General features: G+C 60.9%; 798 protein-coding genes, 7 tRNA genes, 3 rRNA genes, 1 other RNA gene, 33 pseudogenes and 1 riboswitch (2 of these 843 only partly in view). Of the genes and pseudogenes, 477 read left to right on the top strand and 365 right to left on the bottom strand.

Going from position 1 to position 922,746, the window contains the following annotated elements; all coding sequences use genetic code 11:
* Window positions 1-833, top strand: the 3' portion of a protein-coding gene (ubiA, locus tag GN234_RS17620) for a 4-hydroxybenzoate octaprenyltransferase (RefSeq protein WP_176688828.1). It extends 58 nt beyond the left edge of the window; only the last 833 of its 891 coding nucleotides appear in the window; the start codon falls outside the window, past its left edge; it ends in the stop codon at window positions 831-833.
* A 195-nt stretch (window positions 834-1,028) separates the two neighbouring features.
* Here the strand turns inward: ubiA and GN234_RS17625 are convergent, their stop codons facing one another.
* Complete coding sequence (locus tag GN234_RS17625; protein ID WP_109756532.1) at window positions 1,029-1,406, bottom strand: COG4315 family predicted lipoprotein; 378 nt, start codon at window positions 1,404-1,406, stop codon at window positions 1,029-1,031.
* A 152-nt stretch (window positions 1,407-1,558) separates the two neighbouring features.
* On the opposite strand from GN234_RS17625, the gene phoB reads away from it, so the two are divergent.
* The 3 genes from phoB to GN234_RS17640 all read left to right on the top strand — a co-directional run bounded on the left by phoB (window position 1,559) and on the right by GN234_RS17640 (window position 5,070).
* Window positions 1,559-2,248 (top strand): phosphate regulon transcriptional regulator PhoB, encoded by a 690-nt coding sequence (gene phoB / locus GN234_RS17630; protein ID WP_003177195.1) that lies wholly within the window; start codon window positions 1,559-1,561, stop codon window positions 2,246-2,248.
* 81 nt (window positions 2,249-2,329) lie between these two features.
* The gene (gene phoR / locus GN234_RS17635) at window positions 2,330-3,616 is read left to right on the top strand and encodes a phosphate regulon sensor histidine kinase PhoR (RefSeq protein ID WP_232201707.1); all 1,287 of its coding nucleotides are present in this window, start codon (window positions 2,330-2,332) and stop codon (window positions 3,614-3,616) included.
* 113 nt (window positions 3,617-3,729) lie between these two features.
* The gene (locus GN234_RS17640) at window positions 3,730-5,070 is read left to right on the top strand and encodes a hemolysin family protein (RefSeq protein ID WP_014335895.1); all 1,341 of its coding nucleotides are present in this window, start codon (window positions 3,730-3,732) and stop codon (window positions 5,068-5,070) included.
* Between the two features lie 150 nt (window positions 5,071-5,220).
* On the opposite strand, the gene GN234_RS17645 is transcribed toward GN234_RS17640, so the two are convergent.
* The 8 genes from GN234_RS17645 to GN234_RS17680 all read right to left on the bottom strand — a co-directional run bounded on the left by GN234_RS17645 (window position 5,221) and on the right by GN234_RS17680 (window position 15,972).
* Window positions 5,221-6,117: a peptidoglycan DD-metalloendopeptidase family protein gene (locus tag GN234_RS17645; RefSeq protein ID WP_109756530.1), complete on the bottom strand. Its 897-nt coding sequence runs from the start codon at window positions 6,115-6,117 to the stop codon at window positions 5,221-5,223.
* 228 nt (window positions 6,118-6,345) lie between these two features.
* Window positions 6,346-7,269, bottom strand: coding sequence for a response regulator (locus GN234_RS17650; protein ID WP_109756529.1), 924 nt, complete (start codon window positions 7,267-7,269; stop codon window positions 6,346-6,348).
* 171 nt (window positions 7,270-7,440) lie between these two features.
* The gene (phoU, locus tag GN234_RS17655) at window positions 7,441-8,202 is read right to left on the bottom strand and encodes a phosphate signaling complex protein PhoU (RefSeq protein WP_109756528.1); all 762 of its coding nucleotides are present in this window, start codon (window positions 8,200-8,202) and stop codon (window positions 7,441-7,443) included.
* A 97-nt stretch (window positions 8,203-8,299) separates the two neighbouring features.
* Window positions 8,300-9,133: a phosphate ABC transporter ATP-binding protein PstB gene (pstB, locus tag GN234_RS17660; RefSeq protein ID WP_072411200.1), complete on the bottom strand. Its 834-nt coding sequence runs from the start codon at window positions 9,131-9,133 to the stop codon at window positions 8,300-8,302.
* A 168-nt stretch (window positions 9,134-9,301) separates the two neighbouring features.
* The gene (pstA, locus tag GN234_RS17665) at window positions 9,302-10,972 is read right to left on the bottom strand and encodes a phosphate ABC transporter permease PstA (RefSeq protein WP_116833871.1); all 1,671 of its coding nucleotides are present in this window, start codon (window positions 10,970-10,972) and stop codon (window positions 9,302-9,304) included.
* Between the two features lie 15 nt (window positions 10,973-10,987).
* Window positions 10,988-13,021: an ABC transporter permease subunit gene (locus GN234_RS17670; RefSeq protein WP_176689601.1), complete on the bottom strand. Its 2,034-nt coding sequence runs from the start codon at window positions 13,019-13,021 to the stop codon at window positions 10,988-10,990.
* 414 nt (window positions 13,022-13,435) lie between these two features.
* Window positions 13,436-14,434: a phosphate ABC transporter substrate-binding protein PstS gene (locus GN234_RS17675; RefSeq protein WP_116833870.1), complete on the bottom strand. Its 999-nt coding sequence runs from the start codon at window positions 14,432-14,434 to the stop codon at window positions 13,436-13,438.
* A 239-nt stretch (window positions 14,435-14,673) separates the two neighbouring features.
* Entirely contained in the window at window positions 14,674-15,972 is a 1,299-nt protein-coding gene (locus GN234_RS17680) for an MFS transporter (RefSeq protein ID WP_176688829.1), read from the bottom strand.
* A gap of 377 nt (window positions 15,973-16,349) precedes the next feature.
* On the opposite strand from GN234_RS17680, the gene GN234_RS17685 reads away from it, so the two are divergent.
* Together GN234_RS17685 and GN234_RS17690 are read left to right on the top strand one after the other, a co-directional pair.
* Window positions 16,350-16,754: an acyl-CoA thioesterase gene (locus tag GN234_RS17685; RefSeq protein WP_003177184.1), complete on the top strand. Its 405-nt coding sequence runs from the start codon at window positions 16,350-16,352 to the stop codon at window positions 16,752-16,754.
* 57 nt (window positions 16,755-16,811) lie between these two features.
* A complete protein-coding gene (locus GN234_RS17690; protein ID WP_176688830.1) occupies window positions 16,812-17,711 on the top strand; it encodes a D-hexose-6-phosphate mutarotase in 900 nt (299 codons plus the stop codon).
* Window positions 17,712-17,836: 125 nt separating this feature from the next.
* Here GN234_RS17690 and GN234_RS17695 read toward each other — a convergent pair whose 3' ends face one another.
* From GN234_RS17695 to GN234_RS17715, 5 genes and pseudogenes are all read right to left on the bottom strand, one after another.
* Window positions 17,837-18,373, bottom strand: coding sequence for a DUF3299 domain-containing protein (locus GN234_RS17695; protein WP_116833867.1), 537 nt, complete (start codon window positions 18,371-18,373; stop codon window positions 17,837-17,839).
* Window positions 18,374-18,462: 89 nt separating this feature from the next.
* The gene (locus tag GN234_RS17700) at window positions 18,463-18,708 is read right to left on the bottom strand and encodes a GlsB/YeaQ/YmgE family stress response membrane protein (RefSeq protein ID WP_003187057.1); all 246 of its coding nucleotides are present in this window, start codon (window positions 18,706-18,708) and stop codon (window positions 18,463-18,465) included.
* Between the two features lie 103 nt (window positions 18,709-18,811).
* Window positions 18,812-19,897: a 5-(carboxyamino)imidazole ribonucleotide synthase gene (locus GN234_RS17705; RefSeq protein WP_109756520.1), complete on the bottom strand. Its 1,086-nt coding sequence runs from the start codon at window positions 19,895-19,897 to the stop codon at window positions 18,812-18,814.
* Window positions 19,898-19,909: 12 nt separating this feature from the next.
* Window positions 19,910-20,401: a 5-(carboxyamino)imidazole ribonucleotide mutase gene (gene purE, locus GN234_RS17710; protein WP_109756519.1), complete on the bottom strand. Its 492-nt coding sequence runs from the start codon at window positions 20,399-20,401 to the stop codon at window positions 19,910-19,912.
* A gap of 334 nt (window positions 20,402-20,735) precedes the next feature.
* Window positions 20,736-21,655, bottom strand: a pseudogene (locus tag GN234_RS17715) (LysR substrate-binding domain-containing protein).
* 183 nt (window positions 21,656-21,838) lie between these two features.
* Between GN234_RS17715 and aspA the strand changes: the two are divergent.
* The 5 genes from aspA to GN234_RS17740 all read left to right on the top strand — a co-directional run bounded on the left by aspA (window position 21,839) and on the right by GN234_RS17740 (window position 28,005).
* Window positions 21,839-23,263, top strand: coding sequence for an aspartate ammonia-lyase (aspA, locus tag GN234_RS17720; protein ID WP_003196363.1), 1,425 nt, complete (start codon window positions 21,839-21,841; stop codon window positions 23,261-23,263).
* A 491-nt stretch (window positions 23,264-23,754) separates the two neighbouring features.
* A complete protein-coding gene (locus GN234_RS17725) occupies window positions 23,755-25,206 on the top strand; it encodes an alanine/glycine:cation symporter family protein (RefSeq protein WP_116833866.1) in 1,452 nt (483 codons plus the stop codon).
* A 135-nt stretch (window positions 25,207-25,341) separates the two neighbouring features.
* Complete coding sequence (locus tag GN234_RS17730; RefSeq protein WP_109752945.1) at window positions 25,342-26,346, top strand: asparaginase; 1,005 nt, start codon at window positions 25,342-25,344, stop codon at window positions 26,344-26,346.
* 85 nt (window positions 26,347-26,431) lie between these two features.
* Complete coding sequence (locus GN234_RS17735; RefSeq protein ID WP_109752944.1) at window positions 26,432-27,424, top strand: AraC family transcriptional regulator; 993 nt, start codon at window positions 26,432-26,434, stop codon at window positions 27,422-27,424.
* 122 nt (window positions 27,425-27,546) lie between these two features.
* Window positions 27,547-28,005: an REP-associated tyrosine transposase gene (locus GN234_RS17740; protein ID WP_176688831.1), complete on the top strand. Its 459-nt coding sequence runs from the start codon at window positions 27,547-27,549 to the stop codon at window positions 28,003-28,005.
* 130 nt (window positions 28,006-28,135) lie between these two features.
* Here the strand turns inward: GN234_RS17740 and GN234_RS17745 are convergent.
* Window positions 28,136-28,787: pseudogene (locus GN234_RS17745) on the bottom strand (HAD family hydrolase).
* Between the two features lie 165 nt (window positions 28,788-28,952).
* Window positions 28,953-29,499 (bottom strand): annotated as a pseudogene (locus GN234_RS17750) (gamma carbonic anhydrase family protein).
* Between the two features lie 72 nt (window positions 29,500-29,571).
* On the opposite strand from GN234_RS17750, the gene prlC reads away from it, so the two are divergent.
* The 3 genes from prlC (at window position 29,572) to GN234_RS17765 (ending at window position 34,029) form a co-directional block, all read left to right on the top strand.
* On the top strand, window positions 29,572-31,650 hold the full coding sequence (gene prlC / locus GN234_RS17755) for an oligopeptidase A (protein ID WP_176688832.1): 2,079 nt from the start codon (window positions 29,572-29,574) through the stop codon (window positions 31,648-31,650).
* Window positions 31,647-31,925 (top strand): YheV family putative zinc ribbon protein, encoded by a 279-nt coding sequence (locus GN234_RS17760; protein ID WP_047230061.1) that lies wholly within the window; start codon window positions 31,647-31,649, stop codon window positions 31,923-31,925. Before prlC ends, GN234_RS17760 begins: the two co-directional genes overlap by 4 nt.
* Window positions 31,926-32,040: 115 nt before the next feature.
* Complete coding sequence (locus tag GN234_RS17765; protein ID WP_176688833.1) at window positions 32,041-34,029, top strand: M3 family metallopeptidase; 1,989 nt, start codon at window positions 32,041-32,043, stop codon at window positions 34,027-34,029.
* Between the two features lie 4 nt (window positions 34,030-34,033).
* On the opposite strand, the gene GN234_RS17770 is transcribed toward GN234_RS17765, so the two are convergent.
* Complete coding sequence (locus tag GN234_RS17770) at window positions 34,034-34,714, bottom strand: phosphatase domain-containing protein (RefSeq protein WP_176689602.1); 681 nt, start codon at window positions 34,712-34,714, stop codon at window positions 34,034-34,036.
* Between the two features lie 182 nt (window positions 34,715-34,896).
* Between GN234_RS17770 and GN234_RS17775 the strand changes: the two genes are divergently transcribed.
* The 8 genes from GN234_RS17775 (at window position 34,897) to GN234_RS17810 (ending at window position 51,298) form a co-directional block, all read left to right on the top strand.
* Window positions 34,897-35,955 carry a PA0069 family radical SAM protein gene (locus tag GN234_RS17775; protein WP_176688834.1) on the top strand — a complete coding sequence of 353 codons (1,059 nt, stop codon included), beginning with the start codon at window positions 34,897-34,899 and terminating at the stop codon, window positions 35,953-35,955.
* Between the two features lie 206 nt (window positions 35,956-36,161).
* On the top strand, window positions 36,162-36,893 hold the full coding sequence (locus GN234_RS17780; protein ID WP_109752939.1) for a carbonic anhydrase: 732 nt from the start codon (window positions 36,162-36,164) through the stop codon (window positions 36,891-36,893).
* A gap of 92 nt (window positions 36,894-36,985) precedes the next feature.
* Window positions 36,986-38,515 (top strand): SulP family inorganic anion transporter, encoded by a 1,530-nt coding sequence (locus tag GN234_RS17785; protein ID WP_176688835.1) that lies wholly within the window; start codon window positions 36,986-36,988, stop codon window positions 38,513-38,515.
* A 277-nt stretch (window positions 38,516-38,792) separates the two neighbouring features.
* A complete protein-coding gene (locus GN234_RS17790) occupies window positions 38,793-39,359 on the top strand; it encodes a hypothetical protein (RefSeq protein ID WP_109752937.1) in 567 nt (188 codons plus the stop codon).
* A gap of 319 nt (window positions 39,360-39,678) precedes the next feature.
* Entirely contained in the window at window positions 39,679-40,710 is a 1,032-nt protein-coding gene (locus tag GN234_RS17795; protein ID WP_116833859.1) for a histone deacetylase family protein, read from the top strand.
* An 11-nt stretch (window positions 40,711-40,721) separates the two neighbouring features.
* A complete protein-coding gene (locus tag GN234_RS17800; protein ID WP_109752935.1) occupies window positions 40,722-41,822 on the top strand; it encodes a polyamine ABC transporter substrate-binding protein in 1,101 nt (366 codons plus the stop codon).
* Between the two features lie 121 nt (window positions 41,823-41,943).
* The gene (locus GN234_RS17805) at window positions 41,944-46,563 is read left to right on the top strand and encodes a dermonecrotic toxin domain-containing protein (RefSeq protein ID WP_176688836.1); all 4,620 of its coding nucleotides are present in this window, start codon (window positions 41,944-41,946) and stop codon (window positions 46,561-46,563) included.
* A 130-nt stretch (window positions 46,564-46,693) separates the two neighbouring features.
* Window positions 46,694-51,298 carry a dermonecrotic toxin domain-containing protein gene (locus GN234_RS17810; RefSeq protein WP_176688837.1) on the top strand — a complete coding sequence of 1,535 codons (4,605 nt, stop codon included), beginning with the start codon at window positions 46,694-46,696 and terminating at the stop codon, window positions 51,296-51,298.
* A gap of 42 nt (window positions 51,299-51,340) precedes the next feature.
* On the opposite strand, the gene pdxR is transcribed toward GN234_RS17810, so the two are convergent.
* Window positions 51,341-52,888: a MocR-like pyridoxine biosynthesis transcription factor PdxR gene (pdxR, locus tag GN234_RS17815; RefSeq protein WP_176688838.1), complete on the bottom strand. Its 1,548-nt coding sequence runs from the start codon at window positions 52,886-52,888 to the stop codon at window positions 51,341-51,343.
* A gap of 100 nt (window positions 52,889-52,988) precedes the next feature.
* Here pdxR and GN234_RS17820 point away from each other — a divergent pair, with 100 nt between their 5' ends.
* The 3 genes from GN234_RS17820 to GN234_RS17830 are packed head-to-tail and all read left to right on the top strand — an operon-like array spanning window position 52,989 to window position 54,761.
* Entirely contained in the window at window positions 52,989-53,630 is a 642-nt protein-coding gene (locus GN234_RS17820; protein WP_109752931.1) for an FMN-binding negative transcriptional regulator, read from the top strand.
* Window positions 53,631-53,632: 2 nt separating this feature from the next.
* Window positions 53,633-54,079 carry a GNAT family N-acetyltransferase gene (locus tag GN234_RS17825; protein WP_176688839.1) on the top strand — a complete coding sequence of 149 codons (447 nt, stop codon included), beginning with the start codon at window positions 53,633-53,635 and terminating at the stop codon, window positions 54,077-54,079.
* 10 nt (window positions 54,080-54,089) lie between these two features.
* On the top strand, window positions 54,090-54,761 hold the full coding sequence (locus GN234_RS17830; RefSeq protein ID WP_176688840.1) for a GNAT family N-acetyltransferase: 672 nt from the start codon (window positions 54,090-54,092) through the stop codon (window positions 54,759-54,761).
* Window positions 54,762-54,998: 237 nt separating this feature from the next.
* Here GN234_RS17830 and GN234_RS17835 read toward each other — a convergent pair whose 3' ends face one another.
* Both GN234_RS17835 and GN234_RS17840 read right to left on the bottom strand, forming a co-directional pair.
* Window positions 54,999-60,374 carry an OTU domain-containing protein gene (locus GN234_RS17835; protein ID WP_176688841.1) on the bottom strand — a complete coding sequence of 1,792 codons (5,376 nt, stop codon included), beginning with the start codon at window positions 60,372-60,374 and terminating at the stop codon, window positions 54,999-55,001.
* A 138-nt stretch (window positions 60,375-60,512) separates the two neighbouring features.
* A complete protein-coding gene (locus GN234_RS17840) occupies window positions 60,513-61,412 on the bottom strand; it encodes a homocysteine S-methyltransferase family protein (RefSeq protein WP_176688842.1) in 900 nt (299 codons plus the stop codon).
* A 114-nt stretch (window positions 61,413-61,526) separates the two neighbouring features.
* Here GN234_RS17840 and GN234_RS17845 point away from each other — a divergent pair, with 114 nt between their 5' ends.
* The 3 genes from GN234_RS17845 (at window position 61,527) to GN234_RS17855 (ending at window position 65,810) form a co-directional block, all read left to right on the top strand.
* Complete coding sequence (locus GN234_RS17845) at window positions 61,527-62,348, top strand: ABC transporter substrate-binding protein (protein WP_109752926.1); 822 nt, start codon at window positions 61,527-61,529, stop codon at window positions 62,346-62,348.
* Entirely contained in the window at window positions 62,345-63,178 is an 834-nt protein-coding gene (locus GN234_RS17850; protein WP_116833851.1) for an amino acid ABC transporter permease, read from the top strand. The genes GN234_RS17845 and GN234_RS17850 overlap by 4 nt, the downstream gene beginning before the upstream one ends.
* A gap of 664 nt (window positions 63,179-63,842) precedes the next feature.
* Window positions 63,843-65,810 carry an autotransporter outer membrane beta-barrel domain-containing protein gene (locus GN234_RS17855; RefSeq protein WP_176688843.1) on the top strand — a complete coding sequence of 656 codons (1,968 nt, stop codon included), beginning with the start codon at window positions 63,843-63,845 and terminating at the stop codon, window positions 65,808-65,810.
* Window positions 65,811-65,872: 62 nt separating this feature from the next.
* On the opposite strand, the gene oadA is transcribed toward GN234_RS17855, so the two are convergent.
* A complete protein-coding gene (gene oadA, locus GN234_RS17860; RefSeq protein ID WP_109752923.1) occupies window positions 65,873-67,681 on the bottom strand; it encodes a sodium-extruding oxaloacetate decarboxylase subunit alpha in 1,809 nt (602 codons plus the stop codon).
* 12 nt (window positions 67,682-67,693) lie between these two features.
* Complete coding sequence (locus GN234_RS17865) at window positions 67,694-69,109, bottom strand: acetyl-CoA carboxylase biotin carboxylase subunit (RefSeq protein ID WP_003206982.1); 1,416 nt, start codon at window positions 69,107-69,109, stop codon at window positions 67,694-67,696.
* A gap of 187 nt (window positions 69,110-69,296) precedes the next feature.
* On the opposite strand from GN234_RS17865, the gene GN234_RS17870 reads away from it, so the two are divergent.
* Window positions 69,297-70,259: a LysR family transcriptional regulator gene (locus GN234_RS17870; protein WP_013694598.1), complete on the top strand. Its 963-nt coding sequence runs from the start codon at window positions 69,297-69,299 to the stop codon at window positions 70,257-70,259.
* Here the strand turns inward: GN234_RS17870 and GN234_RS17875 are convergent.
* Together GN234_RS17875 and hexR are read right to left on the bottom strand one after the other, a co-directional pair.
* Window positions 70,201-70,410 (bottom strand): PA3496 family putative envelope integrity protein, encoded by a 210-nt coding sequence (locus tag GN234_RS17875; RefSeq protein ID WP_109752921.1) that lies wholly within the window; start codon window positions 70,408-70,410, stop codon window positions 70,201-70,203. The genes GN234_RS17870 and GN234_RS17875 overlap by 59 nt on opposite strands.
* Before the next feature lie 254 nt (window positions 70,411-70,664).
* Complete coding sequence (gene hexR / locus GN234_RS17880) at window positions 70,665-71,531, bottom strand: transcriptional regulator HexR (protein ID WP_003187110.1); 867 nt, start codon at window positions 71,529-71,531, stop codon at window positions 70,665-70,667.
* A gap of 442 nt (window positions 71,532-71,973) precedes the next feature.
* On the opposite strand from hexR, the gene GN234_RS17885 reads away from it, so the two are divergent.
* The gene (locus GN234_RS17885; RefSeq protein WP_109752920.1) at window positions 71,974-72,288 is read left to right on the top strand and encodes a hypothetical protein; all 315 of its coding nucleotides are present in this window, start codon (window positions 71,974-71,976) and stop codon (window positions 72,286-72,288) included.
* A 69-nt stretch (window positions 72,289-72,357) separates the two neighbouring features.
* Here GN234_RS17885 and GN234_RS17890 read toward each other — a convergent pair whose 3' ends face one another.
* On the bottom strand, window positions 72,358-75,231 hold the full coding sequence (locus GN234_RS17890) for an EAL domain-containing protein (RefSeq protein WP_109752919.1): 2,874 nt from the start codon (window positions 75,229-75,231) through the stop codon (window positions 72,358-72,360).
* 261 nt (window positions 75,232-75,492) lie between these two features.
* On the opposite strand from GN234_RS17890, the gene uvrD reads away from it, so the two are divergent.
* The 3 genes from uvrD to GN234_RS17905 all read left to right on the top strand — a co-directional run bounded on the left by uvrD (window position 75,493) and on the right by GN234_RS17905 (window position 79,417).
* A complete protein-coding gene (uvrD, locus tag GN234_RS17895; RefSeq protein WP_109752918.1) occupies window positions 75,493-77,676 on the top strand; it encodes a DNA helicase II in 2,184 nt (727 codons plus the stop codon).
* Between the two features lie 317 nt (window positions 77,677-77,993).
* The gene (locus GN234_RS17900) at window positions 77,994-78,869 is read left to right on the top strand and encodes a Tim44 domain-containing protein (RefSeq protein WP_109752917.1); all 876 of its coding nucleotides are present in this window, start codon (window positions 77,994-77,996) and stop codon (window positions 78,867-78,869) included.
* Between the two features lie 140 nt (window positions 78,870-79,009).
* Entirely contained in the window at window positions 79,010-79,417 is a 408-nt protein-coding gene (locus GN234_RS17905) for an SMI1/KNR4 family protein (RefSeq protein WP_003187120.1), read from the top strand.
* A 13-nt stretch (window positions 79,418-79,430) separates the two neighbouring features.
* Here GN234_RS17905 and GN234_RS17910 read toward each other — a convergent pair whose 3' ends face one another.
* Window positions 79,431-81,194, bottom strand: a complete 1,764-nt coding sequence (locus GN234_RS17910) for a cation:proton antiporter (protein WP_109752916.1) — start codon at window positions 81,192-81,194, stop codon at window positions 79,431-79,433.
* A gap of 281 nt (window positions 81,195-81,475) precedes the next feature.
* Between GN234_RS17910 and GN234_RS17915 the strand changes: the two genes are divergently transcribed.
* Window positions 81,476-81,961 (top strand): acyl-CoA thioesterase, encoded by a 486-nt coding sequence (locus GN234_RS17915; protein WP_109752915.1) that lies wholly within the window; start codon window positions 81,476-81,478, stop codon window positions 81,959-81,961.
* A gap of 132 nt (window positions 81,962-82,093) precedes the next feature.
* On the opposite strand, the gene GN234_RS17920 is transcribed toward GN234_RS17915, so the two are convergent.
* On the bottom strand, window positions 82,094-82,744 hold the full coding sequence (locus GN234_RS17920) for a hypothetical protein (RefSeq protein WP_109752914.1): 651 nt from the start codon (window positions 82,742-82,744) through the stop codon (window positions 82,094-82,096).
* A gap of 373 nt (window positions 82,745-83,117) precedes the next feature.
* Here GN234_RS17920 and coxB point away from each other — a divergent pair, with 373 nt between their 5' ends.
* The 4 genes from coxB (at window position 83,118) to GN234_RS17940 (ending at window position 87,522) form a co-directional block, all read left to right on the top strand.
* On the top strand, window positions 83,118-84,245 hold the full coding sequence (coxB, locus tag GN234_RS17925) for a cytochrome c oxidase subunit II (protein WP_109752913.1): 1,128 nt from the start codon (window positions 83,118-83,120) through the stop codon (window positions 84,243-84,245).
* 82 nt (window positions 84,246-84,327) lie between these two features.
* On the top strand, window positions 84,328-85,920 hold the full coding sequence (gene ctaD / locus GN234_RS17930; RefSeq protein WP_176688844.1) for a cytochrome c oxidase subunit I: 1,593 nt from the start codon (window positions 84,328-84,330) through the stop codon (window positions 85,918-85,920).
* A 138-nt stretch (window positions 85,921-86,058) separates the two neighbouring features.
* Window positions 86,059-86,610 carry a cytochrome c oxidase assembly protein gene (locus tag GN234_RS17935; protein WP_109752911.1) on the top strand — a complete coding sequence of 184 codons (552 nt, stop codon included), beginning with the start codon at window positions 86,059-86,061 and terminating at the stop codon, window positions 86,608-86,610.
* A gap of 24 nt (window positions 86,611-86,634) precedes the next feature.
* A complete protein-coding gene (locus GN234_RS17940; protein WP_176688845.1) occupies window positions 86,635-87,522 on the top strand; it encodes a cytochrome c oxidase subunit 3 in 888 nt (295 codons plus the stop codon).
* A gap of 7 nt (window positions 87,523-87,529) precedes the next feature.
* Here the strand turns inward: GN234_RS17940 and GN234_RS17945 are convergent, their stop codons facing one another.
* Entirely contained in the window at window positions 87,530-87,733 is a 204-nt protein-coding gene (locus GN234_RS17945) for a twin transmembrane helix small protein (protein WP_109752909.1), read from the bottom strand.
* Window positions 87,734-87,803: 70 nt separating this feature from the next.
* Between GN234_RS17945 and GN234_RS17950 the strand changes: the two genes are divergently transcribed.
* From GN234_RS17950 to GN234_RS17985, 8 genes are all read left to right on the top strand, one after another.
* A complete protein-coding gene (locus tag GN234_RS17950; protein ID WP_176688846.1) occupies window positions 87,804-88,541 on the top strand; it encodes an SURF1 family protein in 738 nt (245 codons plus the stop codon).
* Complete coding sequence (locus GN234_RS17955; RefSeq protein ID WP_163855931.1) at window positions 88,507-89,091, top strand: hypothetical protein; 585 nt, start codon at window positions 88,507-88,509, stop codon at window positions 89,089-89,091. The genes GN234_RS17950 and GN234_RS17955 overlap by 35 nt, the downstream gene beginning before the upstream one ends.
* Window positions 89,092-89,101: 10 nt before the next feature.
* Complete coding sequence (locus tag GN234_RS17960; RefSeq protein ID WP_109752906.1) at window positions 89,102-90,181, top strand: COX15/CtaA family protein; 1,080 nt, start codon at window positions 89,102-89,104, stop codon at window positions 90,179-90,181.
* Complete coding sequence (gene cyoE / locus GN234_RS17965; protein ID WP_163855933.1) at window positions 90,169-91,068, top strand: heme o synthase; 900 nt, start codon at window positions 90,169-90,171, stop codon at window positions 91,066-91,068. The genes GN234_RS17960 and cyoE overlap by 13 nt, the downstream gene beginning before the upstream one ends.
* Window positions 91,065-91,700 carry an SCO family protein gene (locus GN234_RS17970; protein WP_109752904.1) on the top strand — a complete coding sequence of 212 codons (636 nt, stop codon included), beginning with the start codon at window positions 91,065-91,067 and terminating at the stop codon, window positions 91,698-91,700. Before cyoE ends, GN234_RS17970 begins: the two co-directional genes overlap by 4 nt.
* A 585-nt stretch (window positions 91,701-92,285) precedes the next feature.
* Entirely contained in the window at window positions 92,286-92,648 is a 363-nt protein-coding gene (locus tag GN234_RS17975) for a DUF6124 family protein (protein ID WP_176688847.1), read from the top strand.
* A gap of 324 nt (window positions 92,649-92,972) precedes the next feature.
* The gene (locus GN234_RS17980; protein WP_176688848.1) at window positions 92,973-94,067 is read left to right on the top strand and encodes an AAA family ATPase; all 1,095 of its coding nucleotides are present in this window, start codon (window positions 92,973-92,975) and stop codon (window positions 94,065-94,067) included.
* Window positions 94,060-94,761 carry an HNH endonuclease gene (locus GN234_RS17985; RefSeq protein WP_176688849.1) on the top strand — a complete coding sequence of 234 codons (702 nt, stop codon included), beginning with the start codon at window positions 94,060-94,062 and terminating at the stop codon, window positions 94,759-94,761. The genes GN234_RS17980 and GN234_RS17985 overlap by 8 nt, the downstream gene beginning before the upstream one ends.
* Before the next feature lie 63 nt (window positions 94,762-94,824).
* On the opposite strand, the pseudogene GN234_RS17990 reads toward GN234_RS17985, so the two are convergent.
* From GN234_RS17990 to GN234_RS18000, 3 genes and pseudogenes are all read right to left on the bottom strand, one after another.
* Window positions 94,825-94,992, bottom strand: a pseudogene (locus GN234_RS17990) (IS4 family transposase); the annotation flags it as partial.
* A 63-nt stretch (window positions 94,993-95,055) separates the two neighbouring features.
* A complete protein-coding gene (locus tag GN234_RS17995) occupies window positions 95,056-95,700 on the bottom strand; it encodes a DUF2459 domain-containing protein (RefSeq protein WP_233459554.1) in 645 nt (214 codons plus the stop codon).
* A gap of 195 nt (window positions 95,701-95,895) precedes the next feature.
* Window positions 95,896-98,088 (bottom strand): TonB-dependent receptor, encoded by a 2,193-nt coding sequence (locus tag GN234_RS18000; RefSeq protein ID WP_176688851.1) that lies wholly within the window; start codon window positions 98,086-98,088, stop codon window positions 95,896-95,898.
* A 687-nt stretch (window positions 98,089-98,775) separates the two neighbouring features.
* On the opposite strand from GN234_RS18000, the gene GN234_RS18005 reads away from it, so the two are divergent.
* From GN234_RS18005 to GN234_RS18025, 5 genes are all read left to right on the top strand, one after another.
* Window positions 98,776-99,138 carry a DUF6124 family protein gene (locus GN234_RS18005; protein WP_176688852.1) on the top strand — a complete coding sequence of 121 codons (363 nt, stop codon included), beginning with the start codon at window positions 98,776-98,778 and terminating at the stop codon, window positions 99,136-99,138.
* A gap of 164 nt (window positions 99,139-99,302) precedes the next feature.
* Window positions 99,303-99,866, top strand: a complete 564-nt coding sequence (locus GN234_RS18010; protein ID WP_176688853.1) for an NADAR family protein — start codon at window positions 99,303-99,305, stop codon at window positions 99,864-99,866.
* A 141-nt stretch (window positions 99,867-100,007) separates the two neighbouring features.
* The gene (locus tag GN234_RS18015) at window positions 100,008-100,703 is read left to right on the top strand and encodes a DUF1963 domain-containing protein (protein WP_176688854.1); all 696 of its coding nucleotides are present in this window, start codon (window positions 100,008-100,010) and stop codon (window positions 100,701-100,703) included.
* Window positions 100,704-100,774: 71 nt separating this feature from the next.
* Window positions 100,775-101,257 carry a hypothetical protein gene (locus tag GN234_RS18020; RefSeq protein ID WP_176688855.1) on the top strand — a complete coding sequence of 161 codons (483 nt, stop codon included), beginning with the start codon at window positions 100,775-100,777 and terminating at the stop codon, window positions 101,255-101,257.
* A gap of 707 nt (window positions 101,258-101,964) precedes the next feature.
* Window positions 101,965-102,171: a hypothetical protein gene (locus GN234_RS18025; RefSeq protein ID WP_146206844.1), complete on the top strand. Its 207-nt coding sequence runs from the start codon at window positions 101,965-101,967 to the stop codon at window positions 102,169-102,171.
* Window positions 102,172-102,343: 172 nt separating this feature from the next.
* Here the strand turns inward: GN234_RS18025 and GN234_RS18030 are convergent, their stop codons facing one another.
* The 5 genes from GN234_RS18030 to def all read right to left on the bottom strand — a co-directional run bounded on the left by GN234_RS18030 (window position 102,344) and on the right by def (window position 107,074).
* The gene (locus tag GN234_RS18030) at window positions 102,344-102,655 is read right to left on the bottom strand and encodes a tetratricopeptide repeat protein (protein ID WP_047229821.1); all 312 of its coding nucleotides are present in this window, start codon (window positions 102,653-102,655) and stop codon (window positions 102,344-102,346) included.
* 175 nt (window positions 102,656-102,830) lie between these two features.
* Complete coding sequence (trkA, locus tag GN234_RS18035) at window positions 102,831-104,204, bottom strand: Trk system potassium transporter TrkA (RefSeq protein ID WP_116833842.1); 1,374 nt, start codon at window positions 104,202-104,204, stop codon at window positions 102,831-102,833.
* 25 nt (window positions 104,205-104,229) lie between these two features.
* Window positions 104,230-105,540 (bottom strand): 16S rRNA (cytosine(967)-C(5))-methyltransferase RsmB, encoded by a 1,311-nt coding sequence (rsmB, locus tag GN234_RS18040; RefSeq protein ID WP_176688856.1) that lies wholly within the window; start codon window positions 105,538-105,540, stop codon window positions 104,230-104,232.
* Window positions 105,537-106,496 carry a methionyl-tRNA formyltransferase gene (fmt, locus tag GN234_RS18045; protein WP_176688857.1) on the bottom strand — a complete coding sequence of 320 codons (960 nt, stop codon included), beginning with the start codon at window positions 106,494-106,496 and terminating at the stop codon, window positions 105,537-105,539. Before fmt ends, rsmB begins: the two co-directional genes overlap by 4 nt.
* Window positions 106,497-106,567: 71 nt before the next feature.
* Entirely contained in the window at window positions 106,568-107,074 is a 507-nt protein-coding gene (def, locus tag GN234_RS18050; protein ID WP_003196300.1) for a peptide deformylase, read from the bottom strand.
* Window positions 107,075-107,243: 169 nt separating this feature from the next.
* Here def and GN234_RS18055 point away from each other — a divergent pair, with 169 nt between their 5' ends.
* From GN234_RS18055 to GN234_RS18065, 3 genes are all read left to right on the top strand, one after another.
* Window positions 107,244-108,269: a LysM peptidoglycan-binding domain-containing protein gene (locus tag GN234_RS18055; RefSeq protein WP_176688858.1), complete on the top strand. Its 1,026-nt coding sequence runs from the start codon at window positions 107,244-107,246 to the stop codon at window positions 108,267-108,269.
* An 80-nt stretch (window positions 108,270-108,349) separates the two neighbouring features.
* Window positions 108,350-109,444 (top strand): DNA-processing protein DprA, encoded by a 1,095-nt coding sequence (dprA, locus tag GN234_RS18060; protein ID WP_176688859.1) that lies wholly within the window; start codon window positions 108,350-108,352, stop codon window positions 109,442-109,444.
* A gap of 61 nt (window positions 109,445-109,505) precedes the next feature.
* Window positions 109,506-110,063 (top strand): L-threonylcarbamoyladenylate synthase, encoded by a 558-nt coding sequence (locus GN234_RS18065; protein WP_014335849.1) that lies wholly within the window; start codon window positions 109,506-109,508, stop codon window positions 110,061-110,063.
* A gap of 290 nt (window positions 110,064-110,353) precedes the next feature.
* Here GN234_RS18065 and GN234_RS18070 read toward each other — a convergent pair whose 3' ends face one another.
* Window positions 110,354-111,331 (bottom strand): NADPH:quinone reductase, encoded by a 978-nt coding sequence (locus GN234_RS18070; RefSeq protein ID WP_176688860.1) that lies wholly within the window; start codon window positions 111,329-111,331, stop codon window positions 110,354-110,356.
* A 164-nt stretch (window positions 111,332-111,495) separates the two neighbouring features.
* Between GN234_RS18070 and hemF the strand changes: the two genes are divergently transcribed.
* The gene (gene hemF / locus GN234_RS18075) at window positions 111,496-112,410 is read left to right on the top strand and encodes an oxygen-dependent coproporphyrinogen oxidase (protein WP_109752887.1); all 915 of its coding nucleotides are present in this window, start codon (window positions 111,496-111,498) and stop codon (window positions 112,408-112,410) included.
* Window positions 112,411-112,423: 13 nt separating this feature from the next.
* Entirely contained in the window at window positions 112,424-113,245 is an 822-nt protein-coding gene (gene aroE, locus GN234_RS18080) for a shikimate dehydrogenase (RefSeq protein ID WP_176688861.1), read from the top strand.
* A gap of 161 nt (window positions 113,246-113,406) precedes the next feature.
* On the opposite strand, the gene GN234_RS18085 is transcribed toward aroE, so the two are convergent.
* The 3 genes from GN234_RS18085 to betC all read right to left on the bottom strand — a co-directional run bounded on the left by GN234_RS18085 (window position 113,407) and on the right by betC (window position 117,586).
* Window positions 113,407-114,975, bottom strand: coding sequence for a SulP family inorganic anion transporter (locus GN234_RS18085; RefSeq protein WP_109752885.1), 1,569 nt, complete (start codon window positions 114,973-114,975; stop codon window positions 113,407-113,409).
* 159 nt (window positions 114,976-115,134) lie between these two features.
* Entirely contained in the window at window positions 115,135-116,055 is a 921-nt protein-coding gene (gene choX, locus GN234_RS18090; RefSeq protein ID WP_176688862.1) for a choline ABC transporter substrate-binding protein, read from the bottom strand.
* A gap of 16 nt (window positions 116,056-116,071) precedes the next feature.
* Window positions 116,072-117,586, bottom strand: a complete 1,515-nt coding sequence (gene betC, locus GN234_RS18095) for a choline-sulfatase (RefSeq protein WP_176688863.1) — start codon at window positions 117,584-117,586, stop codon at window positions 116,072-116,074.
* A gap of 114 nt (window positions 117,587-117,700) precedes the next feature.
* On the opposite strand from betC, the gene GN234_RS18100 reads away from it, so the two are divergent.
* Entirely contained in the window at window positions 117,701-118,651 is a 951-nt protein-coding gene (locus GN234_RS18100) for a choline sulfate utilization transcriptional regulator (RefSeq protein ID WP_134922214.1), read from the top strand.
* Window positions 118,652-118,656: 5 nt separating this feature from the next.
* Here the strand turns inward: GN234_RS18100 and GN234_RS18105 are convergent, their stop codons facing one another.
* On the bottom strand, window positions 118,657-119,316 hold the full coding sequence (locus tag GN234_RS18105; protein WP_176688864.1) for an NAD(P)-dependent oxidoreductase: 660 nt from the start codon (window positions 119,314-119,316) through the stop codon (window positions 118,657-118,659).
* An 85-nt stretch (window positions 119,317-119,401) separates the two neighbouring features.
* Here GN234_RS18105 and GN234_RS18110 point away from each other — a divergent pair, with 85 nt between their 5' ends.
* From GN234_RS18110 to GN234_RS18155, 10 genes are all read left to right on the top strand, one after another.
* Window positions 119,402-119,740, top strand: a complete 339-nt coding sequence (locus GN234_RS18110; RefSeq protein ID WP_176688865.1) for a DOPA 4,5-dioxygenase family protein — start codon at window positions 119,402-119,404, stop codon at window positions 119,738-119,740.
* 429 nt (window positions 119,741-120,169) lie between these two features.
* On the top strand, window positions 120,170-121,477 hold the full coding sequence (locus tag GN234_RS18115) for a CitMHS family transporter (RefSeq protein ID WP_109752879.1): 1,308 nt from the start codon (window positions 120,170-120,172) through the stop codon (window positions 121,475-121,477).
* A 76-nt stretch (window positions 121,478-121,553) separates the two neighbouring features.
* Window positions 121,554-122,321, top strand: a complete 768-nt coding sequence (locus tag GN234_RS18120; protein ID WP_109752878.1) for a TerC family protein — start codon at window positions 121,554-121,556, stop codon at window positions 122,319-122,321.
* 337 nt (window positions 122,322-122,658) lie between these two features.
* Entirely contained in the window at window positions 122,659-124,317 is a 1,659-nt protein-coding gene (locus tag GN234_RS18125) for a Na/Pi cotransporter family protein (protein ID WP_109752877.1), read from the top strand.
* Between the two features lie 186 nt (window positions 124,318-124,503).
* Window positions 124,504-125,895 carry a M16 family metallopeptidase gene (locus tag GN234_RS18130; protein ID WP_109752876.1) on the top strand — a complete coding sequence of 464 codons (1,392 nt, stop codon included), beginning with the start codon at window positions 124,504-124,506 and terminating at the stop codon, window positions 125,893-125,895.
* Between the two features lie 223 nt (window positions 125,896-126,118).
* Window positions 126,119-127,144, top strand: coding sequence for a DUF5924 family protein (locus tag GN234_RS18135; protein WP_109752875.1), 1,026 nt, complete (start codon window positions 126,119-126,121; stop codon window positions 127,142-127,144).
* Between the two features lie 52 nt (window positions 127,145-127,196).
* Window positions 127,197-128,345 carry an ABC transporter permease gene (locus tag GN234_RS18140; protein WP_176688866.1) on the top strand — a complete coding sequence of 383 codons (1,149 nt, stop codon included), beginning with the start codon at window positions 127,197-127,199 and terminating at the stop codon, window positions 128,343-128,345.
* Entirely contained in the window at window positions 128,342-129,145 is an 804-nt protein-coding gene (locus tag GN234_RS18145) for an ABC transporter ATP-binding protein (protein ID WP_116833830.1), read from the top strand. Before GN234_RS18140 ends, GN234_RS18145 begins: the two co-directional genes overlap by 4 nt.
* Window position 129,146: 1 nt before the next feature.
* Complete coding sequence (locus GN234_RS18150; protein WP_176688867.1) at window positions 129,147-130,085, top strand: MlaD family protein; 939 nt, start codon at window positions 129,147-129,149, stop codon at window positions 130,083-130,085.
* Window positions 130,082-130,714 (top strand): ABC-type transport auxiliary lipoprotein family protein, encoded by a 633-nt coding sequence (locus tag GN234_RS18155; protein ID WP_176688868.1) that lies wholly within the window; start codon window positions 130,082-130,084, stop codon window positions 130,712-130,714. The genes GN234_RS18150 and GN234_RS18155 overlap by 4 nt, the downstream gene beginning before the upstream one ends.
* Before the next feature lie 5 nt (window positions 130,715-130,719).
* On the opposite strand, the gene GN234_RS18160 is transcribed toward GN234_RS18155, so the two are convergent.
* The 5 genes from GN234_RS18160 to GN234_RS18180 all read right to left on the bottom strand — a co-directional run bounded on the left by GN234_RS18160 (window position 130,720) and on the right by GN234_RS18180 (window position 135,177).
* A complete protein-coding gene (locus GN234_RS18160; RefSeq protein WP_116833828.1) occupies window positions 130,720-131,949 on the bottom strand; it encodes a nucleoside recognition domain-containing protein in 1,230 nt (409 codons plus the stop codon).
* Window positions 131,950-132,141: 192 nt separating this feature from the next.
* Entirely contained in the window at window positions 132,142-133,473 is a 1,332-nt protein-coding gene (gene gltP, locus GN234_RS18165; RefSeq protein WP_116833827.1) for a glutamate/aspartate:proton symporter GltP, read from the bottom strand.
* Window positions 133,474-134,177: 704 nt separating this feature from the next.
* The gene (locus tag GN234_RS18170; protein WP_176688869.1) at window positions 134,178-134,642 is read right to left on the bottom strand and encodes an inhibitor of vertebrate lysozyme family protein; all 465 of its coding nucleotides are present in this window, start codon (window positions 134,640-134,642) and stop codon (window positions 134,178-134,180) included.
* Window positions 134,643-134,644: 2 nt separating this feature from the next.
* Window positions 134,645-134,809, bottom strand: coding sequence for a DUF1328 domain-containing protein (locus tag GN234_RS18175; protein WP_003177151.1), 165 nt, complete (start codon window positions 134,807-134,809; stop codon window positions 134,645-134,647).
* A gap of 80 nt (window positions 134,810-134,889) precedes the next feature.
* Window positions 134,890-135,177 (bottom strand): hypothetical protein, encoded by a 288-nt coding sequence (locus GN234_RS18180; RefSeq protein WP_109752867.1) that lies wholly within the window; start codon window positions 135,175-135,177, stop codon window positions 134,890-134,892.
* A gap of 438 nt (window positions 135,178-135,615) precedes the next feature.
* Between GN234_RS18180 and algB the strand changes: the two genes are divergently transcribed.
* Together algB and GN234_RS18190 are read left to right on the top strand one after the other, a co-directional pair.
* Window positions 135,616-136,962: a sigma-54-dependent response regulator transcription factor AlgB gene (gene algB, locus GN234_RS18185; protein WP_003196247.1), complete on the top strand. Its 1,347-nt coding sequence runs from the start codon at window positions 135,616-135,618 to the stop codon at window positions 136,960-136,962.
* A gap of 10 nt (window positions 136,963-136,972) precedes the next feature.
* Complete coding sequence (locus GN234_RS18190) at window positions 136,973-138,763, top strand: ATP-binding protein (protein WP_163855989.1); 1,791 nt, start codon at window positions 136,973-136,975, stop codon at window positions 138,761-138,763.
* Window positions 138,764-138,769: 6 nt separating this feature from the next.
* On the opposite strand, the gene GN234_RS18195 is transcribed toward GN234_RS18190, so the two are convergent.
* From GN234_RS18195 to GN234_RS18225, 7 genes are all read right to left on the bottom strand, one after another.
* Entirely contained in the window at window positions 138,770-140,383 is a 1,614-nt protein-coding gene (locus tag GN234_RS18195) for an EAL domain-containing protein (protein WP_109752964.1), read from the bottom strand.
* A 75-nt stretch (window positions 140,384-140,458) separates the two neighbouring features.
* Entirely contained in the window at window positions 140,459-141,238 is a 780-nt protein-coding gene (locus GN234_RS18200) for an N-acetylmuramoyl-L-alanine amidase (protein WP_109752865.1), read from the bottom strand.
* Between the two features lie 104 nt (window positions 141,239-141,342).
* Window positions 141,343-143,382, bottom strand: a complete 2,040-nt coding sequence (locus GN234_RS18205; protein WP_176688870.1) for a GGDEF domain-containing protein — start codon at window positions 143,380-143,382, stop codon at window positions 141,343-141,345.
* Window positions 143,379-144,257, bottom strand: a complete 879-nt coding sequence (locus GN234_RS18210; RefSeq protein ID WP_109752863.1) for an endonuclease/exonuclease/phosphatase family protein — start codon at window positions 144,255-144,257, stop codon at window positions 143,379-143,381. Before GN234_RS18210 ends, GN234_RS18205 begins: the two co-directional genes overlap by 4 nt.
* A 15-nt stretch (window positions 144,258-144,272) precedes the next feature.
* Window positions 144,273-144,917 carry a thiol:disulfide interchange protein DsbA/DsbL gene (locus tag GN234_RS18215; protein WP_109752862.1) on the bottom strand — a complete coding sequence of 215 codons (645 nt, stop codon included), beginning with the start codon at window positions 144,915-144,917 and terminating at the stop codon, window positions 144,273-144,275.
* A 197-nt stretch (window positions 144,918-145,114) separates the two neighbouring features.
* Window positions 145,115-145,726, bottom strand: coding sequence for a c-type cytochrome (locus GN234_RS18220; protein ID WP_109752861.1), 612 nt, complete (start codon window positions 145,724-145,726; stop codon window positions 145,115-145,117).
* Window positions 145,727-145,772: 46 nt separating this feature from the next.
* Window positions 145,773-146,063, bottom strand: coding sequence for a c-type cytochrome (locus GN234_RS18225; protein ID WP_003196231.1), 291 nt, complete (start codon window positions 146,061-146,063; stop codon window positions 145,773-145,775).
* 191 nt (window positions 146,064-146,254) lie between these two features.
* Between GN234_RS18225 and yihA the strand changes: the two genes are divergently transcribed.
* On the top strand, window positions 146,255-146,896 hold the full coding sequence (gene yihA / locus GN234_RS18230; protein WP_109752860.1) for a ribosome biogenesis GTP-binding protein YihA/YsxC: 642 nt from the start codon (window positions 146,255-146,257) through the stop codon (window positions 146,894-146,896).
* 431 nt (window positions 146,897-147,327) lie between these two features.
* On the opposite strand, the gene polA is transcribed toward yihA, so the two are convergent.
* Window positions 147,328-150,096, bottom strand: coding sequence for a DNA polymerase I (gene polA, locus GN234_RS18235; RefSeq protein ID WP_176688871.1), 2,769 nt, complete (start codon window positions 150,094-150,096; stop codon window positions 147,328-147,330).
* Window positions 150,097-150,170: 74 nt separating this feature from the next.
* Here polA and GN234_RS18240 point away from each other — a divergent pair, with 74 nt between their 5' ends.
* Both GN234_RS18240 and GN234_RS18245 read left to right on the top strand, forming a co-directional pair.
* Entirely contained in the window at window positions 150,171-150,458 is a 288-nt protein-coding gene (locus GN234_RS18240; protein ID WP_014335817.1) for a DUF2782 domain-containing protein, read from the top strand.
* A gap of 59 nt (window positions 150,459-150,517) precedes the next feature.
* On the top strand, window positions 150,518-151,468 hold the full coding sequence (locus GN234_RS18245) for a homoserine kinase (protein WP_163855998.1): 951 nt from the start codon (window positions 150,518-150,520) through the stop codon (window positions 151,466-151,468).
* Between the two features lie 132 nt (window positions 151,469-151,600).
* Here the strand turns inward: GN234_RS18245 and znuA are convergent, their stop codons facing one another.
* Window positions 151,601-152,530 (bottom strand): zinc ABC transporter substrate-binding protein ZnuA, encoded by a 930-nt coding sequence (gene znuA, locus GN234_RS18250; RefSeq protein ID WP_176688872.1) that lies wholly within the window; start codon window positions 152,528-152,530, stop codon window positions 151,601-151,603.
* A 66-nt stretch (window positions 152,531-152,596) separates the two neighbouring features.
* Between znuA and zur the strand changes: the two genes are divergently transcribed.
* From zur to GN234_RS18270, 4 genes are read left to right on the top strand one after another with little or no spacing between them, the layout of a single operon-like run.
* The gene (gene zur / locus GN234_RS18255; RefSeq protein WP_109752856.1) at window positions 152,597-153,079 is read left to right on the top strand and encodes a zinc uptake transcriptional repressor Zur; all 483 of its coding nucleotides are present in this window, start codon (window positions 152,597-152,599) and stop codon (window positions 153,077-153,079) included.
* Window positions 153,079-153,861, top strand: coding sequence for a zinc ABC transporter ATP-binding protein ZnuC (gene znuC, locus GN234_RS18260; protein ID WP_109752855.1), 783 nt, complete (start codon window positions 153,079-153,081; stop codon window positions 153,859-153,861). The genes zur and znuC overlap by 1 nt, the downstream gene beginning before the upstream one ends.
* Window positions 153,854-154,642, top strand: a complete 789-nt coding sequence (gene znuB / locus GN234_RS18265; protein ID WP_109752854.1) for a zinc ABC transporter permease subunit ZnuB — start codon at window positions 153,854-153,856, stop codon at window positions 154,640-154,642. Before znuC ends, znuB begins: the two co-directional genes overlap by 8 nt.
* A 37-nt stretch (window positions 154,643-154,679) precedes the next feature.
* Window positions 154,680-155,393, top strand: coding sequence for a PA5502 family lipoprotein (locus GN234_RS18270; RefSeq protein ID WP_176688873.1), 714 nt, complete (start codon window positions 154,680-154,682; stop codon window positions 155,391-155,393).
* A 118-nt stretch (window positions 155,394-155,511) separates the two neighbouring features.
* Here GN234_RS18270 and katE read toward each other — a convergent pair whose 3' ends face one another.
* Window positions 155,512-157,704 carry a catalase HPII gene (katE, locus tag GN234_RS18275; protein ID WP_233459555.1) on the bottom strand — a complete coding sequence of 731 codons (2,193 nt, stop codon included), beginning with the start codon at window positions 157,702-157,704 and terminating at the stop codon, window positions 155,512-155,514.
* 210 nt (window positions 157,705-157,914) lie between these two features.
* Between katE and GN234_RS18280 the strand changes: the two genes are divergently transcribed.
* The 3 genes from GN234_RS18280 (at window position 157,915) to GN234_RS18290 (ending at window position 160,449) form a co-directional block, all read left to right on the top strand.
* A complete protein-coding gene (locus GN234_RS18280; protein ID WP_176688874.1) occupies window positions 157,915-158,922 on the top strand; it encodes a methionine ABC transporter ATP-binding protein in 1,008 nt (335 codons plus the stop codon).
* Entirely contained in the window at window positions 158,922-159,596 is a 675-nt protein-coding gene (locus GN234_RS18285; RefSeq protein WP_003196204.1) for a methionine ABC transporter permease, read from the top strand. Before GN234_RS18280 ends, GN234_RS18285 begins: the two co-directional genes overlap by 1 nt.
* Window positions 159,597-159,675: 79 nt before the next feature.
* Window positions 159,676-160,449 (top strand): MetQ/NlpA family ABC transporter substrate-binding protein, encoded by a 774-nt coding sequence (locus tag GN234_RS18290; protein ID WP_072407698.1) that lies wholly within the window; start codon window positions 159,676-159,678, stop codon window positions 160,447-160,449.
* A 290-nt stretch (window positions 160,450-160,739) separates the two neighbouring features.
* On the opposite strand, the gene GN234_RS18295 is transcribed toward GN234_RS18290, so the two are convergent.
* Window positions 160,740-161,099, bottom strand: a complete 360-nt coding sequence (locus GN234_RS18295; protein ID WP_163856007.1) for a DUF6124 family protein — start codon at window positions 161,097-161,099, stop codon at window positions 160,740-160,742.
* 504 nt (window positions 161,100-161,603) lie between these two features.
* On the opposite strand from GN234_RS18295, the gene GN234_RS18300 reads away from it, so the two are divergent.
* Together GN234_RS18300 and GN234_RS18305 are read left to right on the top strand one after the other, a co-directional pair.
* Entirely contained in the window at window positions 161,604-162,161 is a 558-nt protein-coding gene (locus GN234_RS18300; protein ID WP_176688875.1) for a hypothetical protein, read from the top strand.
* A gap of 136 nt (window positions 162,162-162,297) precedes the next feature.
* The gene (locus GN234_RS18305) at window positions 162,298-162,672 is read left to right on the top strand and encodes a lysozyme inhibitor LprI family protein (protein WP_109752845.1); all 375 of its coding nucleotides are present in this window, start codon (window positions 162,298-162,300) and stop codon (window positions 162,670-162,672) included.
* Window positions 162,673-162,818: 146 nt separating this feature from the next.
* Here GN234_RS18305 and GN234_RS18310 read toward each other — a convergent pair whose 3' ends face one another.
* Window positions 162,819-163,520: a glutathione S-transferase gene (locus GN234_RS18310; protein WP_176688876.1), complete on the bottom strand. Its 702-nt coding sequence runs from the start codon at window positions 163,518-163,520 to the stop codon at window positions 162,819-162,821.
* 150 nt (window positions 163,521-163,670) lie between these two features.
* Between GN234_RS18310 and GN234_RS18315 the strand changes: the two genes are divergently transcribed.
* The 4 genes from GN234_RS18315 (at window position 163,671) to GN234_RS18330 (ending at window position 166,869) form a co-directional block, all read left to right on the top strand.
* Entirely contained in the window at window positions 163,671-164,234 is a 564-nt protein-coding gene (locus GN234_RS18315) for a TetR/AcrR family transcriptional regulator (RefSeq protein WP_163856013.1), read from the top strand.
* A 181-nt stretch (window positions 164,235-164,415) separates the two neighbouring features.
* Window positions 164,416-165,540 (top strand): GGDEF domain-containing protein, encoded by a 1,125-nt coding sequence (locus tag GN234_RS18320; RefSeq protein ID WP_109752844.1) that lies wholly within the window; start codon window positions 164,416-164,418, stop codon window positions 165,538-165,540.
* Window positions 165,541-165,969: 429 nt separating this feature from the next.
* On the top strand, window positions 165,970-166,389 hold the full coding sequence (locus GN234_RS18325; RefSeq protein ID WP_003196182.1) for an organic hydroperoxide resistance protein: 420 nt from the start codon (window positions 165,970-165,972) through the stop codon (window positions 166,387-166,389).
* 33 nt (window positions 166,390-166,422) lie between these two features.
* Window positions 166,423-166,869, top strand: a complete 447-nt coding sequence (locus GN234_RS18330) for a phage infection protein (RefSeq protein WP_176688877.1) — start codon at window positions 166,423-166,425, stop codon at window positions 166,867-166,869.
* Between the two features lie 116 nt (window positions 166,870-166,985).
* Here GN234_RS18330 and GN234_RS18335 read toward each other — a convergent pair whose 3' ends face one another.
* The 4 genes from GN234_RS18335 to GN234_RS18350 form a co-directional block, all read right to left on the bottom strand.
* Complete coding sequence (locus tag GN234_RS18335; RefSeq protein ID WP_109752842.1) at window positions 166,986-167,774, bottom strand: SDR family NAD(P)-dependent oxidoreductase; 789 nt, start codon at window positions 167,772-167,774, stop codon at window positions 166,986-166,988.
* A 273-nt stretch (window positions 167,775-168,047) separates the two neighbouring features.
* A complete protein-coding gene (locus tag GN234_RS18340; RefSeq protein WP_116833811.1) occupies window positions 168,048-168,773 on the bottom strand; it encodes a hypothetical protein in 726 nt (241 codons plus the stop codon).
* Window positions 168,774-169,050: 277 nt separating this feature from the next.
* Window positions 169,051-169,938, bottom strand: coding sequence for a lysophospholipid acyltransferase (locus GN234_RS18345; protein ID WP_109752840.1), 888 nt, complete (start codon window positions 169,936-169,938; stop codon window positions 169,051-169,053).
* 43 nt (window positions 169,939-169,981) lie between these two features.
* Window positions 169,982-170,539 carry a DNA-3-methyladenine glycosylase I gene (locus GN234_RS18350; RefSeq protein WP_109752839.1) on the bottom strand — a complete coding sequence of 186 codons (558 nt, stop codon included), beginning with the start codon at window positions 170,537-170,539 and terminating at the stop codon, window positions 169,982-169,984.
* Between the two features lie 81 nt (window positions 170,540-170,620).
* Here GN234_RS18350 and glyQ point away from each other — a divergent pair, with 81 nt between their 5' ends.
* The 4 genes from glyQ to GN234_RS18370 all read left to right on the top strand — a co-directional run bounded on the left by glyQ (window position 170,621) and on the right by GN234_RS18370 (window position 175,026).
* Window positions 170,621-171,574, top strand: coding sequence for a glycine--tRNA ligase subunit alpha (gene glyQ, locus GN234_RS18355; protein WP_022641565.1), 954 nt, complete (start codon window positions 170,621-170,623; stop codon window positions 171,572-171,574).
* Complete coding sequence (gene glyS, locus GN234_RS18360) at window positions 171,571-173,622, top strand: glycine--tRNA ligase subunit beta (RefSeq protein WP_109752838.1); 2,052 nt, start codon at window positions 171,571-171,573, stop codon at window positions 173,620-173,622. Before glyQ ends, glyS begins: the two co-directional genes overlap by 4 nt.
* Window positions 173,623-173,626: 4 nt before the next feature.
* Window positions 173,627-174,166, top strand: coding sequence for a D-glycero-beta-D-manno-heptose 1,7-bisphosphate 7-phosphatase (gene gmhB, locus GN234_RS18365; protein ID WP_162893879.1), 540 nt, complete (start codon window positions 173,627-173,629; stop codon window positions 174,164-174,166).
* 80 nt (window positions 174,167-174,246) lie between these two features.
* Entirely contained in the window at window positions 174,247-175,026 is a 780-nt protein-coding gene (locus GN234_RS18370) for a lysophospholipid acyltransferase family protein (protein WP_109752836.1), read from the top strand.
* 190 nt (window positions 175,027-175,216) lie between these two features.
* Here GN234_RS18370 and GN234_RS18375 read toward each other — a convergent pair whose 3' ends face one another.
* Window positions 175,217-176,734, bottom strand: a complete 1,518-nt coding sequence (locus GN234_RS18375; protein WP_163856027.1) for a sensor histidine kinase — start codon at window positions 176,732-176,734, stop codon at window positions 175,217-175,219.
* Window positions 176,735-176,975: 241 nt separating this feature from the next.
* Between GN234_RS18375 and GN234_RS18380 the strand changes: the two genes are divergently transcribed.
* The gene (locus GN234_RS18380; protein ID WP_109752834.1) at window positions 176,976-177,710 is read left to right on the top strand and encodes a response regulator transcription factor; all 735 of its coding nucleotides are present in this window, start codon (window positions 176,976-176,978) and stop codon (window positions 177,708-177,710) included.
* Between the two features lie 108 nt (window positions 177,711-177,818).
* Here the strand turns inward: GN234_RS18380 and gabP are convergent, their stop codons facing one another.
* The 5 genes from gabP to dnaA form a co-directional block, all read right to left on the bottom strand.
* Window positions 177,819-179,213 (bottom strand): GABA permease, encoded by a 1,395-nt coding sequence (gene gabP, locus GN234_RS18385; RefSeq protein WP_163856029.1) that lies wholly within the window; start codon window positions 179,211-179,213, stop codon window positions 177,819-177,821.
* A 301-nt stretch (window positions 179,214-179,514) separates the two neighbouring features.
* Window positions 179,515-181,932 carry a DNA topoisomerase (ATP-hydrolyzing) subunit B gene (gene gyrB, locus GN234_RS18390; protein ID WP_109752963.1) on the bottom strand — a complete coding sequence of 806 codons (2,418 nt, stop codon included), beginning with the start codon at window positions 181,930-181,932 and terminating at the stop codon, window positions 179,515-179,517.
* Window positions 181,933-181,937: 5 nt separating this feature from the next.
* Window positions 181,938-183,041, bottom strand: a complete 1,104-nt coding sequence (recF, locus tag GN234_RS18395; protein ID WP_003196148.1) for a DNA replication/repair protein RecF — start codon at window positions 183,039-183,041, stop codon at window positions 181,938-181,940.
* Window positions 183,042-183,054: 13 nt separating this feature from the next.
* Window positions 183,055-184,158 carry a DNA polymerase III subunit beta gene (dnaN, locus tag GN234_RS18400; RefSeq protein WP_109752832.1) on the bottom strand — a complete coding sequence of 368 codons (1,104 nt, stop codon included), beginning with the start codon at window positions 184,156-184,158 and terminating at the stop codon, window positions 183,055-183,057.
* Between the two features lie 39 nt (window positions 184,159-184,197).
* Window positions 184,198-185,724 carry a chromosomal replication initiator protein DnaA gene (dnaA, locus tag GN234_RS18405; protein WP_109752831.1) on the bottom strand — a complete coding sequence of 509 codons (1,527 nt, stop codon included), beginning with the start codon at window positions 185,722-185,724 and terminating at the stop codon, window positions 184,198-184,200.
* A 566-nt stretch (window positions 185,725-186,290) separates the two neighbouring features.
* Here dnaA and rpmH point away from each other — a divergent pair.
* The 23 genes and pseudogenes from rpmH (at window position 186,291) to GN234_RS18520 (ending at window position 208,613) form a co-directional block, all read left to right on the top strand.
* Complete coding sequence (rpmH, locus tag GN234_RS18410) at window positions 186,291-186,425, top strand: 50S ribosomal protein L34 (RefSeq protein ID WP_003213577.1); 135 nt, start codon at window positions 186,291-186,293, stop codon at window positions 186,423-186,425.
* 16 nt (window positions 186,426-186,441) lie between these two features.
* A complete protein-coding gene (gene rnpA / locus GN234_RS18415) occupies window positions 186,442-186,843 on the top strand; it encodes a ribonuclease P protein component (protein ID WP_003207107.1) in 402 nt (133 codons plus the stop codon).
* Window positions 186,836-187,081: a membrane protein insertion efficiency factor YidD gene (gene yidD / locus GN234_RS18420; protein ID WP_010465488.1), complete on the top strand. Its 246-nt coding sequence runs from the start codon at window positions 186,836-186,838 to the stop codon at window positions 187,079-187,081. The genes rnpA and yidD overlap by 8 nt, the downstream gene beginning before the upstream one ends.
* A 2-nt stretch (window positions 187,082-187,083) precedes the next feature.
* Window positions 187,084-188,766: a membrane protein insertase YidC gene (yidC, locus tag GN234_RS18425; protein WP_109752830.1), complete on the top strand. Its 1,683-nt coding sequence runs from the start codon at window positions 187,084-187,086 to the stop codon at window positions 188,764-188,766.
* Window positions 188,767-188,845: 79 nt separating this feature from the next.
* Entirely contained in the window at window positions 188,846-190,216 is a 1,371-nt protein-coding gene (gene mnmE, locus GN234_RS18430; protein ID WP_116833806.1) for a tRNA uridine-5-carboxymethylaminomethyl(34) synthesis GTPase MnmE, read from the top strand.
* A gap of 564 nt (window positions 190,217-190,780) precedes the next feature.
* Window positions 190,781-192,679 (top strand): tRNA uridine-5-carboxymethylaminomethyl(34) synthesis enzyme MnmG, encoded by a 1,899-nt coding sequence (gene mnmG / locus GN234_RS18435; RefSeq protein WP_176688878.1) that lies wholly within the window; start codon window positions 190,781-190,783, stop codon window positions 192,677-192,679.
* Window positions 192,680-192,684: 5 nt separating this feature from the next.
* On the top strand, window positions 192,685-193,320 hold the full coding sequence (rsmG, locus tag GN234_RS18440) for a 16S rRNA (guanine(527)-N(7))-methyltransferase RsmG (protein ID WP_176689604.1): 636 nt from the start codon (window positions 192,685-192,687) through the stop codon (window positions 193,318-193,320).
* 18 nt (window positions 193,321-193,338) lie between these two features.
* Window positions 193,339-194,136: a ParA family protein gene (locus GN234_RS18445; RefSeq protein WP_003187199.1), complete on the top strand. Its 798-nt coding sequence runs from the start codon at window positions 193,339-193,341 to the stop codon at window positions 194,134-194,136.
* 9 nt (window positions 194,137-194,145) lie between these two features.
* Window positions 194,146-195,018 (top strand): ParB/RepB/Spo0J family partition protein, encoded by an 873-nt coding sequence (locus tag GN234_RS18450; protein WP_060739912.1) that lies wholly within the window; start codon window positions 194,146-194,148, stop codon window positions 195,016-195,018.
* A 148-nt stretch (window positions 195,019-195,166) separates the two neighbouring features.
* Window positions 195,167-195,574, top strand: a complete 408-nt coding sequence (locus tag GN234_RS18455; RefSeq protein ID WP_109752826.1) for a F0F1 ATP synthase subunit I — start codon at window positions 195,167-195,169, stop codon at window positions 195,572-195,574.
* A gap of 16 nt (window positions 195,575-195,590) precedes the next feature.
* A complete protein-coding gene (atpB, locus tag GN234_RS18460) occupies window positions 195,591-196,460 on the top strand; it encodes a F0F1 ATP synthase subunit A (RefSeq protein ID WP_003187195.1) in 870 nt (289 codons plus the stop codon).
* Window positions 196,461-196,591: 131 nt separating this feature from the next.
* The gene (gene atpE / locus GN234_RS18465; protein ID WP_003097235.1) at window positions 196,592-196,849 is read left to right on the top strand and encodes a F0F1 ATP synthase subunit C; all 258 of its coding nucleotides are present in this window, start codon (window positions 196,592-196,594) and stop codon (window positions 196,847-196,849) included.
* Window positions 196,850-196,907: 58 nt separating this feature from the next.
* Window positions 196,908-197,378 (top strand): F0F1 ATP synthase subunit B, encoded by a 471-nt coding sequence (locus tag GN234_RS18470; protein ID WP_047230097.1) that lies wholly within the window; start codon window positions 196,908-196,910, stop codon window positions 197,376-197,378.
* A 12-nt stretch (window positions 197,379-197,390) separates the two neighbouring features.
* A complete protein-coding gene (locus GN234_RS18475) occupies window positions 197,391-197,927 on the top strand; it encodes a F0F1 ATP synthase subunit delta (RefSeq protein ID WP_003187192.1) in 537 nt (178 codons plus the stop codon).
* Window positions 197,928-197,948: 21 nt separating this feature from the next.
* On the top strand, window positions 197,949-199,493 hold the full coding sequence (gene atpA, locus GN234_RS18480; RefSeq protein ID WP_053126819.1) for a F0F1 ATP synthase subunit alpha: 1,545 nt from the start codon (window positions 197,949-197,951) through the stop codon (window positions 199,491-199,493).
* 50 nt (window positions 199,494-199,543) lie between these two features.
* Entirely contained in the window at window positions 199,544-200,404 is an 861-nt protein-coding gene (atpG, locus tag GN234_RS18485) for a F0F1 ATP synthase subunit gamma (protein WP_072397487.1), read from the top strand.
* 27 nt (window positions 200,405-200,431) lie between these two features.
* The gene (atpD, locus tag GN234_RS18490) at window positions 200,432-201,808 is read left to right on the top strand and encodes a F0F1 ATP synthase subunit beta (protein WP_003187186.1); all 1,377 of its coding nucleotides are present in this window, start codon (window positions 200,432-200,434) and stop codon (window positions 201,806-201,808) included.
* A gap of 45 nt (window positions 201,809-201,853) precedes the next feature.
* Entirely contained in the window at window positions 201,854-202,279 is a 426-nt protein-coding gene (locus GN234_RS18495) for a F0F1 ATP synthase subunit epsilon (protein WP_058438442.1), read from the top strand.
* 116 nt (window positions 202,280-202,395) lie between these two features.
* A pseudogene (gene glmU, locus GN234_RS18500) lies at window positions 202,396-203,748 on the top strand (bifunctional UDP-N-acetylglucosamine diphosphorylase/glucosamine-1-phosphate N-acetyltransferase GlmU); the annotation flags it as partial.
* A 223-nt stretch (window positions 203,749-203,971) separates the two neighbouring features.
* On the top strand, window positions 203,972-204,748 hold the full coding sequence (locus tag GN234_RS18505) for a DeoR/GlpR family DNA-binding transcription regulator (protein WP_106274775.1): 777 nt from the start codon (window positions 203,972-203,974) through the stop codon (window positions 204,746-204,748).
* Between the two features lies 1 nt (window position 204,749).
* Window positions 204,750-206,582 (top strand): glutamine--fructose-6-phosphate transaminase (isomerizing), encoded by a 1,833-nt coding sequence (glmS, locus tag GN234_RS18510; protein ID WP_109752824.1) that lies wholly within the window; start codon window positions 204,750-204,752, stop codon window positions 206,580-206,582.
* Between the two features lie 320 nt (window positions 206,583-206,902).
* A complete protein-coding gene (locus tag GN234_RS18515) occupies window positions 206,903-207,364 on the top strand; it encodes a helix-turn-helix domain-containing protein (protein WP_109752823.1) in 462 nt (153 codons plus the stop codon).
* Window positions 207,357-208,613 carry a type II toxin-antitoxin system HipA family toxin gene (locus tag GN234_RS18520; protein WP_116833802.1) on the top strand — a complete coding sequence of 419 codons (1,257 nt, stop codon included), beginning with the start codon at window positions 207,357-207,359 and terminating at the stop codon, window positions 208,611-208,613. Before GN234_RS18515 ends, GN234_RS18520 begins: the two co-directional genes overlap by 8 nt.
* A 3-nt stretch (window positions 208,614-208,616) precedes the next feature.
* Here the strand turns inward: GN234_RS18520 and GN234_RS18525 are convergent, their stop codons facing one another.
* On the bottom strand, window positions 208,617-209,324 hold the full coding sequence (locus GN234_RS18525; protein WP_116833801.1) for an NUDIX hydrolase: 708 nt from the start codon (window positions 209,322-209,324) through the stop codon (window positions 208,617-208,619).
* Window positions 209,314-209,871 (bottom strand): adenylyltransferase/cytidyltransferase family protein, encoded by a 558-nt coding sequence (locus GN234_RS18530; protein ID WP_116833800.1) that lies wholly within the window; start codon window positions 209,869-209,871, stop codon window positions 209,314-209,316. Before GN234_RS18530 ends, GN234_RS18525 begins: the two co-directional genes overlap by 11 nt.
* A 182-nt stretch (window positions 209,872-210,053) precedes the next feature.
* On the opposite strand from GN234_RS18530, the gene GN234_RS18535 reads away from it, so the two are divergent.
* From GN234_RS18535 to nadE, 3 genes are read left to right on the top strand one after another with little or no spacing between them, the layout of a single operon-like run.
* Entirely contained in the window at window positions 210,054-210,701 is a 648-nt protein-coding gene (locus GN234_RS18535; protein WP_109752819.1) for a nicotinamidase, read from the top strand.
* Window positions 210,702-210,710: 9 nt separating this feature from the next.
* On the top strand, window positions 210,711-211,940 hold the full coding sequence (gene pncB, locus GN234_RS18540; protein WP_163856039.1) for a nicotinate phosphoribosyltransferase: 1,230 nt from the start codon (window positions 210,711-210,713) through the stop codon (window positions 211,938-211,940).
* 1 nt (window position 211,941) lies between these two features.
* Window positions 211,942-212,781 (top strand): ammonia-dependent NAD(+) synthetase, encoded by an 840-nt coding sequence (gene nadE, locus GN234_RS18545; RefSeq protein WP_116833797.1) that lies wholly within the window; start codon window positions 211,942-211,944, stop codon window positions 212,779-212,781.
* 3 nt (window positions 212,782-212,784) lie between these two features.
* Here the strand turns inward: nadE and GN234_RS18550 are convergent, their stop codons facing one another.
* Entirely contained in the window at window positions 212,785-214,674 is a 1,890-nt protein-coding gene (locus GN234_RS18550) for a methyl-accepting chemotaxis protein (RefSeq protein ID WP_109752816.1), read from the bottom strand.
* 193 nt (window positions 214,675-214,867) lie between these two features.
* Between GN234_RS18550 and nudK the strand changes: the two genes are divergently transcribed.
* Window positions 214,868-215,464 (top strand): GDP-mannose pyrophosphatase NudK, encoded by a 597-nt coding sequence (gene nudK / locus GN234_RS18555; protein WP_109752815.1) that lies wholly within the window; start codon window positions 214,868-214,870, stop codon window positions 215,462-215,464.
* A gap of 62 nt (window positions 215,465-215,526) precedes the next feature.
* Here nudK and GN234_RS18560 read toward each other — a convergent pair whose 3' ends face one another.
* Window positions 215,527-217,740 carry an LTA synthase family protein gene (locus GN234_RS18560; RefSeq protein WP_116833795.1) on the bottom strand — a complete coding sequence of 738 codons (2,214 nt, stop codon included), beginning with the start codon at window positions 217,738-217,740 and terminating at the stop codon, window positions 215,527-215,529.
* Window positions 217,741-218,086: 346 nt separating this feature from the next.
* On the opposite strand from GN234_RS18560, the gene GN234_RS18565 reads away from it, so the two are divergent.
* Window positions 218,087-218,989 carry a LysR family transcriptional regulator gene (locus GN234_RS18565; RefSeq protein ID WP_176688879.1) on the top strand — a complete coding sequence of 301 codons (903 nt, stop codon included), beginning with the start codon at window positions 218,087-218,089 and terminating at the stop codon, window positions 218,987-218,989.
* Window positions 218,990-219,114: 125 nt separating this feature from the next.
* Complete coding sequence (locus GN234_RS18570) at window positions 219,115-219,741, top strand: glutathione S-transferase family protein (RefSeq protein ID WP_163856045.1); 627 nt, start codon at window positions 219,115-219,117, stop codon at window positions 219,739-219,741.
* A 197-nt stretch (window positions 219,742-219,938) separates the two neighbouring features.
* Here the strand turns inward: GN234_RS18570 and GN234_RS18575 are convergent, their stop codons facing one another.
* The 7 genes and pseudogenes from GN234_RS18575 to GN234_RS18605 form a co-directional block, all read right to left on the bottom strand.
* Complete coding sequence (locus GN234_RS18575; RefSeq protein WP_176688880.1) at window positions 219,939-221,069, bottom strand: glycosyltransferase family 4 protein; 1,131 nt, start codon at window positions 221,067-221,069, stop codon at window positions 219,939-219,941.
* The gene (locus GN234_RS18580; protein WP_176688881.1) at window positions 221,070-222,200 is read right to left on the bottom strand and encodes a glycosyltransferase family 4 protein; all 1,131 of its coding nucleotides are present in this window, start codon (window positions 222,198-222,200) and stop codon (window positions 221,070-221,072) included.
* Window positions 222,191-223,558, bottom strand: coding sequence for a glycosyltransferase family 4 protein (locus GN234_RS18585; protein ID WP_176688882.1), 1,368 nt, complete (start codon window positions 223,556-223,558; stop codon window positions 222,191-222,193). Before GN234_RS18585 ends, GN234_RS18580 begins: the two co-directional genes overlap by 10 nt.
* Window positions 223,555-224,820 (bottom strand): ABC transporter ATP-binding protein, encoded by a 1,266-nt coding sequence (locus tag GN234_RS18590; protein WP_109752808.1) that lies wholly within the window; start codon window positions 224,818-224,820, stop codon window positions 223,555-223,557. Before GN234_RS18590 ends, GN234_RS18585 begins: the two co-directional genes overlap by 4 nt.
* A complete protein-coding gene (locus GN234_RS18595; RefSeq protein WP_176688883.1) occupies window positions 224,820-225,617 on the bottom strand; it encodes an ABC transporter permease in 798 nt (265 codons plus the stop codon). Before GN234_RS18595 ends, GN234_RS18590 begins: the two co-directional genes overlap by 1 nt.
* Window positions 225,608-225,841 (bottom strand): annotated as a pseudogene (locus GN234_RS18600) (cupin domain-containing protein); the annotation flags it as partial. The pseudogene GN234_RS18600 and the gene GN234_RS18595, both read right to left, overlap by 10 nt.
* 32 nt (window positions 225,842-225,873) lie before the next feature.
* On the bottom strand, window positions 225,874-226,788 hold the full coding sequence (locus tag GN234_RS18605; protein WP_176688885.1) for a GDP-mannose 4,6-dehydratase: 915 nt from the start codon (window positions 226,786-226,788) through the stop codon (window positions 225,874-225,876).
* 426 nt (window positions 226,789-227,214) lie between these two features.
* On the opposite strand from GN234_RS18605, the gene GN234_RS18610 reads away from it, so the two are divergent.
* From GN234_RS18610 to GN234_RS18640, 7 genes and pseudogenes are all read left to right on the top strand, one after another.
* Window positions 227,215-228,825, top strand: coding sequence for a glycosyltransferase (locus GN234_RS18610; RefSeq protein WP_176688886.1), 1,611 nt, complete (start codon window positions 227,215-227,217; stop codon window positions 228,823-228,825).
* Complete coding sequence (locus tag GN234_RS18615) at window positions 228,819-230,111, top strand: glycosyltransferase (protein WP_116833789.1); 1,293 nt, start codon at window positions 228,819-228,821, stop codon at window positions 230,109-230,111. The genes GN234_RS18610 and GN234_RS18615 overlap by 7 nt, the downstream gene beginning before the upstream one ends.
* On the top strand, window positions 230,108-230,980 hold the full coding sequence (locus tag GN234_RS18620; protein ID WP_116833788.1) for a class I SAM-dependent methyltransferase: 873 nt from the start codon (window positions 230,108-230,110) through the stop codon (window positions 230,978-230,980). The genes GN234_RS18615 and GN234_RS18620 overlap by 4 nt, the downstream gene beginning before the upstream one ends.
* The gene (locus GN234_RS18625) at window positions 230,977-232,131 is read left to right on the top strand and encodes an acyltransferase family protein (protein ID WP_116833787.1); all 1,155 of its coding nucleotides are present in this window, start codon (window positions 230,977-230,979) and stop codon (window positions 232,129-232,131) included. The genes GN234_RS18620 and GN234_RS18625 overlap by 4 nt, the downstream gene beginning before the upstream one ends.
* Window positions 232,125-232,949, top strand: a complete 825-nt coding sequence (locus tag GN234_RS18630) for a class I SAM-dependent methyltransferase (protein WP_176688887.1) — start codon at window positions 232,125-232,127, stop codon at window positions 232,947-232,949. Before GN234_RS18625 ends, GN234_RS18630 begins: the two co-directional genes overlap by 7 nt.
* A 176-nt stretch (window positions 232,950-233,125) precedes the next feature.
* Window positions 233,126-234,320, top strand: a pseudogene (locus tag GN234_RS18635) (DUF3142 domain-containing protein).
* Window positions 234,307-236,457, top strand: a complete 2,151-nt coding sequence (locus GN234_RS18640; RefSeq protein WP_176688888.1) for a hypothetical protein — start codon at window positions 234,307-234,309, stop codon at window positions 236,455-236,457. The pseudogene GN234_RS18635 and the gene GN234_RS18640 overlap by 14 nt, the downstream one beginning before the upstream one ends.
* Window positions 236,458-236,618: 161 nt before the next feature.
* Here GN234_RS18640 and lpdA read toward each other — a convergent pair whose 3' ends face one another.
* Window positions 236,619-238,043, bottom strand: a complete 1,425-nt coding sequence (lpdA, locus tag GN234_RS18645; RefSeq protein WP_176688889.1) for a dihydrolipoyl dehydrogenase — start codon at window positions 238,041-238,043, stop codon at window positions 236,619-236,621.
* Window positions 238,044-238,262: 219 nt separating this feature from the next.
* On the opposite strand from lpdA, the gene GN234_RS18650 reads away from it, so the two are divergent.
* The 5 genes from GN234_RS18650 to cfaB all read left to right on the top strand — a co-directional run bounded on the left by GN234_RS18650 (window position 238,263) and on the right by cfaB (window position 245,598).
* Window positions 238,263-240,224 (top strand): protease modulator HflK, encoded by a 1,962-nt coding sequence (locus GN234_RS18650; protein WP_176688890.1) that lies wholly within the window; start codon window positions 238,263-238,265, stop codon window positions 240,222-240,224.
* Window positions 240,221-241,261: a protease modulator HflC gene (gene hflC, locus GN234_RS18655; RefSeq protein ID WP_176688891.1), complete on the top strand. Its 1,041-nt coding sequence runs from the start codon at window positions 240,221-240,223 to the stop codon at window positions 241,259-241,261. Before GN234_RS18650 ends, hflC begins: the two co-directional genes overlap by 4 nt.
* Complete coding sequence (gene hflK / locus GN234_RS18660; RefSeq protein ID WP_176688892.1) at window positions 241,258-242,310, top strand: protease modulator HflK; 1,053 nt, start codon at window positions 241,258-241,260, stop codon at window positions 242,308-242,310. Before hflC ends, hflK begins: the two co-directional genes overlap by 4 nt.
* Window positions 242,307-244,226 (top strand): heavy metal translocating P-type ATPase, encoded by a 1,920-nt coding sequence (locus GN234_RS18665; RefSeq protein ID WP_109752791.1) that lies wholly within the window; start codon window positions 242,307-242,309, stop codon window positions 244,224-244,226. The genes hflK and GN234_RS18665 overlap by 4 nt, the downstream gene beginning before the upstream one ends.
* 184 nt (window positions 244,227-244,410) lie before the next feature.
* Entirely contained in the window at window positions 244,411-245,598 is a 1,188-nt protein-coding gene (gene cfaB / locus GN234_RS18670; protein ID WP_109752790.1) for a C17 cyclopropane fatty acid synthase CfaB, read from the top strand.
* Here the strand turns inward: cfaB and cls are convergent.
* Window positions 245,595-247,034: a cardiolipin synthase gene (gene cls / locus GN234_RS18675; RefSeq protein WP_176688893.1), complete on the bottom strand. Its 1,440-nt coding sequence runs from the start codon at window positions 247,032-247,034 to the stop codon at window positions 245,595-245,597. The genes cfaB and cls overlap by 4 nt on opposite strands.
* 141 nt (window positions 247,035-247,175) lie before the next feature.
* Here cls and GN234_RS18680 point away from each other — a divergent pair, with 141 nt between their 5' ends.
* The gene (locus tag GN234_RS18680) at window positions 247,176-247,697 is read left to right on the top strand and encodes a DUF3617 domain-containing protein (RefSeq protein ID WP_176688894.1); all 522 of its coding nucleotides are present in this window, start codon (window positions 247,176-247,178) and stop codon (window positions 247,695-247,697) included.
* A 65-nt stretch (window positions 247,698-247,762) separates the two neighbouring features.
* Here the strand turns inward: GN234_RS18680 and GN234_RS18685 are convergent, their stop codons facing one another.
* The 5 genes from GN234_RS18685 to GN234_RS18705 form a co-directional block, all read right to left on the bottom strand.
* Window positions 247,763-248,638, bottom strand: coding sequence for a metal ABC transporter substrate-binding protein (locus GN234_RS18685; protein WP_176688895.1), 876 nt, complete (start codon window positions 248,636-248,638; stop codon window positions 247,763-247,765).
* A gap of 11 nt (window positions 248,639-248,649) precedes the next feature.
* Window positions 248,650-249,516: a metal ABC transporter permease gene (locus tag GN234_RS18690; RefSeq protein ID WP_109752787.1), complete on the bottom strand. Its 867-nt coding sequence runs from the start codon at window positions 249,514-249,516 to the stop codon at window positions 248,650-248,652.
* Window positions 249,516-250,184: a metal ABC transporter ATP-binding protein gene (locus GN234_RS18695; protein WP_176688896.1), complete on the bottom strand. Its 669-nt coding sequence runs from the start codon at window positions 250,182-250,184 to the stop codon at window positions 249,516-249,518. The genes GN234_RS18690 and GN234_RS18695 overlap by 1 nt, the downstream gene beginning before the upstream one ends.
* The gene (gene folE2, locus GN234_RS18700) at window positions 250,181-251,077 is read right to left on the bottom strand and encodes a GTP cyclohydrolase FolE2 (RefSeq protein ID WP_176689605.1); all 897 of its coding nucleotides are present in this window, start codon (window positions 251,075-251,077) and stop codon (window positions 250,181-250,183) included. Before folE2 ends, GN234_RS18695 begins: the two co-directional genes overlap by 4 nt.
* Before the next feature lie 116 nt (window positions 251,078-251,193).
* A complete protein-coding gene (locus GN234_RS18705) occupies window positions 251,194-251,586 on the bottom strand; it encodes a glutamine synthetase (protein WP_176688897.1) in 393 nt (130 codons plus the stop codon).
* Window positions 251,587-251,729: 143 nt separating this feature from the next.
* Here GN234_RS18705 and zigA point away from each other — a divergent pair, with 143 nt between their 5' ends.
* Complete coding sequence (gene zigA / locus GN234_RS18710) at window positions 251,730-252,938, top strand: zinc metallochaperone GTPase ZigA (protein ID WP_176688898.1); 1,209 nt, start codon at window positions 251,730-251,732, stop codon at window positions 252,936-252,938.
* Window positions 252,938-253,588, top strand: coding sequence for a DUF1826 domain-containing protein (locus tag GN234_RS18715; RefSeq protein ID WP_176689606.1), 651 nt, complete (start codon window positions 252,938-252,940; stop codon window positions 253,586-253,588). The genes zigA and GN234_RS18715 overlap by 1 nt, the downstream gene beginning before the upstream one ends.
* Here GN234_RS18715 and GN234_RS18720 read toward each other — a convergent pair.
* The gene (locus GN234_RS18720; RefSeq protein ID WP_109752782.1) at window positions 253,585-253,938 is read right to left on the bottom strand and encodes an NADH:ubiquinone oxidoreductase; all 354 of its coding nucleotides are present in this window, start codon (window positions 253,936-253,938) and stop codon (window positions 253,585-253,587) included. The genes GN234_RS18715 and GN234_RS18720 overlap by 4 nt on opposite strands.
* A 27-nt stretch (window positions 253,939-253,965) precedes the next feature.
* On the opposite strand from GN234_RS18720, the gene GN234_RS18725 reads away from it, so the two are divergent.
* The gene (locus GN234_RS18725; RefSeq protein ID WP_176688899.1) at window positions 253,966-254,931 is read left to right on the top strand and encodes a CobW family GTP-binding protein; all 966 of its coding nucleotides are present in this window, start codon (window positions 253,966-253,968) and stop codon (window positions 254,929-254,931) included.
* A gap of 12 nt (window positions 254,932-254,943) precedes the next feature.
* Here GN234_RS18725 and GN234_RS18730 read toward each other — a convergent pair whose 3' ends face one another.
* Window positions 254,944-255,366 carry a DUF3301 domain-containing protein gene (locus GN234_RS18730; protein ID WP_116833775.1) on the bottom strand — a complete coding sequence of 141 codons (423 nt, stop codon included), beginning with the start codon at window positions 255,364-255,366 and terminating at the stop codon, window positions 254,944-254,946.
* 119 nt (window positions 255,367-255,485) lie between these two features.
* On the opposite strand from GN234_RS18730, the gene pdxY reads away from it, so the two are divergent.
* On the top strand, window positions 255,486-256,358 hold the full coding sequence (pdxY, locus tag GN234_RS18735; RefSeq protein ID WP_134926504.1) for a pyridoxal kinase PdxY: 873 nt from the start codon (window positions 255,486-255,488) through the stop codon (window positions 256,356-256,358).
* A gap of 82 nt (window positions 256,359-256,440) precedes the next feature.
* On the opposite strand, the gene GN234_RS18740 is transcribed toward pdxY, so the two are convergent.
* Genes GN234_RS18740 through GN234_RS18755 form a run of 4 tightly spaced genes read right to left on the bottom strand, consistent with a single transcriptional unit; the run spans window position 256,441 to window position 262,312 of the window.
* Complete coding sequence (locus GN234_RS18740) at window positions 256,441-258,618, bottom strand: lipase family protein (protein WP_176688900.1); 2,178 nt, start codon at window positions 258,616-258,618, stop codon at window positions 256,441-256,443.
* Between the two features lie 12 nt (window positions 258,619-258,630).
* On the bottom strand, window positions 258,631-259,401 hold the full coding sequence (locus tag GN234_RS18745; RefSeq protein ID WP_109752777.1) for a hypothetical protein: 771 nt from the start codon (window positions 259,399-259,401) through the stop codon (window positions 258,631-258,633).
* Window positions 259,398-260,252: a DUF4123 domain-containing protein gene (locus GN234_RS18750; RefSeq protein ID WP_163856084.1), complete on the bottom strand. Its 855-nt coding sequence runs from the start codon at window positions 260,250-260,252 to the stop codon at window positions 259,398-259,400. The genes GN234_RS18745 and GN234_RS18750 overlap by 4 nt, the downstream gene beginning before the upstream one ends.
* Window positions 260,249-262,312 (bottom strand): type VI secretion system Vgr family protein, encoded by a 2,064-nt coding sequence (locus GN234_RS18755; protein ID WP_176688901.1) that lies wholly within the window; start codon window positions 262,310-262,312, stop codon window positions 260,249-260,251. The genes GN234_RS18750 and GN234_RS18755 overlap by 4 nt, the downstream gene beginning before the upstream one ends.
* 436 nt (window positions 262,313-262,748) lie before the next feature.
* Between GN234_RS18755 and tssA (GN234_RS18760) the strand changes: the two genes are divergently transcribed.
* The 17 genes and pseudogenes from tssA (GN234_RS18760) (at window position 262,749) to GN234_RS18840 (ending at window position 283,155) form a co-directional block, all read left to right on the top strand.
* Entirely contained in the window at window positions 262,749-264,305 is a 1,557-nt protein-coding gene (gene tssA / locus GN234_RS18760; RefSeq protein WP_176688902.1) for a type VI secretion system protein TssA, read from the top strand.
* A gap of 32 nt (window positions 264,306-264,337) precedes the next feature.
* Window positions 264,338-264,841 (top strand): type VI secretion system contractile sheath small subunit, encoded by a 504-nt coding sequence (tssB, locus tag GN234_RS18765; protein WP_176688903.1) that lies wholly within the window; start codon window positions 264,338-264,340, stop codon window positions 264,839-264,841.
* Between the two features lie 25 nt (window positions 264,842-264,866).
* On the top strand, window positions 264,867-266,336 hold the full coding sequence (tssC, locus tag GN234_RS18770; RefSeq protein WP_109752773.1) for a type VI secretion system contractile sheath large subunit: 1,470 nt from the start codon (window positions 264,867-264,869) through the stop codon (window positions 266,334-266,336).
* 8 nt (window positions 266,337-266,344) lie between these two features.
* Window positions 266,345-266,755, top strand: a complete 411-nt coding sequence (gene tssE, locus GN234_RS18775) for a type VI secretion system baseplate subunit TssE (protein WP_109752772.1) — start codon at window positions 266,345-266,347, stop codon at window positions 266,753-266,755.
* A 6-nt stretch (window positions 266,756-266,761) separates the two neighbouring features.
* A complete protein-coding gene (tssF, locus tag GN234_RS18780; RefSeq protein ID WP_176688904.1) occupies window positions 266,762-268,549 on the top strand; it encodes a type VI secretion system baseplate subunit TssF in 1,788 nt (595 codons plus the stop codon).
* Complete coding sequence (gene tssG / locus GN234_RS18785; RefSeq protein ID WP_176688905.1) at window positions 268,513-269,517, top strand: type VI secretion system baseplate subunit TssG; 1,005 nt, start codon at window positions 268,513-268,515, stop codon at window positions 269,515-269,517. Before tssF (GN234_RS18780) ends, tssG (GN234_RS18785) begins: the two co-directional genes overlap by 37 nt.
* 11 nt (window positions 269,518-269,528) lie before the next feature.
* Window positions 269,529-272,114: a type VI secretion system ATPase TssH gene (gene tssH, locus GN234_RS18790; protein WP_163856113.1), complete on the top strand. Its 2,586-nt coding sequence runs from the start codon at window positions 269,529-269,531 to the stop codon at window positions 272,112-272,114.
* 10 nt (window positions 272,115-272,124) lie between these two features.
* Window positions 272,125-273,642, top strand: coding sequence for a sigma-54 interaction domain-containing protein (locus GN234_RS18795; protein ID WP_116833768.1), 1,518 nt, complete (start codon window positions 272,125-272,127; stop codon window positions 273,640-273,642).
* 53 nt (window positions 273,643-273,695) lie between these two features.
* Entirely contained in the window at window positions 273,696-273,836 is a 141-nt protein-coding gene (locus GN234_RS18800) for a type VI secretion protein (RefSeq protein WP_109752768.1), read from the top strand.
* 19 nt (window positions 273,837-273,855) lie between these two features.
* Window positions 273,856-274,641, top strand: a pseudogene (gene tagH, locus GN234_RS18805) (type VI secretion system-associated FHA domain protein TagH); the annotation flags it as partial.
* Between the two features lie 65 nt (window positions 274,642-274,706).
* The gene (gene tssJ / locus GN234_RS18810; RefSeq protein ID WP_163856118.1) at window positions 274,707-275,210 is read left to right on the top strand and encodes a type VI secretion system lipoprotein TssJ; all 504 of its coding nucleotides are present in this window, start codon (window positions 274,707-274,709) and stop codon (window positions 275,208-275,210) included.
* Window positions 275,207-276,538 (top strand): type VI secretion system baseplate subunit TssK, encoded by a 1,332-nt coding sequence (gene tssK, locus GN234_RS18815; protein WP_163856120.1) that lies wholly within the window; start codon window positions 275,207-275,209, stop codon window positions 276,536-276,538. Before tssJ (GN234_RS18810) ends, tssK (GN234_RS18815) begins: the two co-directional genes overlap by 4 nt.
* Before the next feature lie 5 nt (window positions 276,539-276,543).
* Window positions 276,544-277,407, top strand: a complete 864-nt coding sequence (gene icmH, locus GN234_RS18820) for a type IVB secretion system protein IcmH/DotU (protein WP_109752765.1) — start codon at window positions 276,544-276,546, stop codon at window positions 277,405-277,407.
* A 13-nt stretch (window positions 277,408-277,420) separates the two neighbouring features.
* Window positions 277,421-280,906 carry a type VI secretion system membrane subunit TssM gene (gene tssM / locus GN234_RS18825; protein WP_109752764.1) on the top strand — a complete coding sequence of 1,162 codons (3,486 nt, stop codon included), beginning with the start codon at window positions 277,421-277,423 and terminating at the stop codon, window positions 280,904-280,906.
* Entirely contained in the window at window positions 280,903-281,628 is a 726-nt protein-coding gene (locus GN234_RS18830; protein ID WP_233459474.1) for a PP2C family protein-serine/threonine phosphatase, read from the top strand. Before tssM (GN234_RS18825) ends, GN234_RS18830 begins: the two co-directional genes overlap by 4 nt.
* The gene (locus GN234_RS18835) at window positions 281,625-282,557 is read left to right on the top strand and encodes a serine/threonine-protein kinase (RefSeq protein WP_176688908.1); all 933 of its coding nucleotides are present in this window, start codon (window positions 281,625-281,627) and stop codon (window positions 282,555-282,557) included. Before GN234_RS18830 ends, GN234_RS18835 begins: the two co-directional genes overlap by 4 nt.
* 73 nt (window positions 282,558-282,630) lie before the next feature.
* Window positions 282,631-283,155 carry a PBECR2 nuclease fold domain-containing protein gene (locus GN234_RS18840; RefSeq protein ID WP_325073096.1) on the top strand — a complete coding sequence of 175 codons (525 nt, stop codon included), beginning with the start codon at window positions 282,631-282,633 and terminating at the stop codon, window positions 283,153-283,155.
* 684 nt (window positions 283,156-283,839) lie between these two features.
* On the opposite strand, the gene GN234_RS18845 is transcribed toward GN234_RS18840, so the two are convergent.
* The 7 genes from GN234_RS18845 to GN234_RS18875 all read right to left on the bottom strand — a co-directional run bounded on the left by GN234_RS18845 (window position 283,840) and on the right by GN234_RS18875 (window position 295,700).
* Window positions 283,840-284,199, bottom strand: a complete 360-nt coding sequence (locus GN234_RS18845; RefSeq protein ID WP_176688910.1) for a DUF6124 family protein — start codon at window positions 284,197-284,199, stop codon at window positions 283,840-283,842.
* Window positions 284,200-284,582: 383 nt separating this feature from the next.
* Window positions 284,583-285,509 (bottom strand): hypothetical protein, encoded by a 927-nt coding sequence (locus GN234_RS18850; RefSeq protein ID WP_176688911.1) that lies wholly within the window; start codon window positions 285,507-285,509, stop codon window positions 284,583-284,585.
* 508 nt (window positions 285,510-286,017) lie between these two features.
* Entirely contained in the window at window positions 286,018-287,217 is a 1,200-nt protein-coding gene (locus tag GN234_RS18855; protein WP_176688912.1) for a hypothetical protein, read from the bottom strand.
* Window positions 287,218-287,533: 316 nt separating this feature from the next.
* A complete protein-coding gene (locus GN234_RS18860; protein WP_176688913.1) occupies window positions 287,534-288,544 on the bottom strand; it encodes a hypothetical protein in 1,011 nt (336 codons plus the stop codon).
* A 6-nt stretch (window positions 288,545-288,550) separates the two neighbouring features.
* Window positions 288,551-292,948 (bottom strand): RHS repeat-associated core domain-containing protein, encoded by a 4,398-nt coding sequence (locus GN234_RS18865; protein ID WP_233459475.1) that lies wholly within the window; start codon window positions 292,946-292,948, stop codon window positions 288,551-288,553.
* Window positions 292,949-293,315: 367 nt separating this feature from the next.
* A complete protein-coding gene (locus GN234_RS18870; RefSeq protein ID WP_109752757.1) occupies window positions 293,316-293,750 on the bottom strand; it encodes a DcrB-related protein in 435 nt (144 codons plus the stop codon).
* Window positions 293,751-293,768: 18 nt separating this feature from the next.
* Window positions 293,769-295,700: a type VI secretion system Vgr family protein gene (locus GN234_RS18875; RefSeq protein ID WP_176688914.1), complete on the bottom strand. Its 1,932-nt coding sequence runs from the start codon at window positions 295,698-295,700 to the stop codon at window positions 293,769-293,771.
* 248 nt (window positions 295,701-295,948) lie between these two features.
* Here GN234_RS18875 and GN234_RS18880 point away from each other — a divergent pair, with 248 nt between their 5' ends.
* The 5 genes from GN234_RS18880 (at window position 295,949) to GN234_RS18900 (ending at window position 299,641) form a co-directional block, all read left to right on the top strand.
* On the top strand, window positions 295,949-296,383 hold the full coding sequence (locus tag GN234_RS18880; RefSeq protein ID WP_109752755.1) for a DUF1795 domain-containing protein: 435 nt from the start codon (window positions 295,949-295,951) through the stop codon (window positions 296,381-296,383).
* Window positions 296,384-296,437: 54 nt separating this feature from the next.
* Window positions 296,438-297,703: a PAAR domain-containing protein gene (locus GN234_RS18885; protein WP_109752754.1), complete on the top strand. Its 1,266-nt coding sequence runs from the start codon at window positions 296,438-296,440 to the stop codon at window positions 297,701-297,703.
* 19 nt (window positions 297,704-297,722) lie between these two features.
* Entirely contained in the window at window positions 297,723-297,986 is a 264-nt protein-coding gene (locus GN234_RS18890; protein WP_109752753.1) for a hypothetical protein, read from the top strand.
* Between the two features lie 118 nt (window positions 297,987-298,104).
* The gene (locus GN234_RS30195) at window positions 298,105-299,316 is read left to right on the top strand and encodes a PAAR domain-containing protein (RefSeq protein WP_176688915.1); all 1,212 of its coding nucleotides are present in this window, start codon (window positions 298,105-298,107) and stop codon (window positions 299,314-299,316) included.
* Window positions 299,309-299,641: a hypothetical protein gene (locus GN234_RS18900; protein WP_109752751.1), complete on the top strand. Its 333-nt coding sequence runs from the start codon at window positions 299,309-299,311 to the stop codon at window positions 299,639-299,641. The genes GN234_RS30195 and GN234_RS18900 overlap by 8 nt, the downstream gene beginning before the upstream one ends.
* A gap of 171 nt (window positions 299,642-299,812) precedes the next feature.
* Here GN234_RS18900 and GN234_RS18905 read toward each other — a convergent pair whose 3' ends face one another.
* The 11 genes from GN234_RS18905 to tssA (GN234_RS18955) form a co-directional block, all read right to left on the bottom strand.
* The gene (locus GN234_RS18905; RefSeq protein ID WP_176688916.1) at window positions 299,813-301,753 is read right to left on the bottom strand and encodes a type VI secretion system Vgr family protein; all 1,941 of its coding nucleotides are present in this window, start codon (window positions 301,751-301,753) and stop codon (window positions 299,813-299,815) included.
* 175 nt (window positions 301,754-301,928) lie between these two features.
* On the bottom strand, window positions 301,929-304,607 hold the full coding sequence (tssH, locus tag GN234_RS18910; protein ID WP_109752748.1) for a type VI secretion system ATPase TssH: 2,679 nt from the start codon (window positions 304,605-304,607) through the stop codon (window positions 301,929-301,931).
* Window positions 304,600-305,652 carry a type VI secretion system baseplate subunit TssG gene (gene tssG, locus GN234_RS18915; RefSeq protein WP_109752747.1) on the bottom strand — a complete coding sequence of 351 codons (1,053 nt, stop codon included), beginning with the start codon at window positions 305,650-305,652 and terminating at the stop codon, window positions 304,600-304,602. Before tssG (GN234_RS18915) ends, tssH (GN234_RS18910) begins: the two co-directional genes overlap by 8 nt.
* The gene (gene tssF, locus GN234_RS18920) at window positions 305,616-307,475 is read right to left on the bottom strand and encodes a type VI secretion system baseplate subunit TssF (protein ID WP_109752746.1); all 1,860 of its coding nucleotides are present in this window, start codon (window positions 307,473-307,475) and stop codon (window positions 305,616-305,618) included. Before tssF (GN234_RS18920) ends, tssG (GN234_RS18915) begins: the two co-directional genes overlap by 37 nt.
* Window positions 307,472-307,984, bottom strand: coding sequence for a type VI secretion system baseplate subunit TssE (tssE, locus tag GN234_RS18925; RefSeq protein WP_003206934.1), 513 nt, complete (start codon window positions 307,982-307,984; stop codon window positions 307,472-307,474). The genes tssF (GN234_RS18920) and tssE (GN234_RS18925) overlap by 4 nt, the downstream gene beginning before the upstream one ends.
* Window positions 307,978-308,427, bottom strand: coding sequence for a hypothetical protein (locus tag GN234_RS18930; protein WP_116833756.1), 450 nt, complete (start codon window positions 308,425-308,427; stop codon window positions 307,978-307,980). The genes tssE (GN234_RS18925) and GN234_RS18930 overlap by 7 nt, the downstream gene beginning before the upstream one ends.
* Entirely contained in the window at window positions 308,424-308,879 is a 456-nt protein-coding gene (locus GN234_RS18935; protein WP_109752744.1) for a T6SS effector amidase Tae4 family protein, read from the bottom strand. Before GN234_RS18935 ends, GN234_RS18930 begins: the two co-directional genes overlap by 4 nt.
* Before the next feature lie 81 nt (window positions 308,880-308,960).
* Entirely contained in the window at window positions 308,961-309,449 is a 489-nt protein-coding gene (locus GN234_RS18940; protein ID WP_003206927.1) for an Hcp family type VI secretion system effector, read from the bottom strand.
* Between the two features lie 227 nt (window positions 309,450-309,676).
* On the bottom strand, window positions 309,677-311,173 hold the full coding sequence (gene tssC, locus GN234_RS18945) for a type VI secretion system contractile sheath large subunit (protein ID WP_163856145.1): 1,497 nt from the start codon (window positions 311,171-311,173) through the stop codon (window positions 309,677-309,679).
* Between the two features lie 2 nt (window positions 311,174-311,175).
* On the bottom strand, window positions 311,176-311,682 hold the full coding sequence (gene tssB / locus GN234_RS18950; RefSeq protein ID WP_003177230.1) for a type VI secretion system contractile sheath small subunit: 507 nt from the start codon (window positions 311,680-311,682) through the stop codon (window positions 311,176-311,178).
* 81 nt (window positions 311,683-311,763) lie between these two features.
* A complete protein-coding gene (tssA, locus tag GN234_RS18955) occupies window positions 311,764-312,807 on the bottom strand; it encodes a type VI secretion system protein TssA (protein WP_176688917.1) in 1,044 nt (347 codons plus the stop codon).
* A 417-nt stretch (window positions 312,808-313,224) separates the two neighbouring features.
* On the opposite strand from tssA (GN234_RS18955), the gene tagH (GN234_RS18960) reads away from it, so the two are divergent.
* The 14 genes and pseudogenes from tagH (GN234_RS18960) to GN234_RS19025 all read left to right on the top strand — a co-directional run bounded on the left by tagH (GN234_RS18960) (window position 313,225) and on the right by GN234_RS19025 (window position 333,862).
* On the top strand, window positions 313,225-314,727 hold the full coding sequence (gene tagH, locus GN234_RS18960; protein WP_176688918.1) for a type VI secretion system-associated FHA domain protein TagH: 1,503 nt from the start codon (window positions 313,225-313,227) through the stop codon (window positions 314,725-314,727).
* A 68-nt stretch (window positions 314,728-314,795) separates the two neighbouring features.
* A complete protein-coding gene (tssJ, locus tag GN234_RS18965; RefSeq protein WP_060740022.1) occupies window positions 314,796-315,302 on the top strand; it encodes a type VI secretion system lipoprotein TssJ in 507 nt (168 codons plus the stop codon).
* Window positions 315,303-315,317: 15 nt separating this feature from the next.
* Window positions 315,318-316,652, top strand: coding sequence for a type VI secretion system baseplate subunit TssK (gene tssK, locus GN234_RS18970; RefSeq protein WP_003206916.1), 1,335 nt, complete (start codon window positions 315,318-315,320; stop codon window positions 316,650-316,652).
* 6 nt (window positions 316,653-316,658) lie between these two features.
* On the top strand, window positions 316,659-317,972 hold the full coding sequence (locus GN234_RS18975) for a DotU family type VI secretion system protein (protein ID WP_116833752.1): 1,314 nt from the start codon (window positions 316,659-316,661) through the stop codon (window positions 317,970-317,972).
* Window positions 317,969-321,469, top strand: coding sequence for a type VI secretion system membrane subunit TssM (gene tssM / locus GN234_RS18980; RefSeq protein WP_116833751.1), 3,501 nt, complete (start codon window positions 317,969-317,971; stop codon window positions 321,467-321,469). The genes GN234_RS18975 and tssM (GN234_RS18980) overlap by 4 nt, the downstream gene beginning before the upstream one ends.
* Complete coding sequence (gene tagF / locus GN234_RS18985; RefSeq protein ID WP_109752739.1) at window positions 321,466-322,119, top strand: type VI secretion system-associated protein TagF; 654 nt, start codon at window positions 321,466-321,468, stop codon at window positions 322,117-322,119. The genes tssM (GN234_RS18980) and tagF overlap by 4 nt, the downstream gene beginning before the upstream one ends.
* Window positions 322,120-322,851: a PP2C family protein-serine/threonine phosphatase gene (locus GN234_RS18990; protein ID WP_109752738.1), complete on the top strand. Its 732-nt coding sequence runs from the start codon at window positions 322,120-322,122 to the stop codon at window positions 322,849-322,851. It abuts the gene before it with no gap.
* Entirely contained in the window at window positions 322,848-325,943 is a 3,096-nt protein-coding gene (locus GN234_RS18995; RefSeq protein ID WP_176688919.1) for a serine/threonine-protein kinase, read from the top strand. The genes GN234_RS18990 and GN234_RS18995 overlap by 4 nt, the downstream gene beginning before the upstream one ends.
* On the top strand, window positions 325,943-326,659 hold the full coding sequence (locus GN234_RS19000) for an ABC transporter ATP-binding protein (RefSeq protein ID WP_176689607.1): 717 nt from the start codon (window positions 325,943-325,945) through the stop codon (window positions 326,657-326,659). Before GN234_RS18995 ends, GN234_RS19000 begins: the two co-directional genes overlap by 1 nt.
* Window positions 326,659-327,855, top strand: a complete 1,197-nt coding sequence (locus GN234_RS19005) for an ABC transporter permease (RefSeq protein ID WP_176688920.1) — start codon at window positions 326,659-326,661, stop codon at window positions 327,853-327,855. Before GN234_RS19000 ends, GN234_RS19005 begins: the two co-directional genes overlap by 1 nt.
* Complete coding sequence (locus GN234_RS19010; protein ID WP_109752734.1) at window positions 327,848-329,575, top strand: formylglycine-generating enzyme family protein; 1,728 nt, start codon at window positions 327,848-327,850, stop codon at window positions 329,573-329,575. The genes GN234_RS19005 and GN234_RS19010 overlap by 8 nt, the downstream gene beginning before the upstream one ends.
* Before the next feature lie 86 nt (window positions 329,576-329,661).
* Complete coding sequence (gene tagQ, locus GN234_RS19015) at window positions 329,662-330,603, top strand: type VI secretion system-associated lipoprotein TagQ (RefSeq protein ID WP_109752733.1); 942 nt, start codon at window positions 329,662-329,664, stop codon at window positions 330,601-330,603.
* 470 nt (window positions 330,604-331,073) lie between these two features.
* A pseudogene (locus GN234_RS19020) lies at window positions 331,074-332,376 on the top strand (IS4 family transposase).
* A 460-nt stretch (window positions 332,377-332,836) separates the two neighbouring features.
* Window positions 332,837-333,862, top strand: a complete 1,026-nt coding sequence (locus GN234_RS19025) for an IS110 family RNA-guided transposase (RefSeq protein ID WP_025569715.1) — start codon at window positions 332,837-332,839, stop codon at window positions 333,860-333,862.
* A 445-nt stretch (window positions 333,863-334,307) separates the two neighbouring features.
* Here GN234_RS19025 and GN234_RS30385 read toward each other — a convergent pair whose 3' ends face one another.
* A complete protein-coding gene (locus tag GN234_RS30385; RefSeq protein WP_411828757.1) occupies window positions 334,308-334,898 on the bottom strand; it encodes a DUF6124 family protein in 591 nt (196 codons plus the stop codon).
* A gap of 312 nt (window positions 334,899-335,210) precedes the next feature.
* Here GN234_RS30385 and GN234_RS19035 point away from each other — a divergent pair, with 312 nt between their 5' ends.
* Window positions 335,211-335,594, top strand: a complete 384-nt coding sequence (locus GN234_RS19035; RefSeq protein ID WP_109752731.1) for a helicase — start codon at window positions 335,211-335,213, stop codon at window positions 335,592-335,594.
* A 69-nt stretch (window positions 335,595-335,663) separates the two neighbouring features.
* On the opposite strand, the gene GN234_RS19040 is transcribed toward GN234_RS19035, so the two are convergent.
* The 6 genes from GN234_RS19040 to exbB all read right to left on the bottom strand — a co-directional run bounded on the left by GN234_RS19040 (window position 335,664) and on the right by exbB (window position 342,487).
* The gene (locus GN234_RS19040) at window positions 335,664-337,061 is read right to left on the bottom strand and encodes an aminoacyl-tRNA deacylase and HDOD domain-containing protein (RefSeq protein ID WP_109752730.1); all 1,398 of its coding nucleotides are present in this window, start codon (window positions 337,059-337,061) and stop codon (window positions 335,664-335,666) included.
* Between the two features lie 79 nt (window positions 337,062-337,140).
* Window positions 337,141-339,216: an ATP-dependent DNA helicase RecG gene (gene recG, locus GN234_RS19045; protein ID WP_109752729.1), complete on the bottom strand. Its 2,076-nt coding sequence runs from the start codon at window positions 339,214-339,216 to the stop codon at window positions 337,141-337,143.
* 9 nt (window positions 339,217-339,225) lie between these two features.
* A complete protein-coding gene (locus GN234_RS19050; protein WP_109752728.1) occupies window positions 339,226-340,146 on the bottom strand; it encodes a hydrogen peroxide-inducible genes activator in 921 nt (306 codons plus the stop codon).
* 182 nt (window positions 340,147-340,328) lie between these two features.
* Window positions 340,329-341,084, bottom strand: coding sequence for an energy transducer TonB (locus tag GN234_RS19055; RefSeq protein ID WP_176688921.1), 756 nt, complete (start codon window positions 341,082-341,084; stop codon window positions 340,329-340,331).
* Window positions 341,081-341,509, bottom strand: a complete 429-nt coding sequence (gene exbD, locus GN234_RS19060; protein ID WP_163856170.1) for a TonB system transport protein ExbD — start codon at window positions 341,507-341,509, stop codon at window positions 341,081-341,083. The genes GN234_RS19055 and exbD overlap by 4 nt, the downstream gene beginning before the upstream one ends.
* Before the next feature lie 6 nt (window positions 341,510-341,515).
* On the bottom strand, window positions 341,516-342,487 hold the full coding sequence (gene exbB, locus GN234_RS19065; protein ID WP_176688922.1) for a tonB-system energizer ExbB: 972 nt from the start codon (window positions 342,485-342,487) through the stop codon (window positions 341,516-341,518).
* Between the two features lie 188 nt (window positions 342,488-342,675).
* Here exbB and GN234_RS19070 point away from each other — a divergent pair, with 188 nt between their 5' ends.
* The gene (locus GN234_RS19070) at window positions 342,676-343,533 is read left to right on the top strand and encodes an SDR family oxidoreductase (RefSeq protein WP_116833746.1); all 858 of its coding nucleotides are present in this window, start codon (window positions 342,676-342,678) and stop codon (window positions 343,531-343,533) included.
* Window positions 343,534-343,781: 248 nt separating this feature from the next.
* Entirely contained in the window at window positions 343,782-344,681 is a 900-nt protein-coding gene (locus tag GN234_RS19075) for a DMT family transporter (RefSeq protein WP_176688923.1), read from the top strand.
* Window positions 344,682-344,732: 51 nt separating this feature from the next.
* On the opposite strand, the gene GN234_RS19080 is transcribed toward GN234_RS19075, so the two are convergent.
* The 6 genes from GN234_RS19080 to GN234_RS19105 form a co-directional block, all read right to left on the bottom strand.
* Window positions 344,733-345,473 (bottom strand): hypothetical protein, encoded by a 741-nt coding sequence (locus tag GN234_RS19080; protein WP_176688924.1) that lies wholly within the window; start codon window positions 345,471-345,473, stop codon window positions 344,733-344,735.
* A 55-nt stretch (window positions 345,474-345,528) separates the two neighbouring features.
* The gene (locus GN234_RS19085) at window positions 345,529-345,909 is read right to left on the bottom strand and encodes a RidA family protein (protein WP_014340863.1); all 381 of its coding nucleotides are present in this window, start codon (window positions 345,907-345,909) and stop codon (window positions 345,529-345,531) included.
* A gap of 37 nt (window positions 345,910-345,946) precedes the next feature.
* The gene (gene spoT / locus GN234_RS19090) at window positions 345,947-348,052 is read right to left on the bottom strand and encodes a bifunctional GTP diphosphokinase/guanosine-3',5'-bis pyrophosphate 3'-pyrophosphohydrolase (protein WP_109752721.1); all 2,106 of its coding nucleotides are present in this window, start codon (window positions 348,050-348,052) and stop codon (window positions 345,947-345,949) included.
* Window positions 348,053-348,112: 60 nt separating this feature from the next.
* Window positions 348,113-348,376 (bottom strand): DNA-directed RNA polymerase subunit omega, encoded by a 264-nt coding sequence (gene rpoZ / locus GN234_RS19095; protein ID WP_003177259.1) that lies wholly within the window; start codon window positions 348,374-348,376, stop codon window positions 348,113-348,115.
* Between the two features lie 167 nt (window positions 348,377-348,543).
* Complete coding sequence (gmk, locus tag GN234_RS19100) at window positions 348,544-349,164, bottom strand: guanylate kinase (RefSeq protein ID WP_092204773.1); 621 nt, start codon at window positions 349,162-349,164, stop codon at window positions 348,544-348,546.
* 12 nt (window positions 349,165-349,176) lie between these two features.
* Window positions 349,177-350,040 (bottom strand): YicC/YloC family endoribonuclease, encoded by an 864-nt coding sequence (locus GN234_RS19105; RefSeq protein WP_176688925.1) that lies wholly within the window; start codon window positions 350,038-350,040, stop codon window positions 349,177-349,179.
* Window positions 350,041-350,312: 272 nt separating this feature from the next.
* Here GN234_RS19105 and rph point away from each other — a divergent pair, with 272 nt between their 5' ends.
* The 3 genes from rph (at window position 350,313) to gltS (ending at window position 353,004) form a co-directional block, all read left to right on the top strand.
* Window positions 350,313-351,035, top strand: coding sequence for a ribonuclease PH (rph, locus tag GN234_RS19110; protein ID WP_003177262.1), 723 nt, complete (start codon window positions 350,313-350,315; stop codon window positions 351,033-351,035).
* 30 nt (window positions 351,036-351,065) lie between these two features.
* Complete coding sequence (locus GN234_RS19115; RefSeq protein ID WP_109752718.1) at window positions 351,066-351,434, top strand: DUF4870 domain-containing protein; 369 nt, start codon at window positions 351,066-351,068, stop codon at window positions 351,432-351,434.
* A gap of 361 nt (window positions 351,435-351,795) precedes the next feature.
* Complete coding sequence (gene gltS, locus GN234_RS19120; protein ID WP_176688926.1) at window positions 351,796-353,004, top strand: sodium/glutamate symporter; 1,209 nt, start codon at window positions 351,796-351,798, stop codon at window positions 353,002-353,004.
* 96 nt (window positions 353,005-353,100) lie between these two features.
* On the opposite strand, the gene GN234_RS19125 is transcribed toward gltS, so the two are convergent.
* Window positions 353,101-353,880, bottom strand: a complete 780-nt coding sequence (locus GN234_RS19125; RefSeq protein WP_013694557.1) for an exodeoxyribonuclease III — start codon at window positions 353,878-353,880, stop codon at window positions 353,101-353,103.
* A gap of 83 nt (window positions 353,881-353,963) precedes the next feature.
* Here GN234_RS19125 and pyrE point away from each other — a divergent pair, with 83 nt between their 5' ends.
* Window positions 353,964-354,608: an orotate phosphoribosyltransferase gene (gene pyrE, locus GN234_RS19130; RefSeq protein WP_109752715.1), complete on the top strand. Its 645-nt coding sequence runs from the start codon at window positions 353,964-353,966 to the stop codon at window positions 354,606-354,608.
* Between the two features lie 112 nt (window positions 354,609-354,720).
* On the opposite strand, the gene argB is transcribed toward pyrE, so the two are convergent.
* From argB to coaBC, 4 genes and pseudogenes are all read right to left on the bottom strand, one after another.
* Complete coding sequence (gene argB, locus GN234_RS19135; protein WP_003206871.1) at window positions 354,721-355,626, bottom strand: acetylglutamate kinase; 906 nt, start codon at window positions 355,624-355,626, stop codon at window positions 354,721-354,723.
* 27 nt (window positions 355,627-355,653) lie between these two features.
* A pseudogene (locus GN234_RS19140) lies at window positions 355,654-357,057 on the bottom strand (phosphomannomutase/phosphoglucomutase); the annotation flags it as partial.
* A gap of 251 nt (window positions 357,058-357,308) precedes the next feature.
* Window positions 357,309-357,764 (bottom strand): dUTP diphosphatase, encoded by a 456-nt coding sequence (gene dut / locus GN234_RS19145; protein WP_176688927.1) that lies wholly within the window; start codon window positions 357,762-357,764, stop codon window positions 357,309-357,311.
* A 5-nt stretch (window positions 357,765-357,769) separates the two neighbouring features.
* Window positions 357,770-358,978 carry a bifunctional phosphopantothenoylcysteine decarboxylase/phosphopantothenate--cysteine ligase CoaBC gene (gene coaBC / locus GN234_RS19150; RefSeq protein WP_176688928.1) on the bottom strand — a complete coding sequence of 403 codons (1,209 nt, stop codon included), beginning with the start codon at window positions 358,976-358,978 and terminating at the stop codon, window positions 357,770-357,772.
* Between the two features lie 139 nt (window positions 358,979-359,117).
* On the opposite strand from coaBC, the gene radC reads away from it, so the two are divergent.
* Entirely contained in the window at window positions 359,118-359,792 is a 675-nt protein-coding gene (radC, locus tag GN234_RS19155; protein WP_109752712.1) for a RadC family protein, read from the top strand.
* Between the two features lie 148 nt (window positions 359,793-359,940).
* Here radC and GN234_RS19160 read toward each other — a convergent pair whose 3' ends face one another.
* Window positions 359,941-361,527: an ABC transporter substrate-binding protein gene (locus GN234_RS19160; protein ID WP_109752711.1), complete on the bottom strand. Its 1,587-nt coding sequence runs from the start codon at window positions 361,525-361,527 to the stop codon at window positions 359,941-359,943.
* Window positions 361,528-361,963: 436 nt separating this feature from the next.
* On the opposite strand from GN234_RS19160, the gene rpmB reads away from it, so the two are divergent.
* Both rpmB and rpmG read left to right on the top strand, forming a co-directional pair.
* The gene (gene rpmB / locus GN234_RS19165; RefSeq protein WP_003177273.1) at window positions 361,964-362,197 is read left to right on the top strand and encodes a 50S ribosomal protein L28; all 234 of its coding nucleotides are present in this window, start codon (window positions 361,964-361,966) and stop codon (window positions 362,195-362,197) included.
* An 11-nt stretch (window positions 362,198-362,208) separates the two neighbouring features.
* Entirely contained in the window at window positions 362,209-362,364 is a 156-nt protein-coding gene (rpmG, locus tag GN234_RS19170; RefSeq protein WP_003177274.1) for a 50S ribosomal protein L33, read from the top strand.
* A 74-nt stretch (window positions 362,365-362,438) separates the two neighbouring features.
* On the opposite strand, the gene GN234_RS19175 is transcribed toward rpmG, so the two are convergent.
* On the bottom strand, window positions 362,439-362,693 hold the full coding sequence (locus GN234_RS19175) for a peptidase inhibitor (protein ID WP_232199874.1): 255 nt from the start codon (window positions 362,691-362,693) through the stop codon (window positions 362,439-362,441).
* A gap of 170 nt (window positions 362,694-362,863) precedes the next feature.
* Complete coding sequence (locus tag GN234_RS19180) at window positions 362,864-363,226, bottom strand: cupin domain-containing protein (protein WP_176688929.1); 363 nt, start codon at window positions 363,224-363,226, stop codon at window positions 362,864-362,866.
* A 244-nt stretch (window positions 363,227-363,470) separates the two neighbouring features.
* On the opposite strand from GN234_RS19180, the gene GN234_RS19185 reads away from it, so the two are divergent.
* Window positions 363,471-364,964 carry an aldehyde dehydrogenase gene (locus GN234_RS19185; RefSeq protein ID WP_109752709.1) on the top strand — a complete coding sequence of 498 codons (1,494 nt, stop codon included), beginning with the start codon at window positions 363,471-363,473 and terminating at the stop codon, window positions 364,962-364,964.
* A gap of 192 nt (window positions 364,965-365,156) precedes the next feature.
* Complete coding sequence (locus GN234_RS19190) at window positions 365,157-366,299, top strand: MFS transporter (RefSeq protein WP_163856183.1); 1,143 nt, start codon at window positions 365,157-365,159, stop codon at window positions 366,297-366,299.
* 28 nt (window positions 366,300-366,327) lie between these two features.
* On the opposite strand, the gene GN234_RS19195 is transcribed toward GN234_RS19190, so the two are convergent.
* Window positions 366,328-367,893 (bottom strand): phospholipase D family protein, encoded by a 1,566-nt coding sequence (locus tag GN234_RS19195; RefSeq protein ID WP_109752707.1) that lies wholly within the window; start codon window positions 367,891-367,893, stop codon window positions 366,328-366,330.
* A 61-nt stretch (window positions 367,894-367,954) separates the two neighbouring features.
* Window positions 367,955-369,388 carry an aminotransferase-like domain-containing protein gene (locus tag GN234_RS19200; RefSeq protein WP_109752706.1) on the bottom strand — a complete coding sequence of 478 codons (1,434 nt, stop codon included), beginning with the start codon at window positions 369,386-369,388 and terminating at the stop codon, window positions 367,955-367,957.
* 179 nt (window positions 369,389-369,567) lie between these two features.
* On the opposite strand from GN234_RS19200, the gene GN234_RS19205 reads away from it, so the two are divergent.
* Window positions 369,568-369,813, top strand: coding sequence for a DUF1127 domain-containing protein (locus GN234_RS19205; RefSeq protein ID WP_109752705.1), 246 nt, complete (start codon window positions 369,568-369,570; stop codon window positions 369,811-369,813).
* Between the two features lie 113 nt (window positions 369,814-369,926).
* On the opposite strand, the gene GN234_RS19210 is transcribed toward GN234_RS19205, so the two are convergent.
* A complete protein-coding gene (locus GN234_RS19210; RefSeq protein WP_109752704.1) occupies window positions 369,927-371,240 on the bottom strand; it encodes an NAD(P)/FAD-dependent oxidoreductase in 1,314 nt (437 codons plus the stop codon).
* Window positions 371,241-371,385: 145 nt separating this feature from the next.
* Between GN234_RS19210 and GN234_RS19215 the strand changes: the two genes are divergently transcribed.
* Entirely contained in the window at window positions 371,386-371,739 is a 354-nt protein-coding gene (locus GN234_RS19215; protein ID WP_109752703.1) for a YkgJ family cysteine cluster protein, read from the top strand.
* A 120-nt stretch (window positions 371,740-371,859) separates the two neighbouring features.
* On the opposite strand, the gene GN234_RS19220 is transcribed toward GN234_RS19215, so the two are convergent.
* Complete coding sequence (locus tag GN234_RS19220) at window positions 371,860-372,348, bottom strand: Lrp/AsnC ligand binding domain-containing protein (protein ID WP_003177284.1); 489 nt, start codon at window positions 372,346-372,348, stop codon at window positions 371,860-371,862.
* 155 nt (window positions 372,349-372,503) lie between these two features.
* Between GN234_RS19220 and dadA the strand changes: the two genes are divergently transcribed.
* The 6 genes from dadA (at window position 372,504) to GN234_RS19250 (ending at window position 378,634) form a co-directional block, all read left to right on the top strand.
* Window positions 372,504-373,808: a D-amino acid dehydrogenase gene (gene dadA, locus GN234_RS19225; protein ID WP_176688930.1), complete on the top strand. Its 1,305-nt coding sequence runs from the start codon at window positions 372,504-372,506 to the stop codon at window positions 373,806-373,808.
* The gene (locus GN234_RS19230) at window positions 373,780-374,133 is read left to right on the top strand and encodes a RidA family protein (protein WP_109752699.1); all 354 of its coding nucleotides are present in this window, start codon (window positions 373,780-373,782) and stop codon (window positions 374,131-374,133) included. The genes dadA and GN234_RS19230 overlap by 29 nt, the downstream gene beginning before the upstream one ends.
* Window positions 374,134-374,228: 95 nt before the next feature.
* The gene (alr, locus tag GN234_RS19235; RefSeq protein WP_176688931.1) at window positions 374,229-375,302 is read left to right on the top strand and encodes an alanine racemase; all 1,074 of its coding nucleotides are present in this window, start codon (window positions 374,229-374,231) and stop codon (window positions 375,300-375,302) included.
* Between the two features lie 128 nt (window positions 375,303-375,430).
* The gene (locus tag GN234_RS19240) at window positions 375,431-375,979 is read left to right on the top strand and encodes a cupin domain-containing protein (protein ID WP_109752694.1); all 549 of its coding nucleotides are present in this window, start codon (window positions 375,431-375,433) and stop codon (window positions 375,977-375,979) included.
* A gap of 182 nt (window positions 375,980-376,161) precedes the next feature.
* A complete protein-coding gene (locus GN234_RS19245; protein ID WP_003206840.1) occupies window positions 376,162-376,575 on the top strand; it encodes a c-type cytochrome in 414 nt (137 codons plus the stop codon).
* Window positions 376,576-376,711: 136 nt separating this feature from the next.
* Entirely contained in the window at window positions 376,712-378,634 is a 1,923-nt protein-coding gene (locus tag GN234_RS19250) for an acetyl-CoA hydrolase/transferase family protein (RefSeq protein ID WP_176688932.1), read from the top strand.
* Window positions 378,635-378,746: 112 nt separating this feature from the next.
* Here the strand turns inward: GN234_RS19250 and GN234_RS19255 are convergent, their stop codons facing one another.
* Entirely contained in the window at window positions 378,747-379,322 is a 576-nt protein-coding gene (locus tag GN234_RS19255) for a xanthine phosphoribosyltransferase (RefSeq protein WP_176688933.1), read from the bottom strand.
* 69 nt (window positions 379,323-379,391) lie between these two features.
* Entirely contained in the window at window positions 379,392-381,401 is a 2,010-nt protein-coding gene (gene rep / locus GN234_RS19260; RefSeq protein WP_109752688.1) for a DNA helicase Rep, read from the bottom strand.
* Window positions 381,402-381,673: 272 nt separating this feature from the next.
* On the opposite strand from rep, the gene GN234_RS19265 reads away from it, so the two are divergent.
* Entirely contained in the window at window positions 381,674-383,344 is a 1,671-nt protein-coding gene (locus tag GN234_RS19265) for a putative bifunctional diguanylate cyclase/phosphodiesterase (RefSeq protein WP_109752686.1), read from the top strand.
* A gap of 108 nt (window positions 383,345-383,452) precedes the next feature.
* Here the strand turns inward: GN234_RS19265 and GN234_RS19270 are convergent, their stop codons facing one another.
* On the bottom strand, window positions 383,453-384,847 hold the full coding sequence (locus tag GN234_RS19270; protein WP_176688934.1) for a NorM family multidrug efflux MATE transporter: 1,395 nt from the start codon (window positions 384,845-384,847) through the stop codon (window positions 383,453-383,455).
* A 158-nt stretch (window positions 384,848-385,005) separates the two neighbouring features.
* On the opposite strand from GN234_RS19270, the gene GN234_RS19275 reads away from it, so the two are divergent.
* The 3 genes from GN234_RS19275 to GN234_RS19285 all read left to right on the top strand — a co-directional run bounded on the left by GN234_RS19275 (window position 385,006) and on the right by GN234_RS19285 (window position 389,550).
* The gene (locus GN234_RS19275; protein WP_176688935.1) at window positions 385,006-385,926 is read left to right on the top strand and encodes a LysR substrate-binding domain-containing protein; all 921 of its coding nucleotides are present in this window, start codon (window positions 385,006-385,008) and stop codon (window positions 385,924-385,926) included.
* Window positions 385,927-386,113: 187 nt separating this feature from the next.
* Window positions 386,114-388,090: a methyl-accepting chemotaxis protein gene (locus tag GN234_RS19280; RefSeq protein ID WP_109752682.1), complete on the top strand. Its 1,977-nt coding sequence runs from the start codon at window positions 386,114-386,116 to the stop codon at window positions 388,088-388,090.
* Between the two features lie 245 nt (window positions 388,091-388,335).
* On the top strand, window positions 388,336-389,550 hold the full coding sequence (locus GN234_RS19285; protein ID WP_109752680.1) for an aldose 1-epimerase family protein: 1,215 nt from the start codon (window positions 388,336-388,338) through the stop codon (window positions 389,548-389,550).
* 6 nt (window positions 389,551-389,556) lie between these two features.
* On the opposite strand, the gene GN234_RS19290 is transcribed toward GN234_RS19285, so the two are convergent.
* Complete coding sequence (locus GN234_RS19290; RefSeq protein ID WP_116833738.1) at window positions 389,557-391,050, bottom strand: YifB family Mg chelatase-like AAA ATPase; 1,494 nt, start codon at window positions 391,048-391,050, stop codon at window positions 389,557-389,559.
* Between the two features lie 261 nt (window positions 391,051-391,311).
* On the opposite strand from GN234_RS19290, the gene GN234_RS19295 reads away from it, so the two are divergent.
* Window positions 391,312-392,583 carry a sensor histidine kinase gene (locus GN234_RS19295; RefSeq protein ID WP_116833737.1) on the top strand — a complete coding sequence of 424 codons (1,272 nt, stop codon included), beginning with the start codon at window positions 391,312-391,314 and terminating at the stop codon, window positions 392,581-392,583.
* A 7-nt stretch (window positions 392,584-392,590) separates the two neighbouring features.
* Here GN234_RS19295 and GN234_RS19300 read toward each other — a convergent pair whose 3' ends face one another.
* Genes GN234_RS19300 through GN234_RS19310 form a run of 3 tightly spaced genes read right to left on the bottom strand, consistent with a single transcriptional unit; the run spans window position 392,591 to window position 396,198 of the window.
* On the bottom strand, window positions 392,591-394,225 hold the full coding sequence (locus GN234_RS19300) for a GMC family oxidoreductase (RefSeq protein WP_109752674.1): 1,635 nt from the start codon (window positions 394,223-394,225) through the stop codon (window positions 392,591-392,593).
* Window positions 394,222-394,770: a sugar dehydrogenase complex small subunit gene (locus GN234_RS19305; protein WP_109752672.1), complete on the bottom strand. Its 549-nt coding sequence runs from the start codon at window positions 394,768-394,770 to the stop codon at window positions 394,222-394,224. Before GN234_RS19305 ends, GN234_RS19300 begins: the two co-directional genes overlap by 4 nt.
* A gap of 3 nt (window positions 394,771-394,773) precedes the next feature.
* Window positions 394,774-396,198 carry a c-type cytochrome gene (locus GN234_RS19310; protein WP_233459476.1) on the bottom strand — a complete coding sequence of 475 codons (1,425 nt, stop codon included), beginning with the start codon at window positions 396,196-396,198 and terminating at the stop codon, window positions 394,774-394,776.
* A 423-nt stretch (window positions 396,199-396,621) separates the two neighbouring features.
* On the opposite strand from GN234_RS19310, the pseudogene GN234_RS30390 reads away from it, so the two are divergent.
* Together GN234_RS30390 and GN234_RS30395 are read left to right on the top strand one after the other, a co-directional pair.
* Window positions 396,622-397,356, top strand: a pseudogene (locus GN234_RS30390) (MCP four helix bundle domain-containing protein); the annotation flags it as partial.
* Between the two features lie 351 nt (window positions 397,357-397,707).
* Window positions 397,708-398,262: pseudogene (locus GN234_RS30395) on the top strand (methyl-accepting chemotaxis protein); the annotation flags it as partial.
* Between the two features lie 53 nt (window positions 398,263-398,315).
* Here the strand turns inward: GN234_RS30395 and GN234_RS19320 are convergent.
* Window positions 398,316-398,576 (bottom strand): accessory factor UbiK family protein, encoded by a 261-nt coding sequence (locus tag GN234_RS19320; RefSeq protein WP_060740084.1) that lies wholly within the window; start codon window positions 398,574-398,576, stop codon window positions 398,316-398,318.
* A gap of 414 nt (window positions 398,577-398,990) precedes the next feature.
* Between GN234_RS19320 and glnK the strand changes: the two genes are divergently transcribed.
* From glnK to sutA, 4 genes are all read left to right on the top strand, one after another.
* Entirely contained in the window at window positions 398,991-399,329 is a 339-nt protein-coding gene (gene glnK, locus GN234_RS19325; RefSeq protein ID WP_002555808.1) for a P-II family nitrogen regulator, read from the top strand.
* A gap of 33 nt (window positions 399,330-399,362) precedes the next feature.
* A complete protein-coding gene (locus GN234_RS19330) occupies window positions 399,363-400,697 on the top strand; it encodes an ammonium transporter (protein ID WP_025216105.1) in 1,335 nt (444 codons plus the stop codon).
* A 212-nt stretch (window positions 400,698-400,909) separates the two neighbouring features.
* Entirely contained in the window at window positions 400,910-401,335 is a 426-nt protein-coding gene (locus GN234_RS19335; RefSeq protein ID WP_109752956.1) for a secondary thiamine-phosphate synthase enzyme YjbQ, read from the top strand.
* Between the two features lie 102 nt (window positions 401,336-401,437).
* Window positions 401,438-401,761, top strand: a complete 324-nt coding sequence (gene sutA, locus GN234_RS19340; RefSeq protein WP_003206813.1) for a transcriptional regulator SutA — start codon at window positions 401,438-401,440, stop codon at window positions 401,759-401,761.
* Window positions 401,762-401,957: 196 nt separating this feature from the next.
* Here sutA and GN234_RS19345 read toward each other — a convergent pair whose 3' ends face one another.
* Genes GN234_RS19345 through lptM form a run of 6 tightly spaced genes read right to left on the bottom strand, consistent with a single transcriptional unit; the run spans window position 401,958 to window position 406,559 of the window.
* Window positions 401,958-402,662 carry an HAD family hydrolase gene (locus GN234_RS19345; protein WP_109752664.1) on the bottom strand — a complete coding sequence of 235 codons (705 nt, stop codon included), beginning with the start codon at window positions 402,660-402,662 and terminating at the stop codon, window positions 401,958-401,960.
* Window positions 402,659-403,558: a tyrosine recombinase XerC gene (gene xerC / locus GN234_RS19350; protein WP_109752662.1), complete on the bottom strand. Its 900-nt coding sequence runs from the start codon at window positions 403,556-403,558 to the stop codon at window positions 402,659-402,661. The genes GN234_RS19345 and xerC overlap by 4 nt, the downstream gene beginning before the upstream one ends.
* A gap of 2 nt (window positions 403,559-403,560) precedes the next feature.
* Window positions 403,561-404,283, bottom strand: a complete 723-nt coding sequence (locus tag GN234_RS19355) for a DUF484 family protein (protein WP_176688937.1) — start codon at window positions 404,281-404,283, stop codon at window positions 403,561-403,563.
* 13 nt (window positions 404,284-404,296) lie between these two features.
* On the bottom strand, window positions 404,297-405,127 hold the full coding sequence (gene dapF, locus GN234_RS19360) for a diaminopimelate epimerase (RefSeq protein ID WP_109752658.1): 831 nt from the start codon (window positions 405,125-405,127) through the stop codon (window positions 404,297-404,299).
* Window positions 405,128-405,131: 4 nt separating this feature from the next.
* Window positions 405,132-406,379 (bottom strand): diaminopimelate decarboxylase, encoded by a 1,248-nt coding sequence (lysA, locus tag GN234_RS19365; protein ID WP_109752657.1) that lies wholly within the window; start codon window positions 406,377-406,379, stop codon window positions 405,132-405,134.
* A gap of 9 nt (window positions 406,380-406,388) precedes the next feature.
* The gene (gene lptM, locus GN234_RS19370) at window positions 406,389-406,559 is read right to left on the bottom strand and encodes an LPS translocon maturation chaperone LptM (RefSeq protein ID WP_109752655.1); all 171 of its coding nucleotides are present in this window, start codon (window positions 406,557-406,559) and stop codon (window positions 406,389-406,391) included.
* Between the two features lie 184 nt (window positions 406,560-406,743).
* On the opposite strand from lptM, the gene cyaY reads away from it, so the two are divergent.
* The 3 genes from cyaY (at window position 406,744) to rnk (ending at window position 408,019) form a co-directional block, all read left to right on the top strand.
* Complete coding sequence (gene cyaY, locus GN234_RS19375; protein WP_109752653.1) at window positions 406,744-407,076, top strand: iron donor protein CyaY; 333 nt, start codon at window positions 406,744-406,746, stop codon at window positions 407,074-407,076.
* A 4-nt stretch (window positions 407,077-407,080) separates the two neighbouring features.
* On the top strand, window positions 407,081-407,299 hold the full coding sequence (locus GN234_RS19380) for a DUF1289 domain-containing protein (protein WP_109752651.1): 219 nt from the start codon (window positions 407,081-407,083) through the stop codon (window positions 407,297-407,299).
* Between the two features lie 309 nt (window positions 407,300-407,608).
* Entirely contained in the window at window positions 407,609-408,019 is a 411-nt protein-coding gene (gene rnk, locus GN234_RS19385) for a nucleoside diphosphate kinase regulator (protein ID WP_109752647.1), read from the top strand.
* Between the two features lie 11 nt (window positions 408,020-408,030).
* Here rnk and GN234_RS19390 read toward each other — a convergent pair whose 3' ends face one another.
* The 3 genes from GN234_RS19390 to GN234_RS19400 all read right to left on the bottom strand — a co-directional run bounded on the left by GN234_RS19390 (window position 408,031) and on the right by GN234_RS19400 (window position 411,843).
* Window positions 408,031-410,874, bottom strand: a complete 2,844-nt coding sequence (locus GN234_RS19390; RefSeq protein WP_109752645.1) for a class I adenylate cyclase — start codon at window positions 410,872-410,874, stop codon at window positions 408,031-408,033.
* Between the two features lie 167 nt (window positions 410,875-411,041).
* Complete coding sequence (locus tag GN234_RS19395; protein ID WP_176689609.1) at window positions 411,042-411,302, bottom strand: TIGR02647 family protein; 261 nt, start codon at window positions 411,300-411,302, stop codon at window positions 411,042-411,044.
* A gap of 256 nt (window positions 411,303-411,558) precedes the next feature.
* On the bottom strand, window positions 411,559-411,843 hold the full coding sequence (locus GN234_RS19400) for a hypothetical protein (RefSeq protein ID WP_109752643.1): 285 nt from the start codon (window positions 411,841-411,843) through the stop codon (window positions 411,559-411,561).
* A 124-nt stretch (window positions 411,844-411,967) separates the two neighbouring features.
* On the opposite strand from GN234_RS19400, the gene GN234_RS19405 reads away from it, so the two are divergent.
* The gene (locus GN234_RS19405; RefSeq protein WP_109752641.1) at window positions 411,968-412,627 is read left to right on the top strand and encodes a glutathione S-transferase family protein; all 660 of its coding nucleotides are present in this window, start codon (window positions 411,968-411,970) and stop codon (window positions 412,625-412,627) included.
* Window positions 412,628-412,755: 128 nt separating this feature from the next.
* Here GN234_RS19405 and argH read toward each other — a convergent pair whose 3' ends face one another.
* Window positions 412,756-414,150, bottom strand: coding sequence for an argininosuccinate lyase (gene argH / locus GN234_RS19410; protein WP_109752639.1), 1,395 nt, complete (start codon window positions 414,148-414,150; stop codon window positions 412,756-412,758).
* Window positions 414,151-414,466: 316 nt separating this feature from the next.
* On the opposite strand from argH, the pseudogene GN234_RS30400 reads away from it, so the two are divergent.
* The 8 genes and pseudogenes from GN234_RS30400 to GN234_RS19440 all read left to right on the top strand — a co-directional run.
* A pseudogene (locus GN234_RS30400) lies at window positions 414,467-414,616 on the top strand (sensor histidine kinase); the annotation flags it as partial.
* On the top strand, window positions 414,613-415,359 hold the full coding sequence (locus GN234_RS19415) for a LytR/AlgR family response regulator transcription factor (protein ID WP_109752637.1): 747 nt from the start codon (window positions 414,613-414,615) through the stop codon (window positions 415,357-415,359). The pseudogene GN234_RS30400 and the gene GN234_RS19415, both read left to right, overlap by 4 nt.
* A 137-nt stretch (window positions 415,360-415,496) precedes the next feature.
* Window positions 415,497-416,438, top strand: coding sequence for a hydroxymethylbilane synthase (gene hemC, locus GN234_RS19420; protein WP_109752635.1), 942 nt, complete (start codon window positions 415,497-415,499; stop codon window positions 416,436-416,438).
* Window positions 416,435-417,133, top strand: a pseudogene (locus tag GN234_RS30055) (uroporphyrinogen-III synthase); the annotation flags it as partial. The gene hemC and the pseudogene GN234_RS30055, both read left to right, overlap by 4 nt.
* Before the next feature lie 84 nt (window positions 417,134-417,217).
* On the top strand, window positions 417,218-418,351 hold the full coding sequence (locus GN234_RS30060; protein WP_232199895.1) for a uroporphyrinogen-III C-methyltransferase: 1,134 nt from the start codon (window positions 417,218-417,220) through the stop codon (window positions 418,349-418,351).
* Window positions 418,348-419,601: a heme biosynthesis protein HemY gene (locus GN234_RS19430; RefSeq protein ID WP_109752631.1), complete on the top strand. Its 1,254-nt coding sequence runs from the start codon at window positions 418,348-418,350 to the stop codon at window positions 419,599-419,601. The genes GN234_RS30060 and GN234_RS19430 overlap by 4 nt, the downstream gene beginning before the upstream one ends.
* A 302-nt stretch (window positions 419,602-419,903) precedes the next feature.
* Window positions 419,904-420,446, top strand: coding sequence for a disulfide bond formation protein B (locus GN234_RS19435; RefSeq protein ID WP_176688938.1), 543 nt, complete (start codon window positions 419,904-419,906; stop codon window positions 420,444-420,446).
* Between the two features lie 174 nt (window positions 420,447-420,620).
* Window positions 420,621-421,079, top strand: a complete 459-nt coding sequence (locus tag GN234_RS19440) for an Rsd/AlgQ family anti-sigma factor (protein WP_003206770.1) — start codon at window positions 420,621-420,623, stop codon at window positions 421,077-421,079.
* 61 nt (window positions 421,080-421,140) lie between these two features.
* On the opposite strand, the gene GN234_RS19445 is transcribed toward GN234_RS19440, so the two are convergent.
* A complete protein-coding gene (locus tag GN234_RS19445; protein WP_109752626.1) occupies window positions 421,141-421,806 on the bottom strand; it encodes an FKBP-type peptidyl-prolyl cis-trans isomerase in 666 nt (221 codons plus the stop codon).
* Between the two features lie 191 nt (window positions 421,807-421,997).
* On the opposite strand from GN234_RS19445, the gene GN234_RS19450 reads away from it, so the two are divergent.
* Entirely contained in the window at window positions 421,998-423,131 is a 1,134-nt protein-coding gene (locus tag GN234_RS19450) for an AlgP family protein (RefSeq protein WP_176688939.1), read from the top strand.
* On the opposite strand, the gene GN234_RS19455 is transcribed toward GN234_RS19450, so the two are convergent.
* The gene (locus GN234_RS19455; protein ID WP_109752624.1) at window positions 423,128-423,592 is read right to left on the bottom strand and encodes a TIGR02444 family protein; all 465 of its coding nucleotides are present in this window, start codon (window positions 423,590-423,592) and stop codon (window positions 423,128-423,130) included. The genes GN234_RS19450 and GN234_RS19455 overlap by 4 nt on opposite strands.
* Before the next feature lie 50 nt (window positions 423,593-423,642).
* Here GN234_RS19455 and GN234_RS19460 point away from each other — a divergent pair, with 50 nt between their 5' ends.
* The 3 genes from GN234_RS19460 (at window position 423,643) to rhtB (ending at window position 426,870) form a co-directional block, all read left to right on the top strand.
* Window positions 423,643-425,553 carry an ATP-binding cassette domain-containing protein gene (locus tag GN234_RS19460; protein WP_109752623.1) on the top strand — a complete coding sequence of 637 codons (1,911 nt, stop codon included), beginning with the start codon at window positions 423,643-423,645 and terminating at the stop codon, window positions 425,551-425,553.
* A complete protein-coding gene (locus GN234_RS19465) occupies window positions 425,553-426,134 on the top strand; it encodes a mechanosensitive ion channel family protein (protein ID WP_109752622.1) in 582 nt (193 codons plus the stop codon). Before GN234_RS19460 ends, GN234_RS19465 begins: the two co-directional genes overlap by 1 nt.
* 103 nt (window positions 426,135-426,237) lie before the next feature.
* On the top strand, window positions 426,238-426,870 hold the full coding sequence (gene rhtB / locus GN234_RS19470) for a homoserine/homoserine lactone efflux protein (RefSeq protein ID WP_109752621.1): 633 nt from the start codon (window positions 426,238-426,240) through the stop codon (window positions 426,868-426,870).
* Window positions 426,871-426,929: 59 nt separating this feature from the next.
* Here rhtB and GN234_RS19475 read toward each other — a convergent pair whose 3' ends face one another.
* From GN234_RS19475 to GN234_RS19490, 4 genes are all read right to left on the bottom strand, one after another.
* Window positions 426,930-427,673: a penicillin-binding protein activator LpoB gene (locus GN234_RS19475; RefSeq protein WP_109752620.1), complete on the bottom strand. Its 744-nt coding sequence runs from the start codon at window positions 427,671-427,673 to the stop codon at window positions 426,930-426,932.
* 3 nt (window positions 427,674-427,676) lie between these two features.
* A complete protein-coding gene (lpoB, locus tag GN234_RS19480; RefSeq protein WP_109752619.1) occupies window positions 427,677-428,264 on the bottom strand; it encodes a penicillin-binding protein activator LpoB in 588 nt (195 codons plus the stop codon).
* A gap of 141 nt (window positions 428,265-428,405) precedes the next feature.
* Window positions 428,406-428,777 (bottom strand): YcfL family protein, encoded by a 372-nt coding sequence (locus GN234_RS19485; protein WP_134926331.1) that lies wholly within the window; start codon window positions 428,775-428,777, stop codon window positions 428,406-428,408.
* Window positions 428,778-428,795: 18 nt separating this feature from the next.
* Window positions 428,796-430,190, bottom strand: a complete 1,395-nt coding sequence (locus GN234_RS19490) for a COG3014 family protein (RefSeq protein WP_134926329.1) — start codon at window positions 430,188-430,190, stop codon at window positions 428,796-428,798.
* 314 nt (window positions 430,191-430,504) lie between these two features.
* Between GN234_RS19490 and GN234_RS19495 the strand changes: the two genes are divergently transcribed.
* Window positions 430,505-432,403 carry a cytochrome c/FTR1 family iron permease gene (locus GN234_RS19495; protein WP_176688940.1) on the top strand — a complete coding sequence of 633 codons (1,899 nt, stop codon included), beginning with the start codon at window positions 430,505-430,507 and terminating at the stop codon, window positions 432,401-432,403.
* 117 nt (window positions 432,404-432,520) lie between these two features.
* On the top strand, window positions 432,521-432,976 hold the full coding sequence (locus GN234_RS19500; protein WP_109752613.1) for a YaiI/YqxD family protein: 456 nt from the start codon (window positions 432,521-432,523) through the stop codon (window positions 432,974-432,976).
* A gap of 125 nt (window positions 432,977-433,101) precedes the next feature.
* On the opposite strand, the gene elbB is transcribed toward GN234_RS19500, so the two are convergent.
* A complete protein-coding gene (gene elbB, locus GN234_RS19505) occupies window positions 433,102-433,770 on the bottom strand; it encodes an isoprenoid biosynthesis glyoxalase ElbB (protein ID WP_109752611.1) in 669 nt (222 codons plus the stop codon).
* A 123-nt stretch (window positions 433,771-433,893) separates the two neighbouring features.
* Between elbB and GN234_RS19510 the strand changes: the two genes are divergently transcribed.
* The gene (locus GN234_RS19510; protein ID WP_109752609.1) at window positions 433,894-435,129 is read left to right on the top strand and encodes a sterol desaturase family protein; all 1,236 of its coding nucleotides are present in this window, start codon (window positions 433,894-433,896) and stop codon (window positions 435,127-435,129) included.
* Here the strand turns inward: GN234_RS19510 and GN234_RS19515 are convergent.
* Window positions 435,110-435,733: a DedA family protein gene (locus GN234_RS19515; protein WP_003206742.1), complete on the bottom strand. Its 624-nt coding sequence runs from the start codon at window positions 435,731-435,733 to the stop codon at window positions 435,110-435,112. The genes GN234_RS19510 and GN234_RS19515 overlap by 20 nt on opposite strands.
* Before the next feature lie 205 nt (window positions 435,734-435,938).
* Here GN234_RS19515 and hemB point away from each other — a divergent pair, with 205 nt between their 5' ends.
* Together hemB and ppk1 are read left to right on the top strand one after the other, a co-directional pair.
* Window positions 435,939-436,952, top strand: coding sequence for a porphobilinogen synthase (gene hemB, locus GN234_RS19520; protein WP_116833721.1), 1,014 nt, complete (start codon window positions 435,939-435,941; stop codon window positions 436,950-436,952).
* Window positions 436,953-436,969: 17 nt separating this feature from the next.
* Window positions 436,970-439,186 (top strand): polyphosphate kinase 1, encoded by a 2,217-nt coding sequence (ppk1, locus tag GN234_RS19525; protein WP_109752606.1) that lies wholly within the window; start codon window positions 436,970-436,972, stop codon window positions 439,184-439,186.
* 187 nt (window positions 439,187-439,373) lie between these two features.
* Here ppk1 and ppx read toward each other — a convergent pair.
* The 5 genes and pseudogenes from ppx to GN234_RS19550 form a co-directional block, all read right to left on the bottom strand.
* Window positions 439,374-440,877, bottom strand: a pseudogene (ppx, locus tag GN234_RS19530) (exopolyphosphatase).
* 266 nt (window positions 440,878-441,143) lie between these two features.
* Window positions 441,144-441,878 (bottom strand): amino acid ABC transporter ATP-binding protein, encoded by a 735-nt coding sequence (locus tag GN234_RS19535; protein WP_109752602.1) that lies wholly within the window; start codon window positions 441,876-441,878, stop codon window positions 441,144-441,146.
* Complete coding sequence (locus tag GN234_RS19540) at window positions 441,865-442,515, bottom strand: amino acid ABC transporter permease (RefSeq protein ID WP_109752601.1); 651 nt, start codon at window positions 442,513-442,515, stop codon at window positions 441,865-441,867. Before GN234_RS19540 ends, GN234_RS19535 begins: the two co-directional genes overlap by 14 nt.
* The gene (locus GN234_RS19545) at window positions 442,512-443,192 is read right to left on the bottom strand and encodes an amino acid ABC transporter permease (RefSeq protein WP_109752599.1); all 681 of its coding nucleotides are present in this window, start codon (window positions 443,190-443,192) and stop codon (window positions 442,512-442,514) included. The genes GN234_RS19540 and GN234_RS19545 overlap by 4 nt, the downstream gene beginning before the upstream one ends.
* 21 nt (window positions 443,193-443,213) lie before the next feature.
* Window positions 443,214-443,999, bottom strand: a complete 786-nt coding sequence (locus tag GN234_RS19550; protein WP_109752597.1) for a transporter substrate-binding domain-containing protein — start codon at window positions 443,997-443,999, stop codon at window positions 443,214-443,216.
* A 254-nt stretch (window positions 444,000-444,253) separates the two neighbouring features.
* On the opposite strand from GN234_RS19550, the gene GN234_RS19555 reads away from it, so the two are divergent.
* From GN234_RS19555 to GN234_RS19580, 6 genes are all read left to right on the top strand, one after another.
* Window positions 444,254-444,961: a FadR/GntR family transcriptional regulator gene (locus GN234_RS19555; protein WP_109752596.1), complete on the top strand. Its 708-nt coding sequence runs from the start codon at window positions 444,254-444,256 to the stop codon at window positions 444,959-444,961.
* A gap of 121 nt (window positions 444,962-445,082) precedes the next feature.
* Window positions 445,083-445,412, top strand: a complete 330-nt coding sequence (gene trxA, locus GN234_RS19560) for a thioredoxin TrxA (RefSeq protein WP_003206727.1) — start codon at window positions 445,083-445,085, stop codon at window positions 445,410-445,412.
* A gap of 241 nt (window positions 445,413-445,653) precedes the next feature.
* A complete protein-coding gene (gene rho, locus GN234_RS19565) occupies window positions 445,654-446,913 on the top strand; it encodes a transcription termination factor Rho (RefSeq protein ID WP_003206716.1) in 1,260 nt (419 codons plus the stop codon).
* A gap of 124 nt (window positions 446,914-447,037) precedes the next feature.
* Entirely contained in the window at window positions 447,038-448,504 is a 1,467-nt protein-coding gene (gene ubiD / locus GN234_RS19570) for a 4-hydroxy-3-polyprenylbenzoate decarboxylase (protein WP_014340789.1), read from the top strand.
* On the top strand, window positions 448,504-449,472 hold the full coding sequence (locus GN234_RS19575) for a CDP-6-deoxy-delta-3,4-glucoseen reductase (RefSeq protein WP_109752594.1): 969 nt from the start codon (window positions 448,504-448,506) through the stop codon (window positions 449,470-449,472). Before ubiD ends, GN234_RS19575 begins: the two co-directional genes overlap by 1 nt.
* Window positions 449,473-449,773: 301 nt before the next feature.
* Window positions 449,774-450,442 carry a gamma-glutamylcyclotransferase gene (locus GN234_RS19580; protein ID WP_109752592.1) on the top strand — a complete coding sequence of 223 codons (669 nt, stop codon included), beginning with the start codon at window positions 449,774-449,776 and terminating at the stop codon, window positions 450,440-450,442.
* Here the strand turns inward: GN234_RS19580 and glpT are convergent.
* Both glpT and GN234_RS19590 read right to left on the bottom strand, forming a co-directional pair.
* Complete coding sequence (gene glpT / locus GN234_RS19585; RefSeq protein WP_109752590.1) at window positions 450,418-451,767, bottom strand: glycerol-3-phosphate transporter; 1,350 nt, start codon at window positions 451,765-451,767, stop codon at window positions 450,418-450,420. The genes GN234_RS19580 and glpT overlap by 25 nt on opposite strands.
* Window positions 451,768-452,048: 281 nt before the next feature.
* Window positions 452,049-453,026, bottom strand: coding sequence for an NADPH:quinone oxidoreductase family protein (locus GN234_RS19590; protein ID WP_176688941.1), 978 nt, complete (start codon window positions 453,024-453,026; stop codon window positions 452,049-452,051).
* 150 nt (window positions 453,027-453,176) lie between these two features.
* Between GN234_RS19590 and GN234_RS19595 the strand changes: the two genes are divergently transcribed.
* On the top strand, window positions 453,177-453,593 hold the full coding sequence (locus GN234_RS19595; RefSeq protein ID WP_134926307.1) for a flagellar basal body-associated protein FliL: 417 nt from the start codon (window positions 453,177-453,179) through the stop codon (window positions 453,591-453,593).
* A gap of 67 nt (window positions 453,594-453,660) precedes the next feature.
* Here the strand turns inward: GN234_RS19595 and GN234_RS19600 are convergent, their stop codons facing one another.
* From GN234_RS19600 to GN234_RS19615, 4 genes are all read right to left on the bottom strand, one after another.
* Window positions 453,661-454,779 carry an ABC transporter permease gene (locus GN234_RS19600; protein WP_176688942.1) on the bottom strand — a complete coding sequence of 373 codons (1,119 nt, stop codon included), beginning with the start codon at window positions 454,777-454,779 and terminating at the stop codon, window positions 453,661-453,663.
* Window positions 454,779-457,502 (bottom strand): ribosome-associated ATPase/putative transporter RbbA, encoded by a 2,724-nt coding sequence (gene rbbA / locus GN234_RS19605; protein WP_176688943.1) that lies wholly within the window; start codon window positions 457,500-457,502, stop codon window positions 454,779-454,781. The genes GN234_RS19600 and rbbA overlap by 1 nt, the downstream gene beginning before the upstream one ends.
* Window positions 457,499-458,464, bottom strand: coding sequence for an HlyD family secretion protein (locus tag GN234_RS19610; RefSeq protein ID WP_163856224.1), 966 nt, complete (start codon window positions 458,462-458,464; stop codon window positions 457,499-457,501). The genes rbbA and GN234_RS19610 overlap by 4 nt, the downstream gene beginning before the upstream one ends.
* An 81-nt stretch (window positions 458,465-458,545) precedes the next feature.
* A complete protein-coding gene (locus tag GN234_RS19615; protein ID WP_109752580.1) occupies window positions 458,546-458,995 on the bottom strand; it encodes an EVE domain-containing protein in 450 nt (149 codons plus the stop codon).
* Between the two features lie 194 nt (window positions 458,996-459,189).
* Between GN234_RS19615 and GN234_RS19620 the strand changes: the two genes are divergently transcribed.
* Complete coding sequence (locus tag GN234_RS19620; protein ID WP_162893876.1) at window positions 459,190-459,336, top strand: hypothetical protein; 147 nt, start codon at window positions 459,190-459,192, stop codon at window positions 459,334-459,336.
* Between the two features lie 35 nt (window positions 459,337-459,371).
* Here the strand turns inward: GN234_RS19620 and GN234_RS19625 are convergent, their stop codons facing one another.
* The 4 genes from GN234_RS19625 to GN234_RS19640 all read right to left on the bottom strand — a co-directional run bounded on the left by GN234_RS19625 (window position 459,372) and on the right by GN234_RS19640 (window position 460,828).
* Entirely contained in the window at window positions 459,372-459,977 is a 606-nt protein-coding gene (locus GN234_RS19625; RefSeq protein ID WP_109752579.1) for a 5-formyltetrahydrofolate cyclo-ligase, read from the bottom strand.
* 117 nt (window positions 459,978-460,094) lie between these two features.
* Window positions 460,095-460,274, bottom strand: a non-coding RNA gene (gene ssrS, locus GN234_RS19630) — 6S RNA.
* 30 nt (window positions 460,275-460,304) lie between these two features.
* The gene (locus GN234_RS19635) at window positions 460,305-460,622 is read right to left on the bottom strand and encodes a cell division protein ZapA (RefSeq protein WP_039590276.1); all 318 of its coding nucleotides are present in this window, start codon (window positions 460,620-460,622) and stop codon (window positions 460,305-460,307) included.
* On the bottom strand, window positions 460,619-460,828 hold the full coding sequence (locus GN234_RS19640) for a TIGR02449 family protein (protein WP_003177365.1): 210 nt from the start codon (window positions 460,826-460,828) through the stop codon (window positions 460,619-460,621). The genes GN234_RS19635 and GN234_RS19640 overlap by 4 nt, the downstream gene beginning before the upstream one ends.
* Before the next feature lie 130 nt (window positions 460,829-460,958).
* On the opposite strand from GN234_RS19640, the gene GN234_RS19645 reads away from it, so the two are divergent.
* From GN234_RS19645 to gcvH, 8 genes are all read left to right on the top strand, one after another.
* The gene (locus tag GN234_RS19645; RefSeq protein WP_163856228.1) at window positions 460,959-461,513 is read left to right on the top strand and encodes a YecA/YgfB family protein; all 555 of its coding nucleotides are present in this window, start codon (window positions 460,959-460,961) and stop codon (window positions 461,511-461,513) included.
* Between the two features lie 25 nt (window positions 461,514-461,538).
* A complete protein-coding gene (gene pepP / locus GN234_RS19650) occupies window positions 461,539-462,873 on the top strand; it encodes a Xaa-Pro aminopeptidase (protein WP_109752578.1) in 1,335 nt (444 codons plus the stop codon).
* Window positions 462,870-464,057, top strand: a complete 1,188-nt coding sequence (gene ubiH / locus GN234_RS19655) for a 2-octaprenyl-6-methoxyphenyl hydroxylase (RefSeq protein ID WP_109752576.1) — start codon at window positions 462,870-462,872, stop codon at window positions 464,055-464,057. Before pepP ends, ubiH begins: the two co-directional genes overlap by 4 nt.
* 67 nt (window positions 464,058-464,124) lie before the next feature.
* Entirely contained in the window at window positions 464,125-465,342 is a 1,218-nt protein-coding gene (locus GN234_RS19660) for a 2-octaprenyl-3-methyl-6-methoxy-1,4-benzoquinol hydroxylase (RefSeq protein ID WP_176689610.1), read from the top strand.
* 225 nt (window positions 465,343-465,567) lie between these two features.
* Complete coding sequence (locus tag GN234_RS19665; protein WP_163856235.1) at window positions 465,568-466,572, top strand: extracellular solute-binding protein; 1,005 nt, start codon at window positions 465,568-465,570, stop codon at window positions 466,570-466,572.
* Window positions 466,573-466,746: 174 nt separating this feature from the next.
* The gene (locus GN234_RS19670) at window positions 466,747-468,363 is read left to right on the top strand and encodes an ABC transporter permease (RefSeq protein WP_176688944.1); all 1,617 of its coding nucleotides are present in this window, start codon (window positions 466,747-466,749) and stop codon (window positions 468,361-468,363) included.
* Between the two features lie 155 nt (window positions 468,364-468,518).
* Window positions 468,519-469,601 carry a glycine cleavage system aminomethyltransferase GcvT gene (gcvT, locus tag GN234_RS19675; RefSeq protein ID WP_109752569.1) on the top strand — a complete coding sequence of 361 codons (1,083 nt, stop codon included), beginning with the start codon at window positions 468,519-468,521 and terminating at the stop codon, window positions 469,599-469,601.
* 51 nt (window positions 469,602-469,652) lie between these two features.
* The gene (gene gcvH, locus GN234_RS19680; RefSeq protein WP_176688945.1) at window positions 469,653-470,036 is read left to right on the top strand and encodes a glycine cleavage system protein GcvH; all 384 of its coding nucleotides are present in this window, start codon (window positions 469,653-469,655) and stop codon (window positions 470,034-470,036) included.
* Window positions 470,037-470,217: 181 nt separating this feature from the next.
* Here gcvH and GN234_RS19685 read toward each other — a convergent pair.
* The 5 genes and pseudogenes from GN234_RS19685 to GN234_RS19705 form a co-directional block, all read right to left on the bottom strand.
* Window positions 470,218-470,539 (bottom strand): annotated as a pseudogene (locus tag GN234_RS19685) (DUF2388 domain-containing protein).
* Window positions 470,540-470,604: 65 nt separating this feature from the next.
* A complete protein-coding gene (locus tag GN234_RS19690; RefSeq protein WP_109752565.1) occupies window positions 470,605-471,054 on the bottom strand; it encodes an NfeD family protein in 450 nt (149 codons plus the stop codon).
* A 9-nt stretch (window positions 471,055-471,063) separates the two neighbouring features.
* Window positions 471,064-471,984, bottom strand: a complete 921-nt coding sequence (locus GN234_RS19695; protein ID WP_014340768.1) for an SPFH domain-containing protein — start codon at window positions 471,982-471,984, stop codon at window positions 471,064-471,066.
* A gap of 197 nt (window positions 471,985-472,181) precedes the next feature.
* Window positions 472,182-473,966, bottom strand: coding sequence for a GspE/PulE family protein (locus GN234_RS19700; RefSeq protein ID WP_109752563.1), 1,785 nt, complete (start codon window positions 473,964-473,966; stop codon window positions 472,182-472,184).
* A gap of 144 nt (window positions 473,967-474,110) precedes the next feature.
* Window positions 474,111-474,449 carry a hypothetical protein gene (locus GN234_RS19705; RefSeq protein WP_109752561.1) on the bottom strand — a complete coding sequence of 113 codons (339 nt, stop codon included), beginning with the start codon at window positions 474,447-474,449 and terminating at the stop codon, window positions 474,111-474,113.
* A 126-nt stretch (window positions 474,450-474,575) separates the two neighbouring features.
* Between GN234_RS19705 and GN234_RS19710 the strand changes: the two genes are divergently transcribed.
* Entirely contained in the window at window positions 474,576-475,046 is a 471-nt protein-coding gene (locus GN234_RS19710; RefSeq protein WP_109752560.1) for an Lrp/AsnC family transcriptional regulator, read from the top strand.
* A gap of 110 nt (window positions 475,047-475,156) precedes the next feature.
* On the opposite strand, the gene GN234_RS19715 is transcribed toward GN234_RS19710, so the two are convergent.
* Window positions 475,157-476,524, bottom strand: a complete 1,368-nt coding sequence (locus GN234_RS19715) for a CYTH domain-containing protein (protein WP_109752558.1) — start codon at window positions 476,522-476,524, stop codon at window positions 475,157-475,159.
* 158 nt (window positions 476,525-476,682) lie between these two features.
* Here GN234_RS19715 and argE point away from each other — a divergent pair, with 158 nt between their 5' ends.
* The 3 genes from argE (at window position 476,683) to GN234_RS19730 (ending at window position 481,021) form a co-directional block, all read left to right on the top strand.
* Window positions 476,683-477,840 (top strand): acetylornithine deacetylase, encoded by a 1,158-nt coding sequence (gene argE, locus GN234_RS19720; protein WP_116833704.1) that lies wholly within the window; start codon window positions 476,683-476,685, stop codon window positions 477,838-477,840.
* A gap of 137 nt (window positions 477,841-477,977) precedes the next feature.
* Window positions 477,978-479,276 carry an amino-acid N-acetyltransferase gene (gene argA / locus GN234_RS19725; protein ID WP_109752554.1) on the top strand — a complete coding sequence of 433 codons (1,299 nt, stop codon included), beginning with the start codon at window positions 477,978-477,980 and terminating at the stop codon, window positions 479,274-479,276.
* Between the two features lie 419 nt (window positions 479,277-479,695).
* Window positions 479,696-481,021: an OprD family outer membrane porin gene (locus tag GN234_RS19730; RefSeq protein WP_116833703.1), complete on the top strand. Its 1,326-nt coding sequence runs from the start codon at window positions 479,696-479,698 to the stop codon at window positions 481,019-481,021.
* A gap of 83 nt (window positions 481,022-481,104) precedes the next feature.
* On the opposite strand, the gene hepT is transcribed toward GN234_RS19730, so the two are convergent.
* Together hepT and mntA are read right to left on the bottom strand one after the other, a co-directional pair.
* A complete protein-coding gene (hepT, locus tag GN234_RS19735) occupies window positions 481,105-481,533 on the bottom strand; it encodes a type VII toxin-antitoxin system HepT family RNase toxin (RefSeq protein ID WP_109752550.1) in 429 nt (142 codons plus the stop codon).
* On the bottom strand, window positions 481,523-481,918 hold the full coding sequence (gene mntA, locus GN234_RS19740) for a type VII toxin-antitoxin system MntA family adenylyltransferase antitoxin (protein ID WP_109752548.1): 396 nt from the start codon (window positions 481,916-481,918) through the stop codon (window positions 481,523-481,525). The genes hepT and mntA overlap by 11 nt, the downstream gene beginning before the upstream one ends.
* 336 nt (window positions 481,919-482,254) lie before the next feature.
* Between mntA and GN234_RS19745 the strand changes: the two genes are divergently transcribed.
* From GN234_RS19745 to GN234_RS19775, 7 genes are all read left to right on the top strand, one after another.
* The gene (locus GN234_RS19745) at window positions 482,255-482,893 is read left to right on the top strand and encodes a peroxiredoxin (protein ID WP_024617266.1); all 639 of its coding nucleotides are present in this window, start codon (window positions 482,255-482,257) and stop codon (window positions 482,891-482,893) included.
* Between the two features lie 306 nt (window positions 482,894-483,199).
* On the top strand, window positions 483,200-483,793 hold the full coding sequence (gene ssuE / locus GN234_RS19750) for an NADPH-dependent FMN reductase (RefSeq protein ID WP_063323891.1): 594 nt from the start codon (window positions 483,200-483,202) through the stop codon (window positions 483,791-483,793).
* Between the two features lie 91 nt (window positions 483,794-483,884).
* Window positions 483,885-484,850: a sulfonate ABC transporter substrate-binding protein gene (locus GN234_RS19755; protein WP_109752546.1), complete on the top strand. Its 966-nt coding sequence runs from the start codon at window positions 483,885-483,887 to the stop codon at window positions 484,848-484,850.
* Window positions 484,851-484,874: 24 nt separating this feature from the next.
* Window positions 484,875-486,023, top strand: coding sequence for an FMNH2-dependent alkanesulfonate monooxygenase (ssuD, locus tag GN234_RS19760; protein WP_109752544.1), 1,149 nt, complete (start codon window positions 484,875-484,877; stop codon window positions 486,021-486,023).
* 7 nt (window positions 486,024-486,030) lie between these two features.
* Window positions 486,031-486,813, top strand: a complete 783-nt coding sequence (ssuC, locus tag GN234_RS19765; protein ID WP_109752542.1) for an aliphatic sulfonate ABC transporter permease SsuC — start codon at window positions 486,031-486,033, stop codon at window positions 486,811-486,813.
* Complete coding sequence (gene ssuB / locus GN234_RS19770; protein ID WP_116833702.1) at window positions 486,810-487,616, top strand: aliphatic sulfonates ABC transporter ATP-binding protein; 807 nt, start codon at window positions 486,810-486,812, stop codon at window positions 487,614-487,616. The genes ssuC and ssuB overlap by 4 nt, the downstream gene beginning before the upstream one ends.
* A gap of 25 nt (window positions 487,617-487,641) precedes the next feature.
* Window positions 487,642-487,857 (top strand): TOBE domain-containing protein, encoded by a 216-nt coding sequence (locus tag GN234_RS19775; protein ID WP_003177394.1) that lies wholly within the window; start codon window positions 487,642-487,644, stop codon window positions 487,855-487,857.
* Between the two features lie 76 nt (window positions 487,858-487,933).
* Here GN234_RS19775 and GN234_RS19780 read toward each other — a convergent pair whose 3' ends face one another.
* Together GN234_RS19780 and GN234_RS19785 are read right to left on the bottom strand one after the other, a co-directional pair.
* A complete protein-coding gene (locus GN234_RS19780) occupies window positions 487,934-488,566 on the bottom strand; it encodes a TetR/AcrR family transcriptional regulator (RefSeq protein WP_109752538.1) in 633 nt (210 codons plus the stop codon).
* Window positions 488,567-488,809: 243 nt separating this feature from the next.
* Complete coding sequence (locus GN234_RS19785; protein ID WP_109752536.1) at window positions 488,810-490,186, bottom strand: glutamine synthetase family protein; 1,377 nt, start codon at window positions 490,184-490,186, stop codon at window positions 488,810-488,812.
* 278 nt (window positions 490,187-490,464) lie between these two features.
* Between GN234_RS19785 and GN234_RS19790 the strand changes: the two genes are divergently transcribed.
* From GN234_RS19790 to GN234_RS19825, 8 genes are all read left to right on the top strand, one after another.
* Window positions 490,465-491,241, top strand: coding sequence for a gamma-glutamyl-gamma-aminobutyrate hydrolase family protein (locus tag GN234_RS19790; protein WP_116833701.1), 777 nt, complete (start codon window positions 490,465-490,467; stop codon window positions 491,239-491,241).
* A 40-nt stretch (window positions 491,242-491,281) separates the two neighbouring features.
* Entirely contained in the window at window positions 491,282-492,640 is a 1,359-nt protein-coding gene (locus GN234_RS19795) for a glutamine synthetase family protein (protein WP_109752532.1), read from the top strand.
* A gap of 58 nt (window positions 492,641-492,698) precedes the next feature.
* The gene (locus GN234_RS19800; RefSeq protein WP_014340744.1) at window positions 492,699-494,063 is read left to right on the top strand and encodes an aspartate aminotransferase family protein; all 1,365 of its coding nucleotides are present in this window, start codon (window positions 492,699-492,701) and stop codon (window positions 494,061-494,063) included.
* A 197-nt stretch (window positions 494,064-494,260) separates the two neighbouring features.
* Entirely contained in the window at window positions 494,261-495,358 is a 1,098-nt protein-coding gene (locus GN234_RS19805) for a polyamine ABC transporter substrate-binding protein (protein ID WP_109752530.1), read from the top strand.
* A gap of 184 nt (window positions 495,359-495,542) precedes the next feature.
* Window positions 495,543-496,640 carry a polyamine ABC transporter substrate-binding protein gene (locus GN234_RS19810; RefSeq protein ID WP_109752529.1) on the top strand — a complete coding sequence of 366 codons (1,098 nt, stop codon included), beginning with the start codon at window positions 495,543-495,545 and terminating at the stop codon, window positions 496,638-496,640.
* 61 nt (window positions 496,641-496,701) lie between these two features.
* The gene (locus tag GN234_RS19815) at window positions 496,702-497,844 is read left to right on the top strand and encodes an ABC transporter ATP-binding protein (protein ID WP_109752527.1); all 1,143 of its coding nucleotides are present in this window, start codon (window positions 496,702-496,704) and stop codon (window positions 497,842-497,844) included.
* The gene (locus GN234_RS19820; protein WP_109752525.1) at window positions 497,841-498,761 is read left to right on the top strand and encodes an ABC transporter permease subunit; all 921 of its coding nucleotides are present in this window, start codon (window positions 497,841-497,843) and stop codon (window positions 498,759-498,761) included. Before GN234_RS19815 ends, GN234_RS19820 begins: the two co-directional genes overlap by 4 nt.
* Window positions 498,758-499,645, top strand: a complete 888-nt coding sequence (locus GN234_RS19825) for an ABC transporter permease subunit (RefSeq protein ID WP_109752523.1) — start codon at window positions 498,758-498,760, stop codon at window positions 499,643-499,645. The genes GN234_RS19820 and GN234_RS19825 overlap by 4 nt, the downstream gene beginning before the upstream one ends.
* Window positions 499,646-499,839: 194 nt before the next feature.
* Here the strand turns inward: GN234_RS19825 and GN234_RS19830 are convergent, their stop codons facing one another.
* Complete coding sequence (locus GN234_RS19830) at window positions 499,840-500,478, bottom strand: HD domain-containing protein (RefSeq protein WP_109752521.1); 639 nt, start codon at window positions 500,476-500,478, stop codon at window positions 499,840-499,842.
* 187 nt (window positions 500,479-500,665) lie between these two features.
* Here GN234_RS19830 and GN234_RS19835 point away from each other — a divergent pair, with 187 nt between their 5' ends.
* The gene (locus tag GN234_RS19835) at window positions 500,666-501,631 is read left to right on the top strand and encodes a GlxA family transcriptional regulator (protein WP_176688946.1); all 966 of its coding nucleotides are present in this window, start codon (window positions 500,666-500,668) and stop codon (window positions 501,629-501,631) included.
* Between the two features lie 11 nt (window positions 501,632-501,642).
* Here the strand turns inward: GN234_RS19835 and GN234_RS19840 are convergent, their stop codons facing one another.
* The 4 genes from GN234_RS19840 to GN234_RS19855 form a co-directional block, all read right to left on the bottom strand.
* Entirely contained in the window at window positions 501,643-501,984 is a 342-nt protein-coding gene (locus tag GN234_RS19840; protein ID WP_014340738.1) for a carboxymuconolactone decarboxylase family protein, read from the bottom strand.
* Between the two features lie 101 nt (window positions 501,985-502,085).
* On the bottom strand, window positions 502,086-504,491 hold the full coding sequence (locus GN234_RS19845) for a penicillin acylase family protein (protein WP_176688947.1): 2,406 nt from the start codon (window positions 504,489-504,491) through the stop codon (window positions 502,086-502,088).
* Between the two features lie 319 nt (window positions 504,492-504,810).
* Complete coding sequence (locus GN234_RS19850) at window positions 504,811-506,925, bottom strand: type III effector (RefSeq protein ID WP_176688948.1); 2,115 nt, start codon at window positions 506,923-506,925, stop codon at window positions 504,811-504,813.
* An 11-nt stretch (window positions 506,926-506,936) separates the two neighbouring features.
* Window positions 506,937-507,425, bottom strand: a complete 489-nt coding sequence (locus GN234_RS19855; RefSeq protein WP_109752514.1) for a CesT family type III secretion system chaperone — start codon at window positions 507,423-507,425, stop codon at window positions 506,937-506,939.
* Window positions 507,426-507,612: 187 nt separating this feature from the next.
* On the opposite strand from GN234_RS19855, the gene GN234_RS19860 reads away from it, so the two are divergent.
* Entirely contained in the window at window positions 507,613-508,737 is a 1,125-nt protein-coding gene (locus tag GN234_RS19860; RefSeq protein ID WP_116833697.1) for a transglycosylase SLT domain-containing protein, read from the top strand.
* Window positions 508,738-508,911: 174 nt separating this feature from the next.
* Here GN234_RS19860 and GN234_RS19865 read toward each other — a convergent pair whose 3' ends face one another.
* A complete protein-coding gene (locus GN234_RS19865) occupies window positions 508,912-510,069 on the bottom strand; it encodes a serine hydrolase domain-containing protein (protein WP_109752510.1) in 1,158 nt (385 codons plus the stop codon).
* A 144-nt stretch (window positions 510,070-510,213) separates the two neighbouring features.
* Between GN234_RS19865 and GN234_RS19870 the strand changes: the two genes are divergently transcribed.
* A complete protein-coding gene (locus GN234_RS19870) occupies window positions 510,214-511,428 on the top strand; it encodes a cytochrome P450 family protein (RefSeq protein ID WP_109752508.1) in 1,215 nt (404 codons plus the stop codon).
* Between the two features lie 317 nt (window positions 511,429-511,745).
* Here GN234_RS19870 and GN234_RS19875 read toward each other — a convergent pair whose 3' ends face one another.
* Together GN234_RS19875 and GN234_RS19880 are read right to left on the bottom strand one after the other, a co-directional pair.
* Window positions 511,746-512,342, bottom strand: a complete 597-nt coding sequence (locus GN234_RS19875; protein ID WP_109752505.1) for a GNAT family N-acetyltransferase — start codon at window positions 512,340-512,342, stop codon at window positions 511,746-511,748.
* Complete coding sequence (locus GN234_RS19880) at window positions 512,339-512,890, bottom strand: RNA polymerase sigma factor (RefSeq protein WP_109752503.1); 552 nt, start codon at window positions 512,888-512,890, stop codon at window positions 512,339-512,341. Before GN234_RS19880 ends, GN234_RS19875 begins: the two co-directional genes overlap by 4 nt.
* A gap of 295 nt (window positions 512,891-513,185) precedes the next feature.
* On the opposite strand from GN234_RS19880, the gene GN234_RS19885 reads away from it, so the two are divergent.
* The 12 genes from GN234_RS19885 (at window position 513,186) to GN234_RS19940 (ending at window position 524,351) form a co-directional block, all read left to right on the top strand.
* Complete coding sequence (locus tag GN234_RS19885) at window positions 513,186-514,328, top strand: TyeA family type III secretion system gatekeeper subunit (RefSeq protein WP_176688949.1); 1,143 nt, start codon at window positions 513,186-513,188, stop codon at window positions 514,326-514,328.
* Window positions 514,325-516,412 carry a type III secretion system export apparatus subunit SctV gene (gene sctV / locus GN234_RS19890; protein WP_109752501.1) on the top strand — a complete coding sequence of 696 codons (2,088 nt, stop codon included), beginning with the start codon at window positions 514,325-514,327 and terminating at the stop codon, window positions 516,410-516,412. The genes GN234_RS19885 and sctV overlap by 4 nt, the downstream gene beginning before the upstream one ends.
* 156 nt (window positions 516,413-516,568) lie before the next feature.
* Window positions 516,569-517,462: an FHA domain-containing protein gene (locus tag GN234_RS19895; protein WP_116833694.1), complete on the top strand. Its 894-nt coding sequence runs from the start codon at window positions 516,569-516,571 to the stop codon at window positions 517,460-517,462.
* Window positions 517,462-518,820: a FliI/YscN family ATPase gene (locus GN234_RS19900; protein ID WP_109752498.1), complete on the top strand. Its 1,359-nt coding sequence runs from the start codon at window positions 517,462-517,464 to the stop codon at window positions 518,818-518,820. The genes GN234_RS19895 and GN234_RS19900 overlap by 1 nt, the downstream gene beginning before the upstream one ends.
* Window positions 518,807-519,226: a YscO family type III secretion system apparatus protein gene (locus GN234_RS19905; RefSeq protein ID WP_109752496.1), complete on the top strand. Its 420-nt coding sequence runs from the start codon at window positions 518,807-518,809 to the stop codon at window positions 519,224-519,226. Before GN234_RS19900 ends, GN234_RS19905 begins: the two co-directional genes overlap by 14 nt.
* Window positions 519,219-519,788 carry a type III secretion protein gene (locus GN234_RS19910; RefSeq protein ID WP_176688950.1) on the top strand — a complete coding sequence of 190 codons (570 nt, stop codon included), beginning with the start codon at window positions 519,219-519,221 and terminating at the stop codon, window positions 519,786-519,788. Before GN234_RS19905 ends, GN234_RS19910 begins: the two co-directional genes overlap by 8 nt.
* Entirely contained in the window at window positions 519,785-520,891 is a 1,107-nt protein-coding gene (gene sctQ / locus GN234_RS19915) for a type III secretion system cytoplasmic ring protein SctQ (RefSeq protein ID WP_176688951.1), read from the top strand. The genes GN234_RS19910 and sctQ overlap by 4 nt, the downstream gene beginning before the upstream one ends.
* Window positions 520,888-521,541 (top strand): type III secretion system export apparatus subunit SctR, encoded by a 654-nt coding sequence (sctR, locus tag GN234_RS19920; protein ID WP_116833691.1) that lies wholly within the window; start codon window positions 520,888-520,890, stop codon window positions 521,539-521,541. The genes sctQ and sctR overlap by 4 nt, the downstream gene beginning before the upstream one ends.
* 9 nt (window positions 521,542-521,550) lie before the next feature.
* Entirely contained in the window at window positions 521,551-521,805 is a 255-nt protein-coding gene (sctS, locus tag GN234_RS19925; protein ID WP_003206603.1) for a type III secretion system export apparatus subunit SctS, read from the top strand.
* Entirely contained in the window at window positions 521,805-522,602 is a 798-nt protein-coding gene (sctT, locus tag GN234_RS19930; protein WP_109752489.1) for a type III secretion system export apparatus subunit SctT, read from the top strand. Before sctS ends, sctT begins: the two co-directional genes overlap by 1 nt.
* A 15-nt stretch (window positions 522,603-522,617) precedes the next feature.
* Window positions 522,618-523,718, top strand: a complete 1,101-nt coding sequence (gene sctU, locus GN234_RS19935; protein ID WP_116833690.1) for a type III secretion system export apparatus subunit SctU — start codon at window positions 522,618-522,620, stop codon at window positions 523,716-523,718.
* 114 nt (window positions 523,719-523,832) lie between these two features.
* Window positions 523,833-524,351 carry a type III effector gene (locus GN234_RS19940; protein WP_176688952.1) on the top strand — a complete coding sequence of 173 codons (519 nt, stop codon included), beginning with the start codon at window positions 523,833-523,835 and terminating at the stop codon, window positions 524,349-524,351.
* 70 nt (window positions 524,352-524,421) lie between these two features.
* Here GN234_RS19940 and GN234_RS30065 read toward each other — a convergent pair whose 3' ends face one another.
* From GN234_RS30065 to GN234_RS20010, 14 genes are all read right to left on the bottom strand, one after another.
* Window positions 524,422-524,700: a CesT family type III secretion system chaperone gene (locus tag GN234_RS30065; protein WP_233459478.1), complete on the bottom strand. Its 279-nt coding sequence runs from the start codon at window positions 524,698-524,700 to the stop codon at window positions 524,422-524,424.
* Window positions 524,701-525,078: 378 nt separating this feature from the next.
* Window positions 525,079-525,456, bottom strand: a complete 378-nt coding sequence (locus tag GN234_RS19950) for a transcriptional regulator (protein ID WP_109752483.1) — start codon at window positions 525,454-525,456, stop codon at window positions 525,079-525,081.
* A gap of 6 nt (window positions 525,457-525,462) precedes the next feature.
* Window positions 525,463-525,672, bottom strand: a complete 210-nt coding sequence (hrpT, locus tag GN234_RS19955; RefSeq protein ID WP_024619913.1) for an HrpT family type III secretion system protein — start codon at window positions 525,670-525,672, stop codon at window positions 525,463-525,465.
* Window positions 525,669-527,819 carry a type III secretion system outer membrane ring subunit SctC gene (sctC, locus tag GN234_RS19960; protein ID WP_134926261.1) on the bottom strand — a complete coding sequence of 717 codons (2,151 nt, stop codon included), beginning with the start codon at window positions 527,817-527,819 and terminating at the stop codon, window positions 525,669-525,671. Before sctC ends, hrpT begins: the two co-directional genes overlap by 4 nt.
* Window positions 527,812-528,249, bottom strand: coding sequence for a type III secretion system chaperone (locus GN234_RS19965; RefSeq protein WP_176688953.1), 438 nt, complete (start codon window positions 528,247-528,249; stop codon window positions 527,812-527,814). The genes sctC and GN234_RS19965 overlap by 8 nt, the downstream gene beginning before the upstream one ends.
* Window positions 528,236-528,460 carry a type III secretion protein gene (locus tag GN234_RS19970; RefSeq protein WP_109752478.1) on the bottom strand — a complete coding sequence of 75 codons (225 nt, stop codon included), beginning with the start codon at window positions 528,458-528,460 and terminating at the stop codon, window positions 528,236-528,238. The genes GN234_RS19965 and GN234_RS19970 overlap by 14 nt, the downstream gene beginning before the upstream one ends.
* A 675-nt stretch (window positions 528,461-529,135) precedes the next feature.
* Window positions 529,136-529,729: a type III secretion system stator protein SctL gene (gene sctL, locus GN234_RS19975; protein WP_176688954.1), complete on the bottom strand. Its 594-nt coding sequence runs from the start codon at window positions 529,727-529,729 to the stop codon at window positions 529,136-529,138.
* A complete protein-coding gene (locus GN234_RS19980) occupies window positions 529,707-530,297 on the bottom strand; it encodes a hypothetical protein (protein WP_176688955.1) in 591 nt (196 codons plus the stop codon). Before GN234_RS19980 ends, sctL begins: the two co-directional genes overlap by 23 nt.
* Window positions 530,294-531,181 carry a type III secretion system inner membrane ring lipoprotein SctJ gene (gene sctJ, locus GN234_RS19985; protein ID WP_176688956.1) on the bottom strand — a complete coding sequence of 296 codons (888 nt, stop codon included), beginning with the start codon at window positions 531,179-531,181 and terminating at the stop codon, window positions 530,294-530,296. Before sctJ ends, GN234_RS19980 begins: the two co-directional genes overlap by 4 nt.
* A 14-nt stretch (window positions 531,182-531,195) precedes the next feature.
* Window positions 531,196-531,570 carry a type III secretion system inner rod subunit SctI gene (sctI, locus tag GN234_RS19990; RefSeq protein ID WP_109752471.1) on the bottom strand — a complete coding sequence of 125 codons (375 nt, stop codon included), beginning with the start codon at window positions 531,568-531,570 and terminating at the stop codon, window positions 531,196-531,198.
* A 46-nt stretch (window positions 531,571-531,616) separates the two neighbouring features.
* Window positions 531,617-532,546 (bottom strand): type III secretion protein, encoded by a 930-nt coding sequence (locus GN234_RS19995; RefSeq protein ID WP_176688957.1) that lies wholly within the window; start codon window positions 532,544-532,546, stop codon window positions 531,617-531,619.
* Between the two features lie 61 nt (window positions 532,547-532,607).
* Window positions 532,608-532,817, bottom strand: a complete 210-nt coding sequence (locus GN234_RS20000) for a type III secretion apparatus protein RspA (RefSeq protein WP_109752469.1) — start codon at window positions 532,815-532,817, stop codon at window positions 532,608-532,610.
* Window positions 532,818-532,910: 93 nt separating this feature from the next.
* Complete coding sequence (locus tag GN234_RS20005; RefSeq protein WP_116833683.1) at window positions 532,911-533,834, bottom strand: sigma 54-interacting transcriptional regulator; 924 nt, start codon at window positions 533,832-533,834, stop codon at window positions 532,911-532,913.
* A 404-nt stretch (window positions 533,835-534,238) separates the two neighbouring features.
* Window positions 534,239-534,814, bottom strand: a complete 576-nt coding sequence (locus GN234_RS20010; protein WP_109752464.1) for a DUF6436 domain-containing protein — start codon at window positions 534,812-534,814, stop codon at window positions 534,239-534,241.
* A gap of 108 nt (window positions 534,815-534,922) precedes the next feature.
* On the opposite strand from GN234_RS20010, the gene bipL reads away from it, so the two are divergent.
* Complete coding sequence (gene bipL, locus GN234_RS20015) at window positions 534,923-535,870, top strand: phospholipase BipL (RefSeq protein ID WP_163856270.1); 948 nt, start codon at window positions 534,923-534,925, stop codon at window positions 535,868-535,870.
* A 129-nt stretch (window positions 535,871-535,999) separates the two neighbouring features.
* Here bipL and GN234_RS20020 read toward each other — a convergent pair whose 3' ends face one another.
* Window positions 536,000-536,743, bottom strand: a complete 744-nt coding sequence (locus GN234_RS20020; RefSeq protein ID WP_109752461.1) for a DUF2059 domain-containing protein — start codon at window positions 536,741-536,743, stop codon at window positions 536,000-536,002.
* 141 nt (window positions 536,744-536,884) lie between these two features.
* On the opposite strand from GN234_RS20020, the gene GN234_RS20025 reads away from it, so the two are divergent.
* Together GN234_RS20025 and GN234_RS20030 are read left to right on the top strand one after the other, a co-directional pair.
* A complete protein-coding gene (locus GN234_RS20025; protein WP_116833680.1) occupies window positions 536,885-537,517 on the top strand; it encodes a 2OG-Fe(II) oxygenase in 633 nt (210 codons plus the stop codon).
* 2 nt (window positions 537,518-537,519) lie between these two features.
* On the top strand, window positions 537,520-538,011 hold the full coding sequence (locus GN234_RS20030) for a 2-thiouracil desulfurase family protein (RefSeq protein WP_176688958.1): 492 nt from the start codon (window positions 537,520-537,522) through the stop codon (window positions 538,009-538,011).
* Window positions 538,012-538,211: 200 nt separating this feature from the next.
* Here GN234_RS20030 and GN234_RS20035 read toward each other — a convergent pair.
* Together GN234_RS20035 and GN234_RS20040 are read right to left on the bottom strand one after the other, a co-directional pair.
* Window positions 538,212-539,586 (bottom strand): annotated as a pseudogene (locus GN234_RS20035) (GTPase/DUF3482 domain-containing protein).
* Window positions 539,579-540,946: a DUF2868 domain-containing protein gene (locus GN234_RS20040; protein ID WP_176688959.1), complete on the bottom strand. Its 1,368-nt coding sequence runs from the start codon at window positions 540,944-540,946 to the stop codon at window positions 539,579-539,581. Before GN234_RS20040 ends, GN234_RS20035 begins: the two are co-directional and overlap by 8 nt.
* Window positions 540,947-541,032: 86 nt before the next feature.
* Here GN234_RS20040 and GN234_RS20045 point away from each other — a divergent pair, with 86 nt between their 5' ends.
* Window positions 541,033-541,545, top strand: coding sequence for a dihydrofolate reductase (locus tag GN234_RS20045; RefSeq protein ID WP_109752452.1), 513 nt, complete (start codon window positions 541,033-541,035; stop codon window positions 541,543-541,545).
* 57 nt (window positions 541,546-541,602) lie between these two features.
* On the opposite strand, the gene GN234_RS20050 is transcribed toward GN234_RS20045, so the two are convergent.
* A complete protein-coding gene (locus tag GN234_RS20050; protein WP_176688960.1) occupies window positions 541,603-542,994 on the bottom strand; it encodes an L-cystine transporter in 1,392 nt (463 codons plus the stop codon).
* Window positions 542,995-543,236: 242 nt separating this feature from the next.
* On the opposite strand from GN234_RS20050, the gene GN234_RS20055 reads away from it, so the two are divergent.
* Window positions 543,237-544,292, top strand: coding sequence for an HAD family hydrolase (locus GN234_RS20055; protein ID WP_109752449.1), 1,056 nt, complete (start codon window positions 543,237-543,239; stop codon window positions 544,290-544,292).
* Between the two features lie 197 nt (window positions 544,293-544,489).
* Here GN234_RS20055 and ilvD read toward each other — a convergent pair whose 3' ends face one another.
* The 3 genes from ilvD to GN234_RS20070 form a co-directional block, all read right to left on the bottom strand.
* Entirely contained in the window at window positions 544,490-546,331 is a 1,842-nt protein-coding gene (gene ilvD, locus GN234_RS20060) for a dihydroxy-acid dehydratase (RefSeq protein ID WP_109752447.1), read from the bottom strand.
* A gap of 407 nt (window positions 546,332-546,738) precedes the next feature.
* On the bottom strand, window positions 546,739-547,935 hold the full coding sequence (locus GN234_RS20065) for a class I SAM-dependent rRNA methyltransferase (RefSeq protein ID WP_003206543.1): 1,197 nt from the start codon (window positions 547,933-547,935) through the stop codon (window positions 546,739-546,741).
* Between the two features lie 290 nt (window positions 547,936-548,225).
* Window positions 548,226-548,765: a type 1 glutamine amidotransferase domain-containing protein gene (locus GN234_RS20070; protein WP_176688961.1), complete on the bottom strand. Its 540-nt coding sequence runs from the start codon at window positions 548,763-548,765 to the stop codon at window positions 548,226-548,228.
* Between the two features lie 233 nt (window positions 548,766-548,998).
* Here GN234_RS20070 and GN234_RS20075 point away from each other — a divergent pair, with 233 nt between their 5' ends.
* From GN234_RS20075 to GN234_RS20085, 3 genes are read left to right on the top strand one after another with little or no spacing between them, the layout of a single operon-like run.
* Window positions 548,999-549,814 (top strand): HDOD domain-containing protein, encoded by an 816-nt coding sequence (locus GN234_RS20075; RefSeq protein ID WP_162893932.1) that lies wholly within the window; start codon window positions 548,999-549,001, stop codon window positions 549,812-549,814.
* A gap of 30 nt (window positions 549,815-549,844) precedes the next feature.
* A complete protein-coding gene (mutM, locus tag GN234_RS20080; RefSeq protein WP_003206537.1) occupies window positions 549,845-550,657 on the top strand; it encodes a bifunctional DNA-formamidopyrimidine glycosylase/DNA-(apurinic or apyrimidinic site) lyase in 813 nt (270 codons plus the stop codon).
* A gap of 57 nt (window positions 550,658-550,714) precedes the next feature.
* Window positions 550,715-551,035, top strand: a complete 321-nt coding sequence (locus GN234_RS20085) for a multidrug transporter (RefSeq protein ID WP_176688962.1) — start codon at window positions 550,715-550,717, stop codon at window positions 551,033-551,035.
* A gap of 163 nt (window positions 551,036-551,198) precedes the next feature.
* Here the strand turns inward: GN234_RS20085 and GN234_RS20090 are convergent, their stop codons facing one another.
* The 5 genes from GN234_RS20090 to GN234_RS20110 form a co-directional block, all read right to left on the bottom strand.
* On the bottom strand, window positions 551,199-551,450 hold the full coding sequence (locus GN234_RS20090) for a YfhL family 4Fe-4S dicluster ferredoxin (RefSeq protein WP_003206534.1): 252 nt from the start codon (window positions 551,448-551,450) through the stop codon (window positions 551,199-551,201).
* Window positions 551,451-551,586: 136 nt separating this feature from the next.
* On the bottom strand, window positions 551,587-552,066 hold the full coding sequence (gene coaD / locus GN234_RS20095) for a pantetheine-phosphate adenylyltransferase (RefSeq protein WP_109752438.1): 480 nt from the start codon (window positions 552,064-552,066) through the stop codon (window positions 551,587-551,589).
* Window positions 552,067-552,181: 115 nt separating this feature from the next.
* Entirely contained in the window at window positions 552,182-553,777 is a 1,596-nt protein-coding gene (locus GN234_RS20100) for a GMC family oxidoreductase (protein ID WP_176688963.1), read from the bottom strand.
* Window positions 553,778-553,926: 149 nt separating this feature from the next.
* Window positions 553,927-554,472: a twin-arginine translocation pathway signal protein gene (locus GN234_RS20105; protein ID WP_109752434.1), complete on the bottom strand. Its 546-nt coding sequence runs from the start codon at window positions 554,470-554,472 to the stop codon at window positions 553,927-553,929.
* Between the two features lie 27 nt (window positions 554,473-554,499).
* A complete protein-coding gene (locus GN234_RS20110) occupies window positions 554,500-555,930 on the bottom strand; it encodes a coniferyl aldehyde dehydrogenase (RefSeq protein WP_109752432.1) in 1,431 nt (476 codons plus the stop codon).
* Window positions 555,931-556,078: 148 nt separating this feature from the next.
* Here GN234_RS20110 and GN234_RS20115 point away from each other — a divergent pair, with 148 nt between their 5' ends.
* Together GN234_RS20115 and GN234_RS20120 are read left to right on the top strand one after the other, a co-directional pair.
* Window positions 556,079-556,750: a TetR/AcrR family transcriptional regulator gene (locus GN234_RS20115; protein WP_109752430.1), complete on the top strand. Its 672-nt coding sequence runs from the start codon at window positions 556,079-556,081 to the stop codon at window positions 556,748-556,750.
* Between the two features lie 32 nt (window positions 556,751-556,782).
* On the top strand, window positions 556,783-557,637 hold the full coding sequence (locus GN234_RS20120) for a sulfurtransferase (protein WP_163856282.1): 855 nt from the start codon (window positions 556,783-556,785) through the stop codon (window positions 557,635-557,637).
* A gap of 406 nt (window positions 557,638-558,043) precedes the next feature.
* Here the strand turns inward: GN234_RS20120 and GN234_RS20125 are convergent, their stop codons facing one another.
* Genes GN234_RS20125 through GN234_RS20140 form a run of 4 tightly spaced genes read right to left on the bottom strand, consistent with a single transcriptional unit; the run spans window position 558,044 to window position 562,523 of the window.
* Window positions 558,044-559,042, bottom strand: a complete 999-nt coding sequence (locus GN234_RS20125) for a hydrolase (RefSeq protein ID WP_109752949.1) — start codon at window positions 559,040-559,042, stop codon at window positions 558,044-558,046.
* Window positions 559,043-559,073: 31 nt separating this feature from the next.
* Window positions 559,074-559,685, bottom strand: coding sequence for a 16S rRNA (guanine(966)-N(2))-methyltransferase RsmD (gene rsmD / locus GN234_RS20130; protein WP_116833669.1), 612 nt, complete (start codon window positions 559,683-559,685; stop codon window positions 559,074-559,076).
* Window positions 559,685-561,175, bottom strand: coding sequence for a M16 family metallopeptidase (locus GN234_RS20135; protein ID WP_176688964.1), 1,491 nt, complete (start codon window positions 561,173-561,175; stop codon window positions 559,685-559,687). Before GN234_RS20135 ends, rsmD begins: the two co-directional genes overlap by 1 nt.
* Window positions 561,168-562,523, bottom strand: a complete 1,356-nt coding sequence (locus GN234_RS20140; protein ID WP_176688965.1) for a M16 family metallopeptidase — start codon at window positions 562,521-562,523, stop codon at window positions 561,168-561,170. The genes GN234_RS20135 and GN234_RS20140 overlap by 8 nt, the downstream gene beginning before the upstream one ends.
* Before the next feature lie 344 nt (window positions 562,524-562,867).
* Between GN234_RS20140 and ftsY the strand changes: the two genes are divergently transcribed.
* From ftsY to rpoH, 4 genes are all read left to right on the top strand, one after another.
* Window positions 562,868-564,283: a signal recognition particle-docking protein FtsY gene (gene ftsY / locus GN234_RS20145; protein WP_176688966.1), complete on the top strand. Its 1,416-nt coding sequence runs from the start codon at window positions 562,868-562,870 to the stop codon at window positions 564,281-564,283.
* Window positions 564,280-564,951, top strand: coding sequence for a cell division ATP-binding protein FtsE (gene ftsE, locus GN234_RS20150; protein WP_003177474.1), 672 nt, complete (start codon window positions 564,280-564,282; stop codon window positions 564,949-564,951). The genes ftsY and ftsE overlap by 4 nt, the downstream gene beginning before the upstream one ends.
* Window positions 564,948-565,970, top strand: coding sequence for a permease-like cell division protein FtsX (gene ftsX / locus GN234_RS20155; RefSeq protein ID WP_109752418.1), 1,023 nt, complete (start codon window positions 564,948-564,950; stop codon window positions 565,968-565,970). The genes ftsE and ftsX overlap by 4 nt, the downstream gene beginning before the upstream one ends.
* A gap of 111 nt (window positions 565,971-566,081) precedes the next feature.
* Window positions 566,082-566,936 (top strand): RNA polymerase sigma factor RpoH, encoded by an 855-nt coding sequence (rpoH, locus tag GN234_RS20160; RefSeq protein ID WP_003177476.1) that lies wholly within the window; start codon window positions 566,082-566,084, stop codon window positions 566,934-566,936.
* Between the two features lie 200 nt (window positions 566,937-567,136).
* Here rpoH and mtgA read toward each other — a convergent pair.
* Window positions 567,137-567,860 (bottom strand): annotated as a pseudogene (gene mtgA, locus GN234_RS20165) (monofunctional biosynthetic peptidoglycan transglycosylase).
* Between the two features lie 73 nt (window positions 567,861-567,933).
* On the opposite strand from mtgA, the gene GN234_RS20170 reads away from it, so the two are divergent.
* The 4 genes from GN234_RS20170 (at window position 567,934) to trmB (ending at window position 570,180) form a co-directional block, all read left to right on the top strand.
* Window positions 567,934-568,305: a DUF423 domain-containing protein gene (locus GN234_RS20170; RefSeq protein ID WP_109752415.1), complete on the top strand. Its 372-nt coding sequence runs from the start codon at window positions 567,934-567,936 to the stop codon at window positions 568,303-568,305.
* Between the two features lie 90 nt (window positions 568,306-568,395).
* Entirely contained in the window at window positions 568,396-568,596 is a 201-nt protein-coding gene (gene thiS, locus GN234_RS20175; protein WP_162893874.1) for a sulfur carrier protein ThiS, read from the top strand.
* A 54-nt stretch (window positions 568,597-568,650) separates the two neighbouring features.
* A complete protein-coding gene (locus tag GN234_RS20180) occupies window positions 568,651-569,445 on the top strand; it encodes a thiazole synthase (RefSeq protein ID WP_003177480.1) in 795 nt (264 codons plus the stop codon).
* A 9-nt stretch (window positions 569,446-569,454) separates the two neighbouring features.
* Window positions 569,455-570,180 (top strand): tRNA (guanosine(46)-N7)-methyltransferase TrmB, encoded by a 726-nt coding sequence (gene trmB, locus GN234_RS20185; RefSeq protein ID WP_014340682.1) that lies wholly within the window; start codon window positions 569,455-569,457, stop codon window positions 570,178-570,180.
* Window positions 570,181-570,343: 163 nt separating this feature from the next.
* Here the strand turns inward: trmB and GN234_RS20190 are convergent, their stop codons facing one another.
* The 10 genes from GN234_RS20190 to GN234_RS20235 form a co-directional block, all read right to left on the bottom strand.
* Window positions 570,344-570,667 (bottom strand): DUF3392 domain-containing protein, encoded by a 324-nt coding sequence (locus tag GN234_RS20190; protein WP_003177482.1) that lies wholly within the window; start codon window positions 570,665-570,667, stop codon window positions 570,344-570,346.
* A gap of 18 nt (window positions 570,668-570,685) precedes the next feature.
* Window positions 570,686-571,885 carry a radical SAM family heme chaperone HemW gene (hemW, locus tag GN234_RS20195; RefSeq protein WP_233459479.1) on the bottom strand — a complete coding sequence of 400 codons (1,200 nt, stop codon included), beginning with the start codon at window positions 571,883-571,885 and terminating at the stop codon, window positions 570,686-570,688.
* Window positions 571,882-572,478, bottom strand: coding sequence for an RdgB/HAM1 family non-canonical purine NTP pyrophosphatase (gene rdgB / locus GN234_RS20200; RefSeq protein WP_109752409.1), 597 nt, complete (start codon window positions 572,476-572,478; stop codon window positions 571,882-571,884). The genes hemW and rdgB overlap by 4 nt, the downstream gene beginning before the upstream one ends.
* Window positions 572,475-572,909, bottom strand: coding sequence for a DUF4426 domain-containing protein (locus GN234_RS20205; RefSeq protein ID WP_176688968.1), 435 nt, complete (start codon window positions 572,907-572,909; stop codon window positions 572,475-572,477). The genes rdgB and GN234_RS20205 overlap by 4 nt, the downstream gene beginning before the upstream one ends.
* A gap of 25 nt (window positions 572,910-572,934) precedes the next feature.
* On the bottom strand, window positions 572,935-573,555 hold the full coding sequence (gene metW, locus GN234_RS20210; protein WP_109752405.1) for a methionine biosynthesis protein MetW: 621 nt from the start codon (window positions 573,553-573,555) through the stop codon (window positions 572,935-572,937).
* A 7-nt stretch (window positions 573,556-573,562) separates the two neighbouring features.
* Window positions 573,563-574,702, bottom strand: coding sequence for a homoserine O-succinyltransferase MetX (gene metX, locus GN234_RS20215; RefSeq protein ID WP_109752403.1), 1,140 nt, complete (start codon window positions 574,700-574,702; stop codon window positions 573,563-573,565).
* A gap of 217 nt (window positions 574,703-574,919) precedes the next feature.
* Entirely contained in the window at window positions 574,920-575,210 is a 291-nt protein-coding gene (locus GN234_RS20220; protein ID WP_116833661.1) for a DUF167 domain-containing protein, read from the bottom strand.
* A 4-nt stretch (window positions 575,211-575,214) separates the two neighbouring features.
* Window positions 575,215-575,805, bottom strand: coding sequence for a YggT family protein (locus GN234_RS20225; protein WP_109752399.1), 591 nt, complete (start codon window positions 575,803-575,805; stop codon window positions 575,215-575,217).
* Between the two features lie 10 nt (window positions 575,806-575,815).
* On the bottom strand, window positions 575,816-576,634 hold the full coding sequence (gene proC, locus GN234_RS20230; protein WP_109752397.1) for a pyrroline-5-carboxylate reductase: 819 nt from the start codon (window positions 576,632-576,634) through the stop codon (window positions 575,816-575,818).
* 35 nt (window positions 576,635-576,669) lie between these two features.
* A complete protein-coding gene (locus GN234_RS20235) occupies window positions 576,670-577,356 on the bottom strand; it encodes a YggS family pyridoxal phosphate-dependent enzyme (protein WP_109752395.1) in 687 nt (228 codons plus the stop codon).
* A 56-nt stretch (window positions 577,357-577,412) separates the two neighbouring features.
* On the opposite strand from GN234_RS20235, the gene GN234_RS20240 reads away from it, so the two are divergent.
* A complete protein-coding gene (locus tag GN234_RS20240) occupies window positions 577,413-578,447 on the top strand; it encodes a type IV pilus twitching motility protein PilT (protein WP_109752393.1) in 1,035 nt (344 codons plus the stop codon).
* Between the two features lie 164 nt (window positions 578,448-578,611).
* Here GN234_RS20240 and GN234_RS20245 read toward each other — a convergent pair whose 3' ends face one another.
* A complete protein-coding gene (locus tag GN234_RS20245; RefSeq protein WP_109752391.1) occupies window positions 578,612-579,223 on the bottom strand; it encodes a C40 family peptidase in 612 nt (203 codons plus the stop codon).
* A 250-nt stretch (window positions 579,224-579,473) separates the two neighbouring features.
* Between GN234_RS20245 and GN234_RS20250 the strand changes: the two genes are divergently transcribed.
* The gene (locus GN234_RS20250) at window positions 579,474-579,902 is read left to right on the top strand and encodes an NINE protein (protein ID WP_176688969.1); all 429 of its coding nucleotides are present in this window, start codon (window positions 579,474-579,476) and stop codon (window positions 579,900-579,902) included.
* Window positions 579,903-580,025: 123 nt separating this feature from the next.
* Here the strand turns inward: GN234_RS20250 and GN234_RS20255 are convergent, their stop codons facing one another.
* The 7 genes from GN234_RS20255 to gshB all read right to left on the bottom strand — a co-directional run bounded on the left by GN234_RS20255 (window position 580,026) and on the right by gshB (window position 586,062).
* Window positions 580,026-581,297, bottom strand: a complete 1,272-nt coding sequence (locus tag GN234_RS20255; RefSeq protein WP_109752389.1) for a dihydroorotase — start codon at window positions 581,295-581,297, stop codon at window positions 580,026-580,028.
* Window positions 581,294-582,298, bottom strand: coding sequence for an aspartate carbamoyltransferase catalytic subunit (locus GN234_RS20260; protein ID WP_003177495.1), 1,005 nt, complete (start codon window positions 582,296-582,298; stop codon window positions 581,294-581,296). The genes GN234_RS20255 and GN234_RS20260 overlap by 4 nt, the downstream gene beginning before the upstream one ends.
* Before the next feature lie 24 nt (window positions 582,299-582,322).
* Window positions 582,323-582,829, bottom strand: a complete 507-nt coding sequence (gene pyrR, locus GN234_RS20265; protein WP_109752388.1) for a bifunctional pyr operon transcriptional regulator/uracil phosphoribosyltransferase PyrR — start codon at window positions 582,827-582,829, stop codon at window positions 582,323-582,325.
* Between the two features lie 85 nt (window positions 582,830-582,914).
* The gene (gene ruvX, locus GN234_RS20270) at window positions 582,915-583,352 is read right to left on the bottom strand and encodes a Holliday junction resolvase RuvX (RefSeq protein ID WP_109752386.1); all 438 of its coding nucleotides are present in this window, start codon (window positions 583,350-583,352) and stop codon (window positions 582,915-582,917) included.
* On the bottom strand, window positions 583,352-583,921 hold the full coding sequence (locus GN234_RS20275) for a YqgE/AlgH family protein (RefSeq protein ID WP_018609528.1): 570 nt from the start codon (window positions 583,919-583,921) through the stop codon (window positions 583,352-583,354). Before GN234_RS20275 ends, ruvX begins: the two co-directional genes overlap by 1 nt.
* A 214-nt stretch (window positions 583,922-584,135) precedes the next feature.
* Window positions 584,136-585,032: an energy transducer TonB gene (locus GN234_RS20280; protein WP_109752384.1), complete on the bottom strand. Its 897-nt coding sequence runs from the start codon at window positions 585,030-585,032 to the stop codon at window positions 584,136-584,138.
* Window positions 585,033-585,108: 76 nt separating this feature from the next.
* A complete protein-coding gene (gshB, locus tag GN234_RS20285) occupies window positions 585,109-586,062 on the bottom strand; it encodes a glutathione synthase (RefSeq protein ID WP_116833657.1) in 954 nt (317 codons plus the stop codon).
* Window positions 586,063-586,286: 224 nt separating this feature from the next.
* On the opposite strand from gshB, the gene pilG reads away from it, so the two are divergent.
* The 6 genes from pilG (at window position 586,287) to GN234_RS20315 (ending at window position 596,401) form a co-directional block, all read left to right on the top strand.
* Window positions 586,287-586,712, top strand: a complete 426-nt coding sequence (gene pilG / locus GN234_RS20290; protein WP_109752380.1) for a twitching motility response regulator PilG — start codon at window positions 586,287-586,289, stop codon at window positions 586,710-586,712.
* Window positions 586,713-586,760: 48 nt separating this feature from the next.
* The gene (pilH, locus tag GN234_RS20295) at window positions 586,761-587,126 is read left to right on the top strand and encodes a twitching motility response regulator PilH (protein WP_058544375.1); all 366 of its coding nucleotides are present in this window, start codon (window positions 586,761-586,763) and stop codon (window positions 587,124-587,126) included.
* Window positions 587,127-587,136: 10 nt separating this feature from the next.
* Window positions 587,137-587,676: a chemotaxis protein CheW gene (locus tag GN234_RS20300; protein WP_109752378.1), complete on the top strand. Its 540-nt coding sequence runs from the start codon at window positions 587,137-587,139 to the stop codon at window positions 587,674-587,676.
* Between the two features lie 211 nt (window positions 587,677-587,887).
* Window positions 587,888-589,948: a methyl-accepting chemotaxis protein gene (locus GN234_RS20305; RefSeq protein WP_176688970.1), complete on the top strand. Its 2,061-nt coding sequence runs from the start codon at window positions 587,888-587,890 to the stop codon at window positions 589,946-589,948.
* Window positions 589,949-589,986: 38 nt separating this feature from the next.
* Window positions 589,987-595,926: an Hpt domain-containing protein gene (locus tag GN234_RS20310; RefSeq protein ID WP_176688971.1), complete on the top strand. Its 5,940-nt coding sequence runs from the start codon at window positions 589,987-589,989 to the stop codon at window positions 595,924-595,926.
* Window positions 595,919-596,401 (top strand): chemotaxis protein CheW, encoded by a 483-nt coding sequence (locus tag GN234_RS20315; protein ID WP_109752372.1) that lies wholly within the window; start codon window positions 595,919-595,921, stop codon window positions 596,399-596,401. The genes GN234_RS20310 and GN234_RS20315 overlap by 8 nt, the downstream gene beginning before the upstream one ends.
* Window positions 596,402-596,925: 524 nt before the next feature.
* Here GN234_RS20315 and GN234_RS20320 read toward each other — a convergent pair.
* On the bottom strand, window positions 596,926-597,435 hold the full coding sequence (locus GN234_RS20320; RefSeq protein WP_109755116.1) for a hypothetical protein: 510 nt from the start codon (window positions 597,433-597,435) through the stop codon (window positions 596,926-596,928).
* 283 nt (window positions 597,436-597,718) lie between these two features.
* On the bottom strand, window positions 597,719-598,261 hold the full coding sequence (locus tag GN234_RS20325) for a hypothetical protein (protein WP_146206875.1): 543 nt from the start codon (window positions 598,259-598,261) through the stop codon (window positions 597,719-597,721).
* Window positions 598,262-598,390: 129 nt separating this feature from the next.
* Here GN234_RS20325 and GN234_RS30070 point away from each other — a divergent pair.
* The 11 genes and pseudogenes from GN234_RS30070 to madM form a co-directional block, all read left to right on the top strand.
* Window positions 598,391-598,505, top strand: a pseudogene (locus tag GN234_RS30070) (nucleotidyltransferase domain-containing protein); the annotation flags it as partial.
* 904 nt (window positions 598,506-599,409) lie between these two features.
* On the top strand, window positions 599,410-599,766 hold the full coding sequence (locus GN234_RS20330) for a DUF6124 family protein (protein ID WP_176688972.1): 357 nt from the start codon (window positions 599,410-599,412) through the stop codon (window positions 599,764-599,766).
* Between the two features lie 278 nt (window positions 599,767-600,044).
* Window positions 600,045-601,715 (top strand): malonate decarboxylase subunit alpha, encoded by a 1,671-nt coding sequence (gene mdcA / locus GN234_RS20335; protein ID WP_163856291.1) that lies wholly within the window; start codon window positions 600,045-600,047, stop codon window positions 601,713-601,715.
* Window positions 601,716-602,591 (top strand): triphosphoribosyl-dephospho-CoA synthase, encoded by an 876-nt coding sequence (locus GN234_RS20340; protein ID WP_176688973.1) that lies wholly within the window; start codon window positions 601,716-601,718, stop codon window positions 602,589-602,591.
* Entirely contained in the window at window positions 602,591-602,890 is a 300-nt protein-coding gene (locus GN234_RS20345; protein WP_003206454.1) for a malonate decarboxylase subunit delta, read from the top strand. The genes GN234_RS20340 and GN234_RS20345 overlap by 1 nt, the downstream gene beginning before the upstream one ends.
* Entirely contained in the window at window positions 602,883-603,734 is an 852-nt protein-coding gene (locus GN234_RS20350) for a biotin-independent malonate decarboxylase subunit beta (RefSeq protein WP_176688974.1), read from the top strand. Before GN234_RS20345 ends, GN234_RS20350 begins: the two co-directional genes overlap by 8 nt.
* Window positions 603,731-604,534, top strand: coding sequence for a biotin-independent malonate decarboxylase subunit gamma (gene mdcE, locus GN234_RS20355; protein ID WP_176688975.1), 804 nt, complete (start codon window positions 603,731-603,733; stop codon window positions 604,532-604,534). The genes GN234_RS20350 and mdcE overlap by 4 nt, the downstream gene beginning before the upstream one ends.
* Window positions 604,531-605,151 (top strand): malonate decarboxylase holo-ACP synthase, encoded by a 621-nt coding sequence (locus GN234_RS20360; protein WP_176688976.1) that lies wholly within the window; start codon window positions 604,531-604,533, stop codon window positions 605,149-605,151. Before mdcE ends, GN234_RS20360 begins: the two co-directional genes overlap by 4 nt.
* On the top strand, window positions 605,148-606,068 hold the full coding sequence (mdcH, locus tag GN234_RS20365; RefSeq protein ID WP_109755110.1) for a malonate decarboxylase subunit epsilon: 921 nt from the start codon (window positions 605,148-605,150) through the stop codon (window positions 606,066-606,068). The genes GN234_RS20360 and mdcH overlap by 4 nt, the downstream gene beginning before the upstream one ends.
* Window positions 606,069-606,134: 66 nt before the next feature.
* Window positions 606,135-606,551, top strand: a complete 417-nt coding sequence (madL, locus tag GN234_RS20370; protein WP_109755109.1) for a malonate transporter subunit MadL — start codon at window positions 606,135-606,137, stop codon at window positions 606,549-606,551.
* A 1-nt stretch (window position 606,552) separates the two neighbouring features.
* The gene (madM, locus tag GN234_RS20375; protein WP_176688977.1) at window positions 606,553-607,317 is read left to right on the top strand and encodes a malonate transporter subunit MadM; all 765 of its coding nucleotides are present in this window, start codon (window positions 606,553-606,555) and stop codon (window positions 607,315-607,317) included.
* 118 nt (window positions 607,318-607,435) lie between these two features.
* Here the strand turns inward: madM and GN234_RS20380 are convergent, their stop codons facing one another.
* Window positions 607,436-608,350, bottom strand: a complete 915-nt coding sequence (locus tag GN234_RS20380) for a LysR family transcriptional regulator (protein WP_109755107.1) — start codon at window positions 608,348-608,350, stop codon at window positions 607,436-607,438.
* Window positions 608,351-608,547: 197 nt separating this feature from the next.
* Between GN234_RS20380 and trhA the strand changes: the two genes are divergently transcribed.
* Entirely contained in the window at window positions 608,548-609,165 is a 618-nt protein-coding gene (trhA, locus tag GN234_RS20385; protein WP_176688978.1) for a PAQR family membrane homeostasis protein TrhA, read from the top strand.
* Between the two features lie 6 nt (window positions 609,166-609,171).
* On the opposite strand, the gene GN234_RS20390 is transcribed toward trhA, so the two are convergent.
* The gene (locus GN234_RS20390; RefSeq protein WP_176688979.1) at window positions 609,172-610,089 is read right to left on the bottom strand and encodes a LysR family transcriptional regulator; all 918 of its coding nucleotides are present in this window, start codon (window positions 610,087-610,089) and stop codon (window positions 609,172-609,174) included.
* Between the two features lie 105 nt (window positions 610,090-610,194).
* Between GN234_RS20390 and GN234_RS20395 the strand changes: the two genes are divergently transcribed.
* Window positions 610,195-611,436: a D-amino acid dehydrogenase gene (locus tag GN234_RS20395; protein ID WP_176689612.1), complete on the top strand. Its 1,242-nt coding sequence runs from the start codon at window positions 610,195-610,197 to the stop codon at window positions 611,434-611,436.
* A gap of 21 nt (window positions 611,437-611,457) precedes the next feature.
* Window positions 611,458-612,361, top strand: a pseudogene (locus GN234_RS30505) (transporter substrate-binding domain-containing protein).
* 137 nt (window positions 612,362-612,498) lie between these two features.
* Here GN234_RS30505 and GN234_RS20405 read toward each other — a convergent pair.
* Together GN234_RS20405 and GN234_RS20410 are read right to left on the bottom strand one after the other, a co-directional pair.
* A pseudogene (locus tag GN234_RS20405) lies at window positions 612,499-613,219 on the bottom strand (16S rRNA (uracil(1498)-N(3))-methyltransferase).
* A 169-nt stretch (window positions 613,220-613,388) separates the two neighbouring features.
* Complete coding sequence (locus GN234_RS20410; RefSeq protein ID WP_109755102.1) at window positions 613,389-614,795, bottom strand: adenosylmethionine--8-amino-7-oxononanoate transaminase; 1,407 nt, start codon at window positions 614,793-614,795, stop codon at window positions 613,389-613,391.
* 223 nt (window positions 614,796-615,018) lie between these two features.
* Between GN234_RS20410 and GN234_RS20415 the strand changes: the two genes are divergently transcribed.
* The 3 genes from GN234_RS20415 to GN234_RS20425 all read left to right on the top strand — a co-directional run bounded on the left by GN234_RS20415 (window position 615,019) and on the right by GN234_RS20425 (window position 618,868).
* Window positions 615,019-616,782: a flavin monoamine oxidase family protein gene (locus GN234_RS20415; RefSeq protein WP_176688980.1), complete on the top strand. Its 1,764-nt coding sequence runs from the start codon at window positions 615,019-615,021 to the stop codon at window positions 616,780-616,782.
* Between the two features lie 905 nt (window positions 616,783-617,687).
* The gene (locus GN234_RS20420) at window positions 617,688-618,239 is read left to right on the top strand and encodes a cytochrome b (protein WP_109755100.1); all 552 of its coding nucleotides are present in this window, start codon (window positions 617,688-617,690) and stop codon (window positions 618,237-618,239) included.
* Window positions 618,240-618,271: 32 nt separating this feature from the next.
* The gene (locus GN234_RS20425) at window positions 618,272-618,868 is read left to right on the top strand and encodes a YceI family protein (RefSeq protein ID WP_109755099.1); all 597 of its coding nucleotides are present in this window, start codon (window positions 618,272-618,274) and stop codon (window positions 618,866-618,868) included.
* 245 nt (window positions 618,869-619,113) lie between these two features.
* Here GN234_RS20425 and GN234_RS20430 read toward each other — a convergent pair whose 3' ends face one another.
* The 5 genes from GN234_RS20430 to ahcY form a co-directional block, all read right to left on the bottom strand.
* On the bottom strand, window positions 619,114-620,976 hold the full coding sequence (locus tag GN234_RS20430) for a DEAD/DEAH box helicase (RefSeq protein WP_109755098.1): 1,863 nt from the start codon (window positions 620,974-620,976) through the stop codon (window positions 619,114-619,116).
* A gap of 261 nt (window positions 620,977-621,237) precedes the next feature.
* Window positions 621,238-622,017 carry a substrate-binding periplasmic protein gene (locus GN234_RS20435; RefSeq protein WP_109755097.1) on the bottom strand — a complete coding sequence of 260 codons (780 nt, stop codon included), beginning with the start codon at window positions 622,015-622,017 and terminating at the stop codon, window positions 621,238-621,240.
* A 134-nt stretch (window positions 622,018-622,151) separates the two neighbouring features.
* Window positions 622,152-623,234 carry a hypothetical protein gene (locus tag GN234_RS20440; RefSeq protein WP_109755096.1) on the bottom strand — a complete coding sequence of 361 codons (1,083 nt, stop codon included), beginning with the start codon at window positions 623,232-623,234 and terminating at the stop codon, window positions 622,152-622,154.
* Window positions 623,235-623,314: 80 nt separating this feature from the next.
* Window positions 623,315-624,160, bottom strand: a complete 846-nt coding sequence (metF, locus tag GN234_RS20445) for a methylenetetrahydrofolate reductase [NAD(P)H] (RefSeq protein ID WP_176688981.1) — start codon at window positions 624,158-624,160, stop codon at window positions 623,315-623,317.
* A gap of 191 nt (window positions 624,161-624,351) precedes the next feature.
* The gene (gene ahcY / locus GN234_RS20450) at window positions 624,352-625,761 is read right to left on the bottom strand and encodes an adenosylhomocysteinase (RefSeq protein ID WP_109755094.1); all 1,410 of its coding nucleotides are present in this window, start codon (window positions 625,759-625,761) and stop codon (window positions 624,352-624,354) included.
* A 23-nt stretch (window positions 625,762-625,784) separates the two neighbouring features.
* Window positions 625,785-625,891, bottom strand: a riboswitch (S-adenosyl-L-homocysteine riboswitch).
* Window positions 625,892-626,080: 189 nt separating this feature from the next.
* Here ahcY and GN234_RS20455 point away from each other — a divergent pair.
* Together GN234_RS20455 and GN234_RS20460 are read left to right on the top strand one after the other, a co-directional pair.
* Window positions 626,081-626,482, top strand: a complete 402-nt coding sequence (locus GN234_RS20455; RefSeq protein WP_072346269.1) for an acyl-CoA thioesterase — start codon at window positions 626,081-626,083, stop codon at window positions 626,480-626,482.
* A 203-nt stretch (window positions 626,483-626,685) separates the two neighbouring features.
* Window positions 626,686-627,567, top strand: coding sequence for a formate/nitrite transporter family protein (locus GN234_RS20460; protein ID WP_109755093.1), 882 nt, complete (start codon window positions 626,686-626,688; stop codon window positions 627,565-627,567).
* A gap of 37 nt (window positions 627,568-627,604) precedes the next feature.
* On the opposite strand, the gene GN234_RS20465 is transcribed toward GN234_RS20460, so the two are convergent.
* Together GN234_RS20465 and GN234_RS20470 are read right to left on the bottom strand one after the other, a co-directional pair.
* The gene (locus tag GN234_RS20465; RefSeq protein WP_233459480.1) at window positions 627,605-629,467 is read right to left on the bottom strand and encodes a patatin-like phospholipase family protein; all 1,863 of its coding nucleotides are present in this window, start codon (window positions 629,465-629,467) and stop codon (window positions 627,605-627,607) included.
* A gap of 333 nt (window positions 629,468-629,800) precedes the next feature.
* The gene (locus GN234_RS20470) at window positions 629,801-630,961 is read right to left on the bottom strand and encodes an MFS transporter (RefSeq protein ID WP_109755091.1); all 1,161 of its coding nucleotides are present in this window, start codon (window positions 630,959-630,961) and stop codon (window positions 629,801-629,803) included.
* 196 nt (window positions 630,962-631,157) lie between these two features.
* On the opposite strand from GN234_RS20470, the gene GN234_RS20475 reads away from it, so the two are divergent.
* Together GN234_RS20475 and GN234_RS20480 are read left to right on the top strand one after the other, a co-directional pair.
* A complete protein-coding gene (locus GN234_RS20475) occupies window positions 631,158-631,991 on the top strand; it encodes an EamA family transporter (RefSeq protein ID WP_109755090.1) in 834 nt (277 codons plus the stop codon).
* Window positions 631,992-632,033: 42 nt separating this feature from the next.
* Window positions 632,034-632,417, top strand: a complete 384-nt coding sequence (locus tag GN234_RS20480; RefSeq protein ID WP_109755089.1) for an MAPEG family protein — start codon at window positions 632,034-632,036, stop codon at window positions 632,415-632,417.
* Window positions 632,418-632,569: 152 nt separating this feature from the next.
* Here GN234_RS20480 and mltA read toward each other — a convergent pair whose 3' ends face one another.
* Complete coding sequence (mltA, locus tag GN234_RS20485) at window positions 632,570-633,757, bottom strand: murein transglycosylase A (RefSeq protein ID WP_109755088.1); 1,188 nt, start codon at window positions 633,755-633,757, stop codon at window positions 632,570-632,572.
* Between the two features lie 125 nt (window positions 633,758-633,882).
* On the opposite strand from mltA, the gene GN234_RS20490 reads away from it, so the two are divergent.
* Window positions 633,883-634,332 carry a c-type cytochrome gene (locus GN234_RS20490; protein ID WP_109755087.1) on the top strand — a complete coding sequence of 150 codons (450 nt, stop codon included), beginning with the start codon at window positions 633,883-633,885 and terminating at the stop codon, window positions 634,330-634,332.
* Between the two features lie 38 nt (window positions 634,333-634,370).
* On the opposite strand, the gene GN234_RS20495 is transcribed toward GN234_RS20490, so the two are convergent.
* Together GN234_RS20495 and ligB are read right to left on the bottom strand one after the other, a co-directional pair.
* On the bottom strand, window positions 634,371-634,766 hold the full coding sequence (locus tag GN234_RS20495; RefSeq protein ID WP_109755086.1) for a DUF1090 domain-containing protein: 396 nt from the start codon (window positions 634,764-634,766) through the stop codon (window positions 634,371-634,373).
* 90 nt (window positions 634,767-634,856) lie between these two features.
* On the bottom strand, window positions 634,857-636,530 hold the full coding sequence (ligB, locus tag GN234_RS20500; RefSeq protein WP_176688982.1) for an NAD-dependent DNA ligase LigB: 1,674 nt from the start codon (window positions 636,528-636,530) through the stop codon (window positions 634,857-634,859).
* A gap of 206 nt (window positions 636,531-636,736) precedes the next feature.
* Here ligB and GN234_RS20505 point away from each other — a divergent pair, with 206 nt between their 5' ends.
* Window positions 636,737-637,357, top strand: a complete 621-nt coding sequence (locus tag GN234_RS20505) for a LysE family translocator (protein WP_176688983.1) — start codon at window positions 636,737-636,739, stop codon at window positions 637,355-637,357.
* Between the two features lie 222 nt (window positions 637,358-637,579).
* Here the strand turns inward: GN234_RS20505 and metK are convergent, their stop codons facing one another.
* Both metK and GN234_RS20515 read right to left on the bottom strand, forming a co-directional pair.
* Window positions 637,580-638,770, bottom strand: coding sequence for a methionine adenosyltransferase (gene metK / locus GN234_RS20510; protein WP_116833643.1), 1,191 nt, complete (start codon window positions 638,768-638,770; stop codon window positions 637,580-637,582).
* 19 nt (window positions 638,771-638,789) lie between these two features.
* Window positions 638,790-639,784 (bottom strand): annotated as a pseudogene (locus GN234_RS20515) (ArsR/SmtB family transcription factor).
* Between the two features lie 291 nt (window positions 639,785-640,075).
* On the opposite strand from GN234_RS20515, the gene tkt reads away from it, so the two are divergent.
* The 7 genes and pseudogenes from tkt to GN234_RS20550 all read left to right on the top strand — a co-directional run bounded on the left by tkt (window position 640,076) and on the right by GN234_RS20550 (window position 648,019).
* Window positions 640,076-642,073: a transketolase gene (gene tkt / locus GN234_RS20520; RefSeq protein ID WP_109755082.1), complete on the top strand. Its 1,998-nt coding sequence runs from the start codon at window positions 640,076-640,078 to the stop codon at window positions 642,071-642,073.
* A 166-nt stretch (window positions 642,074-642,239) separates the two neighbouring features.
* Window positions 642,240-643,295 carry an erythrose-4-phosphate dehydrogenase gene (gene epd, locus GN234_RS20525; protein ID WP_109755081.1) on the top strand — a complete coding sequence of 352 codons (1,056 nt, stop codon included), beginning with the start codon at window positions 642,240-642,242 and terminating at the stop codon, window positions 643,293-643,295.
* A 24-nt stretch (window positions 643,296-643,319) separates the two neighbouring features.
* Window positions 643,320-644,483: a phosphoglycerate kinase gene (locus tag GN234_RS20530; RefSeq protein WP_176688984.1), complete on the top strand. Its 1,164-nt coding sequence runs from the start codon at window positions 643,320-643,322 to the stop codon at window positions 644,481-644,483.
* Window positions 644,484-644,514: 31 nt separating this feature from the next.
* Window positions 644,515-644,739, top strand: a complete 225-nt coding sequence (locus GN234_RS20535; RefSeq protein ID WP_109755079.1) for a hypothetical protein — start codon at window positions 644,515-644,517, stop codon at window positions 644,737-644,739.
* A 56-nt stretch (window positions 644,740-644,795) separates the two neighbouring features.
* Window positions 644,796-645,128: an MliC family protein gene (locus tag GN234_RS20540; protein ID WP_109755078.1), complete on the top strand. Its 333-nt coding sequence runs from the start codon at window positions 644,796-644,798 to the stop codon at window positions 645,126-645,128.
* Between the two features lie 243 nt (window positions 645,129-645,371).
* On the top strand, window positions 645,372-646,436 hold the full coding sequence (gene fba / locus GN234_RS20545) for a class II fructose-bisphosphate aldolase (protein WP_003177554.1): 1,065 nt from the start codon (window positions 645,372-645,374) through the stop codon (window positions 646,434-646,436).
* Between the two features lie 564 nt (window positions 646,437-647,000).
* Window positions 647,001-648,019, top strand: a pseudogene (locus GN234_RS20550) (IS110 family RNA-guided transposase).
* A gap of 770 nt (window positions 648,020-648,789) precedes the next feature.
* Here GN234_RS20550 and GN234_RS20555 read toward each other — a convergent pair.
* The 4 genes from GN234_RS20555 to GN234_RS20570 all read right to left on the bottom strand — a co-directional run bounded on the left by GN234_RS20555 (window position 648,790) and on the right by GN234_RS20570 (window position 652,143).
* Complete coding sequence (locus tag GN234_RS20555) at window positions 648,790-649,074, bottom strand: fructose-bisphosphate aldolase (RefSeq protein WP_176688985.1); 285 nt, start codon at window positions 649,072-649,074, stop codon at window positions 648,790-648,792.
* A gap of 457 nt (window positions 649,075-649,531) precedes the next feature.
* The gene (locus tag GN234_RS20560) at window positions 649,532-650,200 is read right to left on the bottom strand and encodes a polysaccharide lyase family 7 protein (protein WP_109755074.1); all 669 of its coding nucleotides are present in this window, start codon (window positions 650,198-650,200) and stop codon (window positions 649,532-649,534) included.
* Between the two features lie 328 nt (window positions 650,201-650,528).
* Window positions 650,529-651,197: a polysaccharide lyase family 7 protein gene (locus GN234_RS20565; RefSeq protein WP_109755073.1), complete on the bottom strand. Its 669-nt coding sequence runs from the start codon at window positions 651,195-651,197 to the stop codon at window positions 650,529-650,531.
* A 280-nt stretch (window positions 651,198-651,477) separates the two neighbouring features.
* Window positions 651,478-652,143, bottom strand: a complete 666-nt coding sequence (locus tag GN234_RS20570; RefSeq protein ID WP_176688986.1) for a polysaccharide lyase family 7 protein — start codon at window positions 652,141-652,143, stop codon at window positions 651,478-651,480.
* Window positions 652,144-652,464: 321 nt separating this feature from the next.
* Here GN234_RS20570 and GN234_RS20575 point away from each other — a divergent pair, with 321 nt between their 5' ends.
* Genes GN234_RS20575 through GN234_RS20585 form a run of 3 tightly spaced genes read left to right on the top strand, consistent with a single transcriptional unit; the run spans window position 652,465 to window position 655,435 of the window.
* Entirely contained in the window at window positions 652,465-654,588 is a 2,124-nt protein-coding gene (locus tag GN234_RS20575) for a putative bifunctional diguanylate cyclase/phosphodiesterase (RefSeq protein WP_109755071.1), read from the top strand.
* Window positions 654,589-654,630: 42 nt separating this feature from the next.
* Window positions 654,631-655,134, top strand: coding sequence for a M48 metallopeptidase family protein (locus GN234_RS20580; protein WP_014340617.1), 504 nt, complete (start codon window positions 654,631-654,633; stop codon window positions 655,132-655,134).
* Between the two features lie 4 nt (window positions 655,135-655,138).
* A complete protein-coding gene (locus tag GN234_RS20585; RefSeq protein WP_109755069.1) occupies window positions 655,139-655,435 on the top strand; it encodes a winged helix-turn-helix domain-containing protein in 297 nt (98 codons plus the stop codon).
* Window positions 655,436-655,556: 121 nt separating this feature from the next.
* On the opposite strand, the gene GN234_RS20590 is transcribed toward GN234_RS20585, so the two are convergent.
* The gene (locus GN234_RS20590) at window positions 655,557-656,009 is read right to left on the bottom strand and encodes a GNAT family N-acetyltransferase (RefSeq protein WP_109755068.1); all 453 of its coding nucleotides are present in this window, start codon (window positions 656,007-656,009) and stop codon (window positions 655,557-655,559) included.
* A 260-nt stretch (window positions 656,010-656,269) separates the two neighbouring features.
* Between GN234_RS20590 and GN234_RS20595 the strand changes: the two genes are divergently transcribed.
* Complete coding sequence (locus GN234_RS20595) at window positions 656,270-657,007, top strand: substrate-binding periplasmic protein (protein ID WP_109755067.1); 738 nt, start codon at window positions 656,270-656,272, stop codon at window positions 657,005-657,007.
* A gap of 132 nt (window positions 657,008-657,139) precedes the next feature.
* Here the strand turns inward: GN234_RS20595 and yccS are convergent, their stop codons facing one another.
* The 12 genes and pseudogenes from yccS to GN234_RS20655 form a co-directional block, all read right to left on the bottom strand.
* Complete coding sequence (gene yccS / locus GN234_RS20600; protein ID WP_109755066.1) at window positions 657,140-659,323, bottom strand: YccS family putative transporter; 2,184 nt, start codon at window positions 659,321-659,323, stop codon at window positions 657,140-657,142.
* Window positions 659,324-659,599: 276 nt separating this feature from the next.
* Entirely contained in the window at window positions 659,600-660,778 is a 1,179-nt protein-coding gene (locus GN234_RS20605; RefSeq protein ID WP_176688987.1) for a BaiN/RdsA family NAD(P)/FAD-dependent oxidoreductase, read from the bottom strand.
* 187 nt (window positions 660,779-660,965) lie between these two features.
* Window positions 660,966-662,303 carry an ATP-dependent RNA helicase DbpA gene (dbpA, locus tag GN234_RS20610; protein WP_233459556.1) on the bottom strand — a complete coding sequence of 446 codons (1,338 nt, stop codon included), beginning with the start codon at window positions 662,301-662,303 and terminating at the stop codon, window positions 660,966-660,968.
* A gap of 298 nt (window positions 662,304-662,601) precedes the next feature.
* The gene (mdtD, locus tag GN234_RS20615) at window positions 662,602-664,029 is read right to left on the bottom strand and encodes a multidrug transporter subunit MdtD (protein WP_109755064.1); all 1,428 of its coding nucleotides are present in this window, start codon (window positions 664,027-664,029) and stop codon (window positions 662,602-662,604) included.
* A 109-nt stretch (window positions 664,030-664,138) separates the two neighbouring features.
* On the bottom strand, window positions 664,139-665,476 hold the full coding sequence (locus tag GN234_RS20620) for a TldD/PmbA family protein (RefSeq protein ID WP_176689614.1): 1,338 nt from the start codon (window positions 665,474-665,476) through the stop codon (window positions 664,139-664,141).
* A gap of 14 nt (window positions 665,477-665,490) precedes the next feature.
* Window positions 665,491-666,934: pseudogene (locus GN234_RS20625) on the bottom strand (TldD/PmbA family protein).
* Window positions 666,935-667,167: 233 nt separating this feature from the next.
* Window positions 667,168-668,873, bottom strand: a pseudogene (gene betA, locus GN234_RS20630) (choline dehydrogenase).
* 223 nt (window positions 668,874-669,096) lie between these two features.
* Window positions 669,097-670,569, bottom strand: coding sequence for a betaine-aldehyde dehydrogenase (betB, locus tag GN234_RS20635; RefSeq protein ID WP_176688988.1), 1,473 nt, complete (start codon window positions 670,567-670,569; stop codon window positions 669,097-669,099).
* 80 nt (window positions 670,570-670,649) lie between these two features.
* Entirely contained in the window at window positions 670,650-671,270 is a 621-nt protein-coding gene (gene betI, locus GN234_RS20640; protein WP_109755060.1) for a transcriptional regulator BetI, read from the bottom strand.
* 339 nt (window positions 671,271-671,609) lie between these two features.
* Complete coding sequence (choV, locus tag GN234_RS20645; RefSeq protein ID WP_109755059.1) at window positions 671,610-672,788, bottom strand: choline ABC transporter ATP-binding protein; 1,179 nt, start codon at window positions 672,786-672,788, stop codon at window positions 671,610-671,612.
* On the bottom strand, window positions 672,785-673,630 hold the full coding sequence (choW, locus tag GN234_RS20650) for a choline ABC transporter permease subunit (RefSeq protein ID WP_003206355.1): 846 nt from the start codon (window positions 673,628-673,630) through the stop codon (window positions 672,785-672,787). The genes choV and choW overlap by 4 nt, the downstream gene beginning before the upstream one ends.
* Before the next feature lie 71 nt (window positions 673,631-673,701).
* On the bottom strand, window positions 673,702-674,649 hold the full coding sequence (locus GN234_RS20655; protein ID WP_109755058.1) for a choline ABC transporter substrate-binding protein: 948 nt from the start codon (window positions 674,647-674,649) through the stop codon (window positions 673,702-673,704).
* Between the two features lie 425 nt (window positions 674,650-675,074).
* Here GN234_RS20655 and GN234_RS20660 point away from each other — a divergent pair, with 425 nt between their 5' ends.
* Entirely contained in the window at window positions 675,075-676,451 is a 1,377-nt protein-coding gene (locus tag GN234_RS20660) for an L-serine ammonia-lyase (protein WP_176688989.1), read from the top strand.
* Between the two features lie 573 nt (window positions 676,452-677,024).
* Window positions 677,025-678,128 (top strand): choline metabolism transcriptional regulator GbdR, encoded by a 1,104-nt coding sequence (gene gbdR, locus GN234_RS20665; protein WP_039590608.1) that lies wholly within the window; start codon window positions 677,025-677,027, stop codon window positions 678,126-678,128.
* A 115-nt stretch (window positions 678,129-678,243) separates the two neighbouring features.
* Here the strand turns inward: gbdR and GN234_RS20670 are convergent, their stop codons facing one another.
* From GN234_RS20670 to GN234_RS20695, 6 genes are all read right to left on the bottom strand, one after another.
* The gene (locus GN234_RS20670) at window positions 678,244-678,507 is read right to left on the bottom strand and encodes a hypothetical protein (RefSeq protein WP_109755056.1); all 264 of its coding nucleotides are present in this window, start codon (window positions 678,505-678,507) and stop codon (window positions 678,244-678,246) included.
* A 382-nt stretch (window positions 678,508-678,889) separates the two neighbouring features.
* On the bottom strand, window positions 678,890-680,053 hold the full coding sequence (locus tag GN234_RS20675) for a gamma-butyrobetaine dioxygenase (RefSeq protein WP_176688990.1): 1,164 nt from the start codon (window positions 680,051-680,053) through the stop codon (window positions 678,890-678,892).
* A 20-nt stretch (window positions 680,054-680,073) separates the two neighbouring features.
* The gene (locus GN234_RS20680) at window positions 680,074-680,550 is read right to left on the bottom strand and encodes a thioesterase family protein (protein ID WP_176688991.1); all 477 of its coding nucleotides are present in this window, start codon (window positions 680,548-680,550) and stop codon (window positions 680,074-680,076) included.
* Between the two features lie 165 nt (window positions 680,551-680,715).
* On the bottom strand, window positions 680,716-681,681 hold the full coding sequence (locus tag GN234_RS20685; RefSeq protein ID WP_109755053.1) for an L-carnitine dehydrogenase: 966 nt from the start codon (window positions 681,679-681,681) through the stop codon (window positions 680,716-680,718).
* 158 nt (window positions 681,682-681,839) lie between these two features.
* The gene (locus GN234_RS20690; protein ID WP_109755052.1) at window positions 681,840-682,727 is read right to left on the bottom strand and encodes a beta-keto acid cleavage family enzyme; all 888 of its coding nucleotides are present in this window, start codon (window positions 682,725-682,727) and stop codon (window positions 681,840-681,842) included.
* A 70-nt stretch (window positions 682,728-682,797) separates the two neighbouring features.
* The gene (locus GN234_RS20695; RefSeq protein ID WP_176688992.1) at window positions 682,798-683,742 is read right to left on the bottom strand and encodes a choline ABC transporter substrate-binding protein; all 945 of its coding nucleotides are present in this window, start codon (window positions 683,740-683,742) and stop codon (window positions 682,798-682,800) included.
* 193 nt (window positions 683,743-683,935) lie between these two features.
* Between GN234_RS20695 and GN234_RS20700 the strand changes: the two genes are divergently transcribed.
* The gene (locus GN234_RS20700; RefSeq protein WP_109755050.1) at window positions 683,936-684,895 is read left to right on the top strand and encodes a GlxA family transcriptional regulator; all 960 of its coding nucleotides are present in this window, start codon (window positions 683,936-683,938) and stop codon (window positions 684,893-684,895) included.
* A 155-nt stretch (window positions 684,896-685,050) separates the two neighbouring features.
* Here GN234_RS20700 and GN234_RS20705 read toward each other — a convergent pair whose 3' ends face one another.
* On the bottom strand, window positions 685,051-685,467 hold the full coding sequence (locus GN234_RS20705) for a DUF3010 family protein (RefSeq protein ID WP_116833628.1): 417 nt from the start codon (window positions 685,465-685,467) through the stop codon (window positions 685,051-685,053).
* A gap of 57 nt (window positions 685,468-685,524) precedes the next feature.
* Entirely contained in the window at window positions 685,525-685,926 is a 402-nt protein-coding gene (locus tag GN234_RS20710) for a lysozyme inhibitor LprI family protein (protein ID WP_109755048.1), read from the bottom strand.
* Window positions 685,927-686,161: 235 nt separating this feature from the next.
* Between GN234_RS20710 and GN234_RS20715 the strand changes: the two genes are divergently transcribed.
* The 10 genes from GN234_RS20715 (at window position 686,162) to GN234_RS20760 (ending at window position 702,600) form a co-directional block, all read left to right on the top strand.
* Window positions 686,162-687,139: a dipeptidase gene (locus tag GN234_RS20715; protein ID WP_030139307.1), complete on the top strand. Its 978-nt coding sequence runs from the start codon at window positions 686,162-686,164 to the stop codon at window positions 687,137-687,139.
* A gap of 79 nt (window positions 687,140-687,218) precedes the next feature.
* On the top strand, window positions 687,219-687,749 hold the full coding sequence (locus GN234_RS20720; protein ID WP_003177589.1) for a 4-vinyl reductase: 531 nt from the start codon (window positions 687,219-687,221) through the stop codon (window positions 687,747-687,749).
* 15 nt (window positions 687,750-687,764) lie between these two features.
* Window positions 687,765-689,825, top strand: a complete 2,061-nt coding sequence (dgcA, locus tag GN234_RS20725) for a dimethylglycine demethylation protein DgcA (protein ID WP_109755047.1) — start codon at window positions 687,765-687,767, stop codon at window positions 689,823-689,825.
* 169 nt (window positions 689,826-689,994) lie between these two features.
* Window positions 689,995-691,944 (top strand): dimethylglycine demethylation protein DgcB, encoded by a 1,950-nt coding sequence (gene dgcB / locus GN234_RS20730; protein WP_176688993.1) that lies wholly within the window; start codon window positions 689,995-689,997, stop codon window positions 691,942-691,944.
* Window positions 691,944-693,164 (top strand): electron transfer flavoprotein subunit alpha, encoded by a 1,221-nt coding sequence (etfA, locus tag GN234_RS20735; RefSeq protein ID WP_109755045.1) that lies wholly within the window; start codon window positions 691,944-691,946, stop codon window positions 693,162-693,164. The genes dgcB and etfA overlap by 1 nt, the downstream gene beginning before the upstream one ends.
* 15 nt (window positions 693,165-693,179) lie before the next feature.
* Entirely contained in the window at window positions 693,180-693,950 is a 771-nt protein-coding gene (etfB, locus tag GN234_RS20740) for an electron transfer flavoprotein subunit beta (protein ID WP_176688994.1), read from the top strand.
* Window positions 693,951-694,282: 332 nt separating this feature from the next.
* Complete coding sequence (locus GN234_RS20745) at window positions 694,283-694,849, top strand: GNAT family N-acetyltransferase (protein ID WP_176688995.1); 567 nt, start codon at window positions 694,283-694,285, stop codon at window positions 694,847-694,849.
* A gap of 998 nt (window positions 694,850-695,847) precedes the next feature.
* Window positions 695,848-699,300, top strand: coding sequence for a GMC oxidoreductase (locus GN234_RS20750; protein ID WP_176688996.1), 3,453 nt, complete (start codon window positions 695,848-695,850; stop codon window positions 699,298-699,300).
* Window positions 699,301-699,459: 159 nt separating this feature from the next.
* Entirely contained in the window at window positions 699,460-701,328 is a 1,869-nt protein-coding gene (locus tag GN234_RS20755; protein WP_176688997.1) for a c-type cytochrome, read from the top strand.
* Window positions 701,329-701,355: 27 nt separating this feature from the next.
* A complete protein-coding gene (locus tag GN234_RS20760; RefSeq protein ID WP_109755041.1) occupies window positions 701,356-702,600 on the top strand; it encodes a metallophosphoesterase in 1,245 nt (414 codons plus the stop codon).
* A gap of 108 nt (window positions 702,601-702,708) precedes the next feature.
* On the opposite strand, the gene gbcA is transcribed toward GN234_RS20760, so the two are convergent.
* Entirely contained in the window at window positions 702,709-704,004 is a 1,296-nt protein-coding gene (gene gbcA, locus GN234_RS20765; protein ID WP_109755040.1) for a glycine-betaine demethylase subunit GbcA, read from the bottom strand.
* A 284-nt stretch (window positions 704,005-704,288) separates the two neighbouring features.
* On the opposite strand from gbcA, the gene gbcB reads away from it, so the two are divergent.
* On the top strand, window positions 704,289-705,389 hold the full coding sequence (gene gbcB, locus GN234_RS20770; RefSeq protein ID WP_060743118.1) for a glycine-betaine demethylase subunit GbcB: 1,101 nt from the start codon (window positions 704,289-704,291) through the stop codon (window positions 705,387-705,389).
* A gap of 212 nt (window positions 705,390-705,601) precedes the next feature.
* Here gbcB and GN234_RS20775 read toward each other — a convergent pair whose 3' ends face one another.
* Window positions 705,602-706,642: a threonine aldolase family protein gene (locus GN234_RS20775; protein ID WP_109755038.1), complete on the bottom strand. Its 1,041-nt coding sequence runs from the start codon at window positions 706,640-706,642 to the stop codon at window positions 705,602-705,604.
* A 195-nt stretch (window positions 706,643-706,837) separates the two neighbouring features.
* On the opposite strand from GN234_RS20775, the gene GN234_RS20780 reads away from it, so the two are divergent.
* The 8 genes from GN234_RS20780 (at window position 706,838) to fdhA (ending at window position 716,963) form a co-directional block, all read left to right on the top strand.
* Window positions 706,838-707,542, top strand: a complete 705-nt coding sequence (locus tag GN234_RS20780) for a TraX family protein (protein WP_176688998.1) — start codon at window positions 706,838-706,840, stop codon at window positions 707,540-707,542.
* Between the two features lie 315 nt (window positions 707,543-707,857).
* The gene (gene glyA, locus GN234_RS20785) at window positions 707,858-709,111 is read left to right on the top strand and encodes a serine hydroxymethyltransferase (RefSeq protein WP_047228145.1); all 1,254 of its coding nucleotides are present in this window, start codon (window positions 707,858-707,860) and stop codon (window positions 709,109-709,111) included.
* A 21-nt stretch (window positions 709,112-709,132) separates the two neighbouring features.
* On the top strand, window positions 709,133-710,383 hold the full coding sequence (locus GN234_RS20790) for a sarcosine oxidase subunit beta (RefSeq protein WP_109755034.1): 1,251 nt from the start codon (window positions 709,133-709,135) through the stop codon (window positions 710,381-710,383).
* A gap of 14 nt (window positions 710,384-710,397) precedes the next feature.
* A complete protein-coding gene (locus GN234_RS20795; protein ID WP_109755033.1) occupies window positions 710,398-710,727 on the top strand; it encodes a sarcosine oxidase subunit delta in 330 nt (109 codons plus the stop codon).
* Entirely contained in the window at window positions 710,724-713,741 is a 3,018-nt protein-coding gene (locus tag GN234_RS20800) for a sarcosine oxidase subunit alpha (RefSeq protein WP_176688999.1), read from the top strand. The genes GN234_RS20795 and GN234_RS20800 overlap by 4 nt, the downstream gene beginning before the upstream one ends.
* 160 nt (window positions 713,742-713,901) lie before the next feature.
* A complete protein-coding gene (locus tag GN234_RS20805; RefSeq protein ID WP_109755031.1) occupies window positions 713,902-714,534 on the top strand; it encodes a sarcosine oxidase subunit gamma in 633 nt (210 codons plus the stop codon).
* A 183-nt stretch (window positions 714,535-714,717) separates the two neighbouring features.
* Window positions 714,718-715,575, top strand: a complete 858-nt coding sequence (purU, locus tag GN234_RS20810) for a formyltetrahydrofolate deformylase (protein ID WP_176689000.1) — start codon at window positions 714,718-714,720, stop codon at window positions 715,573-715,575.
* Window positions 715,576-715,763: 188 nt separating this feature from the next.
* A complete protein-coding gene (fdhA, locus tag GN234_RS20815; RefSeq protein WP_109755030.1) occupies window positions 715,764-716,963 on the top strand; it encodes a formaldehyde dehydrogenase, glutathione-independent in 1,200 nt (399 codons plus the stop codon).
* A gap of 170 nt (window positions 716,964-717,133) precedes the next feature.
* Here fdhA and GN234_RS20820 read toward each other — a convergent pair whose 3' ends face one another.
* The 3 genes from GN234_RS20820 to GN234_RS20830 all read right to left on the bottom strand — a co-directional run bounded on the left by GN234_RS20820 (window position 717,134) and on the right by GN234_RS20830 (window position 718,615).
* Entirely contained in the window at window positions 717,134-717,346 is a 213-nt protein-coding gene (locus GN234_RS20820) for a cold-shock protein (RefSeq protein ID WP_109755029.1), read from the bottom strand.
* A 165-nt stretch (window positions 717,347-717,511) separates the two neighbouring features.
* Window positions 717,512-718,087, bottom strand: a complete 576-nt coding sequence (locus tag GN234_RS20825; RefSeq protein ID WP_176689001.1) for a hypothetical protein — start codon at window positions 718,085-718,087, stop codon at window positions 717,512-717,514.
* Between the two features lie 105 nt (window positions 718,088-718,192).
* Window positions 718,193-718,615 (bottom strand): DUF3757 domain-containing protein, encoded by a 423-nt coding sequence (locus GN234_RS20830; RefSeq protein WP_109755027.1) that lies wholly within the window; start codon window positions 718,613-718,615, stop codon window positions 718,193-718,195.
* A gap of 301 nt (window positions 718,616-718,916) precedes the next feature.
* On the opposite strand from GN234_RS20830, the gene GN234_RS20835 reads away from it, so the two are divergent.
* Complete coding sequence (locus tag GN234_RS20835) at window positions 718,917-719,492, top strand: DUF2780 domain-containing protein (RefSeq protein ID WP_109755026.1); 576 nt, start codon at window positions 718,917-718,919, stop codon at window positions 719,490-719,492.
* On the opposite strand, the gene GN234_RS20840 is transcribed toward GN234_RS20835, so the two are convergent.
* Window positions 719,493-720,380 (bottom strand): acyltransferase, encoded by an 888-nt coding sequence (locus tag GN234_RS20840; protein WP_176689002.1) that lies wholly within the window; start codon window positions 720,378-720,380, stop codon window positions 719,493-719,495.
* Between the two features lie 355 nt (window positions 720,381-720,735).
* On the opposite strand from GN234_RS20840, the gene rloA2 reads away from it, so the two are divergent.
* The 4 genes from rloA2 to creD all read left to right on the top strand — a co-directional run bounded on the left by rloA2 (window position 720,736) and on the right by creD (window position 724,961).
* A complete protein-coding gene (gene rloA2, locus GN234_RS20845) occupies window positions 720,736-721,242 on the top strand; it encodes a retropepsin-like aspartic peptidase RloA2 (protein ID WP_109755024.1) in 507 nt (168 codons plus the stop codon).
* A 69-nt stretch (window positions 721,243-721,311) separates the two neighbouring features.
* The gene (creB, locus tag GN234_RS20850) at window positions 721,312-721,992 is read left to right on the top strand and encodes a two-component system response regulator CreB (RefSeq protein ID WP_109755023.1); all 681 of its coding nucleotides are present in this window, start codon (window positions 721,312-721,314) and stop codon (window positions 721,990-721,992) included.
* Complete coding sequence (gene creC / locus GN234_RS20855; RefSeq protein WP_176689003.1) at window positions 721,992-723,410, top strand: two-component system sensor histidine kinase CreC; 1,419 nt, start codon at window positions 721,992-721,994, stop codon at window positions 723,408-723,410. The genes creB and creC overlap by 1 nt, the downstream gene beginning before the upstream one ends.
* 177 nt (window positions 723,411-723,587) lie before the next feature.
* The gene (creD, locus tag GN234_RS20860) at window positions 723,588-724,961 is read left to right on the top strand and encodes a cell envelope integrity protein CreD (protein WP_176689004.1); all 1,374 of its coding nucleotides are present in this window, start codon (window positions 723,588-723,590) and stop codon (window positions 724,959-724,961) included.
* Between the two features lie 183 nt (window positions 724,962-725,144).
* Here the strand turns inward: creD and GN234_RS20865 are convergent, their stop codons facing one another.
* The 9 genes from GN234_RS20865 to GN234_RS20905 form a co-directional block, all read right to left on the bottom strand.
* A complete protein-coding gene (locus tag GN234_RS20865; protein WP_109755020.1) occupies window positions 725,145-725,774 on the bottom strand; it encodes a glutathione S-transferase in 630 nt (209 codons plus the stop codon).
* Window positions 725,775-725,874: 100 nt separating this feature from the next.
* Window positions 725,875-727,173: an MFS transporter gene (locus GN234_RS20870; RefSeq protein WP_109755019.1), complete on the bottom strand. Its 1,299-nt coding sequence runs from the start codon at window positions 727,171-727,173 to the stop codon at window positions 725,875-725,877.
* A gap of 204 nt (window positions 727,174-727,377) precedes the next feature.
* Window positions 727,378-727,557, bottom strand: coding sequence for a hypothetical protein (locus tag GN234_RS20875; RefSeq protein ID WP_109755018.1), 180 nt, complete (start codon window positions 727,555-727,557; stop codon window positions 727,378-727,380).
* Complete coding sequence (locus GN234_RS20880) at window positions 727,554-728,684, bottom strand: PepSY-associated TM helix domain-containing protein (RefSeq protein WP_116833617.1); 1,131 nt, start codon at window positions 728,682-728,684, stop codon at window positions 727,554-727,556. The genes GN234_RS20875 and GN234_RS20880 overlap by 4 nt, the downstream gene beginning before the upstream one ends.
* A gap of 229 nt (window positions 728,685-728,913) precedes the next feature.
* Window positions 728,914-731,352 (bottom strand): TonB-dependent siderophore receptor, encoded by a 2,439-nt coding sequence (locus GN234_RS20885; protein WP_116833616.1) that lies wholly within the window; start codon window positions 731,350-731,352, stop codon window positions 728,914-728,916.
* A 260-nt stretch (window positions 731,353-731,612) separates the two neighbouring features.
* Window positions 731,613-732,587: a FecR domain-containing protein gene (locus tag GN234_RS20890; protein ID WP_176689005.1), complete on the bottom strand. Its 975-nt coding sequence runs from the start codon at window positions 732,585-732,587 to the stop codon at window positions 731,613-731,615.
* Entirely contained in the window at window positions 732,584-733,105 is a 522-nt protein-coding gene (locus GN234_RS20895) for an RNA polymerase sigma factor (protein WP_176689006.1), read from the bottom strand. Before GN234_RS20895 ends, GN234_RS20890 begins: the two co-directional genes overlap by 4 nt.
* A 386-nt stretch (window positions 733,106-733,491) precedes the next feature.
* Window positions 733,492-734,199: a 3'-5' exonuclease gene (locus GN234_RS20900; RefSeq protein WP_163856352.1), complete on the bottom strand. Its 708-nt coding sequence runs from the start codon at window positions 734,197-734,199 to the stop codon at window positions 733,492-733,494.
* A complete protein-coding gene (locus tag GN234_RS20905; RefSeq protein ID WP_305490392.1) occupies window positions 734,196-736,130 on the bottom strand; it encodes a putative nucleotidyltransferase substrate binding domain-containing protein in 1,935 nt (644 codons plus the stop codon). Before GN234_RS20905 ends, GN234_RS20900 begins: the two co-directional genes overlap by 4 nt.
* 260 nt (window positions 736,131-736,390) lie before the next feature.
* Here GN234_RS20905 and GN234_RS20910 point away from each other — a divergent pair, with 260 nt between their 5' ends.
* Entirely contained in the window at window positions 736,391-736,837 is a 447-nt protein-coding gene (locus GN234_RS20910; RefSeq protein WP_060740319.1) for a response regulator, read from the top strand.
* A gap of 192 nt (window positions 736,838-737,029) precedes the next feature.
* Here GN234_RS20910 and GN234_RS20915 read toward each other — a convergent pair whose 3' ends face one another.
* Window positions 737,030-739,207: a malate synthase G gene (locus tag GN234_RS20915; protein ID WP_176689007.1), complete on the bottom strand. Its 2,178-nt coding sequence runs from the start codon at window positions 739,205-739,207 to the stop codon at window positions 737,030-737,032.
* Between the two features lie 437 nt (window positions 739,208-739,644).
* On the opposite strand from GN234_RS20915, the gene GN234_RS20920 reads away from it, so the two are divergent.
* Window positions 739,645-740,166: a glycine cleavage system transcriptional repressor gene (locus GN234_RS20920; RefSeq protein WP_109755010.1), complete on the top strand. Its 522-nt coding sequence runs from the start codon at window positions 739,645-739,647 to the stop codon at window positions 740,164-740,166.
* A 214-nt stretch (window positions 740,167-740,380) separates the two neighbouring features.
* Here the strand turns inward: GN234_RS20920 and rarD are convergent, their stop codons facing one another.
* From rarD to GN234_RS20945, 5 genes and pseudogenes are all read right to left on the bottom strand, one after another.
* Window positions 740,381-741,268, bottom strand: a complete 888-nt coding sequence (gene rarD, locus GN234_RS20925) for an EamA family transporter RarD (RefSeq protein WP_134926110.1) — start codon at window positions 741,266-741,268, stop codon at window positions 740,381-740,383.
* A 204-nt stretch (window positions 741,269-741,472) separates the two neighbouring features.
* Window positions 741,473-742,448, bottom strand: a pseudogene (locus tag GN234_RS20930) (serine/threonine protein kinase).
* A 170-nt stretch (window positions 742,449-742,618) separates the two neighbouring features.
* Window positions 742,619-744,520 (bottom strand): PhoX family protein, encoded by a 1,902-nt coding sequence (locus GN234_RS20935; protein ID WP_176689008.1) that lies wholly within the window; start codon window positions 744,518-744,520, stop codon window positions 742,619-742,621.
* A 66-nt stretch (window positions 744,521-744,586) separates the two neighbouring features.
* Window positions 744,587-745,351, bottom strand: a complete 765-nt coding sequence (locus GN234_RS20940) for a TOBE domain-containing protein (protein ID WP_176689009.1) — start codon at window positions 745,349-745,351, stop codon at window positions 744,587-744,589.
* A gap of 58 nt (window positions 745,352-745,409) precedes the next feature.
* Window positions 745,410-746,150, bottom strand: coding sequence for a ComF family protein (locus GN234_RS20945; protein WP_176689010.1), 741 nt, complete (start codon window positions 746,148-746,150; stop codon window positions 745,410-745,412).
* A 90-nt stretch (window positions 746,151-746,240) separates the two neighbouring features.
* Between GN234_RS20945 and bioB the strand changes: the two genes are divergently transcribed.
* The 11 genes from bioB to GN234_RS21000 all read left to right on the top strand — a co-directional run bounded on the left by bioB (window position 746,241) and on the right by GN234_RS21000 (window position 759,244).
* Window positions 746,241-747,296, top strand: coding sequence for a biotin synthase BioB (bioB, locus tag GN234_RS20950; RefSeq protein ID WP_109755005.1), 1,056 nt, complete (start codon window positions 746,241-746,243; stop codon window positions 747,294-747,296).
* 161 nt (window positions 747,297-747,457) lie between these two features.
* Window positions 747,458-748,636 carry an 8-amino-7-oxononanoate synthase gene (gene bioF, locus GN234_RS20955; RefSeq protein WP_176689011.1) on the top strand — a complete coding sequence of 393 codons (1,179 nt, stop codon included), beginning with the start codon at window positions 747,458-747,460 and terminating at the stop codon, window positions 748,634-748,636.
* Window positions 748,629-749,360, top strand: a complete 732-nt coding sequence (locus GN234_RS20960) for an alpha/beta fold hydrolase (RefSeq protein ID WP_163856362.1) — start codon at window positions 748,629-748,631, stop codon at window positions 749,358-749,360. Before bioF ends, GN234_RS20960 begins: the two co-directional genes overlap by 8 nt.
* The gene (gene bioC, locus GN234_RS20965; protein ID WP_116833611.1) at window positions 749,353-750,165 is read left to right on the top strand and encodes a malonyl-ACP O-methyltransferase BioC; all 813 of its coding nucleotides are present in this window, start codon (window positions 749,353-749,355) and stop codon (window positions 750,163-750,165) included. The genes GN234_RS20960 and bioC overlap by 8 nt, the downstream gene beginning before the upstream one ends.
* On the top strand, window positions 750,162-750,842 hold the full coding sequence (bioD, locus tag GN234_RS20970; RefSeq protein ID WP_163856364.1) for a dethiobiotin synthase: 681 nt from the start codon (window positions 750,162-750,164) through the stop codon (window positions 750,840-750,842). The genes bioC and bioD overlap by 4 nt, the downstream gene beginning before the upstream one ends.
* A 119-nt stretch (window positions 750,843-750,961) precedes the next feature.
* Entirely contained in the window at window positions 750,962-751,258 is a 297-nt protein-coding gene (locus tag GN234_RS20975) for a pyrroloquinoline quinone biosynthesis protein PqqE (protein ID WP_109755000.1), read from the top strand.
* A 275-nt stretch (window positions 751,259-751,533) separates the two neighbouring features.
* Window positions 751,534-753,339, top strand: coding sequence for a phenylacyl-CoA dehydrogenase (locus GN234_RS20980; protein ID WP_109754999.1), 1,806 nt, complete (start codon window positions 751,534-751,536; stop codon window positions 753,337-753,339).
* Window positions 753,340-753,581: 242 nt separating this feature from the next.
* The gene (locus GN234_RS20985; protein WP_109754998.1) at window positions 753,582-754,871 is read left to right on the top strand and encodes a GGDEF domain-containing protein; all 1,290 of its coding nucleotides are present in this window, start codon (window positions 753,582-753,584) and stop codon (window positions 754,869-754,871) included.
* Window positions 754,872-754,963: 92 nt separating this feature from the next.
* Complete coding sequence (locus GN234_RS20990; RefSeq protein ID WP_176689012.1) at window positions 754,964-756,760, top strand: acyl-CoA dehydrogenase C-terminal domain-containing protein; 1,797 nt, start codon at window positions 754,964-754,966, stop codon at window positions 756,758-756,760.
* A gap of 203 nt (window positions 756,761-756,963) precedes the next feature.
* Complete coding sequence (locus GN234_RS20995; protein WP_176689013.1) at window positions 756,964-758,742, top strand: acyl-CoA dehydrogenase C-terminal domain-containing protein; 1,779 nt, start codon at window positions 756,964-756,966, stop codon at window positions 758,740-758,742.
* A gap of 343 nt (window positions 758,743-759,085) precedes the next feature.
* Window positions 759,086-759,244 (top strand): YqaE/Pmp3 family membrane protein, encoded by a 159-nt coding sequence (locus GN234_RS21000; RefSeq protein WP_038436734.1) that lies wholly within the window; start codon window positions 759,086-759,088, stop codon window positions 759,242-759,244.
* 138 nt (window positions 759,245-759,382) lie between these two features.
* Here the strand turns inward: GN234_RS21000 and GN234_RS21005 are convergent, their stop codons facing one another.
* The 9 genes from GN234_RS21005 to GN234_RS21045 all read right to left on the bottom strand — a co-directional run bounded on the left by GN234_RS21005 (window position 759,383) and on the right by GN234_RS21045 (window position 769,786).
* Window positions 759,383-761,212, bottom strand: coding sequence for a S9 family peptidase (locus GN234_RS21005; protein ID WP_176689014.1), 1,830 nt, complete (start codon window positions 761,210-761,212; stop codon window positions 759,383-759,385).
* Window positions 761,178-762,347 (bottom strand): pyrroloquinoline quinone biosynthesis protein PqqE, encoded by a 1,170-nt coding sequence (pqqE, locus tag GN234_RS21010; protein WP_109754994.1) that lies wholly within the window; start codon window positions 762,345-762,347, stop codon window positions 761,178-761,180. Before pqqE ends, GN234_RS21005 begins: the two co-directional genes overlap by 35 nt.
* Window positions 762,319-762,594: a pyrroloquinoline quinone biosynthesis peptide chaperone PqqD gene (gene pqqD / locus GN234_RS21015; protein ID WP_109754993.1), complete on the bottom strand. Its 276-nt coding sequence runs from the start codon at window positions 762,592-762,594 to the stop codon at window positions 762,319-762,321. The genes pqqE and pqqD overlap by 29 nt, the downstream gene beginning before the upstream one ends.
* Window positions 762,591-763,343 carry a pyrroloquinoline-quinone synthase PqqC gene (pqqC, locus tag GN234_RS21020; protein ID WP_116833607.1) on the bottom strand — a complete coding sequence of 251 codons (753 nt, stop codon included), beginning with the start codon at window positions 763,341-763,343 and terminating at the stop codon, window positions 762,591-762,593. The genes pqqD and pqqC overlap by 4 nt, the downstream gene beginning before the upstream one ends.
* Window positions 763,344-763,555: 212 nt before the next feature.
* On the bottom strand, window positions 763,556-764,467 hold the full coding sequence (gene pqqB / locus GN234_RS21025) for a pyrroloquinoline quinone biosynthesis protein PqqB (RefSeq protein WP_109754991.1): 912 nt from the start codon (window positions 764,465-764,467) through the stop codon (window positions 763,556-763,558).
* A gap of 80 nt (window positions 764,468-764,547) precedes the next feature.
* Window positions 764,548-764,622 (bottom strand): pyrroloquinoline quinone precursor peptide PqqA, encoded by a 75-nt coding sequence (gene pqqA, locus GN234_RS21030; RefSeq protein WP_003177660.1) that lies wholly within the window; start codon window positions 764,620-764,622, stop codon window positions 764,548-764,550.
* Window positions 764,623-764,792: 170 nt separating this feature from the next.
* Complete coding sequence (gene pqqF, locus GN234_RS21035) at window positions 764,793-767,234, bottom strand: pyrroloquinoline quinone biosynthesis protein PqqF (protein WP_176689015.1); 2,442 nt, start codon at window positions 767,232-767,234, stop codon at window positions 764,793-764,795.
* A 62-nt stretch (window positions 767,235-767,296) separates the two neighbouring features.
* Window positions 767,297-768,091, bottom strand: coding sequence for a carbon-nitrogen hydrolase family protein (locus tag GN234_RS21040; RefSeq protein ID WP_176689016.1), 795 nt, complete (start codon window positions 768,089-768,091; stop codon window positions 767,297-767,299).
* Window positions 768,092-768,103: 12 nt separating this feature from the next.
* On the bottom strand, window positions 768,104-769,786 hold the full coding sequence (locus GN234_RS21045; RefSeq protein WP_176689017.1) for a flavin monoamine oxidase family protein: 1,683 nt from the start codon (window positions 769,784-769,786) through the stop codon (window positions 768,104-768,106).
* Window positions 769,787-770,146: 360 nt separating this feature from the next.
* On the opposite strand from GN234_RS21045, the gene GN234_RS21050 reads away from it, so the two are divergent.
* Both GN234_RS21050 and GN234_RS21055 read left to right on the top strand, forming a co-directional pair.
* Window positions 770,147-770,512, top strand: coding sequence for a type II toxin-antitoxin system RelE/ParE family toxin (locus tag GN234_RS21050; protein WP_176689018.1), 366 nt, complete (start codon window positions 770,147-770,149; stop codon window positions 770,510-770,512).
* Complete coding sequence (locus GN234_RS21055) at window positions 770,505-770,819, top strand: XRE family transcriptional regulator (protein ID WP_109754986.1); 315 nt, start codon at window positions 770,505-770,507, stop codon at window positions 770,817-770,819. The genes GN234_RS21050 and GN234_RS21055 overlap by 8 nt, the downstream gene beginning before the upstream one ends.
* Before the next feature lie 22 nt (window positions 770,820-770,841).
* On the opposite strand, the gene GN234_RS21060 is transcribed toward GN234_RS21055, so the two are convergent.
* The 7 genes from GN234_RS21060 to rpsU all read right to left on the bottom strand — a co-directional run bounded on the left by GN234_RS21060 (window position 770,842) and on the right by rpsU (window position 782,403).
* Window positions 770,842-771,303, bottom strand: coding sequence for an Lrp/AsnC family transcriptional regulator (locus GN234_RS21060; RefSeq protein ID WP_018607342.1), 462 nt, complete (start codon window positions 771,301-771,303; stop codon window positions 770,842-770,844).
* Window positions 771,304-771,339: 36 nt separating this feature from the next.
* Window positions 771,340-773,772: a DUF308 domain-containing protein gene (locus GN234_RS21065; RefSeq protein WP_233459481.1), complete on the bottom strand. Its 2,433-nt coding sequence runs from the start codon at window positions 773,770-773,772 to the stop codon at window positions 771,340-771,342.
* A 96-nt stretch (window positions 773,773-773,868) separates the two neighbouring features.
* Window positions 773,869-773,945, bottom strand: a tRNA-Ile gene (locus tag GN234_RS21070).
* A gap of 15 nt (window positions 773,946-773,960) precedes the next feature.
* A complete protein-coding gene (locus tag GN234_RS21075; protein WP_109754985.1) occupies window positions 773,961-777,704 on the bottom strand; it encodes an EAL domain-containing protein in 3,744 nt (1,247 codons plus the stop codon).
* 130 nt (window positions 777,705-777,834) lie between these two features.
* Window positions 777,835-779,682, bottom strand: a complete 1,848-nt coding sequence (gene rpoD, locus GN234_RS21080) for an RNA polymerase sigma factor RpoD (RefSeq protein ID WP_116833605.1) — start codon at window positions 779,680-779,682, stop codon at window positions 777,835-777,837.
* Between the two features lie 67 nt (window positions 779,683-779,749).
* Window positions 779,750-781,708, bottom strand: coding sequence for a DNA primase (dnaG, locus tag GN234_RS21085; RefSeq protein WP_109754983.1), 1,959 nt, complete (start codon window positions 781,706-781,708; stop codon window positions 779,750-779,752).
* A gap of 479 nt (window positions 781,709-782,187) precedes the next feature.
* The gene (rpsU, locus tag GN234_RS21090; RefSeq protein WP_002551877.1) at window positions 782,188-782,403 is read right to left on the bottom strand and encodes a 30S ribosomal protein S21; all 216 of its coding nucleotides are present in this window, start codon (window positions 782,401-782,403) and stop codon (window positions 782,188-782,190) included.
* 199 nt (window positions 782,404-782,602) lie between these two features.
* On the opposite strand from rpsU, the gene tsaD reads away from it, so the two are divergent.
* The gene (gene tsaD / locus GN234_RS21095) at window positions 782,603-783,628 is read left to right on the top strand and encodes a tRNA (adenosine(37)-N6)-threonylcarbamoyltransferase complex transferase subunit TsaD (RefSeq protein WP_116833603.1); all 1,026 of its coding nucleotides are present in this window, start codon (window positions 782,603-782,605) and stop codon (window positions 783,626-783,628) included.
* 8 nt (window positions 783,629-783,636) lie between these two features.
* Here tsaD and plsY read toward each other — a convergent pair whose 3' ends face one another.
* Window positions 783,637-784,206 (bottom strand): glycerol-3-phosphate 1-O-acyltransferase PlsY, encoded by a 570-nt coding sequence (gene plsY, locus GN234_RS21100; RefSeq protein WP_003206189.1) that lies wholly within the window; start codon window positions 784,204-784,206, stop codon window positions 783,637-783,639.
* A 74-nt stretch (window positions 784,207-784,280) separates the two neighbouring features.
* On the opposite strand from plsY, the gene folB reads away from it, so the two are divergent.
* Complete coding sequence (gene folB, locus GN234_RS21105) at window positions 784,281-784,634, top strand: dihydroneopterin aldolase (protein ID WP_039590767.1); 354 nt, start codon at window positions 784,281-784,283, stop codon at window positions 784,632-784,634.
* Window positions 784,625-785,152 (top strand): 2-amino-4-hydroxy-6-hydroxymethyldihydropteridine diphosphokinase, encoded by a 528-nt coding sequence (gene folK, locus GN234_RS21110; protein WP_109754981.1) that lies wholly within the window; start codon window positions 784,625-784,627, stop codon window positions 785,150-785,152. The genes folB and folK overlap by 10 nt, the downstream gene beginning before the upstream one ends.
* Window positions 785,153-785,282: 130 nt before the next feature.
* Here the strand turns inward: folK and GN234_RS21115 are convergent, their stop codons facing one another.
* From GN234_RS21115 to GN234_RS21165, 11 genes and pseudogenes are all read right to left on the bottom strand, one after another.
* Complete coding sequence (locus tag GN234_RS21115; RefSeq protein WP_116833601.1) at window positions 785,283-786,509, bottom strand: multifunctional CCA addition/repair protein; 1,227 nt, start codon at window positions 786,507-786,509, stop codon at window positions 785,283-785,285.
* A gap of 63 nt (window positions 786,510-786,572) precedes the next feature.
* A complete protein-coding gene (locus tag GN234_RS21120) occupies window positions 786,573-788,138 on the bottom strand; it encodes a SpoVR family protein (RefSeq protein ID WP_092255206.1) in 1,566 nt (521 codons plus the stop codon).
* Window positions 788,135-789,407: pseudogene (locus GN234_RS21125) on the bottom strand (YeaH/YhbH family protein). Before GN234_RS21125 ends, GN234_RS21120 begins: the two are co-directional and overlap by 4 nt.
* 112 nt (window positions 789,408-789,519) lie before the next feature.
* Window positions 789,520-791,443 (bottom strand): annotated as a pseudogene (locus tag GN234_RS21130) (PrkA family serine protein kinase).
* A 302-nt stretch (window positions 791,444-791,745) separates the two neighbouring features.
* Entirely contained in the window at window positions 791,746-792,075 is a 330-nt protein-coding gene (gene glpE, locus GN234_RS21135) for a thiosulfate sulfurtransferase GlpE (RefSeq protein WP_109754978.1), read from the bottom strand.
* Between the two features lie 33 nt (window positions 792,076-792,108).
* Window positions 792,109-792,984, bottom strand: a complete 876-nt coding sequence (locus GN234_RS21140) for a symmetrical bis(5'-nucleosyl)-tetraphosphatase (protein WP_109754977.1) — start codon at window positions 792,982-792,984, stop codon at window positions 792,109-792,111.
* Window positions 792,984-793,364, bottom strand: a complete 381-nt coding sequence (gene apaG / locus GN234_RS21145) for a Co2+/Mg2+ efflux protein ApaG (protein WP_003206172.1) — start codon at window positions 793,362-793,364, stop codon at window positions 792,984-792,986. Before apaG ends, GN234_RS21140 begins: the two co-directional genes overlap by 1 nt.
* 115 nt (window positions 793,365-793,479) lie before the next feature.
* Window positions 793,480-794,298 carry a 16S rRNA (adenine(1518)-N(6)/adenine(1519)-N(6))-dimethyltransferase RsmA gene (rsmA, locus tag GN234_RS21150; RefSeq protein WP_163856378.1) on the bottom strand — a complete coding sequence of 273 codons (819 nt, stop codon included), beginning with the start codon at window positions 794,296-794,298 and terminating at the stop codon, window positions 793,480-793,482.
* Complete coding sequence (gene pdxA / locus GN234_RS21155; protein ID WP_176689019.1) at window positions 794,295-795,284, bottom strand: 4-hydroxythreonine-4-phosphate dehydrogenase PdxA; 990 nt, start codon at window positions 795,282-795,284, stop codon at window positions 794,295-794,297. Before pdxA ends, rsmA begins: the two co-directional genes overlap by 4 nt.
* On the bottom strand, window positions 795,281-796,597 hold the full coding sequence (gene surA, locus GN234_RS21160) for a peptidylprolyl isomerase SurA (RefSeq protein ID WP_176689020.1): 1,317 nt from the start codon (window positions 796,595-796,597) through the stop codon (window positions 795,281-795,283). The genes pdxA and surA overlap by 4 nt, the downstream gene beginning before the upstream one ends.
* Complete coding sequence (locus GN234_RS21165) at window positions 796,578-799,376, bottom strand: LPS-assembly protein LptD (protein WP_176689021.1); 2,799 nt, start codon at window positions 799,374-799,376, stop codon at window positions 796,578-796,580. The genes surA and GN234_RS21165 overlap by 20 nt, the downstream gene beginning before the upstream one ends.
* A 130-nt stretch (window positions 799,377-799,506) precedes the next feature.
* On the opposite strand from GN234_RS21165, the gene GN234_RS21170 reads away from it, so the two are divergent.
* Genes GN234_RS21170 through GN234_RS21180 form a run of 3 tightly spaced genes read left to right on the top strand, consistent with a single transcriptional unit; the run spans window position 799,507 to window position 801,969 of the window.
* Window positions 799,507-800,532, top strand: a complete 1,026-nt coding sequence (locus GN234_RS21170; RefSeq protein ID WP_109754973.1) for an aminoglycoside phosphotransferase family protein — start codon at window positions 799,507-799,509, stop codon at window positions 800,530-800,532.
* A complete protein-coding gene (gene murU, locus GN234_RS21175; protein ID WP_176689022.1) occupies window positions 800,529-801,200 on the top strand; it encodes an N-acetylmuramate alpha-1-phosphate uridylyltransferase MurU in 672 nt (223 codons plus the stop codon). Before GN234_RS21170 ends, murU begins: the two co-directional genes overlap by 4 nt.
* 1 nt (window position 801,201) lies before the next feature.
* Window positions 801,202-801,969, top strand: a complete 768-nt coding sequence (locus tag GN234_RS21180) for a TerB family tellurite resistance protein (protein WP_109754971.1) — start codon at window positions 801,202-801,204, stop codon at window positions 801,967-801,969.
* A 79-nt stretch (window positions 801,970-802,048) separates the two neighbouring features.
* Here GN234_RS21180 and GN234_RS21185 read toward each other — a convergent pair whose 3' ends face one another.
* The gene (locus GN234_RS21185; protein WP_176689023.1) at window positions 802,049-803,044 is read right to left on the bottom strand and encodes an alpha/beta hydrolase family protein; all 996 of its coding nucleotides are present in this window, start codon (window positions 803,042-803,044) and stop codon (window positions 802,049-802,051) included.
* Window positions 803,045-803,118: 74 nt separating this feature from the next.
* On the opposite strand from GN234_RS21185, the gene GN234_RS21190 reads away from it, so the two are divergent.
* From GN234_RS21190 to trpE, 10 genes and pseudogenes are all read left to right on the top strand, one after another.
* On the top strand, window positions 803,119-805,515 hold the full coding sequence (locus GN234_RS21190; RefSeq protein ID WP_116833596.1) for a PAS domain-containing sensor histidine kinase: 2,397 nt from the start codon (window positions 803,119-803,121) through the stop codon (window positions 805,513-805,515).
* A gap of 121 nt (window positions 805,516-805,636) precedes the next feature.
* The gene (locus GN234_RS21195; protein ID WP_109754968.1) at window positions 805,637-806,266 is read left to right on the top strand and encodes a response regulator; all 630 of its coding nucleotides are present in this window, start codon (window positions 805,637-805,639) and stop codon (window positions 806,264-806,266) included.
* A 345-nt stretch (window positions 806,267-806,611) separates the two neighbouring features.
* Window positions 806,612-807,736, top strand: a complete 1,125-nt coding sequence (locus GN234_RS21200) for an ABC transporter ATP-binding protein (protein WP_109754967.1) — start codon at window positions 806,612-806,614, stop codon at window positions 807,734-807,736.
* Between the two features lie 49 nt (window positions 807,737-807,785).
* Complete coding sequence (locus GN234_RS21205) at window positions 807,786-808,829, top strand: ABC transporter substrate-binding protein (protein ID WP_014340502.1); 1,044 nt, start codon at window positions 807,786-807,788, stop codon at window positions 808,827-808,829.
* A 202-nt stretch (window positions 808,830-809,031) separates the two neighbouring features.
* Window positions 809,032-810,279, top strand: coding sequence for an ABC transporter permease (locus tag GN234_RS21210; protein ID WP_109754966.1), 1,248 nt, complete (start codon window positions 809,032-809,034; stop codon window positions 810,277-810,279).
* A 12-nt stretch (window positions 810,280-810,291) separates the two neighbouring features.
* Window positions 810,292-811,117: pseudogene (locus GN234_RS21215) on the top strand (ABC transporter permease).
* Between the two features lie 204 nt (window positions 811,118-811,321).
* On the top strand, window positions 811,322-812,470 hold the full coding sequence (locus GN234_RS21220; protein ID WP_109754964.1) for an iron-containing alcohol dehydrogenase: 1,149 nt from the start codon (window positions 811,322-811,324) through the stop codon (window positions 812,468-812,470).
* A gap of 78 nt (window positions 812,471-812,548) precedes the next feature.
* A complete protein-coding gene (rpe, locus tag GN234_RS21225; protein ID WP_109754963.1) occupies window positions 812,549-813,223 on the top strand; it encodes a ribulose-phosphate 3-epimerase in 675 nt (224 codons plus the stop codon).
* Window positions 813,220-814,038 carry a phosphoglycolate phosphatase gene (locus GN234_RS21230; RefSeq protein WP_116833593.1) on the top strand — a complete coding sequence of 273 codons (819 nt, stop codon included), beginning with the start codon at window positions 813,220-813,222 and terminating at the stop codon, window positions 814,036-814,038. The genes rpe and GN234_RS21230 overlap by 4 nt, the downstream gene beginning before the upstream one ends.
* A 70-nt stretch (window positions 814,039-814,108) precedes the next feature.
* Window positions 814,109-815,590, top strand: a complete 1,482-nt coding sequence (trpE, locus tag GN234_RS21235) for an anthranilate synthase component I (protein WP_176689024.1) — start codon at window positions 814,109-814,111, stop codon at window positions 815,588-815,590.
* A 142-nt stretch (window positions 815,591-815,732) separates the two neighbouring features.
* Here trpE and estP read toward each other — a convergent pair.
* Window positions 815,733-817,641, bottom strand: a pseudogene (gene estP, locus GN234_RS21240) (esterase EstP).
* A gap of 412 nt (window positions 817,642-818,053) precedes the next feature.
* Between estP and GN234_RS21245 the strand changes: the two are divergent.
* Genes GN234_RS21245 through GN234_RS21260 form a run of 4 tightly spaced genes read left to right on the top strand, consistent with a single transcriptional unit; the run spans window position 818,054 to window position 821,244 of the window.
* Window positions 818,054-818,647 (top strand): aminodeoxychorismate/anthranilate synthase component II, encoded by a 594-nt coding sequence (locus GN234_RS21245; protein ID WP_176689025.1) that lies wholly within the window; start codon window positions 818,054-818,056, stop codon window positions 818,645-818,647.
* 9 nt (window positions 818,648-818,656) lie between these two features.
* Window positions 818,657-819,706 carry an anthranilate phosphoribosyltransferase gene (trpD, locus tag GN234_RS21250; RefSeq protein ID WP_109754959.1) on the top strand — a complete coding sequence of 350 codons (1,050 nt, stop codon included), beginning with the start codon at window positions 818,657-818,659 and terminating at the stop codon, window positions 819,704-819,706.
* Window positions 819,703-820,539, top strand: coding sequence for an indole-3-glycerol phosphate synthase TrpC (gene trpC / locus GN234_RS21255; RefSeq protein ID WP_109754958.1), 837 nt, complete (start codon window positions 819,703-819,705; stop codon window positions 820,537-820,539). The genes trpD and trpC overlap by 4 nt, the downstream gene beginning before the upstream one ends.
* Window positions 820,540-820,542: 3 nt before the next feature.
* Window positions 820,543-821,244, top strand: a complete 702-nt coding sequence (locus GN234_RS21260) for a lipoate--protein ligase family protein (protein WP_176689026.1) — start codon at window positions 820,543-820,545, stop codon at window positions 821,242-821,244.
* On the opposite strand, the gene crp is transcribed toward GN234_RS21260, so the two are convergent.
* Complete coding sequence (gene crp / locus GN234_RS21265; RefSeq protein ID WP_176689027.1) at window positions 821,241-821,885, bottom strand: cAMP-activated global transcriptional regulator CRP; 645 nt, start codon at window positions 821,883-821,885, stop codon at window positions 821,241-821,243. The genes GN234_RS21260 and crp overlap by 4 nt on opposite strands.
* Before the next feature lie 235 nt (window positions 821,886-822,120).
* Here crp and GN234_RS21270 point away from each other — a divergent pair, with 235 nt between their 5' ends.
* On the top strand, window positions 822,121-822,543 hold the full coding sequence (locus tag GN234_RS21270; protein ID WP_003206127.1) for an OsmC family protein: 423 nt from the start codon (window positions 822,121-822,123) through the stop codon (window positions 822,541-822,543).
* A 132-nt stretch (window positions 822,544-822,675) separates the two neighbouring features.
* On the opposite strand, the gene coq7 is transcribed toward GN234_RS21270, so the two are convergent.
* The 6 genes from coq7 to hemJ all read right to left on the bottom strand — a co-directional run bounded on the left by coq7 (window position 822,676) and on the right by hemJ (window position 827,123).
* Window positions 822,676-823,323: a 2-polyprenyl-3-methyl-6-methoxy-1,4-benzoquinone monooxygenase gene (coq7, locus tag GN234_RS21275; protein WP_176689028.1), complete on the bottom strand. Its 648-nt coding sequence runs from the start codon at window positions 823,321-823,323 to the stop codon at window positions 822,676-822,678.
* 75 nt (window positions 823,324-823,398) lie between these two features.
* The gene (locus GN234_RS21280) at window positions 823,399-823,737 is read right to left on the bottom strand and encodes a histidine triad nucleotide-binding protein (protein ID WP_003316306.1); all 339 of its coding nucleotides are present in this window, start codon (window positions 823,735-823,737) and stop codon (window positions 823,399-823,401) included.
* A gap of 82 nt (window positions 823,738-823,819) precedes the next feature.
* Window positions 823,820-824,608 carry an SDR family NAD(P)-dependent oxidoreductase gene (locus tag GN234_RS21285; RefSeq protein WP_109754954.1) on the bottom strand — a complete coding sequence of 263 codons (789 nt, stop codon included), beginning with the start codon at window positions 824,606-824,608 and terminating at the stop codon, window positions 823,820-823,822.
* Between the two features lie 62 nt (window positions 824,609-824,670).
* Window positions 824,671-825,636, bottom strand: coding sequence for a DUF805 domain-containing protein (locus GN234_RS21290; protein WP_176689029.1), 966 nt, complete (start codon window positions 825,634-825,636; stop codon window positions 824,671-824,673).
* Between the two features lie 51 nt (window positions 825,637-825,687).
* Window positions 825,688-826,656, bottom strand: coding sequence for an NAD(P)H-dependent flavin oxidoreductase (locus tag GN234_RS21295; protein WP_176689030.1), 969 nt, complete (start codon window positions 826,654-826,656; stop codon window positions 825,688-825,690).
* Between the two features lie 35 nt (window positions 826,657-826,691).
* The gene (hemJ, locus tag GN234_RS21300; RefSeq protein WP_109754951.1) at window positions 826,692-827,123 is read right to left on the bottom strand and encodes a protoporphyrinogen oxidase HemJ; all 432 of its coding nucleotides are present in this window, start codon (window positions 827,121-827,123) and stop codon (window positions 826,692-826,694) included.
* Between the two features lie 135 nt (window positions 827,124-827,258).
* On the opposite strand from hemJ, the gene argC reads away from it, so the two are divergent.
* Both argC and erpA read left to right on the top strand, forming a co-directional pair.
* Window positions 827,259-828,293, top strand: coding sequence for an N-acetyl-gamma-glutamyl-phosphate reductase (argC, locus tag GN234_RS21305; RefSeq protein ID WP_109754950.1), 1,035 nt, complete (start codon window positions 827,259-827,261; stop codon window positions 828,291-828,293).
* 148 nt (window positions 828,294-828,441) lie between these two features.
* The gene (gene erpA / locus GN234_RS21310) at window positions 828,442-828,792 is read left to right on the top strand and encodes an iron-sulfur cluster insertion protein ErpA (RefSeq protein WP_003177727.1); all 351 of its coding nucleotides are present in this window, start codon (window positions 828,442-828,444) and stop codon (window positions 828,790-828,792) included.
* A 67-nt stretch (window positions 828,793-828,859) separates the two neighbouring features.
* Here the strand turns inward: erpA and GN234_RS21315 are convergent, their stop codons facing one another.
* Together GN234_RS21315 and GN234_RS21320 are read right to left on the bottom strand one after the other, a co-directional pair.
* Window positions 828,860-829,951, bottom strand: a complete 1,092-nt coding sequence (locus GN234_RS21315) for an anhydro-N-acetylmuramic acid kinase (RefSeq protein WP_176689031.1) — start codon at window positions 829,949-829,951, stop codon at window positions 828,860-828,862.
* A gap of 2 nt (window positions 829,952-829,953) precedes the next feature.
* Window positions 829,954-831,372, bottom strand: coding sequence for an OapA family protein (locus GN234_RS21320; protein WP_109754948.1), 1,419 nt, complete (start codon window positions 831,370-831,372; stop codon window positions 829,954-829,956).
* A gap of 212 nt (window positions 831,373-831,584) precedes the next feature.
* Between GN234_RS21320 and tyrS the strand changes: the two genes are divergently transcribed.
* The 56 genes from tyrS to bfr all read left to right on the top strand — a co-directional run bounded on the left by tyrS (window position 831,585) and on the right by bfr (window position 875,275).
* Window positions 831,585-832,784, top strand: a complete 1,200-nt coding sequence (gene tyrS / locus GN234_RS21325) for a tyrosine--tRNA ligase (RefSeq protein ID WP_176689032.1) — start codon at window positions 831,585-831,587, stop codon at window positions 832,782-832,784.
* 550 nt (window positions 832,785-833,334) lie between these two features.
* Window positions 833,335-834,865: ribosomal RNA gene (locus GN234_RS21330) — 16S ribosomal RNA — on the top strand.
* 123 nt (window positions 834,866-834,988) lie between these two features.
* Window positions 834,989-835,065 (top strand) — tRNA-Ile (locus GN234_RS21335).
* 10 nt (window positions 835,066-835,075) lie between these two features.
* Window positions 835,076-835,151: transfer RNA gene (locus tag GN234_RS21340), tRNA-Ala, on the top strand.
* 242 nt (window positions 835,152-835,393) lie between these two features.
* A 23S ribosomal RNA gene (locus GN234_RS21345) occupies window positions 835,394-838,278 on the top strand.
* 171 nt (window positions 838,279-838,449) lie between these two features.
* Window positions 838,450-838,565: ribosomal RNA gene (gene rrf, locus GN234_RS21350) — 5S ribosomal RNA — on the top strand.
* Together the 16S, 23S and 5S rRNA genes with 2 tRNA genes alongside form the textbook arrangement of a ribosomal RNA operon.
* A gap of 133 nt (window positions 838,566-838,698) precedes the next feature.
* Complete coding sequence (gene birA, locus GN234_RS21355; RefSeq protein WP_025569668.1) at window positions 838,699-839,655, top strand: bifunctional biotin--[acetyl-CoA-carboxylase] ligase/biotin operon repressor BirA; 957 nt, start codon at window positions 838,699-838,701, stop codon at window positions 839,653-839,655.
* Window positions 839,645-840,394, top strand: coding sequence for a pantothenate kinase (locus GN234_RS21360; protein ID WP_176689033.1), 750 nt, complete (start codon window positions 839,645-839,647; stop codon window positions 840,392-840,394). The genes birA and GN234_RS21360 overlap by 11 nt, the downstream gene beginning before the upstream one ends.
* Before the next feature lie 7 nt (window positions 840,395-840,401).
* Entirely contained in the window at window positions 840,402-840,857 is a 456-nt protein-coding gene (locus GN234_RS21365) for a hypothetical protein (RefSeq protein WP_109756662.1), read from the top strand.
* Window positions 840,858-840,999: 142 nt separating this feature from the next.
* Window positions 841,000-841,084, top strand: a tRNA-Tyr gene (locus GN234_RS21370).
* A 24-nt stretch (window positions 841,085-841,108) separates the two neighbouring features.
* A tRNA-Gly gene (locus tag GN234_RS21375) sits at window positions 841,109-841,182 on the top strand.
* A 26-nt stretch (window positions 841,183-841,208) separates the two neighbouring features.
* Window positions 841,209-841,284: transfer RNA gene (locus GN234_RS21380), tRNA-Thr, on the top strand.
* An 84-nt stretch (window positions 841,285-841,368) separates the two neighbouring features.
* Window positions 841,369-842,562 carry an elongation factor Tu gene (tuf, locus tag GN234_RS21385; protein WP_003186103.1) on the top strand — a complete coding sequence of 398 codons (1,194 nt, stop codon included), beginning with the start codon at window positions 841,369-841,371 and terminating at the stop codon, window positions 842,560-842,562.
* 53 nt (window positions 842,563-842,615) lie between these two features.
* Window positions 842,616-842,691 (top strand) — tRNA-Trp (locus GN234_RS21390).
* 45 nt (window positions 842,692-842,736) lie between these two features.
* On the top strand, window positions 842,737-843,105 hold the full coding sequence (gene secE / locus GN234_RS21395) for a preprotein translocase subunit SecE (protein ID WP_003206102.1): 369 nt from the start codon (window positions 842,737-842,739) through the stop codon (window positions 843,103-843,105).
* 9 nt (window positions 843,106-843,114) lie between these two features.
* Window positions 843,115-843,648: a transcription termination/antitermination protein NusG gene (gene nusG, locus GN234_RS21400; protein ID WP_010443972.1), complete on the top strand. Its 534-nt coding sequence runs from the start codon at window positions 843,115-843,117 to the stop codon at window positions 843,646-843,648.
* 117 nt (window positions 843,649-843,765) lie between these two features.
* Window positions 843,766-844,197, top strand: a complete 432-nt coding sequence (gene rplK / locus GN234_RS21405; protein WP_003176435.1) for a 50S ribosomal protein L11 — start codon at window positions 843,766-843,768, stop codon at window positions 844,195-844,197.
* Complete coding sequence (gene rplA / locus GN234_RS21410; protein WP_003186095.1) at window positions 844,197-844,892, top strand: 50S ribosomal protein L1; 696 nt, start codon at window positions 844,197-844,199, stop codon at window positions 844,890-844,892. Before rplK ends, rplA begins: the two co-directional genes overlap by 1 nt.
* A 198-nt stretch (window positions 844,893-845,090) precedes the next feature.
* The gene (gene rplJ, locus GN234_RS21415; protein WP_003206099.1) at window positions 845,091-845,591 is read left to right on the top strand and encodes a 50S ribosomal protein L10; all 501 of its coding nucleotides are present in this window, start codon (window positions 845,091-845,093) and stop codon (window positions 845,589-845,591) included.
* Between the two features lie 78 nt (window positions 845,592-845,669).
* The gene (rplL, locus tag GN234_RS21420; RefSeq protein WP_007970414.1) at window positions 845,670-846,035 is read left to right on the top strand and encodes a 50S ribosomal protein L7/L12; all 366 of its coding nucleotides are present in this window, start codon (window positions 845,670-845,672) and stop codon (window positions 846,033-846,035) included.
* Window positions 846,036-846,255: 220 nt separating this feature from the next.
* Window positions 846,256-850,329 (top strand): DNA-directed RNA polymerase subunit beta, encoded by a 4,074-nt coding sequence (gene rpoB / locus GN234_RS21425; RefSeq protein WP_109756660.1) that lies wholly within the window; start codon window positions 846,256-846,258, stop codon window positions 850,327-850,329.
* Between the two features lie 63 nt (window positions 850,330-850,392).
* Complete coding sequence (rpoC, locus tag GN234_RS21430; protein WP_109756659.1) at window positions 850,393-854,592, top strand: DNA-directed RNA polymerase subunit beta'; 4,200 nt, start codon at window positions 850,393-850,395, stop codon at window positions 854,590-854,592.
* 216 nt (window positions 854,593-854,808) lie between these two features.
* Window positions 854,809-855,180 carry a 30S ribosomal protein S12 gene (gene rpsL / locus GN234_RS21435; RefSeq protein ID WP_003186084.1) on the top strand — a complete coding sequence of 124 codons (372 nt, stop codon included), beginning with the start codon at window positions 854,809-854,811 and terminating at the stop codon, window positions 855,178-855,180.
* Between the two features lie 102 nt (window positions 855,181-855,282).
* Window positions 855,283-855,753 (top strand): 30S ribosomal protein S7, encoded by a 471-nt coding sequence (rpsG, locus tag GN234_RS21440; RefSeq protein ID WP_003186074.1) that lies wholly within the window; start codon window positions 855,283-855,285, stop codon window positions 855,751-855,753.
* Window positions 855,754-855,783: 30 nt separating this feature from the next.
* Complete coding sequence (gene fusA, locus GN234_RS21445; protein WP_109756658.1) at window positions 855,784-857,889, top strand: elongation factor G; 2,106 nt, start codon at window positions 855,784-855,786, stop codon at window positions 857,887-857,889.
* A gap of 31 nt (window positions 857,890-857,920) precedes the next feature.
* Window positions 857,921-859,114 carry an elongation factor Tu gene (gene tuf / locus GN234_RS21450; RefSeq protein WP_003186103.1) on the top strand — a complete coding sequence of 398 codons (1,194 nt, stop codon included), beginning with the start codon at window positions 857,921-857,923 and terminating at the stop codon, window positions 859,112-859,114.
* Between the two features lie 158 nt (window positions 859,115-859,272).
* Window positions 859,273-859,584 (top strand): 30S ribosomal protein S10, encoded by a 312-nt coding sequence (gene rpsJ / locus GN234_RS21455; protein WP_003186070.1) that lies wholly within the window; start codon window positions 859,273-859,275, stop codon window positions 859,582-859,584.
* An 80-nt stretch (window positions 859,585-859,664) separates the two neighbouring features.
* Window positions 859,665-860,300 carry a 50S ribosomal protein L3 gene (rplC, locus tag GN234_RS21460; protein WP_003186059.1) on the top strand — a complete coding sequence of 212 codons (636 nt, stop codon included), beginning with the start codon at window positions 859,665-859,667 and terminating at the stop codon, window positions 860,298-860,300.
* Between the two features lie 12 nt (window positions 860,301-860,312).
* Window positions 860,313-860,915: a 50S ribosomal protein L4 gene (gene rplD, locus GN234_RS21465; RefSeq protein ID WP_003186057.1), complete on the top strand. Its 603-nt coding sequence runs from the start codon at window positions 860,313-860,315 to the stop codon at window positions 860,913-860,915.
* Entirely contained in the window at window positions 860,912-861,211 is a 300-nt protein-coding gene (gene rplW / locus GN234_RS21470; protein WP_002555488.1) for a 50S ribosomal protein L23, read from the top strand. The genes rplD and rplW overlap by 4 nt, the downstream gene beginning before the upstream one ends.
* A gap of 14 nt (window positions 861,212-861,225) precedes the next feature.
* Window positions 861,226-862,050, top strand: a complete 825-nt coding sequence (gene rplB / locus GN234_RS21475) for a 50S ribosomal protein L2 (RefSeq protein ID WP_003186055.1) — start codon at window positions 861,226-861,228, stop codon at window positions 862,048-862,050.
* A gap of 16 nt (window positions 862,051-862,066) precedes the next feature.
* The gene (gene rpsS / locus GN234_RS21480) at window positions 862,067-862,342 is read left to right on the top strand and encodes a 30S ribosomal protein S19 (RefSeq protein ID WP_002555486.1); all 276 of its coding nucleotides are present in this window, start codon (window positions 862,067-862,069) and stop codon (window positions 862,340-862,342) included.
* An 11-nt stretch (window positions 862,343-862,353) separates the two neighbouring features.
* Window positions 862,354-862,686 (top strand): 50S ribosomal protein L22, encoded by a 333-nt coding sequence (gene rplV / locus GN234_RS21485; RefSeq protein ID WP_003103908.1) that lies wholly within the window; start codon window positions 862,354-862,356, stop codon window positions 862,684-862,686.
* Window positions 862,687-862,699: 13 nt separating this feature from the next.
* Complete coding sequence (gene rpsC / locus GN234_RS21490; protein WP_003176422.1) at window positions 862,700-863,386, top strand: 30S ribosomal protein S3; 687 nt, start codon at window positions 862,700-862,702, stop codon at window positions 863,384-863,386.
* A 12-nt stretch (window positions 863,387-863,398) separates the two neighbouring features.
* Entirely contained in the window at window positions 863,399-863,812 is a 414-nt protein-coding gene (gene rplP / locus GN234_RS21495) for a 50S ribosomal protein L16 (RefSeq protein ID WP_003186052.1), read from the top strand.
* The gene (gene rpmC / locus GN234_RS21500) at window positions 863,812-864,003 is read left to right on the top strand and encodes a 50S ribosomal protein L29 (protein WP_002555481.1); all 192 of its coding nucleotides are present in this window, start codon (window positions 863,812-863,814) and stop codon (window positions 864,001-864,003) included. Before rplP ends, rpmC begins: the two co-directional genes overlap by 1 nt.
* A gap of 2 nt (window positions 864,004-864,005) precedes the next feature.
* The gene (gene rpsQ / locus GN234_RS21505) at window positions 864,006-864,272 is read left to right on the top strand and encodes a 30S ribosomal protein S17 (protein ID WP_003194644.1); all 267 of its coding nucleotides are present in this window, start codon (window positions 864,006-864,008) and stop codon (window positions 864,270-864,272) included.
* A gap of 23 nt (window positions 864,273-864,295) precedes the next feature.
* The gene (rplN, locus tag GN234_RS21510) at window positions 864,296-864,664 is read left to right on the top strand and encodes a 50S ribosomal protein L14 (RefSeq protein WP_002555479.1); all 369 of its coding nucleotides are present in this window, start codon (window positions 864,296-864,298) and stop codon (window positions 864,662-864,664) included.
* Window positions 864,665-864,675: 11 nt separating this feature from the next.
* Window positions 864,676-864,990: a 50S ribosomal protein L24 gene (rplX, locus tag GN234_RS21515; RefSeq protein ID WP_003186046.1), complete on the top strand. Its 315-nt coding sequence runs from the start codon at window positions 864,676-864,678 to the stop codon at window positions 864,988-864,990.
* Window positions 864,991-865,010: 20 nt separating this feature from the next.
* Complete coding sequence (rplE, locus tag GN234_RS21520; protein WP_003186044.1) at window positions 865,011-865,550, top strand: 50S ribosomal protein L5; 540 nt, start codon at window positions 865,011-865,013, stop codon at window positions 865,548-865,550.
* A gap of 13 nt (window positions 865,551-865,563) precedes the next feature.
* Window positions 865,564-865,869, top strand: coding sequence for a 30S ribosomal protein S14 (gene rpsN / locus GN234_RS21525; RefSeq protein WP_003186042.1), 306 nt, complete (start codon window positions 865,564-865,566; stop codon window positions 865,867-865,869).
* A gap of 210 nt (window positions 865,870-866,079) precedes the next feature.
* Window positions 866,080-866,472 (top strand): 30S ribosomal protein S8, encoded by a 393-nt coding sequence (gene rpsH, locus GN234_RS21530; RefSeq protein WP_017848802.1) that lies wholly within the window; start codon window positions 866,080-866,082, stop codon window positions 866,470-866,472.
* 12 nt (window positions 866,473-866,484) lie between these two features.
* Window positions 866,485-867,018, top strand: coding sequence for a 50S ribosomal protein L6 (gene rplF, locus GN234_RS21535; protein ID WP_053125864.1), 534 nt, complete (start codon window positions 866,485-866,487; stop codon window positions 867,016-867,018).
* A 10-nt stretch (window positions 867,019-867,028) separates the two neighbouring features.
* Window positions 867,029-867,379 carry a 50S ribosomal protein L18 gene (gene rplR, locus GN234_RS21540; RefSeq protein ID WP_003186037.1) on the top strand — a complete coding sequence of 117 codons (351 nt, stop codon included), beginning with the start codon at window positions 867,029-867,031 and terminating at the stop codon, window positions 867,377-867,379.
* A 3-nt stretch (window positions 867,380-867,382) separates the two neighbouring features.
* A complete protein-coding gene (gene rpsE / locus GN234_RS21545) occupies window positions 867,383-867,883 on the top strand; it encodes a 30S ribosomal protein S5 (protein WP_003186035.1) in 501 nt (166 codons plus the stop codon).
* Window positions 867,884-867,885: 2 nt separating this feature from the next.
* On the top strand, window positions 867,886-868,062 hold the full coding sequence (rpmD, locus tag GN234_RS21550) for a 50S ribosomal protein L30 (protein ID WP_003186033.1): 177 nt from the start codon (window positions 867,886-867,888) through the stop codon (window positions 868,060-868,062).
* 3 nt (window positions 868,063-868,065) lie between these two features.
* Window positions 868,066-868,503, top strand: coding sequence for a 50S ribosomal protein L15 (rplO, locus tag GN234_RS21555; protein ID WP_003186032.1), 438 nt, complete (start codon window positions 868,066-868,068; stop codon window positions 868,501-868,503).
* On the top strand, window positions 868,504-869,832 hold the full coding sequence (gene secY, locus GN234_RS21560) for a preprotein translocase subunit SecY (RefSeq protein WP_003186029.1): 1,329 nt from the start codon (window positions 868,504-868,506) through the stop codon (window positions 869,830-869,832).
* A 30-nt stretch (window positions 869,833-869,862) separates the two neighbouring features.
* Complete coding sequence (gene rpmJ / locus GN234_RS21565; protein WP_002555468.1) at window positions 869,863-869,979, top strand: 50S ribosomal protein L36; 117 nt, start codon at window positions 869,863-869,865, stop codon at window positions 869,977-869,979.
* Between the two features lie 130 nt (window positions 869,980-870,109).
* The gene (rpsM, locus tag GN234_RS21570; protein WP_003186020.1) at window positions 870,110-870,466 is read left to right on the top strand and encodes a 30S ribosomal protein S13; all 357 of its coding nucleotides are present in this window, start codon (window positions 870,110-870,112) and stop codon (window positions 870,464-870,466) included.
* 30 nt (window positions 870,467-870,496) lie between these two features.
* Window positions 870,497-870,886, top strand: a complete 390-nt coding sequence (gene rpsK / locus GN234_RS21575; RefSeq protein WP_002555466.1) for a 30S ribosomal protein S11 — start codon at window positions 870,497-870,499, stop codon at window positions 870,884-870,886.
* An 18-nt stretch (window positions 870,887-870,904) separates the two neighbouring features.
* Window positions 870,905-871,525: a 30S ribosomal protein S4 gene (rpsD, locus tag GN234_RS21580; RefSeq protein ID WP_003176404.1), complete on the top strand. Its 621-nt coding sequence runs from the start codon at window positions 870,905-870,907 to the stop codon at window positions 871,523-871,525.
* Between the two features lie 22 nt (window positions 871,526-871,547).
* The gene (locus GN234_RS21585) at window positions 871,548-872,549 is read left to right on the top strand and encodes a DNA-directed RNA polymerase subunit alpha (RefSeq protein WP_003186012.1); all 1,002 of its coding nucleotides are present in this window, start codon (window positions 871,548-871,550) and stop codon (window positions 872,547-872,549) included.
* 42 nt (window positions 872,550-872,591) lie between these two features.
* Window positions 872,592-872,978, top strand: coding sequence for a 50S ribosomal protein L17 (gene rplQ / locus GN234_RS21590; RefSeq protein ID WP_003176402.1), 387 nt, complete (start codon window positions 872,592-872,594; stop codon window positions 872,976-872,978).
* A 225-nt stretch (window positions 872,979-873,203) separates the two neighbouring features.
* Complete coding sequence (locus tag GN234_RS21595) at window positions 873,204-874,652, top strand: catalase (RefSeq protein WP_176689034.1); 1,449 nt, start codon at window positions 873,204-873,206, stop codon at window positions 874,650-874,652.
* Between the two features lie 158 nt (window positions 874,653-874,810).
* Window positions 874,811-875,275: a bacterioferritin gene (gene bfr, locus GN234_RS21600; RefSeq protein ID WP_176689035.1), complete on the top strand. Its 465-nt coding sequence runs from the start codon at window positions 874,811-874,813 to the stop codon at window positions 875,273-875,275.
* A gap of 71 nt (window positions 875,276-875,346) precedes the next feature.
* Here bfr and uvrA read toward each other — a convergent pair whose 3' ends face one another.
* Complete coding sequence (gene uvrA, locus GN234_RS21605) at window positions 875,347-878,181, bottom strand: excinuclease ABC subunit UvrA (RefSeq protein WP_109756410.1); 2,835 nt, start codon at window positions 878,179-878,181, stop codon at window positions 875,347-875,349.
* A 179-nt stretch (window positions 878,182-878,360) separates the two neighbouring features.
* Here uvrA and GN234_RS21610 point away from each other — a divergent pair, with 179 nt between their 5' ends.
* Complete coding sequence (locus tag GN234_RS21610) at window positions 878,361-879,758, top strand: MFS transporter (protein WP_109756411.1); 1,398 nt, start codon at window positions 878,361-878,363, stop codon at window positions 879,756-879,758.
* 9 nt (window positions 879,759-879,767) lie between these two features.
* Window positions 879,768-880,283 carry a single-stranded DNA-binding protein gene (locus GN234_RS21615; RefSeq protein WP_024778338.1) on the top strand — a complete coding sequence of 172 codons (516 nt, stop codon included), beginning with the start codon at window positions 879,768-879,770 and terminating at the stop codon, window positions 880,281-880,283.
* A gap of 127 nt (window positions 880,284-880,410) precedes the next feature.
* Here GN234_RS21615 and GN234_RS21620 read toward each other — a convergent pair whose 3' ends face one another.
* The 3 genes from GN234_RS21620 to GN234_RS21630 all read right to left on the bottom strand — a co-directional run bounded on the left by GN234_RS21620 (window position 880,411) and on the right by GN234_RS21630 (window position 884,132).
* Entirely contained in the window at window positions 880,411-881,037 is a 627-nt protein-coding gene (locus tag GN234_RS21620; RefSeq protein WP_176689036.1) for a hypothetical protein, read from the bottom strand.
* Window positions 881,038-881,165: 128 nt separating this feature from the next.
* A complete protein-coding gene (locus GN234_RS21625; protein ID WP_109756413.1) occupies window positions 881,166-882,020 on the bottom strand; it encodes a hypothetical protein in 855 nt (284 codons plus the stop codon).
* Between the two features lie 186 nt (window positions 882,021-882,206).
* Window positions 882,207-884,132, bottom strand: coding sequence for an MAC/perforin domain-containing protein (locus tag GN234_RS21630; protein WP_176689037.1), 1,926 nt, complete (start codon window positions 884,130-884,132; stop codon window positions 882,207-882,209).
* A 210-nt stretch (window positions 884,133-884,342) separates the two neighbouring features.
* Between GN234_RS21630 and GN234_RS21635 the strand changes: the two genes are divergently transcribed.
* Window positions 884,343-887,642 carry an AAA family ATPase gene (locus GN234_RS21635; protein WP_176689038.1) on the top strand — a complete coding sequence of 1,100 codons (3,300 nt, stop codon included), beginning with the start codon at window positions 884,343-884,345 and terminating at the stop codon, window positions 887,640-887,642.
* Between the two features lie 90 nt (window positions 887,643-887,732).
* On the opposite strand, the gene GN234_RS21640 is transcribed toward GN234_RS21635, so the two are convergent.
* A complete protein-coding gene (locus tag GN234_RS21640; RefSeq protein ID WP_109756416.1) occupies window positions 887,733-888,287 on the bottom strand; it encodes a cysteine hydrolase family protein in 555 nt (184 codons plus the stop codon).
* Window positions 888,288-888,385: 98 nt separating this feature from the next.
* On the opposite strand from GN234_RS21640, the gene GN234_RS21645 reads away from it, so the two are divergent.
* The 3 genes from GN234_RS21645 to GN234_RS21655 all read left to right on the top strand — a co-directional run bounded on the left by GN234_RS21645 (window position 888,386) and on the right by GN234_RS21655 (window position 891,569).
* Window positions 888,386-889,384, top strand: a complete 999-nt coding sequence (locus GN234_RS21645) for a GlxA family transcriptional regulator (RefSeq protein ID WP_176689039.1) — start codon at window positions 888,386-888,388, stop codon at window positions 889,382-889,384.
* Between the two features lie 333 nt (window positions 889,385-889,717).
* Window positions 889,718-890,821, top strand: coding sequence for a DUF3182 family protein (locus GN234_RS21650; protein WP_176689040.1), 1,104 nt, complete (start codon window positions 889,718-889,720; stop codon window positions 890,819-890,821).
* Complete coding sequence (locus tag GN234_RS21655) at window positions 890,811-891,569, top strand: alpha/beta hydrolase family protein (RefSeq protein ID WP_109756419.1); 759 nt, start codon at window positions 890,811-890,813, stop codon at window positions 891,567-891,569. The genes GN234_RS21650 and GN234_RS21655 overlap by 11 nt, the downstream gene beginning before the upstream one ends.
* Window positions 891,570-891,707: 138 nt before the next feature.
* Here GN234_RS21655 and GN234_RS21660 read toward each other — a convergent pair whose 3' ends face one another.
* The 4 genes and pseudogenes from GN234_RS21660 to GN234_RS21675 all read right to left on the bottom strand — a co-directional run bounded on the left by GN234_RS21660 (window position 891,708) and on the right by GN234_RS21675 (window position 895,727).
* Window positions 891,708-892,709, bottom strand: coding sequence for a lysylphosphatidylglycerol synthase domain-containing protein (locus GN234_RS21660; RefSeq protein WP_176689041.1), 1,002 nt, complete (start codon window positions 892,707-892,709; stop codon window positions 891,708-891,710).
* The gene (gene clsB, locus GN234_RS21665; RefSeq protein WP_109756421.1) at window positions 892,696-893,994 is read right to left on the bottom strand and encodes a cardiolipin synthase ClsB; all 1,299 of its coding nucleotides are present in this window, start codon (window positions 893,992-893,994) and stop codon (window positions 892,696-892,698) included. Before clsB ends, GN234_RS21660 begins: the two co-directional genes overlap by 14 nt.
* On the bottom strand, window positions 893,991-894,803 hold the full coding sequence (locus GN234_RS21670; protein ID WP_109756422.1) for an endonuclease/exonuclease/phosphatase family protein: 813 nt from the start codon (window positions 894,801-894,803) through the stop codon (window positions 893,991-893,993). The genes clsB and GN234_RS21670 overlap by 4 nt, the downstream gene beginning before the upstream one ends.
* Window positions 894,800-895,727, bottom strand: a pseudogene (locus GN234_RS21675) (DUF72 domain-containing protein). Before GN234_RS21675 ends, GN234_RS21670 begins: the two are co-directional and overlap by 4 nt.
* A 275-nt stretch (window positions 895,728-896,002) precedes the next feature.
* Between GN234_RS21675 and GN234_RS21680 the strand changes: the two are divergent.
* Window positions 896,003-898,094, top strand: a pseudogene (locus tag GN234_RS21680) (mechanosensitive ion channel family protein).
* 143 nt (window positions 898,095-898,237) lie between these two features.
* Here the strand turns inward: GN234_RS21680 and GN234_RS21685 are convergent.
* A pseudogene (locus GN234_RS21685) lies at window positions 898,238-902,540 on the bottom strand (Lhr family helicase).
* 368 nt (window positions 902,541-902,908) lie between these two features.
* Here GN234_RS21685 and GN234_RS21690 point away from each other — a divergent pair.
* A complete protein-coding gene (locus GN234_RS21690) occupies window positions 902,909-903,793 on the top strand; it encodes a sugar nucleotide-binding protein (protein WP_109756467.1) in 885 nt (294 codons plus the stop codon).
* Window positions 903,786-904,715: an NAD-dependent epimerase/dehydratase family protein gene (locus GN234_RS21695; protein ID WP_176689042.1), complete on the top strand. Its 930-nt coding sequence runs from the start codon at window positions 903,786-903,788 to the stop codon at window positions 904,713-904,715. Before GN234_RS21690 ends, GN234_RS21695 begins: the two co-directional genes overlap by 8 nt.
* 192 nt (window positions 904,716-904,907) lie before the next feature.
* On the opposite strand, the gene GN234_RS21700 is transcribed toward GN234_RS21695, so the two are convergent.
* From GN234_RS21700 to GN234_RS21720, 5 genes are all read right to left on the bottom strand, one after another.
* Window positions 904,908-905,606, bottom strand: a complete 699-nt coding sequence (locus GN234_RS21700) for an OmpW/AlkL family protein (protein WP_176689043.1) — start codon at window positions 905,604-905,606, stop codon at window positions 904,908-904,910.
* A 222-nt stretch (window positions 905,607-905,828) separates the two neighbouring features.
* On the bottom strand, window positions 905,829-906,347 hold the full coding sequence (locus GN234_RS21705; RefSeq protein WP_109756428.1) for a DUF3299 domain-containing protein: 519 nt from the start codon (window positions 906,345-906,347) through the stop codon (window positions 905,829-905,831).
* Window positions 906,348-906,358: 11 nt separating this feature from the next.
* On the bottom strand, window positions 906,359-907,624 hold the full coding sequence (locus tag GN234_RS21710; protein ID WP_176689044.1) for an ABC transporter permease: 1,266 nt from the start codon (window positions 907,622-907,624) through the stop codon (window positions 906,359-906,361).
* 1 nt (window position 907,625) lies between these two features.
* Window positions 907,626-908,336 carry an ABC transporter ATP-binding protein gene (locus GN234_RS21715; protein WP_176689045.1) on the bottom strand — a complete coding sequence of 237 codons (711 nt, stop codon included), beginning with the start codon at window positions 908,334-908,336 and terminating at the stop codon, window positions 907,626-907,628.
* 178 nt (window positions 908,337-908,514) lie between these two features.
* Window positions 908,515-909,090, bottom strand: a complete 576-nt coding sequence (locus GN234_RS21720) for a DUF2796 domain-containing protein (RefSeq protein WP_109756431.1) — start codon at window positions 909,088-909,090, stop codon at window positions 908,515-908,517.
* Between the two features lie 130 nt (window positions 909,091-909,220).
* Between GN234_RS21720 and GN234_RS21725 the strand changes: the two genes are divergently transcribed.
* Entirely contained in the window at window positions 909,221-909,568 is a 348-nt protein-coding gene (locus GN234_RS21725) for a hypothetical protein (RefSeq protein WP_109756432.1), read from the top strand.
* Window positions 909,569-909,724: 156 nt separating this feature from the next.
* On the opposite strand, the gene trxA (GN234_RS21730) is transcribed toward GN234_RS21725, so the two are convergent.
* The 3 genes from trxA (GN234_RS21730) to GN234_RS21740 form a co-directional block, all read right to left on the bottom strand.
* Window positions 909,725-910,597 (bottom strand): thioredoxin, encoded by an 873-nt coding sequence (trxA, locus tag GN234_RS21730; protein WP_176689046.1) that lies wholly within the window; start codon window positions 910,595-910,597, stop codon window positions 909,725-909,727.
* Between the two features lie 185 nt (window positions 910,598-910,782).
* Window positions 910,783-911,442 carry a class I SAM-dependent methyltransferase gene (locus GN234_RS21735; protein WP_176689047.1) on the bottom strand — a complete coding sequence of 220 codons (660 nt, stop codon included), beginning with the start codon at window positions 911,440-911,442 and terminating at the stop codon, window positions 910,783-910,785.
* Window positions 911,439-911,903 carry a YbaY family lipoprotein gene (locus GN234_RS21740; RefSeq protein ID WP_109756435.1) on the bottom strand — a complete coding sequence of 155 codons (465 nt, stop codon included), beginning with the start codon at window positions 911,901-911,903 and terminating at the stop codon, window positions 911,439-911,441. The genes GN234_RS21735 and GN234_RS21740 overlap by 4 nt, the downstream gene beginning before the upstream one ends.
* A gap of 127 nt (window positions 911,904-912,030) precedes the next feature.
* Between GN234_RS21740 and nrdR the strand changes: the two genes are divergently transcribed.
* The 12 genes from nrdR (at window position 912,031) to GN234_RS21800 (ending at window position 920,860) form a co-directional block, all read left to right on the top strand.
* Complete coding sequence (nrdR, locus tag GN234_RS21745) at window positions 912,031-912,495, top strand: transcriptional regulator NrdR (RefSeq protein ID WP_013694316.1); 465 nt, start codon at window positions 912,031-912,033, stop codon at window positions 912,493-912,495.
* Window positions 912,492-913,625 carry a bifunctional diaminohydroxyphosphoribosylaminopyrimidine deaminase/5-amino-6-(5-phosphoribosylamino)uracil reductase RibD gene (gene ribD / locus GN234_RS21750; RefSeq protein ID WP_176689048.1) on the top strand — a complete coding sequence of 378 codons (1,134 nt, stop codon included), beginning with the start codon at window positions 912,492-912,494 and terminating at the stop codon, window positions 913,623-913,625. Before nrdR ends, ribD begins: the two co-directional genes overlap by 4 nt.
* Window positions 913,626-913,671: 46 nt before the next feature.
* Complete coding sequence (locus GN234_RS21755) at window positions 913,672-914,334, top strand: riboflavin synthase (RefSeq protein WP_109756437.1); 663 nt, start codon at window positions 913,672-913,674, stop codon at window positions 914,332-914,334.
* Between the two features lie 16 nt (window positions 914,335-914,350).
* Window positions 914,351-915,442 carry a bifunctional 3,4-dihydroxy-2-butanone-4-phosphate synthase/GTP cyclohydrolase II gene (gene ribBA / locus GN234_RS21760; RefSeq protein WP_003206026.1) on the top strand — a complete coding sequence of 364 codons (1,092 nt, stop codon included), beginning with the start codon at window positions 914,351-914,353 and terminating at the stop codon, window positions 915,440-915,442.
* A 248-nt stretch (window positions 915,443-915,690) separates the two neighbouring features.
* A complete protein-coding gene (ribH, locus tag GN234_RS21765) occupies window positions 915,691-916,167 on the top strand; it encodes a 6,7-dimethyl-8-ribityllumazine synthase (RefSeq protein ID WP_003206025.1) in 477 nt (158 codons plus the stop codon).
* Window positions 916,164-916,664, top strand: coding sequence for a transcription antitermination factor NusB (gene nusB / locus GN234_RS21770; protein WP_057713127.1), 501 nt, complete (start codon window positions 916,164-916,166; stop codon window positions 916,662-916,664). The genes ribH and nusB overlap by 4 nt, the downstream gene beginning before the upstream one ends.
* 20 nt (window positions 916,665-916,684) lie before the next feature.
* On the top strand, window positions 916,685-917,650 hold the full coding sequence (thiL, locus tag GN234_RS21775; RefSeq protein WP_176689049.1) for a thiamine-phosphate kinase: 966 nt from the start codon (window positions 916,685-916,687) through the stop codon (window positions 917,648-917,650).
* Window positions 917,647-918,150: a phosphatidylglycerophosphatase A family protein gene (locus GN234_RS21780; protein WP_053125805.1), complete on the top strand. Its 504-nt coding sequence runs from the start codon at window positions 917,647-917,649 to the stop codon at window positions 918,148-918,150. The genes thiL and GN234_RS21780 overlap by 4 nt, the downstream gene beginning before the upstream one ends.
* 11 nt (window positions 918,151-918,161) lie before the next feature.
* On the top strand, window positions 918,162-918,920 hold the full coding sequence (locus tag GN234_RS21785) for a substrate-binding periplasmic protein (protein ID WP_109756440.1): 759 nt from the start codon (window positions 918,162-918,164) through the stop codon (window positions 918,918-918,920).
* Window positions 918,921-919,029: 109 nt separating this feature from the next.
* Entirely contained in the window at window positions 919,030-919,647 is a 618-nt protein-coding gene (ribA, locus tag GN234_RS21790) for a GTP cyclohydrolase II (RefSeq protein WP_109756441.1), read from the top strand.
* A complete protein-coding gene (locus GN234_RS21795) occupies window positions 919,644-920,063 on the top strand; it encodes an MFS transporter (protein ID WP_109756442.1) in 420 nt (139 codons plus the stop codon). Before ribA ends, GN234_RS21795 begins: the two co-directional genes overlap by 4 nt.
* The gene (locus tag GN234_RS21800) at window positions 920,063-920,860 is read left to right on the top strand and encodes a cobalamin-binding protein (RefSeq protein ID WP_109756443.1); all 798 of its coding nucleotides are present in this window, start codon (window positions 920,063-920,065) and stop codon (window positions 920,858-920,860) included. The genes GN234_RS21795 and GN234_RS21800 overlap by 1 nt, the downstream gene beginning before the upstream one ends.
* Before the next feature lie 138 nt (window positions 920,861-920,998).
* Here the strand turns inward: GN234_RS21800 and GN234_RS21805 are convergent, their stop codons facing one another.
* Window positions 920,999-922,746, bottom strand: partial view of a TonB-dependent receptor domain-containing protein gene (locus GN234_RS21805; RefSeq protein ID WP_176689050.1) — the 3' portion only. 133 nt of this gene lie beyond the right edge of the window; the window shows 1,748 of its 1,881 coding nt (coding positions 134-1,881); the start codon falls outside the window, past its right edge — the gene reads right to left on this strand; it ends in the stop codon at window positions 920,999-921,001.

Raw genomic sequence — 922,746 nt, forward strand, 5'->3', positions numbered from 1 at the left:
TGCAATTGACCCGCATGGACAAGCCCATCGGCATTTACCTGCTGCTGTGGCCGACGTTGTGGGCGTTGTGGATTGCCGGGGAAGGTTCGCCGTCCATCGCCAACGTGGTGATTTTCGTCCTCGGCGTGGTGCTGACTCGCGCCGGTGGCTGCGTGATCAATGACTGGGCCGACCGCAAGGTGGACGGCCACGTCAAACGCACCGAGCAGCGCCCGCTGGTGAGCGGCAAGATCAGTTCGAAAGAGGCGCTGGTGTTCTTCGCCGTGTTGATGAGCGTGAGCTTCCTGCTGGTGCTGTGCACCAACGCCCCGACCATCCTGCTATCGCTCGGTGGCCTGGCGCTGGCGTTCAGCTACCCGTTCATGAAGCGCTATACCTACTACCCACAAGTGGTGCTGGGCGCGGCGTTCTCCTGGGGCATGCCGATGGCGTTCACCGCCGAAACCGGTCATCTGCCGGCCGCCGCCTGGTTGCTGTACATCGCCAATCTGCTGTGGACGGTGGGCTACGACACCTATTACGCGATGACCGACCGGGACGATGACCTGCGCATCGGCGTGAAATCCACGGCGATCCTGTTTGGCGACGCCGACCGGGTGATCATCCTGACGTTGCAAGGCCTGGCCTTGGGCTGCCTGCTGTTGGCCGGGTCGAAATTCCAGCTGGGTGGCTGGTTCCACCTGGGGCTGGTGGCCGCTGCCACGTGCTTCGCCTGGGAGTTCTGGTACACCCGTGACCGGGACCGGATGCGCTGCTTCCAGGCGTTTTTGCATAACCACTGGGCCGGGTTGGCGATTTTCGTGGGAATTGTGCTGGATTACGCGTTGCGCTGAGGCCCATCGGTCTCCAAGCCGTTAACTTGTGGCGAGGGGATTTATCCCCGCTTGCTGTGGGAGCAAAGCTTGCTCGCGAACCAGGCGCCTCGATTTCTGAAAGACCGCAGCGCCTTCATCGCGGGCAAGCCTTGCTCCCACATCAATCCCCTCGCCACAAATGATCTGCGTTCACCTTGGTGAAGTCTGTCAATTCTACTTGGCGACGTGCCAGACGCCTCCTTTGCCGTCACCATTCTTATCGCCCGCCTTCTTGTCTTCAATGTAGGTATACAGCGGTTTGCCCTTGTAGGCCCACTGCTGCTTCGCATCGTCTTTACGTTCGATCACGGTCCAGTCGCCCGTAGGCTTGGCTGCGCCTTCAACCTTGAGCGGTGGCCAGTTCTTCGCGCATTGGTCATAGCACGCTGACTCGGTGCCTTTGTCCTTGTCAAACGTATACAAAGTCATGCCGTGGTGATCGGTCCACATGCCGCCTTCTTTCATCGCCGGTTCAGCCGCGAACGCCATGGCAGGCAACGCCAGGGCAGCCGCTACCGCCAGCGCCTGGATGGATTGGGTGAAGTAATTCATGGAAACCTTCTTTTGTGGTTGTCAGGATTCGGACTGAAAAGCTTAGTCCAGGATCCCCTTCACTGCCGCTCGAGGAAATAACTGTCACACGACTGCAATAATTCCGTTATCTAATGCGGCGCAAGACAGTTAAATGACAAGAGGATTACCCCATGGTTGGCAGGAGCATTCTGATCGTCGACGACGAGGCGCCCATCCGCGAGATGATCGCCGTTGCGTTGGAGATGGCCGGCTATGACTGCATGGAAGCAGAAAACTCTCAACAGGCCCATGCCATCATCGTCGACCGCAAGCCCGACCTGATCCTGCTGGACTGGATGCTGCCCGGCACGTCAGGCATCGAACTGGCCCGGCGCCTCAAGCGCGACGAGCTGACCGGTGATATTCCGATCATCATGCTCACCGCCAAGGGCGAAGAGGACAACAAGATCCAGGGCCTGGAAGTGGGCGCCGACGACTACATCACCAAGCCGTTCTCCCCACGGGAGCTGGTGGCACGCCTGAAGGCCGTGCTGCGTCGTGCCGGACCGACCGACGGCGAAGCGCCCATCGAAGTCGGCGGCCTGCTGCTCGACCCCATCAGCCACCGCGTGACCATCGACGGCAAACCCGCCGAGATGGGCCCGACCGAATACCGCCTGCTGCAATTTTTCATGACTCACCAGGAACGTGCCTACACCCGCGGACAACTGCTGGACCAGGTCTGGGGCGGCAACGTCTATGTCGAGGAGCGCACCGTGGACGTGCATATCCGCCGCCTGCGCAAGGCCCTCGGCGATGCCTATGAAAATCTTGTACAAACCGTGCGCGGCACCGGTTATCGTTTTTCTACCAAGGCCTGATCCGAGCCCTTACCGCCCGACAAGCTGACAAGGACGCGCGCTCAATTGAATCAAAACTGGCATGGCACCCTGATTCGCCACATGTTGCTGCTGGTGACCGGCTGTTTGCTGATCGGCCTGATCAGCGGTTATTACGGCTGGAGCCTGGCCGCAGGCCTGGGGCTTTACCTGGCCTGGACCCTCAAGCAATTGCTGCGCCTGCATGAATGGCTGCGCCTGCACCAACCCGACGAAGCCCCGCCCGACGGCTATGGCCTGTGGGGTGAGGTGTTCGACAGCATCTACCATCTGCAACGGCGCGACCAACGCGTTCGCGGGCGCCTGCAGGCGGTGATCGACCGGGTCCAGGAGTCCACCGCCGCGCTGAAAGACGCGGTGATCATGCTCGACAGCGACGGCAACCTGGAGTGGTGGAACCGCGCCGCCGAGACCCTGCTGGGCCTCAAGACCCCACAGGACAGCGGCCAACCGGTGACCAACCTGGTGCGTCACCCGCGCTTCAAGGAGTATTTCGAGCAGGGTAATTACGCCGAGCCGCTGGAGATTCCTTCGCCGACCAATGATCGGCTGCGTATCCAGCTGTACATCACGCGCTACGGCAACAACGAGCACCTGATGCTGGTGCGCGACGTCACGCGTATCCATCAGTTAGAACAGATGCGCAAAGACTTCATCGCCAACGTTTCCCACGAACTGCGCACGCCATTGACGGTGATCTGCGGTTATCTGGAAACCCTGCTCGATAATGTCGAGGAGGTGAACCCGCGTTGGACCCGGGCCTTGCAGCAGATGCACCAGCAAAGCGGGCGCATGCAGACCCTGCTCAACGACTTGTTGCTGCTGGCGAAACTGGAGGCCACCGATTACCCGTCGGACAACCAGCCGGTGCCCATCGACGATCTGCTGCAAACCATTGTCGAAGATGCACAGGAACTGTCCGGCCCCAAGCAGCAGACCATTACCCTGGAAGCCGATCCGGCCGTGCAGCTCAAAGGCAGCGAGGCGGAACTGCGCAGTGCGTTCTCCAACCTGGTGTTCAACGCGGTCAAGTACACGCCGGAGCAAGGTCGGATCCATGTGCGCTGGTGGGGCGATGAGCAAGGCGCGCACCTGAGTGTGCGCGATTCGGGCATTGGCATCGACAGCAAGCACCTGCCGCGCCTGACCGAACGTTTCTACCGCGTCGACTCCAGCCGCAACTCCAATACCGGGGGCACAGGGTTGGGCCTGGCCATCGTCAAACACGTCCTGCTGCGCCATCGCGCCCGCATGGAAATCAGCAGCGTGCCTGGCCATGGCAGCACCTTTACCTGCCATTTCGCCCCGGCCCAGGTGGTTCGCGCACGCCTCGCCCGCCCCGCTGATTGAGAGCGCCCCCTAGGCAATCGCCGAGCCAGCCGCTACATTGACTGACTTGTGCCTGCCTTTTCAGGCGCTCATTTCCAACTTCTACGACTATACGGAACCCGCAAAACTCCATCATGGACCCTTCCCCTGGCTTGTCCCTCGTTACACTCTTCGCCGAATTCGGCATGATTCTTTTTGCTCTGATCCTGGTTTTGCTCAACGGCTTTTTCGTTGCGGCGGAATTCGCCATGGTCAAGCTACGCTCGACCCGGGTCGAGGCCATTGCCGAGCAGAATGGCTGGCGCGGGCATATCCTGCGCACCGTCCACAGCCAGCTCGACGCTTACCTGTCGGCCTGTCAGCTGGGCATCACCCTGGCCTCCCTGGGCCTGGGCTGGGTCGGTGAGCCGGCGTTCGCCCATATCCTCGAACCGTTGCTGGGCGCGGTCGGCGTACAGTCGCCGGAAGTGATCAAGGGCGTGTCGTTCTTCACCGCGTTCTTCATCATTTCGTACCTGCACATCGTGGTCGGTGAGCTGGCACCCAAATCCTGGGCGATTCGCAAACCCGAGCTGCTGTCGCTGTGGACCGCCGTGCCGCTGTACCTGTTCTACTGGGCCATGTACCCGGCGATCTACCTGCTCAACGCCAGCGCCAACGCCATCCTGCGCATCGCCGGCCAAGGCGAGCCCGGCCCCCATCACGAACACCACTACAGCCGCGAAGAACTGAAGTTGATCCTGCACTCCAGCCGTGGCCAGGACCCCAGCGACCAGGGCATGCGCGTGCTGGCCTCGGCCGTGGAGATGGGCGAGCTGGAAGTGGTGGACTGGGCCAACTCCCGGGAAGACCTGGTGACGCTGGAGTTCAACGCGCCACTCAAGGAAATCCTGGCGATGTTCCGTCGCCACAAATTCAGCCGTTATCCGGTGTACGACAGTGAGCGCCAGGAGTTCGTCGGCCTGCTGCACATCAAGGACCTGCTGCTGGAACTGGCGGCCCTGGATCACATCCCCGAGTCGTTCAACCTGGCCGAACTGACCCGGCCGCTGGAACGCGTATCGCGACACATGCCGCTGTCGCAGTTGCTGGAGCAGTTCCGCAAGGGCGGCTCGCACTTCGCCCTGGTCGAGGAAGCCGACGGCAACATCATCGGCTACTTGACCATGGAAGACGTGCTGGAAGTACTGGTGGGCGACATCCAGGACGAACACCGCAAAGCCGAACGCGGCATCCTGGCCTACCAGCCGGGCAAGCTGTTGGTACGTGGCGATACGCCGCTGTTCAAGGTCGAGCGCTTGCTGGGGATCGATCTGGACCACATCGAAGCCGAAACGCTGGCCGGGTTGGTCTATGAAACCCTCAAGCGCGTGCCGGAAGAGGAAGAAGTGCTGGAAGTCGAAGGCCTGCGGATCATCATCAAGAAGATGAAAGGACCGAAGATCATCCTGGCGAAGGTTTTGATGCTCGATTGAGCATCAACCGGCCCGCAAGAGGGCATAAACCCCCTGTGGCGAGGGAGCTTGCTCCCGCTCGGCTGCGAAGCAGTCGTCGTTTTTGGGGCCGCTTCGCGACCCAGCGGGAGCAAGCTCCCTCGCCACAAAAAGCCCCTCGAATCTCCAGAGTTACTGCTTGCCCAACGCAAAGTTGGGCAACTCTCCCACCGGTTGATTGAACTGGTAGGGAATCGATACCAGCCCCAATCCGGTATTGCGCTGCACCACGAAATGCAGGTGCGGGCCCGAACTGTTGCCGGTATTGCCCGACAACGCCAACGGCGTGCCCACTCCGACCCGCTGCCCTTCCCGTACGCTCACCGAGCCTTTCTGCAGGTGCAGGTAGACGCCCATCGTCCCGTCATCGTGCAGTACTCGCACGAAGTTGCCCGAAGGGTCGTCCCCGCGGCCGGTCTGCTGATTTTCAGTCTTGATCACCACGCCTCCGCGCGCCGCGATGATCGGCGTGCCTTCGGGCATGGCGATGTCCATGGCGTAGCGGTTCTTCGGGCCGTAATGGCTGTATTGGCCGTTGGCCCCCTGGCTGAGCCGGAACGGCCCGCCACGCCACGGCAGCGGATACTGATAGGCCTGCGCCGTGCCGGCAGGGTCGCCCAGGGAATATTCGAACCGTGGGGTGTACACCAGGGGCCTGCCAGGCTGCGTGGCCGTGAGCAGCGCCAGGCGCAGGTTGCTGCGCGCCGGCAGCACCCGCCGAATCGGCCGGCTCGGCGCACCGATGACATTGCGCACCCCAGTGAAACTCAACTCGATCTCCACCGGCGCATACAAATCGTTGCGCACGAACACCGCATCCCCGCCCTTCTGCTTCTTGATATCAAGAAAGACCTGTCGCTCCAGGCGCTCGACCATGCGGTCGCGGAACACGAACACCTGAGCGCCCTTGCTGGGACGGTCACTGTAGGACACCACGCCATTGGCGTCGGTGGATTTGTAGATCGTCATGGCCATGGCCGAAGTGGAGGCCAGGACCAGACCGCAGGCGAACAGCAGGGGCGCGAGCATGGGCAAAGGTTCTGTCGAAAAATGAAGGCCTGAACAGCAGCCTAGCAGCTGGGATGGACCAGCGTAGTCGACGGATGTTTCAAAATGGGTTGGTGGGAGACCGATGGCCCCATCGCGAGCAGGCTCGCTCCCACAGTTGGTCTCAGTGAACATTGGATCTGCATTCAGCGCAGATCCAATGTGGAGCGAGCCTGCTCGCGATGGCGGCCTGACAGGCGCCGCCGGGGATCAGGCGCCAGGCACGAAGTGTTTCTGCGCCGTGCCGCGGGCGATCAGGCGGGAGATGTAGTCGAGTTTCTGCGGGTCTTTGTCGACGAAGCGGAACGTCAGTTGCAGCCATTCGCTGTCGGGCGTCTGCTCGTGGGCGACGATGGCGTGCAGGTAGCCATTGAGACGGGCAGTTTCGGCGTTGTCGCCCTGCTCCATGTCCAGCACCGCGCCTTCGAGTACTTGCGGCAGGGTGTCGGAGCGCTTGACCACCAGCAGCGCTTCCTTGAGGCTCAAGGCCTTGATCACGCATTGCTGGGTGCCGCTGGACAGGCGCAACTGGCCTTGGCCACGGTTGGTCGTCGAAGCGGCGGCGGCCGGTGCCTTGACCGGCGGGCTGTTGAGCAAGCCACGAGCGGCTGGGGCCGGCGCAGGGGCAGGGGCGGCAGGCGCCGAAGCAACCGCCGCAACTGGAGCCTTACCGCCCGTCAGGGCGCTCAAGGAATCATTGCCAAACGCCGAGTTCATCTTGGTCGGGGCACTGTTCATCAGCGTGTCGAGCTTGCCGACCTTATGCAGGGCCTGCTTGACCTTGGTCAGCAACTGTTCGTTGGTGAATGGCTTGCTGACATAGCCGGAAACGCCGGCCTGGATCGCCTGGACGACGTTTTCCTTGTCGCCGCGGCTGGTGACCATCACGAACGGCATGCCCTTGAGGGTGTCCTGCTGGCGGCACCAGGTCAGCAGTTCCAGGCCGGACATTTCCGGCATTTCCCAATCGCACAGCACCAGGTCGAACGCCTCGCGAGCCAGCAGGGCCTGGGCTTTCTTGCCGTTCACCGCGTCTTCGATGCGCACGCCCGGGAAGTAGTTGCGCAGGCACTTCTTCACCAGGTCACGAATGAACGAAGCATCGTCCACGACCAACACACTGACCTTACTCATCCAGATACACCTCTAAAAAAATCCCGGCAAGCATACCGCTTTTACTGATGGCACATTGCCAAAAAACCTTCAGTCACGCCGGGACTTTTCGTTCGCGGGGTGCTGCTGTCGATTAAAAAAAACCCAAAAAAAAAAGCCCGACCAGAAGGCCGGGCGCTTTTCTTGGCAATCTTACTTATCGTCAGTTTCGCCCGGAACATTAGCGTTTTCGGACGGGGTGCCCTCAACTTCTTCCTTCATGCGCTTGAGCCCCAGATGCCGCACATCGGTACCGCGCACCAGATAAATGACAAGTTCCGAGATGTTGCGCGCATGATCGCCGATACGCTCCAGAGAACGCAGCACCCAGATAATGCTCAACACCCGCGAGATGGAGCGCGGGTCTTCCATCATGTAGGTCGCCAGCTCGCGCAGGGCCGTCTTGTATTCGCGGTCGATGATCTTGTCGTACTGGGCCACCGACAGCGCCAGGTCGGCGTCGAAGCGGGCGAAGGCGTCCAGTGCATCGCGGACCATGTTGCGCACCTGGTCGCCAATGTGGCGAACCTCGACGTAACCGCGCGGCGCCTCGCCCTCTTCGCACAATTGGATGGCACGACGGGCGATCTTGGTGGCTTCGTCGCCGATCCGCTCAAGATCGATCACCGACTTGGAGATGCTGATGATCAGGCGCAGGTCAGAAGCAGCTGGCTGACGACGGGCCAGGATACGCAGGCACTCCTCGTCGATGTTGCGCTCCATCTGGTTGATCTGGTCATCGATTTCGCGCACCTGCTGGGCCAGGCCCGAATCGGCCTCGATCAGCGCGGTCACCGCGTCGTTGACCTGCTTTTCCACCAGCCCGCCCATGGCCAGCAAGTGACTGCGTACTTCCTCCAGCTCGGCGTTGAACTGTGCGGAAATGTGGTGAGTAAGGCCTTCCTTCGAAATCATCTTGTTCGCTCCGCGAAAGTTGCAAGCTTCAAGCTGCAAGCTTCAAGCAGTTAAATGTTGATCCTGATAGCACAGCGCGGCTATGCAGCCGCCTCGACTAGCCGTAACGACCGGTGATGTAGTCCTCGGTCTGTTTCTTGGCCGGATTGGTGAACAGCGTATCGGTATCGCCGAATTCCACCAGTTTGCCCATGTACATGAACGCGGTGTAGTCGGAAACCCGCGCAGCCTGTTGCATGTTGTGGGTCACGATGACGATGGTGAACTTGGACTTGAGCTCGTAGATCAGCTCTTCGACTTTCAGCGTCGAGATCGGGTCCAGGGCCGAGCAGGGCTCGTCGAGCAGCAGCACTTCCGGTTCTACGGCGATGGTGCGGGCGATCACCAGGCGTTGCTGCTGGCCGCCGGACAGACCGAGGGCCGATTCATGCAGGCGATCCTTGACCTCATCCCACAGTGCAGCGCCCTTGAGGGCCCATTCCACGGCTTCGTCGAGGATGCGCTTCTTGTTGATGCCCTGGATGCGCAAGCCGTAGACCACGTTCTCGTAGATGGTTTTCGGAAAGGGGTTGGGCTTCTGGAACACCATGCCTACGCGACGACGCAGCTCGGCCACGTCTTCGCCCTTGCGGTAGATGTTGTTGCCGTAGAGGTTGATTTCGCCTTCAACGCGGCAACCGTCAACCAGGTCGTTCATGCGGTTGAAGGTACGCAGCAAGGTGGACTTGCCGCAGCCCGACGGGCCGATGAACGCGGTGACGCGCTGTTTCGGGATGTTCAGGCTGACGTCATACAGCGCCTGCTTCTCGCCGTAGAACAGATTCAGGCCGGGCACTTCGATGGCCACGGTTTCCTGGGCCAGGTCCAGGCTCTGCTTGTCGCGGCCCAGGGCCGACATGTTGATGCCGTGTGTATGTGCTTCGTGTTGCATGGGAGGCTCCCTGTGCTAACAAATTCGGTTCGGTTGACCACTGAGTGGCCATGCCAATCTGTGTATTTGTGGGAGCGCGCCTGCTCGCGATTCAGGCGACTCGGTTGGCGTTGAACCGAGGTGATGCCATCGCGAGCAGGCTCGCTCCCACAGAAAATCAATGTGTAATCAGCTATCCAGTGCCTTGTACTTCTCGCGCAGGTGATTACGGATCCATACCGCCGACAGGTTCAGTATCGCGATCACCAGCACCAGCAGCAGCGCCGTGGCGTACACCAGCGGCCGTGCCGCTTCGACGTTCGGGCTCTGGAAGCCCACGTCATAGATATGGAAGCCCAGGTGCATGATCTTCTGGTCCAGGTGCAGGTACGGGTAGTTGCCGTCCAGTGGCAGCGACGGGGCCAGTTTCACCACGCCCACCAGCATCAGCGGCGCCACTTCACCGGCGGCACGGGCCACGGCGAGGATCATCCCGGTCATCATCGCCGGGCTCGCCATCGGCAGGACGATTTTCCACAGGGTCTCGGCCTTGGTCGCGCCGAGGGCCAGGGAGCCTTCGCGCACGGTCCGCGGGATCCGCGCCAGGCCTTCCTCGGTGGCGACGATCACCACCGGCACCGCCAGCAGTGCCAGGGTCAGGGAAGCCCAGAGCAGGCCCGGGGTACCGAAGGTCGGCGCCGGCAAGGCTTCGGGGAAGAACAGCCGGTCGACCGAACCACCCAGCACATAGACGAAGAAGCCCAAGCCAAACACACCGTAGACGATCGCCGGAACGCCAGCCAGGTTGTTCACCGCGATGCGGATCAGGCGGGTCATCGGCCCTTGGCGGGCGTATTCACGCAGATAAACCGCCGCCAGCACGCCGAACGGCGTCACGATCATCGCCATGATCAGGGTCATCATCACGGTGCCGAAAATCGCCGGGAAGATGCCGCCTTCGGTGTTGGCTTCACGGGGGTCGTCGCTGAGAAACTCCCAGACCTTGCTGAAATAGAAACCGACCTTGGTGAACGTACCCATGCCGTTCGGCTGGTAGGCGTGCACCACCTTGCCGATGCCGATCTCCACTTCCTTGCCGTTGGCATCGCGGGCAGTCAGGCTGTCGCGGTTGAATTGGGCGTGCAAGTCAGACAGGCGCGCTTCGATATCCTTGTAGCGGGCATTGAGTTCGGCCCGCTCGCTTTCCAGATCCGCTTGGGCGGCGGCATCGAGCTTGCCGTCCAGCTCCAGTTTGCGACCGTGCAGGCGGATGCGCTCAAGGCCGGCGTTGATTGCACCGATGTCGACTTTTTCCAGGGTCTTGAGCTCGGCGGCCAACTGGTTGACTCGCTGTACGCGAGCCTGCAGTTGCGGCCAGGCGGCCTCGCCTTCGGCGATGACCTTGCCGTCTTCCTTGACGTTGACCAGGTAGCCGTAGAAGTTGCCCCACTCACGACGCTCGATGGCCATCAACTCCGGCGGCGTGGTCTGGTTAGTCAGCCAGTCGCCGACGATCCAGGTGAAGTCGGTGCCGTTCAGGTCCCGGTTGCCGACCTTGATCAGTTCGCGGGTCATGAACTCGGGGCCTTCGGCGGGCACCGGCAGACCGGCGCTTTTCAGGCGCTCGCGAGGCACTTCTTCTTTCTGCACGACTTCGCCGACCACCAGGTGCGCAGGCATGCCCGGCACGTTGTAGCTGGCATGGACCAGGTCCGCCGGCCAGAAGTGACCCAGGCCGCGCACGGCAATCACCGCCAGCAGGCCAATGGTCATGATGACCGCGATGGACACCGCGCCACCGCTGATCCAGACGCCGGGGGCGCCGCTCTTGAACCATCCTTTCAGGGAGTTCTGTTTCACAGACTTCTACCTTCCTTAAAGCGCCGAATATTTCTTGCGCAGACGCTGACGGATCAGCTCGGCGAGGGTGTTCATGACGAAGGTGAACAACAGCAGCACCAGTGCCGACAGGAACAGCACGCGGTAATGGCTGCCGCCGACTTCCGACTCAGGCATTTCCACCGCCACGTTGGCCGCCAGGGTGCGCAGGCCTTCGAACAGGTTCATTTCCATGACCGGCGTGTTACCGGTGGCCATCAGCACGATCATGGTCTCGCCCACCGCACGGCCCATGCCGATCATCAGCGCCGAGAAGATGCCGGGGCTGGCGGTGAGGATCACCACGCGGGTCATGGTCTGCCACGGCGTGGCACCGAGGGCCAGGGAGCCCAGGGTCAGGCCGCGGGGCACGCTGAACACCGCGTCTTCGGCGATGGAATAAATGTTCGGGATCACCGCAAAGCCCATCGCCAGGCCGACCACCAAGGCGTTGCGCTGGTCGTAGGTGATGCCCAGGTCATGGGAGATCCACATGCGCATGTCGCCGCCAAAGAACCAGGCTTCCATGTAGGGGCTCATGTACAGCGAGAGCCAGCCCACGAACAGGATTACCGGGATCAGCAGGGCGCTTTCCCAGCCGTCCGGAACCCTCAGGCGAATGGATTCCGGCAGGCGGCTGAAGGCGAAACCGGCGACCAGGATGCCGATTGGCAGCAACATCAGCAGGCTGAAGATGCCCGGCAAGTGCCCTTCGACGTACGGCGCCAGGAACAGGCCGGCGAAGAAACCGAGGATCACTGTCGGCATCGCTTCCATCAGCTCGATCACCGGCTTGACCTTGCGGCGCATGCCCGGGGCCATGAAATAAGCGGTGTAGATCGCCGCGGCAACCGCCAGCGGCGCGGCCAGCAGCATCGCGTAGAACGCCGCTTTCAAGGTACCGAAGGTCAGTGGCGAGAGGCTCAGCTTGGGTTCGAAGTCGGTGTTGGCGGCGGTTGATTGCCAGACGTACTTGGGTTCGTCGTAGTTTTCGTACCAGACCTTGCTCCACAACGCGCTCCACGAAACTTCCGGATGCGGGTTGTCCAGCGTCAGCGGTTGCAGCTTGCCGCCTTGTTCCACGATCAGGCGGTTCGCCCGGGGCGACATGCCGAACAGCCCCTGGCCGTCGACCACCTGGTCCACCAGCAGGGTGCGGTGGGCGGTGCTGTGGAACACGCCGAGCTTGCCGGCGGCGTCGAGGGCAACGAAACCTTTGCGGCGTTCTTCGGCGCTGATCTCGACGATCGGCGCGCTACCCATCTGGAAGGTACGAATCTGTTTGAAGCGCAACTCGCCATCCGGATCGCGCGCCATGAACCACTGGGCCAGGCCACCCTTGGAGTCGCCGATGATCAGCGAGATCCCGCCCACCAACTGAGTGACGGCGGTGACTTGGGCGTCGGCGTTCTCCAGCAGTTTGTAGCGGCCGTTGAGGCTCTTGTCCCGCAGGCTGAACACATCGGCCTGGGCACGCCCGTTGACCACATACAACCATTGCTGGCGTGGGTCGACGAAGATGTTTTTCACCGGCTCGGTCATCTGCGGCAGGTCGATGCGGGTCTGCTCGCTGGTGACCTCACCGGTCATCATGTTCTCTTCGCTGGTGAGCGACAGCACGTGCAGTTGGGCACCGCTGGAACCGGCCAGCAGCAGGGTCGAATCGGTGGCGTTGAGGCTGACATGTTCCAGGGCCGCGCCCTGTTCGTTCAACGTGATCGGCGTCTCGCCATAAGGGTATTCGACGGCGGGCGAGATGGTTTTCTTGCCGTCCGGGTAGGTGACTTTATAAGTGTGGCGGAACACCAAGGCCTGGCCGTTGGACAGACCGATTGCCACCAATGGGCTGCCGGGCTGGTCTTCGCCAATGGAGGTCACGCTGGCACCGGCCGGAATCGGCAGGTCGACACGGCGCAGTTCGGCACCGCTGCTGATATCGAAAAACAGTGCCTGGCCCTTGTCGGAAACCCGCATGGCGACTTGGTTCTGTTCTTCGATGGAGATCATCAGGGGTTTGCCGGCGTCTTGCATCCAGGCCGGAGTGATCGAATCCTTGGCGGTCAGGTCCGCACCCTGGAACAGAGGCAGCACCACGTAGGCCAGGAAGAAGAAGATCAACGTAATGGCGGCCAGGACGGCCAGGCCGCCAACCAGGACGTACCAGCGGGTCAGGCGATCCTTGAGCGCACGAATACGGCGCTTGCGTTGAAGCTCAGGCGTATTGAAGTCAATGCGCTTGGGAGGGGAAGTCGTAGTCATTGTGGAGTTGGCCAGATCATTCATGCGCACACCCTAGCGATCCTGTATGACAGAAAGATGACAGTGCAGTGACGCAACAAATCCGCCGCCGGAGGGAACCGGCAGCGGACAGGAAATTTGTCTGTGGGAGTGAACCGGCTATCGCGAGCAGGCTCGCTCCCACAAGGTCCGGGCTAGGCCGGATTATTACTTCTTGGCGACGTTGCCGCCTTCTTGCAGCCCCAGGTCAGCCAGTGCCTTGGCGGCGACTTTGGCAGGTACCGGGATGTAGCCGTCCTTGACCACGACTTCCTGGCCTTGCTTGGACAGGATCAGCTTCACGAACTCGGCTTCCAGCGGGGCCAGAGGCTTGTTCGGTGCCTTGTTGACGTAGACGTAGAGGAAACGCGACAGCGGGTACTTGCCGTTCAGGGCGTTTTCTTCAGTGTCTTCGATGAAGTCAGTGCTGCCTTTCTTGGCCAGGGCCACAGTCTTCACGCTGGCGGTCTTGTAGCCGATGCCCGAATAACCGATGCCGTTCAGCGAAGAGCTGATCGACTGCACGACCGAAGCCGAGCCTGGTTGTTCGTTGACGTTTGGCTTGTAGTCGCCTTTGCACAGGGCTTCTTCCTTGAAGTAGCCGTAGGTGCCGGATACCGAGTTACGACCGAACAGTTGCACTGGCTTGTTGGCCAGGTCGCCGGTCACACCCAGGTCACCCCAGGTTTTCACATCGGCTTTGGCGCCGCACAGACGAGTGGACGAGAAGATCGCGTCGACCTGTTCCATGGTCAGGTGCTGGATCGGGTTGTCCTTGTGCACGAATACCGCCAGGGCGTCCACGGCAACCGGGATAGCGGTTGGCTTGTAGCCGTATTTGGTTTCGAAGGCCTGCAGTTCGTTGTCCTTCATCTTGCGGCTCATCGGGCCCAGGTTGGCGGTGCCTTCGGTGAGTGCGGGCGGCGCGGTGGAGGAACCGGCGGCTTGAATCTGGATATTTACGTTCGGGTATTCTTTCTTGTAGTTCTCGGCCCACAAGGTCATCAGGTTCGCCAGGGTATCGGAGCCGACGCTGGACAGGTTGCCCGATACACCAGTGGTCTTGGTGTAGCTCGGGATCGCAGGGTCAACAGCGGCAACCGCGTTGGCAGTCGCAACGCCAGCAGCGACAAAAGTCATTGCCGCCATCAAACGCTTCAGTTTCATGCCTTACTCCTAGCAGATAGGGTGTGTTAAGTCGGCAAAGTATCGATAAGCCGTGTGAACACTCTATGGCTGAAATATGACAATTGGATGAAAGGCCAGCATTGAGTTTTGCAGGATGATTCTTGTGACCCCAATCGCGAGCAAGCTCGCTCCCACAGGGGATTCGCGGTGAACGCAGCATCCATGTGGGAGCGAGCCTGCTCGCGATGAAGCCAGTGCAGTCAGTAAAAGATTCGGACCTAGCGCCCCTTCTTCCAGAGATAACCACCCACCGCAATCCCGATCCCGCAGATGACCGCCACGTAATACGCCGGCCCCAGCGGGCTTTCCTTGAGCAGCAGGGTGACGATCATCGGGGTCAGGCCGCCGAAAATCGCGTACGCCAGGTTGTAGGAGAACGACAGGCCGCTGAAGCGCACCACGGCCGGGAACGCCTTGACCATGACATAAGGCACCGCACCGATGGTGCCTACCAGCAACCCGCTCAGGGCATAGAGCGGAAACAGCCATTCGGGGTGGTCGAACAGGCTGTGGTAGAACGTCCAGGAGATGATCAGCAACAAGGTGCTGCCAAACACGAAGACCCGCCCGGCGCCGAAACGGTCGGCCAGTACGCCGGAGCCGATGCAGCCAAAGCTCAGGAACACGATCGCCAGGCTGTTGGCCTGCAACGCGGTGGTCGGGCTGAAGTGGTACACCGTCTGCAGCACGGTCGGGGTCATCAGGATGATCACGATGATGCCGGCCGACAGCAACCAGGTCAGCAGCATCGAAATGGCAATGGCGCCACGATGATCACGCAGCACCGCCCGCAGCGGCACTTCCTCGGCCAGGGCCTTGCGCAGTTGCAGCTCGGCGAACACCGGGGTTTCGTGCAGCCAGCGACGCAGGTACACCGAAAACAGCCCGAACACACCGCCGAGCAGGAACGGAATGCGCCAGGCGTAATCGGCCACTTCCACCGGCGTATAGAGGCTGTTGATTGCGGTGGCGACCAGCGAACCCAGCAAAATCCCCGCCGTCAGGCCGCAGGTCAGCGTGCCGCAGGCATAGCCGATGTGACGCGCCGGAACGTGTTCGGAAACGAATACCCAGGCGCCCGGCACTTCTCCGCCGATGGCCGCACCCTGGATCACCCGCATCAGCAAGAGCAGGATGGGTGCCCACATGCCGATCTGCGCATAAGTGGGCAACAGGCCCATGATCAGGGTCGGCACGGCCATCATGAAAATGCTCAGGGTGAACATTTTCTTGCGCCCCAGCAGGTCGCCGAAGTGGGCCATGATGATCCCGCCCAGCGGCCGGGCCAGGTAACCGGCGGCGAAAATGCCGAATGTCTGCATCAAACGCAGCCACTCGGGCATTTCGGCAGGGAAGAATAATTTGCCGACTACGGTGGCAAAGAACACGAAAATGATGAAATCGTAGAATTCCAGCGCACCGCCCAAGGCAGAAAGCGACAGGGTCTTGTAATCGTTGCGGGTCAGTGGACGTGCCGGTTGTGCGGGCGTCGCCGTGCTCGAAGGCGCAGTGGTCATGGCAAGGGCTTCTCTTATAGTCGGTTCTGCAACCCTGAAGACACGGGTTGGGGGCCTGGGCAGGTCCGGCACGATAGCAAATTGTTCAAAAAAGCACATAGAGGCGCGTATTTGACAGTCGAAATCAGAACCGAGTGGTCGTCTCGACGTCTATCGCCCGATATACTCGCAACCTTGCAGTACTCTGTAAGGGGTTGCTGTGCGAAAACGTCGTTGGGGGAGTAGTACCAGAACCAGCCGGTTTCGCAGAGTTTCCCTTTGGCACGCCTTTACGAAAAACGTGACGAACGCAGCATGTTCGGGCTGAATCGTTTTTTACAAAGACGGCTATTCACCTGAAGCACAAGACAGCGTTACGGGTCAGAGGCACCCCCGGCATGATAGAACTCGAACAAGAAGATCCAATCCCGCAAGGCGACCTGGCCCTGCAAATCACCGCGCTCCCTCGCGAGACCAACGGCTTTGGCGATATTTTCGGCGGCTGGCTGGTGTCCCAGATGGACCTGGCCGGCACCGCCATGGCCAGCAAAGTGGCTGGCGGACGCGTGGCCACCGTGGCGATCGATCGCATGGCGTTCCTGGTACCGGTGGCGGTGGGTGCGCAGCTGTCCTTTTATACCCAGGCGCTGGAAATCGGCCGCAGCTCGATCCAGATGATGGTCGAGGTCTGGAGCGACGACCCGCTGTCCAGTGAGTGGCGCAAGGTGACCGAGGCGGTATTTGTCTTCGTCGCCATCGACGGCAGCGGTCGCACCCGCTCGGTTCCGCCGCGCGCTCGTTAAACACCACGGCCGTTTTGCGGTCCATTGCAGTCCCTGTTCTCGAGCGAGATTTGCAACATGCCTACGCCCAACGTCGAAGCCGTCAAACTGGATGAACTCAATGCCTGGCGCATCCGCCACGGTCAGGCCGAGTTGCTGGTGGCCCAACAAGGCGCGCATATCCTCAGCTATCAAGTGGACGGCCAGCCGCCGCTGATCTGGCTCAACGACCAGGCCACGTTCAAGACCGGCAAGAGCATCCGTGCGGGCGTGCCGGTGTGCTGGCCATGGTTCGGCAACCTGACGCGCAACCCCGACAGCGTACAAGCCATGCGCGTGAGCAACGATCCAGCCACCGCCCATGGCCTGGTGCGGGCGATGGACTGGGAGTTGAAGGGCATCGAAACCGAAGGCGAGAGCCTGAAGGTGGAATTTGTGCTGCCCTATCCCGAGAACGGTCTCTCGGGCTGGCCGCACCAGGTGGACCTGACGCTGACTATCGTGATGGACGAGCGGTTGCACATCCACCTCACCAGCCATAACCGTGGCAGCGAAACCGTCAGCCTTAGCCAGGCGCTGCACAGCTATTTCGCCGTGAGCGACGTGCGCAACGTGCAGGTCGAAGGGGTGGATGGCTTGAGCTACATCGAGACCCTGGACGACTGGAACACCCATACCCAGGCCGGCAACCTGCACTTTGCCGGCGAAACCGACCGCATCTACCTCGATACCCCACCGACGCTGAGCATCCTTGACCCGCACTGGGAACGCCGGATCGAACTGACCAGCAGCGGTTCGCGCTCGGCGGTGATCTGGAACCCCTGGACCGAACGCGCCAAGGCCTTCAGCGACATGGCCGACGATGGCTGGCAGCGCATGTTGTGCATCGAGACAGCGAATGTAATGGACGATGTGGTGACGTTGTTGCCACAGGCCAGTCATACCCTGGGCGTGAGCATCGGTAGCAAGCCGCTCTAAGCCACACCACAAATCCCTTGTGGGAGCGAGCCTGCTCGCGATAGCGCTGCACCAGTCAATGCAGATGTCGACTGTCAGCCCGCTATCGCGAGCAGGCTCGCTCCCACAGTGGAACTACGCTGGCGCTACAGATCCGCCTCCTGCACCACCCTCACCTTCTCCGCATCCAGCGCATACGCCGCACTCGCCAAATCGTTGTCGACCTTTTCGATCTTCAACGTGCCCGTTACCCAGAGCGGCGTATAGATGTCGTCCAGCTTCAAGCCCTTGGGATAGCGCACCAACACCAGTTGATTAGGCGGCGGTGGCGGGACGTGGATGCAGGCGCCAGGGTAAGGCACCAGGAAGAACAGCGTGCTACGGCCCTTGGCATCACTTTCCAGGGGCACCGGGTAACCGCCGATACGAATGTGCTTGTCATTCATCGACGCCACGGTCTTGGTCGAATACATCACCGCCGGCAAGCCCTTGCTCTGCTTCAGGCCGCCTTTTTCGGTGAAGGTGCCGTTGGCTTCCGGGGAGTTGTGGTCGATCTCGGGCATGGCCTCGAGGGCTTTCTGGTCCGACTTGGGCATCAGTTCGAGCCAGTCGGTTTCCGGCAGTTCGGAAGCATGGGCCAGGCCACTGCCCAGCAAAAGAAGGGTCAACACTAGACGGCGCATGAAAGGGCTCGGCAATGAGTAGGAAGTGCAACGCCGGGCATTCTAGCCCCCTCTGCGCGCCACGCAGAGAGGGCTTTGTCGCATTTGAATCAGTTTCTTTTGATCAGGCCGTAGATCACCAGCAACACAATCGCGCCCACCAGGGCACCGATGAAGCCCGCGCCTTGACCGGCCTGGTAGATGCCCAGGGCCTGGCCACCGTAAGTGGCTGCCAACGAACCGCCGATACCGAGCAGGATGGTCATGATCCAGCCCATGCTGTCATCGCCTGGTTTCAGGAAGCGTGCCAGCAGGCCAACGATCAAGCCGATAAAAATGGTTCCGATGATTCCCATGGCATTTCCCTCTGGTTGGATAGCTATGGCCAAAGCCTAGTCAGACTTTGGCACTTAGCCATGAGAGAGATTAGCCGACGAATGGTTCCACCGTCGTTCCAGATTATTGTTCGGCGATCAGCGTCTCGACCTTGATGATCTGCTGAGCCAGCGTGGCCCGGTCAGCGCAGCGCAGGTTGGCGTGACCGACCTTGCGTCCGGCCTTGAACGCCTTGCCATAGTGGTGCAAATGGCAGTCAGCGATCGCCAGGACTTTCTCGCTATCCGGGACCTTGCCGATGAAGTTGAGCATTGCGCTCTCACCGACCTTGGCGGTCGACCCCAGCGGCAGCCCGGCCACCGCCCGCAGGTGGTTTTCGAACTGGCTGCACTCGGCGCCTTCGGTGGTCCAGTGCCCGGAATTGTGTACCCGAGGCGCGATTTCGTTGGCCTTGAGGCCGCCGTCCACTTCAAAGAACTCGAACGCCATCACACCGACATAATCGAGCTGCTTGAGCACCCGGCTGGAGTAGTCCTCGGCCAGGGCCTGCAACGGGTGATCGGTGCTAGCGACAGACAGCTTGAGGATGCCGTCCTTGTGGGTGTTGTGCACCAGCGGGTAGAAGCGGATTTCACCGTCACGGGCCCGCACGGCGATCAGCGAGACTTCGCCGGTGAACGGCACGAAGCCTTCCAGCAGGCAGCCCACACTACCGAGCTCGGCAAAGGTACCGGCCACGTCTTCAGGGGTGCGCAGGACTTTCTGGCCCTTGCCGTCGTAACCCAAAGTGCGGGTCTTGAGCACGGCCGGCAGGCCGATGGCGGCAACGGCGGCGTCCAGGTCGGCCTGGGATTGAATGTCGGCGAAGGCCGGCGTGGGGATGCCCAGGTCCTTGAACATGTTCTTTTCGAACCAGCGGTCGCGGGCAATGCGCAAGGCTTCGGCACTCGGGTAGACCGGGACGAACTGGGACAGGAAGGCCACGGTTTCGGCCGGGACGCTTTCGAATTCGAAGGTCACCAGGTCGACTTCATCGGCCAATTGGCGCAGGTGATCCTGATCGCCGTAGTCGGCCCGCAGGTGTTCACCCAGTGCCGCGGCGCAGGCGTCCGGCGCCGGATCCAGGAAAGCGAAGTTCATCCCCAGCGGCGTACCCGCCAGGGCCAACATGCGACCCAACTGGCCGCCACCGATTACACCGATCTTCATTCGTCAACAACCTCAGGCAATACGTGGGTCTGGATTGTCCAGGACACTGTCTGTCTGTTCAGCGCGGAATTTTTTCAGCACGGTATGAAATTCTGGATGCTTGGCGCCCAGGATGCTTGCCGACAGCAGGGCCGCGTTGATCGCACCGGCCTTGCCGATGGCCAGGGTAGCGACCGGGATGCCGGCCGGCATCTGCACGATCGACAGCAGCGAATCGACGCCCGAGAGCATCGAAGACTGGACCGGCACGCCCAGCACCGGCAGGTGGGTCTTGGCCGCACACATGCCAGGCAAATGGGCGGCGCCACCGGCACCGGCGATGATCACCTCGATGCCACGCGCCTCGGCCTCTTCGGCGTACTGGAACAGCAGGTCCGGGGTACGGTGGGCGGAGACCACTTTCACCTCGTAAGGGATGCCGAGCTTTTCCAGCATATCGGCGGTGTGGCTAAGGGTGGACCAATCGGACTTGGAGCCCATGATCACGCCAACCAGTGCACTCATCGTCGTGCCTCTTCTCTCTGGGCGCCCGCAGGCGCGTCAAAAAACAACAAGCCACGCAGGAAACCGGCGTGGCTTGTTGTACGAATTATGGCCGGGTGAACCGACCGAAGGCCGGGCAGTATACCGAAAATGGTGCGTTAAACGCACTTTCGCCGACCATCTGTCATTTGCGGTGAAACGGCGGATTTATTGACCTGCAGGTCAGCGAACCATCAGCGCAAATCCACTGTGGGAGCGGGCTTGCTCGCGAAGGCGGTGTGTCAGTTCAGAAGGTGGCGACTGACACACCGCCTTCGCGAGCAAGCCCGCTCCCACAAGGGGTTCTGCGTTGTTTTCAGGATCCGATGGCGTTCTGCGCCACACCACCCTCAAGCTTGCGCCACAACAACCGCACATTGGCCTTGCGCACCAGGGCGCAGCGGTACAGGCGGATCTCCAACGGCACGTGCCATTGCGGGCCGCCGCAGATCACCAGTTCCCCCCCCGGGCCAGTTCGGCGCGTACGCTCAGGTGCGGCACCCAGGCGATGCCCAAGCCTTCCAGGGCCATGCTTTTCAGGCTGTCGGCCATGGCCGTCTCGTAGACCGTGGTAAAACGCAGGGCTCGCTGGCGCAGCAACTGGTTGACCGAACGCCCGAGGAACGCCCCGGCACTGTAGGCCAGCAACGGCACGCTGGCCTCACCTTCAAGGTCGAACAGCGGGTTGCCGTTGGCATCGGCGGCGCACACCGGGAGCATCTCGGTCTGGCCCAGATGCAGCGACGGGAAAATCTCCGGGTCCATCTGCATGGCCGAATCCGGATCGTAGAAGGCCAGCATCAGGTCGCAGCCCCCCTCACGCAGGGCGTGGACGGCGTCGCCCACGTTGGTCGCCACCAGCCGCGTGGCAATGTTCATCCCCTCGTTGCGCAATTGCGCGATCCAGCGCGGGAAAAATCCCAACGCCAGGGAGTGGGCGGCGGCCACTTGAATGACTTCGCCCTGTCCGCCTTCCAGATGATGCAAATGGCGCAGCACTTCACCCAGTTGCTCGACCACCGTGCGCGCCGTCACCAGGAACAACTGCCCCGCCGCCGTCAGCTCGACGGGCGTACGCGAACGGTTGACCAGGGTCAGTCCCAGCGCCGCCTCCAGGCTACGGATTCGCCGACTGAACGCCGGCTGCGTCACGAAGCGCCGCTCGGCCGCCTGGGAAAAACTACGGGTAGCGGCCAGGGCACTGAAGTCCTCAAGCCATTTGCTTTCAAGATTCATCCCACCACCCTCCCTTAAACGCACCAAAACAGGTCACACGTTCGCCGCACCGCCGGCGTCACACCGGCATTATGCCGAATATGCATAGCCCAGTGTTTAACAGCATTGGCCCTAATTTTTCCCAGAGCCTAGGATTCGCAGCGTTCCGGCTCAGACCGGGTCCTTATCGAGATGATTTCTATCATGTCCTCCGCTGCATCATTCCGCACAGAAAAAGACCTGCTTGGCGTACTCGAAGTACCGGCGCAAGCGTATTACGGCATCCAGACCCTGCGAGCGGTAAACAACTTCCGTCTCTCCGGTGTCCCGATCTCGCATTACCCCAAGCTGGTGGTCGGCCTGGCCATGGTCAAACAGGCCGCCGCTGACGCCAACCGTGAACTGGGCCAGCTCAGCGAAGCCAAGCACGCAGCCATCAGTGAAGCCTGTGCACGATTGATCCGCGGCGATTTCCACGAAGAATTCGTGGTGGACATGATTCAGGGCGGCGCCGGCACGTCGACCAACATGAATGCCAACGAAGTCATCGCCAACATCGCGCTGGAGGCCATGGGCCACCAGAAAGGCGAGTACCAATACCTGCACCCCAACAACGACGTGAACATGGCGCAGTCCACCAACGACGCCTACCCGACTGCGATCCGCCTGGGTCTGCTGCTGGGCCACGACGCCTTGCTGGCCAGCCTCGACAGCCTGATCCAGGCGTTCGCGGCCAAGGGTGAAGAATTCAGCCACGTCCTGAAAATGGGCCGCACCCAGCTGCAAGACGCTGTGCCGATGACCCTCGGCCAGGAATTCCGCGCCTTCGCCACCACCCTGAGCGAAGACCTGGCACGCCTCAAAACCCTGGCGCCTGAGTTGCTCACCGAAGTGAACCTGGGCGGCACCGCCATCGGCACCGGCATCAACGCCGACCCGCGCTACCAGGCCCTGGCCGTGCAGCGCCTGGCAACCATCAGCGGCCAACCGCTGGTCCCAGCCGCCGACCTGATCGAAGCCACCTCCGACATGGGCGCCTTCGTGCTGTTCTCCGGCATGCTCAAGCGCACCGCGGTCAAGCTGTCGAAGATCTGCAACGACCTGCGCCTGCTGTCCAGCGGCCCACGCACCGGCATCAACGAAATCAACCTGCCGGCCCGCCAGCCAGGCAGCTCGATCATGCCCGGCAAGGTCAACCCGGTGATCCCGGAAGCGGTCAACCAGGTGGCGTTCCAGATCATCGGCAATGACCTGGCCCTGACCATTGCGGCCGAAGGCGGCCAACTGCAACTGAACGTGATGGAACCGCTGATCGCCTTCAAGATCTTCGACTCGATCCGCCTGCTGCAACGGGCCATGGACATGTTGCGCGAGCACTGCATCGTCGGCATCACCGCCAACGAAGCGCGCTGCCGCGAACTGGTCGAGCACTCGATCGGCCTGGTCACCGCCCTGAACCCATACATTGGCTATGAAAACGCCACCCGCATCGCCCGCGTTGCCCTGGAAAGTGGCCGCGGCGTGCTGGAACTGGTGCGCGAAGAAGGCTTGCTCGACGACGCCATGCTCGACGACATCCTGCGCCCGGAAAACATGATCGCTCCGCGTCTGGTCCCGCTCAAAGCGTGATCGACACGAGCACCGCTCACCAGGTCGAGGGACTAGACACCTCTCACCTTTTGAGGGCTTGGGGAATATTCCCCAAGCCCTTTTTTTAATTGATAGCAGCCAAGGATGACCGAACCTGTGGGAAGGAACCTGCTCGTGATAAACGACGACGCGCTGCCCGTTGTAAACCGCGTCGCCAGCCAACACGAGCAAGCTCGCCCCCACAAGAACCTGACCGAAAGGCCAGGTGTTTCAAAGGATCCGTTTCGTCGGACGCACCACAACTGTGCAGACGGGCACCGCGCTGATAGGTATAGTGCCGCCCCTCTTCGCATGAGCGGTCGTCGGCAGCGAGACCCTTAAACATGCGAAAACCGAACTAATAACAAACCCGCAAAAAATGGACCGGGACGCAACATCGCCCTCACCTGTCGTGCCGCGCGCCGACCGATGTAACGCAATGTTTCCAAATGGCCAGTATTTGCTTAAACAAAAAACAGCGAGGAATACTCATGCTCGAAGTCATCAACGACTTCCTTTCAGGGAAAGTGCTGATCGTGCTCATTGTCGGGCTCGGTGGCTACTTCACGATCCGCTCGCGTTTCGTACAGTTCCGTCATTTCTTTCACATGTTCACGGTCTTCCGTGACAGTCTGAAAAGCAGCACCGACCAGCTCAGCTCCTTCCAGGCCCTGATGCTCAGCCTCGCTGGCCGTGTTGGCGCGGGCAACATTGCCGGTGTCGGCATCGCCGTGACCCTTGGCGGTCCGGGTGCAGTCTTCTGGATGTGGGTGACCGCTCTGGTCGGCATGTCCAGCAGCTTCTTCGAATGCTCCCTCGGCCAGCTCTACAAGCGCTGCGACTCCGAAGGCCAGTACCGTGGCGGCCCGTCCTACTACATCCAGCACGGCCTGCAGAAGCGCTGGCTGGGCATGATCATGGCGTTCCTGCTGCTGGTCACCTTCGGCTTCGCTTTCAACGGCCTGCAAGCCCACGCGGTCACCCACTCGCTGAACAACGCCTTCGGCTTCGACACCACCTACACCGGCCTGGGCCTGGCGGTGCTGCTGGGCCTGGTGTTTATCGGTGGGATCAAGCGTATCGCCAAGGTTGCCGACCTGCTGGTACCGGTCAAGACCCTGGCATACATCGCCGTGACCATTTACGTGATCGTGCTGCAGTTCGACCACGTACCGGCCATGCTGGCGACCATCGTCAAGAGCGCCTTCGGCCTCGACCAGGCCTTTGGCGGCCTGATCGGCAGTGCCATCGTCATGGGCGTCAAGCGTGGCGTGTTCGCCAACGAAGCCGGCCTGGGCAGTGCGCCTAACGTGGCCGCCGTAGCCTCCGTCGAGCACCCGGTTGCCCAGGGCGTGGTACAGGCGTTCAGCGTGTTCCTCGACACCTTCGTGATCTGCACCTGCACCGCGCTGCTGATCCTGCTGTCGGGCTTCTACACCCCAGGCTTCGAAGGCGACGGCATTGCCCTGACCCAGAACTCCCTGGCAGCCGTAGTCGGTGACTGGGGCCGGATGTTCATCTCCGTGGCCCTGGCGCTGTTCGTCTTCACCTCGATCCTCTACAACTACTACCTGGGCGAAAACAACCTTCGCTTCATGCTGGGTGAAAACCGCAAGGCCCTGATCGCCTACCGCGCGCTGGTCCTGCTCCTGATTTTCTGGGGCGCCATCGAAAACCTCAGCACCGTGTTCGCCTTCGCCGACATCACCATGACCCTGCTGGCGTTCGTGAACCTGATCGCGCTGTTCCTGCTGTTCAAGGTCGGCATGCGCATCCTGCGCGACTACGATGACCAGCGTTCGGCCGGTATCAAGACGCCAGTCTTCGACTCCAGCAAGTTCCCGGATCTGGACCTGGACCGCAAGGCTTGGCCTGCGACCCCCTCGGCGCCGGTTACCAAGCCTGACGCCGCTGTTGCTGGCGTGACCGCAGCGCAACGCTGATCGGTAACAAGCTGTTTGGAAAAAACCGGGCGCATCCCCTGCGCCCGGCGTGACACAGCATAAGGTCGGCGTCATGCTCGACCTTATGTTGTGGCGGCTAACCCAAGCTGCCGTTTTCGTCCTCGGAGAACAACCATGAATTCCACCACCTACCCCGCCGCCCAGCACGTCATGGTGCTCTACACCGGCGGTACCATAGGCATGCAGGCCAGTGCTCACGGCCTGGCCCCGGCATCCGGTTTCGAAGCGCGGATGCGTGATTACCTGCACAGCCAACCCGAACTCGTCGTGCCGCAATGGCGCTTCCGGGAAATGTCGCCGCTGATCGACAGCGCCAACATGACCCCGGCCTACTGGCAGCAACTGCGCGAAGCGGTGGTCGATGCCGTGGACGTGCAGGGCTGCGACAGCGTACTGATCCTGCATGGCACCGACACCCTGGCCTACAGCGCAGCGGCGATGAGCTTCCAACTGCTGGGCCTGCATGCGCGGGTCTGCTTCACCGGTTCCATGTTGCCCGCCGGCGTGACCGACAGCGACGCCTGGGAAAACCTCAGCGGCGCACTGGTCGCGCTCGGCCATGGCCTGGCGCCGGGCGTGCACCTGTACTTCCACGGCGAACTGCTGGCACCGACCCGTTGCGCGAAAGTGCGCAGCTTCGGTCGTCACCCATTCAAGCGCCTGGAGCGCCAGGGCGGCGGCGCCAAGGCATCCTCCCTGCCGGTGCAGTTGAATTACGACCAGCCCAAGCAATTGGCGAACATCGCGGCGCTGCCACTGTTTCCCGGCATCAGCGCGCAGATCCTCGATGGCCTGCTGGGTAGTGGCATCCAGGGTCTGGTGCTGGAGTGCTATGGCAGCGGTACCGGGCCGAGCGACAACCCGGCCTTCCTCGCCAGCCTCGAGCGAGCGCGGGACAACGGCGTGGTGGTGGTGGCGGTGACCCAATGCCATGAAGGTGGCGTCGAGCTGGACGTGTACGAGGCTGGCAGTCGCTTGCGTGGCGTTGGCGTACTCTCCGGCGGCGGCATGACTCGCGAGGCTGCGCTTGGCAAGTTGCAGGCGTTGATTGGCGCGGGCTTGCCGGTAGACGAAGTTCGGCGGCTGGTGGAGCTGGACCTGTGTGGCGAGCTGAGCTGACACCCACAGGGCCCGCTCAAGCCTTGCAATCTTCGCCCGGCATATAACTTGCTCCGTTTCCAGCTTCCCCAGGCTGGAAACGGACATGCTTCATTCTCACCTCACCACCCTGAACGCCGTCTCACTGGTACTCAGCACCTTTAAAAGCGAAGGGCTGTCCAGTGATGCGTTGCTGGCCGGCAGCGGCATCAGCGCGGCGGACCTGAGCCGGGCCGACACGCGCATCACCACCAACCAGGAGATGCAGGTCTGCGCCAACGCCGTGGCCCTCAAGCGCGACATCGGCCTGGAACTGGGCCTGCGCATGCACGTTTCGTCCTACGGCATGCTCGGCTACGCCCTGCTCACCAGTGCCACCTTAGGTGACGCCTTGCGCCTGGCGCTGCGCTATCCGGCGCTATTGGGAACACTCTTCGACCTGAACCTGGACGATGACGGCGACTGCATATGGTTCAGCGCCAGCGATTATCGGGAAAACCCGGCCCTGGCGGTGTTCAATGCCGAGTTCTGCATGGTTTCGCTGAATATCATCTGCAACGACCTGCTCGGCCACACGCTGCCATTGCGCGCAGCACGCTTCGAACATCCGGCACCCGATTACCAGGCGCGTTACGCAGCGCTATTCGATTGCCCAGTGCGCTTTGACAGCGTCGATAATGCTTTCGCTTTCGAGCGACACTGGCTCGACCAACCCTTGCCCCTGGCCGACCCCATCACCCATCACGCCATGGCCGAACGCTGCCGCCGGCAGAACACCGAGTTCACCGGCCGCCAGGCCTGGCTGGGGCGGATTCGCCAGCTGCTCGCCGCCCAACTGGACGCCGCTCCCGGACTGGAAGGCCTGGCCGAACAAATGAACTGCTCGGCGCGCACCTTACGCCGGCACCTCAAGGACCTGGGTTGCAGCTACCAGGAACTGTTGGATGAACTGCGTTTCGAACGGGCCAAGCAGATGCTCTGCGAGGACCAGTTGCCGATCCATCGCATCGCCGAACGCCTGGGCTTCAGCGAAACCGCCAGTTTTCGCCATGCCTTCGTGCGCTGGAGCGGGGTAGCGCCAAGCCAGTTCCGGTCCTGATGTGGGAGCAAGGCTTGCCCGCGATGGCGTCAAACCAGACACATCCTGCTCCAACATTCCAAGCCGGATCTACTCCTGCTGTCCTAGCCTTGAACTAAAGGACAGATTAAGGATGATCACTTGTGACCACACGGCCTCATTCCCAACAGTTACGTTCCGGATGTTATTCGCAGTCTGGGCAAATCTATTTATTGACAGTGAATACGCGCGACCGCGAGCCGTTTTTTGGTCGCTTCGAGACAGGACGCTTGGTGGTTGATGCCTTTCGGAAGGCTCAGGAAGAGCAATTTGCCCATTCGTTGGCCTGGGTGGTGATGCCGGACCATTTTCACTGGCTGATCGAATTGCAGGAGATAGGACTCTCCAAACTGATTGCGCGAACAAAATCTCGGGCCACAGTTACCTTCAATCGATTGATGCAGCGGGAAGGATCGCTTTGGCAGGATGGGTTCCATAACCGGGCCATTCGCAAGGAGGAGGATTTGCAAACGGTCGCTCGATACATCGTGGCGAACCCGTTGCGGGCCGGTTTGGTTACGAAAATCGGGGACTATCCATTGTGGGACGCGATATGGGTTTGACTCGATTCAAGCTGTGTCCATGACGGCCCATCGCGGGCAAGCCTTGCTCCCACAGGCAGGGTGCATGCCGCCCTCAGGCATTCCAGGTACTGCTCCGTGGGAGCAAGGCTTGCCCGCGATTGCAATATGACTAACCCCGCAAAAACGCCTGATGCAGCTCGTCCACCGTCTGGAAGTGATACGCCGGGCGCTCGGCGCTGAGTTCTTCATGGCTACCAAACCCATACCCCACCGCTGCCGCATCCAGCCCATTGCTGTGGGCGCCGATCAGGTCGTGTTTGCGGTCGCCGATCATCAGGGTGCTGGCCGGGTCGAGGCTTTCTTCGGCCAGCAGGTGGGCAATCAGTTCGACCTTGTTTGTGCGGGTGCCGTCCAGTTCGCTGCCGTAGATCACCTTGAAGTGCCGGGCGAAGTCGAAATGACGGGCGATTTCCCGGGCGAAGACCCAGGGTTTGGAGGTGGCGATGTACAACTGGCGCCCTTGGCCGCCCAAGGTTTCCAGTAGCGGCATCACGCCGTCGAAGACACGGTTCTCATAAAGGCCGGTGACCTTGAATCGCTCACGATAGAAATTCACCGCCTCCCAGGCCTTCGCTTCGTCGAAGTCATAGAACTGCATGAAGGCCTGCAACAGCGGCGGGCCGATGAAGTGCTCGAGGCGGGTCAGGTCGGGTTCGTCGATGCCCAGTTTGCTCAAGGCGAACTGGATCGAACGGGTGATGCCCTCGCGGGGGGTCGGTGAGGGTGCCGTCGAGGTCGAAGAGTACGATCTGGTAGTGCATTGCAGGTCCTGGTAGTGGCATCACGTGGCGAGGGAGCTTGCTCCCGCTGGGCCGGTCCGACGCTTCGGGCGCAGCAGACCCATTTTTTGTGAGCGCTTCGCGCTCAAGCGGGAGCAAGCTCCCTCGCCACGATGAATCAAACAAGTAAGAACAGTGACAAACCCATCAAGGCCGGTCGTAACCTTCAGCCAGATGCAGATCCTTGAGCTTCACGTAGTTCGCCGCGCTGTAAGTGAAAAAAAGCGCGCTCCTTGTCAGTCAGTGGCCGGGCCTGTTTCACCGGGCTGCCCACATACAAGAAGCCGCTTTCCAGGTGCTTGCCCGGCGGTACGAGGCTGCCGGCACCGATGATCACATCATCTTCGACCACCGCGCCGTCCATGACGATGCTGCCCATGCCGATCAGGATCCGACTGCCTACGGTGCAGCCATGGAGCATGACTTTGTGGGCGATGGTCACGTCGTCGCCGATCAACAGCGGGAAGCCATCGGGATTGAAGGGACCGGCATGGGTGATGTGCAGCACGCAACCATCCTGGACGCTGGTACGCGCACCGATACGGATGCGGTGCATGTCACCGCGAATCACCGTCAGCGGCCAGACAGAGCTGTCTTCGCCGATTTCGACGTCGCCGATCACCACCGCGGTGCTGTCGACAAAAGCGCCACGGGCTAGCCGCGGGCTGTGGTTCTGGTACGTACGAAGGGTCACGATAGGCTCTCTCTTATCCAGTGATAGGCGCTGCTAGCTGCGGTGAACGTCGATTGTAATTAAGATGGGCCCATGTTTCTTCCAGCCAAGGTGTCGACCGTGAGCGTGAACAACCCTCTTTTACAGCCCTATGACCTGCCGCCATTCTCGGCGATCCGTGCCGAGCACGTGCAACCGGCCATCGAGCAGATCCTGGCTGACAACCGTGCCGCCATCGCCGAACTCCTCAAGACCCAAGTCCAGCAGCCTACCTGGGCCGGCCTGGTATTGGCGATGGACGAGCTCAATGATCGCCTGGGCGCCGCCTGGAGCCCGGTCAGTCATTTGAACGCCGTGCGCAACAGCCCTGAACTGCGCGAGGCCTACGAGGCCTGCCTGCCGGCGCTGAGTGCCTACTCCACGGAACTGGGCCAGAACCGCGAACTGTTCCAGGCTTTCGAAGCCTTGGCCAACAGCCCCGAAGCCGCTGGTTTCGACGTGGCGCAGAAAACCATCCTGGAACACTCCCTGCGCGACTTCCGCCTGTCGGGCATCGACCTGCCGCCCGAGCAGCAGAAGCGTTACGCCGAAGTGCAAAGCAAACTCTCCGAGCTGGGCAGCCGCTTCTCCAATCAACTGCTGGATGCAACCCAGGCCTGGACCAAGCACGTCACCGATGAAGCCGCCCTCGCCGGCCTGACCGATTCGGCCAAGGCGCAAATGGCCGCGGCTGCCCAGGCCAAGGAACTGGACGGCTGGCTGATCAACCTGGAATTCCCCAGCTATTACGCGGTGATGACCTACGCCGAAGACCGCGCCCTGCGTGAAGAAGTCTACGCGGCGTACTGCACCCGCGCTTCCGACCAGGGCCCGAATGCCGGTCAGAACGATAACGGCCCGGTGATGGAAAAGATCCTCGACCTGCGTCAGGAACTGGCCCAACTGCTCGGTTTCGCCAACTTCGCCGAGTTGAGCCTGGCGACCAAGATGGCCGAATCCAGCGATCAGGTCCTCAGCTTCCTGCGTGACCTGGCCAAGCGCAGCAAGCCGTTCGCCGCCCTGGACCTGGAGCAGCTCAAAGCCTTCGCCGCCGAACAGGGCTGCCCCGACCTGCAAAGCTGGGACAGCGGTTTCTACGGTGAAAAACTGCGCCAGCAACGTTACAGCGTGGCCCAGGAAGCCCTGCGCGCCTACTTCCCGATCGACAAAGTGCTGAGCGGCCTGTTTGCCATCGTGCAACGCCTGTACGGCATCGAAATCGCCGAACTGAAAGGTTTCGACACTTGGCATCCGGATGTGCGCCTGTTCGAAATCAAGGAGAACGGCCAGCATGTCGGCCGCTTCTTCTTCGACCTCTACGCCCGCGCCAACAAGCGTGGCGGCGCCTGGATGGACGGCGCCCGCGACCGTCGCCGTACGATCGAGGGTGTACTGCAAAGCCCTGTGGCGAACCTGGTGTGCAACTTCACCCCGGCCGACAGCGGCAAGCCGGCGCTGCTGACCCACGACGAAGTCACCACCCTGTTCCACGAGTTCGGCCATGGCCTGCACCACCTGCTGACTCGCGTCGAGCACGCTGGCGTGTCCGGCATCAACGGCGTGGCCTGGGATGCCGTGGAACTGCCAAGCCAGTTCATGGAGAACTGGTGCTGGGAGCCTGAAGGCCTGGCGCTGATTTCCGGCCACTACGAAACCGGCGACCCGCTGCCCCAGGACCTGCTGGAAAAAATGCTCGCGGCGAAAAACTTCCAGTCCGGCCTGATGATGGTCCGCCAACTGGAGTTCTCGCTGTTCGACTTCGAGCTGCATGCCACCCACGGCGACGGACGCGGCGTGCTGCAAGTGCTCGAAGGCGTGCGCGACGAGGTGTCGGTCATGCGTCCGCCGGCCTATAACCGCTTCCCCAACAGCTTTGCGCACATTTTCGCCGGCGGGTATGCGGCGGGCTACTACAGCTACAAATGGGCGGAAGTACTGTCAGCGGATGCGTTCTCCAAGTTCGAAGAGGACGGCGTGCTCAACGCTGCCACCGGTCGTGCCTTCCGCGAAGCCATCCTGGCCCGTGGCGGTTCCCAGGAGCCCATGGTGCTGTTCGTCGACTTCCGTGGCCGTGAGCCGTCGATTGACGCACTCTTGCGCCATAGCGGCCTGACCGAGGACGCGGCAGCATGAGCGAGGGGCCTGTGATTACCAAGAGACGCTTTATCGCCGGGGCGGTCTGCCCGGCCTGCAGCGAGCCGGACAAACTGATGATGTGGAACGAAGACGGCGTACCGCACCGTGAATGCGTGGCCTGCGGTTACTCCGACACACTCAACGAGCAAGGCCTGTCGGTGCCCAAGGAATTGGGCACCCGGGTCAACACCTCGGCGCTTAAAGTGCCGGATGCCAAGGTCCAGGCGGTGCAGTTTTTCCCCAACCCCAAGTTGAAGAAAAAAACCGACTGACATCTTCGGCATCACCTTCCGGGCCCCAAGGCCCGGAAGCGATACATATATATCGCCATGCCGCCCACCTTCCTGCCCAGACTGCTCATCCCGTTCAGTCCATGGAAGGCTTCCGATGCCCAACGATGACAACCCGCTGTTGCAGGCCCATGACCTGCCACCTTTTTCCCAGATCCAAGCCCGGCATTTCTCGCCGGCCCTCGACCGGATTCTTGCCGAGAGCCGCGATCAAGTAGCCGACATCATCAAGACCCAGACACCGTTCCCCACCTGGGACGACCTCGTGCTGGCGATGGACGAAATCCACGCCCGGCTGAAAGGTTTCGACTATGTGCTCAAGCGCCTGACCTTGACCAGGACAGGCGACGCCTGGACCCAGGCTTCACTCGACTGCAGCGAACGGTTGCACGATTACCAGCGGTCGTTGAAACAACACCCCGAACTGTTCCAACTCTTCCAGCGCTTGGCGAACAGCCCGATAGCCCGGCATTTCACACCAGCGAGAAAAAGAACCCTGGAAAAGATCCTCCGGCAGTTTCGCCAGAACGGGTTGGCGCACACCGCACAGGCAGACTTGAAAGACCTGCAGCTACGCATCCAAGGTGCCCAGAGCTTGTTCCTGGAGCACCTGCACGAAGCCAATAAAGCCTGGAGCAAAACGTTTGACGATGAAGCTCAACTGAGCGGCCTGCCGCCGTCTTTCAAGCAACGCATGGTCGACCAGGCGCGTGAGGCCGGGCGTGAGGGCTGGCTGCTGACGCTCAATGAGGAGTCGTTTCGCATCGTCACCCGTTACGCTGACGATCACCTTTTGCGCAAGCAAATGTACGTCGCCTTCAGCACGCGCGCGTCGGACCAAGGGCCGCATGCCGGCGCGTTCGACAACGGTGAAGTACTCGCGCAATTGCTCAGGGATCGTCATCAACAGGCCACGTTACTGGGCTATTCGAATTACGCTCAAATGGCGATTGAGCCGGAGCAGGCCAAGTCGCCTGAACAGGTACTGGCCTTCCTGCAAACACAGCTCGCCCAGCGGCACAGCGCATTTGTCCGGGACACAAAACAACTGCAGGCATTTGCCACGACGCAAGGCTTCAGGAGGCTCCAGCCTTGGGATTATCAATACCTGGCAGAACAACTTCGGCGGCAAACGACTGGGGTTTCGGAGCAGGCCGCCAGTGCCTGGTTTGAATTGGAGTCGACTTTCGCACAACTGTTACTGATCGCCAGGGACCTGTTCGGCGTGAACATCGTTGAACGTCAGGATGTGGCGACGTGGCATACGGACGTGCGTCTTTTTGAAATCCGCGAGCGGGATGAGACCCTGGGTTACCTCTATTTCGACCCGTTCGAGGATGCACATCAGGACGGCTTCCCCAATACCACCACCCTGCGCAACCGCCGCATCACCGCCGAGGGCCGGCCTCGGCACCCCATCGCCGCGTTGCATGGCTGGTTGCCGCGTGGCTCAGGTGCAAGCCCGGTGTTGCTGGATCATCGGCAACTGCGAATCCTCTTTCACGAGTTCGGCCATTGCTTGCACCACATCTTGACCCGGGCTGAATACCGCGTCGTTTCCGGGATCTCGGAGCTGTCCCGGGATACGGCCGAATTCGCCGGGGTTTTGTTCGAGCAATGGTGCTTCTCCAAGCCATGCCTGATTCGTGTATCCAAACATCACCAAACCGGGGCGCCCTTGCCGGACAACATCGCCGATCAGTTGCTGGTTTACCTCCATACCCAGACCAGTTGGGAAAGCGCCTCTTTCTTGCGTGATGCGCTGTTCGACGTGGAGTTGCACCGCAGCCACGGCGACGGACGCACTGCCCAACAAGTATTCGCGCAAGTCAGCGCACAGGTCGGGCATCTGCCGATGTCTGCAAACGAACGCTGGCCCAATGGCCTGGACTATATGGTGACCGGCTATGGGGCCGGGATCTACGCCTATGCCTGGGCGAAGAAATTGGCGAAAACCGTATTCCAGCGCTTCGAGCGCGACGGACTGTTCAACCGGGAAACCGGGCGGGCGTTGCGCGAGACGATTTTCGGGCCGAGCGACTCACGACCGCTGTCTGAATCGATCTCGGCGTTTTTGGAGACGTAACCGATCAGCGTTCGGGAAGCACAATCTGAGGGTCAAGATGACGCGTCGTCGTGGTCGAGTTGACCCAGCTTTCCAGGGAGCAAAGGGCAAAGACGCTGGTGCTGCAATCACCGTTCGCCAACGCCGTGCGGAGTTTGTCGACATCGGCCTGCATCATGTAGCGAACGCCGTCCTTGAAATGATGGCTGTCACCGAAGCCACCTTCGGTCATTTCGTTCAACGCATCCTCCTTGCTCCAGCCCTGTACCACCACCCGGTACATGGCGGCCACCAATCCGGTGCGGTCCGAGCCGTGCTTGCAATGCATCAACACCGGCCCCTTGGCTTCGGCCGCCTGGACGGCGCGCAAGGCCCTGAGTATGTCGCTGTCATCGACGTGATTGGTGCGATAGGGCAACTGCACCTGCTCGATGCCCGGGGTGGACAGCCAGCGCTTGTCCGACTCCGGCAGGAAAGTGATGACCGTGCCGATCCTGAGCTTCGTCAGCAAAGGCAGCGCTCCGCCGTCCGGCAGGGAGCTGCGGTAGAGCGTCGGTGACATCTGGTAGAGGTTGTAGTCCTTTTCCACCGGTTGCGCCCATTCAGCGGGCCTCGCCTCAGTGGAATCAGCCGCTTGGGCGGAAGTTTCGGCCAACCCGATGAGCAAGGCCAGGCAGAGCAGTGAACGGGAACAGAGCTTGAGCATGCACGAACGACCGAAAACGAAGGAATACGAGATGATCAGTTTCGGCTCGCTGCGGTTAAAAGCCTGTGAGGAGAACGTCAAAGTGTTGTGAACGATGATCCGGTATTTGGACTGCTGAATGGCACTGGCCTTAATCGAATACAGCGAATACTGTATGCACATACAGCTATCCGAGCATTCCCATGCCAGCCTCCCTTCCACCTCGCGGCCGCGGCACCGCGACCAACCCGCACAACCGCTTCGCCCCGAGTCGCTCGGTGGCTGAAGATGACGGTTGGCACCAGGAAGTCCCGCCGACCCAGGGCACCGAAGTGCGCATCGAAATGGCGAAGACCATCATTACCCGCAACACCTCGTCCGATATTCCCTTCGACCGCTCGATCAACCCGTACCGCGGCTGCGAACACGGCTGCATCTACTGCTATGCGCGGCCCAGCCACGCCTATTGGGACATGTCGCCGGGGCTGGATTTCGAAACCAAGCTGATCGCCAAGACCAATGCCGCCGATGTGCTGGAAGAGCAATTGTCCCGGCGCGGCTATCAATGCGCGCCGATCGCACTGGGTTCCAACACCGATCCCTATCAGCCTATCGAGCGCGAACAACGGATCACCCGGCGGATTCTCGAAGTGCTGCTGCGTTATCGGCATCCGGTGACCATCGTCACCAAGGGGTCGTTGATCCTGCGCGACCTGGACCTGCTGACCGAGCTGGCGCAACAACGCCTGGTGCACGTGATGATCAGCCTCACCACCCTGGACGATGAACTCAAGCGCATTCTCGAACCCCGCGCGGCGGCACCCAAGGCACGGCTGCGGGCGATCAAGGTCATGCGCGAGGCGGGTATTGCCGTGGGGGTGCTGTGTGCACCGATGATCCCGATGATCAATGACAGCGAGATCGAAAGCCTGCTGGCCGAAGCCCACGCCGCCGGCGCCCAGAATGCCGCCTACGTCATGCTACGCCTGCCGCTGGAAGTCGCGCCGCTGTTCGAGGAGTGGTTGCAGGCGCACTACCCGCAACGCGCCGCCCACGTGCTGAGCCTGGTTCGCCAGAGCCGCGGCGGTGAACTGTATGACAGCCGCTTCGGTGCGCGGATGCGCGGCGAGGGCCCGTTCGCCGACCTGCTGGCCCAGCGTTTCGCCAAGGCACTCAAGCGCTTGGGGCTTGAGCGCCGCGACGGGTACACTCTTGATTGCGATGCCTTCTGTCCGCCGGGCCGACAGATGTCGTTGATTTGATTAAAGTTGACCTTGGAAAGGCCACTGGACATGAACTGCGCCAGTGTTTCGCCACCCCTGGAATCGTTGTCCTAGAGCCTTCGATTTCAGTTTGAGTTAAGTTTCGGCCGCTACCTTGTTCAGCGAGTGACTGACGGGTCGAACATCTCGACCTGGATGTTTTTTAACCAGCCACTGGCGTCAGACCGTCAAAAAGAGGATGAATCATGAGTGACAAGGATAAACAGCCGTTGGCTGCGTCGGCTTCAGCCCAACCCGAGGCGGAAACCGCCGATGCAGCGCTGCAGCATATTGTTGACGGCTTTTTGCATTTCCATCACGAGATCTTTCCGCAGCAGGAAGAACTCTTCAAGAAACTCGCCACCGCCCAGAAACCCCGGGCGATGTTCATCACCTGCGCCGATTCGCGCATCGTGCCCGAGTTGATCACCCATAGCTCCCCCGGCGACCTGTTCGTGACCCGCAACGTCGGCAACGTCGTTCCGCCTTACGGGCAGATGAACGGCGGCGTCTCCACGGCCATCGAGTACGCCGTGCTGGCCCTCGGCGTGCAGCACATCATTGTCTGCGGCCATTCCGATTGCGGCGCCATGCGTGCGGTGCTCAACCCCGACACCCTGGAAAAAATGCCCACGGTAAAAGCCTGGCTGCGCCACGCCGAAGTGGCCAAGACCATGGTCCACGACAACTGTCCGTGCGGTGACGAAAAGCAAACCATGCCCATCCTCACCGAAGAGAACGTGATCGCGCAGTTGCAGCATTTGCGAACGCACCCTTCGGTGGCCTCGCGCATGGCCAGCGGTCAGTTGTTCATCCACGGTTGGGTGTACAACATCGAGACCAGCGAGATCAAAGCCTACGACGCGGACCAGGGACGTTTCCTGCCGCTCGATGGCAGCCATCCGATACCGGTGGCGACGCCCAAAGCGCGCTTCTAACCACTCCTAAACATCCTCGTGTGGTTCAAGCCTTACCGCTGTTTGCGCGGTAGGGCCTCGCCATGCCTGAAGAAAACTGCGGGAGAGTCGCCATGCGTGCTGCTCAATTAAAAGCTGTTCTGCCACGGGAGCTGCTGGCTTCGGTGGTTGTGTTCCTGGTGGCGCTACCCTTGTGCATGGGTATTGCCATCGCCTCCGGCCTGCCACCGGCCAAAGGCCTGATCACCGGGATCATCGGTGGTTTGGTGGTGGGTTTCCTGGCAGGTTCCAAGCTGCAAGTCAGTGGCCCGGCCGCCGGGTTGGCGGTGCTGGTCTTCGAGTTGGTGCGCCAGCATGGCGTGGCAATGCTCGGGCCGATCCTGCTGCTGGCCGGTCTGCTGCAATTGTTGGCCGGGCGCTTTCGCCTGGGCTGCTGGTTTCGGGTCACCGCACCTGCGGTGGTGTACGGGATGCTCGCCGGTATCGGCGTGCTGATCGTGTTGTCCCAGGTCCACGTGATGCTCGACGCCGCGCCCAAGCCGTCAGGGCTGGATAACCTGGCGGCGTTCCCGGCAGCGGTGGCCCAGGCTTTGCCATCCTTTGGCTGGCAGGCCGGCCTGCTCGGGTTGTCGACGATTGCGGTGATGTGGCTGTGGGAAAAATTTCGCCCCCACAGCCTGCGCTTCATTCCTGGCGCCTTGCTTGGCGTAGGCCTGGCGACCGTCGCCAGCCTGCTGCTGGCCTTGCAGGTCAAACGCGTGGAAGTCCCCGAGAACCTCGCCGAAGCCATTGATTGGCTGCGTCCGGCCGACCTGCTGAACCTGGCCGACCCTACGCTGCTGATCGCCGCGTTCGCCGTGGCCTTCATCGCCAGCGCCGAAACCCTGCTGTCAGCAGCCGCCGTGGATCGCATGCACAGCGGTGAACGTGCGGACTTCGACCGGGAACTGTCGGCGCAAGGCATCGGCAACATGCTCTGCGGCCTGCTCGGCGCCCTGCCAATGACTGGCGTGATCGTGCGCAGCTCGGCCAACGTCCAGGCCGGAGCCACTACACGAATGTCGACGATTTTCCACGGCCTGTGGCTGTTGCTCTTCGTGCTGTTGCTGTCCAGCGTGCTGCAAAGCATTCCGGTGGCGAGCCTGGCGGGTGTGCTGGTGTACACCGGTTTCAAACTGGTGGACCTCAAGGCGTTTCGCAGCCTGGGCCGCTATGGCCGGATGCCGATGTTCACCTACGCCGCCACGGCGCTGGCGATCATCTTCACCGACCTGTTGACCGGTGTACTGATCGGTTTCGGCCTGACCCTGGCGAAACTAGCCTGGAAAGCCTCGCGCCTGAAAATCAGCCTGATCGACCTGCCCCGTGACGGTGAGATGGAACTGCGGTTGGTCGGGGCGGCAACCTTCCTCAAGGTCCCGGCGTTGACCCAAGTGCTGGGCACCATACCGACAGGCGCCACCGTGCATGTGCCGCTCAATAACCTGAGCTACATCGACCACTCGTGCCTGGAGCTGCTGGAAGAATGGGGCCGGGCGAACGCCAGCAAGGGCTCGAAACTGCTGATCGAATCCCGCGGGCTCAAGCGCCGGTTGGAAGGGCGGTTGCGGACCACCGTGGGGGTTGGCGCAGCCTCTGCCTGACCCTTCAAGTCCAAAATGGGGGAGCGCGCCTGCTCGCGATAAGGGCATCAATCCAACATGGATGTTGCCTGTGACATCGCTATCGCGAGCAGGCTCGCTCCCACAGGGGACTGGCAATGGTCGCCTTGAAATAAAACGTGTTCCGAATCCGAAGAGATTCATTTGACGCAAAAAGAACCATTTAAAATAATTTGAACCACTATTGATAAATTGGTTCCCAGGCAATAGGATGGTTACGTCTCCTCTACTTCCGAGGGGCTTTACCGGAATCATTCCCATGACTGATGCTGAAAAGGCCGAAACGGTCTCCTACACGCTGCGTAATTTGAGCAGCAGCTTGGACAAGACCATCGCTGCCGTTGCCAATACGCTTGGCAAATCGAAAAACACCTTGATCCTTGAGACGCTGGAGCGGGAGTTTTACAACTACATCTCCACTTACGCGCGGTCGAATTTGCTGGTTTCGGCGATGGATACCGAGCTGGGGAAAAAATTCGGAATCGAGATTCTTTCGGAATGGTATGAAAGTGAGCACACCATCCAATATGACCGCTACCTCAGCACCAAACTGAAGCTCGATAGCATCGATAAAGTGGATGCCGTGTTTAAAGGGAACCTTCCACTGCTCGAGCTGCGTGCCAAGCAGCTAGTCCAAAAGGGCTACATGCGACTGCCACGAGGCATTTCCTTGACGTTCGCCTTGTTCATTGAGATCGCCAAACAAGATGACGAGGCTCTGATTCACGAGATTCGCAAAGGGTTGTTTGGAATCACTAAGGATTTCTACGAGTCCTTGAACGAAATTCGGGCAGCCCTTTCGCTTCCCGCCATCAAGCCCCAATGATTCAAAAGATGCACGCAATGGCCGGTCTCTCAGGGGGGCCGACCATTCATTTATTCTTCTCCTTCCCTTTTCCAGACACACCGCATCAACCACACCACGACAGCTACGCCGCCGAGCGGAAGCAAGTTTCCCTCTCCACAAATCGCCGCATAAAGCCGCCTTTCTGCCCCAACCCCGCGCACACCTGCGCCAACAAGGGGCGATTTACGGTCAAATCTTTTGGCCATTTCGATCCCCTTTTGGCCTCTCCTGCCGTTCTCTGAAACGCCGCGCGCCGCAAGACTGTGTTCAAACGGATCAGCCTTGCGGAGAACAAAAAATGCTGACGATTTACTCGGACGATCACCACCTGCACCACGGGCGCTGCGAATTGATGGATGGGCAGTTGATGCCCTGTTTCGAGATGCCGTCCCGGGCCGATCATGTGCTGGAGCGGGTCAAGGCGCGGGCACTCGGGCCGGTGGAGGCGCCGCAGGATTTTGGCCTGGGACCGATCCAGCGTATCCACAGCCCGGCCTACCTGGAATTTTTCAAAGGTGCGTGGGATCGCTGGGCTGAGTATGGGCGCGACGGCGATTTGCTGCCTTTCACTTGGCCCGCACGGACCCTGCGCACGGTCATCCCGACAAGCCTGCACGGCCAGCTCGGCTATTACAGCTTCGACGGCGGTGCGCCGATTACCGCCGGCACGTGGCAGGCCGCCTACAGCGCCGCGCAAGTGGCCCTCACCGCCCAGGCGGATATCCAGCGCGGTGCGCGCAGTGCCTTTGCGTTGTGCCGGCCGCCAGGGCACCACGCCGCTGGCGATTTGATGGGCGGTTATTGCTACCTGAACAACGCCGCCATCGCCGCCCAGGCCTTTCTCGACCAAGGCCATAAGAAGGTCGCGATCCTCGACGTGGATTACCACCACGGCAACGGCACCCAATCGATTTTCTACGAACGCAGCGACGTGTTGTTCGCGTCGATCCACGGCCATCCGGAAGCCGAGTTTCCGTTTTTCCTGGGCTATGCGGATGAGCATGGTGAGGGCCAAGGTGAGGGCTTCAATTTCAACTACCCTTTGCCGGCCGGCTCAGGCTGGGACACCTGGAGCGCGGCGCTGGAACAGGCCTGCGGGCAAATCCAGGGCTACGACGCCGATGTCATCGTCGTGTCCCTGGGCGTGGACACTTTCAAGGACGACCCGATCTCGCAATTCAAGCTCGACAGCCCGGACTACCTGGCGATGGGCAAGCGCATCGCGGCGCTCGGCAAACCGACGCTGTTCGTGATGGAAGGCGGTTATGCGGTGGCAGAAATCGGCATCAATGCCGTGAACGTTCTTGAAGGTTTCCAAAACGCCCAATGAGGAATAACAGCATGAACAGACTCAAGCGTTTAATGGCCCCGGCCCTGTGCGCCGCGCTGCTTTGCGGCGCGGTCCAGGCCGAGGAGCGCACCTTGCGCGTCTACAACTGGTTCGACTACATCACGCCCAAGGCCCTGGACGATTTCAAGGCGCAGAACAGCCAGGTCAAGCTGGTCTACGACATCTTCGACACCAACGAGGCCCTGGAGGCCAAGCTGCTGACGGGCAATTCCGGCTATGACGTGGTGGTGCCGTCCAACGTGTTCCTGGCCAAGCAGATCGAAGCCGGGGTGTTCCAGCCCCTGGACCGCAGCAAGCTACCGAACTGGAACCACCTCGATCCCAAGCTGATGAAGCTGATCGAAGCCAACGACCCGGGTAACAAGTTCGCCGTGCCCTACATGTACGGCACCATCCTGATCGGCTTCAACCCGGACAAGATCAAGGCCGCCCTGGGTGACAACGCACCGGTGGACAGCTGGGATCTGATCTTCAAGGAAGAGAACATCAGCAAGCTCAAGCAGTGCGGCGTGGCATTGCTCGATTCGCCGTCCGAGATCCTGCCCCTGGCCCTGCAGCACTTGGGCCTGGACCCCAACAGCAAGAAGCCGGCGGACTACGCGAAGGCCGAAGCGTTGTTGATGAAGATCCGTCCGTACATCACTTATTTCCATTCGTCCAAGTACATGGCCGACATCGCCAACGGCGACATCTGCGTGGCCGTCGGTTACTCCGGCAGCTTCTCCCAGGCGGCCAACCGCGCCAAGGAAGCCAAGAACGGCGTGACGGTGGACATGCGCCTGCCCAAGGAAGGCGCACCGATCTGGTTCGACATGCTCGCCATCCCCAAAGGTGCCGCCAACCCGGGCGACGCCTACACCTTCATCAACTATCTGCTGCAACCGAAGGTGATCGCGCCAGTCAGCGATTTCGTCGGTTATCCGAACCCGAACAAGGACGCCACGGACATGGTCGACCCGGCGATCCGCAACAACCCCAACCTGTACCCGACAGAGGCGGCGATGGCCACGCTCTACACCTTGCAACCGTTGCCAAGGGACGCCGAGCGCGCGCGGACACGAGCCTGGACCCGGATCAAGTCTGGACAGTAAGTGCAGGGATGTAAGGCGGCATATACATAGTTACCACCTTCCCAGTCATACGCCCTCCTAGCATGGAAAACCCGAAGCGCTCGCTTCGGGAATTCCAAGTATCGCGAGACGGGAGACTGAGATGACACAACCCCCAACGATCACAAACGCCACGCCCTATGCCAACCCCAGGGACGCGGTACTCAACCAGTTGTTTGCGGGCCCCACCTATCCAGAGGTCGCCGCCATACTCCTGCGCGATGCCCTCAAGAAGCTGTACCCCGCGCTGAACCTCGATCCCCACACCACCGTGGTCGGCGAGCCGAACTGGGACATTGTCGACGGCGAAATCGTGGAGCGTCAGACCCGCTATGAAACCCTCAGCGACATGCTGGCGGGGCTCGCGAACGAAGGAGAACCCATTCTGCTGATCGAAGGGCTGCACTTTCTGACCCAACTGCCGCTCACAACCCCCGACGTGCATTTGCCGGTGCGCATCGACCAGATTGGCAACCTGATCAACGAGCTGGTACCCACCATGTTGACGGCCTGCCAGGAACAACAACTGGCGTACTGGAATGCTTCAGTCGGCGAATCCGGCCCACGCTGGCATGATCTCTCCAGTACATTGCGCAGAGCCTGGGACGTCAGGCAGATCAGGGGCTGGACCGCGACTGAATGCGAAATGGCCATACACCTGTTCCGCTACCCCGATCGCCAGGGCCGCAAGGACAACAACCGTTTTGACACCCACGCTTATCTGATCGACGTCGACGGCGTTAACGACGATGAAGTGACACGTTTGAATGAAAACTCGATCGTGGTGCTGATCGGCAAAATCGACAGCCAGGAGGTCATCCTCAAGTACTCGACGCTCAACGGCTACGAGAAGTTCGGCTCGCAACACGCACTGGGGCAGTCGCTCCCAGCTCATCTGGATTCGCGCGGATACAGGACCATCCGATGGCGGCTCTATGAGCCCGACGGCAACATCTTCGACCATAAGGCCTGTGGGTTGATCGCCGAGCAAATCAAGATCATCGGCGCCTCCGGCGCGAAAATCAGGGCACCCTACGAGCCCGGACAACCGCCTGCCAGCGGCCAGGACCTGGACAACGACCCGATCGAGGCCTGGTTCAAGAAGCAGGTGCCCCACTGGTTGCAGGCTGCCTCGACATCCGACCAGATCCTGTTCGCCCAGCACATGAAGAACCTGTCGATATTGACCAGTATCCACTCCGGCAGAACCTACCTGGACGGCATTCCCTCCATCAAGGACTATGCGTTGGATGCTCTGAAAAAGCAGATGCAATCGGAACACACCGACGCGTCGAGCCTCGACCTGGAACACATCCAGATCGAGATAAGGAGCCCCGTTGTCTGGGGGAGTTTCGTCGTTCCCGGCAGGATCGACACCACCCGGTTCAGCCTGGTTGAGCTGGCGCTGCAAAACCTGATTGCAATGCCCGTGGGCAACAAAACCGTCACATCGCTCGGTGACGACACGTTACCCAAGTGGCTGACTGTCGAGTACGTCGAAGATCTCATCACCACCGTCGATATCGGTCGGGTTTACCCTGAGCTGATCAGGCAAAAGCTGCTCGACGATCCCGAAGAATCATCGCTGCGCGAAGGTTTGTACACCGCCCAGTTACGCATTCAGCTGCCGATGCTGGCGCTGGAATGCAAGATCCGTGGGCAAGGCAATCTGGACGAAAGGGGCTACCGCTACATCGCGGCACTGATGGAGCCCGAAGAAGCCGATCGCAAGGTGGACGGCAAAACCATCGTCCTGCGCAAACTGGCCTTCGTACCCGAGCTGCAGGTGGGCAACTCGGAAGACGTCGTGACCAATATGTTCATCATCGGCCCCCAGGACTCGGACGCCGGCCCTTGCCTGCTCTATCGACCGATGCTGGAACCGCAATTGAGCCAATACCCGTCGTTCAGCAACCTTTTGTATACGATCAAGCAAACACCTTCCTTACGCCAATCGGTGCTGGCGTGGCTGCCCGATGGGGTCCGTGACGATTACGGCCGATTTGTTTTCCCGGACCTCCTGCCATCCCCCTGGAGCATCGTAGCGTTCGTGGCGGCCCCTTTGACGTCATTGGCCAATAGCGGCCCCGTCAGTTTGAGCGACAAGACCCTGGGGGTGGATTTCCTGCCACAGTTGTTCAAGGCCAATGCCGATGCCCTGGTCGAGTTGGCCAACCGTCAATCGGTCTCCAACAGCGAAAATCGTTGGGAGACTTTTAAACAGGCCGGTTGGCTGATTTTCAACCTGGCATTGCCTTATTTGGGGGTCACCGCGGGCACCGCGGTCTGGCTCTGGCAAATGCTGGACGATATCGACAAGTTGACGCAAAACAACGAAATGCTCGATCGCCCGGCCAAGTGGGAAGTGTTCGCGGACCTGCTGCTGAATCTCTCACTGGCGCTCATTACCCACACCCTGGACCATGCCAGGGAAACCAAGCGTGGCCGCCGGGTGGAAGCACAGGAGGTGATAAGCGAACTGGAGAGCCTGCTCAAACCCCAACATGAACTGGCTATACAAGAGCTCGCTACGCTCACGAGCAAAGCCCTGCCGGCCGAGCATTACGAGAACATTCGCTCCAGTGGCGCCTTGATGAGCCGGTCGAGAGAAAGTATGACGCTCCTTGACCCATTCAGCGTCAAAGAGCCCGAAGCGGCAGGAGATCCCCTCGCCGACGGCCCGCTCAAAGGGCTCTACGAGCACCATGGGGAGCGGTACGCAAAAATCTCAGGCAAATGGTTCAAGGTGGGCCTGAAGGAAGAGCAGGTCTCTATCGTCGATGGGAAAGATCCCACACGTACCGGCCCCCTCCTCATGGGTGACCGCAATGGCGAATGGCACATCGATACTCGCCTGCGTAAGAGTGGCCCCAGCTCCAAGACTGTCAGGCAAAAAGTCATTGCTGACGCGCAACATCGCCGGGTTGAACTGCTGACTGAACTGAACCGGTTTGAAGCCAAGAAACCGCAGAGCCAGAAACTGCTGACCATGGAATCGAGACGGATGGACGAGGCCTCGGGCCCTGCCAGGGAGACCCTGCGCGATGCGTATGTCGGTGCGTTGAAAACCCAGCGCGAGCGCTACGAAGAGGCGTTGAAGGTGCTGATCGAATGGCCCGTCTTCCAGTCGAGACCCGACTACCCCCGTACCAGGCTCGGCTATCTGAACGCGCAGGTAGACTTCACCTTCGCCGAGATGGAAGCACTGCAAGAACGCTTTAGCCCGGCCATGAGCAAAGCCAAAAGCATGATCACCTCCAGGATCCGGGTATTGGAGCAACAGCACATTGCGGCGGCCGAAAGTATGGTCAGCGTCGGCGACGACATGATTGAACGCCTGGACTACGTCGAGACGCGCTTCTCCCAACTCAAGGAGATCGGGCGCGAGGGCTTCGAATTTGTTCGACAGCACCGTAAAAAGATGCCGCTCTACACAGGCGACGACCTTCGCCTGATCAAGCTGGACATGTTCCGTCACCTCTGCCTTTCACTTGAAAGCGTCGAGTCAGTGCCCGAAGCCTGGGAAGCATTCAACCATGTCGCTGACAGTGCCACAGTGGCTTTCCAAAGCCTGCGCGATGCGATCGATGAGCGAAGCAGAATCCGCCTGGACGAGCAGATCGATGCCTTTGGCAGCCTGGCCGAACAGTTCATGGCCATCGATGAACACCTCAGCTACCTGGGTAGCGAATACAAAGACAGCGTCCGCGCGCCACAACTGGCACGCCTGCACAAGGGCATCGGCACGGTCGTAAAGCGCGCCTTGCGTCATCTGGCATCCGCCCTCGATGAAAGAAGCAACCAGCGAACCGCAGGCTCTCCTTACGAGCAACGCCCCAGGCCTCGAAAAACCTTTATCAGGGCGCGTTTCTGGGGGTTGGTCAGTGGTGAACCCCGACTATCGAAAATGATGGAAGAAACGGATTGGGTCGATGTGAAGAACCCGTTCACGGGGGAGATCATCGTCACGTTCCATCGCAAGGAAACCGGCGAATGGATACCTCACATGAGGCCCGACGCCGAGCCGGCCGCAGTGCCTGCGCTGGCTATCAGCGTCACGAAGGGCACCGACCTGATCAACGGATTGGACACGTTCAAGGCACAGTTCGATCTCGCCACAAAACAGCCGGGACAGACACCCGCGGGTATCGGGATGATCCTCAACGCCCACGCGAGCCGGATGGAGAAAGTCAGCGCTGCCATTCAAAAGGCGCTCGATCAGACCAATGGGGTTGCTTCAAACGAAACGACGGAGCTTCCTGAAGCACAACGGCAATCGGCCGAGCGCTTGCGCACTCAACTCACGACGCAATCGAAAGCCCTTTATGAGCTGGGATTCGAGACCTTATTGAATGTCATCAAACAACGCCCGCCGACCATGAGTGGCATCATCTGGCTTAAAAGCCGCAACCAGATTTCCATCACCAAGCAAAAAAGCCGGCAGCGCATCAAAAAAGCGCCCTATGGCTACCTGGACAGGTATGAGATCAAGGATCGGAAAACCAACAGAACGCTCTGGTTCGCGGATTTCCGCTACACGACCAATTGGGTGCCCGCCCATGCGTTCGTTTCAGCGCGCTTGAAAACAATCGAGCAAGCCGCTCAAGAAATCACCACCGAATCCACCGAGCTGTTTAGCCAGCGTCAACTGATCGACCATTACCGCAGTGAAATTGCCACGGACCAGGCCAGGGAGGTGTTCTTTCAAAAGAAACACACGTGAATGCGTGACAGACAACCGAGGCGCCGCAGGGCGGCGTATACATAGTTACCACCTTCCCCGTCATGCCCTTCCCTAGCATGCAATCCCCGAAGCACTCGTTTCGGGGATTGCACAAGACAGGGAAACCCAAATGACAAGAACCGTCACAACCACCACGAGCTCCGCACCCGAAGCGCGCCTTCGGGATGCGGTGCTCAATCAGATGCTCGCGGGGCCTACCTCCCCGGAAGTGGCCAGCCTACTGCTGCGCCAAGCCCTCAAAAAAATGTACCCGACGCTGGACCTTGATCCACACAACACAGTGGTCGGCGAGCCTAATTGGGACGTCGTCGACGGCAACATCGTGCAGCTTCCCACCCGTTATAAATCCCTCAGCGACATGTTGGCCGAGCGCGTGGGCGAGAGTGAATCGACCTTGCTGATCGAAGGGCAGCACTTCCTGATTCAACTGCCCCTCACCGTCCCAGAGGTGCACCTGCCGGTGCGTATCAGTCTGATCGGGCTGCTGATCAACGAACTGGTGCCCGCCATGACGTCCGCTTTCCAGGAACAACAACTGGCGTACTGGAATGCCTCACTCGGCGCCTCCGGCCCTCGTTGGCATGAGCTCTCCAGCAACCTGCGCAAGATCTGGAACGTCAGCCAGGTCCAGGGCTGGACCTCGACTGAATGCGACATGGCCAGGCAATTGTTCCTTTACCCGGACCTGCAGGACCGCAAGCACCATGACCGCTATGACACGCACGCCTATTTGATCGATATCGATGAAGTTGACGGCGATACAGTCCGTCGCGTGAACGAAAACTCGATCGTGGCATTGATCGCAAAGATCGACGGCAAAGAAGTCATCCTTATGTACTCTCTGCGCAACGGTTATGAGAAGTTCGATTCACAAGACGCGCTGGGGCAATCCCTGCCGACTCATCTGAACACCGTCAACCGCACAAAAATCCAGTGGCGGCTGTATGAGCCCGACGGCAATGTTTTCGATCACAAGGCCTGTGGGCTGATCGCTATGCAGGTCAAAGTCATCGGGGATCCCGGTTATCTGGAAGGCCTGATAGCCGACGAGAGGGAACAGGCCGATCACGACGGACCGGACCGGGGTAACGCCCCTTCCCAGGACTGGTTCGAGAAACAGACGCCCGATTGGTTGCAGGCCGCGTCGACATCCGACCAATTCCTGTTCGCCCAACACCTGAAAAACCTCTCGGCACTGGGCAGCGCCCATGCCGGCAAGACCTATCTGGACGGTATCCCCGCCATCAAGCAGTACGCCTTGAACAGGCTGAAGCAGCAGATGCTGGCCGACCACGCCGATGCCTTGACCCTCGACTTGGAAGCCATCGAGATCCAGATACGCAGTCCCGTCGTCTGGGGGACTTTCGTGGTCCCCGGCAAAATCCAAACCACTCGGTTCAGCCTCGTTGAACTGGCCTTGCAAAACCTGATTGCGCTTCCCTTGGGCGATAAAACCCTCAGGTCTGTCAATGGCCGTGCATTGCCCAAGTGGATGACGGCTAATTACATCGAGAACCTCATCACCCAAGTCGATATCGGTCGCGTTTATCCCGAGCTGATCAAAACCCAACTACTCGACGATCCGGCCGAATCAACCCGGCGCGAAAACCTGTACACCTCACAGTTGCGAATCCAGTTACCCCTGCTGGCGCTGGAGAGCAAAATCCGCAGGCTGGGGGACATCGATGAACGGGGTTACCGCTATGTCGCTGCGCTGATGGAGCCCAAGGAATCCGATCGCCAGGTCGATGGGCACCCCATCGTCCTGCGCCCACTGGCGTTCGAATCCAAGCATGCACTGAGCACCTCGGCAGACGTCGTGACCAACATGTTCGTGATCGGCCCGAAAGATCCGGATGCCGGCCCCTGCCTGCTTTATCGACCGTTGCTTGAGCCGCCGCTGTGTCAGTACCCGTCGTTCAGCAACCTGATCTACGCCATCCGGCAAACGGCCTCCTTGCGCCAATCGGTCCTGGCGTGGCTACCCGATGGGGTACGCGCCAGTTACAGCCGATTCGTTTTCCCGGACACCCTGCCTTCACCCTGGGCCATCGTGGAGTTTGCGGTCGACCCTGTATCGTCATGGCTCAATAGCGCGCCCATCGGTTTGAGCGACAAAACCCTGGGGGCTGACTTCCTGTCGCGGCTGTTCAAAGCCAATGCCGCTGCCCTGGTCGAGCTGGCCGACCGGCAATCGGTGTCCAACCGCGAAAATCGTTGGGCCACCTTCAAACAGACCGGCTGGTTGATTCTCAACCTGGCGCTGCCTTACCTGGGCACCGCCGTAGGCACCGCGGCCTGGCTCTGGCAAATTCTGGACGACCTTGAAACGTTGACCCAGAGCGACGAAGCCTCCAACCGCCAGGCCAAGTGGGAGGCCTTCGTCGACCTGCTGCTGAACATGGCCATGGCGATCACGACTCACGCCATCGACCGCGCCAGGGAAAACGCCGACAGCCGTCGACCCGAGGCGCCAGAGGTCGTGCCTGAACCGGCAAGCCCGACAAAACCTGAACTCGTGATCGAGAAGCTTGCCCCTCTAACGAACAAAAAACTGTCACCCGAGCACTATGACGCTATCCACTCCAGCGGTGCCTTGACAGACCAATCCGCCAAACGCGCCGAGCTGCTTGAATCCTTCAGCGTGAACAAACCCGAAAACGCCGAACAGCCCATGACAGAAGGCGCGCTCAAGGGGCTCTACGAGCAGGGAGGGCACTGGTACGCAAAAATGGCCAACCAGTGGTTCAACGTGACGGTGGAGGGCGAGCAGGTATCCATCGTTGATGAAAACGACCCCGCACGCACCGGCCCGCCCCTGATCAATGATGCTGAGGGCGAATGGCGTATCGACACGCGCCTGCGCTTGCGCGGCAGCGGGTCAAAGGGCGTCAGGCAAAAAGTCATCGCGGATGCGAAACGCCTCAGCACCCAACTGCTTGCCGAACTGAACCGGTTCGAGGAACGCAAAACCCAGGACCAGAAGCTGCTGACCATGAACGCCAAGGAGATGAACCAAGCCTCCGACTCTTCCAGGGAGGCCAGGCGCAACGCTTACTTGAGCACCTTGAAAACACAGCGGGAAAGCTACGAAGAAGCATTGGAGATTTTGATTCAGTGGCCCGTCTTCCAATCAAGGCCCGACGCACCTCGAGCCAGGCTCGGTTACCTGAACGCGCAGATCAACTTCACGTTCGAGGAGATAGGCACCCTGCAGGAGCGATTCACCCCGGCCCTGAGAACAGCGGTGGACATGGCCACCTCGAGCATCGAACAAGTGGAGCAAGCACACGTTGATGCCGCCGAAAACATGATCAACGTCGGTGAAGATATGATCGAGCGCCTGGATTACATGGAAACGCGCTTTTCCAGGCTGAGGAAGGTGGGGCGCGAAGGCGTTGAACTGCTGCGCAAACACCGGGCGAGAATGCCCGCCTACAAGAGCGATGCGATTCGGCTCATTCAGTTGGACATGTATCGTCACCTCTGCCTGTCACTGGAAAGCCTCAACGACCTGCCCGAAGGCTGGGCCGACATCAACCAGCTTGTCGATAACACCACCGTCGCTTTTCAAAGCCTGCATGACGCCATCAATGAACGAAGCGTGATCCGCCTGGACGAGCAGATCGATGCATTCGGCAGCCTGACGGAGCAGTTCACGGCCATCCAGGAGCACCTCCAATACGTGGGCGAGGAATACAGGGACAGCGTCCGTGTGACGGAACTCACTCGACTGGGCAAGCAGATCGGCCAGCTTAAAGAACGGGCGTTGCGCCATTTAGCACGCGCCCTCGACGAAAGAAGCAACCGGCGAAGCGAAGCCGGTCCTTACCAGGCGCGCCCCAGGCCCAGGAAAAAATTCATCCGGGCGCGCTTCTGGGGGCTGGTCAGTGGCGAACTCCGTTTAACCAAGACCCTGGAAGAAACCGATTGGCTCGATGTCAAACATCCGCTCACGGATCGAATCATCGCCACCTTCCATCGCAAGGAAACCGGCGAGTGGCTGCCCCATGTGAATACTGAGACGCCGTTGGCCGTCCCGGTGTTGGCGACCAGCATCACCAAGGGCAAGGCTCTGCTCGACGGATTGGCTGCGTTCAAGGCACAGGTCGAGCAATACACGACAAAGCCAGAGCGGTCGCCCACCGGCATCGGACTGATTCTGAACGCACACGCCAACCGGATGGAGAAAGTCGCCATCGCGATCACGAAGGGCCTGGACAATGCGTCAAACGAAACGGTTGACCTCTCGGCTGAGCAACAGCGTTTGGCGCAATCCACACGCACGGCACTCAAGAAAGCCTCGAAAACCCTTCACGACGAAAGCTTCGACACCGTACTGAATGTCATCAAACAACGCCCGCCGACCATGAGCGGCCTTCTCTGGCTCAAGAACCGAAACCAGATTTCCATCACCAAGCAAAAAAATCGGCAACGCATCAAAGGCCCTCTGCGCGGTTATCTCGACCGGTATGAGATCAAAGACCTGAAAACCAATAAGACCCTCTGGTTCGCCGATTTCCATTACTCAACGAGCTGGGTGCCGCCTCATGCGTTCGTTTCCGCGCGCTTGAGAACACCCGAGCAAGTCAATCAACGGATTGGCGTCGAATCCACCCAGACATTCAACCAGCGCCAACTGATCGAGCATTACCGCAGCGAAATCGCGGTGGATCAGGCCAAGGAAGTGTTTTTTTCCAAACAACCGTCATAACGGCGAAAACCCGGAGCATCCACAGATGCCCTGTTTCAGCCGTCAGGTTTTCCAGGCTGTCGCCAGGCCCGCCAGCGCAATGTCTATCGCCGCTGGCGGGACGGCCGCGAACCCCAGCACCAACCCGGCATGCACTTGCGACGACGTTGTAGTGGGCAGCCAATAACCACTCAAGCCATTGATCTCGACGCCCACGCTGGTCGCTTGCGCTATCAGTTCACACTCACGTTCAACGCTGTCCACCGGCACGGTGACATGCAGCCCGGCCACCACCGTGGGCATGACGCCAACGCCCGCAACCGCCTTCGGCCAGCCGCTCAGCAGCGCGTCACGCCGGGCCAGGGCGGCCCGGCGCATGCGCCTGATGTGCCGCTGGAAATGCCCGGCGGCCATGAACTCGGCCATCACCGCTTGGGTGCTGACTTCGGAGTGACGCATATCCACCGCGCGGCGGCGGGCGAAGGCGTCGACCAGGCCAGGCGGCAATACGAGATAACCCATGCGCAAGGCCGGAAACGCGACTTTGCCGAACGTGCCGACGTAAAGCACCCGCCCCTGGCGATCCAGCGCGGCCAATGGCGCCAACGGTGCGCCGCTGTAGCGGTATTCACCGTCGTAGTCGTCCTCGACGATCCAGCCGTCATTGCGTTCGGCCCAGGCTAGCAGCTCCAGCCGCCGTGCCAGGCTCATGACCACCCCGGTCGGGTATTGATGGGACGGTGTGACGTAGGCCAGCCGACAGTGGCTCAACGCACCGAGTGCCGTGCAATTCAACCCATCGCCATCAACCGGTACGCCTCTCACCTCGGCACCCGCAACAGCAAACGCATGCCCGGCGGCGCGATAGCCTGGGTTTTCCACCGCCACGATGTCACCCGGGTCCACCAGCAACTGTGCACAAAGGCTGATGCCCTGCTGCGCGCCGCTGGTGATCACAATTTGTTCAGCCGTGCAGTGCAGGCCTCGCGAACTGCGCAGGTATGCGGCGATCAGCCCACGCAAGCGCGCATCCCCCTGGGAATCGCCATAACAGAGCTGTTGCAGGTCCGGTTTGCGCCAGAAAGCCGCATTCAGCTTGGCCCAGACGTCGAAGGGGAACAGATCGAACGCTGGAATGCCGACCCGAAACGCCCTCGGTGGGCCACTGGGCGGCAGGGGCAAATGGTGCTTTTCGACCCGATCCAGCGCATCGCTGTGGATAACTTTACTGGATGGACCCACAGGTAAATCGAGCCAATCTGTGGATAAGGCTGTGGGTAAGCCTGTTGAAAACCCTGTGGATACTTTTGTGGATATGTTTTTCAGCGGCAGCGTCGTCGAGGACAGTTTCGCCACATAAGTCCCGTCACCGACCCGCCCTTCGATGAAACCCTCGGCGTAGAGCTGGTCGTAGGCGCGCACCACACTGTTGCGCGAGATCGACAGGGCCGCCGCCAGGTCACGACTGGCCGGTAGGCGCGTGCCGCTGGCCAGGCGCCCGTCCAGCACCCGTGCCCGTAAGGCCTGGTAAAGCTGGCGGCTGAGTCCCTGGCGGCGATCGAGCTCGATGCCCGCGGGGTTGAACGACAGTGGCGGCACGGCGTTGTTCATGACAGCTCCCGAAAATGGACCTGTGAAATTGGCTGAAAGTGGCTCTTACAACAGACCAATAGCCTGCCTAGGATGCTCGCATTCGCCAAGGAAAATCGTCATGTACAACCCTAAAGCCTTTGTCGTCGAAGACCTGCCCCAACTGCATGGCATGATGGGGGATTGCCGCCTGGCCGTATTGATCACGCAGGGCGAACACGGCTTGCAAGCCAGCCACTTGCCGTTGTTGCTGGACCCGCAACAAGGTCCCAACGGGAGCCTGTACGGGCACATGGCCCGGGCCAATCCGCAATGGCGCGACCTGGAAGCCGGCGCCGAAGCCCTGGTGGTCTTCAGCGGGGTCGATGCCTACGTGAGCCCGGGCTTCTACCCCAGCAAGGCCGAACACGGCAAAGTCGTGCCGACCTGGAATTACCTGGCGGTACACGCCTATGGCCGCGCCGAGGTGTTCAGCGATCCTCATCGCCTGCGCAACCTGGTCAGCGCCCTCACCGATCGCCACGAAACCGGCCGCGCCCAGCCCTGGAAAATCGATGATGCGCCGGCTGAGTACATCGACAGCATGCTCAAGGCGATCGTCGGTTTCGCCTTGCCCATCCAGCGCCTGGAAGGCAAACGCAAGCTCAACCAGAACCGCAGCCCGGCGGATGTCGCCGGCGTGCGCAACGGGCTCGCCGCCAGCCCCGATCCACAGGACCAGGCGCTCGCACGCCTGATGCCAGACCTATCATCCAAGGAGTGAACATGAGCCAAGTCGAAATCCGTCTCGTCAGCGCCGACGATCACGCTGCCTGGCTGCCGTTGTGGCAAGCCTACCTGCGGTTCTACAACACCGAGCTGCCGGACGCGGTGAGCCAGAGCACCTGGCAACGCCTGCTCGATGACCGCGAGCCAACCCACGGGGCCCTGGCCTGGAACGGCGACACGGCGGTGGGCCTGGTGCACTTCATCTATCACCGTTCGAACTGGAGCATCGAGAATTCCTGCTACCTGCAAGACTTGCTGGTGACGGAACAATGCCGTGGCACCGGCGTCGGTCGCCAGCTCATCGAATTCGTCTACCGCACCGCCAAGGCCGACGGTTGCGGCAAGGTGCACTGGCTGACCCACGAAACCAACGCCACGGCGATCCAGCTCTACGAGCGCATCGCCGAACGCCCGGGTTTCATTCAATTTCGCAAAGCCCTTTAAGGAGCACAGCATGTCGATTTCACTCGCCGATTGGAAAGGTGCCCCGGCACCGTCTACGCAACTGATCGAAGGGCGTTTCATCCGCCTGGAAAAACTCGATCCGGCGCGTCATGCCGATGGCCTGTGGCAAGCCCTCGAAGGCCCCGGCGCCGACCCGAAGCTCTGGGATTACTTGCCCTATGGGCCCTTCAAGGATCGCGGCGCTTTCGATGCCTGGCTGCAGAATCATGCGACCAATGCCGACCCGTATTTCTTCAGCGTGATCGACCGCGCCAGCGGCGATGTGCAGGGCATTCTCAGCCTGATGTCCATCGTGCCGGCCCAGGGCCGTATCGAGATCGGCCATGTGACCTTCGGTGCACCGATGCAACGCTCACCGAAAAGCACCGAGGCGGTTTATCTGCTGGCCAAGGAATCTTTCGCCCTGGGTTATCGCCGCCTGGAGTGGAAGTGCAACAACGCCAACGCCCGCTCCAGATACGCCGCCGAACGGCTGGGCTTCACCTTCGAAGGGGTGTTTCGCCAGCACATGGTGGTCAAGGGCCAGAACCGCGACACCGCGTGGTACTCGATGCTGGATTCGGAATGGCCCGCCATCGCCACCGGGTTCGAGCGCTGGTTGAGCGAGGAAAACCAGCGCGAGGACGGGCAAGTGCGCGGCTTGGTGGAGTGCCGCTCCTAGGCTGCACACAAAACCCTGTGGCGAGGGGATTTAGCGAAACGTCGCACCGCCCCGCTGGGCTGCGCAGCAGCCCTAAAGCATTGAACTCAATCTTCCTGACAGACCGAGTTGCCTGGCTTGGGGCTGCTTGCGCAGCCCAACGGGGATAAATCCCCTCGCCACAGGGCCTGGTTCACTGCACGACAGCGCAGCGTCGCAGACGCGGTGGTTACTCCCTCCCCACAGAAACGGCTCGAATCACTCGGGGTTCGACGTTTTGCGTGTGGCCAGGAATGACCGTAGCGACTCGGGGGTCACCCCCGGTCGGGCGTATTGCCAGGCCCAGGCCGGGATCGATCCATGAGCACTCAGATCCAGCGCGAGCGTCAAGCGACTATGGCCCGCAACAGTCCCTGGGAAATCGAAACCCTGCAGAAAATGCATGACTTGTCTTGGGGTCACGCCATAAGCGCCCAGAATCACCTGATGAGCCTGGGCTTCGTCGAGGGTCAGGCTGTCGATCAATGCGCTGGTAAACGCTGACTCAGAGCTCAGTGAATCCCGTTGCGCCAGCGTTCGCCGGATATTCTCATCACTGAACTGCGGTCCCACCAGATCCTCCCAGATTCGCCGGGCGCTGCGCGGCGAGATACCCGGCATATTTTGAATGGATCGCCATAGATTCGGCGTCCCGAGCAAAATCGCAACCCTGCTGTTCGAAGGCGATTGTCCCGCAGCGCTGAATAAACCTGTGACGGTCGCCATATTGCGCTGATCGAGATACCGCACGCCCTGGAGGAAATCCAAAAAACTGATTAGTGCCCGCTGATGGAAGATCAGGTCGTGCAGGTTTTGATCATCGAACGGCTGCATCCAATCGATATCGATACGTCCGCTGCTCACCAATTCTTGATAACGGCTGCCGGCATACTCGGCAATGAGCTGAAGGCGTGAGTCAGACAACGCCGGATTACGTATCCATTGCGCCAGGACATTCACGGGGAACAGGCTGCCCAGGTTGGAAGCAACAACAGAGGATCGCAGGAGGATAGTCGCCCGCCTCAACAGGATGGGGTGACGCTGGAGGGCCACGGTGAGCAGATCCGTGAAATCCTCGGCCCTGTCGTAGTGCATGAACTGGTCCATCAGGTCTACGTCGTCGTCGATGACCGTGCCTGTTTCACGCTCGAATCGTTCGGCCACATTCTTCAAGTCGTCGCGATCGACCAGGTAGGCACCGTCGAGCAGTTCCTCGAGCTGATCGTCATCGAGGTGGCCGTGCGTGGCCTGATCGTACCTGACATACGCCAATTCATTGCGCGGATGATGGTCGGTCAGATCACGGGCCCGGACGCCGTACTCAAGCATGATATGCAGCGTATCCTGAGAGAGCAGGAGGAATTGATTATTGAGCAGTTCGGCGATTTCCTGACTGCGGATGGGCTGCAACAGGACATCCTCAAAAAAACTCTGCAAGGCTTGGTCTTTTTGCGCGTAGTAGGGAATTCTGCTCAGCATCAAGCGACCCTGCGTACGGGGTGATACAAAACGCCCTAGCATCTGCAGCATCTCCGGGGGCAAATCCGCCGCAGTGACTTGATCCAGTACCCTGCGCACGATGCCTCTTGCGTGCAGGCTCAAGTAATTCTCCAGCGGCTGAAACAAGCCATGGGGATTGGGAGCACCGTAGATCATCCGAGTCAGGTCACGCACCGCTGATCTACCCAGCACACTCTCCAACGCCTGGGCATTATCAAAGACCAATTGCTGCACCCCGGAAGGTTGCGTCACCAGGTAATCCTGCACCTGCGGGTGTTGATCGATGTAATCGGCGACTTCATTACGCAGCCCCTGCATCGAAAACCTCGCCTGCGGCTGCCCTTCGTTCAATCCTCGGGCGACGGCATTGAAGAAGCAATCGCCGTTGATATCAAACGCGATTTCATTCTGCTCGCCCAGCACCAGGAGGTAATGGTTTTCACCGATTCGCCTCAAGACGATATCCGAGCCCGACCTGAGCGGATGATCAGCCGCCGGGAAGGCACTTTCTTCTTGCCCCGGAGTAAAGCGTACTGACCAATCCTGGCGTACAGGCCTTTGCTCAATGATCAGCAAGCTACGGTTTTGTGGCCAACTCGCAAGCCGGGTGACGAGGCTCGGGACCAGATCCATGATCTCGACGTCCCACTCGTTTGGCGTGCGCACCAGATCGGAAACGGAACGAGACGATGTAGCCGGTTGCCCGGGCTGCGAAGGGCCGGGCTGAGGGGATGTGTCCCGCGAGCGCTTTGCGCCCCCAAAGCCGTGTCCTACCGCGCGCCACTCGTCGTCGGACATCCGCTGCACCGTATCGCGCATCACGCCATGGGAGCGGATGGGCAATCCCGTAGTGGCTTCGACAATGGTGGCCTCGGTGGCCTTCAACCGCGTATGGTCGTGCACCCGGTACACGGTCCCGTCGGGTTGCCGCACGAACACGGGGCGCGTCACGTTACCCGTGGCGGTATCCGTGATCGCGGGACGGTAAAAACCCTGTCGATCCGGCGTAACCCCTTTTATCAGCGACGTATCCGTCACGGTAAAACGGTCATAGAGCGCCTCTTCCAGTGGCAGCCCGAGCAGTTTTTCCCTCGAGCCTTGACGAGCCGTCACCGCCAGGAAAGAGGATTGCCCTCGCACGGGGAGCGTCACACCACCGGACAGTGCCTTCTTCCCCGCATAATTTGCCACTTGATGAACGAACGCCAGCGTTGGCAGGTTCATCGGAACCGCACCGGTCTTGACCACCAGCAAACCGGTCTTGATGGCGCGCGTGAGCATTTGAAAACCGGGCACCAGGAATCCGGCCAGGTCAAAGATAATTCCGACCGTCATCATCGCCAGCTTCCCAGCAGTTTGACGGCTGACATCCCGGTTGCTGTTGGAGCGGTGATCCGCGTAGGCGCTTTGGAAATTGACGTAGGCCTGGTGCAGCATTTCGAGAAGATCGCCTGCGAACAACGAACCACGAATCAGCGGACGACCGCCTTGCTGGCCCAACAAACGCTTGATCTGCTCGGGGTCCAGTGTGGAAATGCGCGAACGGAAATACGCCTGCCATTTTTCTTCCGGCAAAAGCCCGGCAATGCCGTCGCTCAGGTCAGCGAATTCATGAAAATCATCGCCACCGGGGCTGTCCGGGAAATAAACGCCAACGGTTCCCTCGATTTCCGGCCCCTCCTGATCGGAAAAAACCAGCACGCCATCGACGCTGACCGCATTGCCCATCATGTCCTGCTGCGCGCCCGCGCCCACGCTGCCCCCCAGTACAAGACCATGGACGCATACCTTGCGCCCACCTACCCGGGCACGCCCCGCCGTGGTGGGCGAGCGCAGGACAGCGTCCAGCCAGCAAGCGACTCGTTTGCGCGACATCGGAGGGGTGAAAGCGTTATCCAGCACGCTGGCCTTGAACACTTCGTCGCCCCTGAGCGAAGACTCGTAACCTTTGAATTTCAAGTTAGCCAGATACGCCGCCTGCCACGCTGCCTTGTATTCAGGTTTGTTCATCTCCTTGCGCAACAGGGTTTCATAACGGCCCCCAACATCAAGATGGCCCGCCATCCGGGCGAGTTGGTTGCCCGTCAACGTGACAAAAAAGCCGCTTGCCGGGTGCCTGACACGTTGGCCGTGTTGATCGACAACGTAAACGGTCAGCACTTCCCTCATCGCATTCGGATACTGATGCGGGCGCAGATTATCGAGCATCAACTGGGTCAGGCTGCTGATACGGGACTGCTTTCGATTAGCACGTTGCCCATAGAAAAGCGTGACCATGGTTTTGTCCGGATCCGGCTCTATACCCGGATGCACGGTTTGCTGCAGGTATTGCTTGATCTTCTGGCGAGTGAACTGCAACAACGTTTGGATACCGCCACCCAATTGGAAGACGGCCTGGAATACCTGCGCTTCCAGACGACGATAGTGGGCTTGCTCAGGACGCGTCGCGGCTTTATAGAAACCGGGGCGATTGTATTCGACCAGGGTCTGCTGACGCACAGCCAGGGGCGCGGCCAGCGACAACATGGGTAAAACAAGCGCACGTTCGGCACTTGCAGCAAAGGCACTCAACGCGAGCGTCTCGTTTCCTGGCGCGTTCATGACCGTTTCCAGGGCAGCACTTTGTACCTGCAACAGGTCATCGGCGGCCACTTCAAAAACATGCCCGGACAGTTCAGCAGTGATATCCACAATCGTACGTTCCTGCCCTCCATGGGTCGGACGGACGTTGCTGAGCAGATCCTGCACAGAGCGGAATCGCTGGATCCCGCCTTCCAGGGAATACAGGAACAAGGTCAGGCTATCGGTAAACTTGATCACCATCGCAGCAGGCCACTTCTGCGGCGCTGCCGTGCCCATATCAAGCATCACGGTGTAGACATGGGGGATGGGCGCCCGTGCCAAACGGTTTCGGTCCGCCATGGAGGGGTGAGTCGTGATGAGGTCCAGCAGACGATCTTCATCTTTTTGCTGGATTCGTTCACTGGCCGTGAGTGGGATGGCCGAACTCCGATCAACTTTGTACAAATCGAAAAGATGCAGGAATCGCAGGGAAAGCAAATGAGCGAGGGCCTCTGCCGTGGTGCACGGGGTCGCTGTCTCAAGAATGCCCGCGTGACATGGGTTATCGCGAAAGCGCTTCAACTCATCGCGGAACTGGCGCTTCACACGCTCATTCGTGGTTGGATTGGCGATGTAAAGTACCGACTCCATGGCCCGTAGAACCTGGGCGTCCACCGGGCCGGCAAACAGGCTGTCGGCCTCGGCCACCGAGTCCGGGCGAGTGCAGAATCCGACGCCGCCGCCGGTGTAACTCGCAGGCGTATTCGTCTGCAAACACCCCCACATGACGTCGCTGAAACTCTCCGAGACCGTCAGCGAGCGCACACCGTTCGAGTCGCTGGTGAAGCGGCTCACATAACAGTAATCAGGGTCGATCTTACCCAGCAGTGAAGCGCGTAGCTTGCGCTCGGGGATCTTTGTCTCGAGCGTGTCCACCAGCAAACGATTGAGCACCGAATCGAAGGTCGGAAGCGCGGCGAACAAACGCGCCAGTTTCACCTGGTTGGTGTCCAGAAGCTCCAGTAACCTGGCCTGCTCCTTGCCCTTGGGGCTGAGCAGATCGTATTGAACCGCGCTTGTGGGGGTGGCAGGTTGCGGAGTGCTTCGATAGTTGCGGGGAATGCCTGCGTGCAGTTCGTTCAAACGGTTTTGCGAGAGCGCTCGCCCCTCGACGCGAAGGGACGAGAAATCCAGGGACATCAGGCTTCTGTGTGGATAAACCCAGCCATCGCGGGGGGACCGGGCAGGAGTGCCGCCCGTCTCCTGGCTTTGATAGGCCACTAAAAAACCCTGGGTAACGGCATCGCGCAAAGGCACCGAAGTGCGTTTTCTTTTTGCGGCCGAGTCGACGGTCTCGACCTCTTGATAAGTGACCTGAACCAAGGTGTCACCGGCAAGGCCTCGTTCAAGCAGCCATTGATCGGCAAACGTGTGCGGTTGAAATGGAGCCCCACCGGGTAACAGGTTGATGGGTTTAAAGGGAGCGACAGAGGTCGATGGCACGCCCGGCTCATCTTCAGGAAAAGTAGACATTTAAGAGTCCGGTTTAATTGAGGAACCCGGACCCTATCCCGTCACTGAGCGGCAAATGACATACATATATATAGCTGTCGCCGCCCATTCGACGAAAACCGTAAGCGTGGATGTCGTCCAACAAAACGGCCGGGCAACTCAGCCCAGCGTTTGCGCCAACACTGCGATGTGCTCCGGTCCTATCCCGCAGCAGCCGCCCAAATGACTGGCCCCGCGCTTGCGCCAGTCGGCCGCCCATTGCAGGTAGCCCGGCGGATCGAGGTCGTCGCGCAGCGGGTCCAATCCGTCGTTGGCCGTCGCTTCCTTCGGCTGCGGCGGGAAGGCGTTGGCGTAGGCGCCGATGTGGATGCTCACCCCCAGTCGCTCGAAGGTTTCCCGCGCCGCATCGATCGCCCCGCCAATCACTTCTGGTTGGCTGCAGTTGAACAGCAGCACTTCGACGCCCAGCTCGGCCGCGACCGCTGCAGCGTCCGCCACCGGTTCGCCGGAGCGCAGGCGTGGCACTTCGTCCGTGTCTTCATCCTTCAAGGTGAACGACAGCCAGAACGGCTTGCCATCCTTCGGCAGCCCGGCGTGAATCGCCCGCGCTTCGACGGTCGAGCTTTGCGTCTCGGCCAGCCAGAGATCGACATGGGGCGCCAGGCCGGTCACCAGTGGCGCCAGCAGCTCGTGGGCGCGGGACGCATCGAACAGATCCGGCCGATAGGAACCGAACAGCGGCGGCAGCGACCCGGCCACCCGCACCGCTTTGCCTGAAGCCTGCACCGCCCGTTGCGCCAACTCACCCGCCAACGCAGCCAGGGCCTGGCCTTCTGCGGCGAAACGCGCCTCGCCAATGTGAAACGGCACCACGGCGTAGCTATTGCTGGTGATGACATTCGCGCCGCTGGCGATATAGGCCACGTGCACGGCCTCCACCGCCTGAGGTGCTTCGCTCAGGGCCAGTGCCGACCACTCGGGCTGCCGAAACGGCGCGCCACGGCGTTGCAGTTCGCGGCCCATGCCGCCATCGAGAATGACTGTCGTTGCTGCGCCCATATGCGATTCACTCATAAGCTTATGAAAAATACTCACTACCGGAGTTGTTCTTATAACTATTTAATACGCACCAATCGGTTAACTACAACTTATTTTTCTACCCAGGGACTTCACGTGAAACTACAACCATTGCTGGCCCTGGGCCTGACTCTGCTGGCCGCCTCATCGCAAGCCTTCGCCGGTGCCACCCTGGATCGCATCGAACAGAAAAAAGAACTGGTCGGCGTGCTGATGGAAAGCTACCCGCCCTTCTCGTTCCTCAACGATCAGAACCAGCTCGACGGTTTTGACGTGGACGTGGCCAAGGCCGTGGCGCAGAAACTGGGCGTGAAACTGCGCCTGGAAACCCCTTCCTGGGACGTGATCGCTGCCGGACACTGGAGCGGGCGCTATGACATCTGCATCTGCTCCATGACGCCGAGCAAGGCCCGCGCCGAAGTGTTCGATTTCCCGGTGCAGTATTACGCCTCGCCAGCGGTGATCGTGGTCAACGCCAAGGACGACCGTATCCACGGTGCCAAGGACTTGAGCGGCAAGAAGGTCGGCCTCACCAGCGCGTCCAGCTACGAGAGCTACCTGAACAAGAACCTGGTGATCGAAGGCGCCGAGGATACCCAACTGAGCTATCCGTTCGAGGACGTGCAGATCGCCCCGTACGACACTGACAACGTAGCGTTCCAGGACCTCGGCCTGGGCGCCGGAGTGCGATTGGACGCCGTGCTGACCAACCTGGTGACCGCACAACCGCGCCTGACCGAAGACAAGCGCTTCAAACTGGCCGGCGAGTCGCTTTATTCCGAACCGAACTCGGTCGCCATCGAAAAAGGCGATGCTCAATGGGACAACAAGGTGCGTGAAGTCTTTGCCCAGTTGAAACAGGACGGCACCTTGAGCAAACTCTCGCAAAAATGGATCGGCGCCGACATTACCCAATGACTTCTTTTCCACCGCCTCAGCCACCGCCAACGGTGGCTGAGTCACGCCTGCAAAAAATCTTCGGTTTCCGCACCCGGCTCTACCTGACCTGGGCGGCCATGCTGGTGCTGTTCGCGAGTTTCTTCCTGAGCTTCGACCTGAAGTTCTCCATCATCCTCGACAAACTGCCGAACTTGCTGGGCGTGCATCTGGCGCCCAATGGCTTTCTGCAAGGCGCGGTGCTGACGCTGTTTCTGTGCCTGTGCTCGATCGTCGCGTCATCACTGTTGGGCTTCATCACCGCCCTGGCGCGGTTGTCCAGCAGCGCGGTGGCGTTTGGCATCGCCAGTTTCTACGCGTCGTTCTTTCGCGGCACGCCGCTGCTGATCCAGATCCTGCTGATCTACCTGGGCCTGCCACAACTGGGCGTGGTCCCGGGCGCCATCGCCGCCGGGATCATCGCCTTGTCGCTGAACTACGGCGCCTACCTGAGCGAGATCTTCCGCGCCGGCATCCTCGGCGTCCCCAACGGCCAACGCGAAGCTTCCCTCGCCCTGGGCCTGAGCGAAACCGTAATCTTCTGGCGCGTCACGCTGCCCCAGGCCATGCGCACCATCATCCCGCCGACCACCAACCAATTCATCTCCATGCTCAAGGATTCTTCACTGATCTCGGTGATGGGCGTTTGGGAGGTGATGTTTTTGGCGCAGTCTTATGGTCGGTCCAGCTATCGGTATATTGAGATGCTGACGACGGCGGCGATTATTTACTGGTTGATGTCCATTGCGTTGGAGTTGGTCCAGGCGCGGATGGAACGGCATTATGGGAAGGCTTATCTGAATAATCGCTGAGCTGGGGTGGGATTTTAAGGTCGCTGTGTATATCCGTTTCTGCGGTCACGGCCACTTAGGGTTCCGCCCTGACGGCGGCTCACTTTCGAAAAGCCGGAATGCCGGCCCAGGCGAAGGTAACCAAAGCGCTTCTGCCCCACCACTCGGTGCCTCGCCTAGGCTCGGCATGCCCACTGCGCAATACCTGCATTCGGCCAGCGTGGTTAACGGGGCGCCGAAATCAACGTCCTCCGCGAGGCGGCCTGATAGCCGACCTGGTTCTTGGTGAGATCGCGTTTCCCCTGTGGGAGCGAGCCTGCTCGCGATGAGGCCAGCAAGCCCAACATCCATGTGACTGAACCACCGCCATCGCGAGCAGGCTCGCTCCCACAGGAGGAACGCGGTCCCACCAGGAACCAGGTCGATCCTAGGCGAAACACGGAGCAGGTTTACAGAGTCGATATTTGACAGACAGATCTCGGATCTCCGACCAAACAGAAAGGCCTGAGTATGCTGTAGGGCAATGCCTCACCGCCACGGAGGCCGGCGCCGTGACTCTGTGATCACAGCGTGGGCAGCCTACAAGCTCCATCGCTATGTCTCGCCAGCAGCTAGGAGACGGCTGGCATCGCCGCCCAAGGTGAAATTTTTAAAGTGCGACCTCCTTCATGAGAGGTCACATTCGATGCCAACCCAACATTCATTCCTGCCCCAACAGCTCACGCTGACAATAGCCTTGGTACTCGGCTGTGCCGATGTTTCGATGGCCCTGCAATCGACCGACGACGCTACGCCCCCAACCTCTGAAACAGCGACCCAGAAGCAAACCCAACCCAATCATTCGAAGGCATCCCTCAGGCCACCCAAGTTCACAACACTGGAGGGAGAAACGCCGCCCACTATCCGTTTCAATAGAGGCTTGGTAGAAGCGAGCACTCGATTTCGCAATCTCGGTCAAATGGGGGCCGAGGTACACGTTGCCGGCGAGTTTCATAACGAGGGCAGTGTGGGCAAGTCTGTCTTCGTGAACGAGACAGGCAGTTTCAGCGGCCATGGCACAGTCGACACGCTGAACGTGAAGGGCCTGTTGAACGTAGACCCTGCGAGCGGGGCGCCTACGGTCAAAAAAAATCTTGAACTGTCGCAAAGCGCAACGCTGCTCTACGGCATCCATCCAGAAAGCGGCAGCGCCACAATCAAGGTCGGCGGCACCGCGACGCTAGGCGGTGCGACGCTGAAGATTACATCGTTGCCAGGCGAGTCCATCGGCGCGGGCAAGCACATCGTGATCGAGGCGAAAAAAGTCGATGGGGAGTTCGGGAAGGTCGTCAACGAGCTCGCCTTCGTGACCGCGAAACCTGACTACGCCACCGAGAAACAAGTGGGACTGACGCTCACACTCAAGGATGTTCCGCCCAAGGAAGTCGCGCCCACTCCTAATGGCCAAGCTGTTTTAGCCGCTATCCTGGGATCAGGATCGACCCAACCAACGCAAGCGGAACCCTCCATCACCTCTCCGACGCCACCCTCTCCTGCCGTCGAGCCACAAGCCGATCGCTCAGCGTCCAAGCCCACCGAACCAGCAAAAGTTGTTGCCAGCACCCAACCCAAGCCCGCCGCCCAGGTGCAAGCTGTCAAGCCAGCCCCCAAACCCAATGCCGCCGTAAACGCCTTGCTCGGCACCAATATGGCCACAGCCGCCGACGCCATCGACCAACTGGGCGACTACAACACCGCCGACCTGGGCAGCGCCACCCTGAGCAGCATCACCCCCATCAGCACAGGAATGCTCTCAGCCATGGATCGGCGAAGTCCGACGGGTGCACACGACAACGGCCAGGTCTGGGTCCAGGCGATCGGCAACAGCGGCAGCATCGGCAGGCAACTGGGAAGCTATGCCCTGAAGCACTCGACCAAGGGTTTGATGCTGGGAACCGACTGGGCTATCAGCCCCGATTGGCGCTTGGGATTGATCGGCGGCAAGACGCACACCCGGTTGGACAGTCGTCAATTCGACGGCCGGCTCGACAGCTGGCTGGTGGGTGCCTATGCCTTACGCCAGGACGGACCACTGGCGCTGCGCCTGGGTGCCGTTTATGGCAGTCATGACGGCAGCACCAAACGCCACGTGGCCTACAACGGTTTCAGCGATCGCCTCAAAGGTCGTTACGATGCCAATACGCAGCAGGTCTTTGGGCAACTCGGCTACAACCTGAACGTAGGGCATTTCGATGTCGAGCCCTATGTCCAAGTGGGCTACCAACGCTATCAACGCGATCGCTATACCGAGAAAGGTGGAAGCGCGGCGCTGCAGTTCAGTGGCCAGTCTCAGGACAATTACAACAGCAACCTTGGCCTGCGCCTCGCCCGAACTCTACCTCTTGACCAAGGCATGCGACTGACGCCCCGCTTGAATCTCGGTTGGAAACACTTATACGGCGAGACCCGGGGCACTTCCCGCCAGCGCCTGGCCAGCGCAGGCAATACCTATACCGTCGAAGGCGTCGAGCTGGACCGGGACAGCCTGCTCTTCGAAACAGGGCTGGACCTGACCGTTTCGCCACGGCATACCCTGGGGGTGAGTTATAACGGTGAAACCGGTCAGGACAACCGCAACGGCGCGCTGATGGGCCAGTGGCGAATGATGTTCTGACAGGCAAAAAAAGGGGAGCACATGCCCCCCCGAGGTTAAAACGTTGTATCGAGGCTGTTTATTCAGCCTTCGATCTCGATCAGGATCTCACCCGGGTTGACCCGGTCGCCCTTGGCTACATGAATAGCGGTGACCTTGCCGGCGATGGCCGCCTGCACTTCGGTTTCCATCTTCATGGCTTCGGTAATCAGCACCGCTTGGCCGGCCTTGACCACGTCGCCTTCCTTGACCAGAACATCGACGATGTTGCCCGGCATGGTGGTGCTGACGTGACCCGGCGCAGTGGCTTGCTTGCGCTTGCTGCTGCCGCCGCTGACGAACTCATTGAGCGGTTCGAACACGACTTCTTCGGGCATGCCATCGATGGACAGGTAGAAGTGACGCTTGCCTTCGGCCTTGACGCCCACACCGGTGATGTCGACGCGATAGGTCTCACCGTGAACGTCGATGACGAACTCGGTCGGCACACCTTCGCCGCCCGCCGAGCTCACGCTGCCCGCCTCGGGGATTGGCAGCAGCACTTCCGGGGTCAGGGTGCCGGCTTCGCGCTCTTCGAGGAACTTGCGGCCGATGTCCGGGAACATGGCGTAGGTCAGTACGTCTTCTTCGGATTTGGCCAGCGCGCCGATTTCGCCACGCAGCTTGGTCATTTCCGGCTTGAGCAAGTCGGCCGGACGTACGTCGATCACTTCTTCGCTACCGATGGCCTGACGACGCAGCTTCTCGTTCACCGAGCCTGGCGCCTTGCCGTAGCCGCCCTGCAGGTAGAGCTTCACTTCGTTGGTGATGGTCTTGTAGCGCTCACCGGCCAACACGTTGAAGAACGCCTGGGTACCGACGATCTGCGAGGTCGGGGTAACCAACGGCGGGAAGCCGAGGTCTTCACGCACGCGCGGAATCTCCGCCAGCACTTCGTTCATCCGGTTCAGTGCGCCTTGCTCTTTCAACTGGTTGGCGAGGTTGGAGATCATCCCGCCCGGAACCTGGTTGACCTGGACGCGGGTGTCCACTGCGGTGAACTCGCTTTCGAACTGGTGGTACTTCTTGCGCACAGCGTAGAAGTACAGACCGATTTCCTGGAGCAATTCCAGGTCCAGCCCGGTGTCGAACTCACTGCCCTTGAGGGCCGCGACCATCGATTCGGTGCCCGGATGGCTAGTACCCCAGGCGAAGCTGGAGATCGCGGTGTCGATGTGATCGGCGCCGTTCTCGACCGCCTTGAGCTGGCACATCGCGGCCAGGCCGGCGGTGTCGTGGGAGTGGATAAAGACCGGCAGCGACTGTTCGCTTTTCAGCGCCTTGACCAGTTCGCCGGTGGCGTACGGCGTCAGCAGGCCGGCCATGTCCTTGATCGCCACCGAGTCGCAACCCATGGCTTCCATTTGCTTGGCCTGGGCCACGAACGCGCCGATGGTGTGCACCGGGCTGGTGGTGTAGGCGATGGTGCCCTGGGCGTGCTTGCCGGCGGCCTTCACGGCTTCGATGGCAACCTTCAGGTTACGCACATCGTTCATCGCATCGAAAATACGGAACACATCGATGCCGTTGACCGCCGCCTTGGCCACGAACGCCTTGACCACGTCATCGCTGTAATGGCGGTAGCCCAGCAGGTTCTGGCCGCGCAGGAGCATTTGCAGGCGAGTGTTGGGCAGTGCTGCGCGCAGTTGGCGCAGGCGTTCCCACGGGTCTTCCTTCAGGAAGCGCACGCAGGCGTCGAATGTCGCGCCGCCCCAGACTTCCAGCGACCAATAGCCGACTTTGTCGAGCTTGTCGCAGATCGGCAGCATGTCTTCGGTGCGCATGCGGGTGGCGAGTAGCGATTGGTGGGCGTCGCGCAGGATTGTGTCGGTAACAAAGATCTTCTTGGACATGTTCATGATTCCTTACAGGCCTGCGTGGGCGGCAATGGCGGCGGCGATGGCCAGGGCCAGCTCTTCGGGTTTGCGCTTGATCGAGTAGTTGGTCAGTTCAGGGTGGCTTTCAACGAAGCTGGTATTGAACTGGCCGCTGCGGAATTCCGGATTGCGCAGGATCTCCTGGTAATACGCGGCGGTGGTCTTGACCCCCTGCAGGCGCATGTCATCCAGGGCTCGCAGGCCACGGTCCATCGCTTCTTCCCAAGTCAACGCCCAGACCACCAGCTTCAGGCACATCGAATCGTAGAACGGTGGAATGGTGTAGCCGGTGTAGATCGCCGTGTCGGTGCGCACACCCGGGCCGCCAGGGGCGTAGTAGCGGGTGATCTTGCCGAAGCTGGGCAGGAAGTTGTTTTTCGGGTCCTCGGCGTTGATCCGGAACTGCAACGCAAAGCCACGGTGCTGGATGTCTTCCTGCTTGACCGACAGCGGCAGCCCGGAGGCGATGCGGATCTGTTCGCGAACGATGTCGATACCGGTGATTTCTTCGGTGATGGTGTGTTCCACCTGCACCCGGGTGTTCATCTCCATGAAGTACACCTCGCCTTCGGCGAGCAGGAACTCCACGGTGCCGGCATTCTCGTAGCCCACGGCCTTGGCGGCGCGCACCGACAGGTCGCCGATGTAGGCGCGCTGCTCGGGGGTCAGTTGCGGGCTCGGGGCGATTTCGATCAGCTTCTGGTTGCGGCGCTGGATCGAGCAGTCACGTTCGAACAGGTGCACCACGTTGCCGAAACTGTCACCCAGGATCTGCGCCTCGATGTGCTTGGGGTTGACGATGCATTTTTCCAGGAACACTTCCGCCGAACCGAACGCCTTGGTGGCTTCGGAAATGACCCGCGGGAAGGCCTGTTCGAGCTCTTCGCGGCTGTTGCAGCGACGGATACCACGACCGCCGCCACCGGAGGTGGCCTTGAGCATCACCGGGTAACCGATCCGATCACCTTCGGTCAGGGCTTCTTCGATGCCCGACACGTTGCCTTCGGTGCCCGGCGTGACCGGCACGCCGGCCTTGATCATGCTGCGGCGCGCTTCGGTCTTGTCGCCCATGCGGCGGATGACTTCGGCCGACGGGCCAATGAATTTGATTCCGCGCTCGGCGCAGATGTCTGCCAGTTCGGCGTTTTCCGAGAGAAAACCGTAGCCGGGGTGCAAGGCATCACAGCCGGTTTCCACCGCCAGGTTCACCAGTTTGCGCGGGTTGAGGTAGCCGGCCAGCGGATCGGCGCCGATGCTGTGGGCCTCGTCCGCACGCTTGACGTGCAACGCATGGCGGTCCGCGTCGGAGTAGACCGCGACCGAGCGAATGCCCATCTCGGCGCAAGCGCGCACGATGCGGACGGCAATCTCACCACGGTTGGCGATCAGGATCTTTGTTATCAATTGGAGGTTCCCTTGAGCCGGTGATACCACGGCCTGGGGTCCAGGCCGACGCGTGACCAGATGTAACAATTGGTCGCAGCTCCACACTAGTCCTGGCCGTTGATTAACAAAAATGAATAATTATTGGGTCATGCATAAGCAAAGACTTATAGTTGTGCTAATCGTCCCGGCCCAGAGTGCTTAGAAAATGCGTAAGTCATTGATGCGTATGACATTGCGTCAATTGCAGATTTTCAACGAGGTCTGCGACCTGAGGTCCTACAGCCGTGCAGCCGATGAAATGTCTCTCACACAACCGGCCGTTAGCCTACAGATTCGATCCCTCGAGGAGCTTATCGGCCAACCCCTGTTTGAGTACGTTGGCAAAAAACTCTACATGACCGAAGCCGCCGAAGCGTTGCAACGGGCCAGCCGGGACATCTTCGGGCGCCTGGAAAACCTCGACATGCAGCTCTCGGACATGCAGGGCTCGCTGCAAGGCCAGCTCAAGCTGGCAGTGGAGTCCAGCGCCAAGTACTTCGTCCCGCACCTGTTCGCCGCGTTCAAGCGCCAGCACCCGGAGGTCAATCTCAACCTCACCGTGGTCAATCGCGGCCAAGTCATCCGCCGGCTTTCGGACAACCGTGATGACCTGGTGATCATGTCCATGGTGCCCCAGGACATGGGCCTGGAGTTCCTGCCATTTCTCAACAATCCCATTGTCGCCGTGGCGCCGCCCGATCATCCGTTGTGCCACATGGGCCCGCTGCGCTTGCAGGACCTGGAACCCTATACGCTGCTATTGCGCGAACCGGGTTCAGGTACGCGGCTGGCCTGCGAGGAGTACTTCAAGGAGAAACGGGTGCACTTCACCCAGACACTGGAGGTGGCGTCGGCGGAGGCTCAGCGCGAGTGCGTGGTGGCCGGGCTGGGCGTGGCGCTGTTGACGCGCCACGCCGTGAGCCGGGAATTGTCGTCCGGCGCACTCATCGAGCTGCCGGTGGAGGAGTTGCCGCTGTACCGCAGTTGGTGCCTGGTGCAGGCCAGGGCCAAGCGCCTGTCACCAGTGGCTCACGCCTTCCTGGCATTCGTTCGCGGCGAGCGCGCTCAGATCATTGGCCTGGTTGAGCGTTTCGACGGGAAGCCGCCGGCGTTGCCTGCCAGTAATTGAACTCTGTGGCGTCAGGAAATTCGCTGATTTCGGCCAGAAGTTGGCGCTGCTCATAGCGGTCTTCGATTGCACGACGGAACGCCATGCGGCGCTGGTCTTCCTGCTGACGACGGGTTTTGACGGCGCTGCGTTCTTCGTAGGACTGGGTCATGTCGAGACTCCCAAGACGTATACGGGGAGCTTTACGATGACGGCGCGCGATGACGGTTTGGCGGCGCGAGGGTTACAGAACGATGAATTCGGGCAAATGATCCCTGTGGCGAGGGAGCTTGCTCCCGCTGGGCTGCGAAGCGGCCCCCACGATTTATCCAGATACACCGGATGGGTTGGTTTGCGACTGCTGCGCAGCCGAGCGGGAGCAAGCTCCCCTCGCCACAGAAGCCCCTCAACCTCAGGGTTCGGGATTCAGTCGTCCAGCGCCTTCACCGACTTGGGCGACAACCGCAAGCTGCGCAGGCTGCGCTTCACGCTCTTGAGGTGGTTGACCAGGCTTGGGCCCCGCGCCATGGCGACGCCCATTGCCAGCACATCGATCACCACCAGATGGGCGATACGCGAGGTCAGCGGCGTGTAGATCTCGGTGTCTTCGTGCACGTCGATGGCCAGGTTCACCGTGGACAGTTCTGCCAGCGGCGTCTGGCTCGGACACAAGGTGATCAGCGAGGCACCGCTTTCGCGCACCAGGTTGGCGGTGATCAGCAGGTCCTTGGAACGGCCCGACTGGGAGATGCAGATCGCCACATCGGTGGGTTTCAAGGTCACCGCCGACATGGCCTGCATGTGCGGGTCGGAATAGGCCGCTGCCGTCAGCAGCAGCCGGAAGAACTTGTGCTGGGCATCGGCCGCCACCGCGCCCGAGGCGCCGAAGCCATAAAACTCGACACGCTGGGCCTGGGACATGGCCGTGACGGCTTTTTGCAACGCCACCGGGTCGAGCTTCTCGCGAACCTCCATCAGGGTATGCAGGGTCGTGTCGAAGATTTTCAGGCTGTAGTCCGCGACCGAGTCGTCCTCATGGATCGCAAACTGACCGAAGCTCGCACCGGCCGCCAAGCTTTGCGCTAGCTTGAGTTTCAGGTCCTGGAAGCCCGAGCAACCGATGGCCCGGCAGAAACGCACGATGGTCGGCTCGCTGATGCCGACGCTGTGGGCAAGATCGGCCATGGAGCTATGCATCACGGCCGCTGGATCAAGCAGTACGTGATCGGCGACTTTCAGCTCCGACTTGCGTAGCAAGTGGCGTGACTGGGCGATGTGTTGCAGCAGGTTCAAGGGGCTGGACTCTTGTTATGGGCAGATGCCGGGATGTAGCAAGCTTGTAGTTATACTACAAGAATTGGCTTTTTGCCCGTCCAAAACGTAACTGGATGACCTCGTCGCCCCTTTGTTTTGGCCGAGGATCCGCCGATGTAGCAGCTTGTGCCATAGCGCAAACCTTCAACGCTGCCGATCCGCTGATTTCCAGCCCCGTCCTGAACTTCCAACCCGGGGGGAAATCGTCTATTGGTCATTAGCCAATCACCCAATAACTTGCTCCCCCTCAACAATATATCTCTGCAACACTAGACAGTAGATCTTAAGACCGAACCAAGTAAGCCGTCGAAAACTCATTTCTCCTTACAATACCAACCGCAATTGAGCAGACGCTACCAAGGCAAAGTAGATATATTGGCTCCCGCAGGAAGCAATCAACTTAACTACAGGAGTTACTACCATGAAAATCACGACTAAAGATTGGACCGCACAAATCGACCGCATGCCAGGTGCCGCGTCTTTCCGTACCTTTGGCACCGTCAGTGTAGCCAATAGCGGCGTTATCCCCACGCTGGTACGCAGCGACCTACAGGACAAGTCCTTTGATCTGCGACTGGAATTGAAACTTAAACACTCCGACGGAGTTTCACTGCCGGTACTGACAGACAAGTTCGTTGAATATAAAGAGCTGGGCGACTCCAATGTCACTGGCGTCAGTATTTTTTTCGAAGGCCAGTTACTGCACCACATCGATGAAGTGCTAGTCACTAACTAAGCGTAGACCCCATAACTTCCCGTCAGACGATTTCGTTGCCTGACGGGAAGTTATCGTCGTGGTTCAGGCTCATTCAACCAGGTGTTGCGCCCGCAACAACCCAGCCAACCCTTCAGCCTCTACCGGCCGGCTGATCAGATACCCTTGAACCTCATCGCAACGTTCGTTCCTGAGGAACTCGAGCTGCTCCTGCCGCTCAACGCCTTCGGCCACTACCTTGAGCGACAACCCATGGGCCATTGCAATGATTGCCCGGGTAATGGCCGTGTCCACGCTGCCCTCGCCCAACCCACGAATGAATGCCTGGTCGATCTTCACGTAATCCACCGGGATACGCTTGAGGTAACTCAGCGATGAGTAACCGGTGCCAAAATCGTCGATCGCCAGCTTGACCCCAAGGTCACGCAATTGCTGGAACGTGGCGATGATGTGCTCGACGCTGTCGAGCAACTGGCTTTCGGTCAGCTCCAACTCCAGGTATTGGGGTTCCAGGCCGGTTTCTTCCAGCACTTGCCGCACCAGGCTGACCAGCTTGCCCTGGCGCAATTGATGCACCGACAGATTGACTGACACCCTGATCGGCGCGAGCCCCTGGCGCTGCCATTCGCATGCCTGCCAACAAGCCTGGCGCAACACGAATTCGCCAATCGGCCCGATCAACCCGGTTTCTTCGGCCAGGCCGATGAAATCCCCCGGAGGCACCCGGCCCATGACCGGGTGATCCCAACGCACCAGCGCCTCGGCGGCGTTCAGGCGACCGGTCGCCAGGCACAGTTTTGGTTGATAAAAGACCTTCAGCTGCCGCTCTTCCAAGGCCTTGCGCAGTTGATTTTCCAGTTGCAGGCGCTCCAGCGTGCTGGCCTGGAGGCTGTCGGTGTAGAACTGGAAGTTGTTGCCCCCCAGATGCTTGGCATGCTGCATGGCCATGTTCGCCTGGCTGACCAGCGTTGCAACTTCCCGCGTATTGTCAGGCAACAGGCTGATGCCGATGGAGGCACTGAGCACCAGTTCATGGCCTTCGATGGTCAGCGGCACTCGCAACTTGGCGGCCAGTCGGGTCGCCACCCGCGCCAGGCTTGAAAGGTTGCCATAGGCATCGAACAACACCGCAAACTCATCGCCGGACAGCCGGGCGATGGTATCCGCCTCGGGCAGTGCATTGATCAGGCGTCGGGCCATTTTCTGCAACAACTGGTCGGCGATGTCATGACCAAGGCTGTCGTTGAGCAATTTGAAACGGTCCAGGTTGATATGCAGCAACGCCAGGCTGCGCCGTCCACCCTGGCGCACACGCTGATGGGCCTCGTGCAGGCGCTCACGAAACAGCGAGCGATTGGCCAACCCGGTCAATTCGTCGTAATGGGTCAGGTAGCGCATTCGCTCTTCGGATTCGCGTCGCGCCGAAAGATCGGCGAAGAAGCCTACGATATGACTGACATTTCCCCGAGCATTGCGCACGACATTCAGTTGCAGCCATTGCGGGTACAGTTCGCCGTTGGCTCGCGCCTCTACCAGCTCACCCTGCCAGGTGCCGTGCTGCTTGAGCGATTGGCGAATGACGGGGTAGTGCCGGCGCGCGTCGCGGCTGCACGGCAGCTCAACTACATTGCGCCCGAGCATGTCATCGATATCGAACCCGGTGACCCGGGTGAACGCCTGGTTGGCAGCGAGTAGTACGTAGTTGGGGTCGAAAATCACGATACCTTCGCTGGCGGCCTCGAACACCGTGGCCGCCAGTTGCCGTTGCTGCTCGAGCTCCTTGCTGGCGCTGATGTCGCGCCGGGTGCCGACCATACGCAGCACCCGTCCGCTCTCGCTACGCTCCACCGCCCGGCCACGGTCTTCGATCCAGACCCAGTGACCATCGCCGTGACGCACGCGGTATTCGATCTGGTAATCCTCGCTGCGGCCCTTGAGGTGTTCGACCAAGGCTCGCTTGAGCGCCGGCAGGTCTTGGGGGTGCAGCCGCGGGGTGAGATGGCTGAGCATCGCCGTGACGTATTCGGGCTCCAGGCCGAACAGTTCCTTGAGCTGAGTGTGGTGGACTTCATCAGTCTGCAGATTCCAATCCCACAACCCCAACTCACTGGCCTTCAGAGCCAGGGCCAGACGCGCCTCGCTCTTGCGCAGGGCCTGGCTGGCGACCTCCAGTTCAAGACTGCGCTGCGCTACCCGCGCCTCCAGGCCAACCTGGGCCGCCCGCAGTTGCTCCTCGGCACAACGACGTTGCTCGACCTCCCGGGCCAGCGCGGTGTTGAGCTCAACGCTCCGGGCCTGCGTCTGCTGCAAGTGCTCGATCAGCGCCTGGTTCTGGAAACGGCGCAGCATGCCGCTTTTGATCAACCGGTTGACTTGCCAGGCCACCACGCTCAGCGAGACCAGCACAATCAGCCCAAGCCAGCCCCACCCGCGTTGCTGCTCATCGCCCCCCCAGAAGAGATAGCCAATGGCCGGCAACAGGCAGGGCAAGGTAAAGGACAGGAACGCAGGCAGACTCACCGCGTAGGCCACGCTGGCCGACAGGGCGGCCGCGCCAATCAGGCCGAACACCCAGGCCTGCTGCTGGAAGCTGTCGGCCGGGACCAGCGCGATGCCAGCCCCGGCCAACGTCAGGCCGGTCATCGCCGAACCCAGCAAAAACATACGCAGCCAGATCGGGTGCGCCTGGCGGCTTGGCATGGCCGAATCGAAAGCGGCCACCTGGATCACCCGCAACGCCACCAGTGACAACAACCAGACGAGCCAGACGCTGACCAGGAAATAGCGCCGCGGCTCCCATAACAGCGCGGCGCAGACCAGACCGTTGAGCAACATGAACAGCGTAGGCAGCAGTGAGCCTTGATACAGCAGACGTGTGCGCTCGACCGCCATCTCCATGGCGTACTGCTTATAGATGACCCGCGGTTCCACACTGGGGCCCGCCGGATCGGAATTGAGGGTCATTGGCACTGTTCTTGTTCTTATTCAGTGGAGCGTGGAGAACCCGAAGCGAGCACCGAGCATACACAAGCCATGGGCCATCCCACACTGCCCCAGCTCATAAAAACGCTGAAAAAAGTCGCTGTTTCATTGGGTGGCGACGCTCTCGAGCGAGCCCCGCCAATGGCTGTAGCCTGTGACCCACCGGTCATCCACAACCGGTCTTTTATCGGCTGATGCAAAGCTCGGTTTGCCCGGGGTGACGCCGCACCCTAGAATGCCCCGATGCGCGATGATCTCTCCCTTCTGCTGAACTCCCTCAACGATGCCCAACGCCAGGCCGTAGCAGCCTCCGTGGGTCGTCAGTTGGTCCTGGCCGGTGCTGGCTCCGGTAAAACCCGAGTGCTGGTGCACCGTATCGCCTGGTTGATCCAGGTCGAGAACGCCTCGCCCCATTCGATCCTGTCGGTGACATTCACCAACAAGGCCGCGGCCGAGATGCGCCATCGCATCGAGCAACTGATGGGCATCAACCCCGCCGGCATGTGGGTCGGCACGTTCCACGGCCTGGCGCACCGCTTGTTGCGGGCGCACTGGCAGGAAGCCGGGCTGAGCCAGACCTTCCAGATCCTGGACAGCGACGACCAGCAACGCCTGGTCAAGCGGGTGATCCGCGAGCTGGGCCTGGACGAGCAACGCTGGCCGGCCCGCCAGGCGCAATGGTTCATCAATGGCCAGAAAGACGAAGGCTTGCGCCCGCAGCACATCCAGGCCAGCGGCGACCTGTTCCTGGCGACCATGCGTAGCATCTATGAAGCCTACGAGGCGGCGTGCCAACGCGCCGGGGTCATCGACTTCTCCGAGCTGCTGCTCCGGGCCCTGGACCTGTGGCGCGACCACCCAGGCCTGCTGGCCCACTATCAAAAGCGCTTCCGGCATGTATTGGTGGACGAGTTCCAGGACACCAACGCCGTGCAATACGCCTGGTTGCGCCTGCTCGCCAAGGGCGGCGACAGCCTGATGGTGGTGGGTGACGACGACCAGTCGATCTACGGCTGGCGCGGTGCCAAGATCGAGAACATTCACCAGTATTCGGCGGACTTCCCCGACGCCGAAGTCATCCGCCTGGAACAGAACTACCGCTCCACCGCCGGCATCCTCAAGGCCGCTAACGCCCTGATCGCCAACAACACCGGGCGCCTGGGCAAGGAATTGTGGACCGATGGCGGCGAAGGCGAAGCGATCAACCTCTACGCCGCCTTCAACGAACACGATGAAGCCCGCTACGTGGTGGAAACCATCGAAAGCGCGCTGAAAACCGGCCTGGCCCGCAGCGACATCGCCATCCTGTACCGCTCCAACGCCCAGTCGCGGGTACTGGAAGAGGCGTTGCTGCGCGAACGGATCCCGTACCGCATCTACGGCGGCCAGCGCTTCTTCGAGCGCGCCGAAATCAAGAACGCCATGGCCTACCTGCGCCTGATCGAAGGTCGCGGCAACGACGCGGCCCTGGAGCGGGTGATCAACGTGCCGACGCGGGGCATTGGCGAGAAAACCGTCGAAGCCATTCGTGATCACGCCCGCCACAGCCACGTCTCCATGTGGGAAGGCATGCGTCAGCTGGTCGCCAACAAAGGCGTGACCGGTCGCGCCGCCGGTGCGCTGAAGGCGTTCATGGACCTGATCGAGGACCTGGCCGCCAAGTGTGGGGAGATGCCGCTGCACTTGATGACCCAGACCGTCATCGAGCAATCCGGCCTGATCGCCTACCACGAAGCGGAAAAGGGCGAGAAAGGCCAGGCCCGGGTGGAAAACCTCGAGGAACTGGTCAGCGCCGCACGCAACTTCGAAAACACCGAAGAAGACGCAGACCTGTCACCGCTGTCGGCCTTCCTGGGCCATGCCTCCCTGGAGGCCGGCGACACCCAGGCCGACGAGCATGAAGACAGCATCCAACTGATGACCCTGCACAGCGCCAAGGGCCTGGAATTCCCCTACGTGTTCCTCGTGGGCATGGAAGAAGGCCTGTTCCCCCACAAGATGAGCCTGGAAGAACCTGGGCGTCTGGAAGAAGAACGGCGCCTGGCCTATGTCGGTATCACCCGCGCCATGCAGAACCTGGTACTGACCTACGCCGAAACCCGACGCTTGTATGGCAGCGAGACCTACAACAAGGTGTCGCGCTTCGTACGTGAAGTACCGAAGGGCCTGATTCAGGAAGTGCGGCTGTCCAACAGTGTCAGCCGACCGTTCGGTGGCGGCCAGCAACAGAGCACCAGCAGCCTGTTCGGCGGTAGCGACATCCCGGAAACCGGCTTCAGCCTTGGCCAGACCGTGCGGCATTCGGTATTCGGCGACGGCGTGATCCTCAACTTCGAAGGTGCCGGGGCCCAGGCCCGGGTGCAGGTGAACTTCAGCGAAGGCAGCAAGTGGCTGATGCTGGGGTATGCCAAGTTGGAAGCGATCTAAAAATTTGCTAAACCCTGTGGAGCAAGGCTTGTGGGAGCAAGGCTTGCCCGCGAGGCGGTGGCGCATCCGACATAGATGCGTCAGATAGATCGCTATCGCGGGCAAGCCTTGCTCCCACAGATACCTTCCCCTACCCATACTAGTTTTCCGATAGAACTTGTCCCCCTTTCCTACAGCCCAAAGCGAACAAGCCCTCTTGCGCGGCGAAGCTGAACCTAACCTGTCACGCAAAAGCCCGAAACACTCTGTCGCTAGCCAGCAACAGTTCAGCTGTGCAACATGGCGCGCGTGCTATCCACAAATGGGAATGCCTTTATATGAAACGTTTTCTTAGCATCGCCATGGCGCTGTGCATCGGCCTGACGATGGCCATCGACGCCAATGCCGCCAAGCGTTTTGGCGGTGGTAAAAGTTCGGGCGCAGCCCCGACTCACCAGACCAGCCAGATGGCGCCGTCCTCTGCCGCCGGGTCCACTGCCGCCACCGCAGGCGCGGCCGGTGCCGCGGGCGCAGCCACCAAGGCCAGCGGTGCTTCGCGCTGGCTCGGCCCCCTGGCCGGCATCGCCGCCGGTGGCTTGCTCGCTTCCATGTTCATGGGCGACGGCTTCCAGGGCATGCAAATCTTCGACATCCTGATCATGGCGGTCATCGCCTTCCTGGTCTTCCGCTTCATTGCCGCCCGTCGTCGCAAGCAGCAGGAGCAATTGGCTCCGGCCGGCCACGCGCCGATGCAGCGTGAAGTGTTCAACCAGCAGCCTGCCAGCGGCTCGATCTTCGGTGGTTCGGCAGCGCCTGTGGCCGCCCGTCCGGTCATCAACGCGCCGGCCTGGTTCAACGAGCAACGCTTCATCGAAGCCGCGCGCAGCCACTTCATGTCCTTGCAGCAACACTGGGACGCGAACGAAATGGACAAGATCGCCGAGTTCGTGACCCCGCAACTGCTGGAGTTCCTCAAGCGCGAGCGGGCCGAGCTGGGTGATGGCTTCCAGTCCACCTACATCGACAATCTCCAGGTGCAACTGGACGGTGTCGACGATCGCGCCGACAAGACCATCGCCACCCTGACCTTCAGCGGTGTGTCGAAGGATTCTCGCTTCGACAAGGGCGAAGCGTTCAGCGAAAGCTGGAACATGGAACGTGCCCAGGGTGACGACCAGCCTTGGCTGGTAGCCGGCATCCGCCAGAACGGTTGAACCTTTGCGCGGTTTGCATGTTGAAATAAAAGAACCCCGGCCCAGGCCGGGGTTTTCCATTTCGCGGTTGCATCTATAGCGAGCTACTGTATAAACCGCTCCATGTAGAACCGCGCCATCGAGAAAAGAGGATCCCGGACGTGGAAGAAATCATCGAACAATTGCGTGAAGCCAACGAGCCCGTGCCGGTCCCGCTGGAGTTGCCCGACGAAGACCTGCTGGTAGAGATCGAAGAACAGCTGTTCATCGATATCCCATTCGTCTTCAGAGAGTTTTTGCTGACCGTCAGCGATGTTGTCTATGGCAGTCTGGAACCGGTGACCGTCACCGATCCACAATCCCACACCTACCTGCCAGACGTGGCCGCCAATGCCTGGGATGCCGGTGTCGACCGCAGCCTGATCCCGATCTGCCAGGACGGCGACGATTACTACTGCGTCGAAGAAGACGGCACTGTGGTGCTGTGGCAAGCCGAAGAAGAACTGATCGCCGAAGAAACCTGGGAATCGGTCTGGCACTGGGCCCGGGACGTCTGGCTGGAAAGCTGAGCCCCGACGCTGGTCAATGCCCGGACGATTCCTTGTGATTGTCCAGGGTTTCAAGCAAGGCCACCTGCATCCGCGTATGCAGGCGGATGAACCAGCGCCAGAGCAGTGCCGCCACGGCAGTCGCCACCACGGCGATCAATACCAGTAACTTGTTGGTCGGCAGAATGCTGGCCGACAAGGCTGCCAATAACAGGAAAATCACCAGCAGCGAGAGAATCGGGATCACTTCGGCGATCACCCGACGCACCCGCTGTGTATGGCGGCCAGCCATCTCCGGCTTCACGCCCATCTCCGCCAGCAACATCGACAGCGCCTTGAGCTTGCGGTAGGCGGCGATCAGGAACGGCAGCGACAGCAGCAACGCCCCGCCCCAGATCAACGCCTTCTGCCAGCTCGGGTCGCTGATCCAGGCTTGCAGGTAAGCCGACATCCGCTCGGCAAAATAACCGCCCGAGACAAAAATCGCGATGACCAGCGCCAGGTTGACCCCGACCTGCAGCAAGATCCGCCGGATCATCGACGCCACCATCGCTCCTTCGCCATGGGGCTGGATGCTGCGCAGCCATTCGCCATACATCCCCAATACCCGGGTCAGCCGTTGCGGCATAACCGTCGCCAGCCTGACGGACAGCGGGTCGGCGGCCCGGATCAGGTAAGGCGTGAGCAGTGTGGTCAACACCGAGACGGCGACCGCGACCGGATAAAGGAAGTCGCTGGTGACCTGCAGGGTCATCCCCAATGACGCAATGATGAAGGAGAATTCGCCGATCTGCGAAAGCCCCATCCCAACTCGCAGCGAGGTGCGTCCGTCGTTGCCGGCGATAAAGGCACCGAGGCCGCAGGACAGCATCTTGCCGAGCACCACGGCGCCCGTGATCACCGCAATCGGCCAGGCGTACTGCAGCAATATCGCCGGATCGAGCATCAGCCCGATGGCGACGAAGAAAATCGCGCTGAACAGATCACGCACCGGCTCCACCAGCCGCTCGATTTTCAGCAGTTGCCGGGACTCGGCCATGATCGCCCCGATCAGGAACGCCCCGAGCACCATGCTGTATTCCAGCTTCACCACCAACAGGCAGAAACCGAAGCACAGGCCCAGCACGGTGATCAGCAGCATTTCGTTGCTTTCGAACTTCGCCACGTAGGCCAGCACCCTCGGCACCAGCAGAATGCCGATGACCAACGCCACGATCATGAACAACGACAGCTTGCCGACCGTGGAAAACACCTCGCCGGAGCTCACGGTGCCGCTGACGGCAATGCTCGACAGCAAGGCGATGATGCCAATGCCCAGGATATCCTCGACGATCAACACCCCGAAAATCAGCTGCGCGAAACGCTCGTTCTTCATCTTCAGGTCGTTGAGGGCCTTGACGATGATGGTGGTGGAGGAAATGGCCAGGATCGCGCCGAGGAACAGCGAGTCCATGGTGCTCCACTCGAACCAGCGACCGATTTCATAGCCGATCCAGATCATCAGCACGATTTCGAGGAACGCCGCGATGAAGGCCGTGGCCCCGACCTTGAACAGTTTGCGCAGGCTGAATTCCAGGCCCAGGCAAAACATCAGGAAGATCACCCCGAGTTCGGCCAGGGTCTTGATCGTGTCTTCGTCGTGGATAAAGCCGAACGGCGGCGTATGCGGGCCAATGATGAAGCCGGCCACGATGTAGCCCAATACCACCGGCTGTTTGAAACGATGAAAGAGTACGGTCACCAACCCCGCCGCCATCATGATGATCGCCAAGTCCTGAATGAAGCTGATGGCATGCATGTCGGGGCTCCCTGTTCAAAATGACTCACTGCAGAGCTGGAGAAATCCGTTTCCTCTGTAGGAATTGCCCTCGCAATGGGCTTTTGAAGGGTAACACCGCGACTTCCGACAAAAAGACGGTGCAATATATGGAAACAGATCCATCGGCGCGTGACGGCAACCACAGCCGCAGCGTCCCGATATCGGTGGTTTTTAAAACCTGGGTGACCTGTGTACAGGCCCCTCACCAGCACCCGCAGAGGTGCCCCTCCACAATTGCTGCCTTGAACCGTGAGTACGTTATGGAACCCGGAAACGCCCAACTGTCGATGACGGTGTTGATGACCCCCGATATGGCCAACTTCTCTGGCAATGTCCATGGCGGCACCCTGCTCAAATACCTCGACGAAGTCGCCTACGCCTGCGCCAGCCGTTACGCCGGGCGCTATGTGGTGACCTTGTCGGTAGACCAGGTGATCTTTCGTGAGCCGATTCACGTCGGCGAGTTGGTGACCTTCCTGGCCTCGGTGAACTACACCGGCAACACGTCGATGGAAGTGGGCATCAAAGTCGTGACCGAAAATATTCGCGAACGCTCGGTACGCCACACCAACAGTTGCTTCTTCACCATGGTGGCGGTGGATGACCAGCGTAAACCCGCGCCCGTACCGCCATTGCAGCCGCAAAACAGCGAAGCGAAACGCCGCTACGAACAGGCCCAGCAACGTCGGCAGATTCGTCAGGAACTGGAGCGACGCTACCAGGAGATCAAGGCGGATGGGCCTTGATCGGTCACTTAAAAAAATGTGGGAGCGGGCTTGCTCGCGAAAGCGCAGTGTCAGGCAGCATTTAGCTAACTGATTCACCGCTTTCGCGAGCAAGCCCGCTCCCACAGGGGTTTCATGGCGCTTGCTGATGGGTCAGGCCGCTGGCTGATCCAGCTCCAGCCCAACGCCCAGCTGGCGCGACAGGCACGGCCAGCGCTTCCAGGCAGCGCCGGTGTCCGGGCTGCCCAGCTTGTCCCGGTAAGTTTCCACCGACTCCAGCGCAAAGCTGTCTTCGTCGAGCATCTCGTCCACGGCGTGATGCACGGCTTCATCCAACTGGTTGGCGAACGGTTCGCCGATCAAATGGTGGGCGATCAGGTTGGCGACCGTCATGTCCAGCGGGATCAACGGCTGGCTGAAATGCTTGATATACAGATCGTTGACCTCCTCCACCAACCGATGCGCCAGGTAGGCCTCATCCAACAGGCCGTCCAGGCCGACGTGACCTTCCATTACCTTGGGCGGCTGGAGGAAAAACTGTTCGGCGATCTTCAGTACGGGCTTGATCTGCGATTCGATACCGGCTTCGCGGGCCACCTCATTGGCGGCGTCCAGCAAGTCCGGCACCTGCTCGATGTAAGCGGTGACAAAACGGGTCATGACGCCCTTCGCGTCGATGTCTGGCAATTGGATCGCGGCATGCAGATGCGGTAACTGGGCCTCCAGCTGGCGGGTCAATTGGCCGGTCTCGGCTTCGTGTTGTTGGGCTTTTTGGATCTGCTCGCGCAATGCGGCGGTGTTCATGACAACTCCAGGAAACAAAGGCAATGAAATAGGGAAGACATAACTTAGCTGGCGCAAAAACACTCCTAAGACCTATTTTTCATAACCGTCTCTTCCTTGCTACGTCACAGTTATATCGGTTTGCCATCACTCAGGCTCGCATCCTTCTCCATTCGTGGGCTCTAGCGCAAGCCCCGGGTGTTTCAAACGATTTACGCCATCGCGTTGCGAGGTTGCAGGTGCTGTCTATACTCGGTTTGGAATGGAGTTAGCTGATGACACCCGATTGCATGTGCAGCAAGGCGCGGCGAGTCAATTAAGCAGTCTGAATAGCCGATCCCTTGCCGCAGGCTTTACGCCTACGGGATAACAAGAACGATAAGGGGAACCCGCAATGACGCGACATCCACACGTATGGATGGGCCTCCTGTTGTGGTCGATTTTCAGCCAGGCGCAAGCGGCCTGGACTGTGAATATGGCGCCTGGAGCGACACAGATCAGCAATGCAGTGTTCGACTTGCACATGACCATCTTCTGGATCTGTGTAGTCATCGGCATCATCGTCTTCGGCGCCATGTTCTGGTCGATGATGATGCATCGCCGCTCAACCGGCCAAAATGCCGCGCATTTCCACGAAAACACCCGCGTCGAAATCCTCTGGACCATCGTGCCCTTCCTGATCCTGGTGTTGATGGCGATTCCTGCCACCGCCACCCTGATCAAGATGTACGACTCCAGCGAGTCGGACATCGATATCCAGATCACCGGCTATCAATGGAAGTGGCACTACAAGTACCTGGGCCAGGACGTCGAGTTCTTCAGCAACCTGGCCACCCCCGCCGAACAGATCCATAACCAGAGCGCCAAGGGCGAGCATTACCTGCTGGAGGTCGACAAGCCGCTGGTGCTGCCGGTCGACGCCAAGGTGCGCTTCCTGGTGACCTCCGCCGACGTGATCCACTCCTGGTGGGTGCCGGCCTTCGCGGTCAAGCGCGATGCGATCCCCGGGTTCGTCAACGAAGCCTGGACCCGCGTCGACAAGCCCGGCCTGTATCGCGGCCAATGCGCCGAGCTGTGCGGCAAGGACCATGGCTTCATGCCGATCGTGGTAGAGGTCAAGAGCAAGCCCGACTACGAGAAATGGCTGGGCGAGCGCAAGGCCGAAGCCGCGCAGCTCAAAGAATTGACCAGCAAGGAATGGACGCGCGAAGAACTTGTTGAGCGTGGCGACAAGGTTTACCACACCACCTGCGTGGCCTGTCACCAGGCCGAAGGCCAGGGCCTGCCGCCGATGTTCCCGGCGCTCAAGGGCTCGAAAATCGCCACCGGACCCAAGGCTGATCACCTGAGCATTGTCTTCCACGGCAAGCCCGGCACCGCCATGGCCGCGTTCGGCAAACAGCTGTCGGAAGTCGATATCGCCGCGGTCGTGACCTATGAACGTAACGCCTGGGGCAACAACAAGGGCGACATGGTTACGCCCAAAGAAGTGCTGGAACTCAAACAGGCGGAAAGCAAATGAACCGGCCTGACGTTAGTTCCCGCAACCGGACGGGGCTCAACGCCCCGCGCCGTCCAGCCCACTCGTTCGAAGGAGACAGGACATGAGTGCTGTGATCGATGACCACGGTCATGCCGGCGCCGACCACGCCCATGGCCCCGCCAAGGGCCTGATGCGCTGGGTGCTGACCACCAACCACAAGGATATCGGCACGCTGTACCTGTGGTTCGCCTTCTCCATGTTCCTGCTGGGCGGCTCGTTCGCCATGGTGATCCGCGCCGAGCTGTTCCAGCCCGGCCTGCAGATCGTGCAGCCGGAATTCTTCAACCAGATGACCACCATGCACGGCCTGGTGATGGTCTTCGGCGCGGTGATGCCGGCGTTCGTCGGCCTCGCCAACTGGATGATTCCGCTGATGATCGGCGCGCCGGACATGGCCCTGCCGCGCATGAACAACTTCAGTTTCTGGCTGTTGCCAGCCGCATTCCTTATGTTGGTCTCGACGCTGTTCACCCCAGGCGGCGGGCCGAACTTCGGCTGGACCTTCTACGCGCCACTGTCCACCACCTATGCGCCGGAAAGCGTGACGTTCTTCATCTTCGCCATCCACCTGATGGGCATCAGCTCGATCATGGGCGCGATCAACGTGATCGCCACCATCCTCAACCTGCGCGCCCCCGGCATGACCTTGATGAAAATGCCGCTGTTCGTCTGGACCTGGCTGATCACCGCGTTCCTGCTGATCGCGGTGATGCCGGTGCTGGCCGGCTGCGTGACGATGATGCTGATGGACATCCACTTCGGCACCAGCTTCTTCAGTGCCGCCGGTGGCGGTGACCCGGTGCTGTTCCAGCACGTGTTCTGGTTCTTCGGCCACCCCGAGGTGTACATCATGATCCTGCCGGCCTTCGGTGCCGTCAGCTCGATCATCCCGGCGTTCTCGCGCAAGCCGCTGTTCGGATACACCTCGATGGTCTACGCCACGGCCGCCATTGCGTTCCTGTCGTTCATCGTCTGGGCGCACCACATGTTCGTGGTCGGCATTCCGCTGGTGGGCGAGCTGTTCTTCATGTACGCCACCCTGCTGATCGCCGTGCCCACCGGGGTGAAGGTGTTCAACTGGGCCAGCACCATGTGGCAGGGCTCGCTGACCTTCGAGACACCGATGCTGTTTGCCGTGGCGTTCGTGATCCTGTTCTCCATCGGCGGTTTCTCCGGGCTGATGCTGGCAATCGCCCCGGCGGACTTCCAGTACCAGGACACCTACTTCGTGGTCGCGCACTTCCACTATGTGCTGGTGCCCGGCGCGATCTTCGGGATCTTCGCCTCGGCCTACTACTGGCTGCCGAAATGGACCGGCCACATGTACGACGAAACCCTCGGCAAGCTGCACTTCTGGCTTTCGTTCATCGGGATGAACATGGCGTTCTTCCCGATGCACTTCGTCGGCCTGGCGGGCATGCCCCGGCGGATTCCCGACTACAACCTGCAGTTCGCCGACTTCAACATGGTCTCGTCCATCGGCGCGTTCATGTTCGGTACCACGCAGATCTTCTTCCTGTTCATCGTGATCAAGACCATCCGTGGCGGCGAACCGGCACCGGCCAAGCCGTGGGATGGGGCCGAAGGGTTGGAGTGGAGCGTGCCGTCGCCGGCGCCGTATCACACCTTCACTACGCCGCCGGAAGTGAAATGAACACCGCCGCTTCTGTGGGAAACACCGCAGCTTTTGTGGGAGCGAGCCTGCTCGCGATAAGCGCGACTCGGTGTGTCAGATACACCGCTATCGCGAGCAGGCTCGCTCCCACAGGGTTCTCGGTAGGGACTGGAAACCATGGCTGAGTCGATTTCGCTGAAAAAACTGGTCACTCGCCTGCTGATAGTGGTGGTGGCCATGTTCATCTTCGGCTTTGCCCTGGTGCCGATCTACGACGTGATGTGCAAGGCGTTCGGCATCAACGGCAAGACCGGTGGGCAATACGAAGGTGAGCAGACCGTCGATGAGTCACGCCAGGTCCGCGTGCAGTTCCTGTCGACCAACGCGGTGGACATGGTCTGGGATTTCTACCCCAAGGGCGACCAACTGGTGGTCAAGCCGGGTGCGGTGAACGAGATGGTCTTCGTCGCCCACAACCCCACCGACCGGCCGATGAGCGCCCAGGCAGTGCCGAGCATCTCGCCGAGCACCGCGGCGGCGTATTTCCACAAGACCGAATGTTTTTGTTTTACCCAGCAAGTGCTGCAACCCGGCGAACGCATCGAAATGCCTATGCGCTTCATCGTCGACCGGGACATGCCCAAGGAAGTGAAGCACCTGACGCTGTCCTACACGCTGTTCGATATCACCGCTCGTCATCCACCGGTGGCTCTAAACACTGACCGATAGCGTGCCCGATAAGGAGAACAATAAATGGCAACTCACGAACACTATTACGTCCCGGACCAGAGCAAATGGCCGATCATCGCCACGGTCGGGATGTTCGTCACGGTGTATGGCCTGGCGACCTGGTTCAACGACCTGAAGGCGGCGCGCCCGGAATCCCATGGCCCGCTGATCTTTTTCATTGGCGGCCTGCTGGTGGCCTACATGCTGTTCGGCTGGTTCGGCGCGGTGGTCAAGGAAAGCCGCGCCGGGCTGTACAGCGCACAACTCGACCGCTCGTTCCGCTGGGGCATGAGCTGGTTCATCTTTTCCGAGGTGATGTTCTTCATCGCGTTCTTCGGCGCGCTGTTCTATGTGCGCAACATCTCGGCGCCTGGCCTGGCGGGCGAAGGCACCAAAGGCCTGTCGCACATGCTCTGGCCGAGCTTCGAGTTCGCCTGGCCGTTGCTGAACAACCCCGATCCGAAACTCTTCCCGGCGCCCAAGGAAGTCATCAGCCCGTGGGGCTTGCCGCTGCTCAACACCGTGCTGCTGGTCAGTTCCAGCGTCACCGTCACCATCGCCCACCACGCCCTGAAAAAAGGCCATCGCGGCGCACTGAAGCTCTGGCTGGCGATCACGGTGCTGCTGGGTTGCGCCTTCCTGGGCTTCCAGGCCGAGGAATACATCCACGCCTACAAGGAACTGGGCCTGACCCTGGGCTCCGGCGTCTACGGTGCAACGTTCTTCATGCTCACCGGGTTCCACGGCGCCCACGTCACCATCGGCACGATCATCCTGTTCGTCATGCTGATGCGGATCATGCGCGGGCACTTCGACAACGAGCACCAGTTCGGCTTCGAGGCGGCGAGCTGGTACTGGCACTTCGTCGATGTGGTGTGGATCGGCTTGTTCGTCTTCGTCTACGTGCTCTGAGGCACGACTACCAGGGTGCGTGAGACACCAACTGGCCGCTGAAAAAACCCCAGGCGATCAAGCCGACGGTGACAGCGGCCAGGCTGACCCGCACCGCCAGGGCGATGACCAGGCGATTGGAATCGCTGTCGTCCTTGACCAGAAAAAACAGGCCGCTGAACAGGCTGGCAATCGTGGCAATCAGCATCAGGACGATGGCTGCTTTTAGCATCAGGAACACTCCGGGGGGACGCGATGCACGTGAGTATAGCTATCCCGTTCGACGGCTTTCGGACGGCGCCATGAAACACTTCCGGCCGGGCATCGTGCCATCGCTGGTGGTCGCCATTCTGGTGCCCGTGATGGTGTGCCTGGGGTTCTGGCAATTGAGCCGGGGCGAACAGAAGCGTGTGCTCATGGAAAATTATGCCGAGCGCCGCGTGGCCCCGCCGCTGGACAGCACCGAGCTTGCGCACACCAGCGATCCGGCCTTTCGCCCGGTCACGCTGCAGGGCCAGTTCGACAGCGAGCACAGCATCCTGCTGGATAACCGCCAGCACGACGGCAAGGTCGGCGTCGAGTTGCTGCAACCGTTCCTCGACCACCGGACCGGGCTGTGGCTGCTGGTCAATCGCGGCTGGCTGCCCTGGCCTGACCGCCGCACCCCGCCGGTCTTCAACACACCGGAACAACCAATAAGCCTACAAGCCTGGGTCTACGTCGCACCCGGCGCGACATTCCAGCTCCACGCCGACCCGGCGGGCGCGCCCTGGCCACGACTGGTCACCGCCATCGAGCCGGACAAGCTCTGGGCCGAACTGGACCGCAACGGCTTCAACTATGAATTACGCCAACAGAGCGGCCCCGGCGCCTACCGGACCGATTGGCCCGTAGTGGCCATGGGTCCGGAAAAACACCTCGGCTACGCCGTGCAGTGGTTCGCCATGGCGACGGCACTGTTCGGCCTGTTCCTTTATCTCGGATGGCACAACGCAGGGAGACACCATGGGAAGCACCATGAATCCAACCAACACGTCTGAGGCGCCCAACCGTCGCAAGGGCCGCGTGCAATTGTTGCTGATCGTGCTCGGGGTGATTGGCCCGATGATCCTCGCCACCGGCATGTACAAATTCCAGTTCTGGGTGCCGGAAAGCCGCAGCTACCACGGCGAACTGATCGGCAACGGCCAGACCCGAGCCGAGATCGGCGTACAGGCCGATGAGCAGCGCTGGCAGATCCTGGTCACCGCACCGCAGGAATGTTCGGTGGATTGCCGGCAACTGGTGTACCTGGCCCGCCAGGTCCAGATCGGCCTGGGCCGCGAAGCCGGCCGCGCCAGCCATGCCCTGGCGGTGGCGCAACCGCTGGACGCGGACTATGACGCGCAACTGCAGCGCGAATACCCACAACTGCAACGTTACCCACTGGACCTGCCGGCCTATCAAAAGGGCGCCCAAGGCTCCGGCGGCGCCCAACTGTGGATCATCGATCCCCACAGCAACCTGGTGCTGCGCTACGACGCCCGGGTCAAGGGCAAGGACTTGCTCAACGACCTGCGCCATTTGCTGAAACTGTCGAACATCGGATGAGGACATCGACATGGCCAAACCTGGATTTCGCCTCGCGCTGTTCGCCACGCTGCTGGCACTGATCGTCGTCCTGCTGGGCGCCTACACCCGGCTGACCCACGCCGGCCTCGGTTGCCCGGACTGGCCCGGTTGCTACGGTTTTATCAGCGTGCCCAAGAGCGAAGCCCAACTGGCCCATGCCGAACTGCATTTTCCCGACGCCCCGGTGGAAGCCCACAAAGGCTGGAACGAGATGGTCCATCGCTACTTTGCCGGGACCTTGGGGCTGTTGATTACCGTGCTGGCTGCCCGGGCCTGGATGAACCGCCGTCACCCGGGCCTGCCATTGAAGTTGCCACTGTTCCTGCTCGCCGTGGTCTTTGCGCAAGCGGCGTTCGGCATGTGGACCGTGACCCTCAAGCTGTGGCCGCAAGTGGTCACCGGGCATCTGTTGGGCGGGTTCGCGACGTTGAGCCTGCTGTTTCTACTCACCTTGCGCTTGTCCGGCGTATTGCCGGCGCTGACCGTGCCCAAGCGCCTGCAACATTGGGCGACGGCCGGGCTGCTGCTGGTGATAGGCCAGATCGCCCTCGGCGGCTGGGTCAGCTCCAACTACGCCGCCGTGGCCTGCATCGATTTCCCCACCTGCCACGGCCAATGGCTGCCACCGGCCGATTTCGCCAACGGCTTCCACCTGACCCAGCACATCGGTCCCAACTACCTGGGCGGGCAACTGGACAGCGACGCCCGCACCGCCATCCACCTGACCCACCGCATCGGCGCGTTGCTGGTGACCGTGGTGCTGCTGGGGCTGGCCTGGCAATTGAAGACCGTCGGCATGACCCGCCTAGCCGGCCTGGTGCTGGCGGCACTGGCGGCGCAGATCACACTGGGCATCAGCAACGTGCTGTTCCATCTGCCGTTGCCGGTGGCCGTCGCCCACAACGCCGGGGGCGCCGCGCTGCTGCTGACCCTGGTGCTGGTCAACTATCACGCCCGCACCAGCCTGGTCCGGGTCAAGCATCAAGTCCCGCTGCGCTGGCGGTTCAATCCGCATAAACACAGCCCCAGCCCCATAACAATAAAAGGAGAGATGCCATGGCAACCTTGACCGGTGAACGCCACAGCCAAGCGATCTGGCGCGATTACCTGGAGCTGACCAAGCCCAAAGTGGTGGTGCTGATGCTGATCACCTCGCTGGTCGGCATGTTCCTCGCCACCCGCGCTGGCGTGCCGTGGACGGTGCTGGTGTTCGGCAACCTGGGCATCGCCCTGTGTGCCGGCGGCGCGGCGGCGGTCAACCATGTGGTGGACCGGCGCATCGACGCGGTCATGGCCCGCACCCACAAACGGCCGCTGGCCGAAGGACGGATCTCACCGGCCGCCGCGCTGACCTTCGCCTTGGCACTGGCCGTGGCCGGCCAGGCCCTGCTGCTGGCGTTCACCAACCCGCTGACAGCCTGGCTGACCCTGGCCTCCTTGCTCGGTTATGCGGTGGTCTACACCGGGTTCCTGAAACGGGCGACACCGCAGAACATCGTCATCGGCGGCCTCGCCGGTGCGGCGCCGCCGCTGCTGGGCTGGGTTGCGGCCACCGGGCATGTCAGCGCCGAACCACTGTTGCTGGTGCTGATCATCTTCGCCTGGACCCCGCCGCACTTCTGGGCCCTGGCGATTCACCGCAAGGAGGAATACGCCAAGGCGGATATCCCGATGCTGCCGGTGACCCACGGCGAGCACTACACCAAGATCCATATCCTGCTATACACCCTGGTGCTGCTGGCAGTGAGCCTGATGCCGTTCGTGATCCATATGAGCGGGATGCTGTACCTGATTTGCGCGCTGGTACTGGGTGCCAGGTTCCTGCAATGGGCCGTGGTGTTGTACCGTGGCAGTCGGCCGCACGCGGCGATCAACACCTTCAAGTACTCTATTTATTACTTGTTCCTGCTGTTCATCGCCCTGCTTGTAGATCACTACTTACTGTTGAGCCTATGACTCGAACCCAGAAAACCGTCTTCATTCTCGTGGCCGTGATCGCGTTGATCCTCGGCCTGACCATCAATAAAGTGCTGTCCGGCAAAGGCCAGGGCGACCCGACCGCGCTGATCGATGCCGGCATCATCCTGCTGCCCCAGAGCCGCAACCTGCCGGACGTGAAAATGACCGACCAGGACGGCCAGCCCGTGGCGATGGACGGCTTGAAAGACAAATGGAGCCTGCTGTTCTTCGGCTACACCTTCTGCCCGGACATCTGCCCGACCACCCTCGCCCAACTGCGCCAGATCAAAAGCGAACTGCCGCCCGAGGCTGTGGATAAGTTGCAGATCGTATTGGTGAGCGTCGACCCCAACCGCGACACGCCCAAGCAACTCAAGCAGTACCTGGGTTACTTCGATCCGCAGTTCAAAGGCCTGACCGCTTCATCGGTTGAAGACCTGCAGAAACTGGCGAATGCGGTGAGCATTCCGTTCATCCCGGCGGACACCAGCAAACCCAACTACACCGTCGACCATAGCGGCAACCTCGCCGTGATTGGCCCGGACGGTACCCAACGTGGGTTTATTCGGGCGCCGCTGAATAATCAGAAGTTGGTGGCGCAATTGCCGGAGATGCTCAAGCGTAAATAACGCCACGACGAGAACGCTTGCTCCCACCGCCATTCTCCTGTGGGAGCGGGCTTGCTCGCGAAAGCGGCGGGTCAGCTTGCATCAATGTTGAACATACAGGCCTCTTCGCGAGCAAGCCCGCTCCCACACTGGATGGTGGCCGAACACAGTATTTGCAACAGCCCCGCCCACTATGGGAGCGAGCTTGTTCGCGATGAAATCGACGCGGTTCCAGACCAAAACAAGTCACCCGCATCGCCGGCAAACCCCGCTCCTACAGCCCCCACCTACACACCTCCACCAAGCCACGCATCCTTGCGCCTTTGCCTAAAACTACGCCAGAATCCGCCAGCTTGTGCGCCTTTTCCCTGGGTTCTATTGTCTTCCTGCCACTGCCCATCAGTGGTCGGGTTTAGTAGCCCGAGGTAATCGAAGTTGTACAAGCGCTTCTCAAACAGGGCCCTCCCCTGTGCTTGATGGTGGCTGTACGCAGGGCGCTTAGGCGCGCCGGCTTCTTCGGTTCCCCGGTCTACTAACCTGCGTACAGCTGCCACCCCATTGTTTAGTAGCTTCGGGGTGTCGGCACCACATCAGGAACCGAAGCTTATGTTCAAAATAACCCCGAATCCGCCAGAGGCAGATTCCACCTCTACATCCGCAAAATCGAAAGCCAAGCAGCAAGACGAAACCACCAAACGCGTGCTCGATCACTACTTGCTACCGAAACCGGACCAATCTCAAGACGACCCCAAACCTGGGCAGGTATTCACCATCGTGAAAGGCCTCGATAACGAATGCTTGCTCGCTAATCTCAGTGAAACCCTGGCTTCGGCTGATGCGATGGTTAATGACTTGGCGTTTGAGTTGGATGGATCGCGGCGTCATATTGCGCTTGGTATTCAGCAGTTGATTGAGCTGAGTTCGTTGCTGGCGAATCGGGTGTTGGATAACGTGGAGCCGAGACGGTAGTCAATAATATTCAAAGAAAAACCCAACGCCTGTGCCGGGTTTTTTCTTCACCCGCAAACACGGGGGAGCAATTTCTGCTTTCCTTAAATCTTTAGCCAATGACCCCCTCCTTTCCAGCGACAGTTACAAACGACGATAAGCAGACACGTGTATGCCTTATGTTGGTGCCTTACCTTCACATTGATCGCAACGGTGCATCAGACGATATTTTTAGGCCGAATTCGTAGCGCATGTTCTTGAAATACACGTCCATCTGGTGCTTTATGGGTTCTTACGACTAAGGCATAATGCCATTATCAAAATTTAGCAAGGAAGCACGCTTCTATGGAAATTACGATTTCAATTCCAGTATTTCCTACTCTCGATTTGAGTGCGAAATTCACATACCTGATCGGTAACAACGGCGTAGGGAAGAGCCGCATGCTTGAGCATAATGCCAAGAAAATCTCCTTTCGACAGGATGTTGTGGTCATTGCATCAGGCCTGACTGATAAATTTCGATTTGGCAGGACAGTTAGAAAAGAAAAACAAGGGAGCTATACCTATTTAGGTAATCGTACTGTTGGAAACGCAAGCCATATAACTACTCTTTCTGCGAATGCAGTGTTGCATTATGTGGAGAGCTTAAAGAGGGGAACTTCTTCCATATTATCTGATTTTTTGATTAGGCTTGGTTTTGATCCAATTGTTTATGTAACACCCCGTACCACCAAGAAGATACGCGCAGAAGACGCAGGCTTTAATCGTTCAGTCCTTGACGACACCTTCGTTGAGCAGCACTCAAAAGTTCTGGCGAATCCTGTCAAACCTTTTTCATTATCGATCAGTAAACGTGATGAGCAAATAAATTTTATTGATCTCAGCTCTGGCGAGCAAAATATCATATCGACAGCACTAAAAATTATTTCAAACTTAAGGGAAGGCGTTATTTTTTTTGTAGACGAACCCGAAATCAGTCTGCACTTGGAGTGGCAGTTAGCTTGGCCGAGCCTTGTACATCGTATTATTTCCAGTATTAATAATTGCCGAATGATAGTTGCCACACACTCTCCGGTGCTGATATCAAGCGCAATGGCCGTGGGGGCTAATTGTTTTAATATGGAGCAAGGTAGCGGCTTGAGGGTGATAACGAGGGAAGATATCAATGTTGAAATGCTGATGCTCAAGGAGTTCCATACTTACACGCCAAAGAACAAAGCGTTGTTTGAAGAGTTCGCCAGAATTCTAAGCATGGCTATTGATCATGTTAATGATAGTGCGTATACAAAAAGCAGTATAAAGGCTGAGCTTGGCGAGCTAAAAAAGCGAATCCAAGACCTTTCTACCTCTGACGCTGACAGTCTGGGTGTAACAGGAGCAGCGGAAGAGTTTGAAGGAGCAGTGCTAGAAATATTGAACAGGAACGGTAACCATGCTTAAACCTGTAAGCAGTAGTCGTGCCAGCTTCGTAAAAAGCTTGTACAGCAGGTCAATAAAATATCACCGTGAAGCACTAAGCTGTATTTTGGAATACAGGTCGGCCGCACATAATCAGTTTCCTCCGCGGAAAGGTATCTGGAGCAAGTTTTACGAAGAGGCCAGAGGCAAGTACATACATAAAAAACTTAGCAAACACTTGCTTGAACGACAGAAATCTCTGTGCTGTTATTGTCGCGATAGGATCTTCCACGGAAAAAACTCTAATATTGAACACATCTTACCAATCAAGCATTATCCGATGTTTGCTTTTGATTATAACAACCTAGCTCTCGCATGCGTCACGTGCAATGCCTTGAAGAGCGACAATGATTTTTATCGTGTCAAAAATCTTTCTGGTAATTACAAAGCCAATTTGTTCGATTGCCTTCATCCAATCTTCCATACTTACGATGAACATGTTGACTTTCTAAAGCTTCAGACCAATCACATTTACGTGCGGGTTTTTCGTTTCAGATCAAGCCTTGGCGAGAGATTATGCTCTGAACACTTGAAACAAGTTTCCCTATTCAATATCAAAGAGCAGGCAAATCCTACCGTCGCAGAAGCAGTTAAAAAGCTCGGCGAACATCTAGATGGAAAACCGGGCTACGAAAGCGCCGCCTCAACTCTCAAACGGCTTGCCGCAAACATTTAAATGGAAAAAAGAGAGACAGGTTTATTTCCAACAAATAGCAAATAAATCTGTCCCGAATGGCCCTTACTTAACATGTTTAGCGTGCCCATTTTTCCTGACATCTGCCCTTGCTGACTGACGTGATTTGGTCAGCAAGGGGTAGGCTTGAGGTCTTCGTTTTATGGCTCGCGGCTCGATACGACCGGGTCGGTTTCCAACGCGCCTTTGAGCGATCAGCGTCAATAAATTTGACGAAAAAGCGAAAAAGCGAAAAAGGGGACAGATTTATTTCCAGCAAATGATTCTGTCCCCTTTTCAGTCAACGCAGGATGCACCGACCGCTGTCGCCCGGCGTAACTGCGACACGACGTTCCCCGCCGTAATCACCGCCGTAGGCGACATTGGGCAACTGCTCGCGGCCAGCGCCTCTGCGACCCAGGTATTGCAGGTATAAAACAGCGAATAGCGACCCTCGGCCTGGTAGAACCGGCTCTCTCCATACAGGCCAGGCCCGAGCACTACCAAGGTGCCCGTCGCTGAGCGGGTGAAGGTCCCGGCCACGAACGCGAGCAGTCGTTGGTAGCCGTCCTCCGTCACCCGCACTTCGATGACCTCGCTTGTGGCGAAACGCTGCCTGGGGTCCCCGTCAATCTTGACCGCATGCAGCACGGTTGCCGTCGACCCGAACAAGGCTCGCAAGGCGAGGCTCAAGGTGGCCTGTGGGGTTCGATAAAAATCCTCGTCGCCCCAACCGAACTCAACGAAGTCGCCGTCGCTGAACGCTTCGGCCAATGCGGGAAGCACCTGAAGCAGATCGGGGCGCGCAATGACCAACCCGGTATGCAGGCCATGATTCACTACATAGAAGGACCGCCAATCGCCACCCTCACTCCTCGGCGGGTCCGACGCGGTGGCGCAGCCGAACAGCATGAGGACCAGGGCCAGCACTACAATGCGCATACACAAGGGCTTGGAGGCTCGCTAACGAAACGTGGGAAAACCCGGCGGGGGTTGGCGCTATATCTCGGCCAGAAGCAACCATGGCGTTTAGACACCCAAAGCAGCCATACGCCACAAGATATCTCAGAGACCAAGCCTAGCATTCAAAGCTTGGGGCACTCGCCAACGCTCTCCCCTTTCAAATCCCCTTTTTGCTCAGAAATCGATAGTCCCCGAGAACTTCACCAAACGCGGATCACCCTGCGAGAGGTAGCCGCCGTTTGCCGACGCCCAGTAGTTCTTATCGGTAATGTTCTCCACGTTGACGCGCAACGTCAGGTCTTTCTCCACGAATTTCATCTTGTAACGTGCGCCTGCGTCGAAACGGTTCCAGGTAGGCAAGCTCAGGTTGTTAGCCTGATCCGCGTACTGCCCGCCAGTGCGCAACATCCTGGCGCTGAGAGCGGCACCTTCGATACCCGGAACATCCCAATCTACGCCGGCATTGAGCTGAAACGTTGGCACGCCAATGGCGTGATTGCCATCGTTGAGACCGCCAGCGGTTTTTTTCAGCTCAGACGTCATGCGGGTACCGCCGGCCATCAACCGGAGGCCTTCGATGGGTTCGCCGAAAACGCTGAGCTCCAGCCCTTTGTTGACCTGCTCGCCATCACGCACATAGAGGCTCTGCGCGTTGTCGACGTAACCGTCGGAAGGTTTCTCGATGCGGAAAATACCCAGGTTGGCACCGAAGGTTTGCAGGTCCAGCTTGATGCCGGCTTCCAACTGTTTGGTGCGGCCAGGGGGGAAGGCTTGGCCCAGGTTCGTGATGCCGGTACCGGACGCCACAGGCCCTTTTGCAAGGCCTTCGATTCTGTTGGCATAGAGCGACACGCTCTCCACAGGCTTGTAGACGATGCCATAAACAGGCGTGGTAATGGCTTCATCGTAGAGCGCGCTACGACTGCCATCGTTTGCTGGATTGGCTACACCATTTGAAGTAGTGCCATCGTACTTATAGTTTTCGACACGCAACTGCTGACGACGGACACCATAAGTGACCAGCAACTTGTCATCGAACAAGCCCAGCGTGTCGGAAATCGCCAAACTACGGTTGCGGGTTTTGCCGGTCACCCCGGGATCCCCCATTTCACCGCCCGTGCTGGACACCGCCGTCGGCTTAGGCAGCTTGGGGGTGTCGTAGATATTGCTGTTCCCGGTAACGGAACGATAGAACGTGTAGGCGTTTTCCTGCTCGGTCCAGATCGTCGAGCCCCCGATCGCAACCTGGTGGGAAACAGGGCCCGTGTTAAAGCGCCCGTTCAACCCGCCACTGAACGATGTGTTGTCTTCATTGTGAGGAATTTCCGAGCCACCGATCGTCGCTACGCCGTTATTGCCGACCAGTGTCGGCGTGGCGTATACCCCGGTTTCTCGGGTGTGCTTTGCCCCACCAGCCAGGTAGGCGGTCCAGTTTTCGTTCAGATCCCAATCGCCACGAACCATGCCGAAAGTGTCTTCCGTTTCGGAGTAAGTCCAGTCCTGTCCGTAATTGTGGCTGGCGTGCGGAGCAGTTGGAATGCGGGTGGCGGTGCCGATATTCACCGAATTACGCAGTCCATTGATACGCTGTTTCTGATACCCGAAATCGGTGGAAACGCGGAAGTTGTCACCTTGATAGTCCAAACCCGCGACGAACAACTTCGTGCGCTGATCCTGGTTGTCGATCGCTGTTTCACCTTCCCGCTGGCTCAGATTCAACCTGGCGCCAAAGCGGTTATCCTCGCCAAATCGCTGCCCGATATCCAAATGCTCGCCAATGCGGCCATCGGTGCTGATGTCCTGGGTATAACGACGCGTCGGCACATCCTCTGCGCGTTTGGGCTGCAAGTTGACGCCGCCCCCAAGACCCGAGCCCGTCGGACTGACACCATTGATAAACGCGTTGGGGCCTTTGAACACCTCGACACGCTCGATAGCATCCGTCGACAGAATCTGACGCGGTAAGACGCCATACAGTCCATTGTAGGAAATGTCGTCACTGTTAAGCGGCAAGCCTCGAATCACAAACACTTGGGATTGGTTACCAAACCCATAGGATTGACGCACCGACGGATCATTGAGAAGCACATCACCCACGTCTTCAGCTTGTTGATCTTCAATCAACTGCGAGGTGTAACTCGTCATCACGAACGGGACATCCATGTTGTCCTGATTGCCCAACACCCCCATCTGGCCTCCCCTCGCAACCTGACCTCCCGCATAGGGCGTTGGTAGCGTGTTGGAGTTGGGTTTGATCGCACTGGCAGTAACGTCGGTCGCTCCCAATTCAATAGGTTCTGCCGCCTGGGCAAGAAAACTGACTGAGCAGCACGCAGCCAGCAACGTAAGGCGAGATGGAAATAGCATGGAGTGAGTACCTGCGGGGAAACGGGAAACCAATGCAGGTAATGCTAATGATTCGCAGATAGATTATCTATAACGAATGGCACGCTGCCATAAAAGATTTGGAAAGCGGTTTAGTCAGCCCCCGTGGCGAGGGAGCTTGCTCCCGCTCGGCTGCGCAGCAGACGCAAAACCGGACGATGCGGTTTGCCTGAAGAAATGCAGGGGCCTGCTGCGCATGCCAGCGGGAGCAAGCTCCCTCGCCACAGGGGACTTGTGTCGAGCCGAACACCGAGCCCTGTGGGAGCGAGCCTGCTCGCGATGAAATCGCCCCAGCTCCAGAGCCGAACACCCCACCCACATCACCAAAAACCCTCCCTCCTACAGCCCCCACCTACACCCCTCTATCAAGCTACGCATCCTTGCGCCTTTGCCTACAACTACGCCAGAATCCGCCCGCTTGTGCGCCTTGTCCCGGGGTTCTATTGTCTTCCTGCCACTGCCCATCAGTGGTCGGGTTTAGTAGCCCGGTTTACGTCTCGGTGTACAAGTCTCATCGGTCAGGCATTGCCTGTTCTCGATGGTGGCTGTGCGCATGGCACCTTCGGGTGCGCCGGGTTTGACGTAATCACCGGTCTACTAACTTGCGCACAGTCGCCACCCTTTCGTTTAGTAGCGAGAGGGTTGCGGCCTAATTGAGAGATTACGTCAATGTTCAAAACGACCCCGAATCCGCCAGAGGCAGATTCCACTTCTACATCCGCAAAATCGAAAGCCAAGCAGCAAGACGAAACCACCAAACGCGTGCTTGATCACTACTTGCTACCGAAATCGGATAAATCCCAAGACGACCCTAAGCCGGGACAGCTATTCACCGTCGTGAAAGGCCTCGATAACGAATGCCTGCTCGCCAACCTCAGCGAAACCCTGGCTTCGGCTGATGCCATGGTGAGTGATCTGGCGTTTGATCTGGATGGATCGAGGCGTCATGTGGCGCAGGGGATTCAGCAGTTGATTGAGCTGAGTTCGTTGCTGGCGAACCGGGTATTGGATAACGTGGAGCCGCGGCAATAGGATTTAATTCCTCAACGAAAAAACCCGACGTTTTGCGTCGGGTTTTGTTTACGAAGAGTTGCGCGTATGCATCAATCTGTGGACGTTCGACCTACCAAGCTTCGTGGTTGTCTTGGTCAGCACAGTAGCTGTAACTTCGATCTTCAGTTAACGAGGAAATCTCATTGAACGACTCTGAACATCTGAAAGAACTGTGCGCACGTTTCAACTCTGGAGAACATCTGAGCTTTACGTTTTTCTGGGGGCACCAGCGCAGCAAAACTGTCGTCACGGCGTCGTGCTTCAGCCAATGGTTCGAGGCTGGCTTCATTGTCGAGGGGCAACATTACCCGACGGCCGAACACTTCATGATGGCCGAGAAAGCGGCCTTGTTCGACGATCAGGAAATTCGTGCGCAGGTGCTCCAAGCCCCTACTCCTAATGCCGCCAAAGCACTTGGCCGCAACGTGCGCGGATTCAATGATAAGGTTTGGCTGCAACACCGATACGACATTGTCGTTCGAGCGAACCAGGCCAAGTTCTCTCAGAATCCACAGTTGAACGAATATCTTCTACAAACCGGTTCGCGCGTTATTGTCGAAGCCAGCCCGGTTGATAACATCTGGGGTATAGGGCTCGCACAGGACAACGCAGATGCGAACAATCCGAATCTGTGGAAAGGCTTGAATCTGCTGGGATTTGCATTGATGCAGGTGCGGGACGGGACTAGTACGCCAGCCCCAAGGTAGTGCCCTGACCTTACTCACGAAAAACGCAAAAAACCTTGGCGAACACAGAGAGCGCACAGAGGGGACAGATTTATTTTCCAGCAAATAAATCTGCCCCCTTTTCAGTATTAATCCTGTAGTAAAAAGGAGGTTTACATCGCCATGGATATCCGGGAAATCAAGCAACGCCTGGCCCGCCCCGCCGTGAAGCTCATTGCCGGCGGCTTTCGTCCTGCCGGCACCGATGAAGAAAGCTGGCTGGGCAATGTATTCCTGTTCCGACCGGATGAAGAGGTGCCCACTAATCAGGCGGGGCAACAGTTGCTCCCCTATGCGCAGTTTTACCTGCCCGCCCTGCCTATCAATAGCCCTCTGCTAGCAGGGGTTCGTGTGCTGACGGTGTTCATTTCAAACCCGTTCCCCGAGCACTTTGAGCCGATGGGGGATAATTGGGTTATCCGCGAGTACGGGCCGGATGATGTGTTGGTGCGCAAGTCTCTGTCGGTGGCAGGTACGTTCCTCAAACCCTTCCCACTGACAGCGCAAGCGGTGCCGGAGGACTTTCCATTGTGGGATGGCGGTGGTGTCCCGGAGGACCTTGAGCAAGCAATCCTCACGCTGGAACGCGCGGGCAAGATCCAAAGCTATTACGACTTGGTCACCCACACCTACGAACACAAGATCGGTGGTTACCCTTCGTTCTGCCAGTCGGGTGTTGATCCGGGTGAAGGCTTCGAGTTTGTGTTCCAGATTTCATCGGACTCGAAGATCAATCTGAACGTGGTCGACAGTGGGAGCCTGATGTTCTGGAAGCACAATGAAACTGGGGAGTGGGCGCTTTATTACGACTTTTACTAGGAGTCGGGGAACAGGTTTATTTTCAGGAGATAAATCCCTTTTTTGTCATCGCTGATCCTCAAAGGAAATACATGACAACCAAACTGCATACCGGGGCGCACGCGGGCTACCGCACTCTCGACTGGCACGATGGATACGACGTTAACCTGGGTGACCTCATACACCAGCTTCCTCAGCTCGTACATGGGCGTTATGTGGCGATTGCTGCGTCGGATAGCGGGCCCTATAGCCTTAGCGCCGTTGAAATCGCTAGCGGGTGGCAACGTGTAGGTGACTTGGCGATCAGTCCTATCATTACGGATATCGATCAGTTGCCCACGCCGGGCTTTGATGAATGGTACGTTTTTGAGCGCTTGCCTGATCGGGCGAGGCTCTCCAAACTCAGCAACGCTATCGCACTTAAACCGTTCGGAGAGAGCGATAAGGTCGACGCGTTCTGGGCACAAATTGAAGATTTACAACCCGTGCATGCTCTGCTTGGCGCCTGTCGCCTCTTACTGATAACTCAAGACGCAGCAATATATGAGAGCGTGCTTACGTTCTATTCAACCTAAGGGTTGAGGTGTTGTCTTGGGGAAACGGGAACAGACCACGAATATGAAACAGTCCGATTACAGGTGAGCCCAAATCGTGGTCTGTCCCCCGGTTTCTTCTTTCTCGTACACCTTAAAAGCGCAGTGGATAGGCGACCCCAGCGCCACAAGGCCAGTGGAGTTGTCACGTATGATTTGCATCCAAGAGTTTGAACCGTTCGTCGCCACTGTTATCTCTGACAGGAGACAGCGGCTTTCCTTTAATCTTGAATGAGGGTGCACAGCAGGAAAAACCCTGTATTAAATGTTTCCGTTCAGGGATAGATAGCTTGTGCTTAAAAGATCACACCCAACCCAGTGAGGAATTTAAAATGAGAGTTATTCTGAACGTCGCAGGTCAAGGCTCAGTTGACAGTTCCGCCTTCATCAGCTGGATGCTACCAAGCCCTGGAGATAAGGTCTGGGGATATTGGGGAAATGCAACATATACAGTCAAACAAAGAACATATAATTTCACTAAAGAGGGCACAGGCTCTCACATCTCTATTGAACTTGAATAGGATTAGCTACTATCGGTTGAGCTCAGGAGCGCTACAATATGGAGAGCCATGAGAACTGGATGCATCAGGCGTATAACATAGAGAAGACTCCTGTTCACAGTCACTTCCTTCAAGGATTGGAAGGGTTGTACTAAGGATAATCACAACCAGATTCATGAGGAGCTAAAAATGGCTAATAAAATCACGTTGTCTTATATAGAGCCAAATGGTAATAAATATTATGACACCGCTGCTATCCTCGAAATGATTCCATATCCTGGTGATAACGTTACGGGATTTTGGGAACAAAATTCTTACCGCGTAAAAGATCGAAAACAAGTATTTGATTCGTCAGGTACAGGTTCCCATATTGAAATTCACCTAGAATATACATAACCGCCTATTGATCGAGAGCAGACGCTCTACCATGTTGCCAACTATCCCGAAACCCAAACTTCATTGCTTGCAGTCTTTGTTTCGGCTAAAAGCGGCCAGAGGATTGGCCGCTTTTCTATGAGTGCTTCGCACTCAAGCGGGAGCAAGCTCCCTCGCCACGAGGGGGTGGGTGTCAGGGGTGGCGATCCAGTTTTTTGAGGAACACCGTCATTTCCTTTTCGGCCTGTTTGTCGCCATGGGCGCGGGCGGCTTCAAGGCCTTGTTCCCAGGCTTGGCGGGCGGCTGGTAGGTCGCCTTGGCCTTGATGGGCTTTGCCCAATAGTTTCCATGCAGCCGAATACTTGGGATCGAGTTCGACGCAGCGTTGGAAATGTTCGGCTGCCCGGGCGAATTCGCCGAGGTCCAGGTAACCCTTGCCCAGGCCGAAGCGCAGCAGTGAGTTATCCACACCCTTGGCGAGCATTTTTTCCAGGGAGTCGAGCATGGGGAAGGTCCTCTGGGGTTGTGTCAGTGATTGGTCTGTCGAGTGTTAGATAGCTATCGCGAGCAGGCTCGCTCCCACAGAGGATCGCCATTGCTCACAAATACTGTGAACACCTCCCCCTTGTGGGAGCGAGCCTGCTCGCGATGAGGCCCTTCCTGTCACTGCATACTTTGGATCAGAAGAAACTCAACCCCACATGGAACAGCTTCTCGACGTCGCGAATGTGCTTCTTGTCCACCAGGAACAGGATCACATGGTCGCCGGTCTGGATGGTGGTGTCATCGTGGGCGATCAGTACTTCTTCGTCGCGGATGATTGCGCCGATGGTGGTGCCGGGTGGCAGGCCGATGTCGCGGATGGCCTTGCCGATGACTTTGCTGGACTTGGCGTCGCCATGGGCAATCGCCTCGATGGCTTCGGCCGCGCCGCGGCGCAGGGAGTGCACGCTGACGATGTCGCCACGGCGTACGTGGGCGAGCAAGGTGCCGATGGTTGCCAGTTGCGGGCTGATGGCGATGTCGATGTCACCGCCCTGGATCAGGTCGACGTAGGCTGGGTTGTTGATGATGGTCATGACCTTCTTCGCCCCCAGGCGCTTGGCCAGCAGCGACGACATGATGTTGGCTTCGTCGTCGTTGGTCAGGGCCAGGAAGATGTCGGCGTCGGCGATGTTTTCTTCCAGCAGCAGGTCGCGGTCCGAGGCACTGCCTTGCAATACCACGGTGCTGTCGAGGGTGTCCGAGAGGTAGCGGCAGCGGGCCGGATTCATCTCGATGATCTTGACCTGATAGCGGCTTTCGATGGCTTCGGCCAGGCGTTCGCCGATCTGCCCGCCGCCGGCGATGACGATGCGTTTGTAGTTCTCGTCCAGGCGACGCATTTCGCTCATGACCGCGCGAATGTTCGCCTTGGCGGCGATGAAGAACACTTCGTCGTCGGCTTCGATCACCGTGTCGCCCTGGGGCAGGATCGGTCGGTCACGACGGAAGATCGCCGCGACCCGGGTCTCGACATTCGGCATGTGCTCGCGCAACTGGCGCAGCTGCTGACCCACCAGCGGCCCGCCGTAGTAGGCCTTGACCGCCACCAGTTGCGCCTTGCCTTCGGCGAAGTCGATCACCTGCAAGGCGCCCGGGTGTTGGATCAGGCGCTTGATGTAGTTGGTCACCACCTGCTCGGGGCTGATCAGCACGTCTACCGGGATCGCTTCGTTGTCGAAGAGGTCGGCGCGGGTCAGGTAGGCCGCTTCGCGCACCCGGGCGATTTTGGTCGGGGTGTGGAACAACGTATGGGCCACCTGACAGGCGACCATGTTGGTTTCGTCGCTGTTGGTCACCGCCACGAGCATGTCGGCATCGTCGGCGCCGGCCTGGCGCAGCACCGTAGGCAAAGAGCCGCGACCTTGTACGGTACGGATGTCGAGGCGGTCACCGAGGTCGCGCAGGCGTTCGCCGTCGGTGTCGACCACGGTGATGTCGTTGGCCTCGCTGGCCAAGTGTTCCGCCAGCGAACCACCGACCTGCCCTGCGCCGAGGATGATGATTTTCATCCACTCACTCCCTATCGAATCGGTTTTAACCGCGTGCGGCGGCGATCTTGATCAGCTTGGCGTAGTAGAACCCGTCATGCCCACCTTCCTGGGCCAGCAACTGGCGGCCATGGGGCTGCTTGAGGCCGGCCTGGCTGGCGATGTCCAGCTCCCGGGCGCCCGGGGTGCGGGCGAGGAAGGCGTCGATCACTTCGGTGTTCTCGGTCGGCAAGGTCGAACAGGTGGCGTAGAGCAGCATGCCGCCCACTTCCAGGGTCAACCACAGGGCGTCGAGCAGTTCGCCCTGCAACACGGCCAGTGCGGCGATGTCGTCCGGCTGGCGGGTCAGCTTGATGTCCGGATGGCGGCGGATCACACCGGTGGCCGAGCATGGCGCGTCGAGGAGGATGCGTTGGAACGGCTTGCCGTCCCACCAGGTCGCGGTGTCGCGGCCATCGGCGGCGATCAGTTCAGCCTCCAGGCCCAGGCGTTCGAGGTTTTCCTTCACCCGCACCAGGCGCTTGGCTTCCAGGTCCACCGCTACCACGCCGGCCAGCTTTGGCTCGACCTCGAGGATGTGACAAGTCTTGCCCCCCGGTGCGCAGCAGGCGTCCAGCACCCGTTGGCCGGGCGCCAGTTCCAGCAGGTCGGCGGCCAGTTGGGCGGCTTCGTCCTGGACGCTGATCCAGCCCTCGGCGAAACCCGGTAGTGCACGCACATCGCCGGGGGTTTCCAGCACGATACCGTCGCGGCTGTACTGGCATGGGATAGCCGGGATGCCCGCCTCGCCCAGTAATGCCAAATAGGCGTCGCGACTATGGTGGCGACGGTTGACCCGCAGGATCATCGGCGGATGGGCATTGTTGGCCGCGCAAATGGCTTCCCATTGTTCGGGCCAGAACGCCTTCAGGGATTTCTGCAACCAGCGCGGGTGGGCGGTGCGCACCACCGGATCGTGTTCCAGTTCGGCCAGCAGGGTTTCGCTTTCTCGCTGGGCGCGGCGCAACACAGCATTGAGCAGGGCCTTGGCCCAGGGCTTTTTCAGCTTGTCGGCGCAGCCCACGGTTTCGCCGATGGCGGCGTGGGCCGGAACGCGGGTGTAGAGCAGTTGATAGAGCCCCACCAGCAGCAGCGCCTCGACGTCGGCATCGGCGGCCTTGAAGGGCTTCTGCAACAGCTTGGCCGCCAGGGCCGACAGCCGAGGCTGCCAACGGGCGGTGCCGAACGCCAGGTCCTGGGTGAAGCCGCGATCACGGTCTTCGACCTTGTCCAGTTGGGTCGGCAGGGAACTGTTCAGCGAGGCTTTCCCGCTGAGTACTGCGGCGAGTGCCTTGGCGGCGGCCAGACGCGGGTTCATGAGGCGTCCGTCGCTTGGCCGAGATGGGTGCCGACGGCAAATTTCTCACGGCGGCTGTTGAACAAATCGCTGAAGCTCAGCGCCTTGCCGCCGGGCAGTTGCAGGCGTGTCAGGCACAACGCCTGCTCACCGCAGGCCACCACCAGACCGTCCTTGCTGGCACTGAGGATTTCACCCGGTGTGCCCTTGCCTTCGGTGCGGCTGGCGGCCAGCACTTTCAGGGCTTCGCCGTTCAAGGTGCTGTGGCAGATCGGCCAGGGGTTGAAGGCCCTTACCAGGCGCTCCAGCTCGATGGCCGGGCGGCTCCAGTCGATGCGGGCCTCGTCCTTGTTCAGTTTGTGCGCGTAGGTGGCGAGGCTGTCATCCTGCACTTCGCCTTCCAGCGTGCCGGCGGCCAGGCCGGCAATGGCCTGGACCACGGCCGGCGGGCCGATCAATGCGAGGCGATCATGCAGACTGCCGCCGGTGTCTTCGGCGCTGATGGGGGTGCTGACCTTGAGCAGCATCGGCCCGGTGTCCAGGCCGGCTTCCATGCGCATCACCGTGACGCCGCTCATCGCGTCGCCGGCTTCCACGGCGCGCTGGATCGGCGCCGCACCGCGCCAGCGTGGCAGCAGCGAGGCGTGGCTGTTGATGCAACCCAGGCGCGGGATGTCCAGCACCACTTGCGGCAGGATCAGGCCGTAGGCGACCACCACCATCAAATCCGGCTTCAGCGCCGCCAGTTCGGCCTGGGCTTGGGCATCACGCAGGGTCGGCGGCTGCAACACCAGGAGACCATTCTCCAGGGCCAGCTGCTTGACCGGGCTGGGCATCAGTTTTTGCCCGCGACCGGCCGGGCGATCCGGCTGGGTGTAGACCGCGACGATTTCGTGGGGGCTGGCCAGCAGGGCCTTGAGGTGTTCGGCGGCAAATTCGGGAGTGCCGGCAAAGACGATGCGCAGTGGCTCAGTCATGGGAAGCTCTCAGTTACAAAGCAGTCGCAAAAAGGAAAAGGCTTGCCGCGGCAAGCCTTTGAAGGGGGGCATCAAGCATTCTGGCGATGAAGTTTTTCCAGTTTTTTCTTGATCCGGTCACGCTTGAGGGTCGACAGGTAATCGACGAACAACTTGCCGTTGAGATGGTCACACTCGTGCTGGATGCACACCGCCAGCAGGCCTTCGGCGATCAGTTCGTAAGGTTGACCGTCGCGATCCAGGGCCTTGATCTTGACCTTCTGTGGGCGGTCGACGTTTTCGTAGAAGCCCGGCACCGAGAGGCAGCCTTCCTGGTATTGGTCCATCTCGTCGGTCAGGGTTTCGAACTCGGGGTTGATGAACACCCGCGGCTCGCTGCGGTCTTCGGAGAGGTCCATCACGACGATACGCTTGTGCACGTTGACCTGGGTCGCGGCGAGGCCGATGCCTGGCGCCTCATACATTGTTTCAAACATGTCGTCGACCAACTGACGCACTTCGTCGTCCACTACGGCCACCGGTTTGGCGATAGTGCGCAGGCGCGGGTCCGGGAATTCGAGAATGTTCAAAATGGCCATAAGCTTGATAAATGCACGTGTGAGGTAAAGTCGGGTGGCTGGCCTGGCGTGTCTTGGGATGCAGGCTACCGTTGTAAAACGTTGCTCTTGTGAAGAATAGCGCCTCACGGAGCGAGCCACGGGGGCTCTGGCGTTTTACGCGAACGCACATAATAAAGGGATTCACCGCATGAGGAAATCACTACTCGCCCTGCTGCTCCTGGTCTCGGCCGGTATCGCGCACGGGCAAGTGCAACTTCGGGAAGGTTTTCCCCAGCAATACACAGTGGTGACGGGGGACACACTCTGGGACATTTCCGGCAAATACCTGCGCGAGCCGTGGAAATGGCCGGAGCTCTGGCAGGCCAACCCGCAGATCGAAAACCCCAACCTGATCTATCCCGGCGATACCCTGTCGCTGGTCTACGTCAACGGCCAACCGCGCCTGACCCTCAATCGCGGCGCCTCGCGCGGCACGATCAAGCTGTCGCCGCGCATTCGCAGCTCGCCGGTGGCCGATGCCATCCCGAGCATCCCGTTGCAAGCCATCAACAGTTTTTTGCTGAGCAATCGCATCGTCGACACGCCTGAGGAGTTCAACAAGGCGCCGTACATCGTCGCCGGCAACGCCGAGCGGGTCCTCAGCGGCATGGGGGATCGGGTCTTTGCCCGTGGCTCGTTCGATGCGGGCCAGTCGGCCTACGGCATCTTCCGCCAGGGCAAGGTCTACACCGATCCAGAGACCAAGGAATTCTTGGGCATCAACGCCGACGACATCGGCGGTGGCGAGGTGGTCGCCACCGAAGGCGACGTCACCACCCTGGCCCTGCAACGCACCACCCAGGAAGTACGCCTGGGTGATCGCCTGTTCAGCGGCGAAGAGCGCTCGATCAATTCGACGTTCATGCCCAGCGCGCCGAAATCTGACATCAACGGGTTGATCCTGGACGTGCCCCGGGGCGTGACCCAGATCGGCGCGCTGGACGTGGTCACCCTGAACAAAGGCCGCCGTGACGGACTGACCGAAGGCAATGTGCTGGCGGTGATGAAGACCGGGGAAACCGTACGCGACCGCATCACCGGCGAGTCGGTGAAAATCCCCGATGAGCGGGCCGGCCTGCTGATGGTGTTCCGCACTTACGACAAGCTCAGCTACGGCCTGGTGCTGTACGCCTCGCGCTCGTTGGCAGTGCTCGACAAGGTCCGTAATCCATAACGGGTCTCACAAGTTACCAACAGAGTTATCCACAGCTTGTTCCCGTTTGTACGGGGCTTATAACGGTCAAGGATGATCGCATGTCACTACCTGAATCTGCTCCGGTTTCCCCTGCGGAACTGGAGGCCCGGCTACGCCTTCACCGCTTGCCGGAACTGGGACCCAAGCGGTTCATGACCCTGATGGAGGCCTTCGGCTCGGCGTCCAAGGCCATCAGTGCACCGGCCAGCGCCTGGCGCGCATTGGGCTTGCCGCTGGCCTGCGCCGAGGCCCGGCGCAGCCCGGATGTGCGTGACGGCGCCGCCCACGCATTGGCCTGGCTAGAGCGCGCGGGCCAGCATTTACTGATGTGGGACCAACCCGACTACCCGGCGCTGCTGGCGCAAATCAGCGACGCGCCGCCACTGCTGTTCGTCGCTGGCGATTCCACCATTCTGGAAAAACCCCAGCTGGCGATGGTCGGCAGTCGCCGGGCATCGCGGCCAGGCATGGACACCGCGGCGGCGTTTTCCCGAAGCCTGGCCGGGGCCGGTTTCGTCATCACCAGCGGCCTGGCCCTGGGTATCGATGCGGCGGCCCATCAGGCGGCGCTGGATGTGGGCGGGCGCACCGTCGGGGTGCTGGGCACCGGCCTGGAAAATTTTTATCCACAGCGCAATCATCGGCTGGCGGACGCGATGATTGCCCAAGGCAGCGCGGTAGTGTCGGAGTTCCCGTTGGACGCCGCGCCCCATGCCAGCAACTTTCCGCGTCGCAACCGGATCATCAGCGGTTTGTCCCTGGGTGTGCTGGTGGTCGAGGCCAGTGTCGCCAGCGGCTCGCTGATCACCGCCCGACTGGCGGCGGAACAGGGCCGCGAGGTGTACGCCATCCCTGGATCGATCCATCACCCCGGGGCCCGAGGCTGCCATCAGTTGATCCGCGACGGTGCCGCACTGGTGGAAACCGTCGAGCACATCCTCGAAGCGTTGCGCGGTTGGCAGCAGTTGCCGTTGGCTGCGATGCCTGAGCCGGTGACCCATCCGCTGCTACGCCTGCTGCATGCCGCGCCGCTGAGCAGCGAGGCGTTGGCCGACGCCAGCGGTTGGGGTTTGCCCAAGGTGCTGGCGGCGCTGACCGAGCTGGAAATGGAAGGACGCGCCACCTGCGACAACGGACGCTGGTTCGCGCGCTAGGTTTTATGAGGAAGATCGGTAAACTGCCCACAGCCTTATTTGCGTTGCGGGAGAATCTTTCATGGTCAACAGTTGGCGTGTGCAACAAGCCGCGCGAGAAATTCGCGCCGGGGCGGTGATTGCCTATCCAACCGAAGCGGTATGGGGCCTGGGCTGCGACCCGTGGAACGAGGAGGCGGTGGAACGCCTGCTGGCGATCAAGTCGCGGCTGCCCGACAAGGGGCTGATCCTGGTGGCGGACAACATCCACCAGTTCGACTTTCTGTTCGAAGACTTCCCCGAAACCTGGATGGACCGCATGGCCAGCACCTGGCCCGGGCCCAATACCTGGCTGGTGCCGCACCAGAACCTGTTGCCGGAATGGATCACCGGGGTGCACGACACCGTCGCGCTGCGGGTTAGCGACCATCCTACCGTGCGTGATTTGTGCTCACTGGTGGGGCCGTTGGTGTCCACCTCGGCCAACCCGCAAGGACGCCCGGCGGCGCGCACGCGGATTCGTGTCGAGCAGTATTTTCGCGGGCAGATCGACCTGGTGTTGGGCGGCAACCTGGGCGGGCGCAAGAACCCCAGCGTGATTCGCGACCTGGCGACCGGCAAAGTGGTGCGGCCGGACTAGGCGCGAACACACATCCCCTCTTCGACACAGATCCCATGTGTGGGAGCGGGCTTGCTCGCGAAGGCGCCGGCACATCCAACATTGATGCAAGCTGACCCACCGCTTTCGCGAGCAAGCCCGCTCCCACAAAGGTTTTGTGGTGAACACAGCATTTATGAACACCACAGACCGAGTGTGGGAGCGAGCCTGCTCGCGATGGCGTCAGGTCAGCCAGCATTGATGTTGGCTGATCCACCGCCATCGCGAGCAGGCTCGCTCCCACAGGTTTTTCAATCCAGGATCACCGAATTTCAGGGCAGGAGAATGGTCGACCCGGTCGTGCGCCGCGCCGACAACTCGGTATGAGCCTTGGCCGCTTCCGCCAGTGGATAACGCTGGTTGATGTCCACCGTGATCTTGCCGCTATTGATCATCCCGAACAGCTCATCGGCCATGCGTTGCAGGTTTTCGGCGTTGTTGGCGTAAGTCGCCAGGGTCGGGCGGGTGACGTACAGCGAGCCCTTGGCCGAGAGAATCCCCAGGTTCACCCCTTCCACCGCACCCGATGCATTGCCGAAGCTGACCACCAGGCCACGGGGGGCGACGCTGTCCAGGGAGGTCAGCCAGGTGTCCTTGCCCACTCCGTCGTACACCACGGGCACTTTCTTGCCGTCAGTCAGCTCCAGCACCCGCTGTGCGACGTTTTCCTTGCTGTAGTCAATGGTTTCCCAGGCGCCATGGGCTTTGGCGATGGCGGCTTTTTCCGGCGAGCTGACGGTGCCGATCAGCTTCACGCCCAGGGCCTTGGCCCACTGGCAGGCCAAGGAACCCACGCCACCGGCAGCGGCGTGGAACAGGATGGTTTCGCCGCCCTGGAGTTCATAGGTCTGGCGCAACAGGTATTGCACGGTCAGGCCCTTGAGCATCACGCCAGCGGCCTGTTCGAAACTGATGGATTCGGGCAGGTGCACCAGGTTGGCCTCGGGCAACACATGCACCTCGCTGTAGGCCCCCAGTGGGCCGCTGCCGTACGCCACCCGGTCGCCGACCTTGAACCGCGTGACATCTGAACCGACCGCCTCGACCACCCCCGCGCCCTCGGCACCCAGGCCCGACGGCAACGCTGGCGGCGGATAAAGACCGCTGCGGTAGTAGGTGTCGATGAAATTCAGGCCGATCGCCTTGTTGCTGACGCGCACCTGCTGCGGGCCCGGCTCGGCAGGCTGGTAGCCGACGTACTCGAGCACTTCGGGACCGCCGTGGGAACTGAACTGGATACGTTTGGCCATCTTCACTTTCTCCTTGTCGCGGGACTTTTAACCAAGCCTTCTATCGGACTCCTAAGCTTGACCGTCGTCAACTGTGGTGTCGGCAAGTGCGGTGGTATCCTGTGCGCCCATTTGCCACCGGCCCGCTATACGCCGCGTAGCGTAGCCCTGAACAAGGTGATGTCATGTCCACTCGCACCGAGGCCGTGAAAGCCTACCTGCTCGACTTGCAAGACCGTATCTGCACCGCCCTGGAAACCGAGGACGGCGGCACTCGCTTCGTCGAAGATGCCTGGACCCGGCCAGCCGGTGGTGGCGGTCGCACGCGCGTGATCGAAAACGGCACGGTGATCGAAAAGGGCGGCGTCAACTTTTCCCACGTCTTCGGCAGTGGCCTGCCACCCTCGGCCAGCGCCCATCGGCCGGAACTGGCCGGGCGCGGCTTCGAAGCCCTGGGCGTGTCGCTGGTGATCCACCCACACAACCCCCATGTGCCGACCTCCCACGCCAACGTGCGGTTCTTCATCGCCGAAAAGGAAGGCGAAGAGCCGGTCTGGTGGTTTGGCGGCGGCTTCGACCTGACGCCGTACTACGGCGTGGAAGAAGACTGCGTCCATTGGCACCGTGTCGCCGAGCAGGCCTGCGCGCCGTTCGGCCCCGAGGTGTATCCGCGCTACAAGGCCTGGTGCGACAGCTACTTCCACCTCAAGCATCGCAACGAGCCCCGGGGCATTGGCGGCCTGTTCTTCGATGACCTGAACGAGTGGGGTTTCGACACCTGCTTCGCCTTCATTCGCGCCATCGGCGACGCCTACATCGAGGCGTACCTGCCGATCGTGCGCCGCCGCAAGCACGACGCGTTCACCGCCAAACAGCGGGAGTTCCAGGAGTTTCGCCGTGGACGCTACGTGGAATTCAACCTGGTCTACGACCGCGGCACCCTGTTCGGGCTGCAATCGGGCGGGCGTACCGAATCGATCCTGATGTCGCTGCCGCCGCAAGTGCGCTGGGGCTATGACTGGAAAGCCGAGCCGGGCAGCGAAGAAGCGCGGCTGACCGAGTATTTCCTGCAGGATCGCGATTGGCTGGCGACGGCCTGAACGAGGATTATCCATGGACCGCTACGTTGTAATGGGTAACCCGATCGGCCACAGCAAGTCGCCGTTGATCCATCGCCTGTTTGCCGAGCAGACCGGACAAACCCTGGACTACAGCACGCTGCTGGCGCCCCTGGAGGATTTCGTCGGCTGCGCCCGGGAATTTTTCCGCGAAGGTCGTGGGGCAAATGTCACGGTGCCGTTCAAGGAGGACGCCTTCCGCCTGGCCGACAGCCTGACCGAACGCGCCCAGCGGGCCGGGGCGGTCAATACGTTGAGCAAACTGGCTGACGGTCGCCTGCTGGGGGACAACACCGACGGCGCCGGGCTGGTCCGGGACCTGACCGTCAACGCCGGCTTCAGCCTCAAGGGCAAGCGCATCCTGTTGCTGGGCGCCGGCGGTGCGGTGCGTGGCGCCCTGGAACCCGTGCTGGCCGAAGCGCCGGCCTCGGTGATCATCGCCAACCGCACGCTGGAAAAAGCCGAATTGCTGGCCGAGTTGTTCGCCGATCTGGGCCCGGTCTCGGCCAGTGGCTTCGATTGGCTGCAAGAGCCGGTGGACCTGATCATCAATGCCACCTCCGCAAGCCTGTCGGGGGACGTGCCGCCGATTGCCACAAGCTTGATCGAGCCGGGCAAGACGGTTTGCTACGACATGATGTATGGCAAGGAACCGACCTCATTCTGCCGTTGGGCCAGCGAACACGGTGCGGCGGTGGCGATGGATGGCCTGGGCATGTTGGCCGAACAGGCGGGCGAAGCCTTCTACCTGTGGCGCGGGGTTCGCCCGGACACTGCGCCGGTGCTGGCCGAGTTGCGCCGCCAACTGGCGCAGTGAACTGTGAACTGTGAACTGTGAACTGTGAACTGTGGCGAGGGAGCTTGCTCCCGCTCGGGTGCGAAGCGCCCGCAAAACTGACCACACGGTACTAAAGTCTAGGGCTGCTTCGCAGCCCAGCGAGCAAGCTCCCTCGCCACAGGGTATGCCTACCTTAAGCCCTAGTCTTCGAAATGAATCGGGCACTTCTGCGCCCCCTCCAACTTCAGCAACTCCTCCACCACCTGGGGCCGGGCCATGCGCAAGGTCAGGCTACGCCCTTGGCTAAGCAGGCGCCGGGCTTCCTGATGGAGCATTTCCACCCCGGAATAATCGATGAAGTTGATCTGCTGGGCATCGATGACCACCCGCTGCGCCTGCAACCGTTGCAGGCGCGCTTGCAGGTAATGGCTGGCCCCGAAAAAGATCGAGCCGCCGACCCGCAGGATCTCCGCTTCCCCTTCGCGAAAATGCTGCACTCGCGGCTGCGAGGTGCGCTTGAGGTAAAAGAACAGCGAGGCCAACACACCGGCATAGATGGCGGTTTGCAGCTCCAGCAGCAACGTGGCCAGGCAGGTCAGGCTCATCACCACGAATTCGGCACGGCTGACCCGGTACAACGCGCGGAGGCCGCGATGGTCCACCAGCCCCCAGGCGATCAACAGAATGCTGCCGGCCATGGCTGGAATCGGGATGTGCGCGATCAGATTCGCCCCGGCGACCGCAAACAACGCCACCCACAAGGCCGAGAACACCCCGGCCAACGGCGAGCAGGCCCCGGCTTCATAGCTGAGGCCGGAACGGGTAAAGGAACCGGCTGACAATGACCCGGAGAAAAATCCGCCAACGATGTTGGAAAGCCCCTGCGCCCTCACCTCCTGATTCGCATCGAGCAACTGCCCGGAACGCACCGACAACGAGCGGGCGATGGACAGACTGGTGACCAACCCGAGCATGCCCACCGCGACCGCACCGGGCAGCAGGCGCAGGATCAACTCCAGGTCCAGCGGCAGCGGCGTGAAAGGTGGCAGGCGCCCGGCAAAGGCACTGACCAGCGCCACATGCCCGAACATCGCCGGCCACAGCCAGACCACCAGGCTGCTGATGACCAAGGTTATCAACAGGCTCGGCCAACGTGGCAGCAAACGCTTGAGCACCACGCCCAGCACCAAAGTGCCGATTCCCAGCAGCAACGACGGCTTATCCACAGCCTCGATGTGGCTGAGCAACATCAGCAGGCCTTTCAACGCCGTGGCTTCGTTCGGCAGGTCGAGACCCAGCAGGTTCGGCAACTGCCCCAGCGCAATCACCACCGCCGCCCCCAGGGTGAACCCCAGCACCACCGAGTGGGAGACGAAATTCACCAGCGCGCCGAACCGCAACAACCCCAGCAGCCACTGGAAAATACCGGCCAACACTGTCAGCAACAGGATCAAGGTCACGTAGTCATCAGTGGCGGGCACGGCCAGAGGGCTGACGCTGGCATACAGGACGATGGAAATCGCCGCCGTAGGACCGCAGATCAGGTGCCAGGACGAGCCCCACAAGCAAGCGATCAACACCGGGACAATCGCCGCGTACAAGCCGTATTCAGGTGGCAAACCGGCAATCAGGGCGTAGGCGATGGATTGCGGCAACGCGAGAATCGCGCCGCTGAGGCCAACGATCAGGTCACGGCCGACACTGGCACGGGTCTGCCGGGGCAGCCAGTTCAGGAAAGGCAAGAGTGAACGGCGCGTGGGGATTGCCATGGAGCCTCAAGGATGGGGTTTGGCGCAAGAGTATCAGGTGAACCAATGTGGCGAGGGAGCTTGCTCCCGCTCGGTCGCGCAGCGGCCGCAAAAATTGGGACCGCTGCGCAGTTCAGCGGGAGCAAGCTCCCTCGCCACAAAAGCGGCTCGCGATTATGCCTAGAGCTTGGCCTTCACCGCCGCCAACGCATCCTTGCCGTCCACCGTCTTCACGCCGTCCAGCCACTTATCCAGCACCGCCGGATTCGCCTTGATCCAGGCCTTGGCCGCATCGGCGTTGCTGACTTTGTTGTTCACCACCTCGGACATGATGCTGTTTTCCATTTCCTGGGTGAAGCTCAGGTTGGTCAACAGCTTGCCAACGTTCGGACAGGCCTGTGCATAACCCTTGCGGGTCAAGGTATAGACGCTGCCGGTGTCGCCGAAGTACTTCTCGCCACCCTTGAGGTAGTGCATTTTCAGTTGCACGTTCATCGGGTGCGGGGTCCAGCCGAGGAAGGTCACGAACTTCTGTTTCTTCACGGCCCGAGAAACTTCCGCCAGCATCGCCTGTTCGCTGGATTCCACCAGTTTCCACTCGCCCATGCCGAAGTCATTGGTCTTGATGATTTCTTTCAGGGAGAGGTTGGCCGGGGCGCCGGAACCGATGCCGTAGATCTTCTTCTCGAACTTGTCGGCAAATTTGTTCAGGTCGGCAAAGTTATGCACACCCGCGTCCCAGACATAGTCCGGTACCGCCAGGGTGAATTCCGTACCGTCCAGGTTCTTGGCCAATTGCGTGACATCGCCGGTGGCGACGAACTTGTCGTAGAAACCCTGCTGCGCCGGCATCCAGTTACCCAGGAACACATCCACCTGGCCGTCCTTGAGGCCACCGAAGGTGATGGGCACCGCAAGGGTGTCGACCTTGGCCTTGTAGCCCATCCCGTCCAGCAGGAAACCGGTGATCGCATTGGTCGCGGCGATGTCGCTCCAGCCCGGGTCGGCCATCTTCACGGTTTCGCAGCTTTGCTCGGCCCACGCCGAAGCACTGCTCAACGCCAACAGCCCGGCGGTCAGTACTGTGGATAACTTTTGCATGTGTTTGCCCCTTACGTTATTGGTTTTGGCAGGGTTGTGGATAACGGGCCTTGCGCTCCAGATCGTCGAGGTCGATGTGGTTACGCATGTACTGCTGGCTGGCGTCCACCAGCGGCTGGTGGTCCCAGCTCTTGAGTTTGCCCAGGGTCAGCGCCTGGGCGACGAAACGGCGGCGTCGCTGGCTGGCGAGCACCTGTTGGTGAATCGTCGGAATGTCCCATTTGGCGCGCGCCTCGGCGAGAAAATCGGCGAACACGGATTGATGCTCGGGGGATTGGCTGAGATTTTCCAGTTCCTTCGGGTCGTTGCGCACGTCGAACAGCAGGCATGGGTCATCTTCGCTGTAGATGAATTTCCACGGGCCGCGGCGGATCATCATCAATGGGCCGATGGTGCCTTCGGCCATGTATTCACCGAAGACTTCGTCATGCCCGCCCTGCCCTTGCAGATGCGGCACCAGTGAGCGGCCATCCAGCGGCAAGCCCGGCTCCAGCGTGCCGCCGGCCAGCTCCACCAGGGTCGGCAGCAAGTCGGCGGTGGACACGGCTGCGCTCACCCGGCCGCTGGCGAACTGCCCCGGCGCACTGATCAGCAACGGTACGCGGGCAGCCATTTCGAACCAGTGCATTTTGTACCAGAGGCCCTTTTCGCCGAGCATGTCCCCATGATCGCCGGAGAACACGATGATGGTGTCGTCCAGCAAACCGGTGTCTTCCAGGGTTTGCAGGAGTTTGCCGACGTTGCTGTCGATGTAGTTGCAGGCGCCGAAGTAGGCACGACGGGCATCACGAATCTTATCCACAGGCAGTGGCTTGTCCCACAGGTCATAGACCTTCAGCAGTCGCTGGGAATGTGGATCGAGTTCTGTTTGCGCCGGGGTCTGCGGCAAAGGGATGTCGTTGTCGTCATACAAATCCCAGAACGCCTTGGGAATCGTGTACGGGTCGTGTGGGTGGGTCATCGATACGGTGAGGCAAAACGGCTGGTCACCGTCCTCGCGGATGTGGTCGAACAGGTACTGCTGGGCCTTGAACACCACTTCTTCATCGAAATCCAGCTGGTTGGTGCGCACGCACGGCCCGGCCTGCAACACCGACGACATGTTGTGGTACCAACTCGGCCGCACATCCGGCTCGTCCCAGTTCACCGCCCAGCCGTAGTCGGCCGGGTAAATGTCACTGGTCAAGCGCTCTTCGTAGCCGTGCAACTGGTCCGGCCCGCAAAAGTGCATCTTGCCGGACAGCGCCGTGCGATAGCCAAGGCGCCGCAGGTAATGGGCGTAGGTCGGCACGTCCGCCGGGAAATCCGCCGCGTTGTCGTACGCACCGATCTTGCTCGGCAATTGGCCGCTCACCAGGGTAAAACGCGACGGGGCGCACAGCGGGCTGTTGCAATAGGCAGCATCGAACACCACGCCCTCGGCGGCCAGACGCGACAGGTTGGGCAGCTTGATCGGCGAAGGACCGTAGATCGGCAACATTGGCGCGGCCATTTGATCGGCCATGATGAAAAGAATGTTCTTGCGCTTCATGTATTCGCGGCATTCCATAGTAGGCAGTTATGCGACATTGCTGCGATTGAGCATGTAGCCCCCGGGTTTTGGGGTAAAGCCCATACAGGATAATGACTAGGATAAGCACAGCTTATGTATGACGCCCTGGGTGACCTGTCTCTGGAACTGTTCCGCGCCTTTGAAGCCGCGGCGCGCCAGCAAAGCTTCACGGCGGCGGCGATTGAGCTGGGCACCACGCAACCGGCCATCAGCCAACAGATCAAACGCCTGGAAGAACAACTGGGTACGCGGCTGTTCGACCGCATCTACCGCGGCATCGAACTGACCGAGGCCGGGACGATCCTGTTCGAGCAGGTACAGGCCGGCTTGCAGAGCATCGATGCCGGGTTGAGCGCGATCACCGCCCAGCATCAACACGAAGTGCTGCAAGTCGCCACGGACTTCGCGTTCGCCGCCTATTGGCTGATGCCGCGCCTGCATCGCTTTCACGCGGCCAACCCGCAGGTGGACGTCAGCCTGGTGACCAGCGAGCGCAACCACAACATGCTCCGGACCGATATCGACGTTGCCGTGCTATTCGGCGATGGTCGCTTCAAACAAGGCGAAAGTCGCTGGCTGTTCAGCGAAGAAGTCTTTCCCGTGTGTAGCCCGCTGCTGCTCAAGGAACGCCCTCTGCCCTTGCCTGCCCAGGCCTTGGCGGAATTTCCGTTGCTGCACCTGCGCGCGGGCAACAGCAGCAGTTGGTTCGATTGGAGTGGCGTATTTCGCGAGCTGGGCATCACTTCACCGCCGGCGCCAGGGCAGTTGCGCTTCGATAACTACACGCTGCTGATCCAGGCGGCGATTGGCGGCCAGGGCGTGGCCATCGGCTGGCGTCACCTTGTGGATAACTTATTGGCACAGGGGCTGCTGTGTCGTCCGATCGCTGAAACGGTGCTGTCGCGGCTGGGGTATTACGTGGTCCTGCCCCAGCGCAAACGGCGCGGCGTATTGATCAGGCAATTCGTCGATTGGCTGATGGAAGAACAGGCCAACAGTGCCGAATCGCTCACCGGACTGCCGCTGCCTTCCATTGCCGTTTAACGCGCCTACACGGCCGCGATAAAACTGACGTGCTCGCCCACATGCAGGTTCAGGCGCAGCTCATCGGCGATGCCGACCGCCACCCGGTTGAGCCGCTCCAGGGATTCGGCCATTCCAGGCTCCAGGCTCGTACTGACTTGGCTGAAATGCTCGATGCCCAAGCCTGGCGCGGCGTAAGGCGCATTGATCAAGGTCCACTGCAAGGTGCTGTTCTTCAACGCATCGAGTACTTCTTCGGCGGCATGGCGCTGCAAATCGTCATCCGTCGGCTCTTCGTCGAGCACGGCGAAGTCACCCACCAGGAACAGCCGTGGAATATTCACCGCCTGCATGCCGGCGATCAGTGAATCCACAGCCAATACTTGCTCTACGGGGCCGGGAATCAATGTGCGTTCCACTTGTTCGCTGTTCATCGGCAACCCTGGCGCATTCAACAGACACACCACGGCACTGGCGCCGGCCACACTCTGCTTGACCCGCTCGGGGTCGAAAAGATCACCGGTCTTGGTCCGCAAGCCCGGGCGTGGAGCCAGGGCGGTGAGATCGTCGAGAATGGCGATGACTTCGTGCTGGCGCCGTAGCATTTCAGCCATCAACGCACTGCCGAGACTACTCATGGCACCATAGAGCACCACTTTGATGACCGGGGTTTCGGCGTTTTTCATGGCTGTTTTTCCTTTTTTTCCGCGTATAAGGCCTCTGACCCGCGGAAAACGGCGAGGGTTCGGCCTCTTTTTCAAGGAGTGACAGATGCAGCGGATCAAGGGCTACCACGCCCACGTGTATTTCGACGCCAATACCCTCGACCAGGCCCGGGCCCTGTGCGAGGAAGCGGCGCAACTGTTCCCGCTGAAAATGGGCCGCGTCCACCAACGCCCGGTCGGCCCGCACCCGGACTGGAGCTGTCAGCTGGCGCTCGATCCGCAGTACATCGGCGTGGTCCTGCCGTGGTTGGCGCTCAATCGCAAGGGGTTGGTGATTTTCATGCACCCGGATACGGGCGATGACTTGATGGACCACACCGAGCACGCGATCTGGATGGGCGCGGTGCGGCCATTGGATCTTTCGGCCTTTAAAGCAAACCCCTGAGGTTTCTGTGGCGAGGGGATTTATCCCCGCTGGACTGCGCAGCAGGCCCAAAAGGACATTACGCATTTGAGCTGACACGGCGTGATCATTGATTAGGGCCGCTTCGCGCCCCAGCGGGGATAAATCCCCTCGCCACAAGAACACTGCTCGTCGCAGCATCATCACGACTCATCATTCCCTGGCGTTGCGAAAGCTGGCTGAAAGCTTGCGCGATTAGGATCGCCCCCACTACCGGCAAAAGACCGGTGGCCAGAGGCGAGCTCCAAAGGCTCGTTCGGCCCTTTTAACAACAACAATGGTGATTCTGATGTCCGCTGCTACCCGTCCCGCTGCACCCACTCCATCCGTCCGTCCCGAGCCCTGCATCCTGCGCTGACCCATCCGGTTCGCCTTTGCCCGCCGCGCCACGCCACGCCTGGAGTATTTCCTATGCTGACTTTCCTTGGCTTCGCCATGGTCATCACGTTCATGTTCCTGATCATGACCAAGCGCCTGTCCGCGCTGATCGCCTTGATCATCATCCCGATCCTGTTCGCCCTGTTCGGTGGTTTTGCGCCGAAGATCGGCCCGATGATGCTCGAAGGCATCACCAAGCTCGCCCCGACCGGGGTGATGCTGATGTTCGCGATTCTGTATTTTGCCCTGATGATCGACTCCGGCCTGTTCGACCCGGCCGTGCGCAAGATCCTCAAGCTGGTCAAGGGCGACCCGTTGAAAGTTTCGGTCGGTACCGCCGTCCTGGCGCTCGTCGTTTCCCTCGATGGTGACGGCGCGACCACTTACATGATCTGCGTCGCCGCGATGCTGCCGCTCTACAGCCGCATCGGCATGAGCCCGCGCATCATGGCTGGCCTGATCATCCTCGCCGGTGGCGTGATGAACATGACCCCGTGGGGCGGTCCGACGGCCCGCGCGGCCAGTGCGCTGCACGTGGACCCGTCCGACATCTTCGTGCCGATGATTCCTGCGATGGCCGCCGGCGTGGTGGCGATCCTGGTGATTGCCTACTTCTACGGCAAGCGTGAACGGGCGCGCCTGGGTGAATTGCACCTGGTCGGCGACGAGATCGATCACAGCGAAATCAGCGTTTCGCAGTTCCCGGATGCTCGCCGTCCGAAGCTGATCTGGTTCAACGGCCTGTTGACCCTGGCGTTGATGTGCACCCTGATCGCCGGCCTCCTGCCGCTCCCCGTGCTGTTCATGGTGGCGTTCAGTATCGCGATGATCGTCAACTACCCTTGCCTGCAACAGCAGAAGGATCGCGTCGCGGCTCATGCCGGCAGCGTGTTGTCGGTGGTCAGTCTGATTTTCGCAGCAGGTATTTTCACTGGTATCCTGTCCGGCACCGGCATGGTCGATGCCATGTCGAAAAGCCTGCTGGCGGTGATCCCTGATTTCCTCGGCCCGTACCTGGCGGTGATCACGGCGCTGGTAAGCATGCCATTCACGTTCTTCATGTCGAACGACGCGTTTTACTATGGTGTGTTGCCAGTGCTCTCCGAAGCGGCCAGCCACTACGGCATCACCGCGGTGGAAATGGCCCGGGCCTCGATCGTCGGCCAACCGGTCCATCTGCTGAGCCCGCTCGTACCATCGACCTACCTGCTGGTAGCGCTGGCCGGGATCGAGTTCGGCGATCACCAACGTTTCACCCTGAAGTGGGCAGTACTGGTCTGCCTGTGCATACTGGTTGCGGCATTGCTGTTGGGGACTTTCCCGCTGTTCAGCACTCTGTAACTGTAACGGCATCAAACGACTACGCCGCCAGCTCATCGCTGGCGTCGTGGTTTAACACTCGCTCAAAGGAACTCACATGGAATGGCTGACCAACCCGGAAATCTGGGTTGCCTTCTTTACCCTGACCGCCCTGGAAATTGTCCTGGGTATCGACAACATCATCATGATCTCGATCCTGGTCAGCCGCATGCCCAAGCACATGCAGGCGCGCACCCGGATCTTCGGCCTGGCGCTGGCCATGGTCACGCGGATCCTGTTGCTGCTGTCCATCACCTGGGTCATGCGCCTGACCGCCGACTTGTTCGAAGTGTTCGGCCAGGGTATCTCCGGTCGTGACCTGATCCTGTTCTTCGGTGGCCTGTTCCTGCTGTGGAAAAGCTCCCAGGAGATGTACCACGCGCTGGAAGGCGAAGATGAAACCAACGACGAGCCTGCGGGCAAGGGCGGCAATTTCATCTACACCATCATCCAGATCGCGATCATCGACATCGTGTTCTCCCTGGACTCGGTCATTACCGCCGTCGGCATGGTCTCCCACGTACCGGTGATGGTGGCGGCGATCATCGTTGCCGTGCTGGTGATGATGCTGGCCTCGGCCACCATCAGTGAGTTCATCGACAAGCACCCGTCGCTGAAAATGCTGGCGCTGTCGTTCCTGCTGGTGGTCGGTACCGTGCTGATCGCCGAATCGTTCGACGTGCACGTACCAAAAGGCTACGTCTACTTCGCCATGGCCTTCTCCCTGGCGGTGGAAGCGATCAACATCAAGATGCGCACGGCGATTGCCCGCAAGCGCAAGCAGCAGGATCCGGTGAAACTGCGTAAGGATGTTCCGGGCCAGTAAGGGTTGCGGGGCAATGAATGAAGGGGCTTTCGAGCCCCTTTTTCATGCCTGCCGGAAGGTAACCGGATGCAAAACCTGTGGGAGCGAGCCTGCTCGCGATGAGGCCGCAACATTCAATATCTTCATTGGCTAACAGACCGCTATCGCGAGCAGGCTCGCTCCCACAGGGTTTCGTGGTGTCTTTGGTGAATGGTTTTTTATGACAGTTTTGTTTCAAAGCCATCTTTAGCTGTGCAATGCTGGCGCTCGAACCGTTCGGCAACTACAGCTTAAGTACAAGAAAGAAGAATGTGGCATCGTCAATTTGTCCCTTTGGGACGCTAACAGGGGGCTCCTCATGCTGACCCTGCTGAATTTGCTCTCCGCCGTGGCCCTGCTGATCTGGGGCACGCATATCGTGCGTACCGGCATCTTGCGGGTCTATGGCTCGAACCTGCGCCATGTCATCGGCCAGAACATGTCCCGGCGCTGGCTGGCGTTTGTCGCCGGCATCATGGTCACGGCCATGGTCCAGAGCAGCAACGCCACGGCCATGCTCGTCACCTCGTTCGTTGGCCAGGGCCTGATGGCGCTGACCCCGGCCCTGGCGACGATGCTGGGCGCCGATGTCGGCACCGCGCTGATGGCACGGGTGCTGACCCTCGACCTTTCGTGGCTGTCGCCGCTGCTGATTTTCCTCGGGGTGATATTTTTCCTGTCGCGCAAACAGACCCGCGTCGGGCAAATGGGCCGGGTCGGCATCGGCCTGGGCCTGATCATCCTGGCCCTGCAATTGATCGTCGAAGCCGCCGCTCCCATCACCCATGCCCAGGGCGTGAAAGTGATCTTCGCCTCGCTGACCGGCGACATCCTGCTCGATGCCTTGGTCGGTGCGCTGTTCGCGATGATCTCCTATTCCAGCCTGGCCGCCGTGCTGTTGACCGCGACATTGGCCGGCGCCGCGGTGATCAGCCTGCCAGTGGCCATCGGCCTGGTGATCGGCGCCAACATCGGCAGCGGCGTCCTGGCATTCCTCAGTACCAGCATGCAGAACACCGCCGGGCGCCAGGTGGCGCTGGGCAGCCTGTTGTACAAGCTGATCGGGCTGTTGCTGATCATTCCAGTGCTCGATCCGCTGGTGGGCTGGCTGGACGGCCTGGATTTCAGCCCTCAGGAAACGGTCATCGGTTTCCATCTGCTCTATAACGCCGTGCGCTGCCTGGTGCTGCTGCCCAGCGTCGCGCCGATGGCCAGGCTCTGCACATGGTTGCTGCCGGAACGTCCGAACACCAACGGCACGGCCACGCCCCGGCATCTGGACCTCGCGGCCCTCGCCACGCCAAGCCTGGCGCTGGCGAACGCCGCCCGGGAAACCCTGCGCATCGGCGACCTGATTGAAAACATGCTCGAAGCCATGCTCGACGTGCTGCGCGGCGAGCAGACCGCGGTCACCCAGGAAGTACGGCGCATGAGTGATGACATTGAGGCGTTGTGCAGCGCCATCAAGTTGTACATGGCGCAAATGCCCCGCGAGGACCTTAGTGAACAGGACAGCCGTCGCTGGGCGGAAATCATCGAGCTGGCGATCAACCTCAAGCTGGCCAGCGATCTCATCGAGCGCATGTTGCGCAAGGTCCAGCAGCAGAAGACCTCGCAACGGCGCTCGTTTTCCGAGGTAGGCCTGGAGGAGCTGGCCGGGCTGCACAGCCACTTGATCGCCAACCTGCGGCTGGGCCTGTCGGTGTTCCTCAGTGCCGATCGGGAAAGCGCCCGCCAGTTGCTGCGTGAGAAACGGCGCTTTCGGGCGCAGGAACGGCGAATGGCCCATGCCCATGTCAGCCGCCTGCAGCGCAAGGTCGTGCAAAGCCTGGAGACCAGTTCCCTGCACCTGGAGCTGATCGCCGACATGAGACGCCTCAATTCGCTGTTTTGCGGCAGCGCCTATGTGGTGCTGGAGACGTCCGAGATCGGCGCGCTGGCGGCGGATGAAATTAGCGACATTACCCATTCGCCGTGAACGACTGGCGCGTTGGTCAGTCAGTAACAATGGCTCGGGCCTGAAACCGTTCACCGGCCCGCCTGCTCCCGCTGTCATGAAAACCCCATAGATTCGATAGGAGGAGCGAGCCGACCCCGGGCGACGATCCGCCGATGATGGCCTGCCCGGCACCATGGATCTCCACTCAGCCGCCAGGAAGCCCTTATGCGTTGTCTGTTGCTCGCCTTTCTTTTGCTCGGCTCATTGCCCGTGGTTGCCCTGGACCGGTTCCAGGTCGAAGGTTATACGTTGCCCAACGGCATGCAACTGATGCTCAAGCCCGGCACCGAGCGCGGGCATGTGGCGATCCGCCTGGTGGTCGGCGTGGGCCTGGACGACTTCAGTTGCGCCGACAAGGAACTGCCCCATTTGCTCGAACACCTGCTGTTCAGCGGCGTCGACGAGAGTGGCGAAGGCGGCCTGGAGGAGCGCATGCAGGCCTTGGGTGGCGAGTGGAACGCCTTCACCAGCAACGCCGACACCACGTTTGTCATCGAAGCGCCGGCGCGCAACCAACGCAAAGTCCTGGACCTGCTACTGGCGTTGTTGACCCGCACCCGCCTCGATGAAAAAGCCCTGGAGGCGGCCAAGCGGGTGGTGGAACGCGAAGACGGCGGCCACTACACCCATCTGCAACGCTGGCTCGATCATCAGGACCTGGGCCACAAGGCCAGCAATCAGCTCGCAGTCGAGTTGGGCCTGCGCTGCGCGGAACGGGCCGAGGTCGAACACCTCACCCTTGCCCGGCTCAAGCAGGTGCGCAAGGACTGGTATGCGCCGAACAACATGACGCTGATCGTGGTCGGCGATCTCGACCGACTGCTGCCGGCCTACCTGGAACGCGCCTTTGGCGAACTCGAGCCAGTGGAACCCAGCGTGCACGAGGCACTGCCGCAGATCCGCTACAAAGCGGTCACCAAACGCAACCTGATCCGTGGCCTGGTGGGCAACAGCGCCAAGCTGCATTGGCTGTTCCCGGAGCCGGTGCTGGACGAGCAGCATGACGAAACCTTCGACCTGCTCAAGGATTACCTGGACTGGGCGCTCTATCGCCAACTGCGCCTGGCCCGCGGCCTGTCCTACGGGCCGTGGACCGAGCGCGAGGTGTTCGGCGGCGTCGGCTTCTTCAGCCTGAATGCGGACCTGGCCCGCGAGGATCTACCCCAAGCGGAACAGGCGCTCGAGGAGCTGCGTAATACGCTGCTCAAGGATGGCCTCGATCCCGACAGTTTCATGCGCATCAAACGCGCGGCCATCGCGCATCAGACCTGGGCGGTTCAAGGTAACAGCGCCCTGGCCGATTATTATTGGGGCGCCCTGGGTGATTATGAAGACGGTCGCTTCGCCAACCCGGCCGTGCGCTTGCAGGGGGTGAGCCTGGAACAGGCCAACGTGGCCCTGCGTGAACTGCTCAAGGACCCGGGTTACCTGCGTATCGAGAAGCCGTTGCTCAGTGACGATGAGCTCGTGTGGGGGCTGGGCGGTGTGCTGGGGTTGCTGTTGCTGGGGTTGGTGGTGTGGCAAGTGCGCCGCAGGGCCCGACCGAACGAAGAATGATTCGTGGCGGCCCACATTTGTGGCGAGGGCATCTGTCTGCTGTGTGGGAGCAAGGCTTGCCCGCGATGGACGCGACGCGGTCTTTCCGAAACCGAGGCGTCTGTTTCACGAGCAAGCTTTGCTCCCACAGCAAATCCCACTTGCCACAAGAGCACTCGTCACATCGATGTCCTGACGATACTCTGTCAGGGATATTTCCTACGACTTACTGTGAAACCACCGAATGCAAAACCTGACGCTCTACGTCCAGCGCATCCTTGAATTGATGAAGCGCTATCCCGGGGTCATTGCGCTCGGTGGTTTCATCTCCGGGGTCGGCAGTTTCATGTTGGTGGACCGCCAGCAGGGCCTGGCGACCTGGATCGCCATCATGATGCTGGTGAGCTGGCTCTGGCTGATGGTCGAGAACAGCATGACCCGGCTGTTCACGCGGATTTTCAAGCGGGAAATACCCCAGCCGCTGTTGCGCTACGCCACGCAGATGATTCACCAGGAGAGCCTGTTTTTCGTCTTGCCGTTTTTCTTCATCACGACCACCTGGAACAGCAGCCAGCTGATTTTCACCGGCCTGCTGACGGTCGCGGCGCTGATCTCGATCACCGACCCGCTCTACTACAAATGGCTGGCACCGCGGCGCTGGGCGTTCCTGGCGTTGCACACGCTGACGCTGTTCGCCGCCCTGCTCACCGCGTTGCCGGTCATCCTGCACCTGACCACCGACCAGAGTTTCAAGCTGGCGCTGGGCATTGCCATGCTGCTGTCGTTTCCCAGCCTGGCCTCGATCTTCCCGATCCGCACCGTGCGCAACGCCCTGGCAATCCTGTGCATCACCTTGGGCATTGGCGCCGCCGGCTGGGTACTGCGCTCCTGGGTGCCGCCGGCCACGCTGTGGATGACCGAAGTGGCGATCAGCACCCAACTGGAGGACCGCACGCCGGGCGCCAGTCTCAAGGAAGTCAGCGCCGCCCAGATTCGCGGCAATGGCTTGTACGCCTACACGGCCATCAACGCGCCGCGTGGGCTCGATGAGCGGATTTATCATGTCTGGCAGTTCAACGGTAAAGAAGTCGACCGCATCGCCCTGGACATCCATGGCGGACGCAAGGAAGGCTATCGCGCCTGGACCCACAAACAGAACTTCCCGGATGACCCGACCGGCAAATGGCAGGTGCGGGTGTTGACGGAAAATGGCCAGATGATCGGTGTGCTGCGTTTCAATGTGAGCGCCGCCACACCCGAAGCAAAATGACCGCGGCCGTGCTATTAGGTAGCGCTGTTCAAGTCGAACGAGCATGGAGCTTATGACCCCAGGATCCCACACCGGCACTGCCCGACTGGATACGTCCGGCTCTGCGGCGAAGCTATGGGTCAGCGGCGACTGGACGCTGGCCCACTACCCGCAGCTCAAGCGCTTGAGCGATTCACTGCGCGGCCAATACGACGAAAACACCCTGATCGACCTCAACGGCCTCGGCGCCCTCGACACCGCCGGGGCTTCGTTGCTGGTGGAGTTGCTGGGCTCCGAACGGCTGGGCAAGACTGCCGAGCACCCCGATTGCAGCTTGCCGGCCGCCGAGCGGGCGCTGCTGCAGACGGTCTATTGCTCGCTGACGGACTTCTGTGTGCCGCTGAAAGAGCCCCAGGTCAGCGTGATGACACAGTTGCTGACGCGCATCGGCCGTGCCGTGGACAAAGTCTGGCAAGACACCCTGCAACTGCTGGGCTTTGTCGGCCTGATCCTGGAAACCCTGGCCCGCAACCTGTTTCGCCCCAAGCGCTGGCGCATGACAGCGATGGTCGTTCACATCGAACAGACCGGCCTGGACGCAGCCCCCATCGTCGCCCTGCTGACGTTCCTGGTGGGCGCGGTGGTGGCGTTCCTCGGGGCGACCGTGCTGGCCGACTTCGGCGCCAGCATCTTTACCGTGGACCTGGTGGCGTTCTCATTCCTGCGCGAATTCGGTGTGTTGCTCACGGCGATCCTCATGGCGGGCCGCACCGCCAGCGCGTTTACCGCACAGATCGGCTCGATGAAGGCCAACGAAGAAATCGACGCGATCCGCACCCTTGGCCTCGATCCGGTCGAGTTGCTGGTGGTACCACGGGTGCTGGCGCTGTTGGTGGCGCTGCCGATGCTGACCTTCCTGGCCATGCTCTCGGGCATTGTCGGCGGTGGAGTCGTGTGTGCCCTGTCGCTGGGTATTTCCCCGGCCATGTTCCTGTCGCTGCTGCAATCGGACATCGGCGTGCAGCATTTCCTGGTGGGGATGGTCAAGGCGCCGATCTTTGCCTTCCTGATCGCTGCCGTGGGCTGCCTGGAGGGCTTCAAGGTCAGGGGCAGCGCCGAGTCGGTCGGAGCCCACACCACGTCCAGCGTGGTGCAGTCGATTTTCGTGGTGATCGTGCTGGATGCCGTGGCCGCGCTGTTTTTCATGGAGATGAACTGGTGAGCCAACCTTTACGGCCGCCCACCGAGGCGGTGATTCAAGTGCGGGGCCTGTGCAATCGCTTTGGTCGCCAGAGTGTGCATGAAAACCTCGACCTGGATGTGTACAGGGGCGAGATTCTCGCCGTGGTCGGCGGTTCCGGCAGCGGCAAATCGGTGTTGTTGCGCAGCATCGTCGGCTTGAACCAGCCCAGCGAGGGTTCCGTGCGGGTGTTCGGCGAGGACTTGCCGAGCCTGTCCCCGGAACGACGTTCGCGGGTGGAGCGGCGCTTTGGCGTGCTGTTCCAGAAAGGCGCGCTGTTTTCGTCCCTGACCGTGACAGAGAACGTCGCCCTGCCGCTGATCGAACACGCCGGCCTCAGCCGCGCCGACGCCGAGCACCTGGCGGCGGTGAAACTCGCCTTGGCCGGGCTGCCACTTTCTGCCGCAGACAAGTACCCCGCTTCGCTGTCCGGCGGCATGATCAAGCGCGCCGCCCTGGCCCGGGCGCTGGCCCTGGACCCGGACATCCTGTTTCTCGACGAACCCACCGCCGGGCTCGACCCCATCGGTGCGGCGGCGTTCGACCAGTTGATCCTGACGCTGCGCGATGCCCTGGGCTTGAGTGTGTTCCTGGTCACCCATGACCTGGACACGCTCTACACCATCACCGACCGGGTGGCGGTGCTGGCGCAGAAAAAAGTACTGGTGGCCGATGTCATCGACAAGGTGTCGGAAACCGACGACGCCTGGATTCACGAATACTTCCATGGCCCTCGCGGCCGCGCGGCGCTATCGGCCGCTATACAATCGAACGAGGTCTGACATGGAAACCCGAGCCCATCATGTGCTGATCGGCCTGTTCACCGTCATTGTGGTGGCCGGCGCCCTGCTGTTTGGCCTATGGCTGGCCAAGTCCAGCGTGGACAGCGAGTTCAAGGATTACGAAGTAGTGTTCAACGAGGCGGTCAGCGGCTTGTCCCGGGGCAGTTCGGTGGAATACAGCGGCATCAAGGTCGGCGACGTCGTCAATCTGCGCCTGGACCCGAACGACCCGCGCCGGGTGCTGGCGCGGATACGCTTGAGCGGTGAAACACCGATCAAGCAGGACACCCAGGCCAAGCTGGCCCTGACCGGCATCACCGGCACCTCGATCATCCAGCTCAGCGGCGGCACGCCCCAGAGCCCGGCGCTGACGGGGCACGACGGTGAACCGCCGGTGATCATCGCCGCGCCCTCGCCTATTGCCCGCCTGCTCAACAACAGCGATGACTTGATGACCAGCATCAACCTGTTGCTGCACAACGCCAACGAGGTGTTTTCCCCGGACAACGTCCAACGCCTGGGCAACACCCTCGAACACTTGGAGCAAACCACCGGGGTCATCGCCGAGCAGCGCGGCGACATTCGCCAGGCCATGCAGCAACTGGCGTCCATCGGCAAACAGGCCAGCGCCACGCTGGAACAGACCACGGCGTTGATGCGCAACGCCAATGGCTTGCTCGACGATCAAGGCAAGGCAGCCGTGGGCAGTGCCGGGCAGGCCATGCAATCGCTGGCCCGCAGCACGGCAACCCTCGACAAATTGCTGAACGACAACCGCGACTCGCTGAACAACGGCATGCAGGGCCTCAATGCCCTGGCACCAGCCGTGCGCGAGCTACGCGAAACCCTCAGTGCCCTGCGCGGCATATCCCGGCGTCTGGACGCCAACCCCAGCGGCTATTTGCTGGGTAACGACAAGGACAAGGAGTTCACGCCATGAAGCCGACCCATCGACTCGTCCGCCCTGCCCTGTTGCTGGCCGGCTTTATCCTGCTGGGCGGTTGTTCGATCCTGCCCAAGAGTGAACCTGCGGACATCTATCGCCTGCCCGCCACTCAGGCGTCCAGTGCCCCTGGCGTTGCGGTCAACTGGTCGTTGCGCCTGGCCAGCCCGCAAGCCAGCGAAGTGCTCAACAGCCCGAAAATCGCGGTCATTCCCCAAGGCAATCTGTTCAGCAGTTATGCGGCCTCGCGCTGGAGCGACCCGGCCCCGGTGTTGTTGCGCAACCGCCTGCTCGATGGCTTTGCCCAGGACGGGCGCGTCAGGCTGTTGAGCGTCGCCGACAGTAACCTGCAAGCAGACCTGGAGCTGGGCGGGCAGTTGCAAGCGTTCCAGACCGAATACCAGGGCACGGCGGCCAGCGTGGTGATTCGCCTGGACGCCCTGCTGGTGCGCGGGTTCGACCAACGCATCCTGGCCAGCCGCCGTTTTGAAGTGCGCCAGCCGCTGGGCGATACAAAAGTGCCAGCGGTGGTGGACGGTTTTGGCCGGGCTGCTGATCGGCTGACCGCCGAGGTGGTGAACTGGACGTTGGAGCAGGGCCAGCGTTTCGCAACGCCGGCGCCCTGAAGGCCTCAGCCAAAGAACCAGTAGCAGACCCCGATCGCCGACAGCACGCCCGCCAGTTCGGCCAGCAACGCGCAGCCCACGGCATGGCGCGCTCGCTGGATGCCCACGGCGCCGAAATACACCGCCAGCACGTAGAACGTCGTCTCGGTGCTGCCCTGGATGGTCGCTGCCACCAGGGCCGGGAAGCTGTCCACGCCGGAGGTCTTCATGGTCTCGATCAACATCGCCCGAGCGGCGCTGCCAGAGAACGGCTTGACCATGGCCGTCGGCAAGGCATCGACGAAACGCGTATCCCAGCCGGCCCACTGCACCAGGTGGCGAATGCCGTCCAGGCCGAAATCCAGCGCGCCCGAAGCCCGCAGCACACCCACGGCGCAGAGCATTGCCACCAGGTACGGCAGCAGGTTCTTGGCGACGTCGAAACCTTCCTTGGCGCCCTCGATGAAGGCTTCATACACCTTGACCTTGCGCAGCGCGCCCACCACCAGGAACAGGATGATCAGGCCAAACAGCGTCAAGTTGCCGAGGATCGATGACAACCCGGCCAGGGCCGTGGCCGAGAGCGTCGCCAGCAGAGCCATGAAACCGCCCAGCGCCAGCGCACCTGGAATCAGGTAGGCCAGCACCACCGGATCCCACAGGCGCAGGCGCTGCATGAACGCCACGGACAGCAGCCCCATCAGGGTCGAGCCCGTGGTGGCGATCAGGATCGGCAGGAACACCAGCGTCGGGTCCGGCGCGCCCTGCTGGGCGCGGTACATGAAGATCGTCACCGGCAACAGCGTCAGTGACGAAGCGTTGAGCACCAGAAACAGGATCTGCGCATTGCTGGCGATGGTCGGGCTGGGGTTGAGGTCCTGCAGGGCGCGCATGGCCTTGAGGCCGATGGGCGTGGCGGCGTTGTCCAGTCCCAGGCCGTTGGCGGCGAAGTTGAGGGTGATCAGGCCAATGGCCGGGTGGCCGGCGGGCACTTCCGGCATCAAGCGCAGGAACAGCGGGCCGAGGGCCTTGGCCAGCCAATCGACGATGCCGGCCTTTTCGGCGATACGCAGAAAGCCCAGCCACAGGGTCAAGGTGCCGAACAGCAGGACCATCACCTCTACCGACAGCTTGGCCATGGCGAAAATGCTTTCCACCATGGCCGCGAAGATCCCGGCATTGCCGCCGATCAGCCACTGCGCCAGCGCCGACACGGCTGCCACGATAAAGAAGCCAAGCCACAGGCCATTGAGCATCGGTTAAATCCCCCGGAAGATGCCGCGAATGATAGCGGGGCTGGCAGAAACGACAAACCCCGGATTGCTCCGGGGTTTGCTTGGCTTGATATCGAAGGTGCCGCCGCCATCGCGAGCAGGCTCACTCCCACAAGGGTTCTCAGTGATCGCGGCTGTGGGAGCGAGCCTGCTCGCGATAGCGGCCTCAAGGCATCAATTACTGGACGTTTCCCCCGCCGGCAGCGGCTCTTTGCTGCGCCAGTGCGGCAGAGAGTTCCAGTAGCGCTGGCCCTTGGCATCGTCGTACATGCCTTCCCAACGGGCGATGACCAGCACGGCCAGGGCGTTGCCGATGACGTTCAGGGCAGTACGGGCCATGTCCATGATGCGGTCGACACCGGCGATGAAGGCCAGGCCTTCCAGGGGAATACCCACGCTGCCCAAGGTAGCCAGCAACACCACGAACGACACACCCGGCACACCGGCAATGCCTTTGGAGGTGACCATCAAGGTCAGCACCAGCAGCAATTGCTGGCTGATGGACAGGTCGATGCCATACAGCTGGGCAATGAAAATCGCCGCGATGCTCTGGTACAGGGTCGAGCCGTCGAGGTTGAACGAATAGCCGGTAGGCACCACAAAGCTGCAGATGGCTTTCGGCGCGCCGTAGGCTTCCATCTTCTCGATCACCCGTGGCAGCACGGTTTCGGAGCTGGCGGTGGAGTAGGCCAGTACCAGCTCATCCTTGAAGATGCGCATCAGCTTGAGCACCGAGAAACCGAACAGGCGGGCGATCAGGCCCAGCACCACAAAGGCGAAGAAGGCGATGGCGACGTAAACCAGGATCACCAGTTTCGCCAGCGGCAGCAGGGATGCGAAACCGAAGTTGGCGACCGTCACCGCGATCAGGGCGAATACGCCAATCGGGGCGTATTGCATGATCATGTGGGTGACCTTGAACATGCTTTCCGACACGCCCTGGAACATTTTCACCAGCGGCTCGCGCAGGTCCGATTGCAGGCTGGACAGACCCAGGCCGAACAGTACGGAGAAGAAAATGATCGGCAGCATCTCGCCACGGGCAACGGCGGCGAAGATGTTCGACGGGATCAGATTGAGGATGGTCTGGACAAACGCATGCTCATGCTGGACTTCAGCGGCGGTGGCCTGGTACTTGGAAATATCCACGGTACCCAGGGTGCTCATGTCGATGCCGCTGCCGGGCTGGAAGAAGTTGGCCAGCAACAGGCCGACGACGATGGCGATGGTGGTGACGATTTCGAAGTAAAGGATGGTCTTCAGGCCAATGCGCCCGAGCTTCTTGGCATCACCGACCCCGGCAATGCCGACGATCAACGAGGAAATCACGATCGGGATCACGATCATCTTGATCAGACGGATAAAGATATCGCCCGCCGGTTGCAGAACGTTGCTGATCCACCAGGCCTTTTCGGCACTGAAATGGTTGAGCAGCGCGCCCAATGCAATCCCCAGCACCAGACCGATGAGGATCTGCCAGGCGAGGCTTAGTCGTGCCTTCTTCATATCGTTACCCTTACTTCAGTTGGTCTCGGACAGGGGTACGAACGGAATCGTCGATGACAAAACACATTCGCGCCCCTGCCCCCGTATAAGGTCACCCCGAGCGCATTAGCGGCTTACTGGCAGGCGAAAAAAGGCGCAACTATTGCGACGCAAGGGGGGCTCGTCTAATGCCGTAAACGCCTACCCTATGCCGAATCGGCATGAGATTTTTCAAACGAAACCCGCATCCCAACCGGTTCGAATAGGCCATTTATGCAGGCATAAGTGCCGTGAGCCGGCCATTTCAGCGTAGCTGCGCCTTCTCTCGCCAGCGGGGGCAACCAATAAAACGACTGCGAATCGAGACGTGTCCCGTGGGAGAAAACGCGCCGGCATTCTCCGATATACGGTCAGGGAAAGGGCAATAAATCGGCGGGAGGAGACAAAATGCCGCATCGCGCAGCAACCGGTGGCATCCAATCCATCAACCGCTCTGGCACAGGTATTCTGCGTTATAAAGCGCTACGCAAGTTCGCCCAGCCGTAATGGCTTTGCGAACCTGCGTTGCAGCTTTTACCTGACCCGGCCCTTTCGCAGGCACTCCTTGTGCCCGTAGGTCACTCCGACTCTCATCAGTCAGAACGTCCCGGCCCCCTGGTCATGCACTGGCCCTCCTCGGGCCGTGCAGAAGGGAAAAGCAGGGCTGCTTTTCCCATTTTTCAGAATCAGTACCAGTTCGGATCTTTCTCGAGTTGTTCCATTAACAGTTTCTGCATACCTTCGTCGGGCTTGCCGAGGAAACGGTAGTCGGCATGCCGCGTCGGCGACTTGTCGGCCGGCAGCCCCGCAGGGACTTGTACCCACAAGGCGTAGGCTTCGTCCTTGTCGAAGCTGAAGGCGACGATCAGGCGCTGGCTGCGACACGTCGCCTGGGTTTCACACAGGGGTCCCACCAGATACTTGTCGCCATCTTCCTCGACAGCATTCATCTGTTGCGAATCGCCTGACAGGTTCATCACCCATTCGGGCAGGCGTTCTTCTTTTTTCACGACGTGCTGCCAGGTCTCACGGTATTGCGGGTCTGACGCCAGCAACTCGTTGGCCCGCATCTGCCCGTCATTGGCAGCCATTGCCATGGCACTGCCGCCCAACAACAGGGCGGCGGCCAGTCCTTTAAAGGAAACGCTCATGGTCAGCCTCGGCCACGACGGCCAAAGAAGAAGGAAGCGATGAACATCACCAGGAACACGACAAAGAGAATCTTGGCGATGCCCGTGGCGGTGCCTGCGATACCACCGAAGCCCAGTACTGCGGCGATGATGGCAATGATCAGGAAGGTAATTGCCCAGCTCAACATGGTGATTCTCCTTACGCTTTTCTATTTAGTGAGGGTCTGGCGATGATGGTTCCGGCGCGATGGACGACCGGTCCATCGGGTTAAAACACCCAGCGCTCTTCACGTGGCATATCGACCACTGGCTGAGCCTGATCGACATCCATCATGCGCATTGAAGCGGAGGCTTCCGCGACACTGCTGACGGCGCTGAAATGGGTTTGTGGGGCACGATGAATCGACGTCTGTGGCGCCTCTGGCTGTTGCCGCTCTTGCCAGAGCATCCATTGCTGGCCTATCACGAGGGTGACCAGCAATGCCAGGGCAGCCCATAAGCCTTGCTGAATGTGCAGAGAAGAAAATCGAAATTGGGCGGCACTTTGACGATTCATCCTGGAATTCCTCCCCACCCGGGTGCGGTGATCTGGTTGAGGCGCTCTAAACGCCACGTTGATCAGGACATTGCAGTCGGCGTGCCAGGATTTTTTATATAAAAAACTCTTTAAAATCATATATTTACAAAATAGTTATCGGAGGCGGGGAGCGCATCCTGCACGATGGCCCGCGTGGCAGTCGTGCGTATTGCACGAATGAGGGAGAAAAGACGCTAGATTGTTTTTGAATTGCCCGTCAGACGTAGCTGTCGGAATGAGCAATGCGAACCGTCCGAACCACACGAATCATAAAAAAAGGAACTCAAATCAGTCTTTTAGGAGTCAGACGTCCACAGGGGCATACTGCGTGGGTAATATCCCCTCAGAATCGACCATGCAACTTGCCCGATTTTTCTGACACTAATCATCATCATTCATTAAAGGAGCGTAGGAAAAATGGAATCCGCCACTGAGCATCAAGGCCGCATTCTGCTGGTAGACGATGAGTCCGCCATCCTGCGTACGTTCCGATACTGCCTGGAAGACGAAGGCTACAGCGTTGCCACCGCCAACAGCGCCGCGCAAGCCGACGCTCTGCTGCAACGCCAGGTGTTCGACCTGTGTTTCCTCGACCTGCGCCTGGGCGAAGACAACGGCCTGGATGTGTTGGCGCAAATGCGTATCCAGGCCCCCTGGATGCGCGTGGTCATCGTCACCGCCCACTCGGCGGTCGATACGGCAGTGGATGCGATCCAGGCCGGGGCCGCCGACTACCTGGTCAAGCCTTGCAGCCCCGATCAATTGCGCCTGGCGACCGCCAAGCAACTGGAAGTACGCCAGTTGTCGGCCAGGCTCGAAGCCCTTGAAGGGGAGGTGCGCAAGCCCAAGGACGGCCTCGACTCCCACAGCCCGGCGATGAAAGTCGTCCTGGAAACCGCACGCCAGGTTGCCAGCACCGATGCCAATATCCTGATCCTCGGCGAATCGGGCACCGGTAAAGGCGAATTGGCCAGGGCGATCCATGGCTGGAGCAAGCGCGCGAAAAAGTCCTGCGTCACCATCAACTGCCCGTCACTGACCGCCGAACTGATGGAAAGCGAACTGTTCGGCCATAGCCGCGGGGCCTTCACCGGTGCCAGCGAAAGTACGCTGGGGCGCGTCAATCAAGCCGACGGTGGTACGCTGTTTCTCGACGAGATCGGCGATTTTCCACTGACATTGCAACCCAAGTTACTGCGTTTCATCCAGGACAAGGAATATGAGCGGGTAGGGGACCCCGTCACCCGTCGTGCCGACGTGCGGATTCTCGCGGCGACCAACCTCAACCTCGAGGACATGGTGCGCGACGGGCGTTTTCGCGAAGACCTGCTGTATCGCTTGAACGTCATTACCTTGCATCTACCGCCGCTGCGCGAGCGCGCCGAAGACATCCTGACGCTGGCCGACCGCTTCCTGGCCCGCTTCGTCAAGGAATACGCACGCCCGGCCCGGGGCTTCAGCGACGAAGCACGCGAAGCGCTGCTAGGCTATCGTTGGCCAGGCAACATCCGGGAACTACGTAACGTGGTCGAACGCGCCAGCATCATCTGCCCCCAGGAAAAAGTCGAAATCAGTCACTTGGGCATGGCCGAGCAGCCAGTCAACAATGCGCCGCGCATCGGCGCCGCCCTGAGCCTGGACGAACTGGAAAAAGCCCACATCGGCGCGGTGCTGGCCACGGCCGACACCCTCGACCAGGCGGCCAAGACCCTGGGGATCGATGCTTCCACGCTGTATCGCAAACGCAAGCAGTACAACTTGTGAGCAGCACCTCATGAAACTGGCGATGAAGCTGCGCACACGACTGTTTCTCAGTATCTCGGCCCTGATCACGGTGGCCTTGCTGGGACTGGTGCTTGGCCTGGTCAGCGTGATGCAGATGGCCAACACCCAGGAACAATCGGTACGCGACAACTTCATCCTGCTGGACCTGGGCCTCAAGCTGCGCCAGACCCTGGGCGATCAGTTGATTATCATGCTCGACGACAAGCCCGACCTCGCGGCGCTGGAGGCATCCAAACAGCAATACCTGGCGTTGATCGACGAGGGGATCGCCCACGAACGGGAACTGGATGAGTCGACGAACAGCTTCAGTAAGGCCAAGGCCGATTACATTGAGTTTCTCGAGGCCTTCACCGCATCTCGCCAGCAGCCGAGCCAGCTCTCGGGCATCAAGGACCTTACCGAAAAATTCAACGTACTGCGCAATGGGCTGATCGAGGGCTATCGCCAGGCCCTGACCAACATCAGTGAAACCCAGGACCGTGCCCGTGAACGGGCGCTGTGGATTTCCGGACTGCTGGGGCTGGTGGGGTTTGCGGTGCTGATCATCGGGTTTATCACCGCCCATGGCATTGCCCGGCGTTTCGGCGCGCCGATCGAGGCGCTGGCGGCAGCGGCGGACGACATCGGCCAGGGCAATTTCGAGGTCACGCTGCCCATATCCTCCGCCGCCGAGTTGAACCTTTTGACCCGTCGTTTCGGGGTCATGGCCCAGGCCTTGCGCGAGCACCAGGCCACCAATGTCGATGAACTGCTCGCCGGCCAGCAACGCTTGCAAGCCGTGCTCGACAGCATCGATGACGGCTTGCTGATGATCGACCGCCAAGGCCGGCTGGAACACCTCAACCCGGTGGCCCAACGGCAATTGGGTTGGGATGAGGCGCGCCTGGGCCAAGGACTCGGCGAGGCGCTGGGACGCCTTGAGCTGGATGAAGAGCTGCACCTGGTCCTGCGCGGCGGAAGCCTGGAGCGCGTGCCGGAGGACCTGAGCATCGAAGTCGATGGCGAGTCGCGGGTGCTGACTTACAGCCTCACGCCGGTCAGCCACACCCAGGGCCACATCCTCGGCGCGGTCATGGTGCTGCATGACGTGACCGAACAACGCGCCTTCGAACGGGTGCGCAGCGAGTTCGTCCTGCGTGCCTCCCATGAACTGCGCACGCCAGTGACGGGCATGCACATGGCGTTCGGCCTGTTGCAGGAGCGCTTGCATTTTCCAGAGGAGTCACGCGAGGCGGACCTGCTCAACACCGTCACGGAAGAAATGCAGCGGCTGATGCAACTGATCAATGACCTGCTGAACTTCTCTCGCTACCAGAACGGCCTGCAAAAGCTGACCCTGGCGCCTTGCTCCATCGACGATCTGCTGGAAGCCGCCCGGCTGCGCTTTACCGAACAGGCCCAAGCCAAGGGCATCGAGCTGCTCGTGGCGATCCAGGGCCCGCTCCCGCGACTGCATGCCGACGCCGCGCAACTGGATCGAGTGCTCGATAACCTGATCGACAACGCCATGCGCCACACCGCCGAAAACGGCCAGATTCGCTTGCAGGCCCGACGCCATGGCGAGCGGGTGATCATCAGCGTCGAAGACAACGGTGAAGGCATTGCCTACGGCCAGCAAGGACGGATCTTCGAGCCTTTCGTCCAGGTCGGACGCAAGAAGGGTGGCGCGGGCCTCGGCCTGGCGCTGTGCAAGGAGATCGTCCAGCTCCACGGCGGACGCATGGGCGTTTATTCAAGGCCGGGGCAGGGCACGCAGTTCTACATGGCGCTGGCGGTCTGAGCAGACTCAGGCTTCGTCATCGAAACGGCGCCCAAGCAGGCGGCGGCCACGGGTAATCAGTTCGATGAGCTGCACCGCACTGAGAGCATGGGCGAACAACCAGCCCTGACCGAACCTCACCCCTTCGCTGCTCAAGTAAGAGGCCTGGGCTTCATGCTCGATGCCTTCGGCGATCACCTTGAGTTCCAGCGCATGGGCCATGCGAATGATGTGCGGAGCCACGCCGCTGCTGGCGGCATCGTGGCCCAAGGCATCGATGAAGGCCTTGTCGATTTTCAGGCAGTCCACCGGCAGGGTTTGCAGGTAGGCCAGGCTGCAATAACCGGTGCCGAAATCGTCGATCAACACCTGATGCCCGACATCGCGCAGCGATTGCAGGTTATCCCGGGCGACCAACACATCGATCAGCCCGCGCTCGGTCACTTCGAAGGCGATCTGATGGGCCGACACGCGATGCAGCGCCAGCAGGCGGGCGATCACTTCGCCGATACGCGGCACCATCACATCGCAGGCCGCCAGATTCACCGAGATGTACAACTGCGGATTGGCCCGCAGCAACTGGCCCAATTGATCGAACAGCCGCTGCAAGACGAAATCGGTGATCTGACGGATCTGTCCGGTGTTCTCGGCCATCGGGATAAACAAGTCCGGGCTGGTCAGGGTGCCGTCGGGTCGGCGCCAGCGCAGCAAGGCTTCGGCACCGACGCAATTGCGGCTGTTGAGGTCGAAAATCGGTTGGTAAAGCACCTGCAACTCACCGCGGCGAATGGCCCCGTGCAGTTCGGCATCCATGGATTGGCGCTGGCGCGCCAGCAGAAACACCTGAAAACCAATCCCCAGGCCCAACATCAGGCTGATGGGCAACATCCACCAGGCGTTGGCCGGAACCGTGAAACCGTTGCGCTGGGCAATCAATACCAGTTGATATTCCGGGCTGTCGGTGGGCATCCGATAGATCAGCCGGGTTTGCGTCGCTTGCAAGGCATTGTGGCTTTTGGGTGGCCAAGGCTCCGTGGGCGGCCAGTGTTGAGGGGGGCCCAACACGGGAATGGCTCGCTCGCCATGATCCAGGACCACCAGCAGGCTGCTGCCCGGAGGCAGATCGACCACGTCGGCCAGATGCCCGCGGGAAGTGGCGACCCGAAAATTGCCGCGCCCCAGCATCAATGCCGCGCGGTCTTCGTTGGGTTCGGTGGTGGTATTGAGCCAGTAACTGTAGGTCGGACCCCGGAGATCGGGTGGGCGGGTCACCGACAATCCGCTCTGGCGCGGACGATTGGAACAGACGCCGCTGCCATCGATATACACCGCCTCATAAACGAAACGGTAATTGAAACTGACCTCTCGCAAGGTCGCGATCATGTCATCGTCACACCCACGCAACGGCTGGTTTTGCAGGTCGTCGAGGCTTTCGCGCAGTTGCCCGAAAAGCTGTTCCAGCCGTTGCAGAAAGCGCTCGCCCTGGGCATTCATCTGGTCGCTTTCGCGTTGCTGGATCTGTTGCATGACCACGAACAGACTTCCCGCCAGCAGCAGGACGGTACTCAGGGCAGCCGCTATCATCGCCAAAAAAAGCGGGCGATGGAGCCAGCTCTGCAGGGTTTCACGGGCAGCCGTCATCATGGGTAATCCGAAAGTTACCAATGAGTTATAGCTTCTGATTTGGATTTGGCCCGATTCGTCAGACGGGCGTCATTATTTTGTCTGGTTGAGCACCTGCAGGATCGCCGCGCTTTGCGCGTCCGGCGTGCCATCGAAACGGGTGGGCCGATAATGCATCTGGAAGGCGGCCAGCACATGGTGGGTGGCCACGTCCCATTCGCCGGTCTGCGGCGTCGGGTAACCCAGGCGGGCCAGCTCGGCCTGGAACCAACTGGCAGGCGGCAGCTGTGGCGCGAAGATGGCCTGCTGGCGAGCCACTGCCTGCTCGTCCGGCCAAACCCCCAAGCCGGCTTGCGCCAGGCGCTTCCAGGGAAACAGCGGGCCGGGATCAAGCTTGCGCAGGGGCGCGATGTCGCTGTGGCCGATGATGCTGCGCGGGTTGATTCCGTTGCGCTGGATGATGTCCTTGAGCAATACGATCAAGGCCTGGACCTGGGCTTCGCTGTAGGGATACCAGAGGCGTCCGGTAGGCGTGTCGACGAAACCCGGATTGACGATTTCGATGCCGATGGAACTGGAGTTGAGCCAGGTCCGGCCTTCCCACTCACTTTCCCCGGCGTGCCAGGCGCGTCGACTTTCATCCACCAGTTTGTAGACGGTCGCGCCTTTATCATCGCCGATCAGGTAATGGGCACTGACTTCGCCATGGGTCAGCAGGGCCAGTGAACGCTCCAGGGAAGCCGAGGTGTAATGCACCACCACGAATTGGATGCGGTTGTCATGGTTGACGGAAGGGTGACTGGTGTCGAGCCGCGGGCCGCTGGTGCAGCCGGCCAGGATAAATAAAGAAACAATGAGGGAAAGAAATTTCATGGTGGAGGGCATTACGCGCTGGAAGTAATGCAACAGTGTAACGTATCGCCCCGCGATGATCCGATGCGCGCGCCGATATTAAACAAATTGGAACAATTAGCCTCTCAGCCCAGCTCTACACGGTTGCGCCCGGCATTTTTTGCCCGATAGAGCGCCTGATCGGCTCTTTTAAACACCGAATCACTGTGTTCGCCCGGTTTGAAGGCCGTCAGGCCAATGGATACCGTCACTGTCACCGGCTCGCCCTTGAAATGAAACGGGCAGGCTTCGATGGCCAGGCGCAGCGCCTCGGCCAGCTTCGCGCCGGCGGCCAGGGGCGTGTCGGGCACCAGCAGGACAAACTCCTCGCCCCCGAAACGCGCAATGAAATCACCGCCACGCAGGCGTTTGCGCAAGACCGAGGCAATGAGTTTCAACACCCGATCCCCGGCCAGATGGCCGTAGTTGTCATTGATGCGCTTGAAATGATCGAGATCGAGCATGGCCAGCAGCAAGCTGTTGCCGTGCTGCTGCCACTGGCCGACTTCATGCTCCAGGCGCTCGGACCAGGCCGCGCGATTGGGCAGCCCGGTGAGCGGATCGACCAGTGCTTTCTGCCGCTGCTCCTCGAGATTCTCCCGCACGACCTGGGCATCCTGCTCCATCAGCGCGACGCGATCGGCCAGGCTTTTCAGGCGCGCCGAGACTTCTTGCTCGCGTTGATCACGTTGCTGGCGGTGTTGATCCATCGTGCCGAGCAAGCCTTCGAGGTGATTCTCGAGCACCTGCTTGAGGCCTTCCAGGTCATCGGCTTGTTGCACGCTGCTTTGCAGGCCGTCTACCTGTTCGCGAATCTGCGTGTCCATTTCCCTGGAGGCCGACAGGTTGTCGGCGTGGTCTTCACTGGCCGCCTGCAGGCTGCTCTGGAATGACTCGAGCCGGTCATTGAGCCGTTGCAGGTACGCTTCGAACTCATGCTGGCCGGTGTCGGTGATAGCCAACATCAATACTGCAAGATCGTCGAGGATCGGTAGCAGCTCGTACCAATTCAAGCCATTTCGCAACCGCTCACGCATGGCTTCGGCTTGTGGCCGATGCCGCTCGGGCAAGGTCAGGTCGCCCAACAGGCCCAACAACGTGTCTTCGATGTGCTTGGCGACCGAACTGTAGGACGGTTCCGGCGAGTCGGGCAGGGCGTACTGGGCATCAGCCACATCGACGGCTTCCAGCGGCTCGGCAGGCTCCGCTGGAGGCTGCGAGGGGGCGGGCAGGGCCTGTGCTGGCTCCTCGGGCATCAGTTCGTCGGGGTTGTCGAGGGCAGGTGCCACTGCCGACAGTTCTTCGGCAACCGGCGTTGGCAATGGCGCGGGTTCGGTTGCTTCATCCGGCTCACTGATGGGCTGAACCACTTCGGCTTCAGGTACGGGAGCGGGCTCAATCTTCGGTGCAGTCGGGACAACCGGTTCGGGCGCTGCCTCCAACGTGGGAGCTTGCTCCGCGACCGATGGCTGCGGTGCTGGTGCTAGCGCGACGGATTCTGCGTCGGTTGCCGGCTCCGCGACTACGCGCACGAACGTTTCTGCCTCAGGCGCTACGCCGGCCTGGGCATGCTCGTGGGGCTGGGGCGCCGCTTCTTCATGGCCTTGGCCACCAAACAGCCGTTGCAGCAGGCCAGGTCGACTCGGTTCGACAGGAGCGTCCAGGGCGCTCAGCGCCTTGCCTTGCAAACCGCTCAGTTCGCTGAGCAGCAGCGGAATCTCCCGGGCCTGGCCGACCCGCTCCTCCAACTGCTTGGAAAATTTCTTCAGTGGCCGGCTGACTTCCTTCGGCAGCGGCAGGCTCTGCAACTGGGCAACCAGGGCCGTCAACGCCGTGCTCATCTGCTCGATCCGGGTTTCGCGGCGCTGCTCGGAATCGAGTACGGCTTTCTCCAGGCGCGGCAGCAGGGCGGCGAGACCGGCGTCCATTTCATCGGTGCGCACCACCTCGCGCATCTCTTTCATGCATTGGTCGACAGCTCGGTCAGTGCCCTCGGCGGCCAGGGTACTGCGCACCAGGCCACGACGCAGCAAGTCGAGCCGAGCAGCCCAACGGCGCTCGAGCTTTTCCTGCTGTTCGATACTCTTGAGGTACTTCTCTCTCCAGCGTTCGGCGTCGTCGCTCATTCATCGGATCCGCGAGGGGCAGGACTCAGCGCGGGAAAGGCATCAGCCGTGAGCGAACCAGGCAAACGAATTTCTACCGCGACCGGCAGGTGATCGGAAATGGGTTGGGCCAGCACCTCGACGCGTTCGAGGGTCAGGGTCGGGCTCAACAGGATATGGTCCAGGCAACGCTGGGGACGCCAACTGGGGAACGTCGCTTCCAGCTGTGGAGCGAGCAGACCAAGATCGCGCAGGGGCGAGGTCTGCAGCAAATCGGAGGCATGGGTGTTCATGTCACCCATCAGTATCTGGTGCTTGTATCCACCGATCAGTTCGCGAATGTACGCCAACTGCATCGTCCGGGTACGCGCCCCGAGCGCCAGGTGCATCATGACCACCACCAGCGCTTCCGGACCTTCGCCGAACCGCGCGAGGATCGCCCCGCGCCCCTTGGGCCCGGGCAGCGGATGATCCTCGATCGCCCAGGGGCGCAAACGACTCAACACGCCATTGCTGTGCTGGCCGAGCCGTCCGAGGTTGCGATTGAGTTGCTGGTACCAGTAGGGAAAGGCGCCCAGTTGGGCCAGGTGTTCCACCTGATTGACGTAACCTGATCTCAGGCTCCCGCCGTCAGCCTCTTGCAGGGCCACCAGGTCGAAATCTTTCAGCAGGTCGCCGATTTTCTGCAGGTTACCGGCGCGTCCGGTGTGCGGCAGCAGATGCTGCCAGCCCCGGGTCAGGTAATGCCGGTAGCGCTCGGTGCTGATGCCCACCTGGATATTGAAGCTGAGCAGCCGCAAGCGGCTGTCGCCAGGCAGGCCCGTGGACGTGACATGGTGCTCGTTGACCCGCGGTTCATGCAGGCCAACGATGCGTTCGGTACTCCAGCGGGCCATGGGCGTGAGCCGCGCTTAGTTGGCGGCAGCCTTAGGGGCTGCTCGCTCTTTGGCGATCAGCTGGTCGGCCAGTTGCAGCGCTTGTTCGGCACCGCCGGCAGAGCCGATGTCAAAGCGATATTTGCCGTTGACGATCATGGTCGGTACGCCGGTGATTTCGTATTTCTTCGCCAGCTCCCGGGCCTTCTTGATCTGGCCCTGGATGGCAAAGGAGTCGAAGGTGGCGAGGAACTTATCCTTGTCGACGCCTTGGGTCGCGAGGAAGTCAGCCATGTCTTCTTTCTTGACCAGCTTCTTGCCTTCTTTCTGGATGGCGTTGAATACCGCCGCGTGAACCTGATGCTCGACGCCCATGGCTTCGAGGGTCAGGAACATCTGGCCGTGGGCGTCCCATGGGCCGCCGAACATGGCGGGGATGCGTACGAAGTTCACATCCTTAGGCAGCTTCTCGACCCATGGGTTGATAACGGGCTCGAAAGCGTAGCAATGCGGGCAGCCGTACCAGAACAGCTCCACCACTTCGATCTTGCCAGGCACGGCCACCGGAACCGGATTGGTCAATTCGACGTAAGGGGCCTTCGATTCTTCCGCGTTGGCTTGGGCGGCCATGCCGAACAGGCTGGCGACGACGAGCGCGGCGCTGGTGATCAGATTACGCATGCTTTACTCCTGGACAATGAGGGGACCTCGCGAGGCCTGTTTTTAAGACTGACCGTGGCGGGTTCTAGTTCGCTAGTGTAACGGCAGCGGCCACAAAAAAGGGCGGCCAAAGCCACCCTTTTGATGCTCGCATCGACAGATTAATCGAGCGTTAACGTTACAAGCGGTGTATCCCCTCGCAACGCTCGCCAATGGCCTTAGTGCAGGCCCTGGATGTAGCTCGACACAGCTGCGATATCTTCGTCGCTCAGCTTCTTGGCGATGCTCTGCATGGGCTTGGTGTCGCCATCGTTGGTCCGGCCGCCTTCTTCTTTGCGGAAATCGGTCAGTTGCTTGCCGACGTACTGGGCATGCTGGCCGCCCAGGTGAGGGAAACCGGCAGCGGCGTTGCCCTTGCCGTCAGGCGAGTGGCAACCGGTGCAGGCTGGAAGCCCTTTGTCCAGGTTACCGCCGCGGAACAGCGCTTCACCACGGGCCACGAGTTTCGGATCGGCAGCGCCGACGCTACCTTTCTGGCTGGCGAAATACGCCGCGATGTCCGCCAGGTCCTGATCGCTCAGGTTGTTCAGCAGGCCGGTCATCTCCAGCACCGTGCGCTTGCCGGACTTGATGTCGTGCAGTTGCTTGTTCAGGTAACGCTCGCCCTGGCCCGCCAGTTTCGGAAAGTTGGGCGCCATGCTATTGCCATCCGGGCCATGGCAGGCCCCGCATACGGCCGCTTTCGCCTGACCGGCAGCGGCATCGCCAGCGGCGTGGGCTACGCCGGATATCCCCAAGGTCAACAGCAGACTCACGATCAGTTTGTTCATCAGCTAATCCAACTACGGCTAAGGGTTAAAGAGTTATGGACCGGGTTCACTCGCTCATCCACTGGATGATGGCTCGGTAATCCTCGGCACTGCAGTCCATGCACAAACCACGCGGCGGCATCGCCTTGAAACCCTGGGTCACGTGTTGCACCAGCGTCTCCATACCTTTCGCCAACCTCGGCGTCCAAGCTTCCTGATCGCCCTTGCGGGGCGCCATGGGGAGTTGGCCGGAATGACAGGCACCACAAACACGGTTGTACACAGCTTCCGGATCCTGTGTAGCCTGAGCGCTGTAAAGCGGCATCAAGACACCGGCAGCTAGCAGCCATTTCGTCATAAAACGACCTTTTCAGGGTTGGGAACGAGCTGCGTTCTAATGCGCAATTTCGGTCGGTCGCTCCCGTGTGCTTCATCCTACGCTGGGACAAAGCGCACACAAAATCTGCGGCATTATATACTGGCGTCACTGAAACGGAAACGACACAGCTTGCCGCGTCCATTCCCGACGCCGCCCACATCGGAAATCCCATGCAACTGAAGAACCCCATCCTTGGCCTGTGCCAACAGTCCACCTTCATGCTCAGCGCCGCCAAAGTCGATCAATGCCCCGACGACGAAGGCTTTGAAGTGGCTTTTGCCGGGCGTTCCAATGCCGGCAAATCCAGCGCGCTGAACACCCTGACCCATGCCAGCCTGGCACGCACCTCGAAAACCCCGGGCCGCACGCAGCTCTTGAACTTCTTCAAGCTAGACGATGAACGCCGTTTGGTCGACCTGCCCGGCTACGGCTACGCGAAAGTGCCGATCCCGCTCAAGCAACACTGGCAGCGCCACCTGGAAGCCTACCTGGGCAGCCGCGAGAGCTTGAAAGGCCTGATCCTGATGATGGACATCCGCCATCCGATGACCGACTTCGACCTGCTGATGCTCGACTGGGCGGTCGCCAGTGGCATGCCGATGCACATCCTGCTGACCAAGGCCGACAAGCTCACCTACGGCGCGGCAAAAAATACGTTGCTCAAAGTGCAGTCGGAAATTCGCAAGGGCTGGGGCGATGCGGTCACCATCCAGCTGTTCTCGGCCCCCAAGCGCATGGGTCTGGAAGAGGCCTACACTGTATTGGCCGACTGGATGGAATTGGCGGACAAGGGCAGCGAAACGGCGGAATAAGCCAAATCGCAGGCAAAAAAAAAAACCCCGGACTTCTTATGGGGAGGGGGAAGTTCGGGGTCCAAGTTCCGGACCGCTAGGGCGGGGTCCAGATATCTGCCAACACTTAACACAACATAGGAGCATTGAAGGGCTTCACCAGCCATTCAAAATCTCTGAGTGGCAATTCACGGGTTTAGTTCAGATTATTTTTGGAAATAGCCCTAGGAATTTTCCGAACTAATGGCTCTGTCCCCGGATTTGCGGTGTTTCAATGTGGCGAGGGGATTTATCCCCGCTGGGCTGCGCAGCAGCCCCCAAAAAAGCCGAATGTAATCAGCTGACACACTGAGGTGAAAGGTCTTAGGGCTGCTTCGCAGCCCAGCGGGGATAAATCCCCCTCGCCACAGGGCTCACCCTATCCCCAGTTCGTTCAGTCCAGCCGTTACGACTCAGTGCGCCTCGTCCCAGTTATTGCCCACGCCCACCTCCACCAGCAGCGGCACGTCCAGGGTGGCGGCGGCGCTCATGTGCTGGCGGATTTCCTCGCGCACCTGGTCGACCAGGTCTTCCCTCACTTCCAGCACCAGTTCGTCGTGTACCTGCAGGATAACCTTGGCATCCAGCCCTGACGTGCTCAGCCAGCGATCCACCGCCACCATGGCTTTCTTGATGATGTCGGCCGCCGTGCCCTGCATCGGCGCGTTGATGGCGGTACGCTCGGCGCCTTTGCGCAGGGCCGGGTTTTTCGCGTTGATGTCCGGCAGGTACAACCGGCGGCCGAAAATGGTTTCGACAAAACCTTGCTCGGCCGCTTGGGCGCGGGTGCGCTCCATGTACGCCAGCACACCTGGGTAGCGGGCGAAGTAGCGGTCGATGTAGGCCTGGGACTGCTTGCGATCGACACCAATCTGCTTGGCCAGGCCGAACGCGCTCATGCCATAGATCAAACCGAAGTTGATTGCCTTGGCGCTGCGGCGCTGGTCATGGGTGACTGCCTCCAGATCGACACCAAAAACCTCGGCCGCCGTGGCCCGGTGCACATCCAGATCATTGCGGAAGGCATGGAGCAGGCCTTCATCCTTGGCCAGGTGCGCCATGATCCGCAATTCGATCTGCGAGTAGTCCGCCGCCAACAGCTTGTAGCCTTTCGGCGCAATGAAGGCCTGGCGGATGCGTCGACCTTCGGCGGTGCGAATCGGGATGTTCTGCAGGTTCGGGTCGATGGACGACAGACGCCCGGTAGCGGCCACGGCCTGTTGATAATTGGTATGAACGCGACCGGTGCGGCTGTTGATCTGTTCCGGCAGGCGATCGGTGTAGGTGCTCTTGAGCTTGCTCAGCGAGCGGTACTGCATCAGCACCTTGGGCAGCGGGTAATCCTGCTCCGCCAACTCGGCGAGCACCGCTTCGGCGGTGGACGCCTGGCCCTTGGCGGTTTTGCTGAGCACCGGCAAGCCGAGTTTTTCGTAGAGGATCACACCCAATTGCTTCGGCGAGCCCAGGTTGAATTCCTCGCCGGCGATGGCAAACGCCTCACGCTCCAGCGCCACCAGCTTCTCGCCCAACTCGACACTCTGCACGCCCAGCAGGTTGGCATCGACCAACGCACCCTGGCGCTCGATACGCGCCAGGACCGGCATCAACGGCATTTCGATTTCAGTGAGCACTTTACCCAGGCTCGGCGTGGCCGCCAGCTTCTCCTGCAAGGCCTGGTGCAGGCGCAAGGTCACGTCCGCATCCTCGGCGGCGTAAGGGCCGGCCAGTTCCAGGGAGATCTGGTCGAAGGTCAGCTGTTTGACGCCTTTGCCAGCGATATCCTGGAAATCGGTCTTGCTCTGGCCCAGGTACTTGAGCGCCAGGCTGTCCATGTCGTGGCGGGTCGCGGTGGAGTCCAGCACGTAGGATTCGAGCATGGTGTCGAAGGCGATGCCCTGGACCAGGATGCCATTGCCCTGGTCGCCACCGATGGCGCAGTTGGCCAGGATATTGGTTTCGAACTTGGCGTGCTGGCCGACCTTGAGCTTGTTCGGGTTTTCCAGCAGTGGCTTGAGGGCCTTGAGCACCGCATCGCGGTCCAGTTGCTCCGGCACGCCCATGTAGGAGTGGGTCAGCGGGATGTAGGCGGCCTCGAACGGCGCAACGGCGAACGACAATCCCACCAGTTGCGAATGCTGGGCGTCGCTACCGTTGGTTTCGGTGACGAACGCGAACAGCGGCGCTTTGTCGAGTTTGGCCAGCCAGGCATCGAAGCGCGCCTGATCGAGGATGACTTCGTACTTGGCCTCGGCGGCGCCGGGTTGTTCGTCGCTGACTTCAACGATCTCCTGGCCGGCACGCTTGGCGTCGCGCTGGTTTTCTTCGAACCAGCTCTTGAACTCCAGCAACGTGTACAGCTCGGCCAGTTTCTCGTGATCTGGCGTGCCCATTTGCAGGTCGTCGAGACCGACGTCCAACGGCACGTCGGTCTTGATGGTTGCCAGCTCATAGGAAAGGAACGCCATTTCCTTGTGCTCTTCAAGCTTGGCGGCCAGGGTCTTGGCACCACGGATCGGCAAAGTGGCGACGATGTCCAGTTGCGCATACAGCTCGGTCAGGCCGCCATTGACGCCCACCAGCAGGCCGGAAGCGGTCTTCGGTCCGATGCCCGGGACGCCCGGGATGTTGTCGGACGAATCGCCCATCAACGCCAGGTAATCGATGATCTGCTCGGGAGCGACGCCAAACTTCTCCTTCACGCCAGCCACGTCCAGGGCGCTACCAGTCATGGTATTGACCAAGGTAATGTGCCCATCGACCAACTGCGCCATGTCCTTGTCACCGGTGGAGATCACCACTGGGCGGTCGGCCGCGGCGCTGCTGCGGGCCAGGGTGCCGATTACGTCATCGGCCTCGACGTTGTCCACGCACAGCAGCGGGAAGCCCAGGGCCTTGACGCTGGCATGCAGCGGCTCGATCTGCACGCGCATGTCGTCGGGCATGCTCGGGCGGTTGGCCTTGTATTCGGCGTACAGCGCATCGCGAAATGTCCCACCCTTGGCGTCGAACACCACCGCGAACGGACTGTCCGGATACTGCTTGCGCAGGCTCTTGAGCATGTTCAGCACGCCCTTGACCGCACCGGTCGGCAGGCCTTTGGAGGTGGTCAGCGGTGGCAGCGCGTGAAAGGCGCGGTACAGATAAGAAGAACCGTCCACCAGGACGAGGGGGGCTTGGCTCATGAGCAGGATCAACCTTTTCGGCGGGTCCGGGGCTAGAATAGCGGGACCGTTGACGACAAAGGGACAAGGTTATCATGCGTACACTAAATCGCCTGTTACTGGCTGGCTTGTTTGCAATTACACCGTTGGCCGTCATGGCAGCGGATGACGCACCCTCCGCGGACCCGGACGTCACCATCCGCACCGAAGGTGATAGAACCATTCAGGAGTATCGGCAAAACGGATTTTTGTACGCGATCAAGGTCACGCCCAAGAACGGCAAGCCTTATTTCCTGGTACGCGCCGATGGCACTGATGCAAACTTCATCCGCTCGGACCAGCCGGATATGCTGATTCCGTCGTGGAAAATCTTTGAGTGGTAATACCGCTCGCGACTTCAACCGGCGCCCGCTGAAGGGCGCCCGTACTGGCAGTTTTAACCATGTCTGTGTTCACCCCCCTGGCTCGGCCCGAGCTGGAAACCTTTCTCGCCCCTTACGGGCTTGGCCGTCTGCTTGATTTCCAAGGGATCGCCGCTGGCAGCGAAAACACCAACTTCTTCATCAGCCTGGAGCAGGGCGAGTTCGTCCTGACCCTGGTCGAGCGCGGCCCGGTGCAGGAAATGCCGTTCTTCATCGAACTGCTGGACGTGCTGCATGACGCCGACCTGCCGGTGCCTTATGCCTTGCGCACCACCGACGGCGTGGCACTGCGGGAACTGGCGGGCAAACCGGCACTGTTGCAACCGCGCCTGGCAGGCAAGCACATCAAGCAGGCCAACGCGCAACATTGCGCCCAGGTCGGCGAGTTGCTGGCCCATCTGCACCTGGCGACCCGGGACAAGATGATCAAGCGCAAGACCGACCGCGGCCTGGACTGGATGCAGGAGGAGGGCGCCAAGCTGTTGTCGCACCTCGACGCTGAGCCGCGTCGGTTGCTGGAAGCGGCATTGGATGAAATCGTTTTGCAGAAGGTCGGCATCCTGGCGCTGCCGCGCGCCAACATCCATGCCGATCTGTTCCGCGACAATGCGATGTTCGAAGGCACGCACCTGACCGGGTTGATCGACTTCTACAACGCTTGCTCCGGGCCGATGCTGTATGACGTTGCCATCGCCTTGAACGACTGGTGCTCGAATGACGACGGTGCGCTCGATGGCCCTCGGGCGCGGGCGTTGCTGGGCGCCTATGCGGCGCTGCGGCCGTTTACGGCTGCCGAGGCCGAGCTATGGCCGACCATGCTGCGCGTGGCGTGCGTGCGGTTCTGGCTGTCGCGGTTGATCGCCGCCGAATCGTTTGCCGGGCAGGATGTGTTGATTCACGATCCGATGGAGTTCCAGCAGCGGCTGGCGCAGCGGCAGACGATTCACGCACAGTTGCCTTTCGCCTTGTAACAGCCAGTCAATGCGCGAATGCTTTTGTGGCGAGGGAGCTTGCTCCCGCTGGGTTGCGTAGCGACCGCAAGATGTTGGGGCCGCTTCGCAGCCCAGCGGGAGCAAGCTCCCTCACCACAACAGCGGAGGGGATTACAGCGACTCCAGGCACCCCGCCAAATCATTGCCCAACTTCTCCAACAACTGCTCATACCCCTGCGCCGTCGCCGGGGTATAGCCGCCCAGTGCATCCAGTTCCGCCAGCTTCACCGGCAACCCGGCCACCAGGGTTTCGGCCAGGCGCGGGCGCAGCGGTGGTTCGCTGAACACGCAGGTCTTGCCCACCGCCTGCAAGCGCGTGCGCATCGCCGCCACGTGCTGGGCACCGGGCTGGACTTCGGCAGCCACGGCGAACACCCCGGCGTGCTTGAGGCCGTAGTTGTCTTCGAAATAATCAAACGCTTCGTGGAACACGAAATACGGCTTGCCCGCGACCCCGGCCAGGTGCGCCTTCAAGCGTGTATCCAGGGCGTCGAGACGCTGGTTGAAACCCTTGAGGTTGCTTTGATAGCGGGCAGCGTTGGCCGGATCCGCCGCGCTCAGGTCAGCCGCCATTTTCGCCGCGATCACCCGCGCATTGAGCGGCGAGAGCCACAAGTGGGCATCCACGCTGCCGGGGCGATGGTCGTGATCGTGTTCATCGCCGTCATGATCATCGTCCTCGTGGGAGGCGCTGTCCTGGGCGAAGTGACGCAACTTGAGCCCCGGCAGATCCTGCACCGCGACGGAGGGCAGGGTACGACCGTTCAACACTCGCGGCAGGAAACCTTCCATGTCGGGCCCAATCCAGTACAGCAAGTCCACTGACTGCACCTTCCGTACGTCGGATGGCCGCAAGGCATAGTGATGCGGCGAAGCACCGGGAGGCAGCAACACTTCCGGAACCGCCACGCCGTCCTGCACCGCAGCGGCAATCAGCTGTAACGGCTTGATGCTGGTGAGCACCTTGACGTCGGCCTGGGCCGGGCCAATCAGTAGAAAACTTGCGACAAAAACGACAAAGAGCGAAAAAAATCGGGACACGATGACCACTCGTAGAGGCGAGAACGGGTAACATAATAACGTCTCTCACTAAACTCGTCGCTGCCCATGCCTATTACACCCCTTGCCAGTCGTCCCCACGATCACTCCCACTGTGTGCACAGCGCGCTGTCCGAGGCCGATGCCATCTGCGCGCGCCAGGGGTTGCGCCTGACCGCCTTGCGTCGGCGCGTGTTGGAATTGGTCTGGCAGAGCCACAAGCCGCTGGGCGCCTACGACATCCTCGCCGTGCTCAGCGAGCAGGACGGCCGCCGCGCCGCGCCGCCGACGGTCTATCGGGCACTGGATTTCCTCCTGGAAAACGGCCTGGTGCATCGCATTTCGTCGCTGAACGCCTTCGTCGGCTGCAACCATCCGGAGCACGCCCACCAAGGCCAGTTCCTTATCTGCCGCGAATGCCATGCGGCCATCGAGCTGGAGCAGAAGTCCATCAGCGATGCGATCATCGCCAGCGCCAAAGAAGTCGGCTTCGTGGTCGATACCCAGACCGTCGAAGTGGTCGGTCTGTGCTCCGGCTGCCAGGGGGCCTGATGAGCAATGCGTTGATCCGCCTTGAGCAGGTGGCCGTGACGTTCGCCGGGCAGAGCGTGCTGGACAACATCCAACTGAGCGTCGAGCCGGGGCAGATCGTGACCCTGATCGGCCCCAACGGCGCCGGCAAGACCACACTGGTGCGCGCCGTGCTCGGTTTGCTCAAGCCCGACAGCGGCAGTGTCTGGCGCAAGCCAAAGCTGCGGGTCGGCTACATGCCGCAAAAACTCCACGTAGACCCGACGCTACCGCTGTCGGTGTTGCGCTTCCTGCGCCTGGTGCCTGGCGTGGACCGCGCACGGGCCTTGGCGGCGCTCAACGAAGTCGGCGCCGAACAGGTAATCGACAGCCCGGTGCAAAGTGTTTCCGGTGGCGAAATGCAGCGCGTGCTGCTGGCCCGCGCTCTGCTGCGCGAGCCTGAACTGCTGGTGCTCGACGAACCGGTGCAAGGTGTCGATGTAGCGGGGCAGGCCGAGCTGTACAGCCTGATCACGCGCTTGCGCGACCGTCATGGTTGCGGCGTGCTGATGGTGTCCCACGATCTGCACCTGGTGATGAGCACCACCGACCAAGTGGTCTGCCTCAACCGCCACGTCTGCTGTTCCGGGCATCCCGAGCAGGTCAGCGGCGATCCGGCCTTCGTCGAGTTGTTCGGAAAGAACGCACAAAGCCTGGCGATTTATCACCACCACCACGATCACGCCCACGACCTGCATGGTTCAGTGGTCAGTGCCCCTTCTGCTTCCAATCATGTTCATGGAGATGGCTGCAAGCATGGCTGATTTTCTGTTGTACGCCCTGCTCGCAGGCCTGGCCCTGGCGCTGGTGGCCGGCCCCTTGGGCTCGTTCGTGGTCTGGCGGCGCATGGCTTATTTTGGCGACACCTTGTCCCACGCGGCGTTGCTCGGCGTGGCCCTGGGGTTTCTGCTGGATGTCAGCCCCGCGGTGGCGGTGACCGTTGGCTGCCTGTTGTTGGCGGTGTTGTTGGTGACGTTGCAACAGCGCCAGCCGCTGGCGTCCGACACACTGTTGGGCATTCTGGCGCCGAGCACCCTGTCCCTCGGGCTGGTGGTACTAAGCTTCATGCATGACGTGCGAATTGACCTGATGGCCTATCTGTTCGGCGATCTGTTGGCGATCAGTCCGACAGACCTGTCGTGGATCCTCGGCGGTAGCGCGGCGGTGCTGTTGTTGCTGGTGGCGCTCTGGCGGCCCTTGCTGGCCGTCACCGTGCACGAGGAACTGGCGCGCGTCGAAGGCTTGCCGGTGGTGGGTTTGCGTCTGGCACTGATGCTGCTGATTGCCGTAGTCATCGCGGTGGCGATGAAGATCGTCGGTGTCTTGCTGATCACTTCATTGCTGATCATCCCGGCGGCTGCGGCACAGCGTCACGCCCGCTCCCCGGAGCAAATGGCCCTGGGCGCGAGCCTGCTGGGCATGCTCGCGGTGTGCGGTGGATTGGCGTTGTCGTGGTTCAAGGACACCCCGGCCGGTCCGTCGATCGTGGTCAGCGCCGCTGCGTTGTTTCTGCTGAGTTTTGTCCTGCCTCGTAGAGGGGTGTAGACTTGCTCGCTTTTTGCGCAAATAGAGAGTCGCAGGAATGAAGCCGTTCGCCTCCCGTTATCTGCTCCTTGTCGCATTTTCCCTGCTGCTGGGCGCTTGCCAGAGTACACCGCCGGTCACCCAGGCCCCCGATACGCGGGGCCCGGCCATCGCGCAGCTCGAGCAAAGCCTGGCCAGCAATGAGCTGGCCACCGCTGAAGACCAGTTGGCCGCCTTGCAAGCCCAGTCGCCCGAAGACCCGTCGCTGGAACCCTACCAGCGGCTACTGGCCGAGGCGTACTTGCGTCGCAGCCAGATCGATCTGCAAAAAGGCGATGTCAACGCCGCCGCCACGGCCCTGAGCCGTGCCCGAGCCTTGATGCCCAAGGCCCCGGCGCTCACCGGCGAGGTCAACAGCGCCATTGCCGAAGCGCGCAAGGCCGAGCTGGATAAAGCCGAGGCAGCCCTCCAGGCCGCCGAAGCCAAACCGGTCGCCAAAGTGATCGATCCGAGCGCCGAAAGCACCACGGTGGCACTCAACATCGCCGATATCCAGCAACTGCGCCGTCAATTGGATGCCATCGCCGCTGATGTGGTGAATTTTCAATGTGACGTCAGCATCCAGGCGCCACGCACCGATGATTATCCGTGGTTGGCGACGTTGCTGACCAAGCGGGTCAAGAAACTTGATCCTGGGTTTGACCTGAAGTTGCAAAAGCAGATTTTGCGCAGCGTGCCGGCGCAGATGGTTCTAACTCCGCGTAAGCCTTAAAAAGCATCGCGAGCAGGCTCGCTCCCACAGTGATTTTGTGTCGATCACAAAACCCCATGTGGGAGCGAGCCTGCTCGCGATAGCGTCCTACCAGCAAACAATCTCTTTCAGACAACCCTCAAGCCGGAACCGCCTTGGCCTTAGGCTCCCGCGCCCAAACCCGATGCTGAGCAATCGCCGCAAAAAACCGCGAAAAACCGCTCGCCTCCGCGTCTTCGATCAACCCCGCATCCACTTCCAGCTTCAACTCCACCAGCAACTGCCGGGCCTCACCATGAAGCCCAATGGCTTTCAGATGCTTGTAGGCCTCCAGCACGTAATGCAACGCCACGCCGTCGCGACTCAAGGCCTTGATCGACTCCGCGCCACCCGGTACGAACACCGCGTCAAAGGCAATCGACGGCAAGCCTTCCATGGACGCATCCACCGCTAGCTTTTTCCCATCGGCCGTAGTCACTGGCGCCGAAGTCGGCCCAAGTACTTTGGCATGGGCGCCCTCAGCCTTCAGGGCTTGCTTGAGCGCATCGATGATCGCGCCATCGACACCGTCGGCCACCAGCACCGCCACCTTGCGGGTCTTGATGTCCCCGGACAGCAGGTTCGCCTGGCTCAAGGCCGGGGACTGCTCCAGCGAAGGCTTCGGTACATCGACGGTGCCGGCGGTGGGTGCCGGCAAGCCGAGGTTCTTCGCGACCCGTCCGGCCAGTTCCAGATCGATGTTGGCGAGGATTTCGTTGACCTGCCGCGCCCGGATGAACTCCCGCTCCACCTTGCCCAGTTCGAAGCTGTAGGCGGCGATGATGTGCTCCTGCTCATGAGGGCTCATGCTCTTGTAGAACAACCGCGCTTGGGAAAAATGGTCGGCGAACGAATCGCTGCGTTGGCGAATCTTGTAGGCGTCGATGCGTTCTGGATAGCTTTCGAAGCCACCGTCCTCAGGTCCGGGCGGGGTTTCTTTCGGCCAACCGCCATCGATGGAGTTCGGCTCGTAGGAAGCGCGCCCCTTGTCGATGGTGCTGCGGTGCATGCCGTCACGCTGGCCGTTGTGCACCGGGGTAATCGCCCGGTTGATCGGCAGCTCATGAAAATTCGGCCCACCGAGTCGGCTGATTTGCGTATCGGTGTAGGAAAACAGCCGGCCCTGCAGCAACGGGTCGTTGGAAAAGTCGATGCCCGGCACGATATGCCCGGGGCAGAAGGCAACTTGCTCGACTTCGGCGAAGAAGTTGTCCGGGTTGCGGTTCAGCACCATCTTGCCCAGGGGCGTGATGGGGACCAGTTCTTCAGGGATGATCTTGGTCGGGTCGAGCAGGTCGAAGTCGAACTTATGCTCGTCTTCCTCGGCGACGATCTGTACGCCAAATTCCCATTCCGGGTAGTCGCCCATCTCGATCGATTCCCAGAGATCGCGACGGTGGTAGTCGGTATCTTTACCCGCCAGTTTCTGGGCTTCGTCCCACACCAATGAACAGGTGCCGACCGTAGGGCGCCAGTGGAATTTGACGAAGCTGCTTTTGCCTTCGGCGTTGATCATGCGGAAGGTGTGCACGCCAAAGCCCTGCATGCTGCGCAGGCTTTTCGGAATGGCCCGGTCGGACATCGCCCAGATCACCATATGCGCCGACTCCGGCACCAGCGAGACGAAATCCCAGAAGGTGTCGTGGGCCGAACCGCCGGTAGGTATTTCATTGTGCGGTTCGGGTTTCACCGCGTGGACGAAGTCTGGAAACTTCACCGCATCCTGGATGAAAAACACCGGCATGTTGTTGCCCACCAGGTCGAAGTTGCCTTCGTCGGTAAAGAACTTCACCGCAAAGCCACGCACGTCCCGCACGGTATCGCCGGAACCCCGCGGCCCTTGCACGGTGGAAAAACGCACGAACACCGGGGTTTTCTTACTCGGATCTTGTAGGAAACCGGCTTTGGTCAAGGCCGAGTGCGCATCATAGCTCTGAAAATAACCATGGGCGCCGGTACCACGAGCGTGGACGATGCGCTCCGGGATTCGCTCATGGTCAAAGTGCGTGATTTTTTCACGCATGATGAAGTCTTCCAGCAGCGAAGGCCCGCGAGCGCCGACGCGAAGGGTGTTCTGGTTATCGGCGATCTTCACGCCCTGATTGGTGCGCAATGCTTGTTCGGTGGCGTCGGAGCGAAACCGTTCCAGGCTCTCGAGCTTGGCGTTGGTGTTGCCGCGATCCAGCGTGTCGGTCCCGGCCAGTTGGCTCTTGTTGACCGTGGGCTTTTCGGTACTCATCAGGCATGACTCCTCTTTGCGATCCCCGCCGTGGCCAGGACTCTTGAGTTCGATGCCGCAGGTCGGTACCTGGGCATTTTCGAGTTGCTTAATGAGTGACCGATGCCGTTTGGCTGTGTTCCTTTTTTATGGCCTTTGATCGCGTTATTGCCAAATGACAGGTCCGATCGCAAATAAATGCTAAGAACCTCTATACGGACAGGCTAAAATGCGCGCCCGGCTAACCGCTGACCCTTTTCCAACGCGCCCCACAAGGTTCGCTACGTGATCGAGTTTCAAAACGTCCATAAAACCTACCGGGTCGCCGGTAGGGATATCCCCGCCCTGCATCCGACCAGTCTGACGATTGAGAACGGTCAGGTCTTCGGCTTGATCGGCCATTCCGGTGCGGGAAAAAGTACCCTGCTGCGTCTGATCAATCGCCTGGAAGATTCCACAGGCGGCAAGATCATCGTCGACGGCGAAGAAGTCACCGCCCTGGACGCCAGCGGCCTGCGGCGTTTCCGGCAGCAGGTCGGGATGATTTTCCAGCACTTCAACCTGCTGGCGTCCAAGACCGTGGCCGACAACGTCGCGCTGCCACTGACGCTCGCGGGCGAACTGTCCCGCAGCGACATTGACCGCCGAGTGGCCGAGTTGCTGGCGCGGGTCGGGCTGTCCGACCACGCCCGCAAGTACCCGGCGCAATTGTCCGGCGGCCAGAAGCAGCGCGTCGGCATCGCCCGCGCCCTGGCGACCAAGCCGAAGATCTTGCTGTGCGACGAGGCCACCAGTGCCCTCGACCCGCAGACCACCGCCTCGGTGCTGCAACTGCTGGCGGAAATCAACCGTGAGCTGAAGCTGACCATCGTGCTGATCACCCATGAAATGGACGTGATCCGCCGCGTCTGCGATCAAGTAGCGGTGATGGACGCTGGCGTGATCGTCGAGCAAGGCCCGGTGGCCGAGGTGTTCCTGCACCCCAAGCACCCGACCACCAAGCGTTTCGTCCAGGAAGACGAGCAAATCGACGAAAGCGAACAGCGCGACGATTTCGCCCACGTGCCCGGGCGCATCGTGCGTCTGACCTTCCAGGGCGACGCGACCTACGCGCCATTGCTCGGCACCATCGCCCGGGAAACCGGCGTGGACTACAGCATCCTGGCCGGCCGCATCGACCGCATCAAAGACACCCCCTACGGGCAACTGACCCTCGCCATCACCGGCGGTGACATGGAGGCGGCGTTCGCCCGCTTCACCGCGGCCGATGTCCACATGGAGGTGCTGCGCTAATGGAACTGTTGAGTTCGTTCTTCTCCAACATCGACTGGCTGGAAATCTGGCTGGCGACGGGCGACACCTTCCTGATGCTGTTCGGTTCGCTGTTGTTTACCGTGCTGCTCGGCCTGCCGCTGGGCGTGTTGCTGTTCCTGTGCAGCCCGCGCCAGTTGCTCGAAGCCCGCGGCGTTTATGCGCTGCTGTCGCTCATCGTCAACATCCTGCGTTCGCTGCCGTTCATCATCCTGTTGATCGTGATGATCCCGTTCACGGTATTGATCACCGGCACCTCCCTGGGCGTGGCCGGCGCGATCCCGCCGCTGGTGGTCGGCGCGACACCGTTCTTTGCGCGGTTGGTGGAAACCGCCTTGCGCGAAGTCGATCGCGGCATCATCGAAGCGACCCAGGCCATGGGCGCGACCACCCGGCAGATCATCGTCAACGCCTTGCTGCCGGAAGCCCGTCCAGGCATTTTTGCAGCGATTACGGTGACAGCGATTACGCTGGTGTCTTACACGGCGATGGCCGGTGTGGTCGGCGCCGGTGGTTTGGGCGACCTGGCGATCCGTTTTGGTTACCAGCGTTTCCAGACCGATGTGATGGTGGTCACGGTGGTGTTGCTGCTGGTGCTGGTTCAGGTCCTGCAAACCGTGGGCGACAAACTGGTTGTGCATTTTTCTAGAAAATAAGGCCTCGCGGCCAATAAACCATGAGCCGGCCATTCGCTGGCAGGCGCCGAGAGCAGGCGCTTCAAAAGGAGTTAGCTGAATGAAGAAACTACTGGTTGCCTTCGCTGCCGCCGCAGCGTTTTCCGCCCACGCCGCCGACACCCTGACCGTCGCCGCCACCCCGGTGCCGCACGCGGAAATCCTCGAATTCGTCAAACCGGCCCTGGCCAAAGAAGGCGTGGACCTCAAGGTCAAAGTCTTCACCGACTACATCCAGCCGAACGTACAAGTCGCGGAAAAACGCCTGGACGCCAACTTCTTCCAGCACCAGCCGTACCTGGATGAGTTCAACAAGGCCAAGGGCACGCACCTGGTAAGCGTGGCCGGTGTGCACCTGGAACCCCTGGGCGCGTACTCCAGCAAGTACAAGGCCCTTACCGAACTGCCGGGCGGCGCCAACGTGGTCATCCCGAACGACGCCACCAACGGCGGCCGTGCGCTGTTGCTGCTGGCGAAGGCTGGGGTGATCAAGTTGAAGGATTCGAACAACATCCTGTCCACCACCAAGGACATCACCGAGAACCCGAAGGATCTGAAATTCCGTGAGCTGGAAGCAGCGACCATTCCGCGGGTGCTGACTCAGGTGGATCTGGCGTTGATCAACACCAACTATGCGTTGGAAGCCAAGCTTGATCCTTCCAAGGATGCGCTGGTGATTGAAGGTAACGACTCGCCTTATGTGAATATCCTGGTGGCTCGTGAGGATGACAAGGACAGTGAGGCGATGAAGAAGCTGGTGGCGGCGCTGCATACGCCGGAAGTGAAGGCTTTTATTCTGGAGAAATACAAAGGGGCGGTTTTGCCGGCGTTTTGAGCTGATCAGATGGTGAAAAAACGGGGCTGCGTGGGAATGCAGGCCCGTTTTTTTTGCTCGGAAATATGCGCGTCCCGCAAAGATCTGCAAGCTCACGGACATTCATCAAATTTAATTGACCTAGTGATTGTCCCGCCGCAATACCTATCCCAACGCATGAGGGTTGACTCTCGTGCCTACCTCCGAGGCCTGCTTGAGAGAAATCTCTGCGGACTTGCGTGTTTCTAAAGCATTAATAAAGCAAACCCAACACTAGATGTCGGGTTGCTTTTGGGAAGGATGTTTATCTGCTATCGCGGATCAACGTTATCCAACACCCGATTCGCCAACAATGAACTCAGTTCAATCAGTTGCTGGACACCAAGGGCGATGTGACGACGGGGACCTTCCAGGTCGAAGGCCAGGTTGCTGACCATCGCGTCGGCTGCCGCCAGGGTTTCGCTGAGGTTGGCGAGGAGGGATTCGTTATCGGCGTTTTTTGCGACGGTGAAGAGCTGGCCCGGTTGGGACGCATCTTCGGACTTTTCCGATTTTGGTAGGAGGTAGTAATCCAAGACGCGATTGGTGGCTTCGTCGTGTTTCTTGGCTTTGGATTTGGTTCGCAGGGAAGCTTGGTCCGCCTCTGGCGGATTCGGCGTAGGTTTGATCATGTGCTAAGTCCTGTAGGTGAAGCCGCAACCCTCCAGCTACTAAACAAGGGGTGGCAGCTGTACGCAGGTTAGTAGACCGGGGACTCAGCAAAGCCGGCGCGCCCGAGGGCGCCCTGCGCACAGCCGCCATCAAATACAGGCATGGAAATACCTGACTGATAGAGCTTTGCACCTTACTAAATACCTCGGGCTACTAAACCCGACCACTGATGGGCAGTGGCAGGAAAACGATAGAACCCGGGGGCAAGGCGCACAAGCGGGCGGATTCTGGCGTAGTTGTAGGCAATGGCGCAAGGTTAGGTAGCCTGGTGGACGGGGAGTGGTGAGGAGGATAAACAGGGCTTGGTTTTGGCCCGTAAACTGGGGCGAGACGGGTTTACGGTTGAGGTTTGAAGTGGGTGGGGCTGCTTTGCAGCCAGCGGGAGCAAGCTCCCTCGCCACGAATGTTTGACCGGCTTGGGGATGTTTGGGGATGCTGCAAAACCTTTTTATCCGAATGCACTCATGAATTCATTACGCGAAAACAATCGAAAGCGCTTGATACGACTCATCGACCAGATCCCTGTCGATGAGAATCCCGAGGGCTGGAGTCATATTGCCTCGATAGCCGTCGGCGGGCTGCTATCGGTAGGGTTTTCGCAAAAAGGCCCCTATTTGCTGGTCGTCTCAAGCTCGGGTCGAAGTGTTGTGCACTGCGACACAGGCGAAAAAATTGAGCGCGACTATGAAGAATATGCGGGCTTGAGCGAACTTGGGTTGCATTGCCAGGGCATTGGCGTGATCGCCGATGAAGTCATATCGCTGTGTGGCATAAACGGCGGTGGCTTGCCAACCGGCAACATCGCCGGGGAAGGGCTGGAGCTGGTTTCCCCGGATTGGCCCGAGAACAGCCTTATTCTGAGCAAACCCTTCAAAAATGCGCTGATTGAGGGTCATCAAGCGGATTGCACGGTGATCTACAGGGACCATGTGAGGGCGTTCGGATTTTCTTGGTGTGGGAACTACATCGTTGCGGCGTGCGGCAGCGACCTCGATCTTTGGTCGAGAAAGTCAAAGTTGTAGCGCAAGGCAGTCGCGGCCGATCATGGGCCATGGAAAACATGAAGGCGGTAGGATCCGCTTCATTGTTCGACAACCCTCATGATAAATTCCCCGCCGCGACCTCTAATCAATAGAGGGCATTCAGGGAGAGAAGTAAGTGATCAAGTCTTTGTTGGTTGGGGCATTGCTGGCAATGGCATCAGCATCGGCATCTGCGATGAGTTGCGATAACCCTAGAAATGCCTATGACAGAACCTATTGCGCGTCGCTGAAAATGGTTCAGTCGGATCAGGAAATCAACGAGCAATACAAGAAGACGATGGGTGCTCTGAACCCGGAGCAAAAGAAAAAAGTAAAAGCCGCTCAAATCCAGTGGATCAAAAATCGTGACAGCGCCTGTTCCAACGATGGCCTGCTCTACCTGGACTGTGCCAATGAGAAGACCGAGGCGCGTATCGTCATACTCAAGGCTGTCGAGCGCGAGTGCCGTGCTGCCGGTTGCGATGACGCCAAGCTGTCGCAAGTCGAGTAACCCGTAAACAATGAGCACGTCGGGCTTGCTCTCGCTCATTCAACATAGCGCTCCATCCCTTTTGCACCCGTGACTCACTTGCGGGTCGCAATACCCAGGAAAAACCCGACGTAACGCGTCGGGTTTTTCTTTGTCGGGTTTACCCGCTATCGCGGCTCAACGCCACGCTCGACCATGGCACGCCATGCCTGGACGCTGGGGCGCTCCTGTATCCTGGCGTGCCAGGCTCGAAGCGCCACGCACTCTTCAGGCACGGGGAGCTGCACCAGCGAGGCGAAGATCATGCCGCCCAGCACCGCAATGTCGGCCATCGAGAACTTGTCACCCGCGACAAAGGGCTGGTCTTTGAGCAGGTTATCGAAATAGCCCATGCCCCTGATCGCCTTGTCGCCCATCCGGCGACCCCATTCCGCATTCTGATACAGCTCGACCTTGGGCCCGAGGCCCGGTGTAGCATGGTGGAAATACACGCTGACCGCATCGAGAAACTCGTTCTCGGCACGCTTGGTCATCATATGGATGAGGCCCTTTTCCAGAGGCGTTTCGCCCGTCAGCGTCGGTTCGCCGACCAGGCTATCCAGGTACTGGGTAATCGCCGTGCATTCCGCAATTCGCGTCCCATCGTTCAGCTCCAGCACGGGCAAAGTCCCGGAGTAATTGATGGCCAGGAACTCGGGTTGCTTGTGTTCACCGGCCCAGAGATTCACCGACACGAATTCGATTTTCGGTAGCAAACCCTTTTCCGCCAGCGCAATGCGCACTCGGGCGGGGTAAGGGCCGTTGAACCAATCGTAGATTTTCATCGAAGGAACAGTGGAAACGTCAATGTGCTGCTGCGAAGAGGTCATGATCCGATCACCTGCCTGTCAATTGGTAGGTAAAGACTGGGCCGATGTTTTTGCGCTGTCAACCCCCTACCTGTCAATTGGCAGGTAAACGGAACTGTGAGTAGAATCCGCGCGTATGAATAAATCGAAGACTCGAAGCGAGGGGGCAACGTGAACGAAAATGCTCGGGAAGCCATATTGGCGGCGGCAAAATCCGCCGCCCAATTGCACGGTTACAGCGGGATCAACTTCCGTAGCATTGCCGAAGAAGTGGGCATCAAGAATGCGAGTATTTACTACCACTTCCCGAGCAAGGCAGGCCTGGGTGCCGCAGTCGCCGAACGCTACTGGCAGGACGCGCTGCGGGTGTTGGAAGGGATACGCTCCGCCAATACCGATCCGAAGCGGTGCCTGCAAGCGTACCCGTCGATTTTTCGAAAGTCGCTCGAGGACGGCAACAGGCTGTGTCTGTCCAGCTTCATGGCCGCCGAATACGAAGACCTTCCCGAAGAGGTGTCGCGAGAGATCAGGGCGTTTGCAGACGTTAACGTGACGTGGCTCGCCCAGGTGTTGGCAGATGCCGGAGCGGCTAGCCCAGAACAATCCGAACGCCGAGCCCGCGCCATTTACACCGCTGTCGCGGGTGCTCAGTTGATCGCGCGAACACGGGCGGATATCCGTCTGTTCGATGATCTGATTTTGAGCTATCAGGAGACGGGATTGATTCCAGTCTGATTGCTTGTTCCTTGTAACACAGAAGATGCGCAATGCCCCGAGAGCAAGCTCCCTCGCCATGAGGTTCAATTTCAGCGGGGATATTGGAATCTGGTTGAGGCCAAGAGCGTAATTCAGTTGTTTGCGCTAATGGCAGGGTGCCACAATCGTTTTTTTGTTGCGTCATAACCAGGTGGTTCAAATGGATGGCCCAAGATTGCGCAATGGCCAGGATTTTGTAATAGCCGAGCAAGTGCGAACTGACCGCTTGCAGCAACTGTTTCGCCAATCCGTTTCTGCGGTTTTCGGTAGCTACCTCGCAGCCATCATGCTGAGCTGGCTGTGCTGGGATCGGTTTGAGCACAGCGTCATTCTTTGGTGGCTGGCCATCCTGACCGCTTCGACGCTGTTGCGTATCGCGCTATTTGTGGCCTATTTCCGCAGCGACGAAAGTCAGCGCACGCCTCAACGTTGGGAGCGCAAGTACTGGATCACGCTGGTGTCGTCCGCCAGCATCTGGGGCGGAGGCGCATTGGCTGTCATGCCGGCAGACGATCTTTTGACGCAGGCACTGGTCATGCTCTTTGCTGTCGGGATGTCTGTCAGCGCGGTGTCGTGCTACTCGGCCTACCGTGATATGACACTGGTCTCCATCGGCCTGGTGCTGTTGCCATGCACCGCCTGGCTGCTGTTTCAACCATCCCCGATCCAAGTCGGCATGGCCCTCTCGATCCTGGTGTTCGCGGCATTCGCTGCCCGCGCCACGCACAAAATGTCCCAGGCACTGGAAACCGCCTTCCGACTCACCCGTGAAATGGAACAGGCGAACAGCATTTCAACCCGCGCCGCTCAAACCGATGAGCTGACTGGCTTGAAGAGTCGGCGAGCATTTTTCGAGCATGCCCAGCGACTTTACAACGAATGTAAGGCCAAGCGGCAAGGGTTGTGCGCGGTCATGTTGGATATGGATCACTTCAAGCACATCAACGACACCTACGGCCATCAGGTCGGGGATCAGGTTTTGCGCCAAATGGGGGAGGTCATCAGCTCGTCGTTTCGCACAACGGACATCCATGGCCGGCTAGGTGGGGAAGAATTCGCCATTCTGCTGCCCAACACCTCCATCGAAGTCGCCACCCAGATTGCAGAGCGGCTTATCGATACGCTCGCAGCCTTGGTGATCGAGCCTGTGCACTGCATATCAGCCAGCCTCGGCGTTGCATCGACGGAGGCCTGTAATAAGGATCTCCACAGCTTGATGAACGATGCGGATAAAGCGCTGTATCGAGCGAAGGCGTTGGGGCGCAATCGAGTGGCTGTGGCTTAGTCAGGTTGGCTTTGCATCGTTAGTCGGGAGTTGATCGTCCCCACGCTCCGCGTCATGTTCCAGAAGCGGAACGCGGAGCGTCCCCGGCGGCATTCCCACGCAGGAGCGCGGGAACGATTGAAAATCCCATGATTCTGCTTGTGGATTCCCCTCTCTTCGAAGGCCAGCTATTGCGCGGGCCCTGTTGATCCCCCAAACACCTCCTTCGTCCTGGCTCACTTGCGACCCAAACAGGTTGGCGGTACTGCGACGAGAAAATTAATTTCCTTTCAGATCAATTGGTTAATTAAAAGTCGGAAAATTTTCAAAAATTTATCTTGCGCGCAAACTATTTGTTCGTTAATTTTATCGCAACTGGTTAGCGCACAAACATTTAGCGCAAGCCAAACCCGACACTCGATCAAACCAATCAGCAAGAGAGGAAACACCATGAACGTTCTCTATACCGCAGTCGCAACCTCCACCGGTGGCCGTGATGGCCGTGCTGTTTCCAGCGACAAGATTCTCGACGTGAAACTGGCCACTCCCAAAGCCTTGGGCGGCGCTGGTGGTGAAGCCACCAACCCTGAGCAGTTGTTTGCCGCCGGCTACTCGGCTTGCTTCATCGGCGCATTGAAGTTTGTCGCCAGCCAGAGCAAACGCAGCATCCCCGCTGACGCCTCGATCACGGCACACGTTGGCATCGGCCAGATCCCTGGTGGTTTCGGTCTGGACATCGACCTGCACATCAACCTGCCGGGTCTGGATCAAGCCGATGCTCAAGCGCTGGTCGACGCGGCTCACCAGGTTTGCCCTTACTCCAACGCGACCCGCGGCAACGTCGACGTCCGTTTGCACGTCACCGTCTAACTCACTCCATCTACGAATAAAAAGGATCAGGACATGAACACTTTCAGCAAAACTCTCGTTGGCTCGCTTCTGGCACTGTCCCTCGGCAATGCGTTCGCGACTTCTTCTGTTCAACCTACGTTCGCTGAGGGTGGTTCGGATCGCCTGATCGAAAAACGTGTGGCTGAAGGCGGCTCCGATCGACTGATCGAAAAACGCGTAGCCGAAGGCGGCTCGGATCGACTCATCGAAAACCGTGTAGCCGAAGGCGGCTCGGATCGACTCATCGAAAACCGTGTAGCTGAAGGTGGCTCGGATCGACTCATCGAAAACCGTGTAGCTGAAGGTGGCTCGGATCGACTCATCGAAAACCGTGTAGCTGAAGGTGGCTCGGATCGACTGATCGAGAACCGCGTGGCCGAAGGCGGCTCGGATCGACTGATCGAGAACCGCGTGGCCGAAGGTGGCTCGGATCGACTCATCGAAAACAGGGTGGGCTGAACTGTCCCTTCACCGCTCCGAAAATCGGTTGAATCAACCCATGTTGCTTCCAAAAGAAAAAACGCCGCTTATCTCTCATGAGAAAGCGGCGTTTTCTTGCGACCTGTCATAGGACCCTAAACGATGCTGTCCACCACACCACCATCCACACGCAACGCCGCACCGGTGGTGGCCGAGGCCTGTTCCGAGCTGGCATAGATGATCATGTTGGCGACTTCCTCGACGCGTGCCGCACGCTGGATGATCGAGGTGCTGCGGTGCTGATTGACGAAATCCGCCGCGACTTTTTCCAGGCTTTCCCCGCTGCGCTCGACATCTGCCTGCAGCATCTGGGCAACACCTTCGGAAAGCGTCGGCCCAGGCAACACCGAGTTCACCGTCACGCCCGTGCCGGCGAGGCGCTTGGCCAGGCCGCGAGCGATTGAAAGTTGCGCGGTTTTGGTGAAGCCGTAGTGGATCATGTCAGCGGGAATGTTTACGCCCGATTCCGACGAGACAAACACAATCCGCCCCCAACCGCGCTCGACCATGCCTTGGGCGTAAGCCCTGGAAACCCGCACGCCGGACATCACGTTGGTTTCGAAGAAGCGCTGCCATTCGCTGTCCGGCGTTTCGAAAAAGTCTTCCAGTTTGAAAATGCCCAGGTTGTTGATGACGATATCGAAACTCGGGTGCTTGGCGATCAGTGCCTGGCAGCCAGGCGCGTTGCTCAGGTCGCCCACAAAACCGGTGGCATTTGAAGCAAGGGCGCCCAAGCGCTGCAACGCGTCCTCCACGCTGCTCTCGCTGCGACCGTTGATGACCACGTGGGCGCCGGATTCGAGGAAGCCTTTGGCTGTGGCAAAACCGATACCGCTGGTGGAGCCAGTGACCAGGACGTGACGTCCGGTGAAGTCGATTTTCATGAGGGGACTCCTTGATTAATGAACCAGAGGAAGTGCGATATGGCTGGCTGGACAGTCATCCGACGGGTTAAGAGATGACTTTGTCATGCCAACGTCGCCGATCGCAGGCCCTTAATCATGGACACGATTGAGGTTTTGCGCCTCTTTGTGATCAATCGACCATCAGGAAGCCGACCACACGGCCAGTTCATAGCCATCCGGATCGACAAGCTCCAACCGGCATTCATGCGAATGTGCCGACTTCTTCGCGAGCAGGCTCGCTCCTACAGGTTTTCAGGCCTGCGCGCTGAATCGCTGGGCTGCACGCCGTTCAAACATCGCCGCTTCCGTCTCTCGCGTCGCGAGTTCGCCTTTGTATGCCAGCTGGTTGAAGAACAACCCGTCCGAAAACTCCTGGGGCGGTACCGAGCCGGGGCGCTTGAGCATCGGCGCCAGGTCGATGGTGTTAGCGAAGTTTTCCTTGGTCAGGTTGTAGCGGCCCAGGTAGCTGCCGGACCAGGGCGAGTCGGCGTCCACCATGTCGATAGAAGCATCGCGGAACGCCACGGCGGCGGCTTTCAGATCAGTGGATTCATTGAGCAGATCGGTCAACCGCTGGGTGTCCGAGCTGCTGAGCTGGCCGGCGGTGTTGAGCACCTTGAGCTTGCCATCGGCCTCGACGGTGAAGCCGTATTTCTTGCCGGCCAAATCCGGATGGGTGGCCGATAGCGTTGTCTGGAACGTCTCGAAAGAGCTTTTCAGGCTGTTTTTCGCGCTCTCGGTGATCGCGGCAAATCGAGGGAAATCTGGCGATTGGGAGCGACCGATCCAGGTTTCGATGACCACTGGCGACTCCACCATGATCTGGGCTTCTTCACTGGGGTGGTAGATAGCCGCTGGGCCGGCCTCTGCCAGCTGCTTTACCGCGTCCGCTGGAGGATTGCTCACCAACTTCTGGTCGGAGCGGGTGAGGTTGGTGTTGGCGGGCGGGATATTGGCAGCGTTCAGGGAGAGTTCCATTTCATCGGTCCATGATTGGCGGATACATTGGGTTATCGACAGCGGGGGACCAAGCTTTAGGAAGGGGCTGTTCTGCGCAGCCCAGCGGGAGCAAGCTCCCTCGCCGCAGAAGTTGGATCAGGTAATTATTGTGGCGAGGGGATTTATCCCCGTTCGAGTGCGAAGCGCTCGCCTGTGGATTGTGGCGCTGCGAGGAATAGGGGGGTTGCTGCGCAACCCAACGGGGATAAATCCCCTCGCCACAATTAGGAGCCCTTGCAGAATTGATTCCCGGCGTTCAGTACCACCGTGCCTCACCCGGCGGGCGTTTCTTGAAGCGTTTCATGCTCCACATGTACTGGCTCGGGTAGGCCCGCACGTAGCGTTCCACCACTTGGCTCATGGCGGCGCAGGCGGTTTCGGTGTCGGTGCTGTACATCGCGTCCGGGGCGGCTTCGAGGATGACTTTGTAGCCGGAGCCGTCCGGCAGGCGCAGGGCGTGAAGGAAGACGCCGACCGCCTTGCCGCCGGCGAGCATGTTCGGTACGAACTTGCTGGTCAGGGCCTGGGTGGCGAAAAAGGGCACGAAGATGCCGGCGGATTCGGCCGGTTCCGGGTCGGCGGGGATGCCCACCTGGCCGCCTTTGCGCACTTCCTTGATGACGCTGAGGATGCCTTCCTTGGTCGATGCGGCGACTTTGTTGCCCAGTTGCACGCGTTGCTTTTGCAGCAATTCATCCACCGCCTTGAGCTTGGGCGGGCGGTAGAAAATGATCGGTTTGCACTGGCTGCAATAGAAGTGGTTGAGCACTTCCCAGTTGCCGAGGTGGCTGGTGATGCCCACCACGCCTTTGCCGGAGGCCAGCGCTTCTTTCAATACTTCCAGGCCTTCGACTTCACGCACCAGTTCGATGGAGCGCTGGGCCGGCCAGATCCAGGCACAGGCGCTTTCGGTCAGGGATTTGCCGATGTCCTTGAGGCTTTGGCCCACCAGGCGTTCGCGCTCGGCCGGGTCCATCTCGGGAAAACATTTGGCGAGGTTGATCCGCACCACATCGCGGGAGCGGTTGGGCAGCTTCCACATGAGCCAGCCAATGGCCGAACCCACCGCTTGCACCGCGCGCCAAGGCAGCAGCGCAAACAACCGCAGAGCGCCGACCAGCAAGGCGCCTTTCAACTTATCCACAGGTCACTCCTGAATATATGGGCCGTGTTGCGAGCCGGCTATTCTAACCACCGTTTGCCAGCTCGGCGTAGCGGTCGCAGTCCTGGGTGTGGTCCATGACCATCCCCGAGGCCTGCATCAAGGCGTAGCAAATGGTCGGGCCGACGAAGGTGAAGCCGGCTTTTTTCAGGCCTTTGCTCATCGCCAGCGCCTCGGGCGTGATGGCCGGCACTTCGGTACGGTCCTTGAAATGGTTGATGATGGGTTTGTCACCGACGAACGACCAGAGGAACGCCACCGGGTCTTCCAGGGCCAGCCAGGCCTGGGCATTGCGCCGGGCGGCCTTGAGCTTGAGGCGGTTGCGGATGATGCCGGGGTCGAGCATCAGGTCGTCGATTTCCGCATCGCTCATCTGCGCCACCCGCTGCACATCGAAGCCGTACAGCACTTCCCGGTAGCGCTCGCGTTTGCGCAAAACGGTGATCCAGGACAGCCCGGCCTGGAACCCTTCGAGCAAAAGCAACTCGAACAAACCCTGCGCATCGCGCAGCGGCGTGCCCCACTCCTGGTCGTGATAAGCCATGTACAACGGATCTTCGGAACACCAAAAGCAGCGTGGCATAAGGCTCCAGGGGGCGTGCGCACGAACGAATCGGGTATACTCCCGCTCTTTAAATCGCAGCCCAAGAAACAGGTGAATTTCGTGAGCCAGCCTACGCCAGCCGTGCGTACCTTCCAAGACTTGATCCTCGCCCTCCAGCAATACTGGGCCGAGCAAGGTTGCGTGGTACTTCAGCCCTACGATATGGAAGTAGGCGCCGGCACTTTCCACACTGCCACGTTTCTGCGTGCCATCGGCCCGGAAACCTGGAACGCCGCTTATGTGCAGCCCAGCCGCCGCCCGACTGACGGCCGCTACGGCGAAAACCCGAACCGTCTGCAGCACTACTACCAGTTCCAGGTGGTTCTGAAGCCGAACCCGGAAAACTTCCAGGAGCTTTACCTGGGCTCGCTCAAGCACGTCGGTCTCGACCCACTGGTGCACGACATTCGTTTCGTCGAAGACAACTGGGAATCGCCAACCCTGGGCGCCTGGGGCCTGGGCTGGGAAGTCTGGCTCAACGGCATGGAAGTGACTCAGTTCACTTACTTCCAGCAGGCCGGTGGCATCGAGTGCTACCCGGTGACCGGCGAAATCACCTATGGCCTGGAACGCCTGGCCATGTACCTGCAAGGCGTGGATTCGGTCTACGACCTGGTGTGGGCCGACGGCCCGTTCGGCAAAGTGACCTATGGCGATGTGTTCCACCAGAACGAAGTGGAGCAGTCGACCTACAACTTCGAACACGCCAACGTCGACAAGCTGTTCGAGCTGTTCGATTTCTATGAAAGCGAAGCCAAGCGCCTGATCGAGCTGGACCAGCCGCTACCGTTGCCGAGCTACGAAATGGTGTTGAAGGCGTCCCATACCTTCAACCTGCTGGACGCACGCCGGGCGATTTCCGTGACCGCGCGCCAGCAATACATCCTGCGTGTGCGCACCCTGGCGCGTTCCGTTGCGCAAGCCTATCTGCTGGCCCGTGCCAAGCTGGGCTTCCCGATGGCGACCCCGGACCTGCGTGATGAAGTGTTGGCTAAGCTGGAGGCTGCACAATGAGTGCTCAAGATTTTCTGGTTGAACTGGGCACCGAAGAACTGCCACCCAAAGCCCTGAACACCCTGGCCGATGCGTTCCTGGCCGGTATCGACAAAGGCCTGCAAGCCGCTGGCCTGAACTACGAAGCCAAGCACGTCTATGCCGCACCACGCCGCCTGGCCGTGCTGATCACCGCCCTGGCGACCCAGCAGCCGGACCGCAGCATCAACCTCGACGGCCCGCCACGCCAGGCCGCGTTCGATGCCGATGGCAATCCGACCCAGGCCGCCCTGGGCTTCGCCAAGAAGTGCGGCGTGGACCTGAGCGAAATCGATCAGAGCGGCCCCAAGCTGCGCTACAGCCAGAACATCAAGGGCAAGCCGACCGCCAGCCTGTTGCCGACCATCGTCGAAGACTCCCTCAATGACTTGCCGATTCCCAAGCGCATGCGCTGGGCTGCGCGCAAGGAAGAGTTCGTGCGTCCGACCCAATGGCTGGTGATGCTGCTCGGTGACCAGGTCATCGACTGCACGATCCTGGCCCAGAAGGCCGGTCGCGATTCCCGCGGCCACCGCTTCCATCATCCGCAGAGCGTGCGCATCACCTCGCCGGCCAACTACCTGGCCGACCTGCGTGCCGCCTACGTGCTGGCCGACGCCAACGAGCGTCGCGAGCTGATCAGCAAGCGCACCGAGGAGCTGGCGACCCTGCAGGAAGGCACCGCCATCGTGCCCGCCAACCTGCTGGATGAAGTGACCGCGTTGGTGGAATGGCCAGTGCCGCTGGTGTGCTCGTTCGAGGAACGTTTCCTCGAAGTGCCCCAGGAAGCGCTGATCACCACCATGCAGGACAACCAGAAGTACTTCTGCCTGCTGGACGCCGAAGGCAAGTTGCTGCCGCGCTTCATCACAGTCGCCAACATCGAAAGCAAGGACCCGCAGCAGATCATCGCCGGTAACGAAAAAGTCGTTCGCCCGCGCCTGACCGATGCCGAGTTCTTCTTCAAGCAGGACAAGAAACAGCCCCTGGAAAGCTTCAACGAGCGCCTGCGCAACGTGGTGTTCCAGGAAAAACTCGGCAGCGTCTACGACAAGGCCGAGCGCGTATCGAAACTGGCGGCGTACATCGCCCCACGCATCGGCGGCGACGCCCAGCGCGCGGCCCGTGCCGGCATCCTGTCCAAATGCGACCTGTCCACCGAGATGGTCGGTGAGTTCCCGGAGATGCAAGGTGTCGCCGGTTACTACTACGCCCTCAACGATGGCGAGCCACAAGACGTGGCCCTGGCGCTGAACGAGCAGTACATGCCGCGCGGTGCCGGCGCTGAATTGCCGACCACCCTGACCGGTGCGGCCGTGGCCATCGCCGACAAGCTCGACACCCTGGTCGGCATCTTCGGCATCGGCATGCTGCCCACCGGCAGCAAGGACCCGTACGCTCTGCGTCGCGCGGCCCTGGGCGTGCTGCGGATCCTGATCGACAAGCAACTGGACCTGGACCTGAACGACGCCGTGGCCTTCGCCGTCAACGCGTTCGGTAGCAAGGTCAAGGCTGTCGGCCTGGCCGAGGCGGTGCTGGAATTCATCTTTGACCGCCTGCGTGCGCGTTATGAAGATGAAGGCGTCGAGGTCGCGACCTACCTGTCGGTGCGTGCCCTGAAACCGGGTTCGGCCCTGGACTTCGACCAGCGCGTACAGGCGGTGCAGGCGTTCCGCAAATTGCCGGAAGCCGCAGCACTGGCGGCGGTGAACAAACGAGTGTCGAACCTGCTGAGCAAGGCCGAACCTTCGGTCAAGGCCGTTGAAGCACGCTACTTTGATAATGCCGCGGAGTTTTCGCTCCACTCGGCAATTCAACAGGCGTATGCGTCGGTACAACCGCTCATGGAGAAACGCGAGTATGCCGAAGCACTGGCCCGCTTGGCGGCACTGCGCGAGCCTGTCGATGCGTTCTTTGAAGCCGTGATGGTGAATGCGGACAACGAAGACGTGCGCAAGAATCGCTATGCGTTGCTGGCACGTCTGCGCAGCCTGTTCCTCAATATTGCCGATATTTCCGTGCTGGGTTGAGGAGTTGCTGTTGAAACTGCTGATTCTCGATCGGGATGGCGTGATCAATCACGACTCCGACGCATATATCAAATCGGTGGAGGAGTGGTTGCCACTGCCCGGTTCGATCGAAGCCATCGCGCAGTTGAGCAAGGCCGGCTGGACGGTGGCAGTCGCCACCAACCAGTCGGGCATTGCCCGCGGTTATTATGACCTTGCCGTGCTCGAGGCCATGCATGAGCGCTTGCGCGAATTGGTGGCCGAACAGGGCGGGGAAGTCGGGCTGATCGTTTATTGCCCACATGGGCCGGATGACGGTTGCGATTGCCGCAAACCCAAGCCGGGCATGTTGAAGGCCATCGCCGGGCATTATGCTGTGCCGCTGGCGGGTGTGTGGTTCGTCGGCGACAGCCTCGGTGACCTGGAGGCAGCCAAGGCCGTCGACTGTCAGCCAGTTTTGGTTAAGACCGGGAAAGGCGAAAAGACCCTGGGCAAGACTCTTCCGGTGGGCACCTTGATTTTTGACGACCTGGCGGCCATTGCCGCTGAACTTATCCACAATTAGAGCTCCCAAGACATCCTGATCAAGGATTGTTCGGGAAGCGCTTGAACAGGCGGGCATTGCCCGCAACGGTAAACGCCGCTATGTCGATATTGCAGGCCATCAGAACCTTTCTCTTTTACCTGCTGCTGGGCACCAGCTCCTTGCTGTGGTGCACCCTGAGTTTTTTTATCGCGCCGTTCATGTCATTCAAGGCGCGCTACCGCTTCATCAATGTGTACTGGTGCCGTTGCGCACTGTGGCTGAGCAAGGTGTTCCTGGGCATCAGCTATGAAGTGAAGGGCGCCGAGAACGTGCCGGACCGGCCCTGCGTGATCCAGTCCAACCACCAGAGCACCTGGGAGACATTCTTTCTCTCGGCCTATTTCGAGCCGTTGAGCCAAGTGCTCAAGCGTGAGCTGCTGTTCGTGCCGTTCTTCGGCTGGGCCATGGCGATGCTGCGTCCGATCGCCATCGATCGCGACAACCCCAAGGCTGCGCTCAAGCATGTGGCGAAGAAGGGTGACGAGTTGCTCAAGGACAATGTCTGGGTGTTGATCTTTCCCGAGGGCACTCGTGTTCCTTACGGAACGGTCGGCAAGTTTTCCCGGGGCGGTACCGCATTGGCCGTGAACGCCGACCTACCTGTGCTGCCAATTGCACACAATGCCGGCAAATTCTGGCCCAAGGCGGGCTGGATCCGCACGCCAGGGGTCATCACCGTGGTGATCGGCGCGCCAATGTATGCCGAAGGCAGCGGGCCCCGCGCCATTGCCGAGCTTAACGATCGTGTCCAGGCCTGGAATGAACAGACACAACGGGAAATGGGTTCGCTGCCACCGGCACCGGCCACTCCGGCCAGCACCGATCAGATCGCTGTCTGACATCTGTGGATAACCTGTGTACCGTTTTTTCGAAATCCGTTGCTTTTACGCTGTAGGTATATGTTTTTAATACATATTTCTTAAACACATAAAAGCCATTCCTAGGTGCATAAGTTTTTATAGCACCAAAAACTCACAGTCTTCGGTGGCCTCTACACGTATTGGTAGGAGCCGCCGAACGCTGTCATTTTTACTCTTCCAGCAACGGGAATTTCAGGCTAAACGTAGTTCCTTTACCTACCACGCTATGGCACTCGATTTTCCCCTCGTGATGGTCAACCACGGCCTTGACCATCGACAACCCCAAGCCAATGCCATCGACCCCTTGGGCCGATGAAAACCGTCGGTACTGACTGAACAGCTCGGGTAACTCTTCGGCGCCGATGCCCTTGCCTTGGTCAGCGACATTGCAGATCAACCAGCCCGACGTGCAATGAACCTGCAGCGAAATGCAGGAGTCTGGCGAGCTGTACTTGATGGCATTTTCCAGCAGATTGAACAGAGCACGGGTCAGCAACGATTGATCCGCCCTCACCATCGCCTCTTCATCCTCTATTTCATGGACCAACTGGATACGCTTTGCCTGGGCGATGGGTAGTGCCTGGTCGAACACGTCCAGGACCAACATGGCGAACAACGTCGGCTGGAATTGATACGCCTCGGATTCGGCCTTGGCCAATTGCACGAAGCCTTCGGTCAGGTCCAGGGCGCGACGCACCTGGCGCTCGATCTGGTCGAACAGCGGATTATCCCCACCAGTCTGGTGCCGCTGCACATCGAGCAGCGCAAGGATCGCCGAGTGCGGGGCGCGCAAATCATGGGAGAGGAAACGCAGCATGACGCTGCGCTGTTCTTCCGCTTCACGTTCGGCGCTCAGGTCAGTGAGGCTCAATAACCAGCCAATCGGCGCATCGCCATCAACCGGCAACAGCGCCGCCCGTTCCAGGCGCAAGCTGCGCTCGCGAATGTCGCGAAACTCCACCAAGGGCAATGTGGATAACCGGTGATGCGCCCCATGCTCCAACCCTGGATAGCCCAATTGCCCGAGATGCTCCAGCACATCGCCGCCCGCCAGGCCATGGCCGAACAGCTCGCGCGCCTTGCGATTACCGAGCAACAGCTTGCCTTGAGGATCGCTGATCATGGTCGCCACGGGCAGGTATTCCAGGCCATCGGCAATGAAGCGCCGAGTGTCGCGGGTTCGGCTCATGGCTTGCTCCAGGGCCATGATCTGGCCCTGCAAACGGTCGCTACCGGTGTAGGAAGCACGACGACGTTCCGGAAAGACCTTGGGCTCCGCGTCCAGGCGGGCCAGCTCCCAGCCAAAATAAGCCAGCACTACGCTCAGGCGTCGCCAATTCCAGATCAGGTAGCCGAACATAATCCCCAGCACACTGGCCATGGGCGACCACCACCAACCTCGCGCGCCCAGCACGGCGCTGATCAACAGGGCCAGGCTCATGCCACCCACCGTCGTCCACAGGGCCAGGCGCGGGCGCAACAGCAGCAAACCCAATACACAGGCCACCAGACACACCGACACCAGCGCAGCACCTGAACGGTTGCCTGTTGATTGGCTACTCAACGACAACAAGGCTGTCAGCGGCAACAGCAGCAGACTTATCCACAACCACTCTCGCACCAACTGTCGAAACAGCCGCTGGACCTGGGTTGGCTCACGACTTTCACGGCGACGCTGGTTACTCATAGGCATCCTGGCCGAATTCAAGGGTTGGGGGATTTCTTCGCAGGACTGCATCAAGCCCACAGCCGGAAAAGCCCACGACTATAGCGGACTCGATGGGTGGCGCGCTGCTGCCTTTCCCTCTGTGCCGCGAGCCGGTATTGTCGCAGCCAGCGACAGGTCAATGACAACAAATCAGCCGCTGGCTGCCTTTCATTGCCACCTGAAGATGTCCGTTACTCTCGAGATCAAGGAATCGCATTGCATGCGTGTCGCCATACTGGACGATGAACCGGCCGAGCTGCGCCGGGTAGAACAGACATTGCAACAAATCCCCGGCAGGGGCGAGCAAGCCTGGACCCTGCACAGCTTTGAACGAGGCGAGGACCTGTTGCGACAACTGCGCCGGGAAACTTTCGACCTGTTGATCCTCGACTGGCAACTGCCGGACATCAGCGGCCTTTCATTGTTGCGCTGGACCCGCGAGCACATGGATTCGCCACCGGCCGCCATCATGCTGACCAGCCGCGATGGCGAGCATGACATCGTCCAGGCCCTCAACGGCGGTGCCGACGACTATGTGAGCAAACCCTTCAGGCCCAACGAACTCAAGGCCCGGGTCACCGCCGTGCTGCGCCGCCACAACCTGCAACGCGCGCCCGCCAGCGACGTGCTGGTGTTCAACGACCTGGCGTTCGACGACGCCGAACTGACCATCACCCGCGCCGGCATTCCCATCAGCCTGACCGAACGGGAATATCGCCTTGCCCGATGCCTGTTCGCCAACCTGGGCCGGCCGCTGTCCCGGGAGTATTTCTACGAACGTTTCTGGACCCACGAGGAAATGACCTCGTCCCGACCGCTCGACACCCACATTTATCGCCTGCGCAACAAGCTCGGGCTGACGGCGGATCGCGGTTGGCAACTGCTGACGATCTACGGGTATGGGTATCGGTTGGAGAGTGTGGCGGCGGGAAGCGAGGCGTCTGTCGCGAGTTAGGGTTGCATCCGTGGCGAGGGAGCTTGCTCCCGCTTGAGTGCGCAGCACTCATCAAAAGGGGCCGCTACGCAGCCCAGCGGGAGCAAGCTCCCTCGCCACAGATGGAGATCACCCTATGGTCTGTACCAAGCTGCCTGTCTTTGTGATCCGGCGACGCTGTATCAGCACGCCGGACAGCACCACCAACACACTCAACAGCCCCGTCGCCAGGATCTCCACACGATGGGCTTCCTGGAACAGCATGATGGTCAGGGCCCCCACGATGAAGACAATCACCGCATAGGTCAGGCCGGGGAACAGCCACATGCTGAAGGCGATTTTTTCACCGCGAGCCATGCGCTGTTTGCGCATACGCAGCTGCGAAATCGCAATGACCAGGTACACCAGCAGCGCAATGGCGCCAGAGCTGGCCAACAGGAACTCGAAGACCGCTGCCGGGGCCACATAGTTGGCGAACACCGCGAGGAAGGCCGCCCCGGTCGACAACATCACGGCCCAGTAAGGCGTGCCGCTCTTGTTGGTGCGCTGGGAAACCGCTGGCGCATCACCGCGTTTGCCCAGCGAGAACATCATCCGCGAAGCCGTATACAGCGCCGAATTCAGGCAACTCGTAACCGCTACCAGAACCACGATATCGACGATCAGCTTGGCGTTGGGGATGCCCATGCGTTCCAGCACCGTCTGGTAGGAACCCACGCTGGCCAGCAGCGGGTCGTTCCACGGCACCAGGGCTACGACGATGAAAATGGAGACAAGATAGAACAAGCCAATCCGCCAGATCACCGAGTTGGTTGCCTTGGAAATCTGCTGGCCAGGGTTCTTCGATTCGGCCGCCGCGATGGTCACGATCTCAGTGCCCATGAACGAAAACATAGTGGTCAGAATCGCGCCCAGCACTGCGCCCATGCCGTTCGGCAAGAAACCTTGCGTGTCGAACAGGTGCGAAACACCACTGACCTGGCTGGTAGGCAGCAAGCCGAAGATAGCCATGATGCCGAGGCCAATGAAACCAATGATCGCCACGACCTTGACCAAGGCGAACCAAAATTCGAACTCCCCGTAATTCTTCACGCTGAACAGGTTAGTGACCGTCAGCAGCAGGGTGATGACCAGGGTGAAGGCCCAGATTGCCACGTTCGGGAACCAGGCGTGCAGGATAGTTGCGGCGGCGTTAGCCTCCAGCGGAATGACCAGGACCCAGAACCACCAGTAAAGCCAGCCGATGGTGAAACCGGCCCAATGCCCAATCGCACGGTCAGCATAAGTCGAGAAGGAGCCGGTGTCCGGCGACGCCACTGCCATTTCGCCCAGCATCCGCATCACCAGCACCACCAAGGCACCCGCGGCGGCGTAGGCCAGCAGCACAGCCGGACCCGCCGCTGCGATAGCGTGGCCGGAGCCAACGAAAAGGCCAGCGCCGATCACGCCGGCGATGGATAGCATCGTCACATGACGGGGCTTGAGCCCTTGCTCCAGATGATTGGAAGTTTGCGTACCGCTCATTGAGACTACCCTTGGTCTTTGGATTTATTCGTACCGCCTCGTCCCATCGTTTTCTGTAAATTTAAAAAAACGATGTGTAAGTTATTTAACACGCAAGTTTTGCGCCAAAAAACCGCAAGCCCCCGGTATCCGCGGCTCTCGTCCAGTTCCTAACCTATTGAGCAGGAAGGCTTTGTTCCAAAGTGTTACCGAGCTACCCCATTTTCGACCACAGGGTCTGAAAGTGGGCATCGATTTTTGAGCGTAAAAAAAAGCCAACGCATGAGCGTTGGCTTTTTTGGATGTGAGGCGCGCTTAAGGATCAGAAATCCAGGTTGGACACCGCCAATGCATTGCTCTCGATGAAGTCACGACGAGGCTCGACCGCATCACCCATCAGGGTGTTGAAGATCTGGTCCGCGCCAATGGCGTCTTCAATGGTGACTTTCAGCATCCGGCGCGAGCCTGGGTCCATGGTAGTTTCCCACAGCTGATCCGGGTTCATTTCACCCAGACCTTTGTATCGCTGGATGGTGTGGCGCTTGGTGCTTTCGGCCATCAGCCATTCAAGGGCTTCCTTGAACTCGGTCACGGCTTTCTTGCGTTCGCCCCGTTGGATGTAGGCGCCTTCGTCCAGCAGCGTGCTCAGTTGCGCGCCAAGGGATACGACGGTCTTGTAGTCGTTGCTGCCGAAGAAGTCGCGGTTGAAGGTGACGTAGTTCGACAGGCCGTGAGAGATCAGTTCGACCTCCGGCAGCCAGACGTTACGCTCACGGTCTTCGCGCAGGCTGGCTTTGTAGACCAGGCCGGATTTTTCGACGGTGCGCAGGCGAACTTCGTACTGAGCCAGCCAATCCTGCATCGCCGCGTGATCGGACAACTGTTCCATGCTGACCGCTGGCAGGTAGATGAAGTGCTCGGTCAGCTCCTGCGGGTACAGGCGCGACAGGCGCTTGAGGGTCTTCATCACCAGGCGGAAGTCGTTGACCAGGCGCTCAAGGGCTTCACCGGAAATGCCTGGGGCATCTTCGTTCAGGTGCAGGCTCGCGTCTTCCAGGGCCGACTGCGTCATGTACTCTTCCATGGCGTCGTCGTCTTTGATGTATTGCTCTTGCTTGCCTTTCTTGACCTTGTACAGCGGCGGTTGGGCGATGTAGATGTAGCCGCGCTCGATCAGCTCCGGCAACTGACGGAAGAAGAACGTCAGCAGCAGGGTACGGATGTGCGAACCGTCGACGTCAGCATCGGTCATGATGATGATGTTGTGATAGCGCAGCTTGTCGATGTTGTACTCTTCGCGGCCGATGCCACAGCCCAGCGCGGTGATCAGCGTACCGACCTCCTGCGAGGAGATCATCTTGTCGAAGCGCGCCTTCTCGACGTTGAGGATCTTGCCCTTGAGCGGCAGGATGGCCTGGGTGCGACGGTTACGACCCTGCTTGGCGGAACCGCCAGCAGAGTCACCTTCCACCAGATACAGTTCGGACAGGGCAGGGTCCTTTTCCTGGCAGTCGGCCAGTTTGCCCGGCAGGCCGGCGATGTCCAGCGCACCTTTGCGGCGAGTCATCTCACGGGCCTTGCGCGCCGCTTCACGGGCACGGGCGGCGTCGATCATCTTGCCGACCACCAGCTTGGCTTCGTTCGGGTTTTCCAACAGGAAGTCGGAGAAGTACTTGCCCATTTCCTGTTCGACCGCGGTCTTCACTTCGGAAGAGACCAGCTTGTCCTTGGTCTGGGAGCTGAACTTCGGATCCGGCACTTTCACCGAAATGATCGCGGTCAGGCCTTCGCGGGCATCGTCACCGGTAGTGGCAACCTTATGCTTCTTCGCCAGGCCTTCCTGTTCGATGTAGTTGTTCAGGTTACGGGTCAGCGCCGAACGGAAGCCCACCAGGTGAGTACCACCGTCGCGCTGCGGAATGTTGTTGGTGAAGCACAACAGGTTCTCGTTGAAGCTGTCGTTCCACTGCAGGGCGATTTCCACGCCGATGCCGTCTTCACGCTGGACGTTGAAGTGGAACACCTGGTTGACCGCCGTCTTGTTGGTGTTCAGGTACTCAACGAACGCGCGCAGGCCACCCTCGTACTTGAACAGCTCTTCCTTGCCGCTGCGCTCGTCCTTGAGGACGATGCCGACACCGGAGTTGAGGAAGGACAGTTCACGAATCCGCTTGGCCAGGATATCCCAGCTAAAGTGGATGTTCTTGAAGGTTTCGCTGGAAGCCTTGAAGTGAATCTGGGTGCCGGTGGTTTCGCTGTCGCCAACGATAGCCATCGGTGCCTGGGGCACGCCGTGAATGTAAGTCTGTTCCCAGATCTTGCCGCTGCGGCGGACGGTCAGGACCAGTTCTTCGGACAGCGCGTTCACCACCGATACACCTACACCGTGCAGACCGCCGGAGACCTTGTAGGAGTTATCGTCGAACTTACCGCCGGCGTGGAGGACGGTCATGATGACCTCGGCGGCGGAAACGCCTTCCTCTTTGTGCACGTCTACCGGGATGCCACGGCCGTTGTCGCGAACGGTGATGGACTCATCCGGGTGGATGATGATGCTGATGTCGTCGCAGTGGCCGGCGAGGGCTTCGTCGATGGAGTTGTCGACCACCTCGAACACCATGTGGTGCAGACCGCTGCCATCGTCGGTGTCACCAATGTACATACCGGGACGTTTGCGTACGGCATCCAGGCCTTTCAGCACTTTAATGCTCGTTGAGTCGTACGTATTTTCTTCGCTCAATGCCTTCACTCCCGATGGTCGTGGGTCTGGGTGATACGGCCCTGTTCCACGTGGAACAGAGCGACTGGCGTTTCCGTCTGCCAGCCTTCCCTCAATAATTCGTGGTCTACACAGGTGATGAACACCTGGCAGCGTAAGTCTTCCAACAAGCGGCAAAGCGCGCGACGGTGGGCTTCGTCCAACTCGGACGGCAAGTCATCCACCAGATAAATACACTGACCGCGACGGGCCTGGCTGACCAGATGCCCCTGGGCTATGCGCAAGGCACACACCACCAACTTCTGCTGCCCCCGGGACAAGATGTCCGCGGCGTTATGGGCGCCCAATCTGAGGCGCAAGTCAGCGCGTTGTGGTCCAGCCTGGGTATGGCCCATCTGCTGGTCTCGCTGCAGCGAGCCGGCCAGTACGGTGCTCAGTTCCCGGTCCTTGTCCCAGCCTCGGTAATAGCTGAGCGTCAGGCCCTCAAGCTCAACCAGTTCGCTCAAGGTCTGCTCGAAGACCGGTTTCAAGGCTTTGATGTAAGCGCGGCGGTATTCATCGATTTCAGCGCTGGCCTGGCACAGTTCCCTGTCCCAAACCGCTTGCGAAACGGCGTCAAGTGTACCATGTCGCAGCCAAGAGTTTCGCTGGCGCAGCGCCTTCTGCAGACGCTGCCAAGTGGTCATGAAACGCGGCTCTACGTGAAACACGCCCCAATCGAGAAATTGCCGACGAATCTTCGGCGCGCCCTCCAGCAGGCGGAAGCTGTCCGGGTTGATCAACTGCAACGGCAGGATCTCAGCCAACTGCGCAGCACTGCGCGCGTTCTGCCCATCAATGCGAATCTGGAACTCACCTTGCCGGTCCCGTGATATCCCCAGGGCGCTGTGGCCGCCTTCGGCCAGTTCCACCTGCCCAAACACCGTACACGCCAGTTGATCGTACTGGATGACCGGTAACAGGCGGGTGCTGCGAAACGAACGGGCAAGCCCGAGCAGGTGCACGGCTTCCAGGACGCTGGTTTTGCCGCTGCCGTTGGCGCCGTAAAGGATATTGATGCGGGGGGAAGGGGAGAAGGTCACCGGGTGCAGATTGCGCACCGCGGTGACCGAGACGCGACTTAAGGACATCTAGTGGCCAGGATTACAGACGCATCGGCATGACAACGTAAGCCGAATCGTCGTTATCGGACTCCTGCACCAGTGCGCTGCTGTTGGAGTCAGACAGGATCAGACGTACTTGCTCGGTGGTCATCACGCCCAACACGTCGAGCAGGTAACTGACGTTGAAGCCGATTTCCAGGGAGCCGCCGGTGTATTCCACACCTACTTCTTCCTCCGCCTCTTCCTGCTCCGGGTTGTTCGCCTGGATTTTCAGCTGACCATTGGCCAGTTGCAGGCGGATGCCACGGTACTTCTCGTTGGAGAGGATCGCAGTACGGCTGAAGGCTTCGCGCAGTGCCTGGCGATCGCCCAGTACCAGCTTGTCGCCACCTTTTGGCAGCACACGCTCGTAGTCGGGGAATTTGCCGTCCACCAGTTTCGAAGTGAAGGTGAACTCGCCAGTGGTGGCGCGAATGTGGTGCTGGCCCAGCACGATACTGACGTTGCCGTCCGGCTCTGTCAGCAGGCGGGCCAGCTCCAGGATGCCTTTACGCGGCACGATCACCTGGTGGCGATCCGGCTGACCGATATCGGCCTGCATCGAGCACATGGCCAGGCGATGCCCGTCGGTGGCGACGGCGCGGATGACCCCGGCGGACACTTCCAGGAGCATGCCGTTGAGGTAATAACGCACGTCCTGCTGGGCCATGGCGAAGCTGGTGCGTTCGATCAGGCGACGCAGTTTGCTCTGGTCCAGGCTGCAGGTCAGCGAACCCGGGCCTTCTTCCACAGTCGGGAAATCGTTGGCGGGCAGTGTGGACAAGGTGAAACGGCTGCGGCCGGCCTTGACCACGAGCTTCTGCTCATCGACCTTGATGTCGATCAGCGCATCGTTGGGCAGGCTCTTGCAGATGTCCATCAGCTTGCGCGCCGGCACGGTGATGGAACCCGGATCGGCCGGTTCTTCAAGTTGCACACGACCGACCAGCTCGACTTCCAGGTCGGTACCGGTCAGCGACAATTGCTGGCCTTCGACAACCAGCAGCACGTTGGAAAGTACCGGCAAGGTCTGGCGGCGTTCGACGACGCCTGCGACCAGTTGCAGGGGTTTCAACAGGGCTTCGCGTTGAATGGTGAAATGCATGGTCTAGTCCCTTGCCTTAATAAGCTGCGCTGGTGGTCATCAAGTGGTCAGTGTACGCAGCAGGTTCTTGTAGTCCTCGCGGATGTCCGCGTCGGATTCCTTAAGTTCGTTGATCTTGCGGCAAGCGTGCAGCACGGTGGTGTGGTCGCGTCCGCCAAACACATCGCCGATCTCCGGCAGGCTGTGGTTGGTCAGTTCCTTGGACAGGGCCATGGCCACCTGGCGCGGACGCGCCACCGAACGCGAACGACGCTTGGACAGCAAGTCGGAAATCTTGATCTTGTAGTATTCAGCAACAGTTCGCTGAATGTTATCCACAGAAACCAATTTGTCCTGAAGCGCCAACAGGTCCTTCAAGGATTCGCGAATCAGCTCGATGGTGATGTCGCGGCCCATGAAGTGCGAGTGAGCGATCACCCGCTTGAGGGCACCTTCGAGTTCACGCACGTTCGAGCGAATACGCTGAGCGATGAAGAATGCCGCATCGTGAGGCAGCTCGACCTTGGCCTGGTCGGCTTTCTTCATCAGGATCGCAACCCGGGTTTCCAGCTCCGGTGGCTCGACGGCCACCGTCAGGCCCCAGCCGAAACGAGACTTGAGGCGTTCTTCGAGACCTTCGATCTCTTTCGGGTAGCGGTCACTGGTGAGAATGACCTGCTGTCCGCCTTCAAGCAACGCGTTGAAGGTGTGGAAAAACTCTTCCTGGGAACGTTCCTTGCGGGCGAAGAACTGAATATCGTCGATCAGCAAGGCGTCCACCGAACGGTAGAAACGCTTGAACTCATTGATCGCGTTCAGTTGCAGCGCCTTGACCATGTCGGCCACGAAACGCTCGGAATGCAGGTACACGACCTTGGCATTCGGGTTCTTCTTTAATAGGTGGTTGCCCACGGCGTGCATCAAGTGGGTCTTACCCAGGCCCACGCCACCATAAAGGAAGAGCGGGTTGTAGCCATGCTTGGGGTTGTCTGCGACCTGCCAGGCGGCCGCGCGGGCCAGCTGGTTGGATTTACCCTCGACGAAATTCTCGAAGGTAAAGGTCCGGTTCAGGTAGCTGGTGTGCTTGAGCGCACCTTCAACCTGGACGGTACGTTGTTCGGCACGCACCGGCGCCTGCTGGGAACTGGCACCGGCCATCGGGTCGAAGCTATCCCGGGAGGGCTCTTCGCTGACCTCGGCGACCTTTTGTGCGTTGCGTTTGCTCGGGGCAGGCGCGGGCGCCGGGGCAGCATGGTTGTTAACCGGTGCCGTGGCCGCTTGCTGGGCCTGTGACGCGGCGGCCGCCAGTGGCGCGTTGGGTGCGGCGCGTGGTGCCGAGCTACGCTTGCTGCCTATTAATAAGGACAGCGCAGGCGCCATGCCATTGCCATGCTCGTCGAGCAGTTCCATGACCCGGCCCAGGTACTTTTCGTTGACCCAGTCGAGAACGAAACGGTTCGGTGCATAGACACGCAACTCGTCGCCTTCGGCTTCGACCTGTAGTGGACGGATCCAAGTGTTGAATTGTTGGGCAGGCAGCTCCTCGCGCAAAAGCTCCACGCACTGCTGCCAAAGTTCCACTGACACGGATATCCCCTAAGTTGAAAGCCGGTGAGGCAAAAACAAGCGGCCATTGTAGCGAGCAGGCGTCCACTTATCCACATGCAGGTTGCCCATCGCGCATGATTTATCAATGCTTTAACGCAGAAAAAGACGACAGGCGGTCGGTGGATAAGCTCTGTGGATAACCGCCCCTGAGGGCATTGCACAAGTGGGGGCGAAAGTCGGTGGATAACCGCCCTGTGGATAACTGACCATTCCACGCACAGCTTATCCGACAGTGCAGCACAGGCTTGCCACCGTTTTCCCCTGTAGTTGTCATTCCCTGTACATGGCGGATTACAAGGGCTATGGATGGTTATCCACAGCTAGGTGCCGGCCTTGCTTTTATAAGCTTTACAGAAAAGCTTTAAATAATTCCCTTCTTTATTTCTATATCTAGCGTGGTGTGATGAATCCGCCCAAGCGGCTGGATATCTATTTAAAGGAAACGCTGGTTGGAAATTGACCTAGAGGCTTGCTTTCTCTAGAATCCCCGGTCTCTTAAAACGGGGGCCATTCCGGCCCGTTGTGGACGAACCAGGTAACACGACATGAAACGTACTTTCCAACCAAGCACTATCAAACGCGCTCGTACCCACGGTTTCCGTGCTCGCATGGCTACCAAGAACGGTCGTGCCGTCCTGTCGCGTCGTCGCGCCAAAGGTCGTGCGCGTCTGGCAGTTTGATAATCCGGCACTGGAGGTGAGTCAGGACTTCAGTCGGGAAAAGCGTCTGCTTACACCCCGGCATTTCAAGGCAGTCTTTGACTCCCCTACCGGCAAGGTTCCGGGGAAAAATCTCCTGCTCCTTGCGCGCAGCAACGATCTCGATCACCCCCGACTAGGGCTGGTTATTGGGAAAAAGAGCGTCAAGCTCTCCGTTCAGCGCAATCGCCTCAAACGTCTGATGCGCGAATCGTTTCGCCTGAACCAGGATTCACTGGTTGGATGGGACATTGTTATCGTCGCGCGCAAAGGTTTGGGTGACGTAGAAAACCCCGAATTGATTCAGCATTTCGGCAAGCTCTGGAAGCGTCTGGCACGCAACAAGCCAGTACCAGCAGTCAACACCGAAACTGTAGGGGTAGACAGTCCCGATGCGTAAACTGGCACTCGTTCCGATCCAGTTTTACCGCTATGCCATTAGTCCTTTGATGGCTAGTCACTGTCGTTTCTACCCCAGTTGTTCCTGCTACGCGTACGAAGCCATAGAAAATCATGGCCTACTGCGCGGTGGCTGGCTGACCTTTCGTCGTTTAGGTCGCTGTCATCCGTGGAATCCCGGCGGTTATGACCCGGTTCCGCCTATCCCTACCTCCCGTTCTTCTTCGATGGCCGAGTAATCATGGATATCAAACGCACGATCCTGATCGTCGCCCTGGCAATCGTGTCCTACGTCATGGTCCTTAAATGGAACCAGGACTATGGCCAGGCTGCCTTGCCGACTCAGAATGTTGCAGCCAGCAATACCGCACCGAGCCTGCCGGATGCCCCTGTTGGCAACAACGCCGCCAACAATGACGACATCCCGCGCGCGGCAAGCGATACCAGCGCTCCTGCCGAAGCCCCAGTGGCCGTAAGCAAAGATCTCATCCAGATCAAGACGGACGTGCTCGAGCTGGCAATCGATCCACAAGGTGGTGATGTCGCCCAGCTGAAGCTGCCGCTGTACCCACGTCGCCAGGATCATCCGGAAATCCCGTTCCAGTTGTTCGACAACGGTAACGAGCGGACCTACCTGGCCCAAAGTGGCCTGATCGGTACCAATGGCCCGGATTCGAACCCTGCCGGTCGCCCGGTCTACTCCGCCGAGAAGAAGGCTTATCAACTGGCTGACGGTCAGGACCAACTGGTCGTGGACCTGAAGTTCAGCAAGGATGGCGTCAACTACATCAAGCGTTTCACCTTGAAACGTGGCCTGTATGACGTAACCGTCTCCTACCTGATCGACAACCAGAGCGCCCAGCCTTGGTCTGGCGCGATGTTCGCGCAACTCAAGCGTGACGCCAGCGACGATCCGTCCTCCAGCACCGCCACCGGTACCGCGACTTACCTGGGCGCTGCCCTGTGGACAAGTTCGGAGCCGTACAAGAAAGTGTCCATGAAGGACATGGACAAGGGCCAGCTCAAGGAAACCGTCCAAGGTGGCTGGGTTGCCTGGCTGCAGCACTATTTTGTAACAGCCTGGATCCCGCAGAAGGGCGAAAGCAACGTCGTCCAGACGCGTAAAGACAGCAAAGGCAACTTCATCATCGGTTACACCGGCCCGACATTGACTGCCGCGCCAGGTGCGAAAGCCGAAACCAGCGCCATTCTGTATGCCGGTCCGAAAAGCCAGGCGGTGCTGAAAGAGTTGTCCCCAGGCCTGGAACTGACTGTGGACTACGGTTTCCTGTGGTTCATTGCCCAGCCGATCTTCTGGTTGCTGCAACATATCCACAGCATCGTCGGTAACTGGGGCTGGTCGATCATTTTCCTGACCATGCTGATCAAGGGGATCTTCTTCCCATTGTCGGCCGCCAGCTACAAATCCATGGCGCGCATGCGAGCAGTGGCCCCGAAACTGGCTGCCCTGAAAGAACAACATGGCGATGACCGGCAGAAAATGTCCCAGGCCATGATGGAGTTGTACAAGAAAGAGAAGATCAACCCGCTGGGTGGATGCTTGCCGATTCTTGTACAGATGCCGGTGTTCCTGTCGCTGTACTGGGTTCTGCTGGAAAGCGTGGAGATGCGTCAGGCACCGTTCATGCTGTGGATTACCGACCTGTCGATCAAGGATCCGTTCTTCATCCTGCCGATCATCATGGGCGCGACCATGTTCATCCAGCAGCAGTTGAACCCAACGCCTCCGGACCCGATGCAGGCGAAGGTCATGAAAATGATGCCAATCATCTTCACCTTCTTCTTCCTGTGGTTCCCGGCAGGTCTTGTGCTGTACTGGGTTGTGAACAACGTGCTGTCCATTACTCAGCAGTGGTACATCACGCGTAAGATCGAAGCGGCTACGAAAAAAGCCGAGGCGTAACTTGCTCTGTGGATAACCACACAAAACGCCCCCTAGTGGGGCGTTTTGCTATCTGCCACTTTTGTCTGGATACCGGTTTATGAGCACACCGCGTGAAACCATCGCCGCCGTTGCCACCGCCCAAGGTCGCGGCGGTGTCGGCATCGTCCGTATTTCGGGGCCCTTGGCCAGTGTCGCGGCCAAGGCTATCAGCGGTCGTGAACTCAAGCCGCGGTTTGCGCATTACGGCCCGTTTTTCAGTGATGACCAGCAGGTGCTCGACGAAGGGCTGGCGTTGTATTTCCCGGGACCGAATTCGTTTACCGGTGAAGATGTGCTGGAGTTGCAAGGACACGGCGGACCCATCGTGCTGGATATGCTGCTCAAGCGCTGCCTTGAACTGGGCTGTCGCCTGGCCCGGCCGGGGGAGTTCAGCGAACGGGCATTTCTCAACGACAAGCTCGACCTGGCCCAGGCCGAGGCGATTGCCGATCTGATCGAAGCCAGTTCTGCACAGGCTGCCCGCAACGCATTGCGTTCCCTGCAAGGAGCGTTTTCCCAGCGTGTGCATAACCTCACCGAACAATTGATCGGCCTGCGGATCTACGTCGAGGCGGCAATCGATTTCCCGGAAGAGGAGATCGACTTCCTCGCCGATGGTCACGTGCTGAGCTTGCTCGATAAGGTACGCGATGAGTTATCCACAGTGCTTCGTGAAGCCGGGCAAGGCGCCTTGTTGCGCGATGGGATGACTGTGGTGATCGCCGGACGGCCCAATGCTGGCAAATCCAGCCTGCTGAACGCCCTGGCCGGTCGCGAGGCAGCAATTGTCACCGAGATCGCCGGCACCACCCGGGACATTCTGCGTGAACATATCCACATCGATGGCATGCCACTGCACGTTGTGGATACAGCAGGTTTGCGCGACACCGAGGACAAGGTGGAAAAAATCGGCGTTGAACGGGCGCTGAAGGCCATTGGTGAAGCCGACCGGGTATTGCTGGTGGTGGACGCCACCGCGCCGGAAGCGGACGATCCATTTGCCTTATGGCCTGAATTCCTCGAAGTCCGCCCGGATCCGGCAAAGGTCACGTTGATTCGCAACAAGGCCGACCTGACCGGGGAAGCGATTGTTCTCGAGGTCAGCAACGACGGCCATGTGACCATCAGCCTGAGCGCGAAATCGGCGGGCGAGGGCCTGGAACTGCTGCGCGAGCACCTCAAGGCGTGCATGGGCTATGAGCAGACATCGGAAAGCAGCTTCAGCGCCCGCCGGCGGCATCTTGAAGCCTTGCGCCACGCCAGCGCCGCCCTGGAACACGGGCGCGCGCAGTTGACCTTGGCGGGGGCAGGAGAGTTGTTGGCCGAAGACCTTCGCCAGGCACAACACTCCCTTGGGGAAATTACCGGCGCCTTCAGTTCCGATGACTTGTTGGGGCGGATCTTTTCCAGCTTCTGCATCGGTAAATAGCCCCACCTTTCAAACCGGGTTTGTCCTCGAAGCCTATCGAGTCCAACGCAAACCCGGTCGCTCCTTCTCCTTTTTTAGAACGATTGCCCTTGATGGCGGCTTGCCTGTGGGCACCGGCCTGCCCATCACGGCGGCTTTCTGTGGATTAAGCCCTGTGAATAACTGCCACTGAGGTCGGTTGATAACCCCCCTTCAAAACTGAAGATAAGCGCCTCTGTGGATAACAGGCCCATTCATCCACAGGCTTACACCGGTTATCCAAGCCCCTCAATGCCACATGACCACAGGGTTTTGAATCTTTGTACACATTGAAAATAAAGGCTTATAAGACCTTATCCACAGATAGTGAGCTCAGTAAGAATAAACATAAAAACAAAGATTCTATAAATTTCTTTCTTTTTTATTTTTTTAACCGCGAGTTCTCCACAGCTGGTTAAATTTTGTGCAAAGGGTTCTTTAGAAAGGGCGAAGTCCCTATACTTGCCGACCTGGTTCGAAAAACGCCCAGGGCCAGACTCAAAACCTATTCCGAATTACCTGAATAAAGCAGGCACGAGGTGCGTGGTGGATTTCCCTTCCCGTTTTGAAGTGATCGTCATCGGCGGCGGTCATGCCGGTACCGAGGCAGCACTTGCATCAGCACGCATGGGGGCAAAGACCCTGTTGCTGACGCATAACGTGGAAACCCTTGGCGCCATGAGCTGCAACCCTGCCATTGGTGGGATCGGCAAAAGCCACCTGGTCAAGGAAATCGATGCCCTTGGCGGTGCGATGGCCATGGCCACCGATAAAGGTGGTATCCAGTTTCGCGTGTTGAACAGCCGCAAAGGCCCCGCCGTGCGCGCTACTCGCGCCCAGGCCGACCGAGTCCTGTACAAGGCTGCTGTCCGTGAAATCCTGGAAAACCAGCCGAACCTGTGGATATTTCAACAAGCGGCCGATGACTTGATCGTCGAGCAGGACCAGGTGCGCGGTGTCGTCACGCAAATGGGCCTGCGTTTCTTCGCCGACTCCGTGGTGTTGACTACCGGGACCTTCCTCGGCGGACTTATCCACATCGGTTTGCAGAATTTTTCTGGCGGTCGCGCCGGTGATCCGCCGTCGATTGCTCTGGCTCACCGTCTGCGTGAGTTGCCATTGCGTGTCGGGCGCCTGAAAACCGGTACACCACCTCGCATCGACGGCAAGTCCGTGGATTTCTCGGTGATGACCGAGCAGCCTGGCGACACGCCGATCCCGGTGATGTCGTTCATGGGCAACAAGGAACAGCATCCACGGCAAGTCAGTTGCTGGATCACCCACACCAACGCCCGCACCCACGAAATCATCGCGGCGAACCTCGATCGTTCGCCGATGTATTCCGCTGCCGGTGAAATCGAAGGTGTCGGTCCGCGCTATTGCCCGTCGATCGAAGACAAGATCCACCGCTTTGCCGACAAGGAAAGCCACCAGGTGTTCATCGAACCGGAAGGTTTGACCACCCATGAGCTGTATCCGAACGGGATATCCACAAGTCTGCCGTTCGACGTGCAATTGCAGATCGTGCAATCGATCCGGGGCATGGAGAACGCGCACATCGTGCGTCCGGGTTATGCGATCGAGTACGACTACTTCGATCCGCGCGATTTGAAGTACAGCCTGGAAACCAAAACTATCGGCGGTCTGTTCTTCGCCGGGCAGATCAACGGCACCACCGGTTACGAAGAGGCCGGTGCCCAAGGGCTGTTGGCCGGTGCCAACGCAGCGCTGCGTGCCCAGGGCAAAGACAGCTGGTGCCCACGCCGCGATGAAGCGTACATCGGGGTGCTGGTGGACGACCTGATTACCCTGGGTACCCAGGAGCCGTATCGGATGTTCACCTCCCGTGCCGAATATCGCCTGATCCTGCGTGAAGACAACGCCGACCTGCGCCTGACCGAGAAAGGTCGTGAGTTGGGGTTGGTGGATGACGTGCGCTGGGCCGCGTTCTGCAAGAAACGCGAGAGTATCGAGCTGGAAGAGCAGCGTCTGAAAAGCACCTGGGTGCGCCCCGGTACCGAGCAGGGCGATGCCATTGCGACGAAATTCGGCACACCGCTGACCCACGAATACAACCTGCTCAACCTGTTGAGCCGCCCGGAAATCGATTACGCCGGGTTGGTGGAAGTGACCGGCCAGGGCGCGGAAGATCCGCAAGTGGCTGAACAGGTCGAGATCAAGACCAAATACGCCGGTTACATCGACCGCCAGCAGGATGAAATTGCCCGTCTGCGCGCCAGCGAAGACACGAAACTGCCTGTGGATATCGATTACACGGGCATTTCCGGGTTATCGAAAGAAATCCAGAGCAAGCTCGGCGCAACCCGTCCAGAGACCCTGGGCCAGGCTTCGCGCATCCCCGGTGTGACCCCGGCGGCGATTTCCCTGTTGATGATTCATTTGAAAAAACGCGGCGCGGGCCGTCAGTTGGAGCAAAGCGCTTGAGTTCGATGGTCACCTCGCAACATGCCGAAGAGTTATCCACAGGTGCCCGTCAACTCGGCGTCAGCCTGACCGAAACCCAGCACGCGCAGCTGCTGGGCTATCTGGCGCTGTTGATCAAATGGAACAAGGCCTACAACCTGACCGCCGTGCGCGATCCGGATGAAATGGTCTCGCGGCATTTGCTCGACAGCCTCAGCGTCATGTCCTTCATCGAAAACGGTCGCTGGCTGGATGTCGGCAGCGGCGGTGGCATGCCGGGAATCCCGTTGGCGATCCTGTTTCCCGACTCGCAAGTGACCTGCCTGGACAGCAACGGCAAGAAAACCCGCTTCCTGACCCAGGTCAAACTCGAACTCAAACTGGATAACCTTCAAGTTATCCACAGCCGCGTCGAAGCATTCCAGCCTGCAGAGCCATTCAACGGGATCATCTCCCGGGCATTCAGCAGCATGGAGAACTTCAGCAACTGGACTCGCCACCTGGGCGATGCCGATACGCGCTGGCTGGCAATGAAGGGCGTTCATCCGGCCGATGAGCTGGTAGCATTGCCGGCAGACTTCCACCTCGATAGCGAACACGCCTTGGCCGTACCCGGTTGCCAAGGCCAACGCCATCTGCTGATACTGCGCCGCACGGCATGATTGGGAACACAAGCAAGAATGGCTAAGGTATTCGCGATAGCGAACCAGAAGGGTGGTGTGGGCAAGACCACCACCTGTATCAACCTCGCAGCATCCCTGGTCGCGACCAAGCGTCGGGTGCTGTTGATCGATCTCGATCCACAGGGCAACGCCACCATGGGTAGCGGTGTGGATAAACATGGCCTGGAAAACTCCATCTACGACGTGCTGATCGGTGAATGCGATCTGGGTCAGGCCATGCATTTTTCCGAACACGGCGGTTATCAACTGCTGCCGGCCAACCGTGATTTGACGGCGGCCGAAGTGGTCCTGCTGGAAATGCAGATGAAGGAAAGCCGTCTGCGCAGCGCGTTGGCGCCGATCCGGGAAAACTACGACTACATCCTGATCGACTGCCCGCCTTCGCTGTCGATGCTGACCCTCAACGCGCTGGTGGCCGCTGATGGGGTGATTATCCCCATGCAGTGCGAATACTTTGCCCTCGAAGGGCTGAGCGACCTTGTGGATAACATCAAGCGCATCGCCGAACTGTTGAACCCGGAACTGAAAGTCGAAGGCCTGCTGCGGACCATGTACGACCCACGGCTGAGCCTGATGAACGACGTTTCGGCCCAGCTCAAGGAACACTTCGGCGAGCAGCTCTACGACACTGTCATCCCGCGTAACATTCGCCTGGCCGAAGCGCCGAGCTACGGCATGCCGGCCCTGGCCTACGACAAACAATCCCGTGGTGCGCTGGCCTACCTGGCCCTGGCGGGCGAGATGGTTCGCCGTCAGCGCCGTAACCCACGCACCGCTGCAGCCCAGCCAACTTAAGGAAACCCCATGGCCGTCAAGAAACGAGGTCTCGGACGTGGACTGGATGCACTGCTCAGCGGTCCGACTGTCAGCTCGCTGGAAGAACAGGCCGTCCAGGCCGATCAGCGCGAGTTGCAGCATCTGCCCCTGGACCTGATCCAACGCGGCAAATACCAGCCGCGCCGAGACATGGACCCGCAGGCGCTGGAAGAACTGGCCCAGTCGATCAAGAGCCAGGGCGTGATGCAGCCGATCGTGGTCCGTCCGATCGCCAATGGGCGTTTCGAGATCATCGCCGGTGAACGCCGTTGGCGCGCCAGCCAGCAGGCCGGCCAGGAAACCATCCCGGCCATGGTGCGCGATGTGCCGGATGAAACCGCCATTGCCATGGCGCTGATCGAGAACATCCAGCGTGAAGACCTCAACCCGATCGAGGAAGCCGTGGCCCTGCAGCGTTTGCAGCAGGAATTCCAGCTGACCCAGCAACAGGTCGCCGAGGCGGTGGGCAAGTCCCGCGTGACCGTGGCCAACCTGCTGCGCCTGATTGCGTTGCCGGAAGTCATCAAGACCATGCTGTCCCATGGCGACCTGGAAATGGGTCATGCCCGGGCATTGCTCGGTTTGCCGGAAAATCAACAAGTTGAAGGGGCGCGACATGTTGTCGCACGAGGTCTGACTGTGCGCCAAACCGAGGCACTGGTTCGTCAGTGGCTCAGCGGTAAACCGGCCCCCGTCGAAGCCCCCAAAATCGATCCTGATATCGCTCGTCTGGAACAGCGCCTGGCCGAGCGCCTGGGCTCTGCGGTGCAGATTCGCCACGGCAAGAAGGGCAAAGGGCAACTGGTGATCGGTTATAACTCCCTCGATGAACTGCAAGGTGTCCTTGCACACATTCGCTGAAACAATTGCTCTTGTAGCGCGCAGTCGGAAATCACTACCTGACAGTTGAATAGGGGCAGAACCGCCCCTATACTCTGCGCGCATTTTGTCGGCACAAATTATGCCAAGTTATTGAATTATGGCGGCCGACCCTTGGAGAGCAAAAGCGATGGAAACCCGCACGCCAAACCGCTTGCCGTTCCATCGTCTGGCAGTTTTCCCGGTTTTGATGACTCAGTTCATCGTTGTACTGATCGCCGCATTGGCGCTCTGGCAATGGAAAGGAGTCGTCGCCGGATACTCAGGTCTTTGCGGAGGCCTGATAGCCTTGCTCCCCAATATTTACTTCGCTCACAGGGCATTTCGGTTTTCCGGCGCCCGAGCAGCCCAGGCTATCGTCCGGTCTTTTTATGCCGGCGAGGCGGGGAAACTGATTTTGACGGCAGTGCTGTTTGCACTGACGTTCGCAGGTGTGAAGCCATTGGCACCACTGGCTGTATTCGGTGTCTTCTTGCTGACCCAACTGGTTAGCTGGTTCGCTCCCCTGCTAATGAGAACAAGACTTTCGAGACCTTAGGGCGTTTGAGGCAACCATGGCAGAGACAACCGCTTCGGGCTATATCCAGCACCACTTGCAGAACCTGACCTTCGGTCAGCTACCCAACGGCGGCTGGGGCTTTGCCCACTCCGCAGCAGAAGCCAAGGAAATGGGCTTCTGGGCTTTCCACGTCGATACCCTCGGCTGGTCGGTCGCACTGGGCCTGATTTTCGTTCTTCTTTTCCGCATGGCGGCAAAGAAAGCGACCTCCGGTCAGCCCGGCGCACTGCAGAACTTCGTTGAAGTACTGGTCGAATTCGTCGATGGCAGCGTGAAAGACAGCTTCCATGGCCGTAGCCCGGTGATCGCACCGCTGGCACTGACCATCTTCGTCTGGGTGTTTCTGATGAACGCCGTCGACCTGGTACCGGTCGACTGGATTCCTCAGCTGGCCATCCTGATCTCCGGCGACCACCACATCCCATTCCGCGCCGTGTCGACCACCGACCCGAACGCGACCCTGGGCATGGCGTTCTCGGTCTTCGCACTGATCATTTTCTATAGCATCAAGGTCAAGGGCATCGGCGGCTTCATCGGCGAACTGACCCTGCACCCGTTCGGCAGCAAGAACATCCTGGTTCAAGCCCTGCTGATCCCGGTGAACTTCCTGCTGGAATTCGTGACCCTGATCGCCAAACCGATTTCTCTGGCACTGCGTCTGTTCGGCAACATGTATGCCGGCGAACTGGTGTTCATCCTGATCGCTGTGATGTTCGGCAGCGGCCTGCTGTGGCTCAGCGGCCTGGGTGTAGTCCTGCAATGGGCGTGGGCTGTGTTCCACATCCTGATCATCACCCTGCAGGCGTTCATCTTCATGATGCTGACCATCGTCTACCTGTCGATGGCGCACGAAGAAAACCATTAAGGCCAGTCTCGACTAGTCTGATGTCCTTCCCGGTCAAACGGGAAGGAGCCCGAACCGGGCTGAGAAACGATTTGTTTTACCGCTTTAATCTAAAAAACCTAAACCATACGACGTAAAAGTCGGGAGGAAAGATGGAAACTGTAGTTGGTCTAACCGCTATCGCTGTTGCACTGTTGATCGGCCTGGGCGCACTGGGTACCGCAATTGGTTTCGGCCTGCTGGGCGGCAAGTTCCTGGAAGGCGCAGCGCGTCAGCCAGAAATGGTTCCAATGCTGCAAGTAAAAATGTTCATCGTGGCTGGTCTGCTCGACGCCGTGACCATGATCGGTGTTGGTATCGCTCTGTTCTTCACCTTTGCGAACCCGTTCGTTGGTCAAATCGCTGGCTAATTACTCGGATGTCTCGAGTAGATTGGTGTGATGGACAACGTAACTGCGAGGTGTTGGCGTGAACATTAATGCGACCCTGATTGGCCAGTCCGTTGCGTTCCTGATTTTTGTACTGTTCTGCATGAAGTTCGTATGGCCTCCGGTCATTGCGGCATTGCACGAACGTCAAAAGAAGATCGCTGATGGTCTGGACGCTGCCAGCCGTGCAGCTCGCGACCTGGAGTTGGCCCATGAGAAAGTGGGTCAGCAACTGCGCGAAGCGAAAGCTCAGGCAGCTGAAATCATCGAGCAAGCCAAGAAACGCGGTACCCAGATTGTCGACGAAGCCCGTGAACAGGCTCGCGTCGAAGCTGACCGTGTGAAGGCTCAGGCTCAAGCCGAGATCGAACAGGAACTCAACAGTGTCAAAGACGCGCTGCGTGCCCAAGTGGGTGCTCTGGCCGTTGGCGGTGCTTCGAAGATCCTGGGTGCCACAATCGATCAAAACGCGCACGCAGAGCTGGTAAACAAACTGGCTGCTGAAATCTAAGCGAGGGCGATCATGGCAGAACTGACCACGTTGGCCCGACCTTACGCTAAGGCGGCCTTCGAGCACGCTCAGGCCCACCAGCAACTGGCCAATTGGTCAGCCATGCTCGGCCTGGCAGCAGCGGTGTCGCAAGACGACACCATGCAGCGCGTGCTCAAGGCCCCGCGACTGACGAGCGCAGAAAAGGCCGCCACGTTCATTGACGTGTGCGGCGACAAGTTCGATGCCAAGGCACAGAATTTCATTCACGTCGTTGCCGAAAACGACCGTCTCCCGCTTCTGCCGGAGATCGCCGCTCTTTTCGACCTGTACAAGGCCGAGCAAGAGAAGTCGGTAGACGTGGAAGTCACCAGTGCTTTCGCATTGAACCAAGAACAGCAAGACAAACTCGCCAAGGTTCTCAGTGCACGACTCAACCGGGAAGTGCGCCTGCAAGTCGAGGAAGACAAGTCCCTGATTGGGGGCGTTGTCATCCGCGCCGGCGACCTGGTTATCGATGGCTCGATTCGCGGCAAAATCGCGAAACTTGCCGAAGCATTGAAATCTTGAGTTTGAAGGGGCAGCAGAGCAATGCAGCAACTCAATCCTTCCGAAATAAGTGAAATTATCAAGGGCCGCATCGACAAACTCGATGTGACCTCCCAAGCCCGTAACGAAGGCACTGTCGTCAGCGTATCTGACGGCATCGTGCGGATTCACGGTCTGGCCGACGTCATGTACGGCGAGATGATCGAGTTTCCGGGCGGCGTCTACGGTATGGCCCTCAACCTGGAGCAAGACTCTGTAGGTGCCGTGGTATTGGGCGCATACACGACTCTGGCTGAAGGCATGAGCGCCAAGTGCACCGGCCGCATCCTCGAAGTTCCGGTTGGTAAGGAACTGCTGGGTCGCGTAGTCGACGCACTGGGTAACCCTGTTGACGGCAAAGGTCCGCTGAACAACACCGAGACCGATGCGGTCGAGAAAGTTGCTCCTGGCGTGATCTGGCGTAAGTCGGTAGACCAGCCTGTACAGACTGGCTACAAGGCTGTCGATGCCATGATCCCTGTCGGCCGTGGCCAGCGTGAGCTGATCATCGGTGACCGTCAGATCGGTAAGACTGCTCTGGCGATCGACGCGATCATCAACCAGAAAAACAGCGGAATCTTCTGCGTCTACGTGGCAATCGGTCAGAAGCAATCGACCATCGCCAACGTGGTTCGCAAGCTGGAAGAGAACGGCGCCCTGGCCAACACGATCATCGTGGCTGCCAGTGCTTCGGAATCGGCCGCGCTGCAATTCCTGGCACCGTACTCCGGTTGCACCATGGGCGAATACTTCCGCGACCGCGGTGAAGACGCGCTGATCGTCTATGACGATCTGTCCAAGCAAGCAGTGGCCTACCGCCAGATTTCCCTGCTGCTGCGCCGTCCACCAGGCCGTGAAGCCTACCCAGGCGACGTGTTCTATCTCCACTCCCGTCTGCTGGAGCGCGCATCCCGCGTTTCGGAAGAGTACGTAGAGAAGTTCACCAACGGCGCCGTGACTGGCAAGACCGGTTCCCTGACCGCTCTGCCGATCATCGAAACCCAGGCTGGCGACGTTTCCGCGTTCGTTCCGACCAACGTGATTTCCATCACCGACGGTCAGATCTTCCTGGAATCGGCCATGTTCAACTCGGGCATCCGTCCTGCTGTGAACGCCGGTGTTTCGGTATCCCGTGTGGGTGGTGCCGCTCAGACCAAGATCATCAAGAAGCTGTCCGGTGGTATCCGTACCGCCCTGGCCCAGTACCGTGAACTGGCGGCATTCGCCCAGTTCGCTTCTGACCTGGACGAAGCGACCCGTAAGCAACTTGAGCATGGTCAGCGCGTTACCGAGCTGATGAAGCAGAAGCAATACGCACCAATGTCGATCGCTGACATGGCGCTGTCGCTGTATGCCGCTGAGCGTGGGTTCCTGACTGACATTGAAATCGCCAAGATCGGCAGCTTCGAACAAGCGCTGATCGCTTTCTTCAACCGCGATCACGCCGATTTGATGGCCAAGATCAACGTTAAAGGTGACTTCAATGACGAAATCGACGCTGGCCTCAAAGCCGGTATCGAGAAGTTCAAGGCCACCCAAACCTGGTAAGCCGCAGCGGGAGCCGCAAGGCTCCCGCTTGCTAACCTGATAGGTGTTACATGGCAGGCGCAAAAGAGATTCGCAGTAAGATTGCGAGCATCAAAAGCACGCAAAAGATTACCAGCGCCATGGAAAAAGTGGCGGTCAGCAAAATGCGCAAGGCACAAATGCGCATGGCTGCTAGCCGTCCTTATGCGGAGCGCATCCGCCAGGTGATTGGTCATCTGGCCAACGCCAACCCGGAATACCGCCACCCGTTCATGATCGAACGCGCCATCAAGCGCGTCGGTTACGTTGTGGTGAGCAGTGACCGTGGTCTGTGCGGTGGCTTGAACACCAACCTGTTCAAGGCCCTGGTCAAGGACATGGCGGTAAACCGCGAACAAGGCGTCGAGATCGATCTGTGCGTGGTCGGTAGCAAGGGTGCGGCTTTCTTCCGTAACTTCGGCGGTAACGTCGTCGCTGCTATCAGCCACCTGGGTGAAGAACCGTCGATCAATGACCTGATCGGCAGCGTCAAGGTGATGCTGGATGCTTACCTGGAAGGCCGGATCGACCGCCTGTCCGTGGTATCCAACAAGTTCATCAACACCATGACGCAACAGCCGACCGTGGAGCAGTTGATTCCACTGGTGGCGACCCCGGAACAGGAACTCAAGCACCACTGGGACTATCTCTACGAACCGGACGCCAAGGAGCTGCTCGACGGCTTGATGGTCCGCTACGTGGAGTCGCAGGTCTACCAGGCGGTGGTCGAGAACAACGCAGCTGAACAAGCGGCGCGGATGATCGCGATGAAGAACGCTACCGACAACGCCGGTGATTTGATCAGCGATTTGCAGCTGATCTACAACAAGGCGCGTCAGGCTGCGATCACCCAAGAGATCTCGGAAATCGTCGGCGGCGCTGCCGCGGTTTAACGGTTCAAATATTCAGAGGATCCAGCTATGAGTAGCGGACGTATCGTTCAAATCATCGGCGCCGTTATCGACGTGGAATTTCCACGCGACAGCGTACCGAGCATCTACGACGCCTTGAAGGTTCAAGGCGCCGAAACCACCCTGGAAGTTCAGCAGCAGCTGGGCGACGGTGTGGTTCGTACCATTGCGATGGGCTCCACCGAGGGCTTGAAGCGCGGTCTGGACGTCAACAACACTGGCGCAGCCATCTCCGTACCGGTCGGTAAAGCGACCCTGGGCCGGATCATGGACGTACTGGGCAACCCGATCGACGAAGCTGGCCCGATCGACACCGAAGAGCGCTGGGGCATTCACCGTCCTGCGCCAACCTTCGCTGAGCAGGCAGGTGGCAACGAGCTGCTGGAAACCGGCATCAAGGTTATCGACCTGGTTTGCCCGTTCGCCAAGGGCGGTAAAGTCGGTCTGTTCGGTGGTGCCGGTGTAGGCAAGACCGTAAACATGATGGAACTGATCCGTAACATCGCCATCGAGCACAGCGGTTATTCCGTGTTCGCTGGTGTGGGTGAGCGTACTCGTGAGGGTAACGACTTCTACCACGAGATGAAGGATTCCAACGTTCTGGACAAAGTGGCACTGGTCTACGGCCAGATGAACGAGCCGCCGGGAAACCGTCTGCGCGTAGCCCTGACCGGCCTGACCATGGCCGAGAAGTTCCGTGACGAAGGTAACGACGTTCTGCTGTTCGTCGACAACATCTACCGTTACACCCTGGCCGGTACCGAAGTATCCGCACTGCTGGGCCGTATGCCTTCGGCAGTAGGTTACCAACCGACCCTGGCTGAAGAGATGGGCGTGCTGCAAGAACGCATCACTTCGACCAAGCAAGGCTCGATCACCTCGATCCAAGCGGTATACGTACCAGCGGACGACTTGACCGACCCGTCGCCAGCGACCACCTTCGCCCACTTGGACGCCACCGTCGTTCTGTCCCGTGACATCGCTTCCCTGGGTATCTACCCAGCGGTTGACCCACTGGACTCGACTTCGCGCCAGCTGGACCCGAACGTGATCGGCCAGGAGCACTACGACACCGCTCGCGGCGTTCAGTACGTGCTGCAGCGTTACAAGGAACTGAAGGACATCATCGCGATCCTGGGTATGGACGAGCTCTCGGAAGCCGACAAGCAGTTGGTAAACCGTGCTCGTAAGATCCAGCGCTTCTTGTCGCAGCCGTTCTTCGTGGCTGAAGTCTTCACCGGTGCCTCGGGTAAATACGTTTCCCTGAAAGACACCATTGCTGGCTTCAAAGGCATCCTCAACGGTGACTACGACCACCTGCCAGAACAAGCGTTCTACATGGTCGGCGGCATCGAAGAAGCGATCGAGAAAGCCAAGAAACTGTAATCCCGGCGCCCGGCAACGGGCGCTAATTTAGGTTGAGGCAATCAGATGGCTATGACAGTCCATTGCGATATCGTCAGTGCGGAAGGGGAAATCTTCTCCGGTCTGGTCGAGATGGTGGTTGCGCATGGTGAGCTGGGTGATCTTGGTATCGCTCTGGGTCACGCACCGCTGATCACTAATCTGAAACCGGGTCCGATCCGCTTGATCAAGCAGGGCGGGGAAACCGAGGTGTTCTACATCTCCGGTGGTTTCCTCGAGGTTCAGCCGAACATGGTCAAGGTCCTTGCCGACACCGTGCAACGTGCTGCCGACCTGGACGAAGCCTCCGCTCAGGAAGCCGTCAAGGCTGCCGAGAAGGCCCTGAACGAAAAAGGCGCAGACTTCGACTACGGTTCTGCTGCTGCACGTCTGGCCGAGGCCGCAGCCCAGCTGCGCACCGTCCAGCAGATCCGCAAGAAGTTCGGCGGCTAAGCCGTCTGCTTTCTGTGCGATTGATTAAAAAGGGTAGCCTCGGCTACCCTTTTTTCATTTTCCCGACACTCATCATCTGGTCGCAGCCGCTGACCACCCAGGATTGGTAGCCAGTCATGTCTCTCGAAATCGTTATCCTCGCGGCAGGTCAAGGCACCCGCATGCGTTCGGCGCTGCCCAAGGTATTGCACCCGGTAGCCGGCAATTCCATGCTCGGCCATGTTATCCACAGCGCGCGGCAACTTGATCCACAGCGCATTCACGTGGTGATCGGCCACGGTGCCGATGCGGTACGCGAACGCCTGGCGGCGGATGACCTGAATTTCGTCCTGCAGGACAAACAACTCGGTACCGGCCATGCCGTGGCCCAGGCCGTGCCGTTCATCACGGCCGATACGGTGCTGATTCTCTACGGCGATGTGCCGCTGATCGAAGTCGAGACCTTGCAGCGCCTGCTCAAGCATGTCGCGCCACAGCAGCTGGGCCTGCTGACTGTCGAGTTGGATGACCCCACCGGTTACGGCCGCATTGTGCGTAACGCCGACGGCCATGTGACGGCGATTGTCGAGCAAAAGGACGCCAACGAAGCCCAGCGCGCGATCACCGAGGGCAATACCGGGATTCTTGCCGTGCCGGCCGAGCGCCTGGGCGACTGGATGAGTCGTCTGTCGAACAACAACGCCCAGGGCGAGTACTACCTGACCGATGTGATCGCCATGGCCGTTGCTGACGGCATGGTCGTCGCCACCGAGCAGCCGCTGGACGCCATGGAAGTGCAGGGCGCCAACGATCGCCGGCAACTGGCCGAGCTGGAGCGCCACTATCAATTGCGCGCCGCCCGCCGGCTGATGGCCCAAGGCGTGACCCTGCGCGATCCGTCCCGCTTCGATGTGCGCGGTGACGTCAGCGTGGGTCGCGACGTGGTCATCGATATCAACGTCATCCTCGAAGGCAAGGTCGTCATCGAAGACGACGTGGTGATCGGCCCGAACTGTGTGATCAAGGACAGCACCTTGCGCAAAGGCGTGGTGATCAAGGCCAACAGTCATATCGACGGTGCGATCATGGGCGAAGGCAGCGACGCCGGCCCGTTTGCCCGCCTGCGGCCAGGCTCTGTGCTGGAGGCCCGTGCCCATGTGGGTAACTTCGTCGAACTCAAGAATGCTCACCTGGGCGAAGGCGCCAAGGCCGGGCACCTGACCTACCTCGGTGACGCTGAAGTCGGCGCCCGCACCAACATTGGCGCCGGCACCATCACCTGCAATTACGATGGCGCCAACAAGTGGAAAACCGTATTGGGCGAAGACGTGTTCATCGGCTCGAACAACTCCTTGGTCGCGCCTGTGGATATCTCCAGCGGTGCGACCACGGCGGCCGGTTCAACCATCACGCAGAATGTGGATAACGCTCAATTGGCGGTTGGACGCGCTCGCCAGCGCAATATCGATGGTTGGAAGCGACCAGAAAAAAATCAAGAAACCCTGAAGTTATCCACATTCCCCTGTGGGAGCGAGCCTGCTCGCGAAGCGGTGGGTCAGAAGAGCAGTATTGGCTGACTCACCGCTTCGCGAGCAGGCTCGCTCCCCACATTTCATTAGGATATTTCTGAATTTTTCTTGTTGCGCCTTGACGATATCGCTCCAATAGGTTTTGATTGCTTACGTTATCTTTCGAATCGAAACTTATCCCGCCATGTCGAAACGCAACACGCCACAACGCCGGCACAACATCCTTGCCTTGCTCCAGGAGCAGGGTGAGGTCAGTGTGGATGAACTGGCCAAGCGCTTCGAAACCTCGGAAGTTACGATTCGCAAGGACCTCGCCGCCCTGGAAACCAACGGCCTGCTGCTGCGGCGCTACGGTGGCGCGGTGCCAATGCCGCAGGAATTGGTGGCCGATAACGGGCAGACCGTCTCCAAGTACAAACTCGCCATTGCCCGGGCCGCTGTGAAGCGGATCCGCGAACATGCGCGCATCATCATCGACAGCGGCAGCACTACGGCGGCCATGATTCCTCAACTCGGCCAACAGCCAGGCTTGGTGGTGATGACCAATTCCCTGCATGTCGCCAATGCCTTGAGCGAATTGGAGCATGAGCCGGTGCTGTTGATGACCGGCGGCACTTGGGACCCTCACTCCGAGTCGTTCCAGGGCCAAGTGGCCGAGCAGGTCCTGCGTTCCTACGATTTCGACCAGCTGTTCATCGGCGCCGACGGCATCGATCTGGTTCGAGGTACCACCACCTTCAACGAACTGCTGGGCCTGAGCCGCGTGATGGCTGAGGTGGCCCGCGAAGTGATCGTGATGGTGGAGGCCGACAAGATCGGCCGCAAGATTCCCAACCTGGAGCTGCCGTGGAGCAGCGTCCATACCCTTATTACCGATGATCGCCTGCCCGTAGAGGCCCGCGATCAGATTCAGGCCCGCGGCATCACCTTGATCTGCGCGCCTGTCAGCCAGGAGAAATAGCATGTGTGGAATTGTCGGCGCCGTTGCTGAACGCAACATCACTGCAATCTTGCTCGAGGGCCTCAAGCGCCTGGAATACCGCGGCTACGACAGCGCCGGTGTAGCGGTGTTCACCAACGACGAGAAGCTCGAGCGCATGCGTCGCCCAGGCAAGGTCAGCGAGCTGGAACAGGCCCTGGAGGCCGAACCGCTGATCGGTCGCCTTGGCGTTGCCCACACTCGCTGGGCCACCCATGGCGCGCCATGCGAGCGTAACGCTCACCCGCACTTTTCCGGCGACCTGGCGGTGGTGCACAACGGCATCATCGAAAACCACGAAGCTTTGCGTGAACAGCTCAAGGCGCTCGGCTATGTGTTCAGCTCGGACACCGACACTGAAGTCATCGCTCACTTGCTCAATCACAAGCTCAAGGATCTGGTGGACCTGACTGTGGCCCTCAAGGCCACCGTCAAGGAACTGCACGGTGCCTATGGCCTGGCGGTCATCAGCGCGAAACAACCCGATCGCCTGGTGGCGGCCCGCAGCGGCAGCCCTTTGGTTATCGGCCTGGGCCTGGGGGAAAACTTCCTGGCCTCCGATCAGTTGGCGCTGCGCCAGGTCACCGATCGCTTCATGTACCTGGAAGAAGGCGACATCGCCGAAATACGCCGCGACAGCGTGCAGATCTGGGATCTGGCCGGCAAAAGCGTGGAACGTGAGACTGTCCAATACCGCGACGGTGCCGAAGCTGCCGACAAAGGCGAGTTCCGCCACTTCATGCTCAAGGAAATCCACGAACAACCGGCTGTGGTGCAACGCACCCTGGAAGGCCGCATGAGCCAGAGCCAGGTCCTGGTCCAGGCATTCGGTCCACAGGCGGCGGAGTTGTTCGCCAAGGTCCGCAACGTGCAGATCGTGGCCTGCGGCACCAGTTATCACGCCGGCATGGTCGCCCGTTACTGGCTGGAAGAACTGGCGGGTATCCCGTGCCAGGTCGAAGTCGCCAGCGAGTTCCGCTATCGCAAAGTGGTGGTGCAGCCCGATTCGCTGTTCGTCACCATTTCCCAGTCCGGCGAAACCGCCGACACCCTGGCCGCCCTGCGCAATGCCAAGGAACTGGGGTTCCTCGCCAGCCTGGCGATCTGCAACGTCGGCATCAGCTCGCTGGTGCGCGAGTCCGACCTGACCCTGCTGACCCAGGCCGGTCGTGAAATCGGTGTGGCGTCGACCAAGGCGTTCACCACGCAACTGGTGGGCCTGCTGTTGCTGACCCTGTCCTTGGGCCAGGTTCGCGGCACCCTGGGTGAAGGCGTCGAGGCCAAGCTGGTGGAAGAACTGCGTCGCCTGCCTGCCCGCCTGGGCGAAGCCTTGGCCATGGACAGCACCGTGGAAAAAATCGCCGAGCTGTTCGCCGAGAAGAACCACACCCTGTTCCTCGGCCGTGGCGCGCAATTCCCGGTGGCGATGGAAGGGGCCTTGAAGCTCAAGGAAATCTCCTACATTCACGCCGAGGCCTACCCGGCCGGCGAGCTCAAGCACGGTCCGCTGGCGCTTGTGGATAACGACATGCCCGTCGTCACCGTCGCGCCGAATAACGAGCTGCTGGAAAAGCTCAAGTCCAACCTGCAGGAAGTCCGCGCCCGCGGCGGCCAGTTGATTGTCTTTGCTGACGAAAAGGCCGGCATGACCAATGGCGAAGGTACCCACGTGGTGCACATGCCACACATCCACGACATCCTGTCGCCAATCCTCTACACCATCCCGCTGCAACTGCTGTCGTACTACGTCGCTGTGCTCAAGGGCACGGATGTGGACCAGCCGCGGAATTTGGCGAAGTCTGTGACGGTGGAGTGAGTCGTCCCTGCTGATTCCAAGTAATAAGTCCTTTCGGGTTTAGCGCTGCTAAACCCGATCATCAAACCAGACACTCCGTACTGTCGAGCCTGGGGTAACCACGCCGCTGCGTGTTACTCCTGCCGTCGCCTTAGCCGTCAGGCCAGTAACGTCTGGGCTGATCCCTTCGATTTAGCAAGCACAGTCTCTATACAAAGTATTTTTTTATTTAGCGCGATTTTTTGAAGAAATACTTTCATAAGTTGCCCTTCCGAGCAGATGTTGGGGAGATGTATGCTAGTATTTTTTCAAATTCCTGCAGAAATTGAAAAAATACAGCCATGCCTAAAAAAACCGCACCCCTCATGCCGTCAGCCGAGCGGCTCCTGCGCCAGTTTGGTGAACGCATTGAGCTGGCTCGTAAGCGCCGTAAGATAACGGCGGCGCAAATGGCGGCGCGGGCAGGCATGAGCGCCCCCACGTTGAGAGCGCTGGAGAGTGGCAGCCCCGCTGTGACCATCGGCGCCTACGTTTCAGTGCTAGTAGCCTTGGGGTTGGAGAAGGACCTCGAATTGCTCGCACGCACAGATGAGTTAGGCCGTGATCTGCAAGATGCTGAGTTGAAAGGGCGCTCTGCGGTCGAGCACATCAAGCCAAAAGTACGGCTGCCCAGTGAGTTTCATTGGAACAACCTGGTCAGCGTTTCAGCGAAAGAGAATATTTCTACATCGCCAGCCGCTGACAGTCGGAGCCAGACAAGCTCTGAACTGGCCAAGAAACTTTTAGGGGACGACGATGCCTGAAAGGATTTTCGTCTACGCAGACTGGGATGAAACAGCACCGGTACTGCTTGGGACCCTTCATTCCCGCAGATTGGCAGGATCCGAGCGTATGGAATTTGAATACGCGCGGGCTGTTCTTCAAACCATCCACACTCAAATCGCCATCGACCCTCGGATTCAGCCTTACGAAGGACGGCAATATCCAGCGAGAAATTGCTTTGGGTGCGTATCGGACTCCTCACCTGATCGATGGGGGCGACTGCTGATGGATCGTCGCTTGGAGCGGGATAAAAGAGCAGGAGTTGTACCGCAGGACGCACGGCTATTTGACTCGGACTACCTCATCGGTGTCCACGACGTCTACCGGGTAGGGGGACTGCGTTTCAAAGTCGAGGAAGAGGGAGAGTTCCTTGATGACCATGTGGAGCAAGCCGCCCCACCCATGGCCCGCATGCGTGAGCTTGAAGAGGCTTCGCGTCGATTTGAAGCTGGAGAGGATTGGGGGGCTCAGGGTCAGGACTGGATTCGAATGCTCATTGCCCCAGGTGGCTCTCTGGGTGGAGCGAGGCCCAAGGCAAGCGTAGTAGATGACGATCACGCTCTCTGGATAGGAAAGTTCCCCAGTAATAGAGATACCCACGATGTAGGCGCTTGGGAGATGGTCGTCAACACATTGGCCCAAGGCTGTGAGCTATATGTTGCCGAAGGAAGAGCGCAACGATACGCAAGTGATCACCACTGTTTCATGGTTAAGCGTTTTGACAGAACAGCAGAGGGTGGGCGACTTCACTTTGCTTCAGCGATGACTCTGACGGAGCACCAGGATGGTGATGGGCATGAGACAGGGGCAAGCTATCTGGAGATTGCAGAGGTATTGATAAGGGCGGGTGCCGCACCCGAAGCAGATCTTCGCGAGCTTTGGCGAAGAATAGTCTTCAACATGCTGGTTTCGAATACTGACGATCATCTACGAAACCATGGCTTCCTATTAGTGCCAGGGCGCGGTTGGCGTCTTTCGCCTGCATATGACATGAACCCTGTCCCTGGCGACACTGGCTTGAGGCTCAACGTTTCAGAGGCAGATAACGCCATAGACCTTGATTTGGCAATGAGCGTGGCCGGCTACTTCCGCGTGTCTGCTGACGATGCCAGACAAACCATCGAGCGATTCCAGGGGGTCGTCAGAAAATGGCCCAGGGTCGCGCGCTATCTGGGAATTTCCTCTAATGAGCAGGAGCGGATGGCGCCAGCATTTGCGCTTGCCCGCTAAGCGCTACTCCAGAAAACACCGATCAAACAGATATACGCTACCCGGTCTGAGATTTTCTACCGTGCGTTGCGGGCGGCCGCCTTCGCCGCTTTTCTTGCGACCGGTTTCCTGCAGGTAACCGGCCTCGGTCATCTTCAGCAAACGCTGGCGCATGCTGGTCTTGAGCACCGGGCGGTCGAGCACCACGGAGAAAATATTCACCGCTTCCGGCGCGCTGAATTCCGGACCCAGGAACATCAGTGGCAGGCTGCTGTAGAGGGCCTTGGACAACAACCGCTCCTGGACAGCCGCCACCAGGCTGTTGTGATCGAAAGGAAGTTTGATCGAGGCGTCAGCGACGTCCTTGAGGGGGAAAAATCCCTGGTGTTCGGCGAGCTGGACCGCATCGCTGACAATCGCCAGGTAGAACGTCGAGGACGACCAGCAGCGTGGATCGCGGAATGCGTCGCCGACGGTGCCCACCTGTTCGATCCAGGCCAGCGGCATGCCGACCTTGTTTGAATGACGCAGGCGCTCCACGGCGTCGTTCAGTGTGAGGTCTTCGACACCACCATTGACCACGATCCCGGGCAGGGCCCAATGACCGGTGAACGGCTCGGCTTCCCGTCGGTTCAGGAGGATTTCCAGCGCCTGGGTCTCCCGGCAGAAGCGCAGCACACAGAGGTCGATGGTGTGCAGATAATCGCGCGCGGGGGCTGTGTTAGTGGGCATGTCGATTTCCGTGGGTAGCGTAAAGGTCATAGTTTAACGGGTTCATGCCGGGTGCCATCCAGTCGATGGGAAGCGGCTTGCCCAAGGCCAGTCGTTCGCGAACCCCTGTGCTGCGCACGTGGATCTTTTCCTCCACGCAAAGGATGGAAAAACGCTCCAGCAATTCCTGGCCGCGATAGAAGGTCGGCAGCTGATCCGCGACATCCCGACCCACCACCAACGCGATCCGCTTGCCGTCCAGGGCCAGGCTGTCGGCGAGGTGGGCGAGCAGGGTGTAGCTGTAGATTGCGCCTTCAACGCCACGGGCCACGACCTGTTCCACCCGGCTTGCCCGCACTTCGGCGCGGCACAGCGGCTGAACCTTCTCGACGATCGATTCCAGCCAGCTCAGGCGCACCTCATAGTCAACCATTTGCTTGCCGTAGGGATGCCGCAAGCTGGGGACCACCAGCACGCGTCTGGCCTGGCATGAGGCCTCGATCATCACCTGGGCGTGACCGGCGTGAGGAGGGTTGAAGGCACCGCCATAAAGGGCTATCTCGAACATGGCTTATCCTCTATTGGTACATGACATGTACTCTATCAGTAAAATCTTTCTGGTGAAAATCGGCTTTTAGCTGAGCCATAGGCACTGATTAGAGAAGGATCAGCAAAAATATTTTCTGCGAGTGGCTTGTTATGAAAGTACACATTATGTACTCTCGTGACCATGAAGAGGAGAAACCCAGCATGAACAGCCTGACCCGGAAAACCGCTTCCTTCGATGTCGATGCGCAAAAGAGCTTCACGCCGTTATGCCCCGATGAGCTTCCAGTGCCGGGCGGTGACCAGATTGGCGGCGAGCTGAATTTCATCGCGTCCCTGGCCAGCCTCCGTATCGGCAGCAAGGACGCCCATACGCCCCTGGCCCCATGGGTAGTCGCCGATCACGCGCAAATGTTCGTGCCCACCGGGCTCGAGCACGCCGACATCACCTGGGTCAGCCACTGCGTTCCTGGCACCGAAGGTTTTGCCTTGCTGGATCAACTGCCGACCCCCTACGACTACGACTATTTCGTCTGGAAGGGTGTCGAGCCGGATTTGCACCCGTACGGCGCCTGCTACCACGACCTGCACGGCAAGCTGTCCACCGGGGTGATCGAGTACCTCAAAAGTCTGGGTGTGGAGCAGGTCATTGTCGGTGGGCTGGCGCTGGATTTCTGCGTCAAGACCACCGCGCTGCAACTGGCCGCCGCCGGCTTCGAGGTGATCATTCACCTTCCGGCCTGCCGGGCCATCAGTGAGGAGGGGGCTCTTCAAGCCATTCACGACATGCAGCAAGCAGGCATTTCGGTTGCCGCGACTCGCGAAGAAACCATCCGCCTGGCAAACGCATAAGGAATTGACATGGACAGTGCATACGATTCAAGCAACGGCGTCATCCAGAGCCTTCTGGATACCGACTACTACACCTTCACCATGATGCAGGCGGTCTTGCACCAGCACCCGAATGTCGAGGTGGAATACCAGTTCATCGTGCGTTCCAAAGAGCGGCTCGGTCACCTGATCCCGGACATTCGTGTGGAGCTGGAGAAGCTCGCCGGGCTGCAGCTGCGCGAGGGGGAGCAGCGGTTTCTGTTCAACAAGCGTTTCCGTGAGTACCTGACACCGGACTTCGAACAGTTTCTCGGCCTGTTTCGCTTCAATTTGCGCTACATACATGTTTCGGAAGTCGACGGCCAACTGCACATCCGCGTCCGTGGGCCGATGCTGCACTGCATCATGTTCGAGCAACCGGTGTTGGCAATGGTCAGCGAACTGCGCAACCGCGAGAAATACCCCGAAGTCGAGTTGGCCGACGTCACCCGCAAGCTGTACCAGAAGTTCGAATGGCTGGAGAAAAATGCCAGTCGTGAAGAGCTCGCCGAGTTTCGCGTTTCAGACTTCTCCACCCGGCGGCGCCTGTCGTTCAGGGCCCAGCGTGAAGTGGTGAATGTGATGCGCAGCGATTTTCCTGGGGTCTTTGTCGGCACCAGTAACGCTCACTTGGCCTACGAGTTCGATCTGCCCCTGATCGGCACCATGGCTCACCAATGGTTGATGGTGCACCAGCAACTGGGGCGGTTACGCGAGAGCCAGAACGCAGCGTTGGAAAACTGGGTGCACGAGTATCGCGGCCGGCTCGGTATCGCCCTGACGGACTGCATCAGCACTGACTTCTTCCTCAAGGATTTCGACCTGTACTTCGCCAAGCTTTATGACGGCCTGCGCCAGGATTCCGGTGACCCGATCATCTGGGCTGACAAGGTGCTGGGGCGCTACCAGGAACTGGGCATCGATCCACGTACCAAGGACCTGATGTTCTCCGATGGCCTCAATTTCGAAAAGTGCCTGCCGATCCTGCGTCATGTTCGCGGCAAGGCCAAATTCGGTTTTGGCATGGGCACCAGCCTGGCCTGCGATGTTGACGGTGTCGAACCGCTGAGCATCGTCATGAAACTGGTGCGGGTCCACGGCGAGCCGGTGGTGAAGTTCTCCGACGATCCGATCAAGAACGTCTGCGAGGATGCCTCGTTTCTGCGGTACGCCGCCCAAGTGTTCAACGTTGCCCTGATCAATCCACAGTTGGGAGCCTGATATGACTACGCTTGCGCAAGACCGCATTGCCCGGGAACTGGGTATCGACCGCCAACTCACCCGGGGCGACGAAGCAACCGAGATTGCCCGCCGCATCGAATTCATAAAGCAGATATTGCGCGAGTCGGGTTGCAAGTCCCTGGTCCTGGGTATCAGTGGCGGCGTCGATTCGCTCACCGCCGGCCGTCTATGCCAGCTCGCGGTGGAGCAACTGCGGGGTGAAGACTACGCGGCGCGATTTATCGCCGTCCGGCTGCCGTACAAGGCCCAGGCGGACGAACAAGACGCCCAGGCTTCCCTGGACTTCATCCGCCCGGACTCGATCACCACCAGCAACATCGCTGCGTGTGTCGACGGGCTGATGGGCAGTATCGAAATCGATGGCTTGCAGCCTTCGGCCGAGCTCACCGACTTTGCCAAAGGCAACGCCAAGGCCCGGGCACGGATGCTGGCGCAATACGCTATTGCCAATCTGAGCAACGGGTTGGTGGTTGGCACCGATCATGGGGCAGAGGCGGTGATGGGGTTTTTCACCAAGTTCGGCGACGGCGCGTGCGACCTGGCACCGTTGTCCGGGCTGACGAAGACTCAGGTGAGAGGGTTGGCCGACGCGATGGGTGCCCCCGCGTACCTGGTGCGCAAGGCGCCGACCGCGGACTTGGAAGACCTGGCACCCGGCAAGTTGGATGAAGTGGCGTATGGCTGCAGCTACGAGGAAATCGATGCGTATCTGATGGGTGAAGAGGTACCGCCTCAGGCGCGACAGATCATCGAACGTGCCTATCTCAAAACGGCCCACAAACGAGCATTGCCACGGGTCCCGCCAACCCGATTCCAATGATGTTCAGATTCTGAAGGTGTTGACCATTTGTTGCAGGCGGCGCGACTGGTTTTCCAGTTCGGTGCAGGCCCGCAAGGTGGATTGCAAATTGCCGACCATTTCCTGGTTCAGGTCATTGATGTGGCTGATGTCGCGATCCAGATTGTCCACCACTGAGGTCTGTTCTTCGGTGGCGGTGGCGACGGACAAGTTGATCTCGTCGATCTCGCCGATGCCCAGCAGCACGCGATTGAGTCGCTCGCCCGCGAGCTTGGCGGCACTGACGTTGTCGTCGCTGTGACGCTGGCTTTCGAGCATGGCGCTCACGGCGCTGCCAGCACCTGCTTGCAGCTCCTCGATCATGCTGTGGATTTCCTGAGCTGATTGTTGGGTGCGATGGGCGAGCGTACGTACTTCGTCCGAGACCACCGCAAAACCGCGTCCGGCATCCCCGGCGCGGGCGGCCTCGATGGCGGCGTTAAGGGCCAGCAAGTTGGTCTGGTCGGAGATGCCTTTGATGACGTCGAGGATACGTCCGATCTTCAGCGTTTTTTCATTAAGGCTTTCGATGTCCCGGCGGGTATTGACCACTTGCGACGAGAGCTGCGACATGGCGCTGATATTGCGCTGCACCACAGACTGGCCTTCCTGGGTCTGATCCCGGGTATCCGAGGCTCGGCTTGACGCATGAGCGGCGCTGCGGGCGATTTCCTGGGCCGCGGCCCCAAGCTCATTGATTGCCGTGGCGACGTTATGGGTCAGGGCCGATTGAGTGTCAGAGCTTTTCAGGGAGGCGTTTGACGCCTGGCTGACCTGTGCCGCCAATTGGGTGAGCTGGATACTGGACGCCAGGACTTCCCGGATCGATTGCTGGATACGTTCGACGAAGCGATTGAACCCTCCCGCCATCATGCCGAACTCATCCCGGGACAGGCTGTGCAGGCGCTGGGTCAGGTCGCCTTCTCCATCGGCGATGGATTGCATGGCCAAGCCCATGCTGCGCAATGGTCGCATCAGGGCGTTGATCAACAGGCCTAGCAAACCGACCGTGACCAGCATGGCGATCAATGTGGCGACCAGCGCCGAGGTGCGGAATTCGTGGAGTGCGGCGTAGGCTTTGTCTTTATCCACCGAAAGACCGATGGACCAGTGCAGCGAGGGTAGGCCATTGATCGGCGTAAACGTGACAATCCGTGTTCGGCCGTTTTCCTGCACTTCATTCAAGGCGTTGTTGATGCTCGGCGGGCCTTCGGGGAACGCTTGTGTGAGAGTCTTGGTCACCAGTGTGTTGTCCGGGTGCACCAGGATCTTGCCGTCGTCGCTGACCAGGAAGGCATAGCCTATGCCGTTGAGGTCCACGGCATTGATGATTTTCGCGAGCTGCTCCAGGCTCAGGCTCGCACCCAGCACACCGACGGCCTTGCCATTGACCTTGATCGGAGCCGCCTGGGTCATGATCAGATAATCAATACCGGCACCGATGTAGGGTTCGGTCAGCACCGGTTCAAGGGTACGCGCCGCGTCTTTGTACCAGGCGCGCTGGCGAACGTCGTACCCGTCGGGCATTACCCGGTCGGGATGAATAAAGAAACGACTGTCTTCAAGGCCGGCGTAGCTGGCGATGAAGGTCTTTGTAATGATGTCCTGGGAGAGAATCGCGCCAATGGTCTGCGGGGTGGGATTGGCGGCGATGGTTTGGGCGGCACCTTCGATCAATAGGATCCGACCGGCCAGCCAGCTGTCGAGGTTCGCGCCTAGCAACTGGCCGGTGGCTTGTAAGTTGCGGTGCAGTGCTTCGCGGGTGCTGGCTTGCTGGCGATGGTCGTTGAACAACGAGAAAGACAGGAATACCGCCATCACGATGACGCAGGCACCCAGAAGAATCTTGTGCCCGAATTTCAGATTGATGCCCATGAGGAATTCTCGTCTGGTTTGTTTTTTTATGGATGGAACCCCCGCAGGCTCAGGGCTGGTCGAAGATTTAATGAGCGGGCAGATTTTGTCGAACTAGAAAAAACGATGGGTCATCGTGAGTTTTTTTGTGGGTATGAAAGAGGTGCGAATGGAGTTTTCAAAGTGGACCTCGGGTCCCGAACGGAGTGGGCAAATGACACAGGCAACCAGCACCAAAGATCGCGTACGCATCAAGCACGTCGAAGTCCTCTCGGACAATTGGTACGTGCTGCGCAAGACCACCTATGACTACCTCGGTCGCAACGGCCAATGGCGCGAGCTGACGCGCGAGACCTACGACCGTGGCAACGGCGCCACCATCCTGCTGTACAGCAAGGCCAAGCAGACCGTGGTACTGACCCGGCAATTCCGCTTCCCGGCCTTCGTCAATGGCCACGATGACCTGTTGATCGAAACCTGCGCCGGCCTGTTGGACAACGACGACCCGCACACCTGTATCCGCAAGGAAACCCAGGAAGAAACCGGCTATATCATCCAGGACGTGCGCAAGGTGTTCGAAGCCTTCATGAGCCCGGGTTCGGTGACTGAGCGGTTGCATTTTTTCGTCGGCGAGTACTTTGACGAAGACAAGCAGCACGAAGGCGGTGGCCTGGAAGAAGAAGGTGAAGAAATCGAAGTGCTGGAGCTGTCCCTCGACCAGGCCCTGGGCATGATCGAGACCGGAGAGATTTGCGACGGCAAGACCATCATGCTGTTGCAGTACGCCAAGCTGCATCGGTTGCTGGATTAGCCCCAGGCCTTCTGTGGGCGGACCTCAGCGCAGCCGTGTTCAAGGGCTGCGCGTTTTTTTGTTCAGCTGGATTGGGCCTCGCTGTCTTCCTGCATATCGTCCAGGTATTGCGGCTGGTCCGTCTGCTCCGGCAGTTCGGTCACGACGCTGAAGTCGCTGATTTCGATGGCGCCGACGCCATGACCGAGCAAATGAAAGGAAAACGCCTTGCGCTGCTGCGGGTTGTCGAAACTGATGTTCATCACCAGCGGCTGGTCGGGTGTCACCGCGACGTCGGTGGGCAGGTCCATCAGCACTTCCTTCTCGAACTCCTTGGCCTTGAGGGAAATGTAGGCGGCATGGTCAGCCTCCACGGTGCGGATGGTCAGGCTGACGCGGGTCTGTGAACCCTTGGGCATTTCCAGGTATTGGGCGCCGATCAGGTTGTCGGTCCAATCGTTGGTGACCTGGGCCGGCAGCGGGATTTTATCCGTGCTGCCGAATTGATAATGCTGGTTCAAGGGTGTGCGCATCAGGGTCTGGCCCAAGGCCATGGCCTGGGCTCCAATCAGCCTGGCGCGCTGGCCGCTGTATTGCCCGCCGTAGGTGGCGCGGTCGGCGATGAAGCCTTCGCTGGTGTAGTAACGGCAATGCTGGAGGAAGTCGCACTCGGTAAACGTGCCCTTGCCGTCGTGATAGCGCAGCTTGCCGTTGGTGAACGACATGATCTCCCGGCCCGTCGGGTAGTCCCTGAACAGCGAGCGGCCGGACAACGACGTGGGCACCGCAAAGCCGAAGTAATCGAGGATCGAGGCGGTCAGGTCGACGTGGCCGTAGGTCCCTGACTTGATCCGGGGCAACGGTTCCGGGGCCAGGGTCAGGTTGAATCCCCAGGACGACGCCAGGCGTACGTCGTCGATGCCGTGGGATTCGTCCGAGGTGATGACCACCAGGGTGTTCTCCAGGATGCCTTGGCGTTCCAGGCCCGCCAGGAAGCTCGCCAGTGCGTCATCCAGATAACCCACCGCCGCCTGCTTGGCGGTGTCGTAGCGTTGCAGGTATTCATCCGGCGCCGAGTAGGGCTGGTGCGTGCCCACGGTCAGCAGGGTCAGCATCCAGGGCTTGTCCGTTTGTTGCAGTTGCCCGACGTAGTCCAGCGCGCCTTCGAAGAAGGTCCTGTCGTCCTTGCCCCACGGGAATTCCAGGTAGGCGGGACGAGTGAACCACTCCATGCCCAGGGTCGTGTCGAAGCCGATGTGCGGCATGATCCGATCCTTGGCCATGAACCGCAGGCCCGCGCCCTGGAGGAAATGCGTGGAAAAGCCGTTCTGGCGCAACTGGGCCGGTAGACAGGCCTGGTTGCGCTGGGTCTGGTTGAGCATTTCGACGCCTTTGGGCGTACCGTCGTCGAGTTTGTCGTAGTCGCCACACAGCATCGCGTACAAGCCACGAATGGTCTGATGGCTGTGCAGGACGTAATCGGGGGTGTTCATGCCGCGCTCGGCCCAGGCACTGAGGTGCGGCATCAGGTTCTCCTGATAGCTGCTTTTCAGGGCCTGACGGTTGGCGCTGACGTAGGCCCCGGGAATGCCCTCCAGGGCGATGACCAGGACGTTGCGTGCACGCCCCGGTTCGGCCAGCAACCTGTTGCCATCGAGGTCCAGGCGGGTCAGCCCTGCCATGGCCGGGGCTGGGTCCACTGTATCGCCGTCGAGCCATTGCCGGGCTTGATCCTGCCCGGCGGCGATACCCGCCGTGACGAGTTGGTGAGGCAGGTTGAACACATTCCATTGGTCCGCCTCGCTGGGGCGCCAGGACTGCAACGCGCCGTGGCCCATCAGGAGCAACACGGGCACGGCCCAGGCGTGACGAGGCAAGCGTGGCGCCTGGCGTGGGCGGTGGGTCCATTGGATCGCCAGCCAGAACGCCAGCGCGGCCAACTGGAGCGCGGCCAGCCACGGATGAGCGAAGCCGCCGCTGGTGGAATTTTCAACGAACTGCGGGTCGGTCAGATAATGAATGTCCGAAGGATTGGGCATTCGCCCGACCGCGCTGACCAACTCGATGCTGGCCAGGGTCAACGCACTCCAGGCCAGCAATACCGGCAATGCCAGCCACCAGGGGCGACGGTAAAGCAACGCGATCAGTAGCCCACCGATGCCCAGGTCCGACAGATAACCCAGCGGGTCGGACCAGCCCAGGGCCAGGCGCAGGCCCATGGGGACGAGTAATACGCAGCCAATCAGGGCGATGAGGGAGGCGAGGGGATGGGTTAAGTGGCGGTAAAAAACTTTCACAGCAGGTCTTCCAGTTGAAGCCAATCCATTAAACAGCACGCGATGACCCTGTGGGAGCGAGCCTGCTCGCGATAGCGTTGTGTCAGTCGATAAGAATTTGTGCTGATCGACGCTATCGCGAGCGGGCTCGCTCCCACAAAGGGGGTTCACCCACAGGGTGGTCTTACAGTCATTAAACTGTCACAAAAATGGATGGTACCAAGCACAGTCGCCAGCGGTCGGGCCAATGTCCCAGTGTCCGGCGGCGTTACGCTGTGGTTCACTGGCCCAGGTCTCTACAATGGCCGTGTAGCGCGGCTTTGGGCCGGGTAAAAAACTTGTATCAGGATTTCTCATCGGGGGATGGATGGACAGGTTCCAGGAAATGCAGGTTTTCCTTGCCGTGGCCCAGGAGTCGGGGTTTTCGGCGGCGGCGCGGCGCCTGGGGCTGTCGGCGGCCAGCGTCACGCGGGCGGTGGCGGCGTTGGAGCAACGCATCGGCACGCCCTTGCTGGTGCGCACCACGCGCAATGTGTACCTGAGCGAAGCTGGCCAGCGTTTTCTCGAGGACTGTCGCCGGATCTTGAGCGATTTGCAGGAAGCCGAGGATTCGGCGGCCGGTAGCCACGTCCAGCCCCGTGGGCAGCTGACGATTACCGCACCGGTGCTGTTCGGTCAGTCGTTCGTCACGCCGTTACTGGTGGATTACCTGCAGCGGTTTCCCGAGGTCTGCATCAACGCCTTGCTATTGGACCGCACGGTCAGCCTGGCCGAGGAGGGCATCGACGTTGCCCTGCGTATTGGCGAACTGCCGGATAGCAACCTGCACGCCGTGCGTGTCGGTGAAGTGCGGCGGGTGGTGTGCGGCTCCCCTGATTTCTTCGCGCGCCATGGGCGGCCCCGGCATCCGGATGACTTGGAACGAATGCCCGTGGTGGCGTCATCGGCCATTGGCCAGGTCAAAAGCTGGACCTTCGTCGACTCGGGCCAACCGTTGGCCGTCCGGCCCGTGCCTAGGCTGGTGGTGACGGCCAACCAGGCCGCGATCACCGCCGCCTGCCAGGGACTGGGGATGACGCGAGTGCTGTCTTATCAGGTGACGGGCAACGTGGCCGCTGGTGAACTGGAAATCGTCCTGGCCGATTTCGAATTGCCGCCTCTGCCGATCCATGTGGTGTACCAGGGCGGACGCAATGCGCCCGCGCGGGTCCGTAGCTTTGTCGACTTCGTCGTCAGTGCGTTGCGCGAACATCCGGCTTTGAATGGCTGAAGCATTATTTCTTTGGGCGAAACAATGGATTGCGTTTCTGGGTGATTCTCTTGTTTTTGCCTGGAGCGGAAGATGACTCCATCGACGCCGTTGTGCTGATGGCGTCACTTGCAGCGGAGTCGACCATGAACCCTATCAAGCACTATCACTTCCCGCTTTCCGGCCATTCCCATCGCGTTCAACTGATGCTTTCGTTGCTCGGGCTACCTGTCGAGGAGATCTTCGTCGACTTGGCCAAAGGGGCGCACAAACAGGCGGATTTCCTGGCGCTCAATGCGTTTGGCCAGGTCCCGGTCATTGACGATGACGGTGTGGTATTGGCGGATTCCAATGCGATCCTGGTGTACCTGGCGCTCAAATATGGCGAGGGCCGTTGGTTGCCGAGCGATCCAATCGGCGCCGCCCGGGTGCAGCGCTGGTTGTCGGCGGCGGCCGGGCCGATTCATGCGGGGCCGGCCACGGCGCGGCTGATCACGGTGTTTGGCGCGCCCTACAACGCCGAGGACGTGATTGCCCGTTCCCACAACGTGCTGAAAGTCATTGATCAGGAATTGAGCAGCCGCGCTTATCTGGCGGGTGATACGGTGACCATCGCGGACATCGCCGGCTACAGCTACATCGCCCATGCACCGGAAGGTAATGTGTCGTTGGAGGACTATGCCAATGTACGGGCCTGGCTGGCGCGGATCGAAGCCTTGCCCGGGTTCGTGGGCATGCCGCGTACGATTGCCGGGTTGCAAAAGCAGGCCTGAGCATTTGAATGGGGGGGCTGTGTGGCGAGGGAGCTTGCTCCCGCTGGGTTGCGAAGCAACCCCCTGAAAAGGGCGCGCGGTGTGCCTGGCATGGCTGCGGTGTCGGCTTTGGGGCTGCTGCGCAGCCCAGCGGGAGCAAGCTCCCTCGCCACAGGGTGAGCTATGTCCCGGTACAAACACGGATCCAGTTGGGGGGATCAGGCGTAGGAAAGCGCCTTTTCCTCCAGCAGTTCCTCGTACAGTCGCACCCACTTGTGGCCCATCTCCTCGGAAGTGAACAACTGCCGGTAACGGGCTTCGGCCCTGGCACCCATGGCCTGGGCTTGTGCCGGGTTTTCCCACAGGGTGCGCATCGCTTCGCGGAACGCCTCGGGATCGCTCGGTGGCACCACCAGGCCGGTTTCGTCGTGGATATTGATGTAGCTGGTACCGGTGCCGATTTCGCTGGAGATCATCGGCTTGCCGGACATCGCGCCTTCGAGCAGGGAGATACCAAAGGCTTCGGAGCGCAGATGCGAAGGAAACACGATGGCATAACTCAGTTCCAGCAGCGCGACCTTGTCTTCATCCCCCAGGCGTCCGAGGAAATGCAGGTTGCGCAGGCCCAAGGCTTTCGCCTGGGCGTGCAGTTGTTTTTCCAGCGGGCCGGCGCCCACAATGACTACGGGGTAATCCACGCCTTTGAGGGCGTCGAGCAGAATGTGCAGGCCTTTGTAGTAACGCATCACCCCCACGAACAAAAAGAACCGCTCCCCTAGTTTTGCCTTCCACTCCGCCATGCGCTCGGGGTCAGGCTGTGGATAACTGGTCTTGTTCAGGCCGTAGGTGATGATCCGGGTCTTGGCGCTGTATTCCTTGAGTACATCGCTGGTACGAACATAGTTCGGTGAGGCGGCGACGATACGGTCAGCGCCGTCCAGGAAGCGTCGCATCAGCGGCCGATAAAGCTTGAGCAGGTGCCGCTGGCGAACGATGTCCGAATGGTAGGTCACGACGTAGGGCTTTTTCATGGCACTGCAAAAATGCACCAGGTCCATGAATGGCCAGGGGAAGTGGTAGTTGATCACGTCCGCTTCGGCGGCCAGCTCACGGAATTTCTTGAAAACGCTGTAGGAGAAACCGGTGGACGCCAGTTGGAAGTCCATTCGGGCTTGATGGACGACATGCTGTCGGATCTTGATCGGCTCGGGCGCGGGCTGCCTGCTCAGGGTCAACACGGTGTTATCGATATTCAACCGGTCAGTGCTGTCGCACAGCTGGAAGATGACCTGTTCGATGCCGCCCATGGAGTCGGGCAGATAGGTTTTGAAAAAGTGCAGGACTCGCATTCAACCTCCCAATACCTGGCGATACGCTTGGGCGGTGACCTTTGCACAGCGTTCCCAGGAAAACAGCGCCGCTTGTTGCAACCCCGCCTCGCGACACGCTTGCCAGTGCGGGTGATCTTCCATCAACCGGCTCATGGCGTCGCGCATGCCTTGCGGATTGTCCGGCTCGCAGTAATTGCCAGCGGGTCCCGCCACCTCGGGCATCGCCGAGTGACGGGTGGTAATCACCGGTGTGCCACTGGCCATGGCTTCAAGCACCGGTAGGCCAAAGCCTTCGTAGTAAGACGGGAAAATCAGTGCCCGTGCTCCCGCCAATAGCTGGGCGACCTGTTCGTCAGGCAGGTAACCCGCCAGGCAAACATGACCGTCAGCCAGGGCGCATTTCAACTCATCATTGAGCTGTGCCTGTTGCCATCCGCTCATTCCTACGATGAACAGGGGAAAGGTCTGACGCACTGATTCCGGGAGCCCGGCATGGGCGCGCAGGGCCAACGACAGGTTCTTGCGGGGTTCCAGGGTGCCGACACAGAGAAAATAACGGCGGTGCTCCAGGCCATGGGCCTTGAGCACGGCGTCGATCGCTTCCGGTTCGCGTGGGTGGAAACGTGCCGCCACCCCCAGCGGCGCGACCCTCAGGCGCTCGGCAGGCAGGCCAAAATGCTGCTGGGCTTCATCGGCGATGAACTGCGAATCGGTCAGGATCAGTTGCGCCTGTTCCACCGCGCGACCGAGCCGTCGCTCGATTTCCTTCAGGCGTGCCGGTGGTTGTGTTTCGGGGTAGCGCAGGTGCGTGAGGTCATGGAGGGTGATCACCATCGGCCCTTCGAAATCCAACGGCCAGAGGCTGGGTTCGTGATACAGGTCGATGGCCTTTGAACGGCCTTGATCGAAACGTTTCTGCTCCAGCCAGCGCCGTGCCTGATAGGCGCCCGGAACCCGTCGCAGCAAGGGGCTTAGCTTTGAATAACCAGGCTTGGCTGTTTGCGGCAATTGCGGGCTCCAGCCCCAGCCGTGGAACAGTGACAGCTGTACATCCGGTTCCCTGGTCAAGGCAGTCGCCAGCTCGGCTACGTAGTGGCCGATGCCGGTGCGTGGTGCCTGGAGAATGCGCGCGTTGAGGGCTATCCGCATGCTGTTTCCCTGTCGGGGACCACTTCACTGATGTGGCACTCGATCCGCTCCACCAATTGCGCACTGGCCTGGCGCCAGCTCAGCCATTGCCATTGATCCAGGTTACGAGTGGCCGGGAATACTCCGGTACGTTCCATCTCGATGACCAGGTTCGCCAGGCTTTGCGGATCGTCGAGATCGAAATAGGTCATGAACTCGCCGCCGATTTCCCGAAACACTGCGATGTCGCTGCCCATTGCCGGCAAGCCGCGTTGCATGGCCTCCACCAACGGCAGGCCGAAGCCTTCCACGTAGGATGGGAACACCAGTGCAGTAGAGTGTCGATAGGCGTGTTCCAGGCTTTGGTCCACCAGGTTGTTGAACATGAACAGGCGGCTGTCGAGTTGTGGATGACGCCGGATTCGTTCGATCAAGCCCTCGCACTTCCAGCCGATTTTCCCGACGATACACAGCCGTGCCTGGGAACCGGCGGCCCAGGCACGCTCGAATGCATCGAGCAGATAAGCGTGGTTTTTCCGCGGTTCGATGGTGCTGACCATCAGGAACACCGGCTCGGGGCGCTTAAACAGCCTCTGCAAATTCGGGTCGACGGTGTGGGTGGGGTCAATCTGGTCCAGTTCGCTGCCCAGGTGGAAATAATCGAACCAGCGTTCCTGTACCTGCTGCTCGCCAATGCGCCGGACCATTTCCTGGCGAAGCTGGTCGCGGATGGTGGTGGAGATGGCGATGTAGCCGTCGGCGGTGCGGGCGATCCAATCGAACCAACGGTTGAACACCCTCACCAGCCCGGCGTCGCAGAATTGTGGATGGGTCAGGGGAATCAGATCGTAGACCACCGAGATGATCCCGACGCCATCACGCTTGAGCTGTTCGGCCAGAGGAAAGAAATCGGCGTGCCAGGAGGAGTCCAGCAACACCAACTGGTCCCCGGCCCGGTGTTGTAGCGGCACGATGCGCGCCGGGATTTGCCGGTGCCTGAGAAGCAGATTGAGCAGACGAATCGGGAGGCTCAGGCAGCCAAAGACAAACAGCCGACAGCCGGCATATAGCAGGCGGCGAGCCCAGACCGACTGGCTGAAGGGGAACCGCGATTCCAGCGTCCGGTGCCTGAGCCAGAACAGATTGGCTGTTTGCTCCAGCCGTGCGCGCAGGCTGGCCAGGTCCCATGCTTTTTTGGGCGGTGGTGCCAGGCTTTTAACCTCGTAGAGCTTGCCTTGCAGCATCACGACGGGAATGCATTCGCGCTCCAGGTCCTTGGCGGGCAGCTCGCGGATGACATTGCGCACGACCCTCTGGATCCCGGAGTTTGCCTTTGGATTTTCATAGACATAGGTGCATTCCACCAACAGACGGCTCATGGCAACTCCTTTTGCGGCACCGCTTCGACGGCAGTCTGGCTCGAACGCCGGATGCTGGTTTCGGCCTGGAGCCAGGAACAGCCGACGAAATCCTCCTGGCGATTATTGATGACGTGAAACACCAACCCGTAGTCGCGCCATTCGAAATTACGGTCCAGGTGCGAGTCCAGCCGCGACAGGCTGAGCGCGACGGAGTAATTGCCCTTGCCCAGGCGCATGTCGAAACTGAAGCGGAAGGTGATCTGTTCGCCGGCCTTGAGGTCGGTCACGGCTTTGTCCTGGCGATGGGTGTTGATCCCGTACATGGGCTGGCCAAGTCGGTCCTTGATCAAGAAGCCCAGCACCAGCCGCTCAATGTCCTGGCGGATTTCAACCCGCACTTGCAACACCATCGGCTGGCCGATCTCGGCCACTTCCACCGACTGCCCCTGGCTGTTGAGCAGTTGTACATCGATGATGCCCGCCTCGCCGGTGCCGGAAATGGTGCGCACCTGGCCGTTGGCGAGCATCTCCTGGCGCACCACCTGGCCCTCGCGCTGGGCCAGCATCGCGTTGTAGTAATCCATCACTTCTTCCGGCTTGCCGCGCATGGCCATGCGCCCGTGTTCGAGCAGGATGGCGGTGTCGCAGATCGACTGGATCGCCGAGCGATCGTGAGACACGATCAGCAGCGTGGTGCCGGCCTTGCGGAAGCTGCGGATGCGTTCGAAGCTCTTGTGCTGGAAATAGGCATCGCCCACCGACAGCGCCTCGTCGACGATCAGGATATCCGGGCGCCGGGCGGTGGCGACGCTGAACGCCAGACGCATCTGCATGCCGCTGGAATAGGTGCGCACCGGCTGGTCGATGGCTTCACCGATTTCGGCAAACCCCTCGATCTCGGGCATCAAGGCTTCGATTTCCTCCACCTGCATGCCCAGCAACTGACCGGCCATGAACGCGTTCTGGCGGCCGGTGAAGTCCGGATGAAAGCCCATGCCCAATTCCAGCAACGCGGCGACGCGGCCTTGCAACTGGATGTGGCCGCAGGTCGGTTGGGTGGTGCCGGTGATCATTTTGAGCAAAGTGCTTTTGCCGGCACCGTTGACCCCGACGATGCCGACGGCTTCCCCGGGCTGGATCTCGAAATCCACACCTTGCAGGATCCAGTGCAGTTGATGGCGCGGGCGGGAAAAGGGGATCAGCCATTCGAACAGCCGGCTCCAGCGGTTCGGATACTGCTTGTAGGCTTTGCCCAGGCCGGTGACGCGCAAATGTCCCATCAGAGTTCATCCACCATTTCACCGCCGCGTCGGCGAAACATGCGCAGGCCCAAGGTGCATAACAGCAGGCCGGCCACCAGCAACGGCACCAGCGAGCTCCAGACCGGCCACTGGTTGTAGAGAAACAGGTTCTGATAGCTCTGCATCAGGGCGGTCATGGGGTTGAAGGCGAGCAGTTGCTGGATCGACGGCGGCAGGATGGTCATCGGGTAAACGATCGGCGTGAGCCAGAACCAGAATTGCAGGCAAATGCCGAACAACTGCCCGACATCGCGGAAAAATACATTGAGGATCCCCAGCAGCATGCCCAGCCCGGCGGCGAACAGCACTTGCAGGGCCAGCAACGGCACCAAGGCCAGCAAGGTCATGCCCGGCCAGCGCCCGGTGATCAGCAGGAAACCGAGAAACAGCCCGAGGATGATCGCGAAGTTGATCCCGGCGTTGAACAGTACGATCACCGGCAGGCAGATCCGGGGGAAGCTGATTTTCTTCAGCAGGTTGGCGTTTTCCAGGAACATGCCCTGGCTGCGGGTGGTGATTTCCGCGAACAAACCCCAGGTCAGTAGCCCGGCACAGAGGTAGACGCTGTAGGCCATGCCGTCTTCCACCCCGGGCAGACGGGCACGCATGATGTGGGAAAAAATCACCGTGTAGACGAGGATCATCGACAACGGGTTGAGCACCGTCCACAACGCGCCGAACAGCGAGTTGCGATAGCGTGCCTGGAACTCGCGCTTGACGCTGCCAAGGATAAAGCCACGGTGACTCCACAGCGAGTAGTGCAAGCTCAGCAACATGGGTTGGCCCTGAAGTAGTGATCCTCAGTGCGAACGATGTCGTCTTCCCCCAGGTGTTTGTCACTTTGCACTTCGATTATCACCCGATCGATCACTCTAGGGTTTTTCAAGCAAAGCTTGTGGCCTGCGGAGATAAAAGTCGATTCATTCTTGGTGATCAGGTGCGAGCCCGAGCCGTTGTTGATGACCTTAGCCATGCCTTCAGTCACCGCCCAATGTTCGTTGTGATCGGTGATCCCGGTGGTCAACGCACCTTTCATTCTTGTTGTACCCGTATCTCCCAGTCGGACAGAATCGCCCGCAAGGATTGTTGTGTTGTCGTTTCAGGCGTCCATCCGGTGGCCTGTCGCAGCTTGGCAGGGCTGCCACAGACGCGGCGCTGTTCTGCGCGGCGAAGACGCGCAGGGTCCTGGATCAGTTGCACGTCGACCTGGGCGATATCGCCCAGTTGTTCGATCATGCTGCGAATGCTCTGCTCGCGGCCCGAGCAGATGTTGTAGACCTGCCCTGGGGCACCTTTTTCCAGCAAGGCCAGATAGGCGGAGATCACGTCGTCGACATCGAGAAAGTCGCGCGTCACGTCGATATCACCCATCTGCAGTTGGGCCGATTGTAGGCCCAGCTTGATCCGGCTGATTTGCTGGGCGGCGCTGGCAATGACGAAGCTGTCCTTCTGGCCGGGACCGATATGATTGAACGGGCGGGCCACCAGCACTGTCCAGCCCTCGCTAATGCCCCATTGCAGGCTCAGCAGTTCGGCCGACAGCTTGCTTACGGCATACGGGTTGCGCGGGGCGGGCGGTTGCAGTTCGGTACTCGGCAGTCGGTCTTCGCTGACTTGGCCATAGACATCACCGGAGCTGACATATAGGAATGTCCCGGTGAAACCCCGGACCTTGAGGGCTTGGAGCAGGTTCAAGGTGCCCATCAGATTGATGTGCAGAGTGCGCGCCGGATCGCGGAAGGCTTCAGGAATAAATGTCTGGCCCGCCAGGTGGATCACGGCGTCGGGAACCTCAGGCCAGAGGCCTTCCAGGGTCTTGGCATCCGTCAGGTCGTAGCGGGCAGCGACAGGCATGACCTGCCACGCCGAATCATGACCGTTCAGTCGAGATTTGATGTGACGTCCCACGAAACCGCTGAGGCCCGTAACGAACAGACGTTTTTTCAAGCACCAGCTCCCTTGACGGTTGCTTCGTCTATTGCGAACTGAGTGGGAAATTTCCGTAAGATCGGGGAAAAATCACTTAACGTTCAGCCTAGAGAAGCATTTGTTGTAGTTGTTTGGTTGCCAATCTGTGCCAATTTTGTCGCAATTTCAACAGGGCAAACCGTGACCGGTCAGTTCTCATATTTATAGACGGTTTATTCTCGCCAAGCGGTTCACGAACCCTTGGCGGATGTGTTTAGAATGCCCCTCGTCACGCTGCCCCTGGCGCCGATCTTCGGATCGCCCCCCGGGGGCCTGACCACAAAAAAACAAGAACGAGACGGGTAGCAAGACGAACGACGAGCGGCGGCCTCCGGACCGGTTCGATGCGTGACTCGACCGTCATGAAGTGGGGCTGCCGGGATGGCGGCGCCATGATGGGATGCCATGAATTTCATTCTTTACTCGGACGTAAACGATCACTCCATCAGCCAGAGCCTCGGTCGCCCTGAGTACAGCTATTACTTCGTGCTAAAGGCCTATCGTCCCGTGCTGGAAAGCCTGGGGCCGGTGCATGTGGTGTCGTCGGTCGCCGAGGTCGATCCGCTTTATCAAACATTGCAGCAGGCTGGGCAGGACTGCTTGTTCCTGTCGTTTTCCCCTCCGCACAAGACGCCGCTCGACCTGCTTTGCCCGATGGTCTGCGTGGTGGCCTGGGAGTTCGATTCGATCCCGGCCGAGCACTGGGACGACGACCTGCGGCATGACTGGAGCCGCACGCTGGCTCGTCATGGCCGGGTAATTACCCTGTCCAGCCACACAGCCGAGGCGATCCGTCGGACCTTGGGCGAGGATTTCCCGGTACTGGTATTGCCCACGCCGCTGTGGGAGCGTTTCGCGGCGGTTCGTGAGCAACACCCGAGCTTGCCGATCAACCCGGGAACGACCTTGCAGATCAAGGGCTGCATCATCGACAGCCGGCCGCTCGGGCTGTCGGCTGACGGCTTGATCGCGCCAATCATCGAAGAGACGCCTGAGCCAGAACCGGAACCAGAACCGATCATCGAGCCGCCGCCCCTGACTTGGCGGCGGCGGGCATTCGTTTCCCGCCATTACCTGCGTGAAGTCATCCGTGCTTTTACCGGCAAGACCGAGCAGGGCCCCGTGTGGCTGTTCAAGCACAACCTGTTGTGCTGGTATCGCGAGGCGGTCCGCGACCTGATACCGGTGCCGGTACGCGTTGCGATCAGCAGGATCCTGAGAGGGCCGGCCCCGCCGCCGGTGTTCGTCGAGGAGCCCACTCCCGAGCCCGCGCCACCGGAACATCCCCAGGCCATCCTGCCGGACACCAGCCAGGTGGTGGAGACCGACGTCAGCGGGGTGGTGTACGTCAGCGTGTTCAACCCCGATGACGGTCGCAAGAACTGGCATCACTTGATCACCGCCTTTTGTTGGGCCCTGCGCGACGTCGAGGACGCCACGCTGGTGCTGAAAATGACCCAGAACGACCTGTCGACCTACTACGTCGAGCTGCTGACGCTGCTGTCCCAACTGTCGCCGTTCAGTTGCCGGGTGGTGGTGATGCACGGTTACCTGGAAGACGAACAATTCGCGCGGCTGTATGGCGCCGCGAGTTTCTACGTCAATGCGTCCCGCTGCGAAGGCCTGTGCCTGCCGTTGATGGAGTTCATGTCCTGCGCCCGCCCGGTCATCGCACCGGACCACACGGCGATGCGCGATTACATCGACGCCGAGGTGGCCTTCATCGTCAAGTCCAGCCGCGAGCCGACCATCTGGCCGGAAGACTCGCGCATCTTGTATCGCACCCTGCGCCATCGGCCTGACTGGGGTTCATTGAAGCTCGCCTACCAGCAGAGCTACGCCATGGCCAAGCGCCAACCGCAGGCCTATCAGGCCATGGCGGTTGCCGCGAACGAGCGGATGCGTCGCTATTGTGCGTTCACCCCGGTACAGCAGCGCCTGGCGGATTTCCTGGCTGCGCCGGGCTGTGACGAAAGGTTGCCGCTGGTGGTCCAGGCAGGTACCGCCTCATGCTGATCATCATTTATTCGGAAACCAACCAGAGCAACATCCTGGAAAACCTCGGCAAGCCCGAGTACAGCTATTACTTCGTGCTCAAGGAGTTTCGCCCGGTGCTGGAGCGGTTGGGGCGGGTCGTCGAAGTGACTCGGCCTGACGAAGAGGTCGATCAGCTGTACGCCGATTGCCTGGGGCGGGGCGAGGATTGCGTATTCCTGTCGTTTTCACCTCCTCATCGCACCGCCGCCCACTACGCCTGCCCGACGATTCCAGTGTTCGCCTGGGAGTTCAGCACCATTCCCACCGAAAGCTGGCAGGGCGAGCCCCGGCACGATTGGCGGGTGGTTTTGGGCGCAACCGGCATGGCGATTACCCATTCCAGTTTCACCGTCACGTCCGTTCGTGAGGTGATGGGCGTGGACTTCCCCATCGCCGCCATCGCGGCGCCGGTATGGGACCGCTTTGCCGCTCGCGGCGCGATGCTGGCCCAGCGGCCGACGGTGGATCACATGCGCCTGCAATTGCGTGGCCTGTTGATCGACAGCCGCACCACGGATCTGCGGCCTTATGGCCCGCCGGCGCACCAGGCCGGTACGCCGCTGGTGCTGGACGGTCCGGCCCAGGATTGCGAGTTGCTCCTGGACGGCGTGATCTATACCTCCGTGTTCAACCCTTACGACGGGCGCAAGAACTGGAAGGACATGATCAGCGCGTTTTGCACGACGTTCCGCGACGTTGCCGACGCAACCCTGGTGCTCAAGCTGACGCATCACGACGTCACAGCCGCGCTCGTCGACATGCTCCATCACGTCTACAAGAACCAGTCGTACCGCTGCCGCATCGTGCTGATACATGGCTACCTGGCGGATGCGGACTACGAGCGGCTGGTGGAAGCCACCCGGTATGTGGTCAACAGTTCCTATGGCGAAGGACAGTGCTTGCCGTTGATGGAGTTCATGTCTTGCGGCCGTCCGGCGATCGCGCCGCTGAACACGGCCATGGCCGACTACATCGACCATGATAACGCCTTCGTGGTGGATTCCACCGAGGAACTGACTGCCTGGCCCCACGACCCGCGTGCGGCGTACCGGACCCTGCGTTATGTCACCGATTGGGACTCGCTGTGTTCGGCCTACCGCGCCAGTTATGACGTGGCCAAAAACGACCCCGAGCGTTATCGCCGCATGTCGGCCCACGCCGTGCGCAGCCTGGAGAAGTTCTGCAGCCAGGCCAACGCCGAGCAGCGTTTGCGGGCGTTTTTCGAAGACCTGACTGAGCGGCGCCGGAACGCGCAGCAGCCATGATCCGGCGATGGCTGGCCGGGTTCAGACCCGCGGTGGAGCCTTCACCACCGCCGGCGGTGGCCGTTTCGCCCCGGGATGTTGGCCTCTACGACGCGATGCTGGATGGCTGGTTTCGCAGTGAAACCGGCGAATTGCTCAAGGGTTTTGCCATCACGGCCGCCGATACCTTGCTGGATGTCGGTTGCGGCGAAGGTGTGGCGACGCTGTTTGCGATGCGCCAGGGCGCGTCCGTGATCTTTACCGACAGCGAACAGGACAAGGTGCGTGACCTGGCCCGCCAGGTCGAGACCCAGGCCGTCGCGCCGTTCCTGGGCCTGGTCAGTAACAGCCTGCCGCTGCCCTTGGCCGATGGCTGCGCGAACAAGATCGTCTGCATGGAGGTGCTCGAGCATATCCATGAGCCAGAGCCGTTCATGGCCGAACTGGTGCGCATGGGCCGGCCAGGGGCGCAGTATTTGCTCAGCGTGCCGGCATCGGTGGGCGAACATTTGCAGCAAGGCATCGCACCGCCGGGCTACTTTCGAGCGCCCAACCATGTGCAGATTTTCAGCGCCGAACGATTCGCTGCGCTGGTGGAGGAGGCCGGGCTGGTGATCGAGCATCGCCAGGCCAGCGGGTTTTTCTGGGTCATGGGCATGATTTTCTTCTGGGCCAGCGAACAGGCGGCAGGCCGGGACCTCGAGGGTGCCGTGCGCGACCGTATCCAGGCACCGTATCCCGCGTTGATGGAGCGCTGGGCGAGCCTCTGGCAGGGTTTGTTGGCGCAACCCGACGGCCTGGCGATCAAGCAGGTGCTGGACCGGTTCATGCCCAAGAGCCAGGTCATCATCGCGCGTAAACCCGATCCTTTCTCCGGGAGTACTTCATGAGCAGCAAGCGGATCATGGACATCGAGTTGCTGCGCGCCGTCGCGGTGATCGGCGTGTTGTTCCATCACCTGCAAGGCATGCCGTTTCCTGGTGGATGGCCGCGTCTGGCAGCCCTGGCCGAGAGTTTCCAGCTGTGGTGGGGCGTGGATCTGTTCTTCGCGATATCCGGGTTCGTCATCGGTCGCAGCCTGATCCCGCAATTGCGTCGCTGCGACAGCCCTCGGCAATTCTGGGCCGTCACCCGGGAGTTCTGGATTCGCCGGGCGTTTCGCCTGTTGCCATCGGCCTGGCTCTGGTTGCTGCTGGTGCTGTTGGCGGTGTTCTTCCTGAATCGCTCCGGCGCGTTTGGCAGCGTGCAGGCCAACCTGCAGGCGACCCTGGCCGGTTTCCTGCAATTCGCCAACCTGCGTTTTGCCGATGCGTTCATGCGGTATGAATACGGCGCGAGCTTCGTGTACTGGACGCTGTCGTTGGAAGAGCAGTTCTATTTGATCCTGCCGCTGCTGGTGTTCGTCTCGCGCCGCTATCTGGTGTGGGTGCTGCTGGCTGTGGTGCTGGTGCAGTTTTTCACCTGGCGGGCGCTGTGGTTGTCGGTGATTCGTACCGATGCCTTGGCGTTGGGGGTGTTGTTGTCGATCTGGAGCCTGCGGTCCAGCTATTGGCGCTTCGAGCCCACATGGTTGCGCCGCCCGCCCTTGGGGGTGTTGTTGGTACTGGCCCTGGGCAGCGTGATGGCCTGGATCGCGACCGAGCACTTCAATTTGTCGTTCTACCGGCTCGGGGTCATTGCTGTGCTCAGCGCCGTGCTGGTCTGGGTGGCCTCTTACGATCGGGATTACCTGTTGCCCCGCAGCCGATTGAAAACCGCGCTGACCTGGGTGGGCAGTCGTTCCTATGGGATCTACCTGATCCACATCCCGGTATTTTTTCTGCTGCGCGAGTTGTGGTTTCGTTTCGCGCCCTTGGGTTCGCCGGACCCGGCAAGCCACCCCTGGCTGGCCCTGGCTTGCGCCCTGTCGCTGATCGGGCTGTTGAGCGAACTCAACTACCGCTGGGTCGAAATGCCCATGCGCAATCGTGGCGCCCAACTGGTTGAACGCCTGTCCGCCGCCCGAACTGTCCTTCCTGTCTCTGGAGCTCCGTCATGCTGAGCCTTTTGAAGAAACTCACCACGGGCACGCCCGCGCCCGCCGCGCCGGTGGCCGACAAGGTCGATCCGTACATGCTCGGGCTGCACGATGCGATGCTCAGCGGCTGGTTCAACCAGCAAACCGGCGAACTGTTCACCGGCTTCCCGGTGACGCCTGAAGACACGCTGCTGGACGTGGGCTGCGGCGATGGCGGCAACGTGCATTTTTGTGGGATGCGCGGGGCGAAGATCATCATCGCCGACATCGACGCGGCCAAGGTCGAAGCCACTCGCCAGCGCTTGAGCGACACACCTGCACGCGAAGTCGAGTGTCATGTGACCGACTGCAACCCGCTGCCGATTGCCGACGCCACGGCCACCCGGGTGGTGTCCACCGAAGTCATCGAGCATGTCGACGACCCGGCGCAGTTCCTCGCTGAACTGGTACGGGTCGGCCAGCCCGGCGCGCTGTACCTGCTGAGCGTGCCGCACCCCAGTTCCGAAGACCTGCAAAAAGACATCGCCGCGCCGGAGTATTTCCGCAAGCCCAACCACATTCGCATCATCAGCGAAGAGCAGTTCAAGGCGATGGTCAGCGACGCTGGACTGGAGGTGTTGAGCCACAGCCAATACGGTTTCTACTGGTCGATGTGGATGCTGTTGTTCTGGGAGGCCAAGGTGGATTTCAGCAACGCCGACCACCCGTTGCTCAATCATTGGGCCGATACCTGGCAAGCCGTGCTGAACTCGCCCCGTGGCGCGCAGATCAAGCAGGCGTTGGACGCGGTGGTGGCCAAGAGTCAGGTGATTATTGCGCGTAAGCCTGGTGGCCTTTCATAACACTCATTGTGGCAAGGGCGCTTACTGTGGCGAGGGGAGCTTGCTCCCGCTGGGTTGCGAAGCGACCCCTTTTGGTGGGTGCTGCGCACCCAAGCGGGAGCAAGCTCCCTCGCCACAGAGTTTCTCTTCGACGCGGGTGGCGGTAATCTGCCGGGCTTTATGGGTGGTAAGGCTTCATGACGTTTCTTTTCCGGCTCTCCCTGGCCCTCGCCATGTTGCTTTTGGGGGGCTGCGAAAAGCCTCCAACCCCGGCCCTCGATCAACAGGTCTATATCTGGCAACGCCAATGGACGCCTGCCCATGAGTTGGCGCTGCGCCAAAGCCAGGGCGATTTTTCCACGCTGCGGGTGCTGGCGTTGCAGGCTTTTTCCCGGAGCGGGCTGGAGCCGTGCGCGGATCGATCCGGCGCTGCTCAAGGCTGACGGCCGTCCGCTGATCGCCGTGATTCGCCTGGACGGCCAGCTCAAGGCCTTGGATCAGGACGAGGTGATCGCGCAAATCCAGCAAGTGCAGAGTGATTGGCAAGCCCAGGGCTTGGCGCCGATAGGGATAGAGATCGACCACGATGCCGGCAATGCACGGTTGCCGGCCTATGGAAAGTTTCTCGGCCAACTGCGGCAAGTCCTGCCCGCCAATCTGCGGCTAAGCATCACGGCGCTGCCGGCCTGGCTCGACAGTCCAGCATTGCCGGGGCTGTTGGAAGCGGTGGACAGCAGTGTGTTGCAGGTCCACGCGGTGAGCGACCCACGGCAAGGACTGTTCGATCCGAAACAGGCCCGGCACTGGGCGCAACGCTGGGGCAAGGTCACCCAGAGGCCGTTTTATCTGGCCCTGCCGGCCTACGGCGTGGCGCTGCTGACCCAGGAGAGTGGCGTGCCGGTGGTGGAAAGCGAAGTGCCGATCGATCGCGGTGGCGAGCGGCGGGAGCTGCTGGCCGATCCGCAGCAAGTGGCCGGGCTTGCGGCGAATTTGCGGGCTGATACGCCGCCACATCTCGCCGGGCTGATCTGGTTTCGCCTGCCCTTGGCCGGCGACCGACGGGCGTGGAGCCTGACCACACTCGGCGCCGTCGCCCGGGGCGATCATCTGGACAGTCGCCTGGCGTTGCAGTGGGGAGAGCAGGGCGGTTTGTACGATATTCGTCTGGTCAACCAGGGCAATCTCGACAGCCCCTGGCCCCAGCGTCTGACGCTCGCCGTGGGCGCGTGTGACGGCGTCGATGCCTTGGCCGGTTATACGTTGCAACAAACCCCCGGACTGCTTACCTTCACCCGCATTCAGGAAGGCCGCTTGGCTGCCGGCAGCCAACGAGCCATCGGCTGGGCGCGCTGTACGAAAATCGACCAAGGAGGTTTCAATGTTTACCCGTAAGTGGCCTCGTCACCTGCTGTGCCTGAGCCTTTGCCTGCCGCTGGGCCCGGTGCTGGCCTGCGGGCCGGATTTCCCGATGCGCCTGCTGGATAACCGCGCCCAATCGCTGGCCGAATTGCCCGAAGGCAGCTTTCGCTTCGAGGTCAGTCGACTCGGCCAGGCGATTGCCGGGCTCAAGCCAGCCACCGAGGCGACGCGCAACCCGGATTACAGCTATGACGATCAGTCTTCCTACGTTGAACAACGCACCAAGGCCGAGCAGATTGGCCTGACCCCGCCGCAGCAAGCGGTGGTGGAGCGCCTGCGGGCCCTGACCGATGTCGACCAGGTGGCGGCCGAAGCGGCCAACCTGCCCGATGAGCTGCGTCTGTATGCCATTGGCGCGGCGGCTTTTAACATCGGTGAGCATCAACGCGCCGTGGAAGCGTTCCAGCAGTTGCTGGCATTACCGGCCGACCAACGTCGGTTGCGCAGCACCTGGGCCGCGTACTCCCTGGGCCGGGCATTGTTCGCCGTGAGCACCGAGGCTGGCAGCGGTGACCCTGTGGTCTTGCAGGACCAGGCGCGAGCTGCGTTTCGCCAGGCCCGGGAAATGAGTATTGCCGGCTTCAGCGATCCGCTGGAGCTGGGCATCGCCAGCCTTGGCGAAGAAGCCCGGGTGGCCTACACCGCTGACGACTGGGACAGTGCCATCGGCCTGTATGCGACCCAGAACCTGCAAGGATCTGCGGTCGGCTACAGCTCGTTGCTGCAATTGGCCGGTGATTTGAGCGTCCAGCCCGATGAGCGCTTGAGCGAATTGCTCAAGACTAAGGCAGTGCAGCGGCTGGTCACCGCCTACTTGCTCAGCCGCGTCGGCTGGTGGGACGGAGAAGAACCCTCGGGCGAGAAAAGGCTCTTCGAACTGTTGCAGGCCAACGCCCGGGACAACCTGGACGACGCCGACCGTTTGGCGGCGGTGAGTTACCAGCACGGCGATTACGCCAGCGCCCAGGCTTTTGTGCAAAAAGCCGCCGACACTGGCCTGGCCTGGTGGGTGCGGGCCAAGCTGGCATTGCGCGCCGGCGACAAGGTGGCCGCGGCGGCGGCTTATGCCAAGGCGGCCCAGGCCTTTCCGAACGATGAATCCTGGGGGCCGCGGCGCACAGCGGATTGGAATTTCGAGTCGGTGCAGCCCAAGTGCCGGGTCGAAGGGGAAAGCGCGATCCTGGCCTTGCAGCGGGGTGATTACCTGCAAGCCTTCGATCAGCTCTATCGCGGCCAGAGCAACTATTGGTACGACGCGGCCGCAGTGGCCGAGCGTGTGCTCACGGTGGATGAGCTCAAGCAGTACGTCGACGCCCAAGTCCCGGCGCCACCGGCGTTGAGCCAGGAGGATCGGGACAACTACGTGCCGCTGCCGGTGGCCGCGAGCCTGCGCAATCTGCTGGGCCGTCGCTTGCTGAGGGAAGGGCGCTTCGATGAGGCGCCGGCTTATTTCGATAACGCGGACCTGCAGAACAAGGCCCGTGCCTATGGGCAATTGCGCCAGGATGCCGAGTCCAAATGGTGGCCAACCCGGCGGGCCGAGGCGTATTTCCATGCGTCCCGGATGGCTCGCGAGTGGGGCATGGAACTGCTTGGCTATGAGATGGCGCCGGATTACGCCAGCCTGGGAGGCAACTACAGCCTGGAACCGGTCGAGCTGAGCGTCGGACCGCTGGTGGCCGAAGGCGAAGTGCAACGCCAGCAAGCCAGCGCGGCGCAGCCGGATGTGCGTTATCACTATCGCTTTGTCGCCACGGCGCTGGCCAGCCAGGCTGCGGATCATTTGCCGTATACCAGCCAGGCGTTTGCGGCGGTGCTGTGCAAAGCGGTGGGGTACAACTCCAGCCTTGAAGAGCAAAGCGCGTTGTATCAACGCTATGTGAAGGAAGGTCCGTATGTGGATTGGGCCGGGGATTTCGGTCATCAATGCCAGGAGCCGGACTTCGGCAAAGCGAACAAACGCTACGTGACCCAGGCCCTGGACCCGATTCGTTCGGCGCTGCGACCTTACAAGGTTTGGCTGGAAGTGGGCGGGGCCGTGCTGGTGGTGGCAGTGGCGTTGGGATTGATCAGTCGGCGCCGGCGCAAGGCGCGGATGTCGGCCAGCTAAGCTAACGGCCAGCCGAACACAGCCTGTGGCGAGGGGAGCTTGCTCCCGCTGGGTGGCGCAGCCGCCCCAAATGGGCTGACGCGATTTTCAGGCAAATCGCATCAGCCGGTTCTACGACGGCTTCGCCGCCGAGCGGGAGCAAGCTCCCTCGCCACAGGTGTTCATTCCCGCTTTGCGTCGTCCCTACATCTGCGTCGCCATCCCCCCTCCACATTCATCGCCGCCTGGCGCAATGCCTCCGAGCGGGTCGGGTGTGGGTGGCAGGTCAGGGCGATGTCCTCGGCCGAGGCACTGAACTCCATGGCCACGCAGTATTCACCGATCATCTCACTGACGCTCGGACCCACCAGGTGCACGCCCAGGACTTCATCGGTACGTTCATCGGCCAGGACTTTGGCGAACCCTTCGGTCTCGTGGTTGATCTTGGCCCGGCTGTTGGCCGTGAATGGAAACTTGCCGACCTTGTAGGCGCGGCCTTCGGCCTTGAGCTGTTCCTCGGTCTTGCCGACGCTGGCCAGTTCCGGACGGGTGTAGATGACGCTGGGAATCAGCGCGTAGTTGACCTCGGCGGCCTTGCCGGCGATCTGTTCGATGCAGGCCATGGCTTCGTCCTCGGCCTTGTGGGCCAGCATCGGTCCGGACGTCACATCGCCGATCACCCAGACGCCCGGTGCTTCGGTGCGGTGATGCTGGTTGGTGAGCATGCCGCGCTGGTCAGGGCTCAGCCCGACATTCTCCAGCCCCAGCCCTTGCGTGTAAGGCCGTCGACCGATGGCGACCAGCACGTAATCGGCGTCCAGGGTCTGTGATTCGCCGCCCGCCGCCGGTTCAATGTGCAATTGCACGCCGTCGGCCGAAGCAGCGGCGCCCGTGACCTTGGAACTCAGCTTGAACTGGATGCCTTGTTTACCCAAGGCGCGCTGCAGGGTCTTGCCGGCCTCGCCATCCACCCCCGGGCAGATGCGGTCGAGATATTCCACCACGGTGACCTGGGCACCCAGGCGTCGCCAGACCGAGCCCAGTTCGAGGCCGATGACGCCGGCGCCGATCACCACCAGATGCCGGGGCACCTCACTCAGGGACAAGGCGCCGGTGGAGTCGAGGATGCGCTGGTTATCGATTGTCACGCCTGGCAGGGGCATGGGCTCCGAGCCGGTGGCGATGACGATGTCCTTGGCGCTGAGTTCGGTCTTGGTGCCGTCGTCGCCGGTGACGGTCACTTTGCCCGGCCCATCGATGTGGCCCCAACCTTTGATCCAGTCGACCTTGTTCTTGCGAAACAGAAATTCGATGCCCTTGGTCAGGCCCGCCACGCTTTCGTCCTTCTGCTTCATCATTTGCGCAAGGTTGAGGGTGGGGCTGACTTCAATGCCCAGGTTGGCGAACTCCGCTCCTGTGGCGGCCTCGTACAGTTCCGAGGCGTGCAGCAATGCCTTGGAGGGCATGCAGCCGACGTTCAGGCAGGTGCCGCCGAGGGTGGCTCGGCCTTCGACACAGGCGGCTTTCAACCCTAGCTGCCCGGCCCGAATTGCCGCGTTATACCCTCCGGGTCCGCCACCCAGAATGACCACATCGTAATTGCCCATCGCTGTTCTCCCGCTTGGCCTGATAAAAAATTATGCTCGTAATATGAGCGTTTCCAGAGATTTCGGTCAAGGCTTAAGTCAAGAGGTCGGCGCGGACCTTGTCATGAAGAATTCAAAACGGAAATTTCACAGGAACCGTTATAAGGTAACGGCATATAACGGAGTGTCGGTGGCATCTGTCACGGGCCGGATTTTGATCGCCACGAGTGCTGGGGTGGTATGCAAGTCGATCTTGATGTCGAAGGGGCACAGGTGGCCGAATGGCCGCGTTTTCAGCGAGCGTCGTTCCAAGGGCGCCGCTTGAAGCAAATCGCCTTCGCCCTGGGAAGCGTGGCGGGTTTGGGCCTGGTGCTGGCATTTTTTATCGGGGTGTTTTCACCGCAATCGCTATGGCCGGCTCTGCTGGTCAGCCAAGCTGCGGGACTCTTGGTGTTGGTAGCGGGTTTGCAGTCGGCCTGGTGGGTGACGCAATGGCGTAGCAGGGCGCTGTTGCCGGTTGTGGATAACTTGCCTGCGCAAAGCGAGCCTGTTGATAACCTGGGTTGGTATGAGCGGCTGCTGGAGCGAATCGGCGCACGCTGGGTCGACCTGCTCAAGCAAATCGGTGCGCCTGCGTTGTGGCTGGCCGGTTGGGCAGTGCTGGTGTTGCTGAGCCTGGAGCAAGCCTGGAACTTGACGCTGCCCGCTGCCGCCCTCGGTGTCTCGGCCAGTGTGGGGGCGGTGCTGTCGTTGCTGTTGGCGTTCGGATTACTGGTGTTCGAGCGGCAATTGGCCCAGCAATCCCCCGTGGAATGGCCGGAAGCGCCGCCGTTGGCGCAACTGACGCGAGTGGCGATCATCGTGCTGGTGCTTGGCGCCTTGTGCCTTTTGTTCGCCGCAGAAACGTCCATCTGGCCGATGCGCCTGGCGGTGTCGATGGGGCTGTTGCCGGGGCTGGTGGCGGCAGAGTTGTTGCTGCGCGCCGTGCTGTCGTTATTCATCCCGCGCCGGGACGCCCTGGAACCGTCGCTGTTGGGCCGAAGTGTCATCGCCGATCTGCTGCGTTGGCCGCCGCAACCGTTGCTCGCTTTGCAACATGAACTGCACAACCGTTTTGGCATCGACCTGCGCCAGATCTGGGCCTTCAGTTACATGCGCCGGGCTTTTTTTCCAGTGTTGGCGCTGGTGGCGTTGGTGGGCTGGTTGTTGACGGGCGTGCACGAAGTGCCACTGCAGGGGCGTGGCATCTATGAGCGTTTTGGTAAACCGGTGGAGGTCTTCGGCCCGGGTTTGCATGTTGCGTTGCCTTGGCCGTGGGGCAGGGTGCTCAACGTCGAGAATGGCGTTGTGCATGAACTGGCGACCAGTGTCGTCGATAGTCGAGCGGTTGCCGAGGCTGAACCGGCGGAGGGGCCGGCTCCGGCAATTGCCAATCGGCTGTGGGACGCCAGCCATGTGAACGACAAGTCCCAGGTCATTGCCAGCCGTCGTGCCGACCAGCAGAGCTTCCAGATCGTCAACATGGATGTGCGCTTTGTCTATCGCATCGGCCTGACTGACGCCGCGGCACTGGCGGCAACCTACAACAGCGCCGATGTGCCGACGCTGATCCGCAGTACCGCCAGCCGCATCCTGGTGCATGAGTTTGCTTCGCGCACGCTGGACGGTTTGCTGGGCGCGGACCGTGTCAGCCTGGCCGACGAAATCGGTCGCGCCGTCCAGGCGGACTTGCAAACGCTCGATAGCGGTGTGGAAATCCTCGCGACGGTCGTGGAGGCGATTCATCCGCCGGCCGGCGCGGCCAATGCCTACCACGGCGTGCAGGCGGCGCAGATCGGCGCTCAGGCGCTGATCGCCCGCGAGCGTGGTGCGGCGGCGGAACAGACCAACCAGGCACAACTACAAGCCAGCATCGCCCATGACCAGGCTAATGCCACTGCTCGGGAAATCAACGCGACCGCCCAGGCTGCCGATTTGCGTTTCAACGCCGATCGCAAAGCCTACGCCACGGCAGGGCACGCTTTTGTGCTGGAACATTATTTGAGCCAACTGAGCCAGGGCCTTGGCAAAGCCCAGTTGCTGATTCTCGATCACCGCCTGGGCGGCAGCGGCAACGCGCCGACTATCGACTTGCGAACCTTCACGCTGCCGGCAGACCCCGCGTCGCCGCGTAACCCTGTCCAGCCAGGAGCTGCCCATTGAGCCAGTCCTCTTCACACGGTCACCACGACCACGCCGGTCACGATCACGGTCATGCCGGTCATCATCACGGACATCATCACCACCATCATGGCGATCCGCCGCAAACCGGTCCGTTCCCCTGGCGGCGGATGGGCTGGGCGGCGCTGCTGGTGGCGTTTGCCGTTGCAGCCGCGAGCCTGGTGCAGGTGCGTTCGGGAGAGGCTACCGTCATCACCCGTTTCGGCAACCCAGCACGGGTGCTGCTGCAACCCGGTCTCGGTTGGCGCTTGCCGGCGCCGTTCGAAGCGGCGATCCCGGTGGACCTGCGATTGCGTACCACATCCAGTGGCCTGCAGGATGTCGGTACCCGTGATGGGCTGCGGATCATCGTCCAGGCGTACGTGGCTTGGCAGGTGCAGGGCGACCCCGACAATGTGCAGCGTTTCATGCGCGCGGTGCAGAACCAACCGGACGAGGCTGCACGACAGATCCGTACGTTCGTCGGCTCGGCGTTGGAAACCACGGCTGCCAGTTTTGACCTGGCGAACCTGGTCAACACCGATGCCAGTCAGGTGCGTATCGCCGATTTCGAAGCACAGTTGCGTCAACAGATCGATCAACAGTTGCTCACCACTTACGGCGTACGGGTGCTGCAAGTGGGCATCGAGCGCCTGACCTTGCCCTCGGTAACGCTGACGGCGACGGTAGATCGCATGCGGGCCGAGCGCGAGACCATCGCCACCGAACGCACTGCCATCGGCAAGCGCGAAGCGGCGCAGATTCGCTCCGCCGCAGAACGTGATGCGCGAGTCGTGCAGGCTGACGCTACCGTGAAGGCTGCCGATATCGAAGCGCAGTCGCGGGTAGAAGCGGCCGAAATTTATGGCCGGGCCTACGCTGGCTCTCCACAGCTCTACAACCTGCTACGTTCGCTGGACACCTTGGGCACCATTGTCAGCCCAGGCACGAAATTGATTTTGCGCACCGATGCCGCGCCATTCCGTGTCCTGGTGGATGGTCCTGTTTCCGTGGAAGGCAAAGGTGGAACACAACCATGAGTTTGGTTCCACGTGGAACAAACGAGTTATCCAGCCCGTGGATTCAAGCCGGGCGCCTGGCGTTTCTGGCGCTTTACGCCGTCACGGTGCTGGCCGCATTGGCCTGGGTCTTTTCCAACGTGCGGCAGATCGATCCGCAGAATCGCGCGGTGGTGCTGCACTTTGGTGCCTTGGATCGCATCCAGAATGCCGGCCTCTTGGTGGCGTGGCCGCGTCCTGTGGAACAGGTGATCCTGCTGCCAGCGGCGGATCGAGTGCTTGAGCGGCGAGTGGAAAATCTGCTGCGCTCGGATGCGGCCCTGCAGGCCGATCGCGTGGCCAGTTTCGCCACGCCGGTCAGCGATGCGTTGGCCGGCTCTGGTTATTTATTGACCGGCGATGCCGGTGTGGTGCAGTTGGATGTGCGGGTGTTCTACAAGGTCACCGACCCTTACGCCTTCGTCTTGCAAGGTGAACATGTCCTGCCGGCCCTGGACCGGCTGGCGACCCGCAGTGCCGTGGCTCTGACCGCGGCCCGGGACCTGGACACCATCCTGGTGGCGCGCCCCGAACTGATGGGCAGCGACAACCAGGCTGCCGAGCGTCGCGAACGCTTGCGGGGTGATCTGGTGCAGGGTCTTAACCGACGCCTGGCTGACCTGGCGGCGACAGGGCAGGGGCTGGGCATCGAAGTGGTGCGGGTCGATGTGCAATCGAGTCTGCCCGGGCCGGCGGTGAGTGCTTTCAACGCGGTGCTGACCGCTAGCCAGCAGGCCGACAAAGCCGTGGCCAACGCCCGGACTGAAGCGGAAAAACTCACTCAGGCCGCCCGCCAGGAAGCCGACCGTGCCGTGCAAGTCGCCCATGCCCAGGCCAGTGAACGGCTCGCCAAGGCTTCGGCCGACACGGCCACGGTGCTCGGCTTGGCGAAGACTCAAGGCAGCGATCCGCAAATGCTGCTGCGCCTGTATCGCGAACGCATACCGGCCATCCTTCGCCAGGCCGGTTCAGTGACCACGGTCGATCCGAAAGACGATTTCCGCCTGATCATCCAGGGAGCCGGCCAATGACCGCTCAAACCCCTGCGGTACCGATGTTGTCCTCGACCGAGCAGCGCGTCGCCGCTCGGCAATTGACCTTGGCGATGCTCGCCCTCGGCCTGCTGGCATTGGGCCTGGTATGGCGCGCCTGGTCGCCGGAGCAGAGCGGTGTCAGCCAACTGTTGTTGGGTTTTGCCTCGCTGCTGGTGGCGGTGCCGGTGATGCGTTCGGCCTGGTACAGCTTGCGTTACCCGAGCCTGCACGGGATCACTGACCAACTCATCGCCCTGGCGATGCTCGGTGCCTGGGCCACCGGCGATCTGCTGACGGCAGCACTGTTGCCGATCATCATGATCTTCGGCCATGTGCTGGAAGAGCGCAGCGTCATCGGTTCCCAGGAGGCGATCCATGCCCTGGGTCAACTGACCCGCAGCCAAGGTCGCAAGGTGCAAGCCGACGGTTCCATCATCGATGTCGACAACGCGACGCTTCGAGCCGGCGATATTGTGGAGGTGCGTGCCGGCGACCGGGTGCCGGCCGATGGCCGGGTGTTGTCCGGCCAGGCCAGCCTCGACACTGCGCCCATCACGGGTGAGTCGGTGCCGTTGGAGGCTGTGGTCGGCACTGAAGTCTTCGGTGGCGCGATCAACCTCGATGGCCTGCTGCGCCTGGAGGTGACCCGTACCGGTGAAGAATCCACCCTGGGCAAAGTCATCGCCCTGATGCAAAACGCTGAACGCTCCAAGCCACCCATCACACGCTTGTTGGAGCGTTACGCCGGCAGTTACCTGGTATTGGTGCTGCTGCTGGCGGCGGTGACCTGGTTCGTGACCAACGATGCCCAGGCGATGCTGGCGGTATTGGTAGCTGCCTGTCCTTGTGCGTTGGTGCTGTCGGCGCCGGCCACCGCCATTGCCGGAATCGCGGTGGCGGCGCGCCACGGGATCCTGATCCGCAGCTCGGCCTTCCTGGAAGAGCTGGCGGACCTGACCTCGTTGGTGGTCGACAAGACCGGTACCTTGACCTACGGCGTGCTGCGCCTGCAATCCATTGAACAGGCCCAGGATGCTCACGCACCGTTGCTGCTACCGTTGGCCGCCAGCCTCGGTTCGGCCAGCAGCCATCCGGTCAGTCGCGCGTTGGCAGGGTTGGTGGAACAGGAAAACTGCCTGCCGCTGACGGATATCCATGAGCGCCAAGGGCTGGGTGTGGTCGCCATGACCGCGCAGGGTGAAGCGGCGCTTGGTCGGCCAGAATTGTTTGCACAGCTGGGGATTCAAACATCAGCGGTCCCTGAACACGACGGTCCGATTGCCGGCCTGGCCCTGGACGGGCAATTTCTCGCCTGGCTGTTGTTGGCCGACAGCGTCAAGCCGGAGGCACGGGTTGCCATGGCCGAGCTGCGCGAGCTGGGTCTGGGGCGTCAGTTGCTGTTGACCGGCGACCGCCAGAGCGTGGCCACGACCCTGGCGCGGGATGTCGGTATCGGCGATCTGCAAGCCCAGGCTTTGCCGGAAGACAAACTCAAACGGGTCATGGCCGAAATCGACCATGGTTTCCGCCCTATGGTGGTGGGCGATGGCATCAACGATTCCCTGGCGCTCAAGGCCGGGGTGGTGGGCGTCGCAATGGGCGCGGGCGGCGCGGACATCGCCCTGGCATCGGCAGACATCGTACTGATCGGCAGCGACCTGCGGCGCCTCGGCACTTGCGTGCGATTGAGTCGCCAATGCCGGCGCACGTTGCAGGTCAACGTGATCATCGGCCTGGGCTGGACGCTGGCAATTGTCGCCTTTGCCGCCTTCGGCTGGCTCGGCGCGGCGGGGGCGATGATCGCTGCGTTGCTGCACAATCTCAGTACCCTGCTAGTGTTAGGTAATGCGGGGCGATTGTTGCGGTTCCAGGAGCCACTGCTGAAAATCCAGGCGAAGGGAACCGTTGGATAACGCTCGGCGAACTGTGCATCACCCTTGCAGTCTCTGTTGGAGAGGGCGTACCCATACTGGCCGTACCCGGCACAAGGAGTGAATTTGGGACAGTGATAGAGAAAGGCTATAAATTCGATAGCCTGCTATTTTTCTATGATGGTCTACCCTCATTTCAGACGTCTGAAAAAAGGGGGGATTACTCATGCTCGCGCAACTTCCACCGGCCTTACAGAATCTGCATTTGCCGCTTCGGCTGCGGCTCTGGGACGGCCATGAATTTACCCTGGGTGCCGATCCCAGTGTCACGATCGTGGTCAAGGACCCACAAATGGTCGCGCAATTTACTCATCCCAGCCTGGACGCGCTGGGAGCGGCGTTCGTTGAGGGCAAACTGGAGCTCGAAGGTCCGATCCACGAAGTCATTCGGGTCTGCGATGAGTTGAGCCAGGCATTGGTCGAGGACGATCCCGACAACCAGCCGGTGCGCTCGGTCCACGACAAGGAAGCCGACGCCAAGGCGATCTCCTACCACTACGATCTTTCCAACGCGTTTTATCAGCTATGGCTCGACAGCGACATGGCCTATTCCTGTGCCTATTTCGAGACGGGCAGCGAAACCCTCGAACAGGCCCAGCAAGCTAAGTTCCGCCACCTGTGTCGCAAGCTGCGACTGCAACCGGGTGACTACCTGCTGGATGTCGGTTGCGGATGGGGCGGCCTGGCGCGTTATGCCGCGCGGGAGTTCGGTGCCAAGGTCTTCGGCATTACCCTGAGCAAGGCGCAGCTGACGCTGGCCCGGGAACGGGTCAAGGCCGAAGGCCTGGAGGACCAGGTCGAGTTGCAACTGCTGGATTACCGCGATCTGCCCCAGGACGGCCGCTTCGACAAAGTGGTCAGCGTGGGTATGTTCGAACATGTCGGCCACGCCAACCTCGAGCAGTACTGCAAGACGCTGTTCGGCGCCGTGCGCGAGGGGGGACTGGTGATGAACCATGGCATCACCGCCAAGCACACCGACGGGCGTCCGGTCGGGCGCGGCGCGGGCGAGTTCATTGAGAAGTACGTATTCCCCAACGGCGAGCTGCCGCACCTGTCGATGATTTCCGCCCACATCAGCGAAGCGGGACTGGAGATCGTCGACGTGGAAAGCCTGCGCCTGCACTACGCGCGTACCCTCGATCACTGGAGTGAGCGCCTGGAAGACAACCTCGAAGCCGCGTCGAAGGAAGTACCGGAACAGGCACTGCGGATCTGGCGCTTGTACCTGGCCGGCTGTGCCTACGCGTTCGCCAAGGGCTGGATCAATCTGCACCAGATCCTGGCGGTGAAGGCCCACGCTGACGGTAGCCACGAATTACCCTGGACCCGCGACGACATCTACGCGCCTTAAAGTATCGGGGAAATAAGCCGGGCGACCCGCATGCCGACTTTCTGAAGGCGATGGGTTTCCCGGCTTTCCTGTATGTCGATTTCCTGGGCCTGGGCGAAGTCCTGCTCAAGCATTTGCTCGACCTCGGTGGCGAACGGAATGTCCACGGTGAGCAGCATGACTTCGAAGTTCAAGCGGAACGAACGGTTGTCCAGGTTCGCGCTGCCGATGGCGCTGATTTCCCGGTCGATCAGCACAACTTTCTGATGCAGGAAGCCCGGCGCATAACGGAACATCCGCACCCCGGCCCGCACCGCTTCAAACGCATACAGGCTGGACGCGGCGTAGACGACTTTGTGGTCGGGTCGCGAGGGCAGCAGGATGCGCACGTCGACCCCGCGCAGTACCGCCAGGCGTAAGGCCGCGAATACCGCCTCGTCAGGGATGAAGTAGGGCGTCGTGATCCACACGCGTTCGCTGGCCGCGTGAATGGCCTCGACGAAAAACAGTGAGCAGGTTTCGTAGGCATCGGCCGGGCCGCTGGCCAGCAACTGGCAAAGCACCCCGTCGTCTGGATAGCTGTCGGGCAGGATCAACGGTGGCAGCGAACGGGCCGCCCAGAACCAGTCTTCAGCGAAGGATTCTTGCATGCTGGCCACCACCGGCCCGCGCACTTGCACATGGGTGTCGCGCCACGGCGCCAGGGGCGGTTTCTGGCCCATGTATTCGTCGCCCACGTTGTGTCCGCCGACAAACCCCAGCACACCGTCCACTACCACGATCTTGCGGTGGTTGCGAAAGTTGACCTGGAACCGGTTGAGCCAGCCGCTGCGGGTGGCGAATGCTTTTACATGGACCCCACCGTCGCGCAAGGCCTGTACATAACGGTGGGGCAGGGAGTGGCTGCCGATGCGGTCATAGAGCAAATGCACAGCCACGCCTTCGGCGGCTTTCTTCAAGAGCAGGGTTTGCAGGCGTTGGCCGAGACGGTCGTCATGGATGATGAAAAACTGAATCAGCACGGCCTGTCGAGCCTGCTCGATGGCCTGGAAAATTGCCTCGAACGTGGCAGGGCCATTGATCAGCAAACGCACCTGGTTATTCGCCAGGCACGGTGTGCGTCCCAGTTTTGGCATGGCCCGTAACGAGGCGTAGGCCTGGGAGGCGCGGGCGGTCAGGGCTTCTTCGACCCAGGGACGCCAGTTCAGCTCGGAGATTGCCCTGCGCATCTCTTCGTTGGCTTGGCGGCGAGCCTTGATGTAACCATCGAACGTGCTGCGGCCAAACACCAGATAAGGAATCAACGTCAGATAGGGAATGAACGTCAGCGACAGGGCCCAGGCAATCGAGCCTTGGGCCGTGCGCACCGTCAGGACGGCGTGGACGGCGGCGATGGAACCCAGGGTGTGAAGCAGCGCGATCAAGTAACCGAAAACATGCGGGCCAAAATAATCCATGGGGCAGCCTTGCTCCGGAAGTTTCAATGCTTAACAGACCATGTTCCATGGCGAATGTCGCTATTTAATTCACTCGTCCCAAGCCTGAACCGAAGCCTGTGGGCGGCGTCTAACGGCCACTTGTCCTCTGGAGTTTATGCAATGAATGTTCGTCTGCTGGGTGTGGCCTTGGCAATTGGTTTGTCGGTTCCGATGGCGGCTCAGGCGCAGATGCTCCAGCCGGGTTTGTGGGAACTGACCACCAGCAACATGAAGGTCGATAACCAGAACCTGCCGGATCTGCAACTGATCCTCGGCCAGCTGCAAACCCAGATGACCCCGGAGCAACGGGCGATGCTGGAAAAACAGGGCATCACCATGGGCGGTAAAGGCATTCGTGTCTGCCTGACCCCGGCGCAGGTACAAACCAATGACATCCCGCTGCAAGACCCGCAATCAGGTTGCAAGCAGCAGATCACCGAACGCAGCGGCAATCAGTGGAAGTTTCGTTTCAGTTGCCCGAAAGCCCAGGGTAACGGGGTAGCGACGTTCCAGAGCGATCGTGAATTCACCACCAAGGTCAACGGCACTTTCAATGCCACCGGCATCCAGCAGAACGGCAGCCTCGACACGCGCGCGGTGTGGCTGGGGCAGGATTGCGGGACGGTCAAGCCGAGGGCTTGAACCTCGTTTGAAGTAATCGCCTGGGGCAACCTGTGGGAGCAAATCTTGCTCCCACAAATGCCTGATCAAGGCCGACTCAATGCCTCATACAACGTGTTGAGGTTGTATTCGAACAGGCCGGTGAAGGTGCTGGCCGGTCCGCTGGCTGCGAGGGCGTCGGAGTACAGCGTACCGCCGATGTGGGCGCCGCTCTCGTCGGCAATCTGCTTGAGCAGGCGCGCATCCTTGATGTTTTCCATGAACACCGCTTTGACCTTCGCTTGACGGATCTGGGTAATCAGCGCCGCGACTTCTGCCGCCGAAGGTTCACGTTCCGTGGACAATCCCTGGGGGGCCATGAACTCGATGCCATAGGCCTGGCCCAGGTAACCGAAGGCATCGTGGGAGGTCACGATCTTGCGATTACCGGCAGGCAATGTGCCGAGCTTGGCCTTGGCTTCGGCGAGCAGGGCGTAGATTTTCTTCAGGTACGCCTGGCTGTTGCGCTCGTAGTCAGCCTTGTTGGCCGGGTCTGCGGCTTCCAATGCCTTGGTGATGTTGCTGACATACAGCTCGGCGTTCGCCAAGTTGTGCCACGCGTGCGGGTCGGGGATTGTCTCGCCATCCTCATCCAGTGACCGCGGGATTACGCCGCAGCTGGCGCTAATCACCGGCGCGCTGGTTTCGGTGCTGGTCACCAGGCGATCCAGCCACGGCTCGAAACCCAGTCCATTCTTGATGATCAGTTTTGCCTTGAGCAATGCCTTGGCGTCGTCTGGCGTCGGTTCGTAGGTGTGTGCATCGGCGTCCGGTCCGACCATGTTGGTGATTTGGATGTGCTCACCGCCGACCTGTCGGGTCATGTCGGCGAGGATGCTGAAGCTGGTCACCACCTGGAGCTTTTCGGCGGCGGACACGGACATGGACAGCATCAGGCTGATTAGCACGAGCAGAACGCGCATCGGGAAATACCTCATTGGGATGTGAGCAAAGGCGGGCGGCGCAGCAAGCCGTGCACCGGACCAAATACCACCGACAGCAGGTACAACGCACCCGCCACCAGTACGATGGACGGTCCGCTGGGCAGTGAGTAATAGAAGGACAACAACAGGCCAAGCCACACGGAGAGGCAGCCAGACAGCGCCGCTATCAACATCAGGAGCGGCAGGCGACGGCTCCAGAATCGCGACGCAGCAGCCGGCAGCATCATCAGGCCGACCACCATCAATGCGCCAATGGCCTGGAAGCCGATCACCAGGTTCAACACCACCAGGGTCAGGAACACGCCATGGGCCAACGGGCCGAGACGGCTGACGGTTTGCAGGAACAGTGGGTCGAGGGTATCGAGTAGCAACGGTCGATAGATCAACGCCATCGCCAACAGGCTGGCTCCTGAAACCCACAGCATGCCGGTGAGTGTCGGGCCGTCTACCGCCAATGCCGAGCCGAACAGCAGGTGAAGCAAGTCCAGGCGCTTGCCGGCCATGCCGAGGATCAACACGCCGGCCGCCAAGGAAATGGGATAAATCGCCGCGAGACTGGCGTCTTCCCTTAGACCGGTACGCCGGGTAATCCAGGCGGCGAGCCCGGCCATGCTCAAGCCCGCGCCCAGGCCGCCAACGGTCAAGGCGGGCAGGCTCAGCCCGGCAAACCAGAAACCGAGGGCGGCGCCAGGCAGAATGCCATGCGCCACGGCGTCGCCAATCAGGCTCATGCGCCGAAGAATAAGGAATACACCCAATGGCGCTGTGCTACACGCCAGCACCAAGCCGCCAAGCAAGGCCCTGCGCATGAAGACAAACTCTTGAAACGGTTGCCAGAGATGAGAGGCCGCAAGCATCAGGCCACCCACGTCTGAGGTTGTTGGGCGATCAAGTCGACGCTGCGCCCCAGCACGCAGCCCGTGCTGCGAATCAGCAGCGTATGGGGGATGTGTTGGCGTACCGCTGCCAGATCATGACAGACCACCACGACGGTCCGGCCTGCGGCATGCCAGCGATGTATGTGCTTCCACAACAGCGCTTGGCCTTGTTCATCCAGGGCGGCGTGGGGTTCATCGAGCAACAGCAGCGGCGCTTCGGCCAGGCTAAGGCGAGCGAGCAGGGCACGTTGCAGCTCGCCTCCAGACAACGCCATTAACGGCCGATGTTCGAGGCCGGTCAGCGCCCAGTCGGTCAGTACGCTCTGGAGCAACTGCCTGCGTATTGCCGGTGTGTGTTGATTACCCCAAGAGCCGGCGGCCACCAACTCCTGCAAACTGATGGGGAATTGCCGATCCAGATGTTGCTGCTGCGGCATGAACGAAACCCCGCCGCGCCGCGGAACATCCAAGGTAACTTTACCGGATAGCGGTTTTTGCAGCCCTGCGAGCACCTTCAACAGACTGCTTTTTCCAGAGCCGTTGGCACCGATGATCGCCGTGAGGCTGCCGGCCGGTCGCTCCATGGCCAGTGGCGGCGTGAGAGGTTGTCCGGGAGCACCCCAGCGTAGCGCTTGGCAGTTGATCATGACGCGCCTCGGGTCCAGCGACTTTGCGCCACGGCGTCATGGGCGTGCAGGCTTTCGGCGTGAACGACGCGTACATCTAGGGCAACGATGTCGGGGGAGCGACTCAGGGCTGTACTTAATCGCCGTGCGGCGTCTTCGCAGAACATCAGGTTTTGTCCATTGGCCAGGGCGAATGCCTGTTCATCGGCGCGCTTTACTGCGGTCTGGACAGCGGTGCCGAGGGCTGCTTCGGCTTCATTGATGAGCGACAGCAGCGGCAATTCGTTTGCGTTGGCGTTCAGGCGTAGGGTCAGGGTAGCGGTGCTGCGCTGACTATGAGGGGTAGCGACAATGCCGTTCGATGAACCCAGCCAGGACAGGATTTCGGCATGCTCGAGTTTCTTGTTGGCGAAGTCGTCGACGAACTGCTGCTGGATCAACTGTCGAGCAAGCGCGGCTGAACAAGGGCAAGTCGAGGAATAGGCGATCTGAATTTTCAGTTCCACGTGGAACATTTTGTTTTTCAGATGAGCTTCGATGCTCACTGGATAGCTTTTCCAACCCACCAGCGGGCTGATTAACGCCGGACGCTTGAGGAGCAGATCTGTATGCACACTGAGTGATGCCGCGTGGGACAAGCCCTCATGGCTATCGAGAAATTGCTGCAGTATTCGGCGCAACAACGCTGGCGAAAGTGCCGTCTCTTCAAGCAGTTCAAGCGCCAGGTATAAGCGCGACATGTGAATGCCTCGCGCCTCACCGTCATCGAGGCTGACACCCGCGTCGGCCAATGCACTCAGACGCTGGCCGTCAATCAACACCGGCGTTGCGATGCCACACATGCCCACCCAATCAAGAGGTAGGGTTTGACGTGAAGCCTGCGCAGCGACGTCGGGCAGGGTTAACGCGTTCATGGTCAAGGTCCATCGAAGGTTCAAAATTAGATGTTATAGTATAACGGTTAATTTTAAGAAACCTTTTCCATGAAAGGAGTTTCATCTCGCCAAGCGTTCGCGTTCCACGTGAAACATCAGCGAGCAGAGTCCTGGCAGCCGTTCATGCGTCCGCATACAAATGCGCCCGCGCTCCCGCCTGAGCTTGAGAAACGATTGAGGGTCGTCCAGCCCACACGCCGGCTGTACCCGACCCAACTTTCTCCATCCGATGCCAAGCCAGTAAAAAATGTGAGCTGACCATAACGGCTATTCGTTTGCGCCCAATAGCGGTGACTGGCTGCTTCAAAACCTCGCAAATAAATGGTGTTTCCAGCCGTCGCGACGCTATAGGCATTGCCTTGGCTATCCACACACGCCAGCAAATTCGCACTGCGGGTGCAGTTCGCCAGGAGCGGGCTTTGGGCCGAAGCGCTTAACACCCACAGCAACAACGGGCTCGCCAATACCAATTTCAGAAGCTTGCGCATGGATGATCTCAGACCAATGGGGGACGGCGGGGCTGGTTGAATTGAGTTGTTATACTATAACATAAAAACACCTGGATCCTGAACCAAGCCACCCCCTTGAAACGAGCCGTAATCGAAGCGGCCGCCCGATGAGGATATACCTGATGCCCAATCGTCTTCCTGTAACCGTCCTTTCCGGATTCCTCGGTGCCGGTAAAAGCACGTTGCTCAACCACGTCCTGCGTAATCGCGACAATCTGCGAGTTGCCGTGATCGTCAACGATATGAGCGAGATCAACATCGATGGCAGCGAAGTCCAGCGCGATGTCACCCTGAGTCGTTCCGAAGAGAAACTGGTGGAAATGAGCAACGGCTGCATCTGTTGCACGTTGCGCGAAGACTTGCTCGAAGAAGTCGGCCAGCTCGCCAGAGAGGGGCGTTTTGATTACCTGCTCATCGAATCCACGGGCATATCCGAACCGCTGCCAGTGGCGGAAACATTCACCTTTCGTGATGAAGAAGGCCGAAGCCTGGCCGATGTGGCGCGACTCGACACCATGGTGACGGTGGTCGACGGGGTAAATTTCCTGCTGGATTACCAGGCCGCCGACAGCCTTGCGTCACGGGGCGAAACCCTGGGTGAGGAGGATGAACGCTCGATCACCGACCTGCTGATCGAACAGATTGAGTTTGCCGACGTGATTCTGATCAGCAAAATCGACCTGATCAGCCAGCATGATCGGGAAGAATTGATCGCGATTCTGCAGCGCCTCAACGCCCAGGCGCAGATCATTCCCATGGTCATGGGGCAGGTGCCACTGGGCAGGATCCTCGACACGGGCCTTTTCGACTTCGAGCGCGCGGCCCAGGCGCCTGGCTGGCTACAGGAACTACGTGGTGAGCACGTGCCAGAAACCGAGGAATATGGCATCGCCTCGACCGCCTATCGGGCACGTCGGCCGTTTCATCCCGAGCGGTTCTTCAACTTTATCGACCGTCCGTGGCCCAACGGCAAACTCCTGCGTTCCAAAGGTTTTTTCTGGCTGGCCAGCAAACCTGAGGAGGCGGGCAGTTGGTCCCAGGCCGGCGGCTTGATGCGGCATGGCTTCGCCGGGCGCTGGTGGCGGTTCGTGCCGAAAAACCGATGGCCGCAGGATGAGGAAAGTACAGCAGCGATCATGAAGCACTGGCTCGCCGCCACGGGCGATTGCCGGCAGGAGTTGGTGTTCATCGGTCAGGACATCGACTTCAGTCAACTCACCGCCGAACTGGACGCGTGCCTGCTCACCGACGCGGAAATGGCCCTCGGCGTTGAAAACTGGCGCTTGTTGCCGGATCCATTTGGCCCATGGCATGAAGAGGTCGCAGCATGATGCTGGCGCCCAGTCTTAAGAGGGCCACGCGAGCACGACAGGCCCACGGTGATACGCCAGGGATCTTCACGCAGATCCTGGAAGACGGCACCAACCTGGCGGTCTGGCAGCGTCAACTTCCCGCACACATCAGCGATTTTGCGGCCATGGTGTTGGCGATGGACCAGCCGCTGGCAGAATCACGGGTGCTCGACCTGCCGGAAGAAGATACCCCGCCGGCGCTACAGGGCCTGGCGGCAGGCTTCAGCGACCTGCAAGGCTACGAGGGCTTCATCGCCGATGTCACCTGGCTGGTCAGTGCGTTTGCCTGCCTGTTGGGTGCGCAACGTGTCGGCTTGCGCTTGCGCACGCTGGACAAGGCAATGTGCCCGCGCTTTCACGTTGACCACGTGCCGGTGCGGCTACTGACCACCTACGCCGGAGTCGGCAGCCAGTGGCTCAAGGAAGGCGCCATGGACCGCCGTCGCCTGGCACAGCCTGAGGCCGAACCCGTTGATCCGCAGGTCATCCAACAGTTTTGTTGCGGTGATGTCGGGTTGCTCAAAGGCGAAAAATGGCACGGTAACGAGGGGCTTGGCTTGATCCATCGCTCACCGGAGCCCGCGCCGGGAGAGTGTCGGTTGATCCTCACGCTGGATTGGCTGGCCTAAGGTTTGAGCCAAGTGCCCTGGCTTTGCCCTTCGCAAAATGGCTGCAGATAAGCGGCATCGGTCGCTACGCCGTAATAGTGAATATCCTGGCGGTAAGGCATATTGGCGACCTGGGCGTTGCTGCAAACGCCGAACGCGCCGCCAGGGCATTGATCGACGTACTGCACCTCGACCTTCTGGCCGGCAAGGTTTGGCTGGCAGAAGCCCTCGGCAAACAGCTTCTGCGGAATGCTGCGGTTCTGCTGGCAGACTTTCACATCGAGCCGTTCCGCCTGGCTGTGAACCACACAGGCTTGCGCCAGTGCCTGGTTCGACGTCAGTGCCAGTAACAACCAGCCGATCATTCGCATTTTCACCTCCATCGAAAGCCGTCGATTATGTTGCAGCACATCCCCACCCATGTCATCGCCGGCCCCTTGGGCGCCGGCAAGACCAGCCTGATCAGGCACCTGTTGGCCCAGCGCCCGGCCAATGAACGCTGGGCGGTGCTGATCAATGAGTTCGGTCAGATCGGCCTGGATGCCGCGTTGCTGACCCAGGCTGGCGATGGTATCGCACTGGGCGAAGTGGCCGGTGGCTGCTTGTGCTGCGTCAACGGCGCGCCGTTCCAGATCGGTCTTGGGCGTTTATTGCGCAAGGCCCGCCCGGATCGGCTGTTCATCGAACCCTCGGGCCTGGGTCACCCGGCACAATTGATGAGGCAATTAAGTGAAGCACCCTGGCTCGGCGTGCTGGCGGTGCAACCCTGCGTGCTGGTGTTGGATGCCCGGGCGATGGCCGACGGCAAGCCCCTGCCCGACGCGCAGCGACAGACCCTGGCGGATGCCGGGCTGCTGGTGCTGAACAAGTCCGAAAGCCTCACACAAGCCGAGCGCGACCAAGTGACGGCGCAACTCTCGGGGCGTGCGCTGTACTGGACACAACACGCTGCGCTGCCGATCAAGCGATTGCCAGGCCATGCGGCTCGGGGCAGTGGGGCTGTGGATAACTTGAATCTACCCAAGAGCCTGGGCCAGATACCGGCCATCTGGCCCGACCCGACACAACCGATCTGCCTGTATCAGCAGCAGGAAGGTGGCTGGAGCATTGGTTGGCGCTGGCACCCAAGCCAGCCATTCGACGCAGCGGCGCTGACGCGCTGGCTACAAGGCCAAGACTGGAAACGGGCGAAGATGGTTATCCACAGCCGCGACGGTTGGGTTTCAGCCAATGCGTTGGAGGGGGAGGCACTGGGCTGGCAAGCCAGTGAATGGCGCCAGGATTCTCGGATCGAGCTGATTTTCGATCAGCCGCAAGACGTTGATCGCCTGCAAGCCGGTCTGGCGAATTGTCGGCATCGCTGAGTCAGCGCTGTTTCAAGGCTTCCACTTGTTGTGTTCCTGGCGCCACTGGCTCAACTCGATGACCTCAGCCCTGGGCCGGGTCTGGACCGCTTCAATTGGCGGTGGCGGGGCTTCTTCGAAGGGCATCGGGTAGGGCGCCAGCTCGATGTGCGCGCTGTGGGCGCCAAACTGGGTAATGGTGCCCAAATGGCGGCTTTCACCGGTGACGGTGAATTCGAAGGTGTAGACGCGTGCCAGGCGTCGTCGTCCGCTGGCATCCTTCACGAAACCGATTTTTTTCAGCGCTACGTTGCCGTCCAGCAGCTCGATCTTGAGGTTGGCACAATGCTGCATGACCCTCGCCAAGGCCCGTTCGCGCAAGCCATGGTTGTGCCACAGCCAGGCGCCGCCGGTAGCCAGCAGCATCAGCACGAAAATATTTCCAAGGGTCAGCATGAACGAAGTGCTCCAACAAGTTGCGGTCAGCTTAACTGTGTCGCTGGTCTGTCGTACAGGCTGCGTTTAGTCGCATACTGCGCGGCTTGAATTTCAATCGTTTTACGGAAACTTCCCGCATGAAACGTACACCTCATCTGCTTGCCATCCAGTCTCACGTGGTATTCGGTCACGCTGGCAACAGCGCGGCCGTATTTCCGATGCAGCGGGTCGGGGTGAACGTATGGCCGCTCAACACCGTGCAGTTCTCCAACCACACCCAGTACGGGCAGTGGGCCGGCGAAGTGCTCGCGCCAGAGCAGATCCCAGCCTTGGTAGAAGGCATCGCGGCCATCGGTGAGCTGGGTCAATGCGATGCGGTGCTGTCCGGTTACTTGGGCAGCGCTGCCCAGGGGCGGGCGATTCTGACGGGCGTGGCGCGGATCAAGGCTGCCAATCCCAAGGCGCTGTACCTGTGCGACCCGGTCATGGGGCATCCAGAAAAGGGCTGCATCGTGGCACCCGAGGTAAGCGAATTTCTCCTCGAAGAGGCCGCTGCCGTGGCAGACCTCATGTGCCCGAACCAACTGGAGCTCGACAGCTTTTCGGGACGCAAGGCGCAGTCTTTATTGGACTGCCTGGCCATGGCCCGGGCGTTGCTGGCCCGTGGGCCGAAGGCGGTCCTGGTCAAGCACCTGGCCTACCCCGGCAAACCCGATGACAGCTTCGAAATGCTGTTGGTGACCGCCGAGGGCAGTTGGCACCTGCGCCGTCCACTGCTGGCCTTCCCGCGTCAGCCGGTGGGCGTGGGTGACCTGACGTCAGGGTTGTTCCTGGCGCGGATATTGTTGGGCGACAGCCTGGTGGCCGCGTTCGAATTCACCGCTGCGGCGGTGCATGAAGTGCTGCTGGAAACCCAGGCCTGCACGAGCTACGAGCTGCAACTGATCCGCGCCCAAGACCGGATCGTCCATCCACGGGTACGGTTCGAGGCTGTGCCGATCAATATGTGATCAAACAGGGCTCACCCAGGTGGCAGCGAGCCCGCTCGCGATAGCGGCGGCGCAGCCGTCGTAAACCGTTTGGCCCTGCCGGTCAGACGATGGAATCGAGATCCAGCACGTAGGGTTTACCAACAGCGTACCCGTGAGCGCCGCAGATCAATTCACTGTCGTCATCCAAGGGCGGCGCCATAGCCAGCGGCTCGGCCACTCGGTTTTCCGGGTGGGCCTGCCAGCGAGCCAGGTTGTGTGCCAGTTGTTCGGGGCGTTCCGACAAGCTCCCGTAAACGTCTTTTTCACTGACCGACGCGGTGTGCAGCGTCGCCAGGCGCGCACGGGTGCTGTGCAGCTTGTCGACCTCACGGATGAGCGCAATGTTGATCGATCTGTCGCTACGACCATTGGGTGCTGCTCGTCCAGCCAGGTAGCGCTCTTCATCGCGCAATTGTTGGGTAACCCGCGTCAGAGCATGATCGATCCATTCATATTCGCGTTTTGTCACCAGTGTGCTTGCGTTGCTGTGCGCTTGCTGCCAGCGGCGCAAGGTCGCCCAGCAAGCGGGAATGTAGCTGGGGAGCATGAAGTGATCGCCGGTCTGGATGAGTTGCGCCAGTAATGCCGGACGGTTCGGTAGGCCATGTTTATGCTTTAGGGCGACTTCGCAGGCGGCGTGTTGGGTGATGGTGTCGCAATGGGGCATCCACAGGATCGAAGAGCGTTCCTTGCGATCGAACTCCACCGGCAGGAAGTGCCGCAAGATGCCGTGGTGTTCGTAGGGCTCGCCCGCCCAGTTAGTGATGCCCGCCACGAACACGGAAAGGCCGACTGGTACGTTGGCGAACGTAAGGGTCAACCCTGTGCCATAAACACCGCCCTTGGTATTCATCCAACTGCCGGGCACGCTGGGTATCGGGTCGTTGTGGTTGACCATTCGGTAATGCACCAGGGCTTCGGCGTTTTTTGTGAAGGTGGCGTCGGCGGCTCGGGGGGCGCCATAGGTGTAGAGCTGGAGGGTGTAGCCTTCCGGTCTGCGCCGCAGCATCTCTGAAAGTAGTAACGCCACCGCGCCTCCCAGGCTGTGGCCGCAGATCAGCAGTTTTTGCCCTGCGTAGAACCTGTCCAGATAACTCGTCACGAAGGCCGCAGTTGTTTTGGCGGCGCCATAGAACCCTCGGTGCACCTGGCCGACCCCTTCTTCAAACGGTACTTGGAGCGCATCGGCGTCGCGCAGGAAGTCTGCGGGTTGCTGGGTGCCACGTACTGCAATCAGGATCAGTTCGTCGTTGTGGGTGATGTAGGCCTGGGTATCAGTGCTTTCTTCTTTGTCGGTGTCATCGAGGAAATGGACTTTGGCGGGATGCTCCTGATGTACACCCAATTGCGGATCGTTGACCGCGTAGAGGGCCGGGTCGAACGGCACGATCTCCAGGCGTTTGGAATAGGGCACCTCCTCGTACAGTGGATAGTAGGGTTTTGTTTGTTCCGGATAGAACTTCCCGAGTTCCTCGAACTTCGCCAAGGCGTCGGCGAACCAGTTGCCCACGCTTGGTTGCTCGGTGAAGCTCACCGGTGTTTTTATCGGAGCTTTGTCAGGCGTCTGGCCGAAGGGGCAATAGGTCAAGGTCGACATGAGCGCCAATTGGTACAAGTTGAGCGCACAGAATTCGGGAGCGGTGGACAGCATGGGCCGCAAGGCGCGCAACGGTCGAACTTCAAGCACCGTGTGTTTTTGCGGCATCAAGGTCACGCCGAGCTTGCCATGCTCGCCCATCAGACGTGCCGGCCCTGCAGGGAGTGGATAATGGCGGTACACCTCGGGAGGCAAATGCGCGACGTACTTGACCAGGTGCCGTACTTCCACTTGGAAGAAGTCGTCTGCACAGGCTTGTGCGGGATTTTCCCGGGTGCGCGTGGCGTTTGGGTTCAGGTAACGGGTTTGCTCGGCGCGGACTTGTAGTTCGGTGATCTTGAGAGGGTAGTGCGGTCTTGTTTGTAGAAATGAGTAGACCTCTTCAAACCCCTGATACGTCTGATCAAAAAGCAGGGCAATTGGTCCTGCATAGTGGTTGCTAACCTTGCCGACACCCATGACATCCAGGTTGCCAGGGTATTTTTGTCCTTCTGAATCGGTAGCGACATAAGCCAGCCCTGCATAAGGCTCACCAGAGCCAAACTCATCGACGAGCTGAAAACTGCTCCACTTACCCCCCACAGGGCAGGTCAGATTGCGATGGCTCAGCCGTGACTCCAATTCTTTTTGCAATGACGTCATACGCGGATCTCCTTATTCCGTACAACCGGGGTAAATAGTGCATCTCTGTCCGTCGGGCATTTGAAAACCGCTGAAGTCCTGGTAATTGCCATAACAAAATGCGTACTGGTCCTCAAAGTGCTTGCCCAGGCAGCGTTTCCAACCGTTAGGCACTTTCACCCAAGTGTCTCCAATGGCGGGTCTTTCCTCGTCCGCCAATTTGATTTTCATCCTCACGGTCTTACCCGGCAGTTGATCCAGGGTGTACGCCGAGAAAGGACGCCCACGCCCAAGCTCGCCCTGTGGGTTGGTTTTTTTGCAGTCGAGGATTTTTCTGAGAATGCGGGGCTTGCCTGAAGTACGGAACAGCCACTGGCATTGGCCGTAAAAAGTGCTTTCACCCGCTTCGCTGAACATGCCTTTGTATTGCGCTTCCAGCTCATCGCGAATCACCACGTTGGCTGAATCGTGACTGATATCGCTCCAGTCCTTGCCATAGGCGGAATAGATTTCGAGCTCAATGCGGCTGATCACCAGGGGGCAACCCATACGGGTTCGGCGAATAACGATTTCGGAATCAGGCTTGTACGCCTTACGCCACTCCCTATTGAACACAGGCGCTTTGTTATACCGGGTCTCGACGGTACAGGTTTCACCTGGCGCAGGTACGTAGTACACCGCAGCTTCGTAGGCAAAATCGGGCGGCAAATCTGCCGTAAAAGTAAACGTGTTCGGCTGTGTGTTGACGCACCCCGCCGACATCGCCAGACCGCTCAAACTTGCAATGCGCAAAACCTGTTTCATAGCGGCGCATCTCCCTGCCAGAACGCCGCCATCAGGCGCACCCGTTCAAAATGCTCATCGGGACTTTCAGCTGGGCGAACTTGCCAGTACGACACCGGAGTATCGGTGGGTGCTTGCAGGCGCTGAGTCAGCAAGAACTCCAACTGCTCAGGTGCTTGCCAGTGCCAGGCCTCGGCCTGATCGAGCGTGGCACGCAACCACACCTCCGGGTCCTGTTGCTCGGCCAGTGTGGCGAAGGCCAGGACATGCTCGGCCAGCAGGAAGCGGCGGGCATTGAGGAGGCGAGTCTGCATCGCTTGTTGCGGGGTAACAGGCACCTGCAGCCAAAGAGGAAAATCGGGCACCGGGTATGTCCCAGGGGCCGGGTTATAGGTGCTTGACCAGCGAGTGCCCTGCCAATAGCAGACACTGATCGCTGGCCCAAGGTAGGCCGGATAGGCTTCAACGGGCAGGTGCTTGAGCGCCCGGGCCAAGACACGGTTGTCATGGAAGCGGTACAACGCCTGATGGGGGCGCTCTCCGATGACCAGCCGTTCACGCCAGTGCTCCACCAGCGTTGGCAGGCCCCCTTTTGGAAGGCTGGCGAGCCATCCCCAGTGGCTGTCCGGCCGGTTGAGCAATTCATTGATGTGCTCGTCGCCGGGCCGATCGAAGGTGAAGACAAAGGGCCCGGCGTCAGCGAGATCAGCGACCAGCGTTTGGCCGTACACGCTCAGGTACTGGTCGGGGCGACTGTTCTTGAGCATTGCCTGGCGCGTGTGGTGTTCATTTTCTGAGTCCAGGACGACACACAAGGCGTGGCCGAGGCGTTGCTGTTCGATCAACCATTGATGGGGGAATGAGCGAGTCATGCGGCGGCCACTTCCGTTGGGCAGAGCCCTCCGCGGCAGGCCTCGCAGATCGGACAAAAATCCAATCCCGCTGCTTGGCTGGCCGTTATCAGCGAGCGTTGAGTGGGGGCGAACACTGGGGCTGGCGCCGCCAAGGGATCCGTCAAGCCAGGCGCAAATGATGAGGCGGTGGCGCCGACCATGGGGGCGCCGCCGAGCTGGATTTCACTGCTGCTGTAGACACCGCTGTGGTCGATCACGATGTGCTGGCCTCCGGCTTTCAAACTGAGGGTTGCACCTGCTTCAAGGACCACATGAGCGCCTGCCTTGATCTGTATTTGCTGTCCGGTCTCGACCACCAATGTCTGATCGACGCGGGTGTGGCGGTTGGTGACGCGCAGGTAGTCATTGCCTTCGACTTGGACCGTGCGGTCGGCGGCGGTGGTCCGATGTTCCTCGGCGTGCAGGATGGTGAAGCTATTGCCCTTGATGGTCTCCCGCCGCTCGTTACCAATCTCCAGTCGGCTGTCGTTTTCGATCTTCTGTTCCATGTCACGCTGGGCACGCAGATAGATCAGTTCCTGACCGGCGCGGTCTTCCAGGTGCAGCTCGTTGAAGCCTTTGTTGCCCGGCGAGCTGCAAGAACGAAACACGGTGCGGGTCTTGTGCGCAGGCAACGGGTAGGGCGGAGCGTTGGCGCTGTTGGTCAGGCATCCGCTGATCAAGGGCTTATCGGGATCGCCTTCCATGAAGGTCACCAACACCTCCATGCCCACCCGTGGGATCGTGACGCCCCCGTAGCTGTTGCCCGCCCAATTGGAGGCGACTCGTAACCAACAACTGCTGCCATCGTCGAAGTGCCCCGCACGATCCCAGAAAAACCGGACCTTGACCCGGCCATACGGGTCGCAGTGGATCTCTTCATCCTTGGGCCCCGTGACGATTGCCGTCTGGCTGCCCCATACACGTGGTTTTTGGTAAACCCGCTGCGAACGAAAGACCGCATCCCAAGGCGTGGCAACGAAGTGATTGCGATAGCCCTGATAGAAATGATCCGCAGTCCTGCCAGTGTCGCTGGGCGTTATTTCCTCAAGCACCTGCGGCTGTTTGCCTTCGTGATGCACTTCGGTCAGGAGCCATAGATCATTCCATTCCTGGCGTGGGTGCTCACTCAAGCTCAGGAAGTGCCCCGTCATCAGTGCTGGCTGATTACTCTTTCCTTCGGCTTGGCAGTAGTCGGCGCGATGGCGTTCCAAGGCGCGGCGGCTCAGCGACTTGCCGCGTTTTTCCTGGGTAAAGTCACCGGGATAATCATAGGCCTCCAAGTCTGGCCTATTTTTTTTGATACCAGGCTGACAGCTAGTCTCCAGTAGGAATGTCGATTTCTTGAAATCGTAATCACGGCGCGTGACGCGACTGGTCCGGGTCTCCAGTCGCAGGCCAAATCGATGGATGACCGGTTCCTCGCTAGCCATGCCGCTGCCGTGTTTGTAAACAGTGCGGCCTTCAAGTCGGGGAAAGACGGTCTGGTCATCACCAAATACCAGGTAGTGACCGGAGTCACTGTGCTGGAAGTGATAATGCAAGCCTTCTTCGTGACACAGGCGCTCGATGAAGTGCAAGTCAGATTCGCGATACTGCACGCAGTAGTCACGAAGCGGATAACTTGCACTCAACTGGAAGCGATGAGCATCGGTGAGGATGCCGTGTTCCTTGAGGATCAATGTGATGATCTGCGGCACGCTGACCTGTTGAAAAATGCGCTGGTTAGTGCGGTGCTCCAAGTAAGCCAGTCGTGGAGCCACTCTTATTTTGTAATGCGTCAAGCGTTTACCGCTGTCACCTTGTTCAACACGATAAATCAGCCCGTGAACACCGTGCCCCTGTTTATTGAATGCAAGAAATGCCTGCTGGTTTAACAAGTTCTCCAAGTCCATATCGCGTTGTTCACTGACGAGCTCGATATCGAACGAATAAGGTGTGCTGATGGCTTCGCAGCCTTCGAAGGCCAACACTTGAAGGTCATATTCGAGGTCAGGAATGGTGAGATGGAAGTCGTGTAAATCAGGGGTGTGGAACATTCGAGGGTCCTTGGGCGTTGGCTTTGACTCCTGATTACATTGAAGCAGTCCTGCTGGGTGCGTGCGCAGAGGCCCGTAAAAAAAGAAAAGGATGTAGGAGTTCTCTTCGCAGCAAGTAAGAGTTGAGAGCGAAATGATTTGAAGTGGTTTTTAGGAGGTTCGATTGTGTATTCAGCCTTGACAGAAAAAACTTTCGCATTGGGGATTTTCGAAGGGGTAATTTTTTGGAAAAAAGGAAAGTTCCTACTTTTTTATGTTTAAAACCTTGGCATGCTTCGCAGCGTTCGGTTGATTGAGGGCGATGTGAGTTTTGTGGGTATGCCTTGATTGCACTTTTGCGAAACTTCCTACAAGCGAAGCCGAACATTTACCTTGATTAATCATGTCGCCAAAACTACCCGTGTCACAAACTGAACTGTTCTTAACAGGGTCGTGAATGTCGTATTCCGGAAAACTGTCCGCCCATTATCTGGCTCTTGCCAAAGCTCCCATTTCCCAAGAGGACTTTGCGGGGGCAGACGTGCGTTTTTCGAATGAATACGAGGCGTTGGAAAGCGAGCTGGGCAAAGCCCAGTCGATGCACGAAAGCGGCCAGGTCGACTGGCTGAAGATCCGTGAAGGATGTGAAGCGCTGTTGCGTACCCAGTCGAAGGATCTGCGGGTGGCGGCCTGGTTGGTTTGGGCGCTGTATCAGCGTGAGTCTTTCCAGGGGCTGTTGGCCGGCCTCTGTCTTTTGCAGTACTTGTGTAAAGACCATTGGCCTGAGATTCATCCGGCCAAAAGCCGAACCCGTGCGGCCAGTATCAATTGGTTGGTGCCACGCCTGGAGCAGGCGTTGGGCGATGACGTGGCGATCAAGGAGCAGTTGCCGCTGTTCCGTCACCTGACGCAACAGCTTGAGGGGCTCGATGCTGCTTGCACCGCCCACTTGGGTGATGACGCTCCTCTGCTACTGCCGTTGTGTCGACGCCTCAACACAATGATCCAGCGTGCCACTGACAACCTGCCGCAGGCGGGTGCCCTCGGGACGGTAGTGGCTCAGGTGAAGCAAGTTGCCACCCAACTGCTCACGCCCGGCGCTCCGATCGAAAACGAAAAAGAAGCCCACAAGGCCTTACGCGCCCAGCAGGAAAGCGCGGCTTCGTTATGCATCTGGTGGCTCAAGCAAAAAGCGACCGACGTTCGCGCCCTGCGTCTGAATCGTACTTTGACCTGGCTGACCATTGACGTCATGCCCGAGCGCAACGCCGAGCAGATCACGCCGCTGCGTGGGCTGCCGGCGGACAAACTCAAGGCTTATCAGGACAGCCTGCAACGGGGCGATTACGCGAACCTGCTTGTGGAGATCGAGGCCAGCCTGGCGAAGGCACCGTACTGGCTCGATGGCCAGAGGCTTGCCTGGGAGTGCCTGCAAGGGCTGAATGCCGAGTTGGCCATGCGTGAAGTGGAGGTCCATCTCGCACTATTCATCCAGCGCCTGCCGGGCGTTATCGAATTGCGCTGGCATGACGGTGTGCCGTTCGCCGATCCGGCCACCCGGGCCTGGATCGCTGCCCAGGTCATGCCTCACCTGCAAAGCCCCGGCGCGACACACGAAGTCGATGTCATTCACAACGATGCGCCTTGGGAGCTGACGCTGGAAGAAGCCCAGTCGATCCTGCCCAAGGATGGCCTCAAGCCCGCCGTCCAATTGCTCAGGCAAGGCATGCAAAACGCCCTTGGGGCACGCGAGTGTTTCCTCTGGCGGTTCGCGATGGCTCGCTTGTGCTTCTCGGCCAGGAAATACGAACTCGCCAAAGTCCAGCTGGAGGCCCTCGACCAGACACTGCAACACGCAGGCCTGAATACCTGGGAGCCCGCCCTGGAGTTGCAGGTGCTGCATTTATTGCACAGCTGCTGCGATTTATTACCCCAGAACCACTCCATACGCGAGTGCAAGGAAGAAACCTATCGCAGGTTGTGTCACCTCGACCTCGAACGGGTCATTGAATAGGCCTTCGGGTCGCAAATTGTAAGGAGAAAGTCATGGCCAAAGAAGGCTCAATCGCCCCCAAGGAACGCATCAACGTCACCTTCAAGCCTGCCACTGGCGGTGCCCAGGAAGAAATTGAACTGCCATTGAAACTCTTGGCGATCGGTGATTACACCCACCGCAGGGACGAACGCAAGATCGAGGACCGCAAGCCGATTGGCATCGACAAGATGAGCTTCGACGAAGTGTTGGCCAAACAGGAGCTGAACCTGACCCTGAGCGTACCGAATCGTCTTCAGGAAGGGAGCGAAACTCAAGAGTTGGCCGTACAGCTGCGTGTGAACTCGATGAAGGATTTCAACCCGGCGAGCCTGGTCGAACAAGTGCCGGAGCTCAGCAAACTGATGGAACTGCGTGGCGCCCTGGTTGCGCTCAAAGGGCCATTGGGTAACGCACCGGCGTTTCGCAAGGCCATCGAGGGCGTACTCGCCAATGACGATTCCCGCCGCCGCGTACTGGATGAGCTGGGTCTGAACACCACAGCGAAGAGCGCTTGATTCTTTCAGCCAAGGAAGCCGAAACATGAGTACCCATGCAGTACAGAAGCAGGGCCAGAACAACGCCACCATTCTTGAAAGCATCATCGCCCAGACTCACCTGACTCCGGACGATGACGCCTACGACATTGCCAAGCGCGGCGTGTCTGCGTTCATCGAAGAGCTGCTCAAGCCGCAAAACAGCGGTGAGCCGGTCAAGAAGGCCATGGTAGACCGCATGATCGCCGAGATCGATGCCAAGCTCAGTCGCCAGATGGACGAAATCCTCCACCACCCGCAATTCCAGGCATTGGAGTCGGCATGGCGCGGTTTGCAACTGCTGGTGGACCGCACCGACTTCCGCGAAAACATCAAGATAGAAATGCTCAACGTTTCCAAGGACGACTTGTTGGACGACTTCGAGGATTCGCCAGAAGTCATGCAGTCAGGCCTGTACAAGCATATCTACACCGCTGAATACGGTCAGTTCGGTGGGCAGCCGGTAGGAGCGGTCATCGCTAACTACTTCATGTCCCCAAGCTCGCCGGACGTGAAATTGATGCAGTACGTGTCCAGTGTCGCCTGCATGTCCCATGCGCCGTTCATCGCAGCGGCCGGTCCGAAGTTCTTTGGCCTGGAGAGCTTCACTGGTCTGCCGGACCTCAAGGACTTGAAAGACCACTTCGAAGGTCCGCAATTCGCCAAGTGGCAGAGCTTCCGTCAATCGGAAGATGCTCGCTATTTTGCTCTGACCGTCCCGCGCTTCCTGTTGCGCAACCCCTATGATCCGCAAGAGAACCCGGTCAAGGCGTTCGTCTACAAGGAAACCGTTGCCAACAGTCACGAGCACTATCTGTGGGGCAACACCGCCTATGCATTCGGTACAAGGCTGACCGACAGCTTTGCCAAGTTCCGCTGGTGCCCGAACATCGTCGGTCCTCAAAGCGGTGGCGCGGTTGAAGACCTGCCATTGCATCACTTCGAAAGCATGGGCGAAATCGAAACCAAGATCCCGACCGAAGTGCTGGTGTCCGACCGGCGCGAATACGAATTGGCCGAGGAGGGCTTCATCTCCCTGACCATGCGCAAAGGCAGTGACAACGCTGCGTTCTTCTCTGCCAGTTCCGTGCAGAAGCCGAAGTTCTTTGGTATCGGCGCCGAGGACAAGCATGCAGAGCTGAACTACAAGCTTGGCACTCAGTTGCCATACATGATGATCGTCAATCGGCTGGCTCACTACTTGAAGGTCCTGCAGCGCGAGCAATTGGGGTCATGGAAGGAGCGCACGGACCTGGAGCGCGAGCTCAACAACTGGATCCGCCAGTACGTGGCCGACCAGGAGAACCCTAGCGCCGAAGTCCGTGGTCGCCGTCCGCTGCGTGCAGCGAAGATCATTGTCAGTGACGTGGAAGGTGAGCCTGGCTGGTATCGCGTTGGCCTGAACGTACGGCCTCACTTCAAGTACATGGGCGCCGATTTCACGCTGTCGTTGGTTGGCAAGCTGGACAAGGTGTAGGCGCGCTCATGACGTATGGCAGCCTTTTCGAGCGCCTGGCAGGTGATTCTGAAAAGCGCGCGGGTTTGAACCGCGAGGTTTGTGTCGTGACATCGGTGGCTGCGCATCTGGCCAAGATGCTCAGCACCCGGGCGGGTAGCGTGCAGACACTCTCCGATTATGGGCTGCCGGACCTCAATGACATGCGCTTGAGCCTGCACGACGCGAGGAGTCAGGCCCGCAAGGCGATCGAGATCTTCATCAAGACCTACGAGCCACGCCTCAGAAATGTCTGTGTCGTTTCAATGCCCAGTAACGCCGATCAACTTCGCCTGTCCTTCAGCATCGACGCTTTGCTGGACGTGGAGGGGGTCAGGCGGCAGGTCAGCTTTTCCGCATGCCTGGACGGCAGCGGCCAAGTCAAGGTCAGACAAGGATAGCCATACATGTCGTTCAATCATTACTACCAGAGTGAGCTGACGGCGCTCCGCCAGCTGGGTCGGTGTTTCGCCGAACGTAACCCAGCGCTGGCCCCCTTTCTGGGGCAGGCCGGACGGGACCCGGATGTGGAGCGGCTACTGGAGGGGTTTGCCTTTCTGACCGGGCGACTGCGCCAGAAGCTCGATGACCAATTGCCGGAGCTGAGCCATTCGCTGATGCAGCTATTGTGGCCGAACTACATGCGGCCATTGCCAGCCTTCAGCATCTTGCAGTTCGATCCGCAGCGGCGATCCGGCCCCGCGTTGCGGGTGGAACGCGATACGCCGGTCGAAAGTAAACCTGTCCAGCAGGTGCGTTGCCGTTTCCTGACGTGTTACCCGACCGAGGTGCTGGCGCTTGATCTGACCAGGTTGAGTTATTCAGTGAAAGGGGATGGGTCGCTGTTGAGCCTGCGTCTGGAGATGTGTTGCGACGGTCATTTGGGCGAACTGCAACTGAGCCATTTGCGTCTGCACCTGACCGGCGAGCGTTACATCAGCCAGATGCTCTACATCAGTCTGTTGCGCAACCTCGAGGGTATCGAGCTGATTCCGCTGGACGGCGCTGGCGCAGCTTTGCAGGCGGCAGACGGCAGCCCAATGACGTTCAGGATCCCAGCCGCTAGTGTCCAGCCAGTAGGCTTTGCCGAAGAGGAAGCGCTGATCCCGTATCCGCTGAATACCTTTCGCGGCTATCGCTACCTGCAGGAATATTTCGCTTTCCAGGACAAGTTCCTGTTCGTCGATATCCATGGCCTGGACGTGATCAACATTGCACCGCACAGCAGTGTCGAACAGATGCGGGGCCTGGAACTGCGCTTCGATATTGGCAAAAGTGGTATCCAGCGGATGCGTCCGACACTGGATAACATAAAGCTGTACTGCACGCCGATCGTCAATCTGTTCAAACATGACGCGCAGCCGATCCGCCTGGACAGCAAACAGGACGAATATCTGCTGCTGCCGGCCGATTATGACCAGGAGCACTGCGGCGTGTTTTCGGTCGAAAGCGTCACTGGCTGGAACCCCGGCGGCCTGGGTTATCAGGCCTATGTGCCGTTCGAATCCTTCGAGCATGATTCAAGCTTCGATGTGCCCCACAGCAGACCCTACTACAGCGTTCGTCAGCGTCCTTCATTGCTGCACGGTGGCCTGGACACCTGCCTGGGCTTCGGTGTCCGCCACACTCACCTCCATGAAACCCTGTCTATCGAGTTGATGTGCACCAACCAGAACCTGCCGCGCCAGCTAAAGCCGGGTGACATCGACCAGCCCGGTGAGAAAAGCCCTGAATCACTGAGTTTCCGCAACATAGGTCCGGTCACTTCGAGCTTCGCCCCTCCGCTCAATCGCGATTTCCTCTGGAAGCTGATCAGCAACATGTCACTCAACTACCTGTCGCTGGCGGACGTCAATGCGCTCAAGGTGATTCTCGAAACCTATGATTTTCCGCGTTACTACGACGAACAGACAGAGAAGGTCAGCAAGCGTTTGCTGGACGGGCTCAAGTCGATCAGGCACCAGCATGTCGACCGTCTGCACCGGGGCTTGCCGGTTCGTGGCTTGCGCACCGAGCTGACCATCGACCCGCAGGGTTACATCGGCGAGGGCGACCTGTTCGTCTTCGCGTCGGTCCTCAACGAGTTTTTCGCGCTTTATGCCAGCCTCAATTCGTACCACGAACTACGGGTGAACAGCACACAAGGAGAGGTCTACCAATGGACACCCCGCATGGGCCAGCAGCCGCTTCTATAAGCGTGCTGACACGAGGGATACGCGAGTACTCGCTATTTCAGGCCGTGTTGTTGGTCGTTGATCGGCTGCGCGAGGCTCATCCAGCGCTCGATGATGACGCGCTGTATGACCGGCTGGAATTCCGAGCCAACCCAAGCCTGGGGTTCCCCGCCAGCGACATTGATCGTGTGGAGTTTTTCGAAGAGCACGGCCAGGTGCGGGCGCGCCTGAGCATGAATCTGGTCAGCCTGGTAGGGGCAGGGTCGCCGCTACCGGCGTTCTATGGTGAACAGGCCTTGGGGGAAGGGGATGGCAATCCGACGCGCGACTTTCTCGACGTTTTCCATCACCGCCTTCAACGGCTGATGCTACCGATCTGGCGCAAGTATCGTTATTGCGCAAGCTTTCAGAGCGGTGCTCAAGACCCGTTTTCCGAGCAGCTGTTTGCGCTGATCGGCCTGGGCGGCGAAGACATTCGCAAGGCCAGCCAACTGAACTGGAAGCGTCTGCTGCCGTACCTGGGCCTGCTGAGTCTTCGTGCTCATTCGGCGGCTCTGATAGAGGCCGTGCTGCGTTATTACTTCAAGCATGCCGAACTGAACCTTGAACAGTGCATCGAGCGGCGCGTGGACATCCTTGGCGAACAGCGCAATCGCCTGGGGAGCGCCAACAGCCTGCTGAGCCAAGACCTGGTGCTCGGCGAACGGGTGCGCGACCGCAGCGGCAAGTTCCGGATCCATATCAGCGAACTGGATTGGCAGCGTTTTCACGAATTCCTGCCCATCGGCACCGGTTACCAGCCGTTGTGCTCGCTGGTGCGATTCACCCTGCGTGATCCCCTCGAATATGACATTCGCCTGGTCCTGCGCCAGCAGGAAATTCGTGAGCTGTGCATGGGTGAACAGAATACCTGTCGCCTGGGATGGACCAGTTGGCTGGGGCACGAGCGCGCCGATGGCGTAGTGATCCTCGGCAGCAAAATTCACTAGGAATGGATGACATGATCAACGTAGACCTTCAGCAACTGATTCAGGCATTGGACGCCGAAACCAGGAGCGATCTGGAGCGCTCGGCCGAGCAATGCATCGCGCGTGGCGCAGACAAGGTCCTGGTGGAAGACTTGATGCTGGGCTTGCTGGAGCGTCCGCAAGGCCTGCTCGCGCGAGCCTTGCAAGATGCCCAGGTCAGCGCGGGTGAACTGAGCGCCGCCCTGCAACCACGGATGGGGCACAGTGCTTCGCGCAACCCGGTATTCGCCCCAGCGCTGGTGCAATGGTTACAGGATGCCCTGCTGGTGGCCAATCTCGAGCTGGGCCTTAGCCAGGTCGGACAAGCCGCGTTGATCCTGGCGTTGCTGCGCAACCCGCTTCGTTACGCAGGGAGTGCTTATCATGCGCTGCTCACCCGGCTGAATATCGATCGGTTGAAAGATTTCGCCTTGTCGCAACAGGCTCAACCGGTCGCCGATCAGACCGCCAAACCGGGCGACTCCCTGCTGGCGCGCTTTACCCATGACCTGACTCGGCAGGCCCGCGAAGGCCAGCTCGACCCGGTGCTTTGTCGCGACGGTGAAATCCGGCAGATGATCGATATCCTCGTTCGTCGCCGCAAGAACAACCCAATCGTGGTCGGTGAGGCTGGAGTGGGCAAGACCGCCATCGTCGAGGGGCTGGCGTTGCGCATCGCCGCAGGGGAAGTACCGTCAGTGCTCGAAGATGTCGAGCTGCTTTCGCTGGATATGGGGCTGCTGCAGGCCGGCGCCGGCATCAAGGGTGAATTCGAGCGTCGTCTCAAGGGGGTGATCGACGAGGTCAAGACTTCGCCGAAATCCATCATTCTGTTCATCGATGAGGCCCACACCTTGGTTGGTGCGGGCAGCAGCGCGGGGGCCGCCGATGCGGCCAACCTGCTCAAGCCAGCCTTGGCCCGGGGCGAGCTGCGCACGATCGCGGCCACTACCTGGACCGAGTACAAAAAATACTTTGAGAAAGACCCAGCCCTGGCCCGTCGTTTCCAACCGGTGCAATTGCACGAGCCCACTGTCAGCGAGGCGGTGACCATCCTGCGTGGCCTGGCCCGCGTCTACGAGAACAGTCACGGCATTTACCTGCGTGATGACGCGGTGGTCGCGGCGGCGCAATTGTCGGCCCGCTACCTGGCTGGTCGTCAGTTGCCAGACAAGGCTGTGGATGTACTGGACACCGCCTGCGCTCGCGTACGCATCAGCCTGGCCGCTGCGCCGCAAAGCCTGGAGCGAATACGCAGCGAGCTGGCCGAAGGCGAGCGTCAGCGCCAGGCGCTGCGCCGTGATGGGCAGGCCGGTTTATCGATCGATCTTCAGGCGCTAGAAGCGCTGGAGGCCCGCCTGGAGGCCATCGAAGACGAGTGCCGAGCGCTGGAAACCCAATGGACCGAGCAACGTATTCTTGCGCAACGCCTGTTGTCGCTTCGTCAACAATTGGCCAGGGCACGGGAATCCGAGCAGGATCAAACCCACGGTGTCGAAGCCCTGGAAGCGGCGCTGCATGAAACACACGGCACGTTGGTGGCTGCGCAGGCTCAGGAGCGCTTGGTCAGCTTCGAAGTTTGCCCGCGACTGGTCGCCGAGGTCATCAGTGCCTGGACCGGTGTACCGCTGGCGCAACTGGCCCGAGAGCACAATTTGAAAGTCGCCAGTTTCGCGGCGGACCTGCGTGCGCGTATTCGTGGTCAGGAGCCAGCTGTACAGGCGCTTGATCGCGCGATGCGTGCCGCCGCCGCAGGCCTGAACAAACCCGACGCCCCAGTGGGCGTGTTTCTGCTGGTGGGGCCCAGTGGCGTCGGCAAGACTGAGACGGCGCATGCCCTGGCCGACTTGCTCTATGGCGGTGATCGTTTCATCACCACGCTCAACATGACTGAATTCCAGGAGAAACATACCGTTTCGCGGTTGATCGGCGCACCGCCGGGCTACGTTGGTTTTGGCGAAGGTGGCATGCTCACCGAAGCCGTGCGGAAAAAGCCTTATTGCGTGGTGCTGCTCGATGAAATCGAAAAAGCCGACCCGGATGTGTTGAACCTGTTCTACCAGATATTCGACAAAGGCTTGGCCAACGATGGGGAAGGGCGGGAGATTGATTTTCGCAATACCTTGATTCTGATGACGTCGAACCTGGGCAGTGAGCGCATCGACGAACTGTGCGAAAACGGCGCACACCCGAGCGCCGAAAGCCTCGAAGAGTCCATTCGCCCGATCCTCAGTAAACATTTCAAACCCGCTCTGTTAGCCCGCATGTGCGTGGTGCCGTACTACCCGGTCAGCGGGCCGGTGTTGCGTGAGCTGGTGACGATCAAACTCGACCGCATGGGCGAGCGGCTGCGCCGTCGTCACTTGGGCTTCAGTTACTGCGGCCAACTTGTGAACCATCTGGTCGCGCGTTGCAGTCGCAATGATCGCGGCGCACGACTGATTGACCAACTGCTTGACCTGCACCTGATGCCGCTGGTTGCCGACCGGTTGCTCGCGGCCATGGCCGGCGACGAACAGCTGCGGCATGTACACGCCGTGCTCAACGGCGATGCCAGCATTGCGTGTGAGTTCTCCTGAGGTGGGTGCGATGTTCAAGAAACTCTCGCAACCGCTGGACTATGCCGAGGCACTTTTGGCGCAGTTTTCCAACCTTTCACGCTTGGTGGACGGTGCTGAGCTGGTGGGGAATTTCATTCAGGGGGTTGCGCGGCTCAGTGGCTGTGAACTGGTGCAGTTGTACCTGCTCGATGCCACTCGCGCCCGCCTGGAAATGAACACCGAGTATCTGGAAGGCCTGGTGCAATTTCGTGACCCGCAAAGCCTGTCCTCCGATTATCACGCTGAGCAATTGTTGCAATTTTCCCTACGCCAGAACCGTGTGGTATGCCTCGGCGCGCTAAGTGACAGTGTGCACGAAACCCGTTTTCTGCCCGCGCGGGCCACACCATGGCAGTCGCTGCTTTGTGTGCCCCTGGTCGACCCGCAGGATGAGGTTGGTGGCTTGTTGTTGTGCGCCAGCAATCAGCACCTCGACTTGCATGGGGTCGCTGAATCCCTGGGACGTCTTGGGACCTTTGCACTTGGTCAGATGCATCTGTTGCAGCGCCTGCGCGGTCCTGTCGACGAGTCGGTGTCCGATGCCACAAGCTTGCCGAGCGGTATCAGTTACGGCCTGATCGGCAAGAGCGTCGCCATGCGCAAGACCTGCTCGTTGCTCAGTAAAGTACTGCATAGCCCCTATACCGTCCTGCTGCGGGGTGAGACCGGTACCGGCAAGGAAGTCGTGGCCCGGGTCCTCCATGATTACGGTCCGCGTCGATCCAAGGCGTTTATCGTGCAGAACTGTGCGGCGGTTCCCGAGAACTTACTGGAGAGTGAGCTTTTCGGCTATCGCAAGGGCGCGTTCACCGGTGCCGACCGAGACCGTGCCGGGCTGTTCGACGCGGCCAACGGCGGCACGCTGTTGCTCGATGAAATCGGCGATATGCCGTTGTCCCTGCAAGCGAAGTTGTTGCGAGTGTTGCAGGAAGGGGAAATCCGACCGTTGGGTTCCAACGACACTCACCATGTCGACGTGCGCATCATTGCCGCCACTCATCGCGACCTGAAGCAGTTGATGGAGGAGGGCAAGTTCCGCGAAGACCTGTATTACCGCCTTGCGCAGTTTCCAATTCAGTTGCCAGCGTTACGTCAGCGCGACGGCGACATCATCGAGCTGGCGCGGCATTTTGCCGACAAGGCTTGCACACTCCTGAGGCGCGATCCGGTGCGCTGGTCAGACGCGGCACTCGATCACCTGGCTGCCTACGACTTCCCGGGAAATGTCCGTGAACTCAAGAGCATCGTGGAAAGGGCCGTGCTTTTGTGCGAGAGCGGCGAATTGCTCGTCGAGCATTTTGCGCTGCACATCCAGACCCCATCCGAGCGCGGCCGCGTGAACCTGCGTGAGCGGATGGAACAGATAGAACGTGGCCTGTTGATCGATTGCCTGCGCGAGAGTGCAGGCAACAAGACACGTGCCGCCCGCGAACTCGGCCTGCCGCTGCGCACGCTGATCTATCGTCTCGCGCGCCTGAACGTTCAGCGCAGTGATTTCAATGATTGATCCTTGCCCCTCATACCCATCCCAGCCGGCCCTTCATTACTGGAGAAGTTTCCATGCCTTTCTTTACCTGGCGAACCGTTCTGCTGACGCTCCTGATGTCATTCACCCTCGGCGGTTGTAGTGGCAACTACAAATTCAACGACAGTGATTATCGCCCTCTGGGTGATCCACAGGCGATCAATCGCGGCAAGTGACCCAAGGAACCGTTAAGAGATGGATCTTGTTTTTGAAATGCTGAACGCCAACCAGTTCGTCCCTGTACAGCTGTGTCACAAGACCTTCGGGCCGGGCGGCGGAGTAATAGGACGGGGCGAGGGTTGCCATTGGATGATCCCCGACCGCGACCGCCTGCTGTCCAAGTGTCACGCGCAGGTCAGCTTCCGTGAGGGCGCGTTTTTCCTGACCGACACCAGTGGTAACGGTACGACCCATCGCGAAAGCGGCGCGCGCCTGCCTAAGGGCGAACCGGTCCGGATACAGGACGGAGACGCCTACATCATGGGTGATTTCGAGATCCTGGCGCGGCTGGTCGCCGGGCCGTCGAACAGCTTTGCCGAAGTCAGCCGCTCAATGCCGGTCGACAGTCTTATTCCCGACGATGCCTTCCTGGAACTCGACCCGCTCAAAGCGCTGGATCAACAGGAGCGGCTCTCGCTGGACATCGACGAGCTGATAAATCCTACGGCGGTACCACCGGACACCCTTGGACGTGCGGATTATGCGCGTATCGACAGGGAAAGCCTGCTGTTGCCGGAGCTGGTCGAAGAGCCAGTTGAACCAAGGCCTGCGCCCGTCCCGCCCACCAACGCTATTGATCATTCGCATGACGTTTTTTGGCAGCGCTTCGGTACCGCCTTGGGCATGGATCTCGAAGGCCTGGACAGCGAGGCCCGCGAAGGTCTGGCGATCAACGCAGCGCTGTTGCTCAAGCAAAGCATCCAGGGTTTGCAACAGAGTCTGGGTACTCGCTCGGAGCTGAAAAGCGAACTGCGCCTGGCCCAGACCTATGAAGAACAGGTTCGTCTGATTGCCGGCCTGCAAATCGATTACCACGGATGACGTCCATGTCCCACTGCACGATGCACTTATCCAAGCCTTTGACGACGCTGGCCATGACCTTGCTGTTGGCCGGTTGCACCGCGCTGTCGCCCTTTTCGACGATGACCAAGCTCAACCTCTCCCTGACGGCCAGTGAGCGACTCAACCCCGATATCAATGGGCGACCATCGCCGGTGGTGGTGCGGCTGTTCGAACTCAGGCATCCGGTGGCTTTTGAAAACTCAGATTTCTTCAGCCTCTATGAGCACGCGAGGGAAACACTGGCCCCTGACCTGGTTTCCAGCGAAGAGCTGGAACTGCGTCCAGGTGAAACCGTCGAGCTCAGGCTCGGTCTCTCTGGGAATGGCCATTACGTCGGCATAATCGCGGCGTACCGTGACCTGCCACATGTTCGCTGGCGCTACACACTGCCAGTGGTTGCGACACAGTTGACCGAAGCGAACCTGATCCTCGACCAGGATGGGGTCGCCACTACACTTGAAAGACAGGCCAGGGTAGATGACCGATGAGTCACGATAAAGTCATCTGGCAAGAAGGCATGCTGTTGCGTCCGCAGCATCTACAACACAACGATCGTTACTTCGACCATCAGTTGAAGGTTCGTACCCGATTGCTGGCCAGTTACGCCTGGGGATTCCTGACGCTGGAAATCGATGTGCAATTTCTCAATATGGGTCAACTGGTGGTCAGCCAGGCCAGCGGGGTGCTACCGGACGGAAGTCTGTTCGAGCTGGGTGGCAACGCCGAGCCGCTGGCCCTGGAGGTACCGTCCAATACCAGCAATACACCGATCTACCTCGCTCTGCCATTGGTGACCGGCAATCACATCGAGTCCCGTCGTCCAGAGCAGTCTGACGTGCTGGCGCGCTACACCATCTACGAGACACAAGTGACCGACTCCAACGCCGGGGATTGCGGCGGGAGCCAGATCAGTTGCGGAAGGCCGGACCTGCGCCTGCTGTTGGGCGAGCAACAGAGCGACCATGCGTTTGTGAAGCTCAAGCTCTGTGAGGTGCTGGATACCACGGCCGATGGTGTGATCAGGCTCGATCCGGACTTTGTGCCGACCTTCATCCAGGCACGCTCATCCCATTACTTGCTGTCGTGCCTCAAGGAGATCATCGGCATGCTTGCTCATCGGGGCGACAGCCTTGCCGAGCGGATCCGTTTCAATGGCAAGGCAGGTGGCGCGCAAGTCGGCGATTTCATGATGCTGCAACTGATCAATCGCAGTGAATTGCTGCTGCGTCATTATCTGGACCTGGAGCAAGTACATCCTGAAACGCTGTACCGAATGCTGCTGGCCCTGCTGGGTGACCTGGCGACGTTCTCCAGCGACAGCAAACGCCCACCGCTGACCCACCGCTACCAGCACAGCAACCAAGGCGCGTGTTTTCGAAGCCTGATGCAAGCGATTCGCCAGGTTCTATCGATGGTGCTCGAACAGCACGCGATCGAGCTGCAGTTGCAGCCGCGTCAGTATGGAATCATCGTCTCGCCAGTGCAGGATCTCTCCCTGCTGGATACGGCTTCGTTCGTACTGGCGGCAAGTGCCAACTGTGACAGCGAAGAACTGCGCCATCGATTGCCGTCGAACCTCAAGGTTGGCTCGGTGGAGCGTATCCGCCAGTTGGTCAACCTGCATCTGCCCGGTATCAAGATCAGGCCTCTGCCCGTGGCTCCGCGGCAGATCGCATTTCACGCCAACAAAACCTATTTCATCCTTGAACCCAATACCGAAGACCTGGCGCAACTGAAGCGATCCGCAGGCTTTGCGTTCCATGTTTGCGGTGATTTCGCTGAGCTTGAGCTGAATTTTTGGGCCATCAGGAATTGAACGAAATGGATAAGGAAAATCCTCAGGACGAAACGACCGTCCTGCTCGACCATCATGGACAACGTCCTGCTTCCGGGCCCTTGACCGATGCTGCTTCGCCGCCGCGTTTCGAACAGTTGCAAGAGCGGATGATCTACGCCGCGCACCTGCCACGTTCCCAGTCACTCAATGTCAGCCTGAATCCGCTGGTCGCGGCGGCGTCCGGATTGCTTTCGCAAATGGTGCAGCTCAAACACGGCCGCGCACGCGAGGACCTGCAAGCCCTTAAAGGGGAACTGAAGCGAGGTCTGGAGCAATTCGAAGCCTGTGCCTTGCAGGGCGGTGTTGAAAACAGTCAGTTGATCGCCGCGCGTTACGTGCTCTGCTCAGTGATCGATGAGGCGATCGTCACCACGTCGTGGGGTCAAGGAGGCGGCTGGTCACAGATAAGCCTGCTCAGCACTTTCCACAACGAAACCTTCGGCGGCGAGAAGGTCTTCCAGTTGCTTGAGCGCCTGTCGAAAAACCCTATCAAGCACCTGCCGACGCTTGAACTGTTGTATCTGTGCCTATCCCTGGGCTTCGAGGGTAAGTATCGGGTTCAGGCCCGCGGGATGCTCGAACTCGAAAGCCTGCGCGACGCCCTGTACCGGCTGATTTGCCAGACCCGCGGCGACATTCCCCGCGAACTGTCACCTCGCTGGGAAGGATTCGATGGTGCGCGACGCAGTCCGGTGCGCATTGTCCCTGCCTGGACAGTGGCGGTTTTTACCTTGGTCTGCCTGGGAGTGATGTACTCGAGTTTCGCCTGGGTATTGAACGAGCAACGCCAAAGCGTACTGCAACCTTATCAACTGTCAGAGCCGGCCGCCGCTCGGCCGCTGCCGTAAACAGGGACGTGTCATGAAATTGCTTTTCAGGAAAGCCGGTGCCTGGGTGCGCCAGACGTGGATTTGGACGCTGCTGCTGGTGCTTTGTGTTGCGCTGCTGGTGTGGTTCGCCGGGCCACTTCTGGCCGTCAATGACTACAAGTTTTGGGCAAGCCCGACGGCGCGATTGCTGACCATCAGCGTGCTTCTGCTGGGCTGGGGCCTGGTCATGGTTTTCGTCAATGGGCGCGCCGGTTCAAGCGCCAATGCCCAGCAAGACGCCTCCGGGCATGCGCGGGCCCTGTACCAGGCCAGGATTGATGAGCAGCGCGAAGTACGCTCGCGCTTCAAGCGGGCTTTAACCTCGCTAAGGTCCTCAAGCGTCTATCCTGGCCGCAGTGACCGCTGGCGCAACGATCTGCCGTGGTATCTGCTGATAGGCCCGCCCGCCAGCGGCAAAACCCGTCTGTTGGATTGTTCAGGCCTTGAGTTCCCTCTCGACAGGCTTGAGCGCAAGCCAGTCGGCGACATATCGGGTACCCGTCATTGCGATTGGTATTTTGCCGAGCACGCCGTGCTGATCGACACCGCCGGGCGCTACCTGACCCAGGCGGACAGTGATATCGATAGCAGCGCTTGGGCCGTATTGCTCGAACTGCTGCGCAAACGTCGCCGCAGTCGTCCGTTGAACGGGGTACTGGTGACGGTTCCGACCGAGATCCTGTTGCTGGGCAGCGAAGATGAAATGACCACGCTGGCGTGCCAGATTCGTGGCCGCTTGCAGGAACTGCAAAGGCGGCTGCACATCGATGTCCCGATTTACCTGGTCCTGAGCAAAGCGGACAGCGTGCCTGGTTTCAATGAATTCTTTGATTCGCTGACGCGTGAGGAAAACGACCAGGTGTTGGGTGCGAGCTTCAGTCGAGACCAGCGGGGCAGTGACGTAGCCGTGTTACGTGCCGAGTTCGAGGCGCTGCTGCATAGACTCAACAGCCAGATGATCATGCGCATGCATCAGGAGCGCGACCCGCTACGCCGTAGCTGCATGCTTGATTTTCCTCACCAACTGGGACAACTCGGCGCCGGGCTTTGTTTGCTGGTCGAGCAGGCGTTTACTGGCAACGTCGGTACGCTGCGTGGTTTCTATTTGACCTGTGCATTGCTGCCGGGTCGAACAATGGAGCTGACTGCCGAACCCGGCAACGTGGCTTTGCGCGCCAGTAATACCGTGTCTGGTCGACGCTCGCGGTTCATTCATCATTTGATCAGCCGGGTGATTTTTCCGGAAGCCGATCTGACTGACCTCGTTCAGCGCGAACGCCGTCGTATCCATTGGAGACAGCGGGCCTTGTACCTCGGGGCGCTGACAGTCGTTGGCCTGTGCGGGCTGTTGTGGGCGAACGGTTTTTCGGCCAACCACGAGCGTCTGGATAGCTTGCGTATGCTGGCGCAACACTGGGACCAGCAGCAATCGGTCAAAGTGAACGCTGATGACTGGGCCGCAATGCTCGAGTCACTGGATATTCGTTTCGACGCCACCCGGGTTTTCCCACCCTACAGGGCCGTGCCATTGTACGAGCGTGCCGGCCTGTACCAGGGCGATGCGAGCAACCCTGCGGTGACCGAGGCCTATGAGCGTGAATTGCAGGCGCAACTGTTGCCGAAGGTTGCGCAGAGGCTGGAAGAGCAAGTCCGCAACAACTGGAGTGACCGCGAGCAATTGCTCAACAGCCTGCGCGCGTACTTGATGCTGGGTCTGCAAGAGCGTCGAGATGTTGCCTGGCTCAAGGATTGGCTGGCCAACGATGGGTCACTTCGTTACCCCGGCAACACGGCGCTACAGGAGGGCCTGAATGCTCACTTCGCGCGCCTGTTGGAGCTACCCTTCATTCATGCACTCAATGAACCGCTGGTAGCCCAGGCCCGAGAGGCCCTTCGTCGTGAGTCCTTGGCCGCCGTCGTGTACAAAATGCTGCACGAACAGGCCAGCCATCTACCGCCATATCGACTCGGCCAACACTTGGGTTCACAAGGAGGGCTGTTGGTCGGTACCGATCGTGTGATTCCTGGGTTTTATACCCGCCAGGGTTACGAACGTTACTTTTCGGTTCAGGGGACGGCGCTGATCAGCGAATTGTTGCAGGACAACTGGGTATTGGGTGAAGGCGAGGGCCTCAGCGGCATGGACATGCGTCGCCTGATGGTCGAACTGGAACAGCGGTATTTTCGTGACTATGCCGACCACTGGAGCGAAGCGGTCGGTCAGATCACCCTGCAAACCGTCAGCAATGCGGCTGAGGGCGCCGAGCAACTCGCGGGGCTGACTTCGGCTCATTCACCGATTTTGCGGATGCTGGTGCAGGTGCGCGAAAACACTCGACTCCAGGCGGTTGTCGAGCAACTCGACGACCTGACGCAAGCGGCCGGAAAGGGCGAACATGCCGTTACAAAACTAGCCGCTGTGGCAGGGAAAGCTTCTGCGTCCCTGACCGAACATCTGCCGGACAACGCACAAAAATCCTTGCGACGGCGTTTCGAACCGCTGCATCGCCTGCTGGATGGAGAGGGCGGGCCCACGGCTGATCTGGTCCAGGTCTTGCGGGCCCTTGATGAGGTGCAATTGCAATTGGCGAACCTGGCCCGAGCCAGTGCACCGGAACAAGCGGCGTTCGAATTGGCCAGGCACCGCATGGGCGGCGGGCGAGATGCGTTGAGTCACCTGCGCAGTGCGTCTGCTCGCCTGCCGCGGCCAATCAGTGGGTGGTTCAACGTGCTGGCCGAGGACAGCTGGCGTTTGGTGCTCAGCGATTCTTATCGATACCTGAACCAGCGTTATCAGAGCGAGCTGTACAGCTTTTACGGCAAGGCAATCGACAAGCGATACCCGTTCAGCGCCCACAGTGCCAGCGACGTGGCGCTCAATGATTTCCGAGAATTCTTCAAGGACCAAGGCATCGTCGGTCGCTTTTTCGACAATTATATGCAGCCCTTCGTCAGCGGTCCGGCGGGAGACTACCGCCTGCGCAGTATCGACGGGCAGAGCTTGCCGATCTCCCGGGTCTATCTCGATCAGATGGCAACAGCGCATACCATTCGCCGGAGCTTTTTCGCCGAAAACCCGACCGAGCCACAAGTGCAGTTCCAGCTTGAGCCGTACACCCTGGACCCGGCAGTAAGCCGTGCTGAATTCCGCTTTGGCGACCAGATGCTTGAATATCGCCACGGTCCGATCCTGCCGGTGGCGTTTACCTGGCCAAGCGACGCGCAGAATGGCCGAACCGCGCTGGTGCTGGACAAAATGGTTGGGCGAGGCGTGGGTATCGAGAAAAATACCGGGCCATGGTCGCTGTTTCGTTTGTTCGATTTGATGCAGAGCGAATACCTGACCGGGCGCGATGTACGCGTCTTGAAGGCGGATCTGGGTGGCCTGCGCGCCAATTATTTGCTGACGAGCCAGCGCACACCGAACCCTTTCGACATGAGCGTGCTTCGCACATTTCGTCTGCCGGTGCAGCTTTGATGGTGGCTAGTCCCTGGTACAGCGCGGCGCGCACCGACCCGGGCAAAGCCCGCGCACGTAATGAGGATGCTTTTCTCGACTGCCCACAGCAAGGGGTGTGGGCGGTGGCCGACGGCATGGGTGGCCACTTTGGCGGTGACATCGCCAGCCAGATGATCGTTGCCAACCTGACGGAACTGCCACTGTACCGGGACTTGGGGGAGCGTTCGAAAGCGGTGCGCCAATGCCTGCGCTGGATCAATCGACGACTGAGCCAGGAGCTTACCGTCACCGAAGATCGTCTCGGCATTATCGGCAGCACCGTGGTGGTGCTGTTGCTGGAAGGAAACCGCGGGGTCTGCATTTGGGCTGGTGACAGCCGTTGTTACCTGTGGCGTGGTCGACGCTTGTACCAACTGACCAAGGATCACTCGCTGCAACAGCAACTGATCGACAGGCAACACTTCAGCCGCGATGAGGCCTGCGCCCACCCTGCGGCCAAGGCATTGACCCGCGCGGTCGGTGCCGCGCCGGAGTTGACGCTGGAGGTGCTGGAGCTGGACGTTCAGCCGGGCGATACGTTTTTGCTGTGCAGTGATGGCCTGTACCAAGGCCTCGGCACAGAGGCCCTTGGCAGAGCCTTGGACCTGGCTTCGCCTCGTAGAGTGTTAGAGCATCTTTTTGACGACGTTTTGCGTGGCACGGCGCCGGATAACCTGACGGCCGTGGTGATCCGCCCGTGAGTGAAGAGGGTGCCTATCCCACGTATTTCGCCTTCGCCAACGCTGCACCTACTGCGATATCCAGCCAGCGTTGCATCAGCGAAACACCGGACATACTCGCAGGCCGCTATCGCCTGGAACGCTTGCTTGGCGCTGGCGGCATGGGCGTTGTTTACCGCGCACGGGATTTATTGCACGAACAATACGCTGATCCTGACCCGTACCTTGCCTTGAAGATGCTCAGTGAAGTATTCGACGAGTCACCTGATGCCAGTGCGTTGCTCTACAGCGAGTTCGCCCTGACGCGGCGATTGCATCACCCGAATATTCTGCGCCCCTACACCTTCGAAGTGGATGCAGCCCAACGACGGGCCTTCATCACCATGGAGCTGATGCGTGGCCTGACCTTGGACAAACTGCTTTGTGAGCGGCCCCAGGGGGTGCCTTGGCCTGAACTGAAGGCTATCGCCGTGCCGCTGCTTGATGCACTGGCCTACGCCCACAGCCGCGGCGTACTGCATGGCGACATGAAGCCAAGCAACATCATGTTGAGCGAAGAAGGCCTGCGCCTGTTCGACTTCGGTTTGGGCCTGGCCGAGGAGGGGCCTTCGCAGCATCTGCCAAACCTGAATCGTGAACGTCTTAACGCTTGGACGCCCGGTTACGCGGCACCTGAACTGCTCGAAGGTGCGCCTCTGTCAGCCGCTGCCGATGTCTACGGTGTGGCTTGCGTGCTGTATGAACTGGCGAGCGGCAAACACCCATTCCGACGCTTACCCGCCACCCAGGCTCGCGATGCTCGGTTGGAGCGCTCACTCAAGGCGCCGCGCAACCTGCCCAGGCGCTGCTGGCCGGCGCTGCGAATGGCACTGGCGTTTGATCCGGGGCAGCGGCGTATTGGCGCGGCTCGGTTGCGTGATGCCTTGGGGGGTGTGTTGTCCTGGTGGTGACCGCCGCCTGAACGTTGCCAGCAAATAGCAGATCAACCCTAACCACCGCCAGGATGAGCGACGACGTTTGAGCATGGACACTCTCCTGCCTAAGATTTCTGAAGTCAAAGGCCAGCCCACTTGGGTTGATAGCAATCTCCCCGACCTGCGCACTCTGGCGCGTGAGCTGCGTACACATGCCCTTGAGGAAGTGATTGCGGCGACCAGCCATGAAGACGCCATCGAGGTGACGGCTCAGTACCTGGGATTTATTGACCCAGCGATCTTGTCCCTAACCGTCGAGACGCCCATGGGCGACGTGACCATTTTGCGCAGCAGCATTTATCACATCGTCGAAAAGCGGCTGGATGCCCGTGAGCGCTACGTGAGGCTTGCTCTAGATACGCTCACAGGTCCGCTGGAAGTGTGGAAAGTGGCTTTTACTAACGGCGCTGATCGTCTGGCGTTCATCGGCGCGTATGAGTCAAAGCGGCAGATGTTAGTAAGCGTTGTATTCTTCGAGGGGCGGCTGCTGTGGAACTTCATGCACACTGACGCGAAGTCGCTCAACAAGCACCGCCATGGCGAGCTGCTATACAAGCGCTACACGCTTTTGTGACAGGCAAAGAAAAGGGCTACTGGTGACAGTAGCCCTCGAATTTTAAGCTTGATATTCATATGCACACCCTCAAGCAGGGGTGTGGAGGTCTCACCCTACGCTGATGTCCCAACCATCGACGGGGTTCCTACGCCAGTTATAGCCGCTGGGAGGCAACTGGTTTCGCGCTCAAAGGAAAGGCTATTAGCCTTTAAGCGTACCGTCAAACAAATTTGATGAGTGGCTGTGATTTTCTGGGCTTCCGTGTCTGCGGCGTCAGCTTTGTGCTGAAGCTCGACTTCAATCGCTCGCTTCGCTATTTCCAAGGTGAAACGGACGCCCGGGCGTCTCATCCCCAAAGCGGTAGATGGCGGGGTCGTCGATAAAGTTTAAGGTGAATTGGCCGTGATCAATCCATCGGATATCACAGCGCTCTCGCGTTCAGGTCGAGCTTCTCACCGGGGGCGCACCGCCAATCCCCTGTGGGAGCGAGCTTGCTCGCGAAGGCGGCAGCACATACATACCTGGCCTCAAGATGTACGCGGTCCGTGGCCAGGATCGCTCCCGCTCGGCGGCGCAGCCGTCGTAGACCGGCTGACGCGGTATTTCCGAAGAAATGCGTCAGCTTGTTTTGGGGCGGCTTCACCACCCCAGCGGGGTGGTGCGACGTTTCGCTAAACCCCCTCGCCACGGGTGGTGTAACGGCTAGCGTGGGTCGACGTTATCCAGCACTCGATTTGCCAGCAATGAACTCAGTTCGATCAGTTGCTGTATGCCAAGGGCGATGTGGCGGCGGGGGCCTTCGAGGTCGAAGGCCAGGTTGCTGATCATCGCGTCGGCGGATGCCAGGTTTTCGCTGAGGTTGGCGAGCAGGCATTCGTTGTCGGCGTTTTTTGCCACGGTGAAGAGCTGGTCCGGTTGGGACGCATCTTCGGACTTTTCCGGTTTCGGTAGCAGGTAGTAATCCAAGGCGCGCTTCTCTGCTTCGTCTTGTTTCTTCGTTTTGGATTGAGTAGACGCAGAGGTGCGATCTGCTTCGGGGGGATTCGGTGTGATTTTGAACATGGTGGAGCTCCTTTCGTAAGAGGAACCATCACCGTCTGCCGCCAAGCAGATGGGGTGACGGATTACACAAGGTTGGCGGACCGGAACGAAAGGAACCCGGCATCCCCGAAGGGATCCTTGCGCAACCCGCCATAACATAGGAATGCCAATGCCAGAGGCATCGCAATCCTATTGAGGGGCTGTTGCGCGGGCCGCCAAGCCCGACCACTGATGGGCAGTGGCAGGGAAACAATAGAAGCCATGGGCAAGGCGCACAAGCGGGCGGATTCTGGCGTAGTTGTAGGCAATGGCGCAAGGATGTGTAGCTGGCGGACGGGTTTCGAAGCAACAGTGACCGGAGCTAGCATCCGGTCACTGCTGTGAAGGGTTACGCTATACAGGCATCAAGCGCTTTTGTGTTTGTAATATTCGTCGGAGCGAACCCATTTCCCCAGGTCTACTTTCCTCCAGTCGGGTGCGATTGCACTGGATAGTGCCCCTGAGCCCGTCCGTGATGTATCGATGGATCCTATGTCGGAAAACGAGACCGTGGTGCGCTGGCCTTTATAGACAGTGCTTCTCAGCACGAACGTCCCGTTCTTCTCATCAATGCTTTCCAATATGCCTTGTTCGGCCAGTGGATTACCGCCTCCGGTGGTTTTCACGCGCCAGACGAGCAGATACCGATCGAGTGATTGCTTGAGTTGGGCCGCCACTCGAGCACGGGTGACATGCTCATTGACATAAGCAGCACACGCTACCCTCACAGGGCTGGTGATATTTCTGATCTGCCGCTCCCTGTCATAGTATTCCGCATAAGGGTCTGCACTAGGCCCTTCGCAGGCATAGATAACGTTTTGGCTTGCGAGGTGATGGTCGATGTCGGCGGAGGCCATTTCGGCGGCGGCAGCATCGGCAATGGCGTCGATGCCGTTCTTACCGGGGGCAGCCTTGGCTGCGTCATCGGTTACGGACTTGATGGCGTCGTTGATGAGGTTGTTGTCCGCAACTTGGGCCTCGCGGTGGGCGGTACAGGCTGCCTCGTAAGTGATGTAGGCCGCTTCAAGAATTTTGTCATCTGCGCTCGCTTTAGCGGCCTCGAGTGCCTTGAGGGCTTTGTCGTAGGCGACTATCGGCGCCCCCCGCTCGAGAGCGACAGTAAACACCCCCCAGACCAGTGCATATACCTGGGCATCCCGCAGCGCCCGCACCACATCAGGGTCAGTAGCAGCGTCCTTTTTTTCTGTGATGGTAGCGAGGCGATTTTTTACTGCGTCGTAGGTTTTGCAGCCGCGAATACTTGAGAGCAACGCGTCCAGTTCTGTAGCCATAAACGGACTCCTTGTCCGATCAAAGTGGAAAGGCGCTGGCACTTCTGTTTGCCAGCCTCCCCATGTATAGGCCACCTTTCGAGAGGCTGCTACTGCCCGTTTGTTTTTTTCTTACAATGACTTACAGGTGATTGGCCGGTAGATCCGGGAGTGGAGTTCGAAAGCGACACAGTGAACAGCCTAGGTTCTGCCACCGTCCGCGCGACACGGGGGATCTACGAGGTAGATGTCTTCTCCCAGACAAACGCTGAGATGTGTTGCGCAGAGGTTTACGAATAAACGAGGCATTCGTAATGCCCAGGATTCGTGGCGAGGGAGCTTGCTCCCGCTCGGCTCTGTAGAAGCTGGCGCAGCCTGCGATCTTTTGATATTTCGCTTAGATTCAAGCGTCTGGGGGAAGATCGCAGTCTCGTTGCACTCGGCAGCTCCTACACAGCTCCTACACAGCTCCTACACCGCTTTACGGACGCCTCCTAGTGGCTAGCGAGGGTCGACATCCCGCGCTCGATCAACGCAGAGGCCGGGATAGGCTGTAGATCCCTGGGGCTTTCCCAAGTTCTTCAAGCGCTTTCTGAAGGTCATCAACCTTCTGAGTTGCTTCTTCTTTTCTTACCTCGCTGGCTCCGCTTCGCAAAATGGACTGCTCTTTTTCCAGCTGGGATATTTTGACTTTCATCAAGGCATTCCGAGCGTCAGCTTGGGTATCCATTTCCTTAAGGCACCAAGCCGAGAATTTTGTTTGCTCAGCACTTGGGTTTGGTACCAAAAGAGCCGACATGCACAATTGCAGTTGGTCATCGGCAAGCACGACATTGTTAACAATCCCTTCGACGGTTTTTGCTATCTGTTGTATGTGCGCATCAGACCGTTGGCTGCCCATGCCAGAGGTTTCTATTTTTACCTTTATCTCTCCATCTGCAATGACGCTTTTTGTTTCGGCTATTGCGCTGTCGATAACGGTTCTATCATCTTTCAGGTTTTTAATTTTTTCCGCCAAGCCCGATGCGGTTTGATCCATTTCCGACGTATCAGCTTTGGCATCGGCTTTTTTTGCATCACTGATTTTCTTGTCTACGGCCGTCTTCTCTGCTTCCAGCGCAGAAATTCTATCGCTGACCTTCTCTCTTTCGGCTCTTTGTTCAGAAAGTGATTTTGTCGCCTCAGCCCTCCCACTTGTCGTGAGAGCTATCGGAGGGGCTTTGACCGTTCCTGTTAGCTGCTCAATCGCCAGGAGGGCGACTGTGTTTTTTTGGAATCGCCTCATGTACAGGTCATATTGAGCGGAACTTATCGAGCCAGACATGTAGCTTTCACACAAGCGATAGCCAAAATCGCGGAGCAACTGGATGCTTTGTGTGCGTATGCCGGTGAATGCCGCCCCATCCTGCATGGCGAAAGCCAATTCACCGCTTGCCTTACCTGGATACCCGCCTTTTGCCGCCAACTCATAAGCAAGGGAGGCCATTGCATCGGGGCTTGGTTCTGCACACACAACCGTCCCTTTCTTTATGTGCTCTTCCAAAACGTACTTTCCGGTCGGGTCGTATTTTTTGGTTATGGTCTCATTGGGGGCTACCAGTATGGCTCTCTGTCGGATATCGCTCATGGTGCTTTCCCCACTAGAGATATCAAATGTTCGATAGATACTGTTCAAGTTGGCGCATCCGGCGATAGACATAATGATGAAAGCTAATAAGGTTCCCTTCATGGCGCATGGCTCCCTTTGCTCGGTGATGATGGCACTTTGGTATAGCTCATGGGATCGATGTCTGCGACCGAGCCGAGCAAAGAATTTTTGGGCGGGTCACCCAGACGTCTTTTTCTAACAAGCGGGGGCAAGCTCCCTCGCCACGGGGATTTGCGCATAACTTGCGTCTAGTCATGTGCTCGCAAGCGCCAGATCGAACGGCTTGTTCCCAACTTGATCCAGCCGCCAGGGTTTTCTTGAGCACCGCCGAATTCAGGCCCTGATTATTTTTGTGCGCGGCAAGAAGAAGCGTCAGGCGCACACATGCATCAAGTTTCTAATGGCTGTACAAGATGTTGTAGAACGAGGCTTGCTCATCCTTGATCAAGGAAAGATCGTGCCCCGTGGGAATTTTTTCGAACAACGCTTTGCTGACCGCCATCCGACGCAGGATGATCACCTCCAGCAATTGGCCGAACAACGCTTCATCACGGACGTGCTTTTTCAATTTTAGAATTTCGCGAGGCTTGTCTTTCAGGATGTGAAAGGCGTAATTCATCACAACCATATTGGAGACGAACAGGTTTGCCGTTGACTGAAGCGGATTGACCGCATCGATCAACGCATCAAATATTTTTTTGGGGGCCTGAGCATACGCAAGCAGAAAGGCGTCAGGGTACATAAGCTCGCTGTGGCGATCATTGATCGCGAAGCGGTAATGGGTATCGTCGGGCTCGGTGAGTAATCTGACTGTGCTTGTTTGAAACGTTTTCAACGTGCTGAGCAGTTCATGCTCTTTCCTGCTGTCGGCCTTGATCGCTTTGTAAACCAGATCAATCACATCCAGAAAAGCCACAGTCCCCAGCCCATCGGTCGCCATCATCAACTGATTGCCCTCGATGCTGAACCGACGATACGCCTCGTCATCAATGCTCAATTCGAAAAGGAGGAACCTGAGCATGTAGTTCCGAAGGCGCGCATCCGCATCCAGGGCGCTGTTCTTCAAACTGATCAGCTGGATCAGGTAGAAGAAAATGAAGTATTCCTTGTTGGTTCGTTGACGGTTGTCGATTTCAAGCAGGTAGCCAAAGCGCGACAGGACCAGGAGGAGGGCGTAGCAGTCTGGCTCTGTGAAACCGTTCTTCAACATGGCTTTTTCAAAGGCACTGACGGAAAACAAATCATGCCAACGGCTAACGCTGAAGGGGGAGCCATTGTGTTTTTTCGCGACGACGGTCAGCAGCGAAGGCTCGTCTTCTTCGTAAAAAACAGCACCCAACGCCTTCGGATACGGCCGGGCGTTCAGGAAATTTTCAAGCTTGTATGAGAGAAGATCGAATATGTCCATCTGGCTTTATCCGCAGGTCTTCCATTTTCCGTTCGGGCCTTTCTTCTCGACACGAAATGACGTAATGGTTTTATTGAATTTATCCAATAATCGGAAACCGATGCCTCTGGCCTTGGGCTCATTCGTCTTGGACAGCACGCCATCTTTCAGGCCCGTCTCTTTATAGTCAACGGTAGAGATGTCCTTGTGGTTATTGAGCATGCTGACCCCTTCGTTATTGACGGTGGCCACTACCCGATACTTTTCATTGCCTGGGTTGAATCCAGGGTTACTGTCCTGGTTGACCCAGACCGCTTTCTCTCCTCGGATATTCGGAACCAAGCCGCCTTTGCCTCCGTTGGCGGCCTTGGACGAGACGGTTTCGCTCTCGCCCATGTACCGGATAATCTCATTCTCTTTAAGCCCCAGCGGGTCGATCCAGGTAAATGGATTCGGTGCGTAGCGATAAAGATTCAGGCTTGCGGCCAGGCCCAAGGGGTCGGGCGTGGTAAAGCGGCCTATGTCGGGATCATAGAAGCGGAAGGTGTTGTAGTGCAGGCCTGTTTCCCGGTCCAGGTATTGCCCCTGAAAACGCAGGTTCTGTTCTTCGATGTAGTACGGCTCACGGACTTCAGCAGTGGTATTGCCCCATACCTGGTAGTGAGCGTGCCATAGCGGATGGCCGTCACTTTCCGTCAAGGCCTGTGGCTGACCATTGGGGTCGTTGTGGTAATAGCGGATGCGTTGATGTTCACCGATGCCGTCGACCCGGGCCAAGGGCTCGTGACTGTCGCCAATGTAGAGGTACAGGCTGGTCAGGCTATTTTTTTGTTCCTTGAGTAATTGCAGGCCATCCCAGTCGAAACGCGTGCGGGCGATGAGACGCCCTTTGTCGTCATGTTCGGTTTTCTCGATTCTTCGGCCCAACGGGTCGTAGCGCATCCTGACGACGTTTTCACCGTCGGATTTCTGGGTTCGAACTTCAACCAGCCGGTGATCCGAGTCGTAACTGAAGCGCTGCAGGCCATGTCGCCCACTGCGCTTTTCAATCATTCGGCCAAAACCATCGTAGCGATAGTGCTTATCCTGATAGCGCTTGAGTTGGTTGTGCGTAACCTGCCCACCTGTACCAGGTGAACTGTCGAGGAGATTGGCGGCGGCATCGAAGGAAAATGTTTCATTCTGGCCTTGTCGAGTGCCCTGGCTTGCCAGGATGCGGCCGGTCACATCGTAGTGCAGCAATTGGCGTTGTTGACCTTTTGGCTGCCGTTCAAGGCGCGCCACAAGGTGGTCGCCAGGATCAAACTCAAAATGGGTTTGATCTGCGGCAGGCAACAACGACGGCTGGCTGGTATGCCGGCGTTGGCGGCTGCGTAAGCGCCCGCTACGGTCATATTCACTCCGTGTGCTGATTTGGCCTTGGGTGCGCAGCACCTCTCGATGCAGCCGGTCGCGTTCGAAGTCGCTGATGACGTGGCCGTCGAGGTTGATTTGGTGCAGATGACCACTGCCGTAGTACAGGCGGTTGACCCAACGGCCGTCGGGTAGGTGGGTCTGGATCAGGTTGCCGAGTTCGTCGTAGTGATGCTTCAGAACGCCCGCTGAACTCTGCTCCTCAATCAGATAACCCAGCGTGTCATAAGCAAAGCCCAGTCGTTGTTCGTTGCCGTCGTTATCGATGACGGTGGCTTCGATTAACTGATTCAACGGGCTATAGCTATACCGGGACTGTCCATCAGGTGTGATTCGGGTGGTCAGCCGGCCAATGGCATCACGTTCGAGATGATGAACAATGGTCCTTTCACTGGGCTGATGATCACCTCGCGGCGCTGCGATGGTTTCGACTCGTTTTACGTTGTTGAGGACGTCGTACGTGTAGTCTTTGGCGCTGCCATCAAGGTTGCGCTGTTCGGTCAACCTATCCCCAGCATCCCAGGCAAACCGGTAGCTCTCGCCATTCTCATTGGTCAGCGCTTGCAGCCGGCCGAAGCTGTCGTAGGCGAACTGCACCTGCCGGCCCTGGGCATCGGTGCGCTGGCGGACCTGGCCGCGGCGGTTGTGTTGGTAGAGCGTGGTGTGCCCGGCCGGGTCGGTGTAGCCAGTGAGTTGGCCGGCGGTGTCGCGCTGGTAGTGCTCGGTACGGCCGTCCGGCAGTTGGCTGCTGAGCAAGCGACCCTGGGCGTCGTAGCTGAACTGGGTGCGTTCGCCGAGGGCGTCGGTGATGGTTTGCAGATAACCGCGCGCGTCGTAGCTGAAGCGGGTCGGGTAACCCGAGCAATCGACGTGTTCCACTAATTGGCCGAACGGGTTCCAGCGCAGCTTCTTGCTCTTGCCAGTGGCGTCGATGATTTCCACGACCTGACCGTGGGTGTCGTAGCGGTAGCGGGTGACATGCCCCAGCGGATCGGTTTCGGCGATGCAGTTGCCGCGCTGATCGTAGCGGTACTTCCAGCTATTGCCGGCGGCGTCGGTGTCCACCAGCGGCAGGGCCCAGTGTTCGAGCCAGAGGGTGGATTCGCTGCGGCCCAACGGGTCGGTTTCGCTGATGAGGTTGCCGGCTTCGTCGTAGCTGAATTGGAACTGGCCGCCCTGTGGATCGGTGGCGCTGAGCAACTGGCGCTCATCGTTCCATTCGAACAACCAGGTCTGGCCGAGGTTGTCGCTGAATTGGGTGATCTGGTGCTGGCTGTTCCAGTGCCGGATGCTGACCCGTTGCAGGCTGTCGCTGATGCGGGTGATGCCGGCCTTGAGGTCATAGTCGAACTGGTAGGCGTCGCCTTCGTCAGTCCAGTGCCGCACCACGCGCCATTCCTGGTCTTCGATCAGCGCCCATTCGTAGAAGCAGCGCAGGCCGGTGGGCAACTGATGCTCGACCATCCGCTGCCCGGCGTCATAACCGAAGCGTCGTTGCACCTGGCCGGTGGCGTCGCGTACTTCGGTAAGGCTGTTCGCCGCGTCGTAGGCGTAGCTGACCAGTACTTCCCGGGATTGGTCGGGGTAAAGGCGTTCGATCTGGGTGACGCGCTCGCCTTCGCGGACCAGCTCGACGTGCACCAGGTCGAAGGTGTCGCGCAGCCGCACCAGGTGGCCGGCGTCGTCGTAGTCGAGGTGGATGCGGTTGTCGTTGCGGTCACCCAGTTGGCTCAGGCGCAGGTGCGAAGGGTTGGCTGGCGAGGGTTCGAACAAGCGGTACAGGCCGTCTTCGCTTTCGATCAGCAATTGCCCGTTCACATGGCGGCGCACGGCCAGGCCTTCGCCGGCGCTGAACACCGCGCCGCCCAACGGGATGGAGCCCATGTCGATAGGGCGGCCCTGTTCGTCGGTGTAGATCAGGGTTTCGCCGCCGTCGGGGTGGGGCAGGATGTCCACCTGGACTTCGTAGGCGACGCTCCAGCCGGCGCCGAACAGGCTGTCGCGGCGCTCGTCGCGGCTGTTGTAGACGCGCTGCCAGTCAATCGGCAGGATGCCGGGCAAGACGAAATCCAGGTCTTCGTCACCGCCCAGTACCTTGGCGCCCGTGGCGGCATGCACCGGGTTCGACGAACCCATGGCAGCGTTGGCGGCTGCGTTCGCCGCGCTGCTGGCGGCCATGGACACCGCGCCGCCCACCAGCATGCACGGCAGTTTGCTGAAGAACTTGCCCTTGCCACCCTTGAGCATCAGCAGCGCCGTGACCGCCAGGCCCACGCCCGGGGTCTTGCCGCTGCGGATCTCGCGCACCACCACCGAACCGCCGCCAATGGTCACGTTGGGCGAAATCAACCCGGAGGACACCACCGTCGCGTCGCAAGTGCTGCGGTCGCCGCTGCGCACGGCGGGCTGGCCGTTGATGGTGACTTTGTCTGAGCCTTCGGCCATGAACTGCGGTGGCATGGGTGGGTGCTTGGTGCAGATCACTAGATCTTCCGGCCGGGTCTCCGTACCGGGGGCGGGCGAGGCGACAGTGGGGCGCCACATCTGCGAAAAGAAATTCCCGGCCATGTCCAGGTAGCTAGGCTCTTCTTCCGGCTCGGGCATTTCCAGTTCGGTGCCGGCCGGCGCGACATGGGAAACAACCGCTCCAGCGGCGCGGGCCGAGGGGATGTTGTTGGTAAAGGTGTCCTTGGAGCCGGTGAGGATGTTGGCCTGCACCGTGGGCGGAAAGAGGGCGTTGCCGATGCCCTCGCATAAATTGCTCAGGCCTTTGTCGGCCCCGGTCTTGCTCATGGCCAGGCCGACGACGGTGCCCACCACCAGGCCCAGGACGAAGCAGCCCAGGCCGCCGGTGACGACGGTGATGCCCGTGGCCGCGACCACGGCGGCGGTCGCCAGGGCGGTGATCGCGATGTTGGCCGCCACCTCCAATACGCCGCCAAGAATGTCGGCCATCATCGAGGTGTGGTTCAGTGCATCGCCCAGGCGGGCGGCCCAGAGCGCGTCAGACATGCAGGGTGCTCAGGTGGTTGATGACCGTGTGTTCAAGCAATTTGATGCCTTCCATTGCGCCTGTTGTCCTTGTGGGTTACGGCATGCTCGTTAATGCCATTTTCAGGCGCTTGATCCGCTTCGGTTTGTCCCTGTGGGAGCGAGCCTGCTCGCGATGACGTCTGACCAGTCAACATCACTAGCGTCTGACCCACCGCTATCGCGAGCAGGCTCGCTCCCACATTTGATCGATGATGCCTTCCACTTCCTTGACGCCACCAAACCCCTGTGGGAGCGAGCCTGCTCGCGATGGGGCCCTTTCAGTCAACCTCATCAGTGCCTGACCCACCGCTATCGCGAGCAGGCTCGCTCGCACAGGGATGGGGTGTCAGGCCGGAGTGTCGAACACCAGCGACCCCTTGATCGTCGCCCAATGCGCCGCTTCGGCATCGCCCAGTTTCTCGGCTTTCACATAACTCAGGGCAAGCATCTTGCGAGTGCCGGGCAGTACCAGCGCGAGCTGATATTGGAAAACCTTTTCGTTGCCCTTGTTGAACTGGCTGCGCAATTCGATGGCTTCGACTTCCTGGTTGGCACCCACGCGTACGGTCGCGCCCGGTTGGCAGCGCAGTTGCTGGACCTGTTTTTCCAGGCGCTTGAGCTGGTCGTCGAGGTTGCTTTGCAGGGTTTCGCCCTCGGCCAGCAGGCTGCGGCTGACAATCAAGGAGGTGCCCAGCTCAGGGAACTTGAGAATGTTGATCGTCGCGTCCAGCAACTCGCTTGGCGGCAGCTGGAGCTGGAATTCATTGAGACGGTAAGTCATGGCGCATAAATCTCGAAGTTAGCCCTTGGGGAACGCGGCGCTGATGTTGGCATCGATGCTGCCCTTGACACCCTGGCCGTCCGGCGTGGCACCCGGGCCGCCACCGTTGTTCAGGTGCAGCACGCCACCGGTGTTGAACTCGGCATCGCCGCTGGCGTAGAAGCTGATCTGCACGCCGGTCAGGTTTATCTGGCCGCTGGCGTTGAGCTCCAGGATGCTTTCACCGCACACCAGGCGCAGGTTCTCGCCCACTTCGATGACGTAGCTCTGGCTGATGCTGTCGGTCTTGCGCTGGCCTACCGAGAGGATGTCCTCCTGCTTGACGATACGCAGGCGGTTGTTGCCGATGGTCACCGTCTCGTTGTGGCCGATGCTTTTGTTGCGGTCGTGGCCGACCGAATGGCTTTCATCTACCTCGACCACGATGTCCTGGTTACGCTCGGCGTGGATGTACAACTGCTCGGCGCCTTTCTTGTCTTCCATGCGGATTTCGTTGAAATTCGCTGGCGTGCCGCCCTTGCTCGAACGGCTTTTCATGCCGCTCTGGGTCGCGTTTTCCGGTAGGTCGTAGGGTACGGTCTGCTCGGCGTTGTAGACGCGACCGGTGACGATGGGCCGGTCGGGATCGCCTTCGAGGAAACTGACTATCACCTCCTGCCCAATGCGGGGGATCTGCATCGAGCCCCAATTCTTGCCGGCCCAAGCCTGCGACACACGAATCCAGCACGAGCTGTTTTCGTTGGACTGGTCGTGACGGTCCCAATAGAAATGCACCTTCACCCGACCAAACTGGTCGGTCCAGATTTCCTCGCCCTTGGGGCCGACCACCAACGCAGTCTGCGGGCCTTTGACGATAGGGCGGTGGGTGGTCGCCAACGGGCGATAGCTTTGCTGGGCATCGATGCAGGTCAGGCTGCTTTCGAACTGTGCGCTCGGCGCGCCGCCGTTGGTTTCGCCGCTTTCCTGGGAAATGTAGTAGCGGGCGCCGACGATCAGGTATTCGCGGTTCTGGTCCTGGCGGCTGAAGCCGGTAAGCGTGAACAGATGCCCCGAGCCCAGCCCCCGCGCGTTACCCGCCAACTCGACCTGTTCGTGGAGGGTCTGCAAGGCTTCGATGCGAGTGCGGGCGTAGTGTTCGCCGTCGGCGCTTTGCACGTAGGTGCCGGGGTAGTCGTACAGCGGATAGTCGCCGGCGGTGTGCGGGCGGGGCATGGCCGAGCGTACGTCGATGCGTGCGCTGGGGCGCTGGAAATCGTAGTCGTTGAGTTCCAGCGAACCGGGCTGGACTTCCTGGGCCAGGTGCCAGTCGTGGATATGGTCGCGCTCGCGCTGTTGCTCGTTCTTCGGGTAGTACGGCACCGAACCGTAGCCGGGGGCCGTGGTGTGGGCGCCATAAGCGTCGGCCAACACCAGCACATGGCGGCCCTGCTCATGGCGGAAGAAATAGTAGATGCCTTCCTGTTCCATCAAGCGGCTGACGAAATCGAAACTGGTCTCGCGATACTGCACGCAGTATTCCCACTCGCGGTAGGACTGGCTCAAGGCGTCTTCGAAATCGGAAAACCCAAGGTCGCGGAACACCTGCTTGATGATCTGCGGAATGGTCAGGTTCTGGAAAATCCGGCAATCGGAAGTGCGGGTCAGCAGCCACAACCACGGGCGCAGGGTGGCCTGGTAGCTGGCGAACTGGCCCTGGTCGACGTTCTGGCTGCAACGGGCGACGATGCCGTGGAAGTGCCGCTCGCCACCGCCGTCCAATTGCAAGCTCACGCACATGGGCTTGCCGAGCAACTGGTTGAGGTCGATGGCGTTGTCCAGCGAATGCAGCTGCAACTCGTAGTTGAACAGCCTGCCCAGCTCTTCACCGCCGCCCATGTCCTTGAGCAACAGCACCTCGGGTCCCAGGGGGCTGGTGATCTTGGCCAGGCGTGTGGCTTGGTTGAATAGCATCGGTTGTCCTTATCGCTGCCGCAGTCCATTTGACGCTGCGCAAGATTGCCGGCTTTTGACGTTGAAGATCAAGCGATCACGCCCTTTGACAGCGCGTGCACAGGCATGAAATCGCCAGAGTAGTGACGCTGATCGCATAATGTAGTTCGTTACTTGGGGCAGAGGAACCCGGTTCTTGATTGTTACCAGGCATTACTTGAATATCTGCTCCTTCGCGCGTCACCTCACGTCCATGGAAAGCGATTACTGTGACCTCTTACCGCATTCAAGAAGCCGATCTCGAAATTCCCGATGCCTGGCAGGACCAGAGCATCAATATTTTCAAGCTGCCGGCAGTCGGCCCTGCTAAAGAAGCCAGTTTCGTCATCAGCCGCGATGCCTCCCAGGGCGACGCGCCATTCGCGGAATACGTCGACCGCCAGCTCAAAAGCGCAGAGCAGCAACTGCCCGGCTTCAAGCTGGTTCAGCGCTGGGACACGGTGCTGCAGGGGCACACCACCACGTTGCTGGATTACACCTGGCAACGCGAGGGGCGTGAACTGATGCTGCGCCAGGTGTTCATCGAGCGTAAGCCATCGGTGCTGATCACCACCTTGACCACCACACCGACCGACTTCGCCTATCACGAGCCGGCCTGGAAGCTGGCGATGCATTCGTTCAAGCCACAGCCTCCGATTGTCTGAGCATCGACACGTCCCACTGAGCAGGCATACACATCAGTAAGGTAGATGCGCGCAATGGATGCACAGGCTGCGGCACGTCTGGGTGACGAAATAGCCCACGGGTTCGGGTTGGCCGCGATGGTCGCCGGTGCCGTGGCCGGTGCCTTGATTGGCGCCGCGGTCGTTGCCGCGACTGTCGCCACGGGCGGCGTGGCGCTGGCCATCATGGCCGGCTCGATTGCCGCTGGCGGCTTGTCGATGTTCCAGATCGTCAAAGGCCTCTCCACCATCTTCAACCTGCCCGAGCCCACCACGGGGGCGTTGATAATGGGCAGCTTCAACGTCTACATCAACGACCGCAATGCCATGCGGGCGGGCGAAGACATTTCGTCTTCCTGCACCGGGCTGCCGATGAACCATCCGATCTGGCCTTTCCCGGTACTGATCGCCGAAGGCAGCGCCACGGTCTTCATCAACGGCAAACCGGCGGCGCGCCTGCACAGCAAAATGGTCTGCGGTGCCCATATCAAGAGCGGCAGCCCCAATACGTTTATCGGCGGGCCGACGGTGTCGGTGGCGTTTGTCCTGGATCTCGAAGGGTGGATGCATACCGGGTTGGAAGTGTTGGGGTTGTTGGCCGCCGGTGCTGCGTTGGTCATGGCGGCCATGGCGGGTATCGCCGTCCTCGTCGAATTCGTGGTGATAGGCGGGCTGATCCTGGGGGGCATGGAGCTTCTCGGCGATTTGGGCGACCGTCTGGGGCCAGGCTATCGGGACCTGCTGCAAGGTGTCGCCGGCATGGCCATGCTGGGGTTGAGCCCGAAAATGGCGAAGGCAGCCAAGCCTGCCGAACTGCCGCCGCCCAAGTACAAGCCTGGCGTGACCGAGGCCGACATCCTGGCCATGCCGAAGGGGTCTCGACCCGATGCCGACACGTACCTGTCACCGCAGTATGTGAAAGAACACTTGGCCCAGTTCGAGAACGGTGCCTCACGCTTCACCACGAAGGCCAACCTGGACAAGTACGGCATCGCCCAGCGCGACGGCACGACGTTCCTGATGCCCAAGGCTGAAGCCGATCAATTGATTGCCAATGCCAAGGGCGACAAGAGGGCATTGGAGAAGGCGCTTGGGCTTCCAGAAAATACCCTGGAAAGTAGTACCCTTGTGCGGGTCGATATTCCCGCGCCTAAAGACATGAACCTGCGGATTCCTTCAGGTAACGAGGCCGGTGCCAACGAGTTCTGGATTCCTGGCGGCAAGCTGCCGACCGGCGCCAGCGAGGCGGTCATCGATGCCGGAGGCATTTTGCCCAAAGACTTCAGTTGGACGCCATTATGACGGTAGAGGTAGGCAAGTCATGAAATTTCAAGATGTTCTGGTCAGTCGCGAACACATGTTCTCCGTGGGCATCGAGCAGGACTCGGGTCGGTTCTACGTGTCCATACCGGTCAGCAACGGCATGGCCGACTACGAGGAATATTATGAAATCAACCAGGCGACCTTTGAGCTGTTCAGGCGTGACCCGGATGCCGCGCTGCCGTTTGTGGCGCGTTGCAAAAAGCGCGAGCTGGACGAGCTGTTGATTGTCCAACCTGGAACGAACCGCGGCACCGCCATCTGATCGTCGAAGGGCAGGGGAGGCCGGCGATGCGCTTGCTCAAATCCCGCCCATCGAACGTCTGAGTCATCAATACGTCTCTCTGTGCAGTCATACAAAATCGGCAAGGTAGATGCACGCAATGGATGCACAGGCAGCAGCACGTCTGGGGGATGAAATAGCCCACGGGTTCGGGTTGGCCGCGATGATCGCCGGTGCCGTGGCCGGTGCCTTGATCGGTGCCGCGGTCGTTGCCGCGACCGTCGCCACGGGCGGCGTGGCCCTGGCCATCATGGCCGGCTCGATTGCCGCGGGCGGCTTGTCGATGTTCCAGATCGTCAAAGGCCTCTCCACCATCTTCAACCTGCCTGAGCCCACCACGGGGGCGTTGATAATGGGCAGCTTCAACGTCTACATCAACGACCGCAATGCCATGCGGGCGGGCGAAGACATTTCGTCTTCCTGCACCGGGCTGCCGATGAACCATCCGATCTGGCCCTTTCCAGTGCTGATCGCCGAAGGCAGCGCCACGGTCTTCATTAATGGCAAACCCGCCGCACGTTTGCACAGCAAAATGGTTTGCGGCGCGCACATCAAGACCGGCAGTCCCAATACGTTCATCGGTGGGCCGACGGTGTCGGTGGCGTTTGTTCTGGATCTCGAAGGCTGGATGCACACCGGGCTGGAGGCGTTGGGGTTGTTGGCGGCGGGCGGAGCCTTGTTGCTTGCGGCTTTTGCCGGAGCCGCCGCTTTCTTCGGCGCCCTGGCCGTCGGTGGTGCGCTGTATGTCGGCATGGAACTGCTGGGGGATTTGGGCGATCGTCTCGGCCCCGGATATCGGGACTTGTTTCAGGGGGTGGCAGGGATGGCCCTGCTCGGTGCCGGGCCGAAGCTGGCACGCAGGCCCATGACTGCGGCCGAGCGGACGATCTTGGCTCGTCAGCGACAGGAACAGATGCTCAAGGACAATCGAGGGTTCAACATTAGCCCGACGGCGTGGGACGCCTATCCGACGATTGGCCGGGCCGGTACTTTTGTTTCTGATAAGAAAGGCATCACCGATGTTATTGGAAATTTCTCGGGGCGTTCCAAGGTGACCATCAGTGGTAAAAAAGCGGCGGAACTGGAACGCGCCTTTGGTTTGGAAAAAGATGCGCTTAAAGGCGGCTTCAAGATCAGGCAGGTCGATGATCTCGTGGGGCGGATGCCGAGAAGCCCGATGGAAGGAAACCAGTATTTCCTGGGGCCAGGTAAACACTTGCCGGGTGGCGCCCCGGAGATGGTCGTCGAGTCGATTCCGACAAAGGATGCGAACGGCATTAAAACTTTAACCGAGGTATTTGTCAGTGATTAATGATGTGCTGAAAGCGTACGTGGAAAAAGCGGACGGCGACGTGATTCGTGTTCAAGTCATCGATAACGCGTTGGATTCGCCCCTACGCGCTATCGGGTTTTCGACTGCGGCGCAGAAAGACATCTACGTTTTGCAGGTCGCGGACAACAGGCAGAAGGCTAAGGTATTCGACGCACTCCGTTCACTGGGCGTGGCCTTTTCGGCGGGCAAGGAGTGGTGTCCCTCCGAAGTTTTTGAATATCTTCGTGACGAGCAATTGCTGAGCGGTAAATATTTGCGAGTCGCGTGGACGCAGCCCGGTCAATACCGGCTTACGAATGAGTGAAATTTCAATATACCCTGGTCCACCGCGAACATAGGTTCTGCGTGGGTGGTAACGATGAACCCGTGGCGAGGGAGCTTGCTCCCGCTGGGCTGCGTAGCAGCCCTTTTTGGTGAGCGCTTCGCACTCAAGCGGGAGCAAGCTCCCTCGCCACGGTTGTTCCGGCCGTGAACCTCAGCCCTTGGCTTTTGCCGGAAAAAAAGCTTTCACCGCCGCATCGATCATTCCCTTGATGCCTTTGCCCTTGGGGTCTACGGCGCTTGCGCCTCCGGAGTTGAGGTCCAAACGCCCGCCGGTGTCGATGTTGCCATTGCCGCTGGCGTAGATGTTGAACGCCGTGCCCGAGATGTTGATCTCGCCACTGGCATTGAACTCCAGCACGCTTTTGCCGCACACCAGTCGAATCTGCGAGCCCGCTTCCACGAGGTATTGGGTACTGATGCTGTCGCTCTTGGCTCCGCCGACGAGCAATGCATCGTTGCGCTGTACCGCTCGCAGTCGGTCCTCGCCAATCCGTACGGTTTCGTTGTGGCCGATGCTTTTGTTGCGGTCGTGGCCGACCGAATGGCTCTCGTCCACCTCGACCACGATGTCCTGGTTACGCTCGGCGTGGATGTACAACTGCTCGGCGCCTTTCTTGTCTTCCATGCGGATTTCGTTGAAATTCGCCGGCGTGCCGCCCTTGCTCGAACGGCTTTTGGTGCCGCTTTGAGTGGCATTGGCGGGCAATGCATAGGGGACGGTTTGTTCGGCGTTATACACACGACCGGTGACGATGGGCCGGTCGGGATCGCCTTCGAGGAAACTGACTATCACCTCCTGCCCAATGCGGGGGATCTGCACCGAGCCCCAATTCTTGCCGGCCCACGCCTGCGACACACGAATCCAGCACGAGCTGTTTTCGTTGGACTGGTCGTGACGGTCCCAATAGAAATGCACCTTCACCCGACCAAACTGGTCGGTCCAGATTTCCTCGCCCTTGGGGCCGACCACCAACGCAGTCTGCGGGCCTTTGACGATGGGACGATGGGTGGTCGCCAACGGGCGATAGCTTTGCTGGGCGTCGATGCAGGTCAGGCTGCTTTCGAACTGGGCCGACGGCGCGCCGCCGCTGGTTTCGCCGCTTTCCTGGGAAATGTAATAGCGGGCCCCGACGATCAGGTATTCGCGGTTCTGGTCCTGGCGGCTGAAGCCGGTAAGAGTGAACAGATGCCCCGAACCCAGGCCCCGGGCGTTACCCGCCAGCTCGACCTGTTCGTGCAGGGTCTGCAAGGCTTCGATGCGGGTGCGGGCGTAGTGTTCGCCGTCGGTACTTTGCACGTAGGCGCCAGGGTAGTCATACAACGGATAATCGCCAGCGGTATGTGGACGCGGCATGGCCGAGCGCACATCGATGCGCGCGCTGGGGCGCTGGAAATCGTAGTCGTTGAGTTCCAGCGAACCGGGCTGGACTTCCTGGGCCAGGTGCCAGTCGTGGATATGGTCGCGTTCGCGCTGTTGCTCATTCTTGGGGTAGTAGGGCACCGAGCCGTAGCCAGGGGCCTTGGTGTGGGCGCCATAGGCGTCGGCCAGCACCAGCACATGCCGGCCCTGTTCATGGCGGAAGAAGTAGTAGATGCCTTCCTGCTCCATCAGGCGGCTGACGAAATCGAAGCTGGTCTCGCGATACTGCACGCAGTATTCCCACTCGCGATAAGGCCGGCTCAAGGCGTCTTCGAAATCGGAAAAGCCCAGGTCGCGGAACACCTGCTTGATGATCTGCGGGATGGTCAGGTTCTGGAAAATCCGGCAATCGGAAGTGCGGGTCAGCAGCCACAGCCATGGGCGCAGGGTGGCCTGGTAGCTGGCGAACTGGCCCTGGTCGACGTTCTGGCTGCAACGAGCCACGATGCCATGGAAATAGCGCTCGCCACCGCCGTCCAGTTGCAGGCTCACGCACATGGGCTTGCCGAGCAACTGGTTGAGGTCGATGGCGTTGTCCAGCGAATGCAGCTGCAATTCGTAGTTGAACAGCCTTCCTAATTCTTCACCGCCGCCCATGTCCTTGAGCAACAGCACCTCGGGTCCGAGGGGGCTGGTGATCTTGGCCAGGCGTGTGGCTTGGTTGAATAACATCGAGTGTCTCGTGCAGGTTGTAATTGCTGAAGCAACGCAATCCCAACTGTGGGAGCGAGCCTGCTCGCGATGGCGGTGTGTCAGTCAACATTGATGTTGAATGTAACTCCGCTATCGCGAGCAGGCTCGCTCCCACAGGGATATCTGCCACAGAAGTGACTGTGTTCCTGTCAGGTCAGGCCGCGTCGCTGAAATCGTACTGCAATTCGTTATCCACGGCGCTGATCCGCACGCCCGCCAGGGCCTTGCCTTCGAGCATGCGGGTCAGGAACTCGCGGCTCATGTCCGGCAGCAGGCTGTTGGTCAGGATGGTGTCGATCATGCGCCCGCCGCTTTCGGTTTCGGTGCAGCGCGAGACGATCAGGTCGATCACCGCGTCGTCGTAGTCGAAGGCCACCTTGTGGGTGCTCTCCACACGCTTCTTGATGCGGTTGAGTTGCAGGCGGGTGATGGCCTTGAGCATCTCGTCGCTGAGCGGGTAGTACGGAATCGTCACCAGGCGACCGAGCAGGGCCGGCGGGAAAATCTCCAGCAACGGCTGGCGCAGGGCCTTGGCGATGTCCTCCGGCTCGGGCACGTTTTGCGGGTCTTTGCAGACGTCGGCAATCAACTCGGTGCCGGCGTTAGTGGTCAGCAGGATCAAGGTGTTCTTGAAGTCGATCACTCGGCCTTCGCCGTCCTCCATCACGCCTTTGTCGAACACCTGGAAGAAGATTTCATGCACGTCCGGGTGGGCTTTTTCCACCTCGTCCAGCAGCACCACGCTGTACGGTTTGCGCCGTACGGCTTCGGTCAGCACGCCGCCTTCGCCGTAGCCGATGTAGCCCGGTGGCGCGCCCTTGAGGGTGGACACGGTGTGGGCTTCCTGGAACTCGCTCATGTTGATGGTGATGACGTTCTGCTCGCCGCCGTACATGGCTTCGGCCAGGGCCAGGGCGGTTTCGGTCTTGCCCACGCCGGAGGTGCCGGCGAGCATGAACACACCAATTGGCTTGCTCGGGTTGTCGAGGCCGGCGCGGGAGGTCTGGATGCGCTTGGCGATCATCTGCAAGGCGTGGTCCTGGCCGATGATGCGTTTCTTCAGGTGCTGGTCGAGGTTGAGCACGGTCTCCAGCTCGTTGCGAGCCATGCGGCCCACCGGGATACCGGTCCAGTCGGCGACCACCGAGGCCACGGCCTGGTAGTCCACGGTCGGCAGGATCAGCGGGGTTTCACCTTGCAGAGCGGTCAGGCGCTGCTGCAGGTCCACCAGTTTCTCGCGCAGTTCGTGGCTGGTCTCGCTGCCATCCTCGCTGTCCACCACGCCGACGCGCTCGCGCAGGGTGGCGCGGGTGGCGAGCAGTTCGTCGACCAGGGTTTTCTCTTCGGCCCAGCGGCTTTCCAGCTCGGCCAGGCGTTCGCGCTCGCTGCTCAGCAGGTTTTCAGTCTGGGTCTGGCGGCTGCCGATGACCACGCCAATCGCGTGTTCACGGGCGATGATTTGCAGCTCGGTTTCCAGCGCTTCGATGCGCCGACGGCTGTCGTCCACTTCGGCCGGCACGGCGTGCAGGCTGATGGCGACGCGGGCGCAGGCGGTGTCCAGCAGGCTCACGGATTTGTCCGGCAACTGCCGTGCGGGAATGTAGCGGTGGGACAGCTTGACCGAGGCTTCCAGGGCTTCGTCGAGGATCTGCACCTGGTGGTGTTTTTCCATGGTCGAGGCCACGCCACGCATCATCAGCAGGGCCTTGTCTTCCGACGGCTCGGCCACTTGCACCACTTGGAAACGCCGGGTCAGGGCCGGGTCTTTTTCGATGTGCTTCTTGTACTCGGCCCAGGTCGTGGCAGCCACGGTGCGCAAGGTGCCGCGGGCCAGTGCCGGCTTGAGCAGGTTGGCCGCGTCGCCCGTACCGGCGGCACCACCGGCACCCACCAGGGTGTGGGCTTCGTCGATGAACAGGATGATCGGCTTGGGCGAGGCCTGGACGTCTTCGATGACCTGGCGCAGGCGCTGTTCGAATTCGCCCTTCATGCTTGCGCCGGCCTGCAACAGGCCAACGTCGAGGCTGCGCAGTTCCACGTCTTTGAGGGCCGGCGGCACGTCGCCAGCGACGATGCGCAGGGCAAAGCCTTCGACCACGGCAGTCTTGCCCACGCCGGCTTCACCGGTGAGGATCGGGTTGTTCTGCCGGCGGCGCATGAGGATGTCCACCAGTTGGCGGATCTCTTCGTCACGCCCGACGATCGGGTCGAGCTTGCCGCTGCGGGCCTGTTCGGTGAGGTCGACGGTGAAGCGCTTGAGGGCTTCCTGCTTGCCCATGGCGCTAGGGGCCATGGCGCCGCTGGCTTCGCCCGGCACGGCACCGGCATTGAAGCCGTCGCTGGCGGTCAGGGCATTTTCCGGCGAGTCGCCGACGTATTCGTCAAAACGTTCGCTCAGGGCTTCGACCTTGACCTTGTCGAACTCCGACGACAGGCCCAGCAGCGCATGGCGCAGGCTTGGCGTCTTGAGAATGCCCAGCACCAGGTAACCGGTGCGCACCTGGCTTTCGCCGAACATCAGGCTGCCGTAGACCCAGCCGCGTTCCACGGCTTCTTCCACGTGAGAGGACAGGTCGGTGATCGACGTCGAGCCCCGTGGCAAACGGTCCAGCGCTTCGGTCAGGTCACGGGCCAGGCGCGCCGGCTCGATGTTGAACTGGCGGATGATGCGATGCAGGTCCGAGTCCTGCAGTTGCAGCAACTGATGAAACCAGTGGGCCAGTTCCACATACGGGTTACCGCGCAACTTGCAGAACACGGTGGCGGCTTCGATGGCTTTGTAAGCCACGCTGTTGAGTTTGCCGAACAACGCGGCGCGACTGATTTCACCCATGCTCATGGCTCCTTGAGGTCTGTGAGGTGTTGGCCTGTTCGGCGTAATGCCGGGCCAGTATTAAATCGTTGGCATCTGTTTCGGGACGTCCCAGCCAGGTGTTGAAACCCAGGCGGAAATGACCGTTGAGTTGTAGCGCCGGGACTTCAGGCTGTTCCAGGACCAGGTTCAGGTCCCAGTCCAGTTCGTGGCCCAGGTATTCGGCGACCCAGGCCACCAGCTCGTTGAACGGCTGGCTGCCGGGAAGCATGCCCATGTAGTCGACGAGCTTGAGTGGCCCCAGGCGAATGCGGAATTTGTGCTGGCGATCCCACACGTAGCGGCCCAGGCAGAAGTCCACGCCCAATTGATGAGCGCTGACACCGACGCGGCTGCGTTCCGGCAGTTCCAGCCATTGGCCGACGTACTCTTCGATCTCCACCGGCAGGCCGAAGTACTCGCTGAGAATTGCCTTCAAACCGTCCGGGTAACGGGTTTGTGCCGCCAGGTGGCCGCTGTAGTGCAGCTTCGCCGTGTCGGGGATCAGCCCTTGGTTGAGCAGGCTCGGCATGCCCCGGCCGCTGAGGGCGGCCAGGCGCGCCGACCAATAGTCATCGTCCGGGCGGTCATGGCTGACCGTTGGCCGCGCTTCGGCCCAGGCCCGGTAGAACAGGCTGAGCAGGCGATGGTGAAACACATCGAGGAAGCGTTTGCTGGTGCTGTCGGCGTTGTTGCGCTGGCGCTCGCGCACGTACTCGGTGATGTGCAGCGGCATCGGGCCGTTGGGGCCGCCAAGGCCGAAGAAGAATTGCTCCAGGCGCGCCGGTACACCGTCGCCGCCCGGTTGCACCGAGGCGAGGGTGGCCGGGGCGAAGGTGCAATCGGCCTGTTGTCCGAGGCGCAACGGGTCATCGGCCAGGCGCAGGGAATGGCCCAGGCGCGGCAGCTCGGGGGATTCGCACTCGATGCGCCGCAACGCCTGGAAGAAGTCGTATTCCCAGGGCTCCTGGTGCATCGCTTCCAGGGTACTCACAGGGTCGGACGACGTCCGGGCTTGGCTTTCCATCGCATGATCTCGCCGCGTTCGGTGGTACGGATCACCGTCTCGGTAAAACTGTTGATCGACACGTAGCGTGCCAGGAAGCGCTCGAACACGGCGCCGAGCAGGAACACCCCGGTGCCGCGAAACGCGTTTTCATCGAATTCCAGGGTGATCTCCAGGCCCCGACCGAACACGATCGGGCCGGGCATTGGCAAGCGCCGGGTGCAGGCCTTGCTGCTGACTTCGCGCAGGCCTTCGATCTGCAATTGCAGCGCCGCGTCGTTGCTGTCGCCGTACAGGCGCAGCAATTCGCGCAGGGCGGCGGCGCCTTGGCCTTGTTCGCTCAACGACAAGTAGTTCAGCGACAACTGGCTGATCAATCGCCAGGCTTTGGCATCGTGGGCATGGCTGGCCCGTGGGCGACTCGGCCCGGCCACGCAACGCACCGCACCAACCGGGGCGCTGTCGGCCAGGGTGAAGTCGGTCTTGCCGCTGCCCACGCTCATGAACAGCGGCAGGTCGCGGTTGGTGCACAGCGCGGTCACGCCCAGTTGGCGCAGGTCGTGGCGATAGGGCGCTTGCTGGCTGTCCACCAGGCTGACGAAGGTTTCGCTGCCGATGTAGGTCGAGCGTGGGCCGTTGCGCCGTTGGTCGCTGGACAGCACGCGCGGCTCGCGCCGTACGGTGTAGTAGGCCTGGTCGCGGCCGTAGCGGGACGGATCGCGCACGGCGTAGAACGGCAGGAACGGCTGCTCCGGCCCAGTGCCGTGGCCGGTGAGGCCGCTCAGTGAGTGCACCTCGAAATCCATCGGCCGGGTGCGGTCGGCGATCACATGGTGTTCGTTGACCCGCTCCGACAAGTGAATGCGATCCAGGCGCTTGGGAAACAGGTTGATGGCCGGGGTGCAGAACGGCAGGAACTGCGAAGCACCGACGCTGCCTTCCAGGCTTGGATCGTGACGGTCGAACAGCACGATCAACTCCAGTTCCTGGCCGTCGCAACGCTTGACCGCGCGGCTCAACTGGGTGAAGTCGACAAACAGGAAGCGGTGGGGCAGGGCGAAGTATTCCTGCAACAGGCGATAGCCCTGGAAGGCCCGCGGCACCACCGGCAGCGCGGCGTCGGCATCGTCGAAGCCACGTGAGCGCAGCGCGTCTTGCGGCAGGCGTTCGACCCAATTGCCGCCGGGCTTGCGGGCGAACACTGCGCAGGCGTTGCCCAGCAGTTGCTCGTAGAGGCGGAAGGGTTGCTCGTCGGCGCCGCTCAAGTACAGCGGCAGGTTGTCCAGGGCCAGGCTGTTGAACGGCAGCTCGGCGCCGGTGCGCAAGGTGATGCGCAGGCCGGCCTTGGCTTTTGGTTCGCTGGCGGCCAGGCGCCCGAGCACGGCGGACGGGTTGCCAAAATATTCGGCCTGGCTGACCTGCAACGGCCACAACGTCACCGCGTGGGCGGTGCGGTACTCGCAGCAGGTCTGGGTTTCGCGACCCAGGGCCGCACGCAGGACGGTATCGCGCGGCAGCGGGAAACCACTGCTCAGCGAGCCTTCGTCCGGGTCGGCCTGCATCTGCACCACGGTCATCGACGGTGTTGGCGCCAGGTAATGCGGGTAGGCGATTTCCAGCAGGTTGTGGGTGAAGGTCGGGTACTCGGCATCGAGCTTGAGCTGCACCCGCGCCGTCAGGTAGGCAAAGCCTTCCAGCAGGCGCTCGACATACGGGTCGGCGCAGTCCATGCCGGACAACGTCAGCCGACTGGCGATCTTGGGGTATTCCTTGGCGAACTCCGCCGCGCTTTCGCGCACGTGGTGCAGTTCCTGGTTGTACAGCTCCAGCAGGCGCGGGTTCATGAGCGTCTCCGCTGGTCGGCATTGACCACGCGCACGTGGCCGGTTTCCAGGTCCAGGTCGGTTTGCAGCATCAGGCGCAGCGGCACGGGCTGGGCCCAGAGATCGCCTTCGATCTCGAAACTCAGGGCGTTGTGGTTCATCTCGGCGGTTGCCCTGGCACGCACGCGTAGGGTGTGGCGCAGGATCCGCGGTTCGAACGTGGCGATAGCCTGGTGGATCAGCGTTTCCAGGGCCGAGACGTCGACGTTCGACGCACTGTTGCCGGCCAGGGCCGGCAGGCCGAAATTCACCACCGAGGTGCCCGCCGGGGTATGCAGCGTGGCATCGGCGCTGAGCAATGAGGTGGTGTTGAGCAGCCAGGCCAGGTCACGCAGCACCGAGGCTTTCAATTGGGTCAGGGAGAGCACGCGCTTGTCGGCGCTTTCCTTCGGGTTGGTCGGATCGTCGTCGGTCAGCCGGTCCAGCAGGGACGGTTGCAGGCGATCACGGGTGGCGATTTCGGTTACCAAGTGAATAGGCCCGTGTAATTCTTCTGGTCACCTGTGCCGCGCATGCAGCTGGCATTGCGGGCGATTACCGAGGGTTCGAGTTGCCCATTGATCTGGCGTATGGCGCGGTACTCGGAGCGGCATTCCTGATTGTTTTGAGGGCCGCCTGCCACATGGACAACGATGACAATGGGCACGTTGCCGAAGGTTTCGACGTGGGGTTTGCCTTGTCGATCGACCGTGAATTGGCAGGGCCAGGCCAAGTCGAGTGGCATCAGGGTCTGGTCGGGCTTGCGCAGCGCGCAGCGCGCCTGGTCATTCTCCAGCACCAGGGTTTGCCCGCCCATCGAGACGACATGTTCCACCGCTGCGGTGGACGCTGCTGACGGAGATTGCTGCTGGGCACAGGCGGTCAGGCTGGTTAGCAGGCAGCCGACCCATATCGCGCAGTGAGCCTTGGTCATAGGAGCTCCCAGAACCAGATCGCTCGGGATCGATAGGCCGGATCGTCATACCCGAGGGTCAGGCCACGGTTCCAGAGATCGATATGATCGCCGGTGCGACTTTCCGAGGACTCTCCCATTTGCGGGAAACAATCCTTGAAGAAAATCAGGCCGGTCTTGTCTTGCAGCTTGCGTCGGTCCGCGGCAGTTCCGCCGAGGATCAACGGGCGTCCCAGGTGATGTTTCCACAGCCAGTTCGCCAGCGATTCGGCGCCCCTGGCGTGTTCATGGGCACACTTGGGTTCGGTGTAGGTGGACTTGTTGACCTTGATGGTCAGCTCGGTATTGAGCGTGATGCTCATGCGAATCGCACATTGGTTTGCCCAGGGTCCGTCGCAAGGTTTTGCATCAGGATGGGCCACCAGCAGATCGGAATACGCTTTCCACAAATTGACAAACGAAGGCTTGGCCATGACTCAGATACCGGGTGGAAAAGAATTGGATTCGAGCAAGCACCAAACACCCCCGGCGCGTGGCGCCGGGGGCGCGTTCGATCAAACCTTGACGTTCTGACGGATGTTCCAGCCGAACTTGACCGGACCGCCTTCCTTGGTGCCATCGGCTTTCTGTGGCTGGTAGTCCACCAGCACCTTGGCGAAGTTCAGGGTGACGTTTTCGGTCAGGCGATCATCGCCACCCGAGCCGCCGGTGCTCAGGGAAGTGACCAGCACTTCTTCCAGGTTGATGATCATGTACTCGACCTGGCTTTCACCGCCGGCCTTGCGTACGGTCAGCTTGACCTTGTCGATGTGCTTGCCGCTGGCGCAGTGCATCATCAGGTTCGGCGACGCCTTGTCGACGTACTTGGTCAGGGACAGGTCCTGGACGTTGACCTTGCCCGCACCACCGCCGCTGCCCACGTGCATGTTGCCGGACTGGGACATGCCCCAGCTCCAGTTCAGGACATCGATCTCGTCCTTGTGGGCCTTGTCCATGGACTCGCCCTTGATGTCGCCGATCTTGATGAAAATATCAACAGCCATGTTTTCTCCCTGTGTGGTTTCTAACCACATTGTTTGGTTGACGCTGACCTTGCGAAATCTGTTTCTCCGAGCGGAGTCAGGGTGATCTCCAAACTGCTGAAGATCCCCTGTGGGAGCGAGCCTGCTCGCGATGGCGGCGTGTCAGGCAACGCATGTAGCGACTGATCCAACGCTATCGCGAGCAGGCTCGCTCCCACATTTCTTACTGCGTACCGTTCAACTGGTTGTTACGCGCCCTTGGCCGACGGCAGTTTCGATACCAGGCGCAGCGACACGGTCAGCCCTTCGAGCTGGTAGTGCGGGCGCAGGTAGAACTTGGAGTTGTAGTACCCCGGGTTGCCTTCGACTTCTTCCACGATCACTTCAGCGGCAGCCAATGGATGCTGGGCCTTGGTGGTCTCGGTGGAGTGCGCCGGGTCACCGTCGACGTAGTTGAGGATCCAGTCCTGCAACCAGCGCTGCATCTCGTCCTTCTCTTTGAAGGAACCGATCTTGTCGCGCACGATGCACTTCAAGTAGTGAGCGAACCGGCAGGTGGCGAACAGGTACGGCAGGCGCGCGGCCAGGTTGGCGTTGGCGGTGGCGTCCGGGTCGTCGTATTCGGCCGGTTTCTGCAACGACTGGGCGCCGATAAAGGCAGCGAAGTCGGTGTTTTTCTTGTGCAGCAGCGGCATGAAACCATTCTTCGCCAGTTCCGCTTCGCGGCGGTCCGAGATGGCGATTTCGGTCGGGCACTTCATGTCCACGCCACCGTCATCGGTCGGGAACGTGTGGGCCGGCAGGTTTTCCACTTCGCCGCCAGACTCAACGCCACGGATGCGCGAGCACCAGCCGAAGTGTTTGAACGAACGGTTGATGTTCACCGCCATCGCGTACGCGGCGTTGGCCCAGGTGTACTTGGAGCTGTCGGCGCCGTCGGTGTTTTCTTCGAAGGCGAAGGCTTCCACCGGATCGGTCTTGGCACCGTACGGCAGGCGCGCCAGGAAGCGCGGCATGGTCAGGCCGATGTAGCGCGAGTCTTCCGATTCACGCAGCGAGCGCCAGCCGGCGTATTCCGGGGTGGTGAAGATCTTGGTCAGGTCGCGCGGGTTCGACAGCTCCTGCCACGAGCCCATGCCCATCACGGTCGGCGATGCCGCCGCAATGAACGGGGAGTGCATGGCCGCGCAGACTTTCGAAAGCTCGCCCAGCAGTTCCACGTCCGGTGGCGACTGGTCGAAGTAGTAGTCACCCACCAGGCAGCCGTAAGGCTCGCCGCCGAACTGGCCGTATTCTTCTTCGTACATCTTCTTGAAGATCGGGCTCTGGTCCCACGCGGTGCCCTTGAATTTCTTCAGAGTCTTGTGCAGGTCGGTCTTGGAGATGTTGAGCACGCGGATCTTGAGCTGCTCATCGGTCTCGGTGTTGTTGACCAGGTAGTGCAGGCCACGCCAGGCGCTTTCCAGCTGCTGGAAGTCGGGGTGGTGGATGACCTGGTTGACCTGGGCGGTGAGCTTGGCGTCGATGGCGGCGATGATCGATTCGATCGACTTGATGGCGTCGTTGGACACCAGGTCGGTCTGCGCCAGGGCCTGCTCGGCCAGGGTGCGCACGGCCGTCTCGACGGCTTCGCGGGCGCGCTCGGTCTTGGGCTTGAACTCTTGCAGCAGCAGCGAGGCGAACTCGCTGGTTTCTTCGGTGGCGCCCAGGTTTTGCGCGCCTTCGCGGGCTGTATTGTCAGTCATGATCATTGGTCCTGTGCTGGCTTCGGCGCGCTCGCCAGGGCCTGCAACAGCGCTGGGTCCTTGATCGCCTTCATGATGATTTCTTCGGCGCCGGTCTTGCCGTCCATGTAGGTCAGCAGGTTGGCCAACTGGGTGCGCGCTTCGAGCAATTTGTTCAGCGAGTCGACCTTGCGGGCTACGGCCGCCGGACTGAAGTCGTCCATGCTTTCGAACGTCAGGTCCAGGCTCAGGTTGCCTTCGCCGGTCAGTTCGTTAGGCACATGGAACGCCACGCGCGGCTGCATGGCCTTGAGGCGCGAGTCGAAGTTGTCGACGTCGATCTCGAGGAACTTGCGGTCGGCCACCGGTGCCAGAGGCTCGGCGGGCTTGCCGGCGAGGTCGGCCATCACGCCCATGACGAAGGGCAACTGGACCTTTTTCTCGGCGCCGTAGAGCTCGACGTCGTACTCGATCTGCACTCGAGGCGCGCGGTTGCGCGCGATGAATTTCTGAGAACTTTGCTTCGCCACGTTGCTGCTCCTGGTCGCTTGAGCGACGGTGTTGGCGTCATCGGGGGTACCGGTGACGTGACTGCGTGATCCGCTCGCTTTTTATTCGCTGTCTGGGCCGCGCAGGTTTTCAAATTGGCTCATGCCGTCGGGAATCAGGTTGCGCACGATGGCCGCGAAGTCGGCGTGCACCAGATTCTTGGCCCGGTTCAACAGCACCGGCAGCGGGCTGGAGGGCTCATGACGGGTGTAGTAAGCGAGAATCCGGTCCAGGCTGCGCAGCACGTCATCGCGGTTGTTGATTTCGCCGCTGACGGTGCTGGTGCTGTTATTGGTGTTGCGCGGTGCGCTTGGCGCGCTGGCATATTCTGTTGTTGCGGTGCCGCTGTCGCTGACAGGCTCGGACAGGGCGCTGTCGCCGCTCTGTGGGGCGAACTGGCCGAGAATCTGCAGGGCCATCTTCAGCGGTTGCTTCAACGGGCCAAGGTCCACGCCTTGGGCGGAACCGACCTGGTCGCTGACCTGCTGCTCGATGGCTTCGGCGGCGCTGCGGGCTTCCAGCAGGGCGGCACGGGTGATTTCCAATTGCTCGGGGTCGCTGTCGAGCAGGGCCCCGGCGAGCTGTTCGGCGCCGAGGTTTTCATCCGGGAAACTTTGCAGGCCGCTGGCGTTGGCGGCGGCGCGCAGGCTGACGGCACCGAAGGTCCGCGAACGGGCCAGGAGGCTTTCACGTAGCAGGCGAATGGTGACATCGGACGTCAGGCCGGCGAGGGCATTGATGCGCACGGTGGGGTCGTTGTCGTCATCGGCGTCCAGGCGCGGATGCAGCTCGGCCCAGTATTGCTTGAGTAATTCGCTGATCAACGTCAGCGAGCGGGCGAGCCCCGGAATGCCTTCCAAGGCCAGGGAGCTTTGCAGCAGGAAATGGGTGATGCGCAGGTCTTTGCTGCGTTGCAGCAAGTCCAGGCTCTGCTGCTGGATGCTGCGCCACTCAGGAGGTTCGGCAGGCAGGATCGAATCGCCCATGCTGCGCTCGGGTTGGCCCCGGGAGTCGCGTTCCAGGCGCAGGAAATCCGCGTCATATTCCAGATCTTCACCGCACGGCGAAGTCGCGGAAACGGCGGCGAGCAACAAAGGCACATCCACTTGGATCGATCTCCCTATCACCCGCTTGAAGAAGTCGGGCAGTTCACACGCAAGTTTCGGATGAAACTTCACATGTTCCTTGACGATAATGGCCCTTTAGATCCGCAGTGATCTTAAAGTGCCATCATCTATATTCAAGAAGTTGTGCATTTTTGGTGTAGTACTTATCGCTTGTCAAGGTAAGCTATTTCACCAGTGTAGCCCCTCTGTAACAGTTGTGATGCGCTTAACAGCCTGCCCGACCCAGTGGTCGAAGCGGCAACTGACGTGGGGTTTTTGTCACGCAAGCCGGTTATGATCAGCAATCATGCTGGCAAAAAGCCGTTTCGCGGTGGTTGGCAAGGTTGTGGGTGGGTAGTCAGGGCCTGAATCCTCACGTAACCCGCCCGCGCGCGATGTATTCAGCAAGGAGGCAAGATGCCGCTGTGTTTGACTATCACTAGTTATCACAAGATCACCCCAGGCCAGTGTTCTGAAAAGTCCATGGATCAGGGGGTGATGGCAATTGGCCGCAATATCGATAATGACTGGGTATTACCGGACCCCGAGCGTCTGGTTTCCGGCAAACATTGCGTTATCCAATACAAAGACGGGCGTTATTATTTAACCGATAACAGCACTAATGGTGTGGAATTGGTCAAGGCCGGCGTGCGCCTGCGCAAGGGCAACAGCGAGCCACTGCAAGACGGCGAAGTGATCCGCATCGGTGATTATGAAATCCAGGCGCGCGTCGATTTCAACCTGCCGGTCACCGACAGCAACCCGTTCGCCGAATCCCCCAGCAGTTTCGAGGCCTTGATGGGGCGCCAGGGCGCCGCTGCGCATACGCCGTCGCCGCTTCATACGCCATCGCCGATTCAAGTGGCTTCGCCTGCGCATTTCCAGGGTGGCTCGGCCATGGACACCTTGCCGGACCTGTTCGATTTCTTGAGCCCGTCCAGTGTCCCGCCCGCCACCCAGCCTGACCATGTTCCGGCCGAGCAACACGATTTCCGCCCACCGACGCCGATTTCCCGACCGGCCCCGCCGCCTGTGGTCGAACCCGTGATGCCGCCGCCTGCCTCGGTGATTCCGGATGACTGGGACCCGTTCAGCGACAAGCCTGTGCCTGCGCCAGTGGCGGTGGCCCCGCAGCCACTGGCCCCGCCGCCTGTGCCGCTACCACCTGTGATTGAGCCGGTCGCGACGCCTGTTGCGCAGGCTCCGCTCGCCGACATCTTTGCTGAAATCAGCGCACCGCCGCCGGCCTCCGTGCCTGAAGCGTCGGTCACCCGCGTCGAGCCCCCGGTCGCAGCTCCAGTTGCTCCAGTTGCCCCGGTCGAGGCCAACCAACCCGACTTGCTGCAGGCGTTCCTGCGCGGTGCCGGGCTGGACCAGTTGCGCCTGGACAAGGCCCAGGCCGAAGCGCAGATGGAAAGCATCGGCCGCAGTTATCGGTTGATGGTCGAAGGCCTGATCGATGTCTTGCGCGCCCGCAGCAGCCTCAAGGGCGAGTTCCGCATTCAGCAGACGATGATCCAGCCGGTGGAAAACAACCCGCTGAAATTCGCTCCCAATGTCGATGAAGCGCTGCTGTTGCTATTGCGCCACGGCAATCAGGCGTTCATGGCCCCGGACGCGGCGGTGCGTGACAGTTTCGATGACCTGCGTGCCCACCAACTGGCGGTGATGGCCGGTGTGGAAGCGGCGATCAAGCATCTGCTGGCGCGCTTCGAACCGGCGCAACTGGAAGAACGCATGGCCAAGCCCGGTGGGCTCTCGGGTATTTTCAGCGGCTCGCGACAGGCCCAGTACTGGCAGCAGTTCACCGAGCTCTACAGCAACATTTCCCGGGAAGCCCAAGAGGATTTCCAGGACCTGTTCGGTCGCGAGTTCAGCCGCGCCTACGAAGAACACAGTACGCGACAGCGACGCCGCTGAGCGGCGCCGTCCCATAACAAGATTGATCGACACACAACGGATAGCTCAAACGTCATTGAGGACGCAGGATGATTCCCAGGTTTTTACTCGCAGTCGCCACCGCGCTTCTGCTGACGGCGTGCGCCAAGGATGCGGCCAACCCCCAGCCCGAAGAAGCTGAGGCCGACACCGCCGCCATCGAGCTGCATTTCCATGCCATTGCCGGCCTCAACCCCGGCGCCACCGGCCAGCCGGCCCCGGTCCGGGTGCGCATTTTCGAGTTGAAAAATGCCGCGACCTTCGGCCGTTCCGATTATTTCGCCCTGGCCGAAAGGGCCCAGGCCACCCTGGGCGCCGACCTGATCGACCAGGACGAGGTGCTGATCCAGCCCGGCCAGCAACTGAGCCTGCAACGCGACCTCGACCCGGCCACACGGCACATCGGAATACTGGTGGGCTATCGCGAGCTGGACCAGTCGCTGTGGCGCACGGTGATGAACGTCCCGGCCCGCGAATACACCGAATACCAGATCAGCCTCGATGTGCGCGCCGTGCGCAGCGCCGTCGTCGTCCCCCCATCCAGCCCTGCCCAATAAGCAATCGGAGCCCCCATGTCCTGGAACAATCGCGTGGTCTGGTCGGAAGGCATGTTCATTGGAACGCAGCACTTCCAGCAGCATGACCGTTACCTGGAAAACCTCATCGACGCACGCAGCCGCCCGTTGTCGGCCGGCGCCTGGGGTTTTTCCGAATTGCTGATCGACCAGGGCCTGCTGGCCCAGGGCAAGCTGGCGATCATTTCTGCCCGCGGTCTGTTGCCGGACGGCACGCCTTTCAACATTCCCCAGGATGACCTGGCGCCTACACCGCTGAACGTCGACGACAATCTGCGCGATGGCCTGGTGTACCTGGCCTTGCCGCTCAAGCGCGCCGGCGCCCGTGACACCGTGGATGAAGGCGAAGACCTCGGCGCCGCGCGTTATGTGAGCCAGGTCTGCGAAGTGCGCGACGACAATGCACCGTTCGAAAACCGCGCGCCGGTCGCCCTCGGCTCCCGGGCCCTGCGGTTGTTGACCGAGCAGGATGGCATTGGCGACTACGCCGCCATCGGCGTGGTGCGCATCAAGGAAAAGCGCGCCGACCGCGCCCTGGTGCTCGACGATGCCTACATCCCACCGTTGCTGGATGTCATTGCCTCCAAGCCGCTGGCGGCGTTTCGCAGCGAACTGCTGGGCCTGCTGCATCAACGCGGCGAAGCCCTGGCCGGGCGGGTGGTGGCGTCCGGTGCCGGTGGCGCCTCGGAGATTGCCGACTTCATGCTGCTGCAACTGGTCAACCGTGCCCAGCCGCTGATCCAGCACCTGAGCCAGTTGAGCCCGCTGCACCCCGAGCGCTTCTACAGCGAACTGGTGAGCCTGGCCGGGGAGTTCTCCACGTTCACCGCGTCCGGGCGACGACCGCAGCAATACCCGCCTTACCAGCACGATGACCTGGCGCTCAGCTACGCCCCGGTGATGCAGGCCCTGCGCGAAGCCCTGTCGATGCTGATCGACAGCAAGGCGACGCCGATTCCGATTGTCGAGAAAGCCTACGGCATCCATGTGGCGATGCTGGCCGACAAGACCTTGCTCGACAGCGCCAGCTTCATCCTGGTGGTGCGTGCCGATGTGCCGGCCGAAACCCTGCGCGGCCGCTTCGGCCAACAGAGCAAAGTCGGCTCGGTGGAGCACATCCGCGACCTGGTCAACCTGCAACTGCCGGGCATCGGCCTGCTGCCGTTGCCGGTGGCGCCACGGCAGTTGCCGTACCACGCCGGCTCCACCTACTACGAACTCGACCGGGGCAGCGACCACTGGCAACAGTTGAGCAACTCCGGCGGCTTTGCGTTCCACATCGCCGGCCAGTTCCCAGGGCTGAACCTGGCTTTCTGGGCGATCCGAGGATAAACCGCGATGAGCAACGACGATCGTACCCAGTTCATGCCGACGCCCGGTGGCCGCGGCGCCGATCCATTTCGCCCGGACCCTGGCCGTCCGGATCCGGGTCGTCCACAGCCTGCGCCGTTGTCGATGCCGGCCGCGCCGGTCCTGACCGGCAAGGCCGAGGGCCTCAACCCGCTGGAGAGCGCCGCCGGTCCGCTGCTGGCCTTGCTGACGCGCCTGCGCAACACCATCGCCCATCCGGCACCGGCCAGTTTGCGCGCGCAACTGCTGGCCTACCTGCGCCAGTTCGAAGAGCGCGCCGAGGCCGCCGGCGTGGTGCGCAACGACGTGTTGCTGGCCCGTTACGCCTTGTGCACCGCGTTGGACGAAGCGGTGTTGAGCACCCCGTGGGGTGGCACCAGTGACTGGGGCAAGCAAAGCTTGTTGATCACCGTGCACAACGAAGCCTGGGGCGGCGAGAAGGTCTTCCAGCTGCTGGAGCACTGCCTGCAAAGCCCCCGCGAGCGCTTGTATCTGCTGGAGCTGTTGTACCTGTGCATGTGCCTGGGTTTCGAGGGGCGCTACCGGGTGATGAACGACGGTCGCAGCCAATTGGAAGCCTTGCGTGAGCGCACCGCTGGCGTGATCCGCAGCGCCCGTGGCGACTACGAGCGCGAGCTGTCGCCGCACTGGCGCGGCGTTACCGTGGCCCGCGACCGGTTGGCGCAATTCATGCCGCCGTGGATCGCCGTGGCCATCGGCGCGGCGCTGCTGCTGGCGCTGCTGTTCGGCCTGCGCATGAAGCTGGCTTCCGATGCCGAGCCGGTGTTCAAGAACATTCATTTCCTCGGTGAGATCCCGGTGCAGACCATCGACCGTCCCGTGGTGCAGCCCAAGGTGGTCGAGCGACCACGCCTGGCCGGTTTCCTCGCCGATGAGATCAGGGCCAACCGCATTGCGGTGGAAGACGCGGTCGATCGCTCGGTGGTGACCATCCGTGGCGATGAGTTGTTCGCCTCGGGCAGCGCCAGCATCAAGGACGATTTCCAGCCGTTGATGCTGCGCATCGCTGATGCGGTGCGCAAGGTCAAGGGCCAGGTCCTGGTGACCGGGCACAGCGACAATCGGCCGATCGCCACCCTCCGGTTCCCGTCCAACTGGGCCTTGTCCGAAGCGCGGGCCCAATCGGTGCTGCAAATTCTTTCGGCCAAGACCGGGCAGCCCGAGCGCTTCAGCGCCGAAGGCCGCAGCGACACCGAACCGTTGGCGTCCAACGCCACCCCAGAGGGGCGTGCGCGCAATCGTCGGGTTGAAATCACAGTATTGGCGGAGGGGGTCGAGTGAAGGCGTTTTTCAGTTTTATGACCCGCTGGGTCATTCCGTTGCTGGGGCTGATCGCCCTGAGCCTGATCATCTGGTTCGTTGGCCCGCTGCTCGATTGGCTGGTGCCCGAAGGCCGGCGCTGGGCCTTGATCATCCTGGTGTTTGCGGTGTGGATCGCCTACCGGGTGTTCCGCATTATCCAGGCGCGCCGGCAGGCCGCCGAAGTGATGCGCAGCCTGGCCGCGCAAACTCCGCCCGATCCCACCAGCATCGCCACCGCCGAAGAGCTCGAAACCCTGCGCCAGCGCATGGACGAAGCCCTGGCCCTGCTCAAGAAAGCCAAGCTGGGCGGTGATGAGCGGCGCAACCTCTACGAGTTGCCGTGGTACGTGATCATCGGCCCGCCGGGTTCGGGCAAGACCACCGCGCTGGTCAACTCGGGGCTGCATTTCCCGCTGGCCGCGCAACTGGGCGCCGGTGCGGTACGCGGCGTCGGCGGTACGCGCAATTGCGATTGGTGGTTCACCGACCAGGCTGTCCTGCTCGACACCGCCGGCCGCTACACCACCCAGGACAGTGACGCGACCATCGACAAAGCCGCGTGGCTGGGTTTCCTTGGCCTGCTGAAAAAACAACGGGCCCGGCGCCCGATTGACGGTGCGTTTATCGCCATCAGCCTGTCCGACCTGTTGCTGGGCAGCGACGCCGAACGTGCCGCCCATGCCGCGGCGATTCGCTTGCGGATCCAGGAGCTGTACACCCAATTGGGCGTGCGTTTCCCGATCTACCTGATGCTGACCAAGCTCGACCTCGTGCCCGGGTTCATGGAGTACTTCGATACCCTGAGCAAGGAAGAGCGCGCCCAGGTCTGGGGCATGACCTTTGCCCTGGACGATGGCAAGAGCAACGACAGCCCGCTGGCGCACCTGCAAAGCGAATTCACCGGCCTTGAGCAGCGCCTCAACGACCGTCTGGTGGAACGTCTGCAACAAGAGCGCGACCCGGCGCGGCGCGACCTGATCTACGGCTTCCCGCAGCAGTTCGGTGCCTTGAAAGATTGCCTGCAAAGCTTCCTCGAAGGCGTGTTCAAACCCAACGCTTTCGAAGAGCGCGTGTTGCTGCGCGGCGTGTATTTCACCAGCGGCACCCAGGAAGGCAGCCCGATCGATCGCCTGATCGGCTCCATGGCCCAGAGCATGAACCTGGACCGTCAGCACCTGGCACGCCAGACCGGCACCGGGCGCAGTTACTTCATCGAAAAACTCTTCACCGCCGTGGCGTTCGCCGAGCGCGGGCTGGTGGGCGTCGATCCGAAAGTCGAGCGTCGGCGCAAATGGATCGCCCGCGGTGTGCTGGCTTCCACCGTGGTGTTGGTGCTGGTGGTCAGCACGTTGTGGTGGGTCAGCTATCGCGCCAACCAGGCCTACATCGCCCAGGTTGACCAGAAAGTCGCACCTCTGGGGCAAACCGTGCAGAACCTCAGCCCGGCGCAACGGGATGTGCTCGCGGTGCTGCCGTTGCTCAACGCTGTGAAACACCTGGCCGACGACGCCCCGAGCTGGGCCGAAGGCCTGGGCCTGTACCAGGGCGACATGCTCGAAGCCGAGTCTGGCAGCGTCTACCGCAAGCTGCTGATCGCCGTGTTCGCCCCACGCCTGCTGACGCGCATCGAAGAGCAACTGCACAGCGGCGGCAATTCGGACTTCCTCTACGAAGGCTTGAAGGCCTATCTGATGCTCGCCGACACCGAGCATTACGATGCCGACTTCATTAAGGCCTGGATCGCCCTGGATTGGGACCGCAGCCTGCCGCGCGACTTGCCGGCCGAGCAGCGCCAGGCCCTGACCGCGCATTTGCAGGCACTGTTCGAGCGGCGTCCGCCGCTGGCGCGCCTCGACCCGCGCCTGGTCGAAGACCTGCGCCGGCAGTTGCAGCAATTGCCGGTGGCCCAACGTGTGTATGACCGGATCAAACGCCAGAAACTGCCTGAAGGCATCCCGGACTTCCGCATCAACGAAGCCGCCGGACGTGACGCCGCGCTGGTGTTCAGCCGTAAGAGCGGCAAGCCGTTGGGTGAGCCGCTGAGCGGGTTCTTCACGGTCAAGGGCTATCGCCAGGGCTTCTTGCTCACCAGCCTGAGCCAGACCGGCACCCTGGCCGAAGAGCAATGGGTGCTGGGCCACGAAGAGGCCGATCAGCAGAACGTCGCCAGCCTGGCCGCCGATGTACGTCGCCTGTATTTCCAGGACTACCTGCGCCAATGGGACGCCTTGCTGGCCGACATCGATTTTGTGCCGATCACCAGTGTGGCCCAGGCCGCCGATGTGTTGCGGGTGATTTCCGGCCCGACCTCACCGTTGAAAAAGCTGTTGGTGGCGGTGGCGAAGGAAACCGACCTGCAACAGGATGAACGCCTGCTGGCCGCCCAAGGTGCGCCAGTGGAAGGCGGTGTGGACAAGCTCAAGGAGCGCCTGGGCAGCTTGCTCGGCCAGGAGCAGGCAACGCAAAACGCACCGGCGCAAAGCGATGACCCGATCACCGCGCACTTCGCCGAGCTCAACAGCATTGTCAGCAAAAGCGAAGGCGAACCAGCGGCCATCGACGGCTTGCTGGCGGACATGAACGCCCTGTACGTGCAGGTCAGCGCCATGGTCGGTGCCAGTGGCGACGCCTTGCTCGGCGAAGCCAAGAACCAGGCAACAGCCGCCGCTACGCGCGTCAGCCTTAATGCCGAACGCCAGCCGCCGCTGGTGCAGGGCCTGGTCAAGTCGGTGGTCAATTCCACCACCAACAGCATGATGGGCGGGGTGCGCAATCAACTGAACGCCGCCTGGACCAGTGAAGTGGTGAACATCTATCGCCAGTCCCTGGCCGGGCGCTATCCGATGTCGCCGGGCAGTGCGCGGGACGCCACCCTCGATGACTTTGGTCAGTTCTTCGGCGTTGGCGGGGTGATGGACAACTACTTCCGCAAGTACCTGCAGCCCTACGTCGACACATCGACCCCGACCTGGCGCTGGCAGCCGGGCGCGGCGCAGAAGCTCGGCATCGCCCCTGGCGTGCTGCAGACCTTCCAGCGCGCGGCGACCATTCGCGATGCGTTCTTCCGTTCCGGCGGCACGCAGCCGATGGTGCGTTTCGAGCTCAAGCCAGTGGCGATGGACTCGACCATCACCCAGTTCCTGCTCGACCTCGACGGCCAACAACTGAGCTACGACCACGGCCCGAGCCGCCCGACCGCCATGCAATGGCCCAACCCGGGCAGCATCGGCGTGGTGCGGATCTCGATCATGCCGCCGTCGTCCAGCGGTCGCTCCGGCATCACCCTGGACGGGCCGTGGGCCTGGTTCCGGCTGCTGGAGCAATCGGACCTGACCGCCGGCAACTCGCCGGATCGCTTCAACCTGCGGCTGCGGGTCGATGGCGCCAGTGCCTCTTACGAGTTGCGGGCCAACAGCGCCTTCAACCCGTTCAAGAGCCGGGTGCTCAGCGGCTTCAGCCTGCCGGAGCGGCTATGAGTACGCCGGGCTTCTACGGAAAACTGGCCAGCCGCGGCGACTTCGTCAGCCGTGGCTTGCCCCAGGGGTTTATCGGCCCATGGGATTCGTGGCTCGCGGCGGGTTTGCTCGCCAGCCAGAGCAGCCTCGGCGAGCGTTGGCTGGACGCCTATCTGGTCAGCCCGCTGTGGCGTTTCATGGTCGCGCCGGGGGTGTGTGGCCCGGACGCCGCCGTCGGTGTGGTGATGCCGAGCATCGACCGGGTCGGCCGTTATTTCCCGCTGACCGTCGCGGTATTGCTGGAGCCCGACGCGGACCCGGCGTCGGTGGTGGGCGGTGCGGACGAGTGGTTCGAGCGGGTCGAGAACCTGTTGCTGAGCACGTTGAGTGTGGAGGCCAGTTTCGAGGCGTTCAACGAACAGCTGGAGACCCTCGGCAGCCCGATGTATTTGCCGCGCACGTCCAGCAGCCGCTTTGCCAGCCTGCATCGCTTCGATGCCACCGACCCGCAGCAGCGCATGAGCGCCCTGGCCGAGGCGGCTTGCGAAGGTGTGAGCCTGTGGTGGGGCCAGGGATCGGAGCGCATTGCCCCGGGTTTGATGCGCTGCCAGGGATTGCCGGCAGCCGCTGATTTTGCGCAATTTTTGCTCGGCCAAGAAGGTGTTGTGTAGATGCGTCCAAGTGCCGGAAAAGCAATCAAGTCAGCAAGCAAGAGCCATGTCGGGATGGTCCGCCAGGTCAACGAAGACGCCTGCCTGGACCTGCCGGAAAACGGCCTGTGGGTCGTGGCCGACGGCATGGGCGGGCACGCGGCGGGCGATTACGTCAGCAGCCTGATCGTCGACAGCCTGCGCAGCATTGCCGTGGGCCGCTCGTTGGACGAATACGTCGCGGCGCTGCAAAGCGACCTGCTGCGGGTCAACGCCGCCGTGCGGGAAGAAACCGCCAACCGTGGCGTGACGATGATGGGCAGTACCGTGGTGGTGTTGGCCGTCCGCGATCTGCGCGGCATGTGCCTGTGGGCCGGTGACAGTCGTTTGTATCGCCTGCGCGACGGCGTGCTCGAAGGCATCTCCCGGGACCACAGCTACGTCCAGGACTTACAGGACAGCGGCCTGCTCAGCGAAGCCGAGGCGCGGGTGCATCCACGGGCCAACATCGTCACCCGGGCCATTGGCGTCGAGGCGCAACTGAACCTGGCGCTGACTGAACTGCTGCTGGTGCCTGGCGACAGCTACCTGCTGTGCAGCGACGGGCTGACCAAGACGGTGGAGGACGACGAAATCCGCGAAGTATTGAGCCACGACGAACCCGGTGAAATCGCCAGCAGCCTGGTGTCCCTGGGCCTGATGCGCGGCGCGCCGGACAACATCACCGTGGTGGTCGTGAAGGTGCCGTCATGAGCTTGACCCTGAACATTGTCATCCCCGGCTACGACATCGAAGGGCCGATCGGCGAAGGTGCGATGGCCAGCGTGTACCTGGCGACCCAGCGCTCGCTGGAACGCAAGGTGGCGTTGAAGGTCATGGCCGCCGCGCTGGCCGCCGACCCGACGTTCTGCGAGCGTTTCCTGCGCGAAGGCAAGACCCTGGCGCGCTTGTCGCACCCGCACACCGTCACCATCCATGACATCGGCAACGTCGGTGAGCTGTATTACATGGCGATGGAATACCTGCCCAACGGCACGCTCAAGGAGCGTATCGCCGATGGCCTGTCGCCGGAGCAGGGCCTGACCTACATTCGCCAGATCGCCTCGGCCCTGGGTTATGCCCACGGGCTGGGCCTGGTCCACCGTGACGTCAAGCCGGCCAACATCCTGTTCCGCGCCGACGGCACGGCGGTGCTCTCGGACTTCGGCATCGCCAAGTCCCTGGACGACCGCACCCAGTTCACCCAGGCCGGTTTCGCGGTCGGCACGCCCAGCTACATGAGCCCGGAACAGGCCCGTGGGCAAGACATCGACGGCCGCGCCGACCTGTACGCCCTGGGCGTGGTGCTCTACGAAATCCTTGTCGGCAAGCTGCCGTATACCGGTAACGATGCGCTGTCCACCGCCCTGGCCCACCTGACCGAACCGTTGCCGGAATTGCCGGTGCACCATGGCCGTTACCAGGATGTGCTGCGCAAGCTGCTGGCCAAGGATCCGGCGGAGCGTTTCCCGGATGCGGCGGCGTTGCTGCGGGCGCTGGATAACCTGCCTCAGGAATCGGAAGCGACGCTGATCCGGCCGTTGTCGTTGCAACTGCCGGAAACCCCCAAGCCGGTTGATGACTTGGCGGGTTTGACGCCCATGTCCATCGACATTCCCAGTGGCCCGGCTTACTCACCGCCGCAGTCTCAACCGCAGCCCAAGCCCGTTCCGCCGCCAGTAAAACCGGTGGTTCAATCCTCGGTGTCGGAGCAGCGCAAGGGGCCGGTGTTCGCCCTGGCCGCCGTTGCGGTTGCCGTGGCGCTGGCGTTGGGGGGCGCGGGGTATTGGTGGTTGGCCGGTGACGATGGCAAAGAGGCGAAGACGCCAGTGGCCACGAACACTTCGGTCAAGCCGCCGGAAGTGAAGCCGCCGAAGACCCCGGAAGTACCGGCGGTCAAGCCACCCGTTGCCCCTCCGGCTCAGCCGCCCGTGGCGACCGAGGCCGATGGCGGCCAGCGTCCGCTGTTGATGGCCGGCAAGAAAACCCTGTTCCAGCGCGTGCTCAGCAAACCGGGGGCGAAGCTCGCCGACGCACCGGGCGCTGCGCCGGGTAAGGCGCTGCCGGCGTTTTCCGTGCTGTACGTGTATCAGCGCAAGGATGTGGACGGCAGCGCGTGGGTGCGTGTCGGCGCCGCCACCGATGGGCGCAGCGACGGCTGGTTGCCCGCGGCCCAGGTCAGCGACTGGAAGCAAAGCCTGGTGCTCAAGTTCACCGAACGTTCCGGCCGGGCGCCGGTGATGTTCCTGCGTCAGCCTGGCGAAGTGGAAAAACTGCTGGCTAACCCTTCGGCGGCCAAGAACGTGCTGCTCAAGGCCCAGCAGAGCCCGCAGGAGGACCAGCAAGTGCTGGCCCTGGAACCGGCCGCCAGCGCCGTGCCGCAGAGCCAGTTCTATCTGTTGCCGATCTTCGATTCCCGCGAAAGCATGGATGAGAACGGCCAGCCGGTGCAGTTACTGAATGTCGCTTCCATCGATCCTGGCAACACCCCCAAGGCTTCGAGCAACACGCCGATCACCACCGCCAACGCCGACGCGTTCCGTACCGCCGTGGTGCTGGTGGTGGACACCACGGTATCGATGCAGCCCTATATCGACCAGGTCCGCGACGTGGTCCACGAGCTGCAGACCCGCATCGCCGAGCGTGGCGAGTTGGACAGCGTCACCTTCGGCATGGTGGGTTTCCGCAGCAGCATCAAGAAAACCCCGGGCCTGGAATACGTCGCCAAGACCTTGATCACCCTGGAACAGGGCCGCGACCCGCAACGCTTCATGGAGCTGGCGCGGCAGGTCAAGGCGTCGACAGTGTCGAGCCATTCGTTCAACGAAGATGCGTTTGCCGGGGTCATGGAAGCCGTCGAAGGCATGGACTGGTCCGGTTACGGCGGGCGCTTGATCCTGCTGGTCACCGACGCCGGTGCCTTGCGCAAGAACGATCCGTTTGCCGCCACGCAAATGAACGAGGCCGAAGTGCGCCAGGCGGCGCTGGGCAAGCAGATCAAGATATACGCTCTGCACCTGCTCAGCGACGCCGGCAAGAAAACCCATGCCGGCGCCCAGAGCCAATACCGCACCCTGACCGCCGACGCCAACCCGCAGATCGGCGACCTGTACATTCCAGTGCCGGGCGCCGACGTGCGCAAGTTCGGCGAGCGGGTCGACGAGATCGGCTCAGTGTTCGCCGACCTGGTCCATCAGGTGCGCAGCAACAAGCCGCAAGCCGTGCCGCTGCTGAGCGCCGCGCCGAGCCTGGCCGACAAGTCGGCGGCAGTCGGCTACGCGATGCATATGGATTTCCTGGGGCGCAAATCCGCCAGCCAGGCGCCGCAACTGGTCAGTGCCTGGACCGCCGACCGTGACCTGACCAACCCGGCGCTGCCAGCGTTCCAGGTTTGCGTGATGCTGACCAAGCTGCAACTCAACGACTTGCAGCAATCGCTGAAGCTGATCGTCGACGCGGCCCGCAAGACCCAGAGTTCGCCGAAGGATTTCTTCCAGGAAATCGCCAGCGCCAGTGCCTACATGAGCCGCGATCCGTCGGCCTTGCGCAAGGGCGGCAACCTGGCCGACGGCGGGATTCTCGGCGAGTACCTCGAAGGGCTGCCGTACCGCAGCAAGTCGCTGAACATGACCCAGGACTTGTGGCTGTCCTTGAGCGTGGCCGAGCAGGAAGATTTCATCGACGAGTTGGATTCGAAAATCCGTCTCTACGAAACCTTCCACAACGACGTGGCAAACTGGGTGCGCTTCGGTGATGCCGAGCCGGGTGACGCCTTGTACCGCGTTCCGTTGTCGACGCTGCCGTGATGCTGGACATGAGCGCAGTGCACAAAAGCCGGGGCGCCGGCAGCCAGCGCTACAGCCTGGTGATTCCACGGCTGCAACTGCGCGGCGGTGAACAACTGGCGGTGGTCGGGCCCAGTGGCTGTGGCAAGAGCACTTTGCTGGATCTGCTGGCGCTGGTGCTGGCACCGGATCAGGCTGGGCGGTTCGACTTCAGCCCTGCCAATGCGCCCCTGGACATCGCCAAATTGTGGCGTGGGTCGCAACAGGGCACCTTGGCCGAGCTGCGCAGTCGTCACCTGGGTTATGTTCTGCAAACCGGCGGCCTGTTGGGCTTCCTGGACGTGCGCGGCAACATCGAGTTGTCGCGAAAACTGTTGGGTTTGAAGGATGACGGCAGCGTGATGCGCCTGGCTGGGCAGTTGGATATTGCCGATCAACTGGACAAGAAACCGGCGGATTTGTCCGTCGGCCAGCGCCAGCGGGTCAGCTGTGCCCGGGCGCTGGCCCATGCTCCGCGGCTGTTGCTGGCCGATGAACCGACCGCCGCCCTCGATCCGCTGAACGCCGAGCGCGTCATGCAGTTGCTGGTGGCCCAGGCCCGTGAACACGGCGTGTGCTGCGTGGTCGCCACCCACGACGAAGCGCTGGCCCGTGCCAGCGGTTTGCAGGTGCGGCGGATCAGTTGTCGCCGCGATGCAGACGGCGGTGTCACCGCCACCCTCGGGGAGGTTTGCTGATGCGCGGCGCGCTGGTGGCTTCCTTGGCCTGGCAGGATTACCGCAACGATGCCTGGCTGTCGGCCTGTTCGGTGCTGGCGCTGGTGGCGGTGGTGGCGCCGTTGCTGGTGCTGTTCGGCCTGAAGTTCGGTCTGGTCAGCAGTCTCACCGAGCGCTTGCAGAACGACCCGGCCACCCGGGAAATCATCCCCTTGGGCGGCAGTCGTTTCAGTGCTGAGTTCGTCGAACAATTGAGCCAGCGCGGCGACGTTGCTTTTGCCTTGCCGCGTACTCGACAGATCGCCGCTACGGCGGATTTGAGCAGCGATGCGTCGGTGGTCACGGTCGAGATGATTCCCACCGCGGCCAACGATCCGTTGTTCGATTACCTGCCGGTGCCTCAGGGTTTGGATCAAGTGGTGCTCAGCCAGACTGCCGCTGAAAAGCTCGGGGCCAAGGCCGGCGATTGGGTGCAGGCCAGTTTTGGCCGGCAGGTGGCCGGTCGCAGCGAGGCGCAGCGTACGCGGGTGCAGGTGTTGCACGTGTTGCCGTTGGAAGCCTTTGCCCGGGACGGCTTGTTTGCGCCGCTGGCGTTGCTGGAGGCGGCGGAGGATTACCGCGACGGCCGTGCCGTGCCCGCGTTCGGCTGGCCGGGGGATGTGGTGGGCGTGGCCGGGCAGCGGGTCTACCCGGCTTTTCGTTTGTATGCCCGCAGCCTCGCGGACGTCGAGCCGCTGCGTCAGTATTTCGCCGGGCAGAACCTGCTGGTGTCGACCCAGGCCCAGACCATCGCACAAGTGCAATCGTTGAGCCGCAATCTGTCGATCGTCTTCTGGATCATTGCCGGGTTGGCGTTGGCCGGTGCGTTCGCGGCGATTTTTGCCGGCGCCCTGGCGGCGGTCGAACGCAAGCGCAGGGAGCTTTCAGTGTTGCGCCTGCTGGGGGTTTCCACGGCGGCGCTGTTGTTATTTGTAGTGTTGCAGGCGCTCTACAGCGCCACCTTTGCGGCCCTGTTGAGTGCCGGCCTGTACGGCCTGGCGCAGTCGGGCCTGAACCATTTATTTGCGCAGATGCCCGGCGAGTACGCCAGCCATCTGCTGGTGCGTCATTACGCGTTGGCCCTGGTGGCCGTGCTCGGCGTCAGCGCCGTGGCGGCGGCTTGTGGTGGCTGGCGCGTGGCGCGCATCCAGGCGTGTGAAGGAATTCGCGATGTATAAGTTATTGGGCGCCGCCGTGGCGCTGAGCCTGGCCGGTTTGGTCTGGGCCGATGAAGGCAGCGACAAGCTCGACAATCCCAAGCCGTTGCCCGATGACGTCAGCCTGCCGCTGCCGTGCGAAGGGCAGATGGTGTTCCGCTACGTCTATATCCTCGCCCAGGGCACCCTGGATGACCGTGAAATCAGCCTCGGCTATCCGTTCAGCGAGGGCGAGGCCGGTTACCAGCAGTCGTTCATTTCCGGCTACCGGCGCGACTTCATCAACGGCCAGTTCACCCTCAAGGACCTGCCCACGGACTGGAACAAAACCATCACGCCGTTGATGCCCAAGACCGACGCCAAGACGCCGCTCAAACCGATGCTGTACTTCATCGGCAAGTACGAAGTCACCGCTCGTCAATACGCCCAGGTCATGGCCCAGGCGCAATCGTTGGCCAGTGGCGAGCCGGCCCCGGCCTGCGAAACCTTGCAAGCCGATTTGCCTCAAGGCGTGGCCGGGCGTTTGCCCAAGGTGAAACTGTCGAAGTTCGAGGCTGAGCGTTTCTCGGCGGTGTACAGCGCCTGGCTGATGAAATACCACAAGGACCTGCTGCCGGTGAGCGGTCGCGGCACCTCCGCCGAAGACGGTGGGCTGGGTTTCGTGCGTTTGCCCACTGAAGTGGAGTGGGAGTTCGCCGCCCGTGGCGGCCAGGCCGTGAGCCGTCAGGACCTGGAAGGGCGCCTGTTTCCCCGGCGCCTGGAAGGCAGTGAAAGCGACGGGCCGCTGGCCGATTGGGCAGTGTTCAACCAGGTCGCCGGCGGCACCGGCCAGGCCGCGCGGCTGATGCCCATCGGCACCAAGCTGCCGAACCCCATCGGCCTGTTCGACGTGGTTGGCAACGCCGCCGAAATGGTCCAGGAATCCTTCCAGTTGGTGCACGCTGGTCGCCGCCAGGGGGCCTATGGCGGCTTCGTGGTCAAGGGCGGCAACTACCTGGAAGGCGAGGGCACGCTGTTCACCGGCATGCGCCGCGAATATCCGCTGTTCGCCGCCGATGGCACCGAGCAAAGCAACGAAACCACGGGCTTCCGGGTGGCGGTCGGGGCGTTGTCGGCGCCGCGTTCGCGCTACAAGGAATTGTTCGCCCAGTGGCAGAAAGAAGGCCGGCTGGCGTCGCTGACCGATGCCATCGACGATGCCGAGGACCCGACCAAGCGCCTGGACAGCATCATCGCCGCCAGCGTCGACCCACGCCTGCAAGCCGAACTGGGCCTGGTCAACGAAGAGCTCAAGCGCAACGTCTCGCTCATCGCCCAGCAGCGCGAGGAAGCGGCGGGCAACCTGATTCAGTCGTCGGCCCTGGTGGCCGAGACCGTCAACAACTACAACATTCGCCTGACCAATCTGCAGAACAGTCGGCAAGTCGCCCTGGATGCCAAGGACGAGGCCAGCGCGCAACTGTTCGCCACGGCCATCGACAACGGTCGCAGTGCGCTGGATGGCGCGGTGGCGATCTACATCGACAACCTGGCCACCGGCACGCGCTACACCGATGCCGTGATCCAGGCGCAGTTTCAACGCATCAAGGAGGAGCTGGAGCGCAAGCCGGTACTGGGCAAGAGCCTGGTGGCGCGCGCAACGTTATTCGTTCGTCACGTCGGGGACTATCGTCAGCAAAAACGCGCCGACCCGGCGGTGATATTGAAGGAATTGCTCGCATCGAACGCTCAGCGGTCTTGAGTATTCGTTGTCAGCGAGCTTGGAAGGGACTCAGGCGGCGATAGGGCCGAGCTGAGCTGGTCAAAACTTAAAACGAGAACACAACTATGCTTTTCTCCCGTAAACCTTTTGCTTCGGGTTCCAAGCGTCACTTGCTGATGGTCGCTGTCGGCTTCAGTACCGTACTGACCGGCTGCGCCACGTCGCCGACCTCCAAGGTCGCCTCGAGCACCAAGGTCGAGTACTACCCTAACTGCTACGAGCCGGTGCAGCACCTGCGTTCCACCGAAGGGAACATGACCAAGTCCGTGGTCACCGGCGCAGCCGTCGGCGCGGTGGGTGGTGCGCTGCTGGGCGTCCTGACCGCCGACAAGGAAGATCGTGGTCGCAACGCCGCCATCGGTGCTGCTGGCGGCGCCCTGGCCGGTGGTGCAGCCGGTTACTACACCGAGCGCCAGAAGCAGATCGCCGATGACAACCAGCGCATCGCGTCCTACGCCGCCGACGTCAACAAGAGCGTCTCCGACATCGACCGTAGCACCGCCTACGCCCGGACTTCGCAGCAGTGCTACCAGAATGCGTTCAGCAAACTGGTCGCCGATCGCAAGGCCAAGACTGTCAACGACACTGAAGGTCGCAAGCGCCTGGCGGAAATCGTCGCTGGCCTGAAAGAGTCGAACGACCTGATCGTTGCGGTCAACGGTAAAGCTTCCGAAGACTTGAACAATTACACCCAGGCCTATGAGAAAGATCTGCAGCAAGTGGGTGTGCAGCGTACTGACGTGGTGACTGTGGCTACTGCTGACACTACGCCGGTCGTGGCTCCGACCAGCACCAAGAAAAAGAACAAGAACGTACAACCGGCGAAGAAGAAAGACCTGCCGACTGTGCCTAAGGAAGCGGTGACCACCGAGAAGACCCTGCAGACCGCCAAGGCCAAGCAGGATGAAAGCAAGCAGGTCGCCAGCGCGGGTACCACTCAGGTCAACAGCATGTGCAAGAACCCGGACCTGGGCGATTGGGCGCCGGTTCCTTGCCCGAATGTTTGATTGAGTGACTGTGGCTGATCATTGATCAGCCGCCAAAACCTGTGGGAGCGAGTTTGCTCGCGATAGCGTTGGTTCAGTTGGCCTTGATGTCGGCTGACACTCCGCCATCGCGAGCAGGCTCGCTCCCCACTTTTGTTTTGTGCTGGCTGAAATATCTGTGCCATCTCCTCAATCCCCTGTGGGAGCAAAGCTTGCTCGCGAAGCGGCCTTATAGCCGACCTGTCTCTCCCGGTTGTACTTCGATCAAACTGTGGGAGCGAGCCTGCTCGCGATGGCGGCCTGACAGCCGGCCAGGATTTTGTTGACCGGGTACATATCCATTGCTGCGGTAACGGCCACTTATGGTTCCGCTCTTACAGCCATCCCTTTCAAGGTCTTAGGTAAAATCCCCTGAAGTTTCTATCAGGGATACCCGAACGATGTGGGCCGATGTTCTGGAGCGTTTCGAGAAAAAAGCACCTGCCAGCGTTATGGCCAAATTGGCGTTGGAGCACGCTATTGCCCCCTGAGTGGGTCGATCAGGTCTTCGAAGAACATCGGCAACGGCAGTATTCTCGTGAGCTACTGTTCTCGACCATCATCAAGCTGATGTCCCTTGTTTCATTGGGCTTGAAGCCGTCCCTTCACGCCGCCGCGCGGCAACTGGAAGATCTTCCTGTCAGCCTGGCGGCCCTCTACGACAAGATCAGTCGTACCGAGCCAGCTTTGTTGCGCGCCCTGGTCACGGGCTGTGCGCAGCGCCTGGCTCCAACCATCAAGGAGTTGGGTTGCACGACGATGTTGTCGGGTTGGCAGGTTCGGGTGGTGGACGGTAATCACTTGGCATCCACTGAGAAACGACTGGGGGCTTTACGCCACGAGCGCGGCGCCGCTCGGCCCGGGTTTTCGGTGGTTGTCTACGACCCCGACCTGGATCAAGTCATCGACCTGCAGGCATGTGAAGATGCCTACGCAAGCGAGCGTGTTTGTGTGCTGCCTCTATTGGCCAATGCCGAGCCGGGCCAGGTGTGGCTGGCTGATCGACTCTATTGCACGCTCCCGGTCATGGAGGCTTGCGAACAGGTCCAAACCTCCTTTGTCATTCGTCAACAAGCCAAGCATCCACGCTTGATTCAAGAGGGTCATTGGCAAGAACCCGTGCCTGTGGACGCGGGCACTGTGCGTGAGCAGATCATTCAGGTCAGAGGCGGTTATCAGTGTCGGCGTGTCGAACTGACGCTTCATTCGCCAACAGACTCGGGTGACAGCAGCTTGATGTTCTGGAGCAACCTGCCTGAAGGCGTCAGCGCGCAGCAGATCGCGGAACTCTATCGCCGCCGCTGGAGCATTGAAGGCATGTTCCAGCGACTGGAAACAATCCTGGAAAGTGAAATCGAAACCCTTGGTAGCCCAAAGGCTGCATTGCTCGGGTTCACTACTGCGGTGTTGGCCTACAACGTCCTGGCCGTACTCAAACGAAGCGTCGAGCAAGCCCATCAGGCTTCCCAGCCTGACGGCTGGGAAGCCTCAACCTATCACTTGGCGGTTCAGGTCCGGAGTGGTTATGAAGGCCTGCAAATTGCGCTGCCCTCGGAATGTTTTCCCGTCATACCTCTGGAAAAACTGGCCCAGCGCTTGTTGGAACTGGCCAGAAACATCCAACCAAAACAAGTTGCGAAAAATCCCCGGGGCCCCAAGGTGCCTAAACCCAAAACATGGGTACAAGGCACTGCGGTGCATGCACATGTTTCAACGGACCGAGTAATCAAGGCCGCCAAAACTAAAAGACCTTGAAAGGGATGGCTCTTACAGCGGGTCACTTTCGAAAAGCGCGAAAGTAACCAAAGCGCTTCTGCCCCACCACTCGGTGCCTCGCCTAGGCTCGGCATGCCCTCACTCCGGCATTGCTCCGTGGGCCCGCCGCGAAGGGCCATCCATGGCCCAGCGCGGCTATCCCGGCATCCATGCCGGGATGCCCACTCCGCAATACCTGCGTTCGGCCATCGTGGTTAACGGGGCGCCGAGATCAACGTCCACCACGAGGCGGCCTTATAGCCGGCCTGGCTCTTGTGGGGTGTACACCCATCAGACTTGTTTGAGCTGGACCTGTGGGAGCAAAGCTTGCTCGCGAGGCGGCCTTATAGCCGACCTGCTCTTGCGGGTGTACCCAGTCCAATTAATGAAATGGCTACCCCCACCGCCCCCTGCGATCGCCCACTAAGCTTTCGCAGGGGGCTCATCGGAGACTGTTGCCATGAACAAAGTAGCTATTGCCGCCATCGATTTGGGAAAACACTCCTTTCACCTGCATGCTCAAGATGATCGTGGTCATGAGCTTTATCGCAAAAAATTTACTCGAGTGACGCTCGCTCAACACCTGGCGAATCTCGAACCTTGCACCGTCGTGATGGAAGCTTGTGGCGGAGCCCACTTCATGGCGCAGGAGGTCGCGAAGCTGGGACATACGCCCAAGCTCATTGCTCCTCATCTCGTGCGTCCTTACGTGAAGAGCAACAAGAACGACTTCGCTGATGCCGAGGCGATCTGCGAGGCAGCGACTCGCCCAACGATGCGCTTTGTGCCGCCAAAAAACCAAGCTCAGCAGGCGCTAGCCATGCTCAATTCGACCCGCGATTCGTTCATCAAAGACCGCACCGCGACCGCCAATCGGATTCATGCCGCCCTTCTGGAGGTGGGCATCAGCCTGGCCCCAGGCTTCAAATCCATCAAAGAGCTTCCGGCGCGGCTGGAGGCGAGTTCACTTTCTGAACGCTTCAAAAAAATTCTGATGAAGCTGCATGAGCACTTCAACCACCTGGATGAGCAGGTCAAGACACTGGACAAGGACGTGGAGAGCCAGGCCGCTGAAGATGATCTGGCGGCTCGTTTGATGACTATGCCCTGTGTCGGGCCGATCACCTCCAGCGCCCTGGCTGCTGAGTTGGGCGATGGTAAACAGTTCAAGTGCGGGCGAAACTATGCGGCCTCAATCGGGCTGGTGCCCAAACAGCATTCCACGGGCGACAAGACGGTACTGCTGGGCATCAGCAAGCGCGGTGATCGGAATCAGAGGCGTCTGCTCATCCAGTGTGCCCGAGTCTACTTAATGCAGCTGGAGCGCCAAAGAGGCTGGCTGGCGGACTGGGTCCGGCAGCTGTTGGCCCACCATCACTCCAACCATGTGGTCTGCGCGCTGGCCAATAAGATGGCGAGGATCGCTTGGGCGATTGCGGCACACCACACTGAATTCGATGCAGGGCCAGCTGCGATGAACACCTGACCCTGCTGTCACCGAGCACCACCCACCTGGTTTTGCGATGCTGGATAACTGATGACGTGAACGGCCAACCGGCCTGACGACAACCCTGAGCTCCCACACGGCTGAAAGGCCGTCCAATTAATTAGGATCGTCGGGCATCGATTCTCATCGAGGCGCGGGGCCACAACCCCACTCAGACGCCGGATAGATGAAAGCAAGCCAACCACGCATCAAAAACAGTATTGCAGAAAAGGGGATAACCATAGATGTGGGAGCGGGCTTGCTCGCGAAGACGGCCTGACAGCCGACCTGTTTTTCCCGGATATACCCCGATCCATTTGTGGGAGCAAGCTTGCTCGCGAGGCGGCCTTACAGCCGACCTGTTTTTCCCGGATGTACCCCGATCCATTTGTGGGAGCGAGCCTGCTCGCGATGGCGTCGGCTCAGCCTGCCTCAATGCAAAGCTCTACCCGTTGGCGCCAGGCGCCGCCGTTTCCTTTGCTTCCAAATGATCCAACGCCCGCTCAACCAGCAACTGAACCCCATCGGCCATGCGGCTGATTGCCAGGGCGATGCAGCGGCGTGAGTCATCCACGTCGTCAGCTAGGTCGGCAGCGATGGTGCTGATCGATTGCAGGTCTTCGGAGGCGTTGGCCAGCAGGGTTTCGGTGTCGATGTGAGGGGAGACGATGAAGAGCTGGTTTTTGTCGGGTTCAGGTGGGGAAGGTTGGGGCTTGAGGTAGTAGTCGAGGGCGCGGGTGGTGGCGTCTTCGAGCTTTTTTTCTTCCTGCGCTTCGACGCGGGATTTGTGGCCGCTTTGCGGGGCGGAGTTGCTTTGAACATAATGAAGCTTCCTGGAAGTGGAGCCGGCACCCTCCGATTGCACGTCGAAAAATAGGTGGCAGCTGTACGTAGGTGTGCAAGACCGGTCCAGGAACCCGGCAGACCCGAAAGTCTCCCACGCGCAGCCGCCATAACAGTCGGCGAGCATAAAAAAATGCTCGGCGAATAGCCATAACGAATGCGTTCCTAGATCGGACTTGCACGTCCGTGTCACCGTTTTTTGCGATGACGAACAAAGGTTAGCGGCGCTCGAAAACGCTGCCTAGTTCATGAACAGCCCGGCGTGTTGAAGGAAATGTCCGAGGGTTTGGCGGGGAAAAAGGGTCAAAAGATCGCAGCCTTCGACAGCTCCTACGGAAATTGATGTAGGAGCTGCCGAAGGCTGCGATCTTTTGATTTTTTCGTGACTTGGCAGTCATCTTTCGCGAAAACAGGCTTATCTTCCGCTAAAGAGATCCGATGATGGCATCCCGCCGAAGAATCGCTAAACTGCCAGTCATTGATCTTTTCTCACGAGGCTGTGCCCATGAAATTTCGTTTTCTGCTGTGGATGCTGGGGTTGTTGATGGGCAAGGCCAGCCGGACCAATCCGGCGTTCCAGCAGCAGTTGGGCGATAAGGAACTGGTGTTTCAACTGCAAACCCTGGACGGCAAGGTCGCCCGGCATTTCACCGTGAAAAACCAGCGCATCACCAGCCGGTCCGGCACTTACCCGGAGCCTGCCTTCGCCATCGCCTTCAAGGACGCCGCCTATGGCTTCGCCACGATGCAGGCCAAGAACAAGCAACTGGCGTTCATGACGGGGATTCAGGACAAGTCGATCCAGATCAAGGGCAACCCGGCGTTGGTGATCTGGTTTCAGGGGCTGACCAAGTATTTGAAGCCGAAGAAGGCGAAAGCGAAGGTGTGAGCGGTTGCTGATATCTGTGGCGAGGGGATAAATCCCCTCGCCACAAAGCTCAGTTGCCTGCATCAGCGGTCAGTGGCTGAACTGCGAAGCCAGTTCCCGCAACAACACTTCAGCCTCGAGCACTTTGCTGACCACGTCATTGACCTTGTCCCGAGACAGGCCTACGCGTTCGAGCAGTGCATCGGGGATTTCCTCGTCCGGGCCGGAGCCGATACCCCGCGAGCGCAGCAGGCGCACGGCCAGGCACACCAGGTTCGGGTAGGCGGCGTATTCGCCGTCGTAGTGCGGGTCGTGCTGGAAGCGCAGGGCGGTGGCCAGTTCGTCGGGCATGTCCCAGTAGCGCATCAACCAGGCGCCGATCTGCTCGCGACTGATGCCCAGCAGGTGCTGTTCCACGTAGCTGTGGCACAGGTGCGGGTTGACCTCCAGGTGCCGGCAGATCAGCGAGAAGTGCGGTGGGAAGACGTGGGCCAGCAACAGGTAGCCGAAGTTGTGCAGCAGCCCGGACAGGTAGGTCAGGCCGCCTTCCGGGCGCTGGGCGCGGGGCATGGCGCGGGTCAGGCCTTCGATGACGGCGGCGGTGTAGATCGACTGGTGCCAGTACGGCGTGGTGTGTTGCGGGTGGTCCTTGGGCAGGCTCAGGGTCTTGCCCAGGGCCAGGCCCAGCGCCAGGTTGATCACCAGGTCGAAGCCCAGGACGCGGACGATGGCGTCTTCTACCGAGCGAATCTTGCCGGGCGAGGCGTAGTAGGGCGATGCGGCCCAGCTCACCACTTGCGCGGCCAGGGCCGGGTCGGTTTCCACGACGCCGGTGATGTCGTCGATGGTGGCGTCGGGGTCGACCCGCAGCTTGATGATTTTTTGCGCGGTTTCGGCCAGCGGCGGGATCTCGATGGTTTCTTCCAGCCGTTGCTGGATGCGCCGCGCGGTAAACGCTTGCACAGCCTGGGTGATTTCCGCGCGGTCGTCGTGCGGGCGGTCCAGGTTGGGGGTGATGTTGCTCACGGCTTCGCCGAATGTCGCGGCGCTGGCCTTGGTGAGCATGGTCTTGAACGCTTCGCTGGTGACTTCCAGCAGCAATCCTGGCTCGCCGGAGTTGATCAACAGCTTTGGTTCGCGCAGCAGGCTTTCTTCGTACAGGCACGGCGAGCTGGTCAGTGCCGGCAGGCCGGGCAGCAGGCTCAGGCTGTGTTTGCCGAGCATGCGCTCCAGGCGTTCGGTCGGCACCGCCGTGAGCTTGCGGCCGGTGAGTTCGGCCAGGCGATTGAGGTCCAGCAGCTGGCTTTGCGGAAACAGCACCATGAGCGCGCCAACGGCATCGTGCAGCAACACTGCCTGCACTTTGCGGGCGGGGTTGAGGCCGGGGCGTTCGAGCACTTCGTCAAAGCCGATGCCTAATTTCTCGAGCAGCAGCCGAATAACAGACGGAGCGTGCGGGGATTCGGGGACGAGGGCAGCTTCTGTCATGGTCTGTATCCGTTTTCCTACAAGTTGGTCAGTATAACCAGCTTGTCCAGTACGCGCGTCCGGAAAACTGAGCGCGTGCTCACACTTGGCCGTATTGCTGCCCATGACGCAGCCAGCGATCCAGCAGCGGGCTGACGTGGTCGGGCCAGCGTTCCAGTAGCGCCTGGGCGGCGTCGCGTACGGCAGGGAGCAGATCGGCGTCGCGCATCAGGTCGGCTACCTTGAATTGAAGCAGACCGGTCTGGCGTGTGCCGAGCATTTCACCGGGGCCGCGCAATTCGAGGTCTTTTTCGGCGATGACGAAGCCGTCGTTGGTTTCGCGCATGATGCCCAGCCGCTGCCGACCGATCTGCGACAGTGGCGGGTGATACAGCAGCACGCAATGGCTGGCGGCGCTGCCCCGACCGACGCGGCCGCGCAACTGGTGCAACTGCGCCAGGCCCAGGCGCTCGGGGTTCTCGATGATCATCAGGCTGGCGTTGGGTACGTCCACGCCCACCTCGATCACCGTGGTGGCGACCAGCAGTTGCAGGGCGCCGGCCTTGAATTCAGCCATGACGGCGGCTTTCTCGGCGGGTTTCATGCGCCCGTGGATCAGCCCGACCTTCAACTCGCCGAGGGCGGCGGTGAGGTCTTCATAGGTGGTTTCAGCGGCCTGGCAGGTCAGTTCTTCCGACTCTTCGATCAGCGTACACACCCAATAGGCCTGGCGCCCTTCGGCGCAGGCGCTGCGTACGCGCTCGATCACTTCGACCCGCCGGGTATCGGTGACCAATACGGTATTGACCGGCGTGCGGCCCGGCGGTAGTTCGTCGAGGATCGAGGTGTCGAGGTCGGCGTAGGCGCTCATGGCCAGGGTCCGCGGGATCGGCGTGGCGGTCATGATCAACTGATGTGGACACATCCGGCCGCCCACGCCTTTCTGCCGCAGGGCCAGGCGCTGTTGCACGCCAAAACGGTGCTGTTCGTCGATGATCACCAGGGCCAGGTTCTTGAACTGCACTTCGTCCTGGAACAGCGCATGAGTACCGACCACCATGGGTGCGCCTTCAGCTATCTGTGCCAGGGCGGCTGCGCGATTCTTGCCCTTGAGCTTGCCGGCCAGCCAGGCGACTTCGATACCCAGCGGTTCGAGCCAGCGTTGGAAGGTGATGAAATGTTGTTCGGCGAGAATCTCGGTGGGCGCCATCAACGCCACCTGGTAACCCGCCTCCAGAGCCTGGAGCGCGGCGAGGGCGGCGACCACGGTCTTGCCGGCGCCGACATCGCCCTGGATCAGCCGCAGCATGGGCTCGGGCTGGCTCAGGTCGTAGGCGATTTCGTTGCCGACCCGCTGTTGGGCGCCCGTGGGGGTGAAACCAAGGTTGGCCAGGTAGCGAGCCGGCAGATCCTGGGCCTTGGGCATGGCCGGGGCGCGCAGGGAGCGCAGGCTTTCCCGTAGGCGCTGCTGCGACAGCTGGTGGGTCAGTAGTTCTTCGAACGCCAGGCGATGCTGGGCCCAGTGATGGCCGAGGGCGAGCTCGTCCACGTCGGCATCGGCGGGCGGGTGGTGCAGATAGCGGATCGCATCGGCCAACGGCGCCAGTTGATAATCCCGGGCCAGCTCCGTGGGCAGCCAGTCGGGCAGGCTGCTGGGGCCGAGCAGGGTCAGGGTTTGCTGGCAGAGCTGGCGCAGGCGTTGTTGAGTCAGGCCTTCGGTGAGCGGATAGACCGGGGTCAGGGTCTCGTCCACCGGTGGCGGCTCGTCGCCGGTGATGCTGCGGTATTCCGGATGATAGATCTCCAGCCCCGAGGCACCGGGTCGCGCCTCGCCGTAGCAGCGCACGCGGGTGCCGCGCTTGAGACCTTCCTTTTGTGCATTGCTGAAGTGGTAGAAGCGCAGGCTGAGACCGCCGGTGCCGTCCTGCAGGCGCACCACCAGGCTGCGGCGCCGGCCCATGACCACATCGGCGCCGCTGACGGTGCCTTCGATCACCGCGTCCTGCCCTGGCCGCAAATGGCCGATGGGCACCACGCGGGTGCGGTCCTGGTAACGCAGGGGCAGGTGGAACAACACGTCCTGGAGATTTTCCAGGCCGACCTTGGCCAGTTTCTCGGCCATGGCTTCACCGACACCCTTGAGTGCCGTGACCGGCACTTTCGACAGCTCAGTCATGGCCGTGGCTTACTTGCCAGCGGGCGGCTTGGCCACAGAGCACAGGCGAATCGAGTCCGCGAGGATCTCGATGGCCTTGGGCCGTGGGAAACTGGCGCGCCAGGCGATGGCCACGGTGCGGAATGGCGCCGGTGGCGTCAGCGGGCGGACTTCGATCACGCCGGGGGCATAGTGATGACTGTCCACCGCCGACAACGGCAGGATCGAAATGCCCAGGCCCGAGGCGACCATGTGACGGATGGTTTCCAGGGAGCTGGACTCCACCGTGGTGTGCTTGGCGCCTTCGCCGCCCTTGGTCAGGGTCGGGCAGGCTTCGAGCACCTGGTCGCGGAAGCAGTGGCCTTCGCCCAGCAACAGCAGGCTCTTGTCGTTGAGCAGGGCAGCGTCGATGTTCTTTTTCTGAGTCCAGGGGTGCTGGGCCGGCATCAGGACGTAGAACGGCTCGTCGTAGAGCGGCAGGGTCAGGACGTCGGCTTCGTTGAACGGCAGGGCGATGATGATCGCGTCCAGCTCGCCGTTGCGCAGCTTGTCACGCAGCACATGGGTGAAGTTTTCTTCGATGTACAACGGCATCTGCGGGGCAACCCGGTGCAGTTGCGGGATCAGGTGCGGGAACAGGTACGGGCCGACAGTGTAGATCGCGCCGACTTTCAACGGGGCGGTCAGTTGGTTCTTGCCGGCCTGGGCCAGTTCGCGAATACCCTGGGCCTGCTCCAGGACCTTTTGTGCCTGGGCGACGATGCCTTCGCCCACGGGGGTCAGGCGCACGGCGCTTTTACTGCGCTCGAAAATCAGCACACCGAGTTCGTCTTCAAGCTTTTTCACACCCACCGACAGCGTCGGCTGGCTGACATGGCAACGCTCGGCCGCATGGCCGAAATGCTGCTCTTGGGCGAGGGTCACGATGTAGCGTAATTCTGTGAGGGTCATGGCGAGCGTCCGTGAAGTTGCGAGCCAAGCATACCGGCTGCAATCGATAGACGCACGTTATCAGACTGGGGGCGCGGTGTGACACTGTCTAATGCGTATTACCTGTGGGAGCAAGCTTTGCTCCCACAGGTAATACCTTTGCCCTCGATTGCCAGCCCTATTGCAGGGGCTGGTAATCGAGATCAACGCCGGCGCTTGTCGATGGAGTACACGAACGGTGCCGTCAGTTCGATGGTGCCGTTGGTCAGCAGCTCCGCCGGCGGCTTGGGCAGCGGTTGGGCTTTGCGGATCATTTCCAGGGTGGCCCGGTCGAGCAAGTCGGTGCCGGAGCTGCCCACCAGTTCGAATGACAGCACGTTGCCTTCGGCGTCCACCACGAAACGCAGGCGGTTGGTGCCTTCCTTGTTCATCTGCTGGGCCCTGGGCGGGTACTTCTTGTACTTGCCCAGGTGCGCCAACAGCGTGCCTTGCCAATTAGCCTTGGCAGCCGATTGCGCAGGCGACGGGCCAGGCGCCGGTTGCGCGGACTTCTCGGCCAGTGACTGAGTCGGCGGGGTGTCGCTGGGCTTCTGCTCCGACGGCTGTTCCTTCGGCGGCTCGGGCTTTTTCTCCACCGGTTTGGGCTTGGGCGGTTGCGGCTTGGGCTTGGGCTTGACCGGCTTGGGCACGGAAATCTCCGGCTTCGGCGCTTCGGCCAGCTCGGGCAGCGGCAATTCTTCGACCGGCTCGGGAGGTTGCGGCGGTGTGACGACTTTCGGCGGTGCCGGCGGTGGCGGGGCCGGCACTGGCGCCAGCTCGACCATCATCGCCTGGGGAGGCAATTCAATGGGCGGGCGCGAGGTCCAGTTCAGCGCCAGGGCGATGGCGAGCGCATGCACGCCCAGCACCACCACCAGGCTACCGCTGTAGCGCGTCAGCTTTTGGCGCATCGTGATCATTTCTGCCGCGCCGTCTCGAGTCCGACCAGGCCGACCTTCAGGTAGCCGGCGCTGCGCAGCGTGTCCATCACGCTCATCAGGTCGCCGTAGTCCACGCCTTTATCGGCCTGGAAGAAGATCGTCGTGTCTTTCTTGCCTTGGGTCCTGGCGTCGAGGGTCGCGCCGAGGGTTTCGGCCTTGACCTCGTCTTCGCCCAGGAACAGGCGCTGGTCGGCCTTGACGCTGAGGAACACCGGTTTTTCCGGCCGTGGCGAGGGCTTGGCCGTCGATGCCGGCAGGTCAACCTTGATGTCCACGGTGGCGAGCGGGGCGGCGACCATGAAGATAATCAACAGCACCAGCATCACGTCGATGAACGGCGTGACGTTGATTTCGTGGTTTTCGGCCAGATCGTCGTCTGCGCCTTCTTTCAAATGCAGGCCCATGGCCGATTACCCCACTTTCACCATGTGCGGTTGCGAGCCGCGCTCGGGCGGCAGGTGGTCGAGGTCGCGGCTGACCAGCAACAGGACTTCGGCCGAGGCGTCGGAAACCTGGGCCTTGTAGCCGGCAATGGAGCGGGCGAAGACGTTGTAGATGACCACGGCCGGGATCGCCGCGACCAGGCCCAATGCCGTTGCCAGCAGGGCTTCGGCGATGCCGGGCGCGACGACGGCGAGGTTGGTGGTCTGGGTCTTGGCGATGCCGATGAAGCTGTTCATGATGCCCCACACGGTGCCGAACAGGCCGACGAACGGCGCGGTGGAGCCGATGGTGGCGAGCACCCCGGTGCCGCTGCTCATGTTTCGACCGCAAGCGGCAACCAGGCGCTCTAGGCGGAAGCTCACGCGCTCCTTGATGCCTTCTTTCTCACGGCTGTTGGCCGACAGGCGCATCTCTTCGAGCGCGTCATGTACCAACAGGTTGGCGAGAGTGCCTTCCTTCGCGGCGGTGGCGCTGGCTTCCTTGAGGGTGGTGGCTTTTTTCAGGGCGGCGATTTCACCGCGCAAGCGACGCTTGGCCCCCAGCAGCTCGAAGCCTTTGGCAATCCAGATGGTCCAGGTGATGATCGAGGCGATGGCCAGGCCAATCATCACGATTTTCACGATGATGTCGGCGTTCTTGTACATGCCCCATGGCGACAGGTCATGGGCCATGCCCAGGGAGTTGTCGGCTTCGAGTACTTCAGGTGCATCGGCCTCGACGGCCTGGGCCGGGTCGGTGGCGACGGGCGTCGCAACGGGAGCGGCCGGGTCGGCAGGCGCCTGTACCGCCGCCGGCGCGGTGGTCGGGTTCGTGGCAGGTGTCTGTGCATCGGCGAAGGCGGCGGTGGGAGCCAGCAGCAGGCTGAACAGCAGGGCGGCTACCGTGCTCCAGGCACGAGGTCGATTGGTTGGCGAAGCGGGGGATAGAGAGCGTTTCATGCTGGCCGGACCTGAGAGGAAAAAGAAGGTTGATGTTCTTCCAGGCCTCGTGGGCCGAGAACAAAAGTGGTGGGCATTATTGCAATTAATTCTTGTTAACAAAAGTAATACAGTTACTTTTTTTGTCGCATGGCTAGCCGCTCGTCCCCTGCGAAGGCTAGTCTGAGGCTTTGCCAGAGGAGTTCTTGATGTCCGCGCCTTCTGTTTTGATCGCCGGCTGCGGTGATATCGGCGGCCGCCTGGCCAGCCAGTTAGTGGCCGAACACTGGCAGGTCCATGGTCTGCGGCGTACGGTTTCGAGCCTGCCTACTGGCGTCATCGGGGTGGCGGGGGATTTGTTCAGCGAGCAATGCCCCGACGACTGGCCCACGGGGTCGCTGGATTACCTGGTGTACAGCGCCGCGGCCACCGACCATGACGAAGCGGGCTATCGCGCGGCTTACGTCGAAGGTTTGCAGCATGTGTTGGGTTGGTTGAAGCAGCACGGCCAGCGGCCCAAGCGTCTGCTTTTTGTGTCCAGCAGCAGTGTTTATGGGCAGCAGCAGGGCGAATGGGTGGATGAAACCTCGCCAACTGTCGCTGGCGGTTACTCCGGTCGGCTGATGCTCGAAGCCGAGCAAGTGGCGCTGGACAGCGGCATCCCGGCCAGCCGCGTGCGCCTGACCGGCATCTACGGCCCGGGGCGTGAATGGCTGTTGAGCCAGGTGCGTCAGGGCTATAGCGTGGTGGAAGATCCGCCCCTGTACGCCAACCGCATCCACGCCGACGACGCGGCGGGGCTGCTGGCCTTCCTCCTGGAGGCCGATCGCCAGGGCAAAGCCCTGGAAGACTGCTATATCGGCGTCGACGACGCTCCCGCCGCGCTGGCCGACGTGGTGGGCTGGTTGCGTGAATACCTGGGCGTTACCCAATGGGCCGAAAACGCCAGCGTCCGCCGCGCCGGCAGCAAGCGCTGCAGCAATGCCCGGGCGAAGGCCTTGGGCTGGACGCCGCGTTATCCGAGTTTTCGCGAGGGGTATGCGGCGATTCTCGAAGGGCGCTGCTGACACGGGCCCGCTCGGCGTGTGCTCGATGATGTGGTTCGGCGCCAAGGGCTAGTCCTCTATGGGCTCTTGCCGTCCTGAGTACTTTCCAGGCCTTGACTTGGTTCATCGAGCTCGCCGAGCATTATCCGTTGCTTGCCAAAACCAAGAGTGATCTGCAGGCCACCCGCAACCGTTTCAGTCATCTTTTGCGTCGTCGATGTGGGCCAACATCCTATCGAACGACCTAGCAGCGACAAGGACCGTCATCAATGCAAGCCAGTTTCAGCAAAGGCGTTATCTTTGCACTCTCCGCCGCCGCACTTAACGCCACGATAGGCGTGCTCAGCAAAGTGCTCATGAGCAATGGTTTCACCGCCAGCAGTGTCGCCGTCATAAAGACCGTCCTGGGTTGTCTGCTGCTCTCGGCCTTGCTGCTGTTTATCAAGCGTCCGGCGACGAGGGCCAAATGGACCCAGGCGGCGATCTGCGCGTTTCTCGGTATCTTTGTGCTGTTCCACTTCGAAACGGCTGCCTATCGGCATTACGCTGCGGCGGGTGTAGTCGTGATGCTGATGGCCAGTGCTTCCATTTCCTCGATTGTGCTCGGACGCATAATCCTCAAGGATGCGATCACCGCGAACGCCACTGTGGGTGCCGCCTTGGCGATCGCCGGAATCGCGGTGATCTTTGGTGCCGATCTGCGGCAGGGCTTCACGCTCCAAGGCGTTGCGCTCGCGTCCATGGCGGGCTGCGGCTATGGGGCGTTTTCGGTAGCCATGAAACGGATGGGCGTGTCCGGTGGGCTGCACTTCACTCGTCAGTTGCTGTTCTTCGGCAGTCTGTACTTGCTGATGCCGGCTTCGGCCGACGGCTTCGTGATCGGTGAGCTGTCGCCCTGGGCGATTGCCGCATTGCTGGCGCTGGCCGCGCTGCCAACTATCCTCGGCTTTTTCTGCACCACCAAGGCAATCGAGTACCTCAAGCCATCCCAGGTGCAAGCCTTGGAGCTGACCGAGCCGCTGTTCGCCGCACTGCTGGCATTTGTTGTGCTCAATGAAGTGCCGCGCGAAAGCCTGTACCCGGGTGCACTACTGATCATCATTGGGCTGTGTTTCTCCAATGAGCTGATCCGTCTGGGTAGAAAAAAACCTGTTCCGTCTCGCGCGTGAACCTTTGCCGGGAGGGGGCGCTCGTACAGTTATTTCAAAGCGCCCTATCTCTTACTGCTTTTCCAGCAACCACTGCCGAGTGCCCGGTGTGAACGAAGGCATTTCATCGGCCAGCGCCGCGTTGACGGTCTGGAAGATTTCCAGCTTCTTGCCATCGCGGGCGAAGATCCAGGTGTTGCCCTGGCCGTTCTGTTGCAACCAGATGTTGTCGTTGCCACCGCTCATGGAGGCGCAATCGCCGGCCAGGCACAAGGCGTAGCGATCGGCACCCGGCAGGCCGCTGACCCGGCCGTCGGGTTGGAATTGCACGCTGGCGCCTTGGCCGGGGCCGTTGACGATGTTCCAGGTGCCACCGAGGTAGGCGGCATACAGCGCGCGCTCGAAACTGGCGCCGATTGGTGCGCCTTCCGGCACTTGGATTGTCGCGCGGTCGAACACTTGCTGTGGCTCGTTCTCGGTGGCGGCCTGGCTCAACTGGTTGCCGTCACGCTTGAGTTCGCTGGCGGAGCTGCCGTAGAAATCGACTTTCCACGCGCCGTCTTCTTCGCCCAGCAATTTGCCTTCGACGTTTTCAAAACCGTTGGTGTAGCGCGCCTGACCGGCCCGGGTGTTGACGTCCCATTCCAGGTTCGGGCCATAGCCCTGCAGCGCTTCGCGAAGCAGGCCGCCCTTGGCGGCAGCGTCGATGGCTGCCTGGTTGATCCAGGTGCCGCTGATGTCACGGTCGGCTGGGTCGCTGGCGCAGCCGCCCAGAAGCAGGGCTGCCAGCGAGAGAGCAAGCGCTTTGCGCATGGTGGAATCCTTTCAAGACGAAAACGGCGCAGCGGGAGACGCTGCGCCGGCCTTATTACTCGATGACCAGGATGGCATCCATCTCAACCTGCGCACCCTTTGGCAGGGCTGCCACGCCGATGGCGGCACGGGCAGGGTAAGGTTGGTCGAAGTACTTGCCCATGATCTCGTTGACCTTGGCGAAGTGGCTCAGGTCGGTGAGGAAGATATTGAGCTTGACGATGTCCTTGAACGAACCGCCAGCAGCCTCGGCCACGGCCTTGAGGTTTTCGAATACCTGCACGGTCTGGGCTTCGAAGCCTTCCACCAGCTCCATGGTTTTCGGGTCCAGCGGGATCTGGCCCGACATGTACACGGTGTTACCGGCCTTGATCGCCTGGGAATAGGTGCCAATGGCGGCTGGGGCCTTGTCGCTGGTGATAACGGTCTTGGTCATTGATGACTCCTTGTAAGCAATAGGCCTGTACGCGACGCTATGCGCGCATCCGGGTGATGCGGATGACGCCGGTCAGGGCACGCAGTTTCTTGATCACGCGGGCCAGGTGCACACGGTCGTGCACGCTGACCACCAATTGAACGACGCTGATGCGACCATCGCGCTCGTCCATGCTGATTTTTTCGATGTTGCCGTCGGCGGCGTTGACGCTGCTGGCCAGCAGGGCGATCAGGCCGCGCTGGTGTTCCAGCTCGACCCGCAGCTCGACGTTGAATTCGCCGGTGACATCCTTGGCCCAGGAGAGCTGGATGCATTTTTCCGGGTTGTGGCGGATTTCGCTGATGTTGCGGCAGTTGTCCAGGTGCACCACCATCCCTTTGCCGGCAGACAGGTGGCCGACAATCGGGTCGCCCGGGATCGGCGTGCAACACTTGGCATAGCTGAGCACCAGGCCTTCGGTGCCGCGAATCGCCAGCGGGCCTTCGGGGCTTGGCAACTGCTCGCCCTCGCCGAGCAGGCGGCGGGCGACGACATAGGCCATGCGATTGCCCAGGCCGATGTCTTCCAGCAGGTCTTCGATCAGTTCGAGGCGGTATTCGTGGAGCATCGCTTGCACGCGCTCGGCCGGGATCTTGTCCAGCGCGCTGTCGAAACCGTTCAGCACTTTGTTCAGCAGGCGCTCGCCAAGGCTGATGGATTCGGAGCGGCGTTGCAGTTTCAAGGCATGGCGGATGTGTGTGCGGGCTTTGCCGGTGACCACGAAATTGAGCCACGCCGGGTTCGGCCGGGCGCCGGGCGCGCTGACGATTTCCACCGTGGAGCCGCTTTGCAGTGGTTCGGACAACGGCGCCAGGCGGCGGTTGATCCGGCACGCGATGCAGCTGTTGCCGACGTCGGTGTGTACCGCATAGGCAAAGTCCACGGCGGTGGAGCCTTTGGGCAGCTCCATGATCCGGCCCTTGGGCGTGAAGACGTAGACCTCGTCCGGGAACAGGTCGATCTTCACGCTCTCGATGAACTCCAGGGAATTGCCGGCCCGCTGCTGCATTTCCAGCACGCCCTTGACCCATTGCCGGGCGCGGGCGTGGGTGCTCTTGGGCTGTTCGTCACCGCTGGATTTGTAGAGCCAGTGGGCGGCGATGCCGTTGTTGGCCATTTCTTCCATTTCACGGGTGCGGATCTGGATTTCGATCGGTACGCCGTGCATGCCGAACAGCGTGGTGTGCAGCGACTGATAGCCGTTGGCCTTGGGAATTGCGATGTAGTCCTTGAAGCGCCCCGGCAACGGTTTGTACAAATTATGCACAGCGCCGAGTACGCGGTAGCAGGTATCGACCTTGTCGACGATGATCCGGAACGCATAGACATCCATGATCTCGTTGAAGGCCCGACGCTTGCCGCGCATTTTCTTGTAGATGCCGTAGAGGTGTTTCTGCCGCCCGCTGACTTCGCCTTCGATGCCGTCGATCGCCAGGCAGTGGCTCAGGGACTCTTCGATCTTGTTGACGATTTCCTTGCGGTTGCCCCGGGCGCGCTTGACGGCCTGGTTGATCCGCGCCGAACGCATCGGGTGCATGGCCTTGAAACCGAGGTCTTCGAACTCGATGCGGATCGCATGCATGCCCAGGCGATTGGCGATGGGCGCATAGATTTCCAGGGTTTCCTTGGCAATGCGCCGGCGTTTTTCGCCGGAGAGGACTTCCAGGGTGCGCATGTTGTGCAGGCGGTCGGCGAGCTTGACCAGGATCACGCGGATGTCGCGCGCCATGGCCATGGCCATTTTCTGGAAGTTCTCGGCCTGGGCCTCGGCCTTGGTCTCGAAGTTCATCTGGGTCAGTTTGCTGACCCCGTCGACCAGTTCGGCCACGGTTTCGCCGAACTGCGCTTGCAGCGCTTCCTTGGCAATGCCGGTGTCTTCGATCACGTCATGCAGCATCGCCGCCATCAGGCTCTGATGGTCCATGTGCATGTCGGCAAGAATGTTCGCCACCGCAAGCGGATGCGTGACGTACGCCTCGCCGCTGCGGCGGCGCTGGCCGTCGTGGGCTTGTTCGGCGTAGAAGTAGGCTCGGCGGACCAGATTGACCTGGTCCGTGCCGAGGTAGGCCGATAAGCGATCGGCGAGGGCGTCTATGCTCGGCATGATGATGACTCCTGCCGTTTGCTGTGACCCCGCGCCGTGCTACGTCGACCAGGCATAGGCTTAGACCGCCTCGTTGGACTCGTCCTCGAACGCTGCGAACAGCGGTTCGTCTTCGACGATTTCAGCGTTGGCGATGAACTCGTAGCTCATCAGGCCTTCGGCGATTTCACGCAGCGCTACCACGGTAGGCTTGTCGTTTTCCCACTGGACCAACGGCTCTTTGCCACCGGTGGCCAGTTGACGGGCACGCTTGGTAGAGAGCATGACCAGCTCAAAGCGGTTTTCCACGTGTTCTAGGCAGTCTTCAACGGTTACGCGGGCCATGGTATTCCTCGGAGCGAATGCAATATGCGCGCTGCCCGGTTGGGCGAGCGGACTCGACAGTTTAAAAAAACACCAGCGTTTAGGGAAGCGCTGATTTTTTAACCAAACCCCTCGGCGCGCTGCGAGTACCAATGTAAAGCCGTCGCAGCGGTTTTGGGAAGGGCTGTTCAGCCCAGCAGTTCGGCCAATAGTTTGCCGAAACGTTGCTGTTGGCGTTTCTGCTGCAACTGGCTGGCGCGGAAAATCGCCTTCAGGTCGTCCAGTGCATGGGCGAAATCGTCGTTGATGATCAGGTAATCATAGTCGACGTAATGGCTCATTTCGCTGACCGCTTCGCGCATCCGGCCTTCGATGATTTCGTCACTGTCCTGGCCACGGTTGGTCAGGCGCTGGCGCAAGGCCTGCTGGCTCGGCGGGAGGATGAAGATCGAACGGGCCTGGGGCATCAGCTTGCGCACCTGCTCGGCGCCTTGCCAATCGATCTCCAGGATCAGGTCGTGGCCTTCGTCGAGGGTCTGCTGCAGATAGCTTTGCGAAGTGCCATAGAGGTTGCCGAAGACTTCGGCGCGCTCCAGGAAGTCGCCGTGCTCGGCCATCTTCACGAATTCTTCGCGATCGACGAAGTGATAATTCACGCCGTTGACTTCGCCCGGGCGCATGGCGCGGGTGGTGTGCGAGACCGAGACGCGGATCTGCGGCTCGGCATCGACCAGTGCCTTGACCAGGCTGGTCTTGCCGGCGCCCGAGGGCGCGGAAATGATGTAGAGAGTGCCGGTGCTGTGGGTCATGTCGGGTTAGCCTTACTCAATGTTCTGCACTTGTTCGCGCATTTGCTCGATCAACACCTTGAGGTTGACCGCAGCCTGGGTGCTGCGCGGGTCGAAGGCTTTGGAGCCCAGTGTATTGGCTTCGCGGTTGAGTTCCTGCATCAGGAAGTCCAGGCGGCGACCGGCCGCACCACCGGACTTGAGCACCCGGCGAACTTCGATGATGTGGGTGCTCAGGCGATCCAGTTCTTCGGCCACGTCGCTCTTTTGCGCGAGCATGACCATTTCCTGCTCCAGGCGCTGCGGATCCAGCTCGGCCTTCATGTCGGCGAAGCGATCGAGGACTTTCTGGCGCTGGGTAGCGAGCATCTGCGGGACCAGCTCGCGCAGGGTGCTGACGTCTTCCTCAATGGAGGTCAGGCGCTCGTTGATCAGCCGGGCCAGCTCCGCGCCTTCGCGCTCGCGGCCGGCCTTGAGTTCCTTGAGCCCTTCATTGAACAGCGCCATCGCCTCGGCGTTCAGCGCTTGCGGGTCGTTCGCATCGCCCACCAGCACGCCGGGCCAGGCCAGGACTTCCAGCGGGTTCAGGGCCGCAGGGTTGTTGATCAGGCTGGCGATGGTTTCGGCTGCTGCGACCAGTTGCGCGGCGCGCTCGCGGTCCACTTGCAGGGCTTTGCCAGTGCTTTCTTCGGTGAAACGCAGGGTGCATTCCAGCTTGCCCCGGGACAGGCCCTGGCGCAGGGCTTCGCGCACGCCGCCTTCGAGGTCGCGAAAGGATTCAGGCAGGCGCAGGTGCGGCTCCAGGTAACGGCTGTTGACCGAGCGCAGTTCCCAGCTCAGCGTGCCTTGGACCCCGGCCTTTTCGACGCGGGCGAAGGCGGTCATGCTGTGCACCATGGAGGTTCCTCGCAATGCAGGCCGGCACGACGGTGGTCGTGGGCCTGGGATCTGTAAATAAAAGCCCAAGGGCAGCAAAGGCGCAGGATTGTAGCGCAGTGAGCCCCTGGCCCCAAACCGGGCATGTGACAAAGCGCTGCAACCCGTCGGGCGGGCCTTTGAGGAGCTTCGCTCGTGTCGGCTTTTAGAGCTGCGCTACGTTTAACTGCCCTATGACGGTTCACGGCTCTATAATGCTCGGCAGTTTTCCGTCCTCTGTACAGGTGTTCCCTATGAAACGTCCAAGTGGTCGCGCTGCCGATCAGCTTCGCTCGATCCGCATTACCCGCAACTACACCAAACACGCCGAGGGATCTGTACTGGTCGAATTCGGTGATACCAAGGTCATCTGCACCGTCAGCGTCGAAAACGGCGTGCCACGGTTCCTCAAGGGCCAGGGCCAGGGCTGGTTGACCGCCGAATACGGCATGCTGCCGCGCGCCACCGGCGAGCGGAACCAGCGCGAGGCCAGCCGTGGCAAGCAGGGCGGTCGTACCCTGGAAATCCAGCGCCTGATCGGCCGTTCGCTGCGCGCCGCGCTGGACATGTCCAAGTTGGGCGATGTGACGCTGTATGTCGATTGCGACGTGATCCAGGCTGACGGCGGTACGCGTACCGCGTCCATCACCGGGGCCATGGTCGCCCTGGTCGATGCCTTGAAAGTGATCAAGAAGCGCGGCGGCCTCAAGGGCGGCGACCCGCTCAAGCAAATGATCGCCGCCGTTTCCGTGGGTATGTACCAGGGTGAACCGGTGCTGGACCTGGATTACCTGGAAGATTCCGCCGCCGAGACCGACCTGAACGTGGTCATGACCAGTGCCGGCGGCTTCATCGAGGTTCAGGGCACCGCCGAGGGTGCACCGTTCCAGCCGGAAGAATTGAACGCTATGCTGGAGTTGGCGAAGAAAGGCATGAACGAGATCTTCGAACTGCAAAAAGCCGCGTTGGCTGACTGATCGATCCACGCTTCAGACAAGGAGAGTGTCATGAGTGATGAGCAAGTCCTGCTGCCCCAGCCGAGCAAAGAGGCGCGTCAATGGGCAATGTTTTGTCACCTGTCCGCCTTGTTGGGGATCTGGATTCCGTTCGGTACGCTGATCGGGCCGCTGGTGCTCTGGCAGCTCAAGCGCGAGTCCGACCCGTTCATCGACGCCCAGGGTAAGGAAGCGTTGAACTTCCAGATCACCGTTGCCATTGCTTCGGCGATCTGCCTGCTGCTGATGGTCGTGGTGATCGGCTTCTTCCTGTTCGGCCTGGTGGCCATCGGTGCGTTGGTGTTGACCATCATCGGTGGCGTGAAGGCCAATGAGGGGCAGCCGTATCGGTATCCGTTTACCTGGCGCTTGGTCAAATAACGATCAAGGCTTCGATTCAAGAACAATGCCCCGACTTATCGGGGCATTGTTTTTTATAAAAAATGTTTCTCTCCATATACGGCATCCAATTGCCTGGCGCGTTATCGTGCGCATATATGTATTGCTCTTAAACTTTTAGTCACAACTCGCGAAGTTCCAATGCGGTCCATGTGCTTGGCAATAGCGCTCGTCGATTGATAGAGTTGCCCCACGTTATATTTCCTCAGAAATATTTCGATATATTCAGACCATTGAAGGTCCTTGAATTCAAAGCCAATCAATGCTGAGGCAATCAACCTGTTCAAGCGGCGTGCCCAGGTAAAAAGTTCGCCCCTGAATATATACCCGAAGATAAACATTCATGTTTCAACTCGATTTCTATGGAACACTTGTCGCCGCCTCTTTAGTGCTGTTACTGGGGCGTGGGCTTGTTACGCGTGTTGGTTTTCTACGCGCCTACAATATCCCTGAGCCTGTGGCGGGTGGCCTGGTAGTTGCCTTGGCCCTGTTGGCTTTGCGAGGGCTTGAAGTTGAAGTTCGATTCGATACTTCACTGCAAACACCGTTGATGCTGGCGTTTTTTGCCACCATTGGCCTGAGTGCGGACTTCGCCAGCCTGAAGAAAGGCGGGCGGCTCGTGGGCATTTTCCTGTTAGCGGTTGTCGGGCTGCTGCTGGTCCAGAACGCCATGGGCATCGGGCTCGCAAAAGCGCTGGGGCTCGATCCGCTGATGGGGTTGCTGACAGGCTCGATCACCTTGTCGGGCGGTCACGGGACCGGCGCAGCGTGGGGGACGGTGTTCAGTGAGAAGTTCGGCCTGGCCTCCGCCTCCGAGTTGGCGATGGCTTCTGCAACGTTCGGCTTGGTGTTGGGTGGCTTGATCGGTGGTCCGGTCGCTCGCCTGCTCATCAAGCGTGTCCAGTCACCCGGCTGCCTTGAGCCAGAAAAGCCCCGGGTGCCCAAGGGCTTCGAGCAGCCGAACAAAGAGCGCTCGATCACGCCGTTTTCGTTCATCGAGACGCTCGCCCTGATCGCGGTCAGCCTGTTGGCCGGTACGCTCTTGAATGGTCAGCTCCACGATACGGCCTTCGAATTGCCGACGTTCGTTTGCGTCTTGTTCGTGGGAGTGGTTCTGCGTAACGGGTTTTCGGCACTGGGCCTGTATCAAGTATTCGAGCGAGAAGTGTCCGTGCTTGGCAATGTCAGTTTGTCACTGTTCCTGGCGATCGCCTTGATGTCACTCAAGTTGTGGGACCTGGCCTCACTGGCCTTGCCGATCTTTATTATCCTGGCGGCCCAGACATTGGTCATGGCGCTATTCGCGATTTTCGTGACGTTCAGGCTCATGGGCAGTCATTACGATGCCGCGGTATTGGCGGCAGGGCATTGTGGTTTCGGGTTGGGTGCCACGCCGACGGCCATCGCCAACATGCAGGCAGTGACGCAGCGCTACGGACCTTCGCAGATAGCGTTCCTGGTGGTGCCCATGGTGGGGGCGTTCTTCATCGATATCATTAACGTCATCGTCATCAAGTTGTACCTTGCCCTGCCGTTTTTTGCCGCGGCTTGATGTTCGACGCGTTAGCGTGCTCCATGAAAAATGCCCGTCTCTTGCGAAACGGGCATTTTCTTTAGGCAGTCGACCTGCGGGATGTCGCGGATAGACTTAGATGGTCAGGGTCCAGTCGTAATCCACGATCAGCGGCGCATGCTGCGAGAACCGTGGCTGGCGCGGCAGGCGGGCGCTGCGTACGAAACGGCGCAGCCCTGGCGTCAGCAACTGGTAGTCGAAACGCCAACCGAGGTTGAGCATCTCGGCCTGCTCGTTGTCCGGCCACCAGCTGTACTGATCACCTTCACGGCTGACTTCACGCAGGGCATCGACATAGCCCATGTTGCCAATGATCTCGTCCATCCAGGCCCGTTCCGGCGCCAGGAAGCCAGGAGATTGTTGGCTGTCGCGCCAGTTCTTGATATCCAGCTTCTGTTGCGCCACGTACAGCGAGCCACAATAAATGTACTCGCGACGTTTGCGCCGCTGTTTATCCAGGTAACGGGCGAAATCGTCCATCAACTTGAATTTCTGATTCAAATCTTCATCGCCGTTCTGCCCCGAAGGGAGCAGTAAGGTCGCGATGCTGACCTTGTCGAAATCGGCTTGCAGGTAGCGCCCGTAGCGGTCCGCCGTCTCGAAACCAAGACCGTTGATGACAGCCTTCGGTTGCAGCCGCGAGTACAAAGCCACGCCACCCTGGGCGGGGACTTCGGCATCGCAGGCATAAAGGAAGTAACCATCCAGTTGGAAGGCTGCATCGTCAAGTTCAAAGGCGGAGGCGCGGGTGTCCTGCAGGCAGATGACGTCGGCATTCTGTGCTTGCAGCCAACTGAGCAAACCACGCTCGACTGCAGCCTGAATACCATTGACGTTCACACTGATGATCCGCATAAATGGCCCCAAAAATCACGTGCGTGTATGATACACGGCGTGTACCTATTTAGCTAAATCCGCGGTATTTGAGGCTTTTTTTCATGCAGGCGTATCAGCGCGATTTCATTCGTTTTGCCATCGATCGCGGCGTTTTGCGCTTCGGTGAGTTCACCCTCAAGTCTGGGCGCACCAGCCCGTACTTCTTCAATGCTGGCCTGTTCAACACCGGTACAGCCCTGGCGCAGTTGGGCCGTTTCTATGCGGCGGCCATCGTCGAGAGCGGCATCCCGTTCGACGTGCTGTTCGGCCCGGCCTACAAAGGCATCCCGCTGGCCGCCACTACTGCCGTCGCCCTGGCCGAACACCACGGCCGTGACTTGCCTTGGTGCTTCAACCGCAAGGAAGCCAAGGCCCATGGCGAAGGCGGCAGCCTGGTGGGCGCGCCACTGACTGGCGAAGTATTGATCATCGACGACGTGATCACCGCCGGCACCGCGATCCGCGAAGTGATGCAGATCATCGGTTCCCAGGAAGGCGCCAAGGCCGCCGGCGTGCTGATCGCCCTGAACCGTCAGGAGCGCGGCAACGGTGAACTGTCGGCGATCCAGGAAGTGGAGCGCGACTTCGGCATCCCGGTGATCAGCATCGTGTCGCTGAACCAGGTGCTGGAGTTTTTGGCCGACGATCCGCAGCTCAAGCAGCATTTGCCGGCGGTTGAGGCTTATCGGGCGCAGTTCGGCGTCTAATAGACCTGCGCAATCTCCCTGTGGGAGCGAGCAAGTTCGCTCCCACAGGGAGGAAGGCAAAAAAAGACCCCGCTCAACCAGGTTGAACGGGGTCTTTTTTTACAGGAATCGCTTAAGGACGCTTGCGATTACTGATCAATGTACCCACGCCGGTATCAGTGAAGATTTCCAGCAGGATCGCATTCGGCACCCGGCCGTCGATGATCAGCGAGCTGCCGACGCCGCCCTGTACCGCTTCCAGCGCGCAACGGATCTTGGGCAGCATGCCGCCGTAGATGGTGCCGTCGGCGATCAGGTCGTCGACCTGCTGGGTCGACAGCCCGGTCAGGACCTTGCCCGACTTGTCCATCAGGCCGGCGATGTTGGTCAGCAGCATCAGCTTTTCAGCTTTCAGCGCTTCGGCAACCTTGCCGGCCACCAGGTCAGCGTTGATGTTGTACGACTCACCGTTGGCGCCCACGCCGATTGGCGCGATGACCGGGATGAAATCGCCCTTGACCAGCAGGTTCAGCAGGTCGGTGTTGATGCCGACCACTTCGCCCACGTGACCGATGTCGATGATTTCCGGCTGGGTCATTTCCGGGGTCTGGCGGGTGACGGTGAGTTTTTTCGCCCGGATCAGCTCGGCGTCCTTCCCTGTCAGGCCAATGGCGCTGCCGCCGTGGCGGTTGATCAGGTTGACGATGTCCTTGTTGACCTGGCCGCCCAGGACCATTTCCACCACATCCATGGTCTGCGCGTCGGTGACGCGCATGCCATCGATGAAGTGGCTCTCGATCGACAGGCGCTTGAGCAGGTCACCGATCTGCGGGCCGCCGCCGTGTACGACCACCGGGTTGATGCCCACGGCCTTCATCAGCACGATGTCGCGGGCGAAGCCGGTTTTCAGCTCCTCGCTTTCCATCGCGTTGCCGCCGTATTTGATCACCAGGGTCTTGCCGACGTAGCGTCGGATATAAGGCAACGCTTCGGACAGGACCTTGGCGGTGTTGGCGGCGGCTTCGCGTTCGAGGGTCATTCAGGGCTCCGGTAGTGCTTCAAAAAATCAAAACGGTAGTTGGAGATCAGGTGCAACACGTTTGAGTTGGCTGTGGAACACATCCTTGATGCGCTGCAGTTCGGTTTCGTTGTCGGCCTCGAAACGCAGCACCAGCACCGGTGTGGTGTTGGATGCGCGAACCAGGCCCCAGCCGTGGGGATAGTCGACCCGCACACCGTCGATGGTGGTCAGTTCGGCGCCTTCGCCCCATTGAGCGTCGTGCAGTGCATCAATGATGCTGAATTTGCTCTCTTCGGTCACATGGATATTGATTTCTGGCGTAGAAATATCGTTCGGGAAGGTCGCGAACAGCTCTTCGGCCGTGGATTTCTCCTTGCTGAGGATTTCCAGCAGGCGCGCGGCGCTGTAGATACCGTCGTCGAAACCGAACCAGCGCTCCTTGAAGAAGATGTGGCCGCTCATTTCGCCGGCCAGCAGGGCGCCGCTTTGTTTCATTTTCTTCTTGATCAACGAATGACCGGTTTTCCACATCAATGGACGACCGCCATATTCCTTGATCAACGGCACCAGGCGACGGGTGCACTTAACGTCGAAGATGATTTCGGCGTTCGGATTGCGCGCCACCACGTCGCGAGCGAACAGCATCAGCAGGCGGTCGGGGAACACCACGCTGCCGGTATTCGTCACCACGCCCACGCGGTCGCCGTCACCGTCGAAGGCCAGGCCCAGGTCGGCGTTGGTTTCCTTGACCTTGGCGATCAGGTCTTCGAGGTTTTCCAGCTTGCCCGGGTCCGGGTGGTGGTTAGGGAAGTTGCCGTCCACGTCGCAGAACAGTGGGATGACTTCGCAGTTCAGGGCTTCGATCAGTTGCGGGGCGATCACGCCGGCCGCGCCGTTGCCGCAGTCGACCACCACTTTCAGGCGGCGGGCGAGTTTCACGTCCTTGACGATTTCGTCGTTGTAGCGCTCGAGGATATCGACTTTGGTGATGCTGCCCTGGCCGCTGCTCAGGTCGTTGGTCTTGAGGCGGGTGTGCAGGGCCTGGATCTGCTCGTTGGCGAGGGTGTCGCCGGCGATGACGATCTTGAAACCGTTGTAGTTCGACGGGTTGTGGCTGCCGGTGAGCATCACGCCGGATTTACCGGCCAGCACGTTGGCGGCGTAGTACAGCGCCGGGGTCGGCACCAGGCCCACGTCGCTGACGTGGCAGCCACTGTCGGCAACGCCTTTGATCAGTTGTTCGACCAGCTCGGGGCCCGACAGACGGCCGTCACGGCCGACACACACGTTCGGTTCGCCCTGGGCCAGGCTCTGGGAGCCAATGGCGCGGCCGATCCAGTAGGCGGTTTCGGCGGTGAGGGTTTCCGGTACCACGCCACGGATGTCATAGGCGCGGAAAATGCTTTCAGGGAAGATCGGGGCGATTGCGGCTGGGGTGTTCATGGGCGGGGCGCTCTATCAGGAAGGTGACTGGACAGGCCGACGATGGGCGTCGGCAGGCTCAAGCTGAAGGGTATGACGGCGTTTTTGACAGAGAGTTCGTGGTGGGAAAATGCCATGAGACAGCGTTACCCCGGCCTCGCTCGCCTAATACATTGATTCCGGGTGGGAAACCTAGCAGAAAGCCATTGCGCATTTTTTGTCCTGAAACAGAAGCTTAATAAACGGGCCGGGCAGGACACCCGGCCTGAAACCACCGGTCAATGGCTGCCGGAATGTCCGAAACCACCAGCACCGCGCTGGCTTTCGTCGAATTCTTCGACCAATTCGAAGTGGGCCTGCACCACCGGTACCAGCACCAACTGCGCGATGCGTTCGCCTACGGCAATGTTGAATGTCGTATGGCCACGGTTCCAGCACGACACCATCAGTTCGCCCTGGTAGTCGGAGTCGATCAGCCCCACCAGGTTGCCCAGCACGATGCCGTGCTTATGGCCCAGGCCCGAGCGTGGCAGGATCAGCGCGGCCAGGCCCGGGTCGCCGATGTACACCGACAGGCCGGTAGGGATCAGCAGAGTCTGGCCCGGTTCCAGGATTGTGTCCTGCTTGAGCATGGCCCGCAGGTCGAGACCGGCGGAGCCTGGTGTAGCGTATTGCGGCAGCGGGAATTCGTTGCCGATGCGGGGGTCGAGGATCTTGGCTTGTAGCGCGTGCATGTCGATTAAACCTGGTTCAGCCGTTCGGCGATAAAAGTGATCAGCTGGCGGGCGATCTTGCCTTTGCTGGTCTGGGCGAAAAGGGTGGCGTGCAACTGGCGGTCGATCACGCTGCAGGCGTTTTCTTCGCTGTTGAAGCCGATGCTCGGGTTGGCGACGTCGTTGGCGACGATCAGGTCCAGATTCTTGTCCTTGAGCTTGCGCGCGGCGTAATCGAGCAGGTGCTCGGTTTCGGCGGCGAAGCCAACACTGAACGGACGGTCGGGACGGGTGGCGATGGTGGCAAGAATATCCGGGTTGCGGACCATTTGTAATAACAGGCCGTCGCCGCTCGTAGGGTCTTTCTTCAATTTTTGCGGAGCAACGACTTCGGGGCGGTAGTCCGCTACCGCCGCCGAGGCGATGAACAGATCACACGGGATGGCCGCTTCGCAGGCGGCGAGCATGTCCCGGGCGCTGACCACGTCGATGCGCGTGGTCCGGTCCGGGGTCGGCAAATGCACGGGGCCGGTGATCAGCGTTACCCGGGCGCCGGCTTCCACGGCGGCTTCGGCCAGGGCGAAGCCCATTTTTCCGGAGCTGTGGTTGGTGATGTAGCGCACCGGGTCGATGTTTTCCTGGGTCGGCCCGGCGGTGATCAGCACGTGCTTGCCGGTCAGGGCCTGGCGCTGGAAGCAGTCGGCGGCGCACTGGGCCAGGTCGGTGGCTTCAAGCATGCGGCCCATGCCGACATCGCCGCAGGCCTGGCTCCCGGAGGCCGGGCCGAAGACTTTCAGGGCGCGGCTTTGGAGCAATTGCAGGTTGGCCTGGGTGGCCGGGTCGCGCCACATGGCCTGGTTCATGGCCGGCGCCACGGCGACTACCGCGTCGGTGGCGAGCACCAGGGTGGTCAACAGGTCATCGGCGATGCCCTGGGCCAGGCGGGCGATCAGGTCGGCGGTAGCCGGGGCGATCAGCACCAGGTCGGCCCACTTGGCCAGTTCGATATGGCCCATGGCGGCCTCTGCCGCCGGGTCGAGCAAATCCAGGTGGACCGGGTGCCCGGACAGGGCCTGCATAGTCAGCGGGGTGATGAATTCAGCGCCGCCGCGGGTCATGACGACCCGTACTTCCGCGCCCTGGTCGATAAGCCTGCGAACCAGCTCGGCGCTCTTGTAGGCGGCAATGCCGCCGCCGACGCCCAGAACGATGCGTTTCCGATACAGCCGCTGCATAGGCCTGCCTTTCGATTTCAGTGGTCAGTGCGAGGCGACCCCCTTGGCCGCTGCCAGGGGCAAATCGCCTGCAAAAAAGATGGGCTACGATATCACAGCGACCGCTATGGAACAGCGGTGCCACAATCAGGGAGATGTCATGAGTATTCGGGATTGGCCGACGGCCGAGCGGCCGCGGGAGAGGTTATTGGAGTGGGGGGCGGCGAGTCTTTCGGATGCCGAGCTGTTGGCGATTTTCCTGCGCACGGGGGTGTCCGGGAAAAGTGCGGTGGACCTGGCGCGACATCTGCTGCATCAGTTCGGCGGCCTGCGGATTCTCCTGGAGGCCGATCTGCGCACCTTCAGCGCGCACCTGGGCCTGGGGCCGGCGAAGTTCGCGCAGTTGCAGGCTGTGCTCGAAATGGGCCGTCGGCATCTGGCCGAAAACCTGCGACGAGATTCTGTACTGGAAAGTCCGCTGGCAGTGCGGGACTACCTCAAGGCCATGCTGCGCCACGAGCCCCATGAGGTATTTGGATGTCTTTTCCTGGATTCCCGGCATCGGGTGCTGGCATATGAGGCATTGTTTCGCGGCTCCATCGACAGCGCCAGCGTCTATCCCCGGCAGGTGGTCAAGCGTGCCCTGGCCCATAACGCCGCCGCATTGATCCTGTGCCACAACCATCCCTCCGGCAATACCGAGCCCAGCCAGGCCGATCGGGTGCTCACTGAACGGCTTCAGGAGGCGCTGGAACTGATCGATGTGCGGGTGCTCGACCACTTCATCGTTGGCGATGGGGAGCCGCTGTCGATGGCGGAGTATGGGTGGATGTAGGCCCGGTCAGGCTTGAATAATCCCTTGTGGGAGCAAAGCTTGCTCGCGATAGCGGTTTTACAGCCAACACAAGGGTTGTATGTGATGACGTCATCGCGAGCAAGCTTTGCTCCCACAGGCTCCCCCGGCGGGGCTCTGGGGGCCGGGGTTACTTGAGGCTGACTTTGGAGTAATCCTGCCGCCCAAACGGGCTGACCGCATAACCCTGCACATCCTTGCGGGTCAACGCGAACGCGGTTGGGTGGGCCAGCGGCAGCCACAGGGCCTGTTGCTGGATCTGCGCCTGTGCCTGTTCGTAGAGCTTGGCACGCACACCCTGTTCGCCGGTGGTCTTGCCGGCGCTGATCAGTTTGTCCAGGTCCGGGTTGCAGTAGCGGGCGAAGTTGGTCCCGGACTTGACCGCTGCGCAGGAAAACTGCGGTGTGAGGAAGTTGTCCGGGTCGCCGTTGTCGCCCGCCCAGCCCATGAACAGCAGGTCATGTTCGCCGGCTTTGGCGCGGCGGATCAGTTCGCCCCATTCGATCACGCGGATTTCGGCCTGGATGCCAATTTCCGCCAGGTCGGACTGCAGCAGTTGCGCGCCGACGCTGGGGTTGGGGTTCAGCAGGCTGCCGGATGGACGAGTCCAGATGGTGGTCTGGAAACCCTCCTTCAAACCGGCCTTGGCCAGCAATTCACGAGCCTTGGCTGGGTCATGGGTGTAGCCCGGCAGGCTCTTGGCATAGCTCCAGGTGTTCGGCGGGTAGGGGCCATTGGCGGCTTCGGCGGTGCCTTCGAAGACAGTCTTGAGGTAACTGGCCTTGTCGAATGCCAGGTTGATGGCTTGACGCACCTCAGGTTTGTCCAGCGGCGGATGCTGGCTGTTGATCGCCACGAACGCGGTCATGAAGGCGTCGGTCTGGGCCACGCTCAGCGTGGGCTCCTGGCGGGCGGCCTGTACATCCAGCGGCTTGGGTGACAAGGCGATCTGGCATTCATTGCGCCGCAGTTTCTGCAGGCGCACGTTGGCATCCGGCGTGATCGCGAAAACCAGCGGGTCCACTTGGGGCTTGCCGCCAAAATAATCAGCGTTGGCCTTGTAGCGAATTGAGGCGTCTTTCTGGAATCGGTTGAAAATGAATGGGCCGGTACCGATCGGTTGGCTGTTGAGTTTTTCCGGTGTGCCGGCCTTGAGCAACTGATCGGCGTATTCGGCCGAATAGATGGAGGCAAAGCCCATGCTCAACGTCGCCAGGAAGGTCGAATCCGCGTGATCGAGGGTGAAGCGAACGGTCAACGGGTCCAGTGCGTCGATTTTCTTGATCAGAGCGGGTAGCTGCATGGACTGGGCGTGGGGGAAACCACTCTGCGCAACCTTGTGCCAAGGATTCGCCGGGTCGAGCATGCGTTCGAAGCTGAATTTCACATCTTCGGCGGTCAGGTCGCGGCGCGGCGTGAAGTACTCGGTACGATGGAACTTGACCTGTGGGCGTAGCTTGAACAGGTAGGTCAGGCCGTCGGTCGAGACCTCCCAGTGCTCGGCCAGGCTGGGGACCACCTTGCCGCTGGCGGTGTCGAAATCCACCAGGCGGTTCATCAGCACGTCGGCAGAGGCGTTGGTAGTCGTCAGGGAGTTGTACTGGACGACATCGAACCCTTCCGGGCTGGCTTCGGTGCAGACGCTCAGGGCGGCGGCCAAGGCCTGCGGGGTAATCAGCAGAGGGGCGAGCAACAATGGTAGGGCAGCGAGGCGCATGGTCGGTTTCCTGTGCAAGTCGAAGGCCCATCTGCGAGTGCAGTCTGGAAAAGGCCTACCCTAGTGGGCTCGTCGCTAAATGACTATCCCCTTTTTGCATTTTCCGGCACTCTGCGCCGGCGCGTTGATGGCTCAAAACCGTCGCGGGTGAAAAAAACCTGCGCGCAGCGACGAGTGGTAACGGGCCGCGCCGGCCTTTACTCCAGCCGTCCGGGGCGGTTGCTCGAGCATTCCCGGTGAAGACAAATCACATCGGCTGTTGTTGCGCTGTGGTCTTTCTGGTATAAAGCAGCGCTCTTTTCTAGGGGCCCGGTTCCTTCACTGTAGGTGTAGCCGGTAAGACCCTTAAAGAAACGCGGCGCCTGGCGCCAAATGACTGAGAGATTAAGCGGCCAACCCATGCCGGGTTGGGCATGTGGTTTTAGAGGGCTGAGGCATGTCGAGAGTCTGTCAAGTTACCGGTAAGGGTCCGGTGACTGGGAATAACATTTCCCACGCAAACAACAAAACCCGTCGTCGTTTCCTGCCGAACCTGCAGCATCACCGCTTCTGGGTTGAAGAAGAGAAACGTTTTGTGCGTCTGCGCGTATCTGCCAAGGGCATGCGCATCATCGACAAGCGTGGCATCAGTGTCGTGCTGGCCGAACTTCGTCGCGATGGCAAGGTTTAAGGGAGCTAATCATGCGTGAATTGATTCGTTTGATCTCGAGCGCCGGTACTGGTCACTTCTACACTACCGACAAGAACAAGCGTACTACCCCGGACAAAATCGAGATCAAGAAATATGATCCGGTTGTTCGCAAGCACGTGATCTACAAGGAAGGCAAAATCAAGTAATTGATTTTTCCCTTCTTACGAAAAAGGCCCGTATCGCGAGATACGGGCCTTTTTTGTTGTGCGTGTGAAGTCGATCAGCCGCAGTTGATGCTCACAATGATCCTGTCGGCATTGGTGTGCAGGTTGATGCGTCGCGGGCGCAGATCCCAGCTCGTAGGATACTTCGGGCCCGTGGCGCGCACGGGAGCCCCATTGGCCAGGGCGCGAACTTCTTCAAGCAGTTCAGGGGTGCATTTTTGGCCGATGGTGTATTGGGCGATGGCGAGATCGCATTGATCGGTCGGCATGGGAATGACGACGGTGTCGCCTTGATCGGGTAAGACGGGCATGTTGCCTCCTTGCAAATAGTCATAGAGTTGGGGCGCTCACCTGTCGGCTCGGCCGCACGTCCTGTGCGTTGCCGTTGTGACGATAAAATGCGTGGCGCCCGGGGGGCAGTTTCATCTGCAGTGGTGGTCACCGACCAGCGAAAGAGTGTCAGCGGCTTTTTCAGCGGGGCTCAAGCCTTCTGCTCGAAGGCTACATAAATCTTGCGGCACGGCTCCAACACTTCCCAGGTGCCCTTGAAACCCGCTGGAATGACAAAACGGTCGCCAGCCCGCAAGGTCTTGGCATTGCCATCGTCGTCGCGCAGCACGGAAACGCCCTGGACGATCTCGCAATATTCATGCTCGGTGTAGTTGACCATCCACTGACCGACGGCGCCTTCCCATACGCCCGCATTCATTTGCCCGCAGGGGCTGTTGTAGTGGTTGAACACGGTTTGTTCGGGATCGCCCTTGAACACCTTGGCCGCGTCCGGGCGATAGCGTTCGGCAGGAGTATTGGCCTGGCTGAAATCGACGATGTCCTGAATGCTCATGCGGTAGATCCCGGTGATGGCTTGGAAGGTTTCGAGTCTATGTTTATTAAAACGAACATCGCAAGGCCGTTTACCGGCGTTATGTCAAATATATTGAAACATGACCAGCCGCTGGTTTAGGGTGGCGGGTGCCCTGTGCCGAAGATAGCGCCGAAAACAGCGCGGGAAACAGGCTGGCCGGGCAGAATTCGTTGAGCGCTGCGCATTGCGCGGCGTTCTTACTCAATAAGAGGAGGACACACGCATGACCACCCTGACTCGTGCCGATTGGGAACAACGCGCCCGCGACCTGAAGATCGAAGGCCGCGCCTTTATCAACGGCGAGTACACCGATGCGGTGTCCGGCGAAACCTTCGATTGCCTCAGCCCGGTCGATGGCCGCCTGCTCGGCAAGATCGCCAGCTGTGACGTTGCCGACGCCCAGCGTGCCGTCGAAAACGCCCGCGCCACTTTCAATTCCGGCGTCTGGTCGCGCCTGGCGCCAAGCAAGCGCAAAGCCACCATGATTCGTTTCGCCGGCCTGCTCAGGCAGAACGCCGAAGAGTTGGCCCTGCTCGAAACCCTGGACATGGGCAAGCCGATCAGCGACTCGCTGAACATCGACGTCCCAGGCGCAGCTCAAGCGTTGAGCTGGAGCGGCGAAGCCATCGATAAGCTCTACGACGAAGTGGCGGCCACCCCGCACGATCAGTTGGGCCTGGTAACCCGTGAGCCGGTGGGCGTCGTGGGCGCTATCGTGCCGTGGAACTTCCCGCTGATGATGGCCTGCTGGAAGCTTGGTCCGGCGCTGTCCACCGGCAACTCGGTGGTGCTCAAGCCGTCGGAAAAATCCCCGCTGACCGCCATCCGTATCGCTGCCCTGGCGATCGAAGCCGGCATTCCGAAAGGTGTGCTGAACGTACTGCCGGGCTACGGCCATACCGTCGGCAAGGCCCTGGCCCTGCACATGGACGTCGATACCCTGGTGTTCACTGGCTCCACCAAGATCGCCAAGCAACTGATGATTTACTCCGGCGAATCCAACATGAAGCGTGTCTGGCTGGAAGCCGGCGGCAAGAGCCCGAACATCGTGTTTGCCGATGCCCCGGATCTGCAAGCCGCTGCCGAATCCGCCGCCAGCGCCATCGCGTTCAACCAGGGCGAAGTCTGCACTGCCGGTTCGCGGCTGTTGGTGGAACGCTCTATCAAGGACACCTTCCTGCCGCTGGTGATCGAAGCCCTCAAGGGCTGGAAGCCTGGCAACCCCCTGGACCCAGCTACCAATGTTGGCGCACTGGTGGATACTCAGCAGATGAACACTGTGCTGTCCTACATCGAGGCCGGTCACAGCGACGGCGCGAAGCTGGTGGCCGGTGGCAAGCGCATTCTTGAGGAAACCGGCGGCACGTATGTCGAGCCGACGATTTTCGATGGCGTGAGCAACGCGATGAAAATCGCCCAGGAAGAGATTTTCGGCCCGGTGCTGTCGGTCATCGCCTTCGACACGGCCGAGGAAGCCGTGCAGATCGCCAACGACACGCCGTACGGTCTGGCTGCGGCGGTATGGACCAAGGACATTTCCAAGGCCCACCTGACGGCCAAGGCCCTGCGCGCCGGCAGCGTCTGGGTCAACCAGTACGACGGTGGCGACATGACCGCGCCGTTCGGTGGCTTCAAGCAGTCGGGCAACGGTCGCGACAAGTCGCTGCATGCGTTCGACAAGTACACCGAGCTGAAGGCGACCTGGATCAAGCTGTAACGGTGATGGCCCCCAGGGTGACCGGGGGGCTTCATGCAGTGTTGATCTCCCTGTGGGAGCGAGCCTGCTCGCGATAGCGGTATGACAGTCGACGATTCAGTTGAATGTTGCTCCGCATCGCGAGCAGGCTCGCTCCCACATTGTTTTATGGTGATGCCTGAAAAATCGATAACTCTCCACAGGAGCGTGGAAATGCGTTGGGCGACTTATTTCGCCGTGTTGGCGTCTGTCCTGAGTGTCGGCCTGGCCCTGGGCGTAAGCATGCCGCTGGTGTCGCTGCGACTCGAGGGCTGGGGCTATGGCTCGTTCGCCATTGGCGTGATGGCTGCGATGCCGGCTGTCGGGGTGTTGCTCGGGGCCAAGGTGTCGAGTCGGTTGGCGACGCAGTTCGGCACGGCGAGGTTGATGCGCCTGTGCCTGTGGGGTGGGGCGCTGTCCATCGGATTGCTGGCGCTGTTGCCCAGCTACCCGGTCTGGTTGGTGCTGCGCCTGGTGATTGGCGTGGTCCTGACCCTGGTGTTCATTCTCGGCGAGAGCTGGATCAACCAACTGGTCATTGAGCAATGGCGCGGACGGCTGGTGGCGCTTTATGGCAGTAGCTATGCCCTGAGCCAGTTGGCCGGCCCGTTGCTGCTGGGAGCGCTTGGAACCGATCATGACTACGGCTTCTGGGTGGGTGTCGGCCTGCTGTTGATCGCACCCTTGCTGTTGCTGGGCCGCAGCGGGGCACCGAGTAGCGAGGCCGGCAGCGTCACGTTTGGCGATTTGTGGACGTTTTGCCGAGGTTTGCCGGCGATTGCCTGGGCGGTGTCGTTGTTCGCTGCGTTCGAGGCGATGATCCTCACGTTGCTGCCGGTCTACTGTTTGCGCCAGGGCTTCAGCGCTGACATTGCGTTGGCGATGGTCAGCACCGTGGTGGTCGGCGATGCCTTGCTGCAATTGCCCATTGGCGCCCTGGCCGATCGAGTGTCTCGCCGGGCGCTGTTGACGGGGTGCGCGGTGGCACTGACGTTATCGAGCCTGGCGGTTCCGCTTTTGATCGATACCCTGTTGATCTGGCCGCTGTGGGTGCTGTTCGGCGCCAGCGCCGGAGGTTTGTTCACCTTGTCGCTGATCCTGATCGGCGAGCGTTACCGCGACGATGCACTGGTACGGGCCAACGCTCATGTCGCGCAGTTGTGGGGGCTCGGTTGCCTGATCGGCCCGCTGGCGGCGGGAGCGGGCAGCCAATGGATCAGTGGGCATGCGCTGCCTTTGTTCATGGCGGCGGGGGCGTTCGGCTTGGTGATCCTGCTGTTGCGCCAAGGGGCATTCGGGGCGACACAAACGGCCTGAACATCCTTGCCACAAAAGCGGCCCGGGCCTAAAGCATCCGCTCCAACCCGATGGTCGTGGCGAACCAGGCATTGAACCGGCGCCACCAACTGCCCGGTTCGCGGCCCAGGTCGTGGGTCTGGCCGTTGTCTTCGGTGGTCCATACGAGCTTGTCATTCTCCAGCCGAGCCTGATAACTCAGCGCTGGCGCCATGCCCTGCAAGGCCAGCTCGCGGACTTGGCCGGCAAGCTCCGGGCTGTCCACCAATACGCCGACCTCAGTGTTCCACAGCACCGAGCGCGGGTCGAAATTGAACGAGCCAATGAAGGACTTTTGCTGGTCGAAGATGATCGCCTTGCTGTGCAGGCTGGAATCCGATTCGCCGTAGGATTTGCTGTAGAACAGGTGAGGGCTGCTGCCTTTGTCGCCCGGTTGCCGTCGCAACTCGAACAGGCGCACGCCATGTTCCAGCAGCGCCCTGCGATACGGCGCATAGCCGCCATGCACCGCTGGCACATCGGTCGCTTCCAGGGAGTTGGTCAAGAGACTCACCGACACCCCGGCATCGGCGCGGCTGGTCAGGTACACCAAACCTGGCTGGCCGGGGACGAAGTAGGCGGAAATCATGATCAGTTCTTTGCTGACCCCCGTCAGTTCGGGCCCCAGTTGCGTGGTCAGCAACAGTTGCGGATCCGGCTCGTCCTTGGCCAGCACTTTGCTGGGTGCGTCCCACAGCGCCTGGTTCCAGGCCCAGATCAACTGGTCACGCCAAGTATCCAGGCGCGGCTGGGTCTTGTAGGCGGTCAGTTGCTGGTAGAGCGCGTGGTTTTCCTTCTGGGTCTGCTCCAGGGACTCTTGCAGGCGCAGGCGGCTGTTGGCCAGGTCCTTGGGCGTGGGGCGAGGAGACAGAAACTGTTCGATGGGCTTGCTCAGGGCGCTGTTCCAATATTGGTCGAAACTGTGCCCCAGTTGTTCGGCCACCGGCCCGACGCCGAGCAGGTCGATGTCGGTAAAGTTCAGGTTGGGTTCGGCGTCGAAATACTCATCGCCCAGATTGCGGCCGCCGACGATGGCCATGCTGTTGTCCGCCAGCCACAGCTTGTTGTGCATCCGTCGATGCTGCAACGACAGGTTGAACAGGCGCCCGAGGCTACGAGTCACGCCGGTGGCGCGGCCCAGGTGCAGGGGGTTGAACAGGCGAATCTGGATACGCGGGTGAGCGGCGAGGGTCGCGATAATCTGATCCTGGCCGTCGCTGGTGGTGTCGTCCAGCAGGATGCGCACGCGCACGCCCCGGTCGGCGGCCTTGAGCAGTTCATCCACCAGCATCCGCGTGCTGATACCGTCGTGGACGATGTAATACTGCAGGTCCAGGCTGCTTTGAGCATGACGGATCAGCTCGGCCCGGGCGGTGAAGGCTTCGGTGCTGTCGGAGAGCAACCGAAAGCCGGAACGGCCTTCATGGGGCGCGGCTTGGGCCTGGACCGAGCGGCCGAATGAGGATTCGGCGGCCGGCAACGCTTGGGAAGGCTCGCGGCTGATATCAAAACTGGCGCAGCCGCCCAGCAGCGAGGCGACTAACAAAAGCGAAGGCAGGATCGATCTGGATCTCACGTAGGAGCGTTCCGCTTGTTTGCGTTGATCGGCTGTTGGGTACTGCTTCCCTGGATAAAGTTCAGACGACGTCGCGCTGGGTTTCGTTCAACAACGCGATGGCAGCGGCGCCCACTTTGCGTACGGCCTCTTCGATCTGCGCCGTTGGCTTGGCAGCGTAGTTCATCCGCAGACAGTTGCGGTACTTGCCCGATGCCGAAAAGATGCTGCCGACTGCGACCTGCACGCCTCGGTCCAGCAGGACCCGATTGAGCTTCAATGTGTCGAAGCCTTCCGGCAACTCGACCCACAGCATGAAGCTGCCCCGCGGGCGACTGGCACGGGTGCCCGACGGAAAGTAGCGGCTGACCCAATCGATCATCACGTCGCGATTGCGCTGGTATTGCGTGCGCATCCGGCGCAAATGGGGTTCGAAATGTCCGCCCTTGAGAAATTCGGCAATGGCAATCTGCGGCTGTGGCGCGGTGGAGCCGGTGCTGATGTATTTCATGTGCAGCACCCGCTCCAGATACCGGCCCGGCGCGACCCAGCCAATTCGCAGGCCTGGGGCCAGGGTCTTGGAAAAAGAACTGCAGAGCAGGACGCGGCCGTCTTCATCGAAGGACTTGATGGTGCGTGGGCGAGGGTAGGTGTAGGCCAATTCTCCATACACATCATCCTCGATGATCGCCACGTCGAAACGCTGTGCCAGGTTCAGCAGCGCGCGTTTATTAGCGTCGGGCATGATGTAGCCCAGCGGGTTGTTACAGCTGGGGGTCAACTGTATGGCCTTGATGGGCCATTGCTCCAGCGCCAGTTCCAGTGCGTCCAGGCTGATGCCGGTGAGCGGGTCGGTGGGGATCTCCAAAGCCTTCATGCCCAGGCCCTTGAGAGTTTGCATGGCTCCATGAAAGCTGGGTGAGTCCACCGCGACGATATCGCCTTGTTCGCAGGTGGCGCGGATGCTGACCGACAGGGCCTCATGACAGCCGGTGGTGACGATCAAATCGTTGGGGCCCAGTTGGCAGCCGGAATCCAGCGACAGGCGGGCGATCTGTTCGCGCAACGCGAGGTTGCCGTAGATGTTGTCGTAATACAGGCCAGGCATGTCTTGTCGGCGGCTGATCTGCGCCAGGCTGCGTAGCAGCGGTTTCATGGTCGGCGAATTGATATCCGGCATGCCGCGTCCCAGTTGCACCACGTCCGGGCGGGGTACGGCGCGGATCAGTTCCAGCACCTGGTCCCACTGGGAAATATCCACTGGACGCTGGGCCGGACGGCCTACCACCGGCAGGTCTGGCAGTTCGCGACCCACAGGTACGAAATAGCCGGACTTGGGTCTCGGCATTGCCAGCCCGCTGTCTTCCAGCACGCGATAGGCCTGCTGCACCGTACTCAAGCTGACCCCATGTTCCGTGCTCAATGCCCGCACTGAGGGCAGCCGGTCGCCGGGACGGTAGAAGCCCTGTTCGATGCGGGTGCCGAGCAGTTCGGCGAGGTTCACGTAGAGGGTCATGGTGCACTCCCGATGAGATGGACAACTGCAACCGATACAGTTGGGTTGGAAAATGACGATTCAGTGGCGCAGAAACCGAATCTGTATGCTTATAAAATAAATAGGTTGAATCTGTATTGCTTTTGACTGTCCGCGCATCATGAAACCTCTGGCTACCCAAGTAAACAGGAGCGATCAAAATGAACGGCTTGAGCGATGTGCGGCTGACGTTACACAGTCAGGAACTGGCGGCAGGGCAGGAGAATGGGCTGCGCGACGCAATGTTGCGCAATGCGCCGTCCGACCTGAGCCGCTGGGCCCTGTTCTGGCATCGTCTGCATACACGCAAAGCCTTGTTGGAACTTACACCCGAACAGTTGCGTGATATCGGGCTGAGTAGGGAGCAGGCATTGGAGGAGGGGCTCAGGCCGTTCTGGCGGCTTTGAAGTGGTGCCGGCCCTGAGACGGCTATCGCGGGCAAGCCTTGCTCCCACAGATTGAAAGGGTCTGTGGGAGCAAGGCTTGCTCGCGATAGCGTCGTCAGTCGTGGTGAAGCTCTTTAAACCAACTCTTTCAACCGATGCCACAACATCCCCAGTGCCAACAGCGGCGAGCGCAGGTGCTTGCCGCCGGGGAAAGTCATGTGCGGGACCCGCGCGAACAGATCGAAGCCACTGCTGTGCTGTCCGCTGATCGCTTCGGCCAACAATTTGCCGGCCAGGTGCGTGGCGTTCACGCCATGGCCGGAATAAGCCTGGGCGTAATACACATTGGGCTGGTCCTTGAGCCGGCCGATCTGCGGCAAACGGTTGGCACCGATGCCGATCATCCCGCCCCATTGATAATCGATTTTCACCTGCGCCAACTGCGGGAATACCTTGAGCATCTTCGGACGCATGTAGGCGCCAATGTCCTGCGGGTCCCGGCCGGAATAGTGGCAGGCCCCGCCGAACAACAGGCGTCGATCCGCCGAAAGCCGGTAGTAGTCCAACGCCACGCGTTGATCGCAGACCGCCATGTTCTGTGGCAATAACGCCTGTGCCTGGGCCTGGCTCAAGGGTTCGGTGGCGATGATGTAGCTGCCGGCCGGCAGCACTTTGCCGCCCAGTTGCGGATTGAGTCCATTGAGGTAGGCGTTGCAGCCCAGTACCAGCGTCTTGGCGCGAACCGAACCCTGCTGGGTGTGCACCTTCACTTCAGGGCCGTAGTCGATACGCGTGACTGCCGATTGCTCGAACAGCCTGACTCCCAGTTGCTGCGCGGCGGCGGCTTCGCCCAGGGCCAGGTTCAGCGGATGCAGATGGCCCGAGCCCATGTCGATCAACCCGCCGACGTAGCGATCCGAACCCACGACGCTGTGCATTTCGTCGGCTTGCAGCAGCCGGGTCTGGTGGCGATAGCCCAGGCTGCGCAGCTCTTCGGCATCTTCGGCGAAGCCTTCCAGGTCGCTGGGCTTGTTGGCGAGGTCGCAGTAACCCCAAGTGAGGTCGCAAGGGATCTGAAAACGCTCGACACGTTGTCGGACGATTTCCACGGCCTCAAGGCCCATGAGCTTCATCTGGCGTACGCCGTCGGCACCAATGATCGGCTCGAACTGATCGAGACCATGGCCGACGCCGCGAATCAGTTGACCGCCGTTACGCCCGCTGGCGCCCCAGCCGATTCTGTGCGCCTCCAGCAGCACTACGCTCAGGCCGCGCTCGGCCAGTTCGATCGCCGTGTTCAACCCGGAAAACCCACCACCCACGACGCAGACATCCGTCACCAACTCACCCTGCAATACCGGATGGTCCGGTTGCGGCAGGCTGCTGGCGGCGTAATAAGAGGCGGCGTGCGCGTGGCTCGGGACAGGTTGCTGAACACGGGCGTTCATGTGCGTAATCCTGATTATTGTGTTTGAGAAATTTTACGGAGCATAAGCCGGGGATTCCTCCCTGGGCAACACCGGTCGGTTGGCGCTGTCTGGCTCGTGGCTTTTAAGGCAAAATCCCGGACCATCTTCCCCGGTGGCCGCCTCGATGAGCTGCAACAGTCAAAAAATCCGCACGCTTCGCCAGCAGATTCCCACGTTCGAGTGCGTGCCGGGTTGCCATGACTGCTGTGGTCCGGTGACCACCTCGCCCGAGGAAATGGCCCGCTTGCCCCGCAAGACTCGCGCCGAACAGGACGCGGCCATGGACGCGCTCGACTGCGTGCACTTGGGCCCCAACGGTTGCACCGTGTATGACGAGCGACCGCTGATCTGTCGGCTGTTCGGCACCACGGCGACCCTGCCATGCCCCAATGGGCGGCGGCCGGTGGAACTGATTCATCCGCGGGTCGAGCAGCAGATTCATGAATACATGGCCAGCAACCGGCAGGTGTTGGTCTAGCAGGCAGCGATACCGAGTCGCGGCCTTCGCGAGCAAGCCCGCTCCCACAATGGATCTCCGTGTGGGGGCGAGCCTGCTCGCGAAAGCGACCATCCAGATAACCATTGCCTTGAGCCAGGCTCAATCCGGAATCGGCAGGCTCAGGCTCTCCTTCACCTCTTCCATGACGATATAGCTCTTGGATTCGCGCACATGGGGCAGCTTGAGCAGGATGTCTCCCAGTAGCTTGCGGTACGAAGCCATCTCGGAAATCCGTGCTTTCACCAGATAATCGAAATCCCCTGACACCAGGTGACATTCCAGCACGTGAGGCAGCTTCAGCACTGCGCGCCGGAATTCTTCGAACGTATCGCCGGATTTGTAATCGAGGCTGATCTCGACAAACACCAGCAGGCTACCCTTCAAATGTTGAGGGTTGAGCCGGGCGTTGTAGCCCATGATGATGCCCTCGCGCTCCAGGCGCCGTACCCGCTCGGTGCAAGGCGTGGTGGAAAGGCCGACCTTTTCTCCCAGCTCGGTGAAGGAGATTCGTCCGTCCGCCTGAAGGATGCGCAGGATGTTGCGGTCGATCTTGTCCAGTTCGCGTTTGGTCTGGGTGTTGGTACGCACAGGGGATGCGCCTCCGTAAAAAGGGTTATTGCCGAGAATTCTCGCCAAATATAGGCATTTATATAGTGAAAAGCACTGGCTAATCTTTCTTACACTGCGCCCATCTGAGCTATGTACAACAAACGTCAGCGGTTATCCGCGATGAGGGCATCAACATGCGCGTTCTGGTATTGGGTAGCGGCGTCATCGGTACCGTCAGTGCTTACTATCTGGCCCGGGCCGGATTCGAAGTGGTGGTGGTCGACCGTCAGCCAGCGCCTGCGATGGAAACCAGTTTCGCCAATGCCGGCCAGGTGTCGCCGGGGTATGCCTCGCCGTGGGCCGCGCCGGGCGTACCGCTCAAGGCCATCAAATGGCTGCTGCAGCGCCATGCGCCGCTGGCGATCAAGGCCACTGCCGACATTGACCAATACCTGTGGATGGCACAGATGCTGCGCAATTGCACCGCCAGCCGCTATGCCATCAACAAGGAGCGCATGGTGCGCCTGTCCGAGTACAGCCGTGATTGCCTGGACGAGCTGCGCGCCGAAACCGGCATTGCCTACGAAGGCCGCAGCCTGGGGACTACACAGTTGTTCCGCACCCAGGCCCAGCTCGATGGCGCGGCGAAAGACATCGCGGTGTTGAAAGAGTCCGGCGTACCGTTCGAAGTGCTCGACCGTGCGGGCATCGCCCGGGTCGAACCGGCCCTGGCCAATGTCACCGACATCCTGGCTGGCGCCTTGCGCCTGCCCAACGACCAGACTGGCGATTGCCAGATGTTCACCACGCGCCTGGCGGAAATGGCGACGAAGCTGGGTGTGCAATTTCGCTTCGGCCAGGATATCCAGCGCCTGGACTTCGCCGGTGACCGCATCAACGGTGTCTGGATCGACGGCAAGCTGGAAACCGCCGACCGCTATGTGCTCGCCCTGGGCAGCTATTCGCCGCAATTGCTCAAGCCCCTCGGGATCCGCGCACCGGTGTATCCGCTCAAGGGTTACTCCCTGACCGTGCCGATCACCAATCCGGCGATGGCGCCGACTTCGACCATCCTCGACGAAACCTACAAGGTCGCGATCACCCGGTTCGACAACCGCATTCGGGTGGGCGGCATGGCGGAAATCGCCGGTTTTGACCTGTCTCTCAACCCGCGTCGGCGCGAAACCCTGGAGATGATCGTCAACGACCTTTATCCTCAGGGCGGCAAGCTGGCCGAGGCGAGTTTCTGGACCGGCCTGCGCCCGACCACCCCGGACGGCACGCCGATCGTGGGTGCCACGCCCTTCAAGAATCTGTTCCTGAACACCGGTCACGGCACCCTCGGGTGGACCATGGCCTGTGGTTCCGGTCGCCTGTTGGCCGACCTGATGGCGAAGAAAAAACCGCAGATCAGCGCCGAAGGCCTCGATATTTCCCGTTATGGCAGCAAACACCAGGAGTCTGCAAAACATGTCAATCCAGCGCCAGCTCACCAATGACCGCATGAGCCAGGTTGTCGTGCACAACGGCACCGTTTACCTGGCGGGGCAGGTCGGCGACGACATGAGCGCCGGTATCGAGCAGCAGACCCGTGAGACCCTGGCCAACATCGAGCGCTTGCTGGACTTGGCCGGGACCGACAAGAACCGTCTGTTGTCGGTGACGATCTACCTGAAAGACATCGAGGCGCACTTCGAAGGCATGAACGCCGTCTGGGACAAATGGTTGCCCAAAGGCGTCGCCCCGGCCCGCGCCACGGTGCAAGCCAAGCTGTGCGAGCCGGAGATTCTGGTGGAGCTGTCCGTCGTGGCTGCGCTGCCGTAATACCGGCCAAACGATCCCTCTCCCGGCGCTGTTGGTGGTTATGCTGTCAGCCGGCGCCGGTTTTTTATTCAATGACCGCCTAGAAGTCTGCCGCCATGCGTCCAGCCCGTGCCCTGATCGACCTTCAAGCCCTGCGTCACAATTACCAATTGGCCCGCGAAGTCACCGGGGCCAAGGCCTTGGCGGTGATCAAGGCCGACGCCTACGGGCACGGTGCGGTGCGTTGCGCCGAGGCGCTGCAGGAAACGGCGGACGGGTTCGCCGTGGCCTGCATCGAAGAAGCCCTGGAACTGCGAGCCGCCGGGATCCGTGGGCCGATCCTGCTGCTGGAAGGGTTCTTCGAAGCCGATGAACTGCCGCTGATCATCGAGCACGATTTCTGGTGCGTGGTGCATTCGTTGTGGCAGCTCGAAGCGATTGAAAAAGCCGCGCTGAGCCAGCCGATCACTGTCTGGCTCAAGCTCGATTCGGGCATGCACCGGGTTGGCCTGCATCCGGCGGACTACCAGGCCGCCTACCGTCGTCTGCTTGCCAGTGGCAAGGTGGCGAAGATTGTCTTGATGAGCCACTTCGCCCGTGCCGATGAGCTGCACGATTCCAGCAGTACCGAGCAACTGGCGATATTCGACAAAGCCCGCCAGGGCCTGGTGGCGCAGATCAGCCTGCGCAACTCACCGGCGGTATTGGGTTGGCCGCAGATCCCCAGCGACTGGGTGCGCCCGGGCATCATGCTCTACGGTGCCACGCCCTTTGACGAGCCCAATGCCGTCGCCTCGCGCCTGCAACCGGTGATGACCCTGGAGTCGAAGATCATCAGTGTGCGCGAATTGCCCGCCGGCGAACCGGTGGGCTATGGTGCCCGTTTTGTGACCACGCAACCGACCCGGGTTGGCGTGGTCGCCATGGGCTATGCCGACGGCTACCCACGCCAGGCCCCCACCGGTACTCCGGTGCTGGTGGAGGGGCAGCGCAGCCAGTTGGTCGGGCGGGTGTCGATGGACATGCTGGCTGTCGACTTGACCCATATCCCCCAGGCCGGGCTCGGCTCGACTGTGGAGTTGTGGGGCAAGAACATCCTCGCCAGTGACGTCGCCAAGGCCGCCGACACGATTCCCTATCAGATTTTCTGCAACCTGCGGCGGGTGCCACGGCTCTATTCCGGGCATTGACGCACGGCGCGCGCTACCGAAAGTCGCTTCACCGCACAGGATTCGGGTCAAAGTGTTGTAAATACTGAACGCTGTCGCCATGATAACGCTCACTTTCCACACAACCTGATTCCCTGGAGGCTCCAGCATTGGACGTCGGTGAACGACTGCAAGCCATTCGTAAACTCAAAGGCCTTTCCCAGCGTGAACTCGCCAAGCGCGCGGGCGTCACCAACAGCACTATTTCGATGATCGAGAAGAACAGCGTCAGCCCCTCGATCAGCTCGCTGCGTAAGGTCCTTGGCGGGATTCCCATGTCCATGGTCGAGTTTTTCTCCGAAGAAATCCTTCAGGAGAAACCGACCCAGATCGTCTACAAAGCCAACGAACTGATCGACATCTCCGACGGCGCCGTGACCATGAAGCTGGTGGGCAGGGCACACCCGAGCCGGGCGATTGCCTTTCTCAACGAAATCTATCCGCCGGGCGCCGACACGGGTGAAGAGATGCTCACCCATGAGGGCGAGGAAACCGGGATCCTGGTAGAAGGGCGGCTGGAGCTGGTGGTCGGTGTCGAGACCTTCGTACTCGAAGCTGGCGACAGCTACTATTTCGAAAGCACCAAGCCCCACCGTTTCCGTAATCCGTTCGATGTGCCGGCGCGACTGATCAGCGCAGCCACACCGGCCAATTTCTAGAAAAAGGGCGCCAGGCCCGCCGGGCAAAGGCACACGGAGAATGTGCCGACATTGCAAACAAGACCCTTACGACTTTGGGGTTGTTTCAGTGTGACGGGCTTACCGCTATACTTGCGCCCGCCTGCAAACCGTGGCCGCAGGCGTGACTAGCCACCATTGAGGGTGTACGCGTGAACCTAATTATGAAAATGCTGGCTGCACCAGCAACCGTATTGGCCCTATGGGCAGTCAGTGCCCAAGCGGCGACCACCGACGAAATCGCCAAGCGCCTTGAACCGGTCGGCCAGGTCTGCGTTCAGGGGAAAGAATGCAAGGGCATGGAAGTTGCCACTGCCGCTGGCGGCGCGGGTGGTGCCAAGAAGCCGGCTGATGTGATTGCGAAACACTGCAACGCTTGCCATGGCACGGGCCTGCTGGGTGCGCCGAAAATCGGTGACAAGGCTGCCTGGAAAGAGCGCGCCGATCACCAGGGCGGTCTCGACGGCATCCTGGCCAAGGCCATCACCGGCATTAACTCCATGCCGCCAAAAGGCACCTGCGCCGATTGCTCGGATGACGACCTCAAGGGCGCCATCAAAGAGATGTCTGGCCTGTAATACGCCGACATCCTTCACAAAAAAGCCGCTTACGAGCGGCTTTTTTGCGTCCGCTGTTTTGCCAGGGCTGTTCATCGCAACCAAGACGCGGCAAGCTCGGTCCAACCCACATTCATGGAATGTCCAGGAGGGTCCGATGGTGCAGTTGTGTTCAATCGAACAGGCGGTGGATGACGTGCTCGAGCGTTTGCCCGCGCATATTCATCTCGGCATGCCCTTGGGGCTGGGCAAACCCAACCTGTTCGCCAACGCGCTGTACCGGCGCATCGCCCAACTGCCCGAGCGACAGCTGACCATCTACACCGCCCTGAGCCTGGGCCGACCAAACCTGGGCGATGGGTTGCAGAAACGCTTCCTCGAACCCTTTATCGAACGGGTCTTCGGTGATTACCCCGAACTGGATTACCTGGCCGACCTGCACCACGACAGCCTGCCGGCCAATATACGGGTCGAGCAGTTCTTCATGCAGCCCGGCAGCCTGTTGCACAGCGCGTCGGCCCAGCAGAACTACGTCAGCAGCAACTACAGCCACGCGGCCCGGGACATCAACGCGGCCGGCTTGAACCTGGTGGCGCAGTTGCTGGCGAGCGACCCACAGCACCCGGATCGCCTGAGCCTGAGCTGCAACCCGGACATCACCCTGGATCTGCTGCCGATGATCGCCAAGCGCCGGGCGGCCGGGGAGACCATCCTCCTGGTCGGCCAGGTACATAACGATTTGCCCTACATGCCGGGCGACGCGGAAGTCGGCATTGACACTTTCGACCTGCTGATCGACGAGAAGGACAATCACACATTGTTCTCTACACCGAACATGCCGGTGGGCTTCCAGGATCATCTGATCGGCCTGCACGCCAGTACCCTGGTGCGCGACGGCGGAACGCTGCAGATCGGCATCGGCTCCATGGGTGATGCATTGACGGCGGCCCTGCTGGCGCGCCAGGCCGATAACGCTGGTTACCAGGCGTTGCTGGCGGACCTGAACCTTAGCCAGTGGGCGCAACTGATCGAGCGCGAGGGCGGCGTCGAGCCGTTTGCCAAAGGGCTGTACGGTTGCAGCGAAATGTTCGTCAACGGTTTGCTGGTACTGGCCGAGGCGGGGATCATCCGGCGCAAGGTCTACCCCGACGAACCGACCCAGGAACGGGCCAACGCCGGGACCCTGGACGAGGCGGCGCAACCTGACGGCATCTGCATACACGGCGGATTCTTCCTCGGCCCGCAAAGTTTTTACGACCGTCTGCGCGAGTTGCCGCAAAGCCGTCGTCTCGAATTCAACATGACCCGCATCAGTTACATCAACGAGTTGTATGGCCAGGAGCAACTCAAGCGCCTGCAGCGCCTCGATGCCCGTTTCATCAACACGGTCTTCACCATGACCCTGCTGGGGGCCGGGGTGGCCGATCAGTTGGAAGATGGGCGGGTGCTCAGCGGCGTGGGCGGGCAGTACAACTTCGTCGCCCAGGGTCATGCGCTGGAGGGCGGGCGTTCGATCCTGCTCCTTCGCAGTTGGCGTGAGGCCGGAGGCGAGATCAGCTCGAACATCGTCTGGGAGTACGGCCATTGCACGATTCCCCGGCACCTGCGCGACATTGTGGTGACCGAGTACGGCATTGCCGACCTGCGGGGCAAGACCGATGCCGCGGTGATCGAGGCGCTACTGAACATCAGCGATTCACGTTTCCAGCCGGGATTGATCGAACAGGCGCAAAAAGCCGGCAAGTTGCCGAAGGATTTCCGTCTCGACCCACGATTCGCGGACAACACCTCGGAACGTTTACAGGCCATCCAGGCGCGGCACTCGAATCTATTCCCGGAGTACCCGCTCGGGTGTGATTTCGACGCCATAGAGCGGGACCTGTTGCGGGCGCTGAACTGGCTCAAGAGCAAATTCAAGCTCACCGAGATCCTGGAGTTGGGCAAGGCGGCGCTGGATGCGCCGCAGCCCTGGGAGTTTGCCGGGCATCTGGAGCGGATGCAGCTGACCAATCCCGAAGGACTGAAGGAGGAGTTGTTCCAGCGGTTGTTGCTTGCCGGGCTCAAGGCCACCGCGCCTTAACGGTGCGCACATTCCACTGTGGGAGCGAGCGAGCCTGCTCGCGATAGCGGTCTGTCGGGCACATTGATGTGACAGACAAATCGCTATCGCGAGCAGGCTCGCTCCCACAAGGTTATTCGATGAAGGTGACGACACCGTCCGCCAGGGACTTCACCCGAGCCAACGATTCAACACGGTAGCCCTGGGCATCCAGTTCCGCGCGCCCCCCCCCCTGGAACGACTTCTCGATCACGATCCCCAGCCCGGCCACGGTGGCGCCGGCCTGCTTGATGATGGAGATCAGCGCCTGGGAGGCTTTGCCGTTGGCGAGGAAGTCATCGATGATCAGCACCCGGTCGCTGCTGGTCAGGTGGCGCGGGCTGATGGCGACGGTGCTTTCGGTTTTCTTGGTGAACGAATACACGGTGGCCGACAGCAGGTTCTCCGTCAGGGTCAGGGACTGTTGCTTGCGAGCGAAGATCACCGGCACGCCGAGGTTCAGCCCGGTCATGATCGCCGGGGCAATGCCCGAGGCTTCGATGGTGACGATCTTGGTGATGCCCGAGTCCTTGAACAGCGCCGCGAATTCATCGCCGATCAGCTTCATCAACTGCGGGTCGATCTGGTGGTTGAGGAACGCGTCGACTTTCAGAACCTGGTCGGAAAGCACGATGCCTTGCTCGCGAATTTTCTGGTGCAGGGCTTCCATGAAGCCTCCTCTGGTGACGTCTTCAGCGTCTGGATTGGGTAAAAAGCGTGGTGGAAAAAGTAGTCGATTCTAGCGCTTTAACATCGCGCGTATATCCGCCAGGGCGCTGTTGCCGCGCACGACTTTGACTTCCGTCGGCGTGTCGTCGTTGCCTTCCCAGGCCAGGTCGTCCGGCGGCAGCTCATCGAGAAAACGGCTGGGGGCGCAGTCGATCACTTCACCATATTGCTTGCGCTTGGCGGCGAACGTGAAGGCCAGTGTCTGACGGGCCCGGGTAATCCCGACGTAGGCCAGGCGCCGTTCTTCTTCGATGGTATCGGCCTCGATGCTGGAGCGGTGTGGCAGGATCTCCTCTTCCATGCCCATGATGAACACATAGGGGAACTCCAGGCCCTTGGAGGCGTGCAGCGTCATCATTTGCACGCCTTCGGCGCCGTCTTCCTCTTCCTGCTGGCGCTCGAGCATGTCCCGCAGTACGAGTTTGCCGATGGCGTCCTCGACCGTCATGTCGCCGTCTTCGTCTTTTTCCAGGGTGTTCTTCAACGCCTCGATCAGGAACCAGACGTTGCCCATGCGGTAATCGGCAGCCTTGTCGCTGGAGCTGTTGGTGCGCAGCCAGTTCTCGTAGTCGATGTCCATCACCATGCTGCGCAGTGCCGAGATCGGATCTTCCCCGGCGCACTGCTCGCGGACCTTGTCCATGAAGCGCTTGAAGCGCGCCAGGCGATCGGTGAAGCGGCTGTCCAGATGCTCGCCCAGGCCGATTTCGTCGGTGGCGGCGTACATCGAGATCTTGCGCTCGGTGGCGTAGTTACCGAGCTTTTCCAGGGTGGTCGAACCGATTTCCCGGCGCGGCACGTTGATCACCCGCAGGAAGGCGTTGTCGTCGTCCGGGTTCACGATCAGGCGGAAGTAGGCCATCAGGTCCTTCACTTCCTGGCGTCCGAAAAAGCTGTTGCCCCCCGACAGGCGATAAGGGATCTGGTGATGCTGCAGCTTCAGCTCGATCAGCTTGGCCTGGTAGTTGCCGCGATACAGGATCGCAAAATCGCTGTACGGCCGGTCGGTGCGCAGGTGCAGGCTGAGGATTTCCATGGCCACGCGCTCGGCTTCGGCGTCTTCGTTGCGGCAACGGATCACGCGGATCTCGTCACCGTGGCCCATTTCGCTCCACAGTTGCTTTTCGAACTCGTGGGGGTTGTTGGAAATCAGCACGTTGGCACAGCGCAGGATGCGGCTGGTGGAGCGGTAGTTCTGCTCCAGCATCACCACTTTGAGCGATGGATAGTCTTCCTTGAGCAGCATCAGGTTTTCCGGCCGCGCGCCGCGCCAGGCATAGATCGACTGGTCGTCGTCGCCTACCACGGTGAACTGGTTGCGTTTGCCGATCAGTAGCTTCACCAGCAGGTACTGGCTGGCGTTGGTGTCCTGGTATTCGTCCACCAGCAGGTAGCGGACCTTGTTCTGCCATTTTTCGAGGATGTCGGCGTGGTCCTGGAACAGCTTGACCGGCAACAGGATCAGGTCGTCGAAATCCACCGCGTTGAACGCCTTGAGCGTGCGCTGGTAGTGGGTGTAGACGATGGCGGCGGTCTGCTCCTTGGGGTTGCGGGCGTTTTCCAAGGCTTCTGGCGGCAGGATCAGGTCGTTTTTCCAGGCGCCGATCATGTTCTTGATCTCGTCCACGCCGTCGTCGCCCGAGTATTCCTTCTGCATGATGTCGGTCATCAGGGCCTTGACATCGGTCTCGTCGAAAATCGAGAAGCCCGGTTTGTAGCCCAGTCGCGCGTGTTCCTTGCGGATGATGTTCAGGCCCAGGTTGTGGAAGGTACAAACCGTCAAGCCACGGCCCTCACCGGCGCGCAGCAGGCCGCCGACCCGCTCCTTCATTTCCCGGGCGGCCTTGTTGGTGAAGGTCATGGCGACGATGTACTGGGCGCGGATGCCACAATTCTGGATCAGGTGCGCGATCTTGCGGGTGATTACGCTGGTCTTGCCGGAGCCTGCGCCGGCGAGCACCAAAAGAGGGCCGCCGACATAGTTCACGGCTTCTTGCTGCCGGGGATTGAGTCGGGACATGACAGAGTCAGGGATTCGTTTGCGAAATGGGCCGGCATTTTAACAGGCTCAGAGAATTGTGCTGCTCTGTCCGACTTGTGACGCACACCGCATTGTCATTTGCCGCTTCTGCTACTTTCACGCAGGATGTGGGGCCAATTGCGTCCAGCACAGGATTTCGAGTGGAAAAAACCACCGGAAGCGCGTGTTTGAGAACCATTGGCATTGGTCATTGCCCATCGGCGCGTCATAATGCCCGGCGCCTACCACCTTGCAGAGTCTAGGGAGTCAGCTTGTCAACGCCTGTCGAACCCTTGCGTTTGCTGTTATTGGCCCAAGAGCCTGCGTGGTCAGCAATATTGCGCGAGTGCCTGGCGCCCATGGGGCCCTCGGTCGTGTTGATCAGCGCCCCGAGCTGGGAGTCAGTCAGCAGCCTGTTCGAAGATAACCGCAACGCGGTACTGCTGACCGTTGCGGCGTTACAACCGGCGCCGGGCCGTTGCAGCCTGCCCACTATCCTGTTGCTTGAGCACGAACCGGCGCTGGCCCCCGACGGCGTCAGCGACTGGTTGGTGCGTGATGCCCTCGACACCGCGACCCTGCGTCGTTGCCTGCGCCATGTGCGCGAACGTGGCGTGCTGGAAAACACCTTGCAGCGCCTTGCCGAACAGGACCCGTTGACGGGCATTGCCAATCGCCAGGGTTTCCAGACGCTGCTGGCGGCACGTCTGGCGGAAAACGATGGCCGGGGCCTGGCCCTCGGTCACCTGGACCTGGACAACTTCCGTCACGCCAACGACGCCCTTGGCCATCAGGCCGGTGATCGCTTGATCCTGCAAGTGGTGTCGCGACTCAAGAGCTCGCTCGAGGCCGGCGATCAATTGGCGCGCTTGGGCAGCGATGAATTCGCCCTGCTGATCGACACCCGCCGCGCGCCACAACGGGCCGAGTGGATGGCCGAGCGCATTACCGAAGCCTTGGCCGAGCCCTATTGGGTGGACGGTGAAAGCCTGCTGATCGGTTGCAGCCTGGGCGTTGCCCACGCTCGTGCCCAGGCCGGCGCCGATCCGCTGATGTGGCACGCCCACATCGCCATGCAGCAGGCCAAGAGCACCCAGGGCTGCACCTTTCATATCTTCAACGAGCGCATCAACCGCAACGCCCGCAGCCTCGCCGACCTGGAAAGCGAACTGCGCCGGGCACTGCGCCGTGACGAGTTGGAGCTGCATTACCAGCCACGGCTGAACCTCGATGGCGGCCACATTGTCGGCCTCGAAGCGTTGGTGCGCTGGCGTCATGGCGAACGCGGATTGTTGCCACCGAGTGAGTTCGTGCCGCTGGCCGAACAGAGCGGCCTGATCGTGCCACTGGGCTACTGGGTGATTTCCCGGGCGCTGCGGGACATGCAGGCCCTGCGCGAGCGGGGGCTGGCGCCGTTGCACATGGCGGTCAACCTGTCGTTCCGGCAGTTCCAGGACAGCCAGTTGCTGCCGACCCTGAGCCGACTGATTGCCGAACGGGGGGTCGAGGCGCAATGGCTGGAATTCGAACTCACCGAAACCGCCGTCATGCGCCGCAGCGAGCTAGTCAAGCAGACCATGGATGCCCTGGGTCGCCTGGGGGTGCGCTTCTCCCTGGACGACTTCGGCACCGGGTTCTCCTCGTTCGTGCACCTCAACAGCCTGCCCATCGCCTTGCTCAAGATCGACAAGAGCTTCGTCGGCGGCATGGAGCAGCGCGAAGAGAATCGCAAGCTGGTGCACGCCATGATCAACCTGGCCCACAACCTCAACCTGGAGGTGGTGGCTGAAGGTGTGGAAACCCGGGAGCAACTGGACCTGCTGCGCGGCTTTGGTTGCGACCAGGTACAGGGCTTTTTGATCAGCAAGCCGTTGCCGCTGCCTGAATTGGTTGAATACCTGACATTCGATGGCAATCAGCAGTCCACACTGGAAATGAGCTAATACAAATTCCTGTGGGAGCGAGCCTGCTCGCGATAGCGGTAGACCAGTCGGCAGCTATATTGACTGACACATCGCCATCGCGAGCAGGCTCGCTCCCACAAGGGATGCTCACTCAGTCTGAACGACCTCGAAACGTTGCTGCCCAGGCTCACTGCGAATCATCCGCTTCATCTTCCACTCAAACGCCAGGGTCAGGCTCACGGCCGCGCAAGCCAGCCCCAGGGCCAGGCCCCACCAGACGCCGGTCGGCCCCCAGTTGAGGTGAAATGCCATCCACCACGCCGACGGCGCGCCAATCAGCCAATAGCATCCCAGGCCAACCAGGAAGGTGGTCTTGGCGTCCTTGAGTCCGCGGATGCAGCCCATGGCAATGGTTTGCGTGCCGTCGAACAGCTCGAACCATGCCGCCACGGCCAGCAGGCTCACGGCCAGGTTGATCACGTCGCGGAACGCCGGGTCGTCGTGGTCCAGGAACAGGCCGACCAATTGATGGGGCAGCAACCAGAACACCATGGCGAACGCCAGCATGGCCGCCGCGCCAAAGCCAATCCCGACCCGACCGGCCAGGCGCGCCATCGGCAACTGCCCGGCGCCGTAGTGTTGGCCGATGCGCATGGTGATGGCGTAGGACATCCCCGCCGGCACCATGAACGCCACCGAGACGATTTGCAGGGCGATCTGGTGGGCGGCCAACGGTGTGCTGCCCATGGTGCCCATGCACAGCGCGGCGAACGCAAACAGCCCGACTTCCACCGCGTACGTGCCACCAATCGGCAGGCCCAGGCGCCACAGTTCCTTGAGGTATTGGCGATTGGGCCGCGACAGGCCGTCGAGCAGGGGGTAGGCACGGTAGGCCGGGTGCCGATGGATGTGCCAGGCCAGTGCCAGGGCCATGCAGTTGGCGACGATGGCCGTGACCAGGCCGATCCCCATCAGGCCGAGTTTCGGCAGGCCGAACATGCCGGTGATGAGCGCGTAGTTGAGCAGGAAGTTGGCCACCGTGCCGCCGAGGCTGATCACCATGACCGGTGTGGCCCGGCCAATGGCGCTGGTGAAGCCGCGCAGGGCCATGAAGCTCAGATAGCCGGGCAGGGCGAACGGCAGCGCCAGCAGGAACTGTCCGGCGGAGAGTACGTTGGTTTCGGTCTGGCCGAACATCAGCAGTACGGGCTTGAGGTTCCACAGCAGCAACCCGGCCATCAGCGCCATCAGCCAGGCCAGCCACAGCCCGGCCTGGGTCAGCCGGGTCGCGCCTTCGACATCGCCCGCGCCCTGGCGGATCGCGACCAGGGTGCCCACCGCGGCGATCACGCCAATGCAGAAGATCGACACGAACGAATAAGTGGCCGCCCCGAGCCCGCCGCCGGCCAGGGCTTCGGGGCTCAGGCGCGCCATCATCACGGTGTCGGTGAGCACCATCAGCATGTGCGCCAACTGTGAGGCAATCAACGGCCCCGCCAGCCGCAGGATGGCCCAGAGTTCGGTACGCACAGGATGCCGCATGATCATCACGCTCCATGTTCAAACAAGGCAGTAAAGCGACGATTCTCGGCGCTCTCGGCCGATTGCACAAAAGGATAAAAAAGATCGCTGGCATGATTAAAACTCATGCTGGATGGGTTTCTGGTAGGGTTGGCAAACAACGCCATGGAGCTTTTGCGATGTCTCGTCGTCTTCCGCCTCTTTATGCGCTGCGGGCATTCGAAGCCGCGGCGCGCTACAGCTCGTTCACTCGGGCCGCTGAAGAGCTGTCGATCACCCAGAGCGCGGTCAGCCGGCACATTCGCACGCTGGAAGATCACTTTGCCTGCCGGCTGTTCCAGCGCAGCGGGCGCAACCTGCAACTGACCGAGGCGGCGCGGTTGCTGTTGCCGGGGGTACGTGAGGGCTTCATGGCGCTGGAGCGGGCCTGTCATACCTTGCATGGCGAGGATGGCATCCTGCGCATGAAAGCGCCTTCCACACTGACCATGCGCTGGTTGTTGGCGCGCCTGAGTCGCTTCCGGCATTTGCAGCCCGGCAACGAAGTACAACTGACCAGTGCCTGGATGGACATCGATTCGGTGGACTTCAACGTCGAGCCCTTCGATTGCGCCGTATTGCTGGGCAACGGGCACTTTCCCGCCGACTGGGAGGCCAGTTTGCTGTTTCCCGAGGAGTTGATCCCGGTGGGCGCGCCGAACCTGTTGAATGACCAGCCCTGGGATGTGGCGCGGTTGGCCAGCGCTGAACTGCTGCATCCCACGCCGGATCGCCGGGACTGGCGCAACTGGCTGCAGCGCATGGGCCTGTCCGACAAGGTTTCGCTCAAGGGGGGACAGGTGTTCGATACCCTGGAGCTGGGCATGATCGCGGCGGCACGCGGCTATGGTGTTTCCATGGGCGACCTGCTGATGGTGGCCGAGGATGTCGCCCAGGGGCGCCTGAGCTTGCCATGGCCGACCGCTGTCGCCAGCGGTGAACACTATTACCTGGTCTGGCCAAAAACCCGCCCGGGTGGTGAACGTTTGCGCCGGCTCAGCGACTTCCTTCAGGGTGAAGTAAAGGCCATGCAATTACCTGACGTGCAGCGTTTGGGCTGAAACGTTGTAGTTGGCGTGATAGCCGCTTGGCATTAATCCTTGCGAACCGCTCAAGTATTTGGCTTTGCCGCCGAATCCGTGAGCATGGAACCTTCGTGCAGAAAGGGCCAACTTTCACCTCACCCGAATAGAATGCCGAGCGTGCGAGCGTGATCAGGATGATCCGGTCTCTCGGCCAGGAGCCGTCATGTCTCAACCCCGTGCCCGGATCGCCTCACAGCTAGGCCTTGCCCTCGCTGTGATATTGGCGATCGTGATCTCCGGCAGTACCGTTTTCGCCCTGCGTTCGCTGGACACTGCCAACCTCGCCACCCGTGAAGAGCACCTGGCCAGCGAAGCGCGTCTGATGGCCGATCAGCTCAATACGTTCCACAGTACCTTGCGCGAGAGTACTCAACGGTTGGCCGGCCTGTTCGAAAAGCGCTTCAGCGCCGGCCTGAGCGTGCATCCGGACCAGCCGGTGACGGTGGCGGGCGTACAAACCCCCGGCTTGAGCCTGGGCGGCGAAGTGTTGAACAACAACTTCAAGGAAGTGGATGACTTCAAAGCGATGACCGCCGGGGTTGCCACGGTTTTCGTGCGCAGCGGCGACGATTTCATCCGCGTCAGTACCTCAGTCAGCAAACAGGACGGTACGCGGGCCATCGGTACCGTGCTCGACCGTGCCGGCCCGGCCTACGGTCCGGTGATCAGCGGGCAGAGCTACATCGGTCGAGCCCTGCTTTTCGGACGCTTCTACATGTCGCAGTACACGCCCGTACGCGACAGCAGCGGCAAGATCATTGCCGTGTTGTACGTAGGCTTCGACTACACCGACGCGCAGAATGCGCAGTTCGAGAACCTCAAGCGCTTCCGCATCGGCCAGACCGGTTCGCTGGCCTTGCTGGATGAACAGAACAAATGGCTGGTGCCGCCGGCCGGCGTGCAGGCGCTGGACCAGGCGAGCGCGACCATCGTTGGGCTGGTCAAGAAACCGGGCAAGGGGGCGTTCTGGACCGATACCGCCGAAGATTTCTACAGCGTTGCCGTACCGTTCGAGGGCGGGCCGTGGGCGGTGGTGGCGAGCATGCCGAAAGCCGAGATTCGCGCCGTGACCTGGAGCGTCGGTACTCAGCTGGCCATTGGCAGCCTGCTGGCGATGTTGTTGGCGGTGGGCTCGGCGATGTGGCTGTTGCGTAGCAAACTGGCGCCGCTCGGCGATCTGGTTCGCCAGGCCGAAGCCTTGGGCGCTGGCGACCTGAGCGTGCGCTTGAATGTGTCGAGTCATGATGAGATCGGTCAGTTGGCCCGTGCCTTCAACCAGATGAGCCAGGCCTTGTCGACCATGGTCGAGCACATCCGCAAGGCCTCCCAGGAGGTCAACAGCCGCGCCCAGGCGCTGTCCGGATTGTCCAGTGGGGCGTATGAAGGCATGGAGCAGCAGTCCGGCGAAATCACCAGCATGGCCGGCGCGGTGGAAGAGTTCAGTGCGACCTCATTGAACATTGCTGACAACATGGGCAACACCGAGCGCCTGGCCCAGGAAAACGCCCAGCAAACCCGCATTGGCCGGACCTCTATGGATGAAGCGTCGTCGTCCCTGGAACAGATCGCCGGTGCGCTGAACAGCACCGCCACGGTCATCAATACCTTGGGCCAGCGTTCGCAGGAAATCGGCGGTATCGTTGGCGTTATCACCTCGATCGCCGAGCAGACCAACCTGCTGGCCTTGAACGCCGCCATCGAAGCCGCCCGCGCAGGCGAGCAGGGCCGTGGTTTTGCCGTGGTGGCCGATGAAGTCCGCAGCCTGGCATCTCGCACCCGCCAGGCCACCGACGAAATTTCCAGCATGATCAACAGCATCCAGCAGGAAACCGGCAATGCCATCAGCACGATGGAGCAGGGCAACCTGTTGATGCAGGAAGGCCTGTCGCGCAACGCCAACGTGGCCTCGGCCCTGGCGCGCATCGACGAGCAAAGTCGCTCGGCCGGCCAGCAATTTGCGGCGATTACCACCGCCACCCAGGAACAAAGCAGTACTGCGACCTTGCTCAGCAGTAACCTGCAAAGCATCGCCATGGCCAACAGCGAACAGCGGCAAGTGGTCTCGAACCTGGCACTCACCGCCAAGGAACTGGAAAAACTGGCCCAGGACCTGCGCCAAGAGGTCGATCGGTTCCGCTGAAGCGTCTTGCACCGCTGTCACGAGCAAGCTCACCCAGACCTCCTGTGAGTGAGCTTGCTCGCGATGACGGCAGCCCCGTCCACATCATCTCAATCTGACCCACCGCTATCGCGAGCAAGCTCGCTCCCACCGAAAACTTCCAACCCGCTGGTCGTTGCTTTTTAAGGATATTGCTGTTTTTAAGCTTGCTGAAACGTTTCTTCAAGTCTATAAAAACCGCACAACTCCAATAAAAGGTCGTGACCATGACTCCGCTCAAACTCCTCGTTACCCTTGGCGCTCTAAGCGCTGCCTCCCATGCGATGGCTTGGGATTACGTCCTGCTGGATACGGATAAAGCCGCTCAACCCTGGCAAATCACCAGCCAGCAACTGGGCGTGAAGACCGGCAAGCCCTTTTCCGTGACGATGCGCACCTTGCACGGTGGCCGCCAGGAAGGCGTCAGCATCGTCGACATCGACAACGGTACCCTGAAGCTTTCCGTCGTCCCGACCCGCGGCATGAACGTGCTGCAGGCTTCGGTCGGGAATGTGCGCATGGGCTGGGATTCGCCCGTCAAGGAAGTGGTCAATCCGGCGTTCATTGAGCTCAATGGTCGAGGCGGACTGGGCTGGCTCGAAGGTTTCAATGAACTGGTGACTCGCTGTGGCTACGAATGGGTCGGCCATCCCGGCATGGACAATGGTGAGCTGCTGACCCTGCATGGTCGTGCAGCCAACATCCCGGCCAACAAGGTCACTTTGCACATCGATGAAAAACCTCCGTACGCCATCACATTGCGAGGCGAGTTGAAGGAGCAGGCCTTCAAGAAGGTCGATTTCTCGGTGCAGACCGAACTGGTCACCGAGCCGGGCAGTGTGGCTTTCACCCTCAACGACACGCTGACCAACAACGGCGACTATCCAAAGGAATACCAAGCGCTCTATCACAGCAATTTCAGCACGCCGTTCCTGGAGCAGGGCGCTCGTTTCGCGGCACCGGTCAAGCAGGTCTCGCCGTTCAACGACAAGGCCAAGGGCGACTTGCCCGATTGGCAAACCTACCGGGCCCCGACCAAGGATTACGACGAAACCGTCTATAACGTCGTGCCCTACGCCGACGCCAAGGGCGACACCCTTACCGTGCTGCACAACAAGGCCGGCAGCCTCGGGGTATCGGTAGGCTTCAACACCAGCACGCTTCCCGTGTTCTCCCTGTGGAAAAACACCGATACCCAAGGCCAGGGCTACGTGACCGGGCTGGAGCCAGGCACCAGTTTTTCCTATAACCGCCGGTATCAGCGACCACTGGGCCTGGTTCCCATGATCGCGCCGAAAGAGCACAAGCAGTTCCAGATCCACTACAGCCTGCTGGCGGATAAGGGCGCCGTGGATAAAGCCCTCAAACGCATCGATGAAATCCAGGGTGGCCGGGAAACCGAGGTGCGGGGCACGCCGCTGGTGGACCTGAGCAAGCCGTGACGCACTTCAGGGCGTAGCGGGCCGATACTGCAACGCCTCGGCCAAGTGCTCCCGACTGATCCGATCCACCCGCTCAAGGTCTGCCAACGTACGGGCGACCTTGAGCAGGCGGTGGGCGGCTCGCAGCGACAGGGTCAGTCGTTCGCAAGCGGTTTCCAGCCAGGTTTCATCGAGTGCGGATAGTTTGCAATGCCGACGCAAGCCCGGCAGATCCAGGAATGCGTTGGCACAGCCCTGGCGTTTTTGCTGGCGTTCCCGGGCTTCGGCCACGTGCTCGGCGACGGTGGCCGTATCGGCACCGGGTTCGCTTTTGGGATTCAACGCCGTGGCCTCGCGGGCGACCGTCAGGTGCAGGTCGATGCGGTCCAGCAGGGGGCCGGAGAGCTTATTGCGGTAGCGCTGCACCATGTCTGGCGTACAGGAGCAACGGCCGCTGGGCTCGCCTAGGTATCCACAGGGGCAGGGATTCATTGCTGCCACCAACTGGAAACGCGCCGGGAAGCGGACTCGGTCGCGGGCACGAGAAACCACGATGTGCCCAGACTCCAGCGGCTCCCTCAAGACCTCCAGCACCCGGCGGTCGAACTCTGGCAGTTCATCTAAAAACAACACGCCATGGTGGGCGAGGGTGATCTCCCCTGGCTGCGGTTTTGACCCGCCACCCACCAGCGCGGGACCGGAAGCCGAGTGGTGGGGCTGGCGAAACGGCCGTTGCGGCCAATGGCTCAACGGCACGCAACTGGCCACCGACTGGATGGCCGCGACCTCCAGGGCCTCACTTTCCGCCAACGGCGGTAACAGCCCCGGCAAACGGCTCGCCAGCAGTGTCTTGCCGGTGCCCGGTGGCCCGCTGAACAGCAGGTTATGAGCTCCCGCGGCGGCGATCAGCAGTGCCCGCTTGGCCCCGGCCTGGCCTTGCACTTCATTCAGGTCGGGGTAGGGTTTGCTGGCCGAGAGCAGTCCATTGGAAACGAAAGGCTCGACCGGCGTGTGACCGTTGAAATGCGCCACCGCTTCGAGCAGATGATCCACGGCGATCACCTTCAGCCCCGAGGCCAGGCAGGCTTCCTCGGCATTGGCCCGTGGTACCACCAGCATGCGCCCGGCCTTGCGCGCCGCCAGTGCCGCGGGTAACACCCCGCGCACCGGACGCACCGCGCCGGACAATGCCAGCTCACCGAGGCATTCCACATCGTCAAGCGTCAGGGTTGGCACCTGCACGCTGGCCGACAGGATCCCCAAGGCAATGGCCAGGTCGAAGCGCCCGCCGTCCTTTGGCAGATCTGCCGGAGCCAGGTTCAGGGTGATGCGCCGCGCCGGGAAATTCAGCCCCGAATTGATGATCGCGCTGCGCACCCGATCCTTGCTTTCCTTTACCGCCGCCTCTGGCAGACCCACCATCGTCAGCGATGGCAAGCCGTTGGCCAAGTGAACTTCAACGGTAACGGCAGGAGCCTCGACCCCGACTTGGGCGCGGCTGTGGACAATGGCGAGCGACATGAATCGTTCCTTGAGTGAAGGGGGCGCCGCGTCCTGCGGCTCTCGAAGGTTAGTCGTGGGGATGAACGTGGGCGCGGAAATTGAGGGAGGAAAATTTGGCAGGATGTTGCGACAGTCAGTGACAGTCGAGGGGCGGCAAGCGCGATACGATTCAGCAAATGCCATCCTTCACCCGCCCAAGCGAAATGCCCGGGACCGGCCTAGACTCCGATTTGCCTAGTCGGCACTTGGCTGTATCAACGGCACAGGGAGGAAGTGGCCATGAACGATCTGCTGGCTCTGTTAACCGACAAGCGTTTCATGCCCCACGGGCATTGCTATATGTGGCGTCCGGACCTGCTGTGGACCAATGTGATCGCCGACGGCTTGATCACTTTGTCCTACGTCACCATTCCCTTCACCCTCCTGTACTTTATCCACAAGCGCAAGGATGTGCCGTTCGATTGGATGCTGGCGGCCTTTGGCGTGTTTATCCTGGCCTGCGGCACCAGCCATGTGATGGAGATCCTGACTATCTGGCAGCCCTATTACTGGCTGTCGGCGCTGGTCAAGGTGATCACCGCGATTGCCTCCGTGATTACCGCCATCCTGCTGGTCCGGTTGGTGCCGGCGGCGCTGAAGATTCCCAGCCCGCAGCAATTGGCCAAGGTCAACGACGAGTTGCGCGAGGCGCAGGCCGAACTGGTCACCACCGCCCGCCGGGCCGGCATGGCGGAGATCGCCACCAACGTGCTGCACAACGTGGGCAATGTGCTCAATAGCGTCAATGTGTCAGCCCAGGTCCTGTACGAGAAGGTGCATACATCCAAGGGCCCAGGAGTAGCCAAGGTCGTCCAACTGATGAGGGAGCATCCCGATGACCTCGGCGATTTCATCAGCAGCGACCCTAAAGGTCGCGCGCTACCCGACTATCTCGACAAACTGGCCGATGCGCTGGCCATCGAACAGCAGGCGATGATCGCCGAGTTGGCGCAGTTGACCCGCAGAATCGACCATATCAAGGAAATCGTCGCCACCCAGCAGTCCTACGCCGGCAACTCCAGCGTATTGGAGCCGGGCTCGCTGCGAGAGTTGGTCGAGGATGTCGTACGCATTTGCGATGTATCCCTGACCCGCCACCACATCACGCTGATCAAGGAATTCATCGATATCCCGCAAATGCCGCTGGACAAGCACCGAGTGCTGCAGATCCTGGTCAATCTGATCAACAACGCCAAGCAGGCGCTGGACGCGGGTACGAATCGGCCGCCGCAGATCATCCTGCGCCTGAAGGTCGTTGACGATGGGCGCGTGCGGGTCGAGGTCGAGGACAACGGCGAGGGGATTGCGCAGGACAACCTGGCGCGGGTGTTCGAGCACGGCTTCACCACGCGTGTCGACGGCCACGGCTTTGGTTTGCACAGCTGCATTCTGGCGGCGCACGAGATGGGGGGCGATCTGACCGCGCAGAGTGCCGGGCCGGGCAGCGGCGCGCTGTTTAGCCTGGAGCTGCCGCTGACCCCGGCCCCCTCTCAGCGGGCGGCGGAGGGTTGAACAGGCTTTACACCTCCCTCAGCAATTGATCGGCGATCCGTATGCTCAGTGCGGCCCCTGTCAGCGTGGGGTTCACGCAGGATGATGACGGCATCACGCTGGTCCCGGCGATAAACAGATTGGCGTGGTCGTGGCTGCGGCAGTCGCGGTCGACCACCGAGTTTTTCGGATCGTTACCCATGATGGTGGTGCCCATGATGTGCTGACGGTTCTGGAAGTTGACGTCGGTGCTGAGGATGTCGGCGTCGAGCAGGTGGGCGAACTGCTTGAGGTCCTCCAAGGCCTTTTCCTTGCCCGCGTGCCAGTAGTCGGGAACGCTGTAGTAGATCTCCGGCACCGGCAGGCCAATCGCGTCGAAGCGGGTCTTGCTCGGAGTGACGCGGTTTTCCGGCAGCGGCAGGGTTTCGAAGTCCACTGCCCAGTTCAAGGAGCGCGCCGACTGCAGGCGGATCTGTTCGTCGAGCTTGGAGCCCAGCACGCCCTTGGCGATCAGGTTGGTGGTGATCTGCGAGGTGGGCACCGTGTTGCGCACCTTGATCTTGTAGCTCGGGTAATCCTTGCGGAAGGCGCCGTCGCGGCTGTTCAGGTAGACCAGCAACTGGGTCGGTCCCTCGCCGGGCCACATGTCCTCCTTGGTCATCACGTTCATGCTCACGCCGGTGTGGTCCATCAGGTTGCGGCCGACCTGGTCGGAGGTGTTGGCGATGCCGTTGGGGTATCGCTCGGACGTGGACATCAGCAACAGCTTCGGCGATTCGATGCCATAGGCCGCCAGCACGAAGTAGCGGGCGGTCAGGCGATGCTGGGTCTTGTCCGGGCGCATGTACCAGATCGCGGTGATCTTGCCGTCGTCACCAGCCTCGATCCGGTACACCACCGAGTTGTCCAGGACCTTGGCGCCATGGCGCTCGGCCTCGTCGATGTGCATCGAACCGTCGTACTTGGCGGCAATCGGGCAGACCGGGTTGCAGTTGTTGTTGCCCGCGCACGGCGGACGCTTGCCATAGGGGCGGGTGGCGCGTCCGTTGGGTTCGAGGATCGGGTTGTAGCCGCCCTTGCTCAACAGGCTCGAGAGACGCTTGAACATGTAGCTGGGCTTGAGGCCTTCCATCGGGTAAGGGATCGAGCGCGGTGGATAGGCCGCGCCACCCTGGCCGCTTTCATCCTGGCCGTCGACCCCGGACACACCCAGCTCGGTCTCGGCGCGGGCGTAGAAAGGCTCCAATTCGTCATAGCTGATTGGCCAGTCACGCCCGCGCCCGTAGAGGGCGTTGAGGCGGAAGTCGTTGGGCAGCATGCGCCACAGCGAGGAACCGAAGTGCCAGGTGGTGCCGCCGACCACCCGTAGGTAGGAGGTGTTGTACTTCACCGGGCCGACCTGCTGCAGGTAGTCGCCATAGGTGGAAGGTGCGTGGGGCAAGCTTGGATAGGGCGAACCGGCGCCTTGCAGCTTGGCATTGGCCAGTGAGAGCTTGACCGGCGCATTGCGGAAGGTTTCGACGATGTCGCGGCGGTTCACCCGCGGGCCCGCTTCGAGAACGATCACGGACTTGTTCGACTTGGCCAGCTCGCTGGCAATCAAGCCACCCATCACGCCGGAGCCGATGACGACCACATCGGCGTCGTAAACAACGCTGCTCATAGTTTGAAATCCTGCGTGTCGGCTGGCTTGGCGCCCCAGGAGTCGGGGCCGCCACCGTAGGTTGGAATGATGAGAATGCCGTGGGTCGGGCGATACATCAGCGCCTCGGAGTAACTGATCAGTTCGGCATCGGCGAGCTCGCCGACGATGCCCAGGTACCAGGCCGAAATGATGCTGGTGGCCGTCGCTTTCAACGATGGGTCCGGGTTGGCCTGGGCCAGGTATTCATCCACATGCTTGAAGCCCTGCCCGTCGACCAGTTGCCTGAGGGCGCCGACATTGCCACTGAAGTTCGGTGCGCGCCGGCTCAGGGCGCGGTAGTAGCGCGCCGCCAGGACCGGGTTGACCGGACGGCTGACCAGGAATTGCGACAGGGCGATAAAGTCCTGGTCGCCCTCGGCCATCACCGATTGCCAGGGGCCGAGGCCTCCGACCAAGGCCACCAGGCCCAGGGTGACCGACCCGCGCAGCAGGCCGCGGCGGGATAGGTGGTTGGTGGGGGTAGATGAAACGGGCATGTGTTTGTCGGTCATTGAAGTGTCCATTGCTCAGGCCTCCTGCAGCCGGCGACGAGCCTTGAGCCTGTAAAGCCCCAGGAGGATCAGCAGGCCGAGCACAACCAGTGCCGGTACGCTGTAGCGTGCCAGCACTGCGATGGGGGCCTTGGGTCCGCCTTCGCGAACCTGTGCCACATCGGCGGCAGTCACGTTCAATCCGGCGTTGCCGTAGCGGGACAGGACGTAGTTGCTGACATCGGCGATCTGCTGGTCGTCGAGACGATCGGTGAACAGCGCACCGGGACCGAAGGCCGGCATGTCGATTGCCACGCCGTCGACTTCGCGATGCACGCCGTAGACGATCGTCGCGATCAGGTTGTCGCGGCGGCTGGTCGCGGTGTTGTGGAACAGTGACGGATATTCACGGGTGCCCTCGCCGTTGGCCTGGTGACAGTTGGCGCAGGTGCCGCTGAAGATGTGCCAGCCCGGATTGTCCTGCGGCTTGCCGCCACGCAGGCTGAGTTCGTCGTTCGAGGCCTGACCGAAGGTATGGCGGGCCTGTTGCTCGCCGGTAGCGATCGGTGGGGTCTGCAGCAGATAGGCCGCGATGGCCTTGAGGTCATCTTCGCCAAGGTACTGCAGGCTGTGCTCGACCGCTTCGGCCATGGGCCCGGCAGCTTGCGCCTTGCCCTCTACATGGCCGCTGCGCAGGTAGGCAACGAGCTCATCGCTCGACCAGGCACCGATCCCGCTGGTCTTGTCCGAGGTGATGTTGGGTGCATACCAGGCTCCCAGTGAACCGCCGGAAAGCGCCTTGGCGTTATCCGCTGCCATCAGGGCATTGCGCGGGGTATGGCAGGTGTCGCAATGGGCCAGTGCGTTGACCAGGTAGTCACCGCGATTGACCTGCGCGGACTTGCCCGGATCCGCTTCGAAGCGTTTCTGGCTATGGAACAGGGCGTTCCAGCCGAGCATCGAGGCGCGAATGTTGAACGGAAAGTCGAGCTCGGTCTTGGGGCTGGGCGTATCCACCGGTGTGACTTCATGCATGAAGTACTGGTACAGGGCGGCGACATCGCTGTCGGTCATCTTCGCGTAGGAGGTATAGGGCATCGCCGGGTACAGGCGAGTGCCGTCCGGGGTCACACCGTCGCGCACGGCGCGGGCGAAGTCTGCCTGGCTGTAATGCCCGATGCCGGCGGTCTTGGAAGGGGTGATGTTCGTTGAGTAGATGACGCCCATTGGCGAGTTGAGTGGATAACCGCCGGCAAAGGGCTTGCCGCCGAGGGTGCTATGGCAGGCCACGCAATCGGCGGCCACTGCCAGTCGCTTGCCGGGCGAGGCGCTGGTATCGAGCGTTTCGCCATGGGCTGCCAGGCTGATCGTTATCAGGGCCAGGCACTCTGCAAGCTTCTTCCTCACGGGTTTGGCCTTGCGCACACCGGGCAATGGCTGACCCATCCTCTGCGGATGCATGTGTAACTCCTCACGGTGGGGCTTCGATGCACGTTCTTAGGTTCATTTCATAGAAATGGCCTAAGTCATACGATGTCTTATGTTGTGATCAATGTGTCACATGATGTAACATTTCTCAAGAAATATGGCTATAAGCCATCATTTAATTTTTTCATTAAATGTCTCTATCTCAAGTATTTCAGAAGATATTTGGCCTATGGCGTCGTGAGCGCAATGGGCAAAAAAGCGAGGAGGTCGCTCCATCAAGTTTGAAGGCGAGCAGGGAATTTAGCTTGTACGTTTGTGATGTTGTACGACGTCTTGCTCGAGGTTTATATCAGCGGCGATGGAGTCTGGACACAGGCCCTTTACCTGGCGTTACGCGGGGCAGGGAAATGCACACATAGCAGGGCTGCTGGACCAGCATCCCGTGAGGATCCACCGATGAACTGGCTCAATGACGCAAAATTATCAACCAAACTGATCACCTCGTTTTTCCTCTGCGCCCTGATCACGCTCGCCGTGGGCATGCTTGGCGTCAGTGGGGTTTCCGCACTGTCGACACGTTTGCAGGGGGTGTTCAACAACAACCTGGTCTCGGTTGCCAATACGTCGCAGACCAAGACCAAGGCGGTCGGCCAGACGCGCGACATGTACCGACTGTATGTCGCTACCGCCGGCAATGCTCCGCAGAGCATGAAGGATGAGTTTCTCGCTTCGATGAAAGCCAATCAGTTGGCCAGCGAAAAGGCTTTCGCCGATTACCGCAAAGGCAACCTGGCTGAAGACGAGCGCATCGCTGGCGACCAGATGGCCCGGGATTGGCCGGTCTACCAGGCCATGGTGCAGCAGTACGTGGCGATGATGGCGGCTGGCGACCTGGAGAACGGTCGCACCCTGTTGCTGGGTGACCTGCAGAAGACTTATCGCAAGGTGATGGACCAGTTGACCATCATGATCGACTCCAATGACCGTCAGATCAGCGAAGACGCCAAGGCCGCCACGCAGCAGGAGGCGACGGCCAAGACCGTGCTGTACAGCGGCATTGTCGTGGCGTTTATCGCCGCGCTGCTGTTGGGCATGTTTATCAGTCGCCTGATCAGTCGACCGATTGCCGTGGCGGTCGATTGCGCACAACGCATCGCCCAGGGCGATCTCACTCAGCACATCACCAGCAACAGTCGCGATGAGGCCGGCCAGTTGCTCAAGGCCTTGGGCGATATGCAGACGAGTTTGAAGGCCACCATCCAGCAGATTGCCAACGCTTCGGACCAATTGGCGTCTGCCGCCGAGGAGCTGACGGCGGTCACCGATGATGGCAGTCGTGCCTTGATCCGGCAGAATGACGAAATCCAGCAGGCCGCTACCGCCGTGACCGAAATGACTTCAGCGGTCGAGGAGGTGGCCCGCAACGCGGTCTCCACTTCACAGGCTTCGCAATCGACCAGCACGCAGGCCGGCGAGGGACGTGATCAGGCCCGTAGCGCGGTGCAGGCGATCGACACTGCGACCCAGGAAATCACCTCGTCCACCGGGCTGGTCAGGGATCTTGCCGTGCAGGTTCGCGATATCGGCAAAGTGCTGGATGTGATCCGCGGGATCGCTGAACAAACCAACCTGTTGGCGCTCAATGCGGCCATCGAGGCCGCTCGCGCCGGGGAGCAGGGCCGCGGTTTTGCCGTGGTGGCCGATGAGGTTCGTGCCCTGGCGGCACGTACCCAGGCGTCAACCGGTGAAATCGAGAGCATGATCCACGCGGTTCAGGACCGTGCCGACAGCGCGGTCGATGCCATGGGCAAGAGCCAGGCGCTGGTGACCGAGACCCAGAGCCTGGCCCGGGCCACGGGCGAGGCGCTGGAGCAGATCGCCGACGGCATCTCGCAGATCAATGACCGTAACCTGGTGATTGCCACGGCTTCCGAGGAGCAGGCCCATGTGGCCCGGGAGGTTGATCGCAACCTGGTGAATATCCAGGATCTCTCGACCCAGACCGCCGCTGGGGCGAACCAGACCAACGCTTCGAGTCAGGAGCTGTCCAACCTGGCCCTGTCATTCAATACACTGGTTGGCCGTTTCCGTCTCTGACCCGTCGGGCTGAATACGCCTGGGCTACCGGGCGTATGTCGCCGGCGTGCGGTTTATTCCTGGGCCGGAGCCAGTCGCGCTTCCAACTCCGCGACCTTGGCCTCCAGGCTTTCGAGCCGCGCCCGGGTCCGGGCCAGCACGACCATCTGGCTGTCGAATTCTTCCCGGCTCACCAGGTCCAGTTTGCTGAACCCGCTTTGCAGCAGAGCCTTGAACTGGCTTTCGATTTCGCTCTTGGGCAGCGGCGTGTCACCACTCAAGATGCGGGAGGCATGGCCGCTCAGGGCGTCGAGGAGGTCTTTGGGCGCAAGCATGGGCAGGTGTCCTGGAAACAATGGCGGGCAGTGTACCACGCAGTGTCTATAGTCAATTTGCAAGCAAGGATGCACGCTTTTCGCGCACGAGGCCGGGCATCGTCGCACTGTTGTTGTGCGTATCGCTGCGGTTCGTGGGGCGGAGCAAGCGGGCACGGTGGGTAAGAGACTGAAATCAGAGGGTTTGGGTACAGATGGCAAGGTTTCTGCTTAGAGGCTGATGACCCATGCACTGATGCAGTCGCTGTGACGAATGCAGTGCAGCAGGCGGAACGGGGAGTTTCGTCAGGATCGGTTAACTGGCACCTGTCGGGCAACTTGGGCCGACGATGCGTTACAAAGCCAGGCACTGCGCTTAGACTTGAGTCGGGTTTGTTTTCCTGGGGCAAGTCCACCAATTCGGGAGAAAGTTTCATGAAGCTAGTCACTGCCATCATCAAGCCGTTCAAGTTGGACGACGTGCGCGAGTCGTTGTCCGAGATCGGCGTGCAGGGCATTACCGTTACTGAGGTCAAAGGCTTCGGTCGGCAGAAAGGTCACACCGAGCTGTATCGCGGCGCGGAATACGTGGTCGATTTCCTGCCCAAGGTGAAGATTGATGTCGCCATTGACGACAAGGATCTTGACCGGGTGATCGAGGCAATCACCAAGGCCGCCAACACCGGCAAGATCGGTGACGGGAAGATCTTTGTGGTCAATCTGGAACAGGCTATCCGCATCCGTACCGGCGAAACCGATACCGACGCCATCTAAGCCGCCAAACCCAACGCCCCAGGAGAAAACAATATGACTCTGCGTAAATTCGCAGGGCTAGGAGCCCTGTTGTCCTTCGCAATGCCAGGCCTGGCCATGGCAGAAGAAGCGGCAGCCCCAGTCCTGAACTCCGGCGACACCGCTTGGATGCTCACGGCCACGATTCTTGTACTGTTCATGACCATTCCCGGCCTGGCACTGTTCTACGGTGGCATGGTCCGGTCGAAAAACCTTCTTTCCGTGATGATGCAGTGCTTTGCCATTACCGGTCTGATCAGCGTCCTGTGGGTCATCTATGGCTACAGCATCGCGTTCGACACCACCGGCATGGAGCAGGGCGTCGTCAACTTCAACTCCTTTGTCGGCGGCCTGGGCAAAGCGTTCCTGGCAGGCGTCACCCCGTCCAGCCTGACCGGCCCGGCGGCGCTGTTCCCTGAAGCAGTGTTCATTACCTTCCAGATGACTTTCGCCATCATCACTCCAGCGCTGATCGTCGGTGCGTTTGCCGAGCGGATGAAGTTCTCCGCCATGCTGGTTTTCATGGGCGTATGGTTCACCCTGGTGTATGCACCGATCGCCCACATGGTCTGGTCCGGTAACGGCGGCCTGCTGTGGGACTGGGGCGTGCTGGACTTCGCTGGCGGCACCGTGGTGCACATCAACGCCGGTATCGCCGGCCTGGTGGCGTGCCTGGTACTGGGCAAGCGCAAAGGCTTCCCGACCACGCCGATGGCGCCGCATAACCTGGGCTATACCCTGATGGGCGCGGCGATGCTGTGGGTTGGCTGGTTCGGCTTCAACGCCGGTTCCGCAGTTGCTGCCAACGGCACCGCCGGCATGGCGATGCTGGTGACCCAGATCGCTACCGCCGCGGCGGCGCTGGGCTGGATGTTTGCCGAGTGGATCACCCACGGCAAGCCAAGCGCACTGGGCATCGCCTCGGGCGTGGTGGCCGGCCTGGTTGCAATCACCCCGGCTGCCGGCACCGTGGGCCCGATGGGCGCCCTGGTCATCGGCTTGGCGGCGGGCGTGGTGTGCTTCTTCTGCGCCACCACCCTCAAGCGCAAACTCGGCTACGACGACTCCCTGGACGCCTTCGGCGTGCACGGCATCGGCGGTATCCTCGGCGCGATCCTGACCGGTGTGTTCGCGGCACCGGCACTGGGTGGCTTCGGCACCGTGACCGATATCGGTGCGCAAGTGTGGATTCAATTCAAGGGCGTGGCTTTCACCGTGGTCTACACCGCGATCGTCACCTTCATCATTCTCAAGGTGCTGGACGCCGTCATGGGTCTGCGTGTCTCCGAGGAAGAAGAGGCCGTGGGCCTGGACCTGGCCCAACACAACGAACGTGGCTACAACCTGTAAGCACACGCAATAAAAAATGCCCGGTTCGCCGGGCATTTTTTTGTCTGGAATTTGTCACTGCTCACAGGACGCGGCGGTTTTCCCGACGCCTTTTGTTGTGGATGCGACATGGGGTTTTGTACCGCCAAAGGCTTACACCGAAGCAAGAATATTAGGCCCTTTGTTTTTTCCCAGAGCGCGCTAGAATGCGCGCCGAACGTGCGGAGATCTGTATGTGGCAACAGACGCTGATAACCCTGCGGGCAAGGCCCCGGGGCTTTCATCTGGTGACGGACGAATTGCTTGCCGGCCTGCCTGAACTCCAGGCGTGTCGTGTCGGTCTGTTGCATCTGTGGCTGCAGCATACCTCGGCTTCGTTGACCATCAACGAGAACGCCGATTCGGCGGTACGTCGAGACTTCGAACGATTTTTCAATCGGCTGATCCCACAAGGAACCGCCGACTATGAGCACAACGACGAAGGCCTGGACGACCTCCCGGCGCACTTCAAGGCCAGTGTGCTCGGTTGCCAGCTCAGCCTGCCGGTCACGGCAGGACGGTTGGCATTGGGTACCTGGCAAGGTGTTTATCTGGGCGAGCACCGTGATCACGGCGGTGCTCGTAAAGTCCTCGCCACCTTGTACGGTGAAGGGGCATAACCGCTGATTGCCGGCGGATGTTGAATTTTTTCTGGCAGCCTTCGAACAGATGGCGAAGCTGGGCTATAACTAATCTGCTTTTCGCAAGTCATGAGGTAGAACATGAGCGACGATGATCTGGAAAACGACGACCTCGAAGTGGGCGACGAAGACGAGACCGAAGAAGGCCTTGAAGCGGCGGCTGAAGACGTAGCCGACGATGATGGGGCCGATGTTCCGGTTCCTACCGCCAAAGGCAAGGCCAAGGCCGCGGTGTCGGTCGACGAGTTGCCGAGCGTAGAGGCCAAGAACAAGGAGCGTGATGCGCTCGCCAAGGCCATGGAGGAATTCCTGGCCAGGGGCGGTAAGGTGCAGGAAGTGGAGGCCAACGTGGTCGCTGATCCGCCCAAGAAGCCGGACAACAAGTACGGCAGCCGCCCTATCTGAGCTTCTGCTTCTTGCTTGCTGAAAAAGCCCGCCGTCGCTGCGGGCTTTTTCATGGGCCAGATAAAGTCTCGGACCTGTGGGAGCGAGCCTGCTCGCGATAGCGGTGGGTCTGCTGGTATTGATGTTGGATGTGCCGCCGCCATCGCGAGCAGGCTCGCTCCCGCAAAGGGGTGTTGGCGGCTACAGAGCAGTGGGTTCAGGGTTGGCTATGCCAACCTGCCAGCAACCCCGGCAGTTCGGTCAGGCTGCGAATCTCCGCATCTGGCGCATGGTCGGCCTCCCAGGCCTTGCCCGTCGGGTTGAACCACACCGCGCGCAGGCCGGCCTGTTGGGCGCCGGCGATGTCATCGCCCGGGTGATCGCCAATGTGTACGGCGGTCTGCGCCGTGGCACCGCCGCGTTGCAGGGCTTCGTGGAACAGCCGGGCGTCAGGCTTGGCGATGCCGATGTCTTCGGCGCACAAGGCGAACTTGAAATAGTCCGCCAGCCCCAGGCGCCGCACGTCGGCATTGCCATTGGTGACCACGCCAAGGGCGAAATGATTGGCCAGGATCTCCAGGGTGGGCTGCACCTCGGGGAAAACCTCCAGTTGATGACGGGCATGCAGGAACGTCTCGAATGCCTCGTCCGCCAGCTCAGACGCTTGCCACTGATCGTAGCCGGCCTCTTGCAGTGCGCGGAACAGCACCCGTCGGCGCAATGCGCTGATGCGATGCTTCAGGCCGGGCTCTTCGCGCAAGACTTGCTCGCGAATCGAAAAAAGATGCTCCACCGGCACGCCGCCCAGGTTCGGTGCGTTGTCGGTCAGCCATTGGCGGAGTACGGCTTCGGCGCTGGCGATCACCGGGGCGGTATCCCACAGGGTGTCGTCCAGGTCGAAAGTGATGAGCTCGATGGTCATGATTCGTCGCCCTTGATGCGTTTGGCCCTGGGGTGGGCACTGTCATAGACCGTCGCCAGGTGCTGGAAGTCCAGATGGGTATAGATCTGTGTGGTCTTGATGTCCGAGTGGCCGAGCAACTCCTGGACGGCGCGCAGGTCCTGGGACGATTCCAAAAGATGGCTGGCGAAGGAGTGCCTGAGCATGTGTGGGTGCAGGTTCTGTCCCAGCTCGCGTTCACCGGCGGCCTTGACCCGCAACTGAATCGCCCGCGGGCCCAGGCGCCGCCCTTGTTGGCTGACGAAGACCGCGTCGTCGGCGGGGTTGGTCAGCGCCCGCAGCGCCAGCCACTGCTCCAGGGCTTCGCGGGCCTTGCGGCCGACGGGCAGCAGGCGTGTCTTGCTGCCCTTGCCGAGCACCTGGACCATGCCATCGGCCAGGTCCAGTTGATCCAGGTTAAGCCCCGTCAGTTCCGAAAGCCGCAGGCCGGAAGAATAGAACAGCTCGAGAATCGCCTGGTCGCGTCGTGCCAGGAAGTCATCCTCGACGGCGCCTTCAAGCAATTGCAGGGCGCGGTCGGTATCGAGGGTCTTGGGCAGCCGGCGTTCGCCCTTGGGCGGCGCCAGGCCGGTGGCCGGGTCGTGATCGCACAAGCCTTCGCGGTTGAGGTAGTGATACAGGCCTCGCACCGCGGACAACAGCCGCGCCAGGCTGCGGGAGGATTGCCCCTGTTGATGCAGGCGGGCGACCAGGCTGCGCAAGCGCTGGATGTCCAGGGCCGCCCAGCTGCCGATGTTCTGCTTCTGGCACCAGCCCAGGACTTTTTCCAGGTCGCGGCGATAAGCCGACAACGTGTGGGGCGACACCTGGCGCTCACTGCGCAGGTGTTCGCAGTAGGCGTCCAGTTGCCGTTCCATCATCAGCGTACCGAGCGCAGCGAACCGGCGACCCTTGGCAGCACCCGGCCGGTGACTTCGGCGATGTAGCTCAAGAACAGCGTGCCCACCGAACTCTTGTAGTGCTGCGGATCGCGGCTGGCGATGGCCAGCACGCCGTGCACGCCCTGGTGGGCGATGGCGACGACGGCGGTGGAGCCGATCTGCTTGCGTTGTTCTTCGCCGAACAGGAAGTCCAGCTCATGCTCGCGCAGGCTGCCGCTGACGCTTTTGTTTTCCGTGAGCAGGCCACCGATGGCTGTCTGCGCTTCGGCGTGGGTTACCCAGCGGCCCACCGGCATGGCGTTGTCGCCAAACAGGATCAGGCTGACGAAGGGCACCTGGAAATCCTGGCGCAGGCTGTCTTCGACACTCATGACCAGGTCTTCGAGGGTGCTGGCGTCCATCAGGGCCAGGATCAGCCGACGGGTCTTGTCGAAAAGCCGGTCGTTGTCCCGGGCCACGTCCATCAGATGTGAAAGACGATGGCGCATTTCGATGTTGCGCTCGCGCAGGATTTTCATCTGGTGTTCCACCAGCGACACGGTATCGCCGCGCCGGTGGGGGATGCGCATCGTCGCAAGCAGTTCTTCGTGCTCGACGAAGAAATCCGGATGAGCCTCCAGATAGGCCGTCACGGCCGCGGCTTCTGGAAGGCTGGGGGATTCGTCGGGCTGTGGGGCTGGAACCTGTGGCTGGTCGGTCATGGGTTTGGCTCACTCAAAGACGAACTTGTCCTTCGTATACGCGCACTGCCGGGCCGGTCATCATCACCGGTTGGCCAGGGCCCGCCCATTCGATGGACAGGCGCCCGCCGGGCAGGTCGATCAACAATGGCGAATCCATCCACCCCTGACTGATCGCAGCGACTGCAGCGGCACAGGCGCCGGTACCGCAGGCCTGGGTTTCCCCGGCGCCGCGTTCCCAGACGCGCAATTGTGCACGATGGCGGTCGATGACTTGCAGAAAACCGACGTTCACCCGTGCGGGGAAGCGCGGATGATGCTCGATTTTCGGCCCCAGCTCATGCACCGGGGCACTGTTGATATCGGCCACTCGCAGCACGGCGTGGGGGTTGCCCATGGAGATCGCCGCCAGTTCCACCGGGGTGCCGTCGACGTCCACCTGATAGCTCAACGCTTGGGCCGGTGCCTGGAAGGGGATGTCTGCTGGCACCAGGCGCGGAGCGCCCATGTTGACGCCGATCTGGCCGTCGCTGCGCACATCCAGCTCGATGATGCCGCTCTTGGTCTCGACGCGGATATGTCGCTTGGCGGTCAGGCGCTTGTCCAGCACGAAGCGGGCGAAGCAGCGCGCGCCGTTGCCGCATTGTTCCACTTCCGAGCCGTCGGCATTGAAGATCCGATAACGGAAATCCACGTCCGGGTTGTTGGGCGCCTCGACGATCAGTAACTGGTCGAAACCGATGCCGGTGTGCCGGTCACCCCATTGCTTGGCATGCTTGGGCAGGATGTGCGCGTGCTGGCTGACCAGGTCGAGGACCATGAAGTCATTGCCCAGGCCGTGCATCTTGGTAAAACGCAGCAGCATGGTTTTACTCCGGCAGCAGGCTTTCGCCGGCAAACAACTCGGCTACCGTCTCGCGGCGACGCACTTCGAATGCCTGATCACCGTCCACCAGCACCTCGGCGCAGCGGCCGCGGGTGTTGTAGTTGGAACTCATGACAAACCCGTAGGCACCGGCCGAATGCACGGCCAGCAGATCGCCTTCTTCCAGTGCCAGCTCCCGGCCCTTGGCCAGGAAGTCGCCGGTTTCGCAGATCGGCCCGACGATGTCATAGCTGCGGGTCGCGGTGTCGCGAGGGCGCACGGCGGTGACGTCCATCCAGGCCTGGTACAGCGCTGGGCGGATCAGGTCGTTCATCGCCGCATCGACGATGGCGAAATCCTTGTGCTCGGTGTGCTTGAGGTACTCGACCTGGGTCAGCAGCACGCCGGCGTTGGCCACGATGTAGCGGCCCGGTTCGAACATCAGCGCCAGGTCACGGCCTTCCAGACGCTCGCGCACGGCCTTGATGTAGTCGGCCACCAGTGGCGGCTCTTCATCGCGATAGCGCACGCCGACACCGCCGCCCAGGTCGATGTGACGCAGGTAGATGCCGCAATCGCCGAGGCGGTCGACCAGCGCCAGCAGGCGGTCGAGGGCGTCGATGAACGGTTCCAGGGTGGTCAGTTGCGAACCGATGTGGCAATCGACGCCCAGTACTTCCAGATTCGGCAGTTGAGCGGCGCGCACGTACACGTCTTCGGCGTCGGCGATGGCGATACCGAACTTGTTTTCCTTGAGACCGGTGGAAATGTACGGGTGGGTGCCAGCATCGACGTCCGGGTTCACGCGCAGGGAGACCGGTGCGCGAACACCCAGCTCGGCGGCGACGATTTGCAGGCGTTCGAGCTCATCGGTGGATTCGATGTTAAAGCAGTGCACGCCCACTTCCAGGGCGCGGCGCATGTCTTCGCGGGTCTTGCCGACACCGGAGAACACGATCTTGTCGGCGCTACCGCCAGCGGCCAGCACACGCTCGAGCTCGCCACCGGAGACGATGTCGAAACCGGCACCCAGGCGCGCCAGGACATTGAGCACGCCCAGGTTGGAGTTGGCCTTGACGGCGAAACACACCAGGTGCGGCATGCCGTCGAGGGCATCGGCGAACGTCCGGTACTGGGCCTCGATGTGGGCACGGGAATAGACGTAGGTCGGCGTGCCGAAACGTTCGGCGATCGCGGACAGGGCAACCCCTTCCGCGAACAGCTCCCCGCCACGGTAGTTAAAAGCGTCCATGGCGTTCCCTTAGTAAGTGGTGTGGGTGTCGTGCGCGTGGGATTTGGCTTGCGACGACTTGGCCTGCTCTTCAGGGGACTTGCTGTCATCAGGCAGGTACAGCGGACCTTTTTGACCACAGGCTGTCACGAGGCAGGCAACCGCGACGAGCGCAGCAAGGGAAGAGATCAGGCGCTTCATGGCGAAATCCTTGAAAATGCTTTAATTGCGCCGGAGTATACCGGCCACCCGGCAGCTTGCCTATGCAACGGGCCGCCCGTCTGGCGGCACTGTGGTCGCTGATCGGTATATCCTTTGCATTCGCCGGGCGGCGTCCGTATCTTGCGGCGCTTGAGCATGAGCAGACATTTTCGAGGTTGCCGCAATGAGTTTGACTGAAGCCCGTTTCCACGACCTGGTCGATGCGACCCAGCAAACGCTGGAGGATGTGTTCGATGACAGTGGCCTGGACATTGACCTGGAAATCTCCGCCGGTGTACTCACCGTCAAGTTCGAAAACGGCAGCCAATTGATCTTCAGTCGCCAGGAGCCGTTGCGGCAGTTGTGGCTGGCGGCGGTGTCCGGTGGCTTCCATTTCGACTACGACGAGGAAAGCGAGCGCTGGATGTGCGACAAGAGCGAAGAACAATTGGGCGAGATGCTCGAGCGCATCGTCGATCAGCAGGCTGGCGTGAAACTCGATTTCGAAGGCCTGTGACGGCGTGAGCCAGACAGCCCAGGCGCGCCCAGCCAAGCCGCTCTACAGTAATGTCAGCCCCGCGGTGCCTTCGCCGTGTACCGGCGTGTGCAAGCTGGATGAACAGAAGTTCTGCCTCGGTTGTTTGCGCCACGTGGAACATATCCGCGAATGGCGCTCGGCCGACGACGAGCGGCGGCGGGTGATCTGTGCCGAGGCGGCTAAACGCAAATCCCTGGTGTGATCATTGTGGCGAGGGACGGGAAGTGTCGCATCGCCCCGCTGTGTGGGAGCAAGGCTTGCCCGCGATGGAGGCGACGCGGTCTTTCAGAAATCGAGGCGCCTGTTTCGCGAGCAAGCTTTGCTCCCACACTCCCCTCGCCACAGTAACTCTGCCCCCTCATGACAATGGGCAGATCCTGCCTGACTTGTTTATTTATTGAGCTGTGATAGTGTCCGGCTACGCCTCAACCCATCGAGGCCCGTGAAAACCCCGTCTTTTTGTGGCGGGGTTTTGCTTTTTTTGTGCAGAAGAAAGGAGTCTGCCTGGATCATGACCGCACCTTCCATCACCCTTACCCGCCTGGACGTACAGCGTCTGGAACGCCTGATCGACAGTCTTGATGAAACGCTGCCGGGCGTGATTGCGTTGCAAGCTGAACTGGATCGCGCCGAGAACGTGGTGGGCCACGAAGAAGTACCTGCCGATGTCGTGACCATGAACTCGCGTGTGCACTGTCGCGAAGAAAGCAACGGCAAGGATTATCACCTGACCTTGGTCTATCCACAGGACGCCAATGCCGACGAAGGCCGGATCTCGATCCTGGCACCGGTGGGCAGTGCATTGCTGGGCCTGAAGGTCGGCCAGCACATCGACTGGCCGGCTCCGGGTGGCAAGACGCTGAAGCTGACGTTGCTGGAGGTCGAGTACCAGCCTGAAGCCGGCGGTGATTTCCACCTCTGAGCGCCGGTGCTTCAGACCAAGGCCAGCGCCTCGTTCAGCGCGCGTTCCAGGTCGGCCTTGTAGCGCAGGTACAAATTGCTTGAGCAGGACCCGTCGCCCACCAGGCCCGAGAGGTCCAGGTCGGTGATGTAGCAGCGATAGCGCTGGGCTTCGCGGCGCTGTTCAACGATCTCCCTGGCGACCACGCGGAACAGTTGGTCGCCATGTTCCAGTTCGGAAAACTCCTGCTGATCGCAGTACAGAGTGACATGCACCTGCCCGTGCGCCGCTTTGCCGATGATCGCCTGGACGTCATAGAACGGCTTGTTGACCGGTGTCTGGGGCGCTTGCCGCGCTTCGATCCGCCGCGCCCGGCCGTTGCCTGAGGGCAGTAACTGGTAATACAGGGTTTCCAGGGTCAGCGGTTGGGCGGCGTCCAGCGGCAGCAGGGCGTCGCGACGGTACAGCACTGATTGCAAGAATCGCTGCAATGGCACCAACAGGCTTTGTTCGTCGTGATAAGGCACATGTTGCTGCCACAGCGCGTTGAATTCATCGAGCACGTACAGATCGGCTTCGTCCTCGCTGACGCGATAGAACACCTGGATGCACTCGGGCTGCCCCATGGGCAGGATCAGCGCCAGGTCATGGTCTTCCAGGGCCATCGGGTCCAGTTGCAAGGGGCTGTAGGCCGTCAGTTCCTCGCCCAGGTAATCCATCAGCGCCGACAAGCTGCCCAGTGCCACGTGATTGACCTGGCCGGGCACCAGCTCCAGCACGTGATAGTGCTGCTGGACCTGAAGCAGGTAGCGGTGATTGAGCCTGCTCAACAGCAGGGTCTGCGCCGTTTCGATGACTTCTTCGACGCGCCGGGCAATGAATTGGGCGCGGTTGTGGCAGAAGCAGCGCACCTGCAAGCGTGGCTGGCGCTGGGTGACGGGCAGGTCGTTGAGGTAATCGCGCAGGCAGTCGAGCAGGGCGTGTTCGCCGTCGAAACGGTTGACCAGCACCTCATTCCAACTGTTGAGCGTGACCTGGTCGAGGGTCAGCACCAGGTTCTCGCGGACCCCGGCATAGCTCAGGGAGTCGGTGCGCTCGGTAGTCATCAGGATATTCAGGTCGCGGTGGTGCTTGAGCGGATCGACGCCGACGTTCACCAGGATCAGCACTTCGCTGGGCACGCTGGCGCGCAGCAGTTGCGCTTCATCCACCGTGGCCAGGGGCAGGGCGATGGTCTGTTGCAGGCTGCCCAGCAGGTTGAATAGTTCGAACTCGCTCAGGTCGCTGTCGCCGGGGTGCAGCGCCAGGCGTGTGCTGCTGTCGATCACGCCGTTGCGATGGCACCAGGTCAGCAGTTCCAGCAACTCGCGGCAGCGCTTGATCGGCGCGAAGTTCTCCCACTCCAGGGCGTTGAGGCTGCCGTTGTACAAGCCCCACTGGTTCTGCCCCGGTTCTTTCTTGTTCGGCGACTGCACCAGTGTCAGGGTATCTTCGGCCAAGTCCGGCGCAATGCCGGGGTTGATGAACTCGACCTTGTCGGCCTTGCGCTCGAAGGCGGCATACAACCGCCGGCCAAGCACATTGAGATCGCGCTTGTTGATCAGGCTGACGGTTTTTTCGGTGCGGGCGAACTGGGTCAAGAAGCGGTAGCTGTGGGTGAGTTCGTTGACCAGTGCCCGCCGCTCGTGGCTGACCTGACGGACTTTCCATTGGCTGCGGCTGTCCAGCAGCGCCAGTTGCCGTTGGTCCCAGCCCCATTCCCGGGCCAGTCGTTCGAGCAGTACCCGCTGCCAGCCGCTGCTGCGCGCCTGGCCGGTGAGCTTGCGATTGACCTTCAGGTACAGCGCGCGGCGGATCAACTCCAGGCGTTCGGGTTCGCCACGGGCATTGAGGTATTCCTCGATGCGACGGTAAACCAGCATGTACGGGTCCAGCTCCTCCAGGTCCAGGCGATTGGCAAACACGGCTTGCTTGAAGCGCAGGCTCAGGCAGCGCACGTTCGGGTGTTCGCTGGCATAGACCTCGGTCAGCAGCAGCTTGAGCACGGACTTGTAGGGCGACTCGATACCTTTGAAGAGCTGCCAGAGCCCGGCACCGACGAATTCACCCGGCGGAATGTAGGCCAGGTGCCCCAAGTCCAATGTTTCATCCGCGCGAATGAAACGCTTGGACATCAGCGTATGGGTGTACTGCTCGTAATTCTCTTCTTCATAGACCGGCACCAGCCACCAGATCGGCGTGCGCCCGGCCAGCCAGATCGCGGTGCGGTAGAACTCGTCCAGCAGCAGGTAATGCTGGGTGGTGCCGCAATCGTCGGAGCTGAGCTGGTTGTCCCGCTCGCCCCGCACGAAGCGCGCCGGGTCGATCAGGAAAAAGTGGGCTTCGGCGCCCTGGGTCGCGGCCCAGATCTCCAGCAACTGACATTTCTTGCGCAGCTCGGCCAGTTCATCGTCGCTCAGGTCTGGCCCGTGGCACACCCACACATCCATGTCGCTCTGGTCGGCCTGGGCCAGGGTGCCGAGGCTGCCCATCAGGAACAGGCCAAGGATCGGTCGCGGCGGGTTGCTGCCGTGCCGGGGCTTGTAGGAAAACGAGCGGGTCAGCCGCTGGGCTTCGGCAAGGACATTGGCGTCAGGCTCGTAGTTCGACAGCCCGGCAGGGGTACTGCCGGAAACGTAGCCAGGTAGCAGTGGGTGGTTGACGTGAAAAAACAGCGGCAGCAACGTCAACACGCCTTGCTGGCGCGGCGACAGGCCTTCGAGGGCGCGCTCCATCCGCACGGTGTTGAGCTTGAGGAAGCGTGCGCGCAACTGGCTCAAGACCTTGCGGTCGATTCCCTCGTCCAGATCTGGGCGTATTTCGTGATTGCGGGTCATGTCTGCTCAAACCGGCTCGCGGCGTCGAACGTGGGCTGATGGCAGGTTAGCGCCCGGTCTTGGGAATACTTAAGCTGAAAACAGGATTTTGATGCCGGTTTTTTACGCCGGGCGCCAGTGCGCCTGCGGAAATCCCGTAGAGGAGATTTCCGTGGGCGGCAGGGGGATCAGGCGGCTTCTTGTTGAACGCTGAGTATCGTCAGGACGGTTTGGACATTTTGGGCGGCGTCCCGTCCCAGGCTGGTCAGGTAACCACCGTCGGGCTGGGTGATCAGGTCTTTCTCGTACAAGCGTTGGGCAGCGGCAATCGCTTTAGGGGCAGCGGTCTGATGAATTTTCAGGCCTTCCTGGGAACTGTCCAGGTTGAAGAGTGCAAGGATTTCCAGTTCGGCAACCAACTCAGGGGGTAAGCGACATAAGGACTCCAGACTTTCTAGGAATTTGGTCGACAGCGTTACTAAGGTGAGCGCACTCGGCCGAGCTGTCCAGTCTCAGAGGCATGCTTTTTTTGTTTTGGGTGAGGGGGGCCAGTGTTCTGTCAGGCAAATACACCCGTGGCGAGGGGATTTATCCCCGCTGGACTGCGCAGCAGGCCCAAAATCGTAATGAGGCCAATTTTTTAGGGCCGCTTCGCGCCCCAGCGGGGATAAATCCCCCTCGCCACAGGGTGTGTTTGCCTGTCGTTCAGTTCTTTTCCGGCGGCAACTCAGGCAAGGCGCGCAAGGCGGCTTCGTACCACTCGGTATTAAACGCACGATCCTCTTCCAGGATCGCATCGATCTCCACCGCCAGCACATGGGCCATCAGGTTGAGGATGTCTTCGCGCTCATAACCCACCAGGGTCAACTTATTGAAAGTGGCCTTGGCCGCTGGCGGGTTTTCACTTTCGATCTGGTTTTCGATGGCCTGGATCAGCGTGTTCTCGACGAATTCTTCTTCGTCGCTGTCGATGTCGGTTGGCTCGCTCATGGCCGGCTCCTGTAAGAAAGGTCGCCAGTTTACCTGCATTCAGCGGCGTGATGCGCCTGGCAAGAAATGCCCCGGCGGTCTATAACGCAAGGCTGCCAACCCCGCACGGCCTGGAGGCTTTGTAATGCTCAAGCTTTATGGTTTCTCTGTCAGTAACTACTACAACATGGTCAAGCTGGCGCTGTTGGAGAAGGGCGTGCCCTTCGAAGAAGTGCAGTTCTACGGTAGCCAGACCCCTGAAGCCCTGGCCATCAGCCCCCGCGGCAAGGTGCCAGTGCTGAAGACCGAGCAGGGCTTTATCAACGAGACCAGCGTCATCCTCGAATACATCGAGCAAACCCAACCGGGTAAGGCCCTGCTGCCAGCCGACCCGTTCGAGCGCGCCCAGGTATTGGCCTTGTGCCGGGAAATCGAGTTGTACATCGAGCTGCCGGGACGAGCCTGTTATGGCGAGGCGTTTTTCGGCATGTCGGTCGCCGACGCCATCAAGGAAAAGTCCAGGGCCGAATTGCTGCTGGGGTTCGCCTCGCTCGGCCGCCACGGCAAATTCTCGCCTTATGTGGCAGGGGATAGTCTGAGCATTGCCGATCTGTATTTCTTCTACAGTCTTTCGCTGGCCCTGCAGGTGGGCAAGAAACTCTTCGATATCGATTTGCTCGCGGACATGCCGGCGGCCAAGGCACTGATGGAGCGTTTGGAGCGGAACCCGAACGTGCAGCGGATCGCTGCGGATAGAGAGGCAGCGATGCCGGATTTTTTGGCGAAGATCGCTGCCAAGAAGTGAGTTTTGTGCTGTTTTGAAGTGAGTTATCGCGAGCAGGCTCGCTCCCACATTTGATCTCCATGTTCACAAATCATGTGTTCACTGAAGTTCCACTGTGGGAGCGAGCCTGCTCGCGATGCTTTTGGCTTTTAGCGGCTGGCGAGCAACGCCTGGCCGCGTACCACCGCTGCCTTGACCTGCGCCGGCGCGGTGCCACCGATGTGGTCACGGGCATTGACCGAGCCTTCGAGGGTCAGCACGGCAAACACGTCCTGTTCGATCTGGTCACTGAACTTGCGCAGCTCGTCCAGGCTCATTTCCGCCAGGTCTTTGCCACTGTCCACGCCGTACTTCACGGCATGACCAACGATTTCGTGGCAGTCGCGGAACGGCAGGCCACGGCGCACCAGGTAATCGGCCAGGTCCGTGGCGGTGGAGAAGCCGCGCAGAGCCGCTTCGCGCATCACCGCGTGCTTGGGCTTGATGGCCGGGATCATGTCGGCGAAGGCGCGCAGCGAGTCGCGCAAGGTGTCGGCGGCGTCGAACAGCGGTTCCTTGTCTTCCTGGTTGTCCTTGTTGTAGGCCAGCGGCTGGCCTTTCATCAGGGTCAGCAGGCCCATCAGAGCACCGAACACCCGGCCACTCTTGCCACGCACCAGCTCTGGCACGTCGGGGTTTTTCTTTTGCGGCATGATCGAGCTGCCGGTGCAGAAGCGGTCGGGCAGGTCAATGAACTGGAATTGCGCACTGGTCCACAGCACCAGCTCTTCGGAGAAGCGCGACAGGTGCATCATCGCGATGCTCGCGGCGGCACAGAATTCGATGGCGAAATCGCGGTCCGAGACGTTATCCAGCGAGTTGCCGCCGACGGCGTCGAAGCCCAGCAACTGCGCGGTGTATTCACGATCGATCGGGTACGTGGTGCCGGCCAGCGCGGCGCTGCCCAGGGGCATGCGGTTGGTGCGCTTGCGGCAGTCCACCAGGCGCTCGTAGTCGCGGCTGAGCATTTCGAACCAGGCCAGCATGTGATGCCCAAATGTTACAGGTTGGGCGGTCTGCAGGTGCGTGAAGCCCGGCATGATGCTCTCGGCCTCGCGCTCGGCTTGCTCCAGCAGGCCTTTTTGCAGGCGGGTGATTTCGGCCAGGATCAGGTCGATCTCGTCGCGCAGCCACAGGCGGATGTCGGTGGCGACCTGGTCGTTGCGGCTGCGGCCGGTGTGCAGTTTCTTGCCCGTCACGCCGATGCGGTCGGTCAGGCGCGCTTCGATGTTCATGTGCACGTCTTCAAGGTCGACGCGCCAGTCGAACTGGCCGGCCTCGATTTCCGCCTGGATGGTCTTCAGGCCGTCGATGATGCTGTCGCGCTCGGCATCGGTCAGCACGCCGACCTTGGCCAGCATGGTGGCGTGGGCGATCGAACCCATGATGTCGTGGCGATACAGGCGCTGGTCAAAGTTGACGGAGGCGGTGAAGCGGGCGACGAAGGCGTCGACGGGTTCACTGAAGCGGCCGCCCCAGGACTGATTGGTCTTGTCAGTGCTCATGAATTCGCTCGTGATCGGCTGTGGAGAAATTAGCGGTTAAAGGCTGCGGCGGATGATAGCAGGGTTGCCGGGACTGGCGCTGGCACTGGTCGGCAGGTTTTTCGATAGAACCCTGGGATCCAACAGGGGTTTGGCACAACGATATTTTTCGATTGAGCAATATCGTCGTGGCAACCGTCTACAGTGGACTGTAGGACTTTTGCTTTTCCATCCATGGCGCAGCGGGCGATAGATTAAGAAGGGGGGACTCATATTGGTCAGATCGACAGTTAACAATCCCTACGGCGACGCCGTGCGACAACGGGCCTCGGGCATCGGTCGTCAAGCGCTGGTAAAGATAGGCAACCGCCTCGCGGCACTTTTTGGCCCTCGAGCGAGTCTTAGCGTGGATCGCGGTGACGGATGTCACTTCCCCTGTCTACGCTATCCTTGTGCGAGACTCACGCAGGAATCCAGCGCAATATGAATGTCCTGATCGTTGATGACGAACCACTGGCCCGCGAGCGCCTGAGCCGAATGGTTGGCGAGCTCGAGGGTTACAGTGTCCTGGAGCCGAGCGCCACCAATGGCGAAGAGGCATTGGCCCTTATTGACAGCCACAAGCCGGATATCGTGCTGCTCGACATTCGCATGCCTGGCCTGGACGGCCTGCAGGTCGCGGCGAAGTTGTGCGAACGAGAGTCGCCGCCCGCCGTGGTGTTCTGTACCACCCGGGACGATTTTCCGCCCGAGGTGCTGCAAGCCGGTGCCGTGGGGTACCTGGTCAAGCCGGTGGCGTCCGAGGCGTTGCTCGAGGCCTTGCGCAAGGCCGAGCGGCCCAACCGCGTGCAACTGGCGGCGCTGACCCGTCCCGCCGCCGAAAGCGGCAGCGGCCCGCGCAGCCATATCAGTGCGCGCACCCGCAAAGGCATCGAGCTGATCCCGTTGAACCAGGTCGTCTACTTCATTGCCGACCATAAATACGTGACCTTGCGCCATGAGAGTGGCGAGGTGTTGCTGGATGAGCCACTCAAGGCCCTCGAAGACGAGTTCGGCGAGCGTTTCGTACGCATCCACCGCAACGCCCTCGTGGCCCGCGAGCGTATCGAGCGTTTGCAACGCACCCCCCTTGGGCACTTCCAGCTGTTCCTCAAGGGCCTCAATGGCGATGCGCTGATTGTCAGCCGGCGGCACGTGGCCGGGGTTCGCAAGATGATGCAGCAGCTTTAGCGCGGCGGTCCAAGGCGTTCAACGCGTTTCATTTCCAGGATTTGGCGGCCAGGGAGGCCTTGGGGTCGTGATTCAAATCAAAGCGGTTTTGACTGAGCTGTTATTATCTGCCGTATCTTTTAAGTACGGATTGATCCATGTCCCCTCGCGAGATCCGCATCGCCACCCGTAAAAGCGCCTTGGCCCTGTGGCAGGCCGAATACGTCAAAGCCCGCCTGGAAACGGCCCATCCCGGCCTGATCGTGACCCTGGTGCCCATGGTCAGTCGCGGTGACAAGCTGCTGGACTCGCCGCTGTCGAAGATCGGTGGCAAGGGCCTGTTCGTCAAAGAGCTGGAAACCGCGTTGCTGGACAACGAAGCCGACATCGCCGTGCACTCGATGAAGGACGTGCCCATGGACTTCCCCGAAGGCCTGGGCCTGTTTTGCATCTGCGAACGGGAAGACCCCCGCGATGCGTTCGTCTCCAACACGTTTTCCAGCCTTGAAGCGCTGCCTGCCGGAAGTGTGGTCGGCACTTCCAGCCTGCGTCGCCAGGCACAGTTGCTGACTCGCCGTCCGGACCTGCAAATCCGTTTCCTGCGCGGTAACGTCAACACGCGCCTGGCCAAGCTCGATGCCGGTGAGTACGACGCGATCATCCTCGCCGCCGCCGGCCTGATTCGCCTGGGCTTTGAAGATCGCATCACCTCGGCCATCAGCGTCGATGACAGTCTGCCGGCCGGTGGACAAGGGGCGGTGGGCATTGAGTGCCGCAGCGCCGACAGCGAAATCCACGCCCTGCTGGCACCGCTGCACCATGCAGACACCGCCACGCGAGTGTTCGCCGAGCGCGCCCTCAACAAACATCTCAATGGCGGTTGCCAGGTGCCGATCGCCTGTTACGCCGTGCTGGAAGGCGAACAAGTCTGGTTGCGCGGCCTGGTAGGAGATCCCAACGGTGGCCGGCTGCTCAGCGCCGAAGCCCGGGCGCCGCGCCACGATGCCGAGGCGTTGGGCGTGCGGGTGGCGCAAGACCTGCTGGGCCAGGGCGCAGGCGACATCCTCAAGGCGGTCTACGGCGAGGCCGGCCACACGTGACGGGCTGGCGGCTGCTGCTCACCCGGCCAGCGGACGAGTCGTCGGCGCTGGCGGCTGTCCTGGCCGAAGCGGGAGTCTACAGCAGCAGCCTGCCCTTGCTGGATATCGAGCCGGTCCCGCTGTCCGAGGCCGGGCGAGCGATACTCCAGGCGCTGGACCAATACTGTGCCGTGATCGTGGTCAGCAAACCTGCCGCACGCCTGTGCGTCGAGCTGCTGCGCCAGTACTGGCCCCAGCCTCCAGACCAACCATGGTTCAGTGTGGGCGCCGCCACCGGACAGATCCTCATCGATGCCGGCCTCACGGTTTTTTATCCCGATAACGGCGACGACAGCGAAGCCTTGCTGGAGCACTTGGTCTTGCGCCAGGCTATTGCGCGGCCTGAACCCAAGGTTTTGATTGTGCGGGGCGAAGGCGGGCGTGGCTTGCTGGCAGAGCGTTTGCGCGAGCAAGGTGCTAGTGTCGATTATCTGGAGTTGTACCGCCGCCACTTGCCCAATTACGGCGAAGGGGCGTTGCCGGCGAAAGTTGAAGCGGAACGCTTGAACGCACTGGTGGTCAGCAGTGGGCAGGGCTTCGAGCATCTGCAGCGGCTGGCCGGCGATGCGTGGCCGGCCCTGGCGCGGTTACCGTTGTTTGTTCCAAGCCCAAGGGTTGCCGAGATGGCGCGTGCCGCCGGGGCCCGAACAGTTGTGGATTGCCGTGGCGCCAATGCCGCGGCTTTGCTGGCGGCGCTACGGGAACACTCCGTGCCGTTTTCTAATGCAAAGGATGGATACGTGAGCGAAACAGCCTTGCCAAAAGAAGATCTAGACCAGCCAGCGATCGATGCGCCGGTTGAAACTCCGCCCCCGATGGCGCCGCGGCGCGGCAACGGGCTGGCCATTGTTGCCTTGCTGCTCGGGGCCGCCGGCGTAGCCGTAGGCGGTTGGGGCGTGTGGCAGGTGCGTCACCTGCAAACCAATAACCAGCAGCAGTCCGCCCAGGTCCAGGCGCTGAACGATCAGGCCCAGACCCTCAAGCTCAACGAGCAACGCTTGAGCGAGCGTCTGGCGCAATTGCCCCCGGCCGAAGAGCTGGAGGAGCGGCGGCGCCTGGTGGCCCAGTTGCAAGGTGACCAGCAGCGCCTGAACCAGCGCCTGGAAACCGTGCTCGGTGCCAGCCGCAAGGATTGGCGCCTGGCCGAGGCCGAGCACCTGTTGCGCCTGGCCAGCCTGCGTCTTTCGGCCCTGCAAGACATCAACAGTGCCCAGGCGCTGGTCCAGGGTGCTGACGAAATCCTGCGCGAGCAGAACGACCCCGGTTCGTTCGCCGCCCGCGAGCAACTGGCCAAGACCCTCGCCGCGTTGCGCAGTACCGAACAACCGGATCGCACCGGCCTGTTCCTGCAACTGGGTGCTCTGCGCGACCAGGTGCTGCAACTGACCGAGCTGGCCCCCGAGTACAAGGACCGTGGTGAATCCCTGCTGGGCCTGACCGCCGATGGCGATGGCGCCAGTCGTTGGGCGCAGTGGTGGGACCAGATCTCGCGCTATATCCGTATCGACTTCAACGCGGATGAGAATGTTCGTCCGCTGCTGGCCGGGCAAAGCCTTGTGCAAGTGCGCCTGGCCTTGAGCCTGGCGCTGGAGCAGGCACAATGGGCCGCCCTCAATGGTCAGGCGCCGGTATACACCCAGGCGCTGACCGAGGCACGGGACGTGTTGAAGAACAACTTCAACCAGGACAACCCGCAAAGCAAAATCATGCTTGAACGCGTAGGTGAACTGTCCAAGCAACCGGTGACGGTGGTCACCCCGGACCTGACAGGCACGCTGAGCAGCGTCCAGGCTTACCTCGAGCGTCGCAACCTCAATGCCCAGGAATCGGTCAAGCCGCTGCCCGCGCCTGGCGCGCAGGAGGCCACGCCATGAAGCGTCTCTACGTGATTCTGTTCGTGGTCATCGCTGCCGCTGCTTTGCTGGGCGTGGCGATTGCCGAGCATTCGGGTTACGTGCTGGTGGCGTACAAGAACTTCCGTTATGAAGCGGGCCTGTGGGTCACCCTGGCCTTGGTGGCAGTGCTCTGGCTGGTGTGGCGAGGCCTGAGGGCGTTGATCGGCCTGGTGACCACGTCCAGTGGCGTGGTCAACCCGTGGTCGCGGCGCAACCGCAGCCGGCGGGTGCAAGTGGCGATCGAGCACGGTCAGTTGGATCTGGCCGAAGGTCGCTGGGCCAGTGCTCAGCGACACCTGCATCGCGCCGCCGAAGCCGAGCGCCAGCCGCTGCTGTATTACCTCGGTGCCGCCCGCGCGGCCAACGAACAAGGTCTTTACGAACAGAGCGACAGTTTGCTGGAGCGCGCCCTGGAGCGTCAGCCCCAGGCGGAACTGGCCATTGCCCTGACGCACGCGCAACTGCAGACCGATCGCGGTGACACGGACGGCGCCTTGAGCACACTGCAGGCCATGCACGAGCGCCATCCCCATAACGTCCAGGCCCTGCGCCAACTGCAACGCCTGCATCAGCAGCGCGGCGATTGGTCGGCGGTGATCCGGCTGTTACCGGAGTTGCGCAAGGACAAGGTCCTGCCGCCGGCTGAATTGGCTGAACTGGAACGTCGCGCCTGGGGCGAAAACCTCACCCTGGCAGCCCACCGCGAGGAGGACGGCAGCGTCGGTTTGCAGTCGCTCAATCGCGCCTGGCAACAACTGACCTCGGCCCAGCGCCAGGAGCCGGCGCTGGTGCTGGCCTATGCCGAGCAACTGCGCCAGTTGGGCGCGCAGGTCGAGGCCGAAGAGGTGCTGCGAGGTGCGCTCAAGCGTCACTATGACAGCCATCTGGCGCGCCTGTACGGGTTGGTTCGTGGCAGTGATCCGAGCCGCCAGTTGCAAGCGGCCGAAGGTTGGCTCAAGGACCATCCGGCCGATCCAAGCCTGCTGCTGACCCTGGGGCGCCTATGCCTGCAAAACAGCTTGTGGGGCAAGGCGCGGGATTACCTGGAAAACAGTTTGCGCGTCCAACGTAATCCCGAAGCCTGTGCCGAACTGGCGCGGTTACTGGCGCAACTGGGGGACGCCGAGCGCAGCAATCAGTTGTTCCAGGAGGGGCTGGGGCTGTTGGATGAGCGTCTGTTGGCCGCACCGTTGCCGGTTCCGATCCCGGCTAAGGTCATGTCCACTTGAGATGAGACATTGCGGTGCCCCCATGGTTGGAAGCAAAGCCTGCTCGCGAAACCGGTGCCTCGGTTTCTGAAAGACTGTGTCGTCTTCATCGCGGGCAAGCCTTGCTCCCACAGGTGATATCTGTTTGTTTCTGGGGCTTTGGCCATGCCTTCAGCAAAGTCCTACAGCTGGGTGCGCTGAATCCTCTTCGACCTGTCGGGAATTCCCTACATCCCTGGTGAAGTGTCTGCGCGGGCCTGCCTTGAAAGGCCCGAGGGCTTTCCTCTACCGTAACTACTTGTCTCTTCTGTTACGGAACCGCCATGTCTTTGGCCAGCTCACGCTTCTTGTTTCTCATGGCTTCCATCGCCGCGGCCCTGGCTTTGGGCATCGCCACTTATCTGGAGTATTCGGTCGGCCTGATGCCTTGCAGTCTGTGTGTCTTGCAGCGGTTGTGCCTGATGCTGTTCCTGGCGAACAACCTCGTGGCATGCGTACACGGTCCAGGGCAACGAGGCAGTCTCCTGTATGGGGCGGCGGGGTTGGTTTTTGTGGTGGGGGGGATGACCCTGGCATGGCGCCAGGTTCTGATACAGAGCCGTTCGTTCGAACCGTTGCCCGACTGTATTGCCCAGCTCAAGCCGACGGATTCCTGGTGGTGCGCGTTGCACCGCGTCCTTGATGGCGCTGTCGATTGCGCCCATATCACCTGGACGCTGTTTGACCTGAGCATCCCCGAATGGAGCCTGTTGTTTTTCCTCGCGGTATCCAGCGCGATGACCTATCTGCTGCTGCGCCTTGTCTGGAGTGCTCTGGTACGACCGCTTCGCGGCGATACGTCGCAGTTGGTCCGGGCCCTGGATTAAACACTTGTATGAACTTTATCTCCTGCGTACCTTGAAGCCATTGTCGTGCGGGCATAATCTGGCCCGCACGTGTTAGTGGAATTGTGCCGCTCGATCATGTTGTGTCTGGCTTGTCCCTGATCATCAGGCGTGCACAGGCTGCGAGTGGCATGACTCACAAGGGAAGAAATCACCATGCTCGAAAGTTGTCAGAATGCGCAGGAACGCTGGGGTGGAGTGCATCTGCTGATCGATCGCTGGTTGCAGGAGCGCCACGAATTGGTTCGGGCCTATGATGCCCTCGGCGATAAGCCTGAAGCGCTGAGCGAAAGCCGCAAACCCTTGCAGGAGTTCTGCGGTGTGCTGGTCGACTATGTGTCTGCCGGTCATTTCGAGATCTACGAACAACTGACGGGCGAGGCCAAGGCTTTCAACGACAAGCGTGGCCTGGAGCTCGCCGAGCAGATCTACCCGCGCATCGATGTCATCACCGAAAAGCTGCTGGCGTTCAACGACCTGTGCGATGAAGGCAAGTGCGTCGCGGAAAAATTCAAGGAACTGGGCGGCTTGCTGCACGAACGTTTCGAGTTGGAAGACTGCCTGATCGAAGTGCTGCACAACGCCCACAAGGAAGAAGCTGCGGTCCAGGCCTGAGAGGGTTTCGCGGTCATGAAAAAACGGTGCGCATTGCGCACCGTTTTTCGTTGGGCCAGGGTCAGATGGTCGCGCCCAGCAACTCGATTTCAAACACCAGTGGCGTGAACGGCGGGATCACATCTCCTGCCCCTTCGGCGCCATAGGCCAAGGACGAAGGGATCACCAAGCGCCATTTCGCACCTACCGGCATTTGCGGCAGTGCAGTGCGCCAGCCGTCAATCACGCTGTCGAGGTTGAACCACTGCGCCTGGCGGTTGGAGTCGAATACGGTGCCGTCCGGCAATCGACCGGTGTAAAGCACCTGGACTTTGCCGTGAGGGCCGGCCTTCGCGCCGTGGCCTGGCTTGATTTCGGTCAACAGAATGCCGTCGGCGAGTTGCTGGACACCGGGTCGGTTCTTTTCTTCGTTGAGAAATTTCTGCTCCGTTTTCAGCGCGGCTTCAATCTGCGGCGTGGTCGATGGTGCATTCAATTGCGCCTGGTGCTCGGCCAGGATCTGTTCGATGCGTTCATCTTCCAGGGCCAGCGGCTTGCCCAGGTAGGCCTGTTGCAAACCCTCGACCAAGGCTTTGATCTGCAGGTCCGGCACGTCCTGGCGCAGGCGTTCACCGAGGCTGGCGCCCAGGCTATAAGCCAGATCGTGAGCATCGTTTGCGCTGGTTTTTTCAACGGCCTGGACCGTGGAGCAAACCATGCACAGGAATAAAAACAGGTGACGCGACATGTGTGCTCTCCGGCCTCGAATCGAGGAATTATGCCAGTGCCGATCTCTATAAAGTTGGATTGCCTGGACGCTGACGCAGAAGATTTTTCGTCTCTTGCAACGCAACGTCTTATGTAGTGTCAACATGCCCTAGCGGCGGTTGTAGCAGAGGTCTAGTATGAGCCGCACTTACGTCAGTCAGGAGGTAAACCATGTCGGCCACCAAGAAGCCTGTAAACACTCCGTTGCACTTGCTCCAACAACTCTCGGGCAGCTTGCTCGAACATTTGGAAAATGCCTGCTCCCAAGCTCTGGCTGATGCTGAGAAACTGCTCGCCAAGCTGGAAAAACAACGCGGCAAAGCGCAGGAAAAACTGCACAAGTCGCGCACCAAACTGCAAGACGCAGCCACCGCTGGCAAGGCCAAGGCGCAAGCCAAGGCCAAAGATGTCGTGAAAGAACTTGAAGACCTGCTTGATGCCTTGAAGGATCGTCAGTCCGAAACCCGTGCCTACATTCTGCAACTCAAACGCGATGCCCAGGAAAGCCTGAAACTGGCCCAGGGTGTCGGTCGTGTGCAAGAAGCCGCAGGCAAGGCGCTGACACTTCGTGCTGCCAAGCCTGCCGCTGTATCGGCCAAGAAGCCGGTGGCTAAACCCGTTGCGGCAAAAGCACCGGCCAAAGTCGCTGCCAAGCCTGCCGCCAAGGCACCGGCCAAAGCTGCCAGCAAGCCTGCCGCCAAACCCGTCGCTGCCAGTGCTGCAAAACCTGCGGCCAAAAAACCAGTCGTCAAGGCGGCTGCCAAGCCTGCCGCAAAAACCGCGGCCGCTAAACCTGCTGCCGCCAAGCCCGCTGTAAAAGCTGCTGCTAAACCTGCTGCTAAACCTGCTGCTAAACCTGCGGCAAAAGCTGTAGCCAAACCTGTCGCTAAAACCGCCGCCGCCAAACCTGCCGCCGCCAAGCCAGCTGCCAAGCCTGCGGCAACCAAAACGGCTGCTGCCAAGCCTGCTGCGAAAACGGCTGCCAAGCCAGTCGCTGCCAAAGCCCCCGCCAAAGTGGCGGCCAAACCCGCGGCCAAACCGGCTGCTGCTAAAGCGCCTGCCAAACCAGCTGCCGCGAAGCCGACCGCTGCCAAACCTGCCGCCAAACCAGCGGCCAAACCAGCGGCGAAACCTGCCGTGAAAAAACCAGCCGCTGCAAAACCCTCGACTGCACCAGCAGCCAAGCCAGCGACGCCGGCTCCGACTGCGGCACCTGCTCCAACCGCCAGCACTCCGGCCGCGGCGCCCAGCCCATCCGCCGCCGTTGCGCCGAGCACCAGCAGCACCCCGACCAGCGCTTCCTAAGTGCCGGACACCGCGACGCGCAGCTGATGCAGCGCGTCGCGGCTCGCTGGTCCGGCATTCGCCGCCAGCCCTTGCAGCCATTGCGCTGAATCGTTCTGTTGTGCTCCAGGCCAATCCTTGGCCAGCGCTTCCAATCGTTCCAGCAATTGCCGTTCGGCTGCCAACTCCAGTTGCTTGACCTGTTCGCGCAGGTCATTGAGTGCCGTGTCCTGGAGGGCGCCGGTTTTCCATTGGCTGCGAAGCGTGCGCAGGGGCCGCACCACCTCGGCATCCCACGGTTCGGCCAATTGTCGAAGCTGGCGCAGCCTTTGCTCATTGCAGGCCACGCCGCGCTGCGCCAGCCACAGGCCGCAAAGCAGCAGGCAGACGTTGGCGCCGGCGTCCTGCGACGCCAGGCAGGCAGGCTCTACGCCAGGCTTGGCATAGAGGTCGAGGGAAAAACTCCACAGGTCAGGGGACATCGTGCTACTCGCGCCAGTTGCGAGCGAAGCTGGTAGACTCCGCCGCCATTATGATCCGACTTCAGAACCTGACTTTACAGCGTGGCCCGCAACGTCTGCTAGAAGACGCCGAGCTGACCCTGCACGCCGGCCACAAAGCCGGCCTCATCGGCGCCAACGGCGCCGGCAAATCGAGCCTGTTCGCCTTGCTGCGCGGCGAGTTGCACCCAGACTCGGGAGATTGCCTGCTGCCGGCCGATTGGCGTATCGCCCACATGCGCCAGGAGGTCGACACCCTCGAGCGCCTGGCAGTGGACTACGTGCTCGATGGCGACTTGCGCCTGCGCCAGGTGCAACGTGACCTGGCTGCCGCCGAAACGGCCCACGACGGTGCCGCACAGGCCCGCCTGCACGCGGAACTCGACAGTGCCGACGGCTACACCGCCGATGCCCGCGCGCGCAAATTGCTCGCCGGCCTGGGCTTTACCAATGAGCAGATGGATCGCCAGGTCGGAGACTTCTCCGGTGGCTGGCGGATGCGCCTGAACCTGGCGCAGGCCTTGATGTGCCCTTCGGATCTGCTGTTGCTCGATGAGCCGACCAACCACTTGGACCTCGACGCCATCATCTGGCTCGAAGACTGGCTCAAGAGCTACCCGGGCACGCTGCTGCTGATTTCCCACGACCGTGACTTCCTCGACGCCGTGGTCGATCACGTCGCCCATGTCGATCAGCGCAAGCTGACCTTGTACCGCGGTGGCTACAGCGCCTTCGAGCGCGCTCGTGCCGAACGCCTGGCCCAGCAACAGCAGGCCTACGAGAAGCAACAGGCACAGCGTGCGCACATGGAAAGCTACATCGCCCGCTTCAAGGCCCAGGCCACCAAGGCCCGCCAGGCCCAGAGCCGGATCAAGGCGCTGGAGCGGATGGAAGAGCTGTCTGCGGCCCATGTCGATTCGCCGTTCGATTTTGTCTTTCGCGAATCGACCAAGATCTCCAGCCCGTTGATCGACCTGTCCGACGCGCGCCTGGGCTATGGCGACAAGACCGTGCTGGAGAAGGTCAAGCTGCAACTGACCCCGGGGGCGCGGATCGGTCTGCTGGGCCCCAACGGTGCCGGTAAGTCGACCCTGATCAAAAACCTTTCCGGCGAACTCGAGCCGCTGGCCGGGCGCCTGACCCGTGGCGAGAACACTGTGGTCGGCTACTTCGCCCAGCATCAGCTTGACTCCCTGGATTCCAAGGCCAGCCCACTGCTGCACTTACAACGCCTGGCGCCCACCGAGCGTGAGCAGACCCTGCGTGACTTCCTCGGCGGTTTCGACTTCCGCGGCGCACGTATCGACGAGCCGGTGCTGAATTTCTCTGGCGGCGAAAAGGCGCGCCTGGCGCTGGCGTTGATCGCCTGGGGTCGGCCGAACCTGTTGCTGCTCGACGAACCGACCAACCACCTGGACCTGGAGATGCGCCTGGCCCTGACCATGGCCTTGCAGGAGTTCAGTGGTGCGGTGCTGGTGGTGTCCCACGATCGGCATTTGCTCAAGAGCACCACGGATAATTTCTTCCTGGTGGCCGACGGCAAGGTCGAGGAGTTCGACGGCGATCTGGAGGACTACGCCCGTTGGCTGGTGGAGTACCGCCAGCGCAACGCGCCGGTCAGCAGCACACCGGTCAACCCGGACAAGACCGACAAGAAAGCCCAGCGCCAGGCCGCCGCCGCATTGCGTCAGCAACTGGCGCCGCACAAGCGCGAGGCCGACAAGCTCGAAACCGAGTTGGGCAAGCTGCATGAAAAACTGCAAAAGATCGAAACCAGCCTCGGCGATAGCGGTCTTTACGAGGCGGCGCGCAAGGATGAATTGCGTGACCTGCTGGCGGAGCAAGCCAAGCTGAAGGTTCGGGAAGCGGAGCTCGAGGAGGCGTGGATGCAAGCGCTGGAACTGCTGGAAAACCTGCAAGCGGAGCTGGAGGCGTTGTCCTGATGGAAGCGTTGGCGTTGCCTGTACCTGTCATGTGGATCGAGCCGATCTGGCTCGGTGTGCAAATCCTGCTGATTCTGCTGGCCGGTTATGTCGCGCAGCGTGTCGTGGCGCGGGCCCTTACAGGCCTGGGTGAGCGTTACCCATTTCCGCCGCAGTTGGTGATCATCCTGCGAGGTGTGCTGCGCTGGTTGATCATGGGTAGCGCAGTGCTGGTGGTGCTCGAACGCCTGGGCGTCTCGGCGACGGTACTGTGGACTGCATTGTCGGGTTTTGTCGCGGTGGCAGCGGTGGCGTTCTTCGCCATCTGGAGCGTGTTGTCGAACCTGTTCTGCGCCGTGTTGATCTACACCGTCGGACCGTTTCGCCTGGGCGATGTGGTCGAGCTGGTGGACACCACCGACAAACCCGGCATCAAGGGACGCGTGGTGGCGATCAACCTGCTCTACACCACGCTGATCGAAGCCGAGGAGCTCGGCACCGGCAGCGCCATGGTGCAAGTACCCAACAGCTTGTTCTTCCAGCGCTCGGTGCGCCGCTGGCGTGGCAGCGAGGCGTTTCCGGTCGGCGGCTTCGTCGAGTAATCCGGCCTTGGCCCGATGGGTTGTCCTTGCAAAAAAGCGGTAGTCAAGCGCGCGGCGGCGCATTAGCTTAGTCGTTTTCGACGAGTCTGAGCCGAGGTGTGCGATGGTGCTGGAAACATGGCTGGCGTTTTTCGCCGCATGCTGGGTGATCAGTCTTTCCCCGGGCGCCGGTGCCATTGCATCGATGTCCAGTGGCTTGCGCTACGGTTTTTGGCGTGGCTACTGGAATGCCCTGGGCCTGCAACTGGGCCTGGCATTGCAAATCGTGATCGTCGCCGCCGGTGTTGGCGCGATCCTCACTGCGTCCGCCACCGCGTTCTATGCGATCAAGTGGTTCGGCGTGGCCTATCTGGTTTACCTGGGTATCAAGCAGTGGCGCGCCATCCCCGGCGATATCAGCGATGAGGCCGTTGTGCGGCCGATCGGCAATCCTCTGGCGCTGGTGTTTCGAGGCTTTCTGGTCAACATCAGCAACCCCAAGGCCCTGGTGTTCATGCTGGCGGTGCTGCCGCAGTTCATCGATCCCCATGCCCCCTTGCTCAAGCAATACCTGATCCTGGGCGTGACCATGATTTGCGTCGACCTCATCGTCATGGCCGGATACACCGGGCTGGCGTCCAAAGTCCTGCGTCTGTTGCGCACACCCAAGCAGCAACGGCGGATGAACCGCGTCTTCGCTGGCCTGTTCATCGGTGCGGCGGGTTTTTTGGCGACGATTCGCAGGGCTGCGGTTTAACACCGAACGAAACCTGTGGCGAGGGGATAAATCCCCTCACCACAAATCCGCTGAATCCTTCAGCGCAAAATCACCGGCGCGCTATCGCGTGGCAGGTTGTTGCGTTGTGCAGGCTCGCGGGGTTGTTCGTAGCTCGGCCCACCCAACTGTTCGCTCAACTGCCGTGCCACGTCTTCACCCAAGGCCTTGGACACATCGCGCACCACCCGTGGCCGGTTGAGGCTGATGTGCACGTCCCGGTGGTTCAACAGTTTGGTGTCCTGGCCTTCGCCCATGGCCGTGAAGGCCGAGGTGATTTCGTAGGTCTTGGTGTTGATCAGGCTGAAGTCCGCCACCAGGGTCAGCGCAAGTACGGCCGAGTAGCTGTCGGTATTGGCCAGTTCGTTGATGTCGCGGGTGAAGTCGATGTCCGACACCGTGCCGAACAGCACGTAGTCGGCACCCTTGAAGTTCCCGGCCTTGATGCGCTTGATCACGTCATAGACGTCGCCGTTGGACGCCGCCGTGTGGGGCGTGCCCTGGGTCAGCTGGAACATCCCGCTGCGCAGGATCTCGCCCTTGATGTCGCCAGTGAACTTGCGCAGCTCGCCCTGCTCGATGTAGCTGCTGGTGGCTTCCATCTCGTCGTAGCTCGAGGAAGCGCTGGCGCTGTAAGGGTTCGCCTGGAAGTTGCTCTGCGCTGAAACGGTGTGGATGTATTCCTCCACTCGCTCCTGGTACGCAAGGTCGGTCACCGCGACTTTGGGGGCCGCCTGCGCGCCAAATGCGCAGGCCAGGGCCATGATGCCTATCCATGTGCGCATGGCTTAGCGCTCCGTGGTCTTGCGGATTTCTTTTTCGTCCATCCACTCGGCCAGACCGCTCTCGACGTCGATCAATTGCAGGCTGAATTTGTAGAAGACGTCCTTGTAGTCGCTGCTGCGCTTGACGATCGAGCTGATAGAACCCTCGAGACGGTACTTGGCGGCGATCATGTTGCCGGTCTTGGCCACGGTGCTTTTCTTGTACAAGCCGCTCTGGTTCTGCAGTTTGAGCTGGTCGACCTGGCTGTCCATGGCGGTGTTGTCGCTGGCGAAACGGGCAGCGCCGGTTTTCATCAGCTGGGTCTTGATGCTGGTGGTGATTTCGCGGGTGTCGATGTATTCGCTGGTCTTGTTCTTCACGTCATAGACCTGGACCACCGGACGCCCCTGCAGGATGCCGGACTGGGCCAGGGAGCGGGTCATGGACTCGGCGATCATTTGCAGGTCGGTGGAGCCGAACTCGTTGGTCACGGTTTCCACGGCCTTGGTATCGCCGTAGCTGATGTTCTTGTTGCCCAGGACCGGCGAGTTGTTGGCGCAGCCGCTGACCAGCAGGACGGCGAGGGCGATGGACGAAATGCGTACGAACATGTGGGGTCTCTCGAAAACTGGATAAAAGGTCTGTGGCGAGGGGATTTATCCCCGTTCGAGTGCGCAGCGCTCGCTGAAAATTGGGGCTGCTACGCAGCCCAGCGGGGATGAATCCCCTCGCCACAGGAATGTGCATCTGTCTTATGGGGTATTGATTTCCAAACGGAAATCCACCGCCTTGGGCGTCGGTGCGATGGCCGGCAGGAAGCTGGTCTGTTCGCCGTACAGCGTCAGGCTTTTCCAGGTTTCTTCCTCGGCGATCGGGAAGCCTTCCGGCCCCAGCCAGGCAAAGCGGTAGTACATCGTCTTGTTGTTGTAGCTGGTGTTGCTCAGCTGGACATTGACGGTCAGGTAGCCGTTTTCCCGGGCTACGCGCATGGCGCCAACCACGATGTTCTTGGTCTTGCCCATCGCCACGACCTTGCTGGCGGCGCTGCCCGGCTCCGGTGGCGGCGGGGTGGCGCAACCGGCCAGCAAGGCCAGGGCGCCGACGGCGATCAGTTTTAAACGCATGTGAACAAGACTCCGTTCTTAAGGTTGCTTGAGGGCAATGGCGGTCGGGTTGGCGCTGGGCATTACCTGGGCAGCCAGGCCACCAGCGAACACCTGGTTCCCCACTGCTCGCAGGCTGATGACCTGGTAGCGCTGGTCGACGGTGACCTTGACCACCGAGCCGCCCACCGAACTTGGCAAGGTGACCTGGTGTTCGCCTTTCTTCAGGCGCAGGCGCACCACCTGGGTGTAGTCGGGCAGGGTGCGCCAGGTCCGGGTATCAGCGCCTTCGAGTACCGCCGAAGTGAGGCCGACGGCCAGGCCGGCCAGTGGGTTGGTATCGTTGATCTGCTTCTGCGCCACGCCACGGGTGATGGCGCGCACGGTGGTGCGCAGGATGATGCCCGGCATGTCGTCGCGCAGCGCGCGGCGGGACATGGCGGTGGTGCTGTTGAGTTGGGTCAGGTCCAGCTGACGACCGTCGACACCGATCTGGCCGACGGGGGCAGTGGAGGTATCAGGCTTGATCACAGGGAACGACAAAGGCGTGATGACCAGGTTGCCGCTGATCGGCAAGGGCAGGGGAATGCGGATCGAATCCCGGGACGGTGCCAGGCCACTCTGCACCACGATCAGGATGTCGCTGTCATCGTTCTTGGCGGCAGGCTTGTCGAGGTTGAGCAGGGCTTGCTCCAGCAGCGGCGTGTTGGGGCGCAGTTCGGCGGCCTTGCGATAACCCGGCGCGGCCAGGTCTTTTTCACCGAGGGCTTCATAGACGAAGCCGGCCAGGTAATGGCTGAACGCGCTCTGGTAACTGTTTTTCAGGCTGACCACTTCCGGGGCGTCGAGGCTGGCCACCGGATAACCCTTGAGGTCCTTGTATTCGGTCCTGACCCCTTGCTTCTCGGCGTCTTCCTCGCGCTTGAGGTATTCCTTGTCCCGCAGGTCGGCGATCACCGCTTCGCGTTCGTGGGTCTTCTTGATCTGGGTCCGCGCGCCGTCGAAGTCATTCACGGCCAACAGGTTCAGCGCCATCTGCGTGGTCAGCATGACCTTTTCGTAGTCGTAGCCTTCGTAGCGGCGGACTTTATCGTTGACCAGGAAGCTGCCGAACTGGGCCAGGTACTTGGCCGTGTCGAGTTTGACCGCATCCTCCCACTGGCCAACCTGCTGATCGGCGCTGGTCCAGGCCACCTGGCTGCCGGACAAGTCGCCCTTGGCACGCAGCAGCTCGCCTTTCTCGAAGTAATACAGCAGGTCCTTGTCCTGGCTGCTGTTGTTCTTTTCCAGCAGGGTCAATGCCGCGTCGACGTTGCCGGACGCCAGTTGCTGGTTGGTCTGGGCCAATTCGCTGTCGTAGTTGCGAAAGGCCGAGCAGCCGGACAACAAGGTGATCGCACCGAGGGCGACCGAAAAAACGGCACGGGATGCCATGAACATTTCTTCCCTGAGTAACAGCCGTGGTGTGCGGGTCGGGCTGGAGCGATCCCACGGACAAGCGTCGGGACGCTGTCAGTTCCTCATAAAAGGAGGAGCTTTTATGCCGTCGAATAATAAGAAGGCGGGCGATTATAAACATGGCGCTTGGCTATGTAATGGCTTTTCAATCTCTAAATGCTGTTTTTGTGACATCACTTACAAAGCATGAATATCCGATGAAAATGTGCCGCCAAAACACATCAGCTCTTGAGCCAAAGCCATTGGAAGTGAACAATGTGTTACTTCTTATTTCCAACTGAGAGTCATTCATGACTGCGCCGTTCCGTTTCCTGGCCTGGCTTGCACTGCCATTGCTTGCGCTGTGCAGCACTCCGCTGCTGGCCGACACCGTCGAGGGTGCTCCCCAGGCCCTGCATTTACTGGATTACATCGGGGCGGATTACCCGGCGACAGTCGAAGCGGGCAAGGTCATCGAAAACGGGGAATACCGCGAGCAGCTGGAATTCATCCAGGTGCTGGAAGGGTTGATCGCCGGGCTGCCGGCCAAGCCGGAGAAGACTGAGCTGGTCCAAGGCATCGGCGCCTTGCGCGGTGCGATCACCCAGCGCCAGGACGGCGGTGATGTCGCCCGCCTGGCGCGGCAACTGGGTGCCAGGCTGGCGGTGGCGTATGAAGTCAGCCAGGCGCCGGTCATCACCCCGGATCCTTCCCGCGGCGCGCCGCTATACGCGCAGAATTGCTCGGTATGCCACGGAGCCAACGGTGCCGGCGACGGTCCCGCCGGTGTCGGCCTGGAGCCGCCGCCCGCCAACTTGCGCGACGTCCAGCGTCTGGATCGCCTGAGTCTCTATGCGATCTACAACACCCTCGGCATGGGCATCGAAGGCACCGACATGCCGGCCTTCGCCGATCAGCTCGACGACCGTCAGCGCTGGGACCTGGCGACCTACATCGCCAGCTTCAGCGCCGACCCGGCGGCCGCGAAGAGTGAACAGACCTACAATCTTGCTGACCTTGCACGTCAGACCCCGCTGGAAGTCCTGGCTGCGCAAGGTCCGGCGGCAGCGGCCACCTTCCGTGCCCAGCGTGCCCAGCCGCCACAGGTGCAGCGCGGCCCGGCGCAGTTGCTCGACTACACCGCCGCCACCCTGGACAAAAGCATCGCGGCGTATCGTGCCGGTGATCACGACCAGGCCTATGACCTGTCGGTAGCGGCTTACCTGGAAGGTTTCGAGCTGGTGGAAAGTTCGCTGGATAACGTCGATGCCAACGTGCGCAAGGACACCGAAAAGTCCCTGATGGCCTACCGACAATCCTTGCAGGACGGTTTGCCGGTGGAAGAGGCCGTACAGCGTCTGGACGCGGCCAAGGCCAAGTTGAAGGCGTCCGCCGACCTGCTGGGCGGCGATGGCTTGAGCTGGTCGCTGAGCTACATCTCCGGGTTGCTGATTCTGTTGCGCGAAGGGCTGGAAGCGATCCTGGTATTGGCGGCGATCCTGGCGTTCCTGCGCAACACCGGCCAGCAGTCGGCCGTGCGCAGCGTCAACATCGGTTGGGGCTTGGCGCTGTTGGCCGGCCTGGCGACCTGGGGGCTGGCGGCGTATGTGATCGACGTCAGCGGTGCCCAGCGTGAATTGCTCGAAGGCGCGACGGCGTTGTTCGCCAGTGTGATGGTGCTGTGGCTAGGGGTGTGGATGCACGACCGGCGCCACGCAGCGGCCTGGCAGGATTACATCAAAAGCAGCCTGGTAGGCGGTGGTGGTCGCTTTGGCTTTGCGATCCTGGCGTTCTTCTCGGTCTATCGTGAACTGTTCGAAGTGATCCTGTTCTACGAAACCCTGTGGTTGCAGGCAGGCCCCGCCGGGCACAACGCGGTGTTGGCCGGTGGCGCGACAGCGCTGGTGTTGCTGGTGGGGCTGGCCTGGGTGATCCTGCGCGGCTCGGCGAAACTGCCACTGGCGCTGTTCTTCAGCATCAACGCGGCACTGTTGTGTGCACTGTCGGTGGTATTCGCCGGGCATGGCGTGAAGGCGTTGCAGGAAGCCGGGATCTTCGGCACCCATCCGGTGGCGTTCTTCGACTTCGACTGGCTGGGCATTCATGCCGATGCCTATTCGCTGACCGCTCAAGTGGTGGCGATCCTGGCGATCGTGGTGCTGTATGGGCGCAGTTGGGTGGCGGAGAAGCGTCGGGTCCAGGTCTCCTGAAAAGCATTCGCTGCGCTCATGATCGCGGGCAAGCCTTGCTCCCACACAAGCTTTTCTCCCGCAGGCTATGGGAGCAAGGCTTGCCCGCGATGCTTTTAATCTAGAGGAAACCATTCAATGCGCGTATGGATCGACGCCGACGCCTGCCCCAAGGCCGCGAAGGAATTGGTGGTCAAGTTCGCCCTCAAGCGCCGGTTCGACGTGGTGCTGGTGGCCGGTCAACCGCAGATCAAGCCGGCCCTGGCCTGTGTGAAACTGATCGTGGTGCCCAGCGGCCCTGACGCGGCGGACGATTACCTGGTGGAGCATGCCGAGCCGGGTGAACTGGTGATCTGCAGTGATGTGCCCTTGGCCGATCGGTTGGTGAAGAAGGGCGTCGCGGCCCTGGATCCGCGAGGCAAGGAGTTCGATGCCCAGAACATGGGCGAGCGGCTGGCGGTGCGCAACCTGTTCACCGATTTACGTGAACAGGGCCACGTGGGGGGCGGCCCGGCAGCGTACAGCGAGCGGGACAAGCAGGGGTTTGCCAATGCGCTGGATCGGATCCTGACGCGTTTGGCCCGAATGCCATAAACCCTGCGCATAACCCCCTGTGGGAGCGAGCCTGCTCGCGATGGCGGTGGATCAGCCAATCAACATGTTGCCTGTGCCGGCGCTATCGCGAACAGGCTCGCTCCCACAGGAAAGAGTCGGCGGTGTCAGGCGTCGTTCTCGTGCGTCAGTTCCAGCACCCGGTCCACCAGCTTGTTGATGCCCGAGGCCGCTTCGCTGATGTTCTGCGCCAGCATGTAGGCCGGGGTGCTGACCAGTTTGCGCGCGCGGTCTTCGACGATGTCGGTCACCGCGCAGTCTTCATGAGTGCCGCCCATTTTGCCCACGGCTGCCGCCGTGTCCGGGTCGTTGCCGATGGTGCAGGTCACCCCCGGGCCGTAGATCTTTGCCGCCAGGGCCGGGGAGATGCAGATCAGCCCGACCGGTTTGCCCGCCTCGGCAAAGGCCTCGGTCAAGGCCAGGACCTCTGGTTGGACGGTGCAGCCCGGGCCTTCGACGGCAAAGTTGGAGAGGTTTTTCGCCGAGCCAAAACCACCGGGTACGATCAGGGCGTCGAAGTCCTCGACCCGGGCTTCACGCAAATCCTTGACGTTGCCACGGGCGATCCGTGCCGATTCCACCAGCACGTTGCGGCTCTCGGGCATTTCCTCGCCGGTCAGGTGATTGATCACATGCAATTGGGCAATGTTTGGAGCGAAGCACTGGACCTGTGCCCCGCGCTGATCGAGGCGCAGCAAGGTGATCACGCTTTCGTGGATCTCGGCGCCGTCATACACGCCACAGCCGGAAAGGATCACTGCAATTTTTTTGCTCATGGGCTTTTCTCCAGATTCATGGCGTTAAATGTCTACTAATTTGTCACTCGTTGCCATAGGGGGATCGGCCAGCTACACCTAATCTGCCGATTGTCTCCCTGTCTTGCATGCCCGGGTTGCGTCATGAACTTCATCCTGTATGCCGTGCCGTTCTTCTTCGTGCTGATCGCCGTCGAGTTGCTGGCAGATCGCTGGCGGGGCGTGAGCCACTACCGCGTGGCAGACGCGATCAACAGCTTGAGCACCGGCGTGCTGTCGACCACCACCGGTTTGCTGACCAAGGGTGTGGGGTTGGTGACCTACGCCTTCGCGCTCGAACACTTGGCGGTGATTGAATTGCCCGCCGACCAGGCCTGGGTCTGGGTGATGGCTTTCGTCTCCTACGACTTCTGCTATTACTGGCTGCACCGCATGGGTCACGAACGCAACATCCTCTGGGCCGCCCATTCGGTGCACCACCAGAGCGAGGACTACAACCTTTCCACCGCGCTGCGCCAGACCAGCACCGGCTTCCTGCTGAGCTGGATCTTCTACGTCCCGCTTGCCGTACTGGGCGTGCCGCTGATGGTCTTCGTCAGCGTCGCGGCGTTGAATCTGCTGTACCAGTTCTGGGTCCACACCCAGCACATTCCCAAGCTCGGCTGGTTGGAGTGGTGCTTCGTTACGCCGTCCAATCATCGCGCCCACCATGCACAGAACCCTCTCTACATGGATCGCAATTACGGCGGGGTGTTCATTATTTGGGACCGTCTGTTTGGCACCTTCCAGGAAGAAGACGACAACGAGCCGGTGGTTTTTGGCGTGACCACGCCGCTGGCCAGTTGGAATCCGTTGTGGGCCAACCTGCAGTTCTATGCGCAACTGTGGGCCGATGCGCGGCGGGCCGGGCGTTGGTGGGACAAACTGCGGATCTGGTTCATGCCCACCGGTTGGCGTCCGGCGGACGTCGCGGCCAAGTACCCGCTGAACAAGCCGGACCTGAGCCAGTTCCGCAAATTCGAAGTGCCATTGGACGCACGCCAGCAGTGGTACGTGGCGCTGCAGTTCTGCGCCTACATTGCCCTGGGCAGTTATTTGATGAATCTTGAAACCAGCCTGCCGGTTGCCGCTCTGGTGCTGGGTTGGGGCGCGGTGGCGTTCGGTCTGTTCGTGTTGGGCGTGGCCCTGGAGAATCGCCCGTGGGCGCTGAGGCTGGAGCTATTGCGGCTGGCCTCGAACCTGCCGCTGGTGTGGCTGGCGCCACTGGCCGGGTTGTGGCCGGCCAGCCCCGTGGCGTGGGTCGGGCTGCTCAGCTACAGCCTGCTCAGCGGTATCGGGCTGTATTGCTGCCGCGCCCGGTTTACTCGGTGGGCGTCGTAGGTTCGCCGGACCGGGCTTGTTCCAGGCGTTCGGCTTCGAGGACTTTCCTGGCCAGCCGCGCATTCTTGATGCGTCGGCGCAGCCACAGGACCAGGCCCAGCACCAGCAGCGCGCCGAGTACCCACAACTCATACTTCTTGATGCTGCCCAGCATGCCTTCGAGCACCGCGCCGAAATGGTACGCGGCAGCGGCCAACGCCGTGGCCCAGATCGCCGCACCGATGCCGTTGAGCAACAGGTAGCGGCCCGGCGGATAGCCTGACAGGCCGATCGCCACCGGCATCACCGTGCGCAGGCCATAGACGAAGCGAAAGCTCAGGACCCAGATGTCCGGATGTCGGCGGATATGCTCCAGCGCACGATCGCCCATCAACTGCCAGCGCGGCTTGCGCGCCAAGAGTTTGCGGCCGTGCTTGCGGCCCAGGAAATACCACAGCTGATCGCCCGCGTAGCTGCCGCAGAACGCCACGACCACCACCAGGTTGATGTCCATATAGCCACGGAACGCCAGGAAACCTGCGAGCACGAGGATGGTTTCGCCTTCGAAGAACGTGCCGATAAACAGGGCCAAGTAGCCGAAGTCGTGCAGAAATTGTTGGAGCATTGTCTGGGTGCTGGCGAAATGAACGCGCAGCCTAACCCTTCAGGCACATTCAGGAAAGTATCGAAATGTGTCTCGACGTGAACAATTCCTACAAAGACAATAACTGCGACGACAGGACGCAGGTGCACATAACTGTAATGTCTTCGTCATAATGGGCGCTTATAACTGTCACGCTCGCCCGTCAGCACGGGCTCAGGAGTCTGCCGTGAGCTTTACCCCCGCCAATCGTCTGTTCCCTGCCACCCGCCTGCGTCGCAACCGCCGTGATGAGTTCTCTCGTCGGCTGGTACGTGAAAGCGTGCTGACGACCAATGACTTGATCCTGCCGGTGTTCGTGCTGGACGGTGAGAACCGTCGCGAAGCGGTGGCGTCGATGCCGGGGGTGGAGCGCCTGACCATCGATCTGCTGCTCGAAGAAGCCGCCCACTGGGTCGAGCTGGGCATTCCGGCGCTGGCGCTGTTCCCGGTCACGCCCCCGACGCTCAAGTCTCTGGACGCCGCCGAGGCCTGGAACCCCGAGGGCATCGCCCAACGCGCGACCCGTGCCCTGCGCGCGCGCTTCCCCGAGCTGGGGGTGATTACCGATGTGGCGCTGGACCCGTTCACCACCCACGGGCAGGACGGCATCCTCGATGAAGAAGGCTATGTGCAGAACGACATTACCGTCGATGCATTGGTCAGGCAGGCCCTGTCCCACGCCGAGGCCGGTGCCCAGGTGGTAGCGCCGTCGGACATGATGGACGGACGCATCCAGGCGATCCGCGAAGCCCTCGAGGTGGCCGGTCACGTCAATGTGCGGATCATGGCCTACTCGGCCAAGTACGCCAGCGCCTATTACGGCCCGTTCCGCGACGCGGTCGGCTCGGCCCTGAACCTGGGCAAGGCCAACAAGGCCTCTTATCAGATGGACCCGGCCAACAGTCAGGAAGCCTTGCACGAAGTGGCGGCTGACTTGTCAGAAGGGGCAGACATGGTCATGGTCAAGCCGGGCATGCCTTACCTCGACATTCTTTGCCGGGTCAAAGACGAATTCAAAGTACCGACCTTTGTTTATCAGGTCAGCGGCGAGTACGCGATGCACATGGCCGCGATCCAGAACGGCTGGTTGGGCGAAGGGGTGATCCTGGAGTCCTTGACCGCTTTCAAACGCGCAGGCGCTGATGGCATCCTGACTTACTTTGCCGTGCGCGCCGCCCAATTGTTACGAGAGCAGAAATAGCCTCCCAGGAACTTGCGATGAATACCGAAGGACTCTCCGAAGTTGCCGTAAAAGACGCTCAACCCGTGGTCGAGCAAATAGCCGAGACGCCGCCGGAGATGGAGCCTGCTCCACCGGCCGTCATCGAGCCTGCCCCGGCCCCGGCGATTGTCATTCCCAACCTGGATGACAGCAGCCTGTACATCCATCGCGAGCTGTCGCAACTGCAGTTCAACATCCGCGTGCTGGAACAGGCGCTGGACGAGTCCTACCCGCTGCTGGAACGGCTGAAATTCCTGCTGATCTTTTCCAGCAACCTGGATGAGTTTTTCGAGATCCGTGTCGCCGGCCTGAAGAAGCAGATCACCTTCGCCCGTGAACAGGCTGGCGCCGACGGCTTGCAGCCGCACCAGGCCCTGGCGCGCATCAGCGAACTGGTCCACGGCCATGTGGACCGTCAGTACGCGATCCTCAACGACATCCTGCTGCCGGAGCTGGAAAAGCACCAGGTGCGCTTCATCCGCCGCCGCAACTGGAACACCAAGATCAAGACCTGGGTGCGCCGCTATTTCCGCGACGAGATCGCGCCGATCATCACGCCGATCGGCCTCGACCCGACGCACCCGTTCCCGCTGCTGGTGAACAAGAGCCTGAACTTCATCGTCGAGCTGGAAGGCATCGACGCCTTCGGTCGCGATTCCGGTTTGGCGATCATCCCGGCGCCACGCCTGCTGCCGCGCATCATCCGCGTGCCGGAAGACGTCGGCGGTCCTGGCGACAATTATGTGTTCCTGTCGTCGATGATCCACGCCCACGCCGATGACCTGTTCCAGGGCATGAAGGTCAAGGGTTGCTACCAGTTCCGCCTGACCCGTAACGCCGACCTGTCGGTGGACACCGAGGACGTCGAAGACCTGGCCCGTGCCCTGCGTGGCGAGCTGTTCTCCCGTCGCTACGGTGACGCGGTGCGCCTGGAGGTGGCCGACACCTGCCCGAAACACCTGTCCGACTACCTGCTCAAGCAGTTCAACCTGCATGAGACCGAGCTGTATCAGGTCAATGGCCCGGTCAACCTGACCCGGTTGTTCAGCATCACCGGCCTGGACAGCCATCCGGAACTGCAATACCTGCCGTTCACGCCGCAGATCCCGAAACTGCTGCAAAACAGCGAGAACATTTTCAGCGTGATCAGCAAGCAGGACATCCTGCTGCTGCACCCGTTCGAGTCGTTCACGCCGGTGGTCGACCTGCTGCGCCAGGCCGCCAAGGACCCACACGTCCTGGCGGTGCGCCAGACCCTGTACCGCAGCGGTGCCAACTCGGAAATCGTCGACGCCCTGGTGGACGCGGCACGAAACGGCAAGGAAGTCACCGCGGTGATCGAATTACGCGCGCGCTTCGATGAAGAGTCCAACCTGCAACTGGCCAGCCGCCTGCAAGCGGCCGGCGCGGTGGTGATCTACGGTGTGGTCGGCTTCAAGACCCACGCCAAGATGATGCTCATCCTGCGCCGTGAAGCCGGTGAAATCGTGCGTTACGCCCACTTGGGCACCGGTAACTACCACGCCGCCAACGCCCGCCTGTATACCGACTACAGCCTGCTGACTTCTGACGATGCCTTGTGCGAAGACGTCGGCAAGCTGTTCAGCCAGTTGATCGGCATGGGCAAGACCCTGCGCATGAAGAAACTCCTGCATGCGCCATTCACCCTGAAAAAGGGCATGCTCGACATGATCGCCCGGGAGACGCAGTTCGCCCTGGACGGCAAGCCGGCCCACATCATTGCCAAGTTCAACTCGCTGACCGATCCGAAGATCATCCGTGCGTTGTACAAGGCCAGCCAGTCGGGCGTGCGCATCGACCTGGTGGTGCGTGGCATGTGCTGCCTGCGGCCGGGCATCCCGGGGGTTTCCCATAACATCCATGTGCGCTCGATCATCGGCCGCTTCCTGGAACATACCCGGGTGTTCTACTTCCTCAATGGCGGCGAGGAACAGATGTTCCTGTCCAGCGCCGACTGGATGGAACGCAACCTCGACAAGCGGGTCGAGACCTGCTTCCCGGTGGAAGGCAAGAAGCTGATCCTGCGGGTCAAGAAAGAGCTGGAAAGCTACCTCACTGACAACACCCACAGCTGGAGTTTGCAGTCGGATGGTCGTTACATCCGCAACACGCCGACCGGCAACCAGAACCCGCGCAGTGCCCAGGCGACCTTGCTGGAGCGCTTGAGCAGCCCGGTGTTGGCGGTTCGTTAAAAAAACGGTGGAAGGGGGGCAGGCTCAGCTTTTGTGGCGAGGGGATTTATCCCCGCTGGGTCGCGAAGCGGCCCCAAAGAGTTGAAGGTAATTAGCCTGACAAAACGGGTAGGCAGGCTTTAGGGCTGCTTCGCAGCCCAGCGGGGATAAATCCCCTCGCCACAAGAGATCTGTGTTGTTGCTGGATTCAGTGGATGTTCAGCACAATCCCAACCCGGGGTCAGCCAGTCGGCTTCCTGGGCGAAGTCGGCCTGGGTCAGTTGGTTTTCTTCCAGCCAGCCTTCAGGAAACAGCACATCCAACTCATCGCCATCGGCCCGCAAGACAACCTGCGGCATTTCCTGGGTGCCACGAATGTGGTGGAACAGGATCGCGAAGCGCAGCAGCACGCACAGGCGAATCAGCTTGATGCCGTCATCGCCGAACTCGGCAAATTTATCCTTGGGAATGTTGCGTCGATGGCCGCGTACCAGCAGCGCGAGCATTTGCTGGTCTTCCCGGGAGAAACCGGCCAGGTCCGAGTGCTCGATCAGGTAGGCGCCGTGCTTGTGGTAGTGATAGTGAGCGATGTCCAGGCCCACTTCATGCACTTTGGCGGCCCAGCCCAGCAGTTCGCGCCAGACTCCGTCGTTCAGATCCCAGTCATCGGCCACCTGGTCGAAGGCATGCAACGCCTTGCGCTCGACCCGTACCGCCTGTTCCTGATCGACGTGATAGCGTTCCATGAGCGAACCCAGGGTGCGCTCACGGACGTCTTCGTGGTGATGACGCCCCAGTAGGTCATACAGCACGCCTTCGCGCAGGGCACCCTCACAGTGGTCCATGCGTTGCAGTTCGAGGGCGTCGAAAATCGCTTCCAGAATCGCCAGGCCCGCCGGGAAAATCGCCCGGCGGTCGGGCTTGATGCCTTCGAAATCGATCTTGTCCACATCGCCGAGCTTGAACAGTCGGCGCTTGAGCCAGGCCAGGCCCTCGGCATTGACTTCGCCGCTGCCATGTCCGCCGGCCTTGAGTGCCAGGCCAATGGCGCGAATGGTCCCCGAGGAGCCGATGGCCTCATCCCAGGTCAGGCGGTGCAGGGCGTGTTCGATGCTCATGATTTCCAGGCGCGCCGCCGTATAGGCCTGGGCATAGCGAGCCGGAGTGATCTTGCCGTCGCGGAAGTAGCGCTGGGTGTAGCTGACGCAGCCCATCTGCAAGCTTTCGCGCAGCAGCGGCTCGAAGCGCTGGCCGATGATGAATTCGGTACTGCCGCCGCCGATGTCCGCCACCAGGCGCTTGCCGGGGGTGTCGGCCAGGGTGTGGGAAACGCCGAGGTAGATCAGGCGGGCTTCTTCACGACCGGAGATGACTTCCACCGGATGGCCAAGGATTTCTTCGGCGCGACGGATGAACTCGCCACGGTTGCGCGCCTCGCGCAGAGCGTTGGTGCCCACGATCCGCACCGCGCCCAGGGGCATACCGTTGATCAGTTGGGCGAACCGCTTGAGGCAATCGAGCCCGCGCTGGATGGATTCTTCGCTCAGCTTGCGCTCTTCGTCGATACCGGCGGCCAGTTGGACCTTCTCGCCGAGTCGCTCAAGAATGCGGATTTCCCCGTTCTGGGCCTTGGCGACGACCATGTGGAAGCTGTTGGAGCCCAGGTCTATGGCAGCGATCAGGGACAGATTCTTGGCTTGGGATGGCGGCATGGGCAAAAAAGTCTCGGTCGATAACCTCGCCATCCTGCCACGATCGACCGCTTACGCCAACGCGCCTGATCCAAACCCTTGAGCCAGAGCAGCTTGCAGGGGGGGCTTAGTGGCGAGGGAGCTTGCTCCCGCTGGGCTGCGCAGCGGCCCCAACACCAATCAACCCGGTACGCCAGAAATACATGGGCGGGCAGATCCTGCGATTGCTGCGCAATCGAGCGGGAGCAAGCTCCCCTCGCCACAGGAGCCTCCTTAGGCAGCGAAGATCAGGCGTGTTCAACCGTCCCGATAAAGTTTGCCAGCTCCGCCGTCTGCGGATTGGCGAACAGCACCTTGGGATCGCCCACCTCATGCACCTTGCCCTGGTGCATGAACACCAGTTTGTCGCCCACTTCCCGGGCGAAACGCATTTCATGGGTGACCATGATCAGGGTCATGCCTTCCTTGGCCAGTTGCCGCACCACGCTGAGCACCTCATTGACCAGTTCCGGGTCCAGGGCCGAGGTGATTTCGTCGCACAGCAGCACTTTCGGCGACATGGCCAGCGCGCGGGCAATCGCGACCCGTTGCTGCTGGCCGCCGGACAAGCGCTCCGGGAAAGCATCGAACTTTTCGCCGAGGCCGACCCGTTCCAGCATCTGCCGAGCCAGCTCGGCTGCCTTGGCCTTGGGCACTTTTTGTACAACCTGCGGCGCGAGCATCACGTTCTCGCCGACGGTCAGGTGCGGGAACAGGTTGAACTGCTGGAACACCATCCCGACTTTCTGCCGCAGGCTGCGCAGGTCGGCGCGGGCGGCATCGAGGTATTCGCCGTCGACTTCGATCACGCCGTCGTTGATCGATTCCAGGCCATTGAGGGTGCGCAGCAAGGTGGATTTGCCCGAGCCGCTGCGGCCGATGATCGCCACCACCTGGCCTTCCTCGACACTCAGGTCGATGCCTTTGAGCACGTGGTGATCACCATAGTATTTATGCAGGGCGGTAATTCTAAGCAGAGGCATGCAGTCTCCTTTCCAGGTAGCGCGCACTGAGGGACAAGGGGTAGCAGAGCAGGAAGTAACCCAGGGCGACCAGGCCATACACCATGAACGGCTCGAACGTGGCGTTGGCGAGCATGCCGCCGGTCTTGGTCAGTTCGGTAAAGCCAATGATCGAGGTCACCGCGGTGCCCTTGACCACTTGCACCGAAAAGCCCACGGTCGGCGCCACGGCGATGCGCAGGGCCTGGGGCAGGATCACGTAGCGCAACTGTTCCAGCGGATTGAGGGCCAGGCTCGCCGAAGCTTCCCACTGGCCGTTGGAAATCGAGTCGACACAACCGCGCCAGATCTCCGCCAGGTAGGCGCTGGTAAACAGCGTCAAGGCAATCGCCGCCGCCATCCACGGGGAAATCTCCACCCCGGCCAGGGCCACGCCGAAGAACACCAGGAACAGTTGCATCAACAACGGCGTGCCTTGGAACAGCTCGATGTAGGTACGGGCGATGTTGCGGGGCAGGGCGCGCTTGGAAATGCGCAACACCATGATCAGCAGGCCGATCACGCCGCCGCCGATAAACGCCACCAGCGACAGTGCCAGGGTCCATTGCAGGCCGGTGAGCAGGTTGCGCACCACGTCCCAGAAAGTGAAATCGCTCATGGGCGGCTCCCGGTGCTGCTCTTGTACAGGCAGCGGCGACCCACCCAGTTCAGGAACTGGCGGATCAACAGTGCCATGCACAAATAGATCAACGTGGTCAGCGCATAGGTTTCAAAGGCGCGGAAGTTGCGCGACTGAATGAAGTTGGCGGCGAAGCTCAACTCTTCGGTGGCGATCTGCGAACAGACCGCCGAGCCGAGCATCACGATGATGATCTGGCTGCTCAGGGCTGGCCAGACTTTGCCCAGCGCTGGCAGCAGCACCACGTGGCGGAAGGCTTCGAAGCGGCTCATCGCCAGGGCCGCGGCGGCTTCCAGTTGCCCGCGCGGAATGGCCTGGATACCGGCGCGGATGATCTCGGTGGAGTAGGCGCCGAGGTTGATCACCATCGCCAGCACTGCGGCCTGCCATTCGGAAATCTGCAGGCCCAGGGACGGCAAGCCGAAGAAGATGAAAAACAGCTGCACCAGGAACGGCGTGTTGCGGATCAATTCCACGTAGACGCCGAAGATCGCCGCGAACGGGCGAATATTCCACGCCCGCACCACGGCCCCGACGATGCCCAGGCCGACCCCGAGCAACGCGCCGATGGCCGTCAGTTCCAGGGTGAACAGCGCGCCGCGCAACAGCAGCTCGGTGTTTTGCACCACCGGCAGAAAATCGAACTGATAAGCCATGCTCAGCCTCTCAAGCGACGGTCAGAGATCGGCCGGCAGCGGCTGCTTGAGCCAGGTCTGGGAATTTTTCTCCAGGCTGCCGTCGGACTTGGCGGTGGCCAGGATCTGGTTGACCTTGTCCAGCAGCGCCGGCTCGTTCTTGTTCACGCCCACATACACGGGCGAGTCCTTGAGTTTCACCTTCAGTGCCGGGACACGCTTGGGGTTGCGTTCGCTGATGGCGACCATCACCACGTTGCCGCTGGCGATCAGGTCGACCTGGCCGGCCAGGTAGGCGGCGATGGTCGAGTTGTTGTCTTCGAAGCGCTTGATGGTGACGCCTTCGGGGGCGACCTTGGTCAGCTCGATGTCTTCGATGGCGCCACGGGTGACGCTGATGGTCTTGCCCTTGAGGTCATCCAGGCCATTGATCGCCGCGTCGGGCGGACCGAACACGGCCAAGTAGAACGGCGCATAGGCGCTGGAAAAGTCGATGACCTTCTCACGCTCCGGGTTCTTGCCCAGGCTGGAAATCACCAGGTCGACCTTGCCGGTGGTCAGGAACGGGATGCGGTTGGTGCTGTTGACCGGCGTCAGTTCGAGCTTGACCTTGAGCTGGTCGGCCAGCAGCTTCGCAGTGTCGATGTCCAGGCCGCGGGGTTTCATGTCCGGGCCCACCGAGCCGAATGGCGGAAAGTCCTGGGGCACGGCGACCTTGAGCGTGCCACGCTTGACCACGTCTTCCAGGCCATCGGCGTGGGCGGGTAGCTGGCAGAGCATCAGGCTGGCAAACAGGGCAGTGAGCAGGGCGCTGCAACGCTGAATCATGGCGAATCTCCGCAATCGGTGATGTGATTTCTGCGTTCGGACAGAGCACAGGCCATGCCAAGCAAGCTTTTATTCAGCCAAAGCCACGGAATTGCTGGTTTTTAGCGGTCTTACTGGTCTGAACAGTTGCGGCCCATTTCGCACCTTTATCGGGCGTCGCTATTTGTCGCCGAACCCTGCTGGGGCACGACTTGCCGGGCGCTACGAATAGCTTTACAACTAGTCGCTCACTGGCCCGGTTCGTCTGAAAAATCATGAATTCCATCGCTCGTGCCGTTCCTGAAGTGGCCCTGCAAGCCATCCGCAAACTGATCGTCGATGAAGGCTTCGGCCCGGGCGATGCGCTGCCGTCGCAACGGGATCTGGCGCTGCAATTGGGCGTGAGTCGAGCGTCGTTGCGCGAAGCGCTTTCGTCCCTGAGTGCCCTGGGCATGATCAGCGTGCAACCGGGCAAGGGGGTGTTCGTGCAGGCACCGGTGGAGGCTCCACGCAACGAATCGGCGCCGGGCTGGCCCTTCGCGGCCCAGGCCTCGCCGGTGGATATCTTCCAGTTGCGCTACGCCCTGGAGGGCTTCGCGGCGGGGTTGGCGGCGGTAACGCTGAGCGCCGACGAGCTCGACGCGCTGCAAGACAATATCGAGGCCATGCGCCGGGAATTGAAGATCGGGGATTTCGACGCCGCCGCACGACTGGATTTCGAATTTCATCGACGGATCCTGTTGGCCAGCGGCAACCAGGCGATGCTGAGCATCCTCACCGCCAGCGCCGACATCTTCCTGGAAAGCCAGAAACTACCGTTCATCAGGGCGGAGCGGGCGATGGAGACCTGGCAGGAGCATCGCAAGATCCTTCGCGCCCTGGCCCGTCGCGCTTCGGGCGCCGCGCAAAAAGCCATGCAGGAACATGTACGTAACGCTGCGCTGCGTACCGGGATTTCCTTCGTTGCCCCCACTGCTTCGTGACGGCGGCGATACCCAACGCCATTGACCGCCATAGCGAGACTCAATCAACTGCGGCTTCCTGAACCTGGGAAGGGCCGCTATGATGGGCCACGTTTTTTTGCTGACAACCCCGGAGATTTCCATGAGCAGCGATCTGATCAAACACGTTAGCGACGCTAGCTTCGAGGCTGACGTACTCAAGGCCGAAGGCGCGGTACTGGTCGACTATTGGGCTGAGTGGTGCGGTCCCTGCAAAATGATCGCCCCGGTCCTGGACGAGATTGCCGAGACCTACAAAGGCAAGCTGACCGTTGCCAAGCTGAACATCGATGAAAACCAGGAGACTCCGGCCAAGCACGGCGTGCGTGGTATCCCGACCCTGATGCTGTTCAAGAACGGCAACGTCGAAGCCACCAAAGTGGGTGCGCTGTCGAAGTCGCAACTGGCTGCTTTCCTCGACGCCAACATCTAAGCGCCGAATGCCATTGAAAAAGCCCCGCAAATCGCGGGGCTTTTTCGTTATTCGGGGCTAGACGCTTGAAAACCCAGGTGGTACATTCGGCCCCGCACTGGTTTCTCCATTGCCCCCTGCAAGCCGTCGCCGACGCTCTCCTTTCGAATAAGTACGCGATCCTGTCGCCTTCTCTGCGGCGCGGCCTCATTAAGCCAAAAGCTTAATTTCCCCCCTCCATAAATGATTACGTCATTCCTATATGAATCTGACTGAACTCAAGCAAAAGCCGATTACCGAACTGCTCGAATTGGCCGAACAGATGGGCATAGAAAATATGGCCCGTTCGCGCAAGCAGGACGTGATTTTCTCCCTGCTCAAGAAGCACGCGAAAAGCGGCGAGGAAATCTCCGGTGATGGCGTGCTGGAGATTCTCCAGGACGGCTTCGGCTTCCTTCGCTCCGCAGACGCTTCCTATCTTGCCGGCCCAGACGATATCTACGTCTCGCCGAGCCAGATCCGTCGCTTCAACTTGCGCACCGGTGACACCATCGTTGGCAAGATCCGCCCTCCGAAGGAAGGCGAGCGCTACTTCGCACTGCTCAAGGTCGACACCATCAACTTCGACCGTCCGGAAAACGCGAAGAACAAGATTCTCTTCGAGAACCTGACCCCGCTGTTCCCGACCGTGCGCATGAAGATGGAAGCCGGCAACGGTTCCACCGAAGACCTCACCGGTCGTGTCATCGACCTGTGCGCACCCATCGGCAAAGGCCAGCGCGGCCTGATCGTGGCGCCGCCGAAGGCGGGCAAGACGATCATGCTGCAGAACATCGCGGCCAACATCGCCCGTAACAACCCTGAAGTTCACCTGATCGTGCTGCTGATCGACGAGCGTCCGGAAGAAGTGACCGAGATGCAGCGCACCGTGCGCGGCGAAGTGGTCGCCTCGACGTTCGACGAGCCGCCGACCCGCCACGTGCAGGTTGCCGAAATGGTGATCGAGAAGGCCAAGCGCCTGGTCGAGCACAAGAAAGACGTGGTGATCCTGCTGGACTCCATCACCCGTCTGGCCCGTGCCTACAACACCGTGATCCCGAGCTCCGGCAAGGTGCTGACCGGTGGTGTCGATGCCCATGCGCTGGAAAAACCGAAGCGTTTCTTCGGTGCCGCACGGAACATCGAGGAAGGCGGTTCGCTGACCATCATCGCCACCGCGCTGGTTGAAACCGGTTCGAAGATGGACGAAGTGATCTACGAGGAATTCAAGGGCACCGGCAACATGGAGCTGCCTCTGGATCGCCGTATCGCCGAGAAGCGTGTGTTCCCGGCCATCAACATCAACCGTTCCGGTACGCGCCGCGAAGAGTTGCTGACCGCCGACGACGAGTTGCAGCGCATGTGGATCCTGCGCAAGCTGCTGCATCCGATGGATGAAGTCGCCGCCATCGAGTTCCTGGTCGACAAGCTGAAGACGACCAAGACCAACGATGAGTTCTTCCTGTCGATGAAACGCAAGTAAATCGCCAAGACAGGCCAGCAAGAGCCGGGGAAACCCGGCTTTTTGCTATCTGTGCATTCACTATTCTGGACGGGCGGCGTTAAACTCGGGCCCCCGAACGCCACGGCCACCATGAGGCTTTTGCATGCAGTATCGCGACTTGCGCGACTTTATCAGCGGTCTGGAACAGCGCGGCGAACTCAAGCGCATCCAGGTGCCGGTGTCCCCCGTCCTGGAAATGACCGAGGTCTGCGACCGCACCCTGCGCGCGAAAGGCCCGGCGCTGTTGTTCGAAAACCCGACGGGTTATGACATTCCAGTGCTGGGCAACCTGTTCGGCACGCCGGAGCGCGTGGCCTTGGGCATGGGGGCCGAAGCCGTCAGCGAGCTGCGCGAAATCGGCAAGCTGCTGGCGTTCCTCAAGGAGCCCGAGCCGCCGAAAGGCCTGAAGGACGCTTGGTCCAAGCTGCCGATTTTCCGCAAGATCATTGCCATGGCGCCCAAAGTCGTCAAGGACGCGATCTGCCAGGAAGTGGTGATCGAGGGCGACGATGTCGACCTGGCCATGCTCCCGGTGCAGACCTGCTGGCCGGGCGACGTGGGGCCGCTGATCACCTGGGGCCTGACTGTCACCAAAGGCCCGAACAAGGACCGCCAGAACCTGGGCATCTATCGTCAGCAGGTGATTGGCCGCAACAAAGTCATCATGCGCTGGCTGAGCCATCGCGGCGGTGCATTGGACTACCGCGAGTGGTGTGAAAAACACCCCGGCCAGCCATTCCCGGTGTCGGTAGCCCTGGGCGCGGACCCGGCGACCATCCTCGGCGCCGTCACGCCTGTGCCGGACAGCCTCTCCGAATATGCGTTCGCCGGCCTGTTGCGCGGCAACCGTACTGAGCTGGTGAAGTGCCGTGGCAATGACCTGCAAGTACCGGCCACCGCCGAGATTATCCTCGAAGGGGTGATCCATCCCGGCGAAATGGCCGATGAAGGCCCGTACGGCGACCACACCGGCTACTACAACGAAGTCGACAGCTTCCCGGTGTTCACCGTCGAGCGCATCACCCATCGGATCAAGCCGATTTACCACAGCACTTACACCGGCCGTCCGCCCGATGAACCGGCCATTCTCGGCGTGGCGCTGAACGAAGTGTTCGTGCCGATCCTGCAGAAGCAGTTTCCGGAAATCACCGATTTCTACCTGCCGCCGGAAGGCTGTTCGTACCGGATGGCCGTGGTGACCATGAAGAAGTCGTATCCGGGGCACGCCAAGCGGGTCATGCTTGGGGTCTGGTCGTTTTTGCGACAGTTCATGTACACCAAGTTCGTTATCGTCACCGACGACGATATCAACGCACGGGACTGGAACGACGTGATCTGGGCCATCACCACGCGCATGGACCCCAAGCGCGATACGGTGATGATCGAGAATACGCCGATCGACTACCTCGACTTCGCCTCGCCGGTGTCTGGCCTGGGTTCGAAGATGGGGCTCGATGCCACGCATAAATGGCCCGGTGAAACCACTCGTGAGTGGGGCCGGGTTATCGTCAAGGATGAAGCCGTTACCCAACGGATCGATGCCATCTGGAATCAGTTAGGAATAGATTGATGCGTGTAACCTTGCAGCCTTCCGGGGCGGTGCTGGAGATACGGCCCGCCGAGCGGATTCTCGATGGCGCGCGGCGCCTGGGCTACGAATGCCCGCAAAGCTGCCGCAACGGCAACTGCCACGTCTGTGGTGCGTTGCTGGTGGAGGGCCGTGTGGAACAGGCTGGCGAGGTGCGCGATCACGGTGAGATCTTCACCTGCATCGCCGAACCGCTGGAGGACTGCGTGGTGTTGTGGGATGGCGTGCTGGCGCCGGGTGAACTGCCGGTACGCAACCTGGCGTGCCAGGTGATCGAGTGTGCCGACGTGGGGGGGGATGTCTGGCGAGTGCGCCTGCGTGCGCCGGCCGGCAAGCCACCGCGCTATCACGCCGGGCAGTACCTGATGATCGAACGGGAGAATGGCGAAAAATCGGCCTTCTCCCTGGCCTCGGCACCGCATTCCGGGCGCGAACTGCAGTTGCATGTATTGGTGCGCGAAAGCAGTGCACAGGCGCTGCTGGAGCAACTGCGACGCAACCCCAGCGTGCGCGTCGAAATGCCTTTTGGTGATACGCATTTATCCGAACTGCCGGACGGCCCGTTGGTATTGATCGCCGCCGGCACCGGCATGGCGCAGATGCACAGCCTGATCGAGCATTGCCGGGCCGCGGGTTTCAAGCATCCGGTGCATCTGTATTGGGGCGTGCGGCGGCCGGAAGATTTCTATGAAATCGAGCATTGGGATGAATGGAAAAAACTGCCGAACCTGTTCCTGCACAAAGTCGTCAGCGATTTGTGCGGTTGGGAAGGGCGCTGCGGAATGCTCCATGAAGCCGTGTGCGAGGACATCAGCGATCTTTCCGGCGTCCACGTCTATGCCAGTGGCTCGCCGGCCATGATCTACGCCACGCTCGATGCGCTGGTGGAAGCCGGGATGGACGCCCACCAGATGCGTGCCGATGTGTTTGCGTATGCGCCGCGGGCATAAACCGCACCCCCTTCCTCTTGAGAAGTGCTTTTGTGGCGAGGGAGCTTGCTCCCGCTGGGCTGCGTAGCGGCCCCGACACTTTGCGGTCGCTGCGCAACCGAACGGGAGCAAGCTCCCTCGCCACTGTCCACTCATCGATATAACTTCATATATTTCGTTTCGATATTTAGTCCTTGGGCCAGATACCGATAACGTATATAGGGAGTGGATGGCATTTAACTTGCCTTGATCCCCGTGAACGTCAACCCCATGACGTCCCCCATTTACTTTTCAACCTGCGAGGAGCCAACCGCTACCGGCCATGACCGCTATCGAATCCGCCATTACCTGTGCCTTGTACCCACCAAGGCTCGACCTGGGGCCTCAACTGACCCGTGAGCAATTGCTCGCCTCGATGCAATCGACCATGAGTCTCCACCAGGGCGGTCCGGTCTGGCTGTTCGCGTACGGTTCATTGATCTGGCGGCCGGAGTGCACGGCGGTGGAGCGGATGCGCGGCCGGGTCCATGGTTATCATCGCGGTTTGTACCTGTGGTCTCACGAACACCGTGGTACGCCGGAGTTGCCGGGGTTGGTGTTCGGGCTGGATCGCGGCGGTTCGTGCAGCGGTTTCGCCTACCGGTTGCCGCAGGAGAATCTCGAGGATTCGCTGTTTGCCCTCTGGCAGCGCGAGATGCCGGTCCCGTCCTATCGCCCGCACTGGCTCAGTTGCCGTCTCGAGGATGGCAGCCGGGTGCAAGCCTTGGGGTTTGTATTGGAGCGGCACCTGCCCAGCTATGCCGGCAACTTGCCGGACCATGTGCTGAGCCAGGTGTTCGAAAGCGCCTGCGGGCGTTACGGCACCACTCGCGATTACGTCGAGCAGACCATCCACGCCCTGCGTAGCCACGCCATGCCAGATCGGAATCTGGAGGCGCGGCTCAAGCGCTGCAAATCAGCGCTGGATCAGGCCACCGCTTCGCGGCTCTGACTGGCGATTTGCTTGTGCCACAAGGTTGGCGCGAGGAATGCCATCGCCAGCAGGCAGGCACCGATCAGCAGCACAAAACCACCGTCCCAGCCGAAATGATCCACGGTGTAGCCCATGGCGGCACTGGCCGCGACCGAACCACCCAGGTAACCAAACAAGCCAGTGAAGCCTGCGGCGGTACCGGCGGCTTTCTTCGGCGCCAGTTCCAGTGCCTGCAAACCGATCAGCATCACCGGGCCGTAGATCAGGAAACCGATGGAAACCAGGGCGATCATGTCGACGGTCGGGTTGCCGGCCGGGTTCAGCCAGTACACCAGCGTTGCCACGGTCACCAGGGCCATGAACACCATGCCCGTCAGGCCACGGTTGCCGCGGAAGATCTTGTCCGACATCCAGCCACACAGCAGTGTGCCGGGAATACCCGCCCACTCGTAGAAGAAATAGGCCCAGGAACTCTTGTCCACGGTGAAGCCCTTGGCTTCCTTGAGGTAGGTCGGCGCCCAGTCCAGCACGCCGTAGCGCAGCAGGTAGACAAATACGTTGGCCATGGCGATGTACCAGAGCATTTTGTTGCGCAGCACGTATTTGACGAAGATTTCCTTGGCGCTGAATTCGTTCTCGTGACTGGCGTCGTAGCCTTCCGGATAGTCGTTCTTGTATTTCTCGATCGGCGGCAGGCCCACCGATTGCGGGGTGTCGCGCATGGTCACGAAGGCGAACACGGCAACGGCGAGCGCTACAGCGGCGGGCACATAGAAGGCCGCGTGCCAATCATTGAACCAGCCCATTCCCAGCAGGAACAACGGGCCGATCAGGCCGCCGCCGACGTTGTGTGCCACGTTCCACACCGACACCACGCCGCCGCGTTCTTTCTGCGACCACCAATGCACCATGGTCCGTCCGCTTGGCGGCCAGCCCATGCCCTGGGCCCAGCCGTTGATGAACAGCAGGATGAACATCATGGTCACGCTGGAGGTTGCCCAAGGCGCGAAACCGAACACGAACATCACCCCCGCCGAGACCAGCAAGCCGAAGGGCAGGAAGTAGCGTGGGTTGGAGCGGTCGGACACCAGGCCCATCAGGAACTTCGACAGCCCGTAGGCGATGGCGATGGCCGACATGGCCAGGCCCAGCTGGCCACGGGTGTAACCCTCGTCGATCAGGTACGGCATGGCCAGGGAGAAGTTCTTGCGCAGCAGGTAATAGCCGGCGTAGCCAATGAAGATCCCGGCGAAGATCTGCCAGCGAAGGCGTCGGTAGGTGCTGTCTATTTTTTCATCAGGCAGGGCTGCCTGATGGGGGGCGGGACGAAAGAAAGCAAACATTCAAGTGCTCCAGGTTCTTGTTATGACTGCGGATGCGAATGTTACAGTTTCGTTACCGAAAATAGCATTGCTTCTTATCGCTTAAACAGGGGAAATTTTTCCTTATCGAATGTTCTTAAGTGAACATGTCGCTCAGATATAAATGAAGGACGTTGTAAGAGATGTCAGCCCAGGTTTTTTGAGCTGACTCGCATCAGGGGGATGTTGAAGGAGATTCGCGAGCCGCGTGAACGCTCGCCGGTAGCGGTCCGCAGCGCCAGGCCCGGACCGCCCTGACGCATTCAACGCACTTGCACGACCACCTTTCCTACCGCCTTGCGCTGCCCAAGGTCATTAATCGCCTGGGCGGCCTTGCTCAGCGGGTACACCTGCGACACCAGGGGCTTGAGCTTGCCCTCGGCAAACCAGGCAAACAATTGCTGGAAGTTGGCGGCGTTGTCCTGGGGCTGGCGTTGGGCGAAGGAGCCCCAGAACACGCCCACCACGGCGGCGCCCTTGAGCAGGGCGAGGTTCACCGGCAATTCGGGGATGCGCCCGCTGGCAAAGCCCACCACCAGCAGCCGACCGTTCCAGGCGATGGCGCGGATGGCCTGGTCGAACAGGTCGCCGCCCACCGGATCGTAGATCACGTCGGCGCCCTGGCCGTCGGTAAGGCGTTTGATTTCATCCTTGAGGCTGGTTTCGTTGTAGTTGATCAACTCGTCGGCGCCAGCGGCCTTGGCCACGGCGAGTTTTTCCGTGCTGCTGGCGGCGGCGATGACCCGGGCGCCCATGGCCTTGCCAATCTCCACCGCTGCCAGGCCGACACCGCCGGAGGCGCCGAGCACCAGCAGGGTTTCGCCGGGCTGCAGGTTGGCCCGTTGCTTGAGGGCGTGCATCGAAGTGCCGTAGGTCATGCTGAAGGCGGCGGCGGTGTTGAAGTCCATGGACGCGGGGATCGGCAACACGTTGTAGCCTGGTACCGCCACCTGTTCGGCAAAGCTGCCCCAGCCGGTCAGCGCCATCACCCGGTCGCCGACTTTCAAGTGCGTGACTTTCTCTCCCACCGCGCTGACGACCCCCGCCGCTTCGCCGCCGGGGGAAAACGGGAAGGGTGGCTTGAATTGATATTTACCCTCGATGATCAGCGTGTCAGGGAAATTCACCCCCGCGGCATGCACGTCCAGCAGCACTTCGTTCTTCTTCGCGATGGGGCTGGCGACGTCTTCCAGCACCAGCGATTCGGCGGGGCCGAATTCTTTGCACAGCACGGCTTTCATCAGGGCTATTCCTTTGGGAGTGATGGCCGATAAGTGTAGGTGTGAGAGACAACGGGTCAACGAGCATGCCTCGCCCTGATAGCCGGCCATAAGCTTGTGCTTGAACGGCGGGGCGGTATGCTGGGCCGCAAACCGGATGAGGAATCAATTGTGAAAGCGTGGATCATGTTGATGCTGGCCCTGTCGTTGCCTGTGGCGGCGATGGCCGAAGAGGGCAAGGAAGCGAAGGAAGGCGAGGCGCCGAAGGTCAGTTACATCACCCTCAGCCCACCGTTCGTGGGCAACTATGGCTTGGACGGCACGGCAAAGCTGAAGGTCTACAAGGCCGATGTGGCCCTGCGCGTGACCGGTGACGCCGCGGCTGCGGCGGTCAAGGCCAACGAGCCGCTGATCCGTAACCAGCTGGTGGCGTTGTTCGCCCAGCAGACCACCGAGACGATGAACAACCTCGAAGCCAAGGAAAAGTTGCGCCAGGAAGCGTTGAAGCAGACCCAGCAGGTCATGAACGACGAAACCGGCAAGCCGATGGTCGACGATCTGTTGTTCAACAACCTGATCATTCAATAAACCGCCTTTATCGCAGCCTTTGGCAGTGCCAGGATATCCAGGCGCCGCCAACGGCTGCTTTTTTTCGTCAAGACGCCAGGCTTTTCCGAAACCGGCCCAGGGCGATTGCAAAGAACAACAGCCCGATGGCCGCCAGTGCCAGCAGGTCTGGCCAGATCACGCCAAGGCCGGCATCACGGAACAGGATCGCCGCGCTGAGGCTGACGAAATGCGTCGAGGGTGAGCCCTGCATCACCCATTGCAACCATTGCGGCATGCTGTCCAGCGGTGTGCTGCCGCCCGACAACAGCAGCATCGGGATGATGACCGGGATCGCCAGCAAACCGAATTGCGGCGTCGAACGGGCGAGGGTGGCGAGGAAGATGCCCAGTGCGGTACTGGCGAACAGGTAGAGTGCGGTCACCAGCAGGAAGAGCACCATGGAGCCGGCAAGTGGTACGCCCAGGGCGAACTTGACGATGATTTCCAGCGACGCCCAGGTGCACAGCACCACCACCAGCAGGTTGCTCCAGATTTTCGCCAGCATGATTTCCAATGCTGTCAGCGGCAGCACCAGCAAGTGGTCGAGGGTGCCGTGCTCGCGCTCGCGCAGCAGCGCGGTACCCGTCAGGATGATGGCCAGGATCGTGATGTTGTTGACGATCTGGATCACCGCCAGGAACCAGCCACCTTCCAGATTGGTATTGAACAGCGAACGCGTGGTCAGCCTCACGGGCGTTGCTTCGTTCGTTTGTGCCTGGCCGGCGTAGGTTGTCAGTTCCTGTTGGAAAATCCGTCCGATGTAGCCGGCACCCATGAACGCCTGGCTCATGGCCGTGGCGTCGACGTTGAGTTGCAGCGTCGGTTCGCGTCCTGCGAGCAGGTCGGCCTGGAAGTTGGCGGGCACGTTGATGACAAAGGTGTAGCGGCCACTGTCCATGACCTTGTCCAGTTCGGCGTAGGGCAATGCCACAGGGCTCTGGAACTCCGGCGGTTGCAGGACCTGGGCCAGTTGGCGCGAGAGATGGCTCTGGTCTTCGTCCACTATGGCGACACTGGCGTTGTGCACGCCGATCACTGAGCCGGCGGCCGGCATGTAGATCGCCACCGTGAAGGCGTAGCCCAGGAACAGCAGCAGAACAGAGTCGTACCTCAGGCTGGTCAGTTCCTTGAGCCCAAGACGCCAGATATGTGAAAGCGTGTGCATCAGGCCTCCTGCTTTTTCAGCATGATCAGGCTGAGCCCGGTGAAGCCCAGGAAAAACCCGCCCAGCGTCAGGCATTGCGGCCATAGCTGGCGCAGATCCAGGGCCTTGGTGAAGGTGCCGACAGCGATATCCAGGAAGTAACCAGCGGGAAACAACTGGCCCATCACCGAAGCGGCACCCTCCAGGGATGAGCGCGGCACGATCAGCCCCGAGAACTGGATGGTCGGCAGGCTGGTGATGATCATGGTGCCGAGGATCGCCGCGATCTGGGTGCGGGTGAACGCCGAGATCAGCAGCCCCATGCTGGTGGTCGCCAGTACATAGAGCAGGCCGCCCACCGCCAGCGTCAGGCCGCTGCCCTTGAACGGCACACCGAACAGCCAGCGGTTCATCGCTGTCAGCAGGGCGAGGTTGATCAGGCTGACCGCCAGGTAGGGCGCTTGTTTGCCCAGCAGGAATTCCAGGCGGGCCAGCGGCGTGGCGTAGAAATTGGTGATCGAGCCCAGCTCCTTCTCCCGCACGATGCCCAGCGCCGTCAACATGGCCGGAATGAATGCCAGGATCAGTGCCATGACCCCCGGGCCGATGGCGTTGACGCTGACCACGTCCTGGTTATAGCGAAAGCGCGTCTCCAGCTTCGCACTGGGTTGCCGGATGGGCGCGCGGCTGCTGGATTCAACCAGTTGCTCAAGGTTGGCCTGGTGCACCGCCTGGACGTAGTTGCGACTGGTCTCGGCTCGAAACGGTATGCCGCCGTCCAGCCAGGCGCCCACCGTCGGCTGGCGGCCGGCGTAAAGGTCACGACCGAAACCGGGGGGGATTTCCAGGGCCAGCTTGATCTCCGAGCGCTGCAAACGTCGATGCAGCTCCTTCGCGTCGCGGATGATCGGCTGCTCCTCGAAGTAGCGTGAGCTGCGGAACGCTTCCAGGTAGGCACGGCTTTGCGGGCTCTGATCCTGGTCATACACGGCGAAGGCCAGTTTCTCTACATCGAGGGAAATACCGAAGCCGAAGACCACCATCATGAACAAGGCGCCCAGCAAGGCGAATGCCATCCGCACCTTGTCGCGCAGCAGCTCCTTGCCTTCCCGGCTGGCGACGGCCCACAGGCGACCGAGGCTCAGGCCGCGCCGGTCCCGGGGGGCGTTGGCGCTGTCGAGGGTCACGGGGGCGGCGTCTTGCTGCGTCTGGCCCTGGGCGTTTTCCAGGCAGGTGACGAACGCGGCTTCCAGCGTCTGCCCGTTGAACTGCGCCTGCAAGGCCGCTGGCGTGTCGCAGGCCAGGACCTTGCCGGCGTGCATCAGCGAAATGCGATCGCAGCGCTGGGCCTCGTTCATGAAGTGCGTGGAAAGGAAAATCGTCACGCCCTGTTCGCGAGACAACTCGATCAACAGCCGCCAGAAATCATCCCGCGCCGCTGGATCGACACCTGAGGTCGGCTCATCGAGGATCAGGACTTCCGGGCGATGCAACACCGCCACCGCCAAGGACAGACGCTGGCGCAGGCCCAGAGGTAGCGCGCCGGACGTTTGGTCCGCCAGTTCCTGGAGGTTGAAGCGCTGGATCAGTTCGTCGATGCGCTGGCGGCTGTCCGCAGTGGGCAGATCGAACAGCTTGGCGTGCAGTTCCAGGTTCTGGCGCACGCTCAGTTCGCCATAGAGCGAAAAGCTCTGGGACATGAACCCCACTCGCTTGCGGGTGGCGAGGTCCTTGGCGTTGACCGGGTTGCCCAGCAGCCGGGCACTGCCTTCGCTGGCGGGGATCAGCCCGGTCAGCACCTTCATGGTGGTGGTCTTGCCGCAACCGTTGGAACCCAGGAAGCCAAAGATTTCACCGCGACCAATCGCGAAGCTGACGTTATCGACAGCGGTGAAATCGCCAAAGCGCAAGGTGAGGTCGTGGGCCTGGATGGCAATGTCGGTAGTGTTGGCGGTCCTGGGGGGGATCACCAGCGGTTCGGCGTCATGGCCGCTGTCGCCCTGGAAATGGGTGAAGGCCGAATCGAGCTTGCCGTCCGGTGAAACCTTGGCCAGTTCCGCACTCAAGCCCTTGGCGATCAAGCGACCATTGTCGAGCATCAGGCAGTGCTCGAATTGCTCGGCCTCTTCCATGTACGCCGTGGCGACCAGCAGGGTCAGTTGCGGCCGTTGTCGGCGCACGTCCTCGATCAGTTCCCAGAAGCGTCGGCGGGACAGCGGGTCCACACCCGTGGTGGGTTCATCGAGAATCAGCAGGTCCGGTTCATGGATCAGCGCGCAACACAGGCCGAGCTTTTGTTTCATGCCGCCGGACAGTTTGCCCGCCGGGCGGTCGGCAAAACGCTGCAGATCGGTGGCCAGCAGCAAGGTGCCCATGCGTTGTTCGCATTCAGCCCGTGATAGCCCGAACAGCGTGCCGAAGAACTGAATGTTCTCGCGTATCGACAGGTCCGGGTAAAGGTTGCCCCCCAGCCCTTGAGGCATGAAGGCAATGCGTCGGTAGAGGGTGCTGCGATGGCGTCGATCATCGATCGAGGCGCCGAGCACGTCCAGTTGGCCGTGCTGGAGCTTCTTCACCCCGGCAATCAGCCCCAGCAGGCTCGATTTGCCGGCACCGTCCGGGCCGATCAGGCCGCAGCGAGTGCCGGCGGGCAGGCTGAAGGTAATATCGCTCAGCGCCACATGCTGGCCGTAGCGGTGTTCGAGACCCGAGGCGTGCACTACCTCGCCGGCGGAGGCGTTCATTGCAAGTTGGCCGGCCAGTCGATGGGGGCGGTGCGTACATAGCCGGCGCCGGGCATGCCGGGTTTGGCCTGGGGCACTTCGCCGGGGCGGGTCAGGCGGACTTTGACGCGGAACACCAGTTTCTGCCGCTCATCACGGGTCTCGACTTCTTTCGGGGTGAACTGGGATTTGGCCGCGACGAAGCTGATCTTGGCTGGTAACGGTCGCTCGGGCAGGGCGTCGAGCAACAGCCGCGCTTCGTCGCCCACTGCCAATTTCCCCGCTACCGACGCCGGCAGATAGAGGTTCATGTATTGGTCGTTCGGATCGATCATCAGCAATACTCGACCGCCTGCCCCCAGCACTTCACCGGGCTCGGCCAGGCGCAACTGGATCACACCGTCGAGGGGCGCGCGCAACGTACTGTCATCTATTTCGCTGGTGAGCTGGGCCACCTGGGCCAGGGTCGCGCCGATGGCCGCATTCGCCGCCGATACCTGGGCCCGGGCGGCGTTGACCGCAGCGTTGGCGGTGTCGACGCTGGCTTGTTGCTGGTCGAGGACCTGGCCGCTGGCGTAACCGCGCTTGAACAGTTCCTGGGTTCGCTTGAGTTCTTGATGGGCGAGCAATTGTTCGCTCTGGCGCAGTTGCACGTTGGCTTCGGTGGCGGCGAGGTTCTGCCGGGCCCGCACGACTTCGGCCTCGGCCTGGTTGCGCTGGGCCTCCAGGGTGCGGGTGTCCATGCGCGCCAGCACTTGGCCCTTGATGACGTTGTCGCCTTCGTCGACCTGAACTTCGGCCAGGCGCCCGGGAGTCTTGCTGGCGATCTGGACCTCGGTGGCCTCAAGGCGGCCGTTGCCCATGCTCAGGCCTTCCGGCAGGCGATCGTGGCGCGATTTCCAATAGCCGAAACCGCCGGCGGCCAGCAACACGGTCATCAAGGCGAGGGCAAAAAAGCGAGAGGTACGATGGTTCGTCGACATGTCCGGCATCCTGCGGCTGTAGCATCGAAGTCTGCAGGATCAACGACCGACCGCGCTTGATATCCATCAACTCATCGGCGATCAGCGTAGCGCAATGACCGCTGCCCATTGTTCGGCCGTGACAGGCATCACCGACAGCCGCGAGCCTTTCTGCACCAGCGGCATTTCAGCCAGGGCAGTCTGTTGCTTGAGGTAGTCGAGCTTCAGCACGCGGGGGAAGGTCTCGACATGGGCCACGTCGATCGCGGTCCAGGGGTTTTTATCCGGACTGGCCTTGGGGTCGAAGTAATGGCTGTCGGATTCCAGCGCCGTTGGGTCAGGGTAGGCCGCGCGGACGATCCGGCCGATTCCGGCAATGCCTGGCTCGGGGCAGCTGGAGTGATAGAAAAAGAACGCATCGTCCACCGCCATGGCCCGCAGGAAATTACGCGCCTGGTAGTTGCGAACCCCGTCCCAGCGGGCCTGGCCGAGTTTTTCCAAACCTTGGATGGATAATTCGTCGGGCTCGGATTTCATCAGCCAATAGGCCATGATTGCTACTCCTTGGCGGTGTTGAAAAAATAGTTCAGCGATTTTATGACAAACCGACAGTCGGTTGACGCCAGAGTTTGCGTGTCGCCGCAGGTTGCCGCAAAATGCCGGCCTTCCAAGCTTGACGCTGCTGCACGGCCAATAAGAAAACCGCTGCTGTCATCGTGTGTGATATGCCTTGAGGGGGGCAATCGATGAAACGCAAACCGGATTTGTTGTGGATCTTGGTCATTCTGTTCGGTCTGGGTGTCGTGACCACGGGTTACGCCCAAAGCCTGTGGGCCAACAAGACCGAGGCGCCGGTGGATATCACCCAACCCGCGCCATCGCTCAAACGCTGAGCCTGCTTTCCTGGCGCCGCTGATTACCGCGGCGCCTACCCCGCGATATACCAATGCCTGTCGCTGACCGTTCCCTGCAGCGGCACGTCCCAGCTTGCCTGCGCCAATCGTTCGACTTTCTGGCATTCATGGGCCAGCCCCAATAGCGTCGGCTTGCGCCACTGCTTGCGTCGCGCCAGATACGCCAGGCTACGGTCATAAAAGCCACCGCCCATGCCCAGCCGGCCTCCCGCATCGTCGAACCCCACCAGTGGCAACAACACCAGATCCAATGTCCAGACCTTGCGCTGGCGGGCGATGTTCTTGCGCGGTTCAGGAATACGAAAGCGGTTGGGCTGCATTTTTTCGCCGGCGTGGATGCGCTGGAACACCATCTTGGTCTGTGGCCACGGGCTGAGCACCGGCAGATAAGTGGCCTTGCCCCGGCGCTGGGCCGCGCGCAGCAGCAGGCGCGGGTCGATCTCACCGTCGTTGGGCAGGTACAGGGCGATGTGTTTCGCACGGCGAAACAGCGGATGCTGGGCCAGTTGTCTGTACAGCCCGCGGGCGGCTTGCCGTTGCTGGGCGGGTGTCAGGGCACGACGGGCCTGGCGCAGCAGGCGTCGAAGTTGCGGGCGGGGCAGCAGCGCGGGTTCGGTCATATCGATGCTTCACGGAGTCGGCGACGGAGCACAGCGTAACCGCAAAACAGGACGCTCAGAAATGCCTGCGCCAGAAACGACAATGCCAGTCCGCATAGACTGGCATTGTCTGGAGTCAGGCTCCCCGGATGAACCGCTGTCGGCTTAGCCCTTGAACCCGAAAGTTCAAGGTGGAAGTTGCAGGGGGCGTTAAGGCTTTCCGTCAAGCGGACATGCACACCGGCCCCAACGTGCAACCCCCGTGGTTGTGCGTATCGGCTCAGGGACATCACCAACTGGCAAGCACCCCAGGGAGTGAGGCGAGTATACCCCAGGCAGCCTCGCGAATCAGCCCTTGCTGACGTCTGGATCGGTGGCGAGCACCAGATCCACCCGATCGAGCAGGTCGCGCACCTGTTCACGGGTCGAGCCGCTGACCTGTACGTCTGGCGTATCCTGGCGATGCAACAGGTCGTGGGTGATGTTCAAGGCGGCCATCACGGCGATGCGGTCGGCGCCGATGACTTTGCCGCTGCTGCGGATCTCGCGCATCTTGCCGTCCAGGTAACGGGCGGCGCTCACCAGGTTGCTGCGCTCTTCCTGGGGGCAGATGATCGAATATTCTTTGTCGAGGATCTGCACGGTAACGCTATTGCTTGAACTCATGAGTCTTGCTCCAGGGCCTTGAGGCGCGAAATCATCGATTCGACCTTACGCCGGGCGATTTCGTTTTTTTCAATGAGGTGCGCGCGTTCCTCGCGCCAGGTCTTTTCCTGAGCTAATAGGAGTCCGTTTTGGCTCTTAAGTTGCTCGACCCGGTCAATTAGCAACTCGAGTCTGGCCATCAGCGCTTGCAGGTCGGTGTCTTCCATTGTGTCCACTGAAGATTGTGTCTGATGGAGGGATGTAGGTCGTACAGCCTCTGATAGTCTTGGCGAGTCTGTCGATGTAGGATACAAGGCCTCCATTCTAGACATAGCGCCGTCTGGCGCCTAGCTACCCATGCCCATTCAGAATTCCCCGTATCAAGCATTCGCCACCCTGCTGAGCACCAGCGGTCATCCTGTCTCGCCTGCCGAACTGCATGGCCTGCTGCTCGGTCGCAGCTGCGCCGGCGCCGGTTTCGATGCCAACGGCTGGTTGGCCGACGCCGCCGAGCTGCTGGAAGGCGAGCCGGCGGACAACGTCCGTAACGCGCTCATCGGCCTGCAGGAAATGGTCAAGGGCGAACTGACCAGCGACGACATGACCGTCGTCCTGCTGCTGCCCACTGACGACGCCCCCCTGGCCGAACGCGCCGCTGCGCTGGGCCAGTGGTGCCAGGGCTTCCTCGCCGGCTTTGGCTTGACCCGCCGCGAATACGCCTTGAGCGAAGAGGCCAAGGAAGTGTTGCAGGACTTGGCGGCGATCTCCCAGGTCCAGGATGCCCTGGAAGAGTCCGATGACGGCGAAAGCGACTACATGGAAGTGATGGAGTACCTGCGGGTCGCGCCATTGCTGCTGTTCACCGAGACCAAGAAAACCGATGCAGCGGCCCCCAAGCCATCCTTGCATTAATTTTTAGAGGGAACACCGTCTGCCCATGATTCATATCCCGAAATCGGAATACAGCCGTCGCCGCAAGGCCCTGATGGCGCAGATGGAACCCAACAGCATCGCAATCCTGCCCGCCGCCGCCGTTGCGATCCGCAACCGCGACGTCGAGCACGTCTACCGCCAGGACAGCGACTTCCAGTACCTCAGCGGCTTTCCCGAACCGCAAGCGGTGCTGGTGCTGATGCCCGGTCGGGCCCATGGCGAATACATCCTCTTTTGTCGCGAGCGCAACGCCGAACGTGAGTTGTGGGATGGCCTGCGCGCCGGCCAGGAAGGCGCGATCCGTGACTACGGTGCCGACGACGCATTTCCCATCACCGACATCGACGACATCCTGCCGGGCCTGATCGAAGGCCGCGACCGGGTGTATTCGGCCATGGGCAGCAACCCTGAATTCGACCGACACCTGATGGAGTGGATCAACGTGATTCGCTCCAAGGCTCACCTCGGTGCCCAGCCGCCGAACGAATTCGTTGCCCTGGATCATCTGCTGCATGACATGCGCCTGTATAAATCGGCGGCAGAAGTGAAAGTGATGCGCGAAGCGGCGCGGATTTCCGCCCAGGCGCATGTCCGGGCGATGCAGGCGGCTCGCCCGGGGCTGCATGAATTCAGCCTCGAAGCCGAGCTCGATTATGAGTTCCGCAAGGGCGGGGCGAAGATGCCGGCCTATGGCTCGATCGTCGCGTCGGGGCGCAACAGCTGCATCCTGCATTACCAGCAGAACGACGCGCCGCTCAAGGATGGCGATCTGGTGCTGATCGACGCCGGCTGTGAAATCGACTGCTATGCCAGCGATATCACCCGTACCTGGCCGGTCAGTGGCAAGTTTTCACCCGAGCAGAAGGCGATCTACGAAGTGGTGCTGGCCGCCCAGGAAGCCGCGTTTGCCCAGATCGCGCCGGACAAGCATTGGAACCAGGCCCATGAAGCGACAGTCCGGGTCATTACCGAAGGCCTGGTGCGCCTGGGGTTGCTGCAAGGCGAAGTGGACGAGCTGATCGCCAGCGAAGCCTACCGGGCGTTCTACATGCACCGCGCCGGCCACTGGCTGGGCATGGACGTGCATGACGTGGGCGAGTACCGGGTCGGCGGCGAGTGGCGGGTACTGGAGATCGGCATGACCCTGACGGTGGAGCCGGGCATCTACATCAGCCCGAACAACCGCAGCGTAGCGAAAAAATGGCGCGGCATTGGCGTGCGCATCGAGGATGACGTGGTAGTGACCAAAACCGGTTGTGAAATCCTGAGCCAGGGCGTGCCGAAAACGGTCGCCGACATCGAGGCCCTGATGGCCGCCGCCCGGACTCAAGCGGCATGAGCCGGGTCAACTTGGCGATCATTGGCGGCGGCCTGGTCGGTGCGAGCCTGGCCCTGGCGCTGCAGGCCGGTGCCAAGGCCCGGGGCTGGAAGATCATGCTGATCGAGCCCTTCGCCCCCGGCCATGCCTGGCAGCCGAGCTACGACGCCCGTTCTTCGGCGTTGTCCTACGGGGCCCGGCAGATCTATCAACGCTTGGGCGTCTGGCAGGAAATTTCCCGTCGCGCCGAGCCGATCAAACAGATCCACGTTTCCGATCGCGGGCGATTCTCCACGGCGCGCCTGTCGGCCATGGAAGAAGGCGTGCCGGCCCTGGGTTACGTGGTGGAGAACGCCTGGCTCGGACAGTGCCTGTGGCAAGCTCTGGATAACGAAGTGGTCAGTTGGCGCTGCCCGGCGCAGGTCACTCGGATGGAACCGCTGGTCGGCGGTTATCGCCTGACCCTCGACGACGAAACCACCCTGGAGTGCGACCTTGCCGTACTGGCTGATGGCGGCCGCTCCGGGCTGCGCGAGCAACTGGGCGTCGGCGTGCGTAATCGGCCTTATGACCAGAGTGCGTTGATTGCCAACATCACCCCCAGCGAAGCCCACAACGGCATGGCCTTCGAACGCTTCACCGATGACGGCCCGATGGCCTTGTTGCCGCTGCCGGAGAATCGTTGCGCGCTGGTCTGGACCCGTCAGGGCATGGACGCGCAACGGCTGGCGGCCCTCGACGAGCGCAGCTTCCTCAGCGAATTGCAGGGTGTGTTCGGTTATCGCCTGGGTACGCTGAAGCAGGTGGGCGTGCGACATCTGTATCCGCTGGCACTGGTGGAGGCCGAAGAGCAGGTACGTCCGCACTTGGCGATCCTCGGCAACGCCGCCCACAGCCTGCACCCGATTGCCGGGCAGGGGTTCAACCTGTCCCTGCGCGACGCCCAGGCCCTGGCCGATGCCTTGCTCGACAGCGAAAGCGAGCCTGGGGATTTTGCCGTGCTGCAAGCCTACCGCGAGCGCCAGCGAATGGATCAGGCCCTGACCGTCGGGTTTTCCGACCAGGTCACGCGCTTGTTCGCCAGCAGCCTGCCATTGGTGTCCCTGGGGCGTAACCTCGGCCTGCTGGGCCTCGACCTGCTGCCTCCGGCCAAGCGTTGGTTCGCCCGCCAGGCCATGGGGCTGGGGACGCGTCCCGATGTTTGAGGACGGGGCTGTCATTTCTTTTCATGGGCGGCTGATGTCGCCAGCAAAACAGGCTTAGAGCATGGAATTGCGTGCAGATCTGCTGATTGTCGGCGCCGGTATGGTCGGCAGCGCCCTGGCGCTGGCGTTGCAGGGCAGTGGCCTGCAAGTGCTGCTGCTCGACGGCAGCCCGATGAGCGTCAAACCCTTCGATGCCCAGGCCGCGTTCGAGCCCCGGGTCAGTGCCTTGTCGACGGCCAGCCAGCGGATTCTCGATCGCCTGGGCGTCTGGGACGGTATCACCGCCCGGCGGGCCAGCCCCTACACCGATATGCACGTCTGGGACGGCAGCGGCACTGGGCAGATCCATTTTTCGGCCGCCAGCCTGCATGCCGAGGCGCTTGGGCACATCGTTGAAAACCGCGTCGTGCAGGACGCCTTGCTGGATCGATTGCATGACTGCGACCTGGGCCTGCTGGCCAATGCCCGGCTGGAACAGATGCGCCGTTCCGGTGACGACTGGCTGCTGACCCTGGCCGATGGCCGTACCTTGCGAGCACCGCTGGTGATTGCCGCCGACGGCGCGAATTCAGCTGTGCGGCGCCTGACCGGTGTGGCGACGAGGGAATGGGATTACCTGCACCACGCCATCGTCACCAGCGTGCGTAGCGCCCGGCCCCATCGAATGACGGCATGGCAGCGCTTCACCGACAACGGTCCGCTGGCGTTCCTGCCACTTGAGCGTGATGGCCAGCACGACTGGTGCTCGATCGTCTGGTCCACCACCCCTGGTGAAGCGCAACGCTTGATGGCGCTCGACGACACAGCGTTCTGCAACGAACTGGAACGGGCCTTCGAAGGCCTGCTCGGTACGGTCGTGAGTGCCGACCCGCGACTTTGCGTGCCCCTGCGCCAACGGCATGCCAAGCGTTACGTGGCCGAAGGGCTGGCGCTGATCGGCGACGCCGCCCATACCATTCACCCTTTGGCCGGGCAGGGCGTGAACCTGGGTTTCCTCGACGCCGCCGTACTGGCCGAAGTGCTGTTGCAAGCGGCTGGACGTGGCGAACGGCTGGCGGATGTGAAGGTGTTGAGCCGCTACGAGCGGCGACGCATGCCCCATAACCTGGCACTGATGGCGGCCATGGAGGGGTTCGAGCGGTTGTTCCAGGCCGATCCGTTGCCGGTGCGCTGGTTGCGTAATACCGGGCTGAAGCTGGTAGACCGCATGCCTGAGGCCAAGGCGCTGTTCGTGCGCGAAGCGCTGGGGTTGATTGGGGATTTGCCGGATTTGGCCAAGGCTTAGATTTTTGTTGGGGCCAAAGGCCTCATCGCGGGCAAGCCTTGCTCCCACTGGTGTGCATTGTGGGACGAGCTTTTGTGGGAGCAAGGCTTGCCCGCGATTGCGGATGCAAAAACACAGCACATCTCATAGCTGCAACATTTGGAAATGTGTCCACCCACTGTTCGATTGAGAAGCCAAATGTGAGTCCTTATCATTTGCGCACTTCATCCTCGAGAGACCGCCTCCATGTCGGCACCCAAGCGCCTGCTGTCCGCCCTCGCCTTGACCCTGATCGGTACGACTGCTGCCCAGGCCGCCGATGAGGTGGTGGTCTACTCCTCGCGTATCGACGAGCTGATCAAGCCAGTCTTCGATGCCTATACCAAGAAGACCGGCGTGTCGGTGAAGTTCATCACCGACAAGGAAGCGCCGCTGATGCAGCGGATCAAGGCCGAAGGCGAGAGCGCCACCGCCGACCTGCTGCTCACCGTCGACGCCGGCAACCTCTGGCAGGCCGAGCAGATGGGCATTCTCCAGCCGTTCACCTCCCCGGTGATCGACGCCAACATCCCCTCTCAATACCGTGCTTCTTCCCACGCCTGGACCGGTTTGAGCCTGCGGGCCCGGACCATTGTCTACTCCACCGACCGGGTTAAACCGAACGAATTGACCACCTATGAAGCGTTGGCTGGCAAAGAGTGGGAAGGCCGCTTGTGCCTGAGGACCTCGAAAAAGGTCTACAACCAGTCCCTGACCGCCACGCTGATCGAAACCCACGGGGCGGAAAAAACCGAGGAAATCCTCAAGGGCTGGGTCAGGAACCTGTCCACCGACGTGTTCTCCGACGACACTGCACTGCTTGAAGCGATCAATGCTGGCCAGTGCGATGTCGGCATCGTCAACACCTACTACTACGGCCGCTTGCACCAGCAGAAGCCGGACCTGAAGGTGAAGCTGTTCTGGCCGAACCAGGCCGACCGTGGCGTGCACATCAACCTTTCGGGTATTGGCTTGACCAAGCATGCACCGCATCCGGAGGCCGCGAAGAAGCTGGTGGAATGGATGACCACGCCAGAGGCGCAGAGCATCTTCGCCGACGTGAACCAGGAGTTCCCGGCCAATCCGAAGGTGGAGCCTTCCAAGGAAGTGGCAGCCTGGGGCAAGTTCAAGGCCGATACCCTGCCGGTGGAAGTCGCGGGTAAACGCCAGGCTGAAGCCATTCGCATGATGGATCGCGCTGGCTGGAACTGAGACCAGTCCTGTTCAGTTCATTGATAACATGTGGCGAGGGAGCTTGCTCCCGCTGGAGGGCGAAGCCCTCCCAGAGTATCTGCGGGCCATGGTCCGGAACTTTGGGGTCTACTTCGTAGCCCAGCGGGAGCAAGCTCCCTCGCCACGTGACTATTTGTTTAATGAGAGTTTTCCTTGGCCCACCCCGCCCAACGCCGCTGGTACCCCCTGGTCTTCGCCATCGCCGCGCTGGTCCTGATGCCCCTGAGCGTCCTGCTGCTGTCCTGGCAGAGCATCGACCAACAGATCTGGTCCCATCTGTGGGACACCCAGATGCCACGTCTGTTGGGCAATACCCTCACGTTGATCCTCGGGGTGGGTGTCGGGGTGACGTTACTGGGTGTCAGCCTCGCCTGGCTCACCAGCCTGTGTGAGTTCCCGGGGCGACGTTGGCTCGACTGGGCGTTGATGCTGCCGTTTGCGATTCCAGCCTATGTGTTGGCGTTTGTCTTCGTTGGGCTGCTGGATTTTTCAGGCCCCGTGCAGACGCTGATGCGTGAATGGTTCGGCAGCGGCCTGCGCCTGCCCCGGGTGCGCTCCACCGGCGGGGTGATCCTGGTGCTGGTCCTGGTGTTTTACCCTTATGTCTATCTGCTGGCGCGAAGTGCCTTCCTGGCCCAGGGCAAGGGCTTGATGGAAGCCGCCCGGGTGCTGGGGCAGTCGCCGTGGCAGGCGTTCTGGCGCGTGGCGTTGCCGATGGCCCGGCCGGCTATCGGTGCGGGCGTGGCGCTGGCGCTGATGGAAACTCTGGCGGATTTCGGCGCGGTATCGGTCTTCAACTTCGACACCTTCACCACCGCCATCTACAAGACCTGGTACGGCTTCTTCAGCCTCTCCAGCGCCGCCCAACTGGCCAGCCTGTTGTTGTTGGCAGTGATGCTGGTGCTCTACGGTGAACGCCGGGCCCGCGGTGCCCACCGAGCCAGTAACGAGCCGCCCCGGGTCAAGGCTCTGTACACGTTGCGCGGCCTCAAGGCCGTGGCAGCCAGCAGTTGGTGCTTCCTGGTCTTTGCCTGTGCATTTGTCATTCCGGTGGTGCAGTTGGTGGTGTGGTTCTGGCAGCGCGGTCGCTTTGACCTGGACGAGCGTTATGCCGGGCTGATCCTTCACACCCTCTACCTGGGAGGCCTGGCCGCCCTGATCACCGTTTGCGTCGCCTTGTTGCTGGCGTTCGCCCGGCGGCTCGCGCCGACCCGCCCCATTCGTGCTGGCGTCGGCCTGGCGAACCTGGGCTATGCCTTGCCCGGTTCGGTGCTGGCGGTGTCGATCATGCTTGCATTCAGCTTTCTGGACCGTGAGCTGGTCATCCCGCTGTCGACCTGGTTCGGCGGTGCAGGCAAGCCGTTGTTGCTGGGCAGCCTGTCGGCACTGTTGCTGGCGTATCTGGTGCGCTTCCTGGCCGTGGCCTACGGACCGTTGGAGAGCAGCCTGGCGCGAATTCGCCCGTCCTTGCCCGAAGCGGCACGCAGCCTTGGGGTCAGTGGGCCACGACTGTTTTTCAAAGTGTATCTGCCGTTGCTGTTGCCCGGCACCTTGAGCGCGGCGTTGCTGGTGTTCGTCGACGTGCTCAAGGAAATGCCCGCGACCCTGCTGATGCGCCCGTTCGGCTGGGACACGCTGGCGGTGCGGATCTTCGAAATGACCAGCGAAGGGGAGTGGGCCCGGGCCGCGCTGCCGGCGCTGACCCTGGTGTTGGTTGGGTTATTGCCGGTCATCGGATTGATACGACGTTCGGCCCATCGAAACAGCTAGGTGCCAGTCCTACCTCATGCGGCTACAATGCGCGGCATTCGGTGCGGTCCGTCTGTCGGACCGGGTAACTGAGAGCGTCAGAAAACTCCTTTTTTCAGGCGTTCGCGCTACGCAGTGCCCGTCCGCACCTTCGCCAAGCCCGGAAGGAGAAACCCATGGGACAGCGTACGCCTCTGTATGACCTTCATCTCGCCCTCGGCGCGAAGATGGTCGATTTTGGCGGTTGGGATATGCCTTTGCACTACGGCTCGCAAGTCGAAGAACACCATCAGGTGCGTCGCGACTGCGGTGTGTTCGATGTCTCCCACATGACCGTGATCGATGTCGCAGGCGTCCAGGCCAAGGCCTGGCTCCAGCGTTTGCTGGCCAATGACGTCGATCGTTTGCAGGACGCAGGAAGTGCCCTGTACAGCGCGATGCTCAACGAGCGCGGCGGCATCGTCGACGACATGATCGTCTACCGTGTCGAAGACGGTTATCGGCTGGTCTTCAACGCCTCGACCCGCGATCAGGACCTGGCCTGGATGCAAGCACAGCTCGGTGACTACGATGTGCAGCTGCATGAGCGACCCGAACTGGCGATGCTGGCGATCCAGGGCCCCCAGGCCCGGCAGAAGATTGCTGAACTGGTGACGCAACAGCGTGGGCAAATCATCCAGCAACTCAAGCCTTTCGAAGGTCGCGCCGACGGCGAATGGTTCATTGCCCGGACCGGCTACACCGGCGAGGATGGCCTGGAAATCGTCCTGCCTGCCCAGGAGGCGCCGAGTTTCTTCAACGACCTGGTAGGTGCCGGCATTTCGCCCATCGGCCTTGGCGCTCGCGATACCTTGCGCCTGGAGGCCGGCATGAACCTCTACGGCCAGGACATCCACCAGGATGTTTCCCCGCTGGCCTCGAACATGGCCTGGAGTATCGCCTGGGAACCGGCGAACCGTCAGTTCATCGGGCGCAGTGCGCTGGAAACCGAGCTTGCCAGCGGCGTGCAGCACAAACTGGTCGGGCTGGTGCTGGAAGAACGCGGCGTTTTACGCGCCCATCAGGTGGTTCGCATCGCCAATGTTGGCGAAGGGGAGATCACCAGTGGTAGTTTTTCTCCTACGCTTAGCAAGTCGATCGCCCTGGCACGTGTTCCGATGGCTACCGCCGACCGTGCCGAGGTAGAAATTCGCGGCAAGTGGTATCCGGTACGGGTGGTCAAGCCGACCTTCGTCCGCCATGGCAAAACCCTGATCTAACCTTTTGCGGCGGGCCGCTGGCCGCTGACACTTCTCTTGAGGACACAGAGTATGAGTTTTATCCCTACCGATTTGCATTTTGCCGAAAGCCATGAGTGGGCACGCCTGGAAGCTGACGGTAGCGTCACCGTGGGCATCAGCGATCATGCGCAGGAAGCCTTGGGCGATGTGGTATTTGTCGAGTTGCCCGAGGTTGGTAAGGTGTTTTCCGCAAATGACCAGGCCGGTGTGGTTGAGTCGGTCAAGGCCGCTTCCGATATCTATTCCCCGATTGCAGGTGAAGTGATCGCGGTCAACGAGGAGTTGGGCGGTTCGCCGGAACTGCTGAACTCCGAGCCGTACAGCGCCTGGATCTTCAAGCTCAAGCCAAGCGACAAGACCGAGTTGGGCAATTTGCTCGACGCGGCCGGCTATAAGTCCGCTATCGGCGAATAACCCGGATCTAATGTGGGAGCGGGCTTGCTCGCGAAAGCGGTGTGTCAGGTTCAGTAGTGTTGACTGATACGCCGCTTTCGCGAGCAAGCCCGCTCCCACAGGATATTGGGGGGCAGCCTTGGGATGTTCACCGGGCAAAAAAATGCCGCTCAATCGAGCGGCATTTTTTATTGGGCGGGAATCAGTCCTGGGCGACGGCGTTTTTCGCCAGGATCGCGTTGGCCAGCTCCATGTCGGTGGCTTGCAGGCCTGGGTTGTCGGCACGAACTTTTTTGCATCGCCGCTTCCAGGTAGGGGCCACGAATACCGCCATCACTGGCAACGAAGCTACCGGCATCGTCCTGGGCAGCGACGATCAGCTTGTGATCCTTGAAGGTCAGGTAGGTGGATCCGGTGGTCGCGCCGGATGAGATGACGTTACGCCAAAACGTGTCGGCCATTGCCGAGCCAACAGGAAGAGACAGCAAGGCTAGGGTAGCGACAGCAAGTTTGAGACGCATGATAGGTGACTCCACTGGGTTAACTATGACTTTGGATTACCTGCGCCTCTATTCAGTTCCATGACTTGTCAGTCAGCCCGTTCCACCTGCAGCACCGCGCCTTCCTGTGCCACTACCCTGACCCGCGTGCCAACGGCCGACTCGGGCCCCTTGGCCAGCCAGACACTGTCGGCCACCTTGATCTTGCCACGGCCATCGACAATCGCTTCATGAACCGGGAAAACCTTGCCGATCAGCTCCTGGCCGCGCAGGTTCAGGTGCGGCTGGTCGCTTTGGCGCACAGCGCTGCGCTGGCGCTGCCACCAGTACAGTGCCGTTGCGATGGCGAACAGGCCGAACAACAGGAACTGCATTTCCCACGACATCTGCGGCAGGATGAACGTGAGCACGCCGACCGCGGCGGCGGCCATGCCGATCCACAGCAAGTAGCCGCCGGCGCCGAACACTTCAAGGATCAGCAGGATGACGCCCAGCGCCAGCCAGTCCCAATACGACATGTGTTGCAGGAACTCCCACATAGACGCGCCTCAGGCTTTCTTGCTGTCGAAGGTGGCCCTGACGATCTCGCCGATGCCGCCGACCGCACCGATGACCTGGCTGGCTTCCAGCGGCATCAGAATCACCTTGCTGTTGTTGGCCGAAGCCAGCTTGCCCAGCGCATCGATGTATTTCTGCGCGACGAAATAGTTCACGGCCTGGACATTACCGTCGGCAATCGCCTGGGACACCACCTGGGTGGCCAGTGCTTCGGCCTGTGCCTGACGCTCGCGGGCCTCGGACTCCAGGAACGCGGCCTGGCGGCTGCCCTCGGCCTCGAGGATTTGCGCCTGCTTCTTGCCTTCGGCGGTGAGAATCGCCGACGCTCGCAGGCCCTCGGCTTCGAGGATCTGGGCACGCTTGATACGTTCGGCTTTCATTTGTCCCGACATGGCGGCCATCAGGTCGGCCGGTGGGCTGATGTCCTTGATCTCGATCCGGGTGATCTTGATGCCCCATGGCGCCGTGGCTTCATCGACGGTGCGCAGCAGTTTTTCGTTGATACCGTCACGCTGGCTCAGCATCGCGTCCAGCTCCATGGACCCCAGCACGGTACGGATGTTGGTTTGCAACAGGTTGCGGATGGCGTGTTCGAGGTTGTTGACCTCGTAGGCCGCCTGGGCCGTATTGACCACCTGGAAGAAGCACACGGCGTCGATCTGCACTGTGGCGTTGTCGGCGGTAATGACTTCCTGGGGCGGGATGTCCAGTACGCTTTCCATGACATTGATCTTGCGCCCGATGCGATCCATCACCGGGATGATGATGTTCAGGCCGGGCTTGAGCGTGTTGGTGTAGCGCCCGAACCGCTCGACAGTCCATTGGTAGCCCTGGGGCACGACCTTGAAACCCATGAACAGGATGGCGACCACGAGGCCGATGAAAAGTAGAAGTACGCTACCGATCTGCATGACGGTTCCCTGTGCGAATTGAGTTGGACCTGTGAGCCCTGAGTGTAGGGCAAGCGGCCACTATCTTCCCTATGTGGGAGCAACGCTTGCTCGCGATGCAGGCGCCTTGCTTCCCAGGGAGACCGCGTTATCTTCATCGCGGGCAAGCCTTGCTCTCACAGCGGGGATAAATCCCCTCGCCACAGGTGCTGCCACAACTACTTCTGCTCGCTCTGTGGCGTAACCCGCAGCACTTCCTCGACTGTGGTCAAGCCAGCCGCCACCTTTTGTGCCCCCGACAAGCGCAGGCTGCGCATGCCTTCCTTGAAGGCCTGGCGGCGCACCGCCAACAGGTCGGTGTCGGGGTGGATCAAGGCCTTGACGCTGTCGGTCAGTTGCATGATTTCGTAGACGCCGGCGCGGCCGCGGTAACCGGTGTCGCGGCATTCCAGGCAACCGACGGCTTGTTGGGCATTGCTCGGCAGCGGTGCCTGCCAGGGCCGGGTCAGGGTCTGCCAGTCATCTTCATCCAGGGTCAGGGGGGCCTTGCACTGCGGGCATAGGGTGCGCACCAGCCGCTGGGCCATGACCCCGAGCACGGTGGCCTTGATCAGGTAATGGGGCACACCCAGCTCCAGCAGGCGACTGATGGCGCTCGGCGCGTCATTGGTGTGCAGCGTCGACAGCACAAGGTGCCCGGTGAGCGCCGCCTGGATCGCCATTTCAGCGGTCTCCAGGTCGCGGATCTCGCCGATCATGATGATGTCCGGGTCTTGTCGCATCAGTGCCCGCACCCCGGCAGCGAAGCTCAGGTCGATGTTGTGCTGGACCTGCATCTGGTTGAAGGATGCCTCGACCATTTCAATCGGGTCTTCGATGGTGCAGAGGTTCACTTCCGGCGTCGCCAGTTTCTTGAGGGTGGTGTAGAGGGTGGTGGTCTTGCCGGAACCGGTAGGCCCGGTTACCAGGATGATGCCGTTGGGCTGGCGGGTCATGTCCTGCCAGCGGCGCAGGTCGTCGGCGGAGAAACCGAGCTGGTCGAAGTCCTTGAGCAACACTTCCGGGTCGAAGATCCGCATGACCATTTTTTCACCGAACGCCGTGGGCAAGGTCGACAGGCGCAATTCCACTTCGCCGCCGTCCGGGGTCTTGGTCTTGACCCGGCCGTCCTGGGGTTTGCGTTTTTCCGCGACGTTCATCCGCCCCAGGCTCTTGAGGCGGCTGACGATCGCCATCGTGACCTGCGGCGGGAACTGATAGACGGTGTGCAGCACCCCGTCGATGCGAAACCGTACGGTGCCCTGCTCGCGGCGCGGTTCGATGTGGATATCACTGGCGCGCTGCTGGAAGGCGTACTGGAACAGCCAGTCGACGATATTGACGATGTGGGCGTCATTGGCGTCCGGCTCCTGGTCGCTGGCACCCAGGTTGAGCAACTGTTCGAAATTGCTCAGGTTGCTCGGCTGCTGGTCGACCGTGGTGGCGCCGCTGACCGATTTGGCCAGGCGATAGAACTCCACGCTCAAGCGCTGGATGTCCACCGGGTTGGCGACCACCCGCTTGATCGGCAGCTTGAGCACGTGGGTCAGGTCGGCTTCCCAACTGCTGACGTAAGGTTGCGCGCTGGCGACGGTGACGGCGTCACGATCGACCGCCACCGCGAGGATCTTGTGACGCTGGGCAAAGGCATAGGACATCAAGGGCGTCACGGCCGCGACGTTGATTTTCAACGGGTCGATGCGCATGTAGGGCTGGCCGGCCTGCTGGGACAACCATAGGGTCAGGCTCTCCAGGTCCAGGCGCTTGCCGGGGCGGCTGAGGTCGTCCAGGTGCTGGTTGGCGATGAACTCCAGGGGATGCAACTGGGCATTGGCGCTGTGGCGTCGGCGGGCGTTAAGCGCGGTTTCGGCTGAATCCTGGCTGATGAAGCCCTGGGCGACCAGTTGGCGCAGCAGATCGTTGAGGTCCAGCCAGCGGTCCTGAGTGGCGTGTTTGGTGGACATGCGGGTTCCTATTGGACAATTGCAGCAAAGCCGCGATACAGACGCTTCGGCGTCCTCGCTCGGTGTGCAAAAGAATAGTCCCGACCCTATGGACCGTTGGGCCACTACCCGACCAATGCGTTGCGAAATCTTGCCCGTGGAGGTTCATCCCGCTGCTTGGGCCGGCCCAACCCGTGCAATATCAGCATCTTGCAGGTCCACCGAGCAGACGCTGATCAAGTTACGTAATTTTTCCGCGATGACTTGGGCACGGTGCCAGCTCAGCCCGTCCATGACGATGTCCAGCGACAGCAGATCGTCGAGGCGCTCGACATGAACCTGCTGCGGCGTCAGGCCCTGCAAGGCAAACAGGTTCAACGCCCGGCACAGTAAATCCGGCTCGGCTTCGGCCAGCAGTTGGTACCGCGCCCGGCAATGGGTATTGGCGGCGTGCCAGGCATCGGCGCGGGTCGGGGCAAGGGCAACGGCTTCGAGTGGGGGCATGTTCGGTCTCCTTGGGGGCGGGAGAAATATTTACATGCGTCGTGGGGTATTTCTTATCTAAGATGCGTGAAATTGGCGGTGTTTCGAATTGCCTGATTCTCTAAATCAATCATTGTGGGTTTGATTATGCATAGCGAGTTGGACGCCTACGACCGCAGGATACTGGCACTGCTGCAAGAAGATGCCTCGCTGTCCAGTGCGCAGATCGCCGAGCAGGTGGGTTTGTCGCAATCGCCGTGCTGGCGGCGGATCCAGCGGATGAAGGAGGAGGGCATCATTCGTGGTCAGGTGACGCTGCTGGATCGCAAGAAAATCGGCCTCAATACGCAGATCTTCGCCGAAATCAAACTCAACGCCCATGGACGTTCGAATTTCACCGAGTTCACCGAGGCGATTCGCGGCTTTCCCGAGGTGCTGGAGTGTTACGTGCTGATGGGCTCGGTGGATTTCCTGCTGCGCATCGTCACGGCGGATATCGAGGCCTATGAGCGATTCTTTTTCGAGAAGCTGTCGATGGTGCCGGGGATCCAGGAGGTGAACTCGATCGTGGCGCTGTCGGAGATCAAGTCGACGACGAGTTTGCCGGTGGTGCGCTGAGCTGTCCTGCGGTGTCTGTGCTGGCCACATCGCGAGCAGGCTCGCTCCCACAATGGATCTTCGGCAAATAGAGATCCCATGTGGGAGCGAGCCTGCTCGCGATGGCGATGTTACAGACGCAGCAAAGTCTTCCAAGCCCGATTCTGGTAAACCGCAATCGCCTGTTGCTTGCGTGCATCCAGCGTTTCGTCGGTGATCGGCTGGTTGGCCAGTTGCGCCAGTTTGTTCAACTCGCCGTAGAGGCGGTCCATTTCCGGGATCTCCAGCACATGACGGGCGTGGTGGAGCCAGGCCTGGATGCGTTCGATGCGCGGCAGTTGCTCGGCGAGGTCTTCCGGCTGCTGCTGATAGCGTTGCAATTGCAGGGACGAGGACTCTTCGCCCAGCAGGCGCGACAGCCAACTGCCCAGTTGCGCCGCGCCCTGGCGATTGCCACGGGTGTTGCGCTCGGCGGCCCAACTGCGAGCCAGCAGCCAGCGTGAGGTGTTGAGGGAAAACAGGCCCCAGCGCGGGTCTTGCAGCTCTTCGAGGAACTGTTCCGGCGCGGCCTTGCGCACGTCTTCATCATCCAGGCCGGCCTGGACCAGCGGGCGCCAGTCTTCCAGCAACGCGTCCAGGGCCAGGCGCAAGTCGTGGGTCGATTGGCGCGGCGCGGCCTGGCCGAGGCTGCTGAGCAGGGCGCGCAGTTCGGCGAGGTTTTCCACCCAGTCCTGCAACAGGCGCCAGTGGCCGTTGAAGCGGTATTGCTCGGCCAGGCGCTGGCTGCTGCCGAGCAAATGCCAGCTCAGCGCGGCGAAGGCGTCGTCCAGCGGCGTTTCGGCGGTCAGTTGCGGGGCCGGCAGGCTCAGGGCATAGCTGCCTGCGTCATACAGGCGATAGCCACGCTCGGCCTTGCTGATGTCGCAAGGCATCAACGGCAGGGTCGCGGCCAGTTCGGCTGCCAGTTCCAGCAGGGCGGCGGGTTCGCCTTCGCGCAGCTCCAGCTCCAGCTCGCAGATCTCTTCCTTCTGCTTGCCGACCACGACATGGCCCAGGTCCAGGGCGGCTTCGATGACCACCTTGCTTTTGCCACGGCCCCAGGCGATTTCAGCGCGTTCGCGAACGAAATCGGTGGTGAAGATGGCCTTGAGGGTTTTCTTGTCCAGTTCGGTCAAGGCCTCGGGCCAGCATTCGCCGTCGAGCTTCTTCAGGTCGAGCTTGGCCTTGGGCAGGTGCCAGTCGTACTCATTGCGCTCGGACAGGCCGGCGACGCTCTGGCCGCGGGTCTTGAGGGTCTGGATCACGTCTTCGCCGTCGCGACGCAAGCGCAGGGCGACCTTGGCCCGGGCCAGGTCACGCTCTGGCGTGTCGAAATACTGGTTCATCAGTTCGTGGCGTTCCCAGCCACTCTTGTTGCGTTTTTTCAGCAGCGGATGCTCGCGCAAGGCTGCCAGGGTCTCGCGGCTGACGCGGAGTTTGATTTCGGTTTCTTTCTGCATGGCCGGAAAATCCAGGGATCGGGTGTGCAGCCGGGGGAAGGTGTGGCTGCCAAGGTCGTGCAGTGTACAGGACTCGTCCACCCTAGGTGCTGCGGCGGTTTATTCCTTGCGCCAGATGGTTCTATGATGGACATCAATCTGTAAGCCCGGAGTCAGCGATGCCTTTGCCGTCCATGAAAGATCAATTCGCTGCCCTGATCGCCGCGCCTTCGGTCAGTTGTACCCAGCCTGGGCTCGACCAGTCCAACAGCACCGTGATCGAGCTGTTGGCAGGCTGGCTCACGGAGCTTGGGTTCTCCTGCGATATCCAGCAGGTCAGCCCGGGCAAGTTCAACCTGCTGGCCAGTTTCGGCAGCGGTCCCGGCGGCCTGGTGCTGGCGGGTCACAGTGACACCGTGCCGTTCGACGCCGCGCTTTGGCAGACCGACCCGTTGAAGCTCACCGAGGTCGATGGCCGTTGGGTCGGCCTGGGCAGTTGTGACATGAAGGGTTTTTTCGCCCTGGTCATTGAAGCGGTCAAGCCGCTGCTGGACCAACCGTTCAAGCAGCCGCTGCTGATCCTCGCCACCTGCGACGAAGAAAGCTCCATGGCCGGCGCCCGGGCCCTGGCCGATGCCGGACGACCACTGGGGCGCGCGGCGGTGATTGGTGAACCGACCGGCCTGCGGCCGATTCGCCTGCACAAAGGCGTGATGATGGAGCGCATCGATATTCTTGGGCGCAGCGGTCATTCCTCCGACCCGAGCCTGGGCCACAGCGCGCTGGAAGCCATGCACGATGCCATGGGCGAACTGCGTGGCCTGCGCCTGCAATGGCAGCGTGAATTCCGTAACCCGCAGTTCACCGTACCGCAGCCGACCCTGAACTTCGGCTGCATCCACGGCGGCGACAATCCCAACCGGATTTGCGGGCAGTGCTCCATGGAATTCGACCTGCGGCCCTTGCCCGGCATGGACCCGCAAGTGTTGCGTGCGGCGATCCAGCAGAAGCTCGACCCCATCGCCGAGCGCCATAAGGTCAAGATCGACTACGCCCCGCTGTTCCCCGAAGTGCCGCCGTTCGAGCAGGTCGAGGACTGCGAACTGGTACGGGTGGCCGAGCGACTCACCGGCCATCGAGCCGAAGCAGTGGCGTTCGGCACCGAAGCGCCTTATCTTCAGCGCCTTGGCTGCGAAACCCTGGTACTCGGTCCCGGCGATATCGCCTGTGCCCACCAACCGGGCGAGTACCTTGAAATGTCACGTTTGCTACCTACCGTACAGCTGTTGCGGCAGTTGATCGGTCATTACTGTCTGACGCCGGCCACGGCCGGTTAAATTGCGCCCTTGCGGGCCCGTATTCATCACATGAGGAGAGCGCGCGTGTCGCCAAGCCTGTTCCGACGATAACCACCAGCCCGTTGTGCGTTCTGTTTCGTCTTTTTTTGGCTGTTATTTATTACAGGTCCAGGTTCATGCCCGAATACGTCAATTGGCTTCGTCACGCTTCGCCCTACATCAACGCCCACCGCGATTGCACCTTCATCGTCATGCTGCCCGGCGACGGGGTGGAACACCCTAACTTCGGCAATATCGTCCATGACCTGGTGCTGCTGCACAGCCTCGGCGTGCGCCTGGTGCTGGTCCACGGTTCGCGCCCGCAGATCGAGGCCCGCCTCGCTGCACGGGGGCTGACGCCCCATTATCACCACGGCATGCGCATCACCGATGCCGCCACACTGGAATGCGTGATCGATGCGGTCGGCCAACTGCGCATCGCTATCGAGGCACGCCTGTCCATGGACATGGCGTCCTCGCCCATGCAGGGCTCGCGGCTGCGGGTCGCCAGCGGCAACCTGGTCACCGCACGTCCCATTGGTGTGCTCGAAGGCGTGGATTATCACCACACCGGTGAAGTGCGTCGGGTCGATCGCAAGGGCATCAATCGCCTTTTGGACGAACGCTCCATCGTGCTGCTGTCGCCGTTGGGATATTCACCCACCGGGGAGATCTTCAACCTCGCCTGCGAAGACGTCGCCACCCGGGCGGCCATCGACCTGGCGGCCGACAAGCTGCTGCTGTTCGGGGCCGAGCAGGGGCTTATCGGTGAGGACGGGCGGCTGGTTCGCGAATTGCGTCCGCAACAGGTTCCGGGCCATATGCAGCGCTTGGGTAGCGACTATCAGGCCGAACTGCTGGATGCGGCGGCCCAGGCCTGTCGTGGCGGTGTCGCGCGCAGCCATATCGTCAGTTATGCCGAGGACGGTGCGCTGCTGGCTGAGCTGTTCACCCGCGATGGCAGCGGCACGCTGGTGGCCCAGGAGCAATTCGAAGTGGTACGCGAAGCGGCCATTGAGGATGTCGGCGGGCTGCTGGACCTGATCAGCCCGCTGGAAGAGCAGGGGATTCTGGTGCGTCGCTCCCGCGAAGTGCTGGAGCGCGAGATCGAACAGTTCAGCGTGGTCGAGCGCGAAGGCATGATCATCGCCTGTGCGGCGCTGTACCAGATCGCCGATTCGGATGCCGGGGAGCTGGCCTGCCTGGCAGTGAACCCGGAGTACCGCCACGGTGGCCGGGGCGATGAGCTGCTGGAACGGATCGAAACCCGGGCCCGCGCCCAAGGGCTCAAGACGCTGTTCGTACTGACGACCCGGACTGCCCACTGGTTCCGCGAACGCGGTTTCGAGCCCAGCAGCGTCGACCGTCTGCCGGCCGCGCGGGCGTCGCTCTACAACTATCAGCGTAATTCGAAGATCTTCGAAAAAGCGCTCTGAGCGACCCGTCTAAAAACCCGTGCTGCCGCGGTCTTCTTGATTTCAGACAATGAGCGACTAGTCTGGGAGGGCTCAAGATCGCGGCATGTACGAGCGTTGGTACGCCTGACCACCGTTGCGACGAAACACGCTTCAGGATTCCTCAACGGCGCCGATAAGCCTTGTCTCGGCTTGATGACGCTTTGATGGCAACCATATGTCGAAAAGAGCTGAAAACTGTTGAAACAATTCTTTTTGGAATTATAGAGAATCCATTATCCTGCGGACCGGTGTAGTGGGGGTTAGACCATAGTCGTACTCACAAATGGTTACGATTGACTTGTCAGTCACGGTCTGGCGCTAATCGCGCATCCGCGGAATCCGGGCGTTCGATCCGGAACCAAAGACACACAAGAATTAGAAAACGAGAGGAGCGAAGCATGAAGAAGTCCACCTTGGCCCTGGCTGTGGCCGTTGGGGTTTTGGCGCAGCAGGCAGGCGCCGCTGGTTTTATCGAAGACAGCAAAGCGTCTGTCAGTTCCCGCACCCTTTACTTTGATAACGATAACCGCGAAGGCGGCAATGACCAGCGTGAGACGGCCACTGGCCTGAAGTTCGACTACAAGTCCGGCTTCACTCAAGGTGTTGTTGGTTTCGGTATCGATGCCCAGGCACTGGTCGGTATCCACCTCGATGGCGGCAAAGGCCATCACCCGGATAACAACTCCTTCGTTCCAAGCGATTCAGATGGCTCTGCCGTACACAACTGGAGCCGTCTGTCTGGCAACGTGAAGGCGCTTTTCTCCAAGACCGAAGCCCACCTGGGTGGTGCCCTGGCGCCTAACCTGCCGATCCTGGTCGCCAGCGACGGTCGTCTGCTGCCGCAAACCTTCGAAGGTGGCACCATCACCTCCAAGGACCTGGACAACGTGACGTTCAACGCCGGTCAGCTGGAACACGCCGTGGGCCGTGCGGGCAGCAACAGCACAGGCTTGGCAGTGGCCGGTGGTACTGAGGACAGCAACCAGTTCCGTTATGCCGGTGCCGACTGGAAGGTCACCAAGGACCTGACGCTGCAGTACTACTACGCCAACCTGCAGGATTACTACAAGCAGCACTTCCTGGGCGCAGTACATGTTTTCCCGATCAGCGAAGGCCAGTCCTTCAAGACTGACCTGCGTTACTTCGACAGCAGCTCGGATGGCCGCAACGGCGATGCGGGCTATCGCTTCAACAACAACGGTGGCTATGCCAAGAACCCAGGCGAGGTCGATAACAAGACCTGGAGCGCCATGTTCACTTACACCCTGGGTGGCAGCGCGTTCCTGTTGGGTCACCAACAAGTCGGTGATGATGGTGGCTTCGTCTACCTGAACCAGGGCAGCCTGCTCAATGACGCCGGTCGTAACGAAGGCGCGGGTGGTTCCAGCTTCTACCTGTTCACCGACAGCATGATCAACGCGTTTGTCCGTGCCGGTGAAAACACCACCTTCGGTCAATACTCCTACGACTTCACGGCTTTGGGTGCCCCAGGCCTGAAGGCTTCGATTGCCTACCTGCACGGTGATGACATCAAGTCGGCTACCGGCGGCAGCGACTCGTCCGAGTGGGAACGTGACATGCGCCTGGACTACGTCGTCCAGCAAGGCCCTCTGAAAGGCTTCGGCACCACCCTGCGTCACGGTACATACCGTGGCAGCAGCACCGGTATTGCCGACCAGGATCAGACCCGCCTGATCTTCAACTACACTTACAACTTCATGTAAGACGTAGCGAAGTAAAAAAGCCCCGCCCGGCAGCACGCCGGGCGGGGCTTTTGCGTTTTTGGCTCAACGAGCCGGAGCTCGCTTTATACCTTGGACTCCAGCGCGTCCTTACGCAGAATGAATGCGCTGAACGCTAGAAAATCATCCAGATGTCCGGTGATGATCGCGACCATGATCGGCAGTTGCAGGGCTTGGTAGTCATGCACGGCGATATTCCTGAAACCCACCATGTTCTTCAGGTTTTTCACCAGACCCTCTTGCATCCAGCCCCCTTGGAAAAGCAACTCGAATGTATCGCGGGCACTTTGCGGGACACCCAGTCGTTCACGGCGAATCAAATGCTGTCCCATATCCAGTGCCGCTTCACACGCACGCTGAATGTTCAGGACTGCCGAATCCTGGCGAGTGAAGTCGGTGGCAAACGTAGCGGGATCCTTCTCGTATTCCTCCCGTACCCTGGCGACGCAACGTTCGATACTGGCGGCTTTATTGATCAGTACGTCATCGGCCATACACGCTGCCTTCTTCCTGAATATCCTTGAGCAATCCCGCCCGAGCTTCATCGAGAGCGGTTTTTTCGCTGAGAATGAAACACTCGAACAATCCCGCCTGTACGTCTCTGGCCCAGAGTCTCTGGCCTCGGGTCACGATCTGGTATTGCATGACGGTCGTTGCCGCGCGTAGATCGATCAGATCCACCGGACTGCCGGCGATATCCGCCAAATCACCTGAAAGTTGCCATAACGACACAGGATCAACTTCGCCGGACAAGAGCACAGCCAAATCGACATCACTGTCAGGCCCAGCGGTGCCCTGTGCATGGCTACCGAACAGGTAAACCGCCAGCAGTCCAGGGAGATGGTTTTGCAGATGAGTCAGCAAGGCTTGAGTGTTCATCCTGCCTATCCTAGCCGCTCGTCCTGAAATCGCCTCAATAATTTCCGTAGTGTGGGTACAAAACAAAAAAAGCCCCGCCCGGCAACACGCCGGGCGGGGCTTTTACGTTTTCGAGTCGGGCCCACCCCTGTAGCCTTCCTCGAAACTTCTCCTCTTTCAGCAACTCGAGGCCTTCTCGAAACCTCGGAATCGATCTTGGGCCGGTATGCGGAATGGTGCCAGTGAACAGTTTTTTATATTCACTAAAGATCTAGATAAATGGATATTTATTCTTTTTAAAGCAATCAAAACCGGTGCAAAGTTGGGCTCACAACAACCTCATCCAGGAGCCGCACCATGAGCCTCAGACTTGGCGACATCGCCCCCGACTTCGAACAGGATTCCAGCGCCGGCAAGATTCGCTTCCACGAATGGCTCGGCGACAGCTGGGGTGTGCTGTTTTCCCACCCGGCGGACTTCACGCCGGTATGCACCACCGAGCTGGGCCTGACCGCCAAGCTCAAGGACGAATTCGCCCAGCGCGGGGTCAAGGCCATTGCTCTTTCGGTGGACCCGGTGGACTCGCACCACAAGTGGATCGAGGACATTAACGAGACCCAGAACGCCGTGGTCAATTTTCCGATCCTGGCTGATGCCGACCGCAAGGTGTCGGACCTGTACGACTTGATCCACCCCAACGCCAGCGACACCTTGACCGTGCGTTCACTGTTCGTGATCGATCCGAACAAGAAGATTCGCCTGACCATCACCTACCCGGCCAGCACCGGGCGCAATTTCAACGAAATCCTGCGCGTGATCGATTCCCTGCAACTGACCGATAACTACAAAGTCGCCACCCCGGCCAACTGGCAGGACGGTGATGAAGTGGTGATCGTGCCGTCGCTCAAGGATGAAGAGGAACTCAAGCAGCGCTTTCCCAAGGGCTACCGCGCCGTGAAGCCCTACCTGCGCCTCACCCCGCAGCCCAATCGCTGACGCAAAACCTGAACCTGTGGGAGCGAGCCTGCTCGCGATAGTGGTCTATCAGTCGACATCGCTGCTGGCAGATCCGACGCCATCGCGAGCAGGCTCGCTCCCACAAAGGGATTTCTGTGCACCAAGGGTTTTGGCCGTTCCGACGGCCTTTTTTAATGCCTTGAATAAGGCAATTTATATATCTCTATATCGAATAACCAAATGAATAAATATGATTTAAAGATATATGAATCCCCTGTTATGGTTTGACCCATGCAGCGAGATCGCCCGCCGCGAATCGCACGTGACAGTTAAGGAATGGTAGGCATGTTGGTCGTCTCACTTGGTGGCAGTCCCAGCCAACGCTCCCGCTCCGGGGTGCTGCTGGAGCGCTCGCAACGCTGGTTGCAGCAGCAAGGTGTGGAGGTGGTGAGCTATCAGGTGCGCGATTTCCCGGCCGAAGATCTGCTTCATGCCCGTTTCGATAGCCCGAAGGTGGTCGATCTGCTCCAGCAAATCGAAAATGCCGACGGCCTGTTGATCGCCACGCCGGTGTACAAGGCGTCTTTTTCCGGTGCGCTGAAGACCGTGCTGGACTTGCTGCCTGAGCGCGCCCTGGCCCATAAAGTGGTGTTGCCGATGGCAACCGGCGGCAGCATCGCCCACATGCTGGCGGTGGATTACGCCCTCAAGCCAGTGTTGTCGGCGCTCAAGGCCCAGGAAATGCTCCACGGGATCTTTGCCGAAGACAGCCAGATCGCTTATGGCGAAGGCAGCGCCCAGGCGCAGTTGGCGCCGGCCCTGCAACAGCGCCTGGACGAAGCGCTGGAACAGTTTTTCAGCGCCATGGCCCGTCGGCCCAGGCCGCTGGACCCCAGTGTATTGAACGAACGTTTGTTGAGTGCTCGCTGGAGCATTTGAACCCGGAACACCACTGATTCAACTCACCTTACTCAGCCGCCAACGGCCAAGCAGGTGCAGCCAAAACCCCACAGCAAAAAGGGGAGGCGCCATGCGCACTGTCATTTTGCGTCGCGGGCTGGTCGCTCTGTTTGCTGCGGCTGTGTCCCTCGGCGTCATCACCCAAGCCCAAGCCGAAACCTTGCGGATCGGTTATCAGAAGTACGGCACCCTGGTGCTGCTCAAGGCCAAGGGCTCATTGGAAAAACGTCTCGCCGCCCAAGGCGTGGATGTGCAATGGACTGAATTTCCCGGCGGTCCGCAGCTGCTGGAAGGCTTGAACGTCGGTTCCATCGACTTCGGCGTGACCGGTGAAACCCCGCCGGTATTTGCCCAAGCCGCAGGCGCTGATCTGCTCTACGTCGCCTACGAACCGCCAGCGCCTACCAGCGAGGCGATCCTGGTGCCCAAGGGGTCGGCGATCCAGTCGGTGCAAGACCTCAAGGGCAAGAAAGTCGCGCTGAACAAAGGCTCCAACGTCCACTACCTGTTAGTGCGAGCGCTGGAGGATGCCGGCCTCAAGTATTCCGACATCCAGACCGTTTTCCTGCCGCCGGCCGACGCCCGCGCCGCATTCGAACGTGGCAGCGTGGACGCCTGGGTGATCTGGGATCCGTACCAGGCTGCCGCTGAACAACAGTTGCAGGCACGCACCCTGCGTGATGGCAAAGGCATCGTCGATAACCACCAGTTCTATCTCGCCACCAAACCCTATGCGCAAAAAAATCCCCAGGTCATCACGACGCTGGTGGAAGAAGTGCGCGCAGTGGGGGAGTGGTCCAAGGCCAACCCTGAAGACGTGACCAAGCAGGTATCGCCACTGCTCGGCCTACCGGCGGACATCACCCTGACGTCGGTGAAACGCCAAGGCTATGGGGCGTTGTTCCTCACGCCGGAAGTGGTGGCGGCGCAGCAGAAAATCGCCGACAGCTTCTACCAGCTCAAATTGATTCCCAAGCCCTTGAGCATCAAGGACGTGATCTGGACGCCGCCGGCGGCCGTTGCGAAAGCGCAGTAATTCGATTCCTTAGGAGACCACTCCATGAGCCTCAATATTTTCTGGTTCCTGCCTACCCACGGCGACGGCCATTACCTTGGCACCGCTGAAGGCGCCCGCGCCGTCGATCACGGCTACCTGCAGCAGGTCGCCCAGGCGGCGGATCGACTGGGTTTCGGCGGCGTGCTGATTCCCACCGGGCGTTCCTGCGAGGATTCCTGGCTGGTGGCCGCTTCGTTGATTCCGGTGACCCAGCGCCTGAAGTTCCTCGTTGCCCTGCGCCCCGGGATCATTTCCCCGACGGTGGCGGCGCGCCAGGCCGCGACCCTCGACCGGCTGTCCGGCGGACGTGCGCTGTTCAACCTGGTGACTGGCGGCGACCCGGACGAACTGGCTGGCGACGGCTTGTTCCTGGACCACGAGCAACGCTACCAGGCGTCAGTGGAATTCACCCGTATCTGGCGCCGGGTGCTGGAAGGCGAGACTGTGGATTATGACGGTGAGCACATCAGCGTGAAGGGCGCCAAGCTGCTCTATCCGCCGATCCAGCAACCGCGTCCGCCGTTGTATTTCGGCGGCTCGTCGGAAGCTGCCCAGGACCTGGCCGCCGAACAGGTGGAAATGGTGCTGACCTGGGGCGAGCCCCCCGCAGCCGTCGCGCAAAAGATCGAACAAGTGCGGGCCAAGGCCGCGAAGCTCGGCCGTACCGTACGCTTCGGCATCCGTCTGCATGTGATCGTGCGGGAAACCAATGCCGAGGCCTGGCAAGCGGCCGACCGGCTGATCTCTCACCTGGACGACGACACCATTGCCCGCGCCCAGGCCTCCCTGGCGCGCTTCGATTCGGTGGGCCAGCAACGCATGGCCGCCTTGCATGGTGGCAGCCGCGACAAGCTGGAAGTCAGTCCCAACCTCTGGGCCGGTGTCGGCCTGGTGCGCGGCGGCGCCGGAACGGCGTTGGTGGGTGATGGCCCGACCGTGGCGGCGCGGGTCAAGGAATACGCCGACCTTGGCATCGATACCTTCATCTTCTCCGGTTATCCACACCTGGAAGAGTCCTATCGCGTGGCGGAACTGTTGTTCCCGCACCTGGACGTGGAGCGCCCGGAGTTGCCGAAGAGCCAGGGCTATGTGAGCCCGTTCGGTGAAATGGTCGCCAACGATATTCTTCCCAAAGCCGCGTCCCAGAGCTGAGGCGGCCATGAAGAAAATTATCCACAATCTCGCGCCCTGGGCGGTGCCGCTACTATTGCTGGCGGTTTGGCAACTGTCGGTGTCGGCGGGTTGGTTATCCACGCGGATCCTGCCGGCACCCGTGGCGGTGATCGAAGCTGGGGTGAACCTGGTGCGCAGTGGCGAAATCTGGACGCACCTGGCCATCAGCGGCTGGCGGGCCGCGGTCGGTTTCCTGATTGGCGGCGGCATCGGCCTTACCCTGGGCTTTATCACCGGCTTGTCGAAATGGGGCGAACGCTTGCTGGACAGCTCCGTGCAAATGGTCCGGAACGTCCCGCACCTGGCGCTGATTCCGCTGGTGATCCTGTGGTTCGGCATCGATGAGTCGGCGAAGATTTTCCTGGTGGCGCTGGGCACGCTGTTTCCCATCTACCTCAACACCTATCACGGGATTCGCAACGTCGATCCGGCGCTGGTGGAAATGTCCCGCAGCTATGGCTTGTCCGGCTTCAGCCTGTTTCGCCAAGTGATCCTGCCGGGCGCCTTGCCTTCGATCCTGGTGGGCGTGCGGTTTGCCCTGGGCTTCATGTGGCTGACGCTGATCGTGGCGGAAACCATCTCGGCCAGTTCCGGTATTGGTTATCTGGCGATGAATGCCCGGGAGTTCCTGCAGACCGATGTGGTAGTGCTGGCGATTCTCCTGTACGCCGTGCTGGGCAAATTGGCCGATCTTGCGGCCCGCGGGCTTGAGCGAGTCTGGCTGCGCTGGCATCCGGCGTATCAAGTGAACAAGGGAGGTGCCGCATGACCGCCCAACAACCTCCGCGCCTGCTGCGAGGCATTCCGCTGGCGGTGCGCAAGCTGCAAAAAACCTTCGGCTCGCGCCAAGTGCTGCGTGACATCGACCTGCATATCCCGGCCGGGCAGTTCGTGGCCGTGGTTGGTCGCAGTGGCTGTGGCAAAAGTACTTTGCTGCGCTTGCTGGCCGGCCTCGATCAACCCACCGACGGCCAATTGCTGGCGGGTTCGGCACCGTTGAGTGCCGCACAACAGGACACGCGGTTGATGTTCCAGGAAGCGCGATTGCTGCCCTGGAAAAAAATCATCGATAACGTCGGCCTCGGGCTAAAGGGCAACTGGCGTCCCCAAGCATTGCAAGCACTGGAAGCGGTGGGTTTGGCCGACCGCGCCCATGAGTGGCCGGCGGCGCTTTCCGGCGGACAGAAACAGCGGGTGGCCCTGGCCCGTGCGCTGATTCATCAGCCACGCCTGTTGCTGCTCGACGAGCCCTTGGGGGCGCTGGACGCCCTGACTCGTATCGAAATGCAGCAACTGATCGAAAACCTCTGGCAGCAGCATGGCTTCACCGTGTTGCTGGTGACCCACGACGTCAGCGAGGCGGTGGCGATTGCCGACCGGGTGATCCTGATCGAGGACGGCCAGATCGGCCTCGACCTGGCTATCGACCTGCCACGCCCACGGGTTCGCGGCTCTCATCGCCTGGCGAGCCTGGAAACCGAAGTCCTCAACCGAGTGCTGTCCTTGCCCGGCCAACCGCCGGAACCCGAACCCGTTTCACCCTTGCCCACGCAACTGCGTTGGGCGCAATAACTTCATCCAGACAGGAATCGACACCATGACTATCAAAGCCATCAACGTACGCAACCAGTTCAAAGGCACCATCAAGGAAATCGTCGAAGGCGACGTGCTGTCGGAAATCGATGTGCAGACCGCTTCGGGCATCGTCACTTCGGTCATCACCACACGCTCGGTCAAAGAGCTGGAGCTGGCGATCGGCAGCGAAGTGATCGCCTTCGTAAAATCCACCGAGGTGTCTATCGCCAAGTTGTGAGTGATGCTCCACCCGCAGCCCCGGACGGCGTGAGCCCTTCGGGGCTTTTTCGTTCCCGCGCTCTGGGTGGGAACGATCAATCAGGGCGCTTGGGCAAATACGGTGGCAGATACAGCCCCAGGTACGCATCGAACACCCGCATGCCTTCTTCGGCCATGCGCGGGGTGATCTGGCCGTGTTGTTGTACCGAGCGCGCATAGACACGGTCGCCCAGCTCCATGGCCAGGGCGAACACGTCGACGTCGCCGGGCAGGCTTGGCAGCTCGAAATGGTGGTCGAAAACCTTATGCATCAGGGCGCCCAGTTCGAGGTCATGCTGACGGTCGGCCTGGGTGACTTCGGTCAGGCCATGCTGGGTCAGGATCAATTGGCGGGCGGCGGCGTCCTGGCTGTAGATGGTCAGCACGCGCTGCTCCACCAGCCGTGACAGGTCGTGCCAATGGTTCAGCGCGGCATGGTCGATCGGTGCTTGCAGGCAGGCGCGAAAGGCGGCGTGGACGTCGGCGGTCAGGGCTTCGAGCAGGGCCGGGACGCTGGCGAAGAAGTGGTACACGGAAGAGGGCGGGATCCCGGCGCGCTCGGCGACGCTGTAGATCGACAGGCTGGCCACGCCTTCGGCGGCAAGCAGCGCACGGGCGGCATCCAGAATGGTGTCGATCCGGGCCTGGCTGCGTGCGCGGGGTTTGCGGGGTGTGGCGATGCGTGTCATGAAGCTCTCCTGCGGGGCTGCCGGGCATTGTACGAGTCGATTTCTGTGTTGTCTGCCGAGCCCTCATCGCGGGCAAGCCTTGCTCCCATAGAGCAATACATTGTGAATCAGGTCAAATGATCACAAAGAACCCCTGTGGGAGCTGAGCTTGCTCGCGATCCGCCGAAGGCGGCCATTCACCCAAATACATAAAAAAACGCCGCAGGCCATAAGGCCTGCGGCGTTTCTTTTTACCGCAACCGCTTACACGGTATGCAGGTACCAGTTGTACTCAAGGTCGGAGATGGAGTGTTCGAACTCCTCCAGCTCACTCTCCTTGCAGGCCACGAAGATATCGATGTATTTCGGGTCGATGTACTTGGCCATGACTTCGCTGTCGTCCAGCTCGCGCAGGGCATCGCGCAAGTTGTTCGGCAGGCTTTGCTCGTTCTGCTCGTAGCTGTTGCCTTCCACCGGCGCACCGGGCTCGATCTTGTTGACCAGGCCGTGATGCACGCCCGCCAACACGGAGGCCATCAGCAGGTACGGGTTGGCGTCGGCGCCGGCAACGCGATGTTCCAGGCGCACGGCATCGGCCGAGCCGGTAGGAACGCGCAGGGCCACGGTGCGGTTGTCCAGGCCCCAGGTCGGCGAGTTCGGCACGTAGAACTGTGCGCCGAAACGACGGTAGGAGTTGACATTCGGGCAGAGGAAAGCCATCTGCGCGGGCAGGGTCTCGAGCACACCGCCGATCGCGTGACGCAGTGCGGCGTTCTGCTCGGGATCCTCGCTGGCAAAAATATTCTTGCCCTCTTTATCCAGGATCGAAATGTGGACGTGCAGACCATTGCCCGCCTGGCCCGGATACGGCTTGGCCATGAAGGTGGTGTCCATTTCATGGTCGTAGGCGATGTTCTTGATCAGGCGCTTGAGCAGGACCGCGTAGTCGCAGGCCTTGATCGGGTCGGCCACGTGGTGCAGGTTCACTTCGAACTGCGCCGGGGCACTTTCCTTGACGATGGCGTCGGCGGGAATGCCTTGCTCCTTGGCCCCTTCCAGAATGTCCTGAAGGCAATCGACGTATTCGTCGAGGTCATCGATCAGGTAGACCTGTGTCGAGTGCGGGCGTTTGCCGGAGATCGGCGAGCGGGGCGGTTGTGGGCGTCCATTCACGTTCTCCTGGTCGATCAGGTAGAACTCCAGCTCGAATGCGGCGCAGATGGTCAGGCCCAGTTCATCGAACTTGGTCACGACCTGGCGCAGGACTTCACGCGGGTCGGCGAAGAAAGGCTCGCCTTCGAGTTCGTGCATGGTCATCAACAGTTGCGCGGTGGGGCGCTTCTGCCAAGGCTCGTTGCACAGGGTGTCAGGGATTGGATAGCAGATTCGGTCAGCATCGCCGATGTCCAGGCCCAGGCCGGTGCTTTCCACCGTAGAGCCATTGATATCCAGGGCAAATAAGGAGGCCGGCAGGTTGATGCCTTTCTCGTAAACCTTGTGGAGGCTGGTGCGTTCTATGCGCTTGCCGCGCACCACACCATTCATATCCGCAATCAGAAGGTCAACGTACAGAACCTCAGGATGTTCCTTAAGGAACGCGTTCGCTTCGTTAAGCTGAACGGCACGCGGGGGTACCGACATGATGCAACACCTTTGTTGTTAAAAATATCAATCATTGATCTCTTCGAAACCCAGTCAACCCGAACGGCATGCCGAAGTCAAGCAGGGCCTTTTTTGCCCTAAAAAAGCACCTGTGGGGCTTTTTTGAGGCAATTTAGGGCGTTTTTTCCCCTTTGTCGGGCTTGGCGCCCGCAGGCTTGAGCGGGCCGTGTTGTATTTTTTACGGGGGTGTTGTGTAAAAAAATGAACAAGGCTAAGCTCGATTCAAACCCATAACAGCAATAATACCGGGGTGCTTCATGTCTCGCCTGCCGTTAATCGGCGTCACCACCTGCTCCAGGCAGATTGGTCTGCATGCGTATCACATCAGTGGCGATAAATATTCCCGGGCTGTCGCGACAGCCGCCAAGGGCTTGCCAGCGCTGATTCCGTCCCTGGCGGATCTGTTCACGCCGTCCGATATTCTGGACGCCCTGGACGGCATTCTTTTTACCGGCTCTCCTTCTAATGTAGAACCTTTTCATTATCAGGGCCCCGCCAGCGCGCCGGGCACTGCTCATGATCCTGCACGGGATGCCACCACCTTGCCGCTGATCCGCGCCGCTGTCGCTGCCGGCATTCCGGTGCTGGGCATCTGCCGTGGGTTCCAGGAGATGAACGTAGCCTTTGGCGGCAGCCTGCATCAGAAAGTTCATGAAGTCGGAACCTTCATCGATCATCGTGAAGACGACACTCAAGCGGTGGATGTCCAATACGGTCCTGCCCACGCCGTGCATATCCAGCCCGGCGGTGTACTGGCAGGCCTGGGTCTGCCCCAACTGATAGAGGTCAACTCGATCCACAGCCAGGGCATCGAGCGGCTGGCGCCCGGGTTACGGGCCGAAGCGGTGGCGCCCGATGGCCTGATCGAGGCTGTTTCGGTGCCAGGAGGCAAGGCTTTTGCTTTAGGTGTGCAATGGCACCCTGAATGGGAGGTAAGCTCTAACCCGCACTACCTTGCGATTTTCCAGGCATTTGGCGATGCCTGCCGAGCAAGGGCAACACAACGCGACGCCGATGCGTCAAACAACGCCTGACGACTAATAGCAGTCAGGAAACTCACGCCTAGAGGCATTTATGAGTAACAACCTCGACCAGCTCACCGATTGGTTGAAAGACCATAAGATCACAGAAGTCGAATGCATGATTGGCGACCTGACCGGTATCACCCGGGGCAAGATCTCGCCGACCAACAAGTTCATCGCCGAGAAAGGCATGCGCCTGCCCGAGAGCGTTCTGCTCCAGACCGTTACGGGCGACTATGTCGAAGACGACATCTATTACGAACTGCTCGACCCAGCCGACATCGACATGATCTGTCGCCCGGACGAGAACGCAGTGTTCCTTGTGCCCTGGGCCATCGAGCCCACCGCCCAGGTCATTCACGACGCCTACGACAAGCAGGGCAATCCCATCGAGCTGTCGCCGCGCAACGTGCTCAAGAAGGTGCTCAAGCTCTACGCCGACAAGGGTTGGCAGCCGATCGTCGCGCCGGAAATGGAGTTCTACCTGACCAAGCGCAGCGACGACCCGGACTTTCCGCTGCAACCGCCCATTGGCCGTTCCGGCCGCCCGGAAACCGGTCGTCAGTCTTTCTCGATCGAAGCGGCCAACGAATTCGACCCGCTGTTCGAAGACGTCTATGACTGGTGTGAATTGCAGGAGCTGGACCTCGATACCTTGATACACGAGGACGGTACGGCGCAGATGGAAATCAACTTCCGTCATGGCGATGCCCTGTCCCTGGCCGACCAGATCCTGGTGTTCAAGCGCACCATGCGCGAGGCGGCGCTCAAGCATGACGTGGCGGCCACCTTCATGGCCAAGCCCATGACCGGCGAGCCGGGCAGCGCGATGCACTTGCACCAGAGCATCATCGACAAGGAAACCGGCAAGAACGTCTTCTCCAATGACGACGGGACCATGAGCGATCTGTTCCTGCACCACATCGGTGGCCTGCAGAAGTTCATTCCCGAGCTGTTGCCGCTGTTCGCCCCCAACGTCAACTCGTTCCGCCGCTTCCTGCCCGACACCTCGGCACCGGTGAACGTGGAGTGGGGCGAAGAGAACCGCACCGTGGGCCTGCGCGTGCCGGATGCCGGGCCGCAGAACCGTCGGGTGGAAAACCGCTTGCCGGGCGCCGATGCCAACCCGTACCTGGCGATTGCCGCCAGCCTGCTGTGTGGCTTCATCGGCATGGTCGAAGGCATCAACCCGAGCGCGCCGGTGGTGGGCCGAGGCTACGAACGCCGCAACCTGCGTTTGCCGCTGACCATCGAAGACGCTCTGGAACGCATGGAAAACAGCACCACCATCGAGAAATACCTGGGCAAGAAATTCATCACAGGCTACGTCGCGGTCAAGCGGGCCGAGCATGAAAACTTCAAGCGCGTGATCAGTTCGTGGGAGCGGGAATTCCTGCTCTTTGCCGTCTGAAGCGCCGGGCGGAGCTGCCTGAGGCAGCTTCGCCCCCACCGATAACAGGAGAATTGGCATGACCCGCAATAACCCGCAAACCCGTGAATGGCAGGCCCTGAGCAACGATCACCACCTGGCGCCGTTCAGCGACTTCAAGCAGCTCAAAGAGAAAGGCCCGCGCATCATCACTCACGCCAAAGGCGTGTATCTCTGGGACAGTGAAGGCAACAAGATCCTCGACGGCATGGCCGGGCTCTGGTGCGTGGCCGTCGGTTACGGTCGCGAAGAACTGGCCGATGCCGCCAGCCAGCAGATGCGCGAGCTGCCGTACTACAACCTGTTCTTCCAGACCGCTCACCCGCCGGTGCTGGAGTTGTCCAAAGCCATCGCCGACATCGCCCCTGAAGGCATGAATCACGTGTTCTTCACCGGCTCCGGCTCCGAAGGCAACGACACCATGCTACGGATGGTCCGCCACTATTGGGCAATCAAGGGCCAGCCGAACAAAAAAGTCATCATCAGCCGCAAGAACGGTTATCACGGCTCGACCGTGGCCGGCGCGAGCCTGGGCGGCATGACCTATATGCACGAACAGGGCGACCTGCCGATCCCGGGCATTGTCCACATCGCCCAACCCTACTGGTTCGGTGAAGGCGGCGACATGAGCCCCGAAGAGTTCGGCGTCTGGGCGGCCAACCAGTTGGAAGAAAAGATCCTGGAGATCGGCGTGGACAACGTCGGTGCCTTCATCGCCGAGCCGATCCAGGGTGCCGGCGGCGTGATCGTGCCGCCCGACAGCTACTGGCCGCGCATGAAGGAAATCCTCGCCAAGTACGACATCCTGTTCGTGGCCGACGAAGTGATCTGCGGGTTCGGCCGTACCGGTGAGTGGTTCGGTACCGATCACTACGGGTTGAAACCGCACATGATGACCATCGCCAAGGGCCTGACCTCCGGCTATATCCCCATGGGCGGTCTGATCGTGCGCGACGACGTGGTCGCGGTGCTCAACGAAGGCGGTGACTTCAACCACGGGTTTACCTATTCCGGTCACCCGGTGGCCGCTGCGGTGGCCTTGGAAAATATCCGCATCCTGCGCGACGAAAAGATCATCGAGCGTGTCCATGCTGAAACGGCACCCTATTTGCAGAAGCGTTTGCGGGAGCTGAACGATCATCCGCTGGTGGGTGAAGTGCGCGGGGTCGGTTTGCTGGGTGCGATCGAACTGGTCCAGGACAAGGCCACGCGCAAGCGCTACGAAGGCAAGGGCGTGGGCATGATCTGCCGGCAGTTCTGTTTCGATAACGGGCTGATCATGCGCGCGGTGGGTGACACCATGATCATTGCGCCGCCACTGGTAATCAGCAAGGCCGAGATCGATGAGTTGGTGACCAAGGCGCGGCAATGCCTGGACCTGACGCTCAGTGCGTTGCAAGGCTAAGTGCTAGGCTCTGAGCGAGGTGCCTGCAAGGGCCTCGCCCGGCGTGAACAAAAGGCCGGGCTTGTGTTGAAAGCCTGCCCTGTAACTTGCCAGACTACCGCCTGTTCAAGTTGCCAGAGAGTCGGCTACTGAACTGTGGCTAAGAAGAATAACTGGAGCACTTTTTCATGAAGGCATTAGGCATGAAGACATTAGGTATGAAGATAGCTGGCAAGACCCTCCTCGCCATGTCCCTGATGGGCGTGATGGCGGGTGCCGTTCAGGCGGACGATAAAGTGCTGCACGTCTACAACTGGTCCGACTACATCGCGCCGGACACTGTTGCCAAGTTCGAGAAAGAAACGGGGATCAAAGTCGTCTACGACGTGTTCGATAGCAACGAAACCCTGGAAGCCAAGTTGCTGGCCGGCAAGTCCGGTTATGACATCGTGGTGCCGTCGAACAACTTCCTGGCCAAGCAGATCAAGGCCGGTGTCTACCGGGAGCTGGACAAGTCCAAGCTGCCGAACTGGAAGAACCTGGACACCGACCTGCTCAAGGCTGTCGGCGATGCCAGCGACCAGGGCAACAAACATGCCTTCCCTTACATGTGGGGCACCATCGGCATCGGTTACAACCCCGAGAAGGTCAAGGCCGCATTGGGCGTGGACAAGATCGATTCCTGGGACACCCTGCTCAAGCCGGAGAACATCGCCAAGCTCAAGAGCTGCGGCGTGAGCTTCCTCGATTCGCCAACCGAAATGATTCCGGTGGCCCTGCATTACCTTGGCTACCCGACCGACACCCAGGACAAGAAGCAACTGGCCGAGGCCGAAGCGCTGTTCCTCAAGTTGCGTCCATCGATCGGTTACTTCCACTCGTCCAAATACATTTCCGACCTGGCCAACGGCAACATCTGCGTAGCCGTGGGCTACTCGGGTGATATCGAGCAATCCAAGAGCCGTGCTGCCGAGGCTGGCGGCAAAGTGAAAGTGGCCTACACCATTCCCAAGGAAGGTGCCGGTTCGTTCTACGACATGGTCGCCATTCCCAAGGATGCCGAGAATGTCGAAGCCGCCTATAAATGGATGAACTTCATCATGCAGCCGGAAATCATGGCGGAGATCACCGACAACGTGCGCTTCCCTAACGGCAACAAGGCTGCCACCGCTTTGGTGGACAAGGAAATCTCCGGTGACCCGAGCATTTATCCATCGGATGAAGTGAAGGCCAAGCTGTATGCCATCAGCGATCTGCCGTCCGCGACCCAGCGGATCCTGACCCGCAGCTGGACCAAGATCAAATCCGGTAAGTAAGCCGGCCGGAAGCATCTTCCTGTTGTCGCTGTCATCGCGGCGGCGGCAACAGGAGCAATTAAATAACTAAAAGTTTTGCTGGATCGGTTTATCGAGGGTAAGTTGCGCGCCGGTTTTGTTGCAGGGCCTCTCTTGGCCAAGTGACGGGGGCAACTTGGGCCCAACTATTTAAGAGGACCTCCACGTGCCAGTCTTTTCTTTGTTACGCAACGCCTTGCTGGCCGGTGCCGGCCTGACGCTCGCCGTCAGCGTCCAGGCTGCCTCCACCGTGCATATTTATAATTGGTCGGACTACATCGGCGAGACCACCCTGGCGGATTTCGAAAAAGCCACAGGCATCAAGCCGGTGTATGACGTGTTCGACTCCAACGAAACCCTGGAAGGCAAGTTGTTGGCCGGGCGTACCGGGTACGACGTGGTCGTGCCGTCCAACCACTTCCTGGGCAAGCAGATCAAGGCCGGGGCGTTCCAGAAGCTCGACAAGGCGCAGTTGCCCAACTACGCCAACCTCGACCCTGCGCTGCTCAAGCGCCTGGAAAAGAACGACCCGGGCAACCAGTACGCCGTGCCTTACCTGTGGGGCACCAACGGCATTGGCTACAACGTCGAGAAAATCAAGGCAGTCCTGGGCGTCGAGAAGATCGACTCGTGGGCCATGCTGTTCGAGCCGGAAAACATCAAGAAGCTGTCCAGCTGCGGCGTTTCGTTCCTCGATTCGGGCGACGAGATGATCCCGGCGATGCTCAACTACCTGGGCCTGAACCCCAACAGCGAAGACCCTGAAGACTACAAGAAGGCCGAGGCCCAGCTCCTCAAGATCCGGCCTTACGTGACTTACTTCAATTCCTCCAAGTACATCTCCGATCTGGCCAACGGCGAGATCTGCGTGGCCGCCGGCTTCTCCGGCGACATCTTCCAGGCCCGCGCCCGCGCCAGCGAGGCCGGCAAAGGCGTCGAAATCGCCTACGTGATCCCCAAGGAAGGCGGCAACCTCTGGTTCGACATGCTGGCGATCCCGCGTGATGCCACCAACGTCAAGCAGGCCCATGCCTTCATCAATTATGTGCTCAAGCCTGAGGTGATCGCCCAGGTCAGCGACACCGTCGGTTATGCCAATCCAAACCCGAAGGCTGGCGAGCTGATGGACCAGAAAGTACGCACCGATGAAGCGGTTTATCCACCGCAAGCGGTCGTCGACAAGCTCTACGTCAACTCCGAGTTGCCGCCCAAGATCCAACGACTCATGACCCGCAGCTGGACCAAGGTCAAGTCGGGTAAATAACGTCAACACTCTTAGGTTCGTCCGCGTGGGGCGAACTGCAAATTCTGTGGGAGTTTCGTAAATGGCAGTTGCCTCCGGCGCCTATAAGAAAGCCCTCGAGGGCGACCAGACACCCAAGCAGGTGCTGGTCAAAATCGACCGGGTCACGAAGAAGTTCGACGAGACGATTGCCGTGGACGATGTGTCCCTGGAAATCAAGAAAGGCGAGATCTTCGCCTTGCTCGGCGGTTCGGGATCGGGCAAATCCACCTTGCTGCGCATGCTGGCCGGTTTCGAGCGGCCCACCGAGGGAAGGATTTTCCTCGACGGCGTGGATATCACCGACATGCCGCCCTATGAGCGGCCGATCAACATGATGTTCCAGTCCTATGCCTTGTTCCCCCACATGACCGTGGCGCAGAACATCGCCTTCGGCCTGCAACAGGACAAGATCCCGAAGGCCGAGATCGATGCCCGCGTGGCCGAAATGCTCAAGCTGGTGCAGATGAGCCAGTACGCCAAGCGCAAGCCGCACCAGCTTTCCGGTGGTCAGCGCCAGCGCGTGGCCCTGGCCCGTTCCTTGGCGAAGCGGCCAAAGCTGTTGCTGCTCGACGAACCGATGGGTGCCCTGGACAAGAAGCTGCGCTCGCAAATGCAGCTTGAACTGGTGGAGATCATCGAGCGGGTTGGCGTGACCTGCGTCATGGTGACCCACGACCAGGAAGAGGCCATGACCATGGCCGAACGCATCGCGATCATGCACCTGGGCTGGATCGCCCAGATCGGCAGCCCGATCGACATCTACGAAACCCCGACCAGCCGGCTGGTCTGCGAGTTCATCGGCAACGTCAACATCTTTGAGACCGAAGTGGTGGACGACGCCGAAGGCCACGCGGTGCTGACTTGCAAGGACCTGGACCGCAACATCTACGTTGGCCACGGCATCAGCACCTCGGTGCAGGACAAGTCCGTGACCTACGCCATTCGCCCGGAAAAACTGCTGGTCACCGCCGAGCAGCCGACTTGCGAAAACAACTGGTCCAGCGGCAAGGTCCATGACATCGCCTACCTGGGCGGTCACTCGGTGTTCTACGTCGAATTGCCGAGCGGCAAGCTGGTGCAGTCCTTCGTCGCCAACGCCGAACGCCGTGGCCAGCGGCCGACCTGGGGCGACCAGGTGTTCGTCTGGTGGGAAGACGACAGCGGCGTGGTGCTTCGCTCATGAACATGCGCAAATTCAAACGCCGACTCGACCGAATAACGCCCGGTGGCCGCCAACTGGTCATCGGGGTGCCCTTCCTCTGGCTGTTCCTGTTCTTCATGCTGCCGTTCTTCATCGTCCTGAAGATCAGCTTCGCTGAAGCCGATGTGGCCATTCCGCCGTACACCGAGATCTACAGCTACGTCGACCAGAAACTGCAGGTGCTGCTCAACCTCGCCAACTACGCGATGCTGAGCGAGGACGAGTTGTACATCGCCGCCTACCTCGGCTCGCTGAAAATGGCCCTGATCAGCACGGTCTTGTGCCTGCTGATCGGCTACCCGATGGCCTATGGCATCGCCAACGCCCGTAAAGAGATGCAAACGGTGCTGGTGCTGCTGATCATGATGCCGACCTGGACCGCGATCCTGATCCGCGTCTATGCGTGGATGGGCATCCTCAGCAACAACGGCTTGCTCAACGGCTTCTTGCTGAGCATGGGCTGGATCAGCGAACCGCTGCAAATCCTCAACACCAACCTGGCGGTCTATATTGGCGTCGTCTACTCCTATCTGCCGTTCATGATCCTGCCGTTGTACGCCAACCTGGTGAAGCATGACCCCAGCCTGCTGGAAGCCGCGTCGGACCTGGGTTCGAGTACCTTCAACAGTTTCTGGAAAATCACCGTGCCGCTGTCCAAGAACGGCATCGTCGCCGGTTGCATGCTGGTGTTCATCCCCGTGGTGGGCGAGTTCGTGATCCCGGAACTGCTGGGCGGCCCGGAAACCCTGATGATCGGCAAAGTGCTGTGGCAGGAATTCTTCAATAACCGCGACTGGCCGGTGGCATCCGCCCTGGCAGTGGTGATGCTGGCGATCCTGATCGTGCCCATCATCCTGTTCAACCGCAGTCAGGCCAAAGAAATGGAGGGCAAGGAATGAAGCGCTTCAGTTTTTCAAGCCTGATGCTGGTGCTGGGTTTGCTGTTCATCTACGCACCGATGCTGATCCTGGTGATCTTCTCGTTCAACGCCTCGAAACTGGTGACGGTATGGGGCGGTTGGTCGATCAAGTGGTACGTCGGCCTGTTGGACAACACTCAGTTGATGGGCTCGGTGGTGCGTTCGCTGGAAATCGCCTGCTACACGGCGATTGCCGCAGTGGCCCTGGGTACGCTGGCGGCTTTCGTGCTGACCCGCATCACCCACTTCAAGGGCCGCACGCTGTTCGGTGGCCTGGTCACTGCGCCGTTGGTGATGCCGGAAGTGATCACCGGCCTGTCGCTGTTGCTGCTGTTCGTGGCCATGGCACAGATGATCGGCTGGCCCCAGGAACGTGGCATCGTCACGATCTGGATCGCTCACACCACGTTCTGCGCGGCCTATGTGGCGGTGGTGGTCTCGGCGCGCTTGCGTGAGCTGGACCTGTCCATCGAAGAGGCGGCCATGGACCTCGGTGCGCGGCCATGGAAGGTGTTCTTTTTGATCACCATCCCGATGATCGCGCCGTCACTGGCGGCGGGGGGCATGATGTCCTTCGCGTTGTCCCTGGACGACCTGGTGCTGGCGAGCTTCGTTTCCGGCCCTGGTTCGACGACCTTGCCGATGGAAGTATTCTCGGCGGTACGCCTGGGGGTAAAACCGGAAATCAACGCCGTGGCGAGCCTGATCCTGCTGGCCGTGTCGCTGGTGACCTTCCTGGTCTGGTACTTCAGCCGTCGCGCCGAAGAAAATCGCAAACGCGCGATCCAGCAAGCCATCGAAGAAAGCGCCGCCGACTCCTGGAAACAACCGGAAGTCCGCCGGGCCGAGACCGCACCGGTCTGACCCGAGACTGGCGCCTAATGTGGGAGCGGGCTTGCTCGCGAAGACGGAGGTACATCCAACATTCATGTTGGCTGATGCATCGCTTTCGCGAGCAGGCTCGCTCCCACAGTTTTTTGTTCGCCTACAAATCCGCGGTCGAACGCAGATCCCATTGTGGGAGCGAGCCTGCTCGCGATAGCGGTGGGGCGTGCTGGCTACGAATGCCAAGGCGAAGTACGGATCACCTCCACGAAGTTCATCGGTTTGAACCCCGGCTCCTGATCCACCAGCACATCGGTCTTCACATTGCCAAAGGTGGTCTGCGGACGATGCCGCAAACCGTTGGCGAAGGCGCAGATGATGCACTCCTTGAACCCTTCCCCACGCGGATGAGCGTGCACCACGGCGTCGCGCTGTGCGGCGGGAAACGCGGCGTAGTCCATGCCCAGCACGTCCATTTCCACGCCAGCGGTCACCAGGGCCACCGTGGGGCGCAGATGTTTGGGTACGCCCGGCGTAGTGTGCAAGGCAATCGACAGCCACACCTGCTCAATGTCGTCATCGCTCAACCCGTAGGGCTTGAGGAACGCCGCGGCCGCGTTCGCACCATCCACTTCGAAGCGCTCATCATCGCTGCGATAACCCTCCACCAGGCCCAGGTCGTGGAACATCGCACCGACATACAGCAACTCCGGGTCATAGGCCAACTGCCGACGCTGGCCACTCAAGGCGCCGAACAGAAATACCCGGCGGGAGTGGTGGTACAGCAAGTCGGATTCGATATCGCGGATGTATTCGGTGGTGGCGCGGGCGAGGGTGCTGTCGGGGATCTTGATGCCGGCGATGCTGTTCATGCTGTTCTCCTCTTGACGATGGGCCAGTGCGGCGCCGAGGGTTCCAGTCTGTTCGCCGCAAGGTAGCCGGACAATGTTCCCATGGCTGCGATCCTTGCCAATAAACCTGGGTTTCGTGCCAGATGGCTTCCGGGACGCGAATTGGCTAGGGTGCTGGAGTCGTTCCACTCGAAGGCAAGCGAGCACCATGCAGAAAATCGTCGCCGTCGTGGTATTCCCTGGCGTCCAGTCGCTGGACGTCACCGGGCCCATGGACGTGTTCAGCGAAGCCAATCGGTTCCTGGTCGCCGAGGATCACTATCGGCTTGAAGTGATCGGCGCCGAGCGTGGCGCGATGTCCTGCTCCAACGGCTTGTCCCTGAATGCCCATCGGCATTTCAGCGAGGCTCGGCAGGCCTACGACTTGCTGTTGGTCGCGGGCGGGCCGCAGCTGCCGTTCATGCACCTTGGGGCAGGATTCGATGCCTGGCTGCGGGAGGCCTGTGGACGGGCCCGGCGCTTTGGGTCGATCTGCAATGGCGCTTTCATGCTGGCCCGGGCTGGATTGCTGGAGGGGCGGACCGTCACCACCCATTGGGGTGACGCCGCGGCGCTGGCGCAGCTGTGTCCCTCGACCCGGGTCGAAGCGGATCGTTTGTATGTGCAGGATCGCCAGCTCTACACCTCCGCCGGGGTCAGCGCAGGCATCGACCTGTCGTTGTTCCTGCTGGCCCAGGACCATGGGCCGGACGTGGCGCTGAGTGTCGCCAAGCGGCTGGTGGTGTTTACCCAGCGCGCGGGCGGGCAGTCGCAATTCAGTCCTTTTCTCGCACCCCACGCTGAGCCGACGTCCACCGTGGCCCAGGTCCAGGCCTATGTACTGGCGCACCTGAACGGTGACCTGACCATCGCCGACCTGGCCAATGCCGTGAACATGAGCCCGCGCAGCTTCTCTCGGGTGTTCACCCGGGAAGCGAAGGTCACGCCAGCGGAGTTCGTCGAGCAGGCCCGGGTGGACGCGGCGCGGGTAATGCTGGAAAGCACCCGCGCCCCGCTCAAGACCGTGGCCTGGCAATGCGGCTTTCGTGATGCCCAGCACATGCGCAGCGTATTCAATCGCAGGCTGGGCGTGACGCCGCAGCGATTCAGGCTGAATTTCGGCGCGCTGGCGTAGGTGTCAGCCCCTCACTTCTTCAACGCGTCATGGGCTTCCAGGGCTCGCAGGGAGTAGATGTACGCCGCGCCGGCATTCAATGACACGGCGGTGGCCAGGGTGGCGGCGATTTCTTCGCGGGTGGCGCCGGCCTTGATGGCGGCGTCGGTGTGTACGCCGATGCAACCGTCACAGCGCGTAGTGATGGCCACGGCGATGGAGATCAGTTCACGGGTCTTGGCATCGAGCACGTTGTTTTCAGCCGCGGCTTCGTCCAGGGCCATGTAAGCCTTGACCATCTTCGGATTGCTCTTGCCCAGGGCGCCAAAGGCGCTCTTGATGGTGGGCAGCAGTTCGGACCAGTTATTGAACATAGCGTTGACTCCTATGGAAGAGACGGGATTTAGCCCCTGTAGTCTTGACCATCCATGACGATCAAGCCCGGGTGGTGATGAAAAAGACCTGCGCGCCCGATTCAGGGCGCCCGGGCCGGCAGCAGTTTCAAGGTGCCATGGGTATTGGCCGTCACTTCTTCCTCGGCCAGGTGCGCCTGGTGATACAGCCCCTCGATGTAGGCCTCGGCCTGGTCCTCGTAATGCCTGTCGAACGGCACGCCGCTCTGGCCGACAGGGTTGATGGTGACGCTGTGGCTCGGGTCGGCGAAGTCGATGATGCGCCGGGTCGAAGGCCCGTAGGTCACTGGCCACGGTGCCGGGCCGATCTTGGCGGAGAGGTTGTTGGGCACTTCGTGGGTGCCCGGCGCGGCGAACGGGCCGACGTTGAAGATCTGGTCCAGGGGTTTCTGCAGGCCCAGCGGGTGGCCATGGGTCAAGGTGTGGGCCTTGCCCCATTGCCATTGCGTGGCGTCTTCGCCGAGGGTGGCCTTCAGGTGAACGAGGCTCTTGTCCCAGGCCTTTTTCACGGTGTCGGCGCGGGTCTCCGTGCCAAGGGTCGTGCGATCATCCCACCATGGAGAGTCCCCGGAGGCCGCCAGGCGTGGCAGGGCCGCGTCGATCACCCGGGTCGACAGTGCGGTGTCGAAGAAACCGTCGCCCAGCTCATCGCGCAGGGCCGCGTCGGCCAGGTTGAACAGGAACTGGTTGAACAGCGTTGCACTGGTGGAGTCCAGTGGGTAATCGCCCGGCCACTGTGCCAGTTGCTCTACCCATTTGCGCTCCTGAGGGTCGCTGACCACGTCACGCAACACCGGCAACAAAGGCGCAAGCAGGCGAGGGCCGTAGGCGGTGGTGGTGCCCAGTTGCAGTTTCTGGGTGGTTTCCAGGTCCCATTTCGCCTGCTTGTCGCTGAGCTGATGGTTGAGTTGCTGGCCACGGTCGGCGAGGTTGTAGTAACCGGGGATCTCGATGCCGCTGGCTGGCACCGGCTGGAAATTGGCCGAGATGATGTAGCCCCGCGCCGGGTTCTCTTCCTGCGGGTTGCTGCTGAATGGATAGAAGCCTTCCTTTTCCGCCTCCGGGCTGCTGCCATCGAGGATGAAGCCGGGCTTCACGCCGGCCGGCCGCTTGGGCAGTTGCGCGGCGGCCCACCAACCGATGTCTCCCTTGGCGTTGGCCCACACCACGTTCAACCCCGGTGCGTGGATCTTGGCCGAAGCGCCACGGGCCTTGGCGAGGGTATCGGCGCGGTTGAGCTGGTAAAAGGCTTCGAGGATCGGGTTGCGGCTTTCCAGGAACCCCCACCACATGGCGACCGGGGTCTTGCCGGCGTTCGCACCGAGGGCATCGTTGACGATCGGGCCGTGGGGCGACTGGCGCAGCACCAGCGTCACCGGCGCCTGGCCCTTGACCGCGATCTGCTGTTCGCTACGGGTCATGTCGACCCATTGGCCGCGATACCAGACCTGCTCGGGATTGTCCGGGTTGATCTTCTCGGCGACCAGGTCCAGGTCGTCGTTCTGGAACATGGTGATGCTCCAGCCGAAATCCCGGTTCATGCCCAGCGTCGCAAAGGGCAGCAGTGCTTGGTAATGCCCGTAGAGCTCGAAGCCTGGGGCCGACAAATGCGCCTCGTACCACACCGAAGGCGTGGAAAAACGGATGTGCGGGTCGCCGGCCAGCAAAGGCTTGCCGCTGTGGGTGCGGCTGCCGGAGAGCGCCCAGGCATTGCTGCCTTCGAACTGCGGCAGGCCGTTGTCGGCCAGGGCCTGCTCGCTCAGGCGGGCCAGGGCATTGAGGTCTTTCCAGTCGGCGGCGGCCAGCGGCAGGCCGCCCTTGCGACCTTCGGCCAGCACGCCCTGAGGCTGCCAGTCGAGGTCGAAAATGTTCAGGTAGTTGGCACCCAGCACATCGCGCACGTAGGTCAGCAGGGGTTCGGTACGGAACGCGGCGGCGAAGCTGTAGGCCATGTAGCCGGTAATGCTCACGGTATCTTCGGCGGTGAAGGGGCGCTTGGGAATGCCCAGTACGTCGAATTCCACCGGCCGGGTATGACTGTCCTGGTAGGCATTGATCCCGTCCAGGTAGGCTTGCATGGCGATCCAGGCCGGGGATTGGGGATCCTGCTCGGTCACATAGGTCACGGCGCGCTCGCGGATGCGCAGGCTGCGCATCAACTTGTCGGTGTCGAGCAGTTTGGGGCCCAGCACCTCGGCCAGCTCGCCACGGGCGAGGCGACGCATGATCTCCATTTGAAACAGCCGGTCCTGGGCATGGACATAGCCGAGGGCGCGGTACAGGTCGGTTTCGTTTTCGGCGCGGATATGCGGCACCCCGCGTTCGTCGTAGCGCACCGTCACCGAGCCATGCAGCCCTTGCAACTGCACCGTGCCCTGGCGGGTGGGTTGCTTGCTGTAGAGGTAGCCGCCCGCGACGATGATCGCGGTGACGACCAGTGACAGGAAGGCGATGAGGGTGCGCTTCATGGTGATTCCTTATTCTGGTGACAGCGGTCCCATGGTCTCGCTGTTGATTCCCTGTTTAGCATACGGCTGCTTCCCGGCGTATCGCCCGTCGGAGGGATTTGCTCCAGACCGTCGTGCGGGTCGGAGTATAAGCGGCGCGGAGAATCGCAAGGCTATCGTTGATCGGCACAGCAATCACGTCTGCCGTCGTCGAAGCGCAAAGGGATGTGAGTCGGCGTGTGTCGCGAGGGCCGGCCGCAGGGGGCTCCTGCGGCCGGTTATAGAAGGGAGGTTTCAGCCGTTGACCGTCGAGCCATCGAAGGAAGGCCCGACGGGTTCATCAGCTTGGCCGGGGGGTAGGTGCAGTTTCATTGGACGGCCCGCCCTGGGGCCGCGCTTCGCCGCGTTCCGCCAGCTCCATATTGTCGCCGGCGCCAGGATTTTTAGGCCGTGTTGCCATGCTCTGAATCTTGTCGGCCCCCAGGTTAAGCCCGGCGATAGTGGCTTGCGGAATGATCTGGGTAAGGCCGCGCGTCACGTGGTAGGTGTTTTCAAGGTCCCGCCGCCAGCCTGCGGGCTGGGTGTGGGGCAGGCTGTCCCGGTTTGGATGTGCAACGTTTTGCAGCGGTACCTTGGCTCGCTGGGTCAGGTCGTCTTTGCCGGCCAGCGCCTTGTTTTCGAGCGGTGCCGCCACGCTGTTGGCAAAGAATGGGAGCAGGGTCAGGCCGGAGGAGAAGAAGGTCGTGACGATCTGCTCCATTTTTTCCCGCACTTCCGGATCCTCACCCACCGCGGCGGCGTCGCCCACCGCCGTGCGCATGGCGATCCCTTCGCCCACGCCGACGATCCGGTTGGTGAGGTCGCTGACATTGGCCATGTTGAGCGGGTTGAGCTTTCCTGTCGCTTCGGAAAACGCCTTGGGCAGGAGTTCGCTCCAGTTGCGGTTTTCCTTGGTGACCCGGTAGGTAGGAATCTCCTCGTCACCATGGGTCTGGGCGTATTTTGCCACGGCCTGGCCGCCGGCCATGAAGGTGCCGCCTACGGCGGAGGCCGCTGTGCGGGCGACGATGCCACCAGCGTTGACTGAGGTGAACTGGTCGATGGTGTCCCGCACTGCGTGAGCGGCACCGAAGGCGAGGTAGCCGGTGAAATCGCCGCTCGCGGTGCCGAAGTTGTTCGCGTTCTGCTTGAGTGTGAATTCGTTGCGCTGTTGCTCCTGCGCAAGATTGCGCGCATCGAGTGCAGGGTTGGCGACCCGCCGCCCGTTCTGCGTGACGACTTGCAAGGCCTTGGGGTACACCGCCAGCGGATCGACCTTTGCCAGACCCGCGCCGATGGTCTTGTCGACCACGACCTGGACGAATGGACGGATGCCGTCGCTGATCACTTTGTGTGCGGTGCCAAGGACAGTCGAGGTCGCCGCGACATGCTTGCCGTAGGAGGCGTCGGCCATTGTCTCATCGATCGACGCAGTGATTGCGCCAAAGTGGCCCGCAGAGGCCACGCCCTGCGGGATCCCCGCCCCGGCGAACACCGCCAGGCCGGTTACAAAACCGCTCGTGGTCTTGAGGTCAGCAACATAGTCCTGGCGTCCGACGTTCTTCAGCGCCGTGTCCAACGTTTCGTTTTTCTTCGTCGCTTTAGTCAGCTCGCTAGGCTTGCTGTCCTCATTTTCCTGAAAGTCTTCAAACTCCTCCTGAACCTTGAGCAGCTGGTTCAGTTCAGTGGTCGCCTGGTCTCGTTCGGGCTGGGAAAGGCTCTCGTTGTTCATTGCACTGCGCGTATGCTCGATTCGGCTTTCCATGAAGGTATTCAAGCGCGTGGGCAGCTCTTGCGTCATGGCTTGCATGACGCCCTTTGCGTAACCGCGGAAGGCGTCATGACTGTTTTGCAGAGGCTGGCGATCACCTTCCGGTGTGTTGTCGATCACTTCCTGGCATAACGAATGGTAGGCGCCGAGGGTATCGCCCACGCGTGCGCAGTGTTTGTCCCAGACCGCGCCGAAGCCACCGCTTTCCTTCCTGTCCTTGTCGTTCTTTCCCAGGTACTCGTTGAAGTCCTGGACGAATGCTTCGGTTTCTTCCTGGCCCGACAGCATCGGGTGAGGCGTGCCGCCGAGTTCGGCCAGGTGCTTTTGTATGTCTTGATAGCTTGTGCCGGGCGCATAGCCCAATGCCGTGCCTTCCAGGGTCATGTGCTCGCGTGCATAGCCGATGGGGTCGCTTTCGGGGTTTTTCTTGCCGAGGCTGTTGACCAGCCCTGTCAGGCGTTGCTGCCGGGTCCTGAGTGTTTGCTGGGTCTTGTCGGTCGCTTGTCCTTCGAAGTGATAAGGCACCAGGGGATTGGTGGAGGGGCGAACCTGCTCGGACAGGCTGGTTCCCACCGGCATTATGCGGTCGTCCTGCTGGTGCAACGCCGCCGAGCCAGTGCTTCGTCCTACTGATAAATCTGGCATGTCGTGTTCTCCTAGATTGACAGGGCGCTGTTGAGCCCGGTGCTACGGGGGGTGGGTTTGTGCTGGGTAGCCTTGGCGGCGTCGTTTGGGCTGGCGCCGTCGAAGAAGTAGCCATCTCGCCAAATCAGCGCCATTTCAGCGGCACCGCCCATCAACCCGAGCAGGCGTTCGGCCGCGAGGTTTTCCAGGGGAACGTGGCCGATCAGGATCACCTGTTCGCTGTCGCGGTTGTAAGACAGGGACGGGCAGAACGCCCCGCTCAGCAGGTACAGGTTGGTTTCCAGCAACCGTTGCAGGACCGCTTCGCGATTCGCCACGGGCAACGGCCCGAAGCTGCAGTAGATGAAGACATCTCCCTCGCCCACGCCAGGGGTGTGTTTCAGGGAAAAGTCGACATCCTTGACCGACAGGTTCGCCTGTTCGTAGAACGCTGACGGGGTTGGAATCATCGTGAGGGCGCAAAGCTGATCGATCAGCTTGCAATAGGTGGGTGACGCCATGATTGACCTCGTATTGTCATCCAGGCGCCGACGAGCGCCTGCTGCCCATGGTGAGTGACACCTGCGGCATTTCGGTTCCAACCGAGCGCCGCTGCCGCCCGATGCCGGCGCGCCGGGTGACCTGCGTGGAACCGCTGCCCTGTGATCTGCCACCCAATGGCGCCACCTCATTCAAGGTTGACCGCCCATGTCCCGATCACTTGCACCTTTGCCGGCCCTTCGATTCGTCCCCAAAGGGTTGTCCATGCTGGCCATGGGGACCTTGCTGTATGGCTGCCAGCACCTCGAACCGCAGTTGACCATCGGCGATCCTTACGCCAACGAGCCTTACCGCTCGCAACTGCGCTGGCTGGAGCCGGCGCCTACGGACACCATCATCCAGATCGGCGAGTTAGCCCCGCAAAGCGGCGGTAGCCTGTGGGCGCGCATGCGTCAGGGGTTTTCCTTGCAGGCCAAGACCCAGGGCGTAGCGCGCGTCGATGAGCAGCGCCGCTGGCTGATGGATCGCCCGGCTTTTCTCACCCAGACCGGGCGTGCCGGCAGCCGTTACCTGCACTTCATCGTTGGCGAGCTGAACAAGCGCAACATGCCGCTGGAACTGGCACTGCTGCCGGCCATCGAGAGCGGGTTCAATCCGAATGCCCAATCGCCGGCCCAAGCCTTGGGCCTGTGGCAATTCATTCCCGCCACGGGGCGCCGCTACCAATTGCAGCAGCGAGGCGATTACGACGAGCGCCGGGACATTCCGTCATCGACGCGGGCTGCCCTGGATTATTTGTCCTACCTGCACGATTACTTCGACGGCGACTGGCTGCTGGCGCTGGCGGCCTACAACGCCGGGGAAGGGCGGGTGCGCGACGCCATCACGCGCAATCGCGCCCGTGGCCTGGCGACCAACTATTGGAACCTGTCGTTGCCCGGCGAGACCCAGAACTATGTGCCGCGGTTGCTGGCGCTGTCGCAACTGGTGAATGCGCCCGCGGACTATGGCGTGAGCCTGGCGCCCATCGCTGACCAGCCGTACTTCCAGATGGTTGCCTTGGCGCAGCCTGTGGACCTGGCGCACCTGGCGCTGTTGTCCGGTGTTCATGAGCGAGAGTTGCGCATGCTCAACCCTGCCGCGCGTGGCCGGGCCAGGGGGCGCTTGTTGATGCCCCTGGAAGCGTCGCGCAGGTTGCTGGCCCAACCGGACATGATCGCCAAGGCGGCGCTGCCCCACGTGGCCGGTAGCGAAGAGCAAGTGGTCGCCGCACCCGATACTGGAGGGGCCGAGCCGCAGGTGGCGGAGGTGGCCGCGCCGCCAGGAGTTTGAGCCGATCATCCCCCCATATCGATCGTTCCCACGCTCTGCGTGGGAATGCATCCTGTGACACTCTGCGTCACCTTCCAGAAGCGGAACGCGGAGCGTCCCTGGCGACATTCCCACGCAGGAGCGTGGGAACGATCGATCCGCGCCAGCCGGGCTACTGATTCTTCCATCCGGGATCTACAGGCAGCCCATCGCGACATTGGCCAAGCCGCGTGCGCGGGGGTCCATCAAGACGTAGGAGCCAATGGTGTTGCAGGCGAAGCCGAACGCCACCCCGCGTTCAGGGTCGGCAAAGCCGATGGTGCCACCGGCGCCCATGTGGCCGAACGCTTCGTTGCCCATGCCATAACTGCCGTTCGCCACATCCGGCTGGTTGAGCATGACGCCCAGGCCAAAACGGGTTGGAGTCTGGATGGTCGGGTCGTACTCGGCGCTGTGTTCGCACAGCATTTCGTTGAGCAGCGGCGACTCCAGCAGGCGCCCGTCGAGCAGGCCGGTGTAGAACGCCGCCAGGCTGCGGGCATTGCCGTGTCCGTTGGCCGCCGGCTGGGTCATGCGTTTCCAGCCGGGTTCGTTACTGCGCCCCAGCACCATCGGCGGGTTGGCAAAGGCCAGGGCGCTCATGGCGGTCGGCGCGGTGAGCACGTCGTTCAGCACCCGGCCAAAGGCCTCATCGTCGATCTCGTCTTTGGTGCGCGCCATGTAGGCGCAGCGAGCGATGGTCGCGTCGTCCAGACCGATGTGGAAATCCAGCCCGAGCGGCACTGCCACGCGTCGGTGAATGCTTTGCGCCGGCGTCAGGCCATCCACCCGGCGTAGCAGCTCGCCGAGGATCCAGCCGAACAGCAAGGGCGAATAGGTCTGCTGTTCCCCCGCCGCGGCCCAGGGATGCTCCTCGGCGATCAGGTCCGTCATGGTGTTCCAGTCGTAGAGGGTTTCCGGTGCGAGGGGCGTGCGCAGCGCCGGCAGCCCGGCGCGGTGGCAAAGCACCTGGCGCAGGGTGATCGACGCTTTGCCGGCGTTGGCGAAGGCCGGCCAGTAGTGGCAGATCGGCGCGTCCAGATCCAGGCGCCCTTCACCGACCAGTTGCATGATCGCTACCGCCGTGAAGGGCTTGGTGCAGGAAAACAGATTGAGCAGCGTGTCGCGCTGCCAATGGCTGTCCGGTTCCGGCCCGGCAATGCCGGCCCACAGGTCGATAACGGTTTCACCGTCAATCTGGATGCAAAGGGCGGCACCGCGTTCGAAAGGGCTTTGCATCAGCCGGATAAACGCCTCTTTGACCGGTTCGAAACGAGTGTCGCATTGACCATGGATAGCAAGTGCACGCGTCATGTCAGCTCCACGCAAGGGTTGGTGTTTTTCCTTGAGTGACGCTGGTCGTGCAAACGGTTCACCGACAGGTCCGGATCCCACAGGGATCTTTTTGGCCAGCCGTGCCACTCAAGGAGCAACGATTCATGCCCCCGGAGAGTGTTCATGGCTTACGAGCGTACCCTTGATTTCAATAGCGACGCGTTTCGCGGCGAGGCCTATCGGCATTATGCGGCGCTGCGCCAGGCGGCCCCGGTGTTCCTCAGCCAGGCGCAAGGGCAGTTGCCGATGTGGTACGTCACCGGAGCCCGGGAGGTCGAGGAGGTGCTGCTGGATAACGAGCGCTTCGCCCGTGACCCGTCGCGGATCGATGCGCAGTTCGCCGCGATGCTCGGTGGCGAGCAATCGATCGCGTTCCTTAACGAACACATGCTCAACCGCGATGGCGACAGTCATCGCCGCTTGCGTCGCCTGGTCAACAAGGCCTTCACGTTGAAGGCGGTGAACGCCCTGCGGCCGCGTATCGAGCAGATCGCCGAGACGTTGCTGGAGCCCGTGCGGTCGAGCGGGCGAATGGACGTGGTGAGCCAATATGCATTCCCGTTATCGATCACCGTCATCGCCGAATTGCTTGGCGTCCCCGCGCAAGACCGTGACGATTTCCGCCGCTGGTCCCACATGATCGTCCAGCAAGTGGGCCACGACCTGAGCGAGTTGCAGCGTTGCTACAACGAATTCGCCGGCTACATGCTTGCGTTGATCGACCAGCGTCGGGCGCAGCCGGGCGACGACCTCGTTTCGGCGTTGGTGCAGGTCGAGGAAGAGGGCAGCAGGCTCAGCCAAAGTGAGCTGTGCAGCATGATCGCTTTGTTGATCATCGCCGGGCACGAAACATCGGCGTCGATGATCGGCAATGCCGTGCACATGCTCGTGCAGCACCCGAAGGCGCTGGCGCGCTTGCGTGACGACCCGGCGCTGATGCCCGGCGCGGTCGAAGAACTTTTGCGCTATGACTCGTCGGTGGAGCGGGCGATGGTCCGCTTCGTCACCCGTGACACCGAACTGGGCGGGCAGCGTTTGTTGCGCGGGCAACTGCTGATGGCGGTGGTGGGGTCGGCCAATCGTGACGAAGCCCTGTGTGCAAATCCTGACACGCTCGACATCGCTCGCCCGGTCTGCCCACATATGTCTTTCGGCAAGGGCACTCACTACTGCCTGGGCGCCTCGCTGGCCCGGCAGGAGCTGGAAATTGCATTGAATACGCTTCTTCGGCGTTGCCCCGGGCTGCAATTGGCGGTCGATCCCGGCGCCGTGCGTTGGCGCTACGTACCCAACTTCAGGGGGCCGGAGGCGTTGCCGGTGTGTTGGTCGGTGGACTGAAGCGGTTGCTTGCCGGGAGAAGCCCTGGTGACGGTGCATGCGGTTTACTTGAGAGGGCGTATGAATGTGTGGCGAGGGGATTTATCCCCGTTGGGCTGCGAAGCGGCCCTGAAGCCTGCCGCCGTGGCGTGCCTGGCTGGTCGCAGCCAACCTTTTTGGGGCTGCTGCGCAGCCCGGCGGGGATAAATCCCCTCGCCACAATGGACCGAATAAACCCTGGGTGAGTAACGTTGTTTGTGACCTGTGCAGAAAGTGGCACAGGCCTTTGCCGGATAGAAAAACGGCTCGTCCAACGTCCCGCCGGACGAGCCGTGGACTCACGCCAGGCTGGCCTCCTCGTTTTGCGCCGGCGCTGAAAGGGTGGTGGGTATCGTGTCGCTTGGCGTCAGGTGCAGTCCATAAAGCACGACGTCGGCACGGTTATCCGCGAACCGGGCGATCCCTGGAAAGCGTCCCCATTGCGTCGCGCCAAGCCCTTGTACGCCGCGTTTGCTGGCCTCGTTGTGCTCGATGATCCAGGCCACCAGCGTCTCGAAACCATACCGTTTGGCCAACACCACCGCGGCTTGGCCAAGGCGAATGCCGACGCCGCTGCCGATGTGGTCGTTGCGCACGTAGATCGACACTTCACCGGTCAATCGACAGGCCTGGGCACCCCAGCAAAAGCGATTGACGATCAACCAGGCGACGACTTCGCCAGCGCGTTCGAGCACGTAGATCGGGTCGCCCTCCTTGACGAAACAGTCGACGAAGAACGTCATTTCCTTCAGGGAAAACGCTCTGAGTACAGGGGAACTGGTCCCCCCCAGAGCGCTTTCGTTGAAGATATCTGTCATCACCGGCAAGTCGTCGGGGGTGTAGCGGCGCACGCCGCGTGGCAGGTCGGGCCGGCTGTTCAAACGATTCTGAGTCATGGCCGGGCTTCTCCGTAGACGCTTCGCTTGAGTTGTTCACGCGCGCGAAACAACCTTGAACGCACGGTGCCAATGGGTACGCCCAGCCGTTCGGCAGCGTCGCGATAGCTGCTTTCGGTGTCCACGGCGGTCCACAGGGTATCGCGCATGTCCTTGGGCAGTGCGTCCATGGCGATCAGCGTACGGTCCAGCAACCGACGGTTGTCGCACAGTTCACTCAGATCAATGTCGTCACTGGACTCGTTGAACTCGCTTTCATCGAAAGTGCTCAGCGGCGGCTGTGCGTAGAAGCGGCGGAAATGGTTGCGGATCAGGTTCAGGGCGATACCGCACAACCAAGTGTCCTGCTTTGCCAGCCCTTTGAACTTCTGCTGGTTACGCCAGGCTTCCAGGTAGGTGAGCTGGATGATGTCGTCGGCGTCGTCTTGGTTGAGTACGCGTTTTTGCACAAACAGACGCAGTTTGCGTTCCTCGCCGAAGCAGATGCCTGGCGCACCCGTGGGTGCCGGGGAGGTTTGCGGGGGGGCCATGAGATTCAGGCTGTTCATCAATAAATCCCTCTGAGTAGGTTCCGTAGCGTCGATGCAAATGTCGACGTTTCCCCTGTCAGCAGGACCTGTGCCAAGCCAAATTTGTTAGTTATCTATTTGATAAGTAAGTATTTTTATCTAGTGCTTTTGCTCTATTTGTGCAAGGGCATGCACAGCCGTCCCAAGCCCCACTGCATGAAATTGCACCGAGCGAACGCTTGGTCGGGAAGCTCTCTCGAACCGGTCAGAAAAGGCCATGGCCGCCGATGGAACCGAATGCCGGATCACCGCCACCCACTGAGCGTCCGAAACCATGCTCACGGCCATCATGAAAGTAGAAGCCCCGACCAATGCGCGTATTGCCGTCAATCTTGCCCAGGCCGCTTCGGCCGTCGTGGGCATGGGCAAGCCTGTCGAATCGTTCCAGGCCGTGCAGTCCAATTCGATGGAGGAGGTCGGCATGACCTTCAGCCATCACGTGGAGCGCAATACCAAGGCGCTGAGCCAGCGGCGCATTCGCAATGCTCGCAGTGAGGTGGGCCAGGTGCGGGTCGAGACGCGCGAGCAGTTGGAGGAGTGGTACGACCAACTCGGTCATCCAGGCAAGCAGAGCCTGGGGGCCATGGCCGCCCAGGCGGGTCTGTTGTTGTGTGGCGAGCCGGTGCTTGAAGAAGTGGTGCAGTCCACTGGTGGAGACCCGGCCCGTACCGACCTGATCCTGCAACAAACATTGCGCGATGCCGAGGTGCAAGGGCGTCTCGTCGAAGCCCAGCGTGCTCGCGATTACCTGCAGCTATTGCGCGAGCGTTATGGCGCGCAGATCCAGGCGGGCATGAACATCGCCGAGGCATTGCGCGCTGCGGGCGGCGATCCCGAATTGCGCCAGGCGGTACGGCGGCTCTACTACGACACCGTGGTGCTCAAGCAGTCATTGCCCACCATGATGCAAGCATTGCTTGGCCTGTTTGGCGAGGCGGCGTTCGTGCCGGGGCTGGACATGATGCGCCGGGCACTGGCTGACGACATCGCCGCGCATACGCCTTCACGCCCTACCGCGCTGTTGCGCACGTTGTTGATCGGCCTGGCGGCCTCGACGCAACTGGGCAGTGTCCTGCACAGCTGTCGCCGTTTGCTGGAGCAACTGGCCTACAGCTGTCCGGCCAGCCAGCTCACCGCCGTGTTGTTGCTCCAGCGCATGCTGGGGTTTGTCAGCAGTGGCCTGTCAGCGGCGGAAGTGCGGCGCATCGGGCGTGAGCTGGGGGGCGACCAGGAGCGCGACCAACTGGTCTCCCTGAACGGCCTGTATCCCTTGCTCAAGCGTTTGCCGCTGCCCCTCTGGCGTGATGGCAAAAGCCGACAGACCGCGTTGAAGAATCTGTTGGTGCTGCTCGATGAGCGTTCCCGTGGCGAGCCCCGAAGCCAGACCGCCGTGCCGGTGATTGGAGCGCGCTCATGATCGCCCTGTTGAACAAAGTCGCCAACGAAGCGGTGCGGCGCATCGAGGTGGTCGGGGCGTTCGTGGTGCTGGGCATTGTCTTCATGCTGATCCTGCCCTTGCCGACCGCGGTGGTCGATGCGCTGATCGCGATCAACATCTGTATCTCCTGTCTGCTGATCGTGCTCTCGCTGTACCTGCCACGGCCGCTGGCGTTTTCCTCGTTTCCGGCGGTGCTGCTGTTGACCACGTTGTTCCGGCTGGCATTGTCGGTGGCGACCACCCGATTGATCCTGCTCCAGGGCGACGCCGGCCATATCGTCCAGGCGTTCGGCAATTTCGTGGTGGGCGGCAACCTGGCGGTGGGGTTGGTGATCTTCCTCATTCTGACGGTGGTCAACTTCCTGGTGATTACCAAGGGGTCGGAGCGGGTCGCCGAAGTGGCGGCGCGTTTCACCCTGGACGCGTTGCCGGGCAAACAGATGTCCATCGACAGCGACCTGCGGGCGAACCTGATCGATGTCAGCGAAGCCCGGCGGCGGCGCGAGGAATTGAACAAGGAAAGCCAGCTGTTCGGTGCGATGGACGGGGCGATGAAGTTCGTCAAGGGCGACGCCATCGCGGGCTTGGTGATCGTCGTGATCAACCTCATCGGCGGCTTTTCGGTCGGCATGATGCAGCACGACATGGGCGCGTCCGAATCGATGCACCTGTATGCCGTGTTGACCATCGGTGATGGTCTGATCGCGCAGATTCCGGCACTGCTGATTTCCCTCACCGCGGGCATGATCATCACCCGGGTGTCGCCGGAAGGGCAGCCGGCGGGTAGCAGCGTGGGCAAGGAAATCGCTCAGCAGTTGACCGCCGAACCCAAGGCCTGGGTGATCGCGTCGGTGGGCATGCTCGGCTTTGCGGCCTTGCCCGGCATGCCGACGCTGGTGTTCATTGTCATTGCCCTGATCACCGGCACCGCAGGCATCCTCCAGTTGTACGCGCGTGCCCGGCAGGCACGCCAGGGCGACCAGCCGACGGAGGTCATCGCCCCGGCACAAAACGGTGCCGAAGACCTGCGCAGCTTCGACCCGACCCGAGCCTATCTTTTGCAGTTTTCCAAAGCCATGGAAGGCAACGCGGCGGCCGAGGACGTCATCCAGGCGATCCGCAAGAAGCGCAATGCCCTGGTGGCTGGCTTTGGCCTGACCCTGCCGCCCTTTGAGATCGAATACAGCGTGCTGCTGGAGGACGACGAGTTCCGCTTCTGCGTGCACGAGGTGCCGATGTTGCGCGCCACTTTCGGTGAACGTGTGGCCGTGGCGCGCGGGCCGCTGCCGTTCGAACCGCGCGACGTGCAGGTCGGCAGCGAGGTGCGTGACGAGCATCAGTGGCTATGGCTGACGCCTGACGATCCGCTGCTGGCGGACGAGCGCGTGGAGGCGGTGCCTGCCGGCGAATTACTGGTGGAACGGATGAGCCGCGCCATGTTTGCCACGGGCCCGCAATTCCTGGGACTCCAGGAGAGCAAGTCGATCCTCAGTTGGCTCGAAGCGGGTCAGCCCGAGCTGGTGCAGGAGCTGCAGAGAACCATGCCATTGGCCCGTTTCGCCGCCGTGCTCCAGCGCCTGGCCGGCGAAGGTGTCCCGCTGCGAGCGGTGCGTCTGATCGCCGAGTCCCTGATCGAGCATGGGCAGCACGAGCGTGACGTCGGTGCGCTGACCGACTACGCACGCATCGCCCTGAAGTCGCAGATCTATCACCAGTACCGCGACGAAGACGGCCTGCACGTGTGGCTGTTGACCCCGGAAACCGAAGGCCTGTTGCGCGACGCGCTGCGCCAGACCCAGACGGAAACCTTTTTTGCCCTGGAAAGCCTGCATACCCGCGCCTTGGTCATGCAGTTGCGCGAAGGCTTCCCGTTGCGCGCCAAGCGCGTGGCCGTGCTGCTGGTGGCGCAAGACCTGCGGGCACCGCTGCGCGATTTGTTGCGCGACGAATTCAATCACGTGCCCGTGCTCGCTTTCAGCGAGTTGCACAGCAATGCCCAGGTCACCGTGCTGGGGCGTTTTGACCTCGAGCAGGAAAAACTACAAGTGGAGGACGCGGCGTGACGGCAGGTCTTGGCGCGCCGGCAGCGCAGCCTCCACGTAACGATGCAAATCCAGGTGCGGTCGATGGCCTGGCTGTGACAGAGGACGGGCGCCGCCGGTGCCCCGTCGTACAACCGGAATGTGGGCGAGCGTCTGTCGCCCCTTGAGGAACTGGCCATGTTCGAACTGCGTGTCTTGAGTGGTCTGCACCGAGGTGCGGCGTTGCCGCTGGTGGGCGAGCAATGGGTGATCGGGGCGGCGGAGGATGCCGACCTGGCGCTTTACGATCCGGGCATCTGTGGGCGCCACGTTGGCCTGCGGCAGGTGCAGGGCCAATGGCTGCTGGAGCTGCTGGAGGGGACAGTTTGCGATGGACAAGGCCAACCTTGGGCGCCGGCCGAGCCCTTGCAGAGCAATGCCCCGTTTGCCGTGGCAGGCGTCTGGCTGTGCCTGGCCCCGGCCGATCAGCCCTGGCCCGAAGAGGCGGCGTTGGATGACGCTGCGCATCTGACGACGGCGCGGGAAACCCCGAAACCCGTCGTGCGGCCATCGTGGCCCAAGCGCCTGGCAATCGCCGCGGCGGTGATTACTGTTGCCTCCAGCGCCTGGGCCTTTACCAGCCAGCCGGCGCAGCCTGTGGCGCGCAGCCCGGCCCAGCAGCTCAAGCACAGCAAAGTGGCATTGGACAATGTCGAGGCGGTCCGCCTGGAACTCGATCGCATGTTGCAGGAACGTGATCTGGGCGCTGGTGTGCGGGTCGAGAGCCAGGGTGACCAGTTGGTCCTGGTGGGCGAACTGCCGCGCCAACGCCTGGCGATGGTCGAGCGCTTGATCGAGCGTTTCCACGATCGTTACGAGACGCCAATCGGGATCACGGCCAGCGTGAAGGAGCGGCTGACGCAACTGCCGTTCCAGATCGCCCAGATCGTCGGTGGCAAGCGTGGCCATGTGGTTACGGCCGATGGACGTCGGCTGTTCCTGGGCGACCAGATCGATGGCCTGCGCTTGACCGCCATCGACAGCGGCAAAGTCACCTTCGAGGGTGACCAACGCTACGAGGTCACGTGGTGATGACGCAGGCGGCCATCGCGCGACTGGCGGCCTGGGAGGCCGGGCAACTGGCGCACCTGCGTCGCTTCGCGCCGGTCATGGTGCGTGGGCGGGTGCAGCGGGTCAGCGGCATCCTGTTGCAGTGCCGATTGCCAGGGGCACAGATCGGCGACCTCTGCCGAGTCGAGCGCGACGCCCGGGAGCCGCTGCTCGCCGAGATCGTCGGCTTCGACCAGCACGATGCCTTGCTCAGCGCCCTGGGCGGCCTGGAAGGCGTCCGGGTCGGTGCGGCGGTGGAGCCGTTGGGCATGCCCCATCGGGTGTGCGTGGGGCCGCAGTTGCTAGGCCAGGTGTTGGATGGCTTCGGCCGGCCGCTGGTGGACGGCGGCGCCGGGGCGTTTGCCGGACCACACGTGCTGCAAGCTTCACAGGTGATTGGCGAGGCCCCGGCGCCCACCGCGCGGCCGCGTATCCAACGGCCCTTGATGACCGGCGTACGGGCCATCGACGGGCCGCTGACACTGGGTGAAGGCCAGCGTGTGGGGCTGTTCGCCGGCGCCGGTTGCGGCAAGACCACGCTGCTGGCGGAAATTGCCCGGAACGTTGACTGCGATGTCATCGTCTTCGGCCTGATCGGTGAGCGTGGGCGCGAACTGCGCGAGTTCCTCGACCATGAGCTGGATGATGAACTGCGTGCCCGTGCGGTCCTGGTGTGCGCCACCTCCGACCGATCGAGCATGGAACGGGCCCGTGCGGCGTTCACCGCGACAGCCTTGGCCGAGGGCTTTCGTGCCCGAGGCCAGCGCGTCCTGTTGCTCATCGATTCGCTGACCCGCTTCGCCCGGGCCCAACGTGAAATCGGCCTGGCCGCCGGCGAGCCGCTGGGGCGCGGCGGCCTGCCACCGTCGGTCTACAGCTTGCTGCCGCGCCTGGTCGAGCGCGCCGGGTTGACCAACGAGGGCGCCATCACCGCGTTCTATACGGTGCTCATCGAGCAGGACTCCATGAACGATCCAGTGGCGGATGAAGTGCGGTCGCTGCTCGACGGTCACATCGTGCTGTCGCGCAAGCTCGCCGAGCGCGGCCACTACCCGGCTATCGACGTGCTGGCCAGCCTGTCGCGAACCTTGGCCAACGTGGCCGAGGCAGAGCACCTGCGGGCGGGCATCAATCTGCGTCGATTGCTGTCGGCCTATGAGCAAATCGAACTGATGTTGCGCTTGGGCGAATACCAGGCCGGCGCCGACCCTTTGACCGACCTGGCGGTGGAGTCCCATGGAGCACTGGACGCCTTCCTGCGCCAGGACCTGCGTGAGCCGGAGCCGTTCGCGTCCACGTTCGCTCACCTGCAGCAGTTGACCGCTTATGTCCCGGGTTGATCTGGACGCCCTGGCGCCGATTCGCCGCCACCGTGAAGCGCAAGCTGAACGAGTATGGCGCCAACAGCGTGAGCTTTTGCGCGAGCGCGAAGCGGCGGTGGTCGCCGCGCGGGCGCGCATGCAGGCGACCAGCGAACAGCAGACGGTGCAGCGCGAAGCGTTGTATGGCGAGCACTGTGGCCGGGCGCTGAGCGTGAGTGAACTCAATGCCTGGAGTACCCAGGAGCGACGTTTGATCGGCGAGCTGGCCGAGCAAGCGCAGGCATTGCAGGCACTGGACGCTGAACAGGCGCAGCAGGCACAGCACACGGCCGCCGCCCAGCAGCGGCTACAAGGGCGCCGGCGTGATCTGGAAAAGCTCAGCGCAATGATGGAGCACTTGGTGGAGATCCCCAGCGATGAATGACCGTACCGTGCGCAGTGGGCCGACACCGCACAACAACCCCCCGGCCGCTCCCGTTCGGCATTCGCCTCGGGCGTATGAGCAACCGCCCGCCCAGGTGAGCCGGGCCATCCGTCCGGCGGCGCGTGACTCTGTGTCTACAACCGGGCGCGACCCCGACGTAATGGCGGGACGCAGTGACGGTTACTGGTTTCGCCAGTGGGTCGATGCGCCACGGGGCGGTACCCAGGACGACACCGCGGGCACCGGTTCGCTGGCGGGCCTGGTCAGTTTGGAGAACAGCGAAGTGGAGGCGTTTGTCGACCAGCTCACGCCACGCTTGCGCGCCACGCTCGACCAGCAATTGGACCTGCTGCTGCACCTGCCCAATCTGGGCCGCATCAAGGTGTCCGCCCGGCGGCTGGGCGGGGCGTCCGGGTGGGACATCGGCCTGAACAGCGAAAATGAAGACGTACAGGCGCGGTTGTCGAGTCGAGCCGGCCGCCTCGAAGACGCGCTGACCCAGAGCCTGGGCCAGCCGGTGAGCGTGCGCGTGGCGCGGGAAGAAGAGGCAGGCGCGATATGACCGTCCATGCATTGGCGCTACCGCTTGTGGGCATCGAGGACGCCACCGCCCGGCGGCTATTGGGGATCGGAGTCAGTTTGCCCTTCGAGGTGGCGGGTGACACGGGCCTGCTGGAACTGACCCCGGGCGGCGACGTGGCTGGGGGGGCGCCGTGTGCGCTGGCCTGTGCCCATGGTGCTTTCACCCTGGATGAGCCCGGCGCGGTGCTCAGCCTGTTCGGGGAATGCCCGGTGGTCTTGCCCGCCGAACCCGGCCCGGACGACACGTGGTTCTGGTCGCTGTTCCAGCAAACCCTGAGCGAGCCCCTGCGCCTGGCATTCGGCTTTCTCAAGCCAACGGCCGAGCCTGCCGTGCCCGGCATCGCCTGCCGGCTCGACGTGAGACTGGGGGCGGCGCGCGTCACGAGCCATCTGCAAATGCCCGGTTCGGTCCTGCTGGGGCTGCTTCGCGCCGCCCCTTGGCGCCGGCGTACCGCACCAGGGATCGACGGTTTTGCGCTGCATGTTCCGCTGGAACTGGGACGCCTGGCACTGGCTGCCGGGCAGTTGGCGGCGCTGCGTCCCGGTGATGTGCTGGTGCCGGAAACCGCCTTGTTCGACTCGTCCGGCCAAGGGCTGATTCGCCTGGGCCGGCATTGTTTGCAGGTGCGGGTACACAGCCGTGCCGCACCGTTGCGCCTGACCTTGCTCGCTCTGGAGGAGACCGTTATGAGCACCACCGCCGACACCGACATCCTGACGCCGGACTGGGACGATACCGCCCGCTACGAACCTGAGGCCCAGGCCCCCGAGGCGGCCGATCAACCGGCGTTGGACTATGCCGCCGCTGAAACCGAGGAGGCGCCGATGATGGAACCGGCTGCTGCCGATCTGCCCGAGCGCTTCGACGACCTGCCGCTGGCGCTTACGATCCGCTGCGGTCACTTGAGCCTGACCCTGGGCGAACTGCGCAACCTGGCGCCCGGCGCGGTGCTGCAAGTGCAGGGCGTGACACCGGGAACAGCGGCGCTGTTCTATGGCGAACGGGCCCTGGCCCATGGCGAGCTGGTGGAGGTCGATGGCCGGTTGGGCCTGCAGATCGCTCGCGTGGATGTGGCTGGATGAGCTTCCAGGGGGTCGACCCCTTTCTGCTGGCGCTGTTCATCGGTGGGATCTCGTTGGTCCCCCTGCTGCTGATCATCTGCAGTGCCTTTCTCAAGATAGCCATCGTGCTGACGATCACCCGTAACGCCATCGGCGTGCAGCAAGTGCCGCCCAATATGGCGCTGTATGCCATTGCGCTGGCCGCGACGCTGTTCATCATGGCGCCGGTCGGTCACAACATCGCCGAAGAGTTGAAGGAGCGACCGTTGGATTTCAGCAGTACCGAGGCACTGCAAGGTTCTGCCCTGAACGCGATAAAACCGCTGCAGGCGTTCATGTCGCGCAATACCAACCCGGACATCCTCGCCCACCTGCTGGAAAACACCCAGCGGATGTGGCCCAAGGAACGCGCCGAGCAGGCCAGTCGCGACGACCTGATGCTACTCATCCCGGCCTTCATGCTGTCGGAGCTTGAGGCCGGCTTCCAGATGGGCTTCCTGATCTACATCCCGTTCATTGTCATCGACCTGATCGTATCCAACCTGCTGCTGGCGCTGGGCATGCAGATGGTCGCGCCCATGACCATTTCATTGCCGCTCAAGCTGCTGATTTTTGTCCTCGTGCAGGGCTGGACGCAATTGCTCGACAGCCTCTTCTATTCCTATCTTTGAGGACGTGCGATGGACGCGCTGACGTTGTTTAAGGAAGGCATGTTGCTGGTGGTCCTGCTCTCCGCGCCGCCCTTGATCGTGGCGGTGATCGTCGGCGTGTTGACCTCCCTGGTGCAGGCCTTGATGCAGATCCAGGACCAGACCTTGCCCTTCGGCATCAAGCTGGTGGCGGTCGGGCTGACCTTGCTGGTCACCGGTCGCTGGATCGGCGTGGAATTGCTGGGACTGCTGCGCCGGGCATTCGAAATGATGGCCAACACCTGATGACGGCCCAGGCTTTCGTCCCGTACTTCGACTTGCTGCTGTCGATCGCGCTCGGCATGGCGCGCATTTACCCGGTCGCTTACCTGGTCCCGGTGTTTTGCTTCCAGCACCTGCGAGGCTTGCCGCGCCATGCCGTGGTGTTTGCCCTGGGCATGTTGCCGGCGCCCGGTATTCGCCAGGCGCTGATCGACGCCCAGGTCAATTGGCTGTCCCTGGCCGGTCTGATGTTCAAGGAGCTGGTGCTGGGTTTCTTGCTCGGGGTGCTGCTGGCGATGCCGTTCTGGTTGTACGAATCGGTGGGCGCCTTGCTGGACAACCAGCGCGGCGCGCTCATCGGTGGTCAGTTGAACCCGGCGCTCGGCACCGACACCACGCCCCTGGGCCACCTGTTCAAGGAAATGACGATCTTGCTGCTGGTCGCCACCCTGGGCATTGGCACGTTGACCCAGGTGATCTGGGACAGCTACCTGGTGTGGTCGCCCACCGTCTGGTTTCCATTGCCTGGCGCGGATGGCTTCGGCGTGTTTCTCGGGCTGCTCGCCGAAATGTTCATGCACATGATGCTCTACGCGGCGCCCTTTATCGGCTTGCTGTTGCTGGTGGAGTTCAGCCTGGCGCTGCTCAGCCTGTATAGCCCGCAATTGCAGGTATTCGTCCTCGCCATGCCGGCCAAGAGCCTGATCGGCCTGGGCTTCCTGCTGTTCTACCTGCCCACCCTGTGGGACGCGATGACGGGCCGTCTTGGCCGCTATGGCGAAATCCGGCATCTGCTCCATTTGTTGTTGCAGGCGCCCTGAAGGAGGGCTTCGCCCATGAGCGAAGACAGTGGCGAAAAGACCAAGCGGGCGACGCCCAAGAAGATTCGCGACGCGCGCAACAAAGGCCAGGTCGGCCAGAGCCAGGACTTGAGTAGCCTGCTGGTGCTCGCGGCGATCACCGAAGTGGCATTGACCCAGGCCGACGACAGCATGCAGGCGTTGGAAGACCTGGTGGCGTTCCCGCTGCACCGGCTGGATGTCGACTTCGTACGGGCCTTCGAGGAAACCTTGGCTCATGCTGGTGGCGTGCTGCTCAATTTCACCTTGATGACCGTGGGGCTGGCGATCGTTACGCGCCTGGTGGCCGGTTGGATACAGTTCGGCTTCCTGTTCGCTCCCGAAGCCCTGCAGCCTGACCCGAACCGCTTGAACCCGATGAACCAGGCCAAGCAGATGTTCTCCGGCCAGGCGCTGATCAACCTGTTCATGGGATTGGTCAAGGCCGTGTTTATCGGCAGCGTGATTTATCTGGTGACCCTGCCGGCACTCGGCTCGTTGATCAGCCTGGTCAACGGCGATTTGCACAGCTATTGGCGCGGGTTGGCCAGCCTGTTTCGGCACATCATGCACGTTTGCCTGGGTGTATTGCTGGTGCTGGCGATTCTCGACTTTGGCCTGCAGAAATATTTCTTCGCCAAGCGCCTGCGCATGAGTGAGGAGGAGGTGCGCAAGGAGTTCAAGGAAATGGAAGGCGACCCGCACGTGAAAATGCATCGCCGCAGCCTGGCCCGGCAATTGGTCGACCAGCCCGTCAACAAAGAAACCAAGCCGGTGGAGGAGGCCGACATGCTGGTGGTCAACCCCACCCACTTTGCCGTGGCGCTTTTGTATCGCCCCGAGGAAACGCCGCTGCCGCAACTGATCGTCAAAGGCGTCGATGCCGAGGCCCGGGCGCTGATCGAACGGGCCAAGGCGGCGCGGGTCCCGGTCATCCAGTGCATCTGGCTGGCACGAACGATCTACCGCGAAGACGTCGGCGGTTATATCCCTCGGGAAACGCTCCAGGCGGTTGCGCACATTTATCGGGTGCTGCGCGAGCTGGATGACGAGGCCAAGGGCGAGGTGATCGAGATTCCGGAATTGAACCTGCGTTGAGGTCGATGGAACCGATGCACATGTGGTTGCCACTCAGGTAGTGAGCCAGGTTCGTCCGGCCGATACCGGCCTGCCGACAGTGCTCACCACACATCGACTCGTGGAGGATTTTCCATGCCTGATCCCAGTTCCCTGACGAACCCCCTAAGGGGCACAGGTGCCCTGCACGGCGCCGACAGCTTATCGCCCTCGCGCTCGCCCTCGCTGAGCCAACGACCCCGTGAGGCGCAGCAGCGCCAGGGCAGCCAAAGCCTGCACACACGAGGACGCTCCTCCTCGACGCCCCCTGCGGTGCATCAACGTGGCCGTACCCGCACGCGGGACGCCAACCACGCGGCGGCGCCGAATGAAGCTCAACCGCTGGATGACGCGCAAACGTCCAGCGCCACTTCGGCATCGCGCACTCCGGACTCTTTCATGAGCGAGATGGAAACCCGTCAAAAGGAGTTGATGGAAAAGCAGTTCGATATACAGATGAAGATGGAAGAGCGCCAGAGCGCCATGATGCTGATTAAAAGCTCCGCCGACATGGCCAAGCTGATGAGCGATACGGTGACCGAGGTGACCAAGGGCTTCATGGACAGCGCGAGGAAAGTCATGCAGGAGGGTGGCGAGGCGATGAAGCTTCGATAAGGTGGAGGGTGTACATCGACCCCGGGGGTGTTGTCCGATGGGGCCGATGTGCATCTGCACCAACCACCGTCTACCCCAGTCGGGTGCGGCTTGCGTTCAGCGAGGCCGGACGCGGGCCACTGGGCATTGCAGGCACCGCCAAGCGCGCACGAACCTCGCCGACCTGGGCGATGAAACCCACGATCCAATGGCAGAACCGCGCCTCGTCGAGCATCGCCAGCGGGCAATGGGCGCACAGGCGAACGCTGCCCTTATCGTCCAGCGCCAGCCAGCTGCCGCCGAGCAGGTCCAATCGAAAGTTGAGCTCCAGCAAGCGCTTGTGCAGGCCGGGGGGCGTGGGCAGGGACATCGATCGAGCAATGAAGGATAGCGACGTCGCCGTGATCGGGCAGCTCGATGACCACGGCTTCGCGGTTGCTCGTGTCATACAGCGCACACACGCCACCTTCCAGTTGCAAGTCCGCATGCAGGTGTTGCGCGAGGGCCGAGATCAAGCGCTGGGCAAGCGGTGCGACAGTCATGGAAACCTCCCTCAATGCAAAAAATGTCATGAACCGTTGTGGCGAGGGGATTTATCCCCGCTGGGCTGCGAAGCAGCCCTGAACCTGCCACCGTGGTGTATCAGGTTGATGTGATCAGCTCTTTGGGGCTGCTACGCAGCCCAGCGGGGATGAATCCCCCCTCGCCACAGGTTAAACATGTCCCCAAAGAGGGGTCATCGTGTCGTTCAATAAGTGACCGAGTAATCGTCGAGCTCCTCCAGGCCCAGCAGCGACAACTGCCTGGACTGGATTTCATCGAGCAGTTCAGTGGACAGCGGCGCCTCGGGCAGTGCCTGCCAGACCACGAGCGCTCGCTGCGGATCGAGAAACACGAACAGCTGCGCGTAGTCGGTCGGGTGGGCGAAGCGCCGTTCGAGCGCATGCTGGATCTGGTTTGCGCGTAGCGCCTGGCTTTGTATCTGTAAGGCGAGCCCGACGCTGTGAGGCTCGCGTCGCAGACAGAATTCAATGCCCGGGGCTATTTCCCAATACGTCGCGATGCCGGCGATGATGTTCTTCTGGAAGGCCTGGCGAGTGCTCACGCTGTGTACCGAAAAAGACATAGCGTTTCAGTTCTCCAATGGGACGACCGTATGGTCCAGTGGGTGTTCGGGGGAGCCAAGGCCGCCGCGCATGCCGGGCGACCACCAGATCACCAGCCGACCGTTGTCCGGTTCGGCGCGGCTGCAGGCATCGCCCTGGCAGCCCGAGCGGTTCGCGCAGCCGGCGAACACCGGCAGGCTCAGCAATAAAACGAGCAACAGTGGCGTGCGACTCATGGCAGGGTCCTCGCGCTGGTTTGCAGAAGAGAAGGGCGCTCGCCGCCTGGCGTGCGCGTGGGTTGTTTCATGACCACGAACACTTCGGTTTCCTCGCCGGGCTCGAGCCACACCTTCGGCCAGGCGGAGGTGGCCAGGGCCCAGCGGCTGCCGCAGCTCGCCTCGTCGAAGCGCAACCGCTGCTGGCCGTCGTTGCGTACCACGCCCACGGCGATGCCGTAATCGGCACCTGCGAACCATTGCGCCCGTGCAGCGTCCAGCGATAGCCCGGGTTGCAGCGCGCACAAGGTGTCGGGCGAATAAGGAATCGACGCAGCCTGTTTGAACGTGGCCGGAATGTTGCCGTCGGCGAGTTGGGCGAGCACATCGCTGACTTCGATACGGCCGATGGGACGGGTGCCGTTGCGACGCTCTTCCAGGCGGGCCATGGCGCTGTCGACCTGTTCGCGGTCAAGGGCAGAGATATAGCGGGCCGGGTCGACCTGGTCGCCGATCAGGCGCGGTGTCAGGATGAAGACCCGTTCGCGGCGGCTGGTCTCGCGGGTGGTCGAGGAAAACAGCAGCGGCCCGATCAGCGGGATGCGACCCAGCCATGGTACCCGTTCGAGGTTGTCGCCGGTCTCTTCGGTATGAAATCCGCCGACCACCAGCGACCGGCTTTCCCCCATGACAGCCTGGGTGCTGACCACGCCCCGACGTACGCTGGGCGTCTGCTGGCCGACCTCCGAGGGTTCGATGCGGCCGTCTTCGATGTCCAGGGACATCTGGATCTGATTGCGCCCCCCGGTCTCGATGGCATGGGGCACGACCTGCAAGCTGGTGCCCGCCGTGATCGGCTCGACGGTGGCTACGCGCTCGCCGATGGCGGAGATGTACTCGGTGCGGCTGAAGTCGATGACCGCCGGCTGGTTCTCCAGGGTCAGAACCGATGGGTTCGCCACCACCGAGGCCAGGCCTCGGCCCTCCAGGGCACGCAGTTGCGCGGAAAAATCGCCGTAGTCCTGAATGAACACCGTCGAGCTGGCGCCGGGGCGAATCATCGAGGCTCCACCGATCAGATCGCCGCTCTCGACGTTCCAGTTCGAGGCCAGCTCGGCCAGTTGCGTGCGGTCGATGTCGAGGATGATCGCGTCGATCTCCACCAGCTTGCGCGGTACATCCACATCGCGAATCAACGGCGTGTAGATTTCCCGCCGCTTGGGCGCGTCGTAGATGAGCACCGCGTTGTTGCGCACGTCGGCCTCGACGCGGATCTTGCCCCGGCCGCCTCCACCGCCGCTCGCGCCAGACGGTACGCGGTTGGTGTTCGGGCGCCCCATGCCGTTCAATGCCAATTGTTCGATGTTGCCCATGGTCGCCGATTGCTGGGCCTGCATGTTCTGGAACGACGCTTGGGGCGAGGCCGTCTGCATGCCGCCCGACACGGCGCTGCGGCTTTCCAGCAAACCTTTCAGGATGCTGGCGACTCCGGGAATGACCAGTGTCTCGCCGCGGTACTTGACGTTGCGGTCGGCGGCGGTGGCATAGCGCAATGGGAAGCTGATCACTTCCTGTTTTTCCTCGGGGGTCTTGCGTGCTTCGGCAAACTGCGTCACCAGGCGTACATAGCGTTCCGGGCCGGATACCAGGACCACGCCTTCGTCGGGCAATTCACCCCAGCCGAAACGCGAATCCAGCAGGCCGATGTCGGTCAAGGCTTGCTTCATGTCCGGCACGGCGTCAGCGGACACTTCCAGGCGCGTGGAGTCCTGGTTCTGCAAGGGGCTGACGTACAACGTGTTGCCGTACATGAACCACTGGAAGCGATTTTCCAGGCCGAGCCTGTCGAGGAACGCCTGGGGACTTTCAGCGCGCATCCGCCCGTCGACGGTGCCTTTCACCGTGCCATCGATCACCAGTTGCACCGCGAAGGTGTTGGCGAAATCGCCGAGTACCTTGGCCAGCGGTGTGCTCTGGGCGTCGTAGGCGTAAGGCGTGTTCTTCCAGTCGGTCGGTATGGCCGCCTGTGCCGGCAGGCCCGCGCCCAGCGCACCGATCAATGCCAGTGCGACCAGCGAAGGTTTCGCCCAGCGGCGTGGGATCGACTGGCCAAGGTGTACCTTGCCTGCGGTCATCAAGCGGTACGGCGTAAGCCACCTGTTAGGCATGGCGGTTTCCTGTTCCGAGCAAGTGAGAGTGCGAGAGGCGTCGCGCTACAGGCGCCGCAGCGGCACGTTGGTCTTTATTGAGAATGGATTGCCAGGTATCGCGCTGGTTGAGCAGTGCTTCGAGTGCCTCGATGAGGTCGTCGATGTGCCCGTCCGGCGCCAGTTGCGTCAGCAGCCATAAACGCCCGTCCTGCGGCGAACGGGCCAGCGCGCCGGGAAATCGCGAGAGGCTTGGGTGCGCCAGCCGAAGCAGGTCTTCCAGAACCATCTCATGGGGCATCGGGACGGTCAGCTCGACCGATACCAGCAAGGCCTCGTCGAGCTTGCTGAAGGTCGCCTCGCCATCGTCGATGACAAGGCCGAAGTGCTCCGGGCCATCGACGCTGGCGCTCCAGCGGGTGAGCTGTGTTCGCAGCTCATGGCATTGCATCGATGATCGCCTTGGCGAGGTTGTGATGGGCAGTGGTCTGTTGAGTCGCTGCGTTCACCGCGACGGACATGCCGTTCATGCTGGTCAGGAATGAATGCATGTCGTCGAGCGACTGCGTTTCTGCCGCGTTCATCGCAGCGTTGTTGACGTTGTCGGTCGCGCGTTGGAAGTAGGTGTCGAGGCGGCGCTGGACGGCATCGGCGGAAGACATGGGCGGTTCCTCTGGGTTAGGCATGTTCACGATGTGAGTGGTGGTCATGCCATTGGCGGTTCCGCGCATATGAGGAAAAAAACCTGGGGAAGTGTGGTTTGCTTGTGATGATGGTGGGTCAGTTGGCGTTGGGGGTGACTGTGCTGGGTCAGCTTGCGGTGATGTTGGATGTGCCGCCGTCTCGCGAGCAGGCTCGCTCCCACAGTTTTTCCGGGGTGTTCACAGACATTGCAGCCAGCACAAATCCCCTGTGGGAGCGAGCTTGCTCGCGATAGCGTTGGGTCAGCTTGCGGTGATGTTGGATGTGCCGCCGTCTCGCGAGCAGGCTCGCTCCCACAGTTTTTCCGGGTGTTCACAGACATCGCAGCCAGCACAAATCCCCTGTGGGAGCGAGCTTGCTCGCGATAGCGTTGGGTCAGCTTGCGGTGATGTTGGATGTGCCGCCGTCTCGCGAGCAGGCTCGCTCCACAGTTTTCCGGGGTTCACAGACATCGCAGCCAGCACAAATCCTGTGGAGCGAGCTTGCTCGCGATAGCGTTGGGTCAGCTTGCGGTGATGTTGGATGTGCCGCCGTCTCGCGAGCAGGCTCGCTCCCACAGTTTTTCCGGGTGTTCACAGACATCGCAGCCAGCACAAATCCCCTGTGGGAGCGAGCCTGCTCGCGATAGCGGTGGGTCAGTTTGCAGGGATGTGTGGTGGATCAGGCAGGCGCAAGGCTTTGACAGCGGAGGGCCAGTCGAGCAGGAATGTGCCGCCTGGCGTTTCCAGCTTCAGTTGATGTCGTTCCATGTCGGCATCCGCCACCGGTGTCCAGGGGCGCTTGCCATCGGTGCCCAGGCTCTGCGTCAGGCTCGCCAGGTCTTCGGGATGGCAGCGGAGGGTGGCGCTGACCGGGTCGTCCTGGCGCGACGCCAGTTGGCGGACGAGCGCATCGATACGTGCCTGCTCCGGGACCTCGTTCAACAGCGTCCCCAGGGCTTCGTTGACCAGGTGTGCGGCGCTTGTCTCGATCCGCTCCCACATGGCTTGGCGCTGGGCTTCCCAGGCGGCGAGCAAGGTCTCGGCCTTTTCCCAGAATCGAGCTTGAGCCTCAAGCACGGACGCGTCCGCCTCTGTGCTGGCGCGTTCAAGCCATTGCGCAGCCTGGGCCTGGGCCTGTTCGAGGACGACCTGCGCGCGGGCACAATCCACCAGGGTTTCGCGGGCGATATAGGGCTGCGACAGGCTTTGGCCATCGGGGCGCAGTTCAAGCGAACGCCGAGCGAGCATCGTGTTTCTCCGTTTGGATAGGGGCCGGGGCTGCCAGGCTTTGCTCAGCCTTCCAGCAGGCGGACTGCCAAAGCGTGTTCAGCTTGGCGGCTGGCGGTTGAGGGGCGCTCACCGATTCGATGGTGATGATTCTGTCGCGTGGGAACGCCAGGCGCGCACGTTCCCAGACCCGTTCACCCAGCCAGGCGCGCAGCAGTGCGAGCGGATCCTGGCCTTGTTCGAGCCAGTGTCCCGGCCGCAGGGCTTTGGCGGTGCGCTCGCACCAGGCCCGGTCTTGCGTGGAAAGTGCCGGCGTTGCCGTTAACGGTGCGCAAGTGCTCGCCACCAATTCGCAGGCAAGGAACAAGGTCCGCGGTGTACCGCAGAACAGTGATTGCAGCGCCGGACTGGGTTGGGGTGGCATGCACGGGGTCATGCCGAAGCTACGTGCAAGCGCGGCATGGTGCCCCCGGGCGAGGGCGTCGATTTGCGGTGCGGTCAGCAGGCAAAGCGTCGATGAATACCAGTCCCGGTCTGCTTCGCGCCAAGCCAGGCTCCACCAGCGAACCCATTCAATTTCCGCCGTCATGCGGCGGTACCGTTACTGCCGGGCTTGGCCCCCGGGGGTTTCACGGCAAACAGCCCAGGTGTCGCACTGCCTTGAGGTGCGGCGGGCGCTCCGGCTGGCTTGGCGAGCTTGTGCTCGAGAAACCGTGGCAGCACCAACACGCCCTGGCGCCATAGTCGATAGAGGCCATAGAGGGCGCCCATCAGGATGGCGAGCAAGGCGATGCTTGCCGCCACGGTCACCGCTCGCCAGTAACCGATGTCATCGGCCTGCATGAGAAAGGGGCCGAAGTACGCCATCTTGCGCTGTTCCTGATAGGGTGCGGCGGGCACGAATACCACCGATAACTTGGTCGGGTTCTGAGTGGCGTCGGCCATGCCGGGAATCCCGCTGGCGACCAGGTTACGCACACGCGGGGTAATGCTGTCGGGGTCCAGGGCACTGGTGTGCTTGATGAAGACCGAGGCCGATGCGGGCTGGACCGGCTCACCCGGGGCCACCCGTTCCGGCAGGACCACATGGACCCGGGCGAGCACCACGCCATCTATTTGTGAAAGCGTCGATTCGAGCTCCTGGGACAGCGCGTAGATGTAGCGGGCACGCTCTTCCATCGGCGTGGAAATGACCCCCTCCTTGCGGAAGATCTCCCCCAGGCTGGAGCGGGACCGACGCGGCAGGCCGGCGGCTTCGAGGACTTGGACGGCGCTGTTCATATCGGCAGGCTCGACCAGTACGGTCAGTCCGTCTTTATCGACTTGCTTGCTCGCCTCCACGTTCTTGTTCGCCAACTCGGCGATCACTTCGTTGGCATCCTGCTCGGAAAGATGGCTGTGCAGCGCCGTCCGTTCGTCACAACCGGTGAGCAGCAGACACAGCAACAGTGTTGAGAACGCGCGCATGGACATGACCGGCCTTCCCTTTACTGAAGATTGGTGAGCTTCTCGATGGCCTGGGAGCCTTTGCTGACTATTTTCGCGGTCATCAGGCTTTCCAGGTGGAAGGACGATAACGACCGGTTCGACTGCAACATATCTTGCGGGTCGGCGGTGCGGACGGCCTTGATCATGTCGCGGTTGGCGCGATCATCCAGACGCTGCAATTCGCCGGAGCGACTCGACAACGAGTCAATGATGCGTGCCGCGACATTGTTTTCGCTGTCCGGGGCGGGGGCTTTCTCGCGCATTTGTGCATTGAACCAACTGACATCGCTGGTTTCGGCACTGGCCTGTGGCCTGGCGCTCGTTTTGGCGGAAGTGGAGGCGAGGTTGCTGGGGTCGATGGCATGTACGTCCACGGAATATCTCCTGTTTCAATGGCTGGAATTCAAAGAGCGGGTGCCTTCAGGCGCACATCAGCCTCAAGACGTTGCGAGCGCTACCGGTGACGCTCAGGTGAAACTCGATTTCTTCCCGGCTGCGGCGCACGCGCTGGCGTATCGGGGCCTGTTGGCCGGCAAGGCGGGCCAGGGCGAAGTCCAGCTCTTCCAGGGCAAGCTGGAACAAGCGAGTTTCGCGAGCGTCCAGTGCCGTGCCGCGGGCAATGCGTTCGGTCCATGTCCACCGTTCTGCGTCGAGGGTCGCCGGTGGGGGATAGCGCGTCGGGTGCTGGTCCATGAATGCCGCGATCTCGAACAACAGGTCCTGGTCGTCCGGTTCATAGCGCGCCTGGCCGTCACCTTCGTCGATGTCCAGTAGCGTCAACAGTTTCCTTCGGCCCAGGACCGCGATGATCTTGAGCAGCAGCGACAGGCTCGCGTCATGACGACCGCGCCGCGTGGCGTGATCGCCCTCCATTTCCCAGGCACCGAACAACGCGCCACAGAAGGGGTTGTTGGCACTGCCGAAATCGCTTTGGCTGTCCAGATCATTGTCACCAATGGGTTGCCGGCGATGGGCGAACATCTGGGCCAGATCGTTGAACAGGTCTTCATTGGAATAGGCGTCATCGATGTCGACATCGAGGTTGGAACCGGTGCCGCTGTTGATCTCTTCCAGGATGTCTTCCAGCACCAGGCGCAAAGGGTCTTCGGTCTCTGCGGCCAATCTGTCCTTGGGGTTGCGCCAGCCAAAGCGAGACTGTCCGCCCGTCGAACCCTGTTCGTCGCCCCACTGGACGAGCGACTCCCGCAACCGGTCGCCGGCCCCATGCAATGCCAGGTGCTCGGCGACCACGTTCGCCAGGCCCGGTGGAGTCTGGGCAGGGCGCCGCGTGGGCTCGTCATGGGACAGGTCTCTGAGAGCACGAAGGCTGTCTGGCAAGTCAATGTGCATAGGGCCTCCTGCGCATCGCGCTTGAGGTTGCCCCGCCGAAGCGGGGACTGAAGCGGATGGGTCAGAATCGTATGCCTTTGGATGCCTCCCCCATGGCGGTGATGGCTTTGGTTGCGGTGTCCATCGACCCTGCCGCGATTGCGTTCATGGTGTCTGCGACCAGTTTCTTCTGGTCGAATTCGGATTTCATGGTTGTCATCGCAGCCGAGGTCGCGTCCATCTGCTGCATGGCAGCCGTGGAAGCCGCGAGAGAAAGTCCACCAAAACTCATAGTCGTATCTCCGGGTTGTGGAATGGCGAGACGATCGTGAGCGTCTCGATGGTTAAGTGGCGACCGTTGCGTAAACGGTTCCACCGATCCCACTCAACTCGTCGATATTTGCAGGCACTTCATTCGGTAATACAGGGTGCGCCGGGCGATACCCAGTTCGGCGATGACCTTGTCGATGCAATGATGGTGGCGGCGCATGCAGTCCTCGATGAGGATTTTCTCGAACTGCTGCAGGTGCTCCTTCAACTTGAGCGTTGAACTGTTGTGTTCCAGTGGTTCTGCGCGGGGCAGTGCCGGCAAGCCGAGCACATATCGCTTGGCGGCGGATTGCAGCTCGCGGATGTTTCCAGGCCAGGAGTAGCCGAGCAGTTGGCGCAACAGCGCTGGTGAGGGAGCGACATAGGGTCGGTCAAGTGCCTGGGCCTCCCGCCGCACCAGCGACTGGAACAGCGGCACGATGCGTTCCTTGCGGCTGCGCAGAGGGGGCAGCTTGAGGCTGATGATGTTCAGGCGAAAATAAAGGTCCCGGCGAAACTCGCCGCGTTCGACCATTTCCCCCAGTGGACACTGGGCGGAGGCGATGACCCGCATGTTCACCGGGATATTCTGGGTCGAGCCCAGCCGCTGGACCGTCCTCGACTCCAGGACACGCAGCAGCTTGGCTTGCAGGCCCAACGGCATGCTGTCGATTTCGTCCAGGTACAACGTGCCGTTATGCGCGGCTTCGACGAACCCCGCGCGATTTTGGCTGGCGCCGGTATACGCGCCGGTATTGGCCCCGAAGAGCTGGCTCTCGGCGAGTGTTTCGGGGATGGCGGCGCAGTTGATCGCAACGAACTTGCCGGAGCAACCCGACATGCGATGGATCTTTTCTGCCAGCGTGTCTTTACCGGTGCCAGTTTCGCCGCGCAGCAGCACGTCGATCATGAGCGGGGCGACACATTGGACAAACGCCTCGAGGTTGAGGGCGTCTTCTTTATGGGGATTGGAAAGTGCAGCGCATAGCAGCTTTTGCATCACTGACGATTCCATTCTTGTTTGGTTTAGGAAGGTCGACAAGTTGAAAGATGAAAAGGCGTGTGAAACTTCCTCGAGTTAGCGCCGCCGCGCGACTGCACTGGAAATCAACATTTTGTTGGTTACGAGGTTTAGAGAAGAGATTAAAAAAAAGTTCATGCTGGCACGGCCGCTGTTAATCGATTCAGCTAAACGGTCGGCACGCGCCAAATGCCCTGCACAACCCGCCTGGCACGGGGCACAGGCCGAAAAGGAGGGGCAATCGCGTCTTTGGGAAAAATTGGATCCGACAAACGGTTCAGCTCAGGCCCTTACTTTGAGTAAGAGCTCTAGAGGCGAGTACTGGGCTTAACTTTGTGGCGTCGCCCAAGAGCAAGCCGGCAATACGTGTTGTAGTTAATTTGTCAGTTTGAAACCGACCATGGGCAGTAACAGCCCACCGCCAACGTGTGAGTAGCATCAACTTCCCGGCCAATGCTCAATGCCTCCAGAATCGGTTCGATGAAGCTGTTGCTCGAGTTGCAGGTCAGGCCTTCGCTGTAGGGGCCGAAGTACGCCAGTTTGCCGCTGCGATCCCAGATTGCCACGGCCGGGCTGGCGGGAATCTGGTTCGATCCGGGAAGCGCCGGGAGGGTTTTCAAGCTGCTCAACGTGGCCGGCAGCCGACCTTGGCTGCCGGCTTTTTGTACCGCATAAAACTCGACGCCTTGCGGTACATATTTATCGATCAGCTCGGAAAGGTGCTGCTGGTTGCCGACGTTGCACGGGCATGCCGGGTCCCAGAAGTGCACCAGGCGTATCGCGCCAGGGCCGGCCAGATCGACAGGCAGGCGTAGAGGATCGCCGGAAAACACCGCGGTGTGTTGGCTGAAAGCCCGCAGGAAACGGCCCTGGAACCAGTCGTAGGCCGCCCACAATACGATGGCGCATCCGAGGGCAAGCAGGCTGGCGAGCAAGGTCGTGCGGTGGGATGGGCGCATGGAGTCGATCCTCTGAAGCCGCGTAGCTTGCCATGCCTGCCGCGACAGATGAATATCGCAGGCTTGTAAAGTCTGTTTCGCGCGATGCGCCCATGCCTGGAAACCTTGATGCCTGCCACTTTCGACCCCGATCTCCTGCGTGCCAGCCTGCAACCCTTGGCACAGTGGCAACCCCTGTCGGAACAAGCACAGGCTTATCAACGGTTCTATGGGCTGGACTTCCCCCAACGTGCGTTGCGCAGGGGGTTGGGGTGTTTCGAGATAAAAGGCTATGAACTGGTCAGCCAGGTCTGGTGGCCGGAAAAAGCCGTGGCAACGATGTTCGTGTTCCACGGTTACTACGATCACATGGGGCTGTACCGGCACTTGATCGAATGGGCCCTGGAGCAGAAATTCGCGGTGATCGCCTGCGACCTACCGGGCCACGGCCTGTCCAGTGGCGAACGCGCCAGCATCGAGGATTTTGCCGAGTACCAGGCCACCTTGCAGGGCCTGTTGGCCGAGGCCGGGACGCTGGACCTGCCGCAACCCTGGCACCTGTGCGGCCAAAGCACCGGCGGGGCCATCGTCGTCGATCACGTGCTTAACCAAGGCGCACAGAGCCCGGCCCAGGGCCAGGTCATCCTGCTGTCACCCCTGGTGCGGCCGCGGGCCTGGGGTTGGTCGCGCCTGAGTTATTACCTGCTCAAGCCGTTCGTGACCGGTATCGCCCGGCGTTTCAGCGAGAACTCCACCGACCCGCAGTTCCTGCCCTTCCTGCAAGCCGACCCGTTGCAACCTTTGCGCCTGCCCACCGCTTGGGTGGGTGCGTTGGGGCAATGGATCAAGCGTATCGAAGCCGCCCCGAGCAGCCCACGCCAGCCGTTGATCGTGCAGGGGCAGGCGGACATGACGGTGGATTGGGTGCACAACCTGCAAGTGCTGCGCAGCAAGTTCGACCGGCCGCAGATATTGATGTTGCCCGAGGGGCGTCATCATTTGGCGAATGAGGCGCTGGCGATACGGAAGGAGATGTTTGGGTTTTTGACGAAGCGGATGAGCCGGGTTCGGCGGTGACTGGGTTATTGCCATCGCGAGCAAGCTCGCTCCCACAGGGTATTTAAGTGAACCCAGGTTTTGTGATCGTCGCAGACCCAGTGTGGGAGCGAGCCTGCTCGCGATAGCGGTGTCAGGGGCACAGAAGAGCTACTGCCCGAGATTCTGCCCTACCGCCAACCCCGCCCGGATCGCTGCCAAAGCCGCCTGATAATAAGCCTGGCCCTCGGTCGACTCGGCGAAGGTGGCGAACTCTTCCAGCTCGGTATCCGTGAGGTCACGGTAGACGTACAGCAGCGTGTTGTTCAGGTCCGCGCCGATCTGTTCCATCAGCCGTTGGCGCTGGCCGTTCAACATGCCCTGGGCCTGACCAGCGCCCAAGAGCCCCGGGATCATCGAACTCAGGCTGTCGGCTGCCACGCCGGCGATCGCCAGGCTGACTTCGGCGCCGGCCTCGCGAGCGGGCAGGGCCTGGGCCAGGTGACCGATGATCAACAGGCGGTTGTCGCTGGCTTGCATCTTCGGCAGGCCCTTGGCGTTTTTCGCCAATTGATCGCGTCGGGTCGCCAGCAACTCGGCCGCCACGACCTTGCGGCCCAAAGGTGATTGGAAAAAGTTCAGGGCCGCTTGAGGGTCGCGAAGATTCTTGCGCATTTGCGCCTCGGCCCGCTGGTCCATGGCCTGGGGGGCGAAACGTTGATTGCTGTTGTTCACCAGCGCCTGGAACACCGCCGGCGGCAGGCTGCTCTGGTAGCGCTGCTGGGCGGCGCTCAAGGCATCATTGAAATGCGCCCGCTGTTCCGGCCAACCGGCGACCTTGTACAACTGGTCGTAGCTGTCTGCCCAGGCGGGCAAAACGCAGAACATCAACAGTGAGAAAAGCAAACGGCGCATAGGGACTCCTGTCAGCAGCCGACTATTCTCCGTGGGGTGTGGGGTCTTGTCGAGAATTCGTATCAAGTTCGTACGGCGGTGCTATCTGGCGGCAAAAAACCTGCCGAGCGTCGCTGTCGGTTTTGCAGGCACAGGCATACTATGCGCGCCATGCAAATACCTTCTGATCACCCGCTGCTGTTACGTATCGTCGACGACCTGGCCGAGCGCGGCTGGTCGCAGCAGAACCTCTTCCTGCCGCAGGCGCTGACCCGTGCCCTGGCGGCCGAATGCCGCCAGCGTGCCGCCGAGGGCGAACTGGCTCCGGCAGCGGTCGGGCGCGGGCCGTTCTCGGAGATCCGCGAAGGCATCCGGGGTGATCGCATCCAGTGGATCGAACCCGGCCAGGCGCAAGCCTGCGACCAATACCTGGTGCTGATGGACAGCCTGCGCGAGGCGATGAATCGAGGGCTGTTCCTGGGCCTGGAAGATTTCGAAAGTCACTTCGCCCTCTATCCTCCGGGGGCGTTCTACCTCAAGCACGTCGACCGCTTTCGCGATGACGACCGGCGCACGGTGTCGGCGGTGCTCTACCTCAACGACGATTGGTTGCCGGAACACGGCGGCCAGTTACGCATGTACCTGGACGATGGCGTGGAGCACGACGTGGTGCCCATTGGCGGTTGCCTGGTGGTGTTCCTGTCGGGCGACATCCCCCATGAAGTCCTGCCCGCCACCCGCGATCGCCTGTCCTTGACCGGTTGGTTCCGCCGTCGCGGCAACGAGTTGTTCTGACGATGGAAAAGATCCTGGTCAGTCGCTGCCTGCTCGGGCATCGCGTGCGCTACGACGGCGGTGCCAGTGGGCCGTTCGATCAACTCCAGCAATGGCTCGACGAGGGGCGGGTCGTGCCGTTGTGCCCGGAAGTCGCCGGCGGCTTGCCTACGCCTCGGGCGGCGGCGGAGATTCCTGGCGGGCAGGGCGGGCAAGTGCTCGACGGCCAGGCGGCGGTGATTACCACCGAAGGCGAGGATGTGAGTGCGCAGTTTCTGTCTGGTGCGAATCAAGCGCTGGAATTGGTGCGTGCCCATGGCATCCAGATCGCCGTGCTCAAGGCCAACAGCCCGTCGTGCGGAAACCTGTTGACCTATGACGGGACGTTCAGCGGTGTGAAGGTCAGTGGCGAAGGCGTGACGGCGGCGTTGCTCAAGCGCCATGGCGTGCGGGTGTTCAATGAGTTGGAATTGGCTGACGCGGCAGCGGCCCTCAAGGCCTTGATCAACGACTGATTGATTGCTTTTGTGGCGAGGGGAGCTTGCTCCCGCTGGGCTGCGAAGCGGCCCCAAAATGCCTGGACGCGGTTGGCCTGACACAGCGAGGTGTCAGGTTTCAGGGTTGCTTCGCAACCCACCGGGAGCAAGCTCCCTCGCCACAGGGTTTGTGTGCTTGCCAAAGGATTTTGTGTACGTGGCCACAGGCGCTGTGTCGCTTAGAGCCGCTGCGCCAACTGCTCAATCTGCTCCTGTCGCTCCGCCTGGCTCAACCGCGCCTGGGGATTGAGAGATGACCACTGCGGATGCGCCCGGGGCCTTGTTCAGGGCTTCGGGCAGCTTGCCTTCGCGCCAGGTCTTGTCCTGGGGTGTGGCGATGCGGATGCTGTCCATCGCCGCGTGGCCGCGTTGGTTGAGAGCTTGCAGCAGTTGGCGTTGGCGCAGGGCCAACAGGCGCAGCACGCTGTCGTCCACCGTCAGTTCCCGTTGCCCCTTGAGCTTGCCTATCAGCCGGTTGCCATAGCTGCGGGCGGTTTGCAGGGTGCCGCCGACAATGGCCCCGGCCAGGGCGGCGGCGCCAAGGGTCAGGCCGCCCACCAGCAAGTCGACGCCGGCCCCGGCCGCCGCGCCCGCCGCGATCCCGCCGCCGACCCGTACGCCCAATTGTTTGAGGGTCTCGGGGTTGAACAGGTCGTCGCCCCAGCGCCCGTCGAGCAGCGGCAGATCGCTGGCGGCAGCGTCCTGGGGCCTGAAAGCGTAGAGCTTGAGCAGGGCCTCGACGCAACGCTGCTCGCGCTGGCGCACCGCGTTGCGCAGTTCACTGATGGCTTCGCGTTCCAGCTCGGCGTCGCTGGCTACGCTGCGGCGGCAGGCGGCGCAGTCGATCAGCAGTTCGGCGATCAAGCGTCCCGCACTCTGTTGGCGAGCCAGGCGTTGGGCCTGTTGGTCAGTGACCAGTCGTTCCAATTGCCCACGGGCACTTTCCAGTAACAGTGCGAGGCTTTCATACAGGCGTCGCTCGCCGTCCTCGGGCGGGGCGACGCTGTCGAACCGTACCAGGGCGTGCAGGCCCAGGCGCGCCAGGGCTTCGCGCCAGTCGGGCTCGCGATGGTGGGCGCTGCTGACGAAATTCAATACCGGCAGCAGCGGCTTGCCACAACTGGCGAGGACTTCCAGCTCATCGCGGTACTTGGCCAGCACCGGCTCCCGGGCATCGATCACATACAGCCCGGCATCGCTGGCGAGCAGTTGCCGCAGCACCTTGGCTTCCTGTTCGAAGCGCTGCCGGGCCTCGCTGCCCTCGAGGAAACGGGCCAGGCGCGCCGGGCCGTCCAGGCGTTCACCCGGGCGCTCCAGGCGCTCGAGGTAATCGAGCAGGGCGATGGCGTCCTCCAGGCCCGGTGTGTCGTACAGCTCCAGCAGCGCTTCGCCGTCCACCGACAAACGCGCACCCTCGACATGCCGGGTGGTGCTCGGGCGATGGGACACCTCGCCGAAGCCGACGTCGCGGGTCAAGGTACGCAGCAGCGAGGTCTTGCCCACATTGGTGTGACCGACCACGGCCAGCTTCAGCGGCTTCATGGGCTCAGTCATGGCCGGTCTCCAACCAGTTCAAGGGCATGCAGTCGGCGAAGGGCAGCTGCAACTGTTGCAGCGCAGTGTGCCAGTCCCCCAGGCGTTCGGCGTCCAGCGCTTCGCCGGGCGGCGCCTGCAACAGCCAGACGCGGGTGGCGCTGGCGCTGCGGGCCAGCTCGGCGATCAGCGCCAGGCTGCCGCGATCCGGTGAACGCCGTGGGTCACAGGCAATGGCCAGTCGTGCCGGAGGAAAGCGTGACAGTTGTTCGAGGAGTTTGTGGCGCGACTCGCGGCTGTCGAGGATGCCGGCGTTTTTCACGGTTTCGGGCAGCTTGGGCGGCCAAGGTCGGTCGTCCAGTTCGATCGCCACCAGCAGCGCGCCGTCGCTGTCCATTGCACTGACCGCATTTTCGATGGCGTGCAATTGCGCGGGTGCGGCGTCGTTGACCCCCAGGCGCTCGCTGCTGGGCATCAGCCGTTCACGCAATTGGGCGTAGCCCGGCAGGTTCAAATCCAGGCGCAGCGTGGCCCGACCACGCCGCCAGTGCCACAGACACAGCAGCGCCAGGCCCAGGCGCGGCACCACGCCATAGACCAGCAGCACGCCCACCAGCCAGGCGGCCCAGGCCTGGCGGGCGCTCTCGATGTTCAGCGCGGTGTCGCCACTGGCGCGGATCATCTCCACTGCTGGCACACTGAAGCCCAGCAGGGCAGGCAGCGCGCCGAGGGCTTGGGTCATGGCGACGAAGGTGTCGCTGCCCAGCAGGGTGGTTTCCCAGACGAAGCCATAGCGCCGGGTCGCCATCAGCAGCAACACAATGACCAGCGCACTGAGCATCGCCAGCAGCCACAGGCCATTCACCAACACGCCGAGGGCCCAGCGATTGAGTTTATGCCTTTGCAGCAACAGCAGCAGGGCCGGCGCCAGTTGGGCGGCCTTGGCATCGCGGGCGAGTTTTTCGCTGAGCCACAGCCACAGGCGCCCCAGTGCGGCACCTTGCTCACCGGCGAAGATCAGGCCCAGGGCCCAGGAGATGAGCAGAATCAGGTTCAGCCCCAAAAGGCTGCCCAAGGCCCAGAACACGTTGACCGGGGTTTGCCCGTCGCCGAGTGCGGCAAACCCCAGGCCGGCACCACTGATGATGGCGAGCAGCGCCAATGCGATCAGCGCCAGGCGCGCCCCTTGCAGCCAATGGCGCAGGGCCTCGGTGAGGCCATCGCGCTCGGCCAGCCAGCGGGCGCGGTGGCGGATGCGGGTGGCTAAGTTGCCGCCTGATGCGCGGGCCAGGCGATTGGCTTCCTGGTCCTCGAGCGGGCCGGCGTGTTCTTCACGCAGGCGTATCGTCTCGGTCAACCAGAGGTTCTGCAGTGCTGTCACGGGTGCTTCCGTTGCTCGAATGAGGGTTGAGCATAACCGCTGTGATGCCTGTCGGGGTACGCCGAGCCTCTGGTATCCTCGCGGCCATGAACAAAACTCTCCCCTTAAGCCTGATCGCAGCCCTCGGTGAAAACCGTGTGATCGGCGTCGACAACAGCATGCCCTGGCACCTGCCAGGGGATTTCAAATACTTCAAGGCCACCACCCTGGGCAAACCGATCATCATGGGGCGCAAGACCTGGGACTCCCTTGGTCGACCGCTGCCGGGGCGCTTGAACATCGTGGTCAGCCGTCAGCCGGACTTGGTGCTGGAGGGCGCCGAAGTGTTTTCCTCCTTGGAGGCAGCAGTGGCGCGGGCCGAGGCGTGGGCGCTGGAACAGGGCGTCGACGAGTTGATGTTGATCGGCGGTGCCCAGCTGTACGCCCAGGCCCTGGAGCAGGCGGATCGGCTGTACCTGACCCGCGTGGCGCTGAGCCCGGAAGGGGATGCGTGGTTTCCGCAATTTGATTCGAGCCAGTGGAAGCTGGTGTCGAACCAGCCGAACCCGGCCGAAGGGGACAAGCCGGCCTACAGCTTTGAGGTGTGGGAAAAACTGTAAGCCCTGTGGGAACTATACCTGTGGGAGCAAGGCTTTGCTCCCACAGGTATCAGGCAATCAAGCGTGCACCAACTCCCCATGCTCCTCGGCATCCAGCAGGGCCTTGTCGGTCTGCTGCATCACCTGGCTGGTGATCGCCCCGGCGGTGATCGAGCCGCTGACGTTCAGCGCCGTACGCCCCATGTCGATCAGTGGCTCGACGGAGATCAGCAACGCCACCAGCGCGACCGGCAAGCCCATGGCCGGCAGCACGATCAACGCGGCAAATGTGGCGCCGCCACCGACCCCGGCCACCCCGGCCGAACTCAACGTCACGATCGCCACCAGCGTCGCGATCCATAGCGGATCCAGCGGGTTGATGCCCACGGTCGGCGCGACCATCACCGCCAGCATGGCTGGATAAAGACCGGCACAACCATTCTGGCCGATGGTGGCGCCGAACGAGGCGCTGAAGCTGGCAATCGCCCGCGGGATGCCGAGGCGGCTGGTCTGGGCTTCGATGCTCAACGGGATGGTCGCGGCGCTGGAGCGGCTGGTGAAGGCGAAGGTCAGCACCGGCCAGATCTTGCGGAAAAACCGCAGCGGGTTGATCCCGGCGGCGGACACCAGCAGGCCATGGACCACGAACATCAGGCCCAGCCCCAGGTACGACACCACCACGAAGCTGCCGAGCTTGATGATGTCCTGCAAGTTGGAGCCAGCTACCACCTTAGTCATCAGGGCCAGCACGCCGTACGGGGTGAGCTTCATCACCAGGCGCACCAGGCGCGTCACCCAGCTTTGCAGGGTGTCGATGGCGTTGATCACTTTCTGGCCTTTTTCCACGTCATCCTTGAGCAGATGCAACGCCGCGACACCGAGGAACGCGGCGAAAATCACCACGCTGATGATCGAGGTCGGCTTGGCCCGGGCCAGGTCGGCAAAGGGGTTCTGCGGAATGAACGACAGCAGCAACTGCGGGATATTCAGGTCGGCGACCTTGCCGGCATAGTCGCTCTGGATCACCTGCAGGCGCGCCAGTTCCTGGGTACCGGCCACCAGGCCTTCGGCGGTGAGGCCGAACAGGTTGGTCAGGCCGATGCCGATCAGCGCGGCGATGGCGGTGGTGAACAACAGCGTGCCGATGGTCAGGAAGCTGATCTTGCCCAGGGACGAAGCGTTATGCAGACGGGCCACGGCGCTGAGGATCGAGGCGAAGACCAGCGGGATGACGATCATTTGCAGCAACTGTACGTAGCCGTTGCCCACCAGGTCGAACCAGCCGATCGAGGCCTTGAGCACCGGGTTGCCGGCGCCGTAAATCGTGTGTAGGGCAATACCGAACACCACGCCCAGCACCAGCGCCAGCAGCACCTTCCTGGCCAGGCTCCAGGTGCGGTGACGGGTTTGCGCCAGGCCGAACAGCAAGGCGAGGAATACCAGCAGATTGAGGATCAGCGGCAGATTCATCTAAAGAGACTCCGATAAGACGTGCCAGTCGCCCGAAGCCGCGACTGTGAGCCGGGAAGCCTAACAGCCTGATAACTAATGAATTAATACTAAAAACGCATGTAGATTGTCGTTTATGGAATAAGGCAGTGACGTTTACGGGTATGTCGCTGGCGCTATCAAGATGTAAGCGGTCGCCCACAGGCGAGGACTGTCACAGGCATTTGTTAGCGTCGAGTTCTTCAAACCTGGGAGGAATGCCGATGAAGCTCGTACCTCGTTTTCTCGCTGTCGCCTTGAGCCTGGGCCTTGCCGGCCAAGTGCTCGCCACCGAACTCAAGCACTGGCCGGCCGAGCAGGCCAAGGCCTTGGACGCGATGATCGCAGCCAACGCCAACAAGGGTAACTACGCGGTGTTCGACATGGACAACACCAGTTACCGCTACGACCTTGAAGAATCGTTGCTGCCGTTCATGGAGAACAAGGGCCTCATCACCCGTGAAAGCCTGGACCCGTCCTTGAAACTGATGCCGTTCAAGGACACGGCTGACCACAAGGAAAGTCTGTTCAGCTATTACTATCGCCTGTGCGAAGTGGACGACATGGTTTGCTACCCGTGGGTGGCCCAGGTGTTTTCCGGTTTTACCCTCAAGGAGCTCAAGGGGTATGTCGATGAGCTGATGGCGTCCGGCAAGCCCGTGCCGACCACCTATTACGACGGCGACAAAGTGGTCCAGTACAACGTCAACCCGCCCAAGATCTTCACCGGCCAGGCCGAGCTGTACAACAAGCTGATGGAAAACGGCATCGAGGTCTATGTCATGACCGCGGCGTCGGAAGAGCTGGTGCGCATGGTCGCCTCCGATCCGAAGTACGGCTACAACCTCAAGCCGCAGAACGTGATAGGTGTGACCACGCTGCTCAAGGACCGCAAGACCGGCGAGCTGACCACCGCTCGCAAACAGATCACCAACGGAAAATATGACGAGAAGGCCAACCTCGGCCTGGAATACACGCCTTATCTGTGGACCCCGGCGACCTGGATGGCCGGCAAGCACGCGGCGATCCTGACCTACATCGACGAATGGAAAAAACCGGTGCTGGTGGCGGGTGACACACCGAGCAGTGACGGCTACATGCTGTTCCACGATGTGGACGTGGCCAAGGGCGGCATTCACCTGTGGGTCAACCGCAAGGACAAATACATGACCCAGATTAACGGCATGATGGCCAAGCACGCTGCGGCCCAGGCCAAGGAAGGGCTACCGGTGACGGCGGACAAGAACTGGGTGATCGTCAAGCCCGAGGATATCCAGTAAACCCGGGTTGCGGATGAACTCACCAACCCTGTGGGAGCGAGCCTGCTCGCGATGGCGTCAGGTCAGCGGCATTTTTTTTGGCTGATACGCCGCTATCGCGAGCAGGCTCGCTCCCACAGTTGATCATCTGTGACCTGTCTCACCGCAAAGAAAATGCCCCGCACTTGGCGGGGCATTTTTATTGCGGCTAACGACGCTTACAGGCCGTCGAGCATCGCCTTGTTCCGCACCGCGCCCTTGTCGGCGCTGGTGGCGAGCAGGGCGTAGGCCTTGAGCGCGGTGGTGACTTTGCGCGGACGCACTTCCACCGGCTTCCAGCCTTTGTTGTCCTGTTCGACGCGGCGACCGGCCAGTTCTTCGTCGCTGATCAACAGGTTGATCGAGCGGTTCGGAATGTCGATCAGGACCTTGTCGCCATCGCGCACCAGGCCGATGGCACCTCCAGCCGCCGCTTCCGGCGAGGCGTGGCCGATGGACAGGCCCGAGGTGCCGCCAGAGAAGCGGCCGTCGGTCAGCAGGGCGCAGGCTTTGCCCAGGCCCTTGGACTTCAGGTAGGAGGTTGGGTAGAGCATTTCCTGCATGCCCGGGCCGCCTTTCGGACCTTCGTAGCGAATGATCACGATGTCGCCGGCCTTCACTTCGTCGGCGAGGATGCCGCGCACGGCACTGTCCTGGCTTTCGAAAATCTTCGCGTTGCCTTCGAACACATGGATCGACTCGTCGACGCCGGCGGTCTTCACCACGCAGCCGTCCAGGGCGATGTTGCCGTACAGCACGGCCAGACCGCCTTCCTTGGAGTAGGCGTGCTCGACGCTGCGGATGCAGCCGTTTTCACGGTCGTCGTCCAGGGTTTCCCAACGGGTCGACTGGCTGAACGCGGTTTGCGTCGGAATGCCTGCCGGGCCAGCCTTGAAGAAGTGATGCACGGCTTCGTCGGTGGTCTGGGTGATGTCCCACTTGGCGATGGCCTCGGCCATGGTCTTGCTGTGCACGGTCGGCAGGTCGGTGTGCAACAGGCCGCCACGGGCCAGGGAGCCGAGGATGCTGAAGATCCCACCGGCACGGTGCACGTCTTCCATGTGGTACTTCTGGATGTTCGGCGCGACCTTGCACAGTTGCGGTACGTGACGGGACAGGCGGTCGATGTCGCGCAGGTCGAAATCGATCTCGGCTTCCTGGGCAGCGGCCAGCAAGTGCAGGATGGTGTTGGTGGAACCGCCCATGGCGATGTCCAGGGTCATGGCGTTTTCGAACGCCTTGAAGTTGGCGATGTTGCGCGGCAGCACCGATTCGTCGTTTTCGCCGTAGTAGCGCTTGCACAGCTCGACGATGGTCCGGCCGGCTTGCAGGAACAGTTGTTCGCGATCGCTGTGGGTAGCCAGGGTCGAACCGTTGCCCGGCAGGGCCAGGCCCAGGGCTTCGGTCAGGCAGTTCATCGAGTTGGCGGTGAACATGCCGGAGCACGAACCGCAGGTCGGGCAGGCGCTGCGCTCGTATTCGGCGACCTTCTCGTCAGAGGCGCTGGAGTCGGCGGCAATCACCATGGCATCCACCAGGTCGAGACCGTGGCTGGCAAGCTTGGTCTTGCCCGCTTCCATCGGCCCGCCGGAAACGAAGATCACCGGGATGTTCAGGCGCAGGGCAGCCATGAGCATGCCTGGGGTGATCTTGTCGCAGTTGGAAATGCACACGATGGCGTCGGCGCAGTGGGCGTTGACCATGTATTCCACGGAGTCGGCGATGATCTCGCGGCTCGGCAGCGAATAGAGCATGCCGTCGTGGCCCATGGCGATGCCGTCGTCCACGGCGATGGTGTTGAATTCCTTGGCAACGCCGCCGGCGCGTTCGATTTCCCGGGCGACCAATTGGCCCAGGTCCTTGAGGTGGACGTGGCCCGGTACGAACTGGGTGAAGGAGTTGGCAATGGCGATGATCGGCTTCTTGAAGTCGTCATCCTTCATCCCCGTGGCGCGCCACAAGGCACGGGCGCCGGCCATGTTGCGGCCATGGGTGGATGTTTTCGAGCGGTAATCAGGCATGGAGCACTCCGGGCGGCTAATCAGATATCAAAGGGGAAGTGAGCTTCTGTCGACGTCTGGAGCACCCGGGTTTGGCCGTGTGTCCGGAAGTGGCCGATGACTTTGCAGGATCACTGCGCGCCTCAGCATGAGCTCATAAACCCGCCGGGGATGAATGGCGATGAATGTCGCGATTCTACACCGCTGGCGCCAGGATGAAATGACGCAAAGCGCTGATCGGACGCCAATGTCGCGCTTGGGATGACGACTGGCAGGGTTCAGCCGACCAACAACCCGCTGTTACGCTGTCGGAGCAGGGTGACTTGCAAGGTGGGGACTGATCGGACACGCGAAAAAAATCGCAGCCAAGGCTGCGATCAGGTTGCCAGCCGGGGGGCTCAGCGCTACGGCACTGGCCCCGCCCGGCCTCAGCTGTTGGGCAACAACCGGCAGGTAATGCTCTTGATGTAGCGGGTTTCGGCGATGGCCGGGTGTACCGGATGGTCCGGCCCCTGGCCGCCGCGCTCGAGCAGTTGGATGTTGCGGTCCAGATGGCGGGCGCTGGTCAGCAAGATGTTTTGCAGGTCGTCTTCGGGCAGGTGCATCGAGCACGACGCGCTGACCAGGATGCCGTCCTTGCTGAGCAGGCGCATGGCTTGCTCATTGAGGCGGCGATAGGCGCCTTCGCCGTTCTTCAGGTCCTTCTTGCGCTTGATGAAGGCCGGTGGGTCGGCCACGATCACGTCGAAACGCTCTTCGCTGGCCTTGAGCTCCTTCAGGGCCTCGAACACATCGCCTTCGATGCAGGTCAGTTTCTCGGCAAAGCCGTTCAACGCGGCGTTGCGCTCGACGCCATCGAGGGCAAAGGCCGAGGCATCGACGCAGAACACTTCACTGGCGCCGAACGCTGCGGCTTGCACGCCCCAGCCGCCGATATAGCTGAACAGGTCCAGTACGCGCTTGCCCTTGGCATAGGGTGCCAGGCGTGCGCGGTTCATGCGGTGGTCGTAGAACCAGCCGGTTTTCTGGCCTTCCATGACCGGCGCTTCGAACTTCACGCCGTTCTCTTCCAGGGCGACCCATTCCGGCACCAGGCCGAACACGGTCTCGACGTAGCGGTTCAGGCCTTCGGCATCGCGGGCGGCGGAGTCGTTCTTGAACAGGATGCCGCTGGGCTTGAGCACCTGGGTCAGGGCGGCGATCACGTCGTCCTTGTGGGCTTCCATGGTGGCGGAGGCGATCTGCACCACCAGGATATCGCCGAAACGGTCGACCACCAGGCCCGGCAGCAGGTCGGAATCGCCGTAGACCAGGCGATAGAACGGCTTGTCGAACAGGCGTTCGCGCAACGACAGCGCTACGTTGAGGCGATGCACCAGCAGGGATTTGTCCAGCGGCAGCTTCACGTCACGGGACAACAGGCGGGCGCAGATCAGGTTGTTGGGGCTCATCGCGACGATGCCCAGCGGCTTGCCGCCGGCGGCCTCGAGGATGGCCTGGTCGCCGGCCTTGAAGCCGTGCAGAGGGGTGGCCGCTACATCGATTTCGTTACTGTAGACCCACAGGTGGCCGGCGCGCAGGCGACGGTCGGCGTTGGCTTTGAGGCGCAGGCTAGGCAGGGACATGACGTCGCTCCGGAAAAAAGAGCGGGAGTATACCGTGTTGAAGTGTACGGCGGGTTTGAAGGGCGATGAAACGTGGGCGCACGCCCTGTCGGCAAGCCGAACACGGAACCTGTGGCGAGGGGATTTATCCCCGCTGGGCTGCGAAGCAGCCCTAAAACCTGGGAACGCGATGTATTAGCCTGACCGAGCCAGCTATTTTGGGGACCGCTTCGCGCTCCAGCGGGGATAAATCCCCTCGCCACAGGTACATCGTGTCCCCGGCTCGACAGTTTGGCAGTGGCCTCGAGTTATCAAGCGGACAACGCGCTGAGCAACTCGCGGTTGAATGCCGGGATGTCATCGGGCTGGCGGCTGCTGATCAACGTGCCGTCCTTGACCACTTCCTGGTCGACCCAGTTCGCGCCAGCATTGACCAGGTCATCCTTGAGGGTCTTGTAGCTTGTCATGGTCTTGCCCTTGACCAGCCCGCTCGACACCAGCAGCCAGCCACCATGGCAGATCACCGCAATGGGCTTGCCTGCCAACTCGAAGCCCTTGACCAGTTTCTGCGCGTCGGGGTCGATGCGGATGGTGTCGGAGTTCTGCACGCCACCGGGCAGCACCACGGCGTCGTACTGCTCGACATTGGCGGCCTTGAAGGTCAGGTCAATCGGGAAGTCGTCGGCCGGCTGGTCATGGTTCCAACCCTTGACCTGGCCTTCACGGGCCGAAACGATGTCCACTTTGACGCCGGCCTGTTCCAGCGCCTGCTGGGGGCCTGTCAGTTCGGCTTGTTCAAAACCGTCGGTCACCAGGATGGCGACACGTTTGCTGTTCAGGGAGCCTGGCATGAATAAATCTCCTCAAGCTGAGTGACTGGACTGCCGACTCAAGCCTGTAGGCAGGCTTGGCTGTCGGCCCTGTAAAGTCCGAAGCCGATGCCTGGATGAAAGTTCCGCCGATCTACCCGGCGGTGTATCGGATCCATCTTTAAGGGTTAGAATCCCCACCTGACCCAGAGTGTGTACTCATGTCCCAAGAACTTTCCGCCGAACAGATCCAACAGTCCCTGCAAGGGATCAGTGTGCCGCCCCAGCCGCAGATCATGGTGGATCTGCAGATGGAACAGTACATGCCCGACCCGGACCTGGAGACCATCGCCAAGTTGATCTCCCAGGATCCGGGCCTCTCGGGGGCCTTGCTCAAGATCGTCAACTCGCCGTATTACGGCCTGCGCAACAAGATCACCTCGATCCAGCGTGCGGTGAACCTGTTGGGCAGCCGTTCGATCATCAACCTGATCAATGCGCAGTCGATCAAGGGCGAGCTGCACGACGACGCCATCGTCACCCTGAATCGCTTCTGGGATACCGCCCAGGACGTGGCGATGACCAGCCTGACCCTGGCCAAGCGGGTCGGCCTGGAGAATGGCGACGAAGCCTATGCGTTGGGCTTGTTCCACGACTGCGGCGTACCGCTGATGCTCAAGCAGTTCCCCAACTACATGGGCGTGTTGGAAGAGGCCTACGCCAATGCCAGCGCCGAATGCCGGGTGGTGGACACCGAGAACCGCGTGTTCAACACCAACCATGCTGTGGTCGGTTACTACACCTCCAAGTCCTGGCGCCTGCCGGATCACGTCAGCCAGGCCATCGCCAACCACCACAACGCCCTGGCGATCTTCAGCGACGAGTCTTCACGCAATAACAGCCAGCTGAAAAACCTGCTGGCGATCCTGAAAATGTCCGAGAATATCTGTGCGTCCCATCGGGTGCTCGGCAATCAGGCCGAAGACCATGAGTGGGCGTGTGTCGGGCCGTTGGTGCTCGATTACATCGGTTTGTCGGAATACGACTTCCAGACCCAGAAACAGGAAATTCGCGACCTCGCCTCTCGTTGAGTGCGCAGCTTCGCCTGACTCGAGAACCTCATGCCAGAACTGCCGGAAGTCGAAACCACCCGTCGCGGAATCGCCCCCCATCTTGAAGGCCAGCGGGTCAGCCGCGTGGTGGTCCGCGACCGTCGCCTGCGCTGGCCGATTCCGGAAGACCTCGATGTGCGGCTCTCGGGCCAGCGCATCGTGCAGGTGGAGCGGCGTGCCAAGTACCTGTTGATCAATGCCGAGGTCGGTACGTTGATCAGCCATCTGGGCATGTCCGGCAACCTGCGGTTGGTGGAGGTGGGCATGCCTGCCGCCAAGCACGAGCACGTGGACATCGAGCTGGAGTCCGGCCTGGCCCTGCGCTACACCGACCCTCGACGCTTTGGCGCGATGCTCTGGAGCCTCGATCCGTTCAATCACGAATTATTGATTCGTCTTGGTCCCGAGCCGTTGACCGACTTGTTCGATGGCGAACGGTTGTTCCAGCTCTCGCGGGGGCGCTCCATGGCGGTCAAGCCGTTCATCATGGACAACGCGGTGGTGGTGGGCGTGGGCAATATCTACGCGACCGAGGCGCTGTTCGCCGCCGGCATCGACCCGCGCCGGGCCGCCGGAGGCATTTCCCGGGCGCGTTACCTGAAGCTGGCGATCGAGATCAAGCGCATCCTCGCCCATGCCATCGAGCGCGGTGGCACTACGTTGCGGGACTTCATCGGTGGAGACGGCCAGCCCGGCTATTTCCAGCAGGAGCTGTTCGTCTACGGTCGGGGCGGGGAGCTGTGCAAGGTCTGTGGCACGGGGCTGCGGGAGATTCGCCTGGGCCAGCGCGCCAGTGTCTGGTGTCCGCGCTGCCAGAGCTGATTCGTCCTACGGTCTATAGTCAGTAGTCATACTGCTGCTAAGCCGAAGGACCGCCCCATGAATCTGTTTCGACCTGTCGTTCTTGCGCTGCTGCTGAGTGTCGGTTTGCCTGCCCTGGCGAACAGCGGCAGCGGCGACCCGCGCTACACCATCCAGAACCCGCCGGCCTTCGCCATGCTCGGCGACCTGCTGATCGCTCGTCCGTTGCTGCTCGTCGCCACGGTGATTGGAACCGGGGCATTTGTGGTGTCTCTGCCGTTTACCGCGTTGGGCGGCGGGGTCAGCGATGCGGGGAAGGCGCTGGTGGTGGACCCGGCGAAGGCCACGTTCGTGCGGTGTCTGGGATGTGTGGGGGAGGGGTTCGAGCGGCAGGAGTGAGGCAGGCTGTTGGATCTTGGGTGCTGCTGATGGCCCTATCGCGAGCAAGCTCGCTCCCACAAGGGATTTTGCTCAAGACACAAATTATGTGAGCACAGCGAATCCCTGTGGGAGCGAGCCTGCTCGCGATAGGGCCGGCACAAACACTGCAAAGCCACCTGGCTCAAGCCTTGCCAGTGATCTTGCGATATTTCGCCATCAACTGTTCTTCAGTTTCCGGATGGGCTTCATCCAGCGGGATGCAATCCACCGGGCAAACCTGCTGGCACTGCGGTTCGTCGTAGTGGCCGACGCACTGGGTGCACAAGTTCGGGTCGATGACGTAGATCTCCTCGCCTTGGGAAATGGCCTCGTTCGGGCATTCGGGTTCGCAGACGTCGCAATTGATGCAGTCGTCGGTGATGATCAGGGACATGCGGGCTCCTGCCGGGGCGTTGAGCCCGGGCATCTGAAAACGTATGGGCGCAATTGTGCCGCATTGGCGAGCGCAGTGCACGCGGGCGCGATGGACTGCGCTGTGCCGGGCTGCGAAGCGAGTCGCAGCCCGCGGGTCATTTCTTGAAGCGCAGGGTCAGCGCATCGGCCACGGCCGGGTGGACGAACTTGCTGATGTCACCACCCAACGCCGCAATTTCCCGTACCAGCGTCGAGGAAATGAAGGAGTAGCGCTCCGACGGCGTCAGGAACAGGCTCTCGACGTCCGGTGCCAACTGACGGTTCATGTTGGCCAGTTGGAACTCGTACTCGAAGTCCGAGACCGCACGCAGGCCGCGCAGGAACACGTTGGCGTTCTTTTCCTTGGCAAAGTGCGCCAAAAGCGTCGAGAAGCCGACCACTTCCACGTTAGGCAGGTGCTTGGTGACCTCGCGGGCCAGTTCCACACGTTGTTCCAGCGGGAACAGTGGGTTTTTCTTCGGGCTGGCGGCGACGGCAATGATTACGTGGTCGAACAGGCGCGCGGCGCGTTCGACCAGATCGCCATGGCCCTTGGTAATAGGGTCGAAGGTACCTGGGTACAACACTCGGTTCATCGCGTCGTCCTGGCGGGAGTCCGTTGGGGAGTCGGATGGTATCGCAGCCTTCTCGGTCGGCCAAGTCGGCTGTTGCGTAAGAAAGCACTATAGACGCTGCGAATAATCCGGATAGTCATGGGTTTTTCAGGCGTTCGGCCAGGGCCGTCGCCAATTGCGCGGTCAGCCCGTACACCGATAATTGTGGGTTGGCGCCGATGCTGGTGGGGAACAACGAGCCGTCATGGATCGACAGGTTGGCCAGTTGGTGATGGCGGCCCAGGCTGTCGGCGACGGCGCTTTGCGGGTCTTCACCCATGGCGCAGCCACCCATCACGTGGGCACTGCCCAGGCGCGTGCGGTACAAGACCAGGTCAAGCCCGTCGATCAGCGTGCGGGCTTCGGCCAGGGTCTTTACGTAGCGAGCATCGCTGTGCAAGGGCATGACGGTCTTGGCGCCGCCGGCAAACTGGATCTCGGCCATGCTATGGAAGGCCCGACGCAAGCCATCCCAGGCATACGGTGAAACGGAGTAGTCGAGCACCGGCGTGCCATCGCTGCGCAACTCGACGCTGCCGCCTGGGCTATCCGGATGAAAACCGTCGCGCAACAGCGCCAGCATGGCGTGGGTATGGGGCAGCCGGGACATGTGCAAGGCGTTCTCGGGGCCGTAACCGCCCAATAGTGTGGCGGCGAGGGCCGGGTGCAAGGGCGGGACTTCGAGCTTGTAGGACATTTTGCCGGTGGTTCCGTCCTGCCATTGGAAATGATCCGAATAAATCGATTGCGGCGCACCGTAGAACGGGTTGATGACCTCGTCGAATTGCCCGGCGGACATGTTCACTAAGTGCAGGAACGTGCGCTTGCCCAAGCGTTCATGCGGGTCCGGCGCATCGGAGTGCAACAGCAGGCCCGGGCTGTTGATGCCGCCGCCCGCCAGCACGTAATGCCGCGCCTTGACGGTGATGCGCCGCCCGGTCGGTGCTACGCAACGTTCGTCCATGGCTTGGCACTCGAGGCCGATGACGGCATCGTTTTTGATCGTCAGGCGCTCGGCCCGCGCCAGGTAAAGCAGCGCGCCACCCTTGTCCAGCGTGGCCGGGATGGTGGTGACCAGCATCGACTGCTTGGCGTTGGTCGGGCAGCCCATGCCGCAATAGCCCAGGTTCCAGCAACCGCGTACGTTGCGTGGGATAACGTGCCAGGCGTAGCCCAATTGTTCACAGCCTTTGCGGATCACGTCGTTGTTGGCGTTGGGCGGAACGAGCCACGGTGCCACGCCCAGGCGTTGTTCCATCTGCTCGAACCAGGGCGCCATCTCGGCGGGGCCGTGGCCCTTGACGTTGTGCTCGGCAGCCCAGTGGTCGAGGGTCTGGTCGGGCGTGCGGAAGCTGGAGGTCCAATTGATCAGCGTCGTGCCACCGACGGCACGGCCCTGGAGAATGGTGATAGCACCGTCCTTGCTCATGCGCCCGAGGCCTTCCTGATACAGGCTGCCATAGGCCTGGTCTTCGAGCAGCTTGAAGTCATGGCTGGTCTTGAGTGGACCTTCCTCGATCAGCAATACCCGGTAGCCGGCGGCGCTGAGGATTTCCGCCGTGGTGCCGCCACCGGCACCGCTACCGACGATTGCCACGTCCGCTTCCAGGCTCAGGTCCTGGGTCAACTGCGCGCCGTTGTAGGTGGTCCAGCCACGGGCCAGGCCTTCGCGGAAGGGATCGGGGACGGACATGTTTGGGGCCTCTTATTGTTATAAGTTTAGCGATGAAGATCCCTGTGGGAGCGAGCCTGCTCGCGATGGCGTCGGATCAGTTGCGTCTGTATTGACTGACACACCGCAATCGCGAGCAGGCTCGCTCCCACAGGGTTTGGATGTGACTGTTAAACCGTTGGCGGCCCTGGATACCCGCAATGCGCCCAGGCCTCGGGTCGGCTGTACCAGGCCATCATTACCAGTTGCAGCAACGAACTGTGGCCTTGGCGCAGCAGGTCCAGCGAACTGTTTTCCCACCGCCCGAGGAACTGGCGGATGGCGTCGCTGCTGGCGTTTTCCCACGAAACCCAGACCCCGGTCAGTGGCCCGCGGGTGATGCCCAGCGTGAGCACGTCGAACAGCTGGTGCGTGAGCTTGAGCATCGCGGGGGACAAGTGAGCCAGGCCGCTGTCCAGGCTTCGCAGGGTCGCGTCAGTGGCGGTTGGGATTTGTCCGACGGCCACTGCGCCGTCCAGCAGCACGGGGATGATGCTGCGTAAAAATGGCAGGTCGCTGTCGCGCAGGACCGTCAGGCCGTTGGCCGGTTGGCTTGGCGAACAACCGCTCAGGCTGGCGCCCAGGCCGACAGTGGTCAGGAAGGCGCTGGCGCCGAGGCTGAATTTCAGCAGGCCGCGTCGTGACAGCGTGGGTGTATCGATGAGGCTTGGGTTCATTATTGTTATTACCCGGGAAGAGACGCGTCAGCGGACAAACAGCTTCTGGATCAGTTTCTGCAAAGGCTTGCCGTAGGGTGGATAAATCAGCTTCGCCGCGTTGAATCGCTGCTTGGTCAGCACACCCTTGGCCTTGCTGAAGGTCAGGAAGCCTTCATGCCCGTGGTAATGCCCCATTCCCGAGGGGCCGATGCCGCCGAACGGCATGTCGTCCTGGGCGACGTGCAGCAGCGTGTCGTTCAGGCAGACACCGCCGGAATGGGTTTCGTGGAGCACGCGATGCTGTTCGGCCTTGTTGTAGCCGAAGTAATAGAGCGCCAGCGGGCGAGGTCGCTGATTGATGTAGGCGAACGCCTGGTCCAGATGTTCATAGGGCACGATGGGCAGCAGCGGGCCGAAGATTTCATCCTGCATCACGGTCATGTCGTCGCTGACGTTGAGCAACAGACTGTGGGCCATGCGCCGCCCTTGGCCTTGCTCGAACAGCTCGATCAGCAGCGCGCCCTTGCTGGTGGCGTCGCTGATGTATCCGTTGAGCCGCGCCAGCTGTCGTTCGTTGATGATTGCGGTGTAGTCCGGGTTGTCCGTCAGGGTCGGATAAAACCCGCGAACCGCCTTGCGATAGGCCTCGACGAATTCGCCGACGCGGCTCTGTGGCACCAGCACGTAATCCGGGGCGACACAGGTTTGCCCGGCATTCAGGGTCTTGCCGAAGGCGATGCGTTCGGCGGCGTCCTTGAGAGGTACATCGACCGACACGATGGCCGGCGATTTCCCACCCAGCTCGAGGGTGACCGGGGTCAGGTTTTCGGCAGCGGCGCGCATGACATGCTTACCGATGCTGGTGGCACCGGTGAACAACAGGTGGTCGAAGGGCAGCTTGGAAAACGCCATGCCGATCTCGGCCTCGCCAAGCACCACGCATACCAGGTCCTGGGGGAACACCCGGGCCAGCAATTGCTTGAGCAGCAGGCCGGTCGCCGGTGTCGACTCGCTGAGCTTGAGCATCACCCGGTTGCCCGCCGCCAACGCCCCTACCAGCGGCCCGATGGCCAGGAACAGCGGGTAGTTCCACGGCACGATGACCCCGACCACACCCAACGGCTGATACACCACCTTGGCTGACGCCGGTTGGAAGGCCATGCCGACCTTGCGCCGGGAGGGCTTCATCCAACCCCGGAGATGCCGGCTGGCGTAATGGATGCCATGCAGGCTCGGCATCAGCTCGGCCAGCAGTGTTTCGTCGGCGCTGCGGTGGCTGAAATCCTGGCTGATGGCATCGATCAAGGCTTGGCGTTCGTTGCTCAACACCTCGCGCAAAGCCTTGAGCCATTGTCGGCGCTGTTCGGCCGGTGGCATCGGATGGGCGGCATAGGCCTGGCGCTGGGCATCGAAGAGCGACCGCAGCTCGTCCAGTTGTTGTTGAGACTCGTGCAGGTAGGCAATGTCGGCGGGCATCGTCGGGCACCGGATATTATTAGAGTGGGTGTTTTCTAGAGCTTATACTCTAGAAAGTCAATGGCATCCGTGACGGCTGTGGGTTTTTCCTGTGACCGATAGGTCGTAAGATGCCGATCAATGCCTTCGTCGAATTAAAGCCCAAACCATGGCCCCACGAATGAAAACCAGCGAGCGCATCGTGCAAAACAGCCTCGAGCTGTTCAACCAGCAGGGCGAGCGCAGCGTCAGCACCAACCACATCGCCGCCCACATGGACATGTCCCCAGGCAACCTCTACTACCACTTCCCCAACAAGCAGGCGATCATTGCCGTGTTGTTCAGTGAATACGAGAACCTGGTGGACAGTTTCCTGCGCCCGCCCCAGGGCCGTGCGGCCACGGTGGAGGACAAGCGTTTCTACCTGCAGGAGCTGCTGTCGGCCATGTGGCGCTATCGTTTCCTGCACCGGGACCTGGAGCATTTGCTCGACAGTGATCCGGACCTCGCAGCGCGCTATCGACGGTTTTCCCAGCGCAGCCTGATCCACGGTACCGCTATCTATGAAGGCTTCGTTGCCGCCGGCATCCTGAAGATGGACCGGGTGCAGATCGAGTCCCTGACCCTCAATGCCTGGATCATCCTCACATCCTGGGTGCGGTTTCTGTGCACCACACGGGAAAATTTCAGCCACCTGAGTGAGCAGGCCATCAAGCGCGGCGTCTATCAGGTCCTGGTGCTGGAAGCCGGTTTCGTGACCGACCAGGCGCGCGACGCGGTGGATGCGCTGTTCAAAGAATTCTACGTCCCCCTGGCCCAGACCCTGGAGGAAGGGCAGTAGGACCGATCCCGACTTAGCCACAGGAGCTCACCATGCCCATTGCGCAACTCATCAGTCCTCAAGCCCTCGAACAGCGGCGATCACAGCCCGGGCTGGTCATCCTCGATTGCCGTTTTGCCCTGGAAGACCCGGATTACGGTCAGCGCAGTTATGCCGAGGGGCACATTGCCGGTGCGTCGTTCGCGGACCTTGAGCGCGACCTGAGCGGGTCGGTGACCAAAGGCGTGACCGGGCGTCATCCGCTGCCGGAGCCCGGGGCCTTGATAGAGAGATTCAAGGCCTGGGGGATCGATAACGATAGCGATGTCGTGCTGTATGACGACGGTCCCGGTGCCTATGCCGCGCGGGCCTGGTGGTTGTTGGTGTGGCTGGGCAAGCGCGATGGCGTGTACATCCTCGATGGCGGGCTCAAGGCCTGGCACGCCGCCGGCTTGCCTTTGAGCCTGGATCCGCCGCAGAACCATCGCGGGAATTTCAGCGGTGCGCCGGATGCGAGCCTGCTGCTCAGTGCCCAAGCGCTGCAACAATGCCTCGGCCAATCGGAAATGACCCTGCTCGATGCCCGGGCGCTGCCGCGTTTCAAAGGTGAAGTCGAGCCGATCGACCCGGTGGCTGGACATATCCCGGGCGCCCAGTGCGCTGCGTTCACCGACAACCTGGGCGCTGATGGCCGCTTCTTGCCGGCCGACCAGCTCAAGCAGCGCTTCGCCGAAAAACTGGGTGAGCGCTCGCCCACCGAGCTGGTGGCCTACTGCGGCTCCGGCGTGACGGCGTGTCATAACCTGTTTGCCTTGTGCCTGGCAGGGTATCCCTTGGGGAAACTGTACGCTGGCTCGTGGAGTGAATGGATCAACGATCCCCAGCGGGGCGTGGCGACGGGCGAATAACGCTCACACCCCAAACCCCTGTGGGAGCGAGCCTGCTCGCGATGACGGTATGTCAGTCAACCTCTATGTCGCTGATCCACCGCTATCGCGAGCAGGCTCGCTCCCACAGGGGATTCTTGGTGAACACCCATTTCGCGAACACCCGGAAAAAATTGTGGGAGCGAGCTAGCTTGCGATGACGGTATGTCAGTCAACCTCTATGTCGCTGATCCACCGCTATCGCGAGCAGGCTCGCTCCCACAGGATTCTTGGTGAACACCCATTTCGCGAACACCCGGAAAAAATTGTGGGAGCGAGCCTGCTCGCGATGCGGTGGATCAGTCAACATCAATGCCGCTGATCCACTGCTATCGCGAGCGAGCTCGCTTCCACAAGGGATTTGTTTGGGCTGTAAATCTTGCCATGGTCAGCCACGCCCCAGGCTGGCCAGCCAATCGGGAATCCGCCGCTCCAGGTAGTACGCCGGGCGCCGCAGGGTCCCGTCGACAAACCCAACATGCCCACCCTGGGCGTGAAGTTCGAGCCGGGTCGAGGCGGATAACTCGTCCGGTTCGGGCAGGCTGTGGGGGAATACAAAAGGATCGTCGGCGGCCTGGATGACCAGGGTCGGCGTGCTGATCCCCGCCATGAAATAACGGCTGGAGGCGCGACGGTAGTAGTCCGCCGCATCGGAGAACCCGTGCAGCGGCGCCGTCACCCGGCCGTCAAAATCCCAGAACGTGCGCATGTTCTCCAGCGGGCCAAGCGCCGCCAGGGTCGCCAGGCCTTCGTGGCGTCCGTCGTGCTGGAACTGGCGTTGCTTGCTGCGCACATAGGCCACCAACTGCCGCATGAAATGCGCCTGGTAGAACTTGGAAAATCCCTGGCCGATGCGATCGGCGCACTGGTCCAGGCGAAACGGTACCGAGACCGCCACTGCTCCTTGCAACTGGCTGTCGCGGCCGGTTTCCCCCAGGTGCTTGAGCAACACATTGCCGCCCAATGAATAACCCACGGCAAACAGTGGCGCCAAGGGCCGTCGGGTGCGCAAATGGGCGATAGCGGCGGCCAGGTCTTCGCTGACGCCCGAGTGGTAGCTGCGGGGCAGCAGGTTCGGTTCGCCCGAGCAGCCACGCCAGTTCAAGGCCGCACTGGCCCAGCCCTGGCGGCCAAGGGCCTGTTGCAACCCGGCCACGTAAGGTGAGTTGGAAGAGCCGGTCAGCCCGTGCAGCACCAGCACCAGTGGTGCCTCGGCGCTGTGGGGGCCGTGCCAGTCGAGGTCGAGGAAATCACCGTCTTCCAGCCACAGACGCTCGCGTTGGCGATCGATGTGAGTGGTCTTGCGCCATAGCGGGCCCCACAGGGTTTGCAGGTGCGGGTTGCCAAGGCCCGGGGCGGGGACGAAACGTTCGGATGCGGCGGACATCATTCTTGTTCTCGATGCACTGGTCAGCCGTTCAGCCAATGTCCTTTGCCAAACGCTGCCACAACGCGTAATACACCCGTCCGGATTTCTGCTCGCGATGCAAGCGCCAATTGCCCGGCAAGCCCAGGGTGGACGGGGCAGTCTCGCTTTCAGTGTAGACCCAGGCATCGTCGGCCAGCCACTGACGTTCCTCGAGCAGGGTGCAGACCGTCGGCAACAGATTCTGGTTGAACGGTGGGTCCAGGAACACCAGGTCGAAAGGCGTCGCCGGTTGGCTGTCCAGGTAGCGCAGTGCGTCGGCGGTCTGCACCTGGCCTACGGTACAGCGCAGGGTGCCCAGGTGTTCTTTCAGGCTGGAGACTGCCAGGTTGCTGGCGTCCAGCGCCTGGCCCATGGCGGCGCCACGGGACAGCGCTTCGAGAAACAGCGCGCCGCTGCCAGCGAACGGGTCGAGCACCCGGGCACCGGCCACATAGGGGGCGAGCCAGTTGAACAGGGTTTCCCGCACGCGGTCGGGAGTGGGGCGCAGGCCCGGGGCGTCCGGGAAACTCAGGCGCCGGCTGCGCCATTCGCCGCCGATGATGCGCAACTGGTTCACACCGTTGTGCACGGGTTTCTTGCTTGAATTCGATGGACGGGCCATTAGTGCTCCGGAACCCCGAGCGGCTGCTCGGCAGGTTTGTCAGTGGGGGGCGGCAGCGGCTTTTGCGGCACGCTCGGGCCAGCGGTGACGATGACCATCTTGTCGGTGCTCAGGTGCTTGTTCAGTGCGGCCTTGACCTGCTCGACCGTCAGTTCCTGGGACTGGCGCATGAAGTCTTCCAGGTAGCTCAGCGGCAAATCATAGAAACCCATGGCTCCGAGCTGGCCGACGATGTCGGCATTGCTGGCGGTGGACAGCGGGAAGCTGCCCGCCAACTCACGCTTGGCGTCATCGAGTTCTTTTTGGGTGGGACCGTTCTTGAGGTAGTCGGCGAATACGTCCTGCACCAGTTTCAAGGTGCCTTCGCTCATTTCGGCACGGGTCTGCAGGTTGATCATGAACGGGCCGCGGGCCTGCATCGCCGTGAAACCGGAGTACACGCCGTAGGTCAGGCCGCGCTTTTCCCGCACCTCGGTCATCAGCCGCGTGCCGAAACCACCGCCGCCGAGGATCTGGTTGCCCAGGGACACTGCGGCATAGTCCGGGTCGTCGCGGTCGATGCCTAACTGCGCGAGCATCAGGTTGGTCTGCTTGGACGGGAATTCGATGTGGCCGATGCTCGCCTTCGGCTCCACCGGTGGCGGGGTTTTCGCCAGGGCCGGGCCTTTGGGCAGTGCGGCGGAGACCTGGTTGGCCACTGTTTCGGCTTCGGCACGGGACAAATCCCCGACCAGCGCAATCACGGCGTTGCCGGCGGCATAGGCCTTGGCGTGGAACGCCCGGGCCTGGGCCAGGGTGATCGGGGGAATGCTGTCGGCGGTGCCATCGCTGGAGTGGGCATAAGGATGCTCGCCATACAGGCGCTTCATCAGTTCCAGGCCGGCCAGTTTGCCCGGGTTCTGCTTCTGGTATTCGAAACCGTCGAGCATCTGGTTCTTGATTCGGGCGAAGGAGTCGGCGGGGAAGGTTGGCTTGCCGACGACTTCGGCGAACAGCTTCAGCGCCGGTTCACGCTTGTCGGCTGCGCTGAGGCTGCGCAGGGATGCCACGGCCATGTCCCGGTAGGCGCCGTTGCCGAAGTCCGCGCCGAGGCTTTCGAAGCCTTGGGCAATGGCACTGACGTCCTTGCCGGCCACGCCTTCGTTGAGCATGGCGTTGGTCAGCAGCGCGAGGCCGGGGGCGTCGCCGTCCTGGCTGCTGCCGGCGGCGAAGGTCAGGCGCAGGTCGAACATTGGCAGCTCCCGGGCTTCGACGAACAGCACCTTGGCGCCGTCAGCGGTTTTCCAGGTTTGCACATCGAGCTGGCGCCGACTGGGCGCCTTGTCGTTCAGTTCGAGCAAAGATTGCAGTTTGTTGCCGGACTTGGCCTTGTCCAATGCCTGGCTGGCGTTGGAACTGCTCGAAGGCGACAGGTAAAAGGCCAGCGCGCCGACCAGGGCGATCGATACCAGGCCGATCAGCACCCGGCGCGATGATTGACGCTCACTCATGAGCTTTCTCCTCGGGCAGGACATGCGCAACGCTCAGGCGCGAGCGGGTGAAATACAACTGGGCTGCCTTCTGGATGTCTTGTGGGGTCACGCTTTGCAGTTCGGCGAGTTCGCTGTCCATCAGCTTCCAGGACAGGCCGACGGTCTCCAACTGGCCAATGGCGGTGGCCTGGCTGGTGATCGAGTCGCGTTCATACACCAGGCCAGCGATGACCTGGGCGCGCACGCGTTCCAGTTCGTCGGCGGTCGGGGCAGTGGTTTTCAACTGATCGAGCAAGCGCCACAGGCCCGCTTCGGCCTGGGCGAGGGTTTTGTTTTTCTGCGTGTTGGGCGTCGCCGACAACGTGAACAGCGAGTCGCCGCGGGTGAAGGCGTCGTAGCTTGACGAGCCGCCGGACACCAGCTCTTCGCCGCGCTCCAGTTGGGTCGGGATGCGGCCGCTGTAACCGCCGTCCAACAGGGCCGAGATCAGCCGCAGTGCGTTGACCGAACCCTTGTCTTTCGCGGTGGCGATGCTCGGTACATTGAAGGCCAGCATCACGCTGGGGAGTTGGGTCTGCACATGCAAGGTGATCTGGCGCTCGCCGGGTTCGGCCAGCTCCAAGGGGATTTTCGCCACTGGCACCGCGCGCCGGGCGATCGGGCCGAAATAACGCTGGGCCAGGGACTTGACCTCGTCTGGCGTCACGTCGCCGACCACCACCAGGGTCGCGTTGTTCGGGGTGTACCAGGATTCGTACCAGTGGCGCAGCTCCTCGACGGTCATCCGGTCCAGGTCGGCCATCCAGCCGATGGTCGGCGTGTGATAGCCGCTGGCCGGGTAGGCCATGGCCTTGAAGCGTTCGTAGGCCTTGGACATGGGTTTGTCGTCGGTGCGCATACGGCGCTCTTCCTTGATTACCTCGATCTCGCGGCTGAACTCCTCCGGCGGCAGGCGCAGGCTGGCCATGCGGTCGGCTTCCAGTTCGAAGGCCACGCCCAGGCGATCACGGGCCAGCACCTGGTAGTAGGCGGTGAAGTCATCGCTGGTGAAGGCGTTCTCTTCGGCACCAAGGTCGCGCAGGATCAGCGACGCTTCACCGGGGCCGACTTTTTCACTGCCCTTGAACATCATGTGCTCGAGGGCGTGGGACAAACCGGTCTGGCCTGGCGTTTCGTAGCTGGAACCAACCTTGTACCAGACCTGGGACACCACCACCGGCGCGCGATGGTCTTCGCGCACGACGACCTTCAGGCCGTTGTCGAGGGTGAATTCATGGGTGGGTTGTGGGTCGGCAGCCAAGGCTGAAAAGGGCAGACAAACTGTGCTGAGCAGCAGGCCTGCGGCGCGGCGGGCAAGAGCATTCATTCGTGTTTAAACCTGTTGGGTTGCCCGCTTGGCCTTAGCCTCAGCGGGCGAGGAGGTGCTAGGATACTGATCCGTTTTACTGGCGGCCACGCCTATCGGGTCTTTTATCGACCCCTGGCTGTTTGGGTTCCTCGGAGAAGCCTCGGGATTGCCTGTTGATCCCGGCGTTTTCGCCGATGATGCCGTACCAGTCCTTCGAAAAAATCGACTTTGAGGTGTCCTCGGGACGCTTCGACAAAATGTTGCGCGTGAACAAGCTGGATGAAACGCAGTCTGTTCAGCATTGAATATTTATCACCGAGGCGCCTTCGTGGCGCGTCGCTACCGTGAGATAGCCGTCCTCCATGTTTGGTTCCAACGACGACAAGAAGACCCCAGCTGAGGCTGGCGAGAAAAAAGGCCTGTTCGGATGGCTGCGCAAGAAGCCGCAGGAAACCGTCGTCGAGCAGCCACAAGCGCTGGCTGAGCCCGCCGCCGAGGCAGTGGCCGAAGAGGCCGCGCCCATTGTCCTGCCGATTGCCGAGCCGGTGCTGCAACCGGTCGAGCCTGAACCTGAACTCGCGCCTGAACCGGTGACCGAACAGCCGCTCACCCCGCCTGCCGGGCACACCCCCTGGCTGACCTTGCCAGTGGCCGAAGAGCCGGTTGCGCTGGTCGAAGACGCGCAGGCCCCCCACGTCACCCCGCCGATTCCGGCCCCGACACAGGCTGTCGAGGCGCCAGTCGTCGAGCCGACGGTCGCAGCCATTGTGCCTGTGGTTACGCCCGCTGCGCCTGAGCCGCAACCGCCTGCTCCAGTCGAGCCCGTCCGTGCTGCCGAGGAAAGCAAGGTTGGCTTCTTCGCCCGTCTCAAGCAGGGCCTGTCCAAGACCAGCGCCAGCATCGGCGAAGGCATGGCCAGCCTGTTCCTGGGCAAGAAAGTCATCGATGACGAATTGCTCGAAGACATCGAGACCCGCCTGCTGACCGCCGATGTCGGTGTCGAGGCCACCTCGGTGATCATCCAGAGCCTGACCCAGAAGGTCGCGCGTAAACAGCTGACCGACGCCGATGCGCTGTATAAGTCCCTGCAAGGTGAGCTGACCAGCCTGCTCCAACCGGTGGAAAAGCCGCTGGTGATTGCCTCGCAGAACAAGCCGTTCGTGATCCTGGTCGTCGGCGTCAACGGTGCCGGCAAGACCACCACCATCGGCAAACTGGCCAAGAAGCTGCAGCTCGAAGGCAAGAAAGTCATGCTCGCCGCCGGCGACACCTTCCGCGCCGCCGCGGTCGAACAGCTGCAAGTGTGGGGCGAACGCAACAAGATCCCGGTGATCGCCCAGCACACCGGCGCCGACTCCGCTTCGGTGATCTTCGACGCCGTGCAAGCGGCCAAGGCCCGTGGCATCGATGTGCTGATCGCCGACACGGCCGGTCGCCTGCACACCAAAGACAACCTGATGGAAGAACTGAAGAAGGTTCGCCGGGTGATCGGCAAGCTCGACGCCGACGCACCCCACGAAGTGTTGCTGGTGCTGGACGCCGGTACCGGCCAGAACGCCATCAACCAGGCCAAGCAGTTCAACCAGACTGTCGAACTGACCGGGCTGGCCCTGACCAAACTCGACGGCACCGCCAAGGGCGGGGTCATTTTCGCCCTGGCCAAGCAGTTTGGCCTGCCAATTCGCTACATTGGCGTGGGTGAAGGCATCGACGATTTGCGCACTTTTGAAGCCGAGCCCTTTGTCCAGGCGCTGTTTGCCGAGCGGGAGCATTCATGATTCGTTTCGAACAGGTCGGTAAACGCTATCCGAACGGTCACGTCGGCTTGCATGAGCTGAGCTTTCGGGTCCGTCGCGGCGAGTTTCTGTTTGTCACCGGCCATTCCGGCGCCGGTAAAAGCACCTTGCTGCGCCTGCTGCTGGCGATGGAGCGGCCCTCCACCGGCAAACTGCTGCTGGCCGGCCAGGACCTGAGCACCATCAGCAATGCCCAGATTCCCTACCTGCGCCGGCAGATCGGCGTGGTATTCCAGAATCACCAGTTGCTGTTCGATCGCACCGTGTTCAACAACGTGGCGTTGCCATTGCAGATCCTGGGCCTGTCCAAGGCCGAGATCATCAAGCGCGTGGACTCGGCCCTGGAGCGTGTGGCCCTGTCGGACAAGACCGACCTGTACCCGGGCGACCTGTCCACCGGCCAGCAACAGCGCGTAGGCATCGCCCGCGCCATCGTCCATCGGCCGGCCTTGCTGCTGGCGGACGAACCCACCGGTAACCTCGACCCGCGCCTGGCGGCGGAGATCATGGGCGTATTCGAAGACATCAACCGCCTGGGCACCAGTGTGCTGATCGCCAGTCACGACCTGGCGTTGATCGCGCGCATGCGTCACCGCATGCTTACCTTGCAGCGCGGTCGATTGATCGGTGACGGGGAGGCTGGCGTATGAGTGCGACTCGCAGCCCGAAAGTGGCCGAACGCGTAGCCCCGAAAGCTTCCGATCCGCAGCCGCAGAAGAAAAAACGCGACGATGACGACGGCCCGGACTTCGCCACGCTGCTGCGCGCCTGGATCGAAAGCCATCGCGCCAGCCTGCTGGACAGCCTGCGGCGCCTGGGCAAGCAGCCCATTGGCAGCTTCTTTACCTGCATGGTGATGGCGGTGGCCCTGAGCCTGCCCATGGGCCTGTCATTATTGCTCAGTAATGTGGAGCGCCTGGGCGGTTCCTGGCAGCGTGCGGCGCAGATTTCCCTGTACCTGCAGATGGACGCGAGTCCCGGCGAAGGCCAGGCGTTGCGTGAGCAGATCAAGGCCATGCCGGGCGTGGCCGATGCCGAATACATCGGACGCGAACAGGCGCTTGAAGAATTCCAGCAGCAGTCCGGCCTGGGCGAAGCCCTCAAGGAACTGCCGGAGAACCCGCTGCCGGGCGTGGTGCTGGTGACGCCGAACGAGGTCGACAAGTCGACTCTTGAAGCATTAAGACAAAGACTTTCCGAGTTGCCGAAGGTACAACAGGCGCAACTTGATCTAGTCTGGGTCGAGCGTCTTGCGGCGATCCTCAAGCTCGGCGACCGGTTTGTCTTCGGTCTGACGGTGCTGCTGGTTTCTGCATTACTTTTGGTGATAGGCAATACCATTCGTCTTCATATTGAAAACCGCCGCACCGAGATAGAAGTGATTAAACTCGTCGGCGGTACGGACAGTTATGTACGCAGGCCCTTCCTTTATATGGGCGCGTTGTATGGCTTCGGTGCCGGGATTCTGTCCTGGGGTGTATTGGCGTTCGGCCTGGATTGGCTGAATGACGCGGTAGTGGGGCTGGCCGGTTTGTACGGCAGTGATTTTTCGCTGGCCGGAGTGCCAGTCGCCGACGGTCTGTCGCTCTTGCTTGGCGCGGTGCTGTTGGGTTATATCGGTGCATGGATTGCGGTAGCACGCCACTTGCGTGAGCTTGCGCCAAAATAGGTTTTTTGCGCGTATTGACCTTTCAGTTTTTGTGGGAACTTGTCCTATGGTTCCCGGTCAATTTTCGCAGTGCTGAACTGCACGAGTTATGTGAGTCGGAGGTTTTTTCGTATGACCACTTCTTTGCAACCTGCTTATGCTCTGGTCCCGGGTGCGAACCTGGAGGCTTATGTGCACACGGTGAACAGCATTCCTTTGCTGACGCCCGAGCAGGAGCGTGAACTGGCCGAGAGTCTCTATTATGAGCAGGATCTTGAGGCGGCTCGGCAGATGGTGCTCGCCCACCTGCGTTTTGTCGTACATATCGCCCGCAGCTATTCCGGCTACGGGCTGGCCCAGGCCGACCTGATCCAGGAAGGCAACGTTGGCCTGATGAAGGCGGTCAAGCGTTTCAACCCGGAAATGGGTGTGCGCCTGGTGTCGTTTGCCGTGCACTGGATCAAGGCGGAAATCCACGAGTTCATCCTGCGTAACTGGCGCATCGTGAAAGTCGCGACCACCAAGGCCCAGCGCAAGCTGTTCTTCAACCTGCGCAGCCAGAAGAAACGCCTGGCCTGGCTGAACAACGAAGAAGTCCACCGTGTAGCCGAAAGCCTGGGCGTAGAGCCTCGGGAAGTACGCGAGATGGAAAGCCGCCTGACCGGCCATGACATGGCCTTCGACCCGGCCGCCGAAGCGGACGACGACAGCGCTTTCCAATCGCCGGCCAACTACCTGGAAGACCACCGGTACGACCCGGCGCGTCAACTGGAAGACGCCGACTGGAGCGACAACTCCAACACCAACCTGCACGAAGCCCTGGAAGTGCTGGACGAACGCAGTCGCGACATCCTTTACCAGCGTTGGCTGGCCGAGGAAAAAGCCACGCTGCACGACCTGGCGCAGAAGTACAACGTATCGGCCGAGCGGATTCGCCAGCTTGAGAAAAGCGCGATGAACAAGCTCAAGGTGTCGATCGCCGCCTGACTGCGATAGCGGCCATAAAAAAACGCCCCGATCAGAGATGATTGGGGCGTTTTTGTTTGTGCTCACTCTCGGACCCGACGCAGGTCTCCTTGTGGGAGCGAGCCTGCTCGCGATTGCGTTGGCTCAGTCGATGAAGATGTCGAATGAGCTATTGTCATCGCGAGCAGGCTCGCTCCCACAAGGGGTCTCCAGTGTCTTGGTTATTGGGTCCAAGGCGCTCGCCGCGAATTATTGAGCTCCAGCAAATAGCTGTCGCCCCCCCAACTGGCTCATCTGCTGGCGAATCCAACTTGCCCGCCGCAGTACATAAGGGCTCGGCCGGCTGGCGTTCCACACCCGCGGGTTGGGCAATACCGCCGCCAGCAGGCTTGCCTGTTGCCGGGACAAGGCGTCGGCGCTTACGCGAAAATGATGTCGTGCTGCCGCTTCGGCCCCGAACACACCGTCATCCCACTCGACGCTGTTGAGGTACACCTCCAGGATCCGCTGCTTGGGCCAGAACACTTCGATCAGCCCAGTGAACCAGGCCTCCAGCCCTTTGCGCAGCCAACTGCGACCCGACCACAGGAACAGGTTCTTGGACACTTGCTGGCTGAGGGTGCTGGCACCGCGAATCGAACCGCCACGCCCATTGTGGGCGAACGCGGCCTGGATCGCGCCGATGTCGAACCCCCAGTGCTCGGGGAATTTCTGGTCTTCACCGGCAATCACCGCGACCTTCAGGCTATCGGAGATCCGGTCCCAAGGCTGCCAGGTGCGTTGCAGGTCAATCGGTTCGCCACCGAACCAGGATTCGACCTTGCGCTCGATCATCAGCGCGGTGAACGGTGGCGGCACCACGCGAAACAGCAGCACGAGCACAACGCTGCCGACGGCGAACCAGAGCAGGGCTTTAAGGAATCGTCGAAACAATAAACGCAGCATAGAGATGGCTTGGCCGAACCCGTCGAGCGGGCCATTATACAGACCCTGTCCCCCGAGTCTGATTGGAGTTCTCATGCTGCGTAGCTTTCTGATGCTGGCTGCTTTTTTCGGCTTCACAGGCGTGGCACTGGGGGCGTTTGCCGCCCACGGCCTGAAAAATCGCCTGAGCGCCGATTACCTGGCGATTTTCCACACGGGCGTCACCTATCAACTGGTGCACACCCTGGCCCTGCTGGGCGTCGCGCTGCTGGCCACGCACATCCCCGGGCGCATCGTCACCTGGGCCGGGGTTTCCTTTGTGGTGGGCATCCTGTTGTTCTCCGGCAGCCTGTACCTGCTGACCCTCACAGGCATCAGCAAGCTGGGCATCATCACGCCGTTTGGCGGCGTGGCGTTCCTGATCGGCTGGCTGTGCCTGGGGCTTGCCGCCTGGCGGCTGGGCTGACCGGGCAGTCCATTTCATGACGAATGGCTTGGGTCACCCAGACTGATCGGGCTAGAATGCCAGCCCCTAAAAATGATGGCGGCATCCGGCATGCGCATTCAGTTGAACGGCGAACCCCTTGATCTGCCCGACGGTGAGACCGTCGCGGCCCTGCTGACCCGTCTGGAACTTGCCGGACGTCGCGTCGCGGTGGAGCTCAATCTGGATATCGTCCCGCGCAGCCAGCACGCCGAAACCACGTTGAACGATGGCGATTCGGTCGAAGTGGTCCATGCCATCGGCGGCGGCTAGTCGCTTCGGTTTCGCAGCATTTCGCAAGAACCTCACCCCAACAGAGGATTTCCCATGAGCATCGTTCGTAGCGACAAGCCCTTCGTCCTGGCCGGTCGTACCTACCAGTCGCGCTTGCTGGTAGGCACCGGCAAATACCGTGACATGGAAGAAACCCGCCTGGCTATCGAGGCCTCGGGCGCCGAAATCGTAACCGTCGCCGTGCGCCGCACCAACATCGGCCAGAACCCGGGCGAACCGAACCTGCTGGATATCCTGCCGCCGGATCGCTACACCATCCTGCCGAACACCGCCGGTTGCTTCGACGCCATCGAGGCCGTGCGCACCTGTCGCCTGGCCCGTGAGCTGCTCGATGGCCACAACCTGGTGAAACTGGAAGTGCTGGCGGACCAGAAAACCCTGTTCCCCAACGTGATCGAGACCCTCAAGGCCGCCGAAACCCTGGTCAAGGAAGGTTTCGACGTGATGGTCTACACCAGCGATGACCCGATCATCGCCCGTCAACTGGCGGAAATCGGCTGCATCGCGGTCATGCCGCTGGCCGGCCTGATCGGCACGGGCCTGGGGATCTGCAACCCGTACAACCTGCAGATCATCCTTGAAGAAGCGAAGATCCCGGTGTTGGTGGATGCCGGTGTCGGTACCGCTTCCGATGCCACCATCGCCATGGAGCTGGGTTGCGAAGCGGTGCTGATGAACTCCGCCATCGCCCACGCCCAACAACCGATCCTGATGGCCGAAGCCATGAAACACGCGATTGTCGCCGGGCGCCTGGCGTACCTGGCCGGTCGCATGCCGAAAAAACTCTACGCCAGCGCCTCCTCGCCGCTGGATGGTCTGATCAAGTAAGAGCCATTGATGACTGAATCGAACGACACGCCGGTCCTGCCGGAAGAAGGCGAAGAGCGCCAACACCGGCGCATCAAGAGTTTTGTGATGCGCGCCGGGCGCATGACCGAGGGCCAGCAGCGCGGCCTGGAGCAGGGCGCGCCGCTGTTTGTCCTGCCGCTTGCCGATGCCCCGGTGGATTTTGACCAGGTGTTCGGCCGCTCGGCCCCGCGCTCGCTGGAAATCGGCTTCGGCATGGGCCATTCGTTGCTGGAGATGGCCGCAGCTTCGCCTGAACAGGATTTCATTGGTGTGGAAGTCCACCGCCCCGGCGTCGGTGCGCTGCTCAATGGCGTGCTGACCCAAGGGCTGACCAACCTGCGGGTCTACGATTGCGACGCCATCGAAGTGCTCAACCGCTGCGTGGCTGACAACAGCCTCGATCGGCTGATGCTGTTCTTCCCGGACCCATGGCACAAGAGTCGCCATCACAAGCGTCGTATCGTCCAGGCATCGTTCGCTGAACTGGTGCGCAGCAAGTTGAAGGTCGGCGGTGTGCTGCACATGGCCACCGACTGGGAACCCTATGCCGAATACATGCTGGAAGTGATGAATGTCGCCCCGGGCTACCGCAACCTGGCCGAAGACGGCAAGTGCGTGCCACGCCCGGCCGAACGGCCGATCACCAAGTTCGAACGCCGTGGTGAACGGCTTGGGCATGGGGTTTGGGATTTGAAGTTCGAGAAGGTGGCGTAAGCATCACGCGGTAAAAACTGTGGGAGCAAGGCTTTGTGGGAGCAAGGCTTGCCCGCGATAGCAGCACCTCGGTACCCACTTCAACCCCGAGTTGCCTGCATCGCGAGCAAGCTTTGCTCCCACAGAAGCCCGCTCCCACATTTGTTTTCTGGTGTCTGTGGGGTCAGCGCCGATCCGCCACGACACCAATCAACACCAGCACCACCAACAACACCGGCGCCAGGCTGTAGTTGTTGAACTGGCTCAAACCTCGGACGACCCATGGCGTGGCGTAGATCAGTGCCGCGCCGCTGCCGATCATGCACAGCAGGGCGATCAGTGGAACGCGCAAGGCGCCGGCGATGCTGCCCAGGCGTTGTTCGACCCAGCCCTTGATGTCGGCACCAAACAGCACCAGCAGGCAGCCTACCAATGCCAGGGAGATTTCTGACAGGTTGCTGCGGCTCCAGCGGGACACGGTGGCCAGCAGGTCGAGTACCAGATCCATTCGATTTCCTTGTGTTGATCAGCTCAGAAATTTCTGCAGCAAGTCATTGAGAAACAGCTGTCCGCGCTCGGTGGCTGCCAGACGTTCCGGTTCGACCTGCAACAACCCGCTTTGTTCGGCCTCGCGCCGGCCTTCGGCCAGGCTTTGCAGGGGCAGCCCGGTGCGCTCCGGGTACAGCCGCGATTCCACGCCTGCGGTCAAGCGCAGGGCGTTCATCAGGAACTCGAATGGCAGCTCTTCGTTGGCCAGGGTTTTCTCGCCCGCCAGGAAGCGTTTGGCCGGGTTGAGGTAATCCTTGGGCAGGCGCGTCTTCCAGGTGCGTACGATGCGCCCGTCCGGATGGCTGAGCTTGCCATGGGCGCCGGCGCCGATGCCAATGAAGTCGCCGAAGCTCCAGTAATTGAGGTTATGCCGCGCCGCCCGACCGGGTTGGGCGTAGGCCGAGACTTCGTACTGGGCGTAGCCGTGCTCGGCCAGCAGGGCTTGTCCGGCTTCCTGGATGTCCCACAACGTGTCGTCTTCGGGCAATGTTGGCGGCTGGTTCCAGAACACCGTGTTCGGCTCCAGCGTCAACTGGTACCAGGACAGGTGAGTCGGCTTCAAGGCGATGGCCTGGCGCAGGTCGCTCAAGGCGTCGTCGAGGGATTGGTCGGGCAAGCCGTGCATCAGGTCGAGGTTGAAGTTGTCGAAACCGGCCTGGCGAGCCATGCCGGCGGCGCGCACCGCCTCGTCACCGTTGTGGATCCGGCCCAAGGCCTCGAGCTTGGCCTGCTGGAAGCTCTGGATGCCGATGGACAGGCGATTGATGCCCAAGGCCCGGTAAGCGACGAATTTTTCCTGCTCGAAGGTGCCGGGATTGGCTTCCAGGGTGATTTCAATGTCCTGGGCGAAGGGAATGCGTGCTTCGACGCCCTTGAGCAACCGGCCCAGGGCCTGGGCACTGAACAGGCTCGGGGTGCCGCCACCGAAAAAGATCGAGCTCAACGGTCGACCATAGACCGCATGCAGATCCTGGTCGAGGTCGGCCAGCAGGGCGTCGACGTACTCTTCTTCCGGCAATTGCGGGCTGGCGGTGTGGGAGTTGAAGTCGCAATACGGACATTTGCGCACGCACCACGGGATGTGCACGTACAACGCCAGGGGCGGCAGCACCGGCAGCGGCGCCCGAGGCGTTTGTGCACCGCCGTGAATCAGCGGTGCCGGAGCATCATCGATCATCGCAGGCCCAGGCGTTGACGCAGCAGGGCCATGGCGCGGGCGCGGTGGCTCAGTTGGTTCTTTTCCACCGGCCCCAGCTCGGCGCTGGAGCAATTACGCTCCGGCACCCAGAACAACGGGTCATAGCCAAAACCGTGCTCGCCGCTGGCTTCGGTGAGAATGCGCCCGTGCCACAAGCCTTCGCAGAGGATCGGCAACGGGTCATCGGCATGGCGCACCAGGGCCAGCACGCACACGAACTGCGCGCCGCGCTCGGCTTCGGGCACGTCCTTGAGGGCTTCGAGCAGCTTGGCGTTGTTCGCCGCGTCCCCTTTGCCGTCCGCGTAACGGGCCGAATAAATGCCCGGCGCGCCGCCGAGGAAGTCCACTGCCAGCCCGGAATCGTCGGCCAGCGCCGGCAGGCCCGAGATGCGGGCGGCATTGCGGGCCTTGAGGATGGCGTTCTCGACGAACGACAGACCGGTCTCTTCCGGTTCCACCTGGCTGAACTCGCCAATCGAGCGCAACTGCACCGAGCCGCCGAGCATGGCCTGCAGTTCCTTGAGTTTGCCGGCGTTGTGGCTGGCCAGTACGAGTTGGGTGAAGTTGATCATTGGCCCGGGAACAGTTCCTGGTTGAAGTTGATGGTGTTGATCTTGTCGCCGGTTTGCACCTTGATCTCGAAGGTGCGGGTTTCCTGCTGGGGCACCGGGTACTGGGCGATGTAGTAGATCGCGCCTTGTTCGGTCACCTGCTTGAATTGCAGCGGGATGCTCTGGCTGGTGAGGTCTTTCACCGTGCCACTGACCTGGGCGCTCAAGGGCACGCCGGCCTTGAGCACCGAGACGTTGATCACGCCCTGTTGCTTGCTGCGGATCAGCTCGGCATTCTTGGCGATCTCCGGCGTCAGGAAGGTGGAGTTGAAGGTGTTGTAGTGCACGGTGATATCACCGAACACTTCCTTGCGCTCGCCTTTGATAACGTCGGCGGCCATGGCGCCAACGCTCAGGCAAGCGGTGATGAGAAACAACCCTAGACGTTTCATGTCGTGCTCCTGGTGAGGCCGGGGCTCACACCGCGACCTGGTAATCGGTAAGGCCCGGACTACTGACCCTATAGATGCCTATCTCACCTAACAGATTAGGCCATAGCTTGCTGGCCCACCCGTGGCGGTGCTGCTGGTCCACGGCCAGGCGATCGATGACCTTGGCTTCGCGTTCGCGGCACAGCGCCTCGAAGTCGGCGAAAGTGCAGAAGTGGATGTTCGGCGTGTTGTACCAGGTGTAGGGCAGGAACTCCGAGACCGGCATGCGCCCCTTGCTCGCCAGGTACCAGCGGCAACGCCAATGCCCGAAGTTGGGGAAGGTGATGATGCACTGGCGCCCGACCCGCAGCATTTCGTCGAGGATCTTGTCCGGGTAGTGCACCGCTTGCAGGGCCTGGGTCATGACCACGATGTCGAAGCTGTTGCTGGCGAAGTTGCCCAGGCCCTTGTCCAGGTCCTGCTCGATGACGTTGATGCCCTTGGCGACGCACTCGGCGATGTTGTCCGGGTCGTTTTCCAGGCCGTAGCCGCTGACTTGCTTGTTGTCCCGCAGCCAGGTCAGCAGTTCGCCGTTGCCGCAGCCCAGGTCAAGCACGCGGCTGCCGGCGGGGATCCATTCCTGGATGATTTCCAGATCGGCTCTCATGGCGTCCTCACAGCGTTATACGGTTCATGTAGTTGCCGAACGCCTGCAGGTAGCGCGGGATCGGGATCAAAAAGGCGTCGTGGCCCTGGGGCGCGTCGATTTCCAGGTAGCAGACGTCCTTGCGCGCGGCCATCAGCGCGTCCACCAGCTCCCGGGAGCGCGCCGGGGAGAAGCGCCAGTCAGTGGTGAACGACATCACGCAGAACTTGGCGGTGGCATTGGCGAAGGTTTTTGCCAGGTTATCGTCGAAGTTCGCTGCCGGATCGAAGTAGTCCAGTGCCTTGGTCATCAACAGGTAGGTGTTGGCGTCGAAGCGCCCGGAGAACTCTTCACCCTGATAGCGCAGGTAGCTCTCGACCTGGAACTCGACGCTGTGGAAGTCGTAGTTGAGCTTTTCGCTCTTGAGGCCACGGCCGAATTTTTCGCCCATGGAGTCGTCGGACAGGTAGGTGATGTGCCCGACCATCCGCGCCAGCATCAACCCGCGCTTGGGGATCACGCCGTGTTCCTGGAACGAGCCGCCGTGGAATTCAGGGTCGGTGAGGATCGCCTGGCGCGCCACTTCGTTGAAGGCGATGTTCTGCGCCGACAGCTTGGGTGCCGAGGCGATTGCCAGGCAATGGCGCACGCGGTCCGGGTAGGTGATGGTCCACTGCAAGGCCTGCATGCCCCCCAGGCTGCCGCCGATCACGGCTGCCCACTGGGCGATGCCGAGGCGATCGGCCAGGCGCGCCTGGCTGTGGACCCAGTCTTCCACCGTCAGCACTGGAAAATCGGCGCCGAAGGGCTTGCCGGTGTCCGGGTTGAGGCTGCTGGGGCCGGTGGAGCCGTTGCAGCCGCCGAGGTTGTTCAGGCTGACTACGAAGAATTTGCTGGTGTCGATGGGCTTGCCCGGGCCGATGCAACTGTCCCACCAGCCGGGTTTGCGGTCGTCGACGCTGTGGTAGCCGGCGGCGTGGTGATGCCCCGACAAGGCGTGGCAAATCAGCACGGCATTGCTCGCCGTGGCATTGAGGGTGCCGTAGGTTTCGTAGATCAGGTCATAGGCCGGCAACGAACGGCCGCAGGCCAGGGCCAGGGGCTCGCTGAAATGCGCCATTTGCGGCGTCACCAGACCAACGGAATCGGGGGGAAAGGCAGTTGGCATCGACCCTGCTCGCGTTGAAATGAGGCGTAAGTCTAAAGACCGCTGTGGCAGGCGGCAAGCAAAGGCGCGGCTGGGCGATTTAAGTGTGGCGAGGGGATTTATCCCCGTTGGGCTGCGTAGCAGCCCCAACACAGCTAATGCGATCCGCCAGACACGCCGAGGCGACGGATAGCCCAGCGGGGATAAGTCCCCTCGCCACAAGATCGGCGCTAACCGATCAGGCCCGTGTCAGGCCTGGCAGCTCCGGCAGCTTCTTCGGCGAATGAATCCGCACCCGCTTCTGTCGGTTCAATTCGCCGCTGATCAGGCTGACCTGGCTCTTGGACACGCCAAACGCCTTGGCCAGGAATGCCATCAGGTAGGCATTGGCCTTGCCCTCGACCGGCGGGGCGGTGAGGCGGATCTTCAGGCGGTCACCGTGCAGCCCGGCGAAGTCATCGCTGCGGGCTGCCGGTTGCAGGTGACATTCCAGGATCAGGTCGTCGCCGTCCCAGCGAAAGTAGCTCACCGGGTCAGATCAGCAGGCGCAGGATTTCCGGCATCATGGTCATCGCTGCCAGGTTGTTGATCACCAACATGTCGATCAGCTTGAGCACCATGAACGCCAGGATCGGCGAAATGTCCAGGCCGCCAAGGTTCGGCACGATACGACGGAACGGCGCCAGGGCCGGCTCGCAGATCTGGTTGACCAGCTCGGCGCCCGGATTGTGGCTGCCCGGAGCGACCCACGACAGGATCACGCTGATGATCATGGCGAAGAAGAAAATCTTCAGGAACAGCGCGGTCACGCCGATGATCGACCAGATCAGCAGTTGCAGCGGGTTGCCGGTGGTGCCGTAGGTCAGCAGCAGGGTCAGGGCCATCAGCGCCAGTTGCACGAGGATCGCCAGCACCAGCGACGACATGTCCAGGCCGAACAGGCTGGGGATGATCCGGCGCAAAGGCTTGAGCAGCGGCTGGGTAGCCTTGACGACGAACTGGCACAGCGGGTTGTAGAAGTTGGCGCGCACCAGTTGCAGTACGAAACGCATCAGCACGATCAGCAGATACAGGCTGCCGAGGGTTTGCAGCACATAGACCGCTGCGGTGTTCAATCCAATCATGAATGGCTCCTTATTGGCCCAGTTGTTCGGCCATCTCGGCCGAGCGGTGCGCGGCGGCGCCGAGTGCTTTTTCCACCAGGGCTTCGAAGCCCCCGGCCTGGAATGATTTGATGGCCGCTTCGGTGGTGCCGGCCGGCGAGGTCACGCGGCGGCGCAGCTCGGCCGCATCGACGTCGCTGGACACGGCCATGTGCGCGGCCCCCAATGCGGTCTGCAAGGTCAGCTGCGCGGCGATATCCCGGGGCAGGCCGAGTTTCTCGCCGGCGGCGGTCATGGCTTCGATCAGCAGGAAGAAGTACGCCGGGCCCGAGCCGGAGACGGCGGTGACGGCGTCCAGTTGCTGTTCGGTGTCCAGCCACAGCGCCAGGCCGACGGCTGACAGCAGCTCCTCGGCCTGTTGCCGTTGTGCGGTGGACACCTGGGCCGTGGCGAACAGGCCGCTGACGCCCTGGCGCAGCAGCGCCGGGGTGTTGGGCATGCAGCGTACGATCGGCTGTTCGCCGAGCCAGTTGTTCATACTGGCGCAGGTGATGCCAGCGGCAATCGACACCACCAGTTGCTGGGGCTTGAGGCTGGGGCGCAGGGCCTCGCACACGGTTTTCATCGCCTGTGGCTTGACCGCCAGCACGACGACGTCCGCACCGTCGACGGCCTGGGCGTTGTCGGCGAAGGTTTCGATGCCGTGTTCGGTGCTCACTCGGTTGCGGGTCTCTTCACCCGGATCGCTGGCGCGGATCAGGGAAGCGTCCAGGCCCTTGGCCCGCAGGCCGCCGATCAGGCTGGCGGCCATGTTGCCGGCGCCGATGAAGGCAATACGCGTGTTGCTCATGACAGGTCCTTATAAAGAGATGAGTCGGCCATGGTTCAGGATTGACCGTAGTCGCGGGCGCCGAACAGGGCGGTTCCGATGCGCACCCAGGTGGCGCCCTGGGCGATGGCCGACTCAAGGTCGTGGCTCATGCCCATGGAAAGGGTGTCCAGCGGCAGCTCCAGGCTGGTTTGCAAGTTTTGAACGGCGGCGAAGGCTGCGTCCTGGGCGGCGCGCTCTTCGGTGGGCTCGGGAATCGCCATCAGCCCACGCAGCTTCAAGCGCGGCAAGGCGCTGATGGCGCTGGCCAGGGCGGGCAGGTCTGCCGGGGTGCAGCCGGACTTGCTGGCTTCACCGCTGACATTGACCTGGATGCAGATGTTCAGCGGCGGCAACTCGGCCGGGCGTTGCTCGGACAGGCGCTGTGCAATTTTCAAGCGATCCACGGAATGCACCCAGTCGAAGTGTTCGGCGATAGCACGCGTCTTGTTCGATTGAATGGGGCCGATGAAGTGCCAGATCAAGGGCAGGTCGGTCAGTTCGACCTGTTTGCCCAGGGCCTCTTGCAGATAATTCTCGCCGAAGTCCCGCAGGCCCGCGGCATAAGCTTCGCGCAGGGCCTGGGCGGGCTTGGTCTTGCTTACGGCCAGCAGCTGGACACTGTGTTCGGCACGTTGGGCGGCCTGCTCCGCAGCGCGGATACGCGATCTAACCTGAGCGATGTTGTCTGCTATCGTGGACATAAAGAAGCGCCAGCGGGTCTGAGGTTCGCGGCATTCTACTGGAATTGAGGAGCGCTATGGATATCACTGAACTGCTGGCGTTCAGCGCCAAACAGGGGGCGTCGGACCTGCACCTGTCCGCCGGGTTGCCGCCGATGATCCGCGTCGATGGCGATGTGCGGCGCATCAACCTGCCGGCGCTGGACCACAAGCAGGTCCATGAACTGATCTACGACATCATGAACGACCGGCAACGAGTAGATTACGAAAAGTTTCTGGAGACCGACTTTTCCTTCGACGTGCCGGGTGTGGCGCGGTTCCGGGTCAACGCCTTCAACCAGAATCGCGGCGCGGGGGCGGTATTCCGGACCATTCCGTCGAAAGTCCTGACCATGGAGGACCTGGGGATGGGCGAGGTGTTTCGCAAAGTGACCGAGGCGCCGCGCGGGCTGGTGTTGGTGACCGGGCCGACCGGTTCGGGCAAGTCCACCACCCTGGCGGCCATGATCGACCATTTGAACAGCCACAAGCACCATCACATCCTCACCATTGAAGACCCTATCGAGTTCGTTCACGAACCGCGCAAGTGCCTGATCAACCAGCGCGAGGTGCACCGCGACACTCAGGGGTTCTCCACGGCCCTGCGATCGGCCCTGCGGGAGGATCCGGACGTGATCCTGGTAGGGGAGATGCGTGACCTGGAGACCATCCGCCTGGCGCTGACCGCCGCGGAAACCGGGCATCTGGTGTTCGGCACACTGCACACCACATCGGCGGCCAAGACCATTGACCGAGTGGTGGACGTGTTCCCCGGTGACGAGAAGTCCATGGTTCGCTCGATGTTGTCGGAATCGTTGCAGGCGGTGATTTCCCAGACGCTGGTCAAGAAGATCGGCGGCGGCCGGATCGCGGCGCATGAAATCATGCTGGGCACCTCGGCGATCCGGAACCTGATCCGCGAGGACAAGGTGGCGCAGATGTACTCGGCCATCCAGACCGGTGGTTCACTGGGGATGCAGACGCTGGATATGTGTTTGAAGGATTTGGTGAACAAAGGCTTGATCAGCCGCGAACATGCGCGGGAACGGGCGCGTTCGCCGGATAACTTCTAGCGGGGGAGGTGGTGTAGCCCTGTGGCGAGGGAGCTTGCTCCCGCTGGGTGGCGCAGCCGCCCCAAACTGACCAATGATCTCTGTGGGCCTCATCATTTTGGGTCCGCTTCGCGGCCCAGCGGGAGCAAGCTCCCTCGCCACAAAAGAGCCATGTAGGCTTCAGATCAGCGCTGAACCACGCGCATCGCCCCCGGCTCCTTCGGCAGAACCCGCTTGGCCACCACGTAATGGGTGTCCCAGTACGGCTTGTTCAGCGTGTCGATAGTCACCGACTTGCCACGGCGCGGAGCGTGGATGAAACGGTCGTTGCCCAGGTAGATGGCCACGTGATTGACTCGGCGGCTCTTGAGCTTGAAGAAAATCAGGTCGCCGGGCTTGAGATCCTTGCGTTCGACTTTCTCGCCATGACCGGCAGCCATCGCATTGGAGGTGCGTGGCAGGTCGAAGGTGGCGTCGTTGAAGGCGTATTTCACCAAGCCGCTGCAATCGAAGCCTTTACTTGGGCTACTGCCGCCCCAACGATAAGGTGTGCCGAGTACATTCACGGCGCGACTCAGCACGTTGCTGCTTGCTTTGGTCGCCATCGGCGGAACCAGCTTGCTGTTGGCCGTGCTCAAGCGCTGGGCGCTTGGCTTGTTCTTGCTCAAGGAAGCAGAAACATGGGATTTCGGGGTGTAGCCGTTGACGTTGGGAAGACGTTGCTCACGATTGGTGGCGTGGGCGGCCAGTGGCAATAATAGGCAAATGGTTAGCCATGTCTTGAAAAATGGACGCATTAGGCAGGGCTCTTAAAGGTTAGCGCGCAACTTTATAACAGCTTTTTTCGCTGTTCCGAGGCCGTTTGTCGATTCGAAACTTGGCGCCAACCCCGCATGATTGTGACAAATTGACCCGATTGTCCGACAGAACCCCGACACCACGGGGGTTTCCTTGGTTCAAAGTTGCTCAGGACCGCTTGTCGGCGAGACACAAAAAAGTCACAAAAAATCCGAAAAAATTTATCTATCGAGGCAAAAGAGGCCATTCATGAACAGCTATCAGCAGGATGCGATCCGCGATACCCACAGCAAAGTCATCGGGTATCTGCTGTGGATTTTCGGTTTCACCGGGGCCCACCGTTTCTATTACGGCAAGCCGGTCACGGGCACGATCTGGTTCTTCACCTTCGGCCTGCTGGGCATTGGTTGGTTGATCGACCTGTTCCTGATCCCGGCCATGGATCGCGAAGCGGACCTGCGTTTCACCCCAGGGCCTATCGAATACAGCGTGGCGTGGATCCTGCTGACGTTTCTCGGGGTGCTTGGCGTACACCGGATGTATCAGGGCAAGTGGCTCAGCGGGATTATCTACCTGCTGACGGGTGGGGTGCTTTTCCTGGGGGTGCTGTATGACTTCTGGACCCTGAATGATCAGGTTTCGATTCGGAATGCGCAGAAGCGGGGGGCTTTCCAGTAAGACCGAGTCGCTTGCATCGCGAGCAGGCTCGCTCCCACATTGGATCGAGGTGTTCACACATCATGTGTTCACCGAAGATCCCTCTGTGGGAGCGAGCCTGCTCGCGATAGGAGCGACGCGGTATCAGGCCTGGTGGGTGATCCGCCCATCCATCAAGGTGTAGCGCACCACACCCGGTAAGCTGTGGCCCAGGAACGGACAGTTGTCACCCTTGGAACGCCAGGCTTCGCCGGCCACGGTGGACGCGGCTGGGTCGAACAGCACCAGGTCCGCCGCCGCGCCAACCGCCAGTTTCCCTGCCGGCAATTGCAGCGCCTGGGCCGGGCCGGCGCTCAGGCGTGCGAGCAAGGTCGGCAGGTCGAGCAAGCCGTCTTCCACCAGTGTCAGGGCCAGCGGCAGCAGCAGTTCGACGCTGCTGATACCCGGCTCGGTGGCGCCGAATGGTGCCAGCTTGGCATCGCGCTCATGGGGCTGGTGGTGGCTGGAAATGGCCGAGATCACCCCGGATTTCACCGCCTCGCGCAAGCCCTCGCGGTCGGCGCGGGTGCGCAGCGGCGGCTGGACGTGGTAGACGCTGTTGAAGTCGATCAGCGCTTCGTCGGTCAGGATCAATTGGTACAGTGCCACATCGGCGGTCACCGGCAGGCCACGGGCCTGGGCCTGGGCGATCAGCGCCGCGCCGCGAGCACTGGTCAACTGGCTGAAGTGGGCGCGCACGCCGCTTTGTTCCACCAACAGCAGATCCCGGGCCAAGGCTACGGTCTCGGCGGTTTCCGGAATGCCCGGCAGGCCGAGGAAGCTGGCGGTCGGGCCCTCGTGGGCCAGGCCGCCTTCGGCCAGGTCGTGGTCCTGGGAGTTGAAGATCACCGTCAGGCCGAAGGTCGCCGCGTATTCCAGGGCGCGGCACAGGGTACGGGTATTGCGGAAACTGTTCAGGCCGTTGCCAAACGCCACGCAACCGGCGTCGCGCAGGGCGATGAGCTCGGCCAGTTGCTCGCCGTCCAGGCCCTTGCTCAGTGCGCCAATCGGGAAGACCTTGGTGTTGCCGGCCTCGCGGGCGCGGTCGAGGATCAGTTCGGCCACGGCCGAGGTGTCCAGCACCGGTTTGGTCTGCGGCGGGCAGCACAGGCTGGTCACGCCACCGGCGGCAGCGGCACGGGTTTCGCTGACGATGCTGCCTTTGCGGCTGTAGCCCGGTTCGCGCAGGGCGACGTTCAGGTCCACCAGGCCGGGGGCGGCCACCAGGCCTTGGGCGTCGACGGTCTCGACCGCCACGAAACCGGCCGGCGCGGCGCCCAGGGCGACGATCTTGCAGGCATCGATATGGATATCAGTCACTTGATCCAGGCCACTGGCTGGATCGATCACGCGTGCGCCGAGAATGCTGAGCTTCACTGGGCGTTCTCCTGGTCGAATTGGCGCTGGGCCGTTTGCCCGCTCATGGCCATGGACAGCACGGCCATGCGGATGGCGATGCCGTAGGTCACCTGGTTGAGAATCACCGAGTGCGGCCCGTCGGCCACCGCCGACTCGATCTCCACGCCGCGGTTGATCGGCCCCGGGTGCATGACGATGGCATCCGGCTTGGCCCCGGCCAGGCGGGCGGTGGTCAGGCCGAACAGGCGGTAGAACTCGCCTTCGCTAGGCAGCAGGCCGCCGGTCATGCGCTCACGTTGCAGGCGCAGCATGATCACCACGTCCACATCCTTGAGGCCTTCGGTCATGTCGGTGTAGACCTTCACGCCGTACTGCTCGACGCCGATGGGCAGCAGGGTTTTCGGCGCGATCACGCGGATGTCCGGGCAGCCGAGGGTCTTGAGGGCCAGCATGTTCGAGCGGGCCACTCGCGAGTGCAGGATGTCGCCGACGATGGCCACCGACAGGTTCTCGAAACTGCCCTTGTGCCGACGGATGGTCAGCATGTCCAGCATGCCCTGGGTCGGGTGGGCATGACGGCCGTCGCCGCCATTGATGATCGCCACTTGCGGGCACACGTGTTCGGCAATGAAGTGCGCCGCGCCGGAATCGCCGTGGCGCACGACGAACATGTCGGCAGCCATGGCTTCAAGGTTGCGCAGGGTGTCGAGCAGGGTTTCGCCCTTGCTCGCCGAGGACGTGGACACGTTCAGGGTAATCACGTCCGCCGACAGCCGTTGGGCCGCCAGTTCGAAGGTGGTGCGGGTGCGGGTGGAGTTTTCGAAGAACACGTTGCACACGGTCTTGCCGCGCAGCAACGGGACTTTCTTCACTGCCCGGGCACCGACTTCGAGGAATGAGTCGGCAGTGTCGAGGATTTCCGTCAGCAGCTCGCGGCGCAGGCCGTCGAGGGACAGGAAGTGCCGCAGCTGGCCCTGATCGTTGAGCTGCAGCGGGCGCTTGGTTTCGAGAGGCGTCATCGCGATGGACTCTTACAAGGGCAGTTAAAGGGCAAGGTCTTGCAGTTCGAGTTGCAGCGGCGACGGGCCGGAGAGCTTGACCCGCTCGTGGGCGGCCAGCGTCAGCGTCGCACCGACCACGTTCGGCCGGATCGGCAACTCGGCGGCGTCCAGGTCCAGCAGGCACACCAGCGTCACGCTGGCCGGGCGGCCGTAGTCGAACAGTTCGTTCATGGCGGCGCGGATGGTCCGGCCGCTCATCAGTACATCATCGATCAAGACCAGGTGCTGGCCTTCGATCTCGAACGGCAGGGCCGAGGGGCGCACTTGTGGGTGCAGGCCGTTCTGGCTGAAGTCGTCGCGGTAGAACGACACGTCCAGGGTGCCCAGGGGCGCTTGGCTGCCCAGTTCATCGAGCAAGGCCTGGGCGACCCAGACGCCACCGGTGCGAATGCCGATATAGCGCGGTTCGCTGATGCCGCGTTGTTCCAGGTGCGCCGTGAGACGAATCGCCATCTGGCTGATCAGTTCGGCAGGATTGGGCAGGCTCATGCTGGCTCCTTCAGGTTCCCGGGCCGGTGGTGGGTGGCGCGGTTTGTCGCTAAAAGAAAGCGCCTTGGCGGCGCTTTGTAAAAAATCAGGTTTCGAACAGGGCGGCGTTCGCGTCGAGCCAGCCTTGCAGCAGCAGGGCGGCGGCGATGGCGTCCACCGGGTTGTCGCGGTAACTGCCTTTCTGCCCACCGCGCACCAGGCGCTCGCCCTTGGCCTCGAAAGTGGTCAGGCGCTCGTCATGGGTATAGAAGGGCAGGTTGAAGCGGCCATTGAGCCGGCGGGCGAACTTTTCGGCGCGCAGGCACATATCGCTGGGCGTGCCGTCCATGTTCAGCGGCAGGCCGACCACCACGGCATCGGGTTTCCATTCCTTGATCAGCGCTTCGACCTGGTTCCAGTCTGGAACACCGTTCTGCGCCTTCAATGTACACAACTCGCGGGCCTGGCCGGTGATGACCTGGCCGACCGCCACGCCGATCTGTTTGGTGCCGTAATCGAAGCCCAGCAACAAGCGCAGGGCCATCAGGCGTGTCCTGCCTGGCTGGTGAGCAGGCTGAGGTTGACCCCCAACCGGCTGGCCGCCGCTTCCAGGCGCAGTTCGCTGCTGGTGTTGAACAGGATGTCGGCGTCGAACGGGCAGGTCAGCCAGGCGTTATCGGCCAGTTCGGCTTCCAGTTGCCCAGGTTCCCAGCCGGCATAGCCGAGGGCGATCAGGCTTTTTTCCGGGCCGACGCCGTCGGCGATGGCGAACAGCACGTCCTGGGAGGTGGACAGTGACACACCGTCCAGGTCCACGGTGGCCTGGTATTTGGGGCCCGACGGGTGGAGTACGAAGCCACGGTCGGTCTGCACCGGGCCGCCGATGAAAATTGGCACGTGCTGGCACAAGAGCGGCGGTTCAACGTCGGGGCGCAACTGCTCAAGAATGTCCGCCAGGTTCAGTTCCTGCGGGCGATTGATCACCAGCCCCATGGCCCCATTGGCCGTGTGCTCGACGATGTACGTCAAGGTATGGGCAAAGTTCGGATCGGCCATGTGCGGCATGGCGATCAGGAAGTGATGCTTGAGGTAGGTGGGGCTGACGTTTTTCATAGGCGCTAGTGTGGCGGCGCAGGGCCGAACTGACAAGCTGGGGATGTGCAGGAAATGCCTCGATCTGGAAGGCGACACCGATCAAATGTGGGCTGTGTGGGAGCAAAGCTTGCTCGCGATCCAGGCGCTGCGGTCCTCAAGAGACCGCGGCGTTTTCATCGCGGGCAAGCCTTGCTCCCACCAAGCCCGCTCCCACAAGGGGATTGGCGGTGGGTCAGTTACTGGAAAGGCGATCGCCCCGGGCGAATTTCCAGGTGCGGATGATTTCCAGCCGGTCGATGTCCGACAGATCGCCGGTAAACGGTGCGAACGGCGCGGCCAGGCGCACGATTCGCTGGGCGGCCTGGTCCAGCAGTGGCTGGCCGGAGGATTCGAGCACCAGCACTTCGTACAACGAGCCGTCGCGGTTGATCGAGACCATTAGCCGCAGGTTGCCGTAGATCTGTTTGCGCCGGGCTTCGTCAGGGTAGTTGAGGTTGCCGATGCGCTCGACCTTCTTGCGCCATTCGTCCTTGTACCAGGCGCCCTTGTCGCGCATGGTCGAGGCGGCGCTCAGGCGGTGGATGCGCGGGCGCTTGGCGTACAGCTGTTGCTCCTGGGCCAGTTCGGCTTCCAGGCTGGCGATGTCGCTGGACAGCTGGGAGCTGTCGAAAGTCGGTGCTGGGGCCTGGGGCTTGGGATCAGGCTTGACCTCTTCCTTGGCCGGGGCTTTTTTCGGCTTTGGTGCCACGGTGGTCACGGCGGCCTTGGGCGCGGTCTCCTGCACTTCGGGCTTGGCCGCTGGCGGTGGGGTGACTTTCTGCACCGTGGTGTCCTGGAACGGCGCGATCTCGGTGGTCTTGGGAATCGCCTTTTTTTCCAGGGTGCCGCTGCCTTGCTGGTTTTCCTGGGCGAGGAAATCGGCCTTCTTGGGCTTGGTCTCGCTCTTGAAGGTGGCCAGGGTGATTTCCAGGGTCTGGCTGATCTGCTTGGGCTCGACCGTGGCAAACCCGACGCCCAGCAGCAGGGCCAGGTGGATCAGCGCCGCCAGGAACAGGGTAAAACCGAGGCGATCAGCCGGGCGCACGCCACGATGGGCGAGCTCTAGGGGCAGATCGGACGGAAGTGTCATGACAAGGAAACCAACATCGCGTTTTTTTCAGGCCGGGCATGATAACGCAATGTGGGTTTCCTTCAGCAGATCTGGATCAACGAGCCTTGAGCTTCTGATCGATGGCATCCATCAGCATGCCGCCGATGTCCGTGCCAAAGGCGTTGTCGATCTCGCGAATGCACGTCGGGCTGGTGACGTTGATTTCCGTCAGGTGCTCGCCGATCACGTCCAGGCCCACGAACAGCAGGCCTTTCTCGCGCAGGGTCGGGCCGACCTGGGCGGCGATCCAGCGATCCTTCTCGGTCAACGGACGGGCTTCGCCACGCCCGCCGGCCGCCAGGTTGCCGCGGGTTTCGCCGGCTGCCGGAATACGCGCCAGGCAATAGTCCACCGGCTCGCCGTCGATCATCAGGATGCGTTTGTCACCATCGACGATGGCCGGCAGGTAGCCCTGGATCATGATCTGCTGCTTGCCGTGCAAGGTCAGGGTTTCCAGGATCACCGACAGGTTCGGGTGGCCGGCGGTGTGCCGGAAGATCGAGGAACCGCCCATGCCGTCCAGGGGCTTGAGGATCACGTCGCCGTGATGGTCGGCAAATTCGCGCAATACGTCCGGGCGTCGGCTGACGATGGTCGGCGGCGTGCATTGCGGGAACAGCGTGGCGAACAGCTTTTCGTTGCAGTCGCGCAGGCTCTGGGGCTTGTTGACCACCAGCACGCCGGCGTTTTCCGCCTGTTCCAGCAGGTAGGTGGAATACACGAACTCCATGTCGAACGGCGGATCCTTGCGCATCAGGATCACGTCCAGGTCACTCAGCAGTGCGTCGCTTTCTTCGCCCAGTTCGAACCACTTTTGCGGGTTGGCGAAGACTTTCAGCGGTTTCATCCGCGCCCGCGCCTGGCCTTCGGCCTGGTAGAGGTCGCGCTGCTCCATGTAGAACAGTTCCCAGCCGCGCTTTTGAGCGGCCAGCAGCATGGCCAGCGAGCTATCCTTTTTATAGGAAATGCTGGCGATAGGGTCCATGACAATGCCGACGCGTACGCTCATGGCTTGGTTCCTCGAAATTTGATTGGGCACATATGGCGTGAAAAAGTGGCGTCAGAGTGGCGCCCGGAAGATTGGCGGTCAAGGAAAAACCACCGCGCCGAGCGGCCGATAGATCGGCGATGGAGACTGTGCTAAAAAGGCTGCCATGTGACGTGCGGGCCTTGAACATCAAGGGTTTGCGCTGTCGATCACACTTACGCGTTAAAAATCGGTTCGCAGTGGCAATGGCAGAGCATCTCACGCAGCAACCCAGCGCCTTGAAGGTCATGGTCATCGACGACTCGAAGACCATCCGCCGCACCGCCGAAACCTTGCTGCGCAACGTGGGCTGCGAGGTGATCACGGCTATCGACGGCTTCGATGCCCTGGCCAAGATCGCCGACCATCATCCGGGCATCATTTTTGTCGACATCATGATGCCGCGCCTCGATGGCTACCAGACCTGTGCCCTGATCAAGAACAACAGCGCGTTCAAGGCCACGCCGGTGATCATGCTGTCGTCCCGGGACGGGTTGTTCGACAAGGCCAAGGGGCGCATCGTCGGTTCCGATCAGTTTTTGACCAAGCCGTTCAGCAAGGAAGAACTGCTGGGCGCGATACAGGCCCATGTCCCGGGCTTTGCCGCTGTCCAGCCGCACCAGGCACATTAATGACACTCGGCCATCGGGCCTGGGGTCGACAAGAAAATGGGGAACACCATGGCACGAATTCTGATCGTCGATGATTCGCCGACTGAAATGTACAAACTGACCGGCATGCTGGAAAAGCACGGCCATCAGGTCCTGAAGGCCGAGAACGGCGCTGATGGCGTGGCCCTGGCCCGCCAGGAAAAACCCGATGCGGTGCTGATGGACATCGTCATGCCCGGCCTCAACGGTTTCCAGGCCACGCGCCAGTTGACCAAGGACCCGGACACCGGCCACATCCCGGTGATCATCATCACCACCAAGGACCAGGACACCGACAAGGTCTGGGGTACGCGCCAAGGCGCGAAGGACTACCTGACCAAGCCGGTGGACGAAGAAACCCTGATCGCGACCCTGAACAAAGTGCTGGCGGGTTGACGGCGCAGCCATGAGCCAATCGCTGACTGCATTCGAATTGCTGCTGCAGATCGATCGGCGTTGCCGGTTGCTGGGGGCGGACCTGCCCTCCCAGCCGACCCATCGCGCCGGCTGGAGCGGCATCGGCTTTCGGTTGGGCGAGCATTGGTACGTGGCGCCGATGGGCGAAGTCAGCGAAGTGCTGCACGAACCACGTCACACACATTTGCCCGGGGTCAAGCCGTGGGTTCGTGGGGTGGCTAACCTGCGCGGGCGATTGTTGCCGTTGATGGACCTGTGCGGTTTCTTCGGTCATGAGCTGTCGCCGGTGCGTAAGCAGCGTCGGGTACTGGTGGTGGATCACGACGAAGTGTTCGCCGGATTGCTGGTGGACGAAGTTCTCGGGCTGCAGCATTTCGCCCAGGACAGTCTGGAACCGACGCTGGTGGATGATCTCGATGGCCCCGAATCGGTTTTCGTCAGGGGGCGGTTTTGCGGCGAGCGCGAGTGGCAAGTGTTCAGCCCGTTTGCCCTGGCGCGCTCGCCAGGGTTCATGGATGTGGCGATTTAACGAGATGCAACGCAGGCCCCTTGTGGGAGCGAGCCGGTGGGAGCAAAGCTTGCTCGCGATGGCAGTGTCTCGGTTGGCGAGAAAACTGTGTCGTTCTCATCGCGGGCAAGCCTTGCTCCCACAGAGCAGCACTGGTTGAGCAGGCTGCACGACAAAGGCTTGCTTACAGTTAATAGCTGTAAGTTGGATTGGGCAGTACAGGCGAGAACCGATGATCAAAGCAAAAACAGGCAAGCCACTGGAAGCGTCGCGCAGTCGTTCGCAGATCATCGTGCTGTTCGTCGCGCTGATCGTCTTCATCATGCTGCTGTTCGCCAACTTCGCTTACCTCAATACCCAATCCACCTACGACAAGCAGTACATCGGCCATGCCGGTGAATTGCGGGTGCTGTCCCAGCGCATCGCCAAGAACGCCACCGAAGCCGCTGCCGGCAAGGCGGCGGCGTTCAAGCTGTTGAGCGATGCGCGCAATGATTTCGCCCAGCGCTGGGGCTACCTGAAGCAGGGCGACCCGGTGACCGGCCTGCCACCTGCGCCCGCCACCCTGCGCCCGCAGATGCGCGCCGTGCAGCTGGACTGGGAGCGTCTGCTCAAGAACACCGATGCCATTCTCTCCAGTGAACAGACTGTGCTGTCGCTGCATCAGGTGGCGGCGACCTTGGCCGAAACCGTGCCGCAGTTGCAGGTCGAGTACGAAAAAGTCGTCGAGATCCTGTTGCAGCGCGGCGCGCCGGCCGCCCAGGTGGCCATGGCCCAGCGCCAGTCGCTGCTGGCCGAGCGGATTCTCGGCGCGGTGAATACCGTGTTGGCAGGGGACGAAAACGCCAGCCAGGCCGCCGACACCTTCGGTCGCGACGCCGCGCGTTTTGGCCAGGTGCTCAATGGCATGTTGCAAGGTGACCCGGCCCTGAAGATATCCCAGGTCCAGGACCGCGATGCGCGGGCACGCCTGAGCGAAATCAGCGAGCTGTTCGAGTTTGTCTCGGGCTCGGTGGATGAAATCCTCGAAACCTCCCCGGAGCTGTTCAAGGTCCGGGAATCGGCCGGCAACATCTTCAACCTGTCGCAGACCCTGCTCGACGAGGCTTCGCACCTGGCCACGGCTTTCGAAAACCTCGCCGGGGGGCGTTCCATCAATACCATCGGCGGCTATGTGCTGGGTTTGCTGGCGCTGATGTCGATCATTCTGATCGGGCTGGTGATGGTCCGCGAAACCAATCGCCAGTTGCACGAAACCGCGGAAAAGAACGAGCGTAACCAGAACGCGATCATGCGATTGCTGGATGAAATCGAAGACCTGGCCGATGGTGACCTGACCGTTACCGCCTCGGTCACCGAAGACTTCACCGGCACTATCGCCGACTCCATCAATTACTCGGTGGACCAACTGCGCGACCTGGTGGCGACCATCAACCTCACCGCTGGCCAGGTCGCCGCCGCCGTGCAGGAAACCCAGGCCACGGCGATGCACCTGGCCCAGGCTTCCGAGCACCAGGCCCAGCAAATCTCCGAAGCTTCGACTTCAATTAATGAAATGGCCCAGTCCATCGACCAGGTATCGGCCAATGCCGCCGAATCGTCGGCGGTGGCCGAGCGGTCGGTGGAGATCGCCAACAAGGGTAATGAGGTGGTGCACAACACCATTCATGGCATGGACAACATTCGCGAGCAGATCCAGGACACCGCCAAGCGCATCAAGCGCCTGGGTGAGTCGTCCCAGGAGATTGGCGACATTGTCAGCCTGATCGACGACATCGCCGACCAGACCAACATCCTGGCCCTCAACGCCGCCATCCAGGCGTCCATGGCCGGTGATGCCGGGCGCGGGTTCGCGGTGGTGGCCGATGAGGTACAGCGCCTGGCCGAGCGCTCGTCGGCGGCGACACGGCAAATCGAGACCCTGGTGCGGGCGATCCAGGCCGATACCAATGAAGCGGTGATTTCCATGGAGCAGACCACCACCGAAGTGGTGCGCGGCGCGCGACTGGCCCAGGATGCCGGCGTGGCCCTGGAGGAAATCGAGGGTGTGTCCAAGACCCTGGCGGCGCTTATCCAGAGCATTTCCAACGCGGCGCAGCAACAGACCACCTCGGCGGGGCAGATTTCCTTGACCATGAACGTGATCCAGCAGATCACCACCCAAACCTCGTCGGGCTCCACCGCCACCGCCGAGAGCATCGGCAACCTGGCGAAAATGGCCAGTCAGCTGCGCCGTTCGGTGTCGGGGTTTACCTTGCCGGCAGCGCCTGCGGCGGATGAGGACAAAGGCTGATAAGCGCCTGCGGCATACGACTTTGATTTGGAGTGGTTATGGGTGATCGGCACGACTACGTGGCCCTGGAATGGGTCAAGGGCGAGATTGCCGAAACGCTGAAGCAGGCTCATCTGGCCCTCAACCGCCTGGTGGACGATCCGCAGGCGTCGGATGCCCTCGGGCAATGCCTGGCCTGCATTCACCAGGTCCATGGCGGCCTGCAGATGGTCGAATTCTACGGTGCGGCGTTGCTGGCCGAGGAGATGGAACAGCTGTGCGCCGCCCTGCAGGACAACCGCGTGACCCATCGCGACGAAGCCATCAGCCTGTTGAGCCAGGCCCTGGGGCAGTTGCCGATCTATCTGGACCGCGTACAAGGTGCCCGTCGCGACCTGCCGCTGGTGGTTCTGCCCTTGATCAACGACCTGCGCAGTGCCCGGGGCGAGAGCCTGTTGTCGGAAACCAGCCTGTTCAGCCCCGAATTGCCCGAAATTGCGCCGCTCAGCGACGAGGCCTTGCAGCGTCTCGAGCCCGCTGACCTGCCAAACACCTTGCGCAAATTGCGCCAGACCCTGCAAATGGCCCTGGTGGGCTTGCTGCGCGAACAGGACGACACGACCCACCTCGGTTACCTGGCCAAGGTTTTCCATCGCCTGGAAACGTTGTGTGCCGGGGCGCCGCTCAATGCATTATGGCAGGTGGCCTCGGCGCTGGTCGAAGGCATGCGTGACGGGCGCATCGCCAACAGCCCGGCGCTGCGCAGCCTGTTCAAGGAAGCCGACAAGGAACTCAAGCGCCTGCTGGAGCAAGGCATGCCCGGCATCAATCAGCCGGCACCGCCCCACCTGCTCAAGAGTTTGTTGTTCTATATTGCCAAGGCCGAACATCCCAGCGGGCAGATGCAGATCATGAAAGAACGCTACTCACTGGACGACGCGCTACCCGACAGCGCTATGGTCGACGAAGAACGCGCACGTCTGGCCGGGCCCGACCGTGACGCCATGCGCTCGGTGCTCGCCGCGCTCTGCGAAGAACTGGTACGGGTCAAGGAACGCCTGGACCTGTTCGTACGCAGCGATCGCCAGCACGCCTCGGAGCTGGACAGCCTGTTGGCGCCGCTACGGCAGATCGCCGACACCCTGGCGGTGCTGGGTTTCGGTCAACCGCGCAAGGTCATCATCGATCAACTGGCGGTGGTGTTGAGCCTCGCCCAGGGCCAGCGGGAACCGGATGACGCCACCCTCATGGACGTCGCCGGAGCCTTGCTCTACGTCGAGGCGACCCTGGCCGGCATGGTCGGCACCGTCGAACCCGAGAGCCGCGAAGACACGCACCTGCCCACCACCGACCTGACCCAGATCCACCAGATTGTCATCAAGGAGGCCCATACCTGCCTGCAACAGGCCAAGGACATGATCGTCGACTACATCGACGCGGACTGGAACAGCGAGCAACTACTGCCCTTGCCGGCGCTGCTGACCCAGGTGCGCGGCGCGCTGGCGATGATTCCCCTGAGCCGTGCCGCCAGCCTGGTGGAGGCCTGCAACGCGTTCATCCGCGACCATCTGTTGCTGGAGCAGGCCCAGCCGGGCTGGGAAGAACTCGACCACCTGGCCGACGTGATCACCGGCCTCGAATACTATCTGGAACGCTTGAGCGAGGACCCGGAAACCCCGGGCGAGCCCTTGCTGGACGGGGTCGAACGGAGCCTGGCCGCGCTCGGTTATTTCCCTGACGAAGCACGGGTGCCGGTGCTCGATGATGTGTTGAGCCCCAACGAAGCCCAGGTCATGCAGGACTTGCAGGAACTGGATGACCCGCAGACTGTGCAGTCCTTGGCCGAGGTGCTGGCCAGCCCGGTCTCGGCGGTCAATCCGCCGGCCAGGAGCACCCCGGGCAGCCTGTTACCGCCACCGATGGATGAAAATCCGGTGGACGACGAGTTGCGCGAGGTCTTCCTCGAAGAAGCCGACGAGGTACTCGACGTTCTGCGTGAGTACCTGCCGCGTTGGAGTGCGCATCCCGACGACCCTGTTGCCCTGGGTGAACTGCGCCGGGCCTTCCACACCCTCAAGGGCAGTGGCCGGATGGTCCGGGCGCTGGTGCTCGGTGAACTGGCCTGGGCTGTGGAAAACCTGCTCAACCGGGTGCTGGAGCGCAGCGTCGAGCCGCAGGCTTCGGTGCGTCAGTTGATCGAAGCCACGGTGCAATTGTTACCGGACCTGGTGACCGAATTCGCCGCCAATCGCCAGCGCCAGCGCGACGATGTCGACCGTTTGGCCGCCCGTGCCCATGTCCTGGCCAAGGGCGGCGATGAGGACGATGAAGACGAGCAGGACGTGGCCGCCCTTGATCCGCTGCTGTTGAAGATCTTCGATAACGAAGCCCAAGGCCACCTTGCCAGCCTCAATCGCTTTCTCGACCAGGCGGCCGACCACTTGCCGTTGCAGGCCAGCGATGAGTTGCAGCGGGCCTTGCACACCCTCAAGGGCAGCGCGTCCATGGCCGGCGTGCTGCCTATCGCCGAGCTGGCCGGTGCGATGGATGAGCTGGCCCGGGAATACCGGGCGCACCTGATTGCCCTGGACCTGGATGAGGTCGAGTTGCTGATGGAAGCCGAAGGGCTGTTACGCCGGGGCTTGCGCCAGTTGCACAGCGAGCCGCTGGCGGCGATTCCCGGTGCAACGGATCTGATCCAGCGCGCCCAAGCCCTGCTGGCCGAGCGCTTGCGCGCCGCCAACAGTGCGCCGGACAAGGCGCTACGGACCAAACGCGACCCACAACTGATCAACAACTTCCTCGCCCAGGGCATGGACATCCTGCTGGATGCCGAAAGCCTCTTGCAGCGCTGGCAGCAGCACCCTGGCGAGGGCCAGGAGCTGAGTGCGCTGCTCGATGAGCTGACCACTCTCGGCGAAGGCGCGCACCTGGCCGACCTGCGTCCGGTCGACGAACTCTGTGAAGCCTTGCTGGACCTCTATGGTGCGGTAGAAGAAAGCAGCCTGGCGGTCAGCGATGAGTTTTTCCGGCAAGCGCAGCTCGCCCACGAAGCACTGATCGACATGCTCGATCAGCTGGCGGCCGGGCAGCATGTGCATGCGCAGCCGGAACGGGTCCAAGCCCTGCGCCGCTTGCTCCAGGAGAGCCTCGACCCATCGGCCACCGGCCTGATCCGTAGCGATGGTAGCCGGACCCTGAGCATCCGTGAGCTGGGCCAAGCAACAGCGGAAATGGAACGCGCCGCGCCCGCCGATACCTCGGTGGAGGATGAGCTGGCGTCGATTTTCCTCGAAGAGGCCCAGGACATCCTCGAAAGCGCTGCCCAGGCCTTGCAGCGCTGGTTGGCCGATCCGGATAACGGCGCGCCGCTGTCCTCGCTGCAACGTGATTTGCACACCCTCAAGGGCGGTGCGCGCATGGCCGACATCCGGCCGGTGAGCGACTTGGCCCAGGAACTGGAAAATCTCTACGAAGGGCTGGTGGACCGCCGTTACAGTTACAGCGAGGAACTGGCGCAACTGCTCGAAAGCAGCCACGAACGCCTCGACCTGTTGCTTGGACAGTTGCAACAGGGCCAGCCGTTGGGCGATCCCGTGGCGCTGATCGACGCCATACGACGGTTCCGCCAGGACAAGCCTAACGCCATCGAGACGAGCGCAGCGAACCAGGCCGACGGTGCTGGTCATGATCCCGAGCTGCTGGAAATCTTCCTTGAAGAAGGTTTCGATATCCTCGACAGCTCAGGCGCGGCGCTGCTGCGTTGGCAAGAAGAACCGTCGAACCGCCAGGCAGTGGAAACCCTGCTGCGGGACTTGCACACCCTCAAGGGCGGTGCGCGCATGGTGGAAATCGTCCCCATCGGCGACTTGGCCCACGAGCTGGAAAACCTCTACGAAGGCTTGTCGGCGGGCCTGCTTCAGCCGACACCGGCGTTGTTCACCTTGCTGCAGAGCAGCCATGACCGTCTGGCGCAGATGCTCGACGCGGTGCGCGCCGGCCACCCGTGCCCGCTGGCCGACCGGCTGATCGCGCAGATCCAGGCGGTGAATCATCCCCAGGAGAATGCTGCGCCGCAGGCTGTCGCGGCGCCGGAGCCGGCCCCCGTCTCCAATCCCATCGTGAGCCCGCCGGCGGCGCCCGCAAGACCTGACCCTGGTGCCCCGGGCGACGGGGCGGACATGGTCAAGGTCTCCGCCGAACTGCTCGACGACCTGGTGAACCTGGCGGGCGAAACGTCGATCTTCCGTGGGCGCATCGAACAGCAGGTCAACGACGCGCGCGTGGCCCTCGGCGAAATGGAAACCACCATCGAGCGCATGCGCGATCAGTTGCGGCGCCTGGATACCGAAACCCAGGGGCGAATCCTCAGCCGTCAGCAGGTGGAGGCCGAGCGCCTGGGCTACGAAGAATTCGACCCGCTGGAAATGGACCGCCATTCCCAGTTGCAGCAGCTGTCCCGGGCGCTGTTCGAGTCCGCCTCGGACTTGCTCGAACTCAAGGAAACCCTTGATCGCAGCAATCACGATGCCGAGGTCTTGCTGCAACAGCAGGGGCGCATCAACACCGAACTCCAGGAAGGCCTGATGCGTACGCGCATGGTGCCGTTCGAGCGAATGTTGCCACGGCTCAAGCGCATCGTGCGGCAAGTGGCGCAGGAACTGGGCAAGGACGTGGAGTTCGTGGTCGGCAACGCCGATGGCGAGATGGACCGCAACGTGTTGGAGCGCATGGCCGCGCCTTTGGAGCACATGCTGCGCAACGCCGTCGACCATGGCCTGGAGCCGGCCGATGTGCGCATTGCCGCTGGTAAACCGGCCCGGGGGCGCATCAGCCTCGACCTGTCCCGGGAAGGCGGCGACATCATTTTCGACATCCGTGACGATGGCGCCGGCGTGCCGCTGGAGGCGGTGCGGAGCAAGGCGATCAAGCGTGGCCTGTTGGCGCCGGACAGTGACATCAGCGACCGCGACGTGTTGCAGTTCATCCTGCAACCGGGGTTTTCCACCGCGGAAAAAATCACCCAGATCTCCGGGCGCGGCGTTGGCATGGACGTGGTCCACGAAGAGGTGCGGCAACTGGGCGGCAGCATGGGCATCGATTCCACGCCGGGGCAGGGCGTGCACTTTCGCATTCGCCTGCCGTTTACCGTGGCGGTCAACCGGGCGCTGATGGTGCAGTGCCATGAAGACCAGTACGCGATTCCGCTGAACACCATCGAAAGCATCGTCCGGGTGTTGCCCGCCGAACTGGACGGCTATTACCAGCTCGATTCGCCGACCTACACCTACGCCGGGCAACGTTATGAGTTGTGCTACCTCGGCGAGCTGTTGAAAACCGGCGCCCGCCCGAAACTACTGGGCCAGAGCCAACCGTTGCCGGTGCTGCTGGTGCAGTGCAACGAGCGGCACGTCGCCGTGCAAGTGGACGCGACCGCCGGGACCCGGGAGATCGTGGTCAAGAGCCTGGGTCCGCAATTCTCGGCGGTGCAGGGCCTGTCCGGGGCGACGATCCTGGGAGACGGCCGGGTGGTATTGATCCTCGACCTGCTGGCGCCCATCCGTGCCTTGCCCCACCAGGTCCCGCGCCGCCCGACAGCGACGCAAGGGGAGGGCGAACACCAGCGGCCGTTGCTGGTGCTGGTGGTGGACGACTCGGTGACGGTGCGCAAGGTCACCAGCCGCTTGTTGGAGCGTCATGGCATGCACGTGCTCACCGCCAAGGATGGCGTGGACGCCATGGCGCTGCTGGCCGAACACTCCCCGGACCTGATGCTGCTGGACATCGAAATGCCGCGCATGGACGGCTTCGAAGTGGCCACCCAAGTACGCAACGACCCGCGTCTGGCGCACCTGCCGATCATCATGATCACCTCCCGCACCGGCCAGAAACACCGCGATCGCGCCATGGCCATCGGCGTCAACGACTACCTGGGCAAGCCGTACCAGGAATCGGTGCTGCTCGACAGCATCGCGCACTGGAGCAAGACCCATGCATGATTTGCATCTTCATCAGCGCACCAGCCCACTTACCGGCCTGCTGCTGCCATTGGCCGACCGGCACCTGGTGTTGCCCAACGTGGCCGTGGCCGAACTGATCGACTACCAGAGCAGCGCATTCGATATGGACACCCCGCCATGGTTCCTGGGCTGGGTGAGCTGGCGCGAACGGCAAATCCCGCTGCTGAGCTTCGAGTCGGCCTGCGGCCAGAAAACCGTGGTGGGCGAGCGAGCACGCATCGTCGTGCTCAACGCCCTCGGCGGGCGCCCGGAGTTGCGGTTCATTGCGCTGTTGGTGCAAGGCATCCCGCGCTCCTACAAGCTCGACAGTCAGTTGAGCTACGTCGACGTGCCGTTGTGCGGGTTGGAACAGGCGGCGGTGCAAGTGGGGGAGCATGTGGCGAAAGTGCCGGATTTGTTGGCGTTGGAAGAGTTGGTGATGGCTGCGGGCTTGATTCAACCTCACACAACCTGAGCCATGCATATCTCCCCTGTGGGAGCGAGCTTGCTCGCGATGGCGGCCTGGCAGTCGGCTAGGGTTTTGTTGATTGAGTACATATCCATTGCTGCGGTAACGGCGACTTAGGGGGCCGCCCTGACGGCGGGTCACTTTCGAAAAGCCGGAATGCCGGCCCAGGCGAAAGTAACCAAAGCGCTTTTGCCCCACCACTCGGCACCTCGCCTAGGCTCGGTGTGCCCTCATTCCGGCATTGCTCCGTGGGCTGCCGCGAAGGGCCATCCATGGCCCAGCGCGGCTAACCCGGCATCCATGCCGGGTTGCCCACTCCACAATGCCTGCGTTCGGCCAGCGTGGTTAATGGAGCGCCAAAATCTATGTCCACTGCGAGGCGGCCTAATAGCCGACCTGGTTTTGGGCGACCGCGTTCCTCCTGTGGGAGGGTATTTCAACTTGAAACTCGGGGTGCCGAAAGCCCGCGGCGAGGGAATTGGCTCCGCTGGGTAAAAACCTCCGCAAGCCAGGCGACCGTTCTTGAGTTTCTATTTATCGGGAACTCGCACAACCTCGATGTTATCGAGGTCAAACTTACGGGACACTCCGGGCTCTGCGGCATTCGTACCGATCACGATATGGGCCTTGGTACCAGAGTAGCGAACGCCGATGGGATCAGTTTGGAGCCACACACCGGTTGGCGTGTTCGGATCTATATAGAAGGCGTTATAACCCAGCGATACGTTCGCTGTAACAATGACCCTGATCGTTGTGGCTTCCCCCGCCTCCGGTGGGTGAACTCTGTATCTGAAGGAGGTAAAAAGAAAACCTTTCTCCGGTTTTGGGTCATCCTGCCTTGGGCCCGGAAAGGTAAACATCTTGGCGAGAGAGGGCAGGAATATGTTTGGAGGCCTGTACTCCAGCTTGCCGGACCAGAAAGTATTCTTGCCCCCTGGGCCTTCTTCCGATTTGAGTACCCCATCCGGGGACCCAATGTCATTTTCCCAGCCGTTGCGTTTTCCATCTTGAAAGTCGTGCCCATACTTGTCGTGGTTCATGCTGTTTCTCCCGCCACAGCGCTTGTGATCCTGCCCGAGGAGTCCGGGCATTGAAGATCGCGGCGCAACCTATTCGGCGATGAGGCCGGTGGGTTGGCTACTGTCAGGGTTGACAGGTTAGAGCTGCAATCCGACAAACGGCTGCGTATGGGAAGAGCTGCTTGAGGGCCGCTTCGCTCATTCGAATGCAATCACATGACGCTTTGCGGGAGCGAGCCTGCTCGCGAAGGCGAAGTGTGCCGCCATCGCGAGTTACCTTGAGGGGGGCCCAGATTTATCTGCACTAGGTCTGTTTCCAAACATAGATATTATCGATATCTATTCGACGAGATCTTGTCTCGGATATACCGCCACGCGTGCCAATCTGAATTATTTCGTTTGACCGCGCGAACCACTGGTTGGGGGTCGTCTCCGTCGTCGCCAGCAGCCATTTGTCTACTTCAGTGTTCTCATCCAAATCGTTATCTAAATTGAAGGAGGTTCTTGGGTTCCCCATGGCGATCGCAAGAACAAGGAGTCTTGCCTCGTCATCTTCGAGTTTATGGACACGATAATTAAAGGATATACAGTACAAATCGGTTCTTTCTTCTTTGGTCTGAAACGTGAATTTTTTCTTCAGAGATGCTCTGAAGGTCGGAAAGGAGACTAGGGGCTTCAGTTCACCTTTCCAGAAAGTATTCCCATCTACGGTAATAAGTTCTCCTGTGATTTCTTCGCCATTTTCCCACCCATTTCGCCCATTCGATTCGAAGTCAGTTTCATCAGGAAATTTCATATTGATGTCTCCGGTCATTTGCGCTGTCGACCAGCCCTTGAAACCGGACATAAACAATCGCAGCAGGGTTTAGTAGGCGTCGGAGAGGACTGCTTGGCTACTGTCAGGGTTGACAGGTCGAAGCGGTTAACCGACAAGCGGTTTCGGTCAGCCCGATCAAAGCTTCTATACCAGCGCTAAGCCTTGGAGCCGTTTTCCAGACAACTGAGCTGGGCGTTCGTCTACGGCTCCATTGCCAAAGGCCAGGCCAACGCATCCCAGTGACATGGATCTCCTGCTGATCGGCGAAGGCCTGTAGCCGACGATCCGGTGGGAGCAGGATTTTGTTGGCTGAGTACATATCCATTGCTGCGGTAACGGCGGCTTATGGTTCCGCCCTTACGGCGGCTCACTTTTGAAAAGCGCAAAAGTAAGCAAATGTATGGCCCCACCACTCGGTGCCTCGCTTAGGCTCGGTGTGCCCTCACTCCGGCATTGCTCCGTGGGCCCGCCGCGAAGGGCCATCCATGGCCCAGCGCGGCTATCCCGGCATCCATGCCGGGATGCCCACTGCGCAATGCCTGCGTTCGGCCAGCGTGGTTAACGGGGCGCCGAAATCAACGTCCACCGCGAGGCGGCCTGACAGCCGGCCTGGCTCTTGCGGGGGGGGGGGTACACCCATCAGACCTGTTTGGGCTGGACCTGTGGGAGCAAAGCTTGCTCGCGAAGGCGGTGGCACATTCAGCATTGATGCAATTAGCCCCACCGCTATCGCGAGCAAGCTTTGCTCCCACAAGATTGGCGGTGGGCACTGATCTTATAAACGACCGAAACCAGTGTGGGAGTGAGCCTGCTCGCGATGGCGGCCTGACAGCCGACCAAGCGTTGTGGGAATGGTCGGACACACTTCCTGACTCAAGTTGATTTTTCCGACGAGCTCTGGCGGTTGCCGGGTGGGAAGGGCTGTCGCTAGTCTTTTCCCGTCGCTGCAAATTCAGCGGCCGGGCTTGGAAATCCGATAAGTAGACGGCGCGAAAGCGCCCTTCATAACGTATGCTTGCGGTCGTTTTTTGACCATGCTTTCGTTATGGCAGCTGTGCGCGGGAGACCTTCGGGTCTGCCGGGCTCGTTTACCCCGGTTTTCCAACCTGCGTACGGCTGCCACCCCCTCGCTTGGAAACGAACGTGGCAGCTCCAACCAGTAAACGGAGTGTCACCCTATGTTCAAAGCCACACCCAATCCTCCCGAAACCGATCCCACCTCAGCCCATGCCGGCCAAGCTTCGCAAAAGCTTGATGAAGCGGCCGAGCGCGCCCTCAGTTTCTATCTCGATCCCAAACCTCAAACCAAAAAGAAACAACCCCCAGGCCAACTGTTCACTGTCGTGGATGACCTCGACAGCGAATGCCTCCTGTCCAACCTCAGCGAAACCCTCGCCTCCGCCAATGTCATGCTCAACGAGCTGGCTTTCGACCTTGAAGGTTCGCCCCGGCATTTTGCCCTCGGCATTCAGCAGATGATCGAACTCAGCGAGTTGCTGGCCCATCGGGCGCTGGATATTGTCGACCCGCGCTAAAGTCGAGCGCACTCTTGTGGCGAAGGGACAAACCCCCTCGCCACAGAATTCGAATCCACCCCTACCCCCTGTGGGAGCGAGCCTGCTCGCGATGGCGGCAGAACAGTCAGCATTGATGTGGCCTGACCCACCGCTATCGCGAGCAAGCTCCCACATTTTGATTTGTGTTTATCGCAAACCATTACTCCAATCGTAACGATCCGCCGCTAAGCTTGATTGATACCCTCGCCCCAACACTCCTAATGTGACCCCCACGACAGCGAACCCGTGGAGTGGTCATGACAACAACAATATCCCCCGACTCGCGCTGGACGCGGCGGCGCGGCGAAAAGCAGCGGCGTCTCGAGCTGGTGAAGGGGCTTGCCGACGGTGTGGTGTTGCCCACCGACAAAATCGTTGCGGCGTTGGAGGCGTTGATCCTGCCTGGCGACCGTGTGGTGCTGGAGGGGAACAACCAGAAGCAGGCGGATTTTCTGTCGCGCTCGCTGGCCAAAGTCGACCCTTCGAAGCTGCACGATCTGCACATGATCATGCCCAGCGTCGGCCGCTCCGAGCACCTGGATCTGTTCGAACGCGGCATCGCCCGCAAGCTGGATTTTTCCTTCGCCGGCACCCAGAGCCTGCGCATCAGCCAGTTGCTCGAAGACGGTCTGCTGGAGATCGGCGCGATCCACACCTACATCGAGCTCTATGCCCGACTGGTGGTGGACCTGATCCCCAACGTGGTGCTCTCGGCCGGTTTCATGGCCGACCGCGCCGGCAATATCTACACCGGCCCTAGCACCGAAGACACTCCGGCGCTGATCGAACCGGCGGCCTTCAGTGACGGTATCGTCATTGTCCAGGTCAACCAGTTGGTGGACGACGTCAGTGACCTGCCTCGGGTGGATATCCCGGCCTCCTGGGTCGATTTCGTGGTGGTGGCCGACAAGCCCTTCTACATCGAGCCGTTGTTCACCCGCGACCCGCGCCACATCAAGCCTGTGCACGTGCTGATGGCGATGATGGCGATTCGTGGGATCTACGAAAAACACAACGTCCAGTCCCTCAATCACGGCATCGGTTTCAACACCGCCGCCATCGAGCTGATCCTGCCGACCTACGGCGAATCCCTCGGCCTGAAGGGCAAGATCTGCCGCAACTGGACCCTCAATCCGCACCCGACCCTGATCCCCGCCATCGAAAGCGGCTGGGTCGAAAGCGTGCATTGCTTCGGCACTGAGTTGGGCATGGAAAACTACATCGCCGCCCGTCCCGACGTGTTCTTCACCGGACGCGACGGCTCGCTGCGCTCCAACCGCATGGTCTGCCAACTGGCCGGGCAGTACGCGGTGGACCTGTTCATCGGCGCCACTCTGCAAGTGGATGGCGACGGTCATTCCTCCACCGTGACCCGTGGCCGCCTGGCCGGCTTCGGTGGGGCGCCGAACATGGGGCACGACCCGCGCGGTCGTCGTCACGGCACGCCGGCCTGGCTCGACATGCGTCACGGCGACGGCGAGGCACCGCTGCTCGAACGTGGCAAGAAGCTGGTGGTGCAGATGGTCGAGACGTTCCAGGAGGGCGGCAAACCGACTTTCGTCGAGACCCTCGACGCGGTGGACGTGGCGAAGAAGGCCGGCATGCCCCTGGCGCCGATCATGATCTATGGCGACGACGTCACCCACCTGCTGACCGAGGAAGGCATTGCCTACCTGTACAAGGCCCGCTCCCTGGAGGAGCGCCAGGCGATGATCGCCGCCGTGGCCGGGGTCACCGCCATCGGCCTGCGCCACGACCCGAAAGATACCGCGCGCATGCGCCGCGAAGGGCTGATCGCCCTGCCCGAAGACCTCGGTATCCGCCGCACCGACGCCACCCGCGAACTACTCGCGGCCAAGAGCGTGGCAGATCTGGTGGAGTGGTCCGGTGGCCTCTACAACCCGCCCGCCAAGTTCAGGAGCTGGTAAATGCACGCCTTCAACCTGCAACCGAAAAAAATCTCCTTGGCCGAGCGCCTGGCGGATATGGCGGTGGATGCGCTGATCGACGAAGCCGACCTGTCGCCTAAACCGGCCTTGGTGGACCGGCGCGGCAATGGCGCCCACACCGATCTGCACCTGGGCCTGATGCATGCCTCGGCGCTATCGCTGTGGCCCGCATTCAAGGAAATGGCCGACGCCGCTCTTGGCTGTGGCGAGATCGGCTTGCCGTTGCGTGAAGCCCTTGGACGGATCGGCCGTGAGGGTGAAGCGGCGATGCTCGCGACCACCAACGGCGTGAACACCCACCGGGGTGCGATCTGGGCCCTGGGCTTGCTGGTTGCGGCGGCGGCGCTGGAGCCTGAATCCAGCGTTGCCAGTGCCGTTACGCTACGGGCCGCCCGCCTGGCCCTGCTCAATGACCGCTACGCGCCTCAATCTTTGAGCCACGGCGCCCAGGTCGCCCAACGCTACGGCGTACGCGGTGCCCGGGAAGAAGCGCAATTGGCGTTTCCGGCCGTCACCGGTCTGGGCTTGCCGCAACTCAAGCGCAGTCGCGCGGCGGGGGCGGGTGAGCAGAACGCCCGGCTCGATGCCTTGCTGGCGATCATGACCACGCTGGCCGACACCTGCGTGCTCTACCGTGCCGGTGAAAAGGGCCTGCAAGCCATGCAGAGCGGCGCCAAAGCGGTGCTCGATGCCGGTGGCAGTGCGAGCCTGGGCGGTCGTCGCCAGTTGCATGCGCTGGACCAACAACTGATTGCCTTGAACGCCTCGCCCGGCGGCGCTGCCGACTTGCTCGCCGCCTGCCTGTTCCTCGACCGTATCGAACGCGGCGATGGCCTCTTCCCTGGAGTGTGCTGATGGAAACCTTATCCTTTGAATTCCCCGCCGGGCAGCCGCCACGGGGCCGGGCACTGGTGGGCTGCGTCGGCTCGGGCGATCTGGAAGTGCTGATCGAGCCGGGGCTGGCGGGCAAGCTGACGATTCAGGTGCAGACCTCGGTCAACGGCAGCGAACAACGCTGGCAACACCTGTTCGCTCGCATGTTCGACGGCCAGACGCCACCGGCCCTGTCCATCGACATTCACGATTTCGGCGCCACCCCCGGCGTGGTGCGCCTGCGCCTGGAACAAGGCTTCGAGGAGATCGGCCATGACTGACAGCGCAGCGCTGCTCGACAAACACAGCTTCGTCGAACTCGGCGCCCGGCAACGGGCCAAGGCCTTGCTCGATGAGGGTACCTTCCGCGAACTGCTCGACCCGTTCCAGCGAATCATGTCGCCCTGGCTGTTGCGCCAGGGCGTGGTGCCGCAAAGCGATGACGGCGTGGTGATCGCCAAGGGTTCGCTCGATGGCCTGCCGGTGGTGATCGCCGCCATCGAAGGCGCGTTTCAGGGTGGCAGCCTCGGCGAAGTCGGCGGGGCGAAGATTGCCGGTGCCTTGGAGCTGGCTGCCGAAGACAACCGCAAGGGCATCCCGACCCGCGCCGTATTGCTGCTGGAAACCGGTGGCGTGCGTTTGCAGGAGGCCAACCTCGGGTTGGCGGCGATTGCCGAGATTCATTCGGCGATAGTCGATCTGCGTCAGTATCAGCCGGTGGTTGGAGTGGTGGCCGGCAGCGTCGGTTGTTTTGGCGGCATGTCCATTGCCGCCGGGCTGTGCAGTTATCTGCTGGTGACCCGGGAAGCACGGCTGGGCCTGAACGGTCCCCAAGTGATCGAACAGGAAGCCGGGATCGACGAATACGACTCCCGCGACCGGCCGTTCATCTGGAGCCTGACCGGTGGCGAGCAGCGTTTTGCCACGGGATTGGTGGATCGTTATGCGGCCGACGATGTGGCGCAGATCCGTCAACAAGTCAGCCAGTTGCTGCACCTGGGCGTGCCCGCGCAACACCGCAGCGGCCAAGCCGAGTTGTTCCTGCAACGCCTGGCCCGCTTGGACACTGACGTGCAAATCGAACCGGCAGCGGTTCGTCAGCTGTATCAGGGAGAACGCCCATGAGTTCGTATTCATTGAGAGGCTTGCGCTGGTTCGAGGCCCTGAGTGGCGAGGCCAAACCGCTGGAAGGCTTGCCGGCTTCGTTGAAAGTCGCCGACGTCAGACTGGGCGAGCAAAGCGTGCGCTTGCTGGCGGTGGTGGCCGATCCCGACAGTCGTTTTCCCCGGGCGCGCAACGGCGAAGTCGGTTTGCTGGAGGGTTGGGGCCTGGCCAAAGCCGTGGATGATGCGATCGACGCCGACCGCGATGCTTCCCACAAGCGGGCGCTGATCGCCATCGTCGATGTGCCGAGCCAGGCCTATGGCCGACGCGAAGAAGCCCTGGGCATTCATCAGGCCTTGGCCGGCGCGGCGGACAGTTATGCCCGGGCGCGGTTGGCCGGGCATCCGGTGATCGGTTTGCTGGTGGGCAAGGCCATGTCGGGGGCGTTTCTGGCCCACGGCTACCAGGCCAACCGACTGATTGCCCTGCGCGACCCGGGCGTGATGGTCCACGCCATGGGCAAGGCCTCGGCGGCGCGGGTGACCCTGCGCAGCGTCGAGGAGCTTGAAGCCCTGGCCGCCAGCGTGCCGCCGATGGCCTATGACATCGACAGCTTCGCCAGCCTGGGATTGCTTTGGGAAACCTTGTCGGTGGAGCAGGTTGAACAGCCGTTGGCGGAGGATCTGGAGCGGGTGACGGCGTGTCTGCTCCAGGCGATTGACGATGTAGAGGCGGGGCCGCGGGATCTGAGTGGACGTCTGGGTGCGTTCAATCGCATCGCGTCGAGCCGGGTTCGCCAACTGCTGAGAGAGCAGTGGTGAGTACGTTTCTGGCCCATGACCTGCTGTGGGGGATGACCTCGCAGCAGTTGTCAGCGGATGCACCGGCCTGGGTGGTCGAGTCGATCACCGCCGGTCAACCTGTGGTGGTTCGGCGTGCGCTGACGACGCCGGATCGAATCGCGGTCGGCGTGCGTGGGCGCTTGCGCGAGCAGCGTTATGCAGCGTCGATGGCGATCACGGCGATTGCCCGTCGCGTCAGGCCAGAAGACCTTTGTCACGTTGCGTCGACTCGCGACTTGCCAGCCCTGCGAGCGCTGTCCCGACTGCGCCCGCTGCTCGACGCCAGCGGCTGGACCTGGGGCGTCAGCGGTAGCGCCGGGTTCGAGCTCGCCACGGGGATCGAGGCGCTACATGAACGCAGTGACCTGGATTTGATCCTGCGCACGCCGCACTGTCTGGATCGTCTCCAGGCCAGGGAGTTGCTGGCGCATCTGGATGCTTCGGTATGCGCCGTGGACATGCAGTTGCAAACGCCTTGCGGCGCCGTGGCCCTGCGCGAATGGGCGGGTTTGTCGCGCCGGGTCTTGCTCAAGGATGATCTTCAGGCCCGGTTGGTGAGCGATCCTTGGCAATCTTCAGTGGAGCAGGTCGCGTGAGCAGCCTCTTGGTCTTTCCCGGCCAGGGTGCGCAGCGAGCAGGCATGCTCCATGGCCTTGCGCCGCACATTCTGGACGAGGCGAACGACGTGCTCGGCGAGGACGTCCTGCTACTGGACAGCGCCGAGGCCTTGCAATCGACCCGCGCCGTGCAGCTATGCCTGCTGATCGCCGGCGTGGCGGCGGCCCGTCGTTTGCTGGAACAGGCGCCTGCGCCGGACTATGTGGCAGGACTATCCATCGGTGCCTACCCGGCGGCGGTGGTGGCCGGTGCGCTGGGGTTTGACGAGGCGTTGCGACTGGTCAGCCTGCGCGGCGAGTTGATGCAGCGGGCGTATCCGCAAGGCTACGGCATGACCGCGATCATCGGCCTCGATCTCGCGGCAGTGGAAGCGTTGCTGGCACAGGTACACAGCGACCGCACACCGGTCTACCTGGCCAATATCAATGCCGATAATCAGGTGGTCATTGCCGGCAGCGACGAGGCCATGAGCAGCGTTGCCAAACAGGCGCGAAGCCTGGGTGCCGGGAAGGCCTGTCGGCTGGCGGTGAGCGTGCCGTCCCATTGCCCGTTGCTGGAGGCTCCGGCGCAAGCATTGGCCCAAGCGTTTGCCGATGTGACGTTGAAAGCGCCCACCCTGGGCTATCTCAGCGGCAGCCGCGCTCGACCGGTGATCAGCCCCGAGGCCCTACGCGACGACCTGGCGTTCAACATGTGCCGTGTCGTCGATTGGCGCGGCACGGTGCAAAGCGCCTATGAACGCGGCGTAAGGCTGCAAATCGAACTGCCGCCCGGTGCGGTGCTGACCGGGCTGGCGCGCCGGGTGTTCGAGCAAGGCACGGTCATGGCCTTCGACGGTGCCCGGCTCGATACCCTGCAGGCGCTGTTACGTGAGGAGGGAAGCCGCCAACCCTAGACCCCCGACTCAGGCTGCGAATTACAAAAACAACAATTTCGACGATGCACTTTGAGGACTACAACAATGATTATTTACGGTGTGGCGCTGTTGGCGATCTGTACGCTGGCAGGGGTGATCATGGGCGACCTGCTCGGCGTTTTGCTCGGCGTCAAATCCAACGTCGGCGGGGTCGGCATTGCGATGATCCTGCTGATCTGTGCGCGGCTGTGGATGCAAAAACGCGGCGGCATGACCAAGGAATGCGAAATGGGCGTCGGCTTCTGGGGCGCCATGTACATTCCGGTGGTGGTCGCGATGGCCGCGCAACAGAACGTGGTCACGGCCTTGCACGGCGGCCCGGTGGCGGTGTTGGCGGCCATTGGTTCGGTGGTGCTCTGCGGCTGCACCATTACGCTGATCAGCCGGACCCACAAAGGCGAACCCTTGCCCGATGAGCCGGCGGAAGTCACGCCCCTCGGCACCCCAGTAGGAGGCCGCTGATATGTGGGATCTCATCGAGAAAGGCCTGGAACATAACGGTTTGATCACGGCGTTCGCCTTCGTCGGCGTGATCATGTGGGTGTCGGTGGTGTTGTCCAAGCGCCTGACCTATGGCCGGATCCACGGCTCGGCGATTGCCATCGTCATCGGCCTGGTGCTGGCCTGGGTGGGCGGCACCATGACCGGTGGGCAAAAAGGCCTGGCGGACCTGTCGCTGTTTTCCGGCATCGGTTTGATGGGCGGCGCCATGCTGCGTGACTTCGCCATTGTTGCCACGGCGTTCGAGGTGCAGGCCACCGAAGCGAAAAAGGCCGGGTTGATTGGCGCCATCGCGTTGCTGCTGGGCACGATCCTGCCCTTCATCGTCGGTGCGAGCATTGCCTGGGTGTTCGGTTATCGCGATGCGGTGAGCATGACCACCATCGGCGCGGGTGCGGTGACCTACATCGTCGGGCCCGTGACCGGGGCGGCGATTGGCGCGACCTCCGATGTGATGGCGTTGTCGATTGCCACCGGTTTGATCAAGGCGATCATCGTGATGGTCGGCACGCCCATGGCGGCGCGCTGGATGGGCCTGGACAATCCGCGCTCGGCCATGGTCTTCGGCGGCCTGGCCGGGACCGTGAGCGGCGTGACTGCCGGCCTGGCCGCGACGGACCGGCGGTTGGTGCCGTATGGCGCGTTGACGGCGACGTTCCATACCGGGCTTGGCTGTTTGCTGGGGCCTTCGTTGCTGTACTTCATTGTGCGCGGGATTGTCGGCTAGGTTCCGAATTTGTATCGCCTGTTCTGACGCTATCGCGAGCAGGCTCGCTCCCACATTGGATCGGTGTTCACAAATCCCTTGTGGGAGCGAGCCTGCTCGCGATGGGGGCGACTCGGTTTCAAGCCTGGCGATTGGCATACATCCGGCATTCGGCCAACAACGCCAGGAGGTTCGGATCCCGCTCCTTGGCCTTGAGGAACACCACGCCGATGTGCTGCTGCAACCGGTACTTTTCCTGCAACGGGATCAGCTTCACCCGGTTTTCATACACCGCCGCGATCCTGCCCGGCAGCAACGCATAGCCCACCCCGGAGCTGACCATGCTCAGCAGGGTGAAGATGTCGTTGACCTGCATCGCCACCTTCGGCTCGAACCCCGCCTGCTTGAACACCCGGATACCGTCCTGGTGCGTGGCGAAGCCCTGGGTCAGGGTGATGAACGTCTCGTCGCGGACCTCGGCCAGGTCGACTTCGCTGCGCTGGGCAAAGGGCGAATCCGCCGGTGTGGCAAGAAAGATGTCATCGGAAAACAGCGCGATATGCTCACAGTCCGGGTCGTTCACGCTGTCATCCAGGGAAATCAGGATCGCGTCCACTTCCATGTTCTTGAGTTTGTACAGCAGGTCGATGTTCGAACCCAGGATCAGATCGATATTGAGTTCGCTGCGGCGGATTTTCAGGCCCATGATCAGTTGCGGCACGGTCTTGACCGTCAGCGAATACAGCGAGCCCAACTTGAAGCGCTCGGCGGAGAATCCGGCGGCTTCGCGGGTCAGGCGTACACTTTCGACCACGTCCTGGATCAGTTTCTGCGCCCGTTCTTCCAGCACATAGGCGCTCTCCAGCGGCGTGAGGTTGCGGCCTTCGTGCTTGAACAACGGGCAGCGCAGGGCGCTTTCCAGCGAGTGAATGGCCCGGTGCACACTGACGTTGCTGGTCTGCAATTCGGCCGCCGCTCGCGCCAAGTTGCCGGTGCGCATGAAGGCCAGGAACACCTCGAGTTTCTTCAGGGTCAATTCTTCGTCGATCAGCATGGGGCGGACTCTTATTCGTATTGCCCGATTGTGCCCTGTGGGAGCAAAGCTTGCTCGCGAAACAGGCGACTCGGTTTTGCAGAAACCGAGTTACCTTCATCGCGGGCAAGCCTTGCTCCCACAGCAAGCAAAACATTGCACTTTGCCGCGCCAAGCCTGAGCCTTGGCGTCTGTTCTGGAATGTGAGGTGGGATTGGATGTATCACGGCGAACGACTCAATGCCTGGACGCACCTGGTCGGGGCGGTGGCGGCTTTTATCGGGGCGGTGTGGTTGCTGGTGATTGCCGGGATGGCGGGCGATCCGTGGAAGATCGTCAGCGTGGCGATCTACGGGTTCACCCTGCTGGTGCTGTACAGCGCTTCGACGGTTTACCACAGCGTGCGCGGGCGCAAAAAAGAAATCATGCAGAAGGTCGATCACTTTTCGATCTATCTGTTGATCGCCGGCAGCTACACCCCGTTCTGCCTGGTGACCCTGCGCGGGCCCTGGGGCTGGAGTTTGTTCGGGATTGTCTGGGGGTTGGCGCTGATTGGGATCTTGCAGGAGACCAAGCCGCGTTCCGAAGCGCGGATCCTGTCGATCGTGATCTACGCGGTGATGGGCTGGATCGTGCTGGTGGCGGTCAAGCCCTTGATGGCGGCCCTGGGCAGCGCCGGGTTCGCCTGGCTGGCCTCGGGTGGCGTGTTGTACACCGTGGGCATTATCTTCTTTGCCCTCGACCACCGGCTGCGCCACGCCCACGGGATTTGGCACCTGTTCGTGATCGCCGGCAGCCTGCTGCACTTCGTGGCGATTCTGTTCTACGTCCTCTAGTCAGGTTCAACCGGCCACCGCGAACAGGCGGTCCAGTTGCGCCTGGGCCTGACTGGCAAAAATTTCCAGCAACGCGCCGAGGGTGTGCGCCGGGGCCTCATTGGCCCGGGTCACGGCATACAGGGAAATGGGCAGCGGTGGCGACAACGGTCGGATTGCCGTACGGGTGTTCGAGGCGCCGAGCGCCGTGAACGGGTCGATCACCGCCAGCCCGGCACCGGATTCGACCATGGCGCGGGCCAGTGAATACGTCTGCACGGCGATGCTGATGCGCGGCGGTGGTTCCACGGCCTTGAGATAGCCGTCCAGTTTGGCCGAGAGCGGGTCGGCGCTGGACAGGCCGATCAACGGTGCGCCGGCCAGCGCCTGCAACGGCATCGGCTGCCCCACCTGTGCTTGGGTCCAATGCCCGCTTGGCGCCAGGGCCACCAGTACGCCGCTGGCCAGGGCCTGGGCCTTGAGGCCCGGATGATCGGGCGGTTGCAGGGTCAGGGCGACGTCGATTTCGCGCATCAACAGGTTTTGCACCAGTTCGCGGCTGTGGGCGCTGGACAACTCGCAGACGATGTCCGGGTAGCGGCGCGTCCATTGATGAATCGCCGCTGGCAGCAGCGACAGGGCCAGGGCTGGTGTCGCACCGATCCGCAGGCTGTGGCCCGGCTCGCGCCGCAGGCTTTGGGCGAGACGCCGGACACCTTGCAGGCTCTCGCTGACTTTATCGACCTCGCGCTCCAGCTCCAGCGCTTCAGGCGTGGCCTGCAACTTGCCGCGCACCCGCAGAAACAACGCAAACCCCAATTGCTGCTCGGCATGCTGCAACACTTTGGTCACCGCCGGTTGCGAAACATGCAGCAGTTGAGCGGCACCGCTGATGGAGCCGGTCTGGCGTATGGCCTGGAAGATCTCGATATGGCGAAGACGCATGGCAAACCCATAACCTTTGTTTATAGGGAGTCCATCTTTATTCATTGTTCGCGGCCTGTCACCTCGCCCTAACCTCAAGCCATTGAAAACGGATGTGAGATGGACATGGCTCAGCGGGTTTGCATCATCGGTGGTGGCGTGGTCGGGCTGGCGACGGCTTATGCATTGGTGCGCGATGGCGTCGACGTGACGCTGGTGGAGGCCCGGGAAACCTTGGGCAGCGAAACCAGTTTTGCCAACGGCGGCCAGTTGTCGTATCGCTACGTCACCCCGCTGGCGGACGCCGGGGTGCCCTGGCAGGCAATGGGCTGGATGCTGCGCGGTGATTCGCCACTCAAGTTGCGACCTCGCCTGGACCCGGCACAGTGGCGCTGGATGGCCGCATTCATCGGCGCCTGCCGGACCTCGGTCAACCGGCGCAACGGCGCCCACCTGTTGCGCCTGGCGTTGTTGAGCCAGGCAACCTTGCAGGGCTGGCGCGAGGACGACCGCCTCGACGGTTTCAACTGGCGGCGCAATGGCAAGCTGGTGACGTTTCGCGACGCGAGGCATTTCCAGCGTGCGCGGCAGGGTTTGGCGGACAGCACCCATCAGCAGGTGCTTGGCCCCAACGAGTGCGCGAACCTGGAGCCGGCCCTGGCCGGCGTGCCATATGTGGGTGGGATCTACACGCCGGATGAGGAAGTCGCCGATTGCCATGCCTTCTGCCAGCAATTGGCGGTACGTCTGCGGGCTTCGGGGCGTTGCGAGTTCCTGTTGGGGCAGCCGGTGAGCGGCATCGAACACGCCGACGGCGCGGTGCGCGCCATCGCGCTGGACGGGCAGCGGCTCCCGGTGGAGCAATTGGTGATCGCCGCCGGCCATCGCAGTGCCGCGCTCGCAGTGCCTGGCGTGCGGATGCCGCTGTATCCGCTCAAGGGCTACAGCCTGACCGTGCCTATTGGCCCACAGCATCGGGCACCGGAGTTGAGCATCACTGACTACGACCGCAAGGTCGTCTACGCTCGCATCGGCGAACAACTGCGAGTCGCGGCGATGGTGGACATCGTCGGCTTCGACCCGACGCCGGACCCCAAGCGCCTGGCCCTGATCAAGCGCCAGGCCCAGGAAGCCTTCCCCCAGGCTGGGGATTACCAGCGCGCCGTCGAATGGGCCGGCATGCGCCCGGCGACCCCCAGCGGCGTGCCGCTGATCGGCGCCACTGGCTACCGTAACCTGTGGCTCAACCTCGGTCATGGGGCCTTGGGCTTTACCCTGGCGTGTGGCAGCGCTCGCTTGCTCAGCGAGCTGATCCGCCAGCACACACCCTCCATCGACTTGCAGGGCTTGACGCCCCGCGCCGCCTGACCCATCCAACGGAGAATAACAATGCAAAAAATCACGTTGATCGGCTGCACCCTGAGCCTGTTGCTAAGCGTCCAGGCCCTTGCCAACGAAGCGCCCCCGGCCGGCACGCTGGACAAAATCGCCAGCAGCCGGAGCATTACCCTGGGCTATCGTGACGCCTCGGTGCCCTTTTCCTACGTCGGTGACAGCAGCGGCCAGCCGATGGGTTACTCGGTGGAGCTGGCGGGCAAGATTGTCGAGCGCATCAAGACCCAACTGGCGTTGCCGCAACTGAACGTGAAGTACAACCTGGTCACGTCCCAGACCCGTATCCCACTGGTGCAGAACGGTACCGTCGACCTGGAGTGCGGCTCGACCGGGGTGACGGCCGAGCGGCAGAAGCAAGTGGCGTTTTCCTATGGCTTCATCTATGTGAAGGGCCAGTTGCTGACGGCCAAGGACAGCGGCATCCACAGCTTTGCCGACCTGCGCGGCAAAAATGTGGTGACCACCGCCGGTACCACCAACGAACGCTTCCTGAAAAGCTACAACCAGGACAACAACGCCGAGATGTTCATCATCAGCGCCAAGGATCACGGCGAGTCCTTCCAGATGCTCGAGACCGGTCGGGCGGCGGCGTTCTACATGGACGATGCGCTGCTCTACGGCGAACGGGCCAAGGCCCGCGACCCGCACAAATGGGTGGTGGTGGGGCAGGAGCAATCGCGGGGAAATCTACAGCTGCATGCTGCGCAAGGACGACCCGCAATTCCTGGCGCTGGTCAACGCGACCCTGGCCGATTTGTACAAATCGGGGGAGATCAACGAGATCTACGCCCGCTGGTTCCAGAAGCCGATCCCACCCAAGGGCCTGAACCTGGAGTTCCCGATGACCAGCGAATTGAAGGCGATCATTGCCAAGCCGACCAGCGAGCCGGTGCAGTAGGCCGCACGGACATCCACGACCCACTGTGGGAGCGGGCTTGCTCGCGAAAGCGGTGTGTCAGCCAGCATTTGTATTGACTGACACATCACTTTCGCGAGCAAGCCCGCTCCCACAATATCTTCAGTGGTCGCGGAGCCTTAGAAATCCCCCCACAACTGCTGCGCCACTGCCAGCGCCACCACGGGCGCGGTTTCGGTGCGCAGCACGCGGGGGGCCGAGGCGGGCGGCGTGGTAGCCGGCGGTCTTGGCTTGTTCGACTTCGGCTTCCGACAACCCGCCTTCGGGCCCGATCAGGAATGCCAGGCTCGACGGCTTGGCATGGCTGACCAGCGGCTCGGCCACCGGATGCAGTACCAGCTTCAGCTCGGCCTCGGTCTGTTTCAGCCAGTCAGCCAGTAGCAGCGGTGGGTGGATCACCGGTACGGTCGAGCGTCCACACTGCTCGCAGGCGCTGATCGCCACTTGGCGCCAGTGCAGCAGGCGTTTGTCGGCGCGTTCGTCCTTGAGGCGTACTTCGCAGCGCTCGCTGAAAATCGGCGTGATCTCGCTGACCCCCAGCTCCGTGGCTTTCTGGATCGCCCAATCCATGCGCTCGCCCCGGGACAAGCCCTGGCCGAGGTGGATGCGCAGCGGCGATTCAGGTTGGCCGGCGAACTGCTCGTCCAATTGCACCCGCACGCGTTTCTTGCCGACTTCGGCCAGCGTGCCGCGAAACTCCTGGCCCGAGCCGTCGAACACCTGCACCGCATCGCCCTCGGCCATGCGCAGCACCCGGCCGATGTAGTGGGCCTGGGCTTCGGGCAGTTCGTGGTCGCCGAGGCCCAGGGGGGCGTCGATGAAGAAGCGGGACAGTCTCATGCTCTGTTCTCTACTGAATCTGAATTCGACATTGCAGCCTGATTGAGTGTGGCGAGGACGCTTTTGTGGCGAGGGAGCTTGCTCCCGCTCGATTGCGCAGCTATCGCAAGAATGGGGCCGCTTCGCAGCCCAGCGGGAGCAAGCTCCCTCGCCACAGGGAAAGTTGCCGTCAGCCCGGATCGCGATAGCCCGGATGAAAATCCTTCGGCACCGCCACGCTGACCTTGTCCCGGGTGGCGATGTCGATGCCTTCGCTGGCCACTTCTGCCAGGAAGTCGATCTGCTCCGGGGTGATGACATACGGCGGCAGGAAATACACCACGCTGCCCAGCGGTCGCAACAGCGCACCGCGCTCCAGGGCATGCTGGAACACACTCAGGCCGCGCCGTTCCTGCCACGGGTAGGCGGTCTTGCTGGCCTTGTCCTTGACCATCTCGATCGCCAGCACCATGCCGGTCTGGCGCACCTCGGCGACGTTCGGGTGGTCGGCCAGGTGCGCGGTGGCGCTCGCCATGCGCTGGGCCAGGGCCTGGTTGTTTTCGATGACGTTGTCTTCTTCGAAGATGTCCAGGGTCGCCAGGGCCGCGGCGCAGGCCAATGGGTTGCCCGTGTAGCTGTGGGAATGCAGGAAGGCGCGCAGGGTCGGGTAGTCGTCGTAGAACGCGTTGTAGACCTCGTCGGTGGTCAGGCACGCCGCCAACGGCAGGTAACCGCCGGTCAGGGCCTTGGACAGGCAGAGGAAATCCGGGGTGATACCGGCCTGTTCGCAGGCGAACATCGTCCCGGTGCGGCCGAAGCCGACGGCGATTTCATCGTGGATCAAGTGCACGCCATAGCGGTCGCAGGCTTCGCGCAGCAACTTCAGGTACACCGGGTGGTACATGCGCATGCCGCCAGCGCCCTGGATCAGCGGCTCGACGATCACCGCCGCGACGGTGTCGTGGTGCTCGGCCAGGGTCTGCTCCATGGCCGCGAACAGGTTGCGCGAATGCTCTTCCCAACCCATGCCTTCGGGGCGGTGGTAGCAGTCGGGGCTTGGCACCTTGATCGTGTCCAGCAGCAGTGCCTTGTAGGTTTCGGTGAACAACGGCACATCGCCCACCGACATCGCCGCGATGGTTTCGCCGTGGTAGCTGTTGCTCAGGGTGACGAAGCGCTTCTTGTCCGGCCGGCCGCGATTGATCCAGTAGTGAAAGCTCATCTTCATCGCCACTTCGATGCAGGACGAGCCGTTATCGGCGTAGAAGCACCGAGTCAGGCCCTCGGGCGTCATTTTCACCAGGCGCTCGGACAGCTCGATCACCGGTTGATGGCTGAAGCCGGCGAGGATCACATGCTCCAACTGATCGACCTGGTCCTTGATGCGCTGGTTGATGCGCGGGTTGGCGTGGCCGAACACGTTGACCCACCAGGAGCTGACGGCATCGAGGTAGCGCTTGCCTTCGAAGTCTTCCAGCCACACGCCTTCACCGCGCTTGATGGGGATCAGCGGCAGCTGTTCGTGGTCTTTCATCTGGGTGCAGGGATGCCACAGCACCGCGAGATCGCGTTGCATCCACTGGTTATTCAGGCCCATGTACAGTCTCCTCGAGGCGGCTCGCGGCGGGCGCGGGCAAAACAATCGCGCAAGCCTATGCAATGGCGGCCCCGGGGACAACCCATTGTGTCATCGCGGCTACTTTGAATGAGGCGATAGACGTCGCTGGCGGCGTTTTGATGGCTGACGTATTCTTCGCCGTTCTCTGAGCCGACTGGCTCGAAAACTGAAATTTCCTACGTTTTAATCCGGAGTTCGTTGAATGTCTGCTGGTTGGCTGCGCGCCTGTGCGCTGGTGATGATAGGGCTGTTCAGCGTTGCGGCGCTGGCCAAGGACAAACAACCGACGGCCATCGTCATCGGCGGCGGCCTGGCGGGGCTCACCGCGGCCTATGAGTTGCAGAACAAGGGCTGGGCGGTGACGCTGCTGGAGGCCAAGCCGGACCTGGGCGGGCGTTCGGGCATGGCCACCAGCGAGTGGATCGGCAACGAGAAGACGCAGCCGGTGCTGAACAAGTACGTTTCCTCATTCAAGCTGAGCACCACGCCGGCCCCGGAATTCGTGCGCACCCCCAGCTATCTGATCGACGGCACCTACTTCACCGCCGCGGACCTGGCGACCAAACAGCCGGCCACCGCCGAAGCCCTCAAGCGCTACGAAACCACCCTGGACGACCTGGCGCGTTCCATCGAAGACCCGCAGAACCCGGCGGCTACCAATACGCTGCACGCGTTGGACCAGATCACCGTGTCCAACTGGCTCGATCGTCTGCAACTGCCGGCCACGGCGCGGCAGTTGGTGAATCAGGAGATTCGCACCCGTTATGACGAACCTTCGCGCCTGTCGCTGCTGTATTTCGCCCAGCAGAACCGTGTCTATCGCGGCGTGTCCGACCGCGACCTGCGAGCCTCGCGCCTGCTGGGCGGCAGTCCGACCCTGGCCCAGGCGTTCGTCAAGCAACTGAAGACCATCAAGACCAATTCGCCCGTGTCGGCCATTTCCCAAGACAAGGACGGCGTGACCGTCAAGGTCGGCAGCGTTGGCTACCAGGCTGACTACGTGGTGCTGGCGGTGCCGCTGCGAGCGCTGAACAAGATCCAGCTGACCCCGGCCCTGGACGCCCAGCATCAAGGCGCGATCAAGGGCACCAACTACGGCTGGCGCGACCAGATCATGCTCAAGTTCAAGACCCCGGTCTGGGACAGCAAGGCGCGTATGTCGGGCGAGATCTACAGCAACGCCGGCCTGGGCATGATGTGGATCGAGCCGGCCATGAAGGGCGGTGCCAACGTGGTCATCAACCTGTCCGGCGACAACGCCCGGGTGATGCAGGCCTTTGGTGACAAGCAGATGGTCGATCAGGTGCTGATCCGCCTGCACGCGTTTTATCCACAGGCCCGTGGCGCGTTCACCGGTTATGAAATCCGCCGCTACAGCACCGACCCGTCCACGGGTGGCGCCTACCTGGCCTTCGGCCCGGGCCAGATCAGCAAGTACTGGCGTCTGTGGGAAAAGCCATTGCAGCGCATAGCCTTTGCCGGCGAGCATACCGACACCCTGTACCCGGGCACCCTGGAAGGCGCGCTGCGTAGCGGCCAGCGGGCGGCCAGCCAGGTTGAAGACCTGGCGGCAGGCAAGTCGTTCGAACCGGCCAAGGTCGCGCCAGTTGCAGCGGCAGCAGCGGCGGGTGCGGTAGCGGCGAAGAAGGGCAACTTCTTCAGCAACCTGTTTGGTGGCTCGGATGACGACAAGAAACCAGAGCCGGTAAAGGCACCAGAGCCGGTAGCGCCTGCACCAGCGCCTGCGCCGACACCCGTCCCAGCCCCAGCACCCGTGGAACCGCCAGCGCCTGCTCCGGCGAAGGTTGAGCCAGCCAAGAAAGCAGCGGCCAAACCGGCGGCGAAAAAACCAGCTGCCAAAGCTCCGGCTAAAAAAGCGCCGGCCAAGGCCCCGGTGAAAAAGGCCGAGCCGGTGAAGAAGCCAGCAGTCAAACCGACGACGGCTACTGAGACGAAGGCTCAGTAACGATCAGGTGGAAAGAACGCGGCTCAAGGGCCGCGTTTTTTTATCCAGCATCAAGCGTACCGGCGGCACCACTCAAAGCCCGGCATCGCTTAATAAGCGCTACGTCCTACACGCCTTGGCGATACATCGGAAACTTCCCACCCTTTAACCGGAAGCAGGCGATAGCGCGCACCAAGCCACAAATCTAGGCTCCTCCAAAAACAGGAGCGCGTATGAAAATACTAATGGCAGTGGTCGTATTGGCTTCGATATATGGATGTGTGTATGGCGAATGCCGAGATCCTTTGACGATTCCGATGATTCCAGAAAGAGATCCGCAGCTGGCACACAAATGCTCCGTCGATCCATATAGGCCTGAGTGCTCGGTAAACTAATAATTCAAAATTTTCACCTCGTGAAAGCTGGAGTTAACATGAAATTGATAGCGGCCTTAATGCTATTGGCAGTATTCGGTGTCAGTGGTTGCACTGCTGATGGCCGTATGGTGCTGAAAAAGCACGCTCCTCAATTAGTTTATAAATGCGACATGGATCCTTACAGGCCTGAGTGCGTCAATAAGTGACTCTAGAGAGGCGGCAGCGAAAACGACCAGGTTTTAATTTCAAAGTTCTCAAATAAAATTTTGACCTGCTTTGGCTTGGACATACGTCCCGGGACGAAGCCATAGCGGGCCCAGCAAAGATTCCCTGTTCGCATGTCAAAGATCTGCTGGCGATGAGGTCCGTGCAGGCACCCAGCGGCTACCTGCACCCCTCGTCATCACTACCGTTTCCCCTTTAATCTTTCCTTAACCCACCCCCTCCAGACTGATGATCGTATTTCTCGATATTTCAAAGCGAAATTTTCCGCTTTAAATCGATAGATAACTCGCTAGTCTTGATCGCAGTTTTTACAGGATATGAGCAATGCAGCTACGCAACTCCTCTTCTCGCTATGGCTGGGTCAGTATCGCTCTGCACTGGGGCGTGGCGCTGGCGGTGTACGGGCTGTTCGCCCTGGGCTTGTGGATGGTTGGCCTGGATTACTACAGCGCCTGGCGCAAAGACGCACCGGACCTGCACAAGAGCATTGGCCTGGTGTTGCTGGCGGTCATGTTGCTGCGAGTGCTCTGGCGTTTCGTCAGCCCGCCGCCACCGACCCTTGAAACCTATGGTCGCCTGACTCGCGCCGGCGCCAAGCTCGGTCATAGCGCACTGTATCTCGGGCTGTTCGCCGTGATGATTGCCGGTTACCTGATTTCCACCGCAGACGGTGTCGGGATTCCGGTGTTTGGCCTGTTTGAAGTACCCGCGCTGGTGTCCGGACTGCCCGATCAGGCAGACGTCGCCGGCCAGATTCACCTGTACCTGGCATGGGCGCTGGTAATTTTTTCCGGCCTTCATGCGTTGGCTGCATTGAAACACCACTTTATCGACCGTGACGCGACCCTCAAGCGCATGCTGGGACGCCAAGCCTGATGTTCAACCTCGACTCCAAAGGAATAGAAAGCATGTTGAAAAAGACGCTCGCCGCCCTGGCAATCGGTTCTGCCCTGCTGTCGGCCGGTCAGGCCATGGCTGCCGACTACGTGGTCGACAAGGAAGGCCAGCACGCCTTCGTTGACTTCAAGATCAGCCACCTGGGCTATAGCTACATCACCGGTACCTTCAAGGACATCGACGGCAAGTTCAGCTTCGACGCTGCCAAGCCTGAAGACAGCAAGATCGAGTTCAATGTGCACACCGCCAGCGTATTCACCAACCACGCCGAACGCGATAAGCACATTGCCAGCGCTGACTTCCTGAACGTGGGCAAATTCGACAAGGCCACCTTCGTTTCCACCAGCGTCAAGTCCACCGGCAAGAACGCCGATGGCAAGGAAACGGCCGACGTGACCGGCAACCTGACCCTGCTGGGCGTGACCAAGCCGGTCGTGGTCAAGGCCACTTTCCTGGGTGAAGGCAAGGATCCATGGGGCGGTTACCGTGCCGGTTTCGAAGGCACCACCAGCATCAAGCGTTCGGACTTCGGCAAGCAGAAAGACCTGGGTCCAACTTCCGATGCGGTCGAACTGTATGTCTCGTTTGAAGGTGTCAAAGCGAAATAATCTTCGCGCCTGACAAAAAACGCCCCTGGTCTTGCGATCAGGGGCGTTTTTTATTACGCGGATTTCGACAACACAGTGTCCCTGTGGGAGCGAGCCTGCTCGCGATGAGGCCGGTACATGAAAAGAGCGGTGATTGACCCACCGCTATCGCGAGCAGGCTCGCTCCCACAGGGTTGGATCAGAGTCCATCAAATGAAATGCCCCGGGTCGCGAGACCCGGGGCATTTTTTACGGCGTGGAAAAACTCAGCGATTGCGGGTCAGCAACGCCGGCTTCTCGCCCCGTGGACGGCTAGGCAGTTGATCCAGCTGCTCAGGCGTCGGGAAGCGATCGGCTTTCGATTCCTTGTGCATGATCTTCGGTTGGTTGCTGCGCGGGTTCTGCACGGCGGGTTCCTGACGCGGCTGGTCGTCGCGGGCCGGGCGGCGCGGGCGGGTGTCATCGCGACGAGCCTGGCCGTCACGCGGGGCACCGTTGCGTGGGCCGTTGCGCTTGGCCGGCGGAGTGCCGGTGGACGAGCCGTTGCTGTTGCGCGGGCCGTTCTGGCGACCCTGTGGCTGGCCACTGCGCGGAGCGCCTGCACCCGCGCCCTGTGCCGGTGCGCCTGGGCGGCGACCACGGCCCTGGGCCGGTTTCTGCTGCGGCACGTAGTCGACGCGGTTACCGAAGTTGTCGATGTCGTCGTCCAGGAACTCGTCCGGGGCACGATCGGCTGCGGCGCGTGGGACTGGGCGCTGCTGCTCACGGGCTGGAGTGCCTTCGCGGGGCTTCTGTTCGCGGGCTGGGCGTTCGCCACGGCTGTTGCTGGCCGGTTTTTCCTTGCCCTTGTCCTTGCCTTTGTCCTTGCGGCCACCGCCGCCACCGCCGCCATTCGGGCCGTCGCCACGTGGGCCTCGGGCGTTGCGCGGGTTGCGCACGTCCGGACGTTCGCGCACTTCAGGCTTCTCGGCCTCGATGGTGCTGGCATCGAAGCCCATCAGGTCGCCGTCGGCAATTTTCTGCTTGGTCATGCGCTCGATGCTTTTGAGCAGCTTTTCTTCGTCCGGCGCGACCAGCGAGATCGCTTCGCCCGAACGACCGGCCCGGCCCGTACGGCCGATACGGTGAACGTAATCTTCATCGACGTTTGGCAGCTCGAAGTTGACCACGTGGGGCAACTGGTCGATGTCCAGGCCACGGGCCGCGATATCGGTGGCTACCAGGATGCGTACTTCGCCGGCCTTGAAGTCGGCGAGGGCCTTGGTGCGGGCGTTCTGGCTCTTGTTACCGTGGATCGCCACTGCCGGCAGGCCGTGCTTGTCCAGGTACTCGGCCAGGCGGTTGGCGCCGTGCTTGGTACGGGTGAACACCAGGACCTGTTCCCAGGCACCGGCGGTAATCAGGTGTGCCAGCAGGGCGCGCTTGTGGCTGGCCGGCAGGCGGAATACGCGTTGCTCGATGCGCTCGACCGTGGTGTTCGGCGGCGTGACTTCGATGCGCTCCGGGTTGTGCAGCAACTTGCCAGCCAGGTCGGTGATGTCCTTGGAGAACGTTGCCGAGAACAGCAGGTTCTGCCGCTTGGCGGGCAGGCGGGCGAGCACTTTCTTCACGTCATGGACAAAGCCCATGTCGAGCATGCGGTCGGCTTCGTCCAGCACGAGGATTTCGACGTGGGACAAATCGACGCTGCCCTGGCCGGCCAGGTCCAGCAGGCGACCAGGGCAGGCCACCAGTACATCGACGCCACGGGACATGGCCTGGACCTGGGGGTTCATGCCGACGCCGCCAAAAATGCAGGCGCTGACGAACTTCAGGTCGCGAGCATAGATCTTGAAGCTCTCGTGGACCTGGGCCGCCAGTTCGCGGGTTGGGGTCAGGACCAGTACGCGCGGTTGGCGCGGGCCATGACGCTGGGATTTGTCTGGGTGACCGTTGGGAAACAACCGCTCCAGGATCGGAAGGGCGAAACCGCCGGTTTTACCAGTACCTGTCTGCGCCGCGACCATCAGGTCGCGACCTTGCAACACGGCGGGGATGGCCCGCTGTTGCACCGGGGTAGGCTCGGTGTAGCCGGCGGCCTCGATGGCGCGGACTAAAGCCTCGGAGAGACCGAGGGAAGCAAAGGACATGAGTAATCCTGTTTTAGTGAGGGCCTGGCCCAATGGGATAGTCTTGCCTGGCGCGAACGACGTTCAACAAAAAGACGTCATCCCGTCCGGTCCTGCCGGGCCTCAAAGGCGGGTCCGGACAAGGCTCGCGCGGGCTGTAGGCTGCGCTGTAGCGGTGTCGGGATGCCTTTTGCAAGGCCGGGCGTCCGGGCGTGAGCCTGGCGGGAAGGCCGGAGTATAACAGAGCAAACGCCGCGCGCCGCTTTCCCGCTGCTCAACGGTTTATTTCAGCGTTGCCTGACCGGGCGAGGCGACCTTGGCAATCGGGCCGGCGCCGTAACGGGCGCTCAGTTCGGCATAGGCCGGTTCGCGCTTGAAACGCTTGAGTTCGGCACCGAAGCGTTGCACCAGCAAATCCATCCCGGCGTTGCGCCGCACCGCCAGGTATTGGCTTTGACGGCTCACGACCGTCGGGTTTTCGGTAATCTGGTCGCCCAACCGCATTTGTTCGAGCACATGCCGGCCCACCCTGCGGTCGGTGATGAGCAGATCGATCCGCCCCAGTTGCAACTTGCCGAAATTGGCTTCGTGGGTGGGCGCCGTTTCACGGGTGAACAGGGTCGACTCACTGAAAGCCTGGCTGTACAGATAACCGGGCGAGGTGCCGATGGTCAGGCCGCCCAAGTCATCGAGGGTACGAAACGGATGGGGCCGGGCATTGGCGTAGAACATCACGAACTCCACGTCCGACAGCGGTTCGCTGGGGTAAAGCAGCATGGCATCGCGCTTATCGCTGTGGAAAATGTCCAGCGCACCGTCCGCCAGCCCCTGCTCCAGCATCACCAGGCAACGCTTCCATGGCAGGAACTGCCATTCCACGTCGATGCCCAGGCGCTTGAACACGATGGCCGTGGTTTCGTAGTCCAGGCCTAGCATCTTGCCCTGCTCTTCGTAGACATACGGGGCCCAGGGTTCGGTGACAATGCGCAACTTCTCGGCCCGGGCAGTCATGCTCAGGCACAGGAGGAGAAGGGCGGTCAGCAGCTGGACAATGACGGGCATGGCCTGAGGTTACGACGAGAGCTCATCAAATAGCTAGAGCGCTCTGGCCTGCGCCCTCGTGGCCTGTGTGGTTATTCCAGTCAGTTCAACTTCTGGCATCCGAATTTGAACTAACGAACTAACCACGCAGGCTGCTAATTGTCCTTTGCCTGCATCAAGTGCTCATAGATGGCTACGCGGCGCTCACCCAGTACCAGGCGAATCAGCGGATGATTGAGCCAGCGTTTGAGCTCATGGTCCTGCAACGGTTTTTCCAGGCGGTGTTCGACGTTCTCCAGGGCTTTTTCCCACCAGACCGGCGCGCAGGCCTGGTCGAACTGGTTGGTGTGGCGGTAGCAGCCATAGAGGATTTCGCGCATGAATTGGCGTTTATGATTGGGCAGCGCCAGGGTAACGACCTTGTAGGCCAGGCGTTGGAAGGCCGGCGGCCGGGGCAGGGTGGCAGTGACTTGCCCGGTTTCATCCAGGGCCCGTTGGCAAACCGGCGCGGCGCGGTGTTTGTCGAGCCAGGCTTTGGTCTTGGCGCGGAACAGTTGCTTGCGGCTCCAGTAATGATGGATCAGGTCCGGGCATTCGCGCACCTGCACCGAGCGATAGGCCGCTACCGAAAGACAGAATTCTTCCAGTGTGTAGGCACCCTGCGCCAATGGATACAGTTCATCCATCAGGGCGAGGGAGCGATCCAGGACCGCGGTATCCGCGCAGTTGAGGCCAATGACCCCCGAGTTCAACAACGGCATGTCGTCGTCTGCCAATTGCCGCTGGCGCAGGGTATCGGCCAGTGTCAGGTACAGCCCGGAATCCTTGTTGGCGCCATACGTCAGGCCGAAAGCGTTGCACAGCAGCGTGCCAGGCCGGACGCGGCGGAACAGTTCGAGGGGGGAGCAGTGGAAAAAAGTGTCGGTGTCGATCAGCAGCGCTACTTCGGCTTCTTCGAGCACTTTCTGCATCACCACGTGCTTGGCGCGGAAGTGATAGCCGTGGGGTTCGATCCAGGCCTGGCGGGTCTCGTTGTCCAACGGGCGCAAACGCACCGGCAGCCCTTCGTACGGTGCGGGATTGTCGGTGAACACCTGGATATCCAATGCTTCGTCCGGCGTCTTGCGCAGGCCGGCCAACGCGCTGGCGATGCTGAACAACGCTTCCTGGTGATAGGTTTCGGCCCCGTAAACCAGATAAATGAGCTGTGGGGTCGTTAGCCTGTGACCATTGGGCATCTACTGCAATCCTCCAGATATGTGCTTAAAAAAAAGGCCTTGGTTTTCGCCAAGGCCTCTTGTACCAGCGCATCAAGACATCAGCGTGGCAGCTTGAGGTTGTTCCATACCGCGAGGCTGGGCTCGGCCTGGTTAAGGGTATAGAAATGCAGCCCTGGCGCACCACCTTGCAACAAACGCTCACACATTTGCGTGATGACCTCCTCGCCGAAGCTTTGAATGCTGGAGGTGTCATCGCCGTAGGCTTCCAGCTGCTTGCGGATCCAGCGTGGAATTTCTGCACCGCACGCGTCGGAGAAACGCGCCAGCTTGCTGTAGTTGGTGATCGGCATGATCCCCGGCACGACAGGGATGTCGACCCCCAACTTGCGTACACGCTCGACGAAGTAGAAGTAACTGTCGGCGTTGAAGAAGTACTGGGTAATCGCGCTGTTGGCGCCAGCGTTGGCCTTGCGCACGAAGTTACGCAGATCGTCTTCGAAATTGCGCGCCTGGGGGTGCATTTCCGGATAAGCAGCCACTTCAACGTGGAAATGATCGCCGGTTTCTTCACGAATGAAGCTCACCAATTCGTTGGCGTGGCGCAGCTCGCCGCTGGCCATGCCCATGCCCGACGGCAGGTCACCACGCAGGGCGACGATGCGCTTGATGCCAGCGGCCTTGTATTGGGTCAACAGGCTGCGCAGGTCGTCCTTGCTGTCGCCCACGCAGGACAGGTGAGGGGCGGCGGGGATTTTGACTTCGCTTTCGAGCTGCAACACGGTGTTCATGGTGCGGTCACGGGTCGAACCGCCAGCGCCATAGGTGCAGGAGAAGAAGTCGGGGTTGTAGCTGGCCAACTGACGGGCAGTGGCGATCAGTTTTTCATGCCCAGCATCGGTCTTCGTCGGGAAGAACTCGAAGCTGTAGCGACGGTCTTGGGACATGGTCATATCCTTGGAAACGCGTAAGCCTGGGAGGCCTGCACATTCCTTGTAGGAGCGGACTCATGTGGGAGCGAGCCTGCTCGCGATTGGCATCGCCTCGGCCTGACAGCTTAATCGAGGTGTCTGCATCGCGAGCAAGCTCGCTCCCACAAAGAGCCCGCTCCCACAGGGAGAGCAGGCAATAGAACCGATCAGTAGCGGTAAGCGTGCGGCTTGAACGGGCCTTCGACGGTAACGCCGATGTAGTCAGCCTGTTGCTTGGTCAGCTTGGTGACCACACCGCCGAAACCGCGGACCATTTCCAGGGCCACTTCTTCGTCGAGCTTCTTGGGCAGTACTTCCACGGTCAGGCGCTCGGCTTTCTGAGCTGGCGACAGGTCGGCGTATTTCTGGCCGAACAGGAAGATCTGGGCCAGGACCTGGTTGGCGAACGAACCGTCCATGATGCGGCTTGGGTGGCCAGTGGCGTTGCCCAGGTTCACCAGGCGGCCTTCGGCCAGCAGGATCAGGTAGTCGTCGTTCTGTGGGTCGAAGCTGCCAGTGCCGGTGCGGTGAACCTTGTGCACCTGTGGCTTCACTTCTTCCCATGCCCAGTTCTTGCGCATGAAAGCGGTGTCGATTTCATTGTCGAAGTGACCGATGTTGCAGACCACGGCGCGCTTTTTCAGGGCCTTGAGCATGTTGGCGTCGCAGACATTGACGTTGCCGGTGGTGGTCACGATCAGGTCGATCTTGCCCAGCAGCGCTTTGTCGATGCTCGCTTCGGTGCCATCGTTGATCCCGTCGATGAACGGCGAAACCAGTTCGAAACCGTCCATGCAGGCCTGCATGGCGCAGATCGGGTCGACTTCGGACACCTTGACGATCATGCCTTCCTGGCGCAGGGACTGGGACGAACCCTTGCCCACGTCACCGTAGCCGATCACCAATGCCTGCTTGCCCGACAACAGGTGGTCGGTACCGCGCTTGATGGCATCGTTGAGGCTGTGACGGCAGCCGTACTTGTTGTCGTTCTTGCTCTTGGTGACCGAGTCGTTGACGTTGATGGCCGGGATCTTCAGTTCGCCCTTGGCCAGCATGTCCAGCAGGCGGTGTACGCCGGTGGTGGTTTCTTCGGTCACACCGTGGACGTTTTCCAGCACGGCCGCGTATTTCTTGTGCAGCAGCTCGGTCAGGTCACCGCCGTCGTCGAGGATCATGTTGGTGTCCCATGGCTGGCCATCCTTGAGGATGGTTTGCTCCAGGCACCACTCGTACTCTTGCTCGGTTTCGCCTTTCCAGGCGAATACCGGGATACCGGCAGCGGCAATGGCGGCAGCGGCCTGGTCCTGGGTCGAGAAGATGTTGCAGGACGACCAGCGCACTTCGGCACCCAGGGCAACCAGGGTTTCGATCAGCACGGCGGTCTGGATGGTCATGTGGATGCAGCCGAGGATCTTCGCGCCCTTGAGCGGTTGCTCGCCGGCGTACTTGCGGCGCAGGCCCATCAGGGCTGGCATTTCGGATTCGGCGATGATGATTTCGCGACGGCCCCAGGCAGCCAGGGACATGTCGGCGACTTTGTAATCGGTAAAAGCGGCAGGCGTAATAACAGCGCTCATGAAGAGCCTCCATTCGTAATGTATGCGAATGGGCGCCGTTGTGCGTTTAGTGTCCGTATGGGGAGCCCCGTACGAACAACGCCCCATCCGAGCCTGACAGGTCGAGCCTGCTGCAGCGCCCCTCGGACAGGTGGCGGGAACGGTCCAAAGCGTGGACCGGTAAAGCGGGGCGATTATAACGGGCTAACCGGATCTTCCAAAAGGGTTTCTGTCGGCAAATCAAAATTGCCGATGATCGTTATAGGGGCCGCGATGTAGAGCCTGCCTGCCGGGTCTGCCATGATGCAGCCATTCATCGGCCAGGCGCTCAGGAGTGAACATGAATTTCCACACCCGCAAATGGGTCAAGCCCGAAGACCTCAACCCCAACGGCACACTGTTCGGTGGCAGCCTGTTGCGCTGGATCGACGAAGAAGCGGCGATCTACGCCATCGTCCAGCTCGGCAACCAGCGCGTGGTCACCAAGTACATTTCGGAAATCAACTTCGTCAGCGCCTCGCGCCAGGGCGACATCATCGAGCTGGGCATCACCGCCACCGAATTTGGCCGCACCTCCATCACCCTGACCTGCGAGGTGCGCAACAAAATCACCCGCAAGAGCATCCTGACCGTGGAGAAGATGGTTTTCGTCAACCTTGGTGAGGACGGTTTGCCCGCGCCTCATGGGCGGACCGAGATCAAATACGTCAAGGATCAGTTCAAGGATGATGTTGTCGAGTGAGATCGGCGGCGCCGCTATCGCGAGCAGGTCCGTTCCCACATTGATTCGGTATTGATCATGGGATTTGTGTTCGCCATCAATCCCCTTGTGGGAGCGAGCTTGCTCGCGATGGCGGCTTCAAGGTCCATGAACATCAGTCCACCACTGAACAGCTCCGAACGCCACGTGTCGTAGCTACATCACGCCACCGGTTCAGGAGCTGTATGGACACCCATAAAGACGGCAAGACCCCTGATCTCTCGGCTCAGGAACAGCACGAAGTCGACCGCAACCAGCCGCCGCGGGCTGCCGTGTTGCATGAAATCATCCGCACCCAGGGCAACCAGGAACTTGAGCGCAGTATCGCTGCGCTCTGGTGGTCGGCCCTGGCGGCGGGGTTGACCATGGGCCTGTCACTGATGGCGATGGGGTTGCTCAACTCCCGGCTGCCGGACCACGAAGGCTTCAAGGTCATCGCCAGCTTCGGTTATTGCGCCGGTTTTCTCGCGGTGATCCTGGCCCGCCAGCAATTGTTCACCGAAAACACCCTGACCGCGGTGCTACCGATCATGAGCAAGCCCACCCTGGGCAATTTCGGGCGGTTGATCCGGCTCTGGGGCGTGGTGCTGGTGGGCAATCTGTGTGGCACCTTGCTGGTGGCCTACGTGATGTTGCACCTGCCGATTTTTGACCAGCGCACTGACCAGGCTTTCCTGGAGATCGGCCGCAAGGTTATGGAAAACGACACCGGCCAGATGTTTGCCAAGGGCATCATTTCCGGCTGGATGATCGCCACCATGGTCTGGATGATCCCCTCCATGGAAAGCGCCAAGATGTGGATCATCATTCTGATCACTTACCTCATGGCGCTGGGGGATTTCACTCACATCGTCGTCGGCTCGGCGGAAGTGTCCTACCTGGTGTTTGCCGGTCAGTTGTCGTGGGAGGACTTCTGGATGGTGTTTGCCGGGCCGACGTTGGCGGGCAATATCGTCGGTGGGAGTTTTATCTTCGCTTTGATCAGTCATGCGCAGATTCGTAGCGAAGTCGGCCCGCCCAAAGATAAGCCGTCAGGAGCGGCAAGGCCGCGTGGCGACTCGGAATGAATGGGAGCCTGATCGCAGGCTCCCGGCGTGGTTGGCGTTAATTGAATTGCATGTTGCGCAGGGTCTTGCGGGTTGTTGACTCCGGATCAAGCATTCCCGTGTAGCGCGACCTGTAGTTGGCGATGACCCGTTCGAGTGCTTTGTTGAACGCGATCCTCTGCGCCAGTGAATTGTTGAACCTCTTTGGATCTTGCACTTCCTGAAGGTCCCGGATTGCCCCTTCTATCAGCTTGATGTTTGCACTGGGCTGGCCGCTGCGGAAGAGTGTGGGATGCAGCACGTTTTGCACGACGTTATGGATGCGCGTGGCAATGTCCTGCTGGTGCATTTGCTCGACGGCGTGACGGGTCACCTCGGAAATGGCGCTGGTCGCGCCTTTGTCCCACTCGGCGGCGGCCTGCAGGAATTGCATGAAGTCCGGGTCATTGCCGTGATTGAGGCGTTTAGCTAGCCATTGCAGCTTGCCGGGTTGATCCGCAAGTTGGTCGAGGGCCCTGATGGCCATGTGCATTTGCGAGGTGGGTTCAAGCTTAGAAGGTGTTTCGTTGGCCGCTTGGATCGCTTCCTTCAATTGCGTCAACGCCTGTTGTGCGTGGCGCCTGAAGGCAATCACCTCGGTGCAGGCTTCGTCGTCTTCCAGTTCTGCGCTCAGCGGTTCGAAATCCTTGTCGCTCAACGCCAACAGGGCGTCCTCGATCGAGACAAATGCAAAGGTTTGCTGCGTGGCGTAGCGCTCGTCCAGATAGCTTTGGACAACCTTGCGCAGCTCTTCCTGGAGATAATTCTTGATCTCCTCGGACATGCCGAAATTGACCGTTCCACTCAACAGGCCACGGTAATCGCCTTTTTCGGTTTTCAGCGGTACGACGACGATCTGGTCGGCAAAGCGCTTCAGTTGCTTGGCATTCCACGCGGCGCTAGCCGTATGGGGGGCCTTGAGAACGCTGTCGATCAGGGCCGAGATGCCCGTACCCCGCTGGTTTTCCTGGTCCGATTCTTCAGACTCGAACACCAGGATCAAAGACTCGCTGTCCGGGATCGGGCTCATGGAGGTCGCCGGATTATAGATGTCAGGTACCGGTGTGTTGTTCAGAATGCCGCCATCGGCAAATGCCGTGGTTTCAATACGTTTCTCATCGTTCTGTTGGAATGGCAGCCCTTGCTGGGTCGGCTTGCTGAAGACGACCGGCAGCGACGCGGAGATAAGCGCGGCCACGGCAATGTCCATATTCGGCGTGGTCTTCTCGCTGAACACCACCAATTGCGTGCCTTCCTCGAACATGGCGGTGCCGGTGATTTCCACGGTCTTGATCTGTGGGATCTCTTTGCTCAGGACTGCCAGGTCAGCAAAGGTGACGTATTGGTTCTGTCTCACATTGGCAATGGCTTGTTGCGCTTTCTCGGAGAGAGGTTCCGAGTGATCGTCGCAGCGTTGCAAAAGCGCCGCGCAGGATTTCTCCCGGATCAGATTCTCCAGCGGTATCCCCTTGGAGCCCAGGCGTGGCAACAGATCACACAACAATTGCGCCAGCGGAACGCTTTTCAGTTTTTCGCCCAGCTTCGACCAGGCGTTCTGGAGTGTTTTAACGATAGGGTGGGTGCTGTCGAGCAAGGACGTGAGGGGAATATCGTCAAGGATCTGGTCGAAACACGCATGACTCATGCCGCTGGCGAGTACGGCGGCCGATATGGCCCCTGCAGAGGAGCCTGAAATCGTTCTGATATTACCCATGAGACCGTTGGCTTCGAGGGCTTCGACAAGTCCGGAGTAAGCCGCCCCCTTGGCGCCACCGCCACTCAGGACCAAGTCCGTAATGGGGGGGCGATTCATGGTGACTTCGACACTACCGTCGCCATGTCGAATGATGGATATCGACCGGCCTGTCGCGCGGTCTACCAATAGGCAGTCATCTCCAGGATTCGCTGGTCTTGTGATCTGGTCTGTGCTCTCAAAAGAGCTACGGGGAGGGGGCTGTTGCGAGATTGCTAGCATTCTGGTTCGTTCCTTGTACCCGTGGGGGACCGAACTCTAAGCAAAATCCGAGGGCTTATTGCGTTGCGACTCAATTGGACAAACATCCGCCGGCTGCAAACAGCACTCGGCGGATTTCAATGAAAAGCGCTCTGGAACAAGGCTTCTGGAAGGTAGGTAAAACAGCTCGCACGGATGGGGACAAAGTCTTACTGAAAGCGTCGCCCATTCGCTCACGGGCAGGGCAGATTTCTCAGCCCCTCAAACAGCGACTGCCACCGAACGACGTTGTCGGTAGATAAAGAATAAGGCAGTCAACACCGTGAGGCCCCCGACCAACGCCCCGGTCCATGGCAGATCCGCCAGATCCGCACCACTGGCCACCACCAACCCGCCAATCCACGCCCCAGCCGCGTTGCCGAGATTGAACGCGCTCTGATTCAGCGTAGAGCCGAGGTTCGGTGCTTCGTGGGCTTGGTCGATGATCAGCAATTGCAGGATCGGGCACAGGGCGAAGGCGAAGACACCCCACAGCACCAGGGTGATCGCCGCCGGAATCACCGACTGGCTGGTCTGGCTGAACGCGGCCAACACCAGCACCACGGCCAGGGCCATGCCCACCAGCGAGGGCAGCAGGCGTCGGTCGGCCAGGCGCCCACCGAGGAAACTGCCCGCCGTCAGGCCAACGCCGAACAACAGCAGCATGATGGTGATGCCATGGGGACTGACACCGGTGATGTCTTGAAGGATCGGCGCGATGTAGGTGAACACGCTGAACAGGCTGGTGGAGGCCAGCACGCTCATGCCGAGAGCGAGCAATACGTTGACCTTGCCCAGGACTTTGAACTCGCTGGCCAGGTTGGCCTTGTCCATGGGGATTTCCTTGGGCAGCCAGACCCATTGGGCGATGGCTGCGATCACCCCGATCACCGATACCGCCCAGAAGGTCGAGCGCCAGCCGGCGTATTGGCCCAAGGCCGTGCCCAACGGCACGCCCAACACGTTTGCCAAGGTCAGGCCGGTGAACATCATCGCAATGGCCTGGGCCCGTTTGTTCGGCGCCACCAACCCGGCCGCCACTACCGAGCCGATGCCAAAGAACGCCCCATGGCACAGCGCGGTGATGACTCGCGCGGCCATCAGCGTGGTGTAGTTCGGCGCCAGGGCGCAGAGGACGTTACCGAGGATGAACATCAGCGTCATGCCCAGCAGCGTCGCCTTGCGCGGCATATTGGCGGTGCCGATGGCCAGGATCGGAGCGCCGAACACCACGCCCAGGGCATAGCCGGTGATCAGCAACCCGGCCTGGGGAATGCTCACCGCCAGGTCACGGGCGACATCGGGCAACAGCCCCATGATGACGAATTCAGTCGTGCCGATGCCGAAAGCGGCGACGGCCAAAGCAAGCAAGGCGAGCGGCATGCGCAAGGTCTCTGTCTGTAGTCTTGACGCTCTGATCAGGCATACGCATGCCGACACCACCGGTTCGAGTGAACGGGGCAACAGCGAAATTATTGGAATAGGTGTATGCGCAACTGAGTGCGGCGTGGTCGCTTGCAGTATAAACGGCCGCGGATGGATGGCGAATCAATTCTCTGAATGGAATAAGGAGCGTGCCGTGATTGCAACGGCCTTGGTGTTGGTGGCGGCGCTGTTGCATGCGGCGTGGAATACGCTGATCAAGTTCAGTGGCGAGCGTTTGCTGGTGGTGGCGTGCATGGACAGTGTCGCCTTGCTGTTCGTCGCGTTGGCCTTGGGTTTCGTGGCCGTGCCGCCGTTGGAGATCTGGCCGTGGATCCTGGCCTCGGCGCTGTTCGAGCTGTTGTATCGCTATCTGCTGATCCAGGCTTATCGGGTCGGTGACCTGGGGCTGGTCTATCCGTTGATGCGCGGCCTGTCGCCGTTGGTGGTGTTGGCCCTGACATTTATTTTCGCCGGTGAAGCACTGACGATCCAGCAGATCATCGGCATTTTACTGATCCCGTTCGGCATGCTTTGCCTGTTGTGGCAGGGCGGTGGTGGCGAGCGATTGCCCTGGTCGATGTTGCCGGTGGTGGCGCTGATCGGCCTGTGCATCGGTTGCTACACCTTTATCGACGGCCACGCCTTGCGGCGTTGGTCCCATCCGCTGGATTACCTGGTCTGGCTCACGCTGCTCAGTGCCTGGCCGTACCCGTTGCTGGCGTTGGTCGGCAAGCGACCGGCGTTCTTGCTGTTTTGGCGCGAGCAATGGCGGTTGGGGTTGGCGGTCGGACTCTGCGTTTTGTTCAGCTACGCTCTGGTGCTGTGGGCCATGCAACTGGGGTCGATTGCCGAAGCAGCGGCGCTGCGGGAGATCAGTGTGATCCTGGTGGTGCTGTTCGGCATGCGCTACCTGAAAGAACCTTTTGGCCGGCCGCGGCTCTTAGCTTGCGCTCTGGTGTTGATTGGCATGCTGGTGATGAAAGCCTGACTGGCGCTCGATTCTCTCTAAAAACTCGAAAAGGAAGTGCGTATGACGGTTGCCCTGTGGTGTGTGTTGATTGCTTTTCTCCTGCCTTACCTGTGTGTCGGGATCGCCAAGGCCGGTGGGAGATACCGGTTGCAGGATAACCACGACCCCCGGGACTTTTTGGACTCGCTCGAAGGCGCTCCCCGGCGGGCATACGCCGCGCAACTGAACAGCTTCGAAATCAGCCCGTTTTTCGCCGCCGCCGTGATCGTCGCACACCTGGCCGGCAATGCCGAGCTGGTGACTATCAACGTGTTGGCGGTGTTGTTCATCACCAGTCGCCTGCTCTACATCATTTGCTACCTGGCGGACTGGGCCATCTTGCGGTCGCTGGTGTGGTTCGTGGGGGTGGGGTTGGTCTTGAGTTTCTTTTTTGTTTCGGTCTGAGCCTGGCGGTTGAGACATAGCCTCTGTGAGGTCCTATCGCGAGCAGGCTCGCTCCCACAATGGATCTAGCCGTACACAAAATATGTGTCCACTGGAGATCAGCTGTGGGAGCGAGCCTGCTCGCGATGGGGCAGGGACAATCAACACATCTCTTAGGGATTGGCGCTAACCGCGTTCGCCACCTGCGGCACCGATGGCAACGCCATGCCCTTGGGCCACAGCATCCAGATCTGCCCTTGTTGCTTCATGTCCCCGGCCAATTGCCCTGCCGCCTCGCCTGTGCCCCAGAACAGGTCCGCCCGCACTTCGCCAGCAATCGCGCCGCCAGTGTCCTGGGCGGCGACCGGCCGGTTCAAGGGACTGCCGTCGGGGCGAGTGGTGGATAGCCACAACAGGCTGCCCAGCGGAATCACCTTGCGGTCCACCGCCACGCTGTAGCCGGCGGTCAGCGGTACATTCAGCGAGCCTCGCGGGCCTTCGTTACTGTCGGGGTTGCGGTTGAAGAACACGTAGCTGGGATTGCTGCCGAGCAATTCAGGAATACGGTTCGGGTTGGCCTTGGCCCAGGCACTGATGGTGCCCATGGTCACGTCTTCTTTCTTAAGCTCACCCTGTTCGACCAGCCAGCGCCCGATGGGGCGGTAAGGGTGGCCGTTCTGGTCGGCATAACCGATGCGCAGTTGGCGACCATCATCGAGGCGAATACGTCCCGAGCCCTGGATTTGCAGGAATTGCAGGTTCATGGGGTCGGTCAGCCAGGCGATGACCGGTGCCTTGACCCCGTTGGTTTCGATGGTGGCCGCGTCGTCGTACGGCTTGAGCACCCGGCCTTCGAGGCGGCCGCGCAGGCGTTTGCCCTTGAGCTCAGGGTAGATGCTGTCCAGCGACACAATGATCATGTCGTCGGGCACACCGTAGACCGGGATGTTCGCCGTAGCGGTCTGGGTGAGGCTGCCGGGGTATACCGGTTCGTAGTAGCCGGTAATCAGGCCATTGGGGCTGTTGTCCCCCGAGCGCAGGCCGTAGACGTCCAGGTTCTGTTTCAGGAAATTGCGAACATCCGGTGCGGTTTGCGGCACCTTGGCCGCTGCTGCGCAGGTCGGGCCCCAGGTCGCATCGGTCTTGAGACGGGTGCAAGCGCTGCGCCAGGAGCTGAAACCGGCCAGCAAGTCCGCATCGGACACCGACGGCAACGCTTCCCACGGTGCGCTGACATAGGTGGCGAGGGCATGGGTCTGAGGCTCTTCGACCTTTTCGCCGCGATTACAACCGGCCAACAGTGCGATCAGCGGTAGGGTCAATGCCAGGCCTTTGTGCCAGGTCTTGATGCGGCTGTTCATGAAGATTTCCTTTGCAGTCATTCGGACGCTGTCAGGCGCTCGAACAACCCGTATTGTTGATAGGGCCATTGGTCTTTACCGATGACCCGAGGATACTAACCGCCGTTTCCTGCCCCGAGGCCAAGATGTTTGTAAAACGATTTTCCATGGCAGCGCTGGCCTGCCTGATGTTGTCCGCCTGTGGCGGCGTCGATCCCAATTCTCCCCTGGGCCAGCGCAAGGCGATCTTCAAGCAGATGCTCAAGACCAGCGAAGAGCTGGGCGGCATGTTGCGCGGCCGCGTCCCGTTCGATGGCGCACGATTTGCCGACGGCGCGGTGCAGCTGGATCAGCTGTCCCATGAGCCGTGGAAACACTTCCCGCAGGTACGCGAGCAAGACCACACCAGCGCCCGGGATGAAGTCTGGCAAAAACAGGCGCGCTTCCAGGAACTGGCGCGCAATCTTGAAGCCGCCACCGGTGAATTGGTGACCGCCAGCAAAATCCAGCCCTACAAGGCCAGTTACCTGGGGCCGGCGGTCCAGAAGGTCGAGGATGCGTGCAGTGCCTGTCATAAGGAATTTCGGGATCATTGAATAAAACAGCTGCAAGCGCAGAGCTTTGAGCTTGCCGCTTACTTATCCAACTCATCCACCGCTTCCTGCAGTTCCTTGCGGGAGGCTGCCAGCTTGTCCTTGCGTTTGTTGATCCGCTCGGCGTCGCCTTTCTTCATGGCCTTTTCCAGGTCGGCCTGACGTCGGCTGACCTCATGCTTGGCATCGAGCACCTTGTTTTCACGCTCCTTGCGCAAGGACGCATCGGTGCAGTGGGTGGTGACTTCACTCAGCGCGGTTTCCAGGCCTGCCTGCTGGTCCTGGTTGCCGCGGGACTTGGCCAGTTCGATCTGGTTGATGATGCCCTGGCGCTTGGCCGCGCAGCCGGTGAGCTCCGGGGCTTGCTCGTCCGCCATCAAGGGGGCGGCCATGGCGCTGCATAAAACCAGCAGGGCAACGGGGGACAGGAAATTCATAGCAACTCCGTAAAAAATCGCGAGCGGTCGGTACAGATGCGCTGTTGGAACGCATGCTTGCCCCTTGGGTTCAACCACGCGGGGCCCGGATTAAAAACCGTCGACCCCGGCGGTGCGTAATTCCTCACTCAAGGCCAGCACCTGCGGGTCGCGAAAAAATGCGCTCAATTGCGCGGCGCGTCCCGGTCCGATGCCGGCTTCGGCTTGCCATTGTTCGGTATTTCGCTCGGCCAGCACCTGCCACGGCCCTTCCAGCCGGGCCTCACCGACCGGCGGCAGGCCCAGGGCCTTGAGCCATTGCCCGAAAGGGCGTTGCCGGGCGCTGTCCAGGCTGGCGAGCAGGCGCGCGCTACTGCGTTCGCCGAAGCCACCAATGTTAGCAAGCTCGGCGGCATCAAGGGTCAACCAATCCAGCAAACCGTGGAGTCGACCTGCAGCCAGGAGTTTTTCCCAGGTGCCGGGACCGACATGGGGCAGGGCGAGCCCGTGCTTGCCGCTGAGCCAGTTCAGGCGTGCGAGGAACTGGCTTTCACAGCCGGGCGTCGCTTGCCAGCAACTCAGGACGTGGTAGTCGTCGGCCAACGGAGCGTTGACCTCCTGGCGCTCGACACTGCGCAGTACAACGCTGTCGAGTCGCGGGATGGTCAGCCCGGCCAGGCTGATGGCCACCTGGTCGCCGGGACGGATGTCCATCTCCTCCCAGCGCTTGAGGGAACTGACACTTACCCGGCGAATCCACCGGTCGTCGAGCCGGATGCGTTCAAGCTCCAGTACGGGCGTGATGCGCCCGGTGCGACCGACCTTGAAGTGCACCTTGCGCACCTCGGCCAGGGCTTGTGCGTATGGGTATTTCCAGGCAACGGCCCAGAACGGTGCCCGAGCCTGCCAGCGTTTGGCGGGTGGCCGGCGGCTCTGGCGCAGGACGATCCCGTCACTGGCGAAAGGCAGCGGCGTACGATACCAATGGTCGCGCCAGCGCTCGGCGTCAGCGAGGGTCCGGACAGGTTGGTTGTAATCGAGGGTGTTGGCGAAGCCCAGCTCACTCAACGCGGCCATCCGCTCGGGCAGGGTATGCGGCCCGTCGGGCCAGTCCCAGACAAACAGGCCGATGTACGTCCCCTCTTGCACCGTCAGATTTGTGCGCGCCATCAGGCCCGCTATGGTCGACCGGGCATTGAGACTGCCATTGTCGGCCTGGACATGGCTGTTGAGCCGCCAGTACAGCTCGCCCTGGACAAGCACGTCCAAAGGCTGGCGCAGCCGTTGAGGGATGCTGCTGATCTTGTGCACAGCCCAGGTCCAGTCCTGTCCTTGAATCCCGTCGCCGCGGCTGATCGCCTGATGCAGGCGGCCTCCACGATAGACCAATGTCACCGCCACACCATCGACTTTCGGTTGGACCCAGACGTCCTCCCGGTCATGCAACCAGGCTCTCGCACCGTCGGCGTCCTTGAGTTTGTCCAGGCCGGTATGAACAACCGGGTGCGGTACTTTTCCCGCTCCCGGGCGCAAGGGGGTGGCGGGTGCTTCAAGGCCAAAGCAATTGCGCCATTGGTCCAGTTTCAAGCGGGACTGATCGTAAAGCTCGTCGGCCACCAGCGAGCGGCCGTAGCGGTGATAAGTGTCGTCCCACTCGTCGATTCGCTGTTGCAGTGCGGCGATCTCCGTCTGGGCGCGCTCGGTGGGCCAGTCGGGGCAGGGCGCCGCAATGGCGGGGCCGGTGATGAATATGAAACAGGCGATTGTGCGTGATAACGGCAGCATCGAAGCATCCTTGCTTGGTGGTGTGCTTGAAGACTAGTTGCAGTAGCTCGAGGTGCGAGTCCGAGTGCGTTACCGGATTTTGCGAGGCCTGATGGCAAAGTCGCGGCGGTACAGTGCGGCACGATTTAGCCGCGCAACTGTCCCTTGAACCCCTCAAGGGCCGGTGCAGAATGGACCTTCGTTTCGCCTCTGCCAGGAGTGTTCCGATGGACCTGACGACCCTCGCCGTTTTCATTCCGGCCTGCTTCGCGCTGAACATGGCGCCGGGGCCGAACAACCTGTTGTCCATCAGTAATGCTTCGCGCTATGGCTTCGTTCGCGCGTGTAGCGGTGGCCTCGGTCGGCTGCTGGCCTTTGCGATCATGATTGCCCTGGCCGCGGTGGGGCTCACCGCCGTGCTGCATACCTCGGAGCTGTTGTTCCTGGGGATCAAGCTTGTCGGTGCCGGTTATCTGTTCTACCTGGCCGTGCAATTGTGGCGGGCCCAACCCGAGGCTGGCAGCGAAGCGGCGGTCGCGTCGATGAGCAGGGCCGGCCTGGCGCGCCAGGAATTCCTGGTGGCGATCGGTAATCCGAAGGCGATCCTGTTGTTCACTGCGTTCCTGCCGCAGTTCGTCGACCGTACAGGCACCGTCGCCCAGCAGTTCGCCGTGCTGGGTGGCTTGTTCCTGGCGCTGGAGTGTATTGCCATCGGGTTGTATTGCTACATGGGGATTTACGCGCGACGGCTGTTCGCCCGGCCCAGTGGCAAGCGGCTGTTCAATCGGCTGTGTGCGGGCTTGTTGGCCAGTGCGGCTTCGTTTTTGCTGGTGGCGCGGCGATCTTGAGCTTCGGCGAGGGAATTTTGTGGGAGCAAGGCTTGCCCGCGATACAGGCGCCTCATTACCACAGGGACCGAGTTGTCCTCATCGCGGGCAAGCCTTGCTCCCACAGATAAATTCCATCGTCACAAGGCCCCGGTATGAACTTACCCTTTGAGTGGTCAAGCACCAGGCATGAAAAAGGCCCTGGCGATCAAGTCGCCAGGGGCTTTTCTTTACACGTGGGTGTTACAGGCCGGCAGCGGCGCGCAGGGCGTCGGCGCGGTCGGTTTTTTCCCAGGTGAAGGTGGTGAAGGTATCGCCATCGACCGTCTTGGTTTGTGGCGTACGACCGAAGTGACCATAGGCGGCGGTGTCCTGGTACATCGGGTGCAGCAGGTCGAGCATGGTGGTGATGGCGTATGGACGCAGGTCGAACACTTCGCGGACCAGGTTGATGATCTTGTCATCGCCGATCTTGCCGGTGCCGAAGGTGTTCAGCGAGATCGACGTAGGCTGCGCCACGCCAATGGCGTAGGAAACCTGGATCTCGCAGCGCTCGGCCAGGCCGGCGGCCACGATGTTCTTGGCTACATAACGCCCGGCATAGGCCGCCGAACGGTCGACCTTCGATGGGTCCTTGCCGGAGAACGCACCGCCGCCGTGACGGGCCATGCCGCCGTAACTGTCGACGATGATCTTGCGCCCGGTCAGGCCGCAGTCGCCCACCGGGCCGCCGATGATGAACTGGCCGGTCGGGTTGATGTGGAACTGGGTGTCCTTGGACAGCAACTCGGCAGGCAGCACGTGCTTGACGATCAGTTCCATCACGCCTTCGCGCAGGTCTTTGTAGGACACATCAGGGTTGTGCTGGGTCGACAGGACGACGGCATCGATACCGACTACCTTGCCGCCTTCGTAGCGGCAGGTCACCTGGGACTTGGCGTCCGGGCGCAGCCAAGGCAGCAGGCCGGATTTACGAGCCTCGGCCTGACGTTGAACCAACTGGTGCGAGAAGGTGATCGGGGCCGGCATCAGTACGTCGGTCTCGTTGCTGGCATAGCCGAACATCAGGCCCTGGTCGCCCGCGCCCTGGTCTTCAGGCTTGGCCCGATCGACGCCTTGGTTGATGTCGGGGGACTGCTTGCCGATGATGTTCATCACGCCGCAGGTCGCGCCGTCGAAGCCGACGTCGGAACTGTTGTAGCCAATGCCCAGGATGACGTCCCGGACGATCTGTTCCAGGTCGACCCAGGCCGAAGTAGTGACTTCGCCGGCGATGATCGCCACGCCCGTTTTCACCAGAGTCTCGCACGCCACGCGGGCGAACTTGTCTTCAGCAATAATGGCGTCCAGCACCGCATCAGAAATCTGGTCGGCGATTTTGTCCGGATGCCCTTCAGACACGGACTCGGAGGTGAAAAGGGAGTATTCGCTCATCTCGATGTTTTCCTACAAGTTACCGTTGGTGAGTGTCGCCAGTGGCCGCTGAAAGTGGCGAACCTGGATCTGGAAACCATTACGTAAGCCTATATAGAGGCTTTCCCCGGGCACGAGGCCCGCAGCGGTGGCCCAGCGGGCCAGGTCGTCCTGTTCAAACCCGAGCCAGAGATCGCCGCAGGCCTCCCTGGCCCAGCTCTGGTTGTGGCTGCATAACTCCGTCACCAACAAGCTGCCGCCCGGTTGCAGCAGGCCGGCCATGTGCCTGAGTGCGTCGGCCGGCGCGGCGAAATGATGCAGCACCATGTTCAATACCACGCAGTCGGCCTGCAGGCTCATGCCATCCAGTGCATCGGCCAGTTGCAGGCTGACATTAGCCAGGGCCTCGCGCTCGCAAACCTGGCGCGCCAGTTCGAGCATGGCCGGGCTGTTGTCCAGCGCCGTCACCTGGCTGAAGCGTCGCGCCAGCTCCGGCAGAAAGGCGCCATCGCCGGGGCCGACTTCGATCGCCGTGGCCGCGGGTTCGAAGCTCAGTTTGTCGAGCAGCGCCACAACGCTTTCGCGGTACTGCGGCAAGCCGGCGATCAGGTCCTGCTGGGCGCGAAATTTCTCGGCGACCCGTGCGAAGAAGTCCTGGCTGGCGGCGGCCCGTTGCCCGTGTACCTGGGCGATGCGAGCCTGCACGTCGGTCGGCAGGGTCAGCGCGTCCACTTCGTCCAGCAGCGCCGCGTGCAGCTTGCCACCCAGCAGATCGCTGTGGGGCAGGGCGCGGCGATAGAAAATGGCGTTGCCTTCCCGACGGGTCGCCACCAGGTCGGCCTGGGCCAGGACCTTGAGGTGGTGACTCATGCCGGACTGGCCGATGCCGAAGATCTGCGCCAGTTCCAGCACGCCGAACGAGTCGTTGGCCAGGGCGCGCAATACATTGAGCCGCAACGGATCGCCGCCGGCCTTGCAAAGGGCCGCTAGCTCATCGCAGTCGTCATGGCGAATGGAGGGCGCGGGTAAGTTCATGATGAGGCAGTCTGTTTCATGGTGAAGCAGTCTAGTGAGGGGTTTGGATCATCGCAAGTTCAATATCAAAAAGTTTTGATATTGCTCGATAAATGGCACTTCTCCACCCGTGCTTGACTCTACAAACCACCAGCGGAAAGGTTTCACCTGGTGAATGCGACTTTATCCACCGGAAAAACGCCCAAGGATGACTATCTGTCATTGCCCCGGGGCGGGTGGGTGAGGGAAAATGCTCGCCTTTTTCAGTTTCGTTTTATTCATTCTCGATTCAATACCCGCAGGAGAACAGCGATGCCCAGCCGTCGTGAGCGTGCCAATGCCATTCGTGCCCTCAGCATGGATGCCGTGCAGAAAGCCAACAGCGGCCATCCCGGTGCCCCCATGGGTATGGCGGATATCGCCGAGGTGCTTTGGCGCGACTACCTCAAGCACAGTCCGAGCAACCCATCGTTCGCCGACCGTGACCGCTTTGTGCTGTCCAACGGCCACGGTTCGATGTTGATCTACTCGCTGCTGCACCTGACCGGCTACGACCTGTCGATCGATGACCTGAAGAACTTCCGCCAACTGCACAGCCGCACTCCGGGCCACCCGGAATACGGCTACACCCCAGGCGTGGAAACCACCACCGGCCCGCTGGGCCAGGGCCTGGCCAACGCCGTGGGCTTTGCCCTGGCCGAAAAAGTCCTGGCGGCGCAGTTCAACCGCCCAGGCCATAACGTCGTCGACCACCACACCTACGTATTCCTGGGTGATGGCTGCATGATGGAAGGCATTTCCCATGAAGTCGCCTCCCTGGCTGGCACCCTGGGCCTGGACAAGCTGATCGCCTTCTATGACGACAACGGCATCTCCATCGATGGCGAAGTCGAAGGCTGGTTCACCGACGACACCCCCAAGCGCTTCGAAGCCTACAACTGGCTGGTGATCCGCAACGTCGACGGTCACGATCCGGAAGAGATCAAGACCGCCATCGAGACGGCCCGCAAGAGCGCCCAGCCGACCCTGATCTGCTGCAAGACCACTATCGGCTTCGGTTCGCCGAACAAACAAGGCAAGGAAGACTGCCACGGCGCGCCACTGGGTGCCGAGGAGATCGCCCTGACTCGCGCCGCGTTGAAGTGGAACCACGGTCCGTTCGAAATCCCGGCCGACATCTATGCCGAATGGGATGCCAAGGAAAAAGGTCGTGCGCTCGAAGCCGAGTGGGACCAGCGTTTCGCGGCTTACTCCGCCGAATTCCCTGAGTTGGCAAACGAACTGGTCCGTCGTCTCAGCGGCGAGCTGCCAGCCGACTTCGCCGAAAAAGCCTCGGCCTACATCGCTGAAGTCGCCGCCAAGGGCGAAACCATCGCCAGCCGCAAGGCCAGCCAGAACACCCTGAACGCCTTCGGCCCATTGCTGCCGGAACTGCTGGGCGGTTCGGCCGACCTGGCCGGTTCCAACCTGACCCTGTGGAAAGGCTGCAAAGGCGTCAGCGCCGAAGACGCCAGCGGCAACTACATGTACTACGGCGTGCGCGAGTTCGGCATGAGCGCGATCATGAACGGCGTGGCCCTGCACGGCGGCCTGGTGCCGTACGGCGCCACTTTCCTGATGTTCATGGAATACGCCCGCAACGCCGTGCGCATGTCGGCGCTGATGAAAAAACGCGTGCTCTACGTGTTCACCCACGACTCCATCGGCCTGGGCGAAGACGGCCCGACTCACCAGCCGATCGAGCAACTGGCCAGCCTGCGCTGCACGCCGAACCTGGACACCTGGCGCCCATGCGATGCGGTGGAATCGGCAGTGGCCTGGAAGTACGCCATCGAGCGTAACGACGGCCCGTCGGCGCTGATCTTCTCCCGCCAGAACCTGCAGCACCAGAACCGTGATGCCGACCAGATCGGCGACATCACCCGCGGTGGCTACGTGCTCAAGGACTGCATCGGCGAGCCAGAACTGATCCTGATCGCCACCGGTTCCGAAGTTGGCCTGGCCGTCCAGGCCTACGACAAGCTGACCGCCCAGGGCCGCAACGTGCGTGTGGTCTCCATGCCTTGCACCAGCGTGTTCGATGCCCAGGATGCCGGTTACAAGCAAGCGGTGTTGCCGCTGCAGGTCAGTGCGCGGATCGCCATCGAGGCTGCTCACGCCGATTACTGGTACAAGTACGTGGGCCTGGAAGGCCGCGTGATCGGCATGACCACCTACGGCGAATCGGCGCCTGCGCCGGCGTTGTTCGAGGAGTTCGGCTTCACCCTGGAGAACATCCTGGGTCAGGCTGAAGAGCTGTTGGAAGACTAAGTCCAGGAATGCATCGCCTGTTCTGATGCCATCTCGGGCAAGCCTTGCTCCCACAGGATATGCACGCTCCCATTGGGAAAATGCCATCCTGTGGGAGCAAGGCTTGCCCGCGATGAGTGCGGAACATCCAGCGCTTCCATGGATTAACCCTGGTCAGAGAACCCCCATGCCCCAACCGCGTCCCTACAAAGTTGCACTCAACGGCTACGGCCGGATTGGTCGTTGCGTCTTGCGTGCGTTGTTCGAGCGAGGGGCGAAGGCCGGGTTCGAGATCGTGGCCATCAACGATCTGGCCGACATGGCCAGCATCGAATACCTGACACGCTTTGACTCCACCCACGGCCGGTTTCCCGGTGAAGTGCGGGTCGAGGGCGATTGTCTGCATATTAATGGCGACTGCGTGAAAGTCCTGCGCAGTGCCACCCCCGAAGGCATCGATTGGGCGTCCCTGGACGTCGACCTGGTGCTCGAATGCTCCGGTGCCTACCACACCCGCGAAGACGGTCAGCGCTTCCTCGCGGCCGGTGCGCCACGGGTGTTGTTCTCCCAGCCAATGGCCAGCGAGGCGGATGTCGATGCCACCATCGTCTACGGTGTGAACCAGGATTGCCTGAGCGGCGACGAGCTGTTGGTGTCCAACGCGTCCTGCACCACCAACTGCGGCGTGCCGCTGTTGCGCCTGCTGGACCAGGCAATCGGCCTGGAATACGTGTCGATCACCACCATCCACTCGGCGATGAACGACCAGCCGGTGATCGACGCCTATCACCACGAGGACCTGCGTCGCACTCGTTCGGCGTTCCAGTCGGTGATTCCGGTGTCCACTGGTCTGGCGCGCGGCATTGAACGGCTGTTGCCGGAACTTGCCGGGCGAATTCAGGCCAAAGCCGTGCGGGTGCCGACGGTCAACGTGTCCTGCCTCGATATCACGATGCAGACCGTGAGCGATACCGACGCCACCGAGGTCAACCGGATCCTGCGCGAAGCCGCCACCAGCGGCCCGCTCAAAGGCCTTCTGGCCTACACCGAGTTGCCTCACGCCAGTTGTGATTTTAACCATGACCCGCATTCGGCCATCGTCGATGCCAGCCAGACCCGTGTTTCCGGGCCAAGGCTTGTGAACATCCTGGCCTGGTTCGACAACGAATGGGGGTTTGCCAACCGAATGCTGGACGTTGCCGAGCATTACCTGCAAACCGCTTCTAAAAAACCTGCTCTCTAAACAGTTACCCAGGAATTGCGACCCATGACCGTGTTGAAGATGTCCGACCTCGATCTGCAAGGTAAGCGCGTACTGATCCGCGAAGACCTCAACGTCCCCGTCAAGGACGGTGTCGTCACCAGCGACGCGCGTATCCTGGCTTCGCTGCCGACCATCAAGCTGGCCCTGGAAAAAGGCGCGGCCGTGATGGTCTGCTCCCACCTGGGCCGTCCGACCGAAGGCGAGTTCTCGGCGGAAAACAGCCTCCAGCCGGTAGCCGATTACCTCAGCCGTGCCTTGGGCCGTGACGTGCCACTGGTCGCTGACTACCTGGGTGGCGTGGACGTGAAGCCCGGCGATGTCGTGCTGTTCGAAAACGTGCGCTTCAACAAGGGCGAGAAAAAGAACGCCGACGAACTGGCCCAGCAATACGCTGCCCTGTGCGACGTGTTCGTGATGGACGCGTTCGGCACCGCCCACCGCGCCGAGGGCTCGACCCATGGCGTGGCGAAGTTCGCCAAAGTCGCCGCTGCCGGCCCGCTGCTGGCCGCCGAACTGGAAGCACTGGGCAAGGCCCTGGGTTCGCCGGCCCAGCCGATGGCCGCCATTGTTGCCGGCTCCAAGGTCTCCACCAAGCTGGACGTGCTCAACAGCCTGAGCCAGGTCTGCAACCAGTTGATCGTCGGTGGCGGTATCGCCAACACGTTCCTCGCCGCTGCCGGTCACCCGGTCGGCAAATCCCTGTACGAGCCGGACCTGCTGGACACCGCCCGGGAAATTGCCGCCAAGGTCAGCGTGCCATTGCCAGTGGACGTGGTCGTGGCCAAGGAATTCGCCGAAAGCGCCACCGCCACCGTCAAGCTGATCGCTGACGTGGCCGAGGACGACATGATCCTCGACATCGGCCCGCAAACCGCGGCCAACTTCGCCGAACTGCTGAAATCCTCCCAGACGATCCTGTGGAACGGTCCGGTCGGTGTGTTCGAGTTCGACCAATTCGGCAACGGCACCAAGGTGCTGGCCCAGGCCATCGCCGAAAGCGCTGCGTTCTCCATCGCCGGTGGCGGCGACACCCTGGCGGCCATCGACAAATATGGCGTGGCCGAACAGATCTCCTACATTTCTACCGGTGGCGGTGCTTTCCTCGAATTCGTCGAGGGCAAAGTGCTGCCTGCCGTGGAAGTCCTGGAAAGCCGGGCCAAGGCCTGACGCTGCGTTGACCAGGCAAAGGAGTGTTCTGATGGTCAAGACGTTCACGTTGCTGCTGGCCGCGACGATGTTGGTGGCCTGTTCGAGCAGCCCAAAGGCAACGGCCCCGGAAACCGGGACGCCGGCGCCTGAAGAGGGCTGCTACCAGGCCGACTGGCAGGCCGAGACCAACCCGGTGCTGAACAAGCGTTCCGGACCGGATGGCCTGGACAAATACGAGACGCAAACCCCGGTCAAGGAACATGGTTGTCCTTGACGGGTCTGACTCTTAACTCAGGGCTGGCTGCGTGTGCCGTCAGTCGAGGAACACGGATGAAAGGCTTGATCGCCGTCGTGGCGTTGGCATTGCTGGGTGGTTGTGCGCAGTTGGACTTCTTGCACACCGCCGAACCTGTTGAAGGTTGGACGACCTGGACCTGTGACAGCGAGGCCAAGGTGCTCTGGCGCTACGCCGATGCGGCCCGCAAGGAAGTCGACGTACGCCTGGGCGGTGCCGATAAGGTTTATCGCCTCAAGCTTGAGCCGGGAGCCGAAGGTTCGCTGTACAGCGATGACATGCTGGCGTTTCACGTCAAGGGTGAGGAAGGCCTGGTGTACTGGGTTGCCACCAATGACTTGATTGGGCGTGGCTGTAAGGCTGACTGATTCAATAGATAGCCAATGTGGGAGCGAGCCTGCTCGCGATAGCGATGTATCAGGCGCCAGAGATGTTGACTGTTAGGCCCTCATCGCGAGCAGGCTCGCTCCCACAGGGGCCTCTATAGTTTCGAGATTTTGTTTCACCGAACACGCAGACCGGGGTCACCCCCGATCCGCAATGACTTGAATAGCCGCCGCCGCTCCGGCAGGCTGGCACGATTAACGACCCTCGACCGGGAGAGAGACACAATGGCACTTATCAGCATGCGTCAGATGCTGGACCACGCAGCCGAGTTCGGCTACGGCGTTCCAGCCTTTAACGTCAACAACCTTGAGCAGATGCGCGCCATCATGGAAGCCGCTGACAAGACTGACTCTCCGGTGATCGTCCAGGCTTCGGCCGGTGCCCGCAAATACGCCGGTGCGCCGTTCCTGCGCCACCTGATCCTGGCGGCGATCGAAGAATTCCCGCACATCCCGGTGTGCATGCACCAGGACCACGGCACCAGCCCTGACGTCTGCCAGCGCTCCATTCAACTGGGCTTCAGTTCGGTGATGATGGACGGTTCCCTTGGCGAAGACGGCAAGACCCCGACCGACTACGAGTACAACGTACGCGTCACCCAGCAGACCGTCGCCATGGCCCACGCCTGCGGCGTTTCGGTAGAGGGTGAGCTGGGTTGCCTGGGCTCGCTGGAAACCGGCATGGCCGGTGAAGAAGATGGCATCGGCGCCGAAGGCGTGCTGGATCACAGTCAGATGCTGACCGACCCGGAAGAAGCCGCGGACTTCGTCAAGAAGACCCAGGTCGACGCCCTGGCCATCGCCATCGGCACCAGCCACGGCGCCTACAAGTTCACCAAGCCACCTACCGGCGACGTGCTGGCCATCGACCGCATCAAGGAAATCCACAAGCGCATCCCCAACACCCACCTGGTGATGCACGGTTCTTCCTCGGTTCCGCAGGAGTGGCTGGCGATCATCAACCAGTACGGCGGCGACATCAAAGAAACCTACGGCGTGCCGGTTGAAGAAATCGTCGAAGGCATCAAGTACGGCGTGCGCAAGGTCAACATCGATACCGATTTGCGCCTGGCGTCCACCGGTGCCATGCGTCGTTTGATGGCGACCAACCCGAGCGAATTCGATCCGCGTAAGTTCTTCGGCGCGACCGTGACGGCCATGCGCGACGTGTGCATCGCGCGTTACGAAGCGTTCGGCACTGCCGGCAACGCCTCCAAGATCAAGCCGATCTCGTTGGAAGCGATGTATCAGCGGTATCTGAAAGGTGAGTTGAACGCTAAGGTCAACTAAGGCTTCAGCGTTGTAAGAAAACCCGCAGTGATGCGGGTTTTTTTATGTGTGGGATTTGTGTGTATATCCGTTGCTGCGGTAACGGCCACTTATGGTTCCGCTCTTACAGCGGGTCACTTTCGAAAAGCCCGGAAGCCGGCCCAGTCGAAAGTAACCAAAGCGCTCCTGCCCACCACTCGGTGCCTCGCCTAGGCTCGGCATACCCTCACTCCGGCATTGCTCCGTGGGCCCGCCGCGAAGGGCCATCCATGGCCCAGCGCGGCTATCCCGGCATCCATGCCGGGATGCCCACTCCGCAATACCTGCGTTCGGCCATCGTGGTTAACGGGGCGCCAAAATCTACGTCCACCGCGAGGCGGCCTGACAGCCGGCCTGGCTCTTGCGGGGGGGTACACCCATCAGACTTGTTTGAGCTGGACCTGTGGGAGCAAAGCTTGCTCGCGAGGCGGCCTTATAGCCGACCTGCTCTTGCGGGTGTACCCAGTCCAATTAATGAAATGGCTACCCCACCGCCCCTGCGATCGCCCACTAAGCTTTCGCAGGGGCTCATCGGAGACTGTTGCCATGAACAAAGTAGCTATTGCCGCCATCGATTTGGGAAAACACTTTCACCTGCATGCTCAAGATGATCGTGGTCATGAGCTTTATCGCAAAAATTTACTCGAGTGACGCTCGCTCAACACCTGGCGAATCTCGAACCTTGCACCGTCGTGATGGAAGCTTGTGGCGGAGCCCACTTCATGGCGCAGGAGGTCGCGAAGCTGGGACATACGCCCAAGCTCATTGCTCCTCATCTCGTGCGTCCTTACGTGAAGAGCAACAAGAACGACTTCGCTGATGCCGAGGCGATCTGCGAGGCAGCGACTCGCCCAACGATGCGCTTTGTGCCGCCAAAAAACCAAGCTCAGCAGGCGCTAGCCATGCTCAACTCGACCCGCGATTCGTTCATCAAAGACCGCACCGCGACCGCCAATCGGATTCATGCCGCCCTTCTAGAGGTGGGCATCAGCCTGGCCCCAGGCTTCAAATCCATCAAAGAGCTTCCGGCGTGGCTGGAGGCGAGTTCACTTTCTGAACGCTTCAAAATTCTGATGAAGCTGCATGAGCACTTCAACCACCTGGATGAGCAGGTCAAGACACTGGACAAGGACGTGGAGAGCCAGGCCGCTGAAGATGATCTGGCGGCTCGTTTGATGACTATGCCCTGTGTCGGGCCGATCACCTCCAGCGCCCTGGCTGCTGAGTTGGGCGATGGTAAACAGTTCAAGTGCGGGCGAAACTATGCGGCCTCAATCGGGCTGGTGCCCAAACAGCATTCCACGGGCGACAAGACGGTACTGCTGGGCATCAGCAAGCGCGGTGATCGGAATCAGAGGCGTCTGCTCATCCAGTGTGCCCGAGTCTACTTAATGCAGCTGGAGCGCCAAAGAGGCTGGCTGGCGGACTGGGTCCGGCAGCTGTTGGCCCACCATCACTCCAACCATGTGGTCTGCGCGCTGGCCAATAAGATGGCGAGGATCGCTTGGGCGATTGCGGCACACCACACTGAATTCGATGCAGGGCCAGCTGCGATGAACACCTGACCCTGCTGTCACCGAGCACCACCCACCTGGTTTTGCGATGCTGGATAACTGATGACGTGAACGGCCAACCGGCCTGACGACAACCCTGAGCTCCCACACGGCTGAAAGGCCGTCCAATTAATTAGGATCGTCGGGCATCGATTCTCATCGAGGCGCGGGGCCACAACCCCACTCAGACGCCGGATAGATGAAAGCAAGCCAACCACGCATCAAAAACAGTATTGCAGAAAAGGGGATAACCATAGATGTGGGAGCGGGCTTGCTCGCGAAGGCAGTGTCATAGTCGATGAAGATGTTGAATGTGCTGTCGTCATCGCGAGCAGGCTCGCTCCCACATTAATTGGATCGGGGTACTCCCGGGAGAAAGAAACAGGTCGGCTATAAGGCCGCCTCGCGAGCAAGCTTTGCTCCCACAGATTTGACAGGTGTACGACCAGGAGAGCCAGGTCGGCTACTAGGCCGCCTCGCGGTGGACGTTGATCTCGGACGCCCCGTTAACCACGCTGGCCGAACGCAGGCATTGTGGAGTGGGCATCCCGGCATGGATGCCGGGATAGCCGCGCTGGGCCATGGATGGCCCTTCGCGGCGGGCCCACGGAGCAATGCCGGAGTGAGGGCATGCCGAGCCTAGGCGAGGCACCGAGTGGTGGGGCAGGAGCGCTTTGGTTACTTTCGACTGGGCCGGCTTCCGGGCTTTTCGAAAGTGACCCGCTGTAAGAGCGGAACCATAAGTGGCCGTTACCGCAGCAATGGATATACACACGGTATTTCTATTCCCCTTCAAGCCCGCGCTGTTCAATGACGCCAAACACGTCAGTGACATCCTGGACCAGGATCCGAGCCACATTGGTAAGGGTATTGAAGTCGCTGGCGGCCGAGTCTCGCAGGCTGGCGCAGGCCATGAGCGTCAAGTAATCGAGGGTGGCATGCAGGCGCTCGCTGGCACAGGCGTGAAGCTCTGTTAGCGGGACGGTTTTGTCGATGAACAGGACAGGTTGGGTGGTGGCGATCGGGGTGAGAGGGGTGAAGCGACTAAGCGATTGTTCGGCTTTCATGACAAACCTCTAACTCAAGAAAAAGTATTTGCCACTGTTTGCTGCGAAACAAATGGGTGGCAGCCATGTGCGGGTTCGCAGACCGAGGAGTTAGCACCCGGCAGACCCGAAGATCTCCCACACACAGCCGCCATAAAAAGCCGAACGTAGGCAGGATGCCCCTACGCCGATTTTTGACGGTCGTGATTCTAACTCACTGGGGCTGCGAAACCCTTGCCCACCGACCAAAGCCAGCAGACCCACCGAACTATAGAGGAGATTCTCGAAGCCAAAATCGACCTGTAGGACGCACCGGGCTCTTGTGGCGAGGGAGCTTGCTCCCGCTCGGGGGCGCAGCCGCCGCAAAACCGGCGCATGCGGTAGGTCTGACGAAAGGAGAGGGCTGCTGCGCAGCCCAGCGGGGATAAATCCCCTCGCCACAAGGGGATGTTTCCTACGAGATTTTCGGAAGCACTTTTTAAGTGTTGTGATCGATATCCAGCTTGCTGAACGTCACTTTCCCACCTTCGCTGGTATAGCCGCTGTTGTCCTGCACATACACCCCAGCCTTGAAGTACAACGGCTTGACCTTCCATTTGGCGCTGACGGTGGTGTACCAGCTACGACCCGCCGCAGTGATGCCCAGGTCACCGGTACGGTCGAGGTGGAGCCGATAATTGAAGGCCTGATTAAGTTTCACACCGTTGGCGACGGTAATGACCCGACCTTCGTCATCATCGGGGCGCATGCGCACTTTGGCGACGATGTCCCCGGTGTTGCTGGCATCCTTGTATTGGTACTCCAGCTTCACCATGGGCTTGCTGCTGTCCTTGGCATGAATCTGACCGATAACGATCTTGCCGCTGCTGGGGACTTGGTTGACCACCAGGGTCGCGCTCAATTTATTGTCGGCATCGGGATACAACCAATTGCGCAAGGTGCCGTCTTTATAAGTCTCTCGTAATTCGCTGCGCGGATAAATCGCGTTTTCAGTCTTGGTGCCGGTGACCGGTGACCAGAAATACACCGTGCTGCCTTCTGAGTTGAAATATTTATCCTTGAACCCATCCACCAGCCGAGGCGTTTCAATGGTTTTCGGCGGGCTGCCCTCGGGGATGCTCAAGTTCCAGGTTGCAAGATCGACCATGCTCGGATCCTTTCTGTACATAAGAAATGATTTACGCCACAGCCGAAGGCTCTAGGACGCGCTTTCGCTGGCGCCAGGAGGAAGCGGGATCGAACGTTTTCCACGTGGGTCCGGCGGAGGGTTGACGTCAGCAGACCGTCAGAGTGGCGTTTGCCGGTTTGGTGCCCGAGACAAGTGACCGTTAGTCGGTTAAAGCGGAATTTTTTTGAACGATGGCGATATGGCACCGCACACACGGCCTGTGTTCGATGGCGCTTGAGGCGCGAATATCCAAGGGTGAGGGAGGGCACAGGCAGCATCCGTGCTGCCATGGCGCCAGGAAAAGCGATCAGATGTTGTGGTCGATATCCAGCTGGCTGAACGTCACCTTTCCGCCTTCGGTGGTGTAGCCGGTGTTGTCCTGCACGTACACGCCCGCCTTGAAATACAGTGGTTTGACCTTCCAGGACGGGTCGATAGTGGTTCTCCAGTTGTAACCCGCCGCACTGATGCCCAGCGCGCCCTTCGGGCTGAGGTGGATCATGTAGGTAAAGCTGCGGTCGAGCTTCACGCCGGTGGCAATGGTGATGACCTGGCCCGTTTCGTCATCAGGACGCATGCGTACCTTGGCGACGATATTTCCGGTGGAGCTGTAGGCCTTGTATTGGTACTCCAGTTTCACCATCGGGCTGGTGCTGTCTTTGGTGTGGATCTGACCGATCACGATCTTGCCGCTACTGGGCACCTGGTTGACGGTGACGGCGGCACGCAGGATGTTGTCCGCCGCCGGATACAGCCAGTTGCGCAGGGTGCCGTCGCTGTAGGTTTCCCGCAGTTCGCTGCGCGGATAAATCGCGTTTGCAGTCTTGGTGCCGGTCACCGGCGCCCAGAAGAACAGCGTGCCGGTGTCGGAATGGAAATATTCGTCCTTGAAGCCTTGCGCCAGCCGCGGCGTTTCGATGGTCATTGCCGGGCTGCCTTCGGGGATGCTCAAGTTCCAGGTGTTGAGATCAATCATGGTCGGATCCTGCGTAACGGGCGTAAAAGTGCTGAGGACCAAAGCGGGAGGCTCTACTCCAAGCATTTGGGGTGTGTTGATCACGCAGGAAGGAGATTTTTGAATGACCATCCGGCGGATGTTTGACGTCAATTGTTCGTCGAATAGGTCATTTGCAGCATCTGTGCCTGGATAGGCAACCGTTAGTCGGCAGTTTCAAGCTCGCACTGAACGATTTCGAATTGATAGGGTCGCGTGGGCGGGCAGCATTGCGTTGCTGCCCTGGCGCCCCGCAAAGCGTCTAGAGGTGATCGATATCCAGCAGGCTGAACGTCACGGTCCCGCCTTCGGTGGGATAACCGGTGTTGTCCTGCACGTACACGCCCGCCTTGAAGTACAGCGGCTTGTCGCTCCAAGTGGAACTGATGGGGGAGCTCCACTGGTAACCCGCACCATTGATGGTCAGGACGCCGGCGGGGCTGAGATGGATCAGGTAAGAGAAGGACTGGTTGAGCTTTATGCCCGTGGCGATGGTGATGACCTGACCCGATTCGTCGTCGGGGCGCATGCGCACCTTGGCGACAATGTTGCCGGTGGAGCTGTAGGTCTTGTATTGGTATTCCAGCTTCACCAGGGGGCTGGTGCTGTCCTTGGTATGGATCTGACCGATGACGACCTTGCCGGAGCTGGGCACCTGGCTGACGACCAGGGTGGCAGCCAGCTTGTTGTCCGCCGCCGAGTACAGCCAATTGCGCAAGGTACCGTTGCTGTAGGTTTCACGAAGTTCACTGCGCGGATAAATAGCATTGGCGGTCGTGGCGCCGGTTACCGGTGCCCAGAAAAACACCGTGCCGGAGTCGGCATGGAAATACTGGTTTTGGAACCCTTGCACCAGTTGAGAGGTTTCGATGGTCGTCGGTGGGCTACCTTCGGGGATGCTCAGGTTCCAGGTGGCGAGATCAATCATGATCGGATCCTACGTAACGGGAGTGAAAATGCTGAACGCCCAACGAGAGGCTCTAGCCCGCGCTTGTGGGCGGATTAATCACGCAGAAGGGAAATTTTTTGATAACCGTCCGGCGGATGACTGACGTCAATTGTCTGTCGAAGATGTCTTTGCAGTTTCTGTGCCCGAGGAGGGTGACCGTTAGTCGGCTATTTCGGGCTTTGCCTGGATGATGGCGCGTTGACACCTACTGCTTTTCAAAATCCCGGTCTAGAGTGAGGGGACAGTATTTGTCCGCTTTGCTACGTAAAAACGGACGTGGCGCCCGATAAGAGAAGCAGCATGGAATGCGCGCAACCACCGCTCGGCGAAGACAGCTCTGTCCTTTTGATTGTTGATGATTACCCTGAAAACCTGCTCAGCATGCGAGCCTTGTTGCAGCGTCAGGATTGGCAAGTCATGACCGCGTCCTCGGGGGTCGAGGCGCTTAACCTGCTGCTCGAACATGACATCGACCTGGTTCTGCTGGATGTGCAGATGCCCGACATGGACGGTTTCGAAGTGGCGCGCCTGATGCGCGGCAGCCAGCGCACGCGGCTCACGCCGATCATTTTCCTGACCGCCAACGAACAATCCCAGGATGCGGTGATCAAGGGCTACGCCAGTGGCGCCGTGGATTACCTGTTCAAACCCTTCGATCCGCAGATCCTCAAGCCCAAGGTCCAGGCGTTGCTCGAGCACCAGCGCAATCGCCGGGCCTTGCAGCGCCTGAGCCAGGATCTCGAAGCGGCCAGGGCTTTCAACGCCTCGGTGCTGGACAACGCCGCCGAAGGCATCCTGGTGGTGGATGAGAATGGGTGTATTCGTTTCGCCAACCCGTCGACCTGCCGCTTGCTCAATGCCACCGCCGAGCATTTGCAGGACATGCCGTTCCTGGATTTCCTGCAGAAACCGCACATCCCCGAATGGATCGATTCCGATATCCACAACGCCTACCGTCGTGGTGAAACCTGGCGTTTGCATGATGCAGTCCTGCGCACTGCACCCGGCCAACAGGTGTCGGTGGCCTTGTCTTGTGCGCCGTTGCCCTCGGAGCAGAAAGCGATGGTGGTGACACTCCAGGACATGTCCGTGGTGCGCCACTTGCATCAGCAACTCGAATACCAGGCTGTCACAGACCCGCTGACCGGATTGCTCAACCGCCGCGGGTTCTACCAGACCGCGGAAAACCTGTTGATGCGCAGCGAGCGACTGGAGAGCAACTGGGTGCTGCTGTACCTGGACCTCGATGGCTTCAAGCGGGTCAATGACTCGCTGGGGCACGATGCCGGCGACCGGGTATTGCGCTGGGTATCGGAGCAGTTGAAGGCGTGCCTGCGGCCATTCGATATCCTGGCGCGGCTGGGCGGGGACGAGTTCACGGCGCTGCTGGACCTGGAATTTCCCGAGCAGGCGGCCAAGATCGCAGAGAAGCTTATCGAGCGAGTCGCGATCTGCCAGCAGATCGAAGGCATGGACGTGGCTCTGGGGGCCAGCATCGGTATCGCGACGTACCCGGATTGTGGCGCCAATCTCGATGGGTTGCTGCGGGCGTCCGATATCGCCATGTACGAAGCCAAGCGTGCCGGTCGCCAGCAATACCGTTTTTACGACCACGAAATGAACGGTCGAGCCCGTTCACGGCTGATGCTCGAAGAGAGCGTGCGCTCGGCCATCGAGAATCGCGATTTCAATATGGTCTACCAGCCGCAGGTGAGTATCGTCGACGGGCGGATTCGCGGGTTCGAGGCGTTGTTGCGCTGGCAGCACCCCAGCGTCGGCGATGTTCCGCCGGGCCTGTTCCTGCCCTTGCTGGAAGAGGCGCGGTTGATCAGTCGGCTGGGCAGCTGGATTTATCATCGCAGCGCTGCCCAGCGCAAAGTCTGGGAGCGCTTGTTCGCTGACGACCTGGTGTTGGGAGTGAGCCTGAGCAGTACTCAGTTCGGCATGCCAAACCTGGTGACCGAGTTGCGCCAGGTCCTGGAGCGCCATGCCTTGAAGCCTCGACAGTTGGAGGTCGAGGTGACCGAGGACGCGCTGATGCGCAATCCCGATGAAACCCAAAAGCAATTGCGCCTGCTGCGCCATCTCGGGGTGCGCGTGGCCTTGGATGACTTCGGTTCGGGGCCTTGCTCACTGACCCATCTGCGCGACCTTGAGCTCGATACGCTCAAGCTCGACCGGCACTTGATTGCCCGCCTGCCAGGGTCGCCCCGGGATGCCGCGTTGGCCGCCTCGGTGATCGACCTGTGTACGCAACTGGGCTTGCGGGTGATTGCCGAAGGGGTGGAAACCCACGAGCAATATCGGTGGTTGCAGGCCCATGGCTGTGAGTACGTGCAGGGGTTCCTCGTGGCGCGGCCCTTGATGGCCGAAGACACCAATGCCTTCGCCACACCATTCGACTGGAGCGCGGTGCAGGCCTGAATTCGCTACACTGGCGGCCTCTTGTGACAGTGTTGCCTCTTGATGACCGCGCTCAAATACCTCCAGGCCTATCCCGCCGCCCTGCAAGCCCAAGTGCAGCAATTGATCGCCCAGGACCGTCTGGGCGATTACTTGCAACAGCGCTATCCCGGGCGGCATCCGATCCAGAGCGACAAGGCTCTGTACGGTTACGCGCTGGATCTCAAGCAGCAATACCTGCGTAACGCGCCAGCCATCGACAAGGTGCTGTTCGACAATCGCCTGGACCTGACCCACCGCGCCCTCGGCCTGCACACGGCGGTGTCGCGGGTGCAGGGCGGCAAGCTAAAGGCCAAGAAGGAAATCCGCATCGCTGCGCTGTTCAAGGACGCGGCGCCCGAGTTCCTGAACATGATCGTGGTGCACGAACTGGCGCACTTCAAGGAGTCGGACCACAACAAGGCGTTCTACCAACTCTGCGAGCACATGCTGCCGGGCTATCACCAGTTGGAATTCGACCTGCGGGTGTACCTGACCTGGCGGGACCTGCAACCCCACAAGGAATGACCCGATGGACGTCAGCAAGACCAAGACCAGCTTCTACCGTCGTTTGTATGTGGCGTACCTGATCGACAGCGGCGTGGCCAGCAACATCCCGGCCCTCACCGAAGCCACCGGCATGCCACGGCGCACCGCCCAGGACACCGTCGCCGCGCTGGCTGACCTGGATATCATTTGTGAGTTCGAGCAGGAGCAGGGCGCACGCAATCATGCCGGGCGTTATCGGATTCGCGATTGGGGGGCGATCGATCGGGGGTGGATCGAGGGGAATCTGCAGCGGATCAAGGCGGTGCTGGAGTATCCCTGAGTTATGTCGGTGTGGGCCCCTTCGCGAGCAGGCTCGCTCCCACATTTTATTCATCTTCGTGAACAGATTTTGTGTTCACTGAAGATCCACTGTGGGAGCGAGCCTGCTCGCGAAAGCATTCTCAGGGCCGATGCATACCGATGTGTGGAATCCCATCCTCCAGATATTCCACACCCACCACCTCAAACCCATACCGCCCGTAGTACCCCTGCAAATGCGCCTGGGCCGACAATGAGATCGACGTGCCGGGCCAATGTTTCTCGGCCTGCTTCAGCGCTTCTTCCATCAGTGTGTGGCCTAGTCCCTGGCCGCGCGCTTGCGGTGCGATGATTACCCGTCCGATCACCACGTCACTGTTCTGCGAGTGCGGATCGAGCAAACGCAGGTAGGCCACCAGGTGGTTGTCCTGCCAGGCCATCAGATGGCAGGTGTCGCCTTCCAGGTCCAGGCCGTCGACGTCCGGGTAGGCGCAGTTCTGTTCGACGACAAACACCTCGGCACGCAGTTTGAGGATGGCGTACAGCTGTTCCTTGCTCAGGTCACTGTGATGTTTGCAGACCCATTCGATATCCATTTTGGAATTTCCTGAAGAACCTGATGCCGATATTAAGCGTGCTTTGCCCGGAAGTCTCTTTCCTCGGGTGGCTGGAAAATCTGTGACAAAGACCAAAATGCCATCATTCCCCTGTCGCGGCGTTGTCTTCTTTGTGTAATCTTCGTGACAGCGCTGCGTAGCGGTTGCAATGAGCTAATGTTAGGACCGGATGTCTGAGGATGTCCGTTGGGTTTCGGCTAAAAACAAACCGGGCTTTGAACCCGTCAAGGATGTTTGGCATGCCGCGATTGCATCGAGCTCTTGCATTGATCGGGTTGCTGTTGCTGAGCTACGAGGCTTGCGCGCAAAAGCTGCGTCTGGTCGCCGATGCCTGGCCACCCTTTACCGATTCCACGCTGGTCAATGGCGGCCTGGCGACTGATATCGTCGCCACGGCCCTGGCGCGGGCCGGCTATGCCACGGACTTCGAACAGGTGCCCTGGGCCCGGGCGATGCTGGGTATCAGCGAGGGCCGCTATGACGTGCTGGTCAACGCCTGGTACAGCGAGGAGCGCACTCAAATCGGCCAGTTCTCGGCCGAATACCTGCTCAACCGCGTGCGCTTCATCAAGCGCAAGGACGAATCGATCCAGTTCGACAGCCTGCAACAGCTGCACGCCTATCCCATCGCCGTGGTCCGCGGTTATGCCTATTCCAAGGACTTCGACGAAGACCCGCAAATGCAGAAAGTTCCTGTGCACAACTTCGCGATGGCGGTGCGCATGCTGGCGGCCGACCGCGTGAAGTTGACCCTGGAGGACGAATACGTCGCGCGCTATTACCTGGCCCGCGAATCGGCCAAGGTGCGTAGCGCCGTGGAATTCCTGCCCAAGCCATTGAGTGAAAACAGCCTGCACATCCTGGTCAGCCTGAAGAGCCCGGAGCATGAGCAGATCGTGGCCGGGTTTGACCGGGAGATCGCGGCGATGAAGGCGGATGGGAGTTATGCGCGGTTGTTGAAGGCACATGGGATGTAGGGCCTGAGCCGCCCCTATCGCGAGCAGGCGCGCCCCCACATGGACCTGCTGTAACACAAGGTCTATGTACGCCAACAATCCACTGTGGGAGCGAGCCTGCTCGCGATGAGGCCCGCCTAACCGCCACAAGCCTCAAGCCTCGCTGGTGTCCTTGACCAAATGCGCCGCTAAGGTCCGCAATGGACCGAGTTGCCGACAGATCAACCCCAATTGCGTCTGCACCAAGCGCTGGCCTTCGTCGATTTCATCGGGCATCTGCTCAAGCTCATTGGCCAGGGCTTCCTCCTCGTCGCTTTGCACGACTATCGGCGTTTTACTCGCCAGGCCCTGGGCAATTTCGTCGATGCTTGCCGCCAGTTTCACCCCCGCACCGTCGATCAGTTGCTCGCGTACCTGCGCCGGCAGTTCGGTGCCCCGGTGAGCACCCAGGCCGGACAGGTAACTGAGCAGCGTGTGGGACAGCACCAGGAAGCGGAACCCCACATCGGCTTCCTTACGGAAATGCCCCGGCTCCATGAGCATGTTCGCCAACGTGGTGGACAGCGCGGCGTCGGCGTTGTGGGCGTTGCGCCGGGCCAGGCGGTAGGCCAGGTCGTCGCTTTTGCCGGCGGCGTATTGCTGCATGATCTGGCGCAGGTAAATGCTGTTGCAGGTCAGCGTGTTGGCCAACACCTTGTTCAGCCGCCGACCTTGCCAGTCGGGCAGGAACAGGAACACCGCAAGCCCGGCGATCAGGCTGCCGAGCAGGGTATCGAACAACCGCGGCAGCAGCAGCCCGTAGCCGTCGCCCACCTGGTTGAAGCAGAACAGCACCATGATGGTGATCCCGGCAGTTGCCAGGGTGTAGCGGGTCGTGCGGTTGGTAAAGAACACCACCCCGGCGGCAATGGCGAAGCTCGATTGCACCAGTGGGTTGGGAAACAGATCGAACAACGCCCAGGCCACCGTCAGGCCGATGGCCGTACCGATGATCCGTTGGCCGAGCTTGCGCCGGGTGGCACCGTAGTTGGGTTGGCACACGAACAGCGTGGTGAGGATGATCCAATAGCCCTGGGACGGGTGGATCATGTGCACCACGGCGTAACCCACGCTTAGAGCCAGGGGCAAGCGCAGGGCATGGCGGAACAGCAGCGAGGTGGGCGTGAGCTGAGTGCGCAAACGCAGCCAGACATCCTTGAGGCTGCGCGGCGAGCGGTCGAGCAGGCTGCTGTCGGTGGCGTCGGCCAGGGCGTCGGGGTTGCTCGCGTCGCTGAGCAGGCGGTCCATGGTGGCAAGGTTCACCGACAGTGCCCGCAACGAACGCAACAAGCCGCGCCAGGCCGGGTTGCTCTGGATGCGCAGGTGTTCGAGGGAAGCGTGCAGGTCGTTGAGCGCCTCGGCGAAGGTGTCGTCGTAGACGAACGGCTGGCGTAGCTGGATCGACTCGGCCAACGCCTGGCAGGCCTTGCCTTGCTGGCGCAGCAGGCGCTGGCAGCGAAACAGCACGTCACTGTGGAAGAAGGCCTCGGCCAGGGCATTGTAGGGGTAGTGCGAAGAGCTGGCGCGTTCGTGGATGTCCTGGGCCAGGAAGTACAGCTTCAGGTAGCGGCTGACTTTCGACCCGGGCCGGCCGTTGCCTACGCGGTGCAGGATGATTTCCTTGGCGCTGTTGAGTGCCGCGACCACCCGGCCGTTTTGCTGGGCCAGCTCCAGGCGTCGGGCTTCGATGTCCAGTTGGCGGATCGGCTCCAGGAGCGACGATTTGAGTTTCAAATAGCGCCCCAGCTCACGAAACAGCCGCGCCAGGCTTTGTTGCACCGGTTGGTTGGAAAACAATGCCTGCCACAATACCGACAGCAAGCCGTACCACGCGGCACCGGCGACCAGCAGCAGGGGTTCATGCCAGAAGTCGGTGACCGCGCCACCGCGCTGGTCCACGCCGATCATGGTGTAGACCGAAAGAATCAACGTGGCCGAAGCGATGGCGCCATAGCGCTCACCCAGGGCGCCGAGCATGGTCAGGCCAAAGGCCGCCAGGGCCAAGGCGATGATGAACAGGACGGGGTAGGGGAACAGCAACTCCACCGACAGCGCCGCGACGGTGAAACACACCAGGGTCACGGCCAGCGCGTTGAGGCGGCCCTGCCAACCGTCGTCGGTCTCGGCCAGGGCGCTGGCGATGATGCCCAGGAACAGGGGGATCAGCAATGCCATCTCATCGAGATACCAGCACAGCCCCATGCTGCCGGTCAGGGCGATGAACACCCGCACGCTATAACTGAACTTATCCAACGCCCAAAGGCGACGCAAAGACTGGCTAAACGAGTTCGATGACATGAAGTGCACGGGCCTGACGGGCAATGACGCTAAATTGAGGCAGTAATGACGCCGACGCAATGGCGGCGATCACATCTGACAGCAAAAAGTGTTCCGGGGGACACCTGAGGCCACTTTATCTGTGGCGAGGGAGCTTGCTCCCGCTGGGCTGCGAAGCAGCCCCTTTGGTCTACGCGCGCTCTTTCAGATAGAGCACGGTGCCTGTTTTGCGACTGCTGCGCAGTCGAGCGGGAGCAAGCTCCCTCGCCACAAAAGCAGGCTCAGCATCGATTGGGCTCAGACGTATTGCGCGGCAGCGTACCCCGACGCCCAGGCCCACTGGAAGTTGAACCCGCCCAGGTGCCCGGTGACGTCCAGCACTTCGCCAATGAAATACAGCCCGGGGCTTTTCAGTGATTCCATGGTCTTGGACGAGACTTCCCGAGTGTCGACGCCGCCCAGGGTGACTTCGGCGGTGCGGTAGCCTTCGGTGCCGGCGGGGACGAGGTTCCAACATGCCAGTTTCTCGGCGATGTCCGCCAGTTCCGCGTGGGTGTATTGCTTCATGGGTTTGGAGACGAACCAGGTGTCGGCCAACAGGTTGGCCATTTTCTTGGTGAACAGCTCGCCCAGCAGGGTTTTCAGTTCGCTGTTGGGGCGTTCGGCCTGTTGCTGTTGCAGCCATTGCGGAACGTCGTGGTCAGGCAGCAGGTTGATCTGCACCGTGTCCCCCGGCTCCCAGAACGAGGAAATCTGCAGGATCGCCGGACCGCTCAGGCCGCGATGGGTGAACAGGATGTTCTCGCGAAAGCTCTGGTCGTTGCAGCTCACCAGGCAATCCACCGACGTCCCTGACAGCTCGGTGCACAGCGCCTTGAGCTGGTCGGTGATGGTGAACGGCACCAGCCCGGCACGGGTCGGCAGCAGTTGGTGACCGAACTGCTTGGCCACCTGGTAACCGAAACCGGTCGCCCCCAGGGTCGGGATCGACAGCCCGCCCGTGGCGATCACCAGGGATTGGCAGGCGATGGTGTCGAGGGTGGTTTGCAGCAGGTAGCCGCCGTCGGTTTTTTCGATCTGCGTGATCGAGGTGTCCAGGTGCAGGTTGACGCCCGCCTGGTCGCATTCATCGAGCAGCAGGCCGAGGATGTCGCTGGACTTGTTATCGCAGAACAACTGGCCGAGTTTTTTCTCGTGATAGGGCACGCCGTGCTTGGCCACCAGGGCAATGAAGTCCCATTGGGTGTAGCGGGCCAGGGCCGACTTGCAGAAGTGCGGGTTCTGCGAGAGGAAATTGCCCGGCTCGGTGTACATGTTGGTGAAATTGCAGCGTCCACCGCCCGACATGAGGATTTTCTTGCCAGCCTTGTTGGCGTGGTCCAGCAACATCACCTGCCGCCCGCGCGCGGCGGCGGTCAGCGCGCACATCAACCCCGCGGCGCCAGCGCCAATGATCACGACTTCGGTAGAGCGCAAAACGGTGTCCTCTCACAAATTCTAATTTCACCGAAAACCACTGTGGGAGCGGGCTGTGTGGGAGCAAAGCTTGCTCGCGATCCAGGCGCTGGAGTCCTCAAGAGACCGCGGCGTTTTCATCGCGGGCAAGCCTTGCTCCCACACAGCTCGCTCCCACAGTTTGATCTCTGTTTGTCAGGCGATTGGATTACAGGATCCGCACCCGCAACGACCGGCCCTTGATCTTGCCATCGTTCAGGCGTTGCAGGGCCTGTTTGGCGATGCCGCGCTCCACGGCCACGTAGGCCTGGAAATCAAAGATCGCGATCTTGCCGACCTGGGCGCCGGGGATGCCTGCCTCGCCGGTCAGGGCGCCGAGGATGTCGCCGGGGCGGACCTTGTCCTTGCGCCCGGCGCCGATGCACAGGGTGCTCATGGCTGGCAGCAGCGGGCCGCCGCCTTGGGACTTGAGGTTGTCCAGTTGGTCCCAGCTCAGCGGCGACTTCTGCAGTTGCTCGATGGCTTGGGCGCGGTGGGCTTCGGACGGCGCCACCAGGCTGATGGCGATGCCTTTCTCGCCGGCACGACCGGTGCGGCCGACGCGGTGGATGTGGATTTCCGAGTCCCGGGCCAGTTCGACGTTGATCACCATGTCCAGGGCATCGATGTCCAGGCCGCGGGCCGCCACGTCGGTGGCCACCAGCACCGAGGTGCTGCGGTTGGCGAACATCGCCAGCACCTGGTCGCGGTCACGCTGTTCCAGGTCGCCGTGCAGGCCGACGGCAGAGATACCCTTGGACGTCAGGTGGTCGACGGTTTCCTGGACCTGCTGCTTGGTGAAGCAGAACGCCACGCAAGAGGCCGGACGGAAATGCGCCAGCACCTTGACCACCGCGTCCATGCGTTCTTCGGGAGCGATCTCGTAGAAACGCTGCTCGATCTGCGCGTCGGAGTGGAACGCCTCGGCTTTGACTTGCTGCGGGTTGCGCATGAACTTGGACGACAGTTGCTTGATGCCCACCGGGTAGGTGGCGGAGAACAGCAGTGTCTGGCGGCGTTCCGGGGTCTGCTGGATGATGTCTTCGATGGCGTCGTAGAAACCCATGTCGAGCATGCGGTCGGCTTCGTCGAGGATCAGCGTGTTGAGGCCGTCGAGCACCAGTGAACCCTTGCGCAGGTGTTGCTGGATGCGTCCCGGCGTGCCGACGATGATGTGGGCGCCGTGTTCCAGGGAGGCGATCTGCGGACCGAAGGACACGCCACCGCACAGGGTCAGGACCTTGATGTTGTCTTCGGCGCGGGCCAGGCGGCGGATTTCCTTGGCGACCTGGTCGGCCAGCTCGCGGGTCGGGCACATCACCAGTGCCTGGCAGCCGAAGAAACGCGGGTTGATCGGGTTCAGCAGGCCGATGCCGAAGGCCGCGGTCTTGCCGCTGCCGGTCTTGGCCTGGGCGATCAGGTCCATGCCCTTGAGAATCACCGGCAAGCTCTGCGCCTGGATCGGCGTCATCTGGGCATAACCGAGTGATTCGAGGTTAGCCAGCATGGCGGCGGACAGCGGCAAAGTATTAAAAGCGGTGGCAATGGTGGTCACGGGACTGGCCTGCAAAACAAAATGTCGCGCAGTGTAGCAGCCTCGTGCCACTTTCTTCGAAAGTTCTGGACGAGCTGTGAGGGCAGGGCCTGCCCTTGGGGGCGGGCAATTCCAGAAACTTTGGGAGCTCTGGAGCTGTGGGAGCAAAGCTTGCTCGCGATGTAGGCGACGCATTTCCCCCAGGAAAACCGAGTCGCCTGCATCGCGGGCAAGCCTTGCTCCCACAAAAAGCGCCAAGCCACGAAGCCGCTTAGTGCTCGATATGCTCATCCGGCCGCTTGACCCGCCGCCCATCCTGTTTCGACAACTGGGAAAAAATCGTCGCCGCCAGCATCGCCATGATCCCCACCGTCACGAACGTCAGCTGGAACGCCCCCAGCACCGTCTCCACCCCGTCGTTGCCAACCTGGGCGGTGAAGCCGCCGAGCAAGGCGCCGGCGCAGGCCACGCCCAGGCTCAGGGACAGTTGCGCCACCACCGACAGCAGGCTGTTGCCGCTGCTGGCACTGGCGTCGTCCAGGTCGATCAGGGTCACGGTGTTCATCGCGGTGAATTGCAACGAGTTGATTGCCCCCAGCACCGCCAGTTGCGCCAGCAGCAGCCAATACGGCGTCTGTTCGCTGACCAGGCCCATGCTCGCCAGCATCAGGCCCAGGGCCAGGGTGTTGCCGGTCAGGACGATGCGATAGCCCAGGCGTTCGATCAGCGGCCGGGCCACGGACTTGGCGACCATTGCCGCCGCCGCCAGGGGCAGCATGCTCATGCCGGCCTGGGACGGTGAATAACCCAGGGCCACTTGCAGCAGCAAGGGCACCAGAAACGGCAGGGCGCCGCTGCCCAGGCGGGCGAACAGGTTGCCGAGAATGCCCACGGCGAAGGTCCGGGTCTTGAACAGCGACGGTGGGAACAGCGCGTTCTCGACGTGCCCGGCCCTCAGCCAGTAGGCCGCCAGGCAGGCCATGCCGCCGAACAGCAGCAACATCACCCGCAGGTGCGGCAGGTGCAGTTCGCCGAGGCCCTCCATGGCAATGGTGATCAGCACCATCGCCGCGCCGAACAGCAGGAACCCCAACCCATCGAACCGCGTTCGCTCGCTGCCGCGCAGGTCGGGGATGAACTTCCATACCGCATAACAGCCGATCACACCCACCGGCAGGTTGATGATGAAGATCCAGTGCCAGGTCAGGTATTCCACCATCCAGCCGCCCATGGTCGGCCCGATCAGCGGGCCGAGCAGGCCGGGAATGGTGATGAAGCCCATGATTCGCACCAACTCCGAGCGCGGGTACGCCCGCAGCACCACCAGCCTGCCCACCGGCAGCATCAATGCACCGCCCAGGCCCTGGATGACTCGCGCACCGATCAGCATGCTCAACGAATTGGACAGGGCGCACAGCAGCGAGCCGAAGCTGAACAACAGGATCGCCCCGAAGAAAATCTTCTTGGTGCCGAAGCGGTCGGCGACCCAGCCCGACGCCGGGATCAGCAGCGCCACGGTGAGCATGTAGGCAATGATCACGCCCTGCATGCGCAACGGGTTTTCCGCCAGGTCACTGGCCATGGCGGGCAGGGCGGTGTTGAGGATGGTCCCGTCCAGGGACTGCATGAAGAAGGCGATTGCCACGACCCAAGGAAGCCAGCGGGCGGTGACGGCGTCGAGCGGTGCGCGGTTGGGCATGGGACCTCTTGTTTGTGTCCGGTGTTGATGGTGGCTTCATCGCGGGCAAGCCTTGCTCCCACATGCATGGCGCACATCCTGTGGGAGCAAGGCTTGCCCGCGATGCTTTTTACAGGGTCAGGGTCAACCGCTTGACCAGCGCCCCCGGCAACAGCATCGAAGCCGTGGCCCGCTGGCTGTAGGTGCTGGCCGAGAGCAGCAGTTCCCGCTCCCGGGTCAGGCCTTCGAGTTGTGAGCCGAGCAGGCTGTAGACGCTGTCGTCGAAGCGCATGGTACTGACCGGCGCCACGATCTGGCCGTTCTCGACCCAGAACGTGGCGAAGCGAGTCATGCCGGTCAGGCGGGCGGCCGGTTGGTCCGAGTAGTTCAGGTACCAGAGGTTGCTGATGTACAGCCCGGTGCCAAGTTGTTCGAGGATGTCTTTTTGCGCCAGTTGCCCGCCCTGCATGTCCAGCGCGGTGGGGTACTCGTAGCTGCTGGCGCCATTGGCGGCGAGGCCGTATTCGGCGGCGCTGCGGGAGTTGACCAGCCGTGCGTTGGCCGTGCCCGTGGCGATCAGCGCCAGGTCATCGCGGGGATAACCTTCGTCGGAAAACGCCGGGCTCAAGGAGCCGCTGACCTGCTCGCTCAGCCATACGTCGGGGCTCAGGCTGGCTTCGTTGGCGTAGAACTTCTGCAACGGGCTCTGCTTGCTGGCAATCGCCCGGGCCGAGAATCCTCCCCAACTGAGCATGCCCATGATTTCTTCCAGGGCGGCCGGTGCCAGGTAGGCGCGGTATTCGCCGGGCGCCAGCGTGCGCAGCGGGCGGCCGAGAAACGCCAATTGCTCGCGGGCCTGCTCGAAGCGCCGGGCAAATCCTTCGCTGCTCCAGACATGCCCGGCGTAGCTGGCTTTCACTGCCTGGCCGTTTTCATGGAACAGGCTGAAATCGAAGTTGAAGCTGTTGGCCTGATGCCAGCCGAACGCGCCCGAGGAACTGGCGAAGCCTCGGCTGATGGGCCCGGCGGCGTAGAAACCCACCAGGTCCAGGCCTGCGGCGGCGCGAGTGATTTCAGCCACGGCCTGCTCGGTATCCGGCAACGGATGGTCCTGCACGTTATGGCTCTGCCAGTGGTTGGGGTTGAGCAGCAGATACGGATCGCGGGGCAGCAGCGGCAAGGTTTCGCGCAGCTGTTGCAGGCCTTCGGCCAGGCGTTGCAGATCGGTCTCGGTGTTGCCGGACAAGGTGATCTGCAGGTCGGCGTGGCGGCCGTCGTCGATCAGTTTGAAACTGACATTGGCCTGTTGCACCTGCCCGGCCTGGCGCACCTTGCCGTGGTTGAAGCGCACGAAGGCCGAGGACTCGGCGGCGTAGCCGAGGGTGAACTGTTCAGGCTCATGCAGCGCAGCGCGGAGCCAGTCGACCAAAACCTTGAATGCCTCGGCCTGATTCTTGACGGTGCTCATATTCTCGGAGCTCATCAGGCATCTCCCCCAAACACATCAACGTTGCTGAACACACAGGCCGGCGAGGCATGGCCGACGCGGATGACCTGGTTCGGTTCGCCCTTGCCACAGTTCGGCGTGCCGAGGACCTGGAAGGTGCTGGCATCGCCCACGGCGCGCAGGCTCTTCCAGAACTGCGCGGAAATGCCGCGGTAGTTGGGGTTCTTCACCACGCCCTTGAGCTCGCCGTTCTCGATCAACTGGCCCCACTCGCAGCCGAACTGGAACTTGTTGCGGGCATCATCGATGGACCAGGAGCGGTTGGTACGCATCAGCACGCCGTGCTCGGTGCCCTGGATCAGTTGCTCCAGGGTCTGGTCGCCAGGTTCGATGTTCAGGTTCGCCATGCGGTCGATGGGCGGACGATTCCAGCCGCAGGCGCGGCTGTTGGCGACACCGGCAAGGCCCGCGCGGAATTGCGACAGCGCACCGCCCAATGGCCGCAGCAGCAGGCCATCACGGATCAGGAACTGTTTGCTGGCGGCAGTGCCCTCGTCGTCATGGCTGTAGCTGGCCAATTCCTCGGGGATATCCGGGTCGAAGGTGACGTTCAGCAGGCTGGAGCCATATTGCAGGTGCCCGAAGTCGCTGGCCTTGATGAAACTGGTGCCAGCGTAATTGCGCTCGTCTCCCAGGATGCGGTCCAGCTCCAGCGGATGACCGATGGACTCGTGGATCTGCAGCATCATCTGGTCGGGCATCAGCAGCAGGTCGCGGGGGCCTTGCGGCGTGTTCGGCGCCATCAGCAATTGCAGGGCCTGGTCGGCGATTTTCAGCCCGGCACCGATCAGGCCGCAGCGGCTGATCACATCGAAGCCGCCTTGCTGGCCGAAATTTTCCCGCCCCAGGGTGCGGGTCTGGCTGTCGTGGCCGTCGAAGGCGGTGACTTCCAGGGCCGGGTAGATGAAGCGTTGGGCCTGGCGCAGTTCAGCGCCGGCACTGTTGAGGTAGATCTGCTCGACCTGGGTCAGGCCGATGCTGGCCTGCCAGTTCACCAGGCGTTCGTCCTGGGGGACTGCGGCCGATTCGTCGCCGAGCAATTGGTAGCAGTCGCTCAGGGCAGGAAAGGTCTGGTCGAAATTCGGCGAGAAGTAATCAGCGCGGTCGCTGGACACCGCTTGCTCGCGCAGGTCGAGCAGGGCGTGGGGCTTGAGCCCGCGAGCGTGTCGTTCGGCCTGTTCCAGCGCCGCTTGCAGGCCGGCCTGGGACAGGTCGTTGGTAGCGGCATACGCCTCGACCCCGTTGACCCGTGCGGTGAGCATCGCACCTTCATCACGGCTTAGGCTGGGCGGTTCGGCGACATTCTTGCGCACCGACAAGTGCTGGCCGGACTCGCGCACGTAACGCAGGGGAAAAGAATTCAGCGCCCGTGCGCAAGGCAGCAAAACGCTGCTTGAGCTGGGGGTGGAAGTCGAACATGGAACCTCCTTGTCTGGAGTGGCGGTGCAGCGGCGTGTGGCGTATTGACGCGGTGGCTCTAGAGTAGGCCTGGGGTGGGGGAGGGATCAAGGAAGATGGGGATTTACGATGCCAGGTCGGGTGCCATCGCGAGCAGGCTCGCTCCCACAGTGGATCTTTGGTGACCACAAAATCTGCGGCCACCACCAATCCTCCTGTGGGAGCGAGCCTGCTCGCGATGGCGGTGTGATGTCTTACTGCGCCATAGGCCCCACTTCGCGCATTGGCTTGCCGCGCACCGGCGCATCACCAGCCACGTAGTACGGCGCAGTGCTGCGTGGCAGGGGGTTTGCGGCCACGGATCTTGTCGGCGATTTTCTCGGCGATCATGATCGTCGGCGCGTTCAGGTTGCCGGTGGTGATGATCGGCATGATCGAGGCATCGACCACGCGCAACCCTTGCATGCCATGCACGCGGCCTTCGCCGTCCACCACCGCCATGTCATCGGTGCCCATCTTGCACGAGCAGGACGGGTGGAACGCGGTTTCGGCGTGTTCACGGATGAACTGGTCCAGTTGCGCGTCCGTCTGCACCTCGATGCCCGGGCTGATCTCGCGACCCCGGAACGGATCGAGCGCCGGCTGCTGCATGATCTCGCGGGTCAGGCGGATGCCGTCGCGAAACTCCTGCCAGTCCTGTTCGGTGGCCATGTAGTTGAACAGGATGCTCGGGTGCTGACGTGGGTCCTTGGACTTGGCCTGGATCCGCCCACGGCTCGGCGAGCGCATGGAGCCCATGTGTGCCTGGAAACCGTGCTCCTTCACACCGTTGCTGCCGTTGTAGTTAATCGCCACCGGCAGGAAGTGATACTGGATGTTCGGCCAATCGAATTCCGGGCGGGTGCGGATGAAACCGCCAGCCTCGAACTGGTTGCTGGCGCCAATGCCGGTGCCGTTGAACAGCCATTCGGCACCGATGGCCGGCTGGTTGTACCAGAGCAGCGACGGGTACAGCGAGACCGGTTGGGTACAGGCGTATTGCAGGTACAGTTCCAGGTGATCCTGCAGGTTTTCACCGACGCCTGGCAGGTCGTGGACCACCGGGATGTCGAGGCTTTCCAGCAATTTGGCCGGACCGACGCCGGAGCGTTGCAGGATCTGCGGCGAGGCGATGGCGCCGGAGCACAGCAGCACTTCCTTGCGTGCCCGGGCTTCGACGCGCTCTTCGGCCGCGCCCACCAGGTAACGTACGCCGACCGCGCGCTTGCCTTCGAACAGGATCTTGTCGGTCAGGGCGTGGGTGACGATGGTCAGGGTCGAGCGCTTCTTGGCGATATCCAGGTAACCGCGCGCGGTACTGGCGCGACGGCCGTTGGGCGTGACGGTACGGTCCATAGGGCCGAAACCTTCCTGCTGGTAGCCGTTGAGGTCTTCGGTACGCGGGTAACCGGCCTGCACGCCGGCTTCGACCATGGCTTGGAACAGCGGGTTGTTGCCGGCCTTGGGCGTGGTCACGCTGACCGGGCCATCACCGCCGTGATAGTCGTTCGGGCCGATGTCGCGGGTTTCGGCTTTGCGGAAATACGGCAGGCAATCCAGGTAGGTCCAGTCTTCCAGGCCCGGCAGTTTGGCCCAGTTGTCATAGTCCAGGGCGTTGCCGCGGATGTAGCACATGCCGTTGATCAACGACGAACCGCCCAGGCCCTTGCCGCGCCCGCATTCCATGCGACGGCCGTTCATGTGCGGCTCCGGGTCGGTCTCGTAGGCCCAGTTGTAGCGCCGGCCTTGCAGCGGGAAGGCCAGGGCGGCGGGCATTTGCGTGCGGAAGTCCAGGCGATAGTCCGGGCCGCCGGCTTCAAGCAACAGGACGGTGACGCCTTCATCCTCGGTCAGGCGAGTGGCCAGGGGTGTTACCGGCCGAGCCGGCACCGATGATGATGTAATCGAATTCTTGGGACATGAAAATGCACCCTCTTTTTGAATTGGGTTCAGGTCGCGCTCCTCGAGTGCCACGTTCTCCGTGGCGAGGGAGCTTGCTCCCGCTCGGCTGCGCAGCAGTCGCAAACAGGGCGGCCGTGTTCTGTCTGGATGAGCTTGGAGCCTGAAGTCGGGGCCGCTTCGCGGCCCAGCGGGAGCAAGCTCCCCTCGCCACACAAGGCCCCGGCCTCAGGCTCGGTGTCAGATCAGAACACCGACGCGTAATCGCCCAGTTCGACCTGTACCGATTTGATGCGTGTGAAGTTGTTCAGCGAGCTGATGCCGTTCTCCCGGCCCACGCCCGATTGCTTGTAGCCGCCAACCGGCATTTCAGCCGCCGATTCGCCCCAGGCGTTGATCCAGCAGATACCGGCCTCGAGCTGGTGGATCACGCGGTGGGCGCGGTTCAGGTCGCGGGTGACGACGCCGGCGGCCAGGCCGAAGTCGGTGTCGTTGGCGCGGCGGATCACTTCTTCTTCGGTTTCATAGGTGAGGATGCTCATCACCGGGCCGAAGATTTCTTCACGCACGATGGTCATCTCGTCGGTGCAGTCGGTGAACACGGTGGGAGCGACGAACGCGCCCTTGGCCAATTCGCCGTCGGTCAAGCGCCCGCCGCCGCACAGCAGGCGCGCGCCCTCGGCCTTGCCTTTCTCGATGTAGCCCAACACGCTTTCCATGTGGGCGAAGCTCACCAGCGGGCCGAAGTTGGTGTTTTCGTCCTCTGGATTACCGATGCGGATGCGCGCCACGCGCTCGGCGATCTTGGCCTCGAAGGCGGCCTTGAGGTGGCTCGGCACGAACACGCGGGTACCGTTGGTGCAGACCTGGCCGGAGCTGTAGAAGTTGGCCATCATCGCGGTGTCGGCGGCGCGATCCAGGTCGGCATCGTCGAAGATGATCAGCGGTGACTTGCCGCCCAGTTCCATGGTCACGTCCTTGAGCGAAGAACTCGAGGCGCTGGCCATGACTTTCTTGCCGGTGTCGGTGCCGCCGGTAAAGGAGATTTTCTCGATGCGCGGGTGTTCGGTCAGCCAGGTGCCGACTTCGCGGCCGCTGCCGGTCAGTACGTTGAACACACCCGCTGGAACGCCGGCTTCGGTGTAGATCTCGGCCAGTTTCAGGGTGGTCAGCGAGGTGACTTCGCTCGGCTTGAAGATCATCGCGTTACCGGCTGCCAGGGCCGGGGCGGATTTCCACAGGGCGATCTGGATCGGGTAGTTCCACGCGCCGATACCGGCCACCACGCCCAGGGGCTCGCGGCGGGTGTAGACGAACGACGTGGTGCGCAGCGGCACCTGCTCGCCTTCGATGGCAGGCACCAGGCCGGCGTAGTATTCCAGCACGTCGGCGCCGGTGACGATGTCGACATAGCGGGTTTCGGAATAAGCCTTGCCGGTGTCGAGGGTTTCCAGGGCGGCCAGCTCATCGTTGCGCTCGCGCAGGATTTCCACCGCGCGACGCAGGATGCGCGAACGCTGCATGGCGGTCATGGCGGCCCAGACCTTCTGACCCTTCTCGGCGCTGACCACGGCGCGCTCGACGTCCTCGAACGTGGCGCGCTGCACCTGGGCAAGAACTTCACCGTTGGCAGGGTTGATGGCTTCGAAAGTGGCATCGCCGCTGGCATCGCTGTACGCGCCATCGATGTAGAGTTTTTGCAGTTCGAAACGGGCCATAAAGTCCTCGCAAGTGCATAAAGTGGTTGGCTGGCCACCGAGCGTGTCGTCTATAGCTGACTACGCGGTTCGGCGACGGTTCAGGAGCCGAGCGGTTCTGTGTGCTCTGATACCCCTGCCTTGGCCAGTTGGAAATCCATGTATTCGTAAGCGATCCGGTGCGCCTGGGCGGTATCGAACGCGTCTCCCGACAGCGCTCCGCGCAGCCACAAACCGTCAATCAGCGCGGCCAGGCCCCGTGCCGCGCTGCGGGCCTCATCGAGGGACAACACGCGGCGGAACTGGCAACACAGGTTGGAGTACAGGCGGTGGTCGTTGATCCGCTGCAACCTGTGCAATGACGGGTGATGCATGCTGGTGGCCCAGAAGGCCAACCAGGTTTTCATTGCCGGGCCGTTGACCTGGCTGGCGTCGAAGTTGCCTTCGATGATCACCTTCAGGTGAGCCCGTGGGCTCGAGTCCTCGAGCGCCTGGCGGCGCGCGGTGACGTTCTCGCTCAGGACAGTCATCAGGTACTGGGCCGTGGCCGCGATCAGGCCATTCTTGTCCTGAAAGTAGTGACTGATGATCCCGTTGGAAACACCGGCCAAACGGGCGATCAGCGCAATGCTGGCGTCCCCCATGCCGACCTGATCGACCGCTTGCAACGTGGCTTCGATCAATTGTTGACGGCGGATGGGTTGCATACCGACCTTGGGCATCTAGCACATCTCCTTAGGCCATCCGGCGCACGAATGTCGTTTGCCGGAATGAAAGCCAGTCTATTTTGTTTTGATTGAACGTTCAATCAACAAAAAATAAATTCTATGACAAGTCGTCGCTGTTTACCGGGGCGAGGACTTTTGGGGATGTCTTTATAACACTCGTCGGTTGGCATGTAGGCTTAATGCGCTTGATAGCTGGAATACTGTTGTGGTGAGGGGATTTAGCGAAACGTCGCACCGCCCCGTTGGGCTGCGAAGCAGCCCCAGAGTTGTTAGCCGTTAGCACCACACAAACAAAAACGCCGCGAACATCTCGCGGCGTTTTTGTCTGTGGGCTCAGCCCAGGTTCTTGCCGAGCAGTGCGTGGTACAGCTCGCTGTCGCCCAGGATCCCGACGACTTTCTGGTTATCGTGGAGCACCAGTTTGTTGCCGGTCTGGTAGCGGATCTGCAAGGCGTCGCGCATGCCGATGTTGGAGTCCACCAGGGTCGGACGGCGGCCCAGTTCCTCGACGGCTTGGCCGGGTACCCAGTTTTGCAGGTCCAGCGCCGCGCCGTTCTGCCGGGCGCCCTTGATGGTGTTGCCCTCGGCCAGGTCGAGCCAGGAGTCGCCGCCCGGGTCCAGGCACACCGAACCGTTGATGCGCTTGCAGTTGTCCAGGGTGCGCATGAGGCTGCGACCGCAGAGGACGTTGAGCGGGTTGGTGTGGGCGACGAAAGTGCGCACGTAGTCGTCCGCCGGGTTCAGTACGATTTCTTCCGGCTTGCTGTACTGGATGATCCGGCCGTCTTTCATGATCGCGATGCGGCTGCCCAGCTTCAGGGCTTCGTCCAGGTCATGGCTGACGAACACGATGGTCTTGCTCAGCTTGCGTTGCAGTTCCAGCAGTTCGTCCTGCAGGCCCTGGCGGATCAGCGGGTCGAGCGCGGAGAAGGGTTCGTCCATCAGCAGGATGTCGGCGTCCATCGCCAGGGCGCGGGCCAGGCCGACCCGTTGCTGCATGCCGCCGGACAACTCGTCGGGCTTCTTGTTGCGCCACTGGGTCAGGCCCACCAGCTCAAGCTTTTCATCCACCAGCTTGCGCCGTTCCTTTTCCGGGCGGCCCTGCATTTCCAGGCCGAAGCTGATGTTCTCGCGCACTGTCAGCCAAGGCATCAGGGCGAACTTCTGGAACACCATGGCGATGCGCTTGGTGCGCATCATCTTCAGTTCGGCGGGGGTGCAGGACGCGATGTCGATCTGCCGGCCTTCGTGCTCGACGAACAGCTTGCCGCGGCTGACGGTGTTCAAGCCGTTGATGCAGCGCAGCAGGCTGGATTTGCCGGAGCCGGACAGGCCCATCAACACGCAGATTTCGCCTTTCTCGATGTCCAGGCTGGCTTTTTCCACGCCGACGATTTGTCCGGTTTTCTTCAGGATTTCGTTGCGGGTCATGCCCTGGTCGAGCAGCTTGAGGGCCTCGCGCGGATCCCTGGCGAAGATCACGTCAACGTCTTCAAAACGAATTATGCTCATGCGTCACCCCCTACTTTGGCGTCGGGTTGCTTGCAGATTCGGTCGAGCATGATCGCCAGCAATACGATCGCCAGGCCGGCTTCGAAGCCCAGGGCGATATCAGCGGTGTTCAGTGCGTTGACCACGGGTTTGCCCAGGCCATCGGCACCCACCAGCGCGGCGATCACCACCATCGACAACGACAGCATGATGCACTGGGTGATACCGGCCGCGATGCTCGGCATCGCATGGGGCAGTTCGATACGCGACAGCAGTTGGCGACGGGAGCAGCCGAAGGCTTTGCCGGCGTCCATCAGTTCGTCCGGAACGTCGCGGATGCCCAGGTAGGTCAGGCGGATGGGCGCGGCAATCGCGAACACCACCGTGGAGATCAGGCCCGGGACCACACCCAGACCGAAAAGGGTCAGGGTAGGAATGAGGTAAACGAAGGTCGGTACGGTCTGCATCAGATCGAGTACCGGACGCATCAGGGTGTAGAACATCGGCTTGTGCGCGGCAACAATGCCCAGCGGCACGCCGATCAGTACGCAAACCAGGGTCGCGAACAGCACCTGGGCGAGGGTTTCCATGGTCTCTTGCCAGTAACCCAGGTTGAGGATCAGCAGGAAAGACGCGATGACGAATACGGTCAGGCCCCATTTGCGCTGGATGAAATGCGCCAGTAGCGCGATGAGGCCGATCAGGGCCAACGGGTTGAACCAGGTCAGCGCAAACGTCACGCCGTGAATCATCGTTTCCAGGAACAGCGCGATTGCGTCGAATGTGCTGGCGCCGTGTTGCGTCAACCATTCAACGAAGCCGGCGATGTACTGGCCTAAAGGTATTTTCTGATCAATGAGCATGGTAGTGAACGTCCGCATGCAAGGGAATAAACAGCCCGGGCGAGCGAACCCGCCCGGCATAACATAAGCAGTTACTGCGCAAGTTTGGCTTTCACGGCTTCCAGGCCAGGTTTACCGTCAATGGTGGTCACGCCAGCCAACCAGGTATCGAGTACCTGTGGGTTTTTCTTCAGCCAGGCCTTGGCGGCGGCCTCAGGCTTCATCTTGTCGTCGAGCACGTTGCCCATCAGCGTGCTTTCCATGTCGACGGTGAACTCCAGGTTTTTCAACAGCTGGCCAACGTTGCTGCATTCCTGGCTGTAGCCCTTGCGGGTGTTGGTTGCCACGGTCGCGGCACCGAAGTCGGGGCCGAAGAAGTCGTCGCCGCCGGTCAGGTACTGGATCTTGAAGCGGGTGTTCATCGGGTGTGGCGCCCAGCCGAGGAACACCACATCGGTGCCACGCTTGGCGGCGCGGTCAACCTGCGAGAGCATGCCCGCTTCACTCGATTCGACGACTTTGAAGCCGGCGTCTTTCAGGCCGAAGGCGTTCTTTTCGATCATGCTCTGGATCAGGCGGTTGCCGTCGTTGCCGGGCTCGATCCCGTAGATCTTGCCGTCCAGTTCTTTCTTGAATTTGGGGATGTCGGCGAAGTCGTGCAGGCCCTTGTCATACAAGGCCTGGGGCACGGCGAGGGTGTACTTGGCGCCCTTGAGGTTGGTGCGCACGGTGTCCACGGTGCCGGCTTCGCGGTAGGCCTTGATGTCGTTTTCCATGGTCGGCATCCAGTTGCCGAGGAATACGTCCATGTTCTTGCCGTCGGCCAGGGACTTGTAGGTCACCGGCACGGAAATCATGGTGGTCTTGGTCTTGTAGCCCAGAGCGTCGAGCACCACGCTGGTGGTGGCGGTGGTCACGGTGATGTCGGTCCAGCCGACATCGGAGAAGTTGACGGTTTTGCACTGTTCGGGTTCAGCAGCGTTGGCCAGCATCGGAAGACTCAGCATGGCGGCCAACAACAACGACGTGGAACCTTTCATGGGTGGACTCCTGGTGTTTTATCGGCAGTGTCCTGTCAGGACAACCGCGCTTAATTGGATGTTGCGGTTGGTGGCGCGTGGGCACTCTCTGACACGCGGCCTTGCAAACGAGCCGTAACCGATCATGTACCAGTGCAAATCTGACGCCTACAGGGTGGGTCGTATCCAGTACAGGGATGGTCGCATCCAGTGTCGGTGACGTCGTTTACAGATTTTTTCCGCCCCTGGAGGACCTCTGACACGCAGAAAAACGGCGCAAAACCGGGGTCGGGAAGGGGCGGCGCTGCCAGGCATGATTGCGTCGGTGTCAGACGTCGGGCCCCCAGGTAAAAACCGGATGATGCGGCCATCCCGGCGTTGAGCGTAGCAGCTCCGTCACCGGACGCTCCTGCGCCCGGATGTGCCTGTTCTGGAGGTTATCGGCAATGGCAATCAGCGTTTTCGACTTGTTCAAAATCGGTATCGGCCCGTCCAGCTCCCACACCGTGGGGCCCATGCGTGCGGCGGCGCTGTTTGTTGAAGCGCTGAAGGCAAAGGCCCTGCTCAATGACGTGCGTCGGGTCGAGGTGCAGTTGTTTGGTTCGCTGTCGGCCACCGGTATCGGTCACGGCAGCGACAACGCTGTGATCATGGGCTTGATGGGCGAGTGGCCGGACGCAATCGACCCGTCGCAGATCGGCCCGCGTATCGGGCGGCTGCGCGAAACCCAGACCCTGCTGCTCGACGGTCGTCTGTCGGTGCCGTTCATCTGGTCCCGGGACATGCGCCTGATCGACGAGAACCTGCCATTCCATCCCAATGCCATGACCCTGGTGGCCGAGGGCGCCAACGGCGAGTTGCACCGTGACACTTATTACTCGGTGGGCGGTGGCTTTGTCGTCGATCAGGCCCAGGCCTCCAGCGGCGTAGTGGATCTGGACAGCACTGAGCTGCCTTATGATTTCTCCAGTGCCGAAGAATTGCTTGAGTTGTGCCGTATCCACAACTTGCGGGTGGCCGAGTTGATGCTGGCCAACGAAAAGGTCTGGCGCTCCGAGGATGAGATTCGTAGCGGCCTGATGAAACTGTGGCGGGCCATGCAGGATTGCGTCGAACAGGGCCTCAAGCATGAAGGCATCCTGCCCGGCGGTTTGAATGTGCGCCGGCGTGCGGCCAAGTTGCACCGCAGCCTGCAAGAGCTGAACAAACCCAATGTCATTGGCTCGACCCTCAGTGCCATGGAATGGGTCAACCTGTTCGCCCTGGCGGTCAACGAGGAGAACGCCGCCGGTGGGCGCATGGTCACGGCGCCGACCAACGGTGCGGCGGGGATCATTCCGGCGGTGCTGCATTACTTCATGAAATTCAGCGAAGCGGTCACCGATGCCAACGTCGTGGATTATTTCCTCGGTGCGGCGGCCGTCGGGATCCTGTGCAAGAAGAACGCGTCGATCTCCGGTGCCGAAGTCGGTTGCCAGGGCGAGGTGGGATCGGCTTGCGCCATGGCGGCGGCAGGCCTGGCGGAGATCCTCGGGGCCTCGCCGGAACAGCTGTGCAACGCGGCGGAAATCGGCCTGGAGCACAACCTGGGCCTGACTTGCGACCCGGTGGGTGGCCTGGTGCAGGTGCCCTGCATCGAGCGCAACGCGATTGCCGCGGTGAAAGCCATCAACGCCGCGCAAATGGCTCTGCGCGGGGATGGCCAGCATTTCATTTCCCTGGACCGGGTGATCCGCACCATGCGCGATACCGGTGCCGACATGCATGACAAATATAAAGAGACCTCGCGCGGCGGCTTGGCGGTCAGTGCGGTGGAGTGCTGAGCTGCGTTCGCACAACCCTTTGTGACAAGAGGGACCCTGTGGAAGCAAGGCTTGCCCGCGATGGCGGCAGTGGACTCAACATGGATGTCGACAGACATACTGTCCTCGCGAGCAAGCTTTGCTCCCACACAGATTCCCTTTATTCACGAGATCGAAAATCGCTCGTAAAATGAACACCCATCCGCAAACGCGCCACCTTTTAGCGCGTCGCAAACAGACAAGACACCGGTTGTCGGGTTTGCCTCCATACGCCCCTCGACCGTCCGTCGTCCGTACCTGTGGTGATACTCGTCGCGCAAGCGGCGCAGCCCAGTTCCCACAAGTGCTACCGATCTGCTCACAGCCCGCTGTGACAGGTGCCTGCCGCCACTGATGGCGCTTATAACCCGCACTCGACACACGCCTTATATAGACAGGCCGCGATGTCGTTTTCAGGATTTATTGAACACGCATTCAATTTTAGGCATGGCAATTGCTCTATCCCGATAAAGCCCCGTCTCGGCAAGAGAATGATGGCAATAACAAGAGCCTCCGCCTGAGGCCATTACCCGCTTTGTGTGAGGAGATACCGCGATGACGACGTCCAACTCCGGGGCTCAACCCCAGAACCGTGCGCCTCAATCCATCGGCTTTTTGCTGCTGGACAATTTCACGCTGATTTCCCTGGCGTCCGCGGTAGAACCGCTACGCATGGCTAACCAATTGTCCGGTCGCGAGCTGTATCGCTGGACCACCCTCACCGTCGATGGCGGCCAGGTCTGGGCCAGCGACGGTTTGCAGATCACCCCCGACGCCTCCATGCACAAGGCGCCGTCCCTGGACACCGTCATCGTCTGTGGTGGCATCGGCATCCAGCGCACGGTCACCCGTGAACACGTGTCGTGGCTGCAGAGCCAGGCCCGTCAATCCCGTCGCCTCGGTGCGGTCTGCACCGGCAGCTGGGCCCTGGCATGCGCCGGCCTGCTGGACGGGTTCGATTGCAGCGTGCACTGGGAATGCCTGGCGGCGATGCAGGAAGCCTTCCCTCGGGTCTCGATGAGCACCCGTCTGTTCACCCTCGACCGTAACCGTTTCACCAGCTCTGGCGGCACCGCGCCGCTGGACATGATGCTGCACCTGATCAGCCGCGATCACGGTCGCGAACTGTCGGCAGCGATCTCGGAAATGTTTGTCTACGAGCGCATCCGCAACGAGCAGGATCACCAGCGTGTGCCGCTCAAGCACATGCTCGGCACCAACCAGCCGAAGTTGCAGGAAATTGTCGCGCTGATGGAAGCCAACCTCGAAGAGCCGATCGACCTGGACGAACTGGCGGTGTACGTCGCCGTGTCCCGCCGTCAGTTGGAGCGGCTGTTCCAGAAGTACCTGCATTGCTCGCCGTCGCGCTATTACCTCAAGTTGCGGCTGATTCGCGCGCGGCAACTGCTCAAGCAGACGCCGATGTCGATCATCGAGGTGGCCTCGGTGTGCGGCTTCGTCTCCACCCCGCACTTCTCCAAGTGCTACCGCGAATACTTCGGCATTCCACCGCGTGACGAACGCGTAGGCTCCAACACCACGCAACAGGTGGCGATGATGCCGCTGCCACAGGCGCTGGTGCTGTCGCCGCTGTCAGGCCCGCTGTCGGCGTTGAGCCAGGCGCGCAATGAGTCGACGTTTGCCAGTGTGAGGCTCTAGACCGAGGCGCCTTCATCGCGAGCAAGCTTTGCTCCCACAGGAAGTCTTCTGGGTGAAGTAGACAGCGTGCTCCCCGGAGATCCGTGGGAGCAAAGCTTGCTCGCGATTTGGTTTATCAGCCGCTGTGGTTCTGCTGATACTCCATCAGAGCCGGCAACAGCTGCTTATCGATCGCCTGACGCACAGCCGGCAGGATGGTGGCGCTGCTGGTGTACATGTCCTTGACCATGCGCCGCAAATCATTGGCGCGGGCCCTGTCCAGCCCACGTACCGCGCACTCGCACGCCTGTTCGGCGGTGGAGCCGCTGGGTATTTGCAGCCCCAGGGCCTTGAGGTGGCCCAGCAGGTCTTCCTGGTCGATCAAATCGGCGTACATCATGACGCTTTTCCTTGTTCAGGGATTGGGGTCGTGTCTCGATTCTGGTAGCCACCCGAAGCGGCGGCAAGGGCAAATGGTCGCCATGTCATGAATGACTATGGAGGCGTCGTTTTCGGCTAACTTGCACGGGCCTGGACTGGGCACACTGACTCCAAGCTGATTCACGATGGTTTGGTCACCCTCGCGCGACAGCTCCTCCAGTAACGCACCTGCCCCGATCCTGTCACGGCTTGATCGGGGATTTTTTTGCCTCGGTGAATCAGGGGGAGATGGGTTGCCGGAAAGACCGCTATCGCGAGCAGGCTCGCTCCCACAATGGTTCTGTGTCATTCACAGCATCTAATGTGGGAGCGAGCCTGCTCGCGATGAACGATGACGCGGTCTACCTTTGCAACACCAGAATCCGCGACAACAACTCATCCCGATCCACATAGCACCCCTGGAAATGCCGGGCCCCGGTGGCTGGGTCGAAGGCGTTGCGGGCATGGAGGGTGCGGCGGTTGTCGAAGCACCAAAGCTGGCCGGGTTCGAGGCGCTGTACCAAACGAAATTGTGCCTCGCGGGTCAGGGCGATGAAGCGGCGATAGGCGCGGTAAAGCCTGGGCATCTGCTCGACCGAGGTGTCGAACGGCCCGCGCAGGAAGTTCGCCATGCGGATTTCCGCAACCTGTCCCAGGGCATCCAGGGCGATGATCGGCGCCAGGCAGCGGTAGTCGCTGTGGCGGTCCTTGTTGCGAAACTCCACCGGGATTTCGCACAGCGCAGCAAAGGCCTCGGGATCTTCCTGGCGCAGGGCCTCGGCGATGGCGAAACCGTCGACAAAAATGCTTTCGCCACCCTCGGCGTCATTCACCAGGCAATGCAGGAACTGCAACCCCGGTTGCAGCTCCCGGGTTGGCAGGTCGCTGTGCAGCGGCAGGTTGAAAGCGGTGTAGGCGTTGCTGTCGGCATCGGCCTTGGATTGCACATTGAACAGCACGCCGAAGTTGCTTTCGCGGATGAACGAAATGCGCTGGGCGATCAGCTTCAGCGAACCGGGTTCGGTGGGCACGCCGCGCACTTGGGTCAGGCCGATGTCGCGCACCGCCAGCAGCCATTGCAGCAAGGCATCGGCATCGTCCATCAGCGTCCGGTAGTCGAATACCGGCAATTGCAGATCACGGCGCCATAGTTGGCTTTTGGGCTTGTTCACCAGGCGTTCGGCCCGGGATTGGTCGTCGTAGGCATGGGCGCGCAACCAGCCCGGGTCGAAACGGCTCTGGTGGCCGTCCTGCCAATCCACGCACAGGCAACCTTCGTCGTCGAGGCGGGTTGCGGCGGGTGCCAAGTCTTCGGGTACATCAATGATCTCCAGCACCTGCTCGCGGGTGACGCTGTAGACGCATTGGGGGCAAGGGCAGTTGTCCCGCAGCCATTGATGATGAAAGGGGCTGGTCCGACCGTCGGCCCAGGTGACTTGCACCCGGTCGGCCAAGGGCCTTGCGGCGGTCAATGCGAAGATCAGGGGATAACGGCGGAAGTCGGCAAAAGCGGCAGCGGTGTTCATGGCGATCTCCTGTTCGAGGCTTATCGGGCGGGAGGCAGGGCGATGACCCGACCGATGTACGCCGGAGGCGGCAGGTTGGCTTGTTGGTCGAGCAGGGCTTTGAGGCGGTCCAGGGTCGGTTCCGTGAAGGGCGCCGAGCGCGGGCCGGCCAGGTCGACGTGCAGCAGCATTTGCTCGTTGCCAGCCAGTTCTTTATCGCCGCCGACCAGATGCAGGCTGTGGTAGAGGTGCAGGCGCTTGGCGTCGTGGCCGATGATTTGCGTGTGCACCTCCACTTCGGCGTCGAGCTTCACTTCGTGCAGGTAATTGAGGTGCAGTTCGAGGGTGAACAGCGAGTGGCCGCTGGCCTCGCGGTTCTGGCTGTCCAGGCCGAGCCGGTCCATCAGCGCGTCGGTGGCGTAGCTGAAGATCAGCAGGTAAAAGGCATCGCGCAGGTGGCCGTTGTAATCGACCCAATCCGGGAGGATGCTGGTTTGGTAGGTGGTGAGGGTGGGCATGATTCAGGTCCGACAATTGAGGTGACTGGGCTGGCGCTATCGCGAGCAGGCTCGCTCCCACAGGGATTTGGCGGTGTGAACACTATTATTTCACCCAGAAAATCCCCTGTGGGAGCGAGCCTGCTCGCGATGAGGCCAGATAGGCTGGCCCCAAAAAGCCAGGGGTTACTCGGTGAAGGCCATTCCATGCTTGGCCTTGGTGGTCTTCACCGCTTCCAGCACCGCCAGCAGGCAATCATCACGATAGCGCTCCAGGGCCGAAATGCTGTGGCTGCCCAGTTGCGCGCTGGTCCCGTCCACTACGTCGTCGATCAGTTTCTCGGTCAGCTCCGGCGCTGGCAGGTAGGTCCACGGCAGCTGTAACGCCGGGCCGAACTGGGCCATGAAGTGCCGCATGCCGGCATCGCCGCCAGCCAGGGTATAGGTCAGGAACGTGCCCATGAACGACCAGCGCAAGCCGGCACCGAAACGGATCGCGTCATCGATTTCGCCGGTGGTGGCCACGCCGTCGTTGACCAGGTGCAGGGCTTCGCGCCACAGCGCCTCGAGCAGGCGGTCGGCGATGAAACCGGGTACTTCCTTGCGTACGTGCAGTGGCCGCATGCCGAGGGATTCGTACACCTGCATCGCCGCCTGCACGGCCTCGGGCGCGGTGTTTTTGCCGCCCACCACTTCCACCAGTGGCAACAGGTAGACCGGGTTGAACGGGTGGCCGACTACGCAGCGTTCCGGGTGGGTGGCGCCTTCGTAGAATTCGCTCGGCAGCAGCCCCGATGTGCTGGAACCGATCAGCGCGTTCGGCTTGGCGGCGGCGCTGATCTGGGCGTGCAGCTCGAGTTTCAATTCCAGGCGCTCGGGGGCGCTTTCCTGGATGAAATCGGCGTCGCGTACGCATTCTTCGATGGTCGTGACAAAGCGCAGCCGATCCTGCGAAGCACCAGGGGCCAGGCCTTGTTTTTCCAGCGCGCCCCAGGCGTTGGCGACGCGTTTGCGCAGCGCCGCTTCGGCACCCGGCGCGGGGTCCCAGGCGACCACGTCGAGGCCATGGGCCAGGGCGCGGCTGACCCAGCCGCTGCCGATCACACCGCTGCCCAAAGCGGCGAAGGTTTTGATGTCGGTGATGAAGCTCATAGTGATGTCCTGAAAAAATAGTTCGGTGATCCCCTGTGGGAGCAAGGCTTGCCCGCGATGCCGGCAGTAGATTCAACAGGGATGTCGACTGACATACCGTCATCGCGGGCAAGCCTTGCTCCCACAGGTTGTGTCCCTAGGGGGAGATAAGTGTTTGGTCAGCCGCGCTGGGTCAGTCCCATTTTCTTGCGGCCCTCAGCCGGCGTGAGCACCCGCGCCCCGAGGCGGCTGAGGATTTCGCTGGCGCGCTCCACCAGTTGGCCGTTGGTGGCGAGCACGCCTTTGTCCAGCCAGAGGTTGTCTTCCAACCCGACCCTTACGTTGCCTCCCAGCAGCACCGCCTGCGCGGCCATCGGCATTTGCATGCGACCGATGCCGAAGCCGGCCCACACGGCATCCGCCGGCAGGTTGTCGACCATGGCTTTCATGGTGGTGGTGTCAGCCGGCGCGCCCCACGGGATGCCCAGGCAGAGTTGGAACAGCGGGTTGTCCAGCAGGCCTTCCTTGATCAGTTGCTTGGCGAACCACAGGTGGCCGGTGTCGAAGATCTCCAGCTCGGCCTTGACCCCCAGTTCAGTGATGCGCTTGGCCCCGGCCCGCAGTTGCGCCGGGGTGGAGACGTAAATGGTGTCGCCGTCGCCGAAGTTCAGGGTGCCGCAATCCAGGGTGCAGATTTCCGGCAACAGCTCTTCGACGTGGGCCAGGCGGGTCAGCGGCCCCACCAGGTCGGTGTTGGGGCCGAACTCCATTGGTCGTTCGCCGGCACCGATTTCCAGGTCGCCACCCATGCCGGCGGTGAGGTTGACGATGATGTCGACGTCCGCCTCACGGATGCGCTCCATCACTTCGCGGTACAGCGCCACATCGCGGCTGAACTTGCCGGTCTGGGGATCGCGAACGTGGCAGTGGACCACCGTGGCCCCGGCCTTCGCCGCCTCGACGGCGGCGGCAGCGATCTGTTTCGGGGTGACCGGCACGTGAGGGCTCTTGGCGGTCGTGTCGCCAGCACCGGTGAGTGCGCAGGTGATGATGACGTCGTGGTTCATGGTGCGGATTCCTTCAGGCGTGATGAGTCACTGCGCAGCCATGGGTGCTGCGCAGGGGGATAAAGGTTGATCAGTTGCTGGTCAGCTTCAGGTTGTCGGCAGCGGGCTTGCCGTCGAAGGTGGTCACGCCTTCGAGCCAGCGCTGCTTGTCTTGCGGATGATCCTTGAGCCATTGCCGGGCCGACTCCAGCGGGTCCTTGTGATCGAGCAGCGGTTGCATCATCCGGCTCTCGTCTTCGGCGGTGAAGGTCAGGTTGCTCAGCAAGCGCCCAACGTTCGGGCATTGCTGGGCGTAGTCCGGCGCGGTGACGGTCCATACGGTGGCCATGCCTTCGTTCGGGCCGAGAGCGTCGTCACTGCCAGTGAGGTAGGTCATTTGCACGTTGACGTTCATCGGGTGCGGTGCCCAGCCAAAGAACACCACGGCTTCCTTGCGGCGCACGGCGCGGTCCACGGCGGCGAGCATGCCGGCCTCGCTGGACTCCACCAGCTGGAATTTGCCCAGGCCGAACTGGTTCTTGGCGATCATCGCCTTGATCTGGGTGTTGGCGCCGGAACCGGGCTCGATGCCGTAGATCTTGCCGCCCAGTTCTTTTTCGAATTTGGCGATGTCGGCGAAGGTCTTCAGGCCCTTGTCGGCCAGATAGGTCGGCACGGCCAGGGTCGCGCGGGCATCCTTGAGGCTGGGTTGTTCCAGCACCTTGACCTGCTTGGCCTCGACGAACGGGGTGATGGTCTGGGTCATCAGCGGGTTCCAGTAGCCCAGGAACAGGTCCAGGCGCTGGTCGCGGATGCCAGCGAAAATGATTTGCTGGGAGGCGCTGGTCTGCTTGGTCTTGTAGCCGAGGCCATCGAGCATCACCTGGGTCAGGGCGCTGGTGGCGATGACGTCGGTCCAGTTGACCACGCCCAGGCGCACGTTCTGGCACGCGGCGGGCTCGGCTGCCATGGCGGCCGGGCTCAGGAATTGGGTAGCGCTGAGTGCAAGAACGCAGTAGCTGATCAGTCGTTTCATTGTCAGGTTCCTCGGCAGCTTATTGTTATGGGGCCCGGAGTCTGCGCGCCGGTGATGCCAAGTTACGCAGCCTCGGGCGGGGCAAAACGCACAGCGGCGACGTGCTCTTGCACTGCAGCGACCTGTACGCTTGAACGTCGCTTGCAACTGGCGTATCAAGGTCCGCACGCTGCCCGTCAACCGAGTGCGCTCCATGTCCCAGGATTTCTACTTCTTGTTGATGCCGGGTTTCTCGGCCATCGGCTTCATTTCGGCCATCGAGCCGTTGCGGGTCGCCAATCGTTTTCGTGGCGAGCTGTACCGCTGGCATGTGCTGAGCGCCGATGGTGGGGCGGTGCTGGCGAGCAATGGCATGTCGGTCAACGCCGATGCTGCACTGGAGCCATTGAAGAAGGGCGCGACGCTCTGGGTGGTGGCGGGGTTCGAACCACTGAAATTCGCCACCCCGGCCCTGGAGCGTTGGCTGCATCGTTTGGACAATGAAGGCGTGACCCTCGGCGGCATCGACACCGGTAGCGTGGTCCTGGCCGAGGCGGGCCTGTTGGAAGGGCACCGCGTGACCTTGCATTGGGAAGCGATCGAGGCGTTCAAGGAATCTTATCCACAGCTCAGCGTGACCCAGGAACTGTTCGAAATCGACCGTCGCCGCATCACCTGCGCCGGCGGCACTGCGTCCATCGACCTAATGCTTGATCTGATCGGCCAGGCCCATGGTTCGGAACTGGCGATCCAGGTCAGCGAACAGTTCGTGCTGGGGCGCATCCGGCCGCGCAAAGACCACCAGCGCATGGAAATCGCCAGCCGCTACGGCATTCGCAACAAGAAGCTGGTGCACGTCATCGGCGAGATGGAAACTCACAGCGAACCGCCCCTGAGTACCCTTGAACTGGCCGAGTCCATTGGCGTTACCCGCCGCCAGCTCGAGCGGCTGTTCCGCCTGCACCTGAACGACACCCCGAGCAATTTCTACCTGCGCTTGCGCCTGGAAAAGGCCCGGCAATTGCTGCGTCAGACCGACATGAGCGTGCTGGAAGTGAGCATTGCCTGCGGTTTTGAGTCACCTTCGTACTTTACCCGCAGCTATCGGGCACGGTTCGCGCGCTGCCCACGGGAGGATCGGCGGCGGCAGGGGGATGGACGGGAGCTGGTTTGACAGGGTTTTATACTCAATTATGCTCGCGACTATAAATTATACCTGTCGTCATAATTGAGTATAAAACTCACCGATTCGAAGCTGGAGGTGGTGGCCAAGATGCTCAGGAGCCTGGGCGCTCCCTCGCCACAGGTACTGTGTCCGGTTGGAAAGATCTATTTCTTCACTAACGCCGAACATGCTGCCTTATAAGCCTCATGCTGATACTTGTTCAGCGTCGCCGGCAGGGCGAAGTCATGCTTTTTGCTCTGTGCATTGATGGTCTGCGGCGACAGCAGCGTTACCTCGCAGCCCTCCAGCAACTGGAACACCCCCTCGATCTTGAACGTCGTCGGCCCTCCGGCGAATTCCCCTTTCTTGCTGCGCTTCTTGATGGCGATGCGTTCGATACCGTTATCCACCACGAACGCCCGCACCTGAGCGGCGAAGGCCTTGACGTTGGCGGCTTCGTCATCGTCGTCCAGGGCGATTTTCTTGGTGTTGAGGGCGATATGGGTCAGTGCCTGTTGATCCAGCGAGGCAACGGCGATGATTGCTTCGCTGCCTTTGATTTCGATGCCGCAGGTTTTCATGTGAGTCCCTTTACCAATGATGCGCGCAGCTTACCGCGCGGAACGGCTCCTGACGCATCACTCCTGCCCTATCGACTCCAAAAACTCCGACCGATCGTCGCTCACCTGGGCCATGCAGTCGTTTTCGGCGATTTTGTAGGCTTCGCTGCCGGGTTTGGCCGGGAAGGCGGCGATGGCGCAGTCGGCGTCGCGCTGTTTTTGCCACAGCTGTTGGGCGTTCTTGATCTTGGCGGTGATGTCGCTGAGTTGGGCCTTGTCGCTGGCGTAGCGGGTTTGCAGGCGTTCGTTGAGGCTTTGCAGGTTTTCATTGAGCAGTTGTTCGGCGGCGGTTTTGCCGTAGGCCGAGCAGGCCAGGGTCTGGACGTCGTTTTCCACGGCGTCGCAGGGGTTGGGTTCGGTGTCTTCGGTCGCGTGTGCGACGGTGCTGATCAGTGCCAAAGCCAGGAAGATTGATTTCATTGCGTCGCCGCTCGAGTCCAGTGAAAGCCAGTGATGCAGCGGATTCTGGCGCAAGCGTCGGGTAAAGAACAGACGGGCAGGGTGGGCCGGGCATAGCCCATTGTCGCGGATTGACGCTTTCGGCAATTCCCCTGTCGTTTTTGCACCCGGTCGCCACGGCCCTCAGGCATATGCTGGCCCCAAAGCGCCGGCACACGATTCGGCGCATGAATCGCTGACAAAAGGGGACTGCCTGATGAGCCCAGCCGAATTGCACGCCGACAGCATCGTTATCGACGGGCTGATCATTGCCAAGTGGAACCGCGACCTGTTCGAAGACATGCGCAAGGGCGGCCTGACCGCAGCCAACTGCACCGTGTCGGTGTGGGAAGGTTTCCAGGCCACCATCAACAACATCGTTGCCAGCCAGAAACTGATCCGCGAGAACAGTGACCTGGTGATCCCGGTGAAAACCACCGCCGACATCCGTCGCGCCAAGGAACAAGGCAAGACCGGCATCATCTTCGGCTTCCAGAACGCCCACGCCTTCGAAGACCAGCTCGGCTACGTCGAGATCTTCAAGCAGCTCGGCGTGGGTGTGGTGCAGATGTGCTACAACACCCAGAATCTGGTCGGCACCGGTTGCTATGAGCGCGACGGCGGCCTGTCGGGCTTCGGCCGTGAAATCGTCGCCGAGATGAACCGGGTCGGCATCATGTGCGACCTGTCCCACGTCGGTTCCAAGACTTCCGAAGAAGTCATCCTCGAATCGAAGAAGCCGGTCTGCTATTCCCACTGCCTGCCGTCCGGCCTGAAAGAGCACCCGCGTAACAAGTCCGATGAGGAACTGAAGTTCATCGCCGACCACGGCGGCTTCGTTGGCGTGACCATGTTCGCGCCGTTCCTGGCCAAGGGCATCGATTCGACCATCGACGACTACGCCGAAGCCATTGAATACACCATGAACATCGTCGGCGAAGACGCCATCGGCATCGGTACCGACTTCACCCAGGGCCACGGCCAGGATTTCTTCGAAATGCTGACCCACGACAAGGGCTACGCCCGTCGTCTGACCAGCTTCGGCAAGATCATCAACCCCCTGGGCATCCGCACTGTGGGCGAGTTCCCGAACCTCACCGAGACGCTGCTCAAGCGCGGCCATCCTGAGCGGGTGGTGCGCAAGATCATGGGCGAAAACTGGGTCAACGTCTTGAAAGACGTCTGGGGCGAGTAACCGCCACCGCACCGCTAATCCTCTACCTGCGGCCCTCTGCGCCGCAGGCAATACCACGAATTTCCGGAGTCAAGTTTTCATGGCCAAGATCGCCCCGCAACTGCCTATCGAAGTCGACAGCGAAACCGGTGTCTGGACCTCCGACGCCCTGCCGATGCTGTACGTGCCGCGTCACTTCTTCGTCAACAACCACATGGGCATCGAGGAAGTCCTGGGCGCCGACGCCTATGCCGAGATTCTCTACAAGGCCGGCTACAAATCCGCCTGGCACTGGTGTGAAAAAGAAGCCGAATGCCATGGCCTGGAAGGTGTCGCGGTGTTCGAGCACTACATGAAGCGCTTGTCCCAGCGTGGTTGGGGTCTGTTCAAGATCCAGGACATCGACCTGGACAAAGGCACCGCCAGCGTCAAGCTCGAACATTCGGCGTTCGTCTATGTGTACGGCAAGGTCGGGCGCAAGGTCGACTACATGTTCACCGGCTGGTTCGCCGGCGCCATGGACCAGATCCTGGCCGCTCGCGGCAGCAAGATCCGCACCGTGGCCGAACAGGTCTATGGCGGTTCCGAAGAAGGCCACGACGACGGCCTGTTCATCGTCAAGCCGTTGTAAGTCGAGGATTGCGCCATGGCTTTTGAAGCAATGTTCCAGCCGATCCAGATCGGCAAACTGACCATCCGCAACCGCGTGCTCAGCACCGCCCACGCCGAGGTCTACGCCACCGACGGCGGCATGACCACCGACCGGTACGTGAAGTATTACGAAGAAAAGGCCAAGGGCGGCATCGGGCTGGCGATCTGCGGTGGCTCGTCGGTGGTCGCCATCGACAGCCCGCAGGAATGGTGGAGTTCGGTGAACCTGTCCACCGACCGCATCATCCCGCACTTCCAGAACCTGGCCGACGCCATGCACAAGCATGGCGCCAAGATCATGATCCAGATTACCCACATGGGCCGGCGCTCGCGCTGGGATGGTTTCAACTGGCCGACCCTGATGTCGCCGTCCGGCGTGCGTGAGCCGGTGCACCGCGCCACCTGCAAGACCATCGAGCCGGAAGAAATCTGGCGGGTGATCGGCAACTACGCCCAGGCGGCACGGCGTGCCAAGGCCGGTGGCCTGGATGGCGTCGAGCTGTCCGCCGTGCACCAGCACATGATCGACCAGTTCTGGAGCCCACGGGTCAACAAGCGTACCGACGAATGGGGCGGCACCTTCGAAGGCCGGATGAAGTTCGGCCTGGAAGTGTTGAAAGCCGTGCGTGCCGAGGTCGGTGACGATTTCTGCGTGGGCATGCGCATCTGCGGTGACGAGTTCCACCCGGACGGCTTGTCCCACGAGGACATGAAGCAGATCGCCAAGTACTACGATGACACCGGCATGCTGGACTTCATCGGCGTGGTGGGCTCGGGTTGCGACACCCACAACACCCTGGCCAACGTCATCCCGAACATGAGTTATCCACCGGAGCCGTTCCTGCACCTGGCCGCCGGTATCAAGGAAGTGGTCAAGGTCCCGGTCCTGCACGCGCAGAACATCAAGGACCCGAACCAGGCCACGCGGATCCTGGAGGGCGGTTACGTCGACATGGTCGGCATGACCCGCGCCCATATCGCCGACCCGCACCTGATCGCCAAGATCAAGATGGGCCAGATCGACCAGATCAAGCAGTGCGTCGGCGCCAACTACTGCATCGACCGCCAGTACCAGGGCCTGGACGTGCTGTGCATCCAGAACGCCGCGACGTCCCGTGAATACATGGGCGTGCCGCACATCATCGAGAAGTCCACCGGGCCGAAACGCAAGGTGGTGGTCGTTGGTGCCGGCCCGGCCGGGATGGAAGCGGCGCGTGTGGCCGCCGAACGTGGGCACGACGTGACCCTGTTCGAGAAGAAAGAATTCATCGGCGGGCAAATCACCACGGCCTCGAAGGCTCCGCAACGGGACCAGATCGCCGGTATCACCCGCTGGTTCCAACTGGAGCTGGCGCGGTTGAAAGTCGACCTGCGCCTGGGCGTGGCGGCTGATGCGGCGACCATCATGGACCTGCGTCCAGATGTGGTGGTACTGGCTGTCGGCGGGCATCCGAACCTGGAGCAGAACGAGCACTGGGGCGCCGCCGAAGGGCTGGTGGTCAGCAGCTGGGACGTGCTCGACGGCAAGGTCGCGCCAGGCAAGAACGTGCTGGTCTACGACACCATTTGCGAGTTCACCGGCATGTCGGTGGCCGACTTCCTCGCCGACAAGGGCAGCCAGGTCGAGATCGTCACCGACGACATCAAGCCGGGCGTGGCGATTGGCGGGACGTCGTTCCCTACCTACTACCGCAGCATGTACCCCAAGGAAGTGATCATGACCGGGGACATGATGCTGGAGAAGGTCTACCGCGAAGGCGACAAGCTGGTGGCGGTGCTGGAGAACGAATACACCGGTGCCAAGGAAGAACGCGTGGTGGACCAGGTGGTGGTGGAAAACGGCGTGCGGCCGGACGAAGAAATCTACTACGCGCTCAAGGAAGGGTCGCGCAACAAGGGCCAGATCGACGTCGAAGCCCTGTTCGCGATCAAGCCCCAACCGTGCCTGGAGCAGAGCGGCGAGGGCTACCTGCTGTTCCGCATCGGCGACTGCGTGGCCCAGCGTAATACCCACGCTGCCATCTACGACGCCCTGCGGTTGTGCAAGGATTTCTAACGGCTTGTGGATAACCCTGTGGGAGCAAGGCTTGCCCGCGAAAAATGCGACGCGCAGCATCTGACTGACCGAGTCGACTGCATCGCGGGCAAGCCTTGCTCCCACAGGAATCGAGCAAGACATCCAGGTTTCTGTGCCTGCAAGACCTGAGGTCTTTGGGAGCTTCACCATGCTGAACACCCTTCTTCCCATCCTGCTGTTCGCTGCCCTGGGCCTCGCGGTCCTCGGCGCCTTGCGGCGGGTAAACATGTGGCGCCGGGGCCGACCGGCCAAGGTCGACCTGATCGGCGGCCTCTTCGCCATGCCCAAGCGCTACATGGTGGATTTGCACCATGTGGTGGCGCGGGACAAATACATTGCCAATACCCACGTGGCCACGGCCGGTGGTGCGGTGGCGTCGGTGGTGCTGGCGATCCTGGTCCACGGCTTTGGCCTGCATAACCGCTGGCTCGGCTACGCGTTGCTGTTGATGTCGGCGGTGATGTTCGTCGGTGCGATCTTCGTCTACCTGCGTCGACGCAATCCGCCGGCCCGTTTGTCCAAGGGACCGTGGATGCGCCTGCCGAAAAGCCTGCTGGCCTTCTCGGCGTCATTCTTCCTGGTGACCCTGCCGGTGGCGGGCATCCTGCCGGAGAACTTCGGCGGTTGGCTGGTGGCGGCGATCCTGGGTGTCGGTGTGCTGTGGGGCGTCTCGGAATTGTTCTTCGGCATGACCTGGGGCGGGCCGATGAAGCACGCCTTCGCCGGGGCCCTGCACCTGGCCTGGCACCGCCGTGCCGAGCGCTTTGGCGGTGGCCGTTCCACCGGTCTCAAGCCGCTGGACCTGAACGACCCCGCCGCACCGCTGGGTGTGGAAAAACCCAAGGACTTCACCTGGAACCAACTGCTGGGCTTCGACGCCTGCGTACAGTGCGGCAAGTGCGAAGCCGCCTGCCCGGCCTTTGCCGCCGGCCAGCCGCTGAACCCGAAGAAACTCATCCAGGATATGGTCGTCGGCCTGGCCGGCGGCACCGATGCGAAATTCGCCGGCAGCCCGTATCCGGGTAAACCGGTGGGCGAACACAGCGGCAATCCGCACCAGCCCATCGTCAACGGCCTGGTGGACGCCGAGACCCTGTGGTCTTGCACCACCTGCCGGGCGTGCGTCGAGGAATGCCCGATGATGATCGAGCACGTCGATGCCATCGTCGACATGCGCCGGCACCTGACCCTGGAAAAAGGCGCGACGCCGAACAAGGGCGCCGAGGTCCTGGAAAACCTCATCGCCACCGACAACCCGGGCGGCTTCGCCCCGGGCGGACGGATGAACTGGGCGGCGGACCTGAACCTGAACCTGCTCAGTGAGAAGAAATCCACCGACGTGCTGTTCTGGGTTGGCGACGGTGCTTTCGACATGCGCAACCAACGCACCCTGCGCGCCTTTGTCAAAGTGCTCAAAGCCGCGAAAGTCGACTTCGCCGTGCTTGGCCTCGAAGAACGCGACAGCGGCGACGTGGCCCGGCGCCTGGGTGACGAAGCGACCTTCCAACTGTTGGCCAAACGCAACATCCAGACCCTGGCCAAGTACAGCTTCAACCGCATCGTCACCTGCGACCCCCACAGCTTCCACGTGCTGAAAAACGAATACGGCGCCTTCGATGGCAACTACCTGGTGCAACACCACAGCACCTACCTGGCGGAAATCATCGACGCCGGCGCGCTGAACCTTGGCCAGCACAAGGGCGACAGCGTGACTTATCACGACCCGTGCTACCTGGGCCGCTACAACGGCGAATACGAGGCGCCGCGCCAAGTACTGCGTTCGCTGGGTATCGAGGTCAAGGAAATGCAGCGTTCCGGTTTCCGCTCCCGTTGCTGCGGCGGTGGCGGCGGTGCGCCGATCACCGACATCCCGGGCAAGCAGCGGATCCCCGACATGCGCATGGAAGACATCCGCGAAACCGGTGCCGAGCTGGTGGCCGTGGGTTGTCCACAATGCACCGCGATGCTTGAAGGTGTGGTCGAACCTCGACCGATGATCAAGGACATCGCCGAACTGGTGGCCGATGCGCTGCTGGAAGACGCGGCCCCGAGCAAGCCCGTGGTCCCAGCCAAACGTGAACCCGCGGAGGTGCATTAATGAGCGACATCATCCGCCGCGACCCTCGCGCCGAGTGGATCGCCCGCAACCGCCTGCACCCGTTGCATGCGGCCATGCAACCGGTACAGCACAGCTGGATGGGGCCCAACGGCGTCATTCGCAAGAACGTTCATGGCGTCGGTTTCATCGGCCCCAACGGCATCAAGCGCATCGACCGTAGCGGTGCCCAGCAGGGTGGTGCGACCAAGCGTACCGCCGCCACCGAAGTGCAACTGCCGCTGCATCAAGTACCGCAACCGGCGTTCCACATTTGTGTCGTTCCGGACATGGTCGGTGGCCGTCTCAGCAGCCACGACCGCGACCTGTTGGGCCTGGCCCATCAGCTTGCCGGCGCGGAAGGCGCGGTGCTGGCGGTGGTGTTCGGCGAGCACAAGGAAAACGCCTTCGCCACGGCCGGTGTCGACCGCTTGCTGGTATTGGAAGGCGAGGAATTCAGCGGTTATGCACCGGAACAACGGGTGCAAGGCCTTCGGGCTGTGGATAACCAATTCAACCCACGCCATTGGCTGCTGCCCGACAGCCGCACCGGTGGCGGCGAACTGGGCCGGCGTTTTGCCGCGGCCCTGGGCGAACGCCCGGCGACGCGGGTCTGGCAGGTCAAGGGCGAGGAATGCATCGGCCGTGCCGGCGCGGGCCTGCAAGACTTGGCCCGACCCTTGGCGCGCTTGATCCTGGCAGCGGCCGAATGCGCCGAGCCGGTCAGCGAAACCCGTCACGAAGCCCTGCCGGTGGAGTTATCCACAAGCGTGGCGCGCAGTTTGTCGCGCATCGAGGATCTTGGCGCGGTGGCGGTGGACCCGGGGGCGATCCCAATGGCCGAGGCCGAGTTCATTTTCTCCGGCGGCAACGGGGTCAAGGACTGGGAGCTTTTCCACAAGACCGCTGCGGCCCTGGGCGCTACCGAAGGCGCTTCGCGGGTGGCGGTGGACGACGGCTTCATGGCTCGCGACCGTCAGGTCGGCGCGTCCGGCACCTGGGTCACGGCGCGGGTCTACGTGGCCGTGGGGATTTCCGGGGCGATCCAGCACCTGCAAGGTATCGGTGCCTGCGACAAAGTGGTGGCGATCAACCTCGACCCGGGCTGCGACATGATCAAACGGGCAGACCTGTCGGTGATCGGCGACAGCGCGGCGATTCTCCAGGCCTTGATCGCGGCGGTAGAGGCTTACCGCAACGAAGCCAAGCGCGATGCGGCTTAAGCTAAGGATTCAATCATGAGTACTCAAGTGATCAGCCTGGTGTCCATCGGCGCTCACCCCACCTCCGGTCGGCCCCGCCGTGCCGAACAGGACGCCCGGGCCGTGGAGCTGGGCCTGCAACTGGCCGGTAGCGACCTGCAAGTGCTGCACGCAGGCGACGTGGCCGAACCGGCCCTGCGGGCTTACCTGGGCATGGGCCTGGACGAACTCCACGTCCTGGAAAACCCCGTCGGCGCTGATGCGTTGCCAGCCCTGACTGACTACCTGCGTGACGCCGGCGCCCAAGTGGTGCTCACCGGCAGCCAGGCGGAAACCGGCGAAGGCTCGGGCATGTTGCCGTTCCTGCTGGCCGAGAATCTGGGTTGGCCGCTGGTGGTTGGGCTCGCTCAGGTCGAGTCCATCGACGGCAGCGTGGCCTTGGTGCTGCAAGCCTTGCCGCGTGGGCAGCGCCGACGCCTCAAAGTGCGCCTGCCGTTTCTGGCCACTGTGGATAACGCTGCGCCAAAACCTCGGCAAAGCGCCTACGGCCCGGCCCGGCGTGGGGCGTTGCATGCCGAGGAAGTCGAAGTGATCGACGACACCCTGCTGGCGGTGGCAACCCTGCAACCGGCCAAACCACGGCCCAAACGCTTGAAAGTGATCAAGGCCAAGAGCGGCGCCGACCGCATGAAAGCTGCCACGGCCAAGGCCAGTGGCGGAGGTGGGCAAGTGCTCAAGGGCGTGAGCGCGGAGGCGGGGGCCGAGGCGATTCTCAAGTTGTTGGTGGAGGAAGGGGTGGTTCGCTAAATCCAGGCTCACCACAAACCCTTGTGGGAGCAAGCCTGCTCGCGATAGCGGTCTTACATTCACATCCATGTTGACTGGCATGGCCTCATCGCGAGCAGGCTCGCTCCCACAAGGTGTTGCGGTTTTTACCCACAATCCCTGTGCGCGCCTCTGTGGATAACCTGTTCGGACCTACCCGGACACCGCGCCAATCAGGCCTTTCGAGCCTTCGCTTAAAAAACGATCAACCTGACCTGCCGCAACATCCAGCCATAAAACCGCTGTCCCGACGTGTTGCCGCGCCTCAAACCTGCGCGTAAGAAAACCGCTTGTCAGCCAAAGGAGCCATATCAATGGAAGTTGAATTTCGTCCAGCCTTGCCCACGGATACCCGGGAGATCGCTCGTTTGTTCCGGATTTCCTCAGAGGGCGCATCGGATTACATCTGGAGCCAATTTGCGGAGCCAGGGCAGGACTTGCTGGACGTGGGTGCTGCTCGTTATGCCCGCGAGGATGTCGATTTTTCCTATCAGAACTGCCTTATCGCAGAAGCCGGCGGACGGGTCATCGGCATGATGCATTGTTATGTGACACGTGATGATCCGCTGGCGACTCCCACCACCGATCCGATCCTGGCGCCCTACGCCGACATGGAAGTCCCCGATACCCTCTACATTTCAAGCCTGGCCCTGCATGAAGGCTGGCGCAACAAGGGCCTCGGCGCGCGCTTTCTCGAACGGGCGCAACAGCGGGCCGATCAACTGGCGCTCAACGGCCTGAGCCTGATCGACTACGCCGCGAATACCGGCGCCCGCCGGTTCTATGAGCGCCATGGCTTTGGCATCGTCAAGACCTGTCAGGTTGTCCCGCATCCAATGATTCGGGTGACGGGGGAGGCGTACCTCATGCATCGGCCTTGAGACCCCACAGGTGGATTGCTTACCCACAATCCCTGTGTGCGCCTCTGTAGATAACCTGTTCGCCCCTCGCTGCACCCCATGCAAATCAGGCCCTGCAGGCCTTCGCTCAAAAAACAGTCAGCCTAACCCACGGTTTTTATTGGTTTTTATCTGTGAGTAAGAGGCCGTTCCAGCACCAACTTGCCCCCAATCTCTGTTGGCGCTTCTGTGGATAAGATGTTCGCTCTACGCTGCAAGCCATACGGGCCGGGGCGTTCAGTGGGTTGATCATAAAATGATCGATTGGCCGTTTTTATCAGGAAAACCCCGGGAAAACCCCGCTTTACAAGCCGTCCAAAGGGTTTTCCACAGAATCGTCAAAATTACCCCCAAACACTGTTGGCGCTTCTGTGGATAAGGTGTTCGCTCACCTCTAAAGGCCTCGTTGGGCAAGGCTTGCAGGCAATTGATCAAAAAACAACCGGCAGCCCGGAAAAACCATCATTGTCCATAAGTCACGGTTTTTATTCACTTTGTCGCTGAAAAAATACCGGACATACCCACACTTGTCCCCATTTGCTGTGGGTGGTCGTGTGGATAACTTGTTCGCCGAACGCTACAAGCCACGGTTTGCATAGCGCAAATCGCGATAGATCAAATTTCATACAGTTCTAAGGCACACCCTTGACGAGGGTCTGTCGGCTGTCTTCACTTCCATGGCACAAGGACATCGCACTTTATCCACATCAGGTTCAGGGAGAACACATGATGGATAGCAAGGCCCCCCGTTTGCACCCGCTCTCACCGGTGACCTGTGTCCCGGCATCTCCCACCTCTTTACATAAACGCATTCATCGACGCGCCGCCAATCAGCGTGCGCGTCTATAGCGCCCGGGTTTTCCCCCTGTAGCACCGCTGACTGCCGCCGGACCCTGCAAGGGACGGTGGCCAGGCGTTCGTGCGCCTGTCGATTTGCAGGCAACCGCAGAGTTGCCCCATCTGCCTGAGAGGACTTGAACATGACACGGATCTCGACCCCCATCAGTGATATCCAGGAGCACTACGACGTGATCGTCATCGGTTCCGGCTACGGTGGTGGCATTGCTGCCTCGCGCCTGTCCAGGGCCGGGCGCAAGGTCTGCCTGCTGGAGCGTGGCCGGGAAATCCAGCCCGGCGAATACCCCAACACCCTGGTGGCGGCCACCGAGGAACTGCAAGTCCACGACCCGGATGGGCACATCGGTTCGCGTACCGGGCTGTTCGACCTGCACGTCAACGCCCAGCAGAACGTGGTGGTCGGTTGTGGCCTGGGCGGCACTTCGCTGATCAATGCCAACGTTGCGCTGGAGCCGGAGCCCGGTGTGTTCGAGGACCCGCGCTGGCCCCAGGCGGTGCGCGAACACCGCGACACGCTGCTCAAGGACGGCTACGCCCGGGCCCGGGAGATGCTCAAGCCCAATCCTTATCCGGCTTCGCAGCCGAACCTGCCCAAGCTCGACGCCCACAAGAAGTCGGCCGACTACCTCAAGCAAGGCGCGCATTTCTACAAGCCGCCGATCAACGTGACCTTCGACAAGCTGCCCAACAACCTCAACCACGTCGGCGTCGAACAGTTGCCCTGCAATGGCTGTGGCGATTGCGTCTCGGGCTGTAACAACAAGGCCAAGAACACCACGCTGATGAACTACCTGCCGGATGCCTGGAACCACGGCGCAGAGATTTTCTGCCAGGCCGAGGTGCGGCACCTGGAACGCGACGGCGATGGCTGGATCGTGCACTTCCAATACCTGGACAGTGGCCGCGAGATGTTCTCGGCGCCGACCCTGTTCGTGCGGGCCGATATCGTGGTGGTGTCCGCCGGTACCCTGGGTTCCACCGAAATCATGTTGCGCTCGCGAGACAAGGGCCTGTCGATGTCCAGCCAGTTGGGCGAGAACATGAGCGGCAATGGCGACATCCTCGGTTTCGGCCACAACTGCGACCAGGTCATCAACGGCATCGGCTTTGGCGCCCATTCGGCCAAGGAGCTGGAACCGGTGGGACCGTGCATTACCTCAATCATCGACATGCGTACCGAAGGCGACTGGCGCAGCCGCATGGTCATCGAGGAAGGTTCGATTCCCGGTGCCCTTGGCTCAGCCATGGTGCCGAGCATGGCGGCATTCGCCGGGATGATCGGCGTGCCCACCGATACCGGCTTCGGTGCCAGCCTCAAGTACAAGGGCCGGGAAGCCGAGAGTTTCCTGCGCGGCCCCTACCATGGTGCGCTGCATAACATGCAGACCTACCTGATCATGAGCCATGACAACGCCAAGGGCCGCATGCTGCTCGATAACAAGGACCAACTGCGCATCGATTGGCCAGGCGTCGGCGAACAGGAAAACGTCACCCTCGGCAATGAACGCCTGCACCAGAGCACCAAGGCCCTGGGTGGGATCTGGGTCGAGAATCCGATCTGGACCAAGCTGCTCAAGCACAGCATCGTCTCGGTCCACCCGTTGGGCGGTTGTGTGATGGGCGAAGATGCGACGCAAGGAGTGGTCAACCACAAGGGCCAGGTGTTCAGTGGCGCCAGCGGTACCGATGTCTACCCAGGCCTGTACGTGAGCGACGGCGCAGTGATCCCGACGTCCCTGGCGGTCAACCCACTGTTGACCATCTCGGCGGTGAGCGAGCGCAACATGGGACTGCTGGCGGCGGATCGGGGCTGGATCATTGACTACACGCTGCCCTCGGCCCCGAGTAAACCCGTGGCGGCGCCGACACTCGGCGTGCAATTCACCGAAACCATGAAGGGCTACTTTTCTACCGCCTTCACCCAAGCCCAGGGCACCGACCTCAGCCTGTACGAAGCGGCGGCCAAGCGGGGCAAGGCCGACAACTCGCCGATCGAATTCACCCTGACCATCACTGCCGCCGACCTCAATCGCCTGATCAAGGAACCGGAGCACGCCGCGACCCTGGTGGGCACCCTCGATGCACCGCTGCTGTCGTCGCAGCCGCTGGTCGCCAGCAACGGCGTATTCAATCTGTTCGAGCAGTACCAGGAGCAGGTTGGCGTGCGGCACATGAACTACGACATGAAGCTGACCGCCGAAGACGGCAGCGATTATTACTTCAGCGCCTTCAAGACCGTGCCCGAGGACAACGGTGTGCTGAACATCTGGCACGACACCAGCACCCTTTACGTCACGCTCTATCGCGGGACGGACAAGACCGGCGCGGTGATCGGCTCCGGGGTGATGCACATTCTGCCGGCCGACTTCGCCAAGCAGATGACCACCATGAAAGTGCTCAACGCCCGTAACGAGCGTGAGCGTGTGGAGGCACTGGCGCGGTTCGGCAAGTTCTTCGCCGGGATCCTGTGGGAAAGCTACGGCGGGGTTTTCGCCGGCGACGTCTACTTCAACCCGGATGCGCCGCCCCGCTTGAAACGGCCGTTGGTTGCGCCGGCACCGGTGGTGCATTTCTTCCAGACCGAAGACAACGTCGAGTTGCGCCTGACCCGTTACCAGGCCGGTACCAAAGGCCCGGTGATGTTGGTCCATGGCCTGGGCGTGGGCTCGAATATTTTCTCCACCGACACCATCCACACCAACCTGCTGGAGTACCTGTGCAAGTACGAGTACGACGTCTGGCTGCTGGATTTGCGCGTGAGTATCCTGCTGCCGGCCAGCAAGCATGAATGGAACGGCGACCAGGTGGCCCAGTACGACTTCAAGGCCGCCATCGAGCAGATCCAGCAAGCGACCCTGGCCCGTGACGTGCAGTGCGTGGTGCATTGCTATGGCGCGACGACGTTCTTCATGTCGATGCTGGCAGGCTTGCAAGGGGTGCGTTCGGTGGTTTGCTCGCAGATCGCCGCCGACACGGTGGTCGCCACCGCCACCGGGTTGAAGGCCGGTTTGCACTTGCCGGGGATGCTCGATGCCATCGGCATCAAGTCCCTCACGGCCTACGCCGACACCAAGGAAAGCTGGTTCAACAAACTCTACGACAAGGCCCTCAACGGCTATGCCCGGATCGAGGCCCAGGGCTATTGCACCAACCCGGTCTGCCATCGCATCACCTTCATGTATGCGTCGCTGTACCGCCACGACACCCTCAACGAAACCCTGCACGACAACCTGCATGAGTTGTTCGGCGAGTCGAACATTCAGACCTTCGAGCACCTGGCGCTGATCGTGCGCAAGGGGCATCTGGTGGACTTCAAGGGCAATGACGTCTACATGCCGCATTTCGATCGGCTGAAGCTGCCGATCTGCTTCATCAGCGGCGCCGACAACCAGTGCTACCTGCCGCAAAGCACCCTCAAGACCTACGAGCGACTGTGCGAGATGCATGGCCCGCAGTTGTTCAGCCGCCATGAAGTGCCGGGGTACGGTCACATCGACTGCATGTTCGGCAAGGATGCGGTGGTGGATGTGTATCCGATCATCCTTGGGCACCTGGAGAAGACCGCGTTGGGCTGAAGTCGCGACTGACCCGTGGCGAGGGGAGCTTGCTCCCGCTCGGCTGCGAAGCAGTCGTCGCTTTTGAAGTCTTGGGGGCCGCTACGCGGCCCAGCGGGAGCAAGCTCCCTCGCCACATGGGTTTTGTGGCGAGTCAGGAATAAGGAAAAAAGGATGCCCATGAACACTTACATCCGCTGGTTCCAACGCATCATCTGGGTCGGGATTGTCATGAACATGTTCTTCGCGATCCCGGCGCTGTTCGCGCCGGCGTTGCTGACGTCCATGATCGGCCTGCCACCCGTATTGTCCGATCCCTGGCTGGAGAACGCCGGCATGTTGCTGGTGGGGATCAGCCTGTTCTACATGCCCTCGGGGTTCAACGCGCCACGTTTCGTGGTGCATTCGTGGTTGTGCGTGCTGTCGCGGCTGGTGGCGGTGGTGTTCTGGATCTACCTGATCAACACCAACAACCAGGGCTCGTTGTTCGTGCCGATGTTGATGGGCGACCTGAGCATGTTCCTGATCCTGGGCGTGCTGTTGTACCTGGGCAGCCCGAAGGTCAATCGTCCGCTGGCCTTGCTTTGCGCCGGGTGGCGGGAATGGCGCGCCGGTTGGGCGCTGCGCTGGCAGAGCCACGGATTCAAGGTCGGCACGTTGCTGGTGGTAGCGCTGCTGGGTTTCATTGGCTACCAGACCTGGTACCAGATGATCCGGGAAGTGCCGCAACCGGACTTCGCCTCAGACGAAGACCATTACAAATACGCCGCCATCGGCCTGGGCATCGAGGCGCGGATTCCCTATTACCTGTTTGCCGTACTGCCGCAGATGTGCCCGGAAAAACTGCCCAAGCCGGGCGGTTACGAGGTGTTCGGTTTCCTCTATGAAAACGGCAACGACCTGCCCATCGGCATGGCCAAGCGGCAGCTCGGCTACCCCACCGTGGAGCCCAACTGCGCTCTGTGCCATACCGGTTCCTACCGGGCCAATGCCAGTGACGTAGCGATTCCGGTCGCCAGCGCGCCGGCCAATACCTTGCAACTGCAAGCCTTCCAGTGGTTCGCCTACGATTGCGCCAGCGACCCGAAATTCACCCCCGATGCGGTCATGGCGGCGATCAACAGCAAGTTCCAACTGGGGTTTTTCGAAAAGCTCTACAACCGTTACCTGATCATCCCGATGGCCAAGAGCGCGCTGCTCAAGCAGAAGCAGTCCTACGCCTGGCAGAAACTGCGTCCGGCCCAAGGCCCTGGGCGGACCGACACCTTCAACCCGACCAAAATGGTGGTGTTCGGCTTCCCGGATGACTCCACCATCGGCACCGTGGATCTGCCGCAGGTCTGGAACCAGAAGCCCCGCGAGTCGATGTACCTGCATTGGGACGGCAATAACAACAAGATCCACGAGCGCAACTACGCAGCGGCCATGGCCGTGGGCGCAACGCCGGAATCGGTGCTGCCGCCGAGTTTCAACCGGGTGACCAACTGGCTGCTGGGCCATAAGGCCCCGGCCTGGCCGTTCGCCCTGGACCAGGCCAAAGTCGCCCAAGGTAAGCCGATCTGGGAGAAAAACTGCGCCGGCTGCCATGACTTCGGCAGCAGCGACACCGGCCAGGTCACTACCAACATCGACCAGTTGGGCACCGATCCCCATCGCCTGAACTCCTTCACCACGGGCTTGGTGGCAGCGTTCCACGGCTTCAAGAAACCACCGTTCGACTTCGGCGCCTACCGCAAGACCCAGAGCTACAGCAACACGCCTACCGACGGCATCTGGCTGCGTGCGCCGTACCTGCACAATGGCTCGGTGCCGACCCTGTGGGATCTGCTGCAAGCGCCGGAACAACGTCCGCAGGTGTTCTACACCGGCTCCGACATCTACGACCAGGAGAAGGTCGGCTTCATCACCAGCGGCGCGCAAATGAAGGCGTCGGCGGATTTCAAATACGACACCCGCCTGGAAGGCAACCACAACGGCGGCCACCTGTATGGCACGCAGCTGTCGGACGTCGACAAGCGAGCCCTGATCGAATTCATGAAGACCCTGTAGCCCGGGGCATTGCGAAGGAGCGTCCACATGTCATTACTGCACCATTGGGAACATGAGTTCGACAAGGTCAAGGTCCGCCTGCACGGGTTGGTCACGCGGCTGGAAATGTCCTGGCAGAAACTCGTCAACGAGCTCGAACCCGAAGAGTTCGAGGCCATCGTCAAGCTGCTGCAGCGAGGTCACGACCAGGCGCAATACGTCATCAAGCATGGTGAGCTGCCGGACGATGAACCGGCCGTACCGTGGGAACTGGCCCATGGCTTGTCGATCCTCAAGATCGGCAATCCCAGCCCCTTGCCGCAAACCGTCGCCGAGCTCCCTACTCAGGTACTCAAGGACGGCACCTTGCTCGGCTGTCGCAAATGGGAACTGCTGGACCTGTTGTGGAGCGAGGCGCTGCTCAAGTGGATCGAGAACCTGCGCCATCACGCAACGTTCGCCACCAACCCGGCGCTGGTGAAAATGGACAGCGACGTGGTGCTGGCCATTGCCGGCGACTGGGGCACCGGGCCTTTCGACAGTCACGCACCGGCGGTGGCCGTGGCCAATCAGATGCAGCTGGCCGAGGCCGATTTCACCATCCACCTGGGCGATGTGTATTACGCCGGGACCCATTCCCAGGAAGACGTCGACATGGCCGGCTGGCCCCAGGGCAAGCAGGGCTCGTTCACCCTCAACTCCAACCATGAGATGTACAGCGGTGCCCACGGTTATTTCAAGGAACTGGCCAAGCGTTTCCCGGTGCAACAAGGCACCAGCTACTTTGCCTTGTACAACGACGACTGGCTCGTGGTCGGCCTGGACACTGCCTATGCCTCGGACGCCATGAACCTGTACATGGACGGCACTCTCAATACGCAGCAGATCGAGTGGATGAAAACCCTGCCCAAGCGCAAGAAGCTGATGGTGCTCAGTCATCACCAGGGCTTCGATATTTCCGGGCACAACAAGACTGCACTTTACCAACCGGTGTGCGACGCCCTGGGGCGCGAGCCGGATTACTGGTATTGGGGGCATCTGCACAACGGCATCTGCTATGCGCCGCAAGGCGGATTGCATGCGCGTTGCGCTGGGCACGGGGCGATTCCCTATGGCACCACCAGCGAGCTGAACGGGCATGTGCGGGTGTTGTGGTCGGAAACCCAGTTGGCGGGAGACGAGGCGTATCCGCTGCGGGTGTTGAATGGGTATGTGAAGGTGCAACTGAAGGGGGAGGAGATTGTCGAGACGTTTTATGGGGAGGATGGTTCGGTGCGGTGGTCTTCACAGTAATCGGGTGAATGGGAGACCGCTATCGCGAGCAGGCTCGCTCCCACATTTGATCTTCGGTGTGCCAAAGATCCCTTGTGGGAGCGAGCCTGCTCGCGATGCTTTTAGTTGTCAGCCCTGGACTGGAACACCCTTGAGGTAAGGTGCCGGTTCGGCCCCGAGGTTGTTGAGCATGCGCTCGCTGTACCAGTCGACGAAGTTCACCACGCCGAACTCATAGGTCTTGGAGTACGGGCCTGGCTGGTAGGCGGTGGAGTTGATACCGCGCTGGTTTTCTTCGGCCAGGCGACGGTCCTGGTCGTTGGTGGCGTCCCAGACCTGGCGCATGCGTGCCACGTCATAGTCCACGCCTTCGACCGCGTCCTTGTGCACCAGCCACTTGGTGGTGACCATGGTTTCCTGGGCGCTGATCGGCCACACGGTGAACACGATGATGTGGTCGCCCATGCAGTGGTTCCACGAGTGCGGCAGGTGCAGGATGCGCATCGAGCCCAGGTCCGGGTTCTTGATGCGCCCCATCAGCTTGGCGCAGCCCTGCTTGCCGTCCATGGTCATCGACACGGTGCCCTTGAGCAGCGGCATGCGCACGATGCGGTTACGCAGGCCGAAACTGGCGTGGGCGTAAGGGATCTTCTCGGCTTCCCAGGCGGCGGCGGAAGCGGCCACATGGTCCTTGAACGCCTGGTCGGCGCGTGGGTCGGTGACGTCGTCCCATTCCAGCAGGGTCTTGAGCAGTTCCGGGTGCGAACCGCCGCAGTGGTAGCACTCGCGGTTGTTTTCCAGCACCAGTTTCCAGTTGGCCTTTTCCATCAAGGTGGTTTGCACCGCCACCTTGGTGTTCTCCATGTCGTACGGTTCCATGTAATGGTTCAGCGTCGACAGGAAGTCATCGATGGCCGGCGGGTTCTCGGCCAGGCTGATGAAGATGTAGCCGCCAGAGGTCTTCACGTTCACGGGCTTGAGGCCGTACTGCTTCATGTCGAAGTCGGCGCCCATCTCGGTACCGGCGAACAGCAGACGACCGTCCAGCTCGTAGGTCCACTGGTGGTAATGGCAGACCAGCTTGGCGACCTTGCCCTTGTCGCTGGTGCACAGCCGCGAACCACGGTGGCGGCAGACGTTATGGAAAGCATGCACCACGCCGTCGGCGCCACGAATGACGATGATCGGGTTCTTGCCGACTTGCAGAGTCAGGTAGTTGCCCTTGGCCGGGATTTCGCAAGTCATGCCGGCGATCAACCACTCTTTCTGGAAGATTTCCTGCATGTCGATATCGAACAGGCGCTCATCGGAGTAGAACGGTTGTGGCAGCGAGAAGGTGCGCTCGCGCTCCTGCAGCATCTGTGCGGTGGCCTTGCGTGCGGGTTCCAGCGGATCGCCCAGGCTCAGGGTGGTGGTGACGTCCATCGTTTTATCCTCATGGCCCTCTACGTGACCATCAAAAAAGTGGCTGATCGGTTGTGCTACGCAAGGCAGAAAATTGTGTTTGTCTGTTGAGGCGAGTGTGGGGCCGCGCAGGGGCGCAACCTTATCCATGGGCGACATGGCCCAATCTGTTCCCGACGCGCTAGCCCCGGTAGTTGGGGGCTGGTCGCGATAAGTATGTGAATGTCGCAGATAGGTAAATGGTCACCCAGGCGCCTGCGCACAATCGCCATCATGAAGGCCGGCAGTCGGCCGTGGAGATCAGCATGTCCAATAATTTCCTGAACCCGGTCACGACCCAGACCTGGGCCAATGGCCGACATATCGTACGTTGCGTCAAAGTCATCCAGGAAACCTGGGATGTGCGCACCTTCTGCTTCATGGCCGACCAGCCGATCATGTTCTTTTTCAAGCCGGGGCAGTTTGTCACCCTGGAGCTGGAAATCGAAGGCCAGCCGATCATGCGCTCCTACACCATCTCCAGCTCGCCGTCGGTGCCCTACAGTTTCTCGGTGACCATCAAGCGCGTGCCGGGGGGCAAGGTGTCCAACTGGTTGCACGACACCCTGCATGAAGGCCAGGAGTTGGCGGTGCACGGGCCGGTGGGGTTGTTCAACGCCATCGATTTCCCGAGCCCGAAAGTCCTGTACCTGAGCGGTGGCGTGGGGATCACGCCGTGCATGTCCATGGCGCGCTGGTTCTACGACACCAACGCCAATGTCGACATGACCTTCATCCACAGCGCCCGCTCGCCCAAGGACATCATCTATCACCGCGAGCTGGAACACATGGCGTCGCGGATCGACAACTTCAGCTTGCACCTGATCTGTGAAAAGCATGGCCTGGGCGAGCCCTGGGCCGGGTATCGCGGTTATCTGAACCACAAGATGCTGGAATTGATGGTGCCTGATTTCCTCGAGCGCGAAGTGTTCTGCTGCGGCCCGACCCCTTACATGACCGCGGTCAAGCGCTTGCTGGAAGCCGCCGGCTACGACATGAAGCGTTACCACGAGGAATCCTTCGGCGCCACACCACCAGAGGCCCGTGCCGACGCGGTGGAACAGGCCGAACAGGCGGCTGACGCTCCGGAAGTCGATGCGGCGGACCTGCACCTGGTGGAATTCACCTCCTCGGGCAAGAGCATCCGCGTGGGACCGGGAGAAACCGTACACGCCGCCGCCGCCAAGCTCGGCATGATGATCCCCAAGGCCTGCGGCATGGGCATCTGCGGCACCTGCAAGGTGTTGAAGCTGGGCGGGGAAGTGGAAATGGACCACAACGGCGGGATCACCGAAGACGACGAGGCCGAGGGTTACATCCTGTCGTGCTGCAGCGTGCCGAAGGGGGATGTGCGGATCGAGTTTTGATCAGCACTCTCACTGGTGGGCGCTGAAGATCTTGTGGCGAGGGGATTTATCCCCGTTGGGCCGCGAAGCGGCCCCAAGGCAGTCAATTCGGTTAACCTGATACACCGCATCCGCAGGTTTTAGGGCTGCTTCGCAGCCCAGCGGGGATAAATCCCCTCGCCACAGATAGACCTCTTCCACAGATGGGCTGGGCAGGCTTTGAGCCTGTCTTCCTAGCCCGCCATCACTTCCCGAATATCCGCCGCCAATTCCCTTACCCGCGCCTCTTCCGTGTCCCATGAACACATGAAGCGTGCGCCGCCCTTGCCGATGAAGGTGTAGAAGCGCCAGCCCTTGGCGGTCAGTGCGGCGATGGCTGGCTCCGAGAGTTGCAGGAACACGCCGTTGGCCTGGACCGGGAACATCAGTTCCACGCCGGGAATGTCGCTGACCAGTTCCGCCAGCAATTGGGCGCAGTGGTTGGCGTGGCGGGCGTGCTTGAGCCAGGCCTGGTTCTGCAGCAAGCCGACCCAGGGCGCGGAGAGGAAGCGCATTTTCGAGGCCAGTTGCCCGGCCTGTTTGCAGCGATAGTCGAAATCCACGGCCAGGTCATGGTTGAAGAACAGGATCGCTTCGCCCACCGCCATGCCGTTTTTCGTGCCGCCGAAGCACAACACGTCCACGCCGGCCTTCCAGGTCAGGTCCGCCGGGGAGCAGCCGAGGAAGGCGCAGGCGTTGGAGAACCGCGCGCCGTCCATGTGCAGGTTCAGCCCCAGTTCCTTGCAGGTGACGCTGATGGCGCGGATTTCATCCGGGGTGTAGACGCTGCCGACTTCCGTGGCCTGGGTCAGGGTCACGACCCGTGGCTTGGGGTAGTGGATGTCCTGGCGCTTGAGGGCGATCTCGCGGATCGACTCGGGGGTCAGCTTGCCGTTTTCGGTGCGCGCCACCAGCAGCTTGGAACCGTTGGAGAAAAATTCCGGTGCGCCGCATTCGTCGGTTTCGACGTGGGCGGTTTCCGAGCAGATCACGCTGTGATAACTCTGGCACAGTGAGGACAGCGCCAAAGAGTTGGCCGCCGTGCCATTGAACGCGAAGAACACTTCGCAGTCGGTTTCGAACAAGGCCCGGAAATCATCCGCCGCGCGGTGGGTCCATTCGTCGTCGCCGTACGCGCGTTGGTGACCCTGGTTGGCTTCTTCCATGGCCGCCCAGGCTTCGGGGCAAATGCCGGAATAGTTGTCGCTGGCGAACTGTTGACTCTTGTCGGTCATGGCCTTGCTCCTGATATAGAGAGTCCTGGATAAAGAGATCCCTGGCGGAACGCCCGGATGGGGCGTTCCAAGGTTCGGCGTGCTTGGGTCCACAGCGCCGTGGTCGATACTGGTGCGCACTTTACCCAAGATTAGCGAGGGAACACACCGGATGTTTCTGTCAGGAAATCACAAGGTCATCGAGTCGCTTTACTCATGAGCAGGCGTGACGGTGCCTTGGACCTGCTCAAGTGGTTGGCGCTTTTGTCGATGGTCTTCGATCATCTGCGATATGTCGGTTTTTCCGTCGATTGGCTCTATGTGCCGGGGCGGTTGGCGTTCCCATGGTTCTGCTTGGCGATGGCGGCGAACCTGGCGCGCAGTGGTGCCAGCGCTGCTCCATGGCGGTACTTGGGCTGGCTGCTGTTATTCAGTGCCGTCAGCGAGATCCCCTACCGCTTGTTCATTCCCGACCCTTCCACGCTGAACGTCATGCCGACGCTGGTGCTCGGGTTGCTTGTGGCGCGTTGTTGGCAAACGCCCACCCTGGAAGCCCGATGCCTGGCCGTGGCGGCGTTGCTGCTGGCGGCGCTGTTTTCGTCGAAGCTGATGTTCGGTTTCTTTGGTGTGTTGCTGCCGCTGGCGATGCTGCTGGTCTTCAGGCGTCCCTTGTACATGGCCTTGTTGCCGGGGCTGGTTTGCGTGGCGGCCAACCAATGGCGGGTGTTGTATGGCGCGGCATGGCTGGGGGATGGGGTGGCGTTTTGGGGATTGGTGGCTTGCCTGATCGCGCCATGGCTTGGGTTGATGCTTTTGCGACACGCGAGTCGTTTTCATCCGCCGGCGATGCGGCGCTGGGCCTACGGTCTGTATCCCGCGCATTTCCTGATATTGCTCGCGGTTCGCCAGATCGCCGCATAGCCCTGTGGGAGCAGCATTTTGGGAGCAAAGCTGTGGGAACAATGCCTGTGGGAGCAAGGCTTGCCCGCGATGAAAGCGACGCGGTCTCCCATGAACCGAGGCGCCTGGATCGCGAGCAAGCTTTGCTCCCACAGTGCTATCCCGCAGCCCTTGCTCTCCGACTCTTTGAGCGCATGTCGTAAACGCACCTTTGCGTGGCGTCCATAGGCATTTGACCTGCCTGCGCCAGCCATACCATCGCATCCAAAGGGCACGACCGAACGGTCCGTGCCTCACCGAGACGAAAGGCGCACCGCCGCCGCTGGGAGAGACGCGATGTTCAGCAAGCAAGACCAAATCCAAGGCTACGATGATGCACTGCTGGCGGCGATGAACGCCGAAGAGCAACGCCAGGAAGATCACATCGAGCTGATCGCGTCAGAGAACTACACCAGCAAGCGCGTGATGCAGGCCCAGGGCAGCGGCCTGACCAACAAGTACGCCGAAGGCTATCCGGGCAAGCGCTACTACGGTGGCTGCGAGCACGTCGACAAAGTCGAAGCCCTGGCCATCGAGCGCGCCAAACAACTGTTCGGCGCCGATTACGCCAACGTCCAGCCGCACTCCGGGTCTTCGGCCAACAGCGCCGTGTACCTGGCCCTGCTGCAGGCTGGCGATACCATCCTGGGCATGAGCCTGGCCCACGGCGGTCACTTGACCCACGGCGCCAAAGTGTCGTCCTCGGGCAAGCTCTACAACGCGGTGCAATACGGCATCGACACCACCACCGGCCTGATCGACTACGACGAAGTCGAGCGCCTGGCGGTCGAGCACAAGCCGAAGATGATCGTGGCCGGTTTCTCCGCTTACTCCAAGACCCTGGATTTCCCACGCTTCCGCCAGATCGCCGACAAGGTCGGTGCCCTGTTGTTCGTCGACATGGCTCACGTCGCGGGCCTGGTCGCCGCTGGCCTGTACCCGAACCCGCTGCCGTACGCCGATGTGGTCACCACCACCACCCACAAGACCCTGCGCGGTCCACGTGGCGGCCTGATCCTGGCAAAGGCCAACGAAGAGATCGAGAAGAAGCTCAACGCCGCGGTATTCCCCGGCGCCCAGGGCGGCCCGCTGATGCACGTGATCGCCGGCAAAGCGGTGTGCTTCAAGGAAGCGGCGGAGCCAGGCTTCAAGGCCTATCAGCAGCAAGTGATCGATAACGCCCAGGCCATGGCTGGCGTGTTCATCAAGCGCGGCTACGATGTAGTGTCCGGCGGCACCGATAACCACCTGTTCCTGGTCAGCCTGATCCGTCAGGGCCTGACTGGCAAGGACGCCGATGCCGCCCTGGGCCGCGCCCACATCACCGTCAACAAGAACGCCGTGCCGAACGACCCGCAATCGCCGTTCGTGACCTCGGGCCTGCGTATCGGCACCCCGGCGGTGACCACCCGCGGCTTCAAGGTTACCCAGTGCGTCACGCTGGCCGGCTGGATCTGCGACATCCTCGACAACCTCGGTGATGCCGATGTCGAGGCCAACGTTGCCCAGCAAGTAGCGGCCCTGTGCGCGGACTTCCCGGTTTATCGCTGAGTCGGTTTTGGAGTAATGACTATGCAACGCTATTCGGGCTTCGGCCTCTTCAAACACTCTCTCAGCCATCACGAAAACTGGCAGCGGATGTGGCGCACGCCGACGCCGAAAAAAGTCTACGACGTGGTCATCGTCGGCGGTGGCGGGCATGGCCTGGCGACCGCCTACTACCTGGCCAAGGAACATGGCATCACCAACGTGGCCGTGGTCGAGAAGGGCTGGCTGGGCGGCGGTAACACCGCGCGCAACACCACCATCGTGCGTTCCAACTACCTGTGGGACGAATCGGCCCATCTGTACGAACACGCGATGAAACTCTGGGAAGGCCTGTCCCAGGACCTGAACTACAACGTGATGTTCTCTCAGCGTGGCGTCTACAACCTGTGCCACACCCTGCAGGACATCCGTGATTCCGAGCGTCGCGTCAGCGCCAACCGCCTCAACGGCGTGGACGGTGAATTGCTCACCGCCAAGCAAGTGGCCGACGAGATCCCGTACCTGGATTGCTCGAAAAACACCCGCTACCCGGTGATGGGCGCCACCGTCCAGCGTCGCGGCGGCGTGGCCCGTCACGATGCCGTGGCCTGGGGCTTTGCCCGGGCGGCGGACGCGTTGGGCGTGGACCTGATCCAGCAGACCGAAGTGATCGGTTTCCGCAAGGAAAACGGCGTATGCATCGGTGTGGAAACCAACAAAGGCTTCATCGGCGCCAAGCGCGTCGGCGTGGTGACCGCCGGTAACTCCGGGCACATGGCCAAGCTCGCGGGCTTCCGCCTGCCGATCGAATCCCACCCGCTGCAAGCGCTGGTGTCGGAGCCGATCAAGCCAATCATCGACAGCGTGATCATGTCCAACGCCGTGCACGGCTACATCAGCCAGTCCGACAAGGGTGACCTGGTGATCGGTGCCGGTATCGACGGCTACAACGGCTACGGCCAGCGTGGTTCGTACCCGGTGATCGAGCACACCATCCAGGCCATCGTCGAGATGTTCCCGGTGCTGTCGCGGGTGCGCATGAACCGCCAGTGGGGCGGCATCGTCGACACCACGCCGGACGCCTGCCCGATCATCTCCAAGACCCCGGTGCCGAACATGTTCTTCAACTGCGGTTGGGGTACCGGCGGCTTCAAGGCCACCCCGGGCTCGGGCAACGTCTTCGCTGCAAGCCTGGCCAAGGGTGAAATGCACCCACTGGCCGCGCCGTTTTCCATCGACCGTTTCCACAACGGTGCACTGATCGACGAACACGGCGCTGCTGCCGTCGCCCACTAACAGGAGAAATCCCTATGTTGCACATCTTCTGTCCTCACTGCGGCGAACTGCGCTCCGAAGAGGAATTCCATGCATCCGGCCAGGCGCACATCCCGCGTCCGCTGGACCCCAACGCCTGCACCGACGAGCAGTGGGGCGACTACATGTTCTTCCGCGATAACCCGCGCGGCCTGCACCACGAGCTGTGGATTCACGCCGCCGGTTGCCGCCAGTACTTCAACGCGACTCGCGACACCGTGACCTACGAGATTCTCGAAACCTACAAGATCGGCCAAAAGCCGCAATTCACCGACAAGGCTGACAGTCCGAAAGCGGCCGCACAGGCTCTGGGAGAGAAGGTATGAGCCAGATCAATCGCCTGTCCAACGGCGGACGGATCGACCGCAACAAAGTGCTGAGCTTTACCTTCAACGGCCAGACCTACAAAGGTTTCGAAGGCGATTCCCTGGCCGCTGCACTGCTGGCCAACGGTGTCGACATCATCGGTCGCAGCTTCAAGTATTCCCGCCCGCGCGGCATCTTCGCCGCCGGTGCCGAAGAGCCGAACGCGGTGCTGCAGATCGGCGCCACCGAAGCCACGCAAATCCCTAACGTACGTGCCACGCAACAGGCGCTGTACCAGGGTCTGGTCGCCACCAGCACCAACGGCTGGCCGAACGTGAACAACGACATGATGGGGATTCTCGGCAAGGTCGGCGGCAAGCTGATGCCGCCGGGCTTCTACTACAAAACCTTCATGTACCCGCAATCGTTCTGGATGACTTACGAGAAGTACATCCGCAAGGCCGCAGGGTTAGGTCGCTCGCCGACCGAGAACGATCCGGACACCTACGACTACATGAACCGTCACTGCGACGTGCTGATTGTCGGCGCCGGCCCTGCTGGCCTGGCCGCCGCATTGGCTGCGGCCCGCAGCGGCGCGCGGGTGATCCTGGCCGACGAGCAGGAAGAGTTCGGCGGTAGCCTGCTCGATTCTCGCGAAAGCCTGGATGGCAAGCCGGCGACCGAGTGGGTGGCCGCTGTTGTTGCTGAACTCAAGTCGATGCCGGACGTGGTGCTGCTGCCACGCGCCACGGTCAACGGTTATCACGACCATAACTTCCTGACCATCCACGAGCGCCTCACCGACCATCTCGGTGACCGTGCGCCAATCGGCCAGGTCCGCCAGCGCATCAACCGCGTCCGCGCCAAGCGTGTGGTGCTGGCGACCGGCGCCTGCGAACGCCCGCTGGTCTACGGTAACAACGACGTGCCGGGCAACATGCTGGCTGGCGCGGTCTCCACCTACGTGCGCCGCTATGGCGTGGCACCGGGCAAGAAACTGGTGCTGAGCACCAACAACGACCACGCTTATCGCGTGGCCCTGGACTGGTTCGACGCCGGCTTGCAAGTGGTGGCCGTCGCCGACGCCCGCAGCAACCCACGGGGTGCGCTGGTGGAAGAGGCGCGTGCCAAGGGCATCCGCATTCTCACCGGCAGCGCCGTGATCGAGGCTCGTGGCAGCAAGCGCGTCACCGGGGCACGTGTCGCCGCGATCGATGTCCGCGCCCACAAAGTCACCAGCCCCGGCGAGTGGTTGGACTGCGACCTGGTGGCCAGCTCCGGCGGCTACAGCCCGGTGGTTCACTTGGCTTCGCACTTGGGCGGCAAGCCGATCTGGCGCGAAGACATCCTCGGTTTCGTACCGGGCGAAGCACCGCAGAAGCGCGTGTGTGTCGGCGGCGTGAATGGCGTCTACAGCCTCGGCGACAGCTTGGCCGACGGTTTTGAAGGCGGCGTGCGCGCAGCCAGCGAAGCCGGTTTCAAAGCGGTCGAGGGTGTGTTGCCCAAAGCCCTGAGCCGTCACGAAGAGCCGACCCTGGCGCTGTTCCAGGTACCGCACGAAAAAGCCACCGCACGGGCGCCGAAGCAATTCGTCGACCTGCAGAACGACGTCACCGCCGCCGCCATCGAGCTCGCCACCCGCGAAGGCTTCGAGTCGGTGGAACACGTCAAGCGCTACACCGCACTGGGCTTCGGCACCGACCAGGGCAAGCTGGGTAACGTCAACGGCCTGGCCATCGCGGCTCGTTCGCTGAACGTGAGCATCCCGCAGATGGGCACCACCATGTTCCGCCCGAACTACACGCCGGTGACTTTCGGCGCGGTAGCCGGCCGGCACTGTGGGCACATCTTCGAACCGGTACGTTTCACCGCGCTGCATGCCTGGCATGTGAAGAACGGTGCCGAATTCGAAGACGTCGGCCAGTGGAAACGCCCATGGTATTTCCCGAAGAACGGCGAAGACATGCATGCCGCCGTGAAGCGCGAATGCAAAGCCGTGCGCGACAGCGTCGGCCTGCTGGACGCCTCGACCCTGGGCAAGATCGACATCCAGGGCCCGGATGCCCGCGAGTTCCTCAACCGCATCTACACCAACGCCTGGACCAAGCTCGACGTGGGCAAGGCCCGCTACGGCCTGATGTGCAAGGAAGACGGTATGGTGTTCGACGATGGCGTGACCGCCTGCGTCGCCGAGAACCACTTCATCATGACCACCACCACCGGCGGTGCGGCCCGCGTGCTGCAATGGCTGGAGATCTACCAGCAGACCGAATGGCCGGACCTGAAGGTGTTCTTCACCTCGGTCACCGACCACTGGGCGACCATGACCCTGTCGGGTCCCAACAGTCGCAAGCTGCTGAGCGAAGTCACCGACATCGACCTGGACAAGGACGGCTTCCCGTTCATGACCTGGAAAGAAGGCCTGGTGGGCGGCGTGCCGGCGCGGGTGTTCCGCATTTCGTTCACCGGTGAGCTGTCGTACGAAGTCAACGTGCAAGCCGACTACGCCATGGGCGTGCTCGAGCAGATCGTCGAGGCCGGCAAGAAGTATAACCTGACCCCGTATGGCACCGAGACCATGCACGTGCTGCGGGCCGAGAAGGGCTTCATCATCGTCGGCCAGGACACCGACGGCTCGATGACCCCGGACGACCTGAACATGGGTTGGTGCGTAGGCCGGACCAAACCGTTCTCGTGGATCGGCTGGCGTGGCATGAATCGCGAAGATTGCGTGCGCGAAGACCGCAAGCAACTGGTGGGCCTCAAGCCGATCGACCCGAATGTCTGGCTGCCGGAAGGCGCGCAACTGGTGTTCAACACCAAGCAGGCGATCCCGATGACCATGGTTGGCCACGTGACTTCCAGCTATGCCCACAACTCCCTGGGTTATTCATTTGCCATGGGTGTGGTCAAGGGGGGCCTCAAGCGGATGGGCGAGCGCGTCTTCGCACCATTGGCCGACGGCAGCGTGATCGAGGCAGAGATCGTTTCTTCGGTGTTCTTCGATCCGAAAGGCGACCGGCAGAATATTTAACACTTAAGCCCTGTGGTGAGGGGCGTGTGGGAGCAAAGCTTGCTCGCGATGCAGGCGACACGGTAGCCGTAAGACCGAGTTATCGTTCATCGCGGGCAAGCCTTGCTCCCACAGCACCACACACCGGCAGGTCGAACAAGCATTCAGACAGGTGCTCCATATGACCGCAGTCAACGTGTACCAACAACGCCCAACCACCGGGGCCAAGGCCGAGTCGTCGCTGCACCATGCCGACCTCGCCAGCCTGGTGGGCAAGGGCCGCAAGAACGCCGGTGTGACCGTGCGCGAGAAAAAACTCCTGGGTCACCTGACCATTCGTGGCGATGGCCACGACCCGGCGTTCGCAGCCGGCGTGCACAAGGCCCTGGGCCTGGAATTGCCCGGTGCCCTGGCCGTCATCGTCAAGGGTGAGACCAGCCTGCAATGGCTTGGCCCGGACGAGTGGCTGCTGGTGGTGCCGAGTGGCGAAGAGTTCGCTGCCGAGAAAAAACTGCGTGAAGCGCTGGGCGATCTGCACATCCAGATCGTCAACGTCAGCGGCGGCCAGCAGATCCTCGAACTGTCCGGCCCGAACGTGCGCGACGTGCTGATGAAATCCACCAGCTACGATGTACACCCAAGCAACTTCCCGGTGGGCAAGGCCGTGGGTACGGTGTTCGCCAAGTCGCAACTGGTGATCCGCCACACCGGCGAAGACACCTGGGAACTGGTGATCCGCCGCAGCTTCTCCGATTACTGGTGGTTGTGGTTGCAGGATGCGGCGGCTGAGTATGGCTTGAGCGTCCAGGCCTGAAACACTGCAGTCCTTGTGGAAGCAGAACTGTGGGAGCAAAGCTTGCTCGCGATACAGGCGCTTGAGTTCCAGATAGACCGCGTTGTTTTTATCGCGAGCAAGCTTTGCTCCCACAGATAAATCCTCCGCCACAGGTTCTGTGTACGGCCGGGGGGTTATCCATAACAAACAGGAGTCACCGCAATGAGCCGCGCCCCGGATACATGGATCTTGACCGCCGACTGCCCCAGCGTGCTCGGCACGGTGGACGCGGTGACGCGCTTTCTGTTCGAGCGGGGCTGCTATGTCACCGAGCACCATTCCTTCGACGACCGGCTCTCGGCGCGTTTTTTCATTCGTGTGGAGTTCCGCCAGCCCGACGGTTTTGACGAGCAAAACTTCCGTGCCGGCCTGGCCGAACGCGCGCAAGCCTTTGGCATGGTCTTCGAACTGACGCCACCCAACTACCGGCCCAAAGTGGTGATCATGGTCTCCAAGGCCGATCACTGCCTCAACGATTTGCTCTACCGCCAGCGCATCGGCCAGTTGTCCATGGACGTGGTGGCCGTGGTCTCCAACCACCCCGACCTCAAGCCGTTGGCCGACTGGCACCAGATTCCCTACTACCATTTCCCCCTGGACCCGAACGACAAGCCGGCCCAGGAGCGACAGGTGTGGCAGGTGATCGAAGACACCGGTGCCGAGTTGGTGATCCTTGCCCGCTACATGCAAGTGCTGTCGCCGGAGCTGTGTCGCAAGCTCGACGGCAAGGCGATCAACATCCATCACTCGCTGCTGCCGGGCTTCAAGGGCGCCAAGCCATATCACCAGGCCTACAACAAAGGCGTGAAACTGGTCGGTGCCACGGCGCACTACATCAACAACGACCTGGACGAAGGCCCGATCATCGCCCAGGGCGTGGAAGTGGTGGACCACAGTCACTATCCCGAGGATTTGATCGCCAAGGGGCGGGACATCGAAGGGCTGACCCTGGCCCGGGCCGTGGGCTATCACATCGAGCGAAGGGTGTTCTTGAACGCCAATCGTACTGTCGTTCTTTAGGCCGACATCGCGAGCAGGCTCGCTCCCACGGAATAGGGGAGCACACAAAGATCCAATGTGGGAGCGAGCCTGCTCGCGAAGAGGCCCTCACAGACAACAAAGAAACAAGACACAAGCACTACCCGAGCAATCAACGCGCTGCCTGCCTGGGCAACGCAGTTCCATAAAAACAACAGCGAGGTGAAAGCATGTCTGGCAATCGTGGTGTCGTGTATCTCGGCAACGGCAAGGTCGAAGTACAGAAAATCGACTATCCAAAAATGCAGGACCCGCGCGGCAGGAAGATTGAGCACGGTGTCATCCTGCGCGTGGTCTCCACCAACATCTGCGGCTCCGACCAGCACATGGTGCGCGGCCGTACCACTGCCCAGACCGGTCTGGTCCTGGGTCACGAAATCACCGGTGAAGTGATCGAAAAGGGCAGCGACGTCGAGAACCTGAAAATCGGCGACCTGGTGTCGGTGCCGTTCAACGTGGCTTGCGGGCGCTGCCGTTCCTGCAAGGAGCAACACACAGGCGTCTGCCTGAGCGTCAACCCGGCCCGTGCCGGCGGTGCCTACGGTTACGTGGACATGGGCGACTGGACCGGCGGCCAGGCCGAGTACGTGCTGGTGCCGTACGCCGATTTCAACCTGTTGAAGCTGCCGGACCGCGACAAGGCCATGGAGAAAATCCGCGACCTGACCTGCCTGTCCGACATCCTGCCGACCGGCTACCACGGCGCCGTCACCGCCGGTGTTGGCCCTGGTAGCACGGTCTACATCGCCGGTGCCGGCCCGGTTGGCCTGGCGGCCGCTGCCTCCGCGCGCCTGCTGGGTGCCGCCGTGGTGATCATTGGTGACGTCAACCCGGTCCGCCTGGCTCACGCCAAGGCCCAGGGTTTTGAAATCGCCGACCTGTCCCAGGACACCCCGCTGCACGAACAGATCGCTGCCTTGCTGGGCGAGCCTGAAGTCGATTGCGCCGTCGATGCGGTAGGCTTCGAAGCCCGCGGCCACGGCCATGACGGCGTCAAGCACGAAGCCCCGGCTACCGTGCTCAACTCGTTGATGGGTGTGGTTCGCGTCGCCGGCAAAATCGGCATCCCCGGCCTCTACGTCACCGAAGACCCGGGCGCCGTCGATGCAGCAGCCAAAATGGGTAGCCTGAGCATCCGCTTCGGCCTGGGCTGGGCCAAATCCCACAGCTTCCACACCGGCCAGACCCCAGTCATGAAGTACAACCGCCAACTGATGCAGGCGATCATGTGGGACCGCATCAACATTGCTGAAATCGTTGGCGTACAGGTGATCAGCCTGGATGACGCGCCGAAGGGTTATGGCGAGTTCGATGCGGGCGTGCCGAAGAAGTTTGTGATTGATCCGCATAAGTTGTTCAGTGCGGCATAACGTTGTAGGCAAGACGGAAAAAGGGCGACAGTGATGTCGCCCTTTTTATTCAGCCCTACAGACGGCGGCTTTCCAGGACTGAAGCGTTTTTGATCGAGGTGATAGCTGGCACGTTACCGAACATACAAGGAGTCAACCGCTCACCCACCTCAGGATGGCTCCCGGATAGTTTATTCCGGCGTCACTCTCGTGGCCTGCATGCCTTTATCCCCCTTCTCGATTTCAAACGAAACGGTCTGCCTCTGTTTCAACGTTTTATAACCCTCGCCGGCTATCGCCGAGTAATGAACGAACAGTTCCTCGCCTCCTTTGCCGCAGGTAATGAAGCCATAGCCTTTCGCATCGTTAAACCATTTAACGGTTCCTTTGATTCGGTCGTTCATTTTTATTGTCCTGCTTGCCCGAATGAAGAAAGGCGCAGGGACTGTGGTTTGCCCAGAGCCTTGTTTTCGTTGTCACGACTGAGCTTAGAGGCCGTATGGACAGCTGCCTACTGTCAACATTGACAGTAGGCAATACTTGAGCGGGAGCAAGCTCCCTCGCCACGGTTACTGCTGGGCAGTTGCGGTCTCGACCCGTTCGCAGAATTCAGGGTAGAAACCTTTGGCGCTAGGGCCTTGGCAATAGTTCTGCGCTTGGGCCAGGGCATCGCCGCTGAATTTCAGGTTGCGGGGCATGCTGGCAAAAGTGACGTAGCCATCCTGTTGCGTCTTGATCGCGTCGAAGCCCGGCATGTCATAGACCAGTTCCACGTCATCATCGGTCAGCAGTCGCGCCTTGACCGTCACTTGCGTGTATTGCTTGCCCCCTGGTGCGCCATTGAGCGCTGCCAGGCCGTGGCCGACAACGCGCAGCATGTGCGGGACCCAGGGCTCGCAGTCCTCCGCGCAAGCGCCTGGACGGTAAAGCACGGTCAGCGCTTGTTGATCGCGGCTTACCTCGGTCAGGGCCGGGTCAGAGCGCTTGATGCGGTGTTCGATGGTCAGCCAGGTCTTCTGCTCTTCACTCGTGCCATCGGCCAGTTCCGGGTTCAGCGGGCCGCGCTGGCATTCGTTGACACCCAGGGCGATGAGCATGCCGGTCAGGATGACCGCGAGGGTGGCGCCGCCGACTTTCACGTTCATGGGCAAACTCTGCTGGAGGAAGCCGCACTGTACGGTAATGGTGCAGGTGAGGGCAGTGGGCTGTGAGCGGCGGTGCTGGAACAGTGACGCGGTTACCATTGCCGATCAATAGATCAAGTTGAAGTAGTCGCCGTCCATCAGCCTGCACATTCGGGTATCCGGGCTTTCGCAGCGATTGCTCATCCACTTTGAAAAAGCCGGTTCCAGGATTTGTTGATCGTCCAACTTCAGATTGATCGCCCCGTATCTGCACGTGATGGTCGCACGGGGGGCTGTCTGTTCGTCCCCATCGTCCTCATGAATAACGTATTCGGCACCTTCGAACTGCAACGAGGTCGGGTCGACCACCTCCACCAGGCTTTCGCTTTTCCATTCACGCTCTTCCCGCTCCCCGACGGTGTAAACGTCTTCCAGCGATTCAATATCCCTGTGAATGTCAGTGACGGCGGGGCATGTTATTTCACCGGCATGGACGTGGCCGATGATCAGCAAAAGCAAGACCGCGCCTCCAGCCAGTATTTTTTTCATGTGCCAGGCTCCAGGGCTCAGTTCAACGATTCACGGCTTCGGTCGGGCGGGCTACTGTCAATGTTGGCTGTCATTTATGTCAATTTAGAACTGTGTATGGATATTTGGTAACTTTTAGCTATATAAAAAGACGCGGTTTTCGGTAAATCAGACGTTTCTGACGACCACTGAGGATTTTTCTGTAATGGCTATCGGCCATTCATGTAATACGTTTAGGAACAATCGCCGTCCGCGCAAGTCCAACGCACGCTTCACGCCGCTCTTTAAGAGCGGCTTTTTCATGCTCAAGAGGATGTCCCGGATGAAGGTTTCACGCGGTTTTGCACTGTCTTGCCTGTTGACACTGGCCGCCAGCCCGGCTTTCGCGCAGTTCAGCCTCAGCGATGCGGCTAATGTGATGTCGGCGATGCAGGGCAACTCAGGTGAGAAGGACGGCGCCGTGGCCGCTGCACCGAAAGCCGCCGGGTTGCTCAATACCCTGGGCTCGGACCTCAAGATCACCCCGGAACAGGCCATCGGCGGTGCCGGTGCGATGCTGGGGCTGGCGAAGAACCGGCTAAGCGAACCGCAGTTCTCGGAATTGAGCAAAAGCGTGCCAGGTCTCGATCAGATCGCCGGCAACAGCGCCATCGGCGGGCTCAACGGCCTGGGCGGCTTGCTCGGTGGCGGATCGGACAAAAACGCCTTGCTCGACGGGCTGCTGGGTAACGTCAAGGACACCAATGACTTGAATAACGCCTTCAGCGCGCTGGGCATGGACAGCGGCATGATCGGGCAGTTTGCCCCGGTCATCCTGCAGTACCTTGGCCAGCAGGGGGTGGGTAGTTCGTTGTTGCAGAATCTGGGAGGTATTTGGGGGGCTGGCAGTGGCGTCTGATCAGGCGCGTTCGTTGCGCAAGGCAGCAATACGCCGATCCTTCTCCATCCAGAGCTGATTAACCCAATCCTGAACAAACTGGCGAAACACCGGGTCGTTTTCGTAATCGCCCTGCCACAGCGCCGGGTCCAGTTCGCGGGTCTGGATGTCGATGATGACCCGGGGCACCGCGCCGCTGATCAAGTCCCAGAACCCGGGAATGCGCGCTTGCGGATAAACCACGGTCACGTCCAATACCGCGTCCAGTTGTTCACCCATGGCCGCCAGCACGAACGCCACGCCACCGGCCTTGGGCTTGAGCAGGTGGGTGAAGGGTGACTGTTGCTGTTGGCTTTTGGCGGCGGTGAAGCGCGTGCCTTCGAGGTAATTGACCACGGTGACCGGTTGGCGCTTGAACAGCTCGCAGGCGGCCTTGGTGATTTCCAGGTCCTTGCCGGTCAGTTCCGGGTTTTTCGCCAGGAACGCCTTGGTGTAGCGTTTCATGAAAGGGTAATCCAACGCCCACCAGGCCAGCCCCAGAAACGGCACCCAGATCAGCTCTTTCTTGAGAAAGAACTTGAAGAATGGCGTGCGTCGGTTGAGGGTCTGGACGAGGGCGGGGATGTCGACCCAGGATTGGTGATTGCTGATCACCAGGTAAGACGTGTCGCCGCGCAGGTCCGCGCCGCCACGGATGTCCCAGCGGGTGGGGATGCACAGGGCAAAGATCAGCTTGTCGATCTCGGCCCAGGTTTCGGCGATCCACATCACCGCCCACGAGGCGTAGTCGCGAAAACGCCCGGACAGGACCAGTTTTAGCAGTGCGAACACCATCAACGGGCCGAACAGCACCAGGGTGTTGAGCAACAGCAGCAGGGTGACGAAACAGCCGGTGAGCAGGCGGCGCATAGATGACTCTTGCAAACGGGTGGGCGGGCCATGATAAGCAAGCTTCGGGCGGTAGGCCAAATCGGTGTGGACGAAAGTTTCACTTGGGCTTGGCTAAACTGGGCTGGCTTTTTGTGGCGAGGGGATTCATCCCCGTTGGGTTGCGAAGCAACCCCAAAACAGTCAACTCGAATAGCCAGGTGTACCGAGATGTCAGGCTCTCAGGGGGCGCTTCGCACCCCAGCGGGGATGAATCCCCTCGCCACAGAGGTCGCGCTTGGCTGGCGTTTCTCTTAGCCATTGCTATCGAAATCAACCGAACGAATTCAGCAGCCACGGTCTAAAACCCCACTCCCACAATGGAAGCCCTAACTCCATGAAGTCAGTCCTCGCCCTGTTTTCCCTGATAGCCCTTCCAGTGCTGGCCGCCGAGCCGACCCTGTACGGGCGCTATGAATACATCGCGTTGCCGGAAATCGGCGGCGAAGTGCTCAAGGCCAAGATGGACACCGGTGCGCTGACTGCCTCGCTGTCGGCCAAGGACATCGAGACCTTTACCCGCGACGGTGATGATTGGGTGCGATTCCGCCTGGCGACCAAGGATGCGAGCAACAAGGTCTACGAACACAAGATCGCCCGCATCAGCAAGATCAAGACCCGTTCCGAAGAAGATGAAGACGACGACGAAAAAATCGCGCCAACCAAGCGCCCCGTGGTCGACCTGGAACTGTGCCTGGGCAACGTCAAGCGCACGGTGGAGGTCAACCTGACCGACCGCAGCAGCTTCAACTACCCATTGCTGATCGGCGCCAAGGCCCTGCGCGAGTTCGGCGCAGCGGTGAACCCGGCCCGCCGCTTCACCGCAGACAAGCCCGACTGCTGATTTCCCCGATTGACGTGCCCCGAGGCTTGGGGCACCGTTCCGGCAACTTTATTGCCGGGCTCGCAAGCCATGCCTCATATCCTGATTGTCGAAGACGAAGCCGCCATTGCCGATACGCTGGTGTTTGCCCTGCAAGGGGAGGGGTTCGACACCACTTGGCTGAGCCTCGGCGCTGCCGCCCTCGAGCATCAGAAAAGCACGCCGGCGGACCTGATCATCCTCGATGTGGGCCTGCCGGATATCAGCGGATTCGAGACTTGTAAAAATCTCAGACGTTTCAGCGACGTTCCAGTCATCTTTCTGACAGCCCGGGATGCTGAGATCGACCGGGTGGTGGGACTGGAAATCGGTGCCGACGATTATGTGGTCAAGCCTTTCAGCCCCCGCGAGGTGGCGGCCAGGGTCCGGGCGATCCTCAAGCGTGTGGCGCCGCGACCGCTGATGGAGCCGGGCATGGCGCTGTTCCAGGTCGATGCCGATCGCGTGCAAATCAGCTATCGCGGCAAACCGCTGAACCTCACCCGCCATGAATTCCGCCTGCTCAACTGTCTGTTGGAACAACCTGAACGGGTCTTCAGCCGCGAACAACTGCTCGACGCCCTGGGCGTGGCCAGCGATGCCGGCTACGAGCGTAGCATCGACAGCCACATCAAGAGCGTGCGCGCCAAGTTGCGCCTGGTCCGGGCCGAGGCCGAACCGATCCAGACCCATCGAGGCCTGGGCTACAGCTACAGCCCGGGGCACAGCTGATGTCTCTGGGGATCCGGATTTTCCTGGTGTATGTACTGTTTATCGCCCTGACCGGCTATTTCGTGCTCAACACGGTGATGGAGGAAATCCGCCCTGGCGTGCGCCAGTCCACTGAAGAAACCCTGGTGGACACGGCCAACCTGATGGCCGAGATCCTGCGGGACGACTTCAAGGCCGGTACCCTCAACCAGAATCGTTGGCCGCAATTGCTCAAGGCCTACGGCGAGCGCCAGCCGGCGGCGACGATCTGGGGCTTGCCGAAGAACCAGGTCAGCCACCGCATCTATGTCACCGATGCCAAGGGCATCGTGGTGCTCGACTCCAGCGGCGTGGCGGTGGGCCAGGATTATTCGCGCTGGAACGATGTCTACCTGACTCTGCGCGGCCACTACGGCGCCCGTTCGAGCCGCAGCGATCCGGATGACCCCACGTCTTCGGTGATGCATGTCGGTGCGCCGATCCGCGACAACGGCCGGATCATCGGTGTCGTCACGGTCGCCAAGCCCAACAGTTCATTGCAGCCTTATGTCGATCGCACCGAGCGGCGACTGTTGGCGTATGGCGCCGGGTTGGTGGCCCTGGGTCTGTTGCTGGGCGGCTTGCTGTCCTGGTGGCTCAGCGCGGCGCTGCGACGGTTGACGGCCTATGCCCAGGCGGTCAGCCAGGGGCGTCGGGTGGAAGTGCCGCATTATCGCGGCGGCGAGTTCGAGCAACTGGCGGGCGCCGTGGAACACATGCGTACCCAGCTCGAAGGCAAGGCTTACGTCGAGCGTTACGTGCATACCCTGACCCACGAGCTCAAGAGTCCGCTGGCGGCGATTCGCGGTGCCGCCGAGCTGCTGCAAAGCGATATGCCTGCCGCCCAGCACCAACGCTTTGTCAGTAACATCGGCACCGAAAGCGTGCGCATGCAGCAGTTGATCGAACGGCTGCTGAACCTGGCCCAGATCGAGCAGCGCCAGGGGCTGGAAGAAGAAGTCGCGGTGCCGCTGGCGGCGTTGATGGATGAGTTGCTGGAAGCGCGCGGCGGCTGGATCGAAAGTCGCCAGTTGAGCGTTGAACAGCGCATTGCGGCCGATCTGGCGTTGACCGGCGAGCCGTTCCTGTTGCGCCAGGCCTTGGGCAATTTGCTGGAAAACGCCTTGGACTTCACTCCCGTCAACGGTCTGCTACGCATCAGCGCCGAGCGCAGCGGCAATCGTGTCGAGATTCGCCTGTTCAATCAGGCCGCACCGATTCCCGACTATGCGCTGCCACGCTTGAGCGAGCGCTTTTACTCCCTGCCGCGGCCGGACAGCGGTCGCAAGAGCACCGGCCTGGGGCTCAACTTCGTGGAGGAGGTGGTGCAGTTGCATGGAGGGGCATTCAGTATTGGCAATGTCGAGGGTGGTGTTGAGGTGGTGTTGCGGTTGCCCTGAAACCGAGGCGTGGCCTTCGCGAGCAAGCCCGCTCCCACAGGTTCAGTGCAGTCCTTGTGGGAGCGGGCTTGCTCGCGAAGGGGGCCGTCCAGTCTCCACACAATCTCCATAATCTCTCCATAAGCCCAGCACACAACCACCCCAGACTCTCCCTCATTCGAACAGGGAGAGCCCCACATGAACCGCAGCCTCGCCATAAAACTGGGCATGATTGCCCTACTGATTCTTTTGCTGATGATCCCGCTGTTGATGATCAACGGCCTCATCGACGAGCGCCAGGAGCTGCGCGACGGTGTGTTGCAGGATATCGCCCGCAGTTCCAGCTACAGCCAGCAACTGATCGGGCCGATGATCGTGGTGCCGTTTCGCAAGAGCGTGAAAGTCTGGAACACCAACGAGAAAACCGGCGTGCGTTTTCTGGAAACCGTCGAGCGGGCGGGCGAGTTGTATTTTTTGCCCGAAGAGTTCGAGCTCGACGGCCAGGTCCGCACTGAAACCCGTGCCCGGGGGATCTACGAAGCGCGGTTGTTCCACGCCGATAACCGGATCGATGGCCGTTTCAAGGTGCCGGAGCGCTACGGTATCGCCGCCAAGGACTTTGCCGATTACCGTTTCGATGAACCGTACCTGAGCGTGGGGATCAGCGATATTCGTGGCATCGAGAACGCGCTGACCCTGACGCTGAACCAGCAGACCGTCGACTTCCTGCCCGGTTCTCGGCTCGGCTGGCTGGGGCAGGGGGTGCATGTGCCGCTGCCGATGATCACCGCCCAGGGTGGCCCCGAGCTGACCTTCGGTTTTGACCTGCGCCTTCAAGGCACTGGCGAGTTCCAGGTCCTGCCAGTGGGCAAGTCCACCAAGGTGCACCTGTCGGCCGACTGGCCCCATCCAAGCTTTATCGGCAACTACCTGCCGGTCAATCGTGAGATCAATGAGCAGGGCTTCAGCGCTGACTGGCAGACGTCGTTTTTCTCCACCAACCTCCTGGAAACATTGCAAGCCTGCGAACCCAGCGATAGTTGCGAAGCGTTCCGCAGTCGCGCCTTCGGCGTGAGCTTCATCGACCCAGTGGACCAGTACCTCAAGAGCGACCGGGCAATCAAATATGCGCTGCTGTTCATCGCCCTGACATTCGCCGGCTTCTTCCTTTTCGAAGTGCTCAAGAGCCTGGCGGTGCACCCGGTCCAGTACGCTTTGGTGGGTGTGGCGCTGGCGTTCTTTTACCTGTTGCTGTTGTCGCTGTCGGAGCACATCGGCTTCACCCTGGCGTACCTGGTGTCGGCCAGTGCCTGTGTGGTGCTGATCGGGTTTTATGTCTGCCATGTGCTGCGTAGCGTGAGCCACGGCCTGGGGTTTTCGGTGGGGCTGGCAGGGTTGTACGGCTTGCTCTATGGCTTGTTGAGCGCCGAGGACTATGCGCTGTTGATGGGGTCGCTGTTGCTGTTCGGCCTGTTGGGCGTATTCATGGTGTTGACCCGTAAGCTGGATTGGTACGGGGTTGGGTCGAAGTCGGTCGCTGCCATGAGCTTTGACTTGGGAGAGGTGAAATGAGCCGGTCGTTGGGGTTGCGTGAGGACCGGCAATTACGAGAGGTGTTGGTGATGCGGATTGCCGGGTTGTTTCCTGTGGATCCGGTGCGCTGCCATCGCGAGCAGGCTCGCTCCCACAAAGGGCGACACGATCAAGTGTGGGAGCGAGCCTGCTCGCGATGAGGGCGGAACGGTCAATGCAAATCTAAACCCTGGGCACCGTCTCGAGCATCGAAGGCCGCAAGCTCACTTCGGCGAACCATGCCGCCAGCTGCGGATTGGCCTTGCGCCATTCCAGGTCCGGATGGCGCAGGTCCAGGTAGCCCAGGGCGCAGGCCACGCTGATGGAGGCCACGTCGAAATGGCAGGCCAGTTCGGCAATCGCCTCGGCTTCGAGCAGGCCCAGGGCCCGGCGAATCTTGTCCCGCTGCGCATCGAGCCATTCGTCCCAGTGTTTTTCCGCAGGACGCAGGGCGGTTTCGTAGCGGATCATCACCGCTGCATCCATGACTCCATCGGCCAGGGAGGCCAGGGTCAGGCGCCGCCAGCGGGCGGCTCCGTCCCGGGGAATCAACGGGTTGCCGACGTGCTGATGGTCGAGGTAGTCGAGGATGACGCGGCTGTCATGGATCACGCTGCCGTTGGCCAGGCGCAAGGCCGGGATCTTGCTCAATGGGTTGTCATCGATCAGGGCCCGGTCCGGCTTGACCGGCGTGAGCTGGCTGAGTTGCAACGCCACGCGGTCTTGCTGGCCGGTTTCGTGCAGTAGCACCAGGACCTTGCGAACGAAGGGTGAAGCGGGGTTGTGGAACAACGTCATGCTGGGGGTGGACATGGCAGTGTCTCGATCAGTGGGACTTGTTGCGCAGCATAGCGCGTCCAGCCGCGCACAAGGCAGGCGCGACCCGGGCGAAGAGGCTCAGTCGCGCCATGCATCAGGCGGTTGGTTGCAGGGCCTGCGGCGCCGGTGCCGATGTCGCCGGTTGTTGCTTGAGTTCCCGGGCGACGGTCCAGACGATAAACGCGGCGACCACGTCGAAGATCGCCAGCAGCACGAACAACGGGCTGTAGCCGATCTTTGTCACCATCACACCAAACAGCAGGGTGAAGGCCGCTGCACCGAGGTAACCGAACATCCCACCCATGCCGGTGGCGGTGGCGACTTCATTCTTGCCGAAGGAATCGGACGTGATGGCGTATAGCGCTCCGGATAGAGTCTGGTGAGCAAAGCCGCCAATGCACAGCAGGGCGATGGCGGTGTAGGGGCTGGCGACCAGGCCGATGCACGCCGGGCCGACCATGCAGGAGGCACCGAACAGCAGGACCATTTTGCGCGAGGTGAACAGCGACACCTTGCAGTATTTATGGAAGAACGGGCTCAGGTAACCACCCAGCACGCAACCCAGGTCGGCCGCCAGGAACGGCAGCCAGGCGAACATTGCGATCTCCTTGATGTTCATGTGCCGCTCGGTCATCAGGTACAGCGGGATCCAGGCGTTGAACGTTTGCCAAGCCGGCTCGGAGAGGATCCGGGCGCTGGCGATGGCGTAGAAGTTGCGGCTGGCGATGATGCGTTTCCAGCTGCCTTTCTTCGGTGTCGGATCCTGGAAGTGGGCTTCCTGGCCGCTGAGAATGTAATCACGCTCAGTGTCGCCCAAGAGCCTCTGGTCGCGCGGATGCTTGTAAAAGATCAGCCAGAGGAACGTCCAGGCCACGCCCAGGCCGCCAACGATCAGAAACGCCAGCTCCCAACCACTGTTCAGAATCGCCCAGACCACGAGTGGCGGAGCCAGCACGGCGCCGATTGAGGAGCCGATATTGAACCAGCCGATGGCCACCGAGCGTTCCTTGGCCGGGAACCATTCAGTAGAGGTTTTTACCGCGGCCGGCAGCCCGGCGGCTTCGGTCAGGCCCAGCAAACCACGAAAAAACGCCAGGCCTTGCCAGCCCGAGGCCATGGCCGCCGCGGCACAGGCGATGGACCAGGCGAAGGCGAAAATGGCGAAACCCATCTTGGTACCGATGGCATCAATGATGTAGCCGGCCACCGGTTGCATCAGCGCGTAGCAGATCTGCCAGGCCACGACGATGTGGGAATACTGCTCGGTGGAGATGTTCATTTCGCTCATCAGGGTCGGAGCGGCCACCGAGAGGGTATTGCGAGCCAGGTAGTTGACCATCAGGCCGGCCGTGACCAGGCCAACCATCCACCAGCGGATGCCTTTGATTTTCATCACTTCACCATCGATTATTTTTGGATTTGGTGTCGCATGTCATGTTGTAAGTTGTCGTACAACGTGCGCCTTTATAGGAGTGCAAGGATTAATTTGTCAATAAATATGTCAGAGTCTGGGCGGCTGGAATTAACCCGCGTGTCCGCAGTTGTCGTATGACGAAGAGAGGAGGGCGTGCATCTGGTCAATGCACGCCCGGATGACTCAGCGGCGCGGGACCAAGCCCCACACCGCCAACACAGAAGGGATACCCAACCCTAGCCAACTGACGGCGTCCCACAAACCGTCACCCAGCAAGGCACTGAACAACCCTGCCGCGCAAAGAACGCCGATCACCATGGGCACGCCAAACACTTTCCAGAAACTCGACTGTCGAGGCCTCACGAAGCGACCTCCGCGACAACGCTTGCTCGCTTGGCCGCCTTGCGCCGCACCAGCCACAGGTAAACGCCGCTGCCGAGGACGATGATGGTCAGCACATCGAGGGTGGCCCAGAAAATCTGCATCGGCCGGCCACCGTAGTCACCAAAATGCAGCGGCAACGACAGGCTCATGACGTCCATGTACCACGGCCGTTCGGCCACTGCGGTGACCTCCAGGGTGCTGGCGTCGACCAGTACCGGCGTCAGCAAATGCGAGGTCAGGTGGGTGCTGCCTTTCATGAACACGCTGTAGTGGTGTTCGCTGGAAAACAGCGTGCCGGGGAAGGCGATGAAGCTGGGCGCCATGCCCGGCGCGACGTCCTTGGCGATGTCCAGCAAACGGGTGGCCGGTGCCAGTTGGGTCAGCGGCGGGGCGTTGCGGTAGGGCTCGATCATGGCGCTGAGGCTGTCGTTGCGCCAGGCGGCGATGATCAGGTCGGCGCACGCGGCGATGACGCCGGTAACGCCGACGGTCAGCGCCCACACCAGTGTGACCACGCCGATCAGGTTGTGCAGGTCGAGCCAGCGCAGGCGCGTGGATTTGTCCTGGCGCACCGTGGCGAACTTCAAGCGGCGCATGAACGGCAGGTACAGGACCACCCCGGAGACGATGGCAATCACGAACAACAACCCCATGAATGCCAGCAACAATTTGCCCGGCAATCCGGCGAACATGTCCACGTGCAGGCGCAGCATGACCATCATGAAGCCGCCATTGGCCGAGGGCATTTCCAGGGCCTCGCCGGTGCGCCCATCGAGCATGAAAGTGTGGGAGGAATTGGGTTCGGTGCCCGGTGTCGGCGCCATGATGGTGATGACGCCGTTGGGCTCGTCCTCGTCCCAGCCAAAATACTGGACCACTTCGCCAGGGCGATGGGCCTTGGCTTTTTCCACCAGTTGTTGCAGGTCCAGCGGCGGTGTGTCAGCCGGCATCTCCCTAAGCTGGGGGGCGTCGCCCAGCAGGTGTTCGATTTCATGGTGGAAGATCAACGGCAGTCCGGTGATCGCCAGCATCAGCAGGAACACCGTGCAGATCAGGCTGGTCCAGGTGTGGACGAAGGACCAGCGGCGAATGGTTTTGCTTTTCATGAGCGATCCGAATGCAAGAGGGCACCTGCGGTGATAACACTGTTCACTCGAGGGACAACCCTTGTGGCGAGGGAGCTTGCTCCCGCTGGATCGCGCAGCGGTCCCAAGCTTTTGGGGCTGCTACGCAGCCCAGCGGGAGCAAGCTCCCTCGCCACGGTTTCGTTCCCCTACATGAACAGCGTTGCATCCAACAGCATGCCCTCAAAAGGTTTACGCGAATGCTAACCGTTTACCATTTGTAATTCACGCTGGCGACGACGTTGCGTTGGTCGCCGTAGTAGCAGTAGAAGCCGTCGCACGTGGACAGGTAGTCCTTGTTGAAGATGTTTTTCGCGTCCACCGCTACCGTGACCCCCTTGAGGGTCTTGTTCAAACGGCCCAGGTCGTAATGGGCCGAGGCGTCATACACGGTGTAGGAGCCGACATGGCCCCAGTCGGTGTTGGTGGTGTTGCCGTAGGTGTCGCCGACATAACGCACGCCAGCGCCGACGCCGAAACCGTCGAGCGGGCCGTTATGCCAGGTGTAGTCCGCCCAGGCGGTGGCCTGGTGACGCGGCACCTGGGCCATGCGCTTGCCTTTTTCAGCTGTCGTGCCCTTGGTGATTTCGCTGTCGTTGTAGGTGTAGGAACCGATCAGCTTGAGGTTGTCGGTCACGTCGCCTGAGGCTTCCAACTCCAGGCCGCGCACCTGTACTTCACCCACTTGGCGGGTGACGTTGTTTTCGGTGACAGAGTTGTTTTTCTGAGTCAGGTCGAACACCGCAGCGGTCAGCAGAGTCTTGGTGCCGGGTGGCTGGTACTTGATCCCCGCTTCGTATTGTTCGCCTTCGGTGGGTTTGAACGCTTCGGTGCTGTTGACGGTCGAGCCCGCCGCCGCCTGGAACGACTGGGCGAAGGAGATGTAGGGCGTCACACCGTTATCGAAGACGTAGCTCAACGCCGCGTTGCCGCTGAATTTCTTGTCGCGCTGGGTGTTGGTTACGTTGTTCTGGTTGTGGAATTCGGTGCCGGTGTGAATCCAGTCTTCACGACCGCCGAGGGTCAGGCGCCAGTTGTCCAGGGCGATCTGATCCTGGACGTACAGGCCGGTCTGGTTGGTCTTCTGGTTGTAGTCGTACATGGTGAAGTACTGGACGTTGGAGAAATCCTGTCCATAGATCGGGTTGTGGATGTTGCTGGTCGGCACGCCGGTCGAACCCCACAACCAGCGCGAATTGCTGTTGGAGCGCTGGTGGTCCAGGCCCAGCAGCAAAGTGTGGCTGAGGGCGCCGGTCTGGAAATCGGCCTGGAAGTTGTTGTCCACGGCGAACTGGCTGATGTCTTCGTCGACGACACTGGCGCTGCGCTTGACCGTGCCATCGGCGCTCACCGCTTCATCAGGACCCGCCGGCCAGAATTGCCCGCCGGCGGAGATGCCCTGGGTTTCCAGGTCGCTCTTGGTGTAGCGCAGGTTCTGGCGGAACTGCCAGGTGTCGTTCAGGCGATGTTCGAACGCATAGCCGAGGGCGTAGTAGGTACGGTCGTAGAATTCCCAGTCCGGGTCGCCGAGGTTCTTGTGGTGGGAAATCTTGCCCGCCGGCGAGGACAGCTTGGTGCCTTGCAGCGGCAGGAATTGCCCGGTGATTCCAGTGTCGTCGCGGGTGTATTGGGACAGGAAGGTCAGGCGCGTGTCGTCGTTGATGTTCCAGGTCAGGCTCGGTGCGAGGTTGTAGCGCTTGTCGGGGATGTGATCGACCTGGGAATTGCTGTCGCGCACGGTGCCGCTGAGCCGATAGAGGAACTGGCCTTCGTCATCGACCTTGCCGGTGCTGTCGAAGTTGATCTGCTTGTGTTCGTAGCTGCCGGCCTGCAACTCGACCTCGTTGCTGCTTTCGGCCTGTGGGCGACGGCTGACCATGTCCAACATGCCGCCAGGTGGCGTCTGGCCGTAGACCGAAGAGGCCGGGCCACGCAGTACGGCGATGCGTTCAAGGTTCCAGGGCTCGATTTTCGGCGTGATGTAGTTGCCCCTGGGTAGCGGCAGGCCATCGAGGAACTGAGTCGGCACGAAGCCGCGAACCAGCAGCCAGTCATTGCGCGAATCCGAGCCGTAGCCGCTGCTCTGCACGCCAGCGGTGTAGCGCAGGGCGTCATTGAGGTTGAGGACAGAACGGTCCTCCATTTGTTGGCGCGTGACCACCGAGACTGAGCGCGGCAGTTCGACGATCGGCGTATCGGTCTTGGTACCGGCGGCGGTGCGGGTGGCGACGTAACCTTCGGTCGGGCCCCACGCGGTTTCGCTGACACCGGCACCGATCACGCTGGTTTCCGGCAAGGCCATCACGCCTTCAGGCACGGCCACCAGGCTGTAGGTGCCGGCGCTGCTTTGCTCCAATTGCAGGCCGGTACCGCGCAAGGCCTCGCGCAATGCGCCGGTGGCGTCGAACTGGCCCTGGACCGGAGCCGAGGTCTTGCCCGAAGCCAGGGACGGATTCAGGCTCAGCGCGAGGCCGGCCTGGCTGGCGATCTGGTTCAGGGTGCTGGCCAGTGGCGCGGCGGGCAGGTTGTAGGTGCGCACGCTCGTGGCCTGTTCGGCGGCCAGCAGCGGGCCGCTGGCGAGAGGAACGGCAAAGGCAATGGCAACGGCCAGCAGGCTGGGGCGCAACAGGGTGTCTAGCGGGCGGGACATACGGCGGCTCCTGAATGGAAATATTTCTCAATTGCCTGGGTGCCGGATGAAAATTGAAAAGTGATAGGGCTGGATGAAAATAATTTAGATTCAGCTTGGGGCCCGGTGTCCTGCCTGGCCTTGTGTTGAGGCTACTGGCCTCATCGCGAGCAGGCTCGCTCCCACCGTTGATCTTCAGTGAGCCGCTGCTTTGTGTACAACACCGCTCCACTGTGGGAGCGAGCCTGCTCGCGATTAGGTCACCACTGACGCAAGATTCCTCAAGGCTTGGCCTCGGCCCTCGGTCCCACCACCACCCACCATCGCGTGTGATGCTCGATCTGCACCGGCAAGCTCGGCAGCAGCGCGGTCAGGGCCAGGTCGGTGTCATGCAATGGAAAGCTGCCGGTGATGCGCAGGTCTGCCACTTGGGGGGCGACACCCAAGTAGCCGCGTCGGTAGCGCCCCAGTTCATGGACCAGATCTTCGAGGCGCGCGTTGTCCACCACCAACATGCCGCGGGTCCAGGCATCGGCACCGGGGGGCAAGGCAATGGTCGGTCCGAGGCCGTCGCGGCGCATCAGTACTTGTTGGCCTTCGCGCAGGATCTGTTCCGTGTCCGCGGCCTGCGGGTGTGCCGCCACGGCGGACTTCAACACGCTCAGGCGCGTGCCTTCGTCTTCACGCCTGACCAGGAACCGTGTGCCCAAGGCGCGCAGGTTGCCTTCGCGGGTCTCGACGATGAACGGGCGCGGGTCGCCGTGGCCGGTTTCTACCAGGATCTCGCCTTCCTGCAGGACGATGCGGCGCTGCTTGTCATCGAACCGCACATCCAGCGCACTGTGGGTGTTGAGGTTGATCAGCGTGCCATCGACCAGGCGCAGGGTGCGTTGTTCGCCAGTGGCGGTGCGCTGGTCGGCCAGCCAGTAATCCAGCGGCAGGTAACGATCTCCGGCAAACAACGCCAGGCCGATGACCGCGATAACACTGGCCAGGCCGCTGCCCACCTTGCGGATCCGCCGGCGAATGCTGACCCGCGATTGCAGCAGTGCGGCCCGCGCCGGCCCACTGGCCACACTGAAGCGCTGGTCGAGCATGCCCAGTTGCCGCCAGGCCCGGGCGTGTTCTTCGTCGGCGGCATGCCAGCGGGCGAAGGCTTCGCGCTCCTGGGCGCTGCTCGAGTCCAGCGACAATTGCCAGGCAATGGCGGCGTCCAGCACGCTGGCCGAGACCGGTTTGGCGTGGGCCTGGCTCATGTCGGCTCACCATAAAGTGCGATGTAGCACTGGCGAATGCCTTGGGCCAGGTACTGCCGCACCCGCGGTACCGAAACCCCCAGGCGTTCGGCGATTTCGGCGTGGCCGAGACCGTCGAGGCGGTTATAGAGGAAGGCTGCGCGAGCCTTGCTCGACAGTTTGCCCAGCAGGCGGTCGATGGCCTTGAGGTCTTCCAGGATGATTTGCTGTTCTTCCACCGAGGGCTGCTCGGCCTCGGGGATTAGCATCAATTCGGTGAGGTAAGCCTGCTCCAATGCCGCTCGACGGAAGTAATCGAACAACAGGCCCTTGGCGATGGCTACCAGAAACGCCCGCGGTTCGCGAGGTGCCTTCAGCTCCTCGCGACCCAGCAAGCGCACAAAGGTGTCCTGGCTCAGGTCCTCGGCCCGTTGCGCACACGCCACGTTGCGGCGCAGCCATCCCAATAGCCAAGCGCGATGGTCACGGTACAACGCACCAACCAAATCACTATGAGGAGGAGTCGTGTCCGGTCTCACAAGTACCGTTCCTTTTTGACGGCGTCGGCTGCCGTCATGCTGCGTTGCCGCTCCTCGCCATAGCAGGCTATGACTCGTCGCGGCGCCTTGCCTGACGACAGCCGCCACTCGTCAAAAAAGGGACGGTACTTGCGAGACCGGACACTAGGGACTGACGACACGAAGCATCACCGATGTTTTAAGTAACGAGAATTGTTCGCGATTGTGGCAGAGGCGGGGGCGGGAAAGCAATTGGTGCTGGTCGGGACCTGATCTGTGGGTCTAATGAGTCTGTGGGAGCAAGGCTTGCCCGCGATGGTATCGCCTGGTTTGAGAGCCAAACCGAGTCGCCTGCATCGCGGGCAAGCCTTGCTCCCCACAGGTAAACCACCCTCGGAGCAGAGGATTTAGAGCGAAGGCGCCTGCTGGCGCCGTTTCCACTGGCCCAGGCGCTGTTGCAGTTCAAGCGGGCTGTGGATCTGCTGCTGGCGGGCACGGCTGAACAGGATCAGCGCCAGTTCGGCGGTGGCCAGGGCGTCGGCACTGGCGTTGTGGCGGTCGAAGACTTGCAGCTTGAACCAGTCGATCCATTCATCCAGACCCGCCTTGCGCAGATTGGCCTGGGGGCAAAGCATCGGCGCCAGGTCGGCCACATCGAGAAACGGATGCTGCAGGCGATAGCCCAGGTAGTCTTTCAAGGCGCGCCCGAGCATGTGGGAGTCGAATGGCGCGTGAAAGGCCAGCAGCGGACTGTCGCCCACGAACTCCATGAACGCCAGCAGCGCCTCGGCCGGGTCGCTGCCGGCGGCAATGGCGCTGGGCGCCAGACCGTGGATCAACACACTCGGCCCGAGTTTCTGCTTGTCGCATTGCAGGGTGCGTTCGAACTGCTGGCTGAAGTCGATCGCGCCGTCTTCGATGACCACCGCACCGATGGACAGAACCTGATCCTTGTTCAGGTTCAGGCCGGTGGTTTCCAGGTCCAGCACCACCCAGCGCTGTTCCCGTAAGCTGCGTTCATCCAACGGCGAGGAGGCGGGCAGGCGCTCCAGGCGCTGCTGCAACATCTGCGGCAACAGCGGCTGAGCCGGGCGTAGCCAGGAAAAAATGCTCACAACTGATACCTCAGCGCCAGGCTGCTTTGCAGGCGTTGGGCCTGGCGCAGGGATTCGCGCAGGATGCGCCGGTCCAGGTGATTGAGGCTGTCAGGGTCGACGCGATTGGAATAGGGCAGGTTCTCGCGGGTTTGCAATTGATGTTGTTGCATGCGGGTCTGCTGGATGAAGTGATAGGCCTCTTCATAGGCCGCGCCATCGAGCGGTTCGATCACTTCCTTGACGACCAGTTGCCGCAAGCGTTCCAGGGTATTGTTGACTTCGATGCCGTTGGCCAGGGCCAGCAGACGGGCGCCATCGACGAAGGGCGTCAGGCCTTGCACTTTCAAGTCCAGGGTGGCCTTTTCGCCATTCTTGCGGCTCAGCACGAAATCCCTGAAGCGTCCTACCGGCGGGCGATGGCGCAACGCGTTCTCGGCCATCATGCGCTGGAACAAGCGGTTATCGGCCACTTGATCGAGGATCTGCCGGCGCAACTGCTCGCAGCCCTGCTCGTCGCCCCAGACCACCCGCAGATCGAAATAAATACTCGAGCCCAGCAAGTTCTCCGGCGTCGCTTCGCGAATGAATGCCGCAAAGCGCCGGGCCCATTCGGCGCGGGACAGGCACAGCTCGGCGTTGCCGGCCATGATGTTGCCCTTGCACAAGGTGAAGCCGCACAGGGCCAGGCTCTGGTTGATCTGCTGGGCGATGGGCAGCAGCAGGCCGCGGATCTGCGCGGCATGGGCGGCGTCCCGCGCTTCGAACAAAATGCCGTTGTCCTGGTCGGTGTGCAGGGTCTGCTCGCGCCGGCCTTCACTGCCGAAACACAGCCAACTGAACGGCACCCCCGGGTCGCCTTTGTCAGCCAGGGTCAACTCGATGACGCGGCACACGGTGTGATCGTTGAGCAAGGTGATGATGTGGGTGATCTGGGTCGACGAGGCGCCGTGGGCCAGCATGCGCTCCACCAACTGGCCGATTTCGCCGCGCAGGGCCACGAGGTTCTCTACCCTGGGAGCGCTGCGAATGGTTCGGGCCAGGTGCACCAGGTCGACGCGCTGCAAGGAAAACAGATCGCGCTCCGATACCACGCCACACAGGCGATGGTCCTTGACCAGACAGACGTGGGCGATGTGGCGCTCGGTCATGGCGATGGCCGCGTCGAACGCGCTGTGGTCCGGCGAGAGAAAAAACGGTGCCTGGGTCATGTGTCCGACGATGGCCTGGGAAAAATCCCCGGAGCCATCGGCCACCACCTGTCGCAGGTCGCGCAAGGTGAAAATTCCCACCGGGGTTTTCTGCTCATTCACCACCACGATGCTGCCGACTTGTTGCTCGTGCATCAGCTTCACGGCTTCGCGCAGCGGGGTGTCCGGGCTGCAACTCACCGGATGACGCATCGCCAGTTCACCCAACCGCGTATTGAGGGAATATTGCGTGCCCAGGGTTTGTGCGGACTTTTGCTGGACTTGTTGGTTGACCTGATCGAGCAGGCTGCTGACCCCGCGCAGGGCGAAGTCGCGAAACGGGCCGGACAGGGCGAACAACTTGATGAAGGCTTGTTTGTTCAGTTGCAGGCAGAACGTGTCTTCGCCGGCCCGATGCTCGGTGCGCGTGGCCCGTTCGCCCAGCAGCGCGGCGAGGGGGAAACATTCGCCGGTGGTGATTTCGAAGGTGGTTTCGGTGCCACCTTTGGCCGTGTGCGGACGTTCGCCTACCACCCGGCCTTGCTTGACGATGTAGAAATGCTCCACCGGGCCGTCGGCGGGTTTGATGATGGTTTCGCCCGGCGCGTAGAAGCGCAGCAGGCATTGCTCTACCAGATAGGCCAGGTGGGCGTTTTCCATCTGGTTGAACGGGGGAAAGCGTTGGAGAAATTGCAGCGTCCCCTGGATGTTTTGCAACACCGCGGTTTTCCCTGCCTGGATGAAGGCGTCCGCTTTTTTCATAACCATTACGCAGTCTTTTTCGAATTGTTGTGGTCGGATCTGTTCTGCCATGGTCGGCCCCTCAGCGCGGGGTGCCCATTGGACGTAAGTCTAGGTCGCTGCATACGGGGCAGGCTTACGGAAAAGTCCTACGCCAGGCGTCGGAAAAATCTTCATTAAATGTTCTTGGAAAAAAATCCGACGAAGTGCACATTGAAGCGCCGCAGAACGATGTCTGACCACTGTGCCAGGGGATCGATTTAAAGAACGTAGAGAGCACCATGTCCGACCACGATATTTTGAGTGACGCCGAGCGCGAGGCGCTGAGTGCCGTCATGCTGGAACCTGACCTGCCGCCGCAGCGCGTCTTGATCGTCGATGACGACAAGGACGCTCGTGAGCTGCTGTCGGAGATCCTGGCGTTGGACGGGATTCACTGCATGACCGCCGCCAGTGGCGAAACGGCGCTCAAGATGCTGGAAACCAAGCCATCGATAGGCCTGCTGATCACCGATCTGCGCATGGGCAATGTCGATGGCCTGGAGTTGGTCCGCCTGGTGCGCGAGTCGGAGCGGGCGGCGCTGCCGATTATCATCGTGTCGGGCGATGCCGACGTGAAGGATGCCATTGAAGCCATGCACTTGAGCGTGGTGGACTTTCTGCTCAAGCCGATCGATACCGACAAGCTGTTGGGGTTGGTCAAGCATGAGTTGGGGATGGATCTTTAAGATCGTCTGTGGGGAGCAAGGCTTGCCCGCGATGCAGGCGCCTCGGTTTACCAAGGACCGCGCCGTCTTTATCGCGGGCAAGCCTTGCTCCCACAGTTAAACCCCTTCATCAGCCAAGGCTTGGTGATTAGCAATGAAAAAAGCCCTGATCGAGAGATCAGGGCTTTTGTGTGTCGCGTGTCTATCGCTCAATCACAACCCATTGGCTGCCTTGAACTCACGACGGCGACGGTGCAGCACCGGCTCGGTGTAGCCGTTAGGCTGCTTCGTGCCTTCGATCACCAGTTCGACCGCCGCCTGGAAGGCGATGTTGTTGTCGAAGCCTGGTGCCAACGGACGGTACAGCGGGTCGCTGGCGTTCTGACGGTCTACCACCGGCGCCATGCGCTTGAGGCTTTCCATCACCTGGTCCTGGGTGACGATGCCGTGACGCAGCCAGTTGGCGATGTGCTGGCTGGAGATACGCAGCGTCGCACGGTCTTCCATCAGGCCGATGTCGTTGATGTCCGGCACTTTGGAGCAGCCAACGCCCTGGTCGATCCAGCGCACCACGTAGCCAAGGATGCCCTGGGCATTGTTGTCCAGTTCGTTCTTGATCTGCTCCGGCGTCCAGTTCGGATTGACCGCCAACGGGATGGTCAGGATGTCGTCCACCGAAGCGCGGGCGCGCTTGGCCAGTTCGGCCTGGCGAGCGAACACGTCGACCTTGTGGTAATGCAGCGCGTGCAACGCGGCCGCGGTCGGCGACGGAACCCACGCGGTGTTGGCACCGGCCATCGGATGGGCGATTTTCTGTTCGAGCATCGCCGCCATCAGGTCCGGCATCGCCCACATACCCTTGCCGATTTGCGCGCGACCTTGCAGTCCGGTGCTCAAGCCGATATCGACGTTCCAGTTTTCATACGCGGCGATCCACTTCTCGGCTTTCATATCCGCCTTGCGCACCATCGGGCCGGCTTCCATGGAGGTGTGGATTTCGTCGCCGGTGCGGTCGAGGAAACCGGTGTTGATGAACACCACGCGCTCGCTGGCGGCCTTGATGCAGGCCTTGAGGTTGACCGTGGTACGGCGCTCCTCGTCCATGATTCCGACCTTGAGGGTGTTGCGTGGCAGGTTCAGTACGTCTTCGACGCGACCGAACAGCTCGTTGGTGAACGCGGCTTCTTCCGGGCCATGCATCTTTGGCTTGACGATGTACACCGAGCCGGTGCGGCTGTTGCGCCGCGAGGTGTTGCCGTTGAGGCTGTGAATCGCCGCCAGGCTGGTGACCAGGCCATCGAGGATGCCTTCCGGCACTTCGTTGCCATGCTTGTCCAGGATCGCATCGATGGTCATCAGGTGGCCGACGTTGCGTACGAACAACAGCGAGCGGCCGTGCAGGGTCACGCTCGAACCGTCGACGGTGGTGTAGACGCGGTCGGGGTTCATGGTCCGGGTAAACGTCTGGCCGCCCTTGGCGACTTCTTCAGCCAGGTCGCCCTTCATCAGGCCGAGCCAGTTACGGTAGATCACCACTTTGTCATCGGCATCGACGGCGGCGACCGAGTCTTCGCAATCCATGATGGTGGTCAGGGCGGCTTCCATCAGGATGTCTTTGACGCCGGCGGCGTCGGTCTGGCCGACCGGGGTGGTGGCGTCGATCTGGATTTCGAAGTGCAGGCCGTTGTGCTTCAGCAGCACGGCGGTCGGTGCCGAGGCATCGCCCTGGAAGCCGATCAACTGGGCATCGTCACGCAGGCCGCTGTTGCTGCCACCCTTGAGGGTGACCACCAGTTTGCCGTCGACGATTTTGTACGCGGTGGAATCGACATGGGAGCCGGCCGCCAGGGGCGCCGCTTCGTCGAGGAAGGCGCGGGCGAAGGCGATGACCTTGTCGCCGCGAACCTTGTTGTAGCCTTTGCCTTTTTCCGCGCCGTCGGCTTCGCTGATGGCGTCGGTGCCGTACAGCGCGTCATACAGCGAACCCCAGCGGGCGTTCGATGCGTTGAGGGCGAAGCGGGCGTTCATCACCGGCACCACCAGTTGCGGGCCGGCCATGCGGGCGATTTCGTCATCGACGTTTTGCGTCGTGGCCTGGAAATCCGCCGCTTCTGGCAGCAGGTATCCAATGTCTTGCAGGAAGGCTTTGTAAGCCACGGCGTCGTGGGCCTGGCCGGCACGAGCCTGGTGCCAGGCGTCGATCCGCGCCTGGAAATCGTCGCGTTTGGCGAGTAGGGCTTGGTTCTTCGGCGCCAGGTCGTGGATGACCTTGTCGGCACCGGCCCAGAACGCGTCGGCGGTGAGGCCGGTTCCGGGAATGGCTTCGTTATTCACGAAGTCGAACAGGACTTTGGCGACCTTAAGGCCACCGACTTGAACGTGTTCAGTCATTGCTTGCCTCACTCTGCTCAGCTATTTCGCTTTTCAGCTCTTCGATTTTGACAATGAAGCCTCGGGACATTTAAACCACAAACCCCGGAACCAGTACATGCCATCGCTGGCGGCTGGGTGTTAAGCCTTGCTGACGGGGCTTTTCAGGGATGCGACTGGCCTTAAGCAGACATCGGTACAACATTATGTAGTGCTTGCTGCGGCATACTACATGATCAATTGCGCTTGTGAAAATTAGACTAATTGCGTCGTTCCGCGACCGACTAAAGCAGTACGGTCACGACGAGGCACAGGATGTTCTCAAAAAACAGACAGATTGTTCCAGATAAATCTTAATGTTTGTACACGATGTTTTGCTCCCACAGTGGTCAGGTATAAATCCTCAGGCTCACGGTCTGCTGCCTATACTGTTTCTTCCACAACAAGAGGGCCGCGCCATGGACCATCTGGTCATCACTGTTTTCGCCCCGGACAAGCCCGGGCAGGTCGAGCGCATTGCCGATTGCATCGCCGAGCACGGCGGTAACTGGCTGGAAAGCCGTATGTCGCGACTGGCGGGGCAATTTGCCGGGATCCTGCGGCTCAGCGCCCCGGCCGAAGTCCACGAAGAGTTGATCGAAGCCTTGCAGGGGCTGTCGGCCCATGGCATCCGCGTATTGATTGCCGAAAGCAGCCTGGAAGAAACCTGTAGCTGGAAACCCATCACCATGGAACTGGTGGGCAATGATCGTCCCGGCATCGTGCGTGATATCACCCGATTGCTGAGTGAACAGGGGGTAAACGTCGAACGCCTGGTGACGCAGGTTCGTCCGGCGCCGATGAGCAACGAGTTGCTGTTCCACGCCGAAGCGACCCTTGGGGTGCCCTTGACCCTGTCGCTGGACACCTTGCAGGAACGCCTGGAGACCCTGGCCGATGAGTTGATGGTGGAACTCAAGCTCAGCGACGAAGCGCAATAAAGGTTATCCAAGAAAAAACTGCGCCTGCCTGTGGATAACCTGTAGAGACCCGGCTCCAGCCCAGGGTCGCCGGGGTTCTGCGGAGAGTGGTCAAAAAATCATCAGTTTTCAAGGGCTTGTGCACAAACGGCGGGGATCACGCTGTGGATAACCTTGGGACGGATGAGCGCAGGCCACGCGGGGCGTGGCCTGTGGAGGTTTGTACGTTTTTTGATCAGCTGCGCCGGCGCATGCTGATCACGGCATCGACGCTATACACCGCAAGCCCAGCCCAGATAAACAGAAACGCCACCAGTGTGCTGGACGACAGGTGCTCACCGAACAGCAGCACGGCGAGCAACAACACCAGCGTCGGTGCGATGTACTGGAGGAACCCGAGGGTGGTGTAGGGCAAATGCCGCGCCGCGGCGTTGAAGCACACCAGCGGAACCAGCGTCACGGGGCCTGCCGCCACCAGCCACCAGGCTTCGGAGGTGGTCCAGAACGCGGCCTGGGCACTGGTGGCCGTGGGGTTGAACAGCAACCAGGCGATGGCGATCGGCACCAGCATCCAGGTTTCCACCACCAGCCCCGGCAATGCCTTGACCGGTGCCTGTTTGCGGATCAATCCATAAAAGCCGAAGGTCAGCGCCAGCACCAGGGATACCCACGGCAGGCTGCCCACTTGCCAGACCTGCTGCGCCACGCCGACCGCCGCCAACCCTACCGCCAGCCATTGCATGCGGCGCAGGCGCTCGCCGAGGATCAGCATGCCCAGCAGTACGTTCACCAGTGGGTTGATGTAGTAACCCAGGCTGGCTTCGAGCATGCGCTCGTTGTTCACCGCCCAGACGTAAGTCAGCCAGTTGGCCGCGATCAACGTCCCGCTCAAGGCGAGGATCGCCAGTCGTCGTGGATTGTCCCGCAGTTCGCGCCACCAGCCGGGGTGTTTCCAGACCATCAGCAACGCCGCGCCGAACAAGGCCGACCACAGCACGCGGTGGATGATGATTTCCACCGACGGCACGCTGGCGATGGCCTTGAAGTAGATCGGGAACAGTCCCCAGATGATGTAGGCACTCAGGCCCAGGATGTACCCGCGACGCGGGTTGGCGGCTTGCATGCAGAATCCTTGCTTAGGCAGCGAACAAAGGGGGGTGATTGTAAGGAGATTTGTCTGGTTGTGCTGTGAACCTTGTGCACAATCACCGAAAGTCCCCTGTGGGAGCGGGCTTGCTCGCGAAGGCGGCGTGCCTGGCAGTACAACTTTGCCTGACCCAGCGCTTTCGCGAGCAAGCCCGCTCCCACAGGGTGATTCTGCAGTCCATCAGAACAACTTCAACGGCTCTTCATTGAGCGCCGCCAGTTGCTCGCGCAGTGCCAGTACCTGGTCGCCCCAGTAACGTTCGCTGCCGAACCACGGGGAAGCTGCGCGGGAAGGCCGGGTCGTCCCAGCGTCGCGCCAGCCAGGCGCTGTAATGCATCAGGCGCAGGGCGCGCAGCGGTTCGATCAGCGCCAGTTCACGCGGGTCGAAGTCGTGGAACTCACGGTAGCCATCCATCAATTCCGACAACTGCCCCAGGCATTCCTGGCGATCGCCGGCGAGCATCATCCACAAGTCCTGCACCGCCGGACCCATGCGGCAGTCGTCGAGGTCGACGATGTGGAAGACCTCGTCACGGCACATCATGTTGCCGGGGTGGCAGTCACCGTGCATGCGGATGTTCTTATGGGGCGTGGCGGCGTAGACCTCTTCGACACGCTTGAGCAGGTCCCTGGCGACCGACTCGTAGGCCGGCAGCAGGGCGCGGGGGACGAAACCACTTTGCAGCACGGTAGCCAGCGAGTCATGGCCGAAATTCTTCACGCCCAAGGCTTCACGATGCTCGAACGGGCGGGTCGCCCCGAGCGCGTGCAGGCGCCCGAGCAGTTGCCCCAGGCGATAGAGTTGATCCAGATTGCCCGGCTCCGGCGCCCGGCCACCGCGACGGGGAAACAGGGTGAAACGAAACCCGGCGTGTTCGTGCAGGCTGGTGCCGTTGTGGATCAGCGGCGCTACCACGGGCACTTCGTACTCGGCCAACTCGAAGGTAAAACTGTGCTCTTCCAGGATCGCTTCGTTGGTCCAGCGCTGGGGGCGATAGAACTTGGCGATCAGCGGCTCGGCATCTTCGATGCCGACCTGATAGACACGGTTCTCGTAGCTGTTGAGGGCCAACACGCGGGCGTCGCTGAGAAAGCCGATGCTTTCAACGGCATCGAGTACCAGGTCGGGCGTGAGGGTTTCAAACGGATGGGACATGCTGACTCCTGCGCAGCGGCAGGGCTGCCGCGTCCGACCCAGCATGGTAGCGCAGACGGAGGCAGATAGGTGGTGGCTGTGCTGACGCTATCGTGAGCAGGCTCGCTCCCACAGTGGATCTTCGGTTGTACCGCCGATCCCTGTGGGAGCTTGCTCGCGATGAGGTCCTATCAGGCGCCGATGACCCCGCCATCTTCCCGGGTAATCACCATCACCGATGACCGTGGCTTGCCGTTGGGCAGGTGCTCAGGGAAGGTCGAGCCGCCGTTTTCCCCCGGATGCTGGATCCCGACGAACAAGGCCTTCTGGTCCGGCGCAAAACTGATCCCAGTGACTTCGCAGCCCACCGGCCCGACCATGAAGCGGCGAATTTCGCCACTGTTGGGGTCGGCGCAGAGCATCTGGTTGTTGCCCATGCCAGCGAAGTCCCCGGCGTTGCTGGAGTCACCGTCGGTGAGGATCCACAGCCGCCCGGCTTTGTCGAAGCCCAGGCCATCGGGGCTGTTGAACATATTCTGCGCGTTGATGTTGGACGACCCGGCTTTCGGCGTGCCAGCGTGTACCGTTGGGTTGCCGGCGACCACGAACAGGTCCCAGGAGAAGGACTTGGAGGCGTGGTCGTCGCGGTCGGTGCGCCAGCGCAGGATCTGCCCGTAGACGTTCTTGGCCCGAGGGTTCGGCCCGTCCACCGGCTGACCGTCTTCGCCGCGCTTGGAGTTGTTGGTCAGGGTGCAATAGACCTGGCCGTCTTTCGGGCTGACCACGATCCACTCCGGGCGGTCCATGCGGGTGGCACCCACGGCGCTGGCGGCCAGGCGCGCATGGATCAGCACTTCGGCCTGGTCGGCGAAGCCGCTGCTGGCGTCGAGACCGTTCTTGCCATGGGTCAGCTCGATCCACTGGCCCTTGCCTTTGGGATGGTCCGGGTTGCCGTCGCCGGCATCGAAACGCGCCACGTACAAGGTGCCATGGTCCAGCAGGTTACGGTTGGCCTTGGCATTACGCGGGTTGATGCGTTCGCGGCTGACGAACTTGTAGATGAACTCGCCGCGCTCATCGTCGCCCATGTACACCACGGCGCGACCGTCATTGGTCTGCGCCAGGGCGGCGTTTTCGTGTTTGAAGCGGCCCAGGGCGGTACGTTTTACCGGGGTGGATTGCGGATCGAACGGGTCGATCTCGACCACCCAGCCGTGGCGATTGAGTTCGTTGGGGTTCTTTGCCAGGTCGAAGCGCGGATCAAACAGGTGCCAGTTGATCTCACGGCTGGTGACGGTGGCGCCGTAGCGTTTTTGCGCTTCATCAAACTGCAAATCGGACTTGCTGCTGCCGAAGCAGTCGGTGAAGTTTTCTTCGCAGGTCAGGTAGGTGCCCCAGGGTGTCATGCCGTTGGCGCAGTTCTGGAAAGTCCCCAGCACTTTCTTGCCGCTCTTGTCGGCGCTGGTTTTCAGCAGGTCATGGCCGGCGGCCGGGCCGCGCAGGCGAATCGGCGTGTTGCCGTGGATGCGGCGGTTGTAGCGCGATTCCTGGACAAACTGCCACTGGCCGCGACGACGCTGGACCTCGATCACCGAGACCCCTTCGCTGGCCTGGGCCTTGTGCACGTCTTCGGCCGACTGCGGCTGGCCGCCGTGGGGGAAGAGGTAGCGGTAATTGGTGTATTCGTTGTTGATCGCCATCAGCGCCCGGTTATTGTCGCCGGGGAACGGGAACAGGCTCATGCCGTCGTTGTTGTCGCCGAACTGCACTTCCTGTGCGCGGGCAGTACCGTTGCCACTGGGGTCGAAGGCCGGGGCATTTTTCTGCAGCGGCTGGCCCCAACTGATCAGCACCGAGGATTTGTAGCCCGGCGGCAAGGTGATGGTGTCGGCCGTGGCGGCGGCGATGCTGTTAAAGCCCAGCAGCTTGCTGTTGCCTTCGCTCACGGCGGCGGCCAGGACGCTGCGGCTCAGCAGGTTGCCGCCCAAAAACATCGCCGCGCCGCACAGGGCGCCGGCACTGATGAAACTGCGACGGCTCAGGCCGACGATCTTTTCCAGGTCGGTGGATTGGTTTTCTTCTAATAGGCTCATCTCAGGCTCCCTGCTGGTTTTGGCAGTCACCTTAAAGCGGGTCGATGAAACTATTGTTGCAGCGTGCTACAGCGGTGTGCCGAGCAGCACATTTGTTGGCGAAAACGTTACTTGCACCAGTGAGCCGGCTGCCAGTTTCTGCGCTTGTAACTGAAGCGGCTCGGCCAGGGCGCACAGCGTCTGGCCATTGGGCAGGCCTATGCGCACTTCGCTGGGGCCGTCCTGGGCGGCGTCGATCTGCTCGATCATGCCGCGCAGTGTATTGGTCCCCGGTTTTTCCGCTTGCTCGATAGGGTGCAATTCCAGCCAGCCGGCCTTGATCAGCGCCACCACTTCGGTGCCGGTATCCAGCTCCAGGCGCAGGGTGCTGTCGTGGGTGATCTGGGCTTCGATGACCAGGCCCCGGGCCAGCTCCAGGCGTACCCGGTCGTTGTGCCCTTGCGCCTCGATGCCCAGGACCTTGCCATGCAATTGATTGCGGGCACTGGTGCGCAGCATCAGGCGACTGAGCAGGCCCAGGTCGCCGGCGTCCTCGCTCGCTTCCAGCAGTTGGGCCTGCAGCGCTTGCAAGCGCTGATACAGGCGCAGCACGCGCAGGCCTTCCTCCGACAACTTGGCGCCGCCACCGCCCTTGCCGCCGACGCTGCGCTCTACCAACGGTTGGTCCGCCAGGTTGTTCAATTCATCGATGGCATCCCAGGCCGCCTTGTAGCTCAGGCCCGCGCTCTTGGCGGCGCGGGTGATCGAGCCCTGTTCGGCGATGTGCTGCAACAGGGCGATGCGTTGAGGTCGCCGAACGATGTGCTGGGTCAGAAGTGTGGACAAGGACATGACGGAAAACTGCATGCAAGGGGCTATGAGCGGACGTTGGCGCCTTGGGCGCGGCACGTCAAGCCGGCTCACCGGGTTTCGGCGTGCGGGCCAGGCAGTACACATCGACCCGCGCAGCGCCGGCATCGCGCAACAGGGCCGCCAGTGCTTGGGCAGTGGCACCGGTGGTGAGCACATCGTCGACCAACGCCAGGTGACGGTTGCGCAACGCGGCCTCGGGCGCCAGGGCAAAGGCCTGGCGCAGGTTTCGCCGTCGTGCCTTGGCGTCGAGGGCCTGTTGGGCGGGGGTGTCCTGGGTGCGTCGCAGCAGGTTTTCTTGGCAAGGGATCGCCAACGGTCCACTGAGCCAGCGGGCCAGTAGCGCCGCCTGATTGAAACCGCGCTGGCGCAAGCGCCGGGTCGCCATTGGCACCGGTACCAGTGCGTCGGGCCGTTCCAGGCCTTCGTCGAAATGATGCTGCAGCGATTGGGCCAGCAGTTCGCCCAGTAGCCGGCCCAGGGGCCACTTCGCCTGATGCTTGAAACGGGTGATCAGGCTGTCCACCGGGAAGTCGTAGGCCCAGGGGGCCAGGACCCGCTCGAAGGCCGGCGGTTGCGAGGCACATTGTCCGCAACGCAGTCCGGCCATGGGCAGCGGCAATGCGCAGACGCGGCATTGATCGCCAAGCCAGGGCAGTTCGCTTTCACACGGTGTGCAGATAGGCTGTGGTGTGTCGGTGCTTTCGCCGCACAATAAGCAGAATTGTTTGTTTTTTAACCAGATGTAAACCGGTCCGTTGTAACGTGGTTGACAGCGCATGACTCTTCCTTAAATATGCCGAACATCCGTGTCGCGCCTGTGGGTATTCCATCCCCCAGGCGCCAGCCAAGCATAATCAAGGAAATGCCCATGAGCGCCAGCACCACTGCCAACCTGCGTCATGACTGGTCTTTGGCCGAAGTCAAAGCACTCTTCGTCCAGCCATTCAATGACCTGCTGTTCCAGGCGCAGACCGTGCACCGCGCGCACTTCGACGCCAACCGCGTCCAGGTTTCCACGCTGCTGTCGATCAAGACCGGCGCTTGCCCGGAAGATTGCAAATATTGTCCGCAGTCCGGTCACTACAACACCGGGCTGGATAAAGAGAAATTGCTGGAAGTGCAGAAGGTCCTCGAAGAGGCCGCGCGTGCCAAGGCCATCGGTTCGACCCGTTTCTGCATGGGCGCGGCCTGGAAGCATCCGTCGGCCAAGGACATGCCGTATGTGCTGGAGATGGTCAAAGGCGTGAAGGCCATGGGCCTGGAAACCTGCATGACCCTCGGCCGCCTCGACCAGGACCAGACCCAAGCGCTGGCCCAGGCCGGCCTGGACTACTACAACCACAACCTCGACACATCGCCGGAGTTCTACGGCAGCATCATCACCACCCGCACCTACAGCGAGCGCCTGCAAACCCTGGCCTATGTGCGTGATTCGGGGATGAAGATCTGCTCCGGCGGCATCCTCGGCATGGGCGAGTCCCTGGACGACCGCGCCAACCTGCTGATCCAACTGGCGAACCTGCCGGAGCACCCGGAATCGGTGCCGATCAACATGCTGGTCAAAGTCGCCGGTACGCCACTGGAGAATGCCGAGGATGTCGATCCGTTCGATTTCATCCGCATGCTCGCCGTGGCGCGGATCATGATGCCCCAATCCCATGTACGCCTGTCCGCTGGCCGTGAAGCGATGAACGAGCAGATGCAGGCCTTGGCGTTCCTGGCCGGTGCGAACTCGATTTTCTACGGTGACAAGCTGCTGACCACCGCCAACCCGCAAGCCGACAAGGACATGCAGTTGTTCGCCCGCCTGGGTATCCAGCCCGAAGCCCGGGAAGAACATGCCGATGAAGTGCACCAGGCGGCGATTGAGCAGGCGCTGGTGGAGCAGAAGAGTAGCGAGCAGTTCTACAACGCCGCTGTTTGATTGCTCACCGATTCCCTGATTGGAATGCAAGAAACTGTGGGAGCGAGCCTGCTCGCGATGGCGATGGAACCTTCAACATTTGTGTCGACTGGTACACCGCTATCGCGAGCAGGCTCGCTCCCACAAGGTTTTTGGCCAGTCTTTAAATAGTTGAGGCCTGCATGCCCTTCGATCTCGCCGCACGCCTGGCTGCCCGTCGTGCCGAAAACCTCTATCGCCAGCGCCCGTTGCTCGAAAGCCCGCAGGGCCCGGAAGTGGTGGTGGACGGCCAGCCGTTGCTGGCTTTCTGCAATAACGATTACCTGGGCCTGGCCAATCACCCGCAGGTGATCGAAGCTTGGCGCGCCGGGGCGGCTCGGTGGGGCGTCGGTGGCGGTGCTTCCCATCTGGTGATTGGCCACAGCGGCCCACATCACGCCTTGGAAGAAGCCTTGGCCGACTTGACCGGCCGCCCACGGGCGCTGCTATTCACCACCGGCTACATGGCCAACCTCGGCGCGGTCACCGCGCTGGTGGGGCAGGGCGATACCGTGCTGGAAGACCGCCTCAACCATGCTTCGTTGCTCGACGCCGGGCTGTTGTCTGGTGCGCGCTTCAATCGTTACCTGCACAACGATGCCCAAAGCCTGGCCAATCGCCTGGAGAAAGCCACTGGCAATACCCTGGTGGTCACCGATGGCGTATTCAGCATGGACGGCGACATCGCCGACCTGCCGGCACTGGCCCGTGCGGCCAAGGCCAAGGGCGCCTGGCTGATGGTCGACGATGCCCACGGTTTTGGCCCGCTGGGTGCCAATGGTGGCGGTATCGTCGAGCATTTTGGCTTGAGCCAGGATGACGTGCCGGTGCTGGTTGGCACCTTGGGCAAGGCCTTCGGCACCGCCGGCGCTTTTGTGGCCGGCAGTGAGGAACTGATCGAGAGCCTGATCCAGTTCGCGCGTCCCTATATCTACACCACCAGCCAACCGCCGGCCCTGGCCTGTGCCACGCTCAAGAGCCTCGAACTGCTGCGCAGCGAGCATTGGCGGCGTGAACATTTGCAGGTGCTGATCCGCCAGTTCCGTCACGGCGCCGAACAGATCGGCCTGCAATTGATGGACAGCTTCACGCCGATCCAGCCGATCCTGATCGGTGATGCGGGGCGGGCGATGCGTTTGTCGCAGATGCTGCGTGAGCGCGGGCTGATGGTCACGGCGATCCGTCCGCCCACCGTACCGGCCGGCAGCGCCCGTTTGCGCGTGACCCTGACCGCCGCCCACAGCGAAGCCCAGGTGCAGCTATTGCTGAATGCACTGGCCGAGTGTTTTGCCCAACTGGGACCGGAGCCAAGCCATGCGTGATCGACTGATACTGCTGCCCGGTTGGGGCTTGGGTATTTCGCCGCTTGAGCCATTGGCGGCGGCGCTGCAAGGTCTCGACGAACATCTGCGGGTGGAAATCGAGCCGTTGCCGGCACTGACATCGAGCGACCTCGATGAATGGCTCGAGGAGTTGGACGCCGCCGTGCCCCAGGATGTCTGGCTGGGCGGTTGGTCCCTGGGGGGCATGCTGGCTTCGGCGCTGGCGGCGCGGCGCGGTGAGCGCTGCTGCGGCTTGCTGACCTTGGCGAGCAATCCCTCGTTCGTCGCCCATGCGCAATGGCCGAGTGCAATGGCCGCTGAAACCTTCGATGGCTTTCTCGCCGGGTGTGCCGCCGATCCACGCCAGACCCTCAAGCGTTTCAGTTTGCTATGCGCCCAGGGCTGCAGTGATCCGCGTGGATTGTCGCGATTGCTATTGGCCGGTGCACCGAGTACTTCGCCCGAGGTATTGATGGCCGGGCTCGAACTGCTGGTGCAACTGGACACCCGTCAGGCATTGCAAAGCTTTCGCGGTCCGCAACTGCATCTGTTTGCCGGGCTCGATGCCCTGGTACCGGCTGAAGCCGCGAGTGAATTGTTGGTCTTGCTGCCGGATGTCGAAATCGGTCTGATCGAACAGGCCGGTCACGGATTTCTTCTGGATGACCCCCACGGTGTGGCGGGGGCGATCCAGGCTTTTTTGCATGAGTCCGGTGATGACTGATTTGTCTCTTCCCAAATTACCCGGTGCCTTGCCCGACAAGCGCCAGGTGGCGGCTTCGTTTTCCCGGGCTGCAGCCAGTTATGACAGCGTGGCCGAGTTGCAGCGCGACGTGGGCCAACAGTTGCTCGGGCGCTTGCCGTCTTCGTTTATCCCACAACGTTGGCTGGACTTGGGTTGCGGCACCGGTTATTTCACCCGGGCCCTCGGCGCGCGTTTCGGCGAGACGACCGGCCTGGCACTGGATATCGCCGAAGGCATGCTCAACCATGCTCGTCCCCAGGGCGGAGCTGCGCATTTTGTCGCCGGCGACGCGGAGCGACTGCCCTTGCAGGCGTCGAGTTGCGATTTGGTGTTCTCCAGCCTGGCGGTGCAGTGGTGCGCGGATTTTGCCTCGGTGCTGAGTGAGGCTCATCGTGTATTGAAACCGGGTGGGGTTTTTGCCTTTACCAGCCTTTGTGTGGGCACTTTGTACGAATTGCGCGACAGTTGGCGTCAGGTGGATGGCCTGGTACACGTCAACCGTTTCCGCGCATTCGAGACGTATCGACAGTTGTGCGCGGCCAGCGGGCTGCATGTTCTCAGTCTTGAAAATTGTCCCCATGTGTTGCATTACTCCGATGTGCGCAGCCTGACCCACGAGCTGAAAGCCTTGGGCGCCCACAATCTGAACCCTGGCCGGCCCGGTGGGTTGACGGGCAGGGCGAGGATCCTGGCGTTGGTTGAAGCCTACGAACAGTTTCGACAGGCGCAGGGGTTGCCCGCGACCTATCAGGTGGTCTACGCCGTCTTGGAGAAACCGCTATGAGCCAGGCCTATTTCATTACCGGCACCGACACCGATGTAGGCAAGACCACCGTCGCGGCAGGCCTGCTGCATGCTGCGCGGCAGGCTGGCATGAGTACCGCCGCTGGCAAACCCGTGGCCTCCGGTTGCGAGGTGACACCCAAGGGCCTGCGCAATGCCGATGCCTTGGCCTTGCTAGCCGAATGCTCGATACCGTTGACTTATGCACAGGTCAATCCGGTGGCGTTCGAACCGGCAATAGCGCCGCACTTGGCTGCCCGGGAGGCGGGCGTTGCGTTGACGGTGCAGTCGTTGCTAGGCCCGATGCGCGAAGTGCTGGCGCTGGGCGCCGATTTCACCTTGATCGAAGGTGCGGGCGGTTGGCGAGTGCCGCTGGCCGGCCAGGACAATCTTTCCGACCTGGCGATAGCGCTGGGCTTGCCGGTGATTCTGGTGGTGGGCGTGCGCCTGGGCTGCATCAGCCATGCGTTGTTGACCGCCGAGGCGATCGCCCGTGATGGCTTGCAGCTTGCTGGTTGGGTCGCGAACATCATCGACCCGGCCACCTCGCGCCTGGAAGAAAACCTGGCAACCTTGGCCGAGCGACTTCCGGCGCCTTGCCTGGGCCGGGTGGCACGAATCCAAGGCGTGACGGCCGAAGCCGTGGCCGAACACCTTCAATTGGACCTGCTGGACTGAAACCACGCCAAGGTTTTGCCTATGACGCGGCACTGTGCCATTAGTGTTTTTGTCGGGCCTTTTCCGCAGGCTTCTGGTTCAATGGCCACTGTCGACCCTTCAAGAAGACGAGCTCTGCCATGGAAATCTCAGGAAACACCGCGTTCTATGCCGGTCTGAGTACGATTCAGACAGGGCAGAACCGTGTCGATCAGGCGGCCGGCCAGATTGCCAACACCACGATCGAGCGCTCGGTCACCAGTCAGTCGTCCGAAGTGCAGGTTGATCGCCTGCGTTCGGTGGATCGCAGCCAACAGTCGGACCAGGCCGCAAACGTGGTCGAACTGTCCCAAGGCAAGTTCCAGGTGCAACTGGGTGTGAGCGTGGCCAAGGCATCCGACGAAATGCTCGGTACGTTGATCGATACCTTCGCCTGATCCTGTTCTTCAGATTTACGAAAACGCCGCGATTATTCGCGGCGTTCTTGTCTCTAACGTCTTATTGCTCAACTAATATTTCCTACGCACACCGCGAGTTCTTCAGTGCGATGGATTCTCCGTGTCCGACATTTTTCCCATGCTGATGACGAATGGCAAAAGATCGGCGCTTGACAAGATTTGGGCGTAAACGTATGTTTCAAACAACTGTTTGACCGCTACAACAAATCCACGCGGTCGTTCATTCCCGGTTACATCAGCAGAGGTTTATCGCTATGCCTGACTACAAGGCCCCCTTGCGTGATATTCGCTTCGTTCGTGACGAACTGCTTGGCTACGAAGCGCATTATCAGAGCCTTCCGGCTTGCCAGGATGCAACTCCGGACATGGTTGACGCCATTCTCGAAGAAGGCGCCAAGTTTTGTGAGCAGGTATTAGCTCCGCTGAACCGCGTGGGCGACATCGAAGGCTGTACCTGGAGCGAGTCCGGCGTGAAGACCCCGACCGGTTTCAAGGAAGCCTACAAGCAATTCGTCGAAGGCGGCTGGCCAAGCCTGGCCCACGACGTCGAGCACGGCGGGCAAGGCCTGCCGGAGTCTCTGGGCCTGGCGGTCAGCGAAATGGTCGGCGAAGCCAACTGGTCCTGGGGCATGTACCCAGGCCTGTCCCATGGCGCGATGAACACCATTTCCGAACACGGCACGCCTGAGCAGCAAGAGGCTTACCTGACCAAGCTGGTTTCCGGCGAATGGACCGGCACCATGTGCCTGACCGAACCGCACTGCGGCACCGACCTGGGCATGCTGCGCACCAAGGCCGAGCCTCAGGCCGATGGTTCCTACAAGGTCAGTGGCACCAAGATCTTCATTTCGGCCGGTGAACACGACATGGCCGACAACATCGTCCACATCGTGTTGGCTCGCCTGCCGGACGCTCCCGCCGGCACCAAGGGCATTTCGCTGTTCATCGTTCCCAAATTCCTGCCTAACGCCGATGGCTCCATCGGTCAGCGCAACGCAGTGAGCTGTGGTTCCCTGGAACACAAGATGGGCATCCACGGCAACGCCACTTGCGTGATGAACTTCGACGCGGCCACCGGTTACCTGATCGGCCCGGCGAACAAAGGCCTGAACTGCATGTTCACCTTCATGAACACCGCACGCCTGGGCACCGCGCTGCAAGGCCTGGCCCACGCCGAAATCGGTTTCCAGGGCGGCCTGAAATATGCCCGCGATCGTCTGCAAATGCGCTCCCTGACTGGCCCGAAAGCACCGGAAAAGGCTGCCGACCCGATCATCGTGCACCCTGATGTGCGTCGCATGCTGCTGACCATGAAGGCTTTCGCCGAAGGTAATCGGGCGATGGTCTACTTCACCGCCAAGCAGGTCGACATCGTCAAGTACGGCGTAGATGAAGAAGAGAAGAAAAAAGCCGATGCGCTGCTGGCGTTCATGACGCCGATCGCCAAGGCCTTCATGACTGAAGTCGGCTTCGAATCGGCCAACCATGGCGTGCAGATCTACGGCGGCCACGGCTTCATCGCTGAGTGGGGCATGGAGCAGAACGTTCGCGACAGCCGTATCTCGATGCTGTACGAAGGCACCACCGGCATCCAGGCCCTCGACCTGCTGGGCCGTAAAGTGCTGATGACCCAGGGCGAGGCACTCAAGGGCTTCACCAAGATCGTCCACAAGTTCTGCCAGAGCAACGAAGGCAACGAAGCGGTCAAGGAGTTCGTAGAACCCCTGGCTGCGCTGAACAAGGAATGGGGCGAGCTGACCATGAAGGTCGGCATGGCGGCCATGAAGGATCGCGAGGAAGTCGGTGCGGCATCGGTGGACTACCTGATGTACTCCGGTTACGCCTGCCTGGCCTATTTCTGGGCCGACATGGCACGCCTGGCTGCGGAGAAACTCGCCGCCGGTACTACCGAAGAAGCCTTCTACACCGCCAAGCTGCAGACCGCGCGCTTCTACTTCCAGCGTATCCTGCCGCGCACCCGTACCCACGTGGCAGCCATGCTGTCGGGCGCCAACAACCTGATGGACATGAAAGAAGAGGACTTCGCGTTGGGCTACTAAGCCTCACGCGGTTCTTCCAAAAGCCGCTGCTTCTTCGGGAGCAGCGGCTTTTTCATGTTCGCCTAAATCTCCCTGTGGGATCTTGAGATATTTCGAAAAACATTCATCAAACAGCACCTAAGAAAACATTCCCTCCTGCCGTTACAGGGGTGGCAGTGTGACATCTGTCACATCCAGCGTGCCTTACTGCTCCAGTTGCAGGCACAATGCCATCTTTGCTCAGCCGGGTCGGAGCTTTACCCTTGCCGCGTTCTTCCGCTGTACGTCTAAGCCATTTCCTACCATCGTTACTGCTTTTGCTGGCGGGACTTGCGGCTGCCTACGTCAAGGATCTCAACGTTTTCTTCACCTCGTTGTTCAACGTTCTTCCGACGCTGGTGTTATTGCTGGGCGGGGCGTACTGCGCCGTCTACCGACGTCAACGTGAACTGTTTCTGATGGTCACGGTATACATCGCTTATTTCCTCCTGGATACCCAGACCGACTTCTACCGCGATAACGGCAAGGTGCGCGAAGACGCCGCTGTGGTATTCCATCTTGTCTGCCTGTTGTTGCCACTGTTGTTCGGGTTGTTCGCGGCGTGGCAGGAGCGCACTCATCTGTTCCAGGACATGGTGGCGCGGTTCGCGGTGTTGCTGGTCTTTGGCAGCGTGGCATTGGCCCTGGAGCAGAGTTTTCCCCAGGCCTTGCTGTTGTGGCTTTCGGAGATCCGCTGGCCCGCGTTGCACGGCGCCTGGATGAGCCTGATCCAATTGTCCTACCCAATGTTCGCCGCCGTGTTCCTGCTGTTGGCCTGGCAATACTGGCGCAACCCCCGGCCATTGCATGCCGCGCAATTGGTGGGGTTGCTCGGGTTGTTCTGGATGTTGCCGAAAACTTTCATCCTGCCGTTCACCCTGAACATCATGTGCAGCCAGGTGATGTTGATGATCGCCGCTGCGGTCGCTCACGAGGCCTACCAAATGGCCTTCCGTGACGAGCTCACCGGCCTGCCGGGGCGTCGGGCGCTGAACGAGCGCATGCAGCGCCTGGGGCGCAACTATGTGTTGGCGATGAGTGACGTAGACCACTTCAAGAAATTCAACGACACCCATGGTCACGATGTGGGTGACCAGGTGCTGCGCCTGGTCGCCAGCAAACTGTCGAAGATCGGCGGTGGCGGCAGGGCGTATCGCTATGGCGGGGAGGAATTTGCCCTGGTGTTCGCGGGCAAGACCATCGACGAGTGCATGCCCCATCTGGAAGTCATCCGCCAGTCCATCGAGACGTACGCCATCCAGCTGCGCAATCCCGACAGCCGTCCCCAGGACGATCAACAAGGCCGTCAGCGTCGCTCTGGCGCCGGTGCGTCCAGCGTATCGGTGACCGTCAGCATCGGCGTGGCCGAACGCGTTGAACAACGTACACCCGAAGAAGTGCTCAAGTCCGCCGACCAGGCGCTCTATAACGCCAAGGGCGCGGGGCGTAACTGTGTGATCGCCTTCGGGCAGAACCGCCGTGGCGCGGTGCGCATGGACGCCGCCGCGGGTTGAGTGATGACGGCGCATTCAGCGTCTGGACTGTGATTGTGGGCTTGGGTGGCCGGCAGTAGGTTGGAAACGATCTGCTACCGGAGAAAACCACCATGCCCGAGTACAAAGCCCCCCTGCGCGACATGCGCTTTCTGATCGATCACGTCTTCGATTTCCATGGCCGTTATGCCGAGCTGGGTGCCAGCGATGCCAGCCCGGACATGGTCAGCGCGATCCTCGAGGAAGGCGCCCGATTCTGTGAGAACGTGCTGGCGCCGCTCAATCGCTCTGGTGACGAAGAAGGTTGCCATTTCGACAACGGCGTAGTCACTACGCCTACAGGCTTCAAGCAGGCTTTCGCACAGTACGTGGAGGGCGGCTGGCATGGGCTGGCGGCGGACCCGGTGTATGGCGGCCAGGGCCTGCCCAGTTCCCTGGGCCTGGTCATCAGCGAGATGATCGGCTCCAGCAACACCTCCTGGGGCATGTACCCGGGCCTGACCCACGGCGCCATGTCGGCGATTCACGCCCATGGCACCGAAGAACAGAAACAGACCTACTTGAGCAAACTCACCGCCGGCCAGTGGACCGGCACCATGTGCCTGACCGAAGCCCACTGCGGCACCGACCTGGGCATCATCAAGACCCGGGCCGCGCCCCAGGCCGACGGCAGCTACGCGATCTCCGGCAGCAAGATCTTCATTTCCGCCGGCGAACACGACATGAGCGATAACATCATCCACCTGGTGCTTGCCAAGTTGCCGGACGCCCCCGCTGGGACCAAAGGCATCTCGTTGTTCATCGTGCCCAAGTTCCTGCCCGACGCCACGGGTGAGGCGGGGGCGCGCAATGGCGTTTCCTGTGGCTCGATCGAACACAAGATGGGCATCAAGGCGTCGGCCACTTGCGTGCTGAATTTCGATGGAGCCAAGGGGTTCCTGATCGGCGAGCCGAACAAAGGCCTCAACTGCATGTTCACCATGATGAATCATGCCCGGCTCGGCACTGGCATGCAGGGCCTGTGCCTGGGAGAAGCGAGCTTCCAGGGCGCGATCAAATACGCCAACGAACGTTTGCAGATGCGCGCGCTGACCGGTCCCAAGGCGCCGGAAAAAGTCGCCGACCCGATCATCGTCCATCCCGATGTGCGCAGGATGTTACTGACCATGAAGGCCTTCAACGAAGGCAACCGGGCGTTGACGTATTTCACCGCGCAACTGTTGGACACCGCGCACCTGAGCCAAGACGAAGCAGCCCGCCAGGACGCCGAGGACCTGCTGGCGTTCCTCACCCCGATCTGCAAAGCCTTCATGACCGACACCGGGCTGGAGGTGACCAACCACGGCATGCAGATATTTGGCGGCCACGGCTTCATTCGCGAGTGGGGTATGGAGCAGTTGGTGCGTGACTGTCGCATTGCGCCGATCTATGAAGGCACCAACGGCATCCAGGCCTTGGATCTATTGGGGCGCAAGGTGCTGGGCAGCCAGGGCAAGCTGCTGCGTGGCTTCACTAAAATCGTCCACAAATTCTGCGCTGCGAATGCCGGACATCCGCAGCTCAAGGATTACGTCGCGCAACTCGACGGCCTCAACCAGCAATGGGGCGAGCTGACTACCCGGGTCGGCATGGCGGCCATGAAGAACCCGGACGAAGTGGGTGCCGCCTCCGTGGATTATCTGATGTACAGCGGTTACATCATCCTGGCCTACCTGTGGCTGCGCATGGCCTTGGTGGCCCAGGCGCAACTCGACGGTGGCAATGGCGATGGGGATTTCTGCCGGGGCAAACTGGTCACCTGCGAGTTTTACTTCAAGCGCCTGCTGCCACGCACGACCGCCCATCGGGCCGCCATCGAGGCTGGAAGTGACTGCTTGATGAAGATGCCAGCGGAGTTGTTTGCTCTCTGACTGAACCGTGGCGAGAGAGCTGCTCCATCCCAGTGGAAGCATGCTTCCTCGCCACGGCAAATCCCTCAGCATATGCGGTGACTAAAAATAACAAAACGGTCATGGGTTGACCCTATGTGTCTTAAAAGTTGTTGAGGTACACTCCAGCCACTGCAAAAACCGTTTTCATACGAACCAACTGTTTAGATCCTGCGAGGTTTGCCATGGCTGACTACAAAGCGCCCCTGCGCGATATGCGCTTCGTCCTCAATGAAGTGTTCGAGGTCGCGAAACTCTGGGCCCAACTGCCGGCGCTGGCCGACACCGTAGATGCCGAGACGGTCGAAGCGATCCTTGAAGAAGCTGGCAAAGTCACCAGCAAAAGCATCGCTCCCCTCAGTCGCGCCGCTGACGAAGAAGGCTGCCACTGGGCCGACGGCGCTGTCACCACGCCGGCAGGTTTCCCACAGGCCTACAAGACTTACGCCGAAGGCGGCTGGGTCGGTGTCGGCGGTGATCCGACGTACGGCGGCATGGGCATGCCCAAGGCCGTTTCGGCCCAGGTCGAGGAAATGGTCAACTCCGCCAGCCTGTCCTTCGGTCTGTACCCGATGCTGACCGCCGGCGCTTGCCTGTCGATCAATGCCCATGCCAGCGAAGAGCTGAAGGCGGCGTACCTGCCGAACATGTACGCCGGTATCTGGGCCGGTTCCATGTGCCTGACCGAGCCTCATGCTGGTACAGACCTGGGAATCATCCGCACCAAGGCCGAACCCCAGGCCGACGGCTCCTACAAGGTCAGCGGCACGAAGATTTTCATCACTGGCGGCGAACACGATCTCACCGAGAACATCATCCACCTGGTGTTGGCGAAACTGCCGGACGCGCCGGCAGGCCCGAAAGGCATTTCCTTGTTCCTGGTGCCCAAGTTCATGGTCAATGCCGACGGCAGCCTGGGCGCGCGCAACCCGGCCAACTGCGGCTCGATCGAACACAAGATGGGTATCCAGGCATCCGCCACTTGCGTGATGAACTTCGACGAAGCCGTGGGTTACCTGGTAGGCGAACCGAACAAAGGCCTGGCGGCGATGTTCACCATGATGAACTACGAGCGCCTGGGCGTGGGTATCCAAGGCCTGGCCTCCGGTGAGCGTTCCTACCAGAACGCCGTCGAATACGCCCGTGATCGCCTGCAAAGCCGCTCGCCAACCGGTGCGCAAAACAAGGACAAGGTCGCCGACCCGATCATCGTCCATCCCGACGTGCGCCGGATGTTGCTGACCATGAAAGCCTCGAACGAAGGTGGCCGGGCATTCTCCACTTACGTGGCGATGCAATTGGATACCGCCAAGTTCAGTGAGGACCCTGCCACCCGTAAGCGCGCCGAGGACTTGGTGGCGTTGCTGACGCCGGTGGCGAAGGCTTTCCTGACCGACCTGGGCTTGGAAACCACGGTCCACGGCCAACAGATTTTCGGCGGCCACGGCTATATCCGTGAATGGGGGCAAGAACAACTGGTGCGCGATGTGCGTATCACCCAGATCTACGAAGGCACCAACGGTATCCAGGCGCTGGACCTGGTAGGGCGCAAGATCGTCGGCAGCGGCGGTGCGTTCTACAAGTTGTTTGCCGATGAAATCCGCCACTTCACCGCCACCGCTAGCAGCGACCTGGCGGAGTTCACCACGCAGCTGAACGATGCGGTCGGTACGTTGGATGAACTGACTGAATGGCTGCTGGATCGGGCGAAGAGCAACCCGAACGAAATCGGCGCGGCGTCGGTGGAGTATCTCCAGGCATTTGGCTACACCGCCTATGCCTACATGTGGGCACTGATGGCCAAGGCTGCCTTGGGCAAAGAAAGCCAGGATGATTTCTACACGAGCAAACTGGGCACGGCACGGTTCTACTTCGCCCGTCTGCTGCCACGTATCCACTCGCTGAGTGCTTCGGTGAAAGCGGGCAGCGAGTCGCTGTTCCTGTTGGAGCCCGGGCAGTTCTAAAAGCTGACATTGTGTAAGCAAACGCTTACACAATGTGCTGGCATTTTCCCTCTATCAGTAGATTGGATCCAGGGCTAATCTACTTCACATGGACGTCGCGCAGGATGCGCAGAGCAACAACACGGACACGTAGGATTCTGCCAGGAAGGCGGAGTGAAAGGGATGTCAGGGAAACAGTCTGCAAAGCCCCGCTTCGGCGGGGTTTTCTTTTGCCTGCGTTTTTTGTCGTGAGTGGATTTGGCCGTTCGGCCGCCAGCCTGATTGTTTTTCACTGAACCCTGACGAGCGGTCGTGGGTCAATGAGCTATATGGCAACGTAGCCATCGCCAATCAGGAGTCATCCATGGATATCATTCGAATCATCATCGCCATTCTGCTGCCGCCGTTGGGGGTTTTCCTGCAGGTCGGTTTTGGCGGGGCCTTCTGGCTGAATATCCTGCTGACCCTGTTGGGTTACATCCCCGGCATCGTGCATGCGGTGTACATCATCGCCAAGCGCTGAACCGGCATGATTAATAGGCTGGTTGGAAACCCTGTGGGAGCGAGCCTGCTCGCGATATCGGTTTATCAGTCTCGGAGATGTTGACTGAACCATTGCTATCGCGAGCAGGCTCGCTCCCACATTGATTTTGCATTTCCCCTATGTGGGGCTATCCATCACCCTGCGATAGAACAACCATTCATGCTCCAGCGCATGCGCCTGGTTCGCAGCCTTGCGAAAGCCGTGACGCTCATCGGGATAGTAATGCGCCTCGACCGTAACGCCGTTCGCCTGTAACGCACTGACCATATCGCGGGTCTGCTGCGGCACGACTACGGCATCCAGCTCGCCCTGGAAAAAGATCACTGGTACGCGAATTCGATCGGCATGCAGCAGCGGCGTACGCGCGCGGTAGCGTTCGGCGTCCTGTTGTGGGTCGCCGATCAGCCAATCCAGGTAATCCCCTTCGAACTTGTGCGTGGCACGCCCCAGGGCGACAGGGTCGCTGACACCATAGAGGCTTGCGCCGGCGCGGAACACATCGTGGAACGCCAAGGCGCAAAGGGTCGTGTAGCCACCGGCACTGCCGCCCCGAATGAATGCGCGACGACCGTCGATCAGGCCTTGTCCGTCGAGATATGCGACCACCGCGCAAGCGTCCTCGACATCTACCACGCCCCAATTCAAATGCAACGCCTGTCGATACGCCCGGCCATAGCCGCTGCTGCCACGGTAGTTGAGGTCGGCGACGGCAAAGCCACGTTGGGTCCAATACTGGATACGCGGATCGAACAGCGGATAACAGGCCGAGGTGGGGCCGCCGTGAATGAACACGACCAATGGTGGCTTCGCGGGTGCATTCATGGCCGGGTAAAAGAACCCGTGGGCGTCACCCGACGCGGATGGATAGCGCAGGGTTCGAGGGGGGCTGATCTGTTCGAGGGGCAACGGCGCGACGCCGCCGGCCAGCACTGCCACTGCGTGGTTATGGCGCTCAATGCTGATGACCGCCGATGGGCTGGTCGGTGAGGCGGCAACGGCGTAGATGAACCGTTCATCCAGCGCCAGGCTGCGAAAGCGGGTGTAGGTGCCGGTGAAGTCCTCATCGGCATCGTCGCTGTGGCACAGGCCCAGACGTCCGAAACCCGCGTCGGTCCAACTCGCCAGGTAGGTGTGTTCGTCCAGCGGCAGCCAGGTACGGCCACCCAGTTGCCATGGCGCCGGGGCGTGATCGGCTTGGGCGGAGGGCAGTGCTTGCAGGCCTTGAGGCGATTCCATCCAGGGTTGCCAGTAACCACCGCGATCAGTCAGGCAGTAAAGGCGACTGGACGCGTCGAAGCGCGGCTGCTGGATGGACTCCTCGCCATCGTTGCCCGCCACACAGCGCGGCTCACCCCAACCCTGGGCAGTGCGCTCGGCCAGCATCAACCGCGTTGCTGTCCAGGGTTGGTGCGGGCGGCTCCATTCAATCCAGGCGAGCCGCCGGCCGTCCGGGCTCACGGTCGGCGATGCATAGAAATCCGCGCCTTCTGCCAGCAGATGTCGCTGATGATCCGCCAACCCGATCGACACCAGGCGATGCTGGTTGGCCTGTTCTTCCACCGCCAATACCTGGCCGTCGGCGAAGCCAAGATCCCCATAGCGGCAGTCACCCGAGGTCAGCGCCACAGGCTGCTCGTCATTCAGGGATTGGTGGTACAGCTGCTGGTCAGCTTCATTGACGAACAACACACCGTCATGGCTCAGGCAGAACGATCCACCGCCGTATTCATAGACCCGGCTGCGTACGCTGAACCCGTCCGGTGTCAGGCGGCGGGCCTTGGCATCTTGCCAATGCCAGATCCGGCAGGCGCCGTCTTCGGGACGGTATTCATTCCAGAACAAGCCGAGGGGCCCGACCTGCAGTTCGGCGAAGTCGGTGCCGGCGGCCACGGCCTGGGCGGCGCTGAAAGGGTCAGCCTTTGGCGATGAGGCGCGAGTTTCGTTCATTGCGGAAGGCCAGTTGCTCAATGGTTTGCGTAGCGTGCTCGGCGTCTTCGCGCGCCTTAAGGATCACTCCGTGGTGTTCGGACTTGCTGCACACCGGGTCGGCGTTGCTCGCGTCCCCCGTCAGCATGAACGCCTGGCAGCGACAGCCGCCGAAGTCCTTTTCTTTTTCGTCGCAAGAGCGACACGGTTCGGGCATCCAGTCATAACCGCGGAAACGGTTGAAGCCGAACGAGTCGTACCAGATGTGCTGCATGCTGTGGTCGCGCACGTTGGGAAACTGCACCGGCAGCTGTCGGGCGCCGTGACAGGGCAATGCCGTGCCGTCCGGCGTGACGGTGAGGAAAATGCTGCCCCAGCCGTTCATGCAGCCCTTGGGGCGTTCTTCATAGTAGTCCGGCGTGACGAAGATCAGCTTGCACGGATTACCTTCAGCTTCCAGCTTGGCGCGGTATTCGTTGGTGACGCGCTCGGCCCGCACCAATTGCTCCCGCGTGGGCAGCAGGCCGACGCGGTTGAGCTGTGCCCAGCCGTAGAACTGGCAGGTGGCGAGCTCGACGAAGTCGGCTTCCAGGGCGATGCACAGCTCGATGATACGGTCGATCTTGTCGATGTTGTGCCGATGGGTCACGAAGTTCAGCACCATCGGATAGCCGTGAGCCTTCACCGCCCGGGCCATTTCCAGTTTTTGCGCGAAGGCTTTCTTCGAACCGGCCAAGAGGTTGTTCACCTGCTCGTCGCTGGCCTGGAAGCTGATCTGGATATGGTCCAGGCCGGCCTTTTTGAAGTCGCTGATTTTCTGTTCGGTCAAACCGATGCCGGAGGTGATCAGGTTGGTATAGAAACCCAGCCTGCGCGCCTCACCGATCAACTCGGCCAGGTCCTGGCGCACCAACGGCTCGCCACCGGAAAAACCCAGCTGCGCGGCGCCCATCTCTCGGGCCTCGCGAAAGACCTTGAACCACTGCTCGGTGCTCAGCTCCTTGCCCTGTTCGGCGAAGTCCAGCGGGTTGGAGCAGTACGGGCATTGCAACGGGCAGCGATAGGTCAGCTCCGCCAGCAGCCACAGCGGCAGGCCGACTTCAGGCTTGGGTGGCAGCCCGGTGGTCTCAGGCAAGTTCGATCCAGTGCTGTGCACGGGCGACCTCCATGAATTGCTCGATGTCGTCACCGAGTTCCGGCACGTCCGGGAACTGCTTGGCCAACTCGTCGATGATGGCCGCGACATCCCGTTCGCCGTCGATCAGACCGCCGATCAGCGACGCGCTGTCGTTCAGCTTGATCATGCCTTCAGGATAGAGCAGCACGTGGCCCTTCTGTGCCGGTTCGTACTGGAAGCGATAGCCGGGGCGCCAGCGCGGGGTTTTACTGCGGTCGAAACTCATAAGGCGATCCCTTTGTGCCACACCCGTTGCGCGGTCACGCTGTGGTAGGGCGGACGGTTCAATTCGTAGGCCATGCTCATGGCGTCGAGCATGCTCCAAAGGATGTCCAGTTTGAACTGGAGAATCTCCAGCATGCGCTCCTGCCCGGCGCGGGTGGTGTAGTGCTGCAAGGTAATCGCCAGGCCATGTTCCACATCGCGCCGGGCCTGGCTCAGACGGGTGCGAAAGTATTGGTAGCCGGTCGGGTCGATCCACGGGTAGTGCTGCGGCCAAGTGTCGAGGCGCGACTGGTGGATCTGCGGGGCGAACAGTTCGGTCAGCGAGCTGCTGGCGGCTTCCTGCCAACAGGCCCGGCGGGCGAAGTTGACATAAGCATCCACCGCGAAACGCACACCCGGGAGCACCAGTTCCTGGGAACGCAGTTGATCGGGATCCAGGCCCACCGCCTGGCCCAGCCGCAGCCAGGCTTCGATACCACCGTCCTCGCCGGGCGCGCCGTCATGGTCGAGCAGGCGCTGGATCCACTCGCGACGGATCTCCCGATCCGGGCAGTTGGCCAGGATCGCGGCATCCTTGAGCGGGATGTTCACCTGATAGTAAAACCGGTTGGCGACCCAACCCTGGATCTGCTCGCGAGTGGCGCGGCCTTCATACATCGCCACGTGATACGGGTGATGGATGTGGTAATACGCGCCCTTGGCGCGCAGGGCCGCTTCGAACTCGGTGGGGGACAGGGGGGTGTCAGTCATTTCGGTCTCCGGGAAATGCCCGTGGGTTCTGTGGCGTCAGGGTTGGCCCCATCGCGAGCAAGCTCGCTCCCACACTGGTTTTGCTGTGAGTCAGATATCCAGTACGACTCGGACTACTGTGGGAGCGAGCCTGCTCGCGATAGCGTTCTGTCAGCCAGCGTCAATCTTGACTGGCACACTGCAAGCTCACCCCCACATTGGTTCCGCCTTTCCTACAACTCAATACTCATTCCGTCGTAAGCCACTTCAATCTTTCGGCGTACCAGTTCAGCCCGCTCGGGTGAGTCTTCATCCAGAATCGGGTTGGTGTTGTTGATATGGATAAGGATCTTGCGCGGCAAGGGCAACTGCTCCAGCACTTCGATCATCCCGCCGGGACCGTTTTGTGCCAGGTGGCCCATTTCCCGACCGGTGCGCGTGCCGACGCCACGGCGCTGCATTTCATCGTCGTCCCACATCGTGCCGTCCACCAACAGGCAATCGCTGCCGGCCATAATCTCCAGCAACTGTCCGTCGACCTTGCCCAGGCCCGGGGCATAGAACAGCTTGCCGCCGGTGCGCAGGTCTTCGACGATCAGGCCGATGTTGTCGCCCGGGTGCGGATCGAAGCGGTGCGGTGAATAGGGTGGGGCGGCGCTGCGTAATGGCAACGGCGTGAAACGCAGGTTCGGACAGGCCGGGATGGTGAAGCTCTGGTCGAGCTCGATGCGATTCCAGCTCAACCCACCGTTCCAGTGGGTCAGCATGTTGAACAGCGGAAAGCCGGTGCTCAGGTCCTCATGGACCATGTCGGTGCACCAGACTTGATGTGGGCAGCCCTCACGCAGGCTGAGCAGGCCGGTGGTGTGGTCGATCTGACTGTCCATCAGAATGATGGCGCCAATGCCGGTGTCGCGCAGCGCCCGGCCTGGCTGCATCGGGGCGAAGCCCTGGAGCTGGGCGCGAATGTCCGGAGAGGCGTTGCACAGCACCCAGTTCACGCCGTCATCGGAAAGGGCTATGGACGATTGGGTGCGCGCCTGGGCCCGTAGGCTGCCGTTGCGAAAACCTGCGCAATTGGCGCAGTTGCAGTTCCACTGGGGGAAACCGCCACCGGCGGCAGAACCTAGAATCTGGACGAACATGGCTGCTCCATCTGCAAACCGAAATAAAAACGCCTCGGCTGACCGAGGCGTAGTGCTGCGTGCTTAAGCGCCTGCAGCATTCAACGGCTGGCGAAGTACATGGTGACTTCGAAACCGATACGCAGGTCGATATATGCGGGTTTGGACCAGGACATGGAAATACTCCTTTGGTTGGGCTGCTTTCGTTAGATGGAACGGGTGAGACCTATACATATAGTCCACCTCCGTTCGGAGATGTTCAGATGCTTAGGCGCCTATGTTACTAAATCTGACATATTCGTTCGCCGCGATTCTCAAAGAAAGCTCATTACAGCGGCTGCAATGATCACTGCGCCGATTGCCAACCTTCCCCCGGGCAGGCTCCGTTGCTCAGGCAGCACCATCCTCCTTGCGCATCGATCAGACACTGGGCGGCTGCCTTTAGCTGGGCGCGATCCAGGCTCACGATCGCATCGGACAGTTGCTCGAGATAATCCGACGGGCGGCCTGTCAGCCTGCCTTGCCAGAGCAGTTCGGCGGCCTGGGCGAAGGGCAGGGCGGTACTCTGGAGTTGGGCGGCAAGCGCTTGCCGCTGGCGGGCCAGGGATGAATCGTCGAGCTGCTGGATCAGCGCCGGTAACCCAGCCAGGAATTGCTCGATGTGGGCACTCAGTTGCGTCGCCGAGAGGTTGGGTGATTGGACGCCGAATAACATCCCGGTTTGCCCGTCGATCTGCTTCAGCCCGCTGAACACCGCATAGCCCAACTGCAACTCGACTCGCAGGCGCTGGTAGAACGGCGTCTGACACAGCTGTGCCAGCCACCGCCAGGCGGCTTCGTCGGCCAGCGCCGGGGTGGGCGTCGGGCAAAACAGCAGCACGGCCGGTTCTTCCCCGTGAGTCTTGAGCGTATTCCAGATGCGTTGCCCGCGAGATTCCGTCGCCAGGCTGATTTCCTCGCCCGCGATGCCCGGCACCCTGGCCAATGCGGGGCCCAATGCCCCTTGGGTGGCCGCCGACAGACCGATAGACAGCCCATCCCATCGGGCCGTTGTCCACACACTTTGATCGCTGTCGGGCAATGGCAGCGCTGGCGATTGCCGGTTGCGCCGGCAGTGATTCGGCAATGCCTTCAACAAATGTCGAATCGGTATCGGCGGGGGCTCATGAGCGGCCAGGGCCATTGGTAGCGGTTGCGCGAGCTTCGTCAGAACGTGTTCAAGCACCAACGGTATCGGAGTCTGCAAGCCGACCAGTTTCAGTAGCCATTGATTGGCGCAGGACTCGAAGCTGACGTCCACACCGGCCTGGCCAGCATCCTCACGCACGTCCTGCAGGTGTCGGTCGAGCCTGGCTTGAAAGTCGAGCGGTGCCTGGGTCGTCAGTTGCCAGCGCAGGTACACTGCGCCTTCACGACCGTTATCCGGCAGCGCCCGGCTGAACTGCATGGGCGAGCGTTCCCGTCGGCCTCGGGAGCGGTCCTGGGCAAAAGTTCGCAAGCCGCGATGGGCGCTGGTCTGGCCGCGTATCAGCCCGGCGCGAGGTGCTTGGCTTGGGGTGTGCAGGAACGGGTTGGGCGCGGGCAGTTGCCATTGCTGCGTGACCTGATCGGCGGGGTGCAGTTGCTTGAGGATTTCCCTGAGCCTCACGAGGTCGTTTGCCAGCAGCGGTCCGTCACGCCCTTCGCAGTCCCAGCGGGCCAACTGCAAGGCTGATCCTGTTTCCTGGCGACGCAGCAGCAGTGCGGTGAACTCCTGGCGCAACGGCGCCCAGTCGTCCTGGGCGGCAAAGAACCCCAGCCAGTCGTGCAACAACGGCTGGATTTGCGCCGCTGCTTGAACATTGTCGTGCTTGATTTCAATGTGCAGCAGCGCTTGCCCGGCAAATTCATACAACGCGTTGGCCTTGAGGCTGTCAGCCAGGTTGCGCTGACGCAATGTGTCGAGCAGGCCTCCCGGTTTGCTGGAGTTCAGTGACGTACAGAGAAAATCCAAGGCTTGAGGCGAGGCGACGGGCAAATCTTCGCAGGCGAACAGCAGGTCGAGACAACCTTCGCGGGCCAGTTGATAACTCGTCTGGGACGACGCCATAAGCTTTGGCGGTGCTGGCCTGGCAACCGCTTCGCCGGCAGGTATGTGGCTGTCGAACTGTTCCGCCAAGGCTTTCAAGGCGTCGATGCTTTGCGGGCCGGCCAGGCTCAGGGTCATCTGACCACTGCGGTAAAAGCTGCGGTAGAAGTCATGCAATGCCGTTTGGAATTCGGCTTGCGCCACCGCGAGACTGTCGCGATTGCCGGCATGGAACCCCCGCAGCGGATGGGTCGCCGACACGCCGTCATGCAGGGCGAGCTGTCGCTGGGCTGCCGTATCCTGGGACCAGGCAATGAACTCTGCGTGCAGCACTTCTCGTTCGCGCAACTGATCGGCTTCGTCCAGGCGTGGCTGGGCGAGCATGTCCCCCAGTCGTTCCAGTCCGTCGGCGAAGGTTGCGGGTGGCAATTCGAAGAAAAAATCCGTGGTGCGTTCGCTGGTGCGCGCATTGAGCTGACCGCCGTGGCGATGCACGTAGGCCATCAGGTTCTCCCCGACGGGAAACCGCTCGGTGCCGAGGAAGAACAGATGCTCGAGCAAATGCGCCAATCCCGGCCAGGCCAGGGGCGCATCATGGCTGCCAGCTGCGACTCGCAGTACCGCAGCGCTGCGCTTGAGGGCGGGGTCATGACGCAACGTCACCCGCAAGCCATTGGCCAGGGTTTCAGTGTGGGGGCGGAGGGAGTCGGGGGCCGGCATGAGCGCTTCCAGGACAAAGATGCGCTCATGCTAGCGGATCAGGGGCCTTTCTCAATCCTCTATCAATGTTTGTGCAGCTCGCCGTAAAGCTCAGGGCGGCGATCGTGCAGGTAGTTGTAGGCGGCGCGGGAGTCTTCCATCAGTTGGCGGTCCAGTTCAGCGACGATCAAGGCCTCATCCAGCCCGGCAAGCGCCGGGCGGCTGCCATTCGGTGCGGCGACGCTGCTTTGGCCGCAATACTGCAATTCACCTTCGTGGCCGCAGTAGTTGGCGTACGCCACGAAGCACTGGTTCTCGATGGCTCGGGCACGCACGGTGACGTCGGCGATGAATTCGTAGGGTTGCATATTGGCGGTTGGCACCAGGATCAGCTCGGCACCGGCCAGGGCCAGGCGTCGGGCATTTTCCGGGAACTCCAGGTCATAGCAGATCAGCAGGCCGAGCTTCCAGCCGTTGAACTCGACGATAGGCAGCGCCGAGTCGCCGGCGCTGAACATGGCGTGATCGAGGTCACCGAACAGGTGGCTCTTGCGGTAGTTGGCCAGTCGTTCGCCTTGGGCGTCGATCAGTTGCACCGCGTTGTAGATCTGGCCGTCTTCGCCGCGTTCAGGGTAGCCATAGACAATCGCCAGGCTGGCGGCCTTGGCAATGCGGGCGATCTGTTGCGCCCACTCGCCGTTGTAGACCTCGGCCAATACATTCACCGCGTCGACGCCGATGTTGTAGCCGGTCATGAACATCTCCGGCAGCACCAGTATATCGGCGCCCCTGGCTTCCAGCGCCACCTGATGCAGGCGTTGCAGGTTGCCGGCCGGATCCAGTGGCAGCGGTGGGCATTGATAGAGGGCTACACGCATCAACAACTCCTTTTATTCGGGCAGGGCGATCGGACCGATCTCATGGAATACATCGCCTGGACCCGGGTTCTCGGCGTGAGTTTCACCGCCGAAGTGATTCATGATCCCCCACACGGCATTGAGCGAGGTCTGTACCGCGCCTTCGACCCAGGCCGGTGTCCATGAGACGTCATCACCGGCGATAAAGATCCCGCGTTGTTCGGCCGGCATGTCGTCCTGCATGAAATGCGCATACATGCGCTGGTTGTAGCGATAGTGGCCAGGCAGGGCGCCCTTGAAGGCGCCGAGGAAATGCGGGTCGGCTTCCCAGGACACGGTGATCGGGTCGCCGATGATGCGCGCGGCGATGTCCACCTTGGGGTAGATCTTCTTCAGGGCATCGAGGGCCAGCTTCACGCGTTTTTCCACCGGATGGGGCAGCATTTTCAACGCGTCGCTCATCCAGGAATACGACAGGCAAATCACCCCCGGTTTGTCATCCCCGTTGTCGAACAGATAGGTGCCACGGGTCAGGCGGTCGGTCAGGGTCATGCTCATCAGGTCGCGGCCGGTTTCCGGGTCCTTGTCCTTCCAGAACGGCCGGTCGACCATCACGAACGTCTTCGACGATTGCATGTAGCGGGTGCGGTCCAGGGCCATCCACATTTTTTGCGAGAACAGCGCCTCTTCGCATTCGATCTGGGTGGTCAGCAGCCAGCTCTGGCAGGTGACCAGCACGGCGGCGTATTCGCGGGTGTTTTCCCAGACGTCGGTCACGCTGAAACGTCCATCGGTGGCGCGGGCAATGCGCTTCACACCGCTGCGTGGGGCGCCCAGGTGCAGAGAATTCAGGCTGGTACCTTCTGGCCAGTGTGCACAGCGTTCCGGCACGTGGTTCCAGATACCGTGGGGCACCTGTTCGACGCCACCGACTACCAGATGCTGGTGGTCGTCGCAGTTGGTCATCACGACGCGGAAGATTTCCAGCATCGAATTGGGGAAGTCCGAATCCCAGCCGCCCGTGCCGAAACCGACCTGGCCGAACACTTCGCGGTGCTGGAACGAGAGCTTGGCGAATGCCTTGGATGTGGCGACGAAGTCGTAGAACGTGCGGTCATCCCACAAGGGTACCAAGGTATTCCACAGTTCCTTCAGGCGCGGCACGTCGCGGTCGCGGATCGCCTGCTGGATATCGCCGAAGCGCGCACCATCTTCCAGGGCATCGGCCCAGGCATCGGCAACTTCCTGGAACAGGGCTGGAAGATCCGCCAGCTTCTGTGCGTAATAGGTCTGGCCTTCCAGGTCGATGACCGTGCTGCCGGACGCCGGGGTCAACGGGTTGGGAAACGGTTTGGTCTCCAGGCCCAACTTGTCGACGTAATGGTAGAACGCAGTGGATGACACCGGAAAACGCATGCCGCCCAGCTCGGCAATCACCCCTTCGGCACCGTTGAACGCCTGTGAGCGCAGGCGCCCACCCATCTTCGACGCTTCGTAGACCACGGGCTTGAGGCCGAGCTTCATCAGCTCGTAAGCCGCCACCAGACCAGCGATCCCGGCACCGACAATCGCCACTTCCGTACCGTGGTTGTGGGGGGGAATTCTGCCCAGGCCAGCCGGATGCTCGATCCAGTCGTCAAAGGCGAAAGGAAAGTCCGGGCCAAAAATGGTAATGGGTTTCTTACCGTCTGCTGGGTGGCGATTGTTCTTGTTCATGGCTGACCTTGATGGGCGACTCGACGCGGCCTTCGCGTCTGAGTATAGGAAAGATGCCAGCCATTCTAGGGAGGGTGGAACACGTTAATAAGACACAATATGTCGTCGTTTTGAGCGGTTTTCAGTCGCTTTGACGTATTGATGAATCGTAATGACGAAACAGGTTCTCTGTGGGAGCGAGCTTGCTCGCGCTAGCGGCCTGTCAGTCATGAAGATGTGGCTGAACCAGCGCCATCGCGAGCACGCTCGCTCCCGCGGAAACTTACCTTAACAATTGTCTGTGCGATCAACAGGAGCAGCTACCAGCGAATCTCCTAAGATTATTCCCTTGAGGTTATATATCCTGGGTGGCATATTTGAATGAAATGGGACGTTGAATATACCGACGAATTTGAGATGTGGTGGAGCTGTCTCAGTGAGACCGAGCAAGATTCTGTGCAGGCCTCGGTGATGCTGCTTGGCGATGCCGGGCCGCATCTGGGTTTTCCTCACACCAGTGATATCAAGGGCTCGCGTCATGGCAACCTTCGTGAGTTACGAGTACAACACGCAGGTAGGCCTTATCGTGTGCTCCATGCGTTTGATCCACGCCGTTGCGCCATCCTGCTGATCGGGGGAGACAAAACCGGCCAGGACCGTTGGTATCAGGAATGTGTGCCTTTGGCTGAACGTCTCTATGACGAGCATCTGGAAGCATTGAAGAGAGAGGGCTTTGACAATGGCTAAGAAATTTTCCGACTTGATTGCACGTCGTTCGCCTGACTCCCGGGCTCGTGCAGAGACTCTGTATCAGAAACTGCGTGCAGAAATGCCGTTGCACGAGTTGCGTCAGGCGCAGGAGCTGAGCCAGGATGCTTTGGCCAAGACGCTGCATATCAACCAGGCGGCAGTCTCGAAAATGGAACGCCGTACCGACATGTACATCAGTACGCTACGAAATTACATCCGCGCCATGGGGGGGGAATTGGAGATTATCGCGACCTTCCCGGAGGGGCAGGTCAGGATCGAAAACTTCGCCCATCAAACACAGTAACTGACGTTGTTCCCTGCTGGGCTTAGACGGGCTGGCCCCGATCGATCTTGCTGCTGAGGATGATCGACGTAGTGGTCTTCTCCACACCGTCCACGCTGCCGATCTGGTCCAGCAACTGGTCCAGCTGCTCCGGCGAGTCCGTGCGCAGCCAGGCGACATAGTCGAACTCACCGCTGACCGCGCACAACTGCTGGACCTGGGCCATGGCGCTCAAGCGCCGCAGCACGTCCTTGCCGGAGCGCGGTTGAACCTTGATACCGACATAGGCCTGCAAACCGCCGTCTATCACCCGCTGCCCCAGGCGCACGCCGTATCCAGTGATCACCTTGGTTTTTTCCAGCCGCGCCAACCGTGAGGTCACGGTCGTGCGGGCGATGCCTAGCTGCCGGGCAAGCATGGCGACGCTTTCCCGTGCATTGATTTGCAGCGCCGCGATCAGTTGTCGGTCGATTTCGTCGAGAACGGGAGGGCGGGTGTCAGTCAAAGTGGGCTCCGGCGCGGGCATTCGATAGCGAACATGTTACAGGCTCTCACGTGGGAAATAGCCAATGGCAGGTAAAGCCAGCGTTCGCCAGGCATGGGCCAGGTGCATCTGTGACGGCCTGAGCCATAAACCGTCCTGGCAAACCAATTGTTCGGTGGGCAACTGCAACAGTAGAGCCCGCGGGAACGACTGCACAGAGCCTGGGTCGTCATCGTCTGGCGCTTCCCAATCACGCTCAAAGCAGCGTACATGCAGCTGTTCGTCGTCGAAACTCTCAAACAGCGGCCGCTTGCCCAGCCACTGCGGATGCACCCGCAACGTGTGCTCCTGGATATCCAGGAGCAGCAATTGCCAGCCTCGATAGTTTCCACACTGTTCTGTCACATCGGTCGCCATGCAGGTCAGGGCCAGATAACGGCTATCCGTCGACCAGATCATCGACGGTGCCAGGTCGACCAGCGCGCAGCCTGAAGCTGTCAGCAGGTGTCCTCCGAGCCGGGGCGTCTGCGCGCGTACCCAACTGTCTGCATATTCCGTCTCGCTGCCGAACAACCAGGCGGCGTCCCGGTGGTCGGGTGCAGGCTGGATGAAGTCCCCTTCGGCGTTGGCGGCTTGCGGACGATCCACCAGGCGCCAGGGTGGCATTCTCTGAAGCTGTGAATCGACTACCTGCAGTTCCACGGTGTCGTAGAACAACCGGGATCGCTCGTCGGGATGAAAGAACGAAGTGGCGTTGGCGCTACCGTTCTGCGGCGCCTGGACATTGAAACGTTGCAGCGCGCTGCCCTCCAGGTCCTGGTCAAGTCGACCGGCAACCACTGCCAGGCTCAGCCGGCCATCACGAAAATCGAGGATGCGTTCCACCCACATCGCCGGCCCTTCCAGCAGGCGTCGATCCTTCGTGTCCGCAATCACGCCATGGGTGGTCACGGTCGTTGAGTTTTCGAAGGGCAGTAGTGCGAGGTAACGTCCGCAGTCTGAGACACGGTGGTCCAACAACCAACTTCCCGGCAAGTGCCAGTCACCGATCTGACAGCGATAGCCCCCAAGCCCTTCGCGATTGTCGCCAAGCCAGCTCAACTGAGCGCAGGCACCATCTAGCATCGGCTGTGTCTCGATAAACGCATCACCGCGTGCTCCTCGACTGTCCAACGGCAACGCAATGGCCATGCGGGTCAGTTTGAATTCAGCGACCTGTACGCGGCCTTGGGCGTCATGGCCGGCCTGGGTTTCGGTATCGCCGTGGATGCTGTCCAGGCGATAGCCGTAACGGCCGGAACCTGGGCGCGGATAATCGAGGTACGCGCCGATACGTACATGGTCCGCGTCGAGGCTCAGCAATTGATGCCAGTAGAAGGACGGTTCCGCGACACTCCTCACCCAGGGCGATGGCAGGACGCGCCAGCCGATGTCGAGCTGCCACAACCAATACTGGTCGCCCTCCGCGTCACCGCTTTGCTCCTGAGCCAGGCACACTAGCGCGCGTTGATCGGTGCTCCATATCAACGGCGCGTCTGCCGCCATCAACAGGTCGGACGGTTGTCCATTGATGCTGATGGTATAGCGCGGTGAATGCAGGGGATCCAGTGGCTGGGGCAAGTCGCGAAAAGTCGAAGGCAAAGAAATATTGCCCTGAAGGCACTGCTGGCCATCAGCGGAGCGCCGCTCGAAGGTCAGCTCAGGATGCCAGTCGGCTTCCAGCCACAGATCGGCGACAGGCACCAGGTGGGTGACGCTGGCGGTTTGCAACAGCTCATCGAGCCGGGTTTTGCGGGCGCTGTTATCCACCAGTGGGCTATGTCGTCCGCTCAGCAGGTCGAGATCAAAAGCGTCCAACTCCCAGAGCTCGCTGTCGGCGCAGCGGTACAGCTGGCGTTGCTGACGGTCGAGGACCACCAGCCCCCATGCCTGCCGGGACGGTACCGGTGCGGCGAAGTAGCGCCCGTCGCTGGAGAACACTGCCGAGGAGCCAATGCCTTGTAGAAGCACACCGTCAGGGAACAGATAGTCGCAATAAGTCGGGCCACCCATGGCGATTTCGCCGTGGTTGAAGACCCGGATTGGCTCGCCTTCAGGGGTCAGCATCGGCTCGTTTCCACCCCAGGCACTCGGCCCTTTGCTGGAAACGGGCGCCAACCCAAGGCGCCGTTCCCAGCTACTGACGCAGGCGAGCCCAACAACGATGCCGACGATCGCCACCAAGATGCCCCACCACTCGGGCAGCGCCCGGCCGAGGCTGAAACCCAGGCCAAACACGGCACCGACCGTCACCCGGGCAATGCCTCGGCCCATCGCCAAAAAGCCCAGGCGAGCAGCAAGGCCCATCAGCAGCCCGAGGAATACCACCGCCAGCAAAGCCAGTGGGGGCGGCAGCACGGTGACGAAAAAGGCCGGCACCAGAAGGATGCCAAGTTGCCAGAACAGTTCAAGAAACAGTCGCGGGAGGCTGGGGCTGGCGATGATGGGCATCTCGGTGAGGGATGGGATTTTTATTGTATCGGAGGGAAGGATGCTAGCGGGAGGACGCTAGATACGCAAAAGCCGCGCAATGCGCGGCTTTCAAGATGGTGGGCCCACACGGACTTGAACCGTGGACCAAAGGATTATGAGTCCTCTGCTCTAACCAACTGAGCTATAGGCCCTCAGTAGGTCGCGGATTATAGCGACGGTTTCTCGGCTGTGCTATCCGAAAAATCCGATACGGTCACACGAAGAAACGTGGCGGCAAACTCGTCGGCGCCCAGGGGCAGGCTGACGATGTAGCCCTGGATCTGTTCGCAACCTTCTTCGCTCAGGAATTGCTGCTGGGCCAGGGTTTCGACGCCCTCGGCGATGATGGTGAATTGCATGCTGCGGCCCAGGGCGATGATTGCCCGCACGATGGCCGCGTCGTGGGGGTCGTCGGGCAGGCCGCGGACGAAGGATTGGTCGATCTTGAGGATGTCCAGTGGCAGGCGCTTGAGGTAGCTGAGGGAAGAGTAACCCGTGCCGAAGTCGTCAATGGCCAATTGCACACCGAGCTTTTTCAACTGGTGCAGCACCGTCAGGGCCTCTTCGGCCTGGCTCATGATGAAGTTTTCGGTAATTTCCAGTTGCAACAAGCCTGGCTTGAGATGGTGTTCGCGCAGCAGTTGTTCGATACGTCCCAACAGGTTGGGCTGGCGCAATTGGGCGCCGGCGAGGTTGACCGACAGAGGGCCCAGGCTGTCATGGGTGCTGTTCCACTCACTTAACTGCTGGCAGGCATGTTCCAGTACCCAGTCGCCAATTTGCAGGATCATGCCGTTTTCTTCCGCCAGGGGGATGAAATGCTCCGGCGGTACGTCGCCAAATGTCGGGTGGGTCCAGCGAATCAGCGCCTCGGCGCCCACCAGGCGGTTGTCGACGAGGCTGATTTTTGGTTGGAAGGATAATGACAGTTCGTTGCGCTCGATCGCCCGTCGCAGCTCGTGTTCCAGGGCTACGCGCTCGCTGGCCTGGGCGGTGAGGTCGCGGGTGTAGCTTTCCACCCGGTTGCGCCCCTTGGCCTTGGAGCGGTACATCGCAGCGTCAGCATTCTTGACCAGCGTGGCGACGTCGCAGCCATCCTGTGGGTAGAGGCTGGTGCCAATGCTGGCGCTGATGAAAAACTCGTGCTCGCCGGCCTGGAATGGCGCGGCAAAGCAGTTCAATAGTTTCTGGGCGATGTGCTCGGCGTCGCTGGGCTGCTGCAAGCCAGGCAGCAGGATGATGAACTCGTCGCCGCCCAGGCGCGCCACGGTGTCGATGTCGCGAAGTTGCTCGCGCAAGCGCACGGCAATGCCTTTGAGCAGCAGGTCGCCGACCGGGTGTCCGAGGCTGTCGTTGATGTGCTTGAAGCGGTCCAGGTCCAAGAACAGCACCGCGCCCTGGCCGCCGTTTTCCTGCTGGCTGTTGAGGGCCGTCAGCAAGCGGCTTTCGAACAGCGTGCGATTCGGCAGGCCGGTCAGTGGATCGTGGTGAGCCTGGTAATCGAGCCGGGCCTGGGCATGTTTGAGGCTGGAGATATCGGCGAAGACCGCAACGAAATGGGTGATCTGTTGATCCCGATTGCGCACCGCGCTGATGGTCAGCCAACTGGGGTACAGCTCGCCGTTCTTGCGCCGATTGGAAATCTCGCCCTGCCAGTGACCTTCCGCCGTCAACTGGTGCCACATCGCGGCATAGAACGCGCTGTCATGCAGGCCGGAAGCCAGTAACCGAGGTGTATGGCCCAAGGCTTCGGTTTCGCTGTAGCCGGTGATTTCGGTGAAGGCTCGGTTCACCGCGCTGATGTGCTGTTGCGTATCGGTGATCAGCACGCCTTCGGCCGTGCTTTCGAACACGGTGGCGGCTTGTTGCAGTTTCTCCTGCATGAGATGGCGTTCGGTGATGTCCCGGGCGATGGTCAGCATGCAGTCTTCGTTGCCGATGGGCAGAGGGCGACTGGAGACTTCGCAGAGCCGTACCTGCCCGTCGTTGCGACGGATATGGCAGCTGAAGTCCTTCACGAAGCCGTCCCGTTTCAGCAGGTTGAGCATCTGCTTGCGCTCGTTGAGGTTGACCCAGATGCCCAGGTCCAGGGTAGAGCGGTCCACCGACAGGGCGCTGTTGAAACCGGTAATGCGGCTGAAACCTTCGTTGACTTCAATCAGCAAACCATCGCTTTGCCGGGACAGTAGCAAGCCATCGGGCGAGGCGTGGAATGCCTTGGCAAACTTCTCTTCGGAGGTCTGCAATTGCTGCTGGGTTTCCTTGAGCTGGCTGATGTCCCGCACTACCACGACCAGGGCTGGCGTCGTGTCGAGGTCGAAGGGTTCGGCGGAGATCAGTCCGGTGAACACCTGGCCATTGCTACGGCGAAAGGGCATTTCCAGGTTGCGAATGCTGCCGGCCTGCAAGCGCTGCAACAGGCCCGGCCCCACGCCTTGGATGCCCCAGATATTCAATTCGGTTGCGCTGCGCCCCACCACCTCGGCGGCACTCAGGCCGATCTGCTCCTCGAAGGCCTTGTTGACCTCCAGCAGACAACCGTCCATCAGCCGTGCGATCACCAGGATGTCCGGGCATTGGCGGAACACTGAGCCAAATTTCTGCTCCGAAAGGCGCAGTGCTTCCTCGGTGCGCTTGGCTTCGCTGATATCTATCATCAGCCCGCGCATCACCGGTTCGTGACCGTGTTCGATCAGACTGACAATGTCGCGCACCCACAGGCAGCGGCCATCGGCGGTGATCACGCGATAATCGATGCAGTGATCGCGCCCGGCCAGCACTTCATGATCACAGTAGGTCTGGGCACGGATCAGGTCGGCCGGATGAATGATGTTGCGCCAGAAGCCTGGGATCAGCCAATGGGAAAGGGGATAACCCAGCAGGTCTTCGGCATGGGGCGACACGTAGCTGTAGGTGAAGTCGCTGACCCTTGCCTCCCAGGCAATGGCCGACAGGCTCTCCACCAGCCCACGGTAATGGTATTCGCTGCTGCGCAGCTCCTGTTCCAGCTCGACCCGTCGGGCGATTTCCGAGCTGAGTCGGCGGTTGATGCGAATCACTACCGCCAGTATCCCGACCAGGAGCAATAGTGCAGGCAGGCCGTAGACCAGCAAATCTGACCAGAGCTGGCGGTAGTCATGCACATTGCCGACCCACTTCTGCTGGATCTCGGCAACTTCGGCCGGGCTCATGTCGGCCATGACCTTGTCCAGGATACCCACCAATATCTTGTTGTCTCGAGGGACGGCCATTGCCAACTGATAGCGATAAGGCGTTTCCCCGCTGACATAAAGACCTTCGAGCTTGAGTTGGCGCAGGCTCCAGACACTGGAAGCCAGGTCGCCGACCACCGCATCCACCTCGTCGGTTGCCAGTGCTTGCAGGGCTGAGCTGACGTTGGGCAGCGCCACGAGATTCAGGTCGGGATGGTGGTTGCGCAGCAGTTCATGGGGGGCATAGTTCTCTACCACGGCTATTTTCAGCCCGTACAGCTCCTTGAGGTTGTGGGGCTGGGCGCCACCGCGATGGGCCAGGATGACAATGGGGAAGTCCAGGTAAGGCCGGGTAAACGCCAGGTAGTTCTGGCGCTCCGGCGTGGACATGATGCCCGGCAGGAGGTCTATCTTGCCCTGTACGACCTGCTCCAGCACGGCGGTCCAGCTAGCGGGCTCGATGGGGGTGAGCCTGATGGCCAGCCGCTCACGAATGATGTCGACGTAGTCGGCGGCCAGGCCCTGATAGCGGCCCTGGTCATCGCGGAACTCAAACGGCGGCCATGAGGCATCGACGCCCAGGCGCAGGTCGGGGTGGTCCTTGAGCCAGCGGAGCTCCTCGTCGGTGAGCGTCAACGCGCCAGCTGTTGCGGTCCAGGTCATCAATGACAGCAAAAGCGCGGCCGTCAGTCTGGGCATCACTGTCTCGTCATGGCTTGGGGAGGATGATTCGAGTGTAGACGGGCCACAGGGTGGTGAGGAGCGTAACGAGGGGGATTTTATCTGTTGCACATAACAAAACCCCCGGCAGGGCCGGGGGTTTTGAAGGTCACTCGTCGAGGAAGGAGCGCAGATGCTCGCTTCGCGTCGGGTGGCGCAGTTTGCGCAACGCCTTGGCTTCGATCTGACGAATGCGCTCACGGGTGACATCGAACTGCTTACCGACTTCCTCGAGGGTGTGGTCGGTATTCATGTCGATGCCGAAACGCATGCGCAGTACCTTGGCTTCACGGGCAGTGAGGCCGGAAAGCACTTCGCGAGTCGCTTCCTTGAGACTCTCGACAGTGGCGACATCGATCGGAGACTGCATGGTGGAGTCTTCGATGAAGTCACCCAGATGGGAGTCTTCGTCATCGCCGATCGGGGTTTCCATGGAGATCGGCTCCTTGGCGATCTTCAATACCTTGCGGATCTTGTCCTCAGGCATTTCCATGCGTTCGCCCAGCTCTTCCGGCGTCGGTTCGCGACCCATTTCCTGCAGCATCTGCCGGGAAATACGGTTGAGCTTGTTGATCGTCTCGATCATGTGCACCGGGATACGGATGGTGCGGGCCTGGTCGGCGATCGAGCGAGTGATCGCCTGACGGATCCACCAGGTGGCATAAGTCGAGAACTTGTAGCCGCGACGGTATTCGAACTTGTCCACCGCCTTCATCAGGCCGATGTTGCCTTCCTGGATCAGGTCGAGGAATTGCAGGCCGCGGTTGGTGTATTTCTTGGCGATGGAGATCACCAGACGCAAGTTCGCTTCGACCATCTCTTTCTTCGCGCGACGGGCCTTGGCCTCGCCGATCGACATGCGACGGTTGATGTCCTTGATCTCGGCGATGCTCAGGCCGGTCTCGGCTTCCAGCGCGCTCAGCTTCTGCTGGCAACGAATGATGTCCGGTTGCAGGCGGGCAATGGCTTCAGCGTATTTGCTCTTGCCCTTGGCCAGTGCATCGGTCCAGCTTTCGTCGACTTCGTTACCAGGGAACTGACGCAGGAAGTCGGCGCGCGGCATGCGGGCATCACGCACGCAAAGCTGCATGATCGCGCGCTCTTGCTGGCGCAAGCGATCCAGGGCACTGCGCACACGTTCGACCAGGCCTTCGAATTGCTTCGGTACCAGCTTGATCGGCATGAACAGCTCGGCCAGTGCCAACAGCTCGGCAATTGCCTGCTTGTTGTTGCGGCCGTGCTTTTTCAGCGCCTTGCGGGTGATTTCCATCTGGTCGGCCACAGCACCGAAACGCTGCGCTGCGATGATCGGATCCGGACCGCTTTCGGCTTCTTCCTCGTCGTCGCTCGCTTCGGCGTCTTCGTCATCGGTGTCGTCGTCGGCCTTGACGGCTTTCGCGTCGATTGGCGGCGGCACTTCGGCAGCAGGCGGCGCAATGCCGTCGTCCGGGTCGATATAACCGCTCAAGACGTCGGACAGGCGGCCACCTTCGGTGGTGACGCGGGTGTACTCGGAGAGAATATGGTCAACCGTGCCAGGGAAGTGCGCGATTGCGCCCATCACTTCACGGATGCCTTCTTCAATACGCTTGGCGATTTCGATTTCGCCTTCGCGTGTGAGGAGCTCTACCGTGCCCATTTCACGCATATACATGCGCACGGGGTCGGTGGTGCGACCAATGTCGGTCTCGACCGCTGCCAACGCTGCGGCCGCTTCTTCAGCGGCCGCCTCGTCGGTATCGGCGTCGGCCAGCATAAGGGCATCCTTATCTGGAGCAACCTCGAATACGTTGATCCCCATGTCGTTGATCATGCGGATGATGTCTTCCACCTGTTCCGGATCTGAAATATCCTCCGGCAGGTGGTCGTTGACCTCCGCGTAAGTCAGGTAGCCCTGCTCACGACCCAATAGGATCAACTCTTTGATACGAGACTGCTGTTGCGCTTTTCCGGACATAACACCCTATCCACTGAAGGTCTTGGCGGGCAAAAAACAAGCCGAGGATTATACCTGAGCTGTGACCTCACGCGCCAGTTGAGGTCGGGTTTGATGCGCAAACATTGCGGCTAAGTAAGTCGCGCAATTGGTTTTTCTCTTCGCTGGTCAACTCGCTCTGGCGAGCTTTTCGCAGAAGTTGTTCCAGATTTCGCTCGCGTTGGCGGGCGGACAAGCTAGTAATGGTGTCGAAAAACTGTTGTTCAAGGTTGTCTCCATCAATCAGCCATTCCTTCTCGGCCAGGGCCTTCAAAAGACGTCCCTGCTCGGTACCGTGCCACCGCGCGATCAACTGGAAAGAGTTTAGCTTGGGGTTCTTCTGCACGGCTTCAAGGAGTGCCACCAGCAATTGCGTATTGCTGTGGTCCTCGGCGGCGAAGTGCCCTGCGTCCTCGACTTTTTCCGCCAGTTGCGGGTGATGCAGCAAGGTGCGCAAGGCGGCCAGTGTTGGTGGTTCGACGGCGGCCGGTACGCGCGGGGCACGTGGTTGGTCGCGATCGCCACGCTTGCCGTTCTTGTCCCAGGGTTTCTTGTCCCATTTCTTGCCGCCGCTACCGGGTTTTTTCGGCGTCCATTCCTGCTGGGGGGCGTAATCCTGCTGAGGTTGATGATAGTCGGCGAAATCCGGCATCGCGTCGTAATCGATGCCCGGGTCATAAGCCGGCGGCGCCTCCTGGGGCGCGCTGTGCACCAGTTGATTGACCGCTTCGCTGTTCAAGCCGGTGATTTCGGTCAGGCGCTGGCGCATCAGTGTGCGCAGGTTGGCACCGGGCACCTTGTCGATCAGTGGTGCCGCGAGGGTGGCCATGTGGGCCTTGCCTTCGAGGGAGCGCGGGTCGGCTTCCTCGGTCAACTGCTGGAAGAAATAATCGGCCAATGGTTGGGCGTGCTGGTTGATTCGTGCCCGGAACGCGTCGGTACCTTCGGAGCGCACCAGGGTGTCCGGGTCTTCGCCCTCGGGCAGGAACAGAAAGCGTGCCCGGCGGCCGTCCTGCAGGCACGGCAAGGTAGCTTCCAGGGCGCGCCAGGCGGCGTTGCGACCGGCCTGGTCACCGTCGAAGCAAAACAGCACGTTGGGCACGACGCGAAACAGGCGTTTCATGTGTTCTTCGCTGGTGGCTGTGCCCAGGGTCGCCACAGCGTTGCGCAGGCCTTGTTGGGCCAGGGCAATAACGTCCATGTAGCCTTCGACGACAATGATTTCATCGAGGTTGCGGTTGTTCTTGCGCGCTTCATACAAGCCGTAGAGTTCTTGTCCCTTATGGAACACCGGGGTTTCCGGGGAGTTCAGGTATTTCGGCTTGTCGTCGCCCAGCACCCGGCCACCAAAGGCAATGATCCGCCCGCGCGTGTCGCGGATCGGAAACATGACCCGGTCGCGGAAGCGGTCGTAGCGCTTGCCGGTTTCGGCATTTTCAATCAGCAGGCCGGCGTCGATCATGGCGCGCTGCTGCAACGTATCGCTGCTCAGGTGCTTGTACAGATTGTCCCAGCCGGGCGGTGCGAAGCCGAGGCCGAAGTCCCGGGCGATTTCGCCGGTCAGGCCGCGGCCCTTTAGATAGTCCACCGCGGCCTTGCGTGCCGGGTGGCTTTTTAGGGCCTGGCGATAAAAATCCGCTGCCGCGGTCAGCAGTGGGTAAAGCGGAGAATCGGTCGGTTGGCGTGGCTTGTGCTGTCGACCGCTTTCCTCGCGGGGTACTTCCATGCCGGCGGCTTTGGCCAGTTCTTCGACCGCCTGGGGGAAGTCCAGGTTGTCGTGGTCCATGATGAAGCCGAGGGCGTTGCCGCCAGCGCCACAGCCGAAGCAATAGTAGAACTGCTTGTCGGGGCTGACGCTGAAAGAAGGCGTTTTCTCTTTGTGGAACGGGCAGCAGGCTGTGTAGTTCTTGCCCGCTTTCTTCATTTGCAGGCGAGAGCTGACCACGTCGACGATGTCGGTGCGGTTCAGGAGGTCGTCAATAAAGCTCTGGGGAATCAGCCCGGCCATGGCGTTCTCATCATCACTGCGCGAAATATGGGCCCGAAATCGGCAGGCGTAACCGGGTCTGGGTTTGAGGCACGCTAAATCGGTGGCTCGACCGGGTCGTCTGCATCATCGCTGTCGGGAAGTGTATCTGCCGATAATCCACTGACGTTAATAACTATCAGTATTCGACTGTTTGAATGTGTTGCGCTGAGTCCGGTAACGGCTGTTCAGGCCTCGGATAGCTCATGAAGCGGGCACGCAGGCAGGTGCCTTGGGCTGATCGTCGTTAGAGGAATCAGGGTGTGCTCGTCGGTAGCCTTGGAAGGCTCGTCAGGAAAGACGTGCACCGCTGGCAAAAGAGCCAGGTCTGACGCGGTGAAGCAGGTTGTCTTGGTCGCGTCTGCGGCTTTGACGGTGAAGCATCAAGCATTATTCCGCAAATGCCATAAGCCCGGCTTGAGGGCCGGGCTTGGCAGAAGCTTGCTACGGACGTCTGTGTATTAGTACAGACGTACGGCGCGGCGCTGTTCGCGCTGAACTTTCTTGGCGTGACGCTTAACAGCGGCTGCTGCCTTGCGCTTACGCTCAGAAGTCGGCTTCTCGTAGAATTCGCGGCTACGAACTTCAGCCAGAACACCGGCTTTTTCGCAGGAGCGCTTGAAACGACGCAGAGCTACGTCGAAGGGTTCGTTCTCTTTTACTTTGACGGCTGGCATCCAGAGCTACCTTCATTCATTACCGGGGTCAACATCCTCGCGGCAAAAGAGCACTTGAAGACGTCGGTTTTTAAGGGTTGCGGATGTTAACCCCTCAACGCTCGGAATGCAAAGCCTCTGATCGAAAACCGCTGGTCGGGGCACAACGTGGCGACTATTATGCGCGCCTTCGAATTCAGCCTCTACAAGGCGCAAACCCATGCTAGTACTGGGATTAGAAACCTCTTGCGACGAAACCGGTGTCGCACTTTACGACAGTGAACGCGGCCTGCTGGCCGATGCGCTGTTCAGCCAGATCGACCTGCATCGCGCCTATGGCGGGGTGGTGCCCGAGTTGGCCTCCCGTGATCACGTCAAGCGCATGCTGCCCTTGATCCGTCAGGTTCTGGCCGAAGCTGGCTGCGTGCCGACCGAGATCGACGGCATCGCCTACACCGCCGGCCCGGGCCTGGTGGGCGCGTTGCTGGTGGGCGCTTCCTGTGCCCAGGCGCTGGCCTTTGCCTGGGGTATCCCGGCCTTGGGTGTGCATCACATGGAAGGCCACTTGCTTGCGCCGATGCTGGAGTCGCAACCGCCACAGTTTCCGTTCGTCGCTTTGTTGGTATCGGGCGGCCATACGCAGCTCATCCGGGTCGATGGCATCGGCCAATACGAGTTGCTCGGCGAAACCCTCGACGATGCCGCCGGCGAAGCGTTCGACAAAACTGCAAAAATGATGGGCCTCAATTATCCAGGCGGGCCGGAAATCTCCCGGCTTGCAACGCAAGGGGTCGATGGGCGCTTCGTGTTCCCGCGACCGATGTGCGACCGCCCGGGCCTGGATTTCAGTTTCAGCGGATTGAAGACCTTCGCGCTGAACACCTGGCAGCAGTGCGTCAGCGCCGGGGACGACAGTGAACAAGCCCGTTGCGACATCTCGCTGGCGTTCCAGCAGGCCGTGGTGGAGACTTTGACCATCAAGTGCAAGCGTGCCCTCAAGCAGGCCGGGCTCAAGCGCCTGGTGATCGCCGGTGGTGTGAGCGCGAACAAGGCCCTGCGCACATCGCTGGAGAAAATGCTCGGCGACATGAAGGGCGACGTTTACTACGCCCGACCGGAGTTCTGTACAGATAACGGCGCAATGATTGCCTTTGCCGGCTGCCAGCGATTGCAGGCCGGCCAGCAGGAAAGCCTGGCGATAAGTGTGCAGGCGCGCTGGCCGATGGAGCAGTTGGCGCCGCTGTGAGGCGTCATTTAAAAATGCCGTTCGCGCCCGGCGAACAGGTCGCGTAGATTGCCCCGGTGACGCCAGACGATCAGTGCGACCAGGGCGGTCATTGGTAGCAAGGCCGCCGGTTCCTGCCAGGCCAGCAATGGTAGGGTCAACGGCGTGGCGATCAGCGCGGCCAGGGAGCTGGTGCGGGTCAGGTAGAAGGTCAGCAGCCAGGCACAGACAGCCAGCAGGGCGGCGGGCGGGTACAGGCCCAGCAGCATGCCGGCGGCGGTGGCGACACCCTTGCCGCCCCGAAAGCGAAAGTACAGCGGGAATAGATGGCCGATGACGGCGCAGACGCCGATCCAGGCCTGTTGCTGCAACGAGAGCCCTGCAAGGCTGGCGATCAATACCGGGACAAGGCCTTTGCAGAGGTCGCCCAGCAGGGTCAGGATCGCGAGTTTGCGTCCGGCCAGGCGCAGCATGTTGGTGGCTCCGGCATTGCCTGAGCCACTCATTCGCGGATCCGGGCGACCGGTCAGGCGGCTGAGCAAAATGGCGAAGGACAGCGAGCCGAGCAGGTAGGCGAGAATCGCCAGTAACCAAAACATGCTAACTATTCCGGGCGAGGACGCCCTGATTCTAACGGCGCATTGCGCCCTTGTCGTGCTGCGGAGAAGAGTGCTTGGACAGAGTGTTTATCGAGGGACTGGAAGTCGACACGGTAATCGGTGCCTACGACTGGGAGCGAGGCATCCGACAGTGCCTGCGGCTTGACCTGAGCTTCGCCTGGGACAACCGCCCGGCTGCCGCGGGCGACGACCTGACCCTGGCGCTCGACTACGCCAGCGTCTCCTCGCGCATCCAGGCGTTTGCCGAGCAGGCGCAGTTCCAATTGGTCGAGACCTTCGCCGAGCGACTGGCCCAGGAACTCATGGATGAGTTCAAGATCACCTGGTTGCGTCTGAAAGTGACCAAGCCCGGCGCCGTACCGGCGGCCAGCGGCGTTGGCGTGGAGATCGAGCGCGGATGCCGCTGACTCAGGTTTTTCTCGGGCTCGGCAGCAACATCGAGCGCGAAACCCATCTATGCGCCGGTCTGGAGGCCTTGGCCGGATTCCTGGTGGACATGCGCTGTTCGGCCGTGTTCGAGAGCCAGCCGGTGGGTATCAAAAGCGGGCCTTTCTTCAATTTTGTCGTTTCGGCCTTCACGGATCTGCCGCTGATGGAGCTGGATCGTCGCCTCAAGTTCATCGAGGCGGACAACGGTCGCTATGCGCCGGACCGCAAGGGGCTGCCGCTGGATATCGACGTGCTGTTATATGGCGAACAGGTTGGCAACTTCGACGGGCTGATCCTGCCTCGCGCGGAGATCCTCAAGAACGCCTTCGTGTTGTGGCCGTTGTCGTTGATCGCGCCGGATCGGATTCATCCTGGTGTGGGCAAGAGCTTTGCCGCGTTGTGGGAAGAAGCGCAGATTGATCAGGTACTGGCGCCGGTGGCTTTCGAATGGCGGGGGGAGCAACTTACGCCTTTGGACCTGCTGCGACTTTCATAACGTCATCGCGAGCAGGCTCGCTCCCACATTTGATCTATGCGAACGCAGAGGCCATGTCTGCCACGAGCCCTGTGGGAGCGAGCCTGCTCGCGATCAGATCGGCGCACTCACCTGAGCTGCAAACGGGGTGTCAGCCCGCTGATTCCTTATACGCTTTCAATACCCTGAGTCGCTCCCGTTTGATCGCCTCACCCAGCTCCGGACCCTTGAAGCCTTTCTCCAGCAAAGGCTGCACTGCCACTGCGCGGGCCGCCGCTGCTGCGCCGCGCAGATAATCCGCCTGTGGATAACTTCGATTTTCCAGGCCTTTGCGACCACGGGCATCCATCTCGCACGCCGCGATGAACTCCTCGAAGCGCTGAGGCCGACGGTACACGTCAAAACTCTGCAACAGCTCAAGCAAGGTGGACGCCTTCAGCTCAAGCGCACGATGAGCATGGGTGTGATACTGGCCGACCAACAGTGCCAGTTCCTGACAATCGCGCGGTACCTTGAAGCGCTCATTGACCGCTTTGATCAGCTTCAAGCCTTTGTGCTCATGGGCGATGTGCCGCGGCCATTCGTGTTCGGGTGTCAGGCCTTTGCCCAGGTCATGGAGCAGGCAAGCCCAGCGGACGGTCAGGGGTTGCTGGTGCAGTGCCGCCTGTTCCAGCACGCTCAGGGTGTGCAAGCCCGTGTCGATTTCCGGGTGGTGGGCTTCAGGCTGAGGCACGCCGAACAGCGCATCGACCTCGGGCATCAGGACCTTGAGGGCCGTGCAGTCGCGTAGGACCTGGATAAATACCTGTGGCTGTTTTTCCATGAGGGCGCGGGAAATTTCTTTCCAACTGCGCTCGGCCGTCAATGCTTCCAATTCGCCGGACTCACTGAGCTGGCGCATCAGTCCAAGGGTTTCGTCCGCCACCTTGAAGCCCAGCGGTGCATAGCGTGCGGCAAAGCGGGCAACTCGCAAAACTCGGAGGGGATCTTCGGCGAAAGCGGGGGATACGTGACGCAGAACGCGGGCTTCCAGATCGCGTTGGCCGTGGTACGGATCGGTCAGGTTGCCATGGTCATCTTCAGCCATGGCGTTGATGGTCAAGTCCCGGCGAACCAGGTCCTCCTCCAAGGTCACTTCAGGGCTGGCATGGAACACGAAGCCGCCATAGCCTCGACCGCTCTTGCGTTCGGTACGGGCGAGGGCGTATTCCTCGCCGGTCTTCGGGTCGAGGAATACCGGAAAGTCAGCCCCCACGGGGCGAAAACCTTTGGCGAGCATTTCCTCGGCGGTGGCCCCCACGACGACCCGATCGATGTCGGTGACGGGAATGCCCAGCAGGCGATCGCGAACGGCGCCGCCAACTTTATAGATCTGCATAAAAAACCTCCGTTGATCCGACAGGATAACCTTTGCGTCGGACCTCCGGAGGCGAAAACGGGATCAAAGATGAATGACCGCCAGGTCCAGGCGGCCATAGTCTCCTTCGGCTTGTTCGCCTTTGGGAGGTACATGATGGGTTTTCATCACTTGGTCGCCTTGCAGGGTTTCCAGGTGGATGTCGAAACCCCAGAGCCGGTGCAGGTGCTTGAGCACTTCATCGGTGGAGTCACCCAGTGGTTTGCGGTTGTGCGCCTGGTGCCGCAGGGTCAGCGAGCGATCGCCGCGGCGGTCGATGCTGTAGATCTGCACGTTGGGCTCGCGATTGCCCAGGTTGTACTGCGCCGCCAGGGTTTCGCGGATGATGCGATAGCCGCTCTCATCGTGAATGGCGGGCACTACCAAGTCATCTTTCTGGTCATCATCCAGAATGCTGAACAATTTCAGGTCGCGGATCACCTTGGGCGAGAGGTACTGCAAGATGAAGCTTTCGTCCTTGAAACTGCTCATGGCGAATTTAATGGCGGACAACCAGTCCGAACCGGCGATTTCCGGGAACCAGCGACGATCTTCCTCGGTAGGGTTTTCGCACATGCGGCGGATGTCGCGGTACATGGCGAAACCCAGTGCGTAAGGGTTGATGCCGCTGTAGTACGGGCTGTCGAAACCAGGTTGGAACACCACGCTGGTGTGGGACGTCAGGAACTCCATCATGAAGCCGTCGGTAACCAGGCCCTCGTCGTACAGGTCGTTCATCAGCGTGTAGTGCCAGAACGTGGCCCATCCCTCGTTCATGACCTGGGTTTGGCGTTGTGGATAGAAATACTGGGCGATCTTACGCACGATACGCACGATTTCCCGCTGCCACGGTTCCAACAGGGGCGCATGTTTTTCAATGAAATAGAGAATGTTCTCCTGGGGCTCGGCAGGAAAACGAGCATTGTCTTTTTCGTTGTACTTGTCTGCACCCTTGGGAATGGTGCGCCACAGATCGTTGATCTGTTTTTGCAGGTGCTCTTCGCGGTCCTTTTGGCGCCGGCGTTCTTCTTCGGCGGAAATCGGATACGGCCGTTTGTAGCGGTCCACGCCGTAGTTCATCAGGGCGTGGCAGGAGTCCAGGAGGTCCTCCACCGCGTCGATGCCATGGCGCTCCTCGCACTGCATGATGTACTGCTTGGCAAACACCAGGTAATCGATGATCGAGCTGGCATCGGTCCAGGTGCGGAACAGGTAGTTGCCCTTGAAGAAGCTGTTGTGCCCATAGCAGGCATGCGCCACCACCAGGGCCTGCATGCAGATGGTGTTTTCCTCCATCAGGTAGGCGATGCAGGGGTCGGAGTTGATGACGATCTCATAGGCCAGTCCCATCTGGCCTCGACTGTAGGATTTCTCGGTACTGAGGAAGTGCTTGCCGTAGGACCAGTGGTGATAGCCCAGCGGCATGCCGACCGACGCATAGGCGTCCATCATTTGCTCGGCGGTGATCACCTCGATCTGGTTCGGGTAGGTGTCGAGGGCGTAGCGGTCCGCGATACGGCTGATTTCGCGGTCGTAGGCCTTGATCAGCTCGAACGTCCATTCGGAGCCGGTGGAAATGGGCTGGCGCTTCTGCTCTTTTTTGGCGGTCATGTCACTAACCTGCGCTGGAAGAGTTCACGGAAGACCGGGTAGATATCCCCGGCCGAGACCAGTTGCTGTTGGGCAAATGTGTCGGAAAAAGCTTCGGCTATCCGTTCGTATTCGTACCACAGGGCCTGATGTTCGCGTGGAGTAATCTCCACATAAGTGTAGTACTGGACGAATGGCATGATCTGGTTGATCAGGATGTCGCGACAGATCGGTGAGTCGTCATTCCAGTTGTCGCCGTCCGACGCCTGGGCTGCATAGATGTTCCATTCGTTGGCGGGGTAGCGTTCGGCCATGATCTCCTGCATCAGCTTCAGGGCGCTGGAGACAATGGTGCCGCCGGTCTCCCTGGAGTAGAAGAATTCCTCTTCGTCCACTTCCCTGGCGCTGGTGTGGTGGCGGATGAACACTACATCGATCTTGTCATAGTTCCGCTTCAGGAACAGGTACAACAGGATGAAGAAGCGTTTGGCGATGTCCTTGGTGGCCTGGGTCATGGAGCCGGATACGTCCATCAGGCAGAACATCACCGCCTTGGAGCTGGGGTTTGGCTGTTTCACCAGCAGGTTGTACTTGAGGTCGAAGGTGTCGAGGAACGGTACGCGGTGGATGCGTGCGCTGAGTTTCTCGATTTCCGCTTCCAGGTCCTGAATATCGCCAAAATTGTCGGGTTCTTCGCGTTTCAGGCGGGCCAGTTCTTCCTTGGCCTCGCGCAGTTTTGCCCGGCTGCTGCCCGACAGCGCGATACGCCGTGCGTGGGCGGAGCGGAGGGTGCGGATGATATTGATGCGTGACGGATTGCCTTCATTGCTGATACCGGCCCGCACGGTCTTGAAGGTGTCGGTGCCGGTCAGGTTGCGCTTGACCAGGTTCGGCAGTTCCAGGTCCTCGAACATGAACTCCAGGAATTCCTCCTGGGTGATCTGGAACACGAACTCATCCATGCCTTCGCCGGAGTTGCCGGCTTTACCGGGCCCTTTGCCGCCACCACCACCCTGGGGACGGGGGGATGTGCTCGCCACTGGTGAATTCCTTGTTGCCTGGGTGCACGACGGTCTGTTTGCCGCCGCGGCCATGATGAAGCACCGGCTCGTCGATATCGCGGCCGGGGATGCTGATCTGTTCGCCGTGCTCCATGTCGGTAATGGAGCGCCGGCTGACCGCCTCTTCGACGGCCTTCTTGATGTGGTCACGGTAGCGCCGCAGAAACCGCTGGCGGTTCACCGTGCTCTTGTTCTTGCCATTAAGGCGTCGGTCGATCACATAGCTCATAGGCCCCTCCGGGGGAGCTTCAAGTCGTAAGCCTCAGGCTGCAAGAGGAGTGGCGTCGAGCCTTGGGCTCAACGCCGTTCCTTGCAGCTTGTAGCTAGAAGCTTGCCGCTGCTTACTGCGATTTCCGGACCCGCAGGTACCACTCGGAGAGCAGCCGTACCTGTTTGTCGGTGTAGCCACGTTCGACCATGCGTGTAACGAAGTCGTTGTGTTTTTTGCTGGTCCTCCTTGCTGGCCTTGGCGTTGAAGCTGATGACTGGCAGCAGGTCTTCGGTGTTGGAGAACATTTTCTTCTCGATGACCACCCGCAGCTTTTCATAGCTGAGCCAGGTTGGGTTCTTGCCGTTGTTGTTGGCTCGGGCGCGCAGCACGAAGTTGACGATCTCGTTGCGGAAGTCCTTCGGATTGCTGATGCCTGCCGGTTTCTCGATTTTCTCCAGCTCTTCGTTGAGGGCCACGCGATTGAGTATTTCGCCGGTTTCCGGGTCGCGGTATTCCTGGTCCTGGATCCAGAAGTCTGCGTACAGAACGTAGCGGTCGAAGATGTTCTGGCCGTATTCGCTGTAGGACTCCAGGTATGCGGTCTGGATTTCCTTGCCGATGAACTCGATGTAGCGCGGGGCCAGGTACTCCTTGAGGAAGCGCAGGTAACGCTCGCGGGTTTCGGCCTGGAATTGCTCCTGCTCGATCTGCTGTTCCAGCACATACAGCAAGTGAACCGGGTTGGCCGCGATCTCGTGAGGGTCGAAGTTGAACACCTTGGACAGGATCTTGAACGCGAAGCGTGTGGACAGACCGTTCATGCCTTCATCGACCCCCGCGTTGTCGCGGTATTCCTGGATCGACTTGGCCTTCGGATCGGTGTCCTTGAGGTTTTCACCGTCGTACACACGCATCTTCGAATAGATGTTGGAGTTTTCCGGCTCCTTGAGGCGCGACAGCACCGTGAACTGGGCCAGCATCTTCAGCGTGTCAGGGGCGCAATGGGCCTTGGACAGCGAGCTGTTGAACAGCAGCTTGTCGTAGATCTTCACTTCGTCGGTCACCCGCAGGCAGTACGGCACCTTGACGATGTAGATCCGGTCGATGAAGGCCTCGTTGTTCTTGTTGTTGCGGAAGGTATGCCATTCCGACTCGTTGGAGTGAGCCAGCAGGATGCCGGTGAACGGAATGGCCCCCAGGCCCTCGGTGCTGTTGTAGTTGCCTTCCTGGGTGGCGGTCAGCAGGGGGTGCAGCACCTTGATGGGCGCCTTGAACATTTCGACGAACTCCATCAGGCCCTGGTTGGCCCGGCACAGCGCACCCGAGTAGCTGTAGGCATCGGCGTCGTTCTGTGGGAATTCTTCCAGCTTGCGGATATCGACCTTGCCCACCAGGGCCGAAATATCCTGGTTGTTTTCGTCGCCCGGCTCGGTCTTGGCCACTGCGATCTGGTTAAGGATCGAAGGGTAGAGCTTGACCACACGGAACTGGCTGATGTCACCACCGAATTCGGCGAGGCGCTTGGTGGCCCATGGCGACATGATGGTATTGAGGTAGCGGCGTGGAATGCCGAAGTCTTCCTCGAGGATCGCGCCGTCCTCTGTGGCGTTGAAGAGGCCCAGGGGCGATTCGAACACCGGCGAGCCCTTGATCGCGTAGAAGGGCACTTTTTCGATCAGTTGCTTGAGTTTTTCGGCCAGGGACGATTTACCGCCACCCACGGGGCCGAGCAGATAAAGGATTTGCTTCTTCTCTTCCAGGCCTTGGGCGGCATGGCGGAAATAGGACACGATCTGTTCGATGCATTCTTCCATCCCATGGAAGTCTGCAAAGGCCGGATAGCGGCGAATCACCTTGTTGGAAAAGATTCGCGAGAGCCTCGAGTTGGTCGAGGTATCCAGCAGTTCCGGTTCTCCGATTGCCAGCAACAGACGCTCCGCAGCCGATGCGTAGGCGCTACGGTCCTGTTTGCAGAGTTCGAGGTATTCCTGCAGCGAGTATTCCTCCTGCCGCGTGGACTCGAAACGTTGCTGGAAGTGGCTAAAAATACTCATGACGTCACCTCGCTCGATACGTGGAGCCGGTGGCGGATCAATCAGTCGATGCTGGTCAGCCGCTGGTGGAACCCAGCTGCTGTTTACCCCCCAGAATGCTTTCAAGAATGCAGGCTCTTGAAAGCTTACTCCCGATGACCCGTGCGCCGGTGTACCGGCTCTCCCCTGTTTTGGATGGCCTGAGGCTAAGGATAGTTCGGAATCGGAGAGGTAAAGGTGGAATACGTAATTAGTTGTGGCAGACCGTTCGTCTGCCAGTGCTCAAGCCCACGGTTCTCGCGGGCTTGGGACGGCATAAAAAATTATTCGTGAGTGCCTTTCGCTATTTCTGAAGGATAAGTCGTACGCCACAACTCAAAACCGCCGTCCATGCTGTAGACGTCACTGAAGCCCTGGCTGACCAGGTAGGCGGCTGCGCTCTGGCTGGAGTTGCCGTGATAGCAGACCACCACGGTAGGTGCGTCGAGGTCGGCGGCCCGGATGAAGTCGGCGATGGAGTGGTTATCCAGATGCCTGGAACCACTGATATGCGCAGCCGCAAAAGTGGCTGGGTCGCGGACGTCGACGACGACTGCGCCTTGCTCGCGCAGGGCCTGGGCCTGTTCCGGGGGGATGCGTTTGAATTCGGTCATGAGGACTCCTGTAGCGCTGAAACGCAACGCCGGTCAAACGGCAGTGCCGGCCGGCAATGGTGCAGTGGTCGGGTGGTGGATTTTAGCGTGGCCCTGCTCGTCGCAATCGCAACGCAGTTGCTCGAAAGTATCGACGTTCATCAGCGTCATGGCACTGCCCCACACGCAACCGGTATCGAGCGCGAAGACGCCGGGCTCGTCGGATTGGCCTCCCAGTGCCGCCCAGTGCCCGAAAATGATCTTCAGGTGACGGGTCTTGCGCTCGCTGTGCTTGAACCAGGGGGCGTAGCCAGGCGGTGCGGTCTCGATGCCTTCCTTGCCCTTGAGATCGAGCTTGCCGTCGCGGGTGCAGAAACGCATGCGCGTGAAGTAATTGGTGATGACCCGAAGACGGGCGCTACCGGTGAGGTCGTTGTCCCACTTGACCGGCTCGTTACCGTACATGCCATCCAGGTAGGGGGCGAACAGATTGTCGTCGCGCAATGCCTGCTCGACCTCGCCAGCGCATTTGAGTGCCTTGCGCAGGGACCATTGGGGCGGGATGCCAGCATGGACCAGCGCCAGGTTGCGCGCTTCGTCGTAGTGCATGAGCTTTTGCTGGCGCAACCACTCCAGCAGCTCGACGCAATCGGGGGCCGCGAGTATTTCGTTCAGGGTATCGGATTTTTTCAGGCGTTCGATGTTCTGCCAGGCGGCCAGCAGATGCAGGTCGTGGTTGCCGAGCACGCACACCAGCGACTGGCGGATGCTGTAGAGAAAACGCAACGTCTCGAGGGACTGCGGGCCGCGGTTGACCAGGTCACCCACCAGCCACAGCGTGTCTTTTTGCGGATCGAACTCGACGCGCTCCAGCAGGCATTTGAGCGGGTCGAGGCAGCCTTGCAGGTCACCGACCGCGTACGTGGCCATTAGTGCAGGGCTCCGGGCACGGCCAGGCGAAAGGGCTTGATGACGGCGTCGAAGCGTTTGCCGTCCTCGGCCAGCATCTGGTAGGTGCCCTGCATGGTACCGACCTTGGTCGTCATCACCGTTCCGCTGCTGTAGCTGTGGCTTTTGCCGGCGTCGATCAACGGCTGTTGGCCAACCACGCCTTCGCCACGCACTTCTTCGACATGGCCATCGCCGTCGGTGATGATCCAGTGCCGCGACAGCAGCCTGGCGGGCAAGGAGCCGTTATTGCGCACGGTAATGCTGTAGGCGAAGGCGAAGCGGTCATGCTCGGGTTGCGACTGTTCTGCCAGAAAACGTGTGGTGACGCTGACGTCGACCTGGTAACGAGGATCGGACATGCAAAAAGGCCTTAAAAGCGAAGCGGGACGCGGGCGCGACTCAGACGATCAGTCTAGGCCAAGTATCGGGTAGTAGGCCAGACTGGCGTACTGCCCGATAGCGATCGTCGTCCGCTCAGTTGGCGTCGACTTGCGGGGCGACCTGTTCGCTGAGCTTGTCGGCCAGGCGCACGAAAGCTGCCAGGTCCAGTTGCTCGGGGCGCAGGCTGCCATCGACGCCGGCGGCTTCGATTTCAGCGCTGCTGAGCAAAAGTTTCAAGGTGTTGCGCAAGGTTTTGCGTCGTTGGTTGAACGCTTCGCGCACCACCCGCTCCAGCAGGCGATGATCCTTGGCCGGGTGCGGCAGGATGGCATGGGGTACCAGGCGGACGATGGCCGAGTCGACCTTCGGCGGCGGGTTGAATGCGCCCGGGCCGACGTTGAACAGATGTTCGACCCGGCAATGGTACTGGACCATGATCGACAGCCGACCCCAATCGCCACCACCCGGGCCGGCGGCGAGGCGCTCGACCACTTCTTTCTGCAGCATGAAGTGCATGTCGCGGATCAGGCTGGCGTTGCTCAGCAGGTGGAAAATCAGCGGCGTGGAGATGTTGTATGGCAGGTTTCCCACCACCCGCAGGCTGCTCGGCGCGGCGTCCAGGCTATTGAAGTCGAACTTCAGTGCGTCGCCCTGGTGCAGGTTGAAATTGCTCCTGCCGGCGAACTGCTGGTTGAGGATCGGGACCAGGTCCTTGTCCAGTTCCACCACGTCCAGTTGTGCGCCGCTGTCGAGCAGGCCTTCGGTCAGGGCGCCCTGGCCCGGTCCGATTTCCAGCAGGCGATCGTCGGGCTTGGCCCGGATGGAACGCAAGATGCGATCGATCACGCCGGCGTCATGCAGGAAGTTCTGGCCGAAGCGCTTGCGCGCGCGGTGTTGGTATTGCTCGGTCATAAATGGGTCTCGGCCATCTGGTAGGCGGTTTCCAGCGCGACTTGCAGGCTGCCGGTATCGATCTTGCCGCTGCCGGCCAGGTCCAGGGCGGTACCGTGGTCCACGGAGGTGCGGATGATCGGCAGGCCCAACGTTATGTTGACCGCTGCGCCGAAGCCTTTGTACTTCAGCACGGGCAGGCCCTGGTCGTGGTACATCGCCAGCACCGCGTCGCAGTGCTCCAGATATTTTGGGGTAAACAGAGTGTCGGCAGGCAGCGGGCCACGCAGGTCCATGCCCTCGCTGCGCAAGCGCTCCAAGGTGGGTTCGATGATGTCGATTTCTTCACGGCCCAGGTGTCCGCCTTCACCGGCATGGGGATTGAGCCCGCAGACCAGGATGCGTGGCCGGGCGATGCCGAATTTTTCCTGGAGGTCGGCGTGCAGGATGCGCGTGACCCGCTCAAGGCGTTCCGGGGTGATGGCGTCGGCGATGTCCCGCAAGGGCAGGTGAGTGGTCACCAAGGCCACACGCAGGCCGCGGGTCGCGAGCATCATCACCACTTGCGCGGTGTGGGTCAGGTCGGCCAGGAATTCGGTGTGGCCGGAAAAGGCAATCCCGGATTCGTTGATCACGCCCTTGTGCACCGGAGCGGTGATCATGCCTGCGAAAGTCCCGTCCAGGCAGCCTTCGCCTGCGCGGGTCAGAGTTTGCAGGACGAACGCGGCGTTGGCCTTGTCCAGCTGCCCGGTGACGACCGGCGCGCCCAGGGACGTATCCCAGACGTACAGGCTGTTGGCGGGCGCCGGGACATTCGGCCAGGCTTGCGGTGTTACCGGCAGCAGGTCGACGACCACCCCCAGCTGCGCGGCCCGCTCAAGGAGCAGGTCGCGACTGGTAATGGCAATCAGGGGATACGGCTGGGGTTGCGAGGCGAGCAGCAGGCACAGGTCGGGACCGATGCCGGCTGGTTCGCCGGGTGTCAGCGCGAAACGCTTGGGTTTCACTGCGCTGCCTGGTCTGCACCAGGGAGTTTGATTTCAACGTAGGCTTCGTCGCGAATCTGACGCAGCCAGGTTTGCAGCTCTTCGTCGTATTTGCGGTTGCGCAACACGGTCATCGCCTGTTGTTCGCGAGCCTGGGTGGTGCTGTCGGTGGCGCGGCGGCCAAGGACTTCCAGCACGTGCCAGCCATAAGGGCTCTTGAACGGTTTGGACAGCTGGCCTTGCGGGGTGTCGGCCATGACTTGGCGGAACTCCGGAACCAGTGCATTCGGGTCGACCCAGTTCAGGTCGCCGCCGTTGAGGGCCGATCCCGGGTCTTCCGAGAAACTCTTCGCCAGTTCGGCGAAGTCTTCGCCCGCTTCGATGCGGTCGTAGAGTTTCTCCGCCAGACGCTTGGTCTCGGCTTCGCTGCGGATTTCACTTGGCTTGATCAGGATGTGGCGAACATGCACTTCGTCACGGACCTGGGTTCCGCCACCGCGTTTTTCCAGCACTTTCAGGATGATGAAACCGCCGGGCGTACGAGCTGGCTGGGTGATGTCGCCCACGGCCATGGCGCTCAGTTCACGGTCGAACGGAGGCGGCAGTTGAGCAGGCTTGCGCCAACCCATGTCGCCGCCTTCCAGGGCATTGTCGCTGCCCGACTTGGCAATGGCCATCTGGCCGAAGTCAGCGCCTTGCTTGAGCTGCTGGTAGACATCCATCGCCTGGCGATAAGCACTCTGGATCGCTTCGGAGTTAGCGCTTTCCGGGGTAGGAATCAGGATGTTCGTCAGGTGCAGTTCTTCGGAAAGCTGCATTTTGCCCAGGTCGGACGCGAGGAAATTCTTCACTTCCTGCTCGGACACCTGGATGCGTTCGGCGACACGGCGCTGGCGCACACGGCTGATGACCATCTCGCGGCGGATCTGATCGCGGGCGTCCTCGTAGGAGAGGCCGTCGCGAGCCAGGGCGGCGCGGAACTGGTCGATGCTCATGTTATTGCGCTGGGCAATGGTGCCGACGGCCTGGTTCAGTTCTTCATCGGTGATACGAATGCCGGAGCGTTCGCCGATCTGCAGTTGCAGGTTTTCGACGATCAGGCGTTCGAGCACTTGCTGGTCCAGTACACCCGCTGGCGGCAAGCCACCGCCGCGCTTGGCGATGGTTTGCTGCACTTCATGGACGCGCTGGTCCAACTGGCTCTGCATGACCACGTCGTTGTCGACGATGGCCACTACTTTATCGATGGACTGCACCGCGGCGTTGGCCGCGGTACCCAGGAACAGCGCGCCCAGCATCAGCGGGCGCAGACAATCAGAAAGCTTGATCTTCACGTTCACGATAACCTTGGATGCCTTTGTCGAGGAAGCTCTCTACCTTGGCGCCGGTGAGGCCGCCGAGTCCCTTCAGAACAATTTGGAGGAAGATGCCGTGGTCGCCTTTTTCGTTTTCCGGGGCGGCTTGACTGAACTCTTCATAGTCGACCCAGTAACGGTTGATCAGGCGCAGTTTCCAGCAGCAGTTGTCGTATTCGAAACCACCGAAGGCTTCCAGGGTACGGTTGCGGTTGTAGTCATACTGCCAGCGGCTGATGGCGTTCCACTGCGGCACGATCGGCCAGATGACCGAGAAGTCGTGCTGCTTGATCTTGTAGTAGTCCTTCACGTAGTTCGGATCGCCCGGCCTGCCGTAGTCGCCGCCGCCCACTTGCCATTGGCCAGTGGTTTCGTCGTAACGGACCTGGTCGTTGCGATAGCGATAACCGGCGTTGATAACCTTGTTCGGATTGTCTTCCGGCTGGTAGTGGAACATCGCGCTGCCCGAACGAGGGCTGCGGGTATCCGGATCCCAGTTGTAGGTGGCGGTGGTGCGCCAGTCGCGGTTCCAGCGGTACTCGTATTCCAACGCGTACGGGGAGACGTCCGATTTGGCGTCTTCTCGGGTCTCAAAGTCGATACCAGGAAGTTGGACCTTGCGATCCTTGAAGTAGAACGCCTGGCCGACGGCGAGACGTTGGCGTTCGAAGCCGTTCTCTTCAATCCAGCGGCTGGTCACGCCCAAGGACAGCTTGTTCTCGTCCCCGACACGGTCAGAACCAGTGAAGCGGTTATCGCGGAACAACGAAGAATAGCTAAAGGTCGACTCGCTGGTATCGAAGACCGGGATATCGCTCTGGTCCTTCTCCGGTACATAGAGATAGAACAGGCGTGGTTCCAGGGTCTGGCGATAGTTGGTGCCGAACCATTGCGTGTCGCGGTCGAAGTACAGGCCGCTGTCGATGCTGGCGATCGGAACGCCACGGCTCTGGCTGCTGCTATAGGTTCCGCGCAGGCGATCGGCCTCGGCGCTCTGCGAAGCAACCTGCGATTTGCCTCTGCTATCCAGATCCAGGTCATATTGGGTGTACTGGTATTTCAGAGATGGTTTGATGTAGCCATAGCTCGCTTCCATCGGCAAACTCATGACAGGCGCCAAGTTCAGGCGGTCGCCGTTAGCCCGTGCCAAACCGGCGACGCGAGTATCGAGGAAAGGCTCGGTGTTACCGTCTTCATCGGTGTAGTTACCAGTCCGCAAATCACGATCGAAACGCACCAACTCCGTCTTGTAAGCGAAGTCCAGGCCATATGGATGCTGAGGCAGCTCACCGTCGAACGTGATCTGAGGCAGACGGTTATAAGGCGTGATCTTCGAAATCGTCGCCATCTGATAAGCCTGGGCATTCAAGCGGGCGACATAATTATCACCGCGATAGCTGACCACGCCTTGCTGGTTCACGAAGTCCCTGGACTCGACACCGATCTGGTCGGTCTGCAGATCCTGGAAGTAGTAAGGGTCGCTGATCTTGGTGTAGTCGACTTCCGTCAGCACGCGTGAATCGAGGCCGCCCTTGTGCTGCCAGTTGTACATGTAACGGGTCTTGTCGTAGTCGCTCTGCCCGCTACGTTCATCGTCTTCGTCGTTGAGGTACGCCGCGCCGAACTGGCCTTCGCTGGATTTGGTCAGGTAGCGGAACTCGCCTTCCATCAACAGGCCGCGCTTGGCCATGTAGCGTGGATACAACGTGGCATCGTAGTTCGGCGCCAGGTTGAAGTAGTACGGGGTGACCAGCAGGAAGCCGGTGTCGCTGCCGCTGCCGATGGTCGGTGGCAGGAAGCCGGACTGGCGACGGTCGTCGATCGGGAAATAGATGTACGGCGTGTACAGGACCGGGAAATCCTTGACCCGCAACGTCACGTTGGTCGCGGTACCGAAGCCGGTGGCCGGGTTCAGGGTGATGTTATTGCCCTTGAGCGTCCAGGCGTTGCTGTTCGGTTCACACGTGGTGTACGTACCGTCCTTGAGGCGGATGATCGCGTTCTCGGCGCGCTTGGCGTACAGCGCGTTACCGCGGATGCGCGACTTGTGCATCACGTATTCGGCGTTGTCGACCTTGGCTTCGCCGGTGTCCAGTTGCACATCGGCGTGGTCGCCGACGATCAGCGCGCCGTTGTCGCGAACCCGCACGTTGCCGCTCAGCTCACCACGGTTCTCGGCCTGGTACAGGCTCGCCTCGTCGGCTTCGACCTGCATGCTGCCCTGGCGCATGACCACGTCACCGGCCAGGGTCGCCACCTGTTCTTCCTGCTGATAGCGTGACGCCTTGGCGCCAAGGAAGGTAGGGGCGTCGCTCTTGGCCGTCTTGTCGTTCATGCCAGGACGAGTCGGTTCGATGTAGGCGCCCGAGCAGTAAGGGCCGGTCTCAGCCAATTGCGCAGGCGTGAGGTTCTCGCGCGGAACCCAGTCGAGGTGACTGTAGTCTGCACTGCGCGACTTCAGGCCGCGGCCCTTGGCTTCGGTAACGAGCATCGGCTTTTCGCCGACTTCCTCGCCCGAGCTGCTGTCGGCTGGAGCCGCGCCGCTGTCGGAAACCGCACTGCCGTCATGCACGGGACGCGGCGGCAACGCGGCGGCCGGTGTCTTGGGCGCACAGTCCCAGGCACCCGAAGCGGAGACGGAGCAGTCATACTGCTGCGCCGCGACGACGAATGAAGAGGCCAGGGGTTGCAGAGCCAGCAGACTGCCGGTGACCAGCAACGGAAATTTTTTACGAAACGCGGGGGATTTCAATGCCATCTTATTAGTCCGGGCTTCCTGCGTGCCATCTGCCCGCGGTGTGGGCCGCACGCCTCTCGATGGTCTGAAAAAGATGCTGGATAATAAAGCATGACCCGCTTGACGGCTAGCGCCGTCGGAGACCCTTGCAATGCCCGACCAAGATGTACGCTTGCAACACCTGAAAGTTTGGCTCGATGAACAACTGCCGATCCTTTTCACTCAACAGGGCTGGGGCACCGTACCCCCGGCCACGTTGACCGCCGCCAGCAGTGACGCGAGTTTCCGGCGTTATTTCCGCTGGGAAGGCGAGGGCCGTAGCTTGATCGTAATGGATGCGCCACCGCCCCAGGAAAACTGCAAACCCTTCGTGGATATTGCTTTTTTGCTGGCTAAATCCGGCATTAACGTGCCGAAAATTTATGCCGAAGACCTCGAGCGCGGCTTTCTTTTGCTCAATGACCTGGGCAATCAGACCTATCTGGACGTGATCAACGGCGAAAATGCCGACGATTTATTCGGCGATGCCCTGCAAGCCTTGCTGGCTTTCCAGCAATTGCCGATGGTCGCGCCGCTGCCGAGCTACGATGTCGCGTTGCTGCGTCGGGAGCTGGAATTGTTCCCCGAGTGGTACGTCAAGCGCGAGTTGGGCATCGAGTTCGACTCGACCCAGCAGCAACTCTGGCAACAGGCCTCCGAGCTTCTGATCGACAGCGCCCTGGCCCAGCCCAAAGTGCTGGTGCACCGCGACTACATGCCGCGCAACCTGATGCTCAGCGCACCGAATCCTGGCGTGCTGGACTTTCAGGATGCGGTCTATGGCCCGGTTACCTACGACGTGACCTGCCTGTTCAAGGATGCTTTCCTCAGTTGGCCCGAGGCCCGCGTGCGGGGCTGGCTGGAGAATTACTGGCAACAGGCCGGCGCCCTCGGCATTCCAGTCCAGCCGGATTTCGAGGATTTCCTGCGGGCCAGCGACTTGATGGGTGTGCAGCGCCACCTCAAGGTCATCGGGATCTTCGCGCGTATTTGCCATCGTGATGGCAAGCCACGTTACCTCGGTGATGTGCCGCGGTTCTTTGCTTATATAGAAGCGGTCATCGCCCGTCGTCCGGAACTGGCTCCGCTCGATGAACTGCTTGGCAGCCTGCGGCAATCGGCTGGAGCGACGGCATGAAGGCGATGATCCTGGCGGCGGGCAAGGGCGAGCGCATGCGCCCCCTGACCCTGACCACGCCAAAGCCGTTGATTCGCGTGGGTGGCATTCCCTTGATCGAATACCACCTGCGCGCCCTCGCCAGGGCCGGCTTCACCGAGATCGTGATCAATCACGCCTGGCTCGGCCAGCAGATCGAAGATCACCTGGGAGACGGTTCACGGTTTGGCGTGAGTATTCGGTTTTCGCCCGAAGGCGAGCCGCTGGAGACCGGCGGTGGAATCTTCCGGGCCTTGCCGCTGTTGGGCGATGAAGCGTTCGTGGTGGTAAACGGCGATATCTGGACCGACTACGATTTCAGCGCGTTGCGCAGGCCGCTAAAAGGGCTGGCGCATCTGGTGTTGGTCGATAATCCGGAGCATCACCCAGACGGCGATTTCATCCTGGCCGACGGAAAGGTTCACGATGGGCGAACGCCTGCCGACAACCTGACCTATAGCGGCATTGCCGTCCTGCATCCGCGTTTGTTCGACGGTTGCACGGGCGGTGCGTTCAAGCTCGCACCGCTGTTGCGCGCGGCCATGGCCGAGGAGCGCGTCAGTGGCGAGCACCTGAAAGGGCATTGGGTCGATGTCGGTACCCACGAACGTTTGGCGCAGGTCGAAACCTTGATAGAAGCGAGCGGTTGATATGTGGTGGCCAGGGACTCTGATTGGAGCCGGGGCGGGCTTTGCCATAGCCAGCATTCCGGGGGCCATGCTTGGGGCGTTGTTGGGACAGGCCCTGGATCGGCGCCTGAACCTGCAGGGCTGGGCGCAGGTACGGGAGCGTCTGGGTGGACGCCCGGCACTGCGCAACGATGAGTTGTTGTTTGTATTGCTGGGGCGCCTGGCCAAATGCGATGGGCGCGTGGTCGACGGTCACATTCAGCAGGCTCGCCAGGAAATGCGAGCCCTGGACTTGAGCGAGTCGGCGCAACGCCGGGCGATCGCGGCGTTCAACCGAGGCAAATCCGGGAACGATCACTTACGCGGTTATCTACGTCGCCTCAGCACTCAGCCGCATGCGGCGGAAGGTGTGCTGCGGGCCTGCTGGCGGATGGTCTGGGCCGATGGGCGGGCGGGGCCAGGTGAGCGTGAATTGATTGCCCGGTGGGGCAAGTGGCTGGGCTGGACGCAGCAACAGGTCCAGGCATTGGCGGGCGAATACGAACCGCAGAAACTGGCGCCGCCCAGCAGTGGCATAACGTATCAGGAGGCGATGCGTTTGCTGGGGGTTTCTGCTACCAGTGAGCCGTCGCAGATCAAGCGGGCCTACCGACGCCTGCTCAGTCGTCACCACCCGGACAAGATTGCTGGCAGCGGGGCGACGCCATTGCAGGTTCGCGAGGCCACCGACAAGACTCGGGAGCTGCATAACGCCTATCGCTTGATTCGCGAACGGCGGGATTTTCGCTAGCCCTGCGGGGGAGCAAATGTGGCGAGGGGATAAATCCCCTCGCCACATTCTGTTTCCGGCCTGATGTCTGCCGTGATTCTCATTCACCCGGTTTCTGCGGATTCAACCAACCCCGAACCCGACGAAACAGCTGCTCCTGCTCTGCCGACGGGTTCGGCAAGGCCTTGAGGGACACCTGGCTGAAAGTCGAACCCTTCAAGCGTTTGCTTGCCTGCAAGCGCTCCAGCGCCGCGTTGCGATCCAGCGCCTTGTCCATGTAGAAAATGTCGGCGGTCGCCAGTTTCAAGGTCGGGGTCAGTTCGGCCAGGGCAGGCTTGGCGGTGACCGGAGTCTGGGCGGCGACCATCACGAAGCGTTCGACTTGCGAGGGCTGTTTTTCGCTCAAGTAGCGCGCAGCCCAATAAGCGCCGGTGCCATGGCCCAGCAGTACGATGCGGCGGGCACTTTGCTGTTCGGCGTAGGCCAGTGCCGCGTCGATGCGGGTGAAAATACGCTCGGCATCGGCCTTGGCGTGTTCTTCATCGGTTTGGGCGACGACCGGATCGGTCGCGTCGGCTTCTCCTCCCGCCACCTGCTCGATCGGTGCTGCGGTGGTGGCGTCAGGTGCTGCGGCTGCGGTGTCGGCCGGTTTGGTCTCCGGTGGCGTTTCCACCACGCGCGCTGCAATGACGTCGCTTTGCAGGTCTGGCAGGGTGATACTCAGGCTGCTCCACTCAACATCGGGCAACTTTTTACGCAAAGGGCCGATAACTTGAGGCCAGTCAGCTGTTTCACCGGCGCCGGGGATTATGATGACTGCGCCCTTGGGGTCGCTGGTATTGGCCGGTTTCCACAGCGCCAGGAAGGCATCGCTGCCGGTCTGTAATTGTTGCTGTTCCTGGGCCGGGACTTTTCGTTCAAGTGCGGTCGCTTCTTCCTGGCTACGCTCAAGCAAAGGCTGGCGCTCGACGGGCTTTTCCTCGGCAGGTTGTTCCGCGGCGGCGGGTGCGGCTTCGCTGGCCTGCACAGAAAAGGCACTTGGCAGGATCAGCGACAGGCACAATGCTGGCAACGCCAGGCGATAAACAGAGGGCATCGGATATTCCATGACCAGAAGTATTTCCGGCAGCCTAATGGGTTGGTCAGTATTTGTCAGTGCATGAGACTTCGATGATGCGTTTTTGCTGCCTGTGGGTTATCGGCTGTTTATGGCTTCCCTTGATGGCGTGGGCTGCGCCCGCGCCGTCGGCGCACGGGGTGCAATTGAATGCCGGGCAGCGCCAATGGCTGGTGCAACATCCGCAATGGCGGGTCGGCCTGGTATTGCAGGCACCCTATGCGCAATACGACCGGCGTTTGCAGCGTTTGTCCGGCACCAACGTCGAGTTGATGCAATGGCTGGGCAAGGCGCTGAACGTCGAGCTGACCTGGCGCAATTTCCAGGACGTGGCGCAACTGGAAGCGGCGGTGCGCGCCGGCGAGGTGGACGTCGCTCCGGGCCTGACCCAGTCCCCGAGTGGGCTCAAGCTCTGGCAGTTTTCCGATCCCTACATGCGCGTGCCGCAATTGATCGTCGGCGGGCAGAAAGGCGCCGAGGGGGTGGAGTTGGAAAAGCTCGACACCCAGGCCCGGGTCGCGGTACGCATGCCCAGCGCCACGGCCGATTACCTGCGCAGCAACTACCCGACGCTGAATCTGCAAGGTGTGCCGATGGAGCGCGAGGCCCTGCAATTGTTGCTGACCCAGCAGGCGCGATATGCGGTGGTCGATGAGGCACAGCTCGGGCGGTTGATGGTCGAGCCCGAATTCGCCGAGCTGGCGGTGGTGGGCGACATCGGCCTGCCGCAGTTGCTACGGGTGGCCACGCGCCGGGACTGGCCGGAACTGGCCGAGATCATCGACAGCGGTTTGCAGGCGATCCCCGCCAAGGAGCTGGAGCAACTGCACAGCCGTTGGCTCAAGCCGAAATACCCGCGTCTGACCGAGACTCCGGGTTTCTGGCAGAACCTGACCCTGCTGATGCTGGCCCTGTTGCTCAGCAGCGTTGCCATCGTGTTCTGGCAGCGCCGCCAGCAACGCGCACTGGAGCGCCGCCTGCGTGCCGCGCGGGAGGACATTGCCCAGCGTACGGCCAGCGAGGAAGCCTTGCGCCTGACGCAGTTTTCCATCGATCAAAGCACGGTCGGTATCCTATGGGTCAATTGGGACAGCCACGTGCGTTATGCCAACCGAGCGGCGGAGACCATGCTCGGCTATGCGCCGGGTGCCATCATCGATCGGCCCTTGATCGACTTCGAGCCCGGCCTGCACATGGATCGCTGGCTCAATTTGTGGAAGCGCGCCCGGGCCAGTGACGAAGGGCCGCAAAGTTTCGAGACCGAATGCGTGCGTGCCGACGGCAGCATCCTGCCGGCCGACGTTTCCTTGAGTTTTTTGCGCTTTCGCGACGCCGAATACCTGGTGGTTTACCTCAACGACGTGACCGAACGCCGGCGTGCGTTGGCGGCGCTGCGTGAAAGCGAGGCGCGCTTGCAAGGCATCGCTGCCAACGTGCCAGGCCTGGTCTTTCGCCTGGAGCGGGCACCCGTGACCGGCCAGATCGATTTTGCCTACATCAGCGAAGGCAGCGAAAGCCTGGTGGGCTATTCCCCCGCGACCCTGGCCCGCAGCGACACCGGGCTGCGCAGCCTGGTGCATCCGCAGGACAAGGCCGACTATCACCGTACCCAGGACCAGGCGCTGGACACCGACAGCGACTGGTCATGGCAGGGCCGCATCCTGACCCGTGAAGGCCAGGAGCGCTGGGCCGAGATCAAGGCGATCACCCGTCGTCTCGAAGATGGCGCCTACGTCTGGGACGGTATCGTCTGGGACATCACCGCAAGCAAACGTATCGAACTGGAACTGGCCAGCTCCCGGGAGCAGTTGCGCGAGTTGTCGGCGCACCTGGAAAGCGTGCGGGAAGAGGAAAAGGCGCGTATTGCCCGGGAAGTCCACGACGAGCTGGGTCAGATGCTGACGGTGTTGAAACTTGAAACATCCATGTGTGAATTGGCCTACGCACAACTCGACCCTGGCCTGCATGAGCGGCTTAACAGCATGAAGCGCCTGATTGCCCAGTTGTTCCAACTGGTGCGGGACGTGGCGACGGCGTTGCGCCCGCCGATCCTCGATGCCGGTATCGCCTCGGCCATCGAATGGCAGGCCCGGCGCTTCGAGGCGCGTACGCAGATCCCGTGCCTGGTGCAGGTGCCGGACAACTTGCCAGCCCTGAGCGACGCCAAGGCCATCGGCCTGTTTCGGATTCTCCAGGAGGCGCTGACCAATGTGATGCGCCATGCCCAAGCACATACTGTGGAGCTGACGCTGGTTCAGGAAGGCGACGAATTGTGTCTGACAGTCAGCGATGACGGTGTAGGCTTCATTGCCAATACAGGTCGGTCAACCTCCTTTGGCCTGGTCGGCATGCGTGAACGGGTGCTGATCATGGGGGGGCGGTTGACCCTGGACAGTGAGCCCGGGGAGGGGACGACCCTGTCGGTGCGGGTGCCGTTGCATGAGGCCTGATCGGTGGGCCGCCTGGGCGGGCCCTATCGCGAGCAGGCTCGCTCCTACATTGATTGAGATGTACATATAACCCTGTGGGAGCGAGCCTGCTCGCGATGAGATTCTGAATCTGGAGAACAATGTGATCCGTGTACTGGTAGCCGAAGACCACACCATCGTCCGCGAAGGCATCAAGCAGTTGATCGGCCTGGCCAAGGATCTGGTGGTGGTCGGGGAGGCGAGCAATGGCGAACAGTTGCTCGAGACCTTGCGCCAGGTGCCCTGCGAAGTGGTGCTGCTGGACATTTCCATGCCGGGTGTCAACGGCCTGGAGGCGATCCCGCGGATCCGGGCGCTGAATAATCCGCCAGCCATTCTGGTGCTGTCGATGCATGACGAGGCGCAAATGGCCGCCCGTGCGCTGAAGGTCGGTGCAGCTGGCTACGCGACCAAGGACAGCGACCCGGCCCTGCTGCTCATGGCGATTCGCAAGGTCGCGGCCGGCGGGCGTTACATCGACCCGGACCTGGCCGACCGAATGGTCTTCGAGGTCGGCCTGACCGACACCCGCCCGTTGCACTCGCTATTGTCCGAGCGTGAATTCTCGGTCTTCGAGCGCTTGGCCCAGGGCGCCAACGTCAACGACATCGCCCAGCAACTGGCCCTGAGCAGCAAGACCATCAGTACCCACAAGGCGCGGTTGATGCAGAAGCTCAACATCACATCATTGGCGGAGCTGGTGAAATACGCGATGGAGCACAAGCTGCTCTAAACTCGCCGCAATCTCCTGTGGGAGCGAGCCTGCTCGCGATGGCGTCGGACCATTCAGTATCGATGTTGGCTGACACGCCGCTATCGCGAGCAGGCTCGCTCCCACAGGGGAATGCACTGACATACCTATTTGCGACACGCCCCAACACCGCTTTTCACCCCTGCTTGCAGCTTGCCGCTTAAAACTCGCCACTGCATTTACCCAATCCCGCCATCCTTGTAGGGCGATCCCTACCCCGACTCTTCCATCCGGCTGAGGCGATTCTCTCCTGCGTCCCGATTTGCGCGGGCCCCAGGCTCCACTAGGCTTGATTCACAAGCAGTCATCAATACAAAAGGTGCGGGTATGAGCCAGGTCGATTCAAGCGCGGGGGCCAGTGATGTGCTGGTCAGCTTTCGTGGTGTGCAAAAGAGCTACGATGGCGAGAACCTGATCGTCAAAGACCTCAACCTGGATATTCGCAAAGGCGAATTCCTGACCCTGCTCGGGCCGTCCGGTTCCGGCAAGACCACCAGCCTGATGATGCTCGCCGGGTTTGAAACCCCAACCGCCGGTGAGATCCAACTGGCCGGGCGTTCGATCAATAATGTGCCGCCGCACAAGCGTGACATCGGCATGGTGTTCCAGAACTACGCCTTGTTCCCCCACATGACCGTCGCCGAGAACCTCGCGTTCCCGCTGACCGTGCGCGGCCTGAACAAGAGTGACGTGAGCGATCGGGTCAAGCGTGTCCTGAGCATGGTCCAACTGGACAGCTTCGCCCAGCGCTACCCGGCGCAATTGTCCGGCGGCCAGCAACAACGGGTGGCGCTGGCCCGGGCATTGGTATTCGAGCCGCAATTGGTGCTGATGGATGAACCCCTCGGTGCGTTGGACAAGCAACTGCGCGAACACATGCAGATGGAAATCAAGCACCTGCACCAGCGCCTTGGCGTGACCGTGGTCTACGTGACCCATGACCAGGGCGAAGCCCTGACCATGTCCGACCGCGTGGCGGTATTCCACCAGGGCGAAATCCAGCAGATCGCTCCACCACGCACACTGTATGAAGAGCCGAAAAACACCTTCGTTGCCAACTTCATCGGCGAGAACAACCGCCTCAACGGCCGCCTGCACAGCCACACCGGCGACCGTTGCATGGTTGAGCTGGGGCGCGGCGAGAAGGTCGAGGCGCTGGCGGTGAATGTCGGCAAGCCCGGCGAGCCGGTAACCCTGTCGATCCGCCCGGAGCGGGTGAGCCTCAACGGCGCAAGCGAACAATGTGTCAACCGCTTCTCAGGGAGGGTGGCGGAATTCATCTATCTGGGCGACCACGTCCGCGTTCGCCTGGAAGTCTGCGGCAAGAACGACTTCTTCGTGAAACAACCGATTGCCGAGCTCGATCCCGGGCTCGCCGTCGGGGACGTGGTTCCGCTTGGCTGGCAAGTCGAGCACGTGCGTGCGCTCGATCCCCTTCTAGAGGCGAATTGATCGCCCCCTGCTGTACCAACACCAACCCTGCACGTGGAGAGAACAATAAATGTTGAGATCCCTGAAGTTCACAGCCCTGACCCTGGGCATGATGGGTGCGGCAAGCGCGATGGCGGCGGGCCCGGACCTGACCGTGGTGTCTTTCGGCGGGGCGAACAAGGCGGCTCAGGTCAAAGCCTTCTACGCACCGTGGGAAGCGGCCGGTAATGGCAAGATCGTAGCTGGCGAGTACAACGGTGAAATGGCCAAGGTCAAGGCCATGGTCGACACCAAGAGCGTTTCCTGGGATTTGGTGGAAGTCGAGTCTCCGGAATTGTCCCGTGGTTGTGACGAAGACATGTTCGAACAACTCGATCCGGCCCTGTTCGGCAAGGCCGAAGACTACGTCAAGGGCGCCATCCAGCCTTGCGGCGTAGGTTTCTTCGTGTGGTCGACCGTGTTGGCCTACAACGCCGACAAACTGAAAACCGCACCGACCAGTTGGGCAGACTTCTGGGACACCAAGCAATTCCCAGGCAAGCGCGGCCTGCGCAAAGGCGCCAAGTACACCCTGGAATTCGCCTTGATGGCCGACGGTGTCGCGCCGAAAGACGTCTACAAAGTGCTGGCCGGCAAAGACGGCCAGGACCGTGCGTTCAAGAAGCTCGACGAACTCAAGCCGAACATCCAGTGGTGGGAGGCCGGCGCTCAGCCGCCGCAGTACCTGGCCTCCGGTGACGTGGTCATGAGCTCGGCCTACAACGGCCGGATCGCTGCGGTCCAGAAAGAAAGCAACCTGAAAGTGGTGTGGAACGGCGGCATCTACGACTTCGACGCTTGGGCTATTCCGCGCGGCCTGGACAAGACTCGCGCAGAAGCGGCGAAGAAATTCATCGCCTTCTCCGTAGCACCGCAGCAGCAGAAGACCTACTCGGAAAACATCGCCTACGGCCCGGCCAACACCCAGGCAGTCCCGTTGTTGGCCAAGGATGTCCTGACCAACATGCCGACCACCCCGGAAAACATCGCCAATCAGGTGCAGATCGACGTCAGCTTCTGGGCTGACAACGGTGAGCAACTGGAGCAGCGCTTCAATTCCTGGGCTGCGAAGTAACCACTGACGGTTGTAGAAGAGCTTGTGTGGGAGCGGGCTTGCTCGCGAAGGCGTCATCACTTTCAACATGAATGTTGGCTGACATACCGCTTTCGCGAGCAAGCCCGCTCCCACACAGGTTCTTGCCTCAGTTGGATGTTTCAAAAGAACAGAGGCGGCCCGCCGCCCCCTGTAACGATCAAAAAGATTTGCGGAGTTCGCCATGGCCATCGCCGTTCCACTGAACGCGGGCACCAGCCCCACCCTGAAGCAGCGGCTCAAGCACGCCGAGCGGGTCAACCGCTGGAAGGCCCAGGCCTTGATCGCGCCGCTGGTGCTGTTTCTGTTGCTGGTGTTCCTGGTGCCGATCGTGGCGCTGCTGTTCAAAAGTGTCAGCAACCCGGAAGTGGTGGGTGCCATGCCGCGTACCGTCGCTGCCGTCGCTACATGGGACGGACGCGGGTTGCCGGGCGAGCCGGTGTACAAGGCTGCCAGTGAAGACCTGGCCGAAGCCCGCAAGAATCAGACCCTGGGCGACTTGTCCAAGCGCCTGAACATGGAACTGGCCGGCTATCGCAGCCTGCTGACCAAGACCGCTCGGGCGTTGCCGTTCGCCACCGAGCCGACCTCTTATAAAGAAGCCTTGGAAAACCTCGATGAGCGTTGGGGCGACCCGGCGTACTGGCAGGTGATCCGCCGTAACACCAGCGACGTCACCCCGTATTACCTGCTGGCGGCCGTCGATCACCGCATCGATGACCTCGGCGAGCTGGCACCGGCCACTCCCGACCAGGCGATTTACCTGGATATCTTCACCCGCACGTTCTGGATGGGCCTGGTGATTACCGCGATCTGCCTGGTGCTGGCTTATCCGTTGGCCTACTTGCTGGCGAATCTGCCATCACGCCAAAGCAACCTGTTGATGATCCTGGTGCTGCTGCCGTTCTGGACCTCGATCCTGGTGCGGGTGGCGGCGTGGATCGTGCTGCTGCAATCGGGCGGCTTGATCAATAGTGCCCTGATGGCCATGGGCGTCATCGATAAGCCCCTGGAACTGGTGTTCAACCGCACCGGTGTCTACATCTCCATGGTCCACATTCTGCTGCCATTCATGATCCTGCCGATCTACAGCGTGATGAAAGGTATCTCGCCTACTTATATGCGGGCGGCGATTTCCCTGGGGTGTCATCCGTTCGCCAGTTTCTGGCGGGTGTACTTCCCGCAGACCTATGCCGGTGTCGGCGCCGGTTGCCTGTTGGTGTTCATCCTTGCCATCGGCTACTACATCACGCCGGCGTTGCTGGGTAGCCCGAACGATCAGATGGTCAGCTACTTCGTCGCGTTCTACACCAACACCAGCATTAACTGGGGCATGGCCACGGCGCTCGGCGGGCTGCTGTTGTTGGCGACCGTCGTGCTTTACCTGATTTACAACCGGCTGGTGGGCGCCAGTCGCCTGCGCCTGAGCTAAGGGGAGATCGAAATGCTGAGTCCTTACATGTCTCCCGTCGAACGGGTGTGGTTCTACACCTTGCGCACCCTCTGTGGGCTGATCCTGTTGTTCCTGATCCTGCCGGTGCTGGTGATCATTCCGCTGTCGTTCAACTCCGGCAGCTTCCTGGTGTACCCGCTGCAAGGTTTTTCGCTGCAGTGGTATCACGATTTCTTCGCTTCGGCCGAATGGATGCGGGCGCTGAAGAACAGCATCATCGTGGCCCCGGCGGCGACGTTGCTGGCGATGATCTTCGGCACGCTGGCGGCCATCGGCCTGACCCGTGGCGACTTCCCGGGCAAGGCGTTGGTGATGGCCCTGGTGATCTCGCCGATGGTGGTGCCGGTGGTGATCATCGGCGTCGCCAGCTACCTGTTTTTCGCGCCACTGGGGATGGGCAACAGTTTCGTCTCGCTGATCGTGGTCCACGCCGTGCTGGGTGTGCCGTTCGTGATCATCACGGTGTCGGCGACCCTTCAGGGTTTCAACCACAATTTGGTTCGGGCCGCTGCCAGCCTTGGCGCATCGCCGCTGACAGCGTTTCGTCGGGTGACCTTGCCGTTGATCGCCCCCCGGTGTGATCTCCGGTGCGTTGTTCGCCTTCGCGACGTCGTTCGATGAAGTGGTAGTGACCCTGTTCCTGGCCGGTCCCGAGCAGGCAACCCTGCCACGGCAGATGTTCAGTGGTATCCGCGAAAACCTCAGCCCTACCATTGCCGCCGCCGCGACGCTGCTGATCGCCTTCTCGGTGATTTTGCTGCTGACCCTGGAGTGGTTGCGTGGGCGTAGCGAGAAGTTGCGTACTGCGCAAGTCTGAGGCCCAACGCAAAACCAATGTGGGAGCGGGCTTGCTCGCGAAAGCGGTGTATCAGTCGACATACATATTGAATGTTCCGCCGCATTCGCGAGCAAGCCCGCTCCCACAGGGGAATTTGCGCTGTATTCATGGGCTGAATGGCAGACAACCTTGAATACCGAGCTATCCTTGTGCCAGCCCATACTCGAATAAGAGGCCGCGCACATGAGTCTTTCCTCATTCAAGATCGCCCATAAACTGATCACCGGCGCCGCTGCCATCGAGCAACTGGCCGCCGAGTTGACGCGGCTGGACGTCGACAACCCACTGATCGTGACCGATGCGGCGTTGGTCAAGTCCGGCACCGTGGAGCTGGCCCTGCAACACCTGGGCGGACGGGACTACGAGATTTTCGACAGGGTCATGCCGGACCCGGAAATCGCCATTGTCGAAGACTGCATGCAAGCCTACCGCGACGGCGGCCATGATGGGCTGATCGGCCTGGGTGGCGGCAGTGCCATCGACATCGCCAAGTGCGTCGGGGTCTATGCCGGTTACCACGGCGAGCTGCAGGACATGTTCGGCGTCGATCAGGTGCCGCGCAAAGGCCCGCCCATGATTGCCATCCCCACCACGGCCGGGACCGGTTCGGAAGTCACCAACGTGGCGATCCTTTCCGATAAGGCCGCACAGCTGAAAAAAGGCATCGTCAGCGATTACCTGTTGCCGGACGTGGCGCTGGTCAGCCCGCAGATGACCCTCACCTGTCCGCGCAGCGTAACGGCTGCCAGTGGCGTCGATGCGTTGGTGCACGCCATCGAGGCTTACCTGTCGCTCAATGCCTCGCCAATCACCGATGCCCTGGCCATTGGCGCGATCAAACTGATCACCCGGGCATTGCCCAAGGCCTATGCCAACCCGTCTCATCTGCAAGCCCGTGAGGACATGGCCACCGCCAGCCTGATGGCCGGCATGGCATTCGGTAATGCCGGGGTCGGGGCGGTGCATGCGCTGGCCTATCCGTTGGGCGGGCGCTTCCACGTTTCCCATGGCGTCGCAAACGCCTTGTTGCTGCCGTATGTCATGGCGTGGAACAAAATGGCGTGCGTGGAGCGCATGCGCGACATCGCCGAGGCCATGGGGCTCAAGACCGCACACCTGAGCGATCTTGAAGCTGCCGACGAAGCTGTGGAGGCCATGGTCGCGCTATGCGCCGCGGTGCAAATCCCCAATGGCCTGAGCAGTCTGGGTGTGACCGTGGATGTCATCCCCGCCATGGCGGTGGAAGCCGCTGGGATCGAGCGCTTGATGCGCAACAATCCGCGCCAACTGAGCGCCGCCGATATCGAGGAGATCTACCGCGCGGCGTATTGATCGACTGTCACGGTGGGCGCGCCAAATCTTGAGGTATACAATGCGCGCCATCGTGATTTCGCTCAAAACAGGTGCGTCATGCAGCCCTTCGCTATTGCTCCGTCGATTCTCTCCGCCGACTTCGCCCGTCTGGGCGAGGAAGTGGACAACGTTCTGGCCGCCGGGGCCGACATCGTGCACTTCGATGTGATGGACAACCACTACGTGCCCAACCTGACCATCGGCCCGATGGTCTGCGCGGCGCTGCGCAAGTACGGCGTCACCGCGCCGATCGACGCGCACTTGATGGTCAGCCCGGTGGACCGCATTGTCGGGGACTTCATCGAAGCCGGCGCCACCTACATCACTTTCCACCCTGAAGCCACGCTGCACATCGATCGCTCCCTGCAGTTGATCCGCGAAGGCGGTTGCAAGTCTGGTCTGGTGTTCAACCCCGCGACACCGCTGGACGTGCTCGAGTACGTGATGGACAAGGTCGACATGATCTTGCTGATGAGCGTCAACCCTGGCTTCGGTGGGCAGAAATTCATCCCCGGCACCCTCGATAAACTGCGCAAGGCCCGGGCGCTGATCGATGCCTCGGGCCGGGATATCCGCCTGGAGATCGACGGTGGCGTGAACGTGAACAACATCCGCGAGATCGCTGCGGCGGGTGCTGATACCTTTGTCGCAGGCTCGGCGATCTTCAATGCCCCGGATTACAAAGAGGTCATTGAAAAGATGCGCGCCGAATTGGCACTGGCTCGCCCATGAGCGGCTTCGAGCAGCTGTTCCCCGGCAGCCTGCCGCGTCTGGTGATGTTCGATCTCGATGGCACTCTGGTCGATTCGGTCCCGGACCTTGCGGCGGCCGTGGACCACATGCTGCTTAAGCTCGGCCGCCCGCCGGCCGGTCTCGACGCTGTGCGTCAGTGGGTCGGCAATGGTGCGCCCATGTTGGTGCGCCGGGCCCTGGCCAATCACATCGATGCCCAAGGCGTCGATGAGGTCGAGGCTGAGCGGGCGCTGGAGCTGTTCAATGAAGCCTATGAGGGCAATCACGAATTGACGGTGGTCTACCCCGGTGTGCGCTCCACCCTCAAATGGCTGCAAAAGCAAGGCGTGGAAATGGCGCTGATCACCAACAAGCCGGAGCGCTTCGTCGCGCCGCTGTTGGATCAGATGAAAATCGGCCGTTATTTCCGCTGGATCATTGGCGGCGATACCTTGCCACAGAAAAAGCCCGATCCGGCCGCGCTGTTTTTCGTGATGAAAATGGCCAACATCCCAGCCTCCCAATCGTTGTTCGTCGGCGACTCGCGCAGCGATGTGCTGGCGGCGAAAGCGGCTGGAGTCAAATGCGTGGCGCTGAGTTACGGCTATAACCATGGCCGGCCGATCGCCGAAGAGTTTCCCACGCTGGTGATCGACGATTTACGTCTGTTAATTCCCGGTTGCCTGGACCCTGCCGCTGAGATAACGTTGCCCGACGCTGTTCAATCCTCTTCTGGAAACGCCATCGTGGTGGTCACTCGCAAACTCTGGATGAAAGTCATGAAGGCCCTGGCCCGCTGGCGTTGGCGCGCCTGACGTGATCCTGGCCGGTTATCCGGCGCGTTTGCATACCTGACTGTCAGCTCCTCTTGCCACGAGGCACCCCATGAACCGTGAAGAATTCCTGCGTCTAGCCGCTGCCGGCTATAACCGCATCCCGCTTGCCTGCGAAACCCTGGCCGACTTCGACACGCCGTTGTCGATCTATCTCAAGCTGGCCGACCAGCCCAATTCCTACCTGCTCGAATCGGTGCAGGGCGGTGAGAAATGGGGCCGTTACTCCATTATCGGCCTGCCGTGCCGCACCGTGCTGCGGGTCCATGACCATCGCATCAGCGTGACCCACGACGGCGTCGAGATCGAAAGTCTCGAAGTCGAGGACCCGCTGGCCTTCGTCGAAACCTTCAAGGCCCGCTACAACGTGCCGACCATCCCCGGTCTGCCACGCTTCAACGGTGGCCTGGTGGGTTATTTCGGCTACGACTGCGTGCGCTACGTGGAAAAGCGCCTGGGCACCTGTCCGAACCCCGATCCGTTGGGCGTGCCGGATATTTTGCTGATGGTGTCCGACGCGGTCGTGGTCTTCGATAACCTCGCCGGCAAGATGCACGCCATCGTCCTGGCCGATCCGGCCCAGGAAGATGCCTACGAGCAGGGCCAACAAAGCCTGCAGGCACTGCTGGAAAAGCTTCGTCAACCGATCACCCCGCGTCCCGGGCTGGACTTCAGCAAGCAGTCGGCGGCCGACCCGGTGTTCCGTTCCAGTTTCACCCAGGACGATTACGAAAGAGCCGTCGATACCATCAAGGAGTACATCCTCGCCGGTGACTGCATGCAGGTCGTGCCGTCGCAGCGGATGTCCATCGACTTCAAGGCGGCGCCCATTGACCTGTACCGGGCCCTGCGCTGCTTCAACCCGACGCCCTATATGTACTTCTTCAACTTCGGCGACTTCCACGTCGTCGGCAGTTCGCCGGAAGTGCTGGTGCGGGTCGAGGATAACCTCATCACGGTACGGCCGATTGCCGGCACTCGCCCACGTGGCGCTACGGAAGAGGCTGATCGGGCGCTGGAAGAGGACCTGCTGTCGGATGACAAGGAAATCGCCGAGCACCTCATGCTGATTGACCTGGGGCGCAATGACACTGGACGAGTCTCGGAAGTCGGTTCGGTGAAACTCACCGAGAAGATGGTCATCGAGCGCTATTCCAACGTGATGCACATCGTTTCCAACGTCACCGGCCAGTTGAAGGACGGACTGACGGCGATGGACGCCTTGCGGGCGATCCTGCCGGCGGGCACCTTGTCCGGCGCGCCGAAAATCCGCGCGATGGAAATCATCGACGAACTGGAGCCGGTCAAGCGGGGCGTGTACGGCGGGGCTGTGGGTTACTTCGCCTGGAACGGCAACATGGACACCGCCATTGCCATTCGCACCGCTGTCATCAAGAACGGCGAACTGCATGTACAGGCCGGCGGTGGCATTGTCGCCGACTCGGTGCCGGCGCTGGAGTGGGAAGAAACCCTGAACAAGCGCCGGGCCATGTTCCGCGCCGTGGCGCTGGCCGAGCAGACCTCAGAAGACTGAAGCCCTTCAACAAACAACTGTGGCAACTCGATCAAAATGTGGGGAGCGAGCCTGCTCGCGATAGCGGCCTGTCAGCCGATGCATTTGTCGGACATGACGGCCTCATCGCGAGCAGGCTCGCTCCCACATAGCTCTCTCTCGGTCAGAAATCCAGGCTGACGCCCAGGCTCACCCCCTGCAGGGTGGAGTCATCATCCTTGCGCAATGTATAACCGCCACGCAGCGCCAAGTCGTTGGTCAACTTGTGGCTGACCCCCCAGGCTCAGGCGATTCAGGTGGCTCTGTGGCGTGTAGCCTTCCAGCGTGAAGTCATTGGCTGGCAGGCTGTTGAGGGCGATGTTGACCTTTTGCGTGTCGTCCTCGTACTCGCGTTCATGGGCATATTCGCCAAACACCTGGGTCTGGCGGGTGAAGTTGTATTTACCCTGCAAGCCAATGCCCAGGCGTTTCGAGTCGCGGGTCTGGTCATCGAAGGTCAGGGCCGTGGAGCGGCTGCTCTTTTCCGAATAGCCATCGACTTCCACCTTCGCATAGTCAGCGCTGATAAACGGTGAGAGATGCCATTGGCTGCCCGGCTGGGCGATGTCGTAGCCTACACGGGTACTGAATGCCCATAGATGGCCGTCAGTGTCGCCTTTCTCCTGGGCTTCGTTGACGCCCAGGTCGAACTTGCGCTCCAGATTGTCGTAGTCGAGCTTGCCGCCGGTCAGTGCCGCATCGGCCCACCAGCGGTTTTGCTGGAACTGGGCGAAAGCGGTCGCCAGGTAGCTGTTTAGCTTGTACTGCGAATCGTTGTGGCCTGCCTCCATGTCCTGGCGGTAGAGGCCGGCGGCGACACCTACGCGCCAAGCCTCATTGAGGCGATAGCTGCCGCCGATGTTCAGGCTATAGCCGCTGCCGTCGGCGCTGGCGCCGCTGTCCTGGCTGTCCATGTCCAGGTGCTGGCCGCCGCCGGCGACGATGGCTCGCCACTGGCCCACGGCCTGCCAGTTCTCCCAGTCAGATTGCCACTGGCTGCGCAACTCGTCCTGGTGAGCACGGAGGGTCGAGTGGGCCATTTCCGGCAGCAATGTCAGCTCCCATGGCGCCGCGAGCAGGGAATAGGCGTAGTCGGCGATCAGCTTCTGCCCGGTTTCGGTTGGATGAACCGCGTCGTTGTAGATCAGCTTGCTGGGATCAGGCGTGGCACTGTTGATGCCGTAGGTGGCGTTTTCCGTGCAGCCGTTGCCGCTGAAGCAGGTGGCAGTGAGGTTCTCACCGGTGGCGAGGCCGAATCTTGCCGGGTCGGCGAAGCTTTCCTTCAGCAAAAGCGGAATATTCAACGGAATGATTTCAGCGTCGATGCCTTGCAGGCGCGTGATCAGTTGTTGGTTGAACTGATTGCCCAGTTGCGAAAAGGTATCTTGCAAAGGGCCTCCGTTGAGGGCAGGGGTCAAGCCCAGGTCAGGCAACAGCCAGACCATCACATAGCGGGCGCCGGCCGTTTGCAGCACCTGGACGCTGTCGGCGAGGCGGTCCGCGGCGGCGTTTGCTTGCTCGGGGGTCAGCACCCGGCCTTGAAGGAAATCGTTACCACCACCGGAAATGTAATACAGCGCATTCGGATCGGCGCGCAGCCCATTGGACTGCAGGTAGCCGGGACGGCTGCGCTCGCCAGTGTCGGACACGCCGGTAATCGATTCGAGGATCTGGTCGGTACGATAACCGCCTACCGCCCAGTTGTTGCCGTCTGCCAGCCCCTCGCTGGCGCGGACCGCTGAAGTGGAGGCGGCGGTCTCGTCGGCGGAGTAACCCAGGCGCCCACCGAGCAACTGGGTGGAATTGGCGGAGTAGGCTTCACCGCTGCCGTCGGTGTAGATCGGCCCGGTTCGGTTGGTATAGCGCTCGGTCGCGCCGGGCGGACCATTCGGGTCGGCGAACTGGCCGGCGTCGTTGAGGCTGTCGCCGAACACGATGAACTTGGAATAAGGGTTGGGAGCGGCGCTCGCCTGGGCGCAGGCCATCGCTAGCAAACAACTGGCAATCGGTACGAACAACGTCTTTTTGATCATGGGAAAATCCGTTTTTATCTTATTTTTGTTAGAAAACGAAACGACAGTACCAAAAACTTTCGGCGTTTTGCCATCTCTCCGGAACATCGCGATTGTTTCAAGGCCCTTCGGGATCGGTCATATTGCGTGCTCCGCCCAGCTAAGCTACTGTGCCGGGACGTATGAACGAGACTTTTCCTGTGTCGATTGTCAGCAAACTTCTGGATCAAATGATCAAGGCACACGCCCGCTGGCGTTGGCGCGCCTGAATATTCTCCGCCGGCCTCGCCCGGACCTGTACCGATTTGCCTTCTTTACCCGCTTGTAGAGCCGCTTCGCAGGGGCATCACTCGCCTCGCCAAGCGCAGCAGTGTGCGGGTTACTCTCCGAAGGCTGTATTTAAAGTCAGTGAATTCAATAGGTTGCTTACGCCATGTTGCTGATGATCGATAACTACGACTCTTTTACCTACAACGTTGTGCAGTACCTCGGCGAGCTGGGCTCCGAGGTCAAGGTCGTGCGCAACGACGAATTGACCATCGCCGAAATCGAAGCCCTCAAGCCTGAGCGCATCGTGGTTTCACCCGGCCCGTGCACGCCGACCGAAGCGGGCATTTCCATCGACGCCATCAAGTATTTCGCCGGCAAGCTGCCGATCCTCGGTGTTTGCCTGGGGCATCAGTCGATTGGCCAGGCGTTCGGCGGCGATGTCGTGCGCGCTCGACAAGTCATGCACGGTAAGACTAGCCCGGTATTCCATGAGGACAAGGGGGTGTTCGAGGGCCTGAATCATCCGCTTACCGTAACTCGCTATCACTCCCTGATCGTCAAGCGTGAAACGCTGCCTGACTGCCTGGAGTTGACGGCCTGGACCCAGCTTGAAGACGGCTCTGTCGATGAGATCATGGGGCTGCGCCACAAGACATTGAATATCGAGGGTGTGCAATTTCATCCCGAGTCTATTCTCACCGAACAGGGTCACGAACTGTTCGCCAACTTCCTCAAACAAATCGGCGGCACGCGCTAAGGACTTTCCATGGATATCAAGACAGCCCTGAGCCGTATCGTCGGCCATCTCGACCTGAGCACCGACGAGATGCGCGACGTGATGCGCGAAATCATGACTGGCCAATGCACGGATGCGCAGATCGGCGCGTTCATGATGGCCATGCGCATGAAAAGCGAGAGCATCGATGAAATCGTCGGCGCCGTGTCGGTGATGCGCGAGCTGGCGGACAAGGTCGAGCTCAAGACGCTGGACGGTGTGGTCGATGTGGTCGGCACCGGTGGTGACGGCGCCAATATCTTCAACGTTTCCACCGCGTCAGCGTTCGTGGTCGCGGCGGCCGGTTGCACCGTTGCCAAGCACGGCAACCGCGCAGTCTCAGGCAAGAGCGGCAGTGCCGACCTGCTGGAGGCGGCTGGCATCTACCTGAACCTGACGCCGATCCAGGTCGCGCGCTGTATCGACAATGTCGGCATTGGTTTCATGTTTGCCCAGACCCATCACAGCGCCATGAAACACGCTGCCGCGCCGCGCCGTGACCTGGGATTGCGTACGCTGTTCAACATGCTCGGCCCGCTTACGAATCCGGCCGGCGTGAAGCACCAAGTGGTTGGGGTGTTCAGCCAGGCGTTGTGCCGGCCGTTGGCCGAAGTCCTGCAACGCCTGGGCAGCAAGCACGTGCTGGTGGTCCACTCCAAGGATGGCCTGGATGAATTCAGCCTGGCGGCGCCCACATTCGTGGCCGAACTAAAAAATGATCAGATCAGCGAGTATTGGGTCGAACCTGAAGACCTCGGCATGAAAAGCCAGAGCTTGCACGGCCTGGCGGTCGACGGCCCGGCCCAATCGCTGGAATTGATACGCGATGCCCTGGGGCGGCGCAAGACCGAGAACGGCCAGAAAGCCGCTGAGATGATCGTGCTCAATGCCGGTGCTGCGTTGTACGCCGCCGACCACGCCAGCAGCCTCAAGCAGGGCGTGGAGCTGGCCCATGATGCACTGCACACTGGCCTGGCCCGGGAAAAGCTCGAAGAGTTGGGTGCATTTACCGCCGTATTCAAAGTGGAGAACGAAGGATGAGCGTGCCAACGGTTCTGGAAAAAATTCTGGCTCGCAAGGCTGAGGAAGTGGCTGAGCGCAGCGCTCGCGTCAGTCTGGCCGAGCTGGAAAACCTGGCGCGTTCAGCGGATGCGCCGCGCGGCTTTGCCAAGGCACTGATCGATCAGGCCAAGAAAAAACAGCCGGCGGTGATTGCCGAAATCAAGAAGGCCTCCCCCAGCAAGGGCGTGATTCGCGAACATTTCGTCCCGGCCGACATCGCCCGCAGCTACGAGAAGGGCGGGGCGACCTGCCTCTCGGTGTTGACCGACATCGACTTTTTCCAAGGGGCCGACGACTACCTGAAGCAGGCGCGGGCGGCGTGCAAGTTGCCAGTGATTCGCAAGGACTTCATGATCGACCCATACCAGATCGTCGAGGCGCGGGCGCTGGGCGCCGACTGCGTGTTGTTGATCGTGTCCGCTCTGGACGACGTAAAAATGGCCGAGCTGGCGGCTGTTGCCAAAAGCGTCGGGCTGGATGTCCTGGTGGAAGTCCATGACGGTGACGAGTTGGAGCGAGCCCTGAAAACCCTCGATACCAAACTGGTCGGCGTGAACAATCGCAACCTGCACACTTTTGAAGTGAGCCTGGAAACCACCCTGGACCTGTTGCCGCGCATTCCGCGCGATCGCCTGGTCATCACCGAAAGCGGCATCCTCAACCGGGCCGATGTCGAGCTGATGGAAGTCAGCGATGTGTACTCGTTCCTGGTGGGTGAGGCGTTCATGCGGGCGGAGAGCCCGGGCACGGAATTGCAACGACTGTTCTTTCCTGAACGAGGCCTGCCGGTGAGCGGCTCGACGCTGGACTGATCCATGTCGCCTGTGATTTCCCTCGCTGTCGAAGCTGGCCTGCAAGCCGAACAGGATCTGTTGGCCAGCATCTGCGCGGGCGACGCCGAGTTCGGTCTGCTGTTCTGGCAGCCCAATGATCGTGCGCTGGTCATGCCGCGCCGCTTGAGTCGCCTTGCGGGGTTCGAACACGCCAGTGACGTATCGGCTGCCCATGGCTGGCCGGTCCTGTTGCGCGAAACCGGTGGTGAACCGGTGCCGCAGTCGACCGCTACCGTCAACATCGCCCTGGTCTACGCGCCACCGCGCAGCGAAGGCGATCACGGCCGTATCGAAACCGGGTACCGCCGCTTGTGCGATCCCATCTGCCAGTTGCTGGATGAACTGGGCGGGGTGGCTTCGCTGGGAGAAGTGGAGGGGGCCTTTTGCGACGGGCGCTTCAACGTCAACCTCGACGGTCGGAAAATGGTCGGTACCGCTCAGCGCTGGCGCCAGAGCAAGGGCGGTCAACGTCCGGTGGGGCTGGTGCATGGCGCACTTTTGCTGGAGAACGAGCGCGAGTCCATGGTCGCAGCAGTCAACCGCTTCAATGAGGCCTGTGGCCTGGAGCAGCGAGTGCGTGCCGAGAGCCATATTGCCCTGCATGAAAAATTCCCGGCGCCTCACGTGCTGGAGCGGCTCGAGGCGCTGTACCGGAAACTGCTGATCGAACTATTGGGCGTTTAACGCGTTCCGAACACCACCATGGTCTTGCCTTTGACGCTGACCAGGTTGCGCTCCTCCAGATCCTTGAGTACGCGACCGACCATTTCACGCGAGCACCCGACTATCCGACCAATCTCCTGGCGGGTCACCTTGATCTGCATGCCGTCCGGGTGAGTCATGGCATCGGGCTGCTTGCACAACTCCAGCAGGCAACGTGCGACACGTCCGGTGACGTCGAAGAAGGCGAGATCGCCGACCTTGCGGGTGGTATTACGCAGGCGCTGTGCGATTTGTCCGCTCAGGACGTAAAGAATGTCCGGGTCTTGCAGGGACAGTTCTCGGAATTTGGCGTAGCTGATTTCCGCAACTTCACATTCAATCTTGGTCCGCACCCAGGCACTGCGTTGCTGTTCCTTGCCCGCCTGTTCGAACAACCCCAGCTCGCCGAAAAAATTCCCGGAATTGAGGTAGGCGATGATCATTTCCCGACCGTCATCATCTTCTATCAGGATAGTGACCGAACCCTTGATGATGAAAAACAGCGTGTCGGAACGATCTCCGGCACAAATGATGTTGTGTTTGGCTGGATAGCGGCGGCGCTGACAATGCATCAAGAGTTTGTCGAGATTCTTGATCTTGAACGTGGGAGTAATGGCAACCATGGTTGTATCCCGAAAGACTGCGCAGTGTAGTGGTTTGGTTTTTTTATAGGCGCGAATGGCATCGCTAAAAAGCTGGCCATACGCCAGCGAGTTGGCGCCAGCTTAACAGAGGCGTCCCTAATTAATTGGAGAATTTACCTACGTGCTGGCGGGTCAGGTTTCCTGAGACGCAGAGCAGTCATTCCGCAGCGCTGTGCTAAGCTGGCGACCCTTTTTTAACAGTGGAGTCTTGGCGATGAAGGCACGCATCCAATGGGCTGGCGAAGCCATGTTCCTCGGTGAGTCAGGCAGTGGTCATGTGGTCGTCATGGACGGCCCGCCAGAAGCCGGCGGGCGGAACCTGGGTGTTCGGCCGATGGAAATGCTCCTGCTGGGCGTAGGCGGTTGCAGTAACTTCGACGTGGTCAGCATTCTTAAAAAGTCCCGCCAGGCCGTCGAAAGCTGCGAAGCCTTCCTGGAGGCAGAGCGCGCCACAGAAGATCCCAAAGTGTTTACCAAGATCCACATGCACTTCGTGGTGAAGGGGCGAGCCCTGAAGGAGGCCCAGGTCAAGCGCGCCATTGAGCTGTCCGCCGAGAAATATTGCTCGGCTTCGATCATGCTCGGTGCCGCCGGGGTCGAAATCACCCACGACTATGAAATCATCGAATTGGGTTGAGTCGATCCAATGGTGACGGCCTGCAACATGCCGTACTGAAGTTTTCGGTGAAAAAAAGGCGACTCCCAATGGGCAGTCGCCTTTTTTAATTTCCCTGGGAATGCGGATGAGTCATCCAATCCCCAATCGCCGTCAAATCCGATAAGTGCTCTTGGTCATGACCTTGGCCAGCAGGCTCATGCCGAATCTCACCGGAGCCGGGAAACGGAAGCCTCCGGCCTCAAGGGCACTCTCGGCATGGTGTTCCTCATCCACGCGCATCTGCTCGAGGATCGCCCGGGATTTTTCGTCCTCGGCCGGTAGTTGTTCGAGGTGTTCATTCAAGTGCTTGCACACTTGATGTTCGGTCGCCGCAACGAAGCCGAGACTGACTTTGTCACTGATCAGCCCGGCAACGGCGCCGATCCCGAATGACATCCCATAGAACAGCGGGTTCAGGACGCTGGTATGGCTGCCCAGCTGGCGAATGCGTTGTTCGCACCAGACCAGATGGTCGACTTCTTCCTCGGCGGCATGCTCCATTGCCTCACGCACTTGCGGTAGCTTCGCTGTCAGCGCCTGGCCCTGATACAGCGCCTGGGCACAGACTTCGCCGGTATGGTTGATACGCATCAGTCCAGCGACATGGCGGGTTTGCTCGTCACTCAGTTGCGCGTCCGGCTGCACGATAGCCGGTGATGGGCGGTACGGCTGACCACTGAAGGGCAGCAGCGTGCGCAGCGCTGTATCGGCTTGCAGCAACAAACGGTCAATCGGCGAGTAGTGACGTTGGGTAGTCATGCTTACCTCCGGGAAAAATCACAGCGGCCAGTTTAACTCAATCGACCGCCGAAGATTTGCGCTGGGTCAGGGGGATCAGCCCGGCGGCCAGTTCATCTGGCGCTGCCCTAGCACATGCATATGAATGTGATAGACCGTTTGCCCACCCAGTTCATTGCAATTCATCACCACGCGAAAACCTTCTTCACAGCCCAATTCAAGCGCCAGGCGTTGGGCCGTGAACAGAATGTGTCCAGCCAGGCCTTTGTCTTCTTCGGTCAGGTCGTTGAGCGTGCGGATCGGTTTTTTCGGGATGACCAGGAAATGCACGGGCGCCTGTGGCGCAATGTCGTGGAAGGCCAGTACCTGGTCATCCTCGTAAATGATCTTCGCCGGGATTTCCCGGTTGATGATCTTGGTAAACAGAGTATCCACAGCTGTTTTCTCCGTTGGGTTCGTCGAGGTCGAGTGTCATGAAGGCACCGGTAGAGGCGCCTGGTTGTTCAATTCTAAGGGGTCAGCGTGGGCAATAAGCCTTGTTGATCATGCCGGTGATGGTTCGCACCAGCCATCGCGATCCCAGCCGCGGCAGTGTGGCCAGCCAGCGGTTACGGCGTCCGGGAATGATGATGGCGCGGTTGCGGTCCAGCGCGCGTACGGCGTACAGGGCGACTTCTTCCGGGCTCATCAGCAGTTTGCTGTCGATGAGTTTCTGTTCGTCCATCTGTGCCCTGGAAAAAAAGCCGGTGTGGGTGGGGCCAGGGCAGAGTACCGAAACCTTGATCGCGCATTTCTTCAGCTCGACCCGCAGGGCTTCGGAGAAGTGCAGTACATAGGCCTTGCTGGCGTAATAGGTGCTCATCCAGGGGCCGGGTTGGAACGCGGCGATCGAGGCGACGTTGAGGATCTGGCCGCCGCCCAGCAGCGCCATGCTGTTACCGATAGCGTGACAAAGACGTGTCAGGGCGAGGATGTTGACTTCGATCAGGTCCTGTTCGGTCATCCAGTCCTGCCCCAGGAACGGCCCGCTGGTACCGATGCCGGCGCAATTGACCAGCAGGTCGATCTGCCGCTCACCTTCCTCCAGTTCCAGGAGAAAGCCTGAAAGCCTCAGCGGTTCGCCCAGGTCACAGGCCCGGAACAACACCTCCACGCCAAACCGCTGAGTCAGTTCGATTGCAATACTTTCCAGCCGATCACGCTGTCGAGCCACCAGTATCAGGTTGCGGCCGCGCCGGGCCAGCGCTTCGGCCATGGCCAGGCCAATGCCGCTGGAAGCGCCAGTGATCAGTGCGTAACGGGTCATGCAGTTCTCCATCGCAACAGCCCGCCGCCAGTCGACTGGGCTGTCACCGGCATGAAGCGCGCTTATTGTTCCTCTTCTTCTTCATAGTCTACAGAAGGCGGGGCGGGCTCGGCTGCCTCGACGGCGGGTTCTTCGCTGGTTTCGTTGCTGGACTCGCTGCTTTCATAGCTGCTCAGGCTGCTGCTGTCGTAGTCCTCCTGGAGGGCTCCGAAGATGCCGGCAAAGGTGGCCATGAAAATCAAGACGATCATCACAAGCCAAAGCGACGCCAGCAATTTGACCGCCGTGGTATTGCGCGGTGGTGGCGGGCCGTACTGGTTTGCGCCGGTATTGCCCGGAGCGATGATGAGGATGAACGGGAAGATGCTGCCCACGAATGGAACCAGGTTAATCAGCCACAGCCACCCCGACCAGCCCAGATCGTGCAGGCGCTGGACGTTGAACTGGATACTCACGAAGGCAAAGGCAAGCACGACGGCTGCGCCGAGCAGACCGCCGACGACCAGTGCGGCTATCGAGTCGGAAGCCATCAGCCAGGCCGTGGCAAGCCAGAAGCCCAAGCCGACCAGGGGCAGCATGGCCAGGGTCAACACCATGGTCCAGGCCAGGTAGCGCAAACGCCCGATACGCCCATCGAAGCTGAAGGGCTTGAGCGTGCCGTACTCGGCGAGCGTTTCACCCACTTCGGCCCGGGGAGGCGCGTACGGCGAGACGGGATCGACGATCGACTCTGGGTGGCGTACCTCCGGCTGTCGTGGCGACTCCTGTACTTCGCCAAGGCTCAGCTGGAGGGCGGGTTCGGCTTCGATCCTGGCATCGATGCCGCTCTTGTTGAGTGCTTCCAGGTATTGCTGCGCTTCGCTCTGGGACAAGTTGCTTTTAAGGGCTACCTTGCGACCAGTGAACAGCCGTTCAATGGCGCTGATATCGCTTTTGAACAGCTCGGCGAGGTTGAGTTTGGCTGTGGTGGTATCGACGCCAGGCATCAGGCCTCCGTCGAATACGATGTTGAAACGGGTTTCGCTCATGCCCGGCATCCTTGTCTCTGAAAGTTAATTAACTGTTTTTATGGGGTGGCTTCAGCGGGGCCATTGCCTGCCAAGCTGTGCCGCCCGTGTTTGTGCCTGACGATATTCTTCATCCAGGCGCGCCACCAACTGATCGACGCTGGGCAAATCATCGATTTCACCCACGCCTTGGCCTGCCGACCATACGGTTTTCCAGGCCTTGGCTTCATCGTTCAGCGGCTTGAGTTTCGAGCCGAAATCCACCTCGCCCTTGTTCTGCAGGGCGGCCAGATCGAACCCGGCATTCTCCAGGCTCTGGCGCATGAAACTGGCCGGTACCCCGGACACAGCGGGAGTATGCACGATGTCTGCGGCTCTGGATGTGAGCAACATCTCTTTATAAGCGTCAGGGGCTTGGCTTTCGCTTGTCCCGATAAAGCGCGTACCGAAGTACGCCAGATCCGCACCAAGCAGTTGGGCGGCCAAAATCTGATGGCCGTGATTCAGGCATCCCGCAAGCAGCAAGGTCTTATCGAAAAACTGCCGGATTTCGGCAATCAATGAAAACGGGCTCCAGGTCCCGGCGTGCCCGCCTGCGCCGGCGGCAACGGCGATCAAGCCATCGACACCGGCTTCGGCGGCTTTTTCGGCGTGACGCCGGGTAGTCACGTCGTGGAATACCAGCCCGCCATAGCTGTGGACGGCATCCACCAGTTCCTTCACCGCGCCCAGGCTAGTGATGACAATCGGCACCTTGTGTTCGATGCAGATAGCCAGGTCGGCCTGAAGTCGCGGGTTGCTGTGATGGACGATCAGGTTTACGGCGTAGGGCGCCGGATTTTCCAAGGCTGCCAGACCCGCTTCGATTTCCTCCAGCCAGGCCTTCAAGCCACTGCTTTCACGCTGGTTCAACGCCGGAAAGCTGCCGACGATGCCGTTGCGGCAGCAGGCCAGTACCAGTTGCGGATTGGAAATCAGGAACATCGGTGCCGCCACGACGGGCAGACGCAAGCGTTGTTCAAGCAGAGCGGGCAACGACATTGGAAGTACCCCGGATAATAAATGCTGATTGGAGATTAGAACGGTCGGACGACCACCAGAATTACAATAGCCAGCAATATCAGAACCGGCACTTCATTGAACCAGCGATAAAAGACATGGCTGCGGGTGTTTTCGCCGCGGGCGAAGCGCTTCACCTGGGCGCCGCACATATGGTGGTAACCGATCAGCAGCACGACCAAGGTCAACTTGGCATGCATCCAGGCACCCTGGGTGAAGTAGGCACCGGCGTTGAGACTGAGCAGCCAGATGCCAAATACCAGGGTAGCGATCATTGCCGGGCCCATGATGCCGCGGTACAACTTGCGCTCCATGACGCTGAAGCGTTCTTTGCTGACGCTGTCCTCGCTTTGGGCGTGGTAGACAAACAGGCGAGGCAGGTAGAACAGGCCGGCGAACCAGCAGACCATGCTGACGATGTGAAGTGCTTTGAGCCACAGATAGAGCATTTTTAGTTATTCCAGGAATTCACGGTAGCCCGATAGTAGAGGTTGGAGCGGCCACACGTCACCTTGACGGTTGTCGCCGCGCCTTGCGGCCCCTATCATCGACGGCTTTCCAGTGGGTTCGTTGAGGGCAGGTTTATGGTCAAGGTCGGTATTGTCGGCGGCACGGGTTACACCGGTGTCGAACTGCTGCGTCTGCTGGCACAGCATCCGCAGGCTGAGGTGGTGGTCATCACCTCCCGATCCGAGGCCGGCCTGGCCGTCGCCGACATGTATCCGAACCTGCGGGGCCATTACGACGGCCTGGCGTTCAGCGTCCCGGACATCAAGACCCTCGGCGCCTGCGATGTGGTGTTCTTCGCCACGCCCCATGGTGTCGCTCACGCCCTGGCGGGTGAGCTGCTGGCCGCCGGGACCAAGGTCATCGACCTGTCGGCGGATTTCCGCCTGCAGGACGCCGACGAATGGGCCAAATGGTACGGCCAGCCCCACGGTGCACCGGAACTGCTCGATGAAGCGGTCTACGGCTTGCCGGAAGTCAATCGCGAGAAAATCAAGCAGGCACGGTTGATCGCCGTACCGGGTTGCTATCCGACGGCCACACAGCTGGGGTTCTTGCCGCTGCTTGAAGCGGGCCTTGCCGATGCCTCGCGTCTGATTGCCGACTGCAAATCCGGTGTCAGCGGTGCCGGGCGCGGAGCCAGTGTCGGCTCGCTGTATAGCGAAACCTCGGAAAGCATGAAGGCGTACGCGGTCAAGGGGCATCGGCACCTGCCGGAAATTCGCCAGGGGTTGCGCCGGGCAGCGGGCAAGGATGTCGGCCTGACCTTCGTGCCACACCTGACGCCGATGATTCGTGGTATCCACTCCACCCTGTATGCAACCGTCGTCGATCGTTCGGTAGACCTGCAGGCGTTGTTTGAAAAACGTTATGCCAACGAACCGTTCGTCGACGTAATGCCGGCCGGCAGCCACCCGGAAACCCGCAGTGTGCGCGGTGCGAACGTTTGCCGGATTGCCGTGCATCGTCCGCAGGACGGTGATCTGGTAGTGGTGTTGTCGGTTATCGATAACCTGGTCAAGGGCGCGTCCGGCCAGGCCGTTCAGAACCTGAACATTCTGTTCGGGCTGGATGAGCGCCTGGGGTTGTCCCATGCCGGGATGTTGCCGTAACGGCAGCACAAGCTTCAGGTTGGCAGCTACAAGCTTGAGGCTTGTAGCTCGCCGCTGCTCTTCTAAATAGTTGACCAATTTTCTAGGAGAAGCGGATAATGCCCGCCATCACGCATTATGGCGGCGTAAACGCCGGGAGATATTCAGCATGAGCGTCGAAACCTTCACCCCCACGGCTTTGCAATTCACCCACGGTGCCGCGCACAAGGTGAAGAGCCTGGTCGATGAAGAGGGTAATGATCGTTTGAAGCTGCGCGTATTTGTGACGGGCGGCGGTTGTTCAGGTTTTCAGTACGGCTTCACTTTTGATGAAGAAGTGGCCGAAGATGACACCATCGTCGAGCGCGAAGGGGTCAGCCTGGTGGTCGATCCGATGAGCTTCCAGTACCTGGCAGGTGCCGAGGTGGATTATCAGGAAGGTCTGGAAGGCTCGCGCTTCGTGATCAAGAACCCTAACGCGACCACGACCTGTGGGTGCGGTTCTTCGTTCTCGATCTGAGTGCTTCAATAAAAAACGCCGCAGTGCCTTAGGCCCTGCGGCGTTTTTTTGTCCGTGATTATTGGATTCAGGCCGGATAGATGGCGCCGAGCACGCGCAGGCCACGAGCGCCGGTGACACTTGGGCGGTTGCCCGGGATACCTTCAAGGCAACAATGGGCAAGCCAGGCGAAAGCCATGGCTTCAACCCAATCCGGGTCTACGCCGTACACGGCGGTACTGCTGACTTTGGCATCCGGCAGCAAGTCAGACAGGCGCGTCATGAGCGTCTGGTTGTGCGCACCGCCGCCACAGACCAGCAATTCCTGAGTAGTGGGCTGGGCATGTCGGAGTGATTCGACGATGGTCAGGGCTGTCAGTTCGAGCAACGTCGCCTGCACGTCTTCCGGAGCGAAGGCTGGCAACTGCGACAGATGCTGGCTCAGCCAAGGCAGGTTGAATACTTCACGCCCGGTACTCTTCGGGCCTTTGGTGACGAAGAAAGGGTCGCTCAGCAGTGTCTTGAGCAGGACAGGCTCGACTTTTCCGCTGGCAGCCCATTGGCCATCGCGATCGAAATGCTCGCCTCGTTGTTGATGTATCCAGGCATCGAGCAATACGTTGCCTGGGCCACAGTCGAAACCGGCGACGGGTTTTGCCGGCTCTATCAGGCTGAGATTGCTGAAACCGCCGACATTCAGCACGGCGCGATTGCCGATTCGTTCTTCGAACAGTGCTTCGTGAAATGCCGGAACCAGCGGGGCGCCTTGTCCTCCGGCGGCAACATCACGGCTGCGGAAATCGCTGACGACGGCGATGCCCGTCAACTCGCTCAACAGGGCCGGATTGCCAATCTGTACGGTAAATCCACGGGCCGGTTCATGGCGGATGGTCTGGCCGTGGCTGCCAACCGCCGTGATGTCCTCAGGCTTGAGTTTCTGTTCGCCGAGCAGGGTATGGATGCCCTGTGCGGCCAGCTTTACCCAACTTTGCTGGGCGATGGCGGAGCGGGCGATCTCATCGGGCCCGCTGCTGCACAGTCCAAGCAGCTCGGTGCGCAGGGCGGTGGGCATCGGAATGTAGTGCGTGGCGATCAATTTGATCGCCGGAGTCAGTTCGACCAGTGCGATATCCAAGCCATCCAGGCTGGTCCCGGACATCACACCGATATAGAGCGCCATGCTTAGCGCTTGCTCGAGGCCAGCATGGTGGCTTTCTCTTGATCCATGCGAGCCATCAACGGTTGGCTTTGAGCCAGGAAGCGCGCGCGCTCGGCCTTGGCGATCGGATCGGCCATCGGCAATTTCTGGCCTAGCGGATCGACGTGGACACCGTTGACCTGGAATTCATAGTGCAAGTGCGGGCCGGTGGACAGGCCGGTAGTGCCGATGTATCCGATCACCTGGCCTTGCTTGACGGTACCACCCGTCTTCACGCCTTTGGCGAAGCCCTGCATGTGGCCATACAGCGTGCGGTAGGTATTGCCGTGCTGGATGATCACGGTGTTGCCATAACCGCCGCGACGTCCGGCCAGCAATACCTTGCCGTCGCCGGCAGCCTTGATTGGCGTGCCACGGGGAGCTGCGTAGTCGACACCTTTATGGGCGCGGATCTTGTTCAGAATCGGATGCTTGCGGCCGGCGGAGAACTTCGAGCTGATGCGAGCAAAATCAACCGGTGTACGGATGAACGCCTTGCGCATGCTGTTGCCGTCGGCGGTGTAGTAGCTGCTGTTGCCTTGCTTGTTGGTGTAGCGCACCGCGGTGTACGTCTTGCCGCGGTTGGTGAAGCGCGCGGAAAGAATCGGGCCATTGCCGACGCTCTTGCCGTTGACCACTTTCTGCTCATAGATGACGTCGAATTCGTCACCCTGGCGAATGTCCTGGGCGAAGTCGATGTCGTAGCCAAATACGCTGGCCATGTCCATGGTGAGGCTATGGGAAAGGCCGGCGCGTGCAGCTGACTGAGACAATGAACTATTGATCACGCCATGAACATAGGCCGAGCGAACAGTGGGCTTGGCGGTGACGCGGTTGAATACATAACCCTTGTCGTTTTTGGTCAGGGTGATGCTTTCCAGGTCGCTCAGCTTGGTGTGCAGATTGGTCAGCTGTCCGTCTGGATTGAGTTCGAATTCGAGTTTCTGGCCACGTTGTAGTTGCGTGAATTGCTTGGCTTGCTTGTCGCTGGCCAGGATTTCATGGACCGAAGTCGAGGGCAGGCCAACCTTTTCGAAGAGGGTGGAAAGCGTGTCGCCCTTGGCAACGATCACTTCGCGATGGTCTGGTCCTTTCTTTTCTTCTGCAACAGGCGCTTGTGCCTGAGCGGCGGCCTCGGTGTTGTCTTGCGGGCTGTTTTCAATCTGCGCAAAAGGGGAAGCGGCTGGTTCGTTTGTGGCTTGAACGGCTTCGGGGGCGTCTTGTTCTTGTGTCAGTTGTTCAGCAGGACTTTCCAGTTCCAGACTCAGAGTCGTCTTTTTGGCTTCAACATCGCTGGAGGGAAACACCAGGAGCGCCAGGCTAAGGAGGGCTGCGATGCCGCTTGCGGCAAGCAGGTGGGTCTTTGGGTAAAGCGGTGGCGCTTTAGACGGTTCTGTGGTCATAAGTAATTTTGACTTTTGAAAAGATGAATTGGAAAAGATGAATGACATGATGAAGATGAAATAACTGTATAAAATATAACCAAAACCCCTGCGAAGCAAGCCCGCGGACGCTCTGTTCTGTGGATTGGCGTCCGCGCGCCGGGCAAACCTTGTATTTGGTGCGCGATCTTGTATGGTTGGGGCCCTTTGAATCTGAGCCTTACGGGTCTGTTATGAAGTCGGTTGAAGAGCAGCTAGCGCTGATCAAACGTGGTGCGGAAGAACTGTTGGTCGAGTCCGAGCTGATCGAAAAGCTCAAGCGCGGGCAGCCGCTGCGTATCAAGGCCGGTTTCGATCCGACGGCGCCCGATCTGCACTTGGGTCATACCGTGCTTATTAATAAGCTGCGCCAGTTTCAGGAACTGGGGCACCAGGTCATCTTCCTTATAGGTGACTTCACCGGGATGATCGGTGATCCGAGCGGCAAGAGTGCCACGCGCCCACCGCTGACCCGTGAGCAGGTTCTCGATAACGCCGAGACCTACAAGACTCAGGTTTTCAAGATTCTTGATCCGGCCAAGACTGAAGTGGCTTTCAACTCCACGTGGATGGATCAAATGGGGCCGGCGGATTTCATTCGCCTGACGTCCCAATACACCGTGGCTCGCATGCTCGAGCGCGATGACTTCGACAAGCGCTATAAAACCAATCAGCCAATTGCCATTCATGAGTTCCTTTACCCGCTTGTACAGGGTTATGACTCGGTCGCGTTGCGCGCGGATGTTGAGCTCGGCGGCACCGACCAGAAGTTCAATCTGTTGATGGGGCGTGAGTTGCAGCGCGGTTATGGTCAGGAGGCGCAGTGCATTCTCACCATGCCTTTGCTGGAAGGTCTGGATGGCGTGAAAAAGATGTCCAAGTCGTTGGGCAACTACGTAGGTATCCAGGAAGCCCCGGGGGTCATGTACAGCAAGCTGGTTTCCATTCCTGATGTGCTGATGTGGCGTTACTTCGAGCTGTTGAGTTTCCGGTCCATGGAAGAGATCAATGCCTTCCGTGCCGATGTCGAGGCGGGGGCCAATCCGCGGGACATCAAGATCAAGTTGGCCGAAGAGATCGTTGCTCGCTTCCATGGTGAGGAGGCTGCGGCCAATGCCCATCGTGCGGCGGGTAATCGTATGAAGGATGGCGAGCTGCCAGATGATCTGCCTGAGATCGAGTTGACTGCTGCCGAGGATATGCCGATTGCGGCAGTCCTTAATAAGGCGGGCCTGGTCAAGAATGCTGCGGTGGCGCGAGATCTCCTGGGTTCGGGTGGCGTGCGTATAGATGGTGGGGTGGTGGATCGCACCTATATATATGCGTTGGGTTCTACCCATGTTTGCCAGGCCGGCAAGAAAGCTTTCGCGCGAATTACGCTGAAATCCGAATAAAGCTGAAAATAGGTGTTGACGGCAAATTCTGGACGTCTATAATTCGCCCCACTTCTGGCGCAGTAGAAACGGAAAACTCCTTGAGATTCAATGAGTTAAGTAGGTTTCGAAGGGGTCGGGCTTCAGCTCATCGAAGCCAGGAAGTAGCTGATAAGGCTGTGTGGGTTTGGTCTTTTCAGCGGTTCGATCTTCTCGGTCGAAAGCGGTGAAAAAGAGGTGTTGACAGCAGCGAGTAACGCTGTAGAATTCGCCTCCCGCTAACGAGAGATCGGAAGCGCAAGTGGTTGAAGTTGAAAAGGAAACTTTGAAAACTTCTGAAAATAACCGCTTGACAGATACACCGGGCGCTGTAGAATGCGCGCCTCGGTTGAGACGAAAGCTCTTAACCAACCGCTCTTTAACAACTGAATCAAGCAATTCGTGTGGGTGCTTGTGAAGTCAGACTGCTAGTCAACAGATTATCAGCATCACAAGTTACTCCGCGAGAAATCAAAGATGTAACCAACGATTGCTGAGCCAAGTTTAGGGTTTTCAAAACCCAAAGATGTTTGAACTGAAGAGTTTGATCATGGCTCAGATTGAACGCTGGCGGCAGGCCTAACACATGCAAGTCGAGCGGTAGAGAGGTGCTTGCACCTCTTGAGAGCGGCGGACGGGTGAGTAATGCCTAGGAATCTGCCTGGTAGTGGGGATAACGCTCGGAAACGGACGCTAATACCGCATACGTCCTACGGGAGAAAGCAGGGGACCTTCGGGCCTTGCGCTATCAGATGAGCCTAGGTCGGATTAGCTAGTTGGTGAGGTAATGGCTCACCAAGGCGACGATCCGTAACTGGTCTGAGAGGATGATCAGTCACACTGGAACTGAGACACGGTCCAGACTCCTACGGAGGCAGCAGTGGGAATATTGGACAATGGGCGAAAGCCTGATCCAGCCATGCCGCGTGTGTGAAGAAGGTCTTCGGATTGTAAAGCACTTTAAGTTGGGAGGAAGGGCATTAACCTAATACGTTAGTGTTTTGACGTTACCGACAGAATAAGCACCGGCTAACTCTGTGCCAGCAGCCGCGGTAATACAGAGGGTGCAAGCGTTAATCGGAATTACTGGGCGTAAAGCGCGCGTAGGTGGTTCGTTAAGTTGGATGTGAGCCCCGGGCTCAACCTGGGAACTGCATTCAAAACTGTCGAGCTAGAGTATGGTAGAGGGTGGTGGAATTTCCTGTGTAGCGGTGAAATGCGTAGATATAGGAAGGAACACCAGTGGCGAAGGCGACCACCTGGACTGATACTGACACTGAGGTGCGAAAGCGTGGGGAGCAAACAGGATTAGATACCCTGGTAGTCCACGCCGTAAACGATGTCAACTAGCCGTTGGGAGCCTTGAGCTCTTAGTGGCGCAGCTAACGCATTAAGTTGACCGCCTGGGGAGTACGGCCGCAAGGTTAAAACTCAAATGAATTGACGGGGCCCGCACAAGCGGTGGAGCATGTGGTTTAATTCGAAGCAACGCGAAGAACCTTACCAGGCCTTGACATCCAATGAACTTTCCAGAGATGGATTGGTGCCTTCGGGAACATTGAGACAGGTGCTGCATGGCTGTCGTCAGCTCGTGTCGTGAGATGTTGGGTTAAGTCCCGTAACGAGCGCAACCCTTGTCCTTAGTTACCAGCACGTTATGGTGGGCACTCTAAGGAGACTGCCGGTGACAAACCGGAGGAAGGTGGGGATGACGTCAAGTCATCATGGCCCTTACGGCCTGGGCTACACACGTGCTACAATGGTCGGTACAGAGGGTTGCCAAGCCGCGAGGTGGAGCTAATCCCACAAAACCGATCGTAGTCCGGATCGCAGTCTGCAACTCGACTGCGTGAAGTCGGAATCGCTAGTAATCGCGAATCAGAATGTCGCGGTGAATACGTTCCCGGGCCTTGTACACACCGCCCGTCACACCATGGGAGTGGGTTGCACCAGAAGTAGCTAGTCTAACCTTCGGGGGGACGGTTACCACGGTGTGATTCATGACTGGGGTGAAGTCGTAACAAGGTAGCCGTAGGGGAACCTGCGGCTGGATCACCTCCTTAATCGACGACCGCAGCTGCTTCATGAGCTCCCACACGAATTGCTTGATTCATTGAAGAAGACGATAGAAGCAGCTTTAAGCTCCAAGCTGATAGCTCATAGCTAACAGTTACAAGCTCGAAATTGGGTCTGTAGCTCAGTTGGTTAGAGCGCACCCCTGATAAGGGTGAGGTCGGCAGTTCGAATCTGCCCAGACCCACCAATTTTGTAATGGGGCCATAGCTCAGCTGGGAGAGCGCCTGCCTTGCACGCAGGAGGTCAGCGGTTCGATCCCGCTTGGCTCCACCATAAACTGCTTCTGAAAGCTTAGAAATGAGCATTCCATCAAGGTGATGGTGAATGTTGATTTCTAGTCTTTTGATTAGATCGTTCTTTAAAAATTTGGGTATGTGATAGAAAGATAGACTGAACGTTGCTTTCACTGGCAACGGCTCAGGCTAAGGTAAAATTTGTGAGTTGCTCTCATGAGCAAGATCGAATTTTCGGCGAATGTCGTCTTCACAGTATAACCAGATTGCTTGGGGTTATATGGTCAAGTGAAGAAGCGCATACGGTGGATGCCTTGGCAGTCAGAGGCGATGAAAGACGTGGTAGCCTGCGAAAAGCTTCGGGAGTCGGCAAACAGACTTTGATCCGGAGATGTCTGAATGGGGGAACCCAGCCATCATAAGATGGTTATCTTGTACTGAATACATAGGTGCAAGAGGCGAACCAGGGGAACTGAAACATCTAAGTACCCTGAGGAAAAGAAATCAACCGAGATTCCCTTAGTAGTGGCGAGCGAACGGGGACTAGCCCTAAGCTTCTTTGATTTTAGCGGAACGCTCTGGAAAGTGCGGCCATAGTGGGTGATAGCCCTGTACGCGAAAGGATCTTAGAAGTGAAATCGAGTAGGACGGAGCACGAGAAACTTTGTCTGAATATGGGGGGACCATCCTCCAAGGCTAAATACTACTGACTGACCGATAGTGAACTAGTACCGTGAGGGAAAGGCGAAAAGAACCCCGGAGAGGAGTGAAATAGATCCTGAAACCGTATGCGTACAAGCAGTGGGAGCCCACTTTGTTGGGTGACTGCGTACCTTTGTATAATGGGTCAGCGACTTATTTTCAGTGGCGAGCTTAACCGAATAGGGGAGGCGTAGCGAAAGCGAGTCTTAATAGGGCGTCTAGTCGCTGGGAATAGACCCGAAACCGGGCGATCTATCCATGGGCAGGTTGAAGGTTAGGTAACACTGACTGGAGGACCGAACCGACTACCGTTGAAAAGTTAGCGGATGACCTGTGGATCGGAGTGAAAGGCTAATCAAGCTCGGAGATAGCTGGTTCTCCTCGAAAGCTATTTAGGTAGCGCCTCATGTATCACTGTAGGGGGTAGAGCACTGTTTCGGCTAGGGGGTCATCCCGACTTACCAAACCGATGCAAACTCCGAATACCTACAAGTGCCGAGCATGGGAGACACACGGCGGGTGCTAACGTCCGTCGTGAAAAGGGAAACAACCCAGACCGTCAGCTAAGGTCCCAAAGTTATGGTTAAGTGGGAAACGATGTGGGAAGGCTTAGACAGCTAGGAGGTTGGCTTAGAAGCAGCCACCCTTTAAAGAAAGCGTAATAGCTCACTAGTCGAGTCGGCCTGCGCGGAAGATGTAACGGGGCTCAAACCATACACCGAAGCTACGGGTATCACGCAAGTGATGCGGTAGAGGAGCGTTCTGTAAGCCTGTGAAGGTGAGTTGAGAAGCTTGCTGGAGGTATCAGAAGTGCGAATGCTGACATGAGTAACGACAATGGTGTGAAAACACCCACGCCGAAAGACCAAGGTTTCCTGCGCAACGTTAATCGACGCAGGGTTAGTCGGTCCCTAAGGCGAGGCTGAAAAGCGTAGTCGATGGAAAACAGGTTAATATTCCTGTACTTCTGGTTATTGCGATGGAGGGACGGAGAAGGCTAGGCCAGCTTGGCGTTGGTTGTCCAAGTTTAAGGTGGTAGGCTGGAATCTTAGGTAAATCCGGGATTCTAAGGCCGAGAGCTGATGACGAGTTACCCTTTGGGTGACGAAGTGGTTGATGCCATGCTTCCAAGAAAAGCTTCTAAGCTTCAGGTAACCAGGAACCGTACCCCAAACCGACACAGGTGGTTGGGTAGAGAATACCAAGGCGCTTGAGAGAACTCGGGTGAAGGAACTAGGCAAAATGGCACCGTAACTTCGGGAGAAGGTGCGCCGGTGAGGGTGAAGCACTTGCTGCGTAAGCCCACGCCGGTCGAAGATACCAGGCCGCTGCGACTGTTTATTAAAAACACAGCACTCTGCAAACACGAAAGTGGACGTATAGGGTGTGACGCCTGCCCGGTGCCGGAAGGTTAATTGATGGGGTTAGCTAACGCGAAGCTCTTGATCGAAGCCCCGGTAAACGGCGGCCGTAACTATAACGGTCCTAAGGTAGCGAAATTCCTTGTCGGGTAAGTTCCGACCTGCACGAATGGCGTAACGATGGCGGCGCTGTCTCCACCCGAGACTCAGTGAAATTGAAATCGCTGTGAAGATGCAGTGTATCCGCGGCTAGACGGAAAGACCCCGTGAACCTTTACTATAGCTTTGCACTGGACTTTGAATTTGCTTGTGTAGGATAGGTGGGAGGCTTTGAAGCGTGGACGCCAGTTCGCGTGGAGCCATCCTTGAAATACCACCCTGGCAACTTTGAGGTTCTAACTCAGGTCCGTTATCCGGATCGAGGACAGTGTATGGTGGGTAGTTTGACTGGGGCGGTCTCCTCCTAAAGAGTAACGGAGGAGTACGAAGGTGCGCTCAGACCGGTCGGAAATCGGTCGTAGAGTATAAAGGCAAAAGCGCGCTTGACTGCGAGACAGACACGTCGAGCAGGTACGAAAGTAGGTCTTAGTGATCCGGTGGTTCTGTATGGAAGGGCCATCGCTCAACGGATAAAAGGTACTCCGGGGATAACAGGCTGATACCGCCCAAGAGTTCATATCGACGGCGGTGTTTGGCACCTCGATGTCGGCTCATCACATCCTGGGGCTGAAGCCGGTCCCAAGGGTATGGCTGTTCGCCATTTAAAGTGGTACGCGAGCTGGGTTTAGAACGTCGTGAGACAGTTCGGTCCCTATCTGCCGTGGACGTTTGAGATTTGAGAGGGGCTGCTCCTAGTACGAGAGGACCGGAGTGGACGAACCTCTGGTGTTCCGGTTGTCACGCCAGTGGCATTGCCGGGTAGCTATGTTCGGAAAAGATAACCGCTGAAAGCATCTAAGCGGGAAACTTGCCTCAAGATGAGATCTCACTGGGACCTTGAGTCCCCTGAAGGGCCGTCGAAGACTACGACGTTGATAGGCAGGGTGTGTAAGCGCTGTGAGGCGTTGAGCTAACCTGTACTAATTGCCCGTGAGGCTTGACCATATAACACCCAAGCAATTTGTATCCTCCAAGCCAAAGGCAAAGAGACCAGATTGCGGTGTGTGAAGACGACACGAACCGAAAGTTCGCATCGCTCACGAACGCAACACACAAATCTATCGCATACCCATTCGCTGGTACGTGACCGCAAGGCACGCACCGGCTACCGAATTTCTTGACGACCATAGAGCATTGGAACCACCTGATCCCATCCCGAACTCAGAAGTGAAACGATGCATCGCCGATGGTAGTGTGGGGTTTCCCCATGTGAGAGTAGGTCATCGTCAAGATTAAATTCCGAAACCCCTATCTGCTGACGCAGGTAGGGGTTTTGTTTTGCCCGCAGGAAAGTCATTTTGTGTTTCTATGCAACGGTCTTGCGCATAGCTATCATGCGGGCCTCATTATCAGGGCTCAGTCCGCATGCTCACGTTGCTAAAACTTCTGAAGGATGGTCGCTTTCATTCAGGGCAGGCGCTGGGTGCTGCGTTGGGTATCAGTCGTAGTGCTGTATGGAAGCAATTGCAGCACTTGGAGGCAGAATTAGGGCTGTCTGTTCATAAGGTTCGAGGTAGGGGGTATCAGTTGGCCAAGCCCCTGTTGCTTCTGGATGCCGCTGAGATCTGTGCAAAAGGTCTTCAGGAGTGGCCTGTCCATATCTTTGACTCTATCGACTCTACTAACGCCGAGGCGCTGCGTTTCATCGAGCGCGGGGTGGCGGCGCCATTCATGGTTTTGGCGGAACGACAGATGGCTGGCCGTGGTCGTCGTGGTCGTAAGTGGGTCAGCCCATTTGCCGAAAATCTCTACCACAGCCTGGTGTTACGCATTGACGGCGGCATGCGCCAGATCGAAGGGCTAAGCCTGGTCGTCGGACTTGCTGTCATGCACGCCCTGCGCGATATGGGCATCGCCGAGGCGGGGCTGAAATGGCCCAATGATGTCCTGGTGGGAGAGAAGAAGATCGCTGGCATTTTGCTTGAATTGGTGGGGGATCCTGCGGACGTTTGCCATGTTGTCCTGGGCGTGGGGATAAATGTGAATATGCAATCGACCGATGAGGTCGACCAGCAATGGACGTCCATGTGTCTTGAAGCGAGAAGGGATTTTGATCGAAATGAGTTGGTGGCACGATTGGGTGCGACGCTTCAGCACTATCTAAGGCTTCATCATGCGTCGGGATTTTCCGCAATACAGTCGGAGTGGGAGCAATACCATCTTTGGCAGGGGCGGGCTGTATCCCTGATTGCTGGTGTTAACAAAATTGACGGTATTGTGCTGGGTATCGATCACCAGGGTGCGTTGCGTTTGAAGGTAGAGGGTGTGGAAAAAAACTTTAGCGGTGGTGAGCTCAGTCTGAGGTTGCGTAATGATTCTTGAGCTTGACTGCGGCAATAGCTTTATCAAATGGCGTGTTCTTCAGGCTGACGGAGTGACGCCGGTCGAAGGTGGTGTGGTCAGCTCTGACAGCGATCTGTTGGCAAGTTTGAGCAATGCCGACAAGTTCCAGCTCAAGAAATGCCGTCTCGTTAGTGTGAGAACCCTGGAGGAGACAGACTCCTTGGTCGCCTCTTTGGTGGATGTGTTTGGGCTGTCGGTGGCGCGTGCTGTGCCTGCCCGGGAAATGGCCGGGGTAAGAAATGGCTACGAGGATTACGAGCGGTTGGGGCTCGATCGGTGGCTGGCCCTGCTTGGTGGGTTCCGTCTCGCTTCGGGCGCGTGCCTGGTGCTTGATTTTGGTACTGCCATTACCGCTGATTTTGTGGCGGCGGACGGTGAACATCTCGGTGGATTTATTTGCCCAGGCATGCCCCTGATGCGTAACCAATTGCGTACCCATACGCGAAGAATTCGCTATGACGATATAGCGGCGGAGCGAGCCCATGAGAGTCTCGCTCCAGGTCGTACGACTGTCGAGGCGGTTGAACGTGGTTGCATGCTGATGCTCCGAGGGTTTGTCCTGACTCAACTTGAATTGGCACGGCAGTATTGGGGAAAGGATTTCGTGGTGTTTCTCACCGGAGGGGACGCCAATCTGGTCTCGGGGGTTGTTCCTGATGCCAGGGTAGTGCCCGACCTGGTTTTTGTCGGTTTGGCGATGGCCTGTCCTTTGTCTTGAGGTTTCTATGCGGTGGCTGTTCCTGTTGTTGCTGGTTTTGAATGTCTTCTATTACATCTGGCATCAGCAGGAGGCCCCGCTTCGTGCCAAGGATGTGACTCCGCTGAGTTTGTACCGCGGCTCGCAGCAGGATATTCATCTTTTGAGCGAAACGGCGGATGCACTGGTCAGGCGTGACTTGGGTAAATCGAGTGAAGCGCAAAAAAACTGTGTTTACCTGGGTGGTTTCATTCGTCCGGAGCTGACCAGGCAGTTGGAGCTGCGTTTGGCTGCCTTGGGCGTCGTAGGTCGTCCTGCTGCATCGAGCTCGCCGAATCTCCCTGAGGGTGGGGGATTCTGGATTCAGGTTTCCCAGGAAAGCGCAGGGAAGGTGAATGAATCGTTGCTTCAAAACCTTTCTAAAGAATTCAATGAGTTAAAACATAAAATAATGCCATGCGAAGGGGTTGCACCCGCAGGGTAGTTTGCATAGAATGGCGCCCGCTTCGCAGCGAAGACCTTTAAAGGTAAGCGATACGAAGCGACGTCAACGCAGCTAACCTCAGGTTTTTAATGAGAAAATGCTTGACAGAAGGCTGGCATGATATAGAATGCCGGCTCGCTTAGGAGGGGTTCCCGAGCGGCCAAAGGGATCAGACTGTAAATCTGACGTCTACGACTTCGAAGGTTCGAATCCTTCCCCCTCCACCATTTTTAGCGTGAGCTGCAAGCTCCGCGGGTATAGTTTAGTGGTAGAACCTCAGCCTTCCAAGCTGATGATGCGGGTTCGATTCCCGCTACCCGCTCCAAGTTTGCAGATTGTGCAAAGTGTTTCGCTCTTGTAGCTCAGTTGGTAGAGCACACCCTTGGTAAGGGTGAGGTCAGCGGTTCAAATCCGCTCAAGAGCTCCATATTACAAGGCAGATATGAAAATATCTGCCTTTGTTTTAATGGCTTGTGTGACTCGCTAAATTCTTCTCCTGGGGGTGATTTCGATGGCTAAGGAAAAGTTCGAACGTAATAAGCCGCACGTCAACGTCGGTACCATTGGTCACGTTGACCACGGTAAAACCACGCTGACCGCTGCTCTGACTCGTGTCTGCTCCGAAGTTTTCGGTTCGGCCAAGGTTGACTTCGACAAGATCGACAGCGCCCCGGAAGAGAAAGCTCGTGGTATCACCATCAACACCGCTCACGTTGAATACGATTCGGCCGTGCGTCACTACGCACACGTTGACTGCCCAGGTCACGCCGACTACGTAAAAAACATGATCACCGGTGCTGCCCAGATGGACGGCGCGATCCTGGTTTGCTCGGCCGCTGATGGTCCGATGCCACAAACCCGTGAGCACATCCTGCTGTCCCGTCAGGTAGGCGTTCCGTACATCGTTGTCTTCCTGAACAAGGCTGACATGGTTGACGACGCTGAGCTGCTGGAACTGGTTGAGATGGAAGTGCGCGACCTGCTGAGCACTTACGACTTCCCAGGTGATGACACTCCGATCATCATCGGTTCGGCTCTGATGGCTCTGAACGGCCAAGACGACAACGAAATGGGCACCACTGCTGTCAAGAAGCTGGTGGAAACTCTGGACAGCTACATCCCAGAGCCAGAGCGTGCTATCGACAAGCCGTTCCTGATGCCAATCGAAGACGTATTCTCGATCTCCGGTCGCGGTACTGTTGTGACTGGTCGTGTTGAGCGTGGCATCGTCCGTATCCAGGAAGAAGTTGAGATCGTCGGTCTGCGCGACACTCAGAAAACCACCTGCACCGGCGTTGAAATGTTCCGCAAGCTGCTCGACGAAGGTCGTGCTGGCGAGAACTGCGGCGTGCTGCTGCGCGGCACCAAGCGTGACGACGTTGAGCGTGGCCAGGTTCTGGTCAAGCCAGGTACCGTCAAGCCGCACACCAAGTTCACCGCAGAAGTTTACGTTCTGAGCAAGGAAGAAGGCGGTCGTCACACTCCGTTCTTCAAAGGCTACCGTCCACAGTTCTACTTCCGTACTACTGACGTGACTGGTAACTGCGAGCTGCCAGAAGGCGTTGAAATGGTAATGCCAGGTGACAACATTCAGATGACTGTTACCCTGATCAAGACCATCGCGATGGAAGACGGTCTGCGTTTCGCTATCCGTGAAGGCGGTCGTACCGTCGGCGCCGGCGTCGTAGCCAAAGTCATCGAGTAAACAGTTGTAATGTCTTTTTCGGGCCGGCATAATGGTCGGCCTGATTTTGTTTTAGGTCAGTAGCTCAATTGGCAGAGCGACGGTCTCCAAAACCGTAGGTTGGGGGTTCGATTCCCTCCTGACCTGCCAGATTCACTCAGTGTGTCTGGCTTTCTTTTCACAGGATCTTCATAGATGACTCCTAAAGCTGAAGCTCAAGGCTCTCGCTTCGATCTGCTCAAGTGGCTAGTGGTAGTCGCTTTGGTGGTTATTGGCGTTGTTGGCAATCAGTATTATTCTGCTTCGCCGATCCTGTACCGCGTACTTGCATTGCTCGCCATTGCTGCTGTTGCTGCCTTTGTAGGCCTGCAGACAGCCAAGGGCAAGTCTTTCTTTGTACTCGCTAAGGAAGCTCGCACCGAGATTCGTAAAGTCGTATGGCCGACTCGCCAAGAAACCACGCAGACCACGTTGATCGTTGTGGCTGTTGTTCTGGTAATGGCGTTGCTGTTGTGGGGGCTTGATTCCCTGCTCGGCTGGCTTGTTTCCTTGATTGTTGGCTAAGGGTGTCCCGTGGCTAAGCGTTGGTACGTTGTGCATGCTTACTCGGGTTACGAGAAGCATGTCATGCGCTCGCTGATAGAGCGCGTAAAGCTGGCTGGCATGGAAGATGGCTTTGGCGAGATTCTGGTCCCCACTGAAGAAGTGGTTGAAATGCGTAATGGCCAGAAGCGCAAAAGTGAACGAAAGTTCTTTCCAGGCTACGTGCTGGTGCAGATGGATATGAACGAAGGGACTTGGCACTTGGTCAAGGATACCCCTCGGGTGATGGGCTTCATTGGCGGTACCGCCGACAAGCCTGCGCCGATCACGGATAAAGAGGCGGAAGCGATTCTGCGTCGCGTCGCTGATGGTAGCGACAAGCCGAAGCCGAAGACATTGTTTGAGCCAGGTGAGGTTGTACGCGTCACCGACGGTCCATTCGCTGATTTCAATGGCACGGTTGAAGAAGTTAACTACGAAAAGAGCCGGATCCAAGTGGCAGTGCTCATTTTCGGTCGCTCTACTCCGGTAGAGCTAGAGTTCAGTCAGGTCGAAAAGGTCTGATTGAGCAGGCATCCCAACCCCGCAGCCCAAGGCTGTGGGGTTTTGTCGTCACTGGGATAAACGCGCAAGTAACCGGGGAGCCTTTCGAGGCGTTCGAACCCGTAATTGGAGTGCCTCATGGCCAAGAAAATTACCGCTTACATCAAGCTGCAAGTGAAGGCCGCTCAGGCTAACCCAAGCCCACCCGTTGGTCCTGCTCTGGGTCAGCACGGCGTGAACATCATGGAATTCTGCAAGGCCTTCAACGCCCGTACTCAGGGTCTTGAGCCAGGTCTGCCGACTCCAGTGATCATCACTGTCTACAGCGACCGTAGCTTCACCTTCGAAACAAAAAGCACCCCAGCTTCGGTTCTGCTGAAGAAGGCTGCAGGTTTGACCAGCGGTTCCGCTCGTCCAAACACCGTTAAGGTTGGCACCGTTACCCGTGCTCAGCTGGAAGAAATCGCGAAAACCAAAAACGCGGATCTGACTGCAGCTGATATGGATGCAGCCGTGCGTACTATCGCCGGTTCTGCTCGTAGCATGGGCCTTAACGTGGAGGGTGTGTAATGGCTAAGCTGACCAAGCGTCAAAAGGCTATCGCCGGCAAAATCGAAGCAGGCAAGGCCTACAACTTTGTAGACGCCGCCGCTCTGCTGGCTGAGCTGTCGACTGTCAAGTTCAGCGAGTCGTTCGACGTTGCTGTAAACCTGGGCGTTGACCCACGTAAATCCGACCAGGTCGTTCGTAGCGCTACCGTGCTGCCACACGGCACTGGCAAGACCGTTCGTGTAGCTGTCTTCACCCAGGGCCCAGCAGCTGAAGCTGCTCTGGCTGCTGGTGCTGATCGCGTTGGCATGGACGATCTGGCTGCTGAAATGAAGGGCGGCGACCTGAACTATGACGTAGTGATCGCATCCCCGGATGCCATGCGCGTTGTAGGCCAGTTGGGTCAGATCCTCGGTCCACGTGGTCTGATGCCTAACCCTAAAGTCGGCACCGTAACGCCAGACGTAGCCACCGCGGTTAAAAACGCCAAGGCTGGTCAGGTTCGTTATCGCACCGACAAAAACGGCATCATCCACACTTCCGTTGGCAAGATCGGCTTCGACGCCGTCAAGCTGAAGGAAAACGTTGAAGCCCTGATCGCTGATCTGAAGCGTATCAAGCCAGCCTCTTCGAAAGGTATCTACGTCAAGCGCGTTACCCTGAGCACCACTATGGGCCCAGGTCTGGTCATCGATCAGAGCTCGCTCGACGCGTAAGACTCAGGTTGGCGCAAGTAATTGCGCCAATCAAAAAATTGGGGTCCCTGCCTGGCGGGGGCTGTCCAAGACCGTAGGCGACGCAAGTCTTAAACCACAAGCCTACGCAGATGGTGCTCCCGGTTCCTTACCGAATCAGACACCAAAACGACATTCGGTTTCGACCGAATGAAACGGTAACAAGCAGGAGTTAAACCCGTGGCAATTAAACTCGAAGACAAGAAGGCCATCGTCGCTGAAGTCAACGAGGCTGCCAAAGCTGCTCTGTCCGCTGTCGTGGCTGATGCCCGTGGCGTAACAGTAGGCGCTATGACCGGACTCCGTAAAGAGGCCCGTGAAGCTGGCGTTTACGTACGTGTTGTACGTAACACCCTGCTCAAGCGCGCTGTTGCTGACACTGAATACAGTGTCCTCAACGACGTGTTCACCGGCCCGACCTTGATCGCGTTCTCCACCCAACATCCTGGCGCTGCTGCCCGTTTGTTCAAGGAATTCGCCAAAGGTCAGGACAAGTTCGAGATTAAGGCAGCTGCGTTCGAGGGCAAGTTCCTCGCAGCTAACCAGATCGACGTACTGGCAACTCTGCCGACCCGTGACGAAGCAATTTCCCAGCTGATGAGCGTGATTCAAGGCGCAACCAGCAAATTGGCTCGTACTCTGGCGGCACTGCGCGACCAGAAAGAAGCTGCCGCAGCCTAAGGCTCGACACTCCTTTTCGCGTTTTTTGTTTATTTCGATGGTCGCGTAGGCCGTCCCCCAATCCAGGAATTTAGAGTCATGTCTATCTCTCAAAACGATATCCTCGAAGCCGTTGGCAACATGTCCGTAATGGAAGTTGTTGAGCTGATCAAAGCTTTCGAAGAAAAATTCGGCGTTACCGCTGCCGCTGCTTCCGCTGGTCCAGCTGTTGCTGCTGCCGTTGCTGAAGAGCAAACCGAATTCAACGTCATGCTGACCGAAGCTGGCGAGAAGAAAGTAAACGTGATCAAGGCAGTACGTGAACTGACCGGTCTGGGCCTGAAAGAAGCCAAGGCTGTAGTTGACGGCGCTCCTGCCATGGTTCTGGAAGCTGTTGCCAAAGACGCAGCTGACAAAGCCAAGGCCGCTCTGGAAGAAGCAGGCGCTAAAGTCGAGCTGAAGTAAGCATCGACTTTGCGTCTCCAGCCCGAGCGTTAAGCGACAGGCTGATGGCTGGTGGCTCTTGCCACCGGCCTTTTTCCGTTATTGGCAGCCGACTGGGTCGGTGCCGATAGCGAGCTGTAACCACCCGATGTGGTGGCGCAAACCATGGGGTTTGCACGATTTTCTGGCTGCTCCCGTCGGGAGGGGCCAAACAAGCAGGTGACCAAGCTGGGGAACGCTGATGGCTTACTCATATACTGAGAAAAAACGTATCCGCAAGGACTTTAGCAAGTTGCCGGACGTCATGGATGTGCCGTACCTCCTGGCCATCCAGCTGGATTCGTATCGTGAATTCTTGCAAGCGGGAGCGACTAAAGATCAGTTCCGCGACGTGGGCCTGCATGCGGCCTTCAAATCCGTTTTCCCGATCATCAGCTACTCCGGCAATGCTGCGCTGGAGTACGTCGGTTATCGCCTGGGCGAACCGGCATTTGATGTCAAAGAATGCGTATTGCGCGGTGTTACTTACGCCGTACCTTTGCGGGTAAAAGTGCGCCTGATCATTTTCGACAAAGAATCGTCGAACAAAGCGATCAAGGACATCAAAGAGCAAGAAGTCTACATGGGTGAAATCCCCCTGATGACTGAGAACGGTACCTTCGTAATCAACGGTACCGAGCGTGTAATCGTTTCCCAGCTGCACCGTTCTCCAGGCGTGTTCTTCGACCACGACCGTGGCAAGACGCACAGCTCCGGCAAACTGCTGTACTCCGCGCGCATCATTCCTTACCGCGGTTCGTGGCTGGACTTCGAGTTCGACCCGAAAGACTGCGTATTCGTGCGTATCGACCGTCGTCGCAAGCTGCCTGCATCGGTACTGCTGCGCGCGCTCGGCTATACCACCGAAGAAGTGCTGGACGCGTTCTACACCACCAACGTCTTCCACGTGCAAGGTGAAAACCTCAGCCTGGAACTGGTGCCTCAGCGCCTGCGCGGTGAAATCGCTGTCCTCGATATCCAGGATGACAAAGGCAAGGTTATTGTCGAGCAGGGTCGCCGTATCACCGCTCGCCACATCAACCAGCTGGAAAAAGCCGGGATCAAAGAGCTGCAGGTGCCGATCGACTACGTCCTGGGTCGCACCACGGCCAAGGTCATCGTGCATCCGGCCACTGGCGAAATCCTGGCAGAGTGCAATACCGAGCTGACCACCGAGATCCTGGCGAAAATCGCCAAGGCCCAGGTCGTTCGTATCGAAACGTTGTACACCAACGACATCGACTGCGGTCCGTTCATCTCCGACACGCTGAAGATCGACTCCACCGGCAACCAGCTGGAAGCCCTGGTCGAAATCTATCGCATGATGCGTCCTGGCGAGCCGCCAACCAAGGATGCAGCCGAGACCCTTTTCAACAACCTGTTCTTCAGCCCTGAGCGCTATGACCTGTCTGCGGTCGGCCGGATGAAGTTCAACCGTCGTATCGGTCGTACCGAGATCGAAGGTTCGGGTGTTCTGAACAAGGACGACATCGTTGCGGTCCTCAAGACCCTGGTCGACATCCGTAACGGCAAAGGCATCGTCGATGACATCGACCACCTGGGTAACCGTCGTGTTCGCTGTGTAGGCGAAATGGCCGAGAACCAGTTCCGTGTTGGCCTGGTGCGCGTAGAGCGTGCGGTCAAGGAACGCCTGTCGATGGCTGAAAGCGAAGGCCTGATGCCGCAAGACCTGATCAACGCCAAGCCTGTGGCTGCGGCGGTGAAAGAGTTCTTCGGTTCGAGCCAGCTGTCCCAGTTCATGGACCAGAACAACCCGCTGTCCGAGATCACCCACAAGCGTCGTGTTTCCGCACTGGGCCCAGGCGGTCTGACCCGTGAGCGTGCAGGCTTCGAAGTTCGTGACGTGCACCCGACGCACTACGGTCGTGTATGCCCGATCGAAACGCCGGAAGGTCCGAACATCGGTCTGATCAACTCCCTGGCTGCCTATGCGCGCACCAACCAGTACGGTTTCCTCGAGAGCCCGTATCGTGTGGTGAAAGACGCCCTGGTCACCGACGAGATCGTGTTCCTGTCCGCCATCGAAGAAGCCGATCACGTGATCGCCCAGGCTTCGGCCACGATGAACGACAAGAAAGTCCTGACCGATGAATTGGTAGCTGTTCGTCACCTGAACGAGTTCACCGTCAAGGCGCCGGAAGACGTCACCTTGATGGACGTATCGCCGAAGCAGGTAGTTTCGGTTGCAGCGTCGCTGATCCCGTTCCTCGAGCACGACGACGCCAACCGTGCGTTGATGGGTTCGAACATGCAGCGTCAAGCTGTACCGACCCTGCGTGCCGACAAGCCGCTGGTAGGTACCGGCATGGAGCGTAACGTTGCCCGTGACTCCGGCGTTTGCGTCGTGGCTCGTCGTGGTGGCGTGATCGACTCCGTCGACGCCAGCCGTATCGTGGTTCGTGTTGCCGATGACGAAGTTGAAACTGGCGAAGCCGGTGTCGACATCTACAACCTGACCAAATACACCCGCTCCAACCAGAACACCTGCATCAACCAGCGTCCGCTGGTAAGCAAGGGTGATCGGGTTCAGCGTAGCGACATCATGGCCGACGGTCCGTCCACCGATATGGGTGAACTGGCGTTGGGTCAGAACATGCGCATCGCGTTCATGGCATGGAACGGCTTCAACTTCGAAGACTCCATCTGCCTGTCCGAGCGTGTGGTCCAGGAAGACCGTTTCACCACGATCCACATCCAGGAACTGACCTGTGTGGCCCGTGACACCAAGCTTGGCCCAGAGGAAATCACTGCGGACATCCCGAACGTGGGTGAAGCTGCACTGAACAAACTGGACGAAGCCGGTATCGTTTACGTAGGTGCTGAAGTAGGCGCAGGCGACATCCTGGTGGGCAAGGTCACTCCGAAAGGCGAGACCCAGCTGACTCCGGAAGAAAAACTGCTGCGTGCCATTTTCGGTGAAAAAGCCAGCGACGTTAAAGACACCTCCCTGCGCGTGCCTACTGGCACCAAGGGTACCGTCATCGACGTACAGGTCTTCACCCGTGACGGCGTCGAGCGTGATGCTCGTGCACTGTCGATCGAGAAGACTCAACTCGACGAGATCCGCAAGGACCTGAACGAAGAGTTCCGTATCGTCGAAGGCGCAACTTTCGAGCGTCTGCGTTCCGCCCTGGTCGGCCACAAAGCCGAAGGCGGCGCCGGCCTGAAGAAAGGTCAGGAAATCACCGACGAAGTCCTCGACGGTCTTGAGCATGGCCAGTGGTTCAAACTGCGCATGGCTGAAGATGCTCTGAACGAGCAGCTCGAGAAGGCCCAGGCCTATATCGTTGATCGCCGCCGTCTGCTGGACGACAAGTTCGAAGACAAGAAGCGCAAACTGCAGCAGGGCGATGACCTGGCTCCAGGCGTGCTGAAAATCGTCAAGGTTTACCTGGCAATCCGTCGTCGCATCCAGCCGGGCGACAAGATGGCCGGTCGTCACGGTAACAAGGGTGTGGTCTCTGTGATCATGCCGGTTGAAGACATGCCGCACGATGCCAATGGCACCCCGGTCGACGTGGTCCTCAACCCATTGGGCGTACCTTCGCGTATGAACGTCGGTCAGATCCTTGAAACCCACCTGGGCCTCGCGGCCAAGGGCTTGGGCGAGAAGATCAACCGTATGATCGAAGAGCAGCGCAAGGTTGCTGACCTGCGTAAGTTCCTGCACGAGATCTACAACGAGATCGGCGGCCGCAACGAAGAGCTGGACACCTTCTCCGACCAGGAAATCCTGGATCTGGCGAAGAACCTGCGCGGTGGCGTTCCAATGGCTACTCCGGTGTTCGACGGTGCCAAGGAAAGCGAAATCAAGGCCATGCTGAAACTGGCAGACCTGCCGGAAAGCGGCCAGATGCAGCTGTTCGACGGCCGTACCGGCAACAAGTTCGAGCGCCCGGTTACCGTTGGCTACATGTACATGCTGAAGCTGAACCACTTGGTGGACGACAAGATGCACGCTCGTTCTACCGGTTCTTACAGCCTGGTTACCCAGCAACCGCTGGGTGGTAAGGCGCAGTTCGGTGGTCAGCGTTTCGGGGAGATGGAGGTCTGGGCACTGGAAGCGTACGGTGCTGCATACACTCTGCAAGAAATGCTCACAGTGAAGTCGGACGATGTGAACGGCCGGACCAAGATGTACAAAAACATCGTGGACGGCGATCACCGTATGGAGCCGGGCATGCCCGAGTCTTTCAACGTGTTGATCAAGGAAATTCGTTCCCTCGGCATCGATATCGATCTGGAAACCGAATAACACGTGACGCGAATCGAGAGCGGGGCTGTTTGCCCGCTCTCTGCTCCGCCAGGAGGAAAGGCCTTGAAAGACCTACTGAATTTGCTGAAAAACCAGGGTCAAGTCGAAGAGTTCGACGCTATCCGTATTGGATTGGCCTCGCCTGAGATGATCCGTTCGTGGTCGTTCGGTGAAGTTAAAAAGCCGGAAACCATCAACTACCGTACGTTCAAACCTGAGCGTGACGGCCTGTTCTGCGCCAAGATCTTTGGCCCGGTAAAGGATTACGAGTGCCTGTGCGGTAAGTACAAGCGCTTGAAGCATCGTGGTGTGATCTGCGAGAAGTGCGGCGTTGAAGTTGCGCTGGCAAAAGTTCGTCGTGAGCGCATGGCGCACATCGAACTGGCCTCGCCAGTTGCCCACATATGGTTCCTGAAATCGCTGCCGTCCCGTATCGGCCTGCTGATGGACATGACCCTGCGCGATATCGAACGTGTTCTCTACTTCGAGAGCTATGTCGTTATCGATCCAGGCATGACCACCCTTGAAAAAGGTCAGCTGCTCAACGACGAGCAGTACTTCGAAGCGCTGGAAGAGTTCGGCGACGATTTCGATGCCCGCATGGGTGCCGAAGCTGTCCGCGAACTGCTGCACGCTATCGACCTGGAACACGAGATTGGCCGCCTGCGCGAAGAAATTCCGCAAACCAACTCCGAAACCAAGATCAAGAAGCTGTCCAAGCGTCTGAAGTTGATGGAAGCCTTCCAGGGCTCCGGCAACCTGCCAGAGTGGATGGTGCTGACCGTTCTGCCGGTTCTGCCGCCAGACCTGCGTCCACTGGTTCCGCTCGATGGCGGTCGTTTCGCGACTTCCGACCTCAACGATCTGTATCGTCGAGTGATCAACCGTAACAACCGCTTGAAGCGCCTGCTCGATCTGTCCGCTCCGGACATCATCGTGCGCAACGAAAAGCGTATGTTGCAGGAAGCGGTCGACGCACTGCTCGACAACGGTCGTCGTGGCCGCGCTATCACCGGTTCCAACAAGCGTCCTCTGAAATCCCTGGCTGACATGATCAAGGGTAAGCAGGGTCGTTTCCGTCAGAACTTGCTCGGTAAGCGTGTTGACTACTCCGGTCGTTCGGTAATTACCGTAGGCCCGACCCTGCGTCTGCACCAGTGCGGTCTGCCTAAGAAAATGGCTCTGGAACTGTTCAAGCCGTTCATTTTCGGCAAGCTGGAAATGCGTGGTCTGGCGACCACCATCAAAGCGGCCAAGAAAATGGTCGAGCGCGAGCTGCCAGAGGTCTGGGACGTTCTCGCTGAAGTGATTCGCGAACACCCAGTGCTGCTCAACCGTGCACCGACCCTTCACCGTCTGGGTATCCAGGCGTTTGAACCGGTACTGATCGAAGGTAAGGCTATCCAGCTGCACCCGCTGGTCTGTGCTGCGTACAACGCCGACTTCGACGGCGACCAAATGGCCGTGCACGTACCGCTGACACTGGAAGCCCAGCTGGAAGCTCGTGCGTTGATGATGTCGACCAACAACATCCTGTCGCCAGCCAACGGTGAGCCAATCATCGTTCCGTCGCAGGACGTTGTATTGGGTCTGTACTACATGACTCGTGAAGCGATCAACGCCAAGGGCGAAGGTCGCGTGTTCGCGGATCTGCAGGAAGTTGACCGTGTGTTCCGTGCTGGCGAAGCCGCACTGCATGCCAAGGTCAAGGTGCGGATCACCGAAACCGTCAACGATCGTGATGGCGGCAGTGTGACCAACACTCGTATCGTCGACACCACTGTCGGCCGTGCGCTGTTGTTCCAGGTTGTGCCAAAAGGTCTGTCGTACGACGTCGTCAACCTGCCGATGAAGAAGAAGGCGATCTCCAAGCTGATCAACCAGTGCTACCGCGTGGTTGGTCTGAAAGAGACCGTGATCTTCGCTGACCAGTTGATGTACACCGGTTTTGCCTATTCGACCATTTCCGGCGTTTCCATCGGTGTTAACGACTTCGTTATCCCGGATGAAAAAGCCCGCATCATCGGTGCTGCCACCGAAGAAGTGAAAGAGATCGAAAGTCAGTACGCCTCCGGCCTGGTAACCCAGGGCGAGAAGTACAACAAGGTGATCGACCTCTGGTCCAAGGCGAACGACGAAGTATCCAAGGCGATGATGGCCAACCTCTCGAAAGAGAAAGTCATCGACCGTCATGGCAACGAAGTCGACCAGGAATCCTTCAACTCGATGTACATGATGGCCGACTCGGGCGCACGGGGTTCTGCTGCGCAGATCCGTCAGCTCGCCGGTATGCGTGGCCTGATGGCCAAGCCGGACGGCTCCATCATCGAGACCCCGATTACCGCGAACTTCCGTGAAGGTTTGAGCGTACTCCAGTACTTCATCTCCACTCACGGTGCTCGTAAGGGTCTTGCGGATACCGCGTTGAAAACGGCGAACTCCGGTTACCTGACTCGTCGTCTGGTAGACGTTGCCCAGGATCTGGTCGTGACCGAGATCGATTGCGGCACCGAACATGGCCTGGTAATGACTCCGCACATTGAAGGCGGTGACGTTGTAGAGCCGTTGGGTGAGCGCGTATTGGGTCGTGTCATCGCCCGTGACGTATTCAAGCCTGGCACCGAGGACGTGATTGTTCCTGCCGGTACCCTGGTTGACGAGAAGTGGGTCGAGTTCATCGAGCTCAACAGCATCGACGAAGTGATCGTACGTTCGCCGATCAGCTGCGAAACCCGCTACGGCATCTGCGCCAAGTGCTACGGTCGCGACCTGGCTCGTGGTCACCAGGTGAACATCGGTGAAGCGGTCGGCGTTATCGCTGCCCAGTCCATCGGTGAGCCGGGTACCCAGCTGACGATGCGTACGTTCCACATCGGTGGTGCTGCAAGCCGGACCTCCGCGGCCGACAGCGTCCAGGTGAAGAATGGCGGTACTGTCCGTCTGCACAACCTCAAGCACGTAGAGCGCGTGGACGGTCACCTGGTGGCAGTATCGCGTTCCGGTGAGCTGGCGATCGCTGACGACTTCGGTCGTGAGCGCGAGCGTTACAAGCTGCCTTACGGTGCTGTGATTTCGGTCAAGGAAGGTGACAAGGTCGACGCTGGCGCAATCGTGGCCAAGTGGGACCCGCACACCCACCCGATCGTGACCGAGATGAAAGGTACCGTGACCTACGTGGGCATGGAAGAAGGCATCACGATCAAGCGTCAGACTGACGAATTGACCGGTATGACCAACATTGAAGTACTCGATGCAAAAGATCGTCCAGCTGCCGGCAAGGACATCCGTCCAGCCGTGAAGATGGTCGACGACAACGGCAAGGATCTGTTGCTGCCAGGCACTGACGTAATCGCTCAGTACTTCCTGCCAGCCAACGCCCTGGTCGGTGTTGCGGACGGTGCGCGGATCGCGATCGGTGATGTTATCGCCCGTATCCCGCAGGAAACTTCGAAAACCCGCGACATCACCGGTGGTCTGCCGCGTGTTGCCGACTTGTTCGAAGCCCGTCGTCCGAAAGAAGCCTCGATTCTGGCTGAAGTCAGCGGCACCATCGCGTTCGGTAAAGAGACCAAGGGCAAGCGCCGCCTGGTCATTACCCCGAACGACGGTAGCGATCCGTACGAAGAGCTGATTCCGAAGTGGCGTCACCTGAACGTCTTCGAAGGCGAACAGGTAAACCGCGGCGAAGTTATCTCCGACGGCCCGAGCGATCCACACGACATCCTGCGTCTGCTGGGTGTGAGTGCGCTGGCCAAGTACATCGTGAACGAGATCCAGGACGTTTACCGTCTGCAAGGCGTGAAGATCAACGACAAGCACATCGAGACCATCCTGCGTCAGATGCTGCGTAAGGTCGAGATCGCTGAATCCGGCGACTCGAGTTTCATCAAGGGCGACCAGATGGAACTGACTCACGTGCTGGTGGAAAACGAGCGCCTGGCGACCGAAGACAAGTTCGTCTCCAAGTTCACTCGCGTGCTGCTGGGTATCACCAAGGCGTCGTTGTCCACCGAATCGTTCATCTCGGCGGCTTCCTTCCAGGAAACCACCCGCGTACTGACCGAAGCGGCGGTAACCGGCAAGCGCGATTACCTGCGCGGCCTGAAAGAAAACGTGGTTGTGGGTCGTCTGATCCCGGCCGGTACCGGTTTGGCCTATCACAGCGAGCGCAAGCGTCGCCGTGATGCTGACAAGCCGTTGCGCGTAAGCGCCAGTGAAGTGGAAGCTGCACTGACCGAAGCACTGAACTCGAGTGGTAACTGAGTTCTGCGGTAATTGAGTGCCTGGCCCTGGTCACCCCGTTCGGCGGATCGAGACAAATTGTCGAGATCCGGCGGGCGGGGAGGTCGGGGCCTTGCCTTGACTGGGGACAAGATCCTCTTTAGACTCTTGATCCCCTAAATTTGGCGGGAATTCGTTCCTGCCATTTTGCTTTTCTTGTAAGACAATAGCGTCGCAAGACAACAGTGGAGCTAGTAGATGGCAACTATCAACCAGCTGGTACGTCAGCCGCGTAAGCGTATCGTCGAGAAATCCGACGTACCTGCGCTGCAGAACTGCCCGCAACGTCGTGGCGTATGCACCCGTGTGTATACCACTACGCCGAAAAAACCTAACTCGGCACTGCGTAAAGTATGCCGTGTGCGTCTGACCAACGGTTTCGAGGTTTCCTCGTACATCGGCGGTGAAGGCCACAACCTGCAAGAACACAGCGTGGTACTGATCCGCGGCGGTCGTGTAAAAGACTTGCCAGGTGTTCGTTACCACACCGTTCGCGGCTCTTTGGATACCTCCGGCGTTAAAGGTCGTAACCAAGGTCGTTCGAAGTACGGTACCAAGCGTCCGAAATAATCGGCCGTTTTGCAGTTTTTAATTTTATTGAGTCGATAAGAGTAAGGTCGGGCACGCATCTGCTGTCCCGGGCTAACCTGAAGACCGTTTGAGGGCTTATCAATGCCAAGACGTCGCGTAGCAGCCAAACGTGAGATTCTGGACGATCCGAAATACGGAAGCCAGATTCTCGCCAAGTTCATGAACCACGTAATGGAAAGCGGCAAGAAAGCCGTTGCCGAGCGTATTGTTTATGGCGCACTGGACAAAGTTAAGGAACGCAAGAACAGCGATCCCCTGGAAATCTTCGAGAAAGCTCTCGACGCCATCGCTCCGCTGGTCGAAGTGAAGTCGCGCCGTGTAGGCGGTGCTACTTACCAGGTTCCGGTCGAAGTTCGTCCGTCCCGTCGTAACGCCCTGGCAATGCGCTGGTTGGTAGACTTCGCCCGCAAGCGCGGCGAGAAGTCCATGGCTCTGCGTTTGGCTGGCGAACTGTTGGACGCTGCTGAAGGTAAAGGTGCTGCAGTTAAGAAGCGTGAAGACGTGCACCGTATGGCTGAAGCCAACAAGGCTTTCTCGCACTACCGCTTCTAATTTTAGCGTCACTCAATTTGCGAGGGCTTTATGGCTCGTACTACACCGATTAACCGCTACCGTAACATCGGTATCGTTGCTCACGTGGATGCTGGTAAAACCACCACCACCGAGCGCGTCCTTTTTTACACTGGCAAAAGTCACAAGATGGGCGAGGTGCATGATGGCGCCGCGACCACCGACTGGATGGTCCAGGAGCAGGAGCGTGGTATTACCATTACTTCTGCTGCCATCACCGCCTTCTGGAAGGGTTCCGAGAAGCAGTACCCGCACGAGCATCGCTTCAACGTTATCGATACCCCGGGCCACGTAGACTTCACCATTGAAGTTGAACGTTCCCTGCGTGTACTCGACGGCGCTGTCGTTGTGTTCTGCGGTACTTCGGGTGTTGAGCCTCAGTCGGAAACCGTATGGCGTCAGGCCAACAAATACGGTGTCCCGCGTCTTGTTTACGTAAACAAGATGGACCGTGCTGGTGCCAACTTCCTGCGCGTGATCGGTCAGATCAAGCAGCGTCTGGGTCACACTCCGGTGCCTATCCAGCTGGCTATCGGTTCCGAAGACAACTTCCAGGGTCAGATCGATCTGATCAACATGCAAGCGGTCTACTGGAACGACTCTGACAAAGGTATGGTCCCTGTTCGCAAGGATATTCCTGCTGAGTTGCTGGAAGAAGCCGAGAAGTGGCGTGGCAACATGGTTGAGGCTGCGGCCGAAGCCAACGAAGAGCTGATGAACAAGTACCTCGAGGGTGAAGAACTCACCAACGAGGAAATCAAGGCTGCTCTGCGTCAGCGTACCATCGCTGGTGAGATCGTCCTGGCTGTTTGCGGTTCTTCCTTCAAGAACAAGGGCGTTCCCCTGGTTCTCGACGCCGTTATCGACTTCCTGCCTGCTCCTACCGACATTCCTGCTATCAAGGGTTCCAACCCTGATAACGAGGAAGAGGAAATGGAGCGTCACGCAAGCGACGACGAGCCGTTCGCGGCCTTGGCGTTCAAGATCGCTACCGACCCATTCGTGGGTACCTTGACCTTTGTTCGAGTTTACTCGGGCGTGTTGGCTTCCGGCGACGGCGTGATCAACTCGGTAAAAGGCAAGAAAGAGCGTGTGGGTCGTATGGTGCAAATGCACGCAAACGCCCGCGAAGAAATCAAGGAAGTGCGCGCTGGCGACATCGCGGCCTTGATCGGCATGAAGGATGTCACCACTGGTGAAACCTTGTGCAACGCTGACAAGCCAATCATCCTGGTTCGCATGGACTTCCCGGAGCCGGTTATTTCGGTTGCCGTTGAGCCTAAGACCAAGGATGACCAGGAAAAAATGGGTATCGCTCTGGGCAAGCTCGCTCAGGAAGACCCGTCTTTCCGCGTCAAGACTGATGAAGAGACCGGTCAAACGATCATCTCCGGCATGGGCGAGTTGCACCTGGACATCCTGGTTGACCGGATGCGCCGTGAGTTCAACGTCGAAGCCAACATTGGTAAGCCTCAGGTTTCCTATCGTGAGCGCATCACGAAGAGCTGCGAAATCGAAGGCAAGTTCGTTCGCCAGTCCGGTGGTCGTGGCCAGTTCGGTCATTGCTGGATTCGTTTTGCACCAGCTGACGAAGGTCAGGAAGGTCTGCAATTCTTGAACGAAGTCGTAGGTGGTGTGGTTCCTAAGGAATACATCCCGGCGATCCAGAAGGGTATCGAAGAGCAGATGAAGAACGGCGTTGTCGCCGGCTATCCGCTGATCGGCCTGAAGGCGACCGTGTTCGATGGTTCTTACCATGACGTCGACTCCAACGAGATGGCGTTTAAGGTGGCTGCCTCCATGGCAACCAAGCAACTGGCCCAGAAGGGCGGTGGTGAGTTGCTTGAGCCGATCATGGCGGTAGAGGTCGTTACGCCTGAAGACTACATGGGTGATGTCATGGGCGACCTTAACCGTCGTCGTGGCATGATTCTGGGTATGGAAGATACGGTTTCCGGCAAGGTGATTCGTGCCGAGGTTCCGTTGGGTGAAATGTTCGGTTACGCAACCGACGTTCGTTCCATGTCTCAGGGTCGCGCAAGCTACTCTATGGAATTCAAAAAATACAATACAGCTCCGTCGCATATCGTCGAGACTGTTACCAAAAAGCAAGGCTGATTCAGCCCCTTTAAGCTAGGAGTTAATTGTCGTGGCTAAAGAAAAATTTGAACGGAACAAACCGCACGTCAACGTTGGCACCATCGGTCACGTTGACCACGGTAAAACCACGCTGACCGCTGCTCTGACCCGTGTCTGCTCCGAAGTTTTCGGTTCGGCCAAGGTTGACTTCGACAAGATCGACAGCGCCCCGGAAGAGAAAGCTCGTGGTATCACCATCAACACCGCTCACGTTGAATACGATTCGGCCGTGCGTCACTACGCACACGTTGACTGCCCAGGTCACGCCGACTACGTAAAAAACATGATCACCGGTGCTGCCCAGATGGACGGCGCGATCCTGGTTTGCTCGGCCGCTGATGGTCCGATGCCGCAAACCCGTGAGCACATCCTGCTGTCCCGTCAGGTAGGCGTTCCGTACATCGTTGTCTTCCTGAACAAGGCTGACATGGTTGACGACGCTGAGCTGCTGGAACTGGTTGAGATGGAAGTGCGCGACCTGCTGAGCACTTACGACTTCCCAGGTGATGACACTCCGATCATCATCGGTTCGGCTCTGATGGCTCTGAACGGCCAAGACGACAACGAAATGGGCACCACTGCTGTCAAGAAGCTGGTGGAAACTCTGGACAGCTACATCCCAGAGCCAGAGCGTGCTATCGACAAGCCGTTCCTGATGCCAATCGAAGACGTATTCTCGATCTCCGGTCGCGGTACTGTTGTGACTGGTCGTGTTGAGCGTGGCATCGTCCGTATCCAGGAAGAAGTTGAGATCGTCGGTCTGCGCGACACTCAGAAAACTACCTGCACCGGCGTTGAAATGTTCCGCAAGCTGCTCGACGAAGGTCGTGCTGGCGAGAACTGCGGCGTGCTGCTGCGCGGCACCAAGCGTGACGACGTTGAGCGTGGCCAGGTTCTGGTCAAGCCAGGCACCGTCAAGCCGCACACCAAGTTCACCGCAGAAGTTTACGTTCTGAGCAAGGAAGAAGGCGGTCGTCACACTCCGTTCTTCAAAGGCTACCGTCCACAGTTCTACTTCCGTACTACTGACGTGACTGGTAACTGCGAGCTGCCAGAAGGCGTTGAAATGGTAATGCCAGGTGACAACATTCAGATGACTGTTACCCTGATCAAGACCATCGCGATGGAAGACGGTCTGCGTTTCGCTATCCGTGAAGGCGGTCGTACCGTCGGCGCCGGCGTCGTAGCCAAAGTCATCGAGTAAGTCTCTAATATAGAGTCAGCTTGATGAGTTGAAAAAGCCCCCGCTTAGCGGGGGCCTTTTTATTGGGTTGACACCTATCAGGGGCGTCTATAGAATTGCGCCTCCTTTTAACGGGCGTATTGCGCCCGGTGGGAATAGCAGCCGGAGTCTGAAATCCAATGCAAAATCAGCAAATCCGTATCAGGTTGAAGGCTTTTGACCATCGCCTGATCGACCAATCCACCCAGGAAATCGTGGAAACCGCGAAACGTACTGGTGCTCAAGTGCGTGGTCCAATTCCACTGCCTACCCGTAAAGAGCGGTTCACCGTTCTGGTCTCCCCGCACGTCAACAAAGACGCGCGTGACCAGTACGAGATCCGTACTCATAAGCGCGTTCTGGACATCGTCCAGCCAACGGATAAAACCGTTGATGCACTTATGAAGCTCGATCTTGCGGCCGGTGTGGAAGTGCAGATCAGCCTCGGCTAAGACTCGGTCTTAGTCGTGTAACGCTCTGAAATGGGCGGCCATAGCGGGTGAAAGCCCCGTACACTCATGAGGTTTACAACATGACTATTGGTGTAGTCGGTCGTAAATGCGGTATGACCCGTATTTTCACCGAAGAAGGTGTCTCCATTCCGGTCACGGTCATTGAGATCGAGCCGAATCGCGTCACCCAGTTCAAAACTGAAGAGACCGATGGCTATCGTGCAGTGCAAGTCACTGTCGGCGAGCGTCGCGCTTCGCGTGTAACAGCAGCTCAGGCTGGCCACTTCGCCAAGGCGAACGTTGCCGCTGGTCGTACCGTAATGGAATTCCGCCTTGAAGAAGGCGAGTACCAGGCCGGCGATCTGATCAACGCTGAAATCTTCGCCGCTGGCCAACTGGTTGATGTAACCGGTCAGTCCAAGGGTAAAGGCTTCCAGGGTACGATCAAGCGTTGGAACTTCCGCGGGCAAGATAACACCCACGGTAACTCCGTATCCCACCGCGTTCCAGGCTCTATCGGCCAGTGCCAGACTCCTGGTCGTGTATTCAAGGGCAAAAAAATGTCCGGTCATATGGGCGCTGAGCGCGTGACCGTGCAGTCCCTCGAAGTAGTGCGCGTGGACGCTGAACGCAATCTGTTGTTGGTCAAGGGCGCTGTTCCTGGCGCTACTGGCGGCAACTTGGTTGTACGTCCAGCAGCCAAGGCTCGCGGTTAAGGGGAAGCTGACATGCAATTAAATGTAAATGACGCTCAAGCGATCGAAGTTTCCGAACTGACATTTGGCGGCGAATTCAACGAGACGCTGGTTCACCAAGCAGTCGTGGCCTACATGGCTGGCGGCCGTCAAGGTAGCAAGCAGCAAAAGACCCGTTCCGACGTTTCCGGTGGCGGCAAGCGCCCATGGCGTCAGAAAGGTACTGGCCGTGCTCGTGCCGGTACTATCCGTAGCCCAATCTGGCGTGGCGGCGGTACCACTTTCGCAGCTCGTCCTCAGGATCACTCCCAGAAGCTGAACAAGAAGATGTATCGCGCAGCAATGCGTTCCATCCTTGCTGAGCTGGTGCGTACTGATCGTCTGGTCGTGGTTCAGGACTTCGCTGTTGAAGCACCGAAAACCAAAGATCTGCTGAACAAGCTGAACGGCATGGGCCTGACTGACGTCCTGATCGTGTCTGACGCTGTTGATCAGAACCTGTACCTGGCTGCTCGCAACCTGCCACACGTCGACGTTCGTGACGTGCAAGGTTCCGATCCGGTCAGTCTGATCGCATACGACAAGGTGTTGATCACCGTGTCGGCCGTGAAGAAATTCGAGGAGCTGCTGGGATGAACCAGGAACGCGTATTTAAAGTTCTGCTTGGCCCGCACGTTTCCGAGAAGGCTACGGTTCTGGCAGACAAGAAAGGCCAGTTCGTTTTCAAGGTTGCGACCGACGCAACCAAGCTGGAAATCAAGAAGGCCGTCGAAAGCCTGTTCAGCGTGAAAGTAGAGCGCGTGACTACCCTGAACGTTCTGGGTAAAAGCAAGCGCACTGCTCGCGGTCTGGGCAAGCGTAATGACTGGAAGAAGGCAGTTATCTCCCTTCAGCCAGGCCAAGATCTCGATTTCAGCAGCAGTGCTGAGTAAGGAAGGGGTGCATCATGGCAATCGTTAAATGCAAACCGACTTCCCCTGGCCGCCGTTTTGTGGTCAAGGTGGTCAACCAGGAGCTGCATAAAGGCGCTCCTCACGCACCGCTGCTCGAGAAAAAATCGAAGTCTGGTGGTCGTAACAACAATGGCCGTATTACCACTCGTCACATCGGTGGTGGTCATAAGCAGCATTATCGTCTGGTCGACTTCCGTCGCAACGACAAGGATGGCATCGCTGCCACCGTCGAGCGTATCGAATACGATCCAAACCGTACTGCTCACATCGCTCTGCTGCTGTACGCAGATGGCGAGCGCCGCTACATCATCGCCCCTAAAGGCGTGAGTGCTGGCGACCAGCTGATCGCAGGTGCCCTGGCACCGATCAAGCCGGGCAACGCTCTGCAACTGCGTAACATTCCAGTTGGTAGCACCGTACACGGCATCGAATTGAAGCCAGGTAAAGGCGCACAGATCGCTCGTTCCGCTGGTGCTTCGGCTCAGCTGATCGCTCGTGAAGGTGTCTACGTGACCCTGCGTCTGCGTTCTGGTGAGATGCGTAAAGTACTGGCTGAATGCCGTGCGACCCTGGGCGAAGTCTCGAACTCCGAGCACAGCCTGCGTTCGTTGGGTAAAGCTGGTGCCAAGCGCTGGCGTGGCGTTCGCCCAACCGTTCGTGGTGTTGCCATGAACCCGGTTGACCACCCACATGGTGGTGGTGAAGGTCGTACCTCTGGTGGTCGTCATCCGGTATCGCCATGGGGCTTCCCGACTAAGGGCGCGAAGACTCGTGGTAATAAGCGTACCGACAAAATGATCGTCCGTCGTCGCAAGTAAATAGAGGGATACGACAGTGCCACGTTCTCTGAAAAAAGGTCCTTTTATTGATCTTCACCTACTGAAGAAGATCGAAGTGGCGGCGGAAAAGAACGATCGCAAACCAGTTAAGACCTGGTCGCGTCGCTCGATGATCCTGCCACAAATGGTCGGTCTGACCATCGCAGTACACAACGGTCGCCAACACGTCCCAGTTCTCGTGAACGAAGACATGGTCGGCCACAAACTGGGCGAGTTCGCCGGTACCCGCACATACCGTGGGCACGTGGCTGACAAGAAAGCCAAGCGTTAAGGGGTAAGGAAATGGAAGTAGCCGCTAAGTTGTCGGGCGCTCGAATCTCCGCCCAGAAAGCCCGCTTGGTCGCCGACCAGATCCGCGGGAAGAAGGTGGGCGAAGCGCTCAACCTGTTGGCTTTCAGCAGTAAGAAAGCCGCCGAGATCATGAAGAAAGTGCTGGAGTCGGCCGTAGCCAACGCCGAGCATAACGAAGGCGCAGACGTTGATGACCTGAAGGTCAGCACCGTTTTCGTCAACGAAGGGCGTTCGCTGAAGCGCATCATGCCACGTGCCAAAGGCCGTGCTGATCGCATCGTCAAGCGGTCTTGCCATATCACTGTCAAGGTTGCTGACAAGTAACGGAGTCGAAGAGATGGGTCAGAAAGTACATCCCATTGGCATTCGCCTGGGAATCGTCAAGGAGCACACCTCCGTCTGGTACGCAGACGGTCGGACTTATGCGGACTACTTGTTCGCTGATCTGAAGGTGCGTGAGTATCTCCAAGACAAACTAAAAAGCGCGTCCGTAAGCCGTATCGATATCCATCGTCCGGCGCAGACTGCACGTATCACCATCCACACCGCTCGTCCAGGTATCGTTATCGGGAAGAAAGGTGAAGATGTTGAGAAACTGCGTCAGGACCTGACCAAGCAAATGGGTGTGCCTGTGCACATCAATATCGAAGAGATCCGCAAGCCGGAGCTCGACGGTATGCTGGTTGCGCAGAGCGTAGCTCAGCAGCTGGAGCGTCGCGTAATGTTCCGTCGCGCTATGAAGCGCGCTGTACAGAACGCAATGCGCATTGGTGCCAAAGGCATCAAAATCCAAGTGAGCGGTCGTCTCGGCGGTGCTGAAATCGCACGTACTGAATGGTATCGCGAAGGTCGTGTGCCACTGCACACCCTGCGTGCCGACATCGACTATGCCAACTACGAAGCTCACACCACCTACGGTGTGATCGGTGTAAAGGTTTGGATCTTCAAAGGCGAAGTAATTGGTGGTCGCCAAGAAGAACTGAAGCCACAAGCACCAGCGCCTCGTAAAAAAGCTGCTAAGTAAGGGGTACGCCAAATGTTGCAACCAAAGCGTACGAAGTTCCGCAAGCAAATGACCGGTCACAACCGTGGCCTGGCATTGCGCGGTAGCAAAGTCAGCTTCGGCGAGTTCGCGCTGAAGTCTGTTGCTCGTGGTCGTCTCACCGCTCGTCAGATCGAGTCAGCGCGTCGTGCTCTGACCCGTCACGTAAAACGTGGCGGCAAGATCTGGATCCGTGTATTCCCGGACAAGCCTGTCACCAAGAAGCCACTCGAAGTTCGGATGGGTAAAGGTAAGGGTAACGTGGAGTACTGGGTTGCCCAGATTCAGCCAGGCAAAGTCCTGTATGAAATCGAGGGTGTTTCTGAAGAGCTGGCGCGTGAGGCTTTCGCCCTGGCTGCTGCAAAGCTGCCGCTCGCCACCTCCTTTGTTAAACGGACGGTGATGTGATGAAAGCGAATGAACTTCGTGAAAAATCAGCACAGCAGCTGAACGAGCAACTGCTCGGCCTGCTGCGCGACCAGTTCAATCTGCGTATGCAGAAAGCAACTGGCCAGTTGGGGCAGTCTCATCTGCTCTCGCAAGTTAAGCGTGACATCGCTCGCGTGAAAACTGTGCTCAACCAGCAGGCAGGTAAGTAATCATGGCTGAAGCCGAAAAAACTGTCCGTACGCTGACTGGCCGTGTTGTCAGCGACAAGATGGACAAAACCATCACCGTTCTGATCGAGCGTCGCGTTAAGCACCCGATCTACGGTAAATACGTTAAGCGTTCGACTAAGCTGCACGCGCACGACGAAACCAATCAGTGCCACATCGGCGACAAAGTCACTATTCGTGAAACTCGTCCGATGGCCAAGACCAAGTCTTGGGCGCTGGTTGATGTTCTCGAACGCGCTGTGGAAGTCTAAGGGCTAGGGGTCGGAGAAATTATATGATTCAGACTCAATCCATGCTCGATGTGGCCGATAACAGCGGCGCTCGCCGTGTTATGTGCATCAAGGTGCTGGGTGGCTCCCATCGTCGTTACGCTGGTATCGGTGACATCATCAAAGTTACCGTCAAGGAAGCAATTCCTCGCGGTAAGGTGAAAAAAGGCCAAGTGATGACTGCTGTCGTAGTCCGCACTCGCCATGGCGTCCGTCGTGCTGACGGCTCCATCATCCGCTTTGATGGCAACGCTGCTGTTCTGTTGAACAACAAGCAAGAGCCGATCGGCACCCGTATCTTTGGGCCAGTGACCCGTGAACTTCGTACTGAGAAGTTCATGAAGATCGTCTCGCTCGCCCCAGAAGTGCTGTAAGGAGATCCGACATGCAAAAGATTCGTCGTGACGACGAGATCATCGTGATCGCCGGCAAAGACAAAGGTAAGCGCGGTAAGGTGCTGAAGGTTCTTGCTGACAACCGTCTGGTTGTTGGTGGTCTGAACCTGGTCAAGCGTCATACCAAGCCTAACCCGATGTCGGGCGTACAGGGCGGTATCGTCGAGAAAGAAGCGCCACTGCACGCTTCCAACGTCGCCATCTTCAACGGCGAAACCAACAAGGCTGACCGCGTTGGTTTCAAAGTAGAAGACGGTAAGAAAATTCGTGTCTTCAAGTCGACCCAAAAAGCGGTTGATGCTTGAACACTGCTAGGTAGAAGACCATGGCACGACTAAAAGAGATTTACCGGAAGGAAATCGCACCGAAACTTAAGGAAGAACTTAAGCTTTCGAACGTGATGGAAGTTCCGCGCGTTACCAAAATCACCCTGAACATGGGTCTGGGCGAAGCGATCGGCGACAAAAAAGTCATCGAGCACGCTGTTGCTGACCTGGAAAAGATCACCGGTCAGAAAGTCGTCGTGACTTACGCTCGGAAATCCATCGCTGGCTTCAAAGTCCGTGAAGGTTGGCCGATCGGCGTCAAAGTGACCCTGCGCCGTGAGCGTATGTACGAGTTCCTGGATCGTCTGCTGTCGATCTCCCTGCCTCGGGTTCGCGACTTCCGCGGCCTGAATGCCAAGTCCTTCGATGGTCGTGGTAACTACAGCATGGGCGTTAAAGAGCAGATCATTTTCCCGGAAATCGATTACGACAAGATCGACGCTCTCCGCGGTCTGGACATTACCCTGACCACCACTGCTCGGACGGATGACGAAGGTCGCGCACTGCTGCGCGCTTTCAAATTCCCGTTCCGCAACTGATTGGAGTAGGAAAATGGCCAAGAAGAGCATGAAGAACCGTGAGCTGAAGCGTCAGCTCACCGTTGCCAAGTACGCCACCAAGCGTGCAGCGCTGAAAGCTATCATCGTTGATCTGAACGCAAGTCCAGAAGCGCGTTGGGAAGCTACCGTAGCCCTGCAGAAGCAGCCACGTGACGCAAGTGCCTCGCGCATGCGTAACCGCTGCCGCCTGACTGGTCGTCCGCACGGCGTGTACCGCAAGTTCGGCCTCGGCCGTAACATGCTGCGTCAAGCTGCAATGCGTGGTGACGTTCCAGGCCTGGTTAAAGCCAGCTGGTAAGCACTGTCAAAGTCGCGGCGCTCGGGATCGCAAGATCCTGACCGTCGGTGACCTTGAACTTGAATCAAGCCCCTTTTGGGGCTTGATTCATTTGTGGGGTGTGTCTAGAATACCCGGCTCGCCTGAGCCCGTGTTTTTATTGCACGGATGCGCTCGGCGACACGTACTAGCCGAAAGGCTAATTTTTTGTGTATTAGGAGCGTCTAGCCCATGAGTATGCAGGACCCGTTAGCGGACATGCTAACTCGTATCCGTAATGCCCAGATGGCTGAAAAGTCCGTCGTAAGCATGCCATCTTCTACTTTGAAGGTAGCTGTTGCCAAAGTCCTGAAGGACGAAGGTTACATTGCGGGTTATCAGATCAGCAGCGAAATCAAGCCACTGCTGTCCATCGAGCTGAAGTACTTCGAAGGCCGTCCGGTCATCGAGGAAGTGAAGCGCGTTAGCCGTCCTGGCCTGCGTCAGTACAAGTCCGTTGAGGATCTGCCGAAAGTTCGTGGCGGCCTGGGCGTGTCTATCGTCTCCACCAACAAAGGTGTGATGACGGATCGTGCTGCGCGCGCTGCCGGTGTCGGCGGCGAAGTTCTTTGCACTGTGTTCTAAGGGGGGATAAGCATGTCACGCGTCGCTAAGAACCCCGTTAAGCTGCCAGCCGGTGTCGAAGTCAAATTCGCAGGCCAACAGCTTTCGGTGAAGGGTGCCAAGGGCACTCTGCAACTGAACATCCATTCGTCCGTTGAGATCGTTGAAGAAGCTGGTGAGCTGCGTTTCGCTGCTCGCAATGGCGATCAACAGACTCGCGCAATGGCTGGTACCACTCGTGCGTTGGTAAACAACATGGTCCAAGGCGTGAGCCAAGGCTTCGAGCGCAAGCTCCAGCTGGTCGGTGTTGGTTACAAAGCGCAAGCAAAAGGCACAGTGCTGAACCTGGCTCTTGGCTTCTCGCACCCAGTGGATTATGAACTGCCGGAAGGCATCACCGCTGAGACTCCTAGCCAGACCGATATCCTGATCCGGGGCATCGACAAGCAGCTGGTAGGTCAAGTGGCCGCCGAGATCCGCGACTTCCGTCCACCAGAGCCGTACAAAGGCAAAGGTGTGCGCTACGCGGACGAAGTCGTCCGTCGTAAAGAAGCCAAGAAGAAGTAGGGCATAGCAAATGACCGACAAAAAAGTTACTCGACTGCGTCGCGCTCGCAAAGCACGCCTGAAAATGCACGAACTCGAAGTCGTGCGTCTCTGCGTGTTCCGCTCGTCGCAGCACATCTACGCCCAGGTCATTTCGGCCGACGGCAACAAAGTCCTGGCAAGTGCCTCGACTTTGGATAAAGAACTGCGTGATGGCGCCACTGGCAACATCGACGCGGCCACTAAGGTTGGCCAGCTGGTCGCTACGCGTGCTAAAGCCGCTGGCGTCTCGCAGGTGGCTTTCGACCGCTCTGGCTTCAAGTACCACGGCCGCGTCAAGGCGCTGGCTGATGCTGCTCGTGAAGCTGGGCTGGAGTTCTAAGTTATGTCAAATAACGACCAAAAGCGCGACGAAGGCTACATCGAGAAGCTGGTTCAAGTTAACCGCGTAGCCAAAACCGTTAAAGGCGGCCGTATCTTCACTTTCACTGCGTTGACCGTAGTGGGTGATGGTAAAGGCCGTGTTGGCTTCGGCCGTGGCAAGTCGCGTGAAGTGCCTGCTGCGATCCAGAAGGCAATGGAAGCTGCTCGCCGCAATATGATCCAGGTTGATCTGAACGGCACCACTCTGCAGTACGCAATGAAGTCCGCCCATGGCGCTTCGAAGGTGTACATGCAGCCTGCTTCTGAAGGTACCGGTATCATCGCTGGCGGCGCTATGCGTGCTGTCCTCGAAGTTGCTGGCGTTCAGAACGTTCTGGCCAAGTGCTACGGCTCGACTAACCCAGTAAACGTGGTTCACGCCACTTTCAAGGGTTTGAAGGCAATGCAGTCTCCTGAATCCATTGCCGCCAAGCGTGGCAAAAGCGTCAAGGAGATCTTCTGATCATGGCTACCGTAAAAGTTACGCTGATCAAAAGCATGACCGGCCGCATCCCTAACCACAAACTGTGCGTTAAGGGTCTGGGTCTGCGTCGCATCGGTCACACTGTAGAAGTCCTGGATACTCCCGAGAATCGCGGGATGATCAACAAGGCTTACTACATGCTGCGTGTCGAGGGTTAATCGATGAAACTCAATGATCTGAGTCCAGCGCCGGGTTCCCGTCGCGAAAAGCATCGTCCGGGCCGTGGTATCGGTAGTGGTTTGGGCAAGACCGGTGGCCGTGGCCACAAAGGTCAGACCTCCCGCTCCGGTGGCACTATTGCTCCAGGCTTTGAAGGCGGTCAACAGCCGCTGCATCGTCGCCTGCCGAAGTTCGGTTTCGTTTCCCTGAAAGCCATGGACCGCGCAGAAGTGCGTCTGTCCGAGCTGGCCAAAGTGGATGGCGACATCGTCACCGTGCAGTCCCTGAAGGATGCCAACGTGATCAACCAGAACGTTCAGCGTGTGAAAATCATGCTGTCGGGCGAAGTTGCTCGTGCTGTCACCATCGGAAAGGGAATCGGCGCCACCAAAGGTGCGCGTGCGGCTATCGAAGCAGCTGGCGGCAAGTTCGAGGAATAAATGGCTAAGCAAGGTGCTCTCTCTGCGCTCGGCAAAGGCGGTATGTCTGAACTCTGGGCTCGTCTGCGTTTTCTGTTCCTGGCGATTATCGTCTACCGAATAGGCGCACACATCCCGGTTCCAGGTATCAACCCGGACCGACTCGCGGACCTGTTTCGACAGAATGAGGGGACCATTCTTAGCTTGTTCAACATGTTTTCCGGCGGCGCGCTGGAGCGGATGAGCATCTTTGCACTGGGGATCATGCCGTACATTTCGGCATCGATCATCATGCAACTGATGAGCGCCGTCAGCCCGCAGCTGGAGCAGTTGAAGAAGGAAGGTGAAGCTGGCCGTCGCAAGATCAGCCAGTACACCCGCTACGGCACTGTCGTCCTCGCTCTCGTCCAGGCCATTGGCATGTCCATTGGTTTGGCGGGGCAGGGCGTTTCGTTCACTGCTGACTTCAGCTTTCATTTCGTTGCGGTAACCACTTTTGTGGCGGGCGCGATGTTCATGATGTGGCTGGGTGAGCAGATCACTGAGCGTGGTGTAGGCAACGGTATCTCGATGTTGATCTTCGCAGGTATCGTCGCCGGTCTTCCGAGAGCGATCGGGCAGTCTTTCGAGTCTGCGCGTCAGGGTGATATCAATATCTTCGCCCTGGTTGCCATCGGTCTGCTGGCAGTAGCGATTATCGGTTTCGTGGTGTTCATCGAGCGTGGTCAGCGTCGTATTGCTGTTCACTACGCCAAGCGTCAGCAGGGCCGCAAGGTGTTTGCTGCGCAGACCAGCCACTTGCCGTTGAAGGTGAACATGGCCGGTGTAATTCCGGCTATTTTCGCGAGCAGCATCTTGCTGTTCCCGGCTTCGTTGGGTGCCTGGTTCGGCCAGTCTGAAGGTATGGGCTGGTTGCAGGACATCTCGCAGTCGATCGCTCCTGGTCAGCCGTTGAATATTCTGCTGTTTAGTGCAGGGATTATTTTCTTCTGCTTCTTCTATACGGCGTTGATGTTCAATCCGAAAGACGTAGCGGAAAACCTGAAGAAGTCCGGTGCCTTTATTCCGGGCATCCGTCCAGGTGAGCAGTCTGCGCGCTACATTGATGGCGTTCTGACTCGCTTGACCATGTTCGGTGCTCTTTACATGACGGCCGTCTGTCTGTTGCCCCAGTTCCTGGTGGTTGCGGCAAACGTACCGTTCTACCTTGGCGGGACCTCGTTGCTGATCGTGGTCGTGGTTGTGATGGACTTCATGTCCCAAGTACAATCGCACCTCGTTTCGCACCAGTACGAATCCCTGATGAAGAAAGCCAACCTGAAGGGCTACGGCAGCGGCATGTTGCGCTGAGTAGCGTCCATAAGGTTCGAGGAGTTGGTGATGAAAGTTCGTGCATCGGTGAAAAAGCTGTGCCGCAACTGCAAGATTATTCGCCGCGAAGGTGTTGTTCGGGTAATTTGCAGCGCGGAACCGCGTCACAAACAGCGCCAAGGCTGAGTGTGATTGTGCTTTAAGCCCGGCAGCTAGTGCGCTGCCGGGTTGATTATTTGTTATTACAGCGATATTATCTCGCGCCCTATTTCTTGGCTTCCGGGGCGTAGGTAGCTGTCAATTGGAGTCCCACTGAATGGCCCGTATTGCAGGCGTCAACATTCCAGATAACAAGCATACTGTTATCTCGCTGACCTACATCTATGGTGTTGGTCGCACTACTGCACAGAAAATTTGTGCAGTGACTGGGGTCAACCCAGCGGCAAAGATCAAGGATCTGAGCGACGAGCAAATTGAACAGCTGCGTGGCGAAGTGGCGAAGTTCACCACTGAAGGTGACCTGCGTCGCGAAATCAACATGAAAATCAAGCGCTTGATGGACCTCGGTTGCTATCGCGGTCTGCGTCATCGTCGTGGTCTGCCAGTACGCGGTCAGCGTACCAAGACCAACGCGCGTACCCGTAAAGGTCCGCGTAAGCCGATCCGCAAGTAATCGCCCCAGCGAATCGACAGGAATTTAATCATGGCAAAACCTGCTGCTCGTCCTCGTAAAAAAGTTAAAAAGACAGTGGTTGATGGCATCGCCCACATCCATGCTTCTTTTAACAACACCATCGTGACCATTACCGACCGTCAAGGTAACGCTCTTTCCTGGGCTACCTCCGGTGGTTCGGGTTTCCGCGGTTCCCGCAAGTCCACCCCGTTCGCTGCTCAAGTAGCTGCTGAGCGTGCTGGTCAAGCTGCGCTGGAATACGGCCTGAAAAACCTCGACGTTAACGTCAAGGGTCCAGGTCCAGGTCGTGAATCCGCAGTCCGCGCTTTGAACGGCTGTGGCTACAAGATCGCCAGCATCACCGACGTGACGCCAATCCCGCACAACGGGTGCCGTCCGCCGAAGAAGCGCCGCGTGTAATCCAGGAGATTGTAAAGAATGGCTCGTTACATTGGTCCAAAATGCAAACTCGCTCGTCGCGAAGGCACCGATCTTTTTCTGAAGAGCGGCGTGCGCGCGATCGAATCGAAGTGCAACATTGAAGCAGCACCTGGTATCCACGGCCAACGCCGCGGTCGCCAGTCCGACTACGGCACCCAACTGCGTGAAAAGCAGAAGGTCCGTCGTATCTACGGCGTTCTCGAGCGTCAATTCAGCGGCTACTACAAAGAAGCAGCTGGCAAGAAAGGCGCAACCGGCGAAAACCTGTTGCAACTGCTCGAATGCCGTCTGGACAACGTTGTATACCGTATGGGTTTCGGTTCTACTCGTGCCGAATCCCGTCAGCTGGTATCGCACAAGTCGATCAGCGTTAACGGTCAGACCGTAAACGTTCCGTCCTACCAGGTTCGTGCTGGTGACGTGGTTGCTGTTCGCGAGAAAGCAAAGAACCAACTTCGCATTGTCCAAGCTCTCGATCTGTGTGCCCAACGTGGCCGCGTAGAATGGGTAGAAGTAGACACTGAGAAGAAGTCGGGCGTTTTCAAGAACGTTCCTGCTCGCAGTGATCTGTCCGCCGACATCAACGAAAGCCTGATTGTCGAGCTCTACTCCAAGTAAGGGCTAGAAAATAGGTGCATCCATGCAGATTTCGGTAAATGAGTTCCTGACACCCCGCCATATTGATGTGCAGGTTGTCAGTCCAACCCGCGCCAAGATCACACTCGAGCCTCTCGAGCGTGGTTTCGGCCACACCCTGGGCAACGCGCTGCGCCGCATCCTGTTGTCCTCAATGCCCGGCTGTGCAGTAGTCGAGGCCGAGATTGACGGTGTGCTCCACGAGTACAGCGCCATCGAAGGTGTACAGGAAGACGTAATTGAAATCCTGTTGAACCTTAAAGGTCTGGCTATCAAGCTGCACGGTCGTGACGAAGTTACGCTGACCTTGTCGAAGAAGGGTTCGGGGGTGGTTACCGCTGCCGATATTCAGCTGGATCATGATGTCGAGATCGTTAACCCCGATCACGTAATCGCTAACCTGGCGTCTAACGGCGCCCTGAACATGAAGCTCACCGTAGCTCGTGGTCGTGGTTATGAACCGGCCGACTCGCGTCAGAGCGATGAAGACGAAAGCCGCAGCATCGGTCGCTTGCAGCTTGACTCTTCGTTCAGCCCGGTTCGCCGTATCGCATACGTGGTGGAAAACGCCCGTGTCGAACAGCGTACCAACCTGGACAAGCTGGTTATTGATCTGGAAACCAACGGTACCCTGGATCCTGAAGAGGCTATTCGCCGCGCTGCAACCATCCTGCAACAGCAGTTGGCTGCGTTCGTCGACCTCAAGGGTGACAGTGAGCCAGTGGTTGTCGAGCAGGAAGACGAGATCGATCCGATCCTGCTTCGCCCGGTTGACGATCTGGAACTGACTGTACGTTCGGCTAACTGCCTTAAGGCGGAAAACATCTACTACATCGGTGACCTGATTCAGCGTACCGAAGTAGAGCTGTTGAAGACTCCGAACCTTGGCAAGAAATCCTTGACTGAAATCAAGGACGTTCTGGCCTCCCGCGGTCTGTCCCTCGGCATGCGCCTCGACAACTGGCCGCCTGCAAGTCTTAAGAAGGACGACAAGGCGACTGCCTGATCGTCGTAATCACCGAACGTTGTGTTTGGTAAGGAATGAACCATGCGTCATCGTAAAAGTGGTCGTCACCTGAGCCGCACCAGCTCGCACCGCAAGGCCATGTTCCAAAACATGGCGGTGTCGCTGTTCGAGCACGAGCTGATCAAAACTACTCTGCCAAAAGCCAAAGAACTGCGTCGCGTTGCTGAGCCGCTGATCACTCTGGCCAAGACAGATAGCCTGGCTAACCGCCGTCTGGCTTTCGACCGTACTCGTTCGAAAGCTATCGTTGGTAAGCTCTTCAACGACCTGGGCAAGCGCTACGCTACCCGTGAGGGTGGCTACCTGCGCATCCTCAAGTGCGGTTTCCGCGCTGGCGACAACGCGCCTATGGCGTACGTCGAGTTGGTTGATCGTGCTACTGCTGGCGAAGCTGTAAGCGCCGAGTAAGACGACAGTCTGTAACGAAGAACCGGGCCTAGTGCCCGGTTTTTTGTGCCCGATAGAAAAGTAGGCAGCCGTTTCGCCTGGCTTGGCTATCAGCAAGTATTCAGCATTAGATAATGACTATCGATGTCCATGATTTAATGAATTTGGATACTGTCACTAACATGATCAATACTCCTTTCCAGCCGATTAGCCGGCAGTTTGAAGACCGACCTAGGAAGATTGAGCATGAGCCAGACCAAAACGCTTACGACCGCCAGCGGCGCTCCTGTCGCCGATAACCAGAATTCTCGTTCCGCCGGCCCGCGTGGCCCGTTGCTGCTCGACGACTTTCACCTGATCGAGAAGCTTGCTCACTTCAACCGCGAGAACATTCCCGAGCGTCGCGTACACGCCAAGGGATCGGGCGCCTACGGCACGTTTACCGTTACCCGGGACATCACCCAGTACACCAGCGCCAAGTTGTTCGAGTCGATCGGCAAGCAGACACCCACCTTCCTGCGGTTTTCCACCGTGGGTGGCGAGCGTGGTTCGGCCGACACTGAACGCGATCCGCGCGGTTTCGCCCTGAAGTTCTACACCGAGGAAGGCAACTGGGACATCGTCGGCAACAACACGCCGGTTTTCTTCATCCGTGATCCGTTGAAGTTTCCGGACTTCATCCATACCCAGAAACGTCTGCCGCAAAGCAACCTGAAAAGCGCCCAGGCGATGTGGGATTTCTGGTCGCACTCTCCTGAGGCGCTGCATCAGGTCACCATTCTGTTCTCTGATCGCGGCATTCCAGATGGCTACCGCCACATGCATGGCTTCGGCAGTCACACCTACAGCCTGATCAATGCACAGGGTGAGCGCCACTGGGTGAAGTGGCACTACAAGACCAAGCAAGGGATCAAGAACCTGGCTCCGGCTGAAGCGGCACGCCTGGCGGGTACCGACCCGGATTACGCCCAGCGTGACTTGTTCAATGCCATCGAGCGCGGCGATTTCCCGAAATGGAGCGTCTGCATCCAGGTCATGACAGAGGCCCAAGCCGCCGCGCATTACGAAAATCCGTTCGATGTCACCAAGACCTGGTCGCAGAAAGAGTTTCCGTTGATCGAAGTCGGTGAGCTCGAACTCAACCGGAACCCGCTGAACTACTTTGCCGAAGTCGAGCAGGCGGCGTTTGGCCCTAGCAATATGGTGCCAGGGGTTGGCCTCTCGCCGGATCGCATGTTGCAGGGTCGTGTCTTCGCCTACGCCGATGCGCACCGCTACCGTGTGGGCACCAATCACCAGCAATTGCCGGTGAATGCGCCGCGCAGCCCGGTCAATACCTACCAGCGCGACGGCGCGATGGCGTTTGGCAGCAATGGCGGGGCGGCACCGAACTACGAGCCTAATAGCTATGTGGAGACGCCGAAGCAGGCCCCGCGTTACGCGGAGCCGGCACTGGCCCTCAGTGGCGCTGCGGACCGTTACGATCATCGTGAAGACACCGATTACTACAGCTACGCCGGTGCGTTGTTCCGCCTGATGAACGATGAGCAGAAAGCCCTGCTGATCAGTAATATCGCCGGTGCGATGGCCGGTGTATCGGCTGATGTCGTTGACCGTCAGTTGCAGCATTTCTTCAAGGCGGATGTCGCCTATGGGGAAGGCATCGCAAAAGCCTTGGGCGTAGCGCTGAACTAAGTCTAAACGAGAAGCAGAACCGCCCTCATTAGGGCGGTTTTTGCGTTATTTAGCCCGGTTTTCTCGGATTTTCTTCGCTTTTATTGCGTTGAGGTCGTGACCTTGCGGTCAGCTTGGTTCAAACTACAACCTTTAAAAGCTTGTGGAGATGTAGGGCGATGCAAGGTCACCCAGACGTAATCGATTACCTCAACACGTTGCTGACAGGCGAACTGGCAGCCCGTGATCAATATTTCATCCATTCGCGGATGTACGAGGATTGGGGTTTTACCGAGCTCTACGAACGTATCAACCACGAGATGGAAGAAGAAACCCAACACGCCGATGCACTCATGCGTCGGATCCTGATGCTCGAAGGCACACCACGCATGCGTGCCGATGACCTGGATGTCGGTACCACGGTGCCCGACATGCTCGCCGCCGACCTGCGCCTGGAGTACAAAGTCCGCGCTGCGCTGTGCAAAGGCATCGAGCTCTGCGAGCAGCACAATGACTACGTGACTCGCGAGATCCTGCGGATCCAGCTCAACGACACCGAAGAAGACCATACCTACTGGCTGGAGAAGCAGTTGGGCCTGATCAAGCTGATCGGGTTGGTAAACTACCTGCAATCGCAGTTCTGACGCTCCCACCGAAAAACCAAAAGCCCCTGTCATCGGTGAGATGACAGGGGCTTTTTCGTGCTCGGGTGAAATCAGTCCCGATCACGCTCCAACAGCGGCTTGAGGTAGTGCCCGGTGTGGGACTGCTTCATTTCGGCCACTTGTTCCGGCGTCCCTACCGCGATGATCTGACCGCCCTTGGAGCCGCCTTCCGGTCCCAGGTCCACTAGCCAGTCAGCGGTCTTGATCACATCCAGGTTGTGTTCGATCACCACCACGGTATTGCCATGGTCGCGCAGGCGGTGCAGCACATCGAGTAACTGCTGGATATCGGCGAAGTGCAGGCCCGTGGTCGGCTCATCGAGGATATACAGGGTCTTGCCGGTGTCGCGCTTGGACAGCTCGCGGGACAACTTGACCCGCTGGGCCTCGCCGCCAGACAGCGTCGTCGCCGACTGCCCCAGCTTGATGTACGACAAGCCCACATCCATCAGCGTCTGGAGCTTGCGCGCCAGGGCCGGCACCGCGTCGAAGAACACCCGGGCTTCCTCGATGGTCATCTCGAGGGTTTCGTGGATGTTCTTGCCCTTGTACTTGATCTCCAGGGTTTCGCGGTTGTAGCGCTTGCTCTTGCACACATCGCACGGTACGTAGATGTCTGGCAGGAAGTGCATTTCCACCTTGATCAAGCCATCGCCCTGGCAGGCTTCGCAGCGCCCGCCCTTGACGTTGAACGAGAACCGCCCCGGCCCGTAGCCTCTTGAACGGGACTCCGGCACGCCGGCGAACAGTTCGCGGATCGGCGTGAACAACCCGGTGTAGGTCGCCGGATTGGAGCGCGGCGTGCGGCCAATCGGGCTCTGGTCGATGTCGACCACCTTGTCCAGGTGCTCCAGGCCCTTGATGCTGTCGTGGGCGGCAGCTTCCAGGGTGGTGGCGCCGTTCAGGGCCGTGGCGCTGAGGGGGAACAGGGTGTTGTTGATCAGTGTCGACTTGCCGGAGCCGGACACTCCGGTAACGCAGGTCAGCAGGCCGATCGGGATTTCCAGGTCGACATTGCGCAAGTTGTTGCCGCGAGCACCCTTGAGGGTCAGCGACAGCTTCTTGTTGCGCGGCGTGCGCTTGGCCGGGACCTTGATCTTGACCCGGCCCGACAGGTACTTGCCCGTCAGCGAATCAGGATGCGCCATGACTTCGGCAGCGGTGCCCTGGGCAACGATATGCCCGCCATGCACGCCAGCGCCCGGGCCGATGTCCACCACATAGTCGGCCAGGCGGATGGCGTCCTCGTCGTGCTCGACCACGATCACCGTGTTGCCGATGTCCCGCAAGTGCTTCAAAGTCCCGAGCAGCCGGTCGTTGTCCCGCTGGTGCAAGCCGATGGACGGTTCGTCGAGGATGTACATCACCCCCACCAGGCCGGCGCCGATCTGGCTGGCGAGGCGGATGCGCTGGGCTTCGCCGCCGGACAAAGTGTCGGCGCTGCGATCGAGGGTCAGGTAGTCCAGGCCGACGTTCACCAGGAACTGCAAGCGTTCGCGGATTTCCTTGAGGATCTTGTCAGCGATTTCGCCACGACGACCGGTCAGTTTCAGGCCGCCGAAATAATCGGTGGCGTCGCCAATCGGCAGGTTGGTCACCGCCGGCAGGGTCTTTTCACCGACCCACACATGCCGCGCCTCGCGGCGCAGACGGGTGCCTCGGCAATCGGGGCAGGGCTGGGTGCTGAGGAACTTGGCCAGTTCTTCGCGCACGCTGGCCGACTCGGTCTCGCGGTAGCGTCGTTCCAGGTTCGGCACGATGCCTTCGAACGGATGGGAGCGTTTGACGATATCGCCGCGGTCGTTGAGGTATTTGAAGTCGACATTCTGCGAGCCGCTGCCCTGCAGGATGAATTTCTGCTGGTCGGCGGGCAGCTCGTTGAACGGCTTGTCCAGGCTGAACTTGTAGTGGGCCGCCAGCGAACCGAGCATCTGGAAGTAATAGACGTTGCGCCTGTCCCAGCCGCGAATCGCCCCTTCGGCCAGGGTCAGCTCGCCGTTGACCAGCCGCTTGGTGTCGAAGAACTGCTTGACCCCCAGGCCATCGCAGGTCGGGCAGGCGCCGGCCGGGTTGTTGAAGGAGAACAGCTTGGGTTCCAGTTCGCTGATGGCGTGGCCGCAGATCGGACAGGCGAAGCGTGCGGAGAAGATGATTTCTTCGCCAGGCTCGTCGTCCATCGGTGCGACCAGGGCGATGCCGTCGGCCAGCTTCAACGCGGTCTCGAAGGACTCGGCCAGCCGCTGTTGCAGATCGGCCCGGACCTTGAAGCGGTCGACCACCACATCGATCGAATGCTTCTTCTGTTTATCCAGCTTCGGCAGTTCGTCCAGCTCGCAGAGCTTGCCGTTGACCCGGGCCCGCACGAAACCCTGGGCGCGCAGTTCTTCGAAGACCATCAGGTGTTCGCCCTTGCGCTCGCGAACCACCGGGGCCAGCAGCATCAGCTTGCTGCCTTCCGGCTGGGCCAGCACCAGGTCGACCATCTGGCTGACGGTCTGGGCTTCCAGGGGAATGTCGTGATCGGGGCAACGGGGAATACCGACGCGCGCATACAGCAGGCGCAAGTAGTCGTAGATCTCGGTGATGGTACCGACCGTCGACCGGGGGTTATGGGAGGTCGACTTCTGTTCGATGGAAATCGCCGGCGACAGGCCTTCGATGGTATCGACGTCGGGTTTTTCCATCATCGACAGGAACTGCCGGGCGTAGGCCGACAGCGATTCGACATAACGTCGCTGGCCTTCGGCATACAAGGTGTCGAAGGCCAGGGATGATTTGCCGGATCCGGACAGGCCGGTGATGACGATCAGCTTGTCCCGTGGCAGGGTCAGGTCGATGTTCTTCAGGTTGTGGGTACGGGCCCCACGAATCAGGATCTTGTCCAAAGTGGCCTCGCTCGGCGGGCGTCGAAAACGTAGGAGTATACGGGCAAATACTGGATGGATGCACACTATTGAAAGTGAGTTTGCAGCCATACATGAAGACTGCGCGGCAAACGGTCGCCATATACCCTCTCAATCGATGGGACTGGTAGAATCGCCGCCGGTTCACATGAGGTTTTTCCATGCAAGATCCCCACAGCGAACGCATGAGTAGCGGCGAGACGCGCGCAGCAAGCGGTCTGGCCCTGGTGTTCGCCTTCCGTATGCTGGGCATGTTTATGGTGTTGCCGGTGCTGGCGACCTATGGGATGGACCTGGCGGGCGCGACCCCGGCCCTCATCGGGTTGGCGATTGGCGCATATGGCCTGACCCAGGCGATCTTCCAGATCCCGTTCGGGATCATTTCCGACCGCATCGGCCGACGTCCGGTCATCTACCTGGGGCTGATCGTCTTCGCCCTCGGCAGTGTGCTGGCGGCCAATGCCGATTCGATCTGGGGCGTGATCGCCGGACGAATCCTGCAAGGCGCCGGGGCCATTTCCGCGGCCGTCATGGCGCTGTTGTCAGACTTGACCCGCGAACAACATCGGACCAAGGCCATGGCCATGATCGGCATGACCATCGGCCTGTCGTTCGCCGTGGCCATGGTGGTCGGTCCCTTGCTGACCCGTGCCTTTGGCCTGTCGGGCCTGTTCCTGGCGACCGGGGCCATGGCGCTGGTAGGGATCCTGATCGTCGCGTTCATGGTGCCGCGTGCCACCGGGCCGTTGCAGCACCGGGAATCCGGGGTGGCGCGCCAGGCGTTGATCCCGACGCTCAAGCACCCGGACCTGTTGCGCCTGGACCTGGGTATTTTTGTGCTCCACGCCATGCTGATGTCCAGCTTCGTAGCCCTGCCGCTGGCCCTGGTCGAGAAGGCCGGCCTGCCCAAGGAGCAGCACTGGTGGGTCTACCTGACCGCGCTGCTGATTTCGTTCTTCGCCATGATTCCCTTCATCATCTATGGCGAGAAACGACGCAAAATGAAACGAGTTTTGCTCGGCGCCGTCGTGACGCTGATGCTCACTGAGCTATTCTTCTGGCAGTTCGGCGATAGCCTGCGGGCCCTGGTGATTGGCACCGTAGTGTTCTTCACCGCGTTCAATCTGCTGGAGGCTTCGCTGCCTTCGCTGATCAGCAAGGTTTCCCCGGCGGGCGGCAAGGGTACGGCGATGGGGGTCTACTCCACGAGCCAGTTCCTCGGCTCGGCACTGGGCGGGATCCTCGGTGGCTGGCTGTTCCAGCATGGCGGTTTGTCGGTTGTGTTCCTGGGATGTGCCGCGCTGGCTGCACTTTGGCTGGCCTTTGCTGTTACCATGCGCGAACCTCCCTATGTGACGAGCCTGCGCTTGCCCTTATCGCCCGAGGCGATTCGTGAGGCTGGCCTGACCGAGCGTCTGAAGGCCGTCGTTGGAGTAACCGATGCAGTGGTGGTCGCCGACGAGGCGGCCGTGTATATCAAACTCGACACCGAATTATTGGATCGCGCGACGCTCGAGCGCCTGGTGAACAACCCGGCCCCGACCACGTGCGAAGCCTAGGAGAACGTTATGGCCCGTGGGGTTAACAAAGTCATATTGGTCGGTACTTGCGGCCAGGATCCTGAAGTTCGCTACCTGCCCAACGGCAACGCCGTGACCAACCTGAGTCTGGCGACCAGCGAACAGTGGACCGACAAGCAGACCGGCCAGAAGGTCGAGAAGACCGAGTGGCACCGCGTGTCGATGTTCGGCAAGGTGGCCGAGATCGCCGGCGAATACCTGCGCAAGGGTTCGCAGGTGTACATCGAAGGCAAGCTGCAGACCCGCGAGTGGGAAAAAGACGGCATCAAGCGCTACACCACCGAAATCGTGGTCGACATGCAAGGCACCATGCAACTGCTGGGTGGCCGTCCACAGGGCGACCAGCAACAAGGTGGCAACAACTACCAGCAGTCGGCTCCGCGTCAGCAGGCGCCTCGTCCGCAGTCCGCTCCACAGCCACAACGCGAACGCCCGGCCCCACAACAGGCCGCGCCGCAACCGGCTCCGGATTTCGACAGCTTTGATGACGATATTCCGTTCTGATTCCTACTTGGGAATTGCCCAGGTAGTTTCCTGAAAAGCCCCAAGCGTTCTGCGCTTGGGGCTTTTTATTGGGCATTTGGCACAGGCAGGTATGTTCGTGGTTTGAGAAATGGGCAACTTCGGCCGCTCACAAATCCAAGACCACGACTTCATGCATCCTCTCGCCAACTGATTGCCTCAACCACGCGGCATGGAACGCCATGTCCTGCACCGGTACATGCACCCAAAATCGACGTTCGATCGGCTTGCCATTGTCCCCGGCGAAGCACACCTCAAAGTGACAGCCATTGGCGAAAGCATTCGCCATGTAGGGCCTGATGGAGTGGATGGCGCTGTATGGCACACATACTTCGCTGGCTTCTCGGGCCGGGCGCCGTTGGGTGAAGGTGAGGCATTGCTGGTCTTCGTCAAAACAGAAGCCGAGCACTTCAGGCCCGGCGGCGAGCCAGCGAATGACGCCCATGGCCACCAATGCGCTGACGAACATGAGCGTCAAGACCAGAGGGTCTTCAAGCACTTTTGTATGAATGCTCGGCAGGCCTCGTCCGTCGTAGAACAGGTTGATCGATAACACCGCCAACCCGTAGAGCGGCAAGGCAAGCAATAACGCCACGGTGTACAACATGGTACCCAGGTATCCCGTCCTGGGGATTTCGCTTGGGTAATCCCAGGTGGGGGGATGCGGTGGTGCCGATGCGACGGTGTCGGTCGGGCCCGGGGAGCAGACCAGGCGCGACGGGGGAGTGCGTTTCATGCGGCTGGCTCTTGGGGGGACGCTACCTGGCCATTCTTATCGTTATTGCTCAAATATGCCTAGTAAAAATCACCATGGCCCCAGGGCGCGTAAGCCCCGGGGGCTGTTTTGTCCCATGCCCACGCCTTTCAAGGACGATAATTGGCTGGCAACTCATGCCGCGTCGGCGTCTTCTCTTCGTGATAGTGCGGTTTGCCCTGGGGGGAGTTCATCAAGGTTGAATTGGCCAGGATCGTCTCCGTCAGCAAACAGTCCTCACCGTCCCCGAACCAGCAGGCCAATGCCGAGTTTCGATTGCCATGCATGTCCACGACGGCCGGCCAGTTTTCGACGCCAAGGGCGTCACTGGGAGCAATGTCAGGGTAATGCTTGGGCGGCAGGACCAGCGCATCGCCGGGCTTGACCCATAGGTCGGCCAAATGAATCTCCCTCGACGCGGGCCGCCAGCGGGCGACGCTGATCACCAGCGGCAAGCGCCCGTAGCGGGAAAAAAACGCGTGGGGAAAGTTGTGGTATTCAAGGTCGGTCGGGTTGTAGGTCAGCAGTTCGCGCTGGCGCGCCGGGCCCAGGTAGGGCGATTGGTGGCCGGCCCATTTGCCGTAGGTGTATTGGCCCAGGATCAGTTGGTCGTACTCGAAGTGCAGGCATTCGCCGTTGCCGAGCAGGGTCATGCCGAAGGCTTGCGCCGTTTCCCGGGTTGCCCAGATCGGTTCGTAGTGCACTTCGCTGGCGTGGAAATCGAACGTCTTGATCCAGTAGGAACCGGTGCTCGTGGGAACCTCACGGTCCCTCCAACTGATGCCGGAGTAGCGAGTGCCCAGGGACAGGGCCGGGTTCTCGGGGTTGAGCGGGATCAGGTTGCCACGCACCTGGGCACTCGGCTGTGCCAACCCATGATCGTTGAACAGATAGGGGAAGCGACGGGGATCGAGCGCTGTTTCCACGCCGTCGCCGATAAAGGGGACACAGTTGAAGACTTGCATCGGATAGGGACCACGCACGCAAGAGGGCTAGAGGAAGGGCGTTCTGTCGCCCAATACCAGTCAATCAAATCATGAATCTGTGGGAGCGAGCTTGCTCGCGATGGCGGCGGCACATTCAACATTGAAGCACGCTGAACCACCGCTATCGCGAGCAAGCTCGCTCCTACAGGGGGTAACTATCGGCTATCAACTATACGGACGATGCGGCTCGCGTAACCAATCCATGCCGTGAGGCTGGCGCCAAGGCCGGACGGCGGCGCGCTTTTCAACCTGGGTCAGGCACAAAGCGTCCATCCAGTAGTAGACCATCAACAGGTGAAACACCTCATCGCCGCGCCGGTCCCAAATGACATCGTCCTGTTGGCGACCCGGCTCGATGGGCTTGAGCCGGCAGTCGCCCTGGTCGTGCATGCCCTGCAAACAGGCCCCCGTCTCGTAATTGATCAACAGGACCGGGTGGTTGATTTCCGGATAAGGTTTTTCCAGCTCGGGCATGTACCAGAATTGCCCGGGGTTGTGCCTGTCGGGCGTTTGCATGGCAATACGGGTTTTGTTTTGCGAATCGACCGCCAGTGCCGGTTTGTCGCCGGTATTGTTACGCACGATGTACAAGGCGGTGCGAGGGTCTTCCTCGGTCTTATCCATTTTGACCAGCTTGACCTTGCCGAACGAGTCGTGGGCAAGACGCGCCTTGATCTTCACCGTCGGGTTGAGATCCTTGCCCGCCTGGCCAAAACCGGCAATGAGTCCATCGACACCGGGCGCCTCGACGTCATTGCCCGCCAGTACATAGGTCAGGCCGGACAACGGGTTGGGTTGCATGTGCTTGGTCAGCGTTTCCCAGCGCTTGAGTGAAACCTCACTGGCGCCATTGGACAGCAGGGCTTCACGCATGGCGTACCCCGGGTAGTAGCGTGAGTCGCGCGGCCAGCGCTCGGTGGCCAGGAGCAATTTATGCCCGCTTTTTTGTCTCAGCAGCAGGGCCAGTGCATCCCAGAACTGGTCAAACTCCGTGGCAGACGCAGTCGCTGCAGGTGGGTAGTGAAAGCTATCGCTGGTTTCCTTGCTTTTGTTGTCGACGAACACCATTCGCAATGCCGGGCCGGTTGCCGTGCCCTTGGGGGTGGTTTGCCGTCCGGAGCGGCCGAGGACAACCACCGACTCTTGCCAAGTCCCTTCAATTTCCGCTTTGTAGCTGGTGTACCACTGGTAGGCTTGCTCCAGGGCTGAACGGGTCTCGCCTTCCTTGACGAAGCGATAGACCGGCGCGATTTTCAACTCCACCACCGTCGGATCGTCGGGCAGCGATTCACGCCATTTGCCGAACTCCGCGTTGCAATTGCTGGGGTCCACTGCGTTGAAAGCGATAGCGTGCGTGCCTCCCTGGGTGGTCAGGTTGGCGTTGCGATGGGCGATGTTTTTCTTGACCGTTTCCGAGATCGACGTCGTCGCGCTACCACTGACGAATGCGCCGTATTCGGCCTTGACCATCGCATCGAGGGTGTTGGCCTGGCTGAGGAAGTGCTTGAGGGCAGTCATCGCATAGTTCAGCGAGCCGCCGACGGTCACTTCGCTGATGATATCGACGCCAAAATCGACGAGAAAATTGAAGAACGGCGTCGGGTTGCCTGGATCGAAGGTCTTGGGCAGGTCATCGACACGCTTCTTGAACGCTTCAGTGGCATTGGCGGGGTTGACTTCGAAGGTCAGTTTCCATAACCGCACCGTGTGGCTGTAGAGCGCGGCTTCGCGTTCTTCGAGCGTCTTGATGTCGCTGCCGAAGGTGGCTTTGAAGCCGGCGGAAAAGGCGCCATATTTGCCGGAGGCCTCGACACTGGTCCGGGTATGCTTTTCGTATTCGTCGCGGGAGGAAAACGTCTCGGTCGAGAAATTGTCGTTGGCCACGACCGTGGACATGGTGACGTTTTTCCCCACGTTGTAGGCCGTTTTCCGGTACGGCACGGCGCGTTTGCCTGACTCGGTATCACCAACCTTCTGGCACTCCTTGCTGTCGTCGGCCCAGTCGAGCCGGTTCAGTCCACGCCCCAGCAGTTGCGAACCGCCGATATCCCGCAATTCGTCGCCTGCGTTGCCCTTCAGTCCATCGTTCATCGCCTTTCTCTCATCGTTCAGGTTTGTGTCAACTGGGTGCCAATTGATGGGAGCGAGTATCTGGAGGCGCGGGATAACCGGACAGTCCAGAGCGGTGTCAGTCCGGTATCAGTTTGGTATCAGGCCAAATGCCATCTTTTCGTGAATCCGGAGGAGACGCTGGAGTACACTCGATCGGCTGCCGTTGTCCCAGGGTAGAGGGCTATCGACATGGACACCCGACACAACACCTTTGCTGCCCTGCCCAAGCGCGATGCCTCGATATCCGATGGTCGTGTCCTGCTGGACGGCGTGTCGTTGAAAGGCCTGCGCAAACAGCATGGCCTGAGCCAGGAAACCCTGGCCGAGGCGTGCCTGAACCGGCATTTGTGCGTCTCGATCGCTTCCATCAAACGCGCCGAAACCGGCAAGCCAGTGCTTTACCGCACCGCTCGGCACCTGGCGACGGCCTTCGGGGTCGATGTGAGCGCGCTGCTGGGCGATCCCGCCTCGGCGGCTTTGGCGCACATCCAACAGACGATGAGCGAGTTGCACCAGGCCGCCTTTGCGCAACAGGCGCTGAAACAGGTCGATGACAGCGTTATCCGCTATGTGCTTGAACTGTCCTTTCGGATCGATGGGCTGCCCGCAGCGGCGTTGACGGAGGAAATCGAGCGTCTGGTGCGTCAGTTCGGAGGCGTTCCACTGGGGATTACGCAGGAGGTGATGATCGCCCAGTTCGGCTCTCCACAAGCGTATCGCAGTGATAGCGAGCGGGGCCTGCTCTGCGCGTTGGCGCTGAGCCGGGAACACTTCGTCACGCCCGGTCATGCCTTGTTGCTGCGGCTTGTGCGCCTGAGTGCCGAAACCACGGAGCCTGCGGCCGTGCCGGCCTTGCTCGCGCAAAAGCCGCTGCTGGATCGTCATGGGCACGCGCCGGTGTATGTTGCGCAGAACCTGCTGGAACAACTCGCAGCACGGTTTGAATTTTCGTCCAGTGACGATGAGTTTCGGGCCTATCGTAAATGCCTGCGCCCGCGCAGCCTCGACGAAAACGCGCCACGCCCCTTGGTGGGACGGGCCATCGAATTATTGCAGTTCAAGGCGGTGATCGAGGCCACCCAGGAATGCCAGGATGGGCACATCGTCTATGTGCGCGGCATGGCGGGCATTGGCAAGACTCGCCTGGTCAGCGAGTTTTTCGAAATGGCCCGGCAGCGTGGTTTCGCCTGCCATCGCGGCGATGTGCTGGATTTCGGCATGGACAACAGCCTGTGGCCTTTGGGCCAACTGGTGGCCAGCCTGCTCAACCTGGGGAGCGCGCCGCCCATCAGCGCGTCACTGTTGGACGCTGCCTTGTCGCGCCTGAAAGTGGCCGCCGAACATCGAATGTTCTTGCAAGTGCTGACGGGCGTGTCGTCTGTCGAGCCTCCGATCCTGTATGGCGCGATGAGCAACCAGGCCCGTACCCAGGGGCTGTTCCAGGCTTTGCTCGAAGTGTTGCTGCGCGTCGCGGTGCAACAGCCCTTGTTGATCTGCCTCGAAGACTTGCACTGGGGCGATACCGCGCTGTTTACGCTGTTGGGCAAGCTGCTCGATGCTACTGACGAAGCACCGGTCGTCTGGCTGCTGACGTCCCGCCCTGAAGGTGATCCGCTGGACGGTGAGATTCGTGCGCATTCCTCCAGCCCCATGAGCCTGCTCGACATCGCGCCGATCCGGGCGCGGGAGGCCACGCTCCTGGCGGAGCAATTTACCGAGGTCGAGCCGTGCTACCGGGCCGAATGTGTCGCCCGCGCCCAAGGCAATCCGCTGTACCTGACGCAACTGTTATCCAGCCAGCAAGGTGTTTTTCCCGACAGTCTGCGGCATCTCGTCCAGACCCGCTTTGACAAACTGGCCCCCGAGCAACGTCGCGCCCTGCATTACGCCGCCGTGCTGGGCAATCGCTTCGAGCTGACGCTGTGGCGCGAAGCGCTGGGGCAGCCTGGTTATCTGCCAACGACGGACATGCGCCAGGGCTTGCTGCGGGAAGTCGAGCCAGGCAGCTATCTGTTCGTTCACGACCTGGTCATGCACTGTCTCTACGACGCGATGCCCACGCTGCTTCGCGAGCAATTGCACGGTGAGGTGGCGAGCCTCTACCGCGAGCGTGATCGGGTGCTTTATGCCCAGCATTTGCTGCGAGCCAACGATCCGGCGGCGTTCGACGCGCTGTTGCTCGCCATGGCCGAAAAGCGCTTGGCCTGCCAGTACGACAGCGTTCTTGCCCTGGCCCGGCAAGGCTCGGCGTATGCCGAGCGTGCCCAGGGCAATTTTTCCTTTGCGTTGTTATGCGGCCAGGCGTGCTCGGGCCTGGGCCAGACCGTGGAGGCACGGGCGCATTTGCAGCGGGCATTGGCATTGGCCGAGCAACCACAGGATCAGATCGAGGCCGCGCTGGGGTTGGCAGCTGTCCTCAATACCCTCGATTGCCTGGACGAGGAGGAGCGCCTGATCGAGGCCATGCTGCCCATCGCCCAAGCCATGCAGGCCCATACAGCGCTGGCGCGGCTGAATCACTTGCGCGGGAACATCTATTTTCCACGGGGCGATTACGCCGAATGTCGCCGGCTCCATGAAGAGGCCTTGTCCTTTGCCCGCATCGGCCGGGACCTGCAAACCGAGGCCAAGGCCTTGAGTGGCATTGGCGACTCCTATTACGCACAAGGGCGCATGCAGACCGCCTACGAGGTTTTCGATCAATGCGTACGCCTGTGCGAGCGCAATGGCTGGGCACACGTGGAGGCGGGCAATCGCAGCGCCCGTGGCTCGGCGCAGCTCTACCTGGGCCAGCCGGAGCAAGCCTTGCGCGATGCCATGGAGGCCATCGAATGCAGCACCCGCCTGGGCAATCATCGGGCACAGGTGTTCTCGCGACTCACTTCGGCCTGGGTGCTGGTGGCGGGCGGCCAGGATGCCTTGGCGGAACAAGAGCTGACCTGCGCTTTGGCGCTGGCGCGCAACCTTGGTGCCAGCCGTTTCGAAGCGATCCTGCTGGAAGGGTTGGCGCGGGTGGCGTTGCGCCAGGGCGAACGCGGGCTGGCGCAGACTTTGATCATGGAGGCGGCGAGCCTGGTGGAACGCTTCGAGCTGCAGCGTTACATCGGGCCCTGGGTCTACGGCAGCCTGGCGATGATCAGCGAGGATGTGCAGCTCAGCCAACAGGCCTTGGCGACGGGCGAAGCCCAACTCACCCTGGCCTGCCTGGCCCATAATGCCTTGCGCTTTCGGGTGGCCGCTGCTGAAACCTGCCTGTTGGCGGGCAATACCGAACAAGCGATCTGGCATGGGCAACAGATGGCGGCGTTGCCCGAGTCGGCGTCGTGCGCCTGGATCAACCATCACGTGCGGTTGATCGATGTGGCGGGGCAGTGGCTGCGCAGCGCCGATCGAGCCAGCGGCGAGAAGTTGAAAGGGGTGGCGCGCGAAGCGCAGCAGATGGGATTCGTGGCGACGATGCCGAGGTTGTTGCAGGTACTGGATGTTTGATCGTTTCCCTGCACACCGTAGAGACTCGAGACAAAAACCGCACTTCGTCGAAGCGCGGTTTTTTTGCGATTTCTTAGAGGGGCCGTGTGTTTAGCCATTGGCCGCCAGGAATTGCTCGGTGCTCACCACACTCGCGTAGGCAAACCCCAGCGCGGCCATGAACGCCGCATGCACCTGGGCCGCAGGCACGACGACGCCGTTGAACTCCAGGTCGAGGGTGGCGCAGGCATCATGGATCACGGTGACGCCGTAGCCCAGGTCCGCCGCCGCCCGAACCACGCCATCGACGCACATGTGGCTCATGCTGCCGACCACCACCAGTTGCTCGATGCCCTGATGATCGAGGATGGCTTGCAGTTCGGTTTCGCGAAACGAATTGACGAAATGTTTGAGCACCACCGGCTCGTCGGCGCGGTTGAGCACCTTGGGGTGCAACTGTGCACCTTCGGAGCCAGGGGTGAAGAATGGCGCGTCGTCGGAGGTGAATTCGTGGCGGATGTGCACCACGCTGTCGCCGGTCTGGCGAAAGGCTTCAATCAGGCGGGCGGCGTTATCGGCGGCGGCTTGGGCACCGACCAACGGCCATTTGCCCTGGGGGAAGTAGTCGTTCTGGATATCGACTACGATGAGCGCTTGCTTGGACATGGGGGCTTCCTCGATCAGATTGGGTGTGAAGCCAGTATTGGCTTTTGTCGCCGCTTCGAGGATTGGCCGCAACGACAATAAGCGAGGGAAAACTGACAATGACGCAGCAAAGGGCAGTTGCCGAACTTGGGGTGCTCATCTACCCCGGCGCCCAACTGGCGGCGGTGCATGGCTTGACCGATCTGTTCGGTGTGGCCCAGCGGATCGCGGCCGAGCACGCCAGCGTGCAGTTGCCGCGGCTGCGGGTCAGTCATTGGCAGGCCGGCAGCGACGAGGCGCCGCGGCGGGTCTTCGACAGCGAAACCGGCCCGGCGGGTCCGTTGGTGGCGTTGCTGATTCCGCCCTCCATCGCTGGTTTCGACGACGACCTGGCATCGCCAACGCTGATGGATTGGCTGCGGGCGCAGCATGCGGGCGGCACCGTGCTGGGCGGGGTGTGCGTCGGCTCGATCCTGCTGGCCGAAAGCGGCCTGCTCGATGGGCGCAGCGCCACCACCCATTGGACCTCGGCCAAGTCCTTCGCCGCCCGTTACCCGAAGATCAAGCTCAACGCCGACAAACCCATCGTCGACGACGGCGACCTGATCACCACCGCCGGGCTGATGGCCTGGTCGGAACTGGGGCTACGCCTGGTGGACCGCCTGCTCGGGCCCAGCATCGCCACGCGTACGGCGCAGTTCCTGGTGATCGAGCACAGCGACAGTGCGAGCCAGTGCGGCAGCAACTTTGCGCCTATCCTCGGCCATGGCGACGGGGCGATTCTCAAGGTCCAGCATTGGCTGCAAAGCAGCGGCGCGGTAGAGGTTTCCCTCGGGGCGATGGCCGAACGGGCCGGGCTGGAGGAACGTACCTTCCTGCGCAGGTTCCGCGCCGCCACCGGGCTCAAGCCCACCGAATACTGCCAGCACCTTCGAGTCGGCAAGGCCCGGGAAATGCTCGAGTTCACCAATGGCACCATCGACCACATTGCCTGGACCGTCGGTTACCAGGACCCGAGTGCCTTTCGCACGACATTCAAGAAAATCACCGGGTTGGCGCCGAGTGATTATCGGGCGAGGTTTGGGGTGACCCCGCTGGGTTCTCCCAAACAGCAGTGACTCCTTTGTGGCGAGGGGATTTATCCCCGCTATGTGGGAGCAAGGCTTGCCCGCGAACAGGCGCCTCAATTTCTGAAAGACCGCAGCGCCTGCATCGCGGGCAAGCCTTGCTCCCACATAAATTCCCTTGCCACAGGGGGTGACGTCTGCTGCTGGGCATCGTGCAATTTGCGGGATGCCGACCGTATGTCGTGCAGAATGAAACGGGCCAGGTGCTATCAACTGCGCACGATACGCCCGCTTGGCTGACCCGCCGCTGTCCATGCCCCCGTTGGCCTGATCTCTGCACCCTCCCTTATCTACAGCCATCGAGCGCAGGAAAAAGGGCAACGCATGACACCAGTCAATCGCAACAAACAAGTCGTGGCCTATTCGGTCAATCCACAAGCGCCGCGCCATGAGGTCGAGACCAATCGTGCACTGGCCCAGTGGCTGGCACAGATCCTGGGGTGGGAGTATGGCGACAGTCATGACCCCGATGGCGGTCATGATCCATACCTATTGCCCACGCAAACCCTGATCGGGCCCGAGGCCTTGATGCGCCTGGCGGTCAAGGGGCCGGAGGATGTGTGGGGTGGATATGTCGAGCACGATTTTATCTGCACCAAGGCGATTACCCATGGTCTGTTGAATAAGGACGCCGTGGCACCCAAAGGCTGGTCGCCTCTGTTTGCCAAGCTCACCCGAGGCGCGGTGCTCGATGGCGTGACGGTTTTTTCGCTCAAGGATGCGCGCCCGGCCGCTGAGCACTTGCTGTACACCGGGCCCATCCGCCTCAAGCCTATCCATGCTTGTGCCGGACGTGGCCAACGGCTGATCAAGAGCCTGGCCCAGTTCGATGAAATAGCCGCCGCGCCGGACGCCCAGGCGCTGTTTCGCGAAGGGGTGGTGCTGGAACAGCACCTCAACGAGGTCAAGACCCAGAGCGTCGGCCAGAGCTTCATCAACGGCAAGGTCCTGAGCTATTGCGGCGTGCAGCACCTGACCCACGACAGCGAAGGGTTGGAGGTGTACGGCGGGTCGGATTTGCTAGTGGTGCAGGGCGGCTATATCGAGTTGCTCAGGCTCGAACTGCCCGACGATGTGCGCGAGGCGGTGCGCCTGGCGCAAGTGTTCGATGACGCCGCCAACCAGGCCTATCCGAGTTTTTTTGCGTCGCGGCGCAATTACGACATCGCCCAGGGCCTGGATGCTGCCGGCCAGCCTCGTGGCGGTGTGTTGGAGCAGTCGTGGCGCATGGGCGGCGCCAGCAGCGCCGAACTGGCGGCGTTGCAGGTGTTCGTCGAAACGCCTGAAACCAGCGCGGTGCGAGTGTCCTCGGTGGAAACCTATCTCGACCAAGCGCTGCCGACCGGCGCCAGGGAGGTCTATCGCGGCGCGGCACACAACAGCGACTTCCTTCTCAAATATGTAACGGTTCAATCCTATGACGGCTAGAAGTGAAACCATTCAGATCGAGATCGACGATGAACGCATGAACGGGACGTTCCTGAGCCCCAAGTCGAAAGTCCCTGGCGTGTTATTCGTGCACGGTTGGGGTGGCAGCCAGGAGCGGGACCTGGAACGGGCCAAAGGCATCGCCGGCCTCGGTTGCGTGTGCCTGACCTTCGACCTGCGCGGGCACACCGGCGGGGCGGGGATCCCATTGTCACGGGTCACCCGCGAGGACAACCTGCGGGATCTGCTGGCGGCATACGACCGCTTGCTCGCCCACCCAGCCTTGGATACCTCGGCGATTGCCGTGGTGGGCACCAGTTATGGCGGTTACCTGGCCTCGATCCTGACCTCGCTGCGCCCGGTGCGCTGGCTGGCCCTGCGGGTGCCGGCGCTGTACCGCGACGAGCAATGGCACACGCCCAAGCGCGACCTGGACAAGAGCGACCTGCTCGATTACCGCAGCACCCTGGTACACGCCAGCACCAATCGTGCCTTGCAGGCGTGTTCGCAGTTCACCGGCGATGTGTTGCTGGTGGAATCGGAGACCGACGACCATGTGCCCCATGCCACGATCATGAGCTACCGGGCGGCGTGCCAGCAGACCCATTCGCTGACCCACCGCATCATCGACGGCGCCGACCATGCGCTGAGCGACCCTGTGTCACAACAGGCCTACACCTCGATCCTGGTGGGCTGGATCACGGAAATGGTGGTGGGAGAGCGGTTGAGCATTATCCAGGAACGGTAGATGTGTGGCGTTCAGGCGGGCGTCATCGCGAGCAGGCTCGCTCCCACGTTGGATCAGCGGTGAGCACAAAATTGATGATCACCACCTATCCCTTGTGGGAGCGAGCCTGCTCGCGATGGGGCCCGACTAGGCACCCAATCATTTAAGCCCCGGCTTGACCCGCAACGCCTTGGCCTTCGCCTCGATCACCAGGTACATCACGACTGTGATCAACAACGGCAAGATGAAGTAGATCGCCCGGTAAGCGATCAGCCCCGCCAGCAGACTACCCCGCGACACCTCGTGCTGCAGCAGCGCGATGAACACTGCCTCCAGTACCCCAAGCCCCGCCGGAATATGGGTGATGACCCCGGCAATGCTGCTGATCAGCAATACGCCGAGCACCATTGGATAATCCAGTTTGCTGGGCAGCAAAGTGAAAATCACCGCCGCCATCAACGACCAGTTCAGCGCGCCCAACGCCAGTTGCAGCACCGCCATGCGCAGGGACGGCAGATTGATTTCCATGCCGCGAACGGTCCAGGCCCGACGCTTGGAAAACCGACAGGCCGCCAGGTAACCGGCACTCGCCAGCAATAACAGCACGCCGACGCCTTGCAGCGCATCGCTGCTGAGTTTCCAGCCCGGCGGCATTGTCACCAGGCCGCTGCTGAACACCGCCCCGGCCAGGGTCATATAGCCGAACCAGTTGGTGGCCAGGCTCAGGCCAAGGATCTTGGCGATGTTGCCGGTGCTGACCCCCAGCCGCGAATACAGCCGATAGCGCATGGCGATGCCGCCGACCCAGGCACTGAGGTTGAGGTTGAACGCGTAACTGATCACCCCCACTGGCAAGATCTGCCGCCAACCCAGTTTCTGGCGGATGTAAGTGCGACCGATCAGGTCGAAGCAGGCATAAGTGATGAAGCTGGTGATGGTCAGCGCGGCGGCAATGATCAAGGTGCGTACCTTGAAGTCGGCCAGGGTGGCGAATACTTCGGACCAATCGATACGTCGGGCCAGGGTGGTGAACAGCACGATCAACAGCAGGAAAAACGCCAGGGTCAGCGGTCTTTTCCAGCGGTTCCAGCGGGATTTGGGCTTGGCCTGCTCCGGCGCATGGGCATCTCTCGGCGCAGCATGCGCTTCAGAGTGGTTCATGGGGTTCGCTCCGGACCGCTGTCGGCGGCGAAAAAGGTTTCAGACGCGGTTTATGGGCCGGCAGCCAGCCGGCCCAGGCCGGGAAGTGGCGCAAAAAGTGGAACACCATGAAACCGATGGTCATGCGCCACAACAGGCCCCGGGGCGCGTGGTTTTCCGGCATGACGGTGCAATGGTTGCGGCTCAGGTAATCGAGGCGCTCGAACAGCTCGCGGTTGAACGCCCGGTCGCGGATCAGCACATTGGCTTCCAGGTTCAGGGACAGGCTCAGCGGGTCGAGGTTGCTCGACCCCACCGTGCTCCAGTCCTCATCCACCAGGGCGACCTTGCCGTGCAGCGGTCGCTCGCAATATTCGTAGATCACCACGCCGGCCTTGAGCAGGTAGCTGTAGAGCATGCGCGCGGCGAGCTTGGCGATCATCATGTCCGGCTGGCCCTGCAGGATCAGCCGCACCTGCACGCCACGCCGCGCCGCGTTGCGGATCTCGCGCAGCAACCGGTAGCCGGGGAAGAAATAGGCATTGGCGATCACCACCCGCCGCTGGGCACTGCGCAGCACTTGCAGGTAGACCTCTTCGATATCGGTCTGGTGTTCGTGATTGTCCCGATAGACCAGGCGCACCTGGCCGTCATGGTCGCTGAACGCCAGCTCGTTGCGGCGGCTGCGGCGGCGTTGCCACCAGTATTTGGCCCGGGCGGGCCGGCCGCTCTGCAACAGCGCGAAGTGATGGATGTCCACCACCGCCGGGCCTTTGACCTCCACGGAATAGTCCTGCTTGGCCTCGGGACCGAAATCGCCCAGGTGGTCGGCGGAAAAATTGATCCCGCCGATAAACGCAATCACCCCGTCCACCACCACGATCTTGCGGTGCAGGCGACGGAACCAGTTGGTGCGGATCCCCAAGTAGCGGGGCGCCGGGTCGAACATCTGCAAGCGCACCCCGGCATCGCTCAACGAGGCGAGGAATTCGGTGGTCAGCTCACCGCAGCCGAAGCCATCGAGGCTGACGGTGATGCGCACGCCACGCTGGGCGGCCTCCACCAGCAGGTCCCGCAGTTCGCAGCCGACCTTGTCCTCGAACAGAATGAAGGTCTCCAGAAGGATTTCTGTCTCGGCCCGGCGAATGGCTTCGAAAACCCTGGGGAAATATTCCTCGCCGTTTTCCAGCAGCTTGACGCGATTGTTGCCGTGCCAGCCGTATTCGATATCGGCCAGTGCCGGGTTGCGCTCGGTGGGCGGAACTTCAATTTGCTCCACCGTCGCCTTGTTCACCGTCGCGCTCATAATTCGATCTCCACCGACAGCGGTGCATGGTCGGAGAGGTGCGACCAGGGTCGTACGCTCAACACCTTGGGATGATGGGCCTTGAGGTTACGCACGTAGATGCGGTCCAGGCGCAGGATGGGCAGGCGGGCCGGAAAGCTGCGGGCTGGCTTGCCCAACCGCTCGGCGAACACTTCGCGCAGGCCGCAGGGCTTGAGCAGCTCGCTGGCCTTGCCGCGCCAGTCGTTGAAGTCCCCGGCGACGATCACGGGAGCCTCGGGCGGCAGCTCGCTCAAGCGCTGGCAAAGCAGTTGCAATTGCTCGACCCGATGCCCTTCGCGCAGCCCCAGGTGGACGCAAATGGCGTGGACTTGCGGGCCGTCGGCGCCCGGCAGGCGCAGCACGCTGTGGAGCATGCCGCGGCTTTCGTGGCCGCTGATGGACACGTCGATATTGTCGTGGCGGATGATCTGGAATTTCGACAACAGCGCATTGCCGTGGTCGCCCGCCGGATAGACCGCGTTGCGCCCATAGGCGAACTGCGGCCAGAGACTGTCGGCGAGGAACTCGTACTGCGGCATGCTCGGCCAGTTGCTGTAGCGCTGGGGGTGATGTTCGTGGGTGCCATGCACTTCCTGCAAAAACACCACGTCGGCGGACACGCTGCGCACCGCCTCGCGCAGTTCCGGCAGGATGAAGCGGCGATTCAGGGCGGTGAAGCCCTTGTGGGTATTGACCGTCAGGACGGTAAAACGGCTGACCCGGTCAAGGTCCTGGCCCAAGTGCTGGATCGGGTCGCGGCTCGCTTCGGTGGATTCCGGAATGCTCATGGCAATACTCCCTCGGCCGGGCGCACGCCGGGCGCGGTAGCGAGGTCTTTGTCCAGGTCGAAGTGCTCCAGCAAGTGCCGTGCGTCGTAGGGCGCGCGGACTTTGATGTCGTTGTCGAAATAGCAGAACACTTCCCGGTGCTTGCGTGCCCGGGGTTTCTTGTTTGGGTCGATCAAGTGGGCGTCGGCAGGTTGTTTGCCATGACTCCAGGCCGCGATCCGCTCGCCCCAGCGTTTCAACGCTGCGTCGGTGTAGCCACTGGCGTACAGTTCCTCGGCACCGTGCAGGCGCAGGTAGACGAAATCGCTGGTGACGTCTTCGCGATAGGGCCACTTGCCGGCGGTGTCGGCGATCACCAGGGCCACGTCGTAGCGCTTGAGCAACGTGACGAAGTGCCGGTCGATGAAGCTCTCGTGGCGGATTTCCACGGCGTGGCGCAGCGGGCGCTTTTTGTCCGTCGTGGTGCTGGCGTGGCCGTCCAGGCGTGGTTCGTGCTCGCGGGCCAGGGCGGCGGCGCTTTCGGTGTCGTGGGGCAGTTGCTTGAGGAAGTCTTCGAACAGCTCGGGGTCGAATTTGAAGCTGGGGGGAAACTGCCAGAGAATCGCGCCGAGTTTTTCCTTGAGCTCCAACACGCCGGAGGCGAAGAAATTGGCCAACGGCTTGTGGATATCTCGCAGGCGCTTGATGTGGGTAATGAACCGCGGGGCCTTGACGCTGAACACGAAGCCGGGCGGCGTTTCGGCGTACCACTGGGCATACCGTTCGGGACGTTGCAGGGCGTAGAACGATCCATTGATTTCGATGCTGTTGACCGCGCGCGAGGCGAATTGCAATTCCCGTTTCTGGGTCAGCCCCTTTGGGGTAGAAGTCCCCCCGCCAAGGCGTGTAGCGCCAGCCGGAAATACCAATGTGGATCGCCGTCATGTATCCCTCCCGTGCCAATGACCTCGTGCAGCCTGTGTCTTTTGATGACCGCCGCGCGCGCTGGAAAGTTTCGATGGAGTGCCCGGCGGCAGTGAACTTGTGGCGAGGGAGCTTGCTCCCGCTGGGGCGCGCAGCGGCCCTGTGTTTTGGGGCTGCTGCGCAGCCCAGCGGGAGCAAGCTCCCTCGCCACAGGTGTTGTATTGACCCTTCGAGCGAACTTGCCGGCCGGTTATTGATCAGTTCCTTACCGATCCCGTGTGAAGGAGCCTCGCGTTTTGTCTCGATTGAGCACTGTATTGCTGCTGTTCTTGCTGGCGATGAGCGGCACCAGCGCCTACGGGACCGCCGCTGTCCCCGGCACCTCCAAGCCCGACGAACCGCCCGCCGAGCCCGCGCCGCTGGTACAGGGCGGTTTGCTGGGGGGCGATCAGTTCGAGCATCGATGACGTCCAGGACAAGCTCGACCTCAACCAGAGCCTGGTGGACGCCTGGCGTTTGCGGGCGGATCGGGCGGCGGATGAGATGGACCGGCTGGTAGACCAGACGTCCCGTTCCTCCTGGCGCGTGGCGGGGGATTTCCTGTTGTTGTCGGGCGTCTGGATCGGCGCTTTTGCGTTGATCTGGTCGGGGGCGCGGCTGTTGTTGCGACACCTGGGGCGGCGCCGCTGGCTGCGTACCCGCCAGCGCCTGCGTGACTTGCTCGGTTATCTGCTGCCATACACCGCTGCGGCGGTGATCTGCCTGCCGCTGACCCTGTACGTCAGCCACTTCCTGCAGGTTTCGGTTGGCCGGGCCCTGGCGCTGTGCTTCGCCTACGCCACCAGCAGCGGCATTTTCTCCACGTCGGTATTTCTTTGCGTAATCGTGATGTTCAATGCCGGGCACAAACGTCGGGCGGTGGCGATGATCCGCCGTTTCTGTCCCCGGCCGTTGTTCATGATCGGCTTTCTCGCCGCCCTCAGCGATGCCCTGACCAGCCCGCAGATCGCCCGGCAACTGGGTGGCAACATCACCAGCAGCATCGCGGTATTCACGGGTTTGTTCGCCTCGGTGATCTTTGGCTGGCTGGTGATTCGCATGCGCAGGCCCGTGGCGCACCTGATCCGCAACCGCCCGCTGGCCCAGCGCTTGAAGCAGCCAGCCTTGCAGGAGTCGCTGCGGATTTTCTCCGGGCTCTGGTATTGGCCGATCCTGTTGATGGTACTGGTGTCGGCGGTGAGCCTGATCGGTGTTGGCGAGGACAACCAGAAAGCCCTGCGTTGTGCCTTGTTCACCACCATCCTGCTGATCGCGACGGTGTTTCTCAGCACCGTGTTCCAACATGTCTTCAAATCGCCCAAGGCCGAAGCCATCCAGCGCAACAGCGCCTACAAGGGGCGTCTGCTGAGCCTGCTGCATGCCTTGCTGAGGATCGTCATGGCGGTGGCGTTCATCGAGATTCTCGGGCGGATCTGGGGTATTTCCCTGTTCGAGTTCGCCTCACGCAATGCCGTGGGTCGGGCGATCAGCGATTCCTTGAGCCGCATCGGGCTGATCTTCCTGATGACCTGGCTCACCTGGGTGGTGCTCGACACGGCGATCCAGGAAGCCTTGAAACCGCCGCTGAACAAGCGCGGGGCCCGCCAGCCCAGCACCCGGGTCAAGACCATCCTGCCGCTGTTGCGCAACGCGGCAAAAATCATCCTGGTAGTGATTTGCGCAATCACCACCATGGCCAACCTGGGCATCAACGTCGCGCCGTTGCTGGCCGGTGCCGGAGTGGTGGGGCTGGCGATCGGTTTCGGTTCGCAGCAACTGGTGCAGGACGTGATCACCGGGCTGTTCATCATCATCGAAGACACGCTGTCCATCGGCGACTGGGTGGTGCTCAGCTCCGGTCACGCCGGCACGGTCGAAGGCCTGACCATCCGCACTTTGCGCCTGCGCGACGGCAAGGGCTTCGTGCATTCGGTGCCGTTCGGCCAGATCAAGGCCGTGACCAACCAATCGCGGCAATTTGCCTTTGCGTTTTTCTCCGTGCAATTCACTTACGACACCGATGTCGACCAGGCCATCGAGCTGATCCGCGAAGCCGGGCGCGCGATCTCCGAAGACCCGTTCCTCAAGTTCAACCTGCAAGGGCCGCTGGATGTGTTCGGCGTGGACAAGATGGACCTCAATGGCGTGGTGCTCACGGCGCAGTTCCGCACCGTGTCCGGTGGGCAATATGCGGTGAGCCGGGCGTTCAACCAACACCTGAAGAAGCTTGTGGATAACCACCCGGCGGTGCATTTCGCGCAGACTTATCCACAGCAGGTGGTGATGCCGAAGCGGTTTGTCGAGGAGTTGCAAGAAGAGCGAGATGAGGTGCCCAATCAACCTCAGTAGTTGGGAAGGTTTTGTGGCGGGCTGCTGGCCTCATCGCGAGCAGGCTCGCTCCCACAATGGATCTTTAGTGGATTCGGAATTTGCGTTCACCACAAATCGACTGTGGGAGCGAGCCTGCTCGCGATGAGGCCAGTGCAACCACCTCAACCTTTCTGAATGAGCTTGTTCCTCAGCTCAGCCATCCCCTGCCCATCCAACTCCACCCAAAGATGCTGCTTGCCAGCAATCTGCGCCGCCACCGGCAAGCCATCGCGATACACCAACCGATTACTCGCCAGTGCCGGCACTTTCGCCCCCGGCAACAGGGTGCCGGCCAGGTTCAGCGGGTCGACGCCACACACCACCACCAGGCTGCCATCGGCGGGACGGCGGCGGGTTTCGCGCAGCAGCGGGATGGCCTCGGGCAGGGCGAATTGTTCGCCCGCCAGGCCACTGACGAACCTGCCGCCACGAATCTCGCCCCGCGCCTCCAGGCGATGAAAGGTGCGCAGCAGCTCACGCCAGCTCGGCAACCAATCGGCCTCCCGCTCCAGCAGGCGCCAGAACACCACGCCATAACGGCGCAGCAAGGTCATGGCGATGTGTTCCAGGGTCTCTGGCGCTATAGGGGTTGCCTGGGGTTGCGGCGAACTGCGACGCAACAGGGCCCAGCGCCCGGCGTCGTCCATGCCACCGACAAACGCGCCGCGCCCGCGCCGGCTGCTACGGGCCTGGCGTTTGCTGGCCGGGGTGATCAGCGCGCGCAAGCCGGCAAAGCTGTCGGCATTCACCAGCCCGGCGCCCACCAGTTCCTGCAAGGCGATTTCCAGTTCGCTGCGCAGCAGGTGGGCTTCGTGGGCCAGTTCATCAAAAAACAGCGCGCCGTGTTCGCTGAGGGCCTGATGGACTTTTTGGGTCTTGGGCGAAAGCTCATCGAGGGCTGTTTGCCCGGCCAGGCTGCTCCACAACGCCACCTGATTGCGCGGCAGCAATACCACCGGCGTACTGCGCAGGGCGCTGGCGGAAGGTTTCTGGCGCGCGCTCAGGCGCATCCATACCCATTTGCCACTGCGGCAAAGTTCATCGAGCCAACCGGGCGAATAGTCCTTGATTCGCGCTGGCAGCAGGTCACTGTCCCAGGCTGACGCGGCGCCAGGGTAGCCTTCGAATTGACTCAGGATCGATGGCAGCACGGCATTTCCGCGGCCTTGGGTCGACGGCGACAAATGCTGCCAGTCGAACAGAAAACGCATGAAATCCTGCAACATCACCGGTTCGATTTCCCGGCGCAGACGTTTGACCGTATAGCGATGGATGCGCGCCAGCAAATGCCGCTCGCACCACTCCTCCTGCCCGGTGCCCGGCGTGAACCGGCCGCGCAGCACGTAGCCTTGCTGTTCCAGTTGTGCCAGGGCCTGGGTGACCTGCGGGGTGGACAACCCCAGTGGGTAGGCGATGGCCTTCAACGGCAGCGGACCAAAGGCACTGAGCCGGGCGCGAAGCATTTCCACCACGGCTGCGTCGCTGTCCCAGGCTTCATCGAAACCGGCCAGGGGCGTCAGTGGCGGTTGCCATTGGACCTGTGGATAAACCGCTTGCAGACACGTCAGCCGTTCCAGCGCCACCCACAGCCCGCGTTCGGCGCTGATCTGCACGTGGCTGGCGCGACCGCGTTCGGCCAGGGTCTGCAACCAGGCCAGCCACGGCGGCTGGGCGCTGGCTTCGCTGTCGGCGATACAGGCCAGGCTCATCAGCGCTTCGTGCATTTCATCGAGATTGGCCGGCGTCGGCCAGGCTTCTTCGCGGACTGACTGGATGGCCTCGGCGTCCAGGGCGCCAAGGTCGTCGGTGGACTGTGGATCGCTCCAGCGCCGGTTGATCACCGCCTGGGTTCGCCGTTCTTCCAACGGCGCGTCGTCGAGGAAGGTGTAGGGCCGGGCACTGAGGATTTCTGCCGCCAGGGGCGAGGGCGCCGGCAGGTCGCGACTGACCAGGCGAATCTCGCCCGCTTCCATGCGCCGCAACAGCGTCAGCCAGCCTTCGCTGTCCATGGCTTCGTGCAGGCAATCGTCGAGGGTCTGCTCCACCAGCGGGTGGTCGGGGATCTCGCGCTCGCCGGCCAGGTTCTCCAGGCAGGCGATCTGGTCCGGGAACACGCTGGCGATCAGGTCTTCGCTTTTCATCCGCTGGATCTGCGGGGCGACTTTGCGCCCGCCGCTGTAGCGCGGCAAGGCCAGGGCCACGCCGGCATTCCAGCGCCAGCGCACGCCGAACAACGGCGCATCCAGCACCGCCTGGACCAGGATCTGCTCGGCGCTGTGGCTGTTGAGGTAGCGCCAGACTTCGTCCAGCTCGAAGCTGTGGCTGGTGGACAGCGAGAGCACGATGGCGTCTTCACTGGCGGCAGCCTGCAATTCGAAATTGAAGGTGCGGCAGAAGCGCTTGCGCAAGGCCAGGCCCCAGGCGCGGTTGATACGGCTGCCGAACGGTGTGTGGATGATCAGTTGCGTGCCGCCGGACTCGTCGAAAAACCGCTCCATCAGCAACGTGTCCTGGGACGGCAGGGCGCCGAAGGCCCGGCGCGCCGGGGCCAGGTAATCCACCAGTTGCTCGGCGCTGGCCAGGTTCAGTTGCAAGGTGCCGGTGAGCCAGTCGAGGGCTGGTTGCAGATCGCCTGGCGTGGCGCCGAGCAGTTGATCGAGCTGGGCTTGCAGGCGGGCCACGGCCTGGGACAGTTCGGCGCTGCGCCCCGGGGCTTCGCCGAGCCAGAACGGGATGGTCGGCGGTTGGCCCTGGGCGTCCTCGACCCGCACGCGACCGGTCTCGACGCGAATGATGCGGTACGACGTATTGCCCAACTGGAACACATCGCCAGCGATGCTTTCCACGGCGAAATCTTCGTTGACGCTGCCGATGTTCAGCCCTTGGGGTTCGAGCAGTACGCTGTAGTCGGCGTTGTCCGGGATGGTGCCGCCGCTGGTCACTGCGGTGAGCTTGCTGCCCCGGCGCCCGCGCAAGGTGCGGCTGACGGCATCGCGGTGCAGGTAGGCGCTGCGCACGCCCTGGCGACCGTTAAGGCCTTCGGCGAGCATGTGCAGCAACGCCTGGTAGTGGTCGTCGTCCAGTTCGGCGTAGGGCGAGGCGCGGCGGAAGGTCTCCAGCAACGCCTGTTCCGGCCATTCCTGGCAACTGACTTCGGCGACGATCTGCTGGGCCAGTACATCCAGGGGCGCCTTGGGGATATGTAAAATGTCCAGCTCGCCACGGCGCACGCAATCGAGCAGGGCGGCGCATTCGATCAAGTCGTCACGGCTGGTGGCGAACAACCGTCCCTTGGGCGTGCCGCCCACCTGGTGTCCGGAGCGACCGACCCGTTGCAGGAACGCCGAGATCGAACGGGGCGAAGCGATCTGGCACACCAGGTCGACATCGCCAATATCGATGCCTAGCTCCAGGGACGCGGTGGCGATCAGCACCTGCAATTGGCCGCGCTTGAGGCGCTGTTCGGCGTCGAGGCGAAACTCCTTGGCCAGGCTACCGTGATGGGCGGCTACGGCGTCTTTGCCCAGGCGCTCGCTCAGGTGCCGGCTCAGGCGTTCGGCCAGGCGCCGGGTGTTGACGAACACCAGGGTGGTGCGATGTTCCCGGGCCAGCTCGGCGAGACGGTTGTAGACCAGCTCCCAGACGTCATTGGCCATCACCGCCGAGAGCGGTACGGGCGGCACCTCGATATCCAGGTCCCGGGGGCGGGCGTGGCCGATGTCGACGATTTCACATGTGCGTCCTTCGCCGACGAGAAAACGTGACACCGCTTCGATGGGCTTTTGCGTGGCGGACAGGCCGATGCGCACCAGCGGTTCGGCGCACAGGGCTTGCAGGCGCTCCAGGCTCAAGGCCAAGTGACTGCCGCGCTTGCTGGCGGCGATGGCATGGATTTCGTCGACAATCACCGTGCGCGTGCTGGCGAGCATTTGCCGGCCGGAGTCGGAGCCGAGCAGCACGTAGAGCGATTCGGGCGTGGTCACCAGAATGTGCGGCGCGGTCTTGCGCATTGCCGAGCGGTCTTTTTGCGGCGTGTCGCCGGTGCGCACGGCGGTGCTGATAGGCAAGGGCGGCAAGCCCATTTTCTGCAACTGCTCGGTGATGCCGGCCAGTGGGGTTTGCAGGTTGATCTGGATATCGTTGCTCAAGGCCTTGAGCGGCGAGACATAGACCACCAGGGTCTGGTCCGGCAGGCCACCTTGTTCCAGGCCGCGATGCACCAGCTCGTCGAGCACCGCGAGAAACGCCGTCAGGGGTCTTGCCCGAACCGGTGGGCGCCGCCACCAGGGTCGAACGCCGCTGGCCGATCAACGGCCATGCCTGGGCCTGGGCGGCCGTGACCGCCGGGAAAGTCTGGCTGAACCAGGCGCGCACGGCGGGGTGAAAGCCTGCCATGGCGTGGTCGGCTGGAAGAGGCAGATTCATGGGGCAGTTATGCGGGTGGGAGGGGGAAGATGCAAGTACCGTCCGGGACCTGTGCATAACTTTGAAGTTGATACTGTCCCTGTGGCGAGGGGATTTATCCCCGCTGGACTGCGCAGCAGTCCCTGTAATTGCCACCTGGGTGGGTCAGATTCACCTCATTTGCTTGGTTGGGGCTGCTACGCAGCCCAGCGGGGATAAATCCCCTCGCCACAAGTCAGCGACCAGCCTTGAAAGACCGTCAAACCTGATGATCTGCACTTTACGGATGACGGTTGCGCACTAAACCCGCAAAAATGCAACGATTCCGGCAACGCCTGTGGGCGTTGTCGACCAAATTCTTGTGCCAACAGACTGGGCCTGCTGACTTTATGCGAATGCGCCTTATGTTACTGGGCGGCGGAAATGCCCTTGGGCAGGCGCTGATTCGCCTCGGTGCAGAAGAAGACATCGGTTTTCTTGCCCCCCGCCCGCCCGAAGACGGTTGGGATGCCGCGAGCCTGACGCAACTGCTCGACGACACCCGCCCGGACGCCTTGATCAACCTGGCGTACTACTTCGACTGGTTTCAGGCCGAGGCCGTCAGCGAGCAGCGCCTGGCCGGCCAGGAGCGCGCGGTCGAGCGCCTGGCCGGGCTGTGCCAGCATCACAACATCATCTTGTTGCAACCGTCGAGCTATCGGGTGTTCGACGGCTCCCGCGCCACCGCCTACAGCGAAAAGGACGAGCCCGTGCCTTTGGGCCTACGCGGCCAGGCGTTGTGGCGGATCGAGCAAAGTGTGCGCGCCACCTGCCCGCAGCATGTGCTGCTGCGTTTCGGCTGGCTGCTGGACGACAGCGCCGACGGCATCCTCGGACGTTTCCTGGCCCGGGCCGAGCAGCCTGAAGAGCTACTGCTGGCGGATGACCGGCGGGGTAATCCAACGCCGGTGGACGATGCCGCGCGGGTGATCATCTCGGTGCTCAAGCAACTCGATTGCGCCGCGCCGCTGTGGGGCACCTACCATTACGCCGGCCACGAGGCGACCACGCCGCTGGCACTGGGCCAGGCGATCCTCACCGAAGCCCGCGCCCTGCATCCCCTGGCAATTGAGTCGCCCACCCCCCAGGCCCACGCCGCACGGCCGGACGCGGCGGAAGAACCGCAGCACGCGGTCCTGGCCTGCAAGAAAATTCTGCACACTTTCGGGATCAAGCCCCGCGCCTGGCGCGCGGCACTCCCGGGCTTACTGGATAGGTTTTATCGTCATGGCTGAAGGCCCTGTTTTAATCACTGGCGGCGCGGGTTTCATTGGTTCGCACCTGACCGACGCCTTGCTCGCCAAGGGACATTCGGTACGCATCCTCGATGACCTGTCCACCGGCAAGCGCAGCAACCTGCCGCTGGACAACCCGGCGGTCGAACTGATCGAGGGCGATGTCGCCGATGCCGCACTCGTGGCCCGGGCCATGGCCGGTTGCAGCGCGGTGGCGCACCTGGCGGCGGTGGCCTCGGTGCAGGCTTCGGTGGACGACCCGGTGCGCACCCACCAGAGCAACTTCATCGGCACCCTGAACGTTTGCGAGGCCATGCGCCAGGCCGGCGTGAAACGGGTGCTGTTCGCCTCCAGCGCAGCGGTTTATGGCAACAACGGCGAAGGCGAGTCCATCGACGAGGACACGCCCAAGGCCCCGCTCACGCCGTATGCCTCGGACAAGCTGGCCAGCGAGTTCTACCTGGACTTCTATCGCCGCCAGCACGCCCTGGAGCCGGTGGTGTTTCGCTTCTTCAACATCTACGGCCCGCGCCAGGATCCGTCCTCGCCGTACTCCGGGGTCATCAGCATCTTCAGCGAACGGGCACAGAAAGGCCTGCCGATCACTGTGTTCGGCGACGGCGAGCAAACCCGGGATTTTGTCTATGTCGAAGATTTGGTGGACTTGCTGGTGCAGGCCATCGAGAAGCCCGAGGTGGAAGTGGGCGCGGTGAACGTCGGCTGGAACCAGGCCACGACCCTCAAGCAGATGCTCCAGGCCCTGGCCGCCGTGGTGGGCGACCTGCCACCGATCAGCTACGGCCCGGCGCGCTCCGGCGACATCCGTCATTCGCGGGCTGACAATCGCCGCCTCTTGGAACGCTTCAGCTTTCCAGCGCAAACGCCGATGAGCGTGGGGCTGGCGCGGCTGCTGGGACGCTGAGTTTCACAGTCCCACAAATAAGGCGCCTTTCGGGGCGCCTTTTTCGTGAGTCATGCATCGCCTCTGTGGCGAGGGAGCTTGCTCCCGCTGGACTGCGAAGCAGGCCCAAAGCATTTGCGACCGCTTCGCGCTCGAGCGGGAGCAAGCTCCCTCGCCACAGGGTGTGTTGTCTCTTTGCGATGGTGCGCGGGCTTAGAACTTGTAGCCCAACCCCACCATGTAGATCCACGGATCCACATCGACATTCACCTTGGCCCGGGTCCCGCCGGCCACGGCGTTGTTGTCCACATATGCAGTGGTGTCGATGTCGATGTAGCGAACCTGGCCGTTGATCATGATGTTGTCGGTCAACATGTAGTCCGCGCCCACTTGCCACGCCATGCCCCAGCTGTTGCTTGCGCGAAAGTTGCTGAAGCCGTTGGCGCTGGCTTCGCTGCCGACGTGTTCGTCGTAGATCCAGGTGTAGTTGATGCCGGCGCCGACATAAGGCTGGAACGCCGACTTGGCGTCGAGCGGATAGTAGACCAGGCTCAGGGTTGGCGGCAGGTGCTTGAGGGTGCCGAGCTTGTTGTTGGCCGCGCCCAAGGCGGTGCCTTTGATCTTCACGTCGTGCTCGAACGGCGAGGCCGCCAGCAGTTCGATCCCCAGGTTGTTGGTGATCATGTAGGCGAAGTTCAGGCCCAGTTGCGTGTCGCTGCTCATGGTCGCCTTGCCGCCCAGGTCGGCACCGGCCAGCGGGCCACGGTCGACTTTGACGCTGGAACTGTCGGCCTCTGGATTGACGGTAATGGCACCGGCGCGAACGATGATGTCGCCAGCGGTGTGGGCCTGGGCGAGTGGGACGGCGAGCGCGAGGGCGACGAGGGAAGCGCTGAGCAAGGACTTGTGCATGGGGGCTCCAGAGGACATTTCAAAATTGATGTCCTATGGTACGAAGCCGTCTGGGCAGGTCTTTTGACTCAGCTCAATGAAAGTGTGATGAGCATTCAAGGGCCCCATCGCGAGCAGGCTCGCTCCCACAGTCGACCGAGTTTTTTCAGAAGCAATCCGGTCCAATGTGGGAGCGAGCCTGCTCGCGATAGCTATTTCATTGCCAACACATCACCACCAGATTCACTCCGGCAGCTCATACACATAAATCTTCTGCGCCTCCATCTGATACCCGGCATCCGCCAGTTCGCTGGTGGACGGCTTGACCTGCATCGGCCCCTCGACCCAGTACGGCTGGTACAACTCGTCGAGCTTGACCCCGACCTCGCTTTTCACATGCACGATCTGATTGGACGGCGGTGGCGGTACGTGGATGCAGGCGCCGAAGTACGGCACCAGCAAGAAGTCCGTGGTGCGGCCTTCCTCGCTGACTTCCAGCGGCACGATGTAGCCCGGCAGACGAATCTGCTGGCCGTCGAGAGCCTTGACCACCGGGGCGTTGGGCAGGTCCTGCTTGGCCGCTGGCGCGGATTCGGCGGCCAACGCGTCACCCATCTTCGACAGGTCGTGCAGCGGGGTCATGTTCGGCACTTCCGGCGGCGCGTCTGGCGGGATCATTTCCGACCAGGCCAAGTCCCTCGGCTCGGCCGCCCACAGCGGCAGGGCGACTATCAACAACAGCGCAAGCAGGGCGCGGGGCATTTTCACTGTCCTCATAAACGGATCGACAGGCCATCGGCCAACGATTGGCGATAGGCGCGCCAGGCGGGCACGCTGCCCATCAGCAGGGCGGCGAGCAGGATGCCAGCCATGAGCGTCCATTCATATTCGCTGGGCCAACCCAGCGGCAAGTACAAACCGTAGGCCGACTGCACGTAACCCTGGGCGGCGGCGATGCCGATGTACAGCAAGGCCAGTCCGGAGACGACCCCGGCCAGGGCCAGGGCAAAGGCTTCGAGCACCAGCAGCGTCGCGATGTGCCACGGTCGCGCGCCCACCGAACGCAGGATCGCCATTTCCCGGCGGCGTTCGTTGAGGCTGGTGAGGATCGCCGTGAGCATGCCGATCAACCCGGTCAGCACCACGAACAACGAAATCACGAACAAGGCTTTTTCCGCCGTGCCCATCAGGCTCCACAACTCTTGCAGCGCCACGCCCGGCAGGATCGCCAGCAACGGTTCGCCGCGGAACTCGTTGATCTCGCGCTGCAAGGCAAAGGTGGAAATCTTGCTGTTGAGGCCGAGCATGAATGCCGTGATCGCTTGGGGCGTAAGGTCCATGTTGCGGGCCTGGTCGGCGCTGATGCGGCCATTGCCCTGGGCCGGCACGCCGTTCTTCCAGTCGATGTGGATCGCCTCCATGCCACCGAGGCTGATGTGCAGCGTACGGTCCACCGGCGTACCGGTGCGCTTGAGGATGCCGACCACGGTGAAGGGCTTGTCGTCATGCTTGACCAGGCTGATCGCCGCCACGCCGTGGGCCAGCACCAGTTTGTCGCCGAGCTTGTAATGCAGTGCCTCGGCCACTTCGGCGCCGAGCACCACTTCGAAAGGGTCGCTGGCGAAAGCCCGGCCATCGGCCAATTCCAGGTGTTGCTGGCGACCGTACTGGTAGTGTTCGAAGTAGGCCTCGGTGGTGCCCATCACTCGATAACCACGATGAGAATCGCCGAGAGACATGGGGATCGCCCACTTCACTTTCGGGTTGCTGGCGAAGTGTTCGAAGCTGTCCCAGCGGATATTGTTGGTGGCGTTGCCGATGCGAAACACCGAATACAGCAGCAGGTTTACCGAACCGGAGCGCGCACCGACGATCAGGTCGGTGCCGCTGATGGTGCTGGCGAAACTGGCCCGCGCCTCGGTGCGCACCCGTTCCACCGCCAGCAGCAGGCACACCGACAGGGCGATGGCGAAAGCGGTGAGGATCGCAGTGAAGCGGCGGTTCGCCAGGCTGGCCATGGCTAGACGGAACAAATACATCTCAGACCTCGAGTGGCGTGGCGGCGCGATTGAGATCGGCCAGCGACAGGTTGCGGTCGAACAGCGGTGCCAGGCTCTGGTCGTGGCTGACGAACAACAGGCTCGAGCCGGCCTCGCGGCATTCGGCGAACAACAACCGCAGGAAGTTTTCCCGGGCGTCGTAGTCCAGGGCCGAGGTTGGTTCGTCGGCGATCACCAGTTCCGGTTGGCCGATCAATGCCCGGGCGGCGGCGACCCGTTGTTGCTGGCCGATGGACAACGAGTCGGCGCGGCGCCCCAGCAGGCTTGGATCGGTCAGCCCCAGGTGCGCCAGCAGTGTGGCGGCGGCTTGATCGACGCTGCCGTGACGCTGGATGGCCCGTTCTGCACGGAGCTTGGAAAAGTGGCAGGGCAGCTCGACGTTCTCCCGTACGGAGAGAAACGGCAGCAGGTTGAATTGCTGGAAGATGTAGCCGGTGTGGTCGACGCGAAAGCGGTCGCGGCGGCCGGCGCCCAGTTCGCTGAGCTCCTGGCCGAGCAGGCGGATGCTGCCGCGATCCGGCGTTTGCACTCCGCCCAGAAGCCCCAGCAGCGTGGTCTTGCCGCTGCCGCTCGGGCCCTTGAGGAACAAGGTTTCACCCGCTTCCAGGCGAAACGCCGGGATATCCAGCAACGGCGGATGCCCGGGCCAACTGAAGCCCAGGTCGGAAAGTTCGATGAGTGCTTGGGTCATGGTTGTGATTTCAAGGTAATGGAGCACCTGTGGGAGCGAGCCTGCTCGCGAAGCGGTGTGTCAGGCGACATCTGGGCTGAATGTGCCGGCCTCATCGCGAGCAGGCTCGCTCCCACACTGGATCTATGTTGCCCACATTTGTGCTCGCAACCGGTCAACGGTGTGGGCTTCGGTGGAGTCAGAACTTCAGGGCAGGTGCCTGGGCCGTCATTTCCCCGCCTTGCTGGCCGCTCGGGCCGATCAGTTGCACCAGGATTTTCTGGGTGGCGGGGAATTCCTTGAACAGTGGTGCCAGGTCCAGATGGGTCAAGGAACCAGGCGCGACGCAGCGGAACCGGTATTGAGCGTGGATTTCGCTGTGTTCGTGGTGCTCGTCGCCATCCTCGTCGGCAGGCTCTTCGTGGTCCGGTTCGTCACCGAACAATGGGCTTTTTAGCACCTTCTGCTCCAGGGTGCATTTGGCATCGGCCAGATTGATCAGCGCCGCCGGCTTCTCCAGCTTCGCCCGGACAGCGGCCACCTTGGCTTTGTCGGCGGCGCTGGTGGCGGCGTGTTCGAAGCCCACCAGATTCATCGCCGGGCTTTCCAGTTCCAGCTCCAGGATCTCGCCGTCCAGCGAGGCGTTGAGGCGGGCGACCCCGTGCTCATGGGCGCCGAGACTGCCGTGCTCATGATCGTGGTCATGCTCGGCAGCCGCGTGAGCGACAGCCAATGGCAGCAGGGCGAACGGCAAAGCGAGAAGCAGACGACGCATGACGAGTCTCCAGAAAGTACAAATTGTGTTATGTAATCTTATAACGAAAGTGCGCAGAGTTTGACCGTCTGCTTGGCGTCGCGCAAGGCCCATGGGAGCATGCGTACATGAAATATTCAGGAGCACGGTGATGTTGCGGATACGCGGAACCGTCGGCGATTGGCCGGTGGACTTGTCGATCGAAATGGATGAGGGCGACTGGGCGCAGCTCGGCGCGCAGTTGCAAGCGGCCAAGCTCGACAGCACGGCAACGCCTGCGGCCAAACCGGCCAATCAGGACGATGCCCAGTGGCAGATCGCCAAGGAACTGCTGCGCAAGGCCGGGCAACTGAGTGGCCCGGACCTGCTGGAACAGCTTGAAGGCCTGACCGGCAGCGCCTCGGCGGGCAAGCGCCTGTTGGTGCGCCTGCGCCACTGTGCCGAGGTCAAGGTGCTGAGCGGCGCCGATACGCCGCTCTACAGTTGGGTCGGGGCCTAGTGGCCTGTGTGGCTAATTCGTGCACTCAACTTCGGCGCCAGAACTTGCCAGTCTGCGTTGCCATTCCTCGCCGTAGCGGGCTACGACTCGTCATGGCGCCTTGCCGGGCAAGCCCTGGCACTCGAATTTGAGTACTCGAATTAACCGTACAGGCCACTAGTACAACGCCGCGAACAGCTTGCGACGATAGGTCGTCACCAGCGGATGATCGTTGCCCAGCAGTTCGAACACTTGCAGCAAGGTCTTGTGGGGCAGGCCTTCGCTGTAGCTGCGGTTACGTACGAACAGCTTGAGCAGCGCATCGAGGGCCGCTTCGTACTGCTGGCGCGCCAGTTGCTGGATCGCCAACTGGTACACCGCTTCGTCGTCCTGCGGGTCTTTCGCCAGGCGGGCCTTGAGGTCGGCGGCGTCCGGTAGATGCTTGGCCAGGCCGAGGAACTGGATCTGCGCCTTGGCTCCGGCAAGGGCGGCCTTGTGCTCGTCGCTTTTCACCGCGTCGAGCACGGTCTGGGCTTCGTCCAGCTCGCCGCGCTCGGTCAGGCAGCGGGCATACAGGATCAGGGCCTTGGCGTTGGTGTTGTCTTCACCCAGCAACACCGTGAGCACGGCTTCGGCATCGGCGAAACGCCCGTCGTCGAACAGCGCCTGGGCCTGTTCGAACGGATCGGCGGCGGCCGGCGGCGGCATCTGCACATGGGGCTCGAGCATCGCCCGCACCGCCGATTCCGGCTGGGCACCGGCAAAGCCGTCAACCGGCTGGCCATCCTTGAACAACACCACCGTGGGCAGGCTGCGAATACCGAAGCGGGCGACGATGTCCTGCTCGATATCGCAGTTGACCTTGGCCAGCAGCAGCTCACCCCGATAGCTCTCGGCGATGGTTTGCAGCATCGGCATCAGCGCCTTGCACGGCGCACACCACTCGGCCCAGAAATCCACCAGCACCGGTTTGTGGAAAGAGTTGGCGATCACCGATTGGTCGAAGTCGGCCGTGGTGGCGTCGAAGATGTAGGGCGTTTCCTGAGTCATGGGAATCTCGTAGAGCGCTTGAATGGGGCAACTATACGGCTTGGTGGGGGTGGCTGAAAGCCGGGCTTGTGGTGCCTGATAGGCCGCTATCGCGAGCAGGCTCGCTCCCACAGGGGATTTGTTCAGGTCACAGAATTTGCCGGCACCACAAAACAACTGTGGGAGCGAGCCTGCTCGCGATGCTTTTAAAGCTCGCGCCGCGCGTGGTACAGGCTCACATGCCGAAACTCTTCCGGCTCAGCCAGGTCCGGCAAAGTCATGGCTTCCAGCATTTCGATGCGCCGGTAAAGCGGATGCTGGAAATCCCGCACCCGGGAATCGGCCACCAGGGCCTCGCGGCCACGGCTGAGGAACTGATCGAGCAGCGGCAGGTTGGCCCGGTCGTAGAGCACGTCGGCGACCAGGATCAGGTCGAAGCGATCGGCCTCGGCAAAGAAATCCGTCGAATAACCCAGCTCTACGTCATTGAGCGCGGCATTGGCCTGGCACGCGGCAATCGCCAGTGGGTCCAGGTCGCAGGCCACCACCTCCAGCGCCCCGGCCTTGACCGCCGCAATGCCCGCCACGCCGGAACCGGCGCCAAAATCCAATACCCGCTTGCCCTCGACCCACTGCGGCTGTTCGGCCAGGTAGCGCGCCATCGCCAGGCCGCTGGCCCAGCAGAAGCTCCAGTAAGGCGGTTCGTGGAGGATGCGGCGGGTTTCTTCCGGGCTGAAGGCGCGGTCCATGTTGTCGCCGTCGATCAGCCACAATTTCAAGTCAGTGTCGGGCAGCGGGCAGGCCACCAGGCGCGCGTCGCCCAGTAACTCGCCCAACGCCCGTTGCAGGTCTTGCGGTGCATTCATGGCGCTTTGACGAATTGCAGGGTGCCCAACGCCTGGGTGGTCGGTTGGCTGATGCGTTGTTCCGGCAGGTGCAGGATCAATTGGCCGGACTGGCTGGCACGGCCGCGCAGTTCCACCCGGGCGCCGACCGGAAAGGCATCGGGGTTGAAACGCAAGCGGAAGGGCAGGGCCTGGTTGGTGCCGATCAGGCTGGAACTGGCGAGCAGTTGCTGCGGACGGTCCTTGTCATCGATCACCAGCAGCGCCAATTCGACCTCGGCCCCGGCCGGTACGCCTTGCAGGGTGCCGCTCAATTCCCGCTGATAAGCCGGCAGTGGTCCCAGCTCGGCAGCCTGGCGAGCCTTTTCCTGAGCCTGTTTCGGCGCCGGGGCCGGTGCGGGCGCAGCCGGTTTGGGGGCATCGCTGCTGCACGCCATCAGCAGGCTGAAAAAACTGAGCAAAACGAGCGATCGTAGCGGCATGTGTGGCTCCAGCAAGGTAAATTCCATGGATCTGACGGTAAGCCCGTCTGTATACCGTAAACCCTATGGCTTGTCTTGCCAGTGGGATGCGCTACCATGGCCCTCCCTTTTTTTGTTGCCTGCCACCATGCACTGTCCCTTCTGCGGTGCCAACGACACCAAGGTCATCGACTCGCGACTGGTCGCCGAGGGCGAACAAGTCCGCCGCCGCCGCGAATGCCTGGCTTGCGGTGAGCGTTTCACGACGTTCGAGACCGCTGAACTGGTGTTGCCGCGCCTGATCAAAACCGACGGCAGCCGCCAGCCGTTCGACGAAGAAAAACTGCGCGCCGGCATGCAGCGCGCCCTGGAAAAACGCCCGGTGAGCGTCGAGCGCCTGGAAGCGGCGCTGGTGCACATCAAGCACAAGCTGCGGGCCACTGGCGAGCGCGAGGTCAAGTCCCTGGTGGTCGGTGAGCTGGTGATGGCCGAGCTGCAGAAGCTCGATGAAGTCGCCTACATCCGTTTCGCCTCGGTGTACCGGCGCTTCCAGGACCTGAACGAGTTCCGCGAAGAAATCGACCGCCTGGCCCGCGAACCGGTGAAAGAATGACCGTTCCGGCGCAGCAGGCCGTCCTCGACGCCCACTACATGGCCCGTGCCCTGGAGTTGGCGCGGCGCGGTCACTACACCACCCACCCCAATCCCCGGGTCGGTTGCGTGATCGTGCGCGACGGGCAGATTGTCGGCGAAGGCTGGCACATCCGCGCTGGCGAGCCCCATGCCGAAGTCCACGCCCTGCGCGCTGCCGCTGAACAGGCCCGGGGCGCCACGGCCTACGTGACCCTCGAACCGTGCAGCCATCACGGTCGTACGCCGCCGTGTGCCGACGCGCTGGTCAATGCCGGCGTGGCACGGGTGGTGGCAGCGATGCAGGACCCCAACCCGGAAGTGGCCGGGCGAGGCCTGCAACGGCTGGCCCAGGCCGGTATCGCTACTGAAAGCGGCGTACTGGAAGGCGAGGCGCGCAAGCTCAATGAAGGTTTCCTCAAGCGCATGGAACACGGCCTGCCGTTCGTGCGGGTCAAGCTTGCCATGAGCCTCGATGGCCGCACGGCCATGGAAAGCGGCGAAAGCCAGTGGATCACCGGTCCGGCCGCACGTTCGGCGGTACAACGCCTGCGCGCCCAGGCCAGTGTGGTGCTGACCGGCGCCGATACGGTGCTGGCGGACAATGCCCGGCTGACCGTGCGCGCCGATGAACTCGGGCTGGACCCGGAGCAGACCGCGTTGGCCATGAGCCGTCCGCCGCTGCGGGTGCTGGTGGACGGTCGTTTGCGGGTGCCGCTCGACGCAGCGTTCTTCAAGGCCGGCCCGGCGCTGGTCGCTACCTGCATGGCGGTGGAAGAACAGTACGCCAACGGCCCCGAATGCATGATCGTGGCGGGCGAGGACGGACAGGTCGATCTGCGTCGGCTGCTGGTGGAGCTGGCGGGGCGGGGCGTCAACGAGGTGTTGGTGGAGGCCGGTCCGCGTCTGGCGGGGGCTTTCGCACGGCAAGGCTTGGTGGACGAATTCCAGATTTTCATCGCCGGCAAGTTCCTCGGGTCTTCGGCTCGGCCGCTGTTGGACTGGCCGCTGGCGCAGATGAAAGATGCCCCGGAACTGAAAATCACTGAAATCCGCGCCGTGGGCGATGACTGGCGAGTCACCGCCGTCCCCGTTCCCCAGGCGAGCGTATAATTCCCGGCTTTCGCCCAAGCGGCGGCCCGTTCTCGAGGAGGACTCCATGTTTACCGGCATCATCGAATCCATCGGCAGCATCCGCGCACTGACCCCCAAGGGCGGCGATGTGCGGGTCTACGTCGAAACCGGCAAGCTCGACCTGAGCGACGTCAAGTTGGGCGACAGCATTGCGGTCAACGGCGTGTGCCTGACCGCCGTCGAGTTGCCGGGCAACGGTTTCCTGGCGGATGTCAGCCGCGAAACCCTCGACTGCACCGCCATGAACGACCTCAAGAGTGGTAGCCCGGTCAACCTGGAAAAAGCCCTGACGCCGACCACCCGCTTGGGCGGCCACTTGGTCAGCGGCCACGTCGATGGCGTCGGCGAAGTGGTTTCGCGCACCGATAACGCCCGCGCCGTGGAGTTTCGCATCCGCGCGCCCAAGGAACTGGCCAAGTACATCGCCCACAAAGGCTCGATCACCGTCGACGGCACCAGCCTGACGGTCAATGCGGTGGATGGCGCCGAGTTCCTGCTGACGATCATTCCCCATACCCTGAGCGAAACCATCATGGCTTCGTACCGGCCGGGGCGCCGGGTCAACCTGGAAGTCGACTTGCTGGCCCGGTACCTGGAGCGCCTGCTGTTGGGCGAAAAGGCCGCAGAGCCTGCAGCCGGTAATATCACTGAAAGCTTTCTGGCCGCCAACGGCTACCTCAAATCCTGACCCAAGGGGGTGCCGCGTGGCGCTCAATAGCATCGAAGAACTGGTTGAAGACATCCGCCAAGGCAAGATGGTCATCCTCATGGATGACGAAGACCGCGAGAACGAAGGCGACCTGATCATGGCCGCCGAGTGCTGCAAGGCCGAACACATCAACTTCATGGCCAAGCATGCCCGCGGGTTGATCTGCATGCCGATGACCCGCGAGCGCTGCGAGCTGCTGAAGTTGCCGCTGATGGCGCCGCGCAACGGCTCGGGCTTCGGCACCAAGTTCACCGTGTCCATCGAGGCCGCCGAAGGCGTGACCACCGGGATCTCCGCCGCTGACCGCGCGCGCACCGTGCAGGCCGCTGCCGCCCGGGACGCCAAGGCCGAAGACATCGTCAGCCCCGGCCACATCTTCCCGCTGATGGCCCAGGCCGGCGGCACCCTGGCCCGCGCCGGCCACACCGAAGCCGCGTGCGACCTGGCGCGCATGGCCGGTTTCGAGCCCAGCGGTGTGATCTGCGAAGTGATGAACGACGACGGCACCATGTCCCGTCGCGCGGAGCTGGAAACCTTTGCCGCCGAACACAATATCAAGATCGGTACCATCGCCGACCTGATCCACTACCGGATGATCCACGAACGTACCGTTCAGCGGATTGCCGAACAGCCCCTGGACAGCGAACTGGGCCAGTTCAACCTGGTGACCTACCGCGACTCGGTGGAAGGCGACGTGCACATGGCGCTGACCCTGGGCACCGTGTGTGCCGAAGAACCGACCCTGGTGCGCGTGCACAACATGGACCCACTGCGCGACCTGCTGATGGTCAAGCAACCCGGCCGCTGGAGCCTGCGGGCCGCCATGGCCGCGGTGGCCGAGGCCGGCAGTGGCGTGGTATTGCTGCTCGGACACCCGCTCGATGGCGACGTGCTGCTGGCGCACATCCGTGAAACCGGCGACCAGGCAGCGGTGAAAAAACCGACCACCTACAGCATCGTCGGTGCCGGTTCGCAGATCCTTCGTGACCTGGGCGTGCGTAAAATGCGCCTGATGAGCGCACCGATGAAATTTAATGCGATATCCGGTTTCGATCTGGAAGTTGTAGAATACGTGCCCTCCGAATAATAGCCCGGAGATTTCGGCATTGTTGTTCACTTAAGGCTTGTTAGATTCATTGTGGCGAGGGAGCTTGCTCCCGCTTGGGTGCGAAGCACCCACAACAGGGCCGCTGCGCAGCCCGGCGGGAGCAAGCTCCCTCGCCACAAAAGCTTGAAAGTGAACGACATGGCGGGATTTGCGATGCTGTATTCGTGGCTAATATCACTGAAGGAGCGCGTATAGAACGCGCTCTGGCTCTTTAAGAGATCTGACGAATGACCCTGAAGACCATCGAAGGTACCTTCATCGCCCCTAAAGGCCGCTACGCTCTGGTAGTGGGCCGCTTCAACAGTTTCGTGGTCGAGAGCCTGGTTGGCGGTGCGGTCGATGCCCTGGTTCGCCATGGCGTGAGCGAAAGCGACATCACCATCATCCGTGCCCCTGGCGCCTTCGAGATTCCGCTGGTTGCGCAGAAAGTCGCTCAAAAGGGCGAATATGCGGCAATCATCGCCCTGGGCGCGGTCATTCGTGGCGGTACTCCGCACTTCGAATACGTGGCCGGCGAATGCACCAAGGGCCTGGCCCAGGTGTCCATGGAGTTCGGCGTGCCAGTCGCCTTCGGCGTTCTGACCGTTGATTCCATCGAGCAAGCCATCGAACGTTCCGGCACCAAGGCCGGTAACAAAGGTGCCGAAGCTGCCTTGTCCGCCCTGGAAATGGTCAGCCTGCTGGCGCAGTTGGAGGCCAAGTGATTAGCGACGAAAGCGATCGTTTCAACCCGCGCGATCCCAAGCCAGCCGATGCCGGCAAGCCGTCGAAAAGCGCCAAGCGTCGCGAAGCCCGTCAGCTCGCGACCCAGGCGCTGTATCAATGGCACATGGCCAAGCAATCGCTGAACGAGATCGAAGCGCAGTTTCGGGTCGATAACGATTTCAGTGATGTCGACGGTGCTTACTTCCGCGAGATCCTGCACGGGGTCCCGCAGTTCAAGACCGAAATCGACACCGCGCTCACGCCATGCCTGGACCTGACCATCGAAGAGCTGGACCCGGTCGAACTGGCGGTCCTGCGCCTGTCCACCTGGGAACTGCTCAAGCGCGTCGACGTCCCGTACCGCGTGGTGATCAACGAAGGGATCGAGTTGGCGAAAGTCTTCGGTTCCACCGATGGCCACAAGTTCGTCAACGGTGTGCTCGACAAACTCGCCCCGCGTCTGCGTGAAGCTGAAGTGAAGGCGTTCAAGCGCTGATTGGCGCTTGCAGCGACGCTATGGGCGAATTTGAGCTGATCCGTAATTACTTCGCCGCCGCGCCCTGCGCGCAAGGCGGCGAGGGCGTTGCGCTGGGGATCGGCGACGACTGCGCCTTGCTGGCCGTTCCTCCCGGGGAACAGCTGGCGGTGTCCACCGACACACTCGTGGCCGGCGTGCATTTCCCAGACCCGTGCGACCCGTTCCTGCTCGGCCAGCGCTCGCTGGCCGTGGCGGTCAGCGACCTGGCGGCCATGGGCGCCACGCCTGTGGCCTTTACCCTTGCCTTGACCCTGCCGACGGTGACTGCCGATTGGCTGCAAGCCTATGCCCGCGGTTTGAACCAGATGGCCCGGGCCTGTGGCGTGGCGCTGGTGGGCGGAGATACCACGCGTGGACCACTGAGCCTGACCATGACCGTGTTCGGTCGCGTGCCGTCCGGCCAGGCCTTGACCCGTAGCGGCGCGCAGCCTGGCGATTGGCTGTGTGTTGGCGGTGAGCTGGGCAATGCCGCCGGTGCATTGCCGCTGGTACTCGGCCAGCGTAGCGCCGAACCTGTCGTCGCCGAGCCACTGCTGGCCCATTACTGGTCACCATGTCCGCAGATCGACCTGGGCCTGGCGCTACGTGGCAAGGCCAGCGCGGCGATGGATATTTCCGACGGCCTGCTGGCCGATTGCGGGCATATCGCCCTGGCGTCCGGGGTGGCCTTACAGGTTGAACGCGATCGACTGCCGCTGTCCAACGCTCTAGTAGCCTTTCTGGGCCGCACGGATGCCGCCCGCGCGGCCCTGAGCGGCGGTGATGACTACGTGCTGCTGTTCACCGTGGCACCGGGCCGATTGGCGGCATTACAGGCCGAAGGCTGGCCGATCCACGTGATCGGTCGCGTACAGGCCGGGCAAGGCGTCACGCTGGTCGACAACACCGGGCAGGACATCACCCCGCAAATCCGCGGCTATCAACATTTTCGGGAGACACCGTGACAGATCATCCCAACCAGGTCCCGGCGGAGTTCGTTCCGCCTTCGGTCTGGCGCAATCCCTGGCATTTCCTGGCATTTGGCTTCGGTTCGGGTACTTTGCCTAAAGCCCCTGGCACCTGGGGCTCGCTGGTTGCGCTACCCTTCATACCGTTGTGGCAGATGTTGCCGGATTGGGGCTATTGGCTGATGCTGGGCATCACCATGCTGTTTGGCTTCTGGCTGTGTGGCAAAGTGGCGGACGATTTGCGGGTGCACGACCATGAAGGCATCGTCTGGGACGAAATGGTCGGCATGTGGATCACCTTGTGGCTGGTACCAGAAGGCTGGTACTGGTTGCTGACGGGTTTTCTGGTGTTCCGTTTCTTCGATATTCTCAAGCCGTGGCCCATTCGCTGGATCGACCGGCATGTGCACGGCGGTGTCGGTATCATGCTCGATGATGTGTTGGCCGGGGTTTTCGCCTGGCTGGCAATGCAAGGATTGGTGTGGTGTTTCACCTGAAGGAGCTGGGCATGGGCGTAAGTCGCGCACTGTTGCTGTTGCTGTGTCTGGGAGCCTGTGTGGGGGTTGGGGTTGCCGAGTCGGCGTCGCTTCCCGACAAGGTCCGCGCAGCCAGCGAGGAGTGGGCCGATTACACCCAGGCCGACGGCCAGGGCATGGGCTGGGACATCTTGCGCGCGGTGTTCGAGCCAGAAGGCGTCAAGCTGGAGATCCGCAGCGTGCCCTACACTCGCTCGATCGGGTTGGTGCAGCGTGGTGAGGTCGACGTGCAGGTCGGCGCCTATCGGGATGAGTCCGAAGGCGTGCTTTATCCCAAGTGGCACTACGACGTCGATCACATCTATGCCCTGGGGCTGGCGTCCAAGCCAACGCCGACCCTGGCGACGATTGGTAACTATCGACTGGTATGGATGCGCGGCTACGAATACAACAACTACCTGCCCAACATCCGCCGTTTCAACGAAATCCACCGGGCGGTGGGGATCTTGCCCATGCTGATTCATGAACGAGCGGATTTCTACATCGATGCATCGATGGAAATCGAAGAAGTGCTCGCCAAGGCCGACGATCCCAAGCAGTTCAAACTCTCACCGCTGATCAATTTGCCGCTGTACCTGGGCTTTGCCAACACCGCAAACGGAAAGGCGCTGCTTGATCTGTTCGACCGGCGCATGGAGGTACTGGTGAAAACTGGCCAGCTCAAACCGATTTTCGAACGTTGGAAGCAACCCTATCCTTTCGACGAGAATGGCAAGCCACCGAAGCCGTAATCAAACTTTTCGATGGTTATGGCCGACAATTCAGCCTAAGCGTCGGTCGGGACGTGCTGTTACAATGCCCGCCTCTGCGAAACTCCAGTACTAGATCAGGAGCACACCGGTGCCTGTCGTTTTTGTTGCCGCTTCCAAGCTGCCGACGCCTTTTGCGCAATTCACCATGCATGGTTTTCTCGATGAAGCCACCGGCCGCGAGCACGTTGTGCTGAGCCTGGGTGATTTCGCCGACGGCAGCCCGGTACTGGGTCGCCTGCACTCCGAATGCCTGACGGGCGACGCCCTGTTCAGCCAGCGCTGCGATTGCGGTTCGCAACTCGAAGCCGCGCTGCAAGCCATCGCCCGTGAAGGCCGTGGTGTGTTGCTGTACCTGCGCCAGGAAGGGCGTGGGATTGGCTTGTTGAACAAGATCCGCGCCTATGAACTTCAAGATGGCGGCGCCGATACCGTCGAAGCCAACGAGCGCCTGGGCTTTGCCGCCGACCTGCGTGACTACAGCATCTGCCTGCCGATGCTCCAACACCTGGGTGTGAAGTCCTTGCGGCTGATGACTAACAACCCGCGCAAGGTCAAGGCGCTGACCGACATGGGCATCGTGGTCGCCGAGCGTGTGCCGCTGCACACCGGCCATAATCCGCATAACAAACTTTATCTGGCGACCAAGGCCAGCAAGCTCGACCACATGATGGGCAACGAGCACCAGGGCGAGGTTGACCGGGCGTGACGCGTGGTCAGGTTCGGCGGCGACTGGCCGTCAGTTGGTGGAAATACCTGGCACTGGCCCTGGTACCGCTGTTCGTGATCAACCTGGTGTTTGGCCAGGGCGAAGCGATCCTGCCGGTGTTGGCGATGCCGCTGTTCATTGCTGGCGTGGCGTCGATGTTCGTCAGCCTGCGATTCTTCGGGCCTTATAAACACGCCTTGGTTGCAACCCAGAAAGCCCTCGATACACCGGAAGAACCCCAGGCCTGGATTGCTCTGGCGGCTCGCCGTCGTGCAGCCTTTCTTGTCGCGGGGCTGCCAGCCTGGATCGGCGCCCTTGCCGTGTTCGTGGGCCTGGAGGCGGTGCCGCTGATGTTGCTGGCCTTGTCCTCCACGGTACTGTTCTACCTGTATCGCATCCCGCGTCAGCTCGGCTGATGAGCCGCTGGCTGGCGGTCCTGCTGCTGGCCGTCAGTGCCTCGACGGTGGCGGCCCCGCGTGTCGTCAGCCTGGCACCGTCACTCTCGGAAATCGTCGTTGAACTGGAGTCCGCTGACCTGCTCGTGGGCGTGCTGGATGGCGGTGACCGTCCGCCGATGCTGCAAGACCTGCCCTCGGTCGGCCGTTACGGGCAACTGGACATGGAGCACCTGCTCAGCCTCAAGCCCGATCTGCTCCTGCTCTGGCCCGGCAGCGTTGGCCCGGCCCAGCGCCAGCAGCTCAAGGGCCTGGGCATTCCCCTCTATATCGCTGACCCCCACAGTCTCGACCAACTCATCACGCAAATCGAAGCCATCGCCATGCAGCTCGGCCGCCCGGAGCGGGGTGTGCAGCGAGCGGCGCAGTTGCGCGTGCGTCTTGAGGAACTGCGCCAGCGTTACCGGCGCGCCACGCCATTGCCGGTGTTCTATCAGGTCTGGGATCGGCCGCTGTACACCGTTGGTGGCGGGCAGATCATCAGTGATGCATTGGCAGTGTGCGGGGCGCGGAACGTCTTCGCCGACCTGAGCGTGCCGGCGCCGCAGGTGAGCGTGGAGTCGGTGCTGCAGCGCAATCCACAGGTTCTCCTCGCCACGGAGCAGGCGCAGCTTGATGCCTGGAAAGCCTGGCCGCAGTTGCCGGCGGTGACGCAGGGACGGTTGCTGTTAGTGCGTGACAAGGGGCTGGAGCGACCCAGTGGGCAGATGATCGAGGCGACGGCACGGTTGTGTGAGTTGATTGCGCCGGACAGGTAGGCCGCGGCGTCTGCAATCGCGAGCAGGCTCGCTCCCACCGTTGATCGACGGCGGATACAAAATCCGAATTCACCAAAAATTCCCTGTGGGAGCGAGCCTGCTCGCGATGAGGCCAGCGCAAACTTCACAAGTCTCGGATCAGATATCCGGTGTCCAAGTCACCCCAAACAACCAGGCCCGCCCATCTTCCCGATACCCATACTGCTGACCATCATGGCTATACAGCGCCCGGCTGTAACCCTTGTCCAGCAGGTTATCCACCTTCATCTCCAGCTTCACTTCCCGGGTCAACGCCCAACTGCCGCGCAACCCGAGCAAGGCATAACCGCCCAGGGCATTGCGGTTGTTCTCGTCGTCGTAGCTGCCGCTCACCGCTTGCCAGGTGGCACCCAGGCCCAGGCGGTCGAATTGCCGATCCAGGTCCAGGCTCAAGGTCCGCCGGGCGCGGCGGGCGAGGGTGTGGCCGCTGTCGCGGTCGCGCGGGTCGATGATGGCCAGGCCAAGGTTGCTCTGCCAGCCGAACAGTTCCTGCATCAGAGCCATCTCAAACCCGTTGATCCGCGCCGAGGCGACGTTCTGTGGGCGTGAGTTGCTGCCAAAGATGATCGCGTCTTCCAGGTCCGTGCGGTACAGCGAGGTCTCCAGGCGGGCGCTGTCGCTCAGTTGGCTGCGCCATTGCAACTCGTAGCTTTTGGCCGTCTCGGGTTTCAGGTCCGGGTTGCTGTAGTCCGGGTAGTACAGGTCGTTGAAGGTCGGCGCGCGGAAGCTTTCGCTGTAGGTCAGCAACACGTCGTTGTCCGGGTTGATCGGCAGGGTGAGCGTGCCGCTCCAACTGTTCTGGCCGCCAAACTGCTGGTTCTGGTCGCGACGCAGGCCCAGTTCGGTGGAGAAGGTTTCGGCCTGGAAGCGGTGCTGGATGAACGCTGCACGGTTCCAACGGCTGTCTTCGTCGAACGGCGTGCTGCTGTTGACCCGGTCCTGATACCAGTCGCCGCCGACGATCAGGCTGTTGCGCTCGTCCAGCTTCACGTCGTTCTGCCAGGTCACGGAATCGCGGTAGGTGTTGAACACTTCGCGGACGTCACTGAGCTTGTCGAAAGTCTTTTCACGGTTTTCGCTGTGGCCCAGTTCCAGGCGCGATTTCCAGGTGTCGTTGAGCCGTCCGTCCACATAGGTGCTGAAGCTGCTCACCGCAAACTCGCTATGGGGTTGCTGGGGCAGGGATTCGAAGGTGGTCGGGTCGAAGCGGCCGAACGGGTTGTCGTATTCGCTTTTGCCGCGGTTATCCAACAGGTTCAAGCCAACTTCCAGGTCATCGCTGGCGGCATGGCTCAGGCTGAGGCTGAAGGACTGGTTGCGGTTGGCGTCCTCGTCGCGGTCGCTGGCGTAGGACTCGTGGGTTCGATTATCGCCGGCGCTGTCGTCGAGGCTGGCCCCGAGATTGAAGCGCGTCTGCTCATCGCCACCGGACAGGCTCAGGCTACGCTCCCAGGTCTGTTGGCTGCCGAAGCCCAGGTGCAGGCGTGGTTGCAGGCCTTGTTCGTTGCCGCGACGGGTGAAAATCTGGATCACCCCGCCCACCGCATCGGCGCCGTAGATCACCGAGCGCGAGCCGCGCAGCACTTCCACCCGTTCTATCTGGTGGATGTTCAGGCGTTGCAGGTTGCTGTCGCCGGAGGTGGCGTTGCCGATGCGCTGGCCGTCCACCAGCACCAGGCTCTGGGCCGATTTGGTGCCGCGAATGTAGATCCCTGGCAGGCTACCGCGCCCACCCAACGGCGCCACCTGCACTCCCGGCACGCGGCTGAGCAGGTCAGTGACGCTGGCTGGTTGCAGGCGCTCGATGTCGTCGCGGGTGAACACCGTGTTGGCGGCGCTGCTGTCGT

This window comes from Pseudomonas bijieensis, assembly GCF_013347965.1.
Classification (GTDB): Bacteria; Pseudomonadota; Gammaproteobacteria; order Pseudomonadales; family Pseudomonadaceae; genus Aquipseudomonas; species Aquipseudomonas bijieensis.

Coding starts and splice junctions, on each gene's coding strand:
- tssE (WP_109752772.1), top strand. CDS start 266,345: ATGACGTATGGCAGCCTTTTCGAGCGCCTGGCAGGTGATTCTGAAAAG.
- GN234_RS18130 (WP_109752876.1), top strand. CDS start 124,504: ATGCGTTGTCTGTTGCTCGCCTTTCTTTTGCTCGGCTCATTGCCCGTG.
- pdxR (WP_176688838.1), bottom strand. CDS start 52,888: ATGAACAACGCCGTGCCGCCACTGTCGTTCAACCCCGCGGGCATCGAG.
- thiL (WP_176689049.1), top strand. CDS start 916,685: ATGGGCGAATTTGAGCTGATCCGTAATTACTTCGCCGCCGCGCCCTGC.
- rpmH (WP_003213577.1), top strand. CDS start 186,291: ATGAAACGTACTTTCCAACCAAGCACTATCAAACGCGCTCGTACCCAC.
- GN234_RS18755 (WP_176688901.1), bottom strand. CDS start 262,312: ATGTTCCACACCCCTGATTTACACGACTTCCATCTCACCATTCCTGAC.
- GN234_RS20330 (WP_176688972.1), top strand. CDS start 599,410: ATGTTCAAAGCCACACCCAATCCTCCCGAAACCGATCCCACCTCAGCC.
- GN234_RS21635 (WP_176689038.1), top strand. CDS start 884,343: ATGGACACCCGACACAACACCTTTGCTGCCCTGCCCAAGCGCGATGCC.
- argE (WP_116833704.1), top strand. CDS start 476,683: ATGCCTTTGCCGTCCATGAAAGATCAATTCGCTGCCCTGATCGCCGCG.
- GN234_RS20460 (WP_109755093.1), top strand. CDS start 626,686: ATGGACACCCATAAAGACGGCAAGACCCCTGATCTCTCGGCTCAGGAA.
- GN234_RS20940 (WP_176689009.1), bottom strand. CDS start 745,351: ATGTCCTTGTCCACACTTCTGACCCAGCACATCGTTCGGCGACCTCAA.
- pyrE (WP_109752715.1), top strand. CDS start 353,964: ATGCAGGCGTATCAGCGCGATTTCATTCGTTTTGCCATCGATCGCGGC.
- GN234_RS21585 (WP_003186012.1), top strand. CDS start 871,548: ATGCAGATTTCGGTAAATGAGTTCCTGACACCCCGCCATATTGATGTG.
- GN234_RS20310 (WP_176688971.1), top strand. CDS start 589,987: ATGGGTGATCGGCACGACTACGTGGCCCTGGAATGGGTCAAGGGCGAG.
- GN234_RS20750 (WP_176688996.1), top strand. CDS start 695,848: ATGACACGGATCTCGACCCCCATCAGTGATATCCAGGAGCACTACGAC.
- GN234_RS19215 (WP_109752703.1), top strand. CDS start 371,386: ATGAGCTGCAACAGTCAAAAAATCCGCACGCTTCGCCAGCAGATTCCC.
- GN234_RS20980 (WP_109754999.1), top strand. CDS start 751,534: ATGCCTGACTACAAGGCCCCCTTGCGTGATATTCGCTTCGTTCGTGAC.
- GN234_RS20575 (WP_109755071.1), top strand. CDS start 652,465: ATGGAATGCGCGCAACCACCGCTCGGCGAAGACAGCTCTGTCCTTTTG.
- bfr (WP_176689035.1), top strand. CDS start 874,811: ATGCAAGGTCACCCAGACGTAATCGATTACCTCAACACGTTGCTGACA.
- GN234_RS18025 (WP_146206844.1), top strand. CDS start 101,965: ATGGCTAATAAAATCACGTTGTCTTATATAGAGCCAAATGGTAATAAA.
- GN234_RS21740 (WP_109756435.1), bottom strand. CDS start 911,903: ATGCCGCTACGATCGCTCGTTTTGCTCAGTTTTTTCAGCCTGCTGATG.
- recG (WP_109752729.1), bottom strand. CDS start 339,216: ATGACTGAGCTGTCGAAAGTGCCGGTCACGGCACTCAAGGGTGTCGGT.
- pilG (WP_109752380.1), top strand. CDS start 586,287: ATGGCAGAGCATCTCACGCAGCAACCCAGCGCCTTGAAGGTCATGGTC.
- GN234_RS20995 (WP_176689013.1), top strand. CDS start 756,964: ATGGCTGACTACAAAGCGCCCCTGCGCGATATGCGCTTCGTCCTCAAT.
- GN234_RS20660 (WP_176688989.1), top strand. CDS start 675,075: ATGGCAATCAGCGTTTTCGACTTGTTCAAAATCGGTATCGGCCCGTCC.
- GN234_RS20435 (WP_109755097.1), bottom strand. CDS start 622,017: ATGCCCGTCATTGTCCAGCTGCTGACCGCCCTTCTCCTCCTGTGCCTG.
- GN234_RS19005 (WP_176688920.1), top strand. CDS start 326,659: ATGCGCGGCGCGCTGGTGGCTTCCTTGGCCTGGCAGGATTACCGCAAC.
- GN234_RS18340 (WP_116833811.1), bottom strand. CDS start 168,773: ATGGAACTCTCCCTGAACGCTGCCAATATCCCGCCCGCCAACACCAAC.
- GN234_RS19690 (WP_109752565.1), bottom strand. CDS start 471,054: ATGTGGGAGTTCCTGCAACACATGTCGTATTGGGACTGGCTGGCGCTG.
- GN234_RS18200 (WP_109752865.1), bottom strand. CDS start 141,238: ATGAAATTTCTTTCCCTCATTGTTTCTTTATTTATCCTGGCCGGCTGC.
- ssuE (WP_063323891.1), top strand. CDS start 483,200: ATGTTGGTCGTCTCACTTGGTGGCAGTCCCAGCCAACGCTCCCGCTCC.
- phoU (WP_109756528.1), bottom strand. CDS start 8,202: ATGATTTCGAAGGAAGGCCTTACTCACCACATTTCCGCACAGTTCAAC.
- rarD (WP_134926110.1), bottom strand. CDS start 741,268: ATGCAAGCCGCCAACCCGCGTCGCGGGTACATCCTGGGCCTGAGTGCC.
- GN234_RS20205 (WP_176688968.1), bottom strand. CDS start 572,909: ATGAAACGTCTAGGGTTGTTTCTCATCACCGCTTGCCTGAGCGTTGGC.
- phoB (WP_003177195.1), top strand. CDS start 1,559: ATGGTTGGCAGGAGCATTCTGATCGTCGACGACGAGGCGCCCATCCGC.
- rpsD (WP_003176404.1), top strand. CDS start 870,905: ATGGCTCGTTACATTGGTCCAAAATGCAAACTCGCTCGTCGCGAAGGC.
- rnk (WP_109752647.1), top strand. CDS start 407,609: ATGACCGCACCTTCCATCACCCTTACCCGCCTGGACGTACAGCGTCTG.
- GN234_RS20655 (WP_109755058.1), bottom strand. CDS start 674,649: ATGAAAGGTTCCACGTCGTTGTTGTTGGCCGCCATGCTGAGTCTTCCG.
- tssJ (WP_060740022.1), top strand. CDS start 314,796: ATGATTCCCAGGTTTTTACTCGCAGTCGCCACCGCGCTTCTGCTGACG.
- GN234_RS19515 (WP_003206742.1), bottom strand. CDS start 435,733: ATGCTCCAACAATTTCTGCACGACTTCGGCTACTTGGCCCTGTTTATC.
- atpE (WP_003097235.1), top strand. CDS start 196,592: ATGGAAACTGTAGTTGGTCTAACCGCTATCGCTGTTGCACTGTTGATC.
- GN234_RS21185 (WP_176689023.1), bottom strand. CDS start 803,044: ATGCCCTCTGTTTATCGCCTGGCGTTGCCAGCATTGTGCCTGTCGCTG.
- pdxY (WP_134926504.1), top strand. CDS start 255,486: ATGAAACGTACACCTCATCTGCTTGCCATCCAGTCTCACGTGGTATTC.
- GN234_RS20240 (WP_109752393.1), top strand. CDS start 577,413: ATGGATATCACTGAACTGCTGGCGTTCAGCGCCAAACAGGGGGCGTCG.
- GN234_RS20320 (WP_109755116.1), bottom strand. CDS start 597,435: ATGAACCACGACAAGTATGGGCACGACTTTCAAGATGGAAAACGCAAC.
- bioB (WP_109755005.1), top strand. CDS start 746,241: ATGAGCGCCAGCACCACTGCCAACCTGCGTCATGACTGGTCTTTGGCC.
- GN234_RS20125 (WP_109752949.1), bottom strand. CDS start 559,042: ATGTCCGCCGCATCCGAACGTTTCGTCCCCGCCCCGGGCCTTGGCAAC.
- GN234_RS18110 (WP_176688865.1), top strand. CDS start 119,402: ATGCAGCGGATCAAGGGCTACCACGCCCACGTGTATTTCGACGCCAAT.
- recF (WP_003196148.1), bottom strand. CDS start 183,041: ATGTCCTTAAGTCGCGTCTCGGTCACCGCGGTGCGCAATCTGCACCCG.
- tsaD (WP_116833603.1), top strand. CDS start 782,603: ATGCTAGTACTGGGATTAGAAACCTCTTGCGACGAAACCGGTGTCGCA.
- GN234_RS20455 (WP_072346269.1), top strand. CDS start 626,081: ATGAATTTCCACACCCGCAAATGGGTCAAGCCCGAAGACCTCAACCCC.
- GN234_RS21785 (WP_109756440.1), top strand. CDS start 918,162: ATGGGCGTAAGTCGCGCACTGTTGCTGTTGCTGTGTCTGGGAGCCTGT.
- GN234_RS21620 (WP_176689036.1), bottom strand. CDS start 881,037: ATGAAACGCACTCCCCCGTCGCGCCTGGTCTGCTCCCCGGGCCCGACC.
- GN234_RS18630 (WP_176688887.1), top strand. CDS start 232,125: ATGCTGAGCCTTTTGAAGAAACTCACCACGGGCACGCCCGCGCCCGCC.
- zur (WP_109752856.1), top strand. CDS start 152,597: ATGCCTATTACACCCCTTGCCAGTCGTCCCCACGATCACTCCCACTGT.
- GN234_RS19545 (WP_109752599.1), bottom strand. CDS start 443,192: ATGGCTTATCAGTTCGATTTTCTGCCGGTGGTGCAAAACACCGAGCTG.
- GN234_RS19085 (WP_014340863.1), bottom strand. CDS start 345,909: ATGACCAAGACCGTTATCACCAGCGACAAGGCCCCAGCCGCCATTGGC.
- GN234_RS18940 (WP_003206927.1), bottom strand. CDS start 309,449: ATGGCTGTTGATATTTTCATCAAGATCGGCGACATCAAGGGCGAGTCC.
- glpT (WP_109752590.1), bottom strand. CDS start 451,767: ATGTTTGCTTTCTTTCGTCCCGCCCCCCATCAGGCAGCCCTGCCTGAT.
- GN234_RS18565 (WP_176688879.1), top strand. CDS start 218,087: ATGGACAGGTTCCAGGAAATGCAGGTTTTCCTTGCCGTGGCCCAGGAG.
- GN234_RS18335 (WP_109752842.1), bottom strand. CDS start 167,774: ATGAAAATCGACTTCACCGGACGTCACGTCCTGGTCACTGGCTCCACC.
- GN234_RS19105 (WP_176688925.1), bottom strand. CDS start 350,040: ATGGTGCACAGCATGACCGCCTTCGCCCGCGTCGAAAAGGCCGGGGTC.
- GN234_RS19485 (WP_134926331.1), bottom strand. CDS start 428,777: ATGCGTTTAAAACTGATCGCCGTCGGCGCCCTGGCCTTGCTGGCCGGT.
- GN234_RS18350 (WP_109752839.1), bottom strand. CDS start 170,539: ATGCCACGCTGCTTTTGGTGTTCCGAAGATCCGTTGTACATGGCTTAT.
- GN234_RS19645 (WP_163856228.1), top strand. CDS start 460,959: ATGCCCATTCAGAATTCCCCGTATCAAGCATTCGCCACCCTGCTGAGC.
- GN234_RS17790 (WP_109752937.1), top strand. CDS start 38,793: ATGACTGATGCTGAAAAGGCCGAAACGGTCTCCTACACGCTGCGTAAT.
- nrdR (WP_013694316.1), top strand. CDS start 912,031: ATGCACTGTCCCTTCTGCGGTGCCAACGACACCAAGGTCATCGACTCG.
- GN234_RS17650 (WP_109756529.1), bottom strand. CDS start 7,269: ATGAGTAAGGTCAGTGTGTTGGTCGTGGACGATGCTTCGTTCATTCGT.
- dgcA (WP_109755047.1), top strand. CDS start 687,765: ATGGCTTTTGAAGCAATGTTCCAGCCGATCCAGATCGGCAAACTGACC.
- GN234_RS21200 (WP_109754967.1), top strand. CDS start 806,612: ATGAGCCAGGTCGATTCAAGCGCGGGGGCCAGTGATGTGCTGGTCAGC.
- GN234_RS17995 (WP_233459554.1), bottom strand. CDS start 95,700: ATGCGCATTGTAGTGCTGGCCCTGGTCCTCATGCTGTTCGGCTGCGCC.
- ftsY (WP_176688966.1), top strand. CDS start 562,868: ATGTTTGGTTCCAACGACGACAAGAAGACCCCAGCTGAGGCTGGCGAG.
- apaG (WP_003206172.1), bottom strand. CDS start 793,364: ATGTCCGATCCTCGTTACCAGGTCGACGTCAGCGTCACCACACGTTTT.
- GN234_RS18155 (WP_176688868.1), top strand. CDS start 130,082: ATGAAGCCGACCCATCGACTCGTCCGCCCTGCCCTGTTGCTGGCCGGC.
- GN234_RS19870 (WP_109752508.1), top strand. CDS start 510,214: ATGGCTTACGAGCGTACCCTTGATTTCAATAGCGACGCGTTTCGCGGC.
- GN234_RS19795 (WP_109752532.1), top strand. CDS start 491,282: ATGAGTAACAACCTCGACCAGCTCACCGATTGGTTGAAAGACCATAAG.
- sctS (WP_003206603.1), top strand. CDS start 521,551: ATGGACGCGCTGACGTTGTTTAAGGAAGGCATGTTGCTGGTGGTCCTG.
- ssuC (WP_109752542.1), top strand. CDS start 486,031: ATGAAGAAAATTATCCACAATCTCGCGCCCTGGGCGGTGCCGCTACTA.
- GN234_RS21210 (WP_109754966.1), top strand. CDS start 809,032: ATGGCCATCGCCGTTCCACTGAACGCGGGCACCAGCCCCACCCTGAAG.
- GN234_RS18740 (WP_176688900.1), bottom strand. CDS start 258,618: ATGACGTCATTGCAAAAAGAATTGGAGTCACGGCTGAGCCATCGCAAT.
- elbB (WP_109752611.1), bottom strand. CDS start 433,770: ATGAGCAAAAAAATTGCAGTGATCCTTTCCGGCTGTGGCGTGTATGAC.
- GN234_RS17940 (WP_176688845.1), top strand. CDS start 86,635: ATGGCAACTCACGAACACTATTACGTCCCGGACCAGAGCAAATGGCCG.
- GN234_RS20425 (WP_109755099.1), top strand. CDS start 618,272: ATGTTGAAAAAGACGCTCGCCGCCCTGGCAATCGGTTCTGCCCTGCTG.
- GN234_RS20680 (WP_176688991.1), bottom strand. CDS start 680,550: ATGCCCACCCTCACCACCTACCAAACCAGCATCCTCCCGGATTGGGTC.
- GN234_RS19875 (WP_109752505.1), bottom strand. CDS start 512,342: ATGACTCAGAATCGTTTGAACAGCCGGCCCGACCTGCCACGCGGCGTG.
- erpA (WP_003177727.1), top strand. CDS start 828,442: ATGAGCGTCGAAACCTTCACCCCCACGGCTTTGCAATTCACCCACGGT.
- GN234_RS20745 (WP_176688995.1), top strand. CDS start 694,283: ATGGAAGTTGAATTTCGTCCAGCCTTGCCCACGGATACCCGGGAGATC.
- GN234_RS21360 (WP_176689033.1), top strand. CDS start 839,645: ATGATTCTTGAGCTTGACTGCGGCAATAGCTTTATCAAATGGCGTGTT.
- rpsC (WP_003176422.1), top strand. CDS start 862,700: ATGGGTCAGAAAGTACATCCCATTGGCATTCGCCTGGGAATCGTCAAG.
- GN234_RS17695 (WP_116833867.1), bottom strand. CDS start 18,373: ATGCGCCGTCTAGTGTTGACCCTTCTTTTGCTGGGCAGTGGCCTGGCC.
- GN234_RS19950 (WP_109752483.1), bottom strand. CDS start 525,456: ATGTCTTTTTCGGTACACAGCGTGAGCACTCGCCAGGCCTTCCAGAAG.
- GN234_RS18795 (WP_116833768.1), top strand. CDS start 272,125: ATGTTCAAGAAACTCTCGCAACCGCTGGACTATGCCGAGGCACTTTTG.
- GN234_RS17640 (WP_014335895.1), top strand. CDS start 3,730: ATGGACCCTTCCCCTGGCTTGTCCCTCGTTACACTCTTCGCCGAATTC.
- GN234_RS20390 (WP_176688979.1), bottom strand. CDS start 610,089: ATGCGTCTTCGCCATATCGAGATCTTCCAGGCCATACGCCAGACCGGC.
- ppk1 (WP_109752606.1), top strand. CDS start 436,970: ATGAATACCGAAGGACTCTCCGAAGTTGCCGTAAAAGACGCTCAACCC.
- GN234_RS20395 (WP_176689612.1), top strand. CDS start 610,195: ATGGCTCAGCGGGTTTGCATCATCGGTGGTGGCGTGGTCGGGCTGGCG.
- folK (WP_109754981.1), top strand. CDS start 784,625: ATGCCGCTGACTCAGGTTTTTCTCGGGCTCGGCAGCAACATCGAGCGC.
- GN234_RS20260 (WP_003177495.1), bottom strand. CDS start 582,298: ATGACGCCTCTCGAAACCAAGCGCCCGCTGCAGCTCAACGATCAGGGC.
- rep (WP_109752688.1), bottom strand. CDS start 381,401: ATGTCCCGACTCAATCCCCGGCAGCAAGAAGCCGTGAACTATGTCGGC.
- rplK (WP_003176435.1), top strand. CDS start 843,766: ATGGCCAAGAAAATTACCGCTTACATCAAGCTGCAAGTGAAGGCCGCT.
- def (WP_003196300.1), bottom strand. CDS start 107,074: ATGGCCATTTTGAACATTCTCGAATTCCCGGACCCGCGCCTGCGCACT.
- GN234_RS20590 (WP_109755068.1), bottom strand. CDS start 656,009: ATGGATATCGAATGGGTCTGCAAACATCACAGTGACCTGAGCAAGGAA.
- GN234_RS20830 (WP_109755027.1), bottom strand. CDS start 718,615: ATGAAAAAAATACTGGCTGGAGGCGCGGTCTTGCTTTTGCTGATCATC.
- GN234_RS20915 (WP_176689007.1), bottom strand. CDS start 739,207: ATGACTGAACACGTTCAAGTCGGTGGCCTTAAGGTCGCCAAAGTCCTG.
- GN234_RS19300 (WP_109752674.1), bottom strand. CDS start 394,225: ATGAGCAGCGTTGTTTACGACGCCGATGTGGTCGTCATCGGCTCCGGC.
- GN234_RS18370 (WP_109752836.1), top strand. CDS start 174,247: ATGTCGATATTGCAGGCCATCAGAACCTTTCTCTTTTACCTGCTGCTG.
- GN234_RS21645 (WP_176689039.1), top strand. CDS start 888,386: ATGACGCAGCAAAGGGCAGTTGCCGAACTTGGGGTGCTCATCTACCCC.
- GN234_RS19070 (WP_116833746.1), top strand. CDS start 342,676: ATGTCCGCGCCTTCTGTTTTGATCGCCGGCTGCGGTGATATCGGCGGC.
- GN234_RS19665 (WP_163856235.1), top strand. CDS start 465,568: ATGTCGGCACCCAAGCGCCTGCTGTCCGCCCTCGCCTTGACCCTGATC.
- metK (WP_116833643.1), bottom strand. CDS start 638,770: ATGAGCGAATACTCCCTTTTCACCTCCGAGTCCGTGTCTGAAGGGCAT.
- GN234_RS20030 (WP_176688958.1), top strand. CDS start 537,520: ATGGAAAAGATCCTGGTCAGTCGCTGCCTGCTCGGGCATCGCGTGCGC.
- GN234_RS20685 (WP_109755053.1), bottom strand. CDS start 681,681: ATGAGCTTCATCACCGACATCAAAACCTTCGCCGCTTTGGGCAGCGGT.
- rsmA (WP_163856378.1), bottom strand. CDS start 794,298: ATGACCGAGCAATACCAACACCGCGCGCGCAAGCGCTTCGGCCAGAAC.
- GN234_RS20820 (WP_109755029.1), bottom strand. CDS start 717,346: ATGAACGACCGAATCAAAGGAACCGTTAAATGGTTTAACGATGCGAAA.
- GN234_RS18375 (WP_163856027.1), bottom strand. CDS start 176,734: ATGAGTAACCAGCGTCGCCGTGAAAGTCGTGAGCCAACCCAGGTCCAG.
- GN234_RS19885 (WP_176688949.1), top strand. CDS start 513,186: ATGCTCACGGCCATCATGAAAGTAGAAGCCCCGACCAATGCGCGTATT.
- GN234_RS18085 (WP_109752885.1), bottom strand. CDS start 114,975: ATGGCAATCCCCACGCGCCGTTCACTCTTGCCTTTCCTGAACTGGCTG.
- GN234_RS19715 (WP_109752558.1), bottom strand. CDS start 476,524: ATGCAGAAAGAAACCGAAATCAAACTCCGCGTCAGCCGCGAGACCCTG.
- GN234_RS20720 (WP_003177589.1), top strand. CDS start 687,219: ATGGCCAAGATCGCCCCGCAACTGCCTATCGAAGTCGACAGCGAAACC.
- GN234_RS19250 (WP_176688932.1), top strand. CDS start 376,712: ATGGTGCAGTTGTGTTCAATCGAACAGGCGGTGGATGACGTGCTCGAG.
- GN234_RS21165 (WP_176689021.1), bottom strand. CDS start 799,376: ATGGCATTGAAATCCCCCGCGTTTCGTAAAAAATTTCCGTTGCTGGTC.
- rpmJ (WP_002555468.1), top strand. CDS start 869,863: ATGAAAGTTCGTGCATCGGTGAAAAAGCTGTGCCGCAACTGCAAGATT.
- GN234_RS21735 (WP_176689047.1), bottom strand. CDS start 911,442: ATGAATGCACCGCAAGACCTGCAACGGGCGTTGGGCGAGTTACTGGGC.
- GN234_RS17820 (WP_109752931.1), top strand. CDS start 52,989: ATGTACAACCCTAAAGCCTTTGTCGTCGAAGACCTGCCCCAACTGCAT.
- pyrR (WP_109752388.1), bottom strand. CDS start 582,829: ATGAGCCTGCCCAATCCTGCCGAACTGATCAGCCAGATGGCGATTCGT.
- GN234_RS19590 (WP_176688941.1), bottom strand. CDS start 453,026: ATGAAAGCCGTGCTGTGCAAAGAATTCGGCCCCGCCGAATCGCTGGTG.
- GN234_RS21320 (WP_109754948.1), bottom strand. CDS start 831,372: ATGACCACAGAACCGTCTAAAGCGCCACCGCTTTACCCAAAGACCCAC.
- atpA (WP_053126819.1), top strand. CDS start 197,949: ATGCAGCAACTCAATCCTTCCGAAATAAGTGAAATTATCAAGGGCCGC.
- GN234_RS21245 (WP_176689025.1), top strand. CDS start 818,054: ATGTTGCTGATGATCGATAACTACGACTCTTTTACCTACAACGTTGTG.
- GN234_RS19205 (WP_109752705.1), top strand. CDS start 369,568: ATGAACGGCTTGAGCGATGTGCGGCTGACGTTACACAGTCAGGAACTG.
- GN234_RS17735 (WP_109752944.1), top strand. CDS start 26,432: ATGCTTCATTCTCACCTCACCACCCTGAACGCCGTCTCACTGGTACTC.
- gbcB (WP_060743118.1), top strand. CDS start 704,289: ATGTCCAATAATTTCCTGAACCCGGTCACGACCCAGACCTGGGCCAAT.
- coaBC (WP_176688928.1), bottom strand. CDS start 358,978: ATGCAGCGGCTGTATCGGAAACGCATCGTTCTGGGCGTCGGCGGCGGC.
- GN234_RS19390 (WP_109752645.1), bottom strand. CDS start 410,874: ATGACCCGCAATCACGAAATACGCCCAGATCTGGACGAGGGAATCGAC.
- GN234_RS20180 (WP_003177480.1), top strand. CDS start 568,651: ATGAGCATCGTTCGTAGCGACAAGCCCTTCGTCCTGGCCGGTCGTACC.
- GN234_RS21140 (WP_109754977.1), bottom strand. CDS start 792,984: ATGGCCACGTACGCGGTCGGTGACCTGCAAGGCTGCCTCGACCCGCTC.
- GN234_RS18150 (WP_176688867.1), top strand. CDS start 129,147: ATGGAAACCCGAGCCCATCATGTGCTGATCGGCCTGTTCACCGTCATT.
- GN234_RS18620 (WP_116833788.1), top strand. CDS start 230,108: ATGATCCGGCGATGGCTGGCCGGGTTCAGACCCGCGGTGGAGCCTTCA.
- gcvT (WP_109752569.1), top strand. CDS start 468,519: ATGGGACAGCGTACGCCTCTGTATGACCTTCATCTCGCCCTCGGCGCG.
- GN234_RS19050 (WP_109752728.1), bottom strand. CDS start 340,146: ATGACCCTCACAGAATTACGCTACATCGTGACCCTCGCCCAAGAGCAG.
- GN234_RS20345 (WP_003206454.1), top strand. CDS start 602,591: ATGGAAACCTTATCCTTTGAATTCCCCGCCGGGCAGCCGCCACGGGGC.
- GN234_RS20555 (WP_176688985.1), bottom strand. CDS start 649,074: ATGAAAGCCGAACAATCGCTTAGTCGCTTCACCCCTCTCACCCCGATC.
- rpsM (WP_003186020.1), top strand. CDS start 870,110: ATGGCCCGTATTGCAGGCGTCAACATTCCAGATAACAAGCATACTGTT.
- GN234_RS18245 (WP_163855998.1), top strand. CDS start 150,518: ATGTCTGTGTTCACCCCCCTGGCTCGGCCCGAGCTGGAAACCTTTCTC.
- GN234_RS19940 (WP_176688952.1), top strand. CDS start 523,833: ATGCCTGATCCCAGTTCCCTGACGAACCCCCTAAGGGGCACAGGTGCC.
- GN234_RS19285 (WP_109752680.1), top strand. CDS start 388,336: ATGACTCCGCTCAAACTCCTCGTTACCCTTGGCGCTCTAAGCGCTGCC.
- birA (WP_025569668.1), top strand. CDS start 838,699: ATGCTCACGTTGCTAAAACTTCTGAAGGATGGTCGCTTTCATTCAGGG.
- GN234_RS18005 (WP_176688852.1), top strand. CDS start 98,776: ATGTTCAAAACGACCCCGAATCCGCCAGAGGCAGATTCCACTTCTACA.
- ubiD (WP_014340789.1), top strand. CDS start 447,038: ATGCAGTATCGCGACTTGCGCGACTTTATCAGCGGTCTGGAACAGCGC.
- GN234_RS20480 (WP_109755089.1), top strand. CDS start 632,034: ATGACGGTTGCCCTGTGGTGTGTGTTGATTGCTTTTCTCCTGCCTTAC.
- GN234_RS18745 (WP_109752777.1), bottom strand. CDS start 259,401: ATGAAACAGGTTTTGCGCATTGCAAGTTTGAGCGGTCTGGCGATGTCG.
- rplR (WP_003186037.1), top strand. CDS start 867,029: ATGACCGACAAAAAAGTTACTCGACTGCGTCGCGCTCGCAAAGCACGC.
- pstB (WP_072411200.1), bottom strand. CDS start 9,133: ATGCAACACGAAGCACATACACACGGCATCAACATGTCGGCCCTGGGC.
- GN234_RS20535 (WP_109755079.1), top strand. CDS start 644,515: ATGGTCAAGACGTTCACGTTGCTGCTGGCCGCGACGATGTTGGTGGCC.
- tagH (WP_176688918.1), top strand. CDS start 313,225: ATGCCGCTGTGTTTGACTATCACTAGTTATCACAAGATCACCCCAGGC.
- GN234_RS17825 (WP_176688839.1), top strand. CDS start 53,633: ATGAGCCAAGTCGAAATCCGTCTCGTCAGCGCCGACGATCACGCTGCC.
- rplN (WP_002555479.1), top strand. CDS start 864,296: ATGATTCAGACTCAATCCATGCTCGATGTGGCCGATAACAGCGGCGCT.
- lptM (WP_109752655.1), bottom strand. CDS start 406,559: ATGAAGCGCCTGATCTCTTCCCTTGCTGCGCTCGTCGCGGTTGCCTGC.
- GN234_RS20595 (WP_109755067.1), top strand. CDS start 656,270: ATGCCGCGATTGCATCGAGCTCTTGCATTGATCGGGTTGCTGTTGCTG.
- znuC (WP_109752855.1), top strand. CDS start 153,079: ATGAGCAATGCGTTGATCCGCCTTGAGCAGGTGGCCGTGACGTTCGCC.
- nudK (WP_109752815.1), top strand. CDS start 214,868: ATGACACAGGCAACCAGCACCAAAGATCGCGTACGCATCAAGCACGTC.
- GN234_RS20305 (WP_176688970.1), top strand. CDS start 587,888: ATGATCAAAGCAAAAACAGGCAAGCCACTGGAAGCGTCGCGCAGTCGT.
- betI (WP_109755060.1), bottom strand. CDS start 671,270: ATGCCCAAGGTCGGTATGCAACCCATCCGCCGTCAACAATTGATCGAA.
- argH (WP_109752639.1), bottom strand. CDS start 414,150: ATGAGCACTGACAAGACCAATCAGTCCTGGGGCGGCCGCTTCAGTGAA.
- rplQ (WP_003176402.1), top strand. CDS start 872,592: ATGCGTCATCGTAAAAGTGGTCGTCACCTGAGCCGCACCAGCTCGCAC.
- GN234_RS18070 (WP_176688860.1), bottom strand. CDS start 111,331: ATGGCCAAACGTATCCAGTTCAGTTCCCACGGCGGTCCCGAAGTGCTC.
- sctQ (WP_176688951.1), top strand. CDS start 519,785: ATGACCGTCCATGCATTGGCGCTACCGCTTGTGGGCATCGAGGACGCC.
- GN234_RS19550 (WP_109752597.1), bottom strand. CDS start 443,999: ATGATTCAGCGTTGCAGCGCCCTGCTCACTGCCCTGTTTGCCAGCCTG.
- GN234_RS19805 (WP_109752530.1), top strand. CDS start 494,261: ATGAAGATAGCTGGCAAGACCCTCCTCGCCATGTCCCTGATGGGCGTG.
- GN234_RS17805 (WP_176688836.1), top strand. CDS start 41,944: ATGACACAACCCCCAACGATCACAAACGCCACGCCCTATGCCAACCCC.
- hemF (WP_109752887.1), top strand. CDS start 111,496: ATGTCCACTCGCACCGAGGCCGTGAAAGCCTACCTGCTCGACTTGCAA.
- plsY (WP_003206189.1), bottom strand. CDS start 784,206: ATGTTTTGGTTACTGGCGATTCTCGCCTACCTGCTCGGCTCGCTGTCC.
- rloA2 (WP_109755024.1), top strand. CDS start 720,736: ATGAAGTCAGTCCTCGCCCTGTTTTCCCTGATAGCCCTTCCAGTGCTG.
- alr (WP_176688931.1), top strand. CDS start 374,229: ATGCGTCCAGCCCGTGCCCTGATCGACCTTCAAGCCCTGCGTCACAAT.
- creB (WP_109755023.1), top strand. CDS start 721,312: ATGCCTCATATCCTGATTGTCGAAGACGAAGCCGCCATTGCCGATACG.
- GN234_RS20755 (WP_176688997.1), top strand. CDS start 699,460: ATGAACACTTACATCCGCTGGTTCCAACGCATCATCTGGGTCGGGATT.
- GN234_RS19115 (WP_109752718.1), top strand. CDS start 351,066: ATGAGTGATGAGCAAGTCCTGCTGCCCCAGCCGAGCAAAGAGGCGCGT.
- hemJ (WP_109754951.1), bottom strand. CDS start 827,123: ATGCTCTATCTGTGGCTCAAAGCACTTCACATCGTCAGCATGGTCTGC.
- gltP (WP_116833827.1), bottom strand. CDS start 133,473: ATGAAGAAGGCACGACTAAGCCTCGCCTGGCAGATCCTCATCGGTCTG.
- rsmB (WP_176688856.1), bottom strand. CDS start 105,540: ATGAACCCGCGTCTGGCCGCCGCCAAGGCACTCGCCGCAGTACTCAGC.
- rpsJ (WP_003186070.1), top strand. CDS start 859,273: ATGCAAAATCAGCAAATCCGTATCAGGTTGAAGGCTTTTGACCATCGC.
- trhA (WP_176688978.1), top strand. CDS start 608,548: ATGTATCACGGCGAACGACTCAATGCCTGGACGCACCTGGTCGGGGCG.
- rplD (WP_003186057.1), top strand. CDS start 860,313: ATGCAATTAAATGTAAATGACGCTCAAGCGATCGAAGTTTCCGAACTG.
- GN234_RS20140 (WP_176688965.1), bottom strand. CDS start 562,523: ATGAATGCTCTTGCCCGCCGCGCCGCAGGCCTGCTGCTCAGCACAGTT.
- rpsQ (WP_003194644.1), top strand. CDS start 864,006: ATGGCTGAAGCCGAAAAAACTGTCCGTACGCTGACTGGCCGTGTTGTC.
- GN234_RS18800 (WP_109752768.1), top strand. CDS start 273,696: ATGCCTTTCTTTACCTGGCGAACCGTTCTGCTGACGCTCCTGATGTCA.
- GN234_RS20560 (WP_109755074.1), bottom strand. CDS start 650,200: ATGGTCGATCTTGCAACCTGGAACTTGAGCATCCCCGAGGGCAGCCCG.
- GN234_RS17800 (WP_109752935.1), top strand. CDS start 40,722: ATGAACAGACTCAAGCGTTTAATGGCCCCGGCCCTGTGCGCCGCGCTG.
- GN234_RS18225 (WP_003196231.1), bottom strand. CDS start 146,063: ATGACGAAATGGCTGCTAGCTGCCGGTGTCTTGATGCCGCTTTACAGC.
- GN234_RS18015 (WP_176688854.1), top strand. CDS start 100,008: ATGGATATCCGGGAAATCAAGCAACGCCTGGCCCGCCCCGCCGTGAAG.
- GN234_RS20710 (WP_109755048.1), bottom strand. CDS start 685,926: ATGAAATCAATCTTCCTGGCTTTGGCACTGATCAGCACCGTCGCACAC.
- rplV (WP_003103908.1), top strand. CDS start 862,354: ATGGAAGTAGCCGCTAAGTTGTCGGGCGCTCGAATCTCCGCCCAGAAA.
- tssM (WP_109752764.1), top strand. CDS start 277,421: ATGAAATTGCTTTTCAGGAAAGCCGGTGCCTGGGTGCGCCAGACGTGG.
- GN234_RS20005 (WP_116833683.1), bottom strand. CDS start 533,834: ATGCAAAAGCTGCTATGCGCTGCACTTTCCAATCCCCATAAAGAAGAC.
- oadA (WP_109752923.1), bottom strand. CDS start 67,681: ATGTCCAAGAAGATCTTTGTTACCGACACAATCCTGCGCGACGCCCAC.
- bioC (WP_116833611.1), top strand. CDS start 749,353: ATGACTGATTTGTCTCTTCCCAAATTACCCGGTGCCTTGCCCGACAAG.
- algB (WP_003196247.1), top strand. CDS start 135,616: ATGGAATCCGCCACTGAGCATCAAGGCCGCATTCTGCTGGTAGACGAT.
- GN234_RS19295 (WP_116833737.1), top strand. CDS start 391,312: ATGAACGATCTGCTGGCTCTGTTAACCGACAAGCGTTTCATGCCCCAC.
- GN234_RS18720 (WP_109752782.1), bottom strand. CDS start 253,938: ATGCGAATGATCGGCTGGTTGTTACTGGCACTGACGTCGAACCAGGCA.
- rplC (WP_003186059.1), top strand. CDS start 859,665: ATGACTATTGGTGTAGTCGGTCGTAAATGCGGTATGACCCGTATTTTC.
- GN234_RS19460 (WP_109752623.1), top strand. CDS start 423,643: ATGATCCGACTTCAGAACCTGACTTTACAGCGTGGCCCGCAACGTCTG.
- GN234_RS19035 (WP_109752731.1), top strand. CDS start 335,211: ATGAAATTTCGTTTTCTGCTGTGGATGCTGGGGTTGTTGATGGGCAAG.
- mnmE (WP_116833806.1), top strand. CDS start 188,846: ATGAGCACACCGCGTGAAACCATCGCCGCCGTTGCCACCGCCCAAGGT.
- atpG (WP_072397487.1), top strand. CDS start 199,544: ATGGCAGGCGCAAAAGAGATTCGCAGTAAGATTGCGAGCATCAAAAGC.
- madM (WP_176688977.1), top strand. CDS start 606,553: ATGTGGGATCTCATCGAGAAAGGCCTGGAACATAACGGTTTGATCACG.
- GN234_RS19860 (WP_116833697.1), top strand. CDS start 507,613: ATGTCCCGATCACTTGCACCTTTGCCGGCCCTTCGATTCGTCCCCAAA.
- GN234_RS19825 (WP_109752523.1), top strand. CDS start 498,758: ATGAAGCGCTTCAGTTTTTCAAGCCTGATGCTGGTGCTGGGTTTGCTG.
- GN234_RS19625 (WP_109752579.1), bottom strand. CDS start 459,977: ATGACCGAACCCGCGCTGCTGCCCCGCCCGCAACTTCGACGCCTGCTG.
- lpdA (WP_176688889.1), bottom strand. CDS start 238,043: ATGGGCAATTACGATGTGGTCATTCTGGGTGGCGGACCCGGAGGGTAT.
- GN234_RS18205 (WP_176688870.1), bottom strand. CDS start 143,382: ATGAGCGACGACGCCGAACGCTGGAGAGAGAAGTACCTCAAGAGTATC.
- sctJ (WP_176688956.1), bottom strand. CDS start 531,181: ATGTCCATGCGCGCGTTCTCAACACTGTTGCTGTGTCTGCTGCTCACC.
- glnK (WP_002555808.1), top strand. CDS start 398,991: ATGAAGCTAGTCACTGCCATCATCAAGCCGTTCAAGTTGGACGACGTG.
- GN234_RS20225 (WP_109752399.1), bottom strand. CDS start 575,805: ATGATTGGATTGAACACCGCAGCGGTCTATGTGCTGCAAACCCTCGGC.
- ctaD (WP_176688844.1), top strand. CDS start 84,328: ATGAGTGCTGTGATCGATGACCACGGTCATGCCGGCGCCGACCACGCC.
- GN234_RS18715 (WP_176689606.1), top strand. CDS start 252,938: ATGCTGGCGCCCAGTCTTAAGAGGGCCACGCGAGCACGACAGGCCCAC.
- rplB (WP_003186055.1), top strand. CDS start 861,226: ATGGCAATCGTTAAATGCAAACCGACTTCCCCTGGCCGCCGTTTTGTG.
- tssC (WP_109752773.1), top strand. CDS start 264,867: ATGAGTACCCATGCAGTACAGAAGCAGGGCCAGAACAACGCCACCATT.
- GN234_RS18930 (WP_116833756.1), bottom strand. CDS start 308,427: ATGACCAAGGCTCACTGCGCGATATGGGTCGGCTGCCTGCTAACCAGC.
- GN234_RS20010 (WP_109752464.1), bottom strand. CDS start 534,814: ATGCGCCCATCCCACCGCACGACCTTGCTCGCCAGCCTGCTTGCCCTC.
- GN234_RS20300 (WP_109752378.1), top strand. CDS start 587,137: ATGAGCCAATCGCTGACTGCATTCGAATTGCTGCTGCAGATCGATCGG.
- cfaB (WP_109752790.1), top strand. CDS start 244,411: ATGCTCGCGCAACTTCCACCGGCCTTACAGAATCTGCATTTGCCGCTT.
- GN234_RS18520 (WP_116833802.1), top strand. CDS start 207,357: ATGCCTGAAAGGATTTTCGTCTACGCAGACTGGGATGAAACAGCACCG.
- gabP (WP_163856029.1), bottom strand. CDS start 179,213: ATGAGCGGTACGCAAACTTCCAATCATCTGGAGCAAGGGCTCAAGCCC.
- GN234_RS20945 (WP_176689010.1), bottom strand. CDS start 746,150: ATGCGCTGTCAACCACGTTACAACGGACCGGTTTACATCTGGTTAAAA.
- GN234_RS17690 (WP_176688830.1), top strand. CDS start 16,812: ATGCCTACGCCCAACGTCGAAGCCGTCAAACTGGATGAACTCAATGCC.
- GN234_RS20690 (WP_109755052.1), bottom strand. CDS start 682,727: ATGAACCACGACGTCATCATCACCTGCGCACTCACCGGTGCTGGCGAC.
- GN234_RS20805 (WP_109755031.1), top strand. CDS start 713,902: ATGACCGCAGTCAACGTGTACCAACAACGCCCAACCACCGGGGCCAAG.
- exbB (WP_176688922.1), bottom strand. CDS start 342,487: ATGAAACGCTCTCTATCCCCCGCTTCGCCAACCAATCGACCTCGTGCC.
- sctV (WP_109752501.1), top strand. CDS start 514,325: ATGATCGCCCTGTTGAACAAAGTCGCCAACGAAGCGGTGCGGCGCATC.
- GN234_RS19745 (WP_024617266.1), top strand. CDS start 482,255: ATGAGCCTCAGACTTGGCGACATCGCCCCCGACTTCGAACAGGATTCC.
- tssB (WP_176688903.1), top strand. CDS start 264,338: ATGGCCAAAGAAGGCTCAATCGCCCCCAAGGAACGCATCAACGTCACC.
- metF (WP_176688981.1), bottom strand. CDS start 624,160: ATGTCCCAAGACCGTCGCTACAGCTTCGAGTTCTTCCCGACGAAGACC.
- lysA (WP_109752657.1), bottom strand. CDS start 406,379: ATGGACGCTTTTAACTACCGTGGCGGGGAGCTGTTCGCGGAAGGGGTT.
- GN234_RS18285 (WP_003196204.1), top strand. CDS start 158,922: ATGGAACTGTTGAGTTCGTTCTTCTCCAACATCGACTGGCTGGAAATC.
- GN234_RS17785 (WP_176688835.1), top strand. CDS start 36,986: ATGCGTGCTGCTCAATTAAAAGCTGTTCTGCCACGGGAGCTGCTGGCT.
- GN234_RS18445 (WP_003187199.1), top strand. CDS start 193,339: ATGGCTAAGGTATTCGCGATAGCGAACCAGAAGGGTGGTGTGGGCAAG.
- GN234_RS21190 (WP_116833596.1), top strand. CDS start 803,119: ATGATGCGTTTTTGCTGCCTGTGGGTTATCGGCTGTTTATGGCTTCCC.
- choX (WP_176688862.1), bottom strand. CDS start 116,055: ATGCAAAAGTTATCCACAGTACTGACCGCCGGGCTGTTGGCGTTGAGC.
- rpmD (WP_003186033.1), top strand. CDS start 867,886: ATGGCTACCGTAAAAGTTACGCTGATCAAAAGCATGACCGGCCGCATC.
- proC (WP_109752397.1), bottom strand. CDS start 576,634: ATGAGCAACACGCGTATTGCCTTCATCGGCGCCGGCAACATGGCCGCC.
- GN234_RS19895 (WP_116833694.1), top strand. CDS start 516,569: ATGTTCGAACTGCGTGTCTTGAGTGGTCTGCACCGAGGTGCGGCGTTG.
- GN234_RS18860 (WP_176688913.1), bottom strand. CDS start 288,544: ATGGACATATTCGATCTTCTCTCATACAAGCTTGAAAATTTCCTGAAC.
- GN234_RS20020 (WP_109752461.1), bottom strand. CDS start 536,743: ATGCGCCGTTTGCTTTTCTCACTGTTGATGTTCTGCGTTTTGCCCGCC.
- pqqF (WP_176689015.1), bottom strand. CDS start 767,234: ATGCCGGCCCCCGACTCCCTCCGCCCCCACACTGAAACCCTGGCCAAT.
- GN234_RS18610 (WP_176688886.1), top strand. CDS start 227,215: ATGAATTTCATTCTTTACTCGGACGTAAACGATCACTCCATCAGCCAG.
- GN234_RS20250 (WP_176688969.1), top strand. CDS start 579,474: ATGAACAGCTATCAGCAGGATGCGATCCGCGATACCCACAGCAAAGTC.
- GN234_RS17980 (WP_176688848.1), top strand. CDS start 92,973: ATGGAAATTACGATTTCAATTCCAGTATTTCCTACTCTCGATTTGAGT.
- GN234_RS19290 (WP_116833738.1), bottom strand. CDS start 391,050: ATGTCGCTCGCCATTGTCCACAGCCGCGCCCAAGTCGGGGTCGAGGCT.
- GN234_RS19180 (WP_176688929.1), bottom strand. CDS start 363,226: ATGAGCATTCAGGACATCGTCGATTTCAGCCAGGCCAATACTCCTGCC.
- GN234_RS20870 (WP_109755019.1), bottom strand. CDS start 727,173: ATGAAAATCAAAGGCATCCGCTGGTGGATGGTTGGCCTGGTCACGGCC.
- GN234_RS18625 (WP_116833787.1), top strand. CDS start 230,977: ATGAGCAGCAAGCGGATCATGGACATCGAGTTGCTGCGCGCCGTCGCG.
- GN234_RS20110 (WP_109752432.1), bottom strand. CDS start 555,930: ATGCCCGCCGACATTGCCTACCTGCACGAGTCTCAACAACAACTGGAC.
- GN234_RS19780 (WP_109752538.1), bottom strand. CDS start 488,566: ATGACACGCATCGCCACACCCCGCAAACCCCGCGCACGCAGCCAGGCC.
- GN234_RS19815 (WP_109752527.1), top strand. CDS start 496,702: ATGGCAGTTGCCTCCGGCGCCTATAAGAAAGCCCTCGAGGGCGACCAG.
- GN234_RS21755 (WP_109756437.1), top strand. CDS start 913,672: ATGTTTACCGGCATCATCGAATCCATCGGCAGCATCCGCGCACTGACC.
- GN234_RS17835 (WP_176688841.1), bottom strand. CDS start 60,374: ATGTCTACTTTTCCTGAAGATGAGCCGGGCGTGCCATCGACCTCTGTC.
- mdtD (WP_109755064.1), bottom strand. CDS start 664,029: ATGCCCAACCGCGCACCGCTCGACGCCGTCACCGCCCGCTGGCTTCCT.
- tkt (WP_109755082.1), top strand. CDS start 640,076: ATGCCCAGCCGTCGTGAGCGTGCCAATGCCATTCGTGCCCTCAGCATG.
- fba (WP_003177554.1), top strand. CDS start 645,372: ATGGCACTTATCAGCATGCGTCAGATGCTGGACCACGCAGCCGAGTTC.
- GN234_RS17830 (WP_176688840.1), top strand. CDS start 54,090: ATGTCGATTTCACTCGCCGATTGGAAAGGTGCCCCGGCACCGTCTACG.
- GN234_RS19010 (WP_109752734.1), top strand. CDS start 327,848: ATGTATAAGTTATTGGGCGCCGCCGTGGCGCTGAGCCTGGCCGGTTTG.
- folE2 (WP_176689605.1), bottom strand. CDS start 251,077: ATGAACGCGTTAACCCTGCCCGACGTCGCTGCGCAGGCTTCACGTCAA.
- rpsK (WP_002555466.1), top strand. CDS start 870,497: ATGGCAAAACCTGCTGCTCGTCCTCGTAAAAAAGTTAAAAAGACAGTG.
- GN234_RS20410 (WP_109755102.1), bottom strand. CDS start 614,795: ATGGGCCTGAATAACCAGTGGATGCAACGCGATCTCGCGGTGCTGTGG.
- GN234_RS18380 (WP_109752834.1), top strand. CDS start 176,976: ATGCGTGTCGCCATACTGGACGATGAACCGGCCGAGCTGCGCCGGGTA.
- GN234_RS18590 (WP_109752808.1), bottom strand. CDS start 224,820: ATGGGACATTTGCGCGTCACCGGCCTGGGCAAAGCCTACAAGCAGTAT.
- ruvX (WP_109752386.1), bottom strand. CDS start 583,352: ATGGCCCTGCGCTTGTTGCTGGGCTTCGATTACGGCACCAAACAGATC.
- mltA (WP_109755088.1), bottom strand. CDS start 633,757: ATGAACAGCCGCATCAAGACCTGGCACAAAGGCCTGGCATTGACCCTA.
- GN234_RS20760 (WP_109755041.1), top strand. CDS start 701,356: ATGTCATTACTGCACCATTGGGAACATGAGTTCGACAAGGTCAAGGTC.
- trkA (WP_116833842.1), bottom strand. CDS start 104,204: ATGAAAATCATCATCCTCGGCGCAGGGCAGGTCGGTGGTTCGCTGGCG.
- GN234_RS19230 (WP_109752699.1), top strand. CDS start 373,780: ATGTCAATCCAGCGCCAGCTCACCAATGACCGCATGAGCCAGGTTGTC.
- GN234_RS21640 (WP_109756416.1), bottom strand. CDS start 888,287: ATGTCCAAGCAAGCGCTCATCGTAGTCGATATCCAGAACGACTACTTC.
- GN234_RS21115 (WP_116833601.1), bottom strand. CDS start 786,509: ATGCAGATCTATAAAGTTGGCGGCGCCGTTCGCGATCGCCTGCTGGGC.
- GN234_RS18310 (WP_176688876.1), bottom strand. CDS start 163,520: ATGACCTCTTCGCAGCAGCACATTGACGTTTCCACTGTTCCTTCGATG.
- GN234_RS20045 (WP_109752452.1), top strand. CDS start 541,033: ATGAACAAAACTCTCCCCTTAAGCCTGATCGCAGCCCTCGGTGAAAAC.
- dgcB (WP_176688993.1), top strand. CDS start 689,995: ATGCTGAACACCCTTCTTCCCATCCTGCTGTTCGCTGCCCTGGGCCTC.
- GN234_RS20795 (WP_109755033.1), top strand. CDS start 710,398: ATGTTGCACATCTTCTGTCCTCACTGCGGCGAACTGCGCTCCGAAGAG.
- GN234_RS19640 (WP_003177365.1), bottom strand. CDS start 460,828: ATGGAAGACACCGACCTGCAAGCGCTGATGGCCAGACTCGAGTTGCTA.
- rhtB (WP_109752621.1), top strand. CDS start 426,238: ATGGTGCTGGAAACATGGCTGGCGTTTTTCGCCGCATGCTGGGTGATC.
- GN234_RS21120 (WP_092255206.1), bottom strand. CDS start 788,138: ATGACCGCCAAAAAAGAGCAGAAGCGCCAGCCCATTTCCACCGGCTCC.
- GN234_RS18195 (WP_109752964.1), bottom strand. CDS start 140,383: ATGACGGCTGCCCGTGAAACCCTGCAGAGCTGGCTCCATCGCCCGCTT.
- GN234_RS17955 (WP_163855931.1), top strand. CDS start 88,507: ATGGGAAGCACCATGAATCCAACCAACACGTCTGAGGCGCCCAACCGT.
- GN234_RS21055 (WP_109754986.1), top strand. CDS start 770,505: ATGGCTAAGAAATTTTCCGACTTGATTGCACGTCGTTCGCCTGACTCC.
- GN234_RS19600 (WP_176688942.1), bottom strand. CDS start 454,779: ATGCACACGCTTTCACATATCTGGCGTCTTGGGCTCAAGGAACTGACC.
- GN234_RS19500 (WP_109752613.1), top strand. CDS start 432,521: ATGCGCGTATGGATCGACGCCGACGCCTGCCCCAAGGCCGCGAAGGAA.
- GN234_RS19850 (WP_176688948.1), bottom strand. CDS start 506,925: ATGCCAGATTTATCAGTAGGACGAAGCACTGGCTCGGCGGCGTTGCAC.
- GN234_RS17725 (WP_116833866.1), top strand. CDS start 23,755: ATGCTCGAAGTCATCAACGACTTCCTTTCAGGGAAAGTGCTGATCGTG.
- GN234_RS19800 (WP_014340744.1), top strand. CDS start 492,699: ATGACCCGCAATAACCCGCAAACCCGTGAATGGCAGGCCCTGAGCAAC.
- GN234_RS20675 (WP_176688990.1), bottom strand. CDS start 680,053: ATGAACACCGCTGCCGCTTTTGCCGACTTCCGCCGTTATCCCCTGATC.
- GN234_RS21630 (WP_176689037.1), bottom strand. CDS start 884,132: ATGAACGATGGACTGAAGGGCAACGCAGGCGACGAATTGCGGGATATC.
- rpmB (WP_003177273.1), top strand. CDS start 361,964: ATGTCGAGAGTCTGTCAAGTTACCGGTAAGGGTCCGGTGACTGGGAAT.
- GN234_RS20275 (WP_018609528.1), bottom strand. CDS start 583,921: ATGAAAAACGTCAGCCCCACCTACCTCAAGCATCACTTCCTGATCGCC.
- GN234_RS20495 (WP_109755086.1), bottom strand. CDS start 634,766: ATGAATTTCCTGTCCCCCGTTGCCCTGCTGGTTTTATGCAGCGCCATG.
- GN234_RS18175 (WP_003177151.1), bottom strand. CDS start 134,809: ATGTTGAGCTGGGCAATTACCTTCCTGATCATTGCCATCATCGCCGCA.
- GN234_RS18885 (WP_109752754.1), top strand. CDS start 296,438: ATGGATGCACAGGCTGCGGCACGTCTGGGTGACGAAATAGCCCACGGG.
- coq7 (WP_176689028.1), bottom strand. CDS start 823,323: ATGACTACCCAACGTCACTACTCGCCGATTGACCGTTTGTTGCTGCAA.
- GN234_RS18535 (WP_109752819.1), top strand. CDS start 210,054: ATGAACAGCCTGACCCGGAAAACCGCTTCCTTCGATGTCGATGCGCAA.
- GN234_RS21700 (WP_176689043.1), bottom strand. CDS start 905,606: ATGCACAAGTCCTTGCTCAGCGCTTCCCTCGTCGCCCTCGCGCTCGCC.
- GN234_RS20865 (WP_109755020.1), bottom strand. CDS start 725,774: ATGTCCACCCCCAGCATGACGTTGTTCCACAACCCCGCTTCACCCTTC.
- dnaG (WP_109754983.1), bottom strand. CDS start 781,708: ATGGCCGGGCTGATTCCCCAGAGCTTTATTGACGACCTCCTGAACCGC.
- etfA (WP_109755045.1), top strand. CDS start 691,944: ATGAGCGACATCATCCGCCGCGACCCTCGCGCCGAGTGGATCGCCCGC.
- GN234_RS20800 (WP_176688999.1), top strand. CDS start 710,724: ATGAGCCAGATCAATCGCCTGTCCAACGGCGGACGGATCGACCGCAAC.
- GN234_RS21270 (WP_003206127.1), top strand. CDS start 822,121: ATGAAGGCACGCATCCAATGGGCTGGCGAAGCCATGTTCCTCGGTGAG.
- GN234_RS19845 (WP_176688947.1), bottom strand. CDS start 504,491: ATGAAGCGCACCCTCATCGCCTTCCTGTCACTGGTCGTCACCGCGATC.
- GN234_RS17645 (WP_109756530.1), bottom strand. CDS start 6,117: ATGCTCGCGCCCCTGCTGTTCGCCTGCGGTCTGGTCCTGGCCTCCACT.
- GN234_RS21655 (WP_109756419.1), top strand. CDS start 890,811: ATGACGGCTAGAAGTGAAACCATTCAGATCGAGATCGACGATGAACGC.
- GN234_RS20580 (WP_014340617.1), top strand. CDS start 654,631: ATGACCGCGCTCAAATACCTCCAGGCCTATCCCGCCGCCCTGCAAGCC.
- GN234_RS20440 (WP_109755096.1), bottom strand. CDS start 623,234: ATGCCCAATGGTCACAGGCTAACGACCCCACAGCTCATTTATCTGGTT.
- madL (WP_109755109.1), top strand. CDS start 606,135: ATGATTATTTACGGTGTGGCGCTGTTGGCGATCTGTACGCTGGCAGGG.
- tssA (WP_176688902.1), top strand. CDS start 262,749: ATGTCGTATTCCGGAAAACTGTCCGCCCATTATCTGGCTCTTGCCAAA.
- tagQ (WP_109752733.1), top strand. CDS start 329,662: ATGCTTTTCTCCCGTAAACCTTTTGCTTCGGGTTCCAAGCGTCACTTG.
- GN234_RS18580 (WP_176688881.1), bottom strand. CDS start 222,200: ATGCGGATAGCCCTCAACGCGCGCATTCTCCAGGCACCACGCACCGGC.
- GN234_RS18020 (WP_176688855.1), top strand. CDS start 100,775: ATGACAACCAAACTGCATACCGGGGCGCACGCGGGCTACCGCACTCTC.
- GN234_RS21695 (WP_176689042.1), top strand. CDS start 903,786: ATGGCTGAAGGCCCTGTTTTAATCACTGGCGGCGCGGGTTTCATTGGT.
- GN234_RS19700 (WP_109752563.1), bottom strand. CDS start 473,966: ATGTCCACCAAACACGCCACTCAGGACCGCTGGCTGGACCTCAACGAT.
- choW (WP_003206355.1), bottom strand. CDS start 673,630: ATGCTCATTGATCAGAAAATACCTTTAGGCCAGTACATCGCCGGCTTC.
- GN234_RS19880 (WP_109752503.1), bottom strand. CDS start 512,890: ATGAACAGCCTGAATCTCATGGCCCCCCCGCAAACCTCCCCGGCACCC.
- GN234_RS19310 (WP_233459476.1), bottom strand. CDS start 396,198: ATGCATCCGCAGAGGATGGGTCAGCCATTGCCCGGTGTGCGCAAGGCC.
- GN234_RS18325 (WP_003196182.1), top strand. CDS start 165,970: ATGAACGTTCTCTATACCGCAGTCGCAACCTCCACCGGTGGCCGTGAT.
- GN234_RS20695 (WP_176688992.1), bottom strand. CDS start 683,742: ATGAAACGACTGATCAGCTACTGCGTTCTTGCACTCAGCGCTACCCAA.
- spoT (WP_109752721.1), bottom strand. CDS start 348,052: ATGCCGAGCATAGACGCCCTCGCCGATCGCTTATCGGCCTACCTCGGC.
- hrpT (WP_024619913.1), bottom strand. CDS start 525,672: ATGAGTCGCACGCCACTGTTGCTCGTTTTATTGCTGAGCCTGCCGGTG.
- GN234_RS17960 (WP_109752906.1), top strand. CDS start 89,102: ATGGCCAAACCTGGATTTCGCCTCGCGCTGTTCGCCACGCTGCTGGCA.
- ssuD (WP_109752544.1), top strand. CDS start 484,875: ATGAGCCTCAATATTTTCTGGTTCCTGCCTACCCACGGCGACGGCCAT.
- GN234_RS18550 (WP_109752816.1), bottom strand. CDS start 214,674: ATGGGCATCAATCTGAAATTCGGGCACAAGATTCTTCTGGGTGCCTGC.
- GN234_RS20935 (WP_176689008.1), bottom strand. CDS start 744,520: ATGAGCCTATTAGAAGAAAACCAATCCACCGACCTGGAAAAGATCGTC.
- polA (WP_176688871.1), bottom strand. CDS start 150,096: ATGAGCCAAGCCCCCCTCGTCCTGGTGGACGGTTCTTCTTATCTGTAC.
- GN234_RS18100 (WP_134922214.1), top strand. CDS start 117,701: ATGTATGACGCCCTGGGTGACCTGTCTCTGGAACTGTTCCGCGCCTTT.
- GN234_RS19415 (WP_109752637.1), top strand. CDS start 414,613: ATGAATGTCCTGATCGTTGATGACGAACCACTGGCCCGCGAGCGCCTG.
- argA (WP_109752554.1), top strand. CDS start 477,978: ATGCCCGAATACGTCAATTGGCTTCGTCACGCTTCGCCCTACATCAAC.
- GN234_RS20470 (WP_109755091.1), bottom strand. CDS start 630,961: ATGCCGCTCGCCTTGCTTGCTTTGGCCGTCGCCGCTTTCGGCATCGGC.
- GN234_RS19610 (WP_163856224.1), bottom strand. CDS start 458,464: ATGTCGACGAACCATCGTACCTCTCGCTTTTTTGCCCTCGCCTTGATG.
- GN234_RS19965 (WP_176688953.1), bottom strand. CDS start 528,249: ATGCAATGCCATGAGCTGCGAACACAGCTCACCCGCTGGAGCGCCAGC.
- ftsX (WP_109752418.1), top strand. CDS start 564,948: ATGAGTGCGACTCGCAGCCCGAAAGTGGCCGAACGCGTAGCCCCGAAA.
- sctU (WP_116833690.1), top strand. CDS start 522,618: ATGAGCGAAGACAGTGGCGAAAAGACCAAGCGGGCGACGCCCAAGAAG.
- GN234_RS20000 (WP_109752469.1), bottom strand. CDS start 532,817: ATGAGTTTTGGTGGACTTTCTCTCGCGGCTTCCACGGCTGCCATGCAG.
- GN234_RS17875 (WP_109752921.1), bottom strand. CDS start 70,410: ATGACCCAGTCCTACGAAGAACGCAGCGCCGTCAAAACCCGTCGTCAG.
- dapF (WP_109752658.1), bottom strand. CDS start 405,127: ATGCTGCTGCGTTTTACCAAGATGCACGGCCTGGGCAATGACTTCATG.
- GN234_RS21285 (WP_109754954.1), bottom strand. CDS start 824,608: ATGACCCGTTACGCACTGATCACTGGCGCTTCCAGCGGCATTGGCCTG.
- GN234_RS19970 (WP_109752478.1), bottom strand. CDS start 528,460: ATGTCTTCCGCCGATGCCGTCCAGCGCCGCCTCGACACCTACTTCCAA.
- glyA (WP_047228145.1), top strand. CDS start 707,858: ATGTTCAGCAAGCAAGACCAAATCCAAGGCTACGATGATGCACTGCTG.
- dnaN (WP_109752832.1), bottom strand. CDS start 184,158: ATGCATTTCACCATTCAACGCGAAGCCCTGTTGAAACCCCTGCAACTG.
- GN234_RS21710 (WP_176689044.1), bottom strand. CDS start 907,624: ATGTATTTGTTCCGTCTAGCCATGGCCAGCCTGGCGAACCGCCGCTTC.
- GN234_RS18215 (WP_109752862.1), bottom strand. CDS start 144,917: ATGCGTAATCTGATCACCAGCGCCGCGCTCGTCGTCGCCAGCCTGTTC.
- trxA (WP_176689046.1), bottom strand. CDS start 910,597: ATGACTCAGGAAACGCCCTACATCTTCGACGCCACCACGGCCGACTTC.
- metX (WP_109752403.1), bottom strand. CDS start 574,702: ATGCCAACTGCCTTTCCCCCCGATTCCGTTGGTCTGGTGACGCCGCAA.
- rpsL (WP_003186084.1), top strand. CDS start 854,809: ATGGCAACTATCAACCAGCTGGTACGTCAGCCGCGTAAGCGTATCGTC.
- choV (WP_109755059.1), bottom strand. CDS start 672,788: ATGAGCATAATTCGTTTTGAAGACGTTGACGTGATCTTCGCCAGGGAT.
- GN234_RS18105 (WP_176688864.1), bottom strand. CDS start 119,316: ATGAAAAACGCCGAAACCCCGGTCATCAAAGTGGTGCTCTATGGTGCC.
- GN234_RS19160 (WP_109752711.1), bottom strand. CDS start 361,527: ATGCGCCTCGCTGCCCTACCATTGTTGCTCGCCCCTCTGCTGATTACC.
- GN234_RS17680 (WP_176688829.1), bottom strand. CDS start 15,972: ATGACCACTGCGCCTTCGAGCACGGCGACGCCCGCACAACCGGCACGT.
- GN234_RS20570 (WP_176688986.1), bottom strand. CDS start 652,143: ATGATTGATCTCGCCACCTGGAACCTGAGCATCCCCGAAGGTAGCCCA.
- icmH (WP_109752765.1), top strand. CDS start 276,544: ATGGATAAGGAAAATCCTCAGGACGAAACGACCGTCCTGCTCGACCAT.
- GN234_RS18300 (WP_176688875.1), top strand. CDS start 161,604: ATGAATTCATTACGCGAAAACAATCGAAAGCGCTTGATACGACTCATC.
- GN234_RS18615 (WP_116833789.1), top strand. CDS start 228,819: ATGCTGATCATCATTTATTCGGAAACCAACCAGAGCAACATCCTGGAA.
- glpE (WP_109754978.1), bottom strand. CDS start 792,075: ATGACCGAATTCAAACGCATCCCCCCGGAACAGGCCCAGGCCCTGCGC.
- GN234_RS19435 (WP_176688938.1), top strand. CDS start 419,904: ATGTCTTTGGCCAGCTCACGCTTCTTGTTTCTCATGGCTTCCATCGCC.
- GN234_RS19355 (WP_176688937.1), bottom strand. CDS start 404,283: ATGACCGACCAGCCACAGGTTCCAGCCCCACAGCCCGACGAATCCCCC.
- tssF (WP_176688904.1), top strand. CDS start 266,762: ATGTCGTTCAATCATTACTACCAGAGTGAGCTGACGGCGCTCCGCCAG.
- GN234_RS19785 (WP_109752536.1), bottom strand. CDS start 490,186: ATGTCGGTACCCCCGCGTGCCGTTCAGCTTAACGAAGCGAACGCGTTC.
- GN234_RS19430 (WP_109752631.1), top strand. CDS start 418,348: ATGAAGCGTCTCTACGTGATTCTGTTCGTGGTCATCGCTGCCGCTGCT.
- sctL (WP_176688954.1), bottom strand. CDS start 529,729: ATGCTCGCTCGGCGTTCGCTTGAACTGCGCCCCGATGGCCAAAGCCTG.
- GN234_RS20235 (WP_109752395.1), bottom strand. CDS start 577,356: ATGTCCACGATAGCAGACAACATCGCTCAGGTTAGATCGCGTATCCGC.
- GN234_RS17985 (WP_176688849.1), top strand. CDS start 94,060: ATGCTTAAACCTGTAAGCAGTAGTCGTGCCAGCTTCGTAAAAAGCTTG.
- GN234_RS17810 (WP_176688837.1), top strand. CDS start 46,694: ATGACAAGAACCGTCACAACCACCACGAGCTCCGCACCCGAAGCGCGC.
- rplW (WP_002555488.1), top strand. CDS start 860,912: ATGAACCAGGAACGCGTATTTAAAGTTCTGCTTGGCCCGCACGTTTCC.
- pqqB (WP_109754991.1), bottom strand. CDS start 764,467: ATGTTCGTCCAGATTCTAGGTTCTGCCGCCGGTGGCGGTTTCCCCCAG.
- GN234_RS19495 (WP_176688940.1), top strand. CDS start 430,505: ATGACTGCGCCGTTCCGTTTCCTGGCCTGGCTTGCACTGCCATTGCTT.
- GN234_RS18875 (WP_176688914.1), bottom strand. CDS start 295,700: ATGCTATTCAACCAAGCCACACGCCTGGCCAAGATCACCAGCCCCCTG.
- tssK (WP_163856120.1), top strand. CDS start 275,207: ATGAGTCACGATAAAGTCATCTGGCAAGAAGGCATGCTGTTGCGTCCG.
- GN234_RS18705 (WP_176688897.1), bottom strand. CDS start 251,586: ATGCGCAAGCTTCTGAAATTGGTATTGGCGAGCCCGTTGTTGCTGTGG.
- rplF (WP_053125864.1), top strand. CDS start 866,485: ATGTCACGCGTCGCTAAGAACCCCGTTAAGCTGCCAGCCGGTGTCGAA.
- mdcE (WP_176688975.1), top strand. CDS start 603,731: ATGAGTTCGTATTCATTGAGAGGCTTGCGCTGGTTCGAGGCCCTGAGT.
- radC (WP_109752712.1), top strand. CDS start 359,118: ATGAGTATTCGGGATTGGCCGACGGCCGAGCGGCCGCGGGAGAGGTTA.
- GN234_RS20885 (WP_116833616.1), bottom strand. CDS start 731,352: ATGTCCCGCCCGCTAGACACCCTGTTGCGCCCCAGCCTGCTGGCCGTT.
- GN234_RS20085 (WP_176688962.1), top strand. CDS start 550,715: ATGAATCTGTTTCGACCTGTCGTTCTTGCGCTGCTGCTGAGTGTCGGT.
- GN234_RS18575 (WP_176688880.1), bottom strand. CDS start 221,069: ATGCGAGTCCTGCACTTTTTCAAAACCTATCTGCCCGACTCCATGGGC.
- GN234_RS18730 (WP_116833775.1), bottom strand. CDS start 255,366: ATGCTGACCCTTGGAAATATTTTCGTGCTGATGCTGCTGGCTACCGGC.
- aspA (WP_003196363.1), top strand. CDS start 21,839: ATGTCCTCCGCTGCATCATTCCGCACAGAAAAAGACCTGCTTGGCGTA.
- dbpA (WP_233459556.1), bottom strand. CDS start 662,303: ATGCTGGCTAACCTCGAATCACTCGGTTATGCCCAGATGACGCCGATC.
- GN234_RS20780 (WP_176688998.1), top strand. CDS start 706,838: ATGAGCAGGCGTGACGGTGCCTTGGACCTGCTCAAGTGGTTGGCGCTT.
- GN234_RS20880 (WP_116833617.1), bottom strand. CDS start 728,684: ATGAAAAGCAAAACCATTCGCCGCTGGTCCTTCGTCCACACCTGGACC.
- GN234_RS19000 (WP_176689607.1), top strand. CDS start 325,943: ATGCTGGACATGAGCGCAGTGCACAAAAGCCGGGGCGCCGGCAGCCAG.
- rph (WP_003177262.1), top strand. CDS start 350,313: ATGAAACGTCCAAGTGGTCGCGCTGCCGATCAGCTTCGCTCGATCCGC.
- GN234_RS19040 (WP_109752730.1), bottom strand. CDS start 337,061: ATGACAGAAGCTGCCCTCGTCCCCGAATCCCCGCACGCTCCGTCTGTT.
- GN234_RS20340 (WP_176688973.1), top strand. CDS start 601,716: ATGCACGCCTTCAACCTGCAACCGAAAAAAATCTCCTTGGCCGAGCGC.
- GN234_RS20105 (WP_109752434.1), bottom strand. CDS start 554,472: ATGAACCCAAGCCTCATCGATACACCCACGCTGTCACGACGCGGCCTG.
- GN234_RS20960 (WP_163856362.1), top strand. CDS start 748,629: ATGCGTGATCGACTGATACTGCTGCCCGGTTGGGGCTTGGGTATTTCG.
- GN234_RS21290 (WP_176689029.1), bottom strand. CDS start 825,636: ATGAGCGAAACCCGTTTCAACATCGTATTCGACGGAGGCCTGATGCCT.
- GN234_RS21000 (WP_038436734.1), top strand. CDS start 759,086: ATGGATATCATTCGAATCATCATCGCCATTCTGCTGCCGCCGTTGGGG.
- yccS (WP_109755066.1), bottom strand. CDS start 659,323: ATGTCATCGAACTCGTTTAGCCAGTCTTTGCGTCGCCTTTGGGCGTTG.
- fusA (WP_109756658.1), top strand. CDS start 855,784: ATGGCTCGTACTACACCGATTAACCGCTACCGTAACATCGGTATCGTT.
- epd (WP_109755081.1), top strand. CDS start 642,240: ATGCCCCAACCGCGTCCCTACAAAGTTGCACTCAACGGCTACGGCCGG.
- GN234_RS19200 (WP_109752706.1), bottom strand. CDS start 369,388: ATGACCCTCTACGTGAACCTCGCCGAACTGCTCGGCACCCGCATCGAA.
- coxB (WP_109752913.1), top strand. CDS start 83,118: ATGACGCGACATCCACACGTATGGATGGGCCTCCTGTTGTGGTCGATT.
- mdcA (WP_163856291.1), top strand. CDS start 600,045: ATGACAACAACAATATCCCCCGACTCGCGCTGGACGCGGCGGCGCGGC.
- GN234_RS17910 (WP_109752916.1), bottom strand. CDS start 81,194: ATGCATGCCATCAGCTTCATTCAGGACTTGGCGATCATCATGATGGCG.
- pqqC (WP_116833607.1), bottom strand. CDS start 763,343: ATGACTGACACCCCCCTGTCCCCCACCGAGTTCGAAGCGGCCCTGCGC.
- GN234_RS20135 (WP_176688964.1), bottom strand. CDS start 561,175: ATGAGTGAGCGTCAATCATCGCGCCGGGTGCTGATCGGCCTGGTATCG.
- creC (WP_176689003.1), top strand. CDS start 721,992: ATGTCTCTGGGGATCCGGATTTTCCTGGTGTATGTACTGTTTATCGCC.
- trpC (WP_109754958.1), top strand. CDS start 819,703: ATGAGCGTGCCAACGGTTCTGGAAAAAATTCTGGCTCGCAAGGCTGAG.
- GN234_RS21230 (WP_116833593.1), top strand. CDS start 813,220: ATGAGCGGCTTCGAGCAGCTGTTCCCCGGCAGCCTGCCGCGTCTGGTG.
- GN234_RS20840 (WP_176689002.1), bottom strand. CDS start 720,380: ATGCGCCGCCTGCTCACCGGCTGTTTCGTCACCCTGCTGCTGTTGCTC.
- GN234_RS17975 (WP_176688847.1), top strand. CDS start 92,286: ATGTTCAAAATAACCCCGAATCCGCCAGAGGCAGATTCCACCTCTACA.
- GN234_RS18855 (WP_176688912.1), bottom strand. CDS start 287,217: ATGAAGGGAACCTTATTAGCTTTCATCATTATGTCTATCGCCGGATGC.
- rplA (WP_003186095.1), top strand. CDS start 844,197: ATGGCTAAGCTGACCAAGCGTCAAAAGGCTATCGCCGGCAAAATCGAA.
- GN234_RS17795 (WP_116833859.1), top strand. CDS start 39,679: ATGCTGACGATTTACTCGGACGATCACCACCTGCACCACGGGCGCTGC.
- GN234_RS18170 (WP_176688869.1), bottom strand. CDS start 134,642: ATGAGCGTTTCCTTTAAAGGACTGGCCGCCGCCCTGTTGTTGGGCGGC.
- GN234_RS18530 (WP_116833800.1), bottom strand. CDS start 209,871: ATGTTCGAGATAGCCCTTTATGGCGGTGCCTTCAACCCTCCTCACGCC.
- GN234_RS17780 (WP_109752939.1), top strand. CDS start 36,162: ATGAGTGACAAGGATAAACAGCCGTTGGCTGCGTCGGCTTCAGCCCAA.
- GN234_RS20350 (WP_176688974.1), top strand. CDS start 602,883: ATGACTGACAGCGCAGCGCTGCTCGACAAACACAGCTTCGTCGAACTC.
- GN234_RS18160 (WP_116833828.1), bottom strand. CDS start 131,949: ATGCTCAATGGCCTGTGGCTTGGCTTCTTTATCGTGGCAGCCGTGTCG.
- GN234_RS17840 (WP_176688842.1), bottom strand. CDS start 61,412: ATGGGCGCAGCAACGACAGTCATTCTCGATGGCGGCATGGGCCGCGAA.
- GN234_RS20910 (WP_060740319.1), top strand. CDS start 736,391: ATGTCCGACCACGATATTTTGAGTGACGCCGAGCGCGAGGCGCTGAGT.
- GN234_RS17870 (WP_013694598.1), top strand. CDS start 69,297: ATGCGTAAGTCATTGATGCGTATGACATTGCGTCAATTGCAGATTTTC.
- rpoH (WP_003177476.1), top strand. CDS start 566,082: ATGACCACTTCTTTGCAACCTGCTTATGCTCTGGTCCCGGGTGCGAAC.
- GN234_RS20490 (WP_109755087.1), top strand. CDS start 633,883: ATGTTTGTAAAACGATTTTCCATGGCAGCGCTGGCCTGCCTGATGTTG.
- GN234_RS18495 (WP_058438442.1), top strand. CDS start 201,854: ATGGCTATGACAGTCCATTGCGATATCGTCAGTGCGGAAGGGGAAATC.
- GN234_RS21670 (WP_109756422.1), bottom strand. CDS start 894,803: ATGAGCATTCCGGAATCCACCGAAGCGAGCCGCGACCCGATCCAGCAC.
- GN234_RS17890 (WP_109752919.1), bottom strand. CDS start 75,231: ATGACCCTCAATTCCGATCCGGCGGGCCCCAGTGTGGAACCGCGGGTC.
- GN234_RS19730 (WP_116833703.1), top strand. CDS start 479,696: ATGAAGAAGTCCACCTTGGCCCTGGCTGTGGCCGTTGGGGTTTTGGCG.
- secE (WP_003206102.1), top strand. CDS start 842,737: ATGACTCCTAAAGCTGAAGCTCAAGGCTCTCGCTTCGATCTGCTCAAG.
- sctT (WP_109752489.1), top strand. CDS start 521,805: ATGACGGCCCAGGCTTTCGTCCCGTACTTCGACTTGCTGCTGTCGATC.
- GN234_RS17730 (WP_109752945.1), top strand. CDS start 25,342: ATGAATTCCACCACCTACCCCGCCGCCCAGCACGTCATGGTGCTCTAC.
- GN234_RS21050 (WP_176689018.1), top strand. CDS start 770,147: ATGAAATGGGACGTTGAATATACCGACGAATTTGAGATGTGGTGGAGC.
- gbdR (WP_039590608.1), top strand. CDS start 677,025: ATGACGACGTCCAACTCCGGGGCTCAACCCCAGAACCGTGCGCCTCAA.
- GN234_RS19790 (WP_116833701.1), top strand. CDS start 490,465: ATGTCTCGCCTGCCGTTAATCGGCGTCACCACCTGCTCCAGGCAGATT.
- rpoD (WP_116833605.1), bottom strand. CDS start 779,682: ATGTCCGGAAAAGCGCAACAGCAGTCTCGTATCAAAGAGTTGATCCTA.
- GN234_RS18690 (WP_109752787.1), bottom strand. CDS start 249,516: ATGCTTGCGGCCTCTCATCTCTGGCAACCGTTTCAAGAGTTTGTCTTC.
- GN234_RS19830 (WP_109752521.1), bottom strand. CDS start 500,478: ATGAACAGCATCGCCGGCATCAAGATCCCCGACAGCACCCTCGCCCGC.
- tssH (WP_109752748.1), bottom strand. CDS start 304,607: ATGGGTGAAATCAGTCGCGCCGCGTTGTTCGGCAAACTCAACAGCGTG.
- GN234_RS19995 (WP_176688957.1), bottom strand. CDS start 532,546: ATGCACATTGACTTGCCAGACAGCCTTCGTGCTCTCAGAGACCTGTCC.
- GN234_RS18650 (WP_176688890.1), top strand. CDS start 238,263: ATGCAAGTCGATCTTGATGTCGAAGGGGCACAGGTGGCCGAATGGCCG.
- gmk (WP_092204773.1), bottom strand. CDS start 349,164: ATGACCCACAGCACCGGCACTCTCTACATCATTTCCGCGCCCTCGGGC.
- GN234_RS20245 (WP_109752391.1), bottom strand. CDS start 579,223: ATGCGTCCATTTTTCAAGACATGGCTAACCATTTGCCTATTATTGCCA.
- rpmC (WP_002555481.1), top strand. CDS start 863,812: ATGAAAGCGAATGAACTTCGTGAAAAATCAGCACAGCAGCTGAACGAG.
- crp (WP_176689027.1), bottom strand. CDS start 821,885: ATGGTTGCCATTACTCCCACGTTCAAGATCAAGAATCTCGACAAACTC.
- GN234_RS19055 (WP_176688921.1), bottom strand. CDS start 341,084: ATGATCACGATGCGCCAAAAGCTGACGCGCTACAGCGGTAGCCTGGTG.
- GN234_RS20415 (WP_176688980.1), top strand. CDS start 615,019: ATGTCTGCTGGTTGGCTGCGCGCCTGTGCGCTGGTGATGATAGGGCTG.
- GN234_RS20990 (WP_176689012.1), top strand. CDS start 754,964: ATGCCCGAGTACAAAGCCCCCCTGCGCGACATGCGCTTTCTGATCGAT.
- ligB (WP_176688982.1), bottom strand. CDS start 636,530: ATGCTGCCGTTATCACGCACAATCGCCTGTTTCATATTCATCACCGGC.
- lpoB (WP_109752619.1), bottom strand. CDS start 428,264: ATGTTCGTACGCATTTCGTCCATCGCCCTCGCCGTCCTGCTGGTCAGC.
- GN234_RS20700 (WP_109755050.1), top strand. CDS start 683,936: ATGTCCCAGGATTTCTACTTCTTGTTGATGCCGGGTTTCTCGGCCATC.
- rpsG (WP_003186074.1), top strand. CDS start 855,283: ATGCCAAGACGTCGCGTAGCAGCCAAACGTGAGATTCTGGACGATCCG.
- hflK (WP_176688892.1), top strand. CDS start 241,258: ATGAGTTTGGTTCCACGTGGAACAAACGAGTTATCCAGCCCGTGGATT.
- GN234_RS19075 (WP_176688923.1), top strand. CDS start 343,782: ATGCAAGCCAGTTTCAGCAAAGGCGTTATCTTTGCACTCTCCGCCGCC.
- cyoE (WP_163855933.1), top strand. CDS start 90,169: ATGGCAACCTTGACCGGTGAACGCCACAGCCAAGCGATCTGGCGCGAT.
- GN234_RS21715 (WP_176689045.1), bottom strand. CDS start 908,336: ATGACCCAAGCACTCATCGAACTTTCCGACCTGGGCTTCAGTTGGCCC.
- mntA (WP_109752548.1), bottom strand. CDS start 481,918: ATGAACACTCAAGCCTTGCTGACTCATCTGCAAAACCATCTCCCTGGA.
- GN234_RS20585 (WP_109755069.1), top strand. CDS start 655,139: ATGGACGTCAGCAAGACCAAGACCAGCTTCTACCGTCGTTTGTATGTG.
- GN234_RS21690 (WP_109756467.1), top strand. CDS start 902,909: ATGCGAATGCGCCTTATGTTACTGGGCGGCGGAAATGCCCTTGGGCAG.
- GN234_RS18120 (WP_109752878.1), top strand. CDS start 121,554: ATGGAATGGCTGACCAACCCGGAAATCTGGGTTGCCTTCTTTACCCTG.
- GN234_RS18725 (WP_176688899.1), top strand. CDS start 253,966: ATGTTGCAGCACATCCCCACCCATGTCATCGCCGGCCCCTTGGGCGCC.
- ssuB (WP_116833702.1), top strand. CDS start 486,810: ATGACCGCCCAACAACCTCCGCGCCTGCTGCGAGGCATTCCGCTGGCG.
- glmS (WP_109752824.1), top strand. CDS start 204,750: ATGTGTGGAATTGTCGGCGCCGTTGCTGAACGCAACATCACTGCAATC.
- GN234_RS20430 (WP_109755098.1), bottom strand. CDS start 620,976: ATGTCCTTTGCTTCCCTCGGTCTCTCCGAGGCTTTAGTCCGCGCCATC.
- sctR (WP_116833691.1), top strand. CDS start 520,888: ATGAGCTTCCAGGGGGTCGACCCCTTTCTGCTGGCGCTGTTCATCGGT.
- GN234_RS19210 (WP_109752704.1), bottom strand. CDS start 371,240: ATGAACGCCCGTGTTCAGCAACCTGTCCCGAGCCACGCGCACGCCGCC.
- tssJ (WP_163856118.1), top strand. CDS start 274,707: ATGTCCCACTGCACGATGCACTTATCCAAGCCTTTGACGACGCTGGCC.
- GN234_RS20790 (WP_109755034.1), top strand. CDS start 709,133: ATGCAACGCTATTCGGGCTTCGGCCTCTTCAAACACTCTCTCAGCCAT.
- GN234_RS18030 (WP_047229821.1), bottom strand. CDS start 102,655: ATGCTCGACTCCCTGGAAAAAATGCTCGCCAAGGGTGTGGATAACTCA.
- sutA (WP_003206813.1), top strand. CDS start 401,438: ATGAGCGACGATGATCTGGAAAACGACGACCTCGAAGTGGGCGACGAA.
- exbD (WP_163856170.1), bottom strand. CDS start 341,509: ATGGGCCTGCATTTGAAAGAAGGCGCAGACGACGATCTGGCCGAAAAC.
- rpsU (WP_002551877.1), bottom strand. CDS start 782,403: ATGCCAGCCGTCAAAGTAAAAGAGAACGAACCCTTCGACGTAGCTCTG.
- GN234_RS19615 (WP_109752580.1), bottom strand. CDS start 458,995: ATGGCCTATTGGCTGATGAAATCCGAGCCCGACGAATTATCCATCCAA.
- tssG (WP_176688905.1), top strand. CDS start 268,513: ATGGACACCCCGCATGGGCCAGCAGCCGCTTCTATAAGCGTGCTGACA.
- GN234_RS17625 (WP_109756532.1), bottom strand. CDS start 1,406: ATGAATTACTTCACCCAATCCATCCAGGCGCTGGCGGTAGCGGCTGCC.
- GN234_RS20670 (WP_109755056.1), bottom strand. CDS start 678,507: ATGATGTACGCCGATTTGATCGACCAGGAAGACCTGCTGGGCCACCTC.
- GN234_RS19540 (WP_109752601.1), bottom strand. CDS start 442,515: ATGAGCGATTTCACTTTCTGGGACGTGGTGCGCAACCTGCTCACCGGC.
- rdgB (WP_109752409.1), bottom strand. CDS start 572,478: ATGATCAACTTCACCCAACTCGTACTGGCCAGCCACAACGCCGGCAAA.
- GN234_RS20190 (WP_003177482.1), bottom strand. CDS start 570,667: ATGGATCTGGTACTCGACCTGCTGGCCACCGTGTCCCGCTGGAGCCGC.
- fdhA (WP_109755030.1), top strand. CDS start 715,764: ATGTCTGGCAATCGTGGTGTCGTGTATCTCGGCAACGGCAAGGTCGAA.
- GN234_RS19270 (WP_176688934.1), bottom strand. CDS start 384,847: ATGCGGCATCCTGTGCGTACCGAACTCTGGGCCATCCTGCGGCTGGCG.
- GN234_RS20070 (WP_176688961.1), bottom strand. CDS start 548,765: ATGCCAGGCTCCCTGAACAGCAAACGTGTCGCCATCCTGGTGACCGAC.
- GN234_RS21725 (WP_109756432.1), top strand. CDS start 909,221: ATGTTGCGGATACGCGGAACCGTCGGCGATTGGCCGGTGGACTTGTCG.
- GN234_RS17685 (WP_003177184.1), top strand. CDS start 16,350: ATGATAGAACTCGAACAAGAAGATCCAATCCCGCAAGGCGACCTGGCC.
- GN234_RS18695 (WP_176688896.1), bottom strand. CDS start 250,184: ATGATCAACTGCCAAGCGCTACGCTGGGGTGCTCCCGGACAACCTCTC.
- GN234_RS17915 (WP_109752915.1), top strand. CDS start 81,476: ATGGAACCCGGAAACGCCCAACTGTCGATGACGGTGTTGATGACCCCC.
- GN234_RS19280 (WP_109752682.1), top strand. CDS start 386,114: ATGTCTCAACCCCGTGCCCGGATCGCCTCACAGCTAGGCCTTGCCCTC.
- GN234_RS20025 (WP_116833680.1), top strand. CDS start 536,885: ATGCGCGCCATGCAAATACCTTCTGATCACCCGCTGCTGTTACGTATC.
- tyrS (WP_176689032.1), top strand. CDS start 831,585: ATGAAGTCGGTTGAAGAGCAGCTAGCGCTGATCAAACGTGGTGCGGAA.
- GN234_RS19910 (WP_176688950.1), top strand. CDS start 519,219: ATGAATGACCGTACCGTGCGCAGTGGGCCGACACCGCACAACAACCCC.
- GN234_RS18665 (WP_109752791.1), top strand. CDS start 242,307: ATGACCGCTCAAACCCCTGCGGTACCGATGTTGTCCTCGACCGAGCAG.
- tssG (WP_109752747.1), bottom strand. CDS start 305,652: ATGGAAAGCCAAGCCCGGACGTCGTCCGACCCTGTGAGTACCCTGGAA.
- rho (WP_003206716.1), top strand. CDS start 445,654: ATGAATCTGACTGAACTCAAGCAAAAGCCGATTACCGAACTGCTCGAA.
- rpsH (WP_017848802.1), top strand. CDS start 866,080: ATGAGTATGCAGGACCCGTTAGCGGACATGCTAACTCGTATCCGTAAT.
- GN234_RS19775 (WP_003177394.1), top strand. CDS start 487,642: ATGACTATCAAAGCCATCAACGTACGCAACCAGTTCAAAGGCACCATC.
- GN234_RS20170 (WP_109752415.1), top strand. CDS start 567,934: ATGCTGCGTAGCTTTCTGATGCTGGCTGCTTTTTTCGGCTTCACAGGC.
- GN234_RS19635 (WP_039590276.1), bottom strand. CDS start 460,622: ATGAGTTCAAGCAATAGCGTTACCGTGCAGATCCTCGACAAAGAATAT.
- GN234_RS17850 (WP_116833851.1), top strand. CDS start 62,345: ATGACTTCTTTTCCACCGCCTCAGCCACCGCCAACGGTGGCTGAGTCA.
- GN234_RS21615 (WP_024778338.1), top strand. CDS start 879,768: ATGGCCCGTGGGGTTAACAAAGTCATATTGGTCGGTACTTGCGGCCAG.
- GN234_RS19710 (WP_109752560.1), top strand. CDS start 474,576: ATGCATAGCGAGTTGGACGCCTACGACCGCAGGATACTGGCACTGCTG.
- dprA (WP_176688859.1), top strand. CDS start 108,350: ATGTCACTACCTGAATCTGCTCCGGTTTCCCCTGCGGAACTGGAGGCC.
- gcvH (WP_176688945.1), top strand. CDS start 469,653: ATGAGTTTTATCCCTACCGATTTGCATTTTGCCGAAAGCCATGAGTGG.
- rsmG (WP_176689604.1), top strand. CDS start 192,685: ATGGTCACCTCGCAACATGCCGAAGAGTTATCCACAGGTGCCCGTCAA.
- GN234_RS21610 (WP_109756411.1), top strand. CDS start 878,361: ATGCAAGATCCCCACAGCGAACGCATGAGTAGCGGCGAGACGCGCGCA.
- GN234_RS18990 (WP_109752738.1), top strand. CDS start 322,120: ATGCGTCCAAGTGCCGGAAAAGCAATCAAGTCAGCAAGCAAGAGCCAT.
- pncB (WP_163856039.1), top strand. CDS start 210,711: ATGGACAGTGCATACGATTCAAGCAACGGCGTCATCCAGAGCCTTCTG.
- GN234_RS17705 (WP_109756520.1), bottom strand. CDS start 19,897: ATGAAGATCGGTGTAATCGGTGGCGGCCAGTTGGGTCGCATGTTGGCC.
- znuB (WP_109752854.1), top strand. CDS start 153,854: ATGGCTGATTTTCTGTTGTACGCCCTGCTCGCAGGCCTGGCCCTGGCG.
- GN234_RS19190 (WP_163856183.1), top strand. CDS start 365,157: ATGCGTTGGGCGACTTATTTCGCCGTGTTGGCGTCTGTCCTGAGTGTC.
- GN234_RS19695 (WP_014340768.1), bottom strand. CDS start 471,984: ATGCAGATCGGTAGCGTACTTCTACTTTTCATCGGCCTCGTGGTCGCC.
- secY (WP_003186029.1), top strand. CDS start 868,504: ATGGCTAAGCAAGGTGCTCTCTCTGCGCTCGGCAAAGGCGGTATGTCT.
- GN234_RS18295 (WP_163856007.1), bottom strand. CDS start 161,099: ATGATCAAACCTACGCCGAATCCGCCAGAGGCGGACCAAGCTTCCCTG.
- bioD (WP_163856364.1), top strand. CDS start 750,162: ATGAGCCAGGCCTATTTCATTACCGGCACCGACACCGATGTAGGCAAG.
- GN234_RS17920 (WP_109752914.1), bottom strand. CDS start 82,744: ATGAACACCGCCGCATTGCGCGAGCAGATCCAAAAAGCCCAACAACAC.
- GN234_RS17950 (WP_176688846.1), top strand. CDS start 87,804: ATGAAACACTTCCGGCCGGGCATCGTGCCATCGCTGGTGGTCGCCATT.
- GN234_RS18585 (WP_176688882.1), bottom strand. CDS start 223,558: ATGAGCCGTCTGTTGGTGGAATGCACCTATGTCTATGAAAATCCAAAG.
- GN234_RS17675 (WP_116833870.1), bottom strand. CDS start 14,434: ATGAAACTGAAGCGTTTGATGGCGGCAATGACTTTTGTCGCTGCTGGC.
- GN234_RS19980 (WP_176688955.1), bottom strand. CDS start 530,297: ATGACGGCGGAAATTGAATGGGTTCGCTGGTGGAGCCTGGCTTGGCGC.
- GN234_RS19025 (WP_025569715.1), top strand. CDS start 332,837: ATGAACAAAGTAGCTATTGCCGCCATCGATTTGGGAAAACACTCCTTT.
- creD (WP_176689004.1), top strand. CDS start 723,588: ATGAACCGCAGCCTCGCCATAAAACTGGGCATGATTGCCCTACTGATT.
- GN234_RS21705 (WP_109756428.1), bottom strand. CDS start 906,347: ATGCCCCGCGCCCTGCTTGCGCTGTTGTTGATAGTCGCCCTGCCGCTG.
- GN234_RS18135 (WP_109752875.1), top strand. CDS start 126,119: ATGCAAAACCTGACGCTCTACGTCCAGCGCATCCTTGAATTGATGAAG.
- GN234_RS17770 (WP_176689602.1), bottom strand. CDS start 34,714: ATGCTCAAGCTCTGTTCCCGTTCACTGCTCTGCCTGGCCTTGCTCATC.
- GN234_RS18065 (WP_014335849.1), top strand. CDS start 109,506: ATGGTCAACAGTTGGCGTGTGCAACAAGCCGCGCGAGAAATTCGCGCC.
- aroE (WP_176688861.1), top strand. CDS start 112,424: ATGGACCGCTACGTTGTAATGGGTAACCCGATCGGCCACAGCAAGTCG.
- GN234_RS20565 (WP_109755073.1), bottom strand. CDS start 651,197: ATGATTGATCTCAACACCTGGAACTTGAGCATCCCCGAAGGCAGCCCG.
- mutM (WP_003206537.1), top strand. CDS start 549,845: ATGCCAGAACTGCCGGAAGTCGAAACCACCCGTCGCGGAATCGCCCCC.
- GN234_RS20920 (WP_109755010.1), top strand. CDS start 739,645: ATGGACCATCTGGTCATCACTGTTTTCGCCCCGGACAAGCCCGGGCAG.
- GN234_RS19490 (WP_134926329.1), bottom strand. CDS start 430,190: ATGGCATCCCGTGCCGTTTTTTCGGTCGCCCTCGGTGCGATCACCTTG.
- GN234_RS19820 (WP_109752525.1), top strand. CDS start 497,841: ATGAACATGCGCAAATTCAAACGCCGACTCGACCGAATAACGCCCGGT.
- tssF (WP_109752746.1), bottom strand. CDS start 307,475: ATGAACCCGCGCCTGCTGGAGCTGTACAACCAGGAACTGCACCACGTG.
- yidC (WP_109752830.1), top strand. CDS start 187,084: ATGGATATCAAACGCACGATCCTGATCGTCGCCCTGGCAATCGTGTCC.
- ribD (WP_176689048.1), top strand. CDS start 912,492: ATGACCGTTCCGGCGCAGCAGGCCGTCCTCGACGCCCACTACATGGCC.
- GN234_RS20775 (WP_109755038.1), bottom strand. CDS start 706,642: ATGACCGACAAGAGTCAACAGTTCGCCAGCGACAACTATTCCGGCATT.
- GN234_RS18320 (WP_109752844.1), top strand. CDS start 164,416: ATGGATGGCCCAAGATTGCGCAATGGCCAGGATTTTGTAATAGCCGAG.
- GN234_RS19840 (WP_014340738.1), bottom strand. CDS start 501,984: ATGTTCAATAACTGGTCCGAACTGCTGCCCACCATCAAGAGCGCCTTT.
- GN234_RS19320 (WP_060740084.1), bottom strand. CDS start 398,576: ATGCTTGCGCCCAAAGACCTCCTCGACGCCCTGAGCGGCCATGCCTCC.
- fmt (WP_176688857.1), bottom strand. CDS start 106,496: ATGACTGAGCCACTGCGCATCGTCTTTGCCGGCACTCCCGAATTTGCC.
- ahcY (WP_109755094.1), bottom strand. CDS start 625,761: ATGAGCGCTGTTATTACGCCTGCCGCTTTTACCGATTACAAAGTCGCC.
- murU (WP_176689022.1), top strand. CDS start 800,529: ATGAAGGCGATGATCCTGGCGGCGGGCAAGGGCGAGCGCATGCGCCCC.
- tssC (WP_163856145.1), bottom strand. CDS start 311,173: ATGACTGACAATACAGCCCGCGAAGGCGCGCAAAACCTGGGCGCCACC.
- GN234_RS20115 (WP_109752430.1), top strand. CDS start 556,079: ATGGCCCCACGAATGAAAACCAGCGAGCGCATCGTGCAAAACAGCCTC.
- GN234_RS18270 (WP_176688873.1), top strand. CDS start 154,680: ATGAAGCCGTTCGCCTCCCGTTATCTGCTCCTTGTCGCATTTTCCCTG.
- GN234_RS19305 (WP_109752672.1), bottom strand. CDS start 394,770: ATGGACACTTCAATGACCGACAAACACATGCCCGTTTCATCTACCCCC.
- rplL (WP_007970414.1), top strand. CDS start 845,670: ATGTCTATCTCTCAAAACGATATCCTCGAAGCCGTTGGCAACATGTCC.
- GN234_RS19335 (WP_109752956.1), top strand. CDS start 400,910: ATGTGGCAACAGACGCTGATAACCCTGCGGGCAAGGCCCCGGGGCTTT.
- GN234_RS21660 (WP_176689041.1), bottom strand. CDS start 892,709: ATGAACCACTCTGAAGCGCATGCTGCGCCGAGAGATGCCCATGCGCCG.
- atpD (WP_003187186.1), top strand. CDS start 200,432: ATGAGTAGCGGACGTATCGTTCAAATCATCGGCGCCGTTATCGACGTG.
- yihA (WP_109752860.1), top strand. CDS start 146,255: ATGCAACTGAAGAACCCCATCCTTGGCCTGTGCCAACAGTCCACCTTC.
- GN234_RS19835 (WP_176688946.1), top strand. CDS start 500,666: ATGCAGAAAATCGTCGCCGTCGTGGTATTCCCTGGCGTCCAGTCGCTG.
- GN234_RS19245 (WP_003206840.1), top strand. CDS start 376,162: ATGAAAATGCTGGCTGCACCAGCAACCGTATTGGCCCTATGGGCAGTC.
- GN234_RS21365 (WP_109756662.1), top strand. CDS start 840,402: ATGCGGTGGCTGTTCCTGTTGTTGCTGGTTTTGAATGTCTTCTATTAC.
- pilH (WP_058544375.1), top strand. CDS start 586,761: ATGGCACGAATTCTGATCGTCGATGATTCGCCGACTGAAATGTACAAA.
- GN234_RS20705 (WP_116833628.1), bottom strand. CDS start 685,467: ATGAAAACCTGCGGCATCGAAATCAAAGGCAGCGAAGCAATCATCGCC.
- GN234_RS19125 (WP_013694557.1), bottom strand. CDS start 353,880: ATGCGGATCATCAGTGTGAACGTCAATGGTATTCAGGCTGCAGTCGAG.
- hemC (WP_109752635.1), top strand. CDS start 415,497: ATGTCCCCTCGCGAGATCCGCATCGCCACCCGTAAAAGCGCCTTGGCC.
- purU (WP_176689000.1), top strand. CDS start 714,718: ATGAGCCGCGCCCCGGATACATGGATCTTGACCGCCGACTGCCCCAGC.
- GN234_RS18125 (WP_109752877.1), top strand. CDS start 122,659: ATGCTGACCCTGCTGAATTTGCTCTCCGCCGTGGCCCTGCTGATCTGG.
- GN234_RS19620 (WP_162893876.1), top strand. CDS start 459,190: ATGAAACGCAAACCGGATTTGTTGTGGATCTTGGTCATTCTGTTCGGT.
- GN234_RS18330 (WP_176688877.1), top strand. CDS start 166,423: ATGAACACTTTCAGCAAAACTCTCGTTGGCTCGCTTCTGGCACTGTCC.
- GN234_RS18455 (WP_109752826.1), top strand. CDS start 195,167: ATGGAAACCCGCACGCCAAACCGCTTGCCGTTCCATCGTCTGGCAGTT.
- ftsE (WP_003177474.1), top strand. CDS start 564,280: ATGATTCGTTTCGAACAGGTCGGTAAACGCTATCCGAACGGTCACGTC.
- GN234_RS19345 (WP_109752664.1), bottom strand. CDS start 402,662: ATGACCATCGAGCTCATCACTTTCGACCTGGACGACACCCTGTGGGAT.
- GN234_RS17885 (WP_109752920.1), top strand. CDS start 71,974: ATGAAAATCACGACTAAAGATTGGACCGCACAAATCGACCGCATGCCA.
- GN234_RS19855 (WP_109752514.1), bottom strand. CDS start 507,425: ATGGCGTCACCCACCTATTGCAAGCTGATCGATCAGCTTTGCGCCCTC.
- GN234_RS18505 (WP_106274775.1), top strand. CDS start 203,972: ATGTCGAAACGCAACACGCCACAACGCCGGCACAACATCCTTGCCTTG.
- GN234_RS18240 (WP_014335817.1), top strand. CDS start 150,171: ATGCGTACACTAAATCGCCTGTTACTGGCTGGCTTGTTTGCAATTACA.
- clsB (WP_109756421.1), bottom strand. CDS start 893,994: ATGAGCGCGACGGTGAACAAGGCGACGGTGGAGCAAATTGAAGTTCCG.
- GN234_RS18640 (WP_176688888.1), top strand. CDS start 234,307: ATGTTTACCCGTAAGTGGCCTCGTCACCTGCTGTGCCTGAGCCTTTGC.
- GN234_RS19330 (WP_025216105.1), top strand. CDS start 399,363: ATGACTCTGCGTAAATTCGCAGGGCTAGGAGCCCTGTTGTCCTTCGCA.
- coaD (WP_109752438.1), bottom strand. CDS start 552,066: ATGAACCGAGTGTTGTACCCAGGTACCTTCGACCCTATTACCAAGGGC.
- zigA (WP_176688898.1), top strand. CDS start 251,730: ATGCCCAATCGTCTTCCTGTAACCGTCCTTTCCGGATTCCTCGGTGCC.
- GN234_RS18140 (WP_176688866.1), top strand. CDS start 127,197: ATGACCCCAGGATCCCACACCGGCACTGCCCGACTGGATACGTCCGGC.
- GN234_RS17970 (WP_109752904.1), top strand. CDS start 91,065: ATGACTCGAACCCAGAAAACCGTCTTCATTCTCGTGGCCGTGATCGCG.
- GN234_RS21205 (WP_014340502.1), top strand. CDS start 807,786: ATGTTGAGATCCCTGAAGTTCACAGCCCTGACCCTGGGCATGATGGGT.
- GN234_RS18905 (WP_176688916.1), bottom strand. CDS start 301,753: ATGTTATTCAACCAAGCCACACGCCTGGCCAAGATCACCAGCCCCCTC.
- GN234_RS18995 (WP_176688919.1), top strand. CDS start 322,848: ATGAGCTTGACCCTGAACATTGTCATCCCCGGCTACGACATCGAAGGG.
- glyS (WP_109752838.1), top strand. CDS start 171,571: ATGAGTGCTCAAGATTTTCTGGTTGAACTGGGCACCGAAGAACTGCCA.
- GN234_RS19475 (WP_109752620.1), bottom strand. CDS start 427,673: ATGCGCACATGGATAGGCATCATGGCCCTGGCCTGCGCATTTGGCGCG.
- GN234_RS21005 (WP_176689014.1), bottom strand. CDS start 761,212: ATGAACGAAACTCGCGCCTCATCGCCAAAGGCTGACCCTTTCAGCGCC.
- GN234_RS20530 (WP_176688984.1), top strand. CDS start 643,320: ATGACCGTGTTGAAGATGTCCGACCTCGATCTGCAAGGTAAGCGCGTA.
- GN234_RS21075 (WP_109754985.1), bottom strand. CDS start 777,704: ATGCCCAGACTGACGGCCGCGCTTTTGCTGTCATTGATGACCTGGACC.
- betC (WP_176688863.1), bottom strand. CDS start 117,586: ATGAAGCGCAAGAACATTCTTTTCATCATGGCCGATCAAATGGCCGCG.
- GN234_RS21170 (WP_109754973.1), top strand. CDS start 799,507: ATGCCCGACCAAGATGTACGCTTGCAACACCTGAAAGTTTGGCTCGAT.
- GN234_RS21065 (WP_233459481.1), bottom strand. CDS start 773,772: ATGCCCATCATCGCCAGCCCCAGCCTCCCGCGACTGTTTCTTGAACTG.
- GN234_RS20975 (WP_109755000.1), top strand. CDS start 750,962: ATGGAAATCTCAGGAAACACCGCGTTCTATGCCGGTCTGAGTACGATT.
- uvrD (WP_109752918.1), top strand. CDS start 75,493: ATGCGCGATGATCTCTCCCTTCTGCTGAACTCCCTCAACGATGCCCAA.
- ribH (WP_003206025.1), top strand. CDS start 915,691: ATGACCCTGAAGACCATCGAAGGTACCTTCATCGCCCCTAAAGGCCGC.
- GN234_RS19510 (WP_109752609.1), top strand. CDS start 433,894: ATGAACTTCATCCTGTATGCCGTGCCGTTCTTCTTCGTGCTGATCGCC.
- thiS (WP_162893874.1), top strand. CDS start 568,396: ATGCGCATTCAGTTGAACGGCGAACCCCTTGATCTGCCCGACGGTGAG.
- trpD (WP_109754959.1), top strand. CDS start 818,657: ATGGATATCAAGACAGCCCTGAGCCGTATCGTCGGCCATCTCGACCTG.
- GN234_RS20890 (WP_176689005.1), bottom strand. CDS start 732,587: ATGAGCCAGGCCCACGCCAAACCGGTCTCGGCCAGCGTGCTGGACGCC.
- argB (WP_003206871.1), bottom strand. CDS start 355,626: ATGACCCTCGAACGCGAAGCCGCCGCCAACACCGCCAAGGTCCTGTCC.
- GN234_RS17855 (WP_176688843.1), top strand. CDS start 63,843: ATGCCAACCCAACATTCATTCCTGCCCCAACAGCTCACGCTGACAATA.
- GN234_RS19535 (WP_109752602.1), bottom strand. CDS start 441,878: ATGCCTCTGCTTAGAATTACCGCCCTGCATAAATACTATGGTGATCAC.
- GN234_RS20715 (WP_030139307.1), top strand. CDS start 686,162: ATGAGCCCAGCCGAATTGCACGCCGACAGCATCGTTATCGACGGGCTG.
- GN234_RS19175 (WP_232199874.1), bottom strand. CDS start 362,693: ATGCCCGTCTTACCCGATCAAGGCGACACCGTCGTCATTCCCATGCCG.
- GN234_RS21315 (WP_176689031.1), bottom strand. CDS start 829,951: ATGGCGCTCTATATCGGTGTGATGTCCGGGACCAGCCTGGATGGCTTG.
- trpE (WP_176689024.1), top strand. CDS start 814,109: ATGAACCGTGAAGAATTCCTGCGTCTAGCCGCTGCCGGCTATAACCGC.
- purE (WP_109756519.1), bottom strand. CDS start 20,401: ATGAGTGCACTGGTTGGCGTGATCATGGGCTCCAAGTCCGATTGGTCC.
- GN234_RS18000 (WP_176688851.1), bottom strand. CDS start 98,088: ATGCTATTTCCATCTCGCCTTACGTTGCTGGCTGCGTGCTGCTCAGTC.
- GN234_RS20090 (WP_003206534.1), bottom strand. CDS start 551,450: ATGTCCCTGATCATCACCGACGACTGCATCAATTGCGACGTCTGCGAA.
- GN234_RS19580 (WP_109752592.1), top strand. CDS start 449,774: ATGACCGCTATCGAATCCGCCATTACCTGTGCCTTGTACCCACCAAGG.
- hepT (WP_109752550.1), bottom strand. CDS start 481,533: ATGGCCGATGACGTACTGATCAATAAAGCCGCCAGTATCGAACGTTGC.
- GN234_RS21595 (WP_176689034.1), top strand. CDS start 873,204: ATGAGCCAGACCAAAACGCTTACGACCGCCAGCGGCGCTCCTGTCGCC.
- GN234_RS19450 (WP_176688939.1), top strand. CDS start 421,998: ATGTCGGCCACCAAGAAGCCTGTAAACACTCCGTTGCACTTGCTCCAA.
- bipL (WP_163856270.1), top strand. CDS start 534,923: ATGCCTGCCACTTTCGACCCCGATCTCCTGCGTGCCAGCCTGCAACCC.
- rpoZ (WP_003177259.1), bottom strand. CDS start 348,376: ATGGCCCGCGTAACCGTTGAAGACTGCCTAGAACACGTGGAAAACCGC.
- rpsN (WP_003186042.1), top strand. CDS start 865,564: ATGGCCAAGAAGAGCATGAAGAACCGTGAGCTGAAGCGTCAGCTCACC.
- nadE (WP_116833797.1), top strand. CDS start 211,942: ATGACTACGCTTGCGCAAGACCGCATTGCCCGGGAACTGGGTATCGAC.
- rplP (WP_003186052.1), top strand. CDS start 863,399: ATGTTGCAACCAAAGCGTACGAAGTTCCGCAAGCAAATGACCGGTCAC.
- cyaY (WP_109752653.1), top strand. CDS start 406,744: ATGAGTTTGACTGAAGCCCGTTTCCACGACCTGGTCGATGCGACCCAG.
- GN234_RS19575 (WP_109752594.1), top strand. CDS start 448,504: ATGCGTGTAACCTTGCAGCCTTCCGGGGCGGTGCTGGAGATACGGCCC.
- trmB (WP_014340682.1), top strand. CDS start 569,455: ATGACTGAATCGAACGACACGCCGGTCCTGCCGGAAGAAGGCGAAGAG.
- GN234_RS19455 (WP_109752624.1), bottom strand. CDS start 423,592: ATGTCCCCTGACCTGTGGAGTTTTTCCCTCGACCTCTATGCCAAGCCT.
- GN234_RS21260 (WP_176689026.1), top strand. CDS start 820,543: ATGTCGCCTGTGATTTCCCTCGCTGTCGAAGCTGGCCTGCAAGCCGAA.
- GN234_RS21180 (WP_109754971.1), top strand. CDS start 801,202: ATGTGGTGGCCAGGGACTCTGATTGGAGCCGGGGCGGGCTTTGCCATA.
- GN234_RS18845 (WP_176688910.1), bottom strand. CDS start 284,199: ATGTTCAAAATCACACCGAATCCCCCCGAAGCAGATCGCACCTCTGCG.
- GN234_RS18685 (WP_176688895.1), bottom strand. CDS start 248,638: ATGCGCGTTCTGCTCGTGCTAATCAGCCTGATGCTGTCCATGTCCGTG.
- GN234_RS18450 (WP_060739912.1), top strand. CDS start 194,146: ATGGCCGTCAAGAAACGAGGTCTCGGACGTGGACTGGATGCACTGCTC.
- tuf (WP_003186103.1), top strand. CDS start 841,369: ATGGCTAAGGAAAAGTTCGAACGTAATAAGCCGCACGTCAACGTCGGT.
- gltS (WP_176688926.1), top strand. CDS start 351,796: ATGTTTCAACTCGATTTCTATGGAACACTTGTCGCCGCCTCTTTAGTG.
- GN234_RS30065 (WP_233459478.1), bottom strand. CDS start 524,700: ATGTCCCTGCCCACGCCCCCCGGCCTGCACAAGCGCTTGCTGGAGCTC.
- GN234_RS20315 (WP_109752372.1), top strand. CDS start 595,919: ATGCATGATTTGCATCTTCATCAGCGCACCAGCCCACTTACCGGCCTG.
- GN234_RS18525 (WP_116833801.1), bottom strand. CDS start 209,324: ATGCCCACTAACACAGCCCCCGCGCGCGATTATCTGCACACCATCGAC.
- rpmG (WP_003177274.1), top strand. CDS start 362,209: ATGCGTGAATTGATTCGTTTGATCTCGAGCGCCGGTACTGGTCACTTC.
- GN234_RS20280 (WP_109752384.1), bottom strand. CDS start 585,032: ATGACACTTCCGTCCGATCTGCCCCTAGAGCTCGCCCATCGTGGCGTG.
- GN234_RS21800 (WP_109756443.1), top strand. CDS start 920,063: ATGAGCCGCTGGCTGGCGGTCCTGCTGCTGGCCGTCAGTGCCTCGACG.
- betB (WP_176688988.1), bottom strand. CDS start 670,569: ATGGCCCGTTTCGAACTGCAAAAACTCTACATCGATGGCGCGTACAGC.
- GN234_RS18190 (WP_163855989.1), top strand. CDS start 136,973: ATGAAACTGGCGATGAAGCTGCGCACACGACTGTTTCTCAGTATCTCG.
- GN234_RS18750 (WP_163856084.1), bottom strand. CDS start 260,252: ATGACTCGCTCATTCCCCCATCAATGGTTGATCGAACAGCAACGCCTC.
- GN234_RS18290 (WP_072407698.1), top strand. CDS start 159,676: ATGAAGAAACTACTGGTTGCCTTCGCTGCCGCCGCAGCGTTTTCCGCC.
- rpe (WP_109754963.1), top strand. CDS start 812,549: ATGCAGCCCTTCGCTATTGCTCCGTCGATTCTCTCCGCCGACTTCGCC.
- yidD (WP_010465488.1), top strand. CDS start 186,836: ATGCGTAAACTGGCACTCGTTCCGATCCAGTTTTACCGCTATGCCATT.
- trxA (WP_003206727.1), top strand. CDS start 445,083: ATGAGCAGCGATCTGATCAAACACGTTAGCGACGCTAGCTTCGAGGCT.
- GN234_RS19400 (WP_109752643.1), bottom strand. CDS start 411,843: ATGAGCGAGCCAACCGACATCGACAGCGACGAAGAAGAATTCGTCGAG.
- GN234_RS17765 (WP_176688833.1), top strand. CDS start 32,041: ATGCCCAACGATGACAACCCGCTGTTGCAGGCCCATGACCTGCCACCT.
- GN234_RS18975 (WP_116833752.1), top strand. CDS start 316,659: ATGAGCAACGACGATCGTACCCAGTTCATGCCGACGCCCGGTGGCCGC.
- GN234_RS20065 (WP_003206543.1), bottom strand. CDS start 547,935: ATGTCCCTGCCTAGCCTGCGCCTCAAAGCCAACGCCGACCGTCGCCTG.
- GN234_RS19705 (WP_109752561.1), bottom strand. CDS start 474,449: ATGCCCCCACTCGAAGCCGTTGCCCTTGCCCCGACCCGCGCCGATGCC.
- GN234_RS19865 (WP_109752510.1), bottom strand. CDS start 510,069: ATGACGCGTGCACTTGCTATCCATGGTCAATGCGACACTCGTTTCGAA.
- pepP (WP_109752578.1), top strand. CDS start 461,539: ATGATTCATATCCCGAAATCGGAATACAGCCGTCGCCGCAAGGCCCTG.
- rpoB (WP_109756660.1), top strand. CDS start 846,256: ATGGCTTACTCATATACTGAGAAAAAACGTATCCGCAAGGACTTTAGC.
- GN234_RS20620 (WP_176689614.1), bottom strand. CDS start 665,476: ATGAGCACCGTCAAGAATCAGGCCGAGGCATTCAAGGTTTTGGTCGAC.
- GN234_RS19555 (WP_109752596.1), top strand. CDS start 444,254: ATGAATTCCATCGCTCGTGCCGTTCCTGAAGTGGCCCTGCAAGCCATC.
- GN234_RS19405 (WP_109752641.1), top strand. CDS start 411,968: ATGCTCAAGCTTTATGGTTTCTCTGTCAGTAACTACTACAACATGGTC.
- atpB (WP_003187195.1), top strand. CDS start 195,591: ATGGCAGAGACAACCGCTTCGGGCTATATCCAGCACCACTTGCAGAAC.
- rplE (WP_003186044.1), top strand. CDS start 865,011: ATGGCACGACTAAAAGAGATTTACCGGAAGGAAATCGCACCGAAACTT.
- phoR (WP_232201707.1), top strand. CDS start 2,330: ATGTTGCTGCTGGTGACCGGCTGTTTGCTGATCGGCCTGATCAGCGGT.
- GN234_RS18865 (WP_233459475.1), bottom strand. CDS start 292,948: ATGTCTGACGCGCTCTGGGCCGCCCGCCTGGGCGATGCACTGAACCAC.
- GN234_RS21625 (WP_109756413.1), bottom strand. CDS start 882,020: ATGCAAGTCTTCAACTGTGTCCCCTTTATCGGCGACGGCGTGGAAACA.
- GN234_RS18515 (WP_109752823.1), top strand. CDS start 206,903: ATGCCTAAAAAAACCGCACCCCTCATGCCGTCAGCCGAGCGGCTCCTG.
- tssK (WP_003206916.1), top strand. CDS start 315,318: ATGTCCTGGAACAATCGCGTGGTCTGGTCGGAAGGCATGTTCATTGGA.
- GN234_RS20100 (WP_176688963.1), bottom strand. CDS start 553,777: ATGTCCGTCCCCGATCCCTTCCGCGAAGGCCTGGCCCGTGGCTGGACC.
- dut (WP_176688927.1), bottom strand. CDS start 357,764: ATGCACGCGCTACAAGCCAAGATCCTCGACCCCCGCATCGGCAACGAA.
- GN234_RS19905 (WP_109752496.1), top strand. CDS start 518,807: ATGTCCCGGGTTGATCTGGACGCCCTGGCGCCGATTCGCCGCCACCGT.
- GN234_RS20325 (WP_146206875.1), bottom strand. CDS start 598,261: ATGTCCGGTTTCAAGGGCTGGTCGACAGCGCAAATGACCGGAGACATC.
- rplO (WP_003186032.1), top strand. CDS start 868,066: ATGAAACTCAATGATCTGAGTCCAGCGCCGGGTTCCCGTCGCGAAAAG.
- GN234_RS20540 (WP_109755078.1), top strand. CDS start 644,796: ATGAAAGGCTTGATCGCCGTCGTGGCGTTGGCATTGCTGGGTGGTTGT.
- argC (WP_109754950.1), top strand. CDS start 827,259: ATGGTCAAGGTCGGTATTGTCGGCGGCACGGGTTACACCGGTGTCGAA.
- GN234_RS19445 (WP_109752626.1), bottom strand. CDS start 421,806: ATGTCGCGTCACCTGTTTTTATTCCTGTGCATGGTTTGCTCCACGGTC.
- ubiH (WP_109752576.1), top strand. CDS start 462,870: ATGAGCCGGGTCAACTTGGCGATCATTGGCGGCGGCCTGGTCGGTGCG.
- GN234_RS17700 (WP_003187057.1), bottom strand. CDS start 18,708: ATGGGAATCATCGGAACCATTTTTATCGGCTTGATCGTTGGCCTGCTG.
- GN234_RS17900 (WP_109752917.1), top strand. CDS start 77,994: ATGAAACGTTTTCTTAGCATCGCCATGGCGCTGTGCATCGGCCTGACG.
- GN234_RS19900 (WP_109752498.1), top strand. CDS start 517,462: ATGACGCAGGCGGCCATCGCGCGACTGGCGGCCTGGGAGGCCGGGCAA.
- prlC (WP_176688832.1), top strand. CDS start 29,572: ATGTTTCTTCCAGCCAAGGTGTCGACCGTGAGCGTGAACAACCCTCTT.
- GN234_RS18595 (WP_176688883.1), bottom strand. CDS start 225,617: ATGTTGCTGAGCTTGCACTACTCGCTGTGGAGTCACCGTGGCTTTATC.
- rpsE (WP_003186035.1), top strand. CDS start 867,383: ATGTCAAATAACGACCAAAAGCGCGACGAAGGCTACATCGAGAAGCTG.
- GN234_RS19185 (WP_109752709.1), top strand. CDS start 363,471: ATGACCACCCTGACTCGTGCCGATTGGGAACAACGCGCCCGCGACCTG.
- GN234_RS30195 (WP_176688915.1), top strand. CDS start 298,105: ATGGATGCACAGGCAGCAGCACGTCTGGGGGATGAAATAGCCCACGGG.
- GN234_RS18570 (WP_163856045.1), top strand. CDS start 219,115: ATGAACCCTATCAAGCACTATCACTTCCCGCTTTCCGGCCATTCCCAT.
- GN234_RS20050 (WP_176688960.1), bottom strand. CDS start 542,994: ATGAATCTGCCGCTGATCCTCAATCTGCTGGTATTCCTCGCCTTGCTG.
- GN234_RS18115 (WP_109752879.1), top strand. CDS start 120,170: ATGCTGACTTTCCTTGGCTTCGCCATGGTCATCACGTTCATGTTCCTG.
- metW (WP_109752405.1), bottom strand. CDS start 573,555: ATGAGAGCCGATCTGGAAATCATCCAGGAATGGATCCCCGCCGGCAGC.
- bioF (WP_176689011.1), top strand. CDS start 747,458: ATGCCCTTCGATCTCGCCGCACGCCTGGCTGCCCGTCGTGCCGAAAAC.
- GN234_RS21295 (WP_176689030.1), bottom strand. CDS start 826,656: ATGTCGTTGCCCGCTCTGCTTGAACAACGCTTGCGTCTGCCCGTCGTG.
- pqqD (WP_109754993.1), bottom strand. CDS start 762,594: ATGAGTTTCGACCGCAGTAAAACCCCGCGCTGGCGCCCCGGCTATCGC.
- GN234_RS20120 (WP_163856282.1), top strand. CDS start 556,783: ATGCCCATTGCGCAACTCATCAGTCCTCAAGCCCTCGAACAGCGGCGA.
- GN234_RS18870 (WP_109752757.1), bottom strand. CDS start 293,750: ATGACTTACCGTCTCAATGAATTCCAGCTCCAGCTGCCGCCAAGCGAG.
- GN234_RS18680 (WP_176688894.1), top strand. CDS start 247,176: ATGAATGTTCGTCTGCTGGGTGTGGCCTTGGCAATTGGTTTGTCGGTT.
- GN234_RS18890 (WP_109752753.1), top strand. CDS start 297,723: ATGAAATTTCAAGATGTTCTGGTCAGTCGCGAACACATGTTCTCCGTG.
- GN234_RS21720 (WP_109756431.1), bottom strand. CDS start 909,090: ATGCGTCGTCTGCTTCTCGCTTTGCCGTTCGCCCTGCTGCCATTGGCT.
- GN234_RS18055 (WP_176688858.1), top strand. CDS start 107,244: ATGAGGAAATCACTACTCGCCCTGCTGCTCCTGGTCTCGGCCGGTATC.
- sctC (WP_134926261.1), bottom strand. CDS start 527,819: ATGCCTAACAGGTGGCTTACGCCGTACCGCTTGATGACCGCAGGCAAG.
- tagF (WP_109752739.1), top strand. CDS start 321,466: ATGAGTACGCCGGGCTTCTACGGAAAACTGGCCAGCCGCGGCGACTTC.
- etfB (WP_176688994.1), top strand. CDS start 693,180: ATGAGTACTCAAGTGATCAGCCTGGTGTCCATCGGCGCTCACCCCACC.
- GN234_RS20420 (WP_109755100.1), top strand. CDS start 617,688: ATGCAGCTACGCAACTCCTCTTCTCGCTATGGCTGGGTCAGTATCGCT.
- rplX (WP_003186046.1), top strand. CDS start 864,676: ATGCAAAAGATTCGTCGTGACGACGAGATCATCGTGATCGCCGGCAAA.
- GN234_RS19255 (WP_176688933.1), bottom strand. CDS start 379,322: ATGGAAGCCCTGCACCAGAAAATTCGCGAGCAAGGCATCGTGCTTTCC.
- GN234_RS20825 (WP_176689001.1), bottom strand. CDS start 718,087: ATGAACGTGAAAGTCGGCGGCGCCACCCTCGCGGTCATCCTGACCGGC.
- GN234_RS17935 (WP_109752911.1), top strand. CDS start 86,059: ATGGCTGAGTCGATTTCGCTGAAAAAACTGGTCACTCGCCTGCTGATA.
- GN234_RS17775 (WP_176688834.1), top strand. CDS start 34,897: ATGCCAGCCTCCCTTCCACCTCGCGGCCGCGGCACCGCGACCAACCCG.
- GN234_RS17945 (WP_109752909.1), bottom strand. CDS start 87,733: ATGCTAAAAGCAGCCATCGTCCTGATGCTGATTGCCACGATTGCCAGC.
- GN234_RS19080 (WP_176688924.1), bottom strand. CDS start 345,473: ATGCGCAAAGCGCTTGCTCTCTCGCTGGCAGCCCTGCTTCTGGGCGGC.
- GN234_RS20505 (WP_176688983.1), top strand. CDS start 636,737: ATGGACCTGACGACCCTCGCCGTTTTCATTCCGGCCTGCTTCGCGCTG.
- GN234_RS18210 (WP_109752863.1), bottom strand. CDS start 144,257: ATGGCCCGCTGGAGTACCGAACGCATCGTTGGCCTGCATGAACCGCGG.
- cls (WP_176688893.1), bottom strand. CDS start 247,034: ATGGATTATTTTGGCCCGCATGTTTTCGGTTACTTGATCGCGCTGCTT.
- GN234_RS20055 (WP_109752449.1), top strand. CDS start 543,237: ATGAAGCTCGTACCTCGTTTTCTCGCTGTCGCCTTGAGCCTGGGCCTT.
- GN234_RS20380 (WP_109755107.1), bottom strand. CDS start 608,350: ATGCTGATCGACGAAGAATTGACCCTGAAGAAACTCGAGGTGTTCCTG.
- ilvD (WP_109752447.1), bottom strand. CDS start 546,331: ATGCCTGATTACCGCTCGAAAACATCCACCCATGGCCGCAACATGGCC.
- GN234_RS19755 (WP_109752546.1), top strand. CDS start 483,885: ATGCGCACTGTCATTTTGCGTCGCGGGCTGGTCGCTCTGTTTGCTGCG.
- GN234_RS21220 (WP_109754964.1), top strand. CDS start 811,322: ATGAGTCTTTCCTCATTCAAGATCGCCCATAAACTGATCACCGGCGCC.
- GN234_RS20835 (WP_109755026.1), top strand. CDS start 718,917: ATGAAGGTTTCACGCGGTTTTGCACTGTCTTGCCTGTTGACACTGGCC.
- GN234_RS18935 (WP_109752744.1), bottom strand. CDS start 308,879: ATGGCCAAGCCTTCGTTTGTCAATTTGTGGAAAGCGTATTCCGATCTG.
- GN234_RS18840 (WP_325073096.1), top strand. CDS start 282,631: ATGGACACTCTCCTGCCTAAGATTTCTGAAGTCAAAGGCCAGCCCACT.
- rsmD (WP_116833669.1), bottom strand. CDS start 559,685: ATGGCCCGTCCATCGAATTCAAGCAAGAAACCCGTGCACAACGGTGTG.
- dadA (WP_176688930.1), top strand. CDS start 372,504: ATGCGCGTTCTGGTATTGGGTAGCGGCGTCATCGGTACCGTCAGTGCT.
- GN234_RS17760 (WP_047230061.1), top strand. CDS start 31,647: ATGAGCGAGGGGCCTGTGATTACCAAGAGACGCTTTATCGCCGGGGCG.
- GN234_RS19465 (WP_109752622.1), top strand. CDS start 425,553: ATGGAAGCGTTGGCGTTGCCTGTACCTGTCATGTGGATCGAGCCGATC.
- tssH (WP_163856113.1), top strand. CDS start 269,529: ATGATCAACGTAGACCTTCAGCAACTGATTCAGGCATTGGACGCCGAA.
- GN234_RS18475 (WP_003187192.1), top strand. CDS start 197,391: ATGGCAGAACTGACCACGTTGGCCCGACCTTACGCTAAGGCGGCCTTC.
- GN234_RS19440 (WP_003206770.1), top strand. CDS start 420,621: ATGCTCGAAAGTTGTCAGAATGCGCAGGAACGCTGGGGTGGAGTGCAT.
- gshB (WP_116833657.1), bottom strand. CDS start 586,062: ATGAGCGTACGCGTCGGCATTGTCATGGACCCTATCGCCAGCATTTCC.
- GN234_RS20905 (WP_305490392.1), bottom strand. CDS start 736,130: ATGAAAAAAGCGGACGCCTTCATCCAGGCAGGGAAAACCGCGGTGTTG.
- gbcA (WP_109755040.1), bottom strand. CDS start 704,004: ATGGACGTCACCACCACCCTGAGCCTGGGCGATCCGCTGGAACCCGCA.
- rbbA (WP_176688943.1), bottom strand. CDS start 457,502: ATGAACGCCTCCGCCGGCGAGGTAGTGCACGCCTCGGGTCTCGAACAC.
- GN234_RS19275 (WP_176688935.1), top strand. CDS start 385,006: ATGTCTCGTCGTCTTCCGCCTCTTTATGCGCTGCGGGCATTCGAAGCC.
- GN234_RS21040 (WP_176689016.1), bottom strand. CDS start 768,091: ATGCGTGTAGCCCTCTATCAATGCCCACCGCTGCCACTGGATCCGGCC.
- xerC (WP_109752662.1), bottom strand. CDS start 403,558: ATGGAACGGCAACTGGACGCCTACTGCGAACACCTGCGCAGTGAGCGC.
- GN234_RS21650 (WP_176689040.1), top strand. CDS start 889,718: ATGACACCAGTCAATCGCAACAAACAAGTCGTGGCCTATTCGGTCAAT.
- GN234_RS21045 (WP_176689017.1), bottom strand. CDS start 769,786: ATGAACAAGAACAATCGCCACCCAGCAGACGGTAAGAAACCCATTACC.
- hemW (WP_233459479.1), bottom strand. CDS start 571,885: ATGATCGATGATGCTCCGGCACCGCTGATTCACGGCGGTGCACAAACG.
- GN234_RS17670 (WP_176689601.1), bottom strand. CDS start 13,021: ATGCAAGACGCCGGCAAACCCCTGATGATCTCCATCGAAGAACAGAAC.
- GN234_RS18220 (WP_109752861.1), bottom strand. CDS start 145,726: ATGAACAAACTGATCGTGAGTCTGCTGTTGACCTTGGGGATATCCGGC.
- GN234_RS18850 (WP_176688911.1), bottom strand. CDS start 285,509: ATGGCTACAGAACTGGACGCGTTGCTCTCAAGTATTCGCGGCTGCAAA.
- GN234_RS18180 (WP_109752867.1), bottom strand. CDS start 135,177: ATGAATCGTCAAAGTGCCGCCCAATTTCGATTTTCTTCTCTGCACATT.